A 922,746-nucleotide genomic window follows, 5' to 3' on the forward strand; every position below is an offset into this window, starting at 1 on the left:
AGCATGACCACGGATAAAAATAACATCAGCCATAACCAGCTTTGTTGGATCCACCAGTAGCGATTAAACTGCAGCTGATATTCTCCGGCCTGTTGCCAGTTCATACCATCCTGACTGGCTTCGACAGACAACTGATACAGGCCACTATTGTCCAGTTGCAATTTAAAATGGCGCTGAGGATAGGTCAGCATCAGAGCAGGCGCCTTGTCCAGACTATAACGGAAGTAATTCCATTGTTTGCCTGCGGTAGGATAATGGCTGACACGAAACTCCAGTTCAGGACCCCAGCTGTCGACTTGCAGCAGATGTTCCTGTTGTTTCAGATGTTGGCCATTTTCGGCAATAAGCTCAAGGCGCAACGGGTTAGCTACGGTTGAGGTTTTGTATTGCGCCTGTGGCAATTGATAGCGGCTGATGGAGCTATTGATCAGCAGTTGGTTACTGGTTTGCCAGGCTTGAAATGGCAGCAATAACTCACCCTGATTCAGTTGCCACTGCAACAGAGAGTTGTCTTTCAGATCCAGCAAACTTAACTGCTGTCTGGACCAAAGCCAGAGCTGTTGATCCTGCTTTAGCATATGTTGTTGTTGCCAGGGCACCTGCCACTTGTTTTGGAGTGACAAGGTTAACTTCGTATTATTTTGCATTGTCTTATAGTGATACAGCTGATCCGGTGTCAGCAGCCATAAGTCGTCTTGCTCCGGCACTAGATCCAGAATTTGACGCACATCCAGGCAAGGTGGCTGGTCACAAGAGCTGATATCGTAGGTGCGCAGCTGTTGCTCAGCCAACTGATAAGAGTAAAGTCTGTTACTGCCTGCGAGCCATAATTGCCCTGGTTGATAACGTACTAAAAACCAACCGGCCTGATCGCTAAGTAAAGCTGCTTTGTCAGACCCGAGCTCCCATTGCCATAACCCCTGATGCGTCAGATACCAGAATTTATCATCAGCTACTGCCAGGTCCACTACAGGTTCTTGTACCACGGATAGCCACTGTTTCGTTTGGTCGTTATAACGCCATACTTGCTGGCCTACCCACACGAAATACTGTTGGTGTTGCCAGAGTTTCTTCACTTGATCCAGAGCAAAAGGAAAAGCTAAAGAGAGTTGCTGATCCGGTTTGGGGTTAACCGCCATCAGTTGTTGTTGCTCCACCTGCCAGCTTTGATTTTTATTGTCCTGTAGCAGGGGATGTCCGCTTGCCTGCACTGCCAAAGCAGATGACTGAGCTAACGCCAGAGCTCCACCTGAGTCTGCCAGCCAGACGTTCTGGTGACGATCCGCAAATAACTGTACCCAGGGTTGTGCTAATGGCTGGGTTTGCCAGAGCCCGGTTTCGGGTTGATATAAGTACAATTTTTGTGCTGACAATAACCAAACCTGGCCCAGCGGATCGACCTCCAGGGCTGTAGCATAAAAACTCTCTGGTGTGGCAACCAGTTGAAGCTGTTGTTCTTTTAACTGATAAAGCTTTTGATTTTGCGCAAGTAACCACAGCTGTTGGTCTGGTCCCAAAGCTAAATCGGTTTGCTGTGGCAAATTCACCGGATAATGTTGCCAGGTTTGGCTGACTAAATCGTAACGGGCTAACTTGGCATCTTCAGACCATAACCATAACGACACGCCATCACTAATGCCCTGAGTCCAACCTGCCGCTGTATTACTGCTACGCCATAATAATCTGGCATCGGTTGATTCCGCAGACCATTGCCAGATTTCCTGCTCAGTTAAAATAAGCGGAACTGCGCCAGCTGTTAAAAATAGCGCTTTGATAGGCTCTTTGCTTTGCCAAATCTGGCGGAACACAGCGCTTTTTTGATCAAATAACCAAAGTTGATCAACGCTGGCCAGCCACAATTGATGTTGATCCAGAGTCAATAGCTGGACTAACGCCTGTGTTTGTAATTCGTCGGGTAAAGTGTAGGACTGATGTTCATGACCATCAAAACGGTGCAGCTGGGTGCTGGTGCTCCACCACAATAAACCTGATTTATCCTGAGTAAAGAGCTCAATGGCTAAATGCTGCGACTGACGTGAGTGCACCATAGGTTGCACTTGCAAATAGGCGTGAAGACCACTGCTGCAGCAGACAAGCCAAAGCGCCAGACAAAGTTTAAGGCAACGCAGCAGCATCTGAATTCATTCCCCAGGCAATCTTTTATTAAAAATACTGATAAATCAGCAAGCTGAGTAACACTATAGCTCTATGCTTTAAAGCTTGGCAAACTCAGGCTCTGGCACCTGCATAACCCAGCTGGCGCCATGATTCATAAACAAATACCGACACTGCGTTGGATAAGTTCATTGAACGGCTGTCTGGTGTCATCGGAATTCGTAGCCACTGATCTTTTGGCAAGGTTGCCAGCAGATCTGCAGGCAAACCACGGCTTTCAGGGCCAAATACCAAGGCATCACCTAATTGGTATGCTGCATCACTGTGGTGATTGCTGCCTTTGGTGGTGCAGGCGAAAACCCGCGTTGGCTTGATGTCGGCTAAAAAGGCGTCGAAATTGGCATGGCGTTTCACATCGGCAAATTCGTGATAGTCCAGGCCTGCTCTTTTAATGCGTTTGTCATCCCAGGCAAAACCCAATGGCTCAATTAAATGCAGGCGAAAGCCTGTATTGGCACAAAGGCGGATAATATTGCCGGTATTAGGCGGGATTTCAGGTTCATATAACACTATGTCTAACATGATGATTTCCAGTATCTGAAGCACTGTGAGTGTATCAAAATTGGCGTACAATGCCTATGGATGCTGATAACTAAACAGGCTGGAGTGAGCACTTTGAGCAAGCAAACTACACAGAACGATTATCAACTTTGGGTCAAACGCTCAGGTTATCTGACGCTGAGTATTGCCTTAACCATCTTGCTGCTGAAATTCAGCGCAGTGCTGGCGACCAATTCCAGTTCTGTGCTGGCTTCTTTTACTGACGCATCCATGGATTTACTGGTCTCGGTATTGAATTTCGCTGTGCTGCGTTATGCCTTGCGTCCTGCTGATGACAATCATGGTTTTGGTCATGGTAAAGCTGAAGCTGTGATGGCCTTGTTACAAGCCGCCTTTTTAACTGGTGCTGCTGTGTTATTGCTGACACAAACCTTCAGTCGTTTTAATCAGACTGAAGTGGTGCAGCAACTGGAATTTGGTATGTGGATCACTGTGCTTTGTGCGCTACTAACCCTGACTCTGGTAATGGCACAGCGCTGGATTATTCAGCGCACCGGCTCTTTAGCTGTCAAGGCCGATTTACTGCACTACCGCAGTGATTTGTTGATGAACCTGCTGGTACTGGTCGCGTTGTTTCTGGCAAGTCAAAACTTCCTCTGGGTGGATAATCTGGTGGCGGTGCTGATTTGTGGGTATTTACTTTACAGTGCTTTTGAGCTTGCCAAAGAAGCATTGCAGCATTTACTGGACGAGCAATTACCTGCTGAACAGCTGACACGTATAGAGCGGACCTTACTGACTCAAGCTGAAATTTTGGCGGTAGAGCAGTTAAAAACCCGTCAGGCAGGGCCTTATGTATTTATTCAGCTGCGGCTGGTATTGCAGGATGATTTATCTTTGCTGGCAGCTCATGCCATTGTGGATCAGGCCGAGCAGCAACTGATGGCTCTCTATAAACAAGCCGAAGTTATTATTCATGCCGAACCTTATTCAGAATCCGAACTGAAGCGGAAGTGATTATTCACGCTGATCCTCGTATTCAGAATCCGAGCTGAAGAACAAAACGGTTGAGCGCGGTGAATAACTGATTACGTAGCGGGTCGCTTTCAAAAATAATCTCATGCAAAGCACCCTGAATGTTTACCAGTTCACAAGGTTGCCCTTGTTGTAAGTGTTTCTGCTGATAAAGTTGCTGCATTTGGTTATCCACCACAGGGTCTTCTGTTGCCTGAACAATCAACTGGGGCAAGGCCAGAACCGGGGCCTTTTGCAATGCCTTGATGGCCAGCAGGGATTGTTGTAACCAACGGCTGGAAACCCCACCCAACTGCAGTTCAGCGTGAGTTTGATAGATCTGACGAAATTGCTGATAACGTACTGCGCTGTGAGTCAGATGATTGCCGGTAAAGGGCTTATCCAGATAAGGTTTTTGCCCCGGAAAATAGCGGCTTTGTCTGCCGCATAAATTATTCAGTGTCGTAATCAGGCTCACCAGGGTTGTCGCTACTATTTTTGGCAAAGGTTTACTTTGAATGCCAAACATAGGCGAGCAATAAACAGCACCGCTAAAACCATGTTTACTATGCTGCTGTAGGTAGCGGCATAAAATAGCACTGCCCATGGAGTGCGCTAACCCCAAAAGCGGAGCTTGTTGCTTTGGCACTATATGCTGTTCTAGCCAGAGCGCGAAGTCCTGCACATAATGCTGAAAATCAGCCACATCACCTAAATGCCGATCCGCATTGATCCTGTCTGACGCTCCTTGACCTCTGTGATCAATCAGATGCACAGTAAAACCTGCCTGATACAAATCAAAGCAGAATTCCTGATACTTCTGACCTGCTTCAATACGTCCCGGAGACAGCACTATTTCAGCTCGTGGCGCTGAATGGCGGAAGCTGCTGTAACAAATCCGGGTTTGATCAAAACTGAAAAAAGACTGATGTTGACCTTGTTGCCAGAACTGCTGCAGAACTGGTAATGCCAATACAAGTTGATCTTCAGTAAAACTGGCCGACAAAGGTTTATGTGATAGTGCAGACAATCAAAGATCCTTAATGGGTCAGAGGTAATAAAATACGGATTAATAAGCCACCTGTCGCAGGCACAGAGGCACTGATACTGCCCTTATGTTGCCGTATTGCCGAGGCCGCAATAGCCAACCCAAGACCTGTGCCGTTCTGGTGTTCACGCACTGCAGATACCCGGTAAAAAGGCGCAAAAATTTGCGATAAACTCTCCTCTGGCACACCAGGCCCTTGATCCTGTATCAGTAACTCAAGCTGTTGTTCGTGCTGCTTCAGAGTACATAGAATCAAGCTTTCTACCGGACTGTATTTAATGGCGTTTCGCAGCACATTTTCAATAGCGCGACCCAATAAACGTTGGTCCGCATCCAGCCAGCATTGGTCAGGTGCATTCAGGTGCACTTGCTGCTGTTTGGTATCGGCCTCCAACTGATTCAATTCAATAATAGCGCTGAGTAATTCAGTTAAATCCAGCTGCTGTTTTTCCAGCGGATATTGGCCTGCGTCGAGACGGCTAAAGGTTAACAATTCATCCAGCAACTGATCCAGTAATTTGAGCTCCATTTCAATGCGTTGCAGTTGCGGATGGTCACCCTGGCGCTGCTGCAATGCCAGGGCTAATTGCGATCGGGTTAGCGGAGAGCGTAATTCATGCGACACATCCCTCAGTAATCGCTGCTGGTTATGGATTAGGTTTTCTATCTGAGTGGCCATGGTATTAAAACCACGACCTAAATCACCGAGTTCATCTTTGCGGGCAGCCAGTGCTGTCACCCTGTTATCCAGCTCCCCTTGAGCAAATTTTAAATGGCTGCTACTGAGTTCCCGTAAAGGGCGGGTGATAGACAGCGCCAGAATGAGACTGGCTACGGCTGATACGGCCAGCAGTAAGGTCAGTAATGAGCCTTCCGGCAGCGCATGGAATTGCCACCAGGCTTGTTCAGGTCGTTGTTTTAACTGAAATAAGGCGATGTTTTTGCCCGAGATCAGCGTGAGCAAAGGACCTGCAACAAAAGTGTTTTTATGTACCAATAAACGTGGCCTGTTTAGCTGCGACAGTTCGGTCAGCCAGTTTGGATCAAAATTAGAGGGCAAGGCATCCGGATTTAACAGCTGATTATTATCCACGTCGACCATCAGCCAGCGGCCTTTGTATTTACGCTCCAAATCTTTCTGTAAGGTAGAGAGGTTGGCAAAAGGCTGAAAATGCTCTTTCAGGTGCCGGAATTGCTCAGCGACAGGGTGAGGTAAACGTCGTATTTCAGTTTGTTCAGGCCAACCTCTGGCCAGCAAAATAGCGCCGGCCACAGCGACAGATAACACCAACCAAAACCACAAAAAGATGCGGCCAGCCAGATAGTTCACCGGATTACAGCGGGACCAGTTCATCAATGTTCGCCTTGTAATAACAAATAACCCAAGCCTCTTAAAGTTTGAATTTTTTCTACATCATCATACTGAGCAATTTTTTTGCGGATATTGCTGATATGCATATCCAGACTGCGATCATAAAGCTGCAGTCTTTTACCTAACGCCAGCTGACTTAGATCTTCTTTACTGACCACATCACCGGCATGACGCATTAAAAGTTCAAGGATCTGATATTCAGTCGCCGTCAGTACCAGTGGGTTGTCCTGTACATAAATCTGCCGTTTGGCGCTGTCCAGCCGCAGGCTATTCACCTGCAATACACTTAATTGGGGTTGCTGCTGTTGTTGGATCAGCTCCACCCTTCGCAAAATAGCTTTAATGCGCGCGACCAGTTCCCTTGGGCTAAAAGGTTTCGCCAGATAGTCATCAGCCCCAAGCTCCAATCCAACGACACGGTCAATTTCATCACCGCGTGCTGTCAGCATTAACACCGGACAATAACTGTGTTGGCGCAATTGTTTTAATAAGGTCAGGCCGTCCATACCTGGCAACATAATATCCAGCAGAACCAGCTGAAACGCATTAGATTTCGCCATTTCCAGGCCTTCAGGCCCCTGATGCACAGCGGTAAACTGATAACCGTCTAGTTGCAGGTATTCTGCTACCAGCTGGGTCAGTGCTACATCGTCATCAATCATTAATATAGAAGTCATTCTGGCTCCAGAGCGTTTTTTGCCAGTGTAAAAGACAGCGCAAACTTGTTGCAGTCCTTTACACAACCTTTACGTTGGCTTTGCGCTGCTTTGCATTCAGTGTCGTAAGCTATCACTGTCGCAATTAAAGCCAAACAAGGCAAATGAGGAAAGACACTATGAAACATTCTACAGTGATTGCATTATTATTCAGTGGTTTATTAGCTACAACCAGCATCAGCAGCTTTGCAGGTCCAGAGCGTGGTCATGAAGGCCACGGCCCGGCAGCAGGCTTGCATATGAAGGCCTTAAAAGGGTTAGATTTAACCGATGCACAAAAAGAGCAGATCAAAACTCTGATGGAGCAACATCGCGCCACTATGCCAAAACGTGATGAAGTGAAACCAGAAATGGATCAGTTAAAGGCTCTGGTGCAAGCTGATACTTTTGATGAAGCCGCAGTACGTGCTTTGTTAGAAGCCAAGCAGAAAGACAGGCTGGATCATGAAGTAGCCCGCGCTAAATTACAGTTTGAGATCAATAAAGTGCTGACGGTTGAACAAAAAGCCAAATTGGCAGAACGTCAGCAAAAATGGCAGGAAAAAGCCAAGGCAAGAGCCGAAGCTAAGTCTTAATTTGAACTGATAAAAAACGGCGGTCTGTTTCGCAGGTCGCCGTTTTTTTATGAACAACTGATCAGGCGGTCATTAAATTCTGAATTTCTGCACCATGCTAATGAGCTGAGCTGCCATGGTGGATAATTCCCGGCTCGCCATATTGGTTTGATCGGCGCCCGCTGCAGTTTGTAAGGACAAATCGCGGATAGTGACCAGACTACGATCGACCTCACGTGCCACATGAGCTTGTTGCTCTGATGCTGTGGCAATCAACAAATTCCGATCATTGATATGACTAATCGAGTTAAATATCTGCTCCAGCGCTTCACCGGCTTTACTGGTTAATTCCAGAGTGACATCGGCTCTTTGGCTGCTGTTATGCATAGCTTGCACAGCCTGCACTGTGCCTTGTTGAATTTGCATCACCATTTGCTCAATTTCGCGGGTAGAGTTTTGAGTTCGGTAAGCCAAAGCTCTGACTTCATCTGCGACTACAGCAAAACCTCGTCCTGCATCACCAGCCCGCGCTGCTTCAATGGCTGCATTTAACGCCAGTAAGTTGGTTTGTTCCGCCACAGCCCGTATTACGTCCAGAACCTGGCCTATATCTTTGGCCTGGGTCGACAGTTGCTGCACCAGATGAGTGGATTGTTGCATTTCCTCTGTCATCAGACGGGTTTCGTCTATAGTGCGCTGCATTTCAGCACGACTTTGGATCGCCAGTTTGTTCGATGCCATTGAAGCATCTGAAGTGGAGACTGCGTTTTGTGCTACATCTTCAACAGCTACAGTCATTTCATTAACCGCTGTAGCTGCTTGTTGCAATTCAGCATTTTGTAAGGCCAGACCGGAAGAGCTTTGTGCAGTGACTACGTTTAACTCTTCTGCCGCAGAAGCCAATTGAGCGGCTGTGCCACTGATTTGACTGATGGTTTGTTTTTGGCTTTGTTGCAAATGCTCTAGGCCTGCAAACAGGCGTCCCAGCTCATTCGTAGTATCGACCAAAATACGACGGGTTAAATCACCTGCGGCCATCCACTCAAAATGTTGCCCTGCTAATTGCAAAGGTTGCAGTAGAACTTTTTGTATAAACCACCAACTGCCCAGACACAAAGTCAGAGTGAGCAAGACAAAAAATACAGTCAGGGCTGTAGCCGTTTGATATCTGGAACCTGCCAGCGCCATATAACTGCTGTTTGCTTGTTCGGCCTGTTGCATAAAGCCCTGAATTTTTTCCTGAAATACTGCGTTGGCGTCACGGGCTTTTAAATTCGCTGCAATATAGTTTTCTGTTGAGCCATCAGCCAGTGCCTGAATTGACTCATTGACTGCGGCATCATAAGAGACAAAAAGCTGCTGAAGTTCCTGCACCTGTGCTTTTTGTTTGCCTTCTGTTCCTGCATCAACAAATTGCTGAAAACGCGGATGTGCTTCCGCCAGGAATTTTTTTGACCGGGTGGCGCTAACTTCTGCTTTGTCTTTCTCTCCAGCTTGCAACTCAACAAAACCCGCCGCCAGAGCGATACGGCTGCGCATCATCATACCGTAGGTATCGCTTAACGGATTCACTTGTAACACGGCCATGTTGTACAGGTCTTGCATCCCCTGGTCACTGCTGCGTGCGCTGGACCATGCGTATAAACTCAGACTGGATAATGCAAAACTAAAGATGGCAAGTACCAGTAAAATGCCTGTTTTGACCGACATATTTTTAAACATTATTTATCCTTGTGAGCACTTTGCGTTATTGGAATTGTATGGTTGGAGGCTATAAGCGACCGGACAGGCCTGCTTCTTAAGTGTGTTACAGATTTAAGTCAGTGGGCTGCGGCTGGCGAGCATACAGTCTTGTGGTGTCTTGCGAGGTAGAACCAGCCAAATACGGGACAGCAGACCACGCTGAAAGGTTTTAACTTTCCTAAAATCAATGACACTGGTACCTTAGCCGTCTTTGCACTTTGGGGTGATCTATGAAAAAAAGCCTGTCTTATCTGAACTGGAGTCCGCGGCGATTAAAGTGGAGCAGCCTGTTCAGCTTTTTACTGACAGCCGTTGCTGTGGCTGTATTTGTGTTTTTTCCAAAATACAAAGTACAAAGTGATGGCTCAGATTTATTGCAGGTACCGGCTGTATTAACCGGGATACACTGTGATGCCGGTGCTGATCGTAAAGGCATTATTTATTTAAAAAGCAGCCTGTCGACCGAATTATTGCCACTGCAGGGCCGTCAGGATTGCGACAATACTCATCTGTTATACGGTTTTTTAAACACAGAAAATCAGCTGATATTTTTTATTGAAAATAAAGTCGGAGATTTTTTAGTCCATGGTGTAAGGACCTCAGCAACAAATAAAAAGCTGTTGTGGCCAGAAGACAACATCATAGTGATGAACAAGTGGAACAGCTTGCCACTAGTGCTGGCTTTCGTATTCTTCATCTGCGGCGTGATGTTTTGGCGCGCTTATGCTCAGCGCACTGAATTCTAAGCAGAAGGTGGCTGCAATTGGGTTGTCAGCCACTGAATAAACTGATCCACAGCCGTACTTTGCATACTGTCGGTTTTGTAATGCACTTGATATTGCCCCCAGGGGAGTTGATAGCTGAACTGGCGCAAAGCAATCAGTTGACCGCTGGCTAAGGCCTGTCCCGCAATAAAATCATTCGATAACGCAAAGCCGCTGCCCCCACTGACGGCTTTTGTCGCCAGTAAGGCCAGATTAACATAACGCAGCTGCATAGCCGCCGGGCTACGCAGCTGTTGATGTTGGCACCACAATTGCCAGTCTTCACCTGTTTCCGAGCTATACAGCGGGTATTGCAACAATTCTGCAGCATCAGAGCTGGTTAATAACTGAAACTGCGCCGGAGCACAAACTGGATACCAAAACTCAGTGCGCAGTTGCCGGCTGACAAAACCAGCAGGGGCTGGCCAGGTCCCCAGAATAATATCGTACTGCTCCGGGTCGGCATTGTTTGCCATAGACGCCATATCCAGCAAGGTATCCAGCTCCGGCTGTTGTTGTTTAAACAGCTCCAGTCGTGGGGCTAGCCATTCCACCGCAATAGAGGTTTGTGCCAGAATTTTTAACTGTACAGGGGGTTGGTTTAATAAATGCTGAGTGACTGAATTCAACCGGACAAAACAGTCCCGCACCACCGAATACAACATATCGCCTGATTGTGTCAGCTCCACACTTTTGTTTTGCCTCAGTAGCAAAGGCTGGCCAATAAAGTCTTCCAGCAGCTTCACCTGATGACTGACCGCACTTTGGGTGACAAATAATTGCTCTGCCGCTTTGCTAAAGCTTTTTAGTCGTGCTGTGGCTTCAAAGGCTTGTAATGCTTTCAGTGGTGGTAGCATGGATGAATCCAATTCATGATGTGTTGAATTTATATCATTTTAATTCATGTGGTCGCAGCTGCATACTCTGAACTATCAACTGAATTGCTGGAGCACCTAATGAGTCAGATAGGCGGTAAAACCAAACAACAAGCGCTGGATTGCTTAAAACCCATGGTCGCTGGCGTCGACGCTATCAGCGCTACTGAGTATCAGGCCCGTATTCACAAAGCACAGCAGCTGATGCAACAGCAGGGCATAGATGCCTTGTATCTGAATGCCGGTACTAATTTAAGTTATTTCACTGGCACAGTCTGGTACGCCAGTGAGCGTTTGGTTGGAGCTTTGCTGCCAGCGACAGGCGAGTTGGTCTACATCAGTCCTGTCTTTGAAATCCCGACTCTGGCAGGTTTTCAGGTGATTCAGGGCGAAGTGCTGGGCTGGCACGAGCACGAAAACCCTTACGAGCTAATGCTGAGCGCGTTAAAACAAAGCTGCTCTAAAACCGATCCAGTGCTGGCGCTGGATGACAGCAGTGCATTTTTTATCTTCGAAGGTTTACGTCAGGCTAATCCACAGCAGCAGATCGTCAGCGGCAAAGTCATTACTCAAAGCTGCAGGGCACAAAAATCAGCGGCTGAGATTGCCATTATGCAGCGTGCTATGGATATGACATTAGAAGTGCATAAAGCCGTAGCCAGCATCTTGTATGAAGGCATCAGTACCACTGAAGTTGAAGCTTTTATCGATGAAGCCCACCGCAAAGTTGGCGCCAGCGGTTCCTACTTTTGTATCGTATTATTTGGTCCGGACTCTGCGTACCCGCATGGAGTAAAAACGCCAAAAAACCTTGAAAAGGGCGATATGGTACTGATTGATACAGGCTGTCGTTTATTGGGGTATGTCTCTGACATTACCCGCAGTTATGTGTTTGGCGAGCCAACAGCTCGTCAGCGTGAAATCTGGTCTGTCGAAAAAGCGGCTCAGGCTGCAGCTTTTGCTGCAGCAAAACCTGGAATGGCTTGTGGTCTGGTGGATGCTGCGGCTCGTGAAGTGCTGGAATCTTATGGTTTAGGGCCGGATTATGCCTTGCCTGGTTTGCCGCACAGAACAGGTCATGGCATAGGGATGGATATTCACGAAGGCCCTTATCTGGTGCGCAATGAGCATACACCGTTGGCACAAGGGATGTGTTTTAGTAACGAGCCGATGATCTGTGTACCTGGGGAATTTGGTGTGCGGCTTGAAGATCATTTTTATATGACGGCCTCTGGCCCCCGTTGGTTTACTGAACCTGCGATCAGCATAGAACAACCTTTCCCACTTTAGGTTTTAGCGTAAGACAAACCAGCCGTTTTCGAACCAGCCGATCCTTGCGGCTGGTTTTACCTTTCTTTGTATCCGGTAACTTTTGCCAACTGATCCATTACAAATGGTCACAGGGTTTTTTCCAGTTGTTCTTAGACTAAGCACAACTTAAGGGAGAACTGTGATGCAGCGTTTAGCTTTTCTGGTGGGTTTAAGCCTGTTGTCTTTGTCTGGCTGCGATATGGAGTTATTAGGGCAGGACAAAGCCTATAATTTTGATTTCAACTCAGGTGCTCACGGCTGGGTTGCCGGTTTCTCGGACTATCCTTCCGATAATGCTGCTAGTTACCAGTTAGAGTCGGGCATTCGTGCTTTACCTGGCGACTCAGCTAAAAAGGGTTTTTACATTTCAGGCATGAATCGCAGCGACGATCTGTTTATGTATCTGAAGAATCACTTTTCCGGGCTTGAACCTTCAACTAAATATTACGCCAGAGTGCGGCTGACGTTTTTATCCAATGCAGGCACCGACTGTGCCGGAGTGGGAGGCGCGCCGGGGGAGAGTGTTTATCTGAAGTTTGGTTATGCTGACAAAGAGCCAAAACAGGAAGGTTACTACTTAAATCTGGACAAGGGACAGCAGTCACAGTCCGGCACTCAAGCCAAAGTGATAGGCGATATTGCAGCCAAAGATGCGGCTTGCGATGGTTCGAAATTTGCTGAAAAGACGGTACAAACCACCACCAGTGAACGTATTCCTTTGTACAGCGATGGACAGGGGCGGGTTTGGCTTTTTGTTGGCACAGATTCTGGGTATGAAGGCTTAACTTCTTTGTACTACAAAAGCGTAGAAATTGCGCTTGAGCCTTTTTAACGCTAAGGACTGATTTCCTGCTGGCCAGATGTATCGATGTGGCATCTGGCCGGTTTTTTTATATTCAGTTGAACAAGGGATGAACGCTCATCCCTATTCCATATTCAACTCTTTCAGCTTACGGGTCAGCGTATTACGACCCCAGCCCAGACGTTTGGCTGCATCCTGTTTGTGGCCGTGAGTGTAATGCAGTGCCTGTTGCAGCACTATTTTTTCAAATTGTGGTCCTGCTTCAGCCAGTATGTTTTCTTCGCCTGCATTCAGTTTCTGACTGACCCAGGCTGCTAACGCATCCTGCCAACTTTGTTGGCCACCAGGAATCGAATTCACTACTACTTTAGGTGCACTGGTTAATTCAGGCGGCAAGTCAGACAACAATACTTGTTTGCCACTAGCCATTACTGTGAGCCAGCGGCAGCTGTTTTCAAGTTGACGTACGTTACCAGGCCAATCAAGCTGAGCAATAAATTTTTCGGTTTCAGGAGCCAGATTTTTTGCCTCGACATTCAACTCACGGGCTGCCTGTTGCAGGAAATGCTGCGCCAGTTTTGGTATATCCTGTTTGCGATCTTTCAGCGCCGGAATTTGAATACGGATCACGTTCAGGCGGTGGAATAAATCCTCACGGAATTTGCCTTCAGCCACCAAAATCTCCAGGTTCTGGTGGGTCGCGGCAATAATACGCACATCCACACTAATACCCTGATGACCACCAACCCGATAAAACTGTCCATCCGCCAAAACCCTTAATAAACGGGTTTGTACGTCCAGCGGCATGTCACCAATTTCGTCAAGAAACAAAGTGCCGCCATCGGCTTGCTCAAAGCGGCCTTTGCGTAAATTGGCTGCGCCGGTAAAGGCGCCTTTTTCATGACCAAACAGTTCGGATTCTATTAAGTCTTTTGGAATGGCGGCCATGTTCAGTGCGATAAAAGGCTGTTCTGAGCGTGGGCTGTGTTTATGCAGCGCATGAGCCACTAACTCTTTACCTGTACCGGACTGACCGTTGATCAGCACACTGATACTGGATCGCGACAAGCGGCCGATAGCACGAAACACTTCCTGCATGGCTGGGGCTTCGCCGATAATTTCCGGCACTTCGGTCTGCGCCACAGCCTGTTGTTTGGGTTGTTTGGCCTGACTATGAGCTAAGGCTCGTTGAATAAGCGACACAGCTTCATTGATATCAAAAGGTTTTGGCAGGTATTCAAAAGCGCCTTTTTTAAAGGCGTTGACTGCGCTATCCAGATCCGAATGTGCCGTCATAATAATCACTGGCAGCTCGGGCGATAGTTCCTGCAACTTGGTCAGCAACGCCATGCCATCTGTGCCTGGCATCCGGATATCGGATACCACAACTGTTGGCTGCTCATACTGCAATCGTTGTAACATTAAATCGGCCGAAGCATAACTTTCGCAGGCAATATCAGCCCGTGCTAAAGCTTTTTCCAACACCCAGCGGATCGAATTGTCATCATCAATAATCCAGACTACTTGCTGCATTCTTCTTCTCCAGAGTTATTGAGCGGTAAATATAAAGTAAAAGCGGTTTGCCCTGGCCAGCTTTCGCAGTCAATCCAGCCACCGTGTTGGTGAATTAAGGTTTGAGCTATCGACAAACCGAGGCCTGTACCGCCGGGTTTGCCTGTGACCATAGGGAAAAATAAGGTGTCTTTAATTTCAGGTGGAATACCTGGGCCGTTATCTATCACTTTGACGGCTGCTACTAAGCGGTGACGACGACCATGAATGGTATGTTGATTTAAAATCCGGGTTTGTAAGGTGATTTGGCCACCTTCAGTCAGCACCTGCTGAGCATTGCCTACTATGTTCAGCAAGGCTTGTTCTATTAATTCGGGGTCAAATGAAAAGTCAGGGATACTGGGGTCGTAGTCTCTGACAAACTGCACATGAGTCGGGTTGTCCATTTGAGCCAGTTGACTGACTCTTTCCAGCACCTGATGCACGTTGGATGGCTTTTTATTCGGCGCTTTATAAGGCCCCAATAAGCGATCCACCAGATTCCGTAGCCGGTCTGCCTGCGCAATAATCAGCTGAGTGTATTCTTTTTGATCCTCATTCAGCGATTCTTCCAGCAACTGGGCTGCACCACGTAAACCCCCTAAAGGGTTTTTAATTTCATGTGCTAAACCACGGATCAATTCACGGGCAGCTAGATGCTGGTGCTGTTGCAAGCTTTCAAGACTGATTTTGCGTTGCTGATCAACCTGCCGTAGTTCCAGCATCAATGCTAAGTTAGGTTGTTCAATAAGATTGACAGTGACATCCAGCAAAATATGCCGGCCATCCAGCAATACAGCCTGTACATCGCTGATACCGAAACCTTGTCGGTTTTGCAGTGCTGTTAAAAAGAAACTGGAGGTTAAATCTGTGTATTGAAATAAGGTAAAAAAATACTGCTGTGCCAGGCGTTTTTCACCCACACCAAACATCGCCGAACTGGCGGTATTAAAATACTGCACCAGTAGTTGGCTATCCAGCACCAATATGGCGGTGCTGAGTTGATCGGTAAAGTCGGTGGTGGAAAAATCCATCGTCTTTTTTTGTTGGGTCACTGCGTTCACCTATTGCACCAAAATGGTGCTCTAATTCCACAGTGTACTGTAAAATCGGACGGATCACCGTCTAAACGCACTATTTTGGTGAAGCTATTGTATTTTTACGTAAATAAAAGGTTGTTACAGTACTTTCTGCAATTAGCTTGCCGTTTTGATCAAGAGCTTGAAGCTGAAGTTGATGTTCACCTCTTTCAACACCAAGCAGACGAAAGTTGCTGCTTTGCTGTAACGGGCTTTGTTGATTGTTATCAAGAACTAACCGCAGTTTGTGGTGCTCGGCCAGTTGTGGGCTGACATCGCTTTGCACCACCACTTCGCCCTGATGTGAGATCACTGTATCTTGCATTGCTGGAGTTAATATCGTCAGTTGGTAGGGAGTTGGTTCGTCAGTTAACGAAGCTAATGGGTTGATCTGGGTTTCTTGTTGTGGCTGCTGGTTTTGCAGAGATACTTTCAGCTCCAGTTTCTTAGAGCCGGCAACAGGTTGATCTGAATACAGCGGCACGCCATTTTTATCCACGCTGACATAAACCTGTTGAGCAAAGGCGCTGGTGCAAAGTGCAGTGGTGAATAACGCAGTGATGCAGAGTAAAGCTAAAAACAGGATTAGTTTTTTCATAGCGATCCGGGCTGTGGCTGCTGCTGTATCCACTCTAATCTGTCCGGGCATGGATCTCAAATTTCAGCCGAAGAAAAACCCGCGACAGGCGCGGGTTTCAGGTATCTAACAGCGACTTAAGTAGTAATTAAACGCTGTAGTACAGTTCGTATTCCAGTGGGTGAACTGCGATAGAAACACGTTTAGCTTCAGCACGTTTCAGTTCGATGTACGCATCGATCATCGCGTCAGACATTACGCCGCCTTTAGTGAAGATAGCGCGGTTTGCATCCAGTGCATCCAGAGCTTCGTCTAAAGAACCACAAACCTGAGGGATCAGTGCTTCTTCTTCTGGTGGCAGGTCATACAAGTCTTTATCCATGGCATCGCCTGGGTGGATCTTGTTCTGAATACCATCTAAACCAGCCATTAACTGAGCTACGAAAGCCAGGTACGGGTTAGCTGCCGGATCCGGGAAACGCACTTCGATACGACGTGCTTTAGCACTTGGTACCAGTGGAATACGGATAGAAGCTGAACGGTTACGGGCTGAGTAAGCCAGCATTACAGGAGCTTCAAAGTGTGGCACTAAACGCTTGTACGAGTTGGTAGATGGGTTAGTGAACGCATTGATTGATTTAGCATGTTTGATGATACCGCCGATGTAGTACAGGGCAGTTTCTGACAAACCAGCATATTTATCACCAGCAAACAGGTTTACACCGTCTTTTGCTAATGATTGGTGACAGTGCATACCTGAACCGTTATCGCCAACCAGTGGTTTTGGCATAAAGGTTACAGTTTTGCCGTACAGGTTAGCTACGTTGTGAACAACGTATTTCAGAACCTGAATTTCGTCAGCTTTTTTAGTTAACGTATTGAAACGAGTTGCGATTTCGTTCTGACCAGCAGTAGCAACTTCATGGTGGTGAGCTTCAACGACCTGACCCATTTCTTCCAGCACCACACACATGGCGCTACGGATATCGTGGTGTTGATCTACTGGTGGTACCGGGAAGTAACCGCCTTTGATACCAGGACGGTGAGCTTTGTTACCGCCTTCGTATACTTTATCTGAGTTCCATGCAGCTTCAGCAGAATCGATAGCGAAGAATGCAGTAGACATAGTGTTTTTGAAACGTACGTCGTCAAACATGAACCATTCTGGCTCAGGTCCAAACAATACGGTGTCAGCAATACCGGTAGATTTCAGGTACTCTTCAGCACGTTTAGCGATTGAACGTGGGCAACGCTCGTAACCTTGCATAGTGCTTGGTTCGATAACGTCACAGCTGATATTGACTGTAGTTTCTTCTGAAAACGGGTCCAGTAACATGGTGTCTGCCTGAGGCATCAGGATCATGTCTGAGTCATTGATACCTTTCCAGCCGGCGATAGAAGAACCGTCGAACATTTTGCCGTCTTCGAAGAAATCTTCGTTAACCTGGCTGACTGGAATAGTCACGTGTTGTTCTTTACCTTTGGTATCTGTAAAGCGTAAATCAACGAATCTTACGTCGTTCTCTTTGATAAAACTCAGTACTGTAGATGCAGACATGCATTCCTCCGGTTTGTGCTGTTGACGGGTGCTATAAAACACCTGTTTTTATAATGCTGGCTCAGGCCAAAGCTTTGCGCATTGTAATGCTATTCTTGTGCCAAAGATTTATGGTGTTGATTTGTAATGGCTTTTTGTGATGATGCCTCGCAATGATGCACGCTTTTGCATTAAGTTGGTGCAATGCTGCCTCATTGTGAGGCAAAAGCCCCAGCTTGGTGCTTTTCCAAATAAACACCACTTAAAATAGCAAGTTTCATCAGGCTGTCACTAAAATGCGTTGAATTTATACCCTTCGTACTTGAAGCCGCAGCTTTGTTGACTGCGCGCTCTCGCCCCAGTCGCATAGTGGGCTATGCTCTTGGGGTCTCAAGCACTTGCCGTCGCGCTGCAACATCAATTACTTTGGGTAGAAATGCTACTGCTAAAAATAAGCCGATGCAGATCACAGTTATTTTTTCTTTCTGCGTAAAAACAGAGTAGAATACGCGCCCTTGAATTCGAACAACTTTTAGTCAATGCCTAGTAGTCAAGATTATGGTCAGCTAGTGCCACAGAGGAAATATAAATGAGCGGAACCGCTTCAGCTATCGAAAAACTGCGTAATGTCGCCATTATCGCGCACGTTGACCATGGTAAAACAACTTTGGTAGACAAATTACTGCAACAGTCTGGCACTTTTGATGCCCGCGCCAAGTTGCAGGAACGTGTAATGGACTCCAATGCCCAGGAATCCGAGCGCGGTATAACAATTTTGGCAAAAAATACCTCAGTACGCTGGAACGGTTACCACATCAACATTCTGGACACACCAGGCCACGCCGATTTCGGTGGTGAAGTTGAACGTGTATTATCTATGGCTGACTCTGTATTATTATTAGTTGACGCTGTTGAAGGCCCAATGCCGCAAACGCGTTTCGTAACTCAAAAAGCTTTCGCCCACGGTTTAAAGCCTATTGTTGTTGTGAATAAAATTGACCGTCCGGGTGCACGTCCTGATTGGGTTATTGACCAGGTATTCGACCTGTTTGACAACTTAGGCGCAACTGACGAGCAGTTAGATTTCCCTATCGTTTACGCATCAGCAATCAACGGTTGGGCGACTCTGGATTACAACGAGCCAAAAACAGATATCAACGATTTATTCGCTGCTATTGTTGAGCACGTAGCTCCACCAAAAGTTGAACTGAACGGTGATACTCAAATTCAGGTCTCTCAGCTGGATTACTCAAGCTATTTAGGCATTATCGGTATCGGCCGTATCAAGCGCGGTACTTTAAAGCCTAACCAGCAAGTGACAGTGATTGGTGCCGACGGTACTAAACGTAACGCTAAAGTAGGTCAGGTCTTTGGTTACTTAGGTCTGGAGCGTATTGAAGCCACTGAAGCCAACGCTGGTGACATCGTTGCGTTCACTGGTTTAGGCGAGCTGAAAATCTCTGATACCATTTGTGCTCCAAACAACCTGGATCCATTGCCAGCTCTGCAAGTAGACGAACCAACAGTGACCATGACCTTCCAGGTCAACACTTCTCCGTTTGCTGGTAAAGAAGGTAAATTTGTTACTTCACGTCAGATTTTAGATCGCTTAAATGCTGAACTGAAACACAACGTAGCTTTACGTGTTGAAGAAACAGAAGACGGTGACAAGTTCAAAGTATCAGGCCGTGGTGAATTACACTTAGGCGTGTTAATCGAGAACATGCGTCGTGAAGGTTTTGAACTGGCTGTATCACGTCCTGAAGTAATCATGAGAGTGGACGACGGTGTTAAAACTGAACCAATGGAAAACGTGACCATTGACGTGGAAGAACAGCACCAGGGTTCTATCATGGAAAAAATGGGTGAGCGTAAAGCTGACCTGACCAATATGCAACCGGATGGTAAAGGCCGTATTCGTATGGACTTCAATATGCCAAGCCGTGGTTTAATTGGTTTCCGTACAGAATTTATGACTCTGACTTCAGGTACTGGTTTGATGTACCACAGCTTCGACTGCTACGGTCCATACAAAGGCGGTACTATAGGTCAGCGTATGAACGGTGTTCTGATTTCTAACGCTACAGGTAAAGCTGCTGGTTACGCTATTTTCTCTCTGCAGGAACGTGGTCGTATGTTTATCAGCCATGCTGAAGAAGTGTATGAAGGCCAGGTGATTGGTATTCACAGCCGTAGCAACGACTTAACTGTAAACTGCTTAAAAGGCAAACAGTTAACCAACGTACGTGCTTCTGGTACTGACGAAGCCATCAACCTGGTTCCGCCAATCCGTTACGCTTTAGAGCAGGCTCTGGAATTTATCGATGACGACGAATTGGTTGAAGTAACACCATTGTCTATTCGTATCCGTAAACGCCACTTAACTGAAAACGACCGTAAACGCGCTGGTCGTGGTGGTTAATACGTTGTTTTAGTTTGAAAAAAACCGCCGCAAGGCGGTTTTTTTATGCACAAAATACTCAAGTTCGTTCTGCACCGAAGTGTCAGGTTATGTCAGGCACTCATTACATATGAACACTTTTACACACAATTAATCACTTCAGGCAAAGCAACTTACTGGGCTATAGTGATATCTGTAGAATGAGTCATAAAAGATAATCTATTCAGAGTTGGCTGTAGTGGTTGCACTAATTCAGTGGCTGATCGAAACGAGAAGAGGTGAGTTATGCGTTTTATTAAATCTGGTGTATTGATGCTTTCCTTATTGGTTGCTGGAACAGCGGCAGCCGCTGAAGTAAAGGTTGAATACAAAGACTATAAAAAGTTTACCGATATGAAGCCAGCAAACGAAGCTCGGGGCGGTTTTGAAAAACGTACCATGGCTAGCTTTGATAAAATTTTTGCTGATCTGGCCAAAGATTTGCCAGAAGGGTACAGCTGGAATGTGGTCGTAACAGATATAGATTTAGCCGGTGATGTAAATCATATGTACACGCAAAGCGGCGATCGCATTCGGGTAATTAAAGATATTTTCATTCCACGCATTAATTTTAGCTACACCTTGCTGGATAAAAATAAGGCCGTGGTTGCTGAAGAAAAAGAGCTTAAGTTAAAAGATATGGGGTTTATGACCAGATTAAATGTTAGCAGAGCTGACAGACCTCTGGAGCATGAACGTGCTATGTTGCAGCGTTGGTATAAAGATACTATTCAGCCCGCTGTTGCTTCTCATCAGCAAAACATTGCTAAAGCAGGTTAGCTATCTCTCTGTAAATTGCAACGGCTTCCTCCCGGCTTAACTGGCCGCTGGAGGCCGCTTTTCCTATAGTACTGGTTACCCGCACAGAGTCTTGCCGTGTTTCTTCTTTTTGCTGCGTAGGTTCCGGCAGATTTGATAGGATTTGCTGCTGTTTGCTTTGTTGTAACGCTGGATCCAATTCGCGGGCAATAGCTGCACCAGGATTTGGACGAGTTTGATTGCCGGACAATGCGAATTGTCGCGCTTCAAGTTTTATGCTGTCTACTGAAGTGGTTAAGCTGGCCATGGCATACTCCTTCTACTTAGTTAGAGTAGTGCAATGGCCTTTTGTCGTTAGAATAATTTTATCTAAACAGATTAGAAAATAGGCTATTTAGTGATTACTTGACGGAACTCTGCCAGAGTTTTATGTAACAGCTGAATTTGTTTCACTACGCGCTGTAAAGTGGCTGTATTAAACTGCTGGGTCTGGCGCATCGCTGCTACTTGTTCTGCCGCTTCACTTAAATAAGGCATAAATCTGTTACTGCTGACCTGAAAGCTTTTGTCGTCGACAAAAATGGTCTGATATTTGCCATGGCCTTGTTGCTGGATGTCATCCAAAACTGCGTCTGCATCCAGGGCTTTGCGATACAGATCTTTTAAGTTCTGATCCAGTTGTTCCAGTAATTGATCCATTATTTTGTCTCCAAAAAATTTTCCGCATTATGCCACAGCCAATGAAGGATGCCGATTGCGTCGCGGTGCTTTTCGCTGTTGGCAGCAAAAGAATAGGCTGGGCAGTTTGTTTTTGTTTTGATTTGTTATATTATCTCAATCCTTCAAAACCGGAGTGTCAATTCGTGCTGAGTCAGGTTCGTAATACATTAGATAAAGTAGGTATAGCCATCACATCTTTGTGCGCTATTCATTGCATTATGCTGCCTGTGTTATTGCCTGTATTACCACTTCTGGGTTTAAGTGCCTGGCATAATCATGCTTTCGAGCGGATCATTTTATTGATCACTATGGTGTTGGGTTTTATTACCTTGTTCGCCGGTTTCCACCGCTACCATAAAAAGATTTACCCTTTTTATTCGCTGTTTTTAGGTGGTTTTATCTACTGGCAAAAAGACATTTTTGGCCATGACTATGAGCACTATATCCTTATTGTTGGTGCATCTTTCGTCGTGCTGGCGCATATCTTAAATATACGTTTGTGCAATCAGTGTCATAGCTGCGATAGCCATAAACACTGATCCTCTTTTGCATTGCTACCAGCTTCTGGCTTCCAGCGGATAATTACAAAAAATTCCATCTACACCCATCTGCTGCATCTTTTTTGCCGTGGTGGCGTCATTGACTGTATAGACCCACACTTTTAAGCCACGTTGATGGGCATCCTGTACCATCTCTTTGTTGATAAAACCTTTATCGCAGTTCACTGACCAGGCACCCAGTTGTGATGCAAAGGCGGCATAATCCAGGGGCAATGAGGCTGTTAAAGCCCCAGTTTTTAAATCAGATCTATGATTTTTAATATGCTGCAAAAGATGATGATTAAAAGAAGAGATCAGTAGCTTGTCCGGATGTGTGCCCAGTTCAGTTTCAGCTTTTTTAAGTAGTTCTAATAAAGGCTCTGCTGTGTCAGCACCTTTGAGTTCGATATTCAGCAGGGTCTGGTTGTTTACCAATTGCAGTACTTGCCATAAGGTGGGGACTTGCTGGCCAGAACCTGCGTCCAGTTGCTGTAATTGGTTGAATGTAAAATCCTGCAACAACCCTATGCCGTTAGTGGTGCGGCTGACATTCTCGTCATGGATCACCACCAGCTGGTTTTCGACACAAAATACATCAATTTCAATACCATCGGCTTTTGCCAGCAAAGCCTGCTTTATCGCCAATAAGGTATTTTCCGGATAAGAGCCACTGGCGCCACGATGGGCAATAATCTGCATGGGTATTCTCCGTCGCCTGATTCAAAAATTCAGAGCAATAAAAAAGCAGAGCCAGGCTCTGCTTGATTCTATCAATCTTTTGAGACTATATCGGCGAAAGGCTCGCCCATGCGAGTCACTGCCGTAGGGTATTGCTTGTCAGTAAATTCAATCTGACCAGCCTGGAACGCCAGGATCACTGTGGATCCCAATTTAAAGCGGCCCATTTCAGCACCTTTTTCTAAAGTAACAGCTTGAGGCCCTGTGGCAGGGTAAGTCCAACGGAATACATCTTTACCTGTAGGTGGTGTCACAGTGCCAGCCCAGACGGTCTCTATACTGGCCACTATAGTTGCGCCTACTAATACCAAAGCCATAGGGCCTAGTTCAGTATCAAAAATGGTCACAACACGCTCATTACGGGCGAATAAATCCGGCACGTTTTCGGCGGTCAGCGGGTTCACTGAAAACAGATCACCTGGCACATAAATCATTTCACGTAAGGTGCCTGCAATGGGCATATGAATACGGTGATAATCTTTGGGTGCTAAATAAATAGTAGCGAACTTACCGCCGGCATAAGGAGCCGCTGTAGCCGCATCACCGCCTAATAAAGCCTGCAGTGAATAGTTATGATTCTTCGCCTGGATCAGCTTACCATCGACAATATCACCCAACTGGCTGATGGCGCCGTCTACTGGCTGGCAGACTACATCAGCGTCCGTATTGATCGGGCGTAAGCCATCTTTTAAAGGGCGGGTAAAAAACTCGTTAAAGCTGGCATAGTCCGAAGCTTTTTCAAATTGGGCTTCGGCCATATTAATTTTATAGGCCTTAATAAACAGATTAATCAGCGCATGGCTGATAAAACCTAAACGAGCCGCTGCCAGATAGCCAACAAGACGGGACAATAAATGCTTTGGCATTGCGTATTGCAATGCGATTTTGACTTGATCCATAGTGGATTTAAACCTCAGGGTTGAAAATAATTCGGTTTATCCTGCGCCATACTCAGCAGGATTTTATGGTAACTGGCAAAACGTTCCGGGTGAATTTCGCCAATACTGACCGCGTGCTGCAATGCGCAGCCTGGGTCGTTTAAGTGTTTACAGTCGCGGAATTTGCAACGGCCAAGCCAGTCTTTAAACTCAGGAAAACCTAAAGCTATTTGCTCTGGCTCCAAATGCCACAAGGCAAATTCACGGATACCTGGCGAATCAATTAAGTCACCGCCATCCGGTAAATGATACAAGCGGGCAGTGGTCGTTGTATGTTGGCCTAAACCTGAATTTTCTGACACGGCGCGGGTTTCTACACCCAAATCAGGCAGCAGGTTATTTACTAAAGATGATTTACCTACACCAGACTGGCCGACAAAAATACTGACACCTTGTTTCAGGTAAGAATCCAGCTGAGCTGTACCTTCACCGGTTTTTGCACTGAGCAATAAGAATTCGTAACCAATGTTCTGATAAATAGCCAGTTGCTGGTCGACTTCCGCGCGCTGTTCTTCGGTTAATAAATCAATTTTATTCAGCAATAACAATGGCTTGATATGCATGGCTTCGGCAGCTATTAAATAGCGGTCGACAATGTTCAGCGAAAACGCAGGTAAAACCGCTGAGACAATAATCATTAGATCTATATTGGCCGCTACAGGTTTTAAACCATCATAAAAGTCAGGGCGCAGCAATACAGATTCACGTTCAGCTACAGCTTCCACTACGCCTTCAGGGCCACCGCCAGGTACTTTGGTGCGGCAGAATACGACCTTGTCACCTGTGACTAGGGAGTTGATAGTACGGCGGATATTACAACGGAAAATCTGGCCTGAGCTATCTTCAATATCGGCATGTTGACCAAAACGACTGATCACTAAGCCATGTTCGGCTTCAGCCAATAAGTCAGAATCCAGCTCTTTTTTGTTGGTTTTATTCTGAGCCCGGGCTAAACGACGATCCTGATTGGCGGCTATACGTTGATGCTGGCGTTGATTGAGGTGCTTTTTTTTGGTCACTGTGGCCTTGTGCCTTTACTGTCGCCTGACTGCGGCGGTTTTTACTTTGCTTAAGGCATAGTATGATACCGCTATTCGGGCAAGTTACAAAGCAGCAAAACTGGCTGCAAATAATCAAAGGTAAGAAGTATGGCGAGCAACGACAATAATCTGGTGTGGATCGATCTGGAAATGACTGGTCTGGATCCGGAAAAAGAAGTGATTTTAGAAATGGCCACCATAGTAACCGACAGCCAGTTAAATATCCTTGCTGAAGGCCCTGTATTTGCCATTAAAACACCAAAAGAAGTTTTAGATGCTATGGATGCATGGTGCACTGAAACTCATGGTAAAAGTGGTTTAACCAAACGTTGTCTGGAAAGTGAAGTGGAATTAGCCGATGCTATGGCACAGACGATCCGTTTCCTGTCTGATTATGTACCTGCAGGTAAATCGCCTATGTGTGGCAACAGCATTGGTCAGGACAGACGCTTTTTAGTCAAGTACGCGCCGGAATTTGAAGCCTTTTTCCATTACCGTAATCTGGATGTCAGCACGGTAAAAGAGTTGGCCAGAAGATGGTACCCGGAAGTGACTAAGCTGGTTAAAAAGTCATCAAGTCATTTAGCTCTCGATGATATTCGGGAATCTATTGCTGAATTAGCGGTTTATAAAACGCATTTTTTCAAAATTCCTGAATAAAATCTCTTGCAAAGGGCTAGGAATTTTGTAAAATGCGCGCCGCTTCGAACGAAAATTCAATTGAATCGGCGTTTTTAGTAATCTTCTTTATAACCAAGATAAAGAATCATGATTGCTAATAACAGGATGCGGGCATAGCTCAGTTGGTAGAGCGCGACCTTGCCAAGGTCGAGGTCACGAGTTCGAGCCTCGTTGCCCGCTCCAAATCAAATTGGTCCACCAATAACCAGTTTGAAACAAAAATCAGTAATACCCCTAAGCGGGCATAGCTCAGTTGGTAGAGCGCGACCTTGCCAAGGTCGAGGTCACGAGTTCGAGCCTCGTTGCCCGCTCCAAATTTTCACCTCATGTATAAGATTCCTTTTTCATTTCTATTCTTCATTCCAACTTATTTTTTTACCTTGAACCCAACTTGCTGCCTGATTTTATTACTGCTATCTTTGCCACACTAAAACTTACAGGTAAGACCAGTATGAAAGCCATCAATAAACTTGGGCGTTATGTCGCCAAAATCAATAACTACTCGCCCTGGCTCCGTTCGCCTTTATTGACCTTGTTATTTGGCAAAGCTGTGAAGTTCGCCGGCACAGCTTCGGTCAAAGTCGATGTATTAAACTTTCAGCAGGCGCAGTTAAGCCTGACCAATAAAACCAAGGTACAAAACCATATAGGTTCAGTGCATGCGGCTGCTATGGCGTTGTTGGGTGAGTCGGCCAGTGGTTTTTTAGTGGGTTTGCATGTGGCAGACGATCGTATTCCGCTGTTAAAGTCGATGCAGCTGAATTATGTCAAAAGAGCAACGGGCAAGCTGGTGGCAACTACGTCACTGACTGATGAGCAAATTCAGTTTATTCGCGACACCGAAAAAGGCGATATCACTATTTTGGTAAAGATCACCGACGAACTGAATGTGGAACCTGTGATTGCAGAGTTTGTCTGGGCTTGGGTGCCTAAACAGAGAAAATAGAGGCTGGATAGGGGGATTGCAGGCTATGATTAACCCAGTAACGGAGAGCTCTATGCCTGCATCACCTTGTAACCGTATTTGTTGTTTAAACCACTCTGACGTCTGTTTAGGTTGTGGTCGTACTTTGCAGGAAATTAAAGACTGGCATGTCGCTGACCGCACACAGAAGTTGGACATCTTACTGCAGGCGCAGCAGCGGCTTAAGGCTCAGCCCCAGTTAGATCTCAGGCGTCCCGTGGTAAACCCTTCTGAATAACCCGCACTAAACGGTCGGTTTGGCGACTTAATAAATTCTGCTGCAACAGGCTTTTTTTCTGCTGCTGTAGCAAAGCCCACTGAATATGTTCCTGTACTAACAGCTCACTTAAAGGCAGTTGCTGCTGCAAGGCTTCAATAATGGCCAAATCAAAAGGTGCGTTGCCCAAGGCTACGGCAATATTGCGTTGCCAGCGTTGATAGCCGATACGACGAATAGCAGAACCTTCGGTGTAGTTTAAAAATTCAGTTTCAGTCCAGCGCCATAAATCCAACAAGGATTTATTCAGCCACTGTGGTCTGCGCTGAAAGTCTTGCTCTTCTGTGGTGTCCGCTGCTCTGTTGATAGGACATACCAACTGACAATCATCACAACCATAAATGCGGTTACCAAGCAAAGGTCGGAACTCTTCCGGAATAGCGCCTTGTAATTCGATGGTCAGATAAGAAATACAACGTCTGGCATCGACAGTGTAAGGTGCAACTATGGCTTGAGTGGGGCAAATGGTGATGCAGGCGACACAAGTGCCACAATCGCCGGTATGGACAGGATCAACTGGCAGAGGAATATCGACCAGCAATTCGCCGAGGAAAAACCAGGAACCCGCATCCTGATTTAATACCAGACTATGTTTTCCTTGCCAGCCTAAACCTGCTTTAACCGCCAGCGGCCTTTCCAGAATAGGAGCTGAATCAACAAAAGGCCGGAAACCCAAAGCGCCTAACTCGTTTTCAATACGTTCGCCCAGTTGTTTTAAGCGGTTGCGGATCAGCTTATGGTAATCCCGCCCCAGTGCATAACGGCTAATATAGGCCATCGATGGATCGGCCAAATTAGCTGCAAACTGCGCATGCTCCGGCAAGTAATCCATTCGTGCACTGATCACCCGGATAGTACCGGGGTGTAACTCGGCAGGGCGCGCTCTTTTCATGCCATGAGCGGCCATATACTCCATTTCGCCATGAAAACCAGCATCCAGCCATTGCTGCAATTTAGGCTCTTCCGAGGTTAAATCTGTATCGGTAATGCCTATCTGCTGGAAGCCAAGTTGCTGGCCCCAGACTTTTATTTGCTCTGCAAGATGCTGCCAATTGATGCTGCTGGTCATAGTAAGATCCGCTTATTTCCGCCGCGCACTTTACCATAAATCCCGATCAGGTTTTTGCTTTGACCTTTATACTTCCTGTTTCAGAAGAAACTGGCTGCACTGCGCTGTTTTTGTTAGCATAGCGGCCAAATCATCTGCTGTACTACTACGGCACGTGCGCTTAAAAAATTGTTATGACTGAGATCACTCAGCTTAGGTACAGATGACAGCTCAAAGCTACATTTTTCATTTAGTGGACGAAACCGCTACTTTGGCATTGGCCGCCTTATTTGCACCCCATTTACGCAATGGTGCCGTGCTGTATTTGCAGGGCGATTTAGGGGCAGGCAAAACGACCTTCAGTCGTGGCCTACTTCAGGCTATGGGACATCAGGGTAATGTGAAAAGCCCAACTTATACTTTGGTTGAGCCTTACACTATTGGCGAGCAGCAAGTCTTTCATTTTGATTTGTATCGCCTGCGCGACCCTGAAGAACTGGAGTTTATGGGCATTCGTGACTATTTCTCCAAAGGCAACTTGTGTCTGATTGAATGGCCTGAACGTGGTTATGGTTTGCTGGCAGATGCTGATCTGGATCTGCAGTTACAGATTGATCACAATCAGCGCCAGCTGCGCGTCACAGCGAATCAAGCTGAAGCTGTGGTGTGGATGAACGCTGTAGTGCAAACCTGGGAGCAGGCTCAATGAGTCTGATGCTTCGGGTTGTTGTTCTGGTGCTGTTACTTGTTTCCTGCCAAAGTTGGGCTGTGAACAGTGTTAAAGGTGTGCGTATTTGGCATGCGCCTGATAATACCCGACTGGTGTTGGATTTAGCCGATGCCCCTTCGCATAAAGTAAAACGCTTAAGTAACCCAAGTCGTTTAGAAATTGAACTGGCCGGCGTGACCAGTTTAAACATTGGCGCTGTTAGCGGTGACTCGCCTTTAGTTAAACGTGTGTATGCTAATCGTACACCCAGTGCAGCAACAGCTGTGGTGATAGAACTGTCTTTTCCGGTCAATGACAGTATTTTTTCTTTGCCACCTTCACCACCTTATGGTCATCGGCTGGTGGTGGATTTAAAAGCGCAAAGCAGAGCCTCGTCTGCCAGTCAGGGCGCACCAGTGACTTCCGTCACACCCTCTCCATCAGCTCAGGTCCTGTCTCAACCAGTGACCTCAGTACCTCAAAGCACTGTAAGTACAAGAGCCACAGGGCGCGATATTATTATTGCTATTGATGCCGGTCATGGTGGTCAGGATCCGGGTGCTGTAGGGCCAAAAGGCACACACGAAAAAAACATCACCTTGTCTATATCGCGCCAGTTAGCCGATATGATCAATAAACAGCCTGGTTTAAAAGCTGTGTTGACCCGTACCGGCGATTATTACATTCACCCGAATAAAAGACCTGATATAGCACGACAAAAACAGGCTGATTTGCTGGTCTCTGTGCATGCCGACGCAGTACAAAACCGTAAAGCCCATGGAGCTTCGGTCTGGGTACTATCAATGCGTCGTGCTACCACTGAAGTGGGCCGGATGCTGGAGCAAACCGAACAACATTCGGAGTTATTAGGTGGAGTAGGCGAGATCATCAAAGACTCGGCCAATGAGCGATATCTGGCGCAAACTGTGCTGGATTTGTCGATGAACCATTCGATGGTCACTGGCTTTGAAGTAGCGAAAGAAGTGTTACGTGAAGTGGCTCCCATAGCGCATTTGCATAAAAAGGAGCCTCAGGCCGCCAGTTTAGCTGTGTTAAAAGCGCCCGATATTCCGTCTATCCTGTTTGAAACCGGTTTTATCTCCAACTACAACGAAGAACGTTTACTGAAAGACCCTGGCCATCAGCATAAACTGGCGTTGGCGATGTTCAGAGCCATTAAACGGTATTTTGAAAAATCACCACCAGCTGATTCGTTATTTGCTGCCCATAAAAATAATGGTCGCTCAGTGCCTACTGTGATGCCAGGTACACAAAACCGATCCACCGCTGTGGCAAGCACCAGTAGCAGTAGCCGTACTCATAAAGTGAAACGCGGTGAGTCTTTATCCAGAGTGGCGAAACAGTATGGTGTCAGCATGGCTGAACTTCGCAGACACAATAATCTGAAAAGCGACAACATTCTGATTGGTCAGGTGCTTAGGATCCCCTGATGCCTATTCAAATCTTACCTCCTCAACTGGCAAACCAGATTGCTGCAGGCGAAGTGGTAGAACGTCCTGCCTCTGTCGTCAAAGAGCTGGTGGAAAACAGCCTGGATGCTGGTGCTGATCAAATTCTGATTGAGATTGAGCGTGGTGGCAGTAAAAAAATCCTTATTCGTGACAATGGTTCTGGCATAGTTGAAGCTGAATTAGGCTTGGCTTTAAGCCGGCATGCCACCAGTAAAATCAGTTCCCTGGATGATTTAGAGCAAATTGTCAGTCTGGGGTTTAGGGGCGAAGCTTTAGCTTCTATCAGTTCTGTCTCCCGTCTGACTTTAACGTCCAAACCAGCACATCAGGATAAAGCCTGGCAAGCCTATGCTGAAGGCCGTGATATGCAGGTACAAATAAAACCGGCAGCTCATCCGGATGGCAGCAGCATTGAAGTGCTGGACCTGTTTTTTAATACCCCTGCCCGGCGTAAGTTTTTGCGCAGCGATAAAACAGAGTTCGCTCATATAGACGAGCTGGTCAAGCGCCTGGCATTAAGCCGTTTTGACGTCAGCTGGACTTTAATTCATAACGGTCAGACTGTACGGCAACTGAAAAAAGCGGATAGCCGAGAAGCTCAGCAAAAACGCGTAGCCGCTTTGTGTGGCAAAAACTTTCTGGAGCAAGCCGCTTTTGTCGAAGTGGCGTACGATGATTTAAAGCTTTGGGGCTGGGTGTTGCAACCTTCAGCCTGTAAAGAGCAACTGCAATGTCAGTACAGCTATGTCAACGGCCGTATGATGAAAGACAAATTGCTGAATCATGCGATACGTCAGGCTTACGGCTCTATGCTAAGTGCTGAACAGCAACCCGCTTTTGTACTCTATCTGGACATTAATCCACGTCAGGTTGATGTCAATGTGCATCCGGCCAAACACGAAGTACGGTTTCATCAGGCCCGTTTAGTACACGACTTTGTCGCGTCAGCGTTAACCAATGCGCTATTGCAGTTAGAACCGCAGCAACAGAGTATTGAGGTTATAGCACCACAAGAACCTGCAGCCTTTGTTATGCCGCAAGCCCCAACGCTAAAACATGCATCAGGCCATACCCAGTATTCAGCTTGTGCTCCAGCTTATGCCGCCAGACCTTCGGCTTATGCAGGTCAGCCTTACCGACCTGCAGTGGCGCAACCTGCGGCACAAAGCTGGCCGGTTTTTGCTGAAAAAACTCAGCGACTGGAGCAATCAACTGCTGCTGTACATAACGAAACCTTAATCAGCCAGAATCGTTATTTGTTGTGCTCTGGCTCCGATCAAGTCTGGTTAGTTGATATAGCGGCCAGCGCCGCCAGATTATGGTTTGAACAAGGTGCAGAGCCTTTACCTTTATTAATGCCAGTGCGGCTGACGTTGCAACAGACAGAACAAGAGTTTTTGCTAAGCAAGGCGGATTTATTAAGCCATTTGGGTTTTGACTTTTTAGTCAGTAATCAAACTCTGATTGTCAGAGCTGTGCCAGCCTGGCTTCGACAAAGTGCGGTTGCGCAGTGGTTACCGCTGTGGTGGCAAGGCTGGTTACAGCAGCAAGACACACAACTGCTAAGCTTATTGCTGCAACAGTTATTAGGCTCGGCAGTGCTACAAGCCTCTGCTTTAGTGAAACATTTTCCATTGTTAAGTCAGCAAGGGCCACATTGGTGCGCCGTGCCACTGGATTTAACAGCTTCTATTCAGTTATTACAGGACTCAGATGGATCCTAAAGTTATTTTTTTAATGGGGCCTACAGCCAGCGGTAAAACGTCGTTGGCTATTGATCTGTATAAAAGCATCCCGTCAGAGCTGATTAGTGTCGATAGTGCTTTAATTTATAAAGGTATGGATATAGGCACCGCCAAGCCAACAGCGGCAGAGCTTTTGGATGCGCCTCATCATTTAATTGATATTCTTGACCCGGCTTCAGCTTATTCAGCTGCGGATTTTCGCACTGATGCGTTACGACTTATTGCTGATATCAACAGCAGGGGGAAAACGGCTATTCTGGTGGGCGGCACTATGTTGTATTTCCGCACTTTGTTGCAGGGGATATCGCCTTTGCCTGAAGCTGATCCAGAAATACGGCAGCAGATTGAAGCTGAAGCGGCAGAACACGGTTGGGGTTATTTGCATCAGCAACTGGCAGACTTTGATCCGGTATCAGCGGCTCGTATTCATCCGAACGACCCACAACGGGTCAACAGGGCGGTGGAAGTTTACCGGCTAACGGGCAAGAGTTTAACTGAACTGACAGAACACAAAGGCGAGCCTTTTCCATACCCTGTGCAACAATTTGCTATCAATCCAACAGATCGGTCTGAACTTCACCAGCGTATAGCTGTCAGATTCCGGCAAATGTTAGATTGTGGTTTTGCCGAAGAAGTAAAAACTCTGATGCAAAGACCTGATCTGCATTTGGATTTACCTTCGATGCGTTGTGTGGGCTACCGTCAGATGTGGCTACACCTGCAAGGACAGCTGTCTGAGCAGGAGATGATTGATCAGGGAATTGCTGCCACTCGCCAACTGGCGAAACGGCAACTGACCTGGTTACGCAGTTGGCCTGAATTAAATTGGTTAAAAACTGAAGACAAACAGGCAGAAAACTTGCAAGCCATTTTAACTTCGCTAAGCTAGTAAAAGATAATTGAAAAAAAGTTGTTATTTAACGACTTGAAAATAATATAATAATCCATATATAGAGAAACATAATTAGAAATAAGGAAAGCGAAAATGGCAAAGGGCCAATCGTTACAAGACCCGTTTTTAAATACTTTAAGACGCGAGCGTATCCCAGTCTCTATTTATCTGGTGAACGGTATTAAATTGCAGGGACAAATCGAGTCTTTCGATCAATTTGTGATCCTTCTGAAAAACACAGTCAGTCAAATGGTGTATAAGCATGCCATTTCTACTGTAGTCCCAGCTCGTGCTGTCAATACTATGGCTAGCCATGGTACTGGTACAGGCGAAATGGACGAGATGGAATAATCGGGAATTCTTAAGCTTGTTTGACAGCGAAATGGTGGCCGAGCAAGCAATCCTTGTGCATATCTATCTTTCACAAGACAGTGCCAGTGAAGATTTGCAGGAACTGGAGATGCTTGTGTCGTCGGCTGGAGTTGAATCACGTGCTGTGATGACTGCCAACCGTAGTACGATCGATGCTAAGTTTTTTCTTGGCAGTGGCAAAGCGGCAGAACTAGCGCAAGCTGTCGCTGAGCTTCAAGTCGATCTGATTATTTTTAATCACTCTTTAACCCCGGCTCAAACCCGTAACCTGGAACTGCTTTGTCAGTGCCGGGTTATTGATCGTACCACTCTGATCTTGGATATTTTTGCCCAGCGCGCCCGCAGCTACGAAGGTAAGTTGCAGGTCGAGCTGGCACAGCTGAAGCATTTGTCGTCACGTTTAGTGCGTGGCTGGGACAATGCTGAGCGGCAAAAAGGCGGCATTGGTATGAGAGGTCCGGGTGAAACCCGTCTCGAAACCGACAGGCGTTTACTGCGGGATAAAATCACGGCTTTGTTAGTGAAGCTGGATAAAGTCAGTAAGCAACGTGAACAGGGTCGCAAAGCCCGGCAACGTGCTGAAATTCCTGTGGTGTCCTTAGTGGGTTACACCAACGCCGGTAAATCTACCTTATTTAATCGCCTGACCAGTGCGGATGTGTATGCAGCCGATCAGCTGTTTGCTACTTTGGACCCAACGCTACGGCAAGTGAAACTGCCTGAGTTTGGTTCTATTATTTTTGCTGATACCGTTGGTTTTATCCGGCATTTACCTCATGACTTAGTTGCAGCCTTTAAATCCACTTTGCAGGAAAGCCGTGATGCTGACTTGCAACTGCACGTGATTGATGTGGCTGATCAACGAATGGCGGACAATATCAAACAGGTGCAATTGGTGTTGCATGAAATTGACGCCGATCAGGTGCCTCAGTTACTGGTGTTTAATAAAATTGACCAGACTGAGCAAGAAGCCCGTATAGAATACAATGAACAGGCAGAACCCATAGCTGTATATATTTCAGCGAAGCAGGGTCTTGGAATTGAGTTACTGCTGCAAGTGATCCGTGAACGACTGGCGGATGACTATATGCAACTGGATTTAAAACTGCCTGCAGATGCCGCTATGTGGCGGGCTCGTTTACACGAACTCTCTGCGGTTCAGACAGAATCTTTTACTGATCTGGGGGAAACCCAGCTGAGAATCGCCTTATCAAAAGCTGAATGGGCGCGTTTACTGAAACAAAGTGATGGACTGTTACAAAACTATATTGTCAGCACTTAGTTTTTTATCGTCAGTACTCAGCTTTTTTTGGTACATTAGTTTCAATATCACAACTAGAGATGGAGTGAAGCATGGCTTGGAACGAGCCGGGCAATAATGGCAAAGACAACGACCCTTGGAAACAAGGTGGTCGTAATCAGGGCCCGCCCGATTTAGATGAAGTCTTCCGCAACTTAAGCAAAAAGTTCGGTGGTATCTTTGGTGGCAATAAAAACACCAGCAGCAACAGCAATAACAGTGGTGGCTCAGCCGCCTTGGTATTGATTGGGTTGGTTGCGTTACTGGTCTGGGGCTTTAGTGGCATTTATACCATTAAAGAATCAGAACGGGGTTTGGTTTTACGTTTTGGTCAATACCACACAGAAGTGATGCCAGGTTTTCACTGGAAACCAACCTTTATTGATACAGTCACACCTGTTGATGTGACCAGCGTACGTTCATTACGTACTGATGGTTTTATGCTGACTCAGGATCAAAATCTGGTTCGTGTGACTTTCGAGATCCAGTATCGTGTGTTTGATGCCCGCGCTTACAAGTTCTCTGTGGTTGATGCCGACAGCAGCTTACGTGAAGCAACAGACGCAGCCTTACGTTATGTAGTAGGTCACTCAGTAATGGATGACGTACTGACTAAAGGTCGTGAAGTGATCCGTCAGAACACCAGAACTGAACTGGAGCAAATTATCTCCTTATACACTATGGGTCTGGAACTGGTTGATGTGAACTTCCGTGACGCTCGTCCACCAGAAGAAGTGAAAGAAGCTTTTGATGATGCGATTTCCGCGCAGGAAGATGAACAACGTTATATTCGTGAAGCTGAAGCTTACGCCCGTGAAATTGAGCCACGTGCCCGTGGTCAGGTCAACCGGATGATGCAGGAAGCTGAAGCCTACAAGCAACAAACGCTGTTAAAAGCTCAGGGTGAAGTGGCTCGTTTCGAGAAACTGTTACCTGAATATCTGGCGGCGCCACAAGTGACCCGTGACCGTATGTATTTAGAGACTATGGAACAGGTTTACGGCAACAGCTCTAAAGTACTGGTGGATGTGAAAAATGGTAATAACATTATGTATTTACCTTTGGACAAAATGATTAACAACGGCGGCGAAAACAAAGCCCCTGCTGTGAATCCTTTAGTTCCTGGCAGAACCAACAGCACAGATGGCAGAACTCCGGATCTGCGTCCTGAAACAAGCCGTGCTGACAGCACCAGAACTGGCAGAGGTTAAGTGATGAAAAATTTAGTATTAGCCTTAATTGCTATCCTGGGTATTGTTGTTGTGTCTTCAGTCTTTGTTGTTCCTGAAGGCGAACGCGGTATTGTGATCCGTTTTGGTAAAATCCAGCGTGATGATGCGGAAGCAGTCAGAGTGTTTGAACCAGGTCTGCATTTTAAAGTGCCGCTGATTGAAAACGTTCGCAAGCTCGACGCTCGTATCCAAACCTTGGCCGATCCGTCGTCTGACCGTTTTGTTACAGCTGAGAAAAAAGACTTATTGGTCGACAGCTATGTAAAATGGCGCATTGCCGACTTTGGTAAGTATTTCTTATCCACAGGCGGTAACCTGTCTCAGGCTGAAGTGCTGTTAAAGCAGTACATCAACAACGGTTTACGTACTGAGTTTGGTAGCCGTACCATTCAGGAGATTGTCTCTGGTGAGCGTACTCAACTGATGCAACGTGCAATGGAACAAGCTGCTGCTGGTTCAAAAGAGTTAGGTATTGAGATCCTTGACGTTCGTGTGAAGAAAATCAATTTACCTGACGAAATCAGCAACTCGATTTTCCAGCGTATGCGTGCTGAACGTACTGCAGTGGCTAAAGAACACCGTAGCCGTGGTATGGAACAGTCTGAAATTATCAAAGCTGATGTCGACGCTCGCGTGACTATTATGGTCGCTGACGCTGAGCGTAACTCACGTACTGTGCGCGGTGAAGGTGATGCTTCTGCTGCCAAAGTTTATGCAGACGTGTACAGCAAAAATGGTGAGTTCTACAATTTCGTTCGTAGTTTAGAAGCTTATAAAAACAGCTTCCAGAACAAAAACGACGTGATGGTGATCCAGCCAGACAACGATTTCTTCAAGTACATGAAGTCGGACAAAGTGCAAAACTAAGCTGACAACAGCTGGTTTTCACTAAATAGAAAAGGCCCCGCGGGGCCTTTTCTATTTGAACTGCTTTCGGTTACTCTGCCTGTGTCTTTCGTAAGGATCTTCCTATGTATCAGCAGTTTTATCAGCACTTCTTAAAAGCCAACCCAGGTAAACAACATTTTGCCTGCCACTCCCACCACTATTGGCCTGATGTAACTCGTGACGCCACTTTGGCCTACTGGGATGACAGCGCTCTATTAGTGGACGACAAATGGGAGCTGGTATTTGGTGAAAAAGTGCCTGCGGTACAACAACATATAGCCCGTATTTTAAAGTTGCCTGATGCAGAGCAAATTGTGTTTGCACCTAATACGCACGAATTTGTCATGCGTTTATTAAGCTGCTTTGACTGGTCCAGACCTTTGACTGTGGTGACTACAGACAGCGAATTCCATAGCTTTCATCGTCAAATCAACCGTCTTTGTGAGTTAACCACAGTTAATGTTATTCGGGTGCCAACTGAACCTTTTGCCAGCTTTCCACAGCGACTAGAAGCCGCAGTTGCGGCTCAGCCTGTTGATCTGGTGTTTTTCAGTCAGGTGTTTTTTAATTCTGGTGTCGGTATTAAAGACTTAGCTGCGCTAGTGCAGGCGCTGGATAAAGTCACGGATGCCATGATCGTGGTCGATGGTTATCATGGTTTTATGGCGGTGCCTACTGATTTATCTGCGATAGCACAGCGTGTGTTTTATCTGGCGGGCAGTTATAAATATGCGCAGGGTGGGGAAGGTTGTTGTTTCCTGGCTGTACCACAAGGTAGTGAGCACAGACCTATCTATACCGGCTGGTTTGCTGAATTTGGTGAACTGGCAAAGGCTAAACAAGGACAAGTGCAATACGCCAACAACGGCTATCGTTTTGCCGGTGCTACTATGGATTGTTCGGGTTTGTACCGGGTGTTGGCTGTATTTGAGCTGTATCAACAGCAAGGCCTTAGCGTCGAAAAAGTGCAGGCTTATATCCAAAACCTACAGCACGCATTCCTCGCCATATTAGATGAAATACAGCATCCGCTGCTAAATCGCACTCATCTGCTGGATAAACAAAATCAGCAACAAGGCCAGTTTTTAACTTTTCGTTTTGCCGCCGACGAGGTGGCTCGTATCGCTGCTGCGTTAAAACAGCAGGGCATTGTGACGGATTATCGTGGCGACAGGCTACGCTTTGGTTTTGCCTTGTACCACAATGCTGCAGATTACGACCTGAGTTGTCTGAAGGATATTCGCTAAATGGCAGATTACTGGCGGGCGGCTTTAGGGCTGGTTCTGATCATTGAAGGCCTGGGCCCGATGTTATTTCCAAATAAATGGCGCTCTTATCTGCAAAAAATAGCGGAGCAGCCCACAGCTCAAATGCAACAGCTCGGAGGAATACTGGTCACGGCAGGCATTTTGCTGCTGTTTTTCTTTGCTTCATAGCCATTTTTGTCCCTCTTAGTTGTTGAAAAAGAACCAGAAAGAAAATATCTGGTTTTTTTTCTTAATCGCGCTGAACTTTGGTTGTTAATTTGGTAGAATCCCCGCCTAATTTTTCTCCATGATGTAGGAACCATGGCCAAAAACGTTGTCGTACTCGGAACCCAATGGGGTGACGAAGGAAAAGGAAAAATCGTTGACTTGTTAACTGACAAGGCAAGCTATGTGGTGCGCTATCAAGGCGGTCATAATGCTGGTCATACGTTAGTAATAGACGGTGAAAAAACGGTATTACATTTGATCCCATCAGGTGTTTTACGTGCAAACGTAAAATGTGTGATCGGTAACGGTGTGGTGTTATCCCCTGAAGCTTTATTAAAAGAGATGGCCATGCTGGAACAGAAAGGTGTTCCGGTGAAAGAGCGTCTGTTGTTGAGCGAAGCTTGTCCGTTAATCCTGCCTTTCCATGTGGCTTTGGATAAAGCGCGCGAAGTAGCCCGTGGCGATAAGCCAATTGGTACTACAGGTCGTGGCATTGGTCCAGCCTATGAAGACAAAGTAGCGCGTCGTGGTCTGCGTGTAGGTGATTTGTTTAATCCTGAATTGTTTGCTGAAAAGCTGAAAGTTCTGATGGATTTGCATAACTTCACTTTAACTCAGTACTACAAAGTGGATGCGATTGATTTCCAAACTACTTTAGACAACGCTTTAGCTATAGCTGAAGTGTTAAAGCCTATGGTAGTAGACGTGACCGATTTACTGGATAAAGCCCGTAAAGCCGGTAAAGAAATCATGTTTGAAGGTGCCCAGGGTACTTTATTAGACATTGACCACGGTACTTACCCATACGTGACGTCCTCTAACACCACTGCTGGTGGCGTAGCTACCGGTGCTGGCTTTGGCCCACGTTACTTAGACTATGTGTTAGGTATTGTGAAAGCCTATACCACCCGTGTTGGTTCAGGTCCGTTCCCAACAGAACTGGGTTGTGAAATCGGCGAACACTTAGGTGTTAAAGGCCATGAATTTGGCGCAACTACTGGCCGTAAACGCCGTTGTGGTTGGTTTGATGCTGTTGCAGTGAAACGTGCTGTGCAGTTAAACAGTATCTCTGGATTCTGCTTAACTAAGCTCGACGTTTTAGATGGCTTAAATGTCGTCAAAATTTGTATTGGTTACAAAGCAGCTGACGGTTCTATCACTGACGTGCCTCCAATGGCGGCTGAAGGGTATGAAATCGTCACTCCGGTATTTGAAGAAATGCCGGGCTGGACCCAAAGTACTTTTGGTGTACAGAAGCTGGAAGAGTTGCCAGTTGAAGCCCGCAACTACATTACTCGTCTGGAAGAGATCACTGGTGTACCTATTGATATTATTTCAACAGGCCCGGATCGTATTCAGACCATCACGCTGCGTCATCCATTTGCCGTTTAATCTTCGGTAAAAAGAAAAAACGCTGCCTTGTGCAGCGTTTTTGCTTTTAGAGCAGACTATTTTGCTCTGCGAACTAAACAGGATATGCTGGTGTCAGAACACTGTCTTTTGCGATGGCCTGATTTTTGTATGTTTTTTATCTATAAGTGTATAAATATCAGTGGCTATGGCCCGGGGTAACTATGAAGTTTTGTTTTTTAGTCTTAAGTTCAGTTCTTGTGCTGCTTAGCTTGCCTGTCAAAGCGCAGGAAGTGGCAGTAGTACAGCTTTATACTCAGGATGAACTGCTGGATTTAATTAAACAAAATGTGCATTTGCAGCGGGTGCAAAAAGACGAATGCCAGTTGGTCAGTGATATCCAGGCCAGAGCCGATGTCATGAAAGTGCCGGCTTATCAGTTTTTGTATGGCGATATGCTGGCCTTTGGTGTTTGTGTGAAAAAAGATGTCGAACGGGGCTGGGATTTAATGCAGCAAGCTGCGTCTCAGGGCTTACCTGAAGCGCTGGAGCAAGTCGGGCGTTATTATCACACGGGCCGTTTTGTTCAGCAGGACAACAGCAAAGCTGTGGTATATCTGCGTGAAGCTGCAGGTTTAGGCAATTTAAAGGCGCAGATGCGTTTTGCCCAAATGCTGATTAAAGGCGACGCCAGTCCTTTGGATATGGAAGATTGTTACCGTTGGCTGCATCACTCTGTGATCGCCGACACAAAAACGCACCAAGAGGTGCAACAGCTGTTAGCTCAGTTGGCAAATAAAATGCCGGGTGCTGCGCTAACGAGGGCCAAAAGGCCATTGTAGTGAAAAATTCACCTGCGACTGCTACACTGCAGGCTGAATTAGTGAAAAAGAGAAAACATGACGGTCAAAGATCCGCATCTTGCGCGTGAGCAAGAAAAATATGAAAACCCTATCCCTAGTCGGGAATTTATCCTCGAACACTTAAAACAGCGGCAACAACCTGCCTACTTTGAAGAGTTGGCTGCTGAATTAAAGCTGACAGACGATGAAGCGATGTTTGCGCTGAAAAAACGTCTGCGCGCCATGGAACGTGACGGCCAGTTGCTGTTTAACAAAAGCAAAAGGTATGGTCTGGTCGACGACCTGGATTTAGTCAAAGGTACTGTGTTAGGTCACCGTGATGGTTTTGGCTTCTTAAAGCTGGAACAAGGTGGTCCTGACTGGTTTATTCCTAACTTTGAAATGAAACGTCTGCTGCATGGCGACGTGGTGCTGGCGTCCAAAAGCGATTTTGCCAGCCGCGACAAAGTGGAAGCCCGTATAGTCCGCATTTTAGAAGCCCGTAATGAACCTATAGTAGGCCGTTACTTTAAAGATTTTGCTTTAGGTGTTGTGGTACCAGACGATCCGCGTCTGAGCCAGGATATTGTGATACCACCAGGTGAAGAAGGCGCAGCGCGTCATGGTCAGGTGGTGTTGGTTGAAATCAGCCAGCGTCCAAGCAAAAGAGTAAACGCAGTAGGTAAAGTGATTGAAGTGCTGGGCGAACATATGGCGCCTGGTATGGAAATCGAAATCGCTATTCGTAACCACCAGATCCCCCACGAGTTTTCTAAAGCTGTTGAACAGCAAGTGGCAGGTTATGGCACTGAAGTTCCAGTAGAAGCTAAAGCTGGCCGTGTTGATTTAACTCAATTGGGTTTAATCACCATAGATGGTGAAGATGCCCGTGACTTCGATGACGCAGTGTACTGTGAACGAAAAGCCGATGGTGGCTGGCATTTATGGGTCGCCATTGCGGACGTTAGTGCTTATGTAATGCCGGATACTCCGCTGGATAAAGAAGCGCTGGAACGTGGTAACTCGGTGTATTTCCCGGACCATGTGGTTCCTATGCTGCCTGAAGTGTTATCCAACGGTTTATGTTCACTGAACCCACATACAGACCGGCTTTGTTTTGTTGCCGAAATGCATATCAGCAAACAAGGCAAACTGGATGGTTATCAGTTTTATGAAGCTGTGATGCACTCCAGTGCACGTCTGACCTACAACAAGGTTCACGCCATTTTAGAAGGTGATCCGAAGTTACGTCAGCAATACGAAGCCAATTTAACCAATATCGATAACCTGTTTTCGCTGTACAAACAAATGGCGAAAGTACGGGCCGAACGGGGTGCCATTGAATTTGAAACGGTCGAAACCCGTTTTATCTTTAACAGCCATCGTAAAATTGAACAGATAGTGCCAATTCACCGTAACGAAGCGCATAAGATCATTGAAGAATGTATGATTTTAGCCAACGTTTCAGCCGCTAAGCTGATTGAAAAACATGAAGCTTTTGCCTTGTTCCGTGTGCACGAGCGCCCGGATGCCGACCGTTTTGCCAACTTCAGACGTTTCCTTGCCGAATTAGGTATTGAAGCCAATCTGCCGGTGGAGCCAACACCTTTGGATCTGATGCTGACTTTGCAGAAACTGCAGGACAGACCGGATAAAGAGCTGATTGAAACTACGATGCTGCGCTCAATGAAGCAGGCTGTGTATCAGGGCGATAACCTGGGGCACTTTGGTCTGGCGTTAGAAGCTTATGCGCACTTTACCTCGCCTATTCGTCGTTATCCGGATCTGGTGTTGCACCGTGCTATTAAAGCCATTTTGCAAACTCAGGGTCAGAAAGTGACAGGGCCTAAAGGCTACACTGAAAAACAAATTCATCCTTTGGGTGAACAATGTTCGATGACGGAGCGCCGTGCTGACGATGCAACCCGCGAAGTAGCAGACTGGCTGAAATGTGAGTATATGCAGGATCACATTGGCGACAGCTTCAAAGGTGTGGTGTCTACCGTCACTAACTTTGGTTTGTTTGTGCGTATCAGTGACTTGTATATCGAAGGTTTAGTGCATGTCACCTCGTTGCAAAACGACTATTACCACTTTGATACCGAACGTCAGGTGCTAAAAGGTGAACACAGTAATGTGCAATACCGCATGGGTGATTTGATTGAAGTCAAAGTGCTGGCGGTGAACCTGGAAGCGCGCAAAATTGATTTAGGCATAGTGGGCATGGAAAAACGCACGACGTCGAATCGCAAAGTCAGCGCCAGTAAAAAAGCGGCTATGACACCTGAGGAAGAAAAAGCCTCGATGCGTAAAAAAGGTGCCCGTAAAGCCGGTGTTGAGCAAACAGCGCCGGGTAACGCGGGTAGAAAGCCAGCTGGCAAAAAGCCTGCTGCGAAAAAGCCGACGGGAAGCAAACCAGCAGCAAAGAGTCCGGCAGCGAAAAGCCCTGCTGGTCCACGGCCTGGTAAAGCGCCACGTAAGCGTAAGTAGCAAAAGCAATAGGCTGGTGTTTTTGCTACACTAGCCGCAAGTCAAACTGAGCCCGGTACTGCCGGGCTCGGTCATTTTCAAAGAGGTTGCGATGAGCGCAGATTTTGTATTTGGTATTCATGCGGTAAGTGCGTTATTTGAACGTGCGCCGGAAGATGTTCTTGAACTTTTTATCTTAAAAGACAAAGACGATCAGCGTTTACAGCCGTTGCTGAAATTCGCCCGTGATTTTGGCGTATCAGTACAGTACTGCAACCGCAGAGCTTTGGATGAAAAGGTGAATGGCGCGCAGCATCAGGGCGTGGTGGCAAGAGCCCGCGCTCAGCAAACCGGCAATGAGCAGGATTTAGCCCGTATTATCGCTGAGCAATCCAGTCCTTTTATTCTGATTTTAGATGGCATTACCGACCCACATAACTTAGGTGCTATTTTACGTAGTGCTGATGCGGCTGGAGTGCATGCAGTGGTCGCTCCTAAAGACCGTTCAGTCAAAGTGACTCCTGTGGTGCGTAAAGTGGCTTGTGGCGCTGCTGAAGTAGTGCCTTTTATTACGGTGACTAACCTAGCCCGCACTATTCGTGAGTTAAAAGACGCTGGTATTTGGGTGGTAGGTGCTGCTGGTGAAACCGACACCACTATTTATCAAACCAAGCTAAATGGTCCTCTGGCCATAGCTTTGGGCGCTGAAGGCGATGGTTTACGCCGTCTGACCCGAGAGCATTGTGATTCGCTGATGAAGATCCCAATGTTTGGTTCGGTCTCGAGCTTAAACGTATCGGTCGCAACTGGTATCTGCTTATTTGAAGCTGTGCGTCAGCGCCAGTAAAAACTGAAAGGGCAGAGTCTTTGCTCTGCCCTTTGCCTGCTTTTAACCTTGGCTTGCTCTTAACCCTGACTTAAAAGGGCTGGATCCAATAACTTTTCTAACTCTGCTCTGCTGTAACTGGTTTGTTCCACCGCGACATCAATGACAGGCCGTTTTTCTTTGTAAGCCTGCTTGGCAATATCTGCTGCTTTTAAATACCCAATCAATGGGTTCAATGCAGTGACCAGAATAGGGTTACGGGACAAGGCTTCGTCAATCTTGTCTTTTTGCACTGTAAAACCTGCTATGGCTTTTTCGCCTAAGGCAGAGCTTGCTGAACTTAACAGCTCCAGGCTTTGTAAGATGTTATGGGCTATGACGGGCAACATCACATTCAGCTCAAAGTTACCTGACTGGCCAGCCACTGTAATAGTGGCATCGTTGCCTATCACTTGAGCCGCCACCATAGCCACAGCCTCTGGGATCACCGGGTTCACTTTGCCCGGCATAATGGAAGAGCCGGGTTGCAGAGCAGGCAGGGCAATTTCGCCTAAACCTGCTAATGGGCCTGAATTCATCCAGCGTAAGTCATTGGCGATTTTCATTAAAGCCACAGCCAGCACTTTGGTCGCGCCTGATAAAGCCACAATAGAGTCTTGCGAGCCTAAACTTAAAAAGAAGTTGGAGCTAGGTTTGAATTTTAAACCTGTCTGGTCGCTTAGCTTCTGACAAAACAAAGCAGCAAAATCCGGATGGGCATTAATACCAGTACCCACTGCTGTGCCGCCCTGAGCCAGCGCTAATACCTGTTGCTGAGCAAACTCCAGTTGCTGCCGTGCATGGGCAATTTGGGCCTGCCAGCCGGATAACACCTGAGCAAAAGTCACGGGCATCGCATCCATTAAATGAGTACGGCCTGTTTTGACTATATGACCAACTTCTTGAGCTTTAGTCGCTATCACAGCCTCCAGCCTGGTCAGCGTCTCAATCAACTGATGGTTGGCAACAGCAGCACTTAAATGAATAGCGGTTGGGATCACATCATTGCTGCTTTGGCCCAGATTAATATGATCGTTAGGGCTAATAGCCAGGCCTGAACTTTTTCCGGATAAAGTCGCCAGTACTTCATTCACGTTCATATTGGTACTGGTGCCGGAGCCTGTCTGAAACAAGTCGATAGGGTAGTGCGCCATATCCAGTTCAAGTAGTTGTTGCTCTGCGGCAGAATTGATCGCCGAAGCAATGTCTGGTTCCAGTAACTTCAGCTCAAGATTGGCGGCAGCTGCAGCTTGTTTTACCCGAAGTACAGCTTTAATAAAAGCCGGAGGCATCGTCAACTGACTGATTTGAAAGTTATCCAAAGCCCGCTGCGTTTGCGCCTGATACAAGGCCTCTGATGGCAATTGTACTTCACCCATACTGTCGCGTTCTATTCTGAAACTCATGACGTTATTCCTGTGTATTTCTTGCTCAGTTCGAAATGTTATGGGGGCTTTTCCGTAAAATAGCAATATCCCCGGAAAATTCGCGCTATAGCCTGATAAAAATCAGTGTTGCTGCTTGTTTTAGCATCAAGAAACCCCTAGAATACTGCCCCTTCGGCCATCCAGAACGTTCCTTGCCTCTATGCGAGTCTGGCCGAGCTCACCCGAGGCTAACTAACCGTAAGGAGCTACAATGCGTCATTACGAAATCGTGTTTATGGTTCACCCAGATCAAAGTGAACAAGTTCCAGGAATGATCGAGCGTTACACTGGCGCGATCAAAGAAGCTGGTGGTTCAATTCACCGCTTAGAAGACTGGGGCCGTCGTCAATTAGCTTATCCAATCGAAAAGCTGCACAAAGCTCACTATGTTCTGATGAACGTAGAAGCGCCACAGGCAGTAATTGACGAGCTGGAAACTAACTTCCGCTTCAACGACGCTGTATTGCGTAACCTGATCATGCGCACTAACACTGCCGTGACTGAGCCATCACCAATGGCCAAGGTACGTGACGAACGTCGTGACCGTGCTCCTCGTGATTCAGATGAGCTGGTAGCAAACGACGAGTAATTTGCAGATGGACAATAGCCTGGTTGTGACTGGCATTATATGCCGTCAGGTCGACCACAGCGAAAGTCCGGCCGGTATTCCTCACAGTTATTTAGTGATTGAGCACCAATCGGTGCAGCAGGAAGCCGGATTTAACCGTCAGGTTTATGTCAGATTACAAGTAGTCTGTGCAGGAGCCGGGTTGACGCAACAAACTCACAATTTGAAACTGGGAAACAAAGTTCGGGTGACAGGTTTTTTAAACCGGCATCAGAGCCGCAGCGGTCAGTCTAAACTGGTGTTGCATGCCCAACAGATTGAAATATTAAGTTAGGAGAAGTTTCATGGCTCGTTATTTCCGTCGCCGTAAATTCTGCCGTTTCTCTGCAGAAGGCGTGATTGAGATCGATTACAAAGATACAGCTACGTTAAAAAATTATGTCACTGAAAGTGGCAAAATTGTCCCAAGCCGTATCACTGGTACCAGCGCTAAGTATCAACGTCAATTAGCTCGCGCTATCAAACGCGCCCGCTACCTGGCCTTGTTACCATACAGCGATTCACATAGCTAACAGCGACTGGTTAAACCGTATACAGAGAGGGTATTACAATGGAAATTATTCTGTTGGACAAAGTTGCTAACCTTGGTGGTTTAGGCGACAACGTAACTGTTAAATCTGGTTATGCTCGTAACTTCTTATTCCCACAAGGAAAAGCAGTTCCAGCTACCAAAGCTAACATCGAAAAATTTGAACAGCGTCGTGCTGAGTTAGAAGCCAAACTGGCTGAAACTTTAGCAACTTCTCAAGCTCGCGCTGAGAAGATCGCTGCTCTGGCTGAAGTAACAGTTGCTTCTAAAGCTGGTGACGAAGGCAAATTGTTCGGTTCAGTTGGTACACGTGATATCGCTGATGCTATCACTGCTGCAGGTGTTGCAGTAACGAAAGCAGAAGTGAAGTTACCTAACGGTACTATCCGTGAAACTGGCGAATTCAACATCGCACTGCAGTTACACGCAGAAGTAACAGCTACTATCAAAGTAGTAGTGGTTGCTGAGGCTTAATAAGCCTTTTGGGCACACAGTTTTGTGTGCCCAATCCCTTCCCGCTTTACCTTCGCTTTACGCTAAAAAAATTCCGCTTAACTGATTTTTCCAAACCTTGATACATGCTTTAATGGTAGGCTATCGCTCCCATGCAGAGCTGCTATATCTTGGGTATACAAGCCTGTCGCAATTTCTAGAACTTCTGGTGTTATGGACAATAAGCAAAGAGATAAACAAGTCGCTGCGGTAAAAATGCCGCCACATTCCATTGAAGCCGAGCAATCCGTCTTAGGCGGCTTAATGCTGGACAATGATGCCTGGGACAAAGTCTCGGAAAAGGTGGTGGAGCAGGACTTCTATTTACGTTCGCACCGCTTTATTTTTTCCGCCATGTCGCGGGTGGCTGAAGCTAACCAGCCGATCGACTTAATTACTGTTTCCGAAACCTTAGAACGCAGTCAGCAATTAGCTGACGTCGGCGGTTTTGCTTATTTAGGTGAAATTGCTAAAAACACCCCAAGTGCGGCCAATATTCTGGCTTATGCCGACATAGTGCGTGAGCGCGCCGTGGTGCGGGATATGATTTCTGTAGCGCACGATATTGCCGATGCTGGCTACGACCCACAAGGCCGTAACAGTGCTGAGCTTTTGGACTTCGCTGAGACTAAAGTATTTAAAATTGCTGAACAGCGCGCTAACTCGAATGAAGGCCCTGAGCCTATCAACAGCATCCTGTCGAAAACCATAGATAAAATAGATGAGCTGTTCCGTAACCCAAGCGCCGGTGGTTTAACTGGTGTATCCACTGGTTATATGGATCTGGACAAAATGACCAACGGTATGCAGCCGTCGGATCTAATCATAGTTGCGGCTCGTCCTTCTATGGGTAAAACCACTTTTGCGATGAACCTGTGCGAACACGCTGCTATTACCAGTGACAAACCTGTGCTTATTTTCAGCTTAGAGATGCCGTCCGAACAAATTATGATGAGGATGCTGGCGTCTTTAGGCCGTATTGACCAAACCAAAGTGCGGACAGGCCAGCTGGACGACGAAGATTGGGCGCGTTTATCGTCCGCCATCGAACTTCTGAACAGCAAAGGCAAAATGTATATCGATGACGCCTCGGGTTTAACACCGACTGAAGTCCGTTCCCGTGCCCGTCGTGTGGCGCGTGAGCATGGTGGCCTGAGTATGATCATGGTCGACTACCTGCAGCTGATGACAGTGCCTGGCTTATCGGAAAACCGTACTTTAGAAATCGCCGAAATTTCGCGTTCACTCAAAGCGTTAGCCAAAGAGTTAAAAGTGCCTGTGGTTGCCTTATCGCAGCTAAACCGTAGTTTGGAGCAACGGGCCGACAAGCGTCCGGTAAACTCCGACTTACGTGAATCCGGTTCTATCGAGCAGGATGCCGACTTAATTATGTTTATCTACCGTGATGAGGTGTATCACGACGACAGCCCGGATAAAGGCACGGCGGAAGTAATTATAGGTAAACAGCGTAACGGTCCTATAGGTCGTATTCGCCTGACCTTCCATGGCCGCTATTCACGTTTTGACAACTACGCCGGTACAGCCCGTTTTGAGGACGAGTATTAATGAGTCGTCGTCCACAGGCCCGCATTGATTTAGCGGCCTTATTGCATAATTTACAACAAGTCCGTGCTGCAGCTCCGAATAGTAAAGTGCTGGCGGTATTAAAAGCCAACGCCTATGGCCATGGTTTACTGAAAGTGGCCGAACAGCTAAAAGACGCCAGTGCTTTTGGTGTGGCCCGTATCGATGAAGCCTTGATGCTGCGCGCTGGTGGCATAGTCAAACCTATAGTACTGCTGGAAGGTTTTTTCCATGCGGACGAATTGCCGCAAGTGGTTGCCAGTAACTTGCAGGTGGTAGTGCATCATCCAAGTCAGGTTGAGGCACTGGTTGCAGCTGCATTGGATTCACCTGTGCATGTCTGGCTAAAAATGGACAGCGGTATGCACCGCTTAGGTTTATTACCGGAGCAGTTTCTGCAGGCCTATCAGCAGTTGTGCCAAAGCCCGAATGTGATCCAGCCGATGCGGCTGATGACTCATTTTGCCAGCGCTGATGAACTGACTGTTGATAGCACCCAACAGCAGATCGATCTTTTTATGAAAACTGTTGAAGGTTTGGCTGGCGAGCTTTGTCTGGCCAATTCTGCCGGCACTCTTGCCTGGCCGCAAAGTCATGGCCACTGGATCCGTCCCGGTTTAGCTTTATACGGCGTTTCGCCGATGGAGCAGGGCAGGGCTGAGCAACATCAGTTAAAAGCCGTGATGAGCTTTAGCAGCAGCGTGATTGCTGTGCGTGACGTCAAGCAAGGTGACAAAGTAGGTTATGGCGGTACCTGGACTGCGCCTGCTGATACCCGCGTGGCAGTTGTAGCTGTTGGTTATGGTGATGGTTATCCAAGAGCGGCAAGCAATGGCTGTCCTGTACTGATTAAAGGCCAACGTTATCCGATAGTTGGACGTGTCTCTATGGATATGACCACAGTAGATATTGGCAATGCTGATGTGCAGATTGGTGACGAAGTGCTGTTATGGGGCGCTAATTTGCCGGTCGAAGAAATTGCAGAGCAGGTGCAGACTATTCCTTACGAGTTGCTATGTAATATCACCAGCAGGGTCGAATTCCGCTATCTGAATGCAGAATCCTAAATAGCAAAAAGCCGACTGAAGTCGGCTTTTTTGTAAGCACAGATCAAATTATTCGTCGAAGCTGACTTCAATAAACACTTTGCCGAAGTCTGAATCAAATGGCATCAGAATTTTCGCGCCAGTGGTTTTATGAGTGATGGTGTGGCCTTTACCTGATACGACAACAGGGGTCGCCATGCTGAATTCGTGGCCTTTTTCGCCAAGAATACGCTTCGCACCACCAGTGACCATATTAGTGATTTCGCCGACCATATCAGTGACGTCTTCATTAATTTTGTCAGGTTTTTCGCCTAACATTCTGGACATGATTTCCAGCGCTAAAGATTCTTCAAAAGTGACTGAGAACGACCCTTTTGTGGTTGGGCCTATCATACCAATCAAACCTGATACTTCACCGCGAGCCTGTTCGTCTTTCTTTAATCGTGGCTGCCCTGGCACAATTTTAGTATTGGCCATGGTACCTAACACATTGACTAACGAAGAGAGAAACGGATTTACATACTCAACATTCATTTAATTAGCCTGTTCGGAGTCTGGACCTGATTGCATTGCCAACTTCAAGATTAGGTGGCTATGTTATATAACACAAGTCTAGCTTATTGTTTTGGTATGAATTTTTCTAAGTTATTTACAATTTTATGCTGTTCTGGTCACTAAAATAGCCAGTGTGACCAGAAGGCGTCAAGAGGATTCAGTCGTTTGACGCTTTTTTCAGACAGCTTTGGCAACTTCCATGAGCTTCCACAGTTTGTCTTTGAATTAAAAAGCCTTTTTCTGAGGCTAATTTAACAAATTCTTGCTGCAATGGGGAGGAATGCAATTCTTCCACATGGCCACACTGATCACAGATCAACAATTGCGCTGGGTGATGCTGTTCAAAGTGATGGCAAAGCAAAAAAGCGTTGGTTGATTCAATTTTGTGAATAAAACCCTGCTCAGTCAGAAAATCCAAAGCCCGATAAATAGTGGCAGGTTTGGCCGCTGGTTCACTGGCTTTTAATTGTTCCAGTAATTCATATGCACCAATACCACCGTGTGTGTCCGCCAATAAACGAAACACTTTTTCACGAATGGTGGTAAAGCGCGCGCCATTAACATCACAAATATGGCGGGCCCTGGTGACCAAAGATTCAATCGACATAACTCAGCTCACTCTTGTAGCAATGGTGGCAGTTTATCACAGAAGTTTGCCCGCTCCAGCTTTTGAGTGGGGATTTCCTGATACAAAACAGAAGTTAAGAGTTTATCCGGCTCTAATTAATCTATCCATGAATCGATGGTATTTTTCATTATATGGTTTTCCGTTAATTTATGGTTAATGAAGAGCTTGTTATTCTGCGCCAAGGCAACTAATATGCCGCGCGCCCAAATTCAGGTTGTTACCAAAGGGTAACAAATGATTACAGTCAGCTCTGGGCACAAGCATAAACTAATGAGCAACTTTGCATGTTGAAACAGCGTCCCATGGTTAATCCAACAGTTATTCCAAAAATTATTCACTATGTTTGGGTAGGTAATTCACCAAAAACAGAACTGGCTTTGCGCTGTATTGCCAGCTGGAAAAAGTTTTTACCGGACTATCAAATCATTGAATGGAATAATGAGCGTCTTGCTGCCCTGAGCAACCGTTATGCTCATGAAGCTTTTGCGGCAAAAAAATGGGCTTTTGTATCAGATTATCTGCGTTTGTATGCTTTGCAGCAGTTTGGTGGTTTTTACTTTGATACCGATTTAGAGTTGACTGCAGATTTAGACTCCTTCCGTCAGCATGGTTTTGTCACAGGCTTTGAAAGCTTTAAAGGCCGCACAGCGCCGGTTACTGCCATGATGGGCGCAGTCCCTGGCCATGATATTATCCAAAGTTTGCTGAGCGCCTACGATACCAAATCATTTTATAAAACAGATGGCTCAGAAGATTTAACGCCAAATACCGGCCTTATCAGCGATTTGTTTGCCCGCGACTTTGGTTTGCATAAACCTTACCGGGGAGATCAGCTTTGCTATCTGTCGGCCGATGCCTGTATCTATCCAAGCCATTACTTCTGTACGCCAGAAACGGGCAAAGAAAACTTCAGCATCCATCACTTTAACGGCTCCTGGTTTGAAGAATACAGCCGGAAATTGCTGGTGTATCTGGCGGGTTATCAGTTGCTGCGGTTAAAACGCAATAAAGTTCGTACCGGCGAATTACCCTTAAAAAAGGGTGAGAGAAAAATAGCTTTGCTGGAGCTGAGTTCGCGTTACAGTTTGTTGCTGCTTAAATCTCAGGCTTGATCCTCGCTAAAACTTGTTTTGTGCTGAGCTTTACACTGAAATACCTGGCCGTCTGGGGTATACTCGCGCGATTTTTCTACACTCTGTATTCAGAGCTGCAGAAAGCAGCAGATTAACCAGATGGCAGCCGTTTTATGACTAGTTCGAATACTCCCACTTCAAAGCCTGTGACTATGGATCACCGTTTCAGCATTGCCCCTATGCTGGACTGGACGGACAAACATTGTCGCTATTTTCATCGGTTGTTGTCTGAACATGCGGTGCTTTATACCGAGATGGTGACCACAGGTGCCATCATTTACGGTCAGGGCGATTATCTGGCTTTTAATGAAGAAGAGCATCCTGTGGTAGTGCAGCTGGGTGGTTCTGATCCTAAAGATATGGCGCACAGTGCTAAGCTTTGCCAGGAACGGGGTTACGACGCTATCAATATCAACGTCGGTTGTCCGTCGGACAGAGTGCAAAACGGTATGTTTGGCGCTTGTCTTATGGCCAAACCTGAATTGGTCGCAGCTTGTATCCATGAAATGCGCTCTGTGGTGGATATTCCTGTCACAGTAAAAAGTCGTATAGGTATTGATGATCACGACAGCTATCAGTTTTTAGTGGACTTTGTCGGCACTATTGCAGAATCTGGCTGTAACCAGTTTATCGTGCATGCCCGTAAAGCCTGGTTGAGTGGTTTAAGCCCTAAAGAGAACCGCGAAATTCCACCACTGGATTACGAACGGGTGTATCAGCTGAAAAAAGATTTCCCGCAGTTAGATATCTCCATCAATGGTGGCGTTAAAACGTTGGCTGATTGTTTAACCCACTTACAGCATGTAGATGGTGTGATGGTGGGCCGTGAGGCGTACAGCAACCCGTTGATGCTGGCGCAAATTGATGCTGCTATTTATAACAACCCACGCGCTGTGCCAACGCCGCATCAGGTGGTTGAGCTGATGTTGCCTTATATTGAGCGTCAAATGGCGCAGGGCGCGCGTTTCTGGCACATAGCACGACATATGCTGGGGTTGTTTCAGGGCGTGCCAGGTGCCCGTTTATGGCGGCGGCATTTAAGTGAAATTGGCCACTTACCGACCAGTGGTCCACAGGTGATGCTGGACGCGCTGAAAAAGGTGCCGCAGCTTTAATAGTGTGAATATCAAATATTCAAAAAGTGGTGAAATTCACCACTTTTTTGTTTTTAGTCTTTTGGTGTTTTATTGGAAAATAGGTTGAATTAATTTTAAGTTCATAATTATCAATGGCTTAAAAATTAATTTCAGTGTGGCACGCACCTTGAAATAGAGATAGTGAACTTCACTACTCATTAAGGAGCACGACCATGAAAACACTTGCTACGTTAGTCCTTGTTACCGCTGCGGCTTTTGCTGCTACCCCATCAGTACAAGCCAATGAACTGAGCTTACCTTCAGTCAATACACAAGCTGTCAGCGCTTTTGCTGCTGAACTGATGAGCCAGCAAATGGCTGAGTTAAAAGTTGCGATTCTGGAGCAAAGCCAAAAAGCTCTGGCCGAACTGGAAAGCACTTTAGTGACCACCACCGAAACTGAAAAAGAAGCTGTAATCGCAGTAGCTAAGGTGGACTAAGGATGCTGAGCTTAACATTAGGGTTGTTGGGTCTGTTTTTATTGCCCGTAGTTAGTGTTGGCCTGGTGTCTGTGATCTGGCATTGGTTATTACCCCCTTTCGATATTCCTGGCTCAACCCGGTTTTAAGTAGTACCGGGTTTTGTTTTTTTAAGTCCTTTTCTGCTTTCCTGTTTGCACCTGTCGATCCCTTTATTTCTGCCAATTTTCAAACTCTTCTGTAGTGCCATCCTGCTGCATTTGCATGTCTGAATTTAGCCATAATTGCCTGTTTTTAAATCAACTAAAAAGTGGTTAAAAATACCATTTATGTGTTTTGAATAAAATTTGAGCTATAGGTGTTTTCATTTGAAATGTTTAAATATCATTTAAAAACAACGATTTAAAATTTATTTTTAAGTTGGCATAACAGCTGCAATACATAGATATCAACAGATGAACTGATGATGAATTAAACCACTAACTAAGATTGAGGATAGTCAAAATGGAAATAGCAGCACTGATGGTTGTATTAGCTTGGTTCGGCATTGTTGGCAGCTGGGCTGCAGACGAAGTCTAAATAACAAAGCGCTGGTGAGTATCAGCAAAATCGCAAAAACATAAACGAGAGGAGAGTCAAAATGGAAATGGTAGCACTGATGGTTGTTTTAGCATGGTTCGGCATTGTAGGTAGCTGGGCTGCAGACGAAGTCTAATTAGCTAAGCGCTGATATGAATCAGCAAAAGCACAAAATATAAACGGCAGGTAAGGAGAGTCAAAATGGAAATAGCAGCACTGATGGTTGTTTTAGCATGGTTTGGCATTGTAGGCAGCTGGGCTGCAGACGAAGTCTGAATGGGTTTAGCCGGTTTAGGGAGGAGCAGGACATGTCGCTAATTATTATCAACATTGTCGTGGTCTGGGCTTTAGCTGGTTTGATGTGGATGCTGGATAAAGCAGTACATAACAAGATTGAGGAGTAAGAATATGAGTATAGGTCGCGATAAAAATGCCTGGTTTGTGAACAAGGCCAAACGTAAAATTTCAGGTGTATGTGCAGGTTTTGCGGCTTTTTATGAGCAACCCATCTGGTTAGTCCGCGCAGTTGTGGTATTGCTGGCGTTCTGTTTTCCAGTTGCTGTAGTGGTAGCTTATATCGCAGCTGCGTTAATACTGCCAGAACGTTGGGTGTACTAATATGAGTTCGCAAAAACAGGCGACCGGGCAGGTCGCCTGTATAGCCGTCGTATTTGAAGCTGCAGCTTTGTTGACTGCGCCGCTCGCCCCAATCACATAGGAACTACTATGCTCATGGGGTCTCGCAACTTGTCGCCGCCCTGCAACTCCAACTACTTAGGCTATAGATAAGGCTTTAAACGTTTTTCCGCGCCGTTAAGCGCACCCATTCTTCTTTGACTGCTACCGGGTCAAACTCAAATTCTGCCGCATACGCATCTATCACCGACTGAGCCTGACTTTCCAGAATGCCGGACAGCGCCAGTAAGCCACCGGGTTTGACATAAGCACTGATAATGCCGCTCAATTGTGCAAGCGGGCCGGCCAAAATATTCGCCACTACTACATCGGCTTGTAATGATGCAGGTTGATCCTTCGGTAAATACAGCTCAATTTGTTGCTCTACGCCGTTGCGGGTAGCGTTGGCGAGGCTGGACTCAATAGCTTGCGGGTCAATGTCGATACCGACCACACGCTTAGCGCCAAGCTTTAATGCGGCAATACCTAAAATACCTGAGCCACAGCCAAAATCGACCACTAAACTTTGCGACAATTCCTGCGCATCCAGCCATTCCATACAAAGCGCTGTAGTTGGGTGAGTACCGGTACCAAAAGCCAGGCCAGGGTCGAGCATCACGTTCACTGCCGTTGGGTCTGGAATATCGCGCCAGCTTGGGCAAACCCATAAACGGTTACCAAAACGGATAGGGTGGAAGTTATCCATCCATTCTCTTTCCCAGTCTTTGTCTTCCAGTTGTTCCAGCTTGTACTGCACACCGTTTTTGAAAATGGCGGCTTTTTCCAGCTGACGCACCACTTTGTCCATTTTGTGCTCGGCATCAAACAAACCCACTACCACAGTGTTTTCCCAATACAAGACTTCACCCGGCAAAGGTTCGTAAATAGGGGTGTCTTTGGCGTCAACAAAACTGACAGCTTGCGCGCCCCAGCTCATCAGCATATCGCTGACCTGCTCGGCTTGTTTTTCAGTGCTGTTTACGCGTAATTGGATCCACGGCATGGCTTTGCTCTTCACTCTCTGGAAATGGGCGCGAATTGTAGCAGTTTGGCGGCGTAAAATCAGCGCTTCGGTGGCGCAAAAAGAAAAGCCACCGTGAAGGTGGCTTTGGCGGGCTGCAATGCTGCGCTATAAAGACAACAACGCTGCGGCTTCAAGTACGCCAGCAAGACCAATACCCAAAGTAATTGATGTTGCAGCTAGGCGACAAGAGCTTGAGACCCCAGGAGCATAGTTGTCCTATGTGACTGGGGCTCGGGCACGCAGTCAACAACGCTGCGGCTTCAAGTACGCCGGGTATTACTTCAGGCCGAGTTTATGTTCAAGATAGTGGATGTTAGTTCCACCTTTATTGAAGTTCTCGTCTGTCATAATCAGCTTGTGCAGCTCGATATTGGTTTTGATACCACCGACCAGCAGTTCGCTTAATGCATTACGCATACGGGCTATTGCGATTTCGCGGTTTTCACCGTAAGTGATCAGCTTACCAACCATTGAATCGTAGTTTGGCGGCACTGTGTAATCAGCGTAAATATGCGAATCCCAACGCACACCGTTGCCACCTGGCGGGTGGAAGCGGGTGATGGTGCCTGGCGACGGAATGAACGTCTTGGCATCTTCAGCGTTGATACGGCATTCCACAGCATGGCCACGGATCACAATATCTGACTGCTTAATGCTCAGTGGCATGCCAGAGGCGATGCGCAGCTGCTCTTTAATCAGATCCACACCAGTGATCATTTCTGTCACAGGGTGTTCTACCTGAATACGGGTGTTCATTTCGATGAAATAAAACTCGCCGTCTTCAAACAGGAATTCAAAAGTACCAGCACCGCGGTAGTTCAGGTCGATACAAGCCTGCACACAACGGGCACCGATAAAGTTACGCAGTTCAGGTGTAATACCAGGAGCTGGCGCTTCTTCTACCACTTTCTGGTGACGACGTTGCATAGAGCAGTCACGTTCACCTAAGTGAATGGCATTGCCCTGACCATCAGCCAGCACCTGAATTTCGATATGACGTGGGTTTTCCAGGAATTTCTCCATGTACACCATGTCATTACCAAAAGCAGTGCCAGCTTCGTTTTTGGTCATCGCAATAGATTCAACCAATTCGTCTTCGCTGCGCACTACACGCATACCACGACCACCACCACCACCAGCAGCTTTAACGATAATCGGGTAACCGATACGTTTAGCAATGGCTTTGTTGACTTCGTCGTCGTCGCCTACAGCGCCGTCAGAACCTGGTACACAAGGTACACCAGCTTTTTTCATCGCTTCAATGGCAGAAACCTTGTCACCCATTAAACGGATAGACTCAGGACGTGGGCCGATAAACACCAGACCACTTTCTTCCACTTGCTGCGCAAAGTCAGCGCGTTCAGCTAAGAAACCATAACCCGGGTGAATAGCCTGGGCATTGGTCACTTCAGCTGCGGCAATCAGCGCAGGAATATTTAAGTAACTTAAAGGTGATGGCGCAGGACCAATACAAATGGTCTCATCGGCCAGCAGCACGTGTTTCAGATTACGGTCTACTGTGGAATGCACAGCCACCGTTTTGATACCGAGTTCCTTACACGCACGTAAAATACGCAGTGCAATTTCACCCCGGTTGGCGATCAGTACTTTTTCTAGCATGAGTCTGCCTTTTAACTTATTCGATCACAAATAATGGCTGGTCAAACTCAACCGGCTCGCCGTTTTCTACCAGAATTTGTGTCACCACACCGGCCTTGTCAGACTGGATCTGGTTCATCATTTTCATCGCTTCGATAATACACAGTGTGTCGCCCACTTTAACGCTCTGACCCACTTCAACAAAAGATTTAGAAGTAGGAGATGCAGCGCGGTAGAACGAACCTACCATAGGTGAACGCATCTGGTGACCTGTGACTACCGGCTTGGCAGCTTCAGCAGGAGCGGCTGCAACTGGCGCTGCAGCAGGAGCTTGTTGCATTGGCGCTGCAGCATAGTGCATAGGAGCATATTGTTGCATTGGGCCATTGCGGCTGATACGAACGGATTCTTCGCCTTCAGTAATTTCAAGCTCGTTAATGCCTGATTCTTCCAGCAGTTCGATCAATTTTTTAATTTTTCTGATATCCATGACGTAGTTGCCTAATTAATTTGATGGAATGGTTGATAAGGACGACACCGCCGATTCCAGTGCGTAGTGGTAGCCTTTGGCACCTAAACCACAAATCACACCTTTGGCGATATCGGATAAATACGAGTGACGACGGAATTCTTCCCGCGCATGTACATTGGACAAATGCACTTCAATAAAAGGGATAGCCACGGCCAGCAGCGCATCACGAATAGCCACGCTGGTATGGGTATATGCGCCCGGGTTGATAATAATAAAGTCCTGTTGTCCTAAGCTTTGCTGAATCGCGTTGATGAGCTCATGTTCGGCGTTGGATTGCAGATGAGTCAAAGTGGCATTCAGCTCTTTGGCATGGGCAGTTAAGCCATCAACAATTTGCGGTAAAGTAGCGGCGCCATAAATTTGAGGCTCACGTTTGCCTAACATATTTAAGTTAGGGCCGTTGAGCAGCAAAATACGTAAGTTTGTAGACATATAGCGCGAATATCCCGTCATTTTTATTGATTGCTAACTATCTTGCCAAAGGCATAAAGCAATTGCATCTTTTTTGTTCAGCGACCAGCTGTCGCTGCAGATTTGCCGCTTATTATAGTGAAATCGTTGCAAATGGCAGCAAAATACTGGTCTTATCAGCAGAACGGAACTTTTTTGCGAAGTTGAAAATGAAGTCGGGAAATTCAGGCAAAGTCAGAGCCAGTCTGACTTTGCCGTGAGTAGCGCGGAAATTTTTACTGCAGTATTGGGCCTAAATGGGCACTAAAATCTTTCGGTCCCATGAAGCCAGTGATGCGAGATTGCGTTAATTCGCTGCCGTTTTTGTCAAATAACAGCAAAGTTGGCAAACCTAAAACCTGAAAATGATCCAACAATTGCTGATCCTGATCGGTCGCATTGGTCACATCTATCTTAATTAAGGTGAACTGCGCCATTAAGCTTTTCACTTCGCCATCAGCAAAAGTGATGTGCTCAAACTCTTTACAGGCCACACACCATTCGGCGAACAAATCGACCAGCACAGGTTTACCTGCTTCGGCTGATTTTTTCACTTCCTGTTGCAGCTCATCCAAAGTTTTCACCAGTTTAAATTCGGTGTTTTGTGTCTGAGTGGCTTGCGTAGTTGTCACTGTAGTTCCAGGCAACCAATACCATAAGTTTGCGCCTGTAGTTCCCAGCACAATCACTAAGGCCAGCATCCAACTGATACTTTGGCCTGTAGTGCCGGAAGAGAGCTGCTGCGATAAGCGGTGTAAATATACGGCCAGCATTAACAAGACTAGAGTTGCGGCAATCACCACCACGTAAGCAGGCAGGAAACGGCTCAGTAGCCAAACTGGTACTGCTAATAACAGGAAACCGAAGCTGGCTTTGACGACATCCATCCAGGCACCGGCTTTAGGTAAAAACTTACCGCCAGTGCTGCCTAAAATCAGCAAAGGCAAACCCATACCCATACTTAAGATATACAGCGTTAAAGCACCCAAGGCTAAATCGCCGGACTGAGCTACATATAAAAGTGCCGCTGTTAAAGGTGCTGTAGTGCAAGGCGAGGCGACTAAACCTGATAACAAACCCATCAAAGCCGCACCTTTAATGCTGCCACCTTGTTGTTTGTTGCTTAAGCTATTCACCTTGTTTTGCCATTTCTCCGGCAGGCTTAAGTTAAAGACGCCAAACATAGCCAAAGCCAAAGCGACAAATAAAATGCTGATGGCAACCAGGACTATAGGGTGCTGAAAGTAGGTTTGGAATTGCAAACCTAAGCTTGCGACCAATAAACCCAATAAGGAGTAGCTGACCGCCATACCCTGCACATAAGCCATCGACAAACTAAAAGCGCGTTTGCCGGATAACTGCTGGCCTTGTCCTACAATAATGCTGGTTAAAATAGGATACATAGGGAAAACACAAGGCGTAAAAGCTAAACCTAAACCCAACAGGAAAAACAAAAACAGCGCTTTGACTGTGCTGTCGGTTTGTAGTTTATCCAGCAGTTGCAGTTGTTCTGACACAGGAGCTGTAGAAGTTGTTGAAGTATTCGCTGCAGAGTTATCAACTATACCCAAAGCGGCTGCGGCATCAGCAGTGCTGGCACTCGCTGCCGGGCCTTCGTCAGCGGCTGGCGTTATCAGTGGAATATCCAGCGTTTGCACCGGATAACATAAACCTGCTTCAGCACAGCCCTGGAAGCGCACTTTGAGCATGGCTTCAGAGCCTAATTGGCTCAGTGGAATATCCAGTACCACCTGATGGAAATACACCTCTGAATCTTGATAGTATTCGTCGTGGATCATCACGCCTTTTGGATACTGCGGATGGGAAAAGGCCGCATCTATACCCACAAACTTAAACTTGTCTTTATACAGGTAGTAACCGTCCGCTATGGTAAAGCTGACTTGTAATTTCGCCTGGCCTGTTGAATCGTCCTGCTGACGGAAATCCATCACAAAAGCCTGCTCTACCGGCAGAAACTGTGAACCTTGCTGCAAGGCAGCCAGCGCATTGGTACTTTGGGCCTGGCTTATAAAAGAGAGACTTAACAGCAGGCTAAATAAAAAACTCTTAATCACGACTCGTTACCTCTTGAACCCACTGTAAATAGGGGGCGAATACTTGTTGCGCGGCAATGGCAATAATTTCAGGCACTTCATACGGGTGTAAAGCACAAATGGCCTGTTCAATTTCGATAAAATCTTCTTTCCTGGCCTTAATTAACAACGGAATTTCAGTGCTTTGTTCAAGTTTGCCCTGCCAGACATAATGCGATTGCACCGCAGGCAAAACGTTAACACAAGCCGCCAGTTTTCGCTCCAGCAAGTGCTGAGTTATGCGCTCTGCCACCTGTAAATCAGGACAATTGCATAAAATCAGTTCCATCATCATGGTCGAATCCTCTTTGTCACGGCAAACAAGACCCGCGAAGTACTGGTTTTGTTGCACAAAACACTGTGTTTGCACAAAAAATAAGCAGAAACACTCAAAAGCGCAAAATTTTTAAAAAATAGCCCTTGGGTTCATAAGGAGATTGCCCCATATAGCTGACATTCAATTTAACAATCAATGTTAAACCCAAATCGCTTTTAGGAGATAAAAAAGCATGAATATTCGTCCATTACACGATCGCGTCATCATCAAGCGTTTAGAAGCTGAAAGCAAATCCGCTGGTGGTATTGTGCTGACTGGCGCTTCTGCTGAAAAATCTACTCGTGGTGAAGTTGTTGCTGTAGGCAACGGCCGCATTTTAGAAAACGGCACAGTCCGTCCTTTAGATGTGAAAGTCGGCGACAAAGTGATCTTTGGTGCTTACGTAGAACGCACTGAAAAAATCGAAGGCCAGGAATATGTCATCACTAAAGAAGACAACATCCTTGGCGTGATCACCGAATAATTAAACCGAACTTTCTAATTTAATTTCAAAGTATTCAGAGGAATTTTTAAAATGGCTGCAAAAGAAGTACGTTTTGGCGATGACGCCCGTAACAAGATGCTCAAAGGCGTCAACATTTTAGCAAACGCAGTGCGCGTTACTTTAGGCCCTAAAGGCCGTAACGTCATTCTGGACAAGTCATTTGGTTCGCCAATGATCACCAAAGATGGTGTATCTGTTGCCAAAGAAATCGAGCTGGAAGACAAGTTCGAAAACATGGGCGCACAAATGGTGAAAGAAGTTGCTTCTAAAGCCAATGACGAAGCCGGTGACGGTACTACTACTGCCACTGTGTTAGCGCAAAACATTATCAACGAAGGCGTAAAAGCTGTTGCTGCCGGTATGAATCCAATGGATTTAAAACGTGGTATCGACAAAGCTGTGATCGCTGCTGTTGCTGAACTGAAATTATTATCCCAGCCATGTGCCGACACCAAAGCAATTGCTCAGGTGGGTACTATCTCTGCAAACTCTGACGATGAAATTGGCCAAATCATTGCCAATGCCATGGACAAAGTAGGCAAAGAAGGCGTGATCACTGTTGAAGAAGGCCAGGGCTTAGCGAACGAGCTGGCTGTGGTTGAAGGTATGCAGTTTGACCGTGGTTACCTGTCTCCGTACTTCATCAACAACCCGGAAGCTGGCCAGGTAGAACTGGACAACCCGTTCATCCTGACTGTTGATAAAAAAATCAGCAACATCCGTGAATTACTGCCGGTATTAGAAGGCGTGGCCAAGTCAGGCAAACCACTGCTGATCATCGCTGAAGATTTAGAAGGCGAAGCTTTAGCTACGCTGGTTGTGAACAACATGCGCGGTATCGTGAAAGTTTCTGCGGTGAAAGCTCCAGGTTTCGGTGACCGTCGTAAAGCTATGCTGCAAGACATTGCTGTATTAACTGGCGGTGTAGTGATTTCTGAAGAAATCGGCTTAGAGCTGGAAAAAGCAACGCTGGAAGATTTAGGTACTGCTAAACGTGTTGTGATCACCAAAGACAACACCACTATCATTGATGGTGCCGGTGAGCAGGAAGCCATTGACGGTCGCGTGAAGCAAATCCGTCAACAAGTGGAAGACGCCACTTCAGATTACGATAAAGAAAAACTGCAAGAGCGCCTGGCTAAGTTAGCTGGTGGTGTTGCTGTGATTAAAGTAGGCGCTGCCACTGAAATCGAAATGAAAGAGAAAAAACACCGCGTAGAAGACGCGCTGCACGCAACCCGTGCTGCCGTTGAAGAAGGCGTAGTACCTGGCGGTGGCGTGGCTTTAGTACGTGTAGCTGCCAAGCTGGTTGACCTGCGTGGCATCAACGAAGACCAGAACCACGGTATCAAAATCGCACTGCGTGCGATGGAAGCACCTCTGCGTCAAATCGTTGATAACGCCGGTGAAGAGCCATCAGTTGTGGTAAACAACGTGAAAAACGGTTCAGGCAACTACGGTTACAACGCTGCAACTGGCGTGTACGGCGATATGCTGGAAATGGGTATCCTGGATCCAACTAAAGTTACCCGTTCTGCTCTGCAGTTCGCAGCTTCTGTTGGTTCTCTGATGATCACCACCGAAGCTATGGTCACAGAACTGCCGAAGAAAGACTCTCCATCAATGCCAGATATGGGCGGCATGGGCGGAATGGGCGGAATGATGTAACTTAGTTACGTCATTGTTTCTTAAAGGAAAACCCGGCATATGCCGGGTTTTCTGTTTATGGGGGGGATTTTTAAGGGGCCAAACAGCTCTCTGAACCAGCCCAACCACCACCAACTACTACGTTCGCCCGTTCGCGCCTCCCGCGCTCACTTTTGATCGCTCACTACGCAGTTACTGGTGTTTGGTATTAGACTTTGTTCATTTCCTCTTCGCTAATCGTTTAAGTATAACTGACCGAGCCGAAGCATTATCTATACCTAAACCCGCAGAAATCTGAGCTTCGGCAATTCTTATTTCTGCCAAGAGTTGCTGCGCGTCCTGTTTTGCATTTGAAATTGGTTTTGATTGTATTGGCTTCATCAGTATCTCTATTAGGTTACAGAATAAGCATAATCAGAAAATATCACGCACCCTTACGAATGGATTACCGCTTTCAGCGGCCCTCCGTACTTTTCTTGAAACGACATCTGCAAAAGCAATATTTCGGTCTAACATTTCGTATAGATCTAATCCATCCATACATATAATCTTTTTTCCACGGCCAAAAGCTTTTAGTCCTTCTTCTGAAAAACCACTTTCGCTAATGAATATCCCTCTCGACCAAGCAGCCTTTTGTTCAATCTTTCCTTGGAAAGAATGCAGATCGGATACGCCAATTGGTGTATTCGTCCATTTTGCCTCCAGCAAATATGTCTCTGACGACAACTCAAAACTGCCATCTATCTGTTCTCCAACTAGACGAAATGATGCACGTGGCATGAGTCCATTAATTTCAAAGAGTTCTGTTAGAAATTTTTCAAATGCAAAACCACGTTGTTGCGGTTGAAGATTACTCAAATCGATCAATCTATCTCTAAGTAAAACTGAGATTCTCGGATCGATTGAAGTTCGTGCTTGAAAAGGCTCTCTTTTGGCTGGTTCAACAGGTTTGTTGCCCCCCAAGCGCTCAAGCAGAGAATAAAACTCTCTTTCTGCATTTGGAAATCTATCTTCTGCACTGATTCGACGTCGGTTGGCTTCACGATACTCCCACAAAGCCTTTAGCGTTTTTAGCCTTGTGGCCTGCCCACTCGTTTTAAGGAAATATCTAAGTCGCTTGGCTTTACTTGTTCCTTCTAGTTCATAACAAGGATCATCGATTTTTATTCCCAACTCATCGTCGAAAAATTCGGAAAATGTTTTATTGCTGAAGTCTAATACATAGCCACTACCCATCTCAAACAAGTCTTCAATAAGTCTCATATCAATCGTTTTTATCTTTGTTAGTTCAGGCATTCTTTGACTCTGCTGTTAATAAAAGTTGAGGCGAGGCAAGTGTTGTTACTAACCGCAAACCTGCCACTTGTTAAATTCACTTTATCTTCTAGGGGCCAAGAGCAATTGACGTTTATGGTTTGTTGCAAGTGGCTCGCAGCTGGGGGAGTCTCAGTAGGAGCTTTGAGCTGAGCCCGCACTAACTTTCTTGACTTGTATGGGCTTAAATTGTTACGTCAACTGTCAAATTTAGCCACTATTCCAAAATTATCTTTCTAGCCCGGGAAACTGCTGCTTTTGATGCAAAACCCGCATAACCCGGATAGTTGAACCATCAATCCAATAAGAAACAATCATGGATACTTCAGGAATAATCAGCAAACGACCACGGACCGAAGCGCGCTGGATACCCATTAACGGGTGATCCAATAGATTTTCGACTTTGGCTTCGATAAGTTCATCGGTTCTTTCGGCGGCTAAAGGGTTTACTGCATAAAGGTATTCAAAAATTTTTTCCCTATCGTTCAGCGCCTCCTCTTCCCAGTAAATCATCCGTTAGCTCTACTGCGAATTTTAGCTTTGCGTTCTGCCATGCTGATTTTCGCTTGTTCGTGACTGACGAACTTAGCGTTACCTGTATCCAGTTTTTCAAAGGCAGCATTTACTTGCACTGTGAGCCATTGATCATGGGCGCTGACTTTTCGTTGCTCAGCTGCGAGTTGCTCAGTGAGTTGGCGGCAGGCATCACTTAAAGTTCGCCCCTGACTTTCAGCCATCAGCTGAGCAAGGCGTTTGGTTTCTTCATCAACACGAAACTGAATTCTGGTTTCCATAACAAATCCTCTTAGGTTGTGTGTGTACAAATGTTAGCACTGAATTATGTGAACAGCCAAATCAGGTTGTCGTGTTGCACCGCCGCTGCGCGTCGACTGCAACCTACCTTTGCTCACACCAAACATAGCTCACAGCTCCATTCCCCAAAGCCCCGCCAAAAAATCTTTACAAATTGCTTAAATTCCAGTCAATCACTTAAATTGATTAGAAACGCATTTTCTATTCCATTGGTCTAGTGTTTATCGCGGTGCAGGTTAAACTTTAACCAATGGAGGGAGCGCATATGCTTCAACGGAAAACAACATTACTATCGGCTTTAGCAGTCGCCGTTTCGATAGCTTTAACTACACCTATAGCCAATGCAGAAAGTATGAATAAGGGCAACCAGTTCTGGTGGCCTGAACAACTGGATCTGGCGCCTTTGCGTCAGCATGGGGTGGAATCCAGCCCTATGGATCAAGGCTTTAACTATGCCGAAGAATTTAAAAAGCTGGATTTAAAAGCTGTTAAAGCAGATATCACTAAAATTATGACCACGCCACAAGACTGGTGGCCGCCGGATTATGGCCATTATGGGCCGTTTTTTATTCGTATGGCCTGGCACAGTGCCGGTACTTATCGTGTAGCTGATGGTCGGGGTGGGGCTGGTGGCGGGCAGCAGCGGTTTGAGCCTTTAAACAGCTGGCCTGATAACGTCAATTTAGATAAAGCGCGGCGTTTGCTCTGGCCCATTAAACAAAAATATGGCCGGCAAATTTCATGGGCTGATTTAATGGTGTTAACAGGTAATGTGGCGCTGGAGTCTATGGGCTTTAAAACCTTTGGTTTTGCCGGTGGCCGCACTGACGATTGGGAAGCCGATATTGTCTATTGGGGGCCTGAAACCAAGTGGCTGGATGACAAGCGCTACAGCGGGGATCGCAAGCTGCAAAAACCTCTGGCTGCTGTGCAAATGGGCCTGATTTACGTCAATCCGGAAGGGCCAAATGGTAATCCTGATCCTTTACTTGCCGCCAAAGATATTCGCGAAACCTTTGGCCGTATGGCGATGAACGACGAAGAAACAGTGGCCTTAATAGCGGGTGGCCATACTTTTGGGAAAGCGCATGGGGCGCATAAACCTGAAGACTGTGTCGGTAAAGAGCCAGCTGCTGCTGGTTTGGAAGAGCAAGGTTTTGGCTGGAAAAACAAATGTGGCAAAGGCCATTCGGAAGATACAGTCACTTCGGGTTTAGAAGGCGCCTGGACAGTCAACCCCATAGCCTGGACCACTCAGTATCTGGATAACCTGTACGCCTTTGACTGGGTCAAAACCAAAAGCCCGGCTGGAGCCACCCAGTGGATCCCTAAAGATGGTCAGGCCGCGAATTTAGTGCCGGATGCACATGATAAAACCAAACGTCATGCGCCTATTATGTTCACCACAGACTTAGCGCTGAAGGAAGATCCTGAATACCGCAAAATCACCACACGCTTTAAAGAAAACCCCAAGGAGTTTGAACTGGCGTTTGCCAAAGCCTGGTTTAAATTAACTCACCGCGATATGGGGCCTAAAGTGCGTTATTTGGGCTCTGAAGTGCCAGCTGAAACGCTGATTTGGCAGGACGCTGTGCCCGCTGTGGATCATGAATTGGTCAATGCAGAGGATATCAAAGCGCTGAAAGCCAAAGTGCTGTCATCAGGTTTAACAGTGCCGGAGCTGGTTCGCACCAGTTGGGCGGCAGCTGCCAGCTTCCGTGGTACTGATTTACGCGGTGGTGCCAATGGTGCTCGTTTGACCTTAGCACCCCAAAAAGACTGGGCGGTCAATAATCCGGCTGAAGTGGGCAAGGTACTGAAAAAACTGCAGGGTATTCAGCAGGACTTTAATAAAGCCCAAAAGGGTGGGAAAAAAGTCTCGTTGGCCGATTTGATTGTGCTGGCTGGCAGTGCTGCGGTAGAGCAAGCCGCTAAAGCGGGGGGCATCACAGTGGAAGTGCCATTTACACCGGGCCGCACTGATGCAAGTCAGGCGCAAACTGATGTGGAATCCTTCGCTATGCTGGAGCCGCAAGCTGATGGTTTCCGCAACTATTATGGTAAAGATGCGAGTTTATCTCCAGCCGAAGCTTTGGTGGATAAAGCTAATCTGCTGACCTTAAGCGTGCCGGAAATGACAGTGCTGATCGGTGGTTTACGTGCGCTGGATGCCAATACAGGCGGTGCAAAACAGGGCGTATTTACCAACAAACCTGGCACTTTAAGCAACGACTTCTTTGTCAATTTGCTGGATATGTCCACAGAGTGGCGTAAGTCGGCTAAAACTGAAGGCCTGTACGAAGGTGTGGATCGCAAAACCGGTAAATTGAAATGGACAGCCACCCCAGTGGATCTGGTATTTGGCTCGCATTCAGAACTGCGTGCTATTGCCGAGATTTATGCCGCTAATGATGGCAAAGTGAAGTTTACTAAAGACTTTGTCGCCGCCTGGAGCAAAGTGATGACGCTGGATCGGTTTGATCTGACTATGTGATCGCTCTGTTGTTGGAAGTAACTTGTGGAGATACAACTACGGCGGCCTTCGGGTCGCCGTGTTTTTTGAATGACAACCGGATAGTCTAATCTTGGGTTATGGCTATCTTGTTGTCGGATTTTGTTCACTAATGCTATTCTTAACCGCACCAGTAAACAGGTGCTGTTAGTTAGGTCTTCTGCCCATCCGAGGTTTTTCGCTATGTATACAAAATTTTCTGAAGATGTGATCCCGTTATCCGATCTGAAAATAAATCCAGGCAAGGTAGTGGGGCGCACCAACGATACGCACAGACCCATTCTTCTGACCAGCAGAGGGCGCGGTGTAGCTGTGGTTCAAGGGCTGGATGACTATGAAAAAACAGCGGAAGAATTACAGTTTGTAAAAGCCGTGGTACAAGGCTTAGCTGATATTCGTGAAGGTAATACAGTCAGTCTGGATGAAGCCCGCAGACTTTTGGGTGTTGAAGAGTGAAAGTTAGTTTTTCCCGTTCTGCTTTAAAGGATTTGCAGAACATTAAAACCCACTATTCTGAATTGGGTGTACCTGAAATTGGAGTCCGTTTTGTCAGGGATATCCTGAGGCTTACAGAGCAATTACTGAACCATCCTGATTCTGGGCGCAAAGTTCCTGAATTTAATCAGGAGCATATCAGAGAATTAATCCACCCACCTTTTCGGCTGGTTTATCTGCGAGCGGCAGGCGACATCAGTGTGATCCGAGTCTGGCGAAGCGAGCGTTTATTGGTGCTGCCAAAAGATTAGAGCTTGTGAATGTCTTTATAGTCTTCACCAGAAAGAAGCTATGAGTTAGTTCTATTGCCACAAACTATGACAGCTCATCTTCGGGATGCCAGAACAGCCCATTCTTACCTCTTCCCAACTGCATCAGGCCCAGTTAGGCTAGAGCTATCCACACTATTCTAAGAGCCATCTATGCGCCAGCAAGCGATTTTATCTATAGACCAGGGCACCTCATCCAGCCGGGCTTTGTTATTTAACCGCGATGGCAAGGTATTGGCTGTAGCGCAGCAGGAGCTGGATTGTGTCTATCCAGAGCAAGGTTGGGTAGAGCAAGACGCAGAGCTGATTTGGTTGTCTGTGCTGAAGGTCTGTCGGCAGGTGTTAGCGCAGGCGGTGCAGCTGGGTATTGAAGTCTTGGGCGTGAGCATCAGCAATCAGCGCGAAACTACTGTGCTTTGGCATAAAGCCAAAGATCAAGTGCTGGCACCAGCTATTGTCTGGCAGGACAGACGAACAGCAGACTATTGCCAGCAGCTTAAAGATCAGGGCCATGAAGAGTGGGTGCAGCAAAAAACCGGTTTGCTGCTCGACCCTTATTTTTCCGCCAGCAAAATTCAGTGGTTACTGCGCAACAATGCCGATGTGCAGCAGGCGCTGGCCGACAATGAATTAGCCTTTGGCACTATCGATAGTTTTTTGCTCTGGCGTTTAACATCGGGGCAAGTGCACGCTACAGACACCACCAATGCCAGTCGTACTTTATTACTGAATATTCAAAGCTTAAATTGGGATAAAGAACTGCTGCAGTTGTTTGGCGTGCCGGAGCAGATTCTGCCGCAGGTAAAACAAAGCGCTGATAGCTATGGCTTGTGTGATACCCGCTTATTTGGTTTGGCTTTGCCTGTGCTGGCGCTGGTGGGCGATCAACAAGCTGCGGCTATAGGTCAGGGTTGTATTAGTGCGGGTTCGTTAAAAAGCACTTATGGCACAGGCTGTTTTGCCTTATTAAACACTGGTTGTAGCCCATTATTCTCCAAACACAGATTACTGACCACAGTAGCTTTTACTGTGCACGGCCAAACTTTTTATGCGTTGGAAGGTGCCATTTTTGTTGCTGGTGCTGCGGTGAAATGGCTGCGGGATCAACTGGGCGTTATTCAACAAGCCAGTGAAACTGAAGCTTTGGCGCAAAGCCTGCCGGATAACGGTGGTGTCTATTTAGTACCGGCTTTTACCGGTTTAGGCGCACCACATTGGCAACCTGAAGCGCGTGCTGCTTTGGTTGGTATGACGCTTGGTACAGGCAAAGCGCATTTAGCCCGTGCCGCCCTGGAAGCTGTGGTGTATCAAACTGCTGATTTATTGGCTGCCATGCTGGCTGATGGTGCCAAGGCAGAGCAATTGCAAATAGATGGCGGTATGGTGGCGAACAACTGGTTATGCCAGCATCTGGCTGATGTGCTGAATGTGCCTGTGCTCAAACCCAGCCAAAACGAAGCTTCAGCTTATGGCGCTTCGGTGCTGGCAGCAGTGCAACTGGGTTGGTTTGAAAGTCTGGCCGACGTGCAGTTCAGCTCTGATGCGCAACAGTTTTTACCGCAGATGTCAGCAGATAAACGCCAGCAGTTGCTAAGCGGCTGGCAAAAAGCCTTGGCTTCGGTGCTTGCTTAAAACACACAGATAACGAACCCTAATTAATTGATGTTGCAGCGAGGCGACAAGTGAGCGAGACCCCAGGAGCATAGTAGTCCTATGTGACTGGGGCGAACTTATTTTTAATAAAATCAGGCAGTCAACAAAGCTGCAGCTTCAAGTAAGACGGGATTCGTCTTTGCGTAACACCCAAACCGTAAACACACTGGCCGTCACAAACATCAGCAAGCTATAGACGCTGGGGGCTATCGACATGGCGGTGTTTTGTAAAATACCAGTGGTGATCATTAAAGCGAGCGTGCCATTCTGCAGGCCGACCTCAAGACAAATGGTTCTGGCTTGTTTTTCCTGCTGCAGTAAAAACCGGCCTAACCAATAACCCGCAACCATGGTCAGCAGATTTAAAGCTAAAGCAGCAGGTCCGGTTTTTTCCAAAAACAGCCAAAGATCCGCGCCCAGATCGGTCGCTATGCTGATGATCAATAACACCAATACAATCACCGAAAAGCGGCTGATAAAGGGTTGAAGACGAGCTGAGCGTTCAGGCCATTTAAAGTTAAACCACATGCCAAGCAATACAGGCAAAACACTGACAATCATCAAGGTCAGCCAGGTTTTTAACAACGGCAGTTGGAATGAGGTGTTTTCACCGAGGAAGTGTTCTATCGCCCATACGCTTAGCAGTGGCAACGAAAATGGCGTGATAAATCCAACCATAGCTGTTAAAGCGACTGACAAACCCACATCAGCTTTGGCTAAGTAACTGTACAAATTGGAGGTAGTACCACCCGGACACAAAGCCAGAATAAACAAACCTACAGCCAGTTCACCTTGCAGATCAAAAAGATAAATCACCAGTAAAGCCGTAACAGGTAAGAGTAATAACTGCGCTAAAGCTCCGACAAAAAATGCTTTGGGCTGACGGGCAACCTCCTTAAAGTTGGCAGGCCGCAGCGTCATACCAACGCCAGTCATAATCAGAATCAGTGCTATGGGTAAACCAATCTGGGTCAGAGTTTCAAACATTTTATTATTCTTCAAAGAGATAGTGAGTTTACCCTAACTTGAATTTCCTGACTGAGCAAGAGTTGCTCAATTCCCAAGCCTGCAACACTGCTGTTTCACTGCGATCCTTTAGGTAAACAACTAAATGTTATTATTTTTCAAATATGTGGGATCTCGTAAATGGTGAAATCGGCTGGACTCTTAATCTAAGCTACTCCGTGAATTATGAGAATTTGTTATTCACGGAGCATTCTCAGAATCTATGAAATAAACAGCGAACTTTCTCAGAAACCGTTGGATAGCAAGTTCAGGAGTTAGAGTCACAAAATGTTGTTGTGGATTAGCTTGGGGAAGTTATCTTCAGCAAAATTGCTGAGAAGCCGTTTTCTTGAACAAAAGTTTGTCCATGAAGTGAATATGTCGATTGGGGGCCCATATTAACGTTTAGCCAATCATGTACTGCCAATTCAACAAAATCTGAAGTAGAGTTTTGCTTTAAAGCACATACTTGGTAGCTTTCGGGCAAATCATCGTTTTTATTTACCTTCAGCTTATGTTTGAAGTGTCTGAAGTTTCGCCAATTGTACCGAACTTTGCGGTCCTTGATAAAAACTATTGCGACGGCTTCATTACTCAGCGGAATAACTGCATTAGCCGTTGCCTCAAAACTCATTTGGAATAGATCTGCAAGTTGATTGAGCAAAGTTATATCGAGCACTTTATCTTTAAGTTCGGGGAGTAACAGATGTTCTGGCAAGAGTAGTCTTTTCGCAAACTCATTAGCTTCAGATTCCTCATTGCCATCATACCTGCTGAGGTCAACTGATGAACACTCTCGTTGCTCACCGGCATGACTAGGTATAAGAAAATGACCCAGTTCATGTCCGATACTAAATCTTTGTCGTCCTATCGGACGTTTATCGTTAAAAAATATTACTCCACAAGACTTCTCTTTATCAGCTAGGAGTATTCCTTCAATATTTTCGCAAACATCCGGCAAGGGCTGGATTTTTAAAATACCAGTACTTCGAGCAATTTCCTCTACAGGAACAGGAGCTACTATATGAGGACATTGCTTGAAAATACTTTTGGTAAGCTCTTCAGGTGTAAAGCAGTCAGTCAGTTCCATTAAATCAAGTGCGAGCATACTATCCTTGTTTATGACTTTTTATCAGTGATAACGCCATTTCTATGGCCTGTTCTATCACTTTTAAATCCTCTTCTGAAGCATTTTCTTGATCAATTTTTCTAAACATAGCATTTAATTTTTGGGAACGGGAATTTCCTGCCTCATTTCCTGCCAAGTGATCTAATGTGACACCATAATAATCGGCAAAGCTTTTAAGCAACTCAAACGATGGGTTTTGCGTTTTTCCCTTCTCCAACTCCCAAACGTGGGGCTTAGATATTCCAACGGCATCCGCTACCGTTTGCAGGGAAGCCTTTTTATCCGCTCTTAGTAATCTCAATCTTTCAGCTAGCGACATGATGTTCTCTCCCTATAAAAATGCGCCGTATGATATATCTAACATAACCATACGGAAAGATCTTGACAAGGTATATTTTACACAATAGGCTTACATCGTTAGGATTAATCTAACGAAATGTGAGGATATATGTATGGCAACTAATGGTAAATCAGGCGATAACCGCCGTCACGGAGCTGTAACTGGACGATCTCAAACCCAAACACCTAGCGGACACTGGGTTAAGCGAGATACAGAAACTGGTCAGTTTATGGATGTTAAGACATCGGATAAATCGCCATTTAAGGGCGTCCGAAAAGAAAAATAGGCATTGGCGTTAGCCAATACCTATTTTTGTGATGTGTATAGAGTAAGCCGAGAATGCAAACTCTATGGGAACACTACCGGAGGTCTCATCCCAATCAGGATATTCCGAAAGCGCCTAGACAGCCTTGAGAATATATTGAGTTGCATCACATAACAAGAGTTACCTCCCCATTTATTTGGAGGAAAGCCATGAATAAAGTAAAGGTTGTTCATGTAACCACTTACCCTCGTTTCCGTTTCGGTCGATGGGAAAGTGTATGCTCGCACTGGCGCTCAATGCCCCATTAGTGCAATTGGGTATCAAAAGTGTTGAGGCAGTCTTGGCACTTTTGTTTCAAATCAGTTTGCTACCTAGATGTTGGATATCAGTGGCTCTGCCAAAGAATAATTTTGATAGATTGACTCTAGATAGATTGCGTTAGCAGCTTTATACCCGAAGTAGATTAATAATTTGGGTCAGAAGTAAGGACCTTTAGAAAATGAGAAATATTCATACAACGATTAACGAGTATTACGATACATTTGAATCTTATGCTGGAGTTGTATCATTGAGGGCTAAATGGTTTTGGTGCTTTATCTTCGCGTTAATTTTGTCTTTCTTTTCAATGGTATCAATGCTTGGATTAATTCAAGTCGATTGGTACATCGCAAATCGTAAATTTCTCTTTATAGTTTTTATTCTAAGCTTTTTCGTCACTCTTTTTTGCCTGGCTAAACTAAGTCTGAATAAAGACGCGGCGGCCGTCAAACGAAGCCAAGAGTATTTGGGAACAAGTGAAGGTAGGCTATGGAAATTAAAATCTATGTGGCTTAAAAAGTGTTTACCTTATAAACAGTCAGAATACCTAGACATTGCGGATATGATTGATAAAACACTCATATACAGAGAGCGGTATAGGGATTTAACTGATTTGCGCATTAAAGATTTTGGTGACTGTGTATTTGCTGACGAGTCTAAGCCCAGAATTTTAGCAATGTTCTTAATGCTATGCGCAACTGTAGCAACACTTTCAATAAAGGAAGGCGCTACACTCACAGGAATATTGGAGTTTTACGGACAGGCGTCTTTAACTGAAATTTTGATCATATTTATCGTAGCTCCAACAGTCATCTTTGTGGCCTACCTGGAGGCCAAGTTTGTAGTCGTAGGTATAGCAAGACTAATGGAAAGAATCCTTGAAAGACTTAATGGTAAAAATGCTTTTAGTCGACGACGCGCGAGAGTTTTTGTTAATGTTCTCGTTCAGCATGTCTCTTTTGAGAAACCGAGACTTAAGGTGTTTCACCTGTAAGTTTATTTATAATTTTTCAAGACTGCTGTGGACCGGAAATTTTGGTCACTTCATTCTACTCAGTGAATTTGCCCAATGTAGCGACCAAAAATACTCAACTTTTCAAACCGGCTGTAAGACCTGAATTATTACATCAAAGTGAAACAGGCAAAGGACATCATGCAGAAAACCAAATTCACGTCGCCAAAAGAATACATGAAGCATAGACGACCGCATGCATTTTCAGACTCTGTTTTGGTCGAGAGTGGAGAGCTCGATCGAAGTTATCTCGAGTATTTACTCTCGACTATGGGAGAGAGAAGCCAAGAACTCAGTTTTGAAGCATTTGCAAAGAAGTTGTGTGAAAAAGTGATTTGTCCAAATCTACTCCAGCAAACTGGCCCAGTTGCAGGTGGTGATGGAAAGACTGATACACAGACTTTCCCTGTGGCGGAGCAAATAAGTGAACTTTGGTTTGAGGGGATTAATAAAAAAGAAAATGAAGAACGCTGGGCTTTCGCAGTAAGCACCCAAAAAGATTGGAAATCTAAGTGCCGAAAAGATATAGAAAAAATATCTGGAACCAATAGAGGATATAAGCGAGCGTTTTATATTTCCAACAGGGCCGCAAAAGCTAACATTAGAGCTAGTTTGGAGGATGAATTAACTAAAAAGCATAACATCCAGGTTACTATCTTGGATATCAGTTGGATTCTTGATCAAACATTTAAAAATAACCTGAGAGATCTTGCAATCGAAACTCTTGGCCTTTCAGTGTCATATAAAAGTGAAAAGTCATTAGGTGAACACGACTACTCAAAACAGCTTCAGCTAAAAAATATTATAGAAAAAATAAATCAGGAAATTGTGCCAGGTGACATTCACTGGGAACAGGTTCCTATGTTTATTGAGTGCGCAAATCTATCGAAGGAACTGGAGGAGCCGATACTGTAGTGGACCATTGATAATGGCCAGACAGTTATAGTCAGAAACCGATCTATTAAAACGTATATTAAATAATGCATGCATTTTTCGATATTTGGTAATGCATTGAGCTGAATCTTTCGCAATATTTAGGCGCTGTAATCAACTAAGTGCGCTTTCATCGGAAAGCAGCAATTCGATTGAGGCTATTTCCATCGTCAGCAATAGGCAGGTTCCAGACTTTTCGGAAATTCGCGGGGGAGGTTTGTAATGAAGTTCCCAACGTAACTGAAAATTATGCTTCGGTTTTCTTAGTGTCCTTCCAAAGATTCTCATGAGATCTGCTCAATGAGCTACTGGATTAAAGTAGTGAGCTTTGGACGCTCAGAAATATTGACAATATCCCTATTTAGCTCAATTCAGTCTCCTAAAAATCGGGAGTGAGGATTTCAGGCTCTCATAGGCATTTTCGCTGGGAAACAACGATTTAGTTCGATTTCTCGTCGTCTAACCAATTGAAAAATAATAATGACACGCCAGTGTACAGAATGACACTGTCATTAAAACCTACAAAAATACTTAATTATTGATTAAAAAATAAGCTTGCGATCTTACTGTGTCGCGCCTAGTATTTGCTGTGTGACACACAGTGTGCGTGGCACAGTATCGATAGTTTATACCCAAGTACCTTGAAATTGCGGCGAGGCGACCAGTCTGTGAGTCCCCAGGAACATAGTTCACCTATGTAACTGGGGCGAGATGGCGCAGTCAACAAAGCAGCGGCTTCAAGTACGATGGATATATCGGAATACAGGATTTTTTATGACCACTTCACAGCTGGACAAAATGCGACTGGAACTGCGCCGTGGTGTGCTGGTACTGGCTGTCTTGGCTTCGTTGAAGCAGCGACACTATGGCTACTCGCTTAGAAAGCAATTGCAGGACAGAGGCATCGACATAGACGAAGGCACTTTGTATCCGCTGGTGCGGCGTTTAGCTGAACAAGGTTTGCTGGACAGCGAATGGCAACAGGCCGAAGGCCGCGAGCGGCGTTATTACTTGTTGTCTGAGCAAGGCAAAGAGCTGCTGCTGCAACTGACCGACGAATGGCTACAACTCAATTCGGCTTTGGATCCTTTGTTAACACAAGATCAAAGCGGGGAGACAGAATAATGGAACTGGTAGAACGTTATGTAGCTGCGGTGCAGCGCGAGTTACCTGAATCGAAAAGACAGGAAATAGGCCGTGAACTGAATGCCAATATTATGGACCAGCTCGATGCGCTTAAAGAACAACAGGGCCAGTTATCAGAAGATGATGTGGCCGCGGTGTTGAAGCAAATGGGTCGGCCAAGAGTTGTGGCTTATCAGTTTATTCCGCCAAAAGCTTTAGTTGCAGCCGAAGATATGCCGTTGCTAAAACACACTTTGTATATGGTGTTGGGTGTACTTTTTGTATTGCAGGTGATCGGCGCTACGACCCATTGGATGGGTAGCAGTGATGGCAATTTAATTCGCTTTATGTTGCAGCTGGCCGCTGGTTTTATGGCTGATGCCTGTTTTGCTTTTACTGTGATAGTGCTTAGTTTTGCTGCAGTGAATGGTACAGGGCATAAGCTGGGTAATTGCCCCGGCAAAGACTGGTCGCCTAAACAGTTACCCAAAGCAGACTTGGGCTGGCAGCATATTAGCCTGACCGACATCTTTACCGATTTGGCGACCTGTATCTTTCTGCTCATTGTTATTTGGTATCCGCTATGGATGAATCCGGCGGAGTTTGCTGCCCGTAGTGTCACCTTTACTGACACGGCTTTATTGATGTTGCAGTGGTTTAGCCCAGTGATTGTGCTGTCTGTGCTGCTGAGTTTATGGCAGTTACAGCAACGGATCTGGAACCGCAGCCTGTTGCTTACCAGCATTGCAATCAACGCAGCTTTTGCGCTGTTTTTAGTGGTATTGGCTTTTAGTGGTCCTCTGTTGCAGGCCGGTCCAGCTGAGCTGAATAGCCTGTTTACAGTACTACAGTTGGAAAAAAGCTTAACTTATGGTCTTTTGATCACCGCCTGTTTCCCAGGTTATGAAGTGGTCAGGGATCTGCTCAGGTTAAACAGACTGAATTGAGGTGTATACCCAAGTCACTTTAAGATGCACCATGAACCATGAACCATGAACCATGAACCATGAACCATGAACCATGAACCATGAACCATGAACCGGTAACCATAACATGAACCTCAGACCATTCCCCATCCACTTTGGCGGATTGCCTGCGGCGAATCCACCCTACGTTCATTCAGGGGGCTGTTGAATTTATCACTCGGCAGCCCCATAACCTTCAAAGGCAATCCGCCTTACCTTACTGAAGGTTTATCATGGCTTTACATCTTCCTGCTATTGTCACTTTGCTGGCACTTTTATTGTTTTTATACAGTTGTATGGCCGTTGCTATGGCGCGGAAAAAATATGGCGTGGCTGCTCCTGCAACCACGGGTAATCTGGATTTTGAGCGCATATTCCGTGTGCAGATGAATACGCTGGAACATCTGGTGCTGTTTTTGCCTGCACTCTGGTTATTCAGTGAATATGTCAGTCCGGTCTGGGCTGGGCTTGTAGGTTTGGTCTGGTTGGTTGGCCGTTTGTATTACGCTGTCAGTTATATTAAAGACGCCAAAAGCCGTGGCCCTGGTTTTGTCATTGGTTTTGCCGCCTTGCTGGTGCTGATGATAGGTGCTGCCGTTGGCATAGTGCTGCGTATGATGGCTGGTTTATAAGTCATGAGCAGCACATCCCTTGTTACCGAAGCAGAGCCTGATACTGAAGTTCAGGCTCCAGCCAAAAAAATTGGTCCGCTTTTTAGCTTAATTCCGTTTTTAACTCCTTATGCCAGCCGCTGGTTGCTGACTTTTATCGCTTTAACAGTAGCGGCAGTGGCCACTCTGACTTTGCCAGTAGCTTTTCGGTATCTGATTGACGCGGGTTTTTCCACCGATCAGGCTGGCCACATCGATCAATACTTTCTGGCGTTGTTTGGCCTTTCTGTCGTCTTAGCTGTCGCCACCGCTTTGCGGTTTTATTATGTATCCTGGCTGGGTGAGCGGGTCACGGCGGATTTACGCAGTGCTGTCTATGCCCATGTAGTGAAAATGAGCCCGCAGTTTTTTGAACTGACTAAAACCGGCGAGGTATTGTCGCGTTTAACCACTGATACCACCTTAATTCAGGCTGTGGTGGGCACCAGTTTGTCGATGGGTTTACGCAACACCTTCTTGTTGCTCGGCGGACTGGTGATGTTGTTTGTCACCAGCGTTAAATTAGCCGCTTATATTTTGCTTACCCTGGTGCTGGTGATTTTGCCGATTTTCTTATTTGGCCGAAAAGTTCGTAAGCTGTCGCGTGACAGTCAGGATCGTATTGCTGATGCCAGCGCTGTAGCAGGTGAGGTGTTAAACGCTATCCCCACAGTGCAGTCATATCGGCAGGAACAACGCGAAACTTTGCGTTTTACCGACTCGGTCGAAAATGCCTTTACCACAGCTTTATCCCGTATTCGCGCCCGTTCTATGCTGACTTTAGTGGCGATAGTGCTGGTATTTGGCGCTATCTCTTTTGTGCTCTGGTTAGGTGCTCAGGCGGTGCTGGCCAATGAAATGACAGGCGGCGAGTTATCGCAGTTTATTTTATATGCGGTACTAACAGCTGGTGCTATTGGCGCTATTGCTGAAGTCTGGGGCGATTTACAACGTGCAGCCGGTGCGGCCGAGCGCTTAATGCAGTTACTCAATGTAGAATCCCCTGTGGTTGAAAGAGCAGATCCTCTGCCTTTTGTAGTGCCTGAACATAATCTGGCTGGCAGTGGTATTGAGTTTAGCTGCGTTAATTTCAGCTACCCATCGCGGCCTGATACTTTGGCCTTGCAGGATTTTTCACTGCAGATTAAACCCGGTGAACATATAGCTTTGGTTGGCCCTTCAGGGGCAGGCAAAACCACTTTGTTCCAGCTGTTGCTGCGCTTTTACGATCCACAACAAGGCCAGGTGAAGTTTAACGGCATGGATTTAAAAGACCTACGCTTAACAGATGCCCGCCAGCCTTTTGGCATAGTGCTGCAGGACACTGTGATTTTCGCAGGTTCTGTGCTGGATAATATCCGTTATGCCCGCCCTGAAGCGTCAGAGCAAGAAGTAAAACAAGCCGCGCAAATGGCAGCAGCTCATGACTTTATTCTGGCGTTACCTGAAGGCTACAACACTTATTTAGGCGAACGAGGCGTGCGTTTATCCGGCGGTCAACGTCAGCGTATTTCCATAGCACGAGCTATCTTAAGTAACCCTTCGGTGTTATTGCTGGATGAAGCCACCAGTGCTTTGGATGCTGAAAGCGAACGACAAGTGCAGCAAGCTTTGGATAATGCGGCGCAAAACCGTACTACTTTGGTGATAGCGCACCGGCTGGCAACAGTCTTGGCAGCCGATCGTATTGTGGTGCTGGAAGCGGGGCGTATTGTGGCTCAGGGCACACATACCGAATTGCTGCAAAGCAGTGAGTTGTATGCCCGTTTGGCGGCGCTACAGTTTAGTCACTAATACCCTTCGTACTTGAAGCTGCAGCTTTGTTGACTGCGAGCCTCGCCCCAGTCACATAGGACTACTATGCTCCTGGGGTCTCACGCTCTTGTCGCCTCCCTGCAACTCCAATTACTTTGGGTATATGTATGCAGGCAGGAAGAGCTTTGGTTTATAGCCAGGGCTCGAGGTCATTTACATAATCTGCTGGCAACAGATGACCACTGTCGAAGCGAAATAACTTTTTATCTGCGTTGGGCAACGCATCAAACAGCTGTTGATTCTGTTTGATGCTGGCGTATTCATCGTCATCTGCGGTGAAAAGCCACACTTGATTGTCTGCCAGACCTGCCATCATATTAAGCGGTGCTACCACTGCGGTAGTGCTGTTCATATGGGGCGGCACTATGGCAGCGACACTCTGAATACGAGAGTCGACACCAGCTAATAACAAGCTAACCTGCGCTCCCATGCTGTAACCCACCAGTTTAATAGTGTTTTTATCAAGTATCGGTTGCTGTACCAACCAGTCCAGCAACACACGATGATCCCGGACTGTATCCACCAGCATGGCTTCGTACGGCTCACGTTCTCCCCACCAGTGCAAATTATCAATAATATCCACTATGCTCAGATCCGGGTCTTTACGTAAGCCATGATGACGGGCATCTATGGCCACAACCGCATAACCCTTCTCTAGTGCCATAGCGGTGATTTTGTCGGTTTGCTCATAGGTTGCGCTTGTTTTGAAATGATCCTGCCACCAGCGAATTTGACTGCGCCCCATAGCATGAGCGCCAATCAGCACTGGCACCGGTTTCTGAATTGTTTTTGGATCTTGTGGGTAGCTAATACGACCATTAACAGTAACGCCATCAAAGCTCTGATAGGTGAACTCAAAACTTTGTGGGGTTAATTCTTTGAGCTCCAGTTGCACCTGCTGTTTCACAGGGTAAGCATAACGTGCTGTCAGCTGCTCTGCGCTTAAGCTGTAAGGCTTTAAGCCAAATACGCCATACCAAAGCGCAGCTACTCCAGCGACCACAACACCAATAGCCAACATTGTCTTTTTTCCTTTTGTTTGCGCCATAACTTTTTCCTGTTTTTCTACCTGGGGAAACGGAGATCCAGCATGTGTGGCACAGAGCTTAAAGCAGTAAATGTGAAAATGACGTCAAATTGAGTTCTGTCTGGTAGCTTATTTTTTATATTTTAAAATTCCACAAAACAGAATGAAAGTTGCTTTTTTCACTAATTTTCATTCTTTTTTATTCCTCTATTATATGACTCATGGACTGGTTACGCAGTCGTCCATTAACAAAACCAAAACTCAATCATCCAGAAGGAATTTTAAAATGTTCAAATTAAACAAAACCTTACAATCTGTTATCGCTGGTATTTCTTTGTTTGCTGCTATCAGTGCTCCTGCTTTAGCGGGTGAGCCTGGCAAGACGCTGTTAACACCAACCAACCACACTCTGATTTTGATTGACCACCAACCACAAATGGCTTTTGCAACACGTTCTCATACCATTGAAGAAGTGCGTAATAACGTCACTGGTTTAGCTAAAGCGGCTAAGGCTTTTGAAGTGCCAACTATTCTGACGACAGTGGCCGCTAAGTCGTTCAGCGGTCCAATTTTCCCTGAATTACAAAAAGTATTCCCTGAGCAAACTCCGATAGACCGCACCACCATGAATACATGGGAAGACAAACGGGTGACTGATCTGGTGAAGAAATTCAAAAAGAACAAAATTGTGATTTCTGCCTTATGGACTGAAGTTTGTGGTGTAGGCCCTGTGCTGTCGGCCATTGATGAAGGCTACGAAGTGTATTTTGTCACTGATGCTTCTGGTGGCGTCAGCAAAGAAGCTCACGATATGGCGGTGTTACGTATGATCCAGGCCGGTGCCCGTCCTGTGACCTGGCTGCAATACATGTTAGAGCTGCAACGTGACTGGGCTCGCACTGCCTCTTACGAAGCTGTGACTGATATTGCCAAAGAACATGCAGGTGGTTATGGCTTAGGTTTGATTTACGCCACTGAAATGTTCCATGCCAAAGAAGGCCAGTAATAGCAGGTCAGCAACTTGATAGCAGAAGGCCACGATAAGTGGCCTTTTTATCGAAAGAGTAGGGAGGCAAAGATGAAAATTTTAACAGCTTTAGCTTTACTGATAGTCGCAGCTACATTCAGTCAACACTCAGCAGCCAGCAATGAGCAGTTGTATGCCAAAGGTCAGGTGTTATCCCAGCAGTGTTTAGGTTGTCATGGTGAATTTGGTATAGCTCCGGTGGCTACCAACCCTAATCTGGCCGGACAAAATAAAGAGTATTTGCAGTACGCCTTAAAGGCATATCGCGACGGTAAACGTAAAGGCGGTTTCGCTTTTATTATGCAGGCGAATGCCAGTGCGCTATCGGATCAGGATATTGAAGCTCTTGCGGTATTTTTTTCATCTCAAAGTGGCAAACAAGCTGCTGGGTTGTAGTCGAACACTGAATTAAAAGGAAGATTTTATGAAACTGGTGAAACATTTAGTCGCAGCGGCAGTGGCCTCTGGTTTGTCATTCAGCCTGATGGCGGCTGATTTAATAGTCTACAACGCAAAAATTCAAACCTTTGATGGCAAAGAATACTCGGCTTTTTCGGTCACTAATGGCCGCTTTGAACAATTAACTACAGACAGCCAAAGCCTGCTGGCGCAAAAAACAGCTAACACTCAGCTGATAGACGCCCAAGGGCGTCGGGTGATCCCTGGCATCAACGACTCTCACTTGCATGTGGTGCGTGGTGGTCGCTTTTATAATTTAGAAACCCGTTGGGAAGGGTTAACCTCATTAAAAGACGCTTTAGCTTTGCTGAAAAAGAATGTTGAAGTGACACCAGAAGGCCAGTGGGCACGGGTAGTGGGTGGTTTTAGCCCTTATCAGTTTAAAGAGAGGCGTTTACCTACCTCGGCTGAGTTGACCGAAATTGCGCCCAACACTCCGGTCTTTGTGCTGCATTTGTACTCTGGTGCTGTACTGAATAAAAAAGCTATGCAAGTGCTGGGGATCAGCAAAGACTCAGTGGCACCAAAAGACAGTTATTATGAAAAAGACGCGCAGGGGGAATTAACAGGCCGTTTAATTGCCGACCCTAACCCGACCATTTTGTACAAAACCATAGCTGCGCTGCCGCAGTTGTCACAGGACGACCAGTTAAATTCCAGCAAACAGTTTTACAGCAAATTGCTGAGTTTAGGTGTGACCAGTGTGGTGGACGCTGGCGGCGGTGGCCATGACTTTCCTGAAAACTATGAGGCTTCTACCGTATTGGCTGTGACAGGTAAATTGCCAATCCGGGTTTCGAACTATTTATTCCCGCAAACCCCGGGCAAGGAGTTGAGCAGCTTCAGCCAATGGATGAGTAACTACAAAAACAATCAGAACCTGCATTTGCATATGGATAACGGTTATGTCGTAGAAGGTGGTGGTGAGTTGCTGGCCTGGAAAGCCTCTGACTACGAAAACTTTATGTCAGCGCGGCCAGAACTGGATGCGGACGCCGATCCTGAATTAGAGCAAATCGTACGTTTGCATTTAGTGCAAGGCTGGCCTTTCCGTATTCACGCCACTTACGATGAGTCGATTGAACGTATGCTGACGGTGTTTGAAACTATTAACCAGACTCAGCCACTGAATAAAGTACGTTGGATTATCGACCATGCTGAAACTATTTCAGATAAAAATCTGAAACGCGTTAAAGCTTTAGGTGGCGCTATTGCAGTGCAGGGCCGGATGGCTTTTGCCGGTGAAGACTTTTTACAACGTTATGGCAAAGCCAAAACAGAACAAAGCCCACCTTTTAAAAAGATGCTGGAGCTGGGTATTCCTGTAGGTTTTGGTACAGACGGCACCCGTGTCGCCAGTTTCAACCCTTGGGCAACCTATTACTGGGCTGTATCGGGTAAAACTGTAGGTGGCACTCGTTTGTACGGTAAAGAAAATACGCTGGACAGACTGACAGCCTTAAAAGTCTTTACCTCTGGCAGTGCCTATTTTTCAGGGGAAGAGCTGGTGAAAGGCCAGATTCAGCCTGGCATGTATGCTGACTTCGTGGTGCTGAATCAGGATATTTTAAAGGTAGCTGAAGAGAAGTTATTGCAGACTGAAGCGGAGCTGACAGTTGTAGATGGCGAAGTGCAGTACGCCAGCAAAACTGCTTATCCAACTTTATATAAAAAGCCAGAAGCTGCATTGCCAGCCTGGTCACCGGTAAATCAATAAGTTTTGAGTCACAGAAACCACCACCTGAATGCAGGTGGCGGTTTGTTTTTACATATCGTCTGAGGTAGGTAAATCCATACTCTGATAACGCAATTCACCTAAAAAAGTGCGGGCGGCAGGGCCTAGTTTGTCGGCGTCTAAAAACAGTAAATGCAGATTCACTTTACGGGTTCGGCCATTACAAAGCGGTAAAGGTTTCAGCAAGCCTAGTTCTAAGTCATCCACTATAGAAGTTAAAGGCAACCACGCAAAACCCAGACCTTTTTTAATCATATCTATCGAGGTCCGCATATGACTGACAGTCCAGCGCTGATTGGCTCCAAGCCAACCTTCGTCATTGCGCCTTGATATAGCTGAATCGCGCACGACTATTTGCCGATAGGACTTTAAATCTTCAATGGTTAAATCGCGTTCTATGGCAAACAGTGGGTGAGTGGGGCAGGCAACGGCCATAAATTCTATCTGGCATAACTCTTCACTGAAAATATCTTTAATGGTCAGTGGTGAGACCGCAAGATCCACCTGAAAGGTTTCCAGCAACTCTTTGGCACCGGATAAAATGGATTCACTCAGTTCAATGCGCAGCATAGGGTAAGCCGCCGAGGTATTTTCCAGCGCTTTGTACAATAAATGCTGCGGGAATATTTCATCCACAGCTATACGTAATTTAGTCTCTATGCCTTCGGCCAATGTCAGACCTATATCTTCAACCCGCGAGGCTTCATCCAGCAGATAATTGACCCGGCGCAGAATCATTTCGCCTTCTTCGGTCAACAGCGTCTTACGGCCTTCTACCCGGAATAAAGCAACACCTAAGCTGGCTTCAATTTTTTGCACTGCAGTGTGAATGCTGGACTGGCTTTTATGGATCACCGCAGCGGCCTGATTAAAGCCTCCATGATCGGCCACCACTTTAAACATTCGCCACTGTTCCAGTGTCACTTTTAGCATGCTGCGCTGTATCCCGTAGTTATAAAAGAAAAACTAAAAAGCAGAGTGAGGTAACTATTTAAGTATTTTACAGTCCTGCCGACATTTGTCACTTAGCTAATAAGCTGATTCACAAAGCCATATTGCCAGAGTGGCTAAAAACTCAGCGCTGCTTCTTTGTGTTTTGCACCGCAATTTCATTATTGCTGCTAGAGTTAATCTCGTATCAGCAGTCCTTTTTGTATTTTTGATGGTAGTTACTTATGTTCAGGTTTTTACTGTGTTTTGTTATCTGCTGGGCTTACGCCGAAAAAGCTGTTGCCAAGGAGGAGTTACGATTTTTAATGCCAGACTATCCGCCATACACCTATCAGGAAAGTGGGCATAATAAGGGCATAGGGTATGAGGCTGTTGCAGCTATTATGGCGGACTTAGAGCAACCATTTTCGGTGCAGTTAGTGCCTCATTTTGGCCGCGCTATTGTTGAGCTGCAACAAGATACAGTCGATGGTTTTTTTCTGGCGACCGAAAGTGATGAACGCAATAAAAATGCTGAGTTTTCTGAAGCTGTATTGACGATCCAATGGACCTGGGTTTGGTTAAAGCAGCGTACAGATTTGGTGCCAGGCTCCGCAAACTTTAAACATAAAGCGCAAGTATCAGCACAAACCAACAGCAATACGTTCCGCTGGCTGAAAGAACATCATTATCAGGTGACCGCGGGCACTACCGATATCCGGGGTTTGTTAAATTTATTGAAATTTAAACGAGTCGACGCCATTTTATTACCAGAGCTGACCATAAAAACGCTGATGGCAGAACAAGATATTGATACGGCGTTATTTAGTTTTCAGCAGGAAATTACCTTACCTTTTGCGATTTATATCAATAAAACTTACCTGAACAATCATCCGCAGTTTATGCAGCAATTAAACGTAGCTATTCGTCGTTATCATGCTCAAGTTCATGATGAACAGTCTCTGTAAGTTGCTCAAAATTTTTATATGCTGCTGTTGGCTTTTAGCAGCCGCAACGGAGGCGAAAGAGCCTTTGCGCATGGCGATGCCAGATTATCCGCCTTATACCTACATACAAGATGGGAGCTATCATGGTTTTGGCTATGAAGCTTTTGTCAGCATTATGGCCGATCTGCAACAAGACTTTAAAATCGTATCTGAACCGAATTACGGCAGGGCAGTAAAGGATATGCAAAATCAGGTGGTGGATGGTTTATTTCTGGCGTCTGAAAATGAAGAGCGCAACAAAGTCGCCGAATTTTCTACAGCTGTCGCTTACACAGGCTGGAGTTGGGTTTGGTTAAAGCAACGCAGCGATTTAAACCCAGATTCTGCTGAGTTTAAGCAAAACGCTATAGTTTCTGCTCAATTAAACAGCAATACCTATTTATGGCTGTTGAAGCAGCATTATAAAGTTGCGGGTGCTCCAAACAATATCCGCATGTTATTTACCCTATTAAATTCGCGTCGGGTAGATGCCATTCTGTTACCCGAACTGACAGCAAAAGCCGTGATACAGCAAGAGAAACTCGATCCTGCTTTCTACTCGATACAACTGGAAATACAGCTACCTTTTGGTATTTATATCAGCAAAGCCTATATAGCCCGCAATCCGGAGATTATGCCAAAATTAAATCAGGCGATTCTGCGTTACCATCAGCGTCAAAAGATGCCTGCCCCTGCGCCTTCTCACTAGTGTTCAAGCTGTTCTTGTTGCGCCACTGAAACTATTTCCGAATTTCTTAATCTGAGTTCTCTGCCATTAGGTTGAGCGTGGAATTTTCCATGGATTCAGCAGCCAGTCAGGCGCAGCAGACAATATGAATAGTTGCAAAAAGGTGTTGTTCTCCTACAATGGCGCGGCAACTGGAGAGTAGTGATGAAATTTTCGGCAGTATTAGCTCTGGCTTTAAGCGCCAGTCCTGTGTTGGCAACCGAGTGGTGGCAAACAAAACAGGATCCAAATAACACTCAGGTGATAGCGCTGGGCAAAAAGCCTGTGCTTTCTGTAGCCTCTTGCCCGGAAGATACAGCGCTGCGTTATTATCTGAAAGATGAGAAAATAGCTGCGCTGCAAAACACCTGGTACCAACAAGCCAGTCGCGAACCTAACACCGCTTTATATCGTTGGGTCTATGGTCCTACGTTGTCCGAAAGGTTAGAAAAAGCAGTATGGCCAGGTGACGAAGCTTTAATCAAAGCTGCATCTTTAGGCGCAGTACAACAACTGACAATGGAATTTCCTCAGTCTGAACAAGACAATTTAGCCTTTGAAGATGTGCTGGTTTTTAATCTGCAATTTGCTGGTTTTACTGCCGATCATAAGCCGGATTTACGTATTAATCTGGACAGAGATTTAAGCCGGGTCGCTGGTGTAGGTGACTTGGATTTAGCGCTAAATCATCGATTAGCCAATAATATTTGTGTGGTGCATAGCCTGAATGAACTGGCAAAAGACAAAGAGGTTGAGCTGAAAATCAAAGGCAAAACGGTACCACATCTGAAAATCAGTTCTGAAGCCGTCGCCAGCCAGTTGTGCCTGGTAGAAATTCATCAGCAGCAGGTTGTAAAAGGTTCGCTGACTTTGCCTGTGACTCAGTGTTAAAGATGCCTCATCCGAGGCATCTTGGTGTTGCAATCAAAACTTAAACTGACTGACTCTGTCATCGAGTTCTGTAGCCACAGCTCTTAAGTCTTCAGCGGTTCGTGCAGAACTCTGTGTTGCCTGGGTATTTTCATTAGACATCTGAGCAATGCTTTCCACTTTCATGGCGACTTCAGCTGCAGCTGCTGCCTGATCATTTAAGGTCACAGTCATGCTTTGTACCATTTGTTCTACCATGCCCGAGCGCTTGCTTATGCTGGCAATGGCTTGTCCCGCTTCGCTTGCAAGCACAACGCCTTGTTCAACTTGCAGATTTCCCTTTTCCATGTTGTTCACGACCAAAGCTGTGCCAGTTTGTATCCGTGCAATCATCTGGCTGATCTCACTGGTTGAGGTGGCGGTGCGCGCAGCTAGGCTTCTTACTTCATCAGCTACTACAGCAAATCCGCGGCCTGACTCTCCAGCCCTTGCGGCTTCAATAGCGGCATTTAATGCCAGTAAGTTAGTTTGCTCTGCAATAGCACGGATCACGTCGACAATACTGGATATTGCCTTAGCATCATTGCCTAACGAGGTCACACTACCAGAAGCTTCTTTAACCGTCAGGGCTATGCTTTGCATACTTTGCACTGTGTCGTGTATTACCTTGCTGCCAGCTACTGACGCTTTGCCTGATTCTTCGGTTTGAAGCCGGGCTTGTTCTGCATTTTCAGCCATATGACTGACGCTGACTGTTAATTCTTCCATTGCTGCCGCCATCGAGGTTGAAGCCTGGCTTTGTTCTTCGCTGGAGTTTGCCAATTGCGAGCTGGTCGCTGCTATATTGTTAGCCGCTTGCATCAGTTGTATTGCTCTGTCTTTAATTTCCTGCATCATGCTGCCGAGTTGTTTCGACAAGCTGGCAGCACTTTGGGCTACACGGCTTAACTCATCATCGCCTCTGTCACGCACGTGGGCACTGAAATCACCGGCGGCCAGAGAAGCCATATCTTGCTCTAATCCTTTTGCTCTGTTGGTTAAATCACGGGCAAAACCAGCAATCAACCAACCGACCAGAAATAAAATACTCAAACCAAAAGCCAGTAACTTATAAAACCCCAGCCATTCCGAATCGATACGCTGCAGTAAACCTGCCTCTAACCGTTCGGTCATAAAACTTTCCAGTTCCATAATTGTTAGTAGCAAGGCATCTAGTTGCTGAAGTTGGTTTTCCAATTGATTTTTTGAGATTTCACCGCCGAGCACTGTGTTTATCAGTTGCTGGCTAAAAGAACTTATTGAAGCCGCAACAGGACTCCAGCGTTGTTGCAGCAGGACTGCAGCTTCAGGATCTACATCTGAAGCCAGCTCAAGATCATTGTTGATCCTTTGCAGCATACGGGGAAGTTCGCGTTGTACAGTACTTTCCATCCGGCCTAATCTTTTCTCGTTCGTTTGGCCTGACGCCATGATAGAAGATACAGAACCACGCAGTTGTTGTAACTGTTCAGACAGGGCTGGCAGACTGTCTACTGCGGTAATCATCAGATAATAGGTGCTCGCGTCTGGATCAAGCAGTAAACCTGTGTCTCCTGCAACATGGTGCCTGAACTCAGTGACAAGACCTATCAGTTCAATATGAGCCAATGAATTCTCACTGGCTGACATTCCTGACCATTGCTGGTCCAATGCTTTCCATTTGGAGTTGAATTCAGAAATTTTGGCTTGCCATTGTTCCGCCTGAATATGCAACGTATTTTTAGCCAGCTCTGCCAGCGCTTCGTTAATGGCAGATGCATCGAGGTGGGTTTTTGTACGGACCGAATCATCGCCATTCAGCACTAATGCTGTTGAGGCTCTGTGGTCGGATATCGCACGGCTGACAGGTGTCAATTTTTCTATGTACTTTTTGCCAAGGAGCTCTGTTTTATCCCGATCAATAGCCGACAAGTCGTCCAGCATAGACAACCCCAGCAACAGTAAACCCGGAATAATTGAAGCTGCAAAGATCAGCAAAAACTTGCCTTTGAAACTTAAAGCACGTGATAAACGTACGGCTGGAGCGGTTAAGGTGTTTATCATATAAAAGTCTCGCTACGTTGGTTTGTAGGGGTATTACTTACCAGAGCAGTCTTTATACATTAGTTTACTCTTGATTTCAAATTTATCATATTTACGGTTATTGCTGATTTTTGAAATATTCAAAGAGATATGGCCTGACTGTGGGTAAGACAGTTGTTGTCTCGGAAATAGGTCGTTATTTAATCTGGACTTTATTGATGGAGAGACAGTGAATCAGTGTTCAAATAGGTTGAACTGTTAAATAAGCAAGGGCAAAACAATGCTCTGGCAGTGGTATCTGGTCGGCATTGCTCAGCAGCAGCTGCCTGTAACTCAGCGTAGAGAGGTGAAGCTATTGCCTTGTCCAGTATGGTTATTTCCAATACTGTTCCACTGTGATCTGACCGGGGTCGCGGCGTAAATTCTTTTTCAGGCCAAGGCTTTCTAATACGGCTTTGGTTTCAGTGATCATTTGTGGATTACCGCACAATAGTACCTGAGACTCTGTATCCAGACTCTGACCACAGACCTGTTGCAGTTTAGCGCTGCTGATTAAGTCCGGAATACGTTGCTGGAAAGCGCCAGCGTAAGCTTCTCTTGTGACTATCGGCTGATAATGCAGTTGTGTCCCATGACGTTGTTGAAATTGACTAATCAGGGGCTGGTAAGCCAGTTCTGCAGCAAAACGTACACTGTGCAGCAGCACTATAGAAGAAAAGCGTTGCCACGGAGTTTCTGTGCCGAGCATGGATAAATAAGGGCCAATACCAGTACCTGTTGAAATCAACCACAGGGTTTTACCATCAGGCACTTCATCCAGAATAAAAAAGCCGCTGGCAGGCTGACTGACTTGCACTGTATCACCTGGCTTTAGCTGCTGTAGCAGAGGGGTTAGTAAACCATCGGCCACAGTGCTGATTAAAAACTCCTGCTCTGTGTCGCCAGGGCTATTCAGCAGTGAATAGGCACGTTGTACTCTGCCATCCGCTGTATCCAAAGCCAGCCGGACAAACTGACCCGCGATAAAATCAAAAGCTTCTGTCTGCACCCGCAGGCTGAATAAAGTGTCAGTCCAGTGTGTATTTGCCGTTACTGTACCGCTAAGCCACTGTGCCATCTGTTATTTCCTGTCGGATTGCCTGAAACAAGACTAACAAAATTGCACTTATATACAAGCCTGATACTCAGGTTGTCTGAAGCTTGCTTTGCTGACGAAAAAAAGCCCGGACAACCGGGCTTTTGCATTGTTAGTTTGAACTGGTTTTGTATTGATTAAACCAGGCCAGAATGTATTCAATCTTGGTGATCATCCGGCTGGGTTTATTGGCAATACCATGAGGTGAGCCTGGAATACGCACCATCACTGTGTCGACTTTGCGGATTTTCAGCGCCTGATAAAACTGCTCGGACTCACTGATTGGTGTACGTCTGTCAGCCTCGCCTGTCATCAACATAGTAGGAGTAGTGACATTACCCACCAGCGACAAAGGGGATCGTTTCCAGTAATGCTCGACGTTTTCCCAAGGCACACCAGGGAACTGATGGAAGGTTTGATACAGGTAACTGTCGCCCGTCAGTACTTTACTCAGCCAGTTGATAATAGGTTTTACCACAGCCGCAGCTTTGTAGCGCTGAGTTAAACCCACAGCATAAGCAGTGGCAATACCGCCGGCAGAACCACCAGCGATAAAGAGGTTATCTTTATCGACAAAACCCAGATCAATCATCGCATTGACGCCTGAATCGTGGTCAGCGTAATCTTCAGGTGAGCTGTATTTGCCGTGTAATAACATGGCAAAACGTTCGCCGTAAGATGAACTGCCTCTGTGGTTGTCGTAAAACACCACATAACCTTCTTTAGCAAAACGCTGCATTTCAGCACTGAAATGTGGGCCATAAGCTAAATGTGGGCCACCGTGAATTTCCAGCATCATCGGGTATTTTTTCTTCGGGTCAAAATCTGGTGGTGTGATATACCATCCCTGGATGGGTTCACCATCAAAAGATGATTTGTAATTAATTTCATGCACTTGCCCTAGTTTTTTATGACCAAGTACATCTTCGTTTAATGCCGTTAAAGTGCGGGTTTTACCATCAACAATCACAGCCACATCGGCTGGCCGTTGTGCATTGCCCTGAGTAAAGGCAATGACTTCATTGGCAACACTGTACTCGCCGCTTAAATAAGGCTGAGGTAAACCTGCGCCGGACAGCTGATCCGTTAACTGCTCTAACTTGCCGGATAAAGACACGGAAGAAAGAGTGCGTTTGCCTTTATCATCAAACTGGATCACCAGACTGCTGTTATCCAGCCACTGTGGATTTTCGACGTCTCTATCCAGCTCTTTGGTCAGATCTTTAATTTCGCCTGAGCGCCAGTCCATTAGTTTTAATTTGCCGTTGGTATAAGGCACTTTTTCATTATTACCCCAGACAAAAGCCAGATACTTGCCATCGGGTGAAAATACGGCCGACGTTTCCTGGCCCGCCATACTGGTCAGCTGCTTTAACTGACTGTTGGCCAGAGTGAACTGATACAGGTCACTGTCTCGTGGCTGGTATTCCCAGTCTTTGCTGGTATTGGCCGAAAAAATCAGTGCTTTGCCGTCCGGCGTCCAGCTTAAATCTGAGCCGTAGTTAAAATCACCGTCAGTCAGCTTGCGTTCTTTACCCCCAGTGGAGGGTAAAACAAAAACATGACGAAACTCTGATTTTAAAAAGCCCTGACCATCAGCCTGATACTGAGCCCGTTCAATCAACACTGCGGGTTCAGACCACTTAGCTCCTTCAGGTTTCTTCGGCATTTTAGTCGCCTTAGCCAGTTTGGTGGGCTGAGCCGGAACATTCATCGTAAAGGCCAGTTGTTCGCCATCTGGTGACCAGTTTAAATTGCCCGGGCTTTTGGAGAGCTGGCTGACTAAAGCAGTTTTGTTTTCTTTGACATAATGCACATGGATTTGGCGCGAACCTGAGCGATCAGAAATAAAGGCTATACGGCTACCATCTTCAGACCAGCGTGGACTGCCGTAGTTAAACTGATCAACAAATAAAGGACTTTGATGGCCAGTTTTTACATCCAGCAGCCATAAACTGCTGTGGGTACCGTCCGTCATAATATCGTTGCTGTTACGCACGTAAACTACTTGTTTGCCGTCAGGCGACACTTGCGGATCGTTGGCATATTCCAGAGCAAAAATATCTTCAGATTCAAAGTACTGGCTTGTTGCAGTTGAAGCAAAAACGGGCAAAGCACAAAGCAAGGTCGCGCTTGCGATGCAGGAGTAAATAAAAGGCGCAAAGGCCTGGGGCTTTTTCATTGTTAAACCTCTTCTGATAAGACAGTCAACAAACTAACCTGCCTTACTGCATTGCACAAATTGCCAGCGACCAAAACCTGAATTTAAGCGTTCAGTTTGTGTTGTTATCTCGCTGTAAGCCAGAATCCACGGCCTTAGTGGCTGGATTTTATAGCCTGTTTTGTTTACACTGGCGCTATCCATTCTTTTGTCTGTAGTGCCTTATGTCGTTAAAAAGCCTGAGTGTTTTTGCCTTTCTTCTTGTTGGTTTAACCGCCTGTAGTCAACCCGATCAAATACAACGTATTTCAGGTCCAGCCCAAGGATCTACCTTTACTGTCAGCTTTTGGAGCGAACATGAGCTGGATAAAAGTAGCTTAGAAACTCAGTTAAAAGACGAATTGGATCGAATTGATTTGCTGATGTCGAATTACAGACCTGACTCTGTGATTGAAGCTTTTAATGCTCAACAGAGCCAGAACCCTGTTGAAGTAGGTGACGAGCTGGTGCAACTGGTGGAAATTGCCAGACAAGTGTCGACTTACAGTGAAGGTTGTTATGATTTAACGGTAAAACCTTATTTCGAGCTGTGGGGCTTTCGTGGTGATAAATTAACCAAACCCAGTGCTGAGCAAATTCAGGCGTTAAAGCTAACTATTGGTTTAGACAAGGTAAAGAGTACTGAAACCAGTCTGACCAAACTCAACCCGGCGTTAAGAGTGGATGTGTCCTCTATAGCGCAGGGTTATACAGTAGGCCAACTGGCTAAAATTCTTGATAAGGCTGGTATTCAAAACTATCTGGTGGAAGTTGGGGGCGAACTGGTCAGTAAAGGTAAAAAACCGGAAGCTAAGGCCTGGCGTGTTGCTATTGAAAAACCTTTACCTGACTCGCAAAAATTACAAAAAATCATCAGTGTGCAGCAGGATGAGCCTTTATCTATTATGACATCAGGCACTTACCGTCACTTTTATGATCAGGATGGTGTACGTTACAGTCATGTACTTGACGCACGCACCGGAACACCTGTGACTCATGCTACAGTGTCTACGACCATCTTAATTCCTGATCCGACATGGGGGGATGCCTGGTCTACTGCCTTTTTATGTATGGGTAGTGAGCAGGGACTGAAGGTGGCGGATGAACTGAAATTACCTGTGTTATTTATTGATCAGCAAGGTGCTGATTTTATTGAAAAACCAAGCAAAGCTTTAACTGAAGCTCTGTCTTCAGGTACAGCGTTCAGCTTCGTGGAGTAAAACCTGATGGCACAAGGATGGGACAAAGAGAAGCTGCAGTTGTGGCGCTCAAAGAGCAATGATTTTTTAAACTTGTATCTCAAGCGTTGCCAACAGGACCAGATCAATGTGATTGGTGGTTACCTGGCTTATATCTCGTTATTGTCTCTGGTGCCTTTTATTGCGGTGATGTTTTCCGTGATGGGCGCTTTTCCTATGTTTGCTGAATTACGCGACCAGCTGGAAGCCTTTTTATATGCCAATGTGGCGCCTGCGAAAGGCGATGACTTACGTTTGTATATTGCCGGGTTCGTTGAAAATATTGGCAAAATGACAGCCGTAGGTATAGGAGCTTTGGTGGTTGTGGCGCTGATGCTGATCCACAATATCGATAAAACCATCAACAGCATATTCCGTATTAAAAAACGGCCACGGCTGATTATTTCGTTTTCGATTTATTGGATGGTGCTGACCTTTGGTCCTATTCTGCTTGGGGCCTCCATTGCTGTCACCTCTTATATTTTGTCCTTCTCTAGCCTGGCTGAAGGCTACACTCCGGGGTTAAGCAGCGTACTGCTGGCACTGACACCTTATGTGTTTTCTATTTTGGCTTTTTTCCTGCTGTATCTGGTCGTGCCTAATGCCAAAGTGCAGTATCGCCATGCATTGATTGGCGCTGTAGCCGCCAGCGTTATGTTTGAATTGTTGAAAAAAGGTTTTGCCCTTTATATCACCCATTTTCCATCCTATCAGGCCATTTATGGTGCTTTAGCTTTGGTGCCAATCTTATTTTTGTGGATCTATCTGGTGTGGTTAGTGGTGTTAATAGGCGCTGAGTTAACGGCTTTGTTGGAAGAGCTTTATCTGCAGGCAGCCTCTGAAACAGAAAAACTAGCCGAAAAGGACAGCACCGCATGAATACAGCTGCGCCTCTAGAGCCTTTTAGCACCGAATGGCTCCAAACTCCTGATCATCAGCAGATTTATCTGGAACAAAGTGGTAACCCTCAGGGTATTCCGGTGATTTATTGTCATGGTGGACCAGGCGGAGGTAGCTCACCTTTTCACCGTCAGCTGTTTGATCCGGCTTTGTACCATATTATTATTTTTGATCAGCGAGGCTGTGGTTTATCTACTCCGGCTTTGCAGTTGGAAAGCAACAGCACTCAACATCTGATCGCCGACATGGAACAAATCCGCCAGCATCTGGGTATTTCGAAATGGCTGGTCGCTGGTGGTTCCTGGGGCAGCACTCTGGCTTTGGCATATGGCCAGGCTTATCCGCAACATTGTCTGGGTTTTATTTTGCGGGGCATTTTCCTTGGACGTGAACAGGATATCGACTGGCTGTACCGGGCAGGCTTTGGTGCTAGTCAGGTTTTTCCTGATTATTATCAGGATTTTATCAAGCCAATCGCTCATCTTTCATCGCTGGATGTTCTGCAGGCCTACCAGTTACAGCTGCATCACGAAGATGAAGCTGTCCGTTTAGAGGCGGCTTTGGCCTGGAGTATCTGGGAATCCCGTATTGCCACTTTGCTACCTAACGAATTTGCCCGCAGTGGCGAAATGGATGCGCAGTCTGCTTTAGCTTTGGCACTGATTGAACATCATTATTTTCAGCATCAGTGTTTTTTTGAACCCGATCAGCTGCTGAATAACATACATAAAATCAGTCATTTACCTTGCCAGGTCGTGCATGGCCGTTACGATATGATCTGCAAAGCCGAAAATGCCTTTAGTTTGGTTTCGCTCTGGCCTGGTGCACAGCTGAATTGGGTGGTGGATGCTGGTCACTCCGCGTCTGAAGTGGGCATAGCTAACGCTTTGTATCAAGCCAGTTTGGTGATGGCGAAGATGTTAACGTCTGTGGAAATGGAAGTCGTCGTATGAAAGCACTCATTCAGCGCGTCAGTTCGGCCAGCGTTACTGTTGATCAACAGCTGGTTGGTGCCATCAATACAGGTTTACTGGTGCTGCTTGGCGTAGAAAAAGATGACACAGAGCAACAACTCAAAAAGCTGGCAGAGAAAGTACTGAAATACAGAGTGTTTTCTGATGAAAACGGCAAAATGAATCTGAATGTGCAACAAGCTGGTGGTGCTTTGTTAGTGGTATCACAATTTACTTTAGCGGCAGATACCAATTCGGGCTTAAGACCCAGTTTTTCTACCGCAGCTCATCCTGATAACGCATTGAAGTTGTATCAGGATTTTGTTACTTACTGCAGAAGTTTTGGTATTGAGGTAGCTACAGGTCAGTTTGGTGCTGATATGCAGGTAGCGTTGGTGAACAACGGGCCCGTCACCTTTTTGTTAAACAGTTAACGGACTAATTTCGTACACCAGATTCAGATAACCTTCGGCTTGGTGGCACTGATAGCTGCGGCCCGTTAGCAAAGCTTCCAACAGCGGCTGATAGTCGGGTTGTGACAAATTGATCCAAATAGTGCCCACTTGCTCTAATGTTTTTTGCATCGCCTGTTGCCAGCCTGCAAAAAGCGGATAAATATCCCAGATCACGAAAGGGAATTGTAGCTGATTATTGTGCAGAAAGTCCTGCGCTGGTAACGCCAGCAATTCTTCTTTACCTCTAAGGCAAAAAAAACGCTGATAAGCATCGATCACCGCCTGGTTCATCTCCACCGTCAGCAATTTGGTATTCGGCAATGTTGTGGTTATAAAGCGGTTGATATCCCCACCACCCAAACCCAGCTGCAAAACTGATTCTGGTTTAAGTTGTTGTAATGACATCAGAATAGGAACCAGATGCGCAGAAAGTGTGGATGCCGGTGCCAACTGATTCATTTTACTTTGCATGATCCCATCCAGATAAAGGCATAAAAAAGAGCCTTCTTCTGTCAGCTCCAGCCGGGGAGGACCAGACTGAAACCAGACTAACTGTTGTATAGCACTTAGTTTTTGTTCCACAATACCCTCAAATCAACGGACTACAGGACCACAATGTGAACTGGCAGCTTAGCGCCCCACAAACTGAAGCTCAATGGTTAGCTTATTATCAATTACGCTGGCAAGTGCTGCGAGCGCCCTGGGATCAGCCAAAAGGCTCGGAACAGGATGAGTTAGAAGCCGTATCTTTTCATCGTATGGTCTGCACTGAAGCAGGTGACGTTGTAGCTGTTGGACGTTTGCATAAAGTGGATGAGCAGACAGCTCAGGTGCGTTATATGGCGGTGTCGGATCAATGGCAGGGCCATGGTTTAGGTGCCATGGTATTGCAGCAGCTTGAACAGGTGGCGCTGGAGCAGGGCATACAACGTATTATTCTTAATGCCCGCGACACAGCTTCAGGTTTTTATCAGAAAGCTGGTTATCACTATCTGGAACCTGCCAATGCCTTATTTGGCATTGCCCATCATCGTTATGTCAAAACCTTAGCTTTTTCTGCATCAGCTCAATTACTACAGCAGTGGGTACCAGAGTTGCAGCAAACCTTCTGGCAAAAAATTCCTTTGTCTTCGTATATGCAATTAAAAGTACAGCAGGTGGACAGACAAAAAATTTGCTGCGTAGCTCCGCTCGAACCCAATATCAATCTGCATCAGACTATGTTTGCCGGCAGCATTTATACGTTGGGCACTTTAACTGGTTGGGGCATGGTTTGGTTACTATTAAAAGACCAGCAACTGGATGGCGATATTGTGTTGGCAGACGGTCATATTCGTTATTTGAAACCTGTAACAGGTCAGGCAGAAGGTCGCTGCTGGCGACATCAAAGTCAGCCAGACTTCTCTGCGTTGGTCCAGCAGCGCAAAGCCAGACTTGATATCACAGTAGGTATTTTTTGTGATGATATACAAGTCGCTGTATTTGAAGGCCGTTTTGCTGTGCTACCGAAAAAAACACACTAGGGGCGAGAACGCGCAGCCAACAAAGCAGCAGCTTTAAATACGCAGGTTAAACAGATATAAAGCAAATATCAGGGTTATTTCAGGTAAAAAGCGCTGCGGAATTTGATACTGCAACCATCAAGTCCGTCAGGAGAACCTGTGATGAATAACAAATGGTTGATCAGCTCATGTGTTGCGACAGCCGCAGGAATAGTTGCTGGTGCAACTTACCTGTTATTTTCTGAGTATTCAGTTTTATCCGGTAGCCAAAGCTGGGTGTTAAGCTCCACCTGGTCCAGTGTGATGTTATGGCTTTTTGTGTCCATGTTTCTGCTGGCGTTGCTGTTTAATATTCTGGCCTTTCTGGAGCTCGAGCGCCAGGAAGAAGTGCTGAACCCTATGTGGTGGCCACAAGGCAATAGACTTGGGCGTCAACAGCAGCAGTTCAAAGAAAACACGCAGCTTTTATTGCAGTTTTTTGGTCGCGAAATGGAGTCGGTCGAAGACTGTGATTCCCACTTCTTAGTTCGTCGTCAGCAACAGGCTTTGTTGCTTTATATCCAACCTGAATTAGATCAAGCTTTAACTGTGGCTCAGGTCCGTTCTGTGTTTCAGCAGATGCTATCGCTCAATTGCCAACGCGGCTTAATTGTCTGCTACCAGAAAATTAATAGCCAGGTTCGGTTGTTTGCTGCAGAAGCAGGTATTGAACTTTTTGACCAACAACGACTGAAAAAGTACATGAATGCTGAAAATTTCAGCCAATTAGCACTTATATAAGGCTGTTATAAAGCTATATAAAGCTTTCGTCATGTTTTTATCGCCAAATTTGTCATGATGATCAAGCGTTTACGAATGTTAGACATGGAACGGAATAAAGATAACGGATTACACACTTCCTGCCTGGCCAGACACTGTCTGGCCATTTTTTTAACTTCCACACTGACCAAACCTAAGTTTTATTCTGCACCTCTGCAGAGGTTTAACTACAGGTCCACCGAATCACTTTTACCAGTTTTTCCGCTGTATACACTTGCTGCGTCTTCGGTCCCGCGTTACCAATTTTTTTGCGAAAGAGGTTACTTAGCCCCGACTGAATAAAATGGAGCTGAGCTTGATTGATGGACAACAACTTATGATAAAAAAGCCAGAGCAATAGCTCTGGCTGATGGTTTGGTTAAAAGAGGGCGGTTAATGTAATTTGAAGCTGCGCACTGCGTTTTCCAGTGTGCCTGCCGCTGTCGCCACCTGTGCACTTTGTTCCAGTGTTGAAGTGGCTCTTTCTGTACTTTGTTCTGCCAAGTCCACCATGTTGTGCATACTATGCTCTATAGCAGTTCCGAGCTGCAACTGACTGGAAGTCGTGGTGGCAATGTTGTCACTGATTTGATGCATAGCTTCGATAGCATGGTTAATTTCAGCCAAAGCTGTCATTAGCTGGCTGTTTTGCGCCACACAGTTATTGGCATCGGTCTGGCCTTTTTCGATAGATTTCACTGCATGCATACTTTGTTGCTGCAAACTGCCAATCATAGTGCGGATTTCATCTGTTGCTTGCTGGCTGCGCACAGCTAAAGAACGGACTTCATCTGCGACTACAGCAAAACCCCGACCTTGTTCACCGGCTCTGGCTGCCTCTATGGCAGCGTTTAATGCCAGCAGGTTAGTTTGCTCAGCTATGCCACGAATAGTGGTCAGAATACCGCCTATGTTGTTAGATTCTGTATTCACCGCCTGCATCGTATTGCTGGTATCGTTCAGTTGTTGCGCCAGCTCCTGGATCAGTTTGTTATTGGCTGCTGATACCTGATCAATTTGCTGGCTTTGAGTTAAAGCCTGCTGCATTTGCTGCTGCGCTATATCGGCTTGCTCTGCTATCTGATGTGTATTGGTCGCCAACTGTTGGGTAATGCCATTCACTTCAGCGACCTGATGATGTTGAGTACTTAAAGCCTGATGGATAGCGCTGACTTCCTGACTGGAGAAGCGAGCGCTTTGATTCAGTTCCAGCACCCCTTGCTGAATTTGTTCAATCAGTTGCCGCAGGGCTTTAATCAAGGTGTTTACATTGGCAGATAACTCACCAAATTCATCGTCTGAATTGATGGTCAGTTCACGACTTAAATCGCCCTGAGCGATGCGGTCCAGCACTCTGTTGATACCAGATAAAGGGGTGATCATGGCTTTAATCGTCAGGTAAGCAGCACCTATCGCCAGACCCACCAGCACAATCAGCATAATGACTGCGCGGATAGTGCCGGAGTTTAAAGCTGAGGATAAATCTTGTTGTAACGAATTAAACTGGCTGTCTGCCTGACCGATCATTTGATCCAGCGCGGCCACAGCTTGTGTGACTTGTTGTTCAGACAAATCCAGTTGTTGCCTTGCGGCTTGTAATTGCTTTACCTGCAGCAATTTAATACTCACCAGGTTGTTTGCACCTTCAATCCGGTTTTTAGCCTGGTCCAGTTGCGCCAGAAAATCCTGCCACAAGTCATCAGCACCTACTTGTTTGACTATGTTGGCAATGTAATCCAGATTACCCTGCATATCACTAAAGGCAAACTCCAGGTTTTCCTGGCTGCTTGCCAGTTGTGCCGGATCTGTCATAGCGGCAATTTCACGTACAGTCTTCAGTAAACCTAACAACTGGCCATCTACCCGACCAGCAGCCCCTTCCAACAACGCCATTTGTGCAGCTTTGCCCGGTGCTTCTAAAAAGGAAATATCCACCAGCGTTGCGCCTGCTGTGTCGATCAGATTTTCCAGCTCTTTCAGCTCTGCTGAGGCTTTATCACCCTGAGCTATAGCTTCTAAACGTGCTTTAAATAACTGTTCAACGGCCTGTTGATAGGCTAAAGAGGTTTGTTGAGCTTCTGCTAAAGGTTTTTGTAAAGCTGGCTCTTTGGTCACTAAAGGCGTCAGAGTGTCCATTCTGCTGCGGAATATTTCAGACGTCTGAGTAAATTCGTTTTGATAGGACTTAATTTTGGCCGCGTCTTCAGCCGTGTAACCCAAAGCAGATAACTTGGCGAGTTTCAGTAACTGAATTTGCGCCATATTACTTTGTTGTTGCACTGGCACTGCGGTTTCATTCATCCGGCTGCTGGTACTGTTTACTACAGCAAAACTCCAGAGTGACGATAAACTGGCGACTAATAACAGCAAGGCAATAAAGCCAAAGCCCAGATAAATTTTATGCGCAACACGAAGTTTCATAGACAAATTCCAACAGCTGTTATGGTTTTAGTATTGGTTAGAAATAAGGCATTAGGTATATACGCAGCTGAAACTAACAAAGTTTTTTTAACTGGTCTAGCCAGATTGGTGCAAATTTAGTTTTTTCTTATAAAAAAAGAGCACCAATCTGGTGCTCTTTGTTAGAAAGTGTAATAAAACTATAAGCTTAAAAGCTGCTTAATAAGTTAGCCGGTACTAAAGAATTTAAGCTGCCATGACGCAGTAGTTCAGCTGCTTTTTCGATATCAGGTGCAAAGTAGCGATCCACATCATAAAAGCTGACTTGCTGACGTAAGATTGCCTTCGCTTGCTCAACTGCCGCAGCGCCTTTTAGTGGTGCACGGAAGTCGATACCCTGAGCTGCCGCCAGATACTCAACAGCCAATACGCCTAAGGTATTTTCTGCCATATCTGCTAAACGACGGGCCGCAAAAGTCGCCATAGATACATGGTCTTCCTGATTAGCTGAAGTAGGTAAGCTGTCCACAGAAGCCGGATGCGCCAGAGATTTATTCTCTGAAGCCAAAGCTGCAGCTGTCACCTGAGCAATCATAAAGCCGCTGTTTACACCGCCGTTATTGACTAAAAATGCCGGTAATTTACTTAAATGCGAGTCGATTAAAAGCGCCATACGACGCTCAGAAATAGAACCAATTTCAGCAATAGCCAAGGCCAGATTATCTGCTGCCATAGCTACAGGTTCGGCATGGAAGTTACCACCAGAGATAATGTCATCTTCAGCAGCAAACACCAGCGGGTTGTCGGTGACGCCGTTGGCTTCCACTAGTAACACTGAAGCAGCAAAACGGATTTGAGCTAAGCAAGCACCCATCACCTGAGGCTGGCAACGCAAGCTGTATGGGTCTTGTACTTTTTCACAGTCGATATGTGACTCGGCAATTTCTGAGCTTTCACCTAATAAATGGCGGTAAATCAGAGCTGCATCAATTTGACCTTGCTGGCCACGAACTGCATGAATACGGGCATCAAAAGGCGAGCGGCTGCCCATAGCGGCTTCCACACTCATAGCGCCAATCACTGAACCTGCGGCGTATAAGTCTTCTGCACGGAATAAACCTTCCAGGGCAAAAGCAGTGGACGCCTGAGTACCGTTTAATAAAGCCAAACCTTCTTTAGCCGCTAAAGTAATAGGCTCTAAACCCGCTATAGCTAAACCTTCTTTGGCAGAATAAATCTGACCTGCAATACAAACTTCGCCTTCACCAATTAAAGGCAACACCATATGAGATAAAGGTGCTAAATCGCCTGATGCACCGACTGAGCCTTTTTTCGGAATACAAGGATACACACCCGCATTGACCAGTTGGATCAGCGCGTTGATCACCAGTGGACGTACACCTGAATAACCACGGGCCAAAGAGTTAATTTTCAGTACCAGCATTAAACGTACTGTGCTGTCGTCCATCAGATCGCCAAAACCAGCAGCGTGCGATAAAACGATAGAACGTTGCAGGGTTTCCAGTTTGTCTTTTTCAATTTTGGTATTGGCCAATAAACCAAAGCCGGTATTGATGCCATACACAGTGCGGTTTTCTGCGACAATTTTCGCCACAGTAGCAGCTGATGCTTCAATAGCAGGTAAAGCGGCCGGGTCTAAAGTCACAGTCACTGCATGTTGTTGTACCTGACGCAGTTGCGCCAGAGTCAGTTCACCAGGGGTGATGGTTAAAGCGTAAGTCATATTCTTATCCTTCAAATGAATTCTGGTGGACTCTTAGTTCTGGTTAACCATAGGTAAATCCAGGCCTTGTTCACGGGCGCAGTTTTTCGCTATGTCATAACCAGCATCAGCATGACGCATCACGCCAGTGCCAGGGTCATTCCATAACACCCGACCTAAACGACGGGCTGCTGCCTCTGTACCATCAGCTAAAATAACCACACCAGAATGCTGGCTATAACCCATACCTACACCACCGCCATGGTGCAAAGACACCCAGGTTGCGCCGCCTGCTGTGTTGAGCAGGGCATTTAATAATGGCCAGTCAGATACAGCGTCTGATCCATCCATCATGGCTTCGGTTTCTCGGTTTGGACTGGCGACAGAGCCTGAGTCTAAATGGTCACGACCAATGATGATCGGCGCTTTTAATTCGCCGTTTTTCACCATGTCGTTAAAAGCTAAGGCAATACGGGCGCGATCTTTTAAGCCAATCCAGCAAATACGGGCTGGTAAACCCTGGAACTTAATCCGTTCACGTGCCATATCCAGCCAGCGGTGTAAATGCGGATTGTCAGGGATCAGCTCTTTGACTTTAGCGTCAGTTTTGTAGATATCTTCCGGATCGCCAGATAAAGCCACCCATCGGAATGGACCTATACCTTCACAAAACAACGGACGGATATAAGCCGGCACAAAACCCGGATAATCAAAAGCGTTAGCAACACCCATATCCAAAGCCATCTGGCGGATATTGTTGCCGTAATCCACAGCTACAGCACCTTTGGTTTGCATATCCAAAGTAGCTTGCACCTGAATGGCCATTGAGGCTTTAGCTGCTTGTACTACCGCAGTTTCATCTTCAAGGCGACGCGCTTTGGCTTGATCCATAGTCCAGCCTTGAGGCAGGTAACCGTTTAACGGGTCGTGCGCTGAGGTTTGGTCTGTCACTACATCAGGAATGATATTGCGTTTCACCAGTTCAGCGAAGATATCAGCGGCATTGCCTAACAAACCGATAGAAGTTGGTTTGCCTGATGCTTTGGCCACTTCTAACTGAACTAAAGCTTCATCCAGGTTGTAGGCTTTTTGATCGACATAACCAGTGCGCAGACGGAAATCGATACGAGATTCGTCGACTTCACAGGCGATCATATGAAAACCAGCCATAGTGGCCGCTAATGGCTGGGCACCACCCATGCCACCTAAACCACCAGTTAATACCCATTTGCCATTTGGCTCACCGGCAAAATGTTGTTTAGCTATGGCAACAAAAGTCTCGTAGGTGCCCTGAACTATGCCCTGAGTACCAATGTAGATCCAAGAGCCAGCGGTCATCTGGCCGTACATCATCAGACCTTGTTTATCTAACTCGTTAAAGTGTTCCCAGTTCGCCCAGTTAGGTACCAGGTTAGAGTTCGCCAGTAATACACGAGGTGCGTCCGGGTGAGTCGGGAATACACCTACGGGTTTACCGCTTTGGATCAACAAGGTTTGGTCGTCGTTTAATCTGTCCAGTACTTCGACTATTTTGTCATAACAAGCCCAATCACGGGCTGCACGGCCTATGCCGCCGTATACCACTAAAGAGGTTGGGTGCTCGGCCACTTCAGGATCGAGGTTATTCATCAACATACGTTTGGCGGCTTCGGTCTGCCAGCTCTTGGCGGTAATTTCGCTGCCGCGGGCTGCGCGGATCACGCGGCTTGGGTCTAAACGTGGATTGCTCATAGGGTTATCTCTTTAAGTCTTAGGTTTGATATTCAGGTGTCCGCCTAGTCGATAGCGGCTGCCTGCAGAGGTCAGATAGGCAAAACTGACAGCGCCACCCCGGCTGAAGGTGCGGCGTGTCAGGCGTAAACAAGGTTCAGAAGCAGGTATTTTTAAATGCTGACGGGTCAGTTCATCCGGCAATACGGCTTCCACTATGTGCTCGGCGTCTGTCAGTGGTGCCACAGCACTTAAGTATTCATGCGGAGTTTGCAGTACAAAGTCCTGAGCTAAATAATCAGGCACTTGCTCCGGGTTCACATAACGGGCTTCGAGTTGCAGTGGCTGCTGGTTTTCATAATGCACAATCAGCGAAAAAAACACCGGCGCATTACGGCTTAAGCCTAAAGCTGTGGCGACAACTCCTGGGCAAGGTAAGCTGGTCAGTTGCACCAGTTCGGCTTTATGAAAATGGCCTCGGCGCTGAATCTCATCGGCAATATTACGAATTTCCAGCAAGGATGATTGCGACTTAGGCGATGCGACAAAACTGCCGACACCCTGAGTGCGATACAACACTCCTTGTTCGGTCAGTTCCTGCAAAGCACGGCGAGCTGTCATGCGGCTGACGGCAAACTGAGTAGCCAGCTCGTTTTCCGATGGAATACGGCTATGCTCAGGCCAGGCCGCAGTTTCTACCTGACTCAAAATATAATCTTTGATAGCGGCAAACTTCTTTTGCCCAGAACTGTTGTCCATGACTGCTTTAACGCCTGAGTTTGAATGCAAAGAAAAATAGCTGAATTTGGTTGTATATACAAGTTGTTCGGGTAGAATTAATTTCAGCGCTAAAAAACTGGCTAAAAGCCGTGCGGGGGAATGAAATGCAAGTCTTTGATGCAATTTGGATTAATGTCAATTTAGCTACTATGACTGATAATGGTCAGCCTTATGGTGCTATTACCAATGCTGCTTTAGCCATTAAAGATGGCTGCATTGCCTGGCTTGGCCCTAAAGCCGAATTGCCAGAAACTGACTTGTTATCTACCCCTTTGTATGATGGCAAAGGCCAGTGGTTATTACCGGGTTTTATCGACTGTCATACCCATCTGGTGTATGCAGGAAGCCGCGCTAATGAGTTTGAAATGCGTTTAAATGGTGCTACTTATCAGCAAATTGCAGAAGCGGGCGGTGGCATTAAATCTACAGTAGCGGCGACTCGTGCAGCCAGCCATGAAGAGTTATTTGTGCTGAGCAAGCAGCGCTTAAACGCCCTGTTGAGTCAGGGCGTGACCACTGTTGAAATCAAATCAGGTTATGGTCTGGATTTAGAGACAGAGCAAAAAATTCTTGAAGTGGCAGCAGAACTTGATCGTACTCATCCGATAGATATTCAGAAAACCTTTTTAGGTGCTCATGCTTTGCCTTTGGACTATGCAGGACGGCCTGATGACTATATGCAACTGGTGGTCAATGACATGCTGCCACAATTGCATCAGCAAGGGCTGGTTGATGCAGTAGATGTATTTTGTGAAGGCATAGGTTTTTCGGTTGCACAAAGCCGCTTGTTGTTTGAAAAAGCCAAAGCCCTGGGTTTGCCTGTCAAAGCTCATGCTGAGCAGCTATCGCATTTAGGTGGTGCCAGTTTAGTCGCAGAATTCAGTGGTTTATCTGCTGATCATATTGAATATCTGCAAGAACAAGACGTGTTGGCAATGAAAGCTGCAGGCACTGTGGCTGTGGTGCTGCCAGGTGCTTTTTACTTTTTACGCGAAACTAAATTGCCGCCTTTTGATTTGTTGCGCCAGCATCAGGTGCCTATGGCGATTTCTACCGATTTAAACCCTGGTACTTCGCCTTTTTGCAATTTGCCTTTGATGTTGAATATGGCCTGTACTTTATTCCGTTTTACGCCGGAAGAGGCCATAGCTGGAGTGACACGGCATGCGGCCGCAGCTTTAGGCATGGCTGACAGAGGTACTTTGGCAGTGGATCAGCAGGCTGACTTTGGGCTTTATCAAATCAGTCAGCCAGCAGAATTGTGTTACCAGTTTGGTGTCAACGCTTTAACCCAGCTGATCAAAGCAGGGCGCGAAGTCAATCTGCGTGGACTGAGCTAACTTTACAAGGTAGAAAAACAGAGTAATCTTAAGATCTTATCTGATCTTTTGAGTGTTGGCTGTGTCGTTATCTTATAGGTCTGTTTTGTCTGCTGTACTGCTGACCAGCTCTGCTCCCGCTTTGGCCCAGAGTCTGGCCAGCCAACCTTTGTTTTATGTTGTCGTACTGTTGACCCTTTTGGTGCTGCTTTTTGCTGCTTGGGTTGTGGTGCTGAAAAAACGTCTGGCGGAGCAAAAACCGGCGCAAAAACAAAACAAACCTAAAGATCTGTCCTTTTTGTCTTTACACGATGATACCAGCGGTCTGCCCAATAAATTGCAGTTACAGCAGCAGTTTGAACTCTGGTGTCGCAGTCATCTTAATCAAAAAGCATCTTTGCTGTTATTAAAAATTCAGAATTTTGAACGGGTGAATCAAGCGCTGGGTCATCAGAATGCCAATCTGGTGTTATTGCAGATAGCTCAGCGTATAAATGCGGCAGTGCAGCAGGAGCAGGAATTGCTGGTGCTGGAGCAGCATGGTAAACAAAGCAGTAAAGTCGCCCATTTGGGCGGGGTAGATTTTGTGCTTTGGGTGGATGCTAATACCCGTCAACATGCGGCTGAGCAAATTGCCCGCCGCTTAGAGCATAATGTGCCCGAAGCCTTACTTATTCATGGTTGTGCCGTGGAGTATCAGCTACAAAGTGGTATTGCGCATTATCCGCAGCATGGTGAGTTGTTATCTGATTTGATAGACCGCGCTTATCTTGCGATGCAAAACCGGCAACTGACCCAGACCAGCACTGTGGTATTTCATCCGGACTTGATTAGCTACAACAACGACAAGCTGGGCTTGATGGCTGAGCTACGAAATGCCATTAGTCAGCAACAATTAAAGTTGCATATCCAACCACAAATTGCCTTAAGTTCACGTCAGGTGCTGGCGGGTGAAGTCTTGGTACGCTGGCATCATCCACGTCGTGGTTTATTGGGGCCTGCAGAGTTTTTAGAACTGGCTGAACAAATGGGAGTGATTTACCCTCTGACCCAATGGGTGCTGGAAAAAGCAGTGATGACGCTGGCGGAGTTGGCGCAGCAAGAAATCCACTGCAAAATAGCAGTGAATATTTCCAGTAAAGATTTATTGCAGGATGAGCTGGTTGATAGTTTAGAACTGCTGCTGAAACGTTATAAAGTACAGCCTTCGCAGCTGGTGCTGGAGCTCAAAGAAAGTGCCCTGGTGGCAGAACCAGCGAAAGCCATGCGTATGCTAAAACATCTGGCGCAACTTGGAGTTGAGCTGGCGCTGGACGATTTTGGCACCGGGTTTTCATCCCTGGCTTATCTGCGAGAACTACCCATCAGCCAGGTGAAAGTGGATTGCTCCTTTATTTTTGATTTGCACCGTTCAGATACTCACACCGCCATTACCGGCGCCATTATTGATATGGCAAAAAACATGAATTTTATGGTGGTGGCCGAAGGTATTGAACAACCTGAAGTCGAACAAAAACTAATAGCTATGGGCTGTGCCAGAGGGCAGGGCTTTTTATATGCCAAGCCCTTTGCGCTGGATGCCTTTCCTGCCTGGGTCAAGCAGTGGAGTTATAGTAAGGCGACTTATTAAAGCTGCGCCTTGCCAAACAAAAAAGCACAGACTAAAGCTGTTAAGATCTGACCCGCATCGTTCATGCCAGCCGCTAAACCCGCCGGGTGCTGAGCCGGAGCTGCTTCTGCCAGGTGCAGATAACGGCTTTGCATCTGGCTTGCCAGCAAATACACAAAATGCTCTGCTTGTTGCACTGACACTCCGCAACTGTTGTAGGCGCTGACCGGCATGCCGGTAATGGCGTCTGTATCCAGCTCTATGCCAAACACTTGCTGTGGATCACGCTGGCTTAACCAGAGTTTCAGCAGCTCTGGCCAGGGGGCTTGTTCCCGCACAAAAAGTTGCTGATAACTTAATACATCTACACCAGCTTTTTTAATTTGTGCTAACGAGCTGGCCGAGTTTTTCAGCTCGTGCAAGCCCATCACCAGATAATGATCTAAATGCCCCTGGGCTTTGGCATAACTGAAACCATTACCGCTGTGGCGACCTTCCAGCAAACGGAAATCGGCATGAGGGTCGAGGTTGATGCAGTTAACGGCCTGCTGTTGGCTTTTAGCTAAAGCGCTTAATAGCGGCAAACTGTTGTTATGACCACCACCTATCACCAACGGAGTTAAGCCCGCTTCGAAAATAGCCAATAGCACTGGCTCTAAACGTAAATCAATCTCTGCGCAGAGCGCTCGTAAAGTGGCCAGACTGGCATTTTGACTTTGTTGCTGCAGATCGACACAGTTCAGCTCACCCAATAGCAGTATCTGTGAGCCATCTAAAAATTCGTTTTGCTGCAAATTAACAAACTTACGGATAAAGGCCTGCCAGCCCAGATCGGAACCGCCTTGTCCCAAATTGGCGCGTGGGCCTATATCTTCAGGCACGCCCAACAACACAAAAATACAACCTTGTTGTTTAGCCACAGCTAAAGCGCCAGACAGAGGTAAGGCAAGATCAGCATAACGCAGCATTTGACCCAAGCGGGTTTCACCTTCGCGTAGCTGTTGAAAGGCCGCCAAAGAGGCGGCCTGATAGCGGATTAGAGCATCACTCATCTGTTATTCCAGATCTAAAGGCTCAGGGGATAAAATAATACCTGTATTGTCGGCATACAGATGATCGCCAGGTAAAAAGGTAACACCACCAAAATTTACCGGTATTTCGTGTTCGCCGAAACCACGATCATCAGCACCAACAGGAATAGCGTTGACCGCCTGAATGCCAATATCAAAATCTTCCAGTGTATCGACATCGCGCACGCTGCCGTAACAGACTATGCCTTCCCAGCCATTGGTTGCAGCTATAGAAGCTAACTCACCATCAATCAAAGCACGACGGGCAGAACCACCACCGTCAATCAATAACACTTTGCCTACGCCTGGTTCAGCCAAAGCCTGACGAATTAAACCGTTGTCTTCAAAGCATTTTATAGTCTGGACTGTGCCACCAAAAGAACGGCGGCCACCGTAGTTGGCGAAAATGGGCTCAACCACATCGATCATGTCTGCGTAAAGGTCACATAATTCCGAAGTGTTATATTCCATGGTTGTGCTCCAAACTTTAAGTCTTTGATCAAAAACACAGTATACCCGTCTCACCTGAAGCTGCAAGGTCGTTGACAGTGGTCATTCGGCTGAATTTTTGGGTGGAATCGCTGTCCGCTATTTTCACTATTCTTTTGCTGCTTGATTGTGACTCTGTATTGCCAGTGTTAAGGTGACTTTGCTAATTTAATTTAAGTTGTTTCTTCAGGACCTTGCCTTTGAGCCCAGAGCTGTTAGCCCGAACCTTGTTGCACCTGACGCAGATAGGGTTTGCATTCACCCTTACCGCATTGCTTTGGTATTTTTTCCGGGTTTATCAACGTAATTACCTGAAATCCTGGGCCATAGCTTTTAGTTGTTTTACTGCTTATGCAGCCTTTATTTTGGTTGAGGTATTTTGGCGACCTGTATTTGCTGCTGAATTTTTAGGCTTAGGCGTAAAGTTTTTATATATCAGTTTTTGTTACGCTTTTGCGGTCTGGATTCTGGTTGGGGTCTATGAAGCTGTGAAACAGCAGCGACTTGCTGCTCGCACCGTAAACCAACTGTTGTTGTTGGTGACTGGTATTTCCTTCCTCTCCGTCACTTTGTTTTTGTTGTTGCCACAGTGGCAAGACATGACTTTGTATCTGCAATTTTATATGCGCTTAGTGCTGATCGGCGTTGCTTTATGTGTGGCAGGCTTCTGGCTTTGGAGTTTAACCAAACGAATTTTTGCAACTAAAGTTGTTGCCAGTGCTATGTTGGCTTGGGGAATATTATTTTTGGCTAGTGCCAGTTCTATACTGTTGCACGACGCTCAGGATGAGCCTATTCAGATTGTGCTTTATTTTAAGCATATTGAGCTGCTGATCCAGGTCATTTTAGGTTTAGGTTTGATCATTTGGTTGCAGGAAGACGAACGCAGCACTAATCAGCAACTTACGGCTAAAACTCAATATCTGGATAGTCACGACCCTTTAACCGGTGCTTTAAATCGTGATGCCTTGCTACGGGAGTTGTCGCTGTTATTGCAAACAGACAATGCATTAACTTTGTTAATGATAGGTCTGGATAGCTTTAAAGTGGTGAACGAATCTGTTGGCTTAAAACAGGGCGATCGCATCTTACGCGAAGTAAATCGCCGTTTTGAATCTTCTATTGTCAAACCCCGCTTAATAGCCCGAACTGGCGGCGATATTTTTGCACTAGTGCTGGAAGACTGCACTACAGACCGACAAAAGCTGTTTGCCTTACAGCATTTGGAACAGTTAATTGAAAAACCTTTCACCACAGACAATGGCCTGATTAAGCTGACCGCCAGTATAGGCCTGGCTTGTGCGCCACAGCATGCTATTGAAGCTGATATGTTGCTGCAAAAAGCCAACATTGCGTTTCACCATTGCAAACGTCAGCAACAACGTTGCACCTTTTATCAGCCTGGCATGGAAGAAGAATCAGCACGTCTGCTTAGTCTGGAGAAAGACTTACTCTTAGCTTTAGAGCAGGACCAGTTTATCTTTTATTTCCAGCCGCAATGGGATCTGCGGGAGCAAAAAATTGAAGCTTATGAGGCTTTGGTGCGTTGGGAACATCCACAAAAAGGCTTATTAATGCCGGGTCAGTTTTTACCTTTGGTCGAACAGGTGGGCTTAAGTAAAGAGCTGGATTTATTGCTTTTGGAAAAAGCCGTCTGCACTTTGGCTGAGTGGAAAAAACAAGGCATTCACATTCCGCTGGCGGTAAATATGTCACCTGTGCATTTTCAGGTTGATGGCTTAAAAAGCCGTATTCAGCAGTTGTTGTTAAAGTATCAGGTATCGCCTGCGGTGCTTGAGTTGGAGATCACTGAAAACACCGCCATGGGCGATATGGAAAAAGGCTCTAACTATATCAACGAGTTGCAGCAAATGGGGATCCGGGTTTCTATTGATGACTTTGGCACCGGCTATTCGTCTTTGGGCTATTTACGCAAAATGCCAATAGATAAAATTAAAATTGACCGCAGTTTTGTTACAGAGATGGCCGCTAATGATTCCGATATGATGATAGTCAAAACCATGATCACGCTGGCTCATGGCTTAGGCAAACGTATTCTGGCTGAAGGGGTGGAAACTGAAACTCAGCTGCAGTTGCTGCGCACTTTGGCTTGTGATGCCATTCAAGGCTATCTGTTGGCCAAACCTTTACCCGAAGCTGAAGCTTTGGCTTTGCTTAATGGTTGTGCCTTATCAAAGTAGTTGATTATTTTTTGTCATGTTTTTGTCACTAAGCCACTTTAAGCTAGAACCAGTCAAAGTAATGCGGCGGGTGGCTTATGTGGTTACAAAGGCTCGGGTCATGGGATCAACGCTGTTTTCTGGCACTTTTTAGCCGAAGCGAACGAAAGCGGATCCATCAATTTAGTTTCTGGTGTTCTAAGACCGGCGACGGCCCTTTATACCTGCTATTAGTTGCTCTGTTATTTGCGTTAGAATTGACTCACGCCAGTGCCTTTACTGAACTACTGTTATTGAGTTTTGCCATCGAATTACCGCTGTATCTGCTGTTAAAAAACTCAATCCGCCGTCAGCGCCCTTACCAGTTAATGGCGGGCATGATGCAAGCTCATATCGAAGCTTCAGATAAATTCAGTTTACCCTCCGGTCATACTGCCGCAGCCTTTGTAGTCGCAAGCACTTTGTTATGTTTTTATCCGGAATGGGCCTGGTTAGCTTTTAGCTGGGCAGGCCTAATTGGCTTGTCACGTATCCTGTTAGGGGTACATTTCCCGCTGGATATCCTGGCTGGTTCTTCTTTAGGTGTATCCAGTTGCATGGTGGCACAACAAATCCTGCACTAGTTCTGCAATTTTTACTAAATATTTCATATTTAGCCTGGCAAAAGTCCACTTGCTTGCTATTCCCTCTCTATAATTAACATAGATTTTCATATCCTCTGCTGATTCAGCTGCTTAAGTAGTATTTTTGGGAGTATTTTCTATGGCCTTTTTACGACAATTTTCTATACGTCAGCGTTTACTGCTGAATGCTATTACAGTGGCAGTGTCGATGTTAATTATGCTGGCTTTGTTACTGTTTCAAAGCAGTCAACTGACCAGGTTGGCGGAACTGCGGCTTGAAGTGGAGCAACTCAATCTGAACGTGCTGCAGCTGCGACGCAGCGAAAAGGATTTCTTATTACGCTCAGATATCGAGTACCAGCAAAAGTTTAACCAGACTGCGACTGAACTGAATCAAAAAGCCGCTTTGTTATCTGAAGGGCTTTCGGCGCAAGACATAGATACAACCCCCTTAAACTCTTTCACAGCTTTTACCAAAAGTTATCAGGAGCTGTTTAATCGGTTAGTCCAGTTATCCGGGCAAGTGGGCCTTGATCCCCAGTCTGGTTTATATGGCGAGTTAAGAGCTAAAGCCCATGAACTGGAACAGTCTTTTAAAGACACTAATGATTTGTTATTGACCACTCAGTTGTTGCAATTACGCCGTGCGGAAAAAGACTTTATGCTGCGGCTGGATTTGAAATACCTGGAGAGTTTTAACAAAGGTTTTGCCGAATTCCGTAACCAAATTCAAAGCAATATCAGTGATACAACCCAAGCCCTGAAAATGCAGCAACTGGCCGACGCTTATAGTGTTGCTTTTGTCCGTTTAGTGGAAGGCGAGCAAAAAATTGGCCTGGCTCACGATCAAGGCCTGATGGGGCAAATGCGTGAAGCCATTCATCAGACGGAAGAGAGTCTGGATTTAATGTCAGAGCAAACCGAAGCCGCAGTGAATAAAGCCAGTTCTGCCAGCCAGACCTTAGCTATCAGTTTATTTGTTTTAGTACTGGTGCTGGTGATAGCGCTGGTGCTGATGACCAGCAACAGTATTTTGCAGCCTATTCAAAAAGTTTGCGCCACCATAGGTTTAGTACGCAAAGACAATGACTTCCGTTTGCGTGTTGCGGAAGAGGGTCAGGATGAAATGACCACTTTAGCCAAAGATTTTAATCATATGCTGTCCGATGTGCAGGAATTGGTGCGCAATGTGAATCAGGCGCTGGAAATGCTGGATGTTGCTACTCATGAGCTGGCGAAGTCGACCGCTGAAACCAGTAAAGGCATGGCGCAACAGCAACTGGAAAGCGACATGGTAGCGACTGCTGTGACTGAAATGGGCGCTACAGTGGATGAAATTGCAGTAAATACCGAAAATACCGCAACCAAAGCTCAGGACACTAATGCCAATGCGTTATCAGGCTTAAAAGAAGTAGAGCAAACCGTAAATCGGATTAATGGTTTATCGCAGGAGTTGCAACAAGCTTCTGTTGTACTGGCTGAGCTGGAGAAGGATAGCGCCACTATAGGCTCGGTACTGGATGTGATCCGGGGTATCGCTGAACAAACCAATTTACTGGCATTAAATGCGGCAATTGAGGCGGCGAGAGCAGGTGAGCAAGGTCGTGGTTTTGCTGTGGTTGCAGATGAAGTCCGTAGCCTGGCACAACGTACTCAGGAATCAACCGGCCAGATAGAAAAGATTATTTCCGGCCTACAGCAACGCACGAAAAACATTGTTGCTGTGATGCAAAATTGTCAGACCCAAGGTAAGGAAAGCGCCAGTCAGGCAGGTTCCACTATTGAGTTGCTGCGGCAAATCACCAGCGATGTGGGTCTGATTATGGATATGACCACTCAAATTGCGACAGCAGTGGAAGAGCAAAGTTTAGTGGCCGCTGATGTGAATAAAAATGTGGTGCGTATTCGCGATATTTCTGAGGACTCGCTGAGTATTTCTAAACACAACGCCCAGATCAGTGAAGAAGTGGCCAGTCAGGCCAGTATGCTGCATCAGACTGTGGATAAATTTAAGGCATAAAAAGGCTGGAGTTGTGAATACAGCTGATGATCAATGTACTTGTTTGATCATCAGCTGACTGTCACGGTTACTATTGGCTTGTTTTAAGCGCTGCAGATAATCCGCCCAGAGTTCGTCCTGCTCTGCCGCAAGTTTTGCCAGATAAGCCCAGCTATACAAACCTGTCTGATGGCCATCATCAAACACCAGTTTCACCGCATATTGGCCTACCGGCACTATCTGGCTGATGGCAACGGCTTTTTTATGGCTAACCAATTGTGGTTTACCATGACCCCGCACTTCGGCCGAAGGTGAAAATACCCGTAGAAATTCAGCACTAAAGCTGAACAGCTGCTCGTCTGAAAACTTAACGTCCAGAATTTTGCTTAAGCGATGATAATGCAGCACAGACACCTGCGCGGTTTTTGCAGCTGGTGGCGGAACAGAAGTCTGTGCTGTCATGTTATGGCCTTTACTAAAGTGTTATAAAATAAAGCGGCTTAAATCTTCGTCCTGCACTAAAGCGTCCAGGTGCGAATCGACATAAGTTGCGTCAATTAAAATTTGCTTACCGTTGTGATCGGCAGCATCAAAAGAAATATCTTCCAGTAATTTTTCCATCACCGTATACAAACGACGGGCACCGATATTTTCAGTGCGCTCATTCACTTGCCAGGCGGCATTGGCAATACGTTTAATGCCATCTTCAGCAAAGCTGATTTGCACACCTTCTGTGGCCAGCATAGCCACACTTTGTTCGGTCAGTGACGCTTTAGGCTCAGTCAGAATACGTTCAAAATCGTTAGCTGATAAGGCATCCAGCTCAACCCGGATAGGTAAACGGCCTTGCAACTCAGGTACTAAATCTGATGGTTTTGCCATCTGAAACGCGCCTGATGCAATAAACAAAATATGGTCAGTTTTCACCATGCCGTGTTTAGTGCTGACAGTGCAACCTTCGATGAGCGGCAGTAAATCACGTTGCACGCCTTCACGCGACACATCAGGGCCACTGGTTTCGCCGCGCTTACAAATTTTGTCGATTTCATCAATAAAGACGATACCTGTTTGCTCTACCGCTTCCAGAGCTTTCAGTTTCAGCTCTTCCGGATTGACCAGGCGAGCGGCTTCTTCTTCCACCAGTTGTTTAAAGGCGTCTTTAATTTTCAGCTTACGGCTTTTTTTCTTGTCTGAACCTAAGTTCTGAAACATAGACTGCAGCTGGGATGTCATTTCTTCCATTCCAGGAGGCGCCATAATTTCCACACCCATCACTGGGGCAGATAACTCAATTTCAATTTCTTTATCATCCAGCTGGCCTTCACGTAACTTTTTACGGAAGGTCTGGCGGGTACCGCTGTCAGATTCGCTGGTTTCAGCTTTACCCCAGGCATCGCGGGCTGGTGGTAATAAAGCATCCAGAATACGTTCTTCGGCTGCTTCTTCAGCACGGAATTTATTTTTCGCTACTTCCTGCTCGCGGAACATCTTCACGGCGCTATCGGTCAGGTCGCGGATAATACTTTCCACTTCTTTACCTACATAACCTACTTCAGTGAATTTAGTGGCTTCTACTTTGATAAAAGGCGCGTTCGCCAGTTTGGCCAGACGACGGGCTATTTCTGTTTTACCTACACCAGTTGGGCCTATCATCAGAATATTTTTTGGTGTCACTTCCTGGCGCAAAGCTGGTTCCAGCTGCATACGGCGCCATCTGTTTCGTAGTGCAATAGCTACAGCACGTTTGGCATTGGCCTGACCAATAATATGGCGGTCCAGCTCGTGTACTATTTCTCTTGGGGTCATATCAGACATTCAAATTACCCTTACAATTCTTCAATGGTCTGGTGATGGTTGGTGTACACACAAATATCACCAGCTATGGTTAAGCTTTTTTCAGCAATTTCACGGGCGCTTAAGTCAGTGTTGGCCAAAAGTGCAGTGGCAGCTGCCTGAGCAAAAGGTCCACCGCTGCCTATGGCGATTAAATCGTGTTCTGGTTGAATCACATCACCGTTGCCTGTGATGATCAGCGAACAATTGGCATCAGCCACAGCTAACAAAGCTTCGAGCTTTCGCAGCATGCGGTCGGTACGCCAATCTTTCGCCAGTTCAACAGCTGCACGCATTAAATGGCCCTGATGCATTTCGAGTTTGGCTTCAAAACGTTCAAATAATGTAAAAGCGTCAGCTGTGCCGCCAGCAAAACCAGCTAGTACTTTGCCGTGATACAAACGGCGAACTTTGCGGGCATTGCCCTTCATGACGGTATTACCCAGTGAGACCTGGCCGTCACCGGCAATGGCAACATGGCCGTTGCGGCGTACAGAAACAATAGTGGTCATCAGAAGCCCTTTTTGGCTGAGGAAAACGGATTACCAAGGAGATAAGGGTGAGACGGTAAATTTTCAATGCCCATAGCGCTGAAAGCTGTTGCTTACAGCGCTATGGGTTACAGATAAAGTTAAGTTGCGACAGCTATACGGCACTCCACCACTTTTTGTCGCATTAAACGGCTTCTGTCACTTTCAGCCTGACGTTTGCTGGTATAAGGACCTAAAGTCACACGGAAAAACACGCCGTTTTTGCCTTCAATTCGCCGAACTTCAGAAGGGTAACCGGCAAAGGCCACTTTGGCTTTCATTTGTTGTGCGGTTTCTATAGCACGGTAAGTGCCGCAAAACATTAAAAATGGCCCTTTGGCTTCCAGCTCTTCTACCTTGACCTGAATTTCTTTGTTTTCCAGCTCTTTAATGTACTGGTAAGGCTCGGCAGCAGGCTTGGGTGGTAAATCATCTTTTTTCGCGGACAGCACAGGAGTGACCGGATCGTCCACCGGAGTTTTTTGTGATAAATGGTATAAAAACCATGCAAAACCAATCACTAATACACCAACCGTTATCACTAATGGCCAGGGGAAAGGTTTCACTGTTTTGGTGTTTTTTCTTGGTCTGGGAGCGGCCCGACCTGCTTTGACATAATCTTTTGGTGGCATCTTCACAACTAACAACAACTGGCCTGATGTCCCGCATTCTACTGCAGTTTTGTTAAAAAGAAATGATTAATTCAGGTCTTGCGGGTCAACATCCAACTGCCATTTCACCTTACGGCTTAAGGACCAGCGGCTGATTTCTGTCAGCACTGAATCCAGGCTTTGGTGCAATTGTTTCCTGTCTTTGGCAAACAACTGAATTTGCCAGCGGTATTTACCCGCCTTACGTTCCATAGGGCAGGCCAGTGGGCCCAATAACTGTACTTGTGGCCAGTTTTTATAATGTTCTGCCACTTTTTGCAGCCATTCTTTGCAGAGCTCCAGTTGATGCGCTTCCACTCTGAATAATGCCAGGAACATAAAAGGTGGTAAAAAGGTTTGTTGCCGTTCTTTTAACGCACTACGGGCAAAGGAGGCGTAACCATTCTGGATCACGTCCTGCAACAAGGCATGACCCGGATAATGGGTTTGCAGCAGCACTTTTCCAGGCTGTGAACCACGACCAGCGCGGCCCGACACTTGGGTTAATAACTGTGCTAATTGCTCTGGTGCTCTGAAGTCGTTGCTGTATAAAGCCGAGTCGACATCAATAATCACCACAAGGCCAACGTTAGGGAAATGATGGCCTTTGGCCAGCATCTGAGTGCCTAAAATAAGCTGAGGCTCACCCTGTAATATCTGATCCAAAGCTTTCTGCAAACTGCCTTTGCGTCTGATACTGTCTCTGTCCAGTCGGGTGACTGTGTGAGCAGGAAATAGTTGCTGTAACTGCTCTTCCAACTGTTCAGTGCCTTGACCTACAGGCGCCAGCTGGGTGCTGCCACAACCACCACATTGATGCGGTACACCTTTAGTCGCCCCACAATGGTGGCAAACCAGCTGGCGGCTTTGTTTATGAAAAGTGGTAAAAGCACTGCATCTGTGGCATTCGGTCATCCAGCCACATTCATGACAAATAAGAGCCGGTGCAAAACCGCGGCGATTTAAAAACAGCAGTACTTGTTGGCCGAGTTTTAAATGTTGCTCGATACGCTGGCGGGTTAAACCTGCCATACCATGCATCATTTGCTGTTGTTTTAAATCCACCAGCTCGACTGTCGGCATCAACTGGCCAGCGGCGCGGTCAGGTAATTCCAGATGAGCAAAGCGGCCTTGCTGCACATTGGCAAGGCTCTCTAAGCTCGGCGTCGCTGAGCCTAATAAAATAGGGCAGCCCTGAATAGAGGCGCGTTTAATGGCTAAATCACGGGCGTGATAGCGAAAGCCGTCTTGTTGCTTAAAGGAGTTGTCGTGTTCTTCATCGATAATCAGCAAATCAAGCTTAAAGAAGGGGAGAAATAATGCAGAGCGGGTACCAATCACTATAGCTAAATCACCGGTCTGGCAGCGTTGCCACACGGTAAAACGCTCCAGGTCGGTCATATTGGAATGCCAGACGCCAACAGGTACACCGAATCGTTGTTCAAAACGGGCTAAGGTTTGAGGTGTTAAACCAATTTCAGGCACCAACACTAAGACCTGACCCCCTTGTTTTACGACTGGGCTGATGGCCTGTAAATAAACCTCGGTTTTTCCCGAACCTGTGACCCCTTCCAGTAAAAAACAGCTAAAACTGCCTAAAGCTTGTTGTACTGCTGTAACTGCAAGCGCCTGCGCCGGATTCAATGGTAAGGATTTTTGTTGTTCATCCGCAGTTTGGTAAGGGCCGTACAACAGTGGTGAAACTTGAGCCCAGCCCTGTTCGACAAAATACTGCAGCTCTTTGCGCTGAAAATGCTCCAGCAACTGGCTTTCGGTTTGAGGTTGTTGCAGTTGTTGCCATAAGGCCAGCCTTTTTTTAGCTGCTTTAAATTGCTCTGCAGTTAAATGCTGGCCAGCTTCTGTCAGGCTATAACTATGACCTTTGACCGGATCGGCATTTTTACCATCGCGTAATAAAGCGGGCAGAGCACTGGTCAGTACATCGCCTAAAGGATGATGGTAATAATCGGCTGCAAAACTTAATAACTGGCGAATAGGGGCTGCTAATACCGGAGTTTGATCCAATACTTCGGTCACAGCTTTCAGTTGAGCTGCGTCATAACTGTCGGTGGGGTTCAATTGCCAGACAATACCTATCAGTTCGCGTTTACCAAAAGGCACTAAAACACGACAACCTGGGCTTACCTCTTTGTCACAAAGGTAATCAAAATGCACCCGAAGAGGAATGGGCAATGCTACCCGAATCACCATCACAGCCAAAATCCACCTGTTTTATCAATCAATTAGTTTAAAGCTCTGGCATAGACAAAGCCATTAAAAATAAATTGGTCAATTTGTTGAAACTTTGAGCCTTACCAATTAAACTACGCGCCCTAATTTAACTGAAATTGCGTATGGTGTCTGACAAAAGTTGATCAGATAGCGATACGGCCTAACGAGGTAACCCATGAAACCAGGTATCCACCCGGAATACAAAGAAATCACTGCAACTTGTACTTGCGGTAATGCTTTCAAAACTCACTCTGCACTGTGCAAAGACATCCACTTGGACGTTTGCTCAGCTTGCCACCCATTCTATACTGGTAAGCAGAAAGTGTTAGACGTAGGCGGCCGTGTTGACCGCTTCAAAAAACGTTTCGCAGTACTGGGCGCCAAGTAATTTCAGGCATCAGTCAAAAAAGGCACCTAGGGTGCCTTTTTTATTGCCTGTAATTCAAGACGGGCGGGGATAAACCCTGCCCCTACGGTATTTTGACTATGACCAGAGGCATCGTAGGGGCGACCTTTATGGTCGCCCGCTGCTTTCAATCAATAACTAAACCTGCTTAAAACAACACACCGAAACCTTGCCAGCTAAACTTGTACGCATCAGACATAGATGTGCAGTTTAACGATTCTTAAATATCAAAGAGAGGCTAGGATGCTGAACTCTGGATTACCTCAACGGCGACCACTTCGTTTAAAAAATTTTGATTACAGTAGCAATGGCTTTTATTTCATCACCTTGTGTTGTTATCAGCGCTGTTCGCTTTTTGGCGAGATTATTGAACAGCAAATGCATGCTAATTTCATAGGTTCTCTCGTTACTTTGCAGTGGCAAAAAACGCCAGAACATTTTCCTGCTGTGCAACTGCATCCATGGGTTCTGATGCCTAATCACTTCCACGCTATTGTCGAGCTTTGTCATAAACAAGAAACACAAAGAACTAAGCTGGGTGCTGTGGTGGCTGCTTTTAAATCTTTGTCACAAAAGGTGGTACGTGAGAACTTTGGTCAGAATGCTGCCCGGCTTTGGCAGCGGGGTTACTACGATCATGTGATCCGAACTGAAGCTTCGTATCAGCATATAGTCCATTATGTTCAAACGAATCCACAGCATTGGCATACAGATTACTTCAATCAGATGGACGGACGGCGATAAACCCTGATACAGATTTGTTTGGAATTTGAGGCGGACGAGGGCAAGCCTCGCCCCTACGGTATTTTCAAATATGATCACATATATCGTAGGGGCGACCTTTATGGTCGCCCGTTCTGGGCACTCTGCCGCGCGGGTAACAAATCTATGCTTTCATAATGCAGTTCACAACTATATATTAAACATATAGTTAACTTCCGGTTCTTGTTATGAGCGGTACTTTCTTTTTTGGCGAGTGGCAGGTGGACCCCAGTGCCAATACGCTGAGGCTTGGCAAACAGCTGATCCAGCTTGAACCTAAAGCTATGGATGTGCTGGTGCTGCTGTGCCAAAAGGCCGGAGAAGTACTAAGCAGTGACGAGATTGTAAGCATTTGCTGGCCTCAGACCGAAGTGGGCGATAACCCACTGCATAAAATTATCACACAAATTCGTAAGGCCCTTGGCGATAGCGCTACCTCCCCTTCTTATATTGAAACCATCCGTAAACGCGGTTACCGCACTCTGGCTCAGGTTACTTTTCCGCTGGGGCAGGAACAAAGCGCCACACCACAAAGCTGGCAGGGTGGTTCGCCTTTTCCTGGCTTGCAGGCTTACGATGCCCGTTATGCCAAAGTGTTTTTTGGTCGTGGCAGCCAAATTGATACCTTATTGGAACGTATTGCGCAGCAAGTGCAGTACGGCAGAGCTTTTTGTTTAGTCTTAGGCCCAAGCGGAAGCGGTAAATCCTCGTTAATCAATGCTGGCGTTATGCCAAATTTGATGCAAAACAGCGGCTACAATGGCGTCAAGGTGGAGTCGTACAGCAGTCTGGATTTAGCAGATCTGACACCAGGCCAATTATTGATGCAGCTCGGCAGTGCATTGCTCGACTGGGAAGTTGCAGATCAGCCCGTATTTGACGGCTGCAGTGCTGAACAGCTCGCAGGCAAATTACAACATCAGATGGACTGGGTGCTGCAAAGCTGTATAAAGGCGCTACAAAACCAACAGGAAACCAAATCCCGTTTTGCCATTTTTATCGACCGGCTTGAAGTGCTGTTATCCTCGCCGCTTTTTAGTGAAGAAGAACGGCTACTATTTATCGACCGGATGGAACAACTGGCGACATCAGGTTTTGTTGTGGTGTTAAGTGCCTGTCGTAACGAGTTTTATCCTTTACTGGTTACTTACCCTAGTTTAATGTCAGGCAAAGCCCGCGGTGCTCATTTTGACTTAGCACCACCAAGCCGAGCCGATTTATTGCAAATGATCCGCTTACCTGCGATAGCTGCCAATTTAAGCTGGGACTTAGACCCAAATACCGCAGTGCCGCTCGATGAGCTGCTATGCAGCGAAGCCGCCAGCAACCCCGATGCTTTACCTATGCTGCAATACACTTTGCAGGAATTGTATTTACAGCGCAGCGATAGCAATCAGCTGTTGTTTTCTGTCTATAAAAACTTAGGCGGTATTGAAGGCGCTATAGGTAAAAATGCCGAGCAGGCTATAGCGCAGTTAAGCACAGCAGAAAAAGACAGTTTACCCAAGGTGTTATCTTTACTGGTGACTTTACGTGAAGACGAACAGTCCATCACCAGCCGCACAGCACTCTGGCAGCAATTACAAAATGAGGCTGAACGCACTTTAGTCAAAGCCATGGTGGAACATCGTTTATTTGTCTCTCACCTGCAAAATGCTGTGCCTTGTTTTAGTGTGGCGCACGAAGCTTTATTAAGGCGCTGGCCAAGAGCCACAGCCTGGATAGCAGAACATCATCAAAGTTTAAGTGTAAAAAGCCGCTTGCAACATTTAACCAAACGCTGGTTGGCCGAAGATAAACACAGCGCTTATTTATTGGCCGACGGCAAACCTTTAGCCGAAGCACAGCAGTTGGCGCAAAATGGCTTTTTTACGCTGGATTCCAACGAACAAGCTTTTATTCAGGCCTCAGGCAAAAGATCCAAATTAGTACGCACCAGCAGGCGTTTAACCTTTGCTTTACTCTGTGTGCTGACTTTTACCGCAGTACTTATGAGCGTTAGAAGTTTTGAAGCCGAAAAACAAGCGCAGCAAAAACGCTTAGCAGCCGAAAGTTTATTAGGTTTTATGGTGGGTGATTTTGCCGACAAATTACGCAGCATAGGCCGGATGGATTTACTCGACGGTATTAGCAATAAAGCGTTGGAGTATTTCAGCGACTTTTCTGATGCGGAGAAAGATCAGTACTTAAGCACCCAGGCCCGGTTGCAACATGGTCAAACGCTGGAAGCTATGGGCGAAGTGGCCTATTCACGTGACAAAATCGATGAAGCCAAAACGGCCTTATTAGCGGCCAGAGATAAGCTAGCGCCTGTACTTGCTGAGCAACCGGATAATTTAGAACTGTTAAAAACCTTAGGTGCTAATGCCTTTTGGTTAGGTCAAATTCAGTACGATGCAAATAACTGGTTAGCGGCTAAACCAGAGCTTGAGCTTTATTACAGCTATAGCCAGGCTATGTATCAACTGGCACCAGACAGCGTAGATGCCCTAATGGAGTTATCTTACGCTACTAATTCGTTGGGCTCTTTAGCTATGAAATTGCAAGAGTTTGAACAAGCCACTGCTTTTTTTGATGAATCGCTGAATCTTAAACTGTTGGCAAAAACTAAAGATCCAAGCAATACCGCGTTGATTGCCGATATAGCAGATACCCGCTCCTGGTTGGCAAGTGCTGCTTTAGCTAAAGGTGATATTCATAAAGCTATTAATGTGCACCAGCAAATTCAGGCTGAATTTGAACGAATGAATAACGAAGCTAAATCCGATGCTTATATGCTGGATAAGGTGCTCAACAGTTATTCAAACCTCGCCTCTATTTATGAACATCAGGGGAGATTCAAACTGGCATTTACGCAGGTATACCAAACCCATGAATTGCTGAAACAAGTTGTTGGACAGGACTCTGACAATAAAGGTTGGCAGAGCAGTTTATTTCATAAAAAGGTTTGGTTAATGAGATTAAATGCTCAGTTGCGAGATCCACGTATAAGCTATAACCCAGAGTTACTGAAGCAAGAACTTGATAAAAATAAAGAAAAATACGGCGATGAAAAAAGCTATCTGCGAGCTTACATGCACTGGATATTTGAATCCGCCCGCTATTATCGCACTCTTGGGGAATTGCAAAAAAGTGTGGAATTAACATCTCAGGCGTTAAGTTATTACGAGGAGTCTTATGCTGCGGACTCTGCGAATCAGAGGTTGGCGCTTGCATTAGCAGAAACAGAATTGTTGCAAGCCCTGCATTACAGAACTCTATTGCAGCATGATAAAAGTCTGCGCTCTTGCACCAAAGCGAAAAGCTTATTGTGGCCTCTGCAACAAAAAGATAAAAGACCACAGCATGTTCAGCCTTATGCCAGTGCTTTAAATTGTTTAAATGAATTGGAGCAAAATACTGAATTACAACAGCTTTTACAGAAATCGAATATTGTACTCAGTACTTTTTAATTTTTTTGTTAGTTAATTTCAAACCAAGGAAAATGTATGAACGCTACAACTTTAATTCAGGGCCCGGTTATCGAAGTGATGATTACGCTGAATGCGAATCAGGAACCTAAAGTCACTTATCTACAGGATGGTGAAGTTTGTACTGGGAATGTGGTGGTTACTTGTGGTGAAGATATTACCTACAGACTGGTTAATTCTGCTGGTTACGCTTTTATGGGCGCAGGCTTTTTAACCCCTTATGACAATATTGTTGACTCAGTGCAGGTCTCTGCTGATGGTCAGGAACTGGTGCTGGTCGATGAAGACAGCGTATCAGGTACAACCAAATTCCAGTTAATTTTTACCAATACCACCAATAGCCTGCTGCTGTTAAGTCCTGATCCTCAAATTGTTAATAAGGGCGAAGAGCCGCCAAAGTATTAATACTGTCTCTAGGTGCATGTGCTAAACACTGAGCCTAATTCGGTACTTAGCATCTATAGCTGAGAGTAACTTTTCGTTTTAAAAGCCCCTTGCTGGGGCTTTTTTAGTTTTTAGACAAAATAAATTTCATTTAAATTCAATGCTTTAAATCAGAAGGTTGTCAGAAGGTTTGTTTTTTCCATAAGTTCTAAAGTCATGCTCAGTAAACGCATCAATTGCGTCGGTACAAGGGCTTATGGAGCACAGACCTATGACACGTTCAGCACAATCTAAAAGATTATATTTAACCTCTGCACCAGTAAGTGAAGCCAATACCAGTTCAACTGAACTGAACCCTTCGCTTTATAACCGCAACGATGTAAGCCGGATCGACTTTTCTGGAGCTGGTGGTTATGCTGTCCCTCATCTTGAGTCTTTACCTGCTTTGATTGAGTATTTGTCTGAGGCTGTGTTGGTAGTAAATTCCAGTGGCAGTATTGTTTGCATCAACAGCAAAGCAGCACAGTTTTTAGGCCATACCCAGGGTGCATTACGTGGTCACTGCTGGCCTGACTTTTTAGTCAAACGTTATCAGCTGAGTTATCAGAATATGGTGGATATGGGCCGTCGCGGTTTATTGTCACAACAGCAGAACCTGGCTGAAATGGCCATTATTTGTGCCAATGGTGATGTAAAAGATATCGAATTGTCGATGACCTATTTACCTTCAGATGATCCGTTGCTGGTGATTGTGATGCGTGATCTGACTTCTCATAAAGCCGAATGCTATAAGTTGCATATGCTGGCCTGCACCGATCCTTTAACTGCGCTTGCCAACAGACGCCATTTTGACGAGATGTTGCAGAAGTACTGGGATGAATGCAGTAAAGCACAAAGCCCTGTTAGTGTGCTGATTGTTGACGTCGATTATTTCAAGCAGTTTAACGATCAATACGGCCATATTCAGGGAGATGAATGTTTGCGTCGTATTGCAGCTGCTATTTCATTGGCCCTCCCTCGTGGCCAGGGTTTAGCGGCCCGTTATGGCGGTGAAGAATTTGCGCTGGTTCTGCCTTATCACGACGAAGCCATGACCAAAGCCGTAGCCGTAAAAGTGCAGCATTATGTGCGCCAGTTGAATTTCTGTGAGCAAGGATTACCTGAAGATTTATGCGTTAGCGTCAGTCAGGGCCATGCCAGTGAAATCAACGGCCAGTTCCGCACCCCATTTGCTATGTTATGCGCAGCGGATACGGCTTTGTATCGGGCGAAAGCAGAAGGCAGGGATTGTATTAGCGCCTGCTGTTGATTGCCCGAAAAAACGTAGGGGCGGGGTTTGTCCCCGCCCGTCCATCAGCTTGAAATAACAGGCGTTGGTGTCTGAAATTTATGTCGCAGCTTTGCGGGCGACCATAAAGGTCGCCGCTACATAAATGCCTCGCTGCAAAGGGGCGTTTTTTATTTATGGCAAAGCTCTTTTGCCATAACAGCAGAGCGCCTAAGATAAGCCACATTAAATAGCTTTTAAGTTCTTCCTATGGCGCTACAACTTATCTCCCCCAATCAGTGGCAAACTCAGGCCTGGAAAAATGGTGGGGGCATTACTCATCAGCTCGCGCGTTTTGACGACAATGCCGGCATGCGCTGGCGTGTTTCCATCGCCGAAGTCGCCAGTGATGGTCCTTTTTCCCGCTTTGAACAAACCGACCGCATTATTATGCTATTGCAAGGGTATGGCTTTTGTTTGCATGGCGCGGCAGAGCAAGCTGTAGTGCTGGATAAAACCTTAGTACCTTTTGCTTTTACCGGTGAAACCGAAATTGACTGCACCTTAATAGACGGGCCAGTGCGGGATTTTAATCTGATGACCAGGCGTGCTGATGTAAAAGCCAGCTTGCAGGTATTGTCTGCAACGGACCCCTCATCTTTAACTCTGGCCAATGAATCTTTGTTATATCTGGCCTCTGGTCAGCTTCAGGTGCGTTTCAAAGAGCAGAGCTATCAGTTGGATGCAGGGCAAAGCTTGTTATGCACAGCTGAGGCGGGGGAGTTGCAGATTAAAGCAGGTGCAGAGCCATGTCAGTTGGTGTGGATCTGTATTCACTAACCAGCTCTTTTACAAGCCAGATAAGGTGCGTAACATAAAGGCACTGATTTTAGAAAGGATTTACTTATGAGCAAACAACATTCCCCGGGCTTTCTCGCTGTAGTTGAAGATGCCAAAAGCAGAGTGAAAGAGCTGACTATTGTTGATTTGCAGCAGTTTCCGACCCCTTATGTGCTGGTCGATGTGCGGGAAGATTTAGAGTGGCTGGCCGGGCATTTGCCTGCTGCTATTCATTTGGGCAAAGGTGTGATTGAGCGGGATGTGGAAAAAGCAGTGCAGGATAAACAGCAAACGCTGATTTTGTATTGTGGTGGTGGTTTTCGTTCGGCGTTAGCGGCCGATATGCTGCAGAAAATGGGTTATCAGGATGTCTGGAGTTTGGCTGGCGGTTATACAGCCTGGGTCAATGCTGGTTTGCCTTTGACTAAGCCGCAGATTTGATTTTTATCAGAACAGAATAAAGTGACGCGGACGGGATAAATCCACAGAGTTTGGATTGGAACGCAAGACGGGACGGGATAAACCCGTCCCCTACAGGGATATTTATTTCAACAGAGCTTCTGTTAAATGTGGACGCATGCCTTTTAACATAGCGCCTAATACTTTTGGACTGCCTGCAACTATGTTGCCGCTGCGCAGGTAGTTGTTACCACCAGCGAAGTCACTGATTAAGCCGCCGGCTTCACGTAAGATCAGCTCGCCTGCAGCAAAATCCCATGGCTTTAAACCAATTTCCCAGAAACCATCAAAACGGCCTGCTGCGACATAACATAAATCCAGCGCTGCTGAGCCAGTGCGACGTACGTCTGCGGCCTGAGTCATCAGAGTTTTAAAGGTTTCAGTGTACGCATCTAAATGATGTTTGTGTTTAAACGGGAAACCTGTTGCCAGAATAGCGCCGTTTAACTCAGATAAATTAGTGGTACGGATACGACGGCCGTTTAACTGAGCGCCTGCACCACGGGATGCTGTGAATACTTCACCACGTAATGGATCAAAAACGACGGCTTGATCCAGTTTGCCCTGATGACGCAGAGCTATGGATACAGCAAAGTGAGGAATGCCTTTGATAAAGTTTGTGGTGCCATCAAGCGGGTCGATGATCCACTGGTAATCGCTATTGTTGTTGCCATATTCGCCGTTCTCTTCACCGATAATATCGTGATCCGGGAATGACTTACGTAAAACATGCACTATGGCCTGTTCTGCTTCTTTATCGATGTTGGTCACAAAGTCATTGGTGCCTTTCTGAGTCGTCTGAACTAAGTCCATTTGACCACAAGCTTTAGCGATGACATTACCTGCGCTGCGGGCAGCACGAATTGCGATGTTTAACATCGGATGCATAACGATTACCTTATTGTATAAAGAACAGTCAAAAGAGCGGCGCGTATTGTAGCCGCTGACAAGAAAAAGTAAAGCGAATTCAGGGCCTGTGTTTTTGCAGTTTACGTTGCAAGGTACGTCTGTGCATAGCCAGAGCTTTGGCGGTCTGGGATATATTGCCCTGATGCTGTTCCAGAACCCGTTGAATATGCTCCCATTCCAGCTGATCTGTCGATAACACATCGGCTTCATTTGTTGCTGTTTGACTGACTTGACCACTTAACGCCTGAGTTAAAGTTGCGAAATCCACAGGTTTGGTCAGGTAGTCGTCAGCGCCGGCTTTTACCGCTTGTACTGCTGTGGTTATGCTGGCGTAGCCGGTCAGTAACACAATGCGACATAACGGCAGTTGTTGTCGTAACGGCGCTACATAATCCAGACCAGAGACAGTACCAAAACGTAAATCCAGCAGATAACAGTCGGCTTGTTGTGCCACTAATAAGTCTGGGCTGACCGCCTCGTTATAGCTTTGCACTTGATGGCCCAAGGCTTCCAATCGGCGACACAAAGTGCGGGTTAAGGTGACATCATCATCCAACAGAACCAGTTTCATAGCGGTGTACCATTAAACACAATACGGGTTAAAACGCCATGATCTGTGCAGTTTTCCCGTTCCACTTTGCCACCTAAACTATCAATAGATACATTTGCCAGAAACTGGCCTAAGCCTAAACCCTGTTCACTAGGGCTGGGTCTTTTACCCAGCAAAGCCAGATCGCTCTCCGGTAAACCCAGACCATAATCCCGGATTTGTAGCTCCAACTGGCTGTTGTTTTGCTGCATCGTTAGGCTTAATTGTGGCTTTTTGTTTTGCAAACTGGCATCGGCAGCATTGTCCAGAATATTAAATAAAGCGGCTGCCAGACTCATGCTGTCGGCGACTGTTAAGGGCGATTTATCGCTACTGAAGTGCTGTTCCATACTGATTTCAGGCCTGCTCACCAGCCAGAGCTGAACACTGTGTTGTATCGCGTCATACAGAGGCTGAGACTGCAGTTCACCTTTACGCAACTGCTGCGCATTAGTACGAAGCTGCTGCACTATTTGCTGACAAAGCTGTAATTGCTGACGCAGATCTGCAGCTAAGGCAGGGTCTTGTTGTTGTTCGGTCAGCTCGTCAGTGAGTAGCACCAGGTTTTGCAGCGGTGTGGCTAAGTCGTGGGCTGCATTGGCAGCATAAGTGGCGACAGCCAGCACTTGCTCATGCTGTAGTTGCTTTTGCTGCAGCTTGGTCAGTTGTGCTGAAGTGGTACGAATGCGTTGGGTTTGGGCGCTGATAAACCAGCTAACAATAAAAGCGCTGAAACTAAAAGCCCACCACATCTGGCTGATATGCTGGCTAAAGGGCTCTGTGCCTGATGGCGTAACACTATGATGCTGGTGCATTGCATGTGCATCAGTGGTGAGTGGAACTTGCAGCAACAGGCTATAACAGCCAATAGCCAGTATCGCCATCAGGTAGCTGGGAAGCGCAGAAAACAACACAGCAGTGACAGCAACAGGCAGCAATAAAATAGCGACAAAGCCATTGCTGGCGCCTCCCGTCATGGCCAGCAGCGCTGTGATCATAAAGAGATCAATCAAAACACTTATGGCGATAAAACGCTGCTCAGAGCCTTTGTCGCCGCGCCAGAGTTTTAGACTGATATTGGTAAATACATGTACTGCAATAACAAAACACAGCAGACTCCAGCTATGGATAGGGTACTCAAGCAGATAACCTATCAGGCTGGCGAGCAGTTCTAAGGCAATCAATACCCAGCGAAAACGCTGTAGTTGCTGAATGGGATGATCAGCCTTAACCTCTTTGCGGTAAAAAATGGAATTCATAGCATCTCAAAAAAAGCGGCTGCAGAGCAGCCGTTGCAAAAAACTGACAACTCAGATTATAGGAGTGGGAACACCTTGTCATCTGGCGGAAGTCACAGTCATTCTGGTGTTGTTTCATGCTCTGTGCAATGTGGCAAAAGGTCGCAGCTGGCTAGGTTGTTGGGGCTACCTTTATGGTCGCCTGCAAAGCAGCGGCGTCAATTACAAAGGGGAAAGTCATATATCTGTAATAGGTTAGCTATAGTCTGCCAGCATTTTCCGCAGTAAAGGTGAAAACGATGAAAGCTGTACTTTATCTGATGCGTCATGCGACTGCTGATATACGAAACTCTTTGGTGGATGAGGCCGATCGTTGCCTGAATGAAAAAGGCAGATTACAGGCGCGCCGTGTTGCGGCTTTTATGCAAAAACAAGGTTTGTTGCCGGATCGCATTTTTTGTAGCCCACACACCAAAGCTGTGCAAACGGCGGCTTTAGTGCGTAAAGATTCAGGGCTAAAAGTACAGGTTGAAGAGTGGCCCTGTTTATTGCCAGCTGTTGCTGCAGCTGAAGCAAAAACCTATTTGTTCAGTCAGTTACAGGATAATGAAGCTGTGCTGCTGGTGGGGCATGAACCTGAACTGGCATTGCTGGTGAATGAATTATTAGGGCTGGATAAAACTTTTCTGGAGCTGAAAAAAGCTTCTTTAACCTGCCTGGAGCTGGACTCTGAATCAACAGTGCCAGTGCGGCTTGCCTGGTCTGTACCAGCTAAGTTTATGTGAGCTGAGCGGTTAAGAAGAAAAGCGCACTGACAACAATTGATTAAATAAATTCACTTGAATTGCGAATCATTCTTGTTTAGTCTGTGCGCCTTTGTTGTTGCTTTGAGGCTGTTATGTTGTCCTTACGCTCTCCTTCGCTATTAGCTATTGCAGTTCTTACTGCTTTGAATTCAATTCCTGCTTATGCCCAGCAGTCAGATCAAGAACATTCTGATAAGCAGCAAGCTGACAAAGATCTGGAAGTGATAGAGGTCAAAGGCCGTGCTCAGACCTTGTATCGCGCTTCTCAAAGCAGCGTAGGCACAAGAACAGATACAGATTTAGAACTGATCCCACAAAATATTCAGGTGCTGCCTGAAGCGCTGATACGCGATCAGGCCGCACGTCAGGTCACAGATTTATACCGCAGCATGAGTGGTGTTAGTGCTTTTAGTTACTCAGGTGTCACTTTTCGCGGTTTCCGCCAGGACGAAATTTTATATGATGGCGTAAGAGGTGATCCATTTAATGGTTTTGCTGTGCCTCAGTTGTTTAACGTGCAGGAAGTACAGTTACTTAAAGGCAGCAGCGGCGCTTTATATGGCAGCAGCGCTCCCGGTGGTTTAATTAACTACGTGACTAAAAAACCACAACGCACAGCGAAAAACCAGCTGGAATTAGGTTTAGGCAATGATGAATACTGGCAGGGTTCGTTGGAATTGAGTGGCCCACTGACAGATCAACAAGCCTATCGTTTTGGTTATTACCGTGATTCTGAGCAGCCGTTTCGCTGGAATACCAAAGTTGAAAACGAAATTCTGGATCTGGGGTATCTGATTGATCTGACCGACAGCACCAGTTTGACGCTGCAATACAATACTGTAACTCAGGATTATCAGGGCGCCCGTTTACGGGGTGTACCTACAGATGATCAGGGTAATTTCCTCGGCGACAGAGCCTGGAACCATAACGAAGCCACAGATTTCCAGTCCTTAGAAGCGGACGTTTGGCAGGTTCGGGCCGATCACGAATTTAACAGCAACTGGCGCACTGATTTGACCTGGCGCCATTACGACAATACCGAACTGCAAAACTACCATGAACCTTTCTGCAGCTATGACACAGATGGGGATGGTGTGGTGGATTATTGCCGCCGTCAGTTCAGGGATCAGCGCCGCGAAAATACTGCAGACAGTGTGACCTGGAACAATATAGTGGAGTTCAGCACTGCGGGTTTGAATCACCAGTTGTTAATTGGTGCAGATACTATGACTCAGGACTCCTACTTTTTAGGCCGTAATGTAGCGCCGATAGAGCAGGGCGGTAAGGCTTTAGGCATTAGCCTGATTAATCCTGTGTATGGCCTGACTTCAGCTGCTGACTACGATATCGACAGCATTACATCCACTCCGACAGACACTACAGCTGTGCGTCAGGGCTTTTATCTGCAGGACCAGTTAGATTTAACGGCCAGCTGGAATTTGTTGCTGGGTGTGCGCTGGGATAGTTTTGAAGATAAAAATAATATGGCTTCATCCAAAGTGGATGGTAGTGACAGCTCGTGGCGTGTGGGGTCTACCTATCAGCTAACGGATTGGGTGCGTTTGTATGCACTGAAAGGCACAGGCTTCAGCCCACAGGCAACAGCATCTCAGGTGCCTGAAGTGGGTGGTCCTTTTGAAGCTGAGCAATCCAGTATAGTGGAAGCTGGTGCGCGTTTTTCTTTGTTGGATGATGCGATTCGCCTGAATGTGGCTACCTATGAAATGATCAGAAATAACATACTGCAGGCTGACCCTCGTGGTGATGTCGGTGGTGATGGCCGTGATGATCAAATCGCCTTGGGTGAAGTAAAAAGTAAAGGCGTGGAAGTGGATCTGCTGGGCGATTTAACCGACTCCTGGGTGCTGAATCTGAACTATGCCTACAACGATACCCGTATTGTCGAAAGCACCAGCGCTATTACCAATGCAGTGGGTGACAAGTTCGCTAATGCACCACAACATCAGATAGGGTTATGGAGCCGTTATGAGCTGGATAGTATCAATTCAGCTATAGCAGCTGGTATGGATTACGTTAGCGATCAGTTAAGTATTGATGGTCAGCATGTGAAATCCTACACCGTTTTTGATATGAGCTGGCAAACCCGTTGGCAGCATTGGTTGTTTCAGGCCAATGTGAAAAACCTGTTTGATAAAACTTATGCCACTGCTGGCTTTATTGAACGGACCGGGCATTTTCCTGGTGAACCACGCCGTTTAATAGTTACCGCCAGTTATCAGTTCTGATAGAAGCTGCCGATGAGCAATAAAGATTGGTTTAAGCTGCACTCTTTTGCTGGCTTTGCCTTTGGCATACTGATGTTGCTGGTTTGTCTGACCGGCACTTTGGCTGTGGTCAGCCATGAAATTCAGTATCTGTCGCATCAAAAGTACAGGGCCTTGTCTGAACGACAGGGCCCTGTGCCCTGGCAGGTGCTGGAGCAAAACTTAGCCACAGCTTATCCCGACTATCAAATCAGCAACCTCAACGTGCCAGAGCAATGGTATTTGGCGGGTGCTGTTAGTTTGAATGCAGGCTCGGAATTTAGATTTGTCTATTTTGATCCCGCTTCCGGTGCTTTAACAGGCGAAGGTCAGTGGGGCACAGTGTCGCGGTTTTTGCGCAATATCCATATGTATCTGTCGCTGGGCTCTACCGGCAAAATTGTGGTGACCAGTTTAAGTTTTTTACTGCTGATTATTTTGGTCAGCAGTTTTTATGTTTATCGGCAGTGGTGGCGTAAAGGCTTTCAGTTGCCTTCAGGGGCTAAAGCTTCCAGCCGTACTTTTTGGTCTGACTGGCATAAATGGACAGGCGTGTGGTGTTGGGGTTTTATTCTGCTGATGTTCCTGACTGGTCTTTGGTACTTCACCGAACACTTCTTACTGAAGTTTAAAGTGGATCATTATCCAAAAGCTCCGAAGCTGGAGCAGGCTATCACCCATAAAGCTTTACCCTTAACTGAACTGATGCAGGCTGCGCAACAGGCCAGGCCCGAACTGGATATCAGAGCTTTGAATTATCCACAGTCCGACAAAGCGCCTGTGGTGGTGACAGGTCAGGATGATACGCTGCTGGTGCGTGACAGAGCCAACCGCATTTACCTGCATCCGGTGACAGCTGATGTGCTGAAAATACAAAAAGGGGCTGAGTTAAAAGCTGTGGCTTATATCTCAGATATGGCTGACCCTTTGCATTTTGGTAATTTTGCCGGGCTTGGCGTCAAGCTGCTGTATTTTGTGTTTGGGTTGGGTTTTACCTTTTTAGTGGCTGGTGGGCTTTGGATGCACTGGCTGCGTACCAAAAGACAACAACCACAGCTGATGCGCTGGTTGGGCTGGACTGGCGCTGTTTCGTCCGTTTTAGTGGTTACAGCCTTAGTGGTGACTTCAGTGCAGTTTTCACAGCGTGAAGTAGAAAACATGCCTTTATCACCGCAATTGGGCTCATTGGCCAAATCTTAAGCATCAGCTGTTGCTGTAGGTAGAACCTACAGGTAGTTTCAGCCGTGCCACAGCGCCGCCTCCGGCTCTGCTCATACGTAAAAATTCACCGCCGTGCTGATTGGCTACTCTGGTGACTATCGCCAGACCAATACCATGATGCGATAAGCCATCCGGGCTGTGATTCGGGCTGGGTTGCTGGTTGCTATGCCAGCCTGCGCCATCATCGCAGATATCAATCAGGCAGTCATTTCCCTGTACGCTCAATTCAATCCAGACCTTGGTATGGCAATACCGTAACGCATTACTCAAAAGATTGGATAAGGCGCGTTGCAGCAGTTTTTCATCAGCCTGAATGTTGATCGCAGGCCCGGCTGTCAGCTCAATCTGATGCTCAGTATTGGCCGAAAACTTATCAATCATCTGTTGCAACAACTGTGACAGCGGCACCTGACTCAGATGCAGATCGGAACGGAAATCCTGCTGTGCCAGACGCAGGTAATCGTACACATTGTCTTCTATTTCCAACAAGTTACGACAGACCTGAGCATAATGAGCCGCGCTGATATTCGACTCCAGACTCAGCATAATAAAGCGCATTCGGGCCAATGGCGTTTTGATGTCATGACAGACGGTATCGGCCATCTCCCGTTGCAGCGAGTTTAAGTCCGCTATGGTTTGATTCATCCGGGTGAGGGATTGGGCCAGAGGTTGCAGGTAAGACTTAGGGCTCAGCTGAAAAGCTGGCAGATGACCGAGCTTTATTTCCTGTAAGGCATTCATTCTTAAGGTTTCTACGTCGCGGAACAGGTTGCGGCTAAGCCAGAATAAACAGAGCAACAGCAACAAAATAAACACATGGGCCAGGTCGATGCTGAAGTCTGTACCGTCAGGTAAATTCAGCTGGCTTAAACAGAGTAATTCGCCTCCAGGCATTTCACTGCACATAGAGGCGTTGCCTTGCTGGTCCCGCATCACTTCGACGGCATAAATAAAATTCGGTTGAGGTTGCCACATGCCTGCCGGATAGGTCACAAACAAGCTATCGGTGCAGTCGTCTGTTTCAGATAAGCGGCAATTGAGTTTGTCTTGCTGACTGAACTGATGCACATGCTGCAGCATAGTTTGGGCAGCGTCGGCTAAATCATCGCGCTGATAGACCCAGCTGTACAACTGATTCAGGCTGAAAAACAGTAATAACACCACCAGCACTATGCCAAGGTAAAAACGTAGCAGGGTATAACTCATGGCTGTGGCTCCGTGGCTTCAGCGTAACTAATGCGATAACCCTGGCCCCAGACCACTTGCACATTCCAGCGTTCATCCACGTTTTGTAATTTACGACGCAGCCGTGACGCCCTGCCGTCCATGGTTCTGTCTGTGCCGTCATATTCGCGGGTTAGCTGCTCGCGGAACAAACGTTCGCGGCTGACAGCGACGCCATAGTTATCCAGTAAAGTCAGCAGCAATTGCAATTCGGCATTGGTCAGGCAAATGTCTTGTCCTGCCAGCACGACATGGCCTGACACTCGGTCTACCGTTAGATTGTGCTGTTTCAGCAAAGGTTGTGGATCGGCACTGGCGTGTTCCGGTGGTAAAAAGATACGGATTTTGGCTAATAAAATACGGGGATCCAGTGGCTTTAGCAGATAGTCCTGTGCGCCCAATTCCAGCCCTTGCAACACCGAACCTACTGAGGTTTGCGCCGTCATAAACAAAATAGGGCCTTTAAATTGCTGGCGGATTTGTTTCACTAAATCAAAACCACTGCTGCCGGGTAACATCACGTCACAGACTATTAAATCAAAACGTTGTGCCAGTATCAGCTTTTTGGCTTTGAGCGCATTACCACAACTACTGACCTGATAGCCTTCTGACTGTAAAAAGTCGACCACAAGGCGTGATAATTCCAGATCATCTTCAATCAGCAAAATTTGCTGCATCAGGGATTGCCCCAACTGTTGCGGCTGCGTTTAAGCAACTGATCGCTGGCATTTAGATCCACCTGCAGTACTTTAACCCTGCGTTCTGCCAGTAACTCGCCGGTCGCTGAGTTTCGCAGTTCAAAACTGGTATGCCCTGTCAGTTCCAACTGCAGCTGCTGGCTGATACTGTTGGCACAAAGCAAAGGGGTGGGGTCGGCTTTTTTATACAAACAGGCCTTGTTGTCCTGTTGCCAACTGACGTTTAACTTCAGCACACAAGCCTGATGCGCGTGATGCAGGCAGAGCCTGGGTTGCAGACTAAAATCAGCAGCTGCTGCGGCAGAAACAACACCACAGAGCAATAAAAGCAAAGCTAAAGTACGAAGTGCCATCATCCTTCCCGCATCTGTCTGGTCGTTTCTTTTTATAGTGATCCCCATATGGATAGTGCAGTGAAAAGCTGTTTTGGTAAAGCGGGGCTTTGCTAAAAAACAAAGCCCCTACGGATCAGAACTGGTATTTCACTTCAACACCATAAGTGCGGGGAGCGTTTAATGAGGTGATTGGAGTGCCCAGCGTATCCGCAGCAAAACCTCCTATACCTCCTGTTGTTTCGTGGTCAGCCAGGTTTTTACCCCAGAGTGCTAGTTCCCACTGCTCGTCGCTGCTGCTCCAGCTTAAGCGTGCGTTGATATTTTTGGTATCGGCAAAATACACAGGGATAGACTTAGCAATCTCCAGTAAATCCGGATCGTCCGCTCTGGTATTTTCTTCATAGACATAATCCAGGTGTAACTTCCAGTAGCCGCCAGCCCACTGCTGAGCCGCTGTCCAGTCGGCGGTCAGCGTATAAGCGTCGGCGCTAGAGGCTTTATCTACATCTGTGACCAGCTCGCCATCGGCATTATAAAACTCCTGCCACTTAGATTCAGTTTTACGGTATTCAGTCACCAGACCCAGTTTCAGCTGCTTGGTAGCTTGCCAATCTAGCACCATCTCCATACCCCGGATGTCCTGATCGCCATTAATGACAATAGGTATGGCCACGCCTGAATCCGGAGTTTTGCTGCTGACCGAACGCTGACGGTTGGTCAGGTCCATGTCAAAACCCACCAGTTGCAGTCGTACCTGATCCCATAAATCGGCTTTGTAACCCAGTTCGAGGTTTTTCACTTCTTCTGGTGCAAAAGGTCTGATGGAAGAGCCCGGATCCAATGAGTCATAACCACCGGATTTATAGCCTGTGGAATAGGACAAATAGATCATGCTGTTGTCGTTCAGATGGTAGCGGGTGACAGCGCGTCCCGTCCATTTGCTCCAGCTGTTGTTGGCGTCTAGTCGTGGCATCACCGGAAATAAAAAGTCTGTTAAGCCGGGCATAGGCTGACCAAAGGAGCGTTCCCTGATCTCCCAGCTGAAATCTTTTTCGTCCCTGCTATAACGTACACCAGCGGTAAAACCCCAGCGCTCGTTGAGCTGATAATCCATATCCGAGTAGACCCCATAAGAGGTGAAATCCCCGGTATTAATGATATCTTCACTCCAGAGCTGACCTGCCACTGAAGGGCCAAAAATTTCGTTAATACCAAGGCCTGCGCCAATGGCGTCATAGGTTAAGTCACCCGTGGCTTCTATAGCCGCGACCAGTTCAGGGCTAAAAGGAGTGGCACCTAATTGTTCCAGCAAAGCACCTACACTGGGGTCGACCATCGCCATCACACTTAAAATACTGGCCCAGTTTTGTGAGTTCCAGATGTGATCCGCAGGTAAACCCATGCCGCTAATCATCTCTTCCGGTACACCAGCCTCCATTAAGGCTGATATCAGCGTGCCGTTTAGATTGGCCGTGGTCAGGCGTGCTACAGTGTCCGCCATAATATTCAGACTGGTTTTCTGATACACCTTTTCTTTGCTGTAGGTGATACCCCCGACATAACTCAGTTGGTCCTGATGGTAATTCAGCTGCAGTTCGTTATAGAAAATATCCGAGTCTTCAAAGTTGATGGTATCCAGATAACGGGTTTTATCTGCGGTGCCGTCTGTGTCATCCCGTCCTGAAACTTCCCATTGTCTTTTGCTGCTGATCAGTTTACCCGACCATTGGTCGTTAAAGTCATGCATGATTTTTAACGAAAATGCGCTCATGTCGCGGCGTTCGTGACCGTCTATCACGTCATTCTCTATGGTTCTGTCGAGCGGGTTCATGCTGTAGGCATAGGGGCTCAGGCCTATTGAAGGCGAGTAACCCTGATCCAAGTCATCCCAGTCGTAACTGAATTGCACTTTGGTATCGGCGCTTGCTTGCCATAAGGCGGCTAGTCGCGCGGCCTGGTGGTTGGTATTGCCCAGTTCTTCGCCCTGATAGTCGGGATAGACGTTATTGACGTAGGAGTCCCGCTGATTGCTCATCAGATTCAGCCGCACTGCAACAGTGTCGCTCAAAGCTTTATTTGCCATAGCCTCATAACGTTGCAGTGAATAATCACCAAGCGTGGCTTTGATAAAACCTTCGTCGGTTTGCTCAGGAGCATTGGGAATAAGATTCACCACACCGGCAGCGGCATTTTTACCAAACAAAGTACCTTGTGGACCTTTGAGGATTTCAATGCGCTGCATGTCCGAGAACATCACGCTTTGTGCCGCCCGGGGAAGATAAAAATCATCAAAGAAAATCGCGACAGAAGGGTCGCCGCCTGTGCTGATGTTGCTGCTGGACACTCCTCGCATGGTTGCAGTCGCCTGAACTACGGCATCTTTGCTGAATTTAAAGCCAGGTGTGTAGTCGGCAATATCACCGAGCAACACCGAGTTGGTTTCTTTTAAATCTGTGGCCGAAATACTGTCGATAGCGACAGGCACGTCCATCAGATTTTGCAGCCGTTTTTGTGCTGTGACTGTGATGGTTTCTATCGCCGGTTCGGTTTTTTCCGGCCCGGTTTCAGTTTGCTCTGCCTGTGCCAGTTGGCTTTGTCCACTCAGTGCCACTGCAATAAGCCATGCCAGTGGTTTTAATTTCATGCCGGATTTAGTGTGCTGTTGCGACATAACAGTCTCCCTGTTTTTTTGTTTTTTTTCTGTGGTGTCGGGATCGGACTTTGAAGTCTCTGCAGGTGCAGCAACAGCAGCTCAAAGACGGATCTCGCTGCATTCGATAGTAACTGCGCTTCGCACTAAATAAAGCGAACTGGACAATTTTGTACACTTTTAGGTTTGAACCCAGGCCTATGAAAACGCACTCTTAGGGCCAACACCATCGTATTCTTATTAAAAAAAATGGCCCTGTTATGTTTTGGAATTATCCTTTATTAATCCTGGTGATCGCGCTGTATACCGCAGCAACTCAGGCTGCTGCCCCGGAAAAAGTCAGCAGTTGTAATGCCTGCCATGCTGTTGAAAATCAGCTTGCAAGCAAAGCTCCGTCTTTGGCCGGACAGCAACAGCAGTATCTGAAAAAGCAGCTGCTGCAGTTTCAGAGTGCTGAACGTGGTGCGGTAGCAGAGGACAGCATGGGGCAGGTGATGGCTGCTATGGCGAAGCCACTTAGTGCTGAGGATATCGATCAGTTATCAACCTATTTCAGTGCTTTGCCACTCTCAGTTCCCGCTGCACCAAAGATTGACGCTGCATTACTCGACAAAGGCCGACGGATTTATATTGGCTCCTGTGGTGCCTGCCATGGCAATAAAGCGCAGGGAAACCTTGAGTTAAAAGCTCCAGCCTTACAACTGTTAAGCCGGGATTACCTGTCGCTGCAATTGCAGCATTTTCAGACAGGCGTCAGGGGCAGCAGCGCGACGGACAAACCGGGCCGACAAATGGCGATGATGAGCCGCACTTTGACCGATGCGGACAGACAGGCTGTGGTCGCTTACATTGGGGCGGGTTTACCATGATGCTTAGTCTCGCGGCCGCTTTAGCGCTGAATACCGCTGTCATTAGTCTGAATAGCCGGTGCCCACCCAGTTTTGAGCTAACGCCACAGAACCAGTGTCTGTTGGTAACCCGTTATGATCAATACGATTCGTTGCACAACAAAGGGGTTGGCGGCACAAAAACCGCATTACCCAAAGGCAGAGATGGCTTCAGCCCACAACAAATTGATTTAGGCCGTTTTCTGTTTTTTGATCCTTTGTTATCTGCCAATCACAAACAAGCTTGTGCCAGCTGTCATCAGCCAGCCCATGGTTTTAGTGATGGCAAAGCACTCAGCACTGGAAGTAATGGCGACATAGGCACGCGCAGTGCGCCGGGTTTGTGGAACGTGGGTTTCCAGAAGAAGCTATTCTGGGATGGCCGCTCCGATACGCTGGAGCATCAGGCCTTGATCCCGCTATTTGCTCCACACGAAATGGCCAATACAGCAGAGCAAGTGCTGGCTGATTTAACCAGCAGCGCTTTGTATCCAGAGTTATTCCGTCAGGCTTTTCCTTTAAGTACAGAGCTGGAGCTGAGTCAGGTGGCGATTGCGCTGGCGGCTTTTCAGAGTTCGTTAATTTCACTGAACAGCAGGTACGATCACTACGCTCATGGTTATCAGCAGGCACTGAATGACCAGGAAATCAAAGGCTTAAATGTATTTCGCTCTTTTGTCGCCCGCTGCGCTGAATGTCATACCCCACCACTTTTTACTAACCAACAGATTGCTGTGATAGGCACGCCAGAACCTGAAGGTATGGCCTTTGACCCAGGCGCAGGTAATAGCCCTGAACTCAGTAAGTTAAGAGGTGGTTTTAAGGTGCCAAGTTTGCGCAATGTAGGCCGCACTGCACCTTATATGCACTCAGGCCGTTTTGCCACCTTAGAAGAAGCAGCAGAGTTTTATACGAAAGGCCGTGGTCATGCGGTGCCTAAAGACGAAAAACTGCTGCTGCACTGGCATATCTGGGAGCCTAAACTCAGCCCGGAAGAAATTCAGCAACTGGCGGTTTTTCTGAATACCCTGACCGATGAAAGTCTGATGCCTGAAATTCCGCAAAAATTACCCTCAGGTTTGCCTTTACCGGCAGAGCTGACGACTCTACAAAATAACAAAGGAAGCACAGAATGAATAAAAGTACGCTCACCTTAATAGCTTTAGTTCCGCTGGCATTTTTTGCCGGCTATTACCTGACATCCACAGCCACTGTAGCTCCTGTGTACACAGCTGAAGTCAGCTATAGCGGCGGTACAGCGGCCAGCGGCAACGCCAAAAAATCAGTACTCAATAGCATGGCTACCGGCACTATTCATGCGGTTAAAGATGGACAGTTGATTATGGATGCAGTCAAAGCGGCCAAGCCGGGCGATGTGATCCAGGTCTGGCCCGGCAATTACACCGAAACTGTGTATATCGACAAAGATAATATCCGTTTAAGCGGCGTGATAGTTGAAGGTAAACGACCACGTTTATTTGGTGATGGTCATTTAAACGACGCCATTTTGTATTCGGGCAATAACATAGTGATTGAGAACTTTTTGATCACTAAATACAAAGGCAACGGCATTATGGGCCAGGCCGGTAATAACTTCGAAATCCGCAATAATATTATTGAAGATACAGGGGTTTATGGTATTTTCCCGCAGTTGGGCGAAAACGGCATAGTTGAACATAACGTGGTGTCCGGCATTGAAGATGCCGCCATTTATGTCGGCATGAGCGATCATATTCATGTGGCGAACAACGAAGTATTCGACAGTGTGGCCGGTATTGAAATTGAAAACAGCCGTCATGCCATAGTGGAAAATAACTTTGTGCATAACAACACAGGCGGCATCCTGGCTTTTGTCACCCCTGGTCTGCCAATTAAAGACACCGTGGATGTGATTATCCGCAATAACTGGATCAGCAATAACAACACCAAAAACTTTGGTGCTGAAGGTTCTATGGTGGCAGGTATTCCGGCTGGTACCGGTATCCTGATTATGGCCGCCGACAAGGTGATTATTGAAGACAACCTGATCCTGGGTAATAAAACGGCAGCCATCATTATTACTGACCATCAGAATGCGCCTAATACCACTTTGGATCCGGAGTCAGATCCGACACCTGATGAAATCATGATTTTAAACAACATGATGTACAACAATGGCTACGACACTGTGCCTGAAGCCAAGGTATTACTGGCCACTGAGCTGAAACAAGGCAATCCGGATATAGTGCGGGTGGGGGGGAGCAATAACAGTTGTATCAATAACCCGCAGCAGTATATCAGTGCCGGAGTCAGTGACTGGCCAGCTTGTGCGTTCAGCAATACAGATACCATAGTGAACTATCTGTTGGATGAACCGGCCGCACCCCGTAGTGTGGATGTCAAAGACAAAGGCAAATACGCTTACCTTGGTATTTGTACTGGCTGCCACGCCTATACAGGGCGTTTAATTGGCCCACCTGTACAAGTGATCCAGTCCTTGTATATGGATGATCCTAAAGCGCTGGCGGCTTACATTGCCAACCCGATTAAAAAACGTGAAGACTATCCGGCTATGCCAAAACAGGATTATCTGGACGAAGAAACCCGTCAGGCCGTAGCGCTTTATATGTTGTCGGTGAAGAATTAGCTGCAACTGATGAGCAGATAAAAAAACAAGGCGGGAACCAGTCCCGCCTTCTTCAATTGGAGAGCTTGTGTTTAGTGACGGAAATGACGCACGCCAGTGAAGATCATTGTCATGCCGTGCTCGTCAGCAGCCGCTATCACTTCTGCATCACGCATAGAGCCACCTGGTTGGATCACGGCTTTGATACCTGCAGCAGCTGCGGCATCAATACCATCGCGGAACGGGAAAAACGCATCTGATGCCATGACTGAACCTTTGACTTCCAGGTTTTCGTCAGCCGCTTTGATACCGGCGATTTTAGCACTGTACACGCGGCTCATCTGGCCTGCACCCACCCCAATAGTCATGCTGTCGTTGGCATAAACAATGGCGTTAGATTTCACATATTTAGCGACTTTCCAGCAGAACAATAAGTCACGTAATTCATCTGCAGTAGGCTGGCGTTTGGACACTACTTTTAAGTCATCCAGACCGACCATTTTCTGGTCACGGTCTTGTACCAACACACCACCGTTGACACGTTTGATATCAAAACCAGTGGTTTTGCTTTCCCATTCGCCACACACCAGTAAACGCACGTTTGGTTTGGCTGACACCACAGCAGCAGCTGAAGCTGTAGCGCTTGGCGCGATAATCACTTCAACAAACTGACGGCTGACAATAGCTTCAGCAGTTTTAGCATCTAATTCGCGGTTAAAAGCGATAATGCCACCAAAAGCAGAAGTCGGGTCTGTTTTATAAGCGCGCTCATAAGCAGCCAGAATATCGTCGCCAATAGCTACACCACAAGGGTTAGCGTGTTTGACGATGACGCAAGCTGGTTCGTCGAATTCTTTCACACACTCTAAAGCGGCGTCTGTGTCGGCGATATTATTGTACGACAGCTCTTTGCCCTGTAGCTGAGTAGCGCTGGCGATTGATGCTTCCTGATTGCTGTTTTCCACATAAAAAGCCGCGCTCTGGTGGCTGTTTTCACCGTAACGTAAGTCTTGTTTTTTCACAAACTGTGCGTTAAAAGTGCGTGGGAATTTGCTTGGCTTGGCGTCTTCATCACCGTAAGCGGCTAACATGGTACCGAAGTAGTTGGCAATCATACCGTCGTATTGGGCTGTATGCTCAAAAGCGCTGATGGCTAAACTAAAACGGGTAGCATGAGTAGTAGAACCTGCATTCGCAGCCATCTCTGCTAACACTTTGTCGTAATCGGCCGCGTTGACCACAATAGTGACGTCGTTATGGTTTTTTGCCGCAGCACGCACCATAGTCGGGCCGCCAATGTCGATATTCTCGATGGCGTCTTCTAAAGTACAACCTGCTTTGGCCACTGTGTTGGCGAACGGATACAGGTTCACTACTACTAAATCTATTGGCTTGATGTTGTTTGTTGCCATTACAGCTTCATCCATACCACGGCGGGCCAGAATGCCACCATGTACTTTTGGATGCAGCGTTTTCACGCGGCCGTCCATAATCTCCGGGTGACCTGTGTAATCAGACACTTCAGTGACAGCTATGCCTTGTTCTGCCAATAACTTGGCTGTACCGCCTGTGGATAACAACTCCACACCCTGGGCGGCTAAAGCACGGGCAAATTCAACTATACCGGTTTTATCAGACACGCTTAATAAGGCGCGACGGATTGGACGAGCTGCGTTCATTGGATCATTCTCCGCTGTAATGGTTAATTCGGACCAGCGCCGCTGTGGTTCACAGCTTTTGGATAGCACACAAAGCCAAGACATAAGCATAGAGAAAAAATGGCTTTGGTGTATCACCGGGATCAGCTGGTGAAATCCCTTATTTACTTAACCCGCTACTGCAGGCTTTTCCCTAAGTAATTCGTACGACGGGAAAAAACAAAAAAGCACCCGAAGGTGCTTTTGACTGCGGGACTCCTCCCGCGGGGGCATTAACTCATGCCGTATTGTTTCAGCTTCTTACGCAGAGTACCGCGGTTGATGCCCATCAGGTTGGCAGCGCGGGTCTGGTTGCCGCGAGTGTATTTCATCACTTCTTCTAATAACGGCTTTTCTAATTCGGACAACACTAATTCGTACAGGTCGTTTACGTCCTGACCGTTCAGTTGTTGTAAGTAGTTCGCCACCGCTTTTTGTACCGCGTTGCTTAAAGGCTGCGGTTTTTCTTGCGTTTGAACATGGGCGTTGGTGATAAATGGCGAAGTCACGTTTTGATTAAACATTGCCTAGTCTCTTTTACGTTAGGTTGCTGCTAGTAATTGCTCGAAATACACTTCTAAGGTATCCAACTGCTGTTGGGCTTGCTCGATACCATTAAATTCACTGCGAAACATGCCTTCGCTGTCATGCTCGGCCAGGTACCAACCCACATGTTTGCGGGCAATACGTGAGCCAGGCACCTCACCATATAACTGGTGTAAGCCACGGACATGCTCCAGCAAAATATCCCTGACCTCGCTCGTTGAAGGCGAAGCCAGGTGTTCACCAGTTTGCAGATAGTGCACCACTTCACGAAAAATCCAGGGTCTGCCCTGAGCTGCCCGGCCAATCATGACCGCGTCTGCTCCGGTATAGTCCAATACAAATCTGGCTTTTTCCGGCGTGGTGATATCGCCATTGGCAATCACCGGGATAGACACATTTTGTTTAATAGCGCGGATAGTGTCGTACTCCGCCTCTCCTTTATACATACAAGCTTTAGTGCGGCCATGAACCGCTAAAGCCACAATGCCGTTGTCCTGCGCAATTTGCGCTATCTGTACGCCATTTTTATGTTCGATGTCCCAGCCAGTACGGATTTTTAACGTCACCGGTACTGTTACTGCCTGAACTACGGCCTGAATAATCTGCTGCACTAAATCCGGATACTGTAATAGCGCCGAACCAGCCAGTTTTTTATTCACCTTTTTAGCCGGACATCCCATATTGATGTCGATGATTTGGGCGCCATGTTCAACATTAAACACAGCAGCTTCAGCCATCTGATCTGGATCTGAACCGGCAATTTGCACCGATCGAAGACCAGATTCGTTTTGGTGAGTCATACGATTTAGCGATTTTTCACTTTGCCAGACCAAAGGGTTGCTCGACATCATTTCTGATACAGCTAAACCTGCACCAAAACGACGGCAAAGCTCACGAAAAGTGTAATCCGTCACTCCAGCCATAGGAGCGCAAATTACGTTGTTCGTTAATTGATATGGACCTATGCGCACCGCTAAAACCAAGGCTCTACCCTAAAGGGGCGCTAAGTTTACGGATTTTTGCCAACAATGCAAAGGTTATTATTTAAACAAAAGTATAAATTTATAGGGGGTTGTTGGGTTGACAATCGCTAAACGTCTGAAAACTAGACTTTCTGAAAAGCAAAACCCAATAAAATCGGGGGTAGGGCTTATAGATAATTGTACAGCTGCTGTTTTTGTCACCAGTTTGTTAAGCTTCATACTGAAAAAGCTGTTACCAAAGAAGTCAATGCTTTTCATCTTCGAAGTTTGTTGGCCCATCCCCTGTTGTGTAAAATAGTCGTGTAAGATAAAGGTCTGATCTTAAAAGGAGAAGCTGAATGAAGACGTGGATAGTTGCTGCATTATTGAGTCTGAGTAGCACTGTGACTCTGGCCGAAGTTCTGGTGACAGATGCTACAGTTCGGGAGATGTTACCGGGCCGCAGTATGACCGCAGGTTATTTTAGTATCAGTAATCAAAATAACGTAGCAGCAGAGCTGATCAGCGCCAGTAGCCCTCAGTTTGGCTCCATTGAACTGCATCAACACAGCCATAAAGATGGCATGATGAAGATGGAGCAGGTGCAGTCTGTGGTGGTGGCAGCCGGTGAGCAGGTGCATTTTCAGCCTGGTGGTTTGCATCTGATGATGTTTGATGCCAAAACCAGCATCACTACAGGCCAGAAAATCCCGTTGCGTTTAACCTTTAAAGACGGCCAATCCATCGAAGTTCAGGCTTCGGTTAGCGCAATTCCAACTCACTAGGAGTGACAAAATGAACAGATTCAGGATCGTCAGTTTAACCGTGCTGTTCGTTTTTATTTTAGGTTACGGCACAGCCTGGTGGGCCAGCAGTGAACCCGAGCTGTTTGATGTAAAAGATTTATCGGCCGAACTTAGCCCGGAACATCAGCAAACTGTGGGATACACCACCACAAGTGCGCTTATTCGGGTACTCGAAACTCTGCTGACTAAAAATGCCGGTTTTATCAGTAACGATGTGATGCCACCTTTTTCTATGCTGGACAATATGCCGGCCTGGGAGCTGGGCGCTTTGGAAATGTCGCGTGATTTAGCTTTGGCACTTCGCAAGGATTTAAGCCGCTCTCAGTCGCAGTCTATTGAAAATCAATACTTAAAACTGGCGCAGCCTATGCTCAATATTGATCATCGCAGCTGGGCAGTACCAGCAGCAGAAGCTGAATATCAGCAGGCCATTAAACAATTGTCTTTGTATCGTACTGCGTTATTAGACCCCGCTAAAACTGACAGTCAGTTTTATACCAGAGCGGATAACCTGCGTGATTGGTTAAAAAACGTGGAAAAACGCCTTGGCAGCTACAGCCAGCGTTTGAGTGTCAGTGTTGGCCAGGACAGATTAAACACAGATTTGGCTGGTGATAAAAATGCCAGACAATCGACTGTGACTGCTGAATCCAACAGAATTAAAACCAGTTGGTGGAGTATAGATGATGAGTTTTATGAGGCACGTGGTGCTTGCTGGGCTTTGTTACATCTATTAAAAGCGATAGAATTGGATTTCGCCGACGTGTTAACCAACAAAAACGCGATGATTAGCTTACGCCAGATTGTCCGTGAACTGGAAGCGACACAACAGCCGGTTTGGAGTCCAATGATTCTGAATGGCCGGGGTTTTGGCTTTATGGCAAACCACAGTCTGGTGATGGCGAATTATATCTCCAGGGCCAATGCGGCTCTGTTGGATTTAACTGAATTATTAGCGCAAGGATAAAGCATGAAAAAGTCTGTATTAAGTATGGTAGCTGTCGCGGTGCTGGCTGTTCCGGCAGCAATGGCGGATACCATTGGTGGTGTATACCTTGGTGCTGATCTGCATTTTGCCGACGCCAAAGGTGGTTTTGGCCAGACTGGTAACCAGCAGGACTTTGATTTTGACGACAAGAATTTAAGCAGCTTTTATATCAAAGTTGAACATCCGGTACCTTTGTTACCGAATATCAAGTTGCAACGTAACAGCTTAAGCTCCAAGGGTAATACCACTTTAAACCGGACCTTTGTGTTTGATGATCAAATTTTTGCTGTAGGCACTGATGTTGCTCAGGATGTGGATTTATCTAACATTGACGCCACTTTTTATTATGAAATTCTGGACAATGATTTAGTCAGCCTGGATTTAGGTGTCACAGCCAAATACATAGATGGCGATATTACTGTTGCGACTCAAGGTCAAAGTGCAACCCAGGATTTGTCTGCTGTCATTCCTATGGGTTACCTGTACGGTAGTTTTGGTTTATTAGGCACAGGCACCAAAGTTTTTGCTGAAGTGAATTATGTTAGCTACGACGGCAGTTCTTTGTCTGATATGCAGTTTGGTATAGCTTATGAATTGATCGATTCATTGGCTATTGATCTGGCTTTAAAAGCCGGTGTCAAGAAGACCAAACTGGAACTGGACGACATTGATAACGTAGACGCAGATTTAACCTTCGACGGTGCTTTTATTTCTGCTGAACTGCATTTCTAAAACCGCGGCCAATCCCGCCCTCAAAGCAGAATCTTGTTGTTCTGCTTTGAGGGCCAGCTTATAGTGCAAGTCAGGGATATCAGGGTTCAATTGACATGACGTTAAAAGCTAAACTGGGTTTGGTGTTGAGTTCTATGGTGCTGATCGCATCTTGTCTTTATGCGTCAGCAAATCTGCAATTACGGCATGAAACTTTGGTCAGAGTCCAGGCTGAACAGCAATTGCTGATGAGTTTGTCTTTGATGGTTGAACCCTTTTTAGCTCAGAATAAAGTAGAGCAGGTGAAAGGTCATCTGCTTGCCACCAGCTTTTCCAGCACTTTACCTATCAAAGCTATTTTGGTGTATCAGGCCGATGGTAATTTATTTGCCGCCACTCAATTTCCCCGCGAACTGTTTAACTTTAGCCCGACACGAGATTTAACAGGGCAAAAAGCGTTGCAGGACGGTTCTACTCTGTTGTGGTCTGCAGTGATGGTCACGCCAGCCAGTATGAGTTATTTCGATACCAACAAAGTTGCAGCAGAAGGCAGCACTTTAGGTTATGTGGCCATTCAAATTTCTCCACTACGTTTATCTCAGCTTTGGTGGTGGCAAAGCATTCTGTGGGGTTGTGCATTACTGATTATTGTTGCTTTAGCTTTGTTATGGCAGCGACGAATTTTCAAAACTCAACACCAACGCTGGCAAGGCTTTTTAAGACAAGTCCGTACTTTAGCCCCGTCGAATTCAGACAGTAAAAAGCTCAATGAGTTTGATAGCGCTGAAATGACGTTGTTATTCCGCTCGCTTTACGCTCAGCAGCAACAGATTCAACAGCAACTGCAGCAGCAAAGTCAGGCCGAACAACTGCAGGGGCAGAACCACGATGCACAACGCGAGCAATTAGCCATCAGCTATCAGCAAAAGTTAGCTGTCTTAAACGACGAACTAAAAACCAGTCAGTGCAAGTTGCAACAGTGGCAGCAACTTTGTGTGTTAGAGCAGGCCGGGCAGTTAAAACAACAAGCGACGTTACTGCGTTGGTTGTTGACGCAGGACTTGTTAGATAAAACGGAATTACAACCTCAGACGGTCTGGTTCCCGGACTGGTTAGCTCAGCAAGTGGTAGCCTGGCAGCACGATTTTAAAGTAGCAGAAGTACCTTTTGTGTTGGTCGAAGACCCGGCACTGAGTTTATCTGAGTTAGAGTTTTGCACCCAGCATACGGCAGAGTTGCTCAAACAAATCATTTGTCTGATCCTGCAGGACCTGCAACAACACGAGCTGAGTTTGCACATCCACCTGCACACTTTTTCTGATAACAAGTTGCTCTTGCAGTTTGACCATGCAGGTCCGAGTTTTGCGATACAGCAAGTACTGGTTAACACAGATCTTCCAGGTTCAGCTGTGTTGCCCCAATTGTGTGCCCGATTGTTATCTCGTCTGGGCGCCCGATTATCCGTTTCCGCTTTAGAGGATTTGGGTTGTTCTGTACGTCTGGAATTGCCATTAACAGCAGTTTTGACCAAAGAGCTGCCTATGTTTCAGACCGCTATTTATCTGGATAACAACGAGTATACGCGCTGCGATACTGAAACAAAGTGTCTATTCAGTCGCAGAGCAAGTGATTTACTTGCAGCAGATCGAGCAGCTTCAGGCAGAGTTGCAACATCGTTTAGTGGACTTAGTGCTGGTGCAGCTGCCCGCTCCTGACGACACTCCGGAGCTGTGGACAGAATTACATCAGTTGACTGCCCGCAGTCAGATGGTGGCATTTTGTGATCAGGTTCATCTGACTTATTGGTCCTCTCTGCTTCGTTGCCCTGTATTGGCTAATCCTATGTTGTCAGCCCGGATCCGACAGCATCTTGGTGAAAGGTTACAAAGCAACAGTATGCGATTGCTGGTGGTAGACGACAATAAAACCAATCTGGCTTTTGTAAAAGCTATGCTGAGCCAACAGCAATTTGAAGTCGATACTGCTGCTACAGGGACGGAAGCAATACGGCTGGCCAAAAGCAGCAGGTATCAGTTAATCCTGATGGATATTCAACTGCCGGACATGTCGGGTGTTTTAGCAACCCATATGATCAGACAGTTACCACAACATCAGGAGACTGTGATTATGGCTTTTACTGCCCATGCTTTACCGGATGAAATTAGTCAGTTTCATCAGGCGGGCATGAATGATGTGGTGATTAAGCCGTTAGATGCACATAAAGTGGCGGACTTGATTCGCCGTTGCCAACAGCTCAGCCCTCAAAATCTAATACCGGGCTAAAGAGTTGTTTCACAGCCTGCAGATAAGCCGGGTTGGCCTGGCTGTTCAGCAGTGGCAATAACTCAACACCAACAGCGGTAAATTTATAGTATTGCAGCACCACACCTGAATGTTTGGCTTTGCAGGTCAACTGGTGCTGATGGTACTGCAACTGCAAAGGTTGATCCGGGATCAATTCACCACTTTCTATTTCAATTTGATGTAACAGGTTTAAATCAATCAGGCTTAAGATTTGCGGAAAAGTCAGGCCAAACTGGCTCAGATTCAACACAGCTCTGCTACGGCCTGTCAGGATTTGCCAGATTGAAGGTTTACGCACATAACCAAAATAGATATGGCCACTGTCCTGTAGTCGGACCCTGCAGGTTAGGCTGGCCGCTTTTTGCAAGGCTAAAGCTTCTTTAAAACTCATGCGTTGTAATAAAAATAAGGTTTTTAGTGAGAAGCTGCCTGGCTGACCAATTTCTCCAGCCAGTATTTTAGCCCAGAGTTGCTGCATGGTCTGGTTCGAAATATTTAATACTAAATCACAGTATTGCTGAAACCAGTCGGGATCCACATCTATATCAGCAACGTAATCAGGGCAGTAGTCTAAAGCTAACGCCATTATTTTTTCTAAATTCGATTGCTGCCGCTCTTTATGCATACGTTCACGGCGTTCAGCGCGTTGATGCAGGCTAGGGCCTTTAAAGTCTGAATCAATAGCAACTGGTGCGCCCGAGCGTTGTGCCAGGCGTTGATGGCGTTGGTTAAAGTCACTGCTTTGGACCGAATTCACTGATTCTGCGTCACTTGTGCTGGTTTTTGCCGTAAATTCATGGCCAAGCTGGTTACGGGCCAGTTGCAGTAAACGTTGATGACCCCGGCCTGCAGAGACTTTCTGCATCAATACACCCCTGATGGCGACAGATTTTAGTGCTGAATTTTCACAATAGCGCAAAAAATAAGGTTCGACTCTAAAAGAAGTTTGTGAAAGTGTTAACTTTATGATTCTCAATGATTTTAATAAAATGGATTGCTTTTTTTGCCTGAGGGTATAGTGTAGACAGACTGGATTAAAAGTATACAAAGGATAGCGGTGGGGCAGGGCCCTGATTGCCAAACAAAATTCAGGGTATATGCTTATATATATGCAATAGAACCTTGATATGCTTTCAAAAAGAACCCCCACAGCTGATGTAAAAAAGGTCGGAGCATGGTGTCAAAAGCAGCAGATGATGATTTTCTGTTCCTCGCAGAAGACGAAACAAATTTGGAAGCAGAAACGCAATCCAGTGGCGAATGGCACCTGTTGATTGTTGATGATGATGAAGAAATTCATACAGTTACAAAGTTAGCTTTATCCGATTTGTTGGTACTTGACCGTAAATTGGTATTTCACCATGCATTTTCCGGCAAAGAAGCGCTGAAATTTCTGGCTCAGAATCCTTATATTGCCGTCATTCTGCTTGATGTCGTGATGGAATCTGACGATGCTGGTCTGAAAGTTGTACAGCAAATCCGTGATGAATTAAAAATGGATGAAGTGCGGATAGTATTGCGCACTGGCCAGCCTGGTTATGCTCCGGAAGAGAGTGTGATCAAAGAATACGACATCAACGACTATAAAACGAAAACTGAGCTGACCCGCAATAAGCTGGTTACCGCTATTATTTCGTCCATTCGAAGCTATCAGCAAATCCGTACTATTAACCAGAACCGCATTGGCTTGCAGAAAATCATTAATGCCGGTGCTAATTTACTGGAACAGCATTCCTTACATGAATTCTCTGAAGGGGTGGTGACTCAGATCTCTTCTTTGATTGGTTTACATGCCGAAGGTGTGCTTTGTGCACAGATTGAAGATGATGGCAGTAGTAGCGACAATATCTATGTATTGGGTGCCGCAGGGCATTATGCTCCTTATATTAAATGCAAACTGGAGCGGTTGAATAACAATAGAATTATTCAGCAAATCACCACTTGCCTGGCTGAGCGGCGTCACATCTTTACCGAAAAAGATACGGTGTTGTATCTGGGCAATACTGAACATGCAGCTGCTGTTTATATTGAAACCAACAGGCCGGTGGAAGATTTTGATCGTCAACTGATCGAAGTGTTTTTAAGTAATATATCTATTGGCTATGAAAACGTCACTTTGTTTCAGCAGCTTAAACACGCCGCTTATATTGATCCTTTAACCAAAACGCCAAACCGCAACGAGTTTACCTCTTTATTGCAGGAAACCCGACGTCTTGATCCTGCCCGTAATGTAGCTGTACTGATTGATATTGATCATTTCTCTGATGTAAATGATGGTTTAGGCCAGGAGACAGGCAACGAGCTATTAATAGCGATTACACACAGGCTGGTGGCTCAGTTTGGCGAGATTGCACAAATTGGTCGTATTGGTGCTGATGTGTTTGGTTTAATTGGGCCAGAGCAAGCGCTGACCCCTGAATCCTTATCAGGCATTTTTGAAATGCCGTTCCAGTGCTCTGAACACTCGTTGCAAGTGAACGCCAGCTTCGGATTCTGCCGCTTACGTGACAGTGCTATGCATGGTCTGACTATTCTGAAGCATGTGTATATTGCGCTGAACAGAGCAAAAAAACATCTGTCGCAAAACTTTGAGTACTACAGTGCGCAGATGGAAGAGCAGATGGTCGACCGGCTGGTGATGCTCCGAAGCCTGAGATCGGATTTCCAGAAAGACAAACTGCAACTCTGGTATCAGCCGCAAATTTGTTTAAAAAGCGGCCATGTGCTGGGGATGGAGGCGCTGTTGCGCTGGCCTCAACCGGACGGCAGTTTTATTTCTCCGGCTGTGTTTATTCCGCTGGCAGAGTACTCAGGCCTGATCATTGAAATCGGCGACTGGGTGTTACAGCAGGCCTGTAAACAATTACAAAGTTTAAAAGCACAGGGTTTTGCTCATTTGCGTATAGCTGTCAATGTGTCTATGCCGCAATTCCGTAATCATCGTTTTGTGCAGTCTGTGATTGATTGTGTCGAACGTTACCAGGTTGACCCTGCACTGGTCGAATTGGAAATCACCGAATCTGTGGTGATGGACGACCCGAAAATCGTCATTGCTGCTTTAAATAAATTGAAAACCTTTGGTATTAAAGTCGCGATTGATGACTTTGGTATAGGCTTTTCATCCTTAAGTTATTTACAACAGTTACCGCTGGACCGCATAAAAATTGATCGTGCTTTTATTCAGGGGTTCGCCCTGCCTAATGGCACTTTAATTGCCGAAACTATTGTTAATCTGGGGCAGAAACTTGGGTTGGCCACTATAGCCGAAGGTATAGAAACTCAGGCGCAGGAAGATGCGGTGCGTGCTATGGGATGTCAGGAAGTACAAGGTTTTATGTACGCCAAGCCGATGACAGCTGCGGATTTAGTGAAATTTTTGTCTAAAAGTTAAGCGTAATTCACCTATAAAAAAGCCGACTTTAACGTCGGCTTTTTTATCATCGAAAGTTTTAGCGACTGGCAATCGAAGCCAGCTGTTCACCCAGCTGTTGTAAATCTTTGCTATTTTGTTGGCTTTGTGTGGTGTGTGTGGTGATATCGCGCATATAAGTCACCATAGCTTTAGTTAAATGCTGCTGCTCATCTGTCGCAGAGGCTATTTCCTGATTCATAGCGCAAATTTGCGCTATGCTGCCGGTAATTTCCTGCAAAGACAGGCCCGCCTGATTGGCAGACTGCACACTTAAATCCGCTTGTTCGCTGCTTAACTTCATTTTTTGCACTGCTTCACGGGCAGCACTTTGCAACTGCTCAATGGTGCGCTGAATTTGTTCAGTTGATTTTTGTGTGCGTGATGCCAGAGTGCGTACTTCATCCGCAACTACAGCAAAACCGCGGCCTTGTTCGCCAGCCCGGGCTGCTTCTATGGCTGCGTTGAGTGCCAATAAGTTGGTTTGTTCAGCTATACCTTTAATCACTTCAAGTACAGCACCTACCTGATTACTGTCTTGTTCCAGCTGAGCAATGGTGGCAGAAGCTTGCTGTAAATTCAGCGCCAGTTGCTCGATATTCTGCACTGTACTGGATACTGTTTGCTGACCTTGTTTAGCAATTTGATTGGAGTGGTTGGCAGCTTCTGCTGCTAAATTTGCACTTTGTACTTCGTCCAGCACACTTTGGTTCATAGACTCAACCATATTCAGGGTTTGGCCCACAATCTGTTGCTGCTGTCCCAGATGCTTTTGTTCTTCTGAGGCCATTTGGCGTATGGATGTGACCAGCTGTTTCAACTGTTCTGTCTGATTGGACGAGTCTTGTTGTTGCTGTTTTAACTGACTGAGCCATTGGTTAAATTGCTCGCGAGCCTGAGTCAGCTCAGTTGATGTAGCTGCGCTTAACTGCAGACCTAAGTTTTTTTCCTGCACTGAACGTTGAATTAATATTTTTTGTTCAGCAATGTAGTTTTGATAGCCCTTTACAGCAGATTGAGCAAATACCCAGTTTAATACCAGCACTACTGCGATGATGAGCGCTGACCAAAACCAATGTTGTGCTGCTAATACAGTCACCAATAACAACATAGTTACCAGTGTGATGACGCTTGACAGCATCATCTTGGTCCGCGCAGACCCGAAATCAAATAAAGCCATAACCTTACCCCTGAATCACTTCACTGACGACGCTGAAGTGGAATTTATTATTGTAATAATTAAAAATGGCCTGTTAAACCACGCCAAATCTGCTGCTGAAAATAACAGATATTTACAGAAGTTTTTATCAGATTTTGCGTTTTTTTGATAAAAAAGTGCTGCTTGTGAGCAAAGCTATTGGAAGAGTGATTATTACCGAAAAAAGTGCTGAATTTCGGGGGCGTAGTGAATAAAAAAACGGCACCTTGGTGCCGTTTTCAGTTGCAGATATTACTTCTGCTGAGCGCGTTCAAATGAGCTGACGATTTCAGCTTTGGCTTCAGCTTTGTCGCCCCAGCCAATCACTTTTACCCATTTACCTGGCTCTAACTCTTTATAACGTTCAAAGAAATGCTGGATTTGATTTTTCAGCAGTTCTGGCACGTCGTTCAGATCCTGGATGTTGTCATAAATTTTAGTCAGTTTGCTGATTGGCACAGCTAAAACTTTGGCGTCTTCACCCGCTTCGTCTGCCATTTTTAATACAGCGACAGGACGGCATTTAATCACAGCACCTGGTACCAGCGGGTATGGTGTTGGCACTAATACGTCAACCGGGTCACCGTCTAACGACAGAGTGTGGTTTACGAAGCCATAGTTGCACGGGTAAAACATTGGCGTTGACATAAAACGGTCAACCCAGACTGTACCTGTGTCTTTGTCCACTTCGTATTTAATTGGATCGGCATTAGCCGGAATTTCAATGATGACATTAATTTCATCTGGCAGATTTTTACCTGCGGCAACCTGACTTAAGCTCATAACGCTTCCTCTGTTCTGAAATTTGGTGCTGCATTATAGCAGCGGACGTAAATATGGCTATAGCCGTCGTACCTGAAGCTGCAGCTTTGTTGCCTGCGAGCTTTCGCCCCAGTCACATAGGACAACTATGCTCCTGGGGTCTCAATCTCTTGTCGTCGCGCTGCAACTCCAATTACTTAGGCTAATAGCCGGTGTACTTGAAGCTGCAGCTTTTACCAAGCCTACGCCTGATGATACTGCAGGCAGCTTTCTACTTCGTGTTTTGATCCTAAAATCACTGCCACTCGCTGGTGAATATCCACAGGCTGAATGTCCATAATACGTTCAGAGCCTGTTGTACTGGCACCACCTGCTTGTTCTACCAGAAAACTCATTGGGTTGGCTTCGTACATGAGTCGAAGTTTGTCCGGTTTTGTTGGATCTTTCAGATCCCGTGGATAGGCAAAAATACCACCCCGGCATAAAATTCTATGTACGTCACCGACCATAGCGGCAATCCAACGCATATTAAAGTTTTTACCACGTGGGCCTTCTTTGCCTTTTAGCAGGTCCGCAATGTAATTCTGCATAGCAGGCTGCCAATAGCGCTGGTTCGACATATTAATAGCAAATTCAGCAGTTACGCTCGGAATAGTGACCTGTTCTGTGGTCAGCAGAAAACCACCATAGGTTTTATCCAGCGTATACATTTTTGTGCCTTTGCCTGTGGTCAAGGCCATCAGGGTTGAAGGGCCATACAATATATAACCGGCAGCTATCTGTGCTGTGCCTGGCTGCAGGAAAATAGACGGATCGGCAGGGTCTGCGCCTTTGGGGGCCGGCAGAATAGAAAAGATGGTGCCAATTAAACTGTTGATATCAGTGTTGGATGAACCATCCAGCGGGTCAAAGGTGACCAGATATTTGCCTTGAGGATTGCCTGCCACAGTACTTTCTTCTTCTTCAGAAGAGATTGCCATGACAGAGCCAGTTTCAAGAATGAGATCTTTGAGCAGCTCGTTTGAGATGACATCGAGTTTCTTCTGGGTTTCGCCCTGAACGTTTTCATTCAGAGTGGAGCCCAATACATCTGAGAGTTCACCCTGGCCAACCCGAAACGAAATTTCTTTGCAGGCTGCTACGATACTTTTAATCAGATCTATCAGGTCTGCATCTGCACCATCTAGACGCAGGGCCGGAGCCAATCGACGCATAAAACCATCCTTTTTTTGTGTAGGTAGAGGAAGCTTAGGTCGCAGTATTAATTTTGATTGAGGGCTGTCGACCACAGCAGCTGCCATTTTAATCAAGTTCAGGCTAAATTGCAGGTTTCTGGTTGTTTTATTTCAGCTGTTCTTCAGAGTCCTTTGCTAGAATGGCGGCAAAATCCATGATGGACAGGCTAAGGATCGAGTATGCATATTCATATTTTAGGCATTTGTGGCACTTTTATGGGCGGTATAGCCGCTATTGCAAAAAGTCTTGGACATAAAGTGACGGGCTCTGACGCCAATGTATACCCGCCTATGAGCACTCAGCTGGAACAATTGGGCATTGAGCTGACTCAAGGTTATGATCCCAAGCAGCTGCAACCGGCCCCTGATCTGGTGATTATTGGTAATGCCATGTCACGTGGTAATCCGGCTGTGGAGTATACGCTGGACCAGAATATTCCTTACAGCTCGGGCCCACAGTGGCTGGCTGAACAGGTACTGCATCAGCGTTGGGTGCTGGCTGTGTCTGGTACTCATGGTAAAACCACAACCAGCAGCATGCTGGCCTGGGTGCTGGAGTATGCAGGTTTAAAGCCTGGCTTTTTAATAGGTGGTATTCCGCAGAATTTTGATACTTCAGCCCGTTTAGGTGACTCGCCGTTTTTTGTTATTGAAGCTGACGAATACGACACAGCCTTTTTTGATAAGCGCTCTAAGTTTGTGCACTACAGACCCCGCACTTTGGTGATTAATAATCTGGAATACGATCACGCCGATATTTTTCCGGATTTAGCCGCTATTCAGCGCCAGTTCCATCATTTGCTGCGTATGGTGCCAGCCACGGGTCTGGTGTTAAGTCCGGCCCATGTTGAAGCTGTGGATCAAACCTTAGCTATGGGCTGCTGGAGTGAGCAGCAGCGTTATGGCAAAGACTGGACTGTGGAATTAAAACAGCCGGATGGCAGTGTGTTTGAGCTGTTTTATCAAAGCGTTTCACAAGGTACCTTGCACTGGGATTTATGTGGCAACCATAATGTCGAAAACGCTGTGATGGCGATAGCTGCTGCCCGTCATGTCGGTGTGCCTGTGGCTGTCTCTATAGAAGCATTGACCCAGTTTGTAGCGCCAAAACGCCGGATGGAACTCAAAGGCACGGTCAAAGGCATTGCTGTGTATGATGATTTTGCCCATCACCCAACAGCTATTGAAACCACTTTAGCGGGTTTAAGAGCTCGTGTAGGGGATGCAAAAATCTGGGCAGTGCTGGAGCCGAGATCCAATACTATGCGGATGGGCGTACATAAGTCGGCTATCGCTGATTCTTTGCATGATGCCAATGAAGTACTGCTGTTTGAACCTGCAAATTCAGGCTGGTCTCTGGCTGCCGTAGCAGAACAGATGCCTGGCAGGGCTGCAGTATTCCAGTCTGTGGAATTAATAGTGGCGGCTTTGGTTGAAAAAGCGTCTTCAGGGGATCATATAGTGATAATGAGCAACGGCGGTTTTGGTGGTATTCACCAGAAACTGCTGGACGCGTTGTCTGCGCATTAAATCTGCAGACTAAAACACCACTCTTCATTGTTAAAAGAGAACTCCATGACCCAAGAAGTCACCTTAGCTTTTACCGGCGCTTCAGGCGCTGGTTATGGCTGGCGTTTGCTGGAAAACTTGCTGGCGCAGCAGGTCAAAGTGCATCTGCTGATATCCAGTGCAGCCCGCGTTGTGTTTGCCACTGAATATGATTTAAAACTGCCGGGTGGTCCTGAAGCTTGCCGTGATTTTATTCTGGAAAAAACCGGTGCTAATAAAGAGCTGTTAGCCGTATATGGCAAAGACGATTGGTTTTCGCCTTGCGCTTCGGGTTCAGCTGCGCCTAAACAGATGGTGATTTGCCCTTGTTCTACCGGCACCGCAGCCGCTATTGCCCATGGTATGAGTGACAATCTGATTGAACGTGCTGCTGATGTGGTGCTTAAAGAGCGCGGTCAGCTCATTATAGTGCCACGCGAAACTCCATTGAGTACCATTCATCTGGAAAACTTGCTGGCTTTATCTAAAGCTGGTGCTGTGGTGATGCCGGCTGCGCCTGGTTTTTATCATCAGCCTCAATCTGTCGATGACTTAATCGACTTTATGGTGGCGCGAATTCTTGACCATTTAGGTTTAAAGCAACAGTTAGTCAGCCGTTGGGGCTATGGAGATCCACAGTGACCTTAGCGTTAGAAATTAAACAGTTACACAAGGTGTATAAAAGCGGCACTGTCGCTTTAACCGGTATTGATCTGGAAGTGCAGCAAGGCGATTTTTTTGCCTTATTGGGCCCGAACGGTGCAGGCAAAAGTACCAGTATTGGCATTATCAGTTCACTGGTCAATAAAAGCAGCGGCACGGTCAAAGTTTTTGATTATGATCTGGACACTCACCTTGAAGATGCCAAAAGCCAATTAGGTTTAGTGCCACAGGAGTTTAACTTCAACCAGTTTGAAACTGTGCTGCAAATTGTACTGAATCAGGCTGGTTATTATGGTGTGCCTCGTTCTGTTGCCATAGTTCGTGCTGAGAAATACTTAGGTCAGCTTGGTTTGTGGGAAAAACGTCATGCCCGCTCGCGTGAGCTGTCTGGTGGTATGAAACGCCGTCTGATGATAGCCCGTGCTTTAATGCATGAACCTAAGTTACTGATTTTAGATGAACCTACAGCGGGCGTTGATATTGAACTGCGCCGCTCTATGTGGGAGTTCCTCAAAGAAATTAACCAGCAGGGTGTGACTATTATTTTGACCACCCACTATCTGGAAGAAGCAGAGTCTTTGTGCCGCAACATCGCCATCATCGACAAAGGCCAGATTGTCGAAAACACCAGCATGAAAAACCTGCTGAGTAAGCTCAACAAAGAAACCTTTTTACTCGATATAGCACCTACTGATGCAGTGATCACTCTTGATGGTTATACATTCCGTCAGAGTGACAGCCATAGCCTGGAAGTCGATGTCGTTAAAGCTCAGGGCTTAAATGGCGTATTCAGCGCTTTAACAGCGCAGGGCATTCAGGTGCTTTCAATGCGTAACAAAGCCAACCGTCTGGAAGAATTGTTTGTCAGTCTGGTCGAAAACGGACGCGGAGCCAAAGCATGAGTTCACGTAATTTAATAGCGCTGCAGAGCATTTTATATAAAGAAACCAACAGATTTATGCGCATTTGGGTGCAAACCCTGGTGCCACCTGCCATTACCATGACTTTGTATTTTGTCATTTTTGGCGCTTTGGTGGGCTCGCGTATTGGTGATATGGGCGGCTTCAGTTATATGGAGTTTATTGTGCCTGGCCTGATTATGATGTCGGTGATCACTAACTCGTACTCCAACGTGGCTTCGTCTTTTTTCAGCGCCAAGTTTCAACGTAATGTCGAAGAGCTGCTGGTCGCTCCTGTACCGAACTACATCATAGTGCTGGGTTATGTTGGTGGTGGCGTAGCGCGCGGTATTCTGGTGGGTTTAATAGTGTCTTTGTTATCGCTGTTTTTTGTCGATATCAAAGTGCATCACTTGTTTATTCTGATGTCGACCGTGGTATTAACTGCCACTTTGTTTTCGCTGGCCGGTTTAATTAACGCCATTTACGCCAAAACTTTTGATGACATCAGCATTATTCCAACTTTTGTGCTGACGCCTTTAACCTATTTAGGTGGGGTATTTTATTCACTGAGTTTATTGCCACAATTCTGGCAATACGTGTCGCAAATCAATCCTATTGTTTATATGGTCAACGCCTTCCGCTACGGCTTCTTAGGCGTCAGTGATGTCAATCTGGTGTTTGCGTTCAGTGTGATTATTGGCTTTATTCTGGTGTTTTTTAGCTTTGCTATGTACCTGATTAATAAAGGTACTGGCCTTAGAAGCTAAGTAAAATGATGTGAAAGAATACAAGAGAAGAGGCGCTTATACAGCGCCTCTTTCATAGTATCTTAAAGGCACAGGAGCAGCCGGACCGAAGTAGTAACCCTGAGCGTAACTGATACCACAACGTTCCAGTGTGTCTAATGACTGTTTGCTTTCGACCATTTCGGCGATGATCAGTAACTGAGTTTGTTTAGCAAAAGAACTGATATGTTCAATAAAGAGTTGAGCGTCAGGATCTGAGCTTATCAGCTCAATTAAACTGCCGTGAATTTTTAAACCATCCACCCGTAACTGCAGCAAGTCGGCCATCCCGACACCACTGGCCACACCAAAATCATCCAGCAGTACTTTGGCTCCGGCTTTTTGCAAAGCGGCTATGGCGTCACGACAACGTTCAAACTGAGGTAATACGCCGGCTTCTGCCAGTTCAAAATACACCCGTTCAGGTTTCGGATAATGCTGCAGGTAGTCGAGGAAAAACTGCTGTAAATCATCATCCAGTAAGTCACGGCAATTGACGTTAATAGACCAACTGACTTCAGAAGCTGCAAACTGACTGGCGCTTTTTATAAACATCATTTTTGTCAGCTCTGTATCCAGATGACTGCGGTTGATGATGCTTAAAAACTGATCCGGCGTCAGTATGCTACCGTCACTACGTAAAATACGGGCCAGACATTCGTACTGAAAAATCTCGCCAGTGCTGATTTGGACCACGGGTTGGAAGTAAGGCACTATTTGTTCATGACCTATGGCTTCACGCACTTCTTTGGCCATTTTAATATTGGTATGCAGATGCTGTTTCAGCGCCAGTAAGTTGTCTGAGTACACCACTAAAGATTGTTGCTGCAAACGTGCTGTATTCACAGCCAGCATAGCATTTTCCAGCACTACAGCAGCAGGCGACAAGGCTACACCTAAAGTTACAGTAAAGAGTAAATAGGGGTCATTCAGCACAGGCTGGGTGAAATCAAAACTTTTGAGCTTGTCATGTAATTCGTTATCAGAAACGCTGGCCACACGGCGAATGGCGAGTTTCTCAAAAGACAGGCGATATAAGCGGAAAGGACGGCCTAAATGCAGTTGCAATTGACTAATAAATTGGTTGATGGCTTGTTCAGCGATCACTGAGCCGTACAAGTGACTGATTTCCTCAAGATTGTTGACTTGCAAAATAGCCAACTGGCTGAGGCCGCCTGTTTCATGACGAAGATGAGCTTCCAAAGCTAAGGCGTTACGCCGGCCTGAACTGCGGTCAGTGGTCAGATTATGGCGCAGCACCATGGCGTAACTTAACGCCAGCAATAAAGCTAAACCAAAAAATACCGAGCCACTTAGAATAGATTGCTGCATGCTGGCCATCAGCCACTGATCCAGGTCTGTAATGGCTATGTCGGCACCAGCTAAATACACTGTGCCATCAGCGCTTTGATAAGGCACCAGTACAGAACGAAAATGGCCAAACTGGTCGACAGACTCTTCAAATACCGGGGCTATAGATGCAAAAGCTGCTTTATTGGCTTCGGTTGCTTCAGGGTAATAATCGTAAAAGTAACTTAACTGGCCACGTAACAAGTCATCTTCCGTGTAGCTGGACGAGGTGAAGTGCACTTTGCCATCCACCTGGATCATGCTGTAAACATACTGCAATTTTAAATCTTTGGCATAAAGGCTGAGCTTTTTAGCCAGCTCCAGATACTCAGCGCGGGAAATATGTTGAGGGCCACTGATATTGTTATGGTAATTTTCACCTAGCAAATAAGGCACAGCTTTCACCGCATTGGTTAACTGCAGATCAACCTGCGCTAGTTTGGTCTGATAGGTTTGCTGATACTGGTAATACACATAGGCAGCTATGGCGAGCAAATACACCACTAGGCTTATCATAATAAAATGTGCTGAACGGATCCGTAGCATGCAATGACTCGTAAAAAGGAACCTGAAAACAATACGTTAATAGCTTAGCTGATTTAAATCAGGCTGGCAGCTAATACTTTACTCTGATTCAAAGACCTGTCATCACAGCGATTTGTTGCAATCAGGTGGGGACATTCGGCAAAAACAGCCAGTTTATCCGGTTTTTTACAGCATCTTTGCAGCAAGATGATCAACAGATGAAATTTTTTAAAGACATTTAAAGGTGCATTTAGTACAGTGACCTCCTTTTTGACTTACTGATTTTACGGCCTGAAAACACAAAATAAGAAGCCGAAATAGCGACGACGGTGAGACAGGATACGAATGACAGAATTAAACAAACGTCAGGCTACAGCTTCTGAAGAAGCCTTGTGGCGGATATTTACTGTGCCAGAGGCTCCGGACTCGACTTTAAGTATCATCGAACAGAATATTTCGCAAAACCTGGCTGGGTTTTTACGCGAAAGTATTGTCGCTGTGGAAAAACCACTGTGGCAAATTGAACGCGATTTCCAGGCTCACCAAATTCCTTCTGAACCAAAATTTGTCTCGGACTATGCCGAACAGATGATGGAAAAGCTGGTGGCGCATTCAGTGCATACAGCAGCGCCAAGTTTTATTGGTCATATGACCTCGGCTTTGCCGTATTTTGTCTTACCGCTATCAAAAATGATGGTGGGTTTAAATCAGAATCTGGTGAAAATCGAAACCTCCAAAGCTTTTACTCCGTTAGAGCGTCAGGTCATCGGCATGATGCATCATCTGGTGTATGGCGAAGGCGACAGCTTTTATAAAAAATGGATGCACAGCGCCAACCATTCCTTAGGTGCTTTTTGTTCTGGTGGCACCATTGCCAATATCACCGCGCTCTGGATTGCCCGTAACCGTTTATTAAAAGCCGATGGTGACTTTAAAGGCGTAGCCAAAGAAGGCCTGTTCCGCGCTATGAAATATTATGGCTACGAAGGTTTAGCTATTTTAGTGTCAGAGCGGGGCCATTATTCGTTGGGCAAAGCTGCCGATATTTTAGGTATTGGCCGTGAGTTTTTAGTACCGGTGAAAACCGATGCCAATAACAAAGTGCAAAGCGATGAAATGCGCCGCGTTAGTCGTGAACTGAATGACAAAAATATCAAAGTGATGGCGATAGTGGGTGTGGCTGGCACTACAGAAACAGGTAATGTCGACCCACTGAATGATTTGGCTGATTTAGCTGCTGAACTGGGCTGCCATTTCCATGTCGATGCCGCCTGGGGTGGTGCAACCTTACTCTCTGATAAGTACCGTCATTTGCTGAGTGGCATAGAAAGGGCTGATTCAGTCACTATTGATGCGCATAAGCAAATGTATGTGCCTATGGGCGCTGGTATGGTGGTGTTTAAACACCCATCTTCGGCACATGCGATAGAGCATCACGCAGAGTACATATTACGTAAAGGCTCAAAAGATTTAGGTAGCCAGACACTGGAAGGTTCACGCCCTGGTATGGCCATGCTGGTGCATGCTTGTTTGCAGGTGATTGGCCGTCAGGGTTATGAAATTCTGATCAATCGCAGTCTGGATAAAGCCCGTTATTTTGCCGGTTTAATTAAGGATCACGCGGAGTTTGAGCTGATCACTGAACCTGAGCTGTGTTTATTGACCTATCGTTATGTACCTGCTGAAGTTCAGCGTGCTATGACGAAAGCTTCGCCTGACAAACTGCATAAATTTAATGAGCTGCTTAACGGTTTAACCCGCTTTATTCAGAAAACACAAAGGGAAGAAGGCCGTTCTTTTGTCTCACGTACCCGCATTAAACCTGAACGTTATCAGCGTCAGGACACAGTGGTGTTCCGTGTGGTATTGGCAAACCCGCTGACCACAGATCAAATTTTATTTGATGTGCTGGAAGAACAGCAGCAAGTGGCCGCTTTGGATAAAGAGTTTTTACCTAAATTGCTGCAACTGGCGAAAGACAGCGCCGCCTGAGTCTATTTTATAAAGACTGAAACAGCTTCACTTTAGTTAAAAAGCCCAATCACGGCGATGTGATTGGGCTTTATTTATGGGGCCTAGGGTGAGCTGCAATAACTTACCAATCAGGGCTCAATGGCCATACCAAGCAGGCTCTGGCCCTTTGCTAAAGTCCCGAGCTTTTTATTTTGTCCTGTCTGTAAATCCAGTTGATACAAAGTACTGGCTGGCTCTGCTGTTGTGGTGACCGCAATAAAACTCAGGTTACTTAAGTCAGAAATATCAAAAGCTATCTGTTGCAGCGATTGCAGTCCAAGGCTGCCTACGGTAAACAGCTGTCCTGTATTAGGTGATACCGCAGGAGTGGCGCCTTCTTTACTGCCTTGTGTTACCAGTGTGCCATTGGTTTTGTCTATGGCGTAGTTGGTCGTTAGTGTGCTGTCTTGCTGGTTGTAGGTATAAGCTGCAGCCACTACAGTGGGTTTTTTGCCGAAGTTAGCGTCCTTGTCTGCGTATTTCAGCTGTGGGTCAACAGAAGCCAAAGCTGCGGTCTCCGGGTGCAGCCTTAAGTTTTGGCCATGCTCGTTCACCACCCGGATCCTGTCGGCGACAGGGTTAAAATCAAAGCCAAACTGGCCTTTTTTTAACGTATCTGCAGGTAACACAGGGCCTGTGGTCGTCACTTTTCCTGTGCCGGTATCTATGCTGTACAACTGGCCTTTGTCCGATAATGCAAATAAAACACCGTAAGCGACGCGGTAATCTATGCCAACTAAAGTCTCGCCTGTTGCCAGACCTGAAAGCGGCTTCTGTTCGACGATTTTATCCGGAGCTGCCACCTTCACTTTGACGAGTTGATGTGTATTATCAAGCAGCCAGAGTGTTTCATTGCCTTTTAAAGCTGGCATAGTGGCCGCGCCAAGGTCGGTAGAGAAGAGTCCTGCGGATAAAAGGCCAGTTAGAGTCAAGAGGGTAGAACCGAAAATCTGTTTTGTTATTTTCATACATCCTTTCCTTTATTATTTTCAACTGACCCTGTATCGGGCCTGCTTTATGCTTTATCAGAATGATCACTCTGTTTGCTGTCTGTTACCATAGTGCAGTCCAGCCGCCTGAGTAAAGATTTCACTTCTAAATACGCTGAGCCTGATACTACGGATCTAAACACAGATTCTTACATCTTCAGGCATTGCTTCGTGCCTGCTGCAGCGTTACTTTAGAGTCTAGATTGATTAAAGAGGAAAGTGCTATGTCGGATAAAACCTTAGCTTTATCAAATGATAAAATGATCGCAGGAGTCTGTGGTGGTATAGCCGACTATTTTGGCTGGTCCAGCGGTGGTGTGCGTCTGGTGTATGTGTTGTTGTCAGTGTTGTCCGCAGCTTTTCCCGGCTTATTTGTTTATCTGATTTTGTGGCTGTTGATGCCAAGAAAAGACAGCCTGTAAGCGGCTGTCGTTGAACGAGTGGATTTATTATGTATTCAGGCCAGTGCCTTTGTGGTGAAGTAAAAATTGAAATTAGTGGCGGCATTACCGACATTATTCATTGCCACTGTTCCTTGTGCCGTAAATCCAGCGGCACGGCTTATGCCACCAACGGCTTCGTATCCGGTGCAGAATTCAGTGTGATTCAGGGCGAAGAACTACTCAAAGCCTTTTCGTTAAAACAAGGCAGGTTGCGGCATTTTTGCTCCAACTGCGGCAGTCCTGTGTACAGCTCAAGCGCTGCAGATCCAGGTCGGATCCGCATTCGTTTGGGCATACTGGATTCAGAAATAACCGAGCGTCCCATCAGCCATAACTTTGTGTCGTCAAAAGCCAGCTGGGACAATCTGGATGCAGAGTTGCCCCGTTATGATAGCCATGAGCCTGGCAGGACTTAAACTTCGATATTATCAATCAGGCGGGTAGTGCCGAGATAAGCAGCGGCCAGTATTACTAAAGCTGCTGTGGAGTCAGACGCTGGCACTAAGGTTTGGCGATTGGATATATTGACGTAATCTGCTTTAAAACCTGCCGCATTAAGCTGATCTTTGGCTTGCTGCTCTAAAGCTCGTAAATCGCTGACGCCTTGATGTAACTGCTGTTTCATCCACTGTAAAGTGCGATACAAAGCCGGTGCTGTGATACGTTGTTCCGCTGTTAAATAACCATTGCGTGAACTTAACGCCAAACCATCTTCAGCTCGGATTGTTGGCACCCCTATGATTTCAATAGGCATGGACAAGTCAGTCACCATCTGGCGGATAATAGCCAGTTGTTGATAGTCTTTCTGACCAAAGCAGGCGATATCAGGCTGCACCAGATTAAACAGTTTAGTGACTATGGTCGACACACCACGAAAATGCCCGGCACGGCTGGCGCCGCAGTGGTAATCACCTAACAGCGGCACTTCGACAAAAGTTTGTACATCCAGGCCACGAGGGTAAATCAGTTGTGGTGTTGGAGTGAATACCGCATCAGCGCCATGTTCAGTCAGTCCTTTGCAGTCCTGCTCTAAAGTGCGTGGGTATTTGTCTAAGTCTTCATTGGCACCAAACTGCATCGGATTAACAAAAATGCTGACAATAACCCGGTCTGCTCTTTGTTTGGCGGTGTCGACTAACTGCAAATGGCCCTGATGCAAATTGCCCATGGTCGGCACGAATGCAACACGCTCACCAGCACTGTGCCATTGGCGTATTAACGCACGTAGCTGAGCAATATCCTGAATCATTAACATAGGGATTGAACCTTAAAAGCTATGTTCTGGACCAGGGAACTGGCCTTGTTTCACATCCTGAATGTATTTGCCGATGGCTTGTTTAATTTCACCGGTTTCTTGCAGGAAGTTCTTGGAGAATTTTGGAATATAACCAGAACTGATGCCCAATAAGTCATGCATCACTAAAATCTGACCATCGGTTTCTTTGCCTGCACCTATACCAATCACCGGAATGACCAGAGCTTTGGAAATACGTTCAGCCAAAGCCGATGGAATACATTCCACAACTAACAGTTGAGCGCCGGCATCTTGCAGGGCAATGGCTTGTTGCACCATTAAATCAGCAGCCTGCTCATCGCGGCCTTGCACTTTAAAGCCACCAAAGACATGCACAGACTGAGGGGTTAAACCTAAATGACCACAAACCGGAATACCACGTTCGGTCAAAGCTTTAATGGTAGGTAATAAGAAATCACCGCCTTCGAGCTTGACCATATTGGCGCCAGCCTGCATCAACGGCGTAGCGTTTTGCATCGCCTGTTCCACTGTGGCGTAACTCATAAAAGGCATATCGGCAATGACAAAAGCTAGCGGTGCACCAGCGCGGACACAGCGGGTGTGGTACGCAATTTCGGCGGTGGTCACAGGCAGTGTGTCGCTGTGGCCCTGCAATACCATACCTAAAGAGTCACCAATCAGAATGACTTCAACACCGGCATCGGCAAATAATTTAGCGAAACTGGCATCGTATGCCGTTAAGGCGGTAATTTTTTCGCCTTTTTGTTTCATCTTCAGCAGTTGAGCAGTGGTAATTTTTGCCATTTTTCTCTCATCCGACCACAAGGGAATAATTCGGGGCGCACCTTGGCATAAAAAAACGCCAACGGCAAGTGATCAGAGACGACTCAGGCCGTTTAAAGGCACAGTCGTCAGTAACTCACTCAGCTTAGTGCCATCAGGTAATACAAGGTTTAAGTTTAGTTCTGCCAGTGGGTAAAGCACAAACTCCCGCACTTTCATGCCGTAATGCGGCACAGTCAAAGGTTCCGTCTGAATGACTTCATCACCAAACAACAGAATATCCAAATCCAGAGTTCGGGGACCCCAGCGTTCATCTTTACGCTGCCGGCCTTGTTCCAGTTCGATCTGTTGTAGTTCTGTCAGCAAATTCTCTGCAGATAAACGGGTCGTAAGAGCTGCGACGGCGTTGACGTAATCCGGCTGATCTTGCGGCCCCATAGGTTTGGAGCCGTAGAAACCAGACACCTTTACAAGTTCAGTGTCTTTGATACTCTGCAAGGCCACAACAGCACGTTCTAATTGCTGCACTGGCTGGGCCAAATTAGCGCCCAGCCCAATATATACAAGCGTATTAGCCATTGGCTGGGCCTGAAGGACGACGTTTGGTTGGCGGGCGACGACGGCGTGGGCGGCGTTCAATGCCTTCTTTACCCAGGTTTTGTACTAAAATTTCACGGCCAGCTTCGTCATCGGATTGGAAACGTTGCCACCAGTTGGCCAGCTCCAGTAATTCGCCGCCTTCGGCCTGAGCACGCAATTGCAGGAAATCGTAAGCCCCACGGAATTTCACCTGCTCCATTAATTTAAAGGCGCGACGACCTGCGCGTTTGCTTAAACGGCTTTGCAGGAACCAGATGTCTTTAATGGTCAGGCTAAAACGTTTTGGAATAGCGATAGAACGTTGCACTTCGTCTAACACTTCCATCATCGCAATGTTCAGCGCGTCCACTTCGTTTAAACCACTTTCAACCAGCAGCTTTTCCGCACGTTGTTCGACCGGATACCATAACAAAGCAGCAAAGGTAAAAGCCGGAGTCACAGGTTTATCAATGGCAACCCGCTGATCCGTATCCTGCATGGCTTTGGTGATCATGTTAAATACTTTGCCGCTACTATCCTGCTTTAATACTTTGGCCAGTTGTGGCAATAGCTGTTTAAGAATGCCCAAATCGTTCAGCATCACAAAGTTATCAAAGGCTTTACCGGCCATAAACAACTTGAGGAATTCTTCAAATAAACGTGCAGCCGGAATGTTTTTCAAAAGCACTGCCAGTTCTTTAATCGGCTCTTTGCTTTCTGGCGCTATGTCCATATTCAGCTTGGTAGCAAAACGCACAGCACGCAGCATCCGCACCGGATCTTCACGGTAACGGGTTTCAGGATCGCCAATCAGCTCAATTTTACGTGCTGCTATGGCTTCAATGCCGTTGGCAAAGTCGTAAATCGCAAAGTCGGCCACTGAGTAGTACAAGGCGTTGATGCTAAAGTCGCGGCGTTCAGCGTCTTCTTCAATAGTACCGTAGACGTTGTCACGTAAAATCTGGCCCGCATCACTTTGGCTGGCTTTAGGGCTGGTTTCATCATCACCTGTATGGTGACCACGGAAGGTCGCGACTTCAATCACTTCCCGGCCAAACACCACATGAGCTAAACGGAAACGGCGGCCAATCAGGCGGCTGTTTTTGAACACTTGACGCACTTGTTCCGGGTGAGCATTGGTCACCACGTCAAAATCTTTAGGTTTTAAGCCAAGTAAAATATCGCGGATACAACCACCGACCAGATAAGCTTCATAGCCCGCATCTTTTAAGCGGTATAACACCTTGAGTGCATTAGGGCTGATGTCTTTGCGCGACACAGAATGGGCATCACGGGATATTTTTTTCAGCTCTGGCAGAATAGACTGACGGCTTTTTTTGGGTTGAGCAACGCTCTCAACGCTTTTGCTGCCAAGGGTGCGGCGGCAAAAATCCAGGACTCGCGAAATAATGGCAGTACTCCTTGTGAGCTTAGCTAAATGAACTCGATGAAAAAAGCGGCTAATGATACCGCAGCGGCCGGAAAAATAGAACGTGCGGCGTTGTGCTTTATAAGAAATCTGCAGCTTTTTGTTCGTTTTGTGTCGGTATTTGTCTGATCTGCCACTCAGCGCTGGCCCAGGCCAACAATTCTTTGGCATCTGCCCCTGTCAATTCGGGCGGTGGCGGGTGACCCAAAAAACGTAAAACTGCAGTTAATGTCTCACTGACAGGCCAGAATTCCACTGCCGGAGCATGGTTTTGTTTACTAAGTTTAAAACCAGGTTCGGTCACGGCCAAAGGCAAATGCAGGTAATCAGGTGGTGTTGCACCGAGCAGTTGAAATAGGGCTTGTTGTCTGGTGGTCAGGTCAATTAAGTCTGCACCACGTACCACTTCAGTAATGCCCTGATCTAAATCGTCGACTACGACCACGAGCTGATAGGCAAATAAACCATCACGGCGTTTTAAAATATAATCTTCAGCAGCAAGGCTTGCAGGAATATGCACTTCACCCACAAGCTGGTCGGTAAAAACTGTCGCTGTGGCTGGTGCTTTTAAACGCCAGGCAAGCTGACCTTCTGTTAGCTGTTTGTCACGGCAAAAGCCATCATATCCTTGTGGCAGACTTTGAATGCGGGATCGAGTGCAGTTGCAGGCATAGGTCAGTTGCTGTTGTTTGAACAGATCCAACACCTGTTGGTAACGCTCTAGTCTGTGACTTTGCACCCAGACATCGCCATCCCATAACAACTGATAACGTTCTAAGGTACGTAAAATACCGTCAGCTGCACCGGCTTGCATACGGGGACTGTCGATGTCTTCCATCCGCACCAGCCATTGGCCTTGTTGGGATTTGGCTTGCAAATAACTGCCCACTGCAGCGATGAGGGAGCCAAAATGCAAAGGGCCGGATGGCGATGGCGCAAACCGGCCCCTGTAAGCAGGAGGGACAACAGGCATCATTAACCGCCCAGTTGTTTTTCCTTGATTTCAGCCAGCGTTTTACAGTCGATACACATATCGGCAGTAGGACGGGCTTCTAAACGTTTGATACCAATTTCGATACCGCAGGTGTCGCAATAACCAAAGTCTTCGTCTTCGATTTTCTGCAGAGTTTTTTCAATCTTCTTCAGTAATTTACGTTCGCGATCCCGAGCACGTAATTCCAGACTGAACTCTTCTTCCTGAGCAGCACGATCCACTGGATCCGGGAAGTTTGCAGCTTCATCGGCCATATGGTTTTTGGTGCGATCCACTTCTTCACGTAACTGTTGACGCCATGCGTCCAGAATGCGGCGGAAATGGTCCAGCTGTTTTGGGTTCATGTATTCTTCGCCTTGCGCGGCCTGATAAGGCTCTACGCCAGCAAGGGCTAACAGTCCCAAGGTTTTTACGGTTTTGCCTTCTGGCATGATCATCTCCTGTAAAACAGTGCCAAGCAAAAAGTTGGCGGCTAGTGATAGCAGAAAAATATGACAGCTGCAATCACTATTAAAAAAGCCGCCGAAGTATACAGAGCAGAACTGCCTGCGTCACCTTTTTTCCTACAGTCCATAAATTTGGCTGGTTTAAAAAAACAACACTCTAAACCGCAGAAAGCCAGCTTGGGAAGCATTGTTCTTTGCAGTCCCTGTTAACTTATTAAAAACAGAAGATATTTATCGCATTACTTTGTTAAAGTAATGCTCTTTTCGTGACAGAAAGGTGCTGATATGGCCATTGAATGGATTACTGCGTATTTGCTGCTGGGTGCAGCTGTAGGTTTTTTTGCCGGATTATTGGGCGTTGGCGGTGGCGGCATTATGGTGCCTGTGCTGACGGCTTTATTTTTAGCACAACAATTTCCTGCTGAATTATCTGTGCACATGGCCTTGGCTACCTCTATGGCCGCTATTATTGTTACGTCTTTTTCCAGTATGCGCAGCCACCAGCGCCACGGCGCTATTTTATGGCCTGTGGTTTGGAAGTTAACTCCAGCCATATTAATAGGCACTGTAGCTGCGGCTTATCTGGCTGCTGCTTTATCTTCTTTGGCTTTGGCAATATTTTTCTGCTGCTTTATGAGTTATGTCGCAATTCAGATGCTATTGAATATAAAACCTAAAGCCAGCCGTCAATTGCCTGGGGTTATAGGTTTTAGTGGTGTTGGACTGGTGATTGGTGCCGTGTCAGCGTTGGTGGCTATAGGTGGAGGTTCGCTGACCGTGCCTTTTTTAACCTGGTGTAATGTCAAAATTCAGCAGGCTATAGGTACGTCTGCTGCAGTTGGCTTACCTATTGCGATCAGTGGCACGCTGGGCTATTTCCTCGCTGGTGCTTCGACAGAGGCTGTGTTGCCAGACTACAGTCTGGGTTATGTGTATTTACCCGCTATGCTGCTAATTGCTGCTGTCAGTTATTTTACCGCGCCGCTTGGTGCTGCGTTAGCACACCGTTTACCTGTGGCCACCTTAAAGAAAGTATTCGCCGCATTGCTCATCGCATTAAGCGCGAAAATGTTACACAGCGTCTTAACCTCTTAGAGCCCTGTGATACACTCGGCCTCATACTTTATCCACGTACTATGAGATAAAACCTATGTCTGACCTGATTCAAATTCGTTTAAGCAGCGCTGCTGCAGATGCTAAGTGGGGCAAAAATGTAGCATTGACTCCCGATGCTGCAGGCTATCAGTTGCATGTCAAAGCTGCCGATTTACGTGCAGTGCAAAAAGCGGGTCGCCAGCTGGATACTTTAGGTATTCAACAATTTCAACTGGCAGGTGATGGTTGGACTGTCGACAGTCAATGGGCTTTGTATCAGGGCTTTTGTACTGCTAAAAAGTTGGGCGCTATCGGCTGGACAGGCACTGACGCTGAACAACTGCAATTACAGCAGTTACACCAGACTTTTAGCTGGGCCAAAGCCATTATCAACCAGACGCCTGAAGATTTAGCCCCTGTCACTTTGGCTGAACAGGCCGCTGCTTTTATTAAAACTGTAGCGCCAGCAGGCACCGTATCCACTGAAGTTATTGCCGGCTCTGCTTTGTTGGAGCAGGGCTGGATTGGTATTCATGCCGTAGGCCGCGGTAGTGAACGTGACCCGGCAATGTTAGTGCTGGATTACAACCCAACAGGTAAAGCAGATGCGCCAGTGTTTGCCGCTTTAGTGGGCAAAGGCATCACATTTGATAGCGGTGGTTATTCGATTAAAGCCAGCGAAGGCATGGTGACGATGAAATGTGATATGGGCGGTGCAGCCACTGTCACAGCCGCTTTAGCTTTGGCAATTTTGCAGGGCTTAAACAAAAGAGTGCAGCTGATTTTATGCTGCGCAGAAAACCTGATTTCCGGCGGAGCCTTTAAACTGGGCGATATACTGACTTATAAAAATGGGGTCACTGTCGAAATCGTCAATACCGATGCTGAAGGTCGTTTAGTGCTGGCTGATGGTTTGCAAAAAGCCGCTGAAGCCTCGCCACAACTCATTATTGATGCAGCCACTTTAACTGGCGCTGCGATGAACGCATTAGGCTCTGAATACAATGCAGTGTTCGCTTTGGATAAGGCCTTAGCACAACGTGTGTTAGGTTATGCCGAACAAGTGCAGGAAGGTGCCTGGCAATTACCGCTGGAAAAATGGCATCAGGGTCAGTGCCCTTCACCTTATGCCGACACGGCCAATAGCCGCCCTGTTAAAGGCGGTGGTACGGGTGGCGCCAGCAATGCGGCAGGGTTTTTAAGTCGTTTTGTGCCTAACGACGGCAAAGGCTGGGTTCATTTAGATTTAGCTGCAGCTTTTCATAATTCAGCCAATGGCTTTTGGGCTGCAGGTGCGACAGGTATGGGCATTCGTTTAGTGGCTCAAACCCTGACTCAGGAATAATCTTCTGATTTCGGTTCACCTTAAAAAGCAGCTAAAATAGGGCTGCTTTTTGTTTTTAGCGAGACGTGATTTGTTACCTGTTGCAGAGATTTGCCCACAGCTGATTCAGAGTCTGAAACAGCACAACCAAGTGATTTTATCTGCACCGCCTGGTGCTGGTAAATCAACCTACTTGCCGCTGTTTTTACTCAACCATGCCGATTTTGCCGGAAAAACTATCCTATTGTTAGAACCGAGGCGACTGGCCGCAAAAAGTATTGCCAGTTATCTGGCCAGTCAGTTGAACGAAGCTGTGGGTCAGCAAGTGGGGTATCAAATCCGCCATGAAAAGAGTTACAGCAAAAACACTCGCTTATTGATAGTCACCGAAGGGGTGTTGATCCGGAAAATTCAGCAGGATCCTGAACTTGCAGGCATAAACCTGATTATCTTTGACGAATTTCATGAACGTTCTTTACAAGCAGATTTAGCTTTGGCTTTGGCGCTGGAAGTACAGCAACTGAATAGCGATTTACAGCTATTGATTATGTCGGCCACTTTGGATCAGCAAAAACTGGCATTAGCCTTGGACGCGCCTGTGCTTAGCAGCGAAGGCCGTAGTTATCCGGTAGATATTCTGTATCAAGTGCCTACAGCAGAGCCTGTCTGGTTGCAAAGTGCCAAATTAAGCCTGCAAGCCAGCCTGAAACATCAGGGCAGTATTCTGACCTTTTTACCAGGCCAGCGTGAGATTAATCAGGCCAGAGACTGGTTAATGGAGCAAAACAGAGACAGCCAGTTAGATATTTATGCGTTATCCGGTGCTTTAACTTTGGCTGAGCAGCAACAAGCGATAGCACCCAGCCCACAAGGGCGGCGCAAACTGGTATTGACCACCAATATTGCTGAAACCAGTTTGACCATCGAAGGTATAGAAGTGGTGGTGGATTCCGGTTTCTGTCGTCAGGCCGTTTATCATCCCAAACATGGCTTAACGCGGCTAGACACTGTCGCTATCAGTCAGGCGGCTGCTATTCAAAGAGCTGGCCGGGCTGGGCGTTTATCGGCCGGTCGTTGTTATCGCCTCGATAGTGCTGAGCTATGGCAACGCCGTATTGCTTTTACCCCAGCATCTATACTGCAATCCGATTTAACCTCGTTGTTGCTGGAGATTTCGGCCTGGGGTTGCTCGCCAGAACAATTATTCTGGTTGGATCAACCACCACAAGCCAATCTGAAATCTGCGGCCTGGGTGTTGTTGCAACTCAAAGCCATCAATGACAAAGGCCAGATCACTGACTTTGGCCGGCAGTTGTTAGCTACAGGTACTGAACCCCGACTGGCGGCTTTAGTGCTGCATGGCAAACAACTGGAACACCAAGGCGAGCAAGGTGCAGCCTGGCTGGCTGTAGTGTTGGCAACGATGTTGGAGAATCCAAATCGCAGCCGTGAGCAGGATATTGATCAGTTGTTGCAGCAACCTTTGTATGGCGCTTTATTGCAACAGGCGAAGCAACTGGCACAGCAGAATCAAATCAAAGTCAGCCCGTATTTGCCGCAGCATTTAACAGCGGCCTTATTAAGCCGGGCTTTCCCTGATCGCATAGCTATCTTGCGGGGCAAAGGTTATCTGCTGACGAACAATGCGGGTGCTTTGTTATTTCCGGACAGCCCTTTGTCTGGTGCTGAAGTACTGGTGATCTGTGATTTGTATTTTGGCCACAGCACCCAAATCAGTCTGGCGGCCCGCTGGACTATGGCTGAACTGATGCAGGAGTGGCAGGCTGATTTGCAGAAGCAGTCCTATTTTGGTTTTGATGCGCAGCAAGGACGATTTATTGCAGAGCAGCGTGTAATGCTTGGCAGTTGCGTGCTGGAGCGTAAACCGCTGAATACTAAATTGACGGAAACAGAGCAGCAGCAAGCCTGGCTGGATTGGTTAAAACAACAGGGTTTACAGGCGTTGCCATGGACTGAACAGGCATTGCAACTGCGGCACAGGCTGCAACTGATGCAGCGTTATATGCCAGAACATCATTTACCAAAAGTCGATGATGAAAGCTTGTGGGCTGATGCTGAAGTCTGGTTAGCTCCAGCTCTAGGCAGGTTTACAAAACTGAATGATTTGAATAAGTTAGACCTTTACACTTTATTGTGGCAACGTCTGACTTATAAAGAGCAGCAGCTGCTCAATAGCTGTATGCCAGACAGTTGGCGTTCAGCTGTAGGATCTATGATCCCTGTTCACTACAGCGATGAAGGAGAAGCCATTTTGTCTGTTCGAATTCAGGAAATGTTTGGCCAGCTTGATACTCCAACTGTGGCAAACGGGCGTTTAGCCATGAAAATTCATTTATTGTCGCCAGCGCGCCGCCCTTTACAGGTGACTCAGGATTTGGCCAGTTTCTGGGCCAATAGTTACACTGAAGTGAAAAAGGAAATGAAAGGCCGTTATCCAAAACATTATTGGCCAGAAAATCCTGCAGAGGCCATGCCGACTAATAAAACTAAAAAAGCTATGCAAAAATGACACAAAAACAAAGCCGTACCCCAAGAAAAAAACCAGCTGCCAAAAATGCCAAACGCCCGCAGTTTGCCCGACAAATGTTGTGGCTTGCGCTGAAAGTAGGGCTGGTGCTGTTGCTGACTTTATTTGTTTATCTGATTTATTTGGATAGCAAAATTACCACCTTATTTTCCAGCCATAAATGGCAATTTCCGGCTCAGGTTTATGCCCGGAGTCTGGAGTTGATTCCTGGTAAAAGCCTGACACAAAAGCAATTAGTCAGTGAACTGGATTTGTTGCAATACAGGGCGGTGGATAAAATCAACGGCCCGGGTCAATACAGCCAAAGTGGCGATAAAGTGGCGGTATTTCGCCGCGCTTTTCAATTCGCTGATGGCTATGATCAAGAGGAAGCTTTTACTGTGTCCTTTGCAGGTCAGAGGGTACACAATGTGTATGACCATCAACTGAAAAAGTCGGTGCAAAAGGCCAGAATTGAGCCACAGCTAGTGCAGCATTTGGTTTCATCAGAGCAGGAAGACAGAGAAATGGTGACGCTGGCGGATATGCCTGAACATATTAAAGCGGCGCTACTGACCATAGAAGATCGCGACTTCTACCAGCATCATGGGGTGTCCGTCTGGTCTGTGGTTCGTGCTTTTTGGGCCAATCTGATGGCGGGACGCACAGTGCAAGGGGGCTCGACGCTAACCCAGCAGTTGGCAAAAAATATGTACCTGACGGCGGATAAAACTATTATCCGCAAGGTGAATGAAGCGCTGATCGCTCTAATTCTGGATTATCGTTACAGCAAGGATCAAATCCTTGAAGCCTACCTGAACGAAATTTTTATTGGCCAGTTCCATAGTAACGCAGTGCATGGTTTTGCTTTAGGCAGTAAGTTTTATTTTGGTAAACCTTTGGACGAGTTACAGCCAGAGGAATATGCGCTGTTGGTGGCTATAGTCAAAGGGCCTTCTTATTATGATCCACGGCGTTTTGGCGCAAGAGCTAAAGATCGCCGTGATCTGGTGTTGAAAATGCTGCATAACGAGCAGCTGTTATCTGATGCAGACTATCAACGAGCAGTAAGTAAACCCTTAGCAGTGATCCCTCTGGGTCATCATTTAAAAGGCCGTTCACCTTCTTATCTGGATGCTGTAAAACGTGAATTGAAAGAGTTAGTGACTGACACTGCTACTATTGAAGAGGGGATGAAGATTTTCACCTATATGGACCCTCAGGCGCAGCTTGCTGCTGAGCATAGCGTAAAACAGCGCTTGTCCGAACTGGATAGTAAACTGGAAGCTGCTATGGTGGTGACTGATTATCAGGCTGGGTCTTACAAAGCGATCGTAGGGGGGAAATCAGTACATTTTGCTGGTTATAACAGAGCCTTAGATGCCCGTCGTCAGATCGGTAGTATAGTAAAGCCAGTGCTGTATCTGCAGGCGCTGAGTAAACCAAACCAGTTTAGTCTGGCCACTATGCTCGATGACAGTCCTATTCACCTCAACGGCAGTCAGGGCGGCTGGAACCCACAGAATTTTGATAAAAAATTCCGTGGTCAGGTCACCTTAATTCAAGCTCTATCTGAGTCACTTAACGTTCCCACAGTGCGTTTAGGTTTAAAACTGGGTTTGCCTGCTTTACAGGATGGTTTTAAGCGGCTTGGACTGGAACGTGAAGTAAAATTGCAGCCTTCAGCATTTTTAGGTGCGGTAGAGCTGACACCTGCCGAGGTAGCGCAACTGTATCAGGTAATTGCCAATAAAGGCCGTTATATAAAACTGGCCAGCATAGAGTCTATAACCAAGACTGACGGTACCATGCTTTATCAGCGCAGAAACATTGTGCAACAAAGAGTTACAGAAGATGCGGATTACCTGCTGCAATATGCCATGCAACAAAGCACTCGCAGCGGTACTTCAAAAACACTGGCGAATCAGTTTGCCGGTATACGTTTTGCCGGAAAAACCGGAACATCCAGTGATCATAAAGACAGCTGGTTTACTGGTTTTGAACATGAATCTTCGGTCACCGTCTGGTTAGGCAGAGATGACAATAAACCCATAGGTTTAACTGGAGGCTCTGGTGCTTTAACTTTATTTAGCCAGTATTTCAGGATGGTTCCTCCGAACTCTTTGTTCAGGGCTATACCACCAGATGTCACTTTAGGGCGTTTTTCCGCTGTAACAGGCCGTGCTGTGGCCGATGATTGTGACGGAACTCTATTGTTGCCTAAAGTTGTTAGTGCGACCTTACTTACGGATTGCGAATAAACGGGAATTATTGACTTATGTCGTTCAGGCCAGAGAAGCAATTAAAAGTTGATGAGTGGTGGTATTTGCCACAGCTGGATAAGCTGGCGAAGCTCAACACCAGAATGGAAGTCAGCGAGTTGGCTGATCTCGATCATTTGTGCCAAAGCGTACTCAATTTTTTCTTGTTAAATCCTGGCCGTTTAATCAGCAAAGAAGAGCTGCTTAAAGAAGTCTGGCAAATGACCTCTGTCACCGATGGCCGTGTTGCGCGGGTGATCAGTATTTTGCGTGATGTGCTGGGTGATGATGTGAAGTCCCCACGATATATCGAAACTATTCCGAAACGGGGTTACCGTTTTATTGCCAAAGTGATAGAGCAGGAACAACTTATTGCTCAGGCTTCCAATACTCAGGATGAGCCTGCAAGTGCAGCAGAACGAAAGATTAACCGTATTTGGTGGGCAGGTTTGACGGCGGCGACGCTGCTACTGGGCTTATTAGCCAGTTGGTTATTCTGGCCTGCCAGCTCAGTTGTTGAAGAGCAGGCTCCTTTTGTAAACTGGAGCCCCGTGTCGTCCTTAGATGGCTTTGAATATTATCCGGCAATTTCCTTTGATAAAAACTTTTTAGTCTACAGCTACCAAAAAAGTAAAAATCATTCCAACGTTTTGATGTTGCAGAACTTGCAGAACCATCAGACATTGCAACTGACTCATAGCAATGCAGATGATTTTGGTGCCAGTTTTCGGCCTGATGGCAAAGCTATTGCTTATCAGCGGATAAAATACAGAGAGTTGTGTGAAATTCGCTTACTGAGTTTTGCTGATAGCTCAGCTCAGTCAGTTGTCGAAGATAAGCTGCTCACATCCTGTGGACTGCACAGCACTTCTACCCGTATTTCCTGGGCCCCAGACGGTAAGTCTTTATTGTTTGGCAGTCATGAAGACAGTTCTCAGCGTATGGCTATATTTTCTTTGGATATTGCGTCCGGGAATAAAACTCAACTGGTATTGCCCAGTAACTCAGGCATGGGCGATTTTACCGCTCGTTATTCCCATGCGGGCGATAAAATTGCTTTTTTAAGAGACGTTGCCAGCAACTCAGTACAAATCTGGTTAATGGATTTAAACAGCAGAGAAACTTCATTGTTACTGCATATTAAGCATAGTTATCCGGGCGATATAGCCTGGAGTCATGATGACGAGCATATTTATTACCCTGCCCGTAAGTGGAATATTGAAAGTGTTAACGTCAATACAGCGGAACAAAAAACCATAGCGTTAACCAATAATCAGGCTTATGAAATTGCTTTGGGAAGCGACAATCAGTTTTATGGTTCAATAGGTCGCTATGGCAATTATTATATTAAGAAATTTAACAACCCTGTAACTAACTCAAAGCTGTCTGAGGAAATTGTATTTAAATCCAATCGCAGCGAACGTTTAGTTGAAGCTAATCCTACTTTAGATGGACCAATAGCCGCAGTTTCTATGCGCACAGGTTTACCTCAGGTCTGGTTATTTTATCCGGATGGTAAACAAGAGATGATTAGTCATTTTGAAAGCTCTGTTGCGATATCAGATATGGAATTCTCCGGAGATGGCAAACAGTTATTAGTGCTGATTGATCAGGAGGTCTGGTTATTTGATTTGGCAGGGCAGGCCCAAAGAATAAGCGCACAAGGTGAAGTAGTAAAAAATTTAAGCTGGGGTCAGCAGACGAATCGTGTATTTTATACCATTAATAACAAAGGCAATTGGCAAGTGATGTCTTATGAGCCTGGTTCCGCAGCTAAACCTTCAGCCTATCTGGACGGTGTCGATTTATTTGTCCAAAGTAAAGATAGTTTACATCAGTTAAAAAGGAATTCGCTGACAGGTGAGTACAGTTTAATAACGGGTGAGGAAGAGGTACTTTTGAGTGAGGATGCTCAGAAGCTGATACTAGCCGAATCCTCTACTTTTGTATTAACAGAAAATGGTGTTTATTTTTCTGCTGTAAACGATAAACAACAGAGCCAATTGTTTTTCTACTCTTATTTAGATAAAACAATACTCCCATTGGAGCTTGTGTCCGATTTGTATTCATCTCGATTCTCCTTAAGTCATGACAAAAAATACATTTATATGATAATCGGAGAAACTCAGGATTTAGATATAGCAAAAATTGAGTTAAAAACCATAAATTAATCATTCATTTATAATAATTTCATCAGTTTATGATTTTTTCTGTATCCGATACTGCAGTGGTCGAACTTAACCACTCTTTTCGGAGCTTACATTATGAAACTGATCAAACTTATCGCTGCTGCCGCTTTAGTTGCTTCTACTTCTTTAGTATCAGGCGGCCATGTTGCTGCTGTTGGTGCAACAAGCGTGGCACAAGATATTGCTGCATGTACCAACTGGCCGTTTTGCCGTGATGTAGAAATTGTTGATCAGGCTGATGAGCTGCAACAATATATTGCTGCCTGCACAAACTGGCCATTTTGCCGTGATGTAGAAATTGCTGATCAGGCCTTGGGTTTGCAACCTCAGGTTAAAACAGAAGTTGTTATTAAGGCAGTTTAACTCCTCCTCTCTACTTTTCGTCTGAATTGGTTATAATCCGCCTACCTGTTTATGTAGGCGGACCCTTATGCAACATACGGCAGACTACCTGACCTTTGGTCAATGGCGGTATCTGCGTACCATTGGACAACTACAGCCTCTGTCAGCTACCGCTGATCCGGAGGTGCTGACGTTGGAGCCACGGCTGCATAAGTTATTAAACTTCTTTCTGGATCATAAAGATTTAGTGGTCAGCCGCGAGCAAATATTGTCGGGTGTCTGGGGGGAAGGTTTAGGCTCTGATGAATCCTTAACCCGTGCTATAGCAGCCCTGCGCCGTGCTTTACAAGACAGCAGAGTTGAACCTACCTACATTGCCACTTTGTCCAAAAAGGGTTACTGCTGGTTGGCGCCTGTTGCACAAGTTGAGTTACCTCCATTAGAGTCTGATGCACAACAAGAATCTGCTGCCCCTTTGGATTTACTTAGCACCCAAAAAGCTATAGAAAGCTGGCATAGCGGTAAAAAGAGTAAACTCAAGCGTATTCGGTATATCTGGTTTAGCTCGCTGGTGCTGTTAGTTTGCAGTCTGAGTTTCGCTTTGCTGGTCAGCAAGATGAATGAAAAAGCAACTTTACCCCGATACTTGCAAGTGACACCTGTCAGCGCTTTGGATGGTAAAGAGCAAACTCCACTATTATCCAGCGATCAGTCTTTATTGTTGTTTCAACACCAGCTACCGAATGAATCCGATTGGTACTGGGTGATACAACAGTTGCCGTCAATGCAATCTTTGCATGATGATCAGGCCTACCAGCAGCTTTCACAGCCGCACTGGTATAATTCTGAACAGGTTATCTTCCGCGCTCAACAACAGCAGGATTGTGTGTTTTGGCGCAAAAAGATAAAGCCTGATTTTTCAGCCGCAACACCGCTGTTTTCCTGCCACCAGTTTATTGCTGCAGGACAAGCGATCACTGCGGATGGCCTATATTGGCTGGACTTAGACCCTGCCACAGGTCAAACCCAGCTCTGGCTGTGGCAACAGGACAGCTCCCAACGTTTATTAATGCAGTTTCCTGTGCAGTGGCGTGGCATCAGTCATTTAATTGTCAAAGATAAAAAGGCCTATGCAATAGCACAGAAAGGCTTTAGTTATTCTTCTTTAATAGAGTTAGATCTGACCGATCTGGACTGGCGTGTGATTGCAGATTTTGATTTTTCTGCCAACCAATTGGCTTGGTGGGGAGAACATGATTTGTTGGTGAATAAATCTGGCCAGCAATTGCAGGTACTCTCTTTACGCACAGGGAACAGCAGGGTTTTTGGTGAAATGACCTTTAACCTGGCCGATAGCTCGGTGTGGCAACAATCATTGTTAGCTGTTTATCCTGCGCAAGCTGTAACCGATTTACGACAATTGCAATGGCAGGAGCAAGACAGTCGGATCCTCACTTTGCCTTTTGCCGAAAGTAACAGATCCGAGTTTTTGTTACTGGCGCATAACGACCAGTATTATTTCGTATCGGACCGTTCAGGCTTGCCACAACTGTGGCGTTCACAAGGTCAAAATACCCAACAAATCAGCCAGTTTAAAACACAGCTAGCGATCCAGCAGTTGCTGTGGTTGAACGGTAAATTACTGCTACTGATTGACAGGCAGTTGTATGAATTTTCAGAAAATGAAGCACAGCTACGACCCTTTACAGAAAAGCTGGCAGGCAGTGAACGTTTTGTGGTCTGTGATGATGTGTTGTACTGGACCTCTTATGACCAAAAAGGCTGGGTTTTAAACCGTTTTGAACAAGGTAAAATTAAGCAACTGCTGAACGATGTGGTCAATGCGGAGTGTGGGCCAGGGCAAAGCCTGATTTTACAACAACAGGATTCGCTTTATGTCAAACAATGGCAGCAAGGGCAGGCAATAACTTTGCCAGTGCAGATTAACTGGCGTAATACGGCAGCAGATGCCTGGGCAAGCACAGAGACTGGCTTGTACTGGTTATCTGGCGGTGGAACTCAATTAAATTATTACGACTGGCAAAATCAACAACAGCAGCATTGGCCTCTATCTCAGGCTGCGCTGTCTTTGATTTCAGGCCATGGGACTCTATTTGTACAACAATTCAGAGCTCAGGATACCGACATCGTCTGGTTGCATCCTGAGCCTGCTGAGTAAGATTTAAGCTTTTAGTTGAATAAAAGCCTTTTTGGCTGCCGCTATGGTGTAAGCCAAATCGTCATCACTATGAGCTATAGACAAGAAACCAGCTTCATAGGCTGAAGGCGCCAGATAAACCCCTTGATCCAACATCAGGTGGAAAAAGCGTTTAAAGGCGGCGATATCACATTGTGTCGCTTGCTGGTAGTTAGTGATGTTTGCTTCTTTGCTGAAAAACACACCAAACATGCCGCCCACTTGGGTGGTCGCCAGTGGAATGCCTACTTCTTTGGCTGCTGCCGCTAAACCTTCAATCAACTGTGTGGTTTTGGCCGTTAATACATCATAAACACCAGGCTTACGGATTTCAGTCAAAGCCGCTAAACCTGCCGCCATAGCTATGGGGTTACCGGATAAAGTGCCCGCCTGATAGACACCACCTAAAGGCGCTATATGCTGCATAATGTCACGACGGCCACCAAAAGCGCCGACTGGCATACCGCCACCAATAATTTTGCCTAAAGTAGTCAGGTCTGGTTTGATGTTGTAATAAGCTTGAGCTCCACCTAAAGCAACACGGAAACCTGTCATCACTTCATCAAAAATCAAAACAGCACCGTACTGGTCACAGAGTGCACGTAAACCTTCTAAAAATCCTGGTGCTGGTGGGATACAGTTCATATTTCCCGCCACTGGCTCTACGATAATACAGGCCAGATCAGCACCTTGTTCGGCAAAAATCTCTTTGACCTGCTCCAGATTGTTAAATTCCGCTGTGAGCGTGTATTTAGCAAAATCAGCAGGTACACCAGGTGAATTTGGCACTCCTAAAGTTAAAGCGCCTGAGCCAGCTTTAACCAGTAAAGAGTCGGCGTGACCGTGGTAACAACCTTCAAATTTTAAAATGCTGTTACGGCCGGTAAAGCCACGGGCCAAACGAATAGCGCTCATGGTTGCTTCAGTGCCTGAGCTGACCATACGTACCATTTCCATACTTGGAACTAATTCACAAATGGTTTCTGCCATGGTGATTTCAGCAGGGCAAGGAGCGCCAAAACTTAAGCCTTTTTCAGCAGCTTTCACTACAGCTTCGCGGATAGCAGGATGATTGTGACCCAGCAGCATTGGGCCCCAGGAACCTATGTAGTCGATGTATTTTTTGCCATCGACATCATACAAATAAGCCCCATTAGCGCTGTCGATAAATACCGGTGTACCACCAACGCTTTTAAAGGCGCGGACAGGGGAATTAACACCACCAGGAATGGTTTTTTGTGCTTGCTGAAATAACTGTTCTGACTTGGACATAGAAGATCCTTAAAACAAAAGCCGGGCACAAAGCCCGACTCAAAGATAAATGAAAAGCTGTGGTTGGTGCCTTTGGGTTACTTATTGCTGTACCAGGGCACTTCACGTTCGTATTTGCTGACAAGCTGATCCACACCTAAGGTTAAGGCAAACAACGCCATACGCACTAAAACACCATTGTCAGCTTGACGGAAAATAGCCAGATTCGGGTTCAGGTTTAAGTCGTTATCCAGCTCATTGGCTTCGATACGGGAATCCCGCGGCAGTGGATGCATAATGACTGTATTGGATTTACAGTGCTTGGTATAAATATCCTGATTTAGGCGGAATTTTCCGCGGTATTTATTGGCTTCTTCCTGTGACGGAAAACGCTCTTCCTGGATACGGGTTTGATACACTATATCAGCACTTAAGTTGCCAGCCAGCTGATCGGTCACTGTCACTCTGTGACCTGCATTCTCAATCAGCGAGACAATATCATCCGGCATCGCCAGCTCGTTGGGCGCTATGAGCGTGAACTGAATATTTTTATACAGTGCTAGTAACTTAGATAACGAATGCACAGTACGGCCAAACTTTAAATCACCAATCATGGCGATATGCATACCATCTATAGGTTGCTGTGAAGCGGCCAATTCTTTTTCTATGGTGAACAAATCCAGCAAAGCCTGAGTTGGGTGTTCGTTGGCACCGTCGCCACCGTTTAACACCGGCACACGACTGCCTTCAGCGAATTCAGCCACTGAACCAGCCTGTGGATGGCGCATGGCAATGACATCACTGTAACTACTGATCACCCGGGCAGTATCAAACAAGGATTCGCCTTTGGATAAAGCTGAGGATTGCATACCCGTGGTTTCGCGAACTTCACCACCCAGTAAATTAAAAGCACAGCCAAAGCTGACACGGGTTCTGGTACTGGGTTCAAAAAATAGATTACCTAAAATAGCACCTTCGAGCACAGTAGTGCGCTTCTGTCGCTTCGCATAAGGTTCCATACTGCGGGCAATATCAAAAACCTGCTGAATTTTGTCGCGGTCAAACTGTTTGACGGAGAGGATGTGTTCGCCTTTAAAGCTCATACTGGGTGCTCATCTGCTAGAGGTTGCGGGGGCGCCGAAACTGGCTGAAAGTCGGCGCATATCATAGCAAATAAGGTGCTTTAAATCAGCCTATACCGGCTTTAAAATCGCCAGAAAAATTATGGCGAACAATAGCAGCACAGGGAATTCGTTAAAGAAGCGGTAAAATTTGCTACTTTTGCTGTTTTTACCCAACTTGAAGTCGTTCAGTAGCTTAAAACAGTAGCCATGGTAGATATAAAGCAGTAACACCAGCAGCAGCTTGTAATGCAACCAATGACTGGCAGCAAACCAGGCCGCGCCGTATAAATGAATCAACCAAAGGCCAAACACCAGCGTCAGCACTGCAAAAGGCGTGACAAAATAGAGTAATCGCCTTTCCATCACTTTAAACTGCGCATCTACTGCCGGGTCTTTGTTATCGGCGTGATAGACAAACAGGCGTGGCAGGTAAAAAATACCGGCAAACCAGGCCACCATAAAACTGACATGCAACGCTTTAATAACCAGTAATGTATTCATCAGATTAAATTATTCTGTTTAGTTAAAAGGGCTCGGACCTGTTCCCAGCGGATCAGACCCAAGAGTTGTTCAGGCTGTTGTGGGTCGAATACATAGACCACCCCACCTTTTTGTTCGTCCAGAATTGTATGCACTTCGGCCATAGTGGTCTGATGGCTTAAACCCTGCAGTGGTTGGCGCAATAAGGTCGATTGTCCCGTCATGGAGGCGTCCAGATCATAGTCAATCAACAGGAAAGGTTGTTCTGGATTGCCCGTTTTTTGGATCAGCAACTGATGGGCTGGTTTATCGGCCAGAATAGTTTCAATTTTGTCTTCATCTGAAGCAGATACCAGCAGATATTCTTTATCCAGCATGGCCAGCACACCGACCTTTTGCAACACATCATCTGCTGGTGCCAGTTTGTAGGGCAGTTGTTGCAGTTCCAATTGAAGTACAAAAATCGATTTATTTTTAAATAGCTGCACAGTAGTCACATAAGCACAGGTAATCACCAGCATAGCTGGCACTATAATATCGGGGTTATAGGACAGCTCCATCACCGCGACCAAAGCGGCCAAAGGCGCGTGCAAAGTGGCCGCCATAAAACCCGCCATACCCAATGTGGCATAAGTGCCAGATAAACTGGCATCCCCTGATACAAACACAGGTAAAAACGCTAATAAAGTACCGGCCAGTATGCCTATACCAAAGACCGGACCTATCACACCACCTGGCACCGCCAAACCTACAGCCACTACAGTTAAAAGAAATTTTGCCAATAAGATAGTCAATAACAACCAGAATTCAGTAGAAGCGGTGACTGCATAAAATATAGCACCTGTCTCAGCACCCATGGCCTGAGGAACCAGATGGCCGACAGCGGCGGTGATAGTTGCAGCTAATAATAGTTTCAGCGCTAAATGCCATTTCTGGAACCACTTTAAAATACGCCAGATACTTTGGTTAAAGACATAAGCGGCTGCGCCTATGGCAATACCACAAAGCACCAGGTAAGGCAGATGCCAACCGCTAATCGAGACAATTTTCAGCGCAGCCAAATCATTGCCCATACCAAACACACCACGGGTCAGCAGGGCGCCAACCACTGAGGCCAACATCACAGGTACAAAGACATGAATACGGTATTCCCGCAGCACCACTTCCATTACAAAAATAACGGCGGCTAAAGGTGTGTTGAAAGAGGCAGAAATGGCTGCCGCTATACCGCAGCCAGCCAGAATACGGATACTGTTATAGGGCAGGTGTAAATATTGTCCAAGCAATCCTGCGCCAAATGCGCCTAAATGCACTGAAGGGCCCTCGCGACCAACTGAGAAACCGCTGGTCAGAGCTATAATGCCACCAAAAAACTGATTAAAAGTATTCCAGAATGGCATTACCCCATATTGGGTTTTAATACGGTGGATCACATAGGCAATACCCATGCGATAATGGGTAAGCCCAACCAACATCGCCATAATGCTGATAAGTACGGCGGCAATAAAAGGCAAAGCCCAGCGATAGCCTTCAGCTATACCTGAGAAGTCATCTGTGCGTTCTAAAAAGAAACTTTGGATGCCAATAATAGTCAGACGGAATAGCAGAATGATCAGCGCGGCTAAAAAGCCTGCCACTATGGCCAACAGGCAGAGTTGCACAGACGTAAGAGGGAAAGCCAACCGAAGTCGTAATTTTGCTTGCCAGTCCGCTGGTAGTAACATGCTATAGTGTCTGAGTCCGCGATAGGCAAAGTGTAACATAACTATTTGAGTAGGTTGATGAATCGTATGCAGTTTTTGCTCTGGCTCAAAGGTAGCTGGAGACAGGTGTTGGTGACCGCAGGCCTGATGGGGCTTGCTGCATTGGCCGGGCAGTTGTTTGGTAATTATTATTATGTGCAGCAGGTCAATGTACTTTCATCCAAATTGGAAGAAAGTCAGAAAAAAACCAATAGCCTGACCGCCAGTCTGAATGAGCAGTTGAAACAAAATGACTATTTGACGGCTGAATTAGCTGTAGAGAAAAGTGCAGGTCAACTGATCCAGCAAGAACTTAAAGCCGAACAGCAAAAGCTGTTTGATACCCGCAAAGACCTGGCCTTTTATCAGCGAATTATTTCCCCTGAATTACAGGCCGACAGTCTGATTATTGATAGTTTTAGCATAAGTCCGGGAGCTTCTGCCAATACCTACAGATTTAATCTGGTGCTTATTCAGCAAGATAAGCAGCGTAATTTTGCCAAGGGTACTGTTGATTTAAAACTGCATGGTTTTGCCGGAGAGAAAAGAGATACGCTGGATTTGTTGCAATTAGCTGGTTTTGCGAAGAGTGATAAGGCGTTCAGCTTTAAATACTTCCAGATCATCGAAGGTGAGTTTTCTTTGCCTGAAGGCTTTAAACCCGAAAAAGTAGATGTGGCCTTAAAGGTGGCCGCTGCCCGCTCGGCCAAGTCGGCTAAGGTCGATAAGAACTTTTTTTGGCCGACAGTACAGCCCAGCGAAATACTTGAATAAATTAGTCAGGTATTAGATAATCCGCGCCCAGTTATACCGGAGGACACATGTCAGAGTTACAGCTTCCTATTCAGTTTACCGACGCCGCCGCCAATAAAGTATTGGCCCTAGTCACCGAAGAGGAAAACCCTGAGTTAAAACTGCGGGTTTACATCACAGGTGGTGGTTGCTCAGGCTTCCAGTACGGTTTTACTTTTGATGAAAAAGTGAACGAAGGTGATCTGGTTGTAGAAAAAAATGGCGTGATCATGGTGGTCGACCCAATGAGCCTGCAGTATTTGGCGGGTGGTGTGGTGGATTACACAGATGGTCTGCAAGGTAGCCGTTTTATTGTGCAAAACCCGAACGCAACAACAACTTGTGGTTGTGGTTCCAGCTTCTCCGTTTAGTTTTCCTACCCTATCTTCGCGATGTAAAAAAGGCTTCTGCAGTGCAGAGGCCTTTTTAGTTTTTGCGACATCAACTTTCATTCAGCCACCAGTCAGACCTGTTGTGGAAACATAGCTGCAATTAGGTTGCATTAGTCGCTGTGTTGTAAGCAAAACTGTTCGTTCCTGTTCTTTAGACCGATCGGCAATTGACCAAATTCTTGCGATAAGTGGCTACTTTTTCAACTCTGCAACTATACGCTCTGAACAAGCTATGGTTTAATGAAATGCTTTTTTTGCTTATTGGGACATTCCCTAAGCTTTTGGATTTTTTTGGCAGGAAGTTTAAGTCGTAAACAAGTAGGCGCTCGTGCGCCGGGAGAACAACAAATGAAAGGTACTAAAAGCGTTATTTCAGATGAGAATAAAAGATTATGTGTATGGCTGAAGCGTCAGCGTCAGGAAAAAGGTCATACCATGCGTAGTTTGTCTGAAATTTTAGGCACTCCGCATTCTTTTATCGGTAAGGTTGAGAATCAGGAACGTCGTCTGGATGTTGTTGAATATGTTCGTTATTGCCAGGCTCTGGCCATAGATCCTATGGACGGGTTAAAGCAAGTTCTGATTGAAGCTTAATCTGCTTTCGTCTGAAAAAAAACGCCGCGTTAACGCGGCGTTTTTTTTATCAACACTAAACAGAGCAAGATAGCGGGTAAGCCCATCAGGGCTGTCATCACAAAAAAGGCCTGATAGTCCATCACTTCAACCCAGCCGCCAGAAAATCCGCCTAAAAACTTGGGTAACAACAACATCAGGGAACTAAACAAAGCGTACTGTGTTGCAGTAAAGGCTAAGTTAACTAATGACGACAGGTATGCAATAAAAGCACTGGTGGCTATACCGGCGCTTAAATTGTCAGCGGATATCACTGCAATCAATAAAGGTATGTTGTGACCTTGGGTACTCAGGTAACAATAAAGTAAATTGGTACATGCACTGAGCAACGCACCTAGCAATAATATCCTTAAGGTACCAAAGCTATTGATCAGCAAACCACCTAAAGCCGCACCAAGTAAGGTCATCAGTACGCCGAATATTTTGGAGACGCTGGCGACTTCTTCTTTACTAAATCCCATATCAACATAAAACACATTGGCCATCACGCCCATTACGACATCAGAAACTCGGTAACAGGCGATTAAACTTAAAATCAGTAAAGCATTCAGACCGTGACGGGCAAAAAAATCAACAAAAGGGCCTATCACTGCAACCTTTAACCAATTCAACAGCTTTTGGCTGACTGAGTGATCGACAGAGCCAATCTTGATCTGGGGGTCAACTACAGGTTCAGGAGAGAGCAGGGTGGTCAATAATCCTAAAGCCATACAAGCCGCCATTACCAGATAAGTGGATTGCCATGCTTGAAGATCATAACCTGTGTCAGTGCTGCTGAATAAAGCTGCGATCCATAAAGTACCAGCGGATGAAAAGATCATAGCAAGGCGATAACCAGCCAGATAAGCCGCAGCCAGAACAGCTTGTAAGCGCTCTGGTGCAGCTTCAATACGATAGGCATCTATAGTGATGTCCTGAGTGGCTGAGGCGATAGCGAGTAATACAGCAAATAATGCCATCCACTTCAGATCAGTTTGTGGATCCAGACTGGCCATCATCAATATGGCTACAATCACCAGACTTTGTGACAACATCAGCCAGCTGCGACGTCTGCCCAGCCATTGTTTTAGGACAGGTAAGTTTAAATGGTCTATCAGTGGGGACCAGATAAATTTGACTGCATAAGCCATTGCCACCCAACTGAAATAACCTATTTGCTCACGCGAGACTCCTGCTTCTCTGAGCCAGAATGACAAAACCCCAAACACCAGCATTAACGGCAGACCTCCGGAGAAACCCAAAATAAAAATGGTCAATACCCGACGCTGGCAATAGAGTTGTAGTGAAGAGAAAAAAGCAGCAATAGCAGACAAGACGGCAGTCCGTGCAGAAATTAATGAGACCAGCTTACAGCTTCAATAAATTAGATCAAGGTCTTACACCAACACAATAACAAGGCAGTTGACCATAACCATGTAAAAAGCTCAGGCAATACTGTAAGTCGCGACGAACTTCGCTGTTTTGCTTCAGTTCTGGCTCTGACCAGTATTCAATCTGATACAACAAATGCCAGAACACCTGCTCGCGCAAGGTTTCAGGTCGCCAGCTTCTGACTCGCAACTGCGACCATTCTTCCAGCGTGTCCCAGACAAATAAATGCAGTTCTCTGTGTGGCAAACGACCACGCAGGAAGCGGGAAAGGTAGAAAATCAACTGTCGTGATTTTTGTTCAATAAAGGGCTCTAACATAGGTCTGATCCCTGTCAGAGCTGGCACCGCGCCAGCTCTGTGCGCTCAGGGCAAGTATAGTCGGGCTTTATTGTTCTGGCTGTAAAATCACTTGTTTTAAGATGATTGGCTGTTTAGGCACATTTTGCCAGCCAGTTTTTTCATCTGTATGGGTTTCCAGCAGCTTTATTTTTTCAAGTACTTCAAAGCCATCCTGGATTTGGCCAAAAACGGTATAACCCCAGTTTCTGCCAGGGTCCAGACTTGGATTATCGTTCAGATTAAAAAAGAACTGACTGGTGGCGCTGTGCGGATCGTTGTTACGAGCCATAGCTATACTACCAAACTGATTTTTTGTACCATTACCGGACTCATTAAACACAGCCGGAAATTCGTCTACTGGCGCCATATCAGGTTTGTAGCCACCACCTTGCACCACAAATTCAGGTTCCAGCCGATGAAACACTGTGTTGTCATAGGCCTTGATATTGACGTAACTCAGGAAGTTGTTCACTGCCAAAGGCGCTTTGGTTCTGTCCAGTTCGACTATGATGTCACCCACTGAAGTGACCAGTTTTACCTTCGGAAACAAGTTGTTTTGCTGCACAAATTTGCCTGTAGGCTTGGTCATGTCGACAGCCGCCAGCGCAGAAATTGAAAACAGTGCAATCAGAGTTAAAGTAACCAGACGCATAACTTATCCCTTCACGTACGAGTGCCAACTGCTGTCATTCAGTAACTCAGCCAGCACTTGCTCTGTTAATACCCGTAATTTCACTTCGGCCGCAGCATTGTCTAACTTAAATGGACCAGAGAAGCTGCTTTTGCCTGCATAGACTTTATCAAAAGAGCCATTGCTGTTTTGAATAGCAATACGCAGTTCCACATCGTTTTTCACCACATGCTCTACTGTGCGTTGATCAGCATCTGCTGATAACTTCAGAATTTGCACCGTCATGGTGGTGATGCTGCTGGAGGTTAATTTTGCACCTTGCGCTGTCATCGCATCTGTTAAAGTGGATTCCAGCTGCTGCGCCAGATTATTGCTGGTTGGCAGGCTGGTGACTGAAGTGCCTTTGCGCAAAAAAAGCGTCTGATCAGAGGAGCGTTGATCCACTACAGTTAAAACAAACTCAGCGCCTGCTAAAGTTTTACTTTGGTTCCAGAACACTTGTGGCGTGACTAAAAAAGAAGACGAAGTGCTGCTACAGGCGGCAAGAGCCAGGCTGAAAGCTACCAATACAGAGCGCTTAAGAGAGGACATGGTTATTTCCTTTTAGTTGATTCGAGGATCACAAATTTATTGTTACTGGCAATATGGCGACAACCACCCAGCAGTACCGTCATTTTTTCGTAATAAGGCAAATGTCTGTTCGCGACTATACGTAACTTACCACCTGCTTTTAAACAACGTTTGGCATCGTTAAACATCTGCCATGCAATATGTTCTGTCACGGCTTGTTGTTGATGGAAAGGCGGATTACAAACCACATAATCCAGACTCTGATCGGCCTGAGTGGCTAAACAGTCGTCTGTTCTGAACTCAGCCTGAGACAATAGTTCAGGTATGTTGGCTTCAACTGATGCTTTGGATGATGCCACAGCCATAAAAGAGTCATCGGTAAAAATCACTCTGGCTTCAGGTTGTTGTTTTAATAAGGCAACGCCAAGCACACCATTACCGCAACCTAAATCGGCCACTAAAGCGCCTGCATCCAGCACTGGTAAATGTTCCATCAGAAAGCGCGCACCTATATCCAGTTGCTCTTTCGCAAAGACATTGGCGTGATTGACTAGTGTCAGCTGATAATCAGGTAATTCCCATTGAATAGGGTAAGTAAAGGCACGAGCTTCACCACGAGGGGTACAATGAATAGTCCGGCATTTTTTCTGGGCAAGAGAAGCCTGAGTTGCTCCTAATTCCTGCTCAAAAATAGCCAGTAAGTTTTTATGAATATCTTTGGCTTTAGCTGCTGCGATAATGACAGTGTCAGGCCGAACCACCTGACTTAATTGCTGCAACATAAAGCGCAGATAACCGTGATTATTTGGCACTTTCAGCAGCACCAGATCCAAATCAGCTGGCAAAGCCGTAACACTGTCGATAAAACTGACGCTATCTACAGATAAACCGTTTTGTTGTCTGTTATGTACAGTGGCTTGTTGGCTTAATACAGAGTCGTTTTGCTGAATGTGTGGGTAGTCACCCAAAGCACAGGACAAAGCGCCAAACAAGTCGTGCATCACTAGGACTTTTAAGCCGGCGCGTTCATTGAGCAAAGGCAAGGCTTGCTGCAACAGCAATTCATCGGCTGCATCCCAGGCTTGTAAGCTGCGATTGCTTTGCCCCAGTGGTAATCTGTCCAGCTGCAGTTGCTTGTCAGCGACGGTAAAAATAGTATTCATGCCATTCAACTTAAAGAAGAGAAGGTTGTATTTTGACACGTGCACACCAGAGCGACAACCATGGATCGTTGCAACACTTTGTATTACCGCAAGCAGAGTTATTATTTTGGCCTCGCTGGCTCTCGCCAGAGCAGGCAGAGCGCTGTTATCAGCAATTGGCACAGCAATTAAACTGGCAACAGCCAGCGATAAAAATCTTTGGCAAAGCCGTGCTTATTCCAAGGCAGCAGGTCTGGATGGGGGATCCGCACTGCAGTTACAAATATTCAGGCGTATTATTTGAGCCTGAACCCTGGCACCCTTTGGTCAGGCAACTCACAGACCGGGTGAATCAGCTCTGTCAGACCCGCTTTAATTCAGTACTGCTGAACTGGTATGCTGATGGACAGCAGCATATGGGTTGGCATAGTGATGATGAAGCTGAACTTGGACAAGACCCGCAAATTGCCTCGTTAAGTTTGGGTCAGCCGCGTTTTTTTGATTTAAAGCACAAGAACTTAGGGACGCAGCTGAAGCTGGAGTTGGGACATGGGTCTTTGTTGCTGATGGCGGGCCAATGCCAGCAGCATTGGCAGCACCGAGTGCCAAAAATGGCTTCAGCCATAGAGGGACGCATAAACCTGACTTTCCGTGAAATCAAGCAAAAAACAACTTAATTATATTTTCTCTATGGCAGCAGTCGCTTAGCAGGTTTTCCTTCACTTTCGCAAAAAAGCGGGCTGACAAGGCGCAATGCCTTAACTAGAGTAGAAGCGAGGGAGCAATAAAGGGGTTCAGCTATGTTGGTTCATACCGCAATAGAACAGAAGTTATTGAGCGCATTTGATCCTGTGTTCCTTGACGTGGTCAATGAAAGCCATATGCACAGTGTGGCACCGGGTTCAGAGTCACATTTTAAAGTCGTGATAGTGACAAATGCCTTTGATGGCATGAGATTGTTAAACCGCCACAGAGCAGTCAATGCCATAGTGGCCGAGGAGTTAGCCGAAAAAATTCATGCTTTAGCCTTGCATACCTATACGCCGGGTGAATGGTACGAGTATTACGCCGAAAAACCACCGGCTTCGCCTAAATGTTTTGGTGGCAGTAAAAGAGAGAAAACTGCCTTGCCGGAGTCCTGAGATCCTACTAAGTTAAAGCGTCGTAAGACGCTTTAACTTTATCCACTGCTGTATTTTGTTTTGGTCATACAGCTCCAGATGTGACTAAGTTCTTGTTTTTAAATCCACAATGCTGCTATTTTTGCTGATCAGACCTGTTTTTTAAGCTAACGGCTTAAACTAGCTGACAATTTTCAACCAACAATAGGTTTTGTTATGGTTATCCAACCTAAAATTCGTGGTTTTATCTGCACTAACGCGCATCCGGTCGGTTGTGCTGCTCATGTGCAAGAACAAATTGATTATGTCAAAGCCAAAGGCCCTGTGGCCGGTGGCCCAAAAAATGTATTAGTTATCGGTGCTTCAACAGGTTATGGCCTGGCTTCCCGTATTACTTCTGCTTTTGCTTCAGGTGCTAAAACCTTAGGTATCTTTTTTGAAAAAGAACCTACCGAAGGCAAAACGGCTTCTGCTGGCTGGTACAACACTGTGGCTTTTGAACAGGCTGCAGCTGCTGAAGGTTTGTGGAATAAGCACCTGAACGGTGATGCCTTTACCGACGAATTAAAATCTCAGGCTATTGATTTAATCCGTCGTGAGATGGGCAAAATTGATTTAGTGGTCTACAGCCTGGCAGCGCCTCGTCGTAAAGACCCAGTGACTGGCGAAGTGTATAGCTCCGTATTAAAGCCGATAGCTCAGGCTTATACAGCCAAGACGTTAAACACCAGCAAACGTGAAATTGAAAGCGTTTCTGTTGAACCTGCATCCGATGAAGAAATCTTCAATACCGTCAAAGTCATGGGTGGGGAAGATTGGGAGCGCTGGCTGGATCAGCTGCACGCTGCTGGTGTTTTAGCTGAAGGTTGTCAGACCGTTGCTTATACTTATATTGGTAAAGAGCTGACCTGGCCAATCTATGGCAAAGCCACTATCGGCAAAGCCAAAGAAGACTTAGACCGTGCTGCTACTGCTATTACGCAAAAACTGGATTCAGTTGCAGGTCATGCTTATGTGGCTTCATTGAAAGCTTTAGTGACACAAGCCAGTTCAGCCATTCCTATTATGCCGCTGTATATCTCCTTGTTGTACCGCGTAATGAAAGCCGAAGGCACCCATGAAGGTTGTATCGAACAGATTTATGGTTTGTTCCAGCAAGCACTTTACAACAACAGCCGCACTTTAGATGAAGGCGGTCGTCTGCGTATGGATGGCAAAGAATTGTCTGATCATATTCAGTCTGCGGTAAAAGACTTATGGGGTCAGGTGACCACAGAAAACATTGATGAGCTGACCGACTACAAGGGTTATCACAATGAATTCCTGCGGTTATTCGGTTTTGGCTACAGCCATGTCGATTACGACGCCGATGTGCCGGCTTTATTGCCGCTGAAAAATCTGGTGCAGTAACTTTGAAAAGCCGCTTCATGCGGCTTTTTTATAGTGCGTCGAAAATGCGGGTACGTTATTTCGACTCCAGAGCACCAGACTCTTCAGTTTTATCCTAATTTGGCCGCACTAAAGCATCAGCGAAAGGCAAAGTTAAAAATCTTGTCTACACTGAGCTCACGTCGGCTGAAATGCCGGATAATTTTGTTGATTAACATAGATAGCACTTATGTTTAGTGCTAGAATCCGCGACTTTGGTACGTGTGTCCGCCACCTGCAACAGAGGTTAGGCTGTTGAGGTCCCGGATGCTACGCGCGGCGAGCAGCCGATAAACCAGGCCCTGTTTCTTCCCGTTAAAAGTGCAAGTACGTATGATAAAAATCAAAAAAGGATTGGACATTCCCCTTTCGGGCAGTCCCAAACAAGACATACACGATGGTCCGTCCATCAAACACGTTGCTGTACTAGGCGAAGAGTACGTCGGTATGCGTCCTACAATGCTGGTAGAGGTTGGGGACCGTGTGAAAAAAGGTCAGGCTCTTTTTGAAGACAAAAAGAATCCTGGCGTATTTTTCACGGCGTCTGTTGCCGGTACAGTCAAAGAAATCAACCGCGGTGCTAAGCGTGTGTTGCAGTCTGTTGTGATTGAAGCTGAAGGTGACGAGTCCGTTGCTTTTGATTCATTTACCGCTGCAGAACTTGCTTCGTTAACTGTTGAACAAGTGAAGAAGAACTTAACAGGTTCAGGTTTGTGGACTGCTTTACGCACCAGACCATTCAGCACTTCGCCAGCTGTTGACAGCATGGCTCGCGCTATTTTCGTCACTGCTATGGATACCAATCCACTGGCCGCTGATCCGACTGTAGTGATAGCGCAGCGCAGCGCAGACTTCAGCAATGGTTTAACAGTGTTATCCCGTTTGTCTGACAAAGTCTATCTGTGTAAAAAAGCAGGTGCGTCAGTGCCTTCAGTTCCTGCAGTGCAGGTTGAAGAGTTTGACGGTCCACACCCTGCTGGTTTACCAGGCACTCATATCCATTTCCTCGACCCTGTCAGCATTAAAAAAGTGGTTTGGCATATCAACTATCAGGATGTAATTGCGATCGGCGCTCTCTTCACTTCAGGTCAACTGAATGCTGAGCGTGTGATCTCTTTAGCCGGTCCTGTAGTGAAAAATCCACGTTTAGTGAAAACAGTCTTGGGTGCTTCTATTGCTGAACTGACTGCGGGTGAGCTGCAAGATGGTCAGAACCGTATCATTTCTGGTTCTGTATTATCAGGCGCTGCTGCAGGTGGTGTGCATGGCTATCTGGGACGTTTCCACAACCAGATTTCTGTGTTGGCAGAAGGGTATGAAAAAGAGTTTTTAGGCTGGGCTATGCCTGGTTCTGACAAATTCTCTGTGACCCGCGCTTACTTATCTCATTTAAATCCTAAACGCCTGTTTAATATGACCACCAGCACCAATGGTTCGTCACGTGCCATGGTACCAATCGGTAACTATGAACGTGTTATGCCGCTGGACATTCTGCCAACTCTGTTATTACGTGACCTGTTGGTCGGTGATACAGATGGCGCGGTCTCTTTAGGTTGTTTAGAGCTGGATGAAGAAGATTTGGCGTTATCTACCTTTGTATGCCCTGGTAAATATGACTATGGCGTAGCACTGCGTGATTGCCTGGCGACTATCCAGAAGGAAGGCTAAAAATGGGTTTAAAGCATTTTTTAGAAAGTATTGAGCCTCAGTTCGAAAAAGGCGGTAAATACGAAAAGTGGTATGCTTTATACGAAGCTGCTGCAACAATTTTCTATACCCCAGGTCTGGTGACCAAAGCGGGTACTCATGTGCGTGACAGTATCGATCTGAAACGTATTATGATTTTTGTCTGGTTAATGTTATTCCCTGCACTGTTTTTTGGTATGTTCAATATCGGTCATCAGGCGGTTATCGCGCTGCAGGCTGGTTTTGGTATGCCTGACACCTGGCAGGTGGGCTTGTTCCAGTTACTTGGCGGTGAATTAACTGCTGAATCAGGCTGGGGCAGCAAAATGTGGTACGGCGCCGTTTGGTTCCTGCCTATTTATGCAACTGTCTTTATTGTCGGCGGTTTCTGGGAAGTGTTGTTTGCTTCTGTGCGTAAGCATGAAATCAACGAAGGCTTCTTTGTAACCTCTATTCTGTTCGCCTTAATTCTTCCTGCTTCTATCCCTCTGTGGCAAGCCGCTTTAGGTATTACCTTTGGTGTGGTTGTAGCGAAAGAAGTCTTTGGTGGTACAGGTCGTAACTTCTTAAACCCAGCGTTAGCTGGTCGTGCTTTCCTGTTCTTTGCTTACCCGGCACAGATTTCAGGCGACAAAGTATGGACAGTCGCTGACGGCTACTCAGGCGCTACCTGGTTATCTAATGCTGCAAGTGGTTTAGCTGCGAATGGTGAAAAAGCTGTAGATTGGTCTATCAACCAGCAATGGTGGGATGCGTTTTATGGTTTTATCCCAGGTTCAGTCGGTGAAACCTCTTTCTTAGCTCTGATGATTGGTGGCTTAGCCTTAATCTACTTCCGTATCGCTTCATGGCGCATTGTGCTGGGTGTGATGGTGGGTACTGCTGTTTTCGCCACTATGTTCAATATGATCGGTTCAGAAACAAACCCTATGTTTGCTATGCCTTGGTACTGGCATATTGTGTTAGGCGGTTTTGCTATCGGTATGTTCTTTATGGCAACCGATCCGGTATCTGCTTCTTTCACAAACCCAGGTAAATGGGCGTACGGTATCCTGATTGGTTTTATGGTGGTGATGATCCGTGTGGTTAACCCTGCTTACCCTGAAGGTATGATGTTAGCTATTTTGTTCGCTAACTTATTTGCACCATTGTTTGACTATATGGTGGCTCAGGCGAACATCAATCGGAGGCTTGCCCGTAATGTTTAGTAATAACGATAGTATCGGCAAAACCTTTTTTGTGGTTATTGCTTTATGTTTGGTTTGTGCCATTTTTGTGGCCACTTCAGCTGTACAGCTGCGACCAAAACAAACTGAAAACAAACTGTTAGACGCCCAGAAAAATATTCTGGTCGCAACTGGCTTGTTATCAGGCGACAACGTCAAAGAGCTGTTTACCAAACATATTCAGGAACGTCTGGTTGATATGAATACCGGCGAGTTTGTGGATATGGATCCAGCTAAATACGATTACCGTAAAGCGATGAAAGCGCCTGAAACCAGTATCAAACTGGACGGTGCGGACGATATGGCTTCAATTAAATCACGTGCTAACGTAGCGCCGGTTTATTTTGCTTATAACGACGGTATCGAGTCTGGCAAGTTGTCCGCTATTGTCCTGCCAATTCATGGTTATGGCTTATGGTCCACCATGCATGCCTTTTTAGCTTTGGACAAAGATGGTAATACCATCAAAGGTCTAAACTACTATGAGCATGCAGAGACTCCTGGTCTGGGTGGTGAAATCCAGAATCCAAAATGGGTCGCTCAGTTTGTGGGTAAGAAGTTATTTGATGAAGCCGGTAACCCAGCTATCAAAATTCTGAAACCAGGCAACGCTGTTGCAACTTCAGAGCATGATGTAGATGGTTTATCAGGTGCAACCTTAACCAGCAATGGCGTACAACATACGTTTGAGTTCTGGATTGGTGCCAAAGGTTTCGCGCCTTTCCTGACTAAGGTTCGTGATGGAGCATTAAACAATGGCTAGTGCAAAAGAAATGAAAAGCCTTGTCTTCGGACCGGTCTTTGCAAATAACCCTATCGCATTACAGGTTTTAGGTATTTGTTCTGCTTTGGCTGTAACAACCAAGCTGGATAAAGCTTTGGTTATGGGTGTGGCGCTTACGCTGGTTACTGCGTTCTCGAGCATGTTTATCTCGATGATCCGTAACCATATTCCATCAAGCGTACGTATCATAGTTCAGATGACCATTATCGCGTCCCTGGTAATAGTGGTTGATCAGGTGTTGAAAGCTTTTGCTTACAACGTAGCTAAAGAGCTGTCGGTATTTGTTGGTTTGATTATTACCAACTGTATCGTTATGGGTCGTGCTGAAGCTTATGCCATGAAAAGCCCACCATTAATGAGCTTTTTAGACGGTATAGGTAACGGTTTAGGCTACACAGTGTTGTTGCTGATCGTGGCATTTATCCGTGAGCTGTTTGGTTCAGGTACTGTGTTTGGCATAGAAATTCTGCCTCTGATCAGTGCCGGTGGTTGGTATCAGCCTATGGGTCTGTTACTGATGCCTCCAAGCGCTTTCTTTATCATCGGCTTGTTCATCTGGGTTCTGCGGACTTTCCGCCCAGAACAAGTTGAGAAGTAAGGGGACAGAAGATGGAACATTACATTAGTTTATTTGTTCGAGCGGTATTTATCGATAACCTGGCTTTATCGTTTTTCCTCGGGATGTGTACTTTTATTGCTATCTCTAAACAGGTAAAAACAGCCTTCAGTTTAGGTATTGCCGTTACAGTGGTTCTGGCCTTGTCTGTACCACTAAATAACATCGTATTTAAGCAATTTTTGGCACCAGGTGCTTTAGACTGGGCTGGTTTTCCAGACACAGATTTAAGCTTCCTTGGCTTTATCGCTTACATCGGCGTCATCGCAGGTTTAGTGCAGGTTCTGGAAATGTTCCTGGATAAGTACGTACCTTCGTTATACAACGCTTTAGGTATTTTCCTGCCGTTAATCACAGTAAACTGCGCCATCTTCGGTGGTGTAGCTTTCATGGTTGAACGTGATTACAACTTAGCGGAAAGTGCGGTATTTGGTTTAGGCGGCGGTTTAGGTTGGACTCTGGCCATCACATTAATGGCAGCTGTGAGCGAAAAACTGAAGTATGCGGATATCCCTGCGGGTCTGCGTGGTTTAGGTTCTCGTTTTATCATGGTTGGTTTAATGGGGTTAGGCTTTATGTCTTTCTCTGGCGTGTCATTGTAAAAGTTGCTGTAAAAGGAAAAAACAATGCAAGAGATTTATCTTGGCGTTGGGATGTTCACCCTGCTGGTTGTTGCCTTAGTGATTATGATTTTAGTCGCTAAAGCTAAACTGGTATCTTCTGGTGACATCACCATTGGCGTTAATGGCGACCCTAAGTTGGCCATTCAGACAAAAGCCGGCGGCAAATTACTTGGCGCTTTAGCTGATAAAGGCATTTTCCTGTCGTCAGCTTGTGGTGGCGGTGGCTCTTGTGGTCAGTGCCGTGTTCATGTTCATGCAGGTGGCGGTGACGTTTTACCTGTAGAAATGGGCCACTTAACCAAAGGCGAACGCCGTGAAGGTTGTCGTTTAGCTTGTCAGGTCAGTGTGAAAACTGACATGGACATCGAAGTTGAACCGGAAATCTTTGGTATAAAAAAATGGGAATGTTCTGTTATCTCTAACGATAACAAAGCAACCTTTATCAAAGAATTAAAGCTGGCAATTCCAGATGGCGAATCAGTACCTTTCCGTGCTGGTGGTTACATCCAGATTGAAGCTCCTGCGCACCATGTGAAGTATGCTGACTTTGATGTTCCGGCTGAATACCGTGGTGACTGGGAACGCTTTAAGTTCTTCACGCTGGAGTCCAAAGTAGACGAAGAAACTATTCGTGCTTACTCTATGGCGAACTACCCGGAAGAAGAAGGCATTATCATGTTAAACGTGCGGATCGCGTCTCCTCCGCCAAATAACCTGAGCTTACCTTGCGGTAAAATGTCTTCGTACATCTGGAGCTTAAAAGCCGGCGATAAAGTGACAATTTCTGGTCCATTTGGTGAGTTCTTCGCGAAACAAACTGAAGCAGAAATGGTATTCGTAGGTGGTGGTGCTGGTATGGCCCCAATGCGTTCGCACATTTTCGACCAGTTACGTCGTCTGAAATCCAAACGTAAGATGAGTTTCTGGTACGGTGCCCGTTCTAAGCGTGAAATGTTTTATGTTGAAGATTTCGACATGCTGCAAGCTGAAAACGAAAACTTTAAGTGGCACGTGGCTTTATCTGATCCGCAGCCGGAAGATAACTGGGCTGGTTACACAGGTTTTATTCACAACGTGTTGTTTGAAAATTACCTGAAAAATCACAAAGCTCCGGAAGACTGTGAGTTCTATATGTGTGGTCCACCGATGATGAACAAAGCGGTGATCAACATGCTGAAAGACTTAGGTGTAGAAGACGACAACATTCTGTTGGATGACTTCGGCGGTTAAGCTAAAGCAAATTAGAAAATGGGGTCCTTGGGACCCCATTTTTATTTGTCTGCAGTTTGTTTTTGCATAGGGATTGTGGCGGAAACTTGTTACAATAACGACCTGTAACGGGCAAGCAGGCAGACTGTTTGTTCAAAGCTTCTAAGTTTGATGAGGTTGCTATGGAAGTTTTTATATTTACTTTTATCATCCTGATAGTTGTAGTCGCTGCTATGGCTATAGGCTACATGGTGCAACGTAAAACCATAGCGGGCAGCTGTGGTGGCTTAGGTGCTTTAGGCATAGAAAAAGCCTGCGATTGCGATACGCCTTGTGAAAAACGTCAACAACGTATGAAAAAAGAGCAGGAATGGCAGCAGAATAAAATTATCTGATACTGTGCATTTTTGTTTTATCAACGCCCGTCAAGCCAGCTTTAGCTGGCTTGTCAGTTTTTAGCTACAGGGTCTGTATCTCACCTCTTTTCGTTCTATTGCCTCAAAGCGCTCTGTACTTAATAATGCAGCTCATTATTCTTTTGAGGTCATATTCATGTCTTATCCGGTTGCTATCGCTGTTTCTTCTGTTCAGGCTGCATTGAATGACTCCCAATGGGATGCTCTGATTATTGTTGCGTCTGATTTTACTGCTGTGCCTGAATTACAGTCTGAAATTAATGCTACTGCGGCTATAGATCACCGTATTGGTAAAGAAACTGTGTTGTTGTTATCAGGCAAAGCACCTGGACAACGTCTGGTGCTTTCACCTACTGGCCCACTCGACAGAGATTACGATGATGTCCGCAGTTTTTATGATGCGGCCAAGCAGGGCATCAGTCAGGCCAAAGCCGCTGGCGCTAAATCTCCGGCCTTGTATGTAATAGCACCTGATTCAGATGTCTATCAGTATGCTGCTGAAGTGGCCTATTTAGGTGCTTGTCAGGCCTTGTGGCAGCCTTTGGAAGGGCGCGAAGCCCGTGGCGAAGCAATCATTGAACCTGTCACTCAAATTGGTGTAGTAGGCGTCAGTGAATATCAGGCGCGTTATATGGACGCTGTTGAAGCAGGTAAGAGAGTTGCACGTGATTTATGTGGCACCGAACCTGAGCGTATGGCGCCACGTCGTTTTGCTGATTATTGTGTTGAAACCTTTGCCGATACTGATGTACTAGTGTCGGTAGAAACTAAAGTCGATACATTGCAAAAAGATTATCCATTACTGATGGCCGTCGCCCGCTGTTCGTTGCAGGTTGACCGCCATAAGCCTGCGGTGATCCGTCTTGAGTATCAAGGCGAAGGCGAAATCGAACAAACCCTGTTATTTGCCGGTAAAGGTCTGGTGTATGACACGGGCGGCGCTGATTTAAAAACCGGTGGTGCTATGGCCGGTATGAGCCGTGATAAAGGTGGAGCGGCAGCTGTGGCTGGTTTTATCAAAACTGTTGCCCTGCTAAAAACCAAAGGTATACGCATCATTGCTGAAATCGGCGCTGTGCGTAACAGCATAGGTTCTGATGCTTTTGTGCCGGATGAAATTATTACCAGTCATGCTGGTGTGCGGGTACGTATTGGTAATACCGATGCTGAAGGTCGTCTGGTACTGGCGGATTTGTTATCGCATTTGCGTGAAGATGCCAAAACTGCGGTTAATCCTACCTTGTATTCTATTGCTACTTTAACAGGTCATGCGGCCCGTGCCGTAGGTCCATACAGTGCTCTGGTTGAAAACGGTGCTGCTCGTCGTCTTGGTTTATCTGCCGATTTAGCTATGGTAGGGGATTTATGGGCCGACCCAAGTGAAATATCCCGTAGCCGTCGTGAAGACTTTAGCTTTATCAAAGGCCGCAGTTCAGCCGATGACTTATTAAGCTGTAACAATGCGCCTTCTTCAGTGACGCCGCGTGGTCATCAGTTCCCTATGGCATTTTTAGTGGCAGCTGCAGGTTTAGATCAGCATGCGCTAAACACCGAACAGCCATTACCTTATTGTCATATCGACATAGCTGGCAGTGGTGTGGATGGTGGCGACTGGCAACATGGCAAGCCTTCGGCTTCGCCTGTGGCAGCGTTAGCCGCTTACTACTGTTTATAAACCAGAATTCACTTGGCTGTTTAATAACCCGGGGCTATGCTTCGGGTTTTTGCATTTCTGCATCTGACAAACGGATCTGACCTGATGAAATTTATAGATCGTTATTTTGAGCTGACGGCGCGCCAGACCAGCATTAGAAAAGAGCTGATTGCTGGCTTAACTACCTTTATGGCGATGAGTTATATCCTGTTTGTGAACCCAAGCATGTTGGCTCAAACCGGTATGGATCATGGGGCAGTTTTTGTCGCGACTTGTCTGGCGGCCGCCTTTGGTTCTATTGCTATGGGCATGCTGGCGAACCTGCCTGTGGCTTTGGCCCCAGGCATGGGGCTGAACGCATTTTTTACTTATGTCATAGTGCTGGAGCAGGGGCATAGCTGGCAGACGGCTTTAGCCGCCGTATTTTGTTCCGGTGTTTTGTTTTTACTGCTGAGTATCTTCAAAATTCGGGAGTGGATTATTCAGAGTATTCCCTTCGCGTTAAAGATGGGTATAGCTGCTGGTATCGGTATGTTTCTGGCGCTGATTGCATTAAAAACTGCCAATATCATAGTGGCCAGCCCAGCCACGCTAGTGACGCTGGGCGATTTGCATGACCCTAAAGTGTTGTTGGCCATAGCTGGTTTTTTCCTGATTTTTGCACTGGCGCATCGTAAACAACATGCAGCCGTATTTATCAGTATTTTAGCGATCACTGCTATCGCCTGGTGGCGTGGTGACACCAGCTTTACCGGTGTTGTCGCTATGCCGCCTTCCTTAACTCCTACTTTTTTGCAGCTGGATTTTGCCTCTGTGCTGCAATGGGCCATGGTGCCTGTGGTATTAAGTTTGTTGTTCTTAGATTTATTTGATACCAGCGGCACTTTAGTTGCGGTGAGTCAAAGAGCGGGTTTATTAAAACCTAATGGTGAAATCCCCCGCTTAAAAGGCGCTTTATTGGCAGATAGTTCGGCGACTATCGCTGGCGCTTTAGTGGGCACGTCCACCACCACCAGTTACGTTGAAAGCACAGCTGGAGTTGCGGCTGGTGGCCGCACAGGTTTAACAGCTGTGGTAGTTGGGCTGGCCTTTTTAGCTGCACTTTGGTTATCTCCGCTAGCGGCCATGGTGCCTGCTTATGCCACAGCTGGCGCTTTACTTTATGTCGCAACGTTAATGCTTAGCAGCTTGCAGCATGTAGAGTGGAACGATCTGATCGAATCCGTGCCAGTAGTCGTAGTTCTGGTGATGATGCCGCTGACGTTTTCTATCGCTGATGGCATAGGTATGGGATTTATTACTTATGCTGTGCTGTGTTTGGTGACAGGACGTTTGTCCAAAACGACATTGAGCGTTTGGGTATTAACCGCAGTTTTTGCTGCTAAATTTTTCTTTGCATAAGGGAAGGTATGAAAAAGGTAACAATTTTATTGGCGTTGATCTTATCCACTGCTGTAGTTGCAGAGGATAAAGTTCAGGTCACAAGCACTGAATTAGCACCACATTTATATATGATTAAAGGGGCGGGCGGTAATATGGCTGCTGTAGTGGGTCCGGAAGGTGCGCTGGTGGTGGATTCTCAGTACGAACACATGGCTCCCCAAATCAAGGCTGAGCTTGAAAGCAAACAAGCCGGTGTTCAGATTAAAACCCTGATCAACACCCATTTTCATGGCGATCACGTCAATGGCAATGCCGCTTTAGCTTCAGGCGCTCAGATTATTGCTCACACCAATGTACTGACCCGATTAAAAGCAGACGCCAAATTTCCAGTCGCTGGTTTACCGACAGAGACTTTTGTCGGTGAAAAAGTCCTTAGCCTTAATGGCGTAAACCTAAAACTGGTGACTATGCCAGTCAGTCATACCGATGGCGATTTGGTCGTTTGGTTTAAAGATGCCAATGTGTTGCATACAGGCGATTTGTTTTTTGCTGATCGTTTTCCTTTTATTGACCTAAACAGTGGTGGTTCAGTGACGGGCTATATCAACAACGTCAAACTACTGATCAGCCAGATTGATGATAAAACCAGACTGATACCAGGCCATGGTGATTTGATGGATAAGGCAGGTTTACAGCGCTTTTTAACCATGATGGAACAGACATTAGCCGAAGTGAATGCGCTGAAAGCTAAGGGGAAAACTGAGGACCAAATTGTAGCGCACGGATTGTCAGCACAGTGGAAAAGCTGGAGCTGGCACTTTATTACCGAAGAGCGTTGGATCCGCACGCTATTTAAAGCTTAGTCTTGTAGTTCGGGGGCGCTCTGGGTATGCTTTGGCAACGGACAGAGCGCTTTTAGGGTATAAATCAGGATCTTCATGAGGTTACGTGAAACTTTAGTAGTCTACATGCTGCCTATTCTGGTTCTGCCTTTGTTATGTCTGGGGTATCTGTCTTACCATTTTAGTGCCCGTTATTACGAACAACAGCTGTTTTTGCAGATTAAAAATGAGTTGGTTCGGACTCAACAAGATATGCGTCTGAAATTATCCTCTTACCAACAAAGTCTGGCTATTTTATCTGCTCAAACTTCTGTTGAGCGTTATGTAGCCGGAGAACTTGGGCTACAGAGTGAATTGGTCAGCGAGTTTGAATTGTATCGTAACCAAAATCCCGAAATTACGGCCATCAAGTTTATTCGCTTAAATGGCGATTATCAGCTGACTATTCCTTTAACAAAAAATGCGCCTGAAATCAGCAGGTTTCGAAATCAGTATTTTTCTGCGTTGCAAGCGATGATGGATGACAACGGCTTTTTTCTGTCCAGTGAACAAGGCGCGAATCAACTTAATTTGTATGTAGCACAAAAAGTCTACCTGTCCGGGCAAGCATCCGGTGACATCAAACGACTCTGGGGTTATGTGGTTCTGGTGATAAAACCTGAACTGTTTCAACATGGGATCAGTCAATTAAAAGGCGAACTACGCGCGCCTTTAGTCGTCAGTCAGGCCGCAACTATAGCGTTTTCCGAAAACCCCTTGCTGATGGGCAGTGTATTTTCACCTGTCAGTTTCACCGAAATTCAGGCCAGTGTTGACCAACATGAATTTGTTCCTACTTTGCTGCTTGGGCAAGCTATGTTAGTCACAGGAGTGTCTTTAGCTGGCCCTTATCAACTGGTGATGGGGGTGCAACCGGCGTTATTAGACCAAAGCATGGACTATAAACCCTCACTGATTGCCTTGTTTTGCATTTTATTTTGTATAGGTTTACCTATGCTTATTTATCGGGTACTGGCCCGTTTTGTATTAACACCTATCCGTGAACTGACAGTGGCCAAAACAGCGGTTGGGCGGGGTGATTTATCTACAGTACTGACGGTCAGGAAGCAGGACGAGTTAGGGGATATGTTTGCTGCTTTTAATGTGATGGTACGCCAGCTTAGAGTGTATCGTGAGCGTGAGCGGGCCTATCAGCTGCAGTTAGAAGATAAGGTAGCAGCCAGAACTCAGGATTTAGCCAATGCCAATCAAAAACTCGAAGACGCCAATCAGCAGCTGATTTTAGCCCGAGAAGTGGCAGAACAAGCGAACCGGCTGAAAAGTGTGTTTTTAGCCAATATGAGCCACGAAATCCGCACTCCATTAACAGCTATTATTGGTTTTAGTGAGCAGGCAATCCATGAAAATGATCCACATCGCCAACTGGACTACCTGAGTCGTGTGCTTCGTAGTGGCGATCACTTGCTGGCACTGATTAACGACATTCTCGATTTATCAAAAATTGAAGCCGATAAGTTAGAGCTATTGACTGAGCAGGTGAACTTATTAGCCATGTTAGATGATATTTATCAGCTGACCAAACAACAGGCAGAGCAGAAAGGTCTGCAGTGTTTGCTGGAGTTAAACTACCCCTTACCGCAATTTGTTTACACCGACACCCTACGTTTTCGTCAGGTACTGCTGAATCTGACGTCGAATGCGGTGAAGTTCACCCAAAAGGGCAAAGTGGTGATCCATGTGTCGTACCAAACTCCGGAAGAAGTGCTGCGGATTAAAATCAAGGACACTGGCATAGGTATTACCACAGTGGAGCTCAGTAAACTGTTTCAGCCTTTTGTACAGGCCGACGCTGCGGTGACCCGTAACTTTGGTGGTTCAGGCCTGGGGCTTTGTATCTCGAAAAAGCTGATGGAGCAGATGCAAGGTGATATTCAGGTAGACAGTGTCAAAGGCATTGGCAGTTGTTTTGAAATAGTGATGAATTGTGAGCATCAGCATATTAGCCTGATCCATAGTTATCAGCGGCCTGCGCAAGAGGCTGTGATTGTTGAAGTCCCCACTGATTACCAACGACTGAAGTTATTGGTTGCAGAAGATAACCCTGACAACCAGTTGCTGATCCAGGTGTTATTGCAAAAATTAGGCATTCAATCTGTGATTGTTGAAAATGGTCATAAAGCGGTAGAACGAGTTCTGCTGGAGCATTTTGATTTAATCCTGATGGATATGCAGATGCCGGAAATGGGTGGGGAAGAGGCAACAGCCCTCATTCGTCATGCCGGCATGGACTTACCTATTATTGCTTTAACAGCCAACGTGATGAGCGAAGACCAAAGCCGTTACCTGAAGGCGGGTTGTCAGGCCGTATTATCTAAACCGATAGTGCAGAAAGATTTTTTAGCTGTGATACAAAAGTTCTGTCAAACCGGTGCGACTTTGGATGACCAATTGGCGGCGCAGCTGGCCTCTGATCCTGTGATTATTCAGCTCAAGTACGACTTTAAACAGGCTCTGCCGTCCTTGCTCGGCGATTTCCAGCTCTGGTTGTCAGAAGCGAACTGGAGCCGTTTACAATATGAAGCTCATAGTGTGAAAGGCAGTGCTGGCAGTATGGGGTATCCACAATTAACAGAGCTGATGTCGGGTTTAGAGCAGGCGGCGCAACAGGCTGACATTAAACTGGCCAGGCAGCTTGTGGCTGACTTCGCTGCCTTAGTCGCTGCAGAGAACAGCATAGAACAGGAGAAGATAAATGAGCACTGATGCATTTAAACTGGCAGCAGAATTTGAGCGGGATAGTTTATGGCTGGCTGATTGGCCTCTTTGCCAGTTGCGCGTGCAAAACGATGCCAACTACCCCTGGTTTATTTTGATCCCGCGGCGTGTGTCCATGGTAGAAATTATTGATTTAACAGCACAGGACAGGGAGCAGTTGTGGCGTGAAAGTGCACATTTATCTGTTTTCCTGAAAGCCGAATTTCAGGCTAAAAAACTAAACATCGCTGCACTTGGCAATATGGTGCCGCAGTTGCACTTACACCATATCGCACGTTATGAGCATGATATGGCCTGGCCAGCACCTGTATGGGGCAAAGCGCCGGCACAGCCCTATACTGAAACACAATGGCAGCAGTTAAAACAAAAGCTGGCATTATTAACCATTCCCTCATGACGGCATTGCGTGAAACGAGTAGAATTATCCTATTATTTGTCATGCATTTGGGTTTGCAGAACTCTTTGATTGACTGAACTTTTTTGTCGTAAGGAACCTTGTTATGTCGGCTGAAAATGCCTTGTTAACCATTTTGGTTGAGAAGATCCGCACAGATATGCTGGTGCTGCCAACTTTACCTGAAATGGCTATTCGGGTTCGGAAAACAGCAGACGATCCAGATAGCAACCTGATGATGATGACGGATGTTATTGCTCAGGACCCGGCCTTGGCCGCTCGTATGATTAAAGTAGCCAACAGTGCCTTTATGGGGCGTTCAATTAAGGTGAATTCGTTAAACCAGGCTATCACCCGCATTGGTTTAAGTCAGGTTAAAAATATCGCCACAGCTATGGCGATGGAGCAGCTTTTTGTTTCACAACATGAGCAAATCAAAGAGAGAATGGCTCTGGTATGGCGCGACAGCGTTAATGTCACCAGTATAGCTTTGGCTTGTTTAAAGCTGTATATAGCGGACAACAAGCACTGTAATCTCAATCTGGATGTGATGACGCTGGCTGGCTTAATGCATTTAATAGGTGCTTTGCCTATTCTGACTGAAGCCGAACGTTATCAGACAGTTTTTGGCGATCCGGAGTTTCTAGAAAACGCCATCAGCACTTTATCTGGCCAGATAGGCTCCAGTATTATGCGGGCTTGGGATTTTGCTGACACTTATGTACAGATTGTGCTGAACTGGAACAATGCTTCCTATCAGGCTGAACAGGTCAGTTACATCGACTTTATCCGGCTCGGTGCTTTGGTCCAAAGCCCGTTAGAAGGCACCGCGCGGCTACAGGCGCTGCAACCTTATATCGAACGCAACATAGTGCCGGATGCTAATTTTATGGAGATAGCGGAAATCCGTTTAATTTCTCAGGAAATCAAAGCGCTGTTAAGCTAATTAAGCTCGATAGAATAAAAAGGCCCGCTGATGTGCGGGCCTTGTTGTTTTGACGCCCAGCTTTTACTGAGTGCTGATATTGGCTTTTAATGGCAACAATGCATGACGTAAAGCGTCTGTCATCAGTAATAAGTCGGCATCTAAACGGCCAATCACATCATCCCAGCCCATTTCTTCGTTAGAACCTGATAACAAGTCATGGAATTTCAGGCGTTTGATACTGCCATCTTCGCAGATCAAAAAGGTGACTTTTTCATCCTGCTCTAAGGCCAGTTTAGTCACCAGCTTATCCTGCAAATGGCTTTGCACTTCATCTGCACTTAACAAGTGGTTGATAAAGCGCACTTTGGCACCTTCTTCATCCGGAGCTTTTAATTCAGCTTCTGCGCCCAGCTGGAAACCTTCTGGTAATTCTTTGCCTTGTAACCAGAAATGCAGCTGCTGATTTAACTGATGGTTATCCAACAGCGGCATTGCAGGTAAAGAGCCAAAAGCTTTACGCAGCAAAGCCAGTAATTCTTCTGCTCTGCTGGCGCTGCTGGTATCAACCAGTAACCAGCCTTGTTGTTTGTCGTACAAAGCTGTGGTGACGCTGGATTTGCTGAAGGCGCGTGGTAACAGGGTCTGGATGAGTTCTTCTTTTAACGCCTGCTTTTCTTTACGGCTTAAAGGGCGGCCTTTTTCCTGTTCCATGGCATCAATTTTTGGGGCCAGTTCTTCATTGACCACTGAACCCGGCAGAACTTTTTCCTGACGTTTTACTGCAAATAACATCACGTCATTGGTCTGGTGGCAATACTGCTTCAGACTTGGATGCAAAGGGCTGGTGAAGCCCATTTTAATGGCTTCCTGCGAGGTGCAAGGGGTGAATTTGAATGCAGCTAAGGCCTGCTCTAATTGATCCTGATCGGTGTTCAGGTTTTCAGTAACCTGATATAAACGTAAATTTTTAAACCACATAGTTAACTACTCTGTCTATAAGAATTGCGGCTTAGTATACAGAGTTCAACCGTCAGATTTTGAGTTTTTCAGCGGAAAAAACCAAAGTGCAGCTCACTGCACTTTGGTTGTTTAAGTTCAGGAATTACGTTTTAAGTTTTTCGGGAAACGAATATGGTAACTCAGACCATGGCCTGGTTCGCTACTGACCTGAATTGAACCACCCAGCGTCTGACGTACCAGGTTATAGGTAATATGAGTACCTAAACCGCTGCCGCCCTGATCACGTTTTGTGGTGAAAAACGGATGGAAGAGTTTTTCCAGCTGCTCCTGAGTCAGGCCACGGCCATTATCAGAATAGGTAATATCAACCATCTGACCTTCATCCAGCACAGTGATGCGGATATAACCCTCTTCCAGCTCCTCGAAACCATGAATTAACGAATTCATTAAAAGGTTCGTAAAAATCTGTGAAATAGCGCCGGCAGGACAGCTCAGCATCAGGCTTTCCGGGCAATTCACATCAATATGATGGCGGGTCTTTTTAAAGTTTGGCTGCAAGGAGCGGATCACTTCGTGCAGGTATTCGGCCAAATTGATAGTGCGAATTGCATCACTGGTCTGATCGACGGCAATTTGTTTGAAGCTGGCTATCAATTCAGAAGCGCGCGTCAGATTCGACTGCAGCAAGGACGTGCTTTGTTTGGCTTCCTCAATAAAATGTTCCAGCACTTTAGGTGACAAGGTTTTGTCTTTGTAGGCGGCATCTAAGGCTGTTAGTTTTTCAGCCAGGAAGCTGGTGGCTGTGACGCCAATACCTACAGGGGTATTTACTTCATGGGTGATACCAGCGACAAAGCCTCCTAAAGCCGCCATTTTTTCTGACTGCACTAAACGGTCCTGCGCCTGTTTTAAATCATCAACAGTTTTTTCCAGCTCGCTTTGTTTGCCACGTAAGGCTTCTTCACTGTGGCGGCGGCGTTCTATTTCTTCACGCAAGGCTTGTTGTTTAACTTCAAGTTCTTGTTTTTGCTGTTGTAAATCCATCATAGCCTGACTTAAGCCTGAAGTCTTACGAGCAACTTCCTGCTCCAGCAGCAAGTTGTGCTGATCGAGTTTTTCATTCGAATGCAGCAGCTGCTTCTGCGTGCTTTCCAACTGAACTTTGTAGTCCTGCACCCGGGCAATCAAACGGTTAAAAGCATCGGCCATGACGCTGAGTTCATTGGCTTCATCGTGGCGCACTTCAACTTTAGTGCCTTCCAGATGATCAAGCTCCAGATCTTCAATTTGTTGGGTCAGCTCACTCAGAGGCAAGGTCAGTTGGCTACGGAAGGCCAGTAAAAACAGAATAATTAAAAAAGTGGTTTTTAATACAGCGTTCCCCACCAGAAAATAAATACCAATTTTAATTCTGTCCAATACCACGGCACGGCTGGAGAATAAAGTGACATCGCCCACCTGAGTGGCGCGGCCTGAGAATTCAAAAATAAGCGGAAAGGTGTAGCCAAATAAGCCGGAGTTTTGTTCTGTTAAACGAATACCTTCCTGCACCAGCTGATTGCTGTAACGTTCACTGATGTCGATGTAACGACCTAATTGTGTAATAACGGCGCCACTATCGTCCCGTACTATGATGCCTTCAATAGCAGGAATGGCCAACAGGCCGTCTGCAATAATCAATGCTTGTTGGGTATTTAACTCCCAAATCGCACGGGTCAGACTGCCGGAAAAGGTTTGCTGTAACGTCGCTAACTCACCATTGATATGATCTTTGGTGTTGAAGTACTCGGCAACAATCTGGCCTAAAGTCACTACAAAGGTCAGGATAAAATATACTGACAAAACTTTAGTCAGCAGCTTACGCGATAAACTTTTCTGCTGCATGAAACAACCTTGTTTGGTTCGGCTTAATAATGAACACCTCTAAAACACTAACTTATAGAAGATCTGTTTAAATGAAAATACTATATGTAATAAATAACTTAGAGACTAGGCAACAAGAGCTGCTTTAGCAATATGGCTGCTATAAATTGTCAGATTGCTGCAAAAGCAGCATTTAATGGTGTTAAATTGCAACATCTTTCAGTATGGTATCTGTGTCCACTATTTGAACTGTACGCATCTTCGTGAAAACAAATAAAGCAATAATAAAGAGGCTGTTTTAATGGCGTTACCTGTATTAATTTGTGACGACTCCTTACTTGCACGAAAACAAGTGCGTAAATCCTTACCTGAGTCATTTGATGCCGATATCCTCACTGCCAGTAATGGCGTGGAAGCGTTGGCTATTTTGCGCAGCCAGGAGATTGGTTTAGTGTTTTTAGATCTGACCATGCCTGAGCTGGATGGTATAGGAGTGCTTGAAGCTATAAAGCAGGATGGTCTGGATTGTTTTGTCATTGTCATTTCTGCAGATATCCAGCCTGAAATGCAAAAAAGAGTGACAGAACTCGGCGCTCTGGCCTTTATCCATAAACCGGTCAATCCGGAAAAGCTTATCGTTATTTTGAAACAATATGGCCTGATATGAGTACAGTATTCTCTGAAGAACAAAGGGATTGTTTGCAGGAGCTGATTAATGTCGCTATGGGCCTGGCCAGCGACAAACTTGCCCGCTTTTTAAATACCTTTGTGCATTTACAGGTACCAGCTATTGAGCTGGTCAGCTCGGCGCAAATTCCAGCTCAATTTGAAGCTCAGTACAGCAGCACAGATGCAGCTTTAGTCAGCCAGGGGTTTCTGGGCAATGATGGCCTGCGCGGTGAGGCGATAGTGTTGTATCAGCTGGATAACGCCCATCGAATTGCTGCTTTATTAGGCTATGACACAGACAGTGCATCCGAGCTTGAGATGCTGACTGATATCAGCTCCATTTTAACCACCACTTTTTTAAATGGTCTGGCTGAGCAAATTGACAATAGTTTGTCTTACAGTGCGCCCCGTGTTTTGTCCTCGCGGCAGAACAATGTGACAGAGGCCCTGGTTGAAACGGCTTGTCACTGGGAGCTGGCGCTTAAAGTAGATATTAGTTACCAGTTAATTGATCATTCCTTTAACTGCGATATGTTGTTGTTGATCCCAGGTGAAGCTGTGTTAAATATCCAGCAAATTTTGGATCGGATAGTGGAAGAATATTGATGTCAGAAGACTGGTTAACCGGCCCGATACTGGAGCAGCTCAACAGTGGCGTGTTGGTGGTAGATGAACAATTTCAACTGGTGTATCTGAATACCTTCTTACAGCGTCACAGTTCAGTACAGCTTGCTGAGGCAAAAGGCCAGAGTCTGTTTAAAGTCTTTAAAGATGTGCCGGAAGCCTGGCTCAGACGCAAATTTGCTTCAGTGCTTGAATTACAAAGCCCGTCCTTCAGCAGCTGGGAGCAGCGTCAGTATGTGATTAAGTTGCCCCATTTACGTCCAGTTACCAGCACCAGTCAGTATATGGCGCAAAACTGCACTATGTTGCCGTTGAGTGATCCGTCAGGTCGTCGTTATGTCTGTTTGCTGATTGAGGACGCCACTGATGCTTTTGTCTATCAGCAGCATTTACAGAGCACGCTGCAAAAGCTGGAACTAAGCAATCGTATTGATGGCTTAACCAAGGCGTTAAACCGTCGTTACTGGGAAGAGCAACTAAAACTGGAAGTACAAAGGGCGCAGCGTTATCAGCAGCCTTTATCTTTACTGCTGTTTGATTTAGATAAATTTAAGCAGTTGAATGATCAGTACGGTCATTTAGGCGGAGATTGTGTACTGATTGAACTCACTGCTCGGGTCCGGTCTTTATTGCGTGATACCGACTGGTTTGGTCGTTATGGCGGTGAAGAATTTGGCATAGTGCTGACCAATACCGCGCTGTCCGGCGCGATGGAAGTGGCTGAACGAATTTGTTTGGCGGTCAGCAGTAAAGCTGTCACATTCCATGAGCAGTCTATAGAAACCTCCATCAGTATTGGTGTAGCGCAACTTGATGTGGCAGGCGAGCGAGCGCACGAATTACTGATAGGTCAGGCTGATATGGCGCTTTATAACGCCAAACGAGACGGCCGCAATAGAGTTGTATCCTACAGCGCAGGTGAAACAGAATTTCTGCTAAAGGCAAATTAGCGGCCTGTTAAATTTAGAATAATCTAAACATTTAGATTGACAGACGTCTAAAACTTTGAGCATATAGACAGTATGAAAAAGACACAAATCCGCAATACACTCACCATTATTATTACCACCAACCCTGCGGGGTAGGAGGTCGGCGGCGTATTGTTTTCAAAAAGGCCCGTGACCTCCCCGTCACGGGCCTTTTTCGTTTAGCAAGGAGTAAAACATGAGGGTGCTTAAGTTTGGTGGTTCGTCTCTGGCGTCGGTAACCCGCTTCCTCGAGGTGGCGGATATAGTGCAACAACAAATTGGCAATCAGAGCGTAGGCTTAGTGTTGTCTGCGCCTCAGGGCGTCACCAACTTACTGGTGGAACTGACGGATCTGGCCTTTTTAGGTTCTGACTATCAACCTCTTTTGCAGCAATGGAAGCAGCGTTTGGCTCAGTTAGTTTCAGAGGCTGCTTTGCGGGTAAGCGCTGAGCAATTAAACGCAGTGCAACAATTGGCTGACGAGCAGGAGCAAAAACTGACTGAACGTTTGCAGGGCATCAGTTTATTAAGTTATTGCCCTGATCATATCAAAGCACAAATTTTAGGTATGGGTGAGCAGTTCAGCGTTTGCCTGATGACAGCTCTGTTTAAATCCCGTCAGGTCGATGTGGTGCTGCTGGACTCTGTGGCTTTGGTGAAAAGTCAGGGCGATTATTTAAATGCCGTGGCTGATATTCCTGCTTCTGAACAAACATTTGCCGCGGCCTTAGCTAAACAATCGGCTCAGGTCTATGTAATGGCCGGTTTTGTCTCCAGCAATGCGCAGGGTGAGCTGTGTTTATTAGGCCGTAATGGTTCTGACTACTCAGCTGCCATTGTCGCTGCTGCGGTAAAAGCTTCAGTCTGTGAAATCTGGACTGATGTCGATGGTGTCTACAGTGCCGATCCACGTCAGGTGAAACAAGCCAAACTGATTGACCATTTATCTTATGATGAAGCCATGGAGCTGTCGTATTTTGGTGCCAAAGTGCTGCATCCAAAAACTATAGGCCCATTGGCGCGTTTTCAAATTCCTTGTTATATCAAAAACACCTTAAACCCTGCAGCACCCGGCACTTGTATTGATGCCGATAATAATGGTGACTCGCTGGTTAAAGGCATTTCCAGCCTCGAGCATCTGGCGCTAATCACCGTCTCTGGCCCAGGCCTCAAAGGTGTGGTGGGTATGGCCTCGCGTGTTTTTGCCACTATGGCGCGTGAACAGGTGTCGGTCAGTTTAATCACTCAGTCGTCTTCTGAATTTAGTATCAGCTTCTGTGTGGCTCAGCTGGATTTAGCTTCAGCAAAAAAAGCACTGGAAGCCGAGTTTGAACTGGAGCTGCAAGGCAAGTTACTGCGGCCATTGCAAATTTTATCTGATATGGCCATTGTCAGTTTGGTCGGCGATGGCATGCGCCAGCACCGTGGTGTGGCGGCTAAGTTTTTTGCTTCTTTAGCGCAAGCTCGTGTCAACGTGGTGGCTATAGCGCAGGACAGCAGTGAACGTTCTATCTCCGCTGTAGTAGAACAAAAAGCCTGTCAGAACGCAGTGAAGGTGTGCCATGAAAACTTCTTCAGCCATATCCCAAGTATCGATGTATTTCTGGTGGGTTGTGGTGTGGTGGGCAGCGAGTTACTGGCGCAGTTTCAGCGTCAGCAAGAGTTTTTACAGCAACGGAACGTCAAGCTGAAGGTGTATGGCATCGCCAATTCCAAAACTTTGTTACTGGATGAAAAAGGCATAGATTTAAGCCAGTGGCAGCAACAGATGCAGCAGGCCAAAGCTAAGTTTTCTGTGGCAGATTTAAGTCGTTTTGCGCAGGATCAGCATTTAACTAATCCGGTATTGATTGACTGCAGCAGTGCAGAACCTGTGGCTAATTTGTATGTCGATTTCTTAAAAGCCGGCTTCCATGTGGTCACTCCAAACAAAAAAGCCAATACGGGTTCGTTGGACTACTACCATCAGCTGCGTCAGGTGGCACAACAACATCGCCGTCGTTTCCTGTATGAAACTACGGTAGGCGCAGGCTTGCCGGTGATCGACACCTTGCAGGGTTTGTTTAATGCCGGTGACCAGTTGGTCGCTTTTGAAGGGATTTTATCCGGCTCTTTATCCTACATTTTTGGTTTACTGGAACAGGGCCAGTCTTTATCTGAAGTCACCACTAAAGCACGGGAATTAGGCTTTACTGAGCCGGATCCCCGTGATGATTTGTCCGGTATGGATGTGGCGCGTAAGTTGCTGATTATGGCGCGTGAGTCTGGCTTGATGCTGAACTTAGCCGATGTCGAAGTTGAAGGTGTGTTGCCTGCCAACTTTGCGCCTGGCACAGATGTACCGACTTTTATGCAGCAGTTACCAGAGCTTGATAAGTCTTTTGCAGAACGTATCGCAGAGGCGAAAGCCAAAGGTCAGGTGCTGCGTTACATAGGTGAAATCAGCGAAGGTCGCTGCAAAGTCGCCATCAAAGCTTTGGATCTGGATCATCCATTAGCTAAAGTGAAAGACGGTGAAAATGCGCTGGCTATTCATACCCGTTATTACCAGCCTATTCCTTTTGTATTGCGTGGTTATGGTGCTGGTGCTGCGGTCACAGCAGCAGGTGTGTTTAGTGATGTAATGCGGACTTTGTCCTGGCAGCAGGAGATGTAACATGAAGTCGTATTTTGCGCCTGCGTCCACGGGGAATTTTTCTGTTGGATTTGATTTATTAGGCGCTGCTTTTGAACCTGTAGATGGTTCTTTATTTGGCGATGAACTGCGTATCCACTCTGAGCAGGCTGAACTGAGTTTACAACTGACCGGCCGTTATGTGCATCAGCTGCCGGGTGATACAGACGATAACTTAGTGCTGAAGTGTTTTTATGCCTTTGAAAAGACAATAGGCCGGACTTTGCCACGGCTGCAACTGGAGCTGGTAAAGAACTTGCCGGTTGGTAGTGGTTTGGGTTCCAGCGCCTGTTCTATTGTCGTGGCCTGTTATGCCTTTAATGACTATTTCGGCAAACCTTTAGATGACTATCAGCTGTTGCAGCTGATGGCGCAACTGGAAGGCGGCGTCAGTGGTTCTGTGCATTACGATAACGTGGCTCCGTCCTTTTATGGCGGCTTATTGTTGATGCTGCCGGATAGCCCTTTGTTATGCCGGGCTTTGCCCTGGTTTGAACACTGGCAGGTGGTGCTTTGTTATCCGGGCACAGTGCTGTCGACCAAAGAAGCCCGCGCTGTATTGCCACAACAATTGACGCTGAAACACAGCATAGCTTTTGCCGGCATGTTAAGCCGTTTTATCAGTGCTTTGTATGCCAAAGATGAAACCGAAGCTTTTGCGGCTTTACAGGACTTAGTGGCTGAACCTGCCCGTCAGCACCTTATGCCGGAATTGTTGCTTATACGTGAAAAGTTAACAGCCCAAGGTATAGGCCATGTGGGGATCTCAGGCGCTGGCCCTACTATTTTTGCGGTCTGTCAAAATGATACTCAGGCCAAATTTGCCGCTGATTATTTACAACAGCATTACGCTAAAAACTCAGATGCCATCACGACAGTCTGTCGTCTGGCGAGACAAGGCGCACGTGCGCTGTAGGATGTAAAAATGCAATTAACAAATACTAAAGTCGCTTCACAACAAGTTAGTTTTTTGGATGCAGTGCGTATTGGTTTGGGTGAGCAGCAGGGGCTATTTTTCCCAACCCAGTGGCCAACTCTGGATATTGAGGCTTTATTAGAACTACCTTTTGTCGAGCGCAGCGCAAAAGTATTGGAAGCTTTAATTGGCGACGAGCTTTCTGCCGAACAAATTCATCAGATGGTGAGTTTGGCTTTTCAGTTTCCAGCCCCTTTGGCGCAAGTCACGGATGATGTGGCCTGCTTAGAGTTATTCCATGGCCCGACTTTAGCTTTTAAAGACTTTGGTGGCCGCTTTATGGCGCAGGCGTTAATTCAGGCGCAAAAGCAGCAGAATGTCAGTAAAACTACTATTGTCACCGCCACTTCAGGTGATACAGGTGCGGCTGTGGCTCATGCCTTTTATCAGCAGGCCGGTGTGGACGTGGTGATTTTATTTCCAAAAGGAAAAATCAGCCCGTTGCAAGAGAAACTGTTTACTACTTTAGGTCACAACATCCATACACTGGCGGTAGACGCCGATTTTGACCAGTGCCAGGCGCTGGTGAAAGATGTATTTAACGACCGTGATTTAGTCAAACAGCTGAATATCAACTCAGCCAACTCTATTAATATCAGCCGTTTATTTGCACAGATTTGTTATTATTTTGAAGCTGTGGCTCAGGTACCAAAAGATAAACGCGATCAAATTGTCATTGCTGTGCCTAGTGGTAACTTTGGTAATTTGACTGCGGGTTTGATTGCCAAGGTGTTAGGTTTACCTATCAAACGTATGATAGCCGCCACTAACTTAAATGACACTGTGCCACGCTATTGGAAAGAGGGGCAGTGGACACCGCATAAAACTATCCCGACTTTATCCAATGCGATGGACGTCAGCGCACCAAATAACTGGCCACGAGTCGAGGCTTTATTGGCGCAGGGTAAAATTTGCCGCGACGATTTAGAAGCTGTGATGGTGGATGAAGAAGATACCCAAGTGTCGATGCGTCAGTTAGCACATCTAGGTTATGTCAGCGAACCTCATGCTGCTATTGCCTACAAAGCCTTAAAGCGTAGTTTGCAGGACGGCGAATTTGGTATTTTCTTAGGCACTGCTCATCCGGCTAAATTTAAAGAGCAGGTCGAAAATATCCTTGGCAGTCCTATAGCTCTGCCGCCTGAATTAGCAGCAGTTGCATCAGAGGCAAGTTTAAGTGCAGATATGGCGCCGGATTTTGTACAATTACGCCAATTCTTACTGACTCTGGATAAATAAACTGTGTCTTTAAACTGGCAAGACGTGATTGGGGCTGAAAAAAATCAGCCCTATTTTCTGCAAACTATGGATTACTTAAAGCAACAACGTGCCGCAGGGCAGGTGATTTATCCACCTGAAGCACTGGTGTTTAATGCCTTTAAGCTGACGCCTTTTGCAGAGATGAAAGTGGTGGTGATAGGGCAGGACCCCTACCATGGTCCGAATCAGGCTCATGGCTTAAGTTTTTCTGTGCCTGCAGGAGTGGCTATTCCACCTTCGCTGCGCAATATCTATAAAGAGCTGGCGCTGGAATATGTTGATTTTCAGACCCCAAAGCATGGTTGTCTGGAAAGCTGGGCGCAGCAGGGGGTGTTGTTACTCAATACTGCCTTGACTGTGGTGGCGAACGAAGCCAACTCACACCGTAACTTAGGCTGGGAGCAGTTTACTGATCAAGTGATCCGGGCTATCAGTGCCAATGCAGAAGGTATAGTGTTTTTGTTATGGGGCAGTCATGCGATTAAAAAATCACAGCTGATCGATAAAACCAAACACCATATACTGACCGCACCTCATCCATCCCCTTTATCAGCGCACCGCGGCTTTTTAGGCTGTGGACACTTTGCAAAGGCGAATGAGCTACTCGAACAGCAGGGTAAACCCCCTATCCGCTGGCAAGTATAAATAGACATAGAGCGGGCAGGGATAAACCCAGCCCCCGTATTCAGAGCCTGAATGACAGCTAAATAAAAAGCCCCGACATTGCTGCCGGGGCTCAATTTAACTTAATTCGATGTCTACTAATTCAGGTTCTATGGTCCAGTCTATATCTTCTAGTTCTCGTTTTAAGCGCTGGCGTTCTTTGACTGCTTCAATTTCTCGCCACTTGCGTTTGACTGCACGGCTCTTCGTCGCAGGACGCTCCAACATATTCAGTAAGTCTTCGAAGCTTTCCATGGTTGCCCCTCTGAGTTGTTGTTATTTTCAACAAATTAGTACCACACTTTGTCTAAAAATAAAATAACTCTTTGACACAAATATGAACGAAAAATGAATGTTTTTCGTTCATTCAACAGGTTAGCCCAAGTTCAACTGCTTAAATTTTGCGATAAGTGCCTCTGTGGACGCATCAAAGTTATTTTTTTGTTGATCAGATAACACCTGATAAATAGGCGTCGACAGCTGTTTACCCAGCTCAACACCCCACTGATCAAAAGAGTTGATATTCCACAAAACACCCTGACAAAACACCTTCTGCTCATAAAGCGCTATTAAGGCGCCTAAGTAATAAGGTGATAATTCTGGCAGCAATAAAGTATTGCTTGGCTTATTACCAGGAGACACTTTATGTGGTGCCAAAGCAATGGCTTCAGCTTCTGATGCGCCACTTGCCAGTACTTCAGCTTTGGCTTCTTCAAAGGTTTTGCCTTGCATCAAGGCCTGAGTTTGGGCAAAGCAGTGCGCTGCTAATCTGTGGTGATGATCTTTGAGCTCGTGACTGACTTTGGCCGGCAGAATAAAGTCTGACGGCACAGCCAGCACACTTTGGTGCAATAACTGATGATACGCATGCTGACCATTGGTGCCTGCATCCCCCCAAATCACCGGGGCTGTGGCATCTGTGAGTGGCTTGCCATCAAGATCCACCCCTTTACCATTACTTTCCATATCCAGTTGCTGCACGTAAGAAGGCAGGAAACGTAAATAATGGCTGTACGGCAGTAAGGCTTGCGCCTGACAACCTTTAGCATTGATATACCAGACGCCAAGCAAAGCCAAAATCACCGGCATATTCTGCTCAAGAGGTGCTTGGATAAAATGCTGGTCCATATCACGGGCGCCTTTGAGCAGTTGTTGAAACTGCTCCATGCCCAACTGCAATGCAACAGGGAAGCCTATAGCAGACCATAACGAATAACGTCCACCCACCCAGTCCCACATCGGCAGAATATGTTGTGCCACTATGCCAAATTCAGCTGCGGCTTTGATATTGGACGAAGTAGCCCAGAAATGCTGCGCTATAGCGGCTTTGTCTGCACCTTTGTCTATGAACCACTGCCGCACAGCCAAGGCGTTTTGTTTAGTTTCTTCAGTACCAAAAGACTTAGAGGCGACAAACACCAGCGTAGTGGCAGGGTTTAAAGCTTTGACTACATCAGAGACGACGGCACCATCTATATTGCCGGCAAAGTGAATACGCACAGGGCTTTTGTTAAAAGGCTCTAAAGCTTCACAGGCCATTTGTGGGCCCAGTAAAGAGCCACCAATACCAATCCAAATCAGATCGGTAATAGCATCGCCCTGATAGCCTTTGTATTCACCATTATGCAGCTGGCCAATCAGCTCTGCCATTTGTGTATGGCAGGCCTGAATTTCAGGCTGTAAATCCACACCATCTAATACTAAAGGCGTTTTTGTGTCTGCACGTAACGCCATATGCCAGACGGCACGTTGTTCCGTGTTATTTATTTTATCGCCACTTAGCATCTGCTGAGTTTTGCTTTGGATCTGGCTTTGTTTTGCCAGCTCCAACAGCTTTTGCCAGATGCCATCTGTGATCAGGTTTTTGGCAAAATCCAGATGAATACCACAGGCATTGACCTGGAATTTCTCAGCCCGCTTTGGGTCTGCAGCAAACTGCTGACGCAATGACAAAGGCTGTTGTGCCAGCTGTTTCAATTCAGCCCAAAGTGCAGACGACATCATATAAACTCCTGTAGTGATCCGATGGTGATAAAAATTAAGCCTGTATTTAGACCTGTAATTAAGCCTTTGATTGGGCCTGTAATTAAGCCTGTAATTGCGCCTGAATTAAACTTTCCAGCTTACGTTGGTCAATGGCAAATTTACGGATACCTTCCGACAGTTTTTCGGTGGCCATTGCATCTTCATTCAACGCCCAGCGGAATTCTGCTTCAGTCAAAGCCGCAGTTTCTTTGGCGGTAGCACCTGTATCTTGCAGATGAACTGTTAAGCTGCCTTGCTGCTGGCTTAATTCTTCCAGTAATCCAGGGCTGATGGTTAAGCGGTCGCAGCCTGCTAAAGCTAATACTTCGCCGATATTACGGAAGCTTGCACCCATCACCACAGTTTTGTGGCCATAAGTTTTGAAGTAACGATAAATTTCACGCACTGAAACCACACCTGGATCGGTTTCTGCTGTGTAGTCTTGTTTGGTGTTGGCTTTGTACCAGTCCAGAATACGGCCAACAAAAGGAGAAATTAAGAATATGCCAGCTTCAGCACAAGCACGGGCTTGCGCCATATGGAACAGCAGCGTCAGGTTACACTGAATACCTTGTTGCTCAAGATGGCGGGCGGCCTGAATACCTTCCCAGGTTGAGGCTATTTTGATCAAGATGCGATCTTTACTGATGCCATTTTCCTGATACAAAGCCACCAGTTGCAGCGCCTTGTTGATGCTGGCCTGAGTATCAAAAGATAAACGGGCATCCACTTCAGTAGAAACACGACCCGGCACTAACTTGCTGATCTGAGTGCCGATATCTACTGCAAACTTATCGCTGGCTATGCTGACCTGTGTTGCCAGATCTGAGCTTTTGCTTTTGGCATAAGCCACAGCCTGAGCCAACAACGGTTTGGAAAACTCCAGTTGGCTGGCGTTGAGTAACAAAGACGGATTTGTTGTAGCGTCTACAGGGCGGAATTGTTCAATGGCGCCTAAGTCACCACTGTCGACCACGACAGTAGTCACTGCTTTTAACTGTTCAAGTAAAGTGCTCATATTGTTTTATTACCGTTTTTCTGATCACAAGTCAGTGATGTGGGGCTTAATACTAAATAAATGTAGGAAAATTACAACATAAAAACAGGCTTTTGCGGCAAGTTTCCCTCATTCGGAATTCTGTTTATTTTACTGGTCGCAGCCTTATTCTATAAGGCCTGCATACGGATCTGAGCTTACCATGAAAAAAAGTAAAAACCATGTCTAAGCCGCGTCCGTATTGAGTTTTGTTGTCGAGCTAAAACTTTTAATTTGATATAGTCTCCAACCTTAGTTGTAGAGGAAGCCAAAGCCCATGTTGATGGTGATATCACCCGCCAAAGATTTAGATTACCAAAGTCCGCTATCAGTTACCGCCTTTAGCCAGCCCGCTTTGCTGGAGCAAAGCCTTGAGTTGATGCCCTATTGCCGCGATCTGACACCTGTCCAACTCTCAGGTTTAATGCATATCAGTGACAAACTGGCAGGCCTTAATGCTGCACGTTTTGCCCAGTGGTCTACACCTTTTACACCGGATAATGCCCGTCAGGCTTTGTTTGCTTTTAATGGGGATGTGTATCAGGGCTTGCAAGCGTCCAGCCTGAAACAAAAAGATCTGGACTATGCCCAGCAGCATTTACGCATTTTAAGTGGTTTATATGGGGTGTTACGGCCTTTGGATCTGATGCAGCCTTATCGTCTGGAGATGGGTACTTCGTTAGAAAATGGCCGTGGTAAAAATTTATATCAGTTCTGGGGCGAACGCATCAGCACTGAACTGAATCAACAGCTGGAGCAGCTAAATTCAGAGTTTTTGCTGAACTTAGCATCACAGGAATACTTTAAAGCTGTGGACAAAAAAGCCCTGAAGGCCAAAGTAGTGAATGTGGAATTTAAAGATTTCAAAAATGGTCAGTATAAAATCATCAGCTTTTTCGCCAAAAAAGCCCGTGGCCTGATGGCTCGTTATGTGATTGAGCAACAGATTGATCAGCTGGATGGCTTAAAGGAATTTAACAGTGCTGGCTATCAGTTTAGCAGCGCCGAATCCAAAGCCGACAAACTGGTGTTTACACGGATGCAACAGTCCGACTGATACTTCGCAATCTTTGCGCTAAATAACCGGAAAAGCCGCAGAAAACTGCGGCTTTTTAGTGCGCTTTTTTAATTGGCTTTTGCTAAAATGCGCGGCTCTATTGATCCGAGTGTTGCCCTATGAAATTCCCTGGTCGTCGTAAACTCAAACATTATTTTCCAGTGTCTCAGCCTAAGCTGACTTTACCCAGCTACGAAGTGCGGCCTGAACTAGACACTTATATTGTGGGTTTGGACCAAACCATAGTGGATGTGATTGCCAATGTCAGTGATGAATTTCTTGAAAAATACGGCATAGGCAAAGGCTTATCCAACTTAGTGGAACATGGCAAAGCTGACCTGATTTATCAGGAGTTAGTGGGCTCCAATGCTATTTCTGATCACTTTGCCGGTGGCACCATAGGCAATACAGTACATAACTATTCTGTACTGGCGGACGATAAATCTGTGTTATTGGGGGTGATGTCAGCCAATATTCAGCTGGGTTCTCCTGCATATCACTATTTATGCCATACCAGCAGCAAGGTGGATATGAACCATCTGCAGGGCGTACCAGGTGATATAGGCCGCGGTATTACCATGATCACCCCAGATGGCGAACGCACTTTTGTGATAGACCCGGGTGATATGGATGAGTTAACTCCAGCTTATATCCCGACCGATATTATTGCCAAAGCCGCAGCTATAGTGGTCAGTGCTTATCCGCTGCGCGCCACAGATCAGCCGATACAACAGGCTATGGTGAAAATGTTGTCCGATGCTAAAGCTGCAGATGTTCCTGTGGTGATGAGCTTAGGCACTAAACATTTAGTCGAAGAGCACAGGGAGCTGATTCAGCAAACTTTGTCGCAGTATGTCAATGTGCTCGCGATGAATGAGCTGGAAGCTGAAGCTTTAACCGGTTTTGCTGATCCATTGCTCGCGGCAGAAGCTGCGCTGGATTATGTTGATATGGTGCTGTTAACAGCGGGTCCTGAAGGCTTGTATTTATGTGGATACACAGACGCATCAGCCAAACGTGAAACCACCAATCCAATCAAATCCGGCGCTTTGGCTGATTACAATGAGTTTGAATTCAGCCGTCCTATGCAGAAAAAAGACTGCCAGCAGCCGGTGAAAGTCTACTCGCATATCGACCCTTATTTGGGTGGGCCTGAGCGGATTAAAAATACCAATGGCGCTGGCGATGGCGCTTTAGCTGCTATTTTACATGACATAGCGGCCAATCATTTCCACCGTCAAACTTTGCCTTTATCCAGTAAACATGAACAACCTTATCTGGCTTATTCGTCTTTTGCTCAGATCTGTAAATATGCCAACCGCGTCAGTTACGCCATTCTGGTGCAAAATGCGCCACGCTTGTCTAAAGGCTTACCGGAAAAAGAAGACTCTCTGGAAGAAAGCTACTGGGACAGGTAACAACAGCTTACAAAATTCAATATAGAAGGCCGGTATTTCCGGCCTTCTTCTTTTCTACTTCTTTCTATATAGTGCCGGTGACTTTTTCTCCTGCTGTACAAGGACTGTAAATGCTGCGTTGGTTTTTTCTGTTGGCTGCTCTGTTTTCTGCTAGTGCTCTGGCCGATATTCACATTCCTAAAACCAGCGCCAGTATTAGCATTGATGGCGATTTATCTGACGCTGGCTGGGCACAAGCGAACAAAGTTCAGATAACTATAAACAGCTGGCCTGCCGACAATACGCCTGCTCCTGTAGCAACCGAAGTGCTGCTGATGGAAAACGGCGAGTATTTTTATCTGGCTTTTAAAGCCAAAGATCCCGATCCGTCCCAAATCCGCGCCTTTTTAAAAGACAGAGACGATGTCTGGGAAGATGATTTAGTCGGCATCAAAATTGACAGCTACAACGATCAAAAACTGGCTTATCAGTTTTTCAGTAATCCTTTGGGTGTGCAGGCAGATGCAATAGAAAATGAAGTTAGTGGCGATGAAAGTGATGCCTGGGATGGTATTTGGCAAAGTGTAGGCAAACTCACTTCTGATGGCTATCAGGTGGAGATCGCTATTCCGCTGCGCATTTTAAACTTTAATGACCGGCTGGCGCTGCAGCAATGGCGTATTGAGTTGGTACGGTTTTATCCACGCGATGTAAAACACCGTTTATCCAGCAATAAAATAGAAAGGGCGAACCCCTGTTGGATTTGCCAGATGCGTATCGCTACCGGTTTTTCCGGTGCCAAACAAGGCAGTCATTTTAGTGTGGTGCCGTCTTTGGTGACGGGGGCTAGCCAGCAACGTGATGTGACACCCGATGCAAAAACAGACTGGCAGACAGAACCCAATACCGAAGTCAGTCTGGATTTAAAATGGGGCATAACACCGGACATTAATCTCAATGCGACACTCAATCCTGATTTTTCTCAGGTAGAAGCTGATGTGGCGCAAGTGTCAATGAATGATACCTTCTCGTTATTTTTTGACGAAAAACGCGCTTTTTTCCTCGATAACCAAGACTATTTCAGTTCACCTCTGGATCTGGTTTACACCCGCAATATTGGTGCACCTGACATGGGCGCTAAGCTGACGGGCAAACAACAGCAACATTCCTTTGCCTTTTTTGCCGCTAATGACGAAAAAACCACCTTTATAGTGCCAGGCAACCTCGGATCTGACGTCGCCGTATTGGATGAAGAAAGCACCAACGCTGTGCTGAGATATCGTTACGATCTGAATGCAGATTTATCTTTGGGCTGGATCAGTAGCCTACGGCAAAGCGACAGCTATCACAATAATTTATCAGGCGTGGATCTGAAGTATAAAATCACGGATCAGGATGAACTGGTGCTGCAGTATTTGTATGCGGACTCTGCGTATTCGGAGCCATTACGTCAAAGCTTTGGAGATTCTGAAGCGGGTTTACGTTTAGCGGATGATTTGTCAGACCCAGCTTACTTTTTCATGTATGAACATGATGATGGTGCCTGGCTATGGAATACCGAATATCTGGCGCTGGAAAAGGAGTTTCGGGCTGATATGGGTTATATGCCACAAACCGACTTTCATAAATTTGTGCAGGGTTTGGGCTATCAGTGGTTTTCTGACAGCAGCTGGTGGAACAGGGCTATTCTGAGCGGCGATTGGGATATCAGTCATAACGCCAATAATGAGCTATTGGAAAAAGAAGCAGAGCTATTTTTGGAGTTATGGGGACCACAACAAAGCTTCTTCTCTTTTAGTCTGACCGACAGAGATAAAACAGGTCCGCGTCTGAATAATAATTCTTTGGCTATTGATGGCAATACGCTGATGTTTAATGAACAACGTTTTATTACTTTTGCGGAATTCAGACCTTTGCCAGCACTTTATGCCAACGCCGAAATAGAACTGGGTGATGCCATTGATTACCGCAATAACAGGCTGGGGGATTTACTACAGCTCTCGCCTGAAGTCAGCTGGAATGCCAGTACTCATCTGCAAATTGAAGCCCGTCATACCTACAGATATTTAGAGGCCGACGGGGCAGAGGTTTTTACCGCCAACCTGACCGACTTACGTTTGAGCTATCAGTTTTCAGTGCGTAGTTTGTTGCGTCTGACCTTGATTTACAGTGATATTGTGCAGAATCCGCTGAATAATCCGGGCCTTACCCAGCAACTTGAACGTAGCTTGGGCAGTCAGTTATTGTATTCCTACAAACTAAACCCACAGACTTTGTTTTTTGCAGGCTACAGTGACAATGCTTATCAGGACGATGAACTGACAAGTTTGGAGCGGGATCAACGTTCTGTCTTTATGAAATTTAGTTATGCCTGGTTGCTTTAACAATGTATGACATTCTTGTAAAAGAAAAAGCTTTACAGCCCAAAGACTTCACTTTTATGCTGGGTTGATATGGCATAGACGTGGGTGGTCAGAAGTGGTGTGTTGGAAGCTTGTTTTTAAGATCGCCATAGTACTTTGTTGTAGCCATCAGCTGCAGGCTAAATCACAGGATGTGCATTTTCAAAGTAAAATGCCAGCCAATTGGCTGACTACAACACCTGTAAGCACTGAAAGTCTTGAGTTGAAATTAATGCGACTGATTTTGGCGCAAATCTCTGAACTCACCCCATATTTTCATCAGGTGAATTTCACTAAAGCCAGCGAGCTCACCCGCACTCAAACGGACAGCTGCATGGCCAGCATTTTAAAAAATCCACAACGACAGGCTGAATTTATTTTCAGCCGACCGCTTTCAGCTATCGAAGGTTTAAAACTCTATTTACCCAAAGACAGTAAGCTGCATACCAAATTGCAGTCCAAGCTAAAGCAATGGGGTGGTCAAGTCCGATTACGTGAGTTATTGCTGACTGAACCTGATTTTGTGTTAGGGCTGGATTTGGAACGCTCTTATGGTGCAGATCTGGATCTGTTGCTGAAAGAAAAAGTGGTCAGGCGTAGTTTGTACTTTAAGCAAAGTGGCGCTCAGATTGCGCAGCTTTGGCCTATGTTGCAGCAACATCGTGTCTCAGCAGTACTGGAATACCCTTTTATGCTGGCCACTACAGATGCAACTTTACTGCAAGGGTACAGAGTCGCCGAAGCTGAGCCTTTGCAGCTGGCTTATTTTGCCTGCAATAAAAGCGAAACTGGCCAGGCTATTATCGATAAACTAAATCAAAGCATCGCAGCTTTGGCCGGCACTCAGGCCTATCTGGATTTACATTTAGAAACGGTGCCTGCAGAGCGTCAGCAGGAATTTATACAGAATTACAATAAGTTAATGCTGGGCAAGATAAATTAAGTCAGGACCACTAACCCGACATAGTTCGCTTCTTGATACCGCGGAATATATCGGGTCAGGGTAAAGAATTAACCTTTGGCTTTGGCGGCTTTTTTCAGCGCTTTTTTCTTGGCTGCTGTTTTAGGTTTTTTCTGTTTAGTTGGCGCTTTGGCTTCTTTGTGTTTAGGGCGCATACCTTCAATAAAGCGGCGTTTTAACGGCTGCTCTGTATAACGCTCAACTTTACCCACCACACCAATATCGTGAGCTTCAACTAACGAAATTGCAGTACCTTTTTTACCAGCGCGACCGGTACGGCCAATACGGTGGACATAGACATCGGCAGTGCGTGGCATATCGTAGTTAATCACATGAGTAATATCGTCGATATCCAAGCCACGAGCCGCTATGTCGGTCGCCACCAGAATACGCACCTGATTGTTACTGAAACGAGCTAAAGCAGTCTGACGTTTGTCTTGTGCCATTTCACCCTGTAACCAGCAACACTTTAAACCTGCGGCTTCCAGCTGACCTGTTAAGGTGGCTAAACGTTCACGGGTCTTCACAAAAACTATGACTTTACTGACATCTTCTTGTTTCAGAATATGAATAAGCAGCGCCAGTTTGTGATCGGCATCGTCAGCGGCGTGCATCCACTGCAGAATCTTCGCTTTTTCGCGACGTGGTGGTGCAGCTTCAACCAGCACTGGCTCACGTAAAGCGCGCTCTGAAAACTTGTTGACGCCATTGCCCTCCAAAGTGGCGGAGAACAACATGGTCTGACGACGACGTTTGGCTTCCAGAATAATGCGGTTCATTTCACCGACAAAACCCATATCCAGCATACGGTCGGCTTCGTCGAGGATCAGTACTTCCACTTCGTCAGCATGGAAACTTTCGTTATCCAGATATTCAATTAAACGACCTGGTGTCGCGACCAGAATATCGTTGTTTTTTTCTAAGGTTTCTTTGTGACTGCCGTAGTTGATACCGCCGGTGATTACACCAGCGTGCAGGTCGGTCAGCATAATCAGCTGTTGCACCTGTTCAAAAATCTGATAAGCCAGTTCACGGGTAGGCGTCATGATCAATACACGTGCAAAACCCGGATCACGGCGCGGAAAATCCAGCAGGTACTGAATAGCTGGCAATAAAAACGCCAGGGTTTTGCCTGTGCCTGTAGGCGCACTGGCCAGTATGTCGCGGCCTTCCAAAGCCACAGGAATAGCCAGTTTCTGAATGCTGGTCGCTTCTTTAAAACCCGCTTTACTCAGGGTTTTCTCTAAGCTCTCATCCAGTTGAAACTCAGCAAAGGTCATTTTTTCCTGTGCAGTGTTAATTTCGCTCACGCTGTTCTTACCTTCTGTTTAAATCGTCTGGGATATACCCGTCGTACTTGAAGCCGCAGCTTTGTTAACTTCACGTTTTCGCTCAGTCACATAGGTGAACTATGCTCCTTGGGTCTCAAACGCTTGTTGCCTCTCTGCAACTCCAATTACTTAGGGTATAAGTAATTCTCTACTGACACACAAAACAGCTTCTTATACACTGCCACTCTTTTGACCTTAGTAAGTAAGGACAGTGGTGAGCGGCTTTTGGTGTAAAGAATTTTTTGTTGGCCACGACCGCTGTGCGATGAAAGTCAGCACGGACGCCTTCCTGTTGGGCGCCTGGGCAACTTTACCCAAGGCTGGCACAGCTTTGGATATAGGAGCTGGTAGTGGCATTTTGTCTCTGATGCTGGCGCAGCGACTGCAAAAATCGGGGCTGAACCCTATAGTTTATGCAATCGAACTGGACCAGGATGCTGCCTTACAGGCGCATGATAATGTGGCGGCCAGTCGCTGGGCGGCACAAATCCAAGTCATTCAGGCCGATATTCTAACCTATGCGGCGACGGATAACCAACCAGAGCTTGGATTTGAGCTGATTATCAGCAATCCTCCCTATTTTCAGCAGAGTTTAGGCGCTTCAGATCCGAAGCGGCATCAGGCCCGCCATACCGACAGCTTATCTTTTATTGATTTGGCTGTTGTTGCCAAAAAGCTTGCTACAGCTGATGCACATTTTTGCCTGGTGCTGCCTGCTGATACAGATTTTATCTCTGTGGCAGAAAAGGCTGGCTGGACTTTGCAACGCCGTTGTCTGGTCAAAACCGCCGCAAACAAGGCTGCCAAATTACAGTTATTGGATTTTAGTGCCAGTGCCGTATCCAGCCAGCTTGAACAGACAGAACTCTTGATACAGCAAAGTCCAGGGCCGTACAGTGAGGACTATCGAAAGCTTCTCGCCGATTTTTATTTAAGGTTTTAACTGATGACTTTGTCCTGCCCCTTTAGCCCAAAAGAGTTACGCCAGTTAGTGTTACAGCACCAAGGCTTGCTTCAACCCGCATCCGGCAAAGCAGCAGTGGCAGAGGTCCTGAAACAAATTAGCTATGTGCAGCTGGATTCGATTTATGTGGTGGAGCGAGCACATCATCACGTGTTGTATAACAGAGTAAAAAACTACCAGCCGAAGCTATTAGACAAGGCGCTGGAGCAAAAACAAAGTTTTGAATACTGGTCGCACGCCGCTGCATTTTTACCAGCCGAAGATTATCGTTTTAGTTTGCAGCGAAAGCTCTTACTGCAAAACGGCAACAACCACTGGTTTAATCCAGAGCAGCAACTGATGAATGAAGTGCTGACCCGTATTCAGGCCGAAGGCCCACTAAAGGCCAGTGACTTCGTTAGTTCTGGTCAGAAAAACGGAGCCTGGTGGGACTGGCAACCGGCCAAGCAGGCACTGGAACAGCTGTTTATGCAAGGCAAGCTAATGGTGGCCAGAAGGGACAAATTCCAGAAGGTCTATGATCTGGCGGAACGGGTCTGGCCTGATCATCATCAACATTTACCTCCAACAGACGCTGAGTTTGCTGATTATTTAATTGAGCGTTGTCTGCAAAGTCAGGCTGTGGCGACAGTGCAGCAAATAGGTTATCTGCGTAAGAATATGCAGTTGGTATTAAAGCAGCAGCTAAAACAACAGCTGGAGCAGGGCAGGCTGCAAAGTTTTCTGCTGGATGGAAAGACGTATTACCATAGGCCCCAGTTAGCGCTTACTAACAAACTACCTAATAAAGTGCCAAATAAAGTCTGGCTGTTGTCGCCTTTTGATAATCTGGTGATCCAGCGCGACCGGCTAAAGCAGCTGTTTAATTTTGATTACCAGATTGAAGTTTATGTACCAGCCGCCAAACGGCAGATTGGTTATTACAGCTTGCCGATTTTGTATAAAGACCAGTTTATCGGCCAGGTGGATGTCAAAGCAGACAGAGCCAGCAAGACCTTATTGTTGCAGCATTTAGTGCTTGATGAGCAGGTGAAATTGACGGACGCATTAAAAGCGGCGCTGCTAAAAGCTGTGCTGGACTACGCCGCTTTTAATGGCTGCGAGACCTGGCAACTGGTAAAAACCAGTGCCAGAACCCGCGACTGGCTTGTAAGTTAAAGCCCAATTAAAGCTTGGTTCGGTAGACGTACTTAGCCAAAGGATGTTGTTGCTTTTGTAAGTCTTGCACAAAAAGCTGTGCAACCTTTGATGCACCTTGCACCGATAAATGCGTATTGTCAGTTTTGCCATCCGGAAACTTCTGATACAAACCAGCCGGTACCTGAATAAAATACGGCTGACTGCCGTCCGGACCTAACTCTTGCCATAAATCACAGCTTTGCTGCTGCAAATCAAAAAAATCGATTTGAGCCAATTCGGCCTGCTGTTTAGCTTGGGTTGCATAAGCCGCTAAATCCCGCTCTAAGCTGTTGCCTTTAAAATTCCGCCTGCAGATCGAGCTGGCAAGCAGTGGAATGGCGGCTTTGGCTTTGACCTCGCGGATAAACTGCTGCAACAACTGTGGGTAACGCGTATTGACTTGTGCATAACGCTTAGGGTCGTCTTGTTTTTGATCGTTATGGCCAAACTGGATCAACACATAATCGCCAGCTTGTAATTCATCGAGCAGCATTTGCCAGCGGCCTTCGTTTAAAAATCGTAAGGTGCTGCGGCCATTGGCCGCTAAATTGACAACTTGCAACTGCGGCAGCATAAAGTCAGGTAACAACTGGCCCCATCCACGCTCCGGATACGCCAGATTAGTTTTATCCGACATTGTGGAATCACCGATCAGATACAGCTTAGCTGGCGGGGTGTTGAGTTTGGTTTTTAACCAACTGCGGACTGTTTTTAACAACTGTTCTGGTTGCCACTGGCCCTGATAGACCCAATCAGCATTAATGGCTGGTGTTCCTTTTGGCCAATTCTCTTGCAACCAGCCGTAATTGGCTCCACTGGAACCGCTAAAATAACTACGCTCGCCCCATAAGTTGGCTCTGTCGCGGCTGGGTTCATCCGGATAGGTTTTACGGAATATAGGTTTATCGGCCATCAAAGGCGAATACTGATTATTCTGTAGATAAAACTGGGCGTCATAATGCCGGCGCCCGAGTAAAAAGCCCTGAATACCGGATAGCTTCGAGTCTGTGACCACTAACTTCGCGTTTTTATCTAGCTCGCCGTCATGCCAGAGCGAAGCTTCTGTGGCCTGGCTATAAAACTGGCTTTGTGTAACCCAGGCTGTTCCGCGTGGGCAAACATAATCGACATGGCCTTCAAAGTAACAGTTGCTGTGGTAATACAGCCCTTGTTTATTCCATAAACTTAAGCTGTCAGCGCCACCCGCTATCACGCGGCATTGGTCTGTGATGATACGGCTGGCCTGCTCAAAACCACGAATGGCAAACTGATGATCATGATCGCCATACACAGCGCCGTAGCTGTTGAATACGGTTAAATCCAGCAGCACTATATCCGAGGCTTTAATATTAACCACGGCAGAGCCCCAGTCATCAGGCTGCTGTTTTAAATGGTTTTTACGAAGTTCAGCGAATTCAATAGTGGTACTGGTTTTACCGCTGCCAGCCAAAATGACTTTGTCGCGGGTCAGGTAAAGTTTTTCTTTATAAATACCAGGGCCAACTTCAATCAATGCCCATTGCTGAGTGGCGGGTAAGGATTCCAGCGCTTGTTGAATAGAGTGAAAAGGCGCTGAGCCATCTAAAGCGACCTGTAAGCGAAGTGGCTGCTCACTGGCGTGCAGGTTCAGGCAAAACAGGCTGAGTACAAGTAGACTCAGCCTGACAAACAGTGACCACATTCGTTAATCCTTCAACAACTGTGCCATTTGCACACCAGCCATAATAAAAGGCCCTGTGCCTTTGCTGTCGTTGCGGTAGATAGGCTCACTCATGTAATAGTGGTAGCTGCCATCCCGACCAGCACCTAAACCTGCGACCTGTACCATAGTGGTCAGGCTGATGCTGCCATCCGGATGCACCAGTACAAATTCATTGAGCAGGCCTTGCCAGGCTTTTTTACTGATATCCAGATACCGATCTTTGGGTAAATAACCTTTATTGATGGCTTTGGCATAAAAATAGACAAACATGCTGCTGCCGCTCGATTCCAGATAGTTACCACGTTCACCGGCTTTATCCATAATCTGATACCAGACACCGCTTTCAGGGTCTTGATATTTGGCTAAATCTGCAGCCAGCTCGGTTACCATATTCAATAAAGGCTGACGTAATTCGGTGTTATCCGCTGGGATATAATCCAAAACATCCACCAGCGCCATACCCAACCAGCCAATAGCACGGCCCCAGAAATAAGCAGAACGACCTGTGGTTTTATCGGCCCAGTCCATCTGTTTTGACTCATCCCAGGCATGGAAATACAAACCGGTTTTGTCATCACGTAACTGTTCACGGGTCACCACAAACTCGTGCACCACTTGCTCCAGACTGGCACCTTGCTCAAATAAACTGCTGTAATAAGCTAAAAACGGCATGCCCATATAAACCCCGTCCAGCCAGAGCTGATTTGGGTAAATCTGCTTATGCCAGAAAGCGCCGTTTGAGGTTTTTGGGTGATGTTTTAACTGGTCGCGTAACTTCTGAACTGCTAATTGATACTTGGGCTCTTTGGTGTGTTCAAATACCCTTAGCAGCAGATTGCCACTATTGATGCTGTCGATATTAAATTTGCTGGCGTCGTAGCTAGGAATAGTGCCGTCAGCAGCGACAAAGCTGTCGGCCATTTTGTCGATCACGGCCTGATAAGCAGGGTTAGCAGCATATTTATTTAAGTCATCAAAAGCCTGCACCAATAAACCTGTGGTGTATTCAAAGGCGACAGGGCGGTCACGTTCGGTATCCCAACCACCCCAATAATACTGGCCAGCCTGGCGCTTCAGCTCTGAGTTGGCTAATTGCTGGCTCCAGTACAAAGCTCGTTCGCTGGTCAGAGGCTGACTGGTTTGGGCTTGGGTTAATTCTGTTTTTAATCTCAGGCGCGGTGTTAGAGTTAAACGTTCCACTTCCTGCTGCAGATACTCAACAAATCGCTGCTCGTTAGTGATGCCGTTCAGTTCATGTTGCCATGCGCCTAACAGGTAATACTCCAGATGCTGGCCTGATACATTCATCACTGCGACATGGTTATGTTCGTCTGTGCTGAGCTGTTCCAGCTTGCCACGTTTAAATAAGATCGCCATGCCAAGGTTGGCACCATCCAGGCTTTGTTTACCGTAAGTCGCAAGATAAGTGTAAGTATGGCCGCTACTTTCCAAAGTTCCGGTCAGCAGTTGAGTGTCAGGGAGTTTTACTATGCCAAGTGCCAGATTATCCAGCGGTTGGCTTAAGGTCAGACGGTTTTGTAATAAACGGCTGCCCGCTGTCATCGACAAATGGGCTTTGACATCCAAGGTTTTACCGGCAATCTGCCAGTTTTTGTAGTCTATGGTCAGCGCTGAATACAAAGGGCCATTTTCGATGATAGTGACGCTATGACCGTCCAATTTAGAGACTCGCTCTACTTTGCTGCCATCCCAGTAGCCAAAACCACCGGCGCCTACAGCTTTGCCAACTTTGAGCACATCTGTGCCCCATGGCAGCATTTCATGGTAAGAGCTGTAACCATCCTGGCCTATTTGATCCAGCACCGGCTTGCCGGTTTTATTGCCAAAAATATCAAAGCCGTTACGCCAGTCCAGATAAATACGGTAAGCCACTTTATCCGATTCAATACCCGGGCCTTCGTAACGGATAAACTCACTGTGATCTGTGTATTGAGATGGAGGCGTCAGGCTGCTGACATTTTCAAAGCTGCCACCGACGTATTGTTTGTCTTGCCACTGGCCACCGGTTTTTTGCGAAATTTCGGCCTGAGTTTGTTTAGGCAGCTCTGTGGCTGTGCCTGCAGTGATTTGTAGTTCTAAAGTTTCACCAGCACTCAGAGTGGGGCTAATGAATAAGGTATCTTTTTGGCCATCAGCGTTGCGGTCAATCCACTGTGAAGGCAGTAGGCCTTGAGCGCTGGTCGCAATAAAAGCGGAATTCTGTACTTCAGTTTCTGCCAGACCTAAGTCGGCTGCAGGTAGATAAATAGGTTCTTGTGAACGGGCGAAAACCGAGGGGTTATGAATGCTTAAGGTGGCGACAGATGATGCTGTAGTTGGCTGAATAGCTTGTTGTTCAGTTGGTTCTGGCGCTGGGGCTGATTTACTGCAAGCTACTAAAAAACTTAAGCTGAGGCTGGAGATCAGCAATGGGCGTTTAAACATCGAAGTCACGGCTATTACCTGTTGTAAGAGTAAAAACAAATTCGTGACTTACAGTGCCAGACTGCAAGTCACGCCAAAGCCGCCATCCATGGCTAAGCTATGAGAGAGATTAAAATTTGTATTGAGCGCCTAAGTAGTATTGACGACCAGTTTCATGGTAATAAGTCAGGCGGTTACCGGCTGAATCTACCCATTGATCATCCACTTCGTCGGTCAGGTTCAGTGCTTCAAAACTGATTTTCCAGTTGTCGTTTAACGCATAGGAAACCGATGCATCCACGTTAGTGGTGGCGTTGGTGCCTTCCATATCGTTGTTATCACGGCCAACGGCTGTGGTCAGGTATTTGCCACGTTTTGCCATGGAGACACGAGCGTTTAAAGCTTCATGTTCGTAGTAAAGAGTGGCTGCTGAGGTATTTTTTGACAAACCGTTTAAGTCGCGGGTTGCTTGTACAACACCAGCTGCGTTGACATAGTCCATTTGGGCATCGACATAAGTGTAGTTACCGATAAAACCAAACCTGTTCCAGAACTCAGGCAAGAAGGTAAAAGGCAACTGATAGCTGACTTCCATCCCTTTTAAATCGCCGCCAGGGCCATTCAACGGCGTAGTCACCTGCCAATCCACGTTTTCGTTACAGTCATCGTTGTAACCAGGGCCTGCAGTACAGGCATCAATTGCAGCCTGAATCGGCAAGCCAGTTGCGGTAAAGGCTTTGGTTTCACGTAAGGTCTGAACATGGCTGTCGATATCTTTGAAGAAAAACGCCACACCTAACATGGATTCGTCAGAGAAATAGAATTCAAAACCCAAATCGTAGGTCTGAGCTTTAGTCGGCTCCAGTTGTGGGTTGCCACCAGAAACAGCGCGGCTGCCGCCGGAAACAGAAACTGATACGTCAGGACGAATGGCCCCTAAACCAGCTCGTGCCATTACTTCCGCAGCACCAAAACGTACTATCACATCTTCCCATGGCTCCAATGCCAGGTTGATTGACGGTAATAATTCGTTGTAGTCATGTTCAGCGGTAATCTGAGTTGGAGTGGTGGCAAAAGTAGCCCAGGCTGTCGAACTTTGGTCTGTTTTCACCTGACGTAAACCAACGTTACCACGCAGTGGCATGTCAGCAATGTCCGTATCAAAACCCAGTTGCAGATAAGCACCTAAGGTTTCTTCTGTAGCTGAGTAGTTATCAGGGCGACGGAAATCTGCACTGACCTCAAAAGCACCAGTATTACTGTAGATATCGTATTGAGCATCAATAGCTGCGAAATCAGGCACTAACCAGACTGGCTGACTACCTAAGCCGGAATTGTATTGCATCAGCAGATCTGGGGTATAGACAATACCAGCACCGTTTTCTGTCTGACGGCGAGCTTCGTAGGTTTCAAAACTAAAATCTTTGTAGTGCAGACCTGCCTTTAACGTCAGGTTATCAGTTAGCAGATAAGTAAAATTCAGTTCTGCTGTATCAAAGGTGTTTTCTGCCCCCAATGGACGTAAACGCACGCTGTTTGAGGTCCAGCCGTTTGGATCAAATACACCTGCGCCATAAGTCAGAGCCGGGTTTTCTCTGTTGCCACCGCGATAATCATAAGCAAATTCAACACCGCGTTTTTCTGCTACTAAGGTAGTTTGTACCGGGTTATCAAATTCTGATTTGGCGGTACCTATCATGGCATCCATACTCAAATCATCAGTCAGGTGCTGCTTTAATGACAGGTTGTATTGCAGGAATTCGGTGCTGAGTTCGTCAAAGCGGTTTTCGGCACGAATAGTGGCATTTTCAAAACTACCATAGGTCATGGTGTTGGTATCATCGATAAAATAATCGACTACATTCATATCACCTGTAATGCCTGAAGGCGCTACATCAGGTCCGGTGATATTGGCTCCGGCATTCAAAATACCTTGTAAAAACACTTCATTACGGGTGGCATCTGTTTTTGCGTACAACACATCTAAATCAATTTTTGTATCGTCATTAGGTCTGAACTGAAAGGATGAACTTAAACCCAGGCGGTCCATATCATGAGTGTAGGAGTCATAACGTGGTAAACGTGGCCTGGCTGCAGCGTTAATTTCTGCTAACTCAGGAGCGTCTGCATCACCCTGGTAACTGCCAAAGTCGTTGACGCTATTCCAACGCACCGTACTGGCACCTTGATCTTTCAGCTGACGTTCTGAATAAGAGGCTGAAAATAAAGCACCAATTTTACCGTCGGCGAAAATATTACTGACTAAAAAGGACGTTTTAGGATCAGACTTTTCAGACAAATCGTTGTAACCCATCTGGCCAGAAGCTGCAAAAGTAAAGCCATCATAATCAAAAGGTTGGGCAGCTTTTAAGTCGACAGTTGCACCTAATGAGCCTTCTTCCACATCAGCGGACGCGGTTTTACGCACAGTTAAAGAACTGAATAAGTCGGAAGAGAAGGTGTTGAAGTCAAAACCACGGCCACGGTTTGCACCGCCGATTTGGTCGGTACCACCGCTGGTCGATACTGCTTCCATACCGTTGATACGAACACGGGTAAATTCAGGGCCTAAACCCCGAACTGAAATTTGACGGCCTTCACCTGCGGCACGTGAAATGGCAATACCAGGAATACGTTGTAAAGATTCTGCCAGGTTTAGATCCGGGAAGTCGGCAATATCTTCCGCCAGAATAGCGTCGACGGCGCCATCGGACTGGCGTTTTTGATTTAAAGCATTGGATAACGAATCGCGGAAACTGCCTTTCACTTCGATCACTTCAATTTTTTCGTCCAGCTTTTTCGTTTCGGTAGTTTCTTGTGCTGATACAGAAAATAGTGAAGTACAACCTGCGATAGCTAAAGCTAACGCAACTTTATTCGGGTGAAATGGCGTGTTGGATTTTGCCATGATATCTACCTCGTCCTGTCTGGTTCAAAGCGTTCAGCCAGTACATGCCAGCTGTATTTTTAATAATGGAAGACGCTTTGTGCGACTCCCTGTTGATTTTGTCTACCGGTGGCAAAAAATGCTTGCAATTTTGTGCCACCGATGGCAAAAAGCTAACACCAAGCTTAGATTACTGTCAAACGTCGCACAAAAAAAAATCAGTCATGTTGTAGGGTTTTATTTGGTTTTGATGGTTAACTTGTTGTTTTACATTGATAATGTTGCACATTTGGTCGGCGGATAAAATAGGTTTTGTTCCAGATGTGAAATTAATTCTGATTGGGCTGAACTTCACAGGCATTTTGAGCATTAAATGTGTAGTGACTGTGTTCTGATGCGGTAAGAGAAAGTCGCAGCGATTCAGACAAAAAAGGAGTCAAAAAATGTCGGCTTTATTTTCGTTAAAAGGGCAAAGGGCATTAGTTACCGGTGCCAGCCGTGGTTTAGGTAAAGCCATTGCGCAGGCGTTAGCACAAGCCGGAGCTTCGGTGATTTGCTGCAGTTCTCAATTGGATGGTGCCAGCAAAACTGCAGCTGAAATTGAGGCTCAAGGTGGTCAGGCCTTTTCATTAGCCGCTGATTTATCGGATTTAGATCAGGTGAGATCTTTAGCGCAAGGCGCTTTGGCTCTTGGCGAAGTACATATTCTGGTGAACTGCGGTGGCACTATTTTCCGTGCACCTGCAGTGGATTATCCAATGCAAGAGTGGCAAAAGGTGATGCGGGTGAATCTGGATTCAGCATTTTTATTAAGTCAGATGCTCGGAGCTGAAATGCTTAAACGCGGTCAGGGCAAAATTATTAATATTGCATCTATGTTGTCTTACAGCGGTGGTATTACCGTGCCGGCATATACCGCAAGTAAACATGCCATTACAGGTTTAACCAAAGCTTTGGCCAACGAATGGGCTGCTTCTGGCTTAAATATCAATGCGATAGCCCCTGGTTATTTCCGTACAGATAATACCTTTGCCTTGCAGCAGGATGAAGTTCGCAATCAAGCCATTCTGGCGCGGATCCCGTCAGGTCGCTGGGGAGAACCTGAAGATTTAGCAGGCGCAGCTGTATTTTTGGCAAGCAGTGCCAGTAATTATGTCAATGGCCATGTGTTGGCTGTAGATGGAGGCTGGCTGGCTCGCTAGAGCTAGCCTTAGCAGGAGATAGTGATGAATGTAATTTTTGAAAACCGTTTTGCCACAGCGCCCTTGGATGTCAAACACTACGACACCGAAAAGCTGCGGCAGAACTTTTTGATCGATAACCTGATGCAGGCCGATCAACTGGTGTTGTGTTACACCCACTATGAACGTTTGATTGTTGGCAGCGCTGTGCCGGTCAAAGCGCCAGTTGTATTACAAACAGTAGATGCGCTGAAGGCTGAGTTTTTTTTGCAGCGCCGTGAACTGGGTGTGATTAATGTTGGCGGCACCGGCTATGTGGAAGTAGACGGCACTAAATACGAGCTGGCGAATAAAGAGGCGTTGTATGTCGGTATGGGCTGCAAAAACGTCAGCTTTCATAGCTTAAACACACAGCAGCCCGCAAAGTTTTACTTAAATTCTACCCCTGCTCATCACGCTTATCCGGTTCAACACGTACGGATGAATGATTGTAAAAAGCTGGAGATGGGCGCTTTAGCCACCAGTAACGAGCGCATTATTTATCAGTTAATGATTAAAGAAGTGGTGCAAACCTGTCAGCTACAAATGGGCTTAACAGTGCTGAGCCAGGGCAGCGTCTGGAATACTATGCCAGCGCATCAGCATGACAGACGGATGGAAGCGTATTTCTATTTTGATCTGACACCTGGTCAGGCAGTGTGCCACTTTATGGGCGAACCCAAGGAAACCCGTCATTTGTGGATGGGCAATGAGCAGGCTGTGGTTTCGCCACCCTGGTCCATTCACAGTGGTGTAGGTACAGGCAGTTATGCCTTTATCTGGGGCATGGCGGGTGAAAATCTGGATTATCACGATATGGATAAATTTGGCCCTGATCAATTGAGATAAGGGGCGCGAAGTTCTGGGGAGAGCTTCGTTTAGTAACAGTTTAGTAAAAGGGCAGCAATCACTGCGATAGACAGTGTGCCCTTCGACAGCGCCAGAAGTACGAGCGCTGACTCATAACAAATAGAACAGGTAGGTTAGACGATGAAATCTTTTTCATTGCGCAGCGTGCTGCTGTGCTGCGGTTTAGCGACTCTGCTATTCACCACAGGCTGTCAGCGCCAGCAAGATCAGATCACCTTACGTATGGGCCATTCGTTGGATCAGGAGCATGTGGTTCACAAAGCTATGGTCTATATGGCAGAACGGCTGGAGCATTACTCCAAAGGCCAGATGCATATTCAGATTTACAGTGGTGGTCAGCTTGGCTCAGAGCGCGAACTGATTGAACTGCTGCAAATTGGCAGTCTGGCTTTGACCAAAGTCTCCGCCAGTCCGCTCGAAGGTTTTGTGCCTAAGATGCAGGTGTTTAGTGTGCCTTATGTGTTCAGAGACAGTGCACATTTATGGGCTGTGTTAAACGGTGCTATAGGGCAGGATTTACTCAACTCGATGCACAATGCCCGTTTACATGGTTTAGGGTATTACGATGCGGGCAGCCGCAGTTTTTACACCACAAACAAAGCTATACGTCAGCCTGCTGATTTAAAAGGCTTAAAGTTCCGGGTGCCAAATAGTCAGACTTCAGTACAAATGGTGCAAACCTTAGGTGGTGCTGCGACTCCTGTCGATTGGGGTGAACTCTATACAGCCTTGCAACAAGGTGTGGTGGATGGAGCTGAAAACAATCCGCCAAGCTTTTATCTATCCCGTCATTACGAGTTATCCAAATACTACAGTCTTGATGAGCATACCGCTGTGCCGGACGTGATTTTGATGAGCTTACCTGTCTGGAAAAGTCTGACGACAGAGCAGCAGGGCTGGCTCGAACTGGCGATGAAAGACTCAGTGCGTTACCAACGTGATTTGTGGCAACAGGCCAGTGACGATGCACTGGCCAAAGTAAAAGCTGCAGGGGTGGAAATTATTTATCCGGATAAAGCCGCTTTTGCCGCCGCTGTGCAGCCATTGCATCAATCTTTGCAGGGCACTGCAGTGGGCCAACTGATGGCTGAAATTGCTTTGGTTCAGGCTGAAACCGCAGGGGTGTCCAATGACTAAGCTAGTGTTGTTCGTCGATTGGGTGTTGAAGCGCAGCCTCATGCTGCTGATGGCCGCCATAGTGCTGGTGGTGTGCTGGCAGGTGTTGTCCCGTTTTGTGCTGACTAATCCCAGTTCAATGACCGAAGAAATCGCCCGTTGTTTATTACTCTGGATTGCCATGTTAGGTGCAGCTTATGCCTATCGCACCGGCCAGCATTTAGGTCTGGATATTGTCACCAGCAGGATGCCCCCTTTATGGCAACACCGTATTGCTTTTGTGCTGACTGCTGCTGTGGTGGTGTTTTCTTCCATAGTGATGGTCTGGGGCGGTGGTGAACTGGTGTGGTTAACCTTCGAGCTGAATCAAATGTCGGCAGCTTTAGGCATCCGTATGGCCTGGATCTATCTGGTCTTGCCTTTAGCAGGCGTGTTGATCGCTTTTTATGGTGTGTGTCAGCTGCGTTGTCTGGCGGCAAAAATTCAATTAGTCCCGGCAGAGGAGTCTGAATAATGGAATGGTCTGCACTTATTTTAATTACTGTATTTTTTGCGTTGTTGTTACTGAACGTGCCAATTTCCTTTTGTATTGGTTTAGCTACTTTATGCACTATGTTGCTGTCGATGGATTTATTGCCGGCTGTCACTACGCTGGCGCAACGTATGGCTGGTGGTTTAAATAGCTTTGCCTTGTTGGCCATTCCGTTTTTTGTGCTGTCAGGACTTCTGATGGGGCGGGGCGGTATTGCCAAACGTCTAATTGAAGCCGCTATGGCCCTGGTAGGAAGTTTGCCTGGTGGTCTGGCGCTGGTGAATGTGTTGTCTTGTATGTTATTTGGTGCTATCTCGGGTTCTGCGGTCGCAGCAACTTCGGCCATCGGCAGTTTTATGGTGCCGGAAATGAAAAAGCAGGGCTATGACGTCAATTACAGCGCAGCGGTAACAGCAGCAGCAGCGACCACAGGCATGCTGATCCCACCAAGCAATATTATGATTGTCTATGCCATCGCCAGCGGTGGTGTGTCTATTGCTGCTTTGTTTGTTGCAGGTTATTTACCTGGTATTTTGTTAGGTTTGGGATTGATGGTGGTTTGTGCCGGTTACGCCAAAATGAAAGGTTATCCATTGGCCGCCCGCCTGCCGTTGTCTTTAACCTTCAAAAAAATGGCGGCTGCTATTCCAAGTTTGCTGATGATTATTTTGGTGATAGGCGGCATTATCAGTGGGGCTTTTACCGCGACAGAGGCTGGTGCTATAGCTGTGGTCTATTCCTTTATTCTGGCGGTTTGTGTTTACCGTGAAGTCAAAGTCAAAGAGTTACCTGCAATACTGCTGAAATCTGCTGAAACTACCGCCATAGTGATGGCGTTGATTGCCACTTCTGCTGCTATGTCCTGGATTTTGTCCTATGAAAATATCCCACAAACTGTCAGTCAGGGTTTATTGACCTTAAGTGAAAACCCGCTGCTGATTTTGTTATTGATCAACATTATTTTGCTGATCGTCGGTGCATTTATGGATATGACACCTGCAGTGCTGATTTTCACACCTATCTTCTTGCCTGTAGCTGTGGAGCTGGGTATGAGCCCGTTGCATTTTGGCATTATGATGATTTTGAACTTGTCGATTGGATTAGTCTCACCACCTGTAGGTAGTGTGCTTTTTGTCGCTTGCGCTGTGGCCAAAACCAAGCTGGAGTCTTTGATCAAGCCGTTGTTACCTATGTATGCCGCCATGTTTGTGGTGCTGATGATGGTGACTTACATTCCGGCTATCAGTGAATTTTTGCCTAATTTGTTTGGGCTATAGGAGCTGTTATGACCAGTTATTTGATCCCAAATCTTGCCAATGCCTGCCGCATGATGGAGTTAGTGGCGGCATCAGGTTCTGGTTTAACTTTATCCCAGCTTGAGCAGCAATTGATGGTGCCGAGAACCAGCGCTTTTCGTATTTTACAGACGTTGTGTCAGCAACAAATGCTGTACAAAGAAGGTAAAAAGTATCGGGTGGGCAGCAGTTTGTACAAGATGGGGTTGGATTTATTGCAGCATCATCATTTGCACCAACTGGCTGTGCCTGTGCTGCATAAACTGACGATAAGTACAGGTCTCACCAGTCATCTGGCATTGCCGAGGCCAGATGGTGCTTTAATAGCTGAAGTCTGTGACAGCCCTAACCCGAGTCATTTGGCTGCACGGCCAGGTTTTTTGGCCGACTTACACTGTTCTGCCGGCGGCAAGGTGTTTTTAGCCTTTAACTACTTTGATCAATTGGCTAGTTTGCCTGGTTTGCAGCAAATGCCTGCCCGGACGCCACAAAGCATTACCGATCTGGCCTGCTTGCGGGTAGAATTGCAAAGTGTTTTAGGCCGTGGTTATGCAGTAGACGATCAGGAGTATCAGGCCAATGTGCGTTGTATTGCTGTGCCTATACGTAATGCTCAGGGGGCTGTGGTGGCTTCTGTTGGCGTGACCGGATTGACCAGTATTTTATGCAAACAACGTTTGCCTGAATTGGTTGCTGCCGTAAAACAAGCTGCGATTGAAATCAGTCTGGCGTGTTACAGGCCTGCTTTGCTGGCCAACGATAAATAATAGGAAAAGTGGATGATACAAAAAAGTTCGACCATTAATGATGTCGCCCGTCTGGCTGGTGTGTCGAAACGCACTGTGTCGCGGGTGATCAATGGCTCTTTGAGTGTGGGTGACAGCACCAGAGTCCGGGTTGAGAAAATCATCGCTGAACTGAATTATTCGCCAAACACTCAGGCCCGTGGTTTAGCATCCAGCCGATCTTATTTATTAGGCTTAATTTACGATAACCCGGATGCGTTGTATTTAGATGATGTACAGCGTGGGGTGCTGGAAATATGTTCTACTCTGGGCTATGAGCTGGTGGTGCATCCTTGTCGTTATCGCAGTGAAACTCTGGTGCAGGATTGCCTGAATTTTATCAACAGATCCAAGTTGGATGGTGTGATAGTGCTACCGCCTGTGTCTGAACTGGAGTCTTTGGCTGAAGCATTAAAAAATGCTGGACGGCCTTATGTACGACTTACCTCTGTTGCTATTGATGAACCTCAACATATAGTGGTTTCGGATGATCGTTCTGCCGCAGCTGAAATGGCGCGCTATTTTGCTCAGCTAGGTCATGAGGATATTGCATTTATCAGCGGTCCACAGCGCTATAAATCATCCACAGAGCGGATGGAAGGTTTTAAATTAGGTTTGTCGGCTTACGGTATAGCGCTGAAAGCTGAACGCATTATGGAAGGTAATAATACCTACGAAACCGGTATTGAGTGTGCCCGCAGTCTTTTAAGTCAAACTCCTTTACCTACAGCCATTTTCGCCAATAACGATCAGATGGCAGCTGGTGTGCTGAAAGTGGCGCATCAAATGGGCATTGCTATTCCAGAGCAACTGTCAGTTGCCGGTTTTGATGACAACTTACTGGCGTCCAGAGTGATACCTGCTCTAACCACTATCCGCCGTCCCGTTCGGCAAATGGCGCAGTTGGCGACCACTAAAATGATTATGGTGATTGAACAAAATGATAAAGCAGCGCAACAAGTCGCTGCGAAAGTTGCTCCAACTCTTGTGGTGCGCGAGTCTACAGCTCAAGCCGCTAAAGCTGCGGCATCCTAGCATCACAGCGTAATTTAGTTTTCCCGGTTCTAAAAATAGAGTATGGTAGTGTTATTAGAAAAAATGAAACCATCTGCTGACTGGGATGGCGCTGATGTTAAATTTTATCAAATCTATCAAATTATCCGGCAAAAAACGTATTGGTGTCGTGTTTACTGCACTTTTACTTCAGCTATTTTTAGTAATTCCTTTTTCTTCCTCTGCAGCAACTGCAGCTCTAACTGATTACTTCCGCGAAAGCTGGAGTACCCGTCAAGGGTTACCTCATAACACCATCAACAGCATTAGCCAAACTCCGGACGGTTATCTTTGGTTTGCAACCTGGGAAGGCGTAGCCCGCTACAACGGCCGTGAATTTAAAGTCTTTGGCCGTGAACAACAAACAGGCTTACCTGATTCTGGTATCAGAGCTTTGCATTTGGATCCGAAAGGGCGATTGTTATTAGGTGGATCTCGGGGGGGGATGGCGCTGTTGCAGGATCAACAATGGCGGCCCATAGATCCTGTATCTTCATTAGTCAATGAAGTGCGGGGGGACGAAAAAGGACAGCTTTGGGTGGGTACTGAGGGCGGCGGCTTGTTTTGCCTGCAAACCGATGGTTCCCGTCAGCAATGGACCCGACATGATGGCTTACCCAGCAACACTATCTACAGTCTGTTAGATGATAAACAAGGCGGGCTTTGGGTCGGAACAGCTGAAGGTTTGGCCTACTTATATGATGGCAAATTAGCTCCGGTAGCAAACAGCCCTAAATCGCCTGTTTTCGCTTTAGCTTTTTACAAAAATCAGTTGCATATGGCGACTGAGCGGGGCTTGTATCAGCAGCAAGATGAAGACTTTGTTTTAGTTCAGCCTGAATTACAGCAAACCGCCATTTCCAGATTATTGGTCGATCACCATGGTGATTTATGGATAGGCACTGTTGAGGAAGGTATTTTCCGCTTAAGTAATTACGGCTTAGAGCAGCTGACCGCTCAACACGGTATGCCGAACAATAGAGTGCTTACTATCTATGAAGACAACGAGCACAGTATCTGGCTTGGTACCAATGGTGGTTTATTCCGTTTACGAGACGCTCCTTTTGCGACCTTAAGCACAGAGCAAGGCCTGCCTGACAATTTTGTCCGTACTGTATTACAGCATTCAGACGGTAGTATCTGGATTGGTACTGCGCGCGGCATTGCGCGTTACCTGAATGGGAAGCTGCTGACAGAGCAAAACCTGCTGCCAGAACAATCAGTGTTGAGCCTGGCTGAAACAGCAACGGGTGATGTGCTGGTTGGCACTTACTCTTCTGGGGTCTTTCGGTACAGCGACGGTCAGCTGACAAAACTGCTGGACCGCAGTTCAGGTTTATTATCCAACGAAGTTCGGGCTATTTTGCCTTTGCAGGATGGATCTATCTGGTTGGGTACGGCACAAGGACTGAATCATTATCAGGCTCAACAGATGCAGAGTTACACCACACGTGAAGGCTTAACGGCTGACTTTGTGGTGGCTTTGCATAAGATTGGTGATGTGCTCTGGATAGGCACAGGCACAGGTGTAACTCGTCTGATTAAAGGAAAATTTGAGCCTTTGTCGTTGTCAGAGCTCGATCAAACTGAATATGCTTTTGATTTTTTCGAACAAGCTGAACAAAAACTGCTGTGGTTGGCTACAGATCGTGGTTTAGTGCGCTATCGGTTAGATACGGCTGAGCTTTCTCTGGTCGGCCGTAAGGCTGGTATTCCTTTTGATAAAATTTTTCAGGTGCAGGCCGATTTACATGGCAATCTTTGGTTGAGCAGTAATAGGGGCATTTTACGCATCAGTCAGAAAGATGCGAATGCAGTGGCTGATGGCACTGCAACCAGTATTGCGTATGAGCTTTATGGCGAAAGCGACGGTATGCTCAGTGCTCAGGCCAATGGCGGCTCAAACCCTGCCGCTATATTGGCCCAGGATGGTGCTTTATGGTTTGCGACAGCATCCGGTGTCAGCAGGGTTCAGCCTGATCGTTTGGCTGTGTTTGCTGAAGCAACACCTCCTGTGGTGTTAGAAGAGTTGCTGGTGAATGGTGTAGCGCAAAAAATCGATGACAGTATTGAGTTGCCGCCCGACAGCGACAGGGTGGAATTACATTTTGCAGGTTTAGGTTATGTGATGCCTGGCCGTATCCAGTACCGCAGTCAACTGATTGGATTTGATGCGAACTGGCTGGACAGAGGCCACCAGAACTTTGCTGAATATACCAATCTGGCGCCTGGTCGTTATGAGTTTCAGGTTCAGGCAGCTAATCCCAGTGGAAAATGGAGTAAAACTGCCAGAATAGAATTAATTAAACATCCGTACTGGTGGCAAACCCGAAACTTTCAATGGTTAAGTGCTTTATCTTCAATAGCTCTGGTGTTGTTATTGGTGTACTGGCGTATATCCAGCTTGCGTCACTCAGAACAGCGTTTAAAGCGTCAGGTGGCGGAAAAAACCGCGGAGCTGCAACAAAAAGCCAATAGCCTGCAAGCGGCAGATGAAGAGAAATCCACTTTGTTGGCTCAGCTACATCAGCAGACTTTAGCCCTGGCATTACAAGCCAGGCAGGATGGTTTAACTGGCCTTGCGAACCGCCGCGCTTTTGATGAAGTGTTAAGTAAAGAATTTATGCGTTCACAACGTTTAAAGCAGCCACTGGCTTTGGCTTTTATCGATGTAGATCATTTTAAAAAGATCAATGATACCTGGTCGCACAACGCCGGTGATTTGGCATTGGTGGCTATAGCTGAAAAAATTCGTCAGCATTCACGCTCAGTTGACTGCGCTGCCCGCTGGGGTGGTGAAGAATTTGCGTTGTTAATGCCCTCTACTAGTCTTGAACAAGCGCAGTTAGTTTGCGAACGCCTGCGTGAAGAAATCATGCTATTGGACTGGCTGGATATTGCAGATGGCATCAGTATTACCGTCAGTATTGGTATTGCTATCAGTGATGAATTAAATGATGCCAAGCAACTGCTGTTTTTAGCGGATCAGGCTTTGTATCAGGCCAAGCAACAAGGTCGCAACAGAGTCTGCGCTGCCTGAATTTCACAGCATTTAGAACCGCATTAATTTCAATAATGGAATCTTCTTTCCGAACTTCTCTGACCAGTTGCCATCGGTGGCAATATTTTATGTTAATCTATTGCTACCGGTGGCAAATGCGTTATTATGCTGTTTAAACAGGCATAAAGCAGACGAGTTCCAATAGCTTTGTGCAGATAAAACAAAGATGGAATAACGGATGCTAGAGCCTGATCTGAAAAAACGTTTTTTACTCAAAGCTGGTATCGCTACTGCGGCGTTGCAGCCTTTGCTTAGTTTTCAGGTAACGGCCGCTGATGCAAAAGCTGTAGATCCAATCTGGGCTGTTGCAGAACACATACTGCGGGATTTAAAACTTACTTCTTTTCCAGACCGCGATTTTGTCATCACTGCTTTTGGCGCTCAGAAAAACCAGCGCTGTGATCAAGCTATTTCAGAGGCTATAGCTGCTTGCCATCAGGCCGGTGGTGGCCGTGTTGTTGTGCCTGAAGGGGTCTGGTCTACTGGTCCAGTGCATTTAAAATCTAATGTAAATCTGCATCTGCAAAAAAACGCGGTTTTATCTTTTGTCACCGATCCACAAGCTTACCTACCCCTTGTTTTTACCCGCTGGGAAGGGGTGGAGCTGATGGGCTTTTCGCCGTTAATTTATGCTTATCAGCAGCAGAATATTGCGATAACAGGTGAAGGTATTCTGGAAGGTAATGCCAGTGGTGAAAACTGGTGGCCCTGGAAAGGAATATGGAAACATACGCCCTGGAAACTGGACCCGGCAACTGACCAAAAGCCAGGCCGTGATCAACTGTTTGCTATGGCTGAAGCTGGTGTGCCGGTTGAAAAGCGAATTCTGGACAATAACAGATTAAGGCCACCTTTTATTCAGCCATACCAGTGCGAGCGAGTGTTGATTGACGGTGTCACCATCCGTAATTCGCCGTTTTGGCTGATTAACCCTGTGCTTTGTAAAGACGTAGTGATCCGTGGTGTGAACTGTGTCAGCCATGGTCCAAATTCCGATGGCTGCGACCCTGAATCCTGTCAGCGTGTACTGATAGAACATTGCCTGTTTGATACAGGTGATGACTGCATCGCCTTAAAGTCTGGCCGCAATGCGGATGGCCGCCGTTTAGCAACACCTATACAGCAAGTGGTGATCCAGGATTGCCTGATGAAATCTGGTCACGGTGGTGTAGTGATAGGCAGTGAAATCTCTGGTGGTGCTAAACAAATATTTGCCCGCCGTTGTCGTATGAGTAGCCCTGATCTGGAACGGGGTTTACGTATTAAAACCAACTCAGTGCGAGGCGGTTTAATTGAACAAGTCGCAGTAGATGATATTGAGATTGGCGATGTCAAAGACGCTATTGTTATTAACTTCTACTACGAAGAAGGGGATACAGGTCAATTTTTACCACAAGTCAAAGATCTGAGTATCAGCAATTTCAGGGTGAAAAAGGCTCAGCGTGCTTTTGAAATTCGTGGTTTACCCCGAGCTGGCATCGGCGGTATCCGTATGACGGATGTCAGCTTTGAGCAAGCGAACTTAGGTGTATTAGAACATACAAGTGATTTTAAACTGGAAAATGTCAGTCTGAATGGGAAAGCCCTCACTACGGCTCTGTTAAAACAGAGCCACTAGTATTTTTTAAAATGAATTTTGCCACCGATAGACAAGCTATGTAGCAGGTTAAAAATGACAGAACAAACAAAAGGTTGTAGCCCACATATTGCCGATCCGGCCGCTATTCAGTTGAGCCTGTTACAAGTGCATCCACGCGACAATGTGCTGGTGGTATTGCAGCCTTTAGCTTCCGGTCAGGCTTTGATTGATCCCTGGCAAGAAGTGCAGGCAAAAGAGGATATTCAACCAGGCCATAAAGTGGCGTTGCAGCTGATTAAAAAAGGTGAAGCTGTGATCAAATATGGTTACGCCATAGGTGTTGCGCAGGACGATATTCCAGCTGGTAGCTGGGTGCATTCACATAATCTGAAAACCTTATTGTCTGATCAGATGGAGTACCAGTATCAGGGCTGTGCGGCTGACGATTTAGCCTTCCCAACCGAATTGCCTACCCATTTTATGGGTTATCGCCGTGCCAATGGCAGAGTAGGTACCCGCAACGAGCTGTGGATTTTAAATACTGTAGGTTGTGTGAATCGTGCGGCAATGAAAATAGCCGAAAAAGCTAATCAACAATTTGCTGGTTTAACAGACGGTGTTTTTGCGTACACCCATCCTTTTGGCTGTTCTCAGTTAGGTGATGATTTAAACCATACCCGCGCCGTATTGGCTGGCCTGATGCAAAACCCGAATGCCGGTGCTGTGCTGGTGCTGGGTTTAGGCTGCGAAAACAATCAACTGGCAGCTTTACTTAAAGCCTGCCCTGAACTGGATCAAAGCCGCTTACGCTCTTTTAATGCCCAGCAAGTGGAAGACGAACTAGAGCAAGGCTTGGAGGCTGCCGCAGAACTTATTCAACTGATGCAGCAAGATAAGCGCACAGCCTGTCCTGTATCCGATTTAGTGGTCGGCATGAAATGTGGTGGCTCCGACGGTTTAAGTGGTTTAACGGCGAATCCGCTGGTGGGCCGTATTGCCGATTTAGTCTGTGCTGCAGGCGGCAAAGTAGTACTGACCGAAACCCCGGAGATGTTTGGTGCCGAACAAGTGTTGATGAGCCGTGCTGTCAACGAAACCGTGTTTTCCGACATAGTCACTTTGGTCAACGACTTTAAACAATACTTTATCGATAACAAACAGCCAGTTTACGAAAACCCAAGCCCGGGTAATAAAGCAGGTGGTTTAACTACATTGGAAGAGAAATCCTTAGGCGCTATTCAAAAAGGTGGCTCGGCCAAAGTGACACAAGTGATCCCTTATGGCGCTTTAGTGCAGCAACAAGGTTTAACTTTACTGCAGGGCCCTGGCAATGACGCTGTGTCATCTACGGCTTTAGCGGCCAGTGGCGCGACCATGCTGCTGTTTACCACGGGGCGCGGCACGCCGCTGGGTTTTCCTGTGCCAACAGTAAAAATTTCGTCCAACAGCGATTTAGCCAAACGCAAACCGCAATGGATAGATTTTGATGCCGGTGCTTTGTTGCAACAAGGTCAGAATGCGCAGGATTTTTCCTACCAGTTTTTCCGCTACCTGATCGATATCGCCTCAGGCAAGCAGACCCAAAACGAATTATCAGACAACAAAGAGATCGCCATTTGGAAAAATGGCGTGACCCTGTAAGGAATCTATATGGCCAACTTTAAACCTTTAATACTTGATCAAGACAGATTATTTCCGGCCGATCCAACAGTTCGCGCCATAGCCAGACGTTTGTATGCCGGCATTAAAGACTTGCCTATTGTCAGCCCACATGGCCATACAGACCCAAGCTGGTTTGCCAGCAATGCCAATTTCGACAATGCCACCAGCTTACTGCTGCTACCGGATCATTATGTGTTCCGCATGCTGTACAGCCAGGGTATTTCGCTGGAATCTTTGGGTATTCGCACTAAAGACGGCACTCCGGTCGAAACGGATTACCGCAAAATTTTCCACACTTTTGCCCAAAATTATCATTTATTCCGTGGCACGCCTTCACGTATTTGGCTTGATAGCGTATTTCATGACGTCTTTGGTTTAGAGCATGCATTAAACAGCGATACCGCTGATTTGTACTACGACAGCATCAACGAGCAGTTGGTGAAACCTGAATTTAAGCCCCGTGCTTTGCTGGATAAATTTAATATCGAACTGATTGCCACCACCGAAGGCGCGGTGAATTCGCTAAAACACCATGCCGCATTAAAAGGCACTGGCTATGAAAAACGGGTGATCACCACCTTCAGACCAGACGATGTGATAGACGCCGACCGTGCTGATTTTCTGGCCAATATCAAAAAACTGGCCGAGCAAACAGGTCAGGACACACATAGCTGGCAAGGGTATTTACAGGCCCTGCGTATTCGTCGGCAGTTTTTCCGCGACCATGGCGCTACAGCCACAGATCACGGCCACCCTACAGCCAAAACAGCCAATTTATCAGAGCATGAAGCAAGCAGCCTGTTTCAGCTGTGTTTATCTGGTATAGCCAGTAAAGAGCAAACCGAGCTATTCCGAGGCCAAATGCTGACTGAAATGGCTGGGATGAGTATTGAAGATGGCATGACGATGCAAATTCACCCTGGCGCGTTTCGTAACCATAACCCGTCGATTTTTGAGCGTTTTGGTGCCGACAAAGGCGCTGATATTCCAAGCCCGACTGAATTTGTCAGCAACTTAAAACCTCTGCTGGACAAATACGGCAACAATGCCGCTTTGAAAATTATTCTGTTCACCCTGGATGAAACTACCTATGCCCGTGAACTGGCGCCTTTGGCTGGTCATTATCCGGCTTTAAAACTGGGTCCAGCCTGGTGGTTCCACGACAGCCCTGAAGGTATGTTGCGATTCCGTCATCAGGTCACTGAAACCGCAGGTTTTTACAACACAGTAGGCTTTAACGACGATACCCGGGCTTTCTTGTCTATTCCGGCCCGTCATGATGTGGCACGTCGTATTGATTGTCGCTTTTTAGCAGGTTTGGTGGCTGAACATCGCTTAAACGAAGACGAAGCGCATGAACTGGCGCAGCAGCTGACCTATCAGCTGGTGAAACAAGCCTATCAGCTGGATTAAAAGGACAACCCATGAGTATTGATATTCCAGGTTTACAGCCAGCCTTGCTGCAGCAGTTGCAAGGTAAACTCAAGCTACCCGCTTATGACCCTTCAGCTACAGGCATAGGCATAGTGCATATTGGCCCTGGCGCTTTTTTTCGGGCACATCAGGCCTGGTACACAGATCTCGCGCTGAAATACGGTGGGGACTGGGGCATTTCTGTGGTATCGATGCGATCCAACGATTTAGCCAAAGCTTTAACAACGCAACAGGGGTTATACAGTCTGGTATTGCTGGATAAAAAAACAGAGTACCAAGTGGTCGGCTCTATTCGTGAGTTGCTGGTCGCTGCAGAGCAGTACGAACAGGTGTTGCAGCGTTTAGCAGCACCAAGCAGCTATTACGTGACTTTAACCATCACAGAAAAAGGCTACTGCTTAAATACCTTGGGTGAGCTGGATTTAACTCACGCCGATATTCAGCACGATTTAGAAACTAACGTTAAAGCCCGCTCAGCTATTGGTTTGTTAGTACAGGCTTTAGCTCTGAGATTCGCCGCCAATGTGCCACCTTTTGTCGTGCTAAGCTGCGATAACCTGACCGACAATGGTCATAAACTTCGTAATGCCTTGCTTACTTTTGCACGACAAAAGCAACCGGCTTTGGCTAATTGGCTGGAACAGCAGCTGTTATGCCCTTGCACTATGGTGGACAGCATTACGCCTGCTACAGATGAAATGCTGCCGAAACAACTGGCGGCAGAGTTGGGGTATCAGGACAACTGGCCTATTAAACGCGAAAAGTTCTGTCAGTGGGTGATTGAAGATATTCTGCCAGCTCACAGACCCGCCTGGCATCAGGTGGGGGTTACTTACACTCAGGACGTGAAAGCTTTTGAAAAAGCTAAGCTGCGCTTACTCAACGCGCCACATTCGGCTTTGGCTTATTTAGGCTCTTTGTGTGGTTTGGACATTGTGTTTGATGCCATGCAGCAACCGAAGCTACGCAATTTTGTGCAAAAACTGGCACAAGAAGAGATTATCGGCTCTTTCCATGCGCCGGCTGAATTAAACCCGGCAGAGTACAGCGCTGATATTTTCCAGCGTTTTGATAACCCTGCTATCCGACATTTACTGGCTCAAATTGCATGGGATGGCTCGCAAAAACTGCCAATGCGGGTCTTTCCAATTATTCTGGATAACTTAGCCAGTGGTCGTTCTATTCGTTTATTAAGTCTGGTGGTGGCCAGTTGGCTGCTGTTTATCCGACTGCGTTATCAGCAACAACCCGATACAGCTTTGGTCGACCCGTTAGCCGCTGTGTTGTTAGGCGTTGCAGCCCAATGCAGGGGCGATGCAGCGGCAGACACAGCTCTGTTTTTAGCGTTATCTGCCGTATTTCCTGCAGCATTGCAGCAGTCACAAACATTTAAAGCTGAACTAACGGCCGCTTATCAACAGCTTTGCCCCTTACTTTTATTACCCCAAGGCACAGATATTGCCGCTTTATTACAGGACCTTGTTGAATGAACTCTTTATCTTCCTTACTCAAAGGTGGTTTGTTGTTGCCTATTATCCAGGCTGAACAACCAGCCCAGGCTGTTGCTATTGCTAAAGCAATGCAACAAGGCGGAGTCACAGCGGTTGAAGTCGTGTTGCGTACTGCTGCAGCTTTAGAGTGCATCAGCGCTATTCGTGCTGAAGTACCAGAGCTTTTAACTGGAGCAGGTACTATTTTATCGGCTAAAGATGCCACTAATGCTAAAGCGGCTGGTGCGCAATTTCTGGTTAGTCCTGCCAGCACTCCGGATTTACTCAAAGCCATGATCAATACCGAACTGGCATTAGCACCAGGTGTGGCGACGCCGTCTGAAATGGCGATGGCATTGGAGATGGGATTAACAGAACTGAAGTTTTTCCCTGCGCATTTAGCAGGTGGTATTGACATGCTGAAAGCTTTGGCTGGTATATTTCAGCAGGTAAAGTTTTGCCCAACAGGTGGTGTGCACTTAAATAATCTGGCAGATTTTTTAGCCTTACCTAATGTGTTTGTCGCAGGTGGTTCCTGGTTGTCTCCTAAAGATCTGGTGTTACAACAAAACTGGGCAGCTATTACTGATTTAACCCGTCAGTCTGTTGCTATAGCTGAACAAAGCCGGGTGCGGCATAGTCAGGTTGCCTGAAGCTGAACTTAAGGATCCATCCATGAAACAAGTCATTATTTTTGGCGAATGTATGGTCGAGTTATTCCAGCTCGTGGATAACGTCTACCATCAGGCTTTTGCCGGAGATGTCTACAACACTGCTGTGTATTGTAAACGCAGTGCGCCGCAGCAGCTGAATCTGAAGTTTTTATCTGCCGTGGGCACAGATTTAGTCAGCGACAAATTGATAGCCCAGCTGGAGTTGGAAAAACTCGATAGCTCTCTGGTACTACGCACTAAAACAGCACGACCTGGTTTGTATATGATCAATACCGACTGTTTTGGTGAGCGTAGTTTTGTTTACTGGCGTGACAGCTCAGCGGCCAAACAAAGCCTGTCCTTGTTTCGTCAGCACAGCACAGTCGAACATTTATTACCTGCTGATGTATTTTATTTCTCCGGTATCAGTCTGGCGATTTTGTCGCTGGACGATCGCACTTATCTGTTTGCGCTGATTAAAGAGTTAAAAGCTCAGGGCGTACAGATTGTCTTTGACCCAAACTACAGACCAGCGCTTTGGCCTGACGCAGAGATTTGCCGCGCTAATTTTGATCAGGCTTATGCCTTGTCTGATCTGGCTTTGCCAGGTTTAGACGATCATAAAGTGCTGTACGGCAGTACTAGTGCAGCTGATGTACTGGCGCAACTGCAGCAGCTTGGTGTTAAAGAAATTATTGTGAAAAATGGCCCATCCGGAGTGCTTGGCTACACTGAAGGGCAAAGCTTCCAGTGCCCTGCAGTTCCTGTCAAAAAAGTGATAGATACCACAGCAGCAGGAGATTCCTTTAACGGTGGTTATCTGGCTGGACGGTTAAATGGGTTGTCGCCTTTGGCCTCTTGCCAATACGCCGCTGCTTTAGCCAGTTTTGTCGTAGAGCATACAGGGGCTATAGTCACTAAAGAGCAATTCCGTAGTTTTTCTGGTCGTTTTAATTTGAACACATTTAGCTAAAAGGAAATTTATCATGTCTGCTGATCTGTCTTTGTATTTTCCAACCCAGGCTGAAATCCCGGCCCAGTGGCAACTCACAGGTCCGATAGAGCAGCGTGACTATTTACTGAATGGCAAACTCTGTCAGTGGCAGGGCGATTTAGCTCCTGTGTATAGCCCGGTAGCGCTTAGAAATAGTGCAGGTGAACTGACTCCAACTTTATTAGGCGCTACGCCTTTAATGGACGAAACTGCCGCCAAAGCTGCTTTGGATGCAGCGTTAAAAGCTTATGATTTAGGCCGTGGTGTCTGGCCTTCTATGGCGGTGATGGAACGTGTGGTGGCGGTGGAGAAATTCCTTGCTGCTATGCTGCTGCAAAGGGACGCCGTCATTCGCTTATTGATGTGGGAAATTGGTAAACCTTTGCCGGATGCAGCCAAAGAGTTCGACCGCACCTGTGATTATATCCGCGATACGATACAAGCATTAAAGCAACAGGACCGCAGTGCCAGCCACTTTGTGATAGAGCAGGGCACTTTAGGCAAAATACGCCGGGTTGCAGTGGGTGTCGCGCTTTGTATGGGGCCTTTTAACTATCCGCTGAATGAAACCTTTACCACTCTGATCCCGGCCTTGATCATGGGTAACACAGTTATTTTTAAACCCGCTAAATATGGGGTGTTATTAATTCAGCCGTTATTACAGGCTTTTGCTGAATCCTTTCCACCTGGTGTCATTAACGTGATTTACGGTCGTGGCCGTGAAACTGTCGGTGCCTTAATGGAGAGTGGTAGTGTGGATTTATTTGCTTTTATAGGTACAAATAAAGGCGCCAGCGATTTAAAAAAACTGCACCCACGGCCACATCGTTTGCGTGCTGTGCTTGGGCTTGATGCGAAAAACCCAGCCATAGTGTTGCCGGATGCCGATTTAAATCTGACCGTCAAAGAAGCAGTGATGGGGGCTTTGTCCTTTAATGGCCAGCGCTGCACTGCGTTAAAAATCTTTTTTGTGCAGCGTTCAGTTGCCGATGCTTTTGTGCAGAAACTGTCAGAGGCCATCAGCGCTTTGCAGTTGGGCTTACCCTGGACTGACAAAGTACAAATTACGCCTTTGCCTGAGCCGGGCAAAGTAGACTTTTTACAAGGTTTAATCGCCAATGCGATAGAGCATGGCGCTAAAGTGATGAACCCTGAAGGTGGCCAAAGTGCGGGCTCGTTAATGCGTCCTGCTTTGCTGTATCCGGTCAATAGTCAGATGAGGTTGTATCAGGAAGAACAGTTTGGCCCTTTAGTGCCCGTAGTGCCTTATGACGATATTAGCGAAGTGATCCATTATGTGATTCACTCAGACTATGGTCAGCAGCTGAGTATTTTTGGCCAGGACGCGCAGCAAATAGGTGAGCTGGTGGATATGTTCGCCAATCAGGTGGGTCGGATTAACATCAATAGCCAATGTCAGCGTAGTCCGGACAGCTTCCCTTTTACCGGTCGGAAAAATTCAGCTGAAGGCACTTTGTCAGTGCAAGATGCTTTGCTGCAGTTTTCTATTCCAACTCTGGTGGCCTGTAAATACAACCCTGAACAAATAGCGCTGATGAAAGAGATGATTAAACAAGGCTCATCCCAGTTTTTAGCCACAGATTTTCTGTTTTAACCCGATGGGAAAAGCAGCATGAGATTTGAACATCTGGCATTAAATGTCGCTGAACCTAAAGCTATGGCTGCCTGGTACTGTCAGCATTTAGGGCTGCGAGTCAGGCGTGCTTTACCGGACCAGGCTCAGACGCATTTTCTGGTGGATGACAGCGACCAGATGATGCTGGAGATTTATTGTAATCCGGCCGATCAGGTACCGGATTATCCGAACATGCATCCCTTGTTATTGCATCTGGCGTTGGTTAGTGTTGACCCTTATGCCGATAGCAAAAGGTTGCAGCAGGCTGGTGCACAGCAGGTGGATGAAGTGAATTTAGCTGACGGCTCTTTGCTAGTGATGCTGCGTGACCCCTGGGGGCTGGCATTGCAGTTGTGCCGACGTGGTGCGGCTTTGAACCAAGCTTAAGCATTAAGACCTGACGCAAAATACTCAATAGCAGGAAAACGCGTGAGAAATACCCCAGCCAAAAGAAGGCCGGGGTGGGAGCAATTAAACTTTAAAACGTTTGACCATATCCATCAGTCTGGAAGCCATACCTGCCAATTCCTGACTGGCGGCGTTGGTTTGATTTGCGCCAGCCGAGGTTTGTACCGCCAAATCCTTGATAGCAACCAGACTTCTGTCCACATCACGTGCCACATGAGCTTGCTCTTCTGAGGCTGTGGCTATCAGTAAATTACGCTCATTGATATGACTGACCGAGTGACAGATCTGCTCAAACGCCTGACCCGCTTTGTTGGCCATTTCTACTGTATTATCTGCAAGCCCGGTGCTGGATTCTATTGACTGTACAGCTTTAGCTGTGCCCTGACGGATATGCGTAATTAACTGTTCAATTTCTTTGGTGGAGTTCTGAGTGCGATGAGCCAGAGCCCTGACTTCATCTGCAACTACAGCAAAACCCCGCCCGGCATCACCGGCTCGGGCTGCTTCTATTGCCGCGTTTAATGCCAATAAATTAGTTTGTTCTGCTAAAGCCCGGATGACGTCCAGCACCTGACCTATATTGCCAGCCTGTATTGCCAGTTCCTGAACCAGCTCAGCAGAGGTCTTCATTTCCGTCGCCATTTTACGGGTTTGAGCAATAGTTTGTTTCATCTCTTCAAAGCTGCGACTGGCCAGCTCGTTGGATTCTCTTGAAGCGTCTGAGGTGGATAATGCATTTTGTGCTACATCTTCTACCGCCACTGTCATCTCATTGACTGCTGTCGCAGCTTGCTGCAGTTCAGCATTCTGTAAATCGAGGCCTTCAGTACTTTGTGAGGTCACAATACTCAATTCTTCAGCTGCAGACGCTAACTGAGTCGCGGTGTTGTTGATTTGACTAATAGTGTCTTTTTGGCTTTGTTGTAAATGCTGCAGACCAGAAAACAGCGCTCCTATCTCATTTTTGCTTTCGACTTTGATTTGACTGCTTAAATCGCCTTGCGCCATACGTTGAAAATGCACTCCCGCCAGTTCCAGCGGTTGGATCAGCATTTTTTTAATTAAATACCAGCTCATGACTAAAGCGGCCAACGAAATAGCCAGAAAGATGGCACACAGAATGGCGGTTGCACTGTAGCGATCGGACGCTTCTTGCATAAAACTGCTGTTTTTGGTGCTGGCTTGTTCAACAAACTGCGCGACCATTTCCTGCGCTTTCACATTAGTATCACGGGCTTCCAGGTTGGCTGTAACATAACTTTCGCTGGTGCCTGTTTGCAGCTCCTTCGCTGTTTTTTCAATTGCAGTGAAGTATGAAGAAAAGACTTTCTGCATTTCCTGCACCATCTCTTTATGGTCACCTTTCAGGCCAACTTCAGCAAACGCATTAAATTTGTCGACAGCCTCTTTCAGAAACTTTTCGCCACGCTGCGCGCTGACTTGAGCTTTATCCAGTTGTCCGCCTTCCTTTTCGATAAAGCCACCAGCTAATGCTAACCTGCTGCGCAACAACATGCCGTACACATCAGAAATTGGATTTACTTGCAGTACTGAAAGTTGATACAGATCAGCCATACCTTCTTCGCTGGCTTTTGCGCTGTTCCAGGAGTAAAAACTTAATATGGCCAGGCCAGCGCTGAACATCAGAAGAATAGATAAAATTATATTTTTCAAGTACATATCTTTGAACATAGTAACCCCTTGTCTGTGATCTTTGGTCAATCTTTATCTGTTTAAAACTTCAGCGGAAAGTAACAAAATATATCGGGTGAAATGATCTACTGTATCGTTATATGAAAATATGAATGTGACTACTGCTGATACTATAGAGCATAATGACCAAAGCAGAGATTCAGCATAAAGAGATATAGTTTCAGTCAGGATTTTGACATCTGTGACTTTATCCGCTAAAAACCTATAAAGCGCCATTTTATGTCAAACACTTAAGAAACTAATTGATAAAGTCGATGGATATACTGTTACATCAGTCTTGCCCATCGAAACTGCTAACGACTTGTGTAGTAGTATAGTGTTGTTTTTAAAGTGATTTCATCTTTTTTAGCTCTCTTCAGGATCTTTTATACCTCATCTGATCATTATTTATTGTTAGCGAATTTTTTCAGGACATGAAGTTTACTTTTTACAACAGTGGGTCGCTTCGTTATTCATATGTGTTGATAAGGAACTGAATCAATTTAAGGTTGTATGAAATTTATGCACTGGCTGAGGTTGTTAACTATGCTGAGCGGATAGTTCCATTGAGCAAAAACGTTTTAGTCAGATAAAATGTAGGTCTATAAAGTTCAGTATAAATGTGTCCGTATTATGAATACTGAACCTATAAAATAGTAATTAAGGGGACGAATTTGAACAAAAGATATTGTGCAGCTCTTGGCTCGCTGGTGCTGCTGAGTTCCGGAGCCCAGGCTTTTGAATGGGATGTCTATGGTAAGCTGGATCTGCAAGGTCTGTATGTTGATGAAGGCTTATATCGGTATTCCGACCAGGGTTGGCAAATTGAAGCACCTTTTACCCGACTGGGATTTAAGGCCCGACAGGAGCTGGTAGATAATCTCGACCTGATCGTGGTTTATGAGTGGCAGGTGAATGGTCTGGACGATGCGAATAAAGGCCATCGACTTGGTAGCCGCAATACTTATATTGGCTTTGCCGGTAATTGGGGGGAGTTAGTTTTTGGTAAAAACGATACCCGTTTTAAAAAATCCGAAGGCAAAATCGATTTATTTAACGAAACCCTCAATGACATAGCTCAGTTGAGCGCAGGGCAGGACAGACTCGAGAATATAGTGGGTTATCAGAGCCCTGTCATCGAAGGTTTTCAACTGCAAGCCACCTACCAGACTGGCGCCAGTGATGAAGTGGCCGGTGGTTATGACTGGACTGTGAGCTACGGCGACTCTGGTTTTAAAGCTTATCCTTACTATTTTGCCTACAGTCAGGCGCGTGAGTTGAACAACATTGATGCCGAACGTATTCTGGCTCACTTTAAACTGATGGAATTGTCAGGAGGCCAACTGTCTGCCGGTCTGATGTTGCAACACAGTGAACATGTCACCCGTAATGTTGATGGTGACGCGGTGATGGCACAGCTTGCTTATAAGCTTGAGGCTCTGACTTACAAGCTGCAATGGCAACGTGATGACAGTAAAATCCGTCACGCAGAAACCGGAACTTTATGGACTATAGGTGCAGACTACGCGCTGAACAGTGAGATGGTGATTTACACTATGTTCTCGACTCTGGACTTCGAGACCGAGCAGGACGAATCTGCAGCTTTAGGTTTTAAATACAACTTCTGATCTGAATCTCTGATACTAAAAGCAATAGACCCGGCTTGCCGGGTCTATTATTTGTGACTGCTAGTTAAAGCAGATTAAAAGTTATCTTTATTGCCTGCTTCTTTAGTTATTTTATCCAGATAACCCATAGCAAAAGCCGAAAGCACAAAAGTCATATGGATCAGCAAGTACCACATGATTTTGTCATTTGGGATATTTTCGGTATCCATAAATATCTTCAGTAAATGAATAGATGAAATGGCGACTATAGAAGCCGCTACTTTATTTTTCAGTGAGTTGGAATCCAGCTTACCCAGCCAGCCTAATTTGTCACCGTCACCTTCAATATCCAGCCGTGAGACAAAGTTTTCGTAGCCGGAAAACATCACCATCACAATTAAACCGCCGACTAGCGTGATATCAATCAAGGACAGGATCACCAGAATTAAATCCACTTCTTTCATACTGAAAATGATCGGCAGAATATGAAAGACTTCCTGAAAAAATTTTATGCCAAGTGCCAGCAATGCCAAACTCAGACCAAGGTAAATAGGTGCCATCAGCCAGCGGGTGGCGTACATCGCCTTTTCAATTAGTTGTTCCATTGCTGCTCCTGTCTTTTCAACGACTTCACTTTATGGGGCAAATAGTGCAGAAATTCAAGCCTCTGGCCGTTTTACTTTGCCGTAAAATATCGCACAATGAACCCCGTTACCCGCAACGGTATCAGCACTGAGCTCTGATGCTGTTAGTTTGTCTGGGCCTCAATGCCAAGGAATTTCCGAATGAAAAAAACTCTGCTTGCGCTGGCTTTGTCCATCGCCACTTTTGCCCATGCCGATGAAGGTATGTGGCAACCTCATCAGTTACCTGAACTTGAACAACTCCTCAAAGAAAAAGGTTTAGAAATTGATGCCAAAAGTATTGCTCAACTGACAGCCTTTCCTATGAATGCTGTGATCAGCTTAGGTGGCTGTACTGCTTCTTTTGTCTCTAATCAGGGTCTGGTGGTGACCAACCATCACTGTGCTTATGGCAGCATTCAGCACAACAGCACAGCTGCAAATAACCTGCTGGCCAAAGGTTTTTTAGCGAAAGATTTAGACGAAGAATTACCTGCTGCTCCTGGCTCTAAAGTCTTTGTTACTCAGGAAGTGACCAATGTCACAGCGCAAATTAATCAGGAATTGTCACCCGCTCTTAAAGGCAAGGAGCGTTTTGACAAAATTGATGAGCTGCGCAAAGAGCAAATAGCCGCTTGCGAAACGCCGGGTTACCGCTGTGATGTCTATAGTTTTCATGGTGGCTTAGAGTATTACCTGATTAAACAAATGGAAATTCGTGATGTACGTTTAGTGCATGCGCCAGCTTCAGGTATAGGTAAATTTGGTGGCGATATCGACAACTGGATGTGGCCACGCCATACAGGGGACTATTCGTTTTACCGTGCTTATGTAGGCAAAGATGGTCAGCCAGCTGATTTCAGTGCTGAAAACGTGCCATTTACACCACCATCTTATTTAAAAGTGTCAGCTAAACCGCTGAAAGAAAATGACTTTGTGATGGTTATTGGGTATCCGGGCCGCACCAACAGATACAACTCGGCTGCTGAAGTAGAGAATCAATTCACCCAGGTCTTGCCTTTATCCAAGGCCTACCGTGAAGAAGCTATTGCAGTGATTAAGCAGCATTCTGCCGAAGGTTCAGAAGCGCGTATTAAATACGAAAGTATTCTGGCGTCTTTGGCTAACTATGCAAAAAACTTCGAAGGTATGATCACAAGTTATCAGAAAGGTGATACCCAGCAGCGCAAAGATCAGTTTGATAAAGCACTGAACCTGTGGATTAAATCCAGTCCGGCCCGTCAGGCCAAGTACGCGCCAGCAGTACGTAATCTGCAACAGTTGCTGGTGGAAGAGCAGGAAAACCAGCAACGTGATCTGGTCTTGGGTTATTTAAGTTATGGTCAGCTGTTTAACACAGCTAAGCGTTTATACCGTTTGGCCAATGAGCAGCAAAAACCAGATGCAGAACGCGAAATGGGTTATCAAGAGCGTGATTTAGAACGTTTCTCTGCCAGCATGAAACGCTTATCCCGCAGCTTTGATGCCAAAGTAGAGCAAGAACTGATGCTGCATTTCTTGCAACATTACGCCAAATTACCAGCGGATCAGCGCTTAAAATCTCTGGATGGTTATTTTGGTATAGGTTCTGCTGAGCTGGATGTTGCAGCGCTTCGCACTAAACTTGAAGGACTCTATCAGGCCACTAAGTTGTCGGATGAAGTGGAACGTTTAGCCTGGATGGGGAAATCGGTCGACGATTATAAAGCCAGCGACGATCCGCTGATCCAATACGCTGTTGCTATGTACGACACTGATATTGCTTTAGAAAATGCGGAGAAAGAACATAAAGGCAAGCTGGCAGTGGCTCGTCCTCAGGTGATGGAAGCCATTATTGCTTTTAACAAAGCCAATGGCAAAGCTGTGTACGCCGATGCCAACAGCACCTTGCGTGTGACTTATGGTTCTATCAAAGGTTATCAGCCAAAAGATGCGGTGTCTTATCAGCCATTTACCACTGCAGCTGGTATTTTGCAGAAGCAAACGGGTGTAGATCCATTTGATGCACCACCAGCTCAGGTCGAAGCCTTAAAACAAGGCGACTTTGGCATTTACAAAGATGCGGTCTATAACAATCTACCGGTCAACTTCTTAAGCACAGTAGATACCACAGGAGGGAACTCAGGTTCACCAACACTGAATGGTAAAGCTGAATTAGTCGGTTTGTTATTTGATGGTGTGATTGAAGGCATCATCGGCAACTGGGACTACGATCCGGCCACCAACCGCTCTATCCATGTCGACAGCCGTTATATGTTGTGGCAAATGGAGAAGGTAGATGGCGCGACTAATCTTCTAAAAGAAATGACAATAGTTAAAGAATAGCCTTGTAGGGGCGACCGTTATGGTCGCCCTTTTTAAGGCGTCACAGTAAATGTTATAGCCCCCAATAACTGCCCCGAATCTGTTACTACCCGAATTTTCCATTTACCCACAGCATCTTGTGGAAATTGTTGTTTGCGGGTCCAGGCTCTGTAGCCTTCTTCACGACCGCCTGAAATATTTAGCGGAATGCGTTCGACCGATTGGCCATTGTGGATCCACTCATGATAAATCTGCTCTTTTAAGCCCCGTGGTGCCCGTACTGAGGTATAGGCATAAAGACCTTGTTGTAGCTCTGCCAGCGATAATTCTGTAATTGCTGCACCTGGTAAACGCTGTTCATAATCCATATGCTGGCTTAGCTGAATGTCGTTCAGATTCAACACAGGGGCGGGGATCAGGCTGCGGCTAAACCAGATGCTGGTGGTCATTACCACTAACAACAGGGATAACACGGGTAAACGCCAGCGCCCTGGTTGTGCTAATAAAGGGCGGATACTGGGAATACTCAGTAAAGCTGAAATAATAAGTGCCAAACCCAGACTTTGGGTGGTGGTGATAAAAAACAGCAGCGGCAAGACCACCATCAAAACGGCGAATAGAGAAAAGCAGTGATACAGCAAAAATAAAGCGCGTCGTTTTGTCAGCAGCCTGTTGTAGGCCGGATCAATAACTGCCACCAAAGCACAACACACCAACAACACAGTAAACACGGCTTGGGGCTGGTCCCAGTCAGTGGCTGCCAGAAAAAATGGCAAGGCAAAAAACAAACTTTCCTGATGCAGTAATTGGGTGACCAAATGGGTGACGTCTTTTGATAGGGAGATGCCAAACTTACGCAATAAACCTTTGCGTAGCCAATATTCTCCCATTAGCCATAACCAGCCAACCACCATCAGAATGGCAAAAAACTGAGCAAATTCTTCACGGCGCTCAACTTGCCATAAGCTAAATAAACCAGTGCAAAACCCAAACAAGGCCACCAGGCCGGAATATTTTTTTGTTAACTCAATCAGCCAAAAAAAGCGCTTTGAATTTTCTGCATTCAATCCCCATCAGCATTCATCCCTGTCCATCTACGGCGGTTTGAATTCATTCTGCCGCACTATACGCTGTAATGACCTGTGAAAGCTGTTTTGGTTTCAAAATGATTATGCCCGCAGTTAATTTGTATAATCCGCAGTGAAAACCGTCTTTTTCTGCGTCAGCTATTCTTAGTAACCCTGCTTTTGCAGTAAGATACGCCTCATTTCGTGGCTATCAGGGCCGCGACTGCTGAAGTGACAGAAGGGTTAAAGTTAGTGGATCAGAAAGTTCAGGTAAAACTTATCATACGCCGGGTGCCTACACAGGCGGCTCTGTCATGGCTGACCAAAGCCTGGGAATTATTCCGTCAGGCACCTTCGACACTGATTGCTATGGTGGCTTTCACCACGGTGTTAAGTTTACTGGCACAGTTGCATCCAGTACTTGGCGTTATTCTGGTATTGGCGAATCCGTTTTTGACTGCCGGTTTTTATAAAACCATAGTGTTGTTGCAACAACAGCAAGCTGTTAATTTTCAGCTGATTTTTAGTGTGTTTAAAGAAGCACGTTACCGCCGTACTTTTATCAGACTGGCCGGTGCTAACTTACTGGCGAATATTCCGCTAATGCTGTTGGCTGCGCAGTTGATGGAGCAAACCCAGGCAGGTGTAGTTGACCCTGTGACTATGTTTTTGCTTGCTGTTGTCTTAAGTCTGGTCTTTATGTTGTTTGCCTACGCTGTAGCCATTGCTTATTTCCTTAATGAACAACGATTACAGGCTATTTTAATGGCCAGCCTAACCGCCTGCTGGCGTAATGTAGGTGCCTTAACTTTGTTTGGTATCTTGTCAGTAGCGCTGGGCATGTTGGGCATTGTGACTTTGGGTTTTGCTTTTATTGTGATTATTCCTCTGTTGCAAGTGGCATTCTTTTTATCGTTCAGTGCCTTTTTTGCTTTGCAGTTGGATGATTCAGCACCTGCCGTGCTGGAAGTATAAACATGACAGAGCCCCAGCCTTCGCAAGAACCAAAGCTTCTAACAGAGCAGGAATTGCGGCAATGGCTGTTGGGTTTGCTATCACGCCGTGAATACAGTGCGCTGGAGCTAAAACAAAAGCTCAAGCAAAAAGGCGCATCGGCACAACAAATTACTGAATTATTGGACTGGGCGCAGCAACGGGATTACCAGAACGAGTTACGTTATGCCCGTATGCAGGTCAATGCAAAGTTGCATAAAGGCTATGGATGGTTTTACATTAGCCAGTTTTGTGCACAGCAGGGCATTAAAAAAGAACTACAACAGCAACTGCTGGAAGAATTAGACATCGATTGGTTTGAGGTCGCCTCAACGGCGTATCGGAAAAAATATGCGGATAAACCCATAGCGGATTATCAGGACAAACTTAAACGGATGCGTTATTTACAAAGCCGGGGCTTTGGCAGTGACACTATCCAACTTGTATTTGCAGAGCTTAAAGAAGAGTAAGATATGTATATGACTTCGGCACAACTTCGCCGCGCTTTCCTGGACTTTTTTGCCAGTAAAGGCCACCAAATCGTTAGCAGCAGTTCACTGATCCCGGGCAATGACCCGACTTTACTCTTTACCAACGCAGGTATGGTTCAGTTTAAAGATGTGTTTTTAGGTCAGGACAAACGCAGCTACAACCGCGCTGTGACAGCGCAACGTTGTTTGCGTGCCGGCGGTAAACACAACGATTTAGAAAACGTAGGTTATACAGCCCGTCACCATACCTTCTTTGAAATGTTAGGTAACTTCAGCTTTGGCGATTACTTCAAACAGGACGCTATTAAATACGCCTGGGAGTTTTTAACTGAAGTAGTGATGCTGCCAAAAGAAAAACTCTGGATCACTGTGTACGCTACAGACGACGAAGCTTTTGATATCTGGACCAAAGAAATTGGTGTGCCAGCTGAGCGCGCTATCCGCATTGGTGATAACAAAGGCGCACCTTACGCCTCAGATAACTTCTGGGCTATGGGCGACACAGGTCCTTGTGGTCCTTGTACTGAAATTTTCTACGATCATGGCGATCATATCTGGGGTGGACCACCGGGGTCAGCTGAAGAAGATGGCGACCGTTTTATTGAGATCTGGAACAACGTTTTTATGCAGTTTAACCGTCATGCCGATGGCCGGATGGAACCTCTGCCAAAACCAAGCGTGGACACTGGCATGGGCTTAGAGCGTATTGCAGCTATTTTGCAAAACGTGCACAGCAACTACGAAATTGACACTTTTGCTGCGCTGATTAAAGCCACTGCAGCAATCACAGGCGCTACTGACTTAAACGACAAGTCGTTACGTGTAGTGGCCGACCATATCCGCAGCTGTTCATTTTTAGTGGCTGATGGTGTAATGCCATCCAATGAAGGCCGTGGTTATGTGCTGCGCCGTATTATTCGCCGCGCTATCCGTCATGGCAACAAGCTGGGTGCTAAAGGTGTGTTTTTCAGTAAATTGGTTGGCGCTTTGGCCGAACAAATGGGTGAAGCTTACCCAGAGCTTATTGAAAAGCAGGCCGTGATTGAAAAAGTGCTGGCATTAGAAGAAGAGCAGTTTGGTAAAACTTTAGAGCGTGGTCTGGGTATTCTGGAAGAGGCTTTAGCAGCACTGAATGGCAGTACTGTGATCCCGGGTGAAGTGGCCTTTAAGTTATATGACACTTACGGTTTCCCACTGGATTTAACCAGTGATGTAGCGCGTGAACGTGGTTTAACTGTGGATCAGGCCGGTTTTGAAGCTTCAATGGAAGCACAACGTAAACGTGCTCAGCAAGCCTCTAACTTTGGTGCTGATTACAATCAGGCCTTAACGTCGGCTGTGTGCACTGACTTTACCGGCTACACCCAGATTCAGGGCAAAGCCAAAGTGGTCGAAATTCTGCTGGAAGGCAATGCAGTCAATGCACTGACAGATGGACAGCAGGCGCTGGTCATCCTGGATCAAACCCCATTTTATGCCGAGTCTGGTGGTCAATCCGGTGATGCTGGTGTATTAACACTGGCCAATGGTGCGGTCTTTACCGTGGCAGACACCATCAAAGTAGGTAAAGCATTTGCTCATAAAGGCAGCTTAAAAGGTGCTTTGGCTATTGGCGATTTAGTGGATGCAGCCATTGATAATGCCCGTCGTGAAGCCATCCGTAAAAACCACTCTGCCACCCACTTATTGCACGCAGCGCTGCGCACCGTTTTGGGTGAGCATGTGACTCAAAAAGGCTCTTTAGTAGGTTCAGAACGTTTACGTTTTGACTTCTCGCATTTTGAAGCGGTAAAAGCGGATGAAATCCGCCGTATCGAGCAAATGGTCAACGAGCAAGTGCAACAAAACCACGAAGTGCTGACTCGTCTGATGAATGTCGATGATGCTAAAGCCGCAGGCGCTATGGCGCTGTTTGGTGAAAAATACGATGACGAAGTGCGTGTGCTGAGCATGGGCGACTTCTCGATTGAACTCTGTGGTGGTACTCACGTGTCTCGCACCGGTGATATCGGCTTATTCAAAATTGTGGTCGAAAGCGGTATAGCTGCTGGTATTCGCCGTATTGAAGCTGTGACTGGCGAAGGCGCTTTAGCTTTTGTGCATAAGCTGGAACAACAAGCTCAAACTGTGGCTTCGATGCTGAAGGGAGATGTATTTTCTATTGCTGAAAAAGTGCAGCAAGCGATGGACAGCCGCAAAGCCTTAGAGAAAGAGCTGGAGCAATTAAAAGCTAAGCTCGCCAGCGCTGCCGGTGCTTCTTTGCTGGAGCAGGTGCAGGTGATCAATGGCGTTAAAGTGTTGATTGCAGAGCTTAAAGGTGCTGATCCAAAAGCCTTCCGTACTATGGTGGATGAGCTGAAGAACAAATTAGGTTCAGGCATTTTGTTATTAGCCACAGCTGCTGAAGGCAAAGTCAGTTTAATCGCTGGTGTCACCTCTGATTTAACCGCCAAAGTACAGGCTGGCCAGCTGATTGGCTGGGCTGCAGAACAAGTAGGTGGTAAAGGCGGTGGTAAGCCGGATTTAGCTCAGGCGGGTGGTACCGATGTGGCTGCTTTACCTGGTGTACTGAAAGCTGCTGCCGACTATATTGCGGCTAAGCTGTAAAGCTCAGTGGCTTTATATGTACAAAAATTCGGGGGTACCTCAGTAGGTACCCCACAACGTATCGAAGCAGTGGCAGAACAGGTCATTCAGACTGTGCATGCCGGTCATAAAGTGGTGGTGGTGGTGTCTGCTATGGCAGGCGAAACCAACAGGCTGCTTGGGCTGGCACATCAGATTGACAGTCGTCCTTCTACCCGCGAACTGGATATGTTAGCCGCAAGCGGTGAGCAGGTCAGTATTGCTTTGCTGGCGATGGCGCTGATTAAACGGGGTCATCCGGCTGTATCATTGCTGGCCGATCAGATTGGTATTCTGACCGACAATAAATTCAGTCGTGCGCGTATTTTATCTGTTGGCACTGAACGTTTATGGCAGGAGCTGGAGCAAGGCCATATTGTGATCGCTGCTGGTTTTCAGGGCCGGGATATTGAAGGCAATATCACCACCTTAGGTCGTGGTGGTTCTGATACCACAGCAGTGGCTTTAGCCGCAGCCTTAAAAGCTGACGAGTGCCAGATATTTACCGATGTCGACGGCATTTACAGCATGGACCCACGAATTTGTGCTGATGCGTTCCGGCTGCCTCATGTAGATGCATCCAGTATGCTTGAGCTGGCCAGTTTAGGCGCCAAAGTATTGCATTCCCGCTCTGTCGAATATGCGGCTATGCATCAGGTGCCGGTACGGGTGTTATCCAGCTTCAGGCCTGATCAGGGAACTTTAGTGTGTTATGAGGACCAGACAATGAGTGTACCAGCGGTGACAGGACTGGCATGCCAGACCGGCGAAGTCTGGTTGGAGCTGAATGAGCTCAGTAGTGAGCTACATATCGCATTACTGAAGGAGTTCGCCCGTTTAGCTATTGAGACCGATATGTTAAAGGTGCAGTATGCGCCGTCAGGTTTAGTACAGATGCAGTTCAGTTTGAACCAAAATGATCTGAATACTGTAGAAGATATTTGTAATGAACTGAAAAAGAAGCAAAATTTTACGCTGCAAAGCAGGAAGTCTTTGGGCAAGTTATCTATAGTAGGGATAGGGCTGAAATCAAATCCTGCCATTACAGCGACAGTATTTGAACAATTGCAGTTATTAGCCGTGCAGGTTGTGGCTGTCAGTTGTGCCGAAATTAAATTATCTATCGTCGTGCCAGAGACTGAATTGAATAAAGTAGCTGTCGCTTTACATACTGCCTTATTGGGTTCAGTTAATTAATTTCAAGGTTTTCATAAATTTGTCAGCTGAGTTATCATACAACTGACAGGTCTGCGCAGTACGATCAAACAAGCGCAACTATTGGAAGCTGGGATCATACAAAAGGAGCAAAGAATGCTTATTTTAACGCGTCGTGTTGGTGAGACACTGATGATTGGTGATGAAGTCACGGTCACAGTTTTAGGCGTCAAAGGAAATCAGGTTCGTATCGGTGTGAATGCACCAAAAGAAGTTTCAGTGCACAGAGAAGAGATTTATATGCGCATTCAGGCTGAAAAAGGCACCCCAGGTGGCTTTAGCGGCGATGACGATCAATAAGTTTTAAGCTTTATCATTTTTAGAAATTGTATATTTTTAACGCTTTGTAGCGAATATTTAGTCGAATTGTTTAAAAGGTCAGCAAACGCGCTTTCCAGCTCCAAAAATTGTTTGACTTATTTTCCTGAGACATTAATATACACGCCGCAACGTAGTGCGGAGAAGTGGCCGAGTGGCTGAAGGCGCACCCCTGCTAAGGGTGTATAGGGGAAACTCTATCGAGGGTTCGAATCCCTCCTTCTCCGCCAGTTGTACTGTTAAGATTGGATGCATAGCTCAGCTGGATAGAGTACTCGGCTACGAACCGAGCGGTCGGAGGTTCGAATCCTCCTGCGTCCACCACTTAACTACAACGACGAAGCAAAAAAGAAAGTACCAGATGGATGCATAGCTCAGCTGGATAGAGTACTCGGCTACGAACCGAGCGGTCGGAGGTTCGAATCCTCCTGCGTCCACCACAACTAAACCTGCTAAGTGCAGGTTTTTTTGTTTTTAGAATTCAACAAAATAAAGCTCTTAGTGGACGTGAGGAGGTGAGATCCTCCGTCAGGTTCGACAAAATCGCTGGGAGCGATTTTGGACGAGCGAAGCTCGGCCCGCAGGGCTCGTGGCAGGACAGCCACGAGCAATCCTCCTGCCGCGAACTATTTGCTTCAACAGTTTCTCTTTTGCTCTTTCGAGTTCCAGCAGAGTTCCAATCCAACCCAAACCCAAACCCTAAGCCGCCCGTTCCCCCCCATAGCACTCCCCAAGCGTAGCCTCTAGCGCTCTAACCACCTGACCTCTATTCAGCACCCCAACCACCACACCATTCTCAAGCACAGGCAGCTGATGCAAATGCAGGCTGGTAAAGATCACTGCACTATCCACCACGCTATCGGACGTCAGCACAGTGACCACCTTTTTACTCATCACTTGCGCTATGGTGTTGTGCAGGCTGCAGAAATAGCTGGCGTGTAACATAGCGGCTAAACAGTCCTGCTCAGACAAATAACCGACCAGGTTATTCTCTTTATCAAACACTGGTGCGCCAGTCAGGTTAAACTGTCGCAGTTGCTGCACAGCCTGAACTATCGTATCGTCTTGTTGCAGGCGTGGAAATTCACGCTGGAATATATCTTGTACTTTGCTCATGGTTATTCTCCTTTGAAGCTATGGAGACAGCATAAGCCCGATAAATGCTTCGATGAAAACGAATTAATAAGCTTGCCAGTATCGTAATTTTTGATTAGAAAACTGGATAACAAGTAGGGAAGGGGCCTTAAAGGAATGAAACGTATGTTTTATGTGCAGTTAAATCAGTGCAGACAGATTTTTGCTTTACCTTTGAACTCTCTTTTGTATAATGGCGCCTCCAACGCTAGGGGCATAGTTCCAATTGGTAGAACAGCGGTCTCCAAAACCGATGGTTGGGGGTTCGAATCCCTCTGCCCCTGCCACTTCATTTTGATATGAATTCTTTATCGTCTAAGCAGCAACTGCTGCACTTACTCCAGATACAACCACTTGAATTACATCAAGAGTTTTCTGCTATGGCCAAAACGCCTGAAGCTGAAATTGGTGTGCTGGCAGAAGCTGTTGCTACTATCAAAGCTGTAGTTGAGGCTATCGAACCAGCAGTGCCTGTTGATACTGAATCATACGCTGAACAGGACCAGGAACCAGACCCGGAACTGACCTTCTGCAAAGACGTCTTCGTGGCGCTCAACGAGTATCAACCAGAGCTGCAGTGGCGGTTAAACCCGGCCAGTACTGAACCTATGTTGCAAAACGGACTCTTAGTAACACCTTCGATTGAATTATTACAGTCAGCCCAGCAGAAAAAGCTGCTCTGGTTGTGCCTCCAGCAAGAGAGCTGATGCATGCCGTTAATACGTAGTGCCACCCCTGCCGATATCCCTGCGATGTTGCAGATAGAACAAAGCGCCAATAGTCATCCCTGGTCGGAAGGCACCTTTAACACCTGCTTTAGCGAACGTTATTTTAATGCGGTGTTGATGGATGATAACGACGCCATCATAGGTTTTTACATAGGCGAAAAAGTCGCAGTAGAAGCCAGTTTATTTAATATTGGTGTGGCGCCAAAAGCTCAGGGCCAAGGTTATGGCCAGCAACTGATGCAGCACTTTATTGCTCAGGCCCAGAATTTAGAAGCACTGGACTGCTGGCTGGAAGTTCGCCAATCCAATGCCAATGCTATTAAGTTGTATGAAAAATGTGGGTTTATTCAAACCGGTTTACGCCCCAGTTACTACCCAACGGCAACAGGCCGTGAAGACGCCATTTTAATGGCTTTGCCCTTAGGCTAAAGTTAAATCGTCTCTCCAGAACGATAATTTCCAGAGCAAAGTGGCTAAATTCTGTGCCTACGCTCTGCTTGCTGTTATAATCGCGCGAAATTTCCTATATAACCCAAGCCCACTCTGCTTCTTGGCTATGTTGTGGGCTTCGTTTATTGATCAAGTTGGATGGCATGACTACCGAACTGTTTTTAGAAGAAATTAACAAACGCCGCACTTTTGCGATCATCTCTCACCCGGATGCCGGTAAAACCACTATCACTGAAAAAGTGTTGTTGTTTGGACAGTTGATCCAAAAGGCAGGTACGGTCAAAGGTAAAAAGTCTGGCCAATACGCCACCTCCGACTGGATGGAAATGGAGAAAGAGCGGGGCATTTCGGTCACGACTTCTGTAATGCAGTTCCCTTATGCGGATTGCTTAGTCAACCTGCTTGATACTCCAGGTCACGAAGACTTCTCGGAAGATACCTACCGTACTTTAACGGCGGTGGATTCCTGCTTAATGGTGATTGACGGCGCTAAAGGTGTTGAAGACCGTACCATTAAACTGATGGAAGTCACCCGTTTACGTGACACGCCTATCATCACTTTTATGAACAAAATGGACCGCGATATTCGTGATCCCGTTGATTTATTAGATGAAGTGGAAAGCGTTTTAAAGATCGCCTGTGCTCCAATCACCTGGCCAATCGCCTCGGGTAAAGAGTTTAAAGGTGTCTATCACATTTATCGTGACGAAATTATTTTATACAAATCAGGTATGGGCCATACCATCCAGGAAGTGGATGTGATTAAAGGCATCAACAACCCTGAATTGGATAAACGAGTGGGTTATTATGCTGGTCAGTTGCGCGAAGAAATGGAGCTGGTCAAAGGCGCAAGCCATGAGTTTGACTTAGAGCTGTTCCGTAAAGGTGAATTAACCCCAGTGTTTTTTGGTACTGCTTTAGGTAACTTTGGTGTGGATCATATGCTGGACGGTTTAACCGAATGGGCGCCCGCACCACAACACCGTAATACCACCACTCGTGTGATTGAGCCGTCTGAACCTGCGTTTACCGGTTTTGTCTTTAAAATTCAGGCCAACATGGACCCGAAACACCGTGACCGCGTGGCTTTTTTACGCATCTGTTCAGGTAAATATGAAAAGGGCATGAAAATGCACCATGTGCGTATTGGCAAAGACATGCTGGTACCACAGGCTTTAACCTTTTTAGCAGGCGATCGTGAACACGTTGAACAAGCGTTTCCTGGCGATATCATAGGTTTACATAACCACGGCACTATTCAGATTGGTGATACTTTTACCTCTGGCGAGAAGTTTAACTTCACTGGTATCCCAAACTTTGCGCCTGAATTATTCCGCCGTATTCGTTTGCGTGATCCACTGAAACAAAAGCAGCTGCTCAAAGGTCTAGTACAGTTGTCAGAAGAAGGTGCTGTGCAGGTATTCCGTCCGCTGGATAACAACGATTTGATCGTAGGCGCTGTTGGTGTGCTGCAGTTTGACGTCGTGGTGCATCGCTTAAAATCTGAATACAGCGTCGATGCTATTTACGAAAGCGTCAACGTGACGACTGCGCGTTGGGTTTATAGCGACGATCATAAAGCCATGACCGAATTAAAGAGCAAAGCCAGCATGAACTTAGCATTAGACGGCGGTGATAACCTGACCTATCTGGCTCCTACTATGGTCAACCTGAACTTGTCGATAGAACGTTATCCTAAGATCAAATTCCATAAGACCCGTGAACATTAATTCAGGATCGAGCAAAGGTTTGTTATGAATATCAAAGAATTATTATCCGCCAAAACCCAAGCCGCTATGGTAGCTTTAGGTTTGCCTGCCGATACCAATACGGCTGTCACCATCAGCACTAAAGTTGAATTTGGTGATTACCAGATCAACGGTGCTATGGCGGCTGCCAAGTTATTAAAAACCAATCCCCGTGCTTTGGCAGAACAGCTGGTGCAACAACTGGATTTAGCCGATATGGCTGAAAAAGTGGAGATTGCAGGCCCGGGTTTTATTAACGTCACTTTACGTAAAGACTGGTTAGCGACACAGCTGGTGGGCGCTTCACAAAACCCTCGTTTAACTTTAAGCGCAAATCCAGCCCCGCAAACTGTAGTAGTAGATTACTCAGCGCCTAACCTGGCTAAAGAGATGCACGTTGGCCATTTGCGCTCCACCATTATTGGCGACGCAGTCGTGCGTTGTCTGGAATTCTGGGGCGATAAAGTCATTCGTCAGAACCATATGGGCGACTGGGGTACGCAGTTTGGTATGTTGATTGCGCATCTGGAAGACAAGCTTGCAGCTGGTATCGACTTAGAGCAAGTGGCTTTAGCCGACCTGGAAGACTTCTACCGCGAAGCGAAAAAACGTTTTGACGATGAAGACGGTTTTGCCGATAAGTCGCGTGATTACGTGGTGAAATTACAAAGTGGCGACGCGCACTGCCAAAAGTTATGGCAGTTGTTTATCGACACTTCTGTCAAGCATAGCGACGATGTGTATAAAACCTTAAAAGTCACTTTAGGCCATGAGCATATCAAGCCTGAAAGTGCGTATAACTCTATGCTGCAGCCTATAGTCGACAGCTTAAAACAGCAGGGTTTAGCTGTGGAGAGTGAAGGCGCCTTAGTGGTGTTTTTACATGAACTGGCTGATAAAGAAGGTAATCCTTCGCCTTTTATCGTGCAAAAAACCGGTGGGGGCTTCCTGTACGCGACTACAGATTTAGCGGCCTGCCAGTACCGTAGCTTTGATTTAGCAGCTGATCGCATCGTAATTTTTACCGATGCCCGTCAGGCGCTGCACTTTAAACAAGTGGAATTAGTGGCCCGTAAAGCCGGCTTGTTAAAAGACCACGTCGCTTATGATCATTGCCCCTTTGGCACCATGATGGGTGAAGACGGTAAGCCGTTTAAAACCCGTACCGGTGGCACTGTTAAATTGGCTGAATTGTTAGAAGAAGCCGTAGTGCGTGCTCAGGCAGTGGTAGAGCAAAAATCCTCTGATTTAAGCGCTGAAGAAATGGCTGAAGTGGCGCGCAAAGTAGGTATAGGTGCAGTGAAGTTTGCTGACTTATCGAAAAACCGGACCAGCGATTACGTCTTTAGCTGGGATGCGATGTTAAGTTTTGAAGGTGCCACAGCCCCTTACCTGCAATACGCTTATACCCGTGTCAGCGGTATTTTGCGCCGTGCTGGTATAGATGAGAGCTTTGTAGCTCCGCTACAACTTTTAGAAGATCAGGAAAAGCAGTTAGCAGTCAAACTGTTACGCTTAGAAGAAACTTTACAGGCCGTGATGAAAGATGCTGTGCCTAACCTGCTGTGTAACTACTTATACGAGTTATCCAGCCAGTTTATGAGTTTCTACGAAGCTTGCCCTATTTTAAAAGAAGGCATTGAACCAGACCTGAAAAACAGCCGTTTAATGCTGAGTATTCTGGTGGCCCGTACCTTAAAACAAGGTTTAGACTTATTAGGTATTGAGGTAATGGAGCGGATGTAATCCGCTCTGGATTTTTAGAACTCATTCGCTGCTAAAGGTAAGACTGATGAAAATTGCTGATATTCGCCGCAGTTACACTATGGACAGACTGGATCTGGATAAACTCAATGCCGATCCTTTTCTGCAGTTTGAAGGCTGGCTGAAAGACGCCGTAGCTGCAGAACTGCCCGATCCAACGGCTATGTGTGTAGCCACAGTGGATGCGTCAGGTCAGCCATCACAGCGTCTGGTTTTGCTGAAAGATGTCAGTAGCAAAGGTTTTGTGTTTTATACCAACTTAGGCAGCCGTAAGGCCTCTGAGCTGGAACACAACCCTAAAGTTTGTCTGCATTTTCCATGGCATCCATTGGAGCGTCAGGTCATTGTTTATGGCACAGCAGAGCGGGTTCCGACCAGCCAGGTGATGAGTTATTTCTTATCCAGGCCTAAAGAAAGTCAGCTGGCGGCATGGGCTTCAGAGCAAAGCCGTCCTGTGTCAACCCGTCAGGTGTTGATGCAAAAGTTTGCTGAAATTAAACATAAATTTGAGCAAGGCGAAGTGCCGGTGCCATCCTTTTGGGGCGGCTTTTTAGTCAAACCCCATCAGATTGAATTCTGGCAAGGGGGCGAGCACAGGTTGCACGACCGTTTTATGTACAAGCAGCAAGCAGACAGCAGCTGGGCCATAGAGCGTTTATGTCCATAACCCTTCTTTTACAGGCCGCCGATACGCGGCCTGTATTATTTGATAGCCACTGCCATCTGGATTTGCCAGAGTTATTGCCTGAACTTGAGCTGCATTTGGCCAACGCCAAAGCTATGGGCGTTGAAGGCTTTTTAGTGCCTGCAGTGCAATCTTCAGCCTGGTTGCCTTTGCTGGAATTAAAGCAGCGTTATGGTTTTTACATTGCTTTGGGTGTACATCCCTGGTGGGCCAGCCAGTCTGAGCTTGATGCGTTGGTTGGACTTGAGGCTTTAGCAGCTTTACCCGAAGTAAACGCTATAGGCGAAATCGGGTTAGATTTTGCGCTGGATGAACAAAGTTTCGCTATGCAACAGCAGTGTTTTGAGCTGCAGTTGCAGCTGGCAGCCAAACTGAAAAAGCCTGTGATTTTGCACCATCGCAAATCACAAAATGAATTACTGCAGGTTATTAAACAGCAGCAGTTTAGCCAAGGCGGCATTTTGCATGCGTTTTCGGGCAGCTTTGCGCAAGGAAAAGCCTTTCTTGATATGGGCTTTAAGCTCGGGATTGGCGGTACTATTACTTATGAGCGCGCTGAGAAAACCCGCAAAGCAGTAAAACAATTTCCGTTGGATGCTTTAGTGCTGGAAACCGATTCACCTTCGATGCCACTGAATGGTTTTCAGGGCCAAATCAATACACCAGCCCAGTTGCCTTTGGTGCTGAAAGCGCTGGCAGAATTAAGAGGTGAAGATCCGCTGCATATTGCACAAGTGCTGCAAAATACTACGATTCAGCTGTTCCCAACCTAAAGCAAATTAGCAGCATCCGCTTGTTTGCTGCGACGCCATTTTTGCCACTGATGAGTGATTTTGCTCCAGGTGCCGCGTAACATAAAAGCCACAACTCCTGCGAGTAACAACATCCAGAACACTTGCCGCATCAACTGCTGCCAGGCCTGAGTGACAGGCAACAAGCTGGCATCCAGTTTCATACTGATTTTGATATAGCCAATGACCCGGCCTTCCTGAGTGATTTCCTGCACCATGGCAAGCAGCGCTTGTTCATGTTGAGGGGCGTACAACAGCTGAGCTGCTGCTGTGCCTTCTGAGGCAGACAACTTCACGCCGTTGGCGTCGTACACCACTACATCCTGCAAATAAGGTGTAGCGGCAATATGGGTGGTTAGCTGATTTAAGCTTTCCAACTGGTCATTATCAATAAGATAAGCAGCGGTATGAGACAAGGCCACTAGCGTCGAGCGCATCAGTTCGGCACTTTGTTGCTGGAATAAGAGTTCACCTTGCTGGTTACTGTTCCACCACCATTGTGAGAGCACCCAAATACCCAGCAGGGCCAGCAACAGCTGAGCCAGTCTGAAGTATTTTGAGTTTTTGTTGTGCTGATATCCGCTTAATTGCATTAATTTGCCTGATTTTTACACTGACAATGGCTTAAAAATGTCGGTAGAATGCCACGGCAACAGAATGAAGTACAGGTGGCCCTTTGAGCTTTTATTATAAGATTGACCCAAACTCCTTTGCTGACAACAGTTTAATTCAGTGGCTGACTGCGCAAGGTGTAGTAAAAGGCGTAGTACAAATGCATGCTTCCGGCTTTTATCAAAGCGAACGTGAAGCTGCTGACTCTGTTTCAGCGCCAGAATTCTGGGCCGGATTAGTCACAGGACAAAGCACAGCTAGCCTGCGGATTTTTTCCGGCAGCTTCACGCTATCGCAGCTATTTGCTGTGCTGCAGTTATTGCCTGCTGATGCCGCTTATCGGTTAAGTTTGTATCGTCCTCACGCTGATTTAGCCTTGGCTGTGCGTATCGATTTACCTTTCGTCTTAAGCTCAGAGCAAATTCTGGCCTTACGCCAGTTGAGTGAGCAGTGGGCTGCGGAATTGGTCTACCTGCCAGCACCGGTGTTTTTACAGCAACCTGGTGTGCTGGTGATGGATATGGATTCCACTGCTATTCAGATAGAGTGCATTGATGAGATTGCCAAACTGGCTGGTGTAGGCCCGCTGGTAGCAGCAGTGACAGCCCGCGCTATGAATGGCGAATTGGATTTTGCGCAAAGCTTACGTCAGCGTGTCGCCACGCTCAAAGACGCACCGGATAGTATCCTGAAGCAAGTGCTGGATGCCGTGCCATTAATGCCGGGTTTAGAAGCCTTAGTGGCATTCTTACAGCAACATCAATGGCAAGTGGTGATCGCATCCGGCGGTTTTACCTATTTTACTGAAGCTTTGAAGCAGCGTTTACAGCTGACGGCCACTTTTGCTAATCAACTGGAAATCATCGATGGCAAGCTGACAGGCCAGGTGTTGGGTGAAGTGGTTGATGCTCAGACCAAAGCTGATGTGGTGCAGCAGATTGCCAGTCAATACCAAATTCCGTCCAGTCAGACTGTGGCTATTGGTGATGGCGCTAATGATTTACCTATGCTGGCTGTCGCAGCCCTTGGTGTGGCTTTTCATGCCAAACCTAAGGTACAGGCACAGGCCAAAGCGGCGATACGACAAGGTTCGTTATTGCAACTGCTGTATTTACTGGAAAGCTGATGCAACACCAGCAAAGCTCAGCCTGGCTTCATGTCGCTGATTATCAGCTGCATTTGCGGCATTTGACACCGGATAAAGCAGATTGCGCTTATCCAGTGCTGATGCTGCATGGGGCTATTGAAAACAGCCGGATTTTTTACAATGAAAAAGGCCGGGGTTTGGGCTGTTTTCTGGCAGACCGGGGTTTTGATGTCACTTGTGCTGATTTTGCTGGCCGTGGTTTATCCAATCCTCAAGCTAGCAGGCGTTTTAATCACAGTCAGCAGCAACTGATTTGTTTAGATATTCCGTCTTTAATTAATCATTTGTACCAGCAGCATCAGCAGCCTGTTGTGGTGATAGCGCATTCCTGGGCTGGTGTGGTGTTAGCGGCAAGTTTAGCCCGTTTTCCAGAGCTGCAGCCTAAGGTCAAAGCCATCATCACTTTTGGTAGCAAGCGGGTGATTAGCGTAGGTGGCTTTAAAAAGCGTCTGCATATAGATTTAGTCTGGAATCTTTTGTCGCCGCTACTTTGCCGTTTGTATGGTTATTTACCGGCAAAACAGTGGCGTTTTGGTGCGGACAACGAACCTGCTCAGTATTTGCTGGATACCATTGGCTGGATCCGTGGTCAGGCTTTTGTTGATCCGACTGATGGTTTTGACTATGCCGCAGCGTGCACTGATGTGAACTGGCCAGTCAGCTGGCATTTTGCCGCCATTAAAGATCAGCTGTTAGGGCATCCGCTGGATGTGCAGGCTTTTCTTGCGGAAACTGGTTTAAATTCAGGGCGTTATACCTTGCTCGGCAAAGCGCAGGGTCATCAGCATGACTATGATCATATTTCTATGCTGACTCATCCAAGCGCTGCTACCGATCATTTTGCGGAACTTGAATTGTGGTTAAAGCAGATTTAGTTTTGCTCTTTTGAAAGAGCCGGTTTTATTCAGGCCACTTTTATTCAGGCAACTTAATACTTGCCAACAAAGCCAGCCGTTTTTGCTGTTGTGCTGCAATGTGCTCGTTGCTGACGCTATAACGCAATAAAACCTCGTCCGTGATATCCACTACATCACCCACACCCACCACACTCCAGAGTTCTTCTTCCAGCACTTTAGCTTTATGAATAGCATAGGTACTGACATACCCCAGCTCTTTGGCAATATGCTCGGTATCAGGGCGACCAGTGCGGGATAAAAAGATCTTAAAAGCGAACAGCAGATCGTTTTGTAGTACGTCATAGACAAAATCTTTTTTTGCGCTGTAGAGCTGAAAATCAAAATCAAATTTGGTTTCGAAGCTCTGTTCTATGTTGTCTTGTTCGGGTGTAAAACGTAAAAACACCTCATAGCTGAAAGGTACTTCCTGGCGTTTCATCTTTTTCAGCTGATTGGCAAACTGCAAATTGGTGGCATTGTTTTTCAACAGCGGCAGCATAGTGATGGACTCAGGGCCTTCACTAAACTGAGCCAGCAGCTTATGTAAAGCGCTGGGTTTAGCACCCATAGCCACTACATCCAGGTTGTAACGAACCCCCTGGCGATGCACGTAAAATGCAAAGGTATCCAAAGCTTTCACGTACATATTACGCAGAGCAGGGCCAAGACCCGGAAACTTAGGCGTCTCCTCTGCCATCGTCAGCTTACTTCTGTTGTTATTAATCAGCTGCTGGAAGAATATTTTACCTGCATGATCATTAGTTGGGTCGATCACCCGCATATTCATAATCAGTTTGTTTTTGCTGACCGCCATCACTTCATAAGCTAAGCCCGAGAGCTGGTGCTTTGTCGTGATCTTTTGCAGCTCTGGCAAACTGATTTTAACCGTATCGCCTTTTGAAAAGCTGACAGGTTCAGCACATTCAAGTTGCAAACCTTTACTGGAGAAATCCCGGCTAAAAGACTGAATATCTTCACCTTTAGCTTGTTCCAGCATGACTGTGGTTTTATATAAAAACCGGCTTTCAGAGCGTAAATTGACGTACTGCACTGAAGCACTTTCAATAGGGGACGTTTGTTCCAGTTTGGCATGACCAAAGACTTTCAGCTGATTCAGCAAAGCCGCATCATAAGTCATGGCTTTATACAGACTATTGCTTTGTGCTGTACTGATATCGGTCAGCGCCACAATGTAGCGCAAGTTACGGATAAAGTTGGAAATTAAAGGCGTCGGTGGCTGATTCAGCTTTTGTACTTCCTGATCGGCACTATTAGGTAACGACAACGGAATATGGGCATGAGCAGGCACAGTGCGCAGTACTGACATACGAAAAGCACGGAAGCTGGGCTTGGCAGCGCCAAAACCAAAAAATACCGTTTTCAGTTCAGGATACTGCATCAGCTCTTCGGTCGTGGCTGAATAAAAAAACAACCGGCCTTTGGCTGCATGGGTAAAGGTGTACAGCACAGTACTGTTTTCATTCGCTTCTTTGCCCAGGCATTGCTTTAAACGCCGCACATGCAGTAGCTGGGGTAACACATTCTGCTGACGTTCATCCTGAAAATAATGCATCAGATGTCTGTTATTTTCAGTGGTTAACACGCAGGCAGGCGATGCTTTGCCTTCATGAACAGACAGAAACACCGGTAACGAGCTGATGCGCGGCAGGTAAAACTGCTCATAGCCCTTAATAAAGACCGCTTCATAAGTATTATCCAGATTGACCTTGTAGCGTCTTTTATTACCGTGGATAAAATGATGCAGAAACTCTGAAAAGCCTTTTTCATCAGCCAAAGGTAAACGTTTCAACCGAACGTAGTAGCTTTTATCCGCCGCTTCACTGTCAATCACCTGATACGGGATGCCGTTGTTGATGCCAAGGGCAAACTCTTGCTCTAAGCCACGGAAAAATATGGCAACTTTTTGCCCGGCAGTCAGTTCTATCGCCAGTGGTATTTTTATTTTGCAGCCGGATACAGACAAGTCGCTGGTCGTGGCAGGAAAACGTTCTTCGTCCTGCAATACCACTTCGATGTCGATGGAGAAGTTCATCCGCTCTTCACGGCGCACACTGTAACCGGCAAAGCGGATCAGATGAGCTGCTTTATAGTCATTGGCTGTTGCATCTATATCAGAGGGTATCGCAGCTAAATCCCTGGTGTCAGAAACTTCACCGGACAACACATCCTGCAATCTTTTATTGGTTTCCTGCTGATGCCGTACTCTGAAGTTGTTCGTGGTGTTGGTGACATCTTCAAAAATACCAATAGTGTACTGACCGTATTGTTTCAGACCTTTTTCGAAGGTTTGAATAGCAAGTTCATCCAGATAATGGGTTTGACCTTTATAATCAAAAGGACGCACATCGCCGTCGACCCTGCCACGTAAATCGATATAATAGCTGCACGGCTGCGCCAACCGCTTCAATTCCATTTTGATCAGGAATTGCTGCGATTTAGCTAAATCACCGGTCAATAGCCGAAACTCCTCATCAAACAGCTCTGTGTTAATAAGGGGTTTCAGGCGTTCCAGGACGCTACTATGAGCTTGTAAGTCGTTTGTTGTCATGCTCTCTTAAACACTGACAGGGCTGTGGCGAGCTCTGTATGAATAATTTGGGTTAGAGTAGAACCAGTGCGATGTAAAAGCAATAATCGTGCCTTTTAATAAGAAGAGATAAAAAATGGCTAAAACTAAGAGCGCGTACGTCTGTAATGACTGTGGCGCTGACTTTGTCCGCTGGCAAGGCCAATGCACTGAGTGTGGCACCTGGAATAGTATCAGCGAAGTGCGTTTACCCAGCGTCACAAAACAGCAACGTTTTGACGGTTATGCCGGCGCTACTGCAGCTAAGGTGATCCGGCTTGACCAGGTTGACTTGCAGGATGTGCCACGTTTTAGCTCTGGTTTTGCTGAATTCGACCGCGTGCTGGGTGGCGGTATAGTGCCAGGCTCCGCCATATTAATTGGTGGCAGCCCTGGTGCTGGTAAAAGTACGCTACTGCTGCAAATTATGTGTGGTTTAGCCACTACAGACAAAGCTTTGTACGTCACAGGTGAAGAGTCGCTGCAACAAGTGGCGCTTCGGGCCAACAGATTAGGTCTACCGACACAAAACTTAATGATGCTGGCCGAAACTAATGTTGAAACTATTTGCCAGCTGGCACAGCAGGAAAAGCCACGCATTATGGTCATCGACTCGATTCAGGTGATGCAGATGACAGATATTCAGTCTGCACCTGGTAGCGTGTCGCAAGTGCGGGAAAGTGCGGCTTATTTAACGCGTTTTGCTAAGCAGCACAATGTGGCTGTCATTATGGTCGGTCATGTCACTAAAGATGGCTCCCTGGCTGGTCCCAAAGTACTGGAGCATTGCATCGACTGTTCTATTTTACTGGATGGTGATACCGACAACAGATTCCGCACTTTACGTGGCAATAAAAACCGTTTTGGAGCTGTTAATGAACTGGGCGTCTTTGCGATGACAGGGCAGGGCATGCGTGAGGTGAAAAACCCATCCGCTATATTTTTAAGCCGGGGTAAAGAAGATACGCCAGGCTCTATCGTCATGGTGTTGTGGGAAGGAACCCGGCCTTTGCTGGTGGAAATTCAGGGCTTAGTCGATTATTCGCCATTAAATAATCCGCGCCGTGTCACCTTGGGTATGGAGCAAAACCGTATTTCGATGTTGCTCGCTGTATTACACCGTCATGCAGGCATTCAAATGGCCGATCAGGATGTGTTTGTGAACGTGGTAGGTGGTGTCAAGGTCAATGAAACCAGTGCTGACTTAGCTACTTTATTGGCATTAGTCTCGAGTTTTAAAAATAAAGCTTTGCCTAACGAGCTGGTGGTATTTGGTGAAGTGGGTTTGTCCGGTGAAATCCGCCCTGTACCCAGTGGCCAGGAGCGCTTAAAAGAAGCAGCGAAACATGGCTTTAAACGCGCGATAGTACCAGTGGCTAACGCGCCGAAAGAAGCTATTCCGGGAATGACAGTAGTCGCAGTCAGTAAGTTGTCTGAAGCATTGGACGCTTTGTAAACGCAAAGTTACGCATAAGCAGACATAAAAAAACGGCCTAAAAGCCGTTTTTTTATGTCTGTCTTTATACCCTAAGTCATAGGACGACGGGATATTAATTCAGAGCGTTAGGGAAGTTCAGCAACAACACCGCTTTGGCATCATCACGTAATTTCACTAAGCCTAATTTGTCATAACTGTCGACCATGATCACCAGGGCTTGTTCTACTTGTGGCGAATCGCGGTAGTACTCAACTATGTATTTACAGCGGTTGGCTGCAGCTAAATGTGCACCACGGCGGATGTAATAGTCTGCAACCAGCAATTCGTAGCGCACCAGCGTTTCTTTAATGGCAAACATACGCTTTCTGGCATCATTAGCATATTTACTGTTCGGGTAAGTGCTAACCAGGATTTTGAAATCTTCAAAACCTTGTTTGGTACTGGACATATCGCGGTCTGCGCGGTCGATGCCGACAAACTCCTGAAACGCATTTTCATCGACTTTAATATTGCTTAAACCACGCATGTAATAGGCGTAATCCAGATCCGGATGGTTTGGGTTTAAGCGGATAAAACGGTCGATACTGGCTAACGACTGGGTGGTATCGCCGCTTTGGTAATAAGCATAAATCAAATCCAGTTGCACCTGACGGGACAATGGACCAAATGGATAACGGCTTTCCATGGCTCTTAACAGTTCAATAGCTCTGTTATACAGACCGGAATCCAGCACATTTTTGGCTTCGTCATACATTTGTTGAGCAGACTGGTTGGTATTTACCAGTTCTTCTTCAGCATTTTTGTTCCCCGCACAGGCGGTTAGTGTTAAAGCTAGGGCGATTATGGCTAAAAAATTCACTTTCATTTAAAAATCCGCTACTACTTAAACCTATTGGCTATTTAGTCTGGAGTAAAACCGTTAAAATAACCTTTTAAGGCCCGATTCTAACCCAGACAGTTCGGGTATGCACACAGGATAACTGGTTCCGACATGACAAAACAGATAAAACTTGCAGAAATTGTACCTGACCATCTATTTGGTAAGCGCTTAGATCAGGTATTGGCCGAAATGTTCCCGGACTATTCGCGTTCAAGAATAAAAGAATGGATTTTAGCCGATTGGGTTCAAATCAATGGCCAGCTATGTAACACCCCCAGAGAAAAATTGCTGGGCGGGGAGTCTGTATTGATCCAGGCCGAGTTACCGGATGACGAACGCTTTGAAGCTGAGCCTATCGATCTGAATATCGTTTATGAAGACGAGCACATTATGGTGATCAATAAGCCTGCGGGTTTAGTGGTGCATCCTGGTGCCGGTAATGCCGACGGTACTTTATTAAATGCCTTGTTACACCACTGTCCTTCTATTGCTGAAGTGCCACGTGCCGGCATAGTACATCGTCTGGATAAAGACACCACAGGTTTAATGGTGATAGCCAAAACTATTCCGGCTCAGACCCATTTGGTTGAAGCTATGCAGGAACGGGAAATTACCCGTGAATACGAAGCAATTTGCCACGGCACTATGACAGCGGGCGGTACAGTGGATGAGCCAATAGGCCGTCACCCCACCAAACGTACTCATATGGCAGTGACCAGTTCAGGTCGCCCTGCAGTGACTCACTACCGTGTGATGGAAAAATTCCGTGCTCATACCCGTTTGCGTTTACGTCTGGAATCTGGCCGTACTCACCAAATTCGTGTGCATATGACCTACATTAACTATCCGCTGGTTGGTGATCCTGTCTACGCAGGTCGTCCACGTCCACCGCGTAAAGCAGATGAAGCTCTGTTAACTGTATTACGTGCTTTTAAACGGCAGGCGTTGCATGCAGCTATGCTGCGTTTAGCTCACCCTATTACCAGTGAAATTATGGAATGGCATGCACCAATTCCTGACGATATGGTCGAGCTGACTCAGGCCTTACGTGAAGACACTGACATTCACGGTCTGGATTTTGCCTGATGTTCAAAGCTGACTGGCCTGCGCCATTTAATGTCAAAACAGCGATCAGTACTCGCGAGGGGGGCGTGTCTTTGCCTCCTTACGATGGATTGAATTTAGGCAGTCATGTTTATGACAGGCCTGAAGCTGTGGCGCAGAATCGTCAGCTTTTCAAACAACAGGCGAAGATGCCTGCTGAACCTTTGTGGCTAAACCAAGTGCATGGTACAGATTGCGTGGTGCTGGAACAGACTGATTTTTCAGTGGGTCCTTTTACCGCCGATGCCAGTACCACCAAAACCAAAGGTCTGGTGTCAGTGGTACTGACCGCTGATTGCCTGCCTGTATTGTTTTGTGATGCGTCTGGTACTCAGGTCGCTGCTGCTCATGCCGGTTGGCGTGGTTTGGTAGACGGAGTGCTGGAACAAACGCTGGCTCAGTTTCCCGAACCCAACAGCGTAATGGCATGGTTAGGCCCTGCTATTGGCCCCGCAGCTTTTGAAGTGGGGGATGAAGTACGTCTGGCTTTTATTGAAAAAGACGCCAAAGCTGACGCTGCTTTTGTGGCTGTTCCGAATAAAACAGGTAAATGGCTGGCTGATTTATATCAACTGGCGCGTTTACGTTTGAATGCTTGTGGAGTTTCACAAGTCTACGGTGGCGGTTTTTGCACTTACACCAACTCACAAGCTTTTTATTCCTACCGCCGTGATGGTCAAACAGGCCGGATGGCGTCTTGTATCTGGATTGACTGATCTAAGTCAAATTTTTGACGTTTTATTGCTTGATAATTAGTCGGCTCTCCCCCATCTTAATGCCAACAGCAGTTTGATGTGCGTGGAGATAGATACTATGAGACTCGACAGATTTACCAGTAAATTCCAGTTGGCAATAGCCGAAGCTCAGTCTATGGCGTTAGGCCGTGACCATCAGTTTATTGAACCCATTCATTTAATGCATGCTTTGCTGAACCAGGAAGGTGGCTCCACCAAAGATCTGTTCAGCAAAATTGGCGTCAATACCAACGAACTGCGTTCCAAATTATCGCAGGCGTTAGAGCGGCTGCCAAAAGTCGATGGCGTAGATGCTAATGTGCAGCTTTCTGCTGCCACTATTAACCTGCTGAATCTATGTGACAAGTATGCGCAAAAACGCAAAGACCAATATATTTCCAGCGAGTTATTTGTGTTGGCTGCCTGTGAAGATAAATCAGAACTGGGCCATTTATTACGCCTGTTGGGTGTCGATAAAGCTGTGGTTGAAAAAGCCATAGAACAAATCCGTGGTGGCCAGAATGTCGATGATCCCAATGCTGAAGATAGCCGCCAGGCTTTAAACAAATATACGGTGGATTTAACGGCACGGGCTGAGGCTGGCAAGTTAGATCCAGTCATAGGCCGTGATGAAGAAATCCGCCGTTGTATTCAGGTGCTGCAGCGCCGCACTAAGAACAACCCAGTGCTGATTGGTGAACCTGGTGTGGGTAAAACTGCCATAGTCGAAGGTTTAGCGCTGCGTATTATCAATAAAGAAGTGCCGGAAGGTTTAAAAGACAAACGAGTTCTGTCTTTGGATATGGGGTCTTTATTGGCGGGCGCTAAGTATCGCGGTGAATTTGAAGAACGTTTAAAGGCGGTATTGAACGAGCTTTCAAAAGAAGAAGGCCGGGTCATTCTGTTTATCGATGAAATTCATACCATGGTCGGTGCAGGCAAAGCCGATGGTGCTATGGATGCCGGCAATATGCTCAAACCTGCGTTAGCACGCGGCGAGCTGCATTGTTTAGGCGCAACCACTTTGGATGAATACCGCAAATACATTGAAAAAGATGCGGCGCTGGAGCGACGTTTCCAGAAAGTGATAGTGGACGAACCTTCAGTGGAAGACACTATCGCCATTTTGCGAGGCTTAAAAGAACGCTACGAGCTGCACCACGCAGTAGAAATTACCGATCCGGCTATAGTGGCAGCTGCTACTTTGTCGCACCGTTATGTCAGCGACCGGCAACTGCCGGATAAAGCCATTGATTTAATTGACGAAGCGGCTTCCAGTATCCGGATGCAGATGGACTCTAAGCCAGAAGAGCTGGACAGATTAGAGCGGCGTATTATTCAGCTGAAGCTGGAAGACAATGCGCTGGCTAAAGAAACAGACGACGCGACAAAAAAACGCCGTGACATGATCCAGGAACAAATTCGTGAACTGGATTTGAAATACAACGAACTGGATGAAGTTTGGTCTTCAGAAAAAGCGGCTTTGCAGGGCACACAAAATATCAAAGCGGACTTAGAACAAGCCCGGCTGGATATGGAAGTAGCACGTCGTGCCGGCGATTTAAACCGTATGTCGCAGCTGAAATACGAACGTATCCCCGCTTTGGAAAAACGGCTGGATTTAGCCTCACAAGTGGATATGCACGAAATGAGGCTGCTTAGAAACAAAGTCACCGAGCAGGAAATTGCTGATGTGTTGTCCAAAGCCACTGGCATTCCGGTCAGTAAAATGCTTGAAGGTGAGCGCGATAAACTGCTTCGTATGGAGCAGGAATTGCAAAAACGTGTGGTAGGCCAGGCCGAAGCATTGGAAGCTGTGTCCAACTCTATCCGTCGTTCCCGTGCAGGTTTGTCCGATCCGAATAAACCTATAGGGTCATTCCTGTTTTTAGGCCCGACAGGTGTGGGTAAAACCGAGCTGACTAAAGCCTTAGCCCAGTTCTTGTTCGATACCGAAGATGCTTTGATCCGCATTGATATGTCGGAGTTTATGGAAAAACACACAGTATCGCGTTTAGTCGGTGCGCCGCCTGGATATGTCGGCTATGAAGAGGGTGGTTATTTAACTGAGGCTGTAAGGCGTAAACCTTATTCAGTGGTGCTATTGGATGAAGTAGAAAAAGCCCATCCTGATGTGTTTAACATTCTGTTGCAGGTGTTGGATGATGGCCGTTTAACAGACGGACAAGGTCGCACAGTCGACTTTAAAAACACAGTGATCATTATGACGTCGAACTTAGGCTCAGACCTGATTCAGGAGCATTACCAGCATCAGGATTATCAACAAATGAAAGATATGCTGATGGAAGTGCTGAGCAAACAGTTCAGACCTGAGTTTTTAAACCGGCTGGATGAAACTGTCGTGTTCCACCCGCTGGATAACGCCCATATCCGCCATATCGCTTCTATTCAGCTGCAGCGCCTGCGTTTGCGGTTGCAGGATAAAGGCTTTGGTTTGTCGGTGACAGATGCCGCCTTGGATCTGCTGGCTGCAGCAGGTTTTGATGCCGTCTTTGGTGCACGGCCATTAAAACGGGCTATTCAGCATTATATTGAAAACCCATTGGCTCAGACTTTACTCAAAGGTCAGATTAAACCCAATGCAGTCGTGACTGTCGATGCGCAGGAAGGGCAGTTTGTGATTGGTTCTGCCAGCGCACATTAACCACAACATTAAAAATGAAAAAGCCCGCTTGTTGCGGGCTTTTTACAGGTCAGGGCTACTGACTAAAGGTTTTACTTAAGTTCGCAATTTCAGCGGCTTGCTGGTGCAGGCGCTTGTTATTGTCGGATACCAGCTGCATATTGTTTAAGTTTTCATCGGCAATATGCTGAATATTTTGCACGTTGCTGGCTACTTCACTGGCAACCTGGCCTTGTTGAGTGGCTGCAGTTGCAATTTGTGAAGACAGCTGGTCGATAGTGTTCACCATCGCCACTATGTCTGATAACTGCGCTGTGCTGTGAGTGGTTTGAGTCACACATTCTTCTACCTGCTCACGGCTTTGGGTCATGGTTTTACCCCAGCTCAATAAGGTTTGCTGGATTTCACCAATAGAGCGCTGAATTTGTTCTGTCGCTTTATGAGTACGGGATGATAAAGCCCGTACTTCATCAGCAACGACCGCAAAACCCCGGCCATGTTCACCGGCTCGTGCCGCTTCAATGGCGGCGTTTAATGCCAGTAAGTTAGTTTGGTTGGCAATACCCTGAATTTCTGTCATGACAGCGCCAATACGTTCAGCTTCTACCGCTAAATTATCCGCAGTGCTGGCGGCGCCTTGTACTTCAACGGCCAGTTTTTTGACCGTGGTGGCGGTTAATTGCATGACCTGTTCAGCCTGCTGGCAAATCTGCTGAGCCTCGCCCACTTTCTGATTGGTTTCGCCTGTACGCTCTGCGATATCTAAAACTGTGCTGCTCAATTGCTGAGTGGCTGTGGCAATAGACACCAATTGCTGGCTTTGCTGATGAATACCACGTTCGGTTAAATGCACTGCCTCTTCCAGCGTATCGGCTATGCTGGTCAGTTTATTGGTGCTGTCTTTGGTGCGACCTAACACAGTACGCAAACGAGCCTGATGCATCTGGTGACGGAAATCCGCTATTGAGAACGCTGTTTTTCCGCTGTAGACATAACGGGATACCGAATCAAAGTCTTGCTTAATTTTCTGCAGCTGAGCTGGAATATCCACTAATTCGTCATACATCAGCACAAAGAAAATAGCCGGAATAAGTAACGCCAGCCATAAGGCATGTGACCAGAGTAATGCGCCTGCTGCTATTAAAATAAAACTGCACAACAGCGCAATAAGGCGACGCAGATTCGTGTTCGCATTCCACTGGCTGACGGCTTTACCTGAGTTGATCGCCTGATAACAGCGGTCGGCTCTTTGGATCAGATCCGGGCTTGCTTTGACGCGTACTGATTGATAGCCAACTAGTTGCTGTTGCTGATAAATAGGAGTGACAAAAGCATCCACCCAATAATAACGACCGTCCTTGCAGCGGTTTTTCACCATACCACGCCAGGATTGTCCTTGTTTTAAGTGAGCCCACAGATCGGTAAACGCTGCTGCAGGCATATCAGGATGACGCACCAGATTGTGGTTTTTACCCACCAGTTCATCTTCGGTGTAACCTGCTACTTGACAAAAGGCCGGGTTCGCATAAGTGATGACACCTCGTGTATCTGTAGTGGAGACTAACTCTTGTCCGGCGTCGTATTGAACTTCCTGATCAACAAGGTTCTGGTTGCGGCGGTTCATGCTTATTTCCTTTTTATTTATCATTCAGTTAATCTGAATCAAAGCGGCGGCATTATTTCAAAGATCTCTCGGATAAGCGAGCTTAGGAGCATTATGCAAGTATCTGCCATTATGACCAGAAAATTGACGATGGTTGACCCGGATATGAGTTTGTCTGCGTTAAAAGACATTTTTAATCAGTCAAAATTTCAGCATGTGCCCGTCATTGATGCGAGCCGACGTCTGGTAGGTATAGTGTCAGTGAAAGATTATTTCAAAGCGCTGGCTCCTGTGATGGACGCTGCGTCGGAGAAAACCTTAGATATTTTTGTCACCAGCCGCAAAATTAAGCATGTCATGACCAGCCCTGTGATTGCTGTGCCTGAAGATTATCCTGTGGTGAAAGCCGCAGCATTATTGCTCAAACACAATATTGGCTGCCTGCCGGTGACAGATCAGGACAACGTGGCTATAGGTATAGTGTCGTGGAAAGACATTATGCGGGTTGTTGTGTTACAGGCGGCGCGTAAAAGCAGATTAGCTTATGGTGCAGCCACTGAAGAAGAGTAGAATAACAACGTCATTTCATGTCAGAGAAACTTAATCTGTGGCCACTCTTGTTTTTTTATTTGAGTTGCCCCATTTCAACGTTTGCTCATTATCAGAATAAGGGATCAGCTTGAGTCATTTCCTCGAACAACGTCTGGCTGCGCTTGGCACCACGTCATTTCAAACTGCAATTAAAGGTATCAGACGGGGTATTGAGCGGGAGACATTGCGAATTCATCCCGATGGTCAGCTGGCACAAACTGATCACGCTAAAGCTTTGGGTTCGGCTTTAACTCATCCTTTAATTACCACAGATTTCTCAGAGTCCTTGCTTGAGTTTATTACTCCGGCTCAGACGGATATTGATATCACCTTAAAACAGCTGACGGACATTCATAAGTTTGCTTTATCTCACATTGGTGAAGAGCGACTGTGGGCCGGCTCTATGCCTTGTTATATAGATAATCAGGATGAGATCCGACTGGCGCAGTATGGCAGTTCCAATGTGGGTACCATGAAAACTGTCTACCGTCAGGGCCTAAAAAACCGTTATGGCAGTATGATGCAGGCCATTAGTGGTGTGCATTTTAACTTCTCTATCCCTGAAGCCTTCTGGCAACAGTATCAACAGCTGTTAGGGGATACAGGTTCTTTGCAGGACTTTATTTCCGCTCAGTACCTGCATTTAATTCGTAACTACAAAAGATACGTCTGGCTGGTGGTGTATTTGTTTGGCGCATCTCCGGCTATGTGCAGCTCATTTTTACAAGGCCGTGAGCCTAAATACAAGTTCCAGACCTTGGGTAAAGGCTCTTTGTATTTACCTTATGCCACCTCTTTACGTATGAGCGATTTGGGGTACACCAACAGCGCACAGTCTAGTTTAAATATCAGCTACAACAATTTGCCGGACTATATTAAAGGCTTACGCCAGGCGATTTCGACACCCTCAGCAGAATATGCCTCTATTGGTATTAAAGTGGATGGTGAGTACCAGCAACTGAACAGCAATATTCTGCAAATCGAAAACGAATTTTATTCGACCATCCGGCCTAAACGCACCACTCAAAGTGGCAAGCGTCCAACCTGTGCGTTAAAACGCCGTGGTGTGGAGTACATCGAAGTGCGGGCTTTGGATGTAAATCCATTCAGTGCTGTGGGTATTAATGCGGAACAAATGCGGTTTCTCGATTTATTTTTAATCTACTGCTTACTGGAAAAAAGCCCGGATTTATCAGCTGAAGAACAAGCGGTCACAGAGCAGAATCTGCGTAAAGTAGTGACAGAAGGTCGCAGACAAAATCTGGATCTGGATGATAATGGTCAGCCACGTTTAATGCTCGACTGGGCTGAGCAGTTATTTGCCGATCTGATGCCTATTGCTGACTGGATGGATGCCGCTTATGGCGGTGAAGCGTACAGAGCGGTGATCAAAGAGTTTTATTTAGGCTTGTTAGACCCAAATCAAACTTACTCAGGCAAGTTGTTAAGCCGTTTAATAGCTCAGCAACAAGACAGCCCTTATCATGCTTTGGCTTTGGCAGAACAGTACCGTCAGCAGTTGGCAGCGACTGATTACCAGATTTATAGCGAAGCAGAATTTGAGCAGATGGCTGCGGTCTCTTTGCTGGAACAGCAAAAGATTGAACAGGCAGATGACGTGAGTTTTGATCAGTATCTCGAACGATACTTTGCTGATTTATAACGATAAAGCCGGATACTAAATCCGGCTTTTGTTTGAAGCTTCCTTATCTGCCGGATAAAAAAACGGCCAGCAAGCTGGCCGTGAAAACTAAGGATAAGGATAATCCAGGGATGAAAAACAAAAACTTGGTTGAATCCGTTCATTGGGTTAGTCTGAGTTGTGTTTTAAAAAGTTCAGCGTCTGATGAAAAAAATTAAAAAAACTTTACTCTTCTTATCACTGGCAACCGCTCTGACAGGTTGCGCTACAGCTCCACCCAAAAATAGTTCTAATTTGTGTGAAATATTCCGCGAGCATGATGACTGGTATGACGCTGCATCTGATATGCGTGATAAATGGGATGTGCCCATTCATGTGCCTATGGCGATGATGTATCAGGAAAGCAGCTTTAAACATGATGCGCAGCCTCCTATGGAGTATTGGTTTGGTTTTATTCCCGTCGGTCGTGCCAGCACAGCTTATGGTTATGCTCAGGTGAAAGACGAGACATGGGAAGATTATGGCCGTGAGACCGGCAGCTATTTTGCAGCCCGTTCCAACTTTGACGATGCGCTGGATTTTATGGGTTGGTATATCAATAAAAGCAGCCGTATCAATAAAGTGTCGAAGTCGGATGCCTATGCGCAGTACCTGAACTATCACGAAGGCTGGGGCGGTTATAAGCGTGGCAGCTACTATAAAAAGCGCTGGTTGATGGAAACCTCCCGCAAGGTACAACAACGCGCGACCATGTATCAAAATCAATTACAGAGCTGTGAAGAAGAATTTGAAAGCGGCTGGTTTTTTGGTTTATTTGGTTAACCGAACAGAGCCTTGTAAAGGATGACGGCATTGCAGGGGCGCGGTTTATCCGCGCCCGGCTCAAATTCCAATTCAATAGAGGTGAAGGCTGCCAGTTCAAGTACGACGGATATATTAGTCTTGTTGCAAATGAGGCATCAACCGCACTGTCTTAATCATATTATCCTGCACTTCGATAATCTCCATAGGGCACCCTGCCAGAGTTAAACCTAAACTGGCTTCCGGAATTTCTTCCAGATATTCTAATACCAGACCATTTAAGGTTTTAGGGCCGTCTGTTGGAAAGTTCAGCTGCATATCCCGGTTTAAATCCCGCAAGTTAATACCGCCGTCCACCAGATAACTGCCATCGGCCTGAGGCTGAATTTCATCATTCTGATTATCTGCGATATCTGTAGTGAAGTTACCTACTACTTCTTCGAGTATATCTTCTAAAGTCACCAAACCCTGAATATCACCGTATTCGTCGACCACCAGGCCTATGCGCTCTTTCGAGCTTTGAAACTTATGCAGTTGGGTATTCAGTGGGGTGTTTTCCGGAATAAAATAAATTTCCCGTACTGAACGTAATAAAGAAGCTTTATTCAGCTGCTCTTTTAGCGCCAGACGCGCTAATTCGCGGCTATGAATAAAACCTAATGCATCGTCAACGCTGTCGCGATACAACAAAATACGGTTGTGTTGGCTGTTAGACAGCTGACGCACTATATCTTTCCACTCGTCGTTGATATCCACCCCAACCAGCTCGTTACGGGGGATCATAATATCTTCGACTGTGGCTTTTTCTAAATCCAGTACCCCCACCAGCATACTTTGGTGATGCTGCGGAATAAGAGCGCCGGCTTCATGCACGACTGTACGCAGTTCTTCAGAGCTTAAGCTGCTGCCATGGTGTTGTTCAGCACTGACGCCCAGCCAGCCTAAAAAGGTATTACAAATTTTATTCAGTAACCAAACCACAGGATAAAGCACTTTCATCAGAGGTTTGAGGATCAGAGAACTTGGAAACGCCACTTTTTCAGGGTGTAAAGCCGCCAGAGTTTTTGGCGTGACTTCGCCAAAAATCAGGATGATCAGAGTCAGAGCCACAGTTGCTATCGCAATACCGTAGTCACCATACAAACGTAAACCAATTACTGTGCCTATAGCCGACGCTGCAATATTGACCAGATTATTCCCTACAAGAATTAATCCGATCAGCCGATCACGGCGGGCCAGCAATGCTGTAACGCGCATAGCCGCTTTATGCTGCTCATTAGCGAGGTGTTTAAGCTTGTATGGGTTCACCGACATCATGCCGGTTTCAGAAGCTGAGAAGAATGCGGAACATAACACCAGCAGGCCCAAAACGATAAAGAGGGTGCTGGTTGAGATCTCGTCCAAAAGTAATATACCTGTAGGGCTAATCGAAGTTATTTGATATTACGAACGGCCAGTCAAGTCAAGCCTTAATGGCCCACAACCAGAAAAAGCTGTTATCCGAGCCGGTCCAGTATTACTTCACGGACAAAACGACTGCCAAAATAAGCCAGGGTCAGCAAAATACTGCCGGTAAAGGTTAAAGCAATCGCCAGACGACCACGCCAACCTAATTGGGCATGGCCCCATAACAACACAACAAAGACCAGAAAAGCGATGGAACTCAATATGTTTTTGTGCAGGTTTTGCGCTGCCAGCCAGTTGTCAGTAAAAGCAGCACCACTGAATAAAGTTAAACCCAGCAATAAAGTACCCAGCAATAATACTCTGAACTGCAACTGCTCCACTTGAAGCAAAGGCGGTAAAAACTGATTGCCCAACATAAAATCTTTTTGTTTTAGTTTTTTGCTGATGTAGTGCACTTGCAGCGAATGCAAAGTGGCCACTATTAATAAGGTGTAAGCAATAAAAGCCACTATGATGTGCACCAGCAAAATAGGGTTGTGTTCAAAGTGCTGCATTTGTACTTCTGCAGGTAAAACTAAAATGGCCAGCTGAGTCAGGGCTGAAAAACCATAAACGATCGGCAGTAATAATACGGTAGGCGTACGAAGCGCTGTAATGGTAATAGCAGTGCTGATCAACCAGCACACCAATGAAATCACATTCAGCAGGCTAAAGTTCTGACCAGCGTCGGCAAAAATAGAATCAGCCAGAAACAACATATGGCAAACAATAGCCAATAAAGCTGCACTGAACATCAGTTTATAGTTAGGGCCTTGTGGATGTACCAAGCGGGACAATACCATGCCGGTTGCCAGCAAATAACCAACCAATGCCACACCGGGTAACAGCTCAACTAACATAAATCAGATCCTGTTGATTCGTGAATATTTAACATTCTATTGCAAATTACTCGCATTTGACAGCGCAAGCTTGTGTATTCAGAGTGACAGCTTCTACTCAGATGGCGGCTGACTCCTTTAACCAGCTGGGGTATAATCCGGCCATATTGTATATCAGGTGCTAAGTTATGTTTGAAAACCTGTCGGACCGCTTAACCAAAACGCTGAAGAACATCAGTGGTCGTGGTCGTTTAACTGAAGATAATATCAAAGAAACCTTACGTGAAGTGCGGATGGCGTTATTAGAAGCCGACGTAGCTTTGCCCGTGGTTCGTGACTTTGTTAATCAGGTCAAAGAGCGTTCTGTTGGCATTGAAGTCAGCAAAAGCCTGACGCCTGGTCAGGAATTCCTCAAAATCGTCCGTAAAGCATTAGAAGATGCGATGGGCGAAGCCAACGAAGAGCTGGCGTTAAATGTTCAGCCTCCTGCTGTGGTATTAATGGCTGGTTTACAAGGTGCGGGTAAAACCACTTCTGTGGCTAAGCTGGCCAAGTTCTTAAAAGAGCGGAAGAAGAAAAAAGTATTAGTGGTTTCTGCGGATATCTATCGTCCAGCCGCTATTAAACAGTTAGAGACGCTGGCGAAAGAAGTCGGTGTTGAATTTTTCCCAAGCGATGTTAGTCAGAAACCTATAGATATAGTAAACGCTGCTATAGCTCATGCCCGCCTGCAAATTTTTGATGTGCTGCTCGTCGACACCGCTGGTCGTCTGCATGTTGATGAAGAGATGATGGGCGAAATTAAAGCGCTGCATGCTGCGGTTAAACCTATCGAAACTCTGTTTGTAGTCGATGCCATGACAGGTCAGGATGCTGCCAATACAGCAAAAGCTTTTAATGAAGCTTTGCCTTTGACCGGTGTGATCTTGACCAAAGCCGATGGTGACGCCCGTGGTGGTGCTGCTTTATCTATTCGTCATATCACGGGTAAACCTATTAAGTTTATCGGTATGGGCGAAAAAACTGACGCTTTAGAGCCATTCCACCCAGATCGTATTGCCTCCCGTATTCTGGGTATGGGCGATATGATGAGCTTGATTGAACAAATCGAGCAGAAGGTCGATAAAGAACAAGCTGCTAAAGTTGCTGCCAAAGTTATGAAGGGGCAGGGCTTTAGTTTAGAAGACTTCCGTGACCAGCTCGTGCAGATGCGTAGCATGGGCGGCATGATGTCAATGCTGGATAAATTACCTGGCATGAAAAACTTACCTGCCGGTGCAATGGATCAGATGGGCAACAAGCAGTTCAATAAAATGGAAGCCATTATTAATTCCATGACGAAAAAAGAGCGCTTGTTTCCGGATTTGATTAAAGGTTCACGTAAAAAACGTATTGCCGCAGGTTCAGGCACCCAAGTGCAGGATGTGAACCAAATGCTGAAGCAATTTACCCAAATGCAGAAAATGATGAAGCAGATGTCGGGTAAAGGCGGTCTGATGAAGATGATGCGCGGTATGGGTGGCAAGTTACCACCTGGACTGTTACCTCCACGTTAACTCCTGCTCCGGCCCATTGCTGTCGGGTTTTGGCAAAAGCTGAAATATGCTGCCAAAGCCCGAAAAACCTTGCAATGCAGGCAAAAATCCGTACAATTCACCGACCCCACGGTCTGACCGCGGGGTTTGTTATTTTTTTAAATCCTGAACGATTATTAGAGGACGGTATGGTAACTATTCGTTTACAACGTGGTGGCGCGAAAAAGCGTCCATTTTACCAAGTTGTGGTAGCGGACAGCCGTTTTGCCCGTGATGGCCGCTTCATTGAGCGCGTGGGTTTTTTCAACCCAATCGCTAGCGGTACTGAAGAGCAAACGCGTATTGACTTAGAGCGTATCAACCACTGGGTATCGCAAGGCGCTTCTTTAAGCGACCGCGTTGCTTCATTGGTGAAAGCTGCTAAGAAAACTGCTGCTTAATAGCTAAAATAAATAAAGGTCGGAGTTTCACCTTGAACGGTAAAGATTTAGTTGTCTTAGGTAAGTTTGGTGCTGTTTACGGCATCAACGGGTGGCTAAAAGTAAACTCCTATACCGATATCCCGGAAGGGATTTTTGATTACACACCCTGGCAAATTCAAGTGCAGGGTAACTGGCGTCAAATGCAAATCTCCGGTAAAAAACGACATGGCAACGGCCTTATCGTAAAACTGGCAGACGTGGCTGATCGCGACCAGGCTCAACTCTACGTAAATGCGGATATCGCAGTAGAGCGTTCTGCATTGCCCCAGCTTGCTGAGGGTGATTTCTATTGGCGTGACCTGATGGGCATGTCTGTAGTGAACGAGGCTGGTTATCACTTAGGTGAAGTGGTCGACATGATGGAAACTGGCTCAAACGACGTTCTCGTTGTGAAAGCAAATAAATCCGATGCATTTGGCAAGACGGAGCGTTTACTCCCTTTCCTGACTGACTCTGTCATTAAGGAAGTGAATAACGCTGAAAGACGTATCTTAGTAGACTGGGATCCGGACTTTTAATGTCGCAGCAAGCTGGTTTGTGGGTTGGGGTTGTTACTCTGTTCCCGCAGATGTTTGATGCTATTACAAAGTTTGGTGTAACAAGCCGTGCTGTAAAGCAAGGGTTGTTACAGGTAGAGTGCTGGAATCCGCGGGATTATACTTCGGATAAACACAATACCGTCGATGATCGCCCCTTTGGAGGTGGTCCCGGAATGCTGATGATGGTTCAGCCGCTGACCGACGCTATTCGCGCCGCCAAGCAAGCTGCCGGAGGTAATGTACATACGGTGTATTTGTCGCCGCAAGGCCGCAAGTTAGACCAAAAAGGTGTACAGGAACTTTCACGTTACCCGAAACTGCTGTTAGTGGCAGGCCGTTACGAAGGCATTGATGAACGCGTAATTGAAACCGAAATTGACGAAGAATGGTCAATTGGGGATTACGTGCTGAGTGGAGGCGAGTTGCCTGCGATGACGCTGATTGATGCGGTATCGCGACTAGTACCAGGCGTACTGGGGCACGAAGAGTCGGCAGAACAGGATTCGTTTGCAACTGGTTTGTTAGACTGCCCACACTACACCAGACCTGCGGTGTTAGCAGACAAAGAGGTTCCACCGGTGTTGCTGAGTGGACACCATGAAAATATACGACGCTGGCGTCTGAAACAGGCTCTTGGTAGAACCTGGTTAAGACGGCCGGATATGTTAAATGCCCTGGCTCTGACTAAGGAGCAACGCAAATTACTGGATGAATTCCAATTGGAACACCAGGCGTTGCAGCAACACGATAGTTAATTCCAGGTAAAGTGAGATTGTTATGAGCAAAGTTAGCCAAAACATTATCAAGCAACTTGAAGACGAACAGTTAAAAACTGACGTGCCAGCATTTGGCCCAGGTGACACTGTAGTTGTTCAGGTTAAAGTGAAAGAAGGTGACAAAACCCGTCTGCAGGCTTACGAAGGCGTAGTTATCGCCAAACGTAACCGTGGTCTGCATTCAGCTTTCACAGTTCGTAAAATTTCCAACGGCGAAGGTGTTGAGCGTGTATTCCAGACGCACAGCCCTATGATTGACAGCATTACGCTGAAACGCCGTGGCGCAGTCCGCCGTGCCAAGCTTTACTACTTACGCGATCGTTCAGGTAAATCAGCGCGTATCCGCGAAAAGCTTAACTAAGCGACTGGAAAGGCTGACCTTGTGTCAGCCTTTTTTTTGGTCTGTACTTAGGGCATGCACACCGAACTGCAAGCCGATTTAGTTGCCGCACTCGAAGCTTTCCTGTTGTCCAGACAAGGAGAGATAAGCGAGCAGGAATTGCTGCACCAATTAAAAGCCTTTTTCCCCGAACCCAGAACCCTCGCTGTTGATTCCTTGTTATTCCAGCAACACTTTATTCTTTATCATCATTTGTTTGTATTGCAGGCGCAGTGGCAGCAGGAGCAAGTAGCCTTATTGCATATTGGTTATGCCAAAGTGATGGTCTACACAGTCACAGCACTGCCTGACAATTCGCTGGCTTTATGGCAAGAGCAGAGGGAAAAAGCCGCCTATTATCTGGACTGGCAGAATATGCGGGCTATGACGGATGATAAATTACAGGCTGTTTTGAATGAATTCTGGAAAAAGCTGGCGTTGTATCAGCAGAATAAAGCGCTCGACACTGGCTTATTGCAGCAAAAGTGGCAGTTAAGCCACCCTTATTCTGTAGCCCAGCTGAAAAAAGTGTACCGACAGCAGGCGCTGCGTTTGCATCCGGATAAGGGTGGTGATGCCGCCGCTTTTCAGCTGTTGCAGCAGGAATACCAATGGTTGCTGGCTGAGCTTTCTCTGTAAGGATGTCGCTAACTTAGCGTTTATCAATCACTTAGCAATATCCTCTTCTATCCATACTTTATAAAGCCCACTACAATAGCTGTATTGTGTTGCAACGCGACAAGGACCCTAAAGTGGATTCCGCCAGTTTTATTGAAAAACGCCGTTTTATCGTCAAGCTTGGCAAAATGCTGCATAAGTTTGGTACGCCGGCTTATCGTTTAGAAGCCCATTTGCAGGAAGTAGCAAAACTGCTGCAGATAGGGGGCTCTTTTGCTATTACGCCTACTGTGTTGACTTTTGTGCTTTGGATCCCAGGCGATGAAAATGAATACACTCATATCTCCCGTGTCACCCCAGGAGAGCTCGATCTAGGTGCTTTATCTTACACAGATGAACTGGTGGATGCGCTCGCCAGCAGCAAGCTGACGTTGCAGGATGTGAATCAGCGGCTGGATCAAATTGCAGCTGCACCTAACCCTTATTCACGCTGGGCTACCTTTACCGCTTATGGAGCCGCTGGGGGCGCTTTTGCCATGTTAATGCGGGCCAGCTGGCACGATGTATTCTGGGCCACAGTTTTGAGCCTAATCGTGTATTTGTTTGTACTCTGGTCGATGAAGTCGCGCCGGGTGGCTCATATGCTGGAGCCGTTAGTGGCTTTGGTCTCGGCCTTATTGGCAACCGCTGTCGCTGTTTATATTGATCCTATGATCAATGTGCCCTTAGTGGTTTTGTCCGCCATTATTGTCTTTATTCCTGGTCTGGCTTTAACTCTGGGATTAGCAGAGTTGGCGGCGCGTCATCTGGTCTCAGGCACAGCACGGGTGATGGATGCGGTTATGTTGCTGTTTAAGCTGTATTTTGGCGCCTTTTTAGGCATAGCTTTAGGGCAAGTATTATTTGGCCAAATTCCGCCGCAATTAGCGCCTTCAGTACCGCAGTGGACTAGCTGGCTGGCGGTCGCCATTTTATGTGGCAGTTTAGTGGTGGTGTTTAAAGCCCGACTGCGGCACGCACTTTGGGGGCTTGTCTCTGGTTTTATTGCTTACGCTGCCAGTTTATGGGGCGCTTATTACCTGGGATTAGCGTTAGGAGCTTTTGTTGGCGCTTTTGCGGTGGGTCTATACGGTAACTTATTTAACCGATTGATGAACGCACCGGCCAGCATAGTGTCTTTACAGGGCATGATAGTGCTGGTGCCTGGCAGTAAAACTTATATAGGTTTAAATGCTTTTGTTTCTGGTCAGCAGATGGTGTCAACCGACCAATTAGGGCAGCAAACCTTTTTAATTTTTATGTCGCTGGTGGCAGGGTTTATATTTGCTAACGTTGCTTTACCACCAAGAAAGTCGTTGTAGCAAATTCGATTTTCGTTATACCCAAAGTAATTGATGTTGCAGCGCGACGACAAGCGTTGGAGACCCCAGGAGCATAGTTGTCCTATGTTTCTATGGATTGAGGTGTATGCTCGCCAGAGACCAAAGTTAATCCGCTGAAATAAATGACTGGGGCGAGGAGCGCAGTCAACAAAGCAGCGGCTTCAAGTACGAAGGGTATAAAAAAATCGTCGGGAAACGATTTTTAACATTGGAGCGAAGCGACGATGGCCCGTAAGGGCATTTTGCAGGACAGCAAAATGTAAAAAGCTGCGATTAACGCAGCTCTTGTAATAACTTTTCTAAGCGGTCTTTTAAGTCACTGAATAACAGCGGCTTACGCATCAGTTGGACAGTGTCAGGTAAACCGCCCCCAGCTGCAATTTCTGCATCTGTTAAGGCTGTTACAACGATGATTTTCATATTCTCGTGGCGTGAAGATAACTTCAGTTCACGGATCATTTGAAAACCATCCAGTTCAGGCATCTGCAAATCTGTGATCAGAATTTGTGGTGCCCATTCGCCAATTTTTAATAAACCGGCTATACCGTTGGTAACAGATTGCAAACTGATAGGTAAACCCCAGGATTCAATTTGCAGGCTATAAAGTTGTTTGAGTAACTCATCATCTTCCGCCAAGAGAATGCGAACTGAATTATCAACAGGTTGAGTTTGATTTTTCAGCAGAAGGCGTTCGACAGAAGACTGAGTGACACGACGGTGACCACCTGGAGTTTTCCAGGCGTCCAGGGCACCTTTTTCCACCCATAACTGCACGGTGCGTAGAGAAACACCAAGTAAATCAGCAGCTTGTTGAGTCGACAGTAAAGGTTCTGTGTGTTTACTTTTGTTCATACGGGGCTAATGGGTATCATATTTTGTATTTTTATCAATTCTAGACGAGAACACAGGTCGCTGTCACTTTATTTTTTGTGATTTTCAACCGCTTTTTTTTCACTTATTGCTCCTGACCCTTTGACCTGAAAGGTAAAATAGTAGCACAAGGCTTTTGCGGCGGTTTTTGCGTCGTGCATAACTGTTCCAGGGCATCCTGCATCCGGCTCATTTCTGACAACATCAACTGATAAGCTCTGGTCAGCCGGACCAGTGGAGCTTTATAGCGTAATTGTTCTGACTGTAGCCTGAATAAAGTTTGCTGAATAGCTTTCCTACCTTTGTCGTCACTTTGTGCGTCAATCAATTCCTGATTCAATTTCCTTTGTAGCGCATCCAGCGCGGCAGGGTCTTGCTTTGCCATGCTGAGCAATTCGTCAAAAGCTGGCAGAGGTGAATAAGTGGATGCAGCCATGAACTAACCTATACAAAGAATGAGTGGTTAAGTTTTAGTGTAGACCATCCAATTCAGGCCGTTGTTCCTGCTGCTGTATAAGGTTTTACCGTTAAATAATTGGCGTGAGATCAGCCAATTAAAGGCAATTTAGCATTTTGTAATGAAATGTTTACTTTTTTGTGTTTCGTGAATTTTGGGTATGTTCCTTTATTTGTTTGGCTTTAAAGGTTGACTTGCCAGTAATTGGTTTTTAATATGTCCAAATTCGTAATTAATTAAATACGTGTTGTAAATATAAGTTTACTGGTGTTCTGCTTGCATTTATCAAGTAAAACCGGCGCTTTGGCAACGCATGATGCAAACAGGAGCATTGAAATGAGCAAGATTGTTGACGATTTACGTATAGTTTCGGAGCAGTTATTAAGCCCGCCCGCTGTGTTAAAGCAGGCTTTACCTTTATCCGGTGCAGGTTCTGACTTCATACAGAAATCCCGCCAGGAAATCGCCGATATAGTGCATGGCCGCGATCCACGTCTGTTAGTGATTACAGGTCCATGTTCTATTCACGATCCTGTATCCGCTATGGATTACGCCCGCCGTCTGAAACAGCTGCAACTGCAATACAAAGATACCTTGTACATTGTGATGCGGGTGTACTTTGAAAAACCCCGCACTACAGTTGGCTGGAAAGGTTTTATCAATGATCCGCATCTGGATGACTCCTTTGATCTGGAAACGGGATTAACCAAAGGTCGGCGTTTGCTACTGGATTTAGTCGAGATGGAGCTACCTGCGGCAACCGAAGCTTTAGATCCAATCAGTCCACAGTATTTATCTGATTTAATCAGCTGGGCTGCAGTCGGAGCTCGCACCGTGGAGTCGCAAACTCACCGTGAAATGGCCAGCGGTTTATCAATGCCGGTCGGTTTTAAAAATGGCACAGATGGTAATTTAAATATTGCGCTTAATGCGCTGCAATCAGCTGCCAGCGGTCACAGTTTTATTGGTATTAACCAAAAAGGCCAGGTGTCTTTGGTACAAACTGCCGGCAACCCGGATGGTCATGTGATTTTACGCGGTGGCACCAAACCTAATTACGACGAAGACAGTGTACAGGCGGCTTTAGCAGCGCTGCGTAAACACGGTTTACCTGAAGGCTTGGTGATTGACTGCAGTCATGGCAACTCCAGTAAAGATCACAACAGACAAGGTCTTGTCGCTCAGTCGGTGATTGAGCAGCGCGTCAAAGGCAATAAAGCCATTATTGGCATTATGCTGGAAAGCCATATTCATGCGGGTCGGCAGGATTTAGTGGATGGCAAAGCTGAGCTCTATGGTGTATCTGTAACTGATGCTTGTATTGACTGGGCTAGTACTGCAGGTTTATTGGCGGATCTGAATCAACAGCTCTCGTCACTGGAGTCGGCAGAAGAACCATCAGAACAATCATCACGTGAAGTTGCAGCCTGAGAACGACAGATGAATGATGTAGTAAGCGCACTGAACATACAAGACCCTATGGCAGCTTTGCTGCCGTTGCGTCAGCAGATTGATCAACTCGACAGTCAACTGGTCGAGTTATTGGCCAAAAGAGCGGCTGTCACGGCAGAAGTAGGGCGGGTAAAGCAGCAGTTTGCTTTGCCTTTGTATGTGCCTGAACGTGAACAGGCTTTGATTAAAGCACGTCGCCAGCAGGCTGAAGAGGCTGGTGTCTCAGCTGATTTAATTGAAGATGTATTACGCCGTGTGATGCGTGAGTCTTACCAGACTCAGGAAGCAGGTTTTGTATGCTGTCGAACATCAGGCGATAAAGTCGTGGTAGTGGGTGGTGCCGGAGCTTTAGGCCAACGTTTTGTCAGCTTATTCCGACGCTCTGGTTATCTGGTTGAAGTGCTGGAGCAAGATAACTGGCATCAGGCGAAAGATATGGTGCAAGGTGCGGCTTTAGTGCTGATTGCGGTGCCTATAGCTGTGACTGAACAGGTGATAGCGCAGTTGCCTGAATTGGACACCGATACTGTACTTGCCGATTTAACCAGTACCAAAACCGGGCCTTTGAGCGCTATGTTGGCGAAACACAGTGCTGCTGTGGTGGGGTTACACCCTATGTTTGGCCCTGACATCAGCAATATAGCCAAGCAAGTCGTTGTGGTCAGTCATGGCCGCGATGCTGAAAAGTACCAGTGGCTTATTCAACAATTCAAAGTCTGGGGCGCTGTACTGACAGAAAAATCTGCGCAGCAGCATGATGAACTGATGCAGCTTATTCAGGCAATGCGCCATTTCAGCTCTTTAGTCTACGGCGTGCATTTGGCAGAAGAGCAGGCAGATTTGCAGCAGTTGCTGGAATTGAGTTCCCCTATTTACCGGCTGGAACTGGCGATGGTAGGCAGACTCTTTGCACAAAATGCTGAGCTTTACGCTGACATTATGTTGTCATCCAGTGCAGTCACAGGTTTATTGCAACGTTATCAGCACCGTTTTAATCAATTATCACACTTGCTCGCTGCGCGGGATAAAGCAGGTTTAATGGCGGAGTTTGCGAAAGGCCAGCAGTTTTTTGGACCCTTGGCTGATCAGTTTTTGCAGGAAAGCCGCCGTTTGTTACAAAAAGCTTCGGATGAACGCAGTTAAAGTGTATTTCCTCAAGTACTTTCGGTTATATACCCAAAGCAATTGGAGTTGCAGTGCGGCGGCAAGCGAGCGAGACCCCATGAGCATAGATACACTATGCGATTGGGGCGAGTAGCGCAGCCAACAATGCTGCGGCTTCAAGTGGGAAGGGTATACAGCAACTAAAGCTGGCTCATTTCCTTACCGCGCTTTACACTCAAATCTGATGAACACTTTTATCTATCTGGAAAGTCATTGATTTCACTTTGGTTTCGTAAGCTGCTGAGCATTGTAAAATACCTGATTATTCTGGCATTAAGCTTGGTGCTGCTGTTTGCTTTTATGCCAGTGCCTGTCACAGGTGTGATGATTGAACGGCAAATTCAGGCGCTGTGGAATAATCATAAGAGTTATGAGTTGCAACATGACTGGGTGCCTTTTGAGCAAATTTCCGACGCGATGAAACAAGCTGTTGTTGCTGCTGAAGATCAAAAGTTTCCTGATCATTATGGTTTTGATACAGTTGCTATTGAAAAGGCATTGGAATACAACAGTAAAGGCCGGAAAGTGCGTGGCGCTTCTACTATCAGTCAACAAACGGCAAAAAATGTATTTTTATGGACAGGTCGTAGCTGGTTTCGCAAAGGACTGGAGCTGGTCTTTACCGGTTTGATTGAGCTGACCTGGGGCAAAGAACGCATTTTAGAAGTCTATTTAAACAGTGTGGAGTTTGGTCCTGGTATTTTTGGTGTCGAAGCCGCCGCCCAGAAGTTTTTTAAGCGTCCTGCCAGCACCTTGAGTCGTCATCAGGCTGCGCTGCTAGCCGCTGTTTTGCCTAATCCATTGCGCTTTAAAGTACAAAGTCCTTCGCCTTATGTCTATAAACGCCAGCAATGGATTTTAAAACAAATGAGGCAATTAGCCCCGATAGAGCAGCGGTTTGCTGATAATTAAATCTAGTATGACTTTTTCATGACTTTCGTGTGACTCTTCGATGAAGATTTCTGATTTTTAACGCTTTTTCGATGCAAACTTTGCTCAGGCTGTTTAGGATCTGCCGCAACTGAAGAGTTGAAGCGGAGTTTGATCATGGGCAAAAGAACATCTGAATTTATGCGCTCTGTGCATATAAAAACTATCCAGGCAGATTTGCAGCAAGGCAAAAGCACGGAAGAAGCTATGCAGCATCTGAGGTTTGTCGGTGTCTGTGAGGATGAGTTGATGGATTTACTGCTTGAGGCGGGTTATAGCACTGAACAACACTCAGTGGCTGGCTCAGAATACTCCAGCATCTGAGCTTCAGATCTTTTTTACAAAGATAAAAATGCAAAAAAGCAGGGACTGCATGCAGTCCCTGAATCGCAAGGTATAGAACAGGAATAGAGCTGCGTCTTACTGCAGCCACAGCTAAGATGCTCAAAAGCTGTGTCAGTTCTGTGACACTCAGCGCTTCTGCTCTGGTGAATACGTATTCAACTGATATTTTTAACTGATTTGGGTAATTTCTGATTTTTATGCAGGAAAAACAGGTCGGATTAGAGGAATTTTCTGCAAAATAAAGTATCCTTTGCGCACTTTTAACCGGCTTGGGGTACTCCATGCGTTTTTACTTTCCTCTGATCATCATTGATGAAGATTTCAGAACCGAAAATACCAGTGGTTCAGGAATTCGTGAACTGGCTGCAGCTATTGAAGCCGAAGGCATGGATGTAGTGGGTTATACCAGTTATGGTGACCTGACCTCTTTTGCTCAACAACAAAGCCGGGCCGCTGGTTTTATTTTGTCTATTGATGACGAAGAATTTGGTGGTGGCTCTGTGGAAGACAGCCAATCGGTGCTGGAAAACCTGAAAGGTTTTGTTGATAAAATCCGTCATCGCAATCCGGATATTCCAATTTATCTGTACGGTGAAACCCGCACTTCTCGCCATATCCCTAATGCCATTTTGCGTGAACTGCATGGTTTTATTCATATGCACGAAGACACGCCAGAGTTTGTGGCGCGGCATATTATCCGTGAAGCCAAAAGTTATTTAGATACCCTGGCTCCACCGTTTTTCCGTGCTTTAACCAACTATGCACAAGATGGTTCGTACTCCTGGCACTGTCCTGGACACTCAGGTGGTGTTGCCTTTTTAAAATCGCCTGTAGGTCAGATGTTCCACCAGTTTTTTGGTGAAAACATGTTACGTGCTGATGTCTGTAACGCGGTCGATGAATTAGGTCAGTTGCTGGATCACACTGGTCCTGTAGCAGCTTCTGAGCGCAATGCCGCTCGTATTTTTAACGCCGACCATTTATTTTTTGTGACCAACGGCACGTCAACCTCCAACAAAATTGTCTGGAACTCCACAGTAGCTCCGGGTGACATAGTGGTTGTTGACCGTAACTGCCATAAATCTATTTTGCACGCCATTATGATGACGGGCGCTGTGCCGGTGTTCTTAATGCCAACGCGCAACCATTACGGCATCATTGGTCCTATTCCACGTAGTGAGTTTGAACCTGCAACTATCCGTAAGAAGATGATGGCAAACCCATTCTGCCGTGAGAAACTGGAACAAAATCCAGATGTTAAACCACGGGTTTTGACTATTACTCAGTCGACTTATGATGGCGTCTTGTATAACGTCGAAGAAATTAAGTCGATGCTCGACGGCGAAATCGAAACTCTGCACTTTGATGAAGCCTGGTTACCTCATGCAGCTTTCCACGATTTTTATGGTGACTACCATGCCATAGGTGAAGGCCGTCCGCGTTGTGAAACTTCGATGGTGTTCTCGACTCAGTCGACGCACAAACTGTTGGCCGGTATTTCACAGGCATCACAAATCCTGGTGCAGGACGCGAAACAGAACAAGCTGGATCAGCATTTGTTTAACGAAGCCTACCTGATGCATACCTCAACCAGTCCACAGTACGCCATTATCGCCTCCTGTGACGTGGCTGCTGCCATGATGGAAGCGCCAGGTGGTACAGCCTTAGTGGAAGAGTCACTGGACGAAGCTTTAGAATTCCGTCGTGCTATGCGTAAAGTGGACGACGAATACGGTGATGACTGGTGGTTCAAGGTGTGGGGGCCGGATGATTTAACAGACGAAGGTCTGGATCACCGCGATGCCTGGATGTTAAAAGCGGGTGAAAGCTGGCATGGTTTCGGTGATATTGCCGAAGGTTTTAACCTGCTCGACCCAATCAAAGCGACCATTTTAACGCCTGGTTTAAACGTAGACGGCGACTTTGATGATTCAGGTATTCCGGCTGCTATCGTAGCTAAATACTTGTCTGAACACGGTGTCGTCATTGAAAAAACCGGTCTGTACTCGTTCTTCATTATGTTCACCATCGGCATAACCAAAGGCCGCTGGAATACCATGGTGACAGCGCTGCAGCAGTTTAAAGACGATTACGATAAAAACGCCCCTCTGTGGCGGGTATTGCCTGAGTTTATCGCCAAGTACCCACAGTACGAACGTATTGGCTTAAAAGATTTATGTGACCAAATTCACCAGATTTACCGTGAAAACAACGTCGCTAAGATGACCACTGAGATGTATTTGTCTGAGCTGGTACCAGCCATGAAACCATCCAAAGCTTTTGCCGCTATGGCACATAAAGAGCTGGATCGGGTGCCGCTGGATGATCTGATAGGCCGCATTACCGCCGTGATGTTAACACCTTACCCACCAGGTATCCCACTGTTGGTGCCGGGTGAAGTGTTTAATACCATCATTGTGGATTACCTGAAATTCGCCCGCGAATTTAATGGTTCTTTCCCAGGCTTCGAGACCTATATTCATGGTCTGGTTTGTGAAGAACGTAACGGTAAAAAAGAATACTTTGTTGATTGCGTAAAGGCTCAATAAGTCACAGGGTCAGAGCCTTGGCTCTGACCCTCATATTGAATTTTGAGACCTGATTTGCGGGTCAGAGCTGATACCTCTGACCCCTAGCTATAACTGATAACAATGGCAAATCGCTTGCCAGGCTTGTTCCGGTGTATCGACAAACTGGATCAGCTGCATATCTTCCGCTCTGATCAGTCCTTCCTCGACCAGCAGGTCAAAGTTAATCAAACGGCTCCAAAAGTTTTTGTCATACAGGATCACAGGCACTGTATTGGCTTTGCCGGTTTGCAATAACGTCAGGGTTTCGAACAGCTCATCCAAAGTACCAAAACCACCAGGGAAGGCGACTAAAGCCCGTGCACGTTGTAAAAAGTGCATTTTGCGAATGGCAAAATAGTGGAACCGAAAGCAAAATTGGGGCGTGATATAAGGGTTGGGTTTTTGCTCGTGCGGCAGCACTATGTTCAGGCCAATACTTTGACCGCCCGCCTGATAGGCGCCTTTGTTCGCTGCTTCCATGACACCAGGGCCCCCACCGCTGATAATCATCAAGGAAGTATCAGGGCAGCTTTGGCTATGCTCTGTCACAATACGTGAAAACTGCGCCGCAGCTTCATAATAGGCACTGTTTTTGAGCTGACGCTCCGCCACTTTGAGCTTTTGCTGCAGTTCCAAAGCTTCAGGGTATTGCGCCAATTGAGTCCTGGCTTCGGCCACCATTTGTTCAGCCTGTTGACGCGATACAAAGCGGGCGCTGCCAAAGACTACCACTGTGGCTTTAATTTGATTTTGTTCGAGGATCAGCTGGGGTTTTAAATACTCCAGTTGTAAACGCACATGCCGTAATTCGTCCTGCATTAAAAAGTCATTGTCCGCAAAAGCGAGTCGATAGGATGGATGCTCAAGTAAATCCTGACTTTGCTGTTCTGTCGCTTCTCGGGCAGAACTCAGATGGCGTTGATACAGGGGGATGTCACCAGACATAAAGATGCTCCTCAGATCTTAAATCTATATATACCCACATAAGCTAACACATTGTTGATATAGGCCAATCTTTTAACACTTCAGTTCAGCTATAACATAGATAGAACAGGACAAGAGGAGAACGCTTTATGCCATTAGATGCCAGTTTAACCTTTTTAGGGGCCGCAGAGCAGGTCACAGGCTCTTGTTATCTGTTGAAGCTGCAAGACCAACAAATTTTGCTGGACTGTGGCATGACTCAGGGCGAAAACCAAATCACCGAATGGAATAAATTCCGTTTTGCCTTTCGCCCCAAAGATATCGACTACGTGATTTTGTCGCACGCTCATATAGACCATAGTGGTTTATTGCCATTGCTGGTGGCTAAAGGCTTTCAGGGCAAAATTTATTGTACTCAGGGCACGGCCTTATTGCTGGGCGTGTTATTAAAAGATTCAGTGCATCTGTATTTAAAAGATCTGGAATGGCAAAACAAGCAGTTGGCACGACAAGGTAAAAAGCTGCTGGATCCAGTCATGGCGGTACAGGATGTAGAGCTGGTGTTGGAGTGCTGTCATCCGGTAGGGTACAAGCAAAAAGTCACAGTCTGTGAAGGGCTGGAGCTGGAGTTTTTGGATGCGGGTCATATTCTTGGTTCTGCCATAGTGCAGCTTGCAATCAAGCAAGGCAAGGCGATGCGTCAGTTGGTATTTTCCGGTGATTTGGGTAACCCTGCTACAGTGCTGATGCCAGATCCAAGCCCGGTGAAAACGGCTGATCTGGTGCTGATGGAAAGTACCTATGGCGATCGCAACCACCAGCCATTACAAAACACTTTAGAAGAATTTGCTACTGCGCTGGAAGAAGCACATAAAGCAGGCGGCAATGTGTTTATTCCGGCTTTTGCTTTGGGCCGTAGTCAGGAAATATTGTATTACCTTGGGCTTTTGTACCATCAAGGCCGGTTGAAACAAAAAATGGTGGTGCTGGACAGTCCTATGGCGATAGAGATCACCAAAATCTACAGCGAGCTGATGGCTGAGTTTGATCGCAAAGACACCAAAGTGCTGCAGGGATATGGCGCCCGTGACTTGCAATCCTTTTTGCCTATCTTGCGCCTTGCGTCCAGTATGGAAGAATCGATGGCATTAAACCGGGTCAGTGGCGGTGCTATTGTCATTGCAGGTTCTGGCATGTGTAATGGGGGCCGTATTGTGCATCATTTAAAACACAACTTATGGAAAAGTAGCAATCATCTGATTTTTGTCGGTTTTCAGGCCAAAGGTACTTTAGGTCGTCGACTGGTCGATGGCGAAAAGCGGGTGAAGTTGTTTGGGCAGAATATAGCAGTCAAAGCCACAGTCCATACCATAGGTGGATTTTCCGCTCACGCTGGTCAGGATGAGTTAGTAGGCTGGGCCAGAATGATTGGCGGCCAGCCACGATTTTATCTGGTGCACGGAGAACCTAAAGCTCAGCAGGCGCTGCAGAGCCGTATGATGGACTACGGTCTGCATTGCCAGATTGCCGAAAAAGGTCAGCAAATTAAACTATAAGGGTCGTTGCGTCACTACTGTTGGGCTGACATCTTCACTTGGATAGCAGCCCAATACTTTGACAAAACGGGTGATGCGGTTCAGTTCATCCAAAGCGCGGGTCATGGCGTAATCGCCTAAATTGGCAAATACATCAACATAAAACATCTCTTCCCATGGATTGCCAGGAATAGGGCGTGATTCCAGTTTACCCATGCTGATGCCGTGTTGTTTCAGCACTGTTAAGGCATCGACTAAAGCGCCGGGCTGCTGGCCTGTGTACATAATAAAAGTGGTTTTTGCTGGTATGGCTTTCGCTACATTAATAGCTTTGCGCGCCACCACAATAAAACGACTGGCGTTGTCTTTTTGGTTGGCTAAACCGCGGCCTAACACTTCTAAACCATACAACTTGCCACCTTCTTCACCGCCAATAGCCACTACAGATTTATCCTGAGCTTTACGCACCCGCTCAAAGGCATCAGAGGAAGCATCACAGTATTCAATTTTAACGTTGGATAAGCCTTGTAAATAATTACTGCACTGGGCTATGACCTGAGGGTGAGCGCAAATCTGACGGATTTTACTCAATTCTGTGCCTTCCACTCCCAACAAACAGTGTTCGATAGGGTGGGTCAGTTCGCCGACTATCGACAAACGGGTGTGCTGCAGCAAGTCGTAGACTTCGTTGATACTACCGGATGAGGTGTTTTCGATAGGCAACACTGCATAGTCGGCATGACCTGTTTCTACCGCCTGCACTATTTCGTTAAAACTATCACAGCCAATTTCAATCAGCTTTTCAGCACGGCGCGTGAAGTACTTTTGAGTGGCCCAGTAGCTGTATGAACCCTGACGGCCTAAAAAGGCGACACGACAGACAGGACCATTGTCGCCATTCAGTTGCCCTTGCACTTTGGCTTGCTGCTGCAGCACTGAGTCTTCAATAATCACATGGTAAATTTTAGTGACGTACTGAGCGTCCAGGCCTAGTGTTTTGCCACGTTCAATCAGTGACACCAGCAACTCTTCTTCCCGTTTCTGATCGCGAATAGGTTTGTTTTGTGCCAGTTTGGCATCGGCTACGCTTAAGGCGAGCTGGCGTCGGGTGGCCAACAATTGCAGCAAGTCTTTATCTGTACTGCTGATCTGCTGGCGAATGTGGTCTAAATCTATGCTCATAAAAGCGTCCTTTAAGCTAAAAAAAACCTCCCGATGGTGGGAGGTTTTTTGGTTTATCACGCGCGCGCGACTTACCGCCTCCCCGTTGGGGTGGTAAAGAGGCGAAAAAAGCGTGCGATCTGAATTTGTTTCATGGCCACCACAATAGTAAGTCTGGACGTCTAAAGTCAAGCTTTAGGTTGCAACTTCATCAAGTATTTTTGCTCACTAGGCAAAAAGCCCAGAGGCTGCTCCTTTAACCAGAAGTCGTGGTCGGCATCATAAAATGGCGATAACGGATGCCCAGACTGACCTGCTGGGATCACTAAAATACCTTCGGCTTCTTTGCCTGGAGACACCACCATACGCTCCGACTGGCCATGCACTTTGTTTTGCACCCGTGGCATATGGCTGTCGCCATTCATCGGCATAGCAGGCATATTCAACCAGTCGCCGAAAAAGGGTACTGCAGCTGAAAGTGGATGCACTATAGCGCTTTGATTGATGTTGCCCCAACTGGCGTTGGCTAAACTGCCATAATTGGTTTCCAGCTTTTGTTTGCTTTGCAGCACAGCTTGTTGCAATAAGGTACGCCACGAGCTGAAATCAGCAGGCAGAGTATCTGTGCGCTGCTGCTGGAGCATTTGCCAGCCTGCGGTTTCCAGCGAAAACTTTAAATCCCTGCCTGATAACTTGTTTTGCTCCAGCATGGCTGTTAAAGGGGCAAAAATCAGCTCCAGAGTGGTAGTGCGAAAATTACGAACCAGTGAATAACCAACAGAGCCTATACTGGCTTGGCTGGCGTCTTTCATCACGTAGTCCAGATAAGATTCCAACTGATGTTCTGCCACAAAGTCTTTGGTCAGCACAGTATCAAGCAACAGTTGTTGCCAGCGAGCCAGCATCAAGGCGCGATGGTCCAACTGAATGGCATGCAGACTTTGTTCGTTGTGTTGTGAGGTTGCCGTTAATGCATCACGGATTTGTTGACCACGGGCACCTAAGTCGTAACTGCCATTACCAATCAACTGCAGATCTTTACCGCCTATCATTCTGCTGTTCGCTGTCCAGAGCTGACCGGATTGTGGCTGATAAATTTGCGGGTAGGCACTTTGTGTCAAATAGCCGGTCCAGTTATTCTGGCCATTGCTCCAGTCTTGAGGGCTATCCATTTGCTGCACTTTGCGATCGGGTAAAGCGCCAATTAAAGTCCAGCCAATAGCTCCATCTTTATCTGCAACCAACAGGTTTTGGGCTGGAACTCCGGCGCTGGCGGCCAGTTTCAGGGTCTCTTTTACGCCTTTGCTTTTCTCCAGCGTCAGCAAATTAAAATTGGCACCCTGGGTATCATGCGCCACCCAGCGGTAGGCATAATTCTGAAAAGGAGGGGTTAATACCGGACCCCAGATGGTTTCTTTTTGCAGTACTAATTCATCGGGCTGGCCTTTGACTTTAATGACCTCATTCTGATAACTAAACTCTTGCCAGCCGTCAGCGGTTTGGTATTTCTCGCCTTTCTCATCCAGTTTTAGCGCTATCACATCAGACCAATCTGCGGTGCTATTCGTAAAGCCCCAGGCTATATGACCATTACTGCCTGCTACTATGGCTGGTGTGCCCGGTAAGCTGACGCCTGCAACTTCAAAAGCTTCACCATTCTCCATCCATTTCAGCTGAGCTTTAAACCAGGTGCCCGGCACACGAATACCCAGATGCATATCGTCCGCCAGAATAGCGCGACCATCTGCTGTTCTTTTGCCGGATACAGCAAAGTTATTACTGCCGATGTCTGTGCTGTCATGCAAGCTGCAGTCAGCACAGGCAGTTTTTTGTCCTGCTAATACGGCTGGGTAGCTGGATTTAGGCATAGGCGTCAGACTGACTTTGCTGTCATCCATAGCGGCTTGCCAGTCAGGGCTGTGCTGAAATAAAAAGTCGTACCAGTCTTGGGGTAATTTTTGTTGCACCAGCCCCATAGCTAATTCGTCTTTGCCTTCAGCACCCTGTAAATCCAGATACATGCTGTACAGCACTAAAAAAGAATCTGCTTCAACCCAATTGCGAGGTGTTTGCGCCAATAAACCGTATTCAAAAGGAGGCCAGCCCAATTCAGCCAGACCTGCATTCACTCCTGCGGTATAACGCTGCAATAGTAACTTTTGCTCTGAAGGTAAAGCGGTAAAACCCCGTTCGGCTTTGGCTCTGAACCTGTGGATGCGACGTTTTTTATCCAACTCCAGCGCCATTTCGCCAAAAAGTTCGGACAACTCACCAGAGGCATTACGGCGCAGCAAATCCATCTGGAAAAAACGTTCCTGCGCATGCACAAAACCTAAGGCATAAGCCACATCATTCCGGTTTTGCCCTTTGACGCTGGCATAACCCTGAGCATCCCGGCCGATCTCGACGCTTTGGCTGACTTCTGAGGGCAATTCACCTTCATACAGCGGTAAGCTACTACGCAGTGCAAAGTATAAAAAGCCAGCCACAAGCAGTATCAGCACTAGTAAACCAACAGAAATCCGTTTGAACCAAAGCATAGGTTTTTGCTTCCAATGGGGTAAAATCAATAACTTATCATAATAGAGGACGATGAAAAGATGAAAGTGATTCAGTTATGGGATAAAGCCATTCGTATTTACCACTGGAGTCAGCTGCTGTTACTGGCCGGTTTGTGGTTTACCGCTGAGCAGGGATATTTGGTAGTGCATCAGATTTTGGCGTATTCGTTAGCTGCACTTTTAATCAGCCGTCTTGTTTGGGGTTTTGTTGGCAGTGAGACGGCTCGTTTTAGTCATTTTCTGCAAAGTCCGGCTCAGCTGCTGCGAATGTGGAATAAAGCCAAACACGGCATAGGACACAGGGGCTTATCCGGTTATATGAGTCTGACGTTGATGTTGTTATTAGCCTTGCAGTTTATGTCCGGCTTAATGACGACGGACGACGTGATGACCGAAGGCCCTTTGTATAGTGCGGTATCCTCTGACTGGTCCTCGTTTGCTTCCTGGTTTCATCATAATAATTTTAATCTGCTGCTGGCACTGATTGCAGTGCATATAGTGGCAGCGCTTTTTCATGGCTTCAAAAAAGATGGCGTTTTAGGCGCTATGTTGCATGGCAAGTTTGAAACCGAAGCAGAGCAACCTGCAGTGAAATCAACATTTTGGTATGTACTGCTGGCGCTGGTTTTTGCCGGGGGTTTTGCGCTCTGGCAAGGTATGGCTTTGTATCAGCAGTGGTGAGAGGTAACGGCGGCGTAGGGGCGGGTCTTGTACCCGCCCGTCTAAAATTGCAATCCAATCTCAGATAGGGTTTCTCTCCACCTGCTACGAAGGATCTCAATCAGCTTTGTATTGTTCGTGACAGCCTTTGCAGTTTTTGGCAAAGTTACCAAAAGCTGGTTTGATGGTCGCCTGATCGCCAGTTTTTGCTGCAGCTTGTAACGCTAAAGCATCAGATTGAAATTGCCCGGCTTTTTTCTGGAAATCCTGCAGGTTTTTCCAGATCTCCGCTTTTGCTTCACTTTTTATTTTGTCAGCACCCGGTACTTCAAAGGCTTCCCACGGTAATGTGGTCAGTGCGGCCAGAGCGTCAGCCCGTTTTTCAGCACGTTTTGCATCAAAAGGCACTTTGCCGCGCATCATGTCACTTAAATCCATGAAGTTATGCCGGATTAATTGAAAGCTATGCTGGCGGTAGGTCACAGAGTCTTCGGCGTCGGTAAAGGCGCTGCCTGCAAGAGCTGCGGCAGAAGACAAACCCAAAGATAGAAAGATAAACAGATTTTTCATTGGCTTAATTCTCATTTGTTTGATTTTGATGCAATAATGGTTTGATGCTTTTGTGTGTCACATTAGCATTACAACTGAACCCCGTCGCTGTCAATTCAGGAAATCATGTGAAGGAAGTCAATTTTCACAAACCTACAGGTATGAATTCCCTTAGCATTAAGTTTGCGCTGCTGGTTTTTATGCTGACCGTAGTTGCAGGTGCTGCTATTGCTTATGCAGTCTTGATGCTGCAACAAAATGTACTGATTGAACAGGAAAAACATGAATTAGAGCTGCAATCTGAAAAATACGCCCGCGAACTGGATGCTGACTTTTTAACCCGTGAAAAAAAGGCCATCAGCGCCAACAACATTGTGGTGCGTTATTTAACTAAAGCTGTTGTTTCTGCGCCACCACCGCCAGCTATACAGGTTGATGGCAGTGTACGTAGTCAGGATGATTTATCCGCCGCTTTTATTCCTCATGCCAAATTGGATGCTCAGCAAGCGGCCTGGTTATCGCAAACTGAAGAATTGTGGCAGCAGTTAGCACCGTTAATGCTGGAAGAGTTTTTCAATTTTTATTTTATTTCTAAGCAAGGCCTGATACGCATAGCGCCTGCAGACTGGGCGCTTGAAGTGCCTGTCACTCATGATTTTACCAAAGATATCTTTTTTGACATTGCCACTCCAGAACAAAACCCAAGTCGCCTGCCACGCTGGACGCCTATTTATTACGACCCTATCTGGCAAAAATGGATGACCAGCCTGGTGATCCCTGTCTATGCCGGTGACGAATTTCTGGGGGTAACGGCCAGTGACTACGTTCTCGATGAGTTGTTTTTGGACCTTGCCGCTATAGAGCAATCTTCGAATGGCTTACGCAGTATGTTGTTTGATCTACAAGGTAATTTATTGCTGGATGGCAAAAAACCAGCACCGGTTCAAAGCTCCAAACAGCAAAACTTTGATGCCCATTACAGTTCAGTAACACCAAGACGACCAGAACTTGCCGCATTTATTCAACAAGTAACAACCAACCCAACATCGCAAGATGCGCTGCAGGCTGATTTAGCCAACTATCTGGTTTCAGCCGCCAAAGTTGAACGTTTAAGTTGGTACCTGACCTTATATCAGGATAAACAAGCCGTGATGAGTGGCCTGGAAGATTTTCGCGATAATGTGATGTTGATATTCCTGGCTGTTGCAGCTGTGGTGGCTTTGTCGCTGCAGTTTTTCATTTACCAGTTTATTTTAAAACGCTTAACCCGTTTATCTTCGGCGGTGCAACGTATTAGTCGTGGAGATTTGCAGCAGATAGCCCTTGATCAAAACGACGATGAAATTGGCATGCTCAACAGAGCTTTTAATGGCATGGCTGAGGAGATCCACCAGTTAATCTCTGGTTTAAATACCCGCATTGGTGAAAAAGAAGAGGCAGAACGAGCCACACGTAAGTTGACGAAAGCTGTGGCTTTTTCCAGTTCAGGCATTTTAATAACGGACAAAGATTTACATATCGAATATGTGAATCCTTTTATGCTGGAACTGATGGGTTGCACAGCCGAACAGATGATGCAAAAGCCATTGTCTTCGTTGTTTGCTGCTGAGATGTTTTTTGTTGGCGAAGAAATATCACAAACCCTGCAGGAGCGCCATCATTGGCGTGGCGATATGTTGCTGCAGCATGTACTGCGTAAACTTTGGGTGTCTTTGGCGATAGCGCCTATCCGGGACGAAAAAGGCGATATCAGTAATTATGTTTGTGCCATGCAGGACATTTCTTTTATCAAAGAAAGTCAGCGCAAAATGGAACAGCTGGCTTATTACGACATGTTAACTGGCCTTGCCAACCGTAGTTATTTCCGTGACCAGTTACGTAAAGCCATAGCTATGTCCTCCCGTGGTTATTACCACTTTGCCTTGCTGTATTTTGATTTGGATGAATTTAAGCGCATTAACGACACGCTTGGCCATGACGCCGGTGATGAATTACTGAAAGAAGTGGCCCGCAGGTTAATTAGTCGTTTACGGGAAGAAGACACTATTGCCCGTTTAGGCGGTGACGAGTTTGCCGTGATTTTAAGTGGCATTAAAGACAGGACTCAGGCTGCGCTTATTGCAGAGAACCTGCAGCAAAGTTTTGCAGCGCCGGTGAAATTGACCGGACAGGAAGTTGCTATCAGCGCCAGTATTGGTATCACCATAGCGCCTGAAGATGCGGCTGATGAAGAACTACTGCTCAAGCATGCGGACCTGGCTATGTATGAAGCTAAGGCACGAGGCCGCAACACCTACCACTTCTTCAGCCAGGATTTAAATGAAGCGGCCAAAGAGAAACTGCAAATTGAAAACCAGTTGCGTGAAGCCATACGTGAGCATCAGTTTGTGTTGTATTACCAGCCAAAAATAGATATCCGTACTGATGTGGTAATAGGGTACGAAGCCTTATTGCGTTGGATCCGGCCTGATGGCTCGATGATCCCACCGCTACGCTTTATTCCGGTCGCTGAGAGCACAGGGTTGATTGTCGAAATTGGCGAATGGATTATCTGGGAAGCCTGTCGTTTTATCAGTCGCCAGCAGTCTCGTGGTCACAATGTCACTATTTCTATCAACCTGTCGGCGCGGCAATTTACCGATCAAAACCTTACTGAGGTGGTGGAGCGGGTGCTGCAACGTACTGGTGCTCAACCAGATAAACTTATTTTCGAAATTACCGAGTCTATGCTTATGGGCGACACTGATGCGGCTATTGCCCAGTTAAATGAGTTAAAAGGACTGGGGGTGACTTTATCTATTGACGACTTTGGTACAGGCTATTCATCGCTGAGTTATTTAAAGCGATTCCCGGTAGACGAGCTGAAAATTGACCGTTCTTTTGTCAAAGATATTCCGGCTGACACCAACGACATGGACATAGTGGCGGCCATTATTGCGATGGCACAAAAAATGAACTTGCGTGTGGTGGCTGAAGGCGTCGAAACCATTGAACAGGTTGAATTCTTAAAAAACAACGCTTGCTACCTGGTCCAAGGTTATTACTTCAGCATGCCAAGGGCAGAGCAGGATTTATATAACCTGAGTTATCAACCATTACTAATAGGGGCTGCTTCACCGTAACCTGCTGTTGGGACTAAGCCCGCTATACTGCATGCTTTTTCTCATACAGTTTACCGGGCAAAGCCCCAATAAAACCAGGAAACATCCATGATCAAACTAAGACTGTCCTTGTGCAGTACGGCAATGCTTTGCGCGCTATTGCCTGCAGCTTCGGCGGATCAAACCACGCCGGTACAAGGCATACGCGATAAATCTCCACAGTTATACGCTTTGACTAATGCTACTGTCATCACAGAACCAGGTAAACGTCTGGACAACGCCACAGTACTGATTAACAACGGCAAAATAAGCAAAATACAAAACAAAGCTGATGTGCCTGCCGGTTATCAGACCATAGACGCCAGTGGTTATTTTATTTATCCGGGTTTTATCGATTTATACAGCCAATACGGTTTGCCTAAAGCCGAAAAAGGCAATGGCTTTGAATTTGGCCGCAAGCCGAATTACACCAACGATCGCAAAGGTGGCAATGCCAGCAATGCTGCCATTCATGCCCGCCAGCAGTGGGTAAACGAATTTAAACCTAACGCTGAACAAGCAAAAAGCTATCAGCAACAGGGCTTTACCACAGTACAATCCGCTCGCTTTGACGGTATTTTCCGCGGTCAGGCTTTTGTGACTTCCTTATTGCCAGGTTTACCCAATGAGGCGGTAATGCGAGCTCAGGCCAACCAGTTTATGGCCTTTAGCAAAGGTACTTCAGTACAAAGTTATCCATCCTCTTTAATGGGCAGCATCGCCCTTATTCGTCAGACCTTAGCGGATGCCAACTGGTACAGTCAGGCTTATGGTAAAGGCAACTGGCGTTTCTACAATCAGGCCATTGAGTTTAATGCCGATTTAGCGGCATTAAGCCAGTTAAAAACACAAGGTGTAGTTTTTGAAGCCACAGACGATCAGGCCTTGTTACGTGCCGATAAAGTGCTAAAAGAGTTTGGTTTAGATAAAGCAACACTGGTGGCATCGGGTTACGAATACAGCCGGATTGATCAAGTGAAAGCCACAGGCCGGCCGCTGATTTTACCCTTAGCTTTCCCAGCAGCTCCTGCTGTGCAGCAACTGAATGATCAATTGGATGTCGAACTGGCCCAATTGCGTCACTGGGAAAGAGCACCATCCAATGCTGCGGTATTAGAGCAAGCAAAAGTGCCTTTCGCTCTGACTCTGCATAAACTGGAAAAACCAGAGCAATTCTGGCCAAACCTGCGCAAAGCTGTGTCTTACGGCTTAAGCCAGCAAAAAGCTTTAGCAGCACTGACTACTGAACCTGCCAAATGGTTGGGTATGGATAGCCAGATTGGTAAAATTGCTGTGGGCTATCAAGCCGATTTAGTGGTTAGTAAAGGCGATTTATTTGCTGACGGCGAAATAGTGGCGACCTGGGTTCGTGGTCAGCAACAGCAATTTAAAGCTATGGATTTACCCGTGTTTGCCGGCACTTATCAGCTTGCTGTGAATGGCAGCAGCTTGCCATTAGAGCTGACGGACAAAAAAGGCTCAGTCGAAGGTTCGGTGAAACTGGGTGATAAAACCAGCAAGCTGAACCATGTGGCTGTGCAAAAAAATCAGCTGCAGTTTACAGTGGATTTAAAAGCTCTGGGGCAGGGCTCTGGTGTAGCACAGTTTAGCGGCGAACTTAAAGGCAAGACTTTGCAAGGCAAGTTAGTGACCGCAGAAGGCAATACTCTTACCATCAGCAGCCTGCAACAACCTCTGGTTGCCAAAGCTGATAAGAAAAAAGCTGACGAAAAACCAGTGTTAATGTCAAAACTAACCACACCTAACCGGGCTTTTGGTGTGATTGAAAAAGCAAGGCAGCAAAATGTGCATATTAAAAATGCCACAGTCTGGACTTCAGCTAAAGCAGGTAAGTTAGAAAATACCGATGTGCTGGTGGAAGACGGTGAGTTTGTCAAAATTGGCAAAAACTTATCCACACCATCAGGCTTTACAGTGATTGATGCCACAGGCATGCACTTAACGGCCGGTATTATCGACGAGCACTCGCATATCGCCATTGATCAGGGGGTGAACGAAGGCTCAGATGCTGTCACCTCAGAAGTGCGTATCGGCGATGTATTAGATGCGGACGATATTAATATTTACCGCGGTTTAGCTGGTGGTACTACTACAGCTCAGTTGTTGCACGGCAGCGCCAACCCTATTGGCGGTCAGGCGCAAATTATCCAGCTGCGCTGGGGAGATACTTCAGACCAGTTGAAATTTAAAGGCGCACCAGAAAGCATCAAGTTTGCGTTAGGTGAAAACGTCAAACAGTCCAACTGGGGGGAAGACTTTGTCACCCGTTACCCACAAACCCGTAGCGGTGTCGATACCATCATCCGTGATGCCTTCCAGGCTGCGAAAGAATATAAAGCACAGTGGGCTGAATACGATGATTTATCCGGCTCAGAGCAAAGCAAAACTGCGCCGCCACGAGTGGACTACCGTTTAAAAGCTCTGGTTGAAATTTTAGATAAAGAACGTTTTATCCATGTGCACTCTTATGTTGCCTCTGAAATTCTGATGATTATCAAATTAGCCGACGAGATGGGCTTTAACATCACCACCTTCACGCACATTCTGGAAGGCTACAAAGTGGCAGACGAGATGAAAGCACACGGTGCCAGCGCGTCCAGTTTTGCTGACTGGTGGGCTTATAAAATGGAAGTACAGGATGCTATTCCAACCAACGTTTGTTTAATGCAACAACAAGGTGTTTTGGTCAGCGTCAACTCTGATAGCCCGGATTTACAACGTCGCCTGAATCAGGAAGCTGCTAAATCAGTAGTCTACTGTGGCATGGATGAGCAACAAGCACTGAATATGGTGACTATTAATCCAGCGAAACAGTTAAAAATTGATGCCAAAGTAGGTTCAGTGGAAGAAGGCAAGCAAGCCGACTTCGTTCTATGGTCTGCCCATCCATTGTCTGTGTACGCCCGTGCCCAACAAACCTGGATTGAAGGTGCGCCTTATTATCAACTGACGACGGACGAGCAACTTCAACAGCAAGTCGCAAGTGAAAGACAACAGTTGATCCAGAAGGTGTTGCAATCTTCTGATGACGAAAAAGCAGGTTCTGGCGCGTCCTACAAAGCCAACAACCCGGTTTGGCACTGTGAAGATAACCATGACGTGTTATCTCTTGCTTTTGATCACCAGCATTAATGGAGTCATCAATGAAATTCTCAAAACTTTTTTTACTGGTGACTGCGGCGCTGAGCTTAACGGCACAGGCCAATGATATAGCGCCGGCGCCTAAACAAGCGCAAGCCATCCTATTACAGGATGCGACTGTGCATACAGTGACCAATGGCGTATTAAAAGACACTGACGTCTTACTGGTGGACGGTAAAATTAGTGCTATAGGCACTGATTTAGCCGTGCCTGCTGGTGCACAAGTGTTGTCTTTACAAGGCAAACAACTTTACCCTGGCCTGGTCGCTTTAGCCAATCAGCTGGGTTTAACTGAAATAGAAGCTGTGCGTTCTACCGACGACACGACCGAAGTTACCAATACCAACCCTGATGTTAAAGCTGTGGTCGCTTACAACGCTGATTCTGAAGTGGTCCCTACTATTCGTGCCAATGGTTTTAGTTATAGCCTGGTGTATCCAAATGGCTCTCTCATTATGGGCCAGTCCGCACTGATGCAATTGGATGCCTGGAACTGGAAAGATGCCACAGTGGTTGATTCAGTGGCTTTGCATATCAAATGGCCACGTGCTGATGTGATGTCAAACCCATGGCGTCCACAAAAACCGGAAGACATTCGTAAAGCCAGTCAGAAAGCTATGTCAGAGCTGGAAGGCTATTTCAAAACGGCCAAAGCTTATGCTGACGCTGTGGGTAAAGGCGTAAAACTGCCTGTGGACTCACGCTGGCAGGCGATGATCCCGGTATTTAAAGGTGAATTGCCAGTCTTTGTGCATGCCAATGACGAGCGTCAGATTGAACAAGCCATGAAGTTTGCCCAGCAGTATGGTTTTGCTTTGACTATAGTGGGAGGTCGTGATGCATGGCGTATTGCGCCACAGCTTGCGGCAGCTAATGTCTCCGTGATTTATACCTCACCTTATGGCATTCCTGAACGTGCAGACGAAGCCACCAGCCAGTCGTTTCAGACCCCTGCCCAATTGGCTAAAGCAGGTGTGAAGTTTGCGTTATCACTGGATGGCTATTGGGATACCCGTAATGTGGTATTTGCCGCAGGACAAGCTATCAGCTATGGCTTAAGCCCGGAGCAGGCGTTACGTTCTGTTACACTTGATGCCGCGGCAATTGCTGGTGTAGCTGATAAAATCGGTAGCATAGAAGTGGGTAAAGCTGCCACTCTGGTTGTGTCTGATGGTGATATTTTTGATTATCTGGGGCACAAAGTTCGATATATGTGGATTGATGGCCGTGCTGTGGACTTGAACAGCCGACATAAACAATTACATGATAAATATCAGCAGCGTTATCAGGCTAAAAACTAAGTAAGCAGGGGCGAAAGCCCCTGAATTTTTTAAGGAAAATTTATGAAACTGATGTCAGTCAGTGCGTTATCCGCCGTGTTGATGCTGGCGGGTTGTCAAAGTACCACGACTCCCTCCTCTGCAGTTGTGCAGCCAAAAGCCAGCGCTCAAGCTATTGAAGCTCATATGACGTTTTTAGGTGATGATAGTCTGGAAGGCCGCGATACAGGCAGCCGTGGCCATCAAATTGCTGCTAATTATATTGCGACTCAGCTGGCGGGTTTAGGTTTAGAACCTGCAGGTGAGCAGGGCTATTTCCAGTCTGTACCTATGCGCAAAGCCTTGTTGGTGCAAAGCAGTGCCAAAATGTCATTGACAAAAAATGGCAAAACGACCGACTTTGCTTATCCAAAACAGTTTTTTACTGGCCCTAGTATTTCGCACGCCAAAGTTGATGTGACTGCGCCTTTGGTGTTTGTCGGTTACGGCTTGGTGTCGAAAGAATTTAATCTGGACGATTACGCTAATCTGGATGTCAAAGGCAAAATAGTTGTGATGTTGAGCGGCCGCCCTAAGTCGTTGCCTAGCGAAGAAGCAGCTCATATCCAAAGTTTAAAAGCAGAAAATGCAGCTGAACGTGGTGCTGTAGGTGTGATCACTCTGCATACCCCATCAGAAGAAAAAGTCCGGCCTTATGCCAATAGCCTGATGTATCTGACCAGCCCACGTATGCGCTGGTTACATAAAGATGGCACAGCTGAAGGTGAGTTTGAGTCTTTAACAGGTTCTGCTTATCTGCACCCGGATGCCGCCAAAGTATTATTTGCAGGAGCCAGCCGTTCTTTGGACGACATTTTTGCTGACTTAGCCGCAGAAAAGGTGCCAACAGGTTTTGCGTTGGAAGGTACGGTCAATTTAAAACGTGAATCAACGACTGAAGATATTACCAGCCCGAACGTGGCTGCGGTATTACCTGGTTCAGATCCAAAGCTTAAAGATGAATATGTGGTGGTGACAGCTCACTCGGATCACATTGGTTTTTCCAACGATGTGCGCAGCAAAGATAAAATTAACAATGGTCTGATGGATAACGCCGCTGGTGTCAGCATTATGCTGGAAACTGCGCGTTTATTCGCTCAGCAGGCAGAACGGCCAAAACGTTCTATCTTATTTGTTGCTGTGACAGGGGAAGAAAAAGGCTTATTGGGTGCTGACTATTTTGCTCATAACCCAACCCGTCCTATCGACAAACTGGTGGCTAACGTCAATATCGATATGCCGGTGTTGTTGTATCCTTTTGCTGATATAGTGGCTTTTGGTGCCAACCATTCCAGTTTAGGCGCCACAGTCGATACAGCCGCTGCTGCAGTGGGTATTAAGCAGAGTCCGGATCCAATGCCAGAACAGGCCATTTTTACCCGTTCAGACCACTACACTCTAGTGCAGCAAGGTGTGCCATCAGTATTCCTGATGACAGGTTTTACCTCTAAAGATCCAAAGCAAAAAGGCGGCGAAGTCTGGGGTAAGTTTTTTGCCAAGCATTACCACAAGCCGACTGATGATAAGGCGGGTTTAACTGCTGACTTTGGCGCTATCCGTTACGATGCTGGTGCCACCTTTGCTGACATCAATTATGGTATTACCACTGAAGTGGCGAATAATCCACAGCGTCCAGTCTGGTTAAAAGACAGCTTCTTTGGCAAGATTTTTGGCAAAGACTACAACCAACAGAAGTAATCTAATGGGTCAGAGCTTGCACTCTGACCCTTCTTCCCTCTAGTGTTCCATAATACGGCTTAATAAAGCCCGTACTGTTTCTGGTTCAAACGGCTTGTCACATAAGGCATTCACACCAGACTGAGCAATATTGGCCAGATGAGATTCGTTGGCTTCGCTGGTGACCATCAAGACCGGAATATGGCTTTGCTGGCTGTGTTCACGGATATACTGAGTCAGCTCCTGACCGTTCACTTCCGGCATATTAAAATCGGTCACGACCAAATCAAACATGTTGTTTTGCAGTAGCTCAATGGCTTGTTGTCCGTCTTCGGCTTCAGTTAAATGCTGAATGCCCAGGTTCTGCAGTACACGTTTAATATGGTTACGGGCCAGACGACTATCGTCCACCACCAGCACCCGCACATCGTGCACGTCAAATAAACTCAGTTCCAGTTCGGCCGGACTTAACAGGTCTATCGCTGCATTTAAGGCTTTGCCCAACTGCACAGAATTAAAAGGTTTAGGTAAAATCGCCACTACACCAGATTGCTTAAATTGCTCCAGCTGGGCTTTTTTTGTTTCAGAGGAAATCAGTACAAAAGGTACTTCGGCTAAATCTGTATCGTTTTTCAGCTTTGCCAGCAGTTCCAGACTGGTGCCTTGTTCAAAGTATAAACTGCTGATCACCAGATCGGCTTTATGCTGTTTGAGCTGCAGCATAGCTGTTGCAATGCTGTCTGCAGTACTGACCTGGGTTGCGCCTTCTTCGGCCAATTGCTTGATAATTATTTTGCGTTGAACATCAGAAGGCTCAATCAGCAGAATAGATAAGTCAGAAGGGGAGAGTTGTTGCATCAGACGCTCGCTTAATCCACTTGGGTATAAAGGGGGCGGGTTAACCACCAGCCCATTTATGTTTGTAACCTAATTTGGTTAACTCCTGCTGCACCAGTTCGCGTTGATCACCCTGAATCTCAATCACGCCGTCCTTGACCGAACCACCACAACCGCATTTTTTCTTTAATAAGGCCGCTATTTCTGCCAGCTTTTCTGTGCTTTCAGCAAGGCCTGAAATAGTGATCACTGCTTTGCCATTACGGCCTTTGGTTTCACGTTTTAATCGGGCATGACCGTCGGTAAAACTTTGCGCCACAGCTTTTTGTGGTTTGGGCTTATCAATACGGCCTGAATCTGTACTGTAGACCAAATCATCCGCAGCTGCCGCTGTTGCTTCTTCAGCAGGTCGCCCCAATTGTTGTTGCCAGTCGGCTAACGAGATTTTTTTGCCACTCATAAAACAATCTGTGTAAGTCGTCAGAAAGCGCACGATAAACAAGTTAATAACAAACAGCAAGCTTGAAAAGAAAGCTGTAAAAAAAGCCATTGGCAAATAAAAGGCTTCTGGTAAACTATCGTCAATTTTAGAAATCTGGATGGCTGAAATGTCTATTAATTTATATCTGGAACAGTCAGGATTGTCTGCGTTATTGCAAGGGCAAGAAACAGCGATAGAACAGGCTGTGTCTACATTAAAAACACAGCTTGCCGCTGCTGCAGCTCCTGCTGTGACCTGGTCTTATCAGGTGCCTGAGTTAGGTGAAGGTGGTGCTTGCTCTTTGTTTGGCCAACTGGCCGATGAACCTTATGATCTGGCCGCCACTCTGGGCCAAAACGAAACAACAGCAGCTGCTTTAAGCCAGCTAACAGCCGTAGTGCAAAACTATCAGCAAAGCAACGACAGTGACTGGTTTGGTATTTACCAAAAGCGTCAGAACCCAGAAGGCGAAACCGTGCTGGTGAAGCTGGCGTATTTTGGTGCGGCTTCCCGCGCTGAATTTCCATTAACAGCCGAATTTGCCCAAATCAGCAATAACAGCACTGTGGGTCTGACGGGTAAAGCCAAAGTGATTAACGATGTCACAGCCTACTTAACAGCAGGTGGCGAATATTACACCTGCGATCCAAAAGTATTATCCGAAGCTTGTTTGCCTTTATTCAATAGCAAAGGTGAACTGGCAGGTATTATTGACGCTGAGGCGTTTAAACGTCAGGCCTACCATACAGATGCTCTGGTTCGTTTAGTGGCCATCTGTCTTGTGCTGCCAGACTTACTGCCTGCATGATAAGATGAAACCGAATTGATTCTTTAACACCGCAAACTAACAGGTAAAAACTATGTTTTCGCACTTACAGCCGACCCCTATCGATCCAATTTTAGGTTTAATGGCCGCTTATAAAGAAGATCCAAATCCACTGAAAGTGGACCTTGGGGTTGGTGTCTATAAAGACGAGCAAGGCCATACGGCTGTGCTGGATTGTGTGAAAAAAGCCGAAGCGCTGCGTTTAAAAAACGAAGACAGTAAAACCTACATTGGTATGGCAGGTGATTTATCCTTTAACAGCCATATCGAAAAACTGGCCTTTGGTCAGCATAAAGTATTGTTATCCGGTCGTGTCACTACAGCTCACACACCTGGCGGCACAGGTGCATTGCGCGTTGCTGCTGAATTTATTAAAAAAGCCAATCCGGATGCCACTGTCTGGGTCACCAACCCAACCTGGGCTAACCATATTTCGTTATTTCAGGCCGCTGGTTTGAAAGTAAAAGAATATGCTTATTACGATTGGGATACCAAAGGCTTAAAGTTTGATGCCATGCTGACTGAACTGGCGCAGGTTCCTGCCGGTGACGTAGTTCTGGTGCATGCTTGCTGCCATAACCCAAGTGGTATGGATTTGAACTTTGAGCAGTGGAAACAATTTGCGCATTTAGCCAAAGAAAAAGGCTTTACGCCGCTGGTCGATATGGCTTATCAGGGTTTTGGTCTGGGTCTGGAAGAAGACACGCAAGGTTTACGTTACCTGGCCGATCAAGTCGAAGAGATGATCCTGTGTAGCTCGTGCTCGAAAAACTTCGGTTTGTACCGTGAACGTATTGGTGCTTGCAGCATAGTAACAGCAGACAGCAAAACCACAGACATTGCTAAATCTGTGTTGTTAAGCGTGGTGCGTAGTATTTATTCTATGCCTCCAGCCCATGGCGCTATCATCGTCAGTCATATTCTTGACAGCCAGGAATTAACGGCGTTGTGGCATCAGGAACTGGCTGTGATGCGTAATCGCATCAATGATTACCGTCAGTTGATCATCGATAAATTTACGGCTGAAGGCATTACGCAGGATTTCAGCTTTATCACCAAACAACACGGCATGTTCTCTTTCCTTGGCATTAACAAAGAGCAAATTGAACGCCTGCGCAAGGACTACAGCATCTATATGGTTGGTTCAAGCCGCGTCAGTATTTCTGGTTTAAACCACAGCAATATTGATTACTTCGCTAAAGCTATGGCGCAAGTGTTAAAGGGTTAAGCGCTCAGGCTTGACTGGAAGAAGGGCGGCTTAGGCTGCCCTTTTTGATCTGCTGCTGAAAAAATCAACTGTTGCCAGAAGGGTTTTGCCTAACTAAGCTAGGATAAACAAAGTCTTGTACAAAAAGTGTTACATCAGCAGGGGGAAGTCGTGGCAAAAAGCTTATTAGCAGTTCTGTTGTATCTATCTTTCGCTGCTGCTGCAAACACGGATCAGCTCGTTCTTAGAGTAGTCACTGAATTATCACCGCCTCACCAAACGATCAAAGATGGCAAAGTAGATGGCGTCAGTACTCAGATTGTTATAGCAACACTCAAACAGGCTGGGCTTGATAGTCCTATTGAAGTGTATCCCTGGGCCCGCTCCTATTACATTGCCACTTCAGTGCCTAATGTGCTGATTTACAACATAGCCAGAACACCGGAGCGGGAAAATGAATTTCACTGGATTGGGCCTGTCGCAAACTACAGGTTAGGTTTAGTGCGACTGACGGAGCGCGCTGATCTCACTCCAAACCATATCAAAGATTTAGGTTCAGCTGTCATTGCGGTGCAACGAGGTGATTTTTCTACGCTGTATCTGCAGCAACAGGGGTTGAAGATAGACAAAGAATTACAGCTCTCTGCTGATATTCTGGAGTCCTGGCGTCTGCTGATCAAAGGCAAAGTGGATTATGTGGTAGATGATGAAGCGGCTTTGGCTTTAATGGAGAAACAGTTGTCGCAACCCGAAGGCATAACCCGTTTTGTGTTAGCTATACCGCAGTTGGAGCAGAAAACTTATCTTGCAGCCAGCAAAACAACAGATCCTGAACTGGTCAGGAAACTGCAGCAGGCTCATCTTGAAGTACAAAAGACTCCGCTTTATCAGAACGTGATGGCCGGCCGCTTTTAGCTTGATTTTAAAGGGCTATCAGCTCATTCATGAGTTGAGTCAGCCACAGATTTAAACGTTCATCCGTCTGGTCATACTGATTTTCTTCGTCCAAAGCTAAACCATAAAACCATTCGCCGTCTTCTGTTGCCGCTTTAGAGGCGATAAAGTCATAGCCTTCAGTGGGCCAGAAACCAATGCGGACACAGTCTTGTGGCGCTATGGCCTGATGCAACATACCTACCGCATCCTGAAACCACTCGGCGTAACCTAACTGATCGCCCATGCCATAAATAGCGACAATTTTGCCGTTTAAATCGACGTCTTTAATATCGTCCCAGTGCGCTTCCCAATCTTCCTGCAGCTCACCAAAATCCCAGGTCGAAATGCCCAAAATCAGTAAATCGTAGTCAGTCATCAGTGCCAGAGGCTGATCTTTAATATTGTGAAGTGTTACACTGCTGCCATCCGGCAAACTTGGGTCAGCACTTAAAAGCACCTGAATTTTTTCCGCCACTATTTCGGTATAGCAAGTGGTGGAACCGTAAAAAAGACCAATTTTCATCTGAAATGACTCAGCATTTTGTGTGGCCGGCAGTGTAGCAGAAGCCTCTGAACCAACAAAGTCAGACAAATCAAATTAACCCGGGAGCAGCTTGTGGCAACAATAGTGGCCATCTCAGAACAGCAACTCATTAAGGCGTTTTTAGACCAGTTGTGGCTGGATAAAGGCGTCAGTGAACATACGCTAAGCGCTTATGGCACAGACCTGAGTAAATTTGCGTTGTTTCTGCAGCAGCAAGGCCAGCAACTGACGGCTGTGGATCAAATGCTGCTGAACAGTTATTTGGCTCACAGAGTGGATCAAGGTTTTAGCCCACGCAGCACCTCCAGGGCTTTAAGCAGTTTACGGCGCTTTTATCGTCACCTGCACAAAACTAAACAAATCAGTGAAAATCCCTTATCCGATGTATTTAACCCAAAAATTGGCCGCTCTTTGCCTAAAACTTTGTCCGAGCACGACGTGGATTTATTGCTGTCTGCCCCAGATGTCAGCGATTTAATTCAGTTTCGCGATAAAGTGATGTTAGAAATTCTCTATGCAGCCGGTCTGAGGGTATCGGAGCTGGTCGGTTTAACCTTGCAGCAAATTAATTTGCGTCAGGGTTTAGTGCGGGTTACGGGCAAAGGCAAAAAAGAACGGCTGGTGCCTTTGGGGGAAACCGCGGTGGAGTGGCTGGATAATTACCTGCGTCAGGGCCGCGGATTGCTGCTCGACGGCCAAAGTGATGTAGTATTTCCAAGCTCCAGAGGCCAACAAATGACCCGACAAACTTTCTGGCACCGGATTAAGTTTTATGCCAAAGTGGCAGGCATTAGTGCAGAGTTGTCGCCGCATACGGTACGACATGCTTTTGCCACGCATTTATTAAATCACGGTGCAGATTTACGGGTCGTACAGTTGTTATTAGGGCACAGCGACCTATCGACCACCCAAATTTACACTCATGTGGCGCAAGCGCGTTTGCAAAGTTTACATCAACAACATCATCCCAGGGGCTAACCTTGGGTGCAGGATACAGAGATGAAGAAGTTTAGCTACCTCGCTGTTATGGCAGCATTTTTAAGTACCGGATTATCAGCTCAGGCTGTGTTACCTGAAGTAAACCAAGCCTTTTCAGAAATTGGTTTAAACGTAAAAGCAGTGGCAGATTCTACTGTGCCTGGCATGTTACAAGTGCAAACCGACAAAGGTTTATTTTTTATCTCAGACAATAAACAGTATTTGTTTGAAGGCAATATTTACGATTTAAAAAACAAAAAACTGGTGAATGAAGACATTCTGAAAGATATCCGCAAAGCGGGTGTGAAGGATTTTGATGACTCAGTGATTGAGTTTAAAGCCGCAGACGAAAAATATGTGATCCATGTATTTACTGACACCAGCTGTGGCTATTGCCGTAAGTTACATAACGAGATGGCGGATCTGAACAAGGCTGGTGTTACTGTGCGTTACCTCGCTTTCCCTCGTGGTGGTGTTCAGTCGGCAACTTATGACGAATTACAGTCGATTTGGTGTTCCAAAGATGCCAAACAGGCACTGACTGATGCTAAAAATGGCAAAGCTGTAAAGCAAGCCAGTTGCCAGAACACAGTGGCTCAGCAATACGAGTTGGGTCAGAGTTTTGGTATTACTGGTACTCCTGCACTGATTCTGCCAGATGGCCGTTTAATTCCTGGTTATCAACCCGCTGCAGCTTTAGTGGCCGCCCTGAGTCAAAATGCGCCATAAGCAGGTTTTAGTGTGAGTATCACCAAAGAATTACAGCGCCGGTCTGTGCCGGCTATTTCCTCTGAATTGGCGCAGTATCATCCGGTGATCCAGCGTATTTACGCCAGTCGCGGTATTGAAAGCTCACTGCAACTGGCGCGGGGCGCAGCTCAACTGCTGCCTTTTACTTTGCTTAAAGGTATTGCTCCTGCCGTTGCTTTGTTGATTGATGCGTTACAGCAGCAACAGCATATTGTCATAGTCGGCGATTTTGATGCAGATGGCGCCACCAGCACAGCCACTTTGCTGACCGGCTTAAAAAGCCTGGGTTTTAAGCATGTGGAGTATCTGGTGCCCAACCGTTTTGAATACGGTTATGGTTTGTCTGTCGAAATGGCAGAAATTGCTGTGGCTCAAGGCGCTCAGCTGATAGTCACAGTCGACAATGGTATTTCAGCTATTGACGGTATAGCTCTGGCGAAAAAAATGGGCGTGAAAGTGCTGGTCACAGACCACCATTTACCGGGCAACGAGCTGCCGAACGCTGACGCTATAGTCAATCCAAACCAGCCGGGTTGTGACTTTCCCAGTAAGCAACTGGCCGGTGTAGGTGTAGCCTTTTATCTGTTGCTGGCGCTGCGTGCTGAACTTCGTATTCAAGGTTATTTTACTGAAACTCAGCCTGAACCTAATTTGGCGGATCTGTTGGATCTGGTCGCTTTAGGCACAGTAGCTGACGTAGTGCCACTGGATACTAATAACCGTATTCTGGTGCATCAGGGCCTGCAACGTATTCGCAGTGGCAAAGCCCGACCTGGTATTCAGGCCTTAATTGATATTGCCAATCGTAAAGCGGAAAAACTGACAGCGCAGGATTTTGGTTTTGCTTTAGCGCCACGTTTAAATGCTGCAGGGCGTTTAGATGATATGGGGCTTGGTATCAGCTGTTTATTAGCGCCTGATTTACCCCGAGCCCGTATGTATGCCGCTGAATTGGATAGCTTAAACGTCGAGCGTCGTGAAATAGAGCAGGGCATGCAGCAGGAAGCTCAGGCTTATCTGCAGCGGTTGTCTTTCGCTGCTGAAGAGTTGCCTGATGCCTTATGTTTGTACCAGAGTGACTGGCATCAGGGCGTGATAGGAATTCTGGCTGGCCGGATTAAAGAGCAATACCACAGACCTGTGCTGGTGTTTGCGCAAGGCGATGAAGGCGAGCTGAAAGGTTCTGCCCGTTCTATTTCAGGCCTGCATATCCGCGATTTATTAGATGAAGTCTCTACTCAATACCCAGGCTTGATTAAAAAGTTTGGTGGCCATGCCATGGCGGCAGGTCTAACTATTGCTGAAGAACGTTTTGAGACCTTTAAACTGGCGCTGAATTTCGTCGCTAAAAAGTATCTGACCCCAGAGCTTTTGACTGCTGTGCTGTATACAGACGGTGATTTGAGTAGTGATTGTTTGTCTGTACCTTTTGCCCGGCTGCTACAACAAGCTGGCCCCTGGGGACAAGCTTTTCCTGAACCCGTGTTTGAAGGTGAGTTTGTCATACGCCAACAACGTCTGTTGGCGGATAAACACCTGAAGCTGATGCTGGAATCTAGTGATGGCAGCTTAGTGGATGCCATCTGGTTTAACGCCGACAACAAAGCATGGCCTGATGCCAACGTAAAAAAAATCCGTGTGGCTTATCAGCTGGATATCAACGACTACCGCGACCAACAGTCTGTGCAGTTGATTGTCCGGTTGATTGAAAAAATCGGCTAGTTCCCTGAAAAGCAGTTTTTGCAGGGCGTTTATTTAAAGACCCCTGCAGAATCCTCTACAGAAAATCGTCGGGATGGCTGCATGTCTGCTGAAAAATTGCTACAATCGCCACCAATTTTTTCCTAAGCGCCTTAAATCATGTTTGAAGTAAATCCGGTATACAACGCCATTAAAGATCTGACTGAACGCACTAACGTGCTTCGGGGGTATCTTTGACTACGACGCCAAAAAAGAAAAGCTAGAAGAAGTCAGCCGTGAGCTGGAAGATTCTGCAGTCTGGAACAACCCCGAAAATGCACAGGCATTAGGCAAAGAACGTTCAGCGCTGGAGCAGATTGTTGGCACCATCGACAAGCTGGATCAGGGCCTGGAAGACGTGGCTGGCTTAGTGGAGCTGGCGGTTGAAGCTGAAGATGAAGATACTTTTATCGAAGCTCAGACTGAACTGGCCGACTTAGAATTACAGCTGGCTAAGCTGGAGTTCCGTCGTATGTTCTCTGGTAAAAGCGATCCGAGCGATTGTTATCTGGATATTCAATCTGGTTCTGGTGGTACTGAAGCTCAGGACTGGGCCAGCATTTTAATGCGTATGTATCTGCGTTGGGGTGAAGCTAAAGGCTTTAAACCTGAGTTATACGAAGTGACTGACGGCGACGTGGCCGGCATCAAAGGTTGTACTATCAAATTTACCGGCGAATATGCCTATGGCTGGTTACGGACTGAAACTGGTGTACACCGTTTAGTGCGTAAAAGCCCATTTGACTCAGGCAACCGTCGCCATACTTCTTTTGCGTCAGTGTTTGTGTCGCCTGAAGTCGATGACGATATTGAAATCGAAATCAATCCGGCCGACTTACGTATTGATACTTACCGTGCTTCAGGCGCTGGTGGTCAGCACGTGAACAGAACCGACTCAGCGGTCCGTATTACTCACTTACCAACCAATATTGTGGTGCAGTGTCAGAACGATAGATCGCAGCATAAAAACCGTGACAACGCTTATAAGCAGTTACGTGCCAAGTTGTATGAGTTTGAACTGCAAAAGCAAAACGCTGAAAAACAAGCACTGGAAGACACCAAGTCGGATATCGGCTGGGGCAGTCAAATCCGCTCTTACGTGCTGGATGACTCGCGTATTAAAGACTTACGCACAGGCGTGGAAACCCGCAATACCCAGGCGGTATTGGACGGCGATCTCGACAAATTTATTGAAGCCAGCTTAAAAGCCGGTTTGTAATTTAGCTTACTATCAGGAACTTATCATGTCTGAACAGAATACTCCTATTGAAGAACATCAAGACGTTAATAAACTGATTGCTGAGCGTAAACATAAGCTGGCTGGATTACGTGAACTGGGTAACCCATTCCCAAACGACTTTCGCCGTGATGCCACTTCGGATCAGATCCATGCCCAGTACGAGCATCTGAGCAAGGAAGAGCTGGAAGAGAAAAAAATCCGTGTCACTGTAGCAGGTCGTATGATGCTGCGTCGTATCATGGGTAAAGCCAGCTTTACTACTATTCAGGACGTGGGCGGCAAGCTGCAGTTGTATGTAGCACGCGACAGTCTGGCCGAAAATGTCTACAACGAAGGCTTCAAGAAGTGGGATTTAGGCGACATAGTAGGCGGTAGCGGCGTGTTGTTTAAAACTCAGACCGGTGAGCTGACTGTATGGTTAGACGAAATCCGTTTACTGACCAAAGCCTTGCGTCCATTGCCGGATAAATTCCACGGTTTAACCGATCAGGAAGCGTGTTACCGTCAGCGTTATTTAGATTTGATTGTGAACGATCAGTCACGCAAAACCTTTTTAATCCGTTCAAAAACTGTGGCTTATATCCGTCAGTTCTTTAACAGCAAAGGCTTTTTAGAAGTAGAAACCCCAATGCTGCAAAGCATTCCGGGTGGTGCTTCGGCCCGTCCGTTTGAGACGCACCACAATGCGCTGGATATGCAAATGTTCCTGCGTATTGCACCAGAGCTGTATTTAAAGCGTTTAGTGGTTGGTGGTTTTGAAAAAGTATTTGAGCTGAACCGTAACTTCCGTAACGAAGGCGTTTCAACCCGTCATAACCCGGAATTCACTATGCTGGAATTCTACTGGGCTTATGCCGATTACAACGATTTAATGGATATCACTGAAGAGTTATTCCGTGGTCTGGCGCAGTCTGTGCTGGGTACTACTGAAGTGCCTTATCAGGGCAACCTGTTTGACTTTGGTAAACCTTTTGCCCGTATGTCCGTGACTGAATCTATTCTGCACTACAACCCTGAAGTGAAAATCGAGCAGTTAACCACCCGTGAAGCGGTAGCTGAACTTGCCAAGTCATTAGGTATTGAAGTGAAAGCCAACTATGGTCATGGCCGTATTCTGATGGAAGTCTTTGATGAGCTGGTCGAAACCAAGCTGCAACAACCTACTTTTATCACAGAATACCCGGCAGAGATTTCTCCGCTGGCCCGTCGTAATGATCACAATCCGGAAATCACTGACCGTTTTGAGTTCTTTATCGGTGGTCGTGAATTAGGCAATGGTTTCAGCGAATTAAACGATGCTGAAGATCAGGCTGAACGTTTCCGCGAGCAGGTTGCACAAAAAGAAGCTGGTGATGATGAAGCCATGTACTACGACGAAGATTTCGTTACAGCACTGGAGCATGGTTTACCACCAACAGCGGGTCAGGGTATTGGTATCGACCGTCTGGTGATGTTACTGGCCGACGCGCCAAGCATCCGTGACGTCATTCTGTTCCCGCATATGCGCCATACAGATAAACACGGCTCATAACACTCCCCCTACAAAGGCAGCATCAGCTGCCTTTGTTTTACCGTTTTAAGCCAAAATCGGCGCCTTTGACAGGGGCTTGCTGATTTATTATTTTTTTATCCTGCCTTTTGATTGAGCGACAAGCCGCCCTTTGTTATAATTTCCCCCCGTCCTAAGTTCGTAAATTCTTTATTGCCAATGGCGTCTCAGGGGTCTCATGACTACAAGATACATCTTCGTGACGGGTGGGGTTGTCTCATCCTTAGGTAAAGGCATTGCTGCTGCATCTTTAGCGGCTATTTTAGAAGCCCGTGGCCTGAAAGTGACCATCCTTAAACTGGATCCGTACATCAACCTGGATCCGGGCACTATGAGCCCAATTCAGCACGGTGAAGTGTACGTCACAGAAGACGGCGCAGAAACCGACCTCGATTTAGGTCACTATGAGCGGTTTATCCGCACCAAAATGACCAAACGTAATAATTTCACCCAAGGCCGCATTTACTCGGACGTATTACGTCGTGAGCGCCGTGGTGATTATTTAGGTGCCACTATTCAGGTGATCCCTCATATCACCAACGAAATCAAAAGCCGCGTACTAGCTGGTGCTGAAGGCTATGACATTGCCATAGTCGAGATCGGCGGCACAGTAGGTGATATCGAATCTTTGCCATTTTTGGAAGCTATTCGTCAGTTAGGTACTGAACTGGGCCGTGAACGCGCCATGTATATGCACCTGACCTTAGTGCCATACCTGGGCACTGCCGGTGAAATCAAAACCAAACCTACTCAGCATTCTGTCAAAGAGCTGCGTTCTATTGGTATTCAGCCGGATATTCTGGTCTGCCGTTCTGACCGTGCTATTCCATCGAACGAGCGCGCTAAGATTGCCCTGTTCACCAACGTGGAAGAACGTGCTGTTATTTCGTTAAAAGACGTCTCCAGTATTTACCAGATCCCTGCGCTGTTAAAGTCCCAGGGTCTGGATGATTTAGTGGTGCGCCGTTTCCACATTACCTGCCCTGAAGCAGACCTGACCGAATGGGAACAGGTGTTGTATCAGGAATCAAACCCTACAGGTGAAATCACTGTAGGTATGGTCGGCAAGTATGTTGAGCTGCCAGATGCCTATAAATCAGTGAACGAAGCGTTAAACCATGCAGGTTTAAAAAACCGTTTAACTGTTCATATCAAATACATCGACTCTCAGGACGTAGAAAGCAAAGGCACAGATATTCTGGCCACTGTGGATGCGATTCTGGTGCCTGGTGGTTTTGGTGAGCGTGGTGTGGAAGGCAAAATTATGGCCGCCCGTTATGCCCGTGAAAACAAAGTGCCTTACCTCGGCATTTGTTTAGGTATGCAAGTAGCGCTGATTGAATATGCCCGCAACGTAGCAGGTATGAAAGACGCGCACTCTACAGAATTTAATAAGAACACGCCTTACCCTGTGGTGGGTCTCATCACAGAATGGCTGGACTCTGATGGTAATGTTGAACAGCGGACCGACAGGTCTGATATGGGCGGCACTATGCGTTTGGGCAGCCAAAACTGTAACCTCAAAGCCAATACAAAGGCCCGCGAGATCTATGGCAGCGACATCGTCAGCGAACGTCATCGTCACAGATACGAAGTGAACAACAACTATGTTGCTCAGCTCGAAGAGGCTGGCTTAAAGATCTCTGGTTTGTCGGCGGACAACCAGCTGGTTGAAATGATTGAAATACCTACACACCCATGGTTTGTGGCGGGTCAGTTCCATCCGGAATTTAACTCAACGCCACGTGACGGACATCCGTTATTCCAGGGCTTCGTGGCCGCCGCTTATAAATATCAGAAACAGCAACTCGTTTAACCAGTTGCAGCCGGGCTATTAGTCCGGCTTTTTTATGCGACAAACATAAGGGGATTTACATGTCTGAGATCGTCAATATTATCGCCCGTGAGATCATGGATTCACGCGGTAACCCAACAGTAGAAGCCGACGTTTTCCTGGCCAGTGGTGCTATGGGTCGTGGCTGTGCGCCATCAGGTGCTTCTACTGGTACCCGTGAAGCTTTAGAGCTGCGCGACGGTGACAAAAGCCGTTATTTAGGTAAAGGCGTGCGTACTGCAGTTGCCAATATCGATGGCCCAATCAAAGCAGCTTTATTGGGTAAAAGTGCCTATAAGCAAGCTGAAGTGGACCAGATCATGATCGATCTGGATGGCACTGAGTCTAAATCTAAATTAGGCGCTAATGCTATTCTGGCTGTGTCTTTAGCTGTAGCCCGCGCAGCTGCTGCTGACAAAAAAATCCCACTGTATCAGCACATTGCCGACTTAAACGGCACACCAGGTGTGTACTCCATGCCAGTACCTATGATGAACATCATCAACGGTGGTGAGCATGCGGATAACAACGTCGATATTCAGGAATTTATGGTGCAGCCTGTTGGCGCTAAAACTTTCGCTGAAGCTCTGCGTATGGGCGCTGAAATTTTCCATCAGCTGAAAAAAGAACTGCACAGCCAGGGCTTAAATACAGCTGTAGGTGATGAAGGTGGTTTTGCTCCGGATCTGAAATCAAACGAAGAAGCTTTAACTGTGATTTCTAAAGCTGTGGCTTCAGCTGGTTATGAGCTGAACAAAGACATCACTTTAGCCTTAGACTGCGCTGCATCTGAGTTTTATGTTGATGGTAAGTACAAACTGTCTGGCGAAGGCAAAGAATTCACTTCCTATGAGTTCAATGACTTCCTGGCTGGTTTAGCCACCCGTTTCCCTATCATTTCTATTGAAGACGGTTTAGACGAATCGGATTGGGATGGCTGGAAAGACATGACCAATAAAATGGGCGATAAAATCCAACTGGTAGGCGACGATTTATTCGTCACCAACACCAAGATTCTGACCCGTGGTATTGAGCAGGGCATTGGTAACTCTATCCTGATCAAATTTAACCAAATTGGTAGCTTAACTGAAACTTTAGCCGCCATTAAAATGGCGAAAGATGCGGGTTTCACTGCAGTTATTTCTCACCGTTCAGGCGAAACTGAAGATTCCTTTATTGCTGACTTAGCTGTAGGTACAGCTGCTGGTCAAATCAAAACAGGTTCTTTATGCCGCTCAGACCGCGTGTCTAAGTACAACCAATTACTGCGTATTGAGCAGGAATTAGGTGCTAAAGCCCCGTACCGTGGCCGTGTAGAAATTAAAGGCCAGGCGTAAGCCAGGCCAGATAAACTAATCAAGGGGTCTCTTACTCTGACCCCTTGATTGGTTTTGCTCCCTTGATTACCATCAACGGATGAAAAAACATTCAGCCGATCAACATCAGCTGTGGCAAGGCCCGGCGCAGGACCTGACTTATACAGAGCTTTGTAATGCTTTGTATGAACGGGAGTTGATGCGTTATGCAAAAATGCCGCCCGAATTTTTCGCCAGTCTGCAAAAACGATTAGCCAGTTTACCTTTTTATATTCGCCGCGCTGCCAGCAGTATTTTGTCACATAAGTCTCCGCTTGAAATCGATAGTCAGAATGCCAGTTGGATGGGACGTCAGAGCCCACAGTGTCCGGCCAAAGAGCAGGGTATAGAGCAAATTGAACAGTTTTATCTAAAACACAGCAAACTGGCGTTATTAGTCCCTGTGTACCAGAACCAGCAGTCTCTTGAAACCGTCTGGTTGGATTCGGTGGATGAAGTTGATATGGCTGGTCAACGACTGCACTGCAACGAACATGGCTGGTTTAGTTTTAACGGCACACCTCTTACCGACGAAAACAGTGATAAATTCCTGCTCAAGCCGACAAAAAGCTTAATGACAGCTGCTTGTTGTGGTCATCAATGGCTTAACGGCGAACGCAAAACCCCACGAGTGTTGAGTTTAAGAGAATTATTGCTGGCAAGCCGGCTGAATTGGCAGAACTTTGCTAAGCCTTTTCAGCCTTAAGTGGCGTTTTTGTGCAGCAAGCCTTTATTTTCGGCCTTATTAGGGCTTTCCAGTCCGGCCGATAAGCTTCATAATACTTTCATCTCTTTATTTTTTGGTTCGATATGCGCCTGTTGGTTTTATTGCTACTCACGCTGCTTGCAGCTCTTCAACACCGCTTGTGGCTTGGCCAACATAGCGTGATGGAGTATTGGGCGCATAAAACTGAACTCGCCAAGATGGAACAACAAAATGAAGTGCTGGCTAAGCGTAATAAATTACTGAAGGCCGACGTCACTGACCTGCAAATAGGGTTGGATGCGATTGAAGAGCGCGCCCGTAACGAACTGGGTTTGATTAGACAAGACGAAGTATTTTTCCGGATTATTACCCCGCTGGATAAAAAATGACCGCTATTCCTGCTATTGCGACTGTGATCCCAGCCGCTGGTGTTGGCAAACGAATGAAGGCGGATAAGCCCAAACAGTACCTGCCACTTTGTGGTGTGACTGTGCTGGAGCAGACTCTGCGTCGCTTAAAACAAGTTCCTGCTTTACAGCAGTTTTATCTGGCGTTAAGCCCGGACGATCCTTATTTTCCCACATTGCCTTTAGCGACTGACCCGCACATTCAACGGCTGGATGGTGGTGCTGAACGTGCCAACTCAGTGCTGAATGCTTTAGTTCAGGTTGATGCCACAGCCTTTCCATGGGTGCTGGTGCATGACGCTGCTCGTCCTGTAGTGCGGGTTAGTGATATCGAACTTTTAATTGATAGCTGCATCGAAGCTGGTCAGGGTGGCATTTTAGCTACGCCAGTGCGCGATACCATGAAACGTGGTTCAGACACTGTACAGCACACTGTTGGCCATACTGTTGATCGGGCAGGTTTATGGCACGCCTATACGCCGCAGTTGTTTCCGACAGCTTTGCTCAGAGATGCACTGCAACAGGCTTTAGCCCAGGGTGTGGCCATTACCGATGAAGCCAGCGCTATGGAATGGGCAGGATTGCCTGTGCTTTTGGTGCAAGGACATGCTGACAATATCAAAATTACTCAGGCTGAAGATTTAGCTTTGGCCGCTTTTTATCTGGAGCATTCTGTATGATGCCGTTTCGTATTGGCCATGGTTTTGACGTACACGCTTTTGGTGGCGAAGGCCCCATTACTTTAGGTGGCGTAAAAATACCTTATCAGCAAGGTTTGCTGGCGCATTCAGATGGCGATGTGGTATTGCATGCCGTATCAGACGCTTTATTAGGTGCTATGGCCTTAGGTGATATAGGCCATCATTTCCCGGACACAGACGCAGCCTTTAAAGGCATAGACAGCCGTATTTTATTACGCAAGGTGTTTGCTGATGTCAAAGCTTTAGGTTATGAAGTGGGTAATCTGGATGTGACCATTATGGCGCAGGCACCAAAAATGGCGCCTCATGTCGATGCGATGCGTGCCTGTATTGCCGAAGATCTGGTTTGTGGTTTGTCTCAAGTGAATGTGAAAGCCACGACCACTGAAAAATTGGGGTTTGTCGGGCGTAAAGAAGGCATTGCCGTCGAAGCCGTCGTGTTGTTGGTGAAGTCCTGATGGCTTTTTCTAAAGAAGCTTCGGCGGTCGAATTACCAAAGCTAAGTTATTTATACGGTCAGCCTGAAACCACAGCTTTATTACGTGTGCAACCTGATGATTTTATTGTGGTTGAGGAGTTGAGTTTTACACCAACCGGCGCTGGCGAGCATATGTTGCTGCTGGTGGAAAAAATTGGTCAGAATACACAGTATGTTGCCAAGTTGCTGGCTGAATTGGTCGGCTGCAAAGCCCGACAGGTCAGTTATGCTGGTTTAAAAGACCGGCATGCTGTAACCCGCCAGTGGTTTTGTGTGCCTGTGCCTATCAAACAACAATTAAACTGGCAGGAATGGAATATCGAAGGCGTTAAAATTCTCGATAGTATCCGCCATCAGCGCCGGTTAAAGTTAGGCTCGATAAAATACAACGAATTTACCCTGACGTTACGGGATGTCAGTGATATTCCTGCACTGTTAGAGCGGTTAGAGTTGGTTAAAAAAGGCGTGCCGAATTATTACGGCGAACAGCGTTTTGGTATTCAGGGCGGTAATTTACGTTTAGCTGAACAGCTGTTTTCTGGCGGTGGTATTGAAGATCGGAAAATACGGGGTTTGGCTTTGTCGGCCAGTCGTTCTTTTTTGTTTAATTTACAAGTCGATGCCCGGGTCAAAGCTGGTACTTTTAATCAGATTTTGACTGGTGAAGTGGTACAACTGGATGGTTCTGGTTCTATTTTTAAAGTGCCGCAGGTCGATGATACCTTACGGCAGCGTTTGCTCGAGGCTGATATTCATCCTACTGCCGGTTTGTCGGGGTTAGGCGAGCCATTAACTACAGCGGATGCGCTGGCTTTTGAACAACAAAGTCTGCAAAATTGGCAGCATTGGGTCGACAAACTGGCCGAGCTCAACGTCAGAGCTGAGCGTCGCTCTATCCGGGTTTTGCCGGCAGAACTAAAGGCCGAAGTACAAGACCAGAATGTGCAAATAAGCTTTAAATTATATTCAGGTTGTTTTGCCACTTCCGTATTGCGGGAGCTGGTAAATTATCAGGATGTACAACGTAATTACGCCACTTTGGATTAAGTTTTTTTGCGACGACGGGGTAATACATGCGGATTTTATTAAGTAACGACGATGGTGTTTATGCCAAAGGCATACAGGTGCTGCAGCAGGCCTTATCTGAAATTGCAGAAGTCACTACTGTAGGGCCAGATCGCAATTGCAGCGGTGCCAGTAACTCGCTGACGTTGCTTAATCCATTGCGCACCCAGCAACTGGACAATGGTTTTATTGCAGTCAATGGCACACCAACCGACTGTGTGCATTTAGCTATTAGCCAGTTATTGGCTGAAACCCCCGATCTGGTGGTGGCTGGTATTAACCACGGCGCTAATTTAGGTGACGACGTGCTGTATTCAGGCACTGTGGCTGCAGCTACCGAAGGCCGTCATTTAGGTTTACCTGCTATTGCAGTGTCGTTAGCGGGACGGGATGAACAACATTTTGCCACTGCAGCCTACGTCACTGTGCAGGTGATTAAAAAGCTAAAGTCTCATCCGCTGCCTGCTGACCAAATTTTAAATATTAATGTACCAGCTGTGCCTTTAGATCAGCTGCGCGGCATTCAGGTGACTCGTTTAGGGCGTCGCCATAAAGCGGAAACGATGCAAAGCTCAACCGACCCTTGGGGTCGGCCAATCTATTGGTATGGCTCTTTAGGGCCAGAGCTTGATGCAGGCCCGGGCACAGACTTTTATGCCATAGCTCAGGGCTATGCTTCTATTACGCCTTTGCATGTGGATATGACGGCATATCGCAGTATGGAATTATTAACGGACTGGTTAGATGGAATTGAGTGTTAAGTTATGGCAGTAGTCACCCATCGTAGTGCCGCAGTATTGGCACAAAAACTTCAGCAGGATGGAATTAAGGACGCGAAAGTCTTATCAGCCATTGCGCAAACACCAAGACATTTGTTTGTTGAGGCAGTACTGGCGCATAAAGCCTATGAAAATACCGCTTTGCCCATAGGCCAGGGGCAGACGATTTCACAGCCTTATATAGTGGCGAAAATGACCGAGTTATTGCTGCAATCACCACAGTGTCAAAAGGTGCTGGAAATTGGCACTGGCTCTGGTTATCAGACAGCTGTATTGGCGCGATTATTTTCACAGGTTTGTAGTGTAGAACGGATAAAGTCGTTGCAGTTCCAGGCTAAACGCCGTTTGCAGCAGCTGGATTTACACAATGTATCGATGAAACATGGGGATGGCTGGCTGGGGTGGGCCAGTAAAGCCCCTTTTGACTGCATTATAGTCACAGCGGCACCGCACGAGGTGCCACAAGCCTTGTTGCAGCAACTGGCGGAAGGTGGCCGTTTAGTGATCCCTGTTGGTGCTCAGGAACAAGTTTTAAGAGTATTCACCCGGGTGGGTGATGAGTTTGAACAAAAAGACGTAGAAGCTGTGCGTTTTGTGCCCCTAGTGCCTGGTGAGCTGGCCTGATTCATTCAAAAAGGAAGAACAGTTGAAAATTTTTCAATGGATGTATGACAAAGCGTTAGTTTGGGCAAAACATCGTCACGCCGAGCGGTATTTAGCGGGGTTAAGTTTTACTGAGTCTGTAATTTTCCCTATTCCGCCAGATGTGATGTTGGCTCCTATGGCTCTGGCGCAAAGAGACAAAGCCTGGCGTTTTGCCTGGATCACTACTTTGTTTTCGGTGTTTGGAGGTATTTGCGGCTATTTCCTCGGTTTATGGTTGTATGAGCCTGTGGTGCTGCCAGCAGTCGAGTATATGGGCTATCAGGCCACTTTTGCCAAGGTCGAACACTGGTTCACTACATATGGCGTCTGGGTGGTGTTTATTGCCGGTTTCTCTCCCATTCCCTATAAGTTATTTACCGTAGGGGCTGGTCTGATGAATATGGCATTTTTCCCTTTTGTTATTGCTTCTTTTATTGGCCGCGCCAGCCGGTTTTTCCTGGTAGCAGGATTGATGTACTGGGGCGGCGATAAAATGCAGCAAAAACTGCGCGATATAGTCGATTGGTTAGGCTGGGGTACTGTGGCTCTTGGCGGTGTTTTATATCTGGTGTATCGCTAACTGATGAAGTTTTTTAGTGTCTGTTGTCTGGTCTTGGTTTTAAGTGCTTGTAGCTCAAGAGAATCACCAGCACCCGTCACTACACTCAACGACATCAAAAACTACTACAAAAAATATCCGCAAGGTGAAATGGGTTCTGGCTACATGGTCCAGACCGGTGACACCTTATATTCCATCGCTTTTCGGGCTGGAATGGATTACCGGGAACTGGCACAACTGAACAGTATTGCCCCCCCATACCGTATTTTTGTAGGTCAAGTGTTACAAATTGCTAACAAAAAATACATATCAATCCGCGGTGAGCAGCGGGTTTCTTCAGTTAAGTCGTCAAAATCATCTGGTAGCGCCGTAATAAATCCTTCACAAACCCAAAGTAAATTAACAACTGCCAACAAAGCTGTTGCGCGCAACAATCAAACGGGTTATGTTCGAAAGCAGACAGTAAAAGAAAATGCAACTTCAGCAGAAAAGACAGTTTACAGTTCTAAAGTTCGGTGGGCATGGCCAGTTCGTGGACCGATATTGGCAGGCTTCTCCAATGCAGAACATGGCAACAAAGGGTTAGATATAGGAGGTAAGGCAGGAACTCCTATTAAAGCTGCTGCAGCAGGTGAAGTGGTTTATGCAGGTAACGCATTGCGAGGCTACGGCAATCTGGTGATTATCCGTCACAACGACGACTTCTTAAGTGCTTATGCTCATAACCGAAGATTATTGGTGAAAGAGCGTGATACTGTCGCAAGCGGACAAACTATAGCTGAAATGGGCAACACAGATGCAACCTCAGTTCGGCTGCACTTTGAAATCCGCTTCCGTGGTAAGTCTGTTGATCCAAAACGATACTTAAAATAATTACTAAAATAATAAAAATATCACCCGGAAGGGCGAAAAGGTAAGGAAACCGTGCAGTTCAGGTGATACCCAAAGCTTGTAGAAGTGGGAGAAGGAAATGGGCCATAAAGATGATGAAGATGTAATCGAATTTAAAGAAGCCGAATTAACGGATGACGTTATTTTAGCTGATGATGATAATGCAGAACCCGATTTAGCCGCTTTAGCTGCGGAAGAAGACAATACTCCAGACGACGTTTTTACCGCCAATGATAGCGTGAGAGCTATGGACGCCACTCAGATTTACCTGGGTGAAATTGGCTTTTCCCCTTTATTATCCGCCGAAGAAGAAGTGTATTTTTCCCGCCTTGCTCTCAAAGGCGATAAAGCTGCCCGTAAACGTATGATTGAAAGTAACTTACGTTTAGTGGTGAAGATTGCCCGTCGGTACATTAATCGTGGTTTAGCTTTGCTGGATCTGATTGAAGAAGGCAACTTAGGCCTGATTCGGGCCGTGGAAAAGTTCGACCCTGAACGCGGTTTCCGTTTTTCAACCTACGCCACCTGGTGGATCCGTCAAACCATAGAACGGGCCATTATGAATCAAACCCGCACTATTCGTTTGCCTATTCATGTGGTGAAAGAACTGAATATCTACCTGCGCGCCGCCCGTGAGTTATCGCAACGACTGGATCACGAGCCTACGCCGGAAGAAATTGCAGCGGCGCTGGACAGGCCTGTTGAAGAAGTCCGCAAGATGTTGAAGCTGAATGAAAAAATTACCTCAGTGGATACCCCTGTTGCAGGCTCTTCGGAAAAACAGCTGCTTGATGTGTTGGCCGATGAAAAAGAATTAGGCCCTGAAACTGAATTACAGGATGCCGATATCCGTCAGCATCTGGTGATTTGGCTGGACGAGCTAAACGCAAAACAACGTGAAGTGTTAGCCCGTCGTTTTGGCTTGTTAGGTTATGAACCTTCTACGCTGGAAGATGTAGGTAAAGAAATTGGTTTAACCCGCGAAAGAGTAAGACAAATTCAGGTGGAGGCATTACGCCGTCTGCGTGAAATTGTGACTCATCAGGGCCTTAATATCGAAACCTTATTCCAGGAATAGTAGGTTGCACTACTCCGAGAAAAACAAAGACCTGTCGCCTTGTCGACAGGTTTTCTTTTACTGGTACTGATATCTGCAATAAGACTTTTAACAGCTCTGAGCATTTAACTCTGTATACCTGCCTACCTTAACGTCTTGCTTTTGTACTGAAAACCAGGACTGATAAAGCTTATATAACTGCGCTATTCCGAAGATAAACTTCGTACAGTGACTTTGCTGGAAAAAATAGTTAAATAAATCCCTGAAAAGAGCCGGATTGCTGTTTTTTGAGATTATTTTTGTTGCTTTTGTTTCATAGTTTTATTTTTTTCATGTCAGATTTGTTTGTTTTCTTGAAAAGACTCATTTAGGTTAATTTTACACAACCACTCTTAGCTGAGATTTTGGTTGTGCTTGGACTATTAGCTATGGGTCTTGTAGCTTAGTTTTCATAAAAATCCATCCAGGGATTAAATTAAAACTCAAAGAGAATATAAAAATGAAAAAGAAATACAACTTAAGCGTTTTGACACTCGCAATGTTGCCACTCTTGGCTGTTCCTGCTGTTTTGTCCGCTCAAAATCAGGATACAGCTAATGTTTCCGCTGAAGAGCAAGAGATGGAAGTCATTACTGTCACATCACGTAAACGTTTGGAGTCCTTGATTGAGGTTCCGATGAATGTTAGCTCGGTGTCTGCTATTGAGATTTCAAACAGGAATCTCATTAATAAAGATGACCTCTACAGGACTCTTGCAGGAGCAGCCTCTCCAACGGGCACATTAATTTTGCGTGGTTTATCTGGTGGTAACGGTGCTGCACCTTCCACAACATCTTCATTTACAGATGATATTCCTTTTAACTTTGTTGATTTATATGACATTGAAGCTGTTGAGGTATTACGTGGCCCACAAGGTACGTTGTGGGGATCAAATGCTATAGGTGGCACGGTTCGGGTTATAACCCAAAAGCCAAAGCTGGATACCGTTGAGTTTACTTCCTCACTGCAATCTAAGAATACAAAAAATGTTGAAGGTCTGGATTTGCAAGGTTGGGCAGCAGTTAATATTCCTTTGATTGAAAATGCCTTAGCTATGCGCGTGACAGGGCACAGTTCTAATAAACCCGGTGCTATTATTAACGGGGCAACTGGTGTGCAAAACGAAGTAAAAGACCAGTATTTACGTACTCAGTTTTTATGGCAACTCAGTGAAGACACCAGTGTTAACTTAGGTTATTACAATGTTACGAACCGTAGTGTTGGAACTGCTTTTGCTGATTTGTCACGCCCCAACAGTAGGACATTCGCTAATACAGTTGAAAATCCGGACTCAAACTATGGTTATGATGTGAGTTATGTCTCTACACCTTGTGCTGAAGGGCAAAACCGGGCGGCGTGCTTTGGTAATGTATCATCGACACCTGTTAGCAAATACCACATTTGGGAAAGTCTGGATGGCTGGTCTAAAGATAATACAGAACTTGTGACTTTAACCGCCAGTGTGGATGACGTGATGGATTTTGCTGATTTCACTTATTCAGGCTCTTATCGCACTATTCAGGAAGATTCTCTGGACAACTGGTCCCGACTAGATATGAACGATTTAGTCAAAACCTGGATTATTAACTATGACAAAACTGCACGAGTGACTCACGAGTTTCGGTTGCAGGATAAAGGTAATCTGGAAAACTTTACCTGGACTGTCGGAGCTTTTTACGACAAAGGCTGGCGAGGCAATATCCCTAATACACAGTTTCAGTACCATGAAAGCGATGATCGCAGCATAGCAATATTCTCTGACTGGAATGACTGGGTGGATTGGGATAACTACTGGGGGGAAATTGGTATTTATAATGTAGGTCAGCTTGGTGAAGCTTTATACGGTGATAAAAGTAAAAACTACAATTTGTACTACAACGGTTCGCATAATACAGAAGTGGCATTCTTTGGTGAAACAACCTACACAGTGGATATGACAGATCTGGGTAGTTTAGAGTTTACTGCTGGTATTCGTTATTACGATCTTGAAGATTATGCTTCTTTTGGCTATAGCGGAATTTGGGAGGCAAGAGAAGGTCGTACAGCCTTGAGTGAAGGTGAAGAATCAGGCAACAGAAAAAAGCTAAGTGTTGCCTGGATGCCTGAATCTAAAGATATGTCTGTTTATGCTTTATATTCAGAAGGTTACCGTCCAGGTGGGAACAACACACCTTTGGCGGCGGCCTGTCGGAATGATGAGTATGCTTCTGGCCACACAACCCGCTACAAGAGTGACAGCATCGACAACTATGAAATTGGTTATAAAGCTAATTTAGGTAATCTGCGCTTTTCAACTGCTGTATACCAGATTGATTGGGACGATGTTTGGGCCTCTGTCTATATGCCAACCTGTGGTTTCAGTTACACAGCCAATGCTGCTAAAGCACGCTCCCGTGGTCTTGAGTGGGAGAGTACTTATAGCTTTGAAAATGATCTGGAGCTGGTTTTGAATGCTTCTTACACTAACTCAGAAATGTTATCTGACGTAGAAGCTCTGGGGGCTGAGTATGGTGAGGATATGACTCAGGTGCCTAAGTACAATGCTTATTTAGGCTTGGATAAAGGCTTTACTTGGTTTAACAAACAAACCAATGTTCGTCTAGATGTCGAAGCTTATGGTCAATACCGATCACATTTTAATGCACGGGATGATGGTTCTGACACTGCTGATGCCTATCGTCGTGTCAATCTGTCATCACGTATTGAGTTAAACGACAATGTGCGTCTTTCAGCATTTATCCATAACCTGTTTGACTCTGAAATTGAACAATTCAAACAAGCGCGAAGCCGCACCAACAGCACAAATAACCTGAACGTACTCTATGCTCCAGAGCGCAGCGTCACTTTCAGGGTTGATTACAGTTTTATGTAATCAACAAGAATCTGAATACAAAGCCCTGCATTTAACTGTGGGGCTTTTTTCTTTCAGTTTCGTCTTTGAGGTGAATAGTTAGAATATCCTGGATATCTGATACTGACTCTTCTTTCAGTAGCTCTATGCGAATGTTATAGGTAGTTAAACGATACTGCCTGGCCAAATAGATTGATTCATTGTGTGTTTGTAATTTGTGCTGGCATAACCCTTGCTCCTTTCTGATACAGAACAAAAAAAGCAGGCCTTGAACTGATGTTGTTCGGGTCGTATCGGACGTGAAGGAGTCGCCAATGGGTGCAAAAAGTTTTGGGCACTATCAGCAAATCAGCCAGTGTTTTGATGAGCTGGTGCAGGCGGATGGACAAATACGACCACCAGCTGCGGCTATAGCACGTTTTATTGATCGACACGGCTCTGCTGAGCTCATTCAAAGACAAGAGCAGTTAAATCAAACGATTAGCGCTATGGGCGTTTGTTTTACCTTGTATTCAGACGGCAATAATATCGACCGCTGCTGGCCTTTGGATGTGATGCCACGCACCATCCCAAGCTCAGAATGGCAAAAAACCAGTGGTGGTCTGAAACAACGTTTAGCTGCTTTAAACCTGTTTATTGACGACTTGTACCACGATCAGCGCATCCTTAAAGACGGCATAGTACCGGCTGATTTAGTGCTGGACTCCCGCAACTACCTTGCACCATGTAAGGGCATTTCGCCCCGTTATGGGGTGTGGGCCAATATCTGTGGGACTGATTTGGTGCGTGATGGCTCTGGTAAGTTTTTAGTGCTTGAAGATAACTTGCGGGTACCGTCTGGCGTGTCTTATATGCTGGAAAACCGTACTGTGATGAAACGGGTTTTTCCGGAATTATTTGCTGATTCTTTTATCTACCCTGTAGACGACTACCCGCATCAACTCTGGCGTATGTTGGCCTCTTTATCGCCTCGTCCCGGTGATGTGCCTTGCATAGTGTTGCTGACCCCTGGTGTCTACAACTCGGCTTATTTTGAACACAGCTTTTTGGCCCAACAAATGGGCGTAGAACTAGCCGAAAATACCGATTTACTGGTGCAGGACGACATTGTTTATTTAAAAACTCTGCATGGCCTGCAACGCGTGGATGTGATTTACCGCAGGGTGGACGATATTTTTATCGACCCACAAGCTTTCCGGCCCGATTCAGTCTTAGGTATTCCGGGTTTGATCAAAGCATGGGCCAAAGGCAATGTGTCTATTGCTAACGCACCAGGCTCTGGTGTGGCCGACGATAAAGTGATTTACGCCTATGTGCCTGAAATCATAAATTATTATTTGGGCGAACAGCCGCTTATCGATAACGTTCCTACCTATTTGTGTTTGGACCCAAAACAGCGTGAGTATGTGTTGGCTAATCTGGATCAACTGGTGGTGAAACCTGCCAACGAATCCGGTGGCTACGGCATTTTGATCGGCCCACGCTCCACCAAAGAAGAGCAACAACAAATGGCGGAAGCTATTAAAGCCAATCCGCGTAATTTTATTGCCCAGCCGACTCTGGCGTTATCGACAGCTCCTACTTTATGTGATGGTGTGCTGGAACCACGGCATTTAGATTTACGGCCCTTTATTTTGCAGGGCAGAGATTTGTACTGCACCACAGGCGGTTTAAGCCGGGTTGCGCTGAAAAAAGGCTCTTTGGTGGTCAATTCGTCGCAAGGCGGCGGTAGCAAAGACACCTGGATCATCAACGATGAGGTCTGATCTATGTTATTAAAATCTTTGGATCATATATTCTGGTTAGGCCGTTATCTGGAGCGTCTGGATGACACGGCCCGCTTAATTAATGCCACCAGCCATTTGCTGATCGACAGTCACAAAGACAGCCAGTTCAGCTGGCCCTTATTACTGGATGTATTAGGGCAGAATGGCGCTGAACTCTTAAGTCAGTTACCACCAAGCGATTTGACGGTCGAACAGCAAGTGATGGGCTTTTTAATTACAGACGCCGACAGTGAAGTCTCTATCCGTTCGGCTTGCAGCGCACTGAAACAAAATGCCAGAACAGTACGACAACTGATCCCCCGTGATATGTGGGAAGAGCTGAATTCACTGGATTTGTTTTTACAAGAGCATTGCCAGCAGTTACAAGGCCGTCAGCACAGATACCGTTTAATGACGGAGGTCAGCCGCCGTTGTCAGATGGTGGTGGGGGTGCTGGACGGCACTATGCTTCGCAGCGACGCTTTTGATTTGTTTAATATTGGCCGGCATGTAGAGCGGGCTGATATGACGACCCGTATTATGGATGTGATGGTATTGCAGCAGCTGCAGCCGACGGATATTAAAAGACCACGTTTTCGCTGGACTTCTATTCTGAATGCTTTGGGTGGGGTAGAGTCGTACCACTATTATCTGGCGCACCAAAACACCGAAGTGGATGCGGTGGATTATTTGCTGACCTACGCTGACTTTCCACGCTCCATTGCGTATTGTTTGCATAGAGTGGCTGCGTCAGCCAAAGCTTTGCCTCATAGTGCTGCTATATTGCAACGGGTCTGGCAGTTGCAGGACTTGTTAAAAACACAAAACTTATCAGAATTGACCACAGGTCAGCTGCATCAGCTGATTGACCAATTTCAAACAGGGATTATTGAATTGCATCAGGTGATTAGCACGCCAAAACTTGAATTCTCCACAGATCTCAGCCAACAAATGTCGGCCTGATGATGACTGTGGAAAGTCAGGAGTTGAGTGAGCAACTAAGATGGACTGATTTGCCGCAGTGGCAGCAGTTGCAGCTCTGGTGGCAGCAGCAAAGTCAGCAGCATCTGGTGCAGCTGCATACTGATTTGCAACATCAGCTGCGGGAAAACGGTGCTACTTTTGATCCCTGGCTGGAGCAACAACGTCAGCTGGATTTAATGCCATGGCTGGTTAGTGATACCCAGTGGCAAGAGTTGCAGGCCGGTGTAAAGCAGCGCCAATTGCTGCTCTCTCTGGTATTGCAGGATTTGTACGGCCCTCAGCTTCTGATCCAGCAGGGGCTATTGCCTGCAGAACTTATTTTCCAGAACAAAAACTATCTGTTGCCTTGCCATCAGTTGGTACCCACTCACCAGCAATGGCTGAGTTTGCTGGCGGTCGATATAGGCCGTGATGCCACAGGCCAGTTTTGTGTCTATGCCGATCAAAGCCAGATGCCGGCGGGGCTGGGTTTTGTGTTAGAACACAGGCTGGCGTTTAACCACTGTATTGGTGAGCTGAATCACAGTATTGGCAAAAGCCAGCTGGCCGGGTTTTTCCGTAAATTGCAGTTGGTGTTTGCGCAGGGCACCGGCCATACCGCCGAAGGGCGACGACCACTTTGTGGTTTGTTAACCCACGGCAAACGTGACGCCGCTTATTTTGAACATGCATTTTTAGCCAATTATTTAGATATAGCCTTGATGCACAGCGCCGATCTGATGTTTAAAGATGGTGCTTTGTGGCTAAAAACTGTCACAGGTTTACAGCAGGTCGACAGCTTGATGCGCTATTTACCAGATGCCCGTTGTGATGCACTGGAGCTGGATCCGGACTCCACAGGTACTGCTGGTTTATTGCAAAGCATTCGTCAGCAGCAGCTATTTTGCGCCAATCCGCCAGGAGCTGCCTTAGTGGACTCCGGTGTGTTATTGCCCTTTTTACCTGCGCTTTGTCGAACGCTGTTAAATGAAGAATTGCAATTGCCCACTACTGCCGCTTTTTGGTGTGGCAAGCCTGAGCAGTTGCAACTGGTGTTATCTGATGCAATAAATTACAGATTCCGCAGAATTGATACAGCCCAAAGCTGGCTTTGGACTGAACTGGACCCGCTGCAACAACAAGATTTACAGCAGCAATTGGCGACTTGTCCTGAGCTTTTTATTGCTATCCGCTTGCTGCCATTGTGTTCTGTACCCTGCTGGAACGCGACTCAAGGTCAGCATCAGCAGTATGGCGTGTTGCGTTTATTTGGTTTGTTGTCCGAGCAGCATAGTCCGGCTGTGATGCCTGGCGCTTTGGCTCGTATCAGCCCTGATGCGCAAAGCCTGCAGCATCAGTACAGTATGGGGTTTGTTGCCAAAGATGTCTGGGTGCTGGCCGATCAGGACCATGCGGTTAGCCTGCTGCAAAATACCCAAAAACGCATTTTGTTATCCCGTCATAGTGGCTTGCTGCCAAGCCGTGTCGCCGACCATTTATTCTGGCTGGGCCGTTATAACGAGCGATTAAATTTAGTCTGCCGGGCTTTACGTTACACAGTGCCGCTCTTAACAAGCGCAGGGGTAACCAGCTTTCAGGTCACAGCTGGGCAACAAAGTGATAGCAGAGCTTTAGTTCGGTTTTGCTTGCAGGCCAATGGCACTTTGCCAGACAGCGTAGCTTTGAGTTCATTACAGCAGACCAGCGCCTTGCAGCAGGCCTTAAGTGAACTCTTTTCGCTACAGCATCCGGCCGGTTTGGCGCAGGTGCTGAAAAACTTACTCTTTAATGCGCAGTCGGTGCGGGAATACTTCAGCGAAGACACCTGGTATGTGCTGGATAAATTACAGCTGGCGCTGACGCAATGGCCAAACCCACTGAACTGGCAGCAGCCGCAACAAATGGTGCGTTTGCTGGATGAGGTCATATTATTGCAGACCGCTATTTATGGTCTGAATAACGAAACCATGAGCCGTACCCAAACCCTGAGGTTTATGGATTTAGGCCAACATATGGAAAGGGCATTGCAAAGTGTCACTCTGCTGCAGGAAGTGTTTGTATTTGATCAGGGCCGCAACTGCAGTGCTTCGTTGATGGAGTCTGTGCTGCGTATGACGGATACCTTAATGACCTACAGGCGCCGTTATAAAACCGAGTTGCACCCGCTGGCGGTGATTGATTTGCTGCTACTGGATGACAGCACGCCACGTTCTGTGGGTTATCAGTGCGCCCGTCTTGCCAGTCAAATTCAGCAACTGCCTAAACCTGGTGCTGCTGTGGTACTGAGTCGTGAGCAAAAACTGGCAGTAGAGCTGGTGTCTTTATTGCAACTGGCCGAACCAGAACAACTCTTTGATGATCAGTTACAGGCGACACCAGAGCTGAGTCGTTTATTACAGCAGTTGCATGCCGTGCTTAGGCAACTGTCCGACAGCATTACTCTATCGTATTTCAGCCATGCGGAAGCAGGCAAATCCTGGCAGAGTTTTTAAATGGGCATTGATATGAATTTCAGGCGGGCGGGGACAAGCCCCGCCCCTACATTGTCGCCGCACTGTAAATACAATTACGTTGCGGACCGAGCAACAAGGCCGACTATATGAAGTACCAGATCCGCCACCTGACCCGTTATTGTTACCAGCATCCTGTGGCCAACAGTTACAATCTGGCTTGTTTGCAGCCACGGCAATTACCGACACAAGAGCTGTGCAGTTTCAACTTAGAGGTGTTACCCACTGCTTCTTCTGTTTATGCCAGAACAGATACCTTTGGTAATACCCAGCATTTTATTCACTTGCAGCCACCACACCAGCAACTGGCTGTGACTGCTTACTCTGTTGTTGAAGTTTTGCCACGCCAGCAAAGTCTGGCTTTGGATTTAACTCAGCCCTGGCCACAAGTCGCGGCTTTTTTCCGCCAGCAACAAGGTTATTCACCCGATCAACTTAAAGCACTGTTGTGCACAGGCCCAAGCCGGATGATCCCCGTGCTTGATGAAACAAAGGCATTGATCCAGAGCATAGCTGACCCGACTTTGACCGTATTACAGCTGGCGCAACAACTGACAGATCTGATTTTTCACCAGTTTGAATACGACCCTGAATTTAGCTCAGTGGTCACTCCTGTGTCCGAAGTGCTGTTGCATAAAAAAGGCGTCTGTCAGGACTTTGCTCAGCTCGCCGTCAGCTGTTTACGCGCTTTAGGTATTCCCAGTCGTTATGTCAGTGGTTATCTGGAAACCTCACCACCAGAAGGCCAGCCACGTTTAATAGGAGCTGATGCATCCCATGCCTGGTTTGCTGTGTACGATCCGGAACTGGGTTGGGTCGATTTTGACCCCACTAATAACCTGATGCCGGCAGAACGTCATATCACCTTAGCTTATGGCCGCGACTATGCCGATGTAGTGCCACTGAAAGGCTTGCTGCAGGGACATGGCGTGCATCAGTTAGAAGTGGAAGTGGATGTAGTGCCGATTTGAACTGTGCTGGTTCTGCCTTGTGCTGTATCTTTTTGCGGAGTCAAACCAAACATCCTGCTGTATTCACGGGTAAATTGCGGCACGCTTTCGTAGCCTACTGCAAAAGCTGCGCTGCCAGCTTTTAAGCCTTCAGCACGCATTAAACGCCGTGCTTCTATCAGCCGTAATTGTTTCTGAAATTGCAGCGGTGACAACGAAGTCACAGTGCGAAAGTGTTGATAAAAGGAGGAAGGGCTCATTCCTGCAATGGCAGCCAGTTGCTCCATCTGCAGTGGCTGACGAAAATCTGCTCTGAGTACGGCCACTGCTTTGGCTATTTGTCGGATATGGCTGTCCTGATAACCAAGTCGCTGAATGGCAGCGCCATGGCGTCCAGCTAACAACCAGTAGTGCATCTCCCGCACCAGTTGTTTGTGCAGCACAGGCACTGATTCTGGTCTGTCTAACAAGTTCATCAGGCGAAGTGCTGCGTCGGCCACTTGTTGGTCTGTAGGTTGAACCTGCACCGGAACCTGCGAGCTTTGTTTGGGCTGCGCCATGTGTTCCGTCAGCTCAGCAATCACACTCAGATCCAAATCCAGCACTAGTGAGATGTAGGGGGCGTCCAGGCTTGCCTCTGTAATTTGACTGATGGTTGGCACATCGGCACTGATCAACAAAGAATCACCGGTACTAAAGTCAAACACCTCTGAACCCATTACCACTTGTTTTTTGCCCTGCAACACCAGACAAACCAGCGGGCGCGATATAGCATATTCGAGCCCGCTTGGGGTATTCGAACGGATAGTTGTCAGGCCGGTAATGGGCGTTTGTGCAAGACCATTTGGGTTGGCATAAGCCTCGACATAACGGCGCACAGTGTTTAATAGCATATCTTTCATGGCTGATACTCTAGGCTACCAGAATTAGCCTTTGCAAGAGCTTTGGAGAATTAAGCAAAAAATGCGGATCTTCGGGTAAAGACCCTTAAGCTGGTTTTCTTTAGCATGCAGGGGTCTTAAACCACAGGAGAAAACGCATGACTAAAATCGCTTTAGTAACAGGAGCCAGCCGTGGGCTTGGCCGTAATACCGCACTGAATATTGCCCGTCGTGGCGCAGATGTCATCATTACTTATCAGAGTCGCGAGCAAGAGGCGCAAGCTGTAGTGACAGAAATCCGTGCTATGGGCCGTAAAGCTGTAGCTTTGCAGCTGGATACAGCTGCTGTGGCAGGTTTTGCCAGCTTTGCTGCGCGGCTGCGCACTTTGTTGGCTGACATCTGGCAACGCGATACCTTTGATCATTTGGTGAATAATGCCGGTCATGGTGACTATGCACTCATTGAGCACACCACAGAGGCTCAATTTGACCAATTGGTGAATGTGCATTTTAAAGGTGTGTTTTTCCTGACGCAGAGGTTGTTGCCTTTGCTGGCAGACGGAGGGCGTATTGTGAATTTATCTACTGGATTAACGCGGATATCAGCGCCTGGCTGGGCGGCTTATGCTGCGGTCAAAGCTGCAGTGGAAATGCTGACCGTTTATATGGCAAAAGAGTTTGGTCCACGTGGTATAGCAGTCAATACAGTAGCGCCAGGTGCGATAGAAACTGACTTCTTTGGCGGCGCAGTGCGTGATACCCCTGACTTTAACAAGTTCTTTGCCGATATGACGGCTTTAGGCCGGGTCGGAGTTGCTGATGATATAGGCCCTATGGTGGCCAGTTTATTGTCGGAAGACCATCGGTGGGTCAATGCTCAACGTATTGAAGTATCAGGTGGGCAGGGGATTTAACAAAGTTACAGCTGCACCATGCTGGGTCTGGCTGGTGCAGCTGCTTTACTGGACGAGCCAGGTTTTTCGGAGCTACAAACTATAATCCTGCGTCAGTTCGTCATCGCCTTTTTCCAGCTCAAAACTGACTGTGTCGCCGTCGGCGCAAAGTTGTACTATTTTGCAAGGCACTCCTTCAGGCGTCAGCTCCAATAAGCCTATACCAGCAGCATTGACCAGACGGCGACCTTTGGTTTCACCTATAGGCCTGTGATGGGTGATGATCATACGGCGTCTTTTGGTAAACCAGTTCAGCGGCGAGCGGGAGGCGTAGAGCCAACGGTTAGCTGTGTCCAGTAAGGCCAGAAGGCGGTGAGGAAACTCATTTTTCAGGCCACTGCTGGTGATTTGCCAAATAGATGGGCTTTGTTGTTTGTGTCGTAGCTTTATCTGAAATACAAAGCTGTAATGCACATCACCGGATAAAATGACAAAGTTGCGGGGTGTTTTTGGATGACGGAATAAATTCAGCAGCGCATAAGCTGAACCCGGATGTGTCATCCAGTTTTCAGCGTCCACCATCAGAGGTTTACCAAAACTGGTAAAAATACGCTGAATAGTTTCAATCAGTTTGACGCCAAACACAGGAGCAGGGGAGACCAGCAATACAGCTGCATGGCCCAGCAGTTGTTGCTGCAATTCAGTAATAGATTCCCAGTCCATCAATCCCGAAGGTTTTTCCATCGCAAGCTCTGAGCGCCAACGTTGGGTGCGGGTATCCAGCACTAACAAGGGCGGTTGGGTAGGCCAGCTGTAATGCCATTCAGAGAATTTGAGCAGGTGATTGATACATTCGTCATGAGTTTCAGTGCCGGGTTGACTCAGGGCCTGTTGGCATAAAGGTATCAGCTTTTGCACTTTTTCCGGCGCATTACCAAAGCCCTGAAACAGCAAATAGCCCATCAGCGCATTGCCAATAATACGGCGGGAAAACGGGTGCTCGTAGGCGGTTTTTTCCCACTCTGCGGTTAAATTCCAATCGTCGGTAATATCGTGATCATCAAACATCATCGCGACTGGCATGTGGGCCATCAAACGTCTGACCTGGCCTAAACCTGCTTTAAACTCTGTCAGGTTGTTGCTGTAGATGACACAGCGCTTCTGGCGCTCCGGGCTGAAACTTTTCAGTAGCCCCTCCGGCATCTGCAAGTCCAGGCCCTGCCATGGCGCAGGCGACCAGACCAGCAGGTACATTGAAAATATTTCAGCCATAGAGATCAAGTGGTTGTGGGCGCTGTCTGTGGTAAATACCGGTTTTTTTGCGCCCTGAAATAGCTGCTTTAGCACCTGATAGCCAGCCTTTGTGTTCGGCAGTAATTGTTCACGCTGGTAATAATAGGGCGTTTTGCTATGCAGCTCATGGGCAGAGCTTAAGGTTGAACAAGGTAACTTTTCGTCAGCAAAATCCAGTTTAGCAATCAGCTGATGAATGGCATAAAGCGTAGGGGCTGCTACGTCGTCTGTGTAGACCTGATCACCACTTAACATCAGTAAGGATGGCCATTGATCCGGTGCTGTGTCTTTTAGCTGCTGATCGGCACGGACTAACGCATCACCCGAAGTAAAATGCGGTTTGCGGCAAGAGCCATGCAATACCGAATGCACTTTGGGTTTGAGAATAAAACCCGGTAAATCCCGGCCTGGATAAACTAAATCGTCCGCCCACTGCCGCCAGTCTTGCCAGTCGCCTGTGCTGGTTTTTAACTGCAGATCATAACTAATCCAGCGTTCAGTTGGCAGCGCCTCACTCAGTTCCAGATCCAGAAAATACAGATACAATTTGCCTGCAAGCTGAATTTGTTGCACCCAGGGTTGCAGCTGTTTTGCGTCAAACTGCACTGCTTCGCCTTGTTCAGGTTGGAGCTGAAGTTTCAGTTCTACTTGTTCTGAAGTGGCTAACCAAAGGCATATCCTGCCTGGTGTCAGACGGCGCAGCAGCGGACCTGCCCACACCAGCGTGATAGGATCAGAAATAACAACACTCCTTTTATTCTAACTATACAGCAGCTTAGCTTTGTATTTCCCGCAGTATCCCCGTGGCGCTGCTGCTTGTCCAGTAATTAGCCTTGTTTGCGTTGCGGGGTGCAGCTTTATGACTGCGGTTATCCGACAAAGTTTAGCAATTTTTTTGTCAAAGTTTGCGTAGCAGGCAGAACTGCATTAGCTTGTAATCTAGCTTTTTGGGAACTGAATCGCAGCTTAGGCGAATGGCTGCCTTTGACAACATATACAGAGCTTTTGGCTCTAAGGATCAAGGAATTACCATGGCAGACACAAACCATCTGAGTGCATTTAGCGGTGTATTGCGCGATTTGATCTCCTCTTTGCGTGATGCGCTGCTGTTTGGGGTTTTTGTGCTGCTGTTATTTTCACCGGAAACCGTCAAAGCCCGGCTGATAGAGGCAGGGTTTACCAAAGGCACCATAGGTGGAATGGAGTGGGAAGCTCAGGTGAAAGAAGCCTCAGACAATACCAAGTCTGCCGGTCAGACCTTAAGTCAGGCAAAGTTGGGTTACGACGAGCTGATAAGTCGGCTGGCTCAACTGGAGAACAAGGTGACCAACCCAGTGATCCAACGCGAGCTGGACAGTATTGGTGATGCAGCACAAAGCTCCCGTGCTGAGTTGGCTTCGGCTGATCAGGCGATTAAACGCAGCCTGGTGGCGCAGCAGCAATTGGTCAGTCAGGGATCATCGACAGTGGCCGAAACCACAGGCTGGGTGTTTTTAGGCAAAGTGACAGAAGATAAACATAGCTGGGAGCAAGGCTCGCCTAAAACCATCCACAGCATAGAGCCTGAAGCTTTAGTGGGAGCGACTTTGACCTTAAAAGATGATGTGTATTTACGTGACGATTCAGCCACTAATGTCAGAGCTATGGCGCCTTTGCTGGCTGTGGTGAAAATGGAAGAAAAGCTTGATGTGATCGATCTGGATTATTCGCATGCCAAAGCGGGCGGCTGGTTTGTCTGGGCTAAAGTAAAACGTCAGCCCACTTCTTAGCTTGGAGTCGCTTAAAAAAACAGGCCCAATTCAGGGCCTGTTTTTTTAGTGAAGCATAAAGAATTACAAGCTGGCTTTCAGCTGATACAACAAATCCAAAGCCTGACGGGCTGAGAGCTGATCAGGATCCAGTTTTGCCAGTTGCTCCAGTATAGGGTGAGGTTCGGCTTCGACAAACAATTGCTGTTGTAGCGGTTCTGCTGTTTTGGCCGCTGCTGGTGCTTTGGCGCTGACGACAGATTGTTGTTCCAACTGGGCCAGTTTTTGTTTGGCTTTTTGGATCACCACCCGCGGCACACCGGCCAGCTGTGCCACCTGTAAACCATAACTTTTACTGGCTGCGCCATCCTGCACCTGATGCATAAAGACGATGTGTTCGTCGTGTTCTACTGCATCCAGATGGATATTGGCTAAACCTTGTAACTGCGAGGCTAGTTCGGTTAGTTCAAAATAATGAGTAGCAAACAAAGTCATGGCTTTGAGTTGCTGAGCCAGATATTCAGCACAGGCCCATGCCAAAGACAAGCCATCATAAGTGCTGGTGCCACGGCCTATTTCATCCATCAGCACTAAACTTTGGGCTGTGGCATGATGCAAAATAGTGGCTGTTTCTGTCATTTCCACCATAAAAGTAGAACGGCCAGAGGCCAAATCATCGGATGCACCCACACGGGTGAATATTCTGTCGACAGGGCCTAATACAGCGCGCTCTGCCGGTACAAAACTGCCTATATAAGCCATCAGCACTATTAACGCATTCTGACGCATATAAGTCGATTTACCGCCCATATTCGGGCCTGTAATCATCAGCATGCGTCGCTCTGGCGAGAGCTTAAGTGGGTTGGCGATAAAAGGTTCAGTCATCACCTGTTCAACCACAGGGTGACGGCCAGCTTCTATCTGTATACCAGGCTCTGGCGTCAGCTCTGGCTGATGGTAGTTCAGTTGTTCAGCGCGCTCTGCGAAGTTGGTCAGTAAATCCAGTTCTGCCAAAGCCGCGGACAGTTGCTGCAATTCAGCAAGGTAAGGTGCTGTTAAATCAAATAACTCATCGTATAACTGCTTTTCCAACGCCAAAGCTTTGCTTTGACTACCAAGCACCTTGTCTTCGTATTCTTTTAATTCAGGAATAATAAAACGTTCGTTGTTTTTTAACGTCTGGCGGCGAATATAGTCCGCTGGCACCTGATCGGCAGCGCTGCGACCGGTTTCAATGTAATAGCCAGCAACTCTGTTAAAGCCGACTTTGAGTGAAGCAATACCAGTACGTTCTTTTTCACGTTGCTCCAGTCGCTCCAGATAATCAGTGGCACCAGTAGCGAGTTCCCGCCATTGATCCAATGCTGCGTTGTAGCCTGAAGCTATTACACCACCATCGCGAATCAGCATAGGTGGGGTTTCGACTATGGCACGCTCTAATAAACCACAAAGCTCTGGTAACGGTTGGCATTTAGTAGCGAGCTGCGTCAATAAAGGGCTGTGTAACAGAGTCAGTTCAGGGGACAGCTCTGGCAATAACTGCAAAGCAGCACGCAAACGCGAGAAATCACGAGGCCGGGCGCTTCGAAGTGCTAAACGGGCGATAACACGCTCCGTATCACCTACTTGTTTAAATAGCGGCTGTAAACTCTGGTGGTGTTGCTGCAATTCAGCCACGGCCTGATGACGGCCTGACACCAAAGTCTGATCGCGCAGCGGCGCATGGATCCAGCGCTTCAATAAACGACTGCCCATAGCGGTCTGGCATTGATCCAATACAGCGGCCAGGGTGTGGTCAAATTGGCCTGCTAAGGTTTGGGTTAGCTCTAAGTTACGTCGTGTTGCAGCATCCAGTACTATGCAGTCCTGATTGCGTTCTAAGGCGATAGAACGAATATGAGGTAACTGGGCGCGCTGGGTATCTTTGACATAACCCATTAAGCAACCCGCCGCCATTAATGCCACCGGTGCTTGTTCTACACCAAAACTTTGTAAGTCGCGGGTGCCAAATTGTTGGGTGAGTAAACGCTTGGCGTTGCTTAACTCAAACTCCCAGACAGGGCGGCGGCGCACGCCTTTACGGTTGATGACGCTATCCGGCCAGTCCTGTTCTTCAGCATATAAAATTTCCGCCGGATTTAACCGTTGTAATAAGGCCAATAAATCATCCAGATGGGTGACTTCATTAACTAAAAAGCGGCCGCTACTTAAATCTAAGTAAGCAAAACCATAACTGCCTTTTTGCTGATACAAAGCAGATACCAAGGTGTCCTGACGTTCATTCAGCAGCGCTTCATCTGTGACAGTGCCTGGCGTGACAATACGTACCACAGCACGTTCAACCGGGCCTTTGCTTAAGGCCGGATCGCCGATTTGCTCACAAATAGCGGCGGATTCACCCAGTTGCACTAAACGGGCTAAATAACCTTCAATCGAATGATAAGGCACGCCTGCCATAGGAATAGGCTGTCCTGCCGACTGGCCTCTTTTGGTCAGGGAAATATCTAACAGGGCAGATGCTTTTTTGGCGTCGTCATAAAACAGCTCGTAAAAGTCACCCATACGATAAAACAGCAAAATGTCAGGATGCTGGCATTTCAGGCCAAGGTACTGTTGCATCATCGGAGTGTGCGGGCTTAGGGCTTGCCCGTCTTTCTGTTCTGGCGGCATAATGGCTTAATAATTCCTGCGTTGGACCAAAGATGACAATTCCAGTAACCACCTATCAATTGGCGGCGGATCTCGGAGCGCTATTATTGCGGAAAAACTTCAGTATCACCACAGCAGAATCCTGCACTGGCGGTGGTATTGCTTATGTGTTGACCGCAGTACCCGGTAGTTCAGCTTATCTGGACCGATCTTTTGTCACCTACAGCAATAAATCCAAGCAACAACTCTTAGGGGTAAAAGCCGAAACTTTGTTGCAATACGGTGCTGTCAGTAAAGAAACAGTGCTGGAAATGGCGGTAGGTGCAGCCAAAGCTGCTGGTGCTGAAGTGGCGGTCGCTGTGTCTGGTATTGCAGGCCCTGATGGCGGTTCTGTTACTAAACCTGTGGGTACTGTGCATTTTTGTTTTGAAATTCAGGGCCATCAGGTATTGTCGCATCGTATTTTTGATGGCGACCGTGCGACAGTCCGCCAGCAGGCGATCGATTTTGTATTGCAGCAGCTGATCTTGTTATTGACAGACTAAAACAAAAAGACTACTGTATGAGCATACAGCACTTTGAGTGCATCCAAGAATTCACCGGAGAGAGCAATGGACGACAATAAACAAAAAGCACTGACCGCAGCCTTAGGTCAAATCGAACGCCAGTTTGGTAAAGGTTCAATTATGCGTTTGGGCGACAGCACAGCGCTTGATATCGACTTTATCCCTACAGGTTCGTTAGGTTTGGATATTGCGCTCGGCATAGGCGGTTTGCCTTGTGGTCGTATTGTTGAGATCTACGGTCCTGAATCTTCAGGTAAAACCACCTTAACTTTACAAGTTGTCGCTGAAGCTCAGCGCATGGGTAAAACCTGTGCTTTTATCGATGCTGAGCACGCTTTAGACCCTGTATATGCGAAAAAGTTAGGTGTAAATGTTGATGATTTATTAGTGTCTCAGCCGGATACAGGTGAACAGGCACTGGAAATCTGTGACATGTTAGTGCGTTCTGCTGCGGTAGACGTCATTGTTGTCGACTCCGTAGCTGCATTAACACCTCGCGCTGAAATTGAAGGCGATATGGGTGACAGCCACGTAGGTTTACAGGCGCGTTTAATGTCTCAGGCGCTGCGTAAACTGACGGGTAATATCAAACGTTCAAACACCTTATGTATTTTCATCAACCAAATCCGGATGAAAATTGGTGTGATGTTTGGCTCACCAGAAACGACTACTGGCGGTAACGCGTTAAAATTCTACGCTTCAGTCCGTTTAGATATTCGTCGTACTGGTTCTGTCAAAGATGGCGACGAAGTGACGGGTAACGAAACCCGCGTCAAAGTGGTGAAAAACAAAGTAGCACCGCCGTTTAAACAAGCCGAATTTATTATTATGTACGGCGCTGGTATCAGCAAAGATGGCGAGTTAGTGGACTTAGGTGTACTGCATAAGCTGATCGACAAAGCCGGTGCCTGGTACGCCTACAAAGGTAACAAAATTGGTCAGGGTAAAGCCAACGCCATGAAGTACCTGCAGGAAAACCCTGCTGTTGCCAAAGAAATTGAAGCCGAATTACGCCGTATGCTGTTACTGGAACCGTCGAAAGGTGCTCCGTCACCGGCAGAAGATTTTGGTATGGTGCCAGAAGACGCTGAAGCCGATCTGTAAGCTGCATTAGCCCTGGGCTGTAAGCTTAAAGAATAAGGGCAAAGAACAGGCGCAGATTAAAACAAACCCGGCTCAGGCCGGGTTTGTTGTTTTTGACTGTATGGCATTTGAGAAAACCAGATTTTATTTCCTGTCCTGTCGGCCCATTTTTAACATCAAAAGCTGATGATGCTGAGGTCTGAACTACTTGTATTCATTCATCAGCCATCTTTATTTTTATTTAGACGTCTAAACGTGTAGAAGTTGACATTTCCACTGCTTTGAGCCAGAGTAACCTCATTTTTCAGCCTTGTCGGAGATGCTATGCCTATTAAAGTCATTGATCAGTTACCTGCTGTGGAAGCTCTTTCTGCAGAGAATGTGTTTGTCATGACTGAAAGCCGGGCTTTATCGCAGGATATCCGGCCGCTGAAAATTGCCATTCTGAATTTGATGCCGAACAAAGTCGCGACTGAAATCCAGCTATTGCGCTTGTTAGCCAACAGTCCGCTGCAGGTGGATGTGGAGCTGATACGACTTGATAACCATGTCAGCAAACACACGCCACAAAATCATCTGGACTGTTTTTACCGCTATTTTTCTGATGTTCAGCAGCAAAATTATGACGGCCTGATTATCACGGGGGCGCCTTTAGGTTTAGTGAATTACGAGGATGTCAGTTACTGGCCTCAACTGGCAGAAATTCTGACCTGGGCTGATCGTCATGTGACTTCCACCTTATTTTTATGCTGGGCTGCTCATGCGGCTTTGTATCATTACTATGGCTTGCAGCGTGAAATTCGTGGTGAGAAGTTATCAGGGGTGTACTGGCAAAACGTCTCTCAACCTTTAAGTCCATTGGTACGGGGTTTTGATGATGAGTTTTTAGTGCCACATTCGCGTTATGCGCAGGTGCCGAAACAAAAGTATCAACATCACCCGGATTTGCATGTATTGGCAGAAGCCGATGCAACAGGGGCTTACTTGCTGCAAAACAGTACAGGCAGTCGGGTTTTTGTCACTGGCCATCCTGAGTATGATTTAACCACCTTAAACGATGAGTATCAGCGTGATTTAGCCGCAGGTCTTGAGCCTAAAATCCCTGAGAACTACTATAAACAAAACGATCCGGCTAAAGGTCCACATAAGTTATGGCAAAGTCATGCCTTTTTATTGTTCAGTAACTGGCTTAACTATTATGTGTATCAGGCCACACCTTTTGATATTCAGCAGATAGGGCGTTCGTCATGACCAATCGCACTGTGTTAACTCCAGACGCCCTTCGCGCGTTGTTGGCTGAGCGTATTCTGGTGTTAGATGGTGCTATGGGCACTATGATCCAGCAGTATAAATTACAGGAAGACGATTACCGCGGCACTGAATTTGCCGATTGGTCTACTGATCTGAAAGGCAATAACGATTTACTGGTGCTGACTAAACCTGAACTGATCCTGGATATCCATCGCCAGTACTTAGCTGCTGGTGCTGATATTCTGGAAACCAATAGCTTTAATGCCACGCCTATCGCTATGGCTGACTACGATATGTCGCATTTATCTGCCCGTATCAACCGCGAGTCAGCGGCTTTGGCGCGTCAGGCCTGTGATGAATACAGCACGCCAGATAAACCACGTTTTGTTGCAGGTGTATTAGGCCCAACCAACAGAACGGCTTCTATTTCACCTGATGTGAACGACCCAGGTTACCGTAATGTCGACTTTGATACTTTAGTCAGCGCTTACTGTGAGTCTACTCAGGCACTGATTGAAGGTGGTGCCGACATTATTATGTTGGAAACCATTTTTGATACCTTAAACGCCAAAGCCGCCGCTTTTGCTGTACTCAAAGTATTTGATGAGCTGGGTTTCAGTTTACCTGTGATGATCTCAGGTACTATCACCGACGCCTCTGGTCGTACTTTGTCCGGCCAGACTACTGAAGCTTTTTACCATTCATTAGCTCATGTTCAACCGGTCAGCTTTGGTCTGAATTGCGCTTTAGGTCCGGATTTATTGCGGCCTTATGTCGAGACTTTGTCTGGTATTTCACAATGTTATGTCTCAGTGCATCCAAACGCCGGTTTACCGAATGAATTTGGTGAATATGATTTAGGTGCAGTAGAGATGGCCAAAGAAATCGCCGACTGGGCAGAGCAGGGTTTTTTAAATATTGTTGGTGGTTGTTGTGGCACCACACCTGAACATATCCGTGCTATCAGTGATGTGGTTGCAGGAAAACCTGCGCGTCAGCCGAAAGAGAAAACGCACCAGTTTCATTTGTCTGGTTTAGAAGCTTTTGGTCTGGAGTGGTAATGCGACAACAAGCCCGTTTTATTAATGTTGGTGAACGCACCAATGTCACAGGCTCAGCCCGTTTTAAAAAGCTGATATTAGAAGGCGAATACGAAAAAGCGCTGGATGTTGCGCGTCAGCAAGTCGAAAGTGGTGCTCAGATCATCGATATCAACATGGATGAAGCCATGCTCGACAGCAAGGCGGCCATGGTGCGTTATCTGAATTTACTGGCGTCTGAGCCGGACATTTCCCGTGTGCCTATTATGGTCGATTCATCCAAGTGGGAAGTGATTGAAGCGGCGCTGAAATGTATTCAGGGTAAACCTGTCGTCAATTCTATTTCGCTCAAAGAAGGCATAGAGCCGTTTTTATACCAGGCAAAATTACTACGACGTTATGGTGCTGCTGTGGTGGTGATGGCCTTTGATGAAAAAGGTCAGGCTGACACTAAAGTCCGCAAAGTCGAAATCTGTCAGCGCGCTTATGACATTCTGGTCAATCAGATTGGCTTTCCGCCAGAAGATATTATCTTCGACCCGAATATTTTTGCTGTGGCGACCGGCATCGAAGAGCATAACAATTACGCGGTCGACTTTATTGAAGCCACCCGTGAAATCAAACGCTTATGCCCTTACGCTAAAATTTCAGGCGGTGTATCCAATATCTCCTTTTCGTTCCGTGGTAATGACCCGGTGCGCGAAGCCATGCACTCGGTATTTTTGTATCATGCCATTCAGGCTGGTATGGATATGGGCATAGTCAACGCCGGTCAACTGGCGGTCTATGACGATATTCCAGAGTTGTTGCGTGAGCGGGTTGAGGACGTGATCTTAAACCGACGTGAAGATGCGACAGAACGTTTGCTCGACATTGCGGCTGAGTTTAAAGGTGATGGTTCTGTTGCCGTCAAAGAAGACGAAGCCTGGCGCGCCTGGCCCGTGAATAAACGTCTTGAACATGCGTTGGTGAAAGGTATTACCGACTTTATCGATCAGGACACTGAAGAAGCCCGCTTAACTGTTGAACGTCCCTTGCACGTGATTGAAGGTCCGCTGATGGACGGCATGAACGTGGTAGGCGACTTATTCGGTGAAGGCAAAATGTTCTTGCCTCAAGTGGTTAAATCCGCCCGAGTCATGAAAAAAGCAGTGGCCTATTTACAGCCTTTTATTGAACTGGAAAAAGCCGGTACCGGCGCCCGGGCTCAGGGCAAAGTGCTGATGGCGACAGTCAAAGGTGACGTACACGACATAGGCAAAAACATTGTAGGCGTAGTGCTGCAATGTAATAACTATGAAGTCATCGACCTTGGCGTGATGGTGCCTTGTGCCACCTTGCTGCAAAAAGCCAAAGAGCTGAATGTAGATATTATCGGCTTGTCCGGTCTTATTACGCCGTCTTTAGATGAAATGGTGCATGTAGCCAAAGAAATGACCCGCTTAGGTTTTGATATCCCGCTGCTGATTGGTGGCGCTACGACATCCAAAGCTCATACAGCAATCAAAATTGCACCGAATTATCAGCATGGCGTGGTCTATGTGCCAAATGCTTCGCGCAGCGTGTCAGTGGTGCAGTCACTGATCAGCAAAGAACATAAACCGGCCTTTTTGGAACGGGTGAACGACGAATACGACAGAGCCCGTGACCAGCATGCCCGCAGTCGCCCTGGTGAGAAACTGCTGACTCTGGAGCAAGCCCGGGCTAATAAATTCAAACTGGATTTAACCAAAGTGGCACCTGCACCTAAACAGCCTGGTGTGCATTTATGGCAGGATGTTGATTTAGAAGTACTGCGCGATTATATCGACTGGACGCCATTTTTCCTGACCTGGCAATTGTCCGGTAAGTATCCTGCCATTTTGAATCATCCTGACGTGGGCATGGAAGCACGTCGTGTGCACAGAGACGCTAACGCTATTCTTGACTTGATGATCCGCCAGAAAAAAGTGCAGGGCAAAGCCGTATTTGGCTTTTTTCCGGCCAATAGTGATGGCGATGATATTGTCGTCTACACGGATGAGAGCAGAACAGCGGAGCGTTGCCGTTTGTTTAATTTACGTCAGCAACTACAGCTGCGTAACGACAATCCAAACTGCTGCTTAGCTGACTTTGTTGCGCCTGTGGGTTCTGGCATTGCTGATTACATTGGCGGTTTTGCTGTCAGTACGGGTTTTGGCGCTGATGAGCTGGCTGATGAATTTGCTGCTCAGCACGATGATTACAACAGTATAATGGTCAAAGCCTTAGCTGACCGTTTAGCTGAAGCATTAGCCGAATACCTGCATATGAAGGTACGACGTGAGCTATGGGGTTATGCACCGGACGAGGCTCTGGATAACGAGCAGCTTATTCGTGAGCTGTATCAGGGTATAAGACCTGCGCCTGGTTATCCGGCTTGTCCTGAGCATACGGAAAAAGGCACTTTATGGCAGTTGTTGGATGTGGAGGCTCAAACCGGCATCCAGCTGACTGAAAGTTATGCGATGTGGCCTGGTGCTGCAGTCAGTGGTTGGTACTTTGGGCATCCTGATAGCAAATACTTTGCTGTCAGCAAAATTGGCACCGACCAAAAAGATGAATACGCCGCGAAAAAAGGCTGGTCAGTTGAACAGGCGGAAAGCTGGTTAGCCCCGAACTTAGGCTAACCAAGCCAAAGAGTCAGAGCCAAGGCTCTGACCCTTTACTCAACTGGCGATGGCTGGGTCGACGATAAAACGTTGCAGCATTTTAGCGACCTGTCGCTCCGGTAATTCAAACTTAATACCTAAAGACAACTCCTGTAATTCCAGATGGCAGTTCATAATTTCCCCTGGGATCTGAATACGATCCTCTTCGCCAGGCACCAACAACTCCATCATCACAGACACTTTGCTGATTTGGCTGGCATCCGCATTCATCTTCATTGAAAAACGGCAGCCGCAAGGTGAAATGTCGATGACAAAGCCGTTATAAAGTGAAAAGGTCTCAGGCAAAGTTCCTTGTTCCAATGGGTTAACATAAGCCGGAATAAAAGCCCGGATCCGCTGTTTTGCCCGTAAGGATCGGTTTTCAATTTGTTGGGGATATTCCAAAAACAGCAGGTGCACAGGATGATGAGAGATGGTTTTAATCATGGCTCTAAAGGCAATACACTCGCCTAAATCACCTTCCAGCAGGCAGCGCACAACCGTCATATTACCTTCAACAAACACATCTTTGTAGCCACCATCGACCACTTGTTGAGGCAGTTTCAGCACCAGATAGCGGTTTTTCTCATAGCCGACCAATGAAGTGCGTACCCTCAGACTGCTGGGCTGTGAGAACTGCAAGTCCACCTGCGAGCCAGGATGCAAATGACGGATTTTTTCATGCACTACGGGTGAAAGTAACGACTGTTCCATCGAGAGTCACCTTTGTTTGTTATTTGAACAAAACAGCAGCTTTGATTAATAGTGCAAATATGATAAAAATGCAAAGTTATTTTCTGCTTTTGGTACTAAATTTACTATTTTACCAAAGGGTGAAAAAATGGGATGAGAGGGGGAGGGGGAAAATAGAATAGCCGATAAATATGCCCTATAGTTTATGTATGAAAGATTGATGCAGATGATGAATATGAAATACTTTCTGAACATCTGTGTAGCTGTGCTTTTAACTGCATGTCAGCAAAACAATAGCCCAACTACTGCCCCTGACACCTTATGGAATGATGACTTGTTTCAGCCAGTGGCTGAGGTTGTGGAATCACCTGAGCAAATTTTTGCCTTACCTGATCAAGTTAAAATGGAAATCCGGTCTCTGACTCGATCTTCAGATTCTGCACGGGAAAAAACCGATGCATTACTCACTTATTTGTTTTCAAAAAAAGGCACCAACTTGTTGTATCAAAACGATGCAACTTTAACTGCCACTGAGACTCTGGCCGCCAGACAGGCTAATTGTTTGTCTTTGACCATATTGTCTTATAGCCTGGCACAAGAGTTAGATCTGTATGTGGAATTCAGAGATATTAAAATTCCTGAATACTGGACTCAGAATAATGGCCAGAGTTTATTAAATGGTCATGTAAATTTGAATGTTGTGGGTGGTAAAAATGTCAAAACTAATGGCAATGTAGATTACAGCGTGTTTAGTTATGTAATTGATTTTGGCGTGCAAAGTAATAAAAGTCATTTTCCCTCTGTTGCACTGAAACAGAGCCAGGTGATTGCCATGTTCTATAACAACAAAGCTGCGGAAGCTATGGTCTATGGCAAAGATGATCTGTCATATACTTATTTAAAGGCCGCCATCAAAGCGGACCCTTTAGCCGCGGAGAACTGGAATAATCTTGCTGTGTTATACCGGAAAAAACAGCAGTTTGAGCTGGCCGAAAAAGCCTATTTACTCTCAGGTAGATTGGATCCGGAACAACTGAATGCCAAAGCGAATTTAGCGCTACTTTATGAAGCGACAGGACAAACAGAAAAGGCTGAACAATTAAAACGTCTGGTCGATTCAAAACGGAATCAAAACCCCTATTACCACATTATGTTAGGCGATGAATCTTTCGCTTCTGGCGATGTACAGAGTGCTATCGAGCATTACAGAAAAAGTCTGGCCTTGGATAAAAAGTCAGCAGAGGCCTTATTTGGGCTGGCCAAAGCTCACTTGTCGCTTGGAATGACAGATAAAGCAGAGCAGTATTTACGCTCTGCCGCGCGGTCAGCTCCAAACAGGTCTGAACGTGATCGCTATCAGGGTAAACTGGATCGATTGATCACTGCAGTGGTTCAGCATTAAGAGGTAAATCGCAGTGCCGAAGTTTTATTCTATTGCGCTCTGTGCACTGCTGTTTTTGCTTCAGGTTCTGAGTTTTAACCTAAAAGCGAATTCAGCCTTACTGCATGATATCCAGCAATTATCAGATGAACCTATGGCAGGACGTAAAACTGCACAGCCAGGTGCTGAGTTGGCGCGTCAGTATATACGACAGCGCTTTGCTGATTTGGGCTTAGTGGCGTTACAGCCAGATTTTCAGCATCCTTTTGACTACAGCATAGGTTTTGTAGACAAGCAAGGTGTGAACCTGATCGCAACATTAAAAGGCTGCAACAGTGCTGACCGTTACATAGTGATGACGGCACATTATGATCACTTAGGCACTATAGCCGGCAAGGTTTACAACGGTGCGGACGACAATGCATCTGGTGTAGCCACTATGTTGGCTTTAGCTGCACTGTTAAAAACTCAGCCTTGCCCTTCATACAGTTATCTTTTTATTGCTACCGACGCCGAAGAATCGGGGCTTCATGGCGCTAAAGCTTTTGTCGCTGAACCAGCAGTACCGCTACAGCAACTTATACTGAATATTAATCTGGATATGCTCAGCCGCGGGGAGCGGGCGAATCACTTGTATCTGTATGGCGCTCATTCTTTGCCTGGGGTAACGGATTATCTGAACGCGGGGGATTTTTCAGTGAATTTAAAACTAAGGCACAGAGGCAAAGGGCTCAGAGGGCAAAACAGGTTGGACTGGGCTAATGCCAGCGATCACGCACCTTTTCGCCGGGCCGGTATCCCGTATTTGTTTTTTGGCGTTGATACCCATACTCACTACCATACACCGCAGGATGATTGGCAGAATATAGACCCAGCTTATCTGCAGCGGATGTTTGAGAGTCTGAGTTCTATCGTATTGTGGCTGGATAAACAGCCGCCAGAATGGTATCAGGCGGCGCGAAAACCTAGATAATCTGCTTTAGGTTTCAGATCATGGGGCTGGGATCCACTCTGGATCATCAGTCAGTCGGGGGAACTCACCACTGTTCCAGTCTGCTTTGGCTTGCACTAAACGTTCTGGGTTTCTGGCAACAAAATTCCAACTGAGCAGTACTGGGTCTGCCACTTCATCGCCACCCAGTACCATAAAGTGCGCACCATCATCGCCAGCGACCACAGTTAAATCTTCTGTCATCACCAACATTTGACCTGCGTTCAGAACGGGTTGTTTTAACGACCCTTTGGCCAGATAAATCGCCAGTTGCTGTTCAGACTTCGGTAAGGCCAAGCTGGCGCACGGATCCAGTTTCAGCTCAGCATAACAACAGCGGGCGGGAAAACTAACTACTGAAGTCTGAGAAAAATACTCACCTAACAACACCCGAATTTCACTGCCCGGCACCTGGATTGCGGGAAATAACGCCGCCGGATAATGTTGAAACGAAGGTTCAGATTCCGCTTCATCTTCTGGCAGCACTAACCAGATTTGCATACCTTCAACCTGGACTTGTTCTTCACGGATATCGGCTGGAATACGTTCTGAATGCGCTATGCCGCTACCTGCACGCATCAGGTTAATAGCACCGGGTTCAATCAGTTGTTTGGTACCTAGCGTGTCACTATGCAGCATAGCGCCGGAAAATAAGTAGGTGACGGTAGCAAGGCCAATATGCGGGTGCTGACGCACATCACCTTCTGTGTTGCCTGCAGCAAAAGTAGCTGGGCCCATATGATCCACAAAAATAAAAGGACCAACACGGCGCTGTGCTTTGGCTGGTAATAATCGCTTGATCATAAAACCAATATCACGGGCCTGCGGCTGAATAATCAAAGGCTCGCTGCTTTCAGTTAGTGCTGGCACTGGTTCAGCTTTGAGGCTGGTATGCACCTGTACTTCGGTTTGGGTCATCAATTTATGGATAGGGCATTTGTCTGCAATGGCCAGTAACTGTTCGCGCTGCTCTGCCGTTAAATCACCTATCAGTTCCAGACTAACATGCAACTGATACAAACCTTTGCCTTCGGCACTGTCATCCCGGCTGATTTCCACTTTGACTTCTTGTAGCGGAATATTTTTGCGTTTGGCAAACAACTGCAATGTCATAGCTTTACAAGTGGCTACTGCTGCATCAAATAAATCATGTGGATCTGGCCCAGTGTCAGTTCCTCCAGCAACCTGAGTTAAGTCAGCATTGATCTGATGGCTATCAATTTGAATGGTCTGTCGTAATTGACCCGGTGTATGTTGGCTGACAGTAATGGTCATAAATAAATCCTTTTGAAGGTAACTGAACTCAGCATATATTAAATAGACCCTGCAGTGGCTTATTCGTTCAGATCTAAGCTAAGTTGTGCTGTTGAACTTACTGATTTAGCGCTGCGCCTTGATGGTCTTTTTCTGCTGGCATGGCGCTGTACGAGCTGGCGTTTTTGCTCACGCCACCATTGCGGATCCTGTTGTTGTTTGCATTCAGTTAAGCGCTGTTTAGCCAGTCGCATTGCTTGTTGCAGGTCCACCACAGGCATGGGGTAATCTCTGCCCAGCACACAGCCATATTGATGCTGTAACGACAATGGCATGAGCCAAGGCTGATGCAACCAGCTATCTGGTAGCAAACGCAGTTCAGGGCACCAACGCCTTATAAATTGTCCTTGGGGATCTTTTTGCTGGCTTTGTAATACGGGGTTGTACATCCGGTTTGGATTAATGCCCGTGGTGCCAGCCTGCATCTGGATTTGTGGATAATGAATACCTGGCTCGTAATCGATAAAACACTGCGCCAGATGCAAAGCCACAGGCCGCCAGTCCAGCCATAAGTGATAACAGGCAAAAGCCACTAACATGGCACGAGCACGGAAATGCAGCCAGCCAGTGGCCAGCAAGCTACGCATACAAGCATCAATCAGCGGGTAGCCGGTATAGCCATGAGACCAGGCCCAGAACCAATCGGTATTAAAATCTTGCTTACGCAAACGGGCATAACCTGGATGCAGGGCTTCGGTTTCAATCAGCGGATCGGATTCCAGCTTCTGGATGAAATGACAATGCCAACGCAATCTGCTGTAAAACGACGATAAACCAAAACTTAAGGCAGGTTGTTGCTTGATGCTGCGTAGCGTCTGTTGTTGCAAAGCTCTTAAACTCAATTGGCCATACGCCAGATAAGGGCTCAGACGTGAACTGCTGTGCTGTGCTTTATCAGGCAATGAAATATGCCGGCTGTAGTCTTTTGCCCTGTAATTAAAAAAGCTTTGTACTGTATCTGGCAAGGTAAATGCGGTTTGCCCAGAACTGCAGGAGGGCAAATCCAACGCCCTCTGTGGTCGAAAAGGTTGAAAGGGCTGACGGCCATGGCAGATAAAAGGCAAAGTTTGAGGTCGCTGGTACAAAGCGCCTGATAAATACTGATCTGCTTGTTCAGCCCAAAGGTCGCGGTCTTTTAAAGCCCGAAATACAGCATGTTGCTGGTATTGCCGCCAAGGGATGGCCAGCTCTTTTAATAGCTGTTTTACCGCCAGATCACGTTGAAAAGTCCATAAGTTGCCGGTTTCTTCATGGCTGAGGACTTGAGCGATCGGAAACTCCTGACACAACTGTCGAAGCACTTGAGTTGCCGGGCCTTTGATCACCAACAAGGGTTGGCCCAAGGCTGTGAGTTGTTGATCCAGCAGCTGCAGGCTTTGTTCGATAAAGAGCCATTGTCGCACTGAGGTATCAGGCTGTTGCCAATAATCAGGTTCAATAATATACAAAGGCAATACAGCACCTTGTCGTGCCGCTTCTGCCAAAGGGCCATGGTCATCAATACGCAAATCACGTTTAAACCAGACCAAACTGATCATGTTTTTGTCTTCAACTGCTGCAGAAAAGGCCGCCAAAAATCCTGCACAGGTACTTTAGCTTCAGGCAGATGCACTAAGGCGCCTGCCGCTGTTTTGTGCGGTAACCAATGACGAACAAAGTCGCCTTGCGGATCGTGTGTCAAAGCTTGTTTGATTTGGTTAAATTGCCGGGCTCCACTGTTGCCGACTCCAGCTATATAAGCCCAGTTACACCAGTTGCTGGCACAATCATAATCCAGCAAATGCTGCTCAAAAAACGCCGCGCCTAAACGCCAGTCCTGCTGCAGCTCAAAAATAAGATAACTGGCGACATTCTGCCGGCCACGGTTTGACATCCAGCCTGTGTGCAACAACATCTTGATATTGGCATCGACAAAAGGCAGACCAGTTTTGCCCTGGCACCAGAGGTCAAAGCGCTTATCAGACACAGGATCAGAGAAATCCAGCGGCGGACGAAAAGCATTTTTACTAAACCAGGCGCTACTGTGCTGTCGCATCTGCCAGCGAAAATACTCCCGCCATAACAGCTCAAAGCGGATCCAATAAGTGGATTCATTAGCGATATGCTGTTGTTCAAAATCCAGTACCTGCTGCCAGGTATAACAAGCCGATAAGCAACCATTGGCCAGATAAAAAGACCATAAACTGCTATTCCATTCGCCATCCAAAGCATCACGACTTTGTTTGTAGCTACGAACAGCTTGTTGTTGCCAGATAAACTGCATCAGTCGCTCTAATGCGGCTGCTTCGTTCAGCAAGGCAGCAGTTGGGCTGTGATACTGGCTGATAAAGTCGGCCGTTGCTACATCCAAAAGCAGTTCCGTTTCGCCGTAAAACTGCGAAGAAACAGCATAAGACTGTGGCTGTTGCACTAAAAGCTCCGGTTCACGCTCTTTCCTGAACGCAGAGAAGCTTTTTGGCAAAGTGGCCAGAGCCGGTCTTAGTCCATGCTGCAACAAGCTATTGATATCATACAGCTTCAGTTTCAAGCCTGTGCGCTGTAGTTGCTGGTACTGCTCTGGTGCTGTGGGTTCTGCTGCAATTAAGCTTTGTGCCTGATATTGCTCTGCCAGCTGTTGCAGGCACTCCGAAGTTCCGCCAATGCGAATATGCAACAGTAGTTGTTTTTGCTGCCATTGCTTTTGCCAGTCCAGCATTAGCTTTAGCTGAGCCTGCAAACGCGACAGACTTGCACGCTTTATACCGTATTGCGTACTTAGATACTCAACTGGGTCCAACACCAGAACTGCTATCAGTTGATCAACATCTGCTTGTTCTGACAGCAACAGGTTATCGTGCCAGCGCATGGCTTGATTAAACAGCACCAAAGCGCGTTTCATAGCTGCTCCAGATGGATCAGCAAGGCTTGCGCTTTTGCTGTGATTTGTGCACGCTCGTCATCCGATTTACGGTACCAGTTCTGATAACTCAGCTGCATTCTGGCATTGCCAGACAGCTGCGCCTGATTACGTTCGAGAAAATTCCAGTACAAGGCGTTAAAAGGGCAGGCGGTGGGACTGGTGGTTTCAGCAACATCGTAAGCACAACTTTTACAGTAATTGCTCATACGCTGAATGTATTTACCACTGGCTGCATAAGGCTTAGACGCCAGTACGCCTTCATCGGCAAATAACGCCATACCCAGCGTATTCGGCAGTTCAACCCACTCGTAAGCATCAGCATAAACAGCAAGGTACCAATCGCAAATTTCTTCGACTGATAAGCCAGCCAATAGTGCAAAGTTACCTGTGATCATCAGACGCTGAATATGATGCGAATAGGCATATTCAATAGTGTGACTGATGGCTTGTTGCATACAGCGCATTTTGGTTTCTCCCGTCCAGTAATAGGACGGCAAAGGCGTATGAGCCTTAAGAAAGTTGCGCTCTTTGTACTCTGGCATCAGTAACCAGTACAAACCCCGCACATACTCGCGCCAGCCAATCAATTGGCGAATAAAACCTTCTGCAGCGTTCAGTGGCACTTTGCCTTCTTTATAAGCCAGCTCCACTTTTTGGCAGACCCAGCGCACATCCAACAGGCCACAGTTTAAATACATAGAACAAATGCTGTGAAAAAGATGAGGCTCGTTCAGTTGCATCGCATCCTGATAATCACCAAAGAGTGGCAATTGATGCTCAACAAAATGTAAAAACGCCTGCCTTGCTTGTTTACCTGTCACTGCGTAACTGAAACTGTCGGCATTGCCCATGTTGTTCGGGAATTGCTGTTTCACCAAAGCTATGACTTGGCTGGTGATTTCATCAGGTTCGAACTTGAGGATTTCTGGTAACTGCTGTTTAGCTGATATGGCTTTTCTGTTACTTGCATCGAAATTCCACTGTCCACCTACAGGTGCTCCGTCTTGCATTAAAAGACCCGTATAGCGGCGCATTTCACGGTAGAAATACTCCATCCGATATTGCTTTCGCCCTTGAGCCCAGTGCTGAAACATGGCTTTGCTGGCAATAAAACGGTCATCTTCCAGCATCAGCAGTGGACGCTTAAACAGTTGCTGCCAGCTTAAAATCTCCTGCTCTAACCTATATTCGCCGCATTCGGTGATACAAATCTGGTCTAGCTCCGGATGGCGTGAAAGTTCAATAGCAACAGCTTCAGTCAAACTGCTAACTTTTTGTTGGTAATCGATATAACTGACATCTATGCCTTGCTGCTGCAATACAGCAGCAAAATGACGCATGGCGCTGAAGATCAATATGATTTTTTGTTTGTGATGAGGGGTATAGCTGGCCTCGCTGGCCACTTCGGCCATCAACACCCTGTCTTGAGGTTGCACGTCGCGTAACGATGACAGAGCGGGACTGAGCTGATCACCTAATACCAGAATTAACTTTGCCATCTTGGATTACCGTTATTTTGTTTTTTGATACGGCGGTGGCACAGGAACAGATCAGTGACAGTGCGAAAGCTGCCATACCGTTGGATTAACAAAAAACTGCGGCAGAAGGCAAAATCAAAGCGCATATGTTGCGAATGGTGGGGTTATTATAAGGAAGAATTTTTGCTTTGGAGTGAGCTTTCGTGCAATCAAAAACCGTCAACACAAAAACTGTGAACACAAAAACATGGGTATCAGGCTTGTTTCTTGGCGCTAGTCTGTTTGTTAACTCTGTTGCCGCGCAGGAACATCAGCACGAAGAACACGGCAGCCACACTCATGGCCAGGCTGTTTTGACTTTTGTGTTGGAAGGCAATGAAGCTGAACTTGCTTTCGCTACTCCTACGGCCAATATTGTTGGCTTTGAGCATCAGGCCAAAGATGATGCAGAGCGTCAGTTGGTGCAAAAAATGATTGCAGATTTTACCAACGCCAGCTGGTTTAGTTTTGGCGCTGAAGCCAATTGCACAGTCACAGGCACGGATATCAGCTCAGATTTAACTGCAGAACGTACTACCAAGCCACAGCACGCAGATTTAAATGCCAATTACACTTTAGTTTGTCAAAACCCGGCGCGTTTGCAGGCGCTGACATTGGATTTAGCCACTATTGCGGCAGGTGTAGAAAAAGTGTCAGTGCAGTGGATAGTGAATGGTGAACAAGGGGCTGCGGATTGGGCTGCGGGAGCCGGTGCTTTGCCACTGACAGCGCAATAAGGCAAATAAGTATTTATCACCCAATAAAAAATCGGCTTTTGCCGATTTTTTATTGGGTGGAAGAAAGCACTTACTCGTAGGTATATTCTTCGATTTTATCGGCTTTCATCGAGTAAGCCGATTTTGCCAAATCATGACTCATGGATTCTGTAGTCAAAGTACCGCTGATCCAGAATGGTGAATAAATCATGTCACCTTTGATTTTTTGCTTGTTGGTGACAAAAATAATCTGGTTTGGTGGTGGTGGAGGTACGTGAATACAGGCACCAAAATAAGGCACCAGGAAAAATGCGGTGACGTTTTGATCAGCATCATATTCCACAGGCACGATAAAACCAGGCACTTTTACTTTTTGGTTATTCAGCTCGCCTTTTACATTGGCAGACATTAACACTTCGTTCCAGGCTGCAGCAGCTGGGTCCTGATTACCAAAAGCCTGATTTAATGCGCCACCGGCTGGAGCTTCACCGCCTTCATGGCTGATTTCCGGCAGTTGTTCCATCTTTTTCAAATCTTCTTCAGGCAATAAATCTGTCCATTCCAATGCCTTATAGTCTTCCGCTTTGACTGGTAACGCAGTAAATGCGACCAAAGTCAGAATTAACGCCATGTATAACGATTTAACCATTGGAGCCTCAGCCTCTGCATATGTTATAAGGTCACAAAAGAAGCCGTATCATAACATGAGCCTTGTAATGTCAGAGCACACAGACCTGAAAATTCCGGCACTTGAACTCAAATCTTTAGTGTTCAGTTGGCCGGATCAGCCCCCTTTATTGAATATCCCACAACTGAAACTTGAGCAGGGCCAGCATTTATTTATTTATGGTTCCTCCGGCTCAGGTAAAACCACTTTATTGAATTTACTGGCTGGTATTTACCCTTGCCAGCAGGGTGATATTTTAATTGCTGGTCAGTCGATGGCGGCCTTATCAGCTGCTAAACGGGATCAGTTACGAGCCTCTTCGATAGGCGTGGTATTCCAGCAACTGAACTTAATTCCGTATTTGACTGTGTTGCAAAACGTCTTACTGGTCAGCGCCTTTACTAAAAAAATTCCACAGGCCGAGCAGCGTGCCCGTTACTTATTGCAGAAATTAGGTTTAGACCAGCAGTTATGGCAGGCACCAGCCAATCAATTGAGCGTTGGTCAGCAGCAGCGTGTGGCGATAGCCCGCGCTTTATTAACTCAGCCCGCTTTGCTGATTGCAGATGAACCTACCTCAGCTTTAGACCATAAACACAGAGATGGTTTTATGCAGTTGATGCTTAGCGAAGCCGAACTTTGTGGCACCACAGTGGTTTTTGTCAGTCATGATCCCGCTTTACGCTCGTACTTTCACTTCGAGCTGGATATGGAGCAGTTACACCAGGGAGTTCAGCCATGTTAATGCAGTTGGCCAGAGCCAGTTTATGGAACCGTAAAGGCACAGTGCTGATGACGGTGATTTCGTTAACCATCAGTATCGCTTTGTTATTGGGTATTGATCATATTCGCCATGAAGCTAAAAGCAGCTTTACCAGCACGGTATCTGGCACAGATCTGATCGTCGGTGCTCGTTCCAGCCAGTTGAATTTATTGTTGTATTCGGTATTTCGTATTGGTAACGCCACCAATAATATCGGCTGGAAGAATTATCAGACGGTAAAAACTCATCCACAAGTAGCCTGGAGTATTCCTATATCTCTGGGCGATTCACATCGTGGTTATCGGGTTATAGGCACCAACGATGATTATTTTAAGTATTACCAGTATGGCGAAAAACAGCCGTTGAAACTGGCACAGGGTAAAGTTTTTGCCGGCGTGTACCAAGCGGTTTTAGGCTCTGTCGTTGCGCAAAAACTAGGTTATCAGTTGGGTGAACAAATTACTTTGTCGCATGGTGTTGGCAGTATCAGCTTTACCCAGCATAAAGATAAACCTTTTGAAGTGGTGGGTATTCTCGCTCCAACTGGCACACCTGTGGATCAGAGCGTACATATTCCGCTGCAGGGTATCGAAGCTATCCATTTGGGGTGGCAAAGCGGTGGCATGCCGGCGCCAGGTAAGGGCATTAGTGCCGAACAAAGCCTGAGTATGGATTTGGAACCTAAAGTCATTACCGCTTATATGCTGGGTTTAAAATCCAAAATGGCAACTTTTGCAGTGCAACGTCAACTCAACGAATTTAAAGCTGAACCTTTATCCGCCATTCTGCCTGGCGTGGCTCTGGCTGAATTATGGCAAATGCTCAGCATGGTTGAGAATATGTTGTTACTGATCACAGCCTTAGTGATAGTAGCGACGCTGGTTGGTATAGTCACTACCTTACTGGCGGGCTTAAAAGAACGTCAGCGCGAAATGGCGATATTAAGGGCTGTAGGGGCTCCGGCTTCCACCGTATTTTTACTGATAGAGCTAGAATTATTGCTGATGGCGTTATTGTCCATTGGTACGGCCTTGCTTGTTTTAGTGGCCGGACTCTGGGGCTTTCGCGAGCTGTTAGCCAGTCAATACGGACTTTTTATCAGTATTAACCCCTGGCATGAGCAAACTGGTTTTCTGCTGGCTGCTGTATTGGGGCTCACCCTGGTATTAGGAGCTATCCCTGCCTTCTTAGCCTACCGTAGGGCGCTGGCTTCAGGCTTAATGGTTCGGCTTTAACTGACAAATGGGCAAAACCGATCTGGTCTTTGCCCAATTTTTGTTGTTGTTTTAAGCACATAGCGTGAAATTTTTCCGGGCAAATTTGTATTTGTTGCTGGGATTTATTTAATCCTTTGTTATAGTAGAACAGCAACTCCAACGAACAATGACAGAGCATGACCGCAGAACAGTCCAAATTAGAGCAACAACTGGCTAAGCTTCACCAGCAATATATGGAGCGACTGCAAGCTGACATTCCTGTGCTCGCCTCTCAGGTAGGCGCTCTGGTTACCTTATCAAGCCAGTCAGACTGGCGTTCAGTGATTCTGCCTTTAAAGCATAAATTCCATACTTTGGCTGGTTCCGCCGGTACTTTTGGCTTACCACAACTGGGTAAGCTGGCCAAAAATCTGGAACTGCAATTAAAAGACTGGATGGCAGAAGAGTCTGCTCCGGACTTGTTATCGATTAACAGTTTTATGACCATTTTCCAGCAAGTGCAATACGCCCATCAAAGCGGACATCAGGTGATGAACCTAACCTCTGCCAGGTTGGATTTGTTGCATGATCAGAAAGCACTTATTTATGTGCTGGAAGATGACGAAGAGACTGCACAACATCTGACGTTGACCCTTGCTACTTTTGGTTACCAGATCCAAAGCTATACACGTATAGCAGAATTGGATCATGCGCTGAAAACCCGATTACCTGATGCCTTGATCCTGGATATTTCATTACCGGATGAAGAGCAGAGTGGTCTGGAGTATATAGCGGATTTTCAGAAGACTTTAGATGAAGCCTTGCCAGTGCTGGTATTAACCAGTCACAACAGTTTTGATCATCATTTGCAGGCCGTGCGCATTGGTGCCCGTGGTTATTTTGTAAAACCTTTAAATACCACAGCTCTGGAGGCGCGTTTACAGCGCTTATTGGCGGTACGCAGACGTGAGGCTTTTCGGGTTTTGATTGTCGATGATGATCAGCTATTGGCTGAACATTATGCACTGGTGCTGCAAGGGGCAGGGCTGCGTGCTGAAATTCTGTTAGACCCTTCTCAAATTTACGAAGGGCTAAATCGTTTCCGTCCAGACGTAGTCTTGCTGGATGTTCTGATGCCAGGCTGTTCAGGTCCTGAATTAGCCCAATTGATCCGCTTACAGGATGAATGGCTCAGTGTTCCCATTATTTATTTATCGTCAGAAACTGACGGTGAACGTCAGCTTGCGGCTTTAGTCAAAGGCGGCGATGACTTCCTGACCAAACCTATTACCGACACTGCGTTAATAGTGGCTGTTTTTGCCAGAGCGCAACGTGCCAGACAACTGGCCGATATGATGACCAAAGACAGCTTAACCGGCTTGTTGCAACACGCCAGAGTGAAAGAGCGTTTAAGTCATGAATTACAACGCAGTGAACGTACTGGTGAGCCTTTAAGTGTGGTGATGTTAGATATTGACCACTTTAAAAAGGTCAATGACAGCTATGGCCATCTGATCGGCGATCAGGTGATTAGCAGTTTAGCTAACCTTTTAAAACAACAACTGCGTAAAACCGACATCATAGGCCGTTATGGTGGCGAAGAGTTTTTACTGATTTTGCCAGATTGTAATCAAGAGCAGGCCTTTGGGTTGGTCGAACAAATGCGCCAATCCTTTGCCAGTTTACCCTTTAGTTTTGACTACCAGAATTTTCACTGTACTTTCAGTGCTGGTATTAGTCAGTCAAAAGCCACAGATGAGACAGACCAACTGATTGATCAGGCGGATAAAGCGCTGTATAGCTCCAAACATGCAGGGCGAAATCAAACCCAGTTTTATCAGACTCCAGTTTAAATCCCGCTCAGCCAGACTTACGGAGCGGGAGCTAATAAGTTTTTCAGTTGCTGCAATAATGCCGGTAAGTCGATCCGGCTTTTTGCCAGCACTAAATCGACCTGATGTCGCTGTGCCTGATTAAGCTCCTGAGCCGACCAAATGACCACAGGCGTTTGTGGCTGACGTAGTGCCAGTTCAGGTAACAATTCCAGCCCTGAGCCATCCGGCAAACCAATATCCAGTATGACCAGATCAAAACGCTGACTGTTGAGCAACTGCATGGCTGATTTTACACTGGTGGCTTGCACTGAAGAGGCGAAGTCCGCCAGATGTAAGGCCAGAATTTGGCCTAGATGTGGGTCATCCTCTACATGCAAAATTCTGGTGTTCTGGTGTTTATCTGCGCCCAATAACAGCTCCAGTTTCTCCAATAACGAAGAAGGAGAGACAGGTTTATCCAGCCAGTCCAATGCATGGACTCCTCCCAGCAACTGGGTATGGTTGTCTTTGGATTCTGAACTGATGATCAACACCGGCGTGGATTGATAGTGACTGCGGCTACGCAGTTCTGCAAAAAGAGCTGAACCGTGACCATCAGGCAAATTCAAATCCAGAGTAATAGCCTGATATAAATCCTGATCTAAAGCTGTGACGGCTTCTTTTAGGGTGGTGGCACAGTGGCTTTGATAACCCTGAGTCTGTAGCAGCTGCATAATAAAGCCCGCGACGTGAGGATCATCTTCTACTACCAGTATTTTCGGCTGATTCAGACTGGCTTGTTTCGCTTGCGCAAAATTGAGGTAAAAGCAACTCCCGGTAGGCGTCAGATTGTAAAAGCCCACTTTACCATCCATATGCTCAATCAGTTCTTTGACTATGGATAAACCTAAACCTGTGCCTTCACTTTGTCTGCTGTCAGCCCCGTCAGCTTGCGAGAACTTCTCAAACATATGATCTTTAAATTCATCAGGTATACCAGGACCTTCATCTTCAACTTCTACCCGGACTTCATCGCCAACTAACAAAGAACGCACCTTCACGACAGAGCCAGCAGGTGAAAATTTTGCAGCATTGGACAATAAATTAGCCATAATTTGCTGAAATCTCATGGCGTCTACCATCACCATAGCGTCCTGTTGTTCCGTCAGTTGCAGCTGAACTCCATACTTATCGGCGTAAGGCTGGTTACTTTGCACCGACTTTTCCAGTAGGTCCGAAATCAGGCACAGGCTCAAATCAAAATGCATTTTACCTGCGACCAGCTTATCTATGTCCAACAGATCGTTAATCAACTGACTGAGTCGGGAGCTGTTATCTTTGGCTATATCCAGCATTGAAACCATAGGGCCTGGCACAGGTCCTAAAACGCCGCCTGTCACTAAAGCTAAAGAGCCAGAAATCGAGGTCAGCGGAGTACGCAGTTCATGGCTGACCATAGAAACAAACTGGTTTTTCATCTGTTCGATACGACGCCGTTCGGTAATGTCCTGAAGAATGGACCAGATCTGCTGCTCCCCCTCGTGGTTCTGGATCAGCACTCCCGTCACTGACACAGGCACAAAATGACCGTCCTGATGCTGTATTTCCTGCTCCAATGGGCCATAACGTCCGTTGTGTTGTAACTGAGTCATTTGATCTGCTGCCATGGTGGCATAACCGGCACTGGATGGTGCGTCAGAGCAATCCGGCTGGTCTTTATAGCCCAGCATGCGATAAAACTCAGGGTTAGCCTCAATAAAAGCACCGTCGGTAAACCGGTTCAGTACTATAGCCAGAGGTGCCATTTTATACAGCGATGAAAGCTTTTGCTCACTGGCACTTAATGCCTGCAAGGCTTCGTGTTGTTGGGTTACATCCCAGATAAAACCATCGATATACAGTAGCTCGCCGTTGTCATCATAAACACCCTGACCCAGCTCCTGCACCCAGCGCAGGCTGCCATCTTTGTGCCTGAGCCGGTATTCAACATTAAAACGTTGCTGGTTAGCCAGGGCTTGTTGTACTGCACTATTTGTATGCTCTGCATCATCAGGGTAATTCAGTTCGGCAAAACTGATTTCTTTGCTGCGGATCAGTTGTTGGGCTTTGTAACCCGTTAAGGCAAATACTTCATCACTGACAAACAACATAGTCCAATGTTCATCGTTACGGCAGCGGTACACTACACCAGGTAAATTATCCAGCATGGAGCGGTAACGCTGTTCACTCATCAGCAAGGCATGATTTAAATGCTCCAGCTGAGTAATATCTATAGCCACACCTAAAAATCCGCGGATAGCGTTGTGTTCATCCCGCATCGCCGACACACTTAGCCGTACTTGTTTGCGGTCGCCATTTTTACAGACGTAACTCCACTGCCGGGTTTCGCTTTGACCCTGGCGGGCATGGTGCACAAAAACATCAAAGCCCTGTATGTTTTGGCCGTACTTCTTGCTCAGTACCTGAGCATGAGCTGTGATTTCTGCAGGGTCGTGAAACAAAGCCGGACTATGTTTACCCACCAATTCATCTGCGCCATAGCCGAGCATGCGCTCAGCTCCTGTATTAAACAGCCTTATGGTGCCTAGTGGATCGGTAGATATCAGCGCTACTTCTGTAGAGGAGTCAATAATGGCTTGCAGCCAGGAGCGTGTTTCTAAAATTTCTGTTTCTTTTTCCAAAGCTGTAGTGACATCGGAGTGCACCCCAAACATCAGCAACGGTTCGCCTTCGGCTGTCCAGCTCATGACTTTACCAATGGCATGGATCCAAACCCAATGACCAGCCTTGTGTTTCATTCTAAAGGTGCAGTCATAATAGGGCGTAAGTTTGGCGAAATGCTGCTCCAGCTGCTCTGTACAGCGTATTAAATCCTCAGGATGTGATAATTCAGCCCATAAATCGACAGAGGTCTGTTGTTTTGACGTTAAGCCAATCAGAGTAAACCAGCGCTCATTAAAAATTGTTGTGCCGGTTTGCACATTCCATTCCCAGGTGCCGAGGTTGGAGCCGTTGATAATGGCATCCATCCGGTCATGTTCTTGCTTAATTTGTAACTGCTGCTGATGCACTTCGGTGACGTTAGCGGCAATTATGATAATGCTTTCGACCAGACCTTTATGGTTTTTTTGTGGCACAAAATTGACATCAAAAATTTGACCATTTGCGGGCTTGGCTTGAAAAGAAACTGTTTCCCCCGCAAGGCACTTTTCAAGTGAAGGTTTTGCCTCAGCAAAAGGAGCTTCACCAAAGACCTGCAAAATAGTTTTTCCCACCGCGAAATCAGGTTCAATTCCAAACCATTCGGCGTATTTGTGGTTACAGAATACATAACGAAAATGGGTATCTATCTGGCCTAACAGCACGGGGGCGTGATTGATGACTGTCGTCAACGTTCGTTGTTGCTGATAATAAAGTTCAGCTTTCTGCCGCGCTTCGAGTAGCTGCACAGCCTGCATACCCAGCAAACTTAAACCCTGTCGTTGCTCCGCTGTCAGCTCTCTGACCTTGCTGTCCACCACACATAAAGTGCCCAATACGGCACCGTTACTCAAAGTCAGAGGCGCGCCAGCATACAAACGTATACCGTCAGGTTTGGTGACATCCGGGTTATCGGCAAAACGTGGGTCTTTACTGGCATCCGGGACATAAGTCAGTTCGTTTGGTTCTAAAATGCTATGGGCACAAAAAGAAATATCTCTGTGGGTTTGATGATGATCAAAGCCAATTTTAGTTTTAAACCATTGTCTGTCTTTATCCACCAGAGTCAGCACAGCACAAGGGGTCTGGCATATGTGGCTTGCCAGCTGAACCAGCGCATCGAAGGCTGCTTCAGGTGCTGTATCAAGAATATTCAGCGTATAAAGTGTGGCTAAACGTTCTGCTTCGTTGGGTGGAAAAACTGCCCGCATACAAAAATTCCAGACAAAAGATATGAATTGAGTGTAACTGCAATTTTGAAAGCTTTTAAATAAAAAGCTGAAACAAAGCAGGTATTTAGTGATTTAGCCTGTATTGGCGTTAACAGCGGTACAGTCTTTGGAAAGCGCCCGCAGGCGCTGTTATGATTTTTGCTCCAGCATACGCAACAATGCTGCCCAGCTGTCTTTATCAGCGTGCTCGTCGTATTTAAAAGGCATGCCAAAAGCTTCACCTTTGGCTGTGGCTTGCGGCACGGTAAAGCTATGTTTGACGCCGGGGTACACCCGAAAATCTAAGTCAGCGCCAGCCCCCAGCATTTCAGTGACAAAGCTGCTGGCTTGTTCTGGCGGCACAAAAGGATCAGCGCCGCCATGGGCCACCAGAATTTTAGCTTTCAAAGTAGTAGCATCAGCTTTGAATTTTTTTGAGGTTAACATGCCATGGAAACTGGCCACTCCGGCAAGGTTTTTACCCATGCGGGCCTGATTCAGTACCACGCCACCACCAAAACAATAACCCATAGCGTAAATGCGGCTGGCATCGACACCTGATTCTGCTTTTAATAAGGTCATAGCAGCTTCAAAACGGGCATTAATTTTCTCCGGATCCTTCATCGCTTCTTCCATAAAGGCCATGGCGTTGTCTGGATGATCGGCCACTTTGCCTGTGCCATACATATCGACAGCAATACTGGTGTAGCCCAATTCGGCCAACATTTTGGCTCTGCTGCGAGCATAGTCATTAAAGCCCCACCATTCGTGGATCACAATAACGCCGGTGCCCTGATTTTTAATGCTGTCATTGCCGTAAATTACCGCACTGCCAAGCTGATTGGGCAACTGCACCTTTTTTTCGGTCACTGCCGCAAAGCCTGATGCGGTAAAGATGAAAAGTACTGACACACAGATCCTAGACAGCCATCTCATAAAAAGTCCTCCGGGTTTGGTTGTTTATTCGCCGCTAAGCATAGTGAACAGCTTTATCGCTGTCGAATTGCGGAGCCAACTGAATTTACGGGGGATTTAGCTTAAATCGCTTTTTGTTGTGGTGACAAAAAGCACAAAGTCGGCGAGCATGGGGTGTGGCTCTGATGGAATGTGGCTTGTGGGATCCGATCTGAGCTTTTGAAGTCTGCAGTCCTGCAACTCGATAAGAAAAAGGAGTAGTTATGTTGTTCAGAATTCTATGTTTATGTGTTGTCTTATTGTCCGGTGTTGCATCTGCTTCAGAAGCGCAGCTGCTAAGACAAGATTATCAAAGCACAGTCGATGGCTTAAAGCGGCAGTATTTTGTCTATTTGCCTCAAGGTTATGATCAAAAAGCTGCGCAAAAATGGCCAGTCTTGCTGTTTTTGCACGGCAACGGCGAACGTGGCAACGGTCTGGACGAGCTGGATTACACTATGATCCACGGTCCTTTATATGAAGCCTGGATCCAAAAACGCGACCTGCCTTTTATTATGATAGTGCCGCAATTGCAGATGTTTGATATGGGTAAGCTGCCTTATATCGCCAACCGTAGTAAAGCCGATATTCCGCAGCGCTTAGCGGATGGCGTACCGCCACGCCCAGTGATGTTCCCATCTGATAAAGCCATAGCACCAGCTAAAGCTGTAGCTGATATGTCGAAAGTGCCAGTGTTATTGCCAAATGGCTGGGAGAAGGCTGAGCAGGATTTATTGGCCATGCTTGCGACTGTGCAGAAAAATTACAACACAGATGCCAAACGTCTTTATATCTCCGGCATCAGCTACGGTGGTTTTGGTACCTGGTATATGGCCAGCAAACACCCGGAGTTATTCGCTGCCGCTGCTCCTGTAGTCGCCTGGGGTCATCCGGATTTAATGCCATCTATAGCTGCGGCTAAGCTACCACTTTGGGTGATAGCAGCAGGCCGCGATTCGGCTATAAATAAAGATAATATCTACCCAGGCATAGAGACGCTGCGCCAGTTAGGCCACACCAATGTGCGTTTTAGCATGCTGGAACAAGCCGAACACGACGCCTGGCGACAAGTGTACGAAGGCTGGGATATTTATGGTTGGTTGCTGGGGAAGGGGAAGTAGGGGGTTGGTTACTTGTCTTGATACGTGATAAAGGTAAAGCAAAAGGCCACCTTGCGATGGCCTTTTGCTTTATTGGTGGAGCCGGGGGGATTTGAACCCCCGTCCGAAAAACCTAGATCGTCGGTACTACATGCTTATCCAGTTATTTAGTTAACCCTATGAGCGCCAGCTGGCAGGCTATCGTCGGGCGAGTCTGATTGGTTTTAGCATCTTGGCTCCAGACAAAGCCGCCATGCGATCCTATTAGGGGTGATCTTCCAGAGTCTCAGCTTATAGGCATGCGTGAGGGGAAGAGCGCTCTACTGCTTATTAGGCAGCGAGTGCGTATGTTTCGTCGTTTGCGACTACTAGTTTGCGGCTTTTTTACGAGGCCTACCGCACCTCGGCATGCACCTAAGAGTTCGTGAATCCCGTCGAATCCAGTATCGGCCCCGAATTCTTTAGTACTTCTGAACACTTCTGTGTTGAGCGCATTCTACGCTCTGCAGTTCAACGCGGCAAGGTAAGAACTGGTCTTTTCTTGCTGCGTTTGGCTGTTATTACTCTATATGGTGATGATTTGAACAATCTCAAGCTGAAGTGGGTAAGAACCCGGCTGTAATTATCTTTTGCTGTGCTTCATCATGCGTTCTTTTTCACGCGACCAGTCTCTGTCTTTGATGTCGTCACGCTTATCAAAGTGCTTTTTACCTTTGGCCAGATGGAATTCCAGCTTCACCCAACAGGCTTTCCAGTACATGGAAGTGGCTATTAAGGTGTAACCGTCTTGCTCTTTTTTACCGACCAGTTTGTTCAGTTCACGTTTGTTCAGCAACAGCTTGCGTGAGCGCTCTGGATCGCAGACCACGTGAGAGGATGCGCTGTGCAGCGCCTGAATTTGTGCACCAATTAAAAAAGCTTCGCCATCTTTTAAAATGACGTACGAGTCGGACAAATTCACTTTGCCTTCACGAATACTCTTTATTTCCCAGCCTTGCAGGCACATACCTGCTTCGAAACGCTCTTCGAGGAAATAGTCGTGTCGTGCTTTTCTATTTTGGGCTATGGTGCCGCCCTGATTTTTGCTGCTTTGTTTTTTGCTCATCTTTGCGAACGAATTAACTCTTAAAAGCCAAGGAATTTAATGGCAAAAGGCTTACGCCTGGGACATTGAGGCTACGGCCAGATCTGTTACAATCGCCGCCTGCATTAAGGGGAGAGAGTATGCCACAAATTGAGCGCAGCGCACTGGTTTTTTACAGCGCGCGCCAGATGTTTGAGCTGGTGAACGATGTACCACGTTATCCGGAATTTTTACCCGGTTGTGCCAAAGCACAAATTTTGCAGCAGTCTGCAGATCAGATGCTGGCTAAGTTACAGGTGAAAAAAGCCGGTATCAGTCAGGAGTTCACCACTCGCAATACCCTGGTGACAAACTCGCAAATTCAGATGCAATTGGAGTCTGGACCTTTTAAAGCTTTATCCGGTGGCTGGACCTTCGTTCCGCTCAGCGATGAAGCTTGTAAAGTGGTGCTGGCATTGGATTTTGAGTTTTCCAATAAAATAGTCGAGTTTGCTTTTGGTAAAATTTTTAATGAGTTAACAGCGGCTATGGTCGGTGCTTTTACACAAAGAGCAAAACAAGTGTACGGAGAACAGCATGGCTGAAACTAAAGCTGTCGAGCTGGCTTATGCCACACCAGCTAAACAAAGTTTGTTGAGTTTAACTGTGGATGCTGCAGCTACTGTGGAGCAGATTATTCAGCTGTCCGGTATGTTGTCATCTTTTCCTGAAATTGACTTAAGTCAGAATAAAGTCGGGATCTGGAGCCGGACCTGCAAACTGAATGAAGTGCCAAAGGCGGGCGACAGAATTGAAATTTATCGGCCTTTAATTGCCGATCCTAAAGATATGCGTCGTCGCCGTGCTGAAAAAGCCAAGGACGAAGGCAGAGCAAATAAAACAACAGGTGGCAGACCTCAGGCTAATGAGCAAGCGCACGATTGATCGAAACATGGGGGTGATCAGATGATTTGATCTGCCCCCATATGCAGTGTGGTTACTGGACTTTGTCTAAAGGCGTATTAAAGTTGGCTGGTTTGGTGAAATCACCGGTAATATCAACCAGCTTGTCGTCTTTAAAATTGATGACCATTTGCTTTTCAAAGTTATCGCCACGACCACCTTTTAGCGCATAAAAATAATGCCAGATGTCGTCGTCGAAAGCGTTTTCTGCAACAGGGTTACCTAATACAAAGCGAACCTGTTCTTTGGTCATTTGAACACGCAGTTTATCGATGTCTTTTTGTTCCAGAAAGTTACCTTGTGGTATATCAATCCGGTAAATCCAACTACTGCAAGCACCCAGAGTCAATGCTGTGGCCAACACAAGGGCCGTTTTCACTACTGCTTTCATCTGTCTCTTCATCTGAATAAGTCTGTCGGCATCATACCGCAAGCATGGGCTGAAATTAAAGCCTTAATCAGACCTAAGTGTGTTGGCTAAGTTCGTGCCTGTTAAAAATAATTGATGTAAAGCTATGTTAAGGAGCACATAACAGCTCTCGGGCGTTGGCAATCGCATTAGCGCTGACATTTTCACCTGCCAGTAAGCGGGCTATTTCCTGCACCCGTTCTTCGTCTGCCAGTTCACGAATACGGGTTTCTGTTGCAATACCGTCAGTGTATTTCTCGACAAATAACTGGTGATGGCCCTGACTTGCGACTTGAGGTAAGTGAGTGACACAAATCACCTGAGTGGATTCTCCCAACTGGCGTAACAAGCGGCCTACACCAGCGGCAACAGGGCCGCTGATGCCCACGTCTACTTCATCAAAAATCAAGGTAGGAGTAGTGACTTTGCCTGCCAAAATCACCTGAATAGCCAGGCTGATACGGGATAATTCACCACCTGATGCTACTTTGTGCAGTGCCTGTAAAGGTTGGCCTGGGTTGGTGCTGACCAGAAAATCGACCTGATCCCAGCCGGATGCGTTGGCTTTATCTATACCGGCACTTTCAACCGCAATATAAAATTTACCGTTGGCCATACTCAATTCGGCCATGCTGCGGGCAATTTTATCGGACAACTCCAAAGCAGCAGATTTACGCAGTTCAGACACTATTTCTGCAGCCTGACAATAGAGTTGCTGCGCCTGCTGAATTTCAAGCTGAAGTTCAACTATGCGATCATCATCACCAGCCAGTTCTGATAACTGCTGGGATAATTGCTGATGGAATAAGGCCAGCTGATCGTTTGGAATTTGATGTTTACGACTTAAACTGAGCCACTGCCCCAGGCGCTGGTCAATTTCTGCTAAACGTTCCGGGTCTATATCTACTTTTTCGCTGTAACGGCGTAATTCGCGGCCTGCTTCTTCAATTTGTACTAAAGCTTCGCTCAGCATCTGATGAATAGGAGCTAAAGCCGGATCTACTTCGATATAGTCGTCCAGTTGCTGACACGCATGACTTAATAAACGATAGCTGTTGGCATCTTCATCGTCATACGCCAGTTGCAAGGCTTGTTGGCTGGCCTGGATTAAACTGTGACTGTTGCTTAAACGCTGATGTTCAGTTTCGAGTTCAGCAAACTCATCTGTACCTGGGGCAAACTGGTCCAACTCAGCCACCTGATACTCCAGCAACTGCCGTTGTGCTTCACGTTGCTGCTGACTACTTTGTAGCTCGCCATATTCCAGCTTTAATTGCTGCCAGGCCTTCCAGTATTGGCGGCAGTCGGCTAAAGCAGATTGGGTATTGGCATAAGCGTCCAGTAACTGGCGCTGGTGATCTGATTTTAATAACAGTTGATGGGCATGCTGACCATGAATACTCAGCAGATGATGGCCCAAAGCTTTAAGTTGTTGAGCCGGCACTTGTACGCCATTGATATAACCGCGGGAGCGGCCTTCGCTGCCCACCACACGACGCACTATACATTCGTTGCCCATGGCGAGATCTTGTTCGGCCAGCCAATGCTGAGCTGCACCCAACTGACTGATATCAAAAGTAGCCACTATATCGGCTTTATCACAACCGGGGCGTACCACTAAACCATCGGCACGGTCGCCTAAACATAAAGACAAGGCATCTAAAGCTATAGATTTACCTGCGCCTGTTTCGCCTGTAATGGTGGTCATACCGCCACGCCAGTCGAGTTCCAGCGCGCGTACTATGGCAAAGTTGCTGATATGCAGATGGTTGAGCATGGTCCAACTCCCTTATACTGAATAACTGTTAATTTATACAGTAATTCGGGTTTTAGCAAGGGAGTGGTGAAGAGATTTTTTAGTAGAGTTTACTGCCCCAACCGAGCTTGTTACGCAGCACGTTAAAGTAGCTGTAACCAGGCGGGTGCACCAGTTTCAGCGGCTTCGGATGTTTACGAATACGGATTTCATCACCCGGCATCACCGCCAAAATCACATGACTGTCGCAGCTGACCTGTAAATGCGCGTCGTTACTGGGCGATACTTTTAATACTATTTCGCTGGTACCGGATACCACCAAAGGACGGCTGCTTAAGGTATGGGGGAACATTGGCACTAAACTCATTGCATCCAGCTCAGGTGTCAGAATAGGGCCGCCACCTGATAATGAATAAGCGGTAGAACCTGTTGGAGTGCTGACAATTAAACCGTCTGAGCGCTGACTAAAGACAAATTCGCCATTGATATGAGCTTCAAACTCAATCATATGCGCTACTTTGTCGGCGTGTAATACAGCTTCGTTCACAGCGCTGTTACTGCTTTTGACGCAGTCATTGCGATAGACTTCCACTTCCAGCAGATTACGTTTTTCAGTGACAAAATTACCTGCTAACACAGCAGCTAAAGGTGTTTCAAAATCTTCCGGTGATAAGTCAGTTAGAAAACCCAGGTTACCGCGGTTTACACCCAATACAGCCACACCAAAACGAGCCAGCACGCGGGCAGCACCGAGCATATTGCCGTCACCACCCACCACTATAGCCAGATCGCAGTTTTTACCCAGTTCGACTAAATCCATCACCTGCACATCGGGCAAGGCTAACGATTCAGCCACTTTTTCTTCCACATAGACCTTTAACTTCCGTGCAGTTAAAAACTGATACAGGCTGATAAGGGTGGTATTGGCGCCCGGATGATTAGGTTTGCCAATGAGGCCAATGGTTTGAAATGCGCTGCCTGGGTTTTGACTCATGAGTGTTCCTTTCAAAATGCCGTTTGAGTATACCCATAGTTTCTGGCAGCGAACAGGCTTTGTGTACAGACAGCGGACTAAGGGCAAGGCTTGAATTTTTAAATAATGACCCCACAATATCTAGCAGTATAAATGAGCAGTATTCTGCACCGTCTTATTAACCGGAGTAACAGCTGTAGTGGTTCAGTTAAGCAGACCAGAACTGATATTAAAACTCATAGTCGAGCAGTACTTGACGGACGGCATGCCGGTGTCGTCTAAGCTGTTGTGTGAGCAGTCAGAGCTTGGCGTCAGTTCAGCCACAGTGCGCAATACTATGATGTTGCTGGAGCAGCAGGGTTTTATCCGCTCTCCTCACACCTCAGCTGGTCGTGTGCCTACCACTTCGGGTATCCGTTTATTTATCGATAAAATGTTGCAGCTGGAGCCTTTAACAGGTCGTTGGCTGGATGCTATTCAGGTGAATTTGCCACCGCAATTACCAGTTTCTTTATTATGTCAGCAAGCCGGCCAGCTGCTAGCCAACTTAACAGGTATGGTTAGTATTGTTAGTGCGCCTAAAGGTCAGGGCAGGGTAATACGGCAGGTGGATTTAGTGCGTTTAGCCACGCAGCGACTCTTGCTGGTGGTCATAGACGAAGACGGTGATATTTTGCACCGTGTGTTGTTTCACGACGATTTAATTGATAATCCAACCTTAAGCCGGGTTTTGTGTTTACTCAATGCAGCTTTATGTGGTCAGGATTGGTTGGATGGTATTTCACGTTTAGCATTAATAGCAAAGGAAGAATGCGGTACTGTGCAGTCTTTAGTGAAAACCGCTATGGCGCAACTGAGTCTGGATGAGATGCAGCAACATCAACCGCTGATTTATGGTCAGCACCAACTGATGCAAGCTACTGATTATCACCGCGACCCACAATTGCAGCAAGTGATCGAACTTTTAGATAATCCATCTTGTCTGGTGAAGTTATTGACGCCTATCACTCAGGATGAGCAACCAAAATTAATACTGGGGCGTGAGTCTGGTATTGAACCTTTAGCCAAGGTGAGTTTGATTTGTGCACGCTACCGCTCGGAGCCACATGGCTTTATCGCCTTGCTTGGACCACGCCGGATGAACTATGGTCGTTTTGTGCCTTTAGTTGAAGCTGTAGCACAACAAATGTTTTTTAACTTGAATCATCTTAATCAATCCCCATAATAAGCCAACCTATGGTGGAGTAGTAACTAATGAGCGAGCAAGATAAAGTGCAAACTGAACAACAACAGGCTGCGGAAGCAGCGGCAGAGCAACAAGTCGTAGAACTGACGCCGGAGCAGGAACTTATTGCAAAGCTGGATGCAGAATTACAGCAGGCAAAAGCCCAGTTGGCAGAGCAGCATGATTTAATGCTTAGAATTAAAGCTGAAGCAGACAACAGCCGTCGTCGTTCAGCTATGGATGTTGAAAAAGCCCATAAATTTGCGTTGGAGCGTTTCGCTGGTGATTTGTTGCCGGTTGTAGATAACCTTGAGCGTGCTTTAACTTTCTTAAATCGCGAAGACGACAGCCAGAAAGCTCTGGGTGAAGGCGTGGATTTAACCCTGAAAGGTTTACTGGATACGCTGGCGAAAAACGGTGTGCAGCAAATTGATCCACAAGGTCAGCCGTTTAACCCTGAATTCCATCAGGCCATGTCTATTCAGCCAAGTGCTGATGTAGCGCCAAACACTGTGACTTTTGTCATGCAAAAAGGCTACGAGCTGAATGGTCGTTTAGTACGTCCAGCTATGGTTGGTGTATCTAAAGCTGTTGAATAAACAGTAATTTATTGAAAATGGGGTCAGGTCACATTATTAAACATAAATAATGTGAACTGACCCCATTTTTTTTGCTTACAATAGCGCTATTCGCAGTAGGCATTTATAAAGGAATCTTTTTGTCTGATCTGGAGTCTGGTATAGCGCCTTCCGCGCAACCTGTTGCTGAACTGGTGCTTTGTCGCCACTGCGATCTATTGCAGCAATTGCCGTTGTTGGCTATTGGTCAGGAAGCTGCCTGTAGCCGCTGTGGTTATTTACTGGATATGCGCCAGAAAGATCCGGTATTACGTCCTGTACTCTATGCTGCAAGCTCGTTGTTTATGCTGATCCTAGCAAACCTCTTTCCTTTTATTGGCATGGATGTGGCGGGTAACGTCCATATCATGAGTTTCTTTGATACCTCCTCTGTCCTATTTAACGAACATCAGCAGTGGCTGGCAGTGTTGGTCTGGTTATTTATTCAGGCGATACCAGCTTTTTGTATGCTGGCGGTGATTTACATCAAGCTTGGCATGGTGCGCCGCGTTCGCGGTCTGGTCTGGACCGCTCGTGTGCTTTATATGCTTAAACCCTGGAGCATGGTGGATATTTTCCTTATTGGTATTCTGGTCGCCTTTGTCAAACTGGTGGTCTATGCCGATATTTCTGTGGGGATGAGCTTCTGGGCTTTTTGCCTGTTTTGTTTGTTGCATTTGCGCACTTTTCAGGTGATAGACCGCCATGCGTTGTGGGAATCGATAGCTCCTGCGCCTCAGCCTGTTGCTGCGCATTTTGCAGGAAAAACCGGTGTTTCATTGAATTTAGCCAGTTGCAGCTGTTGTACTGCTATAGTGCCGCTGGAACAAAAACACTGTGGCCGTTGTGGCACTAAAGTCACGGCCCGTATTCCGGCCAGCTTGCAAAAAACTCTGGCCTGGCTGATTACTGCAACTCTGTTGTATATCCCTGCTAACTTGCTGCCTATTATGGAAACTGTGTCTTTGGGCAGCAGCATTCAGTCTACAATCATCAGCGGTATTATATTGATGTGGCAGGACGGTGCTTACCCTGTGGCCATTGTGATTTTATTAGCCAGCGTGGTCGTGCCCGTGGTGAAAATAGTGGTGATGTTCTGGTTATGTTATTTAGCCAGTCATACTGGCCATAAACGACAGTTGCTGTCGACCCGGGTGTATTTATTAGTCGACTGGATAGGCCGCTGGTCTATGGTGGATGTGCTGGTGGTGGCTATTCTGGCTGCTTTAGTACGGTTTGATTTATTGATGGGCGTGTACCCTGGTATGGGCGCGATAATTTTTGCGACTGTGGTGATCACCACCATGCTCGCCGCTATGAGTTTTGACCCACGTTTATTGTGGGATCAACGGAATAAAAAAGAGGAGCAGCAGCGTGGCTAAGACGCAGGGCCGGGTGGCCGCGGTGAAAAAGATCCGACAATTATCCCCTATCTGGATAGTGCCAGTAATAGCTGTGGCTATTGGCATCTGGATGCTTTATTACACTCAGAAAAATCAGGGACCTGTGATTACATTAGTCACACTGAATGCTGAAGGCATAGTGGCAGGCAAAACTCAGATCAAAAGCCGCAGTGTTGATATAGGTCGGGTAGAGTCGGTGCAGCTGTCTGAAGATTTAAGCAAAGTACTGATCAAAGCGCGGATGGACCCGGGCATTGAAGCGTTACTCAATGAAGACTCCCAATTGTGGGTGGTTAAACCTACCATAGGCCGTGGTGGTGTCAGTGGTTTAAATACGCTGTTATCCGGCGCCTATATTGAATTGCAGCCAGGCAAAGCTAGTGTGCAAAAGTATTATTACGAATTGCTCGATAGCCCACCTATAGCGCCAGCTGATGCGCCAGGGGTACGGGTGACGTTGTTGAGTGATGATGCAACGGCTCTGGCCGTAGGCGATCCTGTGCTTTATCACGGTTATGCAGTGGGTACTGTGGAGACCAGTAACTTTGTTGCTGAAAAAGGCCATATGACTTATCAGTTGTTTGTGCGTGCGCCTTATGATGCCCTTGTGACTGAAAACGTACGCTTCTGGCAAGCCAGCGGCATGGCGCTGGATGTGTCAGCTCAAGGGGTTCGGGTTGAATTGGCGTCTGTGGCAACTTTGCTTAGCGGCGGTGTGCATTTTGATGTGCTGGATGGCTGGCCTGTGGGCGATAAAGTGGCCAGTAACAGTGAGTTTCAGCTGTTTAAAAATCAAAAGGCCATCAAAGAAGGTTTGTACACTGAATACAACGAATACCTGATGTTTTTTGACGAGTCGATTCGTGGTTTAACTGCAGGTGCGCCTTTGGAATATAAGGGCATACGCATTGGTACTGTGGCTATGGCTCCGTACTTTTTTAATATGGAAAACCCGCTGGATGTGGCCTTTAAACGGGGTATTCCGGTGTTGGTAAGAGTGGAAGCGGGTCGGCTTGCTGGTGAGATGAGCCTGAAAAAGCTGGCGCAGGAATTAGAAACCGCAGTGCAACATGGTTTAAGAGCTGTATTAAAAACCGGTAGTCTGCTGACTGGTGCTTTGTATATCGAACTGGTGCAAACCGATGCTGTGATTGAAACACCTAAAGTAAAAGTGGATGTGCCAGCCCTTGCTGATGCTGATAGCTCTGAAAAAGTGCAAGTGGCAACAGCTCAGCCGCCAGAGTTTTCCAGCGAAGGTTTTGTGCCTGCGCCTTTTGCGTTAGCGGATCACGCTGGTCTGAAAATTATGCCAACAGCCCCAAGCGGTTTAGCCAATATTGAACAAAAAGTGCTGCAGGTGCTGGATAAGGTCAATCGTCTGCCTGTGGAAGATGTGTTAGCTCAAAGCTCAGCTACTTTGGCGCAAAGCGAAAAAATGCTGAAAAATGCTGAACAGTTGATCCTGTCACTGGACCAACTGGTGAAACACAATGCAGTACAGCAATTGCCAGCAGATATTCAGCAAAGTCTGGTGGAACTGCGTAAAACACTGGCTGGCTTTTCGCCTGGTTCACCTGCTTATGAGCGGTTAAATGGCAATTTGCAATCGATGGACCAATTATTACGTGACTTGCAGCCTGTGATTAAAACCATGAACAGTCAAAGTAACTCACTGATTTTTAATGCCGATCTGCCTAAAGATCCAGAACCTGAGAAGGGTAACTAATGCGTTATTTAGCTTTTGTATTCTTAAGTCTGGCTTTGGCTGGCTGTGGCAGTTCTCCGTCTGAACTGCAGTATTACCGCTTACCAGCAGTCGCTGCCAAAGCACCTGTAGTCGACAGCAGTAAAGTGCTGGTGATAGAACCTGTGATGGTCGCCAGTTATTTAAACAGCAACGCGCTGGTGTATCAGAATAACGAGGTGAATCTGCAACTGACTCGCACTCACCAATGGGCTGAAGCTTTGGATCAGCAACTGACCCGTAATTTACAGGCACATTTATCTGGTGCTTTAACGGACTGGCGTGTGACTCAACAGGTCAGCAGTCCGGGCGATAGTCGCCTGACTGTGCAGGTCACTCAGTTTCATACCACGGCGGATGGTGTTGTATTGATCAGTGGTCAGGCTCATTTGCTGACAGGGGCTGTCGTCAAGCAAATGCCTTTTGAACTGCAATTACCTATTGCCGATGACGGCTATGACGAAGTAGTGAAAACTTTAGGCCAAGGCTGGGGGCAGGTTGCCGCACAAATCGCAAAATTGCTGGAACAAAACTAATACTGGGCGCGGGCTTAACTACTAAATTCCGCGCCTAATACCACGGCTTTTCGTGCGCCTGTCACTTCAGGGATATTGCCCGGAATCTTGTGGTCGTAGGCATAAGCCAGCCAGGCAAAGGCCATAGCTTCCACATCGTCTGCTTTCACACCTAAACTGGCGGTTTGTTGAAGTTGTACAGTAGGGAATAACTGCTGCAGGTCGCTTATCAGTACTTTGTTATAAGCACCACCACCACAGACAAATAACTCCTCTATGGCTTCATTGACCAGTGCGATTTTAATGCTCTCTGCAGTAAAGCGGGTCAGCGTACGTTGTACATCTGCTGGAGCGTAGTTTTTCGCTTGTAATTTTTGTGCCAGCCACTCTGCGTTGAAATACTCTCTGCCTGTGCTTTTGGGGCCTTGTAGCTGAAAGTAGGGGTCTGATAAAAGATCGGTTAATAAATCCTGTTGTATCACGCCAGAGGCCGCATAAAGGCCATCTTTGTCATACAAACCTAAGCCTTGTTGCTGGATCCAGTTATCCATCAAACCATTGCCAGGGCCTGTATCAAAACCCCGCACTGGCCGATTGGGTTGTAACAAGGTGACATTGGCGATACCACCAATATTTAAAATAGCGCGATAGCTATCAGGCTTTGCAAAAATAGCCTTGTGAAAAGCTGGTACTAAAGGTGCACCTTGTCCGCCATAAGCCATATCTTTACGACGAAAATCGGCGATAACCCGAATTTGCGTTTCAGCTGCCAAACGGAACATATCACCAATCTGATAGGTAAAAGGAAACTGCACATAAGGGCGATGCCTTATGGTCTGGCCATGACAACCAATAGCGCTTATCTGTTCTGGGTTAACTTTGGCTTTAGCTAATAACTGTTTAACTGAATCAGCATAAGCTAATGCCAGTTGCTGCTCTACTAAACCCATCAGTTCAAGTTCACCCGGGCCGGATTGAGCCAATTGACTTAGCTGCTGGCGTAACTGTTCAGGGAAAGGGCAAAGCAGGGAGTCAAGTAATTCGGGCTGGAGTTTTTCTGGAGCAGACTGACCAAAACGAACCAGCACCAGATCGATTCCATCGAGACTGGTGCCGGACATTATTCCTATATACAAGCTGGACATTACTCAGCAGCGGCTACTGTGATCCGCTCGTGGTTCTGCATTTGTGCAATCAGCTGTTTTGCTTCATTTACAAAAGCAATACGTTCACTGGTAGACAGCGCATCTGCCTGAGGTAATTTCACAGTACGTGGGTTACGGTGCACACCACCAACCACAAATTCATAGTGCAAGTGAGCTCCAGTGACACGGCCTGTAGAACCTAAACGGCCTATCACCTGACCTTGTTTCACGTTTTCACCTTGCTTCACATCACGTTTGGATAAGTGCAGGTATTTAGTTACTATGTTGTTTTTATGCTTAATAAACACATAGTTACCATTCACGCCGTTACGGGTTGATGCAATGACTTTACCATCACCAGCCGCCATAATAGGAGTACCTACTGCAGCAACATAGTCGACACCATTATGAGGTTTTACTTTCTTTAACACTGGGTGTAAACGGCGAGGGTTAAAATTGGAGCTGACATACTGGAAGCTGACCGGGGCTCGTAAGAAGGCTTGTTTGGTGCCCTTACCGTCCGGCTTGTAAAAGGCGCCGTCCTTGTGACGAACTGCCTGATAAGTCTGACCTTCGTTTTTAAACTGTGCAGCGAGAATATTACCGTTACCAACAAATTGACCATCGGCATAACGGGTTTCAAAAATAACGCTGAAACTGTCACCTGCTTTGATATCTAAACCAAAGTCGATGTCGTAGCTGAAAATGTTGTTTGCCAGTGTCAGCATCTGAGCTTCGGTTAAACCTGCTTCCAGACCTGCGTTCCAGAACGAACCGTTAACCACACCACTGACGACTTCAGTACGGGTTTCAACTTCCTTTAATAACTCTTCGGCCGCAAACTTGCCATTGGCAGTACGCTGAACACGTAAGGTTTTCAGGTTGTTGATTGGATAACGGATTTCCTGCAGCTTGCCCTGGTTATCTAAACCAAACTCAATTTGCTCGCCGGGAAAAATGCGGGTTAAGGTTTTTACTGGTTTACCCAGTTCTAACACTTCCTGCATTGCGGCTTGATCTAATTTAGCTTTGCGGAAAATAGCCGACAGAATGTCGCCTTTTTTCACGTCAACAGTCACCCACTCCAGTGAGTTATCTTCGTGTGGCAAGGTTGCAAGCTGTTCGGCTGCAATTTTCTCTTCCACCAAAGGGATATCAATACTGTATCTTTTTCCAACTTCCAACTCAGATGTATCTGTAGTTCTGGAGGCTGAAGCTTGTTCTGACGGGATCAACAGCATAACGGCAACAATGCCGCTTAGAGCGCCGATTAATAACCGATGTTTGATAGGCAAAGAAGAAATCATAGAAAGCGCATCTCTTATTATTATCAGACAAACCAATAAAAAAACGAGCATATAACGATTTTTTGTGTGATGCCACACTTTTGTTGGTTTGATCTAAAGAAATGTTTCAGTAGAATGCAGGCTTGGAATTTTGCGAAATACAAAGAGATTTAGGAGTAGACCATGGCTCACTGGGAGCAGGCGCTGGCTGAGATAAAACGCGGCTGCGAAGAGATTTTGTTAGAAGAAGAGCTGATTGCCAAGTTAAAGGAAGGAAAACCTTTAAAAATCAAAGCAGGTTTTGATCCAACTGCACCAGATTTGCATTTAGGTCACACGGTTCTCATCAACAAATTACGTACCTTTCAACAGTTGGGCCATGATGTCATTTTCCTTATTGGCGACTTCACCGGCATGATTGGCGATCCGACAGGTAAAAACGTAACGCGTAAACCTTTGACCCGGGACGACGTGTTGGCCAACGCACAGACGTATAAAGAGCAGGTGTTTAAAATTCTTGAGCCTGCAAAAACCCGTGTGGCTTTTAACTCCGAATGGATGGAAAAGTTAGGCGCGGCTGGCATGATCAAACTGGCAGCACGTCAGACTGTGGCCCGTATGCTGGAGCGTGATGACTTTAAAAAGCGTTATGCCAATAACCAGTCTATTGCGATACACGAGTTTTTATACCCGCTGGTGCAAGGCTGGGACTCCGTTGCTTTAGAAGCCGACATCGAAATGGGCGGCACCGATCAGCGCTTTAACCTGCTGATGGGACGTGAACTGCAAAAAGACGAAGGTCAGCGCCCACAAACCATTATTATGGTGCCATTGCTCGAAGGTCTGGACGGTGTGCAGAAGATGTCCAAGTCCTTGGGCAACTATATTGGTATCACAGACACGCCGGGCGAGATGTTTGGCAAAGTGATGTCCATCAGTGACGAGCTGATGTGGCGTTACTATGATTTGCTGAGTTTCCGTCCTATTGCTGATATTGCAGCACTGAAGCAACAAGCAGCTGATGGCCGTAACCCACGTGATATTAAAATTGAACTGGCAAAGGAAATTATTGCCCGTTTCCATGACGAGGCGGCAGCTGTTGCGGCAGAACAGGATTTTATCCAGCGTTTTCAGAAAAATGCGTTGCCGGACGATATCCCTGAACTGACCTTAACTTTAACTGCGGACAGTATTCAGATTGCCAACTTGTTAAAAGAAGCTGGTCTGGTTGAAAGTACCTCAGAAGCTTTGCGTATGATTAAGCAAGGTGCGGTGAAGCTGGACGGTGAAACTAAAGTGGAAGACAGCAAGATGGAATTTGCCAAAGGCAGTTGTCATATCTTCCAGGTGGGTAAACGTAAATTTGCCAAAGTCAGTCTGGTTTAACTGCTGATTTACTATAAAAAGACCGGCTTTGATGCCGGTTTTTTTATAGAGTTTGCTGTCAGCTGGCTTGTTGTAAACGGGCGAAAAGCAGTTTTTGTAATTCAGTCTTAAATTGCAAAGGCTCAAAAGGCTGGCGCAGCCAAATGATATCCATCGTCAGTTTTTGCTGAGGATCTTCGGCCGATAACAATGCCAGTTTTACCTGATGTTGTGTCAGTTCCTGCTGCAGCATCGGCAGATCTATACCTTGCTGGTCAGCCGTCATCAACACCAGTTCTGGTTTACGCTCGCCCATCATCAACAATGCATCCACAGCGTTACGGGCATACTGTAATTCAACCGGGAAATGCCACTGCTGACATAACACCTGTAGTAATTTGAAAAAATCTGCATCCAGGTCAACGCATAACAGATGCGTCAGAGGTTGCGATTTTTGCCTTTTATGCAACAAACTCAGTAAAGATTCCTGCACTATACGTCGGTGTCCACCTGGTGTTTTCCAGGCACTTAATAAGCCTTGTTCAACCCACAGCTGGATAGTTCGTACTGAAACACCTAAAAGAGTGGCCGCTTGTCGGGTAGAAAGAAGTTGATGTTGCTCTGACATAATGATTTTTCTGATTTGATTAAATTTATCATATTTATCAAATGAGCTTGTGTCAATCAACGGATGGCTTTTTACAGTCAATTGCATGCTTTTTGTACTTATTTACTTGCACTTTTTTTAAATGAAGCTAATTTGATATTAAATTGATATCAAATTAAGAGGTCGTGATGAAAGAGTATCTGGCAACAAGCCGCAGTGGTTTGATGATGTTAGCTGTACTTCCTGCAGTCTTTGTTTTATCCGGTTTTGGCCTGCTGGTTTTAGGCGGTCCTCTGAAATTGGTTGCCATATTGGCACTGATTTTAGTGGGGATTGGCTTTTTCGGTTTCTATATGGTGCAGCCAAACCAATGCGCTGTGCTGCAGCTGTTTGGCCGTTACGTCGGTTCAGACTTACAAACGGGCTTACGTTGGGCTAACCCTTTTTACAGCAAACAAAAAGTATCGTTGCGGGTGCGCAACTTTGAAAGCGGCAAACTCAAAGTGAATGATCACAGCGGTAATCCGGTAGAAATCGCCGCCGTTGTGGTATGGAAAGTGGTAGACAGTGCTGAAGCCGTGTTTGAAGTGGAAGATTATGAGAACTTTGTCAGCATCCAAAGTGAAGCGGCTTTGCGCTTTTTGGCTTCGAGTTATCCCTATGAGGCGGTGGAAGATATAGATATCAGCCTGCGCAGCAATGGTCCTGAAGTGACAGATTTACTCAAAGCTGAAATCCAGGCTCGTCTGGACAAAGCTGGTGTTGAAGTGCTGGAAGCCCGTATCAGTCATTTGGCGTACGCGCCGGAAATTGCCAGTGCTATGTTGCAACGTCAACAGGCAAGAGCTGTAGTGATGGCGCGTCAGCAATTGGTTGAAGGTGCAGTGGGTATGGTGGAATTAGCTTTAGCCCGTTTGTCGGAAAAAAACATGGTGCAGCTGGATGAAGAACGTAAAGCCGCCATGGTCAGCAATTTGTTAGTGGTGCTTTGTGGTGATCATCAGGTACAACCTGTGATCAATACCGGCACTTTGTATTAAGCGGAGACAGCAGTGTCGAAAAAAGCTTTTGCGTTACGTATTGATGAAACAGTGCTGCAGGCTTTGCAGCACTGGGCTGATGATGAGTTTCGCAGTGCGAATGGCCAGATTGAATATGTATTACGCGAAGCATTAATTCAGGCTGGACGGCTGAAGAAAAAGCCTCCGACAGAGCCTGCTGCAGAGCCGGATTAGCTTAAAGCACGGACCAGTAGCAGTGCTTGTTTTTTAGCATGCTGAGCCACGGTGGCATCCGCATGCACTAAAGCCATGCTGATGGCGCCTTCTTTAAGTATCATCAAGCCATCAAGCAATAAAGACTGTGCTTCTTCTGGCAGGTGATAACTCTGAAGGTGAGTGTTCACTAAGTGTTTCACCTTGAGTTTATGCTGAGCACAGAGCTGCAATACAGCACTGTCTGGTCCATGGTATTCGGCTGCACAGTTTTGAAAGTAACAACCAAAAAAAGGCCCTAAGACTTGTGCCTTGCCTTCAAACCATAGCGTTAATGCATCAAACAACTTTTCTACCGGACTCATCGGATCGGCGCTGGACAGTTGCTGTTCCAGCCACTGATAAAAGCGCTGATGCCGAAGCTCCAATGTGGCCATCAACAGCTCATCTTTGCTGACAAAATGGTGATACAGCGTTTTTTTGGCAATAGCAGACTGTTCTAAAATCTGATTAATACCTACAGCATGCACACCATGGCGGTAAAACAACGTTAAGGCTGTTTCTACAAGCTGCTGTTTTTTATCCTGTTCCATAAAAGCCCTCAGCATAGTTGATACTTAGCTTGACACAGGTAGACCAGTCTGTCTACAATGCAATTCGTTGGTAGACAGACTGGTCTACTTTGTGAGGTGATACTGTGACTGAACATAAAATCTGGGTGCAAGCTTTGCTGGCTGGTTGTGGTGCAGCTTTGGTCATGGCGCTGTTAGCTTTATTGCAGCAATGGCAGCAGTTATGGCTGGTTGCTCCTTTTGGTGCCACAGCAGTGATTTTATTTGCCTTGCCGGATAGTCCGCTTGGTAAAGCAAAAAATGTGATAGCAGGGCATTTTCTGGCTGCACTGATTGGCCTGACTTTTGTTCATGTTTTTGGTTTAACCGTATGGAGTTTGTCTGTTGCAGTGGGGTTATCTATAGGTCTGATGGTGCTATGGAAAATTACTCATCCACCAGCAGGCGCTACTACCTTACTTATTATGTTAACGGCGCCGGACTGGTGGTTTTTATTCAATCCTGTGCTGACAGGTTCTGTGTTGATGGTGTTGGTGGCTCATTATTATCATCAGAGCCATAGGAAAGGCCATCAACATTTGGTTAAACGTAAAGCTGCAGCAGCAAATACCAAAGCGGAAGACTGATAAAACTCAGCAGTAACCCCAGGCCGACCAAAGCTGGTACTAAACGTAGTGCCAGCCCCGCACCAATAGCTATAGCGCCGGCAGACACCATAGGCGGCATGGCTGCTTCAAATACTACAACCTGCAGCAGTAACGGATCGGGGTGGAATAAACTTAAAAATCCTAAAGCCAGTAACGGCATGAACAGCAGCTTTATTCCTAAGGCAAAGATCAGAGGTTTGGCTTCTTTATTGTCCAGCTGTAACCTGAACTGAAAACCTACGGCAATCATAATAACTGGGACTAAAGTAGCGGCCAGACTGTCCAGTACCAGACTAAAAAACGCCGGGTAAGTCACTGACTTCAGACATAACGCCAGGATCAGTGCAACAAAAGAAGGGAAGGTCAGTACACGTTTAATAATTTGACCCGCAGTTGGGGTGGCTGCATTGGGGTTATACCAGGCAGCTAAAATGGTGGAGTAAGTTGCCAGAGCTAAAAAGGAGCCAGCCTGATCGTAAATCATGGCATAAGGTAATGCCTGGTCGCCAAAAAAGGCTTCGACCATAGGAAAACCCAAAAAGGAGGTATTGCCTAAAGGTAAAACCACCAGCAAAGCGCCTACTGTAGTTTTTTCCCAGTGCCAGATTTTACCGGCGAGAATAATTAATCCAGCCACTACCACCAGCAACACCCAAGGTGTAATAGCTGGCAACCAGAGTTGATTGGAGAATTCTAACAGTGGAATTTTTTGCAGTACTAAAGCGGGCAGTGCAACAAAAAGCACATACTGATTCAGCACTATGCCTGTTTCCTGAGGAAACTGCGGCAGTCTGCGCAGCAAAGAGCCGATCACCAAATACACCAGAACTAAAGCAAAACTTTCCATCATTACTCCTTTGCACTGAGCAAAGTGTAATCTGAAGCGGGTTTTGTGCCTATGCGACTTTCGCCTGATAGCTGCTCCAGCAGGTTCAGTTGTTTAGCCTCTTGCCTGAGTAACAACTCTTTATCCTTTTTTGGCCATTGTTTTAGCTGATATTCCAGTTTACTGGCAGAAGAGCGGCAGGGCATACCGTAAGTGAAGGCTAACTGCAGTGGGCCTTTGCCTTTGAGCGCCTTAGCGCCTCCTGTTAATTCACCACTATGCTGGCGCAAACGTCGTGTTGGATCTGTGCTGATACCAGTATATAAAGCGCCTGTTGCAGTGCGCACCATATAAACAAACCATGGAGTTGATACTGCGGTCATGCCTTGTTGTGTCCCTTCTGCTACACTAGCGACGATTTAACGGTTTGAAAGTCGCTACTTTAAAGGAAATTGCATGTCATTTGCCACGCTTGGTTTAGATCCCCGTATTCTTTCTGCTGTGACCGCCCAGGGTTACCACACGCCAACCCCTATTCAGCAGCAAACCATACCTGTGATCTTAGAAGGCAAAGATGTGTTAGCAGGTGCCCAGACAGGCACAGGAAAAACCGCTGCTTTTACCTTGCCAGTACTGCAACTTCTGAGTAAAAACACCAGCAAAGTCAATAACCTGCAGGTGCGCTGTTTAGTGCTGACGCCTACACGTGAACTGGCGCAACAAGTGGCTGACAGTGTCAAAGCGTATGGTGCAGATTTACCGCTGAAATACGCAGTATTTTATGGTGGTGTGTCGATAAACCCACAATACGACCAAGCCAGCCGCGGTTTAGATATTCTGGTCGCGACACCGGGCCGTTTATTGGATCATTTACATCAGGGTACTGTCAGTTTGTCAGAGCTACAAATTCTGGTACTGGATGAAGCCGACCGTATGCTGGATATGGGTTTTATTCACGACATCAAACGTATTATGGCGAAATTACCCAAAGAGCGGCAGACGCTGTTTTTCTCAGCTACTTTTGCTAAGGAAATCAAAGAGCTGGCAGATACTTTATTAAAGTCCCCTGTACTGATTGAAGTGGCTAAACCAAACAGCACTGCAGATAAAGTTGAGCAACTGGCTTATAGAGTGGACTCGCAGCGCAAACGTGAGATGTTGTCTTACCTGATTGGTTCACGCCAATGGAAACAGGTGTTGATTTTTAGCCGTACTAAACATGGTGCAGACCGTCTGGCTAAACAGTTAAGGTTGGATGGTATTGAAGCTGGTGCTATTCATGGTGATAAAAGTCAGGGTGCCCGCACTAAAGCGCTGGATGATTTTAAAAACAATAGATTAAGTGTGTTAGTGGCTACTGATATAGCGGCCCGCGGTCTGGATATCGAAGAGCTGCCTATAGTAGTGAACTACGACCTGCCTCAGGTGGCTGAAGATTATGTACACCGTATCGGTCGTACAGGCCGGGCTGGTAATTCAGGTATGGCGATAAGTTTAATTACGCCAGATGATCTGGTCATGCTGCAAGCCATTGAAAAACTGACGAAACAAGTGATCACACAGCAGGTTGTTCCTGGCTATGAACACGATCCGAAAATGAATCACAGCAGCAAAAAAGCCGATGCTGAAGAAGAACGGGTACAAAAAGTGGCAAGCCGTAATAAACAGCTGGCCAAAGAAAAAGCCAAGTTACGTTCGCAGGCTATGGGTAAAAAGTAGCAAAGAAAACATCAAAATTTAAAGGCAGCGCAAGCTGCCTTTTTACTTAGTGACTATGTGTCGTCTTTGGGGTTAAACGGCGTATTCAGCGTCAGTTGGTAAAATGCCAAATCTAACCAACGACCAAACTTAAAGCCAGCCTGAGTGATAGTGCCGCTGTGGGTAAAACCATATTTTTTATGCAAGGCGATACTGGCGTCGTTGGCTGCATCTATTCCGCCAATCAACAGATGATAATTCTCCAGCTGTGCCTGCTCTATGATTTTCTGTAACATCAAAGCACCATAACCTTTGCCTTGCTGATTCGGCGCTACATAAACCGAATGCTCGACTGAATACTTAAAAGCAGGGAAAGCCCGAAATGTGCCATAACTGCCAAAAGCCACCAGTTGATCCTGCTCATTTAACAAGCCCAACACCGGAAAATTGCCTGCAGTTTTGTTGGCAAACCATTGCTGCATAGTGGCCATAGTGCGGGGTTTGTACTCATACAAAGCCGTGGTATTTAAAATAGCGTGGTTAAATATCGCCAGAATAGCTTCGGCATGTTCATCATAACTGCAGTGTACAAAACGCGTCAGGCTCTCCATTCAGATCTCCCTTTAGCTTCTGTACAAGGTTTTGATCAGATGATAACCAAACTGAGTTTTGATTGGGCCATGCACTTCCAGCACGGCTTTTTTAAATACCACTTCATCAAAAGCTCTGACCATCTGACCAGGTTTAAACTCACCTAAATCCCCACCTTTTTTGCCAGAAGGGCACAAAGAGTGCTTTTTAGCCAAATCGTGAAAACTGGCGCCTTTGGCCAGCAGTTGTTTTAATTTTTCTGCTTCGGCAGCAGTTTTTACCAGAATATGGCAGGCACAGGCTTTAGCCATGCAGGTTTCTCCTTCAGAGCGAAACAGCATTGTACAACGTGTAAGAGTGCTGGAGCAAAGAGAGATCTGCATTTAGTCGCGATGAATTTGGCCCAAGAAAAAACCCGCCAGAAGCGGGTTTTTTAATTAAAGCATCATTTAGTTTGGTTTATACAGTTTTTCAACTACATCCAAACGAGCTTCTTTTACTAAGCCAGATTTACGGACTGAGTTAACAAGCTCTGTCAAATTTGCGCCGGCAGGTGCCTGCACAATAGCAATTTTATTGCCTACGGCTTTAACCAGTTTTAATCCGAAATCTTGTTGTAAACGTTGCAGTGCAGCAGCATCATTTGCCAGTATAGACAAACGACCAGTGACAACTCCAAGCTCACCTGTCAGCAGGTTTCTTACCACAGCGTCAGTTTTCACTACACCGTCAGTATTCACTGCTGCCTGTTGCACTACAGTGCGACCAGACAAGGTACCTTTGGTATTATCAGCTGCCAGACTGGCAGGTGCTAATGCTAAATCCGGTAACAACTTGTAGACGCCAAAATCAGCATTTTCAACTTTTCTGATTTTTACTGCTTCTGTCTTAGCCGGAACCAGTTTTTTTAACTCTGGTGAAACTTCTGCAGCTTGAGCTGAAGCCATAGTTCCGATAGTGGCCAGAGCAACTAAGGTTAATTTGTATTTCATAACTCTGTACTTCCTCTATTAATGGCCAAATACGCGAATAGCTACACCTTCAACAACTGAAAGATCTGCGTTGTTGACGTAACCATCAACACCTAAGTAACCTCCCGTAGAAGCATAATCAGAGCCGTTAGCATCCAGTACTTTAATAGTCCAGGTGCCCTGAGCATTTTCACCATAAAAAGCGTTCGTCAGGAACACTGTATCATTTAGTATATAACCTGGCTGGAAGAAGAAATCTTCAGTCAAAGCAGGGATAGTTAAAGCCTGTTTAGAGGATAACAATACGCTCTTTGTACCAGTTGGAGATGTCACTTCGATCGCTAAGTCAATACCAGCAGTGGTCTGGAAATATCCATCTACTGTGTCAAAACCGAACTCCATACCAGGGTTAGATACAGAAAATTTCAGCTGAGCACCTTCAAGGACCATTTCGTCAGTCACTTCAAGAGTTACAGTCGCACCAGTAACGCTGTTATCCGGAACAGATAACGCCAGAGACGTTGGAGTTTCGGTAGCCGCATAAGAACCTACACCTACCCACTCAGAACTGACTTCTTCACCTAAGTTTACGGTGTAGTTTTTAGCCATAGCAACAGCTGCACCAGCGTTGACCCGACCAAAACCGTATAAATTATTGAAGTTAAAGCCTGCACCGTTTTCTACCCAGCCTTGGTGAGCTACAAATTCACCATTGGCTAATTCTAGTGATACAGGGGCATTGTCTGCATCAACCATAGTGCTGGTTGAAACCAGAATATGACGAATATCACGGTAACTCAGTTCTGGGTTTGCAGAAGCAATTAATGCTACTACACCTGAAGCATTTGGAGCTGCAGATGAAGTACCGTTGAAGGTTGAGGTGTAGTTACAGCTGGCGTTTTCTGGATGTCCAGGGTTGTTGAAAGGGAAAAATCCTTCAAAGAAACCGGGGAAATAGAAGCCATCATAATCTTCTGCTGAAGCAAAACTACTGTAGCCACGTAAACAGGTCATTTGGTCAGTAGTGACCATAGCTGGTTCAAAAGTACCGTATTCACCAGCCGGAGCAGATACTAACAGGTTAGCGCCAGCTGTTGAGTAGCTGGTATGTTTACCATCGCTATTCACTGCACCAATGCTGAAGTAGTAAGGAGTAGCTTGCGAAGGTTCAAAGTTACCGTTGTAACAGGTTAAACCCAAATCGTTGGCACCGTTTACTGCACATAAATCGTTGTCAAAGCTTACACTACCATCCTGGAAGCTGTTACCACTGGATTTCATGTTGGCAGCGCCTTTGCCTGAACGTAATTCAGTGGCACTGAATTGCTGAACGGCTTCTTCAAATTCTGAGTAGGCAATAGCTGCAGGTACTGTCAGACCGTAACTACGGTTAAATACGGCTACAGGTTCCGTGGCTGTAATACCGCTGCCTGGTGCACCATGGCTTAATACAAAAGCCACATTACTTTGTTCTTCCAGGTAGTTCATACCAATAAGTTGGGCATCAGGTGCTACGCCACGGCCACCTAAGCCGTTCCAGCCTTTTGCTGCAATTAAACCTGCCACGCTGGTACCATGATCACCAAAAGCAGAGCTACTGGTTGGATTTGTTGGATCTGCTGCACCAGGTACAAAGTTCAATGATCTGTTTGGAATCACATTGCCTTGTAAATCTTCATGAGCAATTTCTAGGCCTGAGTCAACCACAACGGCAACAGTGTTGCTACCAGTTGAGCCCGCAGCATAAGCAGCAGTCACGTTCATATCTTCGCCAGCTACCAATACATCAGGGTTTTTTCGCGATTCAACGATAGCTGTTGCGTCTTCTTCTGAAAGGCCACTAATTTCGGTCAGCAAAGTGAAGTAAGTCTCGTACAATGAGTCACTCATTGAAAAGGCTTTTTGACCAGTGTTTTTTAAGTGCCACTGTTGATAAGCCAATGGATCAGTACCGGCACCTGCAATAGTTACTGTTGCTGTGGCAGATTCATTACCGTCGGACACAGTGTAGGAAAACACTTGCTCGCCAGGTGCTGTTGGTGTGAATACAAAGTTCAGACCAGTGACTGCCAGAGTGCCTTTACTCAGGGTGTATACACCACCAGTTGCTGTAATAGCGCTGCCGTTTTCTGAGATAGCTGTCAGGCTTAATGCATCCTGATTTGCATCAGTTCCGGCAAATGCTCCCGATACAGGAACCCATTCTTTGACTTCAATATTTGTTAGTGAGACGTTTGTTGCTTGTGGAGCAATGTTTTTGTTTCCATCACTACCGCCACAGGCTGCAAGAGCAACCAGCACAGCAACGGATAAAGCAGAATATTTTAGCTTAGACATTGTGTTGTTCTCTGTTCCATGATTTCAAGTTTTTGTTATGAGCTTGTTGGTTGTCATGTGCGCACATTTACAACCAATTGCCATTTCATCCTAACATGTTAATAAATTGAAACTCTAGTGATTTGTTTATGTTTTTTTCAAGACCGTACTGTACTGATTTTTAAGGTTTTTTGTGCTAATTTGTTACTTGAGCCTGATTTTTAGGCAAAAAAAACGGAGCCTTTGGCTCCGTTTGGGGAATAGATGTTAATCAGGCAGGCTGTTGTTGGGTAATACAATGCACGTTGCCGCCACCTAATAAAATCTCCCGGCCAGGTACAGTGACCACCTGATGCTTCGGAAAGATTTTAGTTAAGATGTCGATCGCAACCTGATCGTTCGCATCGTCAAATACCGGAACCACCAAACCACCATTGCATAAATAGAAGTTGATGTAAGAACCGGCTAAACGGGCTTCAGATTCACGAGGTACAGCTGCACCTGTTAAATCCACAGTGGCATATTCGTCTGCTTTGGCCAGCATAGGAGCAGGCACAGGCAGTTTGTGGACTGTGAATTTACGGCCTTTGGCGTCAGTGCTGTTTTCCAGCACTTCTAAAGCAGCGCGCGAGCGTTCGTACTGAGGATCGTTTTTATCGTCAGTCCAGGCCAGCAAGACTTCGGCAGGGCCGACAAAACAGCACATATTATCGACGTGACCATCGGTTTCGTCGTTAAAAATGCCTTCTTTCAACCAAATGACTTTATCAATGCTTAAATAGTCTGACAGCATCTGCTCGATTTGCTCGCGCGATAAATCCGGGTTGCGGTTTTTATTCAGCAAGCATTCTTCAGTGGTCAGCAATGTACCTTCGCCATCGACATGAATAGCACCACCTTCCAGCACAAAGCCTTCAGTGCGGTAACTAGTTGTGCCTTCGATATTGGCAATCTTTTGCGCAACCTGATCGTCTCTGTGCCAAGGGAAGTACAAACCGCCGTTTAAACCGCCCCAGGCATTAAAGGTCCAGTCGACAGCGCGTACTTCTTTGCCATTGGTGACAAAAGTAGGGCCAGTGTCACGGCACCATGCGTCATCTGTTGAGGTTTCAACCACACGAATTGGGTGAGTGGTTGGTTCTAAGCTCAACTGCGCCTGAGCATTGGCAAACTGAGCAGCAGAAGCTAATACAGTCACAGGCTCAAAACGGGCAATAGCACGAATGACAGCACAAAAGGCGTGTTGCGCTGGCTTGGCGCCTAAACGCCAGTTGTCGGTGCGCTCTGGCCATACCATCCAGGTTTGTTTATGCGTCGCCCACTCGGCTGGCATAAAAAAACCATCGGCACGAGGCGTACTGTTTAAGGTAACAGCCATCTTAATTGTTACCTTCAGTAGGTGTGGTTTTGCCGTCTTTGGTTAAGATGGCGCCGTATAAGTCGATACGACGGTCACGGTATACGCCCCAGTTACGACGGTTTTTTGCGGTTTCGTCTAAATCGAAAGTGTGAACTAACACAGCTTCGCTGACTTCGTCGGCTTCTTCTACTTTGGCACCAAACTCGTTGGCAATAAAAGAGCTACCGTAGAAGGTAATAGCGTAATCGTCTTCGGTTTCACGACCAATACGGTTCGACGCAATCAATGGCACCAGGTTAGCTGCTGCATGGCCTTGCTGAGTACGTTGCCAGTGTTCACGTGAATTGACTGTTTCATCATGAGGTTCAGTGCCGATAGCTGTTGGGTAGAACAGCAGTTCTGCGCCCATCAGTGCCATGCTGCGGGCACATTCAGGGAACCACTGATCCCAGCAAATACCTATACCAATTTTGGCATAAGCTGTATCCCAGACTTTAAAGCCGGTGTCACCTGGAGTGAAATAGAACTTTTCGCTGTAACCCGGGCCATCAGGAATATGGCTCTTGCGGTACAAGCCTAAGTTGCTACCGTCGGCATCAATCACAGCCACAGTGTTGTAAAAACAATTGCCGGCTTTTTCATAAAAGCTGATAGGTAAAACCACATTCAACTCTTTGGCAATTTTGCTGAAATGTTTGATAGCCGCGTTGTCTTCGACAGTAGTCGCGAACTCTAAATATTCATACTTTTGTTTCTGGCAGAAGTAGTTACGCTCAAACAGTTCCTGCAGCAGGATGATCTGGGCGCCCTGTTCAGCGGCTTCACGGACTAAGCGCTCACCACGGGCAATATTTTCTTCTACATTCCAGCCACCAATCATTTGGGTGGCGGCCACAGTTACCTTACGCATGCAAAGTCTCCTCAAGCCAGAGCTATTAGTCAAAATAGAATTCAAAATAGAATTCAAATAAAAAGATGCAGCTACTCTAGTCAGTTTTGCCCCCTAGAGCAACCAACGAGGGCAATCAAAAGCTAAGGCTGCAAGGGCGCGCAAAATGCCGTATTTTTGCGCTGTCGTCAATGAGTTTTACGGTGTTGGTGCAGAGTTTCAGGGCAGTTGTTGCTGCCCTGAATTAACTATGGGTGGATATGCATAAATACTGGGTTTTTAGTGAATGTCGCTAAGCTATTTGCTTTCTTTGGCCAAACGAGCCGCCAGCAACAACAGCTCAGGCTGCAAGCGGACTTTGTAATTAATATGCTGATAGCTGTACTGCACTAAACCCTCTTTGTTCAGGATATACACCGCAGGCACGGGCAGAACTACTTTGCCTGTGTTTTGCTCTTTATTCAGATTCAGTTTGTAGGTATTTAAATAGGTCGCGCTGGTTTTTTCATCCAGATAATAAGCCACACCAAAAGCAGAGCTTAAATTGAACTGACTGTCGGACAACAAGGTATAAGTAATGGCAGCGCCTTTGGTATCTTTTAAACTGGCCTGAATAGCAGCGGGGCTGTCTGGTGTCACTGCAATCAGCTGATAACCTAAAGCTTCAAGTTTGGGTTCAATCTCACGTAAAGCCGCCAGTTGCAGGTTGCAATAAGGACACCAGCCGCCACGGTAAAACACCAGTACTGTGTCTTGTTGTTTTAGCACTGAATTGAATTCTACGGCTTTGCCTGTCGCATCCTGCAGACTAACCATAGGAGCCGTCATACCGTTTAATAAGGGTTTAATATCTTCAGGGCTCTGGGCAATACGGGATTCTGCCAACAGGCTAAAACTAAAGAGGCTGAGACTAAGTAAAAGAATATGCTGAATTTTCATTTTGGTTTTTCCTTAAGTGATATGAGCTTATATACCGGAGTTGTCTGGATATTCTTTCAGCGGGCGACGAATAATTGCTGATATAGCGCAAAGTAAAAACCGAAAAGCAGGGTAGAATGTGCTGAAGTGAGCAGGAGGTGTCTGTGCTGGATATATTAATTGTAGGTGGTGGTATGGTGGGCGCTTCAGTGGCGCTGAAATTAAGCCGTGCTGGTTTACAGGTAGGCTTAATTGAAAAGCAATCTGTCTCAGCTTATGACCCACAAAGTACTATTGATCTTCGTGTATCCGCTATTAACAGACGAAGTGAGCAGTGGCTGACGGATTTAGACGCCTGGTCTTTATTGCAGCAATGGCGTTTATGTCCTTATAAACGTTTACAGGCTTTTGAAGGCGAACAGGCCGGACTCACTTTTCATGCCGATGAAGTGGCGCTGACCCATCTGGGCCATATAGTTGAAAACAACCTGATCCAGCAGGCGCTGTGGGCTAATTTTCCAGCCAACTTGCAACTGTGTTGCCCAGCCACTGTGACTGGCTTTGAGCAGCACGCTGACTATGCCAGTGTCACCACCGCAGAATTTGGCGAGTTAAAGGCCAAACTGGTGATAGCAGCAGATGGTGGGCAGTCGCAGCTGCGCCAGTTAGCCCAAATTGGCGTGTCGGGCTGGCAGTATCAGCAAAGCTGTTTAGTGGTCACAGTCAACACAGAGTACGAACAACAGGACATTACCTGGCAGCAGTTTAACGAATCAGGCCCACGGGCTTTTTTACCTTTGCCAGGTAAGCAGGGTTCTTTAGTTTGGTACGATCATCACCACAAAATTAAACAGCTGGCGGCATTATCTAAAACCGCTTTGGCTGAACAGATCCAGCAGGCTTTTCCAGCTAAGCTTGGCAAAATTACAGTAGAACAAGTGGCAAGTTTTCCTTTAGCCCGGGTACATGCAAAGGATTATGTCAAAGGGCGGCTGGTGCTGGTAGGTGATGCGGCTCATAGTATTAATCCGCTGGCAGGGCAGGGCGTAAATTTAGGGTTCGCCGATGCGATGCTGTTGTCTGAGCTGCTGGAAAAGGCTTTTGCGCAAGGCAAAAGTTTGGCAGATCCTGAGTTATTAAAGCAGTACCAAAGCACACGTCAGCGTGAAAATGCGTTGATGATGTCAGCTATGGATCTGTTTTATCAAAGCTTTAGCAGTAGCTTGCCTCCTGTACGCTTTTTACGTCAGTTGGGCTTAGCTGTGGCAGAAAAGGCTGGCCCGTTAAAGCATTGGGTCAGCCGTTATGCGGTGGGTATCAGTTAAGCGATAACTTCAGTAAACGTACCTGATAAAGTCCACCCGCTATGCTGCCGGGCTTGGCGACAAATTTGATCCTGAAATGAGCGGCATTTTTCGGCAGCAGATCATTGGGGATTGGGTAGTCGACCTGATACCAGTCCGGCCCCAGGCCGCCTTTAAGCTCCACATCGGTCAGCTTTTTATCATCCAGCCAGACTTCAAATGCTCGTCCGCCATCCAGACCAAAATACTCCAGCCGCAAGGTCAGATTTTGCTGGCCCTTGTGGCTTAACTGATAACTAAACCAGCTTTTACTGTGCCGCCAATGTCGGCCTAAATTGATACCAGCTTCGCTTTGTTCACCCTGATAAAAATGATCCGACTCAGGCTGCTGTTCGCCCGGATATACTTTATCCAACGTTTGTTGTTCCAGTAAAGCTGCGGCTTTATCTTGCTGTTCTTGCAATGCTTTTTGTTGTTGCCAGCCTTCAAGGCTAGTGTGCTGAAAGTAGATTTGGTATCTGCTGTCGTGCAGCCGGAAAAAGGGAATCAGCTCAGGCTGACCTTGTAAAAAGCCCTGGCCTGTACTGAAGCTCAAAGGTTGATTGGGCAGACGCTTTAAGCTAGCGAGGAAGTTTTTTGTATCGCCAATATAAAGTGGCGCAGCGGAGACAGCGCAGGTTGGGCCCGAAGCTATATGGCCCATTCTGCTGTCATCACCTATAAATCTTAAGCTTTCGTTTTTAAAAGGTGTACTGCGACTGGCAAGCACTATAGGACCGTACAATACGGCATGATAATCAGGCTTGGCTGGCATAGGGTCCAGACTTAATTGCATCGGTAGTTCCAGCTTCACTTTGTCACCTTGTCGCCAGGGGCCTGCGAGCAAAATATGTTCACCTGCTTTGGCGGTCAGCTGAACTGCTTTACCATTGCGCCAGACTTTAACGGCTCCGGCCCAGGATGGATAACGCAGCTGAAGGTTCAGTGTGCTTGCTGCGTCAAATACCAATTCAGTGCTGTTTTCATCCGGGAATAGGGTCTGCTGGTGCAGTTTTATCTCTGGAGTGTTAATGCTGGAGGCTATCCACAAATTCACTTGCAAAGCGTTTTTATCAAAGCTGTAAATAAATTCGCCATGTTTACTATGGCTTTCTATGCCTGAGCCAACACAACACCACATGCCTTGATCCACTTTGGAATAAACCCGGTAATGTTGAGGCCGCATCGGGGTGAAATAAACAAAACCGCCGTGCTCTGGATGTTGGCTGGCCAGAATATGGTTCCACAAGCCACGCTCATAATAATCCAGGTATTTGCTCTGGCCGGTTTGACGGTACAGCAGTATAGAAAGTTTCAGCATATTGTAGGTATTGCAGGTTTCAGGCCCTTCCACTTCATTGAGCATAGGATTGAAGTCGTCTTTGGGATGAAAATGCTCCCGCACGCTATTACCACCGATGGCGACAGTGCGCTGCTCTACCACTAAAGACCAAAAGTATTCAGCCGCTTTTAACCAGTTTTTATCGCCGGACAATTCGGCGATACGGGCCATACCCACCACTTTAGGAATTTGGGTGTTGGCATGCAGTCCTGTCAGCTTGTCTTCGCCTTGAAGTAGCGGCTGCAGAATACGTAATTCGGTAAAATCTTTGGCCAACTGCATATAGCTATTGTCATCAAAAATAACAGCCATATCAGCCAGCACTTCGTTCATGCCACCATGTTCGGTCAGCAGCATTTGCTGAATTTGTTGCGGTGATAAGTTTTTCACTAAATTTTTCAGCCAGTTGCCATAATTCAGCAGCAGGGTTTTGGCCCGCTCATCGCCGGTTTGCTGGTAGATATCACGCAGGCCAGCAAAAGTTTTATGGATATTGTAAAAAGGCACCCAGTGTTTATTCAGGCTAAATAAATCAGCTTCAATCTGGCCTCGCTGAATTTGTTGCCACAAGGCTTTACTGCCAGGCACGCCACCTAAATAACCTTGCTGAGCCTGCTGGATTTTCTCAAGTTCAGTCAGTACATAATCCAGCCGGGCTTTGATCTGTTCGTTCGTTGTTGCGCTATACATAAAAGCCAAAGCCGTTAAATAATGCCCCAGCATATGACCGTCTAAACCGGTATTTTCCCAGTTGCCGTAGGACTCCACCTTGCTTTTAATACCTGCTTCACGTCGTAGTGGTGCCAGCAATTTGTCAGCATCCAGCGCCAGTAAGTACTTCAGATTGGTTTGCTCTGAATGTAAAAAGGGGCCGTCGGTTAAGCGTACTTCTTTGAGTGGCACTGTCGTCAACGCAACAGCTTGCACACAGAAACTAGTGGCCAAAAACAGGGAAAATAACAGTCGCATGGCTTTATATCCTTTGGGTCAGAGCTAAGGCTCTGACCCGGTAATTACTGCTGAGCTTATTCCTGTAAAGAAGGGCGGCCAAAGACCGGCATACCCTGCTCATCCCAACGTAGCGCTTTGACGTAGGTATGACGATTTGGATCCCAGAGTGGATCGCCGACTATTTCAGTGTAAGTGCGGGCGTGATACACCAGTAAATCGGTTTTTCCGTCGGCGGATACTGTAAAGCTGTTATGACCCGGGCCATACACTTTATGTTCAAAGCAGCTTTGCAGTACTGGCTCTTTCAGTTTATGCCAGCTTTGTGGGTCCATCAGGTTGGCATTTTCATCGGCCCACAATAAGCCCATGGCATAGTTCTCATCTGTGGCACTGGCGGAGTAGCTGATAAAAACTTTGCCGTGACGGATCAACACGCTGGGGCCTTCATTCACCCAAAAACCACGAATTTCCCAATCAAATTCAGGTTTGCTCAAAAGCACAGGCTGGCTGCTGATTTTGTCCGGTGTATCCATAGTGGCAATATATAAATTGCTGTTGCCTTCAATCTGATTGTCTTTTTGCGCCCACAAATAATACAGCTGGCCTTGGTGTTCAAAAGTGGTGGCGTCCAGACAAAAAGTATCGATGCCGGTATCAATCTGGCCTAAAAACTGCCACTGCCCCGAGGTTGGATCTGCGTCTTTGCAGCAAATCACATACATACGATGCTGAAACAGTTTGTTTTTAATCTCGCGACTAGGAGCAGCAGCAAAATAGATATACCAGGCACCCTGGCGGAAATGAATTTCTGGCGCCCAAATAAGCTCTGAATAAGGCCCTGTGTCGGGTTTTAACCAGGCCGTGATGGGTGTTGCCTGCGGCAGTTCTTCAATAGTACGGGCGCGGCGCAACTCGACTCTGTCATAGGCTGGAACTGATGCCGTAAAATAATAATAACCATCACTATGACGATAAATGCAGGGGTCGGCCCGCTTTTCAATTACAGGCGTTAACAATCGCATAAAAACTCCAGTGCGCTGTGAATAAAGAACTATGTCTAAAAAACTTACTTAGCATTCACCAATTGAGTCGCAGGTGATGACTGATCAGGCTTTGGGGGCTCAATTTGACCTGCCACCATGTCCTGATAAAAGTTGTCGGTAATTTTGTATTTGTACATCAGAAGGCCCATCAGCAAATGGAAGAAGCCAGGGATCACCGATAACATCAGTGCTATACCCAATAAGCTGAATTCGCTTTGTACCTGATCAGGTTGATAATCAAAAAAGGTTAATAAGCTACCCACCACAAAACCCGCTATACCCATGCCTGCTTTCTGGCAAAACGAAATACCACCAAAAGCTAAACCTGATACACGCTGACCCGTTTTGTGTTCGCCATAATCCACGGCTTCGGCAATAGCCGACCAGAACACAGGCGCATGTAAATCCACGACAAAAGATAATAAGAAATACAACACAAAAGCCAGCCAGAGATCACCAGGTTTCACCAGCACAAACAGCAGCACACTTAACACAGCCACCACAATCTGGCTTGTACGGAACAGTTTTACTTTGCAATGATGTTTGGTGATCCAGGTCGACGCCACCATGGCCAGAATAGCGGCCACCACACCGGTAGATAAAAAGGCGGATAGCAAAGCGGCATCACCACCCAAATAATACTTGGCGTAATAGGCAGCCACTGAGCCGCGAATCACATAACCAATAGTGCCTGTGACACAGACAGCACACAAAATCAGCCACTGATCATTTTTTAGTAAAAGTTTTAGCTGACTGAAAAAAGGTTTAGTTTCTACCTGATGCTGCAAACGCTCAGTGGTATTAAAAAAGCAGAATAAAAACAATAAGCTGGCCATAGCGCCCATCAAACCCATAGCAGCTTGATACCCAGCAGCTAGCTGGCCTTCGCCCCACTGCGCTGCTAACACAGGCACAATAATAGTGACTAAAAAGGCTGCTATTTTGGCGAAAAATAAACGGTAGCCATTGGCGGATAAACGCTCTTTCGGGCAATCGGTCAAGACGCCAATAATGGAAATATAAGGGATAGTGACAGCAGTAAACATCAGGGTGACGAAGATGTAGGTGGCGTAAGCCCAGACCAGCTTACCGTTGTAATCCAGATCCGGTGTTGAGAAGGTCAAAAACACCGAGATGCCAAAAGGGATCGCCATAAACAGGAAATAATGTCGGTAGCGGCCCCAGCGGGTGGTAAATTTATCGGTGATCATACCCATCAAAGGGTCTGTAACTGCATCAATCAGCCGCACCACCAGAAATAAAATGGCAACGTCTGCGGCTTTTAGGCCAAAGATATCGGTGTAAAAAAACGTGATGATTAGCATCATGGAAGAAATTACTACATTGACCGCCATATCTCCGGCGCCAAAGCCAATTTTCTCCATGACAGATAGTTTATAACCTGCCATTCGACTCCCCTGTGGTTTACATCAGTTTTATGCTCAGTTTTTCTCACCTGGCCGTAAAGCCATGATGGATCCCGATGCTAAAACCTATTTTATGTTGTTTATGATCTTATAGTATTACTAATGGTTTCGGCTGACAAGCCAGCAACCAGTTTGGTTTTTTCTGCCATTAACTAGCATTTACATCTTTGTTTTATATGGTTATTTTTTGATTTGTTTTGCTGTATTCAGCGCAATTACGGGCAGTGGTGTTTCTGCATCTTATTGCTTGCTGAATTGAACTTATGCTATTTGTAATACAAATTCAACTAAAACAGGATGGACTGCATGGGCAAGCCTCACTCTTTTTTCGCTTTGCTTCAGTTGTCACTTTTTAGTGGCTGCATGCTTTTGATAAACCCGCTTCAAGCCGAGCAAGTCAGTATTCATGATCCGGTGCTGGCCAAAGACAAAGGCCAGTATTTTTTATACAGCACAGGGCCAGGCATTACTTTTTACCAATCCAGTGATTTAACAAACTGGCGTTTAGGCGGCCGTGTTTTTGCAGGTGAACCCACTTGGGCCAAATCTGTCTCTCCAAGCTTTGATGGTCATATCTGGGCACCTGATATTTTTCAGCATCAGGGCAAGTTTTATCTGTATTACTCCATCTCAGCTTTTGGTAAAAACACCTCGGCTATAGGGGTCACAGTGAATACCACCTTGGATCCAAAAGATCCAACCTATCAATGGATGGATCAGGGCATAGTGTTGCAGTCCGTGCCACAACGGGATTTATGGAATGCGATAGACCCTGCCATCATTCTGGATGAACAAGGCCAGGCCTGGATGAGTTTTGGCTCCTTTTGGGGTGGCCTGAAATTGGTGAAGCTGGACCAAACCCTGACCCGTATAGCGCAGCCTGAACAGTGGCATACGCTGGCCAAAGCAGAGCGACCTGCATTTTTAGATGACGCTGAACCTGGCCCTGCTGAATTGGAGGCGCCTTTTATCTACAAAAAGGGCGATTACTACTATCTATTTGTTTCTTACGGCAAATGCTGTCGCGGAAAAGACAGCACTTACCATATGGTGGTGGGACGTTCTCAAACTTTAACCGGGCCTTATCTGGATAAGAAGGGTAAAGATTTAGCCGCAGGTGGCGGTTCTGTTTTATTAAAAGGCAACAAAGACTGGCCAGGTTTGGGGCATAACTCTGTGTATGCGATGGATGGCAAAGATTACCTGGTATTTCATGCCTATGAGATTGCTGATAAAGGCCTGCAAAAGCTGAAAATCAGCGCACTGGAGTGGGATAAACAAGGTTGGCCTTTAGTGAATGAAAAAGACTGGCTGGGTTATCAGAGTGTGCTGTTTCGCTAAATTCTGATGATGGCAAACCAGCGGAACCCTGTTGTTTTTCTGTATTTTTCGTTTTAGACTCATAAAGTCTTATTGTAATACAAATATAAAATCAATTATAAATAAACCAGACAGGGTGAGCTATGACATTTAACAGGAAGCCTCTGCCCGGCTTTAAAGGCTATCGTATTCCATTAGCTGCCAGTTTTTTAAGCCTGCTGGCGGCTTGCTCGCCTGCTGAGCCACCTGAACCCAAAGCGGTTCCAGTGTTAGCTACTGAAGCTACGCCTCAGAGCACTTCAGTTGTAGAAGATCAAAGTTTTACCAATCCATTGTTTGCCAATGGTGCTGACCCCTGGCTGGAATACTGGCAAGGCAATTATTACCTGACCACCACCACCTGGACTTCTCAGCTGGTGATGCGTAAATCGCCGACTCTGGCTGGTTTAGCCAGCGCCACTCCGGTGAATATCTGGTCTGAAACCAATCCAAAAAGTTGTTGTAACTTCTGGGCTTTTGAATTCCATCGCCTGCAAGGCCCTGATGGTCCGCGTTGGTACATGATGTATACCTCGGGCAAGCAGGAAAATCTGGATGGTCAGCATTTATCTGTGCTGGAAAGTGCAGGGGACGATCCTATGGGGCCTTACCAGTATAAAGGTTCGCCTATGCCAGATAGCTGGAATATAGACGGTAACTATTTAGAACATAAGGGTAAATTGTATTTATTGTGGTCTGAGTGGGAGGGGGATGAGCAACTCAACTGGATAAGTGAAATGTCCAATCCCTGGACTTTAACTGGGGAGCCTTTGGTGTTATCCCGACCGTCTTTGCCTTGGGAGCAATCAGGTCGTAAGGTGAATGAAGGCCCCGAAGTGCTGAAGCACAAAGGCCGTACCTTTGTGATTTATTCCGCCAGTTTTTGTGACACACCTGATTATAAATTGGGTTTACTGGAGTTAACCGGTGACAATCCGATGGACGCTGGTTCCTGGACCAAAGCAGAGCAGCCTGTGTTTGAACGCGGTAATGGCGTGTTTGGTCCAGGTCACAATGGCTTTTTCACCTCACCGGACGGCTCCGAAAACTGGCTGGTGTATCACGGCAATAATAAAGAAACCGATGGTTGCAGTGCGACTCGTTCTGTGCGGGCTCAGCCCTTTACCTATAAAGCCGATGGTACGCCGGATTTTGGTACTCCATTGCCTGAAGGCCAAACCGTCGCTGCTCCATCCGGTGAAAATGGCCCTCTGACTGCAGTACCTGAAGGGGTGAAATGGCAGCTAGTGAATCGCTCTAGTCAGCTTTGTCTGGCGTCCTCAGCACAAGGGCTAACAGAACAGGCGTGTGATGAACAAGGGCAGTGGATTATCGACCCTACTATCAAAGGACGTTACCGTCTGGCTGATAACAAGGGTCTCTTTATTGGCGCAAATCGCGATTTATCGGCCTGGGTTAATCAGCCAACCCAGCAATGGCAACTGAAAACAGGTGCTGATGGGTATTACCAGTTGCTGAATGCTTCAGATCAAAAGCCACTCGCTGTCGCAGACTGCAAAGCAGAAGATGCGTCCTTATGTCAGGACTGGTTACTGCTGCCAGCGGGTAGTACAGTAGTGAGCAGCAGGCAAAGTGGTAAGGTGCTAAGTACACAAGATTGTGCGGCCGACAGTGATACGCAAGTCACACAACAAAGCTGGAGTAAACAAGGCTGTCAGCAGTGGAACTGGAAAGCAGGGCAAGCGGGTTCTGTTCAGCTACAAAACAGCCTGAACCCGGAACTTTGTGTGATCGTGAAAGACGATGCATTGGCGGCTGGTGCTGATTTGGTACTAGGCAACTGTGCAGCTAAATCCAGTCAGTGGGCTTTGCAATTGCTGGCCAATGGCGCTGTGTCTTTGCTATCCCAACATACAAAGCAGGTGGTTGACCTGCCCAGTTGCAGTTTGTTTGACGGGGTTGGGGTGAAACAGACTCCAGAACAGTCTGATGCAATTTGTCAGCAATTTCAGCTCAGAGCTGCAGACTAAACAACGAATTAATCAGCAGGACGTTAAAATAATTACGGCTGGGAGTCCCAGCCGTAATTTTATTGCTGAAACTTTTTATTCCCGAAATTTGGACGACACAGTATTCAGTTCCTGAGCCAGGCCGCGCAGTTGGTCTGAAATATCAGCGACTGTATGTTGCACCTGAATAGTCCGGCTGAACGAGTCGGCCATTTGATGGGTATTATCCAGCACTAAACTGGCTACCATGGTTTGTTCTTCCGTTGCAGTCGCTATTTGCGCATTGACCATATTAATTTTGTCAATTTCCTGATTAATCAATTCAATAGAGCTACCGGCTTCTGCCGTCAATACTGCGCTGTTATTGGCTTTAGTCACGGCCTGATCCATCAGTCGTACTGCACTGTCGACGTTTTGCGTCAGCTTGCCTAACAAATCACGAATCGTAGTGACTGAAGAGGCTGTGCGGGATGACAATAAACGTACTTCATCTGCAACCACCGCAAAACCACGACCTTGTTCACCAGCACGAGCTGCTTCAATAGCTGCGTTTAACGCCAGTAAGTTGGTCTGATCGGCAATATCATTGATGCTTTTTAAAATGCCACCCACTTCCTGAGTTTGTTTGGCAAGATCCGTAATGACAGAGCTGGTCTGAGCTATTTCTCCGGCTAAATCTTTTGAAGCCTGCACAGAGGAGGAGGTCTTTTCATAACCCAGTTTGGCAAGGCGGCTGGCATCGTTAGCGCTGCCAGAGGCGGCATTGGCTGACTGGCTGATATCTTTGACGCTGCTTTGCATTTCTTCCATCGAATGCGACACGGTATCCGCGTCATTTTTTTGCTGACTGGTCATACAGTCGAGTTCTTTCATGCCTTTTGCCAGTTCGTCGGCAGTGCGGCTGACCGGATCGACCAACTGGGCAATAGCGACAAACGAGCTTTGTAACAACGCGATGAACTCATTGAAGTTGCGGGCTACAGCACCAAATTCATCTTCAGAGTCGATAGCAAGACGGCTGGATAGCGAGCCTTTACCTGAAGCTAAAACCTGCAATGAACTGGCCAGACTATTGGCTGTTTTGCTGATATTCCGGCCTATCACATGACCGACAACCGCCATAATAATTAATAGGACAGTGCCGCATAACACAATAATAAGCACAGAACGTTCTGACGAGGCCGACATATCCACCAGTATTTGCTGGAAGTTATCGTCCGTTTGTTTTTCATAGGCCACAAAGCCGGTTTTTGCGGTTTCATACAAAGCGGTTTTATTTTGAATAATGCTTTGTGCTGCACCCATATCTAATGTGCCGTCAATCATCGACTGGGCAATTTCTGCAGCTGCTTTGGCATAAGCGCTAAAGTTTTGTTCCAGCGTTTCCAGTTGTTTCAGGTTGGTTGTATCCAGTTTTTTTAATTGTGCCAGACTGGCAACGACACGCTCTTCAGTCGCTTTAGCTGTGCTTAATATGTCTGGATCGGACAAAGAAACGGACTGGGTAAAAAATTCTTCAACTGCATTAAACTCCACCACCATTTGGGAGGCGAGTTTTGAGCTGTCGTACATTTTGTCTTTTATCAGCACAATGCTGTCTGCATTGCGGGCAGTAAAATAAATGGACGACGTTAATACTATTAAAAAGGCTAAAATTGCGATGGCAATAATAAGCCAGATTTTTTTTAATAAACTCAGGTATTTCAGCATAAGTAGTATCCAGAGTATGGCTTACAACAAAGGCAGGTGATGCGCTCACCTGCCTGGACAAGCTTTAGTTCAGCGTCAAGGCTACTTTCACACTGCCAGTTACAGCACCTGCACTGACATAACCAATGGCCGCAGGGTTTTTTGCCACTGCATCCAGCACTTCCTGTTCCGACGCCAGTTCTTTGGGTGGAGTTCCTTTACCAGTGAATACCAGTTTAGACCAATATGCTTTCATCTGGCTGGAAGAACGGCCCAAAGCTTTTTGGTCGAAATCAGCACGCACTGCAACAGCTTCTGCCAGATTGACAGGCTCAGCTGCTTTGCCGTCGGTAAAACTTTTGGCGCGGCCGGTAAAGATTTTATTGATGTCATCCTGCGACAAAGTTGCCGCATTAGATGGGTGAACTATCACTGCAACATTGGCAAAAGCCATAAAGCTCAGAGTCAGGGCAGGAATTAAGATTAATTTTTTTAACATGATTTGATTCCTTAAAACACCAGATCTACGCCAACAACCAATACGCTGTCTTTACGATCAGCAGTTTTATTGTCTGCATTGGTATATTGAGCTTTAAATGCAGCTGAAGGGTGGAAGTCATAACGCACACCAACGTTAATGCTGTCCCGCTCTGTTTCAAGACTGTTCACTAAGCCAGCAACAGGAGCAAAAATAGGAGAAGCCGTCGGCACACCAGCATAAATTTCAGTTTTAGCCTTGTTGTCTTCTTTTTCAAAAGACACATAAGGTGTGATGCTGTCAAAGCGGTGACCAATAGAAATGTAGTAGGATTCCTGATCAGAAATAAAAGAGTCATCCACTGTGGCTTTTGTGATTTCAGACACCACCAGCCAGTCATTTTTATCGATGTTAAAACCAATACCGGCGAAAGAGCTGGATTCGTCCACTATGTCTAAATCTTTAGCCAAAGCTCCCAAACCAAAGCCTGTTAACTGTGCATACAGGCCAGCAGGGCTGTCTAATTGATCCACATAAAAAGTGGTTTTACCTACAAGGTAAGCCACCCGGAATGAATACCCATCCTGACCCAATTCCCAGGCCACACCTGTAACATTGTCAATTTGTGCTTCTGCGGCTGCATCACCAATGGCTGCGTCGCCGTCATAACTACCGATAATCAACTGCAATGAAGAGTCAAAATTCCCCAGTGTAGTCGTGTGGTATAACGAGGCGCCTTCGATATTATCGAAACCTAAACCGTAGACACTTTGTGGCACCCGTGACCAGTCATAGGCATAACCTACGTCACGGAAATCGGAGTATTTGTAAAACGGAGTTCTTAAACGACCTGCGTTAACACGCAGAGTGTCGGTTAAATCGTAACTTAAAAAAGCCCACTCAAATTTAACGTCCCAATCATCAGAACCACGGCCTAACAGCTGAGCTGTGACTGACAACTTATCGCCTAAATCCGATTTCACCTGAAGCGCTGCTAAACTTTCATTTTTAAAGCTGAAATCATCGTCATAGCCATAGAGTTCGTCATCGCTACTCAGCGCCATACCGCCTTTGATTGAAGCAAAACCGTTGATATCCACTGCAGCCTGACTGGTGCCACACAGGGTCGCAGCAATAGCGATTGCCAGTAATTTACGTTTTAACATAGGGTATCCTTATCGATTTTATAGTGTTTTACATTTGAGCAGGCCAAAGGGGTTCGGCCGTTTAAAAATCACTAGTCAACCTTGACTAAGTTTTTGTTTTCTATAAGGTGTGCGGCCCTGCTGCTGGTCGGATATCCCTGTCATACTTTATTGACTTGATGTTGTACCTTTTTACAATTGCATTAACCTTTGTCGCATGAATTATACAACTCGCCGAATTGAATTACTAGTTTTTTCATATTTATCAAATTTTCGTTCAAATTTGAAGTGAAAAAACATAATCTGTGGCTTTAAACATAGCCAAAAGCACGGAGAAGGTTGATATTTTTGTTTGATTTACAACAACTTTAGGTGAAGTTGATAGTAGTCAGGGTCAATAGCTAATGACTGATGACTGGCGATGATCAGAATTTGCTGCTGACAGCGACGACGAAGGGTCTGAATGAGTTGATGTGCTGTGTCTGGGTCCAAGCCCACTAAAGGCTCGTCAAGTAAAAGGATACTGCTGTTTTGTAACAACAAGCGTGCTAAGGCGATACGTCTGGCTTGTCCGCCAGAAACTGCAACCCCGTATTCACCCAGTTCGGTTTCAAGTCCCAGTGGTAAAGTGGCCAGCCAATCACCTAATTGAGCCTCTGCTAAGCTTTGCCGCAGATCTTCGTCACTGGCTTCTGGGTTCGCCAGACGTAAATTAGCCGCCAGGGTCATGTTAAATAAGCTGACTTGCTGCGACAACAAACTAATATGTTGCCGCTGAGTTGATGCTGTATAAAGCTGCAGTTCCATACCATTGAGCAAAATCTGGCCTGACAAGGGCGGCAGCCAACCAGCTAAAGTCGATAATAAGGCTGATTTACCCACCCCGGATGGTCCTTGCAGCCACAATAGATCTCCGGCCTTTAAGCTGCAATTAACAAGCTCAGTTTGCTGCAACGCTCCGGGATAGGCGGCATAAAGTTGCTGTAGTTCAAGCCTTAAAGGCCCGGTTAACTGGGTACAAGTGCCAGCTTGAGCTTCTGGCTGAATGTGATTCAACCTCTGTTTTGCCATGGCGCTTTCCGCCAGATGTCGATACAAAGTGGCCAGTGGCAACCAGAGTTCTGTTAAAGCCAAAGTCGACATCAGCATAGCCACCAAGGCTGCAATACTGATCTGTTGTCCTGCCGCTAAAGGTAAAGCTGTGATCAGCAAATGAAAACTCATCAGCGCTAAACCGCTAAATAGCAAAAACTGACAGCACAAATCCAGCACTTGCTGGCGCCATAACAAGTCTTGGTACTGCAGTTCTGTCTGTTGCCATTGTTGCTCTGAAGCTGTCCAGCCCTGATGCAGTTGCAACATAGTCAGAGCTGATAAAGGCTCCAGTAATTCCTGTCGGCGCTGGGACGCCAGTTCTACTAAGCTACAAGCCCGTCGATAACCGAATGCAACACCGCAAGCTGGTACTAATAGCAAGGCACAGAGATATGCCAAGGCAACCTGGGCCAGTTCGGATTGCCAAAACCACAATGCTGTTAGCCAGCCAGAACTTATCAGGCAGGCCCAGAACACTGGAGCGACCACACGCAAAGGCCATTGATCCAGTCGGTCTATGTCGGTGATAAGTTTTTGCAACAGATCGGCTGATTTAGTATCAGGTTGAACGCTACTGGCTAAAAAACGTCGCATAAACCATAGCCGTAATTGTTGCAGCAATAACAAGATGGCGTTATGTGAACTCAGGCGTTCAAAGTAGCGGCTGGCGGTGCGGCTGATGGCAAAAAAACGGATAAGGGCTGCAGGGCCAAAATAGTTAAAACTGCCAGCGCTGGCAAGCTGTAAACCCGCTAACGCGGAGGCAGTAATAAACCAGCCGGAGACAGTTAATAACCCCATAATACTGGCCAGGGTTAAAGCTCCTAACGCCAGACTGAGCAACCACCAGCGCCAGTGCGGGCGCATTAAACCAGAGAGTTTCAGTTGATCTTTCATACGACTTCCTGCTGGTAACTAGCCTGATACAGCGGATGCGTCTGAATTTCTGCCACTGTGCCTTTGGCGATAATCTGTCCCTGGTTGATTAACCAAACCTGATCTAACCAGTTAAGATGCTGCAATTGATGAGTCGCCAGCAGCAGAGTTTTGCCGCGGCTTAACTGCTCTAACTGCTGAAAATACAGTTGCTGTTGTGCTGGTGGCAACATAGAAGCCGGTTCATCCAGCAGCCAACACCAACTTTGTTTTAATAAAGCCCTGGCCAATGCCAGGCGCTGCAATTGCCCACCCGATAAGCCAATGCCACTCTCGGCAAGTACAGTGTCCAGGCCTTGAGGCAAAGCAAAGACAAAGTCGGCACAAAAAGCCTGTTGTAACACCAGTTTGAGTTCAGCTTCTGTCGCTGATGCGTTGGCCAGCAGCAAATTGCTGCGCAAACTGCCACTTAACCACTGGCTTTGCTGAGATAAATACACCAGCTGCTGTCGCCACTGAGTTAAATTCAAATCAGTTAACCCATGATCGCCAATCAAGATCTGGCCTTGATCCTGTTGCTGAAAACCTAATAACGACTCCAGCAGACTGGTTTTTCCTGCGCCACTTGGGCCTATTAAAGCAATACGTTGCGCCGGTAAAACCTGCGCCTGAATATCTGTGAGTAACGCAGGTCTGTGCTCTGAACCCAACTGGCTTAAGTGCCGGAACTCAATACAGACAGGCTCTGTTGGGGCTGGGGTGTTGCCACCTGTACAAACAGGCAAAGCCCAGATAGGTGCCAGACTGTTAAAAGCGGCTTCGGCCTGAGCTTTGGCATGATAATCCGCACCCAATTGTCGCAGTGGTGCATAAAACTCAGGCGCCATCAATAAGATAAACAGCGCAGGTTGATAAGACACAGGAATTTGCGCTTTAGCCCAGGGCAACTCGCCAAGTAGACCTAAACCCAGATACAAGGCCACTAAAGCTATGGCTAAAGAGGCAAACAGCTCCAACACAGCGCCGGATAAAAAAGCTTTGCTTAACACCGACATGGTGCGCGTTCTGTAGTCTTCACTGGCGTTGTTAAGCCGGTTCAATACCAAGGGTTCGGCTTGTAATTGACGGATAAGCTGGGCGCCGCGTAAAAACTCCAGAAAACGTCCGCCTAATAAACCTAAAGCCTGTACTTGCTGCTGACTGGCTTCTGCGGCTTTTTTGCCGAGTAAAATCATAAAAAGTGGAATAAGTGGGGCTGTGGCTAATAACAGCAGGGCGGCCAGCAGACTTTGACTGGCCACAGCTATAGAGATAAACAAAGGGCAAAGCAGCACCAGATAAAGCTGTGGGTAATAACGGCTGATATATGGGTCAAGTGCGTCGACTTGTTCCAGCAAACGGGTAGATAAATCACCGTCAGAGGCGATACGCTGCCGCAGTGGCCCAGCCTGACTAATAATGCCAAGTAACTGATGGCGGATTGAAGTACGTAGCGTTTGACTGGCAGAGAGCGCCAGTAAATCTTTGGCTGCCAACAGCACAGGGCGCAGCAGCCACAGCACTAAAATATGCAGCAGCAAAGGGGGAGGAATTGATTGCTGGTGTAAAGCCAGATTGCACAAAGTTGCCAGCAACCAACACTGCCAGATCATCAGTAAAGAGGCCGCTGCACCCAGCGCTATGGCAAGGTACAAGCGGTTTTTTTCTGACTGGACTAATTGCCTCAACGACAGCACAGGCATCAAATCCTTATCTACTCTGATGGCTCGTTCTCTTCGCCGGGGTAGCCATTAAACTCCAGCCACATCGCATTGATGATGCCAAAAGAGCAGGCCAGTAACACGCCTAAAATCCAGGTGAAATACCACATAAAGCTGCTCCTTAATACAATGAGTGGGTGTTGTCGCTAATAGAATTGCGGTTTAAACGGCCCCACATTTTCCAGTAACACCAGGCTGTGTAGCCCAAAATGATAGGCACAAAAATACAAGCCACCACAAACATGATTTTTAACGTCAGTTCACTGGAGGTGGCGTCCCACATGGTCAGGCTGTGATTTGGCATGCTGCTCGATGGCATAATAAAAGGGAACATAGATACGCCGCAGGTCATAATCACCCCTGTGATGGCCAGTGAAGAGGCAACAAAAGCTTGCCAGCCTTTGGCTAGTTTGCTGCAAAAGGCTGATAGCAGGAAAGCCGCTACACCCAGCAATGGGAAAACCCATAACAGCGGGTAAGTTTCATAATTGCTGAACCAGGCGCCACTGCTCACTTCCACTGTTTTAGTCACAGCACTGTTAATAGCGTTGCTATCGATCAGGCTAGTCACTTTATAGCCCATACCTGCGGAAGCCAGCCAGATACCTGCCACTACAAACAGTACGGCGGCCAGAGTTGCACTGATTAAAGACACTGCTTCTGCCCGCTGACGTAATGGTGCTTCGGTTTTCATTTGCAGATAACAAGCGCCCTGATTAATAAACATCAGCAGACTCAATACACCCACCAGCAAGGCGAAGGGGTTTAATAAAGCCCAGAATGAACCTGTATAGTAAATCCGCAGCAGGTCATCAAAGTGGAAAGGCACACCTTGCAGCAGATTACCAAAAGCCACACCAAAAATAATTGGGGGTATGGCAGAACCAGCTGTTAATGCCCAGTCCCAGTTACTGCGCCATTTGGCATTATCCAGCTTAGAACGATAATCAAAGCCGATAGGGCGCAAAAATAGCGCTGCTAATGTGAGCATCATCGCTAGGTAAAAACCACTAAAAGCCGTGGCATAGACAGGCGGCCAGGCCGCAAATAAAGCACCACCTGCAGTAATCAACCAGACCTGATTGCCATCCCAATGAGGTGCTACCGCATTAATCAAAATACGGCGTTCGGTGTCGTCGCGTCCTATCACTTTGAGCAGCGCACCTACACCCATATCAAAACCATCTGTTACGGCAAAACCAATCAGCAGGATGCCAACCAGCAACCACCAGATAAAGCGTAAAAATTCATAATCCATGTTAAACCTCCCGGGCCTGTTCGCCGTGATACTTGCCTGTGTGGATAGAAGCAGGGCCTTTACGGGCAAAATGCTGCATCAACCAGACTTCGATGATCAGAAATACTGTGTAAAGCGCGGTAATAGCCAATAAGCTGATCCAAATCTCTGTGGTACTGAGTTGGGAAGCCGCTAAATGAGTGGGTAATATTTCACCCACAGCCCAAGGCTGACGGCCGTATTCAGCGACAAACCAACCGGCTTCACAGGCAATCCATGGCAGAGGTAACGAAAACAGTGCAGCTTTGAGTAACCAGCGTGGTTTTTCTGGTGTGCGTTTGGCGCTGTGATAAAAAGACAAAGCAAACACCAGCAGCATAATAAAGCCTGCAGCGACCATCACACGGAAAGACCAGAACAGTGGGGCCACTTTAGGGATACTGTTTTGTACTGCTTGTTCCACCTGTTCTGCAGTGGCATTGACAGGATCGTCTGTGTAAGCCATTAACAGCAGGCCATAACCTAAGTCATTTTTTACTAAGTTAAAGGCTGCGATATTTTCAGGCGTTTTTTCACCAGCGCGCAGTTTCTTCAGCAGGCCATAGGCAGTCTGACCATTGAGAATACGCTGGCGGTGAATGTCTTTTAGCTCTGCAAGCCCTGTGACTTCTTTATCCAAAGAGCGGGTGGCTATCAAGCCCATAGCGCCAGGGATTTTCAGTGCATAGTCAGTGGTTTGGGTTTCTTCATTCGGGATGCCGAAAAGGGTAAAATCTGCTGGTGCTTTTTGGGTTTCCCACTCAGCTTCTACTGCAGCCAGTTTTACTTTTTGTACATCACCCAGCTCATAACCCGACTCGTCGCCTAATACAATGACAGACAACACACTGGCCAAACCAAAAGCGGATGCGATAGCAAAACTACGGCGGGCAAAAGCTAAATCGCGGCCTTTGAGCATATACCAGGCCGAAATGGCCAGCACAAACATAGCGCCTGTGACATAACCTGCAGAGACGGTATGGACAAACTTAACTTGCGCGACAGGGTTAAACACCACTTCGCTAAAGCTGACCATTTCCATTCGCATGGTTTCAAAATTAAATTCTGCGCCTATGGGGTGTTGCATCCAGCCGTTAGCGATTAAAATCCACAGCGCCGACAAATTAGAGGCTAAAGCCACCAGCCAGGTCACAGTTAAATGCTGCACTTTGGTCAGTCTGTCCCAACCAAAAAAGAACAGACCCACTAAGGTGGATTCAAGGAAAAATGCCATCAGGCCTTCAATGGCCAAAGGTGCGCCAAAGATGTCACCCACATAATGCGAATAATAAGACCAGTTGGTACCAAACTGGAATTCCATCGCTATGCCTGTGGTCACCCCTAAAGCGAAGTTAATAGCAAACAATTTGCCCCAGAATTTAGTCATATCACGGTAAATTTCTTTACCTGTCATAACATAGACTGACTCCATAATGGCCAGCAGGAAGGTCATACCCAAAGTTAAGGGCACAAATAAGAAGTGATACATTGCCGTAGCGGCAAACTGTAACCGTGATAGTTCTACAACATCCATTCGGATTGCTCCTCCATCTGGAACTGTGGGCCTGGTCTGTTATTTTGGTTAAAACAGCAGTCAGTAGCTAAAACTCATACATCAGCATGATGTGAACACTAAACTATGTCTTTTGTCTGTCTGCTGTGTTGACGCTGATCAATAAAAATCTGTGATCTGGTTTAAATAGTAGAAAATTTGATAAAAATCGCAGTTAGTATTCTGTTACTATCAAAATCTACATCAGGATTGTGAAGGTTCAGGTATGAAAATATTGGTCATAGGTGCAGGTTGGCTAGGAACTCAGCTGGCGACACAGCTCAAAGCAGACGGGCATGAGCTATGGCTCAGCAGCCGCAGTGCCACTAAATCTTCTGCTGTGACTGAGCAATTTGGTCATTTTGTGTTGGATTTAGGACAATCTGTAAGGCCTACAGCAGCACTGGAGACTTTATTTAAAGACGCCCTGATTATCTGCACAGTTCCAGCCAGCCGCTCCGACGGTGAGAGCTACACCAGAGCTGTAGCTCAGCTAGCTACTTTGATGAAGCAGTTAGGCTCTGTGGCTTGCATTCATTTAAGCAGTACTGGCATCTATGAAGGTCTTTCAGGCGATGTGAACGAACAAAGCCAGTTACAATTGGCCGATCCACGTATTGAATTGCTGGCTGTGGGCGAGCAATTATTAACAGCCGCGGTGCCTTGCTGCACTTTACGTCTGGCTGGCTTAATTGGTCCAGGCCGTCATCCGGCGCGGTTTTTATCTGGCAAGCAAGCTGGTGCTGCTGATGTTGCGGTGAATATGGTACATAGCAGCGATATTTGTGCCGCAGTATCAGTCATAGTCCAGCAGCAGTTATGGCCAGAGTTGTATAACTTATCCAGTCCGCAATTTTGTTCTAAAGCTGAATTTTATCTGACGGCCTGTGAACTGGCTTCTCTGCCCGCTCCGGTATTTGAGTCTAAAAGCATATCAACACAAAGCCGCAGAGTGATCAGTGCAAAATCTCAGACTATTGTTGGTTTTAGCTACCAGTTTGAGTCTGCTTTGGCTGCTTTACCTTTTTGTAGTTGAGTTTTTGGCTAAACCAAAGTTACTGCAAAGTTAAAGCTCTGTAGCCGGGTAACCGGCTTCATCCAGTGCTGCGATAATATCCTCTGCTGCCAAATCGCTTTCAATACTCACTTGCTGCTGTGCTAAGTCAACCGCCACTTTGGCATTAGCCTGCAATTTTGCTACGGCTTTATTCACCATGCTGATGCAGTGGTTACAGCTCATGCCTGTAACTTTCAATTGTACTTTCATTACGTCTTTCCTTTTTTGCTGCTCTTTGTGAGTTCGCGAACATGGTGCAAGCTTGTCCCGTGGTAAGGTCAAGCACTGTTCGTTAAAGCTCATTATTTGAATTTTTTCGTTGACCTTACCCTAAGGGTAAGCTTTAGCCTTATTGCTGTCAGGTCATTGCACCTTTTTTTGTCTGGAGTCATGGTATGTCTGAACAGATCCAACTGAATATCGACGGAATGAGCTGTGCTTCCTGTGTGGGCCGCATTGAAAAAGCTTTAGCAAAGGTCAGCGGTGTAGAGCAGGCGAGTGTTAATCTTGCCAGTGAAACAGCAACGGTCAGCGGCCTTTCACTTGTGCCACAACAACTGATAGCTGCAGTCGAAAAGGCTGGTTATCAGGCCAGTTTGCCGGAAGAAAAAGCAGAGACCCCAACAACAGAAACTAGGTTTTATCAGCAAGAATGGTGGTCTGTGGTTGCAAGCATAGTGCTTACCTTGCCTTTGGTCCTGCCGATGTTTGGCTTGTTGTTTGGTGTGGACTGGATGTTACCGTCCTTTTGGCAATGGTTGCTTGCAACTCCAGTACAGTTTTATTTTGGCGCGCGTTTTTATAAAGCAGGCTGGGCCGCACTCAAAGCCGGCAGCGGCACTATGGATCTGTTAGTGGCAATTGGCACCAGCGCCGCTTACGGCTTGTCGTTGTATTTATGGTGGAGTTTTAATGCGCAGCATGGGCAACACGGCGCTCCCCACCTGTATTTTGAGAGTAGCAGTGCGGTATTAAGCCTGGTGCTTTTAGGTAAATATCTGGAACACAAAGCAAAAAAACGCACTACCGATGCATTAAGGGCGCTGGAACATTTAAAACCTGCTGTGGCAACTTTGTTTCAAAGCGGCCAGTGGGTGCAAGTAAAAGCAGAGTCTGTGCAACAAGGTGATTTAGTGTTAGTAAAACCTGGTGAACGAATTCCTGTTGATGCTTTGGTTGAGCAAGGCCAAAGCCATGTCGATGAAGCGCTGATAAGCGGTGAGTCTGTGCCTGTCAGTAAAACACTGGCTGATAAAGTGACTGGGGGCTCTGTCAATCTGGATGGGGTATTGCACATCAGAGCGACAGCTGTCGGAGCTGAATCTACTTTGTCCCGTATTATTCAATTGGTAGAGCAGGCACAAGGAGCGAAGGCGCCAGTGCAGGCGCTGGTGGATAAAATTAGTGCCATCTTTGTACCTGCTGTATTGATCATTGCTCTAGTCACCTTATTGGGCTGGGGTTTTATGACTGACGACTGGGTGGCAGGTATTTTAAATGCGGTAGCTGTGCTGGTGATTGCCTGTCCTTGTGCTCTTGGCTTAGCAACACCTGCCGCTATTATGGCTGGTACAGGTTCAGCGGCGCGCTCAGGTATTCTGATTAAAGATGCTACAGCTTTAGAGCAGGCTCAAGCAGTCACGCTGGTGGTGTTTGACAAAACCGGCACTTTAACGCAAGGAAAACCGGTGCTGCAGCAATTTAGTACTTTTGTGGATGAGCCTGAATTATTGCAATGGGCTGCGTCCTTGCAGCAACACAGTGAGCATCCATTAGCTGCAGCTTTGCTCCGTTATGCCACTGAACATCAGGTTAAAGCCGTGGAAACAGAACAGTTTCAGGTGGTGGCAGGCAAAGGTGTTCAGGGTAAAATCGGTGTGCATAGTTTAGTGCTAGGTAGCAGCCACTGGATGCAGCAACTTAGCTTGGAGTTGCCGCAGGATCAAATCCAAACCGCTGGCTCATCAGTGTCCTGGTTGGCGGAGCAGCAAGATGATGAAAGTTATAGGTTATTGGCGCTATTTTGTTTTACTGACGAGTTAAAACCTGATGCCTTACATGCTGTCAGTTTATTAAAACAACAGGGTATAGCTGTGGCTATGTTAACCGGAGATACGAGAGACAGTGCTAGTTTAATAGCGCAGCAACTTGAACTAACCGACTGGAAGGCCGAAGTGCTGCCAGCAGAAAAATCAGCTGCTATTCAAAGCTGGCAACAGCAGGGTCATAAAGTAGCCATGGTCGGTGATGGTATTAATGATGCGCCGGCTTTAGCTCAGGCTGATTTAGGTATAGCTATGGCGTGTGGTACCGAAGTGGCTGTCAGTGCTTCGGCTATGACCTTAATGCGTAGTCAACCACTGTTGGTCAGCGCAGCCTTACAGATAGCCCGGCTTAGTTACCGTAAAATTCAGCAAAACCTGTTTTGGGCTTTTATCTTTAACATAGTGGGCATCCCATTGGCAGCTTTAGGTTACTTAAATCCGCTGATCGCAGGTGCCGCTATGGCCAGCAGCAGTTTAGTGGTGATTAGTAATGCCTTGTTATTACAACGTTGGAAGGCTAAGGAGTGAAATGATGAGTACTTCAGTCAGAACCTTGGTCACTATAGGCCAGGCGGCAAAACAGACCGGGCTTTCTGCCAAGATGATTCGTCATTATGAAGAAGCAGGGTTGTTGCTTAAAGCCAATAGAACAGATGCGGGCTATCGGTTGTATAACAGTCAGCAGCTGCAACAACTGGGGTTTATTAAACAGGCTCGTACTTTAGGCTTTTCAATAGCACAAATTAGTTCTTTGTTGGGGTTATGGCGTGATCCACAGCGCAGCAGCAGAGAAGTAAAGCAACTTGCTGAAGTGCATCTGGATGAAATTAAACAAAAAGTAGCTGAATTACAGCAGATGCAAAAGGTATTGCAACAATTAGCCGACAGTTGTTGCGGTGACGATCAGCCTCAATGCGCTATTTTGGATGGCTTGACTCTGCAGAAACAAAGAGCCCCGGCCTAATGCCGGGACTTTTGTTGATTTATGGTTGGTAGGATGTCGTTAAAGTGACACCTGATACCGCAGTGTAACCACGGATACCAATGTGGTAAGTGGCTGCAACAGGGTTATTGAAAGTACAGCTTTCAGTATTACCATTCAGGTATGGACGACAGTCATAAGTAGAAGTGGTAGGTTGTGAACCACGACGTACATACAGATCGCCATCACCAGTACCACCAGACGTATTGACTGTAAGTACACTCATACCTGCAGGAACTACCACTGTGTAATATTTCCAGGCATTACGGGCCACAGAAATATTGTTCACAGTTGAAGTTGCACCTGTGCCACCGCCGCCGCCAGTACCCGAAGCTGCCGCTACTGCAGCTGCAGCATCAACAATACCAGTACCACAGCTGGTGCAGGTTGCAGGGAAAGAACGGGTGGTTGTTTTCAGGATGGTTTCAATCTCATCCGGCGTAGCCGCTGGTTTCTTCTGAGCTATTAATGCTGCAACACCTGCCACATGAGGAGCTGCCATTGAAGTGCCCTGACTGTAACCGTAGCTGTCTGAACCTGGTGTAGTAGTACCAGTGTTATAAGTAGACAGAATACCGTTTGGATCGTTGGCCGAGTTCATAGCACCACCAGGTGCTGCGACATCGATTGAAGTGCCGTAGTTAGAGTAATAAGCGCGGCCACCGCTGCGGTTAGTTGAAGCAACGTTCACCACACCAGCACAGTTACCCGGGTTAAAGTTGTTGGCGTTTGCATTGTCATTACCAGATGCAATCACAACTACAGTGCCGTTGGCGCGAGCTGTGTTAATCGCAGCCTGAGTGGTAGAGTCACAAGCACCTGAACCACCTAAACTCATGTTAATCACTTTAGCCGGGTTGGCGTTCGCCGGAACACCAGAGACTGTGCCACCTGAGGCCCAGATGATACCGTCAGCTATATCTGAGGTATAACCACCACATTTACCTAATACGCGCACTGGTACTACTTTGGCGCCATACGCCACACCAGCTACGCCAGAACCGTTGTTAGTGACTGCAGCTACTGTGCCTGCAACGTGAGTACCGTGCCATGACGAATCCTGAGCGGCATGTGTGCCACCACATTCGTTCGCTAAAATCCAGTCGCCCGGATCCTGTGCATTGTTATCACGACCATTACCGTCATTGCCGACAAAGTTGTCAGAAATCATGTCGTAACCAGGCAGAATGTTAGCGTTTAAATCAGCATGTGGACGGTAGCCTGTATCTAATACTGCAACAACGACACCAGTACCTGTGGCGTTATCCCATGCAGTGTTAGCACGTAAACCGCCTGTGGACTCATAATAATGCCATTGACTGGTGTACTGAGTGTCGTTTGGAGCAGCTGCAATTTGTAACATACGGTCTTCTTCAACCGATTCCACCATTGGATCCTGGGCTAGCAGCTCAATGGTACGTTGAGTTTCAGCTTTTGACAGACGACGTTCCGCTTTCACCACATGGCGGTTAGCGACTGCTAAAGAACGCACAAAGCTCATAGGTTCACCGGCGCGGCTGGATAATTCAGAAGCAGCATGAGTTTTTAATTGATTCACTGAGCTTGTTGCTGTGCTGGCCAAGCCTTGTGCAGATAAAGTTGCAGCATTTTTGTATTTAATGATAAAGCGGGTTGGTGGCTCAATCGCTTTGGTTTCATTCACTTCTAAGGTGATACCTGATTTTTGTGGAGCGGCTTGTGCAGCAGTAGCCAATAAGGAAAGTGCGGACAAGGTAAGCAATGAGACTTTGGATAAGTTGAATGTTTTATGTTGCATTTTGTTCTCTCAAATTATTGTTATGTGAATTGCCTCATCCTTGGAAGCCTTTGTCCCTTATTTAGTTAATCTGTTGGGCGGGCAGTACGATAATTGGTCAATAATTTGTTAATGTAAATAGTTATATATTTATCATATTTAATCTTTTGTTTTCATTTTTTCGTATTTATTGATCTTTTGTGCGATGAGTAGCCTGCTGTGAGCGGCTAAAATGCTAGGTTTGATTACATTTGGTAACAGATGTATATTAATTGTTTTGGTTATTAGTTATTTCAAAATGATATAAGAAAGCTGTTTTATTTGTCATAAAACCGATTTAAGAGCTCTTTCTGATAAAAAGTGATTGGATCAGTAACACCTCTGCGCCAGCAGCGAAGAGGTGTTCAGCCATTAATGATGATGTGCACCTGGTTTTTTTACTTTCAGCTCCACTCTGGCCTCTGCAGTTTCAGCCTGAGTTTGAGATAAAGTGACTTGTGGTACTTCTCCTGTCCACTCCTGTGCTAGTGTACCGGCAGGATGCTGATACCAACCCGGATCTTTATAGTCACCAGGAGCCTGGTCTTTACGTACTTTAAATATGCTGAACATACCGCCCATTTCCACTGAACCAAAAGGACCGTCGCCTGACATCATCGGCAGAGTATTAGCTGGCAGTGGCATTTTCATTTCGGTCATATCCGCCATACCACGTTCACCCATCACCATATAATCCGGTACCAGTTTATTGATTTTTTGCATCAAACCACTGTGATCGACGCCAATCAATGTAGGCACATCATGACCCATCGCATTCATGGTATGGTGCGATTTATGACAATGAAAAGCCCAGTCACCTTCTTCATCCGCCAGTAATTCAATCTGCCGCATCTGGCCTACAGCCACATCTGTAGTAACTTCAGGCCAGCGGGCAGAAGCCGGCACAGGGCCGCCGTCTGTGCCTGTGACGGTAAACTCATGGCCATGAATATGAATAGGATGGTTGGTCATGGTCAGATTACCGACCCGGATCCGCACTTTGTCGTTTTTGCGCACTACTAACGGGTCTATGCCGGGGAATACCCGACTGTTCCAGGTCCAGAGATTAAAGTCGGTCATCGTCATAATTTTTGGTGTGGCGCTGCCGGGCTCAATATCGTAAGCGTTGAGCAGAAAGCAGAAATCGCGGTCTACTTCGCTGATATGCGGATGTGCCTCTTTAGGGTGAGTGATCCACATGCCCATCATGCCCATGGCCATCTGCACCATTTCATCGGCATGAGGGTGGTACATAAAAGTGCCGGGACGGCGGGCAACAAACTCATACATAAAGGTTTTACCTGGCTGTATGGCGCGCTGATTTAAACCCGAGACTCCATCCATACCATTAGGTAAACGCTGACCATGCCAGTGCACTGAAGTATGTTCAGGCAACTTATTGGTGACAAAGATCCGCACTCTGTCGCCTTCGACCACTTCAATAGTAGGGCCAGGCGACTGGCCGTTGTAGCCCCATAAATGCGCTTTCATACCGGGCGCCAGTTCACGCACCACGGGTTCTGCCACTAAATGGAATTCTTTGACGCCATTGTTCATACGCCATGGCAAAGTCCAGCCGTTTAACGTGACCACAGGGTTGTAAGGCCGACCAGTGTTTGGGATCAAAGGGTCCATGGTGTCGGCGGATTGTTGAATAACAGGCTCAGGCAAAGCCGCCATAGAGCTGCGACTGACCGCGGCTACACCTACAGCAGCGGTAATGGCACCGACTTTTTTTAATAAATCACGACGGGTTAACATAAGATTCTCCTGTTAGTGGCCAGCTGCAGTGGCAGGGCTGCTTGTGCTGTCGCTGTCTGTTGGCTGTTGCAGCGAAGGACTGCCCCATAAGCTTTGTTGCAGGCGCAGCTCTGACAGATAAAAATCGCGTTGTGCCGTCATTTGTCCTGTCACTGTCTCTACCTGGGCCTGAGTATCGGCAATCAGTTCAAATACGCCAATTAACATACCGTTGTAACGCAGCACATTTTGTTGGTTAATTTTCTGTGCCAGTGGCACTAACTGATCCTGATAATGCCGGGCGATCTGGTACGAACTTTGGTGTAAGGCCCAGGCCTGGCGCACTTCAGAAAGTGCTTTTTGCTCCAGAGCTTTGGTTTGCCACCAGGCTTGTTGGTACTGGGCTTCAGCCTTGCTGATACGCGCTGAACCCGAATCAAACAACGGCAGTTCAACACCTAAGGCCACTTCACGCTCGATGCTATGCTGCACCGAACCTGCAATTTCACCGGACAAACCCCGGACAAAACGACTGTTTTTCTCCAGCCCCAGTTGCAGTTCAAGTTGGTTTAATCTGGCTTTGGCTTGTTTCAGATCCAGTCGTTGGGCTAGTGCCTGCTGTTCCAGATTTTCCTGAAGTGGCAAAGTGGCAGGAATAGCTGGTAAATAGGCTGGTAACTGCAGTGGCGTAGCCGGATCTACCCCTAGCAGTACAGACAACTGCTCTCGGCTTTGTTGCTGTTGTTGCTGCGTTTTAGCCAGTTGCAGACGAATTTCTGCTGCAAACTTCAGCTGACGTGCTTGTTGCAGTTCGCTGTAATTACCCACCTGATACATACGGTTGGCAAGTTCAGCAGAAGCATCTATCGCTTCTTGCACTGTTTGCAGATAGCTAAAACGCTGATGGGCTACAACGGCTTCAATAAAAGCGCTGCGGCTTTGTGTTAGTAAATCCATCAGCTTTAAAGCGACTTGCTGCTGTTGCTGCTCTGCCTGCTGCGCTGCAATGGCTTTGTTTTGACTTAAAAAAATCAGGTTAAACAAGTTCAGTGAAAAATCGAGCTCGGTGCTGTAACCATCCTCTTCACGGCTTCGAATGACCCGCACTCCAGGATTCGGTAATAAACCGGCCTGAGTTAATTCAGCCTTACTGATAGCCAGAGATGCCAGTGCTGCCAAAAAGTCCGGATTGTTTAATACCGCAATACGGCTGGCATTTTCTGCTGTTAAAGGCTCTGCCAACAACCGGGCAATTTCCTGCTCTGCTTCTGCTCTTAATGCCGGATCTGTGGCTGCCAGTTGTACCTGCTCCGCTTTTGCTGTTTGCTGCACCAGATCATGCTGCTCAAGCTTTGCTGTTCCGGCGCAGGCGCTCAACAGCACCACTGCTGCCAGCGGACTTAGCTTAGTGATGATGCTCATGTTCATCTCCTGTTTTAGCCGGAAGGTGCTCAGATTGGTCCATCTGTTGCTGGTGCTTTGAATGATCCATCAGCATCGTATGTCCGGAGTGATCCATAGTGTCGTCGGAGCTATGCTTTGAATGATCCATTGGCATGCTGTGTCCTGAGTGATCCATAGTGTCGTCGGAGCTATGCTTTGAATGATCCATCGGCATCGTATGTCCGGAGTGATCCATAACGTTATCGGAGCTATGCTTTGAATGATCCATTGGCATGCTGTGTCCTGAGTGATCCATAGTGTCGTCGGAGCTATGCTTTGAATGATCCATTGGCATGCTGTGTCCTGAGTGATCCATAGTGTCGTCGGAGCTATGCTTTGAATGATCCATAGGCATGCTATGCCCGGAATGGTCCATCGCGTTATCGGTGCTATGTGTTGAATGATCCATCCCCTGATGAGCACCGCCTTCACTGGCATAGAATTGCCATCCACCCAGTTCGGCAACCTTCTGATTGGCTTGTTTCCAGTCTGAAATGTTGTGTTGTATGGCTACAGAACTGAATGGCTGAACTTCAGTGGCTTCTGTTTTGGAGGCTGCTGGTGCTGCATAAAGCACCGCTGTGGCACAGAATAGCGCCGGATAAATACGCTGATACATAAAATAGAACCTGTTTATTTAAGCTGAAAAATACACAACACAAGAAGCGTTAATGTCGGCTTTTTGTGGCGCAAAGGCGGTGATCAGCTGTACAAACGGGGAGGGCGTTCCAGACTTGCGAGGGTCAAAGGGAAAACTGAAGAAGTTAAACTCAAGATACGTTCGTTTTGTGGTGGCTCAGGTATAAAATCCGATGGATTGATCATCAGCACTGCAGCAGCACAGCTGACAGCACAACCTGAACAGGAGGATTGATGGTCATTCATGAACTGATTTACTGAATCATCCGCCATCATCTGCTGATGATCGCTGGCCTGATGGTCTGACATGTCGCTGGCTTGAGCAGGCAATTCTGCGTTGTGATGACTATGCCCGCTCATCTTGTTGTGATCCATGGCTGAGGCGTTAGAGTGAACAGAAGAATGCTCTGAATGAGCTGTGTGATCTGGGCCACAACATAACATAGCAGCAGCTGCCACTCCTTTAAAAAGGAGTAAGCTGATAAGCATTAGTAAACTTACCCAGGATACCTGACCCCGATTTCTGTTCATGCTGTTTTGCTTGCTATGTTGCTCAACGACGTATTGGCGCTACCCTAATACAAAGCATTAAAAAACTCAAGATAAAGGCTGGTTTTAGAGAGCAGTGCAAAACCTTGACTGAGCAACAAAGCCGCGGCATTGTAAGGAGAATTACCAATACCGGAATTGTATACAGATGTCATCTGCCGTAGAACAAGCCTTTCATGCTGAAGTAAAACAAGCTTTACAGGCTCGCCACCAACAAAAGTGGTCGGAAGCCTGGTCTCATTTAGAGCGGGCTCATATTCTGGGACAACAGCAGTTTATCTTACATATGCAAAGTCACTGGTTGATGTTAAAACTTGCAGCAGAGCAATCCAACTGGGTTGAGATTCGTGGTCAGGTGTTGCGCTTATTACTGACTCCTGTAGGGCACTTAACCGGGCGTTTGCCTTTAGGTAATCCGGGTTCCAGTCGTTACCCGGTATTACAGCCTCAGCCTGTGCCTGATGATTTACAATCGCTGGTATCAGGTACAAAAGATCAAAAGCGTCAAGGCTGAGTTCAGTATTCTGTGGTATGTTTTTAGTTAAAGAATATGTTGCCAGCACAGGAGTGCACAGATGCAGGTTGCCGCAGTTCCGCATAATGAACAAGACAGATTAAAAGCGCTGTTGAAATTGCAAATCCTTGATACCGAGCCTGACAGTACTTTTGATACTGTCACATCCTTAGCTGCTAGCATATTTCAGGTGCCTATAGTGCTGGTTTCGTTAATAGACGAACAGCGGCAGTGGTTTAAAAGCAAACAAGGGCTGGATGTATGCCAGACTGACCGAAAACTAGCTTTTTGTGCCCACGCGATTTTGCAGCCGGATATTTTTATCGTTGAAGACGCATCACAAGACGAACGTTTTGCTGGCAACCCTCTGGTCTGTACTATTCCCAATATCCGTTTTTATGCAGGTTGTCCGCTGATCAACGAGCAGGGTTATGCCTTGGGTACTTTGTGCATTATTGACCGTGTGCCGAGAAAGATGACCGAACAAGACAAGACCATACTAAGTAAGCTTGCGGCTATAGTGATGGACAGGTTGAATGAACACAAACAAAAACTGCAAACCGAACATAAACTGCAATTGCTGGACCTATTGCTCGATTCCATTCCTGATGCACTGGTGGCCTGTGACAGTGAAGGACGATTGGAGCAATTTAACAAAGTAGCGCGCGACTGGCATGGCGTCGATGTGCGTCATTGTGATTCTGATCTGTGGAGCCATCATTACAATTTATACGAAGAGGATGGCCATACGGTATTACCTGTTGAGCGAATTCCTTTGCTCAGAGCTTTTCACGGCGAAACTGTGGTCAGCCAGGATATTTGTATTAAAAGCAAAAATCAGCCTCCGCGCTGGGTGCGTTGTCGTGGTGAGCAGCTCAAAGCGCGCTCCGGTCAGCTGCTTGGTGCTTTAGTCTTGATGCATGATATCAGTGAGCAGAAACAGTTGGAGCAGATGAAAACTGATTTTATCTCTACAGTCAGTCATGAATTACGCACGCCTATAACCGCTATCAGTGGCGGGCTGGATTTAGTCATTAATCAGGTATTAGGGCCTATTCCTGAAAAAGCTTTGGTGATGCTGAAAGTCGCCAGTCAAAACAGCAAAAGGCTGCAACTGCTGGTCAATGATTTATTGGATATGGAAAAACTAAGCGCAGGGAAAATGGATTTTTATCTGCAACCTTGTGATTTAGCTGTGGAATGCCAGCAAGCTGTTGCGCAGAATCAACCCTACGCTGATAAGTTTTCTGTACAACTCTGCGCGCTCAATAACGAGTCTGTAATGATGCAGCTCGACAGCCACAGGTTACAGCAAGTGTTGAGCAATTTATTGTCCAACGCTACTAAATACTCAAAAAGCGGCTCGCAGGTGGTAGTGAGTTACGTGCAGCTTGATCAGAAAATACGCCTTCAGGTGGAAGACAAAGGCGAAGGCATACCACTGCAGTTTCAGGAAAAAATATTCCAGCGTTTTGCTCAGGCCGATGGTTCAGATAGCAAAGCCAAGTCTGGCACAGGTCTGGGGCTTGCGATCAGCAAAGCCATTATTGAGTCGATGGGCGGCAGCATTGGCTTTCACTCAGTACCCGGACAAGGCTCAGTATTTTATTGTGACTTTCCTGTTGTTAACTGCGATTAATCTGCTTTTTGATAACTTGCCAGAATATGTGAAGCGGCAACAGCAGGTTCGAAATACTGTTGCCGTATAGCCAGATAATCCGGATGGTTAAAAAAACTGTCCATCAGTTGCTGGCTGGCAAAATAAATGGTGAAGACTCTGTTGATTGCAGTATCTGCAGGTTTCAGGCTCTTCTGCACCATAAAATCACAACCAAAATCACCTTGATGCTGATGCAATAGAGGTGTCATTAAACGACGATATTCTGCGTAAAGCTCTGGATTTCTGACCTCTAGACCTACTAATAATTCAACCGCCATTTTTTGTCCTCGTCTGAAAAATACACCACGTTAAACAACAATGATCTGCTGAATAAGCTGCGGTATGAAATTTTATTCGGTATCAGTATCGGCCAAAAGCTCAAATAAAGCAGTGATCGAAGGCGCCTGAATTTTTACAACACAACTTTGAGCTAAAGCAAAAAAATGTGCTTGCACCAAAGCCGTCAATTCCGGCTGTTCAAATTGTTTGGCTGATACAGGTAAAGATAGTGCAGGCAAAGACAATGCAGCTAAACAACTGCTGTGTTGTGTGAGCTGATGCAGCAGATAAGCTTGCCCTGTGGCATCAATCAGCAGATCGTCAGGTGTGAAATAAGGCTGTTGCAGCTGATAGTGTTGCTCAAAGCTACTCTGGGAGGCGATATAGATCAGCTCATCCTGACCTGCGAACTTAAAAATGGCGGGGTAGTGGATCATCATCAGCGCTCTTTAACTTGTTTGCGCCATTGTATCTGCAAAATCATCGAACTTGCAGCATAGAGATGATGCGAGCCAATAAAGCTGTAGCTTTGTTTTGGACATAAAAAAGCCCCTTGCTAACAAAAACGAGGGGCAAAAGGCGCGGATGAGCCTATGGGTTAAACTGTGATTGTGAAATTCTGCAGGAACCTCACAACAGCTACCGTTATACGCCCTTTACTTTGTCAGTAAAAATCGAATATAACTTCCTATATGTTCGTAAATAATTGAATTCACATGACTCCGGTAAATTACAACCAACTCTATTATTTTTATCTGGTGGCTGAGCATGGCAGTATTGCCCGTGTTAGTGAGCTATTGCATATCACGCCTCAAACTATTAGCGGCCAAATTAGCGCCTTTGAGCATGGTATTGGCACCGCCTTGTTTTCCAGGGTGGGCAAACGACTGGTTCCTACCGAATTGGGGGTGGTGGTGCAGCGTTACGCTGCTGATATCTTTCAACTGGGTGATGAGCTCAAAGCCGTACTGACCCGTCAGCACAGCAGCTGGCAAAGTTTTAGTGTGGGTATTACTGACGTTCTGCCCAAAGCTTTTGTTTATGAAATGCTAAAACCTATTTTGCAGTTGCCGATTAAACTGATTTGCCGCGAAGGTGAGCAGGCCGGGCTTCTGTCTGAACTCGCCATCAATAAACTGGATATGGTGTTGTCCGATCAGCCTATTCAGCCTGGCAGTCATGTCAAAGCCTACAGTCATTTAGTCACTGAATCCCCTATGGCAGTTTACGCCTGCGAGGCATTGGCAGAGCAGCTCAGCGCAGATTTTCCGCGTTCGTTACACGACAAGCCTTTTTTATTACAAGGCAAAAAATCCATTATTCGCCAGCAGTTGATGGGCTGGTTTAATGAAGTGGACGTGCAGCCGGATGTGGTGGCTGAGTTTGATGACAGTGCATTAATGCAGGCTTTTGCTCAACAAGGATTGGGGGCTTTTGCTGCGCCTTTGTTACTGGAAACTCAGTTATTAACCAACTACCGCTTGTTAAAAGTCGGGGTGATCCACAGGGTGACCGAACGTTTTTATGCCATATCACCTGAGCGTAAACTGACTCACCCGGCCGTGCTGCAGCTGGTCAAAGCGCTGCAACAGGATGGCCGGATCAATGATAAGGCAGTGGGGAGCTAAGTCGCAGAAAATGGTTGTAGCTGTTGTTGCGTGCGTTTAGTACCGGACAGCAGCTGATCCGTGGCCTGATCAATAGCGGCCATTTGTTGATAAGCCAGATTGGTGCCTTGCTCTATTTCGGTTAGATGATGATGATTTTGCTCTGAGCTATGCGCCAGTTGCTGCACATGTTGCTGAATATGGTTCAGCTGTTGCTGGGCATTTTTCAGTTGCTGTTCCAACTGACTAAAATCGCCGCTGGTTTGCTGAATTTGCTGCTGAGCAGCGCCTGCTTGTTGTTGCAGTTGTTCTGACTCATTCTTGGTATCACGCACTAACACATCCATTTCATTCAGGAAGCCTGAGATCTGGCCTGTGGCGCTATTGACCTTAGCGGCTAGAGTACGAACTTCGTCGGCGACCACAGCAAAACCTCGGCCAGCTTCGCCAGCCCTTGCTGCTTCAATAGCTGCATTCAGTGCCAGCAGGTTGGTTTGATCGGAGAAGTTTTCCACCATCAATAAAATCTGCCGTACGTTTTCGGCGTTTTTCTGTAAGCCTGTGACAGTGCCCCCAAAGTTGGCTAACAGCTGTTCAATTTTATGCAGTTGGCTGGTGAGCTGATCAAGTTGGCTACTGGCTGTTTTCGCGTTATGCACTGTGCTGCTGGCAACTACTATCACCTGATCATTACTCTGTACTATTTGAGCTAAACGCTGCAATGACTGGTCACTTTGAGCCCGGATCTGCTGGCTGCTTTGCTCTGCGCCCTGCAACTGGCGTCTGGTGCTATGCACAGCTTCCGCTACTTGCTGATTGACATCAAAATTGCTGGAGGCCTGCTGGTGAATACCCCGCAACATGCCGGATAACTGGTCGACAAATAAGTTGTATTGCTCAGATAAAGTGCGGAACTCATCAAAAGTAAAAGCAGGTAAGCGGGTTTTTAAATCGCTGCCGGTTTGATTGGCTTGTTGCAGAGCATGCACCAGAGCTTTCACCGGTCGCACTATTAAATGCATCAGATAGCCAATGGTAAACACAAAAGCGCCTGTGCCAAGCACTAAAATCCACCACCAGCTGTGGCCTGCGCCACCTTCGGCCGGGTAAGCTGCAAACATCGCCAACCAGAAAATTAGCGTTAAAAAGCCGATATTGCCGACAATTTTTAATGTCAGGCTGTAGAAAAACTGCCGCTCAACTGCACTGTAGATATCGTTAAATAAGCTCATGCATAAGTTCTCAGTATCTGTTCCAAACCCAATTGCTGATGTTGGACTATAACCCGTATTTTCAGGGGCTTTATTGTTCTATGTCATAACATAACTAGTTTTTCAGTCTTTTTTAAGTGCATTAGGCAGATTGTTTTTATACAATGAATATATGAAACGTATATGAAGTGTATCTATGGGCATAGTGAAAATATCGGACGACCTACATGAAGACCTGAGGGAAGCCAGCAGAGTGATGGCGCGCTCTATTAATGCGCAGGCTGAATTCTGGATCCGGGTAGGTATGCTGGCTGAGTTGAACCCACAGCTGAGTTACCAGGAATTGTGTCGTAAATTACTGAAAAACAAATCAACTACTTTGCAGGACTTACTGAATGAACTCGATCCATCTGAAAACCCAGGCTGAACTAGAGGTCCAACATAAAGCCGGACAGTTACTGGCGCAGGTTTTTCTGATGCTGGATGAGCTGGTAAAACCCGGTATCAGTACCATGCAGATTAACGATGCAGTGGAAGATTTTATTCGGGGACCTTTGGCGTCACGACCTGCCAGTAAAGGCCAGTATGACTATCAGTATGTGCTAAACAGCTCCATCAATGAGGTGGTGTGTCATGGTATGCCAAAACAAACTGATATTTTAAAAGAAGGCGATATTGTCAATCTGGACATTACGCTGGAAAAAGATGGTTTTATTGCCGACTCCAGCAAAATGTATTGTGTAGGTAAGGTCAGTCCTTTGGCACAACGTTTGGTGGATGTGACCTATCAGGCGTTGTGGCAGGGTATTTATCAGGTCAAACCCGGTGCCCGTTTAGGTGATATAGCCGCAGCTGTGCAGCAATACGCTGAGAAGCATGGTTATTCGGTGGTACGCGAATACTGTGGCCATGGCATAGGCCGGCAAATGCATGAAGAGCCACAGATTTTGCATTATGGCAAAGCTGGTACTGGTTTAACGCTAAAACCCGGCATGGTGTTCACCATAGAGCCGATGATCAATCAGGGTGATCGAAGGGTAAAACAAAAGTCCGACGGCTGGACTGTGGTGACCAAAGATAAAAAGTTATCAGCCCAGTGGGAGCATACAGTGGCAGTGACAGACGCAGGGTTTCGGGTATTGACGCTAAGACCTGAAGAGCAACATTTAGTACAGAGTAGCCAACTATGAGTAAAACCATACTGATCACCGGCTGCTCCAGTGGTATAGGCAAAGCTTTGGCGTTAGAAGCAAAACAGCAAGGCTACAGGGTGTTTGCCACAGCGCGAAAAGAGGCCGATTTAGCGCAACTGCAGCAGTTAGGCCTGGAGACTATAGCGCTGGAAATGACCAACCCGGATTCAGTGAAACAAGCTGTGTTGCAGTTGCAACAACAAGCAGGCCGTTTGGATATTCTGGTTAATAATGCGGGTTTTGGCGCTATGGGGCCGGTGCTGGATGCTGGGGCTGAAGGTTTACGAGCGCAGTTTGAAGTCAACGTATTTGCAGTGATGGATTTAACTCAGGCCTGTTTGCCTTTGCTGCTTGAAAGCAAAGGACTAGTTGTCAATATAGGCAGCGTCTCTGGTATTTTAACCACACCTTTTGCCGGAGTGTATTGTGCATCCAAAGCGGCTTTGCATAGTTTGTCTGATGCGCTGCGGATGGAGTTGGCACCTTTGGGTGTGCGTGTATTGACTGTGCAGCCCGGAGCTATTGATACAGGCTTTGCCAGCAGGGCTAAACATCAAGCAGAGCAGTTGTTAGAACCAGACTCCCTCTGGTGGTCAATGCGTGAAGGTGTGATGCTGCGCGCTAATGCCAGTCAAAACCAACCTACATCGGCAGAACGTTTTGCCAAACGTTTAGTACGAGAGCTGAATAAAACAGATTGCAGTGGTGTGGTGGGTATAGGACATGGCGCCGTCACTTTGCCTTTGCTGGCTAAACTAGTGCCACAAAAATGGTTGGATCGTCTGCTGCAGCGTAAGTTTTTGTTACGAAATTCCTAAATTAGGGTTTCAGCATAAATTCAGTTTCGTTGTTTTATAACTGATAAGTTGAATGGGGTTATCCCAGCTATCAGGAGTAAAAAATGAATACTAAGAAACCGTGGGGTACTTTGGCATTGGTCAGCGCTTTGTCTATCAGCTTAGCCGCATGTGGGGGTAGTTCTTCGGACGAGGTTGATCAAAACGCCAGCTTTAGTCTGGGGGTCAGTGATGCACCAGTGGATGGTGTGGACAAAGTCATGTTGTGTTTTGGCTCGGTCGAACTGGTTGGGAATGGCTTGGGCAATCAAACGTTTACTCCGGGTTTGGATCCAGTAGCTGCAGACAATAACAGTGAGTGTCGGGATAATAACGGCGCAGTTGTAGCAAATAGTATAGGGGTTGACCTGTTAACTTTGCCTGGCGCCAGCTCTTTGGCTTTGGTTTCTCAAGCAACAGTGCCTGCTGGTAATTACGGCCAAATGCGCCTGAATATTGTGCCAGGTAGTTATATTCAACTGACCGATGGCACTCAATATCCACTGGAAGTGCCGTCAAATCAGCTCCGTCTGAACGGTGTTACCTTATCTGCCGGTGGAACCTTCAGTTACACTCTGGAGTTTGATTTACGTAAAGCTATGGTGCTGTCTAATCCACAAAAATACCTGCTAAAACCTACAGGTTTACGTTTGGTGAATACCAGTGAAATTGGTCATCTGGAGGGGATTGTCAGTGAAGCCTTTTTATTAGCCAATAATTGTATTCTCGCCCCTGCCGATCAGAATCAACCAGTAGCCGCTGTGTATTTGTATCCTGGAGCAGATTTAGATCTGAGTACACTAGCTGACTATGGCGGTACTGAAACTGTATTACCTTATGCCAGTGCTCCGGTGTTATTTGATGGTGCATCCAACTACAGTTATGAGTTAGGATTTATTGATGCCGGAAATTATACGGCAGCTCTGACTTGCCAGCTGAATGACGAACCTGAGCAAAATGATGAAGTTGTATTTTTGCAGGGCAAAAATCTGACGATCATCAAGTCTGCGACTCCTGCGCAGCTTGATTTCTGATCTTGTAACCATCAGGCAAAGGCGCAGATAGGTGCCTTTGTCGTTAAGTTTTTGTTTGTATTCCAGTTTAATTTTATTCAAAAAAATTGTTTGAATTTTCGTCGAAAATTGCTTGCCTGCTGTTGAATATTTCACCACTATGACGTTCGCTTTTCTTCAGGGAGTGACTGTCATGACATCTAACTTTATGCGAACTGTGCATTTAAAAACTGCACAACAATTCAAAGAACAAGGCCATGATCTGCAGTATGTGGTGAAGCATTTCCACAAAGTAGGCATACCGGAAGATGAAATACCGGAACTCTTGCCACTCTTAGGTTTTGGCCTTGATGCCGACCCTTTGGCTTTACGAAATAAAAGCCGCAAAGATTAAACTAAAAACGCCACTTATAAAGTGGCGTTTTTGTTTTTGGCAGAGAGATGCACCCCAAATCATTAATGGCGCGGCAAGTTAATCACGGGCTTAGTCGTGCATCTCATCGACACCGGCTTTTATTTCTGCCATTTGTTCTTCAGTCAGTTGCACAGCCAATACTTTGTCGACTCGTTTACCGTCCATATCAACAATTTCCAGCAGCCAGTTATGGATCAGCACTTTATCAGCCGTTTGCGGAATTTTCCCCATTAACAGCATCAATAAACCATTTAAGGTTTGATAGTTACGTTGATTTTCTTCAGGTAATTCGTCTAAACCTAAACAGTCTTTTAAATCGATAATAGGCAACAGGCCGTCCAGCAGGTAAGAGCCATCGTCACGCTGCACCACCATTAAATCTTCGCCGTCATCCGGATTTAATTCACCTGTTAAGGCTTCCATTAAATCCTGCAGCGTTACCATACCTTTTAAGTCACCGTATTCGTCCACGACAAACACCACCTGGCGGGCAGTAGTGCGGAAATGTTCCAGCAATTCCATACCAGTTAAACTGTCCGGCACATAGTGGCAAGGTTGTACTAAAGGCGATAAATCGGTCAGTTGACCTGCTACAGACTGCGCCAGCAGCTGTTTGGCTGAGACTATACCAATTAACTCATCCGCGCTTTGTTTGCATACCGGAAAACGTGAATGAGGGGACTGCATCACACGGTGTAAGTTGTCTTCCATGCTGATGGCTGTATCTAAAAAGATAATGTCAGAACGTGGCACCATCAAAGAGGAAATAGAGCGTTCGTCCAGGCGGAATACGTTTTTTACCATGGCATGTTCGTTGTGTTCGATGGCACCTGAGCTTGAACCTTCCAGTAACATAGCCTGAATATCTTCATGGGTCACATTGGATTCGGTGCTGTGGGCAAAACCAAACAAACGCATAAGGCCATGGGTTGAACCTGATAATAAATACACAAAAGGTTTAGTGACTAAAGCCAGTAATAACATAGGCTTGGCCATTAAGCAGGCGATAGACTCAGCGCTGATTTGACCAATACGTTTAGGTACCAGTTCACCTACAACGATAGACACATAAGTCACCACTATAACCACTAAAGCTGTGGCAAAAATGCTGCTAAATTCAGGTGTCATCCCCAGGCTTTGCAACCACAAGGCAAAAGGTTCGGCAAGAATAGATTCACCGAAGATACCGTTTAAGATACCAATAGAGGTAATACCAATCTGGACTGTCGATAAAAACTGAGTGGGATCTTCGGCCAGTTTCAAAGCTATGGCTGCGGAGGATTTCCCTTTCTGCGCCAAAGCCGTTAAACGTGATTTTTTGGCTGTGACAATAGCAATTTCAGACATGGCAAAAATGCCATTTAACACGATAAGTCCAACTAGTATAAAGATTTCCATGGGGTCTCATTGAGGTTATGAACTGCGGGGGATTATATAAACAAAACTGAGGGTTGGATAGTGTTCTAGTCAGCGGCAGGCTTCAGATCATCGAAATGTCATATGCCTTGTAAATAAAAACAGGCCCATCTGGGCCTGTTTTTTACATCATCAGCTAACTTATTGATGTATTTGTTTGTTTTTCATGCGGTCGTGAATAAAAGATACCACCACAAAAAGTACTACTGCCGGTAACAAGCCGTACAAAATGCCTTGCTGTAAGTCTGGCAGGTAGCTTTCTTTTAATGCCATAGCGACCAGATACCAGGTGTAAGCAATATACAACAGCATAAATAGCAAACCTTCCATGCGGTTTAGTACCGAGCCGATAAAAAACAGCGGCACACAAAGCACGGCCACACCTACCATCACCGGAATATCGACCATCGCCATTTGTTCGCCCGCTATCAAAGGGATAGGAGAGACTAAACCTGACAAGCCCAGCACACAGAGAATATTAAATATATTGCTGCCTACTACGTTGCCGACTGCAATATCGCGCTCACCTCGAATGGTTGCCACTATAGAGGTCACCACTTCAGGTAAAGAGGTACCAGCTGCCACTATGGTTAAACCAATGACGGCTTCGTTCACACCCCAGGCTCTGGCTATTTCTATGGCGCTTTCGACCAGCCAACGTGCACCTAATACCAGTAATATCAGGCCACCCACGACCAATAAAACGTTTTGCCATGCTGGTGTATTGGATTTAAGCATGGCTTCCACTTCTTCATCAACAGTGTCAGCGCCTTTGGCTTTACCCTGACGGAATAAAAACCAGGTGTAACTTAACAGGCCTGCAAATAAAATCCCGGCTTCCAGCCTGCTGATGTTGCCGTCCAGCGTCATTAACAATGCCACCACAGAAATCAGCACCATAATCGGCACATCCTGACGGATCAGCTGGCGTGAGATAATTAAAGGCGAAATCATTGCCGCAGCGCCGAGAATAAACAACACGTTAAAGATATTGCTGCCCACTACATTGGCTATAGCCAGTTCGGCTTGTCCTGAATAAGCCGCTTTTACACTAACAGCCAATTCAGGCGCACTGGTGCCAAAAGCCACCACAGTTAAACCTATAACTAAAGCCGGAATACCAAAGGATCCTGCTAAACGTGCTGCTCCTTTGACCAGCAAATCCGCGCCAACGACCAGTAATATCAGGCCGACCACTAAAAAAATCCAGGTCATGCTTTACTCCATCTGATGATTTCAACTGGAAGCTAATTTAGAGGAAAAACAAATAACAGGGAAGAGCTCAGGAGGACATCGTTGCAACCCATTCGCTAAATCATGCCCTAAGTAATTGATGTTGCAGTGAGGCGACAAGTGATTGAGACCCCAGGAGCATAGTTGTCCTATGTGCAATTGGATTGTGGCGAGAACTCGCAAGTCATGTCTGGTGGGGCATTTCTGAATGACTGGGGCGAAGAGCGCAGTCAACAACGCTGCGGCGCCAAATACGACGGGTAAAAAAATTGCCAGGAGCAATTTTTAACAGCTTTAGCTGGCCCGACAGGGTGAGCGCCATGGATGGCAGCGAATAAAAAAAGGCCCGTTGCTCAGACGGACCTTTGTCATCAAACCAATTTACAGTTTAGTACTGTAAACTGATTTTATAACCTGTTTCAGTATCAGGATCTTTTTCCGCGACCAGCAGATAGGAGTTGCCCTGAATAAATTCAATTTCGGCGGTTTGAGCCAGCAGGGTTTTATTGTTGTTTAAGTCTTTGCGCACCAACAGCACCGTATAACTATCCAGCGGCAAAGTAATGCTGGCGCTGGTGGCGTCGTTAATACTGCTGATGTAATAAGAGGTGGTTTCCATGGTTTTGCCAGGTGGCACAAAATAAATACTGACATTCTCAAAGTCTGGCACCACGTTCACTACATTAAATACAAAGTCGTATACCTGTGGTGTCGCGCTATCTGTGACTGATAATACAGTGGGCTGATCATTTTCATCACGGTAAAACACCAGACTTTTGCTCTCACCCTGGTTGAGCGTTAATAAGCCATTTGGAATTTGGCTGGAGCCTTCGTTTGCCGTTAATGTCACTCTGTAATCACCATGTGGAATTTCAACATAAGACGTCAGAGTATCAGCTGGTACATCAGCAAACACCGGAGTGCCGCTGGTGCTGCCGGCATAAATCTGTGCCGGGTCTAAATCGTTCAGGCTGTTATAAATACGGAACTGGGCGTTACTGTTGATGTCTTCAAGTGGATAGACGGTCGTAGTATTGCCTATGATATCCAGCGCAATTTTACGTTTAAGCGGGCCCGCGTTGTCACGCAAAGCCAGAACGTATTCTGTCTCGTAGGCGAAAGCATAAACCGGGCTTTGCAGTACAACCTCTTTGCTACCCGCGTCAGTTAAATACAAAATGTAGCTGCCGGTATCAAAAGTGACTGCTTCACTAAAAGCATTCTGTCCCACAGTTGCGACAAAATCTGCATCATCAAAGTCTTCGGTAGAGCTGCTGATATACAGATCCATACTTTTGTTTTCAGCCAGTAAGTTTGCAAAGTAGATTTTAAACTGGTCATCCAGTTCATCATCCCGCACAAAACTTAAGTTTAGTATTTTGGGGGCTTCATAGTTATCCACCATAAACAGCACAGTTTTCTGACTGGTTTTCATACTGACCTGATCTTCCAGTACCGTCTGAACGTCGCCGCTATTGTCGGTATAAGTAAAATCCAGATCATAGGTTTCAGCTAAAACTGTGGTTAAAGCAGTAGTGTCACCAAAGGCTGCTGAACCTAAAGTACTTTCGGTGTCATCACTGTCCGTTAAGGTGAGAGTCGTTGTGGCACTATTGGAAGACCCGTTATAAAACTGCAGATAGCTGCTTGGGTAGGTGTCGTTGCCTTCTGACGAACTACCGCCACCGCAGGCACTCAGTATAAAAACACTGGTAATAGGTAATATGAGCTGACGTAACAACATAGTGATTTTCTTGTCCTGTAAGAAATAAATACCCTCATCAGAACAAAAAAACAAAACCGGGTTCAGTCCTTTACCCGGCATTTACTCTGCTTAACCTAACTTAATATCAGCTTTACTCAGCTTTGGTTTTGGCCTCTTGTTGTTTGGCCCACAACTGTGCATAAAGGCCTTGTTGGGCCAGCAATTGCTGGTGAGTGCCGGCTTCTGCCACTTCGCCTTGTTGCAGTACTAAGATCTTGTCAGCGTCGGTAATAGTCGACAATCGATGTGCAATAACTACTGAAGTATGGTGTTTCGCCAGTTCACGCAATGCTTTTAAAATAGCGGCTTCTGAGTGTGAATCCAAAGCTGAGGTGGCTTCATCAAAAATCAGAATGGGGGAGCCTTTTAACAGCACCCGGGCTATTGCAATACGTTGTTTCTCACCACCTGATACTTTTAAACCCCGCTCGCCGACTAAGGTTTGGTCGCCTTGAGGCAAACTTTGGATAAAGCTGTCCAGATGGGCGAGTTTGATGACCTGATCCACTTCAGCCTCACTGGCATCAGGTTTACCGTAGCGAATGTTTTCTCTGATGCTGGTATTAAACAGCACAGTATCCTGCGGCACTATGGCAATACTTTGGCGTAATGAGCTTTGAGTCACGTCGCGCAAGTCCTGGCCATCAATCTCGATAGTACCAGTTTGAATGTCATAAAATCGGTATAACAGCCTGGCTATAGTACTTTTCCCTGCGCCTGACGCGCCGACAATCGCCAGTTTTTGGCCAGGTTCGACCACAAAACTTAAGCCATTCAGAATAGGCCGACCTTGTTGATAACTAAAATGCACCTGCTTAAATTCAATGCGACCTTGTTGTAACTGCAGCTCTGGCGCATCGGTTTTGTCTTTGATCAGCGCTTCTTTTTTCAAAAGTCCGAGCATGTTTTCCAGATCCGTTAAAGAACGGCGGATTTCACGATAAACAAAACCTAAGAAATTCAGTGGGATGAATAGCTGCAGCATATAAGCATTCACCATAGCTAAATCGCCAAGGGTCAGCTCTTTGTCCAGCACACCCTGGGCTGCCATCCACATCATCAAGGTAATAGCTATGGCAATAATCAGCGCCTGACCTGAGTTTAACGCCAACAGCGACATACGGTTTTTCAGCTTGGCAGTTTCCCAGTTGGCTAAAAACTGATCGTAAGTACGCTCTTCATAAGCTTCGTTATTAAAGTATTTGACGGTTTCATAGTTCAGCAGGCTGTCAACCGCTCTGCTGTTGGTAGCAGAATCGGCCTGGTTAGCTTCACGGATATATTTATTGCGCCACTCGGTGACATAAAAAGTGAAGGCCACATACAAAGCCACAGCAACAAAAGTCAGTACTGCATACCAGTAAGAAAATAGCAGTGCAAAAATCACCGCAACCATCAGAATTTCCAGCAGGGTAGGCACAATATTAAACATTAAAAACCGCATCAGAAAACTGATGCCGTTGGTGCCTCTTTCGATATCCCGACTGATACCACCGGTTTGGCGGTCTAAATGAAAACTCAGTTCCAGTTGATGCAGATGATTAAAGACTCGCAGGCCAACTTTACGCATGGCGTGTTCAGTCACTCTGCTAAAAAGCGCATCACGGACTTCACCAAAAAATACTGAGCCAAAACGTAAGGCGCCGTAAAATAAAAGAAACGCCAGCGGTAAGGTTAATACTGAGTTTAAGCTTGGGTCTAAGTCGTCAATAATGAGTTTTAATGCATAAGGCAGGTATAAAGTGGCAGCTTTTGCTGCTAAAAGTGCGGCCAAAGCCAATAACACACGGCCTTTAAATGCCCAGATATAGGGCCACATATACTGCACTGTTTGTTTCAGATTCAGAGCTTCAGTTTGCTTTGACGCATCCGCTCTTTTGGCTGCAGTTCCCATACCACGCATAAATCAGTAGCCCCGATGAGTAAAAAACTGTAAGGGCGACCTTTAAGGCCGCCCGTCTCAAATTACCAACCTATGCTGATGGGCCAGTTAGTGCCTTACTTACTGATAAGTGCAGAGATAGGCTGTATCAGTTTCAACTTTTAACTGAAACTTAGCATGAGCTGGTACTTCAAACACAGCGCCGCGCACGAAGGTTTGCCACTGGGTTTCACCCGGCAATAATACGGTTAAAGCACCACTAATCACAGTTAAAACTTCATGCTGACTAGTACCAAATTCGTAATCACCTGGCGCCATCACGCCTACAGTAGCCGGTAATTCTTCGCCCTGAAAAGCAATGGATGTCACCTTGCCGTCAAAATAACTATTTACTTTAAACATCTGATTTTGCTCCTTTGAAATACTGAAATCAGTTAAACCTATTTCGATTTTGAAATAAAGAGATTTCTGGGTGTTTAGAAGTCTAAAACCAAAATTAGGGAAATTGAATATGACTCGGGCTTTTTTTAACAACAGTGCTATACCTTTAGGGCGATATGATGGAAAGGAGTCTAAGTAGTTGAATTTGTACTTTAATCAGCATTGGAGTATTTATGCGGATCACAAAACAGTTCGTCCTTCCCGGCTTATTCATGTTGGGGGTAAGCCCGACCGCTCTGGCCAATTTAAGCTCCACTGTCACCCTATCTTCAAACTATTTATTTAACGGTATTACGCTGACCGAAGATGACCCGGCTTTGCAGCCAAGTCTCGACTGGGTATCCGATTCGGGTTGGTATGTCGGAAGCTGGGGATCGAATGTCAGCTTTGTTGAAAATACCGATCTTGAAGTAGATTTTTACACAGGCTATTACACAGATTTAGGCCGTAATTGGGCGCTGGATCTTGGTATAGCGCATTACACTTATTACGGCAGCAGCGATAGCAGTGCCTTTGATTATCCTGAGGCGTACATCAAAGTGTCTTATGGTGATACCAAACTAAGTTACTGGTATGCCAAAGATTATTTTGGCGCTGGTGGTGGCCATTACATTGTGATGTTGAGTCAAAACTTTCAGCTAACAGAAGGCATGACCTTAATGCTGTCCGCTGATCGCTCAACCTCGACCGACACAAATAAATTTCTGCGTGATAACGACGGTACTTACCATCACTGGCGCGTGGCGCTTATCAGCGAATGGTTAGGGGCAAAATGGACTGCAGCCTTTGATGACACCGATCTGGAACTGGACGATTTAGGTGAACCCACCTTTTCGTTGTCAGTAGCAAAAACCTTCAATTGGCTTTAGGTGGCGGTTATGCAGTTAAATTCTTTACGTTTTAAACTTACTTTTGGTGTCGCGCTTTTACTCGCTATCAGTATTAGCAGCATGGCTTTTATTGGCTGGTATTCGATGACCAGCAGTAATGAATCGGCTGTCACCAAACTGACGCAGTCGGTACGTACATTAGCCGAACAAATCCTGACTGAAGCCGCACAGCGCACAGCGCTTGAAACAAGTAGCGTACTTGACCGCAATTTTGATACGGCTAAAAACTTTGCCGCTGTTTTGTCCGGCTCAGCCCTTGGTAGTGGGCAGACGCCTTATAGCCGCGATCAGGTGAAAGTCATGGCGGGGCAAATTCTGGGCGCGAATAAAGGCATTTCATCCTTATTTGGCCAGTTTGAACCCAATGGTTATGATGGCGCTGATAGTCAATTCTCCATCAACAATGATCACAGTTCTAAAACCGGCACTATGGAGATTTATTGGATCCGTGAGCAAAACCAGCTGAAGTTTGTGCAAGTGCCGGATCCGGCGGTGAAATACAAAGACAGCAAAAACGAATACGGAGTGCGTGAAGCTGAATGGTATCTCTGCAGTCGCGACACTAAGAAAGCTTGTTTGATGGAGCCTTATTTGTGGGAAATCACGCCGGGTAATCAGGTGCTTTTAACCTCACTGGTGTATCCGGTCGTGACGCAGGATCAGTTCAGAGGCGTGTCTGGTGTCGATTTAAACTTGCCGGTATTGCAAACCTTGCTGCAGGCTCAGGCCGATTTATTGTATGACGGCAAAGCTGAACTTTATTTGATCAGTAAATATGGTTTGGTGGTGGCCAGTAATAAATTCCCTGATAAATTAGGCCAGTCGATTAAAACTCTGGACGCTGATTTAGCCGCGCATTTGCAGCAACAACAAGCCGGAGTCAGTTTATACAAAGATGCCATGCTGGTGACTGAACCCATAAAACTCGACAGCACCGAATCTGGATGGACCGTGGTGGTGGCTGTGCCGGAAGCTACAGCTTTAGCTATGGCAACTCAACTGGCGAATCAGTTGAATGAAGATTCAGCCCAAACTACGCAAAGCATGATTGGTTTAGGTCTGGTGCTGTTATTGGCTTTTGTGCTGTTGATGGCATTGGGTTTAAAAACTGCGACAGCACCCATTTTACAGATGAGTGTGCTGATGAAAGAACTGGCTGGTTCTGAGGGGGATTTAACCCGGCAGTTAAAACAAAGCCAACATCAGGAACTGAATGATATGGCAGATGGTTTTAATATGTTTACAGCCAAATTGCGCTCAATGATCAATAACTTAAAAGAGTCGTCTAAGTTAATGCAGTACCAGTCTGAGCAAATGGTCAAAACCACAGATCAAACCAACAGTTCGGTCAGTATTCAGGCTAGTGAAATTCAGAACGTCGCTTCTGCTATGCATGAAATGTCAGCAACAGCCCATGAGGTGGCCAATCTTGCTAGCAATACAGCACAAGGTGCACAGCAATCACTGGAAGCTTTAACCTCGGCCAATCAGTTATTCCAAAATACAGTGGAAGCCTTTAAAGCTGTGTCTGTTGAATTTAACCACACCAGTCAGGGCGTGAATGAAGTAGCACAAAGCAGCCAGAAAATTAACGGCATTATTGATGTGATCCAGGCCATAGCGGAACAAACCAACTTACTGGCATTAAATGCTGCTATTGAGGCTGCGCGGGCAGGGGAGCAAGGCCGTGGTTTTGCTGTGGTCGCAGACGAAGTGCGGTCCTTAGCTGCCCGTACTCACAGCTCTACCGATGAAATTAAAAACCTGATCCATGCTTTGCAGCAACAAGTCTCTGCTGCCGTACAACAAATTCACACCAATACAGCCAAAGTGACCAGTACCTTACAGGAAGCAGAAAGCTCGTATGAGAAGTTATCTATGGCCACTCAAGGCATTTCCAGCATAGCGGACAACGCTTTTCAGGTCGCTTCAGCGGCGGAAGAGCAAAATCAGGTGAGCGAAGAAATTAACCGTAATATCACAGCCATAGATGATGCCACTAAAGCGCTGCATCAATTGGCCAAACAAAACCTGTTGATCAGCAAAGAAATAGACACTATTACCGGAGCTATGGATGCTCAGCTGGCGCAGTTGCGCTGCTAAGTTGAGGCAAGTGATGTGAAGAAGTGGTTGTTTTGGGTCCTGGTTCTGCCCACTTCTGTGTGGGCTGTTGTTGCTGAACCTTTGAGGCTGGCCAGTTTAGACTGGCCGCCTTACACAGGTCATCAGCTTGAGCAACAAGGTGAAACAGCAGTGCTGCTCAGGCAGGTATTTGCTGCAATGCAACAGGAAGTGCAGACTGAGTTCTTGCCCTGGTCCAGAGCTATTCGCGCCAGTGAAAAAAACGGTGCTTTGTACGCAGGTTATTTCCCTGAATACCAAACCCATAACCCAAAGTTTATTTTATCCGATAGCTTAGGGGTCAGCGAACTGGGTTTTGTTGAAGCCACAGCCAAACCACTCGGCCAGCTGAGTATGGCGGTGTTAGCCAAATTCCAGTTGGGCGTGGTGCAGGATTACGTCAATTTAACAGTGGTTGATCAGATGATCGGCAGAGGCCAACTGACACCCCAGTTAGCGTTTTCTGATCGGCAAAATATTCTCAAAGTAGCCTTGGGTCGTTTGGATCTGGCCGTGATTGACCGTAGGGTTTTAGCGTATTTGCTGGAACATGACGCCGAAGTAAAACGTTTGGCGACAGACAAAGTGCAATTTAATGCCAGTTTAACTGAACTAAAAACCTTGCATCTGGCGCTTCGACATGAGCCTGCTCATCAGCTATTGATAGAGAAATTTAATCACTATTTACACAAGGTTAAATCTGATTCTGCAGTAACGAATTAAGTTTGTTTCTGAAACGACAGTTTTTTGCTTTACGTATCTTGGCTAGGCGTTGTATTTTTGATGCTTAGCCGCAGTGTTGTGTAGTGCTTAATTCAATACTTGGGATCAAAGGTCTGTAAAAGCTAATAAGTGCACGGGAGATAGCAAGCATGGAATGGTACTGGTGGATAATTCTGGGTATTGTTGGATTTTCGATATTTAATCACTATCGTCAAATAAAATTAAAACGACAGAACCTAATAAAAAAATATGGTGATGCAAGGCTCGTAGATAAAATAATGAGTAACATGTTTTGGCAGGGACAAACAAAGGGACAGCTTATTGATTCGTTAGGGCGGCCTCAGGATGTGGATCAAAAAGTGTTAAAAACCAAAACAAAAGAAGTCTGGAAATACAAGCCAACAGGTAAGAATCGCTACGCTCTAAAAATTACTTTAGAGGATGATGAAGTTATTGGTTGGGATCAAAAATAGTCGTCAGACTATTTAATGCATAAAAAAGGCGCCATCGGCGCCTTTTAGATTAAAAAAAGAAATCAAATCAACCCATCAAAATTTCAATACCACAGACTCCAGCGGTGCCAGTTCAATCTGCACTGAAGCAGTATCGCCTGTCACTTTTAAAGATGCTTTGTGTTCAGACAACAGGTCTTTTAGCTCATAATCGCCTTTACCTAACTGCCATTGCTGCAGCAAATCTGCAGGCAATTTCAGTGCAAAACTTGTGGCCGTCGTGGCGAAGTTACTGGCGACTATCACTTTGGTTTTCTCGTTAAAACGGGCGAAGGCGTAGGTTTTATCGCTATAACCTGGAGTAGCTTTATTGATGCTATGCAGCTCCTGATAAGCGCCGTTAAATACAGCTTCAGTTGCCGATAAGCTCATTAATTTGGTGTAAAACTCACGCAGTTGCTTTTGTTCTGCCGTCAGTTTGCCACCATCAAATTTGCCGTCATTGAGCCAGTTTTGATGAGCGGGTACGCCTGCGTAGTCAAAGATAGTAGTGCGGCTTGGATCGCCAAAACCAGAATCTAAAGCTCCGGTTTCACCGACTTCCTGACCAAAATACAACATAGTCGGAGAGCTGCTGATTAAGGCTGACACTACCATAGCGGGTTTGGCTTTGTTGGCATCACCGGCAAATTCAGGCGCAGCAATACGTTGCTCGTCGTGGTTTTCTAAAAAGTGCAGCATATGGTGTTCAATATCCGCCATGCCTTTTTGCACGCTGGCAATAGCATCAGTACTGCCTTTGCCTTGCATCACCAGCTTTAAGCTGTCGTACATTTCCACTTTGTCGTACAGGTAATCCATTTTTCCGAGGCGAATATAGTCGCGGTATAAGATGGGGTTATAGACTTCTGCCAATAAAAAGGCATTTGGATTCTTGGTTTTAATGCTGGAGTTTAAAAAGCTCCAGAATTCGACCGGCACCATTTCAGCCATATCAAAACGGAAACCATCTACGCCTTTATCCAGCCAGTAGAAGGCGATATCGCGAAATTTCAGCCAGGAATTAGGCACGTCTTTGCCTTGCCAGAAGGCGGCGTGTTCTTGCACTGATTTATCGGCGAAGTCGACAGGTAAGCGATCAAAATCGTAGCTGCCGTCTGGCTTAACACCGTAGTTTACTTTAACGGTTTCATACCAGTCGTTAAAATCTGGCTGAGCTAAACGTGAGCCATTGCCTGTCCATTTGGCCGGGTTTTCGTCAAATTTTCCGTCGCTCAGTGGATGAGCTTCGCCGCCCAAAGCCTGATAACCGTTTTGTGCTACTGGTACCTGAAACGGTTGACCTGGTACGTAATAGAAGTTGTTGTCACGTTTGTATTCAACGCTGGTGTCGTCATTGGCACCAAAATCTTCAATGCCTGCAGGTTTGTCTAAGGATTTATAATGCCGTGCCACATGGTTTGGCACTATATCAATAATGACCTTTAAACCCTCTGCATGAGTGCGGTTTATCAGCGCCTGAAATTCCTGCAGTCGTTTGGCCGGATCCACTGCTAAATCCGGGTTGACACTGTAATAGTCTTTGACCGCATAAGGTGAACCAGCGCGGCCTTTGACTACATCCGGGTCGTCATGGCTTATGCCATAAGCGCTGTAATCTCTAATGACTGCATGGTGCAAAATACCGGTATACCAGACATAACTAGCACCCAGCTCTTTAATGCCTTTCAGTGCTGCTTCGTTAATATCGTTAAATTTACCGACACCGTTTTGTTCCGCAGTGCCCCAGGGCTGATTGCTGGTGTTGGTATTGCCGAATAAGCGGGTGAACATCTGATACACCACCACTTTGCCTGCGGCCTGTTCGGCTTGTGGTTTGGCCTGCACTGGTTGTTCTGCCGCTTTTTTTACTTCAGTGGATGGCGTCTGGTTTTGCACTGGTGCTTTACCGCAGGAAGCCAATACAGCTAAAGCAAAGGCGCTGAACAGCCATGTTTTGATCGGGCTGCTTTTGGCATAAATAGGAAATTGCATCTTCGTCTGTTTCCATGTCGTTTTTCCTTATGCTAACACAGCCACTCTGTCAGGCTTTTTTACTGCATACGTTTTCATAACCAGAGCATTCAAAGAGTCAGTTGGTTATTTAGCTTCTATCCGCTTTAAGCGCTGGATAAAGCGGTCTATATGTTCTTCGTCTTTGGCATCTATATGATATTTCTGGTGAAAACCTAAAGTGACAGTCACTTCATCAGCCACGAAATACAAATCGTAGCCATCAAAACCACTGGCAATGGTCATACCGTCCAGCTCAAAACCTTTACCAAAAGTGGTGTCCACTGCCACGCCTTGTTGCTCTACTTTGCTAAATACTTTCATCAGTAATTTAGCGTCTATTAAATTTTGCATAAGTTTTCCTGAGTAGCCGCGCTTTTGCGTTATGGCGATTAATAAAGGTATAGTGCGGCTACGAAAAAAAGGAGTCCACGGATGCAAATAACTAAAAAAACATTATTTATCAACGCCTTTTCTATCACCGCTACTATTACAGCCAGTCTTGCTTCATGGTCTGTTTCTGCTGCACCAAGCCAGGCGCAACTGCAATTTTTTGACCAGTTAAAAGCCCTTTGTGGTAAAGCTTTTGCTGGCAAAACTACAGTGGATAACCAACCAAGCCCGGCTTTTAGTGGCGATATGGTGATGCATGTGCGCGATTGCAGCGACACACAAATTCAGGTGCCTTTTGTCGTTGGTGAAAACCGCTCCCGCACCTGGATTATTACCAAAACCGACACTGGCCTGCAGCTGCAGCACCAACATAAGCATGAAGATGGCACAGATGATCAGTCTACTCTGTACGGTGGCCATACTTCTACAGCAGGTTGGGCTGAAGCTCAGAGTTTTCCGGCAGATGACTATTCAAAAAACCTCTTTATCAAAACCAAAACACCACAATCAGTCGGCAACACCTGGCATATGTACTTATACCCTAATGAAAGTTTCAGCTACCGCTTAACCCGCGAAGGCCGTGAATTTCGGGTTGATTTTGACTTAAGCAAAGCTGTTGCTTTACCAAAAGCCAACTGGGGAGAAGAAAAATAACGCAATTGACGGCGAAATCACCGCTAATGGGGCAAAAGTTGCGATAACTGCTCTGGTCAGTCGCAGCTAGCTTGGTTAGTATCGAAGAGTCAGTTTATATCAATATACAAAACAATAATAAATCGGGAGTGTTATGAAACCACAATTTTGGTTTTCAGCCACAACGCTGACCGTGATGGCCACTTTAACCTTAACAGCTTGTTCTAAACCAGCTGAACAGGAACAAACAGCCAGCACTGCAGCAGTTGAACCCGCCAAAGCAACCAGTGCTTTGGTTGGGACTGAGTTTAACTCAGCTTATAAAGACTACTTAAAAACTCTGGCTTCTGATGAATTTCAGGGGCGTATGCCTGCAACCCCAGGCGAAGAAAAAACTATTAACTACATCTCAGAGCAATTTAAACGTATTGGCCTCAAAGGTATTAATGGCGACAGTTACCTGCAGCCTGTGTCTTTAGTGCGTATTGATCCTAAAGAAGTGTCTGGCCTGAAATTAGCGGGCGATAAGCTCAATGCTGAACTGAAATACAAAGAACAAATGATGGCCTGGACCACGCAAGTGACGGAACAGGTTGAAGTCAAAGACAGCGAGTTAGTCTTTGTCGGTTACGGCATAGTAGCGCCAGAATACGACTGGAACGACTACGAAGGTCTGGACGTAAAAGGCAAAACCGTGGTGATGTTTGTGAACGATCCGGGTTTCGCCACTAAGGATCCAAACCTCTTTACCGGCAATGCCATGACTTATTACGGTCGCTGGACTTATAAATACGAAGAAGCGGCCCGTCAGGGTGCTGCCATGGCCTTGATCATCCACGAAACTGAACCTGCTTCTTATGGCTGGCAGGTGATAGCGGGTGGTTCGCCTACTAAGTTTGATCTGATTAATCCAAATAAAAATATGGACAGATCCAAAGTAGAAGGTTGGCTGACTACTGAGTCTGCGCAGCAGCTGTTTGCTTCTATGGGCACTGACATTGAAACTATGCGTCAAAAAGCGCTGAGCAAAGACTTTGCCCCTGTGCCTATGGGTGTAAAAGCTTCGGTTTCAGTGAAAAACAATATCAGTGAACTGACGTCAAATAACGTGATGGGTTATATCGAAGGTTCAGAAAAACCAGACGAAGTGGTACTTTATATGGGCCACTGGGATCACTTGGGTGTGGATTTCTCCAATCCAAAAGACAAAGTCTTTAACGGTGCACAAGACAACGCCAGTGGCACAGCTGCTGTGATAGCTCTGGCTGAACATTTTGCTAAACAGCCGAAGCCAAAACGCTCAGTCGCTTTCCTTGCTGTAACTGCTGAAGAACGTGGTTTATTAGGTTCAGCCTGGTATGCCGCTCATCCGGTATTCCCGCTGCAAAAAACTGTCGCCGGTATCAATATGGACGTGATGAACGTCTATGGTCCGATGAAAGATATGGTGGTGGTTGGACATAACAACTCAGAGCTGGAAAACCTGCTGACTAAATACACTGAACAACAAGGTCGTTATGTGGCTCCTGAGCCAAGTCCTGAGCACGGTTCATTCTACCGCTCAGACCACTTCAATCTGGCCAAAGTTGGCGTGCCTATGTTGTACGCTAAAGGTGGTATCGACAGTTTTGAACATGGCAAAGAGTGGGGCGCAGCTCAGAAGAAAGAATACAACGTCTGCTGTTACCACAAAGCAGCTGACGAATTTAACGACAGCTGGGATCTACGTGGCATACAGCAGGACATGAATGTGTTTTATCAGGTAGGTAATGAACTGGCAAACTCTGATCAGTGGCCAAACTGGTTTGAAGGCCGCGAGTTCCGCGCCATACGTGATGCTTCGTTAGCTGTGAAGTAAATTAAAAATGGGGCAGATCTTTAAAATATGATCTGGCCCCATTTTGATGAGTGCTTTTTTCATTGAAGTAAGGCCACAAACACGGACGTCGATTGATATTTAATGAAAAAATCACTTTTGATCCCTTACCTGCTCGTTATTTTACCATTGCTTGAAAGCTTGTTTCTGGGCAATGCGCTGGGTCTGGGCTGGAACAGTCCCTTCTTGATGCATCAGATTAGTGTTTATCTGATCCCGGTGAAGTTGCTGCTTACTCTGGCAGGTTTAAAACTGCTACTTAAAGCAGATGCTCCTCCTGTGTTTAACTACCTAAAAATACCTGTGATCATAGTTGGTGCTCTCCATAGCCTTATGCTTACTTTGGTGTGTTTTTTCTATCTGCTTTTGGGCTCCACCGCGCAATTTCACCGTGAAAATGGCAATATTTATGTGTATACCTCTGATGCTGGCGCTATGGGCAAGTCCTATCATTATTTTTCTTACATTTGCCGTGATAACTATGGTTTCTATACGCTGCATCCAATAGCCAAACTGGATTGGCTGGGGGAATTCAGGTTTTACCAGAAAGAGAATTTATTGATGATAGAGCATACAGACTATTACGGAGAGCATGAAAAACAGCTCGATTTAACTGCATTTAGTTGTGAATAAGCTACTTTAGGCCCGTCTGCCTAATGTGCTATTGATTCGCTGATCTTAGGGCAGAATTACTGTTTTGCCTTGTTTTTATTGGCCTATGAACAGACCTGTTTTTAAGGAATACAACATGAAGAAGATATGGAGCCTTGTCGCTCTGACCTCTGTATTTGCAGTGCATGCTGCTGATAAACCTTTAGTTCAAATCGACTTTAACGCCAATTTTTCCCGCTATTTTGAAAAAGTAGCGTCGGATGAAATGCAGGGCCGGGCTCCTGCCACCGAGGGTGAAAAGCGCACTGTTGCTTACCTTGAAACTGAATTTAAACGTTTAGGTTTAACGGCTTACAAAGACGGCAGTTACCGTCAGGCTGTGCCGGTAGTACAAATTGACCCTGTGGCTGTCTCCAGCATGACTTTAACCGGCGATAAAACAGCTGCTGATCTGGTATACAAAACCGATATGATGGCCTGGTCGACCCGTATGCAGCCAGAAATTAAGGTCGAAAACAGCGAGATGGTATTTGCCGGTTACGGCATAGTGGCGCCTGAATACAACTGGAACGATTACAAAGATTTAGATGTAAAAGGTAAAACAGTGGTAGTGCTGGTGAACGATCCGGGGTTTGCCACTCAGGATCCAGCCCTGTTCACCGGTAATGCCATGACCTATTACGGTCGCTGGACTTACAAATACGAAGAAGCGGCCCGACAGGGCGCAGCTATGCTGTTGATAGTGCATGAAACCGAAGCGGCCAGTTATGGCTGGAATGTAGTCGCTGGCACCAGCCCAATTCGTTTTGAACTGGCTGATGCTAATAAAAACATGCACAAAGCTCAGGTGGAAGGCTGGTTATCTTTGGATGCGGCCGAGCGTTTATTTGCCGCCAATGGCAGTAGCTTAAAAGAGATGAAAGCCAAAGCCTTAAAGCCTGATTTTAAGGCTATACCACTGAATGCCAAAGCCAGTATCAGCATCAAAAACAACTTACGCGAAATTGACTCCAACAACGTGATAGGTTTTATTCCAGGCAGCAAAAAGCCGGATGAAGCCGTGATTTACATGGCGCATTGGGACCATTTTGGTCTGGATTTCAGCCGCAGCGATGACAAAATTTTTAACGGTGCTCAGGATAATGCCGGTGGTATTGCTGGTTTATTAGCGCTGGCTGAGAAGTTTAAACAAGGCCCGGCACCAGAGCGTTCTATAGCCTTTGTGGCGGTCACAGCTGAAGAGCGGGGTTTGTTAGGTTCACGCTGGTATGCCGAACATCCACTGTTTCCGGTCAATAAAACTGTGGCCGGTATCAATATGGACATTATGAATGTCTACGGCCCTATGCGTGATGTGATGGTATTTGGTTATGGCAGCTCAGAGCTGGAACCCATTCTGGCCAAATATGCCAAAGCGCAAAACCGCTACATAGCACCAGAACCTACACCACAGGATGGTTTTTATTACCGTTCAGACCACTTTAATCTGGCGAAAAAAGGCGTGCCTATGTTGTATGCCCGTGGTGGTATCGACAGCGTAGCCAACGGCAAAGACTGGGGCTTACAGCAACGCAAAAACTACGTCACGGATTACTACCATAAAGTGAACGACGAGTTTGATCCGAACTGGGATTTACGGGGTTCACAGCAGGATTTATTCCTGTTTTATCAGGTAGGTTTAGAGGTGGCGAACAGCCAAAGCTGGCCTAATTGGTTACCTGGTAAAGAGTTTAAAGCGATACGGGATAAATCGCTGCAGCCTTAAATCCTCCCCAAAGCAAGCCAGCCTCAGCGCTGGCTTTTTTCTGCGATTTTGCTGCGTTACTCAGCCCAATCCGCAAAATGTTGCACTAAGTAATCAATGGCCAGCCTTGCCCGCAGCGGCAAAAATCTTTTGTTCTGATACACAATCCAGCTGTTGGCACCTTTGCCCCAATAATGCTCCAGCACAGGGACTAAGCTGCCTTGTTCAACTGCAGCTTTGAAACTGCTTTTCGGCATATAGGCAATACCTAATCCGCGCTCTGCGGCCATCACAACGGCGTGAGCATTATTACTGCGCCAGCGTCCGCTGACTTTGATGCTTTCCGCAGTGCCGGCATTGTTGAACAGCCAATGGTCATTATTGGAAATAATACATTGATGATTTTTTAAATGGGCCGGATGTTTTGGTGTGCCATGTTGCTTTAGATAGTCAGGGCTTGCGACTGCCATCATAGGCCTGTTGGCCAGTTTTCTTGCCACCAGATTAGAGTCATTTAACTCGCCATAACGAATAGCGAAATCAAAACCGTCATCGACAAAATTTACCATGCGGGTATTAAAATCCATTTCAATGGTCAGGTTGGGGTGTTGCTCCGCAAAAGACATTAATACCGGAGCGACAAACTGCTCGGCAAAGGGGCCGGCACCACTGACACGCAAAGTACCACTGACCTGAAATTGCTGGGAACTGACTTGTTCATTGGCTTGCTCGAGGCCATTGATCAGATCTTTGCACTGCTGATAGTAGGTTAATCCGGCTTTGGTTAAGCTGATTTGACGGGTAGTGCGGGCGAGCAAGGCTGAGCCTAAACGCTGTTCAAGCCGGGATACCTGTCGGCTGACATGACTGACGCTGCATCCTAAGCGTTTTGCTGCACTGGAAAAACCTTGTCCTTCAGCCACAGCGACAAATTCAATTAAGCCCTCAAAGCTGTCCATCTGTATTCCTTTGAATGATTGTTGCTGTACAGCAAAGATGATTTGTCATATTACCTAATTATCATCTCCTGAGAAAAGAAATAAACTAATTCCGTTGCCAAAACATCAACCGTTAAACAAAGGAAATCATCATGAAAAAAGTACTGATAGTTGTAACTAACCATGCCACTTTGGGCACCACCGACAAAGCCAATGGCACATACTCGCCTGAGCTAACGCATGCACTGCATGTGTTTACCCAAAGCGGGCTGGACTATGAAATTGCGTCGATTCAAGGCGGTAAAGCACCGATTTATGGCACTGACATCGAAGGCGATGAAGTGAACAGTCAGGTTCTGAGTGATATCAACTTTCAGAATCAGATGAATAACACTGTGCCTGTGCATCAGCTGAACATCGAAGACTACGACGCCATTTTTTACCCTGGTGGTTTTGGCTTGTTATCGGATCTGGCGAGTAATGAAGATTTCGCCAAACTAGCGGCATCTCATTATGAGAATGGCGGGGTGATAGGTGCCGTATGTCATGGCCCTGCAGCTTTGTTGCCTGTCACTTTAAGTTCAGGTGAAAAATTGCTGGCAAGTCACATTCTCACTGGCTTTACTCGCGAAGAGGAAATCGACTACGGCACTATTAATGATATTCCATATTTGATGGAAGAATCCTTAACCCGTGCTGCTGCGCAATACCGCAAAGTGCAGCCGTGGCAGGTGTTTGTGATTGAAAGTGGCCGTGTTATTACAGGCCAGAATCCGGCCAGTGCTCATGATGTAGCCAAAGCCATGGTCAAGCAGTTAAGCAACTGAATGATTTGAGGTTCCGTAGCTTAATTGCTGCGGAACCTCTTATTTAATCCCGGAGTTTAAAGTCATGGCGAGCAATTTGTTATTTCCAACCCTGATGCTGACAGCTGGCATAGGTATACCTGTGATGGCGGCGTTAAATAGCCATTTGGGGGCTAAGCTTGGCAGTTCAGCGCTGGCGACTGCGTTGTTATTTTTTGTCGGTTTTGCCCTATCTGCTGCTTTTTTGTTAAAAACAGAAGGATTACCAACCAGTATATTTCGCGCCAACATCCCCTGGTATTTTTATCTGGGAGGATTACTGGTGGCTTTTTATGTCTTAAGCGTCACCTGGGTGGCTCCTCAATATGGTGTAGGCAATGCCATTTCGTTTGTGCTGCTGGGGCAACTGATCGCCATTAGCCTGATTGATCACTATGGACTTTTGGGAGCACAGCAATCTTTGTTAGATGGCAAACGTTTAGTAGGTTTGGCCATGATGATCGTAGGCGTATTTTTAGTGATCAAGCGCAGTGCCTGATGTAGCCGCTATTTGAATGCAGCAACACGGAATGCATTTAAGGAAATCGAGATGGAAAAACTTTATGTCACAGCAGAGTTGTTAGTTCAGCCACAATACATTGACGAAGCCAGGTTGCTTTTAACTACTCTGGCCAACAACTCTTTGCAGGATGAAGGCTGCGAAAGTTATGAAATTTTGGCCTGCACCACAGAGCGGAATAGGTTGTCTACCTGTGAATTATGGTCTGGCAGCCAGGCTGAAGCAGCACATTGGCAGGTCGATCATGTGAAAACTACAGTGGAGCAACTCAAAGCTTTTTTGCTGCAACCCGCTGTTGTTAAAAAATATAACCTGGTTCAAAATAAAATGTTTTCGGGTTAATTCCGATGGTTGAATCTGAGTGATAAAAAGTGATTACTAATACAAAAACACTCAGGTTGCAGCCTTCTGCAGCCTGAGTTTTGTTCTTCTAAGTCTTTGCAGGCGCCTGCATGTCTTTAACAGCTATTGCATCCGATACAGTGTCCACACTGTAAATCTGCATTACGCCCTGAGTGGTCGCTGCCTGAGCCAGAATGTTTTGCTGATTTTGAGTATTAACTGCATTTTCAAACATGATCCCTGTTGAGTGCGCCATGCTTTGATACAAAGTACCCATAGCCATTGCCGGAGCTTCGCCTACAACTTTGACATTACTTTGGGTCACTGCATCTGTGATTTGACTGTTAACTGTTTCGGCCATTTTAACTTTCCTTTTATGACGATGCGCTGACGGCATAGGCGGTCAGCACTGCTGTTTGATTTGGTTATGAGCCTGAGCTCGCTGCTTTAGCTTGTTTGGTGGTTGTCTGCTCATCAAAGACTGTGGCGACAGAGCTTGCTGCAGAAGATATCTCCCTGGCAAACAAAGTTAAACCCTGCAGCGCTTCAGTGACTGAAGCTAACGCAACTTTGCCCTGCTCAGCCGTTTTTTCCTGGGTGGCCAGTTGTGCTGCTTTGGCCAAAGCCAGCAACAGCATTTGTTCACTACCCTGCAGAAACGAACGCATATCTTCCAGCATTAACGCTGCCGTCTGATGAGCCATTAACCTAACTGCACCTTTGGCAAGCTGAGGATTGGCCTGGATCAGATGCTGATAGGCTGCATCGATTTGAGCTGCAATATGCTCCGGATCTGAGTGGGTATTATCTTGTGTTGTGGTACTCATAGTGTGTTGGTCCTTGCTTAGCTTTTCAGCAACTTCACAGCCTGAGCCACAATAGCCGGATTCAGCTGATTCAGGTTTTGCTGATTGCTGACTGCGTTATGCATGGCGAGACCCAGAGCATGAGCGCTGAGCTGGTACAAGGTTGCTATCGCCTGAGAGGGGGCATTGCTCAGAACAGTGGTATTAGTTTGGGTCACTGCGTCGGTAATTTGCGGATTAACAATACTCATGATTTCTCCAGTTGGTGTTTCGGATGTTACTTATCAAAAGCTGTTTTTTGCATAACTGATTCATTTGCCCTGATCAATTCTGAGTGTTCAGTGACTGGCGGGCAGCTAAGACTATAGGTTGTAGTTGATATAGGTGCAAATTAGGCGGTAATACAGAAGGGTTTTCCGTTATAGGTATTCATTCGTGGGACTGAAAATTTCTCTGCTCATTAGTTGACAGGCTATTAATCATACAATAGCATGATTTGAGAAATGATAAAAAAATGCCTCGAAGGTCTGCTGTGTTTTGGCCGGGAAGGTGTAATAAAACCACGACAAGGGGAGAAGAAGCTCATGTTTAAGCGATCCGTCTTAAGCAGTGCGGTGTCTATGGCTATTGTTCTGTTAAGCCAGCCAGTTACTGCAGCGCAAGAAGATAACAAAGCAACAGAATTAGAAATAATTGAAGTGAAAGGCATTCGTGGCAGCCTGAATAAGGCGCTGGGTGTCAAACGTCACAACGAACAAATAGTTGACGCCATAGTGGCAGAAGATATCGGCAAGTTTCCGGATAACAACGTGGTTGAATCACTGCAACGTGTTACTGGTGTGCAGGTAACCAATCGTCAATCGGGAGAAATAGCAGCGGTCTCTATTCGTGGTTTAAGTGACATCACCACTACAGTCAATGGCCGCAATATTTTTACTGCATCGGGCACAGCTGTTGCTCTGCAGGATATCCCTGCCAGTTTATTAAAACAGGTCGACGTGTATAAAACCCGTTCTGCCAGTCAGATTGAAAGTGGCATTGCAGGCTCTATCGATGTAAAAACCCACAGGCCTTTTGATTTTGACGGCGCTAAGTTTATTGCCAATGCCCGAGGTATTTATACCGAACAAAATGAAGAAATTAATCCCACCTTCAGCGCTTTAGCCAGCAACAACTGGGAGTTGGATTCTGGTCAGTTTGGTGCCTTGGTGAATATCTCTTATTCCAGAATGCGTTATCGTGATCAAAGTGTGACTGCAGGCGCTATGGTTCCTTTTATGACGGCGAATCCTACTGCACCTTTTACACCCTATGAACGGGTATGGCCTGAAACTGATGGTGTAGTTGAAAATCCAATCTGGCAAGCGGGTTTGCTCAATGGTTTACCTTCCGCAGCAGGTTCAACTTTTAATGTCAATGGAATTGCTACACCTTATATGTTGGGCCGCGATGCTATTTTCCAGAGCGACTATAACGGTAAACGTGAGCGTCCTGCGGCGAATATTTCTTTGCAGTTTGCGCCCAATGAAAAGTCTGAATATGTGTTTGAGTCGTTTTATAACGGTTTCCGTAACGAAGGTTTTAACAGTTTGTTGTTCTCTTTTGCTGACGCGTGGGGTAGTTATGAAAATATGACACCCTCTCAGGCCGCTGCTTCTGCCAACGTGGTATTTCATCCCGGCACCAATATTGTGAAATCCCGTTCTGTAAATGACCCATGGGTTTTTACCAGCGGTGATTTATCTACAGGTAAAACTGATAGTTATCTGCATGCCTTTGGTGGAAAGTGGGAATTGTCGGATGTAATGACGCTGAAATCTGAACTTGTATATCAGGACAGTGAATACAGCAGCGACTTTTTTGCTATGCGTTTTGTCCGTCCTGGCAATAACTACAAGCTTAATGTCGACTTTAATGAAAATGGTGGTATTCCGGGCTTCAACTTTGAAGACAATCCTGCAACGGCCGCTGTAGATGAATCCAGTATGGCCGATCCATCCGCGTATCGGACTGATAGTATGTATGACAATGCCAACAGCGATGTAGGTGATGCTGTTACTTTTACCTCAGATTTAACCTACGCTATGGATGGTTTTTTCACCACAGTGGAAACTGGTGTACGTTATGACAAACGTGGTGCTACCACCTCCTTTAGCCGTCAGGATCGCTGCTGCGGCGGTGCTGTGAATGTTGGCACTATTGATGGTCTTGCTTCAATCAACAGTGGATTTATGGATGGTGAAGCTCAGGTTCCAGGGTCGTGGGCTGTCGCGAATGGCTATTACATTCGTGATAATGCCGACCAGTTCCGAACTATGTACGGCATGAATAAGCTGGATTTACAGCGTTCTTTTGATATAGACGCCACCACTTTATCTTTGTATTTGCAGAGCAAATTTGAAACTGAAGTGGCGGGCCGAGTGTTAAATGGTGAAATTGGTGCCCGTTATACCGGCATAGATACAGATTCAATGTTCTGGCAGGAAAGCGCGCCAGGTACAGTTCAGCCTTCCACTGCAGGCGAAAGCAAAACCCGTAAAATTCTGCCAAGTCTGAGTATGCGTTATCAGTTAACGGACGATCTGCAGGCCCGCGCCGCTTATACCGAAACTTTACGTTATCCGGGCTTTGGTGATTTAAATCCGTTGATCATCTATAACGAAGACGTGACAGGTATAGGTTATGGCACTGCTGGTGGCGGTAATCCGGATTTAAAACCTACAGAGTCCAAAAACTACGATCTGTCATTGGAGTGGTATTTTGCCGAATCCAGCTCACTGTACGGTACTTTGTTCAAACGTGATATTGATGGTTTTGTTGTCGGCTTCCGCCGATCTGTCACAGCGCCAAAATCAGCGACAGATCCAACACCTTACAAGTTTGTGCTGACGCAGCCATACAACGCCTCTAATGGCGAGTTGTCAGGTGCTGAAATTGGTTTAGTCTGGTTCCCTGACTATTTACCACAAGCTTTGGATGGTTTTGGTGTGCAGGCCAGTTATACCCGCTTGTCCTCACAACAAACTACACCTGACACCAATAGTGAAGGCGAAATCACTGGCTACAAAGATACCGATCTGTTCGGCGTGTCTGATTCGTCTTACAGCGTAGTGCTGGCCTATGACAAAAACGATCTGGGCATGAGATTATCTTACTCCTGGCGTGAAGGTTTCCTGGCTAACTATGAGGCGGCTTTGTTTGCTAACCCTTTAGAAATGCGTCGCAAGTCTGAAGCCAGTATGGACTTCCAGTTAAGCTACAAACTGACAGAACAGTTTGAAGTGACACTGGATGGTACTAACCTGACCAACGAACTGTATCAGAGCTACTATGGCAATAATGCCACTACAGGCAACTTTGGTACCGCCTTGTACAGCCGCACTTTTGCTCTAGGTGTTCGCTACAGCATGTAAGTCAACTGCATAAATGAAACATCAAAACACCGGACTTAGTGCCGGTGTTTTTGTTTACGCAGGAAAAATCAGAAACCATAGCTCTAACAAATTAACTGGGTTCTGACTGTATTAATTTGTTAGCAGTCTGGTATTCTGATTATTCATCCTGGTATTGCAGGTTTTATCGTTTCCCGAAACGGTATGGTGTTGGAATGCAGAAGCAAGGCATGATATGAAGCAGTGGACCTTATTTGAATTTTCAGCAGGTTCTGATGGCACCTTAGTCACAGGCATGCGATTGAAGCGACTAAAACAAGTGGTCTGGATATGCCTTGTGGCTGTTCTGTGTGGTGCTTTGTTCTCTGGTCCTTTGTCTACGGCTATTTTGTTGGTAGCTGCAGTTGCTTTAGTTTCCACGCTTTTGCTATTGCAGCAAGGGAAAGTCCGGTTTGCTACCGCAAGCTTATTGTGGCTGCTGACGTTAATGATCAGCAGTCTGATCAGTATCAACTTAGGTATTTTTGACTTGATGCTGCTTGGGTATCCGCTGGTGCTGGCTTATGCCGCTATGTACAGCGATCGGCGTTTTTACTTACAGTTATTTGGTTTTATTCTGCTGTTTTGTTCTGCTCTGGCGTTAGCCACTTTGTATGGTTGGCTGGAATTTAGCCCGCCAAGACCGACTTTCAACTCTTTTATCACCTTAAATATTTTATTGTTGGTCAGTGGTTTAACCATGAGGCTGATTGCCCGCGATACCAAAGATGTGCTGCTGCAGTTAAAGCAGGAAAATGAAAGGGTAGTGGCCTCTCAGCTGGAAATTCAGCGATTGGCTCAACATGACCCTCTGACAGGGCTGGTGAACCGAACTCAATGTGAACTTGGTTTTCGACGTGCCATAGCCAATAGCACACAGCAGTCTGTGGCTTTGTTATTTATTGATTTAGATAACTTCAAACCTATTAACGATGCACTAGGGCATCAGGCCGGTGATGAAGTACTGCAAAAGCTGGCTTCTTTGTTACAGCAGCAATTATCAGAGCAGGATGTACTGAGTCGCTTTGGTGGCGATGAGTTTGTGGTGATTTTAAGCCAGTGGCAAGATTTCGCACAACTGGAACAACGTATCCGCAATTTATTGCAAAGCTGTCAGCAGGAGTTTTTAGTGCAGCAGCATAAAATCCAGCTGTCGGCTTCTATCGGTGTCACCTTGTCACCTGCAGATGGTACAGATTTTCATCTGCTATGCAAAAAAGCAGATACAGCAATGTATCAGGCGAAGAAGATGGGGCGTAACAGGTTTTGCTGGTATCAGGCCGAGATGGAACAGCAGCAGCTGGATAAATTTAACCTGATGATGCGTTTACGTGTTGCGGTAAAACAACAGCTTTTTACAGTGGCTTATCAACCAACTTATGATTTAAAAACCAACACCATCAGTGGTGCTGAGGCTTTATTACGCTGGACTGACGTAGAGTTAGGTGCCATTCCGCCCGATGTGTTTATACCTCTGGCTGAGGAGACAGGCTTAATTCAGGAGCTTGGCTTATTTGTACTGCAGCGCGCTTGTGCTCAGGCTATGTTATGGCAACAGTCGGGTTTTGCTTTAGGTATTGCTGTCAATATTTCGGCTATGCAGTTTAAGCAAGCTGACTTACCAGCAGTAGTAACACAAGTACTCAATGACACAGGCTTGGCTGCACATTTGTTGGAGCTGGAGCTGACAGAATCTGTACTAATTGATGACACGGCTTTGGTGAAACAACAAATTGAGCAGTTGTCCGCCTTGGGCGTACGTTTTGCTATTGATGATTTTGGTACTGGTTATTCTAATCTTGGTTATTTAAGCCAGTTTAGCCTGAGCAGTTTAAAAATAGACCGCTCCTTTGTCGCCCGTATCGGGCAAAACGACAAAGACCTCGCCTTAGTGAACGGTATTATTCAACTGGCAACCAGCTTAGGTTTGCATACAGTGGCTGAAGGGGTGGAAGACAATCAAAGTCTGGTATTACTGCAGCAGGCAGGTTGTAGCTGTGCTCAGGGGTACTTATGGTCAAAAGCTGTATCACCACAAGAATTTGAATCGCTATTATCTTAATAAAAAGGGCTAACTTGTGTTAGCCCTTCGTTGAACCAGACGATGTTAAGCCGGTTTCACCTGATGGTCTTCTTCGTCATCCTCTTCATCTATCACCTTGTCATGACTGTGATCTTTTGCGATCAGCATATAGACAGAAGGTAAGACAAAAAGCGTCATCAGAGTACCAATGGTCATACCCAGCACCAAGACTATACCTATAGAGTTACGGGCCGCAGCGCCTGCACCTTCGGCAAAGATCAGCGGAGTGTGACCTGCGATAGTCGCGATACTGGTCATCATCACAGGGCGTAAACGCAACACTGAAGCTTCACGAATGGCGTCCAGCTTGGATTTGCCTTGTTCCTGCAGCTTATTAGCAAATTCCACCACCAGAATACCGTTACGCGCAATCAAACCTATCAGTGTGACTAACCCCACCTGCGAATAGATATTGAGCGTACTGGTAAAACCGTCGGTGAAAAATGGCATAGGAGCCGGGATTTTCAGGAAGGTAAAGACTAGCGCACCAAACAGAGCCAGAGGCACCGAACCTAACAAAATAACGATAGGGTCACGGAAGCTGTTGTATTGAGCCGCCAGCACCAGGAAAATCATAGTCACGGCCAGAGTAAAGGCCGGCAGGAAGGTATTGCCTTCACGTTTTAACTGACGGGATTCACCTGTGTAATCAATAGAATAACTACTTGGCAGTAACTTTTTCGCTTCAGTTTCGAGGAAGGTTAAAGTTTCATCCAATGGTTTAATAGTCACACCACTGATTTTCACTGCGTTCAGTTGCTGCATACGGTTGATACTGCGTGGCACAGTGCTGTGCGTCAGGCTGGCGATTTGATCGACCCGTATCATCTGATCCTGCGGACCTTTGATATAGAGGTTGGTTAAATCATCAGGTGTTAAACGCTCCATCCGTTTCACTTGTGGCACTACTTTGTAGCTTTGGCCTGACATGTTAAAACGATTGACGTAACCGCCGCCTAACAAGGTGCCTAAATCCTGCACTACGTCCCGCATATTCAGGCCTAAATCGGCCACTTTGTCGCGGTCGATGTTCAGCTGATACTCCGGCTGATCCACTTTCATATCAATGACTTGGAACGGGAATATGCCACTTTCACGCATCACTTTTTCCAGTTTTAATGCATAGTCATAAATCTCTTTAGATTCAGCGGTAGAAGCAATGACAAACTCAACCGGGAAATTACCACCACCAGGTAACGAAGGTGGAGTAATAGGTAATATCCGTACCCCTGAAATTTGCGCCAGCTTTTGCTGTACTTCCGGCATCACTTCAAACACGGTGCGTTCACGTTCTGACCAGGGTTTGGTGACCATGCCGCCAAAACCACCGGTAGGGAAGGTGATCTGGAAGGTAAAGTCGGTTTCTGGCACTGACATAAAAGCTTCGTTGACGTATTTGCCGTAATAAGACGACTGATCGACTGTCGCATTGGCTGGTGAGTCAACAATACCGAAGATAACGCCCTGATCTTCCACAGGCGCCAACTCTTTGGGTGACATGCTATACAAAGGTACACAGAGCAGCATGATGCCAATCCAGAACACATAGACACCGGATCTGTTATTTAAACTGCTTTCCAGTTTACGGCTGTAGAAATGCTGGAAGCGGTTGAAAATAGCATCCAGTGGCGCTTTGTTGCTGGTGTGAGGTTTTAACATACGCGATGCCATCATAGGCGACAGCGTAATAGCTACTATAGCGGAAATAGCCACGGCACCCGCCAGTGTAATAGCAAACTCGCGGAACAAAGTACCGGTTAAACCACCTTGCAAACCTATAGGCACATACACCGAAATCAGCGTTACTGTCATCGCAATAATAGGGCCACCCAGTTCGCGGGCTGCGACTAATGCTGCTTTGAATGGCTTCAGGCCGTTTTGAATATGGCGTTCAATGTTCTCCACCATAACGATGGCGTCATCCACCACCAGACCCACAGACAACACGATCGACAACAAGGTCAGCAGGTTTAATGAGAAGCCAAAGACTTTCATAATAAACATGGCACCAATCAGTGACAGCGGTATGGCAATAATAGGAATAAGCACCGAGCGGCTGAAACCCAAAAACAGGAAGATGACTACGACGATAATCAGTAAAGTTTCAGCCAGCGTTTTTACAACATCATCAATAGCAGCTTCAATGTATTTAGTGGCGTCGTAAGACACTTCACCTGTTAAACCACTGGGCAAGTCAGCTTTAATCAGTTCCATCTCTTTGGTGACGGCTTTAATCACATCCAGAGAGTTGGCGTTAGGCGCGACAAATACACCCATAAATACTGCGGTTTCGCCTGAGTAGTTAACGTCCGTGTTGTAATCATCAGCGCCTAAAACCACATCAGCTACGTCAGATAAACGCACAATACCTTCGCCATTCTGGCGTAAAATCATGCGTTTAAACTCGTCCACACCTTTCATATCTGTGTTGGCGCGTAAATTTACCTGAGTGTAAGCACCACGGGTCTGGCCTATAGTGGCCTGAATATTATTGTCAGTCAGCGCTGTACGCACGTCTGAGGCGGTAATACCTAAAGCCGCCATACGTTCTGGTTTAAGCCAGACACGCATTGCGAAGGTACGGCCACCGAGAATATCTGCTTTTTGCACACCACTAATGGCAATTAAACGAGGTTGCACTGAGCGGGTTAAAAACTCAGTGATCTGGTTTTGCTCCAGAATATCTGAGCTAAAGCTTAAGTAAGCCGCGGCAAACTGACTGTCGGCAGCTTCGATAGCAATAGCTGGCACTTCGGCTTCAGGGGGTAAATCACCACGCACCTGATTCACCTTGGCGCTGATTTCTGTCATCGCTTTGAGTGGGTCATAGTTCAGATGCAAATGTGCTATTACGGTTGATACGCCCATGGTGCTTTGTGATTCGATGTAGTCGATACCACCAGCTGAGGCTATAGCACGCTCTATAGGAGTGGTAATAAAACCACGGACTAAGTCAGCGTTGGCACCTATATAAGCTGTGGTAATTCTTATTACAGCTATATCTGAACGTGGGTACTGTCGTACCGTCATATTGCTCATCGACTGGAAACCAGCCAGCAATATCAGCAGGCTGACCACTATAGCCAGCACAGGCTTTTTAATAAAAATATCGGTAAAATTCATAATCTGCTCATTCTTAATGGCTGGTGATCAATGATTGCGGTTCGGGTATCGCAAATCAGGTATCAGCTGGTGTTGGCGCAGCTTTAAATTCTGGTGGCTGAGTTTTGCTCAGCACCACAGCCTGGCCGTTAAACAGCTTAAATGCACCTGCGCTCACCACTTGATCACCGGCTTTTAAGCCATCAATCACTTCAACAAAATCACCACGGGCTTTGCCTAAGCGGACAAATTGCTGGCGGGCTTTTAAGCCGCCTTTGTCATCTTTTTCCACCACAAATACAGTGTCACCAAAAGGAGCGTAAATAACGGCTGTGCTTGGTACCACGAGCAATTGATGTGGCTCTGTTAAAGTCACAGTAGTTGATACCGCCATACCAGGGATTAACACGTCAGTGCTGTTATCTAAAATAGACTGCACTATCACATTACGGGTGCTGGTATTAATTTCAGCACCAATAGCACTGATTTCACCTTTGACGATCACGGCGCCATCACCGACTGACACCTCAACAGGTAAACCTTTAGTGATTTGAGTCAGCCAGTTTTGCGGTACAGGGAAATTCACCCGTACTTTGTTGGTGGCTTGCAGTGACACTATGGCAGTACCTGCCTGCAAATCGGTACCTAAGTCGACCTGACGAATACCAATACGACCATCAAAAGGGGCGCGAATGACTTTTTTCTGTAAAGTAGCCTTTAAGTTGTCTACCTGAGCAGAGGCGCTGTCGAGTTGTTGTTTGGCGTTGTCTAATTCACTTTGAGTGGCAATGTTAGTGCGGCGTAACTGCACTAACCGGTCGTAACTGGTTTTTGCCAGTTTCAGGCTGGCTTCGGCTGAGCGCAACTGAGCTTGTTCGTTGGTCACGTCCTGCTCAATCAGCACTGTGCCCGCCGTCACTTGCTGACCATTGCTGAAGCTGATTTTTTTCACCCGGCCTGGTACTTCAGCTGCAACAACAATACCTTCATCTGCCAGCACTGTGCCTATAGCATTGTAAGTATTAGGCCAGCTTTGTTGTTCAACACTAAAAGTACTGACATATTCTGGTGGAGGCACAAAAGTTTCGCCTGATGCGATCATGGCTGCAATCTGGCCACCTTTGACCCCTGCAAGCACCATAAACACACAGATCAGGCCAAGTACGGCAAACAATATGGATTTAAATCTTTTCATAACAGTAACCAGATTAAAAAGTTAATAAGGACCCAAAAGTTTCAGCTTTGGCAATACGACTTCACTGCACTTTCGGATTAGATCCATTGTGAGTGCAACTATCAGATTAACTCTTCTGATCTTACACATTACTTACTCACATTCAGCGGGCAGGCTAGTGTGCCACGTTTCTTTATAAATTGTGACGATTAGTCATAAATTAATAAAAATTTAAGAAAAAGAAGCTGTTGCTTCCCATCTGGCATCAAGCAGTTTCTCTAATTCCATTGTTTACCTTTGTTTTAAACAGCAAAAAAGGCGCAAAAAATCGGCAGCTCTAGTGTAGCGAGCAAAAGCGCTTTCACCTATGGTTAAATGAGGTAAATTTGTAACCAAATAACAAAAATGTTAAGGACCAGAGTGAAGTGAGGGCAGACCACTCTTGTTGGGACAAAAAACAAAGCCACCCGAAGGTGGCTTTACAAAGATAAGCTGAGAACTATTGCATTACAGGCTGATTTTTTCCACCGGATAACCCAGTTTTTCCAGTTCAGGCATTAAGCTTTTTGCATCGCCAACCACCAGAATTGTCATTTCTTTGGTGTTTAAGTGTTTAGCGGCCAGCGCGTTAATTTGCTCTTTACTGATGCCAGATACAATCTGATTACGTTCACGTACAAAATCCGGCGTTAAATTAAATTCCAGAATTTGCGCCATAAAACCTAACTTGGCATTTGGCGTTTCGTATTTCAATGCATCTGACTGATTAATAGCCTGACGCATAAAGGACAGCTCATCATCTGCAATACCTTTTTGCTGGAAGGCATCCAGTTCATTGATAAACTGGCGGATGGAGTCGGCTGTTGCATCAGCACGCACTGCCGCAGATGCAGTGTAAGTACCTGCAAACTTGTCAGCGATAAAGCTGGCGCGAGCGCCGTAGGTGTAGCCTTTGTCTTCACGCAGATTCAGGTTAATACGACTGTTAAAAGTGCCACCTAATACGAAGTTCATTAAGCTTGCCTGATAAAACTCACCGGTAATGTCCTGGGTCAGTGAACGCTTACCAATGCGGATCTCAGATTGTGGTGCATCAGGTTTATCCAGCAGATAAATAGTGCCAGGCTTGGCTTTCATGCTACCTGTATTGACCTGAACAGTCGGGCCTTTGCCTTGCCAGTCAGCCAACTGAGATTTCAGCTCTGCTGCGACTTTGTCCTGGGCTAAATCGGACACCACGATCAGCTGACCACCTGCTGGTTTAAAGTAAGTCTGATACCAGTTTTTCACATCATCCAACGTCAGTTTGCTGACCGAGTCCAACGTGCCTTCGTTAGGTAAAGCGGCAATGCTGCCATCAAACATCATTTTGTTGTACGCCGTTGCCGCTATATAAGCCGGGTTCGTTGCGCTGTGCTGAATACCTTGCAGAGTCTGTTGTTGCAGGCGACTGAAGTCTTCTGCTTTAAAGCCTGGGCTGCGTAACTTTTCTTCCAGCAGCTTTAAGGTTTGTGGCAGGTTTTTGCTTAAGCTGGATACAAAGACATCAATGTAGCTGTCGCCTGAACTGATGCTGATGGTGCTGCCCAGTTTTTCCAGCTCCAGACTCATTTGCTCTGTACTGTAGTTCTGAGTACTTTCATTCAGAATCGCAGCCAGTAAGGCGGATACGCCAGCTTTGTCAGCCGTTTCGTAATAGCTGCCTACAGGGATTTTCAGCAATAACGAAGTTGTAGGTGTTTCTGTACTTTGGCTACCTAACACCTGAATGCCATTACCTAAATCCATAGTCCAGGTGGCTGGCAATTCAACAGCAGGGTTCATACCGGCCATAGGTTGTTTGCTGCGGTCAAAGTTATCTGTTGCTTTACGTACTTGTAAATCTTCAGCTTTGGTTTTTGATGGGCCACCAAAGTCGTGTTTTACCGGCGTGAAATTGTCTGCTTTGGCAATCAGTTGTTTCTGGCCTTTTGGCACCACACTCATCACCACAGAGTTTTGATTTTTAATGTAGGTGTTGTACACCCGCATTACATCCTCTTTGGTCACTGCGTTATAACGGGCTATATCATCAGCAATAGTGTCTGGTTTGCCCTGGAAGGTCTGGCTGGCAGCCAACTGACTGACTTTGCCGGACACACTTTGCAGGCCAAAAATGCTGTTGGCTTCCATCTTGGCTTTTACTTTCAGTAAATCGTCGTCTGTCACGCCACGTTGTTCAAATTCGGTCAGGCTGGCACGGATTACTTGTTCGATATCGGCCAGAGTTTTGCCAGAAGCCGGATGAGGCAGGGCATATAAAGAGAACTCACAAGCCAGCTCACGGCATGGGTGCGATACAGCGGCTTGCACAGCCAGCTGGTTTTTCACCAGATTTTTATACAGCAGGGAGTTGTTACCGCCACCTAAGATTTCCGACAAAATATCCAATGCGGCTTCGTCTTTATGGGTGGCGTAGACTGTTGGATAGGTGATGTAGACCAGTGGCAAATGCACATTGTCTTCCATCGAAATGTAACGGGTTTCCGGCAGTTTTACGAAAGACTTGGTTGCATCCGTCACTTCAGGACCACGAGGAATGGAGCCAAAATACTTTTGCACCAGAGGCAGAATATCTTCGGCTTTGACAGCTCCACCTACTGTTAAAGTGGCGTTATTTGGGCCATACCAGCGCAGGAAAAAGGCTTTTACGTCATTGACGTTAGCGCGGTTTAAATCGTCCATATAACCAATAACAGGCCAGGAATACGGGTGGCCGTCCGGATACAAAGCCTGAGATACACGTTCATTTAAGCGGCCGTACGGTTGGTTATCCACCCGCTGACCCCGTTCGTTTTTCACAGTTTCGCGCTGAACTTCAAACTTCTTCTCTGTTACAGCGTCCAGTAAAAAGCCCATGCGGTCAGCTTCTAACCAGAGCATTTTTTCAACCTGATTCACCGGCACTGTTTCGAAGTAGTTGGTGCGGTCTGAGTTGGTGGTGCCGTTTAAAGTACCGCCAGCTTCCGTAATAATTTTGAAGTGTTGTTCGTCACCAACGTTTTCAGAACCCTGAAACATCATGTGTTCAAAGAAGTGAGCAAAACCTGATTTACCTAATTCTTCGCGGGCTGAACCGACGTGATAAGTGACATCAACATGCACCAGTGGGTCTGAGTTGTCTTCATGAACAATCACAGTTAAGCCATTGTCTAACTGATACTTTTTATAGGGGATATGAATGCCTTGCTGGGGTTTTGACTGGTCAATTAATTTCACACCAGCGGGTAAGTTTGAATGAGTCTGAGTGCCACAAGCGGCTAAAGTCACGGCAAAAGCTATGGCTATTGCCAGTTTAGATTTGTTCATAGGTTCCTCCTTGTTGATGGTCCGATTAAAGCACGTTTCTTTTGGCTTACAAAGATACAACTATGTAACAAAACGATACAATGCGGCCTGAAGCGGTTCAATAACACTGGTTTCCGGCACTGTTTAGCGCCAGACTAGGGACTTGAATTCATTCATAATTCAGTTTGCCTGACCTAAAGTTCTGACAAGCAAAGAGGATACGAAGTGACTAAGCCTGTTTCTGGCACGAAAAAATCGACATCCTGGTTAAAATGGAACCTGCTGTTATTACTGCTGGCAGGCAGCGTATTTGCTTTTATTCAGTTGCAATTTTGGTGGACTCAATTGAGTCCAAAGTGGCAAGGACTTGAATTGTCATGGGGCTCGGCGCGCGTTGAACAGTTGTCCTTACAATTGCCGTTTTCTGGTCATCAGCAGGTGCAACTGGAACAATTAGAGCTCGGCTGGACTGGCTGGCCCTGGCCTTTGGATTTGGTAAAAGCTAAATCCCTAAAAGCCCAATTGGATTTACAGCTGGCAGCATCTGCTGAAACAGAACAAGAAACTACGCCTTCAGTACCCACATTACCACTCTGGTTGCCGAAGGTGTTGTCCTTTGAACAGATAGAAGTTTCGCTGCCTTGTGCCCGTTTGAATACTAAGCTCAGCAACAGCACTGAAAATACCGACTGCCTGCTGACTGGCGCTTTAACCTACAGCGAACAAAGCCAGCAAATACAGCTGCAACTGGCGAATCAACAAGCCGTCTTTATTGAAGGTGTCGGCGATGCAAAGCTGGCGCTCAAAGCCTTGATCACACCAACAGCCGAACAACTGCACATCCCAGAGTTTGAACTGAGCCTTGCAAGCAGAAAGCTCAATTGGCAGCAGTATCAGCTCTCTGACTTGATGCTAAAGCTAAGCGGTCGCGCCGTCTGGCAAAACAACCTGCTGCAATTTGAAGCCACCGAACCTTTGCAACTGACCACCAGTTATCAGCAACCTGATTTGCAGGTACAGCAGCTGGTGCTGAATGCAAAATCCTTGCAGCTGGAATTAGACCCGGCGTTACTGGCAAATACACAGCTGAAAAGCGATCTGAAATTTGAAGTGAAGCAGCTGCAGCATCCTTTGCTCAAAACGCTGGACTGGAACTGGGCCGGCACTGTTTTGTATCAACAGCAACAAGCACAAATCGAAGGACGGTTAGCGAACAGTTTATCCTTGTCGCTTGAGCATAAAGTGCAGATGGCAGAGCAAAAAGTCAGTGCCAGTTGGACCTTGCCAGAGCTGTTTTTTCTGGCCGGTAACCCGCTACAAATTGGGCCTTTTTGGCCAGAACTGCTGACGTTGCAAAAAGGCAAAGCGTCAGGCAAAGGTCAACTGGAGTTTGATCTTGGCAGCATGGCGCTGACCAAACAGCAAACAGAACTGGTGCTTCGGGATTTAAGCGGTATTTACGACAGAACTGTATTTACGGGTTTAACCACCAAACTGCAGTTGTTCAGCGAAGGTGCGGCCTGGACAGTTCAGACTGGGGATCTAAAGCTGCAACAGATTAACCATGGTCTGGTGATGGGGCCTGTAGAGTTGAATGCAGTGTACAAAACAAAAGCGCCGGATTGGTTCAAAGGTAAGTTAGACCTGAAGCAGCTGCAACTGGCTTTATTTGGCGGACAGGTCAGAGGCGCCCAGCAGCAGATCGATTTAAGTAAAGATGCTAAAGTGCTGCTGCAACTGGATAAATTACAGTTGGCAGAGCTGCTGAAGCAGCACCCCAGCGCCGATATGACAGGACAAGGAACTATATCCGGTACTTTGCCTCTGAGCATAGAACAAGGCAAGCTGACGGTCGCCCAAGGCTCTGTAGCGGCTTTGGAACCTGGTGGACAAATTGCCTATCAGTCTGAGAAAGCTCAGGCTATGGCCGCATCAAATCAAGGCATGAAGATTGTGATGCAGGCGCTGCAGAATTTTCATTTTTCAGTGCTGTCGGCTGGAGTCAGTTACAGCAAAGAAGGTCAGTTGTTACTGGCACTGAAACTGGAAGGCAATAACCCGGATTTTGAAAAAGGCCGGGCTGTCAATTTCAGTATTAATTTAGAAGAGAATTTACCGGCAATGATCACCAGCCTACAGTTAAGTGGTCAGGTCAGCGAGTTAGTGAAAAAACGGGTTCAACAGCGTCTGGCAGCCCAAAAAGCCAAAGACGCCCGCAAGGAGTAACAATGCATAATTGGCAGGATAGACAATTTTCACAGCCGCAGGCAGCCAGCCAGGGTACGGCACAGCGAGGTGCCGCATGAACAAAGCCCTAAGCCTTTGTTTGGCCATCTTAGTCACTGCAGCCTGTACCCCAACAGTACAGGTGGCTATGCCCAATGAGCCGATTAATATCAATTTGAATGTCAAAATTCAGCATGAAATTTTAATTAAAGTGGACAAAGAACTGGACGAATTAATCAGCGATTCCAGTGGTTTATTCTAAGGAGCCGTCAAAATGAAAACTGTACATAAATTACTGCTATCCGCTTTGTTTGCTATGAGTTTGCCTGTGCTGGCGATGGATTTACAACAAGCCATGTCGGCCTTAAGTTCTGCAAAAACTCAGGGTTTGGTCGGTGAACAGCCTAATGGTTATTTAGGCGTGGTGGGATCATCAGCGCAAGCCAAAGAAATTGCCGACTTAATTAACAAAGCCCGCAAAGCTGAATACCAGAAACTGGCCGCTAAAAACGGCATTCAGTTATCTGATGTCGAAGCTATTGCAGGCCAAAAAGCCATAGAAAAAACCGAAGCCGGACAGTTTATTCAACTGAACGGTCAATGGCAGAAGAAATAAAGCCTGGGTCAGAGCTTTGGCTCTGACCCACATATTCGGCTCATGTCTACTATTAAACCCATAGTGTTGAGAGTTGGTATGGAAGCGGTTTTAGGTTTTGAGGTCAGATCGTGGGGTCAGAGCCGATGGCTCAGACCCTTATAGGTGTTGCGGCTTGTTCACCCACTACCGTATGCCATGGCAGGATACGGTAGCTGCTGACTAAGCCGTTGATCACGTAGGGATCCGATTCGGCAAAGGCTTGAACCAGCGCCGGATCTGCAACGTTAAACAGCAGCATCGCGCTTTCTATGGGCTCGCCAACTGCTCCGCCTAATACCAACTCACCTCGTTCTGCGGCCAACCAGGCCAACTGCAAATGTTCGGCACGAAATAACACCCGCTTTTCCAGATAATCTGCTGATGTTTGATACTGCAATAAATAATGCATTTTTACTCCTTCGTTTCCGGATGTCCGCTGTCCGGCTGATGTTTGCGGACACTTTTTATGTCCGCGGACAGTTTTAATTAGTCATTGGATTTCCATTGTTTCATTATAAAACAATAGCTTATGCATGTTTTTTGTGATGGCACGTTCCCTGCTATATCTGGTTAATCAGATGATGGAGAACAACAATGATCCAGGGTACAGAAAATCAGGATATTCAAATCCAACAGAACAAAACCAGACAGTGGCGTCGTCCAGCGCTCGCCACTTTGTTTATGGCTGGTATCTGTTATATCAGTTATAGCCTGCTGGCTGCCAGCTCGGCTCAGGCATCTTTGGTGTTGCCAAAAGATCAGGTGCAGCTGGCTATAGTGGAACGCGGCAGTTTTACCCGCGACTTATCGGTGCAGGGCAGAGTGGTAGCGGCCAATGCGCCTACTTTATTTAGTCAGGAAGCGGGTCAGGTACAGTATCTGAAGCAACCTGGTGAAGCAGTGCAACTGGGCGATTTATTGGCTGTGGTATCAAGCCCGGCTCTGGATAACGAGCTGGAGCAACAACGCGCTTTACTCGCCAGTATGGAATCTGACTTTGAGCGTACAGCTTTATTAGCACGTGAACTGAAGCTGGATATGGAGCAGGTGCAAAACACGGCTCAGGTGAACTTAGTGGCCGCCAAACGTGAGCTGGCCCGCGCTGAGCAATCCATCAAAGTGGGTGTGATTCGTCAACTGGATTACGATGTTGCCAAAGACAAGTTATTGCAGGCTGAGCTGGAATTTGACCATGCCAAACGTAAAGTCGCCTTGGCTTCGGATAAGCTTAATTTCGAAAAAAAGTCTGGTCAGTCCGCCTTAGCTCGTCAGGCTTTGGTTGTGTCTGAACTGGATAGAAAGCTGGCGGCACTACAAATTAAAGCACCTGTGACAGGGCAAGTAGGTAACTGGCTGGTAGAACAGCAAAGCCATGTATTGGCTGGCACAGGTTTGTTAACAGTCATCGACTTAAGCCGCTACGAAGCTGAGTTGTCGGTGCAGGAAAGTTATATCCGTGATTTAGCTGTAGGTATGTTAGTTGAAGTGAATTTGGGCAATCAGCAACTGAAAGGCGAGCTGAGCCATATAGCGCCTGAAGTCAAAGACAACTTAGTCACAGCCCGTGTGCGTTTTTCTCAGAACGATAGCACCAGCTTACGTCAGAACCAGCGTTTATCTGCCCGCGTCATTATTGAGCAAAAAGACAACGTACTTCGCATCAAACGTGGCGACTTTGTCGGCTCAGGTGCCAGCCGTATTGCCTATCAGGTGACGAATAATCTGGCGGTGAAAACCTCAGTGGTGTTAGGTGCATCGTCCGTGCAGTACGTCGAAATTTTACAAGGTGCCAAAGAGGGAGACCAGTGGGTTATCTCTAATCTGGATGAATTTAAACAACAAGACCGGGTTCAGTTGAACTAAGGCTTTCACAGGAATTGAGGGCTTGGGCCCTACAGGAGCAAACCATGATTAAAATTAATAACTTAAGCAAAATTTTCCGAACCGACTTAATTGAAACTCATGCCCTGCGACAAATTAATCTGCAGGTGAATGAAGGTGAATTTGCCGCTTTAACTGGCCCGTCAGGCTCTGGTAAATCGACCTTACTCAATGTGCTTGGCACTTTGGAAAGTTTTGACCAGGGCGATTATTTACTGGATGGCCGTTCAGTTAAGGGGTTATCTGACCGTGAATTATCAGCGCTTCGAAATGAAAAAATAGGTTTTATTTTTCAGGGCTTTAACCTGATTAAAGATTTCAGTTTGTTTGACAATATAGAGTTGCCGCTACGTTATCGTGGTTTTAGTTCAGCAGAACGTAAACGCCGGGTTGAACATGCATTAGAAACCGTAGGTTTAGCTGCGCGTCGTGATTATCACCCAAGTCAGCTTTCTGGTGGTCAGCAACAACGGGTCGCCATAGCCCGAGCTATTGCTGGTGAGCCACGCATTCTACTGGCGGATGAACCTACAGGTAACCTGGATTCGTTAATGGCGCGTCAGGTGATGGAATTGCTGGAAAAAATTAACCAGCAAGGCTGCACCATTTTGATGGTAACACACGACCCGGATCAGGCTCGTCGCGCTAACCGTCATATTCAGATTGTCGACGGTCAGTTGAATGACGCGACTATGTATGAACCTTTAGTCGCAGCGGGAGCTTAACATGGAAGCCTTGATACATAATCTGAAGCTGAGCTGGCACAGCATTAAAAGAGCGCCTTTGCCTTATGCCTTAACCCTGCTGATTTTAAGTTTAGGTTTAGGTACTTTTTTCAGTAATGCTACTTTGTATTACTGGATGAACCGCGACCCTCTGCCGGAAAAAAGCCAGACGCTGTTTATGGCGCGTATTAACTCAGTACCAGGGGATTGCACCGACTGTTTTAATCCACCTCCTGTGATGAGTTACATGGATATACAAAAAATGAGTGGCAGCGGTATTACCTCAGCTGAAGCCGCTATGTTTTCCAGCGACGCTTATGCTAAAACGGTGGAAAATCAGCAGGCTACGCCTAGCCAGGTGGAACTGCGTATTACCCAACGCGACTTTTTTACTTTGTTTAATGTGCCTTTTTTACATGGCGAAACCTGGCCTGACAATAAAGCCAGAATGGAAGTGGTGATTAGCAAAAATACCGCCATTAAGTTTTTTAGCCGCACTGATGTGGTAGGGCAGGACATGCTGATTGATGACAAGCTGTATAAAGTCATTGGCGTGCTGGACGATTGGGCCATGTTGCCACGTTTGTATGACGTCAATGGCCGCCGCTCCGCTGAACCTGCTGAAGATATCTATATCCCACTGGAAACAGCTTACGATTTGGCTATTCAATCCAATACGCAGAATTCTTATTTTGATGTGGACTGGGATGGCAATATGGCCACTTATCCGCAAATGGCCAGAAACAACTTTGCCAATCAGCTGCAGTTTTGGGTGCAATTAGATAGCCCTGAAAAAGTACAACAATATCAGCAGTTTCTGAAAAATCTGGTGTCGGATGAAAAAGCAGCTGGCCGTCATCAGCGGCCTGAAGGTAATAAACTGGATAATATTCTGGATGTACAAAAAGCTATGCGCGCTACTAATGAACAACTGGATGCTTTTGCTTTAGTCGCTTCATTATTTCTGTTGGTTTGTGTAGTAAACGCTGGTCATTTATCGCTGAATCGTTACATGGCGAACCAATACGAGTTCAGTTTACGTCGTGCTTTAGGTGCGAGTCGTTGGCAGTTACAAAGCCAGATTATGGCAGATGTGTTATTGAGTTCTGCTTTAGCTTTTGCCGCAGCCTTGCTGTTTGCCCAATTGGGCTTATGGACCATCAATTCATTATTGCCAGGCACCAGGGCTTTGGCCAGTTGGGACTGGCAGATGCTAGGAGTGATGGCTCTGTTTGTGCTGCTGATAAGCTATCTGGTTACTTTGTACCCAGCGTTAAAAACCTCATTCAGCCCGCTGAATCAACAGTTAAAACAATAAGGAGCTCGTTATGTCAGTTCATTTAATTATTAAATCCTTATTGCGCCGTAAAGTGGTCACAGCTTTATTGCTGCTGCAGTTGGCCGTTACTTTAGGTCTAGTGGTGAACTCATTACTGCTGGCTAGTGCGGCTAAAGAGTTGGTGGAACAGCCCACTGGCCTGGCGTTGGAACAAATTCTGACGGTAAGGGTAAAACCAACCAGCACAGCGATGCGGGTTGAACCTGCTTTATCTGAGGTGATCAGCAGACAATTGGCTGCAGTGCGAAAGATCCCTGGAGTTGAAGCTGCTGAATACACCAATCAGATCCCTCTGCGGCAGGGCGGTTCGAGTTCTAATATTTTTGAAACCGGCCGGGAGGACGACAGTAACGTCGATTCAGTGCCTTATTACAATACTGGCAGCCAGATTTTTCAGGTGCTGGGCACTAAGTTAATAACGGGCAGGGAGCTGACGGATCTGGATAAAGGTACTCAAAATATTATTCTGACTGAAAAGCTGGCCAAGCAGCTGTTTTTAGAACAAAACCCTGTGGGGAAAGCGACTAATCAGGGCACAGTGGTTGGTGTAGTGTCTGACTTTTATTCACAGCGCTATGCTACAGATTCAGCTTACGGTGCTATCAATTTTGTGCCTATGGCAAGAGCAGAAATGGGCTATCAGTTGATTGTTCGTGTAGAGGCTGGTCAGTCTGAAGTTGTGCGTAAGCAACTCACAGATGTGATCAGAAATGCCGAACCAGAAATGGATATTGGTACCGTAATGCGAATGGATGAAAACCGTGACGAAGTGTTCCGCTCTGAAATAGGTTTAGCCACTTTGTTGGCTATCTTAAGTGGCCTGATGTTGCTGGTTGCTATGATTTCAGCTTATAGCCATGCTCATTTCCATGCGCTACAAATGCAAAAAGAAGTGGGTATTAAACGGGCTTTGGGTGCCAGTAAAGCACGGGTTTTATTGGATGTATTAAGTGAAAGCTGGCTGACCACAGCCATAGGCGCAGGCTTTGGCATTCTGGTGTGTTATGGCTTAAACATAGGTCTGGCCAAGGTGATTAGCATACCCGCAGTGCCGGTTTGGTTACCATTGCTGACCTTGGTATTACTGCTGCTTTGTGTCACGCTAGCCACATGGTATCCTGCCAGAATAGCAACACGGATATCTCCGGCCACAGCAACTAAGACTCTGTAAGTACTATAAAAAAATGAAAAAAATACTGGTCATCGACGATAACGAGGCGGTGTGCACCGCCCTGATGACCCTGTTTCAGTTGCAGGGTTATCAGGTGTTTATTGCCCAACATCCGGCTCTGGCTAAAAGTATTTTGCAGCAGCAAGCCATAGATCTGATTTTGCAGGATATGAACTTTGCTCAGGGTGAAATGAGTGGTGCCCAGGGCAAAGAGCTGTTTTATCAGTTGCGCTCTGATCACCCGGCGATTCCTGTGGTGCTGCTAACGGCCTGGACTCATCTGGATATGGTGGTGGAACTGGTCAAAGCCGGTGCCACCGACTATATCGCCAAGCCTTGGGATGATCAGCGTTTGCTGACCACTGTGGCTAATGTGCTCAAAATTAAACAACTGACAGAGCAAAATTTAAAGGCTGAACGCAAACAGCAAGAACGATTGGGCCTTTTTGCCGGCAAAGATTTATGTGGTCTGGTGTTTGCCAGCACAGCCATGGAGCAGTTGCTACAAATGGCATTGCAACTGGCGCCCAGCAATGCAGCAGTACTGATCACAGGTGAAAATGGTGCTGGCAAAGAGGGCATTGCCCAGGTGCTGCATGCCAATTCCAGCCGTAAACAGCAGCCTTTAATTAAAGTAAATATGGGCGCTTTACCAGCCGATTTAATGGAAGCTGAGTTATTTGGTGCTGAAGCAGGAGCCTACAGCGGTGCCACTAAAACCCGTATTGGCCGTTTTGAAGCTGCAGATGGCGGTACTTTGTTTCTGGATGAAATAGGCAACTTGTCGTTATCAGGCCAGATGAAATTACTGCGGGTTTTACAAACCGGCGAATTCGAACGTTTAGGTTCCAGTCAGACCCGCAAAGTGGATGTGCGTATTATCAGCGCCACCAATGCAGATTTAACCAAAGCCATCAGCGCAGGAATTTTCCGCCAGGATTTGTATTACCGCATCAACGTAGTGCAGCTGCATTTGCCATCGCTGAAAGACAGAGTGGATGACATAGTACCTTTGGCCCGGCATTTTTTAGCAGGGCAAAAGAGTTTAACGAAAAAAGCCGAGCAGGCGCTGCAAAGTTACCACTGGCCTGGCAATGTGCGTGAGCTGCAAAATTTATGTCAGCGCGCGTTATTGCTGACCTTGGCTGATGAAATTGATGCTGCCGATTTAGCTTTGCCACAGGAGCAAAGCACAACGAAAAAAGCTTTGGATGATTTGGATAAACAGCAAATTGAACAAGCGCTGCAACAAGCTCAGGGAGTAGTGGCCCGGGCTGCTAAACAATTGGGTATAAGCCGTCAGGCTTTATACCGGAGAATGGAGTTCTACGGTATTGAACCTGCATAACGTGAATAGTAGTGGCGTATTTACTGCACTGAAAAGGTGTAAATTAATATGCGACTGATCAGGCATTTATATCTGCTGGTGCTGGCTTTGCTTGTACCGGCTTTTTTGCTGTTACGGTATCTCGATTCGGATCCGCTATGGTACTTGCTGTTTACCGGTTTTGATCTGCTGGTTCTATTGGTTATTCAGGTGATGTTAAAGCCTTTACAGCAAGAAATTGAAGCGCTGAATTTACATGCTCAAAATTTGCAGGACGGCAGTTTTAATGTCGATGCCAATCGGCAACTGTTACGAGAGTTAAAACCTTTAGCTGAAGTATTGCAGCAAATGTCAGCCCAATTGAGGCAAGAACGCGCCACTTTGTATCAGCGTGAATTGCTGCTCGATACTGTTTTGCAATCCAGCCCAAGCGCTATGGTGTTAACAGACCAAACAGGTCGGGTGCTGATGACCAACCCTGCAGCCCGTGTCTTATTGCATCAGGGCCAAAAGTTTGAAGGACTGCTGTTTTCAGAGTTAATAGCGGAATTACCTGAACTGGCCCTGGCTATTCAAAACGGCCAGCAGGGCTTGCTGCATTTGGGCCAACCTGTGTCGATCTGGCATTTGTCGGTAAGTAGTTTTTCACTAAATCAAAAACCGCATCAGCTGTATTTATTAAAACCTATGACCCGTGAAATTCACCGCGAAGAAGTCAAAGCCTGGAAAAAGCTGCTGCGGGTGATAGGGCATGAACTGAATAATACACTGGCGCCTTTGTCCTCGTTGGCGTATTCAGGCCAGTTAGTGGCGACAGAACTGCAGCACAAACAGTTGCAACAAATTTTCCAGACCATTAGTGAGCGCCAGCAGCATTTAAATCAGTTTTTGCAATCCTATATTCAGTTTGCCAAATTACCTACCCCAGCTTTGGCGCCAGTGCAGTGGGCCCGGTTGATTAATCAGTTACAGGACCAGTACGAGTTTGAACTGGAAGGCGATTTACCTCGCCGTGTCTGGTTGGCCGACCCGCTGCAGTTATCACAGTTGCTATTAAACCTATTAAAAAACGCCCACGAATCCGGCTCTGATCCGGAGCAAATTCAGTTGAGTTTTACCGAATTGCCTGATCAGTTACTGATCCGTATTCAGGATGCTGGAGGCGGTATGACAAGTGAAGCTCTTGCTCATGCCATGGTTCCTTTTTATACCAGCAAGGAGAATGGCTCAGGCATAGGTTTAACTTTATGCCGCGATATAGCCGAAGCCCATGGTGGCAGTTTAAGCCTGCAAAATCAGGGCGCAGGACTTTTGGTCAGCCTGATAGTACCGGGCTCAGGTTCTGTTTCGGGCGCTGGCAATTCTGCTACTGAACAGGCATGATAAAGCCTGAACTAAAACAGGGTGTTATGGCTGTGTCGGCAACTGAAAAACCAAAAAAACTGAATTTAAAAACTGTCGCTTCCTACCTGGGGGTTTCAGTCGCTACTGTTTCTAATGCCTACAACAGACCAGATCAACTTTCCCCTGAATTACGCCAACGTATTTTGCAACAATGCACTGAATTGGGTTACGACGGCCCTAATGCCGCAGCCCGCAGTTTGCGCACTGGCCGCTCCGGCATAGTGGCGGTGTTATTGTCGGACACGCTGGAATATTCAGTCAGCGACCCTGTGGCCAACCAATTTATTAAAGGTGTAGCCGAAGTGCTGCAGGAACACGGCATGGATATGCTGTTGTTATCTGGCCGCCATAACACCAGCAGCAGCAGCGCTGAAGCTGTGCCCGACGCCTTTATTTTGTATGGGGCCCCCAGTAATCCTGAGCAACTGAACCGCATTATCAAAAGCGGTAAGCCGTTAATCACAGTCGACTGCAATCTGGACAATGTGGTGTCGGTCAACGTCGATAACTACGCCGCAGCGCACCGTATTGCTGAACATGCCTTTGCTAAAATGCAGGGCAAAGTGGCAGTGCTGGGGTTGCGCTTAATTGAGTCCGACAGAGTATGCCGTATTCAGCCGCATGAGCTGTACAGTACAGAACAAGCCATTTCCCGCCGCCGTTTAGATGGTTATTTAGCGGCAGCCATAGAACAAGGCCGCGATTTACCGGCCGATGCGGTCTGGCATATTCCACTGAATACCCACCATTTTTCTTTAGTGGCCGCCCGTGAAGCTTTAACCCAATTTCCACGACCTCAGGTTTTGCTTTGTATGAGTGACCGTATTGCCTTGGCGGCCATGGCGGTTGCACGTGAGTTGGGGATTAACATACCGGACGATTTAGTAGTGGCTGGTTTTGATGGTATTGAAGAAGCCGAACGTTTTTACCCCAGCCTGACCACTATTGCTCAGCATAGCGACGAAAAAGGCCGCACTGCTGCCCGTATCTTATTATCGGGTGAATTAGAGGCTGATTTGGTGATGCCTTCTGAATTAATAATTCGGCAAAGTTGTTAGGCTAGTCTGGTTTCTTCCTCTGATCTGAACAGGCTAACTGCATGAAAATTTTATTGATTATTTTATCCCTGCTGGCTTTCCCTCAATTGGCGCATGCTGAATCACTCAAACTAATGAGCTACAACATTCGTTGTGGTTTATGTGAAGCTAAAGGTACGCCGCAGTACTGGCCAGAGCGTAAGTTATTGCTGGCGCATTTAATTCAAACCCAGCAGCCTGATCTGATTGGTTTGCAGGAAGCCGAACTGTTTCAGGTGCATGATTTAGTGGCGATGTTGCCGCAGTATCAATGGTTTGGCGAAGGCCGTGACGATGGTAAAACCAAAGGCGAAAGCACAGCTGTGCTCTATCGCAAAGATAAATTGCAGCTGCTATCGGCCAAAACCTTATGGTTATCACAAACACCAGAACAAGTATCAAAAGGCTGGGATGCAAACCTGAACCGCACTTTTACTAAAACTCAGTTTAAAGCGCTGAAGTCCGGCCAGAGTTTTTACTTTTTGAATACGCACTTTGACCATATGGGCCAGCAAGCTCAGCTGCAAAGCGCCTTGTTACTGAAAGCCGAAGTGGAACAATTACCCAAAGAGAGCAAAGTGCTACTGACCGGCGATTTTAATGTGGAGCCCAGCAGCGAGCCCTACAAAGCGCTGAGTAAAAGCTTAAACGACAGTGCTTTAGTGGCTAAAGATAAGCTGTCAAAAAACGCCGGTACCTTCAATGGTTTTGGCCGCGAACCCAATAGCCCAAGCCAAACCATAGATTTTATTTTTGTAAGTAAAAACCTGCAGGTCGGCAGTTATCAGGTGGATAACAGAAGATACAACGGCTTGTATCCTTCTGATCATGAGGCGCTGGTGGCTGTAGTAGAGCTAAACTGAATTTGGACAATCCAGCACAGTATCTTTTAAAGACAGAGCAGGCCGTTATCAATAAAAAAGGCAGGAGCAGCTATGAACAGACTTTTGGCATCGGTGTTGTTTTTGCTTTGTGGCGTTTTATCTTTAGCTCTTTATGCTCAAAGTCTGGATATTCAGCTGCCTGATCAGAAGGTGAGCTGGACACTAGCCGACATCAAACAAAAAGTACCAGTACAGCAGATCAAGCTACTTGACCCTGTGTACAACAGCGAAAAAAGCTTTGAAGGCGTGTCTTTACTGCAACTGTTAAAAGCTGCAGGTTATAAGCTGGGCCAGTCTGCCGATGAAGTGGTGCTGACCGCTTCTGATGGCTACGCGCCTAGTATGCCACTTGAGTTTTTGTTGGACGACCAGGCGGTATTGGTGTTTGCCGAAACAGGCAAAAAGGATTTTGACTTTGCCCCTGTCGCCCAGGGTAAAGCTATGGTATCGCCTGCACCATTTTATCTGGTGTGGAAACAAGGCAAAGCTGTAGAAAAAACCAGACCCTGGCCTTATCAACTGGTGAAATTAGAACTGGTCAGTTTTCAGCAACGTTACCCCAAACTCTATCCAACCAACGCAGCCCAAAGCTCAGCTGCTTATCAGGGCTTTTTGCTATTTAAACAAAGCTGCATAAGCTGTCATTCCATCAACCTGCAAGGTGGCGAACTAGGTCCTGAGCTAAACGCGCCAAAAAACGTCACCGAATACTGGACTGATGAGCACTTAAAAGCCTTTATTCCCAACGCATCCGGTTACAGATACAAAAGCAAAATGCCCGCTTTTCCGCAGTTGAGCGCAGAGGATATCGACCACTTAGTGGCGTATTTAAAGCATATGAAGGGTTATAAAATTCAGCAGCCTTAGTGGCTGCTTTTTCTTAAGTTAAAGGACGAACAATGATGAAAATTCAACACCTCATAACCTACGTAGGCCTGCTTGGCTTATTGATTAGCAGTACTGTGCTTCAGGCTGCAGAACCTGTCAGACATATGACGCTGCAGCAATTGTGTTACTCCTTGCCAGTGCAATTTACTTATGAGCAATTTCAGGCTTATGAGCACTGCACAAAAGAGCAGGGGCCTGAACAAATAGCGACCTATTTTGCGGATATCTATCAGAAAAAGCAGGGAAAAGTGACATTGCGTTATCTGGATAACACTGAAATTGTGTTTGAAGATTTTACCGCTGACGACGCTGAGCGTTATCAGGATTTCTCTTTGTGGGGTTGTGATAACACTAGAAGGTACTGCGTGATCTTTAAAGCAGGCTGGGAATGGTGGAGTTATTTACTGATTGATCGCAAAACAAAACGAACGACTGAGTTAATGGGTTATCCGGTGTTTTCACCTGATAGTCAGTTGGTGTTTGAATATCTGGACACCCGCAACTCAGCCACCTTTGACCGTAATATATTAAAACTCTATCGGTTAAATGATGACAAGATCACATTGTTATTGGAAAGGAATGACTCAGATTTTGGGGTTCATAGTGCGAAGTGGCTTGGCCCTTCAACCCTTGAAGCCAAGTTACAGCACTTTGCAGCCAATGATTTTAATCTTTATGTTGAAGTTGGACAGATGAGGTTGGTTGTCACTGGGGACGAAGTGAAAGTGGCTATTGAAAAAACAACACAGCAGCAGTGAAAACTGCTCGCTGTGCCCTGGCTAAATCTGCACAGATTGTTTGTGGATTATGCCGATATGGGCACTTAAAATCACAATGAAACGGCACGTCTTTTTGTACCAATAGCAGACCAATAAACTTTAATCAGGGGCTCCTTCTGTTGTCAAAAACTATCTATAACCACAAGTTAAATTTTCAGACGTTGTTGAGTTGATGTAAGGACAAGGTGCGTATTTTCGGCATAAATTTTGTCGGTCATAAATTTAGTGATTTCAGAAAAACCTGTTGAAATAGAGGTACATCAGCGTTAGTTTAGTAGGAGTAAAAATCATAACAGCAGGCAGAAAATTGCTCAACTTGCGGGCTGGCTGCTTTTGAACATGGATTGTTAGGTGAATGGTTTCATCATGAAGACACTACAAATACTTGGTAACTTAATTCCTATCTTATTAGCGCTCCTTGCTTATTATCTATTTGGTGACACTAAACCGAATACACCTGCATATGCTGGCACTGCTTTGGCTATGGGGTGGATGGGGGCCGCGCTTTTTGCTATCGGTTTTGTCTTCGTATTTGTAATGCCTGGCTCATTTATGCTTCTGACAAAAGTAAATAGAACATACTTTTCTTTTACCTCAAAAGGCTGGTTGTCAGTGTTAGTCATAAACTGGCTTTTAATTGGCGTATACAGTGCGTGCATAGTATTGTTTGCTCTAACTTCGGTACGCTAAAGTTACCTAACAAACAAATTTTATCGCCAGCAAAAAGCGCTGGTTGCGACGTCAACCCGCCGCGCGGCTTTCTGCGATAAATGCGGGCGTTAGGCTTCCAGAGAGAAATAATGGAAAATTCAATAAATGGTGAATGTCGCTACAAAGCTCCAATTTGCGCATTAGAAACACTACGTTTGTAGTTCAGCAATAATCTCTGGCTTTTTCTTCTTCATCTCAACGCTTAGCCTATGGCTGTTTTTTTACCACACTGGACAGCGATATGAAAAAACTACTGACACCACTGATACTGGCTTTCACTCTGGCCACACCTGCTTTTGCCCAAACTATTCAGTGGGAAGGGCGGGAGTTTGAATTAAATAAAGTCACTGCTGCTGTTGTACAACTTGGTGGAGAAGAAGTGTTAAAGGTGGAGAGGGATCTGAAGGCTTTGCCTTTTGACGTGAAGCGCCTTGGCGATACAGTGGATGAAGCCACTTACGTTAAGCTGAAAGACTTTGAATTTGCCGATGCTATTTTTGAAGTAAAGGTATTGGCACGGGTGCAGCGGCCCACTCCTTTTGCCGCTTCACAAGGTTTTATTGGGGTTCACTTCAGAACCAGCGCAGACCATTCCGCTTTTGAATCTATTTATTTGCGGCCTAATGTCGGCAGAGCTGATGTGCAGGCCTACAGAAACAAGGCGGTGCAGTATTTTGCTTACCCAGGTTATAAATTTGATCAACTGCGTAAAGATGCGCCAGGTTTGTATGAAACCTATGCCGATATTGGCCTGGATGAATGGATCACCATGCGTATTCATGTGGCAGGAGAGAGAGCCGAACTTTATCTGAATGACGCCAAATACCCGTCCTTTATCGTCAATAAAATGAAAGGAACTTCGGCTTCAGGCGGCATTGGTCTTTATGTGGATATTGGCACTGAAGGTTACTTTAAGGATTTTAAAATTATTTCTTCTATCCATCCAAAGCTAAAAACGGGCGTTTAAGCTGAAAACAGCTGAACGGGCAGAGCTAAAATTTCTGCGGCTCTGCCCGTTCAGCTTTTAGTCTTCTAAGGGCTCGTCTTCACCCAGCGTATATTCGAGAATATCGGCAGGCTGGCATTCAAGAACCCGGCATATAGCACTTAACGTGGAAAAACGGATCGCCCTTGCTTTGCCTGTTTTCAGTACAGAAAGATTCTGCACGCTAATACCAATAGCGTCGCCTAACTCGTTCAGACGCATTTTTCGTTTAGCCAGCATCACATCAAGATTCACAACAATTGCCATAGCTCAGGCTCCATCAAATCGTAAATTGTGCATCTTGATGCAATTTAATAGCCTGTGACATCACTAAACGCAGTGCCAAAATAACCATTCCTGAAGTAATAAGAGATAAATCAAGGCCATATTGTAACTTCCAATCATTAACGTCACCAAGGACGAATAAAACATAGGACGTCAGATTCAGAAAAATCAGCTGGAAAAATGGCCAGATCAACAGTAACAACGCAATGCGCACCATTGAATTTAATGTGGCTTCAACAAAGAGGCTACCGCGGCGAAATTGTCTGATCAGGCTATGCATGCAGCCCAGCAGTATCAGATAAAGCAGTACATTTATCCCAATAAAAACACCAGCAAGAATTTTCCCCTGCAATGAAAAATCAATAATAGGTAGTCCTGCACAGGCTCCGGCACCCGCATTAAAATGGGTTGAAGTGACGCCAAAATACACCCTTGCCCCTATCAGAAATGGCAATGCTATCCAGACTGCCCAAAACGCTTTATCAAGAAAGTTTAAAATACCTGTCTCTGATTTCATCTCACCCGCCTTTGCCTGTCATTGGATAAAATAAATGTTTATCGTGCTTTACATCATGATAAACATTAAATAATCTATGCTTTAAATGATATTTATCTGTATACCATTCTCTATCGCAGCTCACAAGGAAAAATCATGAAAATTAAGATAAATTTATTTAGCCCAGCTCTATTCGGGGTATGTTGTCTGCTTCCTCTTAGCCAAGCTGGTGCCCAGCAGTGGAGCCAGCCTTTACCTGAAAGTTCCTCAACCCCCAGCACTGAACAGGCCAGTTCCTGGCACTATTTGGTGGGTGCAGGCGCTGGCTACATGCCGGTATATGAAGGATCTGATGAGTTTGAAGTGATCCCCGTGCCTGTATTAAGCGCTGAATATAAAAACGGTTTGTTTTTTGCCAATGTCCGTCACGGTATCGGCAGTTACCCACTCAGGGGCGAAAATTACAAGTTGGGGCTGTCGATAGGTTATGGCTCGGGCCGGGACGAAAAGGATGATCGTACAAACTTACAGGGGATGGGGGATATTGATCCTTCAGCCACGGCTAACCTGTTAGCAGAATACGATTGGGCCATGTTTAAATTTTCAGCCAAGCTGTCGGCCGGATTATCTGAAGGCTACGGCACGACGGCAGAATTAAAAACCGAAGCCCGTTATCCACTGTCGTCTTCAATAATACTGATGGCGGCGGTTGCAGCTAATTGGGGTGATGAAGACTATATGAATAGTCGTTTTGGCATCTCCGCAGAACAGGCTGTTTTGTCTGGCTACAGCCCTTTTCAAGCTGAAGCTGGTGTTAGCTCTGTGGGCTTGTCTTTAGGCTTTACTTATCTGCTGTCAAAGCAGTGGAACCTGACCTTGATGGCTAAAGCCGATAAATTAAATGGTGAACTTATGGATAGCCCGCTGGTGAAAGAAGATCTGCTTCCAGCTGTATTTTTGACCACTAGCTACAGGTTTTGACTAAGCAATAAAGCCGGGTTGCAGTGCAACCCGGTTTGTCACTGTGCTGTGTTTTACGCTAAGGCGCTTATCCAATCCACCGCCGCCTGAGTGGGTAATTCATGCTGCATGCCGGCAAAAATTTGCGACTCTATGTCCTGACCAAACTGGGCTAAACGTTGTTTCGCTTGTAGCACCAGTTCTGCTGGAAATAGCGGATCACGCTGACCATGCAACCAGCCAAGACTTTTTACCGACAAAGCCTGATCCGGTAAGCTGGCAAAACGGCTGGCACAAACCAGCAGATGACAATCGCTGAGTTCTGTCGTTTTGGCGGCTTCAAGCAGCATAATACCGCCCTGAGAAAAACCAAATAACACTGGCTCAATAGCAGCCGCCCTTGCTTGTTGCAGCCAGGGGGCCAGGCACTGAAAAAAGGCCGGTAAGGCTTGAGTTACCCGCTCAGGCCTATTTTGTTCTGTTACTCCTGCGACAGAAAACCATTGCGACAAACCGCGTTCATCGACAAAAGGCGCAGCTAAAGCAACAATCAAGGCCTGTGGATTGGCTGCAGCAATAGCTTGTCCCAGCGGCTTTAAATGAGCGGGTGACGAACCCACGCCATGCAGTAACAGCACTAACTGCTTAAAGTCTTTCGGTGGCTGAATAATTAAGTCTGTCATAGCTTGTCCTGTGTTGGTTGTGCTGTGGTGTTATGCAGCCATTTAGTAAAAATTCGCGTTAATAGCGGCATCCAGACAAAGCTTAATGCCAGAGTGCCAATGCCCGAGGTGATCAGCACCCGCAGTGGTAAAGGTAATATTTCCAGCTGCTGCTGAAGCAGTGCATACACCAGCAATAAGGTTGGATAAAGCGCTATCCAGCGTAACAACCAGAGTTTCCAGGTTGGAGCTTGTTTTGCCATGCCTTATCCCTCTTGACCCGCACGCTCAAAGGCGTAGGCATCCATACTCAACATACTGTGACGGATTTCTCTGACCAGTGGCTGCACTATGCTGTACTGTCCAGCTATGCCCAAAACAAAACTCAAAGGCAAAAAATGCTCGTCTGTTGGGTGAGCTCTTTTGGCATGAGGGGCCAGTTCCAGCGCATCTACTACCTGCAAAGCCTGGTTTTGACTCAGGCGGTTGGCTATCCAGTCACTAAACTCTGCAGCATAAGCCGCAGCAGGTTCGTCGGCATAAGCGCGGAATTCGTACAGATTGTGTGTCAGGCTGCCTGAGCCGACGAACAGGATCTGATCTGGCGCAAAATCTGCTAAAGCCTGACCTAACTGGTACAGCTGACGGCTGGACCAGCGCACTGGTAGCGATAGCTGGATCACTGGCACATCAGCCTGTGGAAACAGATAACGCAGTGGTACCCAGGCTCCATGATCCAAACCCCGATTCGGGTTGAGGCCAGCACTGAAGCCTTGTTGCTGCAAATGCTGTTGCAACTGAGCTGCAATGTCCGGAGCTCCGGCAACAGGGTACTGCAACTGGTAAAGCGCTGAGGGGAAACCAGAGAAATCGTGGATGGTTTCAGGCGCGCTGCTACTGCTTAAATACAAGCCCTGACTTTGCCAATGTGGAGATAACACCACAACAGCAGCAGGTTTGGGCAAGGTGCTGCCAAAGCGGGTCAAAGCCGGACCTGCACTACCTGGGTCCAATGCGAAGCTTGGAGCTCCGTGAGAAATAAAAACAACCGGCAGCATGTACTGCACTCCTTTATCTACAAAGTTTATTGGAGCACTATAATTAACTACTATCAGGTGATAAATTGGCGTCACTAGCATTTACTATCCCGAAAGGTGGGATAATGTCGCAGATTAACGAAATGAAAGCCTTTTTGGCTGTGACTGAAACCGGCAGCTTTGTGGCTGCAGCGGAGAAATCCGGCGTGTCGACTACAGCCTTATCCAGATGGGTGATGCAGCTGGAGCAGCGTTTAGGCGTCAGATTACTGCACAGAACCACCAGAAGGCTGAGCCTGACAGTCGAGGGGGAACGTTTCGCTGAACGTTGCAGTGATATTTTGCAGCAACTATCAGAAGCTGAAGCAGAGCTTAGTGCGCAAGCCAGTCAAATCAGCGGGCGACTGCGTGTCAATGTACCTGTCAGTTATGGCATTCGGTATTTAGCGCCGCTGTGGGCCAGTTTTAAGCAGCAAAACCCGGCTATTGAACTGGACCTGGTGTTAACCGACCGCTTAACCGATATGGTGGAAGAGGGCTTTGATCTGGCAGTACGTATTGGCCGGCCTGCCAGTTCAAGCCTGATCAGCAGGCCTCTACATCAGCTAAAGATGCAGCTTTGTGCATCCCCTGAATATATTCAAAGGGTGGGTTTACCAGCAGATCCTACCCAGTTGTCCCATCATCAAATTATTGCTTACAGTTATTGGGGCAGTGGCAATGACTGGAGTTTTATTGGGCCAGAGGGAGAGCTGACGGTTCGGACCAAAGCCTGGATGTATTGCAATAACGGCGAAACTTGTGTGGCTGTAGCAGAAAATGGTGGAGGCGTGATCTATCAGCCTGATTTTTTAGTGACGCAGGCGCTGCAGCAAGGCCGACTTATTCAGCTTTGTCCTGACTATCAGGGTTTAACTTTACCTGTTTGTGCTGTGTATCCGTCAAGGCGTTTTGTGTCGGCCAAGGTCAGAACACTGGTGGCGTTTTTACAGGAGCAGCTGGCTGCGGAATAATCCGGCGGTTTAAGCCTGCCGGATCTATGTCATCCAGGTTTTTAATCAGCGGAAAAAACCTGCAAAAGGTTGCATATACACAGCTCCAAAGCTGTTTAGTCTGCCTTGGGCATGCTGATCAGGGGCACCATACACAGTTAAGGCGGTCACCTCGACGCAGGATAAAAACTCAGCGGCGAAGGGGCCAAAGGTGGTGTCGACATGGCTGACCAGCGCTGTTGAATCCTGATAACTTTCGATGATATGAGCACTGCTGTTATCTGCGTTCAGGCTATAGCTGTATAACAAAGTACCGGGTTCCAATGCTGTGGCCGCAACGACTTTTTGCACCAAAGCCTGAAAAGCGGTCAGCATGGCTGGTTTTAATGCCAGCTCAAATACGCAAATGATCGCTGAGTTTTTGCTGGCAGCTTCACTCATCTGCTTTGCCTGCTGCGGCTTTTAGCGTTTCTGCAAAAATTTCGCCAGAAATAGCCCAATCTTTGGTTTGCACATCGTTAAAAATGACATAGACATACTGTGGATCGACGTTGGCGTGTTTAGCTATAGCGGCCGTCACTTCTTTGGCTATGGCTTGTTTTGCATGATCACGGCCGTCAAACATCTGAATATTTACTACTGGCATAAGGCACCTCTGTGGTTGATTTTAGCGGTTGATTAACTTCAGCTTTAGCCAGGGTACTGGCGACAGGAAGGATCATAACAACAGAGTGAAAGTGGATAAACGCCGTTAAATATCACTTACCGTAGATTTAAATTCTACAATCAGCCAAAAGTTCCGGCATCAGATAACTGCACCAGTTCATCCACTATAAAACGCACCGCAGGCATCAGCTGTTTAGTGCGGGGCCAGATAATGTTCAGTTCAGTAGGTGATGGTGTCAGTTCGGGCAGTATTTGCAGCAGTGTTCCATTAGCGAGATAAGGCCGCAGCAGCGATTGCGGAAACTGAATAATACCGGCACCGGCGACACAGGCTGCAACCATAGCGTCGCCATCACTGATTTGGTGAAAGGCTTTCGGCTGAAAGCGATGTTCCTGACCTGCGGCATTTTTCAAGCGCCAGCTCAATGAACTGCCGCCGCGCCAGGCCACAATACATTGATGTGTGGATAAATCCTCAAGCGCTTTTGGCGTGCCAAAAGTGTCTAAATAAAGCGGTGATGCAGCCAGTAGCAAAGGTTGTGGTGTCAGGGCTTTGGCAACCAGATCTGTACTGTCTTTCAGCGGACCAAAGCGAATGGCTAAGTCAAAGCCTGCATCCATTGGATCGATCACTTTGTCGTTAAAGGTCAAAGTAAGCTGCAGTTGGGGGTAGCGCTGCGTCATACCGAGCAGTACCGGCATCATCACTGAGCGGCCAAAAGCGGCAGGCATATCGATACGCACTCTGCCGGAGGGCTGACTCAATTTAGATTGCAGCAGTAGTTCAGCCGCCTGCAAAGTGTCTATCGCCAGCTGGCAACTAGCCAGATAAGCCTCGCCTGCTGTGGTCAGACTGAGCTTTCTGGTAGTGCGGTGGAACAAGCTGGTGTTTAACTGACTTTCCAGCTTGGCAATACTTTTACCAAGAGCTGACTTCGAGATCCCAAGCTGTTCTGCAGCCGCTGTAAAGCTTTGCGCCCTGGCGGCTGTAGTGAAATACACTATGCCCCGAAATGGATCTGAAACTGTCTGTGTGGTCATCGTCAGAATTCCGCTGTGAGAAACTAAGTAAGTGATCAGGCTTGAAGCCTGAGTGAGCAATATAAAAGCTGTTTTATCTAGGGTGCTTCAGGGCCGAAGTGTGCCAGCACAAAGCTGATAAAGCTGCGCAGTTTGGGCGTCATGCGTCTGTCTGGCGCATACAGCAGATGCATGGGGCGGCTGGGCACAGGGAAATCAGGCAGTAGCTGGATTAAATGGCCCTGGGCTATGGCTTTTTTTACCAGCTCTGCAGGTTGCAACATAATGCCCTGATGCTGCAATGCGGCAGCCAGTAAGGCTTCGCCGCTATCTGACATAAACTGACCTGTTACCGGCACTGTGATTTCACCCTCCGGGCTTTGAAAAGTCCAGTGTGTGCGTAATTCAGTATGCAAAAATCCCAGACATTGGTGATGCTGCAAATCCCTCGGATGACTCAGAGGCTGGTGTTTTGCCAAATACAAAGGCGAGGCACAGAGCAGCAGCTTGTATGGTTTAAGGTTTCTGGCAATCAGGCCACTGTCGGACAAAGTACCCACTCTGAATACCGCATCAAACCCTTCGTCTATTAAATCTACTTTGCGGTTGGTGATCGACAACTCTACAGCCACTTCAGGGTATTGCGCCATATAAGTACTTAGTTTCGCTGTCAGTGCATGGATACCAAAGGACACTGGTGCACTGATCCTGAGTTTGCCTACGGGAGTAGCTCTGACTTCTTCTGCCAGACTCTGAGCAGCCTCTACTTCTGCCAGAATATTTTTTGCTCTTTCATAATAAGCACCGCCAATTTCAGTTAAATGCTGTCGCCTGGTGGTGCGGTTGAGTAACTGCACCCCAAGCTGTTGTTCTAACAGCCGGACATGTTTTCCGACCAACTGAGAGGACATTTGCATGGCATCTGCGGCGGCAGACAGAGAGCCCATTTCCACCGTTTTGACAAAAACTTCCATACTCAGTAGTCGGTCCATTGGAAACGCCTTGTTTTAAGTGAAGAGCGAATGTGCGCATTTATTACAGCATATTTCCAGTAGTAGCCTATATGCAAGCTATAACCAAGAGGTGGAACTATGAAGATTGCAATTTTAGGCACTGGAAATATGGGCGCAGCTTTTGCTGCAGAACTTGCCGCCACACATGAAGTGAGCATTGGCAGCAGAGATCCAGCCAAAGCGGCAGCCCTGGCTGACACTATTGGCGCTGGTACTGTGGGTGGCGGTATTGCCGCAGCAGTGAAATTGTCGGATGTTGTCATTCTGGCTTTGCCTTTTGCTGCTGTGTCTGACGCGCTGAAACAGACAGGAGATTTAAGTGGTAAGGTCTTGATTGATATCTCTAATCCGCTTACGGCTGATTTTCAGGGATTAAGCATAGGCCATCTGACATCGGCGGCTGAAGAAATTCAGGCATGGGCGCCAACGGCCAAAGTAGTAAAAGGTTTTAATACAATTTTTGCTCAGTTAGTAGCAGCAGAAAACCGCAAAACTCAGCCACTACAGGTGTTTGTGGCGGCAGATGATGAAACTGCAAAACAAACTGCTATGGCGCTGGCCAGCTCGATAAGCTTTCAAGCTGTGGATGCCGGGCCATTAAAAAATGCCCGTTTTCTGGAGCCTGTTGGCGCTATGAATATTCAGTTTGGTTTCTTTTTAGGCAAAGGCCCTGTGGTTGCCCCAGTTTGGCTTGGGCTTTAAATCTTAACAGGCAGTGAAAATACTGCCTGTTTTATCTTTTTATTGGCGGGAAACATATGAACAAAAAGTTGAATATCTGGCTTGGTTTTTTTCTATTAGCACAAGCGGTGCTAACGACAGTAAATGCGGAGCCCGCTGTCGAAGTACTGAAGCAAGATTTTGTTTTTCCAAATAAAATAGCCGGTTTTCCTGCCAGGTTGTCTGATATTAAAGGATTGGAAATCAATTACTTCACCACTAACGATGGGGTGAAATTGGCGTACTGGCAAGCTGGTAAAGGCAAGCCTGTGATCTTTGTGCCGGGCTGGTCGGCCAATGGCGCTGACTTTATTGATGTGATCTATCTGCTGAGCAGTGGCTACAAGGTGATAGTGCTGGATCCGCGTAATCAGGGTTTATCAGAGCAGGTGCGGCAAGGGCAACGAATTTCGCGTTATTCGATGGATTTAAAGCAGTTGACTGAGCATCTGGCGATAAAAAAAGCGGATTTTGTCGGCTGGTCTATGGGCGCTTCGGTGCTGTGGGGTTACATCGACCTGTTTGGTACAGACAGCATCAACAAACTGGTCTGGATTGATGAGCCTATTTCTATTTACACTCGCGAGGATTGGTCTGAGCAGGAAAGACGTAATGCCGGTGGCATGACAACCTCGGCCGAGCGTATGATTGCCGCTTTTGCCGGAGCACCGACTAATAATCAGGTGGTGGATATGAAAGTGATGGAGCGTTTTATGGCGCAAGATTCGTTGCATTTTCAGAACTCTCAGGCCTTTGCCAAAGCTGTGATTAAAACTAACCCAGAGTATATGGCTCAGGTGTTATTTGACCATATTACCAATGACTGGCGTGATGTGGTGCAGTATAAACTGGATATGCCAGTGGCTATTTTTAGCGGTGAATTGAGTCACAATTTGCCGAGCCAGCAATGGGCTCAGTCGGTGATCCCTGGCGCAAAACTTTATGTTTATACAGCGGCAGAGCAGGGTGATCATTTTCTGGCGGCAAAAAATCCAGTGAAATTTGTTGCTGATCTGAAGGCATTTTTACAATAGCAGTAAAAATGCGTCTGCCCTGTGTGGTATTAGTGTTCTGTGCGGCATCAGTATTAAGGGAAGAGTTAAAGTTGGGTAACAAAAGGTGACGGAATGTTGTTGTGGTCAATGCGCAGCCTGTCAGGCCAGATCATCTGCTTTACTGCAGCTGAAAAAGCGTGGTAGTCAGGACAGAAGAGTTGGCCGTTTTGGCCAACTTATAGCCCTGCAACCACAGGCTCTGAATGCTGAAGCAAGCACAGCTGTGTTACAAACTCAAACCCAGGTGGTGCAGGCTAAATCTATTCTGAATAGCAATAGCTCCCCCGATATTCCCTGGTCAAAAACCATCAATCCTTATCAGGGCTGCGAGCATGGCTGCAGCTATTGTTATGCCAGACCTTCCCATGCTTACCACAATTTATCGCCCGGCCTGGATTTTGAAACTCAGCTGTTTGCCAAGAGCAATGCAGCCGATTTGCTGCAACAGGAGTTTATGAAAGCGGGTTACAAGCCGACGACTATTGCCATAGGCACCAATACAGATGCTTATCAGCCGATTGAGCGCACTTATGGCATTACACGGCAGCTGCTGCAGTTGATGCTGCAATTTCGCCATCCGGTGTCTGTGCTGACCAAAAGTAATCTGATCACCAGAGATATTGATTTGCTGTCGGAACTGGCGGCTTTGCAACTGGTGGAAGTACATTTTAGTCTTACCAGCTTGCGCAGTACGCTGGCAAAAAAACTTGAACCCAGAGCGGCATTGCCTGCTGCCCGGCTTGAAGCGATCAGGCTTTTGTCGCAGGCTGGAATTCCGGTCAAAGCCATGTTCGCTCCGCTGATCCCCTGGCTCAATGATGCCGAAATGGCAGATCTGATGTCGGCAGCAAAACAAGCTGGTGCACAGAGTATGGGCTATATATTGCTGCGGCTGCCCTATGAAGTGCAGGGTATTTTTACCGACTGGCTGGCTCAGCATTATCCGTCAGAACAAGGCCGGATCCTGGCGATGATTCGGCAAAGCCGGGGGGATCTGAAAAACGCTCAGGCATTCACCAGCCGGATGACAGGGCAGGGGCTTGCTGCACTCGAGTTAAAACACAGCTTTGAGCGTTGTTTTACCGAGCTGGGTTTTAAGCCGATGAGCCCCGATGATTTAACGACAAGCTTATTTACTAAAGTTTCCGCCACTTCACAATTATCTTTGTTTTAGATAAAGCTCAAATCCTGTTGGGTACAATGCTCTTTTGCCATTTAACATGGCCTTTTCAAAAAACTTCTTTAATTCGCTGCACTTCTCACTGATGAAATAAATTTACCTGATAGTTTCATTTTTTTATTGCCACTTAAACGATTAAGTTGTAGCTTTAAAGCATTATCAGATACAAATAATCTGACAAACCGGATGCGTTGTTGTATTGCCCTGGGGAGGGTGAAGCGCGCCGGATTTTATGGATCTTGCCTTTTAAAAGCCTAAGGTGAATAAAGCCGAAGATCCTGATAAAAACCAGCGCTGCTTAAAAGCGCACCAAGACAGGGTAGACCCATGCAACAAGTTCACTCTTTAAATGCGAGTTCGCCACCTTCATCCACAGCACAGCTTTCGCCCAGTGCTTTTACGCAGGTGAAGTGGATGACTTGCCTGATGTTTTTTGTTTTTGCTATGACCACAGACGCAGTTGGCGTCATTATTCCGCAAGTGGTGGCGCAGTTTCAGTTAAGTCTCACTGAAGCCGCCGCTTTTCATTATGTGCCTATGTTGTTTATTGGTTTATCTGGCTTGTTTTTGGGTCGTTATGCAGACCGCTTTGGTCGGAAGAAGGTGATTCTTGCCGGTTTAGCGCTCTATGCTATAGCTTGTGTGGCTTTTATTTTTGGTGAAAGTTTTATCTTTTATCTGCTGCTGTTAGGTGTCAGTGGTTTAAGTATTGGTTTATTTAAAACCGGAGCTTTAGCGTTAGTGGGGGATGTCAGCCCTGATGCCGACAGTCACACCCGATTAATGAACAGAGTGGAAGGTTTTTTTGGTCTGGGTGCTATTTTTGGCCCTGCTTTGGTAGGTTTGTTAATAGCGGCCTCTTTGGATTGGACTCAGCTTTATCTGCTGGCAGGGCTGATTTGTGCCGTGTTGCTGATTATGGCCTCAAGGCTGGATTATCCGGCCTACCAGCCACAGCAGCATACGTCTGTCTGGCAAAGTCTGGCGCTGGTGAAAGATAAACATGCTCTGGGGTTTTCGCTGGCTATCGCTTGTTATGTTGCCACTGAAGTCGCCATTTTTGTTTGGTTGCCTACGTTATTACAAAGTTACGATGGCAACTTCACTGTACTGGCCGCCCACGCTATTACAGTGTTTTTTATTCTGCGCACCGCAGGACGATTCCTTGCCGAGTGGTTATTGCTGCGTTTTAGCTGGACTGCGTTATTGGCCTGGTTTGGCAGCGCTATTTTTATTTGTTTTGCCTTGAGTATGTATTTTGGCGTCGCCGCTGCTTTATGGTTGATGCCGCTATCAGGGCTTTTTATGTCGATGATGTACCCTACGTTAAACTCCAAAGGCATCAGCTGTTTTCCACGCCAGCAGCATGGCGCAGCTGCAGGTTTAATTCTGGCTTTTACCGCGTTGGCAGCAGCTTTAGGGCCTTTGCTGATGGGCTTAGTCGGCGATGCGATGGGGGATGTGCGTTATGGTTTTTATCTGGCGACAGGTTTTGCTTTGCTGTTAATGCTGGGGTTATGGTGGAATCACTTTGTGCAACCTGCCGCCAGACGACTGGCGCTTGGTCATGATTAAGTTGTAGCCAGTTTTCAGAACAAAGGCAGCCTGGGCTGCCTTTGTTGTTTTAACTTAGAGTGGGGCGGCTTTACAGTACTGGTCTATATACTGTTGATGCGTGGGCAGCGACAAAGCCGCCGCCTGCATCGCCTGACTGAGTTTAGCTAATCGTTCTGCGCCTTCAATGCTGCGATAAGCTAGCATAGCATCGGTTTTTTGCGGTGTATTAAACTGACCTATATGCACGGCCAGCCAGCTGGTGTTGCCAAATAAATCCATTTCGCCCGGTATTAAGCGGCCCTGACGTTTAAATTGCTCTATCCGGTAATTGAGTGAGTCTGGCACTGGCATGGCTGCGCAGTAACGCCATAATTCGCTGTCATCCCGCTCTGTCAGCTTGTAATGCAGAATGATGAAATCGCGTATATTTTCTATTTCGCGAATCGCTACTCTGTTGTATTCCTCAGTCAGCAAAGGGTCAAAATCTCTAGCCGGAAACAGCGCTAACAGCTTGGCTATACCCGCCTGAATTAAATGAATACTGGTGGATTCCAAGGGTTCTAAAAAGCCACTGGCAAGGCCTATGGCCACCACGTTTTTATTCCAGAACAAGTTCCGTCGTCCTGTAACAAACTGCAGCATTCGGGGTTCAGCTAAAGCTTTGGCTTCAAGGTTTTGCAGCAGAACATCCTGAGCTTGCTGCTCGCTCATAAAGTGGTTACTGAATACATGGCCATTGCCAGTGCGGTGTTGCAGCGGTATGCGCCATTGCCAGCCAGCAGCATGAGCTGTGGATTTTGTGTATGGGGTGAAGTCGCCGCGTTCACTCGGTACTGCCCAGGCTCTGTTGCACGGCAGCCAGTGTGACCAATCCTGATAACCGGTTTTTAGTGTGTCTTCAATCAATAAACCGCGAAAGCCGGAGCAATCGATAAAAAGCTCACCTTCAATCAATTGACCGTTGTCCAGCTGCACTGCTTCAATAAAACCTGAGACAGGGTTTTGTTTTACCGCGTTGATTTTACCTTCGATACGCAGTACGCCTTTGGCTTCGGAGTACTGGCGTAGATAGCGGGCATAAAGGCCGGCATCAAAATGATAGGCATAATCGTGAGTCGATAGTACATGGCGTGGATCTGTGACAGGGGGCGCAAAACGGCCCTGTTGTGCTGCCACCCATGCCATAGAATACTGATCAAAAGCTTGTGCTTTACCCTCAAGCTTTGCTTGTAACCAATGATGATGCAGGCTGACCAAATCAAACTGGCGGCCATAGCTGCCAAAAGGGTGGAAATAACTGTGGTTTTGCCGCCCCCAGTTGATGAACTGAATACCAAGTTTAAAAGAGCCTTGAGTGGCGCGGATAAAGTCGTTTTCGTTAATTCCCAGGCTTTGGTTAAACAACCGAATCGGCGGTATAGTGGCTTCGCCTACGCCAACTGTGCCTATTTGCTCAGATTCAATCAGCGTGATCTGGCAGCCTTGTTGTAATGCATTACTTAAGGCTGCAGCTGTCATCCAGCCTGCTGTGCCTCCGCCAACTATCACTATCTTTTTTATGCTGTTGTTTCCAGAATAGCTCATCCGGGCTCTCCGCTAATAAAAGGCTGAGGTTCAATATCAAAGGCCAGAGTTAAACGTTCACCCGACTCAAAAGGCACAGTGTTATGCCATAAGGTGGCTGGAAATAACACCAGGGTACCAGCTTGTGGTTGATGCTGAAGTTGAGGATCTAATGGCAGTTGAAGCTCTGCAGGTGGTGCGCCAAACTGCAGCCATCCAGCAGGTGCTTGCCCCAACTGTTTTGCGGTTGGGATCTCAAGATGCAAAGCTGCACTGAGCCAACCGGATGGATGAGTGTGGCTGACATTAAAACCCTGAGTTTTTAGTAAAGTAGACCAGCTGCCGCTAAAACGACAGCGGCCTTGTAAAGAGCGGTCGCGTGTTCGTCCTAACAAAGGATGCGTAGCTAGCGCAGTTGGTAGTTGCTCTACATAGCTTTGCACTGCAGTTTTTAGTTTATGTTTTAACAGATGCAGCGGTTGTTCATGGCGCAGCAGAATATTTTGATCAGTTTGGGTGCCACCACGAACTGACTGCTGGGCAAAAGGTGCTTTGGCTTTGTGTAAGGAGCGTAAAACAGAGCACAACACATTTAATTCAGTAGTGCTTAACTGCAAATCAAAGGCTTTTACCTGCATGGGTTCAGTGTCCAGCCACCAGGCTCTTTGCTCACCTGATTGAGCTCCCAGCATACGCCAAATCAAAGAGATGTAAGGCCAGAATACAGTGGCTGATACGGTTTGAAGCCAGGGCAGGGCACTTTGTTCAGCAGCTTTCAATTCGCCATGGCGCAGCTGAAATCGGGTTAACGCCATAGCCCGCACCGGATCTTGTACCTGACTTGTTTCTGCAAATAACAAGGCCGCTTTTGCGGTGTCGCCTGATTCGGCTGCGACAAAAAGCCGGGCTAAGGTTAGTTGCAAGTGCTTACCACAACGCTGTTCGGCTAAGCCTAAAATCTGCTGACATTGGGGCCATTGTTTTAACTGGGCATGACTGCGAAACCAGTCAAGCCAAAGTGCGAGTTGTTGAGGCTGTTGTGTGCATGCTTGTCGATAATTATCCGAAAAATGGCTGGCATCACCTGATGTAAACCGCATGCTGCTTAATAACTTGTGACCATCCAGCCACAGCGGATGAGCCGCCAGATTTTGGACTAACAGTTGTTCTGCCAGACTGTATTCGCCATCAGCGGCTAAAGCCAAAGCTAAACCACGGTAGGCATTTAAATCGCCCGGAGTCAAAGTGGTGAGCTGATAAAAATGATCGACAGCAGAGTAACCTGCAAAGAAGCGGCTTTGCGCCAACGCCATCAGAGTTGAGGCATCGGATGGTTGTAGAGCTGCGGCCTGGCTAAAGGCATGCACAGCTTCTGTTTCATATTGTTCTTCATGCCAGGCAAAACCTGCTAGCTTCCAGGCCATTGCATCCTGCGGTACCTGTTCAAGCTGTTGGCGCAGCAGCGGTATCGCCAGATCGGCCCGGCCTTGTTGCAGATGCTGTTGTGCCAGCTGAACTCTGGTCATGCAGTGTCCTTGAAGCAATTACACCAATACAGATGAAACGGAAAAGCTGGTAAAGCAGTGTGCACTTTACCAGCCTGTTTTTTTCGTTTTGCCTGAAAAACAGCTTAGAAAGTCACTGTCACTGAAGCTGTCGCTGTACGGCCAATCACAGGAGAGCCTGAAATCACGGTCGGCGTTACTGAAGCGTCTGCTAAACCACCGCTGCCACGGATATCAAATTCATCTGTCAGGTTATACACCTGAAAGCCAAATTCCAGATTATCAGTTGGGCTGTATCTCAGGCTACCACCTAAGGTGTAGTTGTCCGGATATTCATTACCAGCACCGTCAATAGCTGCTGTCTGACCTGTAATATTTAAGCCTGTGATCCATTGATCATTAATATGATAGTTGGATGACAGGGTATAAATTAAATCAGGAATACCGTCAGCACGGGTCCAGTTTGTTGTTCCTGCTGATAGTTTTTCTGCATCTGAATAAGTAGCGTTACCCACCAGCGAGAAGTCGCCAATCCGCACTGTACCTAGAATTTCAGCGCCCTGAGATTTGTATTCAGCGTCAATCACACAACCACCTGCTACGCCACCACAGCGGGTCGCAGATAACTCATAAGTGCTTTGTTTAAAGTCACCTTTGAGTAAGGTCAGCTCAAAAGTGTAATAACCATCCAGCACTTCACCACGGCGTTTCACACCCAGCTCGTACTGATTCACAAAGTCGACCGCTGAAGTTAAGCCTTGCTGATTTAACGAACCATCGGCATTAATTTTACCGCTGACGGTTTGACGATCACCGTTAAAACGGCCACCTTTGGATGCCCGTGTAAAGAGGCTGGTGTCTTCGTTTAATTTATACAAACCACCTACAGTCCAGGAAGTGTAACTGACAGAGTAGTTCAGGTTTTCGCGGGCACCATTAGGGATCAACGTTGGAATAGCCACACCATCAACCACAGTGTTAAATACTTCTCCACCAGCTGCTGTCCAACCTGAAGCATCCACAGTGTCACGACGTACGCTGGTATCCAGCGTAAAGAGATCCGTATCAAAATCCAGCGCCAGGTATGGGGCTGTGTCTGTGTAGGCTAAGTCGTAATCGCGGGCGTTTGAGCTGCCCCAGTTATCATTGAAACCTGCGATACCGTTTGCAGTTAACTGATTGCCTGCATCATCAAATAAATCCAGCATAGCTGGATTATCGCCGCTGAGTTCAGAATAGGTTCTGTTGGTATGCCAGTCCGCTGCCACATTCTGGTTCATGTAAAAATAACCAGCGCGTGCCGTAAAAGTGTTGTCGTCTATGGCGAATTCTTTGGATACAGCTAAATCGTTTACAAAGCTGCCAACATCACGAATGTTGGTATTTACGTTGGTGTTGTTGTTCAGATAGGCTGAATCGTACAACTCACCAGCTCGTGGGCCATTGGCAAAACGAATACTGTTTACTACTGCACCATTGACTGTTGAACCTAACACACTGGCTGTGGTAGCTGCGTTAAAGAAAGGCGAAGTAAAGCCGCCGCTCATATCTGTCCAGCGCATTTTATTGTCCAGCAGGATGTCGTTTTTGAATTCGTAATGCAGCTCGTTACCAAGTGAAAATGATTCAGTAGTAATACCAGACATCTCTACCCGCTCTGTCACACCTTCGCGGTTGACGATCAGAAACTCCTGGTTGTGGATAGAGTAGTTCGATTGATTACGGCCATCAAAACCAGGGTAAGGGCGTAAATCGCTGAAACTGTTGCCGTCGTAGTTGGCCAGTGCAGGAGCCCCTGTGTAGTTCGGTTCCTGAGTGTCTGCTACTTTTACCAACACGCGGAAATAACTGACATCATCTTCAAAAAACTTGGTGACGTTGGCTTTTACCTGTGCACTTTCACTGACGTTAAAAGCTGCATCTAATGGGCCTTTGCCTTGTTTGACATAACCACCAACATGGAAATTAACGCTGTCGCTGGCTGCTCCACCATAACGGAAATCAACTTTTTTCTCGTCATGGCCAACACCAGTGTTCAGGCGGAGTAAACCACCTTCAACGTCACCGTAGTTACTGATGTAGTTGATAATAGCGCCAGGTGACTGAGAGGAGAATGTACCTGCTGTACCGCCACGCACACCTTCAACCCGGTCAACACTTGAATCAAAACGGGTCCAGTAGTCGTTGTTACCAAACTGTAGATCACCAAATAACACTGTTGGTAAACCGTCTTCCTGAATTTGCACAAAAGGTGAGCCGCCAGTTGCTACAGGCAAACCGCGCACAGCGATATTTGAGTTACCGCCAGGGCCCGAAGTACCGGCCACCTGAATGCCTGGGATCATACGGAATACTTCAGCTTCTGAGCTGGGTTGGAAATCTTTGATCATTTCCGCATCTACGCTGGTGACCGCAATAGCAGATTCAATCTGGGTACGGCCCGGTACGCTACCAGTGACTACTATGGTTTCAAAGGCTTCGGTTTCAGCTTTTTCTGATCCTGCTGCTTCTGTGGCTGCCGTGCTTTGTGCCCAGACAGGGCCAGTTGCAATAAGTGTAGATGCGAATAATACCTGCCGTACCGCCACTGAAACTTTCTGTTGCTTGAACATTGTATTTGCCCCCTGTCGGGTAGTTACTTAATCGATTAAGTTATTTTTTTATAAAAAAGCAACTGCCAGCTTTTTGCTATAGAGTCGCTTTTTTGAATCATTGGATGAACTTTTTTAATTCATCTCTTAATCGTTTTACTTCCGAATTTAACTGATGTCAAGCCTGTCCAGAAAATAATCAATCTGATGAGTCGAATTGCAGTAATAAATTTGCTGCAAAAAAAAATAACCGGACCAAAAAGTCCGGCTTATTTTTAAAAGAAAGGGGAGGAAATAATCAGCTTAGTAACTTGCTTAACGCGCTAAAGCCCTGACGAATAGTTTCCACTCTGTTGTCGGTTTGGTCGCGTTCGACATAAGCGTGGCGTAAACCTGCTGCATCGGCTTTGGCAAAAATAGGTTTGAAATCAATCACACCTTTGCCTACATCCGCAAAACTACCTGCTTTGTCCATGTCTTTGACATGCCAAAGTGGGAAGCGGCCTGGTTGGCGGGCTATTAAATCCAGTGGACTAAGGCCTGCTTTGACGACCCAATATAAATCCAGCTCCATTTGCAGCAGTTTGGCGTCTGTTTCATTCAGCAGCACATCGTAAGGCACCTGGCCGGACAGCTTAATAAACTCAAAGTCGTGGTTGTGATAAGTCAGTTGCATACCAGCGGCCTGAATTTTTTCGCCGGCTTTGTTTAAAAACGCCGCTAAGGCTTTGTATTGGTCGATAGTTTTACGGTCTGTGTCCATCAGATAAGGCAGTACCAGATACTTGTGACCCACCACTAAGGCTTGCTCAATCACCTTATCCAGATCTTTTTGCATTACATCCAAAGGTACATGGCAGGATGGAGCGCTCAGACCTTCGCTGTCCATGATCTTCTTTAACTGCGTTGCGCTTTGATCGTAATAACCTGCAAATTCAACCTGGGTATAACCTACACCAGCCACCAGTTTTAAGGTGTCTGCCACACTTTGGGCCATCAGATCTCGCAGCGTATAAAGCTGCAACCCTGGGACTACTTTAGCAGCACTGGCTGATGCTTTAGTTTCTGCAGATAATGGCAGCGACGCCATACCTAAACCTGCCACGCCTAAACCCAGCGCACTGAGTTTCAGAAATTGTCGCCGCTGCTGATCCAGCAATTCTGGTTTTTGTTCTAAGGTCGAATGGTCGTATGGCATAGCTAGCTCCTGCTCTGGTTGCGTCAACCAGCTCAACCCTGCCCAAGCAGAATATGCGCTGGCATAGTGACTAAAGTCAGCCTAACCCAGCCGGAGCTGGACCTGTGCTGGCACGTTGAATAAGGTCAAAAGGTAAAATGACTTTAGGTGCTTTACCCAGACGACCTTCGATTAAATCTATTAATAAGCTGACCGCTGTACTGCCAAATTCTTCAGCGGGCTGAGCTATGGTGGTCAGTGGCGGATCGGCAAAGGCGGCAAAAGAAATATCATCAAAACCTGCCACAGAGATATCGCCTGGTACTTTCAGGCCACTTTGTTTAATACCTTGCATAGCACCTATCGCCATTTCATCGTTTTCGCAAAACATGGCGCTGGGTGGATTAGGCAAAGCCAATAATTCTGTGGCCGCTTTATGGCCGGATTGCAAAGTAAAATCGCCCGGATACAACAAGCTTTCATCAAAAGGGACGCCAGCAGCATTTAAGGCATCGCGATAACCTGCCACCCTGTCACGGGTTAACGGGCTGCGGGCCGGGCCTTTAATCATTGCAATACGTTTGTGCCCCAGCTGCAGTAAATGTTCGGTCATAGCGCAGGCCGCTGCTCTGTTATCCAATAACACAGTAGGGCAGGCGATACGGTCTAATACTTCACAGGCATTGACCATAGGCAACACAGAGCCGGTTTTCATGTCCAGTTGAGCAAAGGGGTTATGAGCGCGCAGCTGAACCAGACCATCCGCTTGCGAGGTATGCACCATACGGGCATAACTTTGTTCCATTTCTTCATCTGCCAGCGTATTGCATAACAGCAGTGAATAACCTTTATCGTGAGCAGCTTGTTGCATGCCACTGATCACTCGGGCAAAAAATACGTTGGCCACTGTAGGTACCAGAACGACCAGATTACGGGTTTTACCTGAGCGAAATTTTACAGCCATCAAATTAGGTTTATAGCCAAGCTGTTTGACTGCTGTCAGCACTTTAGTTCGGGTCTTCAGTGACACCAAATCGGGCTGCTGCAAAGCCCGGGACACTGTGGCCACCGACACTCCAGCCTGTTGTGCTACGTCACGAATAGTAGACATGAATGTATTTCACTTTAGGGATTTGCTCCGGATTTTATCTGGATATTCAACAGGGTGCATCTATTAACCTGACAATATTCAACCGCTTATTTTTATCTGACAGTTGATGTAACCGATATCATTTATAAAGCACTTTTTTATAAATGGGAAGGCAGTTCTACCGAAATACTCAGGCTTAATTAGTGCAAATGCTCTTATTTGGTGCGGTGTTTTTTTATGTTTGTGCAATTAAAGTGCGTAATTTGCGACAAACAGCGGATTTTCTATTGACGACACAAAATGTAATCCGTTACATTTTTTGCAGCTTCAATTTTTGATCTACAGTCACTATCTGTTTGTGTTTGTAAACCACAGGGAAAAAAACCATGAAAACCCCAGCTAAACAAAAAATTCGTATGGGTATGGTCGGCGGCGGAGAAGGCGCTTTTATTGGTGCAGTGCATCGTCATGCTGCAGCGCTGGACGGCCAGATTGAATTAGTCTGTGGTGCTTTTAGCCGGGATGCCGGTAATAACCAGCGCACAGGTGACGATTTGTGTCTTGATCCGAATCGTCTGTACAGCAGCTGGCAAGAGTTAGTGCAGCAAGAAGCCGCATTACCTGAAGACAAACGGATGCAGCTTTTGGTGATAGTGACACCAAATCAGCTGCATGTGCCTATCAGCCGCGCTGCTATAGCTGCAGATTTTCATGTGTTTTGTGAAAAACCAGCTGGAGTCACGCTAGCTGAAACTCAGCAACTGGCTGTGGATTTGATTGCCAGCAATAGCCTCTATGGTTTGGCTCATACTTACCTTGGTTATCCTATGGTATGGCAAGCTAAAGAACTGGTGCAAAACGGCACTTTGGGCACTATCCGTAAAATTTTTGTTGAATACCCACAAGGCTGGCTGACCGAAGATTTAGAAAGCAGTCAGAACAAACAAGCCAGCTGGCGTACTGATCCCGCTCAGGCTGGTGCCAGTGGTTGTATGGCTGATATTGGTACCCATGCTTTTGGTATGGCGGAGTTTATCAGTGGCCAGCATATCACCGAACTTTGTGCTGAACTCAAAAGCCATGTAGAGGGCCGTCGTCTTGATGATGACGGTGCAGCTTTATTCCGCACAGATGGTGGCGCCAGTGGTGTTTTACTGGCAAGCCAAATTTGTGCTGGTGAAGAAAACGCGCTGAAAATCCGTATTTATGGTGAAAAAGGCGGGCTGGAGTGGCATCAGATGGAACCTAATACGCTGATTGTAAAACCTCACGGTGCTCCTGTTCAGGTATTGCGTGCCGGAGCTGGTCAGGCTGGTTTGGGCGCTGAAGCTTCTCGCCGCTGTCGTTTGCCAGCAGGTCACCCTGAAGGTTATCTGGAAGCTATGGGAAATTTATACCGTGATTTTGCCGCCGCTATCCGCGCTGGCGAACGTGGTACTCCTACTGGTGTGCCAGGCATTAAAGCCGGTATGCGGGGTATGGCATTTATTGAAACCGTCAGCAGCAGTCAGCATAGCAATGAAAAATGGCTGTCAATTCCTGCGATAGATTAAGCCGCTCGTGGATGTAAAGGCAGCGTTCAACTTTTTGATTAGCCAGCATGCTGGCTCAAGGAATACAGATGAATAAAATGAAAGGGCCAGCCATATTTCTGGCTCAGTTTATGGGCGACGAAGCTCCATTTAACCACGTGGTCAGCATGGCCAAATGGGCTGCAGACTTAGGCTACAAAGGCATTCAGGTGCCGACTAATAACCCGGCCTTTTTTGATTTGGAGTCAGCGGCGACCAGTCAGGCCTATTGTGATGAGATTCAGGCCAAATGCCGCGCTGCCGGTGTTGAAATCACTGAGCTGTCGACTCACTTGCAGGGCCAGTTAGTGGCTGTGCATCCGGCTTATGACGAGTTGTTTGATAACTTCGCACCTGAAGCTTTACGTGGCAAACCGGCTGAACGCACACAATGGGCTGTGAAGCAGTTAAAGCTGGCGGCTAAAGCCAGTCAGAATTTAGGCTTAAAAGCTCATGCGACTTTTTCCGGCGCTTTGCTGTGGCATTTAGTGTATCCATGGCCGCAACGTCCTGCGGGTTTGGTGGAGCAGGGTTTTGCAGAATTGGCTAAACGCTGGTTGCCAATTCTTGATGCCTTTGATGAAGCTGGAGTGGATGTTTGTTATGAAATCCACCCGGGCGAGGATTTACATGACGGCGCTACCTTCGAGATGTTTTTAGCAGCCACCAACAACCATCCGCGCGCCAATATTTTGTTCGATCCAAGTCACTTTGTGCTGCAGCAACTGGATTATTTAGATTTTATCGACCGCTACCACAGCAGAATCAAAATGTACCATGTCAAAGATGCTGAGTTCCGTCCTAATGGCCGCAGCGGTGTTTATGGTGGTTATCAGGATTGGGTGAACAGACCAGGACGCTTCCGTTCTTTAGGTGACGGTCAGGTTGATTTTAAAAGTATTTTCAGCAAGTTAACCCAATATGATTTCGACGGTTGGGCAGTGCTGGAATGGGAATGTTGTTTAAAAGATTCAACCCAGGGCGCACGCGAAGGGGCTCCATTTATCGCGTCTCACCTGATTGAAAAGGCTGGCAGAGCCTTTGATGACTTTGCTGGTGCTAAAACAGACGAGGCGCGTAACCGCCGGATCTTGGGGTTAAAACCGTAATCGCATAATAAAAATTAAGAAATCATTATTTACCCAAAATCATTGATGATGCAGTCAGTACCGCAGCAGCTTTAAGGATGAAGGGTAAAATCAACGGGGAAGACGAATAGAATGAACAGCATAAAAATACGCTTATGCAGCATGATGTTTTTACAGTTCTTTATCTGGGGTGGCTGGTTTGTCACTTTAGGTACTTTTTTAAGCCAGAACCTGCAGGCTACTGGCCCACAAACTGGTATGGCTTTTTCAACTCAGTCCTGGGGCGCTATTATTGCGCCATTTATAGTCGGCTTAATCGCCGACCGTTTTTTTAACGCTGAACGTTTATTGGGTGTGCTGCATTTAGCTGGTGCGGTTTTACTATACTTTATGTATCAGGCCGCTGATTTTACTACCTTTTATCCACTGGTTTTAGGTTACATGCTGGCCTATATGCCAACGCTGGCGCTGGTGAACTCTGTGTCTTTTGGCCAGTTAAAACAACCTGAACTGGAGTTTGGTCAAATCCGGGTTTGGGGCACTATCGGCTGGATAGCTGCTGGTTTAGTCATCAGTTATGCCTTTGGTTGGGATGCCCAGCAGGCTATCGCAGATGGTGCGCTGAAAAATACCTTCCTGATGTGTGCCGTGGCTTCCTTAGTGTTGGGTTTATACAGCTTTACCTTACCTGCAACACCACCTGCGGGTCGTGGCCAACAACTGAAGTTAGGTGAGTTGCTGGGACTGGATGCTTTAGCACTGTTAAAAGATCGTAACTTCGCCTTGTTCTTTTTAGCCTCAGTGCTGATTTGTATTCCGCTGGCCTTTTATTACCAGAATGCCAACCCTTTCCTGACAGGTATAGGCGTTGAAAATGCCACAGGCAAAATGACTTTAGGCCAGGTGTCTGAAGTGTTATTTATGCTTGCTTTACCGCTGTTTCTGAATCGTTTTGGTATTCGCTGGACCTTATTATTAGGTATGGCGGCCTGGGTATTACGTTATGTGCTGTTTGCTTACGGTGATGCAGGTCAGGGCTTGTGGTTACTGGTGATTGGTATAGCGCTGCACGGTATTTGTTATGACTTCTTTTTTGTCTCAGGCCAGATTTACACCAACAGCAAAGCGGGCGTAAAAATCCGCAGTGCGGCTCAGGGTTTAATCACGTTAGCCACTTACGGTATAGGTATGCTGATTGGCTTTAGCGTTGCAGGCCAAATCACTCAGGCTTACAGCAGCGCTGAAGCGACAGACTGGACTTCCATCTGGTTATTCCCTGCTGTATTTGCTGCTGTGGTGCTGGTGCTGTTTGCGTTGATTTTCAAAAACGAGACCTTGCAACAAGCAGAGGACAAACAGCCATGAAGCCGCAATTACCCCGCCGTGAATTGTTAAAACAACTGGCTGCTGGTGCTATTGGTGCTTCGGTCTTAGGTTCTGGTTTGTTACTGTCAGGTGCTGCAGCTGCAGCACCTGCGACAAGTGGTGCGCTTAAAGGCAATATCCGTCATTCAGTCAGCCGTTGGACTTATGGTGATTTATCCATTGAAGAGCTTTGCCTGCTGGTGAAGTCTTTAGGTTTTACTGCGATAGATTTAGTAGGACCAGAAGATTGGCCCACCTTGAAAAAACATGGTGTGGACAGCTCCATGTGTAATGGTGCAGAGCTGAATCTGGTTGATGGCTGGTCTGATCCTAAGTTTCATCCGGAGCTGATAAAACGCTACTTAAAACACATAGATTTAGTGGCAGAGGCCGGTTATAAAAACCTGATCTGTTTTAGTGGCAATGCCCGTGGTATGGACAGAGAAATAGCATTGCAAAATGCAGTCACTGGTTTAAAGCAGATTTTACCTCATGCAGAAAAGCGTGGTGTGGTGCTGCAAATGGAGCTGTTTAACAGCAAAGTGGATCACCCTGATTATCTGGCCGATGGTTCAGCCTGGGCTATTGAGCTTTGTAAACGACTGAACTCGCAGAACTTTAAGCTTTTGTACGACATCTACCATATGCAGATTATGGAAGGTGACATTATCCGCACTATCAAAGATAACCATCAGTATTTTGGCCACTATCACACTGCAGGCGTGCCGGGCCGCCATGAAATTGACGACTCGCAGGAGCTGAATTATGTCGCTATAGCGAAAGCTATTCGTGACATAGGTTTTACCGGCTATCTGGCGCAGGAATTTGTACCAACACCCAAAACTAAAGAAGGCAGGGCGCAGTCATTGGCTCAGGCTATTCGTATTTGTGACGTTTAAACCGGGACAAAGCGGCCTGACCGCTTTGCCAAATATAATGAAAACAGGGTATGTAGCCAAAGTCATCCAGATATGACTGGTACAAAACCCGCCCAACAGGGGACAACAAGATGACAGTTGCGCAGAATCATTACGACGCCATAGTGGTCGGTTCCGGCATCAGCGGTGGCTGGGCCGCTAAAGAGCTGACCGAAAAAGGCCTGAAAGTTTTGTTATTAGAACGTGGTCGTGACATCGAACATATCAAAGGCTACACCAATGCCTTTAAAGAAGCCTGGGATTATCCGCATCGCGACAAGGCGACTGAGAAGATGAAGAACATGCATCCGGTGCTGAAGCGGGAATATACGCTGAATGAAAGCACCTACGGCATGTGGGCCCGTGAGGACGAATCGCCTTATGTGGAGATTAAACGTTTTGACTGGTTCCGTGGTTACCATATGGGTGGACGTTCTTTGTTATGGGGCCGCCAGAGTTACCGTTTAAACGAAACTGATTTTGAAGCCAACTTAAAAGAAGGCATAGCGGTCGATTGGCCTATACGTTATGCCGATATAGCGCCCTGGTATGACTATGTCGAACGTTTTGCTGGTATTTCAGGCAACAGGGATGGTCTGGATGTATTGCCTGATGGCCAGTACCTGCCTGCTTTCCCATTGAACGTGGTAGAACAATCTGTATCAGAACGACTGAAAAAAGCCTTTGGTGGCAACCGTCATCTGATCTGTGGCCGCACAGCCAACATTTCTCAGCCAAAACCTGAACAAAACCGCGTTAATTGCCAATACCGCAATAAATGCTGGTTAGGTTGCCCATTTGGCGCTTATTTCAGTACTCAGTCTTCTACTTTGCCTGTGGCGATGAAAACCGGCAATTTAACAGTGCGACCTTTTTCTATTGTCACTCAAGTGCTGTATGACAAAGACAAAAAACGCGCCCGTGGTGTCGAAGTGCTGGATAGTGAAACCAATCAGACTTACGAATTCACCAGTAAAATAGTGTTCCTGAACGCTTCAGCCTTTAACTCGACCTGGGTACTGATGAATTCAGCCACAGATGTCTGGGAAGGCGGTTTAGGCAGCAGCAGCGGTGAGCTGGGCCACAATGTGATGGACCACCACTTAAATGCCGGTGCTTTTGGTGAGATAGAAGGCTTTGACGACAAATACTATTTTGGCCGTCGTCCTACAGGTTTTTATATTCCGCGTTTCCGTAACTGGGGCGGTGATAAACGTGATTATTTACGTGGTTTTGGTTATCAGGGCGCCGCCAGCCGTCAGGGCTGGCAGAAAAACGTGGCTGAAATGGGCATAGGTGCTGATCTGAAAAACGCCTTAGCTGAACCTGGTACCTGGACTATTGGTATGAGTGGTTTTGGTGAGATTTTACCGGATCACAGCAATAAAATTTCATTAGACCGTAGTGTCAAAGACAAATGGGGTTTACCAGTGCTGGCGATGGACGCTGAGCTGAAAGCCAACGAAATCAGAATGCGTAAAGATATGATGCAGGATGGTATTGATATTCTTGAAGCTGGCGGCGCCAAAAACGTTCAGGGTTTTAATGGAGAATGCCATCCGGGCAAAGGTATCCATGAAATGGGCACTGCACGCATGGGCCGCGATCCTAAAACCTCGGTACTGAATGGCTTTAACCAGGTCTGGGATGCACCTAACGTCTTTATCACAGATGGCGCTGCAATGACGTCAGCCTCTTGTGTGAATCCGTCTTTAACCTATATGGCGTTGACTGCCCGTGCTGCGGCTTATGCAGTCGACGCACTGAAAAAGGGAGACCTGTAAAATGGACAGACGTGACCTGTTAAAAATGATTGCAGCCGCTACTGGTGTGGCCATGGTGGGTGGTGATTTATGGGCTGCCGACCTGAAATCAGCAGATGCGGGTAAAGCACTTTTTACTCAGTCTGATATCGCCTTTTTAGACGAAATTGCTGAAACCATTTTGCCAAAAACCAGTACTCCAGGCGCCAAAGATGCTGGCTGTGGCGCTGTAATGGCTGTCATGGTGACAGATTGTTATGAGTTGAAGTTCCAGACGGTATTTTTTGAAGGCTTAAAAACCATCAAAGCTCTGGCCAAAAAACAATTTGGCAAAGACTTTATGCAACTAACTGCACCGCAGAAACATGAATTGCTTTCGAAGCTGGATCAGGATGCAAAGCAGGCCGCTGCCAATCCGTTACCGCATTATTTTACCTTGCTTAAACAGCTGACTCTGATGGTGTTTTTCACTTCTAAAGTGGGAGCAACTGAAGTGCTGCGTTATGTCGCGGTACCGGGTCGTTACGATGGCAATATGCCTTATAAAAAGGGCGATCGTGGCTGGGCGACCTGATCAGGTTTCGCTTCTTCCTGTTTTCAATCAGGCGGTTTAGTCCGCCTTTTTTAAGGTATTTATAATGAATTATGTATGGATTGGCGTTGCTTTATCGTTAAGCACAGCAGCTATAGCTGCGACTGATATCAGCAAATTAACAGAAGCAGAGCGTCATGCGTTAGCTGCTAAAACTGAAGTCTGGACTCCGGTACCTCCTGTGGTCACTACAGCAGAAGGCCAGGCTCCTTCAGATGCGATACAGCTATTGGATAAAAACCTGTCGCAGTGGCAGTCGGTGAATACTGGCGCTGCAGCGCAGTGGACTATGACAGAAGGTGTTTTAACGGTAAAACCCGGTACTGGTGATATCCGCAGCAAAGAGTCGTTTTGCGATGTTCAACTGCATCTGGAATGGCGGGTTGGCAAAGACCGGATGGATAAAGAAGGTCAGCTGCGTAACAACAGCGGCATCTTTTTACAGGAAATGTACGAAATCCAGATTTTAGATTCGTACCAGAACAAAACTTATCCAAATGGCCAGGCTGGTGCTGTGTATAAGCAGACTATTCCGCTGGCGAACGCAACACGTCCTACAGGTGAGTGGCAAGAATACGACATCATCTACAAAGCACCACGTTTTGACGGTGAAAAGCGGTTATCGCCAGGTTATGTCACAGTGCTGCACAATGGCGTGTTGTTGCAAAACCACACTGAAATTGCTGGTACCACTGAATGGATAGGTGCACCGCAAGTGAAAGCGCATGGCTGCTTGCCACTGAAATTGCAGGATCACGGTGACAGCGTTAGTTTCCGCAATATCTGGGTTCGTAAGCTCTAACCTAAAATGGGGTCAGATCACATTGTTAACGGTTAACAATGTGATCTGACCCCATTTTCATTACTTCATGTCTGCGATGATAGCTTGCAAGCCTTTAAGTGAAGCTTCAACACTTTGCATAGGGGTTTTACCAGCAGGGTAAGATTCCTGTTCTACCACCAGCCACTGAGTGCCACCTATAGTTTTATTGGCGGTGATCAAAGCTTTCCAGTCGGTCGTGTCTTTACCAAGGATAGGATCTTCAGTATTACCAGGCTCTGGTGCCGAAGCTTTGTAGTGAGTGGTAATAGTGCGGCCAGGATAAGCTTTGACAAAATCCACAGGATCTTTGCCTGCTACTTCAGTCCAGCCCACATCTTGCTGCAAAATAACTTTGCTGTTGGTGTTTTTGCCAATCACATCCCATGGCGTTTTACCCATTTCGCCCAACATTTCTGGTTTGTGGTTGTGATAACCCACCTGCATACCTAAAGGTGTCAGTTTTTCTTGTACAGCAGCTAAATCAGCAGCTACGGCTTTTGCGCCTTCAACAGTAAAAGCACGCTGATCCATTGGAATAATTAAATAATTGCAATCTATGGCTTTATAAAAAGCGACAGTGGTCTCAAGTTGCTCCGGGCTAAGCTTTTCAAAAGGTACATGAGCACCTGAAGCTTTTAATCCCAGCTTGTTTAAAAATGCTTTTAAACCTGCGGCGTCATTAGCGTATTTGCCAAAAAAGCCTGCAAACTCAACACCATCAAAACCCATAGCTGCGAGCTTGGTGAGAGTGCCTTCAAAGTCTGCCTGCATCGCATCTTTGACTGACCATAACTGCACACTCAATTGAGGTGTAGTGGCTGCAACTGCTGTTGTATCGGCATAGCTGAAGCCAGCAGCAGTGCTTGCTAAAACCAGGCTGAGTACCCCAGCAGTTTTTGTCAGTTTTTTCTTTAAAAAAAGCATAACCCTGTCCTTTTTATTGTCATTGGAAGCGGTTTCAGAGTGCTTGATTTTGGCTTACAGATCAATGCTAAATGCGTTAGTTGGCGGGTTCTTACCGGATTAAATTACAGCAGAAAATAAATGGGCTGCACTGATGCAGCCCAAAGCAGAAAATTAACTGGATTTAGTCTTTAATCTGACCAGTAAACTGGCTACTGCAGCCGCAGTGGCCAGGCTGATGACACCAGTCCAACCGAACTCTGCCAGTGCTTTACTGCCAAGTGCTGAACCTGTCGCCATACCAATAAATACGGAGGTAAATAACAGCGCATTTAATCGGCCACGGGCCGGAGGCTCCAGGCCATACACCAGAGTTTGATTGGCGATAAGTGCGGCTTGTACACCTAAATCAAAACCTATAGCGCTAAGGAGAATTAGAACGATCTGGCCATTGACGGGCAACAACGACAGCAAAAACATAGCCGCGAAGGATAAAGCCACCAAAGCCGCTGCCAGTTGAGTGACACGCTCCGGCCCTTGTTTATCAGCGATAGCGCCAGCCAAAGGTGCGGCCAATGCGCCAGCAGCTCCTGCCAAACCAAAGGCTCCGGCTACTGCGCTGCCAAACTGGAAGTCTGTGTGCAGCATTACCGCCAAAGTCGACCAAAAGGCACTAAAGGCGACAGACAATAAGCCCTGGGACAAAGCTGCACGGCGCAGATCGGTATATTTTGTCCACAGCCCGACCATAGATTTCAACAACGCCGGATAACTCAGTTTAGTGTCGACATCAAAATCAGGTAATAACCACCAGAGCCGAAATCCAATCAGCAAAATACTCAGAGCCGCCAGTTCGTACATAAAACGCCAGCCGTAATACTCGCCAATAGTGCCACTTAATACTCTGGACAATAAGATGCCGGTTAATAATCCGGTCATCACTGTGCCTACAGTTCGTCCTCTATGTTCAGCAGGGGCTAAAGCTGCAGTCGCAGGCACTATATCTTGTGCCATAGTGGCCAGAATACCTATAGCCAGGCTGGCGAGCAGCAGGCCTTCAATAGCTGGCATCAGCGAGCAAATTAACAGGGCTAAACTCAGTAGCAGGCTTTTTAGCAGAATAATGTAACGTCTGTTGAATTTATCCCCTAAAGGCACCAACAGCAGAATACCCAGCGCATACCCTATTTGGGTGAAGGTGGGAACAAAACCAGTGCTGCTGACACTGGCCTGTAAGTCCTGCGCCATCAACCCAAGCAAAGGCTGGTTGTAATAAATAGTCGCGACGCTTAAACCTGTGCCTGTGGCCAGAGTAAAGATAGTCTGACGTGATAGGGGATTTATTTCTGCGCTGTGCAATACGTCTTGTGCTGACATCACTCAACCTCAAAATCCAGATTTGCTGGAGGCTTACCATTCTGAGAGGGTATTTTTCAGCATACTGACAACAAGTGGTAGCCACAGCCAAAGTAAAACTGATATACGTATAGCGTATGAGCACTTTTAAAAATTCTGGCATCGATCGCATAGACTTGATGCAAACCTTTGTGCGTATAGTGGAAAGCGGTAGCTTATCTGCAGCAGCAACTCAGTTGCATACGACACAACCTACCATCAGTCGGCGCTTACAGGCGCTGGAAACTCTGCTTGGCGTAAAACTGCTGCTGCGCACCACTCATGCGATGAAGTTAACGGACGATGGCCAACGTTGTTATCAACATGCCAAAACACTGATGAACTGTTGGAATGAACTGGAAGACGATTTAAAACAAGCTTCAGATGAACCAGTGGGGACTTTGAAAGTGCGTGCGCCTCATGCTTTTGGTCAACAACAGTTGATTGAGCCTTTGGTGCGTTACCTGAATCAATATCCTCAGATGAGTGTCGACTGGCAGTTGAATGACCATTCGCCCAACTTTATTCACGATGGCATAGACTGCGCTATTCACGTCGGAGAAATTACTGATACCTCCATGGTGGCGGTTTTATTAGCTGAGGTGCCACGTTTTGTGGTCGCATCACCAGAGCTTCTGGCCCGCTATCCGCAGATCACTGCGGTTGAGCAGCTTGCAACTTTGCCATGGTTGGCGCTGAGTAGTTTTTACCGCACCCATATCTTGTTAAAAAGCAGTCAGCTGAATGCTAGTCATCAGCTGGAGTTTCAGCCAAAATTTAGCACCGACAGCTTGTTTGCGCTGCGCAACACTATTTTATCCGGTGTGGGAGTTGGGGTTTGCTCGGCCTGGATGGTGCAGGATGATATAGACCAAGGCAAACTGGTGCACTTGCAGCCAGAGTGGTGTGCTGCGCCTTTGCCTGTGTATCTGATGTACCCTTACGCCAGTTATTATCCGGCCCGGCTGCGTAAGTTTTTACAGCTGATCCGTGAAGCTATGCCCGGTATAGCCGGAACCAGAGCACCTTCGGCTGGATAACTGGTCAACTGATAAGTTGCAGCTGTGGCCAAAGCTTTAGCCAGTTTTTCTGCTGTATTCGTTGGGCAAAAAGCTGTGGTCTTGGATTAAACGGGTTTAGTTGTAACTGCAGGCTCCAGTTCTGCTCCAGACCGTAAGGTGCACAAAAGCTAAACGAGTCGTTTTGTTCCAGCCGCACACCAACACAAGTTGGAATTTCAACCCACTGTGCAATACCTTCTGCTGTATTTTGATAAGGCGCATGGCCATGCAATTCATGCATTCTGGCCTGATTTCTTACTTCCCAACCAGCCTCTGGTAGCAGGCGATTTAACTGAAAAGTCAGCTGCAGTTCTATTTCTGTGGACTTGTCGGCAGAGTCAAAATACACCAAATCGATATCGTTCAGCGGTGTCATTTTTGGCTGCCCGTGCAGATGATCCCAGATAGCATTGCGTAAGAAGCCGGCCGCTAAATAGCAATCTTTCAGCCGCAGCTGGCGGGCCGCTCGAAGGCAGTTCATCCGAAAAGTATCGCGTAGTAGCAGTTCTGTGGTGAGGGCTTGGTAGTCCGTCATAAAGGCTCACTGAGATGTTTTTTCAAATCATACAACAACTCAGCAGAAGGGCAGAAAAAATAGCCCCTTTGCAGGGGCTTCAAAAGTCAAACACTTTGGGAAAAGTGTTATCAGGGAATTGGCCATCAGTGTGTCGGAGTTAACCACAGCACCTGATAAGGTAAAAGTTGTAAAGGACCAGCAGCTAGCTTCTGAGCTGTAAGTTCGTCGAACCATAACTGGCCCGCTAATGAGCTGCAAAGCTGAGCATGTTCAGAAAAATTCACCACAGCCACCAGGCGTTTGTCATCCAATTGACGTTGATATAAAAACAGATGTGGATTGTCATCCAGCAGTATTTCGGTGCTGCCTGAACCTAGCAGTGGTAACTGGGCCCTGGTTTGGGTTAAGTGCTGTAACTGCTGATAAATACGGCCAGATAAGGTATCGGCAGAGTTGGCCAGCGCCAATTGTTTATCTGTTACAGCCACTCTGTTGACCCAGCGGCTGTCGTCTTTTTTAGCCGGATCAAGCACATAGCTGTAATCGTTTTTTAAGCCCAGTTCGTCACCCATATAAAGCAGCGGCAAACCGCCAATACTTAGAATCACAGAATTGAGCAGGTAAATACGTTCCAGCGCATGCTTGAGGTGCAGGGTGTTGTTTTCAGCTTCAGCTTTTTCCACCCCAGCCAAAGACGACAACATACCGGCAACCCGGCAATCACCTGTGACAGGGTTTTGTTGAAAAGGCACACCTGCAGCAAAACTGCCTTCAAACTGACCCGTATAAAACTGGTTTAAAAATTGACGGTGATGATCCGGGTTAATGCCCAGTTGCCAGGCAATGTTGTCGTCAAAAGTCCAGCCAATATCGTCATGGCAACGGATGTAATTGACCCAGCTGCAATTTGGGTTTATCGCAAAACGTTTACGCAAGGATTCAGTCAGTAACTTAGTTTTACGGGTGGCTAAACTATTCCACAGCAGCGCCATCAACAGCGGGTTATACGACAGCTGGCATTCTTCCGGCGCTATGTATTTCACTACTTCATCCGGGTGCACTATAGCTTCGGATTTAAACTGCAAAGCCGGAGCAGCGATGCGGGCTACAGCGTTAAAAGCTTTGATTAAAGTGTGAGCTTTGGGCAGGTTTTCGCAGTTGGTACCCGCTTGTTTCCAGACAAAAGCCAAAGCATCTAAACGCAGCACCGAGGCGCCCTGATTGGCCAGAAACAACATTTCTTCAGCCATAGCATTAAATACCGCCGGATTGGCGTAATTTAAGTCCCACTGAAAGCTGTTAAAGGTAGTCCAGACCCATAAAGCTGAAGCCTTATCCTGGGTAAAGCAACCACGGCGAATTTCCGGAAAAATCTCACGTAAGCTTGGAGCAAACTGGTCACGCTCTTGTTCGGTCAGGAAAAAATAGAAGTCACGGTACTCTGCATCACCAGCTTTGGCTTTTTCAGCCCAGCGGTGTTCGTCAGATGTGTGGTTAAAAACAAAATCCAATACCGGCTTAATGCCTTGCTGATGCAACTGCTGCATCAAATCAGCTAATTGCTGCATTGAACCAAGCTGAGGCATAGTGCTGCGATAATCAGATACGGCATAACCACCGTCGCTGTTAGGCTCCGGTGCTTTAAATAGCGGCATCAGATGCAGGTAGTTAATGCCACTTTGCTTTAAATAGGGGATACGTTGCGCAAGGCCCTGAAAGTCTTTGGCAAATAAATCGACATAACAAGCTGCACCCAATGCGGCTGAGTCTTTATGCCAATTTTGTGGCTCTGCATCTTCCTTGCGTAAATAGGCTGGACGCTGTGCGGCACTTTTGGCCAGCAGTTTTAACAGCTGCTCCAAATGGTAATAGCAGTCGTAGTGATCTGCATATAGACTCAGATAAAGCTCAAGTAAAGCTGGCAGTTGTTGCTCCAGCCTGTTTTTCAGCTCTGGCCAGCAGTCTTTTGCCGTTGCTTTTAGAGATAGGCTTAATCGTTTAAGTGTCTTTTGACTTTCAAAGTGCAACAGCTCTGGGTTCTCCAGTAACTGCGCTGTGGTTTTTTGCATATGAACTGTTCCGCGGACTACAGTGTAATGTGCTTAATAGAACTTCATTTTCCGCATTTTGGCAAGACTTTTAGCGGCAAAATGTTTAAATTCAGTGTTGAATATTTACACTGCTGCTTTAAATGGATAAAGTTAAACTGAAACGTTTTAGATTGTGATGCCATTTTAGAGTGTCACTTAAAAGGAAGAAAGCAAATGAAGCCGACTGTGGTGTGTTGTTTTGGTGAAGTACTGATCGATTTTTTGCAGGACAAAGCCCAGCCTGGCTTGTTTCATCGTTTTGCTGGTGGTGCTCCTGCCAATGTGGCTGTAGCTGTTGCCAGATTGGGCGGACACAGCAAATTTATTGGTATGTTGGGTAAAGACATGTTCGGTGATTTTTTGCTGCAGGAACTGCAAAGTTATGGCGTGGATTGCAGCGCAGTGCGTCAGACTCTGGACGCTAAAACCGCCCTTGCTTTTGTCGCTTTAAATGAGCAGGGCGATCGCAGTTTTTCTTTTTACCGACCGCCTGCCGCAGATTTACTTTATAAAGTCGAGCATTGCCCTGCAGAGCTTTGGCAACAAAACGGCATTTTGCATTTATGTTCCAACAGCCTGACCGAACCTGATATTGCTCAAACCAGTTTTGCTTTAGTGAGATTGGCGCAGCAGCATGGCTGGTTGGTGTCGGTTGACGCTAATTTGCGTCATAACTTGTGGAGTGAAGGCAAAGCCAGCAGAGACTTGGTGATCCAGTTGCTGGAAATGGCCGACTTAGTGAAATTAAGTGAAGACGAGCTGGAGTATCTTGCGGATGGTCAAAGCACAGAGAGCTGGTTGCAGCATATCCTGGCTTTTCGCCCGGCTTGGCTGGTGGTTACCGCAGGTGCGCATGAAGTACAAAGTTACAGCAAAATAGATTCGTTTTCTGTGCCAGTTTCCTCAGTTCCAGTGTTGGATACGACGGCAGCAGGCGATGCTTTTGTTGGCGCCTGGCTAAATCAGGTTGCTATGAAACTGACTCAGGGGCTGAACTTCGCTGATTTGCTCAACCACAAAGAGCTGCGGCTGCAGATGATTGAAAAAGCTATTAAGGCTGGCTCGTTAACCTGTCAGAAATATGGTGCTTTTGCTGCTTTACCTACAGCACAAGAGTGGGACTAGTCATGTTTTCTTAGAAAAGGAAAAGGGCTAACTTGCGTTAGCCCTTTTTTATTTATACCGAGATGTCAATATTCTGACCCAGGTTGCCGACAGAAACCGGACTTGGCGACTGCAATGCCGGAGACGAAGTTACAGCGCTTTCCAGCAACTGCATCGTTTGTCTCCCTTCCTGTTTTTGCTGGGATTTTGCCAGACTGGCACCCAGTAGTTCATAGCTCTGGCTAACTGCAGCTGAGCCTACGGATTGTGTCATAGTCACTCCCATGCCATATTTCCATACATCATATCGGCAAAAGGATCGCAGACTTTAGAATTATTTTCAGGATCTGGAATAAAATGAAGCCGCTCGTTGCAGCGAGCGGCTTCGGTCTTAAGGCGAGCGGAGTGACTTATGTTCCAAATGCCTGAAGTTGTTGAACTCTTTTTAACAGTTCGTATTTTAGCAGTGGTTCTGCTAGTGGATCATGGCCGTTGACTGAGAACGAATGCCACGCTCCGGAATAATCGAAGGTAAAGTATTGGCCTGAACCACTGGTTCTAAAGGGCGTATCGGCCGCGTTGGGCTTTTCTTCACTGTTCCTTTTAACAAAGGTTCAGGTTTTAAACCACTTTGACCAATTTTAGCAGCTAAACCTTGCTGAATATCCGCTATGGTATAGCCGGTTTTGATTTTCATCCGAACGTAAGGAATACCTGCTGCTTCAAAAGCTCCGCTGACAAACCAGTCAGGCACAGCTTTGTGACCTGCCTTACTGTTGTTGTTCACCAGATCAACCACAGCAACAATGCTCATATCTGCCGGATCACACAGAACAAAATCCAGATACTTAGCATTCAGTTTGACTGAAGCTGCGATACGGGACTTGGCATCAACATTGTTTTTTAATTCAAGAATATCGGCCATTTTCACTCTGTTCATTACTTTGTACTTTCCTTTCACCGCTTGTTCCAGCATGTTCAGGTAAGAACGTTCGACCTGAGTAAAAAGACTGCTTTTCTTACTAAATGGAAAAGGATTGCCATGGCTCATAAAACGGCTGACTAAAAAAGCTGCAACCACAACCAACACGGCTAATACTAAAATTAAAACTTCCATTAATGACCTCCGACAAACTTTTGACTCTGCAGCTCTAATTAGGGTGGCTGCATAGAGGGTAAAGCATAAGATGTGCCAACAAGTTAGATTAAATGCTCTAATTTGTATAAGTTTGCTGAATGTCTGCCATATAGCCTATTGATGGCTGAAATGGTGGGGATCGGGCTGGGTTCGGCTTATAGTGAAAAGAACTCCTATTGCTACAGACAAGGATCACCAGAATGACAAGCAGCAACACTGCAGGATTAGAGATCAAAGGCCGCCTGCCGGCTGAATTTCAGAACATCTTAACACCGGAAGCCTGCCGTCTGGTCGTTGAACTGACGCGAGAGTTTCGGGCCCCTTTAAAGCAATTACTGCAGCAACGTAGCGTCGAACAGGCACGTTATGACGCAGGAGCTTTACCGGACTTTCGTGCTGACACTGCTGATATTCGTGCTGCCAACTGGAAAGTAGCAGCTATTCCAGCTGACTTGCAGGACAGAAGAGTAGAGATCACAGGTCCTGTGGATCGCAAAATGATCATCAACGCTTTAAATGCTGATGTAAAAGTCTTTATGGCCGACTTTGAAGACTCGCAGGCGCCAAGCTGGGGTGGTGTGATTGAAGGGCAGATTAACTTACGGGATGCCAATTTAGGCACCATCAGCTACAGCGACCCACAGTCTGGTAAGCAATATGCGCTGCGGGACAAACAGGCGTTATTGATAGCCCGTGTTCGTGGTTTGCACCTGTGGGAAAAACATTTAGAAGTGGATGGCGAGGCTGTACCAGGTTCACTGGTTGATTTTGCTTTGTATTTTTTCCATAACTATCAAACCCGTTTAGCTAATGGCTCTGGGATCTATTATTACCTACCGAAGTTGCAGAGCTATAAAGAAGCCGCCTGGTGGGATGCGGTATTCCGTTTTACTCAAACTAAATTTAATCAGGCTGTGGGCACTATTCGCGCTACTGTACTGATTGAAACCTTGCCTGCTGTGTTTGAAATGGACGAAATTCTGCATGCGTTGCGTGAGCATATAGTGGCGTTGAACTGTGGTCGTTGGGATTATATTTTCAGCTATATCAAAACCTTAAAGAATCATGCTGACCGCGTGTTACCAGACCGTCAGGTGGTGACTATGGACCAGCCGTTTTTATCTGCCTATTCAAAACTGCTGATCAAAACCTGCCATAAACGTGGCGCTTTGGCTATGGGCGGTATGGCAGCTTTTATCCCTGCAAAAGATCCTGTTGCGAACCAGGCTATTTTAACCAAAGTAACGGCAGATAAAGAGCGTGAAGCCAGCAATGGCCACGACGGCACCTGGGTGGCGCATCCTGGTTTAGCTGCAACAGCTAATGAAGTGTTTAATAAATACCTGACGGATGGCAAAACCAATCAGCTGCATATCAGCCGCTCTGAAGATGCACCTGTCACTGCCGCAGATTTATTGGCACCGAGTAGCGGCGAGCGCACTGAAGCAGGTATGCGCATCAATATCCGCGTGGCTTTGCAGTACATTGCCGCCTGGATCAGCGGCAAAGGTTGTGTGCCTATTTATGGCCTGATGGAAGATGCGGCGACGGCGGAGATTTGTCGTACTTCTATTTGGCAGTGGATTAAACACGGCAAAACTTTGAACAATGGCCAGTTGGTCACCAAAGACTTGTTTGCTCAAATGCTGCTGCAAGAAGCTGTGGTGGTGCGTGAAGAAGTAGGGGAAGAGTTGTGGCAACAACAGCAGTTTGAGCTGGCTCAGGCACTGCTGCTGCAAATTACCACAGCTGATCAATTGGTGGATTTTTTGACGTTGCCAGCTTATGAGTTGTTAACGGCTTAATTGATTAATTCGGGTCAGAGTAAAATTAAACTTGGGGTTTAATTTTACTCTGACCCGAATTAAAGATGCAGCTCATCCGCCACTTCTGTAATTAAGCGCCTTAGCCAGATATGGCTGGCATCCTGATGCAATAAAGGACTCCAGATCATTTTCAGCTCTATAGACGGGATAGGAAAGGGCGGATCCAGTACTTTCATCGTCGCGTCATTCTGATACAAAAGCGCAGCCCGCAAAGGCAAGGTCGCAATCAAATCCGTTTCCACCGCTAAATGCATAGCCACATGATAGTTACGGGTAAAGACGCTGATGGTGCGCTGTTTGCCGAACTTCGCCAGCGCTTCATCCACCCAACCCAGTTTTTGTACATCGGCCGGATCCATACCCACACCTACACCAAAACCGGTTTTACTGACCCAGATATGCTGGGCTTTTAGGTAAGTATCTAAATTAAAGTTGCCGAGGATAGGGTTTAAGCTATTGACCAGACAGGCAAAACTGTCGCGCCAAATGGTCTTCTGATGAAACGATTGCGGCAGTTGGTCAAAGCGGTTAATCGCCATATCCACTTTGCCGTTTTCAACATCATGAAAGGTCACGTCAGACGGCGTCATAATATCGAGCGAGGTACCTGGCGCCTGAGCACGCAGCTTTTTAAGAAGTGCGGGAATAAGAGTAGAGGCCGCATAATCGCTGGCCATAATACGAAATACCCTATGACTGTGCTCTGGCTCAAAATCTTTATTCGGCTGCAAGGTTTCTTCCAGCGTCAGTAAAATGCCCCGCACCACAGGCGCTAATTCCTTCGCTCGTTCTGTTGGCACCATACCGTCAGAAGTGCGAACCAGAATAGGGTCGTTTAGTAAATCCCGCAGCCGTTTTAAGCCATTACTCATGGCTGGCTGAGTGATGTTGAGTTGATTAGCGGCACGGGTGACGTTTTTTTCCCGTAACAACACATCCAGATACACCAACAAATTCAGGTCGATTTTACTGATATTCATCTGCTTCCACTTCTTATGGCTAATGAGGTGCCGATTAAGCACTGATTGGATGCTTTATATATTCACACAATGAATGATGAGAATCAAAAAAATCAGCTACATGAATCCTTGTTTTGAAACCTATAGTGGATGTCAACAGAGGCAGTTACCAAATGTCGGGCTGTTTACAGAATTCATAAGAACTGACCGGGACTTTCTAACCGGACAAACAAAATACAACATCAAGAGGATGCATCATGTCAGCTTATCAACAGACCATTAAACAACTGGAACAAAGCTGCAAAGCACAAGGAACAGGCTGGGCCGCTATTAATGCTGAGTCTGCTGCCCGTATGCAGTTACAAAACCGCTTTAAAACAGGTTTAGAGATTGCGCAGTACACTGCAGATATTATGCGTGCAGATATGGCTGCTTATGATGCAGACAGCGCTCAGTACACTCAGTCTTTAGGCTGCTGGCATGGTTTTATCGGCCAACAAAAACTGATCGCCATTAAGAAACATTTTGGCAGCACTAAACGAAAATACCTGTATTTGTCCGGTTGGATGATTGCAGCTCTGCGTTCAGAGTTTGGCCCTCAGCCTGATCAATCCATGCATGAAAAAACTGCAGTGCCTGCGTTAATCGAAGAGTTATATACCTTCTTAAAGCAAGCCGATGCCCGTGAATTAGGTGGTTTATTCCGTGAGCTGGACGATGCGCGTGAGAAAGACGATCAAGCCAAAGCCGCCGAAGTGCTGAATAAAATCGACAACTTCGAAACCCATGTAGTGCCTATTATTGCCGACATTGATGCGGGTTTTGGTAATGCGGAAGCCACTTACTTACTGGCGAAAAAGATGATTGAAGCCGGTGCCTGCGCTATTCAGATTGAAAACCAGGTGTCGGACGAAAAACAATGTGGTCACCAGGACGGTAAAGTCACAGTGCCACATGCGGATTTCCTGGCAAAAATTAATGCGGTTCGTTACGCCTTTTTAGAATTAGGCATCGAAAACGGCATTATCGTGGCCCGTACTGATTCCTTAGGTGCTGGTTTGACTAAACAAATTGCTGTTACCAACGAAGCTGGTGATTTAGGCGATTTATACAACAGCTTTTTAGATGGTGATTACATTCAAAGCGCCTCTGATATTCAAAACGGCGATGTGGTGGTCAAAGCTAACGGCAAGTTGTTAAAACCAAAACGCCTGCAAAGTGGTTTGTTCCAGTTTAAACAAGGCAGCGGTGTCGATCGTGTAGTGCTGGATTGCATTACCTCTTTGCAACACGGTGCGGATTTACTGTGGATTGAGACCGAAAAACCTCATGTCGGCCAAATCGCTGAAATGGTGAATCGTATTCGTGAAGTAGTGCCTAATGCCAAGCTGGTCTACAACAACAGCCCGTCTTTCAACTGGACGCTGAATTTCCGTCAGCAGGTATTTGATGCATGGAAAACAGCGGGTAAAGATGTATCTGCTTACGACAGAGCAAAACTGATGAGTGCGGATTACGACACCACAGAATTGGCGCTGGAAGCAGACAGCCGTATCCAGACCTTCCAGGCTGACGGTGCCCGTGAAGCAGGTATTTTCCACCACCTGATCACTTTGCCTACTTACCATACAGCTGCGTTGTCGACCGATAATCTGGCGAAAGAGTACTTTGGTGCTGCTGGTATGTTGGGTTATGTGGCTGGTGTGCAACGCAAAGAAATTCGCCAGGGCATTGCCTGTGTTAAACACCAGAATATGTCTGGTTCTGACATTGGTGATGATCATAAAGAGTACTTCTCTGGAGAAGCTGCGCTGAAGGCTTCAGGGAAAGACAACACGATGAATCAGTTCTCCTAACTCTGGTGCATGGCCGACTATACCCATAGAACTGACAGGGCTAAGGGTATATTCCCTTCGAAATTGTTGATTTACGTGGTCGGGTTACACTGACATTGGCAGCCGCAAGGCTGCCTTTTTTGTTTTACAGAGTGCCAGTAGGGAGTTTGAGCGCAACACCTTGATCTCATTTCTTTATTCTGGCAATTTTATCGACTGGTGCCGGAGAGGCCATCAGCAATTTTAATGATTCAGGGAGAATTCTAATGTTGAGTGCAATACAAAACGCAAAACGTAACGACTTAAAAAGCACATTAAAGTTCGTATTTATTGCTTTGCCTGCTGTAGGAGTGATGTGTGGGGCCGCTTTAGGCGTTGGTTTAGGAATGACCTTCCACGCAGGCATATCCCAGTCACCGCTTTTTATTCCTCTGATTGTAAGTGGCCTGGGATTGATGGCTTTAGCCTGGCACTACGCCAAAAAAATCGACCAGCTCTGAAATACTTTTTATAGTTTCTCCAGCCAATAAAAAAGCCGCTTGATCTTAATGAAGAACAGCGGCTTTTTGCATTGATTTCAAACTATTACAAAGACTGTAAGAAAGTTTTCACTGCAGTACGTTGTTCAGCCGTCAGGTTTTCATACAGGCTGCGGCTTTGAGTGGCTTCACCACCGTGCCATAAAATAGCTTCATCCAAAGTACGGGCGCGGCCATCGTGCAGATAACGCACTTTATCTTCGCCACCCTGCACATACTTCAGGCTACCTAAACCCCATAAAGGCGCGGTACGCCACATAGAGCCAGACGCTTTGCCTTGTGGCAGATTGTCCGCTAAACCAGCGCCCATATCGTGCAGTAATAAATCGCTGTACGGTTGGATTTTCTGGTTACGCAGCTCAGCCAATGGGTGAGTTTTGCCTGTAGTAAAGCTGGCGGTGTGACAAGCTACACATTGGCTTTGCACAAACAGCTGTTTACCTTGAGCGATCAGCGCAGGGTCTATTTCGTGCTCAGGCGATATGCGGCTACCATCAGGGAAACCACTGCGTAAACTACGTTGTGCCGGTACACCTAATAAACCCAGATATTGAGTTAAATGTTGTAACTCGCCTTCAGAGATATGAGTAGTGCCTGACGGTTGCTGACAATCGGCAGCACCTTTTTGGCAAGAACGTTGTGGATACACAGGTGAAGTGACGCCTATATCCTGAACTAAAGCTTCTGCCGCCTGATGACGGGCACTGACTTTATTTGCTTTCCAGCCAAAACGACCCAGCTGAGTTGCACCTGTTTCAGGGTTTTGCACCCAATGTGCTACACCTTTAACGCCATCACCGTTGGCGTCATTGATGTCGACATTGGCCAGAATTGCCTGTTCAGGAATAGCTTCCAACAAGCCCATACCTATCACTTGTGGTGCCTGACGAACTGAATACAGCTCTGGCACCGGGCCTTTGAACTCATACAGAGGTTTTTGCAGTTCTACAGCAGTACCATCAGGCAGAGTTTTCACTTCAGTCTGATAAGAGGCTACTGACACTGAATAATCATCGGCATTAGCTGCTCTGGCTTTGGCCTGAATGGTTAAACCGTACAGTGGGTCTGCCACTACTTTTTCATCCGCCAGCATACCGGTAAATACGGAGTAGGTATCGAGTTTAGCGCCAGCTTTTAATGCCAGACTACGGCCATTGTTCTGGTGACAGCCAATACAACGTTCATTGTTATAACGTGGGCCTAACTGATTTTGGTGTTCAGCAAATACCGGGTTTTGCGTGGGTGATTCTGAGTGAATACCTGAAGCAAAAGAGGTATGGAATAAACGACGACCTTTAGAAAATCTTAAGGTGTTGCCTATACCAATGTTGTTTGCCATTTGCTGGAACATACGGAAAGGCTCTTCCGAGTAGTTGTAAGACACGCTGGTCTCGCCGCCAAGCAGAGTATTATTTGGCAGAGGTTCTGAATCCAGGTTTGGCGCTATACCGTACCAGGGTCTCATACCTACACCAACAATATAAAGCTGTTCAAAGGAGTAATAACGCTCACCACCACCGTCGATCACCGGTGTTAATAAACGTGGAGCTGGTGCCAGCTCAATTTTGTCACCAATTTTCAGCGGGCTATGAGGGCTTGTACGCCAGTTTGAATTAAAGCTCATCATGCATTCACGTTTACCGGAATGACATAAAGGTTGGCCACCCTCATTCGGGTTATTAAAGCCATAGTTCAGCGACCAGCCAAAATCTTTTACATTCGGGTTTTCGATATTACGGAATAAGCTGAAGGTGGTGCCGCGGAAACTGCCTTCATTGACATGCAACCAGACTTCGATGCTGTTGCCGCCAGCTGGAATAGTGTCCCGTATTTCTAAACCAAAAGTACGGTTCTGGAAATAAAAAGGTGGGAAGGTCAGGTAACGACCTGGTCCGGTATCGGGTGCATCCCAGGCTTCACCGCGTTCACGGGCATGACGTTCTGTCGGGCGTGCACCCATTAAGGTCACTAGCGTACCGTCTGCTTCTTTATACTGAATTTGCTCAACCACTTTCGTATTTTCAGGGAAAAGTGGCAATGCGCCTTCAGGTAAAGGAACTGGGTCCGGGCCAGGCTCTGTCGGGTCTGTAGGCTCAGTTGGGTCTGTAGGATCAGTAGGTTCCGTTGGATCAGTCGGGTCGGTAGGATCTGTTGGTTCAGTTGGCGGAACTTCACCAGCCTTACCAAAGACTTCCAGCTCCCGAATAGAGTAACCCCAGGCATTACCTGCGCTTGGCGTTAAAGCATTGATGCGGATATAACGGTAGTCACCCGCTAAATCCATTCTGTCTGTTCTGTTGCCAAACTCATCAATATAAGGAGTGGCTAAGGTCGTCCAGTTGCTGTTATCCACTGAGCCTTGCACTTCATAGCTTGCAGCGTTAGCTGCTTCCCAGTGGATTGCCACTTGCTCTACTTTACTGACTGAGCCTAAATCCACAGACATCCATGAAGGAGATTCCTGGTGATTCGACTCCCAGCGACTGTCGGTATTGCCATCCACTGCTTTTGCCGAGGACTGCAAATGGCTGCTGGCATAAGTCGTTTTGCCTTTCGCTATATTGCTGCTGCCAGTTGGCGGAGCGTCAGGTGATGTGGGGGCGCCTTCACCTGCAGTGCCTAAGACTTTTAGCTCCCAAATGGAAAAGCCGTAGCCGTTATTGGCACTATGTTTGGTCGCGAAGATACGCAGGTAGCGATAATCGGCATTCAGATCAATAGTATCTGTTCTGTTGCCTTTTTTACCGCCCGTCTGCACTAACAAGGTAGTCCAGTTGCTGCTGTCGTCCGAGCCCTGAATTTCATAAATTTCTGCGTTGGCATCTTCCCAGTCAATTTGCACCTGGTCGATATGGCTGACGCTGCCTAAATCTATAACCAGCCAGCTCGGAGCTACTTTGTGCGCTGATTCCCAGCGACTGCCTGCATCTCCATCTACTGCCATTTTTGCCCGACGTAACTCAGTGCTGGCTGTGACTTTTTTATTTAAGGCTAAGTTAACAGGCTCGGCGTAGACTGCGCCGCCAAGCGCTAATAACAGGACGGAACTCAGAGCTTTGCTGAGGACTGAGAGCCCTGATCTAAAGTTGGGCTGTTTTCTGCGTGGAAAAGCCGGATTCATGTTCATCTCCTTTAAGAGTGATCGTTTGGGTGCTGAAAAAGTCGCTAATGTACTGCTGTGACCTGTATTTTGTTGTTAAGAACTGTATTGGGTTTCAAACGGCATATTTTTAAAAAAACAATACAGTTCAAAGGTAAAGCGGCATGTATTAAACAAAACTGAATAAGTGGTGTGTTTATTTTGGGAATTTATTTTCGGGCGGATAATAAGTGTGCACTAATGACATTTTTGTGACAGGAACTTTTGATTTTCGGGGCTAAATTTAGTCTTACTAATGTAGAAAGTTTAAGTCGGTAAAGTCGGTCTTTAAAACATCACTCATTCGAACGGATGAGTTTGCATCGATTTATTTTATCTACCGGAGGAGCCTATGGCCCTGATGCTTCACTCTATACGTCATAAAATTATTGCGGGTTATGCAGCTGTGTTGGTTGTCGCTTTGGTGTCGGCCGCTGTGCTACTGAACAATAACCAGCAGATCCGGCAGAGGGTCGATAGTTTTACCGGTACGACTTTACCTGTATTAGCTCAACTGGACTTGTTGTTGTCCAATAGCAAGGAGCTGGTGCTGGCAAGTTATTCTTTGTATGGCACTACACTCGACAGCAGTAATTTTACCGTCAGGCAACACCAACTGGAGCAGAATTTACAGCAAGCCAACCAGCTCTTAAGTCAGCAATTACAGGTTTCTCTGGACACAGAGTTGTCCGCTTTCCACCTCGCGGTTAATGAACTAAGTGCCGTGATGGCACAACCTGAAGTCAACTGGGATTTAGCCCGTGAACGATTGACTGATTTAACCAGACAAGCTGCTGTGTTGGCAAAACGTTTAGACGAGCTGCGAAGCGAGGTCGCTGCCGAGGCCAATGCGGGTTCTATAGCGATAGCACAGCAACTGTCGCTGAGTTTAGTGGTGATCGTCAGTTTGCTTTCTGTGCTGGTTTTGGTTGCGATTGGTGCTTTTGTGATGGCACAGCGTCAAATTGCCATCCCCATTCAGCAGCTATCCGGACAAATTACTCAACTGGCCCAACAACGTGATTTAACCGTGCAGTTTAACTCAGAGCAGCAAGGCGAAATGGGGCAAATGTCCAGCAGTTTGACCACACTGTTGCAGGTGTTCAGTGCAGGTATGCAGGATGTCCGTAGTGCGATAGGGCGCATTGGAGTTGCTGTGACAGAACTGAGCGGCAGTACAGATGTATCTGCTCATTCAGTGCAGCATTTACAGCAAGATATAGTTCGTTTAGTTGAGCTGATGCAGCAGTTAGAGCAGCAGATGCTGCAAAGTGTTGAGTATTCGGCCTCTGCGGCAACCCATGCTCAGCAAGGCGCTAAGCAATTGGCACAGGCTCAGCTTGAGGTGAAACAAAGCTCTGACAGTATTCATGCTTTAGCCAAAGATATCGAAACCACGGCTTCCATGTTGCTGACTCTGAAAGTTGCTGGCGATCAAGTCTCTACAGTGGTCAAAACTATTGCTGATATAGCAGCGCAAACTAATTTATTAGCGTTAAATGCGGCGATAGAGGCGGCAAGGGCTGGTGAGTCAGGCCGGGGTTTTGCAGTGGTGGCTGATGAAGTACGGACTCTGGCGACCCGAACTCATCAATCGACAGTCGAAATTAACAGTATGCTGGATACTATAGTGCGTTCCATTCAGTCAGCGGTTCTGACTATGGGATCGAATCAGCAGCAAGCCGCACAGTCTGTAGATTTGTCCTTGGCTTTGGTGGATACATTGCAGCAAAGCCGCGCTGTAATTTTACAATTGGCAGAGGTCAGCCAGCAGTCAGCTGCTATTGCAAGTGATGCTCAGCAGGATGTTGCTCATCTCAGAGGACAAGTTCAGCAGTTCCGGCAATTGGGCGATCAGGTACTCTCTGGCAATACGCAAATTGGTCTGGCCGCTCAGTCTATGACTGAACTGGCTGACCAATTAAGCGTTACCGTGTCACAATTTAAACTATAAAAGCTGTGTCGCATCCGTTAAGGCGCAACGATATCAGAAATGGAAACTTTGCCTTTTGAACGTTGCTCATAGGGTTCCAGCATGGCGACAACTTTATCGGCATTAGCACTACGGGCGAAGTTCACTAAGGTTTTGCCATTACAAACCACTTTGTCGACAGCCCGTTGTTTCGATAAGCGGTTGGCTTTGAGAGTTTTATTCAGACTGAGGCGATCATCGTCCTGAGCATGACTGCAGGTTTCGATTAATACACTTTGGATCAGCGGGGTCATAGTGTTCTGTGCGCTGGCGGTCGCGGACAAAGTTAATACTGCTGCAGCGATGATTAGTTTTGCTTTCATGGTGCTATCCTCTGAGTTGGGTTATGGCTTTTGCCATAACTGTATTTTGGCGCTGAAAGCTTTGATTTTCCTGCCTTCTGTGACCAGAGGAATGACAAAAGTGACCAGAGGATCGGCCTTGCTTTTTGTTACTTCTTGTATAAAAAAGATACAAAAAAGCCCGCCTGTTTTTGAACTATGGCGGGCTTTTTGCTGCTAAAGAAGATTGATAAAGTTAAGTACAAAAACTATTTTCCCGGAACTAATTGCGAAGACCAATCTGCTTTAAAGCGTCTTGACGCCGCAACAGTCTGGCCATTGGAAAGCAGTAACTGATAGTCGTTGTTATGAGGTTGTACTTTATGCACATGGTGCAAATTGACGATAGTGGAGCGGTGAACCTGAGCAAACTGAGCAGGCAGACGCTGCATCAGCTCCTTTATGGTTTCACGGATAATCAGGTTTTCACTTAAGGTGTACACACACATATAGTTACCAGCTGCTTCAATCATCAGAATATCAATATCATCAAGCAGTAAAGTCGAAGCGCCTGTTTTAAAGGTAAGTTTACTTTGGGGGGCCGCGACTGGCATATCCTGCTGTTTATCTAAAGCGGTTTTAGCGTCCAGCAAGGTTTGAGCCAGGCGCTGGCGCGATACAGGTTTGAGCAGATAATCAAAAGCAAAATGCTCATAAGCTGAAAACGCATAGTTGTCGTAGGCTGTGACCAGGATGATTAAAGGGGCAGCCATAGCAGAAGATTTATTCAGCTGTTTTAACACCTCAATACCTTTAATGCCTGGCATCTGTATATCTAAAAAAACTAAATCAACAGCAGTGTTCTGCAAGTAGGCTAATACTTCATCACCATTATCAAAGCAGGCATCGATTTGAATATTAGGGTAAGTGGCCAGCTTAGCTTTTAAATTGCTGATGGCTAAGGGTTCATCATCGGCTATCACTGTTTTAATCTGCTGCATGCAGTAACTCCAGAGGTAAAGAGATTTGTCCGGTAAATTTATCTTGTTGCTGGCTGAAGCTTAAACTGGCCTTGCCATGAAACAATAAGCTCAGGCGTTCGGCCAGATTATGCAGACTGCCAAAACTAGCTTGTTGCGGCCAACCAGCCGCAAGCTGAGTTCCCGGGCCATTGTCCGATAGTTTTAGCAGTAAAGCCGAGGATTCTTGTGTCACTTCGATGTCAATACAAGCATGACCTCTGAGTTCAGATACGGCATATTTAATGGCGTTTTCTGCCAAAGGCTGCAGTAACAATGGCGGGACTTTTTGTTGCATGGCTTCTTCGTCCAATTGCCAGTTTATTTTCAGCCGATCACCAAAACGAACCTGCTGGATAGCCAGATAAGAGGCTAAAGCGTCGAGCTCTTCTTTCAGAGGGATTAAATGTTCAGTATGGTTTTTCAGTGAGTGTCGTAAGAAGGTGGAAAGCTGCAGGATCAGATTTTCCGCATCCATTCCTTTGTGTTGCACTATTAAGGAGTTCAACGCATTCAAAGTATTAAACATAAAGTGAGGATTGAGCTGATACCGCAGTACTTTTAAACGGGCAATACGGGCCTGACGGGCTAATTCCTGTTGTTGTCTGAACTCTGCTCTGTTCAACAAATTAGCTTTGTACACTAAAAATAACGCAAACCAGCCGGCTATCGGCAGTAGCACCAGATTAAAAGCCAAAGCATAACGTAATGGAGAATCGGTCTCTGAGGGCATCAGCGCATAGTTCATCATCAGATATTGACGCACAGGGGTTAATACCAGCCAGAGTGGGATCAGCCACCAGGCCAGTCGTACCGCCTGTTGTTTGATGCTGATATTCAGTGCCAGCTCTTTTTGCCCCAGATAGCCGGTCACTATAAAGTTCACCAGACTAATCAGGGTATAAATCATCAGATAAGGAAATACATCCCTGTCATCCAAAGGAACCAGCACGGCTAAATGAATAAATTTGATCAATAAATAACTCAGCCAGAATACTAAATGCCAGTACCAGAATCTTTCTTTGTTTAGATCAAATTTGACTGCTGAAATCATCCGGCGACCCCTTGCAGCGGCAACTGAATAGAGACCAGAAACCCCTGTTGCCTTGCTTGTATCACTAAACTGGCTGCGCTGCCAAAATGTTGGCTTAAGCGGTTTTGGATATTGGTTAAGCCAACGCCTGAGCTTTGCCCTAGTTGTTTAATGGCACGCTCACCTGGGCCGTCGTCTTCTACCTGTAAGCAAAGCTGGCCGTTTTGTGTTTGTCCGGCAATGGTAATAGTGGCGCCTTGCTGTTGGGTGGCCACTGCGTATTTAATGGCATTTTCGACTAGTGGTTGTAACAGCAGTGCTGGGATCAGATGTTGGCGGATGTTTTGATCTATTTTCCAGTCGACTTTTAGTTTGTTACCGAAGCGGGTTTTTTGTAATGCCAGATAAGCTTCAATAGCAGAGAGTTCATCGGCTAGTTTCACCAGACTATCCGGAGAGCTACTTAAGGAATAACGTAAAAAAGACGCCAGTTGTTCAGACATCAGTTCAGCATCATCAAAACGTTCGGCCTCGATTAAAGCACACACCGAGTTCAGCGCATTAAAGGTAAAATGCGGATTGAGCTGATGCCGCAGCGCTTGTAACTCAAGCTGTTGTATTTTCTGACTTAAACGGGCCGATTCTGCCAAACGATAATGCCGTTGCTGGTTCAGAATGTAGGCCAGATAAAGTGCGGTCCAAACAAAAAAAGCCAGAGTGTTACTATCAAGATTACTTAATAAAAAGCGCGGGTCAAATTGCTCGTTTTTCATCGGGATCAGCCAGAAGGCGTTTTCCAGTGGCACATAAATACAAGTCACCAGCAAAGCTGCGAACACCAGTTGCCAGATGGAAAAATTATGCAGACTGATTTTGTATTGAGACCAGCATAACAAAGCACCAGTCACCAGCCATGCAGCTGCATCACTGACAAAACTCATGCCCAAATAATGCAGAGCTTCAGCTTTATGCCAGATTAAAAAATCCAGACACCAGCTCAAAGCGCTGAACATAAAAATAATGCACCAGAACAGGCTATGGTGGCGCAGCAAGGGTCTTATTTCAGCATTAAACACCGGGTTATTCCTGTTGTGGTTGATGTAGCCAGTATAACCAAAGACTTACCGAAATCGACCAGTGCAATGGTTCACTGGACGCAAAGTTGTGACCAGTGGGTTTCTGTTATGGTTTTATCTGTTCTGCCGCTTTAAATAGTCAATTCTGCGTTGTAAAAAACGATAGGCGGCAAGGTTAGCTTGCGGTATCTTGTATCACTTTGGCAAAGAGGCAGCGATTCTTTTTGTCGTAAATTAAATTTGACTCAGCTGGTATTGCGCTACCTGAAGCTGACTATTAGGGAACAGGTCCATGAATGAAATTGTCAATGCTATTAACGGCGTTATCTGGAGCCCTGCGCTCATCATATTATGCCTTGGTGTAGGTTTATATTTTTCTATCCGCTCACGCTTTTTACAGCTGCGCCATGTACGCGAAATGACCCGCCTGATGATGGAAGGGAAAAGCTCCGCCAGCGGTGTGTCGTCTTTTCAGGCTTTAACTATGACCTTAGCGGGTCGGGTTGGCACTGGTAATATTGCCGGCGTCGCTACTGCTATTACTTTTGGTGGTCCGGGCGCTGTATTCTGGATGTGGGTTGTGGCATTTTTGGGCGCGAGTTCAGCTTTTGTCGAGTCGACTTTAGGTCAGGTTTATAAAGAGAAAATTAACGATCAATACCGTGGTGGTCCTGCCTTTTACATTGAAAAAGGTCTGGGCATGAAATGGTATGCCTGGACTTTTGCAGTGGCGACTATTTTTGCAACAGGCTTGTTATTGCCTGGTGTGCAAGCGAACTCTATCGCCGAAAGTTTAAATACGGCGCTGGGTATAGATCGTAATGTTACAGCAGCAGTGCTCGCCATTGCATTAGGCTTTATTATTTTTGGTGGTGTAAAACGTATCGCAACCTTTGCTCAGGTTGTAGTGCCTTTTATGGCGCTGGGTTACATCATTGTCGCCTGTATCATTATTTTCCTGAATATCGAGCAACTGCCATCCGTGATTAAGCTGATTTTTACCTCTGCTTTTGGTCTGGATGCGGGCTTCGGTGCCATTCTTGGTATGGCTATTATGTGGGGTGTAAAACGTGGTGTGTACTCTAATGAAGCAGGTCAGGGCACTGGTCCTCATGCGTCTTCTGCTGCTGAAGTAAGCCACCCTGCTAAACAAGGTCTGGTGCAAGGTTTCTCTGTATACATAGATACCTTGTTTGTCTGCTCTGCTACCGCCTTTATGCTGTTAATTACTGGCCAGTACAATGTACAGGCAGAAGATGGTACTGCCTTGTATACAGGTGTGCAGGGAGTGGCTGCAGGCCCTGGTTATGTGCAAACTGCAATGGAAAACGTGATGCCTGGTTTTGGCTCTTTGTTTGTTGCCATCGCTTTACTGTTTTTCGCTTTCACTACCATAGTGGCTTATTACTACATTGCTGAAACGAACATTGCTTATATCAACCGCACAGTGCGTCGCCCTTGGCTGACCTTTTTATTAAAAGTAGGCATTATTACCGCTACTGTATATGGCACTATTAAAACTGCTGATTTAGCCTGGGCTTTAGGTGATATTGGTGTGGGCTTAATGGCATGGCTGAACATAGTCGCCATTATTCTGCTGCGTAATGTCGCTTTTAAATGTTTACGTGATTACGAAGCACAAAAGGCTGAAGGTAAAGATCCACAATTTGATCCTGAAGCTTTGGGTATTAAAAACGCTGATTACTGGCAAAAACGGGCTGTGGGAGTAAAACCAGAGCCGGAGAATCCGGATGATGCAGTGGTGGTCAAATCGTTAAACTAAAACGGACGATTTAAAAAAACAGCAGCTCTGGCTGCTGTTTTTGTATTGCAGAGGGATATGTATGATTACTCAAACTACGCGTTTAACAATACGTGAACTTCAGCTTAAGGATGCTGCCTTTGCGCTGCGTTTATATAACGACCCAAGCTTCTTGCAACATATAGGAGATAAAGGGGTTCGTACTGTTGAAGATGCCGAAAAGAACCTGCAGCAGGGCGCTATTGCCAGTTATGCGCAGCATGGTTATGGCATGTGGTTGGTCGAAGATAAAAAGCGCCAGGCCATAGGTTTATGTGGCCTTATTAAGCGTGACTTTTTAGCCGAAACCGATTTAGGTTATGCTTACCTGCCTGAGTTCTTTGGCCAGGGTTATGCTTATGAAGCTGCTACTGCTGTGTTGGCTTATGCCGCAGAGCACACCGCTTTAAAAACAGTAGTCGCTATAGTGTCGCCCGCCAATCTGGCTTCAAAGGCATTATTGCAAAAACTGGGTTTTGAGCAGGATGGTCAGGTGCTGGTTCCGGATAAAAATGAGATGGTTGATTTTTATCGTATTTATTTAACGAAAAAGCCTGATCTATAACAGTCAGGCTTTTTCGCTCTTAGCTCAGGCGGGCTGAGCAACCAGCTTCTGATCCAGCTTACCACTGATATGAGTCAGGCCATAAGCAAGTAACACAATTAAAGCGCCTATCCAGGGTGTGTACATCAAACCAAAGTGGCTGACGACCAAACCTCCGGCCCAGGCGCCAAAGGCGATACCTAAGTTAAAGGCGGCGATATTCAGACCACTGGCAACATCCACTGCTTTAGGTGTGTAAACCTCCGCCTGACGCACCACATAAAGCTGCAGACCAGGCACATTACCAAAAGCAACTGCACCCCATAACAATACGGTTAAAGCGGCAAAAACAGGGTGTGGTGCGGTAAAACTTAACAGTAACAACACGCCGGCCAGGCCTAAAAAAATCAGCTTCAGCGCCGCTATAGGACCTTTTTTATCGGCAAGCTTGCCACCCCAGATATTGCCCACAGCCACAGATACACCATACAACAGCATCAATAAGGCTATATGGTCAGTACTGAAACCTGACACGTCCTGCAATATGGCCGCAAGGTAAGTAAAGGCAATAAAGCTGCCGCCATAACCAAGCGCTGTTTTGGCATACACCATCAGCAGGCGGGGTTCAGTCAGCACCTGCAATTGTTCGGCAAAAGTGGCTGATTTCTGCTGTGGTAAGTTATTGGGCACCAGAATGGCCGAACCTATCATCGCAATAAAACCTAAAGCTGCAACTGCATAAAACACTGCTTGCCAGCCCAAATATTGACCTACAAAAGTACCCAGTGGTACGCCCGTCACCAAAGCCACAGTTAAACCAGTAAACATCAGGGCTATAGCACTGGCGGCTTTTTCTTTTGGCACCAGACTGGTCGCTATGGTGGAGCCTATGGAGAAAAACACGCCGTGCGCCATACCTGTCAGCACCCGGGCCAGCATCAATGAATAATAATCCGGTGCCATGGCACCCAGTAAATTGCCAACAGTGAATAGCGCCATTAAGCCTATCAGCAAAGCTTTACGTGGCATTTTGCTGCTAAGCGCCGTCAGCACTGGCGCGCCTATAGCAACACCTAAGGCATATAAACTGACCAATAGGCCAGCAGAAGGTAAAGACACCGCCAGGTCGGCAGCAATCACAGGTAACAAGCCCACTATGACAAATTCAGTGGTGCCTATGGCAAAGGCGCTTAAGGTTAAGGCCCATAAAGCGAGTGGCATAACAGTTCTCCGTTAATGATCGGGTGAATTAAAGTGGCGCCAGTGTGCTGGATTTTGTTATTGTGAAAAATAGCGGTAATGGCAAATATCTATTGCTTTGGAGGCAATAATGGCAGGACATACTGAACAGTTAGATACTTTTGTCACAGTAGTGAAAACCGGTAGTTTTACAGCTGCTGCCGATCAGCTCGGCCAAGCCACATCTGTCATCAGCCGCAGAGTAAAGCAGCTGGAACAGCGCCTTGGCGTGGCGTTATTGGTGCGCACAACCCGTAGTTTGCGACTGACTTCTGAGGGGGAATGGTACTATCAGCAGGCCAGCAGTATTTTGCGCCAGCTAGCCCAGGCTGATCATTTTTTAATGGATCGTAGCCACAAACCAGCAGGCAAATTACGTATAGATTCAGCAACCCCTTTTATTTTGCATCAACTGGTACCTCTGGTGTCTGAGTTTCTGGCGCTTTATCCGGAAATAGAACTGACTTTAGATTCGTCCGAGTCTTTTATTAATCTGATTGAGAAGCGGGTCGATGTCGCGATACGTTTTGGTGAACTGACAGATTCCAGTTTAAAGGCGCGTAAATTAGGGGCAGGTTTTCGTCGTTTGTTAGCAAGCCCTGACTATCTGGCCAGTTTTGGCACGCCTGACACTTTGGCTGATTTAGCACAGCATCGCTGCATTGCTTTTAGTTCAGCAGATAATTTAAACCGCTGGCCCATTCGGGATCATGACGGCGAGCTTTATAAAATCACACCTTATCTCTCAGCCGATAGCGGCGAAACTGTCCGTCAACTGGCTTTACATGGCAATGGTATTGCTTGTTTATCAGGTTTTATGACGCAGGAAGATATCAGAGCAGGGCGCTTAGTGCCTGTGCTTGAGCATTTACGTGAACAGGTATTGATGCCTGTCTATGCTGTCTATTACAGCGAGGTGGAAGCTAATCCCAGAGTACGTTGTTTTATTGACTTTTTAACTCAGAAGCTGGTGTTGTAGCTTGTTGTTGCGCTGATTTTTGCTGTTTCAAATAGTCTTGATAGCTGCGACCCTGGCGCTCCAGACATTGAGCTTTGACTTGTGCAGGAAGCTGGTTGCACTGCGAGCGATGATCCCGCTGCATTTTGTCATACCACCATTCATCTGAGCCTCGTTGGCTGTAGGCGCAGGCACTTTGCAACAGCAGTAGCAGCCCGACTATGGCAAAACGCATAACAATAGTCTCCCGGAAAATAAGTTGATAAAAGTATGCATCGGCTGAGAACGGATTACCAGAGCTTTGTCCCAGCGTCTTATGGCACTGTCTGTCATTAAAAGTTCATCAAAAAAAGTAAAACGCCAGCGCCACAAACTTTTATTCTGTTGAAAATTCAATTTATTGGCTCTGATTGTGCAAAGCAAAAGACACCGCTCTCTTTTACCAGAACTGATCCGGCTCGAGGCTTTGATTGATCGCCTACCCACAACGGTTAAAGCGACGGAGCTGGCTCGCTTTACATCAGGCTTGCACTCCTACCCAAGTTACTTAATTGAATTAGCCGCTTTTGATGCAAGCAAGCCTACGCTGCTGTTAACTGGAGGCGTGCATGGGCTTGAGCGTATAGGCTCTGCAGTCTTGATTGCTTTTCTGGAAAGCCTGTTACAACGGCTGGAATGGGACCACGGTTTGCAGCATCAGTTAAGCCAGCTGAATGTTTTAATGCTGCCTATGATCAATCCTGTGGGTATGGCCAATCACAGGCGCAGTAATGGCAATGGCGTGGATTTAATGCGTAATGCTCCTGTCAATTGCGAAGATAAAGCGGCATTTTTAGTAGGCGGGCATCAGTATTCAGCGCGTTTGCCCTGGTACAGAGGCAACCCGCTGCAACCTGAAGCTGAAAGTCAGGCGCTATTTGGCCTGGTCAGGCAAAAGCTGTTTCAAAGCCCTTTTAGTCTGGTGCTGGATTGCCACTCTGGTTTTGGTCAGGTGGACCGTCTCTGGTTTCCTTATGCTAAAAGTCGTAAACCTCTGCCGCATTTAGCTGAACTGTACCGGCTGCGCCAACTGTTGTTTGATAGCTACCCGCATCAGGCGTACGAGTTTGAGCCTCAGTCGCTGCATTATTTATGTCACGGCGATTTATGGGATTATTTATATGACGAGTCGTTGCAGCACGACACTTTATTTTTACCTTTGACTTTAGAAATGGGCTCCTGGAACTGGGTACGGAAAAATCCATTTCAGTTATTGTCCAGCTTAGGTTTGTTTCATCCGGTAAAACCGCATAGGGTAAAGCGGGTCTTGCGCACTCATTTAACCTTGTTTCATTTTCTGATTGCGGCTACAGCGTCACATAAAAAATGGCGGCAGATGATGCACCCACGCATGCTCAGGCAGGAGGCAATGGAACTATGGTACTAAGTTCAGAGAAACCCCCTGTAGTGCTGATCCGCGGTTTATTGCGCGAGAGCAGGCATTGGCTTCATTTTCCTGCTTTGCTGAGTGAAAAATTGCAGCGCCCTGTATTTACTCTGGATTTACCAGGCTGCGGAGCTTTGTATAAAGAAAAATCTGCAGCCTCAGTGCCTGCTTTACGCCACCAGCTGCAACAACAATGGGCAGAACGTTATCCACAATATCAGGGCAAAGCTGTGCACTTAGTCGCTATTTCTATGGGCGGTATGCTGGCGCTGGATTGGGCTCGTGCAGCACCAGAACAAGTGAACTCTGTGGTGCTTATCAACAGCAGCAGTGCAGGGATAAACCCATTCTGGCAGCGATTACGGCCCAGTAACTATCTGAAAGTAGTACTGTGTTTATTAGCTGGGCCATTACAGCGGGAAGAACTGATCTGGCAAATGACGGTAAATTCGCCACTACAGCCGGATGTTTTAAAGCAATGGCAGCAATGGGCCATTGAAAACCCGGTCAGCCGAATCAATGCATTGCGCCAGCTTTGGGCGGCTAGCCGATTCCGTGTTCAGCAGCAGCCTGTTTGCCCTGTGTTTGTTGTCTCTGGTTTGGCAGATCAACTGGTTTCGCCGCTCTGCAGTGAGGCTTTAGCTAATCAGCTGAATGCAGCTTTACTGACGCATGCAGATGCAGGGCATGACTTGCCATTAGAAGCTGGGCCCTGGCTTGCAACAGTTATAGATCAAAACTTAAATGAGGCTTACCAGCAATATAGTTGCGCCTGAAGATGGTGAAATAAGCCGCCAAATCACTGCTTGCCTGATGATCGCCAGCAAGTTCCAGCACAGCAATACCTACTTCTGCAGTACAAAGCTGATGATCATGAGCCGCTTCGCGCAGTTGATACAAAGAGCTTTGTTCTGGCTGAATACCCAGCACAGGAAAAGCATCTAAATAGGGGCTTTTGCTGAACATCTTTTTCGCTTCGCGCCAGGTGCCATCCAGCATGACAAAAAGTGGAATTTTATCGCCTGTATCAATGGTATCAATACAACGCTCTGGTGCCGCATATTGTTGAGGAAACACCACTATAGGGGCGTATTTAGGGTTTTGTAGCAAAGCTAAAAGTTGTGGATCCGGCTGAGTTCTGTCCCAGACAAAGGCAAAATTTTCCGGTGCCACATCGGCAATTAATCGCCCTGTATTGGTCGGCTTATAAGCTTCACCTTTGTACATCACAAAACAAAAGGCACTACGGCTTGACGCTTGTGGTTTGGCGGCACAAATACAGTCAGGCACAGGCAATAAACACAAAGGGCAGCGGATCACACGGCTACCGCGGGCATTAAAGACCCGGACGGTTTTTTTAAGTTCGCGCTCACGCAGCGCCATCACTGAATTGATATGAGACACAAAGCTTATCCTTGATTGCCGCCAGACACTATGCCTGCTCAGGCGGCGGCATTGTACTTAAGCTTGGGCTGCTTTGATACTCTGTTGCATACAATGAGATAAAACGCTGGCTTTGTGGATACGGAAATACATCTTCTACTATGCCATCGCGAATGCGTTGTTGTTTTTGCTGCCAGTAGCCAGCGTCCATCAATTCAGGATGACTTTGGATAAGCATCTGCCGGATATCGTTTTGCGCCGTCACATAAGTGGTAATTTGCTCTGGAAACACGTCGCCAGGGCCGACTGAATACCAGGGCTCGTTACTTAACATATCGTCGTAGTTGTCGGTTTTTGGAATAAAACGGAAATTCACATCCAGCAGGTACTGTACTTCGTCGTAGTCATAAAAAATTACCCGGCCGTGGCGGGTCACACCGAAGTTTTTCAGCAGCATATCGCCAGGGAAAATATTGGCAGCAATCATATCTTTAAGCGCCTGACCGTAATCGGCCATCATCTTCACTTTTTGCTCGAAACTGGCCTGCTCTAAATACAGGTTCAGCGGCAACATGCGTCGTTCGATATATAAGTGTTTGATAATGACCCTATCGTCTTCTATCTGCATAGAGCCAGCTATGCTTTGCTGTAATTCCTCCAGCAATTCAGGGCTGAATCTGCTGCGCGGTAAAGCCACATCTGAGTACTCCATGGTATCCGCCATACGGCCAACCCTGTCGTGTTTTTTCACCAGCAAATAGCGGGCTTTTACCGTGTCGCGGCCAAACTCTTTGGTGGGCGCAAACTTATCGCGGATCACCTTAAACACATAAGGAAAAGAGGGCAGGGTAAACACCATCATCACCATGCCGCGTATACCAGGTGCTGCGACAAACTGATCGCTGGATTTATCCAGATGAGTGAGCAGCTCACGGTAAAACTCAGTTTTTCCTTGTTTATGCAGGCCTACTGACGAATACAATTCGGCCAGGGTTTTGTGGGGCAACAGCTCTTTTAGAAAATGCACCAAAGCCGAAGGTACTGTCATTTCCACCATAAAATAAGCGCGGGAAAAACCAAAAATAATGGTCATTTGTTGTGGGTCGGTGATTAGCGTATCGACATAAATGCCCTGATTTTCATCATGCAACAGCGGAATAATAAAAGGCTGCTGACCGTCAGGCGTGACCACTCGCCCGACTATGTAAGCCGCTTTATTGCGGAAAAACAGCGACTTTAAAATATCAAAACGCACCAGATGCACCGGAAAATGACCATGGCTGGACTGGCCGATAAAAGTGCGTACCAAAAGACGAATATCCCGCTCTAAATCAACAAAAGGTGCCTGCAAATGAAAACTGGCCACAATAGCTCTGATGCTTTGTTTTAAACCATATTGGGCCGGAAAATAGCTTTCATACACCGAAGCTATAGGCGCAGGTAAACGTTGTTTGCTTAAGGTGGATTCGACAAAAATATTCTGATTATGAAAATACTTACGCTCGTACAAACGGCAAAACACAGAATTGTAAAAGGTTTCAGCCAGCTCAGCCTGAGGGTGAAATAACAAATACTGCTGGTACTGCTGCTTGACCTGTTGCCACAGGCATTCATTTAATTCTGCTCCTGTCAGCTTTTGTTGCAGCAAGGCCAGAGTTTCATTGACCCGCAAATCGTAATAAGAAATACGCTCCGAGCTGATACGTTGCAACTCCAGCCAGTTTTTTTGCGCAAAACCTTGCTGTGCTAATGCGGTGATTTTTTGAAACAAGCCAAAATGGCGGCGAAAGCCTTTTAAAATAAGATCAGCTATTTCTGTAGCTTGCAGCATAACAATAGACTCTGAAGTACCTTCCTTCAGAAATAACTGAAATCCGACCAGATATCAATTGTTGGTTGAGGTGTTGTTGAATGGATTGTGCTTGGTACGTAGTTTTGAGGCTTGGTATTTGATTGATTCGGTGTTAGTGATAAGACTTAAGTCGAAAGTCTTTCATACATCTATGCGTGAGTCACAGAGCTCCGTATTTCCACTCATCCTTATCAGGATCATAAGATAGCTTGTTAATTTCAATAATTTCAGAAGGAAGAATATCTCGTTTTAGATAATGTTCGGTGTTTCCTAGATTGACAAGTTCAGGATCATTCTTTGGCACGCTACATACGATCTCTAAAGGCTCGCCGATAGATTTTAAGAAAACTTCAGCTTCTTCATTACTATCAGCACACATGCTTATTACTTCTCCACCATACATACTAACTAAAGGTCTTATTCCTCCACAGTTTTCATTAGGTCTTTTAGACACAAACCATATGGACTGATTACTATCGACAACGAAATTGGAATCGCATGTTTCTGATTTCCATATTGAGTTGAAGTATTCCAAAAGGCTACTTGATAGCTCACTACTAAATTCATCAATGAATTTATCTCTTACTTCATCTTTGTTTCTGGCTATTAGGCCTTTTTTTTCTATGCTTTCTCGATTTGCTCGGGTGTAGTGATATAGGTGTACTTTTTCATTCATTAAACATACTCACAAAATTAGATTTCTCGTAGATACTATTTAGACACCTGTAACATTAGAACTGTTAGCTATTTTCTATGTTTTTTCGTTAAACTAATTGAAACTAAATCAGTAAATTGTTTGGGGTAAGGCCTGTTCTCAGAGGCATCCTCGCTTCAAATAATGACTTGAAGTCAGCTTTGATACCTAACCAAATCTCACTCCCCATCAACCTTAAAATCTTGCGGCTGAAACCAGTATCTGCTGTTTGTCACTGGAGTATCAGGGCTTAACAGCGGGTTTTTAATGCTGATCCAAGGATCTGAGCTGTGATGCTGCAGAGGAAATACATGGCGGGTCAGTTCTTGTTGCTGCATATGTGCAAGCAATTCGCCGTCATCAATCATTTGCTCCAGCCCTTGTTCAATCCAAAGCGCCAAAGCTTCATTTTCTTTGCGGGTAAAAAAGTACACGGCAAAAGGATAATGCAGCATCAGCTTGTTATAGCGCACCAATTCCGGATACAAGGCCTGGCGTTTTTCCAGCTCGATCACACCTTCATGTAAACCTCGCGGAAAATAATCACAACGTCCGGCGAGCAATTGCTTAAAGATATTTTCGTACACCGGAGCTTCTTCAACCTTTAAGCCAGAGCTACGCATAATTTCAACATCTGGCCAGAATGCGCCCTGACAGGCGGTTAGCTGTTGTAACTGCTGCAGGCTGCGGATGGAGTTAAATTTTGCGATCGAGTCTTTGCGCAAAATAAACTTACGAAACCCCATCAGGCCACGTTCCAGCGGAATACGAATAGCGCGGAATTCCTGCTCTTTGTCCAGGTCTGTACCTACCCAGAATACATCCAGCGATTCGCCTTTGGCTAACTCGCGCAAGGCTCTGCCTTGTTCCATCGCAAAAGTGGGTTTGAGTTCTGGTATGGTGCGCCCTGCGGCTGCTTTGGTCAGAGCCTTTTTTAACAAGCTGGTGTAGTACTGGTGATTGATATCAAATTCAGATCGGGGTTTGGTGACGAGTAACTGAGCCGGAGTTTCGCTGGCGGCCTGAGCGATAAAACACGCGACAAAACACAGCAGGAGTAGGCAAGCCGACACCAGAACGGACCACTTCATAACCACTCCTCAAAAGAACTCCTCAAAGCCACTCGTCAAAACAGCCCCTCAGAACAACAACCTGCTTAGTCTAAATGCCCTGCAGTAAAAGGCATAGGTTTAACTCCGGCTTTTATGGCAGCAGCTTTACTTCTTTATCGGCAAAGACGAATGAGCAACAAAGATTAATTGTTAATAACTTGGATATTATTCTTTAAAGCTTTCAGAAATCCGGTAAGCTATACGGTAAATTTGATAATTCATTCTTAAGGATAAGTTATGGTCGAAACGAATTTAATTGTCACTGCAGCTCTGGTATTGGCTGTGCTGATACTGATTGGCAAAACTGTGGTGATACTGCCACAAAATATGGCCTATATCATTGAGCGCCTTGGTAAATATTACACCACTCAAACGGCTGGTCTGCAGTTTATTATTCCTTTTATCGACCGTATTGCGTACAAGGTGTCGCTCAAAGAAAGTGCCATTGATATCCCAAGCCAGTCGGCCATTACCAAAGATAATATCAGCCTGACGATAGATGGCGTGTTGTATATCAAAGTGATGGAACCTTACAAAGCGTCTTATGGCATTGATAACTATGTGTATGCGGTGATCCAGCTGGCGCAAACATCGATGCGTTCTGAAATTGGTAAGCTGGATTTAGACAAAACCTTTGAAGAACGTGACAGCCTGAACGTAAAAATTATTCACGCCATTAATCAGGCCTCCGCAGCCTGGGGTGTGCAGGTGATGCGTTATGAAATTAAAGATATTAACCCGCCAGCTTCGGTATTAGATGCGATGGAAAAACAGATGCGTGCCGAGCGGGAAAAACGCGCTTCTATTCTGGATTCAGAGGGTAAACGTCAGGCTGCCATCAATATAGCGGAAGGTGATAAACAAGCCACAGTATTAGCGGCTGAAGCCGAACGCGAGCAACAGGTTCTTAAAGCTGAAGGTGAAGCCCGTTCTATCGAGCTGGTTGCAGAGGCTAAAGCCAAGGCGTTAACCATGATAGGTCAGGCAGCAGCGACTCCTGAAGGCCAGGCTGCTGTATTACTGGATCTGGCAACTGAAGCTATTGCTGCGAAAAAAGCCATAGCCCGTGAATCGACAGTGGTGCTGATGGATAACGATAAATCTTCTGCCGGAAACACAGTAGCTGAAGCTTTGGGCGTAGTGGCTGCTATTCAAAAATCAGGAACTTTATCCTAAGGAGACTTCATGGAGCTGAATTTGCTGTCAGGCTTATTATTGCTGGCTTTGTTATGTCTGGCTTTGCTGCCTTTTGCTATTCCTGGTGTACTGGAAGTACTACTGGCCTTAGCTATTGGTGCATTTGTCAGCGCAGCGTTGATCTGGTTTGGCTGGTTACCGCAAGACACCAGTCTGGTGCTGTTAAGTTTGGCCATGCTAACGGCTTTGTCGGCCGTCTTATTATGGAAACCTCTGCGTAAGTTGCAAAAAACCGGAGTACGTTTACAGGAAGACAGCGCTATTTCTGATTTTGTCGGTACTGAGCTGTTGCTGACAGAACAAGCCAACAAAGACAGTGACAGTCATATTCAGTTTTGTGGTCTGGAATGGCGGGTACGTTTAGACCCAGCAGACATGGCAACAAGAGTAGAAGCAGGGCAATCTGTATTAATTAGCTCTGCTACCGTTGGTTGTTTGCTGGTAAAAAGTAAAACAGCCTGATCCCTGCGGCTCAGGCTTTTCAGCTTAATCTGAAGCCCTGTTGTTCAAAATCAGCCAGCCATTGGCTAAACCTGTCAAAAGGCATAGGTTTGGCCAGCAAATACCCCTGCACCGCATCTGCGCCTAAACGCCGGGCAAATTCCAGCTCTTTGATGGTTTCTACCCCTTCAATCACTGTATACAGCTGCAAAGATTTACCCAGCATCACGGCATACCTTAATACTGTATCGTCATTGAGCCGCACCGCCTGACAGAGTAAATCCCGGTCTATTTTAAGTTCGCCCAAAGGCAAGCCCTGCAAGCGGGCTAAAGAGGATTGCCCTACACCAAAATCATCCAGAGAAATACGAATATTGGAGCGCTCCAGCAATTTAAGCGCTTGTTCTGAATCTTTGACCAGATCGACAAAAGCAGTTTCTGTCAGCTCCAGTTGTAGTGGCACTGTGGAATAACTGGTGCTTTTTACCGCCTCTATCACACGAGATATCAGCGCAGCATTACGCAAATCCAGTGGCGATATATTCATAGATAACCGCAAGTTAGCCCCGGTATCTGCGAGTTGTTTTTGCAGGATCAGAGTTTTATCCAGCACCCATTCTGTCACCTGACTAATCATGCCGGTTTGTTCGGCCAGAGGAATAAAATCAACGGGTGAAATTTGACCCATTTTGGGGTGATACCAGCGGATCAACAGCTCAGCTGCATGGATTTTTTGTTGTTTCATATCCAGTATCGGCTGTACATAAAGCTCTAACAAATCATCTTGCAGCGCAATATTCAGCTCGGACAATAAGTGAATATGCTCAAGGTTCTGTTCCAGATACAAAGGCTCGTACGGCAGATAATCACCCGCTCTGTCGGCATGTTCTATCGCAGCAAGCGCTAAATCCAGTGCATCAGAGGCTTGGGCGCAGTCCAGCGGATAATGCACAGAGCTATAGACAGTGCCTAAATCCAGTTGCAGATTGTCGACTTTGAGTAAGGCGTCGAGCTGATGACGCAGTTGCTCAAACTGCGAGCGAAAATCAGTAGGTGCAATGAGCACTGCATAACTGTCGCGCTCCAGCGCAAACAAGGCGGGGTAGTGCGCTTCGGTCTGGCGTTGTTGTTCACCCCAACGTTTCAGTAATTTACTAAAACCTATGATGGTGTGGTTGGCCTCTTCTACTCCTAAGGCCCGCTCTATTTGGCGAAAGCGCTGATGTACTATCATCACCAGATAAAAATCACTGTCCCGTTGCTCGTCCAGTTGTTCAAGTCGGTTCAGCAGAGCTCTTTTATTAGGTAAACCAGAAATATGTTCTGTTAATGCCTGCTGCAGCGCTTTTTGCTGCATGCTTTGAATATGTTGTTGTTGATCAAGAATTTGCTGCTGAAAGGCAATTTTTTTGTTTTTTTCCAGATGCAGGTTTTGCAGCATCGCAAAAACAAAAAACAATGCAGATAAGGCATTACCTATTTCCATCGCTGAATTGGTCAGCATCACAGCAGGTAAATAGCCTTTGCTGCGCAAAATCATCACAGCTATACCCGTCAGCATCGTCAACAGCGCCAATGAAAAAAACAACGCATTGATATGGCGTTTATGCAGCAGCCAGAAGCTGGCAAGTAGCATCAGGCTTCCTGTCAAAGCTGTCAGCTCGACACCAATTTTTTTAAGCCAATAAGCACCAAGCCATGGGCTCGCCAGCAACAACAACAGAGCAAAAATACGGATCAGTTGGAAGGGCCACATTAGCCAGTTGGGGGTGTCGGTGTTTCGAAAAAAAGACAACATAAAACAAGATGCAAAAAAACTACCAAATACAGCGCCGTATTCAATCACCAGATTGTACTCGGGTGATTCTGGCCAGACATAAGCAAACAATAAACCGTTGATTTCCAGCTGGATTAACACGACAGTTAAAAACATGCCGGAAAAAGCTAAAAAATAACCATGACGGTAAATCAGATAAAGCCCTACCGACAGTGCTATCAGACATAAAAAAATACCGCTGAACAAACTATGGATAAAGACGGCAAGGTGTTCTTGTTGCTCCATTTCCAGTGTGCTGCTTCGTTGCAGCGGCAGCATATTGGCTCCCTGATTTGTGACTTTGGCAAAAAGCCATAAATCTTGCGTGCTGGCTGGTATAAGGATCACAAAGTTCAGCGTAGGCAAAGGCCGCAGCTTATAGAGTTGTTGATCGCCAAGCTGGTAGCTTTGCTGCAGGTTTAATTGTGGATCCAACACATAAAGTTCCAGCCTGTCTAAAAAGGGCGCTTGCACCGACAAGGCTGTTTCTGAGTTGCTTGCCGTCAGTCGGGTTTTATACCAGTAGGCGCTTTGCTGATAACCCAGGCTGGCGGTAGATCGTGGTAATAATTGCCACTGGTCTGCAGGTTGAAACTGTAACTGCTGTAACTCAACCGTTTGTTCAGTCACAGGGAAATAATATATTTCGTTAATTGGCTTGAGTGTCTGTTGTGGCACCAGATGAAACAGCACCAATGCAAAGAGCATAAGTGCGCATAAGATCATAAAAAATAAAGTTTTGAACAAAGGGTTTTGGCGGAGGGTCATAACAGCTCAAACAGAAGGCATCTGAATTAACCTTAGCTGGCTACATCTCAGATGCAACGAGTAAATTGATAAATTTAATCAAATTTCCGTATGCATAGAGTCTGTTCGAATTTATTGAATAGCCTCATCAATTTTTATTGCTTTTTATTTGAGCAACAGGCGCAGATACTTGCAGTCTGAATTGAGCTGTACACCGAATTAAAAACGCAACCAGACCCTGAGCCACTTTTGTCGTATTCAGTGGGTTTAACAAGGCAAGTTTCATTGAAGAGGACTTTTTATGCGAACTCACACTACGATTAAAGCTTTAGGCGTTGCCACACTGATAGGTGCTCTGGTGTTGTCCTTGAGTGGCTGTTCGCATAAACAAGCGTTAAGTTCAGTCGTCTGGCAGCAGCAATTAAACTTACCTTCCGTGCAGCATTCAACGGAAGTGGCACAAAGCTTATCCGTGACTATTGATGAAGTCAGTTTTGACTGGGTGGACCAAAGCAGAGGCCGTGTAGTGCCGGCTTTGTTGTTTAAACCTGCTCATCAGCAAAAAGCCAAAGCTCTAATAGTGTTCTCTCATGGTTTGGGTGGTTCTAAAGAGCGTTACGCTTATTTGGGGCAATACTGGGCTAGTCAGGGCTACGCCAGCTTGCATGTACAGCATGACGGCAGCGATCGCAAAGTATGGGGTGGCAACAGACTGTTATTACCTTTCCGTTTGATGGACGCTGCAGATGAAACCGAAGCCTTAGCCAGAGTGCAGGATGTGAAGTTTGCGTTGGACCAAATTTTAGCCTCACGATACGCAGCAGATTTTGATAACCAGAATATTATGATGGCTGGTCATTCTTATGGTGCCAACACTTCCATGTTGTTAAGCGGCGCTGTAGTTGAACAGAACGGTAGCTTAATCAGCCTGAAAGATGATCGGATTAAAGCGGCAATCTTAATTTCGGCGCCACCATTTTATAACGACCAGCCTTTAGATCAGGTGCTGGCACAAGTCACTATCCCAACTTTGCATATCACTACGACTGAAGATGAAATTAAGGTGCCAGGTTATTATTCATCTCCTTCTGACAGATTTGAGCTGTATTACGCTATGGCAAGCAGTTACAAAGTGTTGGCGGTGTTTAGCTCAGGCAGCCACAATATATTTTCAGGCTGGCGCCGCAGCACAGATACAGCGCCACAACAGCAAGTGATTAAAGCTGCTACTCAGGCTTTATCCAGCGCCTTTATAGAACAAGTGACCACAGGCGATGGCCGCGCTATGAGCCAATGGGCCCGCGAGCATCAACCTGTGTTATCAGACTTTATCCGCTCAGATTTAGTGGCTGTATTGAATTAAGTGTTTAACCTTGGGTGCTGAGTTGATCCCCCAATAATTCAGCGCCCAAATGCCCCACTTTGACATAAATCAGTGCGCCTTCATTACCGGTAAAAGGCTGGTGTTTACTCCAGCGTGGGCTACGTAACCAACTGCCTTTTGGGTAACTACCAAATTCGTCCTGAAACACACCTTCGAGTACATAAATTTCTTCACCACCAGCATGCATATGAGGTTGGAATCTGGTGTTTGGTGCCCAGCGTACTAAGGCTGTGTTGATACCATCAAACTGATGCAAAGGTAAAACTTGTAGGCCAGGCACTAAACCAGGCTGCCAGTGCTGTTGTTCTGGTCGGATACAAAGCTGCTCTGTGTCACCTTTGCTGAATTGCCATAGTTTGACCAGTAATAAGCACCCCTCTTTTGAAAAAGGTGCGTGTGAAGTACCAGGTGGGTTACGTAAGTAAGTTCCAACTGGGTAGTCGCCATATTCATCAGAAAAAGTACCTTCAAGCACCAGAATTTCTTCACCACCACCATGTTGATGATTGGCAAACTGACTGCCGGCTAAATAACGCACTATGCTGGTGGCTTTGGCGACTTCTGCGCCTATTCTGTCCAAAGGCCTTCTGTGAATATCTTTGGCTGGAGATTCATACCAGAGCGCTTGCTCTGGGGTTTGCACTATGCGCTGGCTTAAATCCGTATTGATTTCGGCGCTCATATGAGTCCAGGCTAATAAAGTCATGGTGTTGATTTATCTCTTGTATTGACTATCTCTTGTATTGAGTGGGGCAGTAGCCACGGTTAATTTCAGGCGATCTTAGCTTTAAATGTTTAGTGGTGCGGCCTGTAGTACGTTTACGCCATAACTCAAAGCTGCTGCGTTTTAGCTCTTTACGCATCAGTTCAATCAGCTGGTGCTGGTTTAAGCCATACAAATTTTCGATGGCTTCAAAAGGTGTTCTGTCTTCCCATGCCATTTCAATAATGCGGGATAAGTCTTCAGGGCTATATTCATGGTTAGGGTCTGTGCTACAAGTGCTCACGCTGTTTTTACTTCGTCTGTTGGCTAGTACTGTTTTTACGTGAGTTGTGGTTATGCAGACCAATACAAAGCCATAAATTACCACTTGGCATAATGATCTTCAGCCAAGCCTTTGACCGCATTTAGTTTTAGTTTGCTGCCATTTTGAAGCACTACAAAGCCCGTATAAATCCCAACATACTGGCGGAAATTGCTGGCCAGTAAGCCAATGTTGACCTTTTCCTGACGGCAATATAAAGGCGTAAATTCAAGCTGCACTTCGCCGCAAAGACTACTGACTTGCCATGGTTTTTTTTCGTCTTTGCGATCAAAGACAAAAGTGGCTGGGCTTAAATGCTGAATTTGGCCATTAAACCAGAGCGCATTTTCGCAAAGCCCGGTTTCATTGACACCAGCTGCTATATTCAGACCAAATGCCTGGTCTTCGACCACGGCGTTGATACTGGCCCAGCGCCAACTGGTTTGGCGGCGCATAAAACCTGCTGAGAAATCATAACCCGCTAAAGCCTGAGTTAAATCTAAGGCTTTGCCCTGAAGTTCAAGTGTGCCTGACACAGCCAAGGCATTGGATTTTTCGGTGTAAGTCCATCCGTTGTAACCTGTAGGCGCACATAAAGCTAAAGGCATTTGGCTAGCTTTTTCTATGGTTAAACTGGCCTTTAACTCTTTGGTATCAATGCTTAATTGCCAGTGTGTTGCGCTGGTTTTTATCTCGACTTTATAGGCAGCAAAGCCTTGCTTCGCTTCACCTGCTGATGGTGAATCACTCATCCGGCAGCCTAAAGCGCCTGGCAATAACACACCTTTGCTGATGGCTAGGTTTGAGTCAAAACGATACAAATAGGCAAAACCTGAATTGGCATAACGAATATCGGCAATAGCCACGGCCAATAACCAGTCAGAGCCTGTGACACAAATAAACTGAAACTGTTTGTACTGAAAATAGCGGGCGAGGGGGTTGGCCTTTTTATCCATCAAATTCTGATAAACAAAATCCCGTAGATTAAAGTCCGGAATTGAGCCGTCAAATAAGCCAAAGACTGGTTGGCCATTGCTTTGGATCAGTTGTTGCGGTGTGGCTGCAAGCTGAGGTAAGTAGTTGTTCATAGTGCTTTTCTGCATTGTCACACCTTTTTATTTATTACTTTATTTTGCCAGAAGTAACAGCGAGTACCGTAAGTTGTTTATTGATCTTTACCATGAAAGGTCGCATGTGTCAGTCAGGAAGTTGAAGTCTACTTTGGGGATTAATGTCTGGAGACTAATTCTTTGTTTCTAACTGTTTATCTGACTGACTGAGCGGGAGTACTGAGCAAGGATGTTCGCAGTATTCGATAACAAATTGATAAAAGCTGACCTTGTATAAAGAGATCAGCTCAAATCAATTTAATAGTAATTATTGTGCTGCTTTGGCTGATAAAGCGGTATTTACCGACTGATCTGCCCCATCCTGTTTATGACGAGAATGGTATTTCCCTACAGGTAATGTATTAATCACTGAAGCATTTACCATTCGTGCTACAGGCACATAATCAGTAGTAGCGGTATTAATAGCGGTGCTTATAATGTCCGCAAGCAAATTGCCACTGTTACCCGAAGTATTAATGACAACGACGTTCTGATAATTCCATAACGACTCACCAGAAGATGTAGAAACTAAATCGAATTCAGCACCTACTGTTACATTGCCACCAGTTACAAAGTAGTTGGTATCCCACTGATTAATAGTGACAAAGAGCACAGCATCAGCCCCAAACATTTGTTTAAACTTATCTGGATTTACATCCCGGAGTTGAGCACCATCTACGATCCCTTCCTGCTGAAGCAGCATAGCAGACAACGGGATTGGCAGAACGTAGTAACCAGCCTCAGCTAATGGCTGGGCAATAGTAGTTGAGTACAGATCCGGTGCGTCTGCAGCTGTTGATTTATTAACCGCTGGCACAACCAAAACCGACAGTGGCGCAGCATCATACATCTTAGGGAAAGCTTCTTGCTTGCTAACAATTTTTTGTGTAGCACAACCAGATAACAGTAATGCAGCTAACACAAGAATACTTTTAAATGGAGTTTTCATTCCTTTAGCCTGCCTTATTCATTTTATTCAACATTGCGTCAATCAATTGCGCCGACTCTGGAAACAGAGCTTTTTCTTGCTGTAAGTAAGCCTGAGCTTCAACGACGTTATTCACCTGAAGTTCTAATGTTGCCAGCTCAGCGTAGATGCCAGGAGGTATCTTTTTGTTTTCTTTGGCAGCATTCTCGATGATAGCTAACAGTGCTTGCTTATGCTTTTCGCGAGTCACATCAGAAGGTTCGTGCTTGTGGTTATAAGCGGTTTCTGAATAGTCACCCCAATGATAAATTGATTTATTAGTGCTGGCACACGCGGACATACCGATTACGCAAACCAAAATTAGTGCTTTTTGGATACCACTTTTCATGGAACTCTTACCTCAAATACATTGCCATTTGTGACATAAATTTTTCTTTTCACCAGAACCTGTTGGCCCCGACTTATTTCTACCTGATGGCTACCAACGCTTAAATCAAACTTTGCTACTGTTTCACCATCCAGTTTAAAAGTATCAGCATTATCCAGTTGAACTGTTGTGGTATTATCAAGAACCAGAGTAGTTCCCTGAAGGTTGCCACTCAGTTGTAAGTAGGCTTTATCATCTACTTGTTTAATCTCAGAAAAACTTGTGCTACACGCAGACAGCAAAAGAGAAAAAACCAAACAAATCATATATTTCATTTAATTACACCTTCCCTTCTTCACGCACAACAACTTTGCTGATGCTTTGATCGTTGATTGAGCCTGAAACCAGTTCGCACACCGACAATTCATCGCTACCCTGGCCAACAAAACCTGTGACACGTAAAGTCGCCACTTTTTGCCCCGGTAAATTTATCAGCATTCCTGTTTGTGGATTTTTTACTTGCTGCCCTGGACTGACCACATCAAAAGTATCATTCACTTTGATGCCTTGGGCTGATCCGCCAGTCATCAAAAATTGGCTACCTTGTTTACTTATCAAATAAGCTTGCCACGGAGAATCCAGTAAATTTTCGGAGATATTGCTCACCAGCTTTGAAATGGCGGCAGATAAAGCCTTGTCATTGATTGAAGTATCATAAGCTGCGCGCTCACCAACACCCATCACTGAGTTAGCTTCTACCCGTGCTTCACCAGTAGCTTCCTCTGAATACATGATCTGCCCGGTTTTTGTGTTAATTAACCGGACATTTACTGTAGCCGTAGCTGTCTGTATTTTATTGCGGCTAAAAACACCAACTTCGCTGTTTGTTGAGCGGCCAAATTCGGAGACTGAACCGACAATTAAAAAATCAGAACCGGCAGTTTGGATCTGCTCCCCTTTGAAGGTGTTTTCACTTATTACTTTGTCTAAATCTGCACGCTCAAGCATGATGAACTTGTTTGTTTCAGTCAGACGTGCTGCAAGAATATCTGAGGCTTGTTTCCCTAATCGATCACCATTCTGATCCAACAAAAAGGCGTTGCCTCTTTTGGTCTCATCAGAAAAACGAGCTATTGCTACTACTCGCTTCAACGAGAGTTCAGGAGCTTGGCTAAGCACCGGACTAATAGCAGGTGTTGCTGTGGACAATGCATTGACAGAACCACGCGTCGACGAAGTACAGGCTGTTAGAACAGCCAGACTAAGCAGCGCGACAGGAAGTACAATTTTTTTCATCATTTCCTCATGAATTGTTATAAATTTTTGAAAGGCTAAAGAGATTCAATATGGCAAGGATAGATAACAGCGCAAAAGGCAGGACAAAGAATGATTTAATCCATTAAATCGCAGAAGTTATAACTAAACTTGAGTTATACAAAAATCAGTACCTGAGAGTACTGAGTTGACTGTAACCAAAACTATAATTAATTAAAAGACATAGATAAAAATATAACAGCGTAAAACAAAAAGGGCATCAGTATTACCTGACGCCCTTGTAATCAAAATGCTCTCAAAACCCTTAGCCAAAGTAATTGAGCGACACTCTTTGGCTTTTATTCGAACGCGATGCGGGCGGGGACAAGCCCCGCACCCTACAGCAAGTACGAAGGCCTAAATCAGACGTTTAAATAGTCCAATATCCCCTCAGCTGCCTTACGGCCCTGGGCTATAGCTGTGACTACCAGGTCTGAGCCTAATACCATATCACCACCTGCGAAGATCTTTTGCTGGTTGGTCTGAAGTGGGTAAGTGCTTTTTTCGCTGGCCACGACGCGGCCTTTGTCGTCGAGCTCTACACCCATATCTTTTAACCACTGTGGTGGGCTAGGCTGGAAACCAAAAGCGACAATGACAGCGTCGGCTTCTAATACCTGCTCAGAACCCGGCACTGCTTCGGCGTTACGACGGCCTTTGGCATCGGCTGCACCCATAGCCGTAGTGACCACTTCGATGCCACAGGCATGGCCTTCGTCGTTTAACTTGATGCCAAGTGGCTGCAGGTTAAACATAAATTCCACACCTTCTTCGCGGGCATTTTGTACTTCTTTGCGTGAACCCGGCATGCTGGCTTCGTCGCGTCGATAGGCTAATGTGACTTTGCTGGCACCCTGACGAATAGCGGTACGCACGCAGTCCATTGAGGTGTCACCACCACCTAAGACCACTACTTTTTTACCGGCCAGATTTACATACTGGTGTTCTGTCTGCCAGCCCATCAGATTATTGATATTGCCAATCAGATAAGGCAGGGCTTCATAGACACCAGGTGCTTTTTCGTTAACCAAACCACCTTGCATTGGGGTGTAAGTGCCTAAGGCCAGAAAGACTGAATCGTATTCCTGCAACAGGCTGTCAAAGCTGACATCCACACCCACAGTGGTATTTAAACGGAACTCAATACCCATAGCGGTGAAGATTTCACGGCGTAGTTTCAGTACGTCTTTTTCCAGTTTAAAAGGCGGAATACCAAAAGTCAGTAAGCCACCAATTTCCGGATAACGGTCAAATACCACAGGGGTAACGCCATTACGGATAAGTACGTCTGCACAAGCTAAACCTGCAGGGCCTGCACCTATCACTGCGACTTTTAAGCCGGTTTTCACCACAGCTGATAAATCCGGCCGCCAGCCCATTTCAAAGGCTTTGTCGTTAATGTACTTTTCAATAGAACCTATAGTGACTGCACCAAAACCTTCGTTGATGGTGCAGGCGCCTTCGCATAAACGATCCTGCGGGCAAACCCGGCCACAAACTTCAGGTAAGCTATTGGTTTTATGCGACAATTCAGCCGCTTCAATAATCTTGCCTTCGTTCGCCAGTTTCAGCCACTGCGGAATATAGTTATGCACTGGGCACTTCCATTCGCAGTAAGGGTTGCCACAGTCCAGGCAACGGTCGGCCTGACCTGAGGCTTGCGTGTCTGTCATAGGCTGATAAATTTCTACGAACTCAATGGTCCGCTCACGGTGTGACTTCTTTGGTGGGTCAACCCGCTTTACGTCGATAAATTGATAAACATTCTGTGCCATTATTGCCTCCCTTACATCGCCTGAACCCGCAGCTCATCGGAAGAGCGTGCGCGGTGACCAAGCAAGGTATTGACGTCACTTGTTTTGGGTTTAACCAGTTTGAACTTGCTTAAGTAGTTGTTGAAATCCGTCAGGATCCGGTGCGCTTTTTCGCTGCCGGTGGCCTCAACGTGTTGATGCAACAAGCTACGTAAGTGTTCCTGCAGAATTGGTGTGCTGACATCCAGCGCTTCCACCAGTTCAGGGTTCACCCGCAGGCATAAGTCATCCTGTTCATCTAATAAATAAGCAAAACCACCAGTCATACCAGCACCAAAGTTCACGCCGGTCTGACCTAATACCATCACCACACCACCAGTCATATATTCACAGCAGTTATCGCCTGTGCCTTCTACAACCACTATGGCGCCAGAGTTACGTACGGCAAAACGCTCACCGGCACGGCCAGCAGCGTAGAAACGACCACCTGTTGCACCATATAAACAGGTGTTGCCTGCAATAGTGGCGTCGTCTTTGGCATAGCTGACTCCCTTAGGCGGGAATATAGCAATTTGGCCACCTGTCATGCCTTTACCTACATAGTCGTTGGCATCACCTTGTAAGGATAAATGCAAACCACCAGCGTTCCAGACACCAAAGCTCTGGCCTGCAGTACCTACGCAGTTAATCACAATAGGGTCGGTCGCCATACCCTGATTGCCATGATGACGGGCAATAAAACCAGACAAGGCTGCGCCAACAGAACGGTCGGTATTGCGGATAGGCACAGTTAAGCGGCCACCGGTTTTATGTACCACCATATCTTTGCAGCGTTTCACCAGTTCCTGGTTTAACGCGCCATCGTCGAACGGGTCGTTATTTTGTACGCAGAACAAGGATTTATCTGATTTAACACCAGAGGCCAATAAAATTGGGCTCAGATCTAATTTCAGTTGTTTCTGCGTCTGGCCTTCGCGTACAGACAATAAATCAGTACGGCCAATCAGCTGCTCTAATGAAGTGACACCCAGTTCAGCCATCAGCTCACGCACTTCATGCGATAAGAACTTAAAGTAGTTCATCACCATTTCTGGTAAACCGGTAAAGTGATCGCGGCGTAATGTCGCATCCTGAGTAGCTACACCGGTCGCACAGTTATTCAGGTGGCAAATCCGTAAGAATTTGCAGCCTAAAGCCACCATAGGGCCGGTACCAAAACCAAAGCTTTCAGCACCTAAAATTGCGGCTTTGACTACGTCTAAACCGGTTTTTAAGCCACCGTCGACCTGCAGACGAACGCGGTCACGTAAACCGTTTTCAACCAGTGCCTGATGCACTTCAGCTAAACCCAGCTCCCATGGCGAACCAGCGTATTTGACCGACGTCAGCGGGCTTGCACCTGTGCCACCGTCATAACCTGATACGGTAATTAAATCGGCATAAGCTTTAGCCACACCGGTCGCAATAGTACCGACGCCTGGTTCTGACACTAACTTCACTGAAATCAGCGCTTCAGGGTTTACTTGTTTTAAGTCAAAAATCAGCTGAGCCAAATCTTCAATTGAATAAATATCGTGATGCGGCGGTGGTGAAATCAGCGTGACACCAGGTACTGAATAACGCAGGCGCGCTATTTCAGCTGTGACTTTTTCACCAGGCAACTGACCACCTTCACCCGGCTTAGCACCTTGAGCTACTTTGATCTGAATCACTTCAGCGTTCACCAGATAATGTGGTGTGACACCAAAACGACCTGAAGCCACCTGCTTAATTTTGCTGTTTTTCTCAGTACCAAAACGGCGTGGATCTTCACCGCCTTCGCCTGAGTTAGAGCGGCCACCTAAACGGTTCATCGCTATAGCCAAAGCTTCATGAGCTTCAGGGCTTAAAGCACCGATAGACATAGCGGCGCTGTCAAAACGCGGATACAGCTGCTCAGCGCTTTGCACTTGCTCCAAATCGACCGGAGTGGCATTGGCTTTGTTTAAGCTGAATAAGTCGCGTAAATGCGCTACAGGGCGCTGATTCACGAAGTCTGAATAGACTTTGTAATCGGCATATTTGCCACTGCGTACAGCTTTTTGCAGGCTTTGCACTACATCAGGGTTATAAGCGTGGTATTCGCCATCATGTACGTATTTCAGCTGGCCACCGTGATTCAGTGGTTTACGTTTTAACCAGGCACTGTTGGCACGGATTTGCACGTCTTGCTGGAAGTCAGCAAAGTCGGCACCCTGAATACGTGAAGGTAAATCAGGGAAACACAGCTTCATCACGTTCTGATTAATACCCACAGCCTCAAACAGGTTCGAACAGCGATAACTCGCTACAGTCGAAATACCCATTTTTGACATGATTTTGTACAGGCCTTTGTTAATACCTTTACGGTAATTCAGCACGGCCTGACGGGCGGTCAGATTCAGACTGCCTTTTTCCACTAACTGCTCAATAGTCTCATAGGCCAGGAATGGATAAATACCTGTAGCGCCTAAGCCTACCAGCACAGCAAAGTGATGCGGGTCACGTGTCGTTGCGGTTTCGATAATAATGTTTGAATCGCAGCGCAGCTGGTTATCCACTAAAGCGTGATGCACTGCGCCCACAGCCATTGCTGCCGGAATAGGGATCAGGCCTTGTTCGATACGACGGTCTGTTAAGATCACCAGCACCACTTTATCTTCACGCACCACACGCACAGCTTCAGCGCATACACGGCGCACTGCGGTTTCCAGATCTTCGTCGTTAGGATCGAAGTTCAAAGAAATAATATGGTGCTTGTAGTATTTCTCGTCAGCGGCTTTTAACTGTTTTAAATCGCTGTACATCATCACAGGCGATTCAAACTGGATACGGCGGGCATAACCTGCTGTTTCACTGAAGACGTTGTGTTCACGACCTATGCTGGTCGCCAGCGACATCACATGAGCTTCACGCAATGGATCTATAGGTGGGTTGGTGACCTGCGCAAACAACTGACGGAAATAGTCGTAGAAAGTACGGGTTTTTTGCGACAACACAGCCATTGGCGTATCGTCCCCCATAGAACCTACAGCTTCCTGGCCGTCTTTTGCCAGTACTGTCACTACCTGTTCGATTTCTTCATAGCTGTAGTTAAACAGCTTATGGAACACCATCATCTGATCGTCAGTGAATACACGTTTGCCTATTAAGTCAGTTTCAAACTGCTCGTAAGGCACTAAACGTTGCACGTTAGTGGACAACCATTTGCGGTAAGGGTGGCGAACCATTAAATCCTGGTCAATTTCTTCTGAGCGCCAGATTTTTCCTGTCTGCGTATCCACAGCCAGCATTTCGCCCGGGCCAACGCGGCCTTTTTCCTGCACTTCATCAGGTGTGTAATCCCAAATGCCAACTTCAGAAGCCAGCGTGATTAATTTGTCTTTGGTAATAACAAAGCGGGCAGGGCGCAAGCCGTTGCGGTCTAAGTTACAGGCCACATGCTGACCATTGGTCATGACAATACCAGCAGGACCATCCCAAGGCTCCATATGCATGGAGTTAAACTCATAGAAGGCTTTTAAGTTATCGTCCATCACCTTATTGCCTTGCCATGCTGGTGGCACCAGTAAACGCATAGCACGGAATAAATCCATACCACCGGCCAGCAGTAATTCCAGCATATTATCTAAAGAGCTGGAGTCTGACCCCGACTGGCTGACAAAAGGGGCTGCAGTGGGTAAGTCAGGTAATAAAGGCGACGAAAACTTATACTGACGGGCGCGGGCCCATTGTCTGTTGCCTGTAATGGTATTAATTTCGCCGTTATGTGCTAAAAAGCGGAATGGCTGAGCCAAAGCCCAACGTGGCATAGTATTAGTTGAGAAACGTTGGTGGAATACGCAAATGGCGGTTTCCATCCGAACGTCTGCTAAGTCCAGATAAAAACGCGGCAAATCTGCCGGCATCATCAGGCCTTTAAATACGGTCACCAGACAAGAAAAGCTTGGAATATAAAAATCCGCATCATCTGTCAGCTGCTTTTCGATACGGCGTCTGACCATATAAAGGCGACGCTCTAAATCGTGTTCGTTCCAGCCTGGCTGGGCACTGACAAAAGCCTGCTTAATCTGAGGCATAGAAGTGAGTGCTAAATCACCCAGCACCGACGTGTCCGTTGGCATATCACGCCAGCCGACCAGTGTCAGTGTCTCACGGGTAATTTCCTGTTCAATAATAGCGCGAGCCAGTTCGGCTTTAACCGGATCCTGACTAAAGAAGAAGATACCCACCCCATACTTTTTGCCCAAAACCCAGCCTTTCTCCTCTGCAATAGCACGGAAAAAACTATCGGGTTTTTGCATTAACAGGCCACAACCATCACCTGTTTTCCCATCCGCTGAAATTCCACCTCTGTGCTGCATGCGGTCTAAACCGCTAATTGCAGTGCGCACAATACGGTGGCTGGCGACGCCTTCTAAATGAGCGATCAGACCAAAGCCACAGTTCTCTCTTGCCTGACTGTGGTGATACAACGCCATGACTCTTCCTCCAACCTGTCCTGTAAAAAATAAATATACCCTTAGCTTCTGAAGCTGTGGCCTGGGTAACTGCGCTCTGTCGCCCGAATTACATAGCAGTACTATGTTGGTAAGAGCTCTATTACTCGTTAGCTAGCATTAACTTCAATAACTTCTGGGTAAAAATGTTAAATTTATGAATTATTATTCTTATATTTGGCGTTTTTATCTCTGAAAGAAAACAACAGCTCTGGTTTCAGTCAGTTAGGTGGTCCGCATAGTTGTTTTTATGGCGTTTAGACGTCTATCCATAAATAGACAATTAGATATACCCAGATCGGACGGAAATTGCAAGACCAGTCTGGCGCATTTAGCTGACTATTTTGCCGAAGGCTGTTATAAGGCGGTTTTGTAATAAAATTACATAATTAGGGCTTTTTTGCTGGTTTTTGTGCGGGGAGTATAAAAAAAAGGCCACTGATGTGACCTTTTTTTGTAATTTAAACGATATTTTTATGCGAAACTTATGCGTGATAACCGTTTGAAACACCTTTGACTGTTACTGCGACTGCATCGTGTGCATGCAAGGACTCATAGTGGTTCACCCGTAGCCAAAAATCGTCAAATTCAGTCAATTGGTTTAATGCGTGTTTTAAACGACGTGCTGCATCTTCACAGAACATCAGGTTCTGACCGTTTAAGCGGGCAAACTCCTGCTCGTCTGCACGTTTGACTGCTGCCTGTACCGGAGTTTGCAGAGCATCTTCAATCGCATCAATTAACGCAATCACAGGGAAATCTGTGACTTGATGGTTCAGCTGTACTTTTATTTCAGCAACAGAGCGCTGGCTGTGCGGTGTAGCCACTATACCCTGAGTTGTACCTAACCAGTCTTTGACTTGTTCAGCATTCACTTGAGCGTGACCGGCAAATTTAGCCACAAAAGCTTCCTGAATAAGCTGACGGGCTAAAGCTGCTGAACAAGGACAAGTTGAAGAGTAAGGCACATCGACCTTCATCTCTACACCTAACTTGCCATCTTTCAGCTGGCCTGTGATAGTCACAGGGTAAGCTTTCCAACCTTGTTTTTCTGTGATCAGCGCTTTACGGCGTAAGTGCAGTTCAAAATCAAACTTCACAAAAGCATGAGTACTTAAGTCTTCATGGCTGCTGATAAATTCGTGCAGCAGTTCGCTTAAAGTTGCAAAACTTAAGCTGGATTCAGTCGACAGTTGATCCAACAACAAATAAAGCCGTGACATATGAATGCCTTTGGCTTTTGGATCTTTTAAGTTCACAAAAGCTTCAACTTTGGCGCTGACCTGGCGTGGTGCTTCGCCTGCAACACTAAACATCAGTGGCAGTTCAATATTGCTCATGCCAACCCATTCCAACACACCTTCGGTGGTGGCGGATGAATGGTTAGCTACATCTGGCATAGTGGTCGGCATGAATACTCCAATGTCCATCAAATGCGAGCTCCCTATACCCGTCGTTCTTGAAGCCGCAGCTTTGTTGACTTCACGCTCTCGCCCCAGTCACATAGGACAACTATGCTCCTGGGGTCTCACTCGCTTGTCGTCGCGCTGCAACATCAATTACTAGGGTATAGATAAAAAGCTTCGCTGAAAATTTGGCGCACTTTATACCATATTTTGCCGCGTGGGCCGGTATAAAATCTGTGCAATATAAGCTGATTTTTTTCGAACAGCTTAAACGAAAAAAGCGAATACCCGACTAAATTCGTCGGATATTCGCTAAATTGGGATGGTGCAGCAGAAATTCAACTCTTTGTTTTTAAAGTTAAGGCTCAAATGTACCTTTAACTATGGCTTGGCCGTTTTGAACTAATTGGCGGCCTTTGGCAAACACATCACGGATAGTTAAATCACTTTTATGCAAAAGCACTAAATCGGCATCTAAACCTGCTGCAATATGGCCTTTGTGTTTCAGCCCTAAGACTGCTGCAGGAGCTGCGGTAATAGCGGTTATAGCATCAGTTAAAGCGACCTGATGCTCAAGCACGGCCTGGCGAGCCACCTGATATAAGCTTTGTACTTTACCAACCTCAAGCCCAATCAGCTCTCCATCGTTGTTATACAGAGGCAAACTGGCATTGCCATCTGAGCTTAAGGTTAAGTTCATAGCTGATACTCCGGCTTGCAAAGCCCGGGCTAAAGCCTGCGCTGCTGCCACTTCGCCATGCTGCAGATCATAAGCTGTGGTGCTGGTGGTAAAGTCAATCACACCGCCAGCTTTTGCAAACTCAATACCAGCCTGAAACAGCGCCTCATTGCGGTTTATATGAGTAGGGTAGAACTGGGATAATTTCAGTTCTGTGCCTGCAACTGCTTGCCACAGCGGCTGTAATAACGACTCGCCGCTACCTACATGCACACTGACTGCACCAGCTTTACCCGACAAAATGCCGCCGACTTTAGCTGCAGCCGCTACTTTACGTATTTCTTCAATGGTCGGCTGAGAGGATCGGAAATCACTGATAGCAATTTCGCCAACACCTATAAACTTGTCGATAAGGATCAGGTCATCCGTGATACTGCCCATTAAAGTACGGCATGGAATTTCGTAAGAGCCTGTATGGCAATAGGTAGTGATGCCTTCAGCTTCCAGGGCATGAGCCTTAGCCAGCAGATTGGTTAAGGTCCGGGTCGTAGCGTCTGTGCCTAATACACCAATAGCTGTAGTGACTCCGCCTAAAGTAGCGTTGGTTAATTGCATTTCAGGAGTGCGGCTGGCAAAACCACCTTCGCCACCCCCCCCAATAAAATGCACTAACGAATCAACAAAACCCGGTACTAAATAGCAGTCGCTGGCGTCTATGACTTCGACAGGTAAATTTGAATTACCAGTTTCTAAATCAATACCTAAAGCTGCGATTTGATGGCCGGCAACTAATACATCCATTACACCTGAATCTTGTGGGCTTATGATATGGGCATTTTTAAATAGCTTTATTGCGCTCATTGATAGTCCTTAGTTGTAATTCTTATTGGTAGCCAATAGCGACAGCGATTAAAATTGCGAGGCTTGCCAGAATAAAAAGCCAGAGCTGCAAACGCCAGGCAAACTTTGCCCATAACATCCAGTCGACTCTCACCACTCCCAAACAGCCAATTAAAGATGCAGAGGTAGGCACTATGCAGTTGGTTAAACCATCTCCCAATTGAAAAGCTAAAACGGCAATTTGACGGGATACCCCAACTAAATCGGCCAAAGGCGCAACCAAAGGCATAGTTAAAGCGGCCTGGCCTGAACCTGAAGTGACAAAGAAGTTAAACACCGACTGGAAAATCAACATAAACCAGGCTGACATATAGCTGGATACGCCATCAAAGCTGCTACCAGCATAATGCAACAGGGTGTTGAGTATTGAAGGTTCTGTTGCGTCGTCGCCGCCTAATAACAACACTATGCCTTTGGCCATACCTACAATCATGGCGGCTGGTAATAACTCAGCTGCACCTTGTTTAAAGGCATCAGCCGATTCATTCACCGTGATACGTTTTCCGGCTATAGCCAAAATCGCAGTGGCTATACCTAAAGCAAAAAACTGAGTGGCAATTTCCGGAATATAGTAGCCTCGCGCTACCACACCCCAAATGACCCAAATAATACCTGCCACAAAAAGCAATAAGATGGCGGCGTCCAATTTGCCAAAATGACTGCTTTGTTGTTCCTGCTGCTGTGCACGAAGTTTTTGATCTGACTCAAAACTGACGGAAAGCTCTGGATTCTTTTTAATTTTGGCGGCGTAACGCATAGTGAAGATAATGCCAAATAAGGTGAACAGCAGCCAAAGCACAATACGGTAATCTGCGCCTGACATCAGAGGTAAACCTGCAATTCCCTGAGCTATAGCCACACTAAAAGGGTTCATCCAGGAGGTGGCAAAACCAATCTGAGTGGCAATGTAAGTGACCAGCACAGTGGTTATAGCGTCGTAGCCTAAAGCCAGCATTAAAGGCAGTAGCACTATACAAAAGGCGATGGCCTCTTCACCCATTCCAAAGACGGCTCCACCTAAAGAAAACAGCAGGAACATCAGAGGGATAAATAAAAAGTCTATGTCTTTGGTTTTGGTTATTAATGCCAGTATGCCGTTATTGACGGCACCGGTTTTCATAATGATGCCAAAGGCACCACCAGTCAGCAGAATAAAGGCAATTACACCAATAGCTGCACCCATTTTATCGCCTGAAACCATACCTTCGAAGGCGTAGTTTAAAAAGCCAACCTGGCCGCCTTCACCAAACAAGGGCACTGCTTTATTTTGTTCCGTCGCGAGCTGAAAGCTGTTTGGATCAATACGGGCTTTAACCGTTTCACCTGCGGCATTGACAGTTTCCGGCAGCATCTGAAAATAACCGGCCGGAATAAGATGAGATGCAATAGCTGCAGCTATCATCACAAAAAAAAGTATGACAAAGGCGTCCGGCATGCTGACCGGTTTTTTAGTTGTAACTTGCATGAGATGTACCTGTTGAGTTGAAATAACAGCGCCGACTGAGACAAAAAGCTGATTTATAACATCAGTTTATAGCTATAAAGACGGCATGAATAACCAAAACCAGTAATAAACTGGTGGTTTGGCTACTCGTTAAACCACTCCGAAAGGTAGTAAGGCGAGTAGTAATATGTAGTGAGCGATAACGCATTTTTCAGCATATTACAGGCAGACTTTGAAACTCTAAGAACGGTTAGAATTAACCAGTTCCAACAGAGCTGTCAATCAAAGTTGTATTAGATGGTATCGGTCTGGTTGAAAAATGAGCTTTTTTAGCTGTATTCAGTTGTTTCAGCTTGTCCCTTACGAAAATTTTCAGGACAAGCGCCAAGTTGATCTGGCAGACTTAATCCCTCAGTTTACTGTTTTTGCGGGCAGTTTCTTTAGCAGGCATTTAATGCAACAAAACGTTCATCCTTTCGTCAGACGTCTGGCGGGTTTTTTAAAGCAATGGGGCTGGTTACAGTGTTTTTGCCTGTGTTTTATTTTATTGCAGGCCTTAACTGGAGTTATCACTGGTTTATACAGCTTGTTGCTGCACGATATGGTGCTTTGGTCCATGGTGCTGGGCGCTTTGCTGTTTTCCGCCTCTATGACACCAGCTTTTTTACTCTGTAGCTTTTATTTAGTTCGCCATCTGGATGAAGCGCTGTTTTATTTGCAGGATTCGATACGGCAGGAAAAGCTGTTGAATCAGAATATGCAGGAAACTATTCGTCAGCTGAACTTCGAAATTGAAGAGCGGAAAAAGGCTTTCCAGGCCAAGCGCCGCGCTGTTGATGAATTGCGTCGTGAAATTACTGAACGCCGTAAAACCCAGCAAGAGCTGGAAGAACAAAGTTTATTAATCCGCTCTATAGTCGACAGCTCCCCTGACTTATTCTACTACCGTGATGAAACTGGTCGTTTTGTCAGTTGCAATAAGATGTTTGAAGTCATTATGGGCAAATCGGCGAAGGAGCTGATAGGCCATTATCCGGCTGAACTCTACGATGCTGAATCTACGCCTATTGCTATTTTGACCGATCAGGAGATTTCAGCCAGCAGAGTAGAGCTGACCTTAGATGTGGATTATCAAACACCAGATGGCCGCATGTTATGGTTTGAAATGCGCAAAGTGCCATTTTTTGATAAACAAGGTCGCTACATTGGCTTACTTGGTTTTGGCCGGGATATTACCTCACGTAAACTTGCTGAGCAGGCACTGGAAAAAGCCTATCAGGATAAAGGTAAGTTTATCGCCACTTTAAGTCATGAACTGCGTACACCGTTAAACGGTATTGTAGGTTTAACAAGGCGTCTGTTGGAAAGTCCTTTGTCGACTGAGCAACGCAGCTGGAGCAATACTATCTTCAGCAGCGCCGAGACCTTAGGTAATATTTTTAACGATATTATCGACTTAGATAAAATTGATCGACAGGACTTAGACATTGTTTATCAGTCGGTACAACTCTGCGATTTTGTGCACGATATCTGTAATTTTGCCCACTTAATCTGTCAGCAAAAAGGTTTGACCTTTATTGAGCCTGAAGCAGTACCAAGTCAGCTTTATGTTCGTCTGGACCCGACACGGGTGCGCCAGGTATTATGGAACTTAATTAATAATGCGGTGAAATTCACTGCCCGTGGTTCAGTGCAACTTGGCGTTTCCATAAGCACTGATAATCCGGCAGAGCTTTGTTTTAGTGTGACTGATACAGGTATAGGTATTGTCGAGGCGGAGCAGCAACGCATTTTTGATATGTACTATAAATCCAGTGATGGCAGGCGTTTAAGCATAGTGGGGTCTGGTATAGGTTTATCTGTGTCCCGGGCTTTAGTTGAAGCTATGTCGGGCCATATCAAGCTTGAAAGTTCAGTAGGTAAGGGCAGTACTTTTATCATGTCACTGCCTGCAGAGCTCACATCAGCTCCTGCTGCATTGCCACAAGCCCAGTATCCGGCTTTAACTATCTTGTTGGTTGAAGACGTGCCGCTAAATGCTGAGATAGCGATAAACTTATTGGAGCAACGTGGTCATCAGGTGATTTTGGCAGAAACAGGTGAAGACGCTTTAGCTTTGCTGGAAACTGAAGATGATATAGATCTGGTGCTTTTAGATATGCAATTGCCGGATATGTCCGGCGATCAGGTCGCACGTTTTATCCGTGCTGAACCTTCTTTGGCCAGATTACCTGTGGTGGTATTAAGTGCCAACGTACGTAAAGCCGAGCAGCAGCTAAAAGATGTGCGGGTCGATGGTGCTTTAGCAAAACCTATCAATACCAATAAGTTGGATCAGATTTTACATCAGCTGTTTGGTGCTCCTGCTCCGAAAGAAATCACCGCCGAAAAAGCTCTTGATCAGCAAATTCTTGATCAGCAAACCCTGGATGATTATCTGCAATCTTTAGGTAAAACCACCATGTTACGCAGCGTGCAGTTGTTTGTGCAGTTACTGCCAGGTTATATCAATAAGATGGTGGAAACTGCAGTACAGCAGGACGTCATTGAATTTCAGGAAGCTGCACACAAACTAAAAGGTGCAGCTGCTTCTGTTGGCTTGTTGTGGGTGCAACATCAGGCAAAGTTAATGGAACAGGCGACTGAATTGCAAGGCGTGGAAAAGCAGCTGATCAATTTCCATATAACAATAGAGCGGCACTTGGCTACTCTGCAAGAATATATTGAAGCTTGGGCTTGAGCTGTTTTCCCTGAAGCTGACTGCGCCATTTGATTTACATCTTACTTAGATAAAAGAAGGGCGGGTACAAGACCCGCCCTCAGATTTTTTTGGTATCGGAATTATTTTTCCAGTTTACCAACGAAGCGGTAACCTTCACCGTGGATGGTGCTGATCAGCTCCGGGCTATCTACGTCAGATTCAAAATGCTTACGGATACGGCGAATGGTTACATCCACAGTTCTGTCATTTGCTCTGAGTTCACGGCCTGTCATATGGCGGATCAGTTGTTCGCGGGTGAAAATTTTACCCGGGCTGTCCAGCATTAAACGTAAGGCACGGTATTCACCTTTAGGTAAACGGCGTGACACGCCCTCTGGAGAGGTCAGGTTACGGCTGTTCTCATCCAATACCCAACCATTAAATTTCACTACACTTTTATGCTCTTCCACTACAGGTTGAGACACAGTGCGGTTTAACAGGTTGCGGGCACGAATAGTCAGTTCACGTGGGTTAAAAGGTTTAGTCAGGTAATCGTCAGCGCCAATTTCCAGACCTAAAATGCGATCGACTTCACTGTCACGTCCGGTCAGAAAAATCAGACCCACGTTTTCTTTCTGGCGTAATTCACGGGCCAGGATCAGACCGTTTTTACCAGGCAGATTGATATCCATAACAATCAGATTGACTTTGTGTTCAGCCAGTTTCTGGTTCATTTCTTCGCCATTCACTGCTTCAACCACATCATAGCCTTCGCCTTCAAACAGGCTGACCAGATTCAGTCGTGTTACTTCTTCATCTTCAACAATCAGAATAACAGGGGTCTGCATTATGCTTAAACCTTATGTGAACGTAATTAAGTATTTGATTTGTATATTTTTAGAAAGAGAGTGACCCATGGTCAATGTCTGCACAATTATATAGACCACAGATTTTGTTAACAAGTGGATTTGTTAACAATTAGTGTTACCTAATGTAAGTTGTTGAAAAACATCCTGTTGTTCAGATTTTTTATCTTATTTAGGAATTACAGGGAAGTCGATTTGAATGTCTATGCCATGATCCAAAGAACTTTCCAGCTGAATTTTGCCGTTTAAAGCTTGTGTCACTAAGTTATAGACTAAGTGCATACCCAGGCCGCTGCCACCTTCGCCTCTTTTTGTAGTGACAAAGGGATCAAAGATGCGCTTCTTAATATTCTCAGGTACGCCGGCGCCGTTGTCCTGGTAATGCAAGTAACAACGACTGTTGGCCAGAGTTACGCTTATCGTCATGGTGCCTTGTTCCATATGTTCAAAGGCATGAATAAGGCTGTTCATAATAAGGTTTATCAAAATCTGACTGATTGGGCCTGGTTTACTTTCCAGTTCCAGATGTTCATCGCAGTGCAGCACGACCTGATGTTGAGTTTTCTTCAGGTTTGGACGCAGTGATAACAGTACTTCGTTTAACAGCTGATGCATATTGAAGTATCTTCTGTTGTCGTTGGACTGATCGACAGCCACTTGCTTAAAGCTACGGATAAGGTTGGCGGCGCGTTCAAGATTACGGTAAATAATGCCCAGATTTTCTGCGCTGTCGCTAAGGAATTTTGCCAGTTGATTCGAAGTTAACTTCTTATCATCAAAAGCTTTTTGTATTTCTGCCAGCTTATCCTGCATCAAAGTTGAAGCTGTAACACCAAGGCCTATAGGTGTATTTACTTCATGAGCTACACCGGCCACCATCTGGCCTAAACTGGCCATTTTTTCAGTTTCAACAATCTGATTCTGGTACTGGTGTAAGGTAGATAAGGTGTTCAGTAAATCCTGATTTGAGGTTTTCAGAGCCAGTGTTCTGTCATTGATTTTTTGCTCCAAATCCTGGTTTAGCTGGCGTATTTCACTTTCAGCACTACGCAGTTTAGTGATCTGCTGCTCAGTTCTGTCGAGCATAGTGTTCACTGCGCGGCCCAGATTATGGAATTCCGTGATTTCCATAGCTGGCACACGAATTTGGTAGTCTTTTTCTTTTGATACTTTTTGCACCAGAGTCAGCAGGCTATACAAGGGCTGGGTAAAACGTCGCTGTAATCTGTTGGCGATAATAAAAGCACCAATTAAAGAGCAGAGTGCAATTAAAATATCGAACAATACCCGGTTTTGTACATAACGGCTTAATTCTTCCAGACTGGCTCGAATATAGACATAACCTAATAATTTACCGTCAGATTCTATTTTTTTTGTCAGCTCCATCACCCCATCGCCTATGGTGGCGTTTTGGTACTGTTCTACTTTATTAAACTGAGTAGGATAGGGGCCAACATCTCTTCTGTTGTAACTGGCGAAAAAGCTCAGCTCACCTTTCTCTTGTAGTTTATAAATATGAATGTTGTGCAGGCGTGATTCTGCAGCAAAAGATGCCAGGCGTCTGTCTTCTATTTCTGAATCATCAATTTCGATGGAACCTACAGCGTTAAAAGCAATAATGGCGGCATAAGAGTGCAGTTGTTCTGACAGGTTTTTCTTTTCAGCTTTAATATCCTGCAAGGTGGCAATGGTTAAAGAAATACAAAGTGTGATGCTACAAATCAGCATGACAACCCATATCAGTGCACCTTTGATTGAACTCGCTTTTAAAGCTGGACCCATTAATCCTTCCGTCATCAGTCAATCTGTTATCGAAGCTATAATATTGAAGTTACACGCATTTGCAAACTTTCACCAGTTAGCACACTGACAAAAAAATAAAACGGGTTTATAGTGGATGCACTTGTGGCGACGAGGACAAACCATGGACTTATGGGATAACTACAAAACGAGTGTTTTTTTGTGCCATCAACCTCTTGGCGATCAAATTAACTTTGCAATTATTAGCGCGCAAAACCCCTGTGGCCATGTTCAAACCCCCTCCAGAAACTTACTACTAGATAATCACTTTGCTAACACCCTCGACAGCATGAATGTGCCTTACCGTAAAATTGTTGGTTGTTCCCCTGATTTGAGTTTTCAGGAAAAAAGCTGGGCTGTGCTTTGCGATAAAACCAAAGCTATTAAGCTGGCCATTATGTTTGAGCAACATGCGATTTATTGGGTAGAGCAGGGCAAGTTGTTTCTTGTACCAGCGCTGTTGCAGCAAGATGAAGAGTATTTGGGTGAGTTTAACCCGCGCCAGATTGTATTGGGCTAGTTGAATAAAAGCAGAGCTAGTCTTTCAGCACTTGCAGTATGGGTTCTATTTTCTGACCTAAAGCATATTCCAGCTTCAGGCGTTTCAGCTTTTGTTTGTGGGCTTCATCTTCGTCTGAGGGCACTGTTAAAAACTCTTTGAAATCAGCAACGCAGATACACAACATGGCAGGTTTTGCCATGTTCTCCAGCTGACCAAGTCTGTAAATCTGATGAGGACAGGCCTGGGTTCTTTCCGGCGACTGAATACAGTCAGCCACAGTTGAAGCACTGAAGGTTAATCCAGCCAGCACAACCAAAACCAGTCTCATCAGCAGATCCTTTTATTTGCGGTCTTTTTTACAATAATAAACCACAAAACCGTCACGACGACCAAGCTCTTTTACCTGACCAAAAATTTCAGTCAATTGAGCCACATAAGGTAAATGCACATTAGCCACTAAAGTTAAAGTACCACCTGGTTTTAACTCATTAAAAGCATCGCGGAAAAACTGCTCACTGATATGGTAGTCCGTTTTTAAACCTGTGTGGAAAGGCGGATTGCTGACAATATGGTCATAAGCCGCGCTACGGGACGGAATGCCATCTGCAGCTATGGTTTCACCAGGCAGTTTATTCGCCTTTAAAGTGGCAGCTGTAGAGCTGACAGCTAAAGTGCTGATGTCAGAGGCTGTTAATTTGATTTCCGGATGTCTTTTTACTAAAAAGGCACCGATAAAACCTGCACCACAAGCAAAATCCAACACTTTACCTTGCTGAATATGGCCTAAATGCTCCAACAGTAAGTTCGTGCCTAAATCCAATTTGCCATGATTAAACACGCCAGGCAAAGAGCAAAGCTTTAAGCTAATACCGGATTTTTCGATACTAAACTGATGAAACTCTGCGGTTTTTAACTCGCTTTGTAACAGACCATCCAGTTCAAACCATAAGCAATGTTTGGCATTGTCATGTTTAAAGGCTTTTAACCCCAGCTTTTCAGCCTGATTACCTAAGCTTTTAATGCCACCTTTGTTATCGCCAACCAGATAAACTTCGGTTTTGTCGTTCAGTACTGTTTTGATCTGGGCTAAAGAGCTTTGCAGCTGATCTTTGCTTTTAGGGTAAAACAGCACCACTCGGTCTACTGTTAAATCCGCTGGCAAAGCATCACCCAAATAACATGGGCTTTTGCTTTGCTGCTGCCAGTTATTAGCAACAGCTATGTTTGAGGTTAAACAAAACAGCTCCAGCTCTGGCGCTTTTTGTTTTAATTCAGCCGCCAGACGGTCGGCCATAGGTTCTACCAGCAGCACTTTGCCTGATAAAAAATCAATATTACGCAGCAGCAGCTGACTGGTATTGTCCAACATATTAATCAACCTTCTTAAACATCAGATCCCAAACGCCATGGCCTAAATTAACACCACGGTTTTCGAATTTAGTCAGAGGTCTATGCTCAGGGCGTGGCACATAGTCATTGGTTTCTGACAGGTTGCTGTAACCTTCGGCAACTTTCATCACTTCCAGCATATGTTCAGCGTAGTTTTCCCAGTCAGTTGCCATATGAAATACACCACCGATTTTTAACTTGCGGCGTAATAACTGGGCAAACTCAGCCTGAACAATACGTCTTTTATGGTGACGTTTTTTATGCCATGGATCAGGGAAAAACAGTTGCACTGTGCTTAGGCTGTTGTCGGCAATAGAGTCGTTTAAAATTTCGATGGCATCGTGTTCAAACACACGCAGGTTTTTTACGCCTTCAGTTTCGGCTTCACCTAAACAAGCACCTACACCTGGTTTATGTACTTCGATACCAATAAAGTCTTTATCCGGTGCAGCTTTAGCCATTTGCACCAAAGATTTGCCCATGCCAAAACCAATTTCCAGCACTAAGTCGGCTTCACGGCCAAAGACTGCTTTCATATCGTAAGGCGTGGCCTGATGCTCAAGACCCATAGTGGGCCAGAATAAATCTAAACTGCGCTGCTGGCCTTTGGTCAGACGACCTTCCCTTAAAACAAAGCTACGGATACGGCGCAGGTATTTGTTTTCCTGAAGCTCATCGTCCTGTGGCTCTGTGTTTGGTTGTTCCGGGTGGGTCATCTTGGTCTCCAAAAAATGTGATGCAGCCTGCTGCTGCATTAAGTGCTATCGAATGCGGCGCGTATTATCCTTGTTCTGCTGCTAATGCTCAACCGCTAATCTTGATTCAACAAAAACAGCAAAAATGCTAGGCTATACATCGTTTTGAATTATTGAACCTGAGTAGTGATAGCAGTGCTGACTTCTGAGTATTTAACTTGCCCTGATCTTTTTGCCGATACTGTGGTCGACTGGCAAAAAACCGATGGCCGTAATGCCTTGCCATGGCAACAAGACCCAAGCCCATACAGAGTGATGGTCAGCGAACTGATGTTGCAGCAAACTCAGGTTACTACAGTGATCCCTTATTTTCAGCGCTGGATGCAAAAGCTGCCTGATATTCATGCCTTAGCAGCCGCAGATACCGACACTGTAATGGCGTTATGGCAGGGCTTAGGCTATTACGCCAGAGCCCGTAATCTACATAAAGCCGCTAAATACATAGTGTTTGATTTAGGTGAGTTTCCTTTTGAATTAAATAACTTATTAACCATTCCTGGTATTGGTCTTTATACAGCAGGTGCTATCCGCTCTTTTGCTTATGATGCTTATGGCCCCATAGTGGATGGTAATGTAAGGCGTTTATTCTGCCGTTTATTTGGTATCGAAGGTGTGCCAACCACTTCTGCAGTGGATAAAAAGTTGTGGGCTTTGGCCGATTTATTAACACCAAAACAAAACAACAGACGTTTTGCGCAAGCCTTGTTGGACTTAGGCGCTACAGTTTGCAAACCCAAGCAGGCGGATTGTTTAAGTTGCCCGCTTCAAACTCAGTGTGTGGCTTTTAATACAGGCCGTGTGGCCGAGTTACCAACTGCTAAACCTAAAAAAACCACCCCAACCAAAGCAGGACATTTTTTGTGGATAGAGCAAGGCGATAAGCTGTTGCTGCAAAAAAGACCAGACTCCGGTATCTGGGCTGATTTATGGTCTTTACCCCAGGTAGACGAAACGGCTGAAGTTTTGTCGCAAGCCAAACTACAGGGCCAATTTCAACATGTGTTTTCGCATTACAAGTTAGATGCTTCGGTCTGGCATCCGGTGTCAGGTGTATCCGAGCCTGCAGGCAGCAGTTGGTATAACAAAGAGCAAGTGATGGAGATTGGTTTACCTGCCCCTATTCGTAGCTGGATTGAAAAGAACTGGCTGAATAAAAGCTAACTGCTTGCGATGAAGTCGTTTACAATATCGGCCTTTTTAAAAGCTAAGCATTGAGGTGAATAATGTCCCGTCAGGTATTTTGTGTTTATTTGCAAAAAGAAGCAGCAGGTTTAGATTTTCAGCTGTACCCGGGTGAGCTTGGCAAAAAAATCTTCGACAGCATCAGCAAAGAAGCCTGGGCTTTATGGCAGTCGAAACAAATTATGCTGATCAATGAAAAAAAGCTGAATATGATGAATCTGGAACACCGCAAATTGCTGGAAGAACAGATGCAGCAATTTTTATTTGAAGGCAAAGAAGTTCAGATCGAAGGTTACGTTCCTAAAGCCAAATAAATCCAGCAAATCTCTAAGGCGTGGCTGGTTTAAAGTCACGCCTTTCTTTATAATTCGCATTAGAAAAATTAATTCTATTTTACCTAAGGCTGCAGGCTATGGCTCGGCGCTTACCCCCTCTTAATGCGTTAAAGGCTTTTGAAACTGCGGCCCGTCATCTTAGTTTTACTAAAGCGGCTGAAGAGATGTTTGTTACTCAGGCTGCTATTAGTCATCAGATCAAAGCACTGGAAGACCATTTAGGTTTAAAGCTGTTTATGCGGAAAAACCGCTCTTTGCTGTTAACCGAAGAAGGCCAGAGTTTCTTTTTAGATATTAAAGAGATTTTCCTGCAGCTGCACGAAGCCACAGAGAAGTTATTAGCCCGTGGTGCCAAAGGCTCCTTAACCGTGAGTTTGCAGCCGAGCTTTGCTATTCAGTGGCTGGTACCGCGTTTAAGTTTATTTAGTGAAGAGCATTCCGATATAGACGTGCGGATTAAAGCGGTCGACTCAGATGAAGGCTCGTTAACAGACGATGTAGACGTGGCAATTTATTATGGCCGCGGCAGCTGGCGGAATTTGCATGCCGACAAACTGCATACTGAATATTTACTGCCGGTTTGTTCGCCTTTGTTATTAAACGGCAGCAAGCCATTAAAAGATGTAGCAGATTTACGCCATCATACCTTGTTGCACGATGGTTCGCGTCAGGCTTGGAAGGACTGGTTTGTCAGTCAGGGGTTTAAGAACTTTAACGTCAATCAGGGGCCGATTTTTTCACATACAGCTATGGTATTGCAGGCCGCTATTCATGGTCAGGGCGTGGCTTTAGCGCATAACGTTATGGCAAGGCCAGATATTAACTCAGGCCGGTTAATAGTGCCGTTTCACCATGTATTGTTGAGTAAAGACTCGCATTATCTGGTATGCCGTGAAAACCAGACTGAGCTTGGTAAAATTGTCGCGTTCAGGCAGTGGATGGCGAAACAGGTTGAGCTTGATCAGCAGGATTTTGCTGAACAACATTTTAATAATTCGACACCGGATTAATTGATGCCAGAGCAGTTAGCCTTATGCCCAAAGCCTGTCGCCAGATTGCTGTTATCTCATGGCGCCGGAGCGCCGGTGCAATCAGAGTTTTGTAAGCTTTTGGCAGAGCTACTGGCTAAGCAGAATATTGAAGTCTGGGGTTTTAACTTTGCTTATATGCAAAAGACCTTAGCGGGCAAAAGGCAGCTACCAGCTAAAATGCCGGTATTAATGGCTGAAGTGCTGGAGCAGGTAAGCCAAATGCCAACAGATTTACCTTTGGTTATTGCTGGTAAGTCGATGGGGGGCCGGGTTGCCACTATGCTTGCTGCATCACATCTGTTACCTGCGCAAGTGAAAGGGGTGATAGCTTTTGGTTATCCTTTTCATCCGCCGAAAAAAGATAACTGGCGTACCGAACATTTTGTCGATTTAAAAAGATCTGTTTTAGTGCTGCAAGGGGAAAGAGATCCTTTTGGTAGCACTGAAGAGCTGGCAGGAAAAAGCTGGCCGTCAATAGATCTAAAGTGGTTACAAAGTGGCGATCATGATTTTATGCCATTACAAAAATCAGGTTTGAGCCAACAGCAGCTTATTGAACAGGCTGCTTATCTGAGTCGGAGTTTTATTAATGAATTTATTCTGGAAAATTAACAGCAGCTTAGCGGCATTTTATGGCGCAGTGACTGTAGGTTCAGCCGCTGCTTTAATGCATTTATGGCGTGGCACTATAGCTACAGAACAACTGGCTGTGCTGTTAAGCGCAGGTTTTATTTTAGCTTTTCATACCGTGGCTTTATTGGCCTTATCAGCCTTTGACAAGCTGCAACAACAAAGCCCATGGTTAAGCCGCATTTGCGCTTGCGCCATGCAAATAGGGCTTTGGTTATTTGTTTATACTCTGGTAGCTGGTGTATTTATGCTGCCTTTACATTTTTCAGCTCTGGCGCCTTTAGGTGGTCAGTTGCTTATTTTAAGCTGGCTGGCTTTGGCCATCAGCCCTTGGATCAGGAAATAACGATGAAAAATTGGCAGGATAGACAATTTTCACAGCCGCAGGCTGCCCGTCAGGGTGCGGCACATGGAGGTGCCGTATGAAAAATTGGCAGGATAGACAATTTCCACAGCCGCAGGCTGCCCGTCAGGGTGCTGCACATGGAGGTGCAGCATGAAGCAACTTTTGCTGTACTGCCGTTCAGGTTTTGAGAAAGAATGTGCTGGCGAAATTCAGGATAAAGCGGGCCAGCAAGAGGTATTTGGTTTTTGCAAACTGACCAAAGACTCAGCTTTTGTCATTTTTGAAGCTTACGACAGCGACGCTTTAGCTACTTTTTACCGTGACTATGATTTCACGAATTTAATTTTCGCCCGCCAGTGGTTTTTGCTGGTGGACGATTTGTTGCAGTTGGACCCGGCTGACCGTATTACTACAGTTGTAGAATCGGCTTTAGCTGCTGAATTATCTGCTTTTGGCGAGATTAGGGTGGAATACCCTGAAACCAACGACGGCAAAACTTTATCTACTTTAGCCCGTAAACTGACAGTGCCGCTGCGCCAGTCATTACGTAAAGCTGGTGTATTGCTACAAAAAGAAAACTCCCGTGCTGCTGTGCTGCATTTGTTTATGCAAAGTGGCAGCAGTGCTTATTTAGGTATTTCTTACCCTGAAAATAACAGCCCGCTGGAAAACGGCATTATGCGGCTGAAGTTTCCATCAGAAGCACCAAGTCGCAGTACATTAAAGCTGGAAGAAGCTTTTATTCAGTTTATTCCGAAGGATGAATGGGAAACCCGTTTAACTTCAGGCATGAGAGCTGTTGACTTAGGCGCTTGTCCCGGCGGCTGGACTTATCAGCTGGTGAAACGCAGCATGATGGTCACCGCCATAGACAACGGCATGATGGCACAATCCTTAATGGATACAGGCCAGGTAAAACATTATCAGGTCGACGGTTTTAAATTCAGCCCTGATAAAAAGAATGTGTACTGGCTGGTCTGCGACATGATTGAAAAACCGCAACGTGTTGGCAAACTGGTGTGTGACTGGCTGATTAATGAGTGGTGTCAGGAAAGTATTTTTAACCTGAAGTTACCTATGAAAAAGCGCTACGAAACCGTGGTTGAAGTACTGGATATGATGCAGCATAACCTCAACGAAGCAGGACTGGACGTCGAAATTCAGGCCAAGCACTTGTACCACGACCGCGAGGAAGTAACGGTACATGTGCGTAAGGTTTAAAGCAGCTATTTGAAAGCCAAACAATGAGGGCAGGTACAAAGCCTGCCCTCAATCATTTCTGACAACCCATCAAACATAAGGCTTAACTAAGCCATCATAATCCATCACTTTTTGCACTGCAGGGCGGGCTAATACCTTTTGTACCCAGAGCGCTATAAAAGGGTAGTCGCGGGCTTTTTTATCGTCGAAGTGACGGGTCCAGCGGCATAACATCATGGCGTAAATATCTATCAGTGAAAACTCTTCACCTAAAAACCATGGGCTGCAGTGGCTGGCTAAATGTTTGTCCATCTGCTCCAGCAAGCCTTGGGCTTTTTGCTGAGCATGACGTTTTACATCTGCCTGATTTTGCTCACCACTTACCCAGCGATCCGGATAAAAATAGACGCTTAAAGTGCTTTGTAAGGTGGCGGATAACCAAATCAGCCATTTGTAAGCTTCTGCACGTTGAAGAGTGCCGTGGGCTGGGAATAAGTTTTTTTCTGGGTAGCTGTCGACCAGATGCAGGCAAATAGCAGCAGTTTCAAAAATGACCTGGCCTTGATCGACTAGGGTTGGAATAGTGCCATTAGGGTTGAGTGCCAAGTATTCAGCTTTTTTATGTGAGCCTGCAGCTGTATCTGTTAATACCAGCTCATAAGGGATGGCCAGTTCTTCCAACAGAATATGGGGTGCCATGCTGGCGGTGCTTGGTGAATAGTACAACTGATACATCGATATAACTCCCCGAAGTTAAAAATGTTTAATCACAAAGTTTAAGCTGATTAGTCTGCGCTGTTTTCTAAACTGAATCAGTCGCAGATATAAAAAAACCGCCCTGAGGCGGTTTTCAACGTGCTTACAGACGTTCCAGCATGGCAGCTGTAAAGTCTGTGGTGCCGTGGCTGCCACCTAAATCGCGGGTGGTGCGGTCACCTGATGCAATCACATCAGTTAAAGCAGCCAGAATTTTTTCTGCTTTATCTTTCATGCCCAAATATTCCAGCATCTGGATAGAAGCTAAAATTACAGAACTTGGGTTAGCCAGGTTTTTGCCGGCTATGTCCGGCGCGCTGCCGTGCACTGCTTCAAAAATAGCGCAATCAGTGCCGATATTCGCACCTGGTGCCATACCTAAACCACCCACTAAACCAGCACATAAGTCAGATAAAATATCGCCAAACAGGTTGGTGGTCACAATCACATCAAACTGTTGTGGGTTCATCACCAGCTGCATACAAGCGTTATCAACGATCATCTCGCTGGCCTGAATATCAGGGTAACGTAAAGCCACTTCGCGGGCAGTTTTTAAGAACAGGCCAGAAGTTGATTTCAGAATGTTAGCTTTGTGAACGATAGTCACTTTTTTGCGGTTTTCGCGACGTGCCAGCTCAAAGGCGAACTCAACAATACGTTCAGAACCTTCACGGGTCACTATGCTCATTGCTTCTGCCAGCTCGCCTTCGTTTTTCACGATTTGGCCAGCACCAGAGTACATACCTTCAGTGTTTTCACGTACTGTAATGATATCGATATTTTCGTAACGGGCTTTAGTGCCTTTAAACGAAATGACCGGACGTACGTTAGAGTACAGGTTGAATTTTTTACGTAAGGTCACGTTAATTGAAGTGAAACCTTCGCCTACAGGCGTAGTTAACGGGCCTTTTAAGGTGATTTTGTTACGGGCAATAGCGTCCAGCGTGGTCTGTGGCAGCAATTCACCAGTAGTTTCTAAAGCAGTTAAGCCAGCTTCAACATATTCATAGTTAAAGTTACAACCTACTTTATCCAGAACCTGGATAGCGGCTTCTACTATGCTTGGACCTATGCCATCACCTTTGATGACCGTAATAGTTTGTGAACTCATAACGTTCCTTAAATCTTGCATGGACTGATTGTAATAAACACAAAGCTGAATTTGATCTTCTTATAAAAGCTGTGGCAGCAGAGTGTGCTGAAAAACGGCGAAAATATACCAGTTTTGGTGTTTATTTTCCAGTTTATGCCGACATCTGCGACAAATCTGTGACTTCCTGCGGCATAACTTTAGAAAATGGAGAAATAAAACTACAACTGGCAATAAGTTGAGTGACAGGTTGGGTCTGTTCAACCAATAGATCCTGCCAATCAGACGCTGAACAAAGTTGTGCTGCAAGTTGAGGTTCTACAAATTTATAGCTGTGAGCCAGCCTGTCGTTATCGTTGCTATCTGAAAATACCGAAGCGGTCAGATCAAAAGCAAAAGCCAATACAAAAGCCATAGGGTGGGAATGGCTTGAGGTAGGTAAAGCTCTGTAATGCAGGCAGGCGTCCTGCCAACTTTGATTAAACTGCAGATGCTTCAGGGTTTTTAACGCCAGTTGTTGATAGTGCTCACTTTGCCATAACTGCTGTTTTAACCATTGACTGATAAGGCTGACGGCCTGAGTTGGATGAGACAAAGCCAAAAAGCGCAAATCGGTTTGTTGCCATAAAGGCCAACACAAACACCAGGCCAGCAGTTCTGCTTGTTGTGGAGTTAAGGCATAAAATTTTATCGGTTGTGTCAGCAAAAACAAAGCTTTGGCTAAAACCCGTCTGAATTCCAGCAACCAGTTATGCAGGGGCTGATGTTGTTGCTGGCAATGTTGCTCCAGCCAGGCTTGTTTTAATAAAGGCAGCAGCTGTTCCTGACCCAGCATGGCGATAGCATGCTGGGTAGACTGAATTTTTTGTTGTTGCCTGTTTTGTGCTGAAGCTTTTTCCTGTAGTTGCTGCATCAGCCATGGATGTTGTTCAATAAGCTCTGTTTGTTGACTTACTTTGGCAGCCAGACTCAGTTGTTGTAGCCAGCTTAATGCAGGTAAATCTGCAGGTTCAGGCCATTGAGGCAAAAGCTCTTTATCTTGCTGCCAGCCGCTAAGCCAATTGTCATGACTGTATTGTCTTGGGTTTAATAATTGCCAGTCTGCAGCAGGAGTTGTTAGTTCAGGCAGTAGCTGTTTTGTGCTTTTATCATAAGGCTGAACTAATAGCTGCATCTGCTCGGGGCTATTAACTTCACAGAGCAACAGCGCAAGGTTAGCATCAGGATCCCGCACAAAACGTCCCGTGCTGTAACTGCTGCTGTTTAAACAGGACAGGGCCAGCCAGAACTGCTGCTCCGTTATTGTGGCTTGCGGCAGCAACTGGGTTGATATTTTTTCCAGTGCTATCAATTTGCCTGCGCCAGGTAACATCTGTCGTGTCACTTGCCAGCAAAAACTGATCAACTGGCTGAAGTAGGGGCTTTGCCAGGTCGCTAAACCTCTGTTTTTGCCATAACACTGACGCAGCAAGTTTAGTGCTCCTGCTTTTTCCACCAGCTCTTTGTGTTGTTTTATGGTCACAACAGCAGGAAACTTCAGCTGTTGTTGTTCTGCTGCGCTGAGCTCTTCTGCTTTTGCTGATTTTTCCAATAAAACGCTGACAGCTAAAGGCTGTAACAAGCAACATTTTAGCAATTGAAACCGCAGCTCTTCAGGCCAACGGCCCGCCATAGCAATAGCTGTTACCAAGGCTGCTTGTTTGATAAAGAGCTTGCTTGAAACCAGACCAGTGGCAGGGGTAAGAGATAACTGGGATAGCAGCAGAAAAGGAGTTTTATAGGAGAGTTGCACCGTTTGCTGGCAGATCTTTTGCAGCAATTCCAGTTGCTGTGCTGCAGATAACTGGTGTTTCTCTGCATAAAAAACACCACAGTCCTGATAAAGCGCTGTCAAAGATCCCAAAGTTGCCATCTCAATCCAGTTGGTTGTATTGCTCTACTGCGGTTTCGCCTATAGCTATCAGTTGTTGGTTCTTAAATAAAATAGCTGTGCATTCGTCACGCGTGGTTATGCCGTCAGTTTTAGTTCTGTGAGTGCGGTAATACAGTACCTGATAAATCTGCTGCTGTTGGTTTTTCGCCTCAGTAATATCCGGCCCCCCCAGATAATCAATCACCTGATCTCTGTTGATGGCTTTGGTTAAATCCAATTTATAAATATATTTGGTGTTAAAAGCTTCTCTGTCCTGCCAGCTCATCTGATCAGGATCATCTTTATAAAACAGCAAAGTAATGCAGGTTAAGCCAACATACAGCATTAGTCCTGCAAGTAAGAAGGCTATGGTTTTTACTTTCATCATCTGCCTCAGCATGCTGTAAAACGCACTTGCTGTAAATTCAGCCCCAACTGTAAATCAGTTTTCAGACTTAAGATCTGCATAAATAATTGCAGTTCAGCACGAGACGCCATAATTTTATCTTTGAGTTTGGCCGGACAATCCGGATGTGCCAGAGCAGTTTTAATATCTGGCCCCAGTTTTAACAGTTCGCTGGCCGTTTTTGGCCCTATACCTGCCAGACCACTAATGTTATTCGTTTTATCACCGACCAGGCTCCAATATCGGACTAACTGCTCTGGTAATACGCCAAACTTCTGTAGCACTGTCTCATTGCTGTGTTGCTGACGGTTAAAATGGTCATAGACCACCACACCTTCAGCAAGTAAAGGTAAATAGCCTTTATCTGTCGACACTATAGTCACTTGTTGCTGATGTTTACGCATCGTCATGGCTAAAGTTGCAATTACATCATCTGCTTCCTGATCCTGCATTTGCCAGCTTTCGATGCCTATATCAGATAGTTTTTGCTTCAGTACAGGCAAAGCGATTTGCAGATGCTCTGGCATAGGCAGCCGATCTGCTTTGTAGGCCGGATACAGCTGGGTGCGCCAGTTCAGATGAGTGACCTCAAATACAGCCAATACATGGCTTGGCTTAAATTGCCGCGTAAGCTTGACTGCAATTTGCTGTAGCTGTTCTGCTGTATTGTGCAGCAGTTGCTGGCCTGTGGCTTCACTGTATGGGGCAGGGGAGTTATGAAAAGGTCTTTCCTGTGCTGCGTATAAACGACGGACTAAGTTTAGTCCGTCGAGTAATAACAAATGCGCCATATCAGTTCAGAATTTGATAACAAGGCTCATACTTCGAACCAGGTAATTTCATCCGGCCCTGAGCAACAAAGGCCTGCAGCAACTGATCCATCATGTTCATTAACGCAGGTTCGCCTGACAGCTTAAATGGACCATGTTGTTTGATAGCCCTAATACCTTCATCTTTCACATTACCAGCTACTATGCCGGAAAAAGCCCGGCGCAGGTGAGCGGCTAATTTGGCTTTATCCTGCTCTAAATGCAGATCCAAAGACGCCATATTCTGGTGAGTAGGTGCAAATGGATGCTGGAAGTCAGGCGCTATGTGTAAGGTCCAGTTAAAGTGATAAGCATCGCCTGAACTCTTACGGTATTGTCGCACTTCAGCGCAGCCTTGTTTCAGACGGCGGGCCACTTCAGCTGGGTTGTCTATGATAATCTCAATCAAATCCAGCGCTTCTTTACCCAAAGTTTGTTCAATAAAACTGGCTAATTCAGCAAAATAAGCTGCGCTTTGTTGTGGTCCTGTCAGGATCACCGGCAACTTCTGATCTTTGTTTTTTTCGTGCAGCATAATACCCAATAAATACAGCAACTCTTCCGCTGTGCCTGCACCACCAGGGAAAATAATAATGCCATGAGCCACACGGATAAAAGCTTCCAGCCGTTTTTCGATATCAGGCAAAATCACCAGTTCGTTGACGATAGGGTTTGGTGGCTCGGCGGCAATAATGCTTGGCTCAGTTAAACCTAAGTAACGACCTTTGGTATTACGTTGTTTAGCATGACCAATAGTTGCGCCCTTCATTGGGCCTTTCATCGCGCCAGGGCCGCAGCCAGTACAGATATCCAGGCCACGTAAACCTAACTGATAACCTACTTCTTTGGTGTATTTGTATTCAGCTTCGTTAATAGAGTGACCACCCCAGCAGACAATCATATTTGGCTCTACTGCTGAATCTATTACGCGGGCGTTACGCAAAATGTCGTACACCGTATGAGTAATATGATCGCTGTTTTGTAAATCTAATCTGTTAGCGTGTGTCAGCTGAGTATGGAAAAACAGAATGTCACGCAACACAGCGAATAAATGCTCATGAATGCCACGGATAATCTGACCGTCGACAAAAGCACTTTCCGGTGGATTAAACAGCTCAATTTTAATGCCGCGTTCACGGGCTAATAAATTCACATCAAAGTTTTTAAACTGATCATAAATTTCGCTGGAGCTGTCGGTATGACTGCCTACGTTCAGTACGGCAAGGCAACAATTACGGAATAAGGTAAAGGCGTCAGAGCTTGTGTTGTTTTTCAGGCGGTCAACTTCAAGTTGAGATAAAAGCGCCATAGCGCCCAACGGATTCAGTTGTACATGCATAGATTACTTCCTTATGACCCGGCTTGCGCCGCTGTTCAGCTTTTCAGTACGACTAAGTCTCGGCCTGCACGTTTTGCTTCGTATAAAGCTTCGTCTGCACGGTCAAAAGCTGCTCTGTTATTGTCAGAGGTTTTGAGTTCTGTCGCACCAAAAGAAATTGAAATGGGAACGTTTTGATCTTTGAATTTAAAAGGGATTTTCTTAATCCTCTCCCTCAGATTATTCAGAGGCTGTTTAAGTTCAGATAAATGTGTTTCCGGGAACAAAATAATAAACTCTTCACCACCATAACGGGCAATGAAGTCGGTTTCCCGTAAGCTTTGTTTTAACGCCTGAGCTATTACTTTTAAAGTTTTATCACCAGCGCTGTGGCCATAGTTGTCGTTAATCTGTTTAAAGTGATCCACATCAGCCAAAGCTATAGCCAGAGGTTTACCATAACGCTGAGCACGGCGTATTTCCAGCTCAAAACGCTCATCAAAAGCTGCTCTGTTTGGCAATTCTGTTAACGCGTCCTGCAAGCTTCTGAATTTCTGTTCGGCCAGACGTTTTTTAAATTGTGTCGCTTCCTGCTCCAACTCAGACAAGCGCGATTCCATATGGCGCAAGGTGGTGAGCATCAGCTCACGCTCGTCTTTTTCTAACTGCTCTTTTTCCCGCAGAGAGTTAGTGATAGCACCAAGTTTAGTGCTAACCAAAGACTGTAACTGTTCAAGTGAAGTGGCTGATTTAGTATCAGCTGTTAAATTGGTAATTTGCTGCTCTATTTGCTGGTTTAGCAGCAGCATTTTTTCTTTAATACTGTTCGAGGTATTCAGTGAGGAGACAACAGCCTGCTGCACCCCGGTCAGGGCTTCGTTTAATTTCAGCAGAAAATGTTGGGCTGACTGACGCTCGTCAGTCACTGAAGCGATGATAATTTCAATAGTACGTAAGCAAGATTCCAGCAAGGCTTCAATGCTGACGTTGGATAATAAAGTAGTGCGGATTTTTTCTATATCCTGGCCGTATTTACCTTCAAAGGCCAGTTCACTGAGCAGGTTGGTCAGTTCAATAGAAATTTGCCGGCAAATAGCCTGATACTTATTGTCATCAACCGCGTCGCCCTGCTCACTTTGCTGTTTGGTGGCTAAAGCTGACTGGTATAACTCTGTTAAATGAGTCAGATGGGGTAAAAATGCCTGAACTGTAGAGGAGGGTTCTTCTACTTTAGTCAGCAAATCGCGCAAATCGCGCCTTAATTGATCCGGTAAACCACGCTGCTTTTGCAGCAATTTTCCTGCATCTGTTAAGGTGTTTTGTGCTTTCTTCAGTTCAGATTGCTGGCGGGATTCCAGAGTTTTTAATGCTTCAACTGCGCTTTCTACTAAAGGCAATATCTTCTCCAGATCGGTGCCCTTAGCAAATTCCTGACGTAAACGAGCCAGCTTGTTGTCAAGCTCAATGTCTATACCCTTACAGGCCAGGGATAGCCTGGAGACAAATTGAGACAGGATTTTAAACTGACTTTCGTAGGTGTCTTCCAGCTGTTTGCGCGCTTTGACTGCATTTGCCAGCTGTTGTTTTACATCACTTTGCTGCTCGGCCACCAGAATCATTCCCCAGGTACAAAACCCGCTCGGTTTGAGCTAAGTATATCTGCAATAATGATAAAAGCGACAGCAGAATCTGGCAGGAAATGAAAAAAGCGGACTAAAAGTCCGCTTAAAATCAGCAATTATGTAGGGTATTTTTTTGTGGTTACTTTTTGGTTAAATAGTAAGGTAACCAGCTTTGTTCTTCAGCAGAGGTCAGATAGTTCATCTTGTTCACTTTTGGTCTGAAGTTAATAGGGTTGTCCCTGTCAGGACGCTTTGCATTAGAACAGAATTTGATCTGAAAGTAAAAGTTAAAATGTAATAGTACGAAGTGGGTTACATAAATCTGGTCGCTTTAATTTAGCTGTTGGTAGTGTTTTATTCGCTATTTATTTGAATTTATGGTTGTTTTTCATTTTTAGTTCTGGAGGTTACAGCGTGAGATTTCTGAAAGTTTTTTGTGCACTGATCATAATGAGCAGCTCTGCATACAGTTGGGCACAAGTGAACTACCAAATTAGTATCACTGAACCTGCGCATCATCTGGCACAAGTTCGTGTTGAACTGCAGGCGACAGAGGCAAAACCTTTGACCTTAATGCTGCCAGCCTGGCGCAGCGGTAAATACCAAATTCTGGATTTAGCCAAAGCTGTAACTGGTTTTAGTGCTGTGGATGCTCAGGGCAAAGCTATTCGCTGGCAAAAAACGGAGAAAAGCAGCTGGACTTTAGAACCAGCAACATCAGGCAAAGTAGTAGTGCAATATACTGTCTATGCCAACGAGCTGGGTGAGCGCACCCGCCATATTGATGAAACTCATGCCTATATCAACTCCAGCGCCTTTTTAATGTTTAGCAATGAGCAAAGATCTGAAGCTGTGTCTGTGCAGTTAAATGTACCGCAAGGTTGGCGTTCGTTCTCTGGTATGAACAAAGGGGATAACGAACATCAATTTGTCGCAGCTAATTATGATGTGTTGGCTGATTCTCCTATTGAAACCGGTATTAATCAGCATTTAAGTTTTGCGGCGGATGGTCGTGACTATGACCTGGTGATTTGGGGCGAAGGTAATTACAACGCCGCCCAAATGCAAAAAGACTTAGCAAAGCTGGTGCAGCAAACGGAAGCTATTTGGCAAGGTTACCCTTATCAACGTTATGTCTTTATTGTGCACGCTACTGACGGCGCGCGTGGTGCGACTGAGCATTTAAATTCAACAGTGATCCAAAGAGACAGATTTACCTTTGGCAAACGAGAAGATTATCTGGCGTTTTTAAGCACTGCTTCTCATGAGCTGGTGCATACCTGGAACGTAAAAGCTTACAGGCCAGCTGAATTAGTACCTTATGATTATCTGAACCCTAACTACAGTAAATTGTTATGGATTTCAGAAGGTTCCACCAGTTATTTCCAAAACCAACTGCTGTTGCGTGCAGGTTTAATGACCAAAGAAGAGTTTTATGCTGACCTTACAAAACGGCTGGATAAATTCGTTCATACGCCTGGCCGTTTGGTGCAATCGGTGTCAGAAAGTAGTTTTGACAGCTGGATAAGTTTAGGTGGCGATCATGGTACTAACTTTGGTGTAAATATTTACTCTGAAGGTTATATCGCCAGCTGGCTGATGGACGAACTGATTTTAAAGCAGTCAGGCCGCAAAGCCAGCTATAGAGAACTGCATAATCAGTTGTATCAACGTTTTGGTAAAACCACAGCTTTTACTGCAAAAGACGTTATTGATATTGCTTCTGAACTGACTGGCGAAGATCAAAACCCTTGGTGGCAACAGCAAGTAGAAAAACCGCTGAACTTTGAGATCGAACAGCTGTTGGCCAGTTTTGGTTTGCAGTGGCAACAGGATAAAAAACGTGAAATTTTCTCTGGTGTAACAGCCGAAAACAAAGAGGGTTTTGCGCTGGTGAAAAAGGTAGAACGTGATAGTCCGGCCTGGAAAGCGGGTTTTACCTCGGAAGATTTGATAGTGGCTGTCAGCGGCTTGCAACTAAAAGCCGATTTGGCTGAGCGCTTAAAAGATTTCAAAGCAGGCGACAAAGTACAAATAAGCTATTTCCGGCAGGGCCGTTTACAACATCAACCCTTAGTCTTGGCGGATCAAGCCAAAGGTGCAGGTAAAGTAGTGCCGGTGGCTAAACCAAGCCGTCAGCAAAAAGCTATGCATCAGGCATGGTTGGGTGTGGATCTTTAGAAACTGTTGGGGCGGGTCTTGTACCCGCCCGATTGGTATTCAAAGCAATAAAGTGCAGGAAGCATTTTCTAAAAGCCTAAGGCTGGACCAGCGGGGGCATGAAGTGAGTGCAAAGTCACTCTTAAATAGCCAGAGTCTAAAGTTGGTCAAAGGGTTTTCGGTCCAATAGACAGTCGATGAACGCACCGAGCAGAGCCGGTCTATGCTGTCGGCTCGGATAGTAGAGGAACAACCCAGGGCGGGAAATCGACCAGTCTGCGAGTACTTGTACTAACCGTCCCTGCGCCAAAAGCTCACCCACTCCGTCTCGCTCAAAGTGATAGGCGATGCCGAGCCCGTTTAGCGCAGCAGCAATCCCGATGTCTGCATGATTGGTCACGACTGAGCCTTCCACCGCAACTTCCAGTCGTTGTCCTTGCTTATTAAACTCCCAGCGGTAGTACCTACCGTCCATTTGTAGCCGCCAGTTTATGCATTTATGCTGATGTAATTCGTCAGGTGACTTCGGTGTTCCCCAACGCGCGAGGTAGTCTGGGGACGCTACAGCAACCATGTTCAGGTCTGGTGTGAGGCGGACGGCAACCATGTCTTTCTCCAGCTTTCCACCAACGCGAATGCCCGCATCAAAGCGACCAGCGACAATATCAGTCAGCGAGTCGTCGACAACTATGTCGAGAATCACGTCTGGGTGTACTTGATGGAAGCGTGCAAGCCTGGGCGCAATGATAGTTCTCGCTGCAATCCCCAGCGTGTTGATGCGCAGTGTGCCGCTCACCTGTCCCGTTGCCTCACTGACTTCAGCGACAGCATCTGTCATCTCCCGAAACAATGGAGCTATGCGCATATAGAGCAGTTCGCCACTTGCCGATGGCGCAACACTTCGGGTTGTGCGATTAAGAAGACGCGCGCCGATGCGGCCTTCCAGCTGTCGAATGGTCTGGCTGAGGGCGGAAGGCGATAGGCCCAGATGCTCCGCCGCCCGGGCAAAGCTCTGACGCTCTACGACCGCTACGAATGCCTTTAGCTCAGCAAAATCGGATCCACGCATTATATATTATTCCCTACATAACCCATCCTGATTGTGCTGTATTCACTAATGTAATGCAAGGGAGCATAGTGTGAACTTTCCCAACCAAGGAGTTCATCATGTCTGCTTTAACTTTACCCGAACCAATTGCCGCGTATTTCGCTGCCGAACATAACCCTGAGGCCTTGGCACGTTGCTTCACGGCGCAAGCCGTCATGAAGGATGTCGGTCACACCTACAGGGGGATCAACGCCATCAAGACCTTTATGGCCGAGGCATCGGCCAAGTACAGTGCGACGAGCGTGCCGTTCGCCATTGAGCGGGAGGACGGCTTCCAACTCGTCCGCGCCAACGTCACCGGCAACTTCCCTGGCAGCCCGATCGTTTTGTCCTACCGCTTTCGCCTTGAACGCGGCCTGATAGCATCACTGGAGATAACACTATGAGCTTCGACCTTCATCTGAATGGCCTGCGGGCAGTTGTAACCGGCGGCACGCTGGGCCTTGGCGCTGCAGTCGTGAAAACTCTTGTGGAGGCTGGAGCCCGGGTGGCGACATCCGCGCGCACTTTGCCAGCGCAGCAGGTAGAGGGGGTAACCTACGTAGCTGCCGATCTGTCGACGGCTGAAGGTGTGAGTCATCTTGCTCAGACCGTCCTGCAGGATTGGGGTGGTGTAGACATCTTGATCAATGTGCTTGGTGGCTCAAAGACTCCCGGTGGTGGTTTCGCTGCGATTAGTGATGAGCACTGGTTCGCCGAGTTGAATCTGAACCTGATGCCTGCCGTACGCTTGGATCGTGCACTTCTGCCAACAATGCTGGCTCAAGGCTCGGGTGTCATCATCCACGTTAGCTCCATCCAGCGCGTGTTGCCTCTGCCCGAGTCCACTACCGCGTACGCCGCGGCCAAAGGGGCGCTCACTACCTATAGCAAGTCACTGGCAAGAGAGGTGACGCCAAAGGGCGTTCGTGTGCTGAGCGTTGCTCCGGGGTGGATTGAGACCGAGGCTTCCGTAGTATTCGCAAAGCGGATGGCTGCCGAGGCCGGAACGGACTACGAGGGTGGCAAGAAACTCATTATGGACTGGCTGGGGGGGATCCCGGTAGGCCGACCAGCCAAGCCAAACGAGGTTGCCGATTTAATTGCCTTCCTGGCATCCCCACGATCCGCTTCTATCGCTGGGGCAGAGTATAGGATTGACGGCGGCACTGTTCCCACCTTGTAGCCAACAGCCACTTGCAGTTATTCGATGGCAAGCCCTGAGGCTTGCCACTCTCCGGGTTTGTAAGTAGTGCTTTTTCAGTCAGGCTTCACGAACCTGATACACAAATAGCTCAGGTACAAACTGTCATTGCGTCGGGCTTGAGACAGTAGAGAAACTCTGAGCGTCACTTTGTTTTACTTACAGCATTAGTCTGCTTTGGGGGGCAATAAAACTTACCCCCACTCATTACTGCCGCGTTAAGCGTAAGTTAGGTTGGTCACAAGGTTCGCTGCTGCGTAGTGGGTTGATATCCAGACCGCCTCTTCTGGTGTAGCGGGCGTAGACCATTAAAAACTCTGGTTCGCACAGCTTCCACAAATCCAGATAAATCCGCTCTACGCATTGCTCGTGAAATTCATTGTGGCTTCTGAAACTAATCAGGTATTTCAGCAAGGATGCATAATCAATAGCCTTACCTTTGTAATGAATATACACACTGGCCCAGTCTGGTTGGGACGTGATTAAGCAGTTGGATTTCAGCAAATGCGAATGCAGCTTTTCGTCTACCAAAGTGCCAGAAGGGTTTAATTGCAGCAGTTCTGGTTTGTAGTCGTAATGCTCAACTTCAATATCCAAATCGTCAATGCAACGACCAGGCAGCCAGGTTGGCTGGAAGGCGGTCAGCTCATTGACGTTATGCAAAGTCACTTGCACAGGCCCACCGGCACAGGCTGATAAATCGGTTTTCATAGTGCGGTAGAGCTGGCTGATATCAGCAAACTTAGTTTGATTTAAACTGTTTAAATAGAGTTTAAATGATTTGGACTCAATCAGATTAGGGGTATCAAAAGGCACCACAAAAGTAGCAAGCGCCACCATAGGTTTACCTTTAGGAGTCAGCCATGACAGCTCGTAGCCGTGCCAGGTGTCCTGACCAACAAAAGGCAATTCTACGCCTAAACCTATAGCCTGACGGCCTAAAGTACGTGGTACCGCCTGCAATAATTCAGGACTGTAGTGATCAATATAAGCAGTGGCCTGGCCAAGAGTTAAGCCAGCAAGCACCTCAGTTTGTATTTTTGTCATAACACCAACAACCAAGTTAGAATGGCGGCAATTTTAGCACAGAAGCGAATCACCATGCCGGGCCAATTCCATCAACAATTTGCACAATTTGTAGAGTCTTATCAAAAACAACATCCGAAACTTCTCAGTTGGCTTGACCCTGAGCAGGATTCTCCTTGTCAGTATGGTGATGTGGTGGACGGTGAAGTGCATTGGCGTCCGGTAAAAGCTGAACCCGCTTTGGATTTATCCAAAACCCAACAAGCGCTGGAACTGCGGTTCCCGGAGCAGTTGAGTGAGTTTTACACCAGCTATTTTGGTGGTGGTTTGAAGGTTTGTCATGACAGAGGTGAACTTGAGCTGTTGATGAGCTGGCATCAGGCTGATTTTGAACGGCTGCAGCAAAATATCATTGCGCATATTCTGATGAAAAGACGCTTAAAGCAGCGCGAAACCGTCTTTATTGCCGCCACTGATCACGACGATTATTTAGTCTCGGTATTAGTGGCGACAGGCGAAGTTTACTTAGAGAAAGTAGGGATGGAAGTCAAAGAGCTGCTGGCTGCTGATTTAGCTACTTTTTTACAGCAGTTGAGTTTCTGAGCTGATTCAGGGCTGACAGTCAAAAGCTATATTCGATACAAGCTGGCAAGGTTCACAGCAAAAATCAAAGAGCCCGTGCCAGCTCTGACCAAGTTTCCAGTCAGAGCCACAAGATGGGCATTTTTTCTCTGCATCCAAAGCGCAATCCATGCTGCTGCCACTGTACAGATAATAATAAACCGGCTTGTTCAGCTCTCTGCTAAGCGCTCTGGCCTGCTTATAACCTTGTTGGTTTAAACCACTGTAAAAGCCCTGTACACTTTGTTCGGCGCTTTTAAACAGCACTCTTGATTCCTGCATCTGAATTTCATCCAGTGCCTGGTACTGCAATTGCCAGCGCACTAAAGACTCAAAATCTTCACCACTTGTTTTGCCTATTTTATACAAAGGTACAGGGGCAAAATGTTCAGCGCAGTACAGCACCGAGTTGGTGGCAGAAAAACTACAGAATAAAATCAAAGCAGCATGACTGGGGCAGGGGTCGGTATGATTGGACATCAAATCATCACCCAGTATCGTTAGTTTTGGATAACTTAAACCTACTTGCTGCAGTTGTTCTAACGCATTCAGGCCCGCTTTGCTGTGTGATTTTTTGTCCAAAGCGTCAGATTGTGGCAATACCACACGGCTGAAAAAACTGTCCTGGGCCTGATAAGTCGGGAATTCACGGCCTAAGATCTGGCCCTGGAAAATCAGCTTTTCCAGATAATGGCGAATACCTTTTTCCGCTTCATCAAAGCTGGTATCGGCAATAATTTTAAATTCCAGCTCTGCAACTAACATCAGATCCCCAGCTTTTTGATGATCAGATCAAGTTTGGCTTCAATACGGGCCAGATCTGCTTTGATATCAGAGGACACCTGCGGTTCAGGCAGAGGTTGTGATTGTGGGACTGGATCTGACTGCAGGGTCACAGCACCATTACGCCATGCCTGATAAGCCTGCAACAAAGCCGGGCTCATAGTGGCCGTGCCTAAGCGGGCTTTCACCAGAGCCAGGCTGGGTTCTTTGCCTTCTTGTTGCAGCTGGGCTGCAATTTTTGCGACTTGTTGGCTGAGTTGTTCCATCATTTTCTTTAGTTTCACTAAAATTTAGTGAAATTTACCATCTAAGTTGTTCATGCCACTAGTGGGATTTTGTAAGTCATTGTTATTTAATGATTTTAAAAGTTGGCCCCAGTTTTGCTTTTGGCTATCAACAAGTTAAAACCAACAAGTTAAAACTCTAAGGGAAAAGCAATGAATTATTTAAAGGTATTAACAGTAGCAACAGCCATGATGGCTTTATCTGGTTGTGTTGTGGCTATAGGTGACAAAGGCGAAAATGACAGCAGCAATAACTCGTCATGGAAAAAAGCGCAAAAATTAAATAATCAGGTGATCAGTCAGTTAAATCTGGGCGCAGAGTTAGCTTCAGTGCGTGGCCAGTTAGGTACACCAGATTTTAGTGAATCATTCCGTGACGCCGGCAACGAAACTGTAGTGCTGTTTTACCGCACTCATCATGAGCATAGTGACGGCGAAACCAGCAAAAACGAATGCACTCCGTTGGTATTTAAAAATGGTGTGTTAACGGGGTGGGGCGACAAAGCCTACCGTCAGTTGTAACTTTCCCTGGACCAGGGAAGTACTGCCTCTGGTGGTGCTTCCCTTTATCTCATAACATTATCTAAGCATGACATTAAGCTGGTCAATTACGTCACTCCAGTCCGCATCCTGTTTTAAGTTCTCTGTTAAAAAACTGGCCTGAGCATTAGTCCAAAATGACGCCTGCGCCAGGGACATATTCGCCGGAATTTTATGACTGGCGACAAAAGCTTTAATGGCGGACGGGCTATTATCCAAACCCAGCTGAGCAAATAAAGTGGCCATATCGTGTGTTGTCATATCCATTTTAAGATCCCTTTGTGAATGTTTGTTCTGTTAAGTGTAGTTGCTGGAAGGGGCTGATGCATTGGCAATCCTTAGCCTGACTGCTATGTTGATACTCAAACTAAAATAAAATAACAGAGAAACATCATGCCAAATCAACCCGCTCTTGATCTAAACCAGCTTAAAGCACAGTTGTTAACCCCTGATGAATTGAAGTTGGCTGCCTCCCTGTTGTACCAGTCTTATCACGACGATCCTGTGTTTATGGATATCTTTCAGGCTGATAAAAGTGATTATGAGCAACGTTTAAGAGCTGCTATTCGTGAAGAGCTGAACGTATTTTGGCAGGAAGAACAGCCTGTAATTGGCATTTTTATTGAGCAGCAATTGTTAGGAGTGGCTTGTGTCACAGAGCCGGGTTCTAAATTGAGTGGCGACAGATTCTGGCATTGGCGGCTTAAAATGTTATTAACAGCAGGTTATGTCTCAACCAAACAATTATTGGAAAAAGAGCAACGTATTCATGCGGCTATGCCAGTACAGCATTACCATATGCTGGCTTTTATCGCTATATCACCTCAATATCAGCATTTGGGCTTAGGGCACTATTTGATGCATGCGGTGGATTCGATCGTAGAGCAAAATCCGGCCTCTTTGGGCATAGGTGTTTTCGTCACGCTGGAGAAAAACAAAGCCTTTTTTAGTGCGGATCATTATCAGCAAGTCACAGAGTTGAATTTCAGCAAGGTCAAAGGTAGTTTAATGTTCAGACCAAGACAAAGTAGTCCTTTAACGCTAGTGGAGTAAGCACCAGATGTCCGGCTTTCGTAGTTTTTCCGAGTTTTATCCTTATTATTTATCTGAACATAAAGACCCGGTTTGCCGCCGATTGCATTACATAGGATCGACTTTAGTGCTGGCAATATTGGCCACTTTGGTTGTAACAGGTTTATGGGGTTATTGGTGGTTGATGCTGCTTGCTGGTTATGGTTTTGCCTGGGTTGGTCACTTTAAATTTGAACATAACAAACCCGCCACCTTTAAATATCCATTTTACAGTCTGGCGGCGGATTGGGTGATGTATAAAGATTTTCTGACCGGGCAGTTGGAGCAAAAACTGCAGAAACTGCCTTAAATGCGGTAAGGCGGTAACTGAAAACTTAAGTAACGCAGGCCGGATAAACGCAGTTCGGCCTGATAACGACTTTCACCATCGCTGCTAAAATCGACTTGATAGCTGGTAAACCAGCGCCATCTGTTGTCCAGTTTAGAAAACTGGTGTGTGCCTCTGGCACATTCCAGAAACTGCAATTCCTGCTGTTTACACAGATGTTTGGCCAGCTTGATTGCTGTTTCATCCTGCTTACGTTGCAATAAGAACGCATAGACAAAAGCCATACCTAACAATAATAACCAGACAAAATCCATCATGACTCCTTTATTATGAATAAGCATAATGGCGACGCCCTGGTGTTTTTGCAAGGCAGCTTAGGTTCGCTCTGTGATAAAATCTGCGCCCGTTAAATCCGATCAATAGGTAAATCGGATCACCAGTTAAATCGGATCAGCAGAAGCATGTACTTACAGGTCACAGATTTATTAAATCAGATTGAAAGCGAATTAAAAGCTGCAGAGCTTTGGGCTTTTGTTGCCCCTGATGCACAAGCGATGCAAAGTACTGCGCCATTTTTTTGCGACACTATGCCACTGGAAAACTGGCTACAATTTGTATTTTTACCTCGTATGCGTGCATTAGTGGAAGGGCGTTTGCCCTTACCGCAACAAATTGCGGTCTGCCCTATGGCCGAAGAGGCGTTTAAACACTTAGATAATCGCACTTTGCTGCTGATTAATCGTATTGCGGATTTGGATGAATTATTAAGTGGTAAACGTGAGCAAAGTAGTGCCAGAGCCTGAGTTAATAGCAGTTCCTGTACTGACGATTTTGTATCAGGACGAGTTTCTGGTAGCGATAGATAAACCTGCAGGCATGCTGGTGCATCGCTCTTTTTTAGACAGACATGAAACTGTATTTGTGATGCAAACTTTGCGTAATCAGCTAGGGCAGCATGTGTTTCCGGTGCACCGGCTCGACAGGCCCACCTCTGGTGTGTTGTTATTTGCGTTATCTGCCGATGTTGCCCGTTTGCTGACAGAACAGCTAACCGAACAGCATTGGCGCAAGTTTTATCTGGCGGTTTGCCGTGGTTTTGTCAAACAAGCTGGTCTTTTAGATTATCCGCTGAAAGAGCAACTGGATAAAATTGCCGACAAACTAGCCAGTCAGGACAAAGACAAGCAGGAAGCGATAACGGCGTTATGGCCTTTGGCCCAGGTTGAATTACCTATAGCTATAGGTAAATATCCGGTGGCACGTTACTCCCTGGTAGCTTTGCAACCTTTAACGGGTCGTAAGCATCAGTTGCGCCGGCATTTATCGCATTTACGCCATCCTATAGTGGGTGATACGACGCATGGTGAAGGCAAACATAACCGCTTGTTTGCAGAGCATTTGAATAGCCACAGATTGTTATTAATTGCCAAAAGACTGGAATTAAAACATCCGGTGAGCGGTGTCGATTTAGTGATCGAAGCACCACTTTGTGAAGTAGAAAAGTTATTTAAAGCATTCAGTTGGCCCATCGAAGATAGCTGGTACAGCAATTTTTTTGAGCGGGCAGAATTAACAGGCTTAACGCAGTTATAAAGCAGGGGATTTATGAAAAAAGTAGCTATTGTGGTAGGCACAGTGTACGGCGGCGCTCAGTTTGTTGCTGAAGAAGCAGATAAAATTTTGCAGGCCAAAGGGTACAGCACTCAGTTAAATCTGGAACCAAAACTGAACGACGTATTAGCTTTTGCACCTGATATTTGGCTGGTGATTACCTCTACTACAGGTCAGGGCGATATTCCGGATAACTTGTTGCCATTTTTTATTGATGTAAAAGACAGATTCCCGCTGTTAACAGGCAAACAGTACGCTGTGATTTGTTTGGGTGACAGTGGCTATGGCGATACCTTTTGTGGTGCTGGTAAACAGTTTTCCGAGTTACTGGCTGAATTACAGGGCACAGCTTTGGCTCCGGCCTTAGAGATTGATGCAGGTGAAACCTTGCAGGCTGAAGATCTGGCTTTACCCTGGATAGAACAGCAGTTTTAGTTTTACCCTAATTAAACAATGCCATAGTGTCTTTGTAAGCAAGGCTTAACGCCGCTATGGCTTCCTGTTCTGACTTGATATTGGTGTAGCCTATCACCAGGCCATACCTCTTATTTTTTTGTGAATACCAGCCTGATAGCGGAAACACCTGCAGGTTGAAGGAGTTCCATAGTTCAGCGAGCTGCACATCCTGAACCCCCTGTTTTAAAAACACCACTATATGCATGCCACCGTCGGTATGTTCATACGCAAACAAGCCCGGATAAACAGTTTCCAAAGCGCTGTACACCATCATTCGCCGTTGCTGATACAAAGCGCGCATTTTTTTCAGATGCTTAAAAAAGTGGCCTTCGCTTAAAAACAAGGTGAGGATTTTCTGCGGCAACAAAGGCTGGCTGGTTTCGATAATTTCGCCGGTTTCTTTAAACTTTCCGATAAGCTCTGTTGGCATCACTATGTAGCTGACCCGCATCGACGGCATAATGGTTTTACTAAAAGTGCCAACATAAATCACTCTGTCGTCAGTGTCCTGACTTTTCAGGGCTGGTATCACTTTTTTGGTGTAGTGAAACTCGCCATCGTAGTCATCTTCAATCACCCAGGCTTTGGTCTGCATAGCCCACTGCAGCAGTTGCTGGCGCCTCGGTAAAGATAAAGTGACCGCCAAAGGGCTGTGGTGAGCAGGGCTTGTGATCACAAACTTAGCGTCATGATGATGCTGTAATAAATACTCGACATTTAAACCCTGAGCATCGACAGAAGCGTAATGCAGGTTGTGAACTATACGTTTCAGCAGCTTTTGGCCAAAAAAGTAGCCTGGGTCTTCGAATATACATTTGTCATTTTGCACACTCAGCGTCTGCAGAATTAACGCAATACTGCTTTTATAGCCGCTGGTGATAAAAATTTGCTCCGGCTTGCAATTTAAACCCCGTGAGATATTCAGATAATTAGCAATAGCCTGGCGCAAAGGCGGATAGCCCATAATAGGAAGGTTCAGCATTTCCTCTGGTCGCATAGCGCGAACGGCTTTACCGGATAACAACAGCCATTTTTTATAGGGAAATTCATCTAAAGACGGAATACCGAGACGGAAATAGCCTTTGTTATCCCGCAGGTCGATAATTTGTTTTAAGCTTTTGTCTTCTAGCACTAATTGCGACGTTTCAGCGGGCTGCTTTTTTATAAAAAGCTCCGGGTTGACTATAGTGCCACGTGCGCCACGACTGACCAGATAACCCTCACCAATTAAGATATCGTACGCCGCTTCGACTGTCTTTTTCGCAACGCCCAAATCTTCTGCCAATACCCGGATTGAAGGGACTTTTTCGCCGGGTTTTAAAGTGCCTGCCAGAATGCTCTGAGTATAACGCTGATAAATTTCTTTATAGCCCATTAAGTGTCCTACTTACTTTTTTGGTTCTTGTATCTTTTGAGTATGACATCCGGCGCTAAAATGAGCGACATCAACAGAACATTTAATGATGAGGAAGAGAGAATGAAGCTGCTACACATCAAGGTCAGTCCAAATCTGCAAGGCTCGTCGTCACGCAAAGTATCGCAACATTTACTGGAGAAATTGCAAAGCAGTTATCCAAAGCTGACAGAGCAAGTGCTGGATTTGTCGGCTCAGCCTTTGCCTCATCTGGATGCGCTGACAACAGGTGCATTTCTGACGAAACCAGAAGACAGAAGTTTTGAGCAAAACCAGGCGATCCAACTGTCCGAGCAGTTGGTGGATATGTTGCTGGAAACCGACATTCTGCTGCTGTCATCCCCTATGTGGAATCTAGGTCTGCCGTCTGTATTAAAAGCCTGGTTTGATCACATCACCAGAGCTGGACGCACTTTCGCCTTTACCCAAGAAGGCACCAAAGTGGGGCTGGTCACCCATAAAAAAGTTTATGTAGTGGTATCCAGCGGTAGCTGTTTTAGCCAGGGGCCTTTTGTGAACGACGATCAATTTACGCCTTATATCAAGGTCGCTTTGGCTTACATAGGCATAGAGGACGTGACTTTTATCAGAGTAGATGGAACTCATTTCCCCCTGACCAAAGACACAGCTTTACCCAAGGCGCTGAGCGCTGTTGATTTATTAACTGTTTGATTATTTAACCTTTAATTACTTTTAACTTAAACCCGGAGAACTATGATGAGCGACAGAGTCAATCACTTCCAAACTGTACCAAACCTGACCAAAGCGTTAATAGACGCCAGCATGGCATCTTACAAAACATCTATTGATGGGCTTATCAAAAGTCTGATTGATATCAGAGCCTCTCAGTTAAACAACTGTGCTTTTTGTCTGGATATGCATATCAAGCAAGCCAAGATTAAAGGCGAAGGCGAACTGCGTTTACACCATGTAGCAATTTGGCGTGAATCACCATTGTTTAACGCTAAAGAAAAAGCAGCGCTGGCGTTAACTGAAGCTTTAACCCATATTCCTGCTATCGGCATCAGCGATGAGCTGTACCGTTCAACCAAAGAACATTTCTCTGATGTGGAAATTTCTGAATTGACCTACGCAATTGGCCTGATCAACTTCTGGAACCGTATGCAAATTCTGGCGCAGATGGAACCAGGTTCACAAGACGCAGCTTTTGGTTTAACCAAGGCAGTGTTTAATTAGTAGGGGCGGGGCTGGTCCCCGCCCGTCTTGAATTCCAAACAAATCTTTATTGGGTTTATCCGCGCCCGTCCCGACATCAAACCTATGTCGGGCGGGTCGCGTAGTCAACAAAGCTGCAGTTTCAAGTACGACGGCTTTAGTCTATGCTGCGCAGCAGGGCGTTTATACCCACTTTAGCACGGGTCTGTGCATCGACTTTTTTAACGATGATAGCGGCGTACAGGCTGTGTGTGCCATCTTTAGATGGAATGGAACCTGGTACTACTACTGCACCTGCAGGCACACGACCATAAGTAATTTCGCCGGTTTCACGGTCGTAAATACGGGTCGACTGGCTGATATATACACCCATAGAAAGCACTGCGCCTTCTTCGATGATCACACCTTCCACTACTTCAGAGCGGGCACCAATAAAGCAGTTGTCTTCAATAATGGTTGGGTTGGCTTGCAGAGGCTCTAATACGCCACCAATGCCTACGCCACCGGATAAGTGCACGTTTTTACCAATCTGAGCACATGAACCCACAGTAGCCCACGTATCCACCATAGTGCCTTCACCGACATAAGCGCCGATATTGACGTATGAAGGCATCAGCACCACGTTTTTATCGATAAAACTGCCTTTACGCACTGCGGCAGGAGGTACAACACGTACACCTTCAGCTACAAAACGCTCGTGTGTGTAGTCGGCAAATTTCATCGGTACTTTATCGAAGAAACGGTTTTCAGCGCCGTCCATCACCTGATTGTCATTGATACGGAAAGACAATAACACAGCCTTTTTCAGCCATTGGTGAGTGACCCATTCGCCTGCTACTTTTTCGGCAACACGGGCTTTACCGCTGTCCAAGAGTTCAATGGCTGCAGTGACGGCAGCTTTGACTTCAGCAGTTACAGTGGCTGGAGTAATGGATGCACGTTGTTCAAACGCGGCTTCGATAATGGATTTTAAATCTGACAAAACTTTATCCCTCTGTCACATGAGTTAATTGTTCGACAAGAACACGACGCAGCTGTGATTGTTGATCGGCATCCAGCGCCTGATCTTGTCTCGTAGAAATCATAAAAAAGTCTTCGGCTTTTTCGCCTATGGTGGTGATTTTAGCGGCGTGAATACTGATCTCGCAGCGCTGGAATACTGAGCCTATATCAGCCAATAAACCCGGCATATCCAAAGCGGTAATTTCCACCATAGTGCGGTGTTTATTTGCACCCGGAATAAAGACCACTTTGGGCGCTATATTAAAGGGCCGCATCTGACGGGATAAACGGGGTTTACCGCGTGACAGGTCCGGTTTGCCGCTAATATAGGTTTCCAGCGCACGTTTGAGACTCTGTAAGCGGGATGGCGAAGTGACAGGCTCACCGTTTTGCTCAAGCACCACAAAGGTATCCATCGCATAACCATCTTTGTTAGTCATGATCTGGGCATCAAAAATATTGACCTTTTTGCTGTCGAGCGCAGCCACTAAATGGGCAAATAAGTTGTCCTGATCCGGCGTATACACGAAAACCTGAGTGCTGCCACGAAACGGCGTTTTATCTATCAGCACCAAAGGCTCGTTGGGATCTTTATGGCGCAAAATATGTTCACAGTGCCAGACAATTTGTTTGGGGTTGTAGCGGGCGAAATAATCCGCTTTGATCCGGCCCCATAACTGCAGCACCTCTTGTTCGGTAAAACCTTGTTTTTGCAGTAGCTTCATAGCTTCTGCCTGATTTTCGCGGATGAGATCGCGTAAATCCATTGGTTTTTCGAGTCCACGACGGAAAGCTTTTTGCGTGCCTAAATAGAGTTCACGTAATAACGAGCCTTTCCAGTCATTCCATAAGTTGTCATTGGTGGCACGAATATCGGCCAGCGTCAGGCAATACAAATAGTTAAGACGGGTTTCGTCGCGCACTTTATCGGCAAATTCAGCGATGACAGCCGGGTCGTGAATATCACGGCGCTGTGCTGTGACCGACATCAATAAGTGGCTTTCTACTAACCAGGCCAACAACTTGCTGTCAAAGTCGCTTAACTTATGCAGCTTGCCAAATTCACGTGCATCCAAAGAACCTAATTCGGAGTGATCGCCGCCTCTGCCTTTGGCAATGTCATGGAAAATACCGGCCAGATATAAAATCTCTGGTTTTTCCATACGTTTGACTATGTCAGTACACAGTGGAAACTCGTTTTCAAAACCTGCTTGTGAGTAGCGGTATAAATTCTTCAGCACACGGTGAGTGTGTTCATCCACTGTGTAGGCATGGAATAAATCGAATTGCATCTGGCCGACAATATTACGCCAGGCTGGCAGGTAAGAGGCCAGAATACCGTGGCGATGCATCAGCGTAATGGCTCTGTCCATACCACGAGGGTGGCGCATAATGGTCATAAAAAGCTGACGACAGGCTTCATAATCCTGCAAATCGCCCATCAGACGACGCCTGACTAAACGCAATAATCGAATGGTATCGGAGTGAATACCAGTGATATTGGAGTTGTTCGCTATATGCCAGAACATGCGCAGAATATTTTCGCGCCGTGCAAAGACTGCGTTATCGGTGGCGCGAATTAAATGGCCTGTCAGCTCAAAGAAGTCATCCAGCTTTTGCTGTTTCAGTTTGCTTTGGCTATTGAGAATACTGCCGTCAAAATGCTGCAGCAGCATATCGTTCAGCTCAGCGACACGTTGCACTGTCTGAAAAAATCGTTTCATCATACGTTCAACGGACGCTTTGCCATCATCACCAAAACCCAGGCGTTTGGCGACAGCAGGCTGATAGTCAAACAAAATACGGTTTTCGTTGCGGCCAGATTCAACATGAAGGGCAAAACGCATTTGCCATAAATAAGCTTCACACTCCATCAGCTCCTGGTATTCATCTTCAGTCAGGTACTGATAAGCCACCAGCTCACGCATGGTTCTGGTATTAAAGTGTTTTTTTGCCACCCAGCCTATGGTTTGGATATCACGTAAACCACCAGGGTTGGCTTTTAAATTGGGCTCTAAATTGTAGGCTGTGCCGTGGTACTGGGCATGACGCTGCTGTTGCTCGTCACGTTTGGCCTGGAAAAACGCCTGAGAGGTCCAGAAACTGTCTTTACAGACCTGCACCTGCAGCTCATCAAACAGCTCTTTGCTGCCAGTCAGCAGGCGCATTTCCATCAGGTTAGTGGCAATGGTGATGTCTTCTTTACCCAGCGTCACAGACTCTTTTACGCTACGCACACTGTGACCTACTTCTAAACGTAAGTCCCACAGCAGGGTAATAAATTGGCTTATTTGTTCTTTTTGCTGAGCGTCGAGTTTGCTGTCGGTCAGTAACAATAAATCGATGTCAGAGCAGGGGTGCAGTTCACCCCGGCCATAACCACCTACAGCGATCAGACTGATTTTTTTGTGTTTATGCAGATCAAAATGTTGCCATAAAGACACCAGCACCTCGTCGATAAAACGGGCGCGGGCTTTGACTAAACTGCCAACGGTTTGATGTTCGAAGGCATTTTTCAACCAGTCATTAAACTCAACAAAATGCTTTTTATAACTATCAAGAGTACATAAACCCGGTAAAGACTTATTAAACGCCAGAGCCATGTTCATTTGCTTTACCTCAGGTCTTAAGCGGCCGTCGTCTGTCTGAACTGGACTTATTCGGCCGTGACTATTCGTTCTATGGTGTCGTCTGATCGCAGAGTTAAAATTTCGCAGCCAGTCTCTGTGACGACAATAGTGTGTTCAAACTGCGCTGATAAACTACGATCTTTAGTTACAACCGTCCAGCCGTCTTTTAACAATTTACTATGACGCTCACCTGCGTTGATCATAGGCTCTATTGTCAAACACATACCGGTTTTTAAGGTATCACCTGTGCCTGGGCGACCATAATGCAGCACCTGCGGGTCTTCGTGGAATACCTGGCCTATGCCATGACCACAGTATTCGCGCACCACTGAGTAGCTGTGTTTTTCGGCATGTTGCTGAATAACAAAACCAATATCACCTAAGCGGGCACCGTTTTTCACTTTGCGAATGCCCATGTACAGACATTCCTGAGTCACACGTATCAGACGGTCCGCCAGAATGCTCGGCTTACCAATCACAAACATTTTTGACGTATCGCCGTGATAACCGTCTTTAATCACAGTGATATCTATGTTGATGATGTCGCCTTCTTTGAGTTTTTTCTCAGCCGACGGAATACCATGGCAAATTACCTGATTGACCGAAGTGCAGATGGATTTTGGAAAGCCGTGGTAATTCAGCGGGGCAGGGATAGCCTGCTGCACATCCACAATATAATTGTGGCAAATCGTATTCAGCTCTTCGGTGGTGACACCGGCTTTGACGTATGGCTCAATCATCTCTAATACTTCGGCAGCTAACTTACCTGCTACACGCATTTTTTCGATCTGATCTGCTGTCTTAATAATCGCGGCCATGCCATCTCTCTCTGCTGTAAAAATACACATTTCATTGTGTTTCAAGGGTGTCTATGGTATAAAGCGCGCCGCGATTTGGCAAATCAGATTCTGCTAAAAACGCAAAACGCAGATTAAAACTGCAATTAACTAAACAACACACATACATCGACACATAATCCGGGGTGCTGCAACTCATTGAGTTACGGTCGGTTTTATGGGATGTATGGAGGCCCAACCCCATTACTAAGGAATATTTATAATGGCAAAAGTTTCTATGCGCGATATGCTCCAGGCGGGCGTACATTTCGGTCACCAAACACGTTACTGGAACCCAAAAATGAAGCCATTCATTTTCGGCGCTCGTAACCGTGTTCATATCATCAACCTGGAACAAACTGTTCCTATGATGAACGATGCTTTAGCTTTCATTCAGTCTGTTGCTGCTAAAAAAGGCAAAATCCTGTTTGTTGGTACTAAGCGCGCTGCCTCTGAAGCAATCAAAGAAGCTGCTTCTCAAGTTGACCAGTACTATGTAAACCACCGTTGGTTAGGTGGCATGCTGACTAACTGGAAAACTGTTCGCCAGTCTATCAAGCGTTTAAAAGACCTGGAATCTCAAAGCCAGGACGGTACTTTCGACAAGCTGACTAAAAAAGAAGCTTTAGACCGTACCCGTGAAATGGACAAGCTGGAAAAAAGCTTAGGCGGTATCAAAGACATGGGCGGCTTGCCTGATGTTCTGTTTGTGATCGATGCCGACCACGAACACATTGCAATTAAAGAAGCCAACAACCTGGGTATTCCAGTGGTATCTATCGTTGATACTAACTCTGATCCTAAAGGTGTTGACTATGTGATCCCTGGTAACGATGACGCTATCCGCGCTATCCAGTTATACCTGGGCGCAGTAAATCAGGCCATCACTGAAGGCCGCAGCAAAAACATCGAAGTTCAGGCTGAAGCCGGTAACTTTGTAGCTGCTGAATAATTGCATTGTCTCTGTAGCCTTGTAATCAAGGCTACATATACGACAGGTATAAAGCAGGTTTAAACATACAGGGGCATATGCCCCTGTTTGTCCACGAAAAAATTTTGCGAGGAACTCCCCATGGCTGTAACTGCTGGTATGGTAAAAGAATTACGCGAGCGCACTGGCGCTGGCATGATGGACTGCAAAAAAGCTTTAGAAGAAACTGCAGGCGACATCGAAGGCGCAATCGAATTAATGCGTAAAAATGGTCAGGCTAAAGCTGCCAAGAAAGCTGGCCGTATCGCCGCTGAAGGTACAGTGATCACTCGCGTTGGTAAGGGTTACGCTGCTGCAATCGAATTCAACTGTGAAACAGATTTCGTAGGCCGTGACGCAAGCTTCCTGGCTTTCGCAAACGCTGCTGCTGATCTGGCTCACGCCAACAAGCTGTTCACTGTTGAAGAGCTGTCAGCTGCTCAACTGGGCGATAGCACTGTTGAAGAAGCTCGCGCTACACTGGTTACTAAAATCGGTGAAAACATCAACATCCGTCGTATTTCTGTAGTTCAGGGCGATGTGATTGGTCAGTACACTCACTCAGGCCGTATCGGCGTGTTAGTGGTACTGGAAGGCGGTAACGAAGATATCGCTAAAGACGTTGCTATGCACGTTGCTGCTAACAACCCTTCATTCCTGACTCCAGAGTCAGTGCCAGCTGAAGTTGTTGCTAAAGAACAAGAAATCCAGATCGAAATCGCTATCAACAGCGGCAAGCCAAAAGAAATCGCTGAGAAGATGGTTGCTGGTCGTATGACCAAGTTCACTGGCGAAGTTTCTTTAACTGGCCAGATGTTCGTAAAAGACCCTTCAATCACTACTGGTGATTTCCTGAAACAAAACGGTGCTAAAGCTGTTAGCTACATCCGTTTAGAAGTAGGTGAAGGCATCGAAAAAGCAGAAACTGATTTCGCTGCTGAAGTTGCTGCTCAAATCGCTGCTGCTAAGAAGTAATTTACGCTTTAGCAATGCTTTGAAACCAGCTAGAATAACCGCGACCTGACCTTAGTCTGTCGCGGTTTTTTTTATGTACAGTTCAGGATGCACAGTAGGCTTTTAAGTCTTTTATGCTGTTCGTCGCCAGTGAAAGTACAGAATAGATCCACAGCAAGGTTATACACCTTCCAGATAAATGAGGACCGCATGAGCAATCCAAAACTCGCCTATAGAAGAATTTTATTAAAACTCAGTGGTGAAGCCCTGATGGGTGAAGAAGGCTTTGGTATAGATCCCAAAGTGTTGGATCGGATGGCTCAGGAAATCAAAGAGCTGGTTGAACTTGGTATCCAGGTTGCCATTGTTATTGGTGGCGGTAATATATTCCGTGGTGAAGGTTTAGCAAAAGCTGGCATGAACCGTGTGGTCGGTGACCATATGGGCATGTTAGCCACAGTGATGAATGGTCTGGCGATGCGTGACGCTTTGCATCGTGCTTTTGTAAACGCCCGCCTGATGTCTGCTATCCCGTTAAATGGTGTATGTGACAATTACAGCTGGGCAGAAGCCATTAGTCTGTTAAAGTCTGGCCGTGTGGTGATCTTCTCTGCTGGTACAGGTAACCCGTTTTTTACTACAGACTCTGCCGCTTGCTTACGTGGTATTGAAATTGAGGCTGATGCGGTTTTAAAAGCCACTAAAGTCGACGGCGTGTATTCAGCAGACCCTGTAAAAGACCCAACAGCCACTCTGTATAGCAAATTGAGCTACACAGAAGTTCTGGAAAAAGAATTAAAAGTTATGGATTTAGCGGCCTTTACCTTGGCCCGTGACCATAATATGCAAATTCGTGTCTTCAATATGAATACTCCTGGCGCACTGAAACGTGTAGTACTGGGTGAAGAAGAAGGCACAGTGATCGACCACGCTGAAAAATTACAGTAAACTAACTGCCACTTTTTTGGTGTAGCAAAAAAAGGAATAGCCAAAGTGATTAACGATATTCTCAAAGATAGCAAAACCCGGATGGAAAAAAGCGTTGAAGCGCTGAAAGGCCAATTGTCCAAAATCCGTACCGGTCGTGCTCACCCAAGTTTATTAGACGGTATTCAGGTTTCATATTATGGTGCCAGTACACCATTACGTCAGGTTGCTAACGTGTCTGTAGAAGATGCCCGTACTCTGACCATCAGTGTGTTTGATAAAACTCTGATCCAACCTGTAGAGAAAGCTATTCTGCAGTCAGATTTAGGGTTAAACCCAATGAGCGCTGGTACTACTATTCGTGTGCCATTGCCTCCGCTGACTGAAGAACGTCGTCGTGATTTAGTCAAAGTCGTGCGTAACGAAGCTGAAGGTGCTCGTGTTGCTGTACGTAATATTCGTCGTGACGCAAATGCTGATCTGAAGACTTTATTAAAAGATAAAGAAATTGGTGAAGATGACGAGCGTAAAGCGGTAGACGAAGTTCAGAAGCTGACTGACGCCTTTGTGAAGAAGGTTGACGAGGTTTTAGCTGACAAAGAAAAAGAGTTGATGGAAGTTTAATCAACCTCGCCCTGATTAGGGAAATAGCGCCGTGTAGGGTATACTTCGCGGCGTTTTTTATTATTGTGACAAGGTCAGATTCAGATGACAGAAGTGCAAACCGCGTTACAAAACGCGTTGCCACAACATGTCGCCATTATCATGGACGGCAACGGACGCTGGGCTGAACGGCAAGGCAGACCTCGGGTATGGGGTCATAAAAAAGGTGTCGATGCAGTGCGTCGTGCCGTAAGCTTTTGCCGTAAATTAGGCATCCAGTCTCTTACCTTATTTGCTTTTAGCAGTGAAAACTGGCGTCGACCTGAAGACGAAGTCAGCGGTTTGATGCAACTGTTTTTACTGGTGTTACAGCAGGAAGTGAAAACCCTGCACAAGAACAATGTACGGCTGAATATTATCGGAGACTTGTCTCCTTTTAGCGACAAACTCAAACAACATATTAAAGAGGCGCAACAGCTTACAGCTCAGAATACAGCTTTGACCTTAAATGTTGCAGCCAATTATGGCGGACGTTGGGACATAGTGCAGGCAGCACAACAATTAGCGCAAAAAGTCGCTGATGGTGAGATGACCGCTGCACAAATTGACGAACAAATGATATCAGGCTGTATGCAAATGCATGACCAGCCGGAGTTGGATCTGATGATCCGTACCGGTGGCGATGTACGCATCAGTAACTTTTTGTTGTGGCAAGCTGCTTATGCTGAGTTATGGTTTACCGAAACTTTATGGCCTGACTTTGATGATCAGGTATTTTCGGAAGCTTTGGCAACCTACGCCAGTAGAGAACGGCGTTTTGGTTGTACCGGAGCACAAATCCGTGAGCTGGCAATGCGTCCGATACAAGGATAACCAATTTGTTTAAGCAACGAGTTATTACAGCCCTGATCATGGCGCCATTGGCGTTGGCCGCAGTTTTTTTCCTTCCTTTGCACTATTTCGCTATTTTTATTGCTGCTGCTTTTTTGATCGGAGCCTGGGAGTGGAGTTTGTTTTGTGGTTACACAACCAAACCCAGCCAATACAGTTTTATAGCTGTGGTAGCACTGAGTATGGCGCTGATTTATTGGCAACTGCCTGACACTGCATACTGGCCAGTACAGCTGGATCTGTTGAGTAACAGCCTGCTTGCTATGGGTGTTGTCTGGTGGCTGATTGCGGTGCTTTTGGTATTAAGTTACCCACGTAGCAGTCAAAGCTGGGCCCAAGGTCATTTACGTCGCGCTTTGATGGGCTGGCTCACTCTGGTTCCTGCCTGGACTGCCTTGTTATTAATTCGCTCTGTTGATTTTCATCAATCCAGCTACACAGGTGCCTGGTTGATTTGTTTATTGCTGGGTATGGTCTGGGCTGCAGATATTGGCGGCTATTTTATTGGTAAACCTTTTGGTAAACGCAAATTGTTGCCTGCTGTCAGTCCTGGGAAAACACTGGAAGGCATGCTCGGTGGTGTGCTTTTTGTCATGCTGCTGGTGACTGCTGTGGCTTATTATCTGGGGTTTCCGGAAGAAACTGCCACCTGGTATCTGGCCGCTTTAGTGCTGACTATTTTGTCTGTGTTCGGCGATTTAAGTGAAAGTATGTTTAAACGTGTGGCTGGCTTAAAAGATAGCGGCAATATTATCCCTGGTCACGGTGGCATTTTAGATCGTATCGACAGCCTGACGGCCACTGCGCCACTTTATGCTGTATTGGTAGCTCTGATTGGGGGCTTCGCTTAATGCGGACCCTGGTGATCCTTGGTGCAACAGGCTCTATTGGCTGCAATACGCTGGACGTTGTGGCTATGCACCCTGAACACTATCAGGTACTGGGGTTAACAGGCGCTACTCAGGTAGATAAGCTGTTTGCTCAAATCCAGCAATTTAAACCCCGTTATGCGGTGATGACTGATGTACAAGCCGCTGACAAATTACGCCAGTTGGTAAAAGACGCCAATCTGCCGACTGAAGTCTGGGCTGGCACTGGAGCGCTTTGTGATTTAGCTGCTCATCCTGATGTTGATATGGTAATGGCTGCTATTGTTGGCGCTGCGGGTTTATTGCCGACCTTGGCTGCCGTTGAGCAAGGTAAAATTGTATTACTGGCAAACAAAGAAGCGCTGGTGATGAGTGGTGAGCTGTTTATCAATAAAGTGCAACACTACGGTGCTACTTTATTGCCGATAGACAGCGAACATAATGCTATTTTTCAATGCCTGCCTGCGCAGTTACAGCAAAACACAGCCACACAAAAACTGGCTGATTTTGGTATCAGTAAGCTGTTGTTAACGGGCAGTGGTGGTCCTTTTTTACGTAAAGATCTGGCCGATTTTTCAAGCATCACGCCAGCTCAGGCTGTCGCGCATCCAAATTGGGTGATGGGCCAGAAAATTTCTGTCGACAGCGCCACTATGATGAATAAAGGCTTGGAATTTATTGAAGCGCGCTGGTTATTTAATTGCGCGGCAGACGATATTCAGGTGGTGATCCACCCACAAAGTATTATCCATTCGATGGTGCAGTACACTGATGGTTCTGTATTGGCACAGCTGGGTCAGCCTGATATGCGTACTCCTATAGCTCATGCGCTGGCTTACCCACATCGTATTCAGACCCATGTCAAACCACTGAATTTCTTTGAACTGGCAGATTTTAGTTTCTCCAAACCAGAACCAGTACGTTACCCCAATTTATATCTGGCGATAGCCGCTTGTGGTTATGGTCAGGGCGCTACCACTGCGCTAAACGCTGCCAATGAAATGACGGTGGCCGCATTTTTAGCAGGCCAAATTCGTTTTACAGATATAGCGCAGTTGAACGAAAAAGCATTGGAGCGTTTTGCCACTATAAAGGCGCCTGATTTAGAAAGCATTCTGGGCCTTGATCAACAAGCCAGAGCTTATATGCAAGACCAACTGAAAAAGGTGAGTTAATGTCGGGTTTTGTCTGGAATTTAATTAGCTTTGTGGTTGCTATTGGCCTGCTGGTGACAGTGCATGAGTTTGGTCACTTTTGGGTGGCACGAAAAAACAACGTACTGGTCAAACGTTTTTCTATAGGTTTTGGCAAGGCTATTTACCGCTGGCGCGACAAACAAGGCACAGAGTTTGTTATTGCGATGATCCCGCTTGGTGGTTATGTCCGCATGTTAGATGAGCGGGTAGACCCTGTATTACCGCAGTTTAAAGACTTAAGCTTTAACAGCAAAACAGTCGGACAACGTATGGCTATTATTGCTGCAGGCCCTATAGCCAATTTCCTGTTCGCCATCCTGTTGTTATGGGCTATGTACCTGATTGGTGTACCGAACATTAAACCTGTGATAGGGCAGGTGACGGCTGAATCTATTGCTGCTAAAGCTGGCGTTCCGTCAAATGCGCAAATTACCGCAATCAACGGTGAACCAGCTGAGGATTGGCGTGCCATCAGTTTATTGCTGGTTGAGCAAGTTGGCAGCCCGGCAGTAGACATTACAGTGCAGCAACTCGAAGGCAGTGACCAAAGTTATCAGCTGGATTTAACCGAATGGGCATTTGACCCGGACAAACAAAGCGTATTTGGCAGTTTAGGTTTAGAGCCACTGCGTCCGGAAGTTTTGAACGAAATCAGCCAGATTCAGCCAAGCTCAGCAGCAGAAGCCGCAGGTTTGCAGTTAGGCGATAAACTGGTTTCAGTGGATGGTAAAACTGTCGCTGACTGGAACTCAGTAGTCACTTTAGTGCAAAACAATCCGGAAAAACCTCTACTGTTTGGTATTGAGCGTAGCGGCCAAAGCATGGATATTCTGGTGACACCACAAAGCCGCGAAACGGCTGATGGTTTTCACCAGGGTTACCTTGGTGTCAGCCCAAAAGTATTGCCGTGGCCTGAGCATTTATTGTTCACTCAGCAGTATGGCCCTGTACAGGCGGCCTTGGTTGGGGTAGAAAAGACCTGGCAATTGGTACGGTTAAGCTTCTCAATGATTGGAAAATTCATTTTTGGTGATATTTCTGTCAAACATTTAAGTGGACCAATTTCGATAGCACAAGGCGCTGGAAGCAGCGCAGATATTGGCTTGATTGCCTTTATCTCCTTTTTAGCACTGATTAGCGTCAACCTTGGGGTGATAAATTTACTGCCTCTGCCTATTTTGGATGGTGGCCATTTAATGTATCTTGTGCTGGAACTAATACGCGGCAAACCTGTCTCTGAGAAGGCGCAGGAGCTGGGTTTCCGGATCGGAGCTCTGTTGCTGCTGACATTAATGGGAATTGCGCTGCTCAACGATATTTCTCGTTTGTAATAAACTAATCAAAAGTAGTCCAAAACAATGACAATTAAACGATTAGTAGCTGCGATGTTACTTGCTGGTTTAAGTAACTCGGTGCTCGCTGAACAATCATTTACTGTGCAAGACATTCAGGTCGAAGGCTTGCAGCGTGTTGCGCTTGGTGCAGCATTAAATAATTTGCCGTTTAATATCGGCGATACCATCACTGAAGCATCCTTATCGCGCAGTATCAAAAGTCTGTATGCGGCAGGTCACTTTGACGATATTCAGGTATTTCGTGACGGCAATACCGTCATTTATCGCTTAAAAGAGCGTCCAACCATCAATAACATTGAGTTTGATGGTAATAAAGACATCAAAGAAGAGCAGTTGAACGAAAGTTTAACTGGTCAGAAAATTATTATTGGTGAGCCTTTAGATAAAACTGTGATCAAAGAAGTTGAAAACGGTTTAACAGAGTTTTACCACGGTGTAGGTAAATACAACGCCGCAGTTGAGATGAAGGTTACTTATTTACCTCGTAACAGAGTGAATCTGAAAATCGAATTTGAAGAAGGCGATGCTGCTTCTGTTCGCCAGATCAACTTAGTAGGTAACGAGATATTCAGCGACGAAGAGTTGTTGAAAAATATTGAATCACTGTACGACTTGCCTTGGTGGCGTTTTCTGGCTTCTGATCGATACCAGAAACAAACCTTGCAAGGTGACTTTGAAAAAATCCGTAGCTACTACTTAGATCGTGGTTACCTGCGTTTTAACATCGACGCCAATCAGGTTTCTGTCAGCACGGATAAAACCTCGGTCTACGTTACTCTGAACGTGACTGAAGGTGAACAATACACTATTACAGGCGTTGACTTTGTCGGTGATTTAATAGGGCAGGATGCTTTTATCAAGGCACTGTTACCTTTAAAAGCGGGTCAGCTGTATAACGGCGCTTTGGTGACTTATACCGAAGAAAGTATCGCCAAGTTACTGGCACGTTTTGGTTATGCCAACTCGAAAGTCCGCACTATTCCTGCGATCAACGACGATACCAAAGAAGTTGCTCTGACCATCAGTGTTGACCCCGGCAAACGCGTTTATGTACGTCGTCTGGAAGTGGCCGGTAACGCTTCTACCAAAGACGAAGTTATTCGTCGTGAAGTCCGTCAGATGGAAGGCGCCTGGTTATCTAACGACGCGCTCGAACTGTCTAAAGAACGTATTCAACGTTTACCTTACATTGAGAAGGTTGATTTTGAGACCAAAGAAGTTGCAGGCGTGGATGACAAAGTCGACGTCAGCTACAAAATTAAAGAACAACCGTCTGGTAACTTTAATGCCGGTATTTCTTACGGTGATTTTCAGGGCTTGTCATTCCAGATTGGCGTGGAGCAACAAAACTTCTTTGGTACAGGTAACTCAGCAGGTGTTAACTTAAGTACTAACAAGTACAACAGACAAATTTCATTGTCTGTGACTGATCCGTACTTCACACTCGATGCTGTCAGTTTAGGTGGTCAGATTTTCTATTCAGATACAGACTATTCCAGTTTGTCATCTAACTTAGAAGCCTATAAACAAAAACGCTATGGTTTTGGCGCTACTGTTGGTTACCCAATCAATGAGTACAACAGATTAAACTTCGGCACCAACTATGCGGTCAACGAAATTAACTCCTTATCTGAATATGATCAGTTACGTCATTTCAGAGCTGTGTTAATGGATAAAAATGATCCGGATGGTGGTTATAAGTTTACCAACTACGAGCTGATTGCCAGTTGGATCCAAAGCACATTAAACCGAGGTTTGTTCCCGACAGCTGGTCATGAGTTAGTATTAAGCGGGCGTATTACGACACCAAACTCAGATTTGCAGTACTACAAAACCACTTTTGAAGCCCGCAATTATATTCCGCTGAGTAATGACCACCGCTGGTCGTTCTTAAGTAAACTGGAAGTGGGTTATGGTAACGGTTACGGCAGCAAAGATGGTTATGATTATACGTTGCCATTTACCGATAACTTCTATGCAGGTGGCCAGAATTTACGTGGTTTTGAAGCCCGTATTATCGGTCCTCATGCGATATATCGTCAGGTCAGTACAGTTCCGGGTTTACCTAATCCTACAAGTGGATCTGGTAGTCCACTGCCGACTGATCCGAGTTTTGACACTTATTTAGTGTCTCCGCGGTCAACGGGTGGTAATGCCATGGCTATTGCTACCCTTGAGTTAATCACACCGACACCATTTGTCAGTGAGGATTATGTAAACCAGATACGTACCAGCCTGTTTGTTGATGCAGGTAACGTCTGGGATACAGAGTTTGATTTAAGTCGTTACAATGGTTTAAGCCCGTCGACAAGTCAGAACTTTAACAGTCCTACGCTGTTAGACTATTCTGATCCAGGCTTAATCCGTGTTTCGACTGGTCTTTCTCTGCAGTGGATTTCGCCTATGGGTCCATTGACATTTAGCCTGGCCAAAATCATCCGGAAAGAAGAGGGTGATGATCAGGAAAACTTTAGTTTCAATATTGGTACTACATTCTAAATTTATGGGAAAGGGAAACACATGTTTAAGCAAAGCTTAGCAAAAACTGCATTGGTATTGATGGCTGGCCTGTTAATGGCTGGTACTGCTGCAGCAAAAGAAATGAAGATTGGTATCGTTGATGTACAGGCTATTGTTGCCCAGTTACCTCAGACCACCTCTATTCAAAATACATTAAAAGCTGAGTTCGAAGGCCGTATTGCTGAAGTACAAAAGCTGGAAAAAGACATCGCTTTTAATCAGGAAAAATTAAAGCGTGATGGCGCAACCATGAACGATCAGCAGAAAAAAACTCTGCAAGGCGAAATGGAAAAGCAAATGCGCAGCTACGAGCAATTAGCTCGTCCACTGGACGAAGATTACCGTAAGCGTCAGGGCGAAGAACGTAACAAGCTGATGGGTTTAGTGAAAACTGCGATTGACAGTCTGGCTAAAAAAGACAACTACGACCTGATTTTAAATGCTCAGGCTGGTGTGTTTGTTAAACCTGAATATGACATCTCTAATGCTGTTGTAGCTCAGGTGAGCAAAGCCAAATAATGGCAAAGCTTACATTAGCTTTTATAGCTGAGCAGTTAAATGCTCAGCTAGTTGGAGACGCCACGGCACTGATTAGTGCCGTTGGTACATTGGAAGAGGCGACAAGCCATCAGATCAGCTTCTTGTCGAACAGCAAGTACCGCAAATTTTTGCAATCGACTCAAGCCGGTGCCGTGCTGATTAAAGCGGACGACCTGAGTTATTGCCCGGTCAACGCGCTGGTGGTGAATGACCCTTATGTTGCTTTTGCTAAAATTGCGCAGTTATTAGATTCCACACCTGCTGCCGCTTATGGGCGGGGGCAGAATATAGCCATAGACCCTTCAGCTTCTGTACCAGATTCAGTCGTTATAGGCCCCAACGTGGTGATTTCCGCTGGTGCCGTGATAGGCGAGAACGTACAAATTGGCGCGGGTTGTTTTATTGGTGAACAGGTTCATATAGCCGATGGCTGCAAAATCTGGCCTAACGTGACGTTTTACCACTGCGTGCAGCTTGGTAAAAATTGTCTGGTGCACAGCGGTGCAGTGATAGGTGCAGATGGTTTTGGTTTTGCTAATGAACGTGGTCGCTGGCTGAAAATTCCTCAGGTAGGTACTGTCGTCATCGGCGACGATACTGAAATAGGTGCCAATACCACGATAGACCGTGGTGCTTTAGGCGATACAGTGATTGGCAACAACGTGATTCTGGACAATCAGGTACAAATTGCTCACAACGTGCAAATTGGCGATCACACAGCCATTGCAGGTTGCACAGTCGTAGCTGGCAGCACTAAAATTGGCCGCTATTGTATTATTGGTGGTGCCTGCGCCATTAATGGTCATATGGAAATATGTGATGGTGTGCAAATTACCGGCATGTCGATGATCATTAAGTCCATCACCGAAAAAGGTATTTATTCATCCGGTACTCCGGCCAGCACTAATCTGGAATGGCGGAAAAATAGCGTCCGGTTTCGTCAACTGGATCAGATGTATCAAAAATTACGGGAACTTGAACAGCAAATGGCTGCTTTGTCCCTACCGCCTTCAAAAGACGAATAATATAAAAGAGGTTCACTTTGGCTAACCAATTGAATATCCTTGAAATACAGGAAATCATGGCCTTGCTGCCACATCGCTATCCATTTTTAATGATCGACCGGGTTCTTGATTTCACACCGGGCGAATCTTTAACTGCTATTAAAAACGTGACAATAAACGAGCCGATCTTTACCGGCCACTTCCCTAATATGCCGATTTTCCCTGGTGTATTAATTCTGGAAGCTTTGGCTCAGGCCACTGGCATTTTAGGTTTTAAGACAGTGACAGAACGCTCTGAGAACGAGCTGTATTTATTTGCTGCTATAGACGAAGCCCGTTTTAAAAAGCCTGTTGTTCCTGGCGATCAAATGGTGCTGGAAGTGAAGTTCTTGAAAGAACGCCGTAATTTGTGGAAGTTTTATGGTGAAGCCAAAGTGGATGGCCAGGTTGTTTGTAGTGCTGAACTGATGTGTGCCAGAAGAGAGCTTTAATATGATCCATCCTACCGCTGTGATAGAACCCGGTGCCGTACTTGGTCAAAACGTCAAAGTTGGACCATTTTGTTATATTGCCGCTAACGTGGTGATTGGCGATGACACAGTGCTTGAATCTCATGTGGTGCTGAAAGGCCCAACCGTCATGGGCAAAGGCAATCATTTTTATCAGTTCACCAGCATAGGTGAAGATTGCCAGGACAAAAAATACAACGGCGAGCCAACAGAACTGATTATTGGTGACAACAATGTATTCCGCGAAAACTGTACTGTGCATCGTGGCACGGTGCAGGACAAAGGTGTCACCCGTATTGGCTCGAATAACCTTTTTATGAACAATACCCATGTCGCGCACGACTGTGTGATTGGCGATAACGTGATTTTTGCCAGCGGCGCTCAGTCAGCTGGCCATGTGCATGTTGGGGATTGGGCTATTTTAGGTGGCATGACGGGGATTCACCAATTCTGCCATATAGGCGCTCATGCCTTTATCGGCGGTGGTTCTATTGTCGTCAAAGACGTACCTCCTTACCTGATGGCGCACGGCTCACATGCTGTACCTGCTGGTTTAAACCTTGAAGGTTTAAAACGCCGCGGCTTTAGCAGCGATGCGATTTTAGAAGTACGTCGGGCTTACAAAGAAGTCTATCGTAAAGGCTTAACAGTGCAGGAAGCTCTGGATGCTCTGGCAGAAAAATCTGCAGAATTCCCGGAAGTCAAAGCCTTCACTGATTTTATCGCCAACTCCAGCCGCGGTATTATCCGCTGATGGCAGAGCTGCACTCCAAAGTGAAAATAGCCTTAGTCGCCGGGGAACACTCCGGCGATATTTTAGGTGCAGATTTAATCCGCGCTTTAAAGCTTTTGTACCCGCAGGCAGAATTTTATGGCATAGGCGGCGAGCGCATGAAAGCCGAAGGCTTTAGCGCTTTGTTTGATATGGAAGAGCTGGCGGTGATGGGCATAGTCGAAGTATTAGGCCGCTTGCCACGTTTGCTGCAGGTTCGAAAAGAGCTACTGGCGAATCTTATTGCCACTCAACCTGATGTCTTTATAGGTATAGACGCACCGGATTTTAATATTCCGGTGGAGCTCAAACTCAAAGCTGCTGGTATTAAAACTGTGCATTATGTCAGCCCTTCCGTCTGGGCCTGGCGGCAAAAACGTATTTTTAAAATCGCCAAAGCGACCAATATGGTGTTGGCGTTATTGCCTTTTGAAAAAGCCTTTTACGATAGATTTGATGTGCCATGCAGTTTTGTTGGCCATACGCTGGCAGACCAAATGCCGCTGCAGCCTGATAAAGCCGCAGCCAGAACTGAACTGGGTTTAAACCCAGAAGCGCCAGTGCTGGCGATCATGCCGGGTAGCAGAACCAATGAAATCAAATTATTAGCTGCAGATTATTTGCTTGCTGCAGCAGAATTACAGCGTCAGCAACCTGATTTGCAGCTGATTTGTAATATGGTGACAGAGCAAAAAGCAGAGTTGTTCCGCCAGATTAAACAGCAAGTTGCACCGGATTTAGTGGTGAAGCTGGAGATAGGCAAAGCCCGCTCTACGTTAACTGCGGCTGATGCTGTGTTTATCGCCTCAGGCACTGCCACTTTAGAAGCCATGCTGGCCAAAACCGCTATGGTAGTGGGTTATAAGATGAATTGGTTGACGCATCAAATTGCCAAACGTTTAGTGAAACTGAAGTTTTTCAGCCTGCCGAATTTATTAGCGGATAAAGCTTTAGTGACAGAGCTGCTGCAAGAGCAGGTCACAGTAGACCACTTAGTCAAAGCTATGGCGCCTTTATTACAAAACCCGACAGCACAGCAAGCTTGTGTCAGCTCTTTTACAGAGTTGCACCAGTTAATTCGTTGCAATGCCAGCGAGCAAGCAGCTGCAGCTATAGCAAAAGTGATGGATGCACCTCTATGAGTTCTCAAGTCCTTAATGCAGAGACGTATCAAAGACCAGCAGTAGCACTGATTTGTGGTGTCGACGAAGTAGGGCGTGGCCCGCTGGTTGGCGCTGTGGTCACAGCCGCTGTGATTCTTGACCCAAATAACCCTATTGTCGGGTTAAACGATTCTAAAAAACTGTCAGAAAAAAAACGCCTGCAGCTTGCTGAAGAAATTAAAGCTAAAGCCTTAAGCTGGAGCTTAGGTCGTGCTGAAGTGCATGAAATTGACAGTTTAAATATCTTACACGCCACTATGCTGGCCATGACCCGTGCTGTGCAGGGGCTGCATATTAAACCGGAATGGGCCTTGATAGACGGCAACCGTGTGCCTAAAGATATAGGTGTTCAGGCCAGTGCTGTGGTCAAAGGTGATGCTTTAGTGCCGGAAATCAGTGCTGCTTCTATTCTTGCTAAAGTGGCGCGGGATGAAGAAATGCAGCAGCTGGATGCCGCTTATCCACAGTATGGTTTTGCCGGTCATAAAGGCTATCCGACCGCACAACACTTAGCCGCTATTAAAACTCATGGTGTGATCCACGAGCACAGACGCAGTTTTAAGCCTGTCAGAGATGTGTTGGAGTCTTTTGCAGGGGCAGTTCATGGCTGATCCGGGTTTTATTCATTTAAGGGTGCACAGCGATTTTTCGATGATCGATGGCATCAAAAAAATAAAGCCTATAGTCAAAGCGGCGAAAGAGCTGAATATGCCTGCGCTTGCTTTAACAGACCAGATGAATATGTGTGGTCTGGTGCGTTTTTACAGTACAGCACATGAAGCCGGTATCAAACCTATAGTAGGTGCAGATTTGTGGGTGCAGCATCCGCTGTTTCCAGGCGATGCTTGTCGTTTATTGATTTTGGCGGCTGACAACGTCGGTTACCAGAACCTGACCATGCTGCTATCCAAGGCTTATTTACGTGGCCATGTGCATCACAAGCCGCAGATTGATCATGACTGGCTGGTGGAATACAAAGAAGGCCTGATTGTATTGTCAGGTGCGAAAGACGGCCCTTTAGGCAAAGCTTTAATTAAGGGCAACGCGCCCAGCGCTTTGGCGTTAGTGCAGTTTTATCGTGAACATTTCCCTGGCCGGTTTTTTATTGAACTGACCCGCACTGGTCGTCCGGACGAAGAAACTTATATTCAGGCTGCAGTAGAGCTGGCAGAACGTGAACAGTTGCCTGTGGTTGCCACCAACGAAGTGGTGATGTTAAGCCCTGACGATTTTCCTGCTCATGAAATCCGGGTTGCCATTCATGATGGTTACACCTTAGAAGATAAAAGACGGCCAAAAAATTATAGCGAGCAGCAGTATCTGCGATCTGCAGAAGAAATGCTGGAGCTGTTCTCCGATATTCCCGAAGCCTTACAAAACTCAGTTGAAATAGCCAAACGCTGTAATGTCACCATAAGGTTAGGTGAATACTTCCTGCCGGCTTTCCCGACTGGTGGTTTGTCCGACGCTGATTTTTTAGTATTAAAATCGCAGGAAGGTCTGGAAAAACGCTTGCTGCAGTTATTCCCTGACCCTGAAGTTCGTAAAGTAAAACGGGTTGAATACGACGAACGTTTAGACATTGAGCTCGGCGTTATCAACCAGATGGGTTTCCCTGGTTACTTCCTGGTCGTGATGGAATTTATCCAGTGGAGTAAAGACAACGATATTCCGGTCGGCCCTGGCCGGGGCTCGGGGGCTGGTTCTTTAGTGGCTTATGCACTGAGTATTACCGACCTTGACCCGTTAGAGTTTGATCTACTGTTCGAACGTTTCTTAAACCCCGAGCGGGTCTCGATGCCCGACTTTGACGTCGACTTCTGTATGGACAGACGCGACGAGGTGATAGAACACGTCTCTGACATGTATGGCCGCGAAGCTGTATCGCAAATTATCACCTTCGGTACTATGGCGGCCAAAGCTGTGATCCGCGACGTAGGCCGGGTGCTGGGCCATCCTTATGGTTTTGTTGACCGTATCTCTAAGCTGATCCCGCCCACTCCTGGTATGACGCTGGAACAGGCTTTTAAAGAAGAACCACGTTTACCTGAATTGTATGCCGCCGATCAGGAAGTAAAAGACTTGATCGACATGGCGCGTCAGCTGGAAGGTGTGACCCGAAACGCCGGTAAACACGCTGGTGGTGTGGTGATAGCGCCGACTAAAATTACCGACTTTGCGCCTGTGTATTGTGATGAAGAGGGTAATAACCCCGTCACTCAGTTTGATAAAAACGATGTGGAATACGCAGGTCTGGTGAAGTTCGACTTCCTCGGTTTGCGCACACTGACTATCTTGCAGTGGGCAGTGAATATGACCAACGAGCGTCTGACCCGTGAAGGTAAGCCGCTGGTGGATATCAATACCATTCCGCTGACCGACCGAAAAAGTTTTGACGTGCTGATGAAGGCGGATACCACAGCGGTATTCCAGCTTGAATCCCGTGGTATGAAAGACTTAATCCGCCGTCTGCAACCCGACTGTTTCGAAGATATGATAGCCCTGGTGGCTTTGTTCCGGCCCGGTCCATTGCAGTCAGGCATGGTAGATAACTTTATTGACCGTAAACGCGGTCGTGAAGAAATCTCTTATCCGGATTCTACCTGGCAACATGACTCGTTAATCCCTATTCTGGAACCGACTTACGGCATTATCCTGTACCAGGAACAGGTGATGCAAATCGCACAGGTCTTGTCTGGTTATTCACTGGGCGGCGCTGACTTATTACGCCGTGCTATGGGTAAAAAGAAACCGGAAGAGATGGCCAAGCAGCGGGATACTTTCCGTGATGGCGCTGTCGAAAACGGGGTTGATGCCGAACTGTCGATGAAAATCTTCGACCTGGTAGAGAAGTTCGCAGGTTACGGTTTTAACAAATCTCACTCTGCCGCTTATGCGTTGGTGTCGTACCAGACGCTGTGGATGAAGGCGCATTACCCGGCTGAGTTTATGGCCGCTGTAATGTCTGCCGATATGGATAACACCGACAAAATCGTCATTCTGGTGGATGAATGTGAGCATATGAAGCTCAAATTGATCCCACCTGATGTGAATTCTGGTGAATATAAATTTACGGTGAACCGCCAAGGCCATATTGTTTATGGCATAGGTGCGATTAAAGGTGTGGGTGAAGGTCCGGTTGACGCTATTTTAGCAGCGCGAGCCAAACACGGAACATTCACAGATTTGTTCGACTTCTGTAATAAAGTTGATTTAAAACAGCTGAACCGCCGTGTTATTGAAAAGCTGATTTTATCCGGTGCTATGGACCAGTTAGGCCCACACCGTGCTGCCATGATGGCGACTTTAGAAGAAGCGATGAAAGGCGCGGAGCAGCAGGCCAAAGCCGAAGCTATGGGCCAGTCTGATTTATTTGGTTTAATGGCACCAGAGCCTGAACATGCAGCCAGTGCTTTTAAACAAGTGCCAATTTGGCCGGACGAAGTCTGGTTGGAAGGCGAACGTGAAACCTTAGGTTTATACCTGACTGGCCACCCTATCAACAGATATCTGGTGGAGTTACCTCATTACAGTTCTGGCCGTTTAGTTGATATGCAGCCGGGTCGTCGTGATCAGGTGGTGCATGCCGCAGGTTTAGTCTTGTCGGTGCGCACTATGATCAATAAAAAGGGCAGACGTTGGGCTATTGTCACTTTAGATGACAAATCTGCGCGCTTAGATGTACGTTTTTTCCCCGAACAGTTCGAAAACTTCGAGCATTTGCTGCAAAAAGACAAAATATTGGTGGTGTCGGGACAGGTCAGCTTTGATGATTTCAGCGGTGGCCTTACAATGTCCGGCCGCGAAGTAGTGGACATCATAGCTGCACGGGAAAAATGCTTAAAATCCTTGACCTTAACTGTACATCAGCAGCAAATGGGACTGGATTATCTGCAAAAACTGCAGCAAGCTATGCACGAATTTAAATTAGGCACAGTGCCTGTGAAGCTGGTGTACCAGCGTGACGAAGGTCAAATCACAGTGGCATTGGGCACCGAATGGTGGGTAACACCTACCGATGCTTTGTTGCATCAACTGCGACAATTAGCAACAATACAACTGGATTTTCATTAATTAGGTAGTGACAGTCGATGATGCTGAATTATTTAGAGTTTGAGCAACCGATTGCGGAACTTGAAGCCAAAATAGAAGAACTTCGCAAAGTAAGCCGCAATGGCGAGTTTGATCTCGGCCTTGAAGAAGAAGTAAACAAGCTGAAGGAAAAAAGCTTAACTCTGACAAAAAAGATCTTTGCAGAATTAGGTGCCTGGCAGGTTGCTCAATTAGCCCGTCATCCGTTGCGTCCTTACACGCTGGATTACATTAAACATATTTTCACTGACTTTGATGAGTTTGCCGGTGATCGTACTTTTGCCAACGATCCTGCCATTGTCTGCGGTACAGCCCGTTTAGGTGACAAAACCGTGATGGTGATTGGTCATCAGAAAGGCCGTGACACCTCAGAGAAAATCAAACGTAACTTTGGTATGCCAAAACCTGAAGGCTACCGTAAAGCTTTACGTATGATGGAAATGGCTGAACGTTTTAATTTGCCCATCATCACTTTTATCGACACGCCTGGTGCATACCCTGGTGTTGGTGCTGAAGAACGTGGTCAAAGTGAAGCTATTGCCCGTAACCTTAAAGTCATGGCTGGCCTGAAAGTGCCGGTGCTCTGTACTGTGATAGGCGAGGGTGGTTCTGGTGGAGCTTTAGCCATAGGCGTCGGCGATCAGGTCAACATGCTGCAATACAGCACCTATTCAGTGATTTCACCTGAAGGTTGTGCTTCTATTCTGTGGAAAAGTGCGGATAAAGCCCCTATCGCTGCCGATGCCATGGGTATCACAGCACCACGTTTAAAAGAGCTGAACCTGATTGACGAAATCGTCAGCGAGCCTTTAGGTGGCGCCCATCGTAATCATGAGCAAATGGCACAAAGCTTAAAGCAGGCCCTGTTACGTGACTTAGCCAAACTGGAAAAGTTAAGTATTGAAGACTTGCTGGACAGACGATATAAACGCTTAATGTCTTTTGGCTATTGCTAATATACCCGTCGTACTTGAAGCTGCAGCTTTGTTGCCTGCGCGCTCTCGCCCCAGTCACATAGACAACTATGCTCCTGGGGTCTCGCTCGCTAGTCGCCTCACTGTAACATCAATTACTTAGGGTATAAAAGCCGCCGCAAGGCGGTTTTTTATTAGGGTCTCGTTTTAATGAGTTCAGAGTACACAGCCTCATTGCGTCAGCATATCCAACAGCTTGGTTTAAACCAGCTGGTGCTGGGGTTATCTGGTGGGCTGGATTCTATGGTGTTGCTGGAGCTTTGCCATCAGCTTACTCAGAGTTGTGCTATCAAGCTTAAAGCTGTGTATATCCATCATGGTTTAAGTGCCAATGCCGATCAGTGGGCTGATTTTTGTCAGCAGCAATGCCTTACGCGCCACATTGCCTTTGAAATGCAAAAAGTACAACTGAACCCTGCTGCTAATATCGAAGCTCAGGCCCGTGCCGCCCGCTATTCAGCTTTAGCTGCTTTTGTTGTCTCTCCTCAAACTGCGTTATTAACAGCTCATCATGCCGATGATCAACTCGAAACTTTGTTGCTGGCGTTAAAGCGTGGCGCAGGTCCAGCAGGTTTATCGGGCATTGCCGCTTTGCAGCCTTTTGCTTCTGGCTGGTTACTTCGGCCTTTGCTGGAATTTAGCCGTGAGCAACTGGAGGTTTTTGCGCAGCAGCAACTGTTAGAGTGGATTGAAGATGAAAGTAATAACGACAGCCGGTTTGACCGTAACTTTCTGCGCCTTCAGGTTATGCCATTATTACAACAGCGCTGGCCAGCGTTCCGGCAAAATGCTTTGCGTTCAGTCTCTCATATCCAGCAGCAACAGCAGTTTGTTGAAAAACAGCTTCAGCAGTTATTACCCACTGTAATGCATGGTGCTGAGTTAGATTTAAAACTGCTAATCACACAAGACTTAGCCACACAAAAGCTGCTGGTGCGCCGCTGGTTGGCCTTAAAAGGGCTTAATCCATCGGCGGACTGGCTGGAGCGATTCTTTTCGGAGCTCATGGGCGCTAAAGCTGATGCTCAGCCTTTGCTGGAACTGGATGCTTATCAAATCCGTCGTTTTGCCAACAAGGCTTATATCACGCAAGTTACAGAGGCTCCGCAGGCTGGGGTTTTTCTCGAATTAAAACCAGGGCAACAGCTAAACACCATAACTGGGCAGTTTCTCCTTAACCGGGAAAATATGGGCACGCCTTTGCTGATAACTAACGACCCTCTATATCTGGTGTTTGGGCTTTTTAGTTTGCCTTTTAAACCTGCAGGTGAGCGGCAGAGCAAAGAGTTGAAACAATGGCTGAAGTTGTGGTCTATTCCGCCCTGGCAACGCTTGCAGTTACCTGTGCTGGTGCAGAATAATCAGGTGGTGGCAGTACTTGGGGTAGCCTCTAACGCATCGCAAGAGCAGGCCACTGCCTTTATCGACTGGCAAAAAAGTTAAAGCGAAGCTAAAGCAAACCGCGGGCAAAAAAAAGGGCTTTTGGATCTTCTGTCCTTTAGCCCCAATGTACGACGACTAAAACTTCCGCCTGTTCAGATCAAGCCTGATTCAACAGCGCTACTTTCACCGCGTTTTTACCCGCCTGTTTAGCTTGTGATAAAGCATCATCAGCACGGCTGAATAACAGCTCAGATTTTTGATTAGGGGCTAGCTGGGCTAAACCAGCGCTTGCTGTTACAGCAAACTGATTACAGACATGGTGTTGATTAATAGCTTTTACCAGACGATGAGCTACCAGCTCAGCCGATAAGGCATCATCTGCTGTCAGTAATATGGCAAATTCATCGCCACCAAAACGGAATAAACAATCGCTGGCTCTTAAGGTTTGACGCATAGCATCTGCTACCGCAATCAACACATCATCACCGGCAGGGTGGCCAAAGTTATCGTTGGTTTGTTTAAAATTATCCAAATCCAGCAGAATTAAAGCACAAGCTTCCTGACGTCTGTTCGCAAGCTGCACTGCACGTTCAAACTGATCGTCAAAATTACGTCTGTTGCCTAAATCTGTCAGGCTGTCTTTTAACGCCAACTGCTGTAATCGAACCACCACCAGGGTATTTCGCAGCGGATACAGCCATTGCCGCTCCAGTTGCCACAACTGATGCTGGATCAGAGGAGTAAAAGCCTGATCGGACTGATAGCTCAACTCGGCCAGACATTGATCGTTCAGCATTAAGACGCTGCGGTGCTCAAAATTGCCTTCTTCTGAGCCCGGCGCCAGGTATTTACCCACCGCAGTTTGTAATTGAATGGATCGCAGAGGCAAAACTTTGCCAGCGGCCATTGAATAGATTTGTAGCTGATTAGCGAGATCTAAGCTGGTTTGCAGTTGCTCTGGCAGAGTCGCTGGATCCGCGGACAAACCAGACCAATGCGGTTGACTGGTGATGCCAGCGTAACTGGTTCCACTCAAAGTCATATCTTGTAAGCCAAATAATTCCACTGCCGACACTCCGGAGCATATCTAAGATAGCTGGAATTTGCAGGTATTGTGCCACTTTAATAAGTGAATGATATTATTGATTTTTTCAATTATGCAGTTTCAGCTGACGATTTTTTGACGGCAAGGGCTGGCTAAAAATTGCCCCCTAAGATCACCCTTAAGATCGCAAAAAATCCAGCAGTTCCGGCATTTGTTGCATTGCATCCTGATAACCAATTTCAATGAGCCTTTTGGTGTAGGATTTTTCAAACAGCAGGTAGCTGGTTAAGCTCGACTCTGAGTGCTGGGTTATACCAGTTAAACGCAGCAAGCTACGAACGGCCATAGGAAGCTGCAAAAAGTGCTGGCTGGCAATTTCATTAAAATTCACACTGGGGTTAATTAAAAAACTTTCCACTTTCTTCAGATCGGTCGGAATATTATGCGCATTTAAGGTATCCACTGTTTTATTGATCCTGTTCATGCGCTCTAAATCGGCATTCAGCGTGTCAGAAAAAATCGTATCCAACAGATGACCAGCGACAGTGGCTAAACCCGGATGATGCGGCATAGCGTTAGTTAAGTCGCGGGCTCGGGGTTGCTCCAGACCTATGATCAGTATTTTTTCTGCACCCAAGTGAATAGGGGAGCTCAGCGGCGACAATTGATTGACAGAACCATCGCCATAATAATGCTGGTTGATTCGCACCGAAGGAAATACAAGTGGAATAGCGGCTGAAGCCAATAAATGATGAATACCCAATAAAGTTTTTTGGCCACAACGTTTAGCTCTGCGCCATTCTTTGGCTTCATTACCCTGAAAAAAGGTGATGGAGTCGCCAGTGTTATAACTTGATGCTGTTACAGAGACACTGGATAAATAGCCGCCCTGAATGTTGCGGTCTATGCGCTGCAAATCAACAATATTGTGCAACAGCAAACGTAGCGGTTTGTTGTCTAGCAAGCTGACTGGCCTTTTATTGGCATAGTCGGTTTGAAAAGCAGTTAAAAAACCACGTAACAAATGCCAGCCCAAACGTAAATAATCTGAGTAGTACACTTGGTGGGTATGAAAATTCCGCCAGACCCATTCAATTTTTTTAACGCCTAAATGAAAACAGGAGGCATAACAGGCGATACCAGTGGCATTGATGGCGCCAGCTGAGGTTCCACAAATAATTTCGAACGGAATTTTACTGTTGCGTGGGTAATGCTGGGCCAGTGCTTTGAGCACGCCAACCTGATAGGCCGCTCTGGCACCACCACCTGTCAGCAGCAAAGCAACTTTTTTATTGGTGTTTTCACCTTTTTCGTTATCAGTCACTGAAACTTCTTAACTCTTTAGAGACTCTCTGTTTATATATTGCTGAAAAGCAAAATAAATGCAACGCTATAGCCAGTTTTTCAACGGCTTAATATCAGTGACCCGAATTAGTGAAAGGAAAAAACAAAAATGACTGAGAAGGCTCCTGGCACAGGCCAGCAACAATATTACATAGGTTTAGCTGTAGTGGCTGTAACCCTGATTGCTATTGCCTGGTTTTTCTTCCGGGCAGAGGATGCAGCGGTCGCAGAGCCTGAAGCTACTCCTGTCCCTACATTACAACAACCAGCTCCTGCTGATGTGTTAACAGCAGAGCAAGAACCTGTCGATAGTTTGACAGTCCAGGCTCAGGATGAAACTCCGCTGCAGGAAACTCCTTTGGACGATGCAGTGGCAGTTGAGCCTACAGTGAAGTTACCCAGTCTGGATAACTCAGATGCTGAAGTGAAAAGTGGTTTATTAGGTTTACGCTGGAAAGCGGGTTTAGCCTCTTTGTTTGTGACAGAAGACATGATCCGTCGTTTTGTGGTGAATGTGGATAACATTGCACAAGGCACATTGCCAAAAAATCAGGCACTGTTTCAGCCAATGACAGTTAAGTTTGCCACTTTACCGGCTGAAGGCGGTGCAGTGCAGCTGGATCCGGCTAATTTTGAACGTTACGAGCCTTACCTGCAATTGCTGGAAAGCGTTTCAGTGACTGAGGTAAAACGTTTATTTGAATACTATTACCCGCTGATGCAACAAGCTTATGCTGAGTTGGGTTACCCTAATGCACAGTTCCGTGTGCGTTTGCAGGAAGCTATAAAAGTACTGTTGGCAACTCCTGAAGTGGCGCCACCTATGGTATTAGCACGTCCTAACGTCTATTACACATATGCTGATCCGGAGATTGAAGCTTTGCCTTTGGCACAACGTCAAATGATCCGTTTAGGGCCTGACAATCAAAAACGCTTAAAACGCGTTTTAGAAGCACACCAGCTGGTGTTGGCTCAGCCTTAATGTCAGCTTTACCTGCTATTCCTGCAAGCTTGCCACGTCGTTACAGTAACCTGGGCCAGAAACTTGGCCTCTGGTTGCTGAAACTGCTGGGTGGCTGGAGTATTCAGGGCGAACTACCTGCACATAAAAAGATGGTAATTGCCGTCGCCCCTCATACCTCAAATCAGGATTTTTTTGTCGGTATAGCCGCAGCTTTAGCCCTTGATCTTAAAATCCGCTTTTTAGGCAAACACAGTATCTTTGTTTGGCCTGTGAAAAGGCTTTTGCTGTCTTTAGGCGGGATCCCCGTTGACCGCAGCCATCCACAGGGCGTGGTAGGGCAAGTGGTGGCAGAGTTTGAAGAGAGTGATTCGTTATTATTAGGTTTATCACCCGAGGGCAGCCGTAAAAAAGTACAGCAGTGGCGGTCAGGTTTTTGGTTTATTGCTAAACAAGCCAATGTACCAGTGTGTTTGGTTGGACTGGATTACAAAAACAAGCAACTGGTGTTTGGTCCATGTTTTATCACTAGTGAAAATTTCGCCGACGATCTGCAACAAATGCGCGCATTTTTTCAGCAAATGACTGCAAAGTATCCAGAAAACGCTTAAGTTCTTGCACAGCTAAAAGCTTTTAAGCATAATGCGAGCACCAGTTTTACTGGTACCTTCAATGGTGGCCTCATCGGTCCTCCCGCAATACTAATCCGTTCACCTGGTCAGATCCGGAAGGAAGCAGCCAAAGCGGATAACGTATGTGCCGGGATGTCGGCTGGTGAGGCCGCCACCCAAATTTTGTTCCTGCGATTGCTACCCACTTTTAATTTAGTTAAATTAATTCAACAAATTGATTTTTAAATAATGGAACGGACTCTGTATGCATAACTTTCTTTCCGGTTTACTACTGGCATCTGGTTTTTTAGCTTTTTCCTCTGTCGCTGCTGAAGATAACAAGGCTGGCGTTTTGCCGCTTGAGACCTTTTATCAGGGCGAACGCATTGAACAACTGAAATTATCACCGGACGGAAAACGTCTGGTTGCTCTGAAGAACATCAAGGAAGACACCTTAATTCAGCTGATTGATTTAATTTCAGGTGAGTCGGTGTATTTAGGCAAAACAGATAATAAAAAATACAGGTTTGCCTGGGTGCGTTGGGCTAACAACACCCATTTGCTGGCCAGCTTCCGCTATGGTGATGTGCGTGGCTTAAATACCAAAACCACCGAAACCCGCTTATTTTCTATTGAAGCCAAAGAGGGTGCTGAGCTGCTCCCTATGGTCAAAGCCGTAAGAAAAGGCGAGCACCAAAGTCAGTTTCAGGATGATGTGATTAAATTACGTTTTCCGGATGATGACCATTTTTTACTCGGATTAGACCGGGAAATGGCTGGGCACGACACTATCTATCAGGTCAACGTGAAAACAGGTAAAGCCAGTGTGGTACAACGGCATAAAACCAATGTTGCTTCATGGGTAGTGGACAGACAAGGACAAGCCAGAGCCAGTGTCGATTATAATGCAAAAACCACAGAATCTTCAGTACGTGTATTACGCCCGGGTCAAACAGAATGGGTTGATGCCTGGCGCTGGCCTGCGTTTTCTGAACAAGCTATTTCGCTGTTAGGTTTCGGTAAAGACCCTAAAGATCTGTATATATCAGCCAACCATGAAGGGCGCTTAGCTGTATTTAAAGTCGATTTAAGTAAAGCTGACTTACCCCGCCAGCTGATCCTGAGCCATCCTGTGTATGACATTGAAGGCTCATTGATTTATTCAGCTGCACGCGATGAACCAGTAGGTATATATTTCAGTGATGAGTCTTCCCGCAGTTTGTTCTGGGACGATGAATTTAAAGCCTTTCAGGCCGGTTTAGACAAAGCCTTGCCTGATACAGTCAACTACATAACCAATTTAAGCTCAGATGATCGCAGTTATCTGTTGTATGCAACCAATGCCACCACCCCTGGGGTTTATCTACTGGGCAACAGGGATGAAAAAACCTTAATCCATTTGGCGGAGACCTTCCCTGGATTAAACGAAGAGAATTTAGTCCATAAAGAAAAAATCAGTTACAAGGCACGGGATGGCCTGAACATTGAAGGTTATTTATCAATACCAAAAGGTAAAACCGGGCCAGGCGCTCTGGTGGTCTTGCCTCATGGTGGACCTTTTTCACAGGACTCTAATAGTTTTGACACCTTCTCAGCTTACCTGGCGAATAAAGGTTATATAGTGTTTCAGCCTAACTTCCGCGGGTCTAGTGGTTACGGTCATCAGTTTTTAACTCAGGCTGTAGGTCAGTATGGTATGGCCATGCAAGACGATATAACAGATGGCACTAAATACCTGATTGAACAAAAGATTGCCGACCCTAAACGTATTTGTATTATGGGTGCCAGTTACGGTGGGTATGCGGCATTATTAGGTGCTGCCCGTACGCCGGACTTATATCAGTGTGCTATCAGCTTTGCCGGGATTTCTGATTTACGTGAACAACGCAATAGTTACCGTAACTACACCAATTACAATCTGGCGAAAAAGCAGATGGGTGAAGACAATGACCAACTTGAACAGAATTCACCGCTCAATATGGTAGAAAACATTAAAGCCCCTGTCTTGTTGTTGCATGGCACTGAGGATCTTAGCGTAAGGGTGAAACAGAGCCGCATGATGGCGGAAGAGTTGGCCGATGAGAACAAGGTGTTTAGCTATATTGAAATTGAAGATGGCACCCATCATCTGGATTACTTGCCACACCGCAAGCAAACCTTTGAAGCTATAGATGCCTTTTTAAACAAATATTTACCGCTCTAACCCTCCACCTGTGACTTACTGCAGTGCGTTACAGAAAACGCACTGCAGTCTGTTAGTCATCATCCACTGTCGAGTTTTTAGCTGAGTGCTGAATGCGGTCTATGACAATCACTGCCGCTAATAATTGCGCTGTTAGTTTCGGCTCGTAAATATCCACGCCGTAAGTATCTGACCAGCTAAACCAGGATTTTGACACTTCGGCCAGTACCTTGCCGTTTTGACTGATTTTATATTCGTGTTGCCATAAATTACCGTGCATCTCCAGCTCACCGGCTGGGCCGCTAATAGTAAAACGGCTGGTCCAGAAGGGCCAAAAACATTTGCGTATCAACCACTCACTACCATCTGCACAGAGCAGGCGGCAGGCGGGCATGATGGTCAGGTACTTACGTTTGATTTTTAAAAGCTCAACACCACGGCTGTCAAACATCGTCTGACTGCTGGAGATACTGAAAAACTTGCCTTTGGCGCTAAAAGCCGCGTTGCCGTTTTCATCTTCAATAGTAAAGCTGTCGGTCAAGCTGAATATCTTTTGTTTGATTTTATATTTCATTGTTGCAGCTCCTGTCTTTCACATATGCCTTATGCTGCCTGAGTTTTTCCTTGGATCAAAGTCATAACATAATGATTTACAAAAAAGTGTGTGCTTTGGTGTTATGGGTATTTCTGCAGGCGCCTGGACTTTCGCTTTACTAAGCTCAACATCACATTGAAAACTTATAACTAAAAGTGCTAAGTTAGCTGCATGTTTTAATTATGTAGCCGCGCAGCTCCAAAGCTGAATAGATCACGGTTGCTGTAATGCACTGCTAAACAACAAGGAGAGTTCATTTGGAAATTGATGCAACGATGTTCGGTCAGTTTGTGGTCATATTTGCGCTAATTATGGGAGCTTTATGTTATTACCTGGGACGTCGTAAGACTCAAAATCCAGTTTTAGCCGGTTTACTTGGCGTAGTGTTATCTTTAATGCCGCTATTTGGCCTGATTTATCTGATAGTGTTGCTGTTTAAAAAAGATCTGAGTTCAACATCAGCAAGTGGATTAGATGCTGTTTAGCCTTGCAAGGCAGCGCTAACTACTTAAAGAGAACAGCGGATCATGGAAAAAAGTAACAAAACGCAAGGCAGTTCAAATGCTTCGTTGTTTTCATTTTTGCTTTTTGGTTTTGCATTTGACAAGTCAGCGCCGAAATCAAAAACATCCCTGGTCATGCTTTTGGTTTTTATGCTGTTATTTGGCGGTTTAGCTTTGTTTCTGGTTAAAAGGGCAGATGCTTAAAACTTTGCCTCAGTATCCACGTTCTTATGCAAAATACGCACAATTTCAATCTGTCCACTGCCACTATCTTTATAAAAAATCAGATGGCTGCCTTGTGGGAATTTGCGATAGCCTTGTTTGATGTAATCGCAGGTTTTCCCCGCCATTGGTGTTTTGGCCAACAGATGAAAAGCATCATCAAACTGCTTGATGTATAAATTGCGCTGCTGTTTTCCCCAACGTTGTTCCGTAAAGATAGCTATAGCTCTTAAGTCGGCCATAGCTTTCTGGCTCAGCACAAAAGCTTTCATTTACCGCTTTCATCCAGTTCCGCAAGAAATGTTTCGTAGTTATAGTCGGCAAGGCCACTTTGTTCGCCTTCAAGCAGCATTCGGCGCAACGTGTCCAGTTTGCTTTCAGAATCTTCAAGCATTCTAAGTCCGGCACGGACCACTTCGCTGGCAGAACCATAACGACCTGTCTGGATCTGCTCTGCTATAAAGTGATCAAAATGTTCACCCAAGCTAATACTGGTGTTTTTTGCCATCTGGCACCTCCGAAATACCAACAATTACCATATTTTGGTATTTGATTGGTAGAACGTCAAGCTAAGAACCGGCTTTAGCATCCTTGCTGTAAGCCTTCATTGACAAAGGTGTTATTCAGCCTTTGCCTGATGCCGCTGCCGTAGTACCTCAAGTACATCATGCAAAGCCAAGTCCTGACTTTTCAGCAATACCAGCAAGTGATAGATTAAATCTGCAGCTTCGTTTTTCAGCTCTTCTCTATCGCCTACAGTAGCGGCCAATGCGGTTTCTACCCCTTCTTCACCGACTTTTTGCGCTATACGTTTTACGCCTTTGGCAAATAGAGAGGCAGTGTAGCTGGAGCTTGGGTCGGCACCGTATCTGCTGTGGATCACTTGTTCCAGCTGATCTAAAAAGGCTAAGTCTGGCTGGTTGGCATCGCTTTCGTGCCAGCAACTTTCGGTGCCGACATGACAAGTGGGGCCAATAGGCAGGACTAAAGCCAGAATACTGTCGTGGTCGCAGTCTGCGGCCATGCTTTGTAATTTCAGCGTATGGCCTGAGCTTTCGCCTTTGGTCCATAAGCGGTTTTTACTGCGGCTAAAAAAAGTCACATCGCCGCTTTCCAGGCTTTTTTGTAAGGCTTCTTTGTTGGCAAAACCTTGCATCAGCACTTTGCCTGAGCGGGCATGTTGCACTATTACAGGTAATAGGCCATCACCTTTGCTGAAATCCAGCTGGTCCAGGTTGGTTAAATTCAGTTTCATGGCCTGATCTCCAGCTTACGTTCTAATAGAAATGCTTTTAGCTCTGGTATAGGAATAATGCCTTTGTGGAACACCGAAGCAGCTAAAGCGCCGTCTACATCGGCTTGTTCAAACACATCAGCAAAATGCTGCATAGCACCTGCGCCACCACTGGCGATCAGCGGCACTTTGCAGGAGTTTCGCATCAGTTGTAACTGAGTTAAGTCATAACCCTGGCGCACACCATCCTGATTCATACAGTTCAGTACTATTTCACCAGCGCCCAGCTCTTGAACCCGCTTTAACCAGTCAAGCGTTTGCCAGCGGGTTTTTTGGGTGCGGCTTTCATCGCCTGTGAACTGATAGACCTGATATTGACCTGTTTCTTTATCAAAAAAGCTGTCGATGCCTATGACCACACATTGCTGACCAAAGCTATGTTCCAGCTCGCTAATCAGTTCTGGTCGCGCCAGGGCAGGGCTATTCACAGAGATTTTATCTGCACCCATTTCCAGAATAAGACCGGCATCAGCGACAGATTTAATACCACCAGCGACACAAAACGGAATATCGATCACCTCTGCAATACGGCGTACCCAGCTCTTATCGACCACACGGCCATCGCTGGAGGCGGTGATATCGTAAAACACCAGCTCGTCTGCGCCTTGTTCGGCATAAGCTTTGGCCAGCGGTACTATATCGCCAATGATTTCGTGGTTACGAAACTGCACGCCTTTGACCACTTTGCCATCGCGCACATCTAAACAAGGGATTATGCGTCTTGCCAGCATTGGATTGCCTCCTCTGCAGTGAACTTACCTTCCAGCAAAGCCCGGCCTAAAATCACCCCGGCCACGCCAGTAGGTTTTAAAGCTTTGATATCGGCCAATGAGCCAACTCCACCAGAGGCTTGCCACTGAATTTGTGGGTACTTCTGCGTAAGCTCAGCATACAAAGCCACATTAGGGCCCTGCAAGGTACCGTCTTTACTGATATCGGTGCAAAGCACGTGCTTGGCGCCAGCTGCAATAAAACCATCCAGCACCTGCTCAAGGGTAATAGTCGACTCTTCAATCCAGCCGTGGCTTGGCAGAGTTTTGTCGCCTTTGGCATTAATAGCCACATCAAGCGCCAGAACTATTTTGTCGCCGCCATAAGTTCGCAGCCAGCCTTGCACTGTTTCTGGCTCACGAATAGCCACACTGCCTACCACCACACGGCTGGCACCAGCTGCTAGTAACTGCTCCACATCTGCTGCTGTGCGCACACCACCACCCACTTGGACTGGCAGAGGCGCGTTTTTCATTAAGGTCGTTAACAGCTCAAGCTGGCGGTCAGCGGCGTTTTTTGCCCCTGTTAAATCCACTAAATGCAAAATACCTGCACCAGCTTCGGCGTATAAGTCGCGCAGCTGCAATGGAGTTTGTTGATATTCAGTGGTTTTATCGTAGCTGCCCTGATAGAGCCGCACTGTTTTACCTTGTATCAAATCTATAGCCGGAATAATCACTTTTAATCCTGTAACGGCATCGCCGCATCAAAAAGGGGTAACAGCCAAAAGTTAACCGTTAAAATTCAACCTTTAAAAGCCAGAAAGTTCTGTAATAAACGAGCACCGACAGCACCTGAACGTTCAGGGTGGAACTGCGCACCTAGCTTATTGCCTTTGCCTATCACAGCGGCAAAATCACTACCGTAATTGCAGCGGGCTAAGGTGGTATCGGATGGCGCTACCGCAAAACTGTGGACAAAATACACATAGTCTTTTTCGCCTATGCCTTTGAGAAGCGGGTGATTTTTTGCACTATCTTCTACCTGCAAAGTATTCCAGCCCATATGAGGCAAACGTAAATCGCCGACTTGCATCCGTTTCACCTGACCTGGTATTAAACCTAAACAATCGACATCACCTTCTTCGCTGCGGTCAGTCAACAGCTGCATGCCTAAGCAAATGCCAAGGAGTGGCTGCTCTGCCTGTTGTAAGGTGGCAATTAAATCGCGTTCACGCAAATTCGCCATCGCCTGACGAGCCGCGCCAACGCCTGGTACTAATAAACGGCTGGCGTTTTTAATCACAGTTAAATCGCGGCTGACTTTAGCATCCACACCCAAGCGCTGGAAGGCACAATACACAGAGCTGATATTGGCGCAGCCTGTATCTACAATCACTAGCGACATTAAAGCACTCCTTTACTGCTTGGCAGAGCTTCACCTGATACTTTAATAGCCTGACCAAGTGCCCGGCCAAAGGCTTTAAATAAACCTTCGACCATATGGTGTTTATTGCCAGGGCTGACGGATAAATGCAGGGTCATCAGCATGGCATCACTTAAAGATCGGAAGAAGTGGTGCACCATCTCCAGGTTCATAGTGCCAACAGCACCCTGACCTAAATTAGCATCAAACTTCAGCAGCGGACGGCCGGATAAATCCAGCACACATTCAGCGCGGCATTCATCCATAGGTAAGACAAAACCAAAGCGGGTAATGCCTTTTTTATTGCCTAGAGCTTGTTTTAACGCCTGACCTAAAGCCAGAGCTGTATCTTCCACGCTGTGGTGATCATCTATGTGTAAGTCGCCTTTGACTTTGAGTTGCAGGCTAAAACCACCGTGGGTGGCAATTTGATCCAGCATATGGTCAAAAAAGCCAACGCCGGTTTCAATGACATTGCCGCCTTGCTGATCTAAATCGACGTTCACCTGAATATCAGTTTCGCGGGTGACACGATTGACGCTGCCTTTACGGCCTTTGCTTAACAGCTGTTTGGTGATTTCTTTCCAGCCTAACGTATCGCGGTCGTAACGGAACGAAGGCAGGCCCATATTTTCAGCCAGTTGCACGTCAGTTAAACGGTCGCCAATGACAAAAGAGTTGGTGAAATCCACTTTGCCTTGCTGCAGATAATCTTTCACTAACCCCAGCTTCGGCTTACGGCAGCTGCAGTTGTCTTTATCAAAGTGTGGGCAAATCAGAATATCGTCAAAACGAATGCCTTGCGAATTGAGCAGCTGCATCATTTTTTCCTGCGGCGCATCAAAGGTATCACGCGGAAAACTATTTGTGCCAAGGCCGTCCTGATTGGTCACCATCACCAGCGAATAACCAGCGGCCTGCAATTTGAGTAACGAAGGCACCAGATCGGGCTCGTACGCCAGTTTTTCCAGTGAATCCAGTTGTTTATCTACAGCAGGTTCTTCCACCATAGTGCCGTCACGGTCGATAAATAAAATAGCTTTGGCACTCATAAAGACTCCTGTTTTTCTGTAGTTATTTTGGTGGAATAAGACGACATAATCTGTTGTAACTGCGCTATTTCAGTGGCATTTCCAATGGACACCCGCACCACCTGACCTAAACCTAATTGGCTGGATTGGTTACGAATCAGCACACCTTGTTCTGCAATAAAACTCACCAGCGCCGCAGCATCAGGCACTGCCAGCAGCACGTAGTTGGCCTTGGACGGATAGACACGGCTTACATAACTCAGAGTCTTGGCAAAAGCACTAAAGCTGTCGCGTAAGCTGTTGATTTGCTCAACTGTGGCACGCATTTTTTGCTGGCCCTGGGCTGATAACGCCTGCACTGCAATTTCAGCCACAGGAGCTGGCACAGGGTAGGGCGCAATCATCTGACGCAAAGCTGCAATCACTGAAGGCTCAGCCAAAGTAAAACCACAACGCAGGCCTGCCAACGCAAAAGCTTTGGATAAAGTACGCAGTACCACTAAGTTGCTGTATTGGTTTAACAAACCAGCCACAGAAGCTTCTGGCGCAAACTCAATATAAGCTTCATCGACTACTACTAAAGCTTTGTCTTTATAAAACTCCAGTACCTCGACAATTTGCTCCCGAGGTATTAAATCGCCTGTTGGGTTATTGGGGCTACAAATAAACACCAGTTTTACATTGGCTTTTTGCGCAAATAAAGTCGGCAGATCTAAAGTTAAATCTTGGGTTAAAGGCACAATGTTGACATCCACCAGTTGGCTTTCTGCGCTGATTTTGTACATGCCATAAGTCGGCGGGCAAATGCTGATGGCATCTTGTCCTGGTTCACAGAAACTGCGAATTAACAGCTCAATCCCTTCATCAGCACCACGACTGGTCAGCACCTGATTGGTTTCTACACCAGCATAAGATGCATAAGCGCTAATTAAGTCCTTTGGCTGACAATCCGGGTATCTGTTGTATTGGCCTGAAAGTGTATAGTCTGTTGCCATAGAGTTTTCGTTGGCATTCAGCCAGACCGAGCCGCCGCTCATGCTTAAGCGGGCTGAAGCATAAGGCACCAGTTGTTGTACTTTTTGCCTGGCTAAAGAACTGATACGGCTCATGAACGATTTTCCTCTGAAATTTTTGCTGAAAGCTCAAGCGCTGCTAATCGAAAGGAGACGGCATTGGCGTGCGCATCTAATCCTTCGGCTTTGGCCAGTTTGACAATAGTTGGGCCTAAATCGCGCATACCATCTGCCGTTAAGGTCTGAACTGTGTAACGACGATAAAAGTCGGCCAGACTTAAACTGCTGTGATTACGGCTGTAGCCATAAGTGGGCAATACGTGGTTAGTACCACTGGCATAATCACCTGCCGATTCTGGCGTGTAAGGGCCAACAAAAATACTGGCAGCGTTGGTGAGTTTGCCAAGCAAGCCTTGATCGTCCGCCGTCTGAATAATTAAGTGTTCAGGCGCGTATTGGTTACTGACCAACGCCGCTGTCGCTAAATCCGGCGTTAAAATCAGTCTGCTGTTGGCAAGGGCTTTTTTCGCAATTTCAGCGCGTGGTAATAAAGCCGTCTGACGTTTTAACTCACTGATGGTATTGACCAGCAAAGCTTCGCTTGGGCTTACCAACACCACTTGTGAGTCCGGGCCGTGTTCGGCCTGGGATAATAAATCTGCCGCCACAAAGACCGGATTGGCGTTGTCGTCGGCAATCACCAGCACTTCAGAAGGGCCAGCAGGCATATCAATAGCGGCGCCTCGGGCATCCTGACTGACTTGCTGTTTTGCCTCGGTGACAAACCTGTTGCCAGGGCCAAAAATTTTATCCACTTTACCAATGGTTTCAGTGCCATAGGCCAAAGCAGCAACAGCCTGAGCACCACCTAAAGTATAAATCTCCGTAATGCCACAGAGTGATGCTGCATAAACAATCTCAGCGGCAATATCACCCGCTTCAGGCTGACCAGGAGGTGTGACTAACACCACACGACGGCAACCGGCCAGTTGAGCTGGCACACCCAGCATCAGTACAGTCGAAGGCAAAGGGGCGCTGCCACCTGGTACATACAAACCGACCTGATCCAAAGCGCTGTAATTCAGTTCACAGACCACACCGGGCTGAGTTTCAATGCGGATATTTTGTGGCAACTGAGCCGCATGAAAGGTGCGGATGTTACGGTACGCAATCTGAATGGCGGTTTTTAGCTCATCGGATAAAGAGGCGATTAAGCTTTGTTGTAGGTTCTCAGCCAAACGCAAAGGGTTGCTTTGCAGCTTGTCAAATTCGCGGCTAAAACGCAGCAAAGCTTTATCACCTTCAGTGCGCACAGCACGGATAATATCCCTCACAGTTTGTTTTAAGCTGTCGGATTCCTGCTGCAGCGGGCGCTCTAACAACGCCTGCTGCGCAGTTTTATCCAGTTGTTGCCAGTTGCTGATCGGATACAACATGCCTTACTCCATCATCTTTTCAATGGGTAATACAAGAATGGAGCTGGCACCTAAGCCTTTCAGTTGCTCCATGGTTTCCCAGAATAAAGTTTCGCTGCTGACCACATGCAAAGCCACTAAATCGTCATTGCCTGCTAATGGCAATAAGGTTGGGTTTTCGGCACCTGGCAGCAGAGCTATCACTTCCTGCAAACGAGCGCGTGGCGCGTGCAACATAATGTATTTGCTTTCATTGGCTTGCATCACACCCTGAATACGTGGCATCAGTTTTTTAATCAGTTTCAGTTGTTTCTCATCAGTTAAATCGCGGCGCTGGATCAGTACTGCTTTGGAGCGGTAAATCACTTCCACTTCTTTTAAACCATTGGCTTCTAAGGTGGCGCCTGTGGAGACTAAATCACAAATTGCATCGGCTAAACCTGCCCGTGGAGCCACTTCAACCGAACCTTTTAAATTGACGATACGGCAATTAACGCCGTTTTGCTTTAAGTAGCGGTTCAGTAAACGTGGGTAGGTAGTAGCTATAGTGCGGCCTTCTAAATCTTTGATCGACTGGTAATCTTCTTCCTGCGGCACAGCTATAGATAAGCGGCAGCCACCAAAATCGAGACGGGCCAGTACAGTGTAATCGTAAGTTTCGTTGTCCATTTGACGTTGCAAGGAGACTTCTTCCAGCACGTTTTCGCCAACAAAACCTAAGTCACAGACGCCATCCATCACTAAACCAGGAATATCGTCATCACGCACCCGCAGTAAGTCGATATCCATATTTTCAACATGAGCGATCAGGCGTTGTTCACGTAAGTTAATTTTTAAACCACAGCTGGTGAGCAGTGCCTGAGAGTCTTGCGACAGGCGGCCTGACTTCTGAATGGCGATGCGTAATCTGTTGGTAGTGACTGTCATGTTATTATTTCTCTCATAAAAGCTGGGGCTTATAAAAATCGTAAAACAAAAACCCCGGGATTTTAGCCCCGGGGTTCAGTTGGAATTGGTTTGCACTTTCTCCACCGCAGGCTGGTTATGACCTAGCCTCCAATGTCAACACGGACCGGCTAGTCGGATAAATGATGGTGATGATGCCAGTGGATGTTGATAAGCATGAAAGTGACTCCTCGTTAAGATGTATACAAGCTAACGGCTTTTTGTCATTCAGGCAACAGAATTTTTTGTTTCAGCTGTATTTTGTTTTGAAGCTGAAGTTTTGTTATCTTGCTGTTTTTATTTGATAATTTTGTTTTCTATACAATTATTTACGATAAAAAATGAATAAGTTATAAAAAAACAACTCTAACGAGTAGAGTGAAAAGTAATCAGGTTGTATAGATAAAGTTATTTGTGTCACTGCCGATAACAGGGCAGAGGAGGGGTTTATGGACGCTTTATTTCCCTATTTGTATCGACCACCAGGCACGCCAACTGAACAGCCTGGACCTATGATCGCGCCTGTGTTTAAAGATGCCAAAATCAGCGCTTATGAAAAAGAGGAAAAACGTTTCCTTATTTTACTTAAAGATCAGCAAAAAAAACGTCAGGACAGGCGCCGTCGTGACGACTATCCACCTGCACCTGAAACTACGCCTGAAGAAGAGCAGCATGTGGATGATGAAGGACACTTAGATATTTTTGTCTAGCCAAGGCATAATAGCGCAAATTCTTGCCGGGCCTTGTTTATGCTGTTGTCTGCTGTTTCATCCATTATCTCTGTCTTCTCTGACAGGCAGTTCACCCACTTATGCTAAAACAAGTGCAGCAGGCTTTTGCCGAACAAGGAGCTTTATCTAAAGCCATTGACGGTTTTAAAGCCCGTGAACCGCAAAAGCTGATGGCAGCTTCTGTGACCAAATCCATTGAAAACGGCAACGCTTTATTGGTAGAGGCGGGCACTGGTACAGGTAAAACCTACGCCTATTTAGTGCCTGCTTTGTTATCTGGCAAAAAGGTTATTTTATCCACTGGGACTAAAAACCTGCAGGAACAGCTGTATTTCCGTGATTTACCTACAGTATTAAAAGCTCTGGCTTTGCCGGTGGATACCTCTTTATTAAAAGGCCGCTCCAACTATTTGTGTTTATTTCGCTTAGATCAGCATTATCAGCATGTGCCTACGGCAGATGCGGCTGTGATCAATGATTTAAGTCTGATCAAAAAGTGGTCCAACGAAACCCAAAGTGGTGATATCGGCGAGCTGACTTATATAGCCGAAGACTCCAAAGCTTTACCTCTGGTGACCAGTACAGCAGACAACTGCCTCGGTAAAGACTGTCCATCCTACGAAGACTGTTATTTGCTGCGAGCCCGAAAGAAGGCGATGCAGGCCGATTTAGTGGTCGTGAACCACCATTTGTTTTTTGCCGATATGGCACTGAAAGACACTGGTTTTGGTGAGCTGCTGCCCAATATGGATGTAGTCATCTTTGATGAAGCCCACCAGATTCCGGATATCGCCAGTGAGTATTTTGGTGAGACCTTATCCAGCCGTACTTTGCTGGAGCTCTGTAAAGAGCTGGAACTGATTTGTAAAACCGAATTGCGTGACCATCCACAGTTAAGTAAAACAGCAGACAAGCTGGCGACTTTAGTGCGGGATTGGCGCTTGCTGTGGTCAGATGAACCTGAACGCGGCAACTGGCGTGACAGTAGTAAAAGGCCTGATGTGCAACTGGCACTCACCCGGGTGTCTGAAGCCATGGGCATGTTGTATCAGGTACTGAAAGGCAGTTTAGGTCGCAACGAAGTAGTGGATCACTGTTTTGAACGGCTGGCTTTGGCGAAAACTCAGTTGGAAAAACTGCAGGATGTCAGCAAAACCGGCGTCAGTTTTTGGTATGAAACCACCAGACAACATATTAGTCTGCATTTAACGCCTTTGAGTATTGCCGATAAATTCCGTGAGCTGGTGTTTGCAGAAAAACGCAGCTGGATTTTTACCTCAGCTACCTTGTCGGTTGATCAGGGTTTTGCCCACTATATTGAACAAATGGGCTTGCAGCAGGCGGACACTTTGTTGCTCGACAGTCCTTTTGATTACGAACAACAAGCCATGTTGCTGGTGCCTCGTTATTTACCTGAACCCAATGATGCCCGTATGGGTAAAGCGCTGCTAAAATTGGCGGTGCCTTTAATTGAAGCCAATCAGGGCCGTTGTTTTTTCCTGTTCACAAGCCATCGTATGCTGCAATGGATGGCCAATGAGCTGCCACAGCATTTGTCTTTGCCTGTGCTGGTGCAGGGCACTACCAGTAAACGTTTATTACTGGAACAATTTGTTGAAACCAAACATGCGGTGTTACTCGGCACCGGCAGTTTCTGGGAAGGCGTGGATGTAAGGGGTGATACTTTAAGCTGCGTCATTATCGACAAACTGCCTTTTGCATCGCCTGACGATCCTTTATTGCAGGCGCGTAACGAAGATTGTCAGATGAAAGGGCTGGATCCTTTTGCTTTAGTGCAATTACCACAAGCTGTGATCACGTTAAAACAAGGCGTTGGCCGTTTAATCCGTGACGTGTCAGACCGTGGTGTGTTGGTGATTTGTGATAACAGATTAGTGACCCGGCCTTATGGCTCGGTATTTTTAAAAAGCTTACCGCCGATGCGTCGCAGCCGGGATCTGAGCGCTGCGATAAAGTTTTTAGAAGATTTACCTAAATAATATACTCTTCGTACTTGAAGCTGCAGCTTTGTTGCCTGCGTGCTCTCGCCCCAGTCACATAGGACTACTATGCTCCTGGGGTCTCACGCACTTGTCGCCTCCCTGCAATTCCAATTACTTTGAGTCGATAAACAAAAATGTAGAAAGGAGTAGCCTGTTGAAATTACTGGCATTAGATACCTCAACCGAAGCTTGTTCAGTGGCTTTAACTGTCGATGGCAAAATTCTGACTCTGGACGAAGTTTGTCCGCAGCAACACAGCAAACGTATTTTGCCTATGGTGCAGCAGCTATTGTCTGAAGCTGGCTTAACTTTGCAGCAACTGGATGGTCTGGTATTTGGCAAAGGCCCTGGTAGTTTTACCGGTGTGCGTATTGGTGTGGGTGTATGTCAGGGTTTAGCTTTTGGCGCTGAACTTCCAGTTTATGGTGTATCAACCCTGGCTGCTATGGCACAAGCTGCACACAGACACCATCAGGCCCATCAGGTGGTTGCTGCTATAGATGCACGAATGAATGAAGTCTATCTGGCCAGTTTTCAGTTAGATGATCAGGGCCTGATGCAGGCGCTAAGCACTGAAATAGCGGCTAAACCCACTGCTTTGCCAGCACCTGTATTAAAAGGCCATATTTGCGCTGTAGGAACGGGCTGGCAAACCTATCCACAACAGCTGGAAGACTGGCACAAAACTGGCAATAGCGGATCAGAGGATCTTGCTGTGGTTCATCTTAGCCCTGTGATTCTGTACCCTTCAGCGCAGGATATGTTGAGTCTGGCGGCAATTCCGTTCCGGCAGGGGCAATTTATTGCCGCAGAACTGGCAGAACCTACTTATGTGCGCGATGAGGTCACCTGGCAGAAATTGCCCGGTAGGTAAACCCGTCGTCGGAGTAGCAGCGGCCTAGGGATGAAGATTAATAAAAGCTACTTGGCGAAATTTTTTGCTAAGTTATACTGGCATCAAATAAAGGCGAACTTTGAGCAGTTATGACAATAGCCGTCAGTCGTGATGTACCTAAAAGCCCCAGTGTTGGGCTGGTATTTCAGGGCAATAAAACCAAAGCCGTTGAGGCTGAACAGCAAAGCAAAACCACACTGGTACCATCGGGTTCCGGTGTGCGTGCTGACGCTCAGGCTTTATCTATGCTGGATGAGCAGGAAGCACAAAAACGCACTACTTACGACCAGCCAAAACAGCGTAATCAACAAGCTTTAGATGCCTACGAAATGTTAGCCAATCAGGAAAAACGCGAAAAAGTTCAGCAAATGTTTAGTCTGGATTTGTACGCCTAAACCTTAATCCCGCTCCAAAACAATCACTTCAAAATTCATAACAATAAAACCAATGAAAGTGTTTTCATAGTGGTTTATGCTGTCTTTCTAATAATAAAATGGCTCTAGGTTATGTTTGACAGCAAGGTGTTTCGGATTTGGTTTGTTGCTGCTTTAGCGGTGTGGTTTGTGCTTTTTAATCAGTTTAATCAACTCAGTTTTTTAATAGAGCATTGGTATTACCCGGCCATTATGGTGGCTGGTGCTTTTGTCGCTGGTGTGACTCCAGAAGGCGGTGGAGCAGTCGCTTTTCCTGTTTTAAATATTTTCCTCAATATAGACCGCACCATGGCGCGGGATTTTAGTTTAATGATCCAAAGTATTGGCATGACCAGCGCCAGTATTTTTATCTTAAGTCACAAAGCTAACCAACTGAAAACCTATAAGCCTTTACTGGTCTTTATCCCAGTGGCTTTTGCTGGTTTTGTAGTGGGAATGCAACTGCTGCAACAACTGCCGGTATACATTATGCAGGTGCTGTTTTTAAGCCTGATCACCAGTTTTGCTGTGGTTTATAGCTTTGGTAAACACAGAGGTAGCAAAGCCACTTTAGACCTGAATAAACCTATGGATTTTGTCTTGTTGCTACTGATGTTAGTTGCTGGTGGCATGTGCGCCAGTTTGTTTGGCACCGGCGCTGATATTATTTTGTATACCTTGTTAGTGACTCGTTTTCGTATGCAGGAAAAAGTGGCCACTCATATGAGTATTATGCTGATGGCTGCAATTAGTGTGCTTGGTTATGCCTACCGCCATTTTGTTGATCAGGGTTTAACGGGGTACCAGGTACAAACCTGGTTATGCGCCTACCCTGTGGTATTGCTGATGGCGCCTTTGGGAGCTTATGTGCTGCATCGTATTAATAAAGAAATTATGTTGTATGCCATAGCAGTACTGAATGTCGCACAGCTGCTGTATTTCCTTTGTTATAACCCTTCGGTAGATAAGCTGATTTGGGCTTGTGTATTCACTGTAGTGCTGTCGACTGGCTTTTATCTGCTGATCCGTAATCTGAGTCGCAAAACTCTGTATTCAGAACAACCGCAAGTGGTTGTGTCACATTAAGGGATCCAAAAAGTCTAACCACACGTATAAATAAACATTGATCCTAAGAGTCTGTGTTTATGTCCCGTTATTGTTTAGTCACTGGTGCCAGTTCAGGTTTAGGCCGCGAACTGGCCATTCAATACGCTAACGAAGGTTGGCAGGTGATCGCTGTTGCTCGTTCTGTCAACGCGCTCAATGAGCTGCACAACCAACACAACAACATTCACGCTTTTCCTTTGGATTTGACCAACACAGAGCTGTTTTCGGCTGCCGTGGAGCAACTCTCTCAACAGACCTCAGCTTTGGATTTAGTTATTCTTAATGCGGGCAGTTGTGATTACGTCGAGGCGACCAATCTACCTTTAGATATTTTCGACCGCACTATGGCGCTGAATTTTCAAGCCCAGGTGGCAGCTGTGAAGCTGTTATTACCGCTGCTGCAGAAATCGGAGCAGGGCACTTTGGCTATTGTCAGCAGTCTGGCGCATCTATTTCCGTTTACCAAAGCACAGGCTTATGGCGCCAGTAAAGCTGCCCTAAGTTATTTTGCCGACAGCTTACGAGTTGATCTTGCAGATTCTGGCGTGCAGATTTGTCTTATTGAACCTGGTTTCGTCGATACTCCTCTGACACAAAAGAACGATTTTAAGATGCCTTTTCTGCTGCAGGTTGAAGATGCTGCAGCTCGCATCCGTAAAGGCATTCAGGCACAGCAGCAGCGTATACGTTTTCCAAAACGGCTGGTGTGGAGTCTGCATCTGTTGAATCTGCTGCCTTATTCATTGCGCTGCAAAGTCGCTGCAGGGATGCGCCAACCATGATAGGAATAAATTGGACGGCCTTAATAGGTTTTAAGTTAAGTTGGTTTGCGCTGGTGTTGTTCCAGGACCTATTGCTTATTCCTGTATTGCTATTTGTAGCGTGGTCTTTGTGGCGCTGCAGTAATGCTGAACGTTTGGCCTGGTTAGCTTTGGCTGTAGTGGGGATTACGCTGGATTCGGTGTTGCAATACAGCGGCGTTTTAAGTTTTACCGGCTCCATCTGGTTACCTCTTTGGATGTTAGTCTTGTGGCTGGTATTTAGTTTGGTGGTGGTACAGGTGTTTTCTGTGTATTTGCAAAATTACTGGATAGCGGCACTTATTGCAGCCGTCTCTGGTCCAATTGCTTATCTGGGGGGAGCTGCATTAAGTGGTCAGATGCAGGTCAGCAGTACAACTGAAGCCTATATAGCATTGGCGTTGTGTTGGGGCTGCTATGGTGTGTTATCAGGATGGAGCAGAAAATTTTATGCGTAAGATTCTAGTGATAGCGACCTTTCTATGCTGTTTAAATGCTCAAGCCATGCCAGATAACGTCAAACTGGTGGGACAAGGTCAGTTCAGTTATTTATTCTGGGATTTATACCAAGCGCAACTGTATACAGCAGATGGTAACTGGAGCGATTACCAGCAAAGTGCTCCTTTGGTACTCAAGCTGACCTATCAGCGGGATATCAGCAAGCCAGATTTTATTGAAGCGACAGTGGATCAGTGGAAACATCTGAAAGGCAAGGTTTCAGCTCAACATAAAGACTGGGCAAAGCAGTTGGATAAGCTTTGGACCGATGTTAAAAAAGGCGACCAGTTAAGTTGTGTTTTATTGGCCGATGGCACGGTACAGTTTTACTTCAATGATAAGCTGCTGGGGGACGTAACAGACCCTGCTTTTGGTCCGGCATTTTTAGATATTTGGTTGTCTGAGAAAACCTCTGCGCCAAAGCTGAGAAAACAATTGCTGAAAAATTCCGCATAAAAATGAGGCCGTGATGTTTTGGTGACTGCGGATTTCTGCTCTATAACCAATGAATATCAATGCCTCTTGTCCCTTCTGTGTGCACATCTAATTTAGTTTATGGTGTTTTTCATCTTATTTACTTTCAGTTTTGTAACAAAACAACAGCTGACTGACTTCTGTTTATTAATTAATCTTTTGGTGAGCAACCCTGAATAAGGCATTTTTACAGTATTGTTCTTATTAAACAGTCAGATATGTCATGCCTTCTCTTTTTTGTTGTCTAATTCTAATACAGCTGCATCGTTTGTTTTGTATGCATATCTTTATGTTGTTGATTTTTATCATAAATTTAACACTTGTGCTTTTTGCGGCAGATGCCAGTTAACGCAGTCATTTGGCGGTTAAAAGCGGTTGACCCTTACAAAACATTGCATTTATTATCCGCCGCCTTTTTTGGGATAGCCCCAAATCAGGCGTGTTGTAGCTTCAATCAACACCACTGTTGATTGCCGTAAAAACAGAGTCACTACGCAGTGGCCCAGGGAGAAAAAATGTTTGTAAGTAGTAAGCTGTCAAAAGCAGTTGGTTTAGCTGTCGCTTTTGGCGCTGTGTCAGGCGTCACTTTTTCTGGTTCGGTACAAGCTCAGGATACTGAGAGTGTTGAACGTATTCAGGTTACAGGTTCGAGCATCAAACGTACTGATATGGAAGGTGCATTACCAGTTCAGACTATTGATCGTGCAGCTATTGACCGTTCAGGTTTAGCAACAGCAGGTGATTTAATTCAGTCTATTCCGTCTATGCAAGGTTTTACCTCTGATGGTGATTCTGTTGGTGGTGGTGGCGGTGGTGTAAAAACTGCTTCCTTACGTGGTTTAGGTGCTGAATACACTCTGGTTCTGATCAATGGTCGCAGAATGGCGCCACGTGGCTCAGGCTCTACTATCGACCTGAACTCTATTCCTTTAGCTGCTATTGAGCGTGTTGAAGTACTGACAGATGGCGCATCTGCTTTGTACGGTTCTGACGCTATTGCAGGTGTTGTAAACTTTATTACCAAAGACGACGCTCAGGGCGTGAATGTTTCTGCCCGTTACAGCAAGCCTGAAGAGAAAAATGGTACCAGCGACAATTTCTCTATTACAGGTGGTTTAGGTGATTTTGATACGGACGGTTACAACGTATTGTTATCTTACAGCCGTGACTCTCAGGAACAGCTGAAGGCGACAGACCGTGACTTTGCTAAATCAGGTATTATCCCTTTTACCTTGAATAACAAAGAATATTTCTATGTTGCAGGCTCGCCAAACGCCATCCCTGCAAACGCCCGTTATGTATACACTGGCGCTGACGGCAAATTAGCCAACTCAGCTGCATTTAACCCTTATGCAAAACAAAATGGCGCTTGCGCACCAGACAACTTTGAATCTTCAGGTTTATGTCAGTATGACTACACTACAACTGTAGAAATTCTGCCTGAAAGTGAACGTGATTCATTTATGCTGGGCACTGACATTGCATTGGGCGAAGATACAAAGTTATTTGCTGACGTGATGTACTCAGATTTCTCTCAGACCACCCGTATCGCACCAAATGCTACAGGTTTCTTCAGCTTAGACAAAGACTCAGCCTTAGCTCAGCAATATGTGATGCCATATGTTGATCCTGCTCATGTGGGTTCTGTTACTTCTGTACAGGCACAATGGCGTGCATTACCGCTGGGTGGCCGTGCTACTGAGTGGAACACTAAATCAACTCATATCGTCAGTGGTATCGAAGGTGTGATTGACACTATCGACTACTCAGCTGCTTTCACTTTCTCAAAAAATGATACTGATGAAAACATAGCTGGTGGATTCCCAATCTATGACAAGTTCATGGATGCTGTTAGTTCTGGTCTGGTAAACGTATTTGAAACTCCGGATAAAATCAGTGCTGAAGGCCTTCAGGCGTTACAGGATTCTCAGTACTTTGGTAACTGGAGCAATGAGACTACTGAAGTCAAAGGTGTGGATCTGAAAGCTTCTACACCAGTGTATTCCCTGCCTGCCGGTGATGTGTATATCGGTACTGGTGTTGAATTCCGTAACACAAACTACGTCAGTTCTCTGGCTGATGCGAATAAACAGGATCTGCTGTTAGGCGCAAACATTGGTTCAGAGTATGACTTAACCCGTGACAACTACGGTGGTTTTGTTGAAGTGATAGTTCCGGCTCTTGAGAATCTGGAACTGACTGGTGCTGTTCGTTACGACAACATTGGTGAAGTAGAATCTGACTTCGTTTATGACGAAGACGGTATTGCCAGCCCAGGCAGCTACACTGTCAATGATTCAATGAATGACACGACGTACAAGCTGGCGCTGCGTTACAACGCAACTGAAGACTTGTTACTGCGTGCATCAACTGGTACCGGCTTTAAAGCGCCATCTATGCTGGACTTAGCTCAGCCTAAAGCTCCATTTGGTGTAACAAGCGGTGCTTACCTGTGTCCATTCGCAGGTACAACGGATCCATTGGCTGATGTATGTAGTGTATCGCCACAGCAGTTTGAAGCTTTTAATCAGGGTAACCCGAACTTAAAACCAGAAGAGTCAAAGCAGTACACTGTAGGTTTTGTGTACGCACCTGACAATAACTTCAGCTTCAGCCTGGACTACTGGAATATTGAGTTGACCAATATGGTGACAGCAGTCACTGAAGCTCAGATCGTTGCAGATCCAGAGCGTTACCGTCATCTGTATACTACGAAGACAAACAAAGCGACTGGTCAGGAAGAGCTGGCCATTATTTTTGAAAGCATCAACGTAGGTCAATCCAAAAACACTGGCCTTGACTGGGATTTAACAGTAGGTAATGACTTATCTTTTGGTCGTTTAACTACAACGCTGGCTGGTACTTATGTGCTGGATAGCGAATATACCCGTCCTGGTACTACAGATGACTGGATCAGCAGCTTAGGTCGTTTTGGTGATGACAATAAGGTTGTTTTCAGAACCTTAGCTAAATTCACTAATACATTAACTCACGGTGATTTCGCTCACAGTGCGACGCTGAATTACCGCAGTGGTTATGAAGATCAGGCGCAATCTGCAGCCAGCCGCTATGTACGTTTAGGCTCTGTAACTGGTCCTGGTGTAGACATTCAACTGAGTGTTCCTTCATACGCCACGATCAACTATCAGACCAAGTACCAGGCGATGGAAGCTTTGGGTGTGACGTTCGGTATCAACAACTTAGCTGACCGTGCTCCTCCATTATCCTTACGTTCAGGTGGTGCTGGTCACCAGGTTGGTTTCGACCCTCGTTACACTGACGTTTATGGCCGTACTTTCTATTTAGGCCTGGACTACAAGTTCATGTAACTTGATAGCAAGTGAAGGGAGATTTCTGTTGATAACAGAAGTTTCCCTGAACCAAATAAAAACCCCACTGCGTGCAGTGGGGTTTATTTTTTAACAGCTACAAATTACTTTTTTTGTTGAATAAATTGGATCAGTTTTGCTGCGATTTCAGTATTGTCCTGAAAGCCTGCGAATACTTGTTTATCTGCGCCATACGCCAACACTGGTACATCAGCTGCTGTATGACCACCGCTGGTCCAGCCCGTGGTGGAGTGATGGTCAATACGTTGTTTCACCGCTTTAGCAAGAGGCTCTAAGCCTTCAGCACGCGCCTTAGTCAGCAACTGTTGCTCATCTGTTTTCAGTTCAAGGCCTGTTAAACCCAACCATGCCTGATACAACACCTTATCATCTTTAAGCGCTAACAGCTGACCAGCTATGTATTCGCCAGAATGTTTTACCTTCTTAATCACATCCCGTTTCCAGCTGTAATTGCCGTTCGCACCTAAAGACAAACCACCGGTTTCGTGATCTGCTGTCACCACCAGAATGGTATCCGGGTGACTATCCACATAAGCTTTCGCTACTTTTATAGCCTCACCAAAATCATGCATTTCAGCCATGGCACAAGCTATATCGTTGGCATGACCACACCAGTCAATCTGGCTGCCTTCAATCATCACGACAAAACCTTTTTCGGCCGGAGACAGCAGCTCCAGTGCTTTTTCTGTCATTTGTTTCAGTGGCAGAGGTTCAGGGTTGTCTAAGGCACTGTCAAAACCCTTAGGTGCAAACAAACCTAAAGCAGGCAACTTATTCAGCGTTTTCAAGCCAGTCCAGCTGTCTGTGTACTGGTAACCCGCTTGTTTAAATTCTTCCACCAGATTACGGTCTTTACGGATAAAGTAGCTGGTACCGCCTCCGAGCATTAAATCGGCAACAATCTGACCATTCACTTTATTGTCGATGTAATCATCCGCTATCTGATCATAGTTTTGCCGACTTTTATCATGCGCCAGAAAACCGGCAGGAGTGGCGTGGTTAATTTGTGCTGTGACGACCACAGCTGTCTGCATACCTTTGGCTTTGGCGATTTCCATCATAGTCGTCAAAGGTTTGTGATCATGGTCAACTGCAATAGCACCGTTGTAAGTTTTATGAGTGCTGGACAAGGCTGTCGCCGCCGCAGCTGAGTCTGTCACTACGGTATCGTCATCCGGGTAAGTACTGGCATTGCCAATCCATAACTCGTCAAACACAGTGCGTTCCACTACTTTGGTTTCTGGATTATCCATGTAATAACGATACGCAGCTAAATAAGCAGGGCCCATACCATCGCCAATCATATAAATAATGTTTTTTGGTGCGGCAGTTACAGCGAAAGATGTTGAAGCAAGGCAAGCGATGCTGATTAAACTTAGTTTTTTTAACATAGGAAAGCTCTGTGGATGGCTGAAAATCTGGTGCTACCAGAGTCTGTAGGGTGAGGTTATCTTACGTCAGTGACCAAAATATGACAAAACTGTAAATAGTCTAAACGCGACCAACAGACGTAAAAGCAAGACTGAAAGGTGTTAAAACAAAACTTACTATATAAGTGTTGCGGAGCGGATCATGCATGGCTTAGAGTAAGGATGGAACTAAAGCCGCTACACCTTATCTAACAGGCCGTGTAGCAAACGAGGTTGAAAAAGTCATGAGTAAGAAGTTTGTAGTTGTTGCTTTGAGTCTGATGATGTTGGCTGGTTGTGCCAGCTATCCCGAACAGGTTCGTATTGCAGATAATGTGGCTTTAACCAGCTACGAAAATGCGGTGCAACAAAATATCGATTTTGGTACTGCCCGCTGGAGCGGTGTCATTGCTGAAATCAGTAATAAAGCCAATCAAACCCGTCTGGAAGTTGTGTATTTTCCGTCAGGCTCCAATGGACGTCCTGCAGTTTCCGATCAAACCAAAGGCCGTTTTGTCACTTACATCAAAGGCTTTTTAGATCCTATGGTGTACCAGCGTGGTAAGTCGGTTACAGTGCTGGGCGATTTAACCCGTTCTGAAGTGGGTAAAGTCGATGAATACGAGTACCGTTACCCGGTCATTAAAGATGCAACAGTGTATTTATGGCCAAAACTGGAAGAACGTATTGAAGTGATTGATACCTGGCCTATGATGCGTCCGTACCCTTACCCTTACTATTGGGGCTATGGCCCTGGTGTGCGTGTCCGTACTATTACAAAACAACAATCGACAACAACACAAGGCGCGGTTCATGTTGACAATAATAAACAGAATAAAGTGCAACCTTAATTTAGTTTTACTTTCAGCTGCGCTTTTTAGCGCAGCAGCAGTTGCTGAAACACCATCTGCCCCAGACTTAACTGCTCTGGTTGATCATTCATTTCGAAGTGCGGAAGATAAAGCCAGAAATAAATACCGTCATCCGGTCGAGACACTGAACTTTTTTGGCATTAAGCCTACCATGTCAGTGCTGGAGATATGGCCTGCCCGTGGTTGGTATACGGATATTCTTGGGCCTTATTTAAAAGATCAGGGCAAATTGAGTATTGCTAATTTTCGTGTGGATGATGGCACTATGCAGGATGACAGAAAAATCTTCTGGAGCCGTATCAGTGAAAAACTCAGTCAGCGTATTCTGAAACACAAAGACCATTTTGGTTCTATCCAACAGACTGAATTTGATCCACCGGGTTATATGTACCTGGGTTTAACTCAGCAATACAATATGGTGCTGAGTTTCCGCAACGCTCATATCTGGAATGAACAAGGCTACCTGCTGGATGTATTCCGCGCCGTATTTGATGTACTCAAACCTGGTGGTGTTTTTGGCATAGTCGAGCACAGAGCCAGCCGGGTATCTGAAATCTCCAGCTCTGCTGTTGAAGGTTATCTGGACGAGTCTTATGTGATTGCTGTGGCTGAACAGGCTGGTTTTACATTAGAGGCAAAATCGGAAGTGAATGCGAATCCAAAAGACACCAAAGATTATCCTAAAGGTGTGTACGCCTTACCGCCAACCTTAGCTATGGGTGCTGTAGACCGTGCTAAATATTTGGCCATAGGTGAAAGTGATCGTATGACCTTAAAATTCGTCAAGGCCGCCAGCGAATAATGCTGGCTGTGGAGTTTTCGCTGCCCGCTTTATCTTTAGCGGGCTGGCAGCAAGGTCCAACAGCTCAACAAGTGACTCTTTGCCTGCATGGCTGGCTGGATAACGCCGATAGTTTTTTACCCCTCTCTGCCTGCTTAAACGAGTTGAATCTGGTTGCCATTGATTTACCGGGGCATGGACAGTCCCAACATCGCAGCCCTGATGCCCATTATCATTTTCTAGACTGGATATACGATCTGGCAACGTTGATTAAAATTCAGGGCTGGCAACAGGTGGATATTATCGGTCATTCGATGGGCGGTATGATAGGTTCAGTGCTTGCTGCTGTGATGCCGCAGATGGTGCGCAAATTAGTACTGATCGACAGTATGGGCCTGGTAACTGGCGACGCTGGAAAAACAACAGAGCAAGTACGAAGCGCAATTCACCACAGATGGCAAAGCCCACATAAACAAAAACCTCTGTATCGCGATCTGCAAAGTGCAGCGCTTGCCCGCCAAAGTCAAAGCGATTTCGATCTGGCTTCGGCGCTGATTTTAGCCAAACGTGGCACAGAGCCTTGCCCTGGTGGACTCACCTGGTCGGCTGATATGCGCTTGAGAGAATCTTCTGCCTATCGATTGCTGCAACCCCAGGCTATGCAGCTGCTTAGTGATATTCAATGCCCCGTGCTGGCTATTCTGGCAAGTGATGGTCTGGAGATGATGCAACAAGCCCGGCAACAGTACCAAAGCTGTTATCAGCAACTTGAATGGGTTGAGATCACAGGGGGTCATCATTGCCATATGACTCAGCCAGAACAAACAGCCGACGCAATTCGTCAATTTTTACTGTCCTGATTGTTTTTTATGCTCTGCTATCCTGCAGAGCACCCTTACGGGCCAGCTGAAGCTGTTAAAAATCGTTCCTGACGATTTTTTATGCTCTGCAATCCTGCAGAGCACCCTTGCGGGCCAGCTAAAGCTGTTAAAAATCGTTCCTGACGATTTTTTATGCTGTTATAGTCGGGGTCAGAACTGCTGCTTGAGCAGGCAATTGTTAAATGAAAGCAATTGTGGGATGATGCTGGATTAGAGTAAAAACTCAGTGCCGTTTTGTCTCAGACCCCGATGATGTCTGTACAAAGGGCCGAAGCACTAACTATAACTACTATAACTACTATAACTAAAAAATAATAAATACCACGAGGAGAGGACAGTGGATCGAGTCTGGGCAAAAAATTATCCTGAAGGCGTTCCGACAGATATCAATGCTGATCATTACGCATCATTACTGGAAGTTTTTGATGAAAGTATCAAAGACTACGCTGAAAAAACCGCCTACATCAATATGGGCAAAAGCATTACTTACGCAGAACTGGATCAGTTGAGCTTAAAGTTTGCAGCTTATTTGCAACAGCAATTAGGTCTGAAAAAAGGTGACGCTGTTGCTGTGATGATGCCAAACCTGTTGCAATACCCAGTCTGTATTTTAGGTATATTGCGTGCGGGTTGTGTAGTGGTTAACGTTAATCCACTGTACACGCCTCGTGAATTAGAGCACCAACTGCTCGACTCGCAAGCCAAAGCTATAGTCATTGTGGAAAACTTCGCTCATACCTTGTCTGATGTACAGGATAAAGTGAAGATTGAGCATGTGATCCTGACTCATATGGGCGATATGTTAGGCCTGCTTAAAGGTACTATCGTCAACCTGGTCGTTAAGCATGTCAAAAAGCTGATCCCTGCTCATAATCTTAAAAAATACGTTACGTACAAACAGGTTATTGCCGCTGGTAACGCCGCTGCGTACAAAAAGCCTGTGGTCGTCGGAGAAGACTTAGCTTTTCTACAATACACAGGTGGTACTACAGGCGTATCCAAAGGCGCTATGCTGACCCACCGCAATATGGTGGCTAATCTGGAGCAAGCCGATGGCTGTATAGGTCCTCTGTTGACTCACGGCAAGGAGCTCGTAGTTACCGCACTGCCGCTGTACCATATATTCGCATTAACGGCTAATTTCCTGGTCTTTATGAAGTATGGTGGTACAAACCTTTTGATCACCAACCCAAGGGATATGCCCAATTTTGTCAAAGAACTGGCGAAGTATCCTTTTTCTGTTATTACAGGTGTGAATACGCTGTTTAATGGTCTGCTCAATACTCCAGGTTTCGCTCAGTTGGATTTCAGTAACATGAAGCTGGCTTTGGGTGGTGGTATGGCAGTGCAGCGCCCTGTGGCAGAACGCTGGCAGAAAGTGACTACAACCCGCTTAGTTGAGGGCTATGGTTTAACTGAATGCGCACCTTTGGTCACTGTCAGTCCTTATAACCTGCCAGCTTATAATGGCAGCATAGGTTTTCCTGCGCCTTCCACTGACATCAAGCTTGTGAATGATGATGGTGTTGAAGTGGCAGCCGGCGAAGCTGGTGAAATGTGGGTCAAAGGCCCGCAGGTCATGAAAGGTTATTACAACAGACCTGATGAAACTTTAAAGGTCCTGAATGCCGAAGGCTGGTTAGCAACAGGGGATATAGCCCGTGTGGATGACGACGGTTTCTTCTACATAGTCGATCGCAAAAAAGACATGATTTTAGTCTCAGGTTTTAACGTTTATCCAAATGAGATTGAAGAAGTGGTCGCGATGAACGACAAAGTCTTGGAAGTGGCAGCTATTGGTGTTCCAAACGAAGCCACTGGCGAAGCAGTGAAGATATTTGTGGTGAAAAAAGACCAGAGCCTGACAGATGTTGAACTAATACAACACTGTAAAGAACGTTTGACGGGCTATAAAGTGCCGAAGCTGGTAGAATTCCGCACTGAATTGCCAAAAACGAACGTGGGTAAAATCTTAAGGCGAGAGCTGAAAGGTTAATCCAGAAAAAACCGGCTTTGGCCGGTTTTTTTGCTTATACCCAAGTAACTTGGAGTTGCAGGGCGGCGACAAGTGTGTGAGACCCCAGGAGCATAGTTTACCTATGTGACTGGGGCGAGAGCACGCCGTCAACAAAGCTGCGGTTTCAAGTACGATGGGTATAAAAGTCGACTACAGAAATAGACAGAGTAAATCAAGGATCACAAATGACGTATCAGCTTATAACCTCTTCATCTGCTTTAGCTGCTTTTTGTGCGCAAGCCGCCAGTGCTGACGTCTTAGCTGTTGATACTGAATTTGTTCGCCAAACGACCTTATATCCCAAGCTTGGTTTGATCCAGCTGTTTGATGGTAAACAATTGGCCTTGGTTGATCCTTTAGCTATAGATGACTGGAGCTCCTTGCAACAGCTGTTTGCCAATCCGACGGTCTGTAAAGTAGTGCATTCCTGCAATGAAGATTTAGAAGCCTTAGCCACTAAAAATTTGTTGCCTATATTGCCTCTGATCGACACTCAGCTGGCTGCTGAATTGGCCGGTTGGGGTGGTAGTCAGGGCTATGCCAAACTGGTGCAAAGAGTTTGTGCTATTGAGCTGGATAAAAGTGAATCCCGCACCGACTGGATAGCGCGGCCTTTATCTGCATTGCAGTTAGACTACGCCGCCAAAGATGTAGAGCATTTACTGGACGTGTATCAGGCGCTGAAAACTGAGCTGGTCGCAAAAGGCCAATACGAATTGTTGCTTGCAGAAGGCGAACATTTAATAGCGCGCCGTTCTTTTGGCTTGCCTTTGTCATTTCGTCATCTGGAACTGAAAAACAGTAATCTGCTGACTTCACGCGAATTGGCCATTTTGCGTGAATTGGTGATCTGGCGGCAGGAGTATGCGCAGCAGCACGATATGGCGCTGGGTTTTATCTTTAAAGATCACCATTTACTGGATATCGCCAAACGCCGTCCTGGTAGCCTGGAGTCGATGTTTAATATCCCGGAATTGCCTGGTCGTGAAGTGCGCCGACATGGCAAAACAGTGTTAGCTCTTATTGAACAAGCCAAAGCTTTACCACTGGAGCAATGCCCTGCGCCTTTTTATCACACTGACGTATTCCTGGGGTTTAAAGAAGAGCTGCAGAAAATTACTGATGCCATCAAGGCGGCAGCTAAAGCTTCAGGCATTTCAGCTGAATTTATGGCCGTGCGTCGCCAAAGCACAGAATACTTTAACTGGTGTTGGCGGGTCAGTGACGAAGACAGAGCTCAATTACCTGTTCCTGAGTTTTTACGGGGATGGCGTCGTGAGATATTAATCAACCATTTACCTGTTCCTGCTCATATACAACCACTGATCTAAAGCCGTTGTTGTTACGTAATACGGCGCGATTTTTAGTCTGGTTTAGCGCATTTTTTGCGCTAAACTCTGCTGTTTTTTTCACAAATCTGCACTGATCCTGTCAAAAAACACCTTCGTAACCCTTTTGCTACATCAACAATCAAAAGGGTAAAAAAATGATGAAATTGACAATGAAGTCGCTCGCAATGGGCGCAGCCTTTTTATTGGTCGGTTGTAACAATTCCGACAATGACTTGCCTGCAATACCAGAAAAGCCTTCCAGTGTGTCTGTGAAAGTTGTACATGCGGTGTCAGACGCCCCTGATGTGTCCGTCAGCCGCACCAATGGCGTAGTGATACCGAACTTAGCTTTTGGCGCTGTGGCAGATGCTCTGGTGGCAAGCCCAGGCGACTTTGCGTTAGCTGTGGATGCTAAATTGCCAGGTAACACAGTGGCCCGGGTTATACCTGAAACTACACTTACTCTGGCTGAAGCAACAGATTACGTCGTTTTTGCTGCAGGTAAGGCTGCCGACAGCAGTATTGAACCTATAGTAGTGTCTTTTCCACAGACTGCAGTTACCAGCGGCAATGTGCGTTTGCGTGTGGTGCACGGCGCTGCATCTGCACCCACAGTAGACGTGCATTTAACAGCTCCTGCTGATGCCTTATCTGCAGGTACTGTCGCAGCTACTTTAGAGTTCGCCGACGCAACCGGTGACGTTACAGTGCCAGCGGGTGATTATAGAGTTCGTATCACGCCGGCAGGGGATTTAACAACAGTGGTGTACGATTCAGGCACCGTAGCCTTAGCTTCAGGTTCCGACTTAACTATTGCAGCTTTGGATAGCCGCTTTGCCGGAAATTCACCTGTGTCTTTGCTGGCCTTGGTGCAAGGTGGCAATACCAGTCTTGAGTTGTTAGATGCTGGTTCTGTATCAGCAGTGCGAGTGGTGCACGATGTATCAGATGCACCAGCTGTAGACGTATTGGTAGATGGTGCGGAAGCTATCAATGCCTTAGCTTTCCCAAACTTTACTGATTACGCTGAATTAACACCAGACATGTACAACGTAAAAGTGGCTGCGGATGCGGATAACTCAGTGGTCGTCATTGATGCTGATCTGGAGCTGGACGCTGGTGCTTATTACACAGTGCATGCAGTAGGTTCGTTAACTGAAGACAGTATTGAGCCTCTGGTAGTTGTTGATAACCCACGCCGTATTGCGACAGCAGCACAAATCCGCGTGATCCATGGTTCCAGCCTGGCAGGCCCGGTAGATGTTTATCTGACGGCGAATTCAGACATTTCTGCAGCCACAGCAGCGCTGAGCAATGTGCCTTTTAAAGCCGACTCAGGTTATATCCAGGTACCAGCAGGTGATTATTTTGTCACTGTGACACCAACAGGCAGTAAAACAGCAGCCATAGGTCCTGTGGCAGTGACATTAGACGCCAATAATATCTATACAGCGGTAGCTCGTGATGGGGTAGGGTTAACAGCGGATCTGGGATTGATCCTGTTGGATGACTTTAACAACGTGCAGTAGCAAAAATGAGGCAGAGTCACAGACTCTGCCTCATTTGTTTATTACTTCTTATCGTCAGGGAAAGTAACGTTTAATTCCAGCACAGACAATTGATCTGAGCTTTTTTCCAGCGATACCGATACCTGATCGTCAGCTATATCCACATACTTGCGGATCACGGCCAGAATATCGCGCTCCAGCTGCGGCAAATAATCCGGGCTGTTGCGACGGTTGCGTTCATGGGCAACGATGATCTGTAACCGCTCTTTGGCAGTTGAAGCGGTATTTTTTTTCGTTGAACGGAAATAATCCAATAACGACATTCGCTTAGCCTCCAAATATACGTTTCAGCAAGCCTTTTTTCTCAACATTCAAGAAACGGAAAGGCACTTCTTCGCCAAGCAAGCGGGCGACCGTGTCTAAATAGGCCTGTCCAGCATCGCTGTCCTGATCCAAAATTACTGGCTGACCTGAGTTCGACGCGTTTAATACGGCCTGAGATTCAGGGATCACACCCAAAAGTTTAATCGCCAGAATTTCGCCGACGTCTTCGACACTCAGCATCTCGCCTTTGACTACACGCTCAGGGTTGTAGCGGGTTAACAGCAAGTGTTCTTTAATACCTGGTAAACCTTGTTCAGCGCGACGTGACTTGCTGCTTAGCATACCTAAAATACGGTCTGAGTCACGTACTGACGATACTTCAGGGTTGGTTACAACCACAGCTTCATCGGCAAAATACAACGCCATCATAGCGCCCGATTCAATACCTGCAGGCGAGTCACAGATGATGTAATCAAATTCTTCGGCTAGTTCGTTCAGAATACGTTCTACGCCTTCTTTACTCAGTGCATCTTTATCACGGGTTTGTGAAGCGGGCAGAATAAACAGGGTGTCGATACGTTTATCTTTGATCATCGCCTGTTTTAAATTCGCTTCACCGTTAATCACGTTAACAAAGTCGTATACCACACGACGCTCACAACCCATGATTAAATCGAGGTTTCTTAAACCTATATCAAAATCGATAATGACGGTTTTAAAACCGCGCATCGCGATGCCTGTGCCAATAGCCGCGCTTGACGTAGTTTTGCCTACGCCACCTTTACCTGATGTAACAACAATGATTTTTGCCATCGCAAAATATCCTTAAAGCAAATCTGCTAAAACCAACTTATCGTCCTGCAACCCAATGCAAGCCGACTTACCCCAATATTCGCCTTGCAGACTGTCACTCAACCAGTAACTTCCGGCTATGGAGATCAGTTCAGCTTCCAGCTTGTGACAAAACACGCGTTTTTGACTATCTCCGGCAGCGCCTGCTATGGCTTTACCACGCAGCGTACCGTAAATATGTATATTTCCATCGGCAATGACTTCAGCGCCGGCACCTACAGTACCACGGATCACTAAATCTGCACCTTTGGCATAAATTTGTTGGCCAGAGCGAATATTTTGCTCCACCACTTTAGTTTCCATCACAGGAGCTGCAACTGCCGCTTCTGTTTTGGCTTCTTTTTCTTTGGTTTCTTTAGCCGGTGTTTTGCTTTTGCTCAGTTGTAATGAGGCTAAACCCGCGGCCTGAGCCACTTTTTTCAGCTCAGCTGAAGCACCACATACACCCACTAATACCAGCTCAAGTTCTTTAAAAACTTGCGCAATAGCTTCGAAATCAGGAGCTTGAGTAACAGACTCGACATTAATCACCACAGGTGCGCGGTAAAAAAAGGCAGGAGCTTGTGCCAGTTTTTGTTGCAGCTGAGTTTTTACTGCAGCAGCAGACAGGTCCTGACAATACAACACAGACAGTGGAAACAAACTGCCTTTTAATTCAAAGGAATGATCAGACATAGCTCAAAATGCGCACTTTATTATTTGTTTAATGACGGCAAAAATACGTGTCAGCCTTTGCTTGCTTGGTACGCAAGGCTGGTGCTTCATGTTATAGTTTGCGCCCCTGTTAGGCAAGTTAGTAAGAGTAGTTTTTGTCCTATGTTATGTGTTGTTTATAAAAGTCCGAAGATGGACCAAACCTATTTATACGTATTGCGCCGCGATGACTTTAGCGCTGTACCTGAAGCCTTACTTAAAACCTTTGGTAAACCACAACTGGTCACGCTGATTAATTTGGCGACCAAAAGCAAATTGGCCCATGCAGATATCGATAAGGTCAGACATCAACTGACAGAGCAGGGTTTTTATTTACAGTTGCCTCCGCCGCCTGAAGATTTACTTAAAGCGCATAAAGAGAGCCAGCCAAACAAGGAGTAACCTATGAAGTTGACTCAAATTGCAGTCATTGTGGTCAGTGGCTTATTGTTGTCTTGTACCAGCACAGTGTCGGGCAAAGCCCAGGCAAAAACTGAAGCAGTAAAAACTGCGCCAGCTGCTAAAACACAAGCCGGGCAAAAAGCTCAGGCTGCTGTAGCCGCAGTGGCAACAGCCTTGCCAGCACAAGCTGCTGTGAATAAAGGCAGTTTTGAAAAGTACGCCGCTGCTTTAAAGCAGGAAGCCTTACAAAAGGGCTATGCCAAAACACTGGTCAATGACGTATTCGCCAGCTTAAAGCATTACCAGTCTGCAGTGGTTGCTGATAAAAAACAGCCTGAATTTACTGAGACTTTAGACACTTATTTACCAAAACGGATCAGCAAACAACGTATAGATCTGGCACGTAAATACTACAAAGAAAACCAGCAGGAACTGGAAGCCATAGGCAAAAAATACGGCGTACAGCCGCGTTTTATCGTTGCCTTGTGGGGACTGGAAAGCAGCTTTGGTAAAATTATGGGCAACTACTCAGTGCCTTCAGCTTTAGCCACTATGGCCTATGACGGTCGTCGTGAAGCCTTTTTTAAATCAGAGTTTTTTCTGGCGCTGGATATTCTGCAACAAGGCCACGTCAAATTAGCGGATATGAAAGGTTCATGGGCTGGTGCTATGGGCCAAAGCCAGTTTATGCCAAGTGCTTTTATGTCCTACGCTCAGGATGGTGACGGTGATGGTCATATCAATATCTGGCAAAGCCGCTCTGACGCTTTTGCCTCTATTGCTAATTATTTAAAAACCCGGGGCTGGGACAATAGTCAAACCTGGGGCAGAGAAGTAAAAGTACCAAAAAACTTTGATTTCTCTTATGTGATCCCAAAAGGCAGCAAAGACAGAACTCAATGGCTGCAGTGGTGGGCTAAATCTGAACGTTCTTTAGCGGCCTGGCAAACTTTAGGGGTTCGTACCACTGAAGGTAAAGCATTGCCAACACGTGATGTAAAAGCTGCATTAGTGATGCCAGATGACGAACATGGCCGGGTTTATCTGGCGTACAGCAACTACCAAACGCTGATGCACTGGAATCGTTCTTATTATTTTGTCACCAGCGTAGGTTATCTGGCTGATTTAATAGTGGCGGAGGATAAAGCATGAGTTACCAGCATAAAGATCTGCAAGGGCATGCCATAGACCTGCCTGCTGGCAAAGTGCTTTGTATAGGCCAAAATTATCAGGACCATATTGCTGAAATGAACAGCAAAACGGCACCAGAGGCGCTGTTTTTTATCAAACCCAGCACGGCTCTGGTTGACATCAATCAGCCTTTTCTTATCCCGGACCAGTTAGGTGCTGTGCATAATGAAACTGAGCTGGCCGTGCTGATTAAAGCACCTTTAACCAAAGTGACTCCACAGCAAGTGCTGGACGCTGTTTGGGGTTATGGTCTGGCGCTGGATTTAACGCTTCGGGATCAGCAAAAGAAATTAAAAGAGCTGGGACGCCCCTGGGAGATTGCCAAAGGTTTTGATGGCGCTTGCCCTGTCTCTGGTTTTATTGCTGCTGATGAACTGGGTGATGTGCAACAGTTAGAGTTTAGCCTGAGGGTAAACAGTGAACTGCGCCAGCAAGGCGATACCCGCATGATGATCCGTTCTGTAACTCAAATCATCAGCGAGATGTCGCAGTTTTTTACTTTGTTACCAGGCGATCTGGTACTGACAGGCACACCAGCTGGTGTGGGGCCACTTTATAGCGGTGATCAGTTAGAATTAGCTCTGGCTAACAAGCTACATATTAAGACGTCAGTACGCTGACAGAGAGGTTGAAGTGTTAACAGCAAAATTCTGGGAAACAAAAAGCCTGGAACAAATGACAATTGAAGAATGGGAAGCTGTCTGTGATGGCTGCGCTAAATGTTGTCTGAATAAATTTATTGATGATGAAGACGAAGAAGCTGAAGGCCCAACCGACTACATTAAACCGGATGAGCAAGTACATTTTACCAATATCGCTTGCCGTTATCTGGACAGTCATAAATGTGCCTGCACTGTGTATGAGAAGCGCACTGTGCTGGTACCGGATTGCGTGAAGCTGACTCAGGATAATTTAAAAGACATCTTTTTTATGCCAAACAGCTGCAGTTACCGCCGTTTGCATGAAGGCCGGGGTTTACCGTCCTGGCACCCGCTTCTGAATAACGGCAAAAAAAGTCTGATGCATAAAAAACAAATGTCAGTGCGCAACAAAACCATTTCCGAAGATATGGTCGATATGGAAAAGTTTGAAGATTATATTGTGACCTGGGCTATTAACGATCTGGATTAACAATTTTCAGTATCGGTTCAGTTGGGCAAGTAAAAATAGCGTTTTTTGATTTAGAGGGTGGTGGTTGTGCAAGAAGCCATGCAGATTTTGCATCAGTTAAAACAGTTAATGGCCACTTTTAGTCCGGCCATAGTGCAGATGGTGATCAGTGCAATCATCATTTTGATTTACATAGTTTTGAGCCGTCGTATTGCGCCTTTTGTCTACCGCACTATAGCTGCCAGCGTATTAAAAGATGAAATGAACCGCCGTGCTTTAGTGGTGTTTCATATTCTGCTGTTTTTACTGCTGGTTGTTGTTCTGAGTGTGGTGTGGGGCATCGACATCAAAGGTTTGCTGGTTCTTGCGTCTTCAATGATTGCAGTGATAGGTGTGGCGTTATTTGCCGCCTGGTCGCTGCTGAGCAACATCACCGCCTTTTTTATCATGTTAGGCCAGCGTAATTTCGCGCCAGGTGCTGAAGTGAAAATTATCGATGGTGCGAACCATGTTGAAGGCAAGGTAGTGGAGATCAACTTGTTCAGCACAGTGCTGCTGACCAAAAATAACGAGCAGGTGGTCTATCCGAATAACCTGATCGTGTCCCGTCCTGTCATAGTGCAGCATCAGTTCAGAGCGGATAAAAACAAAATGGTAAATAGATGGCGGCGTAGACACCCTGATCACCGTTAACCTGCCTTAGGGTCAGAGCTTTGGCTCTGACCCTATTATTTCTACACTGTTCGTCACTTGCTCGAAGCATCCAGCTCTATTTTGGAGTCAAACAAAAACAAGATTTTGATTGTTCTCCTACTTGTGGGTCAGAGCCAATGGCTCTGACCCTATGGCAACCGCAAGGCTTCTCTGAACTTATCTACCCACATAGCCGTAGCGCCACAAACAGCGACCGGCATAATCAGTAAGTTAATCAGCGGCACCAAACTCAGCACATAAACACTGATGCCAAAACCATAACTGTGTTTCCACTGCAGCTTTAACGCCTTTCTCATGGTAGTAAAAGGTACTTTATGGTTATCAAAAGGATAGTCACAGTACTGAATAGCCAGCATCCAGCTGCAGAATAAAAACCATAACAGCTGGCCTATGCCAGGCAATATAAAAAACAGCAGTAAAAAACCTATGGCGCGCGGCAAACAATAGACAAACTTTTGCCATTCACGTCCCAGCATACGTGGCACATCTTTTAAAAATGCAGCCAGTCCCTGATCCGGTAAGGGCTGACCTGTTAAATACAGTTCTGTTTTTTCCGCCAGCAAGGCATTAAAAGGTGCTGCGATAAAATTGGCCACCATGGTAAAAGTTAAAGCTAACCCCATCACAATAGAAAACAGTGCCAAAGGCCAGACTAAAAAGCCGATAAAACTCAGCCAGTCCGGCAGGGTTGCCACCACCTGATCGACCCAACCACCTAACTGACTGAATAAATAGCCAAAAGCCAAAGCAAACAGCACCAGATTGATGCACAGTGGCACCACCACATAACGTTTTAAGCCTTTGACCCGAATTAAGTTCAGGCCTTTCATTAAATAATGCATCCATTGAACTCCTACAGGAACGAATGAGCCGAGCATATAGGCCATGTATCTGAGTCGCAAGAAGAAATCCGTAAGCAACTTTTTCAGTGTCCGAATACAAAGCGGCCGTGACAGCAGCACTGCTGTTCTGTTACATTCACTTTTGTTAACAAAACCTCGGCCTTATTGTTCAGGGACAGATGCGTCTTAAGCAAATTAAATTAGCGGGTTTTAAATCCTTCGTTGATCCTACCCAGGTGGCTTTTCCTGCTCAGATGACTGCTGTAGTGGGACCAAACGGCTGCGGTAAATCCAACGTGATTGACGCTGTGCGTTGGGTGCTGGGTGAAAGCTCGGCGAAAAACCTGCGTGGTGATGCGATGACAGACGTTATCTTTAACGGCTCAACGCAGCGTAAACCCGTGTCTCAGGCTTCTGTTGAACTGATGTTTGAAAACACCCAAGGCCGTTTGCAAGGCACGTTGGCCGATCGTAGTGAAATATCTATCAAACGTTTAGTGACGCGGGATGGCCAGTCGAATTATTTTCTTAACGGCACTAAATGCCGTCGCCGTGATATCACAGATATTTTCCTTGGCACAGGCTTAGGCCCACGCAGTTACGCCATTATCGAACAGGGCATGATTTCGCGACTGATTGAATCCAAGCCTGCTGACTTGCGTATTTTTATCGAAGAAGCGGCCGGCATATCCAAATACAAAGAACGTCGGCGCGAAACCGAAAACCGCATTAAACATACCCGCGAGAATTTAGACCGTTTATCTGACGTGCGGGAAGAACTGGGCAAAAACCTCGATAAACTCAAACGTCAGGCTGCAGCTGCGGCACGTTTTAAAGAACTCAAAGCACAGGAGCGTAAGCTCAAAGCAGAATTGGCCTGTGTGAAATGGTTACACTTTCATGGCCTGCTGCAAAAAACCGAGCTGGACATTCAGCAGAAGCTGACCGAAATAGAACAGTTTCAGGCGGCTCAATCCGGTGATCAATTGCTGGTGCTGCAATTAAAAGAGCAGCAACAGGATTTACGTACTGAACAGCAGCAAGTGCAGCAGCAGTATTATCAGGTCGGTAATCAGATCACCCGCTTAGAGCAACAACAACTGCACCAACGTCAGCGTCGTCAAAGCCTGACTGATGAATTACGTTCATTACAGCTAACCTTGCAGGAAGCCGACTCTTATATGGCGCAGCAGCAGGAGCAACTGGCAGAACTTGAATTCCAGCTTGAAAATGCAGCACCAGATAGTGAACTGAAACAAGAACAGTTTGAGAGCCTGACCGAACAAGCAGAGCAGGCTCATGAACAACTGCTCAATGCCCAGAGTGCCTTACAGCAATGGCAGCAGCAGTTTTTTGCGCTGCAACAACAGCAGCAACAGAATCAGTTAAAAGCTCAGCACAGCCAGCAGCAACAGCAGCAGTTACTGAACCGTATCAGCCAGTTACAGCAAGAATTATCACAGCTGGATGCTGTGGCCGATTCGAAAGCTGCAGAGCCATTATTAGCCAAACAGCAAGAAACACAGCAGCAACTTGATCGACTGCAGCAGCAAAACACTGAAGCAGAACAGCGCTATCAGGCGTTGCAACTGGCGCAGCAGGAACGTAAACAGTTGCAGCTGGTGCGGCAAAGCGAATTAAAGCAGCTGAAAAATCAGCAGGACCAACTCAGTCAAATTCAGCAGCAGGTCAATAAACAGCAACAGCAGCTGTTAAAGCAGCTGGAGATTGAACCCAAATGGGCCAAGGCTGTGAGTCTGGTGTTGGGTGAGCTTCAACATGCGACAGTCGAGCATGCGACAGCAGAGCAGAGACTAGACCACAGTTATGTGTCTGCCAGCGAGATTAATGCCCAGGCCGGTACTTTAGCCGCAGTGATACGTTCAGGCTTGTATCCGGACTCTTTCCATAGCGTGTTGCTGGCCGATAACATTGAACAAGCCAAAGCAAAACAAAAACAGTTGCAACCCCAGCAGTCCGTGATTTGTGCTGAAGGCATCTGGTTTGGCAGCAACTGGCAACTGGTGCCGGGGCAAGCGGCTTCTGATAATTACTTAACACGGCAACAGCAATTGCTGGAACTGGCAGAACAAATCCAGCAGCTTGAACAGCAATTTGCCGCAGAGCAGCACATCGAAGCGCAATCCGATGCTGAACTCGCAACCAGTAAACAGCAGTGGCAACAAAGCCAACAGCAACTGCATCAGACAAAAGATCAGCTGCAAAAAATCAACACTGACCTTTTATTGCTGCAACAACAGCAGCAACTGCAGCAGCAAAGACGATTGCAGGCATCTACAGAGCTGACAGCTCAGCAGCAGGATTTTGAACTGTTAAGCCTGCAACTTGATGAGCTGGAGCAACAATCCGAAGCGCTGGATGAACAGTATCAGGCACAAAAGGCCAAAGAATGGCAGTTGCAGCAACAACAGACGCAAAGCCAACAGCAGCATCAGCAACTGAAACAACAGCAAGACTCTGTGCGCCAGCAACTGCAACAATTGCAGCTGGAACAACAAAGTGCACAAAAGCAGTTAAGTTTCAGCCAGCAGAATTTACAGCGTAGCCAGCAACAACAACAGCAACTGCAGCAGCGCCACCAATTAGTGCAGGATCAACTGGCTGAAGTGTCAGAACCCGATGGTGAGCAACACGAAACTTTACAGTTGTTGCTGGAACAACGTGCTGAAGTTGAACTTTTAGTGCAGCAAAAAGCCGAAGCTTTACATTCATTAGAGGAAAAGTTGCGTCAGGCCGAACAAGGCCATCAGGGCGTGGCGCATTTATTAACGCAAAAGCAAAAAGAATTAGCCGATTTCCAGTTAAGCGCCGAAGGCTACAGAGTGCGTGCCAACAATATGCTGGAACAGCTCACTGAACTGCAGGTGAACTTTAAAGAGCTGAGTGAAACACTACCAGCCGAAGCGAACGAGCAGGAATGGCAGCAGCAACTGGAAAAAACACAGGATTCAGTGTCACGTTTGGGTCCTATTAACCTGGCTGCTATTGAAGAATTTGAGCAACAGGATGAGCGCAAGCAGTATCTGGACGCGCAGCATCAGGATTTAGTCTCAGCATTAGAAACGCTTGAAACTGCTATCCGTAAAATTGACCGGGAAACCCGGCAGAAATTTAAAGAAACCTTTGAGCAGGTCAATGAAGGCTTGCAAACTTTGTTTCCAAAAGTCTTTGGTGGAGGTAGTGCCTATCTTGATTTAACCGAAGAAGATCTGTTAGAAACAGGTGTAACTATCATGGCGAGACCGCCAGGGAAAAAAACAGTACAATTCACTTACTCTCGGGTGGTGAAAAAGCGCTAACCGCTTTATCATTGGTGTTTTCGATTTTTCGATTAAATCCGGCACCTTTTTGCATGTTGGATGAAGTTGATGCACCTTTGGATGATGCAAACGTCGGCAGATTTTGTAATCTGGTACGGGAAATGTCTGAAACTGTGCAATTTATTTATATCAGTCACAATAAAATTGCTATGGAAATGGCGGCACAATTAATGGGGGTGACCATGCAGGAGCCCGGTGTGTCGAGAGTTGTGGCTGTAGATGTGGAAGATGCCGTGAAAATGGCACAAGCCTAAAAACTAAAAGGTAAAAGAGATGGCTGAGGAATTACGTTTAGTCTTGATTGTTTTGGGTGTGTTGGGTATCAGCGCTTTAGCTTTACATGGCTGGTGGACAGTCCGGAAAAATAATAAGGACATCAGCAAATACGATGTAGATGCTTCTGCAAATTCAGGCCCGAAAGGGGATGGATTTGATGAGCTGGGGATAGGCCGCAAGCGTGTATTGCAACCGGGTGAAAAGCCGCAACCTAAACCTGCGCCAACATTAGCGCCAAAAGCCAATAAATTACGTGAACCAGTGAAGGTGCGTCGTGAGCCTGAATTAAACGAGCCGTCGCTGGATATGGGCAGCTTTTCTGCCACAGACGAACCTTATGCTGAAGCTGTAGCTGAAGAGCAACAGGCAGCTTACGAAGCTGAAAAAGATCAAAGCGCTCAGGCGCCAGCTAACGAAGTGTTGATCCTGTACGTATTGCTGCCAGAAGGTGAGGATATTAACGGTTCCCTGTTATTGCCTTCGTTACTGACCTTAGGCTTTAAATACGGTGAAATGAATATTTTCCACCGTTTCCAGGATAACGCAGGTTCGGGCGAAGTGCTGTTTTCTTTGGCCAATATGTTTAATCCAGGCACCTTCGATTTGGAAGACATGGATAAAATGAATACCCGTGGTTTAAGTCTGTTTATGACCTTGCCAGGGCCTGGCGAAGCCTTACAGAACTTCAACCTGATGCACAGTGCTGCAAAGAAACTGGCTGACGAATTTGGTGGTCAGGTACTGGATGGTCAACGTTCAGTGCTGACAGTACAAACAGTGCGCCATTATGTGGAAAAAATCCGCGAGTTTCAGCGTCAACGCCTGATCCACGGTTAATGCAATCATCATGTTAAAGAGGCCCCGTTTTCGGGGCTTCTCTATTTTAGAATTTAAGATTTTAGATCTTTAAGTGCCCGAGTAAAGCAAATGAATCAAGTTATCCAACAACGCCTGCAGCAGCTCAAAGACCAACTGGCTTATCACAATCACCAGTATTACGTGCTGGATAATCCAAGTATTCCCGATGCTGATTACGACCAGCTATTTCAGGAATTAAAACAGATAGAACAACAGCATCCTGAACTGGTGACTGCGGATTCACCGACTCAGCGAGTAGGGGCTGCACCTCTAAGCAAATTTGGTCAAATCAGCCATCAGGTCGCTATGTTGTCCTTGGATAACGCTTTTGATGCCGACGACTTTGCCGCATTTTACAAACGTATGGCTGACCGTATTGATGCAAGCAAAGACTTTGAATTTTGTGCTGAGCCTAAGCTGGATGGTTTAGCCGTCAGTATTCGTTATGAGCAAGGCCTGTTGGTACAAGCAGCTACCCGTGGTGACGGTTTTACCGGCGAAGATATTACGGCCAATGTCAAAACCATTCGGGCTGTGCCGCTGAAGTTACAAGGCGAAGTGCCAGCTGTGCTGGAAGTTCGTGGCGAAGTCTTTATGCCGCTGGCAGGTTTTGAGGCGATGAATGATAAAGCCCGCGCTTCGGGCGATAAAGTCTTTGCCAATCCACGTAATGCCGCAGCCGGCAGCTTGCGGCAGCTGGATCCGAAAATCACCGCCACTCGTCCTTTGATGTTTTATGCCTATGCGGTAGGAGCTGTGGACGATGCAACTCAACTGCTAAACGGCAAAAGCCATCATGCCCGTCTGCAGCAACTCAAAGGCTGGGGCTTGCCGGTTTGCCCTGAAATCCGCCATGTTACAGGTTTGCAGGCCGCTCTGGATTATCAGCAAAGCATTTTGGCTAAACGCGCTGCTTTGCCTTATGAAATAGATGGTGTGGTACTGAAAGTCGACGACTTAGCTCAGCAACAAGCTTTAGGTTTTGTGGCCCGTGCGCCACGTTGGGCAATTGCCTTTAAATTTCCGGCTCAGGAAAAAACGACCACTTTATTGGATGTGGAGTTTCAGGTCGGTCGCACCGGCTCTATTACTCCGGTCGCTCGCTTAGAGCCTGTGCTGGTGGGTGGTGTGACGGTCAGTAATGCGACTTTGCACAATCAGGACGAAATTAACCGTCTGGGCGTCAAAGTAGGCGATACAGTGATAGTGCGCAGGGCAGGCGATGTGATCCCACAAATTGTCTCTGTAGTGTTGGAAGAGCGGCCTGAAAGCGCACGTGACATCCTGTTTCCAACTGTTTGCCCTGTCTGTCAGTCCAGCATTGAACGGGTAGAGGGTGAAGCTGTAGCGCGTTGTACCGGTGGTTTGTATTGTGCCGCTCAGCAAAAAGAAGCACTGAAACACTTTGTCTCACGTAAAGCCATGGATATTGAAGGCTTGGGCGACAAAATCATCGAACAGTTGGTAGAGCAGAAGCTGGTAAAAACTCCGGCTGATATATTCCGTCTGGATATGCCTGCTTTAGTGGGCCTGGAGCGAATGGGCGAAAAGCTTGCGCTTAAACTGCTCAAATCCATTGAAGATTCTAAACAAACTACCTTGCCACGTTTTATTTACTCCCTGGGTATTCGTGAAGTAGGGGAAGCGACGGCGCTTAATTTAGCCAGCCATTTTGCCGCTTTGGATGCAGTACAGCAGGCAAGTGTAGAACAGCTGTTAGAAGTGCCGGATGTAGGTGCTGTGGTGGCAGGTAATATTCAGCACTTTATGGCTGAAGAACACAATGCCGCCGTGATAGCTCAGTTGATTGAAGCTGGTATCCACTGGCCTGTGATTGAAAAACAGCAGCAGGGCGAACAACCTCTGGCAGGTTTAACAGTGGTACTGACTGGCACTTTAACCAGCATGGGCCGCGATGACGCCAAAGAAAAACTGCAGCGTTTAGGGGCGAAGGTGTCGGGTTCTGTTTCAGCTAAAACTTATGCGGTGATCGCAGGCGATAATGCAGGCTCAAAGCTGGCTAAAGCCGGTGAGTTGTCTGTGCCTGTCTGGACTGAACAACAGATGCTGGATTTATTTGCACGGCACGGGTTGAGCTGAAATGTCGCAGTTTTATCCTTTATTGGATAAGTATGGCCTGACCCGGATCCCACTGCGTTTTTACGCCGTGCTGTTATTGGTGTTAAGGCCTTATATTCTGTGGATTTTAGTGCTGACTATGCCAGAAGGCGGCGATAAATTACTGGCTGCTGTGTATCCCAAAAGTAACGACTTCTTAACCGCTTGTCTGATTTGTGCGCCTTTGTTGCTGGTAGTGGCCGCACTGAGTCAACGCAAAGACAAGGGCCACCAGGGCTGGTTCAAATTATGGCGGCAAAGTCGTTGGATCATGTTGGCAGTTGTCGCCACAGATTTGGTGCATAGTCTGACTCACTTACCTAACTATGTGATGTTAAAGGCGCCCTGGTTACTGCTCTCACCTTTTTTATTGGTACTTAGTTTGTGGTGGTTATTAAAGAACCCTGTAATGAAACAGATTGTCACTGAGTGGCCTTAACTCTGCTTTAAATAGCAATTTTCTGCTGGCTTTGCAGCTGTTGCCAGCGTTTTTGCTGCTCTTCATTCAGCTTGGCTTTGGACAGCATGACTTCACATTGCAACCGCAGTTCTTCGGTTTGAATGGAAGCATCAATATTTTCTGTCGAGCGCAATGACTGCAGTAAGTTCAGCGCTATACTCACATTACCAGGCATGATGTTAAAGGCCTGAATAAAAGCGGTCAGAGCCTGATGCAACTGGCCTCTTTCGTACAGCAGCACTGCGTTGTTGTTAAACTCCCTTGGGCCCATAGGTAAGCTTTCGCGTTCCTGCTGCTCTTGTTTGAGGTAGGTCAGAAAAACCGGATCTGCGTTTTTCAGTTTAGTTTCATCTTGTGTCAGTTGCCTCAGTAACTCACGGGAACTGCTTAATAAACCCACTTCATGCAAAGCTTTGGCTTTATCCAGAATATCTTCAGCGCCTTGAGTTACAGGGCTTTTATCCAGAGCCAGTAACAGCTGTTTAGCTTTTTCTATCTGGTCTTTTAAATAATAAATCCGTGCCTGCACCACCACTTGCTGTTCTTCTTTACGCTGATCCGGAAACAACTGGCGCATATTGCTTAGAGTGTCATTGGCTACTTTGGATAAACGGGTGGTTTGTTCTTCTTCATCCACACTTAAGGCGTAATCAATGGAAGCGCGAGCCAGATTCAAATACAGATCAGGCTGCTCGTAAATAGAAAAACGGGCAAAACGCAGCAGATCTTTGGCCGCCTTAAACTGGTGTTCATAGTCATGAGTTAAGCGTGATAAATGCATCAGCTTTTGCTGGCGCATTAAATTACGTGGTGCCATATCTGCCGCCTGCAGCAACTCGGTCTGGGCTTTTTTATACATTTGCTGGCGCAGATGTATATCTGATAGCAAATCTAAAGCTGCCAGTTTCAAATCTGCTTTGTGTAATAAAGGTTGCAACAGAGCTGTAGCTTCAGAGTATCGTTCACGCTGAATCAAACAGCGCGCTAATCCCAGTTTGACCCAATGCTGGTTTTCATTGTGGACCAGGCTACTGTAAAACTGCTCGCCTTCAGTCCAGCGACCCGCTTGTTGCAATATCTCGCCTTTGATTTTCAGCAGCATAGAGTTGTATTTAGGCTGATACCCCTGTTCCAGCCATTGATCCAGTTGCTTCAAAGCAGGATCAGTCTTTTTTTGATCCATCAGACTGTACAAAGGTCGGAATAAGTTTTTACGCTGGACTGTGCGGTCGATACGGGCTTTTAAGTCTTTAATGGCGTAAGGCTTCACCATAAATTCGTCTGGCTGCAACTCTAAAACACTGTGCACCAGGCTAGGGTCTGTCTCAGCGCTGATAAAAATAAAGCCGGTGCTGTGGCGGAATAAATTACGAGCCTTTAATTCCTGATAGAGCTGATAACCATCTTTGCCATTTAAATTAAAGGAGCAGATGATTAAATCAAAGGATTTGTCGCGACACTGAGTTAAAGCTATGGCGGAGTTTTCCGCATAGGTGAAACTGGTGTATCCCAGCGTTTCCAAAGCATAACGCAGATAATTCTGAGTTAAAGGCTGTTCATCTACAACCAGTATCTGGATGTCCTTATTAAGTTTTACTGCCATAAATGAATGAGACACCTATTATCATTTCTATCAAATATAGCGATTAAACAGCTAAAAAGCTCAATAATTCTTAAATGAATTCAATAGGTAGCATTTTTCTGAATTAGGAAAATTGAATATAAATGAAAAAATGGTAAAAATATAATGAATAAAGTTATTTAAAACAATGTGTTAGGTGGTTTTAGTGTTTTCTATGAGGAGTGGTGGATGCTACTGGGATCGAATCATCGAGCCTATTCTTTGTGAAGAGTGGCGATGCTTTTCTTTAAAGGGGTGATGGTGGATGCTACTGGGATTGGATTAGCGAGTCTTGGGTTTTGTAAAGAGAGCGATGTTTTTCGAAAAGGGGATGGTGGATGCTACTGGGATCGAACCAGTGACCCTCGCCTTGTAAGGGCGATGCTCTCCCAGCTGAGCTAAGCATCCTGGGTGTTTTGTTTTACATCACTTACTTGTGAAGAAAGAGATGGTGGATGCTACTGGGATCGAACCAGTGACCCTCGCCTTGTAAGGGCGATGCTCTCCCAGCTGAGCTAAGCATCCTGGGTATGTGTTTATTATGCAATTACATCAGAGAATATGGTGGATGCTACTGGGATCGAACCAGTGACCCTCGCCTTGTAAGGGCGATGCTCTCCCAGCTGAGCTAAGCATCCTGGGCATAACAACATGACTACAACGATTTAATCATCTTCTGGATAATTTCAAAAAGATGGTGGATGCTACTGGGATCGAACCAGTGACCCCCGCCTTGTAAGGGCGATGCTCTCCCGGCTGAGCTAAGCATCCATCGTGTGGTCGGCCGTCATTATAGGGGGCACGGTTTTTGTGTCAATAATATTTTTAGCTTTGTGAACTGTATGCTTTAAAAGTAAGCAGTTAAATCTTTTTCTGCATAGCACCTTCGGCCGTGCAATCACTGCCTTGCATTGGTACAATAGCGCCCAATTTTTTGGCCTTCAGTGGATTCATTATGTCTATAGTTACTCGTTTCGCGCCAAGCCCTACAGGTTACCTGCACGTTGGTGGCGCCCGTACAGCCTTGTACAGCTGGCTGCATGCACGCAAAACCGGCGGTACTTTTATCCTTCGTATTGAAGATACCGATTTAGAGCGTTCATCGCAGGAATCTGTGGATGCCATTTTAGAAGGTATGGAATGGTTAGGTCTGGAGTATGACGACGGCCCTTATTACCAAACCAAACGTTTTGATTTATATAAAGAAGTGGTTGCTCAGCTGTTAGCTGAAGGCAAAGCGTACAAATGCTTCTGTACTGTTGAAGAAGTAGATGCAATGCGCGAAGCGCAAATGGCTGCAGGTGAAAAACCAAAATACAACGGCATGTGGCGTGACCGTACCGACCACCCAACAGACAAGCCTTATACCATTCGTTTTAAAAACCCACTGGATGGCGTAGTGGTGATTGACGATTTAATCAAAGGTCGCATTGAAATTGCCAATGCTGAGCTGGACGATTTAATCATTGCCCGCAGTGATGGCACTCCAACTTATAACCTGACTGTGGTTGTAGACGACTGGAAAATGGGCATTACTCACGTCATTCGTGGTGATGACCATGTAAACAACACACCACGTCAGATGAATATTCTGGCCGCTTTAGGCGCAGAACTGCCGAAATACGCTCACGTGCCTATGATTTTAGGTGACGACGGCAAACGTTTGTCCAAACGTCATGGTGCTGTAGGCGTGATGCAATACCGTGACAACGGTTTCCTGCCAGAAGCTCTAATCAACTATTTAGTGCGTTTGGGCTGGTCTCATGGCGATCAGGAAATTTTCAGCAAAGAAGAACTGGTTCAGCTGTTTGACTTAAGCGACTGTAACCGTGCGCCTTCGGCTTTTAACACCGACAAGCTTGTTTGGTTAAACCAGCACTATATGAAAACTCTGGCGCCAGACTATGTTGCTAAACATTTAGCCTGGCATGTGGCCGATCAGAAGCTGGATATCAGCACTGGCCCGGCGCTGACTGAATTGGTGAAAGTGCAGGCTGAGCGGGTGAAAACCTTAAAAGAGCTGGTTGAAGTCAGCCGCTATTTCTACGAAGACTTCAGTGAGTTTGAAGAAAACGCTGCGAAAAAACACTTACGTCCTGTAGCCGCAGAACCGCTGGTTGCTGTTCAAGAAAAGCTGAATGAACTTCAGGATTGGTCAGTGGAAGCGTTACATAAAGCCATTAACGATGCCGCTGAAAGCTTAGGTTTAGGCATGGGCAAAGTAGGTATGCCTTTACGTGTGGCTGTAACAGGCGGTGGCAACTCACCAGCACTGGACGCAACACTGGCACTGATTGGCAAAGATCGTGTGTTAAAACGCATCAGCATGGCGCTGGAGTACATCAGCAACAGATCCAACGATCAATAAATTTGTAGGGGCGACCTTTATGGTCGCCCGTCTCTGGTTAAATGCGATGTCGGAATGGGTTTATCCTCGCCCGTCTCGCGTCAAAATCTGCTTTAGCAAGGCTGCATTCATTTGCAGCTGTCAAAATCATTTTCATTTTCTAAGAAGGGTTATACAACATGCGTTTAGTAGTCGCATTGTCAGCGGTACTGTTATGTTCAGCAGTCTCTGTTCAGGCACAGGAATTTAAGAAAATACATGGCGAAGAAGAAACAACTATTCCGCCTTGGGGTGGTGATGTAGAAGTAGGGGTTGTGCTAAGCCGCGGTAATACCGAAGCGACAGCAGTAAGGACCAATGCTGAATTAAAGCATGAGCTGGAAGATTTCCGTAACAAGTACTTTATCCAAACCTTGTTGCAACGTAATACCCAAACCAACAGTGCTACAGGTGAAAAAGAAGACAACACCACAGGTCAACGTGTGGGTGTCACAGCGCAAAGTAACTATAAGTTACACCGTTCAGACAGCAGTTTCTTTGGTCGTGCCTCTTATTTAAACGACCGTTTTGGTGCCTTCCGCGAACAATCGTCAGTGGCTGTGGGTTACGCCAATCGTTTATACGAAGACGGTCAGAACTACTTTGATTTCGAAACCGGTCCCGGTATCGCGTATGACAGACCGTCAGAAGGCGAAAGTAACTCTGGTATGATTTGGTACGCAGCGGGTAACTTTGAGTATCACTTCTCTGAAACCAGTAAGTTCAAACAAACTCTGGAATACGCCATTTCGTTAGATGGTCATAACACCAGCTACACCAGCCGTAGCGCTATCACAGCTCAAATCAATAACGAGCTGGCGCTGCGTTTAAGCGTTAATATCAAGTACGACTCAGATGTTGGTGCAGATAAGAAAAGCACAGACTCTGAAACAGCAGCTTCAGTGGTGTATTCGTTCTAAACAGTGTCAGAGCCTTGGCTCTGACACTCATATCGCGGGCTAAAACAAAACGCAGATTAAGAACACTAGTCGAAGATTTTGGTAGGGAAGTCCATCCAGGGTCAGAGCCTAAGCTCTGACCCAAATCAGATTAATGCAATACTCTGGCTCTTAATGTCCCCGGAATCGACTTTAACTCGTTCAGGGCCAGTTCGTGGTCCAGTGAATCTATGTCTATTACCACATAACCAATTTCTGCATTGGTTTGCAGATACTGACCCGAAATGTTGATGCCGTGCTTAGCAAAGGCTTCGTTGATTTTGGTCAGCATACCTGGTTGGTTTTTGTGGATATGCAGTAAACGTGAGCGGCCTCTGTGTTCTGGCAGCGACACTTCAGGGAAATTCACCGCTGACAAGGTAGAACCGTTGTCGCTGTATTTCACCATCTTACCTGCTACTTCAAAACCTATATTCTCCTGCGCTTCCTGAGTAGAACCACCTATATGTGGAGTCAGGATCACATTGTCGAATTCGCGAAGCGGGGATAAGAATTCTTCATCGTTGCTGGTCGGTTCCACAGGGAATACGTCAATAGCAGCACCGGCGAGTTTTTTCGCCTGCATCACTCTGGCTAAAGCGTCGATATCGACCACAGTACCGCGTGAAGCGTTGATCAGAATGCTGCCTTGTTTCATCAGATCCAATTCAGCTTCGCCGATCATATTTTTGGTCTGAGCCGTTTCAGGCACATGTAAAGTCACCACGTCTGAAGTTTTCAGCAAAGTGCCAAAATCGACTTGGGTGGCATTGCCTAATACCAGCTTGTCTTCGATATCGTAAAACTGCACACGCATACCGATGTTTTCCGCCATGATGCTCAGCTGAGTACCAATATGGCCGTAACCTATAATGCCTAAGGTTTTACCACGGGCTTCAAAAGACTGAGTTGCAGTTTTTTGCCATTCACCGCGGTGGGCAGCCGCATTACGCTCCGGAATACCACGCAGCAGCATAATGATTTGGCCTAATACCAGTTCAGCCACAGAGCGGGTATTGGAAAACGGCGCGTTAAATACCGGAATACCACGCATCAGGGCAGCGTCTAAATCGACCTGATTGGTGCCGATACAAAAGCAGCCAACAGCGGCCAGTTTAGTGGCGGCATCCAGCACTTTTTCGGTCAGTTGGGTGCGTGAGCGAATACCAATAAAGTGCACGTCACGGATTTTTTCAATCAGTTCAGCTTCATCCAAAGAGGTTTTCAGATACTCAATGTTGCTGTAGCCCTGATTCTTAAAGCTTTGCACCGCACTTTGGTGCAAACCTTCCAGTAACAGGATCTTGATCTTGTCTTTGGGCAGCGAAAATTTTTCCATTTTACTTCTCTTTAACTTGTTGCAATTTGAATTCAGTTCACTGGATTTCAGTTTAAAACCAATGTGCCTTGGGCTGTTCCTACGAGAACGATATCTGCCGCGCGACGGGCAAAAATACCGTTGGTGACTACGCCGACCAGGTTGTTTATTTGTTGTTCTAGTTCTTCTGGCTCTGTAATGCTAAGGCCATGCACATCTAAAATAATATTGCCGTTGTCGGTCACGACGTTTTCACGCCACACTGGGCGACCACCTAATTTTTCCAGCTCACGTGTGACATAAGCACGGGCCATAGGGATCACTTCAACAGGTAAAGGGAATTTGCCGAGCACGTTTACTTGTTTGGTTTGATCGACAATACAGACAAACTTTTCGGCTACAGCTGCGACAATTTTTTCACGGGTCAGAGCTGCGCCACCGCCTTTAATCATATGGTTTTGCGGGTTAATTTCGTCTGCACCATCGACGTACACACCAAAACTTTCCACCTCGTTTAAGTCCAGCACAGTAATGCCTAAAGCACGCATTTTTTCAGTGGATTGCACTGAACTGGAGACTGCACCTTTGATCTGATCTTTGATAGTGGCCAGCGCATCAATAAAGTGATTGACGGTGGAGCCAGTGCCCACACCCACAATAGTCTGAGGCGCTACATAATCCAATGCTGCCCAGGCGGCATTTTTTTTCATCTGATCTTGAGTCATAGGTCTACCGGAAAGTTTTAAGCCACGTTTAGCCATACAGATGGATAGTAGCCGAAAAGGGGGATCCGGCAAAAGGGGCAAAAGGAAAAAGAGCTGAAAGAATTTTAGTATTTACTCATTGTTCACTAAAACAGCGGAATTGGGTTGGAGTGCAGATAGCTGGCAGTGGAATATCCCAGGCTTCGACTGGCACGGCATCCACTTGCTGGCAATCATGGGCTAAGCCAATCAGCTGTGGTTTTGTTAGTGCAGAATCCAACTGACTTAAGGTTCTGTCATAAAAGCCGCCACCCATCCCTAAACGCTGACCTTGAGAGTCAAAAGCGACCAAAGGCGTAAAAATCAGATCCAATTGGTCGACAGGGCATAACAAGCTGCAATTAAGCTGTGGCTCACCAATGCCAAACTGATTAGGTTTTAATAAGCTGTCAGGGGTATAAAGCTGAAACACCAGATAACCAGGTACCACAGGATGCAACAGCGGCAGGTATAAGCTTTTGCCTTGTTGCCATAAGGCCTGAATAAGCGGAGTTGTGTCCAGCTCACCGTCATTGGTCAGGTATAAAGCTATATGCTGAGCTTGCTGTACTTCAGGGCGAGGCAGTAGTTGCTGCACTAAATCCAGACTGGCCTGGTGCTGTTGCTCTGCAGATAAGGATCGGCGCAAACTGCGAATATGCTGACGAAGCTGTTGGCGTGAAGTCAAAACACTCACCCTGAAGATGTAGGGGCGAGGCTTGCCTCGTCCGTTTCGTATTTAAATAAAGATTGGGGAGAGAAACGAAGGATAAAAAGGTTCTCCGAATTGCCGTGTCAAGTATCAGCCCTTGAACCTAAGGTTCAAGGCGGGAGTCAGTTTGTCACCGTAGGCTTCTCGGTACGAGCCGAGCCTGCACAAAAGCAACAAGAAGGAGCCCCTAAAGTAAAACAATTATCGGCTCAGGGACATCTACCTAATCACTGACAACTCAGAGAACGTGGTAAGTATAACACCGGCTTTTTGATTATTCCGCCTTCTTTTTCACTTCCACGAGCTCATTGCACAAATTTAGCGCAATCATCAGCAAAACATCTTCATTCATATGCACACCGGGTTTAAATTTTGTACTGGCAACCCGTTGTTCTAATTCATCAATGGCATTTTGCAGCCGTTGTTCTTCACCCAAAGGGCAGGAAACTTTTAATACCCGGCCTAAAACCGAGATAGTCAGTTGCTTAGGTTTTGTGCTGGCAGCAGGTTTTGCGGCTGGTTTTTTCACTACAGCTTCAGCTGGAGGTGGGTCAACAGGACGAAATTTACGTAAATGCATGATAGAGACCTCTGGGCCTGCGATTGGGGCGTCCATCTGTTGGCGGGTAGAACCAGCAAATGGTAGGATAGCTGCCTTGAAAAGTCGCTTGGGCCGAAAAATTATGACGACAGAAATTTTTAAATCTTACGATCACTGGACCAGTTTGCTGGATCAATCTTACCTGATGGCGTCGGCCGCCGAAGTACATGGCTTGATCGCAGGTTTACTAAGTGCCGGTGTGAGCGCAGAACCGGCGAAGATTTTACCAGTTCTGCACGACTTCTTAAATGACGGACAAGCCTTATCTGCCCCTGTTAAAGCAGATATTTCGGATTTAATTATGCAAACGTCTGAATCTTTGGCACATACCGACTATTCCTTTGCGTTATTGCTGCCAGGTGACGATGATTCGCTGCCGGAACGTCTTGAGGCTATGGTCGAATGGACTCAGTCTTTTTTAGTAGGTTTTGCCATTCAGCAAACCGATTTATCCATTTGTTCGGCCGATGTAAAAGATGCGATAGAAGAGCTGACCGAAATCACCAAAATCGACGTATTTGCCATAGATGACAACAGCGCAGAAAGTAACGAAGAGTCGTACTTTTTAGTATTGGAGCATATACGTTTACTTGTGCTGACCTGTTTTAACGAAGTAGGGCTTAAATTCAGCAAAAACGAAGTTCAGAATAAAACTTTGCATTAAGAGCCTTTAGCAAATGACAGTGAACATCTATTCAAACAGACGTGAGCGCTTGCTTACCTCAATCCCAAACAACAGCGTGGTTTTAGTACCTGCAGCTGTGGAGTTAACCCGTAGCCGCGACACTGAATACCCTTTTCGTCAGGACAGCGACTTCTTTTATCTGACCGGTTTTAATGAACCTGACGCGCTTTTGATCTTAAGCAAAGATAATTCTGGCGACACTGCTAGTCTGTTGCTGTGCCGCCCTAAGGACCAGTTGGCTGAAATCTGGCAAGGCCGCCGTTTAGGGCCAGAGCAAGCCAAAGCTGTATTAGGTTTAGATGCTTTGCCTATTGCAGAGCTGGATACAGAATTACTTAAAGCACTGAATCAAAAAACTACACTGTTTTATGCGCAGGGCACTTATGCCGAATTTGACGCCAAAGTAGCTGCCACTTTAGCTACGTTGCGGCTTTATCCGAAACGGGGTTACGTAGCACCTACAGTGCAGCAGGATTTACGGCCTGTAACGGCCGAAATGCGTTTGTTTAAAGATGAAGATGAAATTCATCAGATGCGCCAAGCCGGTTATATCAGTGCCAAAGCTCATAAAAGAGCGATGCAAGCCGCTAAAGCTGGCGTTTGGGAATATCAGCTTGAAGCCCATATTTTGCATGAGTTTGCCATGCACGGCGCCCGTTTTCCTGGCTACAACTGCATAGTAGGAGCGGGTGAAAACGGCTGTATTTTGCATTACACCGACAACAGCAGCCAGCTCAAAGACGGTGATTTAGTGCTGATTGATGCAGGTGCTGAGTATCAGGGTTATACGGCGGATATTACCCGTACTTTCCCGGCCAGTGGCAAATTCAGCCCAGAGCAGGCTGCTGTGTATCAGGTGGTGCTGAATGCTCAGTACGCTGCTTGTGCAAAGGTAAAACCTTGCAACAAATTTAAAGATGCGCTCGATGCTGCTTGTTTAGAGCTAACGAAAGGCTTATTGGATTTAGGCATTTTACAAGGCGAGCTGGAGCAGTTGTTAAAAGACAACGCCTGCAAAGCTTATTTTATCCATGGCTTAGGCCACTGGTTAGGTTTGGACGTACATGATGTTGGTGCTTACAAACTTGCTGGCGAAGAGCGGCCTTTTGCACCGGGCATGATTTTAACCATAGAGCCGGGTTTATATATCCCAACAGGTTCGCCATGCGATTCTAAGTGGTGGGGCCTGGCGGTACGGATTGAAGATGATTTGCTGGTAACGGCCGAAGGTCACGACAACTTAACAGAGTTAGTGCCCAAAGAAATCGCAGAAATTGAAGCTTTAATGGCGCAGTCGTCCATTTAAGTTGTCTATTTAAATCATAGGATAGTTTTATGCAGCAGGATAGAAGCTCAGCTCAAACAAACACAGATCCACTGGATCTGGTGATCGCAGGCGGTGGTATGGCCGGATCTATGCTGGCTTATGTGCTGCTGAGTCAAAACCCTGCATTAAAGCTGGCGATTATTGAACAAAGCCCCGAACTTGCGACAGATCAGCAACCGTCCAAAGCCAGCTTTGATAGCCGCAGCATAGCGCTGGCGCATGGCAGTGTTGAACTGCTACAGCAATGGGGCTTGTGGCAGGATCTGCAACAAAGCGGCTGTGCTATCAAACATATCCATATTTCCGACCGCGGTCATTTTGGTAAAACCTATTTAAATGCGGCCGATCATCAGTTAACTGCTTTAGGCCAGGTGATTGAAGTTGAAGCCATAGGCGAAGTGTTGTGGCAAAAACTTAAAACCTTCACAGCACAAGGCCGTTTAAGCTGGTTTTACAGCGATGCGATTAGTGCATTAAACCCAACAGCAGAGTTGCAACAGGTCAGCTTACAAAGTGGCGCTGTGCTGCAAACTAAGTTGCTGGTCATAGCTGAAGGTGGTTTATCACCCAGCCGCACTTTAGCTGGTTTTGAGCTGAAATCTGATGACTATCAGCAGCATGCGCTGATTGCCAATATAGGTTTAGCGGAATCTCATCAACATAAAGCTTTTGAACGTTTTACTCCAACCGGGCCTTTGGCTTTATTGCCTTTAACCCGGCAGCGTTATTCGCTGGTCTGGACTTTAACGCCTGAACAAGCGGCGCATCATTTAAACCAACCAGAGCATGAGTTTTTAGCCGCATTGCAACAAGCTGCAGGGCACAGGGCTGGTGTATTTAAAACTGTAGGTCAGCGTGTGGTGTATCCGTTGAGTTTAAAGCGGGCCACTGAAGCTTCGCGCCATCGCACTGTGCTTTTAGGTAACAGTTTGCATAACCTGCATCCTATAGCAGGTCAGGGTTTTAATCTGGCAGTGCGCGATATTTTTAGTTTAAGTTTGTTGCTGCAAAAACATCAGGCAGATGCAGGCAGCTATGTGCTGACCAAAGCCTATCAGCAGGCGCGTTTGCCTGATATGCAGCAAGTGATTTTGTATACCGACTCCCTTGTACGGCTATTTTCCAATTCATCCCGCCTGATGGCGCTTGGCCGTAATACAGGCTTATTCGCATTAAACCTTTGTCCTGATTTAAAACAAGCCGTGGCTAACCAGGCCATGGGTCTGAATTCTATTCGCCAGTTAAAGGCGCTGCTGAGTTAAACCTCAGCCTAAAAAAGAGATCACTTATGCAGGATCTGGATATTTGTATAGTCGGCGCAGGCAGTGCAGGTTTAACCCTGGCGCTACTGTTGGCCGACTCACCGCTTAAAATTGCCGTGCTGGATAAAGACCAGGCGCCAGAGCTTGTAGCACCCAGCTTAAAACGGGTTAGCGCGCTGAATCAGGCTTCAAAACGCTTATTGAGTCAGTTAGGCGTTTGGCAGGATTTAACGTCAGCTGCGCCTTATACAGATATGAAAGTATGGGAAGCCGACAGTTTTGGCCGCATTGAGTTTTCTGCGCTGGAACAAGGTTGTGATGAGCTGGGCTGGATAGTGGATAACGAACAGCTGCGTGCAGTGCTCTACAGCAAACTGAAAAGCAAAACCAATGTCAGTTGTCTGTTTCAGAGCACAATTCTAAACATCAGCAATAGCGAACAGCAAAACCTGCTAACGCTGCAAGATCAAAGCCCGATCCTGTGCAAACTGTTGGTAGCTGCTGATGGTGCTAACTCTTTTGTGCGTCAGCAATTACAAATGCCTATCGCCTTTTGGGATTACCAGCATCAGGCCTTAGTGGCGCAAATCCGTACCACTGAACCGCATCAAAGCTGTGCCCGTCAGGTGTTTTTACCGACAGGCCCGCTGGCGTTATTGCCATTGGCCGACCCGCATTTAGTCTCTATTGTCTGGAGTACCAGCCCGGAGCAGGCTGCTGAATTACAAGCTATGCCATGCGATCAGTTTAATAAAGCCTTAACAGCGGCCAGCAATTCGGTATTAGGCCTGCTGCAACTTGAGTCGACACTCAACAGCTACCCACTGAAAATGCGTTATGCCAGCGAATGGGTGCTAAATAAAACCGTGCTGGTGGCCGACGCTGCCCATACGATTCACCCGCTGGCAGGGCAGGGCATGAACCTGGGTTTAATGGATGTTGCCGCATTAGCAGAACTAATAAGTCAGCAAATCAGTGCGCAAAAGCCAATTAATGAAGAACGTATGCTGAGAAGTTACGAGCGCTGGCGTAAAGCTGAGGCACAAACCCTGATCGCCGCTATGGAAGCCTTTAAACAAGGTTTTGGCCGTCAGAATCCAGTACTGAAATTAGTGCGTGGCATAGGAATGTCGCTGACCGACAAATTGCCTTTCGTAAAACAAAAAATAATGGCTGCAGCTTTAGGTGATTCTGGTGACTTACCAGCAATAGCGAGGCCTGCAGCTAAATGAGAGGCTGTTAACAGGCCTAAAATAGCAGGGTTATTTGCTATAACCCTGCTATTCGCATTATTAAATCTAATCCAAAAGGGGCTGTTGGCCTCTGGCCCCATCGGTTATAATCCGGTTCATCTTAAAAATGCCATTCGGTTATAAGCAGATTTCTGTGACAAGCGAATGACAAGTTCCTGAGTAGTTTGAAGTTGCATAACGCGGCCTGAAAAGCTCCAGCAGCGCAGGCCAGAATTTATTGACTGCTCCGGCAGCTAAAAACTGGAAAAAATACAGATGGCCCAAAAAACAGTATTATTCGCCAAGCATGTAGAATGTGGCGCAAAGATGGTGGACTTTCACGGCTGGGATATGCCGCTGAACTACGGTTCACAAATTGAAGAACACCACCATGTCCGCCAGGACGCTGGTATGTTCGACGTCTCTCACATGACTATCGTTGACCTGCAAGGGCCAAACACCCGTAATTTCCTGCGTTATTTACTCGCCAACGACGTCAACAAACTGACTGTGTCAGGCAAAGCCTTATACAGCGGCATGTTAAACGAAGCCGGTGGCGTGATTGACGACTTAATCGTTTACTTCCTTACCGAAGACTTCTTCCGCTTAGTGGTGAACTCAGCCACCCGTGAAAACGATCTGGCCTGGATCAACAAACAAGCTGCCGAATTTAATGTCACTGTGACCGAACGCCCAGAGTTCGCCATGATTGCAGTGCAAGGCCCACAAGCCAAAGCCAAAGTCGCCACCTTATTAACTGAAGAGCAAAAAGCAGCTGTTGCTGGTATGAAGCCATTTTTTGGTGTTCAGGCCGGTTCTTTGTTTATTGCCACTACGGGCTACACAGGCGAAGACGGTTACGAAATCTCTTTACCTAACGAAGAAGCCGCTGACTTCTGGCAAAAACTGCTGGATGCTGGTGTAAAACCTGCTGGTTTAGGCGCTCGTGACACTTTACGTTTAGAAGCAGGTATGAACCTGTATGGCCAGGATATGGACGAAACTGTATCTCCGCTGGCAGCTAACATGGGCTGGACTATTGCGTGGGAACCAAGCGACCGTAACTTTATTGGCCGTGCTGCTTTAGAACAACAAAAAGCTGCCGGCACTATGAAGCTGGTTGGTTTAGTGATGGAACAAAAAGGCGTATTACGTCACGGCCAAAAAGTTGTGACTGAAGGCGGCGAAGGCGAAATCACTTCTGGTACTTTCTCACCTACTTTAGGTTTCAGTATAGCTATGGCCCGTGTACCAGCTACGACTGGCGACACAGCCGAAGTGGATATCCGCGGCAAACTGGTTCAGGTGAAAGTAGTGAAGCCTAACTTTGTGCGTATGGGTAAAAAAGTAATCTGATTTAAATACAGTGGCTTGCTTTGTCTGAAACGTTTTTGTCTAAGAAATAAACAGATAAGGTGAGCCGCCTTAAGCTTGCGGCAAAAGCATAGCTTCGCTATGTTGTTTGCCAGAGTCAGTCAGTAGACTGGCTGCGATTAACAGCACAATAGCTAATACAGCACCAAGGAACATAACAATGAGCAACATCCCTAACGATTTAAAATACGCTCCGTCACACGAATGGGTTCGTGACGAAGGCAATGGCGTTTTCACCGTAGGTATTTCTGAGCACGCTCAGGACCTTTTAGGTGACATGGTATTTGTTGAATTACCAGACGTTGGTGATGTAGTTGCTCAGGGCGACGACGTAGCTGTAGCTGAGTCTGTAAAAGCAGCATCAGACATCTACGCTCCGGTATCTGGCGAAATCGTTGCAGTAAACGATGCATTAAACGATTCTCCAGAGCTGGTAAACAGCGCACCATACGGTGACGGCTGGATGTTCAAAATCAAGATTTCTGACGAATCTGAACTGGCAGGCTTATTAGACGCCGCTGGTTACCAGAGCGTTGTTGACTCAGAATAAGTCGACGTTGAGTATCTAGAAAAGCCCTGTTTGCACAGGGCTTTTAATTTGTGAAAACATTTAGCGGGCAGGGGAAACCCAACCCAACAGGGATTTTACAAACAGGTGGGCCAAAACCCAGATCTGTGCGTAAAGATCCAGCATATTGTTAAGACCATTTAGGAACTTCAAGGCATGACCACTTCAGCTGTGAAAACCCTGTCGCAACTTGCGAACCATCAGGAATTTATTCAACGCCACATAGGCCCGGACGCTAACGAGACAGCAGCTATGCTGGCTGAATTAGGCGTAAGCAGCATGGAAGAGCTGATCGCACAAACTGTGCCTGCTTCCATTCGCCTGCCAAAGCCATTGGCAACTGGTGAAGCCACAACTGAAGCGGACGCTCTGGCGTACTTAAAAGCTGCTGCGAACAAAAACAAAATGTTCAAAAGCTACATTGGTATGGGCTACCACCCAACACTGACACCAAACGTCATTTTACGTAACGTGTTAGAAAACCCGGGCTGGTACACTGCGTACACCCCATACCAGCCGGAAATTGCTCAGGGCCGTTTAGAAGCTCTGCTGAACTTCCAACAAATTTCTTTAGATTTAACAGGTATGGAGCTGGCATCTGCTTCATTACTGGACGAAGCCACTGCAGCTGCTGAAGCTATGGCGCTGGCTAAACGTGTGGCAAAAAGCAAAGCCAACACTTACTTTATTGCTGACGACGTTCACCCACAAACGGTTGACGTAGTGCGCACCCGTGCAGAAATGTTTGGTTTTGACGTGATCATTGGCAAAGCCACTGACGCAGTAAACCACGACGTCTTTGGTGCTTTATTACAGTACCCATCAACGACTGGTGAAGTGCGTGACGACAGCGCTTTAATCGCTGCCTTACAAGCGAAAAAAGCTGTAGTAGCAGTAGCTTCTGACATGATGAGCTTATTGTTATTAAAATCGCCAGGCGAATTAGGCGCAGACGTCGTATTAGGTTCTGCCCAGCGTTTTGGTGTGCCTATGGCCTTCGGTGGCCCACACTCAGCATTCTTCGCTACCCGTGACGATTACAAACGTTCTATGCCAGGCCGTATCATTGGTGTGTCAAAAGACCGTCGTGGTAATCAGGCGCTGCGTATGGCAATGCAAACCCGTGAACAGCATATCCGTCGTGAAAAAGCTAACTCCAACATCTGTACTGCACAGGTGTTACTGGCGAACATGGCGTCTTTCTTCGCTGTGTACCACGGCCCAGAAGGCCTGAAAAACATTGCACAACGCATTCACCGTTCTGCTGACGTATTTGCAGCTGGTCTGCAAGCCAAAGGCGTTTCATTAGTTCACAACACCTGGTTCGACACTGTGACCTTTAAAGTGGCAGATCGCGCCGCTGTTGTTGCCCGTGCTATCGCCGCTGAAGTGAACTTACGTACTGATATCGCTGATAGCTTAAGCGTAAGCTTCAACGAACTGACGTCTGCCGCTGATATTGCTCAGCTGTTCGACATCGTATTAGGCGCTGGTCATGGCTTAGACGTCACTAAGTTAGATGCTGACATCGTAGCCAAAGGCTCAAACTCTATTCCTGCTGACTTAGTTCGTACGTCTAAGTACTTAACGCACCCGGTATTTAACCAGTACCACAGCGAAACTGAAATGCTGCGTTATATCAAAAAGCTGGAAAACAAAGATTTAGCACTGAACCACTCGATGATTTCTTTAGGTTCGTGCACCATGAAGTTAAACGCTACAGCCGAAATGATCCCGGTGACCTGGCCAGAATTTGGTTCGCTGCACCCGTTCGTGCCACGCGACCAGGCTGAAGGTTACTACGACATGATTGGCGAGCTGGCCAACTGGTTAGTAGAGATCACAGGCTACGACGCTGTGTCTATGCAACCAAATTCAGGCGCACAAGGCGAATACGCCGGTATGATCGCCATTCGTAAATACCACGAAAGCCGCGGCGATTCACACCGTAATGTGTGTTTAATTCCTGTGTCTGCGCACGGTACTAACCCTGCAACAGCAGCTATGGCGTGCTTTGAAGTGGTACTGGTTGATTGCGACAAGAGCGGCAACATCGACATGGCCGATTTAAAAGCCAAAGCCGAAGCCGTATCAGACAAGTTAGCCGCCATTATGGTGACTTACCCTTCCACACACGGTGTGTTTGAAGAGTCTATCCGCGAGCTGTGTGACATAGTTCACGCGCACGGTGGCCAGGTGTATATGGACGGCGCCAACATGAACGCTCAGGTAGGTATTACCTCTCCTGGCTTTATCGGTGCTGACGTATCGCATTTAAACCTGCACAAAACCTTCTGTATTCCTCACGGCGGTGGCGGCCCAGGTATGGGTCCAATTGGTGTGAAGAAACAATTGGCTCCGTTTATGCCAAACCACGCTGTCGTTAAAATTGAAGGCACTGGTCAGGATAACGGCGCAGTATCTGCCGCACCATTTGGTAGCGCAGGCATTCTGCCAATCAGCTGGATGTATATCAAAATGATGGGTGGCGACGGTTTACGTCAAGCCACTGAAATGGCGATTTTAAGCGCTAACTACATGGCGAAAAAACTGGGCGACCTGTTCCCTGTGTTGTACGTAGGTACCAACGGCCGCGTAGCGCACGAATGTATTATCGACATGCGTCCACTAAAAGAAAAAACCGGCGTCACCGAAATGGACATCGCCAAGCGTTTAATGGACTACGGCTTCCACGCCCCAACTATGTCATTCCCGGTAGCCGGCACGCTGATGATCGAGCCTACTGAGTCTGAAAGCAAAGCCGAGCTGGACAAATTTATCACCGCCATGACTTCTATCCGCAATGAAATTGCCAGGGTAGAAGCAGGGGAGTGGACTGCAGACAACAACCCACTGCATTTCGCACCTCACACTATGGAAGATATCTTCGACCCAAGCTGGGACCGCCCATACGAGCGTCAGTACGCTGCATTCCCTGCACAGTACGTGGCAGAAAACAAATTCTGGCCAACAGTCACCCGTATCGACGACGTATACGGCGACCGCAACCTGATGTGTGCTTGCCCAAGCCCGGAAGATTATCGGTAAGTGATTAGGGGTTATGAACACGACAATTCTAGTTGGTAACCGACAAATGTAATTGGAAACTCGTGTGAAACCGTGATGAATAGAGGCGAACTTGCGTTCGCCTCTATTTTATGTGCGCAGTTATCGAGTAGATGCTTGCCTGGTACAAGCATGATGGTTCAGATAAAGCTTTCAAGTTTATTTAATCTTAGATAATCCATTTCAACTAGCAGTGAACGTAGAGAAGACAAAAGCTCTCGCTTCATTCTCTACGCTTGCTTAGTGCGTAACGAATCACAATAAGATATGTGTGTCTATGGGATTAGGAGAAGTCCAATACGCAATTTGTAAAGACTTCAATTGCGAAAATTTTTAAGTGCAGCTACCGAGTTAGCCTAAATTTCTGATACAAACTTGTATTACCCTGCCAAATAACTTAGATTAGAGAAAATCAGCTTGTAAATCTGGTTTTCTACGATTTTTTGATAAAAAAAGCTGAAATTTGCTAGATAAACTAACTAAAAAGGGATGTTATGATCATAGACTTTGCAGTGACCAACTTCAGGTCTATTAAAAACGAGCAACTTTTCAGCATGTTTGCTGAGAGTAAGCCGCAGCTTCACTCTGGAAACATAGTTTCCTTACCAAACGATATAAATGTATTGAAAGTTGCTGCAATATTTGGAGCCAATGCTTCAGGAAAAAGTAATCTGCTTTTGGCATTCGAAGCTCTCCAAAATCTGATGATTGAAAGTGGTGACAGAAAAGACGGCGATGATATTCCTGAATATGAGCCTTATATTTTATCTGTGCTTACGGAAACCGATGCTACAAAATTTGAAGTAGAATTTACTATTGGTGACGATAGATTCAAATACTACATACAATATGACAAAAAAAACATACTATTCGAAAAGCTAGATCAGTATAAAACAATAAAATCATCAAACATTTTCACTAGAAATTCACCAGATGATTGGAATGGCGTAAAATTTGGAGATAGCTACAAAGGTGGCAGAAGAAAATTTGCTTTCTTCTCTAATAATTCGTATCTATCAAAAGCGGGGAATAGCCCAGACTCTCCAAAAGTAATTCGTGATGTTTTTAATTATTTTAGAAAAAATATTGATGTAATAATGTCAACTGAAAGAGTTGGCGTTCTTGAGTGGGAAAACAATAGTGCCGCGGTAGAAATTGTCACCAAGTTTCTTAAACATGCAGATTTTGGAATTGATAAGTTTGATCTAAAACAACATGAATTGCCTGCTCATTTTTCTTTGCCAGAAGATATGCCTGATGACATAAAAGATAAATTAAAAAAGAAGTTTTCTAAAAAGGAAGTTTTCTATCACACCTCTGAAGACGGTCAGTTGATACCTTTTGACAAACACATGGAGTCGAAAGGAACTAGACGATTATTTGAGTTACTCCCATATTTTCTAATTGTTCTAAAGGAAGGGACAACTGCTTTTATTGATGAAATTGAATCAAGCTTGCATCCGCATATAGCTGAACTCATCGTTAAAATATTTAATGATCCATCCATCAACTTGAAAAACGCACAGTTGATATTCACAACGCATGATGTGAATTTAATGTCACAGAGCAAACTAAGAAAAGATCAAATATATCTGAGTAGAAAAACACATGCGCAGGGTACTGAGTATAATGATTTGAGCTATTTCGATGAATCACTGAAGGATAATAGTCCGTTTTCCAAATGGTACAATGAAGGCCGTCTTGGTGGAATTCCAGATATTGACTATAAAATTATTGGTGATGCTATTAAAGGGATTTTTACAAGTGCCAAGACCGAGAATAAAGAATAAATTATCTGTCCTTCCCAAGTTTAAGATTATTTGCGAAGGAGAAAAAACTGAACCGAATTACATTAATGGTTATATTAATCGTGTTCATTCAGCGCACAAAAAAATATTTTGCTTCTCAGAGCCTGGATGTACAGATCCGAATGGCTTGATTCGAGCTGCTATTAAAGAGCGTGAGTCAGGCGTAGCTGGTGATGTAGTTTGGGTTATTTACGATAGAGAATCTTTGGTCAAATATAGTGACGAAGTTCATGCTTCAGCAAGAACTCTTGCAGATGACAACAACATACAAATTGCTTTTTCTAATGTCTGTTTTGAGATGTGGATTTTACTTCATTTTGAGTATTCGTTGGCGTGCTACACTTCATATGACGATCTTAAGAAGAGAAGCCGATTGAGAGAACATGTTAAATCACTTGGATTTGACAGTTATGAAAAATCCGAAGCGCTTTTGTTTGACAAGTTGAAAGATAATGTATCTGATGCAATCAAAAATGCAACTAAGCTTAGACAAAATATGATTGCTTCTGCTGATAAGAATCGTAGTAGGCCCTTTCATCTAAATCCCTATACTGATGTTGATGAAATGTTACAAGACATGGAAAATTTTATAGAGAATAGGCCGAGTATAAGAGCTAAAAAGCAAGTTTAAAGTCAGGTCTAATGTGATGATTCGCCTCCCATCCTGACTTAGGATGAGGTGACCAAACCAAAAGAGGCGAATTATCATGCTTATCAAAATATTAGGTGTGGATCTTGGCAAGCTCAGTTGTCATGTGATTGGGCAAGATCAATACGAAAAAGTCGTAGAAAAGCGCAAAATGCTGATCAGCAAGCACGTTTGGTGCCAGGTCTTGCACTTTGCCCCAAAGTTCACGTGATGTATTCTTCTTAGTTTAAACAATATTCAGAGTTTTTTTCCAAGAAGCTCAAAAGCTGCTTTGTTTTGTATTAAAGACAGAACATGCGGCCTTGTTCTTACTTCGGTTTTATACGTGAAATGCCTTTCCTGGGTTGTTTATTCACTGGGTTAATGCCCGATTGTGGTTGTTTTTGATAAAACTAGAGGCTTTGTTAAAGATCCCATATTGCTATCAGCTCCTCATCATCTAAGCACTTTGACCACTTTCCCGAAAACCCTACTAAGCTTAACTGATTGTTTTTTGTACTAAAGGTAACAGTTATGCTTGCGTCAAAAGATCAGATCAAAGCCGACAGGCTAAGAATGAATAACCCTTATGCTCATATGGACGAAGATGGTGGCTTTAGTGCTTTGTTGCCGGAGTCACGCTTGGGTGAGGGCCATAATCCCTATGCCAGTTTAAATAATGGCGATAATTCAGATGAGGTTTGGCCACAACTTCCACTTGCTAAAAGCATTTCAAGTGCGCTGGCGCACGTTTCAGCTGCGCAAACCCCTGACTTGGCCGCTTCGAACTTCTACTTGCAGGGCAGTCAGAACCCTTATGCCGCCTACCATAATTTGGAAGACGACAGCGGCCCTGTTGCCTTGCCTTTACCGCCTATTTTGACCTTTAGCCAGCTCACCAAAGCGGGCAATGGTGCTATTAAAGTGGCGGAAATTGAGGCTTTAGTGGAACAACTGAAGCACGCTATTTGGCAACAAAAGCATTTGTTATGGCCACAGGGTATTCCGTCGGACCCTATAGAGATGCTCGATCCTAAAGTAGCTTTGTATTTACTGGGTTATCAGGTGTATGAACGTCACACCCTCGGCGAGATTGAGCCCGGTATAGATGTGGCTGGCACCATAGATAAAACCTCCAAACGAGTGGAGTTATCCAGAACCATGCGGCCCGAAGTGATGAACTTTACCGCTGCACATGAAATGGGCCACGCTGTGATGCATCAGCAAAGCGGACTGCACAGAGATAAACCTTTGGATGGCAGCAATGCAGGCCAACGTGATCAGATAGAAAAAGAAGCTGATAAGTTTGCGGTGCTGTTTTTAATGCCGGAAAAGCTGGTTAAAAGCCGTTTTGCTGAACGTTTCCCTGAAGAGGTGCTGCAAGCCGAAGCTTTGGCGTATCTGCTGAACCGTTCAGGTGATCGCAAACTAGCGAAAACCTTGTCGAGCCAAAGAGGTTTAGCGCGCGCTTTGGCTGAACTGAGCAGTATTTCAGGCCAGCATGTATTGTCGCTGGCAGAGATGTTCAAAGTATCCAGAGAAGCTATGGCTATACGGCTTGAAGAACTTGAGTTGGTTCCACAAATTAAGTTTTAGAGCGGGGAGCAAAGGAGAATGTTCTGAGCAGCACTGTTAGTTGTTTATAAACTCACAATGTTGATGTCGCCCCGTAAAGCCTGATCGGGGCGGCAAAGACTACTTTTCATACCACTGCTATTGCTGACGTTCTTTGTTTACTAACTTTGTCAGTCCTTCGGCAAGAACAGCCAGGCTCACGCCCAACATAGCGACGTCTTTAATCAAAAATGAGCCCAGGGCGTCGAGCCATGGAAAACCTCCTGATGCAACTTCCCATACAGGTAAAGCCAACATGATTGAAATGGTGGTTATGAAAATCGCTGAAGCTATTGCACCGCCTACTACCGCTGCGCGTGCTGACCAGGGTGATGCAATAAGCAAAATTGCAGCAATAACTTCGACTACACCTAACAGGTAAGAAGCTCCGGCTTCGCCAAAAACAGGGTAAAGCCATGCCAGCCAGGGCGTTCCGCTAATGAGCGGTTTAAGTACTTCAATTTCCACAGCAGTAAATTTCAAAATACCTATTAAAAATAGCGGCAGTACTACTCCAGCTAATGCGACAGTGCGTCCGGCCGTTGTCAGTACTGATGCCAGCTTTTGTGCTTGAGCGATACGAGTTGAAGTGTTGGTGTCGATATGAGTGTGTTGCATGGTGTTCTCCTTGGGTTATGTATGCGTCAAGCATATATTAATAATCTTGATTTGTATGCTTCGTGCATATAATATTAATGCATATCAAATGCTACTTATATGCTTCGCGCATACAGATGGGTGCTATGACGGTTCAAAAAATTGAAAATATGGTGGGAGCTTTGGCTTTGGCATTGTCAGATTCCTTTATGCTGGCAACTCAGGAACAAGCTCCGGAACTTGGGCCTGCCGCAGCTGCTTTGGCTTTATTAGGGCATGAACCAGGTATGCCGATTGAGAGACTCAGACGGGCATTAGGTTTGTCTCATTCGGGGACTGTCCGGCTTATCGACCGGCTTGTTGCCGGAGGTGTGATTGAACGACATTCGTCAGAACAGGACCGTCGCGCCGTTGCGCTTCACTTAACCAAAAGTGGTGAAGAAAAATGCGCAGCCATTCTTGCTGTACGCCAACAGCGGATTTCATGCGCCTTGAAAGTTTTGGATCCGCATGAGCTGGAAGCCCTTGGCAAAATAGCGGAAAAGTTACTTAAAAATCAGGTGCACAATCTGGATGAGGCTTACTGCGTTTGCAGGCTTTGTGATGCTGCAGCCTGCGTTAATTGCCCTGTATCTGCAGCACTTGATGAATCGAAGGCGGCACAGAAGCTTTAGCTGTAGCCTTTTGAGTTCATGGCATCAGGTTGGGTTGATTGCTTAAATTTTCCAATGAGGCAAATAACTTTGCTATTCGCCTCACTTTTTGATTAGATTAAGCCATCTATTTGCCTTATGGAGTCCGCTGATGTTTATCTGGCAACAATCTGACTGGCCTGCTTTTCGTTACGACCAGAACCAACTGAACCCGCTTTTACGTGAAGTGCATTTTTTGCAGGGGGTGTTGTTGGGTAGAATTGGCGGGCAGGGCGAAACCCAATGCCAGCAGGCAACGCTAGACACCTTGCTGGCGAATATCCTGAATTCCAGCGCCATTGAAGGGGAGCAGCTGAATCATAGTTCGGTGCGCTCTTCACTGGCTCGTAAGTTAGGTTTGCATGAGGCCGAACCTGCTGCCACCAGCGCTAAAACCGATGGGTTGGCGAATATGCTGATGGACGCCATCATGGATGAAAATGCCTTGCAGGATAAGCCATTAACAGAGGCCAGACTGTTGCAATGGCATGCCTGGTTATTTCCTCCCGGTGCCAGTTTGTTGCAGTCTGTTGTTGGTGGATGCTGGCGCGGCGAGGAAACTATGCAAGTGGTGTCAGGCCGTCTGGATAAACCTAAAGTGCATTTTGAAGCGCCGCCCAAAGCCATACTGGATCAAGAGCTTACAGCCTTTATCAGCTGGTTTAATGCTTCGCGCCAGAACAGTGCTTTAGATCCTTTGCTGCGCGCTGCTATCACGCATCTGTGGTTTATTACTTTGCACCCGTTGGAAGATGGCAATGGCCGCATAGCGCGTTTGCTTACCGATTTAGCGCTGGCACAAGCCGAAGCTCGGTCGATCCGTTTTTATGCGATGTCGGTTGCCATACTGCAGCGCCGCCGCAGTTACTACGACATTCTGGAGCAAACTCAGCGTGGTGATCTGGATATAATGCCTTGGCTGTTGTGGTTTTTTGATGCACTCAAATCGGCGATAGAGCAGGTATTGCAGGATATAGAACAAAATTTGGCGAAAACCAGATTCTGGCAACATGCTGACCATAGCCGTTTAAACAAAGAGCAAATCAAAGTGCTGAACCGATTGCTGGACGGCGACTTTGCCGATGGCATCAGCGGTAGCCAATACGAAAAAGTCACCAAAGTAAGCCGCGCCACAGCCACCCGTCACCTGGTGCAACTGGTAGAGCAGGGCTGCCTGGTGCGCACAGAAGCGGGTGGGCGCAGTACCAGATATAAAATTGCAGGTTGAGGTTGTGAAAGTCGGTCAGCCTGAGACTGAGGTCGACAAGAATGCACTCTGAGCTGGATGCTCAGAGTAAAAGTCATACCCCATTACTAGCGCAAAGCAAGGGCAACCAAAAGTCCCCCTGCAATGCCGTATTCAACCAATTACTACCTTGCCGCCAGCTCCCTACGCACTATCTCCGCACCTGCAGTTAACGCATTCAGTTTGCCTCGTGCAATATGGCGCGGTAACGGGGCCATGCCGCAGTTGGTGCATGGGTAGAGGTGGTGGGCGTCGACAAATTGCAGAGCCTGACGCAAAGTCGCTGCTACTTCTTCTGGTGTTTCAATGTTGTGGCTGGCGACATCAATAGCACCGACCATCACTTTTTTACCGCGAATCAGTTCCAACAGCTCCATTGGAACGCGGGAGTTGTGGCATTCCAACGAGATGATATCGATGCTGGATTGTTGCAGCTTAGGAAACACAGCTTCGTATTGGCGCCACTCAGTGCCCAGCGTTTGTTTCCAGTCGGTATTGGCTTTAATGCCGTAGCCGTAACAAATATGCACTGCGGTTTCGCATTGCAGTTGTTTCAGGCCGTCAGCGGCTTGTTCCAAAGCGGCAATACCCCAGTCGTTTACTTCGTCAAAAAACACATTAAAGGCTGGCTCATCGAACTGGATAATATCCACACCGGCTTCAACCAGTTCTTTGGCTTCCTGATTCAGAATTTTGGCAAACTCAAAGGCCAGTTTTTCGCGGCTTTTGTAATGCGCGTCGTACAGCGTATCAATCATGGTCATAGGGCCTGGCAGCGCCCATTTAATAGGTTGGTTGGTTTGCTGGCGTAAAAATTTGGCATCTTCGACAAAAACTGGTTTTTGTCGGCTTACTGGACCTGTCACTGTAGGTACGCTGGCATCGTAACGGTTGCGGATGCGGACTGTTTCGCGTTTTGCAAAATCAACGCCGTCCAGATGCTCGATAAAGGTGGTGACAAAGTGTTGGCGCGATTGTTCGCCGTCACTGACGATATCAATGCCAGCTTGCTGTTGTTCGTGTAACGACAAACGCAAAGCGTCCTGTTTGCCATCTGTTAATTCCTGATCCTGCAATTTCCAAGGCGACCATAAGGTTTCAGGTTGGGCCAGCCATGAAGGTTTAGGTAAGCTGCCGGCCGTTGACGTTGGAAGTAATTTTTTCATAAATAGGTCGCTCTTTGGTTAAATTAAATGCTGTGCCGGGCTTACTGTTGTTGCGGTGAGCGTTGTTCAAGCACACGGCTTAACAGAGCATGGTGCGGCTTGATAAAGTGCTCGTGCGCAAACTTGCCTTGTTCTACCGCTAATCGGCTGCGCTCTTCTCTGTCGTAGACAATGTCTGTCAGGGCGTGATCGCGGTTTTTTAAGTTGGGTTGATAACGCTCTCCGGCCGCGGCATGAGCATTGTAAATTTCAGGCCGGTAAATGCGTTGAAAGGTTTCCATGGTGCTGATGGTGCTTGCCAGCTCCAGATTGCTGTAGTCGTTCAGCAAGTCGCCAAAGAAGTAAAAAGCCAAAGGTGCGGCGCTGCCTGCAGGCATAAAGTAGCGAACCTCTAAGCCCATCTTTTTGAAGTACTGCTCGGTTAAAGAGCTTTCATTTGGCTGGTATTCAACCCCTAACACAGGATGCTGGTTGCTTGTGCGCTGATAGGTTTTGTTGTCTGACACACTCAGGCAAATCACAGGAGGCTTGGTAAAGTGTTGCTGGTAAGCTTCTGAATTGACAAAAAATTGGAAGAGTTTGCCATGCAGATCGCCAAACTGATCCGGAATGCTGAAGGTGGGCTGGTTTTTGTTATGTTCCGGCAGCACCAGGCTGAAATCATAATCCCGCACATAAGAGGAAAAGTTATTGCCAACAATACCTTCGATACGTTGGTTAGTTTTGCTGTCGATAATAGTGGTTTTTAAAACTTCAATGGCCGGGAAGTTATGGCTAGTGCTCTCTATCTGGATGTCGACAGAAATAATATCCAGCTGCACCGAATAACGATCTGAGTTTGGGTTATCCCAAAACACCAGGCTATTAAAACGGTTGTTGATCATGGCTAAGGTGTTGCGCAGGTTCTGCTGACGGCGCTCACCGCGAGCTAAATTGGCAAAGTTGGTGGTGATACGGGTATTGTCTGCCGGCTGATAATTTTCATCAAAACCAATACTTTTAATGCTAAATCTGAAGTTGTTCATCCTATCTGCTCTCTTATTCGCTACTGTGCGGCTCAAACATCCACCAAGAAGTCTGGACGTCTAAATCTATATGTCTTTTATACGCGGATGGTTGGATGAAGAAAAGTGGTTTTATTTCATCTGCTGTATGAAGGATCTTCATGTTGAGAGGGGGGCCTGTTTCAATGGGTTGGTATTACAGGTTTTGCCCTGGTAGAGGGGGCAGGCAATACCTGGATGGAAATAGGTTTGTCTGTGAGGTTTGACTGGTGACGCTTTTGCTGTGCAGATGCCTGGCTAATTGAACTGAAGTTTGCCAGTAAAGTTGATAACCTTAGTTTTAGTTGATAGTTTGGTATCTGGTTACTTTCATTTCAATCTTATAGTTTGATGATAAATATGGATATTTATGAAAATTAGTACTTTTATCTTTCTTTTGTCATTCACCCCCTTTGTTGCATTAGCGCAAATGCTGCAGGTCGAGCAACAAACTATCGAACGTTATCTACCCGGAACCTGGGTATGTGACTTCACTACAGATATAGACGGTACTAGCGCATCGGGTCGAAGTGAGGATACCTATATTAGTAACGGGAGGTTCAATTCGGTTGCGGAATTTAAGTTTCAACTTTCAGGTGAGAAGGCAACTACTACATATTTAGCTACTGGGGCTGGCACCTGGGCGCTGGATGGAAACCAGTTTACAACCACCGCAACTTTCACAATGCATCAACAAAGCAGCAATTCCGCACAACAAAGGCCGGAGGATGCTGCTCCCCTGGAGTTACCTGAGATTATCGATGTCGTCGAAATCGTGGAAATTAACGAGTCGAAATTTATTATGAAAAACCAACCTGACGGTTCATTGACTGAGTGTTCCAGGAAAATTGAGTAGACATGATCACAACAGAGTTTTACGGAGTTTGAATTATTTATGCTTAATAGATGTTTGAATCGATGGGGCTATTGGTTTCCTGTATTTTTGCTGCTTCAAGGCTGTGCTGGCAGCGGATCTCTGGTCAATGAAGTGAGTTATGTCAGATTTCATGACAGTATTTTCCAGCTAAAAGCTGTCAATAAAGATGGAAAACTCATACCTCAAGAGTGGAATAAAGAAGCAACCCGCTTATGCCCATCTGGATATCAGGAGTTTGACGTTTTTGCATCGGAAGTTCAGGGCGGTGATAGCTCTTCTTCGGGTACGGCGGCTGTCACTGGCGGCGTTTTAGGTGGTTTAACCGGCGGATTACTTGGCGCTGGAATAGAAGCTTTGAATACAGACCATGGTGTCATGGTGATTGGGTACATAGTTTGTAACGACAGTGGTTTTACTACAGAACATGCTGAGGACATTGTGTGGGGCAGGGCTGTTGCAAAGTAAGCTGAAGCGCAAGGTTTCCCGGGTAAGTTACTGGTTCGCCGTCAGCAAAGCTGATAGTTCAGGGGCGTATGACTGTATGAAACTTATTAAGACTGCAGGGACAGAGTGACCACAGTAGTTTTAAAACAAACTGGCCGTTACTTCGAAGTCTATGCGCAACTGACTTCGCAGATTTTGGCTATCCGCCCCTGTTTGTATGCCGATGCAACAATGCCAATACATCAACAGCGAACGCTTCAGGCGAAGTAACGCAATTAACTTAGCATCGAATTGAAGTTTGACTGTCATTTTTTAGAAATTTTAGCTAAAAAAGTTACAGTCCAGCTTTAAATAGCCGCCGCTGCATTTAGTTGTTAAGAAAAGGAATTCATTGATGTCAGACCAAAGCACAGTGCCAAAACAGCCCCATGAATGGACAGAATACGAACTTATGGCGTTGGCCGACATGCCTACAGGTTTGAATAACTGGGAGGCAGATAAATTTTGGACTTTTATTTCTGAACTGGCCACAAAGTATGAAGCGCAAGACGTTTTGAAAAAGCAGCAGGAGCGGGAGTATTTATTGGCCTTTGCGGCAGAAAACCCGGGCTATGTGCCAAATAACCCCGAACTGGTATTTACCGATCTGGCTTTGTTCGACTTTGATGGCACAGTTACAAGCTGCGACACCTTTACGCCTTTTATTAAACAGGTGATATCGCCAGCACTGCTGTTTTGGGGGCGATTGGTATTGCTACCTGTTATCGCTGCCTATCGTATTGGCATGGTGTCTTCCTCCCGAATGCGCAGGTTGCTGGTCAAATTGGCCCTGACCGGACGTTCAAAAATGGAACTGGAGCGGCTGGGGCTGAGTTATGCAACGAAGTTTCTGCCTACAGTGATCCGGCCTTTAGCGATGAAAAAGTTGCAATGGCATTTGGCCGCAGGCGACAGAGTGGTGCTGGTTTCTGCATCCTTGGATCTTTATCTCAAACCCTGGTGCGACCACATGGGTATTGAGTTGTTGTCCGCCAGCCTTGAGGCCGAAGGAGACAGGCTAACAGGCTATTACAACGGGCCTGATTGTTGTGGTGCTGAAAAAGCCAGTAGGGTGAAAGCTTTGCTGAAACTAAGCCACTTCGACCGAATTTATGCCTACGGTGATACCAAAGAAGATCATGAACTACTGGCGTTAGCCGATGAAAAATACTATCAGTGGAAAAGGATGTAGCGGCGGAAAACAACAGGTTGAGCAGACAATCTGGCAGTATGGTTTGCCACGATGTTTAAGTAGAGGCGGCTTATTTCTGATTTTTGCATATTTTTTTGTACTGCACTGGTTCAATCCCCCAGAAACTCCGTAGATAAAAGCTACTTGGTGTATCCCAGAGTTTTTTGTTCTGTTTTTAGAACTATGTACGGCTCGCCAAAGCTGCTGCCAAACAGATCATTCAATCAAATCGTTGGGTTAGATTTGAATTTTGAACAGAAGCCTGGGTATGTATTTTTTGAAAACAATGAAGCAAAGGTATTTTGGGCAAGATGGTTCAATCTAACGCAATTTATAACGAAGAAAGTACGGTGTCGGCGAGCATTTCTCCATGCAATAGTGCTTTTTATCAGACCCAGCCAGAACAACCTTATGTGGTTATCTTTACTCTTAATCCGGTGGAGCAAGTGCCCATTTGGCTATCGGGTCTTGCAGACTGGTTTAAAAAATACGGTATCAGTCTGGTGTATCGCCATCCCTTGCAGGCACTGCCTGTTGAGTTTTTTCAGCAGAGTCTTGGTACTCTGTTGTGGAGTGGCTCTGTGCCGGTATTTGAGCCGTTAAAACAGTTTTTACGTAGCAATGATCTTAAGTTCAGCTTTATCGAATGTGGCTTTTTTCCTCAAACCCAGCACATCTACTTCGACAGGCAAGGTATCAACGTCGATTCTAGCCTTGCGGCAAATGATCTGGATTGGTTGCCGCAAGACGTTACTCCGATTTTGCAGCACAAACGCGATGTATTTTTTCAGGATGTCCCCACGTATTCTGAGCAACAAGACTATATTTTTGTACCTTTGCAACTGGCACAGGATTCAAACATTCAGTTGAATTCACGATTTGTGAATGGCATGCAAGAGTTCATCGACTACATAGAATCACTGTATCCGGATGACACTTTAGTCTTCAAACGACACCCTCGTGATAACACCAGCTATCAGATTAGTTCGAAGCGAAGTTACTGGTCTACAGACTGTTCGCGCGCTTTGATCAAAGGTGCGAAAAAGGTGCACGGGATCAACTCCACCGTGTTGTTTGAGGCTGAGCTCTATGGCGCTGAAACCATCATAGAAGGGGATTGTTTGTTAACCCGGCATGCCGATAGAAAAAGTGAATTACTCAGTGCGCTGATGTTGTGGCAATTCGATGTACGGCAGCAGGATTTCTCATTGGAAAAAATTGTGCAGCGTACTTATCTGACCTTGGATCATTATCTTGCACAGCAGCTGGAAGCCAAAAGCGTTTCGGGATCAGAAGACAGATAAAGCTGTGACCTGAGTGGATCTGGCCACAGCTTGGATCAGTGATTAGTCGTCAATTTTTGACAATAAATCAGGGTTGGTGACCAGGTTACGTACAGCATGTGCTTCCGATTCGTTAAATGGGTTGGCTTTACACCATTGGCCCATAGTCGCGATATTTACCTTGGCTACTTTAGGACGAACGCCCCAGCTGACCTGAAAAGGTGAAGCCACTTCATTGTAATCCGGGCCTGTGGTTGAACCTGCATATTCAACCGGTTCGCCTGTATTGTCCGGAATGCTCGTGGCCTGATTGTAGCCATCGTCCATGGTTACAGCCGCCAGTTTATTGAAGTCCAGCGCTTTAGGGTCGTTTACCAGCACAAACACCTGAGCCTCTACCCGCAATTCCGGGTTTTTAATAGCTTCGGTCATACAGGCGCCCAAGCTTACACCTGGTACTGCCATGGCGCTGGTATGCACATAATGCACTTCTACCGTGTCACCCGAATGCAGGCTGCCATGCTTGCCTGCACAGATTGGTTCACTGACAGGCTTTAGTTCAGCAGCGCTGAGTGTGCCGCTATATTTATAGCCAGTGCCCATGCCTTTACCATCGCCGTTACCAGCGTAAGTGGTGAACTCACCGCCTTTGTGTTCGGCATTAAGATGCATATGAATATTGCATAAGTTCATATGTTCGTACGATGGCGCCAGAGCAAATAAACGCATATCACTACCGGTTTTTACACTAATATCCCGCGGTGATTGCGGACCATAGCCTTTGCCTTTTGTGGCAGCGTCTAGTTTGGCATTCTGCTGGGCAATCACTTCATCGCTGACAGCATGATGTGACTCTTCAGCAGCCTGAAGATCACTACAGACAACAGCGGAAAATAACAGACAAGAAAAAAAAGATAGTTTCATAACATGTCCTTGGTAAGTGGGTCTGCCGGGCCAAATGCGTCACTACATATCAGGGTAATATGAGTGCTTTGCCAAGCCGATACACTGTAGACGAAGCATGCCGTTTTGCTACTTTTTTTGGCTGAATTTGTCGATGATTGGACGCATCTTTTTTCGGGTAAAAATTTGGGCTCAGGCACTGGGTCTGACTTCAGGTGATAACCCGAATCAACCAAACCCATTGACAAGGCATTGACAAGAGCGTGTTCATTATATAGAACGTTCTTTATAAAGAACGATTTGGAACTGTGATGGATAAACCTACTCTTGATACGCTGGGGCGCCATCTTCAAAGTTTGCGGATAGCCCGCGGTTTGTCTTTGTCGCAGCTGGCTGCTGATGCCGGTATTGCTAAATCTAACCTGTCCAGGCTGGAGCAGGGCAATGGCAATCCAACGCTGGATACCATCTGGCGCTTGTCTTTGCAGCTGCAGGTGCCTTTTGGCAATTTGATAGCGCCTGTCAGTGCTTTGGTGGGTGATAGTGGTGTACAGGTGCGCTTGATAGATCAGGGCAAAGACAATCCACCAGTCGATGCCTACTGGATGTCTTGTGCGCCTTTTACAGAACGTAAAGCGGAGGCTCATACCATAGGTACTGTTGAATCTATTACTTTGCTTAGTGGTCAGCTTGAAGTGGGTATTGAAGGTAATACCAAAACCTTAGTTGCCGGGCAAAGCCATAGCTTTTCTGCTGACGAGCCGCATCTGTATCGCACCGGCGAAAACTGGGCGACGGCGCTTTTGACCATTGTGTATCACCAAAGCGGGGAGAGGGTATGAGTTCTGTTGAAACAGTAAAAAGCTCAGCCTGGCAGCAAGGCGCCCGTGATGCTTTGCCGCTGCTCGGCGGTTATATTCCGGTGGCTATTTCTTTTGGTTTGATTGCAGTGCAGTCGGGTTTTAGTGCGCTGGAAACTGTGCTTATTTCAGCCTTGATTTACGCTGGTGCTTCGCAGTTTTTGTTTATTGCTATGGTCGCTTCTGACGCACCGTTGTGGCTGGTGCTGGTAATGACTCTGCTGATCAATGCCCGGCATGTTGTGTATGGGCCTAATATTGCGCCTTATTTATCCAACAGCCGCTGGTGGCCTGTGCTGATGCATGGCTTAACCGATCAGATTTTTGCTTTGGCCCATACAAGACTGCCGCAGCTGGAAGAAAAAGATCGAATGGGTTGGTACATCAGTGCTGCTTTGATTGCCTGGGGAAGCTGGATTGTCGGCACAGCTGTGGGTGCTGTCGCCGGAGCTGAAATTACCACACGTTGGCCTTTATTGGGCGAAGTAATGCCTTTTGCTCTGCCGGCGCTGTTTTTGGTGTTATTAGCACCACGTTTTACCTCTGTGCAGTGGACCCTGACCATGCTCGTCACCATAGTGGCAGCCCTGGTGCTGAAGCTGATGGGGATGACCAATTCTGCTATTCCGCTGGCGGCATTATGTGGTGTATCGCTGTTTTATCTGCTGCGGGCCAAACTAAAAGCAGAGGGGAAAATCCATGGATAATTCGCTTTGGTTATTAATGCTGGCTTGCGCTCTGGGCACCTTTTTGCTGCGGGCTTTGCCTTTGATCTGGATGCGGCGGCATTTGGTGCGCCGCAGTATAAGTAATACCAACGAGGCTATGCCGGTCTGGCTGACTGTACTTGCCCCCACTATGATTGCCGCTATGTTTGGTGTGTCTTTGGTGCCTGCTCATCCTGGTATCAGTTCCTGGCTGGCCACAGTGCTGGGAGGGCTTTGCACTATCCTGGTCTGGCGGCACACCCGTTCTTTAGGCTGGCCTGTCTGTATAGGTGTGGCAGTGTATGGGGTGGTGGTTGTTTTGTTAAAGATGATAGGCTGAATCAAACTGTAGGGGGCGGGTTTATCCCGCTCCGAGAATATTCAATCCCACTCTACAACTCAACTTAACTTAATACTCTATGATCTTCGCCACACCACGGGAACGTGGATCTGCGGCGGCTTTTACTTGTTCTGCTGAGACCTGTATCGCTTGCACGTCACCTAAATTCCAGCCTTGGGTATGCAGGGTGTAACCTTTTTTCGTCAGCTCTTGTTGTACCTCTGCAGGGAGTGGGGCGTAAGGCTCCATAGTGATTTGATCTTTAGGTAATAACTGGTGGTGAAAACGCGGCGCTGCGACAGCCTTTTGCAATGGCATGTCGAAGTCGTACAGGTTGGTGATTACCTGAAAAATAGAGGTGATGATAGTAGAGCCTCCAGGTGTGCCAACCACCAGTTGCACTTTATTGTCCTGCACCAAAATGCTGGGTGTCATAGACGACAGCATACGTTTGCCTGGTGCTATTGCATTTGCGTCGTTACCGACTACACCAAAAACATTAGGCACACCTGGCTTGGAGGAGAAATCGTCCATTTCGTTATTCAGTAAAAAGCCAGCACCTTGCACCACCACGCCGCTGCCAAAATCCAGATTCAGCGTATAGGTGTTTGATACCGCATTGCCATGCTTATCCAAAATAGAGAAGTGAGTGGTGTGATAACCTTCAAGGCCTGGTTGAACAGCTTTGGTTTCTGAGATAGCTAACGGATTGATTTCTTTCGCGCGTTTATCCAGGTAGCTGCTGTCGAGCAATTGCTGCTGTGGCACTGTGACAAAACCAGGGTCGCCTAAATACTCTGCCCGGTCAGCATAAACCCGTTTTTCCAGCTCAGCTATTAAGTGCACATACTGGCTGCTGTTGTGTTTTACATCGTTAAAATCGCTGCTGCGACGCTGTTTTAAACCCAATAGCTGAGCCAAAGCTATGCCACCTGAACTTGGTGGCGATGCACTAATGAGCTGCTTGTCGCGCCATGGGGTCACTAAAGCATCGCGCCAGCCTGCACGGTAAGCCGCTAAATCTTCCATAGTGATTAAGCCTTTACCCCGCTGCATTTCTGCGACCAGCAGCTCTGCGGTTTTGCCTTTGTAGAAATCGTCCGGACCTTGTGCTGCAATGCGTTTTAAGGTTTCTGCCAGTTCAGGTTGTTTGAAGTTTTCGCCAGCTTTCATCGCGGCAAAATACTGCGCAAAGTTGGTTTTACCCTCCAGTTGCTGTAATAAATCGGCGCGGTACTGATATTGGTTTTCAGCCACAGTAAAACCAGTGCTGGCGTAGTGAATAGCCGGAGCTACTAAGTCTTGCCAAGGCAGGGAGCCAAACTTTTTATGCGCCAGCCATAATCCCATCACAGTGCCTGGCACGCCGCTGGCTTTATGACCTATTAAGCTTAAGTTTTCAATCACCTGCTTGTCGGCATTTAAAAACATATCCTTATGCGCTGCTGCTGGTGCTGTTTCGCGGTAATCAAGGAAATAAGGTTTGCCGTCAAACCAGACCAGCATAAAACCACCGCCGCCTATATTGCCAGCTTCGGGGTAAGTCACAGCCAAAGTAAAAGCTGTGGCTATGGCCGCGTCTACTGCATTACCGCCTTTTCGCAGAATTTGTTCTGCCACCAAAGCACCGTATTGATCAGGGGAGGCGACAGCGCCGTGTTTTATTCCTGGTGTTGGAGCTATTGATTCTGTTGCTTGCAAAGGGTTAACGCATATAAATAAGGTAAGCAGCAAAGCGACGGGTAAAAAACGATAAGCCATAACTAACTCCTTGGTGGGTTTTTATAGTTCTAACTTTTTGATGACCTTGTGACAAGAGATATCTCCTGCTTATTTTGTTGCATGGTGGAAGATGCGTTGATCAGACTTGCTGTAAAGGCCGCCTACAAGACAATAACCATGAGATTTTATGAGTAAAAAATTTTAGTTTTATAAATGGTTTACGGTCGAATAATCAGGCTTTTGCATCGCAGCTGTGTGCGTTGGAAGAGCACCTTGGTTTTTGGTTACGTTTTGTCTCTAACCATGTGTCAGACCGGTTTGAAAAACTGATTGCACCCATGGCCTTACCGTAACTGAAAAGGGGGCTTCACGTACTTTATACAATAAAGCACTCATGCTGAACTGATTGAGGCTTTGGGTATGACGAAAAGTGCGGCGTCCAAGGTGTTGACACGGCTAGAAAACAAAGGCTTCGCAACACGGAACAGCACACAGCGCCAGAGAACATAATACTGTCCATTGCTGTGATGCCCATCTGATGATCCTCAGTTGCATCCTTTGAGATTACCAGTGAGTTTCCTTGGAAACTGAAATCAAGTGCGAAATTGCGGTTTTGAGGCTGAAGTTTTATGTCACAGAAACATTCGAACAGTTTCTTTTTTAGAAAACCTTCCTTTTTCCATAATAGCAACTAGAGTTTTCGAAACAGGTAAAAGTTGCATGGCAAAACTAGCGGTTCCTGTTGCTGAAAAGATAAATATAACAACCCCAAAGGAAGGAATATCGCAGATGAATACCTTAAAAATACTAGCAGCAGGCAGCCTGGTTTTAGCCTTGTGTTGTGCATCCACTCCGGTGTCAGCAAATCAGGCGTACAAGGCTACAACTGTCGGTGCGGCCGCAGCTTGTCCTGTAGAACCTGCGTGGCTGAATAGCCCCTCCATGCCGACTGAAGTGAAAAAAAGTGGTTCGGATGGCAGCTCAACTTTTTGTGATTTTTATCAGTTTTCCACTCAGGCTTTTTTGTATCTGATGTCACAAAACAGCAGTGGCCAGCGTAACTTTATGAACCAGGCTTTGTATCCGGTGCTGGAGTTTGATGCCAGTGGTAATCCGGTGAATTCCTGTGACAACGCTGTAACAGGTGCAACCTTAAGAACCAGTCTGGATAAAGCTGACAGCACTTCAATTTCGACCGGGCAGGCAGGCGATGGCGCTACTATTTATGCTCAGGATACCAATGTAGTGTATTACGATGTACGTTTTGACAAGGGCTTGTGTAGCTTGTCGGGCAGTGCTGTGACGCTGCAACAACAAAACATTATTAACTTCCCATCCGGTACCACCGAAATGAAGTCGGCCTGGAAACTGTTGTCCGCGGCCGAAGTGGCTGCCGGTACTTTTGTGACTCAGCCTCAGACTATTGGTGGTCAGAACGTGACTTTAGGTTTGGTGGGTATGCATATCGCTGTGGCAACTACTGATCATCCTGAATTTGTCTGGGCAACCTACGAGCATCAAATCAACTCACCGGATTGCACACCAGTTGGAACTCAGCCAGCTTCTCCCTGGACTTTTGCCAGTGCCAGCTGTACCAGTGGTTTACCCGGAACTGCCGCATCAGGCAATGCCTGTAATTTTAATAACCCATTGGAAAACCAGACTGCACCTACGGGTACTGCCACCAATATCTGCCGGGTTTATCCTTATGGCACTGCAGCAGGCGACTTAAAAGCGGATGAAAACGTAGCTGATATCATGCAACAAAACAGTGGCGTGGATGCATTACTGGCAGGAAGCAGTGTTCCGGCTGGTATGCAGGTACTGACGAACTATTTTCATGTAGGAGCCTTGTGGGTGAGCGATATCACTCAAAGTTCAGGCGGTGTAGGTGTACCTAACGAACGTGGTTCGTTGCGTTTAGCCAATACAGTAGCCGAAACTACGTTCCAGAATGTTGATTTGCAAAAAGGTTTTGCCAGCAACTGTTTTGGTTGTCACAACTACAGCGGTACAGGCCAGAGCGTCAGCAATAACATTACGTCGCAAAACCTGAGCCATCTCTTTTTAGATGTAAAAATTGGTCAGGGCGAAAATGTGGATGTGACTTCCCCTAAACTCATTGGCAGTAACAGTGCTGCTGCAGCTATTTGTGGCGGGGCAACTGGTGTATGCCAAAACGCCGGCAGTAACCTGAAATGGAACGGCAACTGGACTAATGTCAATACCAGTGCTGGTTCTGTCTGCGGTTGTACTGCACAGTAACTAATTTTTAGTGTTACCCGCTTTTATCAGACCACTTCGCAGAGCTGCTGTCTTATTGTTTAAATAGCAGCTCTGTTGGCGTTTCATCAAGGTTCTACTATTTTCCGCTCACCAAAACTCAGCTCTATACTGTATCTTGATGGTTCGTTTTGCCAAATCCAGAGTTTGTTCACTTCCCTGTGATACGGCACCAGGAGTAAAACCAGCATGAAAATGATTTATACCCACGAAAACAGGCTGATTGTCAGCAATATCAAAAACATTCTGCAACGCCGTGGTTTTGAGGTTTTTGTTAAAAATGAACATGCAGTCAGTATGATAGGCGAGGTGTCGGCCTTTGATAGCTGGTTGGAGTTATGGCTGGTGGATGAAAACGACTTTGCATTAGCCAGTATGATTTTAAAGAATATGAAACTCGACAGTGAAGCAGAGGATTGGCATTGCAGCAAATGCGCCGAAGAAAACGCGGCTTCATTTGAGTTGTGTTGGAATTGTGGTACTGAGCAAGGCTGAAAGACAGAAATAACTGCGGGGTAAGCCCTGGCGCTGTATAGTCTTGCTGAATCTCCCTTTGTTGAAAAGAATCTTATGAATTTAGATAAAGCGAAAAAACGTCTTTCCAAGCAACTGACTAAAGGCTTTGAAGGTTATCCGGTGTTGTCTCTGGCTTATTTTGGTGACACTGCAGATAAGGCCACAGAAGTGTTACTGACTTTTGTATTAGAGGAAGGTGCGGCTGCCATGGAGCAGAAGTTTTCCAGTACAGAAGATGTCCGGCAGGATGAGACCATTCAGTCTGTACTGGTAAAAATTATCGAGCGCTCTAATGCGAAAACTGTCACTGAAACTCCGGGTGTCAGCATCAAATAAAAGAACCTGATTAGGGCGCAATCGAGGTTGGCGTCGATTGCTCCCGCAACGCTGCTTCCAGTTTTTTAGTCGTGGTGATATCTACCAGCGTAATGACCACTCCATCGATCACATTGTCCAACCGACGATAGGGCATAATGCGCACGGTAAACCAGCGCTCGTCATTGGTTGGAATTTGTTTCTCCGAAAATACCAGAGTGCGCAAGGTATCCTGTGCATCCTGATGCAAGGTTGGATACTGTAAACTGCTGGTCAGATCGGTCAGTGGCCGGCCCAGATCGCTTTCGCGCAGGTTAATAATTTTGGCTGCTCTGTCGGTGTAACGTCTGACATTGAGCTGCTGGTCTAAAAACAACACTGCAATTTCTATGCTGTTCAGCGTATTTTGTAAGTCGCTTTGTGCCAGCGCTAAGTCATCCAGTTTGGTCTGCAACTCGGTGTTGATAGTTTGCAGCTCTTCGTTCATCGACTGCATTTCTTCTTTGGACGTGGTTAACTCTTCGTTGGTCGATTGCAGTTCTTCATTGGTGGACTGTAACTCCTCATTGCTCGACTGCAGCTCTTCTTTGGACGCCTGAGTTTCTTCGCGCAGTTGCTGAATTTCATCCAGATATTGTTGTTGCACAGCAGCCAGTGAAAAATCGACATTGGCAGATGGATCCGCAGCGTCCGTTGCATCACCTGCCACATCACGGAATACCACCATGGTCATGCCTTGCAAAGCCGCAGGTTCACGCAGCGCCTGCACTGTAATATCTACTCTTTGACTGGCGTCTTTTTCTGAGACCGCCAATCCACGTAACTGCAAGGGCGCATTATGTTGGGCCGCTTGTTTTAACGCTGTAGCGAGCGGGGCCCGTAAGCCATCCCGTGCCATGGCGTGGAAGTTCCAGTTGGCTTTACCAGCCGCAGGCTCCAGATATTTACCTGTTCTGCCACTGATATAAACGATATCACCGCTGCCGTTCAGCACTACAGCTGCCGGAGAGTAAACCTGCAACAACAGTTGATCTGCCGCAGTTTGCAGGTTGTCAGTTTTTGGGACTGGTGTTTTATCAGTTGGCACCGGATGCTCCTTAGCAAGCGTAGACAGAGGTGGAAAAGATTGAACCGGCAGTTTAGAGCCTGCTGTCTTTTGACGGGGCAGACGCTGATACAATCTTAACTTGGCCTGGATTGGTGTAAATAAATCATGAAAACGGCCTGTTGTTTCTGAGCTGCCAAGCAGCAAAATACCTTTTTCACGCAGGCTGTAATGAAAGAGAGGCAGCAGGCGGCGCTGTAACATAGTATCAAAATAAATCAACAGGTTGCGACAGACAATTAAATCCAGTCTGGTAAAAGGTGGGTCCAGAATAACGTCATGTTGTGCGTACAAAATCATGTCACGTACGGCCTGCTTGATTTGGTAGCAGTGGTCATGACGGATAAAAAAACGCTCCAGCCGCTCCGCCGACACATGCTCGGCAATCGACAACGGATACTGACCACGACGTGCACTGCTAATAGCGTCCAGACTTAAATCGGACGCAAAAATTTGCAGACTAAAACCCTCAAATTCGCTGTGCCGCTCCAGCACCTCGCAAAAGGTGATGGCCAGTGAGCAGGCTTCTTCACCGCTCGAGCAGCCGATACACCAGGCCCGTAGTGCTTTGGTTTCCATGCGTTGGTGCAGTAATTCAGGCAGTACCACTTCGGATAAATGCTGCCAGACGGCAGGTTCCCGGAAAAAGTTAGTCACGCCAATCAGCAGTTCTTTAAACAGCAGCTCGATTTCCTGCGGGTTGTCGGGCAAAAAGGCGGCATAGTCCGGCAAAGACTCGATGGAGTGAATTGCCATACGCCGCTCGATACGGCGTAACAAGGTGCTGCTTTTATAAGATGAAAAATCATGGCGGGTATGCCGCTGCAACTGCACCATAACCTGTTGCAGCGCATCTGACGGCGTATCGGCTAATTCTGCGTTGTCTTGTGGCTGTTGATGCACTTCAGGCTTATGATCGATCACCGCAAGAATACGGCCCGGCAGTTCGGCTGGTGTATCAATAATATCGGCGAAGCCAGCGTTAATGACGCTGTTTGGCATGGCATCAAACTGAGCTGATTCGGGCTTTTGCACTAAAGATAATCCACCCACAGCTTTTATGGCCTGGGTGCCAAGAGTGCCATCCGACCCCATACCTGACAGCACTACGGCAATGGCTCGTTCACCCAAAGAGGTGGCGAGGGATGAAAATAAAATATTCACAGGAAGACGCATGCCACGAGGCTCAGAAGGCTGAGCCAGTTTTAAAGTCCCATTGGCCACTGTCAGTTCTGTATCGGGGCGGATCACATAAAGGTGGTCAGCTTTAATCACCATGCCATGTGCTGCTTCCTGCACTGGCATAGTGGTAACCCGTTGTAGTAATTCAGGTAATAAGGCTTTTTTGGTCGGATCCAGATGCTGGACTACAATCCAGGCCAAGCCGGTGTCAGCGGGCGTCTGGGCCAGAAATTGATTCAGTGCTTCAAGGCCGCCCGCCGACGCACCTATGCCAACGATGCGAGGGGGAGTGGTTGTTGGATTATGTTTCGAACTCACAATAAAAGGCTACTCATACAAGGTGCTCTTCACAACGAAGAGAAATGCCTGCTTTAGCTGCAGGCATCAGGATTAAAATCAAGGATGCCAACGGCTCTGGACAACGCAGTTGATGCTGGATCTAGGTTTTAGTTCACCAGCTTTGGTTCTTCGTCTGTGACCATCATCATAATGGCTCTTCGATCCGGCGACAAAGTGATGCTCAGTTCCAGACTATGCCGCCCTGTCTGAGCTGGATTTGTAGTCAGAATTTTATTGGTGCTGGTATCGCCACTTTGTAGCCGGGTTAAGGCAGTTTTTAGCTGGGCCTTACTTTCTGTACTCAGCAAAGAATCGACTGGTTGGCCTAAAAGTTGTTCTTTAACTGTATCAAACAAGCGGGCTGCGGATAGATTACAGTCCATAATGACACCGTCTGTTCTGAGCAGCATGCAGCCAGTGGCTGCCATCTCAAAAAACATCCGGTAGCAGCTTAATTCATGGCCTGATTCCAATTCATTGGCTTTGAGTTGCTCAAGCTGCATATCAAGTTCTACCTGATAAGTTTGTAATTCGTGCAGCAGCTTAAGTCCATCAACAGCGGTATCAGGTGAACTACTTAGCTTGTAAAGCACTGAAAGTGCATCGGCACTGGCGGTTACGATGTCGCTGCACTGAGCTGTGCCATTTTTGAGCCTGTCGCTGGCTTGCTGGCGTAATAAATTAGAGCTTTCGGGAGTATGATTGAAGTCAGACATACAAATCTCCATTTTGATAGACGATCATGTACCGCGCTTGCTGTCACAAGTGGACGGCGGACAGAAGGCCATCTGCGTCTGGCTTCCCTTAAAATAGGTGACTGCTCAGGAGTATAGACCTATTCGTTAACGTCATGCACTGATTAACGCTACAGGATGGAGAATAGGAGGGGATGAACCTTGTCTGGTTTTGTGTTTATCGAATAGACGGGCGGGCACAAGGCCCACCCCTACAGTGGCTAATTTTTTGCTTTTTTAACAATATCGCGCACATCTTTTAGCAGTTGCTGCGCATCGTACACCACACCATCTTTAATGGTGTAACGCACACCTTTGCTGCGCTCTGGTTCGTTATTGTCGTTGAGTCTGTAATGGCCTGTGCCATACAGCACTTTAAAGTTGGCCAGTGGGTTTTCTGCCACTATCAGCATATCGGCTTTTTTACCCGGTACTAAGCTGCCTATATCTTTCTCCATACCTAAAGCCTGAGCGCCATTTAACGTAGCGACCTGTATCACTTCCAGCGGATTAAAGCCTGCTTCACGCAGCAGTTCCAACTCCTGAATATAGGCAAAGCCATAAATTTTATAGATGTAACCCGCATCAGACCCTGCGGTCACCCGGCCGCCATGGTTTTTGTAGTCATTTAAAAACTGGAACCAGATGCGGTAGTTTTCGCGCCAGGCTATTTCCTGATCGGTGGTCCAGTCAAACCAAAACGAACCATGGGCATAACGGTTAGGTTTAAAGAAGTTACTCAGTGTTGGTAAGGTGTAGTCCTGATGCCATTCAGCATTACGTTGGGCGCTGGCGTCCCTTGTCGCCTCATAAATGGTCAGGGTAGGGTTGATGGTAAAGTCCAGTTTGATCAGTTCATCCCGCACTACATTCCATTTTTCTGAACCAGGCGCTGCGGCTTGTTTCCATAACAAGCCTGCGTTAGCAAATCTGTCTTGTTCGTTCTGATAGTTGTAATTGGCAGGATAATTCTGGATTACCTGACCAGTAAACAGCGCTTCAGGTAAACCATACCAATGCTCCATCGAGGTTAAACCCATACGGGCGCTATCCAGTGCGTTAGTACCCATCACGTTGAGCTGAGCATGGTGCATCATAGTGCCAAGCTGTTGTTTTTTCGCTTCATCCAAAGCGGCCGAAATAATAGCTGGGGTAGAGCCAAAAAATTTAATACCAGCGGCGCCTGAGTCTTTAATATCCCGCACCCAATCTCTTGCTTGTTCCGGGCTGAATACAGGTTTACTCAGGCCCTGACCAAAGCCGACATAAGGCACGATACGAGGCGCGACTATGCTGTTTTTTTCTGAAGCTTTGACATGGCGCATAGTCCAGTCCACACCATTAAAGCTGCCGGGTTCCCGCACTGTGGTAATGCCATGAGCCAGCCAGAGTTTAAATACATATTCGGCCGGAGTGCCGTTGGCAGAACCACCAATATGGCCATGCATATCAATAAAACCCGGCAGAATATACATGCCACTGACATCCATTTCCTGATCGCCAGCTTGCGCCTTAGGTCTGCCTTCTGGCAACACGGGCACGCCCGGATTTCCGACAGCGGTAATTTCGGTGATGCGATCCTGTTCAATCACTATATCCACAGGCCCAACAGGAGGCGCACCTTCACCGCTGATATAAGTACCACCACGCAAAATCAGTCGTTTATAGGGGCCTTCGCCTCTGTCCCGTTCTGGTGCTGAAGGGGTTCGTTCTGCTGTGTTTGCTGCTGAATAGGCAGGCTGACCAGCTAGTGCCAGCACTAAAGCTGTGCCGATGAAAGGCAGAATGCGCATAGTTTTTCCTTATTTTTTTTATGTTGCATAGGCTGTAAATCACTATGGCAAGGTGCAGAGCAAGCTGCAACTGAATAGGTTTAATCGGGGTATTGCAGCGATAATCAGCTTCGTGTCGGGTAGGTCTCCGGGGTTTTAGTTCCTGATTTTCTTTGTTTTGTTAATGACGAATATAAGTCAATTCGCATATACTTGTATGCCTTCGTGGCCGACCTGCACACAACAAAATAATAGTGGAGAGCCTTTTTGAATACTACGAAATTACCAGTCCAGCGTTTTGCAACCCGAGTCAGTTTAGTGGGCGCAGCTATAGCTGCAGCTTTGTCCTCTATGGCATGGGCACAAGAACCAGCACAACCCACAGATGAAGACCAAATTGAAACCATTCAGGTAACAGCCACCAAACGTACTCAGGTGATTTATGAAGTGCCTTTAGCCATCAGTGCTTTTAGTGGTGATGCGTTAGCTGAGCAGGGCATCAGCGACCTGACTGATGTAGGTAAGTTTGTGCCTAATCTGAATGTGACAGGCTTTTCTGCAGGACATACCTCCTCTGCTAACCCTTTTATTCGGGGTATTGGTTTACAGGATCACTTGATCACCACAGATCCAGGTGTCAGCGTTTATGTTGATGGCGTCTATTTGGGGCGTCAGGTAGGTCAGAACTGGAACCTGAGCAACATTGAACGTATCGAAGTATTACGTGGCCCTCAAGGCACCTTGTACGGACGTAACTCTATTGGTGGTGCTATTAACATCATCACCAAGCAGCCTGATGAAGTGGCTGTGACCAAAGTCGCACTGGAAGCTGGTGGTCGCGGTCGCGCTAAAGGTGATGTATTTGTTAATCGTGAACTGACCGATACTCTGGCTTTTAACTTTAACGCCGGTTACAACCAGCGTGATGGTTTAGGTAAGTTTATCAATGTGCCTGATGCTGAATATGATGTGGGTGAAACCCGCGAGGCGTATGGTCGTTTCTCGGTAAAAATGACGCCTACTGACGATTTTAGTCTGGTGCTGACTGCGGACGGTAATGACGGTGAAGGTGGTTTACGCCCTTACACTGTGCTGATTGACGAAGTTCCAACAGGTGCCTATTACACTGGTATGCGTTTTGGCGCGCCAACCCCAACAGGCCCTCTGCGTAATTCTGATTTGTCACCAAATATTTATGACAACGCTACAGGCACGAAAGAAGTCACAACGGTCAGCAATGAAGCCAGTGGAGTGTCCTTAACCGCCGACTGGAGTCTGAACGACGAGCTGTCCACTAAAGCTGTGATCAGCAACAGAACTTCAGAATATAAAGCCGGTCTTGATGATGATGGCACTATTTATGAGCTGGATCATTACCCTGAGCGTGGTGATGCGGATCAAACTTCAGTGGAATGGCAGTTATCCGGCGTCTATGACGAAATGGACTTTGTTTCTGGCCTTTACTGGTTTGAAGAAGAAGGCAGTAACCGTCAGGGTGAAGACTCCCGCTTTAATGGCGGCGCCAATACACTGGAGCTGGATCAAACCTCAACCAGCCGCGCTGTGTTTGCCAATCTGGGTTATCAGCTGACTGACGATTTACGTTTGGCCGGTGGTTTACGTTTTAACAAAGACCAAAAAGATGTAGTGGCAAACGTGGGAACCGGTCCTTTTGCTGCCAGCGATGAGTGGAGCCAGATGAGTTATGACGTATCGGCCAGCTACCGTCTGGAAAATGGTATGAACCTGTATGGCACTATTCAAAGTGGCTACCAGTCAGGCCAATTCCCGGCTCGCCCATACTGCTTATTTGGTAATCCTGAATGTTTAGTGGCAACAGACAATATCACTGCCGTGAACTACGAAATGGGGATTAAAGGTCAGGTCACTGATACCTTCAGTATGAGTATCGCAGTCTTTAACACTGTGTTTGATGATTTACCTTATCAGGTCAGCACCACAGCTGAAGGCGGATTCAGCACCACAAACCTGGTGGTTAGCCAGACATCCCGCGGCGTGGAATGGGAAAGTACCATGTATTTTACCGACGCCTTTAAACTGCACAGTGCAGTGGGTTGGATAGACGTCGATGTCGATGAAAAAGACGGCGTTAAACCTGTAGCGCCGTTAACGCCGGAGCTGACCGCTGCGATAGGGCCTTCGTATGAGTTTGGTCTGGCCAATGGTGGCTCCATCACCACCCGCATTGACTATTCATTCCGTGACGAGATGTATGGTGAGCCAAGTTCTGATTCGGGTCGTTTGACTCAGATCGACAGCCGTGAGCTGGTGAATATGGATATTGCCTATACTCCGGCCAGCGGTGATTGGACAGTGGCTTTTTATGGTCATAACGTCTTTGATGAACGTTACGACAATGCCCGTTTAAATACAGGTGACTATGTGCTCAGAATTCTGAGTAACGATGCCAGTGAGTTTGGTTTGCGTTATACCGCAGAGTTCTGATCCTAAATTGCTGTACTTTAAAAGCCCATGATGATGCCGTCATGGGCTTTTTTGTTTGCTCTTTTGCCGGAGTTTTTGCTATCTGGCGCTGGCGCCACCACCGCCTAAAAATAGTGCTGCCCCTATGACAAAACCCAGATCGTAAAAGCCACCCGAGTTCGGAAAGGCATAGATACGCACATCGGTAAAATAGCTGGCAATTAAGCTAAATACGATGCAAAAACCATGAAATAGCCCCATCAAAAAACTCATAGGTTCTGTTTCGCTTAAACTAGCAATGGGCTGTGTGGCACAGCCAGCTAAAATGCCAGCTGCAACAATAAACAGCAGCAGGTTTTTATATTTCATAACGACGCGCTTGATAAATTGCATAAGTATCCCAGAAGAGTACCCGCCATTGTACATGGAGCCTTGTGTGCAAGCGGGCGAGGTGTGAAGCCAGATCAGCGATTCAGTGTAGCACGAGGCTATACTCTTCATTTTGTATATAATTCATACGCTGTTTCTTTGCTATATGACCGCTGTTTTGGCTCCAAATTATCCCTAGGTATGTGCTGTCTCATACCTTCGTCTGGTCTTGTTATCCCTTGATCTGCCGCCAATGCTGCCAAAGCACTGCTGTAGCTCCGTGTTTTTTTGCATAACCTATACTCAACACGTCGTTGATGCTTCCGCTGCGTTTTTAGCCGATCTAGTGATCCGCAGTAGAGGTGCTGAATCTATGATTTTCAAATCCGGAGCAAAATTCATGCGTCACAATAAGTTTGATTTATCTCTTTGTCTGCTGTTGTTTTCAGCGCAATTTTCAGCCTTGGCGCAGGATAAGCCGCAAGTGTCGGTTGCCGAAGTACTGACGATGAATGTGGTGAGCTGGAAGGAGTTTACCGGCCGGTTGGAGTCGCCTGAAAGCGCCGAGATAAGGCCCAGAGTTTCGGGGTATGTTGACGAAGTATTGTTTGTCGAAGGCTCCTTGGTGAAAGAAGGGCAAATCCTTTTTAAGTTGGATGATCGGGCTTTTAAAGCTGAAGTCAATCGTCTGAAAGCCGAGCAACAAGTCGCAGAAAGTAAGTACTCGTTGGCACAAAGTGAATACCAACGAGCCGCGGATTTGATTCAAAAGTCGGCCATTTCCAAAGAGATGCTGGATGTCCGTAAATCTCAATTGAATCAAACCATGAGCAGTATTGAAGCCATTAAAGCTGCTGTGGAGCTAGCCGAATTAAACTTAAGTTACTGCAGTGTGGAATCTCCTATTACCGGCCGTATTTCCAAAGCTATTGCCACCAAAGGTAATTATGTCAATGCAGGCGACTCAATACTGACCTCTGTGGTGTCCACCGGTAAAGTTTATGCGTACTTTGATACGGATGAGCAGACTTATCTGAGTTATGTGCGCCAGATCCGGGCAGGCACTATGCCAAGTGCCCGTGAAGTGCAGTATCCGGTGTTGATGGGATTGGCAGACGAAACTGAGTATCCGCATCATGGCTTACTGGACTTTATCGACAATAAAGTGGATGCCAAAACTGGCACTATCAAAGGCAGGGCTGTGTTTGATAATACGGATGGGCGGTTGATCCCAGGGTTGTTTGCTCGTATCAAAGTAGTAGCCAATGCATCCGCAGAGCGGCTGCTGGTATTGGATAAAGCTATTTTGAGTGACCTGAATAACAAATACGTGATGGTGCTGGATGCAGAAGGACTGGTGCAGTACCGTGGTGTTGAAATTGGAGAAAAAGTAGAAGAGTTGAGGATCATAGAAAAAGGTCTGGCGGCTAAAGATCAGGTGGTGATCAGTGGTTTACAGCGGATCAGACCTGGTTCTCCTGTGACCGTAATAAAAACGGCGATGGCCTCTGATGAGTTGATTGCAAAAATCAAAAAAACTCAGGTGGTTATTGCCGATCTAAAAGCCGCTCCGGCTAATACAGCACAATAACAGGGGCTTCTACGATGAATTTTTCCAGATTCTTTATTCACAGACCCATTTTTGCCACTGTGTTGTCGATTGTTATTTTTCTCGCTGGCGCTATCGCCGTATGGCAGTTACCTATTACTGAATACCCCGAAGTTGTACCGCCTACTGTAGTGGTTACAGCCAACTACCCTGGTGCCAATCCCAAAGTGATAGGCGAGACTGTAGCTTCGCCTTTGGAGCAGGAAATTAACGGTGTGGAGGACATGCTGTATATGTCCTCGCAAGCCACCTCTGACGGTCGTATGACCTTAACTGTGACTTTTGCCATAGGCACAGATGTGGACAAAGCTCAGGTGCTGGTGCAAAACCGTGTTGACCGCGCTGTGCCTCGTTTGCCACAGGAAGTACAGCGCTTGGGTGTAGTGACTAAAAAGTCATCACCGGATCTAACCATGGTGGTGCATTTAATTTCGCCGGAGAATAGCTACGATATGCTGTATTTGTCGAACTACGCTCACCTGAATGTGAAAGATGAACTGGCAAGGATAGGTGGTGTAGGTGATGTACAGTTGTTTGGTGCCGGTGAATACAGCATGAGGGTGTGGTTGGACCCTGAAAAAGTAGCGGCGCTGAATTTAAACGCCGCTGATATTGTCAATGCGATTCGAGCACAAAACGTGCAGGCAGCAGCAGGCAGTCTTGGTGCTCAACCTGTGGGCTCCAGCGATTTTCAGGTGTTGATTAATGTCAAAGGGCGACTGATCACAGAAGACGAGTTTGGTCAGATCATTATTCATGTGGGTTCAAATGGCGAAATATCCAGACTCAAGGATGTCGCCAAAATAGAGCTGGGTTCTAATTTTTATGCGCTGCGATCGCTTTTGAACAATCAGCCCGCTGTCGCTATTCCTATTTTTCAGGCACCAGGTTCCAACGCCATTCAAATCTCTGATGATGTTCGGGCAAAAATGGCCGAACTGAAGAAGAAATTTCCGCAAGGTGTGGACTACTCCATAGTCTATGACCCGACCATTTTTGTGCGTGGTTCTATTAAGGCGGTGATTAATACCTTGCTCGAAGCTATAGCTCTGGTGGTGGTGGTGGTGATCCTGTTTCTGCAAACATGGCGAGCCTCTATTATTCCGCTGGTGGCTGTCCCTGTGTCCCTGGTGGGTACTTTCGCTGTGATGAGTTTGCTTGGGTTTTCGCTGAATTCGTTGTCGTTATTTGGTCTGGTGCTGGCTATTGGCATAGTGGTAGATGACGCCATAGTGGTGGTTGAAAATGTGGAGCGTAATATAGCTGAAGGCTTGTCGTCTGTGGCGGCGACAGAAAAAGCCATGTCTGAAGTGACCAGTCCTATCGTAGCCACAACGCTGGTGCTGGCTGCTGTATTTATTCCTACTGCCTTTATGTCAGGTTTAACAGGACAGTTTTATAAACAGTTTGCCTTAACTATTACGATATCGACCTTTATCTCGGCTTTTAATTCGCTCACCTTGAGCCCGGCTTTGTCTGCGTTGTTACTGAAAGAGCATGGTCATAAAGACAAGCTAACTGTACTGATTGATAAGTTATTTGGTAGTTGGTTGTTTAATCCTTTTAACAGACTGTTTAACAGAGGAGCCAATGGTTATACCGGTCTGACTAAACGGCTGATCCGTTTCAGTGGTGTAGTGCTGGTGATGTATGTTGGTTTGCTTGGGCTGACCTATCAGCAGTTTCAAACCACACCTACAGGCTATGTACCAACTCAGGACAAGCAGTATCTGGTGTCTTTTGCGCAGTTGCCGAATGGCTCTTCTCTGGACAGGACCGAGGCCGTAATAAGGCAGATGTCAGACATTATGCTGAAGCATCCTGGCGTTGAATCTGCTGTGGCTTTTCCTGGGTTGAATATCAATGGTTTTACCAATAGCTCCAGCAGCGGTATTGTTTTTGTTGCGTTAAAACCTTTTGATGAGCGCACTACAGAGGAGTTATCAGCACCAGCTATTGCCGGGCAGCTCAATCAGCAATTTGGTGTGATACAGGATGCATTTGTTGCGATATTCCCACCGCCACCAGTGCAGGGCTTGGGCACCATAGGCGGTTTCCGCTTGCAAATTCAGGACAGGGAAAACCGGGGTTTTGAAGAGCTGTATGCAGTGACTCAGGAGGTGGTGCAAAAAGCCTGGATGACGCCAGAGTTGACGGGCAACTTCTCCAGCTTCCAGATCAATGTGCCTCAGCTGGAAATTGATTTGGACAGAACCAAAGCCTCAGGTCAGGGAGTGCAGGTGTCTGATGTATTTGAAACCTTGCAGGTGTATCTGGGGTCTGTTTACGCCAATGACTTCAACAGATTTGGCCGAACTTATCAGGTGAATGTGCAGGCTGGTGAACAATTCCGCCAGGAGCCTGAGCAGATCGCTCAGTTGAAGGTGCGTAATCAGCAAGGCCAAATGGTGCCTTTGGGCGCATTCCTTAAAGTGGAGCATTCGGTAGGTCCGGACAGAGTGATGCACTACAACGGTTTTGCTACCGCTGAAGTGAATGGTTCTGCTGCGCCCGGTTTTAGTTCTGGTGAGGCTCAGAAAGCTATTGAAAAAATTCTGGATGAAACTTTGCCACTGGGCATGACTTATGAATGGACAGAAATCACCTATCAGCAAATTATCGCTGGTAATGCTGCTGTGATGGTGTTTCCACTGGTGGTGTTTTTAGTCTTTCTGGTGTTGGCGGCTCAGTATGAAAACCTGCGACTGCCGTTAGCTATCTTGCTGATAGTGCCTATGACGCTGTTGTCTGCCATGACAGGGGTTATTTTAGTTGGGGGTGACAATAATATTTTCACCCAGATAGGCTTTATTGTGTTGGTGGGGCTTGCGACTAAAAATGCCATTTTAATAGTCGAGTTTGCCAAAGAATTGCAGGACAAAGGCATGAGTGCTTTGGATGCCATTTGTGAAGCAGGCCGCTTGCGGTTAAGACCGATACTGATGACCTCATTGGCTTTTATTATGGGGGTAGTGCCTTTAGTGTTATCCACTGGTGCTGGTGCAGAAATGCGTCAGGCTATGGGAGTTGCTGTCTTTTCCGGCATGATAGGTGTGACTATTTTTGGTCTGATTTTGACCCCGGTGTTTTACTACCTGTTGCAGCGTAAGGGCTAATACGGCTTTAATGAGTAAAAGCCCGCACAGCACATTGTTCGCGGGCTTTTTTGTATCTGTGATTTTGTTTTGGTCCGTTGATTTAGGCTGCTTGTTGTTTTAGATCAAAGCTGCAACTGGTGGCTTGTTTTGATCTGGTTTATCTTTAACTCAACAGCAGTTCACTGAGTTTGTCATTTGCGATTGTATCTGTTCCTCTGGCTATTGATATGGCCTGTTTCAGCGGTAAGTCAGGATGATCGCGCTTCTACAGACACAGCCATGCTCATTCGTATTGCTGCAGAGGATAACTGGCCGCCATTTTCTGATCATCAGGGGCGGGGCCTCTCTGAGCAACTGGTCAAAGCCGCTTTTGCCACTCAAGGTTATCAGATCACAACAGTTGTAGTGCCTTATGCCCGGGCCTTATATTCTACTCGTCAGGGCGACACAGATGCCTGCTGGAATGTAACCCGACAGCAAAACACAGAGCAGGAATTTACCCTGCATACAATCCCGTTATTTACTGCCGATTCGTCCTTTTATTATTATCAACAGCCTCAATTTTACCCTTCGGTGATGCAGATCCCAGATGGTACAGTCGTGGGAGTGATATTGGGTTACGAGTACGGTGATTTGTACGAGCAGCATAAACACAGGTTTGATTTGGTCCAGGTGTCTACTCATACCCAGCTGATTGGTTTGCTGAACAGCGGTAAACTGGATCTGGCGATATTTTTTGATGATGTACTGCGTTATTACCTGCAACAAGAAGGGATAAAGGCGCAGAATATTCGACGTGGCAAGCTGAACTACAGCAGTGAAATTTATCTGGCTTTTAGTAAAGATAATCCCCAGAGTATCAAAAGGGCAGAAGCTCTGGATGCCGGTATTACTGAACTGAAAAAATCCGGTGCTTATCAGCAATTGCTGCTGCGGATCAGACCAGGATCCGGCTCTTCTGAGCAGATAACACAAAAGGACAGGCAGACAGATCAATGACTCCCTCAACTCACCCGCTGTTTTGGCGCAACCCAAGCTTACCTTATCTGGAGCTACGTTTGGTTGTGGACGGACGTAAGGTGACCTATGCACCCCATTCACATCAGCAGTGGTCTGTTGGCGCTATTCTGGCCGGACAAAGTGAGTTTCTTTGTGCCGACCGGCTGCATTATGTGGAGCAGGGGGCTTTGGTTGTAATGAACCCTGACCAGGTACATGCCTGCAACCCACGCCAGAATTCGCCGTGGGCTTATTACATGATGCATCTGGATAAAGACTGGTTAGCTGATTTTTTACAACAAGGAGGCATTAGAACCAGCGCTTTGTGGCGTGATACCAAAGTCGATACGCTGTGTGAAACAGCACTATTTGATGGCTTTGTGGTTTTGGCTGAACTTCTGATGTCGGCACAGTATAGCTCTGTGGAAAAAGAGCAAAAGCTGAAGGCTTACCTGACCAGACTGTTTTTACAACTGGATCAGCAAAACCAGGGCACTGAGGATTTGTTACCCGCCAACCCTTTGTATCAGGTGGCTGCCTATCTGAGTGAGCATTGTGAGGAAGACAGGGCAATAGACAGTATCAGCGCTGAATTTGGTTACAGTGCGGGGTATCTGGTACGGGCCTTTAAACGCCATTTTAATATGACACCTCATGCCTACCGGTTAAACCGGCGGGTGCAACTAGGGCAACAGGCATTAAAACAGGGGGAGGCTATTTCAGCTGTGGCTCAAACGACGGGCTTTAGTGATCAGGCCCACTTTCAGCGGGTATTTAAACAAAGAGTAGCGGCGACACCGGATCAGTATCGCCGCTCTGTATCAGAACAGGATCAGGATACAACTGGCAGCAAGTAACAGTGCCAGCGTTTTATTCAGCATCCGCATTCTGGCCGGACTCTGCAAATAATGACGTAACACAATACCAGCCCAAAGCCATGCCGCCAGCGACAACCAGCAAATAGGCAGATAAAGACCTGCAAAAATCATTAATTGATCCGAATGAGCTTCAGGAATATAAACCGCTATTCCGGACAAAGAAGCCAACCAGGCCTTGGGGTTCAGCCATTGCATTAAGGCACCCGTCATAAAATCCGGCGCCTTCGCTTTTGAATTGTCAGAAATCTCGCCATTGTCATTGAATAACTGATAACTCAGATAGAGTAAAAAGGCGATGCCGAGCCATTGCAGCACTGGAGTCAGCAAAGGCAAAGCTGCCAGTACATGATGCAAGCCAAAACCTATGACAAAAAACAACAGGATAAAACCCAGGGTTGCACCAGTGATAAAGCTCAGCCCTTTGCCAAGGCCATAACGGGCGCCATTACTGACGGAGACCAGATTCACCGGACCAGGTGAAAATGAAGCGGCAAAGGCGAATAACGCCATGGATGTCATCAGGGATAAAGTCATAGTGGTGCTCCTGTATTGATTCAGCAAGGCGCTGACTATGAGCTTTCTCATTACTGCTGTATTGAATAAAACTGACCTTTTGCCTTTTGATTACTGTTTTTGTATTTATGCCTTTGCAACAGAAAAATCAGTAGTTTAGGAATAAGCTGCTGATGTAGGATAAAACTTATTCCGCTGATGAGGACAAAGAGATGGCGTTGATCACAAACCTGCTGATACTTCTGGTGGCATTACTGCATTTGTATTTTCTGGTGCTGGAAATGTTTTTATGGGACAAACCTAAAGGCATGAAAGCTTTTGGCCTGACACCACAAAAGGCGTCGGATACCAAAGTGATGGCGGCTAATCAGGGTTTATACAATGGTTTTCTGGCCGCTGGTTTGTTGTGGGGCCTGTTTCAGGATCTGATGTATCAGGGGGAGGCAGGGCTGGATTTTAAAGTGTTTTTCCTGCTGTGTGTGGTTGTCGCTGGTGTGTATGGCGCTATGACGGTCAGTAGAAAAATTCTGTATATTCAGGCGCTGCCAGCAGCATTGGCGTTATTGTTTTTATCTTTGAGTTGAAAAGCGCTTCAGCGTTTTATGCAGACAAAGAGTGCGTTGCCTGAATCATTGTCCCATGCGGCAATTTTTTCGTAGTTATGTTCGAGAATATGCACTTCAAAACAGCTGCAAAGTAGCTGCTCCAGCTCTGCAAAACTGACAGCAACCATGGGGTGTTGGTCTTGCCAGAGCTGTTTCAAATCGGTCGTCGTTTTTTCGATACTTAAGTTAAGCGTTTGCTTCTCGCCAGCACCACTGTAATTCCAGCCGGATTCAAATACAAAATGGCTGTCGTCAAACACAGCGCTATGCCGTACATAAGAGTTATTGTCGATTTTGTCTTTATCCACTGCATTAAAACAAAACACGCCACCTGGTTTTAGTGCTTTAAATACGCTATCGATACAGGCTTTAAGGTTTTTTAAGCTGGCACTGTAATGAATGGAGTATAAAAAGCAGGTGATTAAATCGACAGGCTCTGCCAGATGGAAGTCACACATATTCTGCTGCATAAAGCTGGCTTCAGGGCAACGCTGCTGAGCTTTATCCAGCATAGGCTGATTTAAATCCAGCCCGCTGCTTTGATAACCTGCATCCAGAAAATGCCGGATATGTGGGCCGGTACCGCAGGCTAAATCCAAATGAGTTTTGCCATCGCCACCAAAAAATTGATGCAACCGGCGCGCACTCTGGCTTTGCGCCTGATAGTCAATATCAGCACACATCAGGTCGTAATAACCGGACAGGTCAGTGTACAAAGCGTTGGAAGAATGCATAAAAGGATTTTTTTTGGTCAAATTTTCGGCCGCGCATCATATATCAGTTCGGCGTTTTTGCGAAGCTTAGCAAGTAGTCTAAAGGTGTTATTCCGTTTGAAATTTGGGTAGGTTGCTAAAAAAAGCTTGCTTATCAGGGCCGGATAACGAGATCCTATAGCGATACAGTATCGTGTTAACTAAGCATCAGGCCGAATTTCCGGTTGGTGCGCTGAGGAGATCCCATGTCTAAACCTAAAAGCCGTCGTTTACAGAAAAAGCTCTATATGGGCGAATTTACTGAGTACGGTTTTATGTTGTCCTGCTCTTTAGGCCTGGAGTCTGATCAGGATTTCAGCAAATTGTTGGACCAATTTATTGCTCTGATTGAAAGCCGTGATCTGGTGATGGCCGGTGGTGGCGATAAAACTCAGTTTGAAGCCTTTATTTGGTCTGCTCATCGTTATGGTTCAGCCACACAAGACGATATCAAAGTGATCTCTGACTGGTTTAAAGCTCTGCCTACAGTTGACCAATTGCAGGTGAGTGAGTTAGTAGATGCTAACTACGGCGTAAGTTTCTGATTTTAGAAGTTAAATCCGTCGATCAGAATCCGGCTATCAGGCCGGATTTTTTTTCTGATTTTTTAACTTAAATCACTGTTTCCTCTTTGGTTTTATGTGACAAAGCTATTAAATTTTTATGATGACCTCATTGTGTCATTTATCGGACCTTAGACTATTGTTTCTGATTTCGCTCTCCAGTTATAAAGCGGAGTTGGGGTAAAACAACAATCATCAACCGGAGGTCTAACTCGTGTTCAGCAGATTAAATCTAACTAAATTAAAGATAACAAAAGGCTTTTTAGTTTTACTGACCATTCTGAATCTCGGCGCAGTCAGCGCTGATGAATTTCCAACCTGGGATACCGGCATTACAGCTTATAACGAAGCTCAGGTCAGAAAGTACCATCCCACTTTTGATTTTGACTCAGATGGCTGTTACCCGGGCACGCCATTTCATCGCAATGAATCCTTGCGCCAGAATCCTGGTTTAGCAGCTACATCCAGCTATTATGGTGGTTGCCGTGATGCGGGTTGGGGCAATATCTCTAATACGATACACAGACAACTCTGCCAGGTTGGCACAGATGGCTGGGAGCGTTGTGCGCATTTTTATGAGTTGTATTTTGAGAAAGATCAGGCAGTTCACTTAACCTTTTTAGGTGGCCACCGTCATGATGTAGAAACTGTGATTGTCTGGACTGCCAAAGGCCATGGTCAGGAATTTGTCAGCCATGTGTCGACCAGTGCTCATGGTAACTTTGATACCCGCGCTATGAACACTTTGCAGCAGCACAATGGTCACCCGCTGGTGGTGTACCATAAAGATGGCGTAGGCACGCACGCTTTCCGTTTTGCCAATGCAACAGATAAAGCCAATGTGGAATTTCAGGGTAACTGGGGTGAGTTTTATGCGCCAAATATCATCAGTCATTACCGCGCTGTAGCGCAGTGGGATTCGAATGAACAAACGCGCCATGACCGCAATACACAATACCGCATGGCACTGGAGCAATCTAACTTTGGTTCAGCCAGTTTTAAAACCCGTAATGATCAACTGATTATGGATCAGGCCAATGCGAACGTGCCTCGCTCTGATGCCTTGTGGGCCAACACCTGGTTTAACTGGGACGATATAGCCGCCACCAAAGCTAAAGAGTTACAGGCAAACTATCCTGGCATTTATCAGACTATTAAAGATCGTTATTAATTTTCCTTTCTCCACAGCGTGTTGCGGTTTCACTGCAGCATGCTGTTTTTATGACCTGCTTTGTTTTAGCTCAGCTCTATTTCACAGCTTCATGCCTTTTATGTTATAACCCCGTTAACAGAAAACATCAGAAGGGAGGCTGGGATGGCTTTTACTGAGCAGGAAAAAATGGCTTTGCTGGACGTCAAAGGGGTGGGGCCGACGGTAATACAACGTTTTGAGCAGCTTGGTATCGATTCCTTTGAAAAACTAGCCAGCCACAGCGCCGCTGAAATTGCCGAACGGGTCGCCTCTATGCTCAGGACCAGCTGCTGGAAAAATAGTCCTCAAGCTTTGGCCGCTATTGAAGCTGCTATTGTGCGTTCAGCTCAGGGTTTGTGATAAGGGATTTAGGTAAATATGGAAAAAGTCTGGTTAGCTTCGGTGATTATGCTTGTTGCCGGCGCTTTGCCCGGTATTGTTTTCGGTTATCTGATAGCTGTGAAGCAGCAGTGGTCGATGATTGCCGGCTGGGATGAAAGCAAACTCAGCAATCCGGCCGCCTTTGCACGACTTATTGGTTTTAGTTTGCTGGCATTGGGTGTGTCCATAGCGCTGATTGCTATTGGCTGGGGCTTACAGGTACTTTCTGACCATCAGATGGCTATCAGCTTATTACTTGTTTCATTGTTGCCTGTGGTTGCTGTCATTGTCGCTCATATCAGGTTTGGCAAAGCTTAAGTTTGAGTTCAGCAAGGACTGCTACCTTCAATAGGTACTGTGGCATTTGTCGCAACTAACCTAACCGTCTGTAAGAAGGATATTAAAATGACGCTTAAACCAACTATTTTCCCCCGTCTGCTGTTTGCACCTCTTTGTCTGGCTGTTCTGGTGGCTGCTGCTCCTGCTGTTGCTCAGACGCAAGCCAGTTGCAGCGCTTTAAAAGGCTGTGAACAAAAATTCTGTGAGATGGAAATTCAACTGAATATGGCGAAGCAAACAGGAAATACTGATCAGGTTGCTGGTTTACAAATGGCGCTGGATAACGCCAGAACCAGTTGTAGCGACACCAGATTAAAAGATGCTCTGACCGCCAAGCTGGCCGAAGCTAATCAGGATTTAGTACGTTATCAGGCTGATTTGCAGCAAGCAGAACAGCAAGGTAAAAAAGATAAAGTAGTGAAGTACCGCAAAAAGCTGGAAGAAACAACCAGCGAGATCAAAAGACTTAATGACCAGTTGAGCCAGTTGGAGCAACTGCCTCAGTGATTTTGACACTGCGCTATCCCGCTGAACTCAGGCGCTTATTGCGCCTGATGTTTTTTCAGTGAGGTTAACTCGCCTGTTTTTGTATTCAGCATAAAATCACCATTTGGCTGGCCTTGCAAAAAGCCATCGATGATTTGAAACAAAGCGGCAAATTTATATCTGCTATATTGCGCTAGAGTCCAGTCTGTCCAACCCTGCACTTGTGCTGCTGCATCGGGTTGTTGCAGTGTCGCAGTAAAAAAGCCGTACTCTTTCAGCCGTGCTGGCGGGATATCAGGCAAAGCCAGTTCACCTGCATTTTGTAGCCGGTAAAAATCCAGCACTAAGTCAAAGCCTGTCCAGGTTGCTAAATCTTCCAGCCTTATCCCAGCAGTTAAAGCCAAAGCTTTGGCTTGTTGTCTGGCGTGTTGCCATTCATTGCTTTGACCCAAGTCTTGCAATACGTGGGGTGAGAAGTCCTTCAATGTGGTTTTGCTGTTTAATTGGGAGAGCACTAGCATTTGCTCGCCAGTTAAGGACAGCAATAATTGGCGCAGTTCGTCCGGCCAGTCATTGGGCAAAAAGCGTAAACGTGTCAGTTCACGTAAATGACCGTTAGCAAATTCGCGGTAGTTTTTCGATTGCAGAATGCTGGCATCCCACACAGGTTGTTTGTCTTGTTTTAACTGCTGCCATTCGTGTTGATAATGCTCAAACAACTGATTAAACCCAGGCACGTCTTGAAGCACTATGGTCTGAACCTTCACTTGCTGCGGGGTTGTGAGTGTTAGCAATTTATACGCTGGTACATAAGCTGCTAAAGAGGGGGCCTGAATATTCACCAGGCTGTTGCCCCGGTTTGAGTGAGCGACTGCCGTATTGTTTAAATGCATATGGCCACCTATATGCAGCTGTACGCCAAGGTCGGCCAGTCTTTCGCTGATTTGTGTTTTAGGGCTGCGCGATAACTGGCCACGCTCTTCACCTAATAAAGTAGCAATATGTTGGGTTTGCCCCTGATAAAATTCAATCATAGGGTAATGGCTAAAAGCGATCAGGGTTTTGCCCTGAGCTTTAGCGCGCGCTGCCACTTGTTTTACCCAGGCCATCACCTGTGGCTTGTAATCAAACATAGCGTTGTAACCTGCATTGCCAGAGCCTTCAAAGGCTGCAGCTTCATTCCCTTTGCCCTGGTAGCCGGCTTTGGGTTTATACACATTGGCGTCAATGGCCAATAGCCATACACCTTCAACAGGCTCCACCAGATAGCTGGCATCTGGGATAACATGGCAGTTGCTATAGTCTGGTTTTTTGTAGCTTCCACCAGCACCTTGCTGACAAATTTCAAACTGACGTTTGGTGAAATCCGACTGAGCCAAAGCTTCGGTGTAGCTGTAATTGCTGCTGTTGTAATTGCTATAAGGCGTTTCCCAATACAGGTCGTCTGCTTTAGGATAAAAACCAAAGTCCGAAAGCTCCGTCATTAATTCGCGATAGCCCAGTTCTTTGACTTCTTCAGTGCAAATCACGTCTTGACCTGATTTATTGCAAGGCTCTGAACCTGGGCTAAAAATAGCTAAAGGCCGGCCATCAGGTCCTAGATAATCGGCTTTACCTGCAGCATGGGCATAAGGCCGTACCGGATCGTGATTACCTAATGTCAGTAAAAATTTCAGGCCATGGGTAGTGCTGTACTGCTGCAAAATAGCTTTTAAACCACGTATATGCACGCTTTGGCCGTCGTCACTAAAATCGCCCGGCAGCACCACTAGTTTAACCTTGCGACGCACCAGATCATCTAAAGCGGCGCGCAGCGCAAAGTAGTTTTCGTTAAAAAGCCGGGTGGACTGCAGCTGAGCAGCCATGGTGCGGATGGTGGCTGCTTTGTTTTTACTTTGGTCTTTGTTTCCACTTGCTCTGGACAGGCCTTTAAAGCTGCCATCGTTAAATTGTGCATACACATCATGAAAATGTACGTCAGGTAAAAAAGCAATTTGTGTTGGAGCACTTTGTTCTGCTGCCAATACAGGTAAACAGAATAAAGCCATTAAAAAGCGAAAAAACAGGGTTTTCATCGGTAGTGCTTTCCTTTTGATCCCTATAAATAAGGCCACAGGGATACTGTGGCCTTATTGTGTTTTATCATCTAAACAACAGGAAGAACAGGATTAGAAATCTGCACGCAGACCTAAACTTACTCTTCTGCCTGAGAATTCATACATCACAGGGAAAGCTGGGTCCATGGTGTAACCCGTGGTTTCTTCGTCGGTAATGTTGATGCCTTTTAAGCTCAATTTGACGTTGTCTGTCAACTTGTAGCCTAAGGCGATGTCCGTCTGGCCGTAAGCGTCACGGTAAACCGGGTACATATTCAGGTGAATGTACTCAACATACTTGTCTTTGTAGTTGTACGACACACGGGCATCAAAGATGTCGTTTTCGTAGTAAGCAGTAAAGTTGTAGGTCTTATCTGCTAAACCTTCTGGTGGCGTTGGAATATCTAAATCCGAAGCACCTGTTAAGCTGTTATCCAACATAGTGTAGTTGGCGTTGATACCAAAACCGTCCAGTGATTCGCTGATCATAGTCAGAGGTAACTGAGCTATTAATTCCAGACCTGTCACTTTGTAAGAGCCTTCAGCATTCACTGGCTGAAACACTTCGAAATCGTAGTAACCGTCCAGTGAACCGTCCGCATTACGTTTTTCTACATCTTCCACTATACCGGTCAGCTCTTCACGCACTACGCCTTCGATATCTTTCCAGAAGTAAGATGCGGCCAGGATACCGCCATTTTCCATATACCATTCAAGACCAGTTTCCCATTGTTTAGCTTTGGTAGGTTTCAGGCCAGGGTTGCCGTCTTTAAAGCGGAATTCGTTCCAGCTAACCGTACGTTTGTAAGCAATGTCAGCTAAATCAGGACGCATCAGAGTTTCTGATGCAGCTGTACGCCAAATCAGATCGTCAGCTACTTCAACAGTCAGGTTAAAGCTTGGTAATACGTCACTGTAGCTGCCGTCTGCAGACACTGGGTCTTTAGTGTAGCCAGTAGTGCCATCTTGGTTTTGGATTGGGTGATAACCAAAAGATAAAACGTCAGTGTCTACAGCACGTACACCAGCGTTTAACTTGCTTGGTAAGCCACCAATTTCAAAGTCGAAGTTGCTCATGGCGTATAAAGCTGTGACTTCTTCATCAACACGGTAGTACTGGTTAACCTGGAATGGTGTGAAGAAACCTTCGTAACGGAAGGTGCGACGTGCATAGTCGTTTGATATCTGCATCCAATTGAGGTTTTTAGCCTGATAAGAACCACCAGAAGCGATATCGGTAACATAACCTAATTCACTGTCTTTTAAAGTGCGTTTGTTCACGTATGAACTGTCGCCAGCTTTTGGTCCCTGGATTTTGGTAGCACCAAAGTTACGTTCTTTCGATTTGTCAGTGTAACGCACACCAAACTGTACGCTGCTCAGGGCTGGTAACATGGACCATTCCAGCTCTTTTTTAAAGTCGAGCTGAGCTGCGTATTTGTCGTCCTGAACTTCTTCCAGTTCTGTTTCATAAGCTTCAAACAGGTATTTATCGGCAGCGTTGTACATGTCGATGCTGTTTGGATTATCACTCTTGATGGTTTCGCCACCATTTGCGGTCCAGCGGGTGCGGGACGGAGCATAAGCCACGTGTTTCAGATTCGAGTAGTCAGCCGTTTTTTCTGCACCTGAAAAACCTGCCAGCGCATTGATCTCCCAGCCGTTCAGATTCCAATCCATAGTGATGCTGTACTGAGTGAAATCCGTTTCGTTGATACGCTCTTTGCTTAAAAATTCATGCTGAGTCGCGGTGTAAGACACGTCGGTCAGGACCACCATACCGTATTGAGCCAGAGTTTTGTCGTCGTAGGCATGGATAGTTTCTAAAGTACTGCGGCTTGATGCGGAATATGCTGCTGCATCGTATTCATCTTCTGTGTTGTCATAACCACCTAACATTGCATCAAAGGTCAGGCTGAAGTCTGAGCTTGGTTTGTACTGTACTGAAGCCGTGCTGCCCCATTTGTCCTGCTCGCTTTGGAAGACACGGTCGCCCACTTTGTCCTGGAAAATAATACGGCTGGTTTCGTCTTTATTTTTAAAGTCGCTGACAATAACGCCTGCATCACGTTCCAGAACTTCAGCAGCTTGAGTAGAGCGTGGTGCTGAAGCTTCAAGGAAACGGCTCATAGGACGGAAGTTGATGCCAGAGTTTGAATCTGTTCTGTTATTACGCTCTGCTTTGGAGAAAGACACTAAAGCGCCCCAGTCACCCCAGGTATCGCTGGCCAGAAAAGAGAATTTAGGGTCGGTTTTTTCTGAGATCGAGTTATGAGCACCTTCGGCAGAAACAACAAATTGTGCGTCGCTGTAATCAAAAGGCTTGGCCGTACCAATTTGCACTGAACCTGCGATACCACCTTCTTCATCGGCAGCTGTCGGCGATTTTTGTACTGTTACACTTTGGATGATTTCAGAGGCAAAAATGTCAAATTCCACATCACGGCCACCGCTACCTGAAGCTGTTGCCAGGTTGTTGATAGACACATGAGTAAATTCAGATGGCAAGCTTCGTACGTTGACTTTGCTACCCAGGCCTTTGTTACGCTCGATAGTGACGCCAGGCATACGTTGCAGAGCTTCAGCCAGGTTTTGCTCGGGAAAGTCAGCAATATCAGTCGCAACTATAGAATCGGAGAAACCAATGTTCTCTTTTTTCATATCAACGGCTTGTTCCAGACTTTTACTGTAGGTGCCTTTGACTGCAATGACTTCTACTTTCTGCTCAGTCTGCTTGTCTTGTGCATAAGCAGGTAAACTGATGGCAGTGCCCAACACTAATTGGCCTATGGCCAGACTTAATGCTGTACGTTTTGATACAAGATGATGACGGTATTGATTCTGACTTTTCATTCCCAAACCCTTAGCTGATATCATTATTTTTTTCACTACTACACTGGTTATCCGCTGCGTAGTGGTGGTGCTCAACGACGGGCGAGATTACAGAGCAACTATGATGTTTTTATTTCAGTCATAATCAACTATTGAGGTTTTGTTGTAAATAAAGTGAAATAAAAAAGTTGCATCATATGGGCATTGAAAAAGCACAGATGTAACCGATTTCATTTGGCTAATTATTCATCTCTCCATTTAAGTTTTTTTAAATCATATAGTTAAATATTGTCTCCTGGTTTTTCTGAGGCGTCTGGCCGTGCTTTGTTTTTTGAGTTTTTCAGGCAAGAGCGCAATGCGAATACGGGATCTGTATTTATTAAAAAGGCGATAAAGCGCGTTTTTTCTGCGATTAACTCTGCAACTTTCGCTGAACTACTTTGTTCTTGTGTTAGAGGGCTAGCAAGGCAAATTAATCATTGTGTCTGTCGTGCTGTCAGGTGCAGTATATAAATTAATGAGCAAAACATAGCTTTATGCTGAATAGAAACGAATGAACACTACAGGAGTTGTTATGTCTGATCGTAAAACGGCCAAAGATTTTCATCCTGAAACCCTGCGTTTATTCGACCGTTATGTTCATGGCGATATCAGCCGGCGTGATTTTTTAGCTGGTGCAGCAAAGTTCGCTGTAGCAGGCATGACGGCTGTGACTCTATTGCAGGCACTGACACCCAACTACGCCATGGGACAGCAAATTCGGCCTGATGATCCACAATTAGAGACTGAATATCTGACTTATCCAAGCCCTAAAGGTTATGGTGAACTGCGAGGTTATTTGGCAAAACCTAAACAGCTCAACGGTAAGTTACCTCTGGTTCTGGTGGTGCACGAAAACCGAGGTTTAAACCCTCATATTGAAGATGTAGCACGCCGTCTGGCCTTGGCTGGTTTTATTGCCTTTGCTCCTGATGCTTTGTTTCCGCTTGGTGGTTACCCTGGGGATGAAGACAAAGCCCGCGCTCTGTTTAGTGCTTTAGATCAGGATAAAACCCGGCACGACTTTATTGAAGCTGTGCGTATTCTGCAAAAGCTACCTCAAGGTAATGGCAAAGTGGGGGTTGTTGGCTTTTGTTATGGCGGCGGCATGTCGAACTTCCTTGCAACTGAGTTACCTGACTTAGCTGCTGCAGTGCCATTTTATGGCCGACAAGCTGATTTAGCCAAAGTAGTAGCTATTCAGGCGCCGCTGCTTATTCATTACGCAAGTATGGATGAGCGGGTAAATGCTGGGGCTAAAGCTTATGATGAGGCGCTTAAGGCCGCGGGTAAAAATGCACAGAGTTTTGTTTACCCTGATACTCAGCATGGTTTTCATAACGACACTACACCACGTTACGACAAGGCAGCTGCAACGCTTGCGTGGGATAGAAGCATTAAATTTTTTAAACAACATCTGAGTTAGAATCAGGATTGAAGATAAAATGAATTATCAGGCTATTAATTTTAAAGATAAATTTTCGAAGTTCGACAATCACTGGTCACCCCGCGTTATTGCCCAAATGAATGACTATCAGTTTAAGCTGGTGAAAGTTGAGGGGGACTTTGTCTGGCACGATCACCCGGATACCGATGAAGTATTTATTGTGGTGAATGGTGTGCTGGATATTGAATTTGAAGATGGCAAAGTAACCTTGCAGGCGGGCGAAATGTTTGTTGTGCCTAAAGGGGTTAAGCATAAACCCGGCGCAAAAGCTGAATGCCAGCTCCTGTTGGTTGAGCCCAAAGGTATAGTGAATACCGGAGATACCCAAAGCGAGCTTACTGCCCAGAATGATGTTTGGATCTAGAGTAAAAGGACTTTTTAATGAGTAATAAAATCAGAAATATTCAGAAAACCTTGTTGTCGGACAACTGGTACACCCTGAATAAATTTAGCTTTGAATATCAGAACCATAATGGTCAGTGGCAACTGCAGCATCGTGAAGCTTACGATCGTGGTAATGGCGCTACTATTTTGTTGTACAACAGCGCTAAAGGCACAGTGATTTTAACCCGTCAGTTCCGGTTACCTACTTATATCAACGGTAATGCCGATGGTTTACTCATTGAAACCTGCGCTGGTTTGCTCGAGCAGGATAATCCGGAAGATTGCATTAAGCGAGAAGCCGAAGAAGAGACCGGCTACAAAGTAGATAAAGTGCAAAAGCTGTTTGAAGCTTATATGTCGCCGGGTTCTGTTACCGAAATTATTCATTTTTTTGCGGCTGAATACGCCGAAGATATGCAGGTTTCAGCAGGTGGTGGTTTGGCGCATGAGCAGGAAAATATTGAAGTGCTGGAACTGGATTTTGAACGGGCTTATTCGATGATAGGCACAGGTGAAATTAAAGACGGTAAAACTATTATGTTACTGCAGTACGCCAGAATTAATGGCTTGATCACAACTAAAGAAGGAAGCAGTAAAGAATGACAACACTGGAAGGTTTATTTCAAATCACCGGCTGGAATGAGCAGCCTTACTCTGAAGGTGATGATGGTGTTAAACAAAGTTATGCCAAAGTGTCGCAAAGCTACAGCGGCGCAATAGAGGGCACAAGCACTGTGCATTATCTGATGAGTTATCAGTCGGCTGGCTCTGCGTTGTTTACTGGTTTTGAAACCTTAACCGCAACTATTGAAGGTAAAACCGGTACTGTGGTGATACAACACAATGGCACTTTTGAGCAGGGCGTTGCATCAAGCAGTTTTGTGATTGTCTCAGGTTCAGGCAATGAACAACTGGCTGGATTGACTGGTTCGGGTTCTTTTCGTTCCACCGAAAATGGTCAGGCGAAGTATCAGTTTAGTCTCCATACCGCAGATTAAATCCGGCTAAGCAGGGCAGGCCAATGACCAGAAAAATGACCAGAACCAAACTCAGTATTGAACAGGCTTATGTGGTACTGAACACGGATAAAAAAGCCAGCATTGAAGTGGTGGATGCTGATCTTTATCAGCGTCTGGATGCCCATTATTCTGGTTTTCAGGGTTGTGAGCTGATTTCCTGCTTTGAATTTGAGCAAGACTGGTCGTCATGGGAAATGCATCCAGAAGGGGATGAAACCGTGATTCTGCTATCTGGTCAGGTTACTTTCGTCTTACAACAGGGTGCTGGTGAGGAGCTGGTGCTGCTAGAGCAGCCCGGTGACTTTGTTGTGGTGCCAAAGAACACCTGGCACAGCGCCAGAACCCAAGTGAAAACAAAACTACTCTTTGTTACTCCGGGTGAAGGCACTCAACATAAACCACTTTGATACGGGGTTGTATCCGGTACTGCCAGATCAAAAATAACACAATAAAACCAATCAGAAGCGGTTTATCTGGTCGTATCAAAGCGCAATAAATTGATTTTAAAGCAACTTTGGTCAGGTAAAGCCGGTGCGCTTTGGTTAAGATCAAGCTGTTTCATCCCTAATGCAGGATCAGAGAGTGGTTAATTATCGGCAAAGACTTCAAAAAGTATTGGCGTTTATTGAAGCCAATACAGATACCGCTCCGGATATACAAACGCTGAGTAAGCTGGCTCATTTATCCAAATACCACTTTCATCGCCAGTTTAGTTTGTGTTTCGGCATCAGTCCTTTTGCTCTTATTCGCAGCTTAAAACTTAAAAAAGCAGCATACCAGCTGGCATTCAGAACTCAGCTGACCGTGACCGATATTGCTTTTGAGGCTGGTTTTGAAAATGCCGAGTCTTTCTCGCGTGTATTCCGGCAGCTCAGCGGGCAGAGTCCAAGCCGTTTTCGAAAAGCTCCGGATTGGGGTTATTGGCAACAACAGCACAAAGTTTTGAGTGACATAGCAGGAGCAACTATGAAAGAACCCCTTGTGTATCAAGTTCAGCGCGTTGATTTTCCTGGTATTTCAGTGGCAGTTTTTGAACATAAAGGTGCACCTCATCAACTAATGCACAGCATCAGACGTTTTATAGACTGGCGGAAAAGTCAGAAATTAGCTCCAGCAAAAAGTCGTACTTTTAATTTGGTGTACGACGATCCTGCGACAGTTCCAACTCAGGATTACCGCTTTGATTTATGTTGTGAATTCAATGGCGTTTTGGCTGACAACGCCGATGCTATAGTGTTGAAGCAAATCCCGGCGGGACCTTGCGCTATGATCCGTCATACAGGTTCAGATCAGCAACTGGCTCAGGCCGTGCGGTATTTGTATTCAGTCTGGCTTGACGAAACACAAGCTGAGCTGCGGGACTTTCCATTGTTTTTTGAGCGGGTGCATTTTTTCCCTGATGTGCCACAGCATCAGGCAGTGACCGACATTTATCTGCCGATAGAGTAGTGCAGCAGGTTACTTCATCATTCGGAGCAACCTGCTTCAGGTTTTTTAATTAGCTTGGCTAATAGGTGACGCTAACGCTTCAGCGCTTCTTCAATAACCTGACCGTTTTGTTTGTAAATCACCCCATCTTTCATGACTAAATCAACATGTTGCAACAGATTCATATACTTAAGTACATCGCCTCTTACGGCAATAATGTCTGCGACTTTGCCTGGTGTCACCGAACCGTATTTGTCCTGCACCCCCATCATCACAGCTGGCCAGTAAGTCGCAGCTCTGATGGTTTCTATAGGATCGAAGCCAAAATCGTCAACCCAGAGCGCCATTTCATGCCAGGTGGTCTGGCAATGAAATTTCATCGGAATGCCGACATCTGTCCCCACCAGCATGACCACTCCGGTTTCTTTTAGCTGCTCAATTTTATGTTTTAGTGTGGGTTTGCGCAGCGGCACTAATTGGGTGTAACCCAAATGGCCGGGTTTTTTAATGGACTGTTGAATATCGGCGATAGTGTCTGGCTTTAAGCCTCTGTGCCAGCAGGTGTTATCTAAATGCTCCGGATTTTTGACTGTATCCTGATAACTCCACAAACCTTCAACAGTAGGCGTCCAGAACAGCAGGCCTTTAAACATACCTGTGCCAGTGCGTTCCTTAATGGCGGTTAATACATCTTCCGGATAACCCGGTGCTGTGGTGAGGCCAGTGTGTTCAAAGTTATCAACACCAATTTCTATACCCCGGCGGATTTCATCCGGTTTGTGCGAATGCGCGACAACTTTCATGCCCCGTTTATGGGCTTGCTGCACTATAGCTTCAGCCACTTCACGTGGCATATCGTCCTGATCAATCAGTTTCACTATATCCATACCGGCGTCGGCTAACTGATTCACTTTTTTTACGGCGTCACTTTTATCTTTCACAGCCCAGCGGTAACTTTTTTCCCAATCCCGAACTTGCCATTGTAAGAAAGGGCCAGATGCGTAAAGACTTGGCCCAGGGATCTCATTTTTAGCCAGTTTGGCTTTGATGATTTGCGTGTCTTCCAGTGGAGCACCTAAATCCCGCACGCTGGTCACTCCTGCCAGCAATAACTGCACTAAACTGGCTGGCATAATTTCATCGGCAAAACGGTCTTTGTACTTAGCTTGCCAATGCACATAGTCGGCATGACCGGTCAGTTGGATATGGGCATGGCTTTCCCACAAGCCAGGCAGCAGATCATGGCCTTCAGTGGAGACTACTTTGTAGCCTTGGGGCACCTGTAATGTATCGACTGAGCCCACTTGTTGAATGATGCCTTCGTCGACCAGGATCACGCTATTTCGGATCAGATTTTCAGCCGTACCATCAATCAGCCTGCCACCAACCAGTGCAATTTTTTCCGCAAAAATACTGGTGCTTGTGCCACAAAGCACAAGACTAACCATCAGTGAAATAACATGTTTTTTCATAACGCCCCTAAATTGTTTTATTTTTAGTCAATTTAAAGTAACTGGCGAACAGAGGGATATCAATGCGGTTCAACTGATATTACAGCGCAGTGGACTAGAGTTGAGTTTCTACCAGAATCTCAGACAGCTGAATATTTTTCCTTACAGTTTTATATACCTTGTCATCTTCAGTTCAGCCACACTGACTGCATTCACTCAGGTCGACACGGAAAATAAAGATGAACGATCAACCATTTAAACTTCACCGCTTGTTGCTGGTGGCTGCTGCCAGTCTTTATATCTGGGTTTTACTGGCCTTTGAGCACTATAACGGTGGAGTGGTCAGTCATCATTTATTACACAGAGAAGATTTACCTGCTATTTCAAACTGGTGGGGAGCTGTGGTACTGCCTTTGCTGAGCTGGTTTTTAACAGGACGTATCTATAAGCGGGTAGTGACGGCTTATCCCTTTGCTGTGCTGGCGGGTTTTATAGCTGCTTTGCTGTTTGGTGTTTTGCTTTCAGTATTATTTGTGTATCAGCAGCAACAGATGTTATCGGGCTTGATGCTCAGTCTGCCTGTGCTGGCATTGATATTCCCACTGTACCGTGCTGAATTTTTATTAGGTTTTGTGCTGGGGATGTGTTTCACCTTTGGTGTGTTAATTCCTGTAGGGGTGGGTACTTTGGTGGTACTGATGTCCTTTATTTTGCATAAAACCTTGCGACCTTTGCTGGGTTACCTGTTTGGTTTTTTTGCAGGTTCACGAGGTTCGACTATCGGCTGATGTCTGAAATCTCGTTGCTGTGCTAAGGTATTGATATTCATGCGAAGGTGCGGTTAAAGCTGCATCAGCTCTGTTATCAGTATCATCAGAGGGATCTATCCTTATGCTTATCTTTTTTATCAGTATTGCGCTGCTTATTCTGGGTTATAAATTCTACAGTCCTTTTGTTGAAAAACAGGCGGGTATAGATCCTGAAGCCATCACACCACAAGAACGTTTTAATGAAGGCGTGGACTATGTTGCTATCAGCCCTTTTAAAGCTTTTTTAATTCAGTTTTTAAATGTCGCCGGGGTAGGGCCTATCTTTGGCCCCATTTTGGGCGCTTTATATGGCCCTGTGGCTTTAGTCTGGATCGTCATTGGTAACATCATAGGTGGCGCAGTTCACGATTATTTTTCTGGTGTGATGAGCATCAAAGAAGACGGGAAAAGTTTACCCGAAATAGCAGGCCATTATTACAATGTTGTTTTTAAAGGTTTTATGCTGGTGTTTACCGCCATGCTGCTGTTTTTTGTTGGTGTAGTTTTTATTATGAGCCCGGCCGGGCTGTTAAGTAATCTGTCTTACTTTGAAGGTACTTTTTTAGCCGGCAATACTTTTTGGGTGCTGTTGATCCTGCTGTATTACTTCCTCGCTACTTTGTTGCCTATAGATAAAATCATTACCAAGTTGTACCCGGCTTTTGGTGTGTTGATGATAGTGATGACGACTTTAATAGCCGGTGCTTTATTAATGGAAGCACCGCATTTGCCGCAAGTGACAGATATTTTCGCTTATTTTGATGGCCATCATGAACACGATTTTTTAACGCCTAATGCCGATGGTTTACCTGTCTGGCCTTTGTTGTTTTTAACTATTACCTGTGGTGCTATCAGTGGTTTTCACTCCACTCAGGCGCCTATTATTGCCCGCTGTTTAACCAATGAAAAATACGTCAGGCCTGTGTATTACGGCGCTATGGTCTGTGAAGGTATAGTGGCTTGTGTCTGGGCTCTGGCTGGTGTTGCAGCTTTCCCTGGTGGTTATCCTGAGTTAAAAGCTATGCTGGATTTAGGTGGACCAGGTTTAGTGGTCAATCATATTGCCACTGGTTATTTAGGGGTATTAGGCGGTGTCATGGCTATTGTGGCCGTGGCAGTCTTTCCTATTACGTCCGGTGATACAGCCTTTCGTTCATTACGTTTAACCATAGTGGATGCCTTTAATATTCCACAAAGCCTGCGAAACAGACTGTTATTGTCAGTACCTATTCTGGCTATTGCGTACTTTATGACGCTGCTGGATTTCTCGCTGATTTGGCGTTATTTCGCCTTCTCCAATATGTTGTTATCCACCAGCGTATTGTGGCTGGCGACTAAGTATTTGTTCGACCGTGGCACTTTACACTGGATTGCCAGTATTCCTGCTGTGATTGGTACTAGTATGACTGTGGCTTATATAGCAACTGCCAGTATAGGTTTGAATTTACCTATGGACTACAGTAAACCTATAGGGGTTGTAGTCGCTGTAATAGGTTTGATTGGATTGGTGATTGCACATAACAGAAAAGCAACTGCAGCTTCGGTTTAAATGAGTAACACAGACAGCAGGCTGAAGTGCTGCTGTCTGTGTTTATCCTTATAGATCTTCAGTGAGTGCGTCCACAGCAACTTGTGCCAAATCGGCCCAAATCGGGCTTTGCCATTCCAGTAGATAACGGCCAAATTGTCTTTTAGTAGATAAAATCGGAAATCTATCAGCTAAAGGCTCATCCAGCATGGCCTTGCAGTAATCGCTGATCTGCTTTTTCAGCTCTTCAGGTTTTGCTGTGTCAGTGTGATAAACCGAATGCAACAACGTCAGCTCAGCTAATGTCGCCAGCACATAAACTTTGTCTTTGCCTGTGCTAAGGCTCTTTTTCCATTGGGTCATTTCAAGCGCTGCACACCAGGTGGTGCCGTATTTGTCCGACAGCTTTTGTAAACCTGCTGCATCGTCTGTTCTGTTGCGAATGGCAATGATGGACAAATATTGTGTCAGCATCCAGTGGTTGGCCTGATCGATGGTCCAGGCGGCCTGATAAAACTCAAAACAGCATTTATAGGCCTGCTGTGCCTCTTTTTCGGCGCCAATTAAATCCAGTGCTATGCCAATACGTTTTTCGCTGGCGGCGCTTAACCCCATACGCATCGACCATTCTTCTTTGGTTAAATGATCATGCGGCTCATCGCGCCACTCTTTCAGCTCCTGCCGTATCGCTTCGGATAAAGCAGTCAACTCCTGGTGCACGTCAGTCTGTTCATCTGAGCTTGCCATGCCTTGGGTGATGGTTTTAACCAGCTCATCAATACGGTCAAACTTCACTTCAATTTTGCGCTGGGTTTGTGTCGCATGAAATTGCTGCACCTGCAAGGCAAAGTCGGGTGGAATAGTAGCGTAAGCCACTATGCTGGCCCAGTCGTGGGTTTCAGGCGCGTCAGTGCGTAAGCGCTGACGTAATTCGTGTAATACCCAACGAGGGTCGTCACCTTTGAGTAATCCGCTGTACAGCACTTTGGCTGCTATAGCCGAGGCTTTCATCCAGAGTGGAAACTGTGAGGCAATGACCCAAGGAATGCCGGAGCTATTGAGTTCATGCGCTATGCTACCGCCAGGTGTTAATACCGAGTTGATATTGCCTGAATCACAAGTGGCTAAAGTAACTACAGTTGGACGGCAGTGAGTGGTACCTAACGCATCATTCGCAGTCAAGGCTACTGCCAGTCGTTCACCGTCAACCACATCAATTTGCTCAGGGCCTGCCTCGCTGCAAAGCGCCACGCCATAATGCTCATCACCGGATTCCTGATAAGGTGCACCATGAGCCAGAATATGCACATGAGTAAACTCTTGTGTGGCACATAAGGTGCGTAATTGCTCAAGTGTCGCTTGTGGTAATACCGTCAGCAGCTTTTTCACTTCGCTGATGCGTTCCTCCGGACTATCTTTTAGTTTCACCCAGGGTTCTATGGCTTCACGCAGCGCCTGCAAATGCGACTGCGAGGGCACATAACTGCCCGCTGGCGCTGCAAAAGCAAACAGAATTTTGGGTGTTCTGGCCCAGTTCATTGGCAAAGGACGACCACGGCGTACTTCGCGGGTGATGGAGATTGGAGTGCGCATTTGCAAAAACAAAGGTGCACCAGTACCAGGGAAACCATCAGCTGCAATAGCGGCTTCAAAAGGCAATAAACCCAGTTCAAAGGCTGACATCGATAAACTTAAATGCACCAGACTACTTTTGTCTGCCGCAGCCGCGCCCAGTTCGGAAATCAACGCCGGTACTTCAGCAAAAATGCGACCCAGACTTTCGCCTATATCCCGAAGTTCAGCCTGACGCTGATCATCGGTGGCCGGATCTTTATCCAGCGGGTACTTCAACCGCTTTAATCGCATCAGCAACTGGCGGTGTTCATAAGGGATATTGATGGTGACAGGGCCGTCTGAACCACAAAGCGCGATGTAGTTAGTTAAAGGCGACAATAACTGGTTGTGAGTAGGGCCTGCTCTTAACAGTTCAAGCTTTACGCTGCGAATTTCGGTGCTTTGCGCTTTCATGTTAAGACCTCTCAAATTGCTTGATAATTTGCGGCTCGCCCGTGCCATCACCCAGCACATGAGTCAGGCTACCGATGGCACCTGTAGTCGTTTTTTTAATAGAAACGGCGCTGGTTTGGTTCATCACAAAAGGCTGGCCACCAAAACTGGCGTTATCGATGCTTTCCATTTTTCCGTCGATCAGTATTTTGTATACGGGCTGAAAAGCCGCCTGATCTTTTAGCATCTCCGGCGTAAAACTCAGTAAACGGATCCAGGTGCCGCAGTTAAAATAATAACGGCCTGAACCCATGTCGATGGCGCGCTCCAGATGGGTATGGCCTGTGACAAGAAAGTCGATGCCATTGCCAACTGCTGCAGTCACTTCTTTGTAGGTGTCGTCTTTGTCGTTGATATCAAAGGTTTTATCGCCGGACAACCAGTCTTTCATCGCACGGCGTAAGGCTTCATCTTTGGGAATATTGCGGATCCAACCAGTTAAACGGTCAAAAATCAGCTGGCCAGTGCCCAGTTGCCCATCCTGTTCAAACAGCTGAGCATTAGGGGTACCAAGGTTTTGTTCGGCTTGCAGTAGCATGGCATCCACCGCCTGACTACCTGCACTGGCGTAAGTTCTCATACCTTGTGTCAGGTTGCTGCCAAGCACTTGCGTTAGTTGAGGTGAGGTGGCGCTTTGTTCTTCATGTGTCTGAAAACCATCCATCGACAAGCGTTGATTGACTTGTCCGCCGTCTACTGTTTTTCGTCCTACTATCGACAATAAATCGCCGATTTTTTTCGCCTGTGATGGATCCAGCACCACTAGGGTGCCTACAGCGGCCTGAGTTTCAGGTTTGAGCAGGTCAATCCATTTGTACTTTTCTTTGACCTGATTCATCACCTCTTTCACCATACGGGTGCCTGCATTAGGTATCCATTCCTGCTGAGTTAAAGTGCGGCCAGCATTGAGGCGTCGGCCCACTTTGGCTAAGTCTTCGTATCTGTTGAAATTCCATGGGTCTACTTCATTGCCATGAGTGCAATACACTGTAGCGCCACCTACAGTGCAGCTAAAACCTGCACCTATAGTGGAAAACTCAATACTGGCGCGTTTTTGCGGATTGTCTCCGGCCAGACGCTGCTGGATCAGGCGCTGCACTACGGGAAAGGAAATCTCTACATCGTGATTGCCGATAATAAACACCAGGGTGCGGCGTTCCAGTGCGACAAAAGCCGCCAGCGCCGCCCAAATGCCGGAGAAGGATGGGTTCGCCATAATGCTGCTGACCACTTCAACGGCTCTGTCGACCATAATGTAATCAGAGGATTTTTCAGCAAGCGTATCAAACACATCACCGTTGAGTACCAAAGCCACCTGACCTGCAGGGTTTTGCTTGCCGACCCACTGAATATAACCAGCCAGTCTTTTGGTTTCGCGCAGCACCTGAAAACTGGGTTCAGCGCCGCCCATATGGATATCGGAAATCACATGCACTTCGTCATAAGCAGGAAAATTGCTCATTGGGGTCAACCTCGTCGACACTTGGGGAGCAGCATTGCTGCCGCTCTGTACTTTAAAAAGTTGGCGAAACAGAGAAAGCAGCCATGTCACTGGTTTTGTGTAGCTTGGCATCTGTCAGGCCTGTTAGAGTTCTGCTGTTGGCGCTATGCCGGTAATACCCTCAGCCACCCGTTCAGATACTGCGCTGATGGTCGCTATAGGGTTGGCGCCTACAGCTGTAGGCAACAAGGAACCGTCTGCCACATACAAGCCGCTGTAACCAAAGACCTGACCAAAAGTAGCCAGTTGTGCACTGGTGACACCTTGCTCCGGGCTATCCGCCAAACGACAGCCACCCAGCGAATGCACTGTGACGTTACGCCGCATAGGCCAGAGCCAGTTCGGCATTGGAATAAAAGCTTTACCGCCGCACCATTTTTTAAAACGCTCCCCTGTGGCCAGAATGGCGTTGTACAAGGACATGCTGTTTTTATAAGGCCACTTCACATGCAAATAACCTTGTTTATTCAGCGACATCACCCCGTCGCCTTTATCCAGGCCCATGCACAGCAGGACGCTGGTGGTATAGGACAAGTCATTTTTAAGCAAAGACGTTAAGGCATAACCCAAATGGCCTGTACTAATGCCATGTACAAAGCGGGCAAAAGCCAGGCGTATAGTGCGAAACAGCACCCGCAGTTGAGACGCGCCGGGTTTTACCCCTTCGGTGTACCAGGCTGCAAAATTTGGGTAGCTGGCATCTTCAAGAATAAAAGCTTTGCTGCGGTCGAAGTTTTTAAACAGGTTGTAGTCTGTGCCTTGGGTGATCACAGGGCCATAATTTGGATCTGCTGGTTTGTCGCCCTCAATCACAAAAGATAAAAAGTCGCCGTTACCGGAAAAGTGCCGGCCTAATTGCTGGCTGATATTGGGTAAGGTTTTATGCAGATCGCGACAGCGCATCAACAGCTCGTTGGTACCCAAAGTTCCGGCCGACACCACCACACGGCGGGTCAGGGCGCTGCATTCTTTATGCGCATCTTTTAAATCCTGCCAGTAGACCCGGTAACCAAATTCACCATTCATCGCCGGGTTATCCTGGCCTGATGCATCGATAGGTACTATTTTTTGCGCCAGCACCTGAGTTTGAATATGGGCCTGGTACCTGTGTTCGGCTACATGTAAGTAGTTTAAATCCAACGTATTTTTTGAATGGGTGTTACAGCCCACATCACATTCAGCGCAGTAAACGCAGGAGGTTTGCACTGCGCCATAACGGTTTTTCTCCTGCACACCTATAGGAGTTGGATTGTCAAAATCGTTGCCAAAAAACACATTGATATCCAACAGCTGAGAGTCATGGCCATCGGCTTTGGCGAAGTTTTGAAATAACTCGGTGCGGACAATTTTGCGCCGTGGCTCGTTATTTTGTGGAATGGGCCGTGCACCCAATACTTGTTTGGCAATGGCGTAATAAGGCTGTAACACGTCTTTTTGCGCGTTGGCTGGCCAGTTGCTGTCGAACACTTCATCCGGCGGTTGCAAAAACACGTTAGCGTAAATGAGTGAGCCACCGCCTAAGCCAGCACTGATCACTGCATCCATATGATCAAAATTACGGATATCGAATAAGCCGTGGCATTCTTCGCCTTGCAGTTTGTCTGGCATATCGCGTTTTTCTTGCGGAATATTCCAGAAATTGCGCGCCATGTCGTGGGGAGAGCGGGCAAAGGATCCCATAGGATATCGTTTGCCTCGTTCCAGTAATAACACTTGTCCTGGCCATTTTTTTGATAGACGGCAGGTGTTGATAGAACCACCAAAACCACTGCCAATCACTATGGCTTCATAATCGTACTGAATACTCATGTTGTTCCCTCATTCGGATAAGCCAGCTCTGCATCCGGCCTTTTGTCTTTAGCTATTTGTTGCTGTTAGTTTTTTACTTTATGGCTGACATAAGTGGCCCATAACTGACGGGCAAAAAAGCCGGTAAAGGCATTGATAGTTTTGACTTTGCTGGTAAAACCATCGGCTTTGGTCACAGTGACAGTGGACAGTAACTTCAGCAGATCAATAGCACCGAGGCTTAAGGTGCCTGCTCCTATTACAGGGCCTGATTTGTCAGTGCCCTGATGTAGTTGGGTATAAAGTGTGGTGGTTTCAGGCCAGAGTTTAAAAATGGAACCTTGCCGCACTTCTTTACGACCAGCCAGATAATAAGACTGACCCAGATGTTCGAACGCCAGCTCGTACACCATCAGCGTGAGCTTAGGATCGTCCGTCGGTTTAAACAGGTTAAAGACGCCACTGTGCGCCACAATGCCCATACCTAAAGGTGGAAAATCTATGGTGCCAACCAGGGTGCCGGTATGCTCCGAGTCGACAATAAAGCCCGACATCTCTGTGATACCCACTGTCGCGTGCATCGCAAGTACAGTGCCTGCCTGCTGGCCTTTATGCAGACCATCAGTCGGGTCTGTAGCGTCCAGTGAAAAACCACCTTTCATGGTTTCTTTAAATTGAAGACCGGTTTTTTCTGCTGTCATTTTTAGGATCTCTGGCTCAAATGGGACTCCCGCAGGGGTCATAAAGTGAAAGTAAGTAGTGGCATCGCTTCGGCCCATCTCAATCAGTTCAGCATGGCTGATAGCGCCTGTGTACAAAGCTGAATCCAGTGGTAAAGGGTGAGCAGGTTTAATCAGATGTAAGGTGATTGGCTTTTGATGGCCATAAGGTTGTTCGCCATTTTGAATACGCTGATTCAGCTCATCGATAAGGCGTAACTCTTTAATTAAAGCGCCGTTGGCACTCATTTCCAGCATTTGGACATAGGTATTTAGTGGGCCACTGCGATACTGTGGGATATTACCCATCACCCAGACCAGCCAGAGTTCATTGGCGCCTGCTTTGACTGTATCCAGCAGATTGGCATCCTGAATAAAACCAGAATCCAGACACAAGCTACCGTTGATTTCTACCGGCGGCATAGTGGCTGGCAGAGACATACCGGCAATCAGATGATCTTCCGTAAGCTCCGTATGTTGCGTCACATGGTTGGTTTTAGTGGCAAAATTGCACATGTTAAAAGTGGCTTTAAGCCCAGTGGCAGCGCGGATTTTGTCAAAATTGATACCAAGGTGCGGGTACACTTTACATCGAAAAGCTTTGCTGGAACTGGCCGCGACAAAAAAAGGGGGCCAGAGGTAATTGCTCAGCGGCATAAAGGAAAAAGTGCTACGCATTTTTAAGCTGCGCCAGCGCTCGCAGATTTCAGTGGTGGTTAAGCCCGATAGCAGCATCGCCAGATTCAGCGAACCACCTGAGGTGCCATCCATATGTGAAAATGTCAGGCCGCGTTTAAACAGCTCATCCATCACACCAGCTGCATAAGACAAACGTAAACCACCACCAGGTAAAATCAGCGCTCTTTTTATGCCACTTTGCTCTGTCGTTGCTTCTGTTACAGCGCCTTGTGGGATATGGGCCAGAACCGACATTTATGAATTGTCCCCTGAATCAGGAGGAATAGGGGCTGTTGGTGGTGGTAACCAGGCTTCACTTAAGGTCAGATCGATCACAGACTCAAAACCTTCAGGCGCTACCTTAGGTAACTGCTCAAAATCGAGGAACCAGCTTTCGATATGATCGTCCAGCACACCGCCTATGGAGGGTAAAAACACTGTCGCTATGGCCTTGCCAATATTTAACTCTTTTAACGCCTGTAAACGGGGGTGATCACCAATGACAAAACGGGCTTTGGCTTTACTGAATAAGTTCATGCCTGCTTTGGCGTTCAGGAAAATATCGGATTTCATCAGCATGCCGCGAAAGGAGCAGTAGTTTGACGCTTTGGTTTTAATAGGTAACCAAGCACTAGCAGGTTTATCTATTTCGACATAAGTCACCAGCTTTCCATCCAGGTCATACTGGCTGCTGACTTTGTCATCCGTGATTAAAAAGTTCAGGCTGCCCTGATGTTTCGGCATGCCCCAAATACCTTTGCCGCCTTTGACCGACACTTCTGACGACACAGGTAAATCCACCACATACTGGCCGGTTTTAAACCAGTTCATAAAAAGGGCAGGTAGGAGTCGTGGCGCAGGTTTTTCGCCGTGGGTACAGCCTATGGCTATGCTGTATTCCACATATTTGCCGATAGGGGTTTCGCGGTAATCAATGACAGTGACAATCAGTAGAGCGGAGTTCCACAACCGCAGCGGATGAATACCTGCTGGTAAAAAGTCTTTGGCTTTTTCTGCATCTATAGGAAAAACGGCCATCAGCGCCGGAGAATTGACCGCCGACACAGGCAACTTAAATGGGATACCATCCACCAGTGAAAATCTGTTGGTGTAATTTTTTATCCGCTTTGGTAAACCAAACATAAAACACTCCCTCATTATTATTTGTTTTGGCAGCACAGAACACAGGCCCGTTTTAGCTTTTATTCAGCTCTGCAATAATTAGCGGAAAGGTATCCACTGCCGCATTTTTTCCCATAAAAACATCAAGATGGCCGTATTCAGGCAGCAAATGCAGACTGTGATAATCCGGCCTTAACGCATCAAAATAATTAAAACTTTGGATCTGGCTTTGCGGTAAAAAACACAGGTTTTTTTCACCGCTAAAAAAAGCAAAACGGGCATCTGTCTGTGGTTTTTGCGCTATGTAATCTTTGGGGAGTTCCTGAAAATCCTGAAAAGACACTAAATGCCCGTGCTGCACACAGCGGGTGATTTGCTGGAAAAATCGCAAGGGCACGGCGCCAAATTCTTCTTTGAGCCATTCATGGGTGTCTTCATTGAGGTTTTCATGACGCCACAGCGCTGGAAAACCGCTGCCATAGGTAAAGCTGACTTGTTTGCAGACCGCGTTGTTGCATTCATGGTGGGTCAGATTGACCACTAAGCTAATAAGTTTGGCAACCAATCCAGGCGCATGTACACCCCAGTGTGGATTCAGGTATTTGGTCATTTGCCGTACCAACGGCACCATATACTGCAGCTTAAATTTGGACCAGTCCGGTACTACAGGGTGCAAAGACACGGCGTTGGTGACAATAGTGGTGACTTCAGGCACTAAACCAGCAATGGCCGACATCATAAAACTGGTGGAACCCTGACAGTGGATAATAGCTTTTAAGCTGCTGGCACCTGTTTCGGCCAGAATAGTTTGCACAGCTTTGGGGTGGTCGTATAAAGCGGCCTGATCCAAAGTCCATAAATTAGGTGCAAAAGCGATACTGCCACGCCAGTTTTCCAACCAGACATCGTAGCCTTCGCTAATCAGTGCATCGACTATGCTGATTTCTACCGGAGCTCTGTAGATATTGGCCCTAACTCCAGCGCCATGTACCAGAATCACAGGGCCTTTATCGGGCGTTTTGTCGCCACGAATATGAATTAAATTTAGCTCAACACCATCGTCTGTGACAAAAGGGACTGTGCGTTCGGTGTAAGGTGGAGTGGTGTGCGACGACATAACTATGTTCCTTTTGTGATTAGAATGTCCCTTTTTTGATGTCGATAAAAAGCGTAGCACATGTTTCCGATAAGGGTATGTTTTGTATGAAATTATTTTGTTTATTAAACAGATCAAATACTGCTATTTTGTTTTTGCAGTAAAGTCTTCAGGTGAGGTTCATGCTGGTAGAGCTAATACTGTAGACAGATAAGGCGCTTTATCAGTGCCTTGCTTGTGATCTTTTAATGGAATATTGAGGAATAAAATATGGCTAATCGAACAAATTCGTTATTAAAACTGGTTGGTTTAGTTCTGCTGGTACTGGGTGTAGGCCTGGCGTACTGGGGCTTTCAACTGTCAGACTCCATTCAGTCACAACTGACTGAAGTAGTTACTGGCGCAGAAACTGACAAAGTGATGCAGTTTTACATCGGTGGTGCCATCAGTTTTGTGGCCGGTCTTTTCCTGACTCTAAAACGTTAACAACAAGAGGGAAGGGCAATGAGCTTAAGCGGATTATTAGTATTTCTTATCATAGGCGCCATAGCTGGCTGGCTCGGCGGTCTTATTATGAAAGGCAGTGGTTTTGGACTGCTTGGTAATATCGTAGTGGGCATAGTAGGCGCTGTATTAGGTGGCGCATTATTTGGCATGTTGGGGATCAGCGCGAGTGGCTTGCTGGGATCTATTATCACCGCCACAGTAGGCGCTGTAGTGCTGTTGTTTATCGCAAGTTTAATCCGGCGAGCCTGAATTCAGGCTCGTTGTTTTCTTTTTTACATCTCTGCTATTCACTGGTTCTTTTGCGTTTATTTCGATATATTCCTAAGAAAATACAAACTCTTACCTTTGGTTTCCTATGCGTATTCAACCTGATGATTTAACAGGCCCTGAAATTGCTGTTTTGTTGCAAGAGCATTTAAATGACATGAATGCAGTGTCGCCACCAGAGAGCAAACATGCGCTGGATTTGACGACTTTAAAAGCCAGTGACATTAGCTTCTGGACTATCTGGCAACAGCAGCAGTTGGCTGGTTGTGTCGCGCTGAAGCAATTAAATACCAGGCAAGGTGAAATTAAGTCCATGCGAAGTGCCACAGCTTTTCGTGGGCAGGGGTTAGGTAAGTTATTACTGCAACATGTAATTACCGAAGCAAAAAACCGGGGTTATCAGCAATTGTTTCTGGAAACAGGGGCTATGGATTATTTTGCCCCAGCCCGCGCCTTATACAAGGATTTTGGCTTTGAACCTTGTGCACCTTTTGCCAGCTATAAAGAGGATCCAAACTCAGTCTTTATGCTGCTGCAGTTATAGCCGAAGCTTTGGTCTGTTTGGATGCTCCAGCTTGAATAATGCAATTTTAGTACACTAAAACCCTATAGGTACGCTAGCACACAGACGGTCGTTCTTCGTTATGAGAAAACCTGTATTGCTGACAGTAATTTACACCTCAGCATTAATTACAGGAAAATAAAAACTATGAACAACTATCAGGCTACAAGGAATGAGCAGGTTATCGGACAGCAAAGTACTGCTCTGAAACTATCAGCCACACCACAAACAAATACCCCATTTTTTCGCTTTAAACCTTTGGCTCTAGGTATTTTATCTATCCTGATGTTACCTGCAGCCTATGCGGTGGATTACACCAATTTTGAAGAGAATGGTTGGTCTGTTGGCATGAACGTTGGTAAATCTGTTGCCAGAATAGAGCAGGACACTATACGTAACGACTTAGAAAGTCAGGGTTTTGATGTGATTTCTGTGCTTGAAGATCGCCGCAGCGAAGGTTACAAAATCTTTGCTGGTTATCAATTCAACCCTTATTTGGCGGTTGAAGGTGGTTACTTCAACCTTGGTGGTTTTCCGATACTGGCGAATACTCTGCCGTTAACCGACTTCCGTGGCAAAACCAAACTGTTTGGCTGGAATCTTGATTTAGTCGGTATTATGCCTTTTACCGAAGATTTCTCTGGTTTTGCCCGTGTGGGTGTCACCCGCAACGACACGTCAAATACGTACAGCAGCAACGGTTTGGTCGATGTCACGGGTTACAACGAAGACGGTAACTATACAAAACATAAATACGGCCTGGGTTTGCAATATGACATTTCTCCTATTTTTACTGTACGGCTTGAAGCAGAGCGTTATCGTTTAGATGATTTAATTGCTCACAGTGGTGATGTGGATTTGTATTCTTTAGGTCTGGTGCTTCGTTTTGGCGAAACTCCGTCAACTTATGCCGCAACTCCTGCTCCTGAACCTGTGCGCCGTGTTGAAGCTGTTGCTGCACCAGCGGCTAAAGAACCTGAAGTACTGGTGCTGGAAGATGTGCATTTTAACTTTGACACTGCCGAATTAACGCCGCAAACCAAAGTGATTTTGCGTGAACATGTTCAGACACTAAAAGCCAATCCACAAGCCCGCGTGCGTATTGCAGGTTACACCTCAGCCAGCGGATCTGCTGAATACAATCAGGCCTTAAGTGAACGTAGGGCGCAGTCGATCAAAGCCTTTTTAGTTCAGGAAGGTGTCGCATCCAACCGTTTCAAAACTATAGGTTTTGGTCAAACTAATCCAGCTGAATATGAAGCTAATCCTTCAATTTTACGCTCGGATGCTGCCAAGGCTAACATGCGTGGTTTGTTTGAAATTATTGTTGAATAAACTCAAATAATGCGAACAGGAAGCGGTCGGTAACAAGACTGCTTTTTATCCCTAACTCTGCCCTAAACGACAGATATCACGGATTGCCATCAGGAGGTACTACTGCTCCTACGTTTTCTTTTTTTTATGTTCAAATCTATTGATTTAACAAAGCTTTTCCTAGCTTTCTGAACTTGTATACATCTGATTTTCAGCATTTCTTCCTATAAAAAGCCATCTGTGCGCTGGCACACAGACGGACCGGGTTACCTGTGAGAAAAGCTTCTCAGCTGAAAGTGTTTTACGCGTCGGCGTTAACCAAAGTAAAGGATAAATATCATGTTCAGGTATCAAACAAAGCAAGTTAGCGCAGGCTACAGGTGGTTGTTAAGTCTTGTGGTGCTGCTGTTTATTGCATCTTGTAATGGCGATAAGAAAGACCCTATTTTTGGAGTGGAACCCATAGATGGACTCAGATCCATTGTCTTGTCTCAGACAGACCCTAGTCTTGCTTCAGGTTTAAGTCAGCAATTTACTGCATTAGGCGTTTACGCTAATGGTACCTCGCTGGATATTAGCGATAAGGTTGTTTGGAGTTCAGCCACGGCCGCTGTGTCTACTATTAATGAGCAAGGTATAGCTTTGGCATTACAGCCTGGCACATCTGTTATTAGTGCTTCTTTTGGCGGTAAAGCGGCCAGTACTGTTTTTACAGTCACCAGTGCGGAGTTAACCAGCATTAGTATCAGCCCGTTGGATCCCAGTGTGGCTGATGGTTTAACCACTCAATTTATTGCAACAGGGCTGTATTCTGACGGTAGTACGGAAGATATCAGTGCTGCGGTAAATTGGTTGTCCAGTGATACCTCTGTCGCTGTGATGGCACCTGATCAAACCACATCAAGCGGTTTGGCAACTGCTGTTGCTCCTGGTAGTACGCAAATCAGCGCTTCTATGGGGGACTTGTCAACAAGCACCAGTCTTACCGTAACAAATGCAGCATTGATATCAATACAACTGAGCCCAGCGAATTCAATTTTATATGTGGGGGTCAGTCAGCTTTATACCGCTATCGGAGTTTATTCGGATGGTTCATCACAGGATATCAGCGCTTTAGTCACTTGGGCGTCCAGTGCGCCTGCGATTGCTACTATTGATAATAGTGCGGGTGCTCAGTATGGCGAAGTGACAGCGCAAGCTGCTGGCACTACTCAAATCAGCGCTCAGTTAGGTGCTGTTTCTGCTGAAACTGCACTGACGGTTATGAATACGACGTTAAGTAGCATTGTGGTGAGTCCGCTGAACTCTACAATAACAGTGGGTTTAACCCGACAGTTTACGGCTACTGCAAATTTTTCAGACGGTCGATCTTTTGATGTCAGCCGTTCTGCAGTGTGGTCTTCCAGTGACACCTCTATTGCGACTATGAATGTAAATGGTGCGTTAAATAGTGGTCGAGCCACAGGTCAGGCTGCGGGAGTAGTGCAAATCACTGCAACTTTAAATGCGATCTCAGGAAGTGCTAGCTTAAATGTGAACAACAGCACTTTGACCAGCATTGTAGTCACTCCGGTGAATAGTAGTCTGGTGGTTGGTTTAACCAGACAATTTATGGCTACGGGCGTGTATTCCAATGGTTCTTCGGAAAATCTGACGTCGCTGGTAAGTTGGACTTCGTCGAACAACGCAGTAGCTATGTCTAATGCCAACATGACCAGCAACAGTGGTGTAGTCACGGCGATGAGTGCTGGCACAGTGCAGATCAGGGCAACTTTAGGCGCTGTATCTGCTGAAGCAACACTGAATGTGGCTGCGACAGCGCTAAGTTCCATTTCGGTAACCCCTGTGATCTCCTCCGTTGCCATGGGGCTGAGCAGACAATTTACTGCGGTAGGTATTTATGCAGATGGTTCTACTCAGAACATTAGCCACACTGTAGTGTGGGCTTCGTCGAATATTCAAACGGCAACGATGAATGCCAATGGCACTGTTAACAGCGGTTTAGCGACAGGACAAGCAACAGGTGTGGTACAAATTACTGCAACCTTGGGTGCCGTGTCTGGCTCGGCTACCTTGACTGTGACAGCCGCTAGTTTAAGCAGCATTAGCGTGACGCCACAAAACCCTAACGTTGTGAACGGTTTAACCCGCCAGTTCAGTGCAACAGGGCTTTATAGTGATGGTAGCACCGCCGATCTGACCACTTTAGTTAGTTGGACATCAGGCACTATTGCTGTAGCAAGCATGAATGCTAGTCAAATGCCCGCTAGTGGTTTAGCAACAGGCTTGTCTGCAGGTACATCGCTTATCCGCGCTACTTATACTGGTGTTGAAGGTAGTACTAGCTTGACGGTGACTGCGGCAACTCTGGTGTCGATTGATGTCACCCCAGCCAATGCATCAGCTGTGGTCAATGAAACGGAACAATTTACGGCAAATGGTACTTACACTGACGGCAGCATAGTCAATATCACCAGCACTGTGGTTTGGACATCCAGCAACACAGCTGTTGCAGCGATGAACGCCAGTGGTCAGTTGAACAGCGGTTTAGCTACAGCACTGGCAGTGGGAAATTCCAACATCACTGCTGCTTTAGGTGCGGTGCAAGACAGCGCTGTATTAACTGTAACTGCGGCTTTGGCTGATAACCCTCAAGCCCCGGCTATGGGTGAGCTGCAACGTTTTGTCATGATAGCCAGTCAGGCCATTACTACGACAGCAGGTTCGTCCATCGCTGATGGTGATATGGCGATTCTTGATTTAGCTCGTACAGCTTACGCTGGTTTTACCGCAGGTCCTGTTGCAGGGCAGTTTACTCAGCTAACCGATGGTATTTCTTATGCGCCTGATGATGTCACTCCACCTTACGTGGTTCCAGCCCCTTATGCCTCTATGGTGGCTTTTATCAATCAGGTCCGCACTGATTTAGGCGTCGCTGCAACCTTTTTAGCTGCAGATCCTAACCCAGCTGCAGCCACTCAGGTGTTGCCTGCAGAGTTAGGTGGTTTGGTGATCACACGTGGCGTGTATCGTAACGCAGGCAATGTCATTATTCAGCAAGGAAATCTGACGCTGGATGCACAAGGCGATCCTGACTCAGTCTTTATCTTTGTGATTTCAGGCACTTTTACGACGGGAGCCCCTGGTGGCAATGTTGTACTGACAGGCGGAGCTAAAGCAAGCAACGTGTTTTGGCGCACCGGCGGCGTGACTGTATTTGGCAGCAATACCAGTTTTGCCGGCAATGTACTGGCCTGGCAACAAATTAATCTGGGTACAGGCACAGCGCTTACAGGCCGTTTGTTCTCTGTGACTGAGCAAGTCACCTTGGATGCCAACGCGGTGAATAAGCCTCAATAGAGGCTTTTCACACTGATAAAGGAATAAAGAAATGAAAAGTTTAACAGAGTTAAATAGTACCAAAGTGCTACTTGTGCTTACCAGTTGTCTGTCACTGACCATGTCCTTTAGTCTGCACGCCCAGGAGCAGTCCGGTTATGAAGAAAATGGTTGGTCTATGGGGATGAACATTGGTAAATCCAGCGCCAACATTGATAGTGCATCCATTCAGAGCAGTCTGGAAAACAATGGTTTTGGCGTTAGTTCTATCGAAGAGGACAAGCGCAACGAAGGCTACAAAATATATGTAGGTTACCAATTCGGGCCTTATCTGGCGCTTGAAGGTGGTTATTTTGACCTGGGAGATTTTAAGTTTCTGGCCAATACCCTGCCAGAAACTAATTTCAGAGGCAAGACAGAGCTCAAAGGTTGGAACCTGGATCTGGTTGGGATCCTGCCTGTCACTGAACGCTTTTCAGCTTTTGCCCGTGTGGGTGTGACACAAAACGAATCAGAAACCCGCTTTGGCAGTAATGGTTTGATTGCGACTGGGGCGTACAATAGTGATGATAACTACACCAAACATAAATTTGGTGTGGGCTTGCAGTATGACCTATCAGCTGCATTTACCATCCGACTTGAAGCGGAGCGTTACCGCATGGACGACTTAGTTGGGAACATAGGCGATCTTGATTTGTATTCGCTGGGTCTGGTGTATCGATTTGGCCACTCAACGCCTACATATCAAGCCTCTGCTGCACCAGAACCAGCTCGTTACGCTGTTGCTGTGACAGAGCCTGTAATGGCAAAAGAGCCAGAAGTGCTGGTGCTTGAAGATGTACATTTTAATTTTGATACGGCTGAGCTGAATGAAAACACCAAAGTGATTTTACGCCAGCATGTTCAGACCCTAAAATCCAATCCACAAGCCCGTGTGCGTATTGCAGGTTATACCTCAGCCAGCGGCACAGCCGAATACAATCAGGCTTTAAGTGAACGTCGGGCTCAGGCGATTAAAGCCTTTTTGATCCTGGAAGGGGTAGAGGCGAGTCGCTTTAAAACTGTAGGTTATGGTCAAACCAATCCAGCAGAGTATGAAGCTAATCCTGCTATTTTGCGCTCGGACGCAGCTAAAGCCAATATGCGCGGTTTGTTTGAAATTATTGTTGAATAAATAATGCCAGACGTTAAAAGAGCAGCCTGAAATAGGCTGCTTTTTTTATTAAATCCCTGGGACTTCTTCACTGCTTTTACAGCTGCGGATCTTAATCCATAGACTGGGTTTGATGCCTAAAGCTTCTGCACTGCTGAAATAACGCTGACATAACTCAGCCAGCGGGGTGGGGCTGCGCGATAGTAACCAGGCGTATTCCAGGGAAGGGCCAATCACCAATGCCATGCTGTAATCCGGCTCTAGTTTGGCAACATTGTATCCACCATAAAAGGGGCCAAAAAAAGACACTTTTAACCGGCCTGTGTTGCTGTCTGCAACAAAATAGGCTTTGCCTTCGGCTTCTTCCCATAACTCCTCTGCTGCGTTATAACCCCGGTTTATGACTTTTACTCCGCCATCTTCGCGTAGGTTGTACTGCGCAGTGACTTCAGTTAGTCCTTGCTCAAAACTATGATCCAGCCTGGCAATTTCATGCCATTCCCCGAGATAACTATTGATATCAAAAGGAGTAACAGGAGTGACACCTGTCGGAACTTGAGTGCAGGATGTAGTAAGCAAAGCAGCAAGTGCAAGAAAGATATAACGCATAAGAACTCCTTGTGGATAAACACCTTTTGTACGTATCAGAACATAGTTTGTATCAGTAACAGCTCATGTTTCTTTACTTTAACGCACCAAACTAAATCAAAGGCACCATGCCGCCCAGCAGTGTCAGTGTGAGCGGGGGCTGTGTTTTTACATCAGATCTTTATTAAAAAGAGATCACTAATGTGAACCATTGCTATTTACTCTCGTATACAATCCGCAAATAAAAACTAAAACTGCACTTTTGTGATTTGGAGATGGATAGCATGACAGTTCGACCAACCTTGCTTGCTGTGGCAGTAGCTCAGTCCTTTTTAATGACCTCTGTTTTTGCTGAAACAGCTGATGAACTAGCCGCGGTAGAAAAAATTACCATAGTGGGACACAAAGAAGACCCAACTAAATCCACGGGTTCTGCTTATGTAGTCAGCGAAAAAGAGCTGCAAAAATTCGAATTTACCAATGTGCACAGTATTTTACGTTCTGTGCCTGGTGTCTATGTTCGTGAAGAAGACGGTCAGGGCACTTTCCCGCGTGTTGGGATCAGAGCATCGTCTTCGGGGCGTAGCGATCGGATTTCTATTATGGAAGACGGTATCCCAGCGGCCATGGCTCCTTATGCCAATACCTCGGCCTATTATTTTCCAAACGTGGGCCGCATGAGTGCGGTTGAAGTATTAAAGGGCCCTGAAGTATTGCTTTATGGTCCTCAAACAGCGAGTGGTGCCGTGAATCTGGTCTCTACTGCTATACCAACTGAGGCCAAAGGTTTTCTGAACGCAGAACTTGCCAGCTTTGATGGTAAAAAAATACATGCAAATTATGGTGATACCCAAGGCCAATGGGGCTATTTGCTTGAGACTTATCAAAGAGAAAATGATGGCTTTCATCAGCTTGACCGTTCAGACCGTGATACCGGCATGGATCAAGCTGAATATTTGGCGAAGTTACGCTGGCAAAGTGCTACAGATGCGCGCTTTAAACAAAGTGTAAATCTGAAGTTTTTAAATGCAGATGAAATCAACAATGTCTCTTATCTGGGCGTTACAGATGCTGATTTTTCCGCTGATCCGGATCGTCGTTATGGCTTAAGTGAGTTAGAACAGATGCGCCGTGGCCGCGAAAGTGTCAGTGTACAACACCAGATTGAGCTGGCTGCAGATACCTCTGTCACCACGACCTTGTATCGCAACGAGACTTACCGTAATTACAAAAGATTAAATCAAATCAATGGGGTAGGTATAGCAACCACGGGGGGGCTTAACTGGATTGTGAATAATCAGCTGGCCGGAACTACGCCTGACAATGGTGCTGAACTTATCCAGGGAATTTTGCAAGGCACTGCCGATACCACTCATGCCAATGGCGTACGTTATGGCTTGAACTACCAGAACTTTGACTCCAAAGGGGCTCAGATTGAACTGGATCAGGGTTTTGTGATCGGGCAGTGGAGCCACAACCTTCGTGCTGGTGTGCGCCGTCATGAAGATGAAACCTATTCGCTTGGTGGTGCAAATGCCATTTATGATCAGCGCAGTGGTCAACTGGTGTTTGTTTCCGAAACTGCAGGGACTGTCACACCGGGTAATGCCAAAGCGACAGCATTGTGGTTGGCGGATGAAATCAGTGTTCAGAACTGGATCTTTTTACCTGTAGTGCGCACTGAAAAAATTGATAGCAGAGCCAATCTCAATGTGGAACAGACAGCGTTAAACAGCAATGAGTTAAGCAAAACGACAGCTGGTTTGGGTCTAAACTACAGCCTGACGGATGAGTGGACTTTGCTGGCAGGTATGCATCAGGGTTTTGCGCCTCCTGGCAATAGCGCAAGTCAGGGCACTAAAGGTGAAGAAAGTGATAACTATGAAGCTGGTGTGCGTTTTCGCCGGGATCGCACTGGTGTAGATATAGTGTCGTTTTATAGTGATTACAGCAATGCGCTGCGAAACTGTCTGGTTGCCAATCCTTGCCCTGGTGGTGTGGTGGATGGTACAGAGCAAACGGGCTCAAAAGAAGTGTATGGTGTTGAAATTGGTGCTTTTAGTGAACTGTATCGTCAGGGCGCTTATGTGATGCCAATCCGTGCCACTTACACATACACCGATGGTGAATACACTAAAGCCTCAGACTCGGCCTCCGGTGTACAAAAAGGCGACGTGCTCGATTACACACCAAAACATATAGGCTCGGTTCAACTGGGCGTGGAATACGACAGCTTGTGGCAATCCTATCTGGCGCTAAGTTATGTCGACGGCAGCTGTTCAACCACCACTTGTGAACGAGCCGCTGTGGATGCTGAGTTTTTAGCGACACAATCCTTATTTAGTGTGGATTGGAGTTTGACCTACCGTTTGAATGAGTTCACTCAGCTTTATGGCAAAGTTGAAAACCTGTTTGATCAGCAACGTATCACCCATAGAGGTGCTGATGGTGCACGAGGTAACAGTGGCCGCTCTGGCGCTTTAGGGCTCAGAGTCAATTTCTAAGTGCTCTGAATCGAAAAGCCGGCTTGCCGGCTTTTTTACTATTTGAGCAACAACTGATGGATCTGTTGTCGTAACCAACGTCTTAGCGGATCGTCTTGTGTTCTTGAATGCCAGACCTGGCTGATTTGCACTTGCGGTAATAGTACAGGGCAGGGAATGATCCGCAAATCAGGATTGGCTTTTTGTGCTATCTCAGCCACTGATTTCAGGCAGGTCAGCAGCACATCATTTTTAGCGACTAAATGAGCTGGTGATAAAAAACCAGAAAGCCCGGCACAAACCTGACGCGCCAAGCCAGATTTTGCTAATTCCTGATCAACCAAACCATCCAGATCGCCGGTCAGTGTGGTGACTATATGACGGGCCTGGCAATAGTCTTCGATGCTAAGTGTCTGCTTAGCCAGCGAATGCTGGGAACGCATCAACACCACAAAGTCCTCAGTCTGTAGTTTTTGCTGATAAAAGCTTTCCGGCAAATCACGATAAAAGCCGGCTATAGCCAGATCACAATCGCCGCGCTCCAACTGCTGTTTAGGCAAGGTGCCCTGCGTATGGCGCAGCACCAGTTGTACCGCTGGGGCTTGTTCTGCCAGCACAGCGAGTAAATCAGGTAACAATACACTTTCTATATAGTCAGTACTGTAAATCACCAGCCTGTCGGCTTGCGTTAAAAAATCTGTGCCACTCTGGTGCTGATAAAAACCTTCCAGCGAGGATACCAGCTGCAGTATTTCAGCAGAAATACTAATAGCTTTGGGGGTGGGTGTTAAGCCGCGGGCCGCACGGACAAACAATGGATCGGCAAATTCGTGGCGTAGTTTATTCAGTTTATGACTCAGCGCTGGTTGGCTCAGATTCAGTCGGTTCGCTGCCGAACTGACATTCAGCTCTTCATACAGCACTTTAAACAGCAGCAATAAATTCAGATCTTTGTTTTTAATATTCATAATTTGAATAGCTATTATTGAATCAATTCACTTCTTTGTAGTTTAGCTGTGCTGCACACTAAGCACCATCAAATCCACAGTAAAAAGGTGAAACCAATGACATTAGCAACACGAGTGATACAACTTGGACTGGCTGCAGCTCTGACGTTAAGCAGCAGCTTCGTTATGGCCGCAGAGAAAGTACTGATCGTCGTCACCAGTCATAGCCAAATGGGCACGACCAGTGAAAAAACCGGCTATTGGTTAGGTGAAGTGACACATCCGTATAAAGAGTTGGTGGATGCAGGTATTGACGTAGATATCGCCAGTATTGCTGGTGGTAAAGCGCCAGTGGACGAGCGTAGTCTGGCAGATGCCGATACGACCAATCAGTGGTTTATCGCCGATAACAAACACAATGCGAAACTGCAGCAGACGTTGAAACTGGCGGATTTAAAAGCGTCAGACTATAAAGCAGTGCTCTTTGCAGGTGGCCACGGCACCATGTGGGACTTTCCACAAGACAAGGCGGTACAACAATTTGCAGCTGATTTATACCAGAATAACGGCATAGTGGCGGCAGTCTGTCATGGGCCAGCTGCCTTACTGAATATCAAGTTAGCTGATGGCAGCTACCTGATTGCAGGCAAACAAGTGACTGGTTTTAGTAACACAGAAGAAGAACAGGTGAAATTAACTCAGGTCGTGCCATTTTCGTTGCAAGACCAACTAACCAAACGTGGAGCTAGCTACAGCGCTGCTGCCGACTGGCAATCTAAAGTGGTGGTGGATCAGCGTCTGGTGACAGGTCAAAATCCTCAGTCTGCAGCAGCTGTAGGTGAAGCTTTAGTGAAATTGCTGACCACTAAATAAGCTTCAGCCAAAAGATAAATCGCTACAGCCTATATCCAGTTGTAGCGATTTTGTTTAATTTGTCCCTTAAATTAATGAAATTCTGATAAAAATGAGCATGGTAGTGTTCAGGTGCTGGCTCTGTGACCAAAACTTATCTAGTCTCAAATCACTGGTCTTTTGGATATGTGGTTATGTGGGTTCGATTTTGTTGTGTGTTACTGAGTTTAAGCGTTTTCACCACCAGCTATGCAGCGCCAAAGCAGCAGGTGTTATTGCTGACCTACCATTTAAAAGCTCCTTATGTGATTGATTGGGCTGAGCAGCGCGGCTTGTATTTTGATTTAGCTGTTTATCTGAACCATAAAACAGACAAATACCAGTTTACGACTGAGCTGATGCCAAGAAAGCGTCTTGATGTGCTGTTGGCTGAACCTTTTACTGATGTAGTGGTAGGTGTCCAGCCCGCCTGGTTTAAACCATTAGCCGATAAGATGGTTTTTACGACGCCCTTTTTACATGACCAGGATATGTTTGTATCGGATGCCAGAAAGCCTGTTCGGGATCAGGATCTGGCCAGGTTAACCGGCAAAACCTTTATTGGTTCACAAGGCTATAAATACAAAGGTATAGATGAGGCTGTTGCGGCCGGAACTATGGAGCGGGTGGATACCCTGCAGGAAGACTATGTACTGGATATGCTCAGGCTAGGCCGTGGTGATTTTACTATTATCAGTTCTTCAACTTTGTCCTATAAATTCAGTCATGGCGAACATGCCAGGCATTTTTATGTTGCGACTACACCTCATGATGTGATCCAGCGGCGTTTTATGTTAAGTAACACGGATCCGCAGTTGTATCAGTTTTTACAGCAGGTGGTACTGCAAATGCCGGCAGATCAGGAATGGCAGTTTTTGTTAGCTAAATATCAAATTCAACAAGCCATAGTAAATCCATGATTCTATAACTATTTTTCATATCATTTTTCATTAAAGCTTCGCCTGGTTGTCACATTTTTGCAAAGTGAGGCCTGCATCCTGAAGTTGCTTAAACTTGTTGCATGCATCACTGTTCCTGGTGATTTTAGGGCCCTTTGCTGGGCCCTTTTTTATGTCCATGGAGGGACGGTATGTCGTAATTGTCGGGAACGTTGTTACGACGACATTTTACTATCCTGTAAAATGCCCTCCGGGCCATCGTCGCTTCGCTCCAATGTTCAAAAAACGGCAGGACAGCCGTTTTTCACCGCTTTAGCTGCCGGAGGTGAACATCATGGACGATGTGAGTGAAAATCGCTCCCGGCGATTTTGTACCTTCAGTAGATTATTGATTTACTAGCCACTCTTTGAAAAAATCAACAAAAAGACGTACTCTGACAGGGCGGAACTGACCTGGTGGGTAGACGGCGTAAATTCCCCCTTTGGGTAGTTTCCACTGCGGTAGTACCCGTTGTAATTCACCTTGCTGAATCAAAACTCTTGCACTGTAGTCTGTGATAACTCCAAGCCCTGCACCAGCTTTCAGTAAGGCGGTGACAGACCCGGTAGATCCTGCTTTGATTTGGCTACGCATTTGCACCTGCAGCTCCTCAGATTTTGTACTGAAGGTCCAATTCAACGCCGATGGTAATAAGCTAAAACAGATAAAGTGATGCTGCGGCAACTCTGCCGGGTGTTCAGGCATGCCATACTGTTGCAAATAGGCAGGGGAAGCGACCAGCCATTGTTCAAAACTACCCAAAGAAATAGCTTTTTGGCTGGAGTCTTTCAGCCAGCCCGCCCTGATGGATAAATCTATGCCTTCTTTGACTAAATCTTTGATCTGATCACTGCTTTTTAATTCAAAAGCCAAAGCCGGGTGGCGCTGACGAAATGCCAGTAAGGCCGGGACCAGCACTTGATGGGCGTAGTCTTCAGGCGCACTGATCACTAAAGTTCCACTCAGATTCTGCTCAGAGCTTTGAGCTTCGATCAATTGCTGACTCAATTGTTGCAGTAAAGGCAAGCAATGCTGATACAGCTGCTCGCCCGCTTGAGTCAGGCTGACCAATCGGGTGGTGCGACGAAACAAAGCAACACCAAGCCTGAATTCGAGTGCCTTGATTTGCAGACTGACTTTGGTTTTAGTGCAACCCAGTCGTTCTGCCGCTGCTGTAAAGCTGCGTTCCTGGGCCAATACCAGAAATACAGGCACAGTGTTTAAATCAATATCGGATAGCTGCATGAGATTCATTGTTGCTTAATTAATAACAGTGAATTATGTATTGGTGTGTTTTTCAAATCAATATTGTTCTGGATAATAAGCCTCATTCAGTCAAATGGAGAAGATGGTATGAATATCGCTATTATTGGTGCATCAGGTTTTATTGGTTCAGCGTTGACAACAGAAGCTTTAAGTCGGGGTCATCATGTCAAAGCTTTGGTCAGTCGCCCAGAGCGCCTGGAATTAGCCGTAGGTTTAACTGCTTATAAAGTAGATGTTTTAGACACTGCAGGTCTGACTTTGGCCCTGGCCGGAGTAGATCTGGTGCTGAGTGCTTTTAGTGGTCATAAAGAGTCTGATGTGGCTTCTTATTATGTGCAGGGCTTTCAGTCGATTTTAGCTGCCAGTACAGAGGCTAAAGTACCACGTTTATTGGTGGTGGGGGGCGCAGCTTCGCTTGAATATGCACCGGGTCAGATGTTGTTGAATAGTCCGGATTTCCCGACCGCTTATCTGGGCTCGGCACAAGGGGCTTATCAGGCTTTGCAAATGCTAAAAGCTCAAACTCAGCAAGATTGGAGTTACTTATCGCCTGCTGCTGAAATTTTTCCGGGTGAAAAGACAGGTCAGTTCCGTCTGGGGCAGGATCAACTGCTGACAGACGCTGATGGCAAAAGCCGTATTTCGACGGCGGATTATGCGGTCGCTATGCTGGATGAAGCAGAGCAAAATTTGCATGCCAATCAACGCTTTTGTGTTGCCTATTAAAATGCATACTCAAGGGGCCCATTGTGGGCTCCTTATTCATTAAGTTTTCATACAAACGTCACTGAATCGTCATAAGTCAACTTTAGGGTAGGGCCTGATTTTTTATATAAAACAGGACTTTACCGAAAATGAAATTCTCTGCGTTACGTCTTACTTTGGTAGCATCTGCCATTGCTCTTGGTTTATCTGGTTGTGTTTTGGACGGCGATGATGGTGCTACTGGGCCTAAAGGTTCTGATGGTGCTGTAGGCCAGCCTGGAACTCCTGGTCAAAATGCCCAAATCGGTATCAGTACCAAAGCTGTAGCCCGTTTTGTTACTGGCACTTACGGTGGCGGTGCTGCTGAAATTACGCAATATCACAGTGCATCGAAGCGCATATTTGTTGTCAATGGTGCTGCCAACAGAGTCGAAATTCTGGACGCTTCAGGTATTAAGAGTACAGCTCTGACAGATGCTATTACTGCCAATACCTTAACCAGTACTCCTTTGGCTATGCCTGCAACTGTTACTGTGAAAAACGCAGGTGGCGCAGACGAGACCTTAACCTTAGGTTTTGCTAACTCCATTGCTATCTCTGGTAATCTGTTAGCAGTCGCAGCAGAAAATGAAGTGAAATCTTCTGCTGGTGCAGTACTTTTTTATGATATCAGTGGTAGCGCGGCTCCTGTATTGGTCAAAGCTGTGAAAGCAGGGGCTTTGCCTGATATGGTGACTTTTACTCCGGATGGCAGCTTGTTGTTAGTGGCGAACGAAGCTGAACCAGAATCAGATTACAGTGTGGATCCTGAAGGTTCAGTGGGCGTCATTGCTATCACCGCTGGTGTAGCTGCAGATCAGGCAACCTTATTAACTTTCAGCGCTTTTAATGCGGATCAAGCCGATTTGGCTGCACAGGGTGTGAAGTTTGCAGCACCTTCGGGAACCACGGTAGCGCAGGATTTAGAACCTGAATACATTACAGTCAGCAGTGACAGTAAAACTGCTTTTGTGTCCTTGCAGGAAAACAATGCTTTGGCAGTGGTTGATTTAACCGACAAAGAAATCACCAAAGTGATGGCTTTAGGCTTTAAAGATTACAGCCAGACGAAAAATGCGGTAGACGTCAGCAATAGAGATGGCGTGAAACTCAGTACTTATCCTGGTGTCTTTGGTATGTATCAGCCAGATACCCTGACCAGCTATAACTGGAAAGGCGCTACTTTTATTGTCAGCGCGAACGAAGGAGATTCGCGTGATTGGGATGGCTATGGTGAAGAAGCCCGTATCAAAGATTTACCACGTTCTGCTGATTTAATAGCAAAACAAGCCAGCTTCTATGATGACGATGGCTTAGGCCGTTTAAACGTGACCACAGCGCTGGGGCAGAATGCTGATGGTGACTATGAGGCTTTGTATGCTTATGGTGCCCGTTCCTTCAGTATCTGGGATCAAAACGGCAATCTGGTGTTTGACAGCGGATCCGATTTTGAACGTATTAGCTCAGGTGTCCATGGCGAGTTATTTAACACCAACCATACAGTGGTCGAAGGCGACAGCCGCTCTGATGACAAAGGTCCGGAACCTGAAGCCGTGACTATTGGTCAGGTGGGCGATAAAACTTATGCCTTTATCGGCACAGAGCGTTTGAGCGGTATTTTTGTGTACGATATCAGCAACCCTTATGACGCTAAATTTGTCGATTACTTCCACAACCGTAACTTTGACGCTGTGTATGAAATTGATGACGATGCAGTACCTGCTGAAGTCAGCGGTGATTATCAGCAAGCTGGTGACTTAGGCCCCGAGAGTCTGGTGTTTGTGCCTGCTGCGAACAGTGCCACAGGTCAGGCGTTGTTATTGATGGCCAACGAAGTCAGTGGTAGCTTAACTGTATTTGAAGTTAGCCCACGTTATTAATTTGTGTACCACACAGAGGGAAATATTCTCCCTCTGTGATCTCATTCTACTGAAAACACTACTTTTTTTCTTCATTACAATACAATTTCAGCCACTACTACTATACTGAGCGCGGACTATTACTGGCGTAATATCGGTACTTTTCGAAAAACTCCTTTGCCGATATTTACTGCCCGTACCCAAAAAGAATGCAAATTCCAGGGTGTGACCTTTTAAGGAACCACAAAGACGTGAATACCAAGTTCGTCGTTGCTTGCTTTATGTTGTGGGCGTTTTCTGCCCCAGCAACAGAAGTAGTAACTCATCCTGCCGTTCCTATGGATCAGCTGACTGTCACTCAGCTGCGCGGTATCTATTCGATGCGGCAACAAAACTGGCCTGACGGCACTGCGGTCAGAGTTTTTGTGTTGTCTGCTAAAAATCCGGTACATCAGAGTTTTGCCAAAGAAAAACTACAAATGTTTCCTTATCAGTTGGACAGGATCTGGCAAAAAATTACTTATTCAGGTTTAGGTTCAGCGCCTGTGGTGCTGACTTCAGAGCAGCAAATGCGAGAGATGGTAGCCACTACCAAAGGTGCTATAGGTTATATTGAGAATCCAGATGAACTATCCAAGCTTAAAGTCATTCGTGTTACGCAGTAAGCTATGCCTTTTACTGCTGCTGGGCTGTTCATGGCAGTTGCAGGCTGACGGGCTAAATACAGATAAAGTGCAATGGCATGGTTTTATTTCACAGGGCCTTATTCAGGCACCTCAAACTAATTTCGTCAATCTGGATGACAGTATTTCTGCGGAATTAACTGATCTGGGCGTGAACATGTCCTGGGCTTTATCGGACAATCTTCGTCTGGCTGGTCAGGTGGTGTACCTGGATGGAGGTCGCCGTTATGTCAAAGGCACCCGGCTGGATTATCTGTTTTTAGACTGGACCTTACACAATGATTTTGACTGGCAACTGGATATGTTTATCGGTCGGTTTAAAAATCAGCATTGGCTCTATTCTGCCACCCGCGATGTGCCTTTTACCCGCAATGCCATCGTATTACCTCAATCTGTCTATTTTGATTCGTTTCGCGACATTGCCGTTGGCAGCGATGGCCTGGCTTTTAAAGTCACCCGTAATACCGGCATAGGTGAAGTGGAATTGAACTGGAGCTGGGGCTCGACCAACTTAAGTAAGGAACAAAGTCAGATCCTGCTGAGTACGTTGGCTCAAGGCGATGCTGAGCAAGACTATGTGCATCAGGCCAGTCTGTTCTGGCGTCCGGACCAATCAGCCTGGCAGTTGGGTGTTTCATTGCTTGATTCCGATTTTACCTACGAAAAAGCTGAACTGGATTATTACAGTGATGGTGCCATGACGGTACAGCGTGTGATGTTCAATGGTCGCTACGCCGCCGAATATTGGGAACTGAGTAGTGAATGGGTGCAGGAGCGTCTGAACATCAGTGACTTCTATGCGCCTGGATTTAAACGCAACAGCTTTAGCCAGGGTTGGTACGTACAGGGCCGTTACAACCTGCTTCCCCGCACCTGGGCTTTGTTAAGTGTGGATTTGTTTGATTTGGATAAAGACGATCGCAGTGGTCGTAAGTTCTCTCAAAGTACTGGCGGTTTAGTGCCAGCCTATTTTGGTTATCAGGACGATCTCACTTTCGGATTAACTTATGATTTTAAAGATAATCTGCGCTTAACTATGGAACATCACTGGGTCAAAGGAACTGCTCGTCTGGCTTACCCTGTGATGCCTGATCTGCAGCACAATAAATCTGAATACTGGCAAATGTGGGCTATGCAATTGATGTATTGGTTTTAATTTTTATGCGGCCCTTTGTCTTTAGTTTACCCTGGAAAATATTACTGGCGACCATCAGCGCTTTACTTTGCATGACTGTGTTGCAAACCAGTCTGGGTTTGATGCGAATGAGCGAAGAATTTGACCGGCAGCAGCAGGTGAAACGTGAATCAGCACGTCAGCAGTACCTGCAACAAAACAGCATTATCGAGCAGCAACTGCGGGTCTGGCTGGAAAGTTTCTCCGATTTAGTTCAGCTCAGTCAGCAGCCTGATTTTTCCTCCTTTGTGCAGCGTTTGGCCGAACAAAGTGCCAATATGCAGTTGCACCTGAATATCGAGCAAATCTGGTTGCACAACAGCGATATGCAACTGCTATTTAGCAGTGGCCAGCAAACCCCTTATTTCTCAACTACTTTAGTACAAAAGGTGTTGAAGCAACAAAGCCCGCTGACCGCTAATTTGTGTGTACAGTCTTGTGTCAAACAGTTGAGTTTGCCTGTGCTGAATAGCTCTGGTGAAGTCGCTGTGATGACGGTAACAACCACTTTGGTGGATATTTTATCGGCTTTGCATCAAAGCCTGAACTCTGATGTGGCTTTAATTCGTGCCAGCAGAACCGCAGCAGGGCAAATCCGCCGCGAGTTAATATCCAGCTCAAATCCGGAGTTACTCAATGCCTTGTTGCAAAAGGTCTCTGATCTGGAGGCTGATTTAGCCCTGAGCAAAGGACTGGAGCTGCACTACAATGGCCAGCAGTACTTGATCTCCGCGTTTGAGATGCAAAGCAAAGGCGTGTATCTGACTGTGGTTGATAATATCAGCGACTTTGTCACTACCAATAACGGCTATCGTCGCCAGTTGCTTATTACCTCGGTGATTTTGTTTGGCTGTATGGTGCTGCTGGTATATCTGATCATGAGGAGGATCAGCCAAAGGTTGAAAACTCTGAGTAAAGCCTTGCCACTGCTTTCGCAAAAACAATACGCTGGTTTTCGCCAGCAAAGTCATTTTCAGGCCAGTCTATGGCCGGATGAAGTGGACCTGTTACGCCAGGCCGCTGAAGAGCTGAGTGTTGAGCTGGAGCAACTGAACCATAAAGTAGAGCAACACACCAATGAGCTTGAAAAAGTGGCGATGTATGACTTACTGACAACTTTACCAAACCGGAATATGTTGCAGTATCAATTGGAACGCATGCTGGCCGGTCAAAGTGCGGAGAACAAGTTTCTCGCTGTACTATTTGTCGATTTAGATGACTTTAAACGTGTTAACGACAGTTTAGGCCATGCCCATGGCGATAAGTTGTTGAAGCTGGTTGCTCTGCTCTTAAAGGACTGTTGCAGTGCGAATGATTTGTTATGTCGCTTTGGCGGTGATGAATTTGTTTTTGTATTACCACAACTGACGGATGTGGAAACCCCCTTTCGGTTGGCCAGCCAGATATTGCAACGTATCCAGAAACCTCTGACTATTGATCAGCAAAACTTTGTTATGACAGCCAGTATAGGTTTAACCATGAGCGCTGTTGATACTCTGTTGTCTGATGACTTGATACGTCAGGCCGATTTAGCTATGCATGAGGTAAAACTCAATGGCGGCAATGGCGCGCAGGCCTATAATCTCGACATGTATCAGCGGGTACAACAAAGAGTTTTACTGGAACAGGATTTAAAAGAAGCCTTGTTGCTGAACCAGTTCTCCATTAGCTTCCAGCCACAAATGACCATAGCGACAGGAGCATTGTATGGCTTTGAAGCGCTGATCCGCTGGCGTCATCCGGTGCGGGGCATGGTGCCGCCCGATGAGTTTATTCCTGTGCTGGAGCAATCCAGGCAAATTATACCGCTGGGTTACTGGATCATTGAACAATGTATGCAGCAGTGTCTGAGCTTATTGCACAGCGGTTGGCATCATTTCCGTATTGCCATTAATTTGTCTGCTGAGCAGTTTGTTGACCCGGAACTCATCCCAACCTTAAAACGTTTGCTGGATAAATACGAGCTGCAGGGCTCTTATTTTGAATTGGAATTGACAGAACGCACGCTGGTGCAAAGTATTGAAACCATGCTGAACATCATGTCGCAAATCAAAGCCATGGGCATTCATTTTGCCATTGATGATTTTGGTACTGGTTATTCGTCCTTGAGCTATCTGAAAAAGATGCCGATGGACTGTATTAAAATCGATAAAAGCTTTTTATCCGGCATGCTGGATAATGCGGCTGATTTCCAGATCATCGCCTCCACTATTGCCATGGTGCAAAAGCTGCAACTACAAGTGGTGGCTGAAGGGGTGGAGACTCGCGAACAGCTGGAGTTACTGCGTCAGCAAGGCTGTGATATAGCGCAAGGTTATTTGATTGCCAGACCTATTCCACAATCTGAACTGGCTGGCTTTTTAGAAGAACACTTCCCGAAAGGCATTTGGCGAGGTCAGAGTCTTTGACTCTGAACCCCACATCAGTTTTGATACCACAATATAAAAACGAACCTGACTTGCCTCAATAATCTGGGCTGTAGGAATGACATGGGATTTACACATCAATTTTAGGGTCAAAACCAAGGTTCTGACCCTTGATTAACGGCAAAGCTGACCTTGTTGGATATAAGGATTCAGAATAGGTGCCATACCTTTGAGCACTTGCAGTGGCAAGGCTGAGGTAAAACTAAAATCTTCAGCACCTTTACCCGGCACAAAAGCAGTTAAAGTGCCGAAGTGATTGTCCCCCAGATAAAATACAAAGGTAGCTGTGCGGTTAATGGTAGTGGCTTGTACAGTGCGGCCACGAATAACCTGAGTTGCCATCTTGTTATCACCTGTGCCTGTTTTGCCACCTATCAGTAAAGGCGAGCCATCCGCTTTGGTAAACGAACCCTGCAAACGGCGGGCTGTGCCACCATCTGCCACCTGCGATAAGGCAAAACGTAAAGCTCTGGCTACTTCAGGTTTCATCACCCGTGTCGCTTCATGTGGCTGATACTTTAACTTCACTTCATAAGGGGTATTCGCAGCAAAATGCAGCTGATCGACCCTGACTGTAGGTAATAACATGCCGTCATTTTGGATAATACCAATCAGCTCAGCCAAAGAAGCAGGTCTGTCACCTGAACTACCCAAAGCAGTGCCCAGCGAAGGCACCAGGTGGTCAAAAGCATAACCGAGTTTTTTCCAGCGCTGGTGAATATCCAGGAAAGCTTCTACTTCGAGCATAATGCGGATCCGGGTATCACGGGCACTGCGGTTCGAGGTTTTAAATAACCAGCGGTACACTTGCTGACGTTGTTCTGCGGATGCATCCACCGCTTCTTTGAAGGTGGCTTGCGGGTTTTGCTGCATAAAGCTCAGCAGCCATAATTCCAGCGGGTGGACCCTGGCTATATAGCCTTGATCCATCAGACTGAATTTACCCGGACCGTATTTGTTATACAGCTCATCTATATCTTTTACCGTCAGATTTTCTTCTGGCAGGCGTTGCTGCAAAAAGGCGCTGAATTTGGCGAAATCAGAATCAGGCAACAAATAACGGTGTACCGCCGCCAGACGATCCGGTGTTTGTTTTAGGCCTTCAAAAAACGTGCTTAAACGGTCTTCCTCTGTTTTCTTCTGGTATTTACGCCAGAAACGTTGCAGGAAAGAGCTGCCTTCTTTGTCGGCAAAACGACGTAAATAATCTTCGCGGCGTGGATCTTTATCGTTTTTCAGCAGTAGCGATGTACTGCCAGCAGTTTGGTAGCTGCTGCTGTAAGACACTATATCGCGCATCAGGCGGACAAAAGGTAGGTTAATAGATTCTTTTAACGACTCCAATACTGTTGGAACTCTGCTGTCCTCCTTTTTCTGGAAGTTGTTAAATACCTGCAAACCACCACCAGTAAAGAAGCGCTCAGCAGGAGAAGCTGAGTAGGTGCGTTGCAAGGCCGCATCAAGCATTTTGGATAAATCACGGTCTGCTGTATGGGCCATATAAGTTGCTGCCCAACGGGTTAAATGATCGTTTGGTGCTATATCAAGGTTCAGCAGGTTTTCCGGCAGCTCATCAATAAAAGAGTCATGCAGCTCAGCCACAATTTCCAGATAGGTAGTCAGTACACGTAGCTTGGCTGTAGAACCCAGTTCAAGTTTACTACCTTCATTTAAGTCAAAAGGCTGGTCGGTGTTGTCGGTTTGCACCCGTACTCTGTTACCGCCAGGCGTTTTTTCAAATAGGGTAAAGCTGTAAGTGACTTTATCTGTATTGGTGGCACTTAACAGTTTTTCGCCCAACAAGCCGACTTTTTCGGCGACGACAGGCGAGGCCAGACTATTGAGGTAGTGGCTGACTTTTTGCTGCAGTTCATGATGTAAAGACACTTTAGCGGTCAAATCCAGCCGATCTAAGTCATACAGCTGTTGGTTCAGCAAGGTGCCTAAGCGGCCACGGGCGACGTTGATCCCTTTGAGGGTTTGCGCATCCTGTTTGATCCCAGGTGCTTTACCTCCTTTAAATAACAAACGTTGCGACATGGCCGAATCGGCTAATTCTTTATCTATCACATTGGCATTGGCCAGTACGCGTAAGTGGCTGTTAGTCAGGTCCTCTAAATCATCATGACCTTGCAACAAATAATAAGAAGGACGACGCTGGGCTATCATCAATGCCAGCACCTGACGTAAGGCCAAACCTCTTAAGCTTTTATTTTGCTCTGTAGGTTCTGCATTTAACACCTGGTTAAAGCGGCCAAAATCAGTGCCAAACCAGGCCCATAACGCATCACCCACACCATGCACTTCGCCAAAACCCGGCGCTGAAGAAAGTGGCACCGAGTTTAAGTAATCCAGCACAATTTCATGACGGGTCAAAGAGGTGTCTGCGCCATAGCGGTATGCTCGCACAGAACCTGACACCATTTGCAAAAACTTGTCGGTAAAGCTTTGGGTTAAGCCCTGAGGTGAATGGCGGTATTTTTCAATTTGAGTGGCAAGGGTACTGCCACCTGCAGATTGGCCCTCTAAATTTAATACTTTAGTCACCTGAGACACGGCTGCCATCATAAAACGTGGCCAGTCAACCGCAGGATTCGAGGTGGCTGGTGAAGTTAACAACTTACGGTTTTCTATAAATAACAAGCTATTGCGCACTACAGCAGGCACGTCAGCCGGATGGTTATAAACACGCTGCGGGTGGGAAAACGAAAACAACTCTTCGTTGCGGCAATCACCAATCAATAATCCACCCTGAGCTTTTTCACGGTAAGGCGGAAAAAATCCTAATTGGGTATAAAACAGCAATTCTGAAGAGAAGGCAGCTTGCTGCTCTATAACAAAATTGCTTTGAGTCAGACGTGGAATAAATTTGGATAACTTCGAATAACCCAAACGTTGATCAAAAGGTCCGGCTATCGGATAGGACACCTGATCTGTTGCACCTGGCTGCAACTGGTAGGTTAGCTTTTTGGTATAGACACTGATTTCTGTCGCCTGATAATGCGCCGTATGCAGCTCGTACGCGACTAATGCTGCGCCAGAGAGTAATAACAGAAAAAATAACGCTGGGATCAGGCTGCGACGGCGTGGTTTAGGCACTGGTGCAGTCTGCTCTGACGGTCTTTCGTCACGGTAGTTATCAAATTGCATTTGATTAAAATCTGGTGGGGATGACAAGTTCTTATCCATGAGTTCAGGCATCTGCCATTTCGATCGATTTTAACTGGTATAGGCTTGCTTTGCAGCTGAATTTTGTTGAGTTTTGTCGATCAAACATACTGATTTGTCTCCATTTACTGCTTTCGTTCTGGTTTGAACTCAGTTGGAGGCGGCAAAACCTGAGGATCAAACCATAATTTAAGACTTTTTTTGAAGGAGGGGTCCGCTTTCACTTTGGGCAATACAGTATTAATAAGTTCAACTTGCTGCCGTCCCCAGTCGCTATTGCTGCAACCTACAGCACCGGCAATAGGTAGTGGCAACTCAGCCATTGGCACATAAACCAGGCCTTTGGCTTGTTCTGGTGCGGTTTTGTTCAGGTAAGTCAGAATAATGTCGTAGTCGAGTGTGAAATCAATGCGACCACTTTGGATCATTTTCAATAAAGCGACAGAGCTTTCATCACCAGAACGAGTCAATGCAGTTTTGCGGTAAGGTTCTAACAGGGTTTCCAGCTCGCCATATTTGCGACCAGCAGCCAGCCCCATCTTAAAAGTTCTGGCTTCTAACAAACGAGCCAGCACTAATGGACTACCAAACTGTTGGATAAAGTGATTCGCCAGTGCTTTGCGGGTGATGACTCCCTGAGGTCTATACCAATGGGTTGGGGTGCTGAACACTGCAGTTTTGGTTGGCTGAGCTCTGTGGATCATACAAGGAAAACACAGAGGCTCCTTGTTATTTAGTGCCTGATGGATTCGGGTTTGTGGCATCAATAAAATCTGATGTTCTGTTTCGGGTAACTGCTTTTGAATACTGTTTAAGAGTTGATCACAAATGCCTTGTTGATCAAAAGTGCCGCCTACAATATGAAAGGGAGGGGATGTGTTGGTTGCCCAGCTCAGCAGAGGTTTGGCTGAATTTGCTATACTGTTGCTGCTAAGCAGCAATGCCACCAGAGCCAAAACGAGTCGCATCTGCACAATGCCTCAGTTTTCTTTAACATATTGTTAATCTAACCAATGCATTGCACGAGGACAAGGTTTAATTTAGTTCAGCACCACAGGCGCTGAACTAAATACACAACCAGATTGTGGCTGATTAATGATGGTGATGACCACCTACACCATGTGCATGACCGTGTTCAATTTCTTCTGCAGAAGCTGCACGCACATCAATCACATCAATCTCAAAGCTTAATGTTTTGCCAGCCAGTGGGTGGTTGGTATCCACTTCAGCTTTAAACATGCCTACTTTAACAACAGTCACCTGACGTTGACCTTGTTCAGTGTTCACTACGGCCACCATGCCTGGTTTCCATTTTTTTGCGCCCATCAGGTGTTTCACCTGAACGCTTTGAATAGAATCTTCAGTGCGTTCACCGTAAGCATCTGCTGGAGCTAAAGTGACGTTGAATTTATCACCAGCCTGATGACCTTCCATTGATTTCTCTAAACCTTCAATCAGGTTACCGTGACCTTGCAGGTATAAAACCGGGTCCTGGCTTCTGGAGTTTTCTAATACGCCAGTCTCGTCTGATAAGGTGTAGTGGAATTGAACCACAGTATCTTTAGTGATTTGCATTGTCTGTTTATCCGCTGCTTGCTAAAAAAATGGCCGCTATTATTACGCAAGCCATCATTCGGGTCGACTTTTTTCTATGATTGATGCACTAAAGCTGGATGGGTTTGAGCCCAGCTTAACGGGTCCAGTGCGTAAAAGGATCGTAACTGCTGGTACAAAGCCGGATGCTGAGCAGCGAATAAATCAGGTTGTTCAAAAAACACCTCTGAAATGACTGCAAAAAATTCTGCCGGATTAGTGGCGGCGTACGAGTCAAACAAAGTGGGTAAACCCTGCGCCAACTGTTTTTGTAATTGTTCAAATTCATGGGATAACACCAAAGACCATTCTTGATATGCCTGAGTGCTGCTGAGCAAAGGAGCGCCTGTGGCCTGACCTTTCAGCTGATCCAACTGATGGGCAAATTCATGGATCACCAGATTATGACCATCGTTACAAATAGCTGCTGATTTTAAGGTATCGACCCATGACAAGATAATCTGGCCGGTTTGCCAGGACTCCCCCAAACGTACTTGCGCCATTTCGCTGACGACTCCTGCTGTATCTGATTGCGCAGTGGGCACTACAAAAGCGGCCGGATAAATCAGAATTTGTTTTAACTTCGGGTAGTAATGAGCGGGTTTATTTAGCAGCAGCAAGCAAGCCTGCGCTGCAATGGTGACTTTCATCTCGTCTGTTACTACTAAGTCAGCACAGCCAACAAATTGTTTTTCTGCCACAAAGACCTGGATCAGTTTTTTCAGTTGCAACTGCAAATCAGCAGGCAAAGCCCGAAAGTAGGGCATACGATGTTTTAAAATTTGACGCCATGCTGCAGGAAAAGGCTGCTGCTGAATTTTTTTCCGGCGATATGTCTTCCAGACAGGTGGCAAAAATATCGCAGCTAACACGACGAGCGTCAGCAAGGTTAACAACAATAAAGGCACTGTCAGTGCTCCACTTGATCTCTGATGAAGCTGTTATGGCGCCGCTATCAATAAATTCAAGGTCAGAGTGGCTTAACAGGTTGCGTCTTTACAGAAAAAAACTATACCCTTTGAGTATCTATAAAAGATTGAGCCTGCTGATGAATCTGTTTCAACTGAATTTAACCCCTGGGTTAGTGCACTCCATTTTATTGCAACTGCGTGACCCTCAAATCCAAAAAGATCGGCTGCGCTTTAAATTTAATTTAGAACGATTAGGTTTTTTATTGGCAGCCGAGTTAGCAAAAACTCTGCCTGTGCACAAAGTTGAAGTGCAAACAGTACTGGGAACTACAGAAATTGCAGTGCCTACACAGCCTCCGGTTTTAGTCACGGTGTTAAGAGCAGGTCTGGCTTTTTATCAGGGGTTTGCCAATGCCTTTGATGATGCAGACAGCGGTTTTATCGGCGCTTATCGTGTGGAAGGGGAGTCTGCAGAGCAGCTTGAGATCAAAATGAATTACGCGGCTTTGCCTGATCTAACAGGCCGGGATTTGATTTTAATAGACCCAATGCTGGCGACTGGCGGGTCCTTGCTTAAGGTCTGGCAATTGATTGCAAGTCAGGCAACACCTCGTTCTGTGCATGTGGCCGCAGCTATTGCAGCACCTGAAGGTGTGGAGGCGTTGCGCCAGCATTTACCGCAAAACAGTTATTTATGGTTAGCTGCTTTGGACCAGCAGTTGAATGAGCAGGCTTATATAGTGCCAGGACTTGGTGATGCAGGCGATCTGTGTTTTGGTCCTAAGCTTTGAATTTTGAAGCTAAAGAAAACATCTCCATCAAGGCGTTTTAGCAGCTAATGGCTGGCGGATCATCCATTGTTGTTTGGGAGCTATGATCTGCTGCAATGGCAATTGGCTGATACTGTGCTGGTCCAAAATTCGTATATGTGGGCTCACTTGTTTGGCATAAGGTTGTTGTTCCAGAATACGTAGCGCCAAATCGATACTGATGCGGGCTTGGATCACAGGCGAATCTGTAGCTGCTGCCAGTAACTGACCGCTTTGGATCAGCCGCACTACCTCTGGATTGGCGTAATACGCCATCACTTCAGTGTTTGTCAGGCTTTCAGCCGAGATAAAATTTTGGGCAACACCAGCAGCGACAGCATTGGCCAGTATATAGTTAGGCTGTTCATGGCCAAACAGCTGCCGGACTAAAGTGGCCTGCGAGAAATTGTCGGTGGCGCCATAACCACCATGCACCAGCTTAATCTGACTACCTTCTAATTCTTGTTTTAAACCCCGTTCTGCATCCTGCACCCATGCTGCCTGGGCTGGTCCTGGAAACCAGGCAACACTCAGGCTCTGCTGCTGACTGTGTTTTAACAAATACTGGATACTTTTGGCTGCCATATCCGCAAAAGACACTGAAGAACGGGCCGTAATAGCCGGGCTCTTAATACCATTAATCAGATCAATCACCGGAATGCCGGAATTTTTTAGCTGTAAAATTAAATCATTTAAGCCTTCACTGGAGATTGCGGCAATAATCAGCGCGTCGGCGTTGTTCGTTATACAATCCTGCAGCTGCTGGCGTTGGCGCGGTAAGTTTTCATAACCTCCGGCTTCATATATTCCCAAGTGTACGCCCTGGCGTTTCGCTTCCTCTGCTAAACCCCAGGACACGCCCCACCAGTAATGATCTTTGCCATGAGGTAACAAAGCGCAGAGCCGCCATGTTTTATTAACTTTTTGCAGAGGTTGGTACTGCAGCTTGTTACCGTCAGCCTGTACGTCAACCGGAAACCAGTTTTGCTCTGCCCACAAGGCGGTGCTGATCCCAAGGCTAATCATCAAAAACGCTTTGAACATGAAATCCCCTTTTTTTGTATCTGTTTAAAACTAGAGGAGATTTCAGAGCTTAGCGAATTGCCTTTCTCTTTATTAGTGTTGATCCAATTTTTTTCGCAAATGCCAGAAGTACCAAAGCACCATAGCGACCACCAGCGGAATACTGATGGATTCTATGGTTTTGGCAGGCCACTGCGGGATCCAGTGCACTATGGCTTGCTGAGCTTTAGTGAGAAGTTGCAGTGAGTAGTAGCTGATGGCGACGACTGACAAACGCTCGACAGCACTTTGTAATTTAAGCTGCAAATGGGCTCTTTTATCCATAGACGATAACAGCGTCTGGTTTTGCCACGCCAACTTTAAGTTGATTTGAGTACGTAACAATTCCGTAGATCGCCCCAAACGTTCTGCCAGTTGTTGCTGACGGGTTAAAATCGACTGCGCTGTTCGCCAGGCTGGCGTTAAGCGTCGTTCGGTAAAATGCTGTAATGACATCAAGCCTTCAACAGGCTGTTCATCCAGACTCTTTAACCTGTCCAGAGTCAGTTGATAATAAGCATGACTGGCCTGTAATCTGCTGCTGTTCTCTGAAATTTGATGCTCTGTCTGGGCAGCTAACTGGATTAGCTCATCCAGCAACTGCTCGTCATTGCCTTGTTTTTGCTCGATGCGCGAGGTAATCACCGCCAGTTGTTGCTCTTGTTGTGGCAACTGATGCAGCGCCTGCTTGCAGTAAGGCCAGGCTAACAGAGCCAGTTTGCGATAGTTACCCAAATCGAACAGCTGCTGCACTAAAGCACCCAAAGCACTGCGGCTCAGGCCGTTATCCAAAACCAGCATACGGCCTGCGCCTTCATTGTGTTTACGAAAATCAGTCCAAATTCTGGCTTTGCCGTTAAATACCATGCTGCTGATCAAATGTTCACTGACAAAAAGCTCTGTTGGGTCTTGCGTCGCCAGTTGAGCCGGCTGAACTATGCTCAGTTGCACCACCCGAAACAACTGTCCTGGCAAGCTGCTAAACCATTCGTTGTCTGGCACTAAATCCTGTGGATCACAAAATAAACTGGAGGCCGCACCGCTGCGGATAAAGGTATAAGTGGAAAACTCATTGTGCCTTTCCCAGCGTAGCCAACAGTTGCCCAATTGCAGATTGCAGTCTTGTTCATGCGGCTCCAGATTTTTACCTTGTTGCAGCGCCAATTGCTGCATAGCCTGATATTCAGCTGCACGTGAAGTGCTGGATAAGGTCAGTACAAACTGACAAAGCTGGCAAGGAGAGTCCAGAGCCGGGAAAAAGCGTTGCTGTAACTCTTGTTCCAGCAAATCGCGTTGCGGGTGTTGGCGTAAATAAAGTTGAACCATAACAGACTCCAAAACTAAAAAACGAACAAGCCACAAAACTGAAGCAGTATCCGTACCCAGCCATGACAGTCTGATGTCAATTAGTTGATTTTATTGATAAATTTAACATCTTTTCTGTGGGTTTTCTTTGTTAATCAATACCTTGATGTGCTTTCCTTGCACAACAGAGCACTAAAAAAGTGCATTTTTGTTAACACTTTATTTTCAAGTGAGGCGGGCTACACTTAAAACAGGAACACAACAAGGAGGGCAAACCAATGCGAACTTTGTATTTGTCGCTGTGTTGTACGACCATGCTGGTCACTGTACCGGCTTTTGGTCTTGAAACATTACCCCAGTTACAACTGGCTCAGTCTTATCAGCAGCAAGAGGCGGTATCTGACTTTTGGATCAGTGAAAAACTAGATGGGGTACGTATCTTTTGGGATGGCAAGCAGTTGCGCAGTCGCAGCGGGCAGTGGATTAAGCTGCCGGATTCTTTATTGAAGCAACTACCTGCTTTTGCTTTGGATGGTGAATTATGGGCAGGCAGAGGTCGGTTTCAGCAGGTGATGCAGGCGTTGCAAAGCTCCGGAACTGAACTCTGGCAAGGTATTCGGATAATGGTGTTTGATGCACCACAACAGCCCGGCACTTTTACTGAACGACTGCAGTTTTTAAAGCAACAATTGCCAGATACAGCTTTTGTGCAGTTATTACCCCAACAGCAGTTGCAGACAAAAGCCCAGCTTGATGAGCTGTTGCAGCAGGTGGTGGCACAAGGTGGTGAAGGGCTAATGTTGCACCATGCAAAAGCTCTTTATCAAAGCGGACGGGTCAGTCATCTACAAAAACTGAAACTCGTAGAGGACGCAGAAGCCAGAGTGGTGGCGCATTTACCGGGGAAAGGCCAGTTTAGTGGCATGCTGGGCGCATTATTGGTGGAGTTACCAGATGGCCGCCGCTTTAAGTTAGGCTCGGGTTTTACTGTAGAAGAACGGAAAAAACCGCCAGAAATAGGGCGTTTAGTGACTTTTCAATACCAGGGATTAACCCATAAAGGCACGCCTCGTTTTGCAGTTTTTGTGCGGGAACGCTCAGAGCCATAAAAAGCCTGTCTGCGGCTCTTGTAGCCGCCTGAACAACCAGACAGAATAGCGACCTTCAGCTGATGAGGTAGCTATGGTTAATCTGGCCTTGATGGGCGCTTTTATTCCGACTTTTTTATTTGTCTCTGTTACGCCTGGTATGTGCATGACCCTTGCTATGACCTTGGGCATGACGCAGGGCGTGCGCCGTACTTTATGGATGATGTGGGGCGAAATGTTAGGTGTGGCTTTGGTGGCCATTCTGGCTGTTTGTGGTGTCGCCGCTATGATGCTGCAATTTCCTACTGTGTTTCAGTGGTTTAAAATCGCTGGCGCTTTATTTCTGGCTTATATCGGCTGGCAAATGTGGTGGGCCAAAGGCAAGTTAGCTATTCCTCAAGCTGGTGTCAGTCGTGAGCTGATGCCAAGACGCACTTTATTTAGTCAGGGTTTTGTCACCGCCGTGTCTAACCCTAAAGGCTGGGCTTTTCATATGGCCTTATTGCCGCCTTTTATCGACAGTCAACTGGCATTTTGGCCTCAGTTGCTGGTGTTGGTTTGTATTATTATTTTGTTAGAGTTTCTCTCCATGCTGCTGTACGCCAGTGGCGGTAAAGCTTTGGGCGCTTTTTTTCAGCAACAAAACAAAGTACAGTGGCTCAACCGTATCGCTGCCAGCTTAATGTTTGCTGTGGCGCTTTGGATGCTGCTTGGTTAGCACTGGCGTCATGACTACCAGCGATAACCAAAAATCAGGCTGCTGGAACGCTGTTTAGCCTCTGCTAGCCAACCATCCCACTGGGTCCTGTTTGGTTGAACGCTGGTTAAACTGCTGTGCTCCAGTGCAATATTAAAATGTTCTGTCAGCTGATAAGTCCAGTTCAAAGTCCAGCTGTGGCCTTTGCCATTGTTATCATCTGTTGGAGTCAGGTCTTTATCTATAACTTCAAAACGGTCATAACGGGCACTTAAGCTGTGCTGCTCCAGCTGATAGTTCAGCATCAGGTAACTGCTGCGATAATCTGCCACTACTGTATTTTGCCCCATGGCTGTATCGCCATTCAGATACTGCGCCAGTAGCCGCCACTGCTCTGTCAACTGATGTTGCAAAGCCAGACTGACAAAACGGGTATCCCAGGCATATTGGCCCTCTTTGAAAGTCGTGGGTTCGCCTCTGTTGTCATACCAATAGAGCCGGACTTCGGTTTGATCTTTATGCTGCCAGTGCAGTCCTGTGTAGTAGCCGGTTTTATGATCCAGTTCGCGATTAGGTTCCACCCAAGCTGGTTGTTTTTCAACTACACCGCCTACCGCTATGCTGGGGTAATTGGCAAAATCAACCCGCTCCCCAATACCGGTTTGCAGATTATGCAAAGCAAAACCACGCCAGGTTAAAATGGAACCTGCCGGATCATTGCCTTGAAACAATGCGCCTACCCACTGGAAACTATGGTCTGATTTAAAAAAACGGCCGGGACGACTGACGGATAATTCAACAGCTCTGGTTTTGATTTCTTCGGCTATCCAGCTGTTAATGGCGGAGAATGAATTCGTATAAGGCGAAGTCCAGGCCAGATCAGTATTTTCCAGTGACATGGCCGGATAAAATACCCCGGCTCTGCCACGCACTCTGTATCCTTCATGAGGCAGAGGACTCCAGTTTAGCCAGGCTTCTGTCACTTCAACCCCAGCTTCAGGTGCTCTGTGCCACTGGGCATGCACTATGGCTGAGAAATCAGAATCTGTTTCAAGCAAAGCGACCAGATACTGTGGTCCTGCGCCTGCCTCGGTATGATGGCCCAACTGGCCTGTGCCTTTTTGCCACCATGGCGCTAAATAATGAGCTGTATCATTTTGTTTATTCAGGTAAAATTCACCACGACCATGCAGGCTCAGCTGCTCAAAATCTTGGGCTGTTGCACTGAAAGGCAAAGCTGATATCAGACTGATACAAAAAAGAGCTGGGCGGGTCGTGGACATCCTGTATTCCTTAATTTTTATTCTGCTGTGATAGTAGCAGTTTGCTCTGACTGATAAAAAGCAGCGACAGAGAAAAACTAGAGATACCACAAAGTTTCTCAGCTTTATCTGGCAGATGGTGACAAGATGCCTAAACTGCTTTAGCTTAACCAGACTTTTGCCAGCCTTGGCTTGGAGATTATTCAATGACTTTGTTCGCTGCTGTTTTATCTGCTTGTCTATTGTTCTGTTTTAGTACTGGGGCAGTAGCTGCAGTGCAAATTACAGTGACTGATCAGCAAGGCCAACCCTTGGAAGATGCTGCAGTTGAGCTGCTTGACCCGGCAAATAAAAACTTTTCACAAAAAAAAGCAGAAGTGAAACAGCAGGACCTGATCTTTATTCCTTTTGTTTCGGCCTATCAAACAGGCACTGCTGTTGATTTTCCGAATATGGATAAAACCCGGCATCACGTGTATTCCTTTTCACCTGCCAAAGTATTTGAACTAAAGCTGTATGCCAATAAACCTGAAGCACCAGTGGTCTTTGATCAGGCCGGTATTATCGCTTTGGGCTGTAACATTCATGATTATATGCAGGCCTATATTTACGTAGGTGACAGTCCGTTTTTGCAGGTCACTGATGGCAAAGGCCTGGTGACTTTTAACGATATTCCTGATGGCACTTATCAGCTCAAACTCTGGCACCCGTGGCAAAATACAGACTGGGTGACTCAGCAAGTACAAATTAAACAAGGCCAGGTGATGAGTTATCAGCTGGCCATTACCGCTCAGGAAAAACCAAAGAAACCGAAAAAAGGCTTTGGTGCTTCCTACACTCCCTGATTTTTTAACCTACCCGATTTTTAACTTAAAGGAGCCGACTCATGGCCACAGTAACATTAAAAGGTAATCCATTTCAGACCATAGGCGAACTGCCGGCAGTGGGCAGCAAAGCCCCTGATTTCACCCTAACGGGTGCTGGTTTAGCTGATGTAAAACTGGCAGATTTTGCGGGTCAACGTCTGGTACTGAATATTTTCCCAAGTGTAGATACACCAACTTGCGCTACTTCAGTCCGTACTTTTAACAAGGCTTTATCGAGCTTAAGCAATACAACGGTGTTGTGTGTTTCGGCAGACTTACCTTTTGCTCAGGCACGTTTTTGTGGTGCTGAAGGTTTAGAGCAAGTGAAAAACGGTTCAAGTTTCCGCAGTTCATTTGGCAAAGACTATGGTGTGGCATTTTCTACTGGTCCTCTGACTGGTTTATTGTCCCGTGCTGTTGTCGTTGTTGGCACTGACGGTACAGTGTTATACACAGAACAAGTGGCTGAAACTGCTGATGAACCTTCGTACGAAGGCGCTTTGGCTGTCTTAGCTTAAAAGTGTAGAGGTCAGAGTCGCGAGCTCTGACCTCGATTCAAAGAGTCCTGTTATGCGACACAGACTGCTTTTAGTTTTCGCTTTGTTTATGTTGCCTCCGGTCTTGGCTGATACCACAGCCTCGCCAGATAAAATCCTGCGCATGGGTATTCATAATTTTCCACCTGATTTTGTGGTCAGTACTGATGGCAAAAGTTGTAGTGGTGAAGGATATCTGTTGGCTCAACAGGTGTTTGCACAAGCAGGTTTTAAGTTAAAAGCGGTTTGTACCACACCAGCCCGGATGTATTTGTTATTAGACCAAGGTGAAGTGGATTTTAGTATTAATGTAAAAACCACAGCTGCGATCAGTAAAAAACATAGGTTTGTTGAACCTGCTTATATGCCGATGCAGCTGATGCTGTACAGTCATTCACTCAGCTCTACTGCGCCACAAGATAAAACAGTAGCCGCTATCCGCTCTTTTGATTATTTAGGTCAGCGTCAGCAATTGCTTCAGCAAGGTTATCAACTGGTGGATATGCCTGACAGTATCAGCGCTGTGCAGTTATTTTTGCACCAACGTACTCAGCATTTGATTAGTTATCAGGGACCTTTTGTGGCTTATGCTGATAAACAATCCACTGATGTTGTTACTGGCTTAAAACAAAAGAAACTGGCAGAAATAGACGCCTATTTTGTGGTGTCAGCTGCTTCAGCTGATCATCAGGATATCATTGATATTTTGCAATATTATGCCAAAGCTCATAGTTGCAGTTATCTGAAAGGCTGTGGTTAAGCAGATCTGCCCATGTCTTGCCTGAAGTTTAAAAGCATTGCTTTTTTACCGCTGTTTTTGCTTGAATAGCTGCTTCTTTTTATTCTTCGCAGAATCTTTTTATGTACATCGAAGCTCTTGACCCTTTATCTGCTCCGGCAGCTCATTTATTGGCTTTATCCGATGCTTATATGGCGTCTTTATATCCAGCTGAAAGTAACCATATGGAAAGCCCATCTGCCTTGGCTTTGCCTAATGTCCTGTTTTTAGGCGCTTATCTGGATGGCGAGTTAGCAGGCTGTGGCGCCGTTAAAATAATGCATGATGATGGGAGTTATGGCGAAATTAAGCGGGTGTATGTGCTGGATGCATTCAGAGGCCGCGGCGTGTCAAAACAGCTGATGCATGCACTGGAAGCTCATCTTATAGAACAGCATATCCCACTGGCACGGCTTGAAACCGGTATTTCTCAGCCCGAAGCTTTGGGCTTGTATGAAAAGCTGGGGTACCAGTACAGAGCACCTTTTGCCTCTTATCTGTTGGATCCGTTAAGTGTGTTTATGGAAAAGCGCCTTTAGCCTGTCGCTTTTTGTCCCTGAAATAGTTGTGTTTACGCTGGTCATCAGCGCATTTTTTACGCTAAGCTGCTTCTTGTGCCTGATTGATGTACATTTTAATCAGGCTTCCTACTGATATTAAACAGAAACAAGGAGTCTGGTTTATGCGTTTTTATTCTGCTCAATTATGGATGCTGCTGGTCGCTTCACTGCTGGCAGGTTGTAGCACTTTACCTTCATCAACCTCAGCACTGACTAAATCACCCGCTACTACAGTACCAGCCACGGAACCGCTTAACGCAGCAGGGGGCGCTGATTGTGTTGGTACCATTCAGGCGCCAGCTGCTGGTCTGGAAGCCACTTCAGATCCAGAGCTGTTGCAATCAGCTTTAGGCCAGCCTGACAAAGGCCAGCTTTGTATGGGACAGGTGTTTGTGGCTACAGCACCAGTGAAGGTATATAGAGTGTGGGATCAGGCCAAAAGCTATACGCTGTATGGCCGTTGGTGGTCATTTATGTTACCCAAAGGCCCGACCGATCAGTACAGAGAAGCCAACGCCATTTGTCCAAGCTGGAGCGTATTAAACCAAATGAGCAGTTGTACTTTAAAAGTCGGTAGTAAAATTGTGGTAGGGCCAGGTCAAAGCGCCGATTGTGGAGAAGGTCTGGTCTATCCGAAGTCTGCTGTGAATCAGGTCTATATCAATAACGATTCACGTAACAATGTGCTTTGGGTGGAAAACTGTGACGCAGGTAGTAACTGGCCGCAATAGGGGGAAACAGAGTATGCATAAAAGTCGCTTAGCCGCTTTTGTTCTGGATAGTAAAGTGAGCGATATTCAGCAGGCCAGTGAATTCTGGAGCCAGGCGTTGGGTTATCAGTTGCTATCTTCCGATCCTGAGTGGGCTGAGCGTTATGCTTATTTGGATAACCCATCCTCTGAGCCCAGGCTATTGCTGCAAAAAGTTGAGCATCCAAGCCATATTCACCTGGATATTGAAACGGACAATATCGAGGCTGAAGTAGAGCGCCTGAGTAAATTGGGCGCTTTTGTTGTAAAACAAATGCCACGCTGGACTGTGATGGAATCTCCAAGTGGTCATCGATTTTGTGTGGTGATGCCACAACGTGCCGATTTTGCCCAAAGCCCTGATGTAAAGCTCTGGCCTTAACCTAAGTTCTTGTAATGTTTCTGTCGCAGCCCTTTGTCTACAGACAAAGGGCTTGTGTTCAATTCCCCGCCTTATCGTGTTTTTTAATTTAAATAATTAACAGTTGTTCACTCATTCTTGTTTTTTAATTTAAATTTACAATTTAAATAATTTATTTAAATTCAATTGTTTATTGTTTTTGTGTCTGATTTTTAAATTCGAAAAGTGGAGTTTTATTTATTTTTAGTGTACAACTGTGCGCTGAAATCAAGTGGAAGGACCAGTGTGAGCAAAACCATCTCTTTATGGGGCCAAAGCCTCTATCGCCAATTTAGTTTAATGCTGGCGAATCAACCTAAGCTGGGTTATTACCTGCATCCTTTGTTGAACTGGAATAAACCTGCGCTGCATCCGGACTATCACAGTGCCCGTGTTGTGGACTTTTACTGGGAAACCGATCAGATGTTGAGTGTCTGGTTAGAACCTGCATCGTCCTGGACTGGTTTTACTCCAGGTCAGCATCTTCTGGTCACTATGTTGCATAAAGGCCGTTATATCAGCCGCAGTTTTAGTATCAGCTCGTCCTCTGCTTTATTTGCGCAGCAAAAACAAATCCGCATTAGTTGCCGTATTCAGCCTCAAGGCGAGTTTACTAAAGCTTTAGCCGCAGGCATTTCTAAGCTGACTCATCTGAATATCAGTGATGCGATGGGCGATTTTGTACTGGCGACTCAAGCTGATACTGCGCTTGAACAGAACATAGTGATGGTGGCGGCAGGTTCTGGCATTACACCTCTTTGGTCCATGCTAAGCAGTTTACGCTGCTGGACTTCGCCTATTGTGTTGTTTTATTGCGTTAAAAATGCAGCTCAAGCGGCCTTTTTGGCTGAATTAAAACTACTGGCTGCAAAACAGCCTTTATTTGAACTGCAACTGATTGAAACTGCTACTTGCGGCCGGCTGAACTTAGTGCGGCAATTAAAAGCGAAAGCCGGTTTTTCGCTGACCAAAGCTCTTTACTATTTTTGTGGCCCAGCTGCGATGAGCCGTCAGTACAAGGACGATTTGATCCAACAAGGCGTGCCATCGACTGCTATGTATGCAGAACTATTTGGATTGGCCTCTGCTGCATCTGAAGGGCCGGTCAAACAAGCCTTGTTTATGCAACAGCAGGGAAAAGTGACAGCTGTAGAGGCTGCAGCTGGAGTGCCTTTATTGCAGGCCGCTGAGCAACAGGGCTTGAGCCCACGCTTTGGTTGCCGGATAGGTGTGTGTTATCAGTGTGTGTGTCAGAAAAAATCAGGCCAGGTACTGAATTTACGCACAGGTCAAATCTCAGGCGACGGCCCTGAACAAATTCAGTTGTGTATCAGCGCTGCGCACAGCAACCTGCAGATAGAGTTATAGGATCATGATGAAACTTACAGAACAACAATTGTCTGAACTGGCCGCTGAACTGGATCAGGTCAAAGCCGGTGTGATGGGTCAGTTGGGAGATAAAGAAGCACGTTATATTCGCCGTATGTTACTGACGCAGCGCTTAAGCGCCATTTCAGGCCGTGTATTGATGGTGCTGGGTTTTATTACGCCATGGCTATGGGTTTTAGGTGTTGCGCTTTTGGCGTTGGCAAAAATTCTCGACAATATGGAAATAGGTCACAACGTCTTGCATGGCCAGTACGACTGGATGAATGACCTTGTGCTGCATTCTCAACGTTTTGAATGGGATATCGCCTGTGATGCGGGTTCCTGGAAACGCACTCATAACTTCGAGCATCACACCTACACCAATATCATCGGCAAAGACCGCGACTTTGGTTATGGCTTATTGCGCCTGAGTAATGATTTCCGCTGGCGGCTGCGTAACTTATGGCAGTTTGTCACTTATCTGGTATTGAGCACTTTGTTTCAATGGGGCGTGTCTTACCACGAGCTGGCGGGTGAGCGGGTGTTTTTTGGTAAAAAGAAACCCGATCGGATCAACAGTGTCAGCCACAAGGATTTGAAAAAAGCCTTCTTTGGCAAAGGTGCACGTCAGCTGTTTAAAGATTATGTGTTTTTCCCTTTGATTGCCGGGCCTATGTGGTTATGGGTGTTAGCAGGTAATTTAGTGGCGAATATTATCCGTAATTTATGGACCTCCACTGTGATTTTTTGTGGTCATTTCACAGCGGATGTTCACACCTTTACCCAACAGCAATGCGAAGGCGAAAGCCGTGGACACTGGTACTATCGGCAAGTTTTAGGCTCGTCCAACTTTACCGGACCCCGTTGGTTTCATATTTTAACTGGCCATTTAAGCTGCCAGATTGAACATCATTTATTTCCGGATATGCCAGCTATGCATTATCTGACAGTCGCACCCCAGGTTGAGGCTATTGCGAAAAAATATGGCATTGCTTATAACAGCGGCAGTTTTTTACGCCAGTACGCCACTGTAGTGGCCCGGATTATCAGATATTCTTTCCCAGGTGGCCGCGCCACCGCAGTATAAAAGGTGGCGGCGCTACCAGAGCATAAAAGGTGGCTGCGCCACCAGAGTAACAAAAGGACAGAACTATGTTATTTGCCGATGTAATGCAGCAGTTTAAAGCCGGACAGGCGGATGAGTTACAGATTGAAGTGCCAGAGCAGTGGGGCCAGGGCAGGGCGGTGTTTGGTGGTATGGCATCGGCTTTAGCTTTGGCGCATTTAGTCACTGAATTGCCTACACAAATACCGCTGCGCTCAGTGTCCGTGTCTTTTGTTGCACCGTTAAATGCAGGACTTGCCACTGTATCGCGGCGTATTTTGCGTCAGGGCAAGTCAGTCATTCAAGCGATGGTGGAGATTACTCAGCAGGATCAGGTGGCATTAGTGTTGCTGGCGAGCTTTGGTGCTGAACGTCCATCGGCTTATCAGATTAAAGCGGAAGCAGCGCCAGACTCTGGTACCCAGGCTATGGTATTGCCAAAACAAGGGCCAGCGCCTGAATTTACCCGACATTTTGATTACCATATCACTCGTGGTGCTATGCCATTTTCAGGTGGCAGAGGCACAGAGTTAGGTGGGCTTATCCGTTTTGCTGAAGGCGAAAGCACAGCTGTAGGTGTACTGGAGTTATTGGCGTTGGTCGACGCCTGGCCGCCGGTCAGTTTAACTTTACTGAACCAGCCAGCTCCTGCCAGTTCGTTAACCTGGACTATTGAGTTTATTCAGCCGCATCAAGGTGCTGCAACTAAAGCTCTGACGACTGACTGGTGGTCATATCTTGCCAGTATTGAGCATGGTGCTGATGGCTATCATCATATTGAAGCCAAGTTATGGCAACCGGATGGCCAATTAGCAGCCATTAGCCGTCAGACGGTCACAGTGTTCGCCTGATGCTTACCCTAGTGAAAAGTGCTTAAAATTTATACTCGCTCGGCAAGTGCGCTTCTGTTATAGTGCGCGCCCTTTTTCCCGTGCCAGTTTCTGTGTCAATAGAGAGTACCCATTTTTTGAGCAACGCCACTTTTACCAGTCTGCCTTTAGCAGAACATTTATTACAAAGCCTTGAGAGTCTTGGCTACAGTCAGATGACCCCTATTCAGCAACAGGCTTTGCCTGCGCTGTTGGAAGGCAAAGACATTCTGGCCAAAGCCCGCACCGGCAGTGGCAAGACAGTGGCTTTTGCCCTGACCTTATTGCATAAACTTGCGGTCAAACGTTTCCGTATCCAATCGCTGGTGCTTTGTCCTACCCGTGAACTGGCTGAGCAGGTTGCACAGGAAATCCGTCGTTTAGCCCGCAGCCAACACAATATCAAAGTGTTGACGCTGGTAGGTGGTGTTTCTGTTGGCCCTCAAATTGGCTCGTTAGAACATGGCGCTCATATTATTGTCGGCACACCGGGTCGGATCCTCGAGATGATCGACCGTAACCTGCTGAACTTGTCTGATGTAGAAACCCTGGTGTTGGATGAAGCTGACCGTATGCTGGACATGGGTTTTTCTGATGATATAGGCGTGATTCTGAAAGCTCTGCCTGCGGATCGCCAAACCTTGTTGTTTTCAGCCACTTACCCGGACAAAGTGAACGATCTTAAACGTCACTTAAAAGCGGATGCTGTGCAGGTGTTTGTTGAAGATACTGAACAAACTGAAATAGAGCAGAAATTTATTGAAGTAGATGCCAACGACAAAATTGCGGCCTTAAAGCAAATATTGTCCTGGCATGGTGCCAAGCCCACACTGATTTTCTCCAATATGCGCAAAGACACTCAGGATATTTGTGATGAATTGGCGGATGCCGGTTACAGCGTCATGTCGTTGCATGGCGACTTGGAGCAGCGTGACCGTGAGCGTGTGCTGATGCAGTTTACCAACCAAAGTTGCCTGATTATGGTTGCAACCGATGTTGCAGCCCGGGGTCTGGATATCAGCGCTTTGCCTTTGGTCATTAACTACGATTTATCCAACGACCCTGAAGTACATGTCCACAGGGTAGGACGTACTGGCCGTGCAGGTGCTGAGGGCCTGGCTTTAACGCTGGTGACTCCTTCACAAATGGGCCGTTTAGCCGCACTGGAAGATCAACTGGGTTTAACAGCACAGTGGGCAGAGTTAACTGCTTATCCTGCTAAAGATGCTGTACCAGCGCGCGCGCCTATGCGCACTGTGATGATCGATGGCGGCAAAAAAGATAAAGTACGACCAGGCGACATAGTCGGCGCTTTAACAGGTGAACTGGGTTTATCATTTGACCAACTAGGTAAAATAAACGTGTTGGCAATGGTGAGTTTTGTCGCTGTTCGCAACGACGTGGCAAATGCCGCACTAAAACGCTTAAGCGAAGGTAAAATCAAAGGCCGTCAATTCCGCTGCCGTTTTGTCTGACACTAGCTGACCTTTTGTATGAATAAATTGGAGCCACCTTTGGGTGGCTTTTGTTTACTTATAGTTACAAAAAGTATCTGATGTAAGAGGAAAAATTGCCCGGATGCACTAAGCTCAAAGCGGATAGACACTAAAAAATAAAGAGGCCGCTTATGAACGTTCAACACCTTCTATGCAGCGCTGTAGTTTGTCTGCTGTTGTTTGGCTGTACACCTGCTGAAACTCAAAGTTCTGCCGTTATTACTCCTGATGCTGTCGCTAAAGTGGCAGAAACTCCAGTGGAACCCAAAGCTGCGCCTTGCCAGCTGAAACTGGGTTTTGAATCCTGGGAACCCTACCAATATGTCGGACTGGAACAACAAGCCAGTGGACTGGATATTGAAATAGTACAAGCCGTTGCCGGACGCATGAACTGTACGCTGGTGCTGCAACATGGTACCTGGCAGGAGTTGTTAGGGCAGTTCAGGCAAGGACAGTTGGATGTGCTGTTGGGAGCATCCAAAACACCAGCCCGTGAAGAATTTGCACTATTTTCCGAGCCTTACCGCGCTGAGCAGTTCCAGCTTTTTGTCCGCAAGGATGACGCTGGTAAATACAATTTTGGTTCTGTGGCGGAAATGGTCGCCGCTAAGCACAAAGTTGGGCTTATCAGTGATTATTACTATGGTGAACAAATCAGTGCCTTGTATGGTGATGATCAAATGCGTCCCCAGTTTGTTGAATCAACGATGAGTGAACAAAACATCGCTGTGCTGCTGGACGATCAGGTTGATGCTGTACTGGAAGATAGTTTTGTTGGCGCTGCTATTATCCGGCGCAAAGGATTAGAGCAGCAGGTGCAACCTCACAGCATCAAGCTGGATGAGACGCCTATTTATGTGATGTTCAGTAAATCAACTGTGCAGCCGGAGCAGGTCAGCTCCTTTAATCAGGCGCTGCAGCAGCTAAAAGATAGTGGTGACTATCAGTTGCTTATAGGTAAGTATCAAAGCTAATCACCAAACTTGCGGGCCAGCAACGAAGCAGTAAAGCTGGCCTTTAAATAAAAACCTCTGGGCAGGGTTTGAATAGGTTGGCCATCAGCGCCAATAGCAGAAGTTAAAGCTTTGCTATTGGCCGCTTTAGGCCGTAATTGCAGTACTTTGCCATGTGCGCCTTTAATCTGATCGATGCCACCTAACACAATCAGCTCCATCAACTCTTCCCAGTCCTGTTGCAATAAGGCTTGTTGCTCTGTATCTGGGCTCCATAAAAAAGCGCTGCCAATTTGACGTTCCGCCAGCGCAATGGTGCGTTCGGCCAGTATAGGCACAAACAATACTTTGCTGAGCTTGCGACAAACCCATGAGTCGTGCCAGCGTAAACCCGCCACGTCAGTTAAGGGCGCCACACAAACATAAGTGCTTTCCAGAGGTTTACCAAATCTATCCACAGGTAAGGTTTTCAGTTCTACGCCTAAGTGGGGAAAATCAGGTTCAGCTTTGCTGCCACTGCTGGCGCCTAGCACCAGTTCAAGCAATTGACCCACAGTGCCTTTGTCGCGTTGCAGATTGGCAGGTAGTTGCAGCTGACATTGCTCTGCCAACTGGCCTAACGTCAGGCCTGCAATCAGGGCACAACGTTCCACTAATTCTTCGATGTTTTTTGGTGGCAGGCTCATAAAAGCGTTATAAATACAGCAGTGATTCAGGTCTTTAAAAACATTAACATTTTTTGATTTATTTTGCTGCTCAAAAAGCAAACAAAGCAAGTTATGCACAGTTGTAACACTGCTTAAATAGCAATCTTTTCAATCTAACTTAATGTTTTTTATAGTTATTTTTCAGTTTTTGGTTGAGTGTTATTCCAGCATTTCAAAGTTATTCAAGAACAAAAACACCCTTATGCACAGCTTTATGTACAGAGCCTGTGTAGAAGTTCACAGTGGGTGCTAATTAATCAGCTAAATTGTGGATAACTCTGTAGAAAATACAATTTGCCGAAGTCGTGACTTTATGAAAGAATCGATGAATCAACAGCTGTAACCAAGCTAGAGGTTTTTGTGATCGACGCTGAAGGCTTTAGAGCCAACGTCGGCATTGTAATATACAACCACCAGGGACAGGTGTTTTGGGCAAGGAGATACGGTCAACATTCCTGGCAGTACCCACAGGGCGGCATTGATGATGGGGAAACCCCTGAGCAGGCCATGTACCGCGAGTTAAATGAAGAAGTTGGTTTACAGCCTGAAGATGTAGAAATTATTGCTGTAACCAAACACTGGCTAAGGTACAAGTTACCTAAGCGTTTAATTCGACGAGACAGTAATCCGGTGTGTATAGGGCAAAAGCAAAAATGGTTTTTGTTGCGCCTGACCTGTAAGGATGAAGACGTAAATCTGTTAAAAACTTCGCATCCGGAGTTTGATGACTGGCGTTGGGTCAGTTATTGGTATCCGGTGCGTCAGGTCGTCGCCTTTAAGCGGGAAGTGTACCGCAAGGTGATGAAAGAGTTTGCCCCTATTGCTTTGCCGTATCTTCGTAGAGATGGAAAAAATGAGAAGTTAATCAGAAGGGGTTAGGAATGCTGAGCCAGTTAAGGCGCATAGTGCAGGATGTGGCGCAAGAGCCGGTACTGAATAACGCACTGGCTGGCTTAGTCTCGAATGTAAAAAATGCCCTGAAAACAGAGTGTTGCTCTGTTTATTTGGCCGACTATGATCAGCAGCATTTTATGCTGATGGCCACAGACGGCTTAAATCCTGAAGCGGTAGGCCAAATCTCTATTGGCTTCTCCGAAGGTTTAATTGGCTGGGTAGGTCAGCGTGAAGAGCCGATCAACTTAGCGCAAGCTCATTTGCATCCCCGTTTTAAAGTCACCCCTGAAGTCAGTGAAGACCGTTTTTCGGCCTTTTTAGGTTGCCCTATTATTCATCATCGTAAAGTGCTGGGTGTATTAACCATACAGCAGGGTGAATCACGGGTATTCAGTGAGGACGAGGAATCATTTTTAGTCACTCTAGGCGTGCAGCTGGCGTCTGTGTTAGTCAACGCAGAAATGCGGCAGGCGGCCAGTCAGAATTCAAAACAACAAAAAAGTACAGGCCAGTTGCTGGGGTTACCCGGTGCGCCTGGTATAGCTATTGGTGAAGGTTTTGTACTGGAACCGTCCAGTGATTTTGATGCGATTTCGCTGAAAAAAGTCGATGATCCGGAAAAAGAGCTGTCGCGTTTTTACAAAGCCGTCAAAATTACCAAAGCCGAATTTAACCGTTTAGCTGAACGTATGGCCGGGCATTTGCCGCCGGACGCTTTGGCTATTTTTGATGTCTACCATCAGTTGTTAGACGCAGCCAGCCTTGGCAATGAAATTGAAAAACAAATTCAGGACGGTTGGTGTGCTAAAAGTGCACTGAAACGTGTGGTGGAAAAGTTTGCCCGCCAGTTTGATGATATGGACGATCCCTACCTGCGCGAACGCGGTACTGATATCCGTGATTTAGGCCAGAGAGTACTGAATCATTTGCTCGACACAGAGCAGCGCCATCATAAATTGCCGGAAAAAGTAGTGCTGGTGGCCGATAACGTCACCGCTACTATGCTGGCCGAAATTCCACGCGCTCAACTGGTGGCTATTGTTTCGCTCAAAGGCTCAGTCAACTCACACGCCGCTATTATGGCCCGGGCTTTGGGTATTCCTGCGGTGATGGGCCTCGACGAGTTGCCACTGTTTCACTGGCAAAGTCAGCGTTTGATTGTTGATGGTTATCGTGGCCAGATTTTAGTAGGGCCAGCTGAAGCTATAGTGGCTGAATACCAGGCTTTGATCAGTGAAGATGCGCAGCTTAGCGCACGTTATCAGTCTGAGATGCATTTAAACGCACAGAGCGCCTGTGGTGCGCCTTTTAGTTTAATGATCAACGCTGGTCTTGCGATAGAGCTGGAAAGCGCTCAGCCGTCTTATACAGATGGTATAGGGCTGTACCGCACTGAATTCCCTTTTATTATGCGAAACCGTTTCCCAACAGAAGCGGAGCAAATTGAACTCTATAAAAAAGTGCTGGCGTCGCACCCGACTAAAGCCGTGGTGATGCGTACCCTGGATGTAGGGGGTGATAAAGCGTTGCCTTATTTCAGCATTATTGAAGAAAACCCTTTTTTAGGCTGGCGTGGTATTCGGTTAACTTTGGATCACCCGGAAATTTTCCTGGTTCAAATTCGCGCTATGCTCAAAGCCAATATAGGTCAGGGCAATTTACATATTTTGCTGCCGATGATTTCGGACTTAGCTGAAGTGGACGAATCGCTGCGCTTGATTAAACAAGCAACTTTCGAGCTGACAGATGAATTAGCAGGCACAGAAGTGCAGCTGCCTAAAGCTAAAGTAGGCGTGATGATTGAAGTGCCGTCCATTATGTATCAACTGCCGGAACTGGCGCGTAAGATTGATTTCTGCTCTGTGGGTACCAACGATTTAACTCAGTATTTATTGGCTGTTGATCGCAACAACCCACGGGTCGCTGGTTTGTATGATGCGATGCACCCAGCGGTACTGCGTGCTTTGCATCAAATGTCATTACAGGCTCAGGGTTTACAGCTGCCTATGAGTATTTGTGGTGAGCTGGCGGGCGAGCCTGCTGGTGTGCTGATTTTAGCAGCCATGGGCTATGATAAATTCAGTATGAACAGCAGCAACCTGGCTAAAATCAAATGGTTACTGCGCCGAGTGAATATGTCGGAACTGCAATTGCTGCTGCCGGAAATACTGGCTTGCCAGTCGCCAAAACAAGTTCGTCTGCAAGTACAACGTTTCCTCGATCAAAAACAGCTGTTGAACCAATTGCGTGCTTAAAAGGACCAAGGGCTGTTACAATGTTTGACCTTATCAAGATGTGTGCATCCGGATGGATGCCCTACTGATTTATTGATTAGAACAGGACTTTTCATAGTGGACTCTTATTTTTTATTCCCTCAAATTGACCCGGTGATCTTCAGCATCGGGCCTGTAGCCGTGCGTTGGTATGGCTTGATGTATGTGATTGCGTTTTTGCTGGCGAATTGGCTGGCGAACCGGCAAGCCGATAAACCAGGTTCAGGCTGGACGCGCGATCAGGTCAGTGACTTACTTTTTTATGGTTTTTTAGGCGTCATTGTCGGCGGCCGGGTTGGTTATGTATTGTTTTACAGTTTCAGTAACTTTATTGCTGACCCGCTGTATTTATTCCGCACTTGGGAAGGTGGCATGTCCTTCCACGGTGGTGTGTTAGGTGTGATGACTGCTATGGCCTGGTTCGCCTGGCGCAATAAGAAACGTTATCTGGAACTGGGCGATTTTGTTGTGCCACTGCTGCCTTTGGGTTTGGCCTTTGGTCGTTTAGGTAACTTTATCAACGGCGAATTATGGGGCCGTACTACAGACGTACCATGGGCTGTGTTATTCCCGAACGCCGGTATGTTGCCACGCCACCCATCTCAGTTGTATGAGCTGTTAGGCGAAGGCATCATCCTGTTTGTTTTGCTGCAATTGTACAAACGCAAGAATCCACCTGCAGGTAATGTCGCGGGCTTATTCCTGCTGGGTTATGGTACAGCACGTTTTATTATCGAATTCTTCCGTGAGCCGGATGCGCATTTAGGTTTATTGTCTCTGGGCATGTCGATGGGGCAGTGGCTATGTATTCCAATGATTGTTGCAGGTGTTGGCCTCATTGTTTGGGGTTATGTGCGTGAAAACAAATCAGGCCGTCAGAGCAAAACATCAGGCAAAGAGAGCAAGGCATGAAGCAGTATTTAGACTTAATGCGCCATGTGTTGGAACATGGCCATAAAAAATCTGACCGTACTGGCACAGGCACTATCAGCGTGTTTGGCTACCAGATGCGTTTTGACTTAAGTCAGGGCTTTCCGTTGGTGACGACCAAAAAGTGTCATCTGCGCTCCATTATTCATGAGCTGTTGTGGTTCCTCAAAGGCGACACCAATATCCAGTATCTGAAGGATAACAAAGTCAGTATATGGGATGAATGGGCGACAGAGCAGGGCGATTTAGGGCCCGTCTATGGTGCGCAGTGGCGTAGCTGGCAAACACCGGATGGCCGGGTGATAGATCAAATCAGCCAGCTCATCCATGATATTAAAACCAATCCTGATTCACGCCGTTTAATAGTCAGCGGCTGGAATCCTGCGGTATTACCTGATACCAAGTTCAGTCCAAAAGACAATGCGTCCATGGGTAAACAGGCCTTACCGCCTTGCCATACCTTGTTTCAGTTTTATGTGCATGATGGCAAATTATCCTGCCAACTCTATCAGCGCAGTGCAGATATTTTCCTGGGTGTGCCTTTTAATATCGCCAGTTATGCTCTGCTCACCATGATGGTAGCGCAGGTCTGTGATTTAACACCTGGTGATTTTGTTCATACCTTCGGTGATGCGCATTTGTATAGCAATCATATGGATCAGGTGAACGAGCAGTTAAGCCGCACGCCGCACCCATTGCCACAAATGCAGCTGAACCCTGCTATCAAAGATATTTTTGGTTTTAGTATCGAAGATTTTGAGCTGGTCAATTATTTGGCGCATCCCGCTATTAAGGCTCCGATCGCTATCTAAGATAGCTTTCGGAGTTCTACAACTAAGACTCTGCAAGGCCAGCGGTAACGACTCGTTATTCATGGCATCAATTTTGCTGTATATCATGCATAGATCAACAAGCGACGGCTAGGCCGGGGGCTACAGTGCGGATATTCGGGTTAGTCATTACAGTATTACTGTTGTGTAGCTGCAGTTCTTTGCCACAAGGGCAAGATATTGCCGATCCTGTAAAGGTCTCAAAAGCAGAACAGCATCCTCCTTTGTTGTTTTACACTGAGCGTCTGGCAGACCAGCTGTTTCATAAATTACAACCTCTGGAATCAGGTGCTATTGCTGTCACCACTTTTGCTGATGTGCAGCTGATGGCTCCCGATACCAGTCGTAAGTCCAGTTACAACGCTTCCTTACAATTGCAGGAGAGTATGCAAACTGTGGCCACTCAGCTCGGGTATCAGGTTAGCGAAATACGCTTAAATGATGCTGTGTTGGTGCACCCGGGCTTTGAGAATTCCTTAGGCCGCGATGTAAGCCTGCTGGCGCAAAATCAACAGGCGCGTTATGTGATCACTGGTACCCTGACCGAAGGGGAAGTAAATATCACAGTCAATGCCAAATTAATTGACCTGAAAAGCCAGCAAGTCCTTGCTGCCGCATCCAGTGTTATTCCTGTAGCTGTGTTATGGCCCAACGAGCAGTTGCAATTGCGCCATAATAAGTTGTATCGCAATTCGGAGTCTTAATTTATGACTACATTTCGCCACTTTATCCTTTTATGCGGCCTGACAGCCTTAGTTTCTGCGTTTGGCTGTGCGCCTTTGATTGATACGGACTCCGAAGGCAAGCCTGTTGCGCCAGCGAATAAGGTGGAATTGGAACAAGGCCGTGTGACCTACAAAAAGGACGATCCAGCCGCTCATCCGGATCATTTGTATGTCAATGAATATGACAGTGCAACGACTCAAAATGCCCGTATGGCCGGAATGAACCTGACCAGCTATAAGCCTGAATCTGCCATCACTGTGAATCACTACGTTCAAAGCATGATGCATGATTTGGCAGCGAATCTTGAAGTGTTAAGTACAACCTTTAGCCTTGGCGTGACCAGTTTTGTTTACCTGGATGGTGATTATCAGCAAGGTGACTTATTAGGTAATCAACTCTCTGAAGCTTTTATGCACGAAGCTACTCAGTTTGGTATAGCGGTGACCGATTTTAAAACCACAGATTATATTCGTGTAACCCCTACAGGTGACTTTACTTTTAGCCGCGACTTCCTTGAACTGACGCAACAATATCCTATTAGTGTAGTGCTGGGGGGGACTATAGTGCGTCATCAGGGCGGGGTATTAGTGAATGCGCGTATGGTGAACGTCAACGATAAAAAAGTGCTGGCGACAGCTCAAACCTTTATTCCACAAAATGTGGTTCAGGCCTTAAAAGCGACACACAGCGCACCTTTGTTGCAGTTAAAAGCAGCGGGAACTCCTTAACAAGTTGAAACTGGAACTCTTTATGAACTCACTGAATTCAACTATGAAACCAGCATCAGCTCAAGTACTGCTAATAGCTATGCTCTGGTTATCGGGGTGTGCTACCTCAACACCAACTGAAAACACAGCAGTTGCCGCCAGCCAGCCTGCTACAACTGATAGTAATCATACTAATGGGGATGGCTATACTGAATCCTCTGTTGTGGTCAGCTCCTCCACCGGGCAATGCCACTGTGATTCCAACACGTCTGAGAGTTCTCACACTCAAAGCGCGACGACACATAGCAGGGATACCGAATGGTTTGGTTTAACGCAGCCTTTTCAGGAAGCGGAACCAGCCATGGGTATACCACTGAACTCGCAATTAGACAGTGCTGCAGTGAACAACGGTCAGCCGATCCCTGGTTTAGCGGTAAAACAATTTAGCCGCCGGACTTTACCATCCGAATTAGCCGCTGCTGGTGCTGAGCCGCAGCTGTACAATTCGGCACCAGTCTTCCAACAAAGCCGCAAATCATTGAGTGACTATGTGGCTCAACTGGCATTTAAACTGGCGGGAAATCAACAACTTCAGGGCGTTAAGGTTGGGGTGGCAAGCTTTGTCCTTTTTGATTCTCAGCTAGAACAAACCAGCGCTATAGGCAATCAACTTGCCGAAGAGTTGAGTACTGTATTGCCAGGTTATGGCGCTGCAGTGATCGAATATAAACTGACAAAAAATATTACTGTGGGCCCAACAGGTGATTTGTCTTTATCCCGCAGTACGTCAAAGCTAAGAAATCCACAGGGCATAGACTACGTGCTGACAGGCACTATGACCCCCACACGTCGTGGTCTGCAAATTACCAGCAGAGTCGTCTCTACAAGGGATAATGTTGTGATTAGTTCAGCCAGCACCTTAATACCAGCCTTGGTATTACAACAGCTTTAAGCTTCAGACAGCTGAATAAAAGACGGTAGGATCGAAGTGAAAAAATGGCCGCCCCAACAGGAACCTACAGTCATTAATTTTAAAGCCTTACAAGGCTGATTTATAAAACTGTAGTATTAACTGTAGTATTAAAACTTTTTGCTGCTCGTTTTAAATTAAAGAACCACCAGTGCGGTGGTTCCTTAAAATATGTCCTGCCTTACTACCTGCCTATCCGTATTTTTAGTTAACACTTTGAGCGTCAATTTGCTGACTGTCAGAATTAGATCCTGCCTGGTTAGTCGTGTTCAGTGGCAGTTCGTTTATCCAGTTCTCAATTTCTTGTTTGTTCCAAGCAACAGATCGCGGCCCCAGTTTTTTCGGTGCCGGCGCTTTGTTATCTTTCACCAGTGAATACCAGGTGGTTTTTCCAACTGGTACCATCTGCAGTACTTCCGGCAATCTGATTAATTGCATAATTCACCTGCCTTGCTTAAATTTTATTATTTCGGCCGCAAACAAATTGAGTCGCTTTTCAATGACGCGCTGCAATAGCGGCATCACATCGGCGACAATCATCGGGATCAGTTCATTGGTGATTAATCCTGCCTGCTCTTCACTGATCAATGCTGGCTTTACTGACTCTTCAGCTGCAACTGGTTGGAACATAACAGAGCGAATACGCTTCACTGGATTACTTCCAACAGCAAAATTCTGGAGCCAAACCTTATCATCGTGATAGGCAAGCACTTTGCAAAGACTCCAATTTATTCCGCCTTTTTCTTTGTACTGGCAGGTTTCACCTACCTTTGGGGCGTATTCCACTATTCACCTGCCTTAGCCAGTGCGGCCGTTACAACAGCTTGTACTTTTATTTTTTCAGCTGCGACTTGAGCGTTCATTTCACAGCGCCAAACGTGGCTATTCATGAAGGCATTCCACTTTTTCATAAATGTGCGCTTTTTCGTTGGCTCAGTGATCACAAACTCTTTGCCACAGCCGTTGCAGGTGCAGCGAAAGGATTCAATTAGCATTACGCTGACTCCTTCACTGCTGCGTTGCGACTGGCAAGGTAGCGTTCGGCCAGTGCTTGAATACGGGTTTTATCTGAATGCCTGGCTTCAAGCTGTTTGCCCGGGTCGATAATGCCGGTGGCTTGAGATTGTTTCAGGCCCAGCAGCTCAACCATTGGCGGATCAGAACCTTCATCAGTGTTCAGGTAAACAGCGGTGATCTGCTCTTGCTGGCCTTCACGGTCCAGACGGCCGATGATTTGCTCATGCACTTTAGGTGACCAGTCCAACTCACCAAACAGTACGGTTGAACAACGGTACTGAAGTCCATCAAGGCCAGCACCACTTCGAAGCGACATAATGAAAATGTTGGTTTCACCTTCAACAAAACGGCGCTTGGATTCGTTTTTCTGGGCCTCAGATTCGCTGCCGGTGTACATAGCCGGTTTGAATCTGGCCAGTTCCTTCAGCCAAATGTCATACACATCACGGTGCCAGCCCACCAGCATAAACGGCACTCCGTTCTCAGCCAGAATGCTGGCGTAACGGGCCACGCTCAGTGCTTTAGACACTCCGGTTGCATGGCGTAACAACAGATCCAACTCACGACCAGCGCGGCCACGCTCCATAAATGAGCCAGATACTGTTTTAAGTGCCAACTGCCTGGCTAAGTCGTCGATAGACTTAATAGCTTTTTCGTCGGCTTCTACATGCTCAACGATGGAATTAAGTGGTGGCATCTGTTGACCAACATCACGTTTAGTCCGACGAAGCATGACATTCTGTTCACGCAGGTAAGAGCCCAGCGCTTCAGGATCTGCCACTTGCTTGTCGTCCTTACACCATTCACGGGTAAATTCATCAAACGAACCTAAAAGTGAGCTGTCCAAAAACTGCATGATGTTCCAGATTTCGGCGCCATAGTTGTAAATAGGTGTGGCAGATAGCCCTAATCTGTATTGTGATGAATCAGATAGTAGTTTTGCAGCTTCGCCTTTGCCGCTCTTGGTACCGGTCCGCAACTCCTGAATTTCGTCGTACACAACGGTTTTAAAGAACCCATCAGAAAAGGTATCTATCCAACCCAGCAGCTGGCTGTAGCGGTATAGATAAACGTCAGCTGGTGGCAGGCTATATGGTTTGGTACCTTTTATTTTATGGACCTTCAATGTGGTGAAACTTTCTATTTTCTCCTGCCACTGTGCCTGTAAGTGGGTTTGCATGACGACAGCAGCTGGCACGGTACCAGCTTCGAGCAGCAAGCCAGCTGTCGTGTAGGTTTTACCAAGGCCAACATCATCACCCAGCAAAAGAGCTAACCGCGCCAGCGTTAAATCTATAGCTTGGCCCTGATACTGCCGGATCTGTTGCCCTTCTTTTAAACCATGGCGATCTGCAGGCTTATAATCCGGCCGCAGTATCACTTCCATTCGAGCCTGAGTATTTTCGAAACTAATCCGGCCATTGTTCAGAGTTATGTTATCGCTGCATGACATCTGCATAGGGTAGCGCTGCTGGAACCACGACAGATCAGCGCAGTGTGCTGAGTCGTTAGGAAAGGTGAATTCGCCTGACTGCCACTTCGGGATCCGTGGGAATAAATGCTTTAGTCTTATTGCTACATGAGGCGGAATGGCTGTCATGATCCATTTGTTATCCACCAAGCTTAACTTACCGTAAGTTTTTATCATAACCAGCCGGCTCCCATCGATGATACAAACGCTGGCTTACCTTCAATAGATGCAGGCAATTGCATAGCTGTTGCGGTAAGCAGTACTACAGCGTCCACAGATTCATGTTTTGCATAGCGCTCAAGTTGGCGGTATATCCGCATGCGCTGAGCTTTTGCCTTCAGCTCTAAAGCAACGTTGCAGCCGTCAATAGTTAAGTAAAAATCAACGATATCGCTTTCAGACAGGCGTTTTTCACGAACGAATGAATAGCCACTTTCAGTAAGTGCGTTTTCTAACTGGCCCTGAGCTTTCTTCTCTACAGTTGCATCCAGCCTTTGGTTTGAAAGCCAGACCAGCAAAACAGAAACTGGGGTTGTTTTTTCCAAGCTCATGCTGCACCCCACGGGAAAAGCCGGAACACAAAAAAGGCAGATCCAGCACTGATGGCTATCACTCCGTAAAACGTCCAGCGTTCAATGCTGCTCAGAAAGCGCTTGCTTTGGCTGATGCGTGAATATTTGTGCATCCAGATAGCGATAACGCCGGTTACTAACATCAATATCAGGGCCAAAGCCCAAAGGAATATGTTCATGCTGCACCTGCCTCTTGATCACGTTTATGCTCAATAGCTTTGTCTTCACCCAGCAACCGCCAGTCTGGCCAGTCACGCTTTTCATTCTTTACGAGTTTGGCTTGTAGCGTATCAACAACCTGTTCAGCTATTTCTTCGTCTGATACTCCATCCCTAATCGCGTGGCGCCATGCACCATCTAAAGCCAGCATCGCAACATCGATCCATTCGCTGAGGTCGTGTGGTTTTTCTGCCACTTCCTTCAGTTCCTTGGCTATGTGGTCAAGGATTCCACCTGTGCGAAGACCGGGGCCAAAAGCTTTTTGGCTGAAAGCTATTTGCCGGACTAAGTGAGCAATCAACGGGTAACCATCGTGGGATTCCAGTAACTGACTAATATCAGTCTTACCTGTCAATTCAGCAGCATACTTATCTGCAAAGTCCTGCCACTCAGCAAATTCAGGGTCGACATTGACTGTTGCCCAGCTAATAAACTCACTAACAGCCTTTGCCGACACTTGCGCATCGTGGGCGGCAAGGTCTTGTTCAGGAGAACTCCTTAAAACTGCCTCCATTTGGTAAACTGCCGCTGCTTGTCCCTCTGGAATGAGATCAATCACATTTACAGCATTGGTCATTGCTCCACGCATTACTTCGGCTTGAGCAGCTAAAGCATCCACCAGAGATTTAAGTTCCCGCACTTCAGCCTCTGATTTAAGTGCTCTTATGATTGCCAGCAGGTACATTTCACGTTGACTGCCGCTACCGAACTCTTGCTCAAGTTCTTTTTCGTAGATTTCAATGGATTGGCTCATGCTGCTTGCTCCTGAGGAAAAAACGATGCGATTAGTTCTTTTGCTTTGCCACGGTTTTGGCCGTTCTGGGAAATGTTCCGCTGAACGTCAAAGCATTGCAGTGTGGCGCCTGAATAAAGTGCCCGGGTTTCGGGCGTGTTGTGGTTGGATAAAACCACAGGGACCTTGCAGGCCATTGCCAGTTTTGCCAGCTGGTGTTGTTGAGCTAGCGAAAAACCACCGGCTGAATAGCTGGTAAAGTTTGCTGTGCTGGTAAGTGGCACGTAAGGCGGATCGCAGTACACAACGCAGTCACTGGGTAAGTTGGTGAATGCATCTTCAAAACTGCGGCATAGCACCTCAGCTCTGTCTAAGCGGCTTGCGAACGCAGCCAATTCAGCTTTAGGGAAGTAGGGCTCTTTGTATTTACCAAAAGACACATTGAACTTGCCGCTCTGGTTATAGCGGCACAGGCCGTTAAAGCAGAACCGGTTCAGATAAACAAACAGCAAGGCCTTTTCGTACTGATCCGCAGTCGAATTGAACAGAGCTCTAAGCAACCTGAATTGCTCGTCTGTGTTGTTCGCCGGCCCAAAGAACCCTGCAGCATCTGCAATAAAAGCTGCTGGTGCCTGTTTCAGTTGTGCGAATGTATTAATCAGGTCCGGGTTAATGTCACTCAGTATGTAGTGGTCATAATCTGTGTTTAAGAAAATCGAACCTGCTCCAACGAACGGTTCTACCAGGCACTGATCTTTTGGAAGAATAGCGCTGATCCTTGCTGCCAATTTTGCTTTGCCGCCTGCCCATTTCAGGAATGGGCGATTGATTACTGGTTGTGGTGCATTCACTTTGCCACCTCACTGACTTCAATAGGCCAGCCGACCCAACTTACACAATTACGTGATTCAACCAGGCGATCATTCGTTACTTTGCGGCTTACCATTTCTTCGGCGCAGTATTCCGCTCTGGTAGACACAGGGCGAGGGTAGACGGCAATCACTATTACCGCGGCGAATCCGGCAATGCCGATGGCAACCAATAGAACTGGGCGTTTCATGCTAAAACCTCGCCATATTTGCTTAGTAAAAATTCCACACATTCGCTTTCAATGGTTAATCGCTCACTTTCGCTTAGTGGCACTGGTGGTGTGACTTCATAGACAAAAACTGGCACGCCTTTGCTAAGCCAAAACTGTCTGGCGGACTCGTAAGCTTCTCTGGCTGCAGGGCTATCTATATGAAAGCTACGGTCATGCTTTTGCAGTCGACCTAGCTCTATTAGCTTGTACACTCGCTTGCGGCGTTGGGTTTCACTTAACCTGGTTGTGATATTGGCAAGCTCACCACCCCACATATAGGACGAGTAAAAGAAATGGCTGAAGCGCTCTCCTTTATCAGCGTCATTTACCGCATATCTTCCACCAACAAAATTAGTGATTACGCGCTTTGCCATCTGTTTTAACTGGTACAGCCATATCGATTGAATTAATTCGTCATCAGTCATTTTCATGCTGCCACCTCACCAGCTTTCAGCGTGTCGTACATGTGGATCGCATGCACAATGGCGTAGCAGCACCAGATATAGTGAAAGCGAAACTTGTCTAAGCCACCGTCCCAAAAGTCGACAAGCTCCATACCGCCAGCATCTGAGCTGTCCCAATCGTTTATGCGATATGCAACGTCATATTCACTTCTTTCGTAAGAGTTAATGAAGTCTTTCACGGCATCCGTTGCTTCTTCAATTCTCTGAGCTTCGCTTTCGTCTTGCGGGTCTAAACTCTCTACAAACTCAGCAAGGTATTCTTTAAGCCTTGTTTCGTATGCGTCGAAATCAGGCTCTGAGGTGATAGCGTTGGCGCCAGAATGACCAGCTCCTGCTTGAACCTTTTCTTCCCAGTAAGTCGGGTTTATTGAACCAGGCGTACCACGAAAAAATTCAAACATGTCGGTCAAACGGTAAAAAGTAAAACAACCCATATCGCCACTTATGCAAAGGTAACCAGGCCATGTTGTGATGTTGTAGTGCATGCTATTGGTGTTTGGCTTTGCTACCTTTAAATGACGATAAAGCCCATCATCTTTAAGAACCGTTAGTTGGTGCAGCTCTACATCTTTGGTAAAGCGCTCAAAAGTGCAACTGGTCATAAAATTAACCTCTGAACATTGTTAGTCTTTATCTCAACCAGCTGACCTTCGAGCCGGTAATCAAACTTGCGGTTTACTGTGACTGAGCTGATCCACGGATAACGGTCCAGAATCTTGCCCATCAGCCTGGTACTGTTCGATTGCTTGATATGGCCTGTGTAGCTGGCAACGACAGAGCGAATATGCCGGATATCTTCTGGCGTTGCGGTGATTACATCAGAGGTGACGAACTGATTTTCAAAGCTGGCCAGCGCCTCTTGGAAGTGAGTCACTACACGACGGCGTGTTTGTGTGTGGGTAGGTCTTAAGACATAACCCAGAAAGTCGATACCGTCTGAAAGTGGCCGCAGCTTAATATCCGGCTTCAGCTTGAGTTTTAACTTCTCAGCAATGAAGCGTTCTATTTCGGCCTGCCAGCGCTGCAGCTGGGCTTTGTCGTGATGGATAATCACAAAGTCATCCACGTAACGCAGATAGCGCTTGGCTTTTAAAGTGTGTTTAACGAATTGATCCAGCTCGTTCAAATAGACGTTTGCGAAGAACTGCGAACTCAGGTTGCCAATAGGTAGGCCGCAACCAGGTGCTGAGTTTTCAAGGCGCTTATGCATTGGCACTATGGCGCGCTCTGCATCTGAACACAGGTATCTAACACCTTGCTGTAGCGGGTGGTTTTTCAATAGGGCGTGAGTGGCATGCATCACCTGGTTGGATGCACCAGATTTCACCAGCTTCGTTTTTAACTGGGCCCACAGCGTAGGGCGATGGATTGAGTTAAAGAAGTTGTGAATATCCAGCTGCAGGTAAAATGCTTTAGGTACCTGCCGGATAAACTGCTGCAAACGCTCAACTGCTTTATGTGAGCCTTTACCTGTTTGGTTTGCATAGCTGTCGTAGATAAACGCCGGCTGCCAAAGTTTTTCCAGCTGTGGTACCAGCCAATGGTGCACAACACGGTCTGAAAAATCAGGCGCGTGTATTTCCCGGGCTTTTGGCCGGGCCGCAATAAAGCAGGTGCTTTGCTTTGGCTGCCATGAACAGTCGTTAATGCTGTGCTGCAATTCCAGTAAGCCACTTGACCAGCTGGTATCGAAATGGAGCTGGTTTGCGCTTGGTTTTTTGCCTTTACGGGCCTTTACCCAAGCGCTATAAATTTGCTGGAGAGAAACGACTTCATTACACTGACACTCACCGCCGCGAACCGCACGGACGCACGCGTTGTTGTTGATGTCGTTGTTGTTGACATTGCCGTTGTTGAAATTGACCACCCAGCGGGCAGACTTGTTACCGTTAGCTTGAAGCGTCATTGCACATCCCCTTGGGTAGCACAATGTTGCCGATGTTTTGGCCCCGATTGAGAGGCGTAACGGTCACTCAGTATCTGAGCACGCTCCTGCTGTGACACAGCAGAATTCTGGCCCTTATCATGCAATGCGCGTTTCCACCCACCAGCACAGCGGCCTAAATCATCAGCTGCACGAATAATCACTTCAAACTGATTGAAGCTTTTAAACGCATGCAGCTGCTTGGCCAGCTGTAAAACTACTTTCAGTTCGTCAATCACCCAAACTAGTTCGTTTACCCAGTGAATTTGACGGCTACGGTCACGCCAGGCGCGGTTGCATACCTGAACAACCAGCATCACTGCTGTTCTCAGGTTTGCTCCGATCGCATACTTGTTGTACTTGGCAAAACCCCTGACTGCGTTTTCAATAGCAACAGCCAGGCTTTCTGCCTTACGAGCAATTTCTGGTAATCCGTTTCTGTTAGCCGTCATAGCATTCACTCACAAATCAAAAAGACAAAAAGTTACTGACCGCCGCGAACCGCACGGACGCACGCGTAGTCGTAGACGTCGTAGCCGCCGACAAGGCCGCTGCTGAAACCGACCACCCAGCGGGCAGACTCTGGGCGTCTGGCCCATGGTGTACTTGTCCAGTAGCAGTCGCTTTCTGTATCTGGGAAAGCTTCTGTATCGATTGCTGGGTCGTATTTGGTGCGGTCAACAATGGTTTGCAGCTCGTCTACCGTAGGTAAACGCCAGCCTTCGCCTAAGGCCTCAACAGCCTTTACTGCATCTTCAAAAGTGACATCACTCGCCACTGTGTTTTGGCTCCACACCAGACCTGTTAAGGTGTCTGCTACTGTTTTGCCATCTTCGCTTTTAGTAAAACGTGACATTGGTTTTTCCTTCTGGGTTGGTTAAATCAAAAAACAGAAACTACTGACCGCCGCGAACCGCACGGACGCACGCGTAGTAGTTGATGCCGTTGCCGTAGACAACGCCGTCGCCGAAACCGACCACCCAGCGGGCAGACTCTGGACGCCATGCGCATGGAGTAGCAGTCCAGTACCAGGTGCTTTTAGTGTCTGGATACTTGTTGGTATCAATGCATGGGTCGTGGCGCTCTAAGTCGACCAGCGTTAGCAGTTCTTCGCGGGTTGGCAGGCGCCAGCCTTCGCCTAAATCGGCCACTGCCTTTTCGGCTTTTTCGAAGTTCACCTTCTCGCCGTCCAACAGTGTTTTGCTCCACTCAAGGCCTGTGGCTGGCTCAAGTACTGAAGCAGTGGCAGCGGGAGCGTCAGCAGCTGGAGAGCCGATAGCAGTTAAGTGGATGTTTAACGTTGCACCCTTTTCACATGTGATATGTAAATTCATAGTGTTGAACCTTTCAGTTGATAATCATTGCCCGGCACAAACTGCACATAACGCTGCACGGTTTTGCTGCGGCCTCTTTTGTCTTTCGATACGGCTGGTGCTTTGATAAACACAGCGCACCGGATGAAGCCCTGTTTCTCTGCCATGGCTATGTACTGTTCGCACGTAGTCGGCATGCTGTATTCGGGGCTGACGCGAATGGGGGGTAGACTCAAGCAATTTTGTTAAAAGCTCTGCTTCCACCACTTCAACAGCCGGAACCTTGGTTTTACCCTTTGTATCCTTCGCCTTTTTCTGCGCTTTACCGACAACAGCCAGAGCCTGCTTATGGGCTTTCTCTTTCACTTTTTTAGGGTCGATACCGAATACAGCGAACATGGTTAAAACTCCGTCGTAGTGGTGTTTTGTTGTGGAAGCCCGATACGTCGAACGCCATTTGCCACCAACCAGTTGATTGCTTTTGGTGAAGGCTTAAAGCATCCCTCGTGTACCAACAGCCAGCCGTTATCAGCCAGTTCGTTAATTTGGTAAACGGCCTGAGCATGACTGTGGAAAATCCCCAGGCGTTTAATGGCGCCGATACCAATCACGGTTTCAGTGTTAATGCAGTTCTGGTCTATCAGGTAAATGACAGTGCGTTGTTGCAGCGTCAGCTCTGAATCTGTCGACACAGCAAAAACCGAAGTAGGGCATATCTGTGCTGTCTGAACTGCGCTCATGCTGCTTCACCGTTAAATTGCTGCTTCGATACTTCAATGGCATGCATTAAGTCGCCAACAGTCAGGTCGTAAACCGCTACTCCGTTCGCCTCAATTTTCTCTGCTACTAAATCTGTGAAGCCTGCGCTGCAGTGAGGAACCGCGCCCATTTCAGCGCATACATGCAGCAGTGCCTCCATAACCATTGAATTGCTCATGCACCACCTCTTAAGAACTGGTGAACATTGGCCAGAGTGCTGGTGCGCAAAACAGTGCAATGCGTCATATCGTCGTTGATGTGCAAAGCAAAGCGGCCGTCTGTTCCAATCGTTCCCATGTGATCCATGTAGTTGGCCTGAAACTCTGGGCTTGGTAGTGCGCGTTTGATTTGGTTGAGCAGGCGCTGCTGCGTGGCCTTAACCTTCGGGTCTTGGCTCACATCAACATAGGTACTCATAAAGCAACGGAAGCGCAGGCTTAACAAATGCAGCTCTTCCATAGCGTGTTTGCGGCGGTGGGTGGTTTTTGTTAAGACTGACATAGCTGTCTCCTTATCGATAAAATATCTAATACGATACCAATATAGATAAAAATATCGAAAAAGCAACAATAAATATCGAAAAAGAAATTTAGGGGTTTACATGGCCAATTATTTAGCTATATTGGGTAGAAGTTGTTAAGTGAAGGTTGTTATAGGATTTTGTTTCACGAGGATTTGGAAAAATACCGGGTTTATTCTCTTATTAGTTGTGCCAAGTGATAAAAATATAAAGTTTTTTGACTGGTATTAATTTTACATTAGTGGAATTATTGCTCTAGTTCGTAACACTTGGTTCTAAATGGAGATAATCATGAACGGTATTGGCCTTAACGATTCGTTAGCGACAGCTGCTTATAGCTCACAACTAAGCTCTGTAAACAACGGTGTAGAAGTGAAATCAGCAGCTGAAGTGACAACTCAGACATCTAGCGTAGACAAAGTGACTCTGAGCCAAGAGGCTTTAAACTTATCTGCTACTTCAAATGAACCTACAGAGCCAGATGATGAGCCGGTAGCTGAAACTAATAACACAGGCATTGAGCCGCCAAAGGTGGCGCCTTTTAACACAGGTATAGAGCCACCAAAACCTAAATAGTCTATAGAGGGGTCAATATGTGGGGTGAAATTGAAAGTTTGCTGATGGCCATAAATAGCGTAACTTGGCTGTCTTATTTAGCGGCTTCCTTTGCGGCAGTATTTTTGGTTAGAGATCTGTCATTTAAAGCAACTCTAATTGCTTGGTCAGTCGCTGACTTAGTGAACTTAGTTTTCACCCCAATTCTTTTTAGCCTAAGCGAGGTTGATAGAGAGTTAGCCAGGCTAGTATGGTATCCAGCATTTTCAATGCTCAGCTTGTTAACTATTTTCTTCATCTATCAGGTCCATATAAAGGCATCAATCCAAGTATCTAGGTTTTCTAAACCGATAGTTTTATGGCTTTTGATGATGGTAGCGCTTAATGTTGTAAGGTTTTTCGATAGAGTAGTTTTTGAAACTAATTTCACCAGTGAGCTTTTTAAGTTTGGGCTATTAGCTGTTAAGGTTTGGGCTTCTGTGGCTGTATGGATTTATCTCTATCAGATGTGTAGTAGGTCAAGGAGGGCTGCATAAAATGGATATTTTAATAAGTGCATTTTTAATAGTGTTAGTACTTTTCTTTTCTGCTTATTTTGGTTTAGCTCTAATAAAATCAGAGAAAAACCTTAACGAAAGCCCTGAGCGGATCGCTGAAAAAAATATGGGCAATCGAGCTCATTACATGATTATCAAGTACTGCGAATTAATTACTTCACCTGACAGCATATCTAAGGCGATAGCATTAAAGAATTTTCAGGAAAACGCTCTGAAATATAGTGAAGACTATGAGCATTCAATTATGGAAGTAATATCTAGATCAGAGGAAGGCGCAAATAAAATACACTTGTTACGACCAGAAGCTGAGACCAATAAAGGTTAAGCAGATTTATCTGTACTCAGCTTTAAATTCGTTTTAACCACTTCGAAACCATAGTTTTTAAAAGTCAGAACAGCAAAATCAGTTATCGTTTCTAAAGACATATCAGATTTCAGGCTGCACCAACTCAATTCGTGCAGGTCTATAAGATACTTTGCCATAACGTTCTTAAGGTCTGCTGCGTCAATTTGCGCCTTAGGTTCTGACCCTGACTTAGCCAACAAATCAGGGTTTAGTAGGTCAGCAGCCGTTACCGACTTATATTCTTCGTATAAGTTTATGCCTTTCACCATTTCATCGAGTTTATCCATTCCCATGACTTGTCCGTTGTCGTGCCTGGTGAAAATGCTTTTATCGATTTTAATTCCATTTTCTTTGCACATCTCAGAAAAGTTGGACTTATTCTTTCCAACGCTTTCAAGTATTTGCAATACGTTAGTTATTACAACGTCCTGTACTCGCTTGTGCATAGTATTACCATCAGTGTTATTTACTGAATCCAAATATATATCTAAAAGGAAACAAGATAAACCTAAAAAGGCGAAAAAGTCATTTAAAATAGATGTTTTAAGAGGGTTTTAGGATATTAAGCTGATTCTGAGTGGTAATATTCTTTTAAAGGATAATTTGCGAATTAAGTAACCCTAATTCGCAACGGTGATTTAGTTATTTCAATTAATTAATCCCACAATCAGATAGTGCTTTTTGGAGGCTGCTGTTTAACTGAACTTCCCCAACTGTAGATTTAAGTCCTGGTAGGCCACCTGTTTGGTAAATCATATTTTTACCGCTAAGTAGTTCTTTCAATATCTGTTCAGCTTTACTATCAGTAGCGGCCGTAAATGTAGAAAGCATCTGAGCTGTATATTGCTGTTGGTTTTTAATCGTGCTTTCAACCATATCCTTAGTTTTCTGATCCATGTTTGCCGTTAAAGTGTTTACGTAATCCGGTGACATTGCACTTCCAATTGATTTGAGATCGGCGGGGGTCTCGCTCACTGTAATGTCCCATGCTTTATTCTGATCTATACGTATTTTCACATCACCAACAGGTATGGGAAACTTTCCACCACTTCGCAATCCGACCCTAAGCTGACCATCTTTTTTCTGAATGTATGGGTAGTAGTGATTTTGCCTTGTATATAGATAATCCCCGCCCCAGTATTCTGCTACTGAAACAAAGCACTCTACTTCATCGGTAAACCTATCTGCGGTTACTGAAGCTCTCCATGGCCCTGAATTATCAGTGCTTGAACACCCGGATATGAGCAGACCTAAAGCTATATAGATTAGTTTATTTACCTGCATTTTCAGCCCCTTTAACTGAACTTGTTAGTTGTTATAAATCCTAAATTACCTCAATAGGCGACAGCATTACAACTAGTCTGACTTCATAGCCTGTGTTGCGACCTAACCAGCCGAATGAAAAGTCTTAACCCTGCCTGCGTAATTATCTAAAAAGAGAATAAATGGATCTTAAAGTTGCTAATACGATATTTATCGTATATTTTTAGTCTGATTGTTTTCAGAGAGATATTTATATGACGGTTTCAGAATTAAGAGGTGTTTTGGCTTCCATGCTGCAAATCCGTGGAAAGCTCAGGAAAACGTGCGAGGAATTGAACGTTGATTATTTGAAGGTTTGGAAGTTCGCTAAGAACAAAACCAAAAAAATTGATCACGACTTGGCGCAGCGATTAATTAGCCACCTAAATCCAGAGATTGATACGAGAGGTGCTGCATGAATTCAACATCATCAGCAGCTGACTCACAATTAACGGACCTATCCGTACCTCTGCAAAGCTTCACGTTGGACGTTATTCAACAGTGCACTTGCCTTTGGTGCGGTAAGCCTGTACCGGAATCTACTTTGTTTTGCAGCAGCATCTGCAGGAACGAAAACACGCAGCAAGTTCGACTGAACGGTGGGTTTTGACCAGCATCGGTAAGCGCTTTTGTAAGAGTGTTTACCGATGCTGGTGCTGGGGGCTGATAGCAGATGCCTCAGCCAGTCAAACCTTCGGTGCTGCATCACAAGTCCATTAACCCTGATGGGTTTAACGGATTGTTAAACGGCTCGGCAGCTTGGGAAGACAAGCACGTTATTCGCCGCTAATCCGGCTAAGCGCACGGGGTTCATTAGATGGCCGACTTAACCGACTGGTAATGATGTAACCAGTCACTGGGAGGCACCCAGGGTGGCGAATAACAAACACTACAACAGGAACTGATCATGAGTACCTCAACACCGATATTAATGTCTGCTGATAATCCAACTGGCTGGAAGCTCGAAGAGTTGCTGGCTCAGGTTCGCAAGGAACTGCTGGTTAAAACAGAAAAGATCACTGGTGACGAAAGCACTGAGAGCATGAAAGTACAGTGCAACAACTTATCAATTCTGCGTCAGCTATTTAACGCTGAAGCTTTGCAGCGAGAAAGTATTGCTGTTCTAGAGGCCAAGTCCCCTGATCAAGGCCCAACAGGGCAGGCGCGTATTGGAGCAACAGCTCATGCAAACACGTAGAGCTATGCAGCGCCTATTCAGCCGCAAGTGCACCATGTTCTCTACCTGGTGTTCGTATTTGGTGTTTCTGTTCGGCTTTATGCCCATGTTCCCACCACAGTCGACACTGCTAGCTTGGCTGTTCATTGCCGCTACAGTTGTGCTTTTAGTCGTTACGGCTGCGTGGGCATACCTGCTGGAGCAAAACCTTCAATTACTCGAGGGTGAGAAGTGATGCTCAGCCACATCAGCCAGAACCTGCCTAGCATCGTCGGGCATGGTCCACAATTCAAACTCTTCAGACATAGCAAAGAGAATATCGGCCTGCGTCATGGCTTGAATTTGGCCGCGGGTCCAGTGGTGCTTTTGCATCAGGAAGTAATGCACGGCATCAAGGCCTGTGTGTTTTTCATAGCCTTGCTGTGCAGCCAGGTGGTCGCCAAAAATCGCCAGCGTATAGCCTATACGGGCTTCTTCCAGCACTTTGCGGTAAAGGTCAAGGTAATAGGGTTTGCGGTCCATAAGCGCCTCCAATCGTGGAATAGCTTTCTGTTTCTGAATAAAGAACATAGTTCACTTATGGGAGGTCTGCAATGAGTGAAAAAGTGAAGACAAATCCGATGTTTGATTCTGTTAACGCAAGCATTCGTAATTCCTGGGCGAGAACTATCCCACAAAACGCACACGGCATATCACGTACTATTGCTGATTTACCCGAGCGTATTAATGCGGCTATTCAAGTCGCTTTGGGTGGCCCAATGCTAACAGGCCACAGACCAAATCATTCCGTGATGTGGGATCTGCCTGCATATACTGGTTTTGAAGTGGCGCTGGAGTCTGCATTTCTGCTTAGCGATGTCCTTGGCGAAGTTTTAGGTTTGTTAAGTGAAACGCAGATTGATGAAATTAACGTGAAGTCTTTTACCAGGCGTTCAGAATATTTAGCGAATAAAAGGAAACTGATTAGCGCAGACCCGGAAGATTTTTATGATGAAAAAACTTTCTGCAAATTGGATATTCATACTGGCACAACCTTAAAGCGGTCGGTAGGGCAGTGCGTTCAATTTATGTTTGATCCTAGAACAGGAAAGCTGTTGCTGGTGTCGATACCTATTCTGTGTACTCAGGTTGCCTTTATTCAGGCCACTGAGGCTCAGATTGAAATATTTCAAAGAGATAGGGATTCTTTAAGGCTTAACTGCAGCTACAAAGATGCCGTATTTGCAATGCTGCTTACTTCGCTGGCTGATTTAAAAGTACTGCTGAAATCAGACGTAGTAGACGCCTATTTTGAAGCTTGCAGTGGAGGAGCTGATGAACAGGTTTAGTCTATTAGCCCATGCTGTTGTGCCAGCAGTATTGCTTCTTCTGCGTCCATTCCATCTGGACCCACGTTTAGCTGTGCCTGGTTGTTCTTATGCTGCACTGATATTACGTGATACCAGTTACCGTCAGAAGCCTCAATGGTATGTCCTGCATCAAGCTGCCTGGTTGAGCTATGTGTTTTTGGCTGCGGGTAGGCTGTTTTTATTACCTGCTTTAGCGTGTATGTGTAAACCATGGTTAATCCCTAATCCACATTCGATAGTTCTACTCATTCACTTCCACAAAAACAAAAGCCCTGCGCTAACAGGGCTTTCCAGAACACTAACCACTACGACGAGGTTTTAATGTCCATGCCGCAAAATGTAGCTGATTTAACTAAATATCGCAAGCAGAAGGAGCGTCCTGTGGTAGCTCAGATTGAAGACGGCTACACGATGATTTCTAACACCTTAATGGATGCAGCTGGCGCCACAGATTTGTCTGGCTCTGAGTTGAGTGTGTTGCTGTTGATAATTCGTCACACCTACGGCTTTAAACGCAAAGTATGGGGCCTGACAAACACCTATCTTGCAGCCAAATCTGTCTACTGCGTTAAGTCGATTAGTAAGGCTAAGAAGTCGTTGATCGACAGAAACATGATATGGGAAGACGAACAGGGTTTAGTTGGTCCTAATCCAGTGATCAGTGATTGGGTGATGACTGACGGCAAGTCAGAAAAAAGAGCAAAAGCAGCAAATTCGATGCGGGAACAATTGCTCCAGCAGGTGGAACAAATGCTCCAGTCAGATGGAACAAATGCTCCAGTTGACGGGAACAATTGCTCCAGCAGTAAAGAAAGAACTAAAGAAAGAACTAAAGAAATAGATCTACCTTCGTCGCCGCAAGCGGACGACGAGACGATCACTAAGCCAAATGCTGTTATTCAGAAAGGGAAGAACTGGGGTGCTCAGATAGATCTGGATGTGGTTAATCAGATGGAATCAGTTTTAGCAGTATGGCAAGGGGAGGATTACAGACCCCCAAAACCAGCAGCTCTGGCAAAGAAATGTAATGACGTTCGAATGATGCGCACTGCTGATGACCGCAAGCCAGAGCACATCCTAACGCTTTTCAAAATCGCCCAGGCTGATCAGTTCTGGCGGAAAAACTGTATGGCCCCAAGTTCCGTTCGTCGGCATTGGGCAACGCTATGTGATATCCGGAATAAGCTCAAAGAATCCATGCAGAAACCCCAACCAAAGACCATTGGCGCAGATGGTCAGGTAAGAACTGCTGGAGATTGGGATAAGCACATCCAACAGAACTGCGTTCCTCAGTTTAACGAAAAAGGGGAGCTGATAACTCATGCGTAACTCACAGCAATACACCGCTACAATCAGCGCTAAAGTGCAGCAGATCATGAAAGAACGTGGTTTAAAACCTGCTTTTTCCCCGGATCAATATCTGGAATTTCAGCGCAAGGAACAGGCTGCAGCCACTGAGGTGGTTATGGCGAAGCAACGCCAGCAACGAATTGAAAACCTGCTGAAGCGTGATGGCATTCGTCCACTTCACCAGCAATGCAGCTTAGGTAATTTTGAAGTGAAGATACCAGCGCAGCAGCAGGCTGTTTACTCATGTAATGCCTACCTGCAGGAATTCCACAGGCGCGATGGTGTTCGTCATATGGTTTTTTGTGGTGAAACCGGCACTGGGAAAAACCACTTAGCATCAGCTGTATGCAAAGAAATAATCGCACGAGGTTTATCTGCAGCTGTGATTAGCGTTGCTGAATACCAGGCAAAGCTTCGGGCAACAATGAACAAGAACGCTAAACAAACCGAGGAGCAGATCCTTGAGGAATTTACACAGCTTGATTTGTTGGTTTTGGATGAAGTGGATTTAGGTTCAAAAAGTGCTTTTGCAGAAGGTGCGCTGAACTTACTTCTGGACAAGCGGATCACCAACTTAGGCCGCACCATTTTAATCTCTAACCTCAATACAGCAGAGCTACATGACGTGCTGCAGGCTCGGATTTACGACCGTATTTTTCAAAGTTGCTTTGTTGTGAATTTTAACTGGCCATCACACAGAACAGGACTTAACCACTCTGCTGGTCGCGGCCAAAACGGGCCAGTATGATGTTTGTGAATTTGGCTGCTGATCCGGCTCTGGCTGAAGCAGAGGCAGTAAATAAGGTTGCATGCCTTTGGCTCCATAGCTGGCGAAACAACCTCATGACAAAGCCTGAAATAGACCGAAAGTTGGCAGCAATGCCAGAACCAGAGCGCGGGCGGATGGTTGAAGCGTTAAACCGGAATAAAAAGCTGTTTAAGCAGGGGGTCTGATGCAGTCGTTATCTGTCGTTATATCTGATGCTGCTATCACCCGGTATGCAGCTGATGCTGATGTAGGCGAACTGCGTGATCAGCGTCACCCTTTGGCGTTTCGTTTTCACAAAAGCCGTCAGAAGGGCACATGGTATTTAGTCCGCTATGAGAAGCGTACGAAAAGACGCCACCGCCTTGGCTACTGGCCAACGCTGAGAACGAAAGATGCAGTGGCTATGGTGCCGGATACCCTTCAAAGAATTAACCGCTCTGAAGTTGTTTCCGCTGATAAGTTCGACACAGTAGGGGAGCTTTTAGCCTGGTACCGCGACAGATGCCAGGCTGAGAAGTTTAAAGCGCTAAGCCGGAAGAGAGCCATTAAAAGCCACATGGACTGTCATCTGATCCCGAAGCTTGGCAGCATCCGGTTGTGTGAACTGGATAAAAAACTGATTGATGAAAAACTGTTTTTACCACTGCAGGCTGAAGCGTTAAAAGCGTCGACGATTAAGCATATGTTCTACACGTTAAAGCCGGCCTTTAAACGTGCTGCGGATCTTGGATATATCACCAGAAACCCGATGTTAGGCATTGTATTTGGTGAGCATGTGACAAAACGCATCAAGCCAAAAGAGGCAAAGCTGCATGTGTCTGACAGAGACCTGGTGATAGAGCAGCTGTTTAATCAGCCTAACCCTTTACGCATGTTCTTGCTGTTTATGATCATGTTTGGTACCCGCATTGGTGAAACCAGAAACCTCCAGTGGTCGCATATTCAACTTAAAGAACGCCGCATCGTCATTCCTGCTGAGCTAACCAAAACCGAAGATAGCCACGTGCTGCCAATTACTGAAGCAGTGTTTGAGCTGCTGAGTGAGTACCAGCAGCACTTTGGCAGCCGCTCAGGAAACCTGTTTGAGCATAAAGGTTATCCACTGACTGCAGGTCAGGCTCAGAGGTGGGTAAGGCAAGCAGGCAAGGGTAAATGGAGCGCTCACGATTTGCGTAAATTCGCCAGAAGCAGCTGGGCAGAGCTCGGCATTGATTACTGGGTAGGCGAGCGTTTACTGAACCACAAACCAAAGGGTCTGGATGCTGTGTACATAAAAGCAGGTGCTATCGATGTGAAGTTGGCTGCGCTGAATATGTATCACAACTGGCTTCTTTCATGTAGGCCAAGCACAGGCATTGACGCTCAGAGCAAAGCAGCTTAATGCGATATGCAGCAAGGCTTGCAGCGCGATTAAGAATTGTAATACATGAACATTACTAATTAGGAAAAGGGGTAAGTCATGTTGGTAGTTGGGATTGATCCGGACAGTAAGAAGCATGGGGTTGCATGGGTATGTAACGGCAAGATAGTTGATCTTATGAGCATGACGACTGCCGCATTGGTTCAACGGTTATCCATGGAGGCCACCCAGCACCAGCTACTGATTAAACTGGAAGATATCAATGCCTTTAAGCCGGTTATTCAAAGGCCTGGGCAAAACCGCAATCAGATGCTGAGGATTGCTCAGAACATTGGTGCTGCCAAGTTGGCTGCAGTTCAAGTATATGAGGCATTAACTGAAGCAGGTCTCATTGTGAATATGGTTAATCCATTGGTTAAAGCAATGAGTGGTAAGGCTTATAAAGCACCTCAGTTTAATCGCTACACAGGCTGGGTTGGCACCAGTAACGCTGATACACGCGATGCTGCAATGATTGCTTTGAATGGTAAAGCTAAAGGCCGTGGACAGTTTGAATATTGTGGTGTTCAACCATGCAGCTCTTAGTGCTGTTCGTAGTTACTTTCTTTAATGTTTTCCTGCTTGGTTTAAGCAGTCAGATAGTTCGCGATCAACAGGTGGCAAAAGCCTTTGTGATCAGTTGGGGTATTACTTTATGCCAGTTTGTATTTAGCAGGGTTTCAGCAAACACCACTGATCCTGTGCTGGCGTTTATATGCAGTGGGTTTGGTGGTTCTATTGGCATTGTTGCCAGTATTTATGCTTACAAATGGTTCATTAATTTGCGGAGTAAATAGCTATGATAAGTCCAGAACGTTTATACGCCAGCCAAGCCGCAAAGAGCATAAGTGCTGAACCTCGTTCACCAGGTATGGTTTCAACCACTCAGGAAGAGAAGCTATTCATCATAGGTCAGGTACAGCGTTGCCAGCCCGTTGGTAGTGCAATACTGGATGCACAGATAGCCGGTGATACTGTTGCCCGGGCAAAGGTTGTGGCGGCTGTCTATGAGTGCTTGTTGAAGTCTGGTATGTCCGACGCTACTTCGTTCGCATTAGCTGAGGTTGCTGCTCGTGAGGTAATTGATAGCCCTGCTTGCAAATGCTGTAAAGGTGTTGGCAGTATCGATAAAAGCAAACTGCTGCTTAAGAACCAGGTGGAGCAAAGAAAGTTAAAAGAAGAGATTCAAGGCCATCGATGGAATGTCTCTCCGTTTGCTCATACTAATGATGGATCTCCTGAAACTGGCATGCTGATGGTTACAGAAGCCAACCTTAGCAAATTAGAAAAAGATGCTTCCGATTTAAAGGAAAGCATGGCTTCAGGTGACATCATTAGCGATTGCCCTAGATGCAATGGTGTAGGCCGACAGATATCATCTAAGAACAGTGTCCACCATCAGCTGACAGAGTTGCTGCCAAGCAACGAACAGGTTTCATACAACACCTTCGTCAAGCGTCAATACGACAGTTATATGGATGTCGTCGACTCACTTCATCAGCATGCTTCCAAAGCAGCTGATGCCGCAAAGCATATCACCGACCAGTTATAAATTTACACGTTCCACTATAGGTAGTGGGGGGGCTTTAAAAAGGCGTATGGACGTCTAAACGGAAACCGCGCCCCTCCACACGCACAGAAAATATCCCTAAACAGGAAATTGTTAACCCTTAACATCAGCTGTTTTAGCCTTCAATTTGACAGTTGAAAACTTTTAGGGTACTTTTTCCCATAGTCGCAGAGTTATGCCTGTTGACAGAAACCCGCTCACAAGGCGGGTTTTTTGTTGCCTTGAATAAATTCTGCCCCTAAAGCCCCAAGCATTTGCCTGGGGCTTTTTCATTTAATTAACTAAATAGGTAAGTAAACATGTTCACACTCAGATTTTTTAAAGACCCGTTTGAAAACGGGGCACTAAGCAACACCGTTGTATGTGCCAAAAGCTATCAAAACTACACGCGTCCAGACGGTAGTCATGAAGTGGTTTTATTCGAATCAATGGTGCAAGTAGATGGTGTTGCCTACAACGTGTCCAAAGATGAAAAGGACTTTCAGCACTGTTACGTTGAAAATTCGGAAGGCAAGACTATCGATCACATTAAGCACACAAGTCATGGTGTAGCTCTGGCGGCCAGCTAGATTATGAAAAACCTGAAAGGAGCGTTGCTGGCACTGGGTTTGTCAGCTGCCGCTGCTTTTTCTGGTTACTTTTTGATTGCCCCTTCTGAGGGAGGGCCTGAGGAAGGGCAACACAGTACAGTTTATTTGGATCCTGCAAATATACCTACCAGTTGCTTTGGACACACGGGGTCGGAAGTAAAATTAGGTCAAACCTATTCATATCAGCAATGTCTGCACAAACTTGCGATTGATATTGCTGAAGCAGAGCGTCAAATGCTTTCTGTAGTAAAAGTGCCACTATCCGATGGCGAACATGCTGCATATACCAGTTTTATCTATAACGTTGGCTATGGACGTAAAGATGGTATTCGTCCTGGGCGTGATGGCTTTGCTGTTCTTCGAAATGGCAAACCTTCAACAATACTCACTTATCTCAATGCTGGCATGAGGCATCAAGCATGCGATCAGCTACTGGCATGGATCAAGATAAACGGAAAGGTTTCTAACGGTCTACGCACACGCCGTGCAAAAGAGCGAACTGTGTGCCTCAGGGATTTACAGCCATGAAAATTAGTTTAACTGGTTCGTTATTAGGCATTGCCGCTCTGGCTTTAGTTGGTTTAGGTGCTGCTGTTGCCGTTCTGGATTCAGAATTAACGGCACAAAGCGCAGTTGTAGATAAACAGGTTATTCAGTTGGCCAACTATAAGTTGGAAGTGAAGGGCCTGATTTCTGATGTTGATTTTCTGAATGGTCAGGTTTCTGGGCTGAAAGGCGAAGCTGAATTTGTAGCCGGCTTAAATGCCGGGCACGAACAAGAAAGCCAGTTCTTGGTGGGTGAACAGCAAGACTGGCAAACGAACTCGAACAAACTGCAGGTATCACCCGATGAAATTACACGAACTTGGGCTAGTACTTCTTTGCCTCCTGATGCTTTGCAACTGCTCCACACCGCCAGTCGAAGTTCGTACGGTGACAGTGACAAAAACAGTCACGCTTTTACCGCCAGCGAATTTCCTCAGCTCGGGCTGCCCAACTCGGCCCTTTAGTGGTTCAACTAATCTTGACCATCATCGGTATACGCTGCAGCTGATCACTGATTTAAAACTATGCAACTCGGATGTGCAGCGATACCGCCTGTGGCGGGAGGCTCAAGCCAATGAACGCGATAAGTAAGGCAATTATGGACAAGTCAACCACACTGGCCAGTTACGTTTCGTCCATTTCAACAGCCATTGGTGGACTTCTTTCATTAAACAATATTGCGTTACTGATTGGTATTGTTGTGACACTTGGATTAGGCATTGTTCAATACCAGGTGTGGAATCAGCGCAAGAAGAATGAAGCAGAGAAAAAGCGGCAGGATGATGAATATCATGCGGCTAGAATGAGTGTTTTCAAACCAAATTCTCCAGTTTAAGGCCACGCTGAGAAGCGTCGCTTGCCCGGCAGGATGCTGGGCACCTATTCAAAGGTCATTTATGAAAACTATGCCTCACATCCATACACCAGATGATGGTAGAGGTCGTAGAAAAATTTTCGTAAATGGCAACCTGATAGAAAAAGTCTTTTATGCAGATAGCCAGCTTGGAATAGTCAAATTTTTCCCTTCTCCAATTCGGAAGCATCGCAATAAAGATGAAGCTTACAGCAGAAAGCTGAAAGGAAAAGTAACGGTAGAGTACTTAAAGGATTGTCATGATTAAGTTCAGTTGCTCTGGCTGTGATCAAAGACGCAAGTGGTTAGCTAAGTGGAGCAAAATAGCGTATGAACGAACCAGAAAAGCCTTTATTAGTAATAAAGTTAAACCAGCCGTTAAGTCCAGATCGGATGGCGTCGATTAAGAACCATGTCCAAACCCTCACTGGCTTTCCTTGCCTTATAGTTGATGCTGATACGGTGGTCGAATTACACCACCCAACGATGCAGCCACTGATAGACGCTATCAGTAAGCAGACTGATGCGATCAACAAATTGGCTGACAGCAATATGGCTATTGTTGATGAAATTGCCGGAATGAACGATGCAGACGGTTTAGCTGAGCCGGCTTCCCTTGATGGCTAAATTAAAAATGCTGCAGCCGCGGCTTTCTTCTTCTGCGGCAAAGGTTATTAAAACCACAACTACAAAAGACAACCGCATTACAGGCCGTCGCCTGCAAAACCGCAGATTTAACATGTGGAAGAAAGATCCGCACTGCGCTTTGTGCGGTCGCCTGGTTGATTATCCATCCGGTTTTGAATTGGATCATAAAGTGCCACTGGTATTAGGTGGCGAAGATTTGGAGCAAAACTGCCAAATATTATGCTGTGGCGGCAAGGATACCTGTCACGAACAAAAAACAAAGCAAGATTTGAAGGATGCTGGCATAACAAAGAATTAGGTGATCTATGGCATTAACAGACAAAAAGCGAAAATTCGCTGATGCCATATTGTCAGGTAAATTCGACTCTAATCACAAAGGCGCTGCAATACTCGCTGGCTACAGCGAAAAAACTGCAGTGTCAGCTGCCAGCAGGCTAATGAAAGATCCTGACGTGCTGGCTCATATATCTCGTAAAAAGATAGTTGAAGCAGCAAAACAGCAAGCAGTTGAGTCTGGAATACCTTTAAACCTTCCAGATTTAAGCAGAATGTTCAGCGACCCGAAGGACTTCCTAAAAGCTGTGATGAACGACCCGGGCGAACATATCAGTATGCGTGTCGATGCAGCTAAAACCTTAATGCCCTACGTGCATGGGAAAGTTGCTGATAAAGGTGTTAAGGCTAGTAAAGATGATGCTGCTAAAAAAGCGGTTAGCAGATTCTCTCCGGTTCGACCGCCTTTAAAAGTTGTTAAATAATGGTCGATTGGTCAACTTCATGCCCTGATTGGGCAGAAAAGCTTAAACGAAAGCACTCGATCATACCTCCACCCATATTTAAGGATGAAGGCGAAGCTGCTCTTCAAATATTCAAAGAACTCAGAATACCGGATTTACCTGGTAAACCAACATTTGGCGAATGTAGTGAGCAATGGGTTTTCGATTTTGTGCTTGCTATTTTCGGTGCATATGACGCTGAGTCCGGCAATCAGCTGATCAGAGAGTTTTTCCTTCTCATATCGAAGAAAAACACAAAATCAACCGTTGCCGCAGCTGTGATGCTAACAGCGCTCATCTTGTGCTGGCGTGAAGAAGAAGAGCATTTAATCATTGCTCCGACAAAGGAAATTGCTGACAACAGCTTTAAGCCAGCTGCTGCAATGATCCGAGCTGATCAAGAGTTAACCGATATATTCAACGTGCAGGACCATATAAGGACCATCACGCATCGGGTTTACAAAAACACTTTGAAAGTTGTGGCGGCTGATACAGATACGGTTTCCGGTAAAAAGGCTGGCCGCATCCTGATTGACGAGCTTTGGCTGTTTGGAAGCAAAGCAAATGCTGAATCTATGTTAATGGAAGCTACAGGTGGCCAGGTATCACGTGATGAAGGTTTCATCATCTATCTGACAACGCAAAGTGATAAACCGCCAGCTGGCGTATTTAAAGACAGGCTGAAGTATTTCAGGGATGTCCGTGACGGTTTGATCATAGACAAGAAGTCATTGCCTGTGATTTACGAATTTCCTGATGATATGGTCGAAGCTGAAGCTTATCTTCAGCCTGAAAATTTCTACATTACCAACCCAAATTTAGGCCGTTCTGTATCGAAAGAATGGATTAAAGACGAGCTGATCAAGAAGCAGCAAAAAGATGATGGAACGCTGCAGGTGTTCTTGGCCAAGCATCTTAATGTCGAAATCGGCCTGAATTTACGTACAGATCGCTGGGCTGGCTCCGAGTTTTGGCAGGAGTCAGTGGAACCATGCACTCTTGCTGATTTAATTAGTCGTTCTGAAGTTATTGATCTCGGTATAGATGGCGGCGGGTTGGACGACTTATTAGGTGCTTATGCAATAGGTCGCTGTAAAGAAACTCAGAATAAGCTGGGTTGGGGGTATGCATGGGCCCACCCTTCAGTTTTAGAGCGCCGAAAAGAAATTGCACCCACTCTCAAGGATTTTGCAAAAGCAAAAGACCTCACACTAGTGAAGAGGGTTGGTGACGATATCGAAGAGCTGGCGGACATAGCTGAGCAAATCTATGCGTCCGGTTTACTTGATAAAATAGGGGTTGACCCTGCTGGCCTCGGTTCAATACTGGATAAGTTAGAAGAACGCGGCATACCTCAGGATAAAATCATTGGCATTAGCCAGGGTTGGAAGCTTGGGTCAGCGATTAAAACAGCTGAGCGCTGGTTAGCTGACGGCTCCTTTAAACCAGCGAATCAACCGCTAATGGCTTGGTGTGTTAGTAACGCCAGAATAGAGCCAAGGGCCAACTCAATACTTATTACAAAACAAGCTTCTGGATCAGCAAAAATTGACCCATTGATGGCAATGTTTAATGCCGTAACACTGATGGCTTTGAATCCAAAATCTGCAACACAGAAATTTCAGATGTTTGTGCTTGGCTAATACCCAGTTTGAATGACAACCCGCTTCGGCGGGTTTTTGTTTCAGGAGAAACAACATGAATACGCTTAAAGAACTTGCTGAAAAGACTGATTTTGTTCACAGCGTTATCACCATCAAAGAAATCAGTGACGAAAAGCGCGAGTTCTTCGGTATTGCCACAACTCCAGCCACGGACCGGATGAATGATATTGTTGATCCTATGGGCGTTTATACATTGCCTGTCAGTTTGCTTTGGCACCACAGACGCTTTGAACCTGTAGGTATTGTTCTTACCGCTAAGGCTACAAAAAACGGCATCGAAATCAAAGGCAGCATACCGATGATCGAGAAGCCAGCAGCGTTGGCCGCTCGCTTAGAAGAAGCCTGGCAGTCTATTAAGCATAAACTCGTCAGAGGCCTGTCTATTGGATTCCGGCCTATTGAATACAGTTTCCTCGACAATGGCGGCATCCACTTTCATAAGTGGGAATGGCTTGAACTCTCACTCGTGACTATTGCAGCGAATGCAGAAGCCACTATTACCTCAATTAAAGTGTGGCAGATAGCCCTAATCTGTATTGTGATGAATCAGATAGTAGTTTTGCAGCTTCGCCTTTGCCGCTCTTGGTACCGGTCCGCAACTCCTGAATTTCGTCGTACACAACGGTTTTAAAGTAAGTGGGTTTGCATGACGACAGCAGCTGGCACGGTACCAGCTTCGAGCAGCAAGCCAGCTGTCGTGTAGGTTTTACCAAGGCCAACATCATCACCCAGCAAAAGAGCTAACCGCGCCAGCGTTAAATCTATAGCTTGGCCCTGATACTGCCGGATCTGTTGCCCTTCTTTTAAACCATGGCGATCCGCAGGCTTATAATCCGGCCGCAGTATCACTTCCATTCGAGCCTGAGTATTTTCGAAACTAATCCGGCCATTGTTCAGAGTTATGTTATCGCTGCATGACATCTGCATAGGGTAGCGCTGCTGGAACCACGACAGATCAGCGCAGTGTGCTGAGTCGTTAGGAAAGGTGAATTCGCCTGACTGCCACTTCGGGATCCGTGGGAATAAATGCTTTAGTCTTATTGCTACATGAGGCGGAATGGCTGTCATGATCCATTTGTTATCCACCAAGCTTAACTTACCGTAAGTTTTTATCATAACCAGCCGGCTCCCATCGATGATACAAACGCTGGCTTACCTTCAATAGATGCAGGCAATTGCATAGCTGTTGCGGTAAGCAGTACTACAGCGTCCACAGATTCATGTTTTGCATAGCGCTCAAGTTGGCGGTATATCCGCATGCGCTGAGCTTTTGCCTTCAGCTCTAAAGCAACGTTGCAGCCGTCAATAGTTAAGTAAAAATCAACGATATCGCTTTCAGACAGGCGTTTTTCACGAACGAATGAATAGCCACTTTCAGTAAGTGCGTTTTCTAACTGGCCCTGAGCTTTCTTCTCTACAGTTGCATCCAGCCTTTGGTTTGAAAGCCAGACCAGCAAAACAGAAACTGGGGTTGTTTTTTCCAAGCTCATGCTGCACCCCACGGGAAAAGCCGGAACACAAAAAAGGCAGATCCAGCACTGATGGCTATCACTCCGTAAAACGTCCAGCGTTCAATGCTGCTCAGAAAGCGCTTGCTTTGGCTGATGCGTGAATATTTGTGCATCCAGATAGCGATAACGCCGGTTACTAACATCAATATCAGGGCCAAAGCCCAAAGGAATATGTTCATGCTGCACCTGCCTCTTGATCACGTTTATGCTCAATAGCTTTGTCTTCACCCAGCAACCGCCAGTCTGGCCAGTCACGCTTTTCATTCTTTACGAGTTTGGCTTGTAGCGTATCAACAACCTGTTCAGCTATTTCTTCGTCTGATACTCCATCCCTAATCGCGTGGCGCCATGCACCATCTAAAGCCAGCATCGCAACATCGATCCATTCGCTGAGGTCGTGTGGTTTTTCTGCCACTTCCTTCAGTTCCTTGGCTATGTGGTCAAGGATTCCACCTGTGCGAAGACCGGGGCCAAAAGCTTTTTGGCTGAAAGCTATTTGCCGGACTAAGTGAGCAATCAACGGGTAACCATCGTGGGATTCCAGTAACTGACTAATATCAGTCTTACCTGTCAATTCAGCAGCATACTTATCTGCAAAGTCCTGCCACTCAGCAAATTCAGGGTCGACATTGACTGTTGCCCAGCTAATAAACTCACTAACAGCCTTTGCCGACACTTGCGCATCGTGGGCGGCAAGGTCTTGTTCAGGAGAACTCCTTAAAACTGCCTCCATTTGGTAAACTGCCGCTGCTTGTCCCTCTGGAATGAGATCAATCACATTTACAGCATTGGTCATTGCTCCACGCATTACTTCGGCTTGAGCAGCTAAAGCATCCACCAGAGATTTAAGTTCCCGCACTTCAGCCTCTGATTTAAGTGCTCTTATGATTGCCAGCAGGTACATTTCACGTTGACTGCCGCTACCGAACTCTTGCTCAAGTTCTTTTTCGTAGATTTCAATGGATTGGCTCATGCTGCTTGCTCCTGAGGAAAAAACGATGCGATTAGTTCTTTTGCTTTGCCACGGTTTTGGCCGTTCTGGGAAATGTTCCGCTGAACGTCAAAGCATTGCAGTGTGGCGCCTGAATAAAGTGCCCGGGTTTCGGGCGTGTTGTGGTTGGATAAAACCACAGGGACCTTGCAGGCCATTGCCAGTTTTGCCAGCTGGTGTTGTTGAGCTAGCGAAAAACCACCGGCTGAATAGCTGGTAAAGTTTGCTGTGCTGGTAAGTGGCACGTAAGGCGGATCGCAGTACACAACGCAGTCACTGGGTAAGTTGGTGAATGCATCTTCAAAACTGCGGCATAGCACCTCAGCTCTGTCTAAGCGGCTTGCGAACGCAGCCAATTCAGCTTTAGGGAAGTAGGGCTCTTTGTATTTACCAAAAGACACATTGAACTTGCCGCTCTGGTTATAGCGGCACAGGCCGTTAAAGCAGAACCGGTTCAGATAAACAAACAGCAAGGCCTTTTCGTACTGATCCGCAGTCGAATTGAACAGAGCTCTAAGCAACCTGAATTGCTCGTCTGTGTTGTTCGCCGGCCCAAAGAACCCTGCAGCATCTGCAATAAAAGCTGCTGGTGCCTGTTTCAGTTGTGCGAATGTATTAATCAGGTCCGGGTTAATGTCACTCAGTATGTAGTGGTCATAATCTGTGTTTAAGAAAATCGAACCTGCTCCAACGAACGGTTCTACCAGGCACTGATCTTTTGGAAGAATAGCGCTGATCCTTGCTGCCAATTTTGCTTTGCCGCCTGCCCATTTCAGGAATGGGCGATTGATTACTGGTTGTGGTGCATTCACTTTGCCACCTCACTGACTTCAATAGGCCAGCCGACCCAACTTACACAATTACGTGATTCAACCAGGCGATCATTCGTTACTTTGCGGCTTACCATTTCTTCGGCGCAGTATTCCGCTCTGGTAGACACAGGGCGAGGGTAGACGGCAATCACTATTACCGCGGCGAATCCGGCAATGCCGATGGCAACCAATAGAACTGGGCGTTTCATGCTAAAACCTCGCCATATTTGCTTAGTAAAAATTCCACACATTCGCTTTCAATGGTTAATCGCTCACTTTCGCTTAGTGGCACTGGTGGTGTGACTTCATAGACAAAAACTGGCACGCCTTTGCTAAGCCAAAACTGTCTGGCGGACTCGTAAGCTTCTCTGGCTGCAGGGCTATCTATATGAAAGCTACGGTCATGCTTTTGCAGTCGACCTAGCTCTATTAGCTTGTACACTCGCTTGCGGCGTTGGGTTTCACTTAACCTGGTTGTGATATTGGCAAGCTCACCACCCCACATATAGGACGAGTAAAAGAAATGGCTGAAGCGCTCTCCTTTATCAGCGTCATTTACCGCATATCTTCCACCAACAAAATTAGTGATTACGCGCTTTGCCATCTGTTTTAACTGGTACAGCCATATCGATTGAATTAATTCGTCATCAGTCATTTTCATGCTGCCACCTCACCAGCTTTCAGCGTGTCGTACATGTGGATCGCATGCACAATGGCGTAGCAGCACCAGATATAGTGAAAGCGAAACTTGTCTAAGCCACCGTCCCAAAAGTCGACAAGCTCCATACCGCCAGCATCTGAGCTGTCCCAATCGTTTATGCGATATGCAACGTCATATTCACTTCTTTCGTAAGAGTTAATGAAGTCTTTCACGGCATCCGTTGCTTCTTCAATTCTCTGAGCTTCGCTTTCGTCTTGCGGGTCTAAACTCTCTACAAACTCAGCAAGGTATTCTTTAAGCCTTGTTTCGTATGCGTCGAAATCAGGCTCTGAGGTGATAGCGTTGGCGCCAGAATGACCAGCTCCTGCTTGAACCTTTTCTTCCCAGTAAGTCGGGTTTATTGAACCAGGCGTACCACGAAAAAATTCAAACATGTCGGTCAAACGGTAAAAAGTAAAACAACCCATATCGCCACTTATGCAAAGGTAACCAGGCCATGTTGTGATGTTGTAGTGCATGCTATTGGTGTTTGGCTTTGCTACCTTTAAATGACGATAAAGCCCATCATCTTTAAGAACCGTTAGTTGGTGCAGCTCTACATCTTTGGTAAAGCGCTCAAAAGTGCAACTGGTCATAAAATTAACCTCTGAACATTGTTAGTCTTTATCTCAACCAGCTGACCTTCGAGCCGGTAATCAAACTTGCGGTTTACTGTGACTGAGCTGATCCACGGATAACGGTCCAGAATCTTGCCCATCAGCCTGGTACTGTTCGATTGCTTGATATGGCTCTGTGTAGCTGGCAACGACAGAGCGAATATGCCGGATATCTTCTGGCGTTGCGGTGATTACATCAGAGGTGACGAACTGATTTTCAAAGCTGGCCAGCGCCTCTTGGAAGTGAGTCACTACACGACGGCGTGTTTGTGTGTGGGTAGGTCTTAAGACATAACCCAGAAAGTCGATACCGTCTGAAAGTGGCCGCAGCTTAATATCCGGCTTCAGCTTGAGTTTTAACTTCTCAGCAATGAAGCGTTCTATTTCGGCCTGCCAGCGCTGCAGCTGGGCTTTGTCGTGATGGATAATCACAAAGTCATCCACGTAACGCAGATAGCGCTTGGCTTTTAAAGTGTGTTTAACGAATTGATCCAGCTCGTTCAAATAGACGTTTGCGAAGAACTGCGAACTCAGGTTGCCAATAGGTAGGCCGCAACCAGGTGCTGAGTTTTCAAGGCGCTTATGCATTGGCACTATGGCGCGCTCTGCATCTGAACACAGGTATCTAACACCTTGCTGTAGCGGGTGGTTTTTCAATAGGGCGTGAGTGGCATGCATCACCTGGTTGGATGCACCAGATTTCACCAGCTTCGTTTTTAACTGGGCCCACAGCGTAGGGCGATGGATTGAGTTAAAGAAGTTGTGAATATCCAGCTGCAGGTAAAATGCTTTAGGTACCTGCCGGATAAACTGCTGCAAACGCTCAACTGCTTTATGTGAGCCTTTACCTGTTTGGTTTGCATAGCTGTCGTAGATAAACGCCGGCTGCCAAAGTTTTTCCAGCTGTGGTACCAGCCAATGGTGCACAACACGGTCTGAAAAATCAGGCGCGTGTATTTCCCGGGCTTTTGGCCGGGCCGCAATAAAGCAGGTGCTTTGCTTTGGCTGCCATGAACAGTCGTTAATGCTGTGCTGCAATTCCAGTAAGCCACTTGACCAGCTGGTATCGAAATGGAGCTGGTTTGCGCTTGGTTTTTTGCCTTTACGGGCCTTTACCCAAGCGCTATAAATTTGCTGGAGAGAAACGACTTCATTACACTGACACTCACCGCCGCGAACCGCACGGACGCACGCGTTGTTGTTGATGTCGTTGTTGTTGACATTGCCGTTGTTGAAATTGACCACCCAGCGGGCAGACTTGTTACCGTTAGCTTGAAGCGTCATTGCACATCCCCTTGGGTAGCACAATGTTGCCGATGTTTTGGCCCCGATTGAGAGGCGTAACGGTCACTCAGTATCTGAGCACGCTCCTGCTGTGACACAGCAGAATTCTGGCCCTTATCATGCAATGCGCGTTTCCACCCACCAGCACAGCGGCCTAAATCATCAGCTGCACGAATAATCACTTCAAACTGATTGAAGCTTTTAAACGCATGCAGCTGCTTGGCCAGCTGTAAAACTACTTTCAGTTCGTCAATCACCCAAACTAGTTCGTTTACCCAGTGAATTTGACGGCTACGGTCACGCCAGGCGCGGTTGCATACCTGAACAACCAGCATCACTGCTGTTCTCAGGTTTGCTCCGATCGCATACTTGTTGTACTTGGCAAAACCCCTGACTGCGTTTTCAATAGCAACAGCCAGGCTTTCTGCCTTACGAGCAATTTCTGGTAATCCGTTTCTGTTAGCCGTCATAGCATTCACTCACAAATCAAAAAGACAAAAAGTTACTGACCGCCGCGAACCGCACGGACGCACGCGTAGTCGTAGACGTCGTAGCCGCCGACAAGGCCGCTGCTGAAACCGACCACCCAGCGGGCAGACTCTGGGCGTCTGGCCCATGGTGTACTTGTCCAGTAGCAGTCGCTTTCTGTATCTGGGAAAGCTTCTGTATCGATTGCTGGGTCGTATTTGGTGCGGTCAACAATGGTTTGCAGCTCGTCTACCGTAGGTAAACGCCAGCCTTCGCCTAAGGCCTCAACAGCCTTTACTGCATCTTCAAAAGTGACATCACTCGCCACTGTGTTTTGGCTCCACACCAGACCTGTTAAGGTGTCTGCTACTGTTTTGCCATCTTCGCTTTTAGTAAAACGTGACATTGGTTTTTCCTTCTGGGTTGGTTAAATCAAAAAACAGAAACTACTGACCGCCGCGAACCGCACGGACGCACGCGTAGTAGTTGATGCCGTTGCCGTAGACAACGCCGTCGCCGAAACCGACCACCCAGCGGGCAGACTCTGGACGCCATGCGCATGGAGTAGCAGTCCAGTACCAGGTGCTTTTAGTGTCTGGATACTTGTTGGTATCAATGCATGGGTCGTGGCGCTCTAAGTCGACCAGCGTTAGCAGTTCTTCGCGGGTTGGCAGGCGCCAGCCTTCGCCTAAATCGGCCACTGCCTTTTCGGCTTTTTCGAAGTTCACCTTCTCGCCGTCCAACAGTGTTTTGCTCCACTCAAGGCCTGTGGCTGGCTCAAGTACTGAAGCAGTGGCAGCGGGAGCGTCAGCAGCTGGAGAGCCGATAGCAGTTAAGTGGATGTTTAACGTTGCACCCTTTTCACATGTGATATGTAAATTCATAGTGTTGAACCTTTCAGTTGATAATCATTGCCCGGCACAAACTGCACATAACGCTGCACGGTTTTGCTGCGGCCTCTTTTGTCTTTCGATACGGCTGGTGCTTTGATAAACACAGCGCACCGGATGAAGCCCTGTTTCTCTGCCATGGCTATGTACTGTTCGCACGTAGTCGGCATGCTGTATTCGGGGCTGACGCGAATGGGGGGGTAGACTCAAGCAATTTTGTTAAAAGCTCTGCTTCCACCACTTCAACAGCCGGAACCTTGGTTTTACCCTTTGTATCCTTCGCCTTTTTCTGCGCTTTACCGACAACAGCCAGAGCCTGCTTATGGGCTTTCTCTTTCACTTTTTTAGGGTCGATACCGAATACAGCGAACATGGTTAAAACTCCGTCGTAGTGGTGTTTTGTTGTGGAAGCCCGATACGTCGAACGCCATTTGCCACCAACCAGTTGATTGCTTTTGGTGAAGGCTTAAAGCATCCCTCGTGTACCAACAGCCAGCCGTTATCAGCCAGTTCGTTAATTTGGTAAACGGCCTGAGCATGACTGTGGAAAATCCCCAGGCGTTTAATGGCGCCGATACCAATCACGGTTTCAGTGTTAATGCAGTTCTGGTCTATCAGGTAAATGACAGTGCGTTGTTGCAGCGTCAGCTCTGAATCTGTCGACACAGCAAAAACCGAAGTAGGGCATATCTGTGCTGTCTGAACTGCGCTCATGCTGCTTCACCGTTAAATTGCTGCTTCGATACTTCAATGGCATGCATTAAGTCGCCAACAGTCAGGTCGTAAACCGCTACTCCGTTCGCCTCAATTTTCTCTGCTACTAAATCTGTGAAGCCTGCGCTGCAGTGAGGAACCGCGCCCATTTCAGCGCATACATGCAGCAGTGCCTCCATAACCATTGAATTGCTCATGCACCACCTCTTAAGAACTGGTGAACATTGGCCAGAGTGCTGGTGCGCAAAACAGTGCAATGCGTCATATCGTCGTTGATGTGCAAAGCAAAGCGGCCGTCTGTTCCAATCGTTCCCATGTGATCCATGTAGTTGGCCTGAAACTCTGGGCTTGGTAGTGCGCGTTTGATTTGGTTGAGCAGGCGCTGCTGCGTGGCCTTAACCTTCGGGTCTTGGCTCACATCAACATAGGTACTCATAAAGCAACGGAAGCGCAGGCTTAACAAATGCAGCTCTTCCATAGCGTGTTTGCGGCGGTGGGTGGTTTTTGTTAAGACTGACATAGCTGTCTCCTTATCGATAAAATATCTAATACGATACCAATATAGATAAAAATATCGAAAAAGCAACAATAAATATCGAAAAAGAAATTTAGGGGTTTACATGGCCAATTATTTAGCTATATTGGGTAGAAGTTGTTAAGTGAAGGTTGTTATAGGATTTTGTTTCACGAGGATTTGGAAAAATACCGGGTTTATTCTCTTATTAGTTGTGCCAAGTGATAAAAATATAAAGTTTTTTGACTGGTATTAATTTTACATTAGTGGAATTATTGCTCTAGTTCGTAACACTTGGTTCTAAATGGAGATAATCATGAACGGTATTGGCCTTAACGATTCGTTAGCGACAGCTGCTTATAGCTCACAACTAAGCTCTGTAAACAACGGTGTAGAAGTGAAATCAGCAGCTGAAGTGACAACTCAGACATCTAGCGTAGACAAAGTGACTCTGAGCCAAGAGGCTTTAAACTTATCTGCTACTTCAAATGAACCTACAGAGCCAGATGATGAGCCGGTAGCTGAAACTAATAACACAGGCATTGAGCCGCCAAAGGTGGCGCCTTTTAACACAGGTATAGAGCCACCAAAACCTAAATAGTCTATAGAGGGGTCAATATGTGGGGTGAAATTGAAAGTTTGCTGATGGCCATAAATAGCGTAACTTGGCTGTCTTATTTAGCGGCTTCCTTTGCGGCAGTATTTTTGGTTAGAGATCTGTCATTTAAAGCAACTCTAATTGCTTGGTCAGTCGCTGACTTAGTGAACTTAGTTTTCACCCCAATTCTTTTTAGCCTAAGCGAGGTTGATAGAGAGTTAGCCAGGCTAGTATGGTATCCAGCATTTTCAATGCTCAGCTTGTTAACTATTTTCTTCATCTATCAGGTCCATATAAAGGCATCAATCCAAGTATCTAGGTTTTCTAAACCGATAGTTTTATGGCTTTTGATGATGGTAGCGCTTAATGTTGTAAGGTTTTTCGATAGAGTAGTTTTTGAAACTAATTTCACCAGTGAGCTTTTTAAGTTTGGGCTATTAGCTGTTAAGGTTTGGGCTTCTGTGGCTGTATGGATTTATCTCTATCAGATGTGTAGTAGGTCAAGGAGGGCTGCATAAAATGGATATTTTAATAAGTGCATTTTTAATAGTGTTAGTACTTTTCTTTTCTGCTTATTTTGGTTTAGCTCTAATAAAATCAGAGAAAAACCTTAACGAAAGCCCTGAGCGGATCGCTGAAAAAAATATGGGCAATCGAGCTCATTACATGATTATCAAGTACTGCGAATTAATTACTTCACCTGACAGCATATCTAAGGCGATAGCATTAAAGAATTTTCAGGAAAACGCTCTGAAATATAGTGAAGACTATGAGCATTCAATTATGGAAGTAATATCTAGATCAGAGGAAGGCGCAAATAAAATACACTTGTTACGACCAGAAGCTGAGACCAATAAAGGTTAAGCAGATTTATCTGTACTCAGCTTTAAATTCGTTTTAACCACTTCGAAACCATAGTTTTTAAAAGTCAGAACAGCAAAATCAGTTATCGTTTCTAAAGACATATCAGATTTCAGGCTGCACCAACTCAATTCGTGCAGGTCTATAAGATACTTTGCCATAACGTTCTTAAGGTCTGCTGCGTCAATTTGCGCCTTAGGTTCTGACCCTGACTTAGCCAACAAATCAGGGTTTAGTAGGTCAGCAGCCGTTACCGACTTATATTCTTCGTATAAGTTTATGCCTTTCACCATTTCATCGAGTTTATCCATTCCCATGACTTGTCCGTTGTCGTGCCTGGTGAAAATGCTTTTATCGATTTTAATTCCATTTTCTTTGCACATCTCAGAAAAGTTGGACTTATTCTTTCCAACGCTTTCAAGTATTTGCAATACGTTAGTTATTACAACGTCCTGTACTCGCTTGTGCATAGTATTACCATCAGTGTTATTTACTGAATCCAAATATATATCTAAAAGGAAACAAGATAAACCTAAAAAGGCGAAAAAGTCATTTAAAATAGATGTTTTAAGAGGGTTTTAGGATATTAAGCTGATTCTGAGTGGTAATATTCTTTTAAAGGATAATTTGCGAATTAAGTAACCCTAATTCGCAACGGTGATTTAGTTATTTCAATTAATTAATCCCACAATCAGATAGTGCTTTTTGGAGGCTGCTGTTTAACTGAACTTCCCCAACTGTAGATTTAAGTCCTGGTAGGCCACCTGTTTGGTAAATCATATTTTTACCGCTAAGTAGTTCTTTCAATATCTGTTCAGCTTTACTATCAGTAGCGGCCGTAAATGTAGAAAGCATCTGAGCTGTATATTGCTGTTGGTTTTTAATCGTGCTTTCAACCATATCCTTAGTTTTCTGATCCATGTTTGCCGTTAAAGTGTTTACGTAATCCGGTGACATTGCACTTCCAATTGATTTGAGATCGGCGGGGGTCTCGCTCACTGTAATGTCCCATGCTTTATTCTGATCTATACGTATTTTCACATCACCAACAGGTATGGGAAACTTTCCACCACTTCGCAATCCGACCCTAAGCTGACCATCTTTTTTCTGAATGTATGGGTAGTAGTGATTTTGCCTTGTATATAGATAATCCCCGCCCCAGTATTCTGCTACTGAAACAAAGCACTCTACTTCATCGGTAAACCTATCTGCGGTTACTGAAGCTCTCCATGGCCCTGAATTATCAGTGCTTGAACACCCGGATATGAGCAGACCTAAAGCTATATAGATTAGTTTATTTACCTGCATTTTCAGCCCCTTTAACTGAACTTGTTAGTTGTTATAAATCCTAAATTACCTCAATAGGCGACAGCATTACAACTAGTCTGACTTCATAGCCTGTGTTGCGACCTAACCAGCCGAATGAAAAGTCTTAACCCTGCCTGCGTAATTATCTAAAAAGAGAATAAATGGATCTTAAAGTTGCTAATACGATATTTATCGTATATTTTTAGTCTGATTGTTTTCAGAGAGATATTTATATGACGGTTTCAGAATTAAGAGGTGTTTTGGCTTCCATGCTGCAAATCCGTGGAAAGCTCAGGAAAACGTGCGAGGAATTGAACGTTGATTATTTGAAGGTTTGGAAGTTCGCTAAGAACAAAACCAAAAAAATTGATCACGACTTGGCGCAGCGATTAATTAGCCACCTAAATCCAGAGATTGATACGAGAGGTGCTGCATGAATTCAACATCATCAGCAGCTGACTCACAATTAACGGACCTATCCGTACCTCTGCAAAGCTTCACGTTGGACGTTATTCAACAGTGCACTTGCCTTTGGTGCGGTAAGCCTGTACCGGAATCTACTTTGTTTTGCAGCAGCATCTGCAGGAACGAAAACACGCAGCAAGTTCGACTGAACGGTGGGTTTTGACCAGCATCGGTAAGCGCTTTTGTAAGAGTGTTTACCGATGCTGGTGCTGGGGGCTGATAGCAGATGCCTCAGCCAGTCAAACCTTCGGTGCTGCATCACAAGTCCATTAACCCTGATGGGTTTAACGGATTGTTAAACGGCTCGGCAGCTTGGGAAGACAAGCACGTTATTCGCCGCTAATCCGGCTAAGCGCACGGGGTTCATTAGATGGCCGACTTAACCGACTGGTAATGATGTAACCAGTCACTGGGAGGCACCCAGGGTGGCGAATAACAAACACTACAACAGGAACTGATCATGAGTACCTCAACACCGATATTAATGTCTGCTGATAATCCAACTGGCTGGAAGCTCGAAGAGTTGCTGGCTCAGGTTCGCAAGGAACTGCTGGTTAAAACAGAAAAGATCACTGGTGACGAAAGCACTGAGAGCATGAAAGTACAGTGCAACAACTTATCAATTCTGCGTCAGCTATTTAACGCTGAAGCTTTGCAGCGAGAAAGTATTGCTGTTCTAGAGGCCAAGTCCCCTGATCAAGGCCCAACAGGGCAGGCGCGTATTGGAGCAACAGCTCATGCAAACACGTAGAGCTATGCAGCGCCTATTCAGCCGCAAGTGCACCATGTTCTCTACCTGGTGTTCGTATTTGGTGTTTCTGTTCGGCTTTATGCCCATGTTCCCACCACAGTCGACACTGCTAGCTTGGCTGTTCATTGCCGCTACAGTTGTGCTTTTAGTCGTTACGGCTGCGTGGGCATACCTGCTGGAGCAAAACCTTCAATTACTCGAGGGTGAGAAGTGATGCTCAGCCACATCAGCCAGAACCTGCCTAGCATCGTCGGGCATGGTCCACAATTCAAACTCTTCAGACATAGCAAAGAGAATATCGGCCTGCGTCATGGCTTGAATTTGGCCGCGGGTCCAGTGGTGCTTTTGCATCAGGAAGTAATGCACGGCATCAAGGCCTGTGTGTTTTTCATAGCCTTGCTGTGCAGCCAGGTGGTCGCCAAAAATCGCCAGCGTATAGCCTATACGGGCTTCTTCCAGCACTTTGCGGTAAAGGTCAAGGTAATAGGGTTTGCGGTCCATAAGCGCCTCCAATCGTGGAATAGCTTTCTGTTTCTGAATAAAGAACATAGTTCACTTATGGGAGGTCTGCAATGAGTGAAAAAGTGAAGACAAATCCGATGTTTGATTCTGTTAACGCAAGCATTCGTAATTCCTGGGCGAGAACTATCCCACAAAACGCACACGGCATATCACGTACTATTGCTGATTTACCCGAGCGTATTAATGCGGCTATTCAAGTCGCTTTGGGTGGCCCAATGCTAACAGGCCACAGACCAAATCATTCCGTGATGTGGGATCTGCCTGCATATACTGGTTTTGAAGTGGCGCTGGAGTCTGCATTTCTGCTTAGCGATGTCCTTGGCGAAGTTTTAGGTTTGTTAAGTGAAACGCAGATTGATGAAATTAACGTGAAGTCTTTTACCAGGCGTTCAGAATATTTAGCGAATAAAAGGAAACTGATTAGCGCAGACCCGGAAGATTTTTATGATGAAAAAACTTTCTGCAAATTGGATATTCATACTGGCACAACCTTAAAGCGGTCGGTAGGGCAGTGCGTTCAATTTATGTTTGATCCTAGAACAGGAAAGCTGTTGCTGGTGTCGATACCTATTCTGTGTACTCAGGTTGCCTTTATTCAGGCCACTGAGGCTCAGATTGAAATATTTCAAAGAGATAGGGATTCTTTAAGGCTTAACTGCAGCTACAAAGATGCCGTATTTGCAATGCTGCTTACTTCGCTGGCTGATTTAAAAGTACTGCTGAAATCAGACGTAGTAGACGCCTATTTTGAAGCTTGCAGTGGAGGAGCTGATGAACAGGTTTAGTCTATTAGCCCATGCTGTTGTGCCAGCAGTATTGCTTCTTCTGCGTCCATTCCATCTGGACCCACGTTTAGCTGTGCCTGGTTGTTCTTATGCTGCACTGATATTACGTGATACCAGTTACCGTCAGAAGCCTCAATGGTATGTCCTGCATCAAGCTGCCTGGTTGAGCTATGTGTTTTTGGCTGCGGGTAGGCTGTTTTTATTACCTGCTTTAGCGTGTATGTGTAAACCATGGTTAATCCCTAATCCACATTCGATAGTTCTACTCATTCACTTCCACAAAAACAAAAGCCCTGCGCTAACAGGGCTTTCCAGAACACTAACCACTACGACGAGGTTTTAATGTCCATGCCGCAAAATGTAGCTGATTTAACTAAATATCGCAAGCAGAAGGAGCGTCCTGTGGTAGCTCAGATTGAAGACGGCTACACGATGATTTCTAACACCTTAATGGATGCAGCTGGCGCCACAGATTTGTCTGGCTCTGAGTTGAGTGTGTTGCTGTTGATAATTCGTCACACCTACGGCTTTAAACGCAAAGTATGGGGCCTGACAAACACCTATCTTGCAGCCAAATCTGTCTACTGCGTTAAGTCGATTAGTAAGGCTAAGAAGTCGTTGATCGACAGAAACATGATATGGGAAGACGAACAGGGTTTAGTTGGTCCTAATCCAGTGATCAGTGATTGGGTGATGACTGACGGCAAGTCAGAAAAAAGAGCAAAAGCAGCAAATTCGATGCGGGAACAATTGCTCCAGCAGGTGGAACAAATGCTCCAGTCAGATGGAACAAATGCTCCAGTTGACGGGAACAATTGCTCCAGCAGTAAAGAAAGAACTAAAGAAAGAACTAAAGAAATAGATCTACCTTCGTCGCCGCAAGCGGACGACGAGACGATCACTAAGCCAAATGCTGTTATTCAGAAAGGGAAGAACTGGGGTGCTCAGATAGATCTGGATGTGGTTAATCAGATGGAATCAGTTTTAGCAGTATGGCAAGGGGAGGATTACAGACCCCCAAAACCAGCAGCTCTGGCAAAGAAATGTAATGACGTTCGAATGATGCGCACTGCTGATGACCGCAAGCCAGAGCACATCCTAACGCTTTTCAAAATCGCCCAGGCTGATCAGTTCTGGCGGAAAAACTGTATGGCCCCAAGTTCCGTTCGTCGGCATTGGGCAACGCTATGTGATATCCGGAATAAGCTCAAAGAATCCATGCAGAAACCCCAACCAAAGACCATTGGCGCAGATGGTCAGGTAAGAACTGCTGGAGATTGGGATAAGCACATCCAACAGAACTGCGTTCCTCAGTTTAACGAAAAAGGGGAGCTGATAACTCATGCGTAACTCACAGCAATACACCGCTACAATCAGCGCTAAAGTGCAGCAGATCATGAAAGAACGTGGTTTAAAACCTGCTTTTTCCCCGGATCAATATCTGGAATTTCAGCGCAAGGAACAGGCTGCAGCCACTGAGGTGGTTATGGCGAAGCAACGCCAGCAACGAATTGAAAACCTGCTGAAGCGTGATGGCATTCGTCCACTTCACCAGCAATGCAGCTTAGGTAATTTTGAAGTGAAGATACCAGCGCAGCAGCAGGCTGTTTACTCATGTAATGCCTACCTGCAGGAATTCCACAGGCGCGATGGTGTTCGTCATATGGTTTTTTGTGGTGAAACCGGCACTGGGAAAAACCACTTAGCATCAGCTGTATGCAAAGAAATAATCGCACGAGGTTTATCTGCAGCTGTGATTAGCGTTGCTGAATACCAGGCAAAGCTTCGGGCAACAATGAACAAGAACGCTAAACAAACCGAGGAGCAGATCCTTGAGGAATTTACACAGCTTGATTTGTTGGTTTTGGATGAAGTGGATTTAGGTTCAAAAAGTGCTTTTGCAGAAGGTGCGCTGAACTTACTTCTGGACAAGCGGATCACCAACTTAGGCCGCACCATTTTAATCTCTAACCTCAATACAGCAGAGCTACATGACGTGCTGCAGGCTCGGATTTACGACCGTATTTTTCAAAGTTGCTTTGTTGTGAATTTTAACTGGCCATCACACAGAACAGGACTTAACCACTCTGCTGGTCGCGGCCAAAACGGGCCAGTATGATGTTTGTGAATTTGGCTGCTGATCCGGCTCTGGCTGAAGCAGAGGCAGTAAATAAGGTTGCATGCCTTTGGCTCCATAGCTGGCGAAACAACCTCATGACAAAGCCTGAAATAGACCGAAAGTTGGCAGCAATGCCAGAACCAGAGCGCGGGCGGATGGTTGAAGCGTTAAACCGGAATAAAAAGCTGTTTAAGCAGGGGGTCTGATGCAGTCGTTATCTGTCGTTATATCTGATGCTGCTATCACCCGGTATGCAGCTGATGCTGATGTAGGCGAACTGCGTGATCAGCGTCACCCTTTGGCGTTTCGTTTTCACAAAAGCCGTCAGAAGGGCACATGGTATTTAGTCCGCTATGAGAAGCGTACGAAAAGACGCCACCGCCTTGGCTACTGGCCAACGCTGAGAACGAAAGATGCAGTGGCTATGGTGCCGGATACCCTTCAAAGAATTAACCGCTCTGAAGTTGTTTCCGCTGATAAGTTCGACACAGTAGGGGAGCTTTTAGCCTGGTACCGCGACAGATGCCAGGCTGAGAAGTTTAAAGCGCTAAGCCGGAAGAGAGCCATTAAAAGCCACATGGACTGTCATCTGATCCCGAAGCTTGGCAGCATCCGGTTGTGTGAACTGGATAAAAAACTGATTGATGAAAAACTGTTTTTACCACTGCAGGCTGAAGCGTTAAAAGCGTCGACGATTAAGCATATGTTCTACACGTTAAAGCCGGCCTTTAAACGTGCTGCGGATCTTGGATATATCACCAGAAACCCGATGTTAGGCATTGTATTTGGTGAGCATGTGACAAAACGCATCAAGCCAAAAGAGGCAAAGCTGCATGTGTCTGACAGAGACCTGGTGATAGAGCAGCTGTTTAATCAGCCTAACCCTTTACGCATGTTCTTGCTGTTTATGATCATGTTTGGTACCCGCATTGGTGAAACCAGAAACCTCCAGTGGTCGCATATTCAACTTAAAGAACGCCGCATCGTCATTCCTGCTGAGCTAACCAAAACCGAAGATAGCCACGTGCTGCCAATTACTGAAGCAGTGTTTGAGCTGCTGAGTGAGTACCAGCAGCACTTTGGCAGCCGCTCAGGAAACCTGTTTGAGCATAAAGGTTATCCACTGACTGCAGGTCAGGCTCAGAGGTGGGTAAGGCAAGCAGGCAAGGGTAAATGGAGCGCTCACGATTTGCGTAAATTCGCCAGAAGCAGCTGGGCAGAGCTCGGCATTGATTACTGGGTAGGCGAGCGTTTACTGAACCACAAACCAAAGGGTCTGGATGCTGTGTACATAAAAGCAGGTGCTATCGATGTGAAGTTGGCTGCGCTGAATATGTATCACAACTGGCTTCTTTCATGTAGGCCAAGCACAGGCATTGACGCTCAGAGCAAAGCAGCTTAATGCGATATGCAGCAAGGCTTGCAGCGCGATTAAGAATTGTAATACATGAACATTACTAATTAGGAAAAGGGGTAAGTCATGTTGGTAGTTGGGATTGATCCGGACAGTAAGAAGCATGGGGTTGCATGGGTATGTAACGGCAAGATAGTTGATCTTATGAGCATGACGACTGCCGCATTGGTTCAACGGTTATCCATGGAGGCCACCCAGCACCAGCTACTGATTAAACTGGAAGATATCAATGCCTTTAAGCCGGTTATTCAAAGGCCTGGGCAAAACCGCAATCAGATGCTGAGGATTGCTCAGAACATTGGTGCTGCCAAGTTGGCTGCAGTTCAAGTATATGAGGCATTAACTGAAGCAGGTCTCATTGTGAATATGGTTAATCCATTGGTTAAAGCAATGAGTGGTAAGGCTTATAAAGCACCTCAGTTTAATCGCTACACAGGCTGGGTTGGCACCAGTAACGCTGATACACGCGATGCTGCAATGATTGCTTTGAATGGTAAAGCTAAAGGCCGTGGACAGTTTGAATATTGTGGTGTTCAACCATGCAGCTCTTAGTGCTGTTCGTAGTTACTTTCTTTAATGTTTTCCTGCTTGGTTTAAGCAGTCAGATAGTTCGCGATCAACAGGTGGCAAAAGCCTTTGTGATCAGTTGGGGTATTACTTTATGCCAGTTTGTATTTAGCAGGGTTTCAGCAAACACCACTGATCCTGTGCTGGCGTTTATATGCAGTGGGTTTGGTGGTTCTATTGGCATTGTTGCCAGTATTTATGCTTACAAATGGTTCATTAATTTGCGGAGTAAATAGCTATGATAAGTCCAGAACGTTTATACGCCAGCCAAGCCGCAAAGAGCATAAGTGCTGAACCTCGTTCACCAGGTATGGTTTCAACCACTCAGGAAGAGAAGCTATTCATCATAGGTCAGGTACAGCGTTGCCAGCCCGTTGGTAGTGCAATACTGGATGCACAGATAGCCGGTGATACTGTTGCCCGGGCAAAGGTTGTGGCGGCTGTCTATGAGTGCTTGTTGAAGTCTGGTATGTCCGACGCTACTTCGTTCGCATTAGCTGAGGTTGCTGCTCGTGAGGTAATTGATAGCCCTGCTTGCAAATGCTGTAAAGGTGTTGGCAGTATCGATAAAAGCAAACTGCTGCTTAAGAACCAGGTGGAGCAAAGAAAGTTAAAAGAAGAGATTCAAGGCCATCGATGGAATGTCTCTCCGTTTGCTCATACTAATGATGGATCTCCTGAAACTGGCATGCTGATGGTTACAGAAGCCAACCTTAGCAAATTAGAAAAAGATGCTTCCGATTTAAAGGAAAGCATGGCTTCAGGTGACATCATTAGCGATTGCCCTAGATGCAATGGTGTAGGCCGACAGATATCATCTAAGAACAGTGTCCACCATCAGCTGACAGAGTTGCTGCCAAGCAACGAACAGGTTTCATACAACACCTTCGTCAAGCGTCAATACGACAGTTATATGGATGTCGTCGACTCACTTCATCAGCATGCTTCCAAAGCAGCTGATGCCGCAAAGCATATCACCGACCAGTTATAAATTTACACGTTCCACTATAGGTAGTGGGGGGCTTTAAAAAGGCGTATGGACGTCTAAACGGAAACCGCGCCCCTCCACACGCACAGAAAATATCCCTAAACAGGAAATTGTTAACCCTTAACATCAGCTGTTTTAGCCTTCAATTTGACAGTTGAAAACTTTTAGGGTACTTTTTCCCATAGTCGCAGAGTTATGCCTGTTGACAGAAACCCGCTCACAAGGCGGGTTTTTTGTTGCCTTGAATAAATTCTGCCCCTAAAGCCCCAAGCATTTGCCTGGGGCTTTTTCATTTAATTAACTAAATAGGTAAGTAAACATGTTCACACTCAGATTTTTTAAAGACCCGTTTGAAAACGGGGCACTAAGCAACACCGTTGTATGTGCCAAAAGCTATCAAAACTACACGCGTCCAGACGGTAGTCATGAAGTGGTTTTATTCGAATCAATGGTGCAAGTAGATGGTGTTGCCTACAACGTGTCCAAAGATGAAAAGGACTTTCAGCACTGTTACGTTGAAAATTCGGAAGGCAAGACTATCGATCACATTAAGCACACAAGTCATGGTGTAGCTCTGGCGGCCAGCTAGATTATGAAAAACCTGAAAGGAGCGTTGCTGGCACTGGGTTTGTCAGCTGCCGCTGCTTTTTCTGGTTACTTTTTGATTGCCCCTTCTGAGGGAGGGCCTGAGGAAGGGCAACACAGTACAGTTTATTTGGATCCTGCAAATATACCTACCAGTTGCTTTGGACACACGGGGTCGGAAGTAAAATTAGGTCAAACCTATTCATATCAGCAATGTCTGCACAAACTTGCGATTGATATTGCTGAAGCAGAGCGTCAAATGCTTTCTGTAGTAAAAGTGCCACTATCCGATGGCGAACATGCTGCATATACCAGTTTTATCTATAACGTTGGCTATGGACGTAAAGATGGTATTCGTCCTGGGCGTGATGGCTTTGCTGTTCTTCGAAATGGCAAACCTTCAACAATACTCACTTATCTCAATGCTGGCATGAGGCATCAAGCATGCGATCAGCTACTGGCATGGATCAAGATAAACGGAAAGGTTTCTAACGGTCTACGCACACGCCGTGCAAAAGAGCGAACTGTGTGCCTCAGGGATTTACAGCCATGAAAATTAGTTTAACTGGTTCGTTATTAGGCATTGCCGCTCTGGCTTTAGTTGGTTTAGGTGCTGCTGTTGCCGTTCTGGATTCAGAATTAACGGCACAAAGCGCAGTTGTAGATAAACAGGTTATTCAGTTGGCCAACTATAAGTTGGAAGTGAAGGGCCTGATTTCTGATGTTGATTTTCTGAATGGTCAGGTTTCTGGGCTGAAAGGCGAAGCTGAATTTGTAGCCGGCTTAAATGCCGGGCACGAACAAGAAAGCCAGTTCTTGGTGGGTGAACAGCAAGACTGGCAAACGAACTCGAACAAACTGCAGGTATCACCCGATGAAATTACACGAACTTGGGCTAGTACTTCTTTGCCTCCTGATGCTTTGCAACTGCTCCACACCGCCAGTCGAAGTTCGTACGGTGACAGTGACAAAAACAGTCACGCTTTTACCGCCAGCGAATTTCCTCAGCTCGGGCTGCCCAACTCGGCCCTTTAGTGGTTCAACTAATCTTGACCATCATCGGTATACGCTGCAGCTGATCACTGATTTAAAACTATGCAACTCGGATGTGCAGCGATACCGCCTGTGGCGGGAGGCTCAAGCCAATGAACGCGATAAGTAAGGCAATTATGGACAAGTCAACCACACTGGCCAGTTACGTTTCGTCCATTTCAACAGCCATTGGTGGACTTCTTTCATTAAACAATATTGCGTTACTGATTGGTATTGTTGTGACACTTGGATTAGGCATTGTTCAATACCAGGTGTGGAATCAGCGCAAGAAGAATGAAGCAGAGAAAAAGCGGCAGGATGATGAATATCATGCGGCTAGAATGAGTGTTTTCAAACCAAATTCTCCAGTTTAAGGCCACGCTGAGAAGCGTCGCTTGCCCGGCAGGATGCTGGGCACCTATTCAAAGGTCATTTATGAAAACTATGCCTCACATCCATACACCAGATGATGGTAGAGGTCGTAGAAAAATTTTCGTAAATGGCAACCTGATAGAAAAAGTCTTTTATGCAGATAGCCAGCTTGGAATAGTCAAATTTTTCCCTTCTCCAATTCGGAAGCATCGCAATAAAGATGAAGCTTACAGCAGAAAGCTGAAAGGAAAAGTAACGGTAGAGTACTTAAAGGATTGTCATGATTAAGTTCAGTTGCTCTGGCTGTGATCAAAGACGCAAGTGGTTAGCTAAGTGGAGCAAAATAGCGTATGAACGAACCAGAAAAGCCTTTATTAGTAATAAAGTTAAACCAGCCGTTAAGTCCAGATCGGATGGCGTCGATTAAGAACCATGTCCAAACCCTCACTGGCTTTCCTTGCCTTATAGTTGATGCTGATACGGTGGTCGAATTACACCACCCAACGATGCAGCCACTGATAGACGCTATCAGTAAGCAGACTGATGCGATCAACAAATTGGCTGACAGCAATATGGCTATTGTTGATGAAATTGCCGGAATGAACGATGCAGACGGTTTAGCTGAGCCGGCTTCCCTTGATGGCTAAATTAAAAATGCTGCAGCCGCGGCTTTCTTCTTCTGCGGCAAAGGTTATTAAAACCACAACTACAAAAGACAACCGCATTACAGGCCGTCGCCTGCAAAACCGCAGATTTAACATGTGGAAGAAAGATCCGCACTGCGCTTTGTGCGGTCGCCTGGTTGATTATCCATCCGGTTTTGAATTGGATCATAAAGTGCCACTGGTATTAGGTGGCGAAGATTTGGAGCAAAACTGCCAAATATTATGCTGTGGCGGCAAGGATACCTGTCACGAACAAAAAACAAAGCAAGATTTGAAGGATGCTGGCATAACAAAGAATTAGGTGATCTATGGCATTAACAGACAAAAAGCGAAAATTCGCTGATGCCATATTGTCAGGTAAATTCGACTCTAATCACAAAGGCGCTGCAATACTCGCTGGCTACAGCGAAAAAACTGCAGTGTCAGCTGCCAGCAGGCTAATGAAAGATCCTGACGTGCTGGCTCATATATCTCGTAAAAAGATAGTTGAAGCAGCAAAACAGCAAGCAGTTGAGTCTGGAATACCTTTAAACCTTCCAGATTTAAGCAGAATGTTCAGCGACCCGAAGGACTTCCTAAAAGCTGTGATGAACGACCCGGGCGAACATATCAGTATGCGTGTCGATGCAGCTAAAACCTTAATGCCCTACGTGCATGGGAAAGTTGCTGATAAAGGTGTTAAGGCTAGTAAAGATGATGCTGCTAAAAAAGCGGTTAGCAGATTCTCTCCGGTTCGACCGCCTTTAAAAGTTGTTAAATAATGGTCGATTGGTCAACTTCATGCCCTGATTGGGCAGAAAAGCTTAAACGAAAGCACTCGATCATACCTCCACCCATATTTAAGGATGAAGGCGAAGCTGCTCTTCAAATATTCAAAGAACTCAGAATACCGGATTTACCTGGTAAACCAACATTTGGCGAATGTAGTGAGCAATGGGTTTTCGATTTTGTGCTTGCTATTTTCGGTGCATATGACGCTGAGTCCGGCAATCAGCTGATCAGAGAGTTTTTCCTTCTCATATCGAAGAAAAACACAAAATCAACCGTTGCCGCAGCTGTGATGCTAACAGCGCTCATCTTGTGCTGGCGTGAAGAAGAAGAGCATTTAATCATTGCTCCGACAAAGGAAATTGCTGACAACAGCTTTAAGCCAGCTGCTGCAATGATCCGAGCTGATCAAGAGTTAACCGATATATTCAACGTGCAGGACCATATAAGGACCATCACGCATCGGGTTTACAAAAACACTTTGAAAGTTGTGGCGGCTGATACAGATACGGTTTCCGGTAAAAAGGCTGGCCGCATCCTGATTGACGAGCTTTGGCTGTTTGGAAGCAAAGCAAATGCTGAATCTATGTTAATGGAAGCTACAGGTGGCCAGGTATCACGTGATGAAGGTTTCATCATCTATCTGACAACGCAAAGTGATAAACCGCCAGCTGGCGTATTTAAAGACAGGCTGAAGTATTTCAGGGATGTCCGTGACGGTTTGATCATAGACAAGAAGTCATTGCCTGTGATTTACGAATTTCCTGATGATATGGTCGAAGCTGAAGCTTATCTTCAGCCTGAAAATTTCTACATTACCAACCCAAATTTAGGCCGTTCTGTATCGAAAGAATGGATTAAAGACGAGCTGATCAAGAAGCAGCAAAAAGATGATGGAACGCTGCAGGTGTTCTTGGCCAAGCATCTTAATGTCGAAATCGGCCTGAATTTACGTACAGATCGCTGGGCTGGCTCCGAGTTTTGGCAGGAGTCAGTGGAACCATGCACTCTTGCTGATTTAATTAGTCGTTCTGAAGTTATTGATCTCGGTATAGATGGCGGCGGGTTGGACGACTTATTAGGTGCTTATGCAATAGGTCGCTGTAAAGAAACTCAGAATAAGCTGGGTTGGGGGTATGCATGGGCCCACCCTTCAGTTTTAGAGCGCCGAAAAGAAATTGCACCCACTCTCAAGGATTTTGCAAAAGCAAAAGACCTCACACTAGTGAAGAGGGTTGGTGACGATATCGAAGAGCTGGCGGACATAGCTGAGCAAATCTATGCGTCCGGTTTACTTGATAAAATAGGGGTTGACCCTGCTGGCCTCGGTTCAATACTGGATAAGTTAGAAGAACGCGGCATACCTCAGGATAAAATCATTGGCATTAGCCAGGGTTGGAAGCTTGGGTCAGCGATTAAAACAGCTGAGCGCTGGTTAGCTGACGGCTCCTTTAAACCAGCGAATCAACCGCTAATGGCTTGGTGTGTTAGTAACGCCAGAATAGAGCCAAGGGCCAACTCAATACTTATTACAAAACAAGCTTCTGGATCAGCAAAAATTGACCCATTGATGGCAATGTTTAATGCCGTAACACTGATGGCTTTGAATCCAAAATCTGCAACACAGAAATTTCAGATGTTTGTGCTTGGCTAATACCCAGTTTGAATGACAACCCGCTTCGGCGGGTTTTTTGTTTCAGGAGAAACAACATGAATACGCTTAAAGAACTTGCTGAAAAGACTGATTTTGTTCACAGCGTTATCACCATCAAAGAAATCAGTGACGAAAAGCGCGAGTTCTTCGGTATTGCCACAACTCCAGCCACGGACCGGATGAATGATATTGTTGATCCTATGGGCGGCGTTTATACATTGCCTGTCAGTTTGCTTTGGCACCACAGACGCTTTGAACCTGTAGGTATTGTTCTTACCGCTAAGGCTACAAAAAACGGCATCGAAATCAAAGGCAGCATACCGATGATCGAGAAGCCAGCAGCGTTGGCCGCTCGCTTAGAAGAAGCCTGGCAGTCTATTAAGCATAAACTCGTCAGAGGCCTGTCTATTGGATTCCGGCCTATTGAATACAGTTTCCTCGACAATGGCGGCATCCACTTTCATAAGTGGGAATGGCTTGAACTCTCACTCGTGACTATTGCAGCGAATGCAGAAGCCACTATTACCTCAATTAAATCTCTCGATCAGCAACAGTTGGCCGCGATTGGCCAAAGAACTGTAGTTGCCCGATTAATAAACCCAGCCGGCGCTTCGGCACAAAAATCCTTAACTATTATCCCGAAGTCCCAGGAGGACCAAATGAAAACTATTGCTGAACAAATTGCAGAGTTCGAAGGCACACTGCAACAAAAGTCTGTTGAAATGCAGACCATCATGCAAAAAGCCGGTGAGCAAGGTGTGACACTGGACGCGCAGGAATCTGAGTTGTTTGACAACTTAGAAGCAGAATGCACAGCCATCAAAAAGCATATCGACCGCTTAAAAGTAACTCAAAAAAACCAGGTTTCTACGGTAAAGTCTGTGACTGAAGACCCGCGCGGTAAAGCCCATGAAGACAACGTAGGTGGTTTAGGTCGTCATTTCGCTCAGGCCAAAAATACTCAAAAGCTGGAACCTGGTATCGCGTTTGCCCGGGCTGCAAAATGTCTGGCTTTAGGTCACTTAGAGCATCGTGACGCGATCTCTATAGCTAAATCCTTGTATGACGGTCAGGATTCGGTCATCAGCGCTACACAACGTTTAGTCACTAAGGCCCCTGTTGCAGCTGCAACTACAACAGATTCAACCTGGGCAAAACCTTTAGTTGGTAGTGAAACAGACGTATTTGCTGACTTCGTTGAATTCCTGCGTCCTCAAACGATCCTTGGTCGTTTTGGCCAGGCAGGTATTCCTAATCTGCGTCGTGTTCCGTTCCGCGTAGCGCTGGTTGGACAAACCTCTGGTGGTGACGGCTATTGGGTTGGGGAAGGTAAACCAAAACCATTAACTAAATTCGACTTTTCACGAACTACACTGACACCTTTGAAGGTTGCAAACATAGCAGTTGCAACTATGGAGACTATCCGTGATAGCTCTCCTTCAGCAGATATCATCATTCGTGATCAGTTGGCAGCCGCTTTGGGCGAGCGTTTAGATATTGATTTCATCGATCCAAACAAAGCCGCAGTTGCTGACATTTCACCGGCATCTGTGCTTAATGGTGTTGCTGGAATTCCATCATCTGGTAACGATGCTGACGCGGTTCGGGCGGACTTGAAAGCTATTTTTTCCCAGTTCATCGCGGCCAACAATGCACCTACTTCAGGCGTATGGATCATGTCAGCAACTACAGCGCTGGCGTTGAGTTTGATGGTTAATGCTTTAGGTCAACCAGAATTTCCAGACATCGATATGATGACTGGCGGCAAGCTCTCCAAAATCCCTGTAATCGTTAGTGAGTACATTCCAACTACTTCTGATGGTTCCATTGTGGCTTTAGTAAACGCCAGTGACATCTATTTAGGTGATGAAGGTGGTATTGACCTGTCTATGTCTTCAGAAGCTTCCCTGCAGATGAACAATGCGCCAGATAGTCCTGCAACAGCCAGCACAGTGATGGTCAGCTTATGGCAAACCAATATGGTTGGCTTCCGCGCTGAACGGGCTATTAACTGGTCACGTCGTCGTGCATCTGCGGTTGCTTATTTGACCGGAGTCAATTGGGGGGCTGGCATTTAATCCAGTCGTCTGGTTTAAAGGGCTGCTTTTGCGGCCCTTTATGCAAGCCGACAGGAGGCCATTATGAAAGTACCATTTACCTACAAGAACGGACGAGTGGTTAGTCTGCGCAGAAATTATGCAGTTGTTTTGATGAAACTTGGAAAAGGTTCATTTCAAGACCAGACAGCCTTATCAGAATCAGCTGAAGTTCAAGCCTCATTAAGCGATGCAAAAACGGAACTCGACCAATTAAAGCGTGTGCCAGCCAATTCCATTGAATTAGAGGCGATGGAGGAACCTGAGCTAAGAGAATATGCAAAGAAGCTGGGAGTTTCAGTGCATTACAAAGCTGGAAAGGAAAAAATCATCAAAGCTATTAACGAGTTCCTGGCTAAATAGCATATGAAGTCAAAATTGATACAAGCGGCATCCTTCATCAGCTTATGGTCCATTCGATGCATTAGTTTACTGCTGTCTGCATGGATCTGGTTTGGTGTCCTGCTGGGTGGTGGATCAGTAGCTGTCTCATATGGCATTGCCTTGGAGTTCGGGTTTGGATATGGACTGATAGCTGGCGGATTGATAGCCATAGGCGCCAGTTTGAAAATACTAAAGGGATTAAGCCATGGCGATTAAGAGTGTGTTTAGCGCTCTAACTAAGGCTGCCGGTCTCTCTATGGTGCCTCATAGCAGTCGTGGTTGGTCTTCACTAATTCATGAGCCATTTACTGGCGCATGGCAGAAAAACAAAGAAGACAAGCACACGACTTTAGTCAGCTACCCGACGTTATACGCATGTATCTCACGTATTGTTCAGGATATTGGCAAGCTTCCATTCGTGGTTAAGCGTAAAACATCGGATGGTATTTGGGTTTCGGATGACAATAATGAACTGTTAAAGCTGCTGGAAAAGCCGAACCACTACCAAACTGGCCAGCAGTATCGTGAGTGCTACATCCTCAGTAAGATCACTCAGGGTAATACCTACGTTCTGAAAGAGCGTCACAGCATTACTCGTAAGGTTGTAGCTTTGCACGTATTAGACCCTTACAGGGCAATTCCACTAGTCTCAGAATCTGGGGAAGTGTTTTACCAACTGTACATCGATAACCTGAACTTGCTGACCAACCAAAGTGAGTTAATAGTTCCGGCCAGCGAGATCATTCACGACCGTTGCATATGCCTGTTTCATCCGTTGATTGGAGTTCCTCCAATAGCTGCAGCTAACTTGCCTGCGCTTAAAAATTTACGGATCCTAAGGTCGTCCGCAGATTTTTTTGGTAACAATGCAAACCCATCAGGAATATTGTCTGCACCCGGCGCAATTAGTGACGAAACCGCTAAACGATTGTCTGAATACTGGAACCAGAACTTTAGTGGTAAAAATTCAGGAAAAGTTGCCGTAGTAGGTGATGATCTGAAGTTTGTCCCTATGTCCACTTCGTCAATAGATGCCCAAATGGTTGAGCAACTGCGTTATTCTGATGTACAGGTGTGTCAACCTTTTGGTATTCACCCGTATAAAGTAGGTATAGGCTCGTTACCTGCAGGCCTAAAAGTAGATGATATTAATCAGCTTTATTATTCAGATGCCCTTCAAACACATATTGAATCAATGGAAAACCTGCATGTTGATGGCTTAAAGCCACCGGTTGGTACAACGATAGAACTTAATCTTTGGCCTCTGCTTCGGATGGATCCATCGAAACAGGCCGATGTTGAATCGATCTTGGTCAAAGCCACTATTAAGGCACCGAATGAAGCCAGAAAAACCTTTGATCTACCGCCAAAAGACGGTGGCAACTCTCTTTACATGCAGCAACAAAACTATTCATTAGAGGCATTGGCTAAGCGGGACGCTAAAGATGACCCGTTTGAAAAGTCTACGCCAACAAATCCTGAACCGAAAAAATCAGCTCCAGAAGAAAATGCAGCGTTGCTGGCCTTATTTTTAGAAAAGGAGTTAACCAGTGTCGAACATTCTTGAAATGCAAGCTCTGGCAAAAGAGTTAGCACCAGTGTTCTCTAAACTGCTGCAGAACATGAAGCATGATATTGAATCTTGTTTTGAAAAAAGGCTTGATGAACGTGATCAAAGAATTTCTCAGTTGGAAAAAGCATTAAGTGATCAAAAAAGTGTAACTGCAGCCGAAGAACAAGCCGTTCAGCAAGAAAAGTTATTAAAAGCTGAAGACGTATTACCAGAGCTAAAATTATATGTTGACGATTGTCTTAAACAGCTTCCTCCGCCAAAGGATGGAGAAAGTGTCACTGTCGACGATTTAAAGCCGGTAATTGAATCCATGCTTGCTGAGGCGTTAAAAGCAATACCAGCTCCTAAAGATGGGGAGCCAGGCAAAGACGCAGATATGGAAGTACTGCAACATACCCTTAAGGAATTGATTGCAGAATTACCAACGGCGAAAGATGGGCAGTCAGTTAAATTAGAAGACGTTCTGCCAGAGCTAAAGCAGCAGGTCGAAGATTACCTGAAACAAATTCCAACACCGAAAGATGGGGAGCCTGTCAAAGATGCAGTTGCTCCGTCTGTTGATGAAATTGCAGCCACATTCGAACGTCGCTTCTCAGACCTGTCATTGTCGTGGGAACGCCAAGCCCGTGAAGTATTCGAAAAAGCAGCAGATAAAATGCCGGTACCAAGAAATGGTGAAAACGGCAGAGACGCTTTACCACTCGAAACTTTTGATTTAACTCTTGGTGAAGATTTAAGAACAGTCACTGTGAAAATGGTGGCCGGCGAAACTGTGATAGAAAAATCAATTCGCATCCCAGCACTCATCGACCAAGGCGTATTTACTACAGAAAAAACCTACGAAGCTGGTGATGGTGTTTCATACGGCGGTTGCTATTGGATAGCAAAGTGTGACAAACCACAAGGTGTACCAGGCACTGGAGAAACAGATTGGAGAAGAGCTGTGAACCGCGGCCGTGATGGTAAGGATCTGAGAAGTAACGCATCCACAATCGATCCTACCAAAGGTATTTCTATCAGGAAGGACCAATCACAATGATGCTGGTAACCTTGCAAGAGGCAAAAGCTCATATCAACATGGGTGAAGACGACACTTATGCTGACGCCACCATCACTCTGAAAATTCAAGCTGCATCAGGTGCGGTGCTTAACTACATGAAAGGTTCACCTATTGGGCAGCCAGACCGTGACGAGCAGGGGCGCATTGTAAAAGACAGCAACGGTGATGTTGTGTACCAGTACGACAGCAATGGCTTAATTATCCGCTACGAAATAAAAGCTGTTGTGCTGCTGTATACCGCTGAGCTCTACAAAAACCGTGAAGCAAAACAGGATGGAACTATTCCATCTCAGCACGGCTATGGGTATTTACCAGCTCCTTTTATTGCCATGCTTTATCCACTTCGTGATCCGGCACTGGCCTGAGAAATACCATGTCATTATCAGCTGGCGAACTAAGGCACAGGGTTAACATTCAAAGGAAAGTGCCTGGGCAAAACCAAGTATCAGGATCACCGACCCATACGTGGGAAACCTTGTTTTCCATGGTTCCGGCCAAAATCGTTTTTTTAAGTGTGAAAGATCTCATAGCAGCACAGGCCATCCAATCAAAAGTCACCTGCAGAATAACCATCCGGTATCGTGATGGTTTAGATGCAACCATGCGTATCGTGGGAGCATCTGGCTGCTACAAAGATAAAATATTCAACCCTGCAGGCTGGTTAAATGATCAAGAAAGCAGTGTGGAGTATCTTACAGCCCCATGTTCACAAGGCGTGAATCAAGGTTAATGGCTGATAAGCTTTGGCCTAATGGCTTAGTAGTTTGCATAGCCAGCGGCCCATCACTGTCAGCTGCTGATTGCGAATTGGTTCGCAAAGCTGAATTACCCACTATCGCAGTAAATAGCAGTTACAAACTGGCCAGCTTCGCGCAGGTTGTTTATGGCGGCGATAAATGCTGGTGGGATGCATACGGTCAGGCAGTGCCAGAAAAAGCAATTAAAGTCACCTGTACGCAGCAAGCGGCATTACATCACGACCTGTATTTGCACCGCTGTTATGGTGAATACAATTCAGGAATGAGAGCAATACAATACGCAGTTGATCAGGGTGCAAGCAAAGTGGTGCTGTTGGGTTACGACTGCTCATTAAAATATGGCAGCCATTGGCACGGCGATCACCAAAAAACTGCCAACCCTAATCTTATTAAAGTAAAACTATGGCATAAGCAGTTTGCCACTGTAGCTGCACAAGCGAAGGCGCTGGGTGTTTGTGTCGTTAATTGCTCGGCTTATACCGAGCTGCAATGTTTTCCAACAGGAAAATTAACGGATCATTTAAGCCATGCTTAAACCGTGCATTATCGTTGCAAGTGGACCAAGTGCATCTGGATTTGTGGCTCCAGCTCATATTCCCGTTATTGCTGTGAATGGCGCCATTGAATGGCTGAATCGTGCAGATTATGCATTTACGTTGGACCCATCCAAAGTAAATACGGCTCGCATGTTGCCACACAACCAAAGACCTGGTGTGAACTATGTAGCAGCTGTTCCTGTTGGATATCCATTGCCGGCTAACGTTACTCGCTATAACCGAGTGGCGAAGCGTGGAGCAGAACCAACTGATAAAAAAAGTGTTGAATGGGTGCTTTGGCGGTATTCCTGTGTAAAGGGAATTAATACGACACCAGGCCACATCAATACAGGTAATAGCAGCTGGGGCGCTTTAGGTCTGGCATATCACCTTGGATTTACTGACGTTGCATTAATTGGTGTTGATGGCAGTACGGATCTGAAAGTGGATGGCGGCAATAGTTATGAACTTCGCCATTTAAACCCGTTGTTTGCTTCGGCCTTACCGCAAATAAATGTTGTTAGTTGCGGAAAGTTGAACAGCATTCCTCAAATGAGCTTTGATCAATGGTTAGCGAAAATAAACCTCTGATAGCTACTGTGCTGCGATCTGGTGGTGACTATAAGCCAGAGCATGTGCAATGGCTGCATAAGCAGCTACCAAAGTATTTTGATTCTGTATGCTTTTCCGATGTTGTTATCCCGGGTGTAACCACTATCCCGCTCATTCACAACTGGCCTGGTTGGTGGAGCAAATTAGAGTTGTTCAGGCCTGACATTACTTCTGATATTTTCTATCTGGATCTGGATACGGTAATCACTGGTGACATTACCCAGCTGATTGAAACTGCAGCTGGTAAAAGCACTGTCTTATGTGACTTTTACCACGAAAGAACCAGCATGATTGGTTCAGGTCTTATGTACATATCCAACAGCGACAAGGCGGCAATATGGGCCGATTTCACTTCAAATCCAGCCCAGCATATGGCTTGTTGTAAAACCCGTGAGAAATGGGGTGACCAAGGCTATTTGCAGCATTTCCTTGGTCATGTCCAGCGCTGGCAACACATTGCTCAGTCACAGGTTGTTAGTTACAAAAAAGATGTAGCCAGCCGAGGCAGTTATCCAAAGGCTATCGGCAATGGCCAGGTACCAAGCACAGCCAAAATAGTCTGCTTTCATGGCAATCCACGGCCTTGGCAGATAAAGGCTAATTGGATCCCTTCGGTTAAAGTTTAGGAAAAGCCATGGCAGCCAGATCTGAATTCAGCTTAGTTGGCATGAAACCAATAGCAGGCAAGCTGAAAAAATTAACCCAAGAACTTTCATTTAAAGCCAGTAGAGCGGCTATGCGTGAAGCATTTAGGCCAGTTGCTAAAGCAGCCAGACAAAATGCAGCGGCTGTAGACAGTCCTTTTACTGCACGAAAGATACGTGACAATGTTCGCCTGCAGTTTGCCACCCGTTTTTATCGGGAAACTGGGTTGCTGATGTACAGAGTTGGTGTTGCCAGTAAAAGAGGCCCAATACCTCGCGGCAATCCTGATGAAGGTAAAGGTGGAAACACTCCACATTGGCACCTGTTGGAGATTGGTACTGAAAAAATGAGAGCGCAGCCAATGTTAAGGCCAGCTTTAGCAAATAACGTAGGTGTCGTTTTAGATAAGCTTGCCACAGGCCTTGAAGAACAAATTAATAAAATAGTGACCGGACTATGATTCTTCCACCAATTTTTACCGTCTGCAAAGCATCAACTGCAGTCACAGCATTACTCGGTTCAAACCCAGTACGGTTTTATCCTTTTGGTACAGCCCCGCAAGACGGTGAAACGCCTTACGCTGTATGGCAGGGAATAAACGGTCAGCCAATCAATTCACTATCCGACAGGCCAGACATCGAAGACCATAGCTTGCAAATCGATGTGTATGGAACTACAGCAGAAGAAACTCTCGCAGTAGCGGCAGCTATAGAGTATGCCATCGAAACTGAAAGCCATATAACACGCTACAGTGACCAAGGTCAGGACCAAGAAACGCTTAAATTCCGCATCAGTTTTGATGTCGACTGGTTTGTAAGTCGTTAACCCCATTCAACGAATAAGAGCCCTGGCAAATGCCGGGGCTTTTTGTTTCCTTGCGCAAGGAAATAGACCGGCTGCTTTTGCAGTCTTTAATACCGTCGTGAGGCGGTGCGATCCAGTATTGGAGCAACACAAATGGCAATCAGAACCCAAGGAACACAGCTTTACACCATTGACCCTGAAAACGGCTTAGTGCTGAAAGTTAACTGTGTAACTTCCATTGATGGTATCGACGCTACCATCGGCGATATCGTCACTTCATGTCTTGAGGCGGAATCAAACACTTATGAACCCGGCATGTCTGAACCAGGCACTGTTACTTTTGGTGTTAATCCAGACCCTCGCGACACTTCACATTTCCGTCTGCACGCCCTTAAAACTGGCAAAGTTGTACTGCCGTGGGCAATCGGTTGGTCAGACGGTAAAGATATCGAGCCTGAAGTAGCCACCGATAGTAACGGTGAATACATGTTCGATTTACCAGAAGACCGTTCGTGGATTGTGTTCGAAGGTTTTATGAACAGCTTTCCATTCTCGTTCGCGGCCAACGCGGTGGTGGCTTCAACTGTTGGTATCCGCATTTCAGGCGGTGATCCAATCCCTGTTCCAAAATCAGCATCATAAGGTGAAGCATGGAACTTACGTTACAAACACTTCAGGAGGCTGGGGCATTCACCCCAGCTCAGCCTGTAAAGCAAGAAATCAGCTGGGTAAATGATAAAGGCGAAACTGTTACTTGTGACACTTATATTCGCCTGAAGAGTTACGCTACTGTTGTCCAGGAAAGCCTGCATCATAACCAAGGTATCGATGCTGTCGCTGCCAAAATTGCCGCAAGCGTGGTAGATCAAAACAACAAAACTGTGTTCTCTGCCGCCGATATAGTTGGTAGTGCCGAACGAGGTCCTATTTGCTCAGGTCTAACATTTGCCCTGCTTGGCGCAATAAGTAAAGCGAACGGTGTGGGTGAATCAGCAGACCCAAAGTCATTAGTTCCGACGAAGAATTCTGGGCAGACCTTGTCCTCGCCGGAGTCGGCGGCCGAACAATCAACGAAGCCAAGCGAAACCTAACATATAAAGAAGCTCTGATATGGATGTCATTCAGAAAAAAACATGGGCCCTTGTCCGCTCAGCACAGGATGGTAGACATAGCTGCAGCGCAAATGCATTTGTTGAGCAGTGTTAACGGCGGGAAAATGGAACTTAATAAGTTCCGGATATACGCAACTCAAGATGCTGCCAGCGAAGAACCAGTTAGTTTTGAAACAGCCTTTAAGTTTATCGCTGCTCAAGCATCAGGAAAATCAGCTAATAGCTCTAAAGTAAAATTCAGGCGCTCAACAAAGAAAGTGTCCCAATGATGCTCATCAGCTATATCGATCTCAGTCTCTGGAAAATTCAAAAATAAATAGAACCCGCTTCGGCGGGTTTTTTATTGGAAAATAATTAAGTCAATGCCGGGAGGCATAGCAATCTATGTCAAATAAGTCGCTTGGCAATTTAACTGTTAATCTGGTACTGAACACCGGCAGTTTTACCGAGGGTTATACCAGTGCTGACCGTGTATTCAATCAAATGAATGCCCAGGTAGAACGCCAGCAAAAGGCTTTAGAAAAACTAACCAAGCAGTTTGATCCTACAACAGCAAAGCTACGTGAATTAGCAGATTCGCAGCGCGTTTTAAATGATTTAATGGCAGGTGGTGCGGTCAGTAATCAAACTTACGATCGCTTGTCGTCTCAACTTCAAAAAATGAGTGATGAGGTTTATTCAGCTAATTCAGCATTGGCTGAGCAAGCCAGGCAAGTAAGCCAGCTCGTCAATCAGCTGGATCCAGCCATTGCGAAGTATGCAGAGTTAGACATCATGCAAAACCGCTTGCAGGAAGGGTTAAAAGCAGGCCTGGTTTCGACTGATGATTTTGAACGCTATTCGGCCAAGCTAGCCAGTACCAGAGAGGAATATGACAAGCTTTATACCTCTGCTGGCAAGCTAGCTACGGAGCAAGAAAAGCAGCAACAAGAGCTATCCAATATTTTACGGCTTTTAGACCCGGTAAACACAAAGCTTGCAGAATTAGACGTTCAGCAACAAAAGCTGGTATCTGGTTTAAGTGCAGGAACTATAAACCAGACTCAATATGATCAGGCCACGGCTAAGCTAAATGAAATGCGCAATGCCATTGATGGCACCACAGAAGCGCAGCGTTTGGCTGAAGTAGAAACAAGTAAACAGGTTACTGAATTACAAAGGCTTTCAGCGCGGTTAGATCCGTTAACTTATGAATTTAAAGAACTAGATAAAGCACAGCGGTTGCTTCAGTCGGGTTTAGATAAAGGTCTAATAAATTCTACTGAATTCGAAAGAATGTCAGCAGAGGTTAATCGTTCAAAAAAGGCATTAAACGACTTAACCAATACCAACAAAGCTACAGAGCTTTCAGCAAAACAATTAAAGCAATCGCTTGCTGGTTTACCAGCCCAATTCACAGACATTGTTGTATCACTGCAGGGCGGGCAGAATCCATTCACTGTATTTTTACAACAGGGTGGTCAAATTAAAGACCAGTTTGGCGGCGGGTTGCCTGCGGTTAAAGCAATGGCGGGTTATATTGCGGGTTTAATCAATCCATTCACAGTAGCAGCAGGTGCAGCAGGTGTTTTAGGTTACGCCTACTACAAAGCCAGCATTGAGCAGGATAAGTTCCGTGACTCAATTATTTTTACGGGTAATGCAGCCGGAGTAACGGTTGATGGCCTTAATGAAATGAGTAAGCAACTGTCAGCCACAATAGGAACGCAGGGCAAAGCAGCTGAAGCAATAGCCGCCGCCGCGACAACCGGAAAATTCACTGCAGCTCAGTTGGCGCTAGTTTCAGAATCCGCCGTTCGCATGGAGAAAGTTACCGGAAAGGCCATTGACGATACAGTCAAAGAATTTGAGAAATTAGCCAAAGAACCAGCTAAGGAAATAGCCAAACTAAACGAAGAGCAAAATTTTCTGACTGTAGCTATTTATGAGCAGATTAAAGCTTTAGAGGATCAGGGTAGAACGCAGGAAGCGGCAACTCTTGCTATGAAAACCTATTCAGATGTGACTGAAGATAGAACATCAAAAGTTCTGGAAAGTCTCGGCTACATAGAAAGCGCTTGGAACAGTATTAAAAGTGCTTCTTCAGGTGCTTTAAACTCAATAATGGATATTGGCCGGCCGGAGCAAATATCAGAACAACTTGAAAAATTACGTGCAGAGCTAGAACGTGCAAAAAATCCAACCACGTCTTCAACACCAATAATTACTGGTGCAGGTTTAGCACCTGCAGCCCCACTGGGAGTCGTTGATCAGCAAAGAATAAAGTACTTAGAAAAAGAAATAAACCTGCTTGAAACCAAGCAGAGCAAGATGGAGCTGGACGCAAACGGAGAGCGCCTTCGGGCAGAGTTAACGAAAATAGGCATTGAAGCATCACAGCGACTATCTAAAGAAATGGATAGTCTTGCCAGTAAAACTGAGAAAAAAATAAAGAACTAAAGGAATTTTGGCAGACGGTACAAGACTTGAGAAGGGCTGACCCTACTAATGAACTGGTATCAGACGAATCAATTGCAAAGTTTCTGGCCAACATAAACAAAAAATACGAAGAAACAAAAAGCAAAATAACCGACACAGCAGCTCAGCGCCTGCTTATGCAGCTAAACGAGCAGCAGGCCGCTTTATCAGCACAGTTGGAAAGCAGCGAAAATCTTACTAAATCACAAAAAGCATTGGCTGAGTTTGAACAGCAAATAGCCGATATTAAAGAAAAGAAAATCCTTACCGCAGATCAAAAGAGCCTGCTTGCCAACGAGCAGCAATTACGGATAGAGCATCAGCAGAATGTTGCACTAGATGAACAGCTTAAAAAGAAAAACGAACTGATTGACCTGGATAATCAGAGGGCAGGTTTGGATGCAATGCTGAGAAATCAGCAACAGGGTTACACTGATCAGTTGGCAGCCTATGGAGGTAGCGATAAAGAGATCCAGCGTTTAAAAGAAGAACAAAAAATCAGGGAAGAAACCAACAAGATGATAGCTCAGTTGAATGCGGAAAAATCCAGCATGTCTTCAGAGACTTATCAGGCCCAACTAGAAGAACTTCAAAACTACCAAGATAAGAGTTTGGAAATCTATAAAAACTCTTACGAACAAATTGCAGAAGTTGAAGCGGACTGGGCTGCTGGAGCAAATAAAGCGCTGCTTAATTATGCAGAGGAATACGAAAATCAGTTTCAAAGCATGGCGGATGCAGTAAATGGAATTTTAAGCAGTTCCACTTCTGCTATCAGTGATGGATTGGCCGATATTATTACTGGCACATCAAGTGTTGAAGATGCTTTCAAAAGCATGGCTCTTGGCATGTCTAACGCTGTTATTAATGCATTAACAGAGATGGCTGCTGAATGGTTGGTTTATCAGGCAGTTCAGATGATTGTTGGTAAAAGTACTCAAGCTGGCGCCGCAACAGCTATGACTTTTAATGCTTTGGCATCACAACAAATGGCAGCAATCAATGCTTTTGCATCTACAGCTGCAATACCAATAGTCGGACCAGCTCTTGCGCCCGCAGCAGCAGCCACGGCTATCGGTTTAACCGCACCATTTGTAACTGCTGTTACAGCCTTCTCTACTTCAGGCATCGCTGGTATGGCTCACGATGGTATAGACAATATACCAAGAGAGGGCACTTGGTTACTTGATGCTGGAGAGCGTGTTCTTAGCCCTAATCAGAATAAAGACCTTACCAACTTTTTAAACTTAAATAATGAAATGATGAAAGGCTACAACGAAGGCTTAGCGACTATGCCAAAGTTCGATGATGGTATCCCAGCTATGCGAGGTGCATCAGCTGCTGAGATAGGCTCAGTAAACCGTAACGACATCTCCATATCAGTACCAGTAGTAATACACGGCGATCCGGACGAGAAAACCTTGAGGCTAATTCAAAAGGCTACCGCGGATGGCGCTGCTATGGCCTACCGGAAAATATCCGGCGATTTAGCTACTGGCCGTGGCGATGTGAGCAAAGCGGTGCAGGGTGGTTGGTCAGTTAGCAGGAGAAAAAGATAATGGCCGATTTGCCGGAATATCCACACGACCTGCTGCCACTGCCATTGCGTGAAGGTTATGGCCTTACCCCAGTTAGCCCGCTGATGCGCACTGACATGCAATCTGGCAGGGCAAAACAAAGACGCCGCTATCAAAGTACTCCAACTCAGGCCCCCATTAATTGGATTTTCATTCAGCCCGGACAAGCGTTGCTTTTCGAGCAGTGGTACCAACACGTGCTGATGGACGGTGTGCTTTGGTTCAATATGAAGTTACGCACCCCTGAAGGCGTTAAATTTTACAAATGTCGATTCATGGATATCTATAAAGGCGGAGAGCTTGACGGTCCAAACTACTGGCGATACTCGGCAGAACTCGAACTCTGGGAGCGCCCAACAATGGATCCTATGTGGGTGACTTATTACCCTGCAGCTATCCGGTATATGAATGTGATCGACCTGGCTTTAAACAGGGAGTGGCCTGAGGCATGACGGTATTAGATACCCTGTATGTGAGTGGTGGCGAAGAAGTTATTTTAACCACGCTTGAATTCAATGACGGTGTTAATCACTTCTTTTTAGTCGACGGATTCACCGATATAACAGCCACTCTCGAAAATGCTGAAGTAAAAGAATTTGAAGCTTTCCCGCTACAGGTGGCTAGGCCAGCACGAAATGCTGATGGTACTCAAGATCTGCAAATAGCTATTTGTAATGTGGCTGGCATGGTAAGCACCTACTTAAGAGAAATGATCGAGGCTGATCGAAAGGGCGTTGTTGTATGCCGTTTCTATAGCTCTGCTGATTTGGCAGCGCCTGCAGAACCGCCGTTAACGCTGACGGTAAAAGGTGGCGCTTGGACACCCATGCAGGCAGATATTGTTGCCGGCTACATGAATATTTTAGATACAGCCTGGCCACGGAAGTTATTCACTCCAAACACTCACCCCGGACTACGGTACATCCCATGATCAATGTAGAACACTACCTCTACGGCAAATACGTGGAGGGTGGCCGCGCTTGGCCTGAAGTTGACTGTTACGGCATCATCATGAAGCTACGTGAAGACCTTGGCTTAAAGCCATGGCCGATTTTTGATGGTGTAACCAAACGCGAAAACGGCCTTCACAAAATGGGTAAACAATTAATACAAAACCTCACCCCATGTGAGCCGCAAGAGGGCGCCGGAGTGGCTTGTTATAAAGGCTCTTGCATGGTGCATGTGGCTATGGTTGTGAATACTCCAACTGGCTTAGAGGTAGCTGAATGTAACCCGGGCACCAATGTCACATTTACCCCACTCAGACGGTTCAAGCGCAGGTATTTGCGGCTGGAGTTTTACTTATGATCAGGGTGTATCCGTCCCGCCATCCAATTAACCTTTACCCTGAAAATGGCGTACCCATTGAAACGCATGTGAATTACTGCACTATTTCTATTGCAGAGTGGTTAAGGCGCACGGTAAAAGGCTTTGATCTTGACCGTGATCATCACCCTATAAGCATCGATGTAAATGGTGTGACGATAGAGCCAAAAGACTGGGACAAGCATATTATTGATGCAGCTCAGGATATTAGGGTTTATCCGGTACCAAAGGGCATTGAAGCAGCCACCTTGGCTTGGATAGCAATAGCTGTGGCTGCTGTTGCCATTGTGTATTCATTGTCGATGATGCCTGACGGCATGGGTGGGCAAGAGCAGGGGGATCAACTAAAGCTCGGCACAGCTCAGGCCAATACTGTGCGGCTTTATGAGCCCATCCGCGAAGTATTTGGCCGTGACCGTATTTATCCGGATTACATAGTGCAGCCAGTAACCCGGTTCGTTGGTCCTCGTGATGTGCGCACTTACATGTTTTTAAGTGTTGGTATTGGGCCGATGGCCCTGCCTGGTGGGGATATGAAAGTGGGGCAAACCCCATTTGCAGCCTTTGGTAGTGACATTTCCTACACAGTTTACCCACCTGGTGCTGACGTATCCGGCGATAGCCGATCTGAAAACTGGTATATAGCGCCGGAGGTTGGTTCTTCAAAATCCGCTACTGCTGGCTTAGATTTGGATTCGCCAGTGGATATCACAGCTTCTAACGCTGATGGCCTGGCACTGAGCGACAACACCATTACGCTGGTAGGCAATAACGCATCGGTTTACAGTGGCTGGACCGTTGGTACCATTATCAATTTAATCACGCCAAATAATTATTTGGTCGGAATGAGCGGAGCTTACAGCACTATTGCTGGCCCATTAGACGACCTTGAGCCTTTTGTTGGTATGGCTGTTTCTCTGGATACACCGACAGAAGATGTGGATTTAGTGATCACGTCCTACTCACCTTATGTCGCACCGGTGCCAGGTGCCGGTGGTAGCGCCTCTTATGTACTGGCCAGTGCAGCGCCAACTACCTATGATTTTGAAACTGTGCCTGTGACCTGGTCATTAACTTATCAAGGTGTAACCCGGTCACTGTCACTGATCGACGACTATATCAACATGAGTGGGTTAGTTTCAGAACTCACAGCTCAGTTATCCGGTATGGGGTTGGTGGCTCAGGACCATTCAGGTCAGGTTCGGATCATCGAACCATCTAGCCCATTTCAAGGTGGCGCCATAGCGCAAAGCGGGGCGCCAGCAGCGGTGTTTGGTTCTTCACCAACGTATTCAACTGGTTCTCCTTCATCAGGCGGTACAGCCGAGCAATTGGCGTTTATTACTCTCGAGTACGAAGGTGGAACACCGTTCTCTGGATTGCCACTAGGCCAGCAGCGTCTGGCGTTAGGTTATCGTGGCAACAACTATGCAATCACTGATATAGATGATTTAACAATCAGCCTGAACCGTTTAACGGATGCTGGTTTAGTGGATTCTGGCTGGTCGGGTTTTGTAGATAGAACCTTGTTGGATTTTACGCTCAATGCAACAGCCTCAATTTCTGACAATTGGATAGGGCCCTTTATGGTATGCCCTGAAGGTGAAGTGATCGACCGCATGGAATGGGATGTGTTTTTTCCAGCTGGACTTATCCATGTCGACAAAAAAGGCCGTGATCACGAGTATAAATCCATTGTCATTGTAGAGTGGGCAGATGTAGACACCGGCATCTGGAATACAATTGTTAAAACCTATGCAGGCATAACCCGTGACGGTTTTGGTGTAACTGAATACGAAGACTTTGAAACCCCAATCCGCCCGATGATCCGCATGCGCAGGCAGGAATACAACGACTGGTCCAACAGTCAGGATAAAACCCAGTGGTTTGCACTTCGTGGTCGTCTACTAAGCAGACCTTCATCTTATCCGGACGAAACCACTATTGCCCTGACAATTCGCACAGGGGAACGGCTTTCAGCCATGTCTGACCGTAAAGTGAGCGTTGTTGCCACCAAGCTTTACGAAAATGGTGACAATCAATCTGTGTATGGAGCAACCCGCTATATCTGCGAAAGTGCAGGCATGCAGCTCAGCGAAATAGATATCGAACAGCTGGAACAGCTGGAGGAAGATTATTGGACCCCAAGGGGAGAAAAGTTCGACTTTAGCTTTAGTAAACAAGTCACGGTTAAAGAAGCGCTTCAGATGGCCTTGGGTGCTGGTATGTCTTTACCTGTGCTTGAAAGCGGAATGCTATCAGCTGTGCGTGAAGGAAATCAGACACCCAAGGGGCTTATTACGCCACACGATCAAGCTTCAGAGTTAAAAGTATCGTTTACTTCAGCAGGCCCTGATGACTACAGCGGTGTTGATGTGAAATACATTAACCCGGTTACATTTACGGAAGAAATAGTCGAATGCCGGTTGCCAGGCTTAACTGCACTTAAAACTGAAACCTTTGAGTTAGCCGGCGTTCACGACAGAACAAGAGCATGGCGCATAGGCATGCGTAGGCTGATGAAGTATCGCCTGCAGCGCCTGAAAGTTGACACCAGTACGGAAATGGATGCGCTGGCTTACCAATTCATGGACTTAATCATATTCGCCAATGATATACCTGGTGATCAGAACATCAGCTGCTTAATTGAAAACATCATCATTGGCGGTGGCACAGCAACATTACTGGTTTCAGAGCCGTTAGATTGGACCTTTAGCAACACTCGCTGCGTGATCCGCAGGCAAGACGGTACAGTCACTAATTTACTTACACCAACTGAAGTTGATTTCTGGCCAGAATACAGAGGTAGGGCACTTACTTTACCAGCATCAGCCATCGATTTTGAACCAAATTGGAAAATAGAGCCACCGCGCCTGCTGTTCTGTTCATCCGACAAAGTCGGCTACCCGATGATCATCGAATCTATTGACCCGGACGAAGAGGGGCGCTGCTCTGTACGCGGGGTTAATTACTCTGCAGACTTGTATCAGTACGACGACAGCAGCCCAACTTAACGAACTACAAAACCACTTATTAAAAGACCACTAAACCCGCTTCGGCGGGTTTTTGCATTTATGGAGCATTCAAATGCGTTACAACACCAAAAACCCTTTAGGTACTGACGGTTCCTCAGATCCTCGTGACTTGTACGACAATGCTGGCAACTTAGATTTACTGTCTAACTCCAAGACGCTAATTAGTGTCCCGGATCGTTTAGGTCTGTCACGAACAACATTACACGGTTACGATTTGAAGTTTAAAAATGCACTTGAGGCATTAGGTTTATACCCAGTGCCAGGGAGCTTTGAATCAGGTGGGGTAATCACAAATATCAATCAGGTTTTACAACGAACAACACCGCCAGAGGGTTTTTTTAGTTGGGGCGGAGAAATACCTCCAGGTGGAAAAGTAGTTCCTGCGGGTAGCACAGTTGCTGGAACAGGCGGGGAGGGTGTCACTGCCTGGACAAACAGAAACGACGCTACTTTCAGAGCTGCATTGGCACTGCTTGGCAGTAATGTTCTGATTGCTGGACTGCCAGCGGCAGATATACGATATGCCAGTTTCAATGATAGGTTAGGTATCATTGCTGCAAGAATGCAAGCAGGTGAAGATGTAGCAATTGCTTGTTATGGTGATTCTACAGTAGAAGGTATAAATACAACTCCGCTAGTAAGAAACCCTACATCACCTGTTGGTAGCGCTGACCAGAACTTGAACGCCCCGAATGCGTGGCCAGCTAAGTTGCAGTCAATACTGCGCGAAATATATAACAACAGCAATATCAAAACTTATAACGCTGGGTATGCTAATCAGCGAATGGACAACGGTTGGGCGGTTGCCAACTATGACGCAGCTGTAATAAATAACCCGTTCTATGGTGTTCCAGATGTAACTATAGTCGCGTTCGGCTTAAATGATATTGCGATATCCGGATCCCAAATAGCTGACCATGTTACTCAAACTCGCATTTTACTCAGGAAAATTATAGATGATGGTACTGTGCCAGTGTTGGCAACAACTGATGCAGAAGCCCAAAACGGTCAGTTCGGTAACACCCGTGACCATAAAGAAGCTAGACGGGAGCTTGACTCTGCTAAGAAAAGTTTAGCTATTGAGTTTGGTATACCGTTAATTGACTTCGGCCAATTGCTAAAAGATTGGATTCAGAACAACACAGACGGCTATGTCTGGACAACTGAACAAGATGACAATCTACATTTTAGTAATGATGGTCATGCATATAAAGCCCAATGCGCTACAAAGCTATTCTTTAACGATTTTGTTGAATTCAATGGCGGTCAGCAGTCTATTAACTCGTGGAGCAGTCAAACCGCTTATGTTGGCGACTCGGCTAGTTTTTTCAAACTTTCAAATAACGCCCAAGGCGGAAACGTTGTTTACGCATCTGGTGCGCCAGCTTTAACAGACATGATGACTTTATGGGTATGGTCATCAGTACCAAATGCACACTTAATCTATTTGGGTACTGATAATGAATTCTACAGTGCGGGGACTTATACAATCCCACCGAAAATATCAGTTAAGGAATTTTTTAATGGATCAGTCTTATCAAAAAACATAATTTCGGCCGGTGGTTCTCTGCCGACATCAGGCATAAATTATCGCAGAAGTGATGAACCGTTCATCCATAGTAAGCTTAAATATGGTCTAAACAAAGTCACGTACGTGTCAGGTGACGCAGCTACGCTTTTTTATGCAGGATTTAAAATAGTAGAATCTGAAATGGTGTTACCGGGTAATGTGTTAGCTGGCGTTGGGCGGTTCGCTAAAAGTTTCGTCGTTGCAGATGGACATTCAATAAAAAACATACCGGCAAAGTCTGACTTATCTAATACAGCTGGCTGCTTTGATGGCGAAAAAGTATCGATCAGCTTTGATGTATCCATAGCAACCAGATCAGCAGGTGTTTTCCTTCTGAGAGGGCAAGGCTTTACAGGATTAGAAGCTGCTGTAACAAATAATCAACAGACTGCAATCATGCTATTGCGGTCTATTACAAACAACAGGCTTGAACTATACAGGGTTACATATAGTAGTGCCACAAACCCATCTAGCTCACTGATAGGCGTATCAGCCGATGGTACATGGGCCACTCCGAGAAAAGAGGGGCGTTTTGAGATAGAGAAAGTTGCCGGAGTCCAACGTCTAACTGTTTACGATGCTTGGGCTGGAGGTAATGCAATACTTACAGCTGACTTGACCGGCACATCAACAGCAAGATGGGCAGGTTTGGTCGGAGGATTCTATTACAACGGCACAGCTCCGAGCCAAGTCGACACAACAATGGAAATACATAACATGGTTATTAATAGATAAAAAATGATCAACGGCTTTGCTGGGAACAAATCGGGGTGTAACTGAGTCCGCTTTAGTCCTTCTCTGTCCAAGCGCTAAGCTACAGAACTCAGTCAGCAAAGGAATGCGGCGGACTGAGTAATACATTAGTGAGGGTTCGAATCTTTCATTAGCAGTCAGCGGCGATAAAAACCAGATCACCTATTTTGTTAAACGCACTGGGTTTATCAATCGGCATTGCAGTCAGTTGCACCGGAATATTTGGAGCTAACAACTTTTCGAACTCCTCAACATTCTGATCAGCTGAAAGCCAAGATTCAAACAAATCAGGAGTCAGCATTAACGGGCTGGCTTTACTGTGATAAGGGATTAGCTTAGGGTGGGGCGGAAGTGTGATCACTGAGCAGGAGTAGGTTGGTTCGCCAGTCTCTTTGTTTAGCCAGGTGCGGTAAAGTCCACCGAAAGCCAATCCAGTCTGACCAATAAAATCTGTGTACTGATTTTTACCGTCAACAACTTCCGTCTCTCCAAAGCCAGCTGCAGGAATAATACAGCGCTGAGTCCGATACGCTGCATAGCCGGCGCTTCCTTTTACATTCAGTTTGTCATACCTGGTATTAAAGCTGGTGTACTGGCTGGGTTTGAATCCGTGTTCAGTTTTATCAAGTAGTAACCACCAGATCGCATCCTGTAATCGCCTCTGGCCGTTTTGCTCAATCACTATGCTGATTTTATTTGTAGCCCGGATAAAACGATTAGTACGTAGTGGCATAACCTGATCTTGCAGGTTAATACCTAGCTGTCCACAAAGGTCAATAACCTCAGGGCAATCAATTACGTTCAATCTTCCGCACATTTTCCTACCTACCCAGCTTGTCAAAAATTCATATTGCCTAAATAATAACTGTAAATAAATACAGTGTGATTTTATATGGCTTGGTTTATATCAGTTCAAATCAGGACTCTAGCATTATTCAAGGATGGCCGACTTGTTCAGCAAGTGACGTTTCAGCGCACCAGGTCTCATGGAAGAATGCCGTTCTTGGCATGGACACCAACAAATTTTGACCGTACTAAGTTTTTGCCCTTCACTTTCCATGAAAATGACAAGCTAAAAAGGATCGAAGAAGCTGGCATGACTTACGAATGGAGCCCAGTACAAAACCAGTATAGTTACTATAACGAGCAGTATCAGTAATGAGGTCTTGGGACAAAATTGGGGCGGAACTGAGTCCGCCTTAGTCCTTTTCTGTCCATCTGCTTAAATGCAGAACGCAGCCAGCAAAGGACTGTGGCGGACTGAGCAATACATAAGAGAGGGGTCGAATCCCTCGTTAGGCAAATATAGCTAAACCACTTTCAGCCCTTTGTATCCGGACATAGCAAAGTTGCCAGTTGCTGCTTGCTCTATATGGTTACTCCACCATTCCATTAGTTTCCGGCGCCGCTCTAAGTAGGTTGCTCTGTTGTATGCGGAACGAACTTGGTTTTTATCCTGGTGAGCAAGAGCAGCCTCTATCACATCATCATCAAAGCCTTGTTCGTTTAATGTGGTGCTGGCCAGAGCTCGCAAGCCGTGAGAAACCAAAATATCCTTATAGCCCATTCTTTGTAGAGCCCGGTTAGCTGTTTCAGAATGAGTAGGCTGGTTATGGCGCCGTTCTGATGGAAAGATGAAAGGAGAGTTGCCACTAATTGGCTTTAACATATCCAGCAGGGCCATTGTTTGTGGTGTCAGCGGAACAATGTGTTCTTTCTTCTTTTTCATGCGCTCAGCCGGCACAGTCCAAACCTGCTGCTCAAAATCAATTTCATCCCAGCTAGCGCCAGCGGCTTCTGACGGCCTGACCATAGTATGAAGTTGCCACTCGAGAAGGCAGCGCGTGACGATGCGGATCTGTGCATAGCTGATAGCCTTCATCAGTTCCGGCAATTCGTCAGGTTTAATGGTTGGCATGTTCACAGGTTTGGCTGCTATAAATGCCGCCTTAATGCCGGCCAACTGATTGTGCTGAACAATACCGGTATTCACACACCAGGTCATAAGTTCATTTAAGCGCTGGCATACCCGGGTGATCGTTTCCAGCTTCTTAGCTGACTCAAGTGGTTTTAGTGTGTCAATTACCAGCGGGGCTGTTAGCTCTTTGATAGGTAACTTGCCCAGCCTTGGGTAAAGATACATTTCGAAGGTTCGGCGAATATTAAACGCATGCCGCTCACCGACCGCTGCAAACTTCACGAGGAACCATTTTGCCGCTACGTCGGCAAGAGAAGTACTTATTTCCTTTCTTCGGCTTTCGTCGTTTTCCTCGATCCACTTCGCCGGATCAATCTTTTGATCTAATAGCTCACGGTATTGGGCTCGCAACTTTCTGGCCTGTGACAAAGTTGTGTCAGGGTAGGTGCCGATCTTAATTGTGTTTGGGGTGTCGAGGTATGGACGTTTATATCTAAATAACCAAGATTTATTGCCTGCAGTAGTTACTCTGAGCTCTAAACCAGCCCCGTCATACAGGGAATAGAGCTTATCCTGAGGCTTGGCTGATTTAACTTCAGTATCGCTCAGAGGCGTTGTTTTACGGGCCATAATGTACTCCATAATACTACAGCGTTTGGCACTCATGAGCTGTAGTATTAACCGTGGTATTAAAAACGTTGGTTGTCCTCGAACTATAATGAACGAAAACGAACGAACTGATCAACTGAATACGGCATTTTTACTGAGTTTGGCGAACGTTAACGGGCTTTAACGAGCTTTACTGAACGTGGTGGTGGCCGCCCCAACAGGAATCGAACCTGTAACTGCCCCTTAGGAGGGGGCCGTTATATCCATTTAACTATGGAGCGGACTTGTAGCAGGCACTAAACTAGCACAGCTGGCGAATCCTGTGAACTCCAGTCGAATCAACAGGTTCTTTATTGAACAATAAGCCGTGGTTTTAGCCGGGATTTTATTAAGGTTGTTCTTTATCGTTAATCAAGGTTGCAGCATCACCCACTTGCACATTGGCTAACAAATCCATATTGATACTCTCAGCCCAGGCATTTTTGTGGTTCAGCTCAGTGATCTTTACTTTGAGTTCGCTGACAGTCAGTTGGTCTTGTAATTGACCAAAGCTGTCTTTGTGTTGGCGACGAAATAAAATGGTTAGCTCATCACCGATTTTTAAGCCTTGTTTACTACCCAGGTTCAGCAGCACTTTATGCTGTTGTACCAGTGTGATATCTGCCAGTATAGTTTCGCAGCGCAGTGCTTCTTCCACGTCCTGAGCTGCGGCATTTAATACCCGCTCGATAGACTTACCATAATCGGTTTGCCAGAAGCGCTGTGTTTTTGGGCTAATGACTGTGGTACTGCGAAAGCCCCAAACAGCAGATGTCTGGTATTTTTGGCTGAATAACACTTTTTGTTCCTGAATGTCGGTCAGCTCCAGTTGCAGCTGATAAAAACGTTCTCTGTCCTGATCAGACCAAAATGACCAGTTGGTACCCACACGCTCACCCAGCGAAACATCGTCCAGACTGGCTTTGAGCAAATAGCGGCCACCATAGTTACGTTGCAAAGCGCCACGGTCGGCATAACTCAGTTCTTTTTGCCGGATAGGTTGGGGCAGCAGTTTGATTAAGCTGGAACCAGAGGACTCCTCCAGCTTTTGTATAAACAAACTGGTGCTGGCTTCATCCAGCTCATACAGCTGCCCTGTAATAGCCTGTTCCCGGTTTTCAATGACAAAAGGGCTGATCAACAGCTCCTTTTTTAATTGCAGGTTGGCGCATTGGTTTTGATCCGGATAAATATCAGCTCTGATCGTGACGTTGATATAACCGTTTTCTTCAGTTTCAGAGACGATTTGCACATTATGTACTTCCCCCTGAGTCTGTAAAAACATCGATTCCTGAGTCAATAAACCGTCGGTTACCTGTTGCACAGTGCGAATAGAAGCACCTGAATACAGCAGCGCTTTACGTACAGCATCTTCAGTGGCTGCAGTTCTGGCTGCATGGGTATCGCCGGCACGCAGTGCGGCCTGGCCTGTTGCTTCATACCAATCTGCGTTGGCATGGCCAGAAAGCAGTGGCAAAGCCATCAGTGATACGCAAAGCGCAGATAGACGCATGACAAACCCTCAATAGAAGAACTAACAGGGTAGAAGCAAAAGCTATGCCTGAATTAAGGTTTTCTCAAAAAATAGGCATTTATTTAGAAAAGGCACGGATTGTGCATTATTTACTGCAATGAACCTAAGCAGAAATGTGCAGAGGCACGCCATCATGAACAAACTGACAATCAGCGCCTTATTGCTGACGTTATTACCAGGCTGTAGTCTGGTATCTGATCGCCATGTGGAGTGGGAAACAGTCGAACCTCAACGTTTTCCAGTGTTAAAAGCGGTCGGCTACGCGCCCCTGAGTCAGCAGCCAGGTGCTAGTGAGCAGGAGCGTATGCTGATGGCGATGAAAGCCTCTAAACTCGAAGCCTATAGAGAACTTGCAGAACAAGTTTATGGCCAAAGAATTGACGCCAAGGCCAATATGCAGCAAATGATGGTAGGCAACGACCAGTTAAGCTCGTCGGTAAGCGGTATTATTCGTGGCGCCCGCGTGGTGAAAACTTATCCTGTGGGTGATGTGTATGCCACTGAACTCGAGCTGGATTTTAAGCAGGTGTATGACTTGTATTTAAATAGCCAGCCAGCCCGCCGGATAAAAAATGTGAAGTACTACTGATAACATCAGCCCTGCGCCACATAAAAAAAACCGTCAGATGACGGTTTTTTTATGTGCTGGATAAACAGATCAGGCTTTAATGCCCGGGCCTTTATCGACTTGAGCTGCTTTGCCTTTATTAGTATAGGTTAAACCGGCGCGGCCACGGCTTTGCAACAACTCAGTTTTAAAACGTTCGATCACCAATTGGCTTTGCTCTACGCTTTGGCTGTTTACCTGATTTTGGAATTTACACTGTGCCAGTTTTTCTTCGAGGCGTTGCAAATGGTCTTTAAACCAGTCTTGCTGTTTGACCGCGTCGAGTTCTGGCGAGGCAGTTAATTGCACGTCTGTCGCCTGAACTAAATCAAGGATTTGGATTTTTTCATCGGTATTGCTTTTCAATGCTTCAACATCACGGGTCCGGATGGCGTCCAGTTCGTTATGAAGCAACAAGAGCAACACATCAAGGTGCTGCTCTTGTTCATTTAACAGGGTGAGGATAGAAGAGTGGGCGCTACTCATTTTTTACTGAAAAACTCGCCTTCGAACTGGACAATACGACGTGCCAGTTGTTCTACATTCACTTTGTATTTGCCTTCAGAAATCTCTTGTTTGATCTTATCAACTTTCTCTTGATCAACACCTGAACTGGCTTTCGCTTTTTCCTGGGCTTTGCTGAATTGCTGTGCCTGAGAAGTCAGCGAGACTGAATCCTGTTTTTGTGCAGCTGTGCCTGTAGTGCTTTGCTGCTGAACGGCCTGTTGCTGAGCAACTTGCTGTTTTTGAACGTTTTGTTGCTCGGCTTTGTCAGCTTTCACTTGTTGAGTGACTGGCAGGCCTGTATTTACATTAATCGCCATTTTTCTACCCTCTTAATCCGGTTTCGGATCCCTTACTTTGTATAACGGCAGCGACTGATAAAACTTTAGACATTATTTAAAATTTTATTGCAACTTTTTTCACCGCAACGACTTCTGCTACTACGGTTCTGTTGGACTGTCTGTTCGTCACGCGGATCTGGTCACCCAGAATGCCATCCATTTGTGCTATACCGACAGTTCTTACTTCAAGGCCACTATTCAAACCACTAATTGTAACTATATCGCCTTTACATACAAGACAAAGATCCTGCAATGTCACAACTTGTCCTGCAGAGAGGCTCCTTTTTACCCGGGCTCCTATAACGGAAGCTGGGTTTTTCACTAAAGAGCCACGAGCTAAGCGCAGGTCGGCTTGCCCCAGCGTTAACATATCGGCAGTGATTAAAGAACCTAAAGCTATATTTCGCACACTAAGCGTCGCGTCTGTTTGCTGAGTAAAGCGTGCTGATACATAAAGCTGCCAGGGTTGTGGGCTTTGACAGCGAATTTGTACAGTCGCCTGATTGTACACCGGGCCTGCAAAACTAAACTGCAAAGGTTCGTTGCATTCTTTATGAGCCAGACGTGAGTCCAGCGTAGAAATCTGACTTTGAGCACCTTCCGGTACTTCTTTTTGCTGACCTAACCACTCTATTGTTGCTGCGGTTAATTGCGCAGGGCTAAAACTTGCCGCCTGTAGTGAAAATGCCGCAAGAAAAACACTGGCAGTGAAAGCACAGAGCAGAGGGCACTTCAAAAATTTATCGTACATTTTCATATGGTTTCAGCTATGCTTTATCGGCAAAGGGTTATAACATACTTAAGTATGTCAATTTTCAGTCATTTTTCATCCTAGAGTGGACCAAGCAAGAATCGTTCCCGATTTTTTAGGATCACTAATTCTTTCAGGCAAGGGAGTCTTCTATGGCGGGTATTCTGGATTCAGTCAATCAGCGCACTCAATTGGTGGGGCAGAACAGACTGGAGCTTTTATTATTCCGCTTACAGGGTCGTCAACGTTTTGGTATTAACGTATTTAAAGTGCGTGAAGTACTGCAATGTCCACCTTTAACCGCCATTCCCAAACGTAATAAATATGTCAGAGGCATCGCCCACATTCGGGGTCAGACAATCTCTGTGATTGATTTGAGTCTGGCTACAGGGGGCCGTGCAATAGAAAACACCAAAGACTGCTTTATTATCATCGCGGAATACAACCGCTCTGTGCAGGGTTTTTTAGTGCAGTCGGTCGAGCGCATCATTAATATCAATTGGGCCTCTATCATGCCGCCGCCAAAAGGCACTGGTGGTAAACAGAGTTACCTGACAGCTATTACTGAAATAGATAAAGAACTGGTTGAAATTATTGATGTTGAAAAAATTCTGGAAGAAATTTCACCGTCACCTACTACTATAAGCAGTAATATCGCAACCTCGACTATCAGTGAAGATTTGGGTGACAGACTCATTCTGATTGCAGATGACTCAGCTGTTGCGAGGAATCAGGTGAAACGAGCGTTGGAAGGCTTAGGGGTGCAGATGCATCTGGTGAACAATGGCCGTGAAGCGCTTAACTACTTGCAGGAAACTGCAGCGGCTTGTCAAAATTCAGTCACTGACAAAGTGGGTTTGCTGATTTCTGATATTGAAATGCCGGAAATGGATGGGTACACCCTGACCGCAGAAATTCGCCTGGATCCAAGACTCAAGCCATTGCATGTGATTTTACATACCTCGCTCAGCGGTGTATTTAACCAGCAGATGGTGCAGAAAGTTGGCGCTGATGATTTCATTGCGAAATTTAACCCGGATGAATTAGCCGAATCCGTGCGGAAATGGTTGCATACTGATTAGAGGTTTTATGTTAGTGGCAAACAAAGAGCTGCAGGAAAGTGAGTATCGTCTGTTTCGGGATTTTCTCGAACAACAGTGTGGTATTGTGCTGGGTGACAATAAACAATATCTGGTGAAAAGCCGCCTGGCGCCTTTGATGCAGCGCTTTGGTTTGTCGTCGCTGTCAGAATTATTAAATAAGACCTTAAGTCCTTTTGAACGGCAACTACGTTCCGCTGTTATTGATGCGATGACCACCAACGAAACTTTATGGTTTCGTGACAATTACCCTTATGAGCTTTTAAAAAAGCAAATTCTGCCCGAATTTGAGAAAGATCATAAAACCGTCAAGATTTGGTCGGCGGCCAGTTCGTCTGGTCAGGAACCTTATTCTATTGCTATGTCAGGGCTGGAGTACCAGCAGGGCCGGCCTTCAGCCTTTCCTATGGGGCTACATATTTTAGGCACTGATATTTCGAATGCTATGCTCGAACATTGCCAACGTGCTGAATATGATGGTTTGGCGTTGTCCCGCGGTTTGTCACCTGAGCGGCGGAGTAAATTTTTTGACGATTCTGGAAACGGCATGATGCGGCTAAAAGATGCCGTTCGAAAAAACGTTTCGTTCCGTCATTTAAACTTACTTGATAGCTATACCTTGCTTGGTAAGTTTGACATTATTTTTTGTCGTAATGTACTGATTTACTTTTCACCTGAAGTAAAAATGAAAATAATTAAACAGTTTTCTCAAGCCCTGAACCCGCGTGGTTACTTGTTTCTTGGCGCTTCTGAGTCCCTTTCCAGCCTGAACAACGACTTTGATATGGTGCGTTGTAATCCAGGCATAGTGTACCGCAAAAAAGTCTGATCAAAAATTCTGGCCTGAGTTTTGCTTAGTATTTGCCATCTCTGAAAGACAGGATGGCAATAATGGCAATCAGCTTCGATAACGCATTTGGACTTCACCCCGATGCACTACTGATCCGCGACAAACGTTCTCAAGTCTTGGCCGAAAATATCGCAAATGCTGATACTCCGGGCTACAAGGCAAAGGACATGGATTTTCAAACTGCATTAGCCGGTGCTCAGTCGCGCCAATCAGGTTCGCTTGGCCGGACTGATCCTAAGCATTTTGAAATCTCTACAGCCCGCCATGCTGACTCTCAATACCGTATTCCTAATCAGCCGGATACCGGGGATGGCAACACTGTTGACATTCACGAAGAGCGAAATGCTTTTACACGCAATAGCATGGAGTATCAAACAACGCTGAATTTTCTGAACAGTCGTATTAGCGGCCTGAAAAAAGCCATTACCGGAGGGTCTCAATAATGAACCTTTATAACGTTTTTGATAGTGCCGTTATTGGAGGGTTTCAATCATGAGCCTTTATAACGTTTTTGATATTGCTGGTAGTGGAATGTCTGCACAGCAAGTGCGGTTAAATACCACCGCCAGTAATATGGCGAATGCCAACAGCATCAGCAGCAGCATCGACCAAACTTACAGAGCACGTCACCCTGTTTTTGCAACAGCTCTTGAACAAGCTCAGCAAGGTCAGGAAGGAGCTAAGGTTCAGGTCTTAGGCATAGTTGAATCTGACGCCCCATTAAATGTGGAGTATGCGCCACATCATCCGTTGTCTGACGACAAAGGCTATATCTACAAGCCTAATGTCAACATTATGGAAGAAATGGCCAATATGATTTCAGCTTCGCGCTCTTACGAGACCAATGTGCAGGTGGCTGATGCCGCTAAACAAATGGTCAGCCGTACGCTGATGCTTGGTCAACGCTAAGGGGTAGGGCATGAGTAAAGTAGATAATTCGGGCAGTGCTTTAGATGGGGCGTATTGGGGCGATAAACCTACGACCCCTGAATCAGATGGCAATGGTGCTTTAACCCAGTCAGATTTTTTCGCGTTACTAACACAGCAGTTGGCTTATCAGGATCCAACCAAACCGGTTGAGAATAATGAGATGATCGCGCAGATGACGCAATTTACTATGGCCGACGGTATTGCTTCGCTGAACACCAACTTTAAAGATTTTGCCACCACCATGAACTCCAGCCAGGCACTGCAGGCCTCTTCTTTGGTTGGGCAGTATGTATTGGTCAAATCGAAGGATATGGTATTTGACGGCGAAAATGCTGTGGTTGCCAGCGCTAATTTCCCTGAAGACGCGACTAATGTCAAAGTCCAGATTAAAAATGCTGATGGTGTTGTCGTGCGTTCCGTCACCATAGACAAAGCTGATGCAGGGCGTTTGCAACTGCCATGGGATGGTACGACGGATACCCAAGAGGTTGATGCAGATGGTAAGCCAAAAGTAGATAAAGATGGCAACCCTGTGATGGTGGTCGCACCTAAAGGTGCTTACACCATTTCAGTTGAAGCCAGTATCGCAGGTAAAAACGAAGCCATAACTACCTCTGTTTACGCCCCTGTGACCAGTATTACGTTGGGCAATGGCACCACTCAGGGCCTGCTATTGAATGTCTATGGCCAAGGCCAGAAAAAATTATCTGATATTGAAGAAATTGCAACCTAATCAATGAATTGAGGTGAACTATGAGTTTTAATATAGCGTTAAGCGGCCTGGCTGCGGCCCAAAAGGATATTGATACCACGGCGAATAACATCGCAAACGTCAATACTACGGGCTTTAAAGAATCCCGCGCTGAATTTGCTGATGTGTATGCAGCTTCGGTATTTAGTTCGAACAAAACCAAAGTGGGTGATGGTGTAACTACTTCTAAAGTGGCCCAGCAGTTTTCTCAGGGCTCTTTGAAATTTACCAACAACTCACTGGATTTAGCCATCACGGGTGACGGTTTTTTTGCCATAGCGCCTGAAATTGGTAACCGTGATTATTCGTACACCAGAGCCGGTGCTTTTAAACTGGATAAAAACAACTTTATCTCTGATAACAATGGTGGCTTTTTACAAGGCTTCCCGGTGAACCCGGCCACAGGTGAAACGACCTCTGTCAGTTTAAGTACAACTTCACCTATCCAGATCCCAAATACAGCGGGTGCACCACGTGCGACGCAAAATGTGTTTCTGACCATGAACCTGGATTCACGTCAGCAGCCAAAGGCTGTGCCGCTGCCGGCCTTTGACGCGACCAATGCGGCCACTTATAACAATCAAACCTCTACCACTGTATATGACAGTTTGGGTGAGCCGCATATTTTATCTATGTATTTCCGCCGTACTGATCCTGTGACAGATAATGACTGGGAAGTTTATGCGGTGCTCGATGACAATACCGGCACGCCTTTTACTTTACCCGCGGCCACCCCTGTACTGGATTTTGATTTAAACGGTAATCCAGCAACAACACCTATGCCTTCATTGGTGATGCCTAAAGCTACATTAGATGGTTTATTGGCGAACGGCGCGCAGTTTACTACGGACGTTTCAATCAATTTTACTGACCCGGCAGGCACAAAAAATCCAACTCAGTACTCCTCGAAGTTTGAGTTAGGCAGTTTAGACGGTGACGGCACTACAGTGGGTCGTTTAACCAGCGTTGATATCGATGCGGCGGGCAAGGTGATGGCGTCATACTCCAATGGTGATCAAACCTATTTGGCTCAGGTTGCTATGGTGAAGTTTGCTAACCCACAAGGTTTAACTCAAGCTGGTAACACCTCATGGCGTCAAAGTTTAATGTCAGGTGAAGCTTTAGCTGGTGAAGCGAACTCCGGTACTTTTGGTGCTATTAACTCTTCAGCACTGGAGAGTTCGAACGTCAACCTGACGAACGAGTTGGTCGATTTGATTGCAGCTCAGCGTAACTTCCAGGCGAACTCAAGAGCGCTTGAAGTGAACAGTACATTACAAAATACCGTACTGCAGATCCGATAAAGAGCTCGTTAAAAAGCCCAAAGTGTTGTTACTTTGGGTTTTTTTGTTTCTTGTATTTTATTTTTCTCTGTGAATACTCAGACAAATTTATGTACCCAAGGCTCGTCGGGCTAATACGGAGGTGATGGTGAGGTTCAGAACTCTTCTGACGTCATGCATGTTTGCGATATTCTCTTGTGTGGCATCCGAGCAGGAAGTGCTGGTCACGACCGATTTTGTCCTGAAAGCAGGCGCGTCTGAAATCCGTACTTTACATATACACAAGCCTGAACATTTGGAGCAGTTAGCGATGATTGGATTTAATCCGGTCAAAGCCTTGTCGGTTGACTGCGTATTGCGGTTATATACTGCATCCGATGTATTACTGGGCAGCTATAATTGTGCTGAACGTCAGAACCATAGTTTTCAGCAGTCATTGTCTGGCGCAACTAAGTTTAAGGCGCAGATTGAAGTGACCAATAATAATTTTACCGAAGCCAATACCAGCTTTTCCGTAATCAATAGATTTAAGTTTGTATCATTAGCCCGCTAGTCAACGCCGCACATTATAAATAACCTCCGTCTTAGTTTTTCTATTAAATACAGACATATAGTTTTTATTCACTCCATCTGAATATACTGCGCTCCCTTCTTGGCATCAGTCTTGCTTTACTTAACTTATCTCAAGTGGAGGCCTGACTATGGACCATTTACTTTATATCGCGATGAGCGGTGCCAAAGAGAATATGAATGGCATCAGTATCAAAGCGAATAACCTTGCAAACAGCACTACTACGGGCTTTAAGGCTGATTTAGAGCAAGCTCGTGCTATGCAGGCTTTTGGTGAAGGTTTGCCCAGCCGGGTGTTTTCACTGACTGAACGACCAGGTCAAAATTTTGACGATGGCTCTTTTATTATTACAGAACGTGAACTGGATGTAGCTGTACAAGGGAAAGGCTGGTTGTCAGTACAAGACGCTGATGGCAACGAAGCGTACACCAGAGCCGGCAATTTACAGCTCAGCCCAACAGGAGTTCTACAAACTGCTTCGGGTTTAGATGTCATAGGCGAAGATGGTCCGATACAGATCCCTCTACCTATTGCGAAAATGGAAATTGGTACCGACGGTACTATCAGCATCAGACCTCAAGGTGCCCCGGCTAACGTCATGCAGGAAGTGGCACGGTTCAAGCTGGTAAAACCTGAATTCCAGGACATTGAGAAAGGCACAGACGGTTTATTCCGGCGCAAAGATGGTGAAGTCGCAGAATTAGATGCAACGGTCAGAGTGCTGAGCGGTGCAGTAGAAGGCAGTAATGTCAATGCTGTGGGTGAAATGACCCAGATGATCAGTTTACAACGTCAGTTTGAAGTACAGGTCAAAATGATGAAAACCGCCGAAGAGATTGATCGGCAACACAACCAAATTATGAGAGTAGTCTAAGGCTTAAGCCTGGGAGGTTAGCATGCATCCAGCTTTATGGATCAGTAAAACCGGTTTGGACGCGAAGCAGCGTGATATTTCGGTGATTTCAAATAACCTGGCCAACGCCAGTACTATTGGTTTTAAGAAAAGCCGCGCTGTATTTGAAGATTTGTTGTATCAAAACATCAATCAGCCAGGCGGGCGTTCCTCACAGAACTCAGAGCTGCCAAATGGTTTGATGTTAGGTGCTGGTACCAAGGTCGTAGCGACCCAGAAAAGCTTTACTCAAGGCAATATGATCACTACTGAAGGCAGTCTGGACGTGATGATTCAGGGCCATGGCTTTTTTGAGGTGCTGATGCCAGATGGCACCACCTCCTACAGCCGCAACGGTCAGTTCACGACGGACAGCGACGGCAATATGGTGACCTCAGGCGCTGGCTATCAAATTCAGCCCAACATCGTTATTCCTGAAGATGCCCAAAGCATCACTATTTCGCAAGATGGTGAAGTGTCTGTGCGTCTGCCAGGTCAGATTGATCAGGCTGTAGTCGGACAGCTTACTGTAACTAACTTTGTGAATCCGGCAGGTTTAGAGCCTGTAGGTCAAAACTTATTTACTGCAACCGCGGCCAGCGGTGATCCGGTGCAAGGTATTCCGGGTCTTGAAGGGCGCGGGATTTTAGTTCAGGGCGCGTTGGAAACTTCAAACGTCAATGTGACGGAAGAGCTGGTCAGTCTGATTGAAAGTCAGCGTGTGTATGAAATGAATTCCAAAGTAATCTCAACTGTTGATCAGATGCTGGGTACTGCTATTCAGCAGCTGTAGGAGTAAGTGGATGAACAAGTTAATTCTGCTGGTACTGACACTGCAACTTTGTGTAGGCTGCGCCGGTGGCTTCAATGAGCCTATGCCGGATGACCCTAACTTTGCGCCTTTGCCGCCTGAGCCACAAGCAGTACCCTTATCGAACAATGGTTCTTTGTTTGCTCAGGGCTTGTCTAACGGCTTGTACTCTGACAACAAAGCTCGTCGTCCGGGTGACATCATTACTGTGGTACTAAAAGAAAATACTCAGGCGTCTAAAACGGCTAAAACTGAATTTGGTAAAGACAGCTCTGCCAGTTTTGATCCTATGGTGGGTTTAGGTGGTCGTGATGTCAGTGTGCTTGGTAATACGCTGCAATTTGGTGCTAACTCAGCTTCAGACTTCAAAGGCGATTCTAAAGCAGACCAGAGCAACAGTTTAGTCGGTGATATTTCTGTCAACGTTTTACGTGTGATGGCCAATGGCAATCTGGTGATCCGTGGCGAAAAATGGTTAACGCTGAATACGGGCAAAGAGTTTATCCGTTTAACAGGAGTAATTCGTGCCGAAGATATTGATTCGAGAAATACAGTGGAATCGACCAAAATTGCCAATGCACGTATTGAATACAGCGGCACTGGTGCTACTCATGGCGGCCAGGGCCCAGGCTGGTTAACCCGATTCTTTAATGGCGTGTTGTGGCCGTTTTAATGCAGGTGAAATGATGAAACTTATCCAAAGCCTTTTTGTAGTCCTGTTGTCCGGCGCTTTGTGTTTGCCGGTTTCAGCTGCCCGTATTAAAGACTTAACCAGTGTACAAGGGGTTCGTAGTAACCAATTGGTTGGATACGGCCTGGTGGTGGGGTTGCCTGGTACAGGCGAGCAAAGCCCTTTTACTGAGCAAAGCTTCAGAACCATGCTGAGCAACTTTGGCATTAATATGCCGCCTGGTATGAAATCTCAGATTAAAAACGTCGCTGCTGTTGCAGTACATGCTGAGTTACCTGCGTTCAGTAAACCTGGTCAGACAATTGATATTACAGTTTCATCTATGGGCAGTGCTAAAGGCTTACGTGGTGGCACTTTATTGCAAACCTTTCTCAAAGGTTTAGACGGCAACGTCTATGCGGTAGCTCAAGGTTCGCTGATTGTCAGTGGTTTAGGCGCGGAAGGCGCTGATGGTTCAAAAATTCTGGTGAATACGCCTACTGTAGGACGCATTCCTAATGGCGCTACGGTTGAACGTGAAGTTCCATCGCCTTTTGCTGACGGCGATTTTATTACTTTTAATTTAAATAGTTCAGATTTCACCACCGCCAAAACGTTGGCTGAAACCATCAATAACTTTATTGGCCCAGGCACTGCTCAGTCACTGGACGCATCTTCTGTTCAGGTAAGAGCGCCGCGCGATATGGATCAGCGAGTATCCTATTTATCTACGCTGGAAAATTTAACGCTGGAGCCAGCCAGTCAGTCGGCTAAAATTATTATCAACTCCAGAACCGGTACCATAGTGATAGGTAAAGACGTCAGACTGTTCCCAGCTGCTGTAACTCATGGTGGTTTAACTGTGACTATCGCAGAGAATCCAACCGTAGTGCAGCCCAATGTTTTAGCTGGCGGTGATACGGCTGTAGAACAAAACAGTATTATCGATGTGCGGCCAGATCAATCACGTATGTTTAAATTTGATCCGGGCACGACGCTGGATGATTTAGTCAGCACCATCAATGCAGTTGGCGCTGCGCCAGGTGATTTGATGGCCATTTTAGAAGCCTTAAAAGAAGCCGGCGCCATTCATGGTGAGCTTGTGGTGATCTAAATGAGTAAAGTTGAGAACAAAGTCAATTATCATGATTTAACCGGCTTGGCGCAGCTGAAGCATAGCTCCGGTGGTGATGATGATGCGGCGCTGAAACAGGCGGCTAAACAATTCGAATCTATTTTTATGGGCATGTTACTTAGCAGTATGCGCAAAGCCAATGAAGTATTCGAAGATGACGGTGTTCTCAACAGTAACGCGACCAAGTTTTATCAGGATATGTACGACAAACAGCTATCGACTGAACTGTCAGAGAAAGGCAGCTTAGGTTTAGCTGATTTGTTGGTGCAACAATTGCGGCCCACCAAAGGTAAAACCACACCGGCTTCCATGCTGAAAGTACCCACAGAAGCTGCACCCGTGCCAGATAAAAAAGCCAGTGCAGATCCTGACGTTCCGGCTATAGCTCCAATTAAAAAACCAGTTGAAGTTGCACAGCCTTTAGTTACATCTGCACCACAGGTGATTACCGAGACTTTGGCTTCTGAACCTGATCCTGATAACGAAGACTGGACTTTTGAGAGCCCTGGTGAGTTTATTCAAAAACTAATGCCAGCAGCCAAACAAGCAGCGCAAAAACTGGGGTTAGAGCCTTTAGCCTTATTGGCTCAAGCTGCGCTCGAAACAGGCTGGGGGCAACGTACTTTTAAAACCGCTGAAGGCAATAACAGCTTTAACTTTTTTGGTATTAAAGCGCATAACAGCTGGCAAGGCGATGTCGCAGTCGTTGATACGCTGGAGTATCGTCAGGGTGTAGCGCAAAAAGAAAAAGCTAAGTTCCGTGCTTATGAGTCGCCAGAGCAAAGTCTGGGTGATTATGTCGACTTTATTAAATCTAACCCTCGTTATCAGCAGGCTGTGGCTATGGCTGATAACCCTAAAGCTTATTTTCAACAGCTGCAGGCGGCAGGTTATGCCACAGATCCAAACTACGCTCAGAAAATTTTATCGGTATTTAACAGCGAAACCTTCAAACAGGCACGAAACCTGCTTACTAATAAAGAGTAAAAATAAATATTAAAGATTTAGCCGGTGCTGCCGGTTAACGAAGCTAAGATGCATGATGCATCACTGGAGATTTAGATGTCGGATAATTTACTTCGGATTGGAACCTCAGCCATACTGGCAAGTACTGCTTTGCTTTCGACCACAAGTAATAATATCGCCAACCTGAATACTCCAGGCTACACCAGACAGCGTACAGAGTTCGAATCCAATATCTTAGGGCTTGGTGTAGGTCGGGGCACGACAGAACGTTTAGTTAACGAGTTTGCCCAGAAGCAGTTATGGCGTGATGTTTCCTCTGTCAGTTACGCTAACCAGTATTTATCTGAAGCGGGCCGCGTTGATACGTTAATGTCTGATCAGTCGAACAGTATCTCCACAGGTATGTCTTCTTTTTTCAGTCAGTTGCAAACTGCTATTAACGATCCGACAAATGCATCTTCACGCCAGCTTGTTATGGGTGGAGCTCAAACTTTACTGAATAAATTCAATACATTATCAACTCAAATGACAGCGCAAAATAAGTATTTAAGTCAGCAACTGGAAACGGATGCGGCAGATGCTAATGAGCAAATTGGAGTGATAGCACGATTAAACCAGGAAATTCTGGCTTACGGCAATAACCCGGCTAAGCCACCGCCGCTGGACTTGCTCGACAAAAGGGATCAGGCCATTAAGGAGCTGTCTGCTCTGGTGGATATCAATGTATTGGATGCGGAAAACGGTGATAAACAAGTCTTTCTGGGCAGTGGCCAGTCTTTGGTTCTTGAAAACGGCAAGTTTAATTTATTCAGCGTGGCAGGCGAGCCTGATCCAAACCGCAAAACATTGCAGCTTAAGGCCGGTACCAATCAGAATGTTGTGATTAATATCTCTGAAACTGATTTGGGTGGAAAAATAGGTGCATCGCTTGAGTTCCGCACTAAAGTGCTGGACCCGGCACAAAGAGAGTTAGGTCAACTGGCGTTAGCCTTTACCGATGCCATGAACACCCAAAACCGTTTAGGTATGGATGCTGATGGTAATTTAGGTGGCAATCTTTTCACATTACCAGGCTTTAACGCTTTGCCTTTTAGCAGCAACACCGGCAGCGGGGCAATTACTGCCTCTGTAGTGCCTGGACAAGGCAAAAATATTCCGGCTAACGATGTGCGTATTACCTTTACCGCTGCCGATGCCTTTACTGTTGAAGCTTTAGACGCTTCAGGTAATGTGATCCCAGGCACAGCCATTAGCCGTGCTGGTGTTACCTTTCCTGTGACTGTCACCTCAGATGATACCAACGATTTTTTTGGCTTAAACATTACCTTAACCAATGGCGCGCCAGCTTTTGCCGCCGGAGATAAGTTTGATTTAAAACCTTTAAGCATTGCGGCTCAGAATATCAGTCTGGCGACCAGTCGTCCTGAAGCTATTGCTCTGGCGTCGCCACTGAAAGGTGAAAAAACGCTGACCAATATTGGTAATGCAGAAATAGATAAACTGACCATAAGCAGTGTAGGGCAGACAGGTAACAGATTATCGCAGCCGGCCAACTTTACAGACGGCCCAATTTCTATCACTTATTTAGGTAATAACCAGTTTCTGATTGAAGACTCCGGCGCCCCTGTTGTCAGTGAAACCATCACCTTCGCTGGTACTGATTATCAGAACTTATTAGGTGGTTCTACCAACTTTGCTGATGCTGGCTTTGATTTTTCTGTTAAAGGTGTGCCGAAAGTGGGCGATACATTCAGTATCAGTTACAACACCGGTGGTTTCGAAGATAACAGAAACGGTCTGATGCTTGGGAATTTACAGAATGCTGATATGGTCCGTATTAACGCTGCAACAACAGCGAATGCAGACAAGTACCAGACGTTTAATCAGGCTTATTCGGAGTTGGTAGGGACTGTGGGTACTCAAACCAGTCAGGCTCGGGTTGCTGCGGCATCGTCTAAATCTTTGTTAGAACAAACCTCAGCATGGCATGAGTCTTTATCCGGTGTCAGCCTCGACGAAGAGGCTGCTGATCTGGTCAGGTTTCAACAAACTTATGCTGCAGCGGCTAAGATTTTGTCAACTTCACAAACAATTTTTGACACCCTGTTGCAGGCTTCGAGGTAATGATGCGTACCACTTTTAATATGAAGTACAGCCAGAATCTGGATTCAATTTTAAGTACCCAGGACAAGCTACAGACCGCAAGCTTAATGCTGAATAATCAGACCAAAATTTTAACTGCAGCTGATGATCCATCAGGTGCAGCACGTGCTATAGGCCTTGAAGCTAATATTCAGCAAACGAATCAGTATCAGAGTAACAACACCGCGGCTCGTAACAGTCTGGAGTTACAGGAAACTGTACATGACAGCATACGTAATGCGATGGACAGAGCCCGCGTGCTGACTTTATCTTTAGGTAATGGTACTTACGATGAAAATGATCGTAAGGCTATTGGCGGGCAGTTGGCCAACATCCGTGATGAGCTGTTTGATTTAATGAATCGCCGCGACGAACTGGGCGGGTATTTATTTTCCGGTTTTCAGGATCAAACTCAGCCTTACAACCTGAACACCGCGACAGGTAAATATGAATTTAACGGTGACGAAGGTCAAAAATCTATTCAGCTGTCGTTATCGATATCTATTGCCGCCAATGACAGTGGTCGTAGTATTTTTGACAGTGTCGACAAAAGGTTCCAGACGACAGACCCTACCCTTGGTGCTCCAGTGACAGCAGCGAAAGTGACAGTGGCGAATCAAAGTGTATTTGATAATTTCTATAAACAAAATTACGACGGGCTGACGGCCGGGAATAACGATTTTTCTGTAGTGTTTTCTGCTCCATCTAACTACGAAATTCAGCGTAATGGCGCCGCTCAGGTCCCTCCGGTGACTGGTGTTTATACCCCCGGGGAGGCTATAAACTATAACGGTCTGGCTATTGATGTAACAGGTGCTGCACCAGGCGGCACTGTGGATTTTAGTCTGCAGCCGCCAGAAAAAACCAATATCCTGAATTCGTTAACTGATTTGATTAATGGTATTGAAGCAGGCGACAGTGGCGATGCGCTGAACGAGCGAATTTTGGATGCGACGGTCGAAATTGATAACGCTTCGGCAAAAGTCGACTCAGCTATGTCTTCTATAGGCGGACGTCTGAATGTGATTGAAAGCATTTTTGGCAGCAATGAAGATGTACTGATCGCCACTAAATCACATAAAGCAGATGTAGTGGAACTGGATTACAGCACAGGTATTACTGAGCTGGTGAAACAGGAAACTGCATTACAAGCGGTGCAAGCTACTTTTAACCGGGTCACAGGCTTGAGTTTATTTGACTATATCAATTAATAATTACATTTTCCTGGCAGGAAGCCCTTTATGTTTGCGCAAGAACTCGCCCGTTTTGACCAACTATATTTACAATCAACTGACTGGCCAGTGAATGAATTTCATCACTGGGACACCGTCAATTTTTTACCTCTGAAGCCTGATTCTAAACTCTGTCTTCTGCGAGCCTTCGAGCCTGATTCTGTACCTTTAATCTTATGGCGAAAATTACAGCTAGTGCTGCTCGGTGACACAGATGTTGATCGGCAGAAGTTGTTTAATCTCTTCAGTGCTTTGCCTTTCCTGCAGCAGTATTTGTTTTACAGTCAACTGATGCGGGCCAATTTTGTAGGCCAGTCTTTTGCTTATGATTACGCTCCTTTATACCGGGTGATGATTGAGAAATTTTGTCAGCAAAGTGCAGAGTATTGCTATGTAAGCCCTTTGCTAGGCAATGGTAATGAAGAGATCGTGCTACTACTTACCAACCAGTTTGTCACATCCCAGCATGGGCCTACACTGACTATTCTAAATTACGCCAGTGCGTTAAAAGCCATGGGGAAACATCCAGTGGTGATTTGTTGTACCAGCGTAGCCAAGTCTGGCCATTATGTGTATCCAATGCCTGCTCCGGTATTTTTTGGCACAGTTCGTAATGAATATTTTCAGGGAGAGATGCTATTTGATTTAGATACGGGTAAACATCAGCCTCATGACGGCGGATCTGTTGTGAAATGTTGGGATCAACTATTTGATTTTATGCAACTGACTCCAATGGACGATACCGAGCATTTGGTCGATTTGGTTAACCTGATTAACCAAATCAATCCACGCTTTATTATTGGTGTTGGTGGTTTAAACCCGGTATTGGAGTTTATCGCTCAAAGCCGGCCTGTGCTAAATGTGCCTTGTGTGACCTCTTTAGTCACTCCTTTACATGCAGTGCCTGTACTGCATCGTGAGCTGACCGAAAAAGATCAAAAACGAGTGGAATCTTTAGCTATCACTCATCCGGTGTTAACCAGTCAGTTACCTTTCCGGCTGCGTAAGTTTAACTGTATAAAAAGCAGCAAGGTCACAGACAAAGTACTCAAATTTGCTGTTGTGGGTTACCGGCTTGAACATGAAATGCGTCCGGACTTTATTGAAACCTTACTGGCTATTAAACATAGGTTTCCTCATGCTGCTTTTGTGATGATTGGGCCTGACGCAGTTGAGGGCTTTCCTGCAGAATTACAATCGTGCAGTTATTTTAGCGGCAGGGTTAGTAATGCCATAGACCTTATTGCTAATTGCCACTTTATGCTCAATCCAAAACGCCAGGGTGGCGGGACTTCTGCTATTGAGGCCTTAAGTCTTGGCATTCCTGTGCTCACAGAAGCTTATGGCGATGTATATCAGTATATAGGTGACGATTTTGTATTTTCATCTGATAAGGAACGACTGGAGTTTATTCAGCGCTACCTGGCGGATGAAGAATTTGAAACTGCTTATATCCAGACTTGCCTTGAAGCTGCTGCAAAAGCTACAGACTCCTCTGCCATAGTTCAACAACTGCTGCTCGATTACGACAGTTACATCTATCAACTCCAGCACTAAACCCAGCCTCACAACATCTTCATTCGGGTCAGTGTAAAATTAAATCGGTCTTTTAATTTTACACTGACCCGAATTTTTAGCTTAAATGGCGATAAAAATAGCATTTGTACTAAAGTTCTGAAGTTGGATGCCGATACTATAGTTAGCTGCAAAAATACCCGCAATAAAACAACGTAACCTTATAAATTTATTCAATAAAATTAAATAAATTCCTCAAGAAAAACCTCCTGACGTCGATACAGTAATTAAGCAGGGAACAATAAAATAATTACTCTGCAAAATAAAAAAACTCAGGAGATATACCATGGCTTTATTTGTTAATACTAACGTTTCGGCGTTAAATGCCCAAAGGCAACTAATCAATTCAGGCAAATCATTAGATACAGCGTTTCAACGTTTATCTTCAGGTTTCCGTATCAATAGTGCTGCAGATGATGCTGCAGGCTTACAAATCAGTAACCGTTTAACAAGCCAGATTAATGGTTTGGATCAAGCAATAAGAAATGCTAACGATGGTATTTCATTGTCTCAGGTTGCTGAAGGCGCGATGGATGAAATTACCAACGCCTTACAACGAATTCGTGTACTTGCAGTGCAGTCACAAAATGGTATCAACAGTTCCAGTGACCGTATTGCACTGCAAAAAGAAGTCTCAGCATTAAAGGCTGAAATCAGCCGGATTGCAGCAACAACTCAGTTTGGTGGTGTGAAGTTACTGGATGGAAAATACTCATCAACCTTCCTGGTGGGTGCCAACGCAGGCCAGACGATCAGCGTCAATATATCGCGAGCTGGAGGTGGTTTTGGTTCCTCAGGTTTGGGTATTGCAGGCTTAAGTATCAGCAGTTTAGCTGGCGCATCCCGGGCATTAGCAAGCATAGACAGTGCTATTAACGTGATTGACTCCAAGCGGGCAGACTTAGGTGCGATTCAAAACCGCTTCCAGTCAACAATCCGTAACTTATCTAACATTGTCGAAAATATTTCAGCAGCACGAAGCCGTATCAAAGATACAGACTTCGCAAAAGAGACAGCTGATTTAACTCGTGCGCAGATTCTGCAGCAGGCCAGTACTACCATTCTGTCCCAGGCAAATCAAAGACCGCAGGCAGCACTGTCTTTATTACAAGGTTAATTATTCAACAATAACTACTACATATTGAATCGATCTTTAGTACGACTCCTGAGCTTTATGCTCTTTGGCCATACGGCTTTACCGTATGGCCTTTTTTATTTGTGTCCAATAGTGGAATGTTTGTTTTTAAAATAATTTATTAAATTGCTAAAGAAACAATATTGTATGCCGATACAGTATTTGAGTGGATTAGATTAAATATAAAATGACGTATCCACTTTTTATTCAATAAACGCTCAGGAGAAAAGTTATGGCGTTATTTGTAAATACCAATGTCTCGGCGCTGAATGCGCAGAGGCAACTTATAAACTCGGGTAAAACCCTTGATACATCATTTCAGCGTCTTTCGTCTGGCTTTCGCATCAATAGCGCAGCAGATGACGCGGCTGGTTTGCAGATCAGCAACCGCCTGACCGCCCAGATACAGGGCCTGGATCAGGCGATCAGAAACGCCAATGACGGCATTTCTTTATCCCAGGTGGCAGAAGGGGCCATGGATGAGATTACCAATGCGTTGCAGCGCATCAGGGTTTTATCAGTGCAATCGCAGAACGGTATCAACAGTTCGGCGGATCGCGTGGCGCTGCAAAAAGAAGTATCGGCGTTAAAGACTGAAATCAGTCGTATCGCCACAACCACTCAGTTTGGTGGTGTGAAATTGCTTGATGGGAAATATTCATCGACTTTCCTGGTGGGGGCAAATGCAGGCCAGACC

874 protein-coding genes, 11 tRNA genes and 3 other RNA genes (2 of these 888 only partly in view) are annotated in these 922,746 nt (G+C 46.3%); 544 read left to right on the forward strand and 344 right to left on the reverse strand.

Features of this window, described 5'->3' with window-relative positions; genetic code table 11:
* Both OM978_RS03070 and trmL read right to left on the reverse strand, forming a co-directional pair.
* On the reverse strand, nucleotides 1–2,135 hold the 5' portion of the coding sequence (locus tag OM978_RS03070; RefSeq protein WP_264345471.1) for an EAL domain-containing protein. 1,756 nt of this gene lie to the left of the window's left edge; only the first 2,135 of its 3,891 coding nucleotides appear in the window; the start codon lies at nucleotides 2,133–2,135; the stop codon falls past the left edge of the window.
* A 94-nt stretch (nucleotides 2,136–2,229) separates the two neighbouring features.
* Complete coding sequence (gene trmL / locus OM978_RS03075; protein ID WP_264345472.1) at nucleotides 2,230–2,697, reverse strand: tRNA (uridine(34)/cytosine(34)/5-carboxymethylaminomethyluridine(34)-2'-O)-methyltransferase TrmL; 468 nt, start codon at nucleotides 2,695–2,697, stop codon at nucleotides 2,230–2,232.
* A 93-nt stretch (nucleotides 2,698–2,790) separates the two neighbouring features.
* Here trmL and OM978_RS03080 point away from each other — a divergent pair, with 93 nt between their 5' ends.
* Nucleotides 2,791–3,693 (forward strand): cation diffusion facilitator family transporter, encoded by a 903-nt coding sequence (locus tag OM978_RS03080; RefSeq protein WP_264345473.1) that lies wholly within the window; start codon nucleotides 2,791–2,793, stop codon nucleotides 3,691–3,693.
* A 22-nt stretch (nucleotides 3,694–3,715) separates the two neighbouring features.
* Here OM978_RS03080 and OM978_RS03085 read toward each other — a convergent pair whose 3' ends face one another.
* From OM978_RS03085 to OM978_RS03095, 3 genes are all read right to left on the reverse strand, one after another.
* Nucleotides 3,716–4,543, reverse strand: a complete 828-nt coding sequence (locus tag OM978_RS03085) for an alpha/beta fold hydrolase (protein ID WP_413691215.1) — start codon at nucleotides 4,541–4,543, stop codon at nucleotides 3,716–3,718.
* Nucleotides 4,544–4,730: 187 nt separating this feature from the next.
* Nucleotides 4,731–6,092, reverse strand: a complete 1,362-nt coding sequence (locus tag OM978_RS03090; RefSeq protein ID WP_264345475.1) for an ATP-binding protein — start codon at nucleotides 6,090–6,092, stop codon at nucleotides 4,731–4,733.
* Nucleotides 6,092–6,787: a response regulator transcription factor gene (locus tag OM978_RS03095; protein ID WP_264345476.1), complete on the reverse strand. Its 696-nt coding sequence runs from the start codon at nucleotides 6,785–6,787 to the stop codon at nucleotides 6,092–6,094. The genes OM978_RS03090 and OM978_RS03095 overlap by 1 nt, the downstream gene beginning before the upstream one ends.
* Before the next feature lie 158 nt (nucleotides 6,788–6,945).
* Between OM978_RS03095 and OM978_RS03100 the strand changes: the two genes are divergently transcribed.
* Nucleotides 6,946–7,401 (forward strand): Spy/CpxP family protein refolding chaperone, encoded by a 456-nt coding sequence (locus OM978_RS03100; protein ID WP_264345477.1) that lies wholly within the window; start codon nucleotides 6,946–6,948, stop codon nucleotides 7,399–7,401.
* Nucleotides 7,402–7,473: 72 nt separating this feature from the next.
* Here OM978_RS03100 and OM978_RS03105 read toward each other — a convergent pair whose 3' ends face one another.
* Entirely contained in the window at nucleotides 7,474–9,102 is a 1,629-nt protein-coding gene (locus OM978_RS03105; RefSeq protein WP_264345478.1) for a methyl-accepting chemotaxis protein, read from the reverse strand.
* Between the two features lie 251 nt (nucleotides 9,103–9,353).
* Here OM978_RS03105 and OM978_RS03110 point away from each other — a divergent pair, with 251 nt between their 5' ends.
* The gene (locus OM978_RS03110) at nucleotides 9,354–9,869 is read left to right on the forward strand and encodes a hypothetical protein (protein ID WP_264345479.1); all 516 of its coding nucleotides are present in this window, start codon (nucleotides 9,354–9,356) and stop codon (nucleotides 9,867–9,869) included.
* Here the strand turns inward: OM978_RS03110 and OM978_RS03115 are convergent.
* Nucleotides 9,866–10,744 carry a LysR family transcriptional regulator gene (locus OM978_RS03115; RefSeq protein ID WP_264345480.1) on the reverse strand — a complete coding sequence of 293 codons (879 nt, stop codon included), beginning with the start codon at nucleotides 10,742–10,744 and terminating at the stop codon, nucleotides 9,866–9,868. The two genes, OM978_RS03110 and OM978_RS03115, sit on opposite strands and share 4 nt — an antisense overlap.
* 99 nt (nucleotides 10,745–10,843) lie before the next feature.
* Here OM978_RS03115 and OM978_RS03120 point away from each other — a divergent pair, with 99 nt between their 5' ends.
* Nucleotides 10,844–12,052: a M24 family metallopeptidase gene (locus OM978_RS03120; protein ID WP_264345481.1), complete on the forward strand. Its 1,209-nt coding sequence runs from the start codon at nucleotides 10,844–10,846 to the stop codon at nucleotides 12,050–12,052.
* Between the two features lie 163 nt (nucleotides 12,053–12,215).
* Nucleotides 12,216–12,905: a hypothetical protein gene (locus tag OM978_RS03125; RefSeq protein WP_264345482.1), complete on the forward strand. Its 690-nt coding sequence runs from the start codon at nucleotides 12,216–12,218 to the stop codon at nucleotides 12,903–12,905.
* 93 nt (nucleotides 12,906–12,998) lie between these two features.
* Here OM978_RS03125 and glnG read toward each other — a convergent pair whose 3' ends face one another.
* From glnG to glnA, 4 genes are all read right to left on the reverse strand, one after another.
* Nucleotides 12,999–14,408, reverse strand: coding sequence for a nitrogen regulation protein NR(I) (gene glnG / locus OM978_RS03130; RefSeq protein ID WP_264345483.1), 1,410 nt, complete (start codon nucleotides 14,406–14,408; stop codon nucleotides 12,999–13,001).
* Nucleotides 14,396–15,481 carry a nitrogen regulation protein NR(II) gene (glnL, locus tag OM978_RS03135; protein WP_264345484.1) on the reverse strand — a complete coding sequence of 362 codons (1,086 nt, stop codon included), beginning with the start codon at nucleotides 15,479–15,481 and terminating at the stop codon, nucleotides 14,396–14,398. The genes glnG and glnL overlap by 13 nt, the downstream gene beginning before the upstream one ends.
* A gap of 79 nt (nucleotides 15,482–15,560) precedes the next feature.
* Complete coding sequence (locus OM978_RS03140) at nucleotides 15,561–16,103, reverse strand: DUF4124 domain-containing protein (protein ID WP_264345485.1); 543 nt, start codon at nucleotides 16,101–16,103, stop codon at nucleotides 15,561–15,563.
* Between the two features lie 127 nt (nucleotides 16,104–16,230).
* Nucleotides 16,231–17,640 carry a glutamate--ammonia ligase gene (gene glnA / locus OM978_RS03145; RefSeq protein WP_264345486.1) on the reverse strand — a complete coding sequence of 470 codons (1,410 nt, stop codon included), beginning with the start codon at nucleotides 17,638–17,640 and terminating at the stop codon, nucleotides 16,231–16,233.
* A 568-nt stretch (nucleotides 17,641–18,208) separates the two neighbouring features.
* Here glnA and typA point away from each other — a divergent pair.
* Entirely contained in the window at nucleotides 18,209–20,041 is a 1,833-nt protein-coding gene (gene typA / locus OM978_RS03150; protein ID WP_264345487.1) for a translational GTPase TypA, read from the forward strand.
* A 264-nt stretch (nucleotides 20,042–20,305) separates the two neighbouring features.
* Nucleotides 20,306–20,839, forward strand: a complete 534-nt coding sequence (locus OM978_RS03155; RefSeq protein WP_264345488.1) for a DUF3016 domain-containing protein — start codon at nucleotides 20,306–20,308, stop codon at nucleotides 20,837–20,839.
* Here OM978_RS03155 and OM978_RS03160 read toward each other — a convergent pair.
* Entirely contained in the window at nucleotides 20,826–21,125 is a 300-nt protein-coding gene (locus OM978_RS03160; RefSeq protein ID WP_264345489.1) for a hypothetical protein, read from the reverse strand. The two genes, OM978_RS03155 and OM978_RS03160, sit on opposite strands and share 14 nt — an antisense overlap.
* Nucleotides 21,126–21,208: 83 nt before the next feature.
* Nucleotides 21,209–21,517, reverse strand: a complete 309-nt coding sequence (locus OM978_RS03165) for a prephenate dehydrogenase (RefSeq protein ID WP_233007647.1) — start codon at nucleotides 21,515–21,517, stop codon at nucleotides 21,209–21,211.
* A 164-nt stretch (nucleotides 21,518–21,681) separates the two neighbouring features.
* Between OM978_RS03165 and OM978_RS03170 the strand changes: the two genes are divergently transcribed.
* Nucleotides 21,682–22,077, forward strand: coding sequence for a MerC domain-containing protein (locus OM978_RS03170; RefSeq protein ID WP_233007648.1), 396 nt, complete (start codon nucleotides 21,682–21,684; stop codon nucleotides 22,075–22,077).
* 15 nt (nucleotides 22,078–22,092) lie between these two features.
* On the opposite strand, the gene OM978_RS03175 is transcribed toward OM978_RS03170, so the two are convergent.
* The 3 genes from OM978_RS03175 to rsgA all read right to left on the reverse strand — a co-directional run bounded on the left by OM978_RS03175 (nucleotide 22,093) and on the right by rsgA (nucleotide 24,772).
* A complete protein-coding gene (locus OM978_RS03175) occupies nucleotides 22,093–22,776 on the reverse strand; it encodes a glycerophosphodiester phosphodiesterase (protein WP_264345490.1) in 684 nt (227 codons plus the stop codon).
* Between the two features lie 71 nt (nucleotides 22,777–22,847).
* Nucleotides 22,848–23,714, reverse strand: a complete 867-nt coding sequence (gene asd / locus OM978_RS03180) for an archaetidylserine decarboxylase (RefSeq protein ID WP_264345491.1) — start codon at nucleotides 23,712–23,714, stop codon at nucleotides 22,848–22,850.
* 14 nt (nucleotides 23,715–23,728) lie between these two features.
* The gene (rsgA, locus tag OM978_RS03185; protein ID WP_264345492.1) at nucleotides 23,729–24,772 is read right to left on the reverse strand and encodes a small ribosomal subunit biogenesis GTPase RsgA; all 1,044 of its coding nucleotides are present in this window, start codon (nucleotides 24,770–24,772) and stop codon (nucleotides 23,729–23,731) included.
* Between the two features lie 129 nt (nucleotides 24,773–24,901).
* Here rsgA and orn point away from each other — a divergent pair, with 129 nt between their 5' ends.
* The 5 genes from orn to OM978_RS03210 all read left to right on the forward strand — a co-directional run bounded on the left by orn (nucleotide 24,902) and on the right by OM978_RS03210 (nucleotide 26,676).
* A complete protein-coding gene (gene orn, locus OM978_RS03190) occupies nucleotides 24,902–25,453 on the forward strand; it encodes an oligoribonuclease (RefSeq protein ID WP_264345493.1) in 552 nt (183 codons plus the stop codon).
* A 128-nt stretch (nucleotides 25,454–25,581) separates the two neighbouring features.
* Nucleotides 25,582–25,657 (forward strand) — tRNA-Gly (locus OM978_RS03195).
* A gap of 55 nt (nucleotides 25,658–25,712) precedes the next feature.
* Nucleotides 25,713–25,788: transfer RNA gene (locus tag OM978_RS03200), tRNA-Gly, on the forward strand.
* Between the two features lie 137 nt (nucleotides 25,789–25,925).
* On the forward strand, nucleotides 25,926–26,420 hold the full coding sequence (locus OM978_RS03205; protein WP_264345494.1) for a DUF4442 domain-containing protein: 495 nt from the start codon (nucleotides 25,926–25,928) through the stop codon (nucleotides 26,418–26,420).
* A gap of 52 nt (nucleotides 26,421–26,472) precedes the next feature.
* Complete coding sequence (locus OM978_RS03210) at nucleotides 26,473–26,676, forward strand: DUF1289 domain-containing protein (protein WP_264345495.1); 204 nt, start codon at nucleotides 26,473–26,475, stop codon at nucleotides 26,674–26,676.
* Here the strand turns inward: OM978_RS03210 and queG are convergent.
* Nucleotides 26,645–27,784: a tRNA epoxyqueuosine(34) reductase QueG gene (queG, locus tag OM978_RS03215; protein WP_264345496.1), complete on the reverse strand. Its 1,140-nt coding sequence runs from the start codon at nucleotides 27,782–27,784 to the stop codon at nucleotides 26,645–26,647. The genes OM978_RS03210 and queG overlap by 32 nt on opposite strands.
* Nucleotides 27,785–27,986: 202 nt before the next feature.
* Here queG and tsaE point away from each other — a divergent pair, with 202 nt between their 5' ends.
* From tsaE to rlmB, 14 genes are all read left to right on the forward strand, one after another.
* Nucleotides 27,987–28,472 carry a tRNA (adenosine(37)-N6)-threonylcarbamoyltransferase complex ATPase subunit type 1 TsaE gene (gene tsaE / locus OM978_RS03220; RefSeq protein ID WP_264345497.1) on the forward strand — a complete coding sequence of 162 codons (486 nt, stop codon included), beginning with the start codon at nucleotides 27,987–27,989 and terminating at the stop codon, nucleotides 28,470–28,472.
* Nucleotides 28,469–29,923: an N-acetylmuramoyl-L-alanine amidase gene (locus OM978_RS03225; protein ID WP_264345498.1), complete on the forward strand. Its 1,455-nt coding sequence runs from the start codon at nucleotides 28,469–28,471 to the stop codon at nucleotides 29,921–29,923. The genes tsaE and OM978_RS03225 overlap by 4 nt, the downstream gene beginning before the upstream one ends.
* Nucleotides 29,923–31,668 (forward strand): DNA mismatch repair endonuclease MutL, encoded by a 1,746-nt coding sequence (gene mutL, locus OM978_RS03230; RefSeq protein ID WP_264345499.1) that lies wholly within the window; start codon nucleotides 29,923–29,925, stop codon nucleotides 31,666–31,668. Before OM978_RS03225 ends, mutL begins: the two co-directional genes overlap by 1 nt.
* Entirely contained in the window at nucleotides 31,658–32,578 is a 921-nt protein-coding gene (miaA, locus tag OM978_RS03235) for a tRNA (adenosine(37)-N6)-dimethylallyltransferase MiaA (RefSeq protein ID WP_264345500.1), read from the forward strand. The genes mutL and miaA overlap by 11 nt, the downstream gene beginning before the upstream one ends.
* Nucleotides 32,579–32,674: 96 nt before the next feature.
* Nucleotides 32,675–32,932 (forward strand): RNA chaperone Hfq, encoded by a 258-nt coding sequence (gene hfq / locus OM978_RS03240; protein WP_053423891.1) that lies wholly within the window; start codon nucleotides 32,675–32,677, stop codon nucleotides 32,930–32,932.
* 16 nt (nucleotides 32,933–32,948) lie between these two features.
* Nucleotides 32,949–34,235 carry a ribosome rescue GTPase HflX gene (hflX, locus tag OM978_RS03245; protein WP_264345501.1) on the forward strand — a complete coding sequence of 429 codons (1,287 nt, stop codon included), beginning with the start codon at nucleotides 32,949–32,951 and terminating at the stop codon, nucleotides 34,233–34,235.
* Between the two features lie 71 nt (nucleotides 34,236–34,306).
* The gene (gene hflK, locus OM978_RS03250) at nucleotides 34,307–35,464 is read left to right on the forward strand and encodes an FtsH protease activity modulator HflK (RefSeq protein ID WP_264345502.1); all 1,158 of its coding nucleotides are present in this window, start codon (nucleotides 34,307–34,309) and stop codon (nucleotides 35,462–35,464) included.
* 3 nt (nucleotides 35,465–35,467) lie between these two features.
* Nucleotides 35,468–36,352, forward strand: a complete 885-nt coding sequence (gene hflC / locus OM978_RS03255) for a protease modulator HflC (protein ID WP_264345503.1) — start codon at nucleotides 35,468–35,470, stop codon at nucleotides 36,350–36,352.
* 104 nt (nucleotides 36,353–36,456) lie between these two features.
* Entirely contained in the window at nucleotides 36,457–37,620 is a 1,164-nt protein-coding gene (locus OM978_RS03260; RefSeq protein ID WP_264345504.1) for an aminotransferase class V-fold PLP-dependent enzyme, read from the forward strand.
* Entirely contained in the window at nucleotides 37,621–37,809 is a 189-nt protein-coding gene (locus OM978_RS03265) for a DUF2065 domain-containing protein (protein ID WP_264345505.1), read from the forward strand.
* 132 nt (nucleotides 37,810–37,941) lie between these two features.
* Complete coding sequence (locus OM978_RS03270; RefSeq protein WP_264345506.1) at nucleotides 37,942–39,240, forward strand: adenylosuccinate synthase; 1,299 nt, start codon at nucleotides 37,942–37,944, stop codon at nucleotides 39,238–39,240.
* Nucleotides 39,241–39,422: 182 nt separating this feature from the next.
* Nucleotides 39,423–40,040 carry a tetratricopeptide repeat protein gene (locus OM978_RS03275; protein WP_264345507.1) on the forward strand — a complete coding sequence of 206 codons (618 nt, stop codon included), beginning with the start codon at nucleotides 39,423–39,425 and terminating at the stop codon, nucleotides 40,038–40,040.
* A 57-nt stretch (nucleotides 40,041–40,097) separates the two neighbouring features.
* Complete coding sequence (rnr, locus tag OM978_RS03280) at nucleotides 40,098–42,530, forward strand: ribonuclease R (protein WP_264345508.1); 2,433 nt, start codon at nucleotides 40,098–40,100, stop codon at nucleotides 42,528–42,530.
* Between the two features lie 91 nt (nucleotides 42,531–42,621).
* Complete coding sequence (gene rlmB / locus OM978_RS03285) at nucleotides 42,622–43,356, forward strand: 23S rRNA (guanosine(2251)-2'-O)-methyltransferase RlmB (RefSeq protein WP_233079720.1); 735 nt, start codon at nucleotides 42,622–42,624, stop codon at nucleotides 43,354–43,356.
* A 59-nt stretch (nucleotides 43,357–43,415) separates the two neighbouring features.
* Here rlmB and OM978_RS03290 read toward each other — a convergent pair whose 3' ends face one another.
* On the reverse strand, nucleotides 43,416–44,780 hold the full coding sequence (locus OM978_RS03290; RefSeq protein WP_264345509.1) for a class II fumarate hydratase: 1,365 nt from the start codon (nucleotides 44,778–44,780) through the stop codon (nucleotides 43,416–43,418).
* A 232-nt stretch (nucleotides 44,781–45,012) separates the two neighbouring features.
* Here OM978_RS03290 and rpsF point away from each other — a divergent pair, with 232 nt between their 5' ends.
* The 6 genes from rpsF to alr all read left to right on the forward strand — a co-directional run bounded on the left by rpsF (nucleotide 45,013) and on the right by alr (nucleotide 49,101).
* On the forward strand, nucleotides 45,013–45,390 hold the full coding sequence (gene rpsF / locus OM978_RS03295; RefSeq protein WP_008899550.1) for a 30S ribosomal protein S6: 378 nt from the start codon (nucleotides 45,013–45,015) through the stop codon (nucleotides 45,388–45,390).
* A gap of 7 nt (nucleotides 45,391–45,397) precedes the next feature.
* Nucleotides 45,398–45,703 carry a primosomal replication protein N gene (priB, locus tag OM978_RS03300; RefSeq protein ID WP_264345510.1) on the forward strand — a complete coding sequence of 102 codons (306 nt, stop codon included), beginning with the start codon at nucleotides 45,398–45,400 and terminating at the stop codon, nucleotides 45,701–45,703.
* 10 nt (nucleotides 45,704–45,713) lie between these two features.
* Complete coding sequence (gene rpsR / locus OM978_RS03305) at nucleotides 45,714–45,941, forward strand: 30S ribosomal protein S18 (protein WP_008899548.1); 228 nt, start codon at nucleotides 45,714–45,716, stop codon at nucleotides 45,939–45,941.
* A gap of 38 nt (nucleotides 45,942–45,979) precedes the next feature.
* A complete protein-coding gene (gene rplI, locus OM978_RS03310; RefSeq protein WP_233007671.1) occupies nucleotides 45,980–46,432 on the forward strand; it encodes a 50S ribosomal protein L9 in 453 nt (150 codons plus the stop codon).
* 192 nt (nucleotides 46,433–46,624) lie between these two features.
* Nucleotides 46,625–48,016 (forward strand): replicative DNA helicase, encoded by a 1,392-nt coding sequence (dnaB, locus tag OM978_RS03315; protein WP_233007672.1) that lies wholly within the window; start codon nucleotides 46,625–46,627, stop codon nucleotides 48,014–48,016.
* Complete coding sequence (gene alr / locus OM978_RS03320) at nucleotides 48,016–49,101, forward strand: alanine racemase (RefSeq protein ID WP_264345511.1); 1,086 nt, start codon at nucleotides 48,016–48,018, stop codon at nucleotides 49,099–49,101. The genes dnaB and alr overlap by 1 nt, the downstream gene beginning before the upstream one ends.
* Before the next feature lie 48 nt (nucleotides 49,102–49,149).
* Here alr and OM978_RS03325 read toward each other — a convergent pair whose 3' ends face one another.
* Together OM978_RS03325 and OM978_RS03330 are read right to left on the reverse strand one after the other, a co-directional pair.
* Nucleotides 49,150–49,614: a chemotaxis protein CheX gene (locus OM978_RS03325; RefSeq protein WP_264345512.1), complete on the reverse strand. Its 465-nt coding sequence runs from the start codon at nucleotides 49,612–49,614 to the stop codon at nucleotides 49,150–49,152.
* 178 nt (nucleotides 49,615–49,792) lie between these two features.
* Nucleotides 49,793–50,242: a transcriptional repressor gene (locus OM978_RS03330; protein ID WP_046520098.1), complete on the reverse strand. Its 450-nt coding sequence runs from the start codon at nucleotides 50,240–50,242 to the stop codon at nucleotides 49,793–49,795.
* 323 nt (nucleotides 50,243–50,565) lie between these two features.
* Here OM978_RS03330 and OM978_RS03335 point away from each other — a divergent pair, with 323 nt between their 5' ends.
* From OM978_RS03335 to OM978_RS03355, 5 genes are all read left to right on the forward strand, one after another.
* On the forward strand, nucleotides 50,566–51,375 hold the full coding sequence (locus OM978_RS03335) for a glycosyltransferase family 32 protein (RefSeq protein WP_264345513.1): 810 nt from the start codon (nucleotides 50,566–50,568) through the stop codon (nucleotides 51,373–51,375).
* Between the two features lie 134 nt (nucleotides 51,376–51,509).
* A complete protein-coding gene (dusA, locus tag OM978_RS03340) occupies nucleotides 51,510–52,511 on the forward strand; it encodes a tRNA dihydrouridine(20/20a) synthase DusA (protein WP_264345514.1) in 1,002 nt (333 codons plus the stop codon).
* A 194-nt stretch (nucleotides 52,512–52,705) separates the two neighbouring features.
* A complete protein-coding gene (locus tag OM978_RS03345; protein ID WP_264345515.1) occupies nucleotides 52,706–52,972 on the forward strand; it encodes a hypothetical protein in 267 nt (88 codons plus the stop codon).
* 2 nt (nucleotides 52,973–52,974) lie between these two features.
* Nucleotides 52,975–53,100 carry a hypothetical protein gene (locus OM978_RS03350; protein WP_264345516.1) on the forward strand — a complete coding sequence of 42 codons (126 nt, stop codon included), beginning with the start codon at nucleotides 52,975–52,977 and terminating at the stop codon, nucleotides 53,098–53,100.
* A gap of 838 nt (nucleotides 53,101–53,938) precedes the next feature.
* A complete protein-coding gene (locus OM978_RS03355) occupies nucleotides 53,939–54,148 on the forward strand; it encodes a PspC domain-containing protein (RefSeq protein WP_264345517.1) in 210 nt (69 codons plus the stop codon).
* Between the two features lie 175 nt (nucleotides 54,149–54,323).
* On the opposite strand, the gene prmA is transcribed toward OM978_RS03355, so the two are convergent.
* The 6 genes from prmA to cutA form a co-directional block, all read right to left on the reverse strand.
* Complete coding sequence (prmA, locus tag OM978_RS03360) at nucleotides 54,324–55,208, reverse strand: 50S ribosomal protein L11 methyltransferase (protein WP_264345518.1); 885 nt, start codon at nucleotides 55,206–55,208, stop codon at nucleotides 54,324–54,326.
* Between the two features lie 297 nt (nucleotides 55,209–55,505).
* On the reverse strand, nucleotides 55,506–56,849 hold the full coding sequence (gene accC / locus OM978_RS03365; protein ID WP_264345519.1) for an acetyl-CoA carboxylase biotin carboxylase subunit: 1,344 nt from the start codon (nucleotides 56,847–56,849) through the stop codon (nucleotides 55,506–55,508).
* Between the two features lie 16 nt (nucleotides 56,850–56,865).
* The gene (accB, locus tag OM978_RS03370) at nucleotides 56,866–57,318 is read right to left on the reverse strand and encodes an acetyl-CoA carboxylase biotin carboxyl carrier protein (protein ID WP_264345520.1); all 453 of its coding nucleotides are present in this window, start codon (nucleotides 57,316–57,318) and stop codon (nucleotides 56,866–56,868) included.
* A 15-nt stretch (nucleotides 57,319–57,333) separates the two neighbouring features.
* Nucleotides 57,334–57,792 carry a type II 3-dehydroquinate dehydratase gene (gene aroQ, locus OM978_RS03375; RefSeq protein WP_008899125.1) on the reverse strand — a complete coding sequence of 153 codons (459 nt, stop codon included), beginning with the start codon at nucleotides 57,790–57,792 and terminating at the stop codon, nucleotides 57,334–57,336.
* A gap of 254 nt (nucleotides 57,793–58,046) precedes the next feature.
* The gene (locus OM978_RS03380) at nucleotides 58,047–59,885 is read right to left on the reverse strand and encodes a protein-disulfide reductase DsbD (protein WP_264345521.1); all 1,839 of its coding nucleotides are present in this window, start codon (nucleotides 59,883–59,885) and stop codon (nucleotides 58,047–58,049) included.
* Nucleotides 59,878–60,198, reverse strand: coding sequence for a divalent-cation tolerance protein CutA (cutA, locus tag OM978_RS03385; RefSeq protein WP_264345522.1), 321 nt, complete (start codon nucleotides 60,196–60,198; stop codon nucleotides 59,878–59,880). The genes OM978_RS03380 and cutA overlap by 8 nt, the downstream gene beginning before the upstream one ends.
* 214 nt (nucleotides 60,199–60,412) lie before the next feature.
* Between cutA and OM978_RS03390 the strand changes: the two genes are divergently transcribed.
* Both OM978_RS03390 and groL read left to right on the forward strand, forming a co-directional pair.
* Entirely contained in the window at nucleotides 60,413–60,703 is a 291-nt protein-coding gene (locus OM978_RS03390) for a co-chaperone GroES (protein ID WP_053423916.1), read from the forward strand.
* 51 nt (nucleotides 60,704–60,754) lie between these two features.
* The gene (gene groL / locus OM978_RS03395) at nucleotides 60,755–62,392 is read left to right on the forward strand and encodes a chaperonin GroEL (protein WP_264345523.1); all 1,638 of its coding nucleotides are present in this window, start codon (nucleotides 60,755–60,757) and stop codon (nucleotides 62,390–62,392) included.
* Nucleotides 62,393–62,785: 393 nt separating this feature from the next.
* Here groL and OM978_RS03400 read toward each other — a convergent pair whose 3' ends face one another.
* The 3 genes from OM978_RS03400 to OM978_RS03410 form a co-directional block, all read right to left on the reverse strand.
* Nucleotides 62,786–63,667 (reverse strand): restriction endonuclease, encoded by an 882-nt coding sequence (locus tag OM978_RS03400; protein WP_264345524.1) that lies wholly within the window; start codon nucleotides 63,665–63,667, stop codon nucleotides 62,786–62,788.
* 246 nt (nucleotides 63,668–63,913) lie between these two features.
* Nucleotides 63,914–64,198, reverse strand: a complete 285-nt coding sequence (locus OM978_RS03405; protein ID WP_264345525.1) for a type II toxin-antitoxin system RelE/ParE family toxin — start codon at nucleotides 64,196–64,198, stop codon at nucleotides 63,914–63,916.
* Entirely contained in the window at nucleotides 64,195–64,479 is a 285-nt protein-coding gene (locus tag OM978_RS03410) for a type II toxin-antitoxin system RelB/DinJ family antitoxin (protein ID WP_264345526.1), read from the reverse strand. The genes OM978_RS03405 and OM978_RS03410 overlap by 4 nt, the downstream gene beginning before the upstream one ends.
* A 284-nt stretch (nucleotides 64,480–64,763) precedes the next feature.
* Here OM978_RS03410 and katG point away from each other — a divergent pair, with 284 nt between their 5' ends.
* From katG to glpK, 4 genes are all read left to right on the forward strand, one after another.
* Nucleotides 64,764–66,992, forward strand: coding sequence for a catalase/peroxidase HPI (gene katG, locus OM978_RS03415; protein WP_413690885.1), 2,229 nt, complete (start codon nucleotides 64,764–64,766; stop codon nucleotides 66,990–66,992).
* A 201-nt stretch (nucleotides 66,993–67,193) separates the two neighbouring features.
* Entirely contained in the window at nucleotides 67,194–67,466 is a 273-nt protein-coding gene (locus tag OM978_RS03420; RefSeq protein ID WP_264345527.1) for a type II toxin-antitoxin system Phd/YefM family antitoxin, read from the forward strand.
* Entirely contained in the window at nucleotides 67,463–67,756 is a 294-nt protein-coding gene (locus OM978_RS03425; RefSeq protein WP_264345528.1) for a type II toxin-antitoxin system RelE/ParE family toxin, read from the forward strand. The genes OM978_RS03420 and OM978_RS03425 overlap by 4 nt, the downstream gene beginning before the upstream one ends.
* Nucleotides 67,757–67,927: 171 nt before the next feature.
* The gene (gene glpK, locus OM978_RS03430; protein WP_264345529.1) at nucleotides 67,928–69,406 is read left to right on the forward strand and encodes a glycerol kinase GlpK; all 1,479 of its coding nucleotides are present in this window, start codon (nucleotides 67,928–67,930) and stop codon (nucleotides 69,404–69,406) included.
* 138 nt (nucleotides 69,407–69,544) lie between these two features.
* On the opposite strand, the gene OM978_RS03435 is transcribed toward glpK, so the two are convergent.
* From OM978_RS03435 to OM978_RS03445, 3 genes are all read right to left on the reverse strand, one after another.
* Nucleotides 69,545–70,414 (reverse strand): bile acid:sodium symporter family protein, encoded by an 870-nt coding sequence (locus tag OM978_RS03435; RefSeq protein ID WP_264345530.1) that lies wholly within the window; start codon nucleotides 70,412–70,414, stop codon nucleotides 69,545–69,547.
* Nucleotides 70,415–70,733: 319 nt separating this feature from the next.
* Nucleotides 70,734–71,540, reverse strand: a complete 807-nt coding sequence (locus OM978_RS03440) for an ImmA/IrrE family metallo-endopeptidase (RefSeq protein ID WP_264345531.1) — start codon at nucleotides 71,538–71,540, stop codon at nucleotides 70,734–70,736.
* A 1-nt stretch (nucleotide 71,541) separates the two neighbouring features.
* Entirely contained in the window at nucleotides 71,542–71,880 is a 339-nt protein-coding gene (locus OM978_RS03445; protein ID WP_068068063.1) for a helix-turn-helix domain-containing protein, read from the reverse strand.
* A gap of 785 nt (nucleotides 71,881–72,665) precedes the next feature.
* Between OM978_RS03445 and OM978_RS03450 the strand changes: the two genes are divergently transcribed.
* From OM978_RS03450 to OM978_RS03475, 6 genes are all read left to right on the forward strand, one after another.
* Nucleotides 72,666–73,478 carry a hypothetical protein gene (locus OM978_RS03450; RefSeq protein WP_264345532.1) on the forward strand — a complete coding sequence of 271 codons (813 nt, stop codon included), beginning with the start codon at nucleotides 72,666–72,668 and terminating at the stop codon, nucleotides 73,476–73,478.
* Nucleotides 73,479–73,637: 159 nt separating this feature from the next.
* Complete coding sequence (locus OM978_RS03455) at nucleotides 73,638–74,411, forward strand: hypothetical protein (RefSeq protein ID WP_264345533.1); 774 nt, start codon at nucleotides 73,638–73,640, stop codon at nucleotides 74,409–74,411.
* A gap of 792 nt (nucleotides 74,412–75,203) precedes the next feature.
* Nucleotides 75,204–75,554 (forward strand): PadR family transcriptional regulator, encoded by a 351-nt coding sequence (locus OM978_RS03460; protein ID WP_264345534.1) that lies wholly within the window; start codon nucleotides 75,204–75,206, stop codon nucleotides 75,552–75,554.
* Nucleotides 75,554–76,501 (forward strand): HAAS signaling domain-containing protein, encoded by a 948-nt coding sequence (locus tag OM978_RS03465; protein ID WP_264345535.1) that lies wholly within the window; start codon nucleotides 75,554–75,556, stop codon nucleotides 76,499–76,501. Before OM978_RS03460 ends, OM978_RS03465 begins: the two co-directional genes overlap by 1 nt.
* Before the next feature lie 251 nt (nucleotides 76,502–76,752).
* Nucleotides 76,753–77,151 (forward strand): MAPEG family protein, encoded by a 399-nt coding sequence (locus tag OM978_RS03470; RefSeq protein WP_264345536.1) that lies wholly within the window; start codon nucleotides 76,753–76,755, stop codon nucleotides 77,149–77,151.
* Between the two features lie 3 nt (nucleotides 77,152–77,154).
* The gene (locus OM978_RS03475; protein WP_264345537.1) at nucleotides 77,155–78,963 is read left to right on the forward strand and encodes an ABC transporter transmembrane domain-containing protein; all 1,809 of its coding nucleotides are present in this window, start codon (nucleotides 77,155–77,157) and stop codon (nucleotides 78,961–78,963) included.
* A gap of 151 nt (nucleotides 78,964–79,114) precedes the next feature.
* Here the strand turns inward: OM978_RS03475 and OM978_RS03480 are convergent, their stop codons facing one another.
* On the reverse strand, nucleotides 79,115–80,032 hold the full coding sequence (locus OM978_RS03480; RefSeq protein WP_264345538.1) for an alpha/beta hydrolase family protein: 918 nt from the start codon (nucleotides 80,030–80,032) through the stop codon (nucleotides 79,115–79,117).
* 265 nt (nucleotides 80,033–80,297) lie between these two features.
* Here OM978_RS03480 and OM978_RS03485 point away from each other — a divergent pair, with 265 nt between their 5' ends.
* From OM978_RS03485 to OM978_RS03495, 3 genes are all read left to right on the forward strand, one after another.
* The gene (locus OM978_RS03485; protein WP_264345539.1) at nucleotides 80,298–81,017 is read left to right on the forward strand and encodes a hydrolase; all 720 of its coding nucleotides are present in this window, start codon (nucleotides 80,298–80,300) and stop codon (nucleotides 81,015–81,017) included.
* A gap of 72 nt (nucleotides 81,018–81,089) precedes the next feature.
* Nucleotides 81,090–81,434 carry a c-type cytochrome gene (locus tag OM978_RS03490; RefSeq protein WP_264345540.1) on the forward strand — a complete coding sequence of 115 codons (345 nt, stop codon included), beginning with the start codon at nucleotides 81,090–81,092 and terminating at the stop codon, nucleotides 81,432–81,434.
* Nucleotides 81,435–81,462: 28 nt separating this feature from the next.
* Entirely contained in the window at nucleotides 81,463–83,214 is a 1,752-nt protein-coding gene (locus OM978_RS03495) for an amidohydrolase (protein WP_264345541.1), read from the forward strand.
* A gap of 48 nt (nucleotides 83,215–83,262) precedes the next feature.
* Here the strand turns inward: OM978_RS03495 and OM978_RS03500 are convergent, their stop codons facing one another.
* Nucleotides 83,263–84,165 carry a LysR family transcriptional regulator gene (locus OM978_RS03500; protein ID WP_264345542.1) on the reverse strand — a complete coding sequence of 301 codons (903 nt, stop codon included), beginning with the start codon at nucleotides 84,163–84,165 and terminating at the stop codon, nucleotides 83,263–83,265.
* A 242-nt stretch (nucleotides 84,166–84,407) separates the two neighbouring features.
* Between OM978_RS03500 and OM978_RS03505 the strand changes: the two genes are divergently transcribed.
* The 3 genes from OM978_RS03505 (at nucleotide 84,408) to OM978_RS03515 (ending at nucleotide 86,766) form a co-directional block, all read left to right on the forward strand.
* On the forward strand, nucleotides 84,408–85,130 hold the full coding sequence (locus OM978_RS03505) for a substrate-binding periplasmic protein (protein WP_264345543.1): 723 nt from the start codon (nucleotides 84,408–84,410) through the stop codon (nucleotides 85,128–85,130).
* 70 nt (nucleotides 85,131–85,200) lie between these two features.
* On the forward strand, nucleotides 85,201–85,857 hold the full coding sequence (locus OM978_RS03510; RefSeq protein ID WP_264345544.1) for a substrate-binding periplasmic protein: 657 nt from the start codon (nucleotides 85,201–85,203) through the stop codon (nucleotides 85,855–85,857).
* 183 nt (nucleotides 85,858–86,040) lie between these two features.
* Nucleotides 86,041–86,766 carry a hypothetical protein gene (locus OM978_RS03515; protein ID WP_264345545.1) on the forward strand — a complete coding sequence of 242 codons (726 nt, stop codon included), beginning with the start codon at nucleotides 86,041–86,043 and terminating at the stop codon, nucleotides 86,764–86,766.
* Between the two features lie 33 nt (nucleotides 86,767–86,799).
* Here the strand turns inward: OM978_RS03515 and OM978_RS03520 are convergent, their stop codons facing one another.
* From OM978_RS03520 to OM978_RS03530, 3 genes are all read right to left on the reverse strand, one after another.
* On the reverse strand, nucleotides 86,800–88,827 hold the full coding sequence (locus OM978_RS03520; protein WP_264345546.1) for a methyl-accepting chemotaxis protein: 2,028 nt from the start codon (nucleotides 88,825–88,827) through the stop codon (nucleotides 86,800–86,802).
* A gap of 352 nt (nucleotides 88,828–89,179) precedes the next feature.
* Nucleotides 89,180–89,923 carry a ferredoxin--NADP reductase gene (locus tag OM978_RS03525; protein WP_264345547.1) on the reverse strand — a complete coding sequence of 248 codons (744 nt, stop codon included), beginning with the start codon at nucleotides 89,921–89,923 and terminating at the stop codon, nucleotides 89,180–89,182.
* 130 nt (nucleotides 89,924–90,053) lie between these two features.
* Nucleotides 90,054–92,123 (reverse strand): S9 family peptidase, encoded by a 2,070-nt coding sequence (locus tag OM978_RS03530; RefSeq protein ID WP_264345548.1) that lies wholly within the window; start codon nucleotides 92,121–92,123, stop codon nucleotides 90,054–90,056.
* Between the two features lie 203 nt (nucleotides 92,124–92,326).
* On the opposite strand from OM978_RS03530, the gene OM978_RS03535 reads away from it, so the two are divergent.
* Genes OM978_RS03535 through dtd form a run of 4 tightly spaced genes read left to right on the forward strand, consistent with a single transcriptional unit; the run spans nucleotide 92,327 to nucleotide 95,666 of the window.
* Nucleotides 92,327–93,361: an FAD:protein FMN transferase gene (locus tag OM978_RS03535; RefSeq protein ID WP_264345549.1), complete on the forward strand. Its 1,035-nt coding sequence runs from the start codon at nucleotides 92,327–92,329 to the stop codon at nucleotides 93,359–93,361.
* Between the two features lie 6 nt (nucleotides 93,362–93,367).
* The gene (locus OM978_RS03540; protein WP_264345550.1) at nucleotides 93,368–94,258 is read left to right on the forward strand and encodes a virulence factor BrkB family protein; all 891 of its coding nucleotides are present in this window, start codon (nucleotides 93,368–93,370) and stop codon (nucleotides 94,256–94,258) included.
* Nucleotides 94,255–95,232, forward strand: coding sequence for a prolyl aminopeptidase (gene pip, locus OM978_RS03545; protein ID WP_264345551.1), 978 nt, complete (start codon nucleotides 94,255–94,257; stop codon nucleotides 95,230–95,232). The genes OM978_RS03540 and pip overlap by 4 nt, the downstream gene beginning before the upstream one ends.
* The gene (gene dtd, locus OM978_RS03550) at nucleotides 95,229–95,666 is read left to right on the forward strand and encodes a D-aminoacyl-tRNA deacylase (RefSeq protein WP_264345552.1); all 438 of its coding nucleotides are present in this window, start codon (nucleotides 95,229–95,231) and stop codon (nucleotides 95,664–95,666) included. The genes pip and dtd overlap by 4 nt, the downstream gene beginning before the upstream one ends.
* Here the strand turns inward: dtd and OM978_RS03555 are convergent.
* Nucleotides 95,655–96,269 (reverse strand): hypothetical protein, encoded by a 615-nt coding sequence (locus OM978_RS03555; protein ID WP_264345553.1) that lies wholly within the window; start codon nucleotides 96,267–96,269, stop codon nucleotides 95,655–95,657. The genes dtd and OM978_RS03555 overlap by 12 nt on opposite strands.
* 35 nt (nucleotides 96,270–96,304) lie before the next feature.
* Here OM978_RS03555 and OM978_RS03560 point away from each other — a divergent pair, with 35 nt between their 5' ends.
* Both OM978_RS03560 and OM978_RS03565 read left to right on the forward strand, forming a co-directional pair.
* Entirely contained in the window at nucleotides 96,305–97,210 is a 906-nt protein-coding gene (locus tag OM978_RS03560) for a bifunctional GNAT family N-acetyltransferase/hotdog fold thioesterase (protein ID WP_264345554.1), read from the forward strand.
* 141 nt (nucleotides 97,211–97,351) lie between these two features.
* A complete protein-coding gene (locus OM978_RS03565) occupies nucleotides 97,352–97,969 on the forward strand; it encodes a restriction endonuclease (protein ID WP_264345555.1) in 618 nt (205 codons plus the stop codon).
* 411 nt (nucleotides 97,970–98,380) lie between these two features.
* Here the strand turns inward: OM978_RS03565 and OM978_RS03570 are convergent, their stop codons facing one another.
* The 4 genes from OM978_RS03570 to hutC all read right to left on the reverse strand — a co-directional run bounded on the left by OM978_RS03570 (nucleotide 98,381) and on the right by hutC (nucleotide 104,579).
* The gene (locus tag OM978_RS03570) at nucleotides 98,381–100,408 is read right to left on the reverse strand and encodes a methyl-accepting chemotaxis protein (protein ID WP_264345556.1); all 2,028 of its coding nucleotides are present in this window, start codon (nucleotides 100,406–100,408) and stop codon (nucleotides 98,381–98,383) included.
* 187 nt (nucleotides 100,409–100,595) lie between these two features.
* Nucleotides 100,596–102,131: a histidine ammonia-lyase gene (gene hutH, locus OM978_RS03575; RefSeq protein WP_264345557.1), complete on the reverse strand. Its 1,536-nt coding sequence runs from the start codon at nucleotides 102,129–102,131 to the stop codon at nucleotides 100,596–100,598.
* Between the two features lie 33 nt (nucleotides 102,132–102,164).
* Nucleotides 102,165–103,841: a urocanate hydratase gene (gene hutU, locus OM978_RS03580; protein WP_264345558.1), complete on the reverse strand. Its 1,677-nt coding sequence runs from the start codon at nucleotides 103,839–103,841 to the stop codon at nucleotides 102,165–102,167.
* A 12-nt stretch (nucleotides 103,842–103,853) separates the two neighbouring features.
* Nucleotides 103,854–104,579 carry a histidine utilization repressor gene (hutC, locus tag OM978_RS03585; RefSeq protein WP_264345559.1) on the reverse strand — a complete coding sequence of 242 codons (726 nt, stop codon included), beginning with the start codon at nucleotides 104,577–104,579 and terminating at the stop codon, nucleotides 103,854–103,856.
* 125 nt (nucleotides 104,580–104,704) lie between these two features.
* On the opposite strand from hutC, the gene hutI reads away from it, so the two are divergent.
* Together hutI and OM978_RS03595 are read left to right on the forward strand one after the other, a co-directional pair.
* Nucleotides 104,705–105,940, forward strand: a complete 1,236-nt coding sequence (gene hutI / locus OM978_RS03590; protein WP_264345560.1) for an imidazolonepropionase — start codon at nucleotides 104,705–104,707, stop codon at nucleotides 105,938–105,940.
* Nucleotides 105,941–106,025: 85 nt separating this feature from the next.
* Nucleotides 106,026–107,549, forward strand: coding sequence for a putative bifunctional diguanylate cyclase/phosphodiesterase (locus OM978_RS03595; protein WP_264345561.1), 1,524 nt, complete (start codon nucleotides 106,026–106,028; stop codon nucleotides 107,547–107,549).
* Here OM978_RS03595 and OM978_RS03600 read toward each other — a convergent pair.
* Nucleotides 107,546–108,580: a formimidoylglutamase gene (locus OM978_RS03600; protein ID WP_264345562.1), complete on the reverse strand. Its 1,035-nt coding sequence runs from the start codon at nucleotides 108,578–108,580 to the stop codon at nucleotides 107,546–107,548. The two genes, OM978_RS03595 and OM978_RS03600, sit on opposite strands and share 4 nt — an antisense overlap.
* A 3-nt stretch (nucleotides 108,581–108,583) precedes the next feature.
* Nucleotides 108,584–109,069: a ribonuclease E activity regulator RraA gene (gene rraA, locus OM978_RS03605; protein ID WP_233007716.1), complete on the reverse strand. Its 486-nt coding sequence runs from the start codon at nucleotides 109,067–109,069 to the stop codon at nucleotides 108,584–108,586.
* Between the two features lie 218 nt (nucleotides 109,070–109,287).
* Here rraA and OM978_RS03610 point away from each other — a divergent pair, with 218 nt between their 5' ends.
* The 3 genes from OM978_RS03610 to OM978_RS03620 all read left to right on the forward strand — a co-directional run bounded on the left by OM978_RS03610 (nucleotide 109,288) and on the right by OM978_RS03620 (nucleotide 113,910).
* Nucleotides 109,288–111,288, forward strand: a complete 2,001-nt coding sequence (locus OM978_RS03610) for a putative bifunctional diguanylate cyclase/phosphodiesterase (protein WP_264345563.1) — start codon at nucleotides 109,288–109,290, stop codon at nucleotides 111,286–111,288.
* A 77-nt stretch (nucleotides 111,289–111,365) separates the two neighbouring features.
* On the forward strand, nucleotides 111,366–111,890 hold the full coding sequence (locus OM978_RS03615; protein WP_264345564.1) for a phosphatase PAP2 family protein: 525 nt from the start codon (nucleotides 111,366–111,368) through the stop codon (nucleotides 111,888–111,890).
* Between the two features lie 139 nt (nucleotides 111,891–112,029).
* A complete protein-coding gene (locus OM978_RS03620) occupies nucleotides 112,030–113,910 on the forward strand; it encodes a methyl-accepting chemotaxis protein (RefSeq protein WP_264345565.1) in 1,881 nt (626 codons plus the stop codon).
* Nucleotides 113,911–113,940: 30 nt separating this feature from the next.
* Here OM978_RS03620 and OM978_RS03625 read toward each other — a convergent pair whose 3' ends face one another.
* The 5 genes from OM978_RS03625 to priA all read right to left on the reverse strand — a co-directional run bounded on the left by OM978_RS03625 (nucleotide 113,941) and on the right by priA (nucleotide 119,113).
* Nucleotides 113,941–114,351, reverse strand: coding sequence for a DUF971 domain-containing protein (locus OM978_RS03625; protein ID WP_264345566.1), 411 nt, complete (start codon nucleotides 114,349–114,351; stop codon nucleotides 113,941–113,943).
* Between the two features lie 21 nt (nucleotides 114,352–114,372).
* On the reverse strand, nucleotides 114,373–115,704 hold the full coding sequence (hslU, locus tag OM978_RS03630) for an HslU--HslV peptidase ATPase subunit (RefSeq protein WP_264345567.1): 1,332 nt from the start codon (nucleotides 115,702–115,704) through the stop codon (nucleotides 114,373–114,375).
* An 11-nt stretch (nucleotides 115,705–115,715) separates the two neighbouring features.
* Entirely contained in the window at nucleotides 115,716–116,234 is a 519-nt protein-coding gene (hslV, locus tag OM978_RS03635; protein WP_008899176.1) for an ATP-dependent protease subunit HslV, read from the reverse strand.
* A gap of 119 nt (nucleotides 116,235–116,353) precedes the next feature.
* On the reverse strand, nucleotides 116,354–116,890 hold the full coding sequence (locus OM978_RS03640; protein WP_264346913.1) for an SPOR domain-containing protein: 537 nt from the start codon (nucleotides 116,888–116,890) through the stop codon (nucleotides 116,354–116,356).
* A gap of 60 nt (nucleotides 116,891–116,950) precedes the next feature.
* Nucleotides 116,951–119,113, reverse strand: a complete 2,163-nt coding sequence (gene priA, locus OM978_RS03645; protein ID WP_264346914.1) for a primosomal protein N' — start codon at nucleotides 119,111–119,113, stop codon at nucleotides 116,951–116,953.
* 196 nt (nucleotides 119,114–119,309) lie between these two features.
* On the opposite strand from priA, the gene rpmE reads away from it, so the two are divergent.
* From rpmE to OM978_RS03680, 7 genes are all read left to right on the forward strand, one after another.
* Nucleotides 119,310–119,522, forward strand: a complete 213-nt coding sequence (gene rpmE / locus OM978_RS03650) for a 50S ribosomal protein L31 (protein WP_264345568.1) — start codon at nucleotides 119,310–119,312, stop codon at nucleotides 119,520–119,522.
* Nucleotides 119,523–119,783: 261 nt separating this feature from the next.
* Nucleotides 119,784–120,284: a transposase gene (locus OM978_RS03655; RefSeq protein ID WP_264345569.1), complete on the forward strand. Its 501-nt coding sequence runs from the start codon at nucleotides 119,784–119,786 to the stop codon at nucleotides 120,282–120,284.
* Nucleotides 120,285–120,490: 206 nt separating this feature from the next.
* Nucleotides 120,491–123,754: a winged helix-turn-helix domain-containing protein gene (locus tag OM978_RS03660; protein WP_264345570.1), complete on the forward strand. Its 3,264-nt coding sequence runs from the start codon at nucleotides 120,491–120,493 to the stop codon at nucleotides 123,752–123,754.
* A gap of 36 nt (nucleotides 123,755–123,790) precedes the next feature.
* Nucleotides 123,791–124,177, forward strand: a complete 387-nt coding sequence (locus OM978_RS03665; RefSeq protein ID WP_264345571.1) for a DP-EP family protein — start codon at nucleotides 123,791–123,793, stop codon at nucleotides 124,175–124,177.
* A gap of 250 nt (nucleotides 124,178–124,427) precedes the next feature.
* Complete coding sequence (locus tag OM978_RS03670) at nucleotides 124,428–125,465, forward strand: sensor domain-containing diguanylate cyclase (RefSeq protein ID WP_264345572.1); 1,038 nt, start codon at nucleotides 124,428–124,430, stop codon at nucleotides 125,463–125,465.
* 228 nt (nucleotides 125,466–125,693) lie between these two features.
* A complete protein-coding gene (locus OM978_RS03675) occupies nucleotides 125,694–126,263 on the forward strand; it encodes a HutD family protein (protein ID WP_264345573.1) in 570 nt (189 codons plus the stop codon).
* 66 nt (nucleotides 126,264–126,329) lie between these two features.
* Nucleotides 126,330–126,704, forward strand: a complete 375-nt coding sequence (locus OM978_RS03680; RefSeq protein ID WP_264345574.1) for a rhodanese-like domain-containing protein — start codon at nucleotides 126,330–126,332, stop codon at nucleotides 126,702–126,704.
* A gap of 102 nt (nucleotides 126,705–126,806) precedes the next feature.
* Here the strand turns inward: OM978_RS03680 and suhB are convergent, their stop codons facing one another.
* The 3 genes from suhB to OM978_RS03695 all read right to left on the reverse strand — a co-directional run bounded on the left by suhB (nucleotide 126,807) and on the right by OM978_RS03695 (nucleotide 129,479).
* Nucleotides 126,807–127,610 carry an inositol-1-monophosphatase gene (suhB, locus tag OM978_RS03685; protein ID WP_264345575.1) on the reverse strand — a complete coding sequence of 268 codons (804 nt, stop codon included), beginning with the start codon at nucleotides 127,608–127,610 and terminating at the stop codon, nucleotides 126,807–126,809.
* A gap of 79 nt (nucleotides 127,611–127,689) precedes the next feature.
* Nucleotides 127,690–128,202 (reverse strand): response regulator transcription factor, encoded by a 513-nt coding sequence (locus tag OM978_RS03690; protein ID WP_264345576.1) that lies wholly within the window; start codon nucleotides 128,200–128,202, stop codon nucleotides 127,690–127,692.
* On the reverse strand, nucleotides 128,199–129,479 hold the full coding sequence (locus OM978_RS03695; RefSeq protein WP_264345577.1) for an ATP-binding protein: 1,281 nt from the start codon (nucleotides 129,477–129,479) through the stop codon (nucleotides 128,199–128,201). Before OM978_RS03695 ends, OM978_RS03690 begins: the two co-directional genes overlap by 4 nt.
* 278 nt (nucleotides 129,480–129,757) lie before the next feature.
* Between OM978_RS03695 and sixA the strand changes: the two genes are divergently transcribed.
* The 3 genes from sixA to OM978_RS03710 all read left to right on the forward strand — a co-directional run bounded on the left by sixA (nucleotide 129,758) and on the right by OM978_RS03710 (nucleotide 133,728).
* Entirely contained in the window at nucleotides 129,758–130,243 is a 486-nt protein-coding gene (sixA, locus tag OM978_RS03700; RefSeq protein WP_264345578.1) for a phosphohistidine phosphatase SixA, read from the forward strand.
* Nucleotides 130,244–130,356: 113 nt separating this feature from the next.
* Nucleotides 130,357–132,510, forward strand: a complete 2,154-nt coding sequence (locus OM978_RS03705; RefSeq protein ID WP_264345579.1) for a TonB-dependent siderophore receptor — start codon at nucleotides 130,357–130,359, stop codon at nucleotides 132,508–132,510.
* Nucleotides 132,511–132,522: 12 nt separating this feature from the next.
* Nucleotides 132,523–133,728 (forward strand): PepSY-associated TM helix domain-containing protein, encoded by a 1,206-nt coding sequence (locus OM978_RS03710; protein WP_264345580.1) that lies wholly within the window; start codon nucleotides 132,523–132,525, stop codon nucleotides 133,726–133,728.
* 3 nt (nucleotides 133,729–133,731) lie between these two features.
* Here the strand turns inward: OM978_RS03710 and OM978_RS03715 are convergent, their stop codons facing one another.
* The 4 genes from OM978_RS03715 to OM978_RS03730 all read right to left on the reverse strand — a co-directional run bounded on the left by OM978_RS03715 (nucleotide 133,732) and on the right by OM978_RS03730 (nucleotide 138,677).
* On the reverse strand, nucleotides 133,732–134,955 hold the full coding sequence (locus tag OM978_RS03715; RefSeq protein ID WP_264345581.1) for a sensor histidine kinase: 1,224 nt from the start codon (nucleotides 134,953–134,955) through the stop codon (nucleotides 133,732–133,734).
* Complete coding sequence (locus OM978_RS03720) at nucleotides 134,952–135,650, reverse strand: response regulator transcription factor (protein ID WP_264345582.1); 699 nt, start codon at nucleotides 135,648–135,650, stop codon at nucleotides 134,952–134,954. The genes OM978_RS03715 and OM978_RS03720 overlap by 4 nt, the downstream gene beginning before the upstream one ends.
* Nucleotides 135,650–136,027 (reverse strand): DUF3019 domain-containing protein, encoded by a 378-nt coding sequence (locus tag OM978_RS03725; protein ID WP_264345583.1) that lies wholly within the window; start codon nucleotides 136,025–136,027, stop codon nucleotides 135,650–135,652. Before OM978_RS03725 ends, OM978_RS03720 begins: the two co-directional genes overlap by 1 nt.
* Nucleotides 136,028–136,139: 112 nt before the next feature.
* On the reverse strand, nucleotides 136,140–138,677 hold the full coding sequence (locus tag OM978_RS03730; protein ID WP_264345584.1) for a TonB-dependent receptor: 2,538 nt from the start codon (nucleotides 138,675–138,677) through the stop codon (nucleotides 136,140–136,142).
* 239 nt (nucleotides 138,678–138,916) lie between these two features.
* Here OM978_RS03730 and OM978_RS03735 point away from each other — a divergent pair, with 239 nt between their 5' ends.
* The 3 genes from OM978_RS03735 (at nucleotide 138,917) to OM978_RS03745 (ending at nucleotide 142,169) form a co-directional block, all read left to right on the forward strand.
* Entirely contained in the window at nucleotides 138,917–139,525 is a 609-nt protein-coding gene (locus tag OM978_RS03735) for a c-type cytochrome (protein ID WP_264345585.1), read from the forward strand.
* A 101-nt stretch (nucleotides 139,526–139,626) separates the two neighbouring features.
* On the forward strand, nucleotides 139,627–140,679 hold the full coding sequence (locus OM978_RS03740) for a cytochrome-c peroxidase (protein ID WP_264345586.1): 1,053 nt from the start codon (nucleotides 139,627–139,629) through the stop codon (nucleotides 140,677–140,679).
* Nucleotides 140,676–142,169: a parallel beta-helix domain-containing protein gene (locus OM978_RS03745; RefSeq protein WP_264345587.1), complete on the forward strand. Its 1,494-nt coding sequence runs from the start codon at nucleotides 140,676–140,678 to the stop codon at nucleotides 142,167–142,169. The genes OM978_RS03740 and OM978_RS03745 overlap by 4 nt, the downstream gene beginning before the upstream one ends.
* 71 nt (nucleotides 142,170–142,240) lie before the next feature.
* Here OM978_RS03745 and purH read toward each other — a convergent pair whose 3' ends face one another.
* The 3 genes from purH to dusB form a co-directional block, all read right to left on the reverse strand.
* The gene (purH, locus tag OM978_RS03750) at nucleotides 142,241–143,827 is read right to left on the reverse strand and encodes a bifunctional phosphoribosylaminoimidazolecarboxamide formyltransferase/IMP cyclohydrolase (protein ID WP_264345588.1); all 1,587 of its coding nucleotides are present in this window, start codon (nucleotides 143,825–143,827) and stop codon (nucleotides 142,241–142,243) included.
* 251 nt (nucleotides 143,828–144,078) lie between these two features.
* Nucleotides 144,079–144,369: a DNA-binding transcriptional regulator Fis gene (gene fis, locus OM978_RS03755; RefSeq protein WP_008897208.1), complete on the reverse strand. Its 291-nt coding sequence runs from the start codon at nucleotides 144,367–144,369 to the stop codon at nucleotides 144,079–144,081.
* An 18-nt stretch (nucleotides 144,370–144,387) separates the two neighbouring features.
* On the reverse strand, nucleotides 144,388–145,314 hold the full coding sequence (dusB, locus tag OM978_RS03760; protein WP_413691217.1) for a tRNA dihydrouridine synthase DusB: 927 nt from the start codon (nucleotides 145,312–145,314) through the stop codon (nucleotides 144,388–144,390).
* Between the two features lie 398 nt (nucleotides 145,315–145,712).
* Between dusB and OM978_RS03765 the strand changes: the two genes are divergently transcribed.
* From OM978_RS03765 to OM978_RS03785, 5 genes are all read left to right on the forward strand, one after another.
* On the forward strand, nucleotides 145,713–146,138 hold the full coding sequence (locus OM978_RS03765; RefSeq protein ID WP_264345589.1) for a copper chaperone PCu(A)C: 426 nt from the start codon (nucleotides 145,713–145,715) through the stop codon (nucleotides 146,136–146,138).
* 10 nt (nucleotides 146,139–146,148) lie between these two features.
* Complete coding sequence (locus OM978_RS03770; RefSeq protein WP_264345590.1) at nucleotides 146,149–147,126, forward strand: DUF2333 family protein; 978 nt, start codon at nucleotides 146,149–146,151, stop codon at nucleotides 147,124–147,126.
* Between the two features lie 3 nt (nucleotides 147,127–147,129).
* Entirely contained in the window at nucleotides 147,130–147,879 is a 750-nt protein-coding gene (locus OM978_RS03775; protein WP_264345591.1) for a TIGR04219 family outer membrane beta-barrel protein, read from the forward strand.
* A gap of 95 nt (nucleotides 147,880–147,974) precedes the next feature.
* Nucleotides 147,975–149,573: a hypothetical protein gene (locus tag OM978_RS03780; RefSeq protein WP_264345592.1), complete on the forward strand. Its 1,599-nt coding sequence runs from the start codon at nucleotides 147,975–147,977 to the stop codon at nucleotides 149,571–149,573.
* Nucleotides 149,494–150,141: a response regulator gene (locus tag OM978_RS03785; protein ID WP_264345593.1), complete on the forward strand. Its 648-nt coding sequence runs from the start codon at nucleotides 149,494–149,496 to the stop codon at nucleotides 150,139–150,141. Before OM978_RS03780 ends, OM978_RS03785 begins: the two co-directional genes overlap by 80 nt.
* Here OM978_RS03785 and OM978_RS03790 read toward each other — a convergent pair.
* Entirely contained in the window at nucleotides 150,113–151,027 is a 915-nt protein-coding gene (locus OM978_RS03790; RefSeq protein WP_264345594.1) for a TIGR03899 family protein, read from the reverse strand. The two genes, OM978_RS03785 and OM978_RS03790, sit on opposite strands and share 29 nt — an antisense overlap.
* A gap of 309 nt (nucleotides 151,028–151,336) precedes the next feature.
* Here OM978_RS03790 and OM978_RS03795 point away from each other — a divergent pair, with 309 nt between their 5' ends.
* Nucleotides 151,337–153,553, forward strand: coding sequence for an EAL domain-containing protein (locus tag OM978_RS03795; RefSeq protein ID WP_264345595.1), 2,217 nt, complete (start codon nucleotides 151,337–151,339; stop codon nucleotides 153,551–153,553).
* A 58-nt stretch (nucleotides 153,554–153,611) separates the two neighbouring features.
* Here the strand turns inward: OM978_RS03795 and OM978_RS03800 are convergent, their stop codons facing one another.
* The 3 genes from OM978_RS03800 to OM978_RS03810 all read right to left on the reverse strand — a co-directional run bounded on the left by OM978_RS03800 (nucleotide 153,612) and on the right by OM978_RS03810 (nucleotide 156,745).
* Nucleotides 153,612–154,715, reverse strand: coding sequence for a methyl-accepting chemotaxis protein (locus OM978_RS03800; protein WP_264345596.1), 1,104 nt, complete (start codon nucleotides 154,713–154,715; stop codon nucleotides 153,612–153,614).
* Nucleotides 154,716–155,021: 306 nt separating this feature from the next.
* On the reverse strand, nucleotides 155,022–155,552 hold the full coding sequence (ppa, locus tag OM978_RS03805; RefSeq protein WP_264345597.1) for an inorganic diphosphatase: 531 nt from the start codon (nucleotides 155,550–155,552) through the stop codon (nucleotides 155,022–155,024).
* 221 nt (nucleotides 155,553–155,773) lie between these two features.
* A complete protein-coding gene (locus OM978_RS03810; protein WP_264345598.1) occupies nucleotides 155,774–156,745 on the reverse strand; it encodes a class 1 fructose-bisphosphatase in 972 nt (323 codons plus the stop codon).
* Nucleotides 156,746–156,946: 201 nt separating this feature from the next.
* Here OM978_RS03810 and mpl point away from each other — a divergent pair, with 201 nt between their 5' ends.
* Genes mpl through OM978_RS03830 form a run of 4 tightly spaced genes read left to right on the forward strand, consistent with a single transcriptional unit; the run spans nucleotide 156,947 to nucleotide 160,646 of the window.
* Nucleotides 156,947–158,296 carry a UDP-N-acetylmuramate:L-alanyl-gamma-D-glutamyl-meso-diaminopimelate ligase gene (mpl, locus tag OM978_RS03815; RefSeq protein ID WP_264345599.1) on the forward strand — a complete coding sequence of 450 codons (1,350 nt, stop codon included), beginning with the start codon at nucleotides 156,947–156,949 and terminating at the stop codon, nucleotides 158,294–158,296.
* Nucleotides 158,297–158,341: 45 nt separating this feature from the next.
* Nucleotides 158,342–158,956: a flavin prenyltransferase UbiX gene (locus OM978_RS03820; protein ID WP_264345600.1), complete on the forward strand. Its 615-nt coding sequence runs from the start codon at nucleotides 158,342–158,344 to the stop codon at nucleotides 158,954–158,956.
* Nucleotides 158,953–159,879, forward strand: coding sequence for an ABC transporter ATP-binding protein (locus OM978_RS03825; RefSeq protein ID WP_264345601.1), 927 nt, complete (start codon nucleotides 158,953–158,955; stop codon nucleotides 159,877–159,879). Before OM978_RS03820 ends, OM978_RS03825 begins: the two co-directional genes overlap by 4 nt.
* Nucleotides 159,876–160,646 carry an ABC transporter permease gene (locus OM978_RS03830; RefSeq protein ID WP_233007758.1) on the forward strand — a complete coding sequence of 257 codons (771 nt, stop codon included), beginning with the start codon at nucleotides 159,876–159,878 and terminating at the stop codon, nucleotides 160,644–160,646. The genes OM978_RS03825 and OM978_RS03830 overlap by 4 nt, the downstream gene beginning before the upstream one ends.
* A gap of 36 nt (nucleotides 160,647–160,682) precedes the next feature.
* On the opposite strand, the gene OM978_RS03835 is transcribed toward OM978_RS03830, so the two are convergent.
* Nucleotides 160,683–162,530, reverse strand: coding sequence for an EAL domain-containing protein (locus OM978_RS03835; RefSeq protein ID WP_264345602.1), 1,848 nt, complete (start codon nucleotides 162,528–162,530; stop codon nucleotides 160,683–160,685).
* Between the two features lie 354 nt (nucleotides 162,531–162,884).
* Between OM978_RS03835 and panP the strand changes: the two genes are divergently transcribed.
* Entirely contained in the window at nucleotides 162,885–164,531 is a 1,647-nt protein-coding gene (gene panP, locus OM978_RS03840) for a pyridoxal-dependent aspartate 1-decarboxylase PanP (RefSeq protein ID WP_264345603.1), read from the forward strand.
* A 110-nt stretch (nucleotides 164,532–164,641) separates the two neighbouring features.
* Here panP and OM978_RS03845 read toward each other — a convergent pair whose 3' ends face one another.
* Complete coding sequence (locus OM978_RS03845; RefSeq protein WP_264345604.1) at nucleotides 164,642–165,520, reverse strand: DUF4394 domain-containing protein; 879 nt, start codon at nucleotides 165,518–165,520, stop codon at nucleotides 164,642–164,644.
* A gap of 245 nt (nucleotides 165,521–165,765) precedes the next feature.
* Between OM978_RS03845 and OM978_RS03850 the strand changes: the two genes are divergently transcribed.
* Both OM978_RS03850 and OM978_RS03855 read left to right on the forward strand, forming a co-directional pair.
* Nucleotides 165,766–165,963, forward strand: a complete 198-nt coding sequence (locus OM978_RS03850; protein WP_264345605.1) for a PspC domain-containing protein — start codon at nucleotides 165,766–165,768, stop codon at nucleotides 165,961–165,963.
* Between the two features lie 29 nt (nucleotides 165,964–165,992).
* Complete coding sequence (locus OM978_RS03855) at nucleotides 165,993–166,400, forward strand: GFA family protein (RefSeq protein ID WP_264345606.1); 408 nt, start codon at nucleotides 165,993–165,995, stop codon at nucleotides 166,398–166,400.
* Here the strand turns inward: OM978_RS03855 and panC are convergent.
* From panC to dksA, 6 genes are all read right to left on the reverse strand, one after another.
* The gene (panC, locus tag OM978_RS03860; protein WP_264345607.1) at nucleotides 166,397–167,239 is read right to left on the reverse strand and encodes a pantoate--beta-alanine ligase; all 843 of its coding nucleotides are present in this window, start codon (nucleotides 167,237–167,239) and stop codon (nucleotides 166,397–166,399) included. The genes OM978_RS03855 and panC overlap by 4 nt on opposite strands.
* A 12-nt stretch (nucleotides 167,240–167,251) precedes the next feature.
* The gene (panB, locus tag OM978_RS03865) at nucleotides 167,252–168,043 is read right to left on the reverse strand and encodes a 3-methyl-2-oxobutanoate hydroxymethyltransferase (protein WP_264345608.1); all 792 of its coding nucleotides are present in this window, start codon (nucleotides 168,041–168,043) and stop codon (nucleotides 167,252–167,254) included.
* Between the two features lie 72 nt (nucleotides 168,044–168,115).
* Nucleotides 168,116–168,601 carry a 2-amino-4-hydroxy-6-hydroxymethyldihydropteridine diphosphokinase gene (gene folK, locus OM978_RS03870; RefSeq protein ID WP_264345609.1) on the reverse strand — a complete coding sequence of 162 codons (486 nt, stop codon included), beginning with the start codon at nucleotides 168,599–168,601 and terminating at the stop codon, nucleotides 168,116–168,118.
* A complete protein-coding gene (pcnB, locus tag OM978_RS03875; protein WP_413690897.1) occupies nucleotides 168,594–169,880 on the reverse strand; it encodes a polynucleotide adenylyltransferase PcnB in 1,287 nt (428 codons plus the stop codon). The genes folK and pcnB overlap by 8 nt, the downstream gene beginning before the upstream one ends.
* 229 nt (nucleotides 169,881–170,109) lie before the next feature.
* Complete coding sequence (gluQRS, locus tag OM978_RS03880) at nucleotides 170,110–171,006, reverse strand: tRNA glutamyl-Q(34) synthetase GluQRS (protein WP_264345610.1); 897 nt, start codon at nucleotides 171,004–171,006, stop codon at nucleotides 170,110–170,112.
* Nucleotides 171,006–171,455 carry an RNA polymerase-binding protein DksA gene (gene dksA / locus OM978_RS03885; protein WP_008897238.1) on the reverse strand — a complete coding sequence of 150 codons (450 nt, stop codon included), beginning with the start codon at nucleotides 171,453–171,455 and terminating at the stop codon, nucleotides 171,006–171,008. Before dksA ends, gluQRS begins: the two co-directional genes overlap by 1 nt.
* Before the next feature lie 300 nt (nucleotides 171,456–171,755).
* Here dksA and OM978_RS03890 point away from each other — a divergent pair, with 300 nt between their 5' ends.
* The 7 genes from OM978_RS03890 to OM978_RS03920 all read left to right on the forward strand — a co-directional run bounded on the left by OM978_RS03890 (nucleotide 171,756) and on the right by OM978_RS03920 (nucleotide 183,387).
* Nucleotides 171,756–172,565, forward strand: a complete 810-nt coding sequence (locus tag OM978_RS03890) for a sulfite exporter TauE/SafE family protein (protein WP_264345611.1) — start codon at nucleotides 171,756–171,758, stop codon at nucleotides 172,563–172,565.
* Nucleotides 172,566–172,620: 55 nt separating this feature from the next.
* Nucleotides 172,621–173,910, forward strand: coding sequence for an aminopeptidase PepB (gene pepB, locus OM978_RS03895; RefSeq protein ID WP_264345612.1), 1,290 nt, complete (start codon nucleotides 172,621–172,623; stop codon nucleotides 173,908–173,910).
* A gap of 49 nt (nucleotides 173,911–173,959) precedes the next feature.
* Nucleotides 173,960–176,419, forward strand: a complete 2,460-nt coding sequence (hrpB, locus tag OM978_RS03900; RefSeq protein WP_264345613.1) for an ATP-dependent helicase HrpB — start codon at nucleotides 173,960–173,962, stop codon at nucleotides 176,417–176,419.
* A complete protein-coding gene (mrcB, locus tag OM978_RS03905) occupies nucleotides 176,416–178,677 on the forward strand; it encodes a penicillin-binding protein 1B (protein WP_264345614.1) in 2,262 nt (753 codons plus the stop codon). Before hrpB ends, mrcB begins: the two co-directional genes overlap by 4 nt.
* A 17-nt stretch (nucleotides 178,678–178,694) precedes the next feature.
* Nucleotides 178,695–180,848 carry a winged helix-turn-helix domain-containing protein gene (locus tag OM978_RS03910; RefSeq protein WP_264345615.1) on the forward strand — a complete coding sequence of 718 codons (2,154 nt, stop codon included), beginning with the start codon at nucleotides 178,695–178,697 and terminating at the stop codon, nucleotides 180,846–180,848.
* A 93-nt stretch (nucleotides 180,849–180,941) separates the two neighbouring features.
* Nucleotides 180,942–181,229: a hypothetical protein gene (locus tag OM978_RS03915; protein WP_264345616.1), complete on the forward strand. Its 288-nt coding sequence runs from the start codon at nucleotides 180,942–180,944 to the stop codon at nucleotides 181,227–181,229.
* Between the two features lie 67 nt (nucleotides 181,230–181,296).
* Entirely contained in the window at nucleotides 181,297–183,387 is a 2,091-nt protein-coding gene (locus OM978_RS03920) for a winged helix-turn-helix domain-containing protein (protein WP_264345617.1), read from the forward strand.
* Nucleotides 183,388–183,390: 3 nt separating this feature from the next.
* Here OM978_RS03920 and hemL read toward each other — a convergent pair whose 3' ends face one another.
* From hemL to OM978_RS03940, 4 genes are all read right to left on the reverse strand, one after another.
* On the reverse strand, nucleotides 183,391–184,677 hold the full coding sequence (gene hemL, locus OM978_RS03925) for a glutamate-1-semialdehyde 2,1-aminomutase (RefSeq protein WP_264345618.1): 1,287 nt from the start codon (nucleotides 184,675–184,677) through the stop codon (nucleotides 183,391–183,393).
* Between the two features lie 77 nt (nucleotides 184,678–184,754).
* Nucleotides 184,755–185,759 (reverse strand): aspartate carbamoyltransferase, encoded by a 1,005-nt coding sequence (locus OM978_RS03930; protein WP_264345619.1) that lies wholly within the window; start codon nucleotides 185,757–185,759, stop codon nucleotides 184,755–184,757.
* 90 nt (nucleotides 185,760–185,849) lie between these two features.
* Nucleotides 185,850–186,281 carry a CopD family protein gene (locus OM978_RS03935; protein WP_264345620.1) on the reverse strand — a complete coding sequence of 144 codons (432 nt, stop codon included), beginning with the start codon at nucleotides 186,279–186,281 and terminating at the stop codon, nucleotides 185,850–185,852.
* Nucleotides 186,281–187,984 carry a chloride channel protein gene (locus OM978_RS03940; protein ID WP_264345621.1) on the reverse strand — a complete coding sequence of 568 codons (1,704 nt, stop codon included), beginning with the start codon at nucleotides 187,982–187,984 and terminating at the stop codon, nucleotides 186,281–186,283. Before OM978_RS03940 ends, OM978_RS03935 begins: the two co-directional genes overlap by 1 nt.
* A 57-nt stretch (nucleotides 187,985–188,041) precedes the next feature.
* Between OM978_RS03940 and OM978_RS03945 the strand changes: the two genes are divergently transcribed.
* The 3 genes from OM978_RS03945 (at nucleotide 188,042) to OM978_RS03955 (ending at nucleotide 189,780) form a co-directional block, all read left to right on the forward strand.
* Nucleotides 188,042–188,776 (forward strand): DUF6776 family protein, encoded by a 735-nt coding sequence (locus tag OM978_RS03945; protein ID WP_264345622.1) that lies wholly within the window; start codon nucleotides 188,042–188,044, stop codon nucleotides 188,774–188,776.
* A gap of 47 nt (nucleotides 188,777–188,823) precedes the next feature.
* Nucleotides 188,824–189,165: an iron-sulfur cluster insertion protein ErpA gene (gene erpA / locus OM978_RS03950; protein WP_008897259.1), complete on the forward strand. Its 342-nt coding sequence runs from the start codon at nucleotides 188,824–188,826 to the stop codon at nucleotides 189,163–189,165.
* 369 nt (nucleotides 189,166–189,534) lie between these two features.
* Nucleotides 189,535–189,780: a helix-turn-helix domain-containing protein gene (locus tag OM978_RS03955; protein WP_008897260.1), complete on the forward strand. Its 246-nt coding sequence runs from the start codon at nucleotides 189,535–189,537 to the stop codon at nucleotides 189,778–189,780.
* A gap of 29 nt (nucleotides 189,781–189,809) precedes the next feature.
* Here OM978_RS03955 and OM978_RS03960 read toward each other — a convergent pair whose 3' ends face one another.
* From OM978_RS03960 to OM978_RS03980, 5 genes are all read right to left on the reverse strand, one after another.
* On the reverse strand, nucleotides 189,810–191,132 hold the full coding sequence (locus OM978_RS03960) for an AmpG family muropeptide MFS transporter (RefSeq protein ID WP_264345623.1): 1,323 nt from the start codon (nucleotides 191,130–191,132) through the stop codon (nucleotides 189,810–189,812).
* Between the two features lie 55 nt (nucleotides 191,133–191,187).
* Nucleotides 191,188–191,508 (reverse strand): hypothetical protein, encoded by a 321-nt coding sequence (locus OM978_RS03965; protein ID WP_233007804.1) that lies wholly within the window; start codon nucleotides 191,506–191,508, stop codon nucleotides 191,188–191,190.
* A gap of 67 nt (nucleotides 191,509–191,575) precedes the next feature.
* On the reverse strand, nucleotides 191,576–192,181 hold the full coding sequence (locus OM978_RS03970) for a peptidylprolyl isomerase (RefSeq protein ID WP_264345624.1): 606 nt from the start codon (nucleotides 192,179–192,181) through the stop codon (nucleotides 191,576–191,578).
* Between the two features lie 3 nt (nucleotides 192,182–192,184).
* Entirely contained in the window at nucleotides 192,185–192,751 is a 567-nt protein-coding gene (locus OM978_RS03975; protein ID WP_264345625.1) for a YajG family lipoprotein, read from the reverse strand.
* Between the two features lie 2 nt (nucleotides 192,752–192,753).
* The gene (locus tag OM978_RS03980; RefSeq protein WP_264345626.1) at nucleotides 192,754–193,893 is read right to left on the reverse strand and encodes a methyltransferase; all 1,140 of its coding nucleotides are present in this window, start codon (nucleotides 193,891–193,893) and stop codon (nucleotides 192,754–192,756) included.
* A gap of 32 nt (nucleotides 193,894–193,925) precedes the next feature.
* Here OM978_RS03980 and OM978_RS03985 point away from each other — a divergent pair, with 32 nt between their 5' ends.
* From OM978_RS03985 to OM978_RS04060, 16 genes are all read left to right on the forward strand, one after another.
* A complete protein-coding gene (locus tag OM978_RS03985; protein WP_264345627.1) occupies nucleotides 193,926–194,549 on the forward strand; it encodes an alpha-ketoglutarate-dependent dioxygenase AlkB family protein in 624 nt (207 codons plus the stop codon).
* A gap of 123 nt (nucleotides 194,550–194,672) precedes the next feature.
* A complete protein-coding gene (locus OM978_RS03990) occupies nucleotides 194,673–195,014 on the forward strand; it encodes a BolA family protein (protein ID WP_233078579.1) in 342 nt (113 codons plus the stop codon).
* Nucleotides 195,015–195,209: 195 nt separating this feature from the next.
* The gene (gene fabV, locus OM978_RS03995; RefSeq protein ID WP_264345628.1) at nucleotides 195,210–196,403 is read left to right on the forward strand and encodes an enoyl-ACP reductase FabV; all 1,194 of its coding nucleotides are present in this window, start codon (nucleotides 195,210–195,212) and stop codon (nucleotides 196,401–196,403) included.
* A gap of 351 nt (nucleotides 196,404–196,754) precedes the next feature.
* Nucleotides 196,755–198,089 (forward strand): Na(+)-translocating NADH-quinone reductase subunit A, encoded by a 1,335-nt coding sequence (locus OM978_RS04000; RefSeq protein WP_264345629.1) that lies wholly within the window; start codon nucleotides 196,755–196,757, stop codon nucleotides 198,087–198,089.
* A gap of 2 nt (nucleotides 198,090–198,091) precedes the next feature.
* Nucleotides 198,092–199,315, forward strand: coding sequence for an NADH:ubiquinone reductase (Na(+)-transporting) subunit B (locus OM978_RS04005; RefSeq protein ID WP_264345630.1), 1,224 nt, complete (start codon nucleotides 198,092–198,094; stop codon nucleotides 199,313–199,315).
* Entirely contained in the window at nucleotides 199,308–200,096 is a 789-nt protein-coding gene (locus OM978_RS04010; RefSeq protein WP_264345631.1) for a Na(+)-translocating NADH-quinone reductase subunit C, read from the forward strand. Before OM978_RS04005 ends, OM978_RS04010 begins: the two co-directional genes overlap by 8 nt.
* Nucleotides 200,089–200,715 carry an NADH:ubiquinone reductase (Na(+)-transporting) subunit D gene (locus OM978_RS04015; protein ID WP_264345632.1) on the forward strand — a complete coding sequence of 209 codons (627 nt, stop codon included), beginning with the start codon at nucleotides 200,089–200,091 and terminating at the stop codon, nucleotides 200,713–200,715. Before OM978_RS04010 ends, OM978_RS04015 begins: the two co-directional genes overlap by 8 nt.
* Before the next feature lie 11 nt (nucleotides 200,716–200,726).
* Nucleotides 200,727–201,335, forward strand: coding sequence for an NADH:ubiquinone reductase (Na(+)-transporting) subunit E (gene nqrE / locus OM978_RS04020; protein WP_264345633.1), 609 nt, complete (start codon nucleotides 200,727–200,729; stop codon nucleotides 201,333–201,335).
* 24 nt (nucleotides 201,336–201,359) lie between these two features.
* A complete protein-coding gene (gene nqrF / locus OM978_RS04025; protein ID WP_264345634.1) occupies nucleotides 201,360–202,586 on the forward strand; it encodes an NADH:ubiquinone reductase (Na(+)-transporting) subunit F in 1,227 nt (408 codons plus the stop codon).
* Nucleotides 202,587–202,747: 161 nt separating this feature from the next.
* The gene (gene nqrM / locus OM978_RS04030) at nucleotides 202,748–202,960 is read left to right on the forward strand and encodes a (Na+)-NQR maturation NqrM (protein WP_053425695.1); all 213 of its coding nucleotides are present in this window, start codon (nucleotides 202,748–202,750) and stop codon (nucleotides 202,958–202,960) included.
* Nucleotides 202,961–203,117: 157 nt separating this feature from the next.
* On the forward strand, nucleotides 203,118–204,656 hold the full coding sequence (locus OM978_RS04035; protein ID WP_264345635.1) for a M17 family metallopeptidase: 1,539 nt from the start codon (nucleotides 203,118–203,120) through the stop codon (nucleotides 204,654–204,656).
* A gap of 84 nt (nucleotides 204,657–204,740) precedes the next feature.
* Nucleotides 204,741–206,036 carry an NCS2 family permease gene (locus OM978_RS04040; RefSeq protein ID WP_264345636.1) on the forward strand — a complete coding sequence of 432 codons (1,296 nt, stop codon included), beginning with the start codon at nucleotides 204,741–204,743 and terminating at the stop codon, nucleotides 206,034–206,036.
* Between the two features lie 8 nt (nucleotides 206,037–206,044).
* Entirely contained in the window at nucleotides 206,045–206,881 is an 837-nt protein-coding gene (locus OM978_RS04045) for an MBL fold metallo-hydrolase (protein ID WP_264345637.1), read from the forward strand.
* Nucleotides 206,882–206,956: 75 nt separating this feature from the next.
* Nucleotides 206,957–209,623 carry an ATP-binding protein gene (locus OM978_RS04050; RefSeq protein ID WP_264345638.1) on the forward strand — a complete coding sequence of 889 codons (2,667 nt, stop codon included), beginning with the start codon at nucleotides 206,957–206,959 and terminating at the stop codon, nucleotides 209,621–209,623.
* On the forward strand, nucleotides 209,613–210,032 hold the full coding sequence (locus tag OM978_RS04055; RefSeq protein ID WP_264345639.1) for an HIT domain-containing protein: 420 nt from the start codon (nucleotides 209,613–209,615) through the stop codon (nucleotides 210,030–210,032). The genes OM978_RS04050 and OM978_RS04055 overlap by 11 nt, the downstream gene beginning before the upstream one ends.
* Nucleotides 210,033–210,135: 103 nt before the next feature.
* Entirely contained in the window at nucleotides 210,136–210,975 is an 840-nt protein-coding gene (locus tag OM978_RS04060; protein ID WP_264345640.1) for an HDOD domain-containing protein, read from the forward strand.
* Nucleotides 210,976–211,038: 63 nt separating this feature from the next.
* Here the strand turns inward: OM978_RS04060 and rdgC are convergent, their stop codons facing one another.
* Both rdgC and OM978_RS04070 read right to left on the reverse strand, forming a co-directional pair.
* Nucleotides 211,039–211,935 carry a recombination-associated protein RdgC gene (gene rdgC, locus OM978_RS04065; RefSeq protein WP_264345641.1) on the reverse strand — a complete coding sequence of 299 codons (897 nt, stop codon included), beginning with the start codon at nucleotides 211,933–211,935 and terminating at the stop codon, nucleotides 211,039–211,041.
* A gap of 117 nt (nucleotides 211,936–212,052) precedes the next feature.
* A complete protein-coding gene (locus OM978_RS04070) occupies nucleotides 212,053–213,801 on the reverse strand; it encodes an ATP-binding protein (RefSeq protein WP_233007824.1) in 1,749 nt (582 codons plus the stop codon).
* Between the two features lie 280 nt (nucleotides 213,802–214,081).
* On the opposite strand from OM978_RS04070, the gene OM978_RS04075 reads away from it, so the two are divergent.
* The 7 genes from OM978_RS04075 to ung all read left to right on the forward strand — a co-directional run bounded on the left by OM978_RS04075 (nucleotide 214,082) and on the right by ung (nucleotide 221,596).
* Nucleotides 214,082–214,447, forward strand: coding sequence for a response regulator (locus OM978_RS04075; RefSeq protein WP_264345642.1), 366 nt, complete (start codon nucleotides 214,082–214,084; stop codon nucleotides 214,445–214,447).
* Entirely contained in the window at nucleotides 214,444–215,055 is a 612-nt protein-coding gene (locus tag OM978_RS04080) for a chemotaxis protein (RefSeq protein ID WP_233007826.1), read from the forward strand. Before OM978_RS04075 ends, OM978_RS04080 begins: the two co-directional genes overlap by 4 nt.
* Nucleotides 215,055–216,023 (forward strand): sensor domain-containing diguanylate cyclase, encoded by a 969-nt coding sequence (locus OM978_RS04085; RefSeq protein ID WP_264345643.1) that lies wholly within the window; start codon nucleotides 215,055–215,057, stop codon nucleotides 216,021–216,023. The genes OM978_RS04080 and OM978_RS04085 overlap by 1 nt, the downstream gene beginning before the upstream one ends.
* A 214-nt stretch (nucleotides 216,024–216,237) precedes the next feature.
* Nucleotides 216,238–218,697: a bifunctional aspartate kinase/homoserine dehydrogenase I gene (thrA, locus tag OM978_RS04090; protein WP_264345644.1), complete on the forward strand. Its 2,460-nt coding sequence runs from the start codon at nucleotides 216,238–216,240 to the stop codon at nucleotides 218,695–218,697.
* Nucleotide 218,698: 1 nt separating this feature from the next.
* The gene (thrB, locus tag OM978_RS04095; RefSeq protein ID WP_264345645.1) at nucleotides 218,699–219,631 is read left to right on the forward strand and encodes a homoserine kinase; all 933 of its coding nucleotides are present in this window, start codon (nucleotides 218,699–218,701) and stop codon (nucleotides 219,629–219,631) included.
* Between the two features lie 9 nt (nucleotides 219,632–219,640).
* Nucleotides 219,641–220,930, forward strand: a complete 1,290-nt coding sequence (gene thrC / locus OM978_RS04100; protein WP_264345646.1) for a threonine synthase — start codon at nucleotides 219,641–219,643, stop codon at nucleotides 220,928–220,930.
* Nucleotides 220,931–220,933: 3 nt separating this feature from the next.
* Nucleotides 220,934–221,596, forward strand: coding sequence for a uracil-DNA glycosylase (gene ung, locus OM978_RS04105; protein WP_264345647.1), 663 nt, complete (start codon nucleotides 220,934–220,936; stop codon nucleotides 221,594–221,596).
* A 96-nt stretch (nucleotides 221,597–221,692) separates the two neighbouring features.
* On the opposite strand, the gene OM978_RS04110 is transcribed toward ung, so the two are convergent.
* The 3 genes from OM978_RS04110 to tal form a co-directional block, all read right to left on the reverse strand.
* Nucleotides 221,693–221,869: a DUF3545 family protein gene (locus OM978_RS04110; protein ID WP_008897291.1), complete on the reverse strand. Its 177-nt coding sequence runs from the start codon at nucleotides 221,867–221,869 to the stop codon at nucleotides 221,693–221,695.
* A gap of 120 nt (nucleotides 221,870–221,989) precedes the next feature.
* Nucleotides 221,990–223,618, reverse strand: a complete 1,629-nt coding sequence (gene pgi / locus OM978_RS04115) for a glucose-6-phosphate isomerase (protein ID WP_264345648.1) — start codon at nucleotides 223,616–223,618, stop codon at nucleotides 221,990–221,992.
* Nucleotides 223,619–223,700: 82 nt separating this feature from the next.
* Nucleotides 223,701–224,657: a transaldolase gene (tal, locus tag OM978_RS04120; RefSeq protein ID WP_264345649.1), complete on the reverse strand. Its 957-nt coding sequence runs from the start codon at nucleotides 224,655–224,657 to the stop codon at nucleotides 223,701–223,703.
* A 295-nt stretch (nucleotides 224,658–224,952) separates the two neighbouring features.
* Here tal and yaaA point away from each other — a divergent pair, with 295 nt between their 5' ends.
* The 4 genes from yaaA to OM978_RS04140 all read left to right on the forward strand — a co-directional run bounded on the left by yaaA (nucleotide 224,953) and on the right by OM978_RS04140 (nucleotide 230,474).
* A complete protein-coding gene (gene yaaA, locus OM978_RS04125; RefSeq protein WP_264345650.1) occupies nucleotides 224,953–225,732 on the forward strand; it encodes a peroxide stress protein YaaA in 780 nt (259 codons plus the stop codon).
* Between the two features lie 119 nt (nucleotides 225,733–225,851).
* Nucleotides 225,852–227,150: an inosine/guanosine kinase gene (locus OM978_RS04130; protein WP_233007835.1), complete on the forward strand. Its 1,299-nt coding sequence runs from the start codon at nucleotides 225,852–225,854 to the stop codon at nucleotides 227,148–227,150.
* 110 nt (nucleotides 227,151–227,260) lie between these two features.
* Nucleotides 227,261–229,513, forward strand: coding sequence for a carbohydrate binding family 9 domain-containing protein (locus OM978_RS04135; protein ID WP_264345651.1), 2,253 nt, complete (start codon nucleotides 227,261–227,263; stop codon nucleotides 229,511–229,513).
* Nucleotides 229,514–229,763: 250 nt separating this feature from the next.
* Nucleotides 229,764–230,474, forward strand: coding sequence for a hypothetical protein (locus tag OM978_RS04140; protein WP_264345652.1), 711 nt, complete (start codon nucleotides 229,764–229,766; stop codon nucleotides 230,472–230,474).
* A 68-nt stretch (nucleotides 230,475–230,542) separates the two neighbouring features.
* On the opposite strand, the gene srmB is transcribed toward OM978_RS04140, so the two are convergent.
* Nucleotides 230,543–231,802, reverse strand: a complete 1,260-nt coding sequence (gene srmB / locus OM978_RS04145; protein WP_264345653.1) for an ATP-dependent RNA helicase SrmB — start codon at nucleotides 231,800–231,802, stop codon at nucleotides 230,543–230,545.
* Nucleotides 231,803–232,037: 235 nt separating this feature from the next.
* Here srmB and OM978_RS04150 point away from each other — a divergent pair, with 235 nt between their 5' ends.
* Both OM978_RS04150 and OM978_RS04155 read left to right on the forward strand, forming a co-directional pair.
* Nucleotides 232,038–232,766, forward strand: coding sequence for a tRNA1(Val) (adenine(37)-N6)-methyltransferase (locus tag OM978_RS04150; RefSeq protein ID WP_264345654.1), 729 nt, complete (start codon nucleotides 232,038–232,040; stop codon nucleotides 232,764–232,766).
* 3 nt (nucleotides 232,767–232,769) lie between these two features.
* Entirely contained in the window at nucleotides 232,770–233,945 is a 1,176-nt protein-coding gene (locus OM978_RS04155) for a winged helix-turn-helix domain-containing protein (protein WP_264345655.1), read from the forward strand.
* Nucleotides 233,946–233,952: 7 nt separating this feature from the next.
* On the opposite strand, the gene OM978_RS04160 is transcribed toward OM978_RS04155, so the two are convergent.
* The 3 genes from OM978_RS04160 to OM978_RS04170 all read right to left on the reverse strand — a co-directional run bounded on the left by OM978_RS04160 (nucleotide 233,953) and on the right by OM978_RS04170 (nucleotide 241,000).
* Complete coding sequence (locus OM978_RS04160) at nucleotides 233,953–235,647, reverse strand: pectinesterase family protein (protein WP_264345656.1); 1,695 nt, start codon at nucleotides 235,645–235,647, stop codon at nucleotides 233,953–233,955.
* Nucleotides 235,648–235,650: 3 nt separating this feature from the next.
* Nucleotides 235,651–238,113: a glycoside hydrolase family 88 protein gene (locus OM978_RS04165; protein WP_264346916.1), complete on the reverse strand. Its 2,463-nt coding sequence runs from the start codon at nucleotides 238,111–238,113 to the stop codon at nucleotides 235,651–235,653.
* A gap of 109 nt (nucleotides 238,114–238,222) precedes the next feature.
* On the reverse strand, nucleotides 238,223–241,000 hold the full coding sequence (locus tag OM978_RS04170) for a TonB-dependent receptor (RefSeq protein WP_264345657.1): 2,778 nt from the start codon (nucleotides 240,998–241,000) through the stop codon (nucleotides 238,223–238,225).
* 422 nt (nucleotides 241,001–241,422) lie between these two features.
* Here OM978_RS04170 and OM978_RS04175 point away from each other — a divergent pair, with 422 nt between their 5' ends.
* The 16 genes from OM978_RS04175 (at nucleotide 241,423) to OM978_RS04250 (ending at nucleotide 260,746) form a co-directional block, all read left to right on the forward strand.
* Nucleotides 241,423–242,181 carry an SDR family oxidoreductase gene (locus OM978_RS04175; protein ID WP_264345658.1) on the forward strand — a complete coding sequence of 253 codons (759 nt, stop codon included), beginning with the start codon at nucleotides 241,423–241,425 and terminating at the stop codon, nucleotides 242,179–242,181.
* 24 nt (nucleotides 242,182–242,205) lie between these two features.
* The gene (gene kduI / locus OM978_RS04180) at nucleotides 242,206–243,048 is read left to right on the forward strand and encodes a 5-dehydro-4-deoxy-D-glucuronate isomerase (RefSeq protein ID WP_264345659.1); all 843 of its coding nucleotides are present in this window, start codon (nucleotides 242,206–242,208) and stop codon (nucleotides 243,046–243,048) included.
* Between the two features lie 141 nt (nucleotides 243,049–243,189).
* Nucleotides 243,190–244,206 (forward strand): TRAP transporter substrate-binding protein, encoded by a 1,017-nt coding sequence (locus tag OM978_RS04185; RefSeq protein ID WP_264345660.1) that lies wholly within the window; start codon nucleotides 243,190–243,192, stop codon nucleotides 244,204–244,206.
* Complete coding sequence (locus OM978_RS04190) at nucleotides 244,199–244,699, forward strand: TRAP transporter small permease (protein WP_264345661.1); 501 nt, start codon at nucleotides 244,199–244,201, stop codon at nucleotides 244,697–244,699. The genes OM978_RS04185 and OM978_RS04190 overlap by 8 nt, the downstream gene beginning before the upstream one ends.
* Entirely contained in the window at nucleotides 244,699–245,994 is a 1,296-nt protein-coding gene (locus OM978_RS04195) for a TRAP transporter large permease (protein ID WP_264345662.1), read from the forward strand. Before OM978_RS04190 ends, OM978_RS04195 begins: the two co-directional genes overlap by 1 nt.
* Before the next feature lie 8 nt (nucleotides 245,995–246,002).
* Nucleotides 246,003–246,779 carry an IclR family transcriptional regulator gene (locus OM978_RS04200; RefSeq protein ID WP_264345663.1) on the forward strand — a complete coding sequence of 259 codons (777 nt, stop codon included), beginning with the start codon at nucleotides 246,003–246,005 and terminating at the stop codon, nucleotides 246,777–246,779.
* 12 nt (nucleotides 246,780–246,791) lie between these two features.
* Entirely contained in the window at nucleotides 246,792–247,832 is a 1,041-nt protein-coding gene (locus OM978_RS04205; RefSeq protein ID WP_264345664.1) for a LacI family DNA-binding transcriptional regulator, read from the forward strand.
* Between the two features lie 94 nt (nucleotides 247,833–247,926).
* Nucleotides 247,927–250,890 (forward strand): ligand-binding sensor domain-containing diguanylate cyclase, encoded by a 2,964-nt coding sequence (locus tag OM978_RS04210; RefSeq protein WP_264345665.1) that lies wholly within the window; start codon nucleotides 247,927–247,929, stop codon nucleotides 250,888–250,890.
* Between the two features lie 199 nt (nucleotides 250,891–251,089).
* Nucleotides 251,090–252,529 (forward strand): glycoside hydrolase family 28 protein, encoded by a 1,440-nt coding sequence (locus OM978_RS04215; protein ID WP_264345666.1) that lies wholly within the window; start codon nucleotides 251,090–251,092, stop codon nucleotides 252,527–252,529.
* A 54-nt stretch (nucleotides 252,530–252,583) separates the two neighbouring features.
* Nucleotides 252,584–254,131 carry a UxaA family hydrolase gene (locus OM978_RS04220; RefSeq protein WP_264345667.1) on the forward strand — a complete coding sequence of 516 codons (1,548 nt, stop codon included), beginning with the start codon at nucleotides 252,584–252,586 and terminating at the stop codon, nucleotides 254,129–254,131.
* 9 nt (nucleotides 254,132–254,140) lie between these two features.
* On the forward strand, nucleotides 254,141–255,565 hold the full coding sequence (gene uxaC, locus OM978_RS04225; RefSeq protein ID WP_264345668.1) for a glucuronate isomerase: 1,425 nt from the start codon (nucleotides 254,141–254,143) through the stop codon (nucleotides 255,563–255,565).
* 11 nt (nucleotides 255,566–255,576) lie between these two features.
* Entirely contained in the window at nucleotides 255,577–257,076 is a 1,500-nt protein-coding gene (locus OM978_RS04230) for a mannitol dehydrogenase family protein (RefSeq protein ID WP_264345669.1), read from the forward strand.
* Nucleotides 257,073–257,729 carry a bifunctional 4-hydroxy-2-oxoglutarate aldolase/2-dehydro-3-deoxy-phosphogluconate aldolase gene (gene eda / locus OM978_RS04235; RefSeq protein ID WP_264345670.1) on the forward strand — a complete coding sequence of 219 codons (657 nt, stop codon included), beginning with the start codon at nucleotides 257,073–257,075 and terminating at the stop codon, nucleotides 257,727–257,729. The genes OM978_RS04230 and eda overlap by 4 nt, the downstream gene beginning before the upstream one ends.
* Nucleotides 257,730–257,751: 22 nt before the next feature.
* Complete coding sequence (locus OM978_RS04240) at nucleotides 257,752–258,702, forward strand: sugar kinase (protein WP_264345671.1); 951 nt, start codon at nucleotides 257,752–257,754, stop codon at nucleotides 258,700–258,702.
* A 13-nt stretch (nucleotides 258,703–258,715) separates the two neighbouring features.
* Nucleotides 258,716–260,338, forward strand: a complete 1,623-nt coding sequence (locus OM978_RS04245) for an NADP-dependent glyceraldehyde-3-phosphate dehydrogenase (RefSeq protein ID WP_264345672.1) — start codon at nucleotides 258,716–258,718, stop codon at nucleotides 260,336–260,338.
* Nucleotides 260,339–260,356: 18 nt separating this feature from the next.
* Complete coding sequence (locus tag OM978_RS04250) at nucleotides 260,357–260,746, forward strand: VOC family protein (protein WP_264345673.1); 390 nt, start codon at nucleotides 260,357–260,359, stop codon at nucleotides 260,744–260,746.
* Between the two features lie 84 nt (nucleotides 260,747–260,830).
* Here the strand turns inward: OM978_RS04250 and OM978_RS04255 are convergent, their stop codons facing one another.
* Nucleotides 260,831–262,441 (reverse strand): methyl-accepting chemotaxis protein, encoded by a 1,611-nt coding sequence (locus tag OM978_RS04255; protein ID WP_413690907.1) that lies wholly within the window; start codon nucleotides 262,439–262,441, stop codon nucleotides 260,831–260,833.
* Nucleotides 262,442–263,133: 692 nt separating this feature from the next.
* Between OM978_RS04255 and OM978_RS04260 the strand changes: the two genes are divergently transcribed.
* Complete coding sequence (locus tag OM978_RS04260; protein WP_264345674.1) at nucleotides 263,134–264,087, forward strand: porin; 954 nt, start codon at nucleotides 263,134–263,136, stop codon at nucleotides 264,085–264,087.
* Nucleotides 264,088–264,161: 74 nt separating this feature from the next.
* Here the strand turns inward: OM978_RS04260 and OM978_RS04265 are convergent, their stop codons facing one another.
* Nucleotides 264,162–264,671, reverse strand: coding sequence for a TIGR00645 family protein (locus OM978_RS04265; protein ID WP_264345675.1), 510 nt, complete (start codon nucleotides 264,669–264,671; stop codon nucleotides 264,162–264,164).
* A gap of 180 nt (nucleotides 264,672–264,851) precedes the next feature.
* Between OM978_RS04265 and OM978_RS04270 the strand changes: the two genes are divergently transcribed.
* Entirely contained in the window at nucleotides 264,852–267,014 is a 2,163-nt protein-coding gene (locus OM978_RS04270; protein WP_264345676.1) for a S46 family peptidase, read from the forward strand.
* A 32-nt stretch (nucleotides 267,015–267,046) separates the two neighbouring features.
* Here OM978_RS04270 and OM978_RS04275 read toward each other — a convergent pair whose 3' ends face one another.
* Nucleotides 267,047–267,994 (reverse strand): DUF2914 domain-containing protein, encoded by a 948-nt coding sequence (locus OM978_RS04275; RefSeq protein WP_264345677.1) that lies wholly within the window; start codon nucleotides 267,992–267,994, stop codon nucleotides 267,047–267,049.
* Between the two features lie 318 nt (nucleotides 267,995–268,312).
* Between OM978_RS04275 and OM978_RS04280 the strand changes: the two genes are divergently transcribed.
* The 8 genes from OM978_RS04280 (at nucleotide 268,313) to OM978_RS04315 (ending at nucleotide 274,142) form a co-directional block, all read left to right on the forward strand.
* Entirely contained in the window at nucleotides 268,313–269,035 is a 723-nt protein-coding gene (locus tag OM978_RS04280; protein WP_264345678.1) for a hypothetical protein, read from the forward strand.
* Between the two features lie 2 nt (nucleotides 269,036–269,037).
* The gene (locus OM978_RS04285; protein WP_264345679.1) at nucleotides 269,038–269,523 is read left to right on the forward strand and encodes a regulatory protein RecX; all 486 of its coding nucleotides are present in this window, start codon (nucleotides 269,038–269,040) and stop codon (nucleotides 269,521–269,523) included.
* 9 nt (nucleotides 269,524–269,532) lie between these two features.
* Nucleotides 269,533–272,151: an alanine--tRNA ligase gene (gene alaS, locus OM978_RS04290; RefSeq protein WP_413691220.1), complete on the forward strand. Its 2,619-nt coding sequence runs from the start codon at nucleotides 269,533–269,535 to the stop codon at nucleotides 272,149–272,151.
* Nucleotides 272,152–272,157: 6 nt separating this feature from the next.
* Entirely contained in the window at nucleotides 272,158–273,366 is a 1,209-nt protein-coding gene (locus OM978_RS04295) for an aspartate kinase (RefSeq protein WP_264345681.1), read from the forward strand.
* Between the two features lie 114 nt (nucleotides 273,367–273,480).
* A complete protein-coding gene (gene csrA, locus OM978_RS04300; RefSeq protein ID WP_008897327.1) occupies nucleotides 273,481–273,684 on the forward strand; it encodes a carbon storage regulator CsrA in 204 nt (67 codons plus the stop codon).
* Nucleotides 273,685–273,842: 158 nt separating this feature from the next.
* Nucleotides 273,843–273,932: transfer RNA gene (locus tag OM978_RS04305), tRNA-Ser, on the forward strand.
* A gap of 17 nt (nucleotides 273,933–273,949) precedes the next feature.
* Nucleotides 273,950–274,026, forward strand: a tRNA-Arg gene (locus OM978_RS04310).
* Between the two features lie 39 nt (nucleotides 274,027–274,065).
* A tRNA-Arg gene (locus tag OM978_RS04315) sits at nucleotides 274,066–274,142 on the forward strand.
* Between the two features lie 259 nt (nucleotides 274,143–274,401).
* Here OM978_RS04315 and OM978_RS04320 read toward each other — a convergent pair.
* Complete coding sequence (locus OM978_RS04320; protein ID WP_264345682.1) at nucleotides 274,402–274,818, reverse strand: CBS domain-containing protein; 417 nt, start codon at nucleotides 274,816–274,818, stop codon at nucleotides 274,402–274,404.
* A 228-nt stretch (nucleotides 274,819–275,046) separates the two neighbouring features.
* Here OM978_RS04320 and OM978_RS04325 point away from each other — a divergent pair.
* From OM978_RS04325 to OM978_RS04355, 7 genes are all read left to right on the forward strand, one after another.
* Nucleotides 275,047–275,123, forward strand: a tRNA-Trp gene (locus OM978_RS04325).
* 12 nt (nucleotides 275,124–275,135) lie between these two features.
* On the forward strand, nucleotides 275,136–275,543 hold the full coding sequence (locus tag OM978_RS04330; RefSeq protein WP_264345683.1) for a hypothetical protein: 408 nt from the start codon (nucleotides 275,136–275,138) through the stop codon (nucleotides 275,541–275,543).
* 3 nt (nucleotides 275,544–275,546) lie between these two features.
* Nucleotides 275,547–275,993, forward strand: a complete 447-nt coding sequence (rimI, locus tag OM978_RS04335) for a ribosomal protein S18-alanine N-acetyltransferase (protein ID WP_264345684.1) — start codon at nucleotides 275,547–275,549, stop codon at nucleotides 275,991–275,993.
* A 164-nt stretch (nucleotides 275,994–276,157) separates the two neighbouring features.
* The gene (gene prfC / locus OM978_RS04340) at nucleotides 276,158–277,744 is read left to right on the forward strand and encodes a peptide chain release factor 3 (protein ID WP_264345685.1); all 1,587 of its coding nucleotides are present in this window, start codon (nucleotides 276,158–276,160) and stop codon (nucleotides 277,742–277,744) included.
* Between the two features lie 24 nt (nucleotides 277,745–277,768).
* A complete protein-coding gene (argS, locus tag OM978_RS04345; RefSeq protein WP_264345686.1) occupies nucleotides 277,769–279,508 on the forward strand; it encodes an arginine--tRNA ligase in 1,740 nt (579 codons plus the stop codon).
* Between the two features lie 46 nt (nucleotides 279,509–279,554).
* Nucleotides 279,555–280,193 carry a pyridoxamine 5'-phosphate oxidase gene (pdxH, locus tag OM978_RS04350; protein WP_264345687.1) on the forward strand — a complete coding sequence of 213 codons (639 nt, stop codon included), beginning with the start codon at nucleotides 279,555–279,557 and terminating at the stop codon, nucleotides 280,191–280,193.
* Entirely contained in the window at nucleotides 280,184–280,984 is an 801-nt protein-coding gene (locus OM978_RS04355; RefSeq protein ID WP_264345688.1) for a TatD family hydrolase, read from the forward strand. Before pdxH ends, OM978_RS04355 begins: the two co-directional genes overlap by 10 nt.
* Here OM978_RS04355 and OM978_RS04360 read toward each other — a convergent pair.
* Nucleotides 280,981–281,595: a hypothetical protein gene (locus OM978_RS04360; RefSeq protein ID WP_264345689.1), complete on the reverse strand. Its 615-nt coding sequence runs from the start codon at nucleotides 281,593–281,595 to the stop codon at nucleotides 280,981–280,983. The genes OM978_RS04355 and OM978_RS04360 overlap by 4 nt on opposite strands.
* 83 nt (nucleotides 281,596–281,678) lie before the next feature.
* Between OM978_RS04360 and serB the strand changes: the two genes are divergently transcribed.
* Together serB and OM978_RS04370 are read left to right on the forward strand one after the other, a co-directional pair.
* Nucleotides 281,679–282,740 carry a phosphoserine phosphatase SerB gene (gene serB, locus OM978_RS04365; RefSeq protein WP_264345690.1) on the forward strand — a complete coding sequence of 354 codons (1,062 nt, stop codon included), beginning with the start codon at nucleotides 281,679–281,681 and terminating at the stop codon, nucleotides 282,738–282,740.
* Entirely contained in the window at nucleotides 282,740–283,636 is an 897-nt protein-coding gene (locus OM978_RS04370) for an alpha/beta fold hydrolase (protein ID WP_264345691.1), read from the forward strand. The genes serB and OM978_RS04370 overlap by 1 nt, the downstream gene beginning before the upstream one ends.
* 40 nt (nucleotides 283,637–283,676) lie before the next feature.
* Here the strand turns inward: OM978_RS04370 and OM978_RS04375 are convergent, their stop codons facing one another.
* A complete protein-coding gene (locus tag OM978_RS04375) occupies nucleotides 283,677–286,226 on the reverse strand; it encodes a PilZ domain-containing protein (RefSeq protein WP_264345692.1) in 2,550 nt (849 codons plus the stop codon).
* Between the two features lie 115 nt (nucleotides 286,227–286,341).
* Here OM978_RS04375 and radA point away from each other — a divergent pair, with 115 nt between their 5' ends.
* Nucleotides 286,342–287,700, forward strand: a complete 1,359-nt coding sequence (gene radA / locus OM978_RS04380) for a DNA repair protein RadA (protein ID WP_264345693.1) — start codon at nucleotides 286,342–286,344, stop codon at nucleotides 287,698–287,700.
* A 94-nt stretch (nucleotides 287,701–287,794) separates the two neighbouring features.
* Here radA and OM978_RS04385 read toward each other — a convergent pair whose 3' ends face one another.
* Entirely contained in the window at nucleotides 287,795–288,547 is a 753-nt protein-coding gene (locus OM978_RS04385; RefSeq protein ID WP_264345694.1) for an outer membrane protein assembly factor BamD, read from the reverse strand.
* Nucleotides 288,548–288,673: 126 nt separating this feature from the next.
* On the opposite strand from OM978_RS04385, the gene rluD reads away from it, so the two are divergent.
* The 3 genes from rluD (at nucleotide 288,674) to clpB (ending at nucleotide 293,065) form a co-directional block, all read left to right on the forward strand.
* Nucleotides 288,674–289,648, forward strand: coding sequence for a 23S rRNA pseudouridine(1911/1915/1917) synthase RluD (rluD, locus tag OM978_RS04390; protein WP_233007883.1), 975 nt, complete (start codon nucleotides 288,674–288,676; stop codon nucleotides 289,646–289,648).
* Nucleotides 289,648–290,382 carry a peptidoglycan editing factor PgeF gene (gene pgeF, locus OM978_RS04395; RefSeq protein ID WP_264345695.1) on the forward strand — a complete coding sequence of 245 codons (735 nt, stop codon included), beginning with the start codon at nucleotides 289,648–289,650 and terminating at the stop codon, nucleotides 290,380–290,382. The genes rluD and pgeF overlap by 1 nt, the downstream gene beginning before the upstream one ends.
* Nucleotides 290,383–290,479: 97 nt before the next feature.
* Nucleotides 290,480–293,065: an ATP-dependent chaperone ClpB gene (clpB, locus tag OM978_RS04400; RefSeq protein WP_264345696.1), complete on the forward strand. Its 2,586-nt coding sequence runs from the start codon at nucleotides 290,480–290,482 to the stop codon at nucleotides 293,063–293,065.
* A gap of 55 nt (nucleotides 293,066–293,120) precedes the next feature.
* On the opposite strand, the gene OM978_RS04405 is transcribed toward clpB, so the two are convergent.
* Nucleotides 293,121–294,668, reverse strand: a complete 1,548-nt coding sequence (locus tag OM978_RS04405; RefSeq protein WP_264345697.1) for a methyl-accepting chemotaxis protein — start codon at nucleotides 294,666–294,668, stop codon at nucleotides 293,121–293,123.
* 93 nt (nucleotides 294,669–294,761) lie between these two features.
* Here OM978_RS04405 and OM978_RS04410 point away from each other — a divergent pair, with 93 nt between their 5' ends.
* From OM978_RS04410 to OM978_RS04420, 3 genes are all read left to right on the forward strand, one after another.
* A complete protein-coding gene (locus OM978_RS04410; protein WP_264345698.1) occupies nucleotides 294,762–295,217 on the forward strand; it encodes a CBS domain-containing protein in 456 nt (151 codons plus the stop codon).
* A gap of 109 nt (nucleotides 295,218–295,326) precedes the next feature.
* Nucleotides 295,327–296,901 carry a glutamate--cysteine ligase gene (gshA, locus tag OM978_RS04415; RefSeq protein WP_264345699.1) on the forward strand — a complete coding sequence of 525 codons (1,575 nt, stop codon included), beginning with the start codon at nucleotides 295,327–295,329 and terminating at the stop codon, nucleotides 296,899–296,901.
* Between the two features lie 183 nt (nucleotides 296,902–297,084).
* Entirely contained in the window at nucleotides 297,085–297,702 is a 618-nt protein-coding gene (locus OM978_RS04420) for a hypothetical protein (protein ID WP_264345700.1), read from the forward strand.
* Between the two features lie 114 nt (nucleotides 297,703–297,816).
* On the opposite strand, the gene OM978_RS04425 is transcribed toward OM978_RS04420, so the two are convergent.
* On the reverse strand, nucleotides 297,817–299,085 hold the full coding sequence (locus OM978_RS04425; RefSeq protein WP_264345701.1) for an HlyC/CorC family transporter: 1,269 nt from the start codon (nucleotides 299,083–299,085) through the stop codon (nucleotides 297,817–297,819).
* Between the two features lie 92 nt (nucleotides 299,086–299,177).
* A complete protein-coding gene (locus OM978_RS04430) occupies nucleotides 299,178–299,987 on the reverse strand; it encodes an inner membrane protein YpjD (RefSeq protein ID WP_264345702.1) in 810 nt (269 codons plus the stop codon).
* Between the two features lie 167 nt (nucleotides 299,988–300,154).
* Between OM978_RS04430 and ffh the strand changes: the two genes are divergently transcribed.
* From ffh to OM978_RS04465, 7 genes are all read left to right on the forward strand, one after another.
* Nucleotides 300,155–301,522: a signal recognition particle protein gene (gene ffh, locus OM978_RS04435; protein ID WP_264345703.1), complete on the forward strand. Its 1,368-nt coding sequence runs from the start codon at nucleotides 300,155–300,157 to the stop codon at nucleotides 301,520–301,522.
* 167 nt (nucleotides 301,523–301,689) lie between these two features.
* Complete coding sequence (rpsP, locus tag OM978_RS04440) at nucleotides 301,690–301,941, forward strand: 30S ribosomal protein S16 (RefSeq protein WP_008898077.1); 252 nt, start codon at nucleotides 301,690–301,692, stop codon at nucleotides 301,939–301,941.
* 32 nt (nucleotides 301,942–301,973) lie between these two features.
* Nucleotides 301,974–302,501, forward strand: a complete 528-nt coding sequence (gene rimM / locus OM978_RS04445) for a ribosome maturation factor RimM (RefSeq protein ID WP_233078676.1) — start codon at nucleotides 301,974–301,976, stop codon at nucleotides 302,499–302,501.
* On the forward strand, nucleotides 302,501–303,277 hold the full coding sequence (trmD, locus tag OM978_RS04450) for a tRNA (guanosine(37)-N1)-methyltransferase TrmD (protein WP_413690909.1): 777 nt from the start codon (nucleotides 302,501–302,503) through the stop codon (nucleotides 303,275–303,277). The genes rimM and trmD overlap by 1 nt, the downstream gene beginning before the upstream one ends.
* A gap of 22 nt (nucleotides 303,278–303,299) precedes the next feature.
* On the forward strand, nucleotides 303,300–303,659 hold the full coding sequence (rplS, locus tag OM978_RS04455) for a 50S ribosomal protein L19 (RefSeq protein ID WP_008898080.1): 360 nt from the start codon (nucleotides 303,300–303,302) through the stop codon (nucleotides 303,657–303,659).
* 54 nt (nucleotides 303,660–303,713) lie between these two features.
* Nucleotides 303,714–304,316, forward strand: a complete 603-nt coding sequence (locus tag OM978_RS04460) for a DNA-J related domain-containing protein (protein ID WP_264345704.1) — start codon at nucleotides 303,714–303,716, stop codon at nucleotides 304,314–304,316.
* 113 nt (nucleotides 304,317–304,429) lie between these two features.
* On the forward strand, nucleotides 304,430–305,656 hold the full coding sequence (locus OM978_RS04465; RefSeq protein WP_264345705.1) for a threonine/serine ThrE exporter family protein: 1,227 nt from the start codon (nucleotides 304,430–304,432) through the stop codon (nucleotides 305,654–305,656).
* 294 nt (nucleotides 305,657–305,950) lie between these two features.
* Here the strand turns inward: OM978_RS04465 and OM978_RS04470 are convergent, their stop codons facing one another.
* A complete protein-coding gene (locus OM978_RS04470; RefSeq protein WP_264345706.1) occupies nucleotides 305,951–306,529 on the reverse strand; it encodes a response regulator in 579 nt (192 codons plus the stop codon).
* A 103-nt stretch (nucleotides 306,530–306,632) separates the two neighbouring features.
* Nucleotides 306,633–306,983, reverse strand: coding sequence for a DUF3135 domain-containing protein (locus OM978_RS04475; RefSeq protein WP_264345707.1), 351 nt, complete (start codon nucleotides 306,981–306,983; stop codon nucleotides 306,633–306,635).
* A 357-nt stretch (nucleotides 306,984–307,340) separates the two neighbouring features.
* Here OM978_RS04475 and OM978_RS04480 point away from each other — a divergent pair, with 357 nt between their 5' ends.
* The 5 genes from OM978_RS04480 to OM978_RS04500 all read left to right on the forward strand — a co-directional run bounded on the left by OM978_RS04480 (nucleotide 307,341) and on the right by OM978_RS04500 (nucleotide 313,444).
* Nucleotides 307,341–308,435, forward strand: coding sequence for a 3-deoxy-7-phosphoheptulonate synthase (locus tag OM978_RS04480; RefSeq protein WP_264345708.1), 1,095 nt, complete (start codon nucleotides 307,341–307,343; stop codon nucleotides 308,433–308,435).
* A gap of 9 nt (nucleotides 308,436–308,444) precedes the next feature.
* Entirely contained in the window at nucleotides 308,445–309,599 is a 1,155-nt protein-coding gene (gene tyrA, locus OM978_RS04485; RefSeq protein ID WP_264345709.1) for a bifunctional chorismate mutase/prephenate dehydrogenase, read from the forward strand.
* 234 nt (nucleotides 309,600–309,833) lie between these two features.
* Nucleotides 309,834–310,532 carry a monofunctional biosynthetic peptidoglycan transglycosylase gene (mtgA, locus tag OM978_RS04490; RefSeq protein WP_264345710.1) on the forward strand — a complete coding sequence of 233 codons (699 nt, stop codon included), beginning with the start codon at nucleotides 309,834–309,836 and terminating at the stop codon, nucleotides 310,530–310,532.
* Nucleotides 310,533–310,667: 135 nt separating this feature from the next.
* The gene (locus tag OM978_RS04495) at nucleotides 310,668–310,874 is read left to right on the forward strand and encodes a hypothetical protein (protein WP_264345711.1); all 207 of its coding nucleotides are present in this window, start codon (nucleotides 310,668–310,670) and stop codon (nucleotides 310,872–310,874) included.
* Between the two features lie 302 nt (nucleotides 310,875–311,176).
* Nucleotides 311,177–313,444, forward strand: coding sequence for an arginine/lysine/ornithine decarboxylase (locus OM978_RS04500; protein ID WP_264345712.1), 2,268 nt, complete (start codon nucleotides 311,177–311,179; stop codon nucleotides 313,442–313,444).
* Nucleotides 313,445–313,531: 87 nt separating this feature from the next.
* On the opposite strand, the gene OM978_RS04505 is transcribed toward OM978_RS04500, so the two are convergent.
* Nucleotides 313,532–314,410, reverse strand: a complete 879-nt coding sequence (locus OM978_RS04505; protein WP_264345713.1) for a TIGR00730 family Rossman fold protein — start codon at nucleotides 314,408–314,410, stop codon at nucleotides 313,532–313,534.
* A gap of 128 nt (nucleotides 314,411–314,538) precedes the next feature.
* Here OM978_RS04505 and OM978_RS04510 point away from each other — a divergent pair, with 128 nt between their 5' ends.
* Nucleotides 314,539–315,945, forward strand: a complete 1,407-nt coding sequence (locus OM978_RS04510) for an MBL fold metallo-hydrolase RNA specificity domain-containing protein (protein WP_264345714.1) — start codon at nucleotides 314,539–314,541, stop codon at nucleotides 315,943–315,945.
* Here the strand turns inward: OM978_RS04510 and OM978_RS04515 are convergent.
* Together OM978_RS04515 and OM978_RS04520 are read right to left on the reverse strand one after the other, a co-directional pair.
* Nucleotides 315,940–317,106, reverse strand: coding sequence for a chorismate mutase (locus tag OM978_RS04515; RefSeq protein WP_264345715.1), 1,167 nt, complete (start codon nucleotides 317,104–317,106; stop codon nucleotides 315,940–315,942). The genes OM978_RS04510 and OM978_RS04515 overlap by 6 nt on opposite strands.
* 167 nt (nucleotides 317,107–317,273) lie before the next feature.
* The gene (locus OM978_RS04520) at nucleotides 317,274–319,625 is read right to left on the reverse strand and encodes a penicillin acylase family protein (RefSeq protein ID WP_264345716.1); all 2,352 of its coding nucleotides are present in this window, start codon (nucleotides 319,623–319,625) and stop codon (nucleotides 317,274–317,276) included.
* Between the two features lie 60 nt (nucleotides 319,626–319,685).
* On the opposite strand from OM978_RS04520, the gene OM978_RS04525 reads away from it, so the two are divergent.
* Nucleotides 319,686–320,327 carry a cytochrome b/b6 domain-containing protein gene (locus OM978_RS04525; protein WP_264345717.1) on the forward strand — a complete coding sequence of 214 codons (642 nt, stop codon included), beginning with the start codon at nucleotides 319,686–319,688 and terminating at the stop codon, nucleotides 320,325–320,327.
* Nucleotides 320,328–320,423: 96 nt separating this feature from the next.
* On the opposite strand, the gene OM978_RS04530 is transcribed toward OM978_RS04525, so the two are convergent.
* Entirely contained in the window at nucleotides 320,424–320,876 is a 453-nt protein-coding gene (locus OM978_RS04530) for a c-type cytochrome (RefSeq protein ID WP_264345718.1), read from the reverse strand.
* 107 nt (nucleotides 320,877–320,983) lie between these two features.
* On the opposite strand from OM978_RS04530, the gene OM978_RS04535 reads away from it, so the two are divergent.
* The 4 genes from OM978_RS04535 to OM978_RS04550 all read left to right on the forward strand — a co-directional run bounded on the left by OM978_RS04535 (nucleotide 320,984) and on the right by OM978_RS04550 (nucleotide 330,174).
* Nucleotides 320,984–323,977, forward strand: coding sequence for an EAL domain-containing protein (locus OM978_RS04535; protein ID WP_264345719.1), 2,994 nt, complete (start codon nucleotides 320,984–320,986; stop codon nucleotides 323,975–323,977).
* 87 nt (nucleotides 323,978–324,064) lie between these two features.
* Complete coding sequence (locus tag OM978_RS04540) at nucleotides 324,065–327,148, forward strand: amidohydrolase family protein (protein WP_264345720.1); 3,084 nt, start codon at nucleotides 324,065–324,067, stop codon at nucleotides 327,146–327,148.
* A gap of 11 nt (nucleotides 327,149–327,159) precedes the next feature.
* Nucleotides 327,160–328,458, forward strand: coding sequence for an amidohydrolase family protein (locus OM978_RS04545; protein ID WP_264345721.1), 1,299 nt, complete (start codon nucleotides 327,160–327,162; stop codon nucleotides 328,456–328,458).
* A 42-nt stretch (nucleotides 328,459–328,500) separates the two neighbouring features.
* The gene (locus tag OM978_RS04550; RefSeq protein ID WP_264345722.1) at nucleotides 328,501–330,174 is read left to right on the forward strand and encodes a M28 family metallopeptidase; all 1,674 of its coding nucleotides are present in this window, start codon (nucleotides 328,501–328,503) and stop codon (nucleotides 330,172–330,174) included.
* Nucleotides 330,175–330,213: 39 nt separating this feature from the next.
* Here OM978_RS04550 and OM978_RS04555 read toward each other — a convergent pair whose 3' ends face one another.
* Together OM978_RS04555 and OM978_RS04560 are read right to left on the reverse strand one after the other, a co-directional pair.
* Entirely contained in the window at nucleotides 330,214–331,011 is a 798-nt protein-coding gene (locus OM978_RS04555; protein ID WP_264345723.1) for a response regulator, read from the reverse strand.
* Nucleotides 331,012–331,051: 40 nt separating this feature from the next.
* A complete protein-coding gene (locus OM978_RS04560) occupies nucleotides 331,052–331,450 on the reverse strand; it encodes a translation initiation factor (RefSeq protein ID WP_233007928.1) in 399 nt (132 codons plus the stop codon).
* Nucleotides 331,451–331,598: 148 nt separating this feature from the next.
* Between OM978_RS04560 and OM978_RS04565 the strand changes: the two genes are divergently transcribed.
* The 3 genes from OM978_RS04565 (at nucleotide 331,599) to OM978_RS04575 (ending at nucleotide 334,419) form a co-directional block, all read left to right on the forward strand.
* Entirely contained in the window at nucleotides 331,599–332,279 is a 681-nt protein-coding gene (locus OM978_RS04565) for a GAF domain-containing protein (RefSeq protein WP_264345724.1), read from the forward strand.
* A 52-nt stretch (nucleotides 332,280–332,331) separates the two neighbouring features.
* Entirely contained in the window at nucleotides 332,332–333,525 is a 1,194-nt protein-coding gene (locus tag OM978_RS04570; RefSeq protein WP_264345725.1) for an aromatic amino acid transaminase, read from the forward strand.
* A gap of 150 nt (nucleotides 333,526–333,675) precedes the next feature.
* Nucleotides 333,676–334,419: a substrate-binding periplasmic protein gene (locus OM978_RS04575; RefSeq protein WP_264345726.1), complete on the forward strand. Its 744-nt coding sequence runs from the start codon at nucleotides 333,676–333,678 to the stop codon at nucleotides 334,417–334,419.
* 7 nt (nucleotides 334,420–334,426) lie between these two features.
* Here OM978_RS04575 and fldB read toward each other — a convergent pair whose 3' ends face one another.
* Nucleotides 334,427–334,963: a flavodoxin FldB gene (gene fldB / locus OM978_RS04580; RefSeq protein WP_264345727.1), complete on the reverse strand. Its 537-nt coding sequence runs from the start codon at nucleotides 334,961–334,963 to the stop codon at nucleotides 334,427–334,429.
* Between the two features lie 105 nt (nucleotides 334,964–335,068).
* Here fldB and xerD point away from each other — a divergent pair, with 105 nt between their 5' ends.
* From xerD to OM978_RS04690, 22 genes are all read left to right on the forward strand, one after another.
* Complete coding sequence (xerD, locus tag OM978_RS04585; protein ID WP_319633905.1) at nucleotides 335,069–335,962, forward strand: site-specific tyrosine recombinase XerD; 894 nt, start codon at nucleotides 335,069–335,071, stop codon at nucleotides 335,960–335,962.
* A gap of 21 nt (nucleotides 335,963–335,983) precedes the next feature.
* On the forward strand, nucleotides 335,984–336,691 hold the full coding sequence (dsbC, locus tag OM978_RS04590; RefSeq protein WP_264345729.1) for a bifunctional protein-disulfide isomerase/oxidoreductase DsbC: 708 nt from the start codon (nucleotides 335,984–335,986) through the stop codon (nucleotides 336,689–336,691).
* A 12-nt stretch (nucleotides 336,692–336,703) separates the two neighbouring features.
* Nucleotides 336,704–338,434 carry a single-stranded-DNA-specific exonuclease RecJ gene (gene recJ / locus OM978_RS04595; protein ID WP_264345730.1) on the forward strand — a complete coding sequence of 577 codons (1,731 nt, stop codon included), beginning with the start codon at nucleotides 336,704–336,706 and terminating at the stop codon, nucleotides 338,432–338,434.
* Between the two features lie 138 nt (nucleotides 338,435–338,572).
* Nucleotides 338,573–339,671, forward strand: a protein-coding gene (prfB, locus tag OM978_RS04600) for a peptide chain release factor 2 (protein WP_233007937.1) whose coding sequence is annotated in 2 segments (ribosomal slippage) — nucleotides 338,573–338,647 and nucleotides 338,649–339,671 — 1,098 coding nt in all. Because the reading frame shifts where the segments join, the coding sequence is not laid out codon by codon here.
* A gap of 25 nt (nucleotides 339,672–339,696) precedes the next feature.
* The gene (gene lysS, locus OM978_RS04605) at nucleotides 339,697–341,223 is read left to right on the forward strand and encodes a lysine--tRNA ligase (protein WP_233007938.1); all 1,527 of its coding nucleotides are present in this window, start codon (nucleotides 339,697–339,699) and stop codon (nucleotides 341,221–341,223) included.
* 196 nt (nucleotides 341,224–341,419) lie between these two features.
* Complete coding sequence (locus OM978_RS04610; protein WP_264345731.1) at nucleotides 341,420–343,057, forward strand: CTP synthase; 1,638 nt, start codon at nucleotides 341,420–341,422, stop codon at nucleotides 343,055–343,057.
* 59 nt (nucleotides 343,058–343,116) lie between these two features.
* Nucleotides 343,117–344,412, forward strand: a complete 1,296-nt coding sequence (gene eno, locus OM978_RS04615) for a phosphopyruvate hydratase (protein WP_233007940.1) — start codon at nucleotides 343,117–343,119, stop codon at nucleotides 344,410–344,412.
* Between the two features lie 79 nt (nucleotides 344,413–344,491).
* Nucleotides 344,492–345,136: a hypothetical protein gene (locus OM978_RS04620; RefSeq protein ID WP_264345732.1), complete on the forward strand. Its 645-nt coding sequence runs from the start codon at nucleotides 344,492–344,494 to the stop codon at nucleotides 345,134–345,136.
* Nucleotides 345,137–345,240: 104 nt separating this feature from the next.
* Entirely contained in the window at nucleotides 345,241–345,525 is a 285-nt protein-coding gene (gene ftsB, locus OM978_RS04625; RefSeq protein ID WP_233007942.1) for a cell division protein FtsB, read from the forward strand.
* The gene (gene ispD, locus OM978_RS04630; protein WP_264345733.1) at nucleotides 345,522–346,223 is read left to right on the forward strand and encodes a 2-C-methyl-D-erythritol 4-phosphate cytidylyltransferase; all 702 of its coding nucleotides are present in this window, start codon (nucleotides 345,522–345,524) and stop codon (nucleotides 346,221–346,223) included. The genes ftsB and ispD overlap by 4 nt, the downstream gene beginning before the upstream one ends.
* Nucleotides 346,223–346,702: a 2-C-methyl-D-erythritol 2,4-cyclodiphosphate synthase gene (ispF, locus tag OM978_RS04635; RefSeq protein ID WP_040554637.1), complete on the forward strand. Its 480-nt coding sequence runs from the start codon at nucleotides 346,223–346,225 to the stop codon at nucleotides 346,700–346,702. The genes ispD and ispF overlap by 1 nt, the downstream gene beginning before the upstream one ends.
* On the forward strand, nucleotides 346,702–347,769 hold the full coding sequence (gene truD, locus OM978_RS04640; RefSeq protein WP_264345734.1) for a tRNA pseudouridine(13) synthase TruD: 1,068 nt from the start codon (nucleotides 346,702–346,704) through the stop codon (nucleotides 347,767–347,769). The genes ispF and truD overlap by 1 nt, the downstream gene beginning before the upstream one ends.
* A gap of 26 nt (nucleotides 347,770–347,795) precedes the next feature.
* Complete coding sequence (gene surE / locus OM978_RS04645) at nucleotides 347,796–348,548, forward strand: 5'/3'-nucleotidase SurE (RefSeq protein WP_264345735.1); 753 nt, start codon at nucleotides 347,796–347,798, stop codon at nucleotides 348,546–348,548.
* Nucleotides 348,549–348,551: 3 nt separating this feature from the next.
* On the forward strand, nucleotides 348,552–349,190 hold the full coding sequence (locus OM978_RS04650; protein WP_264345736.1) for a protein-L-isoaspartate(D-aspartate) O-methyltransferase: 639 nt from the start codon (nucleotides 348,552–348,554) through the stop codon (nucleotides 349,188–349,190).
* Between the two features lie 22 nt (nucleotides 349,191–349,212).
* The gene (locus OM978_RS04655; protein ID WP_264345737.1) at nucleotides 349,213–349,791 is read left to right on the forward strand and encodes a YqaA family protein; all 579 of its coding nucleotides are present in this window, start codon (nucleotides 349,213–349,215) and stop codon (nucleotides 349,789–349,791) included.
* A gap of 3 nt (nucleotides 349,792–349,794) precedes the next feature.
* Nucleotides 349,795–350,643, forward strand: a complete 849-nt coding sequence (locus tag OM978_RS04660; RefSeq protein ID WP_264345738.1) for a peptidoglycan DD-metalloendopeptidase family protein — start codon at nucleotides 349,795–349,797, stop codon at nucleotides 350,641–350,643.
* A 97-nt stretch (nucleotides 350,644–350,740) separates the two neighbouring features.
* Nucleotides 350,741–351,739 carry an RNA polymerase sigma factor RpoS gene (rpoS, locus tag OM978_RS04665; RefSeq protein WP_264345739.1) on the forward strand — a complete coding sequence of 333 codons (999 nt, stop codon included), beginning with the start codon at nucleotides 350,741–350,743 and terminating at the stop codon, nucleotides 351,737–351,739.
* Nucleotides 351,740–352,217: 478 nt separating this feature from the next.
* The gene (locus OM978_RS04670) at nucleotides 352,218–354,629 is read left to right on the forward strand and encodes a TonB-dependent receptor (RefSeq protein WP_264345740.1); all 2,412 of its coding nucleotides are present in this window, start codon (nucleotides 352,218–352,220) and stop codon (nucleotides 354,627–354,629) included.
* A 293-nt stretch (nucleotides 354,630–354,922) separates the two neighbouring features.
* Nucleotides 354,923–356,374: a circularly permuted type 2 ATP-grasp protein gene (locus OM978_RS04675; RefSeq protein ID WP_264345741.1), complete on the forward strand. Its 1,452-nt coding sequence runs from the start codon at nucleotides 354,923–354,925 to the stop codon at nucleotides 356,372–356,374.
* 3 nt (nucleotides 356,375–356,377) lie between these two features.
* Nucleotides 356,378–357,337, forward strand: coding sequence for an alpha-E domain-containing protein (locus OM978_RS04680; protein ID WP_264345742.1), 960 nt, complete (start codon nucleotides 356,378–356,380; stop codon nucleotides 357,335–357,337).
* The gene (locus OM978_RS04685) at nucleotides 357,337–359,829 is read left to right on the forward strand and encodes a circularly permuted type 2 ATP-grasp protein (protein WP_264345743.1); all 2,493 of its coding nucleotides are present in this window, start codon (nucleotides 357,337–357,339) and stop codon (nucleotides 359,827–359,829) included. The genes OM978_RS04680 and OM978_RS04685 overlap by 1 nt, the downstream gene beginning before the upstream one ends.
* Before the next feature lie 107 nt (nucleotides 359,830–359,936).
* A complete protein-coding gene (locus OM978_RS04690; RefSeq protein WP_233007953.1) occupies nucleotides 359,937–360,818 on the forward strand; it encodes a transglutaminase family protein in 882 nt (293 codons plus the stop codon).
* On the opposite strand, the gene OM978_RS04695 is transcribed toward OM978_RS04690, so the two are convergent.
* Nucleotides 360,782–361,699, reverse strand: coding sequence for an AraC family transcriptional regulator (locus tag OM978_RS04695; RefSeq protein ID WP_264345744.1), 918 nt, complete (start codon nucleotides 361,697–361,699; stop codon nucleotides 360,782–360,784). The two genes, OM978_RS04690 and OM978_RS04695, sit on opposite strands and share 37 nt — an antisense overlap.
* 137 nt (nucleotides 361,700–361,836) lie before the next feature.
* Between OM978_RS04695 and OM978_RS04700 the strand changes: the two genes are divergently transcribed.
* Nucleotides 361,837–362,592, forward strand: coding sequence for an SDR family NAD(P)-dependent oxidoreductase (locus OM978_RS04700; RefSeq protein WP_264345745.1), 756 nt, complete (start codon nucleotides 361,837–361,839; stop codon nucleotides 362,590–362,592).
* 72 nt (nucleotides 362,593–362,664) lie between these two features.
* Here OM978_RS04700 and OM978_RS04705 read toward each other — a convergent pair whose 3' ends face one another.
* Nucleotides 362,665–364,584 carry an alkaline phosphatase D family protein gene (locus tag OM978_RS04705; protein WP_264345746.1) on the reverse strand — a complete coding sequence of 640 codons (1,920 nt, stop codon included), beginning with the start codon at nucleotides 364,582–364,584 and terminating at the stop codon, nucleotides 362,665–362,667.
* Nucleotides 364,585–364,895: 311 nt separating this feature from the next.
* Between OM978_RS04705 and OM978_RS04710 the strand changes: the two genes are divergently transcribed.
* Entirely contained in the window at nucleotides 364,896–365,633 is a 738-nt protein-coding gene (locus tag OM978_RS04710) for a hypothetical protein (RefSeq protein ID WP_264345747.1), read from the forward strand.
* Between the two features lie 63 nt (nucleotides 365,634–365,696).
* Here OM978_RS04710 and mutS read toward each other — a convergent pair whose 3' ends face one another.
* Nucleotides 365,697–368,282 carry a DNA mismatch repair protein MutS gene (gene mutS / locus OM978_RS04715; protein ID WP_264345748.1) on the reverse strand — a complete coding sequence of 862 codons (2,586 nt, stop codon included), beginning with the start codon at nucleotides 368,280–368,282 and terminating at the stop codon, nucleotides 365,697–365,699.
* A 32-nt stretch (nucleotides 368,283–368,314) separates the two neighbouring features.
* On the opposite strand from mutS, the gene OM978_RS04720 reads away from it, so the two are divergent.
* From OM978_RS04720 to metH, 5 genes are all read left to right on the forward strand, one after another.
* On the forward strand, nucleotides 368,315–368,806 hold the full coding sequence (locus OM978_RS04720; RefSeq protein ID WP_264345749.1) for a CinA family protein: 492 nt from the start codon (nucleotides 368,315–368,317) through the stop codon (nucleotides 368,804–368,806).
* Nucleotides 368,807–368,872: 66 nt separating this feature from the next.
* Entirely contained in the window at nucleotides 368,873–369,931 is a 1,059-nt protein-coding gene (recA, locus tag OM978_RS04725; protein ID WP_233007960.1) for a recombinase RecA, read from the forward strand.
* 303 nt (nucleotides 369,932–370,234) lie between these two features.
* Nucleotides 370,235–371,161, forward strand: a complete 927-nt coding sequence (metA, locus tag OM978_RS04730; RefSeq protein ID WP_264345750.1) for a homoserine O-acetyltransferase MetA — start codon at nucleotides 370,235–370,237, stop codon at nucleotides 371,159–371,161.
* On the forward strand, nucleotides 371,158–372,222 hold the full coding sequence (locus OM978_RS21450) for a homocysteine S-methyltransferase family protein (RefSeq protein ID WP_319633894.1): 1,065 nt from the start codon (nucleotides 371,158–371,160) through the stop codon (nucleotides 372,220–372,222). Before metA ends, OM978_RS21450 begins: the two co-directional genes overlap by 4 nt.
* A complete protein-coding gene (metH, locus tag OM978_RS04735) occupies nucleotides 372,222–374,849 on the forward strand; it encodes a methionine synthase (protein ID WP_319633895.1) in 2,628 nt (875 codons plus the stop codon). The genes OM978_RS21450 and metH overlap by 1 nt, the downstream gene beginning before the upstream one ends.
* A 39-nt stretch (nucleotides 374,850–374,888) precedes the next feature.
* Here metH and OM978_RS04740 read toward each other — a convergent pair whose 3' ends face one another.
* Complete coding sequence (locus tag OM978_RS04740) at nucleotides 374,889–375,584, reverse strand: flagellar brake protein (protein ID WP_264345751.1); 696 nt, start codon at nucleotides 375,582–375,584, stop codon at nucleotides 374,889–374,891.
* Between the two features lie 205 nt (nucleotides 375,585–375,789).
* Here OM978_RS04740 and OM978_RS04745 point away from each other — a divergent pair, with 205 nt between their 5' ends.
* Together OM978_RS04745 and OM978_RS04750 are read left to right on the forward strand one after the other, a co-directional pair.
* Nucleotides 375,790–376,965 (forward strand): tetratricopeptide repeat protein, encoded by a 1,176-nt coding sequence (locus tag OM978_RS04745; RefSeq protein ID WP_264345752.1) that lies wholly within the window; start codon nucleotides 375,790–375,792, stop codon nucleotides 376,963–376,965.
* A gap of 13 nt (nucleotides 376,966–376,978) precedes the next feature.
* Nucleotides 376,979–377,917, forward strand: coding sequence for a M28 family peptidase (locus OM978_RS04750; protein ID WP_264345753.1), 939 nt, complete (start codon nucleotides 376,979–376,981; stop codon nucleotides 377,915–377,917).
* 18 nt (nucleotides 377,918–377,935) lie between these two features.
* Here OM978_RS04750 and OM978_RS04755 read toward each other — a convergent pair whose 3' ends face one another.
* From OM978_RS04755 to OM978_RS04770, 4 genes are read right to left on the reverse strand one after another with little or no spacing between them, the layout of a single operon-like run.
* On the reverse strand, nucleotides 377,936–379,210 hold the full coding sequence (locus tag OM978_RS04755; RefSeq protein ID WP_264345754.1) for a pirin family protein: 1,275 nt from the start codon (nucleotides 379,208–379,210) through the stop codon (nucleotides 377,936–377,938).
* 59 nt (nucleotides 379,211–379,269) lie between these two features.
* Nucleotides 379,270–380,787 (reverse strand): cryptochrome/deoxyribodipyrimidine photo-lyase family protein, encoded by a 1,518-nt coding sequence (locus OM978_RS04760; protein ID WP_264345755.1) that lies wholly within the window; start codon nucleotides 380,785–380,787, stop codon nucleotides 379,270–379,272.
* Complete coding sequence (locus tag OM978_RS04765) at nucleotides 380,784–382,127, reverse strand: FAD-binding domain-containing protein (protein ID WP_264345756.1); 1,344 nt, start codon at nucleotides 382,125–382,127, stop codon at nucleotides 380,784–380,786. Before OM978_RS04765 ends, OM978_RS04760 begins: the two co-directional genes overlap by 4 nt.
* Nucleotides 382,124–383,647 (reverse strand): cryptochrome/photolyase family protein, encoded by a 1,524-nt coding sequence (locus tag OM978_RS04770; RefSeq protein ID WP_264345757.1) that lies wholly within the window; start codon nucleotides 383,645–383,647, stop codon nucleotides 382,124–382,126. The genes OM978_RS04765 and OM978_RS04770 overlap by 4 nt, the downstream gene beginning before the upstream one ends.
* A gap of 212 nt (nucleotides 383,648–383,859) precedes the next feature.
* Here OM978_RS04770 and OM978_RS04775 point away from each other — a divergent pair, with 212 nt between their 5' ends.
* Entirely contained in the window at nucleotides 383,860–384,402 is a 543-nt protein-coding gene (locus OM978_RS04775) for a DUF2796 domain-containing protein (RefSeq protein WP_264345758.1), read from the forward strand.
* A gap of 70 nt (nucleotides 384,403–384,472) precedes the next feature.
* On the opposite strand, the gene OM978_RS04780 is transcribed toward OM978_RS04775, so the two are convergent.
* A complete protein-coding gene (locus OM978_RS04780) occupies nucleotides 384,473–385,030 on the reverse strand; it encodes a DUF3299 domain-containing protein (RefSeq protein WP_233007971.1) in 558 nt (185 codons plus the stop codon).
* A 67-nt stretch (nucleotides 385,031–385,097) separates the two neighbouring features.
* Here OM978_RS04780 and OM978_RS04785 point away from each other — a divergent pair, with 67 nt between their 5' ends.
* From OM978_RS04785 to OM978_RS04795, 3 genes are all read left to right on the forward strand, one after another.
* Entirely contained in the window at nucleotides 385,098–385,793 is a 696-nt protein-coding gene (locus tag OM978_RS04785) for an ABC transporter ATP-binding protein (protein WP_264345759.1), read from the forward strand.
* A complete protein-coding gene (locus OM978_RS04790; RefSeq protein ID WP_264345760.1) occupies nucleotides 385,787–387,046 on the forward strand; it encodes an ABC transporter permease in 1,260 nt (419 codons plus the stop codon). Before OM978_RS04785 ends, OM978_RS04790 begins: the two co-directional genes overlap by 7 nt.
* A gap of 158 nt (nucleotides 387,047–387,204) precedes the next feature.
* A complete protein-coding gene (locus tag OM978_RS04795) occupies nucleotides 387,205–388,860 on the forward strand; it encodes a diguanylate cyclase (protein ID WP_264345761.1) in 1,656 nt (551 codons plus the stop codon).
* A gap of 17 nt (nucleotides 388,861–388,877) precedes the next feature.
* Here the strand turns inward: OM978_RS04795 and OM978_RS04800 are convergent, their stop codons facing one another.
* Together OM978_RS04800 and OM978_RS04805 are read right to left on the reverse strand one after the other, a co-directional pair.
* Complete coding sequence (locus tag OM978_RS04800; protein ID WP_264345762.1) at nucleotides 388,878–392,732, reverse strand: PAS domain S-box protein; 3,855 nt, start codon at nucleotides 392,730–392,732, stop codon at nucleotides 388,878–388,880.
* Between the two features lie 150 nt (nucleotides 392,733–392,882).
* Entirely contained in the window at nucleotides 392,883–393,644 is a 762-nt protein-coding gene (locus tag OM978_RS04805; protein WP_264345763.1) for a dienelactone hydrolase family protein, read from the reverse strand.
* Nucleotides 393,645–393,910: 266 nt separating this feature from the next.
* Between OM978_RS04805 and OM978_RS04810 the strand changes: the two genes are divergently transcribed.
* Nucleotides 393,911–394,807, forward strand: coding sequence for an alpha/beta hydrolase-fold protein (locus OM978_RS04810; RefSeq protein ID WP_264345764.1), 897 nt, complete (start codon nucleotides 393,911–393,913; stop codon nucleotides 394,805–394,807).
* 73 nt (nucleotides 394,808–394,880) lie between these two features.
* On the opposite strand, the gene ssrA is transcribed toward OM978_RS04810, so the two are convergent.
* Nucleotides 394,881–395,240: a transfer-messenger RNA gene (gene ssrA / locus OM978_RS04815) on the reverse strand.
* 168 nt (nucleotides 395,241–395,408) lie between these two features.
* Nucleotides 395,409–395,891 carry an SsrA-binding protein SmpB gene (gene smpB, locus OM978_RS04820; protein WP_008897453.1) on the reverse strand — a complete coding sequence of 161 codons (483 nt, stop codon included), beginning with the start codon at nucleotides 395,889–395,891 and terminating at the stop codon, nucleotides 395,409–395,411.
* A 119-nt stretch (nucleotides 395,892–396,010) separates the two neighbouring features.
* Between smpB and OM978_RS04825 the strand changes: the two genes are divergently transcribed.
* Complete coding sequence (locus OM978_RS04825; protein WP_264345765.1) at nucleotides 396,011–396,454, forward strand: type II toxin-antitoxin system RatA family toxin; 444 nt, start codon at nucleotides 396,011–396,013, stop codon at nucleotides 396,452–396,454.
* Nucleotides 396,447–396,794, forward strand: coding sequence for an RnfH family protein (locus OM978_RS04830; protein ID WP_264345766.1), 348 nt, complete (start codon nucleotides 396,447–396,449; stop codon nucleotides 396,792–396,794). Before OM978_RS04825 ends, OM978_RS04830 begins: the two co-directional genes overlap by 8 nt.
* Before the next feature lie 52 nt (nucleotides 396,795–396,846).
* Here OM978_RS04830 and OM978_RS04835 read toward each other — a convergent pair whose 3' ends face one another.
* The 3 genes from OM978_RS04835 to nadK form a co-directional block, all read right to left on the reverse strand.
* Nucleotides 396,847–397,203 (reverse strand): outer membrane protein assembly factor BamE, encoded by a 357-nt coding sequence (locus OM978_RS04835; RefSeq protein ID WP_264345767.1) that lies wholly within the window; start codon nucleotides 397,201–397,203, stop codon nucleotides 396,847–396,849.
* A 127-nt stretch (nucleotides 397,204–397,330) separates the two neighbouring features.
* Nucleotides 397,331–398,998 carry a DNA repair protein RecN gene (recN, locus tag OM978_RS04840; RefSeq protein ID WP_264345768.1) on the reverse strand — a complete coding sequence of 556 codons (1,668 nt, stop codon included), beginning with the start codon at nucleotides 398,996–398,998 and terminating at the stop codon, nucleotides 397,331–397,333.
* Nucleotides 398,999–399,077: 79 nt separating this feature from the next.
* Nucleotides 399,078–399,971, reverse strand: a complete 894-nt coding sequence (nadK, locus tag OM978_RS04845) for an NAD(+) kinase (RefSeq protein WP_233010493.1) — start codon at nucleotides 399,969–399,971, stop codon at nucleotides 399,078–399,080.
* Between the two features lie 178 nt (nucleotides 399,972–400,149).
* Between nadK and hrcA the strand changes: the two genes are divergently transcribed.
* The 5 genes from hrcA to OM978_RS04870 all read left to right on the forward strand — a co-directional run bounded on the left by hrcA (nucleotide 400,150) and on the right by OM978_RS04870 (nucleotide 405,475).
* Nucleotides 400,150–401,175: a heat-inducible transcriptional repressor HrcA gene (gene hrcA, locus OM978_RS04850; RefSeq protein ID WP_264345769.1), complete on the forward strand. Its 1,026-nt coding sequence runs from the start codon at nucleotides 400,150–400,152 to the stop codon at nucleotides 401,173–401,175.
* A 29-nt stretch (nucleotides 401,176–401,204) separates the two neighbouring features.
* Complete coding sequence (gene grpE / locus OM978_RS04855; protein WP_053425312.1) at nucleotides 401,205–401,774, forward strand: nucleotide exchange factor GrpE; 570 nt, start codon at nucleotides 401,205–401,207, stop codon at nucleotides 401,772–401,774.
* A gap of 119 nt (nucleotides 401,775–401,893) precedes the next feature.
* Nucleotides 401,894–403,174: a PqiA/YebS family transporter subunit gene (locus OM978_RS04860; protein ID WP_264345770.1), complete on the forward strand. Its 1,281-nt coding sequence runs from the start codon at nucleotides 401,894–401,896 to the stop codon at nucleotides 403,172–403,174.
* Nucleotides 403,167–404,921: an intermembrane transport protein PqiB gene (gene pqiB / locus OM978_RS04865; RefSeq protein WP_264345771.1), complete on the forward strand. Its 1,755-nt coding sequence runs from the start codon at nucleotides 403,167–403,169 to the stop codon at nucleotides 404,919–404,921. The genes OM978_RS04860 and pqiB overlap by 8 nt, the downstream gene beginning before the upstream one ends.
* Entirely contained in the window at nucleotides 404,921–405,475 is a 555-nt protein-coding gene (locus tag OM978_RS04870; RefSeq protein ID WP_264345772.1) for a membrane integrity-associated transporter subunit PqiC, read from the forward strand. The genes pqiB and OM978_RS04870 overlap by 1 nt, the downstream gene beginning before the upstream one ends.
* 14 nt (nucleotides 405,476–405,489) lie before the next feature.
* On the opposite strand, the gene OM978_RS04875 is transcribed toward OM978_RS04870, so the two are convergent.
* Both OM978_RS04875 and OM978_RS04880 read right to left on the reverse strand, forming a co-directional pair.
* Complete coding sequence (locus tag OM978_RS04875) at nucleotides 405,490–406,575, reverse strand: anhydro-N-acetylmuramic acid kinase (protein ID WP_413690921.1); 1,086 nt, start codon at nucleotides 406,573–406,575, stop codon at nucleotides 405,490–405,492.
* Nucleotides 406,576–406,598: 23 nt separating this feature from the next.
* The gene (locus OM978_RS04880; RefSeq protein WP_264345774.1) at nucleotides 406,599–407,906 is read right to left on the reverse strand and encodes a peptidoglycan DD-metalloendopeptidase family protein; all 1,308 of its coding nucleotides are present in this window, start codon (nucleotides 407,904–407,906) and stop codon (nucleotides 406,599–406,601) included.
* A gap of 162 nt (nucleotides 407,907–408,068) precedes the next feature.
* Here OM978_RS04880 and tyrS point away from each other — a divergent pair, with 162 nt between their 5' ends.
* A complete protein-coding gene (gene tyrS / locus OM978_RS04885) occupies nucleotides 408,069–409,271 on the forward strand; it encodes a tyrosine--tRNA ligase (RefSeq protein WP_264345775.1) in 1,203 nt (400 codons plus the stop codon).
* A 58-nt stretch (nucleotides 409,272–409,329) separates the two neighbouring features.
* Here tyrS and OM978_RS04890 read toward each other — a convergent pair whose 3' ends face one another.
* Nucleotides 409,330–409,878, reverse strand: coding sequence for an excisionase family DNA-binding protein (locus OM978_RS04890; protein ID WP_264345776.1), 549 nt, complete (start codon nucleotides 409,876–409,878; stop codon nucleotides 409,330–409,332).
* A gap of 167 nt (nucleotides 409,879–410,045) precedes the next feature.
* On the opposite strand from OM978_RS04890, the gene OM978_RS04895 reads away from it, so the two are divergent.
* A complete protein-coding gene (locus tag OM978_RS04895; protein WP_233010480.1) occupies nucleotides 410,046–410,897 on the forward strand; it encodes an SPFH domain-containing protein in 852 nt (283 codons plus the stop codon).
* Between the two features lie 12 nt (nucleotides 410,898–410,909).
* The gene (locus OM978_RS04900) at nucleotides 410,910–411,092 is read left to right on the forward strand and encodes an Arc family DNA binding domain-containing protein (protein ID WP_264345777.1); all 183 of its coding nucleotides are present in this window, start codon (nucleotides 410,910–410,912) and stop codon (nucleotides 411,090–411,092) included.
* On the opposite strand, the gene OM978_RS04905 is transcribed toward OM978_RS04900, so the two are convergent.
* Nucleotides 411,089–411,664, reverse strand: coding sequence for a TetR/AcrR family transcriptional regulator (locus OM978_RS04905; protein WP_264345778.1), 576 nt, complete (start codon nucleotides 411,662–411,664; stop codon nucleotides 411,089–411,091). The genes OM978_RS04900 and OM978_RS04905 overlap by 4 nt on opposite strands.
* A gap of 104 nt (nucleotides 411,665–411,768) precedes the next feature.
* On the opposite strand from OM978_RS04905, the gene OM978_RS04910 reads away from it, so the two are divergent.
* Nucleotides 411,769–412,269 carry an HPP family protein gene (locus tag OM978_RS04910; protein WP_264345779.1) on the forward strand — a complete coding sequence of 167 codons (501 nt, stop codon included), beginning with the start codon at nucleotides 411,769–411,771 and terminating at the stop codon, nucleotides 412,267–412,269.
* Here OM978_RS04910 and OM978_RS04915 read toward each other — a convergent pair.
* Together OM978_RS04915 and OM978_RS04920 are read right to left on the reverse strand one after the other, a co-directional pair.
* Nucleotides 412,226–413,140 carry an AEC family transporter gene (locus tag OM978_RS04915; RefSeq protein ID WP_264345780.1) on the reverse strand — a complete coding sequence of 305 codons (915 nt, stop codon included), beginning with the start codon at nucleotides 413,138–413,140 and terminating at the stop codon, nucleotides 412,226–412,228. The two genes, OM978_RS04910 and OM978_RS04915, sit on opposite strands and share 44 nt — an antisense overlap.
* A complete protein-coding gene (locus tag OM978_RS04920) occupies nucleotides 413,140–413,499 on the reverse strand; it encodes a GIY-YIG nuclease family protein (protein ID WP_264345781.1) in 360 nt (119 codons plus the stop codon). The genes OM978_RS04915 and OM978_RS04920 overlap by 1 nt, the downstream gene beginning before the upstream one ends.
* Before the next feature lie 73 nt (nucleotides 413,500–413,572).
* Here OM978_RS04920 and OM978_RS04925 point away from each other — a divergent pair, with 73 nt between their 5' ends.
* Nucleotides 413,573–414,835, forward strand: coding sequence for a DEAD/DEAH box helicase (locus OM978_RS04925; protein WP_264345782.1), 1,263 nt, complete (start codon nucleotides 413,573–413,575; stop codon nucleotides 414,833–414,835).
* Between the two features lie 53 nt (nucleotides 414,836–414,888).
* Here the strand turns inward: OM978_RS04925 and OM978_RS04930 are convergent, their stop codons facing one another.
* The 7 genes from OM978_RS04930 to OM978_RS04960 form a co-directional block, all read right to left on the reverse strand.
* On the reverse strand, nucleotides 414,889–415,425 hold the full coding sequence (locus OM978_RS04930) for a GNAT family N-acetyltransferase (protein ID WP_264345783.1): 537 nt from the start codon (nucleotides 415,423–415,425) through the stop codon (nucleotides 414,889–414,891).
* 12 nt (nucleotides 415,426–415,437) lie between these two features.
* Nucleotides 415,438–415,716, reverse strand: a complete 279-nt coding sequence (locus OM978_RS04935) for a peptidylprolyl isomerase (protein ID WP_008897478.1) — start codon at nucleotides 415,714–415,716, stop codon at nucleotides 415,438–415,440.
* Nucleotides 415,717–415,854: 138 nt separating this feature from the next.
* On the reverse strand, nucleotides 415,855–416,397 hold the full coding sequence (locus tag OM978_RS04940) for a hypothetical protein (protein WP_264345784.1): 543 nt from the start codon (nucleotides 416,395–416,397) through the stop codon (nucleotides 415,855–415,857).
* Nucleotides 416,398–416,415: 18 nt separating this feature from the next.
* Nucleotides 416,416–418,713 carry a S8 family serine peptidase gene (locus tag OM978_RS04945; RefSeq protein WP_264345785.1) on the reverse strand — a complete coding sequence of 766 codons (2,298 nt, stop codon included), beginning with the start codon at nucleotides 418,711–418,713 and terminating at the stop codon, nucleotides 416,416–416,418.
* Nucleotides 418,714–418,963: 250 nt separating this feature from the next.
* The gene (gene aguA, locus OM978_RS04950) at nucleotides 418,964–420,070 is read right to left on the reverse strand and encodes an agmatine deiminase (RefSeq protein ID WP_264345786.1); all 1,107 of its coding nucleotides are present in this window, start codon (nucleotides 420,068–420,070) and stop codon (nucleotides 418,964–418,966) included.
* A 1-nt stretch (nucleotide 420,071) separates the two neighbouring features.
* Nucleotides 420,072–420,962, reverse strand: coding sequence for an N-carbamoylputrescine amidase (aguB, locus tag OM978_RS04955; RefSeq protein WP_264345787.1), 891 nt, complete (start codon nucleotides 420,960–420,962; stop codon nucleotides 420,072–420,074).
* Between the two features lie 276 nt (nucleotides 420,963–421,238).
* Entirely contained in the window at nucleotides 421,239–421,880 is a 642-nt protein-coding gene (locus OM978_RS04960) for a peroxiredoxin-like family protein (protein ID WP_264345788.1), read from the reverse strand.
* 143 nt (nucleotides 421,881–422,023) lie between these two features.
* On the opposite strand from OM978_RS04960, the gene OM978_RS04965 reads away from it, so the two are divergent.
* Complete coding sequence (locus OM978_RS04965; protein WP_264345789.1) at nucleotides 422,024–423,184, forward strand: FAD-dependent oxidoreductase; 1,161 nt, start codon at nucleotides 422,024–422,026, stop codon at nucleotides 423,182–423,184.
* On the opposite strand, the gene OM978_RS04970 is transcribed toward OM978_RS04965, so the two are convergent.
* Genes OM978_RS04970 through OM978_RS04980 form a run of 3 tightly spaced genes read right to left on the reverse strand, consistent with a single transcriptional unit; the run spans nucleotide 423,177 to nucleotide 427,947 of the window.
* Nucleotides 423,177–425,513 (reverse strand): glycoside hydrolase family 127 protein, encoded by a 2,337-nt coding sequence (locus tag OM978_RS04970; protein ID WP_264345790.1) that lies wholly within the window; start codon nucleotides 425,511–425,513, stop codon nucleotides 423,177–423,179. The genes OM978_RS04965 and OM978_RS04970 overlap by 8 nt on opposite strands.
* Nucleotides 425,514–425,569: 56 nt before the next feature.
* The gene (locus OM978_RS04975) at nucleotides 425,570–426,517 is read right to left on the reverse strand and encodes a glycoside hydrolase family 43 protein (protein ID WP_264345791.1); all 948 of its coding nucleotides are present in this window, start codon (nucleotides 426,515–426,517) and stop codon (nucleotides 425,570–425,572) included.
* A 44-nt stretch (nucleotides 426,518–426,561) separates the two neighbouring features.
* Nucleotides 426,562–427,947: an MFS transporter gene (locus OM978_RS04980; protein WP_264345792.1), complete on the reverse strand. Its 1,386-nt coding sequence runs from the start codon at nucleotides 427,945–427,947 to the stop codon at nucleotides 426,562–426,564.
* A gap of 381 nt (nucleotides 427,948–428,328) precedes the next feature.
* On the opposite strand from OM978_RS04980, the gene OM978_RS04985 reads away from it, so the two are divergent.
* Together OM978_RS04985 and OM978_RS04990 are read left to right on the forward strand one after the other, a co-directional pair.
* Nucleotides 428,329–429,306, forward strand: a complete 978-nt coding sequence (locus tag OM978_RS04985) for an arabinan endo-1,5-alpha-L-arabinosidase (protein ID WP_264345793.1) — start codon at nucleotides 428,329–428,331, stop codon at nucleotides 429,304–429,306.
* Nucleotides 429,307–429,428: 122 nt separating this feature from the next.
* Entirely contained in the window at nucleotides 429,429–431,315 is a 1,887-nt protein-coding gene (locus OM978_RS04990) for a family 43 glycosylhydrolase (protein WP_264345794.1), read from the forward strand.
* 75 nt (nucleotides 431,316–431,390) lie between these two features.
* Here OM978_RS04990 and OM978_RS04995 read toward each other — a convergent pair whose 3' ends face one another.
* The 8 genes from OM978_RS04995 to OM978_RS05030 all read right to left on the reverse strand — a co-directional run bounded on the left by OM978_RS04995 (nucleotide 431,391) and on the right by OM978_RS05030 (nucleotide 441,147).
* Nucleotides 431,391–433,004: a methyl-accepting chemotaxis protein gene (locus OM978_RS04995; RefSeq protein WP_264345795.1), complete on the reverse strand. Its 1,614-nt coding sequence runs from the start codon at nucleotides 433,002–433,004 to the stop codon at nucleotides 431,391–431,393.
* A 64-nt stretch (nucleotides 433,005–433,068) separates the two neighbouring features.
* Nucleotides 433,069–433,482: a phosphate ABC transporter substrate-binding protein gene (locus OM978_RS05000; protein ID WP_264345796.1), complete on the reverse strand. Its 414-nt coding sequence runs from the start codon at nucleotides 433,480–433,482 to the stop codon at nucleotides 433,069–433,071.
* An 11-nt stretch (nucleotides 433,483–433,493) separates the two neighbouring features.
* A complete protein-coding gene (locus OM978_RS05005) occupies nucleotides 433,494–434,627 on the reverse strand; it encodes a hypothetical protein (RefSeq protein ID WP_264345797.1) in 1,134 nt (377 codons plus the stop codon).
* 336 nt (nucleotides 434,628–434,963) lie between these two features.
* Nucleotides 434,964–436,598, reverse strand: a complete 1,635-nt coding sequence (locus tag OM978_RS05010) for an amino acid ABC transporter ATP-binding/permease protein (RefSeq protein ID WP_264345798.1) — start codon at nucleotides 436,596–436,598, stop codon at nucleotides 434,964–434,966.
* Nucleotides 436,595–438,313: a thiol reductant ABC exporter subunit CydD gene (gene cydD / locus OM978_RS05015; RefSeq protein ID WP_264345799.1), complete on the reverse strand. Its 1,719-nt coding sequence runs from the start codon at nucleotides 438,311–438,313 to the stop codon at nucleotides 436,595–436,597. Before cydD ends, OM978_RS05010 begins: the two co-directional genes overlap by 4 nt.
* A 17-nt stretch (nucleotides 438,314–438,330) precedes the next feature.
* Nucleotides 438,331–438,447, reverse strand: a complete 117-nt coding sequence (gene cydX, locus OM978_RS05020) for a cytochrome bd-I oxidase subunit CydX (RefSeq protein ID WP_053425345.1) — start codon at nucleotides 438,445–438,447, stop codon at nucleotides 438,331–438,333.
* Nucleotides 438,448–438,458: 11 nt separating this feature from the next.
* Nucleotides 438,459–439,595: a cytochrome d ubiquinol oxidase subunit II gene (gene cydB / locus OM978_RS05025; protein WP_264345800.1), complete on the reverse strand. Its 1,137-nt coding sequence runs from the start codon at nucleotides 439,593–439,595 to the stop codon at nucleotides 438,459–438,461.
* A gap of 1 nt (nucleotide 439,596) precedes the next feature.
* Complete coding sequence (locus OM978_RS05030; protein WP_264345801.1) at nucleotides 439,597–441,147, reverse strand: cytochrome ubiquinol oxidase subunit I; 1,551 nt, start codon at nucleotides 441,145–441,147, stop codon at nucleotides 439,597–439,599.
* 244 nt (nucleotides 441,148–441,391) lie between these two features.
* On the opposite strand from OM978_RS05030, the gene OM978_RS05035 reads away from it, so the two are divergent.
* The gene (locus OM978_RS05035) at nucleotides 441,392–442,201 is read left to right on the forward strand and encodes an NAD-dependent epimerase/dehydratase family protein (protein WP_264345802.1); all 810 of its coding nucleotides are present in this window, start codon (nucleotides 441,392–441,394) and stop codon (nucleotides 442,199–442,201) included.
* 30 nt (nucleotides 442,202–442,231) lie between these two features.
* Here the strand turns inward: OM978_RS05035 and OM978_RS05040 are convergent, their stop codons facing one another.
* Nucleotides 442,232–442,432 (reverse strand): heavy-metal-associated domain-containing protein, encoded by a 201-nt coding sequence (locus OM978_RS05040; RefSeq protein ID WP_264345803.1) that lies wholly within the window; start codon nucleotides 442,430–442,432, stop codon nucleotides 442,232–442,234.
* A 185-nt stretch (nucleotides 442,433–442,617) separates the two neighbouring features.
* Here OM978_RS05040 and OM978_RS05045 point away from each other — a divergent pair, with 185 nt between their 5' ends.
* Nucleotides 442,618–444,795: a heavy metal translocating P-type ATPase gene (locus tag OM978_RS05045; protein ID WP_264345804.1), complete on the forward strand. Its 2,178-nt coding sequence runs from the start codon at nucleotides 442,618–442,620 to the stop codon at nucleotides 444,793–444,795.
* A 1-nt stretch (nucleotide 444,796) separates the two neighbouring features.
* Nucleotides 444,797–445,231 (forward strand): Cu(I)-responsive transcriptional regulator, encoded by a 435-nt coding sequence (gene cueR, locus OM978_RS05050; protein WP_264345805.1) that lies wholly within the window; start codon nucleotides 444,797–444,799, stop codon nucleotides 445,229–445,231.
* A 19-nt stretch (nucleotides 445,232–445,250) separates the two neighbouring features.
* Here cueR and OM978_RS05055 read toward each other — a convergent pair whose 3' ends face one another.
* The 5 genes from OM978_RS05055 to OM978_RS05075 form a co-directional block, all read right to left on the reverse strand.
* On the reverse strand, nucleotides 445,251–447,026 hold the full coding sequence (locus OM978_RS05055) for a S8 family peptidase (RefSeq protein WP_264345806.1): 1,776 nt from the start codon (nucleotides 447,024–447,026) through the stop codon (nucleotides 445,251–445,253).
* 390 nt (nucleotides 447,027–447,416) lie between these two features.
* Entirely contained in the window at nucleotides 447,417–448,805 is a 1,389-nt protein-coding gene (locus tag OM978_RS05060; protein WP_264345807.1) for a multicopper oxidase family protein, read from the reverse strand.
* Between the two features lie 12 nt (nucleotides 448,806–448,817).
* Complete coding sequence (locus OM978_RS05065) at nucleotides 448,818–450,206, reverse strand: TolC family protein (RefSeq protein WP_264345808.1); 1,389 nt, start codon at nucleotides 450,204–450,206, stop codon at nucleotides 448,818–448,820.
* Nucleotides 450,190–450,846, reverse strand: a complete 657-nt coding sequence (locus OM978_RS05070) for a hypothetical protein (RefSeq protein WP_264345809.1) — start codon at nucleotides 450,844–450,846, stop codon at nucleotides 450,190–450,192. The genes OM978_RS05065 and OM978_RS05070 overlap by 17 nt, the downstream gene beginning before the upstream one ends.
* 83 nt (nucleotides 450,847–450,929) lie before the next feature.
* On the reverse strand, nucleotides 450,930–451,226 hold the full coding sequence (locus OM978_RS05075; protein ID WP_264345810.1) for a hypothetical protein: 297 nt from the start codon (nucleotides 451,224–451,226) through the stop codon (nucleotides 450,930–450,932).
* A 337-nt stretch (nucleotides 451,227–451,563) separates the two neighbouring features.
* Here OM978_RS05075 and OM978_RS05080 point away from each other — a divergent pair, with 337 nt between their 5' ends.
* Together OM978_RS05080 and OM978_RS05085 are read left to right on the forward strand one after the other, a co-directional pair.
* Nucleotides 451,564–451,929, forward strand: coding sequence for a DUF3703 domain-containing protein (locus tag OM978_RS05080; RefSeq protein ID WP_264345811.1), 366 nt, complete (start codon nucleotides 451,564–451,566; stop codon nucleotides 451,927–451,929).
* Between the two features lie 61 nt (nucleotides 451,930–451,990).
* Nucleotides 451,991–453,568, forward strand: a complete 1,578-nt coding sequence (locus OM978_RS05085) for an ATP-binding protein (RefSeq protein ID WP_264345812.1) — start codon at nucleotides 451,991–451,993, stop codon at nucleotides 453,566–453,568.
* Here OM978_RS05085 and OM978_RS05090 read toward each other — a convergent pair.
* Together OM978_RS05090 and OM978_RS05095 are read right to left on the reverse strand one after the other, a co-directional pair.
* Complete coding sequence (locus tag OM978_RS05090; protein WP_264345813.1) at nucleotides 453,565–453,867, reverse strand: DUF1330 domain-containing protein; 303 nt, start codon at nucleotides 453,865–453,867, stop codon at nucleotides 453,565–453,567. The genes OM978_RS05085 and OM978_RS05090 overlap by 4 nt on opposite strands.
* Before the next feature lie 72 nt (nucleotides 453,868–453,939).
* A complete protein-coding gene (locus OM978_RS05095) occupies nucleotides 453,940–454,308 on the reverse strand; it encodes a DUF4144 domain-containing protein (protein WP_264345814.1) in 369 nt (122 codons plus the stop codon).
* Between the two features lie 276 nt (nucleotides 454,309–454,584).
* On the opposite strand from OM978_RS05095, the gene nhaR reads away from it, so the two are divergent.
* The gene (gene nhaR / locus OM978_RS05100; protein ID WP_264345815.1) at nucleotides 454,585–455,496 is read left to right on the forward strand and encodes a transcriptional activator NhaR; all 912 of its coding nucleotides are present in this window, start codon (nucleotides 454,585–454,587) and stop codon (nucleotides 455,494–455,496) included.
* On the opposite strand, the gene OM978_RS05105 is transcribed toward nhaR, so the two are convergent.
* The gene (locus tag OM978_RS05105) at nucleotides 455,493–456,707 is read right to left on the reverse strand and encodes a methyl-accepting chemotaxis protein (RefSeq protein WP_264345816.1); all 1,215 of its coding nucleotides are present in this window, start codon (nucleotides 456,705–456,707) and stop codon (nucleotides 455,493–455,495) included. The two genes, nhaR and OM978_RS05105, sit on opposite strands and share 4 nt — an antisense overlap.
* Before the next feature lie 175 nt (nucleotides 456,708–456,882).
* Between OM978_RS05105 and OM978_RS05110 the strand changes: the two genes are divergently transcribed.
* The 5 genes from OM978_RS05110 (at nucleotide 456,883) to OM978_RS05130 (ending at nucleotide 460,122) form a co-directional block, all read left to right on the forward strand.
* Nucleotides 456,883–457,113, forward strand: a complete 231-nt coding sequence (locus tag OM978_RS05110; protein ID WP_264345817.1) for a ParD-like family protein — start codon at nucleotides 456,883–456,885, stop codon at nucleotides 457,111–457,113.
* Entirely contained in the window at nucleotides 457,082–457,876 is a 795-nt protein-coding gene (gene map / locus OM978_RS05115) for a type I methionyl aminopeptidase (RefSeq protein WP_264345818.1), read from the forward strand. Before OM978_RS05110 ends, map (OM978_RS05115) begins: the two co-directional genes overlap by 32 nt.
* Nucleotides 457,873–458,697 carry an SDR family oxidoreductase gene (locus OM978_RS05120; protein WP_264345819.1) on the forward strand — a complete coding sequence of 275 codons (825 nt, stop codon included), beginning with the start codon at nucleotides 457,873–457,875 and terminating at the stop codon, nucleotides 458,695–458,697. The genes map (OM978_RS05115) and OM978_RS05120 overlap by 4 nt, the downstream gene beginning before the upstream one ends.
* An 83-nt stretch (nucleotides 458,698–458,780) precedes the next feature.
* Nucleotides 458,781–459,749, forward strand: coding sequence for a DUF4382 domain-containing protein (locus tag OM978_RS05125; RefSeq protein ID WP_264345820.1), 969 nt, complete (start codon nucleotides 458,781–458,783; stop codon nucleotides 459,747–459,749).
* Nucleotides 459,750–459,921: 172 nt separating this feature from the next.
* On the forward strand, nucleotides 459,922–460,122 hold the full coding sequence (locus OM978_RS05130; protein ID WP_264345821.1) for a hypothetical protein: 201 nt from the start codon (nucleotides 459,922–459,924) through the stop codon (nucleotides 460,120–460,122).
* A gap of 90 nt (nucleotides 460,123–460,212) precedes the next feature.
* On the opposite strand, the gene OM978_RS05135 is transcribed toward OM978_RS05130, so the two are convergent.
* The 5 genes from OM978_RS05135 to OM978_RS05155 form a co-directional block, all read right to left on the reverse strand.
* Nucleotides 460,213–461,541, reverse strand: coding sequence for a hemolysin family protein (locus OM978_RS05135; RefSeq protein ID WP_264345822.1), 1,329 nt, complete (start codon nucleotides 461,539–461,541; stop codon nucleotides 460,213–460,215).
* A 159-nt stretch (nucleotides 461,542–461,700) separates the two neighbouring features.
* Complete coding sequence (locus tag OM978_RS05140; RefSeq protein WP_264345823.1) at nucleotides 461,701–462,774, reverse strand: calcium/sodium antiporter; 1,074 nt, start codon at nucleotides 462,772–462,774, stop codon at nucleotides 461,701–461,703.
* Between the two features lie 406 nt (nucleotides 462,775–463,180).
* The gene (locus OM978_RS05145) at nucleotides 463,181–464,617 is read right to left on the reverse strand and encodes a DUF4397 domain-containing protein (protein ID WP_264345824.1); all 1,437 of its coding nucleotides are present in this window, start codon (nucleotides 464,615–464,617) and stop codon (nucleotides 463,181–463,183) included.
* Nucleotides 464,618–464,648: 31 nt separating this feature from the next.
* Entirely contained in the window at nucleotides 464,649–466,460 is a 1,812-nt protein-coding gene (locus OM978_RS05150; protein ID WP_264345825.1) for an ABCB family ABC transporter ATP-binding protein/permease, read from the reverse strand.
* A gap of 99 nt (nucleotides 466,461–466,559) precedes the next feature.
* Complete coding sequence (locus OM978_RS05155) at nucleotides 466,560–466,841, reverse strand: pyrimidine/purine nucleoside phosphorylase (RefSeq protein WP_264345826.1); 282 nt, start codon at nucleotides 466,839–466,841, stop codon at nucleotides 466,560–466,562.
* A gap of 212 nt (nucleotides 466,842–467,053) precedes the next feature.
* Here OM978_RS05155 and OM978_RS05160 point away from each other — a divergent pair, with 212 nt between their 5' ends.
* The 4 genes from OM978_RS05160 (at nucleotide 467,054) to OM978_RS05175 (ending at nucleotide 471,087) form a co-directional block, all read left to right on the forward strand.
* On the forward strand, nucleotides 467,054–467,749 hold the full coding sequence (locus tag OM978_RS05160; protein ID WP_264345827.1) for a TorF family putative porin: 696 nt from the start codon (nucleotides 467,054–467,056) through the stop codon (nucleotides 467,747–467,749).
* Nucleotides 467,750–467,758: 9 nt separating this feature from the next.
* A complete protein-coding gene (locus tag OM978_RS05165; protein ID WP_264345828.1) occupies nucleotides 467,759–469,873 on the forward strand; it encodes a methyl-accepting chemotaxis protein in 2,115 nt (704 codons plus the stop codon).
* Nucleotides 469,874–469,888: 15 nt separating this feature from the next.
* Nucleotides 469,889–470,614, forward strand: coding sequence for a substrate-binding periplasmic protein (locus OM978_RS05170; RefSeq protein WP_264345829.1), 726 nt, complete (start codon nucleotides 469,889–469,891; stop codon nucleotides 470,612–470,614).
* 149 nt (nucleotides 470,615–470,763) lie between these two features.
* Nucleotides 470,764–471,087, forward strand: a complete 324-nt coding sequence (locus OM978_RS05175) for a hypothetical protein (protein ID WP_264345830.1) — start codon at nucleotides 470,764–470,766, stop codon at nucleotides 471,085–471,087.
* Nucleotides 471,088–471,162: 75 nt separating this feature from the next.
* On the opposite strand, the gene OM978_RS05180 is transcribed toward OM978_RS05175, so the two are convergent.
* On the reverse strand, nucleotides 471,163–473,100 hold the full coding sequence (locus OM978_RS05180) for an alpha-amylase family protein (RefSeq protein WP_264345831.1): 1,938 nt from the start codon (nucleotides 473,098–473,100) through the stop codon (nucleotides 471,163–471,165).
* Between the two features lie 105 nt (nucleotides 473,101–473,205).
* Nucleotides 473,206–473,472, reverse strand: coding sequence for a DUF3081 domain-containing protein (locus tag OM978_RS05185; RefSeq protein WP_264345832.1), 267 nt, complete (start codon nucleotides 473,470–473,472; stop codon nucleotides 473,206–473,208).
* A gap of 81 nt (nucleotides 473,473–473,553) precedes the next feature.
* On the opposite strand from OM978_RS05185, the gene OM978_RS05190 reads away from it, so the two are divergent.
* The 4 genes from OM978_RS05190 (at nucleotide 473,554) to OM978_RS05205 (ending at nucleotide 478,397) form a co-directional block, all read left to right on the forward strand.
* Complete coding sequence (locus tag OM978_RS05190) at nucleotides 473,554–474,165, forward strand: hypothetical protein (protein ID WP_264345833.1); 612 nt, start codon at nucleotides 473,554–473,556, stop codon at nucleotides 474,163–474,165.
* A 133-nt stretch (nucleotides 474,166–474,298) separates the two neighbouring features.
* Nucleotides 474,299–476,002, forward strand: coding sequence for a M28 family metallopeptidase (locus OM978_RS05195; protein WP_264345834.1), 1,704 nt, complete (start codon nucleotides 474,299–474,301; stop codon nucleotides 476,000–476,002).
* A gap of 102 nt (nucleotides 476,003–476,104) precedes the next feature.
* Nucleotides 476,105–476,653 carry a hypothetical protein gene (locus OM978_RS05200; protein WP_264345835.1) on the forward strand — a complete coding sequence of 183 codons (549 nt, stop codon included), beginning with the start codon at nucleotides 476,105–476,107 and terminating at the stop codon, nucleotides 476,651–476,653.
* A gap of 115 nt (nucleotides 476,654–476,768) precedes the next feature.
* Nucleotides 476,769–478,397 (forward strand): M28 family metallopeptidase, encoded by a 1,629-nt coding sequence (locus tag OM978_RS05205; protein ID WP_264345836.1) that lies wholly within the window; start codon nucleotides 476,769–476,771, stop codon nucleotides 478,395–478,397.
* 56 nt (nucleotides 478,398–478,453) lie between these two features.
* Here OM978_RS05205 and OM978_RS05210 read toward each other — a convergent pair whose 3' ends face one another.
* Entirely contained in the window at nucleotides 478,454–479,335 is an 882-nt protein-coding gene (locus tag OM978_RS05210; RefSeq protein WP_264345837.1) for a LysR family transcriptional regulator, read from the reverse strand.
* Nucleotides 479,336–479,466: 131 nt separating this feature from the next.
* Here OM978_RS05210 and OM978_RS05215 point away from each other — a divergent pair, with 131 nt between their 5' ends.
* The 3 genes from OM978_RS05215 to OM978_RS05225 all read left to right on the forward strand — a co-directional run bounded on the left by OM978_RS05215 (nucleotide 479,467) and on the right by OM978_RS05225 (nucleotide 481,021).
* Nucleotides 479,467–480,141: a type 1 glutamine amidotransferase domain-containing protein gene (locus OM978_RS05215; RefSeq protein WP_264345838.1), complete on the forward strand. Its 675-nt coding sequence runs from the start codon at nucleotides 479,467–479,469 to the stop codon at nucleotides 480,139–480,141.
* A gap of 64 nt (nucleotides 480,142–480,205) precedes the next feature.
* Nucleotides 480,206–480,658, forward strand: coding sequence for a DMT family transporter (locus OM978_RS05220; RefSeq protein WP_264345839.1), 453 nt, complete (start codon nucleotides 480,206–480,208; stop codon nucleotides 480,656–480,658).
* A gap of 51 nt (nucleotides 480,659–480,709) precedes the next feature.
* A complete protein-coding gene (locus tag OM978_RS05225; protein WP_264345840.1) occupies nucleotides 480,710–481,021 on the forward strand; it encodes a putative quinol monooxygenase in 312 nt (103 codons plus the stop codon).
* 88 nt (nucleotides 481,022–481,109) lie between these two features.
* Here OM978_RS05225 and OM978_RS05230 read toward each other — a convergent pair whose 3' ends face one another.
* The 3 genes from OM978_RS05230 to OM978_RS05240 all read right to left on the reverse strand — a co-directional run bounded on the left by OM978_RS05230 (nucleotide 481,110) and on the right by OM978_RS05240 (nucleotide 482,078).
* A complete protein-coding gene (locus OM978_RS05230; protein WP_264345841.1) occupies nucleotides 481,110–481,382 on the reverse strand; it encodes a RebB family R body protein in 273 nt (90 codons plus the stop codon).
* A 64-nt stretch (nucleotides 481,383–481,446) separates the two neighbouring features.
* Nucleotides 481,447–481,848, reverse strand: a complete 402-nt coding sequence (locus OM978_RS05235; protein ID WP_264345842.1) for a hypothetical protein — start codon at nucleotides 481,846–481,848, stop codon at nucleotides 481,447–481,449.
* A gap of 17 nt (nucleotides 481,849–481,865) precedes the next feature.
* Nucleotides 481,866–482,078, reverse strand: a complete 213-nt coding sequence (locus OM978_RS05240; protein ID WP_233010398.1) for a RebB family R body protein — start codon at nucleotides 482,076–482,078, stop codon at nucleotides 481,866–481,868.
* Between the two features lie 333 nt (nucleotides 482,079–482,411).
* Between OM978_RS05240 and OM978_RS05245 the strand changes: the two genes are divergently transcribed.
* Both OM978_RS05245 and OM978_RS05250 read left to right on the forward strand, forming a co-directional pair.
* The gene (locus OM978_RS05245) at nucleotides 482,412–485,240 is read left to right on the forward strand and encodes a TonB-dependent receptor (RefSeq protein ID WP_264345843.1); all 2,829 of its coding nucleotides are present in this window, start codon (nucleotides 482,412–482,414) and stop codon (nucleotides 485,238–485,240) included.
* Nucleotides 485,241–485,454: 214 nt separating this feature from the next.
* On the forward strand, nucleotides 485,455–487,320 hold the full coding sequence (locus OM978_RS05250) for a putative bifunctional diguanylate cyclase/phosphodiesterase (protein WP_264345844.1): 1,866 nt from the start codon (nucleotides 485,455–485,457) through the stop codon (nucleotides 487,318–487,320).
* Between the two features lie 45 nt (nucleotides 487,321–487,365).
* On the opposite strand, the gene OM978_RS05255 is transcribed toward OM978_RS05250, so the two are convergent.
* The 3 genes from OM978_RS05255 to OM978_RS05265 all read right to left on the reverse strand — a co-directional run bounded on the left by OM978_RS05255 (nucleotide 487,366) and on the right by OM978_RS05265 (nucleotide 494,965).
* Nucleotides 487,366–490,464 carry an efflux RND transporter permease subunit gene (locus tag OM978_RS05255; RefSeq protein ID WP_264345845.1) on the reverse strand — a complete coding sequence of 1,033 codons (3,099 nt, stop codon included), beginning with the start codon at nucleotides 490,462–490,464 and terminating at the stop codon, nucleotides 487,366–487,368.
* A gap of 55 nt (nucleotides 490,465–490,519) precedes the next feature.
* Entirely contained in the window at nucleotides 490,520–491,638 is a 1,119-nt protein-coding gene (locus OM978_RS05260; protein ID WP_264345846.1) for an efflux RND transporter periplasmic adaptor subunit, read from the reverse strand.
* Nucleotides 491,639–492,124: 486 nt separating this feature from the next.
* The gene (locus OM978_RS05265) at nucleotides 492,125–494,965 is read right to left on the reverse strand and encodes a M16 family metallopeptidase (protein WP_264345847.1); all 2,841 of its coding nucleotides are present in this window, start codon (nucleotides 494,963–494,965) and stop codon (nucleotides 492,125–492,127) included.
* Nucleotides 494,966–495,169: 204 nt separating this feature from the next.
* On the opposite strand from OM978_RS05265, the gene OM978_RS05270 reads away from it, so the two are divergent.
* The 3 genes from OM978_RS05270 (at nucleotide 495,170) to OM978_RS05280 (ending at nucleotide 497,786) form a co-directional block, all read left to right on the forward strand.
* Nucleotides 495,170–497,170, forward strand: coding sequence for a YdbH domain-containing protein (locus OM978_RS05270; protein WP_264345848.1), 2,001 nt, complete (start codon nucleotides 495,170–495,172; stop codon nucleotides 497,168–497,170).
* 76 nt (nucleotides 497,171–497,246) lie between these two features.
* The gene (locus tag OM978_RS05275) at nucleotides 497,247–497,432 is read left to right on the forward strand and encodes a YnbE family lipoprotein (protein ID WP_233010389.1); all 186 of its coding nucleotides are present in this window, start codon (nucleotides 497,247–497,249) and stop codon (nucleotides 497,430–497,432) included.
* Nucleotides 497,433–497,444: 12 nt separating this feature from the next.
* Nucleotides 497,445–497,786 (forward strand): YdbL family protein, encoded by a 342-nt coding sequence (locus OM978_RS05280; RefSeq protein WP_264345849.1) that lies wholly within the window; start codon nucleotides 497,445–497,447, stop codon nucleotides 497,784–497,786.
* A gap of 130 nt (nucleotides 497,787–497,916) precedes the next feature.
* On the opposite strand, the gene OM978_RS05285 is transcribed toward OM978_RS05280, so the two are convergent.
* Entirely contained in the window at nucleotides 497,917–498,216 is a 300-nt protein-coding gene (locus OM978_RS05285) for a YciI-like protein (protein WP_264345850.1), read from the reverse strand.
* Nucleotides 498,217–498,401: 185 nt separating this feature from the next.
* Between OM978_RS05285 and OM978_RS05290 the strand changes: the two genes are divergently transcribed.
* The 12 genes from OM978_RS05290 to OM978_RS05345 all read left to right on the forward strand — a co-directional run bounded on the left by OM978_RS05290 (nucleotide 498,402) and on the right by OM978_RS05345 (nucleotide 510,959).
* Entirely contained in the window at nucleotides 498,402–499,670 is a 1,269-nt protein-coding gene (locus OM978_RS05290; protein WP_264345851.1) for an efflux RND transporter periplasmic adaptor subunit, read from the forward strand.
* 44 nt (nucleotides 499,671–499,714) lie between these two features.
* Nucleotides 499,715–500,413, forward strand: coding sequence for an ABC transporter ATP-binding protein (locus tag OM978_RS05295; RefSeq protein WP_264345852.1), 699 nt, complete (start codon nucleotides 499,715–499,717; stop codon nucleotides 500,411–500,413).
* A gap of 1 nt (nucleotide 500,414) precedes the next feature.
* Nucleotides 500,415–501,731, forward strand: coding sequence for an ABC transporter permease (locus tag OM978_RS05300; protein ID WP_264345853.1), 1,317 nt, complete (start codon nucleotides 500,415–500,417; stop codon nucleotides 501,729–501,731).
* A gap of 10 nt (nucleotides 501,732–501,741) precedes the next feature.
* On the forward strand, nucleotides 501,742–502,923 hold the full coding sequence (locus OM978_RS05305; RefSeq protein ID WP_264345854.1) for an ABC transporter permease: 1,182 nt from the start codon (nucleotides 501,742–501,744) through the stop codon (nucleotides 502,921–502,923).
* A 13-nt stretch (nucleotides 502,924–502,936) separates the two neighbouring features.
* A complete protein-coding gene (locus OM978_RS05310) occupies nucleotides 502,937–504,271 on the forward strand; it encodes a sigma-54-dependent transcriptional regulator (RefSeq protein WP_264345855.1) in 1,335 nt (444 codons plus the stop codon).
* Nucleotides 504,272–504,319: 48 nt separating this feature from the next.
* Nucleotides 504,320–505,633: a sensor histidine kinase gene (locus OM978_RS05315; RefSeq protein WP_264345856.1), complete on the forward strand. Its 1,314-nt coding sequence runs from the start codon at nucleotides 504,320–504,322 to the stop codon at nucleotides 505,631–505,633.
* Between the two features lie 26 nt (nucleotides 505,634–505,659).
* Nucleotides 505,660–506,712, forward strand: a complete 1,053-nt coding sequence (locus OM978_RS05320) for a LacI family DNA-binding transcriptional regulator (RefSeq protein WP_264346919.1) — start codon at nucleotides 505,660–505,662, stop codon at nucleotides 506,710–506,712.
* A gap of 41 nt (nucleotides 506,713–506,753) precedes the next feature.
* Nucleotides 506,754–507,593 (forward strand): endonuclease/exonuclease/phosphatase family protein, encoded by an 840-nt coding sequence (locus OM978_RS05325; protein WP_264345857.1) that lies wholly within the window; start codon nucleotides 506,754–506,756, stop codon nucleotides 507,591–507,593.
* A 72-nt stretch (nucleotides 507,594–507,665) separates the two neighbouring features.
* Nucleotides 507,666–508,481 carry a c-type cytochrome gene (locus OM978_RS05330; RefSeq protein ID WP_264345858.1) on the forward strand — a complete coding sequence of 272 codons (816 nt, stop codon included), beginning with the start codon at nucleotides 507,666–507,668 and terminating at the stop codon, nucleotides 508,479–508,481.
* Nucleotides 508,482–508,513: 32 nt separating this feature from the next.
* Nucleotides 508,514–509,260: a hypothetical protein gene (locus tag OM978_RS05335; protein WP_264345859.1), complete on the forward strand. Its 747-nt coding sequence runs from the start codon at nucleotides 508,514–508,516 to the stop codon at nucleotides 509,258–509,260.
* Between the two features lie 387 nt (nucleotides 509,261–509,647).
* Nucleotides 509,648–509,971 carry a hypothetical protein gene (locus OM978_RS05340; RefSeq protein ID WP_264345860.1) on the forward strand — a complete coding sequence of 108 codons (324 nt, stop codon included), beginning with the start codon at nucleotides 509,648–509,650 and terminating at the stop codon, nucleotides 509,969–509,971.
* 262 nt (nucleotides 509,972–510,233) lie between these two features.
* Entirely contained in the window at nucleotides 510,234–510,959 is a 726-nt protein-coding gene (locus OM978_RS05345; protein ID WP_264345861.1) for a DUF1080 domain-containing protein, read from the forward strand.
* A 57-nt stretch (nucleotides 510,960–511,016) separates the two neighbouring features.
* Here OM978_RS05345 and OM978_RS05350 read toward each other — a convergent pair whose 3' ends face one another.
* On the reverse strand, nucleotides 511,017–511,244 hold the full coding sequence (locus OM978_RS05350) for a helix-turn-helix domain-containing protein (protein WP_264345862.1): 228 nt from the start codon (nucleotides 511,242–511,244) through the stop codon (nucleotides 511,017–511,019).
* A 13-nt stretch (nucleotides 511,245–511,257) separates the two neighbouring features.
* Nucleotides 511,258–511,779, reverse strand: coding sequence for a DUF2975 domain-containing protein (locus OM978_RS05355; protein ID WP_264345863.1), 522 nt, complete (start codon nucleotides 511,777–511,779; stop codon nucleotides 511,258–511,260).
* Nucleotides 511,780–511,914: 135 nt separating this feature from the next.
* On the opposite strand from OM978_RS05355, the gene OM978_RS05360 reads away from it, so the two are divergent.
* Nucleotides 511,915–512,739, forward strand: coding sequence for a MipA/OmpV family protein (locus OM978_RS05360; protein ID WP_264345864.1), 825 nt, complete (start codon nucleotides 511,915–511,917; stop codon nucleotides 512,737–512,739).
* Between the two features lie 53 nt (nucleotides 512,740–512,792).
* On the opposite strand, the gene OM978_RS05365 is transcribed toward OM978_RS05360, so the two are convergent.
* The 3 genes from OM978_RS05365 to OM978_RS05375 are packed head-to-tail and all read right to left on the reverse strand — an operon-like array spanning nucleotide 512,793 to nucleotide 514,438.
* Nucleotides 512,793–513,401: a hypothetical protein gene (locus OM978_RS05365; RefSeq protein ID WP_264345865.1), complete on the reverse strand. Its 609-nt coding sequence runs from the start codon at nucleotides 513,399–513,401 to the stop codon at nucleotides 512,793–512,795.
* Nucleotides 513,398–513,643: a hypothetical protein gene (locus OM978_RS05370; protein WP_264345866.1), complete on the reverse strand. Its 246-nt coding sequence runs from the start codon at nucleotides 513,641–513,643 to the stop codon at nucleotides 513,398–513,400. Before OM978_RS05370 ends, OM978_RS05365 begins: the two co-directional genes overlap by 4 nt.
* Nucleotides 513,644–513,646: 3 nt before the next feature.
* Nucleotides 513,647–514,438 carry a DODA-type extradiol aromatic ring-opening family dioxygenase gene (locus OM978_RS05375; protein WP_264345867.1) on the reverse strand — a complete coding sequence of 264 codons (792 nt, stop codon included), beginning with the start codon at nucleotides 514,436–514,438 and terminating at the stop codon, nucleotides 513,647–513,649.
* 104 nt (nucleotides 514,439–514,542) lie between these two features.
* On the opposite strand from OM978_RS05375, the gene OM978_RS05380 reads away from it, so the two are divergent.
* Entirely contained in the window at nucleotides 514,543–515,430 is an 888-nt protein-coding gene (locus OM978_RS05380) for a LysR family transcriptional regulator (protein WP_264345868.1), read from the forward strand.
* Between the two features lie 45 nt (nucleotides 515,431–515,475).
* On the opposite strand, the gene OM978_RS05385 is transcribed toward OM978_RS05380, so the two are convergent.
* The 4 genes from OM978_RS05385 to OM978_RS05400 all read right to left on the reverse strand — a co-directional run bounded on the left by OM978_RS05385 (nucleotide 515,476) and on the right by OM978_RS05400 (nucleotide 518,087).
* Nucleotides 515,476–515,850, reverse strand: a complete 375-nt coding sequence (locus OM978_RS05385) for a putative quinol monooxygenase (protein WP_264345869.1) — start codon at nucleotides 515,848–515,850, stop codon at nucleotides 515,476–515,478.
* On the reverse strand, nucleotides 515,843–516,055 hold the full coding sequence (locus OM978_RS05390) for a tautomerase family protein (RefSeq protein WP_053425407.1): 213 nt from the start codon (nucleotides 516,053–516,055) through the stop codon (nucleotides 515,843–515,845). Before OM978_RS05390 ends, OM978_RS05385 begins: the two co-directional genes overlap by 8 nt.
* Nucleotides 516,056–516,195: 140 nt before the next feature.
* On the reverse strand, nucleotides 516,196–517,116 hold the full coding sequence (locus OM978_RS05395; protein ID WP_264345870.1) for a LysR family transcriptional regulator: 921 nt from the start codon (nucleotides 517,114–517,116) through the stop codon (nucleotides 516,196–516,198).
* Between the two features lie 77 nt (nucleotides 517,117–517,193).
* On the reverse strand, nucleotides 517,194–518,087 hold the full coding sequence (locus OM978_RS05400; protein ID WP_264345871.1) for a LysR family transcriptional regulator: 894 nt from the start codon (nucleotides 518,085–518,087) through the stop codon (nucleotides 517,194–517,196).
* A 99-nt stretch (nucleotides 518,088–518,186) separates the two neighbouring features.
* On the opposite strand from OM978_RS05400, the gene OM978_RS05405 reads away from it, so the two are divergent.
* The 4 genes from OM978_RS05405 (at nucleotide 518,187) to OM978_RS05420 (ending at nucleotide 522,638) form a co-directional block, all read left to right on the forward strand.
* Nucleotides 518,187–518,810 carry an NADPH-dependent F420 reductase gene (locus OM978_RS05405; protein ID WP_264345872.1) on the forward strand — a complete coding sequence of 208 codons (624 nt, stop codon included), beginning with the start codon at nucleotides 518,187–518,189 and terminating at the stop codon, nucleotides 518,808–518,810.
* Nucleotides 518,811–518,866: 56 nt separating this feature from the next.
* A complete protein-coding gene (locus OM978_RS05410) occupies nucleotides 518,867–519,862 on the forward strand; it encodes an alpha/beta fold hydrolase (RefSeq protein WP_264345873.1) in 996 nt (331 codons plus the stop codon).
* An 85-nt stretch (nucleotides 519,863–519,947) separates the two neighbouring features.
* Nucleotides 519,948–521,057, forward strand: coding sequence for a PA0069 family radical SAM protein (locus tag OM978_RS05415; RefSeq protein ID WP_264345874.1), 1,110 nt, complete (start codon nucleotides 519,948–519,950; stop codon nucleotides 521,055–521,057).
* Nucleotides 521,058–521,390: 333 nt separating this feature from the next.
* Nucleotides 521,391–522,638, forward strand: a complete 1,248-nt coding sequence (locus OM978_RS05420) for an MFS transporter (protein ID WP_264345875.1) — start codon at nucleotides 521,391–521,393, stop codon at nucleotides 522,636–522,638.
* Between the two features lie 54 nt (nucleotides 522,639–522,692).
* Here OM978_RS05420 and OM978_RS05425 read toward each other — a convergent pair whose 3' ends face one another.
* From OM978_RS05425 to OM978_RS05445, 5 genes are all read right to left on the reverse strand, one after another.
* Complete coding sequence (locus OM978_RS05425) at nucleotides 522,693–524,204, reverse strand: tryptophan halogenase family protein (RefSeq protein WP_264345876.1); 1,512 nt, start codon at nucleotides 524,202–524,204, stop codon at nucleotides 522,693–522,695.
* Nucleotides 524,201–525,709: a 2OG-Fe(II) oxygenase family protein gene (locus OM978_RS05430; protein WP_264345877.1), complete on the reverse strand. Its 1,509-nt coding sequence runs from the start codon at nucleotides 525,707–525,709 to the stop codon at nucleotides 524,201–524,203. Before OM978_RS05430 ends, OM978_RS05425 begins: the two co-directional genes overlap by 4 nt.
* 104 nt (nucleotides 525,710–525,813) lie before the next feature.
* On the reverse strand, nucleotides 525,814–528,300 hold the full coding sequence (locus OM978_RS05435; protein ID WP_264345878.1) for a TonB-dependent receptor domain-containing protein: 2,487 nt from the start codon (nucleotides 528,298–528,300) through the stop codon (nucleotides 525,814–525,816).
* 277 nt (nucleotides 528,301–528,577) lie between these two features.
* The gene (locus tag OM978_RS05440; protein ID WP_264345879.1) at nucleotides 528,578–529,477 is read right to left on the reverse strand and encodes a sugar phosphate isomerase/epimerase family protein; all 900 of its coding nucleotides are present in this window, start codon (nucleotides 529,475–529,477) and stop codon (nucleotides 528,578–528,580) included.
* A gap of 76 nt (nucleotides 529,478–529,553) precedes the next feature.
* The gene (locus tag OM978_RS05445) at nucleotides 529,554–530,567 is read right to left on the reverse strand and encodes a LacI family DNA-binding transcriptional regulator (protein ID WP_264345880.1); all 1,014 of its coding nucleotides are present in this window, start codon (nucleotides 530,565–530,567) and stop codon (nucleotides 529,554–529,556) included.
* Nucleotides 530,568–530,932: 365 nt separating this feature from the next.
* Between OM978_RS05445 and OM978_RS05450 the strand changes: the two genes are divergently transcribed.
* The 7 genes from OM978_RS05450 to OM978_RS05480 all read left to right on the forward strand — a co-directional run bounded on the left by OM978_RS05450 (nucleotide 530,933) and on the right by OM978_RS05480 (nucleotide 538,644).
* On the forward strand, nucleotides 530,933–532,099 hold the full coding sequence (locus OM978_RS05450; protein WP_264345881.1) for a Gfo/Idh/MocA family protein: 1,167 nt from the start codon (nucleotides 530,933–530,935) through the stop codon (nucleotides 532,097–532,099).
* 68 nt (nucleotides 532,100–532,167) lie between these two features.
* Nucleotides 532,168–533,226: a sugar phosphate isomerase/epimerase family protein gene (locus OM978_RS05455; protein WP_264345882.1), complete on the forward strand. Its 1,059-nt coding sequence runs from the start codon at nucleotides 532,168–532,170 to the stop codon at nucleotides 533,224–533,226.
* Nucleotides 533,227–533,337: 111 nt separating this feature from the next.
* Nucleotides 533,338–534,570 carry a nucleoside permease gene (locus OM978_RS05460; protein ID WP_264345883.1) on the forward strand — a complete coding sequence of 411 codons (1,233 nt, stop codon included), beginning with the start codon at nucleotides 533,338–533,340 and terminating at the stop codon, nucleotides 534,568–534,570.
* Nucleotides 534,567–535,469, forward strand: coding sequence for a hydroxypyruvate isomerase family protein (locus tag OM978_RS05465; RefSeq protein ID WP_264345884.1), 903 nt, complete (start codon nucleotides 534,567–534,569; stop codon nucleotides 535,467–535,469). The genes OM978_RS05460 and OM978_RS05465 overlap by 4 nt, the downstream gene beginning before the upstream one ends.
* Nucleotides 535,470–535,579: 110 nt before the next feature.
* Nucleotides 535,580–537,271: a GMC oxidoreductase gene (locus OM978_RS05470; protein WP_264345885.1), complete on the forward strand. Its 1,692-nt coding sequence runs from the start codon at nucleotides 535,580–535,582 to the stop codon at nucleotides 537,269–537,271.
* Between the two features lies 1 nt (nucleotide 537,272).
* On the forward strand, nucleotides 537,273–537,824 hold the full coding sequence (locus OM978_RS05475; protein ID WP_264345886.1) for a gluconate 2-dehydrogenase subunit 3 family protein: 552 nt from the start codon (nucleotides 537,273–537,275) through the stop codon (nucleotides 537,822–537,824).
* Between the two features lie 64 nt (nucleotides 537,825–537,888).
* Nucleotides 537,889–538,644: a DUF1080 domain-containing protein gene (locus tag OM978_RS05480; RefSeq protein WP_264345887.1), complete on the forward strand. Its 756-nt coding sequence runs from the start codon at nucleotides 537,889–537,891 to the stop codon at nucleotides 538,642–538,644.
* Nucleotides 538,645–538,704: 60 nt separating this feature from the next.
* Here OM978_RS05480 and OM978_RS05485 read toward each other — a convergent pair whose 3' ends face one another.
* Nucleotides 538,705–539,589: a sugar phosphate isomerase/epimerase family protein gene (locus OM978_RS05485; RefSeq protein ID WP_264345888.1), complete on the reverse strand. Its 885-nt coding sequence runs from the start codon at nucleotides 539,587–539,589 to the stop codon at nucleotides 538,705–538,707.
* 153 nt (nucleotides 539,590–539,742) lie between these two features.
* Nucleotides 539,743–540,945 carry an MFS transporter gene (locus OM978_RS05490; protein WP_264345889.1) on the reverse strand — a complete coding sequence of 401 codons (1,203 nt, stop codon included), beginning with the start codon at nucleotides 540,943–540,945 and terminating at the stop codon, nucleotides 539,743–539,745.
* A 116-nt stretch (nucleotides 540,946–541,061) separates the two neighbouring features.
* Between OM978_RS05490 and OM978_RS05495 the strand changes: the two genes are divergently transcribed.
* On the forward strand, nucleotides 541,062–542,003 hold the full coding sequence (locus tag OM978_RS05495; RefSeq protein ID WP_264345890.1) for a LysR family transcriptional regulator: 942 nt from the start codon (nucleotides 541,062–541,064) through the stop codon (nucleotides 542,001–542,003).
* 4 nt (nucleotides 542,004–542,007) lie between these two features.
* On the opposite strand, the gene OM978_RS05500 is transcribed toward OM978_RS05495, so the two are convergent.
* A complete protein-coding gene (locus OM978_RS05500; RefSeq protein WP_264345891.1) occupies nucleotides 542,008–542,559 on the reverse strand; it encodes a nucleotidyltransferase family protein in 552 nt (183 codons plus the stop codon).
* A 125-nt stretch (nucleotides 542,560–542,684) separates the two neighbouring features.
* Nucleotides 542,685–544,610 carry an amylosucrase gene (locus OM978_RS05505; protein WP_264345892.1) on the reverse strand — a complete coding sequence of 642 codons (1,926 nt, stop codon included), beginning with the start codon at nucleotides 544,608–544,610 and terminating at the stop codon, nucleotides 542,685–542,687.
* 195 nt (nucleotides 544,611–544,805) lie between these two features.
* Between OM978_RS05505 and OM978_RS05510 the strand changes: the two genes are divergently transcribed.
* On the forward strand, nucleotides 544,806–545,756 hold the full coding sequence (locus tag OM978_RS05510) for a carbohydrate kinase family protein (RefSeq protein ID WP_264345893.1): 951 nt from the start codon (nucleotides 544,806–544,808) through the stop codon (nucleotides 545,754–545,756).
* A 52-nt stretch (nucleotides 545,757–545,808) separates the two neighbouring features.
* On the opposite strand, the gene OM978_RS05515 is transcribed toward OM978_RS05510, so the two are convergent.
* Complete coding sequence (locus OM978_RS05515) at nucleotides 545,809–546,009, reverse strand: hypothetical protein (protein ID WP_264345894.1); 201 nt, start codon at nucleotides 546,007–546,009, stop codon at nucleotides 545,809–545,811.
* A gap of 201 nt (nucleotides 546,010–546,210) precedes the next feature.
* Nucleotides 546,211–546,852, reverse strand: a complete 642-nt coding sequence (locus OM978_RS05520) for a DUF2726 domain-containing protein (RefSeq protein ID WP_264345895.1) — start codon at nucleotides 546,850–546,852, stop codon at nucleotides 546,211–546,213.
* Nucleotides 546,853–547,073: 221 nt separating this feature from the next.
* Between OM978_RS05520 and aceB the strand changes: the two genes are divergently transcribed.
* A complete protein-coding gene (gene aceB, locus OM978_RS05525) occupies nucleotides 547,074–548,678 on the forward strand; it encodes a malate synthase A (protein ID WP_264345896.1) in 1,605 nt (534 codons plus the stop codon).
* A gap of 59 nt (nucleotides 548,679–548,737) precedes the next feature.
* Here aceB and OM978_RS05530 read toward each other — a convergent pair whose 3' ends face one another.
* Complete coding sequence (locus OM978_RS05530; protein ID WP_264345897.1) at nucleotides 548,738–549,679, reverse strand: LysR family transcriptional regulator; 942 nt, start codon at nucleotides 549,677–549,679, stop codon at nucleotides 548,738–548,740.
* A gap of 236 nt (nucleotides 549,680–549,915) precedes the next feature.
* Here OM978_RS05530 and OM978_RS05535 point away from each other — a divergent pair, with 236 nt between their 5' ends.
* Both OM978_RS05535 and OM978_RS05540 read left to right on the forward strand, forming a co-directional pair.
* Complete coding sequence (locus tag OM978_RS05535) at nucleotides 549,916–551,514, forward strand: isocitrate lyase (RefSeq protein ID WP_264345898.1); 1,599 nt, start codon at nucleotides 549,916–549,918, stop codon at nucleotides 551,512–551,514.
* Nucleotides 551,515–551,759: 245 nt separating this feature from the next.
* Complete coding sequence (locus tag OM978_RS05540; RefSeq protein WP_264345899.1) at nucleotides 551,760–551,993, forward strand: hypothetical protein; 234 nt, start codon at nucleotides 551,760–551,762, stop codon at nucleotides 551,991–551,993.
* Nucleotides 551,994–552,078: 85 nt separating this feature from the next.
* Here the strand turns inward: OM978_RS05540 and OM978_RS05545 are convergent, their stop codons facing one another.
* Nucleotides 552,079–555,153, reverse strand: a complete 3,075-nt coding sequence (locus tag OM978_RS05545; RefSeq protein WP_264345900.1) for a di-heme oxidoredictase family protein — start codon at nucleotides 555,151–555,153, stop codon at nucleotides 552,079–552,081.
* A gap of 370 nt (nucleotides 555,154–555,523) precedes the next feature.
* Between OM978_RS05545 and OM978_RS05550 the strand changes: the two genes are divergently transcribed.
* A complete protein-coding gene (locus OM978_RS05550; protein WP_264345901.1) occupies nucleotides 555,524–557,125 on the forward strand; it encodes a methyl-accepting chemotaxis protein in 1,602 nt (533 codons plus the stop codon).
* 17 nt (nucleotides 557,126–557,142) lie between these two features.
* Here the strand turns inward: OM978_RS05550 and OM978_RS05555 are convergent, their stop codons facing one another.
* The 4 genes from OM978_RS05555 to OM978_RS05570 form a co-directional block, all read right to left on the reverse strand.
* Complete coding sequence (locus OM978_RS05555; protein ID WP_264345902.1) at nucleotides 557,143–557,466, reverse strand: DUF3718 domain-containing protein; 324 nt, start codon at nucleotides 557,464–557,466, stop codon at nucleotides 557,143–557,145.
* Between the two features lie 227 nt (nucleotides 557,467–557,693).
* Complete coding sequence (locus OM978_RS05560) at nucleotides 557,694–558,425, reverse strand: LytR/AlgR family response regulator transcription factor (RefSeq protein WP_264345903.1); 732 nt, start codon at nucleotides 558,423–558,425, stop codon at nucleotides 557,694–557,696.
* Entirely contained in the window at nucleotides 558,412–559,497 is a 1,086-nt protein-coding gene (locus OM978_RS05565; RefSeq protein ID WP_264345904.1) for a sensor histidine kinase, read from the reverse strand. Before OM978_RS05565 ends, OM978_RS05560 begins: the two co-directional genes overlap by 14 nt.
* Nucleotides 559,494–560,552: a sensor histidine kinase gene (locus OM978_RS05570; protein WP_264345905.1), complete on the reverse strand. Its 1,059-nt coding sequence runs from the start codon at nucleotides 560,550–560,552 to the stop codon at nucleotides 559,494–559,496. Before OM978_RS05570 ends, OM978_RS05565 begins: the two co-directional genes overlap by 4 nt.
* Nucleotides 560,553–560,844: 292 nt before the next feature.
* Here OM978_RS05570 and OM978_RS05575 point away from each other — a divergent pair, with 292 nt between their 5' ends.
* Nucleotides 560,845–562,335 (forward strand): alanine/glycine:cation symporter family protein, encoded by a 1,491-nt coding sequence (locus tag OM978_RS05575; protein WP_264345906.1) that lies wholly within the window; start codon nucleotides 560,845–560,847, stop codon nucleotides 562,333–562,335.
* A 61-nt stretch (nucleotides 562,336–562,396) separates the two neighbouring features.
* A complete protein-coding gene (locus OM978_RS05580) occupies nucleotides 562,397–562,918 on the forward strand; it encodes a GNAT family N-acetyltransferase (protein ID WP_264345907.1) in 522 nt (173 codons plus the stop codon).
* Nucleotides 562,919–562,942: 24 nt separating this feature from the next.
* On the opposite strand, the gene OM978_RS05585 is transcribed toward OM978_RS05580, so the two are convergent.
* A complete protein-coding gene (locus OM978_RS05585; RefSeq protein WP_264345908.1) occupies nucleotides 562,943–564,118 on the reverse strand; it encodes an MFS transporter in 1,176 nt (391 codons plus the stop codon).
* A 109-nt stretch (nucleotides 564,119–564,227) separates the two neighbouring features.
* Between OM978_RS05585 and OM978_RS05590 the strand changes: the two genes are divergently transcribed.
* Nucleotides 564,228–565,115, forward strand: coding sequence for a LysR family transcriptional regulator (locus tag OM978_RS05590; RefSeq protein ID WP_264345909.1), 888 nt, complete (start codon nucleotides 564,228–564,230; stop codon nucleotides 565,113–565,115).
* Here OM978_RS05590 and OM978_RS05595 read toward each other — a convergent pair.
* Entirely contained in the window at nucleotides 565,081–565,329 is a 249-nt protein-coding gene (locus tag OM978_RS05595) for a hypothetical protein (protein ID WP_264345910.1), read from the reverse strand. The genes OM978_RS05590 and OM978_RS05595 overlap by 35 nt on opposite strands.
* 177 nt (nucleotides 565,330–565,506) lie before the next feature.
* On the opposite strand from OM978_RS05595, the gene OM978_RS05600 reads away from it, so the two are divergent.
* Nucleotides 565,507–566,520: a DUF2817 domain-containing protein gene (locus OM978_RS05600; RefSeq protein WP_264345911.1), complete on the forward strand. Its 1,014-nt coding sequence runs from the start codon at nucleotides 565,507–565,509 to the stop codon at nucleotides 566,518–566,520.
* Nucleotides 566,511–567,296, forward strand: a complete 786-nt coding sequence (locus tag OM978_RS05605; protein ID WP_264345912.1) for an alpha/beta fold hydrolase — start codon at nucleotides 566,511–566,513, stop codon at nucleotides 567,294–567,296. Before OM978_RS05600 ends, OM978_RS05605 begins: the two co-directional genes overlap by 10 nt.
* On the opposite strand, the gene OM978_RS05610 is transcribed toward OM978_RS05605, so the two are convergent.
* The 4 genes from OM978_RS05610 to OM978_RS05625 form a co-directional block, all read right to left on the reverse strand.
* Nucleotides 567,247–567,924 (reverse strand): tRNA-uridine aminocarboxypropyltransferase, encoded by a 678-nt coding sequence (locus tag OM978_RS05610; protein WP_264345913.1) that lies wholly within the window; start codon nucleotides 567,922–567,924, stop codon nucleotides 567,247–567,249. The genes OM978_RS05605 and OM978_RS05610 overlap by 50 nt on opposite strands.
* A gap of 28 nt (nucleotides 567,925–567,952) precedes the next feature.
* On the reverse strand, nucleotides 567,953–569,734 hold the full coding sequence (gene aceK / locus OM978_RS05615) for a bifunctional isocitrate dehydrogenase kinase/phosphatase (RefSeq protein WP_264345914.1): 1,782 nt from the start codon (nucleotides 569,732–569,734) through the stop codon (nucleotides 567,953–567,955).
* A gap of 181 nt (nucleotides 569,735–569,915) precedes the next feature.
* A complete protein-coding gene (locus OM978_RS05620) occupies nucleotides 569,916–570,431 on the reverse strand; it encodes a hypothetical protein (protein WP_264345915.1) in 516 nt (171 codons plus the stop codon).
* Nucleotides 570,432–570,628: 197 nt separating this feature from the next.
* Nucleotides 570,629–571,540, reverse strand: a complete 912-nt coding sequence (locus OM978_RS05625; protein ID WP_264345916.1) for a hypothetical protein — start codon at nucleotides 571,538–571,540, stop codon at nucleotides 570,629–570,631.
* A 258-nt stretch (nucleotides 571,541–571,798) separates the two neighbouring features.
* Here OM978_RS05625 and OM978_RS05630 point away from each other — a divergent pair, with 258 nt between their 5' ends.
* Together OM978_RS05630 and OM978_RS05635 are read left to right on the forward strand one after the other, a co-directional pair.
* On the forward strand, nucleotides 571,799–572,737 hold the full coding sequence (locus tag OM978_RS05630; RefSeq protein WP_264345917.1) for an SPFH domain-containing protein: 939 nt from the start codon (nucleotides 571,799–571,801) through the stop codon (nucleotides 572,735–572,737).
* A 9-nt stretch (nucleotides 572,738–572,746) separates the two neighbouring features.
* A complete protein-coding gene (locus OM978_RS05635; protein ID WP_264345918.1) occupies nucleotides 572,747–573,220 on the forward strand; it encodes an NfeD family protein in 474 nt (157 codons plus the stop codon).
* Between the two features lie 19 nt (nucleotides 573,221–573,239).
* Here OM978_RS05635 and OM978_RS05640 read toward each other — a convergent pair whose 3' ends face one another.
* Nucleotides 573,240–575,723: an EAL domain-containing protein gene (locus OM978_RS05640; protein WP_264345919.1), complete on the reverse strand. Its 2,484-nt coding sequence runs from the start codon at nucleotides 575,721–575,723 to the stop codon at nucleotides 573,240–573,242.
* A 340-nt stretch (nucleotides 575,724–576,063) separates the two neighbouring features.
* On the opposite strand from OM978_RS05640, the gene OM978_RS05645 reads away from it, so the two are divergent.
* Nucleotides 576,064–577,125 carry an alpha/beta hydrolase family protein gene (locus tag OM978_RS05645; RefSeq protein WP_264345920.1) on the forward strand — a complete coding sequence of 354 codons (1,062 nt, stop codon included), beginning with the start codon at nucleotides 576,064–576,066 and terminating at the stop codon, nucleotides 577,123–577,125.
* Between the two features lie 4 nt (nucleotides 577,126–577,129).
* On the opposite strand, the gene OM978_RS05650 is transcribed toward OM978_RS05645, so the two are convergent.
* The 12 genes from OM978_RS05650 to yfcC all read right to left on the reverse strand — a co-directional run bounded on the left by OM978_RS05650 (nucleotide 577,130) and on the right by yfcC (nucleotide 592,610).
* Entirely contained in the window at nucleotides 577,130–577,852 is a 723-nt protein-coding gene (locus OM978_RS05650) for a cupin domain-containing protein (RefSeq protein WP_413690952.1), read from the reverse strand.
* A gap of 25 nt (nucleotides 577,853–577,877) precedes the next feature.
* The gene (locus tag OM978_RS05655; protein ID WP_264345921.1) at nucleotides 577,878–578,153 is read right to left on the reverse strand and encodes a TIGR03643 family protein; all 276 of its coding nucleotides are present in this window, start codon (nucleotides 578,151–578,153) and stop codon (nucleotides 577,878–577,880) included.
* 77 nt (nucleotides 578,154–578,230) lie between these two features.
* Nucleotides 578,231–579,274, reverse strand: a complete 1,044-nt coding sequence (locus tag OM978_RS05660; protein WP_264345922.1) for a DUF2804 domain-containing protein — start codon at nucleotides 579,272–579,274, stop codon at nucleotides 578,231–578,233.
* A 274-nt stretch (nucleotides 579,275–579,548) separates the two neighbouring features.
* Nucleotides 579,549–580,229 (reverse strand): GNA1162 family protein, encoded by a 681-nt coding sequence (locus OM978_RS05665; protein WP_233009578.1) that lies wholly within the window; start codon nucleotides 580,227–580,229, stop codon nucleotides 579,549–579,551.
* Between the two features lie 4 nt (nucleotides 580,230–580,233).
* Nucleotides 580,234–580,596, reverse strand: coding sequence for a DUF4810 domain-containing protein (locus OM978_RS05670; protein WP_264345923.1), 363 nt, complete (start codon nucleotides 580,594–580,596; stop codon nucleotides 580,234–580,236).
* The gene (locus OM978_RS05675; RefSeq protein ID WP_233009580.1) at nucleotides 580,593–580,910 is read right to left on the reverse strand and encodes a hypothetical protein; all 318 of its coding nucleotides are present in this window, start codon (nucleotides 580,908–580,910) and stop codon (nucleotides 580,593–580,595) included. The genes OM978_RS05670 and OM978_RS05675 overlap by 4 nt, the downstream gene beginning before the upstream one ends.
* Before the next feature lie 4 nt (nucleotides 580,911–580,914).
* Complete coding sequence (locus tag OM978_RS05680) at nucleotides 580,915–581,874, reverse strand: CsgG/HfaB family protein (protein WP_264345924.1); 960 nt, start codon at nucleotides 581,872–581,874, stop codon at nucleotides 580,915–580,917.
* A gap of 377 nt (nucleotides 581,875–582,251) precedes the next feature.
* The gene (locus tag OM978_RS05685) at nucleotides 582,252–583,664 is read right to left on the reverse strand and encodes an FAD-dependent oxidoreductase (protein ID WP_264345925.1); all 1,413 of its coding nucleotides are present in this window, start codon (nucleotides 583,662–583,664) and stop codon (nucleotides 582,252–582,254) included.
* Between the two features lie 11 nt (nucleotides 583,665–583,675).
* Complete coding sequence (gene gltB, locus OM978_RS05690) at nucleotides 583,676–588,142, reverse strand: glutamate synthase large subunit (RefSeq protein ID WP_264345926.1); 4,467 nt, start codon at nucleotides 588,140–588,142, stop codon at nucleotides 583,676–583,678.
* 503 nt (nucleotides 588,143–588,645) lie between these two features.
* Nucleotides 588,646–589,590, reverse strand: coding sequence for a GTP cyclohydrolase FolE2 (folE2, locus tag OM978_RS05695; RefSeq protein ID WP_264345927.1), 945 nt, complete (start codon nucleotides 589,588–589,590; stop codon nucleotides 588,646–588,648).
* Nucleotides 589,591–589,924: 334 nt separating this feature from the next.
* Nucleotides 589,925–591,106: a beta-aspartyl-peptidase gene (gene iadA, locus OM978_RS05700; RefSeq protein ID WP_264345928.1), complete on the reverse strand. Its 1,182-nt coding sequence runs from the start codon at nucleotides 591,104–591,106 to the stop codon at nucleotides 589,925–589,927.
* A gap of 22 nt (nucleotides 591,107–591,128) precedes the next feature.
* Nucleotides 591,129–592,610, reverse strand: a complete 1,482-nt coding sequence (gene yfcC / locus OM978_RS05705; protein ID WP_264345929.1) for a putative basic amino acid antiporter YfcC — start codon at nucleotides 592,608–592,610, stop codon at nucleotides 591,129–591,131.
* A gap of 433 nt (nucleotides 592,611–593,043) precedes the next feature.
* On the opposite strand from yfcC, the gene OM978_RS05710 reads away from it, so the two are divergent.
* Nucleotides 593,044–595,329: an ATP-binding protein gene (locus tag OM978_RS05710; protein ID WP_264345930.1), complete on the forward strand. Its 2,286-nt coding sequence runs from the start codon at nucleotides 593,044–593,046 to the stop codon at nucleotides 595,327–595,329.
* A 101-nt stretch (nucleotides 595,330–595,430) separates the two neighbouring features.
* Here the strand turns inward: OM978_RS05710 and arcA are convergent, their stop codons facing one another.
* Together arcA and OM978_RS05720 are read right to left on the reverse strand one after the other, a co-directional pair.
* Nucleotides 595,431–596,138 (reverse strand): two-component system response regulator ArcA, encoded by a 708-nt coding sequence (gene arcA / locus OM978_RS05715; RefSeq protein WP_053425457.1) that lies wholly within the window; start codon nucleotides 596,136–596,138, stop codon nucleotides 595,431–595,433.
* Nucleotides 596,139–596,324: 186 nt separating this feature from the next.
* Entirely contained in the window at nucleotides 596,325–597,938 is a 1,614-nt protein-coding gene (locus tag OM978_RS05720; RefSeq protein ID WP_264345931.1) for a HAMP domain-containing histidine kinase, read from the reverse strand.
* A gap of 142 nt (nucleotides 597,939–598,080) precedes the next feature.
* Here OM978_RS05720 and OM978_RS05725 point away from each other — a divergent pair, with 142 nt between their 5' ends.
* Nucleotides 598,081–598,476: a DUF3293 domain-containing protein gene (locus OM978_RS05725; RefSeq protein WP_233009589.1), complete on the forward strand. Its 396-nt coding sequence runs from the start codon at nucleotides 598,081–598,083 to the stop codon at nucleotides 598,474–598,476.
* A 16-nt stretch (nucleotides 598,477–598,492) separates the two neighbouring features.
* Here the strand turns inward: OM978_RS05725 and OM978_RS05730 are convergent, their stop codons facing one another.
* The 3 genes from OM978_RS05730 to trmB are packed head-to-tail and all read right to left on the reverse strand — an operon-like array spanning nucleotide 598,493 to nucleotide 600,563.
* Entirely contained in the window at nucleotides 598,493–598,786 is a 294-nt protein-coding gene (locus OM978_RS05730; RefSeq protein ID WP_264345932.1) for a hypothetical protein, read from the reverse strand.
* 12 nt (nucleotides 598,787–598,798) lie between these two features.
* Complete coding sequence (locus tag OM978_RS05735; RefSeq protein ID WP_264345933.1) at nucleotides 598,799–599,827, reverse strand: class I SAM-dependent methyltransferase; 1,029 nt, start codon at nucleotides 599,825–599,827, stop codon at nucleotides 598,799–598,801.
* 1 nt (nucleotide 599,828) lies between these two features.
* Nucleotides 599,829–600,563, reverse strand: a complete 735-nt coding sequence (gene trmB, locus OM978_RS05740; protein ID WP_233009592.1) for a tRNA (guanosine(46)-N7)-methyltransferase TrmB — start codon at nucleotides 600,561–600,563, stop codon at nucleotides 599,829–599,831.
* 174 nt (nucleotides 600,564–600,737) lie between these two features.
* Between trmB and mutY the strand changes: the two genes are divergently transcribed.
* From mutY to rlmM, 6 genes are all read left to right on the forward strand, one after another.
* A complete protein-coding gene (gene mutY, locus OM978_RS05745) occupies nucleotides 600,738–601,763 on the forward strand; it encodes an A/G-specific adenine glycosylase (RefSeq protein WP_264345934.1) in 1,026 nt (341 codons plus the stop codon).
* A gap of 62 nt (nucleotides 601,764–601,825) precedes the next feature.
* Nucleotides 601,826–602,098: an oxidative damage protection protein gene (locus OM978_RS05750; RefSeq protein ID WP_008900661.1), complete on the forward strand. Its 273-nt coding sequence runs from the start codon at nucleotides 601,826–601,828 to the stop codon at nucleotides 602,096–602,098.
* A 98-nt stretch (nucleotides 602,099–602,196) separates the two neighbouring features.
* The gene (locus OM978_RS05755; protein WP_233079235.1) at nucleotides 602,197–603,129 is read left to right on the forward strand and encodes a transcriptional regulator GcvA; all 933 of its coding nucleotides are present in this window, start codon (nucleotides 602,197–602,199) and stop codon (nucleotides 603,127–603,129) included.
* Nucleotides 603,130–603,132: 3 nt separating this feature from the next.
* On the forward strand, nucleotides 603,133–603,762 hold the full coding sequence (locus OM978_RS05760; protein ID WP_264345935.1) for an alpha/beta fold hydrolase: 630 nt from the start codon (nucleotides 603,133–603,135) through the stop codon (nucleotides 603,760–603,762).
* A complete protein-coding gene (locus OM978_RS05765) occupies nucleotides 603,740–604,126 on the forward strand; it encodes a DUF423 domain-containing protein (protein ID WP_264345936.1) in 387 nt (128 codons plus the stop codon). The genes OM978_RS05760 and OM978_RS05765 overlap by 23 nt, the downstream gene beginning before the upstream one ends.
* Nucleotides 604,127–604,276: 150 nt before the next feature.
* Nucleotides 604,277–605,347 carry a 23S rRNA (cytidine(2498)-2'-O)-methyltransferase RlmM gene (rlmM, locus tag OM978_RS05770; protein WP_264345937.1) on the forward strand — a complete coding sequence of 357 codons (1,071 nt, stop codon included), beginning with the start codon at nucleotides 604,277–604,279 and terminating at the stop codon, nucleotides 605,345–605,347.
* Between the two features lie 69 nt (nucleotides 605,348–605,416).
* Here rlmM and OM978_RS05775 read toward each other — a convergent pair whose 3' ends face one another.
* From OM978_RS05775 to OM978_RS05805, 7 genes are all read right to left on the reverse strand, one after another.
* Entirely contained in the window at nucleotides 605,417–606,061 is a 645-nt protein-coding gene (locus OM978_RS05775) for a glutathione S-transferase family protein (RefSeq protein WP_264345938.1), read from the reverse strand.
* 124 nt (nucleotides 606,062–606,185) lie between these two features.
* The gene (locus OM978_RS05780; RefSeq protein ID WP_233009598.1) at nucleotides 606,186–607,193 is read right to left on the reverse strand and encodes an isocitrate dehydrogenase; all 1,008 of its coding nucleotides are present in this window, start codon (nucleotides 607,191–607,193) and stop codon (nucleotides 606,186–606,188) included.
* 133 nt (nucleotides 607,194–607,326) lie between these two features.
* Nucleotides 607,327–609,084, reverse strand: a complete 1,758-nt coding sequence (locus tag OM978_RS05785; RefSeq protein WP_264345939.1) for a hypothetical protein — start codon at nucleotides 609,082–609,084, stop codon at nucleotides 607,327–607,329.
* A 1-nt stretch (nucleotide 609,085) separates the two neighbouring features.
* The gene (locus tag OM978_RS05790; RefSeq protein WP_264345940.1) at nucleotides 609,086–609,472 is read right to left on the reverse strand and encodes a DUF3192 domain-containing protein; all 387 of its coding nucleotides are present in this window, start codon (nucleotides 609,470–609,472) and stop codon (nucleotides 609,086–609,088) included.
* 5 nt (nucleotides 609,473–609,477) lie between these two features.
* Entirely contained in the window at nucleotides 609,478–610,281 is an 804-nt protein-coding gene (gene xni, locus OM978_RS05795; RefSeq protein ID WP_264345941.1) for a flap endonuclease Xni, read from the reverse strand.
* Nucleotide 610,282: 1 nt separating this feature from the next.
* On the reverse strand, nucleotides 610,283–611,638 hold the full coding sequence (gene ppnN / locus OM978_RS05800; RefSeq protein WP_264345942.1) for a nucleotide 5'-monophosphate nucleosidase PpnN: 1,356 nt from the start codon (nucleotides 611,636–611,638) through the stop codon (nucleotides 610,283–610,285).
* A gap of 35 nt (nucleotides 611,639–611,673) precedes the next feature.
* Nucleotides 611,674–613,236 (reverse strand): diguanylate cyclase, encoded by a 1,563-nt coding sequence (locus OM978_RS05805; protein WP_413690964.1) that lies wholly within the window; start codon nucleotides 613,234–613,236, stop codon nucleotides 611,674–611,676.
* Between the two features lie 453 nt (nucleotides 613,237–613,689).
* Between OM978_RS05805 and OM978_RS05810 the strand changes: the two genes are divergently transcribed.
* Nucleotides 613,690–615,420: a M61 family metallopeptidase gene (locus tag OM978_RS05810; protein ID WP_264345944.1), complete on the forward strand. Its 1,731-nt coding sequence runs from the start codon at nucleotides 613,690–613,692 to the stop codon at nucleotides 615,418–615,420.
* Between the two features lie 136 nt (nucleotides 615,421–615,556).
* On the opposite strand, the gene OM978_RS05815 is transcribed toward OM978_RS05810, so the two are convergent.
* Nucleotides 615,557–616,468, reverse strand: a complete 912-nt coding sequence (locus OM978_RS05815; RefSeq protein WP_264345945.1) for a LysR family transcriptional regulator — start codon at nucleotides 616,466–616,468, stop codon at nucleotides 615,557–615,559.
* 98 nt (nucleotides 616,469–616,566) lie between these two features.
* On the opposite strand from OM978_RS05815, the gene OM978_RS05820 reads away from it, so the two are divergent.
* Both OM978_RS05820 and OM978_RS05825 read left to right on the forward strand, forming a co-directional pair.
* Complete coding sequence (locus OM978_RS05820; RefSeq protein WP_264345946.1) at nucleotides 616,567–616,893, forward strand: nuclear transport factor 2 family protein; 327 nt, start codon at nucleotides 616,567–616,569, stop codon at nucleotides 616,891–616,893.
* Nucleotides 616,890–617,672 (forward strand): SDR family oxidoreductase, encoded by a 783-nt coding sequence (locus OM978_RS05825; protein ID WP_264345947.1) that lies wholly within the window; start codon nucleotides 616,890–616,892, stop codon nucleotides 617,670–617,672. Before OM978_RS05820 ends, OM978_RS05825 begins: the two co-directional genes overlap by 4 nt.
* A 225-nt stretch (nucleotides 617,673–617,897) precedes the next feature.
* Here the strand turns inward: OM978_RS05825 and queF are convergent, their stop codons facing one another.
* On the reverse strand, nucleotides 617,898–618,737 hold the full coding sequence (gene queF, locus OM978_RS05830) for an NADPH-dependent 7-cyano-7-deazaguanine reductase QueF (RefSeq protein ID WP_264345948.1): 840 nt from the start codon (nucleotides 618,735–618,737) through the stop codon (nucleotides 617,898–617,900).
* A 54-nt stretch (nucleotides 618,738–618,791) separates the two neighbouring features.
* Here queF and syd point away from each other — a divergent pair, with 54 nt between their 5' ends.
* Nucleotides 618,792–619,319, forward strand: a complete 528-nt coding sequence (gene syd / locus OM978_RS05835; protein ID WP_264345949.1) for a SecY-interacting protein — start codon at nucleotides 618,792–618,794, stop codon at nucleotides 619,317–619,319.
* A gap of 6 nt (nucleotides 619,320–619,325) precedes the next feature.
* On the opposite strand, the gene OM978_RS05840 is transcribed toward syd, so the two are convergent.
* Both OM978_RS05840 and OM978_RS05845 read right to left on the reverse strand, forming a co-directional pair.
* Complete coding sequence (locus tag OM978_RS05840; protein ID WP_264345950.1) at nucleotides 619,326–620,102, reverse strand: Zn-ribbon-containing protein; 777 nt, start codon at nucleotides 620,100–620,102, stop codon at nucleotides 619,326–619,328.
* A complete protein-coding gene (locus OM978_RS05845) occupies nucleotides 620,102–620,389 on the reverse strand; it encodes a hypothetical protein (protein ID WP_264345951.1) in 288 nt (95 codons plus the stop codon). The genes OM978_RS05840 and OM978_RS05845 overlap by 1 nt, the downstream gene beginning before the upstream one ends.
* A 168-nt stretch (nucleotides 620,390–620,557) precedes the next feature.
* Here OM978_RS05845 and OM978_RS05850 point away from each other — a divergent pair, with 168 nt between their 5' ends.
* The gene (locus tag OM978_RS05850; RefSeq protein ID WP_264345952.1) at nucleotides 620,558–620,926 is read left to right on the forward strand and encodes a DUF3192 domain-containing protein; all 369 of its coding nucleotides are present in this window, start codon (nucleotides 620,558–620,560) and stop codon (nucleotides 620,924–620,926) included.
* Nucleotides 620,927–620,983: 57 nt separating this feature from the next.
* On the opposite strand, the gene OM978_RS05855 is transcribed toward OM978_RS05850, so the two are convergent.
* A complete protein-coding gene (locus tag OM978_RS05855; protein WP_264345953.1) occupies nucleotides 620,984–621,211 on the reverse strand; it encodes a DUF2789 domain-containing protein in 228 nt (75 codons plus the stop codon).
* Between the two features lie 126 nt (nucleotides 621,212–621,337).
* On the opposite strand from OM978_RS05855, the gene OM978_RS05860 reads away from it, so the two are divergent.
* Nucleotides 621,338–621,997, forward strand: a complete 660-nt coding sequence (locus OM978_RS05860) for a GNAT family N-acetyltransferase (RefSeq protein WP_264345954.1) — start codon at nucleotides 621,338–621,340, stop codon at nucleotides 621,995–621,997.
* Nucleotides 621,998–622,004: 7 nt separating this feature from the next.
* The gene (locus OM978_RS05865; protein WP_264345955.1) at nucleotides 622,005–622,325 is read left to right on the forward strand and encodes a DUF962 domain-containing protein; all 321 of its coding nucleotides are present in this window, start codon (nucleotides 622,005–622,007) and stop codon (nucleotides 622,323–622,325) included.
* Here OM978_RS05865 and OM978_RS05870 read toward each other — a convergent pair.
* The gene (locus tag OM978_RS05870) at nucleotides 622,322–622,645 is read right to left on the reverse strand and encodes a DUF3301 domain-containing protein (RefSeq protein ID WP_264345956.1); all 324 of its coding nucleotides are present in this window, start codon (nucleotides 622,643–622,645) and stop codon (nucleotides 622,322–622,324) included. The genes OM978_RS05865 and OM978_RS05870 overlap by 4 nt on opposite strands.
* Nucleotides 622,646–622,765: 120 nt before the next feature.
* On the opposite strand from OM978_RS05870, the gene OM978_RS05875 reads away from it, so the two are divergent.
* From OM978_RS05875 to OM978_RS05885, 3 genes are read left to right on the forward strand one after another with little or no spacing between them, the layout of a single operon-like run.
* Nucleotides 622,766–623,107, forward strand: coding sequence for a YqcC family protein (locus tag OM978_RS05875; protein WP_264345957.1), 342 nt, complete (start codon nucleotides 622,766–622,768; stop codon nucleotides 623,105–623,107).
* Nucleotides 623,082–623,897 carry a tRNA pseudouridine(65) synthase TruC gene (gene truC, locus OM978_RS05880; protein WP_319633896.1) on the forward strand — a complete coding sequence of 272 codons (816 nt, stop codon included), beginning with the start codon at nucleotides 623,082–623,084 and terminating at the stop codon, nucleotides 623,895–623,897. Before OM978_RS05875 ends, truC begins: the two co-directional genes overlap by 26 nt.
* Nucleotides 623,898–623,909: 12 nt before the next feature.
* Nucleotides 623,910–624,350 (forward strand): flavodoxin, encoded by a 441-nt coding sequence (locus tag OM978_RS05885; protein WP_264345959.1) that lies wholly within the window; start codon nucleotides 623,910–623,912, stop codon nucleotides 624,348–624,350.
* A gap of 7 nt (nucleotides 624,351–624,357) precedes the next feature.
* Here OM978_RS05885 and OM978_RS05890 read toward each other — a convergent pair whose 3' ends face one another.
* Entirely contained in the window at nucleotides 624,358–625,746 is a 1,389-nt protein-coding gene (locus tag OM978_RS05890) for a PLP-dependent aminotransferase family protein (protein WP_264345960.1), read from the reverse strand.
* Nucleotides 625,747–625,848: 102 nt separating this feature from the next.
* Here OM978_RS05890 and OM978_RS05895 point away from each other — a divergent pair, with 102 nt between their 5' ends.
* Entirely contained in the window at nucleotides 625,849–626,457 is a 609-nt protein-coding gene (locus OM978_RS05895; protein WP_264345961.1) for an FMN-dependent NADH-azoreductase, read from the forward strand.
* A gap of 42 nt (nucleotides 626,458–626,499) precedes the next feature.
* Nucleotides 626,500–626,982, forward strand: coding sequence for a carboxymuconolactone decarboxylase family protein (locus tag OM978_RS05900; protein WP_264345962.1), 483 nt, complete (start codon nucleotides 626,500–626,502; stop codon nucleotides 626,980–626,982).
* A 136-nt stretch (nucleotides 626,983–627,118) separates the two neighbouring features.
* On the opposite strand, the gene dapD is transcribed toward OM978_RS05900, so the two are convergent.
* Genes dapD through map (OM978_RS05915) form a run of 3 tightly spaced genes read right to left on the reverse strand, consistent with a single transcriptional unit; the run spans nucleotide 627,119 to nucleotide 631,411 of the window.
* Entirely contained in the window at nucleotides 627,119–627,943 is an 825-nt protein-coding gene (gene dapD / locus OM978_RS05905; RefSeq protein ID WP_233009622.1) for a 2,3,4,5-tetrahydropyridine-2,6-dicarboxylate N-succinyltransferase, read from the reverse strand.
* Between the two features lie 4 nt (nucleotides 627,944–627,947).
* Nucleotides 627,948–630,572 carry a [protein-PII] uridylyltransferase gene (glnD, locus tag OM978_RS05910; protein WP_264345963.1) on the reverse strand — a complete coding sequence of 875 codons (2,625 nt, stop codon included), beginning with the start codon at nucleotides 630,570–630,572 and terminating at the stop codon, nucleotides 627,948–627,950.
* 47 nt (nucleotides 630,573–630,619) lie between these two features.
* Complete coding sequence (map, locus tag OM978_RS05915) at nucleotides 630,620–631,411, reverse strand: type I methionyl aminopeptidase (protein WP_264345964.1); 792 nt, start codon at nucleotides 631,409–631,411, stop codon at nucleotides 630,620–630,622.
* Nucleotides 631,412–631,652: 241 nt separating this feature from the next.
* Here map (OM978_RS05915) and rpsB point away from each other — a divergent pair, with 241 nt between their 5' ends.
* The 18 genes from rpsB (at nucleotide 631,653) to tilS (ending at nucleotide 652,211) form a co-directional block, all read left to right on the forward strand.
* Nucleotides 631,653–632,381, forward strand: coding sequence for a 30S ribosomal protein S2 (gene rpsB, locus OM978_RS05920; protein ID WP_264345965.1), 729 nt, complete (start codon nucleotides 631,653–631,655; stop codon nucleotides 632,379–632,381).
* A 120-nt stretch (nucleotides 632,382–632,501) separates the two neighbouring features.
* On the forward strand, nucleotides 632,502–633,374 hold the full coding sequence (gene tsf / locus OM978_RS05925) for a translation elongation factor Ts (protein ID WP_264345966.1): 873 nt from the start codon (nucleotides 632,502–632,504) through the stop codon (nucleotides 633,372–633,374).
* Nucleotides 633,375–633,563: 189 nt separating this feature from the next.
* The gene (pyrH, locus tag OM978_RS05930) at nucleotides 633,564–634,301 is read left to right on the forward strand and encodes a UMP kinase (RefSeq protein ID WP_008900629.1); all 738 of its coding nucleotides are present in this window, start codon (nucleotides 633,564–633,566) and stop codon (nucleotides 634,299–634,301) included.
* Between the two features lie 45 nt (nucleotides 634,302–634,346).
* Nucleotides 634,347–634,904, forward strand: coding sequence for a ribosome recycling factor (gene frr, locus OM978_RS05935; protein ID WP_264345967.1), 558 nt, complete (start codon nucleotides 634,347–634,349; stop codon nucleotides 634,902–634,904).
* A gap of 84 nt (nucleotides 634,905–634,988) precedes the next feature.
* Nucleotides 634,989–635,756: a polyprenyl diphosphate synthase gene (gene uppS, locus OM978_RS05940; protein ID WP_264345968.1), complete on the forward strand. Its 768-nt coding sequence runs from the start codon at nucleotides 634,989–634,991 to the stop codon at nucleotides 635,754–635,756.
* A 5-nt stretch (nucleotides 635,757–635,761) separates the two neighbouring features.
* The gene (locus tag OM978_RS05945) at nucleotides 635,762–636,625 is read left to right on the forward strand and encodes a phosphatidate cytidylyltransferase (RefSeq protein WP_264345969.1); all 864 of its coding nucleotides are present in this window, start codon (nucleotides 635,762–635,764) and stop codon (nucleotides 636,623–636,625) included.
* Nucleotides 636,625–637,818: a 1-deoxy-D-xylulose-5-phosphate reductoisomerase gene (ispC, locus tag OM978_RS05950; RefSeq protein WP_264345970.1), complete on the forward strand. Its 1,194-nt coding sequence runs from the start codon at nucleotides 636,625–636,627 to the stop codon at nucleotides 637,816–637,818. The genes OM978_RS05945 and ispC overlap by 1 nt, the downstream gene beginning before the upstream one ends.
* Nucleotides 637,818–639,170, forward strand: a complete 1,353-nt coding sequence (gene rseP, locus OM978_RS05955) for a sigma E protease regulator RseP (protein ID WP_264345971.1) — start codon at nucleotides 637,818–637,820, stop codon at nucleotides 639,168–639,170. Before ispC ends, rseP begins: the two co-directional genes overlap by 1 nt.
* Nucleotides 639,171–639,197: 27 nt before the next feature.
* Nucleotides 639,198–641,693, forward strand: a complete 2,496-nt coding sequence (gene bamA, locus OM978_RS05960; RefSeq protein WP_264345972.1) for an outer membrane protein assembly factor BamA — start codon at nucleotides 639,198–639,200, stop codon at nucleotides 641,691–641,693.
* 21 nt (nucleotides 641,694–641,714) lie between these two features.
* Nucleotides 641,715–642,233, forward strand: coding sequence for an OmpH family outer membrane protein (locus tag OM978_RS05965; RefSeq protein WP_233009631.1), 519 nt, complete (start codon nucleotides 641,715–641,717; stop codon nucleotides 642,231–642,233).
* Nucleotides 642,233–643,279, forward strand: a complete 1,047-nt coding sequence (lpxD, locus tag OM978_RS05970; protein ID WP_264345973.1) for a UDP-3-O-(3-hydroxymyristoyl)glucosamine N-acyltransferase — start codon at nucleotides 642,233–642,235, stop codon at nucleotides 643,277–643,279. Before OM978_RS05965 ends, lpxD begins: the two co-directional genes overlap by 1 nt.
* A gap of 17 nt (nucleotides 643,280–643,296) precedes the next feature.
* Nucleotides 643,297–643,749, forward strand: a complete 453-nt coding sequence (gene fabZ, locus OM978_RS05975) for a 3-hydroxyacyl-ACP dehydratase FabZ (RefSeq protein WP_233009633.1) — start codon at nucleotides 643,297–643,299, stop codon at nucleotides 643,747–643,749.
* 1 nt (nucleotide 643,750) lies between these two features.
* Nucleotides 643,751–644,521, forward strand: coding sequence for an acyl-ACP--UDP-N-acetylglucosamine O-acyltransferase (gene lpxA / locus OM978_RS05980; protein ID WP_264345974.1), 771 nt, complete (start codon nucleotides 643,751–643,753; stop codon nucleotides 644,519–644,521).
* Nucleotides 644,521–645,681, forward strand: coding sequence for a lipid-A-disaccharide synthase (gene lpxB, locus OM978_RS05985; protein WP_264345975.1), 1,161 nt, complete (start codon nucleotides 644,521–644,523; stop codon nucleotides 645,679–645,681). Before lpxA ends, lpxB begins: the two co-directional genes overlap by 1 nt.
* On the forward strand, nucleotides 645,678–646,313 hold the full coding sequence (rnhB, locus tag OM978_RS05990; RefSeq protein WP_264345976.1) for a ribonuclease HII: 636 nt from the start codon (nucleotides 645,678–645,680) through the stop codon (nucleotides 646,311–646,313). Before lpxB ends, rnhB begins: the two co-directional genes overlap by 4 nt.
* Nucleotides 646,306–649,776 (forward strand): DNA polymerase III subunit alpha, encoded by a 3,471-nt coding sequence (gene dnaE / locus OM978_RS05995; protein WP_264345977.1) that lies wholly within the window; start codon nucleotides 646,306–646,308, stop codon nucleotides 649,774–649,776. Before rnhB ends, dnaE begins: the two co-directional genes overlap by 8 nt.
* Nucleotides 649,777–649,793: 17 nt before the next feature.
* A complete protein-coding gene (gene accA / locus OM978_RS06000; RefSeq protein WP_053425498.1) occupies nucleotides 649,794–650,750 on the forward strand; it encodes an acetyl-CoA carboxylase carboxyl transferase subunit alpha in 957 nt (318 codons plus the stop codon).
* 168 nt (nucleotides 650,751–650,918) lie between these two features.
* Nucleotides 650,919–652,211, forward strand: coding sequence for a tRNA lysidine(34) synthetase TilS (gene tilS / locus OM978_RS06005; RefSeq protein ID WP_264345978.1), 1,293 nt, complete (start codon nucleotides 650,919–650,921; stop codon nucleotides 652,209–652,211).
* 97 nt (nucleotides 652,212–652,308) lie between these two features.
* Here the strand turns inward: tilS and OM978_RS06010 are convergent, their stop codons facing one another.
* Both OM978_RS06010 and OM978_RS06015 read right to left on the reverse strand, forming a co-directional pair.
* Nucleotides 652,309–653,217 carry a GGDEF domain-containing protein gene (locus OM978_RS06010; RefSeq protein ID WP_264345979.1) on the reverse strand — a complete coding sequence of 303 codons (909 nt, stop codon included), beginning with the start codon at nucleotides 653,215–653,217 and terminating at the stop codon, nucleotides 652,309–652,311.
* A 157-nt stretch (nucleotides 653,218–653,374) separates the two neighbouring features.
* Nucleotides 653,375–654,520, reverse strand: coding sequence for a patatin-like phospholipase family protein (locus OM978_RS06015; RefSeq protein WP_264345980.1), 1,146 nt, complete (start codon nucleotides 654,518–654,520; stop codon nucleotides 653,375–653,377).
* Nucleotides 654,521–654,649: 129 nt separating this feature from the next.
* On the opposite strand from OM978_RS06015, the gene OM978_RS06020 reads away from it, so the two are divergent.
* From OM978_RS06020 to OM978_RS06035, 4 genes are all read left to right on the forward strand, one after another.
* Nucleotides 654,650–655,522 (forward strand): DUF3014 domain-containing protein, encoded by an 873-nt coding sequence (locus tag OM978_RS06020; protein WP_264345981.1) that lies wholly within the window; start codon nucleotides 654,650–654,652, stop codon nucleotides 655,520–655,522.
* Nucleotides 655,522–656,112, forward strand: a complete 591-nt coding sequence (locus OM978_RS06025; RefSeq protein ID WP_264345982.1) for a 1-acyl-sn-glycerol-3-phosphate acyltransferase — start codon at nucleotides 655,522–655,524, stop codon at nucleotides 656,110–656,112. Before OM978_RS06020 ends, OM978_RS06025 begins: the two co-directional genes overlap by 1 nt.
* A gap of 71 nt (nucleotides 656,113–656,183) precedes the next feature.
* Nucleotides 656,184–656,281, forward strand: an RNA gene (ffs, locus tag OM978_RS06030) — signal recognition particle sRNA small type.
* 96 nt (nucleotides 656,282–656,377) lie between these two features.
* On the forward strand, nucleotides 656,378–658,315 hold the full coding sequence (locus OM978_RS06035) for an alpha/beta hydrolase family protein (RefSeq protein ID WP_264345983.1): 1,938 nt from the start codon (nucleotides 656,378–656,380) through the stop codon (nucleotides 658,313–658,315).
* Between the two features lie 52 nt (nucleotides 658,316–658,367).
* Here OM978_RS06035 and OM978_RS06040 read toward each other — a convergent pair whose 3' ends face one another.
* Nucleotides 658,368–658,868, reverse strand: a complete 501-nt coding sequence (locus OM978_RS06040; protein ID WP_264345984.1) for an LURP-one-related/scramblase family protein — start codon at nucleotides 658,866–658,868, stop codon at nucleotides 658,368–658,370.
* A gap of 278 nt (nucleotides 658,869–659,146) precedes the next feature.
* Between OM978_RS06040 and OM978_RS06045 the strand changes: the two genes are divergently transcribed.
* Both OM978_RS06045 and OM978_RS06050 read left to right on the forward strand, forming a co-directional pair.
* A complete protein-coding gene (locus OM978_RS06045) occupies nucleotides 659,147–659,374 on the forward strand; it encodes a glycosyltransferase 87 family protein (protein ID WP_264345985.1) in 228 nt (75 codons plus the stop codon).
* Between the two features lie 42 nt (nucleotides 659,375–659,416).
* Entirely contained in the window at nucleotides 659,417–659,596 is a 180-nt protein-coding gene (locus tag OM978_RS06050; RefSeq protein WP_264345986.1) for a hypothetical protein, read from the forward strand.
* On the opposite strand, the gene OM978_RS06055 is transcribed toward OM978_RS06050, so the two are convergent.
* The 10 genes from OM978_RS06055 to hisG form a co-directional block, all read right to left on the reverse strand.
* Entirely contained in the window at nucleotides 659,593–659,886 is a 294-nt protein-coding gene (locus OM978_RS06055) for a type II toxin-antitoxin system RelE/ParE family toxin (protein ID WP_264345987.1), read from the reverse strand. The two genes, OM978_RS06050 and OM978_RS06055, sit on opposite strands and share 4 nt — an antisense overlap.
* Nucleotides 659,883–660,122, reverse strand: coding sequence for a type II toxin-antitoxin system ParD family antitoxin (locus OM978_RS06060; protein ID WP_264345988.1), 240 nt, complete (start codon nucleotides 660,120–660,122; stop codon nucleotides 659,883–659,885). The genes OM978_RS06055 and OM978_RS06060 overlap by 4 nt, the downstream gene beginning before the upstream one ends.
* A gap of 111 nt (nucleotides 660,123–660,233) precedes the next feature.
* Nucleotides 660,234–660,869, reverse strand: a complete 636-nt coding sequence (gene hisIE, locus OM978_RS06065; RefSeq protein WP_264345989.1) for a bifunctional phosphoribosyl-AMP cyclohydrolase/phosphoribosyl-ATP diphosphatase HisIE — start codon at nucleotides 660,867–660,869, stop codon at nucleotides 660,234–660,236.
* Nucleotides 660,866–661,639: an imidazole glycerol phosphate synthase subunit HisF gene (hisF, locus tag OM978_RS06070; RefSeq protein WP_264345990.1), complete on the reverse strand. Its 774-nt coding sequence runs from the start codon at nucleotides 661,637–661,639 to the stop codon at nucleotides 660,866–660,868. Before hisF ends, hisIE begins: the two co-directional genes overlap by 4 nt.
* Nucleotides 661,621–662,358 (reverse strand): 1-(5-phosphoribosyl)-5-[(5-phosphoribosylamino)methylideneamino]imidazole-4-carboxamide isomerase, encoded by a 738-nt coding sequence (gene hisA, locus OM978_RS06075; RefSeq protein ID WP_264345991.1) that lies wholly within the window; start codon nucleotides 662,356–662,358, stop codon nucleotides 661,621–661,623. Before hisA ends, hisF begins: the two co-directional genes overlap by 19 nt.
* A gap of 65 nt (nucleotides 662,359–662,423) precedes the next feature.
* Nucleotides 662,424–663,026 (reverse strand): imidazole glycerol phosphate synthase subunit HisH, encoded by a 603-nt coding sequence (gene hisH / locus OM978_RS06080; RefSeq protein WP_264345992.1) that lies wholly within the window; start codon nucleotides 663,024–663,026, stop codon nucleotides 662,424–662,426.
* Nucleotides 663,026–664,096, reverse strand: coding sequence for a bifunctional histidinol-phosphatase/imidazoleglycerol-phosphate dehydratase HisB (gene hisB / locus OM978_RS06085; RefSeq protein ID WP_264345993.1), 1,071 nt, complete (start codon nucleotides 664,094–664,096; stop codon nucleotides 663,026–663,028). The genes hisH and hisB overlap by 1 nt, the downstream gene beginning before the upstream one ends.
* The gene (gene hisC / locus OM978_RS06090; RefSeq protein WP_264345994.1) at nucleotides 664,093–665,184 is read right to left on the reverse strand and encodes a histidinol-phosphate transaminase; all 1,092 of its coding nucleotides are present in this window, start codon (nucleotides 665,182–665,184) and stop codon (nucleotides 664,093–664,095) included. The genes hisB and hisC overlap by 4 nt, the downstream gene beginning before the upstream one ends.
* On the reverse strand, nucleotides 665,181–666,524 hold the full coding sequence (gene hisD, locus OM978_RS06095) for a histidinol dehydrogenase (RefSeq protein WP_264345995.1): 1,344 nt from the start codon (nucleotides 666,522–666,524) through the stop codon (nucleotides 665,181–665,183). The genes hisC and hisD overlap by 4 nt, the downstream gene beginning before the upstream one ends.
* Before the next feature lie 3 nt (nucleotides 666,525–666,527).
* Entirely contained in the window at nucleotides 666,528–667,430 is a 903-nt protein-coding gene (hisG, locus tag OM978_RS06100; protein WP_264345996.1) for an ATP phosphoribosyltransferase, read from the reverse strand.
* A 467-nt stretch (nucleotides 667,431–667,897) separates the two neighbouring features.
* Here hisG and OM978_RS06105 point away from each other — a divergent pair, with 467 nt between their 5' ends.
* From OM978_RS06105 to OM978_RS06145, 9 genes are all read left to right on the forward strand, one after another.
* Entirely contained in the window at nucleotides 667,898–668,158 is a 261-nt protein-coding gene (locus OM978_RS06105) for a hypothetical protein (protein WP_264345997.1), read from the forward strand.
* Nucleotides 668,159–668,259: 101 nt separating this feature from the next.
* Nucleotides 668,260–670,179, forward strand: a complete 1,920-nt coding sequence (locus tag OM978_RS06110) for an ATP-dependent DNA helicase (protein ID WP_264345998.1) — start codon at nucleotides 668,260–668,262, stop codon at nucleotides 670,177–670,179.
* 157 nt (nucleotides 670,180–670,336) lie between these two features.
* Entirely contained in the window at nucleotides 670,337–671,056 is a 720-nt protein-coding gene (gene tsaB / locus OM978_RS06115) for a tRNA (adenosine(37)-N6)-threonylcarbamoyltransferase complex dimerization subunit type 1 TsaB (protein ID WP_264345999.1), read from the forward strand.
* Between the two features lie 110 nt (nucleotides 671,057–671,166).
* Nucleotides 671,167–671,472 (forward strand): hypothetical protein, encoded by a 306-nt coding sequence (locus OM978_RS06120; RefSeq protein ID WP_264346000.1) that lies wholly within the window; start codon nucleotides 671,167–671,169, stop codon nucleotides 671,470–671,472.
* 111 nt (nucleotides 671,473–671,583) lie between these two features.
* Entirely contained in the window at nucleotides 671,584–672,576 is a 993-nt protein-coding gene (locus tag OM978_RS06125) for a sulfite exporter TauE/SafE family protein (RefSeq protein ID WP_264346001.1), read from the forward strand.
* 59 nt (nucleotides 672,577–672,635) lie between these two features.
* Nucleotides 672,636–673,379, forward strand: a complete 744-nt coding sequence (locus tag OM978_RS06130) for an SDR family NAD(P)-dependent oxidoreductase (protein ID WP_264346002.1) — start codon at nucleotides 672,636–672,638, stop codon at nucleotides 673,377–673,379.
* The gene (locus OM978_RS06135; RefSeq protein ID WP_264346003.1) at nucleotides 673,376–673,855 is read left to right on the forward strand and encodes a DUF2878 domain-containing protein; all 480 of its coding nucleotides are present in this window, start codon (nucleotides 673,376–673,378) and stop codon (nucleotides 673,853–673,855) included. Before OM978_RS06130 ends, OM978_RS06135 begins: the two co-directional genes overlap by 4 nt.
* Complete coding sequence (locus tag OM978_RS06140) at nucleotides 673,848–674,351, forward strand: chalcone isomerase family protein (protein ID WP_264346004.1); 504 nt, start codon at nucleotides 673,848–673,850, stop codon at nucleotides 674,349–674,351. The genes OM978_RS06135 and OM978_RS06140 overlap by 8 nt, the downstream gene beginning before the upstream one ends.
* Nucleotides 674,352–674,884: 533 nt before the next feature.
* Entirely contained in the window at nucleotides 674,885–677,698 is a 2,814-nt protein-coding gene (locus OM978_RS06145) for a TonB-dependent receptor (RefSeq protein WP_264346005.1), read from the forward strand.
* A 104-nt stretch (nucleotides 677,699–677,802) separates the two neighbouring features.
* Here OM978_RS06145 and OM978_RS06150 read toward each other — a convergent pair whose 3' ends face one another.
* Complete coding sequence (locus OM978_RS06150) at nucleotides 677,803–679,110, reverse strand: alkaline phosphatase (RefSeq protein ID WP_264346006.1); 1,308 nt, start codon at nucleotides 679,108–679,110, stop codon at nucleotides 677,803–677,805.
* Between the two features lie 263 nt (nucleotides 679,111–679,373).
* Here OM978_RS06150 and OM978_RS06155 point away from each other — a divergent pair, with 263 nt between their 5' ends.
* The 6 genes from OM978_RS06155 (at nucleotide 679,374) to OM978_RS06180 (ending at nucleotide 686,539) form a co-directional block, all read left to right on the forward strand.
* Complete coding sequence (locus OM978_RS06155) at nucleotides 679,374–679,979, forward strand: Slp family lipoprotein (protein ID WP_264346007.1); 606 nt, start codon at nucleotides 679,374–679,376, stop codon at nucleotides 679,977–679,979.
* A complete protein-coding gene (locus OM978_RS06160) occupies nucleotides 679,942–680,802 on the forward strand; it encodes a class I SAM-dependent methyltransferase (RefSeq protein ID WP_264346008.1) in 861 nt (286 codons plus the stop codon). The genes OM978_RS06155 and OM978_RS06160 overlap by 38 nt, the downstream gene beginning before the upstream one ends.
* Nucleotides 680,802–681,641 (forward strand): alpha/beta fold hydrolase, encoded by an 840-nt coding sequence (locus OM978_RS06165; RefSeq protein WP_264346009.1) that lies wholly within the window; start codon nucleotides 680,802–680,804, stop codon nucleotides 681,639–681,641. The genes OM978_RS06160 and OM978_RS06165 overlap by 1 nt, the downstream gene beginning before the upstream one ends.
* 358 nt (nucleotides 681,642–681,999) lie before the next feature.
* Nucleotides 682,000–683,658, forward strand: coding sequence for a long-chain-fatty-acid--CoA ligase FadD (gene fadD / locus OM978_RS06170; protein WP_264346010.1), 1,659 nt, complete (start codon nucleotides 682,000–682,002; stop codon nucleotides 683,656–683,658).
* A gap of 206 nt (nucleotides 683,659–683,864) precedes the next feature.
* Complete coding sequence (rnd, locus tag OM978_RS06175; protein WP_264346011.1) at nucleotides 683,865–685,010, forward strand: ribonuclease D; 1,146 nt, start codon at nucleotides 683,865–683,867, stop codon at nucleotides 685,008–685,010.
* Nucleotides 685,011–685,165: 155 nt separating this feature from the next.
* Nucleotides 685,166–686,539 carry a DUF4397 domain-containing protein gene (locus OM978_RS06180; protein WP_264346012.1) on the forward strand — a complete coding sequence of 458 codons (1,374 nt, stop codon included), beginning with the start codon at nucleotides 685,166–685,168 and terminating at the stop codon, nucleotides 686,537–686,539.
* Between the two features lie 41 nt (nucleotides 686,540–686,580).
* On the opposite strand, the gene minE is transcribed toward OM978_RS06180, so the two are convergent.
* The 3 genes from minE to minC are packed head-to-tail and all read right to left on the reverse strand — an operon-like array spanning nucleotide 686,581 to nucleotide 688,369.
* Entirely contained in the window at nucleotides 686,581–686,841 is a 261-nt protein-coding gene (minE, locus tag OM978_RS06185; RefSeq protein ID WP_233009671.1) for a cell division topological specificity factor MinE, read from the reverse strand.
* A 4-nt stretch (nucleotides 686,842–686,845) separates the two neighbouring features.
* Nucleotides 686,846–687,655 (reverse strand): septum site-determining protein MinD, encoded by an 810-nt coding sequence (minD, locus tag OM978_RS06190; RefSeq protein WP_127021166.1) that lies wholly within the window; start codon nucleotides 687,653–687,655, stop codon nucleotides 686,846–686,848.
* A gap of 12 nt (nucleotides 687,656–687,667) precedes the next feature.
* Entirely contained in the window at nucleotides 687,668–688,369 is a 702-nt protein-coding gene (gene minC / locus OM978_RS06195; RefSeq protein ID WP_264346013.1) for a septum site-determining protein MinC, read from the reverse strand.
* A gap of 171 nt (nucleotides 688,370–688,540) precedes the next feature.
* Between minC and OM978_RS06200 the strand changes: the two genes are divergently transcribed.
* The 5 genes from OM978_RS06200 (at nucleotide 688,541) to OM978_RS06220 (ending at nucleotide 691,783) form a co-directional block, all read left to right on the forward strand.
* Nucleotides 688,541–688,789: a YcgL domain-containing protein gene (locus OM978_RS06200; RefSeq protein WP_233009673.1), complete on the forward strand. Its 249-nt coding sequence runs from the start codon at nucleotides 688,541–688,543 to the stop codon at nucleotides 688,787–688,789.
* 3 nt (nucleotides 688,790–688,792) lie between these two features.
* The gene (locus OM978_RS06205; protein ID WP_264346015.1) at nucleotides 688,793–689,941 is read left to right on the forward strand and encodes a lytic transglycosylase domain-containing protein; all 1,149 of its coding nucleotides are present in this window, start codon (nucleotides 688,793–688,795) and stop codon (nucleotides 689,939–689,941) included.
* Nucleotides 689,938–690,600 carry a fumarylacetoacetate hydrolase family protein gene (locus tag OM978_RS06210; RefSeq protein ID WP_264346016.1) on the forward strand — a complete coding sequence of 221 codons (663 nt, stop codon included), beginning with the start codon at nucleotides 689,938–689,940 and terminating at the stop codon, nucleotides 690,598–690,600. The genes OM978_RS06205 and OM978_RS06210 overlap by 4 nt, the downstream gene beginning before the upstream one ends.
* Nucleotides 690,601–690,613: 13 nt before the next feature.
* A complete protein-coding gene (locus OM978_RS06215) occupies nucleotides 690,614–691,111 on the forward strand; it encodes a YcgN family cysteine cluster protein (RefSeq protein WP_264346017.1) in 498 nt (165 codons plus the stop codon).
* 66 nt (nucleotides 691,112–691,177) lie between these two features.
* Nucleotides 691,178–691,783, forward strand: a complete 606-nt coding sequence (locus tag OM978_RS06220; protein WP_264346018.1) for a mechanosensitive ion channel family protein — start codon at nucleotides 691,178–691,180, stop codon at nucleotides 691,781–691,783.
* 149 nt (nucleotides 691,784–691,932) lie between these two features.
* Here the strand turns inward: OM978_RS06220 and cysZ are convergent, their stop codons facing one another.
* Nucleotides 691,933–692,646, reverse strand: a complete 714-nt coding sequence (cysZ, locus tag OM978_RS06225) for a sulfate transporter CysZ (RefSeq protein ID WP_264346019.1) — start codon at nucleotides 692,644–692,646, stop codon at nucleotides 691,933–691,935.
* Between the two features lie 179 nt (nucleotides 692,647–692,825).
* On the opposite strand from cysZ, the gene smc reads away from it, so the two are divergent.
* The 5 genes from smc (at nucleotide 692,826) to OM978_RS06250 (ending at nucleotide 699,678) form a co-directional block, all read left to right on the forward strand.
* Nucleotides 692,826–695,966: a chromosome segregation protein SMC gene (gene smc, locus OM978_RS06230; protein WP_264346020.1), complete on the forward strand. Its 3,141-nt coding sequence runs from the start codon at nucleotides 692,826–692,828 to the stop codon at nucleotides 695,964–695,966.
* 14 nt (nucleotides 695,967–695,980) lie between these two features.
* Nucleotides 695,981–696,241 carry a hypothetical protein gene (locus OM978_RS06235; protein ID WP_264346021.1) on the forward strand — a complete coding sequence of 87 codons (261 nt, stop codon included), beginning with the start codon at nucleotides 695,981–695,983 and terminating at the stop codon, nucleotides 696,239–696,241.
* A gap of 19 nt (nucleotides 696,242–696,260) precedes the next feature.
* Nucleotides 696,261–697,100 (forward strand): cell division protein ZipA, encoded by an 840-nt coding sequence (gene zipA, locus OM978_RS06240; protein WP_264346022.1) that lies wholly within the window; start codon nucleotides 696,261–696,263, stop codon nucleotides 697,098–697,100.
* Nucleotides 697,101–697,190: 90 nt separating this feature from the next.
* On the forward strand, nucleotides 697,191–699,221 hold the full coding sequence (ligA, locus tag OM978_RS06245; protein WP_264346023.1) for an NAD-dependent DNA ligase LigA: 2,031 nt from the start codon (nucleotides 697,191–697,193) through the stop codon (nucleotides 699,219–699,221).
* A 1-nt stretch (nucleotide 699,222) separates the two neighbouring features.
* Nucleotides 699,223–699,678 (forward strand): DUF2919 domain-containing protein, encoded by a 456-nt coding sequence (locus OM978_RS06250; protein WP_264346024.1) that lies wholly within the window; start codon nucleotides 699,223–699,225, stop codon nucleotides 699,676–699,678.
* Nucleotides 699,679–699,685: 7 nt separating this feature from the next.
* Here the strand turns inward: OM978_RS06250 and OM978_RS06255 are convergent, their stop codons facing one another.
* From OM978_RS06255 to OM978_RS06275, 5 genes are all read right to left on the reverse strand, one after another.
* Nucleotides 699,686–701,302: a response regulator gene (locus OM978_RS06255; RefSeq protein ID WP_264346025.1), complete on the reverse strand. Its 1,617-nt coding sequence runs from the start codon at nucleotides 701,300–701,302 to the stop codon at nucleotides 699,686–699,688.
* 350 nt (nucleotides 701,303–701,652) lie between these two features.
* A tRNA-Val gene (locus tag OM978_RS06260) sits at nucleotides 701,653–701,728 on the reverse strand.
* A 41-nt stretch (nucleotides 701,729–701,769) separates the two neighbouring features.
* Nucleotides 701,770–701,845: transfer RNA gene (locus OM978_RS06265), tRNA-Val, on the reverse strand.
* Nucleotides 701,846–701,882: 37 nt separating this feature from the next.
* Nucleotides 701,883–701,958 (reverse strand) — tRNA-Val (locus OM978_RS06270).
* 57 nt (nucleotides 701,959–702,015) lie between these two features.
* Nucleotides 702,016–702,091: transfer RNA gene (locus tag OM978_RS06275), tRNA-Val, on the reverse strand.
* Between the two features lie 184 nt (nucleotides 702,092–702,275).
* Between OM978_RS06275 and gltX the strand changes: the two genes are divergently transcribed.
* Together gltX and OM978_RS06285 are read left to right on the forward strand one after the other, a co-directional pair.
* Nucleotides 702,276–703,688, forward strand: coding sequence for a glutamate--tRNA ligase (gene gltX, locus OM978_RS06280; protein ID WP_264346026.1), 1,413 nt, complete (start codon nucleotides 702,276–702,278; stop codon nucleotides 703,686–703,688).
* Nucleotides 703,689–703,846: 158 nt separating this feature from the next.
* Complete coding sequence (locus OM978_RS06285; RefSeq protein ID WP_264346027.1) at nucleotides 703,847–704,626, forward strand: YdiY family protein; 780 nt, start codon at nucleotides 703,847–703,849, stop codon at nucleotides 704,624–704,626.
* Between the two features lie 130 nt (nucleotides 704,627–704,756).
* Here OM978_RS06285 and serA read toward each other — a convergent pair whose 3' ends face one another.
* The 5 genes from serA to OM978_RS06310 form a co-directional block, all read right to left on the reverse strand.
* Nucleotides 704,757–705,983 carry a phosphoglycerate dehydrogenase gene (gene serA / locus OM978_RS06290; RefSeq protein WP_264346028.1) on the reverse strand — a complete coding sequence of 409 codons (1,227 nt, stop codon included), beginning with the start codon at nucleotides 705,981–705,983 and terminating at the stop codon, nucleotides 704,757–704,759.
* Nucleotides 705,984–706,030: 47 nt separating this feature from the next.
* Nucleotides 706,031–706,687 carry a ribose-5-phosphate isomerase RpiA gene (rpiA, locus tag OM978_RS06295; protein ID WP_264346029.1) on the reverse strand — a complete coding sequence of 219 codons (657 nt, stop codon included), beginning with the start codon at nucleotides 706,685–706,687 and terminating at the stop codon, nucleotides 706,031–706,033.
* A gap of 115 nt (nucleotides 706,688–706,802) precedes the next feature.
* The gene (locus OM978_RS06300) at nucleotides 706,803–707,393 is read right to left on the reverse strand and encodes a 5-formyltetrahydrofolate cyclo-ligase (RefSeq protein WP_413690988.1); all 591 of its coding nucleotides are present in this window, start codon (nucleotides 707,391–707,393) and stop codon (nucleotides 706,803–706,805) included.
* 87 nt (nucleotides 707,394–707,480) lie between these two features.
* Nucleotides 707,481–707,665, reverse strand: a non-coding RNA gene (gene ssrS / locus OM978_RS06305) — 6S RNA.
* A gap of 26 nt (nucleotides 707,666–707,691) precedes the next feature.
* Nucleotides 707,692–707,997: a cell division protein ZapA gene (locus OM978_RS06310; RefSeq protein ID WP_264346031.1), complete on the reverse strand. Its 306-nt coding sequence runs from the start codon at nucleotides 707,995–707,997 to the stop codon at nucleotides 707,692–707,694.
* Between the two features lie 103 nt (nucleotides 707,998–708,100).
* Here OM978_RS06310 and OM978_RS06315 point away from each other — a divergent pair, with 103 nt between their 5' ends.
* From OM978_RS06315 to OM978_RS06360, 10 genes are all read left to right on the forward strand, one after another.
* Nucleotides 708,101–708,682, forward strand: coding sequence for a UPF0149 family protein (locus tag OM978_RS06315; RefSeq protein WP_264346032.1), 582 nt, complete (start codon nucleotides 708,101–708,103; stop codon nucleotides 708,680–708,682).
* A 13-nt stretch (nucleotides 708,683–708,695) separates the two neighbouring features.
* Nucleotides 708,696–710,009 carry a Xaa-Pro aminopeptidase gene (pepP, locus tag OM978_RS06320; RefSeq protein ID WP_264346033.1) on the forward strand — a complete coding sequence of 438 codons (1,314 nt, stop codon included), beginning with the start codon at nucleotides 708,696–708,698 and terminating at the stop codon, nucleotides 710,007–710,009.
* Nucleotides 710,010–710,038: 29 nt separating this feature from the next.
* Nucleotides 710,039–711,292, forward strand: a complete 1,254-nt coding sequence (ubiH, locus tag OM978_RS06325; protein WP_264346034.1) for a 2-octaprenyl-6-methoxyphenyl hydroxylase — start codon at nucleotides 710,039–710,041, stop codon at nucleotides 711,290–711,292.
* Between the two features lie 26 nt (nucleotides 711,293–711,318).
* The gene (locus OM978_RS06330) at nucleotides 711,319–712,524 is read left to right on the forward strand and encodes an FAD-dependent monooxygenase (protein ID WP_264346035.1); all 1,206 of its coding nucleotides are present in this window, start codon (nucleotides 711,319–711,321) and stop codon (nucleotides 712,522–712,524) included.
* Between the two features lie 276 nt (nucleotides 712,525–712,800).
* A complete protein-coding gene (gene gcvT / locus OM978_RS06335) occupies nucleotides 712,801–713,880 on the forward strand; it encodes a glycine cleavage system aminomethyltransferase GcvT (protein WP_264346036.1) in 1,080 nt (359 codons plus the stop codon).
* Between the two features lie 178 nt (nucleotides 713,881–714,058).
* Nucleotides 714,059–714,448, forward strand: a complete 390-nt coding sequence (gene gcvH / locus OM978_RS06340) for a glycine cleavage system protein GcvH (RefSeq protein WP_264346037.1) — start codon at nucleotides 714,059–714,061, stop codon at nucleotides 714,446–714,448.
* Between the two features lie 174 nt (nucleotides 714,449–714,622).
* Complete coding sequence (gcvP, locus tag OM978_RS06345) at nucleotides 714,623–717,514, forward strand: aminomethyl-transferring glycine dehydrogenase (protein WP_264346038.1); 2,892 nt, start codon at nucleotides 714,623–714,625, stop codon at nucleotides 717,512–717,514.
* Between the two features lie 512 nt (nucleotides 717,515–718,026).
* Nucleotides 718,027–719,322 carry an AAA family ATPase gene (locus OM978_RS06350; protein WP_264346039.1) on the forward strand — a complete coding sequence of 432 codons (1,296 nt, stop codon included), beginning with the start codon at nucleotides 718,027–718,029 and terminating at the stop codon, nucleotides 719,320–719,322.
* Entirely contained in the window at nucleotides 719,252–719,971 is a 720-nt protein-coding gene (locus tag OM978_RS06355) for an RloB family protein (RefSeq protein WP_264346040.1), read from the forward strand. The genes OM978_RS06350 and OM978_RS06355 overlap by 71 nt, the downstream gene beginning before the upstream one ends.
* Before the next feature lie 531 nt (nucleotides 719,972–720,502).
* Entirely contained in the window at nucleotides 720,503–721,564 is a 1,062-nt protein-coding gene (locus OM978_RS06360) for an ImmA/IrrE family metallo-endopeptidase (RefSeq protein WP_264346041.1), read from the forward strand.
* Nucleotides 721,565–721,681: 117 nt separating this feature from the next.
* Here the strand turns inward: OM978_RS06360 and OM978_RS06365 are convergent, their stop codons facing one another.
* On the reverse strand, nucleotides 721,682–722,200 hold the full coding sequence (locus OM978_RS06365) for a YkgB family protein (RefSeq protein ID WP_264346042.1): 519 nt from the start codon (nucleotides 722,198–722,200) through the stop codon (nucleotides 721,682–721,684).
* A gap of 125 nt (nucleotides 722,201–722,325) precedes the next feature.
* Between OM978_RS06365 and OM978_RS06370 the strand changes: the two genes are divergently transcribed.
* Both OM978_RS06370 and OM978_RS06375 read left to right on the forward strand, forming a co-directional pair.
* A complete protein-coding gene (locus tag OM978_RS06370; RefSeq protein WP_264346043.1) occupies nucleotides 722,326–722,853 on the forward strand; it encodes a MarR family winged helix-turn-helix transcriptional regulator in 528 nt (175 codons plus the stop codon).
* Nucleotides 722,854–722,983: 130 nt separating this feature from the next.
* Nucleotides 722,984–724,099: a Fic family protein gene (locus OM978_RS06375; RefSeq protein ID WP_264346044.1), complete on the forward strand. Its 1,116-nt coding sequence runs from the start codon at nucleotides 722,984–722,986 to the stop codon at nucleotides 724,097–724,099.
* A 143-nt stretch (nucleotides 724,100–724,242) separates the two neighbouring features.
* Here the strand turns inward: OM978_RS06375 and OM978_RS06380 are convergent, their stop codons facing one another.
* Nucleotides 724,243–725,283, reverse strand: coding sequence for a methionine synthase (locus OM978_RS06380; RefSeq protein ID WP_264346045.1), 1,041 nt, complete (start codon nucleotides 725,281–725,283; stop codon nucleotides 724,243–724,245).
* A 41-nt stretch (nucleotides 725,284–725,324) separates the two neighbouring features.
* Complete coding sequence (locus tag OM978_RS06385; RefSeq protein WP_264346046.1) at nucleotides 725,325–726,308, reverse strand: DUF1852 domain-containing protein; 984 nt, start codon at nucleotides 726,306–726,308, stop codon at nucleotides 725,325–725,327.
* 388 nt (nucleotides 726,309–726,696) lie between these two features.
* Between OM978_RS06385 and OM978_RS06390 the strand changes: the two genes are divergently transcribed.
* The 4 genes from OM978_RS06390 (at nucleotide 726,697) to OM978_RS06405 (ending at nucleotide 730,182) form a co-directional block, all read left to right on the forward strand.
* Nucleotides 726,697–727,182: a hypothetical protein gene (locus tag OM978_RS06390; RefSeq protein WP_264346047.1), complete on the forward strand. Its 486-nt coding sequence runs from the start codon at nucleotides 726,697–726,699 to the stop codon at nucleotides 727,180–727,182.
* Nucleotides 727,183–727,221: 39 nt separating this feature from the next.
* Complete coding sequence (locus OM978_RS06395; RefSeq protein ID WP_264346048.1) at nucleotides 727,222–727,668, forward strand: hypothetical protein; 447 nt, start codon at nucleotides 727,222–727,224, stop codon at nucleotides 727,666–727,668.
* A gap of 373 nt (nucleotides 727,669–728,041) precedes the next feature.
* Nucleotides 728,042–728,878: an HAD family hydrolase gene (locus OM978_RS06400; protein WP_264346049.1), complete on the forward strand. Its 837-nt coding sequence runs from the start codon at nucleotides 728,042–728,044 to the stop codon at nucleotides 728,876–728,878.
* Nucleotides 728,879–729,189: 311 nt separating this feature from the next.
* Nucleotides 729,190–730,182, forward strand: a complete 993-nt coding sequence (locus OM978_RS06405) for a hypothetical protein (RefSeq protein ID WP_264346050.1) — start codon at nucleotides 729,190–729,192, stop codon at nucleotides 730,180–730,182.
* Nucleotides 730,183–730,224: 42 nt separating this feature from the next.
* On the opposite strand, the gene OM978_RS06410 is transcribed toward OM978_RS06405, so the two are convergent.
* On the reverse strand, nucleotides 730,225–731,085 hold the full coding sequence (locus OM978_RS06410) for a delta-class carbonic anhydrase (RefSeq protein ID WP_264346051.1): 861 nt from the start codon (nucleotides 731,083–731,085) through the stop codon (nucleotides 730,225–730,227).
* A 290-nt stretch (nucleotides 731,086–731,375) separates the two neighbouring features.
* Between OM978_RS06410 and OM978_RS06415 the strand changes: the two genes are divergently transcribed.
* The 3 genes from OM978_RS06415 to OM978_RS06425 are packed head-to-tail and all read left to right on the forward strand — an operon-like array spanning nucleotide 731,376 to nucleotide 732,971.
* Nucleotides 731,376–731,906 (forward strand): helix-turn-helix domain-containing protein, encoded by a 531-nt coding sequence (locus tag OM978_RS06415; protein ID WP_264346052.1) that lies wholly within the window; start codon nucleotides 731,376–731,378, stop codon nucleotides 731,904–731,906.
* Entirely contained in the window at nucleotides 731,903–732,631 is a 729-nt protein-coding gene (locus OM978_RS06420; protein WP_264346053.1) for an AzlC family ABC transporter permease, read from the forward strand. The genes OM978_RS06415 and OM978_RS06420 overlap by 4 nt, the downstream gene beginning before the upstream one ends.
* On the forward strand, nucleotides 732,624–732,971 hold the full coding sequence (locus OM978_RS06425) for an AzlD domain-containing protein (protein ID WP_264346054.1): 348 nt from the start codon (nucleotides 732,624–732,626) through the stop codon (nucleotides 732,969–732,971). The genes OM978_RS06420 and OM978_RS06425 overlap by 8 nt, the downstream gene beginning before the upstream one ends.
* A gap of 69 nt (nucleotides 732,972–733,040) precedes the next feature.
* Here the strand turns inward: OM978_RS06425 and ggt are convergent, their stop codons facing one another.
* A complete protein-coding gene (gene ggt, locus OM978_RS06430) occupies nucleotides 733,041–734,732 on the reverse strand; it encodes a gamma-glutamyltransferase (RefSeq protein ID WP_264346055.1) in 1,692 nt (563 codons plus the stop codon).
* 366 nt (nucleotides 734,733–735,098) lie between these two features.
* Here ggt and OM978_RS21495 point away from each other — a divergent pair, with 366 nt between their 5' ends.
* The 4 genes from OM978_RS21495 to OM978_RS06445 all read left to right on the forward strand — a co-directional run bounded on the left by OM978_RS21495 (nucleotide 735,099) and on the right by OM978_RS06445 (nucleotide 737,828).
* Nucleotides 735,099–735,203, forward strand: a complete 105-nt coding sequence (locus tag OM978_RS21495; protein WP_413691223.1) for a MarR family transcriptional regulator — start codon at nucleotides 735,099–735,101, stop codon at nucleotides 735,201–735,203.
* 279 nt (nucleotides 735,204–735,482) lie between these two features.
* On the forward strand, nucleotides 735,483–736,958 hold the full coding sequence (locus OM978_RS06435; protein ID WP_264346056.1) for a mannan-binding protein: 1,476 nt from the start codon (nucleotides 735,483–735,485) through the stop codon (nucleotides 736,956–736,958).
* A 207-nt stretch (nucleotides 736,959–737,165) separates the two neighbouring features.
* Nucleotides 737,166–737,471 (forward strand): DUF2007 domain-containing protein, encoded by a 306-nt coding sequence (locus tag OM978_RS06440; protein ID WP_264346057.1) that lies wholly within the window; start codon nucleotides 737,166–737,168, stop codon nucleotides 737,469–737,471.
* Nucleotides 737,472–737,546: 75 nt separating this feature from the next.
* Nucleotides 737,547–737,828: a hypothetical protein gene (locus OM978_RS06445; RefSeq protein WP_264346058.1), complete on the forward strand. Its 282-nt coding sequence runs from the start codon at nucleotides 737,547–737,549 to the stop codon at nucleotides 737,826–737,828.
* A gap of 10 nt (nucleotides 737,829–737,838) precedes the next feature.
* On the opposite strand, the gene OM978_RS06450 is transcribed toward OM978_RS06445, so the two are convergent.
* The 3 genes from OM978_RS06450 to OM978_RS06460 form a co-directional block, all read right to left on the reverse strand.
* The gene (locus tag OM978_RS06450; RefSeq protein WP_264346059.1) at nucleotides 737,839–740,412 is read right to left on the reverse strand and encodes a chemotaxis protein CheB; all 2,574 of its coding nucleotides are present in this window, start codon (nucleotides 740,410–740,412) and stop codon (nucleotides 737,839–737,841) included.
* 128 nt (nucleotides 740,413–740,540) lie between these two features.
* Complete coding sequence (locus tag OM978_RS06455) at nucleotides 740,541–741,149, reverse strand: PAS domain-containing protein (protein ID WP_264346060.1); 609 nt, start codon at nucleotides 741,147–741,149, stop codon at nucleotides 740,541–740,543.
* 239 nt (nucleotides 741,150–741,388) lie between these two features.
* Nucleotides 741,389–742,960 (reverse strand): amidohydrolase family protein, encoded by a 1,572-nt coding sequence (locus tag OM978_RS06460; RefSeq protein WP_264346061.1) that lies wholly within the window; start codon nucleotides 742,958–742,960, stop codon nucleotides 741,389–741,391.
* Between the two features lie 246 nt (nucleotides 742,961–743,206).
* Here OM978_RS06460 and OM978_RS06465 point away from each other — a divergent pair, with 246 nt between their 5' ends.
* Nucleotides 743,207–745,405 (forward strand): TonB-dependent receptor, encoded by a 2,199-nt coding sequence (locus tag OM978_RS06465; protein ID WP_264346062.1) that lies wholly within the window; start codon nucleotides 743,207–743,209, stop codon nucleotides 745,403–745,405.
* Between the two features lie 78 nt (nucleotides 745,406–745,483).
* Here the strand turns inward: OM978_RS06465 and OM978_RS06470 are convergent, their stop codons facing one another.
* A complete protein-coding gene (locus OM978_RS06470) occupies nucleotides 745,484–745,753 on the reverse strand; it encodes a hypothetical protein (RefSeq protein WP_264346063.1) in 270 nt (89 codons plus the stop codon).
* 400 nt (nucleotides 745,754–746,153) lie between these two features.
* On the opposite strand from OM978_RS06470, the gene OM978_RS06475 reads away from it, so the two are divergent.
* The 4 genes from OM978_RS06475 (at nucleotide 746,154) to OM978_RS06490 (ending at nucleotide 752,316) form a co-directional block, all read left to right on the forward strand.
* Nucleotides 746,154–747,344: an efflux RND transporter periplasmic adaptor subunit gene (locus OM978_RS06475; protein WP_264346064.1), complete on the forward strand. Its 1,191-nt coding sequence runs from the start codon at nucleotides 746,154–746,156 to the stop codon at nucleotides 747,342–747,344.
* 14 nt (nucleotides 747,345–747,358) lie between these two features.
* Nucleotides 747,359–750,478: an efflux RND transporter permease subunit gene (locus OM978_RS06480; RefSeq protein ID WP_264346065.1), complete on the forward strand. Its 3,120-nt coding sequence runs from the start codon at nucleotides 747,359–747,361 to the stop codon at nucleotides 750,476–750,478.
* A 261-nt stretch (nucleotides 750,479–750,739) separates the two neighbouring features.
* Nucleotides 750,740–751,459, forward strand: coding sequence for a substrate-binding periplasmic protein (locus OM978_RS06485; RefSeq protein WP_264346066.1), 720 nt, complete (start codon nucleotides 750,740–750,742; stop codon nucleotides 751,457–751,459).
* On the forward strand, nucleotides 751,456–752,316 hold the full coding sequence (locus OM978_RS06490; RefSeq protein WP_264346067.1) for an AraC family transcriptional regulator: 861 nt from the start codon (nucleotides 751,456–751,458) through the stop codon (nucleotides 752,314–752,316). The genes OM978_RS06485 and OM978_RS06490 overlap by 4 nt, the downstream gene beginning before the upstream one ends.
* Here OM978_RS06490 and OM978_RS06495 read toward each other — a convergent pair.
* Nucleotides 752,281–752,871 carry a LysE family translocator gene (locus OM978_RS06495; RefSeq protein ID WP_264346068.1) on the reverse strand — a complete coding sequence of 197 codons (591 nt, stop codon included), beginning with the start codon at nucleotides 752,869–752,871 and terminating at the stop codon, nucleotides 752,281–752,283. The two genes, OM978_RS06490 and OM978_RS06495, sit on opposite strands and share 36 nt — an antisense overlap.
* A gap of 191 nt (nucleotides 752,872–753,062) precedes the next feature.
* Between OM978_RS06495 and OM978_RS06500 the strand changes: the two genes are divergently transcribed.
* Nucleotides 753,063–753,434, forward strand: coding sequence for a DUF1304 domain-containing protein (locus OM978_RS06500; protein ID WP_264346069.1), 372 nt, complete (start codon nucleotides 753,063–753,065; stop codon nucleotides 753,432–753,434).
* A gap of 8 nt (nucleotides 753,435–753,442) precedes the next feature.
* Here the strand turns inward: OM978_RS06500 and OM978_RS06505 are convergent, their stop codons facing one another.
* Nucleotides 753,443–754,189 (reverse strand): class I SAM-dependent DNA methyltransferase, encoded by a 747-nt coding sequence (locus tag OM978_RS06505; RefSeq protein WP_264346070.1) that lies wholly within the window; start codon nucleotides 754,187–754,189, stop codon nucleotides 753,443–753,445.
* 224 nt (nucleotides 754,190–754,413) lie between these two features.
* Here OM978_RS06505 and OM978_RS06510 point away from each other — a divergent pair, with 224 nt between their 5' ends.
* From OM978_RS06510 to OM978_RS06530, 5 genes are all read left to right on the forward strand, one after another.
* Nucleotides 754,414–754,752, forward strand: a complete 339-nt coding sequence (locus tag OM978_RS06510) for a YggL family protein (RefSeq protein ID WP_264346071.1) — start codon at nucleotides 754,414–754,416, stop codon at nucleotides 754,750–754,752.
* A 232-nt stretch (nucleotides 754,753–754,984) separates the two neighbouring features.
* Complete coding sequence (locus tag OM978_RS06515) at nucleotides 754,985–755,941, forward strand: NPP1 family protein (protein WP_264346072.1); 957 nt, start codon at nucleotides 754,985–754,987, stop codon at nucleotides 755,939–755,941.
* 144 nt (nucleotides 755,942–756,085) lie between these two features.
* Nucleotides 756,086–756,322 carry a helix-hairpin-helix domain-containing protein gene (locus tag OM978_RS06520; protein ID WP_264346073.1) on the forward strand — a complete coding sequence of 79 codons (237 nt, stop codon included), beginning with the start codon at nucleotides 756,086–756,088 and terminating at the stop codon, nucleotides 756,320–756,322.
* A gap of 18 nt (nucleotides 756,323–756,340) precedes the next feature.
* Entirely contained in the window at nucleotides 756,341–756,661 is a 321-nt protein-coding gene (locus OM978_RS06525; RefSeq protein WP_264346074.1) for a hypothetical protein, read from the forward strand.
* A gap of 87 nt (nucleotides 756,662–756,748) precedes the next feature.
* Nucleotides 756,749–757,189 (forward strand): DUF1090 domain-containing protein, encoded by a 441-nt coding sequence (locus OM978_RS06530; RefSeq protein ID WP_264346075.1) that lies wholly within the window; start codon nucleotides 756,749–756,751, stop codon nucleotides 757,187–757,189.
* Nucleotides 757,190–757,224: 35 nt separating this feature from the next.
* Here OM978_RS06530 and OM978_RS06535 read toward each other — a convergent pair whose 3' ends face one another.
* On the reverse strand, nucleotides 757,225–759,243 hold the full coding sequence (locus OM978_RS06535; RefSeq protein ID WP_264346076.1) for a metallophosphoesterase family protein: 2,019 nt from the start codon (nucleotides 759,241–759,243) through the stop codon (nucleotides 757,225–757,227).
* A gap of 93 nt (nucleotides 759,244–759,336) precedes the next feature.
* Nucleotides 759,337–762,117, reverse strand: a complete 2,781-nt coding sequence (locus OM978_RS06540) for a TonB-dependent receptor (protein WP_264346077.1) — start codon at nucleotides 762,115–762,117, stop codon at nucleotides 759,337–759,339.
* Between the two features lie 553 nt (nucleotides 762,118–762,670).
* Here OM978_RS06540 and OM978_RS06545 point away from each other — a divergent pair.
* From OM978_RS06545 to OM978_RS06570, 6 genes are all read left to right on the forward strand, one after another.
* Complete coding sequence (locus OM978_RS06545) at nucleotides 762,671–763,561, forward strand: dienelactone hydrolase family protein (RefSeq protein WP_264346078.1); 891 nt, start codon at nucleotides 762,671–762,673, stop codon at nucleotides 763,559–763,561.
* 19 nt (nucleotides 763,562–763,580) lie between these two features.
* Entirely contained in the window at nucleotides 763,581–763,946 is a 366-nt protein-coding gene (locus tag OM978_RS06550) for a cupin domain-containing protein (RefSeq protein WP_264346079.1), read from the forward strand.
* A 17-nt stretch (nucleotides 763,947–763,963) separates the two neighbouring features.
* The gene (gene nudK / locus OM978_RS06555; protein ID WP_264346080.1) at nucleotides 763,964–764,569 is read left to right on the forward strand and encodes a GDP-mannose pyrophosphatase NudK; all 606 of its coding nucleotides are present in this window, start codon (nucleotides 763,964–763,966) and stop codon (nucleotides 764,567–764,569) included.
* Nucleotides 764,566–764,964, forward strand: a complete 399-nt coding sequence (locus OM978_RS06560) for a DUF3224 domain-containing protein (protein ID WP_264346081.1) — start codon at nucleotides 764,566–764,568, stop codon at nucleotides 764,962–764,964. Before nudK ends, OM978_RS06560 begins: the two co-directional genes overlap by 4 nt.
* A 23-nt stretch (nucleotides 764,965–764,987) precedes the next feature.
* Nucleotides 764,988–765,392, forward strand: coding sequence for a cupin domain-containing protein (locus OM978_RS06565; protein ID WP_264346082.1), 405 nt, complete (start codon nucleotides 764,988–764,990; stop codon nucleotides 765,390–765,392).
* 175 nt (nucleotides 765,393–765,567) lie between these two features.
* Nucleotides 765,568–766,434, forward strand: coding sequence for an AraC family transcriptional regulator (locus OM978_RS06570; protein ID WP_264346083.1), 867 nt, complete (start codon nucleotides 765,568–765,570; stop codon nucleotides 766,432–766,434).
* A gap of 71 nt (nucleotides 766,435–766,505) precedes the next feature.
* Here the strand turns inward: OM978_RS06570 and OM978_RS06575 are convergent, their stop codons facing one another.
* Nucleotides 766,506–767,885, reverse strand: a complete 1,380-nt coding sequence (locus tag OM978_RS06575; RefSeq protein ID WP_264346084.1) for an amidohydrolase family protein — start codon at nucleotides 767,883–767,885, stop codon at nucleotides 766,506–766,508.
* Nucleotides 767,886–768,103: 218 nt separating this feature from the next.
* Here OM978_RS06575 and OM978_RS06580 point away from each other — a divergent pair, with 218 nt between their 5' ends.
* Nucleotides 768,104–768,652, forward strand: a complete 549-nt coding sequence (locus OM978_RS06580; protein WP_264346085.1) for a hypothetical protein — start codon at nucleotides 768,104–768,106, stop codon at nucleotides 768,650–768,652.
* 103 nt (nucleotides 768,653–768,755) lie between these two features.
* Nucleotides 768,756–770,222 carry a carbon starvation protein A gene (locus tag OM978_RS06585; protein ID WP_264346086.1) on the forward strand — a complete coding sequence of 489 codons (1,467 nt, stop codon included), beginning with the start codon at nucleotides 768,756–768,758 and terminating at the stop codon, nucleotides 770,220–770,222.
* A gap of 48 nt (nucleotides 770,223–770,270) precedes the next feature.
* Here OM978_RS06585 and OM978_RS06590 read toward each other — a convergent pair whose 3' ends face one another.
* The 6 genes from OM978_RS06590 to OM978_RS06615 form a co-directional block, all read right to left on the reverse strand.
* Nucleotides 770,271–772,229 (reverse strand): CHAT domain-containing protein, encoded by a 1,959-nt coding sequence (locus OM978_RS06590; RefSeq protein WP_264346087.1) that lies wholly within the window; start codon nucleotides 772,227–772,229, stop codon nucleotides 770,271–770,273.
* Nucleotide 772,230: 1 nt separating this feature from the next.
* A complete protein-coding gene (locus OM978_RS06595; protein WP_264346088.1) occupies nucleotides 772,231–773,730 on the reverse strand; it encodes a metallophosphoesterase in 1,500 nt (499 codons plus the stop codon).
* A gap of 123 nt (nucleotides 773,731–773,853) precedes the next feature.
* Nucleotides 773,854–775,578 carry a GMC family oxidoreductase N-terminal domain-containing protein gene (locus OM978_RS06600; RefSeq protein WP_264346089.1) on the reverse strand — a complete coding sequence of 575 codons (1,725 nt, stop codon included), beginning with the start codon at nucleotides 775,576–775,578 and terminating at the stop codon, nucleotides 773,854–773,856.
* Between the two features lie 65 nt (nucleotides 775,579–775,643).
* Nucleotides 775,644–777,209 (reverse strand): patatin-like phospholipase family protein, encoded by a 1,566-nt coding sequence (locus tag OM978_RS06605; RefSeq protein ID WP_264346090.1) that lies wholly within the window; start codon nucleotides 777,207–777,209, stop codon nucleotides 775,644–775,646.
* Nucleotides 777,210–778,097, reverse strand: a complete 888-nt coding sequence (locus OM978_RS06610) for an acetoacetate decarboxylase family protein (protein ID WP_264346091.1) — start codon at nucleotides 778,095–778,097, stop codon at nucleotides 777,210–777,212.
* 52 nt (nucleotides 778,098–778,149) lie between these two features.
* On the reverse strand, nucleotides 778,150–779,193 hold the full coding sequence (locus tag OM978_RS06615; RefSeq protein WP_264346092.1) for an alpha/beta hydrolase: 1,044 nt from the start codon (nucleotides 779,191–779,193) through the stop codon (nucleotides 778,150–778,152).
* Nucleotides 779,194–779,442: 249 nt separating this feature from the next.
* On the opposite strand from OM978_RS06615, the gene OM978_RS06620 reads away from it, so the two are divergent.
* The 6 genes from OM978_RS06620 (at nucleotide 779,443) to OM978_RS06645 (ending at nucleotide 786,335) form a co-directional block, all read left to right on the forward strand.
* Nucleotides 779,443–779,658 (forward strand): DUF3185 family protein, encoded by a 216-nt coding sequence (locus OM978_RS06620; RefSeq protein ID WP_264346093.1) that lies wholly within the window; start codon nucleotides 779,443–779,445, stop codon nucleotides 779,656–779,658.
* 18 nt (nucleotides 779,659–779,676) lie between these two features.
* Entirely contained in the window at nucleotides 779,677–779,928 is a 252-nt protein-coding gene (locus tag OM978_RS06625) for a GlsB/YeaQ/YmgE family stress response membrane protein (protein WP_264346094.1), read from the forward strand.
* A 106-nt stretch (nucleotides 779,929–780,034) separates the two neighbouring features.
* Nucleotides 780,035–780,490 carry a GNAT family N-acetyltransferase gene (locus tag OM978_RS06630; protein WP_264346095.1) on the forward strand — a complete coding sequence of 152 codons (456 nt, stop codon included), beginning with the start codon at nucleotides 780,035–780,037 and terminating at the stop codon, nucleotides 780,488–780,490.
* Between the two features lie 165 nt (nucleotides 780,491–780,655).
* The gene (locus tag OM978_RS06635) at nucleotides 780,656–781,843 is read left to right on the forward strand and encodes an OmpA family protein (RefSeq protein WP_264346096.1); all 1,188 of its coding nucleotides are present in this window, start codon (nucleotides 780,656–780,658) and stop codon (nucleotides 781,841–781,843) included.
* 318 nt (nucleotides 781,844–782,161) lie between these two features.
* Nucleotides 782,162–785,182, forward strand: a complete 3,021-nt coding sequence (locus OM978_RS06640; RefSeq protein ID WP_264346097.1) for an Ig-like domain-containing protein — start codon at nucleotides 782,162–782,164, stop codon at nucleotides 785,180–785,182.
* A 31-nt stretch (nucleotides 785,183–785,213) separates the two neighbouring features.
* Nucleotides 785,214–786,335: an OmpA family protein gene (locus tag OM978_RS06645; RefSeq protein WP_264346098.1), complete on the forward strand. Its 1,122-nt coding sequence runs from the start codon at nucleotides 785,214–785,216 to the stop codon at nucleotides 786,333–786,335.
* 48 nt (nucleotides 786,336–786,383) lie between these two features.
* On the opposite strand, the gene OM978_RS06650 is transcribed toward OM978_RS06645, so the two are convergent.
* Complete coding sequence (locus OM978_RS06650) at nucleotides 786,384–786,923, reverse strand: lipocalin family protein (RefSeq protein WP_264346099.1); 540 nt, start codon at nucleotides 786,921–786,923, stop codon at nucleotides 786,384–786,386.
* Between the two features lie 263 nt (nucleotides 786,924–787,186).
* Here OM978_RS06650 and OM978_RS06655 point away from each other — a divergent pair, with 263 nt between their 5' ends.
* A complete protein-coding gene (locus OM978_RS06655) occupies nucleotides 787,187–789,406 on the forward strand; it encodes a TonB-dependent receptor family protein (RefSeq protein WP_264346100.1) in 2,220 nt (739 codons plus the stop codon).
* 38 nt (nucleotides 789,407–789,444) lie between these two features.
* Here the strand turns inward: OM978_RS06655 and OM978_RS06660 are convergent, their stop codons facing one another.
* Nucleotides 789,445–790,353, reverse strand: coding sequence for a LysR family transcriptional regulator (locus OM978_RS06660; RefSeq protein WP_264346101.1), 909 nt, complete (start codon nucleotides 790,351–790,353; stop codon nucleotides 789,445–789,447).
* 96 nt (nucleotides 790,354–790,449) lie between these two features.
* On the opposite strand from OM978_RS06660, the gene OM978_RS06665 reads away from it, so the two are divergent.
* Both OM978_RS06665 and OM978_RS06670 read left to right on the forward strand, forming a co-directional pair.
* Nucleotides 790,450–791,205 carry a type 1 glutamine amidotransferase domain-containing protein gene (locus OM978_RS06665; protein WP_264346102.1) on the forward strand — a complete coding sequence of 252 codons (756 nt, stop codon included), beginning with the start codon at nucleotides 790,450–790,452 and terminating at the stop codon, nucleotides 791,203–791,205.
* Nucleotides 791,206–791,378: 173 nt separating this feature from the next.
* Nucleotides 791,379–792,143, forward strand: coding sequence for a substrate-binding periplasmic protein (locus OM978_RS06670; RefSeq protein WP_264346103.1), 765 nt, complete (start codon nucleotides 791,379–791,381; stop codon nucleotides 792,141–792,143).
* Nucleotides 792,144–792,507: 364 nt separating this feature from the next.
* Here OM978_RS06670 and OM978_RS06675 read toward each other — a convergent pair whose 3' ends face one another.
* Nucleotides 792,508–793,407: a LysR family transcriptional regulator gene (locus OM978_RS06675; protein WP_264346104.1), complete on the reverse strand. Its 900-nt coding sequence runs from the start codon at nucleotides 793,405–793,407 to the stop codon at nucleotides 792,508–792,510.
* A 108-nt stretch (nucleotides 793,408–793,515) separates the two neighbouring features.
* On the opposite strand from OM978_RS06675, the gene OM978_RS06680 reads away from it, so the two are divergent.
* The 5 genes from OM978_RS06680 to OM978_RS06700 all read left to right on the forward strand — a co-directional run bounded on the left by OM978_RS06680 (nucleotide 793,516) and on the right by OM978_RS06700 (nucleotide 800,296).
* Nucleotides 793,516–794,154, forward strand: coding sequence for an NAD(P)-dependent oxidoreductase (locus tag OM978_RS06680; protein ID WP_264346105.1), 639 nt, complete (start codon nucleotides 793,516–793,518; stop codon nucleotides 794,152–794,154).
* 128 nt (nucleotides 794,155–794,282) lie between these two features.
* The gene (locus tag OM978_RS06685; protein WP_264346106.1) at nucleotides 794,283–796,052 is read left to right on the forward strand and encodes a choice-of-anchor I family protein; all 1,770 of its coding nucleotides are present in this window, start codon (nucleotides 794,283–794,285) and stop codon (nucleotides 796,050–796,052) included.
* 230 nt (nucleotides 796,053–796,282) lie between these two features.
* Entirely contained in the window at nucleotides 796,283–796,696 is a 414-nt protein-coding gene (locus tag OM978_RS06690; RefSeq protein ID WP_264346107.1) for a hypothetical protein, read from the forward strand.
* Complete coding sequence (locus tag OM978_RS06695; protein WP_264346108.1) at nucleotides 796,656–797,870, forward strand: hypothetical protein; 1,215 nt, start codon at nucleotides 796,656–796,658, stop codon at nucleotides 797,868–797,870. The genes OM978_RS06690 and OM978_RS06695 overlap by 41 nt, the downstream gene beginning before the upstream one ends.
* 5 nt (nucleotides 797,871–797,875) lie before the next feature.
* Nucleotides 797,876–800,296: an EAL domain-containing protein gene (locus OM978_RS06700; RefSeq protein WP_264346109.1), complete on the forward strand. Its 2,421-nt coding sequence runs from the start codon at nucleotides 797,876–797,878 to the stop codon at nucleotides 800,294–800,296.
* 132 nt (nucleotides 800,297–800,428) lie between these two features.
* On the opposite strand, the gene OM978_RS06705 is transcribed toward OM978_RS06700, so the two are convergent.
* From OM978_RS06705 to OM978_RS06720, 4 genes are all read right to left on the reverse strand, one after another.
* The gene (locus OM978_RS06705) at nucleotides 800,429–803,491 is read right to left on the reverse strand and encodes a transglycosylase domain-containing protein (protein WP_264346110.1); all 3,063 of its coding nucleotides are present in this window, start codon (nucleotides 803,489–803,491) and stop codon (nucleotides 800,429–800,431) included.
* Nucleotides 803,492–803,607: 116 nt separating this feature from the next.
* The gene (locus OM978_RS06710) at nucleotides 803,608–804,450 is read right to left on the reverse strand and encodes a TIGR02285 family protein (protein WP_264346111.1); all 843 of its coding nucleotides are present in this window, start codon (nucleotides 804,448–804,450) and stop codon (nucleotides 803,608–803,610) included.
* A 124-nt stretch (nucleotides 804,451–804,574) separates the two neighbouring features.
* Complete coding sequence (locus OM978_RS06715; protein ID WP_233008611.1) at nucleotides 804,575–805,057, reverse strand: FKBP-type peptidyl-prolyl cis-trans isomerase; 483 nt, start codon at nucleotides 805,055–805,057, stop codon at nucleotides 804,575–804,577.
* 74 nt (nucleotides 805,058–805,131) lie between these two features.
* Nucleotides 805,132–805,983: a zinc-dependent peptidase gene (locus tag OM978_RS06720; RefSeq protein ID WP_264346112.1), complete on the reverse strand. Its 852-nt coding sequence runs from the start codon at nucleotides 805,981–805,983 to the stop codon at nucleotides 805,132–805,134.
* Between the two features lie 140 nt (nucleotides 805,984–806,123).
* Between OM978_RS06720 and upp the strand changes: the two genes are divergently transcribed.
* Nucleotides 806,124–806,777: a uracil phosphoribosyltransferase gene (upp, locus tag OM978_RS06725; protein ID WP_264346113.1), complete on the forward strand. Its 654-nt coding sequence runs from the start codon at nucleotides 806,124–806,126 to the stop codon at nucleotides 806,775–806,777.
* Between the two features lie 27 nt (nucleotides 806,778–806,804).
* Here the strand turns inward: upp and torT are convergent, their stop codons facing one another.
* Both torT and OM978_RS06735 read right to left on the reverse strand, forming a co-directional pair.
* Nucleotides 806,805–807,839, reverse strand: coding sequence for a TMAO reductase system periplasmic protein TorT (gene torT / locus OM978_RS06730; protein WP_264346114.1), 1,035 nt, complete (start codon nucleotides 807,837–807,839; stop codon nucleotides 806,805–806,807).
* A 72-nt stretch (nucleotides 807,840–807,911) separates the two neighbouring features.
* On the reverse strand, nucleotides 807,912–809,183 hold the full coding sequence (locus OM978_RS06735; RefSeq protein ID WP_264346115.1) for a DUF3422 family protein: 1,272 nt from the start codon (nucleotides 809,181–809,183) through the stop codon (nucleotides 807,912–807,914).
* A 257-nt stretch (nucleotides 809,184–809,440) separates the two neighbouring features.
* Here OM978_RS06735 and OM978_RS06740 point away from each other — a divergent pair, with 257 nt between their 5' ends.
* Complete coding sequence (locus OM978_RS06740; protein WP_264346116.1) at nucleotides 809,441–810,271, forward strand: DNA ligase; 831 nt, start codon at nucleotides 809,441–809,443, stop codon at nucleotides 810,269–810,271.
* Nucleotides 810,272–810,344: 73 nt separating this feature from the next.
* Nucleotides 810,345–810,968 (forward strand): LysE family translocator, encoded by a 624-nt coding sequence (locus OM978_RS06745; RefSeq protein ID WP_264346117.1) that lies wholly within the window; start codon nucleotides 810,345–810,347, stop codon nucleotides 810,966–810,968.
* A gap of 14 nt (nucleotides 810,969–810,982) precedes the next feature.
* Here the strand turns inward: OM978_RS06745 and OM978_RS06750 are convergent, their stop codons facing one another.
* Entirely contained in the window at nucleotides 810,983–812,230 is a 1,248-nt protein-coding gene (locus tag OM978_RS06750; RefSeq protein WP_264346118.1) for a hypothetical protein, read from the reverse strand.
* Nucleotides 812,231–812,484: 254 nt separating this feature from the next.
* Between OM978_RS06750 and OM978_RS06755 the strand changes: the two genes are divergently transcribed.
* From OM978_RS06755 to OM978_RS06805, 11 genes are all read left to right on the forward strand, one after another.
* Complete coding sequence (locus OM978_RS06755; protein ID WP_264346119.1) at nucleotides 812,485–813,054, forward strand: methylamine utilization protein; 570 nt, start codon at nucleotides 812,485–812,487, stop codon at nucleotides 813,052–813,054.
* 41 nt (nucleotides 813,055–813,095) lie between these two features.
* Nucleotides 813,096–813,593 (forward strand): thiol peroxidase, encoded by a 498-nt coding sequence (gene tpx, locus OM978_RS06760; RefSeq protein WP_233008628.1) that lies wholly within the window; start codon nucleotides 813,096–813,098, stop codon nucleotides 813,591–813,593.
* A gap of 52 nt (nucleotides 813,594–813,645) precedes the next feature.
* Entirely contained in the window at nucleotides 813,646–814,371 is a 726-nt protein-coding gene (locus OM978_RS06765) for a transporter substrate-binding domain-containing protein (RefSeq protein ID WP_264346120.1), read from the forward strand.
* A 101-nt stretch (nucleotides 814,372–814,472) separates the two neighbouring features.
* Nucleotides 814,473–814,928: a GNAT family N-acetyltransferase gene (locus tag OM978_RS06770; protein ID WP_264346121.1), complete on the forward strand. Its 456-nt coding sequence runs from the start codon at nucleotides 814,473–814,475 to the stop codon at nucleotides 814,926–814,928.
* Between the two features lie 143 nt (nucleotides 814,929–815,071).
* Entirely contained in the window at nucleotides 815,072–815,680 is a 609-nt protein-coding gene (locus OM978_RS06775; protein WP_264346122.1) for a hypothetical protein, read from the forward strand.
* 13 nt (nucleotides 815,681–815,693) lie between these two features.
* The gene (locus tag OM978_RS06780; RefSeq protein WP_264346123.1) at nucleotides 815,694–816,080 is read left to right on the forward strand and encodes a VOC family protein; all 387 of its coding nucleotides are present in this window, start codon (nucleotides 815,694–815,696) and stop codon (nucleotides 816,078–816,080) included.
* Between the two features lie 264 nt (nucleotides 816,081–816,344).
* Complete coding sequence (locus OM978_RS06785; RefSeq protein ID WP_264346124.1) at nucleotides 816,345–817,466, forward strand: flavin reductase family protein; 1,122 nt, start codon at nucleotides 816,345–816,347, stop codon at nucleotides 817,464–817,466.
* Nucleotides 817,467–817,470: 4 nt separating this feature from the next.
* Complete coding sequence (locus OM978_RS06790) at nucleotides 817,471–818,553, forward strand: fatty acid desaturase family protein (protein WP_264346125.1); 1,083 nt, start codon at nucleotides 817,471–817,473, stop codon at nucleotides 818,551–818,553.
* A 65-nt stretch (nucleotides 818,554–818,618) separates the two neighbouring features.
* Nucleotides 818,619–819,422 (forward strand): acyl-CoA thioesterase, encoded by an 804-nt coding sequence (locus OM978_RS06795; RefSeq protein WP_264346126.1) that lies wholly within the window; start codon nucleotides 818,619–818,621, stop codon nucleotides 819,420–819,422.
* A 116-nt stretch (nucleotides 819,423–819,538) separates the two neighbouring features.
* A complete protein-coding gene (gene dbpA / locus OM978_RS06800) occupies nucleotides 819,539–820,915 on the forward strand; it encodes an ATP-dependent RNA helicase DbpA (RefSeq protein WP_264346127.1) in 1,377 nt (458 codons plus the stop codon).
* A gap of 152 nt (nucleotides 820,916–821,067) precedes the next feature.
* Entirely contained in the window at nucleotides 821,068–821,910 is an 843-nt protein-coding gene (locus OM978_RS06805; protein ID WP_264346128.1) for a substrate-binding periplasmic protein, read from the forward strand.
* Here OM978_RS06805 and mutH read toward each other — a convergent pair.
* Complete coding sequence (gene mutH, locus OM978_RS06810; protein ID WP_264346129.1) at nucleotides 821,907–822,575, reverse strand: DNA mismatch repair endonuclease MutH; 669 nt, start codon at nucleotides 822,573–822,575, stop codon at nucleotides 821,907–821,909. The two genes, OM978_RS06805 and mutH, sit on opposite strands and share 4 nt — an antisense overlap.
* Nucleotides 822,576–822,956: 381 nt before the next feature.
* Here mutH and rppH point away from each other — a divergent pair, with 381 nt between their 5' ends.
* The 7 genes from rppH (at nucleotide 822,957) to OM978_RS06845 (ending at nucleotide 829,908) form a co-directional block, all read left to right on the forward strand.
* Nucleotides 822,957–823,475, forward strand: coding sequence for an RNA pyrophosphohydrolase (gene rppH, locus OM978_RS06815; protein WP_008898589.1), 519 nt, complete (start codon nucleotides 822,957–822,959; stop codon nucleotides 823,473–823,475).
* Nucleotides 823,476–823,477: 2 nt separating this feature from the next.
* On the forward strand, nucleotides 823,478–825,745 hold the full coding sequence (ptsP, locus tag OM978_RS06820) for a phosphoenolpyruvate--protein phosphotransferase (RefSeq protein ID WP_264346130.1): 2,268 nt from the start codon (nucleotides 823,478–823,480) through the stop codon (nucleotides 825,743–825,745).
* Between the two features lie 96 nt (nucleotides 825,746–825,841).
* Nucleotides 825,842–826,675, forward strand: a complete 834-nt coding sequence (gene lgt / locus OM978_RS06825; RefSeq protein ID WP_264346131.1) for a prolipoprotein diacylglyceryl transferase — start codon at nucleotides 825,842–825,844, stop codon at nucleotides 826,673–826,675.
* Nucleotides 826,672–827,505, forward strand: a complete 834-nt coding sequence (locus OM978_RS06830) for a thymidylate synthase (RefSeq protein ID WP_264346132.1) — start codon at nucleotides 826,672–826,674, stop codon at nucleotides 827,503–827,505. Before lgt ends, OM978_RS06830 begins: the two co-directional genes overlap by 4 nt.
* A gap of 125 nt (nucleotides 827,506–827,630) precedes the next feature.
* Nucleotides 827,631–828,227, forward strand: a complete 597-nt coding sequence (locus tag OM978_RS06835; RefSeq protein ID WP_264346133.1) for a FlgO family outer membrane protein — start codon at nucleotides 827,631–827,633, stop codon at nucleotides 828,225–828,227.
* A 3-nt stretch (nucleotides 828,228–828,230) separates the two neighbouring features.
* A complete protein-coding gene (locus OM978_RS06840; protein WP_264346134.1) occupies nucleotides 828,231–828,977 on the forward strand; it encodes a FlgO family outer membrane protein in 747 nt (248 codons plus the stop codon).
* A 22-nt stretch (nucleotides 828,978–828,999) separates the two neighbouring features.
* Nucleotides 829,000–829,908 carry a FlgO family outer membrane protein gene (locus OM978_RS06845; protein ID WP_264346135.1) on the forward strand — a complete coding sequence of 303 codons (909 nt, stop codon included), beginning with the start codon at nucleotides 829,000–829,002 and terminating at the stop codon, nucleotides 829,906–829,908.
* Between the two features lie 222 nt (nucleotides 829,909–830,130).
* Here the strand turns inward: OM978_RS06845 and OM978_RS06850 are convergent, their stop codons facing one another.
* The 18 genes from OM978_RS06850 to OM978_RS06935 form a co-directional block, all read right to left on the reverse strand.
* Nucleotides 830,131–830,364 (reverse strand): helix-turn-helix transcriptional regulator, encoded by a 234-nt coding sequence (locus OM978_RS06850; RefSeq protein ID WP_264346136.1) that lies wholly within the window; start codon nucleotides 830,362–830,364, stop codon nucleotides 830,131–830,133.
* A 3-nt stretch (nucleotides 830,365–830,367) separates the two neighbouring features.
* Nucleotides 830,368–830,712, reverse strand: coding sequence for a hypothetical protein (locus OM978_RS06855; RefSeq protein ID WP_264346137.1), 345 nt, complete (start codon nucleotides 830,710–830,712; stop codon nucleotides 830,368–830,370).
* Nucleotides 830,712–830,921, reverse strand: coding sequence for a hypothetical protein (locus OM978_RS06860; protein WP_264346138.1), 210 nt, complete (start codon nucleotides 830,919–830,921; stop codon nucleotides 830,712–830,714). Before OM978_RS06860 ends, OM978_RS06855 begins: the two co-directional genes overlap by 1 nt.
* Nucleotides 830,921–832,591, reverse strand: a complete 1,671-nt coding sequence (locus OM978_RS06865) for a DEAD/DEAH box helicase (RefSeq protein ID WP_264346139.1) — start codon at nucleotides 832,589–832,591, stop codon at nucleotides 830,921–830,923. The genes OM978_RS06860 and OM978_RS06865 overlap by 1 nt, the downstream gene beginning before the upstream one ends.
* Complete coding sequence (locus OM978_RS06870) at nucleotides 832,588–832,965, reverse strand: hypothetical protein (protein WP_264346140.1); 378 nt, start codon at nucleotides 832,963–832,965, stop codon at nucleotides 832,588–832,590. Before OM978_RS06870 ends, OM978_RS06865 begins: the two co-directional genes overlap by 4 nt.
* Before the next feature lie 196 nt (nucleotides 832,966–833,161).
* Nucleotides 833,162–833,959 (reverse strand): DUF550 domain-containing protein, encoded by a 798-nt coding sequence (locus OM978_RS06875; protein ID WP_264346141.1) that lies wholly within the window; start codon nucleotides 833,957–833,959, stop codon nucleotides 833,162–833,164.
* The gene (locus OM978_RS06880) at nucleotides 833,956–834,789 is read right to left on the reverse strand and encodes a Dam family site-specific DNA-(adenine-N6)-methyltransferase (RefSeq protein ID WP_264346142.1); all 834 of its coding nucleotides are present in this window, start codon (nucleotides 834,787–834,789) and stop codon (nucleotides 833,956–833,958) included. Before OM978_RS06880 ends, OM978_RS06875 begins: the two co-directional genes overlap by 4 nt.
* Complete coding sequence (locus OM978_RS06885; protein WP_264346143.1) at nucleotides 834,786–834,998, reverse strand: hypothetical protein; 213 nt, start codon at nucleotides 834,996–834,998, stop codon at nucleotides 834,786–834,788. The genes OM978_RS06880 and OM978_RS06885 overlap by 4 nt, the downstream gene beginning before the upstream one ends.
* Nucleotides 834,995–835,450, reverse strand: coding sequence for a hypothetical protein (locus OM978_RS06890; RefSeq protein WP_264346144.1), 456 nt, complete (start codon nucleotides 835,448–835,450; stop codon nucleotides 834,995–834,997). Before OM978_RS06890 ends, OM978_RS06885 begins: the two co-directional genes overlap by 4 nt.
* Complete coding sequence (locus OM978_RS06895; protein WP_264346145.1) at nucleotides 835,447–836,085, reverse strand: hypothetical protein; 639 nt, start codon at nucleotides 836,083–836,085, stop codon at nucleotides 835,447–835,449. The genes OM978_RS06890 and OM978_RS06895 overlap by 4 nt, the downstream gene beginning before the upstream one ends.
* On the reverse strand, nucleotides 836,082–837,389 hold the full coding sequence (locus tag OM978_RS06900; protein ID WP_264346146.1) for an RNA-directed DNA polymerase: 1,308 nt from the start codon (nucleotides 837,387–837,389) through the stop codon (nucleotides 836,082–836,084). The genes OM978_RS06895 and OM978_RS06900 overlap by 4 nt, the downstream gene beginning before the upstream one ends.
* Nucleotides 837,386–837,859, reverse strand: a complete 474-nt coding sequence (locus tag OM978_RS06905) for a four helix bundle protein (protein WP_264346147.1) — start codon at nucleotides 837,857–837,859, stop codon at nucleotides 837,386–837,388. The genes OM978_RS06900 and OM978_RS06905 overlap by 4 nt, the downstream gene beginning before the upstream one ends.
* A 32-nt stretch (nucleotides 837,860–837,891) precedes the next feature.
* Nucleotides 837,892–838,263 carry a DUF1566 domain-containing protein gene (locus OM978_RS06910; protein ID WP_264346148.1) on the reverse strand — a complete coding sequence of 124 codons (372 nt, stop codon included), beginning with the start codon at nucleotides 838,261–838,263 and terminating at the stop codon, nucleotides 837,892–837,894.
* Nucleotides 838,264–838,303: 40 nt separating this feature from the next.
* On the reverse strand, nucleotides 838,304–838,741 hold the full coding sequence (locus tag OM978_RS06915; RefSeq protein WP_264346149.1) for a DUF1566 domain-containing protein: 438 nt from the start codon (nucleotides 838,739–838,741) through the stop codon (nucleotides 838,304–838,306).
* Nucleotides 838,742–838,765: 24 nt separating this feature from the next.
* Nucleotides 838,766–839,119 (reverse strand): hypothetical protein, encoded by a 354-nt coding sequence (locus OM978_RS06920; protein ID WP_264346150.1) that lies wholly within the window; start codon nucleotides 839,117–839,119, stop codon nucleotides 838,766–838,768.
* A gap of 2 nt (nucleotides 839,120–839,121) precedes the next feature.
* Nucleotides 839,122–839,460 carry a hypothetical protein gene (locus OM978_RS06925; RefSeq protein ID WP_264346151.1) on the reverse strand — a complete coding sequence of 113 codons (339 nt, stop codon included), beginning with the start codon at nucleotides 839,458–839,460 and terminating at the stop codon, nucleotides 839,122–839,124.
* Nucleotides 839,457–839,657: a hypothetical protein gene (locus OM978_RS06930; RefSeq protein WP_264346152.1), complete on the reverse strand. Its 201-nt coding sequence runs from the start codon at nucleotides 839,655–839,657 to the stop codon at nucleotides 839,457–839,459. The genes OM978_RS06925 and OM978_RS06930 overlap by 4 nt, the downstream gene beginning before the upstream one ends.
* Entirely contained in the window at nucleotides 839,654–839,980 is a 327-nt protein-coding gene (locus OM978_RS06935; protein ID WP_264346153.1) for a hypothetical protein, read from the reverse strand. Before OM978_RS06935 ends, OM978_RS06930 begins: the two co-directional genes overlap by 4 nt.
* A gap of 310 nt (nucleotides 839,981–840,290) precedes the next feature.
* Here OM978_RS06935 and OM978_RS06940 point away from each other — a divergent pair, with 310 nt between their 5' ends.
* From OM978_RS06940 to OM978_RS06950, 3 genes are read left to right on the forward strand one after another with little or no spacing between them, the layout of a single operon-like run.
* A complete protein-coding gene (locus OM978_RS06940; RefSeq protein ID WP_264346154.1) occupies nucleotides 840,291–840,575 on the forward strand; it encodes a hypothetical protein in 285 nt (94 codons plus the stop codon).
* 17 nt (nucleotides 840,576–840,592) lie between these two features.
* The gene (locus tag OM978_RS06945) at nucleotides 840,593–841,090 is read left to right on the forward strand and encodes a hypothetical protein (protein WP_264346155.1); all 498 of its coding nucleotides are present in this window, start codon (nucleotides 840,593–840,595) and stop codon (nucleotides 841,088–841,090) included.
* Between the two features lies 1 nt (nucleotide 841,091).
* Nucleotides 841,092–841,436: a hypothetical protein gene (locus OM978_RS06950; RefSeq protein ID WP_264346156.1), complete on the forward strand. Its 345-nt coding sequence runs from the start codon at nucleotides 841,092–841,094 to the stop codon at nucleotides 841,434–841,436.
* Here OM978_RS06950 and OM978_RS06955 read toward each other — a convergent pair.
* Together OM978_RS06955 and OM978_RS06960 are read right to left on the reverse strand one after the other, a co-directional pair.
* Nucleotides 841,433–841,903 (reverse strand): hypothetical protein, encoded by a 471-nt coding sequence (locus tag OM978_RS06955; protein ID WP_264346157.1) that lies wholly within the window; start codon nucleotides 841,901–841,903, stop codon nucleotides 841,433–841,435. The genes OM978_RS06950 and OM978_RS06955 overlap by 4 nt on opposite strands.
* A 205-nt stretch (nucleotides 841,904–842,108) precedes the next feature.
* The gene (locus OM978_RS06960; protein WP_264346158.1) at nucleotides 842,109–842,741 is read right to left on the reverse strand and encodes a hypothetical protein; all 633 of its coding nucleotides are present in this window, start codon (nucleotides 842,739–842,741) and stop codon (nucleotides 842,109–842,111) included.
* A 233-nt stretch (nucleotides 842,742–842,974) separates the two neighbouring features.
* On the opposite strand from OM978_RS06960, the gene OM978_RS06965 reads away from it, so the two are divergent.
* Nucleotides 842,975–843,178, forward strand: coding sequence for a hypothetical protein (locus OM978_RS06965; RefSeq protein WP_264346159.1), 204 nt, complete (start codon nucleotides 842,975–842,977; stop codon nucleotides 843,176–843,178).
* 488 nt (nucleotides 843,179–843,666) lie between these two features.
* Nucleotides 843,667–843,957: a hypothetical protein gene (locus OM978_RS06970; RefSeq protein ID WP_264346160.1), complete on the forward strand. Its 291-nt coding sequence runs from the start codon at nucleotides 843,667–843,669 to the stop codon at nucleotides 843,955–843,957.
* 189 nt (nucleotides 843,958–844,146) lie between these two features.
* Here OM978_RS06970 and OM978_RS06975 read toward each other — a convergent pair whose 3' ends face one another.
* Nucleotides 844,147–844,458, reverse strand: a complete 312-nt coding sequence (locus tag OM978_RS06975) for a hypothetical protein (RefSeq protein ID WP_264346161.1) — start codon at nucleotides 844,456–844,458, stop codon at nucleotides 844,147–844,149.
* Between the two features lie 71 nt (nucleotides 844,459–844,529).
* Here OM978_RS06975 and OM978_RS06980 point away from each other — a divergent pair, with 71 nt between their 5' ends.
* The 18 genes from OM978_RS06980 to OM978_RS07065 all read left to right on the forward strand — a co-directional run bounded on the left by OM978_RS06980 (nucleotide 844,530) and on the right by OM978_RS07065 (nucleotide 856,081).
* The gene (locus OM978_RS06980; protein WP_264346162.1) at nucleotides 844,530–845,264 is read left to right on the forward strand and encodes a hypothetical protein; all 735 of its coding nucleotides are present in this window, start codon (nucleotides 844,530–844,532) and stop codon (nucleotides 845,262–845,264) included.
* Nucleotides 845,251–845,607, forward strand: a complete 357-nt coding sequence (locus OM978_RS06985; protein ID WP_264346163.1) for a hypothetical protein — start codon at nucleotides 845,251–845,253, stop codon at nucleotides 845,605–845,607. Before OM978_RS06980 ends, OM978_RS06985 begins: the two co-directional genes overlap by 14 nt.
* The gene (locus OM978_RS06990; protein WP_264346164.1) at nucleotides 845,607–846,614 is read left to right on the forward strand and encodes a replication protein; all 1,008 of its coding nucleotides are present in this window, start codon (nucleotides 845,607–845,609) and stop codon (nucleotides 846,612–846,614) included. The genes OM978_RS06985 and OM978_RS06990 overlap by 1 nt, the downstream gene beginning before the upstream one ends.
* Nucleotides 846,607–847,383: an ATP-binding protein gene (locus OM978_RS06995; protein WP_264346165.1), complete on the forward strand. Its 777-nt coding sequence runs from the start codon at nucleotides 846,607–846,609 to the stop codon at nucleotides 847,381–847,383. The genes OM978_RS06990 and OM978_RS06995 overlap by 8 nt, the downstream gene beginning before the upstream one ends.
* 205 nt (nucleotides 847,384–847,588) lie before the next feature.
* Entirely contained in the window at nucleotides 847,589–848,785 is a 1,197-nt protein-coding gene (locus tag OM978_RS07000) for a tyrosine-type recombinase/integrase (RefSeq protein WP_264346166.1), read from the forward strand.
* A gap of 78 nt (nucleotides 848,786–848,863) precedes the next feature.
* Complete coding sequence (locus tag OM978_RS07005; protein ID WP_264346167.1) at nucleotides 848,864–849,349, forward strand: hypothetical protein; 486 nt, start codon at nucleotides 848,864–848,866, stop codon at nucleotides 849,347–849,349.
* Complete coding sequence (locus OM978_RS07010; RefSeq protein WP_264346168.1) at nucleotides 849,337–849,600, forward strand: hypothetical protein; 264 nt, start codon at nucleotides 849,337–849,339, stop codon at nucleotides 849,598–849,600. The genes OM978_RS07005 and OM978_RS07010 overlap by 13 nt, the downstream gene beginning before the upstream one ends.
* A 2-nt stretch (nucleotides 849,601–849,602) precedes the next feature.
* Nucleotides 849,603–850,355: a hypothetical protein gene (locus OM978_RS07015; protein ID WP_264346169.1), complete on the forward strand. Its 753-nt coding sequence runs from the start codon at nucleotides 849,603–849,605 to the stop codon at nucleotides 850,353–850,355.
* A 317-nt stretch (nucleotides 850,356–850,672) separates the two neighbouring features.
* Complete coding sequence (locus OM978_RS07020; RefSeq protein ID WP_264346170.1) at nucleotides 850,673–850,942, forward strand: hypothetical protein; 270 nt, start codon at nucleotides 850,673–850,675, stop codon at nucleotides 850,940–850,942.
* A gap of 3 nt (nucleotides 850,943–850,945) precedes the next feature.
* Entirely contained in the window at nucleotides 850,946–851,491 is a 546-nt protein-coding gene (locus OM978_RS07025) for a lysozyme (protein WP_264346171.1), read from the forward strand.
* Nucleotides 851,488–851,973, forward strand: coding sequence for a hypothetical protein (locus OM978_RS07030; RefSeq protein ID WP_264346172.1), 486 nt, complete (start codon nucleotides 851,488–851,490; stop codon nucleotides 851,971–851,973). Before OM978_RS07025 ends, OM978_RS07030 begins: the two co-directional genes overlap by 4 nt.
* Before the next feature lie 110 nt (nucleotides 851,974–852,083).
* Nucleotides 852,084–852,344, forward strand: a complete 261-nt coding sequence (locus OM978_RS07035) for a phage holin family protein (protein WP_264346173.1) — start codon at nucleotides 852,084–852,086, stop codon at nucleotides 852,342–852,344.
* A gap of 61 nt (nucleotides 852,345–852,405) precedes the next feature.
* Nucleotides 852,406–852,630: a hypothetical protein gene (locus tag OM978_RS07040; RefSeq protein ID WP_264346174.1), complete on the forward strand. Its 225-nt coding sequence runs from the start codon at nucleotides 852,406–852,408 to the stop codon at nucleotides 852,628–852,630.
* A gap of 62 nt (nucleotides 852,631–852,692) precedes the next feature.
* On the forward strand, nucleotides 852,693–852,989 hold the full coding sequence (locus tag OM978_RS07045) for a hypothetical protein (protein WP_264346175.1): 297 nt from the start codon (nucleotides 852,693–852,695) through the stop codon (nucleotides 852,987–852,989).
* A complete protein-coding gene (locus tag OM978_RS07050) occupies nucleotides 852,982–853,308 on the forward strand; it encodes an HNH endonuclease signature motif containing protein (protein ID WP_264346176.1) in 327 nt (108 codons plus the stop codon). Before OM978_RS07045 ends, OM978_RS07050 begins: the two co-directional genes overlap by 8 nt.
* A 7-nt stretch (nucleotides 853,309–853,315) precedes the next feature.
* A complete protein-coding gene (locus tag OM978_RS07055) occupies nucleotides 853,316–853,768 on the forward strand; it encodes a terminase small subunit (RefSeq protein WP_264346177.1) in 453 nt (150 codons plus the stop codon).
* Nucleotides 853,768–855,429: a terminase large subunit gene (locus OM978_RS07060; RefSeq protein ID WP_264346178.1), complete on the forward strand. Its 1,662-nt coding sequence runs from the start codon at nucleotides 853,768–853,770 to the stop codon at nucleotides 855,427–855,429. The genes OM978_RS07055 and OM978_RS07060 overlap by 1 nt, the downstream gene beginning before the upstream one ends.
* Nucleotides 855,430–855,484: 55 nt before the next feature.
* A complete protein-coding gene (locus OM978_RS07065) occupies nucleotides 855,485–856,081 on the forward strand; it encodes an HK97 family phage prohead protease (protein WP_264346179.1) in 597 nt (198 codons plus the stop codon).
* On the opposite strand, the gene OM978_RS07070 is transcribed toward OM978_RS07065, so the two are convergent.
* The 15 genes from OM978_RS07070 to OM978_RS07140 form a co-directional block, all read right to left on the reverse strand.
* Nucleotides 856,078–856,566 carry a hypothetical protein gene (locus OM978_RS07070; protein ID WP_264346180.1) on the reverse strand — a complete coding sequence of 163 codons (489 nt, stop codon included), beginning with the start codon at nucleotides 856,564–856,566 and terminating at the stop codon, nucleotides 856,078–856,080. The genes OM978_RS07065 and OM978_RS07070 overlap by 4 nt on opposite strands.
* Nucleotides 856,563–856,940, reverse strand: a complete 378-nt coding sequence (locus tag OM978_RS07075; protein WP_264346140.1) for a hypothetical protein — start codon at nucleotides 856,938–856,940, stop codon at nucleotides 856,563–856,565. Before OM978_RS07075 ends, OM978_RS07070 begins: the two co-directional genes overlap by 4 nt.
* A gap of 196 nt (nucleotides 856,941–857,136) precedes the next feature.
* Nucleotides 857,137–857,934, reverse strand: coding sequence for a DUF550 domain-containing protein (locus OM978_RS07080; protein WP_264346141.1), 798 nt, complete (start codon nucleotides 857,932–857,934; stop codon nucleotides 857,137–857,139).
* Nucleotides 857,931–858,764 (reverse strand): Dam family site-specific DNA-(adenine-N6)-methyltransferase, encoded by an 834-nt coding sequence (locus tag OM978_RS07085; RefSeq protein ID WP_264346142.1) that lies wholly within the window; start codon nucleotides 858,762–858,764, stop codon nucleotides 857,931–857,933. The genes OM978_RS07080 and OM978_RS07085 overlap by 4 nt, the downstream gene beginning before the upstream one ends.
* Complete coding sequence (locus OM978_RS07090; protein WP_264346143.1) at nucleotides 858,761–858,973, reverse strand: hypothetical protein; 213 nt, start codon at nucleotides 858,971–858,973, stop codon at nucleotides 858,761–858,763. The genes OM978_RS07085 and OM978_RS07090 overlap by 4 nt, the downstream gene beginning before the upstream one ends.
* Nucleotides 858,970–859,425 (reverse strand): hypothetical protein, encoded by a 456-nt coding sequence (locus tag OM978_RS07095; protein ID WP_264346144.1) that lies wholly within the window; start codon nucleotides 859,423–859,425, stop codon nucleotides 858,970–858,972. The genes OM978_RS07090 and OM978_RS07095 overlap by 4 nt, the downstream gene beginning before the upstream one ends.
* Entirely contained in the window at nucleotides 859,422–860,060 is a 639-nt protein-coding gene (locus OM978_RS07100) for a hypothetical protein (RefSeq protein WP_264346145.1), read from the reverse strand. The genes OM978_RS07095 and OM978_RS07100 overlap by 4 nt, the downstream gene beginning before the upstream one ends.
* Before the next feature lie 60 nt (nucleotides 860,061–860,120).
* Nucleotides 860,121–861,365, reverse strand: coding sequence for an RNA-directed DNA polymerase (locus OM978_RS07105; RefSeq protein WP_264346181.1), 1,245 nt, complete (start codon nucleotides 861,363–861,365; stop codon nucleotides 860,121–860,123).
* Nucleotides 861,362–861,835: a four helix bundle protein gene (locus OM978_RS07110; protein WP_264346147.1), complete on the reverse strand. Its 474-nt coding sequence runs from the start codon at nucleotides 861,833–861,835 to the stop codon at nucleotides 861,362–861,364. Before OM978_RS07110 ends, OM978_RS07105 begins: the two co-directional genes overlap by 4 nt.
* 32 nt (nucleotides 861,836–861,867) lie before the next feature.
* Nucleotides 861,868–862,239, reverse strand: coding sequence for a DUF1566 domain-containing protein (locus tag OM978_RS07115; protein ID WP_264346148.1), 372 nt, complete (start codon nucleotides 862,237–862,239; stop codon nucleotides 861,868–861,870).
* Between the two features lie 40 nt (nucleotides 862,240–862,279).
* The gene (locus tag OM978_RS07120; RefSeq protein ID WP_264346149.1) at nucleotides 862,280–862,717 is read right to left on the reverse strand and encodes a DUF1566 domain-containing protein; all 438 of its coding nucleotides are present in this window, start codon (nucleotides 862,715–862,717) and stop codon (nucleotides 862,280–862,282) included.
* A gap of 148 nt (nucleotides 862,718–862,865) precedes the next feature.
* The gene (locus OM978_RS07125; RefSeq protein ID WP_264346182.1) at nucleotides 862,866–863,096 is read right to left on the reverse strand and encodes a hypothetical protein; all 231 of its coding nucleotides are present in this window, start codon (nucleotides 863,094–863,096) and stop codon (nucleotides 862,866–862,868) included.
* A 2-nt stretch (nucleotides 863,097–863,098) separates the two neighbouring features.
* Nucleotides 863,099–863,437, reverse strand: coding sequence for a hypothetical protein (locus OM978_RS07130; protein WP_264346151.1), 339 nt, complete (start codon nucleotides 863,435–863,437; stop codon nucleotides 863,099–863,101).
* Nucleotides 863,434–863,634 carry a hypothetical protein gene (locus tag OM978_RS07135; protein ID WP_264346152.1) on the reverse strand — a complete coding sequence of 67 codons (201 nt, stop codon included), beginning with the start codon at nucleotides 863,632–863,634 and terminating at the stop codon, nucleotides 863,434–863,436. The genes OM978_RS07130 and OM978_RS07135 overlap by 4 nt, the downstream gene beginning before the upstream one ends.
* Nucleotides 863,631–863,957 (reverse strand): hypothetical protein, encoded by a 327-nt coding sequence (locus OM978_RS07140; protein WP_264346153.1) that lies wholly within the window; start codon nucleotides 863,955–863,957, stop codon nucleotides 863,631–863,633. The genes OM978_RS07135 and OM978_RS07140 overlap by 4 nt, the downstream gene beginning before the upstream one ends.
* Before the next feature lie 310 nt (nucleotides 863,958–864,267).
* Between OM978_RS07140 and OM978_RS07145 the strand changes: the two genes are divergently transcribed.
* From OM978_RS07145 to OM978_RS07155, 3 genes are read left to right on the forward strand one after another with little or no spacing between them, the layout of a single operon-like run.
* Complete coding sequence (locus OM978_RS07145; protein WP_264346154.1) at nucleotides 864,268–864,552, forward strand: hypothetical protein; 285 nt, start codon at nucleotides 864,268–864,270, stop codon at nucleotides 864,550–864,552.
* A 17-nt stretch (nucleotides 864,553–864,569) separates the two neighbouring features.
* The gene (locus OM978_RS07150) at nucleotides 864,570–865,067 is read left to right on the forward strand and encodes a hypothetical protein (protein ID WP_264346155.1); all 498 of its coding nucleotides are present in this window, start codon (nucleotides 864,570–864,572) and stop codon (nucleotides 865,065–865,067) included.
* A 1-nt stretch (nucleotide 865,068) separates the two neighbouring features.
* Entirely contained in the window at nucleotides 865,069–865,413 is a 345-nt protein-coding gene (locus tag OM978_RS07155; RefSeq protein ID WP_264346156.1) for a hypothetical protein, read from the forward strand.
* Here OM978_RS07155 and OM978_RS07160 read toward each other — a convergent pair.
* Nucleotides 865,410–865,880: a hypothetical protein gene (locus OM978_RS07160; RefSeq protein WP_264346157.1), complete on the reverse strand. Its 471-nt coding sequence runs from the start codon at nucleotides 865,878–865,880 to the stop codon at nucleotides 865,410–865,412. The genes OM978_RS07155 and OM978_RS07160 overlap by 4 nt on opposite strands.
* A 205-nt stretch (nucleotides 865,881–866,085) precedes the next feature.
* Nucleotides 866,086–866,718, reverse strand: a complete 633-nt coding sequence (locus OM978_RS07165; RefSeq protein ID WP_264346158.1) for a hypothetical protein — start codon at nucleotides 866,716–866,718, stop codon at nucleotides 866,086–866,088.
* Nucleotides 866,719–866,951: 233 nt separating this feature from the next.
* On the opposite strand from OM978_RS07165, the gene OM978_RS07170 reads away from it, so the two are divergent.
* Both OM978_RS07170 and OM978_RS07175 read left to right on the forward strand, forming a co-directional pair.
* Nucleotides 866,952–867,155 carry a hypothetical protein gene (locus tag OM978_RS07170; RefSeq protein ID WP_264346159.1) on the forward strand — a complete coding sequence of 68 codons (204 nt, stop codon included), beginning with the start codon at nucleotides 866,952–866,954 and terminating at the stop codon, nucleotides 867,153–867,155.
* Between the two features lie 488 nt (nucleotides 867,156–867,643).
* On the forward strand, nucleotides 867,644–867,934 hold the full coding sequence (locus OM978_RS07175) for a hypothetical protein (RefSeq protein WP_264346160.1): 291 nt from the start codon (nucleotides 867,644–867,646) through the stop codon (nucleotides 867,932–867,934).
* 189 nt (nucleotides 867,935–868,123) lie between these two features.
* On the opposite strand, the gene OM978_RS07180 is transcribed toward OM978_RS07175, so the two are convergent.
* Nucleotides 868,124–868,435 (reverse strand): hypothetical protein, encoded by a 312-nt coding sequence (locus OM978_RS07180; RefSeq protein WP_264346161.1) that lies wholly within the window; start codon nucleotides 868,433–868,435, stop codon nucleotides 868,124–868,126.
* 71 nt (nucleotides 868,436–868,506) lie between these two features.
* Here OM978_RS07180 and OM978_RS07185 point away from each other — a divergent pair, with 71 nt between their 5' ends.
* The 38 genes from OM978_RS07185 (at nucleotide 868,507) to OM978_RS07370 (ending at nucleotide 899,685) form a co-directional block, all read left to right on the forward strand.
* Entirely contained in the window at nucleotides 868,507–869,241 is a 735-nt protein-coding gene (locus tag OM978_RS07185; RefSeq protein WP_264346162.1) for a hypothetical protein, read from the forward strand.
* On the forward strand, nucleotides 869,228–869,584 hold the full coding sequence (locus OM978_RS07190) for a hypothetical protein (RefSeq protein WP_264346163.1): 357 nt from the start codon (nucleotides 869,228–869,230) through the stop codon (nucleotides 869,582–869,584). Before OM978_RS07185 ends, OM978_RS07190 begins: the two co-directional genes overlap by 14 nt.
* Nucleotides 869,584–870,591 carry a replication protein gene (locus OM978_RS07195; RefSeq protein WP_264346164.1) on the forward strand — a complete coding sequence of 336 codons (1,008 nt, stop codon included), beginning with the start codon at nucleotides 869,584–869,586 and terminating at the stop codon, nucleotides 870,589–870,591. The genes OM978_RS07190 and OM978_RS07195 overlap by 1 nt, the downstream gene beginning before the upstream one ends.
* Nucleotides 870,584–871,360, forward strand: coding sequence for an ATP-binding protein (locus OM978_RS07200; protein ID WP_264346165.1), 777 nt, complete (start codon nucleotides 870,584–870,586; stop codon nucleotides 871,358–871,360). The genes OM978_RS07195 and OM978_RS07200 overlap by 8 nt, the downstream gene beginning before the upstream one ends.
* Nucleotides 871,361–871,565: 205 nt before the next feature.
* The gene (locus tag OM978_RS07205) at nucleotides 871,566–872,762 is read left to right on the forward strand and encodes a tyrosine-type recombinase/integrase (RefSeq protein WP_264346166.1); all 1,197 of its coding nucleotides are present in this window, start codon (nucleotides 871,566–871,568) and stop codon (nucleotides 872,760–872,762) included.
* A 78-nt stretch (nucleotides 872,763–872,840) separates the two neighbouring features.
* Nucleotides 872,841–873,326 (forward strand): hypothetical protein, encoded by a 486-nt coding sequence (locus tag OM978_RS07210; protein ID WP_264346167.1) that lies wholly within the window; start codon nucleotides 872,841–872,843, stop codon nucleotides 873,324–873,326.
* Nucleotides 873,314–873,577, forward strand: coding sequence for a hypothetical protein (locus OM978_RS07215; protein WP_264346168.1), 264 nt, complete (start codon nucleotides 873,314–873,316; stop codon nucleotides 873,575–873,577). Before OM978_RS07210 ends, OM978_RS07215 begins: the two co-directional genes overlap by 13 nt.
* 2 nt (nucleotides 873,578–873,579) lie before the next feature.
* The gene (locus tag OM978_RS07220; protein ID WP_264346169.1) at nucleotides 873,580–874,332 is read left to right on the forward strand and encodes a hypothetical protein; all 753 of its coding nucleotides are present in this window, start codon (nucleotides 873,580–873,582) and stop codon (nucleotides 874,330–874,332) included.
* Between the two features lie 316 nt (nucleotides 874,333–874,648).
* Nucleotides 874,649–874,918, forward strand: a complete 270-nt coding sequence (locus OM978_RS07225) for a hypothetical protein (RefSeq protein WP_264346170.1) — start codon at nucleotides 874,649–874,651, stop codon at nucleotides 874,916–874,918.
* A gap of 3 nt (nucleotides 874,919–874,921) precedes the next feature.
* Nucleotides 874,922–875,467 carry a lysozyme gene (locus OM978_RS07230; protein ID WP_264346171.1) on the forward strand — a complete coding sequence of 182 codons (546 nt, stop codon included), beginning with the start codon at nucleotides 874,922–874,924 and terminating at the stop codon, nucleotides 875,465–875,467.
* Entirely contained in the window at nucleotides 875,464–875,949 is a 486-nt protein-coding gene (locus tag OM978_RS07235; protein ID WP_264346172.1) for a hypothetical protein, read from the forward strand. Before OM978_RS07230 ends, OM978_RS07235 begins: the two co-directional genes overlap by 4 nt.
* Before the next feature lie 110 nt (nucleotides 875,950–876,059).
* Complete coding sequence (locus OM978_RS07240; RefSeq protein WP_264346173.1) at nucleotides 876,060–876,320, forward strand: phage holin family protein; 261 nt, start codon at nucleotides 876,060–876,062, stop codon at nucleotides 876,318–876,320.
* Between the two features lie 61 nt (nucleotides 876,321–876,381).
* The gene (locus OM978_RS07245; protein ID WP_264346174.1) at nucleotides 876,382–876,606 is read left to right on the forward strand and encodes a hypothetical protein; all 225 of its coding nucleotides are present in this window, start codon (nucleotides 876,382–876,384) and stop codon (nucleotides 876,604–876,606) included.
* Between the two features lie 62 nt (nucleotides 876,607–876,668).
* Nucleotides 876,669–876,965, forward strand: a complete 297-nt coding sequence (locus OM978_RS07250) for a hypothetical protein (protein WP_264346175.1) — start codon at nucleotides 876,669–876,671, stop codon at nucleotides 876,963–876,965.
* Nucleotides 876,958–877,284, forward strand: coding sequence for an HNH endonuclease signature motif containing protein (locus OM978_RS07255; RefSeq protein ID WP_264346176.1), 327 nt, complete (start codon nucleotides 876,958–876,960; stop codon nucleotides 877,282–877,284). Before OM978_RS07250 ends, OM978_RS07255 begins: the two co-directional genes overlap by 8 nt.
* Nucleotides 877,285–877,291: 7 nt before the next feature.
* Entirely contained in the window at nucleotides 877,292–877,744 is a 453-nt protein-coding gene (locus tag OM978_RS07260; protein ID WP_264346177.1) for a terminase small subunit, read from the forward strand.
* Entirely contained in the window at nucleotides 877,744–879,405 is a 1,662-nt protein-coding gene (locus OM978_RS07265; RefSeq protein ID WP_264346178.1) for a terminase large subunit, read from the forward strand. Before OM978_RS07260 ends, OM978_RS07265 begins: the two co-directional genes overlap by 1 nt.
* Before the next feature lie 56 nt (nucleotides 879,406–879,461).
* Nucleotides 879,462–881,483 carry a phage major capsid protein gene (locus tag OM978_RS07270; protein ID WP_264346183.1) on the forward strand — a complete coding sequence of 674 codons (2,022 nt, stop codon included), beginning with the start codon at nucleotides 879,462–879,464 and terminating at the stop codon, nucleotides 881,481–881,483.
* A gap of 63 nt (nucleotides 881,484–881,546) precedes the next feature.
* Nucleotides 881,547–881,864, forward strand: coding sequence for a hypothetical protein (locus tag OM978_RS07275; RefSeq protein ID WP_264346184.1), 318 nt, complete (start codon nucleotides 881,547–881,549; stop codon nucleotides 881,862–881,864).
* A gap of 226 nt (nucleotides 881,865–882,090) precedes the next feature.
* Complete coding sequence (locus tag OM978_RS07280) at nucleotides 882,091–883,452, forward strand: phage portal protein (RefSeq protein ID WP_264346185.1); 1,362 nt, start codon at nucleotides 882,091–882,093, stop codon at nucleotides 883,450–883,452.
* Nucleotides 883,436–884,497, forward strand: a complete 1,062-nt coding sequence (locus OM978_RS07285) for a hypothetical protein (protein WP_264346186.1) — start codon at nucleotides 883,436–883,438, stop codon at nucleotides 884,495–884,497. The genes OM978_RS07280 and OM978_RS07285 overlap by 17 nt, the downstream gene beginning before the upstream one ends.
* Nucleotides 884,494–884,883 carry a head-tail connector protein gene (locus OM978_RS07290; RefSeq protein WP_264346187.1) on the forward strand — a complete coding sequence of 130 codons (390 nt, stop codon included), beginning with the start codon at nucleotides 884,494–884,496 and terminating at the stop codon, nucleotides 884,881–884,883. The genes OM978_RS07285 and OM978_RS07290 overlap by 4 nt, the downstream gene beginning before the upstream one ends.
* 8 nt (nucleotides 884,884–884,891) lie before the next feature.
* On the forward strand, nucleotides 884,892–885,248 hold the full coding sequence (locus OM978_RS07295; protein ID WP_264346188.1) for a phage head closure protein: 357 nt from the start codon (nucleotides 884,892–884,894) through the stop codon (nucleotides 885,246–885,248).
* Nucleotides 885,248–885,811, forward strand: coding sequence for a hypothetical protein (locus tag OM978_RS07300; RefSeq protein ID WP_264346189.1), 564 nt, complete (start codon nucleotides 885,248–885,250; stop codon nucleotides 885,809–885,811). Before OM978_RS07295 ends, OM978_RS07300 begins: the two co-directional genes overlap by 1 nt.
* Entirely contained in the window at nucleotides 885,804–886,403 is a 600-nt protein-coding gene (locus tag OM978_RS07305; protein ID WP_264346190.1) for a hypothetical protein, read from the forward strand. Before OM978_RS07300 ends, OM978_RS07305 begins: the two co-directional genes overlap by 8 nt.
* On the forward strand, nucleotides 886,379–887,050 hold the full coding sequence (locus tag OM978_RS07310; protein WP_264346191.1) for a hypothetical protein: 672 nt from the start codon (nucleotides 886,379–886,381) through the stop codon (nucleotides 887,048–887,050). The genes OM978_RS07305 and OM978_RS07310 overlap by 25 nt, the downstream gene beginning before the upstream one ends.
* 8 nt (nucleotides 887,051–887,058) lie before the next feature.
* On the forward strand, nucleotides 887,059–887,529 hold the full coding sequence (locus OM978_RS07315; protein ID WP_264346192.1) for an HK97-gp10 family putative phage morphogenesis protein: 471 nt from the start codon (nucleotides 887,059–887,061) through the stop codon (nucleotides 887,527–887,529).
* Complete coding sequence (locus OM978_RS07320; protein ID WP_264346193.1) at nucleotides 887,526–887,894, forward strand: DUF3168 domain-containing protein; 369 nt, start codon at nucleotides 887,526–887,528, stop codon at nucleotides 887,892–887,894. The genes OM978_RS07315 and OM978_RS07320 overlap by 4 nt, the downstream gene beginning before the upstream one ends.
* Before the next feature lie 132 nt (nucleotides 887,895–888,026).
* Nucleotides 888,027–888,515, forward strand: coding sequence for a phage tail tube protein (locus tag OM978_RS07325; RefSeq protein WP_264346194.1), 489 nt, complete (start codon nucleotides 888,027–888,029; stop codon nucleotides 888,513–888,515).
* 8 nt (nucleotides 888,516–888,523) lie between these two features.
* Complete coding sequence (locus tag OM978_RS07330) at nucleotides 888,524–888,964, forward strand: phage tail assembly chaperone family protein, TAC (RefSeq protein ID WP_264346195.1); 441 nt, start codon at nucleotides 888,524–888,526, stop codon at nucleotides 888,962–888,964.
* Nucleotides 888,965–889,089: 125 nt separating this feature from the next.
* Nucleotides 889,090–889,254 (forward strand): hypothetical protein, encoded by a 165-nt coding sequence (locus tag OM978_RS07335; protein ID WP_264346196.1) that lies wholly within the window; start codon nucleotides 889,090–889,092, stop codon nucleotides 889,252–889,254.
* A 115-nt stretch (nucleotides 889,255–889,369) separates the two neighbouring features.
* A complete protein-coding gene (locus tag OM978_RS07340) occupies nucleotides 889,370–891,424 on the forward strand; it encodes a phage tail length tape measure family protein (RefSeq protein WP_264346197.1) in 2,055 nt (684 codons plus the stop codon).
* A gap of 26 nt (nucleotides 891,425–891,450) precedes the next feature.
* Nucleotides 891,451–893,001 carry a phage tail tape measure C-terminal domain-containing protein gene (locus tag OM978_RS07345; protein WP_264346198.1) on the forward strand — a complete coding sequence of 517 codons (1,551 nt, stop codon included), beginning with the start codon at nucleotides 891,451–891,453 and terminating at the stop codon, nucleotides 892,999–893,001.
* Nucleotides 893,001–893,471: a hypothetical protein gene (locus OM978_RS07350; RefSeq protein WP_264346199.1), complete on the forward strand. Its 471-nt coding sequence runs from the start codon at nucleotides 893,001–893,003 to the stop codon at nucleotides 893,469–893,471. Before OM978_RS07345 ends, OM978_RS07350 begins: the two co-directional genes overlap by 1 nt.
* Complete coding sequence (locus OM978_RS07355; RefSeq protein ID WP_264346200.1) at nucleotides 893,468–893,950, forward strand: DUF1833 domain-containing protein; 483 nt, start codon at nucleotides 893,468–893,470, stop codon at nucleotides 893,948–893,950. The genes OM978_RS07350 and OM978_RS07355 overlap by 4 nt, the downstream gene beginning before the upstream one ends.
* Complete coding sequence (locus tag OM978_RS07360) at nucleotides 893,947–894,327, forward strand: nitrite transporter (protein ID WP_264346201.1); 381 nt, start codon at nucleotides 893,947–893,949, stop codon at nucleotides 894,325–894,327. The genes OM978_RS07355 and OM978_RS07360 overlap by 4 nt, the downstream gene beginning before the upstream one ends.
* A complete protein-coding gene (locus tag OM978_RS07365; RefSeq protein WP_264346202.1) occupies nucleotides 894,324–897,359 on the forward strand; it encodes a host specificity factor TipJ family phage tail protein in 3,036 nt (1,011 codons plus the stop codon). Before OM978_RS07360 ends, OM978_RS07365 begins: the two co-directional genes overlap by 4 nt.
* A 73-nt stretch (nucleotides 897,360–897,432) precedes the next feature.
* Nucleotides 897,433–899,685, forward strand: coding sequence for a GDSL-type esterase/lipase family protein (locus OM978_RS07370; RefSeq protein ID WP_264346203.1), 2,253 nt, complete (start codon nucleotides 897,433–897,435; stop codon nucleotides 899,683–899,685).
* Nucleotides 899,686–899,833: 148 nt separating this feature from the next.
* On the opposite strand, the gene OM978_RS07375 is transcribed toward OM978_RS07370, so the two are convergent.
* The 4 genes from OM978_RS07375 to OM978_RS07390 form a co-directional block, all read right to left on the reverse strand.
* Nucleotides 899,834–900,544: an SOS response-associated peptidase gene (locus tag OM978_RS07375; RefSeq protein ID WP_264346204.1), complete on the reverse strand. Its 711-nt coding sequence runs from the start codon at nucleotides 900,542–900,544 to the stop codon at nucleotides 899,834–899,836.
* A gap of 468 nt (nucleotides 900,545–901,012) precedes the next feature.
* On the reverse strand, nucleotides 901,013–902,251 hold the full coding sequence (locus tag OM978_RS07380) for an integrase domain-containing protein (protein WP_264346205.1): 1,239 nt from the start codon (nucleotides 902,249–902,251) through the stop codon (nucleotides 901,013–901,015).
* A gap of 185 nt (nucleotides 902,252–902,436) precedes the next feature.
* Nucleotides 902,437–902,511: transfer RNA gene (locus tag OM978_RS07385), tRNA-Arg, on the reverse strand.
* Nucleotides 902,512–902,618: 107 nt separating this feature from the next.
* Entirely contained in the window at nucleotides 902,619–903,782 is a 1,164-nt protein-coding gene (locus tag OM978_RS07390) for a flagellar assembly protein FlgT (protein WP_264346206.1), read from the reverse strand.
* Nucleotides 903,783–903,936: 154 nt separating this feature from the next.
* On the opposite strand from OM978_RS07390, the gene OM978_RS07395 reads away from it, so the two are divergent.
* A complete protein-coding gene (locus OM978_RS07395; protein ID WP_233008662.1) occupies nucleotides 903,937–904,392 on the forward strand; it encodes an LPP20 family lipoprotein in 456 nt (151 codons plus the stop codon).
* Nucleotides 904,393–904,461: 69 nt separating this feature from the next.
* Here the strand turns inward: OM978_RS07395 and OM978_RS07400 are convergent, their stop codons facing one another.
* From OM978_RS07400 to flgA, 3 genes are all read right to left on the reverse strand, one after another.
* Nucleotides 904,462–904,896, reverse strand: a complete 435-nt coding sequence (locus OM978_RS07400) for a flagellar protein FlgN (protein ID WP_264346207.1) — start codon at nucleotides 904,894–904,896, stop codon at nucleotides 904,462–904,464.
* A complete protein-coding gene (gene flgM, locus OM978_RS07405) occupies nucleotides 904,893–905,234 on the reverse strand; it encodes a flagellar biosynthesis anti-sigma factor FlgM (protein ID WP_264346208.1) in 342 nt (113 codons plus the stop codon). The genes OM978_RS07400 and flgM overlap by 4 nt, the downstream gene beginning before the upstream one ends.
* A gap of 76 nt (nucleotides 905,235–905,310) precedes the next feature.
* Nucleotides 905,311–906,006 (reverse strand): flagellar basal body P-ring formation chaperone FlgA, encoded by a 696-nt coding sequence (gene flgA, locus OM978_RS07410; protein ID WP_264346209.1) that lies wholly within the window; start codon nucleotides 906,004–906,006, stop codon nucleotides 905,311–905,313.
* Between the two features lie 152 nt (nucleotides 906,007–906,158).
* Here flgA and OM978_RS07415 point away from each other — a divergent pair, with 152 nt between their 5' ends.
* The 17 genes from OM978_RS07415 to OM978_RS07495 all read left to right on the forward strand — a co-directional run.
* On the forward strand, nucleotides 906,159–907,088 hold the full coding sequence (locus tag OM978_RS07415) for a chemotaxis protein CheV (RefSeq protein WP_264346210.1): 930 nt from the start codon (nucleotides 906,159–906,161) through the stop codon (nucleotides 907,086–907,088).
* Nucleotides 907,089–907,095: 7 nt separating this feature from the next.
* Nucleotides 907,096–907,935, forward strand: a complete 840-nt coding sequence (locus tag OM978_RS07420; RefSeq protein ID WP_264346211.1) for a CheR family methyltransferase — start codon at nucleotides 907,096–907,098, stop codon at nucleotides 907,933–907,935.
* Between the two features lie 62 nt (nucleotides 907,936–907,997).
* Nucleotides 907,998–908,399 (forward strand): flagellar basal body rod protein FlgB, encoded by a 402-nt coding sequence (flgB, locus tag OM978_RS07425; RefSeq protein WP_264346212.1) that lies wholly within the window; start codon nucleotides 907,998–908,000, stop codon nucleotides 908,397–908,399.
* A 49-nt stretch (nucleotides 908,400–908,448) separates the two neighbouring features.
* Nucleotides 908,449–908,865: a flagellar basal body rod protein FlgC gene (gene flgC / locus OM978_RS07430; protein WP_264346213.1), complete on the forward strand. Its 417-nt coding sequence runs from the start codon at nucleotides 908,449–908,451 to the stop codon at nucleotides 908,863–908,865.
* A gap of 10 nt (nucleotides 908,866–908,875) precedes the next feature.
* A complete protein-coding gene (locus OM978_RS07435) occupies nucleotides 908,876–909,619 on the forward strand; it encodes a flagellar hook assembly protein FlgD (protein WP_264346214.1) in 744 nt (247 codons plus the stop codon).
* Nucleotides 909,620–909,639: 20 nt separating this feature from the next.
* Nucleotides 909,640–910,941 (forward strand): flagellar hook protein FlgE, encoded by a 1,302-nt coding sequence (gene flgE, locus OM978_RS07440; RefSeq protein ID WP_264346215.1) that lies wholly within the window; start codon nucleotides 909,640–909,642, stop codon nucleotides 910,939–910,941.
* A gap of 124 nt (nucleotides 910,942–911,065) precedes the next feature.
* Nucleotides 911,066–911,473: a hypothetical protein gene (locus OM978_RS07445; protein WP_264346216.1), complete on the forward strand. Its 408-nt coding sequence runs from the start codon at nucleotides 911,066–911,068 to the stop codon at nucleotides 911,471–911,473.
* Between the two features lie 148 nt (nucleotides 911,474–911,621).
* Nucleotides 911,622–912,365, forward strand: a complete 744-nt coding sequence (locus tag OM978_RS07450; RefSeq protein WP_264346217.1) for a flagellar basal body rod protein FlgF — start codon at nucleotides 911,622–911,624, stop codon at nucleotides 912,363–912,365.
* A gap of 22 nt (nucleotides 912,366–912,387) precedes the next feature.
* A complete protein-coding gene (gene flgG, locus OM978_RS07455) occupies nucleotides 912,388–913,176 on the forward strand; it encodes a flagellar basal-body rod protein FlgG (protein ID WP_264346218.1) in 789 nt (262 codons plus the stop codon).
* 10 nt (nucleotides 913,177–913,186) lie between these two features.
* Nucleotides 913,187–913,867, forward strand: coding sequence for a flagellar basal body L-ring protein FlgH (flgH, locus tag OM978_RS07460; protein ID WP_147905261.1), 681 nt, complete (start codon nucleotides 913,187–913,189; stop codon nucleotides 913,865–913,867).
* A gap of 13 nt (nucleotides 913,868–913,880) precedes the next feature.
* Entirely contained in the window at nucleotides 913,881–914,978 is a 1,098-nt protein-coding gene (locus OM978_RS07465; protein WP_264346921.1) for a flagellar basal body P-ring protein FlgI, read from the forward strand.
* Nucleotides 914,979–915,986 (forward strand): flagellar assembly peptidoglycan hydrolase FlgJ, encoded by a 1,008-nt coding sequence (gene flgJ, locus OM978_RS07470; RefSeq protein WP_264346219.1) that lies wholly within the window; start codon nucleotides 914,979–914,981, stop codon nucleotides 915,984–915,986.
* Between the two features lie 75 nt (nucleotides 915,987–916,061).
* Nucleotides 916,062–918,089, forward strand: a complete 2,028-nt coding sequence (flgK, locus tag OM978_RS07475) for a flagellar hook-associated protein FlgK (RefSeq protein WP_264346220.1) — start codon at nucleotides 916,062–916,064, stop codon at nucleotides 918,087–918,089.
* Nucleotides 918,089–919,318, forward strand: a complete 1,230-nt coding sequence (gene flgL, locus OM978_RS07480; protein WP_264346221.1) for a flagellar hook-associated protein FlgL — start codon at nucleotides 918,089–918,091, stop codon at nucleotides 919,316–919,318. The genes flgK and flgL overlap by 1 nt, the downstream gene beginning before the upstream one ends.
* Nucleotides 919,319–919,348: 30 nt before the next feature.
* Entirely contained in the window at nucleotides 919,349–920,896 is a 1,548-nt protein-coding gene (locus OM978_RS07485; RefSeq protein WP_264346222.1) for a glycosyltransferase, read from the forward strand.
* Between the two features lie 304 nt (nucleotides 920,897–921,200).
* Nucleotides 921,201–922,031, forward strand: coding sequence for a flagellin (locus tag OM978_RS07490; RefSeq protein WP_264346223.1), 831 nt, complete (start codon nucleotides 921,201–921,203; stop codon nucleotides 922,029–922,031).
* A 250-nt stretch (nucleotides 922,032–922,281) separates the two neighbouring features.
* Nucleotides 922,282–922,746, forward strand: the 5' portion of a protein-coding gene (locus tag OM978_RS07495; protein WP_233008715.1) for a flagellin. The gene runs 366 nt beyond the window's last position; only the first 465 of its 831 coding nucleotides appear in the window; it begins with the start codon at nucleotides 922,282–922,284; its stop codon lies off the right edge, out of view.

Source organism: Rheinheimera sp. MM224 (genome assembly GCF_947090785.1).
In the GTDB taxonomy this organism is placed as follows: domain Bacteria; phylum Pseudomonadota; class Gammaproteobacteria; order Enterobacterales; family Alteromonadaceae; genus Pararheinheimera.

Coding starts and splice junctions, on each gene's coding strand:
- OM978_RS05720 (WP_264345931.1), bottom strand. CDS start 597,938: ATGGGTCCAGCTTTAAAAGCGAGTTCAATCAAAGGTGCACTGATATGG.
- OM978_RS06155 (WP_264346007.1), top strand. CDS start 679,374: ATGAGTAAGAAGTTTGTAGTTGTTGCTTTGAGTCTGATGATGTTGGCT.
- OM978_RS06920 (WP_264346150.1), bottom strand. CDS start 839,119: ATGTTCGCTGTATTCGGTATCGACCCTAAAAAAGTGAAAGAGAAAGCC.
- OM978_RS06715 (WP_233008611.1), bottom strand. CDS start 805,057: ATGCAAATCACTAAAGATACTGTGGTTCAATTCCACTACACCTTATCA.
- OM978_RS05360 (WP_264345864.1), top strand. CDS start 511,915: ATGAAAATTAAGATAAATTTATTTAGCCCAGCTCTATTCGGGGTATGT.
- dusB (WP_413691217.1), bottom strand. CDS start 145,314: ATGGCTGGAGTGACGGATTACACTTTTCGTGAGCTTTGCCGTCGTTTT.
- OM978_RS05565 (WP_264345904.1), bottom strand. CDS start 559,497: ATGATTTCAGCAGTCAAATTTGATCTAAACAAAGAAAGATTCTGGTAC.
- hisC (WP_264345994.1), bottom strand. CDS start 665,184: ATGAGCCGTATCAGTTCTTTAGCCAGGCAAAAAGTACAACAACTGGTG.
- OM978_RS03485 (WP_264345539.1), top strand. CDS start 80,298: ATGTTCAAATTAAACAAAACCTTACAATCTGTTATCGCTGGTATTTCT.
- OM978_RS07380 (WP_264346205.1), bottom strand. CDS start 902,251: ATGGCCCGTAAAACAACGCCTCTGAGCGATACTGAAGTTAAATCAGCC.
- OM978_RS03490 (WP_264345540.1), top strand. CDS start 81,090: ATGAAAATTTTAACAGCTTTAGCTTTACTGATAGTCGCAGCTACATTC.
- OM978_RS06700 (WP_264346109.1), top strand. CDS start 797,876: ATGCGGCCCTTTGTCTTTAGTTTACCCTGGAAAATATTACTGGCGACC.
- OM978_RS05595 (WP_264345910.1), bottom strand. CDS start 565,329: ATGCGTTTTGCCATAGTCGGGCTGCTACTGCTGTTGCAAAGTGCCTGC.
- OM978_RS06610 (WP_264346091.1), bottom strand. CDS start 778,097: ATGTTTGGTTTACCAAAGCGGATAAAAAATTACACCAACAGATTTTCA.
- OM978_RS06960 (WP_264346158.1), bottom strand. CDS start 842,741: ATGCAGGTAAATAAACTAATCTATATAGCTTTAGGTCTGCTCATATCC.
- OM978_RS06590 (WP_264346087.1), bottom strand. CDS start 772,229: ATGAAAGCGCAAAGCACCGAAATTCGCAGCGTAAAGCTTGAACTGTTA.
- OM978_RS04760 (WP_264345755.1), bottom strand. CDS start 380,787: ATGATCAGTTTGGTCTGGTTTAAACGTGATTTGCGTATTGATGACCAT.
- OM978_RS04925 (WP_264345782.1), top strand. CDS start 413,573: ATGTCATTTGCCACGCTTGGTTTAGATCCCCGTATTCTTTCTGCTGTG.
- OM978_RS06635 (WP_264346096.1), top strand. CDS start 780,656: ATGAACAACTATCAGGCTACAAGGAATGAGCAGGTTATCGGACAGCAA.
- OM978_RS04515 (WP_264345715.1), bottom strand. CDS start 317,106: ATGAGCATAGATTTAGACCACATTCGCCAGCAGATCAGCAGTACAGAT.
- ftsB (WP_233007942.1), top strand. CDS start 345,241: ATGCGCCTGTTGGTTTTATTGCTACTCACGCTGCTTGCAGCTCTTCAA.
- flgE (WP_264346215.1), top strand. CDS start 909,640: ATGAGTTTTAATATAGCGTTAAGCGGCCTGGCTGCGGCCCAAAAGGAT.
- rlmM (WP_264345937.1), top strand. CDS start 604,277: ATGAAGCAACTTTTGCTGTACTGCCGTTCAGGTTTTGAGAAAGAATGT.
- flgC (WP_264346213.1), top strand. CDS start 908,449: ATGAGCCTTTATAACGTTTTTGATATTGCTGGTAGTGGAATGTCTGCA.
- OM978_RS04510 (WP_264345714.1), top strand. CDS start 314,539: ATGCCATTAGATGCCAGTTTAACCTTTTTAGGGGCCGCAGAGCAGGTC.
- OM978_RS05425 (WP_264345876.1), bottom strand. CDS start 524,204: ATGAGCTATTCTGGAAACAACAGCATAAAAAAGATAGTGATAGTTGGC.
- OM978_RS07295 (WP_264346188.1), top strand. CDS start 884,892: ATGTCATTATCAGCTGGCGAACTAAGGCACAGGGTTAACATTCAAAGG.
- recN (WP_264345768.1), bottom strand. CDS start 398,998: ATGCTCAACCATCTGCATATCAGCAACTTTGCCATAGTACGCGCGCTG.
- OM978_RS05485 (WP_264345888.1), bottom strand. CDS start 539,589: ATGCTTTTTTTAAAGAAAAAACTGACAAAAACTGCTGGGGTACTCAGC.
- flgG (WP_264346218.1), top strand. CDS start 912,388: ATGCATCCAGCTTTATGGATCAGTAAAACCGGTTTGGACGCGAAGCAG.
- purH (WP_264345588.1), bottom strand. CDS start 143,827: ATGAACGCAGCTCGTCCAATCCGTCGCGCCTTATTAAGCGTGTCTGAT.
- OM978_RS05365 (WP_264345865.1), bottom strand. CDS start 513,401: ATGACAGACTTAATTATTCAGCCACCGAAAGACTTTAAGCAGTTAGTG.
- OM978_RS06435 (WP_264346056.1), top strand. CDS start 735,483: ATGAATACCTTAAAAATACTAGCAGCAGGCAGCCTGGTTTTAGCCTTG.
- ppnN (WP_264345942.1), bottom strand. CDS start 611,638: ATGCATGTACAACTGAATCCGTTGGGCGCTATGGCGCTTTTATCTCAA.
- OM978_RS04165 (WP_264346916.1), bottom strand. CDS start 238,113: ATGTTTAAACGCCCATTGCTGATCTCCAGCCTCAGCTTAAGTTTTTTA.
- OM978_RS03930 (WP_264345619.1), bottom strand. CDS start 185,759: ATGAGCTTTAAAGGCGAACACATCCTCTCCGTCAAACAGTTTGACCGC.
- OM978_RS07040 (WP_264346174.1), top strand. CDS start 852,406: ATGAAAACTATGCCTCACATCCATACACCAGATGATGGTAGAGGTCGT.
- OM978_RS04250 (WP_264345673.1), top strand. CDS start 260,357: ATGAGATTTGAACATCTGGCATTAAATGTCGCTGAACCTAAAGCTATG.
- OM978_RS06020 (WP_264345981.1), top strand. CDS start 654,650: ATGACTGAGAAGGCTCCTGGCACAGGCCAGCAACAATATTACATAGGT.
- rseP (WP_264345971.1), top strand. CDS start 637,818: ATGTCGGGTTTTGTCTGGAATTTAATTAGCTTTGTGGTTGCTATTGGC.
- OM978_RS05260 (WP_264345846.1), bottom strand. CDS start 491,638: ATGAAAAGATTTAAATCCATATTGTTTGCCGTACTTGGCCTGATCTGT.
- OM978_RS04185 (WP_264345660.1), top strand. CDS start 243,190: ATGAAATCTTTTTCATTGCGCAGCGTGCTGCTGTGCTGCGGTTTAGCG.
- OM978_RS03955 (WP_008897260.1), top strand. CDS start 189,535: ATGAAAGGTACTAAAAGCGTTATTTCAGATGAGAATAAAAGATTATGT.
- rpsB (WP_264345965.1), top strand. CDS start 631,653: ATGGCAAAAGTTTCTATGCGCGATATGCTCCAGGCGGGCGTACATTTC.
- OM978_RS05455 (WP_264345882.1), top strand. CDS start 532,168: ATGAATAAAATGAAAGGGCCAGCCATATTTCTGGCTCAGTTTATGGGC.
- OM978_RS06415 (WP_264346052.1), top strand. CDS start 731,376: ATGGATAAACCTACTCTTGATACGCTGGGGCGCCATCTTCAAAGTTTG.
- yfcC (WP_264345929.1), bottom strand. CDS start 592,610: ATGCAAGTTACAACTAAAAAACCGGTCAGCATGCCGGACGCCTTTGTC.
- OM978_RS05280 (WP_264345849.1), top strand. CDS start 497,445: ATGAAAACTGTACATAAATTACTGCTATCCGCTTTGTTTGCTATGAGT.
- OM978_RS04525 (WP_264345717.1), top strand. CDS start 319,686: ATGAAAGTGATTCAGTTATGGGATAAAGCCATTCGTATTTACCACTGG.
- OM978_RS03520 (WP_264345546.1), bottom strand. CDS start 88,827: ATGATAAACACCTTAACCGCTCCAGCCGTACGTTTATCACGTGCTTTA.
- OM978_RS06560 (WP_264346081.1), top strand. CDS start 764,566: ATGACAACACTGGAAGGTTTATTTCAAATCACCGGCTGGAATGAGCAG.
- OM978_RS06895 (WP_264346145.1), bottom strand. CDS start 836,085: ATGACCAGTTGCACTTTTGAGCGCTTTACCAAAGATGTAGAGCTGCAC.
- OM978_RS03450 (WP_264345532.1), top strand. CDS start 72,666: ATGAGAAATATTCATACAACGATTAACGAGTATTACGATACATTTGAA.
- OM978_RS07115 (WP_264346148.1), bottom strand. CDS start 862,239: ATGTCACGTTTTACTAAAAGCGAAGATGGCAAAACAGTAGCAGACACC.
- folK (WP_264345609.1), bottom strand. CDS start 168,601: ATGGCTAATACGCTTGTATATATTGGGCTGGGCGCTAATTTGGCCCAG.
- OM978_RS03655 (WP_264345569.1), top strand. CDS start 119,784: ATGCTGAACTCTGGATTACCTCAACGGCGACCACTTCGTTTAAAAAAT.
- OM978_RS05055 (WP_264345806.1), bottom strand. CDS start 447,026: ATGCAACATAAAACATTCAACTTATCCAAAGTCTCATTGCTTACCTTG.
- OM978_RS06310 (WP_264346031.1), bottom strand. CDS start 707,997: ATGCATTTACGTAAATTTCGTCCTGTTGACCCACCTCCAGCTGAAGCT.
- OM978_RS05515 (WP_264345894.1), bottom strand. CDS start 546,009: ATGACACAATCCGTAGGCTCAGCTGCAGTTAGCCAGAGCTATGAACTA.
- OM978_RS04200 (WP_264345663.1), top strand. CDS start 246,003: ATGACCAGTTATTTGATCCCAAATCTTGCCAATGCCTGCCGCATGATG.
- OM978_RS05225 (WP_264345840.1), top strand. CDS start 480,710: ATGGAAAAACTTTATGTCACAGCAGAGTTGTTAGTTCAGCCACAATAC.
- accC (WP_264345519.1), bottom strand. CDS start 56,849: ATGCTAGAAAAAGTACTGATCGCCAACCGGGGTGAAATTGCACTGCGT.
- OM978_RS07335 (WP_264346196.1), top strand. CDS start 889,090: ATGGAACTTAATAAGTTCCGGATATACGCAACTCAAGATGCTGCCAGC.
- OM978_RS03515 (WP_264345545.1), top strand. CDS start 86,041: ATGAAATTTTCGGCAGTATTAGCTCTGGCTTTAAGCGCCAGTCCTGTG.
- OM978_RS05370 (WP_264345866.1), bottom strand. CDS start 513,643: ATGGCAAAACAAGCTCCAACCTGGAAACTCTGGTTGTTACGCTGGATA.
- OM978_RS04745 (WP_264345752.1), top strand. CDS start 375,790: ATGATGAATATGAAATACTTTCTGAACATCTGTGTAGCTGTGCTTTTA.
- fis (WP_008897208.1), bottom strand. CDS start 144,369: ATGTTTAATCAAAACGTGACTTCGCCATTTATCACCAACGCCCATGTT.
- OM978_RS03780 (WP_264345592.1), top strand. CDS start 147,975: ATGACGTTAAAAGCTAAACTGGGTTTGGTGTTGAGTTCTATGGTGCTG.
- OM978_RS03110 (WP_264345479.1), top strand. CDS start 9,354: ATGAAAAAAAGCCTGTCTTATCTGAACTGGAGTCCGCGGCGATTAAAG.
- OM978_RS06870 (WP_264346140.1), bottom strand. CDS start 832,965: ATGAGCTTGGAAAAAACAACCCCAGTTTCTGTTTTGCTGGTCTGGCTT.
- OM978_RS06385 (WP_264346046.1), bottom strand. CDS start 726,308: ATGAACAACTTCAGATTTAGCATTAAAAGTATTGGTTTTGATGAAAAT.
- OM978_RS06915 (WP_264346149.1), bottom strand. CDS start 838,741: ATGAATTTACATATCACATGTGAAAAGGGTGCAACGTTAAACATCCAC.
- OM978_RS06625 (WP_264346094.1), top strand. CDS start 779,677: ATGAGCTTAAGCGGATTATTAGTATTTCTTATCATAGGCGCCATAGCT.
- OM978_RS05750 (WP_008900661.1), top strand. CDS start 601,826: ATGTCCCGTCAGGTATTTTGTGTTTATTTGCAAAAAGAAGCAGCAGGT.
- tilS (WP_264345978.1), top strand. CDS start 650,919: ATGAGTTCAGAGTACACAGCCTCATTGCGTCAGCATATCCAACAGCTT.
- OM978_RS06145 (WP_264346005.1), top strand. CDS start 674,885: ATGTTTGTAAGTAGTAAGCTGTCAAAAGCAGTTGGTTTAGCTGTCGCT.
- OM978_RS05450 (WP_264345881.1), top strand. CDS start 530,933: ATGAAAACCCCAGCTAAACAAAAAATTCGTATGGGTATGGTCGGCGGC.
- OM978_RS06460 (WP_264346061.1), bottom strand. CDS start 742,960: ATGCGCATTCTGCCTTTCATCGGCACAGCTTTAGTGCTGGCACTAGCT.
- OM978_RS06135 (WP_264346003.1), top strand. CDS start 673,376: ATGATAGGAATAAATTGGACGGCCTTAATAGGTTTTAAGTTAAGTTGG.
- OM978_RS05315 (WP_264345856.1), top strand. CDS start 504,320: ATGCGACTGATCAGGCATTTATATCTGCTGGTGCTGGCTTTGCTTGTA.
- OM978_RS07140 (WP_264346153.1), bottom strand. CDS start 863,957: ATGTCAGTCTTAACAAAAACCACCCACCGCCGCAAACACGCTATGGAA.
- OM978_RS03260 (WP_264345504.1), top strand. CDS start 36,457: ATGTATCAGCAGTTTTATCAGCACTTCTTAAAAGCCAACCCAGGTAAA.
- OM978_RS06900 (WP_264346146.1), bottom strand. CDS start 837,389: ATGACGCTTCAAGCTAACGGTAACAAGTCTGCCCGCTGGGTGGTCAAT.
- OM978_RS05345 (WP_264345861.1), top strand. CDS start 510,234: ATGAAAAAACTACTGACACCACTGATACTGGCTTTCACTCTGGCCACA.
- pyrH (WP_008900629.1), top strand. CDS start 633,564: ATGAGCAATCCAAAACTCGCCTATAGAAGAATTTTATTAAAACTCAGT.
- rplS (WP_008898080.1), top strand. CDS start 303,300: ATGAGCAAAGTTAGCCAAAACATTATCAAGCAACTTGAAGACGAACAG.
- zipA (WP_264346022.1), top strand. CDS start 696,261: ATGGCTGAGGAATTACGTTTAGTCTTGATTGTTTTGGGTGTGTTGGGT.
- OM978_RS04620 (WP_264345732.1), top strand. CDS start 344,492: ATGAAAAAACATTCAGCCGATCAACATCAGCTGTGGCAAGGCCCGGCG.
- cydB (WP_264345800.1), bottom strand. CDS start 439,595: ATGGATTATGAATTTTTACGCTTTATCTGGTGGTTGCTGGTTGGCATC.
- OM978_RS05395 (WP_264345870.1), bottom strand. CDS start 517,116: ATGACCACACAGACAGTTTCAGATCCATTTCGGGGCATAGTGTATTTC.
- smc (WP_264346020.1), top strand. CDS start 692,826: ATGCGTCTTAAGCAAATTAAATTAGCGGGTTTTAAATCCTTCGTTGAT.
- OM978_RS03330 (WP_046520098.1), bottom strand. CDS start 50,242: ATGTCGATTGAATCTTTGGTCACCAGGGCCCGCCATATTTGTGATGTT.
- prfC (WP_264345685.1), top strand. CDS start 276,158: ATGACTACCGAACTGTTTTTAGAAGAAATTAACAAACGCCGCACTTTT.
- OM978_RS05775 (WP_264345938.1), bottom strand. CDS start 606,061: ATGTATCAGTTGTACTATTCACCAAGCACCGCCAGCATGGCACCCCAT.
- uxaC (WP_264345668.1), top strand. CDS start 254,141: ATGGCCAACTTTAAACCTTTAATACTTGATCAAGACAGATTATTTCCG.
- OM978_RS06440 (WP_264346057.1), top strand. CDS start 737,166: ATGAAAATGATTTATACCCACGAAAACAGGCTGATTGTCAGCAATATC.
- aroQ (WP_008899125.1), bottom strand. CDS start 57,792: ATGTCTACAAACTTACGTATTTTGCTGCTCAACGGCCCTAACTTAAAT.
- OM978_RS07055 (WP_264346177.1), top strand. CDS start 853,316: ATGGCATTAACAGACAAAAAGCGAAAATTCGCTGATGCCATATTGTCA.
- tal (WP_264345649.1), bottom strand. CDS start 224,657: ATGAGCACTTTACTTGAACAGTTAAAAGCAGTGACTACTGTCGTGGTC.
- OM978_RS07490 (WP_264346223.1), top strand. CDS start 921,201: ATGGCTTTATTTGTTAATACTAACGTTTCGGCGTTAAATGCCCAAAGG.
- OM978_RS05310 (WP_264345855.1), top strand. CDS start 502,937: ATGAAAAAAATACTGGTCATCGACGATAACGAGGCGGTGTGCACCGCC.
- glnA (WP_264345486.1), bottom strand. CDS start 17,640: ATGTCTGCATCTACAGTACTGAGTTTTATCAAAGAGAACGACGTAAGA.
- OM978_RS03475 (WP_264345537.1), top strand. CDS start 77,155: ATGAGCAGCACATCCCTTGTTACCGAAGCAGAGCCTGATACTGAAGTT.
- OM978_RS06120 (WP_264346000.1), top strand. CDS start 671,167: ATGACAATAGCCGTCAGTCGTGATGTACCTAAAAGCCCCAGTGTTGGG.
- OM978_RS03495 (WP_264345541.1), top strand. CDS start 81,463: ATGAAACTGGTGAAACATTTAGTCGCAGCGGCAGTGGCCTCTGGTTTG.
- OM978_RS07160 (WP_264346157.1), bottom strand. CDS start 865,880: ATGCACAAGCGAGTACAGGACGTTGTAATAACTAACGTATTGCAAATA.
- OM978_RS05105 (WP_264345816.1), bottom strand. CDS start 456,707: ATGAGCTTATTTAACGATATCTACAGTGCAGTTGAGCGGCAGTTTTTC.
- OM978_RS06505 (WP_264346070.1), bottom strand. CDS start 754,189: ATGCATTCTTCCAACGCTTTGTACACTGACCTGTCCGGTTATTACGAC.
- OM978_RS03095 (WP_264345476.1), bottom strand. CDS start 6,787: ATGACTTCTATATTAATGATTGATGACGATGTAGCACTGACCCAGCTG.
- OM978_RS07005 (WP_264346167.1), top strand. CDS start 848,864: ATGTTGGTAGTTGGGATTGATCCGGACAGTAAGAAGCATGGGGTTGCA.
- OM978_RS05865 (WP_264345955.1), top strand. CDS start 622,005: ATGTCCGGCTTTCGTAGTTTTTCCGAGTTTTATCCTTATTATTTATCT.
- OM978_RS03705 (WP_264345579.1), top strand. CDS start 130,357: ATGTTGTCCTTACGCTCTCCTTCGCTATTAGCTATTGCAGTTCTTACT.
- hisB (WP_264345993.1), bottom strand. CDS start 664,096: ATGAGTGCCAAAGCTATTTTATTTATCGACCGTGACGGCACTATGGTG.
- OM978_RS03710 (WP_264345580.1), top strand. CDS start 132,523: ATGAGCAATAAAGATTGGTTTAAGCTGCACTCTTTTGCTGGCTTTGCC.
- OM978_RS05680 (WP_264345924.1), bottom strand. CDS start 581,874: ATGATGAAAAAAATTGTACTTCCTGTCGCGCTGCTTAGTCTGGCTGTT.
- OM978_RS07180 (WP_264346161.1), bottom strand. CDS start 868,435: ATGGACCGCAAACCCTATTACCTTGACCTTTACCGCAAAGTGCTGGAA.
- OM978_RS03935 (WP_264345620.1), bottom strand. CDS start 186,281: ATGAATACATTACTGGTTATTAAAGCGTTGCATGTCAGTTTTATGGTG.
- OM978_RS07260 (WP_264346177.1), top strand. CDS start 877,292: ATGGCATTAACAGACAAAAAGCGAAAATTCGCTGATGCCATATTGTCA.
- OM978_RS07145 (WP_264346154.1), top strand. CDS start 864,268: ATGAACGGTATTGGCCTTAACGATTCGTTAGCGACAGCTGCTTATAGC.
- OM978_RS05585 (WP_264345908.1), bottom strand. CDS start 564,118: ATGCCACTCGCTTTATGGGCCTTAACCTTAAGCGCCTTTGCCATAGGC.
- OM978_RS07465 (WP_264346921.1), top strand. CDS start 913,881: ATGAAACTTATCCAAAGCCTTTTTGTAGTCCTGTTGTCCGGCGCTTTG.
- OM978_RS04935 (WP_008897478.1), bottom strand. CDS start 415,716: ATGGCTAAAGCCTGTGCCTGCCATATTCTGGTAAAAACTGCTGCCGAA.
- minD (WP_127021166.1), bottom strand. CDS start 687,655: ATGGCAAAAATCATTGTTGTTACATCAGGTAAAGGTGGCGTAGGCAAA.
- trmB (WP_233009592.1), bottom strand. CDS start 600,563: ATGACCCACCCGGAACAACCAAACACAGAGCCACAGGACGATGAGCTT.
- OM978_RS03355 (WP_264345517.1), top strand. CDS start 53,939: ATGAGTATAGGTCGCGATAAAAATGCCTGGTTTGTGAACAAGGCCAAA.
- OM978_RS04135 (WP_264345651.1), top strand. CDS start 227,261: ATGCTGCGTTGGTTTTTTCTGTTGGCTGCTCTGTTTTCTGCTAGTGCT.
- OM978_RS05605 (WP_264345912.1), top strand. CDS start 566,511: ATGGTACTAAGTTCAGAGAAACCCCCTGTAGTGCTGATCCGCGGTTTA.
- OM978_RS04385 (WP_264345694.1), bottom strand. CDS start 288,547: ATGAAAGTGAATTTTTTAGCCATAATCGCCCTAGCTTTAACACTAACC.
- OM978_RS03400 (WP_264345524.1), bottom strand. CDS start 63,667: ATGCCTGAACTAACAAAGATAAAAACGATTGATATGAGACTTATTGAA.
- fabV (WP_264345628.1), top strand. CDS start 195,210: ATGGTTATCCAACCTAAAATTCGTGGTTTTATCTGCACTAACGCGCAT.
- OM978_RS07365 (WP_264346202.1), top strand. CDS start 894,324: ATGATCAGGGTGTATCCGTCCCGCCATCCAATTAACCTTTACCCTGAA.
- OM978_RS05465 (WP_264345884.1), top strand. CDS start 534,567: ATGAAGCCGCAATTACCCCGCCGTGAATTGTTAAAACAACTGGCTGCT.
- OM978_RS06695 (WP_264346108.1), top strand. CDS start 796,656: ATGAACTATCCAAGCTTAAAGTCATTCGTGTTACGCAGTAAGCTATGC.
- OM978_RS07235 (WP_264346172.1), top strand. CDS start 875,464: ATGAAAATTAGTTTAACTGGTTCGTTATTAGGCATTGCCGCTCTGGCT.
- glpK (WP_264345529.1), top strand. CDS start 67,928: ATGCGCCAGCAAGCGATTTTATCTATAGACCAGGGCACCTCATCCAGC.
- OM978_RS06735 (WP_264346115.1), bottom strand. CDS start 809,183: ATGGTTCAACTTTATTTACGCCAACACCCGCAACGCGATTTGCTGGAA.
- OM978_RS04430 (WP_264345702.1), bottom strand. CDS start 299,987: ATGTTAGTTGAGCTGTTACCCGGTGTGGCATTGGTTGGTTATTTGCTG.
- rdgC (WP_264345641.1), bottom strand. CDS start 211,935: ATGTGGTTTAAAAATTTACGTTTATATCAGGTTACTGAAAACCTGAAC.
- glnD (WP_264345963.1), bottom strand. CDS start 630,572: ATGAACATGGCTCTGGCGTTTAATAAGTCTTTACCGGGTTTATGTACT.
- OM978_RS05195 (WP_264345834.1), top strand. CDS start 474,299: ATGAAACCACAATTTTGGTTTTCAGCCACAACGCTGACCGTGATGGCC.
- OM978_RS04195 (WP_264345662.1), top strand. CDS start 244,699: ATGGAATGGTCTGCACTTATTTTAATTACTGTATTTTTTGCGTTGTTG.
- OM978_RS04055 (WP_264345639.1), top strand. CDS start 209,613: ATGAGCACTGATGCATTTAAACTGGCAGCAGAATTTGAGCGGGATAGT.
- OM978_RS03670 (WP_264345572.1), top strand. CDS start 124,428: ATGACACGTTCAGCACAATCTAAAAGATTATATTTAACCTCTGCACCA.
- OM978_RS07230 (WP_264346171.1), top strand. CDS start 874,922: ATGAAAAACCTGAAAGGAGCGTTGCTGGCACTGGGTTTGTCAGCTGCC.
- pepP (WP_264346033.1), top strand. CDS start 708,696: ATGACAGTGAACATCTATTCAAACAGACGTGAGCGCTTGCTTACCTCA.
- OM978_RS06935 (WP_264346153.1), bottom strand. CDS start 839,980: ATGTCAGTCTTAACAAAAACCACCCACCGCCGCAAACACGCTATGGAA.
- OM978_RS04915 (WP_264345780.1), bottom strand. CDS start 413,140: ATGATGGAAAGTTTTGCTTTAGTTCTGGTGTATTTGGTGATCGGCTCT.
- OM978_RS05530 (WP_264345897.1), bottom strand. CDS start 549,679: ATGAATATCAGTAAAATCGACCTGAATTTGTTGGTGTATCTGGATGTG.
- cysZ (WP_264346019.1), bottom strand. CDS start 692,646: ATGCATTATTTAATGAAAGGCCTGAACTTAATTCGGGTCAAAGGCTTA.
- OM978_RS06545 (WP_264346078.1), top strand. CDS start 762,671: ATGTCTGATCGTAAAACGGCCAAAGATTTTCATCCTGAAACCCTGCGT.
- OM978_RS04075 (WP_264345642.1), top strand. CDS start 214,082: ATGGCGTTACCTGTATTAATTTGTGACGACTCCTTACTTGCACGAAAA.
- rluD (WP_233007883.1), top strand. CDS start 288,674: ATGACAAAACAGATAAAACTTGCAGAAATTGTACCTGACCATCTATTT.
- OM978_RS07070 (WP_264346180.1), bottom strand. CDS start 856,566: ATGATAAAAACTTACGGTAAGTTAAGCTTGGTGGATAACAAATGGATC.
- OM978_RS03460 (WP_264345534.1), top strand. CDS start 75,204: ATGACCACTTCACAGCTGGACAAAATGCGACTGGAACTGCGCCGTGGT.
- OM978_RS04495 (WP_264345711.1), top strand. CDS start 310,668: ATGGGCAAAAGAACATCTGAATTTATGCGCTCTGTGCATATAAAAACT.
- OM978_RS04660 (WP_264345738.1), top strand. CDS start 349,795: ATGAAGTTTTTTAGTGTCTGTTGTCTGGTCTTGGTTTTAAGTGCTTGT.
- OM978_RS05845 (WP_264345951.1), bottom strand. CDS start 620,389: ATGATGGAACAACTCAGCCAACAAGTCGCAAAAATTGCAGCCCAGCTG.
- OM978_RS04835 (WP_264345767.1), bottom strand. CDS start 397,203: ATGAAAGCAGTAGTGAAAACGGCCCTTGTGTTGGCCACAGCATTGACT.
- metA (WP_264345750.1), top strand. CDS start 370,235: ATGCCTATTAAAGTCATTGATCAGTTACCTGCTGTGGAAGCTCTTTCT.
- OM978_RS03890 (WP_264345611.1), top strand. CDS start 171,756: ATGGCCATTGAATGGATTACTGCGTATTTGCTGCTGGGTGCAGCTGTA.
- rplI (WP_233007671.1), top strand. CDS start 45,980: ATGGAAATTATTCTGTTGGACAAAGTTGCTAACCTTGGTGGTTTAGGC.
- OM978_RS07330 (WP_264346195.1), top strand. CDS start 888,524: ATGGAACTTACGTTACAAACACTTCAGGAGGCTGGGGCATTCACCCCA.
- OM978_RS04010 (WP_264345631.1), top strand. CDS start 199,308: ATGTTTAGTAATAACGATAGTATCGGCAAAACCTTTTTTGTGGTTATT.
- OM978_RS07120 (WP_264346149.1), bottom strand. CDS start 862,717: ATGAATTTACATATCACATGTGAAAAGGGTGCAACGTTAAACATCCAC.
- groL (WP_264345523.1), top strand. CDS start 60,755: ATGGCTGCAAAAGAAGTACGTTTTGGCGATGACGCCCGTAACAAGATG.
- OM978_RS03420 (WP_264345527.1), top strand. CDS start 67,194: ATGTATACAAAATTTTCTGAAGATGTGATCCCGTTATCCGATCTGAAA.
- OM978_RS07025 (WP_264346171.1), top strand. CDS start 850,946: ATGAAAAACCTGAAAGGAGCGTTGCTGGCACTGGGTTTGTCAGCTGCC.
- OM978_RS04320 (WP_264345682.1), bottom strand. CDS start 274,818: ATGAGCAAAGTACAAGATATATTCCAGCGTGAATTTCCACGCCTGCAA.
- OM978_RS03990 (WP_233078579.1), top strand. CDS start 194,673: ATGTTGGTTCATACCGCAATAGAACAGAAGTTATTGAGCGCATTTGAT.
- ispD (WP_264345733.1), top strand. CDS start 345,522: ATGACCGCTATTCCTGCTATTGCGACTGTGATCCCAGCCGCTGGTGTT.
- hfq (WP_053423891.1), top strand. CDS start 32,675: ATGGCAAAGGGCCAATCGTTACAAGACCCGTTTTTAAATACTTTAAGA.
- OM978_RS05090 (WP_264345813.1), bottom strand. CDS start 453,867: ATGGCGGTTGAATTATTAGTAGGTCTAGAGGTCAGAAATCCAGAGCTT.
- OM978_RS06470 (WP_264346063.1), bottom strand. CDS start 745,753: ATGAAATATAAAAACCTGCTGCTGTTTATTGTTGCAGCTGGCATTTTA.
- mpl (WP_264345599.1), top strand. CDS start 156,947: ATGCATATTCATATTTTAGGCATTTGTGGCACTTTTATGGGCGGTATA.
- OM978_RS03850 (WP_264345605.1), top strand. CDS start 165,766: ATGTCGGATAAAACCTTAGCTTTATCAAATGATAAAATGATCGCAGGA.
- OM978_RS03505 (WP_264345543.1), top strand. CDS start 84,408: ATGTTCAGGTTTTTACTGTGTTTTGTTATCTGCTGGGCTTACGCCGAA.
- gluQRS (WP_264345610.1), bottom strand. CDS start 171,006: ATGATGCCTGTTGTCCCTCCTGCTTACAGGGGCCGGTTTGCGCCATCG.
- OM978_RS06670 (WP_264346103.1), top strand. CDS start 791,379: ATGTGGGTTCGATTTTGTTGTGTGTTACTGAGTTTAAGCGTTTTCACC.
- OM978_RS05625 (WP_264345916.1), bottom strand. CDS start 571,540: ATGAAGTGGTCCGTTCTGGTGTCGGCTTGCCTACTCCTGCTGTGTTTT.
- rpmE (WP_264345568.1), top strand. CDS start 119,310: ATGAAACCAGGTATCCACCCGGAATACAAAGAAATCACTGCAACTTGT.
- OM978_RS06680 (WP_264346105.1), top strand. CDS start 793,516: ATGAATATCGCTATTATTGGTGCATCAGGTTTTATTGGTTCAGCGTTG.
- OM978_RS04990 (WP_264345794.1), top strand. CDS start 429,429: ATGACATTTAACAGGAAGCCTCTGCCCGGCTTTAAAGGCTATCGTATT.
- OM978_RS04970 (WP_264345790.1), bottom strand. CDS start 425,513: ATGCGACTGTTATTTTCCCTGTTTTTGGCCACTAGTTTCTGTGTGCAA.
- katG (WP_413690885.1), top strand. CDS start 64,764: ATGCTTCAACGGAAAACAACATTACTATCGGCTTTAGCAGTCGCCGTT.
- aceB (WP_264345896.1), top strand. CDS start 547,074: ATGACAAGCAGCAACACTGCAGGATTAGAGATCAAAGGCCGCCTGCCG.
- OM978_RS06530 (WP_264346075.1), top strand. CDS start 756,749: ATGACGCTTAAACCAACTATTTTCCCCCGTCTGCTGTTTGCACCTCTT.
- orn (WP_264345493.1), top strand. CDS start 24,902: ATGGCGAGCAACGACAATAATCTGGTGTGGATCGATCTGGAAATGACT.
- serA (WP_264346028.1), bottom strand. CDS start 705,983: ATGGAAAAATTTTCGCTGCCCAAAGACAAGATCAAGATCCTGTTACTG.
- OM978_RS07255 (WP_264346176.1), top strand. CDS start 876,958: ATGGCTAAATTAAAAATGCTGCAGCCGCGGCTTTCTTCTTCTGCGGCA.
- rpsF (WP_008899550.1), top strand. CDS start 45,013: ATGCGTCATTACGAAATCGTGTTTATGGTTCACCCAGATCAAAGTGAA.
- OM978_RS06775 (WP_264346122.1), top strand. CDS start 815,072: ATGCGTTTTTATTCTGCTCAATTATGGATGCTGCTGGTCGCTTCACTG.
- aguB (WP_264345787.1), bottom strand. CDS start 420,962: ATGCGTAAGGTAACTGTGGCCGCCACCCAAATGATTGGTGGCTGGAAT.
- panB (WP_264345608.1), bottom strand. CDS start 168,043: ATGGCAAAAATTACCACTGCTCAACTGCTGAAGATGAAACAAAAAGGC.
- OM978_RS03940 (WP_264345621.1), bottom strand. CDS start 187,984: ATGTTACTACCAGCGGACTGGCAAGCAAAATTACGACTTCGGTTGGCT.
- OM978_RS04190 (WP_264345661.1), top strand. CDS start 244,199: ATGACTAAGCTAGTGTTGTTCGTCGATTGGGTGTTGAAGCGCAGCCTC.
- hisG (WP_264345996.1), bottom strand. CDS start 667,430: ATGACAGTCACTACCAACAGATTACGCATCGCCATTCAGAAGTCAGGC.
- OM978_RS05630 (WP_264345917.1), top strand. CDS start 571,799: ATGGTCGAAACGAATTTAATTGTCACTGCAGCTCTGGTATTGGCTGTG.
- recA (WP_233007960.1), top strand. CDS start 368,873: ATGGACGACAATAAACAAAAAGCACTGACCGCAGCCTTAGGTCAAATC.
- syd (WP_264345949.1), top strand. CDS start 618,792: ATGCCGGGCCAATTCCATCAACAATTTGCACAATTTGTAGAGTCTTAT.
- OM978_RS03140 (WP_264345485.1), bottom strand. CDS start 16,103: ATGAAAAAACTAATCCTGTTTTTAGCTTTACTCTGCATCACTGCGTTA.
- ispC (WP_264345970.1), top strand. CDS start 636,625: ATGCGGACCCTGGTGATCCTTGGTGCAACAGGCTCTATTGGCTGCAAT.
- OM978_RS05075 (WP_264345810.1), bottom strand. CDS start 451,226: ATGAGCGGGCATAGTCATCACAACGCAGAATTGCCTGCTCAAGCCAGC.
- OM978_RS06510 (WP_264346071.1), top strand. CDS start 754,414: ATGTCTAAACCTAAAAGCCGTCGTTTACAGAAAAAGCTCTATATGGGC.
- hisF (WP_264345990.1), bottom strand. CDS start 661,639: ATGCTGGCAAGACGCATAATCCCTTGTTTAGATGTGCGCGATGGCAAA.
- OM978_RS04505 (WP_264345713.1), bottom strand. CDS start 314,410: ATGTCTGGTGACATCCCCCTGTATCAACGCCATCTGAGTTCTGCCCGA.
- OM978_RS04685 (WP_264345743.1), top strand. CDS start 357,337: ATGATGACTGTGGAAAGTCAGGAGTTGAGTGAGCAACTAAGATGGACT.
- OM978_RS05285 (WP_264345850.1), bottom strand. CDS start 498,216: ATGCATTATTTATTGCAGTATCAAACATCAGCAGATTATCTGGAAAAG.
- OM978_RS03440 (WP_264345531.1), bottom strand. CDS start 71,540: ATGCTCGCACTTGATTTAATGGAACTGACTGACTGCTTTACACCTGAA.
- OM978_RS04050 (WP_264345638.1), top strand. CDS start 206,957: ATGAGGTTACGTGAAACTTTAGTAGTCTACATGCTGCCTATTCTGGTT.
- OM978_RS05440 (WP_264345879.1), bottom strand. CDS start 529,477: ATGCCATACGACCATTCGACCTTAGAACAAAAACCAGAATTGCTGGAT.
- OM978_RS06790 (WP_264346125.1), top strand. CDS start 817,471: ATGATGAAACTTACAGAACAACAATTGTCTGAACTGGCCGCTGAACTG.
- OM978_RS05035 (WP_264345802.1), top strand. CDS start 441,392: ATGAAAATATTGGTCATAGGTGCAGGTTGGCTAGGAACTCAGCTGGCG.
- radA (WP_264345693.1), top strand. CDS start 286,342: ATGGCTAAAACTAAGAGCGCGTACGTCTGTAATGACTGTGGCGCTGAC.
- OM978_RS04175 (WP_264345658.1), top strand. CDS start 241,423: ATGTCGGCTTTATTTTCGTTAAAAGGGCAAAGGGCATTAGTTACCGGT.
- OM978_RS06970 (WP_264346160.1), top strand. CDS start 843,667: ATGAGTACCTCAACACCGATATTAATGTCTGCTGATAATCCAACTGGC.
- OM978_RS04980 (WP_264345792.1), bottom strand. CDS start 427,947: ATGGCAGGTTATAAACTATCTGTCATGGAGAAAATTGGCTTTGGCGCC.
- OM978_RS07130 (WP_264346151.1), bottom strand. CDS start 863,437: ATGAGCGCAGTTCAGACAGCACAGATATGCCCTACTTCGGTTTTTGCT.
- OM978_RS07370 (WP_264346203.1), top strand. CDS start 897,433: ATGCGTTACAACACCAAAAACCCTTTAGGTACTGACGGTTCCTCAGAT.
- OM978_RS05885 (WP_264345959.1), top strand. CDS start 623,910: ATGAAAAAAGTAGCTATTGTGGTAGGCACAGTGTACGGCGGCGCTCAG.
- OM978_RS03115 (WP_264345480.1), bottom strand. CDS start 10,744: ATGCTACCACCACTGAAAGCATTACAAGCCTTTGAAGCCACAGCACGA.
- csrA (WP_008897327.1), top strand. CDS start 273,481: ATGCTTATTTTAACGCGTCGTGTTGGTGAGACACTGATGATTGGTGAT.
- OM978_RS05155 (WP_264345826.1), bottom strand. CDS start 466,841: ATGTTTAAAGTAAATAGTTATTTTGACGGCAAGGTGACATCCATTGCT.
- ggt (WP_264346055.1), bottom strand. CDS start 734,732: ATGGCTTATCGTTTTTTACCCGTCGCTTTGCTGCTTACCTTATTTATA.
- OM978_RS04085 (WP_264345643.1), top strand. CDS start 215,055: ATGTCAGAAGACTGGTTAACCGGCCCGATACTGGAGCAGCTCAACAGT.
- OM978_RS05490 (WP_264345889.1), bottom strand. CDS start 540,945: ATGTCAGCACAAGACGTATTGCACAGCGCAGAAATAAATCCCCTATCA.
- OM978_RS05070 (WP_264345809.1), bottom strand. CDS start 450,846: ATGTATCAGCGTATTTATCCGGCGCTATTCTGTGCCACAGCGGTGCTT.
- OM978_RS04130 (WP_233007835.1), top strand. CDS start 225,852: ATGAAATTCCCTGGTCGTCGTAAACTCAAACATTATTTTCCAGTGTCT.
- OM978_RS03155 (WP_264345488.1), top strand. CDS start 20,306: ATGCGTTTTATTAAATCTGGTGTATTGATGCTTTCCTTATTGGTTGCT.
- rlmB (WP_233079720.1), top strand. CDS start 42,622: ATGAGCGCAGATTTTGTATTTGGTATTCATGCGGTAAGTGCGTTATTT.
- OM978_RS06160 (WP_264346008.1), top strand. CDS start 679,942: ATGTTGACAATAATAAACAGAATAAAGTGCAACCTTAATTTAGTTTTA.
- rimI (WP_264345684.1), top strand. CDS start 275,547: ATGCCGTTAATACGTAGTGCCACCCCTGCCGATATCCCTGCGATGTTG.
- cydX (WP_053425345.1), bottom strand. CDS start 438,447: ATGTGGTATTTCACCTGGATTTTAGGCGTGTTACTGGCCTGCTCTTTT.
- OM978_RS06410 (WP_264346051.1), bottom strand. CDS start 731,085: ATGAAACTATCTTTTTTTTCTTGTCTGTTATTTTCCGCTGTTGTCTGT.
- OM978_RS06750 (WP_264346118.1), bottom strand. CDS start 812,230: ATGTCCACGACCCGCCCAGCTCTTTTTTGTATCAGTCTGATATCAGCT.
- OM978_RS06150 (WP_264346006.1), bottom strand. CDS start 679,110: ATGTTAAAAAAACTAAGTTTAATCAGCATCGCTTGCCTTGCTTCAACA.
- OM978_RS06985 (WP_264346163.1), top strand. CDS start 845,251: ATGAACAGGTTTAGTCTATTAGCCCATGCTGTTGTGCCAGCAGTATTG.
- OM978_RS05550 (WP_264345901.1), top strand. CDS start 555,524: ATGGCCCTGATGCTTCACTCTATACGTCATAAAATTATTGCGGGTTAT.
- OM978_RS06805 (WP_264346128.1), top strand. CDS start 821,068: ATGAACGTTCAACACCTTCTATGCAGCGCTGTAGTTTGTCTGCTGTTG.
- metH (WP_319633895.1), top strand. CDS start 372,222: ATGCGACAACAAGCCCGTTTTATTAATGTTGGTGAACGCACCAATGTC.
- OM978_RS03210 (WP_264345495.1), top strand. CDS start 26,473: ATGCCTGCATCACCTTGTAACCGTATTTGTTGTTTAAACCACTCTGAC.
- OM978_RS04960 (WP_264345788.1), bottom strand. CDS start 421,880: ATGAAAATTCAGCATATTCTTTTACTTAGTCTCAGCCTCTTTAGTTTT.
- OM978_RS03770 (WP_264345590.1), top strand. CDS start 146,149: ATGAACAGATTCAGGATCGTCAGTTTAACCGTGCTGTTCGTTTTTATT.
- miaA (WP_264345500.1), top strand. CDS start 31,658: ATGGATCCTAAAGTTATTTTTTTAATGGGGCCTACAGCCAGCGGTAAA.
- thrB (WP_264345645.1), top strand. CDS start 218,699: ATGAAGTCGTATTTTGCGCCTGCGTCCACGGGGAATTTTTCTGTTGGA.
- OM978_RS06035 (WP_264345983.1), top strand. CDS start 656,378: ATGCATAACTTTCTTTCCGGTTTACTACTGGCATCTGGTTTTTTAGCT.
- OM978_RS06425 (WP_264346054.1), top strand. CDS start 732,624: ATGGATAATTCGCTTTGGTTATTAATGCTGGCTTGCGCTCTGGGCACC.
- OM978_RS07305 (WP_264346190.1), top strand. CDS start 885,804: ATGCTTAAACCGTGCATTATCGTTGCAAGTGGACCAAGTGCATCTGGA.
- bamA (WP_264345972.1), top strand. CDS start 639,198: ATGACAATTAAACGATTAGTAGCTGCGATGTTACTTGCTGGTTTAAGT.
- OM978_RS05390 (WP_053425407.1), bottom strand. CDS start 516,055: ATGCCAGTAGTAAATATTCAGATGTTTGACGGCCGTGATCATGCAAAA.
- OM978_RS05900 (WP_264345962.1), top strand. CDS start 626,500: ATGATGAGCGACAGAGTCAATCACTTCCAAACTGTACCAAACCTGACC.
- OM978_RS03660 (WP_264345570.1), top strand. CDS start 120,491: ATGAGCGGTACTTTCTTTTTTGGCGAGTGGCAGGTGGACCCCAGTGCC.
- OM978_RS05620 (WP_264345915.1), bottom strand. CDS start 570,431: ATGAATGAAAAAGTACACCTATATCACTACACCCGAGCAAATCGAGAA.
- OM978_RS05825 (WP_264345947.1), top strand. CDS start 616,890: ATGAGCTTCGACCTTCATCTGAATGGCCTGCGGGCAGTTGTAACCGGC.
- OM978_RS06660 (WP_264346101.1), bottom strand. CDS start 790,353: ATGAATATTAAAAACAAAGATCTGAATTTATTGCTGCTGTTTAAAGTG.
- OM978_RS03405 (WP_264345525.1), bottom strand. CDS start 64,198: ATGATTTACTGGGAAGAGGAGGCGCTGAACGATAGGGAAAAAATTTTT.
- OM978_RS05160 (WP_264345827.1), top strand. CDS start 467,054: ATGCGGATCACAAAACAGTTCGTCCTTCCCGGCTTATTCATGTTGGGG.
- OM978_RS04530 (WP_264345718.1), bottom strand. CDS start 320,876: ATGAAAAATCTGTTTATCTTTCTATCTTTGGGTTTGTCTTCTGCCGCA.
- uppS (WP_264345968.1), top strand. CDS start 634,989: ATGACAGAAGTGCAAACCGCGTTACAAAACGCGTTGCCACAACATGTC.
- OM978_RS05665 (WP_233009578.1), bottom strand. CDS start 580,229: ATGAAAACTCCATTTAAAAGTATTCTTGTGTTAGCTGCATTACTGTTA.
- OM978_RS05120 (WP_264345819.1), top strand. CDS start 457,873: ATGAGTAAAACCATACTGATCACCGGCTGCTCCAGTGGTATAGGCAAA.
- OM978_RS07240 (WP_264346173.1), top strand. CDS start 876,060: ATGAACGCGATAAGTAAGGCAATTATGGACAAGTCAACCACACTGGCC.
- OM978_RS05510 (WP_264345893.1), top strand. CDS start 544,806: ATGAAGCCGACTGTGGTGTGTTGTTTTGGTGAAGTACTGATCGATTTT.
- OM978_RS06580 (WP_264346085.1), top strand. CDS start 768,104: ATGAACGATCAACCATTTAAACTTCACCGCTTGTTGCTGGTGGCTGCT.
- OM978_RS04940 (WP_264345784.1), bottom strand. CDS start 416,397: ATGAAATACAAATTAACCTTAGTTGCTCTGGCCACTATCGGAACTATG.
- flgH (WP_147905261.1), top strand. CDS start 913,187: ATGAACAAGTTAATTCTGCTGGTACTGACACTGCAACTTTGTGTAGGC.
- OM978_RS06860 (WP_264346138.1), bottom strand. CDS start 830,921: ATGCTAATTGAATCCTTTCGCTGCACCTGCAACGGCTGTGGCAAAGAG.
- OM978_RS06575 (WP_264346084.1), bottom strand. CDS start 767,885: ATGAAAAAACATGTTATTTCACTGATGGTTAGTCTTGTGCTTTGTGGC.
- OM978_RS06055 (WP_264345987.1), bottom strand. CDS start 659,886: ATGAAAGCTTTTGTGCTGAGCCAGAAAGCTATGGCCGACTTAAGAGCT.
- OM978_RS04700 (WP_264345745.1), top strand. CDS start 361,837: ATGACTAAAATCGCTTTAGTAACAGGAGCCAGCCGTGGGCTTGGCCGT.
- hflC (WP_264345503.1), top strand. CDS start 35,468: ATGAAAAATTTAGTATTAGCCTTAATTGCTATCCTGGGTATTGTTGTT.
- tsf (WP_264345966.1), top strand. CDS start 632,502: ATGGCTGTAACTGCTGGTATGGTAAAAGAATTACGCGAGCGCACTGGC.
- OM978_RS04740 (WP_264345751.1), bottom strand. CDS start 375,584: ATGGAACAGTCGTTACTTTCACCCGTAGTGCATGAAAAAATCCGTCAT.
- OM978_RS05535 (WP_264345898.1), top strand. CDS start 549,916: ATGTCAGCTTATCAACAGACCATTAAACAACTGGAACAAAGCTGCAAA.
- OM978_RS03480 (WP_264345538.1), bottom strand. CDS start 80,032: ATGGCGCAAACAAAAGGAAAAAAGACAATGTTGGCTATTGGTGTTGTG.
- pip (WP_264345551.1), top strand. CDS start 94,255: ATGAATACAGCTGCGCCTCTAGAGCCTTTTAGCACCGAATGGCTCCAA.
- ispF (WP_040554637.1), top strand. CDS start 346,223: ATGCCGTTTCGTATTGGCCATGGTTTTGACGTACACGCTTTTGGTGGC.
- OM978_RS06390 (WP_264346047.1), top strand. CDS start 726,697: ATGAAAATTAGTACTTTTATCTTTCTTTTGTCATTCACCCCCTTTGTT.
- queF (WP_264345948.1), bottom strand. CDS start 618,737: ATGACAAAAATACAAACTGAGGTGCTTGCTGGCTTAACTCTTGGCCAG.
- pdxH (WP_264345687.1), top strand. CDS start 279,555: ATGAAAATTGCTGATATTCGCCGCAGTTACACTATGGACAGACTGGAT.
- OM978_RS04880 (WP_264345774.1), bottom strand. CDS start 407,906: ATGATTTCTTCTTTGCCTATCAAACATCGGTTATTAATCGGCGCTCTA.
- OM978_RS05325 (WP_264345857.1), top strand. CDS start 506,754: ATGAAAATTTTATTGATTATTTTATCCCTGCTGGCTTTCCCTCAATTG.
- ubiH (WP_264346034.1), top strand. CDS start 710,039: ATGCAGCAGGATAGAAGCTCAGCTCAAACAAACACAGATCCACTGGAT.
- OM978_RS05245 (WP_264345843.1), top strand. CDS start 482,412: ATGTTTAAGCGATCCGTCTTAAGCAGTGCGGTGTCTATGGCTATTGTT.
- OM978_RS05200 (WP_264345835.1), top strand. CDS start 476,105: ATGAAAAAATCACTTTTGATCCCTTACCTGCTCGTTATTTTACCATTG.
- OM978_RS05875 (WP_264345957.1), top strand. CDS start 622,766: ATGTACTTACAGGTCACAGATTTATTAAATCAGATTGAAAGCGAATTA.
- OM978_RS03790 (WP_264345594.1), bottom strand. CDS start 151,027: ATGCAGAAAGTCTCTGCAGGCCGGGGTCATCAACGTTTACTGCAACTG.
- OM978_RS03800 (WP_264345596.1), bottom strand. CDS start 154,715: ATGATGCTGTCAAGCGTCATCACACTGGTAACTATGTTGTTATTGGTG.
- OM978_RS07205 (WP_264346166.1), top strand. CDS start 871,566: ATGCAGTCGTTATCTGTCGTTATATCTGATGCTGCTATCACCCGGTAT.
- lpxD (WP_264345973.1), top strand. CDS start 642,233: ATGGCAAAGCTTACATTAGCTTTTATAGCTGAGCAGTTAAATGCTCAG.
- mutH (WP_264346129.1), bottom strand. CDS start 822,575: ATGAGCCTGCCACCAAAAAACATCGAAGAATTAGTGGAACGTTGTGCC.
- OM978_RS06405 (WP_264346050.1), top strand. CDS start 729,190: ATGGTTCAATCTAACGCAATTTATAACGAAGAAAGTACGGTGTCGGCG.
- OM978_RS04890 (WP_264345776.1), bottom strand. CDS start 409,878: ATGTCAGAGCAACATCAACTTCTTTCTACCCGACAAGCGGCCACTCTT.
- cutA (WP_264345522.1), bottom strand. CDS start 60,198: ATGATGATGGAACTGATTTTATGCAATTGTCCTGATTTACAGGTGGCA.
- OM978_RS03795 (WP_264345595.1), top strand. CDS start 151,337: ATGGTGTCAAAAGCAGCAGATGATGATTTTCTGTTCCTCGCAGAAGAC.
- OM978_RS06520 (WP_264346073.1), top strand. CDS start 756,086: ATGGCTTTTACTGAGCAGGAAAAAATGGCTTTGCTGGACGTCAAAGGG.
- OM978_RS04830 (WP_264345766.1), top strand. CDS start 396,447: ATGGCTGAAACTAAAGCTGTCGAGCTGGCTTATGCCACACCAGCTAAA.
- OM978_RS05660 (WP_264345922.1), bottom strand. CDS start 579,274: ATGCAGAAAAGCACTATGAACAACTACTTACCTCAGCTTGCAGCCACA.
- OM978_RS06525 (WP_264346074.1), top strand. CDS start 756,341: ATGGAAAAAGTCTGGTTAGCTTCGGTGATTATGCTTGTTGCCGGCGCT.
- OM978_RS04005 (WP_264345630.1), top strand. CDS start 198,092: ATGGGTTTAAAGCATTTTTTAGAAAGTATTGAGCCTCAGTTCGAAAAA.
- alaS (WP_413691220.1), top strand. CDS start 269,533: ATGACTTCGGCACAACTTCGCCGCGCTTTCCTGGACTTTTTTGCCAGT.
- OM978_RS05180 (WP_264345831.1), bottom strand. CDS start 473,100: ATGCAATTTCCTATTTATGCCAAAAGCAGCCCGATCAAAACATGGCTG.
- OM978_RS07250 (WP_264346175.1), top strand. CDS start 876,669: ATGAACGAACCAGAAAAGCCTTTATTAGTAATAAAGTTAAACCAGCCG.
- hutI (WP_264345560.1), top strand. CDS start 104,705: ATGCAAGTCTTTGATGCAATTTGGATTAATGTCAATTTAGCTACTATG.
- OM978_RS03975 (WP_264345625.1), bottom strand. CDS start 192,751: ATGTCCTCTCTTAAGCGCTCTGTATTGGTAGCTTTCAGCCTGGCTCTT.
- pgeF (WP_264345695.1), top strand. CDS start 289,648: ATGTTCAAAGCTGACTGGCCTGCGCCATTTAATGTCAAAACAGCGATC.
- OM978_RS07315 (WP_264346192.1), top strand. CDS start 887,059: ATGGCAGCCAGATCTGAATTCAGCTTAGTTGGCATGAAACCAATAGCA.
- OM978_RS05860 (WP_264345954.1), top strand. CDS start 621,338: ATGCCAAATCAACCCGCTCTTGATCTAAACCAGCTTAAAGCACAGTTG.
- OM978_RS05540 (WP_264345899.1), top strand. CDS start 551,760: ATGTTGAGTGCAATACAAAACGCAAAACGTAACGACTTAAAAAGCACA.
- OM978_RS05470 (WP_264345885.1), top strand. CDS start 535,580: ATGACAGTTGCGCAGAATCATTACGACGCCATAGTGGTCGGTTCCGGC.
- OM978_RS07045 (WP_264346175.1), top strand. CDS start 852,693: ATGAACGAACCAGAAAAGCCTTTATTAGTAATAAAGTTAAACCAGCCG.
- OM978_RS07190 (WP_264346163.1), top strand. CDS start 869,228: ATGAACAGGTTTAGTCTATTAGCCCATGCTGTTGTGCCAGCAGTATTG.
- OM978_RS04675 (WP_264345741.1), top strand. CDS start 354,923: ATGGGTGCAAAAAGTTTTGGGCACTATCAGCAAATCAGCCAGTGTTTT.
- OM978_RS03160 (WP_264345489.1), bottom strand. CDS start 21,125: ATGGCCAGCTTAACCACTTCAGTAGACAGCATAAAACTTGAAGCGCGA.
- OM978_RS06885 (WP_264346143.1), bottom strand. CDS start 834,998: ATGAAACGCCCAGTTCTATTGGTTGCCATCGGCATTGCCGGATTCGCC.
- OM978_RS04110 (WP_008897291.1), bottom strand. CDS start 221,869: ATGGAAAGCTTCGAAGACTTACTGAATATGTTGGAGCGTCCTGCGACG.
- OM978_RS06925 (WP_264346151.1), bottom strand. CDS start 839,460: ATGAGCGCAGTTCAGACAGCACAGATATGCCCTACTTCGGTTTTTGCT.
- OM978_RS03510 (WP_264345544.1), top strand. CDS start 85,201: ATGGCGATGCCAGATTATCCGCCTTATACCTACATACAAGATGGGAGC.
- OM978_RS07200 (WP_264346165.1), top strand. CDS start 870,584: ATGCGTAACTCACAGCAATACACCGCTACAATCAGCGCTAAAGTGCAG.
- OM978_RS06655 (WP_264346100.1), top strand. CDS start 787,187: ATGACAGTTCGACCAACCTTGCTTGCTGTGGCAGTAGCTCAGTCCTTT.
- OM978_RS07450 (WP_264346217.1), top strand. CDS start 911,622: ATGGACCATTTACTTTATATCGCGATGAGCGGTGCCAAAGAGAATATG.
- OM978_RS05240 (WP_233010398.1), bottom strand. CDS start 482,078: ATGAGTATTGTTAATCCGCAAATTACCGACGCAGTGACCCAAACTAAT.
- OM978_RS03335 (WP_264345513.1), top strand. CDS start 50,566: ATGGTTAATCCAACAGTTATTCCAAAAATTATTCACTATGTTTGGGTA.
- OM978_RS06940 (WP_264346154.1), top strand. CDS start 840,291: ATGAACGGTATTGGCCTTAACGATTCGTTAGCGACAGCTGCTTATAGC.
- OM978_RS06105 (WP_264345997.1), top strand. CDS start 667,898: ATGGACGCTTTATTTCCCTATTTGTATCGACCACCAGGCACGCCAACT.
- OM978_RS07035 (WP_264346173.1), top strand. CDS start 852,084: ATGAACGCGATAAGTAAGGCAATTATGGACAAGTCAACCACACTGGCC.
- OM978_RS03275 (WP_264345507.1), top strand. CDS start 39,423: ATGAAGTTTTGTTTTTTAGTCTTAAGTTCAGTTCTTGTGCTGCTTAGC.
- argS (WP_264345686.1), top strand. CDS start 277,769: ATGAATATCAAAGAATTATTATCCGCCAAAACCCAAGCCGCTATGGTA.
- OM978_RS03470 (WP_264345536.1), top strand. CDS start 76,753: ATGGCTTTACATCTTCCTGCTATTGTCACTTTGCTGGCACTTTTATTG.
- mutL (WP_264345499.1), top strand. CDS start 29,923: ATGCCTATTCAAATCTTACCTCCTCAACTGGCAAACCAGATTGCTGCA.
- OM978_RS04355 (WP_264345688.1), top strand. CDS start 280,184: ATGTCCATAACCCTTCTTTTACAGGCCGCCGATACGCGGCCTGTATTA.
- OM978_RS06620 (WP_264346093.1), top strand. CDS start 779,443: ATGGCTAATCGAACAAATTCGTTATTAAAACTGGTTGGTTTAGTTCTG.
- OM978_RS06050 (WP_264345986.1), top strand. CDS start 659,417: ATGGAAAAAAGTAACAAAACGCAAGGCAGTTCAAATGCTTCGTTGTTT.
- OM978_RS06990 (WP_264346164.1), top strand. CDS start 845,607: ATGTCCATGCCGCAAAATGTAGCTGATTTAACTAAATATCGCAAGCAG.
- OM978_RS03455 (WP_264345533.1), top strand. CDS start 73,638: ATGCAGAAAACCAAATTCACGTCGCCAAAAGAATACATGAAGCATAGA.
- rraA (WP_233007716.1), bottom strand. CDS start 109,069: ATGGAATATAACACTTCGGAATTATGTGACCTTTACGCAGACATGATC.
- OM978_RS03845 (WP_264345604.1), bottom strand. CDS start 165,520: ATGAAAATAACAAAACAGATTTTCGGTTCTACCCTCTTGACTCTAACT.
- panP (WP_264345603.1), top strand. CDS start 162,885: ATGACAGAATTAAACAAACGTCAGGCTACAGCTTCTGAAGAAGCCTTG.
- OM978_RS05445 (WP_264345880.1), bottom strand. CDS start 530,567: ATGTCTACTATTCGTGACGTAGCACAACAGGCTGGAGTGTCGGTGGCC.
- OM978_RS04240 (WP_264345671.1), top strand. CDS start 257,752: ATGAAACAAGTCATTATTTTTGGCGAATGTATGGTCGAGTTATTCCAG.
- OM978_RS04680 (WP_264345742.1), top strand. CDS start 356,378: ATGTTATTAAAATCTTTGGATCATATATTCTGGTTAGGCCGTTATCTG.
- OM978_RS05175 (WP_264345830.1), top strand. CDS start 470,764: ATGGAATGGTACTGGTGGATAATTCTGGGTATTGTTGGATTTTCGATA.
- tsaE (WP_264345497.1), top strand. CDS start 27,987: ATGACAGCTCAAAGCTACATTTTTCATTTAGTGGACGAAACCGCTACT.
- OM978_RS04920 (WP_264345781.1), bottom strand. CDS start 413,499: ATGACCGCAGTATCAACTCCATGGTTTGTTTATATGGTGCGCACTGCA.
- OM978_RS05850 (WP_264345952.1), top strand. CDS start 620,558: ATGAATTATTTAAAGGTATTAACAGTAGCAACAGCCATGATGGCTTTA.
- OM978_RS04565 (WP_264345724.1), top strand. CDS start 331,599: ATGTCTATTAATTTATATCTGGAACAGTCAGGATTGTCTGCGTTATTG.
- OM978_RS05590 (WP_264345909.1), top strand. CDS start 564,228: ATGGCAGGACATACTGAACAGTTAGATACTTTTGTCACAGTAGTGAAA.
- OM978_RS05420 (WP_264345875.1), top strand. CDS start 521,391: ATGCAACAAGTTCACTCTTTAAATGCGAGTTCGCCACCTTCATCCACA.
- erpA (WP_008897259.1), top strand. CDS start 188,824: ATGTCAGAGTTACAGCTTCCTATTCAGTTTACCGACGCCGCCGCCAAT.
- OM978_RS07015 (WP_264346169.1), top strand. CDS start 849,603: ATGATAAGTCCAGAACGTTTATACGCCAGCCAAGCCGCAAAGAGCATA.
- OM978_RS03465 (WP_264345535.1), top strand. CDS start 75,554: ATGGAACTGGTAGAACGTTATGTAGCTGCGGTGCAGCGCGAGTTACCT.
- arcA (WP_053425457.1), bottom strand. CDS start 596,138: ATGCAGACCCCTGTTATTCTGATTGTTGAAGATGAAGAAGTAACACGA.
- OM978_RS05575 (WP_264345906.1), top strand. CDS start 560,845: ATGAATGAAATTGTCAATGCTATTAACGGCGTTATCTGGAGCCCTGCG.
- aceK (WP_264345914.1), bottom strand. CDS start 569,734: ATGCTGCAAGCTACAGAAATAGCTGATCTTATTTTAAAAGGCTTTCGC.
- OM978_RS03945 (WP_264345622.1), top strand. CDS start 188,042: ATGAATCGTATGCAGTTTTTGCTCTGGCTCAAAGGTAGCTGGAGACAG.
- OM978_RS04755 (WP_264345754.1), bottom strand. CDS start 379,210: ATGACCATTACTGTCAGCCAACATACACCGGGTCAATTACGACAGACC.
- OM978_RS05190 (WP_264345833.1), top strand. CDS start 473,554: ATGCAAATAACTAAAAAAACATTATTTATCAACGCCTTTTCTATCACC.
- OM978_RS07050 (WP_264346176.1), top strand. CDS start 852,982: ATGGCTAAATTAAAAATGCTGCAGCCGCGGCTTTCTTCTTCTGCGGCA.
- tyrS (WP_264345775.1), top strand. CDS start 408,069: ATGGCTCACTGGGAGCAGGCGCTGGCTGAGATAAAACGCGGCTGCGAA.
- OM978_RS03525 (WP_264345547.1), bottom strand. CDS start 89,923: ATGGCACAGTGGCTTAGCGGTACAGTAACGGCAAATACACACTGGACT.
- flgJ (WP_264346219.1), top strand. CDS start 914,979: ATGAGTAAAGTTGAGAACAAAGTCAATTATCATGATTTAACCGGCTTG.
- OM978_RS05480 (WP_264345887.1), top strand. CDS start 537,889: ATGAATTATGTATGGATTGGCGTTGCTTTATCGTTAAGCACAGCAGCT.
- OM978_RS06180 (WP_264346012.1), top strand. CDS start 685,166: ATGATGAAATTGACAATGAAGTCGCTCGCAATGGGCGCAGCCTTTTTA.
- OM978_RS07400 (WP_264346207.1), bottom strand. CDS start 904,896: ATGAGTAGCGCCCACTCTTCTATCCTCACCCTGTTAAATGAACAAGAG.
- hutH (WP_264345557.1), bottom strand. CDS start 102,131: ATGACTTACGCTTTAACCATCACCCCTGGTGAACTGACTCTGGCGCAA.
- OM978_RS06200 (WP_233009673.1), top strand. CDS start 688,541: ATGGACCAAACCTATTTATACGTATTGCGCCGCGATGACTTTAGCGCT.
- OM978_RS03735 (WP_264345585.1), top strand. CDS start 138,917: ATGTTTTGGAATTATCCTTTATTAATCCTGGTGATCGCGCTGTATACC.
- OM978_RS07095 (WP_264346144.1), bottom strand. CDS start 859,425: ATGAAAATGACTGATGACGAATTAATTCAATCGATATGGCTGTACCAG.
- minE (WP_233009671.1), bottom strand. CDS start 686,841: ATGTCGTTATTGGATTATTTCCGTTCAACGAAAAAAAATACCGCTTCA.
- OM978_RS06540 (WP_264346077.1), bottom strand. CDS start 762,117: ATGAAAAGTCAGAATCAATACCGTCATCATCTTGTATCAAAACGTACA.
- OM978_RS05435 (WP_264345878.1), bottom strand. CDS start 528,300: ATGTTCAAGCAACAGAAAGTTTCAGTGGCGGTACGGCAGGTATTATTC.
- OM978_RS03625 (WP_264345566.1), bottom strand. CDS start 114,351: ATGACAGCACAGACTTCTGTTCCGCCACCAGCTGCAAAAACCGCGCAG.
- OM978_RS07195 (WP_264346164.1), top strand. CDS start 869,584: ATGTCCATGCCGCAAAATGTAGCTGATTTAACTAAATATCGCAAGCAG.
- map (WP_264345964.1), bottom strand. CDS start 631,411: ATGGCCGCGATTATTAAGACAGCAGATCAGATCGAAAAAATGCGTGTA.
- nqrM (WP_053425695.1), top strand. CDS start 202,748: ATGGAAGTTTTTATATTTACTTTTATCATCCTGATAGTTGTAGTCGCT.
- OM978_RS05230 (WP_264345841.1), bottom strand. CDS start 481,382: ATGGCCGAAACAGTTAACAGTCAAATCACAGATGCAGTGACCCAAAGT.
- OM978_RS04875 (WP_413690921.1), bottom strand. CDS start 406,575: ATGTCCGGCACCAGTCTCGATGGAATCGATCTGGTGCTGGTTCGTTTT.
- OM978_RS04765 (WP_264345756.1), bottom strand. CDS start 382,127: ATGAAACGCGCTTTGGTGCTGTTTAATCAAGCCATGCGCTGGCACGAT.
- OM978_RS06330 (WP_264346035.1), top strand. CDS start 711,319: ATGCAGGATCTGGATATTTGTATAGTCGGCGCAGGCAGTGCAGGTTTA.
- gltB (WP_264345926.1), bottom strand. CDS start 588,142: ATGGCGTTGTATCACCACAGTCAGGCAAGAGAGAACTGTGGCTTTGGT.
- OM978_RS06640 (WP_264346097.1), top strand. CDS start 782,162: ATGTTCAGGTATCAAACAAAGCAAGTTAGCGCAGGCTACAGGTGGTTG.
- OM978_RS06685 (WP_264346106.1), top strand. CDS start 794,283: ATGAAATTCTCTGCGTTACGTCTTACTTTGGTAGCATCTGCCATTGCT.
- dnaE (WP_264345977.1), top strand. CDS start 646,306: ATGGCTGATCCGGGTTTTATTCATTTAAGGGTGCACAGCGATTTTTCG.
- clpB (WP_264345696.1), top strand. CDS start 290,480: ATGAGACTCGACAGATTTACCAGTAAATTCCAGTTGGCAATAGCCGAA.
- OM978_RS05785 (WP_264345939.1), bottom strand. CDS start 609,084: ATGGCAACTTTGGGATCTTTGACAGCGCTTTATCAGGACTGTGGTGTT.
- hisD (WP_264345995.1), bottom strand. CDS start 666,524: ATGTTGTATCCGATCAGCAACTGGCAACAACTGGATAAAACTGCGCAG.
- OM978_RS03175 (WP_264345490.1), bottom strand. CDS start 22,776: ATGCAGATTATTGCCCATCGTGGCGCCAGTGGCTCTTATCCGGAAAAT.
- OM978_RS05430 (WP_264345877.1), bottom strand. CDS start 525,709: ATGACCAGAGTTCAGCTGGCACAACAGCATCTGCAACAAGGCCGGGCC.
- OM978_RS05235 (WP_264345842.1), bottom strand. CDS start 481,848: ATGAGTACCACAACACAAGATAATACCCACTCAGATCCGGAGCATATT.
- OM978_RS04550 (WP_264345722.1), top strand. CDS start 328,501: ATGAAACTGATGTCAGTCAGTGCGTTATCCGCCGTGTTGATGCTGGCG.
- nhaR (WP_264345815.1), top strand. CDS start 454,585: ATGACTCCGGTAAATTACAACCAACTCTATTATTTTTATCTGGTGGCT.
- OM978_RS06395 (WP_264346048.1), top strand. CDS start 727,222: ATGCTTAATAGATGTTTGAATCGATGGGGCTATTGGTTTCCTGTATTT.
- OM978_RS07060 (WP_264346178.1), top strand. CDS start 853,768: ATGGTCGATTGGTCAACTTCATGCCCTGATTGGGCAGAAAAGCTTAAA.
- OM978_RS04410 (WP_264345698.1), top strand. CDS start 294,762: ATGCAAGTATCTGCCATTATGACCAGAAAATTGACGATGGTTGACCCG.
- OM978_RS05725 (WP_233009589.1), top strand. CDS start 598,081: ATGGACTTATGGGATAACTACAAAACGAGTGTTTTTTTGTGCCATCAA.
- OM978_RS07275 (WP_264346184.1), top strand. CDS start 881,547: ATGAAAGTACCATTTACCTACAAGAACGGACGAGTGGTTAGTCTGCGC.
- OM978_RS05650 (WP_413690952.1), bottom strand. CDS start 577,852: ATGACTTTATTAGCCTGGACTCATATGAGCGCCGAAATCAATACGGAT.
- OM978_RS03910 (WP_264345615.1), top strand. CDS start 178,695: ATGTCGTTCAGGCCAGAGAAGCAATTAAAAGTTGATGAGTGGTGGTAT.
- typA (WP_264345487.1), top strand. CDS start 18,209: ATGAGCGGAACCGCTTCAGCTATCGAAAAACTGCGTAATGTCGCCATT.
- rnr (WP_264345508.1), top strand. CDS start 40,098: ATGACGGTCAAAGATCCGCATCTTGCGCGTGAGCAAGAAAAATATGAA.
- OM978_RS04475 (WP_264345707.1), bottom strand. CDS start 306,983: ATGGCTGCATCCACTTATTCACCTCTGCCAGCTTTTGACGAATTGCTC.
- hslU (WP_264345567.1), bottom strand. CDS start 115,704: ATGTCTGATATGACCCCAAGAGAAATAGTACACGAGCTGGACCGCCAT.
- OM978_RS06630 (WP_264346095.1), top strand. CDS start 780,035: ATGCGTATTCAACCTGATGATTTAACAGGCCCTGAAATTGCTGTTTTG.
- OM978_RS06535 (WP_264346076.1), bottom strand. CDS start 759,243: ATGAAAACCCTGTTTTTTCGCTTTTTAATGGCTTTATTCTGTTTACCT.
- gcvP (WP_264346038.1), top strand. CDS start 714,623: ATGACCACTTCAGCTGTGAAAACCCTGTCGCAACTTGCGAACCATCAG.
- OM978_RS07435 (WP_264346214.1), top strand. CDS start 908,876: ATGAGTAAAGTAGATAATTCGGGCAGTGCTTTAGATGGGGCGTATTGG.
- OM978_RS05685 (WP_264345925.1), bottom strand. CDS start 583,664: ATGGCACAGAATGTTTATCAATTTATCGACGTAAAGCGGGTTGACCCA.
- OM978_RS07175 (WP_264346160.1), top strand. CDS start 867,644: ATGAGTACCTCAACACCGATATTAATGTCTGCTGATAATCCAACTGGC.
- OM978_RS07270 (WP_264346183.1), top strand. CDS start 879,462: ATGAATACGCTTAAAGAACTTGCTGAAAAGACTGATTTTGTTCACAGC.
- OM978_RS04360 (WP_264345689.1), bottom strand. CDS start 281,595: ATGCAATTAAGCGGATATCAGCACAACAAAAACTCAAAATACTTCAGA.
- OM978_RS05125 (WP_264345820.1), top strand. CDS start 458,781: ATGAATACTAAGAAACCGTGGGGTACTTTGGCATTGGTCAGCGCTTTG.
- OM978_RS07280 (WP_264346185.1), top strand. CDS start 882,091: ATGGCGATTAAGAGTGTGTTTAGCGCTCTAACTAAGGCTGCCGGTCTC.
- OM978_RS06615 (WP_264346092.1), bottom strand. CDS start 779,193: ATGTCGTCGCACACCACTCCACCTTACACCGAACGCACAGTCCCTTTT.
- OM978_RS03980 (WP_264345626.1), bottom strand. CDS start 193,893: ATGAATACTATTTTTACCGTCGCTGACAAGCAACTGCAGCTGGACAGA.
- OM978_RS06250 (WP_264346024.1), top strand. CDS start 699,223: ATGTCGCAGTTTTATCCTTTATTGGATAAGTATGGCCTGACCCGGATC.
- OM978_RS05870 (WP_264345956.1), bottom strand. CDS start 622,645: ATGCTTATTCATAATAAAGGAGTCATGATGGATTTTGTCTGGTTATTA.
- OM978_RS03915 (WP_264345616.1), top strand. CDS start 180,942: ATGAAACTGATCAAACTTATCGCTGCTGCCGCTTTAGTTGCTTCTACT.
- OM978_RS07390 (WP_264346206.1), bottom strand. CDS start 903,782: ATGCGTCTATCTGCGCTTTGCGTATCACTGATGGCTTTGCCACTGCTT.
- OM978_RS06710 (WP_264346111.1), bottom strand. CDS start 804,450: ATGCGACTCGTTTTGGCTCTGGTGGCATTGCTGCTTAGCAGCAACAGT.
- OM978_RS06955 (WP_264346157.1), bottom strand. CDS start 841,903: ATGCACAAGCGAGTACAGGACGTTGTAATAACTAACGTATTGCAAATA.
- OM978_RS03680 (WP_264345574.1), top strand. CDS start 126,330: ATGAGCAAACAACATTCCCCGGGCTTTCTCGCTGTAGTTGAAGATGCC.
- OM978_RS05010 (WP_264345798.1), bottom strand. CDS start 436,598: ATGAAAGATCAACTGAAACTCTCTGGTTTAATGCGCCCGCACTGGCGC.
- OM978_RS04245 (WP_264345672.1), top strand. CDS start 258,716: ATGTCTGCTGATCTGTCTTTGTATTTTCCAACCCAGGCTGAAATCCCG.
- OM978_RS05165 (WP_264345828.1), top strand. CDS start 467,759: ATGCAGTTAAATTCTTTACGTTTTAAACTTACTTTTGGTGTCGCGCTT.
- OM978_RS06475 (WP_264346064.1), top strand. CDS start 746,154: ATGCGTCACAATAAGTTTGATTTATCTCTTTGTCTGCTGTTGTTTTCA.
- OM978_RS04695 (WP_264345744.1), bottom strand. CDS start 361,699: ATGAAAGATATGCTATTAAACACTGTGCGCCGTTATGTCGAGGCTTAT.
- OM978_RS07155 (WP_264346156.1), top strand. CDS start 865,069: ATGGATATTTTAATAAGTGCATTTTTAATAGTGTTAGTACTTTTCTTT.
- OM978_RS05400 (WP_264345871.1), bottom strand. CDS start 518,087: ATGGACCGACTACTGAGTATGGAAGTTTTTGTCAAAACGGTGGAAATG.
- OM978_RS05185 (WP_264345832.1), bottom strand. CDS start 473,472: ATGCAAAATTTAATAGACGCTAAATTACTGATGAAAGTATTTAGCAAA.
- OM978_RS05355 (WP_264345863.1), bottom strand. CDS start 511,779: ATGAAATCAGAGACAGGTATTTTAAACTTTCTTGATAAAGCGTTTTGG.
- OM978_RS06400 (WP_264346049.1), top strand. CDS start 728,042: ATGTCAGACCAAAGCACAGTGCCAAAACAGCCCCATGAATGGACAGAA.
- OM978_RS04000 (WP_264345629.1), top strand. CDS start 196,755: ATGATAAAAATCAAAAAAGGATTGGACATTCCCCTTTCGGGCAGTCCC.
- OM978_RS06380 (WP_264346045.1), bottom strand. CDS start 725,283: ATGAAAAAATTACTTCCAACGTCAACGGCCGGCAGCTTACCTAAACCT.
- OM978_RS05475 (WP_264345886.1), top strand. CDS start 537,273: ATGGACAGACGTGACCTGTTAAAAATGATTGCAGCCGCTACTGGTGTG.
- OM978_RS03730 (WP_264345584.1), bottom strand. CDS start 138,677: ATGTCGCAACAGCACACTAAATCCGGCATGAAATTAAAACCACTGGCA.
- OM978_RS06315 (WP_264346032.1), top strand. CDS start 708,101: ATGACGACAGAAATTTTTAAATCTTACGATCACTGGACCAGTTTGCTG.
- OM978_RS03445 (WP_068068063.1), bottom strand. CDS start 71,880: ATGTCGCTAGCTGAAAGATTGAGATTACTAAGAGCGGATAAAAAGGCT.
- OM978_RS03165 (WP_233007647.1), bottom strand. CDS start 21,517: ATGGATCAATTACTGGAACAACTGGATCAGAACTTAAAAGATCTGTAT.
- OM978_RS03265 (WP_264345505.1), top strand. CDS start 37,621: ATGGCAGATTACTGGCGGGCGGCTTTAGGGCTGGTTCTGATCATTGAA.
- OM978_RS04810 (WP_264345764.1), top strand. CDS start 393,911: ATGTTGTTCAGAATTCTATGTTTATGTGTTGTCTTATTGTCCGGTGTT.
- OM978_RS06025 (WP_264345982.1), top strand. CDS start 655,522: ATGTCAGCTTTACCTGCTATTCCTGCAAGCTTGCCACGTCGTTACAGT.
- OM978_RS05290 (WP_264345851.1), top strand. CDS start 498,402: ATGATCCAGGGTACAGAAAATCAGGATATTCAAATCCAACAGAACAAA.
- OM978_RS05840 (WP_264345950.1), bottom strand. CDS start 620,102: ATGTTAGTTGCAGAGCTGGAATTTAAAATTATTGCCGATACCAGCTTT.
- gcvT (WP_264346036.1), top strand. CDS start 712,801: ATGGCCCAAAAAACAGTATTATTCGCCAAGCATGTAGAATGTGGCGCA.
- OM978_RS06565 (WP_264346082.1), top strand. CDS start 764,988: ATGACCAGAAAAATGACCAGAACCAAACTCAGTATTGAACAGGCTTAT.
- eda (WP_264345670.1), top strand. CDS start 257,073: ATGAACTCTTTATCTTCCTTACTCAAAGGTGGTTTGTTGTTGCCTATT.
- torT (WP_264346114.1), bottom strand. CDS start 807,839: ATGTTCAAAGCGTTTTTGATGATTAGCCTTGGGATCAGCACCGCCTTG.
- OM978_RS03125 (WP_264345482.1), top strand. CDS start 12,216: ATGCAGCGTTTAGCTTTTCTGGTGGGTTTAAGCCTGTTGTCTTTGTCT.
- minC (WP_264346013.1), bottom strand. CDS start 688,369: ATGTCTGATCATTCCTTTGAATTAAAAGGCAGTTTGTTTCCACTGTCT.
- OM978_RS05210 (WP_264345837.1), bottom strand. CDS start 479,335: ATGGACAGCTTTGAGGGCTTAATTGAATTTGTCGCTGTGGCTGAAGGA.
- OM978_RS03725 (WP_264345583.1), bottom strand. CDS start 136,027: ATGATGGCACTTCGTACTTTAGCTTTGCTTTTATTGCTCTGTGGTGTT.
- OM978_RS04895 (WP_233010480.1), top strand. CDS start 410,046: ATGAAAGAGTATCTGGCAACAAGCCGCAGTGGTTTGATGATGTTAGCT.
- OM978_RS03325 (WP_264345512.1), bottom strand. CDS start 49,614: ATGAATGTTGAGTATGTAAATCCGTTTCTCTCTTCGTTAGTCAATGTG.
- dusA (WP_264345514.1), top strand. CDS start 51,510: ATGACTAGTTCGAATACTCCCACTTCAAAGCCTGTGACTATGGATCAC.
- OM978_RS03290 (WP_264345509.1), bottom strand. CDS start 44,780: ATGAGTTTCAGAATAGAACGCGACAGTATGGGTGAAGTACAATTGCCA.
- OM978_RS06795 (WP_264346126.1), top strand. CDS start 818,619: ATGTTATTTGCCGATGTAATGCAGCAGTTTAAAGCCGGACAGGCGGAT.
- OM978_RS04215 (WP_264345666.1), top strand. CDS start 251,090: ATGCTAGAGCCTGATCTGAAAAAACGTTTTTTACTCAAAGCTGGTATC.
- OM978_RS07000 (WP_264346166.1), top strand. CDS start 847,589: ATGCAGTCGTTATCTGTCGTTATATCTGATGCTGCTATCACCCGGTAT.
- OM978_RS04070 (WP_233007824.1), bottom strand. CDS start 213,801: ATGCAGCAGAAAAGTTTATCGCGTAAGCTGCTGACTAAAGTTTTGTCA.
- OM978_RS03565 (WP_264345555.1), top strand. CDS start 97,352: ATGAATAACAAATGGTTGATCAGCTCATGTGTTGCGACAGCCGCAGGA.
- OM978_RS05265 (WP_264345847.1), bottom strand. CDS start 494,965: ATGAACAAATCTAAACTGGCAATAGCCATAGCTTTTGCCGTGACTTTA.
- OM978_RS05640 (WP_264345919.1), bottom strand. CDS start 575,723: ATGCTCTTTGCATTGGTGCTGTTTCATCTGGTGCCACAACAGACACTC.
- OM978_RS07150 (WP_264346155.1), top strand. CDS start 864,570: ATGTGGGGTGAAATTGAAAGTTTGCTGATGGCCATAAATAGCGTAACT.
- OM978_RS04995 (WP_264345795.1), bottom strand. CDS start 433,004: ATGCTGAAATACCTGAGTTTATTAAAAAAAATCTGGCTTATTATTGCC.
- OM978_RS03390 (WP_053423916.1), top strand. CDS start 60,413: ATGAATATTCGTCCATTACACGATCGCGTCATCATCAAGCGTTTAGAA.
- OM978_RS03090 (WP_264345475.1), bottom strand. CDS start 6,092: ATGAACTGGTCCCGCTGTAATCCGGTGAACTATCTGGCTGGCCGCATC.
- dtd (WP_264345552.1), top strand. CDS start 95,229: ATGAAAGCACTCATTCAGCGCGTCAGTTCGGCCAGCGTTACTGTTGAT.
- OM978_RS07030 (WP_264346172.1), top strand. CDS start 851,488: ATGAAAATTAGTTTAACTGGTTCGTTATTAGGCATTGCCGCTCTGGCT.
- OM978_RS06480 (WP_264346065.1), top strand. CDS start 747,359: ATGAATTTTTCCAGATTCTTTATTCACAGACCCATTTTTGCCACTGTG.
- OM978_RS05520 (WP_264345895.1), bottom strand. CDS start 546,852: ATGGAAGTTTTAATTTTAGTATTAGCCGTGTTGGTTGTGGTTGCAGCT.
- gcvH (WP_264346037.1), top strand. CDS start 714,059: ATGAGCAACATCCCTAACGATTTAAAATACGCTCCGTCACACGAATGG.
- OM978_RS05005 (WP_264345797.1), bottom strand. CDS start 434,627: ATGTTAAAACGTAAATTACTGGCAATCGCTATTGCTGCGACCCTGTGT.
- OM978_RS05150 (WP_264345825.1), bottom strand. CDS start 466,460: ATGCGTGGTATGGGAACTGCAGCCAAAAGAGCGGATGCGTCAAAGCAA.
- OM978_RS06995 (WP_264346165.1), top strand. CDS start 846,607: ATGCGTAACTCACAGCAATACACCGCTACAATCAGCGCTAAAGTGCAG.
- OM978_RS06125 (WP_264346001.1), top strand. CDS start 671,584: ATGTTTGACAGCAAGGTGTTTCGGATTTGGTTTGTTGCTGCTTTAGCG.
- OM978_RS07340 (WP_264346197.1), top strand. CDS start 889,370: ATGTCAAATAAGTCGCTTGGCAATTTAACTGTTAATCTGGTACTGAAC.
- OM978_RS03765 (WP_264345589.1), top strand. CDS start 145,713: ATGAAGACGTGGATAGTTGCTGCATTATTGAGTCTGAGTAGCACTGTG.
- ppa (WP_264345597.1), bottom strand. CDS start 155,552: ATGAGCTTAAGTCAGGTTGCCGCAGGTAAAAATCTGCCAGATGAAATT.
- mutS (WP_264345748.1), bottom strand. CDS start 368,282: ATGCCGCCAGAACAGAAAGACGGGCAAGCCCTAAGCCCGCACACTCCG.
- OM978_RS07360 (WP_264346201.1), top strand. CDS start 893,947: ATGATCAATGTAGAACACTACCTCTACGGCAAATACGTGGAGGGTGGC.
- OM978_RS06745 (WP_264346117.1), top strand. CDS start 810,345: ATGGTTAATCTGGCCTTGATGGGCGCTTTTATTCCGACTTTTTTATTT.
- OM978_RS07290 (WP_264346187.1), top strand. CDS start 884,494: ATGATGCTGGTAACCTTGCAAGAGGCAAAAGCTCATATCAACATGGGT.
- OM978_RS06365 (WP_264346042.1), bottom strand. CDS start 722,200: ATGCAACACACTCATATCGACACCAACACTTCAACTCGTATCGCTCAA.
- thrA (WP_264345644.1), top strand. CDS start 216,238: ATGAGGGTGCTTAAGTTTGGTGGTTCGTCTCTGGCGTCGGTAACCCGC.
- OM978_RS06930 (WP_264346152.1), bottom strand. CDS start 839,657: ATGAGCAATTCAATGGTTATGGAGGCACTGCTGCATGTATGCGCTGAA.
- flgB (WP_264346212.1), top strand. CDS start 907,998: ATGGCAATCAGCTTCGATAACGCATTTGGACTTCACCCCGATGCACTA.
- OM978_RS07090 (WP_264346143.1), bottom strand. CDS start 858,973: ATGAAACGCCCAGTTCTATTGGTTGCCATCGGCATTGCCGGATTCGCC.
- lpxA (WP_264345974.1), top strand. CDS start 643,751: ATGATCCATCCTACCGCTGTGATAGAACCCGGTGCCGTACTTGGTCAA.
- OM978_RS06420 (WP_264346053.1), top strand. CDS start 731,903: ATGAGTTCTGTTGAAACAGTAAAAAGCTCAGCCTGGCAGCAAGGCGCC.
- OM978_RS05710 (WP_264345930.1), top strand. CDS start 593,044: ATGCAACAAAACGTTCATCCTTTCGTCAGACGTCTGGCGGGTTTTTTA.
- OM978_RS04945 (WP_264345785.1), bottom strand. CDS start 418,713: ATGTCTAAGCTAAAATATTCTGCTTTATCCGTTGCTGTGCTGGTTGCT.
- OM978_RS04170 (WP_264345657.1), bottom strand. CDS start 241,000: ATGGCAAAATCCAACACGCCATTTCACCCGAATAAAGTTGCGTTAGCT.
- OM978_RS07325 (WP_264346194.1), top strand. CDS start 888,027: ATGGCAATCAGAACCCAAGGAACACAGCTTTACACCATTGACCCTGAA.
- OM978_RS05340 (WP_264345860.1), top strand. CDS start 509,648: ATGAAGACACTACAAATACTTGGTAACTTAATTCCTATCTTATTAGCG.
- OM978_RS06375 (WP_264346044.1), top strand. CDS start 722,984: ATGTTTATCTGGCAACAATCTGACTGGCCTGCTTTTCGTTACGACCAG.
- OM978_RS04825 (WP_264345765.1), top strand. CDS start 396,011: ATGCCACAAATTGAGCGCAGCGCACTGGTTTTTTACAGCGCGCGCCAG.
- glnG (WP_264345483.1), bottom strand. CDS start 14,408: ATGCAGCAAGTAGTCTGGATTATTGATGATGACAATTCGATCCGCTGG.
- OM978_RS05635 (WP_264345918.1), top strand. CDS start 572,747: ATGGAGCTGAATTTGCTGTCAGGCTTATTATTGCTGGCTTTGTTATGT.
- OM978_RS05375 (WP_264345867.1), bottom strand. CDS start 514,438: ATGCTGCCGGTTGTTTTTATTTCTCACGGAGCTCCAAGCTTCGCATTG.
- OM978_RS03820 (WP_264345600.1), top strand. CDS start 158,342: ATGACCCAAGAAGTCACCTTAGCTTTTACCGGCGCTTCAGGCGCTGGT.
- hslV (WP_008899176.1), bottom strand. CDS start 116,234: ATGACCACTATTGTTTCTGTACGCCGCAACGGCCATGTTGCCATTGCC.
- accB (WP_264345520.1), bottom strand. CDS start 57,318: ATGGATATCAGAAAAATTAAAAAATTGATCGAACTGCTGGAAGAATCA.
- OM978_RS07065 (WP_264346179.1), top strand. CDS start 855,485: ATGAATACGCTTAAAGAACTTGCTGAAAAGACTGATTTTGTTCACAGC.
- OM978_RS04160 (WP_264345656.1), bottom strand. CDS start 235,647: ATGTGGTCACTGTTTGTCAGGCTGAGTCTACTTGTACTCAGCCTGTTT.
- OM978_RS05220 (WP_264345839.1), top strand. CDS start 480,206: ATGGCGAGCAATTTGTTATTTCCAACCCTGATGCTGACAGCTGGCATA.
- OM978_RS04370 (WP_264345691.1), top strand. CDS start 282,740: ATGCAACACCAGCAAAGCTCAGCCTGGCTTCATGTCGCTGATTATCAG.
- OM978_RS05385 (WP_264345869.1), bottom strand. CDS start 515,850: ATGAGTGAAGCTGCCAGCAAAAACTCAGCGATCATTTGCGTATTTGAG.
- OM978_RS05300 (WP_264345853.1), top strand. CDS start 500,415: ATGGAAGCCTTGATACATAATCTGAAGCTGAGCTGGCACAGCATTAAA.
- OM978_RS06980 (WP_264346162.1), top strand. CDS start 844,530: ATGAGTGAAAAAGTGAAGACAAATCCGATGTTTGATTCTGTTAACGCA.
- OM978_RS06905 (WP_264346147.1), bottom strand. CDS start 837,859: ATGACGGCTAACAGAAACGGATTACCAGAAATTGCTCGTAAGGCAGAA.
- OM978_RS05335 (WP_264345859.1), top strand. CDS start 508,514: ATGATGAAAATTCAACACCTCATAACCTACGTAGGCCTGCTTGGCTTA.
- OM978_RS03965 (WP_233007804.1), bottom strand. CDS start 191,508: ATGTTAGAGCCCTTTATTGAACAAAAATCACGACAGTTGATTTTCTAC.
- OM978_RS05555 (WP_264345902.1), bottom strand. CDS start 557,466: ATGAAAGCAAAACTAATCATCGCTGCAGCAGTATTAACTTTGTCCGCG.
- OM978_RS05065 (WP_264345808.1), bottom strand. CDS start 450,206: ATGAGCATCATCACTAAGCTAAGTCCGCTGGCAGCAGTGGTGCTGTTG.
- OM978_RS05330 (WP_264345858.1), top strand. CDS start 507,666: ATGAACAGACTTTTGGCATCGGTGTTGTTTTTGCTTTGTGGCGTTTTA.
- OM978_RS06550 (WP_264346079.1), top strand. CDS start 763,581: ATGAATTATCAGGCTATTAATTTTAAAGATAAATTTTCGAAGTTCGAC.
- OM978_RS04375 (WP_264345692.1), bottom strand. CDS start 286,226: ATGACAACAAACGACTTACAAGCTCATAGTAGCGTCCTGGAACGCCTG.
- OM978_RS07110 (WP_264346147.1), bottom strand. CDS start 861,835: ATGACGGCTAACAGAAACGGATTACCAGAAATTGCTCGTAAGGCAGAA.
- OM978_RS07125 (WP_264346182.1), bottom strand. CDS start 863,096: ATGTTCGCTGTATTCGGTATCGACCCTAAAAAAGTGAAAGAGAAAGCC.
- ffh (WP_264345703.1), top strand. CDS start 300,155: ATGTTTGAAAACCTGTCGGACCGCTTAACCAAAACGCTGAAGAACATC.
- OM978_RS04060 (WP_264345640.1), top strand. CDS start 210,136: ATGTCGGCTGAAAATGCCTTGTTAACCATTTTGGTTGAGAAGATCCGC.
- OM978_RS06675 (WP_264346104.1), bottom strand. CDS start 793,407: ATGCAGCTATCCGATATTGATTTAAACACTGTGCCTGTATTTCTGGTA.
- OM978_RS07415 (WP_264346210.1), top strand. CDS start 906,159: ATGGCGGGTATTCTGGATTCAGTCAATCAGCGCACTCAATTGGTGGGG.
- OM978_RS04985 (WP_264345793.1), top strand. CDS start 428,329: ATGCTTTTGATAAACCCGCTTCAAGCCGAGCAAGTCAGTATTCATGAT.
- OM978_RS07445 (WP_264346216.1), top strand. CDS start 911,066: ATGGTGAGGTTCAGAACTCTTCTGACGTCATGCATGTTTGCGATATTC.
- OM978_RS03570 (WP_264345556.1), bottom strand. CDS start 100,408: ATGAAACTTCGTGTTGCGCATAAAATTTATCTGGGCTTTGGCTTTATT.
- OM978_RS03970 (WP_264345624.1), bottom strand. CDS start 192,181: ATGCGTCTGGTTACTTTAACTCTGATTGCACTGTTTTCAATTTCTGCG.
- OM978_RS06285 (WP_264346027.1), top strand. CDS start 703,847: ATGCGTTTAGTAGTCGCATTGTCAGCGGTACTGTTATGTTCAGCAGTC.
- OM978_RS04670 (WP_264345740.1), top strand. CDS start 352,218: ATGAAAAAGAAATACAACTTAAGCGTTTTGACACTCGCAATGTTGCCA.
- OM978_RS05675 (WP_233009580.1), bottom strand. CDS start 580,910: ATGAAATATATGATTTGTTTGGTTTTTTCTCTTTTGCTGTCTGCGTGT.
- OM978_RS03435 (WP_264345530.1), bottom strand. CDS start 70,414: ATGTTTGAAACTCTGACCCAGATTGGTTTACCCATAGCACTGATTCTG.
- OM978_RS04140 (WP_264345652.1), top strand. CDS start 229,764: ATGCGACTGATTTTGGCGCAAATCTCTGAACTCACCCCATATTTTCAT.
- dksA (WP_008897238.1), bottom strand. CDS start 171,455: ATGCCAGAAGGCAAAACCGTAAAAACCTTGGGACTGTTAGCCCTTGCT.
- pepB (WP_264345612.1), top strand. CDS start 172,621: ATGTCTGACCTGATTCAAATTCGTTTAAGCAGCGCTGCTGCAGATGCT.
- OM978_RS04545 (WP_264345721.1), top strand. CDS start 327,160: ATGAAATTCTCAAAACTTTTTTTACTGGTGACTGCGGCGCTGAGCTTA.
- OM978_RS07245 (WP_264346174.1), top strand. CDS start 876,382: ATGAAAACTATGCCTCACATCCATACACCAGATGATGGTAGAGGTCGT.
- OM978_RS04795 (WP_264345761.1), top strand. CDS start 387,205: ATGACCGCAGAACAGTCCAAATTAGAGCAACAACTGGCTAAGCTTCAC.
- xni (WP_264345941.1), bottom strand. CDS start 610,281: ATGGCGCATTTGTTATTACTCGACGGACTAAACTTAGTCCGTCGTTTA.
- dsbC (WP_264345729.1), top strand. CDS start 335,984: ATGAAGAAGTTTAGCTACCTCGCTGTTATGGCAGCATTTTTAAGTACC.
- truD (WP_264345734.1), top strand. CDS start 346,702: ATGGCTTTTTCTAAAGAAGCTTCGGCGGTCGAATTACCAAAGCTAAGT.
- OM978_RS04265 (WP_264345675.1), bottom strand. CDS start 264,671: ATGGAACAACTAATTGAAAAGGCGATGTACGCCACCCGCTGGCTGATG.
- OM978_RS03690 (WP_264345576.1), bottom strand. CDS start 128,202: ATGAAACTGGTTCTGTTGGATGATGATGTCACCTTAACCCGCACTTTG.
- OM978_RS03100 (WP_264345477.1), top strand. CDS start 6,946: ATGAAACATTCTACAGTGATTGCATTATTATTCAGTGGTTTATTAGCT.
- OM978_RS04710 (WP_264345747.1), top strand. CDS start 364,896: ATGGCAGACACAAACCATCTGAGTGCATTTAGCGGTGTATTGCGCGAT.
- OM978_RS04560 (WP_233007928.1), bottom strand. CDS start 331,450: ATGAGTGGCAAAAAAATCTCGTTAGCCGACTGGCAACAACAATTGGGG.
- panC (WP_264345607.1), bottom strand. CDS start 167,239: ATGTTAATGATTCAGGATATTGCTCAGCTACGTGCGTTAATACGCCAA.
- OM978_RS03205 (WP_264345494.1), top strand. CDS start 25,926: ATGAAAGCCATCAATAAACTTGGGCGTTATGTCGCCAAAATCAATAAC.
- surE (WP_264345735.1), top strand. CDS start 347,796: ATGCGGATTTTATTAAGTAACGACGATGGTGTTTATGCCAAAGGCATA.
- OM978_RS06205 (WP_264346015.1), top strand. CDS start 688,793: ATGAAGTTGACTCAAATTGCAGTCATTGTGGTCAGTGGCTTATTGTTG.
- OM978_RS04080 (WP_233007826.1), top strand. CDS start 214,444: ATGAGTACAGTATTCTCTGAAGAACAAAGGGATTGTTTGCAGGAGCTG.
- sixA (WP_264345578.1), top strand. CDS start 129,758: ATGAAAGCTGTACTTTATCTGATGCGTCATGCGACTGCTGATATACGA.
- tyrA (WP_264345709.1), top strand. CDS start 308,445: ATGAATGATGTAGTAAGCGCACTGAACATACAAGACCCTATGGCAGCT.
- aguA (WP_264345786.1), bottom strand. CDS start 420,070: ATGGCTGTTACCTTAAACAGTACGCCTCGTGCCGATGGTTTTTTTATG.
- trmL (WP_264345472.1), bottom strand. CDS start 2,697: ATGTTAGACATAGTGTTATATGAACCTGAAATCCCGCCTAATACCGGC.
- folE2 (WP_264345927.1), bottom strand. CDS start 589,590: ATGGACATTGGAGTATTCATGCCGACCACTATGCCAGATGTAGCTAAC.
- OM978_RS05140 (WP_264345823.1), bottom strand. CDS start 462,774: ATGACCTGGATTTTTTTAGTGGTCGGCCTGATATTACTGGTCGTTGGC.
- OM978_RS05000 (WP_264345796.1), bottom strand. CDS start 433,482: ATGTTAAAAAAATTAATCTTAATTCCTGCCCTGACTCTGAGCTTTATG.
- iadA (WP_264345928.1), bottom strand. CDS start 591,106: ATGAGCGCAATAAAGCTATTTAAAAATGCCCATATCATAAGCCCACAA.
- flgA (WP_264346209.1), bottom strand. CDS start 906,006: ATGTACGATAAATTTTTGAAGTGCCCTCTGCTCTGTGCTTTCACTGCC.
- alr (WP_264345511.1), top strand. CDS start 48,016: ATGAGTCGTCGTCCACAGGCCCGCATTGATTTAGCGGCCTTATTGCAT.
- hisIE (WP_264345989.1), bottom strand. CDS start 660,869: ATGAAACTGAATTTAACCAACCTGGACCAGCTGGATTTCAGCAAAGGT.
- OM978_RS04780 (WP_233007971.1), bottom strand. CDS start 385,030: ATGGTTAAATCGTTATACATGGCGTTAATTCTGACTTTGGTCGCATTT.
- OM978_RS06490 (WP_264346067.1), top strand. CDS start 751,456: ATGACTCCCTCAACTCACCCGCTGTTTTGGCGCAACCCAAGCTTACCT.
- rpsP (WP_008898077.1), top strand. CDS start 301,690: ATGGTAACTATTCGTTTACAACGTGGTGGCGCGAAAAAGCGTCCATTT.
- OM978_RS03715 (WP_264345581.1), bottom strand. CDS start 134,955: ATGAGTTATACCCTGCTACGTTTTTACCTTGGCATAGTGCTGGTGGTG.
- rpoS (WP_264345739.1), top strand. CDS start 350,741: ATGGGCCATAAAGATGATGAAGATGTAATCGAATTTAAAGAAGCCGAA.
- OM978_RS06500 (WP_264346069.1), top strand. CDS start 753,063: ATGGCGTTGATCACAAACCTGCTGATACTTCTGGTGGCATTACTGCAT.
- ptsP (WP_264346130.1), top strand. CDS start 823,478: ATGCTGAGCCAGTTAAGGCGCATAGTGCAGGATGTGGCGCAAGAGCCG.
- OM978_RS06840 (WP_264346134.1), top strand. CDS start 828,231: ATGACTACATTTCGCCACTTTATCCTTTTATGCGGCCTGACAGCCTTA.
- OM978_RS06110 (WP_264345998.1), top strand. CDS start 668,260: ATGCTAAAACAAGTGCAGCAGGCTTTTGCCGAACAAGGAGCTTTATCT.
- OM978_RS06605 (WP_264346090.1), bottom strand. CDS start 777,209: ATGTCGGTTCTGGCCCATATCCCACAAGGCGCTGTAACAGAAGCAACG.
- hutU (WP_264345558.1), bottom strand. CDS start 103,841: ATGAGCAATCCACGTTTAGACCCAAGCCGCGTGATCCGCGCAGCCCGC.
- OM978_RS05145 (WP_264345824.1), bottom strand. CDS start 464,617: ATGCCGGGTAAAGGACTGAACCCGGTTTTGTTTTTTTGTTCTGATGAG.
- OM978_RS03675 (WP_264345573.1), top strand. CDS start 125,694: ATGGCGCTACAACTTATCTCCCCCAATCAGTGGCAAACTCAGGCCTGG.
- OM978_RS07350 (WP_264346199.1), top strand. CDS start 893,001: ATGGCCGATTTGCCGGAATATCCACACGACCTGCTGCCACTGCCATTG.
- OM978_RS03835 (WP_264345602.1), bottom strand. CDS start 162,530: ATGATAAGCCTAGTGGTGTATTTGCTCGCCATAGCTGCCTATGTGTAT.
- rnd (WP_264346011.1), top strand. CDS start 683,865: ATGACGTATCAGCTTATAACCTCTTCATCTGCTTTAGCTGCTTTTTGT.
- OM978_RS06495 (WP_264346068.1), bottom strand. CDS start 752,871: ATGACTTTATCCCTGATGACATCCATGGCGTTATTCGCCTTTGCCGCT.
- OM978_RS05085 (WP_264345812.1), top strand. CDS start 451,991: ATGCAGGTTGCCGCAGTTCCGCATAATGAACAAGACAGATTAAAAGCG.
- suhB (WP_264345575.1), bottom strand. CDS start 127,610: ATGCATCCGATGTTAAACATCGCAATTCGTGCTGCCCGCAGCGCAGGT.
- pgi (WP_264345648.1), bottom strand. CDS start 223,618: ATGATGTCGTCTGCACTTTGGGCTGAATTGAAACAGCTGGCACAACAG.
- OM978_RS06130 (WP_264346002.1), top strand. CDS start 672,636: ATGTCCCGTTATTGTTTAGTCACTGGTGCCAGTTCAGGTTTAGGCCGC.
- rpsR (WP_008899548.1), top strand. CDS start 45,714: ATGGCTCGTTATTTCCGTCGCCGTAAATTCTGCCGTTTCTCTGCAGAA.
- nqrF (WP_264345634.1), top strand. CDS start 201,360: ATGCAAGAGATTTATCTTGGCGTTGGGATGTTCACCCTGCTGGTTGTT.
- OM978_RS07165 (WP_264346158.1), bottom strand. CDS start 866,718: ATGCAGGTAAATAAACTAATCTATATAGCTTTAGGTCTGCTCATATCC.
- OM978_RS05250 (WP_264345844.1), top strand. CDS start 485,455: ATGAAGCAGTGGACCTTATTTGAATTTTCAGCAGGTTCTGATGGCACC.
- hisH (WP_264345992.1), bottom strand. CDS start 663,026: ATGTCGCTAGTGATTGTAGATACAGGCTGCGCCAATATCAGCTCTGTG.
- OM978_RS04905 (WP_264345778.1), bottom strand. CDS start 411,664: ATGGAACAGGATAAAAAACAGCAGCTTGTAGAAACAGCCTTAACGTTG.
- OM978_RS05810 (WP_264345944.1), top strand. CDS start 613,690: ATGAGCAGCTCTGCATACAGTTGGGCACAAGTGAACTACCAAATTAGT.
- OM978_RS05135 (WP_264345822.1), bottom strand. CDS start 461,541: ATGGAAATCTTTATACTAGTTGGACTTATCGTGTTAAATGGCATTTTT.
- OM978_RS03345 (WP_264345515.1), top strand. CDS start 52,706: ATGAAAACACTTGCTACGTTAGTCCTTGTTACCGCTGCGGCTTTTGCT.
- OM978_RS04870 (WP_264345772.1), top strand. CDS start 404,921: ATGCGTTATTTAGCTTTTGTATTCTTAAGTCTGGCTTTGGCTGGCTGT.
- lysS (WP_233007938.1), top strand. CDS start 339,697: ATGTCTGAACAGAATACTCCTATTGAAGAACATCAAGACGTTAATAAA.
- hutC (WP_264345559.1), bottom strand. CDS start 104,579: ATGGACAACAGTTCTGGGCAAAAGAAGTTTGCCGCTATCAAAGATTAT.
- OM978_RS05965 (WP_233009631.1), top strand. CDS start 641,715: ATGTTTAAGCAAAGCTTAGCAAAAACTGCATTGGTATTGATGGCTGGC.
- OM978_RS03745 (WP_264345587.1), top strand. CDS start 140,676: ATGAATAAAAGTACGCTCACCTTAATAGCTTTAGTTCCGCTGGCATTT.
- flgM (WP_264346208.1), bottom strand. CDS start 905,234: ATGGCGATTAATGTAAATACAGGCCTGCCAGTCACTCAACAAGTGAAA.
- OM978_RS04285 (WP_264345679.1), top strand. CDS start 269,038: ATGACAGAGCCCCAGCCTTCGCAAGAACCAAAGCTTCTAACAGAGCAG.
- OM978_RS04035 (WP_264345635.1), top strand. CDS start 203,118: ATGTCTTATCCGGTTGCTATCGCTGTTTCTTCTGTTCAGGCTGCATTG.
- OM978_RS04205 (WP_264345664.1), top strand. CDS start 246,792: ATGATACAAAAAAGTTCGACCATTAATGATGTCGCCCGTCTGGCTGGT.
- smpB (WP_008897453.1), bottom strand. CDS start 395,891: ATGAGCAAAAAACAAAGCAGCAAAAATCAGGGCGGCACCATAGCCCAA.
- trmD (WP_413690909.1), top strand. CDS start 302,501: ATGTCGCAGCAAGCTGGTTTGTGGGTTGGGGTTGTTACTCTGTTCCCG.
- OM978_RS07485 (WP_264346222.1), top strand. CDS start 919,349: ATGTTTGCGCAAGAACTCGCCCGTTTTGACCAACTATATTTACAATCA.
- OM978_RS03120 (WP_264345481.1), top strand. CDS start 10,844: ATGAGTCAGATAGGCGGTAAAACCAAACAACAAGCGCTGGATTGCTTA.
- OM978_RS07075 (WP_264346140.1), bottom strand. CDS start 856,940: ATGAGCTTGGAAAAAACAACCCCAGTTTCTGTTTTGCTGGTCTGGCTT.
- OM978_RS07225 (WP_264346170.1), top strand. CDS start 874,649: ATGTTCACACTCAGATTTTTTAAAGACCCGTTTGAAAACGGGGCACTA.
- upp (WP_264346113.1), top strand. CDS start 806,124: ATGAATCTGTTTCAACTGAATTTAACCCCTGGGTTAGTGCACTCCATT.
- OM978_RS05275 (WP_233010389.1), top strand. CDS start 497,247: ATGAACAAAGCCCTAAGCCTTTGTTTGGCCATCTTAGTCACTGCAGCC.
- OM978_RS05545 (WP_264345900.1), bottom strand. CDS start 555,153: ATGAATCCGGCTTTTCCACGCAGAAAACAGCCCAACTTTAGATCAGGG.
- prmA (WP_264345518.1), bottom strand. CDS start 55,208: ATGCCGTGGATCCAATTACGCGTAAACAGCACTGAAAAACAAGCCGAG.
- OM978_RS05350 (WP_264345862.1), bottom strand. CDS start 511,244: ATGGCAATTGTTGTGAATCTTGATGTGATGCTGGCTAAACGAAAAATG.
- OM978_RS03540 (WP_264345550.1), top strand. CDS start 93,368: ATGGCACAAGGATGGGACAAAGAGAAGCTGCAGTTGTGGCGCTCAAAG.
- OM978_RS07100 (WP_264346145.1), bottom strand. CDS start 860,060: ATGACCAGTTGCACTTTTGAGCGCTTTACCAAAGATGTAGAGCTGCAC.
- OM978_RS07320 (WP_264346193.1), top strand. CDS start 887,526: ATGATTCTTCCACCAATTTTTACCGTCTGCAAAGCATCAACTGCAGTC.
- OM978_RS05820 (WP_264345946.1), top strand. CDS start 616,567: ATGTCTGCTTTAACTTTACCCGAACCAATTGCCGCGTATTTCGCTGCC.
- OM978_RS04420 (WP_264345700.1), top strand. CDS start 297,085: ATGAAAAAAATTAAAAAAACTTTACTCTTCTTATCACTGGCAACCGCT.
- fldB (WP_264345727.1), bottom strand. CDS start 334,963: ATGAAAATTGGTCTTTTTTACGGTTCCACCACTTGCTATACCGAAATA.
- OM978_RS06645 (WP_264346098.1), top strand. CDS start 785,214: ATGAAAAGTTTAACAGAGTTAAATAGTACCAAAGTGCTACTTGTGCTT.
- dnaB (WP_233007672.1), top strand. CDS start 46,625: ATGGACAATAAGCAAAGAGATAAACAAGTCGCTGCGGTAAAAATGCCG.
- OM978_RS07105 (WP_264346181.1), bottom strand. CDS start 861,365: ATGACGCTTCAAGCTAACGGTAACAAGTCTGCCCGCTGGGTGGTCAAT.
- OM978_RS04770 (WP_264345757.1), bottom strand. CDS start 383,647: ATGGCAAAGTTAATTCTGGTATTAGGTGATCAGCTCAGTCCCGCTCTG.
- OM978_RS05560 (WP_264345903.1), bottom strand. CDS start 558,425: ATGCAGCAGATTAAAACAGTGATAGCCGATGATGAACCCTTAGCCATC.
- OM978_RS05255 (WP_264345845.1), bottom strand. CDS start 490,464: ATGAATTTTACCGATATTTTTATTAAAAAGCCTGTGCTGGCTATAGTG.
- OM978_RS06740 (WP_264346116.1), top strand. CDS start 809,441: ATGCGAACTTTGTATTTGTCGCTGTGTTGTACGACCATGCTGGTCACT.
- OM978_RS06140 (WP_264346004.1), top strand. CDS start 673,848: ATGCGTAAGATTCTAGTGATAGCGACCTTTCTATGCTGTTTAAATGCT.
- lpxB (WP_264345975.1), top strand. CDS start 644,521: ATGGCAGAGCTGCACTCCAAAGTGAAAATAGCCTTAGTCGCCGGGGAA.
- kduI (WP_264345659.1), top strand. CDS start 242,206: ATGAATGTAATTTTTGAAAACCGTTTTGCCACAGCGCCCTTGGATGTC.
- OM978_RS06360 (WP_264346041.1), top strand. CDS start 720,503: ATGCTTGCGTCAAAAGATCAGATCAAAGCCGACAGGCTAAGAATGAAT.
- OM978_RS06910 (WP_264346148.1), bottom strand. CDS start 838,263: ATGTCACGTTTTACTAAAAGCGAAGATGGCAAAACAGTAGCAGACACC.
- OM978_RS03225 (WP_264345498.1), top strand. CDS start 28,469: ATGAGTCTGATGCTTCGGGTTGTTGTTCTGGTGCTGTTACTTGTTTCC.
- OM978_RS05380 (WP_264345868.1), top strand. CDS start 514,543: ATGTCGCAGATTAACGAAATGAAAGCCTTTTTGGCTGTGACTGAAACC.
- OM978_RS04930 (WP_264345783.1), bottom strand. CDS start 415,425: ATGGAGAGCCTGACGCGTTTTGTACACTGCAGTTATGATGAACATGCC.
- OM978_RS05755 (WP_233079235.1), top strand. CDS start 602,197: ATGGCTCGGCGCTTACCCCCTCTTAATGCGTTAAAGGCTTTTGAAACT.
- OM978_RS04650 (WP_264345736.1), top strand. CDS start 348,552: ATGGCAGTAGTCACCCATCGTAGTGCCGCAGTATTGGCACAAAAACTT.
- yaaA (WP_264345650.1), top strand. CDS start 224,953: ATGTTGATGGTGATATCACCCGCCAAAGATTTAGATTACCAAAGTCCG.
- OM978_RS05815 (WP_264345945.1), bottom strand. CDS start 616,468: ATGCGTGGATCCGATTTTGCTGAGCTAAAGGCATTCGTAGCGGTCGTA.
- grpE (WP_053425312.1), top strand. CDS start 401,205: ATGAGCGAGCAAGATAAAGTGCAAACTGAACAACAACAGGCTGCGGAA.
- OM978_RS04470 (WP_264345706.1), bottom strand. CDS start 306,529: ATGAACAAAAGTAAACACACAGAACCTTTACTGTCGACTCAACAAGCT.
- OM978_RS04405 (WP_264345697.1), bottom strand. CDS start 294,668: ATGAACCGCCGCAACCAGAACCTTGTTGATCAGGAAGTTCAATACGAC.
- OM978_RS07265 (WP_264346178.1), top strand. CDS start 877,744: ATGGTCGATTGGTCAACTTCATGCCCTGATTGGGCAGAAAAGCTTAAA.
- OM978_RS06165 (WP_264346009.1), top strand. CDS start 680,802: ATGCTGGCTGTGGAGTTTTCGCTGCCCGCTTTATCTTTAGCGGGCTGG.
- OM978_RS05500 (WP_264345891.1), bottom strand. CDS start 542,559: ATGACGGACTACCAAGCCCTCACCACAGAACTGCTACTACGCGATACT.
- OM978_RS04690 (WP_233007953.1), top strand. CDS start 359,937: ATGAAGTACCAGATCCGCCACCTGACCCGTTATTGTTACCAGCATCCT.
- OM978_RS06350 (WP_264346039.1), top strand. CDS start 718,027: ATGATCATAGACTTTGCAGTGACCAACTTCAGGTCTATTAAAAACGAG.
- cueR (WP_264345805.1), top strand. CDS start 444,797: ATGATGAGTACTTCAGTCAGAACCTTGGTCACTATAGGCCAGGCGGCA.
- OM978_RS06595 (WP_264346088.1), bottom strand. CDS start 773,730: ATGAGCAATTTTCCTGCTTATGACGAAGTGCATGTGATTTCCGATATC.
- OM978_RS04040 (WP_264345636.1), top strand. CDS start 204,741: ATGAAATTTATAGATCGTTATTTTGAGCTGACGGCGCGCCAGACCAGC.
- OM978_RS06485 (WP_264346066.1), top strand. CDS start 750,740: ATGCTCATTCGTATTGCTGCAGAGGATAACTGGCCGCCATTTTCTGAT.
- tpx (WP_233008628.1), top strand. CDS start 813,096: ATGGCCACAGTAACATTAAAAGGTAATCCATTTCAGACCATAGGCGAA.
- OM978_RS06585 (WP_264346086.1), top strand. CDS start 768,756: ATGCTTATCTTTTTTATCAGTATTGCGCTGCTTATTCTGGGTTATAAA.
- OM978_RS04520 (WP_264345716.1), bottom strand. CDS start 319,625: ATGCTTTGGTTCAAACGGATTTCTGTTGGTTTACTAGTGCTGATACTG.
- OM978_RS05320 (WP_264346919.1), top strand. CDS start 505,660: ATGGCTGTGTCGGCAACTGAAAAACCAAAAAAACTGAATTTAAAAACT.
- OM978_RS05780 (WP_233009598.1), bottom strand. CDS start 607,193: ATGAGTTCACAAACTATTACGGTCATCAAAGGTGATGGCATAGGTCCA.
- OM978_RS21450 (WP_319633894.1), top strand. CDS start 371,158: ATGACCAATCGCACTGTGTTAACTCCAGACGCCCTTCGCGCGTTGTTG.
- OM978_RS06060 (WP_264345988.1), bottom strand. CDS start 660,122: ATGGCAAAAAACACCAGTATTAGCTTGGGTGAACATTTTGATCACTTT.
- OM978_RS07215 (WP_264346168.1), top strand. CDS start 873,314: ATGCAGCTCTTAGTGCTGTTCGTAGTTACTTTCTTTAATGTTTTCCTG.
- OM978_RS05580 (WP_264345907.1), top strand. CDS start 562,397: ATGATTACTCAAACTACGCGTTTAACAATACGTGAACTTCAGCTTAAG.
- OM978_RS07395 (WP_233008662.1), top strand. CDS start 903,937: ATGAACAAACTGACAATCAGCGCCTTATTGCTGACGTTATTACCAGGC.
- OM978_RS07010 (WP_264346168.1), top strand. CDS start 849,337: ATGCAGCTCTTAGTGCTGTTCGTAGTTACTTTCTTTAATGTTTTCCTG.
- rpiA (WP_264346029.1), bottom strand. CDS start 706,687: ATGACTCAAGATCAGATGAAAAAAAATGCCGCCTGGGCAGCATTGGAT.
- accA (WP_053425498.1), top strand. CDS start 649,794: ATGATGCTGAATTATTTAGAGTTTGAGCAACCGATTGCGGAACTTGAA.
- OM978_RS07420 (WP_264346211.1), top strand. CDS start 907,096: ATGTTAGTGGCAAACAAAGAGCTGCAGGAAAGTGAGTATCGTCTGTTT.
- OM978_RS05410 (WP_264345873.1), top strand. CDS start 518,867: ATGAACAAAAAGTTGAATATCTGGCTTGGTTTTTTTCTATTAGCACAA.
- OM978_RS04555 (WP_264345723.1), bottom strand. CDS start 331,011: ATGCAACAACTCTCCCCTTCTGACTTATCTATTCTGCTGATTGAGCCT.
- OM978_RS07170 (WP_264346159.1), top strand. CDS start 866,952: ATGACGGTTTCAGAATTAAGAGGTGTTTTGGCTTCCATGCTGCAAATC.
- OM978_RS05205 (WP_264345836.1), top strand. CDS start 476,769: ATGAAGAAGATATGGAGCCTTGTCGCTCTGACCTCTGTATTTGCAGTG.
- OM978_RS05670 (WP_264345923.1), bottom strand. CDS start 580,596: ATGAAAAGTGGTATCCAAAAAGCACTAATTTTGGTTTGCGTAATCGGT.
- OM978_RS05095 (WP_264345814.1), bottom strand. CDS start 454,308: ATGATGATCCACTACCCCGCCATTTTTAAGTTCGCAGGTCAGGATGAG.
- nudK (WP_264346080.1), top strand. CDS start 763,964: ATGAGTAATAAAATCAGAAATATTCAGAAAACCTTGTTGTCGGACAAC.
- nadK (WP_233010493.1), bottom strand. CDS start 399,971: ATGAGTCAAAACCCAGGCAGCGCATTTCAAACCATTGGCCTCATTGGC.
- OM978_RS04155 (WP_264345655.1), top strand. CDS start 232,770: ATGACTTTGTCCTGCCCCTTTAGCCCAAAAGAGTTACGCCAGTTAGTG.
- OM978_RS03695 (WP_264345577.1), bottom strand. CDS start 129,479: ATGAATTCCATTTTTTACCGCAAAGAGGTTAAGGCTGATCATCCCATT.
- OM978_RS07220 (WP_264346169.1), top strand. CDS start 873,580: ATGATAAGTCCAGAACGTTTATACGCCAGCCAAGCCGCAAAGAGCATA.
- OM978_RS05730 (WP_264345932.1), bottom strand. CDS start 598,786: ATGAGACTGGTTTTGGTTGTGCTGGCTGGATTAACCTTCAGTGCTTCA.
- OM978_RS05080 (WP_264345811.1), top strand. CDS start 451,564: ATGTCATCTGCCGTAGAACAAGCCTTTCATGCTGAAGTAAAACAAGCT.
- OM978_RS06210 (WP_264346016.1), top strand. CDS start 689,938: ATGAGTTACCAGCATAAAGATCTGCAAGGGCATGCCATAGACCTGCCT.
- OM978_RS04720 (WP_264345749.1), top strand. CDS start 368,315: ATGACAATTCCAGTAACCACCTATCAATTGGCGGCGGATCTCGGAGCG.
- hflK (WP_264345502.1), top strand. CDS start 34,307: ATGGCTTGGAACGAGCCGGGCAATAATGGCAAAGACAACGACCCTTGG.
- OM978_RS05495 (WP_264345890.1), top strand. CDS start 541,062: ATGAGCACTTTTAAAAATTCTGGCATCGATCGCATAGACTTGATGCAA.
- OM978_RS05890 (WP_264345960.1), bottom strand. CDS start 625,746: ATGGGCTATAAAGAAATTTATCAGCGTTATACTCAGAGCATTCTGGCA.
- OM978_RS03530 (WP_264345548.1), bottom strand. CDS start 92,123: ATGAAAAAGCCCCAGGCCTTTGCGCCTTTTATTTACTCCTGCATCGCA.
- OM978_RS05040 (WP_264345803.1), bottom strand. CDS start 442,432: ATGAAAGTACAATTGAAAGTTACAGGCATGAGCTGTAACCACTGCATC.
- OM978_RS06850 (WP_264346136.1), bottom strand. CDS start 830,364: ATGCAATTAATCAGATTGCCGGAAGTACTGCAGATGGTACCAGTTGGA.
- rnhB (WP_264345976.1), top strand. CDS start 645,678: ATGAGTTCTCAAGTCCTTAATGCAGAGACGTATCAAAGACCAGCAGTA.
- OM978_RS05805 (WP_413690964.1), bottom strand. CDS start 613,236: ATGATTCTGGTGGCCGAGCAGCAAAGTGATGTAAAACAACAGCTGGCA.
- OM978_RS03665 (WP_264345571.1), top strand. CDS start 123,791: ATGAACGCTACAACTTTAATTCAGGGCCCGGTTATCGAAGTGATGATT.
- OM978_RS03410 (WP_264345526.1), bottom strand. CDS start 64,479: ATGGAAACCAGAATTCAGTTTCGTGTTGATGAAGAAACCAAACGCCTT.
- queG (WP_264345496.1), bottom strand. CDS start 27,784: ATGACCAGCAGCATCAATTGGCAGCATCTTGCAGAGCAAATAAAAGTC.
- OM978_RS06370 (WP_264346043.1), top strand. CDS start 722,326: ATGACGGTTCAAAAAATTGAAAATATGGTGGGAGCTTTGGCTTTGGCA.
- OM978_RS03855 (WP_264345606.1), top strand. CDS start 165,993: ATGTATTCAGGCCAGTGCCTTTGTGGTGAAGTAAAAATTGAAATTAGT.
- OM978_RS05305 (WP_264345854.1), top strand. CDS start 501,742: ATGTCAGTTCATTTAATTATTAAATCCTTATTGCGCCGTAAAGTGGTC.
- OM978_RS04270 (WP_264345676.1), top strand. CDS start 264,852: ATGAAAAAAACTCTGCTTGCGCTGGCTTTGTCCATCGCCACTTTTGCC.
- OM978_RS03105 (WP_264345478.1), bottom strand. CDS start 9,102: ATGTTTAAAAATATGTCGGTCAAAACAGGCATTTTACTGGTACTTGCC.
- OM978_RS03270 (WP_264345506.1), top strand. CDS start 37,942: ATGGCCAAAAACGTTGTCGTACTCGGAACCCAATGGGGTGACGAAGGA.
- OM978_RS06255 (WP_264346025.1), bottom strand. CDS start 701,302: ATGGCAGTAAAACTTAATAAGGACATCCAGATACTGGTTGTAGATGAA.
- OM978_RS06830 (WP_264346132.1), top strand. CDS start 826,672: ATGAAGCAGTATTTAGACTTAATGCGCCATGTGTTGGAACATGGCCAT.
- OM978_RS07080 (WP_264346141.1), bottom strand. CDS start 857,934: ATGAGCCAATCCATTGAAATCTACGAAAAAGAACTTGAGCAAGAGTTC.
- OM978_RS05295 (WP_264345852.1), top strand. CDS start 499,715: ATGATTAAAATTAATAACTTAAGCAAAATTTTCCGAACCGACTTAATT.
- OM978_RS03600 (WP_264345562.1), bottom strand. CDS start 108,580: ATGAGTGATGCTCTAATCCGCTATCAGGCCGCCTCTTTGGCGGCCTTT.
- priA (WP_264346914.1), bottom strand. CDS start 119,113: ATGGTGATTCGGGTAGCATTGCCCATTCCTCTTCGGGTGCATTTTGAT.
- OM978_RS07300 (WP_264346189.1), top strand. CDS start 885,248: ATGGCTGATAAGCTTTGGCCTAATGGCTTAGTAGTTTGCATAGCCAGC.
- OM978_RS05045 (WP_264345804.1), top strand. CDS start 442,618: ATGTCTGAACAGATCCAACTGAATATCGACGGAATGAGCTGTGCTTCC.
- OM978_RS05460 (WP_264345883.1), top strand. CDS start 533,338: ATGAACAGCATAAAAATACGCTTATGCAGCATGATGTTTTTACAGTTC.
- OM978_RS05765 (WP_264345936.1), top strand. CDS start 603,740: ATGAATTTATTCTGGAAAATTAACAGCAGCTTAGCGGCATTTTATGGC.
- OM978_RS05130 (WP_264345821.1), top strand. CDS start 459,922: ATGACATCTAACTTTATGCGAACTGTGCATTTAAAAACTGCACAACAA.
- ligA (WP_264346023.1), top strand. CDS start 697,191: ATGAATCAAGTTATCCAACAACGCCTGCAGCAGCTCAAAGACCAACTG.
- OM978_RS04210 (WP_264345665.1), top strand. CDS start 247,927: ATGTTAAATTTTATCAAATCTATCAAATTATCCGGCAAAAAACGTATT.
- OM978_RS07185 (WP_264346162.1), top strand. CDS start 868,507: ATGAGTGAAAAAGTGAAGACAAATCCGATGTTTGATTCTGTTAACGCA.
- OM978_RS06945 (WP_264346155.1), top strand. CDS start 840,593: ATGTGGGGTGAAATTGAAAGTTTGCTGATGGCCATAAATAGCGTAACT.
- OM978_RS04570 (WP_264345725.1), top strand. CDS start 332,332: ATGTTTTCGCACTTACAGCCGACCCCTATCGATCCAATTTTAGGTTTA.
- OM978_RS03500 (WP_264345542.1), bottom strand. CDS start 84,165: ATGCTAAAAGTGACACTGGAACAGTGGCGAATGTTTAAAGTGGTGGCC.
- OM978_RS05110 (WP_264345817.1), top strand. CDS start 456,883: ATGGGCATAGTGAAAATATCGGACGACCTACATGAAGACCTGAGGGAA.
- OM978_RS04460 (WP_264345704.1), top strand. CDS start 303,714: ATGCACACCGAACTGCAAGCCGATTTAGTTGCCGCACTCGAAGCTTTC.
- OM978_RS03620 (WP_264345565.1), top strand. CDS start 112,030: ATGGCCTTTTTACGACAATTTTCTATACGTCAGCGTTTACTGCTGAAT.
- thrC (WP_264345646.1), top strand. CDS start 219,641: ATGCAATTAACAAATACTAAAGTCGCTTCACAACAAGTTAGTTTTTTG.
- OM978_RS04975 (WP_264345791.1), bottom strand. CDS start 426,517: ATGCGATTGTTAACGCCTGTAATTGAAAAGCGGGCCGACCCCTGCATT.
- OM978_RS06890 (WP_264346144.1), bottom strand. CDS start 835,450: ATGAAAATGACTGATGACGAATTAATTCAATCGATATGGCTGTACCAG.
- OM978_RS03350 (WP_264345516.1), top strand. CDS start 52,975: ATGCTGAGCTTAACATTAGGGTTGTTGGGTCTGTTTTTATTGCCCGTA.
- OM978_RS07210 (WP_264346167.1), top strand. CDS start 872,841: ATGTTGGTAGTTGGGATTGATCCGGACAGTAAGAAGCATGGGGTTGCA.
- OM978_RS04610 (WP_264345731.1), top strand. CDS start 341,420: ATGACTACAAGATACATCTTCGTGACGGGTGGGGTTGTCTCATCCTTA.
- flgL (WP_264346221.1), top strand. CDS start 918,089: ATGATGCGTACCACTTTTAATATGAAGTACAGCCAGAATCTGGATTCA.
- OM978_RS06865 (WP_264346139.1), bottom strand. CDS start 832,591: ATGATAAAAACTTACGGTAAGTTAAGCTTGGTGGATAACAAATGGATC.
- OM978_RS04045 (WP_264345637.1), top strand. CDS start 206,045: ATGAAAAAGGTAACAATTTTATTGGCGTTGATCTTATCCACTGCTGTA.
- OM978_RS06650 (WP_264346099.1), bottom strand. CDS start 786,923: ATGCGTTATATCTTTCTTGCACTTGCTGCTTTGCTTACTACATCCTGC.
- hemL (WP_264345618.1), bottom strand. CDS start 184,677: ATGTCCAAGTCAGAACAGTTATTTCAGCAAGCACAAAAAACCATTCCT.
- OM978_RS06445 (WP_264346058.1), top strand. CDS start 737,547: ATGAATTTAGATAAAGCGAAAAAACGTCTTTCCAAGCAACTGACTAAA.
- OM978_RS05030 (WP_264345801.1), bottom strand. CDS start 441,147: ATGGATGTTGTAGAACTATCACGGTTACAGTTTGCCGCTACGGCAATG.
- asd (WP_264345491.1), bottom strand. CDS start 23,714: ATGGATCAAGTCAAAATCGCATTGCAATACGCAATGCCAAAGCATTTA.
- OM978_RS03535 (WP_264345549.1), top strand. CDS start 92,327: ATGTCGTTAAAAAGCCTGAGTGTTTTTGCCTTTCTTCTTGTTGGTTTA.
- OM978_RS04790 (WP_264345760.1), top strand. CDS start 385,787: ATGTTAATGCAGTTGGCCAGAGCCAGTTTATGGAACCGTAAAGGCACA.
- nqrE (WP_264345633.1), top strand. CDS start 200,727: ATGGAACATTACATTAGTTTATTTGTTCGAGCGGTATTTATCGATAAC.
- OM978_RS04220 (WP_264345667.1), top strand. CDS start 252,584: ATGACAGAACAAACAAAAGGTTGTAGCCCACATATTGCCGATCCGGCC.
- OM978_RS03830 (WP_233007758.1), top strand. CDS start 159,876: ATGAGTTCACGTAATTTAATAGCGCTGCAGAGCATTTTATATAAAGAA.
- OM978_RS03920 (WP_264345617.1), top strand. CDS start 181,297: ATGCAACATACGGCAGACTACCTGACCTTTGGTCAATGGCGGTATCTG.
- OM978_RS05760 (WP_264345935.1), top strand. CDS start 603,133: ATGCCAGAGCAGTTAGCCTTATGCCCAAAGCCTGTCGCCAGATTGCTG.
- OM978_RS05735 (WP_264345933.1), bottom strand. CDS start 599,827: ATGTTGGACAATACCAGTCAGCTGCTGCTGCGTAATATTGATTTTTTA.
- gltX (WP_264346026.1), top strand. CDS start 702,276: ATGTCTATAGTTACTCGTTTCGCGCCAAGCCCTACAGGTTACCTGCAC.
- OM978_RS06765 (WP_264346120.1), top strand. CDS start 813,646: ATGCGACACAGACTGCTTTTAGTTTTCGCTTTGTTTATGTTGCCTCCG.
- OM978_RS07020 (WP_264346170.1), top strand. CDS start 850,673: ATGTTCACACTCAGATTTTTTAAAGACCCGTTTGAAAACGGGGCACTA.
- OM978_RS04480 (WP_264345708.1), top strand. CDS start 307,341: ATGAGCAAGATTGTTGACGATTTACGTATAGTTTCGGAGCAGTTATTA.
- OM978_RS05405 (WP_264345872.1), top strand. CDS start 518,187: ATGAAGATTGCAATTTTAGGCACTGGAAATATGGGCGCAGCTTTTGCT.
- OM978_RS05895 (WP_264345961.1), top strand. CDS start 625,849: ATGAAGCTGCTACACATCAAGGTCAGTCCAAATCTGCAAGGCTCGTCG.
- OM978_RS03720 (WP_264345582.1), bottom strand. CDS start 135,650: ATGCAGCAAATTTTGCTGATTGAAGATGATCTGGAATTATCACGCCTT.
- OM978_RS06455 (WP_264346060.1), bottom strand. CDS start 741,149: ATGTCTGACTTCAATCATACTCCCGAAAGCTCTAATTTATTACGCCAG.
- OM978_RS06780 (WP_264346123.1), top strand. CDS start 815,694: ATGCATAAAAGTCGCTTAGCCGCTTTTGTTCTGGATAGTAAAGTGAGC.
- OM978_RS05505 (WP_264345892.1), bottom strand. CDS start 544,610: ATGCAAAAAACCACAGCGCAGTTACTGGAGAACCCAGAGCTGTTGCAC.
- OM978_RS06875 (WP_264346141.1), bottom strand. CDS start 833,959: ATGAGCCAATCCATTGAAATCTACGAAAAAGAACTTGAGCAAGAGTTC.
- OM978_RS06770 (WP_264346121.1), top strand. CDS start 814,473: ATGTACATCGAAGCTCTTGACCCTTTATCTGCTCCGGCAGCTCATTTA.
- OM978_RS03615 (WP_264345564.1), top strand. CDS start 111,366: ATGTGGTTACAAAGGCTCGGGTCATGGGATCAACGCTGTTTTCTGGCA.
- OM978_RS05060 (WP_264345807.1), bottom strand. CDS start 448,805: ATGTTAACCCGTCGTGATTTATTAAAAAAAGTCGGTGCCATTACCGCT.
- OM978_RS07355 (WP_264346200.1), top strand. CDS start 893,468: ATGACGGTATTAGATACCCTGTATGTGAGTGGTGGCGAAGAAGTTATT.
- OM978_RS06600 (WP_264346089.1), bottom strand. CDS start 775,578: ATGAGTATTCAGTACGATTATGAAGCCATAGTGATTGGCAGTGGTTTT.
- map (WP_264345818.1), top strand. CDS start 457,082: ATGAACTCGATCCATCTGAAAACCCAGGCTGAACTAGAGGTCCAACAT.
- OM978_RS07135 (WP_264346152.1), bottom strand. CDS start 863,634: ATGAGCAATTCAATGGTTATGGAGGCACTGCTGCATGTATGCGCTGAA.
- OM978_RS04800 (WP_264345762.1), bottom strand. CDS start 392,732: ATGCGGGCAGTTTTTCCACCCAACGAAGCAGAACGTTTAGCCACACTT.
- OM978_RS03810 (WP_264345598.1), bottom strand. CDS start 156,745: ATGCGTCGATTGGCTCCGGCCCTGCGTCTAGATGGTGCAGATGCAGAC.
- OM978_RS06965 (WP_264346159.1), top strand. CDS start 842,975: ATGACGGTTTCAGAATTAAGAGGTGTTTTGGCTTCCATGCTGCAAATC.
- OM978_RS04330 (WP_264345683.1), top strand. CDS start 275,136: ATGAATTCTTTATCGTCTAAGCAGCAACTGCTGCACTTACTCCAGATA.
- OM978_RS06950 (WP_264346156.1), top strand. CDS start 841,092: ATGGATATTTTAATAAGTGCATTTTTAATAGTGTTAGTACTTTTCTTT.
- mrcB (WP_264345614.1), top strand. CDS start 176,416: ATGACACAAAAACAAAGCCGTACCCCAAGAAAAAAACCAGCTGCCAAA.
- OM978_RS06040 (WP_264345984.1), bottom strand. CDS start 658,868: ATGAAATATAAAATCAAACAAAAGATATTCAGCTTGACCGACAGCTTT.
- OM978_RS06975 (WP_264346161.1), bottom strand. CDS start 844,458: ATGGACCGCAAACCCTATTACCTTGACCTTTACCGCAAAGTGCTGGAA.
- OM978_RS03775 (WP_264345591.1), top strand. CDS start 147,130: ATGAAAAAGTCTGTATTAAGTATGGTAGCTGTCGCGGTGCTGGCTGTT.
- OM978_RS04500 (WP_264345712.1), top strand. CDS start 311,177: ATGCGTTTTTACTTTCCTCTGATCATCATTGATGAAGATTTCAGAACC.
- priB (WP_264345510.1), top strand. CDS start 45,398: ATGGACAATAGCCTGGTTGTGACTGGCATTATATGCCGTCAGGTCGAC.
- OM978_RS05855 (WP_264345953.1), bottom strand. CDS start 621,211: ATGGATATGACAACACACGATATGGCCACTTTATTTGCTCAGCTGGGT.
- OM978_RS04540 (WP_264345720.1), top strand. CDS start 324,065: ATGATCAAACTAAGACTGTCCTTGTGCAGTACGGCAATGCTTTGCGCG.
- OM978_RS05645 (WP_264345920.1), top strand. CDS start 576,064: ATGCGAACTCACACTACGATTAAAGCTTTAGGCGTTGCCACACTGATA.
- OM978_RS06665 (WP_264346102.1), top strand. CDS start 790,450: ATGACATTAGCAACACGAGTGATACAACTTGGACTGGCTGCAGCTCTG.
- flgK (WP_264346220.1), top strand. CDS start 916,062: ATGTCGGATAATTTACTTCGGATTGGAACCTCAGCCATACTGGCAAGT.
- OM978_RS05215 (WP_264345838.1), top strand. CDS start 479,467: ATGAAAAAAGTACTGATAGTTGTAACTAACCATGCCACTTTGGGCACC.
- eno (WP_233007940.1), top strand. CDS start 343,117: ATGTCTGAGATCGTCAATATTATCGCCCGTGAGATCATGGATTCACGC.
- OM978_RS05790 (WP_264345940.1), bottom strand. CDS start 609,472: ATGATGAAAGTAAAAACCATAGCCTTCTTACTTGCAGGACTAATGCTG.
- OM978_RS06845 (WP_264346135.1), top strand. CDS start 829,000: ATGAACTCACTGAATTCAACTATGAAACCAGCATCAGCTCAAGTACTG.
- OM978_RS04785 (WP_264345759.1), top strand. CDS start 385,098: ATGTCAGAGCACACAGACCTGAAAATTCCGGCACTTGAACTCAAATCT.
- OM978_RS04015 (WP_264345632.1), top strand. CDS start 200,089: ATGGCTAGTGCAAAAGAAATGAAAAGCCTTGTCTTCGGACCGGTCTTT.
- OM978_RS04230 (WP_264345669.1), top strand. CDS start 255,577: ATGAGTATTGATATTCCAGGTTTACAGCCAGCCTTGCTGCAGCAGTTG.
- OM978_RS07310 (WP_264346191.1), top strand. CDS start 886,379: ATGGTTAGCGAAAATAAACCTCTGATAGCTACTGTGCTGCGATCTGGT.